This is a genomic window from Mucilaginibacter sp. CSA2-8R (assembly GCF_038806765.1).
GTDB lineage: Bacteria > Bacteroidota > Bacteroidia > Sphingobacteriales > Sphingobacteriaceae > Mucilaginibacter.
Window position 1 is genome coordinate 57672 of the sequence record NZ_CP152389.1, and the last position, 922746, is coordinate 980417.

The window sequence follows — 922746 nt, forward strand, 5'->3', positions numbered from 1 at the left end:
GCTTTTAATTCAGCTTGCTAATTAACTAAACCTTAGGCAATATAATGGCAAAGAAGTGTTAAAGTTTGTTAACATGAAGCAAAACAGATGATGATTTGTTATCAGTTTCGAAATTGTTACGATGATGAAGCGTCTTATATTTTTTGCAGCCTTTTTATTAGTGATCAATAACCTGAGTGCTTTTGCACAACGGCCGGAAAAATTACCCCATGGGATGGTATTTGGTAGAAGTCCGAGTACCGTAGGGTTGATGCCAGCCTCGAAACTGGAGGGGTTTATGGGTAAACGTACCCGCATCACTACCGCTATTGTAGGTAAAATACTCAAAGTAACCAATACCAAACAAGGAACGTTTATCATAGATGCCGGTAACGGAAAAGTGATTAATGCCCGCTTTAAAACCAACGGCATCAGTTTGCCCCCAAACATCAAAGGGCGCGAAGTAATTATATCCGGTGTTGCAACCAAGCAGTTTAACGCCTTTGATGCCCAGCGCCAAGCTGGCAGTAAGCAAGCAACTCAAAGGCCAAATAACAGGGGTAAGCAGCCGCTTAGCTTTGAAGCAGTTGGGTTAATGGTAAATAAATAAGAAAGGATGTAAGCGGTTAAGCTTACACCCTTCTGATTTATTTTTAACAAATTGTACTATTTGCTCAAATACATCGATTTCTCTTTGTACAGATGGCGGAAGTAAGGATCCATTAAGTTTGGAATAAAACGAATAGCTTCGCCGGTTGATTTCATTTCAGGCCCCAGCTCTTTGGTAACTTCAGGGAATTTATCGAAAGAGAATACCGGTTCTTTAATAGCATAACCTACCAGCTTGCGTTCAATCTTAAAATCTTTAAGCTTATTGGCACCCAGCATAATTTTGGCAGCGATGTTAATGTATGGCGCATCGTAAGCTTTGGCAATAAACGGCACGGTACGCGAAGCACGTGGGTTAGCCTCAATTACATAAACCTTATCGTTTTTAACTGCAAACTGTATGTTTAACAAACCGCGAACATTCAAAGCTTTTGACAGCTTGATGGTATATTCTTCAATCTGCTCCATCACGCTGTCCGACAAATCAAACGGTGGCAATACAGCATAAGAGTCGCCCGAGTGGATACCGGCAGGCTCAATGTGCTCCATAATACCCACAATGTGTACATCCTCGCCATCACCGATCGAGTCAGATTCAGCTTCCGAGGCACGGTCTAAGAAGTGGTCAATCAACACGCGGTTGCCCGGCAAATTACGTAACAGGTTTACTACGGCACGCTCCAGATCCTCATCATTAATAACAATGCTCATACCCTGGCCGCCCAGTACGTAGCTTGGACGTACCAAAACCGGATAGCCTACTTCATGTGCTACTTTTAAGGCCTCTTCGGCACTTTCGGCAACACCATATTTAGGGTAAGGAATGCCTAACTCTTTCAACAAATCAGAAAAACGGCCGCGGTCTTCGGCAATATCCATGTCGTTAAAAGAGGTGCCAATAATCTTAACGCCATGCTCATGCAGCTTTTCAGCCATCTTTAAGGCTGTCTGGCCACCTAACTGTACAATAACGCCTTCTGGTTTTTCCAGGTCAATAATCTCGCGAACATGCTCCCAAAACACCGGCTCAAAGTATAGCTTATCAGCCATGTTAAAGTCGGTTGATACGGTTTCGGGGTTACAGTTGATCATGATGGCTTCATAGCCTGCTTCTTTAGCAGCTAATAAACCATGCACACAGCTATAGTCAAACTCAATACCCTGGCCAATACGGTTAGGGCCTGAACCTAATACGATAATCTTTTTACGATCAGATACGACAGATTCGTTCTCGCCTTCGTAAGTTGAGTAATAGTATGGTGTTTGTGCCTGGAACTCTGCCGCACAGGTATCAACCATTTTATAAACCCGGTTAATGCCTGAAGTTTTACGGCGTTTATATACATCCTCCTCGGTGGTATTCACACCTAATATCCAGGCAATCTGCACGTCCGAAAATCCTTTTTGCTTAACGGTAAGCAAAATATCATCAGGGATATTATTGATAGAGTAGCGGCGCAACTCGCTTTCCAGGTTTACAATTTCCTGTATCTGGTTTAAAAACCAGCGGTCAATTTTAGTTGCTTTACGTACCGACTCAATAGGCACGCCCAAGCTCAGCGCATCGTAAACGTGAAACAAACGGTCCCAGCTTGGATGCTCCAGGCTATGCATAATTTCGTCTAAGTTGCGGCTTTGACGACCATCGGCACCTAAGCCTGCACGGCCAATCTCTAAACTCTGACAAGCTTTTTGCAACGCCTCAATAAAGCTGCGGCCAATACCCATTACCTCACCTACCGATTTCATCTGTAGGCCCAGTTCTTTGTTGGCACCTTTAAATTTATCAAAGTTCCAACGCGGGATTTTAACGATAACGTAATCCAAGGTTGGCTCAAAATAAGCAGAGGTAGTTTTGGTAATTTGGTTTTCTACCTCGTCCAGGTTATAACCGATAGCCAGCTTGGCAGCAATTTTAGCAATCGGGTATCCGGTTGCTTTAGACGCCAAGGCTGATGAACGCGAAACGCGCGGGTTAATTTCGATGGCGATGATCTCTTCATTAGCCGGGTTAACCGAAAACTGAACGTTACAGCCACCTGCAAAGTTACCAATGGCACGCATCATCTTGATGGCCTGGTTGCGCATTTCCTGGTAACAACGATCGCTAAGGGTCATGGCCGGTGCAACGGTAATGGAGTCGCCAGTGTGGATGCCCATCGGGTCAAAGTTCTCGATAGAACAGATGATGATCACATTGTCGCGGTTATCGCGCAGCAACTCCAGCTCATATTCTTTCCAGCCTAAAACCGCTTGCTCTACCAGTACCTCATGGGTAGGAGAGGCTTGTAGGCCACGGCTCAGGGCAGCATCAAAATCTTCTTTTTTGTGTACAAAGCCGGCACCTTTACCACCCAGCGTATAGCTCGGGCGGATAACCAGCGGAAAACCGATTTCCTGCGCAGCTTCTTTACCTTCTAAAAACGAGTTAGCAATTTTAGATTTAGCTACGCCAACATTGATGTCAACCATCAACTGGCGGAAAGCCTCACGGTTTTCGGTTTTTTCGATGGCAGCAACGTCAACACCAACTACCTTAACATTGTGTTTCTCCCAAATACCACGCTCTGAAGCTTCAATACACAGGTTTAATGCCGTTTGGCCGCCCATAGTAGGCAACACGGCATCAATATGCTGTTCGCTCAGAATTTTTTCCAGGCTTTCGCACGTAAGGGGCAGCAGGTACACATGATCGGCAATTACTTTGTCGGTCATGATGGTTGCCGGGTTGCTGTTGATGATGGATACTTCGATGCCTTCGTCTTTTAGCGAAAGGGCAGCTTGTGAACCGGCATAGTCAAACTCGCAAGCCTGACCAATGATGATAGGGCCTGAGCCGATAATCAGTACTGATTTGATGGAGGTATCTTTGGGCATAGTCTTAAATCAATATTTGTTGTTTAAAAGTCCGTGGTTAATATTTGCGCACGGTTTTTTAGATGGCAAATGATTAACGGTAAACACTCAAAAAGCTATGCGCTGAAATGCAAAAAACCCGACTTCAGCGTCGGGATGCAAAGATAGGACTTTAACAGGTATCTGATTTAAAAAAATGATAATTTAATAATGGCCGAATAATTAAGCTATTATCGACCTAAATTAAATATAATAGGCACCGTATATTGTACTCTCACCGCGCGCCCATATTGCATGCCTGGTTGCCATTTTGGGCTTTCGTTCAGTACTCTGGTAGCCTCTTCGGTTAACAAAGGTGACGGCGATGCGCCAACAGGATGAATGTTGGTAAGGCTACCGTCTTTTTCTACTACAAACGAAAGCATCACCCGTCCCTGGATGCCATTTCGTTGGGCGTCCGCAGGGTACCGAAGTGTTCTGCCCAAAAATCTACCAAATCCATCAACGCCGCCCGGAAATTGTGGTAATGTTTCTGGCTTATCATAGGTCACTACTTCTCCATTGGCAAATTTTGCTGTACCTTTTACAAAAGTGCCGGAGTTATAAATTTCGTTAACGATGATGCTGTCATTTTTAACAGATGTTTTCCATTCACCCTGTTTTAAACCATCTTTCAATTCCCCTTCAGAAAACGTTTTATTTTGATAATCCTGATTTTGGTAATGGCCATTACCTGCGGTTACTAATGCTTTGCCGGTTGAGTCATTGTAGGTATTTATGAGATAAATTTCTTTAAAATCTTTACCAGGAGCAAGATATGTTCTGGCTTCCCTAAGTTTGCCATTGGGGTAATAATAGTATTGATCACCTAAAAGGCGTCCCGCCTTAAAATTCAGAACTGTCCGGCGTTTGCCGTTCTTATCAAACGTTGTGCTTATTCCTTCAAATTTAATCGGGTCAATAGTTGATGATAGGCCAAGCAGCTTTTGGGTACCATTGCCATAGTACTCCGTTAATTTATATAGCACAGAACCCGAATCGGGCTCACGTACTATGCGAATAAAGTCTGCACTATCCCGTGTAGATACCTTCTGGCTTATACCTTTAATGTAATAAACATTTTGGCGTTGTGCATAAGCACTGAAAAGAATGGATGACAGTAATATTGTGATAAGTGAGCGCATACAGGTTCAGTAATTATGGTTAAAGATAGCTACTGTTTATTAAATATTTGCTCGGTAAGCAACCGCCTGATAATATTAATTTCTAACAACTGCTTATATAAATATTGCATAAAGAAGCTGTAAGCTTATGAAAAATTTTTGCCCATAAACCAAGTAGTGCAAGCCAAGCCGTACTTTTTAAAAAAAGCGCTTAGAAAAGCGTTTTCTTACAAGTCCGGCTTTGAGCAGTATCATTCTTTTTAGCAAAAGCTTCTTCTAACACCAAACTTAAGTGTTGCCTGAGCTCGGGGCTTAAAAAGGTAATTTAGCTAAGCTGCTCAAAAAAGCCGGTAAGTCAGCAAGCGGCAATCATATTGCTATTTTGCTGTTTTTTTAACCGGTGCTGTCGGTGTACCGAATGTTGCCGTAACCAACCAGGAGGAGTTTATTGGTAAGCCATTCTGAATAGCCGGTTTCCAGTTAGGCGAGGCATTAATGGCATCAGTAATAATCTTATTAATTTCAGGAGAAATGTTGCCTAAAAAACGACCATGGCTTACTTTGCCGGTTTTTTCTACCAGGAAAGTTAGCACCCCATTGGTTGATTTATTTTTAAGCGTAGCTGGGTATTTAAATTTCTTTTTGATGAGCGCCACAAAAGCAGGATCGCCACCTTTAAACTCAGGCGACTGCTGACGACGGGTGTAGGTATATTTGGTGCCATTGGCCGTAACGCAATAGCCCGATACAAACTTGCCGTTGTTGTAAGTGTCATTGTAAGTTACCTTTTCGGTGGGGTAATTGCCATGCCATTCGCCGTCGGGTTTGCCGTTTTTAATAGGGCCTTCTTCACTTACAGTTCCGGTATTTGGGTTGTAATCTACGTAGCGGCCGTTGCCATCAGTTACGGTGGCTGTGCCGGTGGTGTCCATGCAGCTGCTTATAAACGCTCTTTCTTCAGGTAGTTTGTTTGATGCGGTATCGTAAGTAACGCTTAGGTGCAGCTTGCCGTTAGGGTAAAATAAATAGCCTGTACCAATTAACTGGCCATTATCATACGTTAAAACCGATTCGCGCTTACCATTAGGATAGTAACTTACGCACTGGTCCTGCATTATAGGAGGGTCAATAGCCGTCGATTTACCCATCAGCTTAGGTTTGTTATTGCGATAATAATCGCTGATACCGAATAAGGTTGATCCGGAGTCGGGCAGGGTTACCGCCCGAATAAAGTCGGCGCTGTCTGCAGTGGATAATTTAGAACCGTCATTCTTATAAAAGAATACCTGCAATACTTTAGAGGAAGAAGCCTGTTGTGCCCGGCTGCCGGTAGCTAATAGCAGACAGCATGCAACTAAGATATATTTCATCAAAAAATTCAATTAAATCAGGGTGCCTAATTTATCGAATTAATTTATTATCTGTATCAGGAAATACTAAAATAGGTTCGTACTGGCGGGCTTCAGCCTGTTCCATGTAAGCGTACGACATAATAATCACAATATCACCTACCTGCGCCAGGCGGGCAGTAGCGCCATTAAGGCAAATTGTTCCGCTTCCGCGTTCGCCTCTAATCACATAAGTTTCGAAACGGGCACCGTTGTTATTATTAACAATCTGTACCTTTTCATTTGGGATAATATTCGCCGCTTCTATTAAATCCTCATCAATAGTAATGCTGCCTACGTAGTTTAGTTCGGCCTGCGTTACTTTAGCACGATGGATTTTAGATTTCAACACCTCAATAATCATAATACAAAGTTAGCAATTAAATACAACAGCGTGTTATCACTATATTACCACATTATCAATGAGGCGGGTATGGCCAACACGGGCAGCTACCAGTGCTACTAAGCTCCTGCTCTGTGCAGTAGCTGGCTGCAGGGTTTGCCCATCGGCTATCTCAAAATATTCCAGCTGTGTATCTGGTTCCTCGTCAATAACGGCCGAAGCTTGCTGTTCAATTTGCTCTACCGAATGACCGGCCACATAATTGGCTTTGGCCTGTTGCAGGGCGCGGTATAAAACTAAAGCATGCTGGCGGTCGGTGGCAGATAAATGTATATTTCTTGAACTCATGGCCAAACCATCCTGTTCGCGTTCAATGGCGCACATTACAATCTTCACCGGTAAGTTTAGTAATTCCACCATTCGGTTAATTACCATCACCTGCTGATAATCTTTCTGCCCAAAAAAGGCAACATCAGGGTTAACGATGCTGAAAAGTTTATTTACCACCTGCGTTACGCCCTGGTAATGCCCTGGTCTGAATTTGCCTTCCAGTAAATGTTCCAGTTCGCCAATATCAAGGTGCCATTCTTCGGGGCCGTTATACATTTCGCTAACCGGTGGGTTAAACAGCACATCGCATCCGGCTTGCTCCAGCTTTAAAATGTCGGCTTCAATAGGGCGGGGATACTTTTCCAGGTCTTCAGGGTCGTTAAACTGGGTAGGGTTTACAAAAATACTGCACACCACTACATCGGTTTGCTTTTTAGCTTGCGCAAGCAATGATAAGTGCCCCTGGTGCAGGGCGCCCATAGTAGGTACAAATCCAACTGTTTTGCCGTTGGCCTGCAGCTGTTTGAGGTAATCTCCAACCTCTTTTTTGGTAGTAAATATTTTCAACTAAAAAATAATTAAAAAAGCGGGCAAAGGTGTGTATTTACGCGCTTAAAACCAAAACTACTTGCATAAATCGTTGATAGTTCATAAGATAATGTGTATATTTGCACACTCAAATTTTATTTGAACTTCTTTACATATAACTTAATTTTGATATAGAGATGGGTAAATCTAAGCTTTTGTTCATAACTCATGAAATGTCTCCCTTTCTTGAACTCACCAAGATTTCTGAAATAACCCGCCAGCTTCCGCAGGCTATGCAAGACAAAGGCTTTGAGATTCGTATTTTAATGCCGCGCTTTGGGAACATTAATGAACGCAGGAACAGGCTTCACGAGGTGATACGGTTGTCGGGAATGAATATCATTATTAATGACAATGATAATCCGCTGATTATTAAGGTAGCTTCTATACCAGCTGCACGGATGCAGGTATATTTCCTGGATAATGAAGAGTATTTTCAGCGTAAGCATGTTTTTGGCGATAAAGACGGAAAGTTTTATGCCGATAACGATGAGCGCATGATATTCTTTTGTAAAGGTGCATTAGAGACGGTTAAAAAATTAGGATGGTCGCCTGATGTGGTTCATTGCCACGGGTGGATGAGCGCTTTAGTACCTGCATACCTTAAAACTACTTATAAGGACGATCCGACGTTTAAACATTCTAAGGTGGTGTATTCGATTTACGAAAACGCATTCACAGATAGTTTAAATCCGGAATTCGCCCGCAAAGCAGTGATGAGCGATATGACCGAGCAGCATACCGAAACCTTTAAGCCGGGTACCAATAACGCCTTGCACGAAGGTGCTGTACAGTATAGTGATGCGGTGGTTTTAGCCAGCGAAAACTTAGATACTGAAGTGTTAAATTATGTTAAAAACAGCCAAAAACCTGTTTTAGAGTTTGATTCGACCGCTGATTTCGAAAATTATTACAATTTTTACGACGAAATTACCACTGATGAACTGGTAAACGTTGCTTAAGATTTGAAAGTACATATGAAATTTTTCCGGATAGACTTATTAACCCTGTTGATAAGTCTTTTTATTTTGGGTAGTTGCAAAAACCAGAATGATATTGGCTTGCCGGTGGGCGACCAGCAGATTAATGGTACCCTGATGGTTTATGACGATATTGTTGTTAAAACGGATACTGATAATGTGCCTACACAAGCACCCGGGGCCGGTTCGACCAAGGTGGCTTTATCTGACTTAAATGATAATATCTTGGGCGTTACAGAGTCGGGCATAGCTGCCGCGCTTAATTTACCTGGCGGCTCGGCATATACCGTGCCTACCGGCACCGTAACCACCGATTCGGTAGTGATGGAATTGCGTTATGCAGACGGTTTTTACGGCGATTCTTTAAATTCAAAGTATCGGGTAAATGTTTATCCGCTTAAAGAGAAAATTGGCCAAAACGCTTATTATGTAAACCGAGCCTGGAGCTATGACTCACTGGCTACATTAAACAATGCAATTGGTGCGGTTAACATAAGGCCAAAAACCCGTGTGCGGATGTTTAACATTATTAAAGGTGCGCCTGATACGCTTCGTAATGTTGCCGCTCATCTGCGTATACGTTTAAATAGCAATACCATTCCAAACCTGTTGTTTAACAACGCAACCGCTATTGCGTCAACCACTGCTTTTCAAAACGCCTTTAATGGTATTTATCTTAGGATGAAGCGCGATCAGGCCAATCAGATAGGTGGTACCGCAATGTTTAACCTAGATTCAAGCAGAGTAAATGTTTATTATCGTGTAGTAAATAACGGCGTTACCGATACTTCGGTAGTTACTTTACCGGTCATAAGTAACGTGCCTTATATAAAGCCTCGTTATAATACTTACCCAACAGCGGTAAAAAGTGCACTTACCTCTACCGCTTCCGATCAAACCTTTTATTTACAAGGTTTAGCCGGCTTAAGAGCCAAGATAAGCTTTCCTAATTTGAAAAGCATGTTTGGTTCGGCGGATGTTAGCAGTATAGCTATTAACCGGGCAGAGTTGGTAGTTACGCCCAAGCCGGGTACGTACCTGCCGCCTTTTGTGCCGCAACCACAGCTTACCATGTATCGGTTAGATATTGCTAAACAGCGGCAGCAGTTGCCTGATGCTAACGGTACCAGTAGCAGCGCATTAGATCCTCGTTTCTTTTCAACTTCGGTATTTGGCGGCTACTTCTTACCTGTTCAAAAAGAATATCATTTTGTAATTACAGGTTACCTTCAGGATTTGCTGAGGGGACGGGTAACTGACTATGGTACTTATATTGGTACCATTGATACTACGAGCCGGGCAACTCAGGTAGCCATCAGTTCAACCATACAAACCGCCGGCAGGGTGGTTGCGGTTGGTACAGATAAATCATCACCGTACCGTTTAAAACTAAATGTGATATACACCAAGAATAACTAAAAAGAAAGGCCTTCAAATTTGAAGGCCTTTCTTTTTAGTTCAAAAGTTGCAGAGGCTTAAACGTTTTACGTTAAAATACCTTTAGGCTGATAAGTGCATTTTGATAACTTTACAATTTTACCATTTATACTATGTGTGGAATTGTAGGTTATATCGGCTATAGGGATGCCTATCCCATCGTAATTAAAGGTCTGCACCGTCTGGAATATCGCGGTTATGACAGCGCAGGTGTTGCCTTGCTCGACAATGAGCTGAAGGTTTATAAAAAGGCCGGCAAGGTGAACGATCTGGAAAACTTTGCAAAAGATTTAAGTACAAAGGGCTCGTTAGGTATGGGGCATACCCGCTGGGCTACACATGGTGCCCCAAGCGACCGTAACTCCCACCCGCACTCATCCGGAGACCGTAAGCTAACCATTATTCACAACGGCATTATCGAAAATTATGCAGTGCTTAAAGAAGCACTGCTTGCTAAGGGGCACATATTTAAAAGTGATACCGATACCGAAGTATTGATTCACTTTGTTGAAGACATACAGCAAGAAACCGGGCTGGAGCTACGTGAGGCGGTACGTATTGCTTTAAACAAAGTAGTTGGTGCATATGCTATTGTTATTATGAGCGCTGATGAACCCGATCAGCTTATTGCTGCACGCAAGGGCAGCCCTATGGTTATTGGGGTAGGCGAGGGCGAATATTTTATTGCATCTGATGCTACACCTATTGTAGAATATACCAAGAACGTCATTTACCTGAACGATAATGAAATTGCCTACATCCGCCGGGAAGATCTATTGATCAAAAATATTGACAATAGCGTTCGGGTGCCATACATACAAAAGCTTGAACTGCAGTTAGAGATGCTGGAGAAAGGCGGATACGAGCATTTTATGCTTAAAGAGATTTATGAGCAGCCCCGCTCAGTACGTGATTGTATGCGTGGACGTATCTATCCGCAACAAGGTAAAGTTCAATTGGGCGGACTTAAAGAGTATGCGGATAAGCTTCGTAATATTGACCGTATCATTATTGTAGCCTGTGGTACCTCATGGCATGCCGGCTTGGTTGCTGAGTATTTGATTGAAGAATATGCCCGCGTTCCGGTGGAGGTAGAATATGCGTCAGAGTTTAGATACCGTAACCCTATCATCAGCGAAAAAGATTTGGTCATAGCCATTTCGCAATCGGGTGAAACGGCTGATACTATGGCGGCTATTGAATTGGCTAAAGAACGCGGTGCCACCATCTTTGGTGTTTGTAACGTAGTAGGTTCATCCATTCCGCGTGCTACGCATGCCGGCGTCTACACCCATGCCGGGCCCGAAATTGGTGTAGCTTCGACTAAAGCCTTTACGGCGCAGGTGACTGTATTAACGTTAATCGCATTTTATACGGCCCAAATAAGAGGATCAATTACTACCGGCAAGCTGGTTGAGTTTTTAACAGAGTTGGATGAAATTCCTGAACTGATTGAAAAAGCTTTGCAATCAGAAGAGCATATCAAAAAGATTGCCTATGATTTTCAAAACAGCCGCAATTGCCTGTTTTTAGGTCGGGGCAGCTCTTTCCCGGTAGCTTTAGAGGGAGCGCTCAAACTTAAAGAAATATCTTACATACACGCAGAAGGATACCCTGCAGCCGAAATGAAGCACGGGCCAATTGCCTTAATAGATGAAGAGATGCCTGTAGTGGTTATTGCTACCCAGCATTCGTCGTACGAAAAGGTGATTAGTAATATTCAGGAAGTAAAGGCACGTAGCGGTCGTTTAATAGCCATTGTAACCGAAGGCGATACCGAAGTTAGGCGTATGGCTGATTATGTAATCGAAATACCGCAAACTGCTGAGGCTTTTGTTCCGCTGGTGGCAACTATACCACTGCAGTTACTGTCTTATCATATTGCCGTGTTGCGCGGCTGTAATGTTGACCAGCCCCGTAATCTGGCAAAATCAGTTACGGTAGAATAAGTTGCCGGTTTTTAATTTAAGGCCTCTTAAATGTTTTAATACAAGCATTTAAAGGGCCTTTTTGATATTTAATATTATTGGAAATTTAACAATAAAAAAATTTCAATAATCCATAAACAAAAATGATACATCTTATATTTGTTCATAGATTTTATAGATATGACCATTACGCAGCTTGAGTACATTGTTGCCGTTGATACGTATAAGAGCTTTGTGCTTGCGGCAGATAAGTGTTTTGTAACGCAACCTACCCTGAGTATGCAGATACAAAAACTGGAAGATGTACTTGGTGTAAAGATTTTTGACCGTACCCGGCAACCGGTAGTAGCTACTGAGGTAGGTATGGAAATTATTGCACAGGCACGCATTATGCTGGCCGAAAGCTATAAAATAAAGGAAATTATTACCGACCGTCAAAAAGAGCTCACCGGCGAATTAAAAATAGGGATTATCCCTACCATAGCACCCTATTTGCTGCCACGCATTATTAGCCGGTTTGTTGAAAAGTACCCGCAGGTAAAACTGGTGGTTTGGGAACAAAATACGGAGAGTATTATTCAGCAATTAAAGTTGGGCGTAATTGATTGTGGTATATTATCAACCCCCTTGCGCGAGAATAGCCTGACCGAAATTCCGGTATTTTACGAAAACTTTGTAGCTTATGTATCTAAAGCCAGTAAGCTATACAAAAAGAAAAATATAAGTGCTGAGGATATTGATATAGAAGAGCTTTGGGTATTGGACGAAGGGCATTGCATGCGCGAGCAGGTGTTAAACATCTGCCAGCGGCGCAAATCAACCAAAGGGTTTCAGCATTTTGAGTACAATACCGGTAGTGTTGATACCTTGAAACGTATGGTAGATCAAAATGACGGGGCCACGATATTGCCCGAACTGGCGTTAGATGATCTGAGCGATAAAAACCTGGAGAAAATAAGATACTTTAAATCGCCGGAGCCGGCCCGCGAAGTGAGTATTGTTATACAGCGTAATTTTTTAAAGCGGCGTATGATTGAGGCCCTTAAAAATGAGATCCTGCACTTTATCCCCAAAAAACTGAAAACGAAAAAGAAAAAAGAAGTGATGGATATTTAAACGACGACTGCTTTTTTGTAAAATTTATAACAAAAAAGTCACACTGTGTTTTCATAGCAATGCTGATATTTGGACTTTTTAACAAACCATACTCAGTATGAACATCAAATGCCAGCTTTTAGCGGTTCTTGCTTTTACATCTTCGTTTGCTGTGGCACAAAAAGCCAAGCCAGCAGTCGGCACTTATACCTTAAACCGGCCAAAACTGGTGGTAGGCTTAGTAGTTGACCAAATGCGTTGGGATTATCTTTACCGTTTTAACGAACGTTACGAAGCCGGAGGCTTTCGCCGATTGCTGGGCGAGGGTTTTACCTGCGAAAATACCCACATTGATTATTTACCAACCGAAACAGGGCCGGGTCACTCTTGCATCTATACCGGTTCTGTGCCATCTATACACGGTATTGCTGCTAACAACTTTTTTATACAGGCCACGGGTAGGTACATGTATTGTGCCGAAGATACTACGGTGCAATCGGTAGGCTCTACCTCTCCGGCCGGCAAGATGTCGCCTCGTAACTTACAGGCGAGTACCATTACTGATGAGCTAAAAATGGCGACTAACTTTCGTTCTAAAGTAATTGGTATTGCACTAAAAGACCGGGGTAGTATTTTACCTGCAGGCCATACGCCTGATGGCGCGTACTGGTTTGATGATGCTTCGGGTAATTGGATTACCAGTACATATTATACCAAAAGTTTACCTGCCTGGGTTAATACGTTTAATAGTAAAAAGATGGTGAGCGCTTATTTGAGCAAACCCTGGAATACGCTATACCCGATAGATAGCTATAAACAAAGCACTGCAGACAATACCCCTTTTGAGGGCGCTTACCGCGGCGAAACGGCGCCGGTTTTTCCGCATAATATTCCGGCTATAAAGGGTTCAGATTATAGCGCTATACGCAGTAACCCTTACGGCAATACCTTTACACTCGATTTTGCCAAAGCGGCGATGGAGGCCGAGCGTTTAGGCCAGGGCACACAAACCGATTTTTTAGCCGTAAGCTTATCATCTACCGATTATATAGGTCACCAGTTTGGTCCTAACTCTATCGAAGCTGAGGATGTATATCTACGCCTCGACCGTGATTTGGCTGCGTTTTTCACTTATTTGGATGGTAAGCTGGGTAAAGGAAACTATACCGTTTTCTTATCGGCCGACCATGGTGCAGCTAATAACAGTACCTTTTTAAAAGAGCATAATATCCCGACTGGTTTGTTTGACGGCACTGCTGCAGTAAATGAGCTTAACCGCATTATTGAAAAAGAAGATGATATTAAACGTGCCGTATTAAGTTTTGACAACTACCAGGTAAACTTTAATAATGTAGCTGTTGCTGCCGGTAAAGGCAACACCGCTAAAATTAAGCAGGAGTGTACAGATTGGTTAAGCAAACAGCCGGGTGTACTGTATGTAGTAGATATGCAAAAGGCACAGGAGGCCAGCATCCCTGCTGATTTGCGCGAGCGTATCATCAATGCATATAATTCGGAGCGTAGCGGAAGCATACAAGTGGTGATGAAACCGGGATGGTATGCCAGCCGCAGCCGCACCGGCACATCGCACGGAGTTAGCTCACCTTATGATACTCACATCCCGTTAATTTTTATGGGTTGGGGCATACAGCATGGCAGTTTAAACCGCGACACTCACATGACCGATATTTCGGCTACGCTGGCCGCACTGTTACACATTCAGATGCCAAGCGGCTGCATAGGTAAGGTAATACCCGAAGCTTTAAAAAAATAAACTGATTATAAATTTTAACGGCCCTTCAAAATAATTGAGGGGCCGTTTTTGTATAAATTGATTTTATTTGAGGCGCAATAAATAACACTACCCGCCTTTAAAAAAGCGTTTTATTTTCTTAAAAATATCTTCTTTACGGGGCTTAGGTTGCCCGTCGTGGGTAAGCTGGTTATGGTAGTGATTTAAAAGCTCGCCGGCATAAGCTTGCTGCTCGGGTCCGGCTTGTTGCAGCTTTCTAATATAAGGCAGTACATTTTCCTGCAGCATGCTATTGCCCGATATGGTAAAATATTCGCTCCGTACTGCTTGCAGTTGGTTATTATTAATGGGCGGATGTCCGTTCTCGGCAAAGTAATCTGTTTGGTAAATATCCGGGTTGAGTTTTTTAAGCCGCTTGGTGCCCCTACGTTCGTTGCGCCAGGGGTGTTCACCGTTGTGCAATTGTGCAATCAGGTAATCTTTGTCCCAGATGGTAACCTGGTGCGACATTAAAAATCCCGATGTAGCATTTTCGAGTTTGGCTATGTTAAAGCCTTCAATAAAATGCTGAGTTGGTTGAGTTTTATAAACATCCGAACTGGTGAGCTTTACCTGTTGCCACTGCTGCGCGATAATCAAGTCAAAAATCTGGTTAAAAAAAGAACTGCTCGTCGGCTTGGTAAGCCACATGTCTTCCTGAAAATAGATAATGTATTTTTCTTTTATAGTGCTTTGCAGCAGGTAACGCAGCCGGTCGGCCCACTCGCCTTTGCCGGATTGTATATTGTTGAAGCCGGGCAGACTTACAGTCAGTTCTTCAGTCGCAAAATAGTAGTTGCAGTTGGTGTTAAAATCCCAATGCTGAGTAAAAAAATGATGAAACCCCGGGTATAAAAATTGGTACCGGTCGCACGTATGCACCAGTACGGCAAAGTTATGGGGTTGGGTTTGGCTGTAATTCATTTTATATTTGAACTCACATTATAAAGGCTGCATTAGCTGCAAACATAGTATAAACCCATATAAATATGTCATCTCATCACATTGTTCGCGAAAAGCAGGAGCCGGCGCTGTTAATTCTGAGCCTTGAAAACTTTGGCGACGAAGATTTGGGGCAGTTGCTGGAGTGGAGCCCAACCCTGATAGCTACGCTTCCGGTTGCCGAACAACTGGTAGTTTACGGCATCAAGGTAGACTTGATTGTTGCAAACCCTGTAAGTTATTTTGATCAATCTGATGTTAAATGGATACCTGTAGATGGCCAATCAAACTTGCAGGCAGGGCTTGATTACTTGTTAACGCAAGGCTATCCGGCGGTAAACATCATCACCGATAGGTTAGAAACAGACATATTTTCAGCGTACATTAATCAAATTAACCTGGTTATCTTTTACCAGGGAAAAAAAATTTATGCTATAGCATCAGGCTTTAGCAAATGGCGGCCTGCCGGCCAAGTGGTAGAGGTATTATCCTCTAACCAGGAAATTGCAGTGCAAAACCTCAAACTCACAGCACCTCAGCAATACCAAACAATAGCAGATGGCGTAACTGCATTTACATTTCAAAGTCCGCGCATCTTCATCAGCGAAGAATACTAAATATCAAACCGCTCGCGCAGCACATCGCCGTTGGAGCGGCTCGAGGTAAGCTTGCTGCCTGCTGTATTATCCATCACAAACACCAAAGCGCCGTTAAAGCCTTTTCTTATTTCTTTAATGTGCTCGGTATTAATAATGCTGCTGCGGTGAATGCGTATAAATGCTTCAGGTAGTTTCTCTTCTAATGTGGTAATGGTAAAATCGGTAAGATGTTTACGGCCGTCAGTGGTGTGCAGAAAAACATATTTGTCTTCAGCCTCAATGTATACAATGTCAGCGAGTTTAATGAGTAAAATTTTGTCGCCAATTTTTACCGTTAAGGTCTTCAGCTCTTTTTTAACAAACAACCGTTGCATCAGGGCCTCCAGCGGTAAGGCATGGACCGGTTGCTGCATGCTTTGCTGTAGCTTCTTCACGGTTTTGGCTAAACGCTCGGCTTCAATAGGCTTAAGCAGGTAATCTATAGAGTCCTCTTCGAACGCCTTAATGGCATATTGGTCGTAAGCGGTGGTGAATACTACTTTTGGTTGATGCTGTAAACGGCTTAACATTTCAAATCCGTTTAATAAAGGCATCTCTATATCTAAAAATATCAATTCGGGTTTCAATGCCTCAATTTGTTCTAATCCATCAGCGCCATTAACGGCTTCGCCTATAATCTCAAATTCTTCAAATGGTTTAAGCAAACGTTTCAGTCGTTGCCGGGCCAGCTGTTCATCGTCAATAATTAAGGTTCTCCAGGTTTTCATTAAATTATAATGGTGCGTTTGATTAATTATAAGAGTTATAAATTGCGTATAGTGGCTTAAAACAGGCAGGCGTTAATATAACCTAACTTGCTATGCTGGTTGGGTACTACGGTTAACGGTAAGCTGATAAATAATTGCTTTTGAGGGGTATTAATCAACTGTATCTCGTAATCATCGCCATAAATTAAAGCCAGTTTATCATAAGTGCTTTGTAACCCATAACCTAACTCTAACTCTTGAGGGAAGGGGCGGCCATTATCGGTTACCTCAATAATTAAGCGTTGCTGCTGTTGCCGCAAAGCAACATTTAAAATGCCATTTTGCGGTACATTTTGCAAGCCGTGCTTTAACGCATTTTCAACCAGGGGTTGAATCAAAAAACGTGGAACCAGGTGCTTGTTTAATTCATCGTGTACTGTAGTGCTAAAGTTAATGCGATCACCAAAGCGAATTTTCTCTATATCAAGGTAGGTGTTAACTATCTCCATTTCGTCGCATACCCGTGCCATATTTTGCTGTTGCGAGTTAATACTGTACCGAAATAGTTTTGACAGCTTTAAGGTCATCTCTTCGGCCCTGTCGGCATCCTCATGAATCAGGCTGGCAATAGAATTTAAGGAGTTGTATAAAAAGTGAGGGTTTATTTTAGACTGTAGCGTTTGTAGCTCTGCCTGTGTTTTTAATTGTTTAAGCTTGGCTATATCCAGTTCTGTTTCTTGGAGCCGGGCCCGCATGTTGGCCTTTTGTGCCATATAAAAATAAAATATGGTGCCTATAATCAATACAATAACAAACGTGAATTTATAGTCATCAAAATGCTTTAACGGAGTGTAAGTGGTTCTAAACAGCAGTGAAAGAATAAAGTAAGACAGCTCGATGCCCACAAACATGCCCAGCAGGTTGCAGGCATAGTATACCGCAACAAATTTCCAGATGTTTACTTTTTGGGGTTTGAGATAACGTTGGTATAAAATAACACTGTTGGTAATGCTCAGTGTGATAATGACACTGAACATAGTAGTAAGCAGTACATTTTTAACCGGCATGAGCCGGTTATTAAAAGCCGATTGCACGGCACTGATGCATATACCTATAACAATCCCAATAAGAGCATTTACCAGATTGATCCTGGCAATAGATCCGTTATGATAACTCAGTTCTGCTTTCATGTACTACAAAGCTCATTAAATATAGGCATTGTAGATATATAATTCGATGAATGGTAAAATATAAAGGATGGGTGGATATTTAAAAAAGGTTACAATTTGCTTAATTACTCTATAAAATGATGAGATGCATGATATTTCGAAGTAAATAATTTTTTAAATGAGTATTTTTAGAAAAAGAACACTAAATATTATAGATTTTTGTAAAAAGCTTTAGTGTTTAATTAGAAAAGTGTTAAAATTAAATTGAATAGTTGCCATAATTAAATAGTTTATCATAAATTGTTGCCAATTAACTAAACTATTAACTGATGAAACAAATTTTACGAAGACTTTTGTGGGTTTTTGTGATGATAAGCGCTCAGGCTTATGCTCAAACCCGAACTGTTACTGGTACAGTAACCAGTAAAACCGATGGTCAGCCGCTTCCAGGAGTAAGTGTGATGATTCAAGGTTCGAAATCCGGAACGCAAACCGGCCCAGATGGTGGATATTCAATTAAAGTTGCATCAGGACAAGCATTGATCTTTTCTTTTGTTGGCTTTGATGCCCAAATAGCAACACCAACAAGTGACAAGCTAAGTGTCGCCTTAACCGGAACTGCAAGTGCGTTAAACGAAGTGGTAGTGGTAGGCTACGGTACGCAAGTAAGGCGCGATGTAGTAGGCAGTATCTCATCGGTAAAAGGTAGGGATGTAGCACAACAACCGGTTCAAAATTTTCAACAAGCTTTAGGTGGCCGTGTTGCAGGTGCACAGGTAAACATTCCGGCTGGTGTATTAAACTCTACACCGGTAATCCGCATTCGGGGTACAAACTCTATTAATGGTAGCTCACAGCCACTTTATGTAATTGATGGTGTACCAAGCTTTAGCGGTAACAACAATGGTCAAACGGCAGCCGCGGGTGATGCTTTAGGTAGTATCAATCCGGAAGATATTGAGAGTATCGATGTAGGTAAAGATGCTGCAGCAACAGCCATCTATGGTAGCCGGGCAGCTAACGGAGTAATTTTTGTAACTACTAAAAAGGGCAAAAGGGGCAAAACAGTAGTAACGCTGGATAGCTGGATTGGAGAGAGTAAGCCTTTCCGTTTACCTAAGCTTTTGGGTGCAGCAGATTATACTGTACTTAAAAACGAAGGCTTAGTTAACGCAGGTACTTATCGCAGAACCGGAGCATCTAACGATTTATATTACGAAAACACCTTAGATGGTAACGGTAATATTGTTAACACTAATTGGCTCGATTTAATTTATAGAACGGCTACATCCTATAACAGTACAGTAAGTTTATCAGGTGCTAACGAGTCAACCAGTTACTACTTATCAGCCAACTGGAGCAAACAACAAGGGTTACTTGAAAAAAACGACTTTAACAGGAAGCAAATGCTGGCCAACTTTGATCATAAAGCCAGTAAAATTATTACTATAGGTGGTAAGCTTTCATACAGCAACAGTTTAAATACTGCTGCTACCAGTTCAGGCTCACAAAATGGTGAGGGCTTCGGTATTACAGGTTTGGGTCGTATTGGTTTAGTTTTGCCTCCAAACATCAGTCCATATAATGCTGATGGTTCTTACAATGTGAGCGGCAATACGCTGGGTTTAGCTGCTAACAGGGGTATAGGTGTGGGTTATTACAATATTGCACCTATTTTGGATTTAAACCGTTCTAACAACGAGTTAAATCAAATAGCATCCAACTTGTATTTACAGGTAAAGCCGTTATCGTGGATTACCTTTAAAACTCAGTATGGTATAGATTATTTGTACCGTAATGTCGACATATTTCAAAACCCAATACAAGGTGATGGTAACCCAACCGCATCAGCCACCGGAACATTCTTTAAAAATCAAAGATGGGTTTGGGATAATACTTTACAGATTGATCGCAGCTTTGGCGGTAAACATAACTTAAGTTTATTACTAGGTAACGAGCAACAACGTACCATTTCCAGAGGTTTTGGTATCAACCGTACCGTAATATCCGATCCTGCTTTCAATGTAATACAGGCTGGATTTGGTACTAACGTTCCGTCAGGATTAAACTATTCTGAAGATTATCTGGTGTCATTTTTTGGACGTTTAAATTACGATTTTGATAAAAAGTACTATTTAAGCGCCACTTTACGTCGTGATGAGTTTTCGGGCTTTGGTGCAAATAACAAAGCCGGCTATTTTCCTGGTGGTGCCATTGCTTACGAGATTGCCCGCGAGAAATTCTGGACTGCCATTAAGGCTGATAAACTATTCAGCAGCTTTAAACTGCGTGCCAGCTACGGTCGGGTTGGTAATTCAAATGCAATTGGTGCTTATGATTCTTACGGCCTTTATGCTACCGGATTATACAACGCAGGCGGCAGCTTGTATTTTAATCAAACCGGTAATCCTAACTTAAAATGGGAAACCATTACTAAAACAGATATTGGTGCAAACTTTGGCTTCTTGGATGATAGAATCACCGGTGAGGTTACCTATTACAAAAACGACATTAAAGATTTGATTCTTCCGGTGCAAACAGCCCCTTCGGCCGGTTTGCCGTCAAGCCCGGTTATAAACATTGGCTCTATGTTTAATAAGGGTTTTGAGTTTGCTTTAAATGCTGATGCCATTCGTGGTAAAGCGTTTAGCTGGAATACATCGTTTAATATTTCGTTCAACCGTAACCAGCTAACTGGTCTTGCTGATGGGCAAACCCGAATCTTAACAGCAACATCAGGTAGTGAAACAGCAAGTATAAGCGAAGTTGGTCATTCGGTAGGTAGTTTATATATTGTACGTACCGAAGGTGTAGATCCGGCAAGTGGCCGTCGCATATTTTTAGATGGCTCCGGACGCAGAGTTTTGTACAACCATGTACCTGCTGCCGGTCGTTTCCAGTGGGAGTATGAGGATGGTACAAGAGCACCTGCCATCACTCAAAGTGCTGATGCGGTTAATTACAAACAAACAGCACCCAAGGCTTTTGGTGGTTTTAACAACACATTCCGCTATAAGAGCTTTGATCTAAACGTTTTATTAACTTACCAGATTGGTGGATATACTTACTATGGTACAAATGCCGGACTACATGACCAGCGTTTTTGGAACAACACCACAGATGTATTGGACCGCTGGACAACACCTGGCCAAATTACCAGTGTACCACGTTTAGTGGCAAGTGATAACGTATCAAATGGTTCTACATTGCCTATCTCAGCTAACGTATTCAAAAATGATTTCATCAAAGTAAAAAGCTTCAATTTTGGATATACGCTGCCAAAATCGGTATTAAACAAGGTTGGTCTTTCAAACTTGCGGTTCTATGTAACCGGGTACAATCTTTTATTTATTACCAAATATCCGGGTTCAGATCCTGAGGTGTCATCTAATGGTGCCGGTAGCGGACAATCTTACAACACTGCACAAGGTATTGACAGAAATTCGGCAGCTAATCAACGTACGTTCACCGCAGGATTTACCGCTAAGTTTTAACGCTTAAAGTAATTAAAAGATGAAAAAGAAATTTTTAACGATCATATTAGGTATTGGAGCCCTCGTTATGAACTCCTGCCAAAAAAGTTTATTAACACCTGAAAATCAAACACAGGTATCAGATGCTAATGGACAGCCATTTAGCACAGCGGGGCGTATTAAAAGCCAGGTACTGGCTTTATATGCTTCGGGTTTAAGAAATTATTATTCAGCGCTGTACGGTGGGCGTTACCAAGTTTACCAGGAGGTTAAGGCCGAAAACTGGCTTAACTTATCGCAAAATGGTTTTACTGCTTACAACACATGGTCTCAAAACGTAACAGCCACTACAGACGAGGTGCAAAACGTATGGCAGCAGTCATATTATGCTATCAATTTGGCTAATCTTTTTATTGAAGGTATGGGAAGCACTGGTAGCACTACACTGGGTGATGCCAATTTATCGAACAATTATATTGGCGAAGCTAAATTTGTGAGAGCATTGTCTTACTATTCTTTGCTGCAATTGTATGCACGACCTTATACTGAAAATAATGGCTCAAGTCCGGGCTTGCCTTTGCGGTTAAAAGGTAATTCATCTTATCAAAATTTTGATCTGGCCAGAAGCACCGTAGCTCAGGTATATACTCAGATTTTAAAAGACCTGGATGAGGCAGAAACCCAGGTGCCTTTAACTTACAGTTCGGCTGCTGATAATACCACCCGTGCACACCGCAATACCATTATTGCGTTAAAAACAAGGGTGTATTTAACCATGGGCCGCTATAATGATGTAATTACTGAGGCTAACAAGATAGTAGGTACCAGTACGTTCACTGCAGCTGCTGGTAGCGCCCCTGCCGGTCGTGTGGCTAATGCTCTGCAACCCAATATTGTAAACGTTTTCAGGTCGCCGTATACCACTACTGAGTCAATATTTTCAATACCTTTTGTGGCCGGTACCGAAAATCCTGGCACTCAAAACCAGTTGGCCTATTATTTTTATCAAAATGCCAGCGTTGCCGGTGTTGCCGAGTATTATTTAAATCCTTTGGGTGTGATAGCTGATCCGAATTGGAAAGCAACTGATGTGAGAAGAACTGGTTTGTTGTTTACAAACACCTCAACCGGAAGGGTTTACATTACAAAGTACAATCAGCCAAGTCCGTATCCGGATTGGGCACCAGTAATGCGTTATGCCGAGGTATTATTAAATTTAGCTGAAGCGCGTGCCCGTACACAAGGAGTAGATGCACAAGCTATCGCACTATTGAACGCTGTACGTGGCCGCTCGGACGCCAGTACCGTTTTTACGGCAGGCAGTTTTGCTAACAGCACTGCGCTGGTAAACGCTATATTACAGGAAAGAAATATTGAATTTTTAGGCGAAGGTTTGCGCAATACTGACTTAATGCGTACACTGCAAACCATACCGGCCAAAATAAGTACAAACGGAACTGTGCTAGTTCAGGCTATTCCGCCGTCAGATCCAAGATACATTTGGCCAATCTCTAACAGCGAGTTATTAAATAATAAGTTAATCACAAATAACTAATACTGTGTAATTAAGTAGTTTTCAATGACCGGCCCTTATCAAAAGAGCCGGTCATTTTTTCTATAAATAAGTTATAGTTGAATCAGTTTGGCTCACAACTAACTGCACCTCTTTACCAAATACCATGGCCCAGTTATCTGCCACATGTCCGGCCGGAAAATCAAAGCAAACCGGATAATTATAGTCATTAACTAAAGCTTTGATAATTTCATAAGCAGTTTGGCCGAAGAGGATATCATTATCTTTTACATCGGTAAATCCGCCTACTATTAAACCGGCTAGGTTAGTTAGTTTGCCGGCGCGTTTCAGCATATACATCATCCGGTCAATGCTGTATAAGTATTCGCTTACGTCTTCAATAAATAAAATCTTACCGTCGTATTCATAATCAGACACCGATCCGGCTATGGATTGCAAAATAGCCAGGTTGCCGCCAATTAATGTGCCTTTAGCCGAGCCCAGTCGGTTCAACGGCTGTGCAGAAAACTTATAGCTAACGGTTTCGCCAAATAATACCTGCCTTAAAGTTTCAACCGAAGCCGCTGTACCATCCGGGATATTAATAGGCATTTGCCCATGAATAGTGCACAAATCAAAGTTTTGAGACAGGTGTGCATGCAATACCGTAATGTCGCTAAAGCCAACAACCCATTTAGGGTTAGTCTTTAAACGGTCAAAATCTATAAGGTCTACTATGCGCACTGTACCATAGCCGCCACGGGCCGCAAAAATGGCCTTGATGCTGTCGTCGTTAATGTATTGCTGTAAATCCTGTGCACGCAATTGATCGGTGCCAGCAAACTGGTGATGTTCGGCATTGATGGTTTGGCCCAATACCACCTCTAAACCCCAGCTTTGCAGCAGGGCAACAGCATCATCCATAGGTTTGGGTAGTTTTTTGGCCGGACATACGATGGCCACACGGTCACCTTTTTGCAGATATGGGGGAGTTATGCTCATAATTGAATTATCTTTGCAAAATATAAAAACCGGATTACATTTTGGAAGCTCAAAAATATAAACGATATACTATAACTGCGGCATTGCCTTATGCCAACGGACCTAAACATATTGGTCACTTAGCCGGTGCTTACATTCCCGCCGATTTGTACGTGCGTTACCTGCGCCTTAAACGCCGCGATGTAGTGTTTGTATGCGGGTCTGACGAGCATGGTACCGCAATAGCTAACCAGGCCATGAAAGAAGGTACCACGCCAAGGGCTATTATTGATAAATACCACGAGCTGATTAAATACTGCTTTAATAAACTAAACATCTCCTTTAATATATACCACCGTACCAGCGAGCCCCTGCACCACGAAACAGCGCAAGAATTTTTTAAGATATTAAATGATAAAGGCGATTTCGAAGAGCGCGAATCTGAACAATATTTTGATGAGCAGGCGGGTGTTTTTTTGGCCGACCGCTATATTGTAGGCACCTGCCCGGTATGCTCAAACGATAACGCGTACGGCGACCAATGCGAAAAGTGTGGAAGTTCGTTAAGTCCTGAAGAACTGATTGACCCACGCTCAACCCTGAGCGGTAACAAACCTGTTTTAAAGCCAACTAAGCATTGGTATCTGCCGCTTAACAAATACGAAAGCTGGCTGCGCGAGTGGATACTGGAAGGCCACGCTGCAGACTGGAAAACCAACGTTTATGGGCAGTGCAAAAGCTGGATTGATGGTGGCCTGCACCCCCGTGCGGTAACACGCGATTTGGATTGGGGGATAAAAGTGCCTGTTGAAGGAGCCGACGGTAAAGTGTTATATGTTTGGTTTGATGCGCCGATTGGCTATATATCGGCCACTAAACAATGGGCTTTAGATAACGGGCAAGATTGGAAATCGTACTGGCAGGATCAGGAAACCAAGCTGGTACATTTTATTGGTAAAGATAACATCGTATTCCATTGCATCGTGTTTCCGGCCATGCTAAAGGCACATGGCGAGTTTATACTGCCCGAAAATGTGCCGGCCAATGAATTTATGAACCTCGAGGGCGATAAAATGTCGACCAGCCGTGGCTGGAGCATCGAGATGCACGAGTACCTGGAGGATTTCCCGAACCGGGTTGACGAACTTCGTTATTACCTCACGGCGATTGCACCCGAAACCAGCGACAGCGAGTTTACCTGGAAAGATTATCAGGCGCGGGTAAATAACGAACTGGTAGCCATTTTAGGTAACCTGGTAAACCGGGTAATGATACTGATGCACAAGTTTTTTGAAGGCAAAATTGAAACTACCGGTGCTGCGATAACTTTAACGGATGCTAACTTAAAAGCAGAGCTGGACCGTTTATACGACGAGTTGGAGCAAAGTTTTGAGAGTTACAAATTTAGGCAGGCACAACAAACGGCGATGGAGATTGCTCGTTTGGGTAACCGCTACTTAACCGAGCAGGAGCCCTGGAAAACTATTAAAACTAATCCTGAAGGTGCCCGCGAAGCATTACATAACTGCCTGGTGCTGATGGGGCATATTGCTACCTGCATACAGCCGTTTATGCCGGGCACTGCTCAAAAGATATTGAACATGCTAAACTGGTCTGGTGATACCGTTTACTTTGACGAGGAACTGGTATTTGAGAACGGCCACCAGTTAAATGCGGCAAGTTTGTTATTCGAAAAACTGGAAGATGAGGTGATTGAGCGGCAGGTACAGAAACTGATTGCTAAAAAGGCAGCATTAGAAACTGCGGTAGAAGAAGCCGCACCTAACCTGGTACCTGCTAAAAGTAACATCAGTTATGAGCAGTTTGCGGCGATGGATATCCGTACCGGCACTATTTTGACTGCCGAAAAGGTAGCCAAAACCAAGAAATTATTAAAGCTTACGATTGATACCGGCCTCGACCAGCGTACCGTAGTATCAGGTATTGCCGAATACTTTGAGCCGGAAACTGTTATTGGTAAACAGGTGAGCATTTTGGTAAATCTTGAACCGCGCGAAATTAAAGGTATCCTATCACAAGGAATGATTTTAATGGCGGAGAATGCCGAGGGTAAACTTACTTTTGTTTCGCCGGGTGAGGGCATGCACAATGGGTCGGTAGTGCGATAAGAAATACAGTGAAAAGATAACATAAGATTAAACCAGGGCGGTATATTTTAGTCTAAAAACCAATTTATATTAGACCTGCTTTAATCTTATTCACTATGAAAACATCTTTCCTGTCTGCTCTGGGTTTACTAGTGCTTGCACTGGCATCATGCAGTACTTATCAGGTTAACGTCCTCAGCAGTACCAACACTACCAAAGACGACAAAACCGGCGTTTTTAACTTTGAGAACGACTCAGTTAAAATCACTTATTCCTTTTCGGGTAACAACGCTCCGGTGAGCATACAGGTGTTTAACAAAATGGATAAACCTTTGTATGTGGATTGGCAACGCTCGGCTGCTATTATTGGCAATGATGCCGTTAGCTATATGCCTAATCAAGTAAATATTTCGGGCCGATACGATGGACAGACCTACAGCTGGCAAAGCCGGCCAAGATCAGCGGTAAGTAATTACAGCAGCACATCAGGTACTATTAGCGCGGTAGCCGATTTACCTAAAAACACTACCTTTCTGCCGCCCCATTCACAAGCCGGTAATGTGCCCATTTTGTTAACCAAAGATCGTTTTCAGTTACCGGATAGCGGCTATCGTAAAGAAAAGATTAACCTTTTTGATGGTAACAGCAGTATGCGGGCCGAAATACAGGTGGCCGATTTTATGAAAGATAATTCGCCGCTAAAATTTAAAAGTTATTTAACTCTTTATACCCAGGATGGCAGCGTAGTAAAACCGATGGCTTACCAGCACGAGTTTTATGTTTCAAAAATTGTAAACATCAACACAGAGCCTTACTACTTACCCGAGTTTCAACGCCAGCGTGGCGACTTCTTTTTAAACGCTAAGCTCCCGCAAACATCCACTGCGGCAACAACAGCAAATTAAAAGGATATCACAGATATAAAGCATTTACTTGCAGGTGTAAAATTTATCTTTTGGAATACTGCTCATGTAAGCGATGTAGCATGGCAACACAAAAGATATTTTTTAGTTGATTGCATACTCATGCAAAATTTGCATTTTTGCAGGGTTACTGCATTAGGCCCCTGTAGTTCAACGGATAGAATAGAAGTTTCCTAAACTTTAGATATGGGTTCGATTCCCGTCGGGGGTACCGGTAAAGGGAAAGACGTTTTCAAATGCGTTCTTTCCCTTTTTTGTGAGATATGTACGGCAGTTAATATAAACTGAACATTTTTCAGTTACCTTCTGCTCTTATTAACAATCTTGTAGATATCTAATCTGCGGTCTTTCAGATTTCGTACGGCTCCAAAACTGTGTAGCTCTTTCAGTAGGTCTACGTCAACATCTGCAATCAGCGTGGTTTCGGTGTTGGGTGTAGCTTCTGCTTTAATGCCGTTACTCGGAAAAGAGAAATCGGAAGGTGTAAATACGGCCGATTGTGCATATTGTATATCCATGTTGTGCACCTTGGGTAAATTGCCTACGCTGCCTGCTATGGCTACATAACATTCATTTTCGATGGCGCGGGCCTGTGCGCAACTCCTAACACGGGTATATCCATTTTGGGTATCTGTCATAAACGGAACAAACAAAATCTGCATTCCCTGCTCGGCCAGCAGGCGTGGCAGTTCCGGAAACTCAACGTCGTAACAAATCAAGATGCCAATCTTGCCACAATCGGTATCAAACGTTGTAATCGCATCGCCGCCAACCATACCCCAGGCACTTTGCTCGGCTGGCGTTAAATGAATTTTGCGGTACATTTCGTACGATCCATCCCGGCGGCATAAATAGCCCACGTTCTGCAATACACCATTTTCAAGGTAAGGCATACTCCCTGTAATGATGTTAATGTTATAACTGATGGCATAATCAATAAACTTATCCCGTAAAGGGATGGTGAAGTCGGCTATTTTGCGCATGGCTTCGGCTCCGCTCAAATGGTTATAATCGGTCATCAGCGGTGCATTAAACAGCTCCGGAAACAATACAAAGTCGCTTTGATAATCACTAATCACGTCTACAAAGAACTCAATTTGCTCGCACAATGATTCCAGGTTAGGAAACGGTCTCATTTGCCATTGTACCAGGCCCAGGCGGATAATTGATTTTTTAGAATTGATGTGTGCAGCCTCTTCGTTATAATAAATGTTATTCCACTCCAGCAATGAGGCATATTCTAACGATTGTGTATCACCCGGCAAATAACCCTTCAAAATTTTTCTGACGTGGAAGTCATTAGCCAGTTGAAACGACAGTGTTGGGTCATGTATTTCTTTACCCTTTACTTTTTCAAGATAAGCTTTGGGGCTAAGTTTATCAGAGTAATCTTTGTATTTAGGTATGCGTCCGCCAGCAATAATGGCCCGCAGGTTATACCTTTCACATATTTCTTTCCGCGCATCGTACAATCTTCGTCCTATCCGCATCCCTCTAAAATCGGGGTGTACAAAAAAATCAATGCCATATAAAACATCACCTTTGGGATCATGCGTCGAAAAGGTATAGTTGCCGGTAATCTGCGCGTAGGTATGCGTATCGCCAAACTGATCATAATCAACAATTAAAGATAACGCACAGCCCGCTATAGCTCCATTCACCAAAATGCAGATTTGGCCTTCCGGAAACAGCTCTATCAATTTGCTGATGTGGGTTTCTCCCCAAACAGAGGCACCTTCCCATTCGGCATAGGCTTCCATCATCGATGATTTTAAGCCCAGATAATCATCCTTGGTCAGGGTTCGCAATTCTATTTTGAGATCTTCATTTTTTATTTCTTTTTCCATTTTATTGATCGTTGTTTGGCTGCTTTGTAAACAGCCGGATGCAAAAACCTGTGTAAAAAAAAAGCATCCTCTTTCTCAAGAGGATGCTTTTCAATGATTTATATAGTGTGTTAAACTAATTTTACATTTACGGCATTAGGTCCTTTACGACCTTGCTCTACGTCGAAACTAACAACACTGTTTTCGCGAATGTTGTCAATCAGACCGGTTGAATGAACAAAGATCTCGCTGCCACCGTTACTTGGGGTGATAAAACCGAAACCTTTAGTTTCATTAAAAAATTTTACTGTTCCTTCTTGCATTATATTGTTATTAATAAGTCTACAAGGTAGGTATAATAATCCATGTATTTTCTAAAAGGTAAAATTATTTAATTAATATTTATAGTGCTTGAAAAATAGGAGGTGCTTACACACAAGTAATTTTAATAGTACACTTTATAAAGCGTGTTACAGTAAACAACCTATAACTGCATTTGTATGTAAACAACACTGATTACAGTTTAATGATTAGCCGTTATTTAACTAAAGAGGCTCTGAAAAATGGAGCCGGAATATTCAAAAATGCATTTTTTAGTTTTATAAACAACAGGGCACTTAGTTTAAGTGCGTCGTTAGCTTTTTACACCATCTTTTCTTTAGCTCCGCTGCTGTTGCTGATGATATCGCTTACTGGCATTTTCTTCGGGCGGGATGCTATGCAAGGCAAAGTCTTTTCAGAAATTAATGGTATGGTAGGTAACGATGCTGCAATACAGGTACAAGATACCATCAAAAGCCTGGAAGCGTCGGGTAAGTCTACTATTTCAGTTATTATTGGCATCATTACGTTAACTATTGGTGCAATTTCCGTTTTTGGCGAAATTCAAGATTCTGTCAACATTATATGGCAGATAAGGGTTCGTCCGGAAAAGGGCTGGGGTAAATTAATCATAGACAGATTATTGTCTTTGTCCATCTTTGTCATCTTAGGTTTTCTGCTATTAGTTTCTTTATTTATTAACGGTGCGTTGTTAGCTATAAACGACAGGCTGGAGACATTTTTGCCCGACATTACCATCGTATTATTCAACACACTGAACATTGTTCTCAGTTTTGTGGTAACGTTGGTTATTTTTAGTGTAATTTTTAAAGTGATTCCTGACGTAAAAACCCGGTGGAAAGACATTGTGCCGGGTGCAGTTTTTACCTCGTTTTTGTTTATGCTGGGCCGGTTGCTCATTGTTTTTTATATTGAAAGGTCGGGCGCAAGTTCAACCTATGGGGCCGCAGGTTCGCTGATTGTTATTTTACTCTGGATATATTATACAGCTGCAATATTTTATTTCGGTGCCGAAGTAACCCGAGCTTACGCCGACTTTAAAGGTGTTAAAATAGTACCTGCAAAATTTGCCGTACAGGTGGAGCAAAGAGAACGGAATTAGCAACCGTTAGATTTCTGGCAGGTACAAAAAGATATAATTTAATGCCTTGCTAACCTCGCAGTTTATAGTTTAAGTAACCTCCTTGTTACTAACACTCCATGGTTGAACATTAGTACTACGATTATATGTATTATTGTTTCAGTGATTTACTGGTGCTTTCTAATTTTGAATAGGCCAATATGCCCATTTTTCTTTGTTATCTAACCATCAGCGGCTACGCCACAACCAATAACTTAAGTATGAAAAGACAAGTTGCCTTTTGCATCATCCTTTTATCTGTATTTTTTCAGGCATTTACGCCTGTATCAGCTCAACTCAAACCGGGGATTGATTATCCTGCAGAAATTGAAAATCCTGAAATATTAGGCATCAACAAAGAGCCCTACCATACCACCCTGATGCCTTATGCCGATATGCAGGAAGCATTAAAGGCCAACCGGCATGCCTCATCATACTCTCAGAGCTTAAACGGCCCATGGAAGTTTTCGTGGGTACCGAGCCCCGAAAAGCGGCCGGTAAATTTTTATGAGCTTAATTATGATGTATCTAAATGGGCCGAAATACCGGTGCCCTCTAACTGGGAAGTGCAGGGTTATGGTACACCTTTTTATCGCAACCTGGGCTACACCATCAAACGAGATTACCCACGGGTAATGAGCGAGCCGGATAAGCGCTATACAGCTTACGTAGAAAGAAATCCGGTAGGTAGTTACCGCCGCGATTTTACATTGCCGGCTAACTGGGCAGGCAGACGTACATTTGTAACTTTTGACGGGGTTGACAGCGGTTTCTTTTTATGGGTTAATGGCAAAAAGGTAGGTTACAGCGTAAACAGCCGTAACGCTGCCGAATTTGATTTGACGCCATATCTGCAACCCGGGAAAAACACCATTGCTGCCGAAGTTTACCAATACAGTTCCGGCACCTGGCTCGAAGACCAGGATATGTGGCGGCTGCACGGCATATTCAGAAATGTTACGCTATGGAGTGCTCCGCAAACCCATATCCGCGATTTCTTTTTTAAACAGGATTTAGATAAAAACTATACTAATGCAGCTGTAGAGGTATCGGCCAAAATTAAAAACTACAATACTAAGGATGCCCCGGCTACCGATTTAACAGCAATGTTGTATGATGACAAAGGCACTGTTGTTGCGCAAAGAACGGTTAAAGGCAGCAAATTGCCGTCGGGTAAAGAAGAACAGGTTGCCCTTAAGTTTGACGTAACCAACCCCAACAAATGGACAGCAGAAACGCCTTATTTGTATACGCTGGTGCTTAAATCTTCTCAGGGCGAATTACTATCGCAAAAAGTAGGATTTCGTAAGCTGGAAATAAAGGGCCGGGTGTTTTTGGTTAATGGGGTACCAATTAAATTAAAAGGGGTAAACCGCCACGAGCACTGGTCAGACGTGGGCCATGCCATCACCGAAGAACAAATGATCCGCGATTTGGAAGTCATTAAACAAGGCAATTGTAATCACGTGCGTACCTGCCACTATTCTGATGACCCGCGATGGTATGAGTTGTGCGACCAGTGGGGCATCTGGCTGGTTGCCGAAGCCAATATGGAATATCACGGTTATGACCGTAAGTTTGACGAAGAGCCAACCATTAAAGCTGCAATTGTAGACCGCAACGTAGCTAACGTAGAAAACTTTAAAAATCATCCGTCGGTAATCATTTGGTCGTTAGGAAATGAGGGAGGCATCGGCGGAACCAACGTTGGCGCCGCACTAACAGCGGTTAAACAAATAGACCCATCGCGGCCGGTGCACTATGAACGTTATGGCGTAGGTGCAAATAACCCTGCCGATCTGGATGGAAGAATGTACGGTACAGCTGCCGATTACATAGCAGTTGCTAAAAACCCGACCTTAACCAAGCCATTTTATATTTGTGAATTTGTACATGCTATGTTTAACTCCATGGGGTCGCTGGATGAATACTCGGCAGCTTTTGACAATAACCCCGAAATTTTAGGCGGTGCCATCTGGGAGTTTCAGGACCAGGCCTTGTGGAACAAGCGCGACCCTAAACATCCTATTTTGGCTTACGGCGGCGGTTTTGGCGAGTATCCTAATGATCATTACTTTATTCATAAAGGAGTGGTGGCTTGGGACCGCAAAACTGTAAAACCTCATTATCCCGAAATGAAAAAAGCATTTCAATGGATAACCACCAATTTAGCCGACCCGGCTACCGGTATGATTTCCATCAGAAATAAGTACCAGTTTGTTAACCTGGATGGTTTTGAAGGTAAATGGAGCCTTTCGGAAAACGGAGTTGAAATTCAAAAAGGTACTTTTGAGTTACCCAATATTCCGGCCAGGCGCGAGGGTAGAGCATTTATACCTTACAAAGTAGAAAGCCCTAAACCCGGAGCCGACTATTTTTTACGTGTATCTTACCTGGAAAAAGGGACAAGCTTATGGGCGCCTAAAGGGTTTGAGGTTGCAGCTGATCAGCTCAAATTACCAATAAATACTTTGCCTACAACCGAAGCTGTTACTGCAGTTCCGGTTACCTACAACCAGGATGCAAACGCTGTTAAAGTAAGTGGCAAGGGCTTCTTCGTTACAATAAGCAAGCAAACGGGTTTAATTAGCGAGATTAACAAAAACAACACGAACATCATACTGCCTGATGGCGGCCCAAAAGTGCACCTGTGGCGGGCACCGCACCGTAATGATGATATGTGGGCGTATAGCTTATGGGAAAAGTATGGTGTTCAAAATTTGCAGCATAGCTTAGTAAAAATTAATGTTAAGCAAATTAATCCAAATGCGGTTAACGTAACTGTAGTAACTAAAGAAACCGGTAAAGAAGGTTTTGGCGTTTACCACACGGCCACTTACCTCATTAATGGCAATGGCAACATCAAAGTAAATAACGATCTGCAGTTTACCGGCGTTAAAATTAATCTGGCGCGCATTGGCGTGCGCATGCTGTTAAATAAACAGCTTGACCATATGAATTTTTACGGACGTGGTCCCTTTGAAAATTATTCGGACCGTAAAAGTGCTGCCGAAACGGGAGTGTACAACATTGGGGTAAATGAGCAGTACGAGTATGAAAAGCCAATGGAAAGAGGCAACCATGAAGAGGTGCGCTGGGCAAAAATGACAGGTAGTAATATATCGCCGCTTACCATACAAGCCGACGCAAATTTGATGCAGGTAGCTGCCTTGCCGCATACTGATGAGCAGATGTTTCCGGTAGAGTATAAAATAGATTTGCCGGCCAGCAATTCTACCGTTTTATGTATATCAACAAAAACGCTGGGTGTTGGTTCGGCCAGTTGCGGTCCGAGGCCATTAGCTCAATACCAGGTATGGTCTGAGCCCACCTCGTTTAGCTATACCATTAAATTATAATAACCATCCGCATAAGACGGTGTACAAGTAATTGTACGCTGTCTTATGCGCTTCGTTTTGAACACAACATTCCTCAATTAGCTTAAAAATAGCTTTGGAGTATTGTACAACTTTGTGCTATTAATAATTAAAATATTATGGCACATCAAAATGAGAATAATAAAGTATGGTTTATTACCGGTTCGTCACGTGGATTTGGACGTGTTTGGGCTGAGGCTGCTTTAAAGCGTGGCGACAAAGTAGCCGCTACAGCGCGTAAGCAGGAAAGCATTGCCGATTTGAAAGAGCAGTTTGGTGATAACGTGCTAATTCTGGAACTGGACGTTACCAGGACCGATCAGGTAAAAGCAGCTGTGCAGCAAGCTTATACGCATTTTGGCCGGTTAGATATCGTGCTGAATAATGCAGGCTACTCTTTAGTAAGTACGATTGAAGAAGCTGATGCAGATGAGATCAGGACGCTATATGAAACTAATGTTTTGGGCCCGGTTGCCGTTATTAAAGCTGTAATGCCTATACTGCGTGAGCAAGGCTACGGTCATATACTGGGTACCTCCAGCAACCTGGGGCACGTTACTCTACCGGTTATCGGTTACTATTGTTCTTCTAAATGGGCTTTTGAGGCCATTCACGAAAGTTTGGCCGAAGAGGTAAAGCAGTTTGGCATCAAAGTTACGATTATTGAGCCCGGCGCTTACGCTACCGAGTTTGGCAGTCAGGAATCGTTAAAATTTACAGCAGGTATGGATGAGTATAAGGCTTATAAAGAAAGCTTTTTTCAAAACCTGCGGGGTATGGAACGAGGCGATCCTAATGCCACCCCTAACGCTTTATTTCAAGTGGTAGATACCGAAAATCCTCCTTTGCGCATCTTTTTAGGTAGCCATAACTTGCCCTGGACACGCGCAACTTACCAAGACCGATTGGCTACCTGGGAAGCATGGGCTGATGTTTCAAACGCTGCACAAGGCAACGCAAAGTAAGTAACTTGTAAAAAGAACCCTGCTTAGTCAAAATTATAGCACAACAGCCGATCTTTGATAAGACACTGGCCGTTGTGCTTAAAACATTTTGTATGAAAAAGGAAGAAAGCAATTATCACCAGTTCAGTTCTATTACTGATGCGCACCGGGCTTTTGGCTTGCCCAAGCCGCTGCATCCTTTAATAAGTTTAATTAATGGTGCAAATACGCCCGATCATGTAGTTGCACCAACCGGCTCTCATGTGCTCAACTTTTACAAAATATCATATAAACCCCAGCTGAGTGGCAAGTTAAAGTACGGACAGCACCATTATGATTTTGATGGCGGCGGTTTATTGTTCGCGGCACCGCGGCAAATTATAGGTAATTATCCTGATGACGATACGCAGGCAGCAACTTGTTCCCTTTATACTTTGCTGATACACCCTGATTTTTTACAGGGCTATCCAATAATTCAGAAAATGAAGCAGTATGGCTTTTTCTCTTACACTGCCAACGAAGCTTTGCATCTGTCTGACCACGAAAAAGAAACTATCATCTCCCTGTTTAAAATGATCGAAACGGAGCTAAACAGCCGAATTGATGATTTTAGTCAGGATGTAATTATCAGCCAGATTGAGTTGCTGCTTAACTTTGCTAATCGCTTTTACAAGCGGCAGTTTATTACCCGTAAAGTGGTAAGTAACGATTTGCTGCAAAAGCTGGAAAATATCCTTGAGGAGCATTTTAGTCAGAAGCAATCAATTGCACGTGGTTTGCCAACAGTAGCCTTGCTTGCCGAACAGCTTAATATGTCATCCAGTTATTTGAGCGATATGTTGCGTTCTTTAACCGGCCGTAATGCACAACAGCACATTCACGATAAGCTTATTGAAAAGGCCAAAGAAGTTTTATCTACCACCAGCTTATCAGTTAGTGAGGTGGCTTACAGTTTGGGGTTCGAGTATGCCCAATCTTTTAGCAAGCTGTTTAAAACTAAAACCAACTTGTCGCCACTCGAGTTCAGGCAACAATTTAATTAAGCTATAATCCCTCAAAAACAAACATCTCTTTTTTTAATGGCTTACGCGGAATCATGTCGGGCCTTACACTGGCCTGGTAAACAAACGACGCTACAATAACGGCTGCTTGTTTCAGATCTTCTATCTGTAAGTGATCATAGTCGTCCATGTTACTGTGGTGGGTACGCGTTTCATAATCAATTTCATCCTGCACAAACTGGAAGCCCGGAATGCCAGCCCAATCAAAAGAAAGGTGATCGGTAGAGCCGGTATTGGTTAGCGTTACCTTAGCAGCACCTAAATCGTTAAAGGGCGCAAACCAATTCGTAAAAATTGGCTGTACTGCGGCATTGTTCTGCGCGTGTATTCCCCTTATTTTGCCGGTACCGTTATCTAAATTAAAATAAACTGATACTTTGGCCTGCTCCGGTTTTAATTGGTAAGTTTTACTGTCTATAAAATGATTTTTAACATAATTGTATGAGCCAAACAGGCCCTGCTCTTCACCGTCCCAAAGGGCAAGGCGGATGGTACGTTTTGGCTTTAATCCTAACGAATCCAACAGGCGCATAGCCTCCAGCATCACAATACAACCCGCAGCATTATCGGTAGCCCCGGTGGCTGCCGTCCACGAATCCAGGTGCCCGCCCAGCATCACCAGTTGTGATTTTAATTTAGCATCAATACCTGGTATTTCGCCTATTACGTTATAGCCTTTTGTGTTTTGGGTAGAAAATTTGCCTTTTACCTCGCAAGCAATTTCAACACGGTGACCCGATTGGTAAAGCCGCTTAATTTTCTGTGCGTCTTCTAACGCAATACTTATTTGCGGTAAAGTTTCCGGGTCGGTTAATTTGTAGCCGTAGCTGCTTTGCACAAATACGTTTCCGTTAGTGCTTTGCCGTCCGCTAAAAATAATGGCTAAAGCGCCGGCTTTTTTAAGCGTCATATCAAGTCCCATCAGCTTGCGCATAAAAGCAATTTCGCCTTCTACACCTTCACGCTTTTCCATGTACTTATCCTTTAAGTTAGCCAGTGCAGTATCGGCCAAGCGTGTAGCCGTAGGCATAAAGGCAGCATCAGTTTGAGGCGCTTTGCCGGTAAGTAAAACAAACTTATTTTTAAAATCGGGCATGTGTTGTTGCAGGTAAACACTATCCATGTATTGCTGCGGACTTATAACCACAACCTGCCCTTTTTGCAAACCATTAGTATTGGGCGACCACGGGTTGGGGTAAGCCCTAAGCGGGGTTACGTAAGGCTCCGTCATGCTGATGGTAAACGATTCTAAATCCCATTGCTTGCCAAACTGGCCCCAAGGCTCAGTTTGGGCATTGGCCAAGCCCCACTTTTTCATAGTGGCCACGGTCCAGTCTGCCGCGCGCCGGTAGCCCTCAGAGTTTGTTAACCTTGAGCCGGCTACATCGGTTAAATAATGGGCAATTTGCGGAATTTGCGAACTGTTAAACTCTGCCCGGCGTATGCGGTTACATATGGCAGTGTCGGGTTGGTCGGCCTGTGCTTGTGCAGAGCAGCAAGGTGTTAAAAACAGTGCAGGTAACAGGTTAAATATCAGGCGTTTCATGTGCAAATTGAAAGGCCTTAAAATAATAAAATTATAACTTAAAATACCTCGCCTACATCAATAAATAATCCTCGTGAGCCTTGTCGGCCAAAGCCATAATCAATGGCAATATTGGTACGCGATGTTTTGTTTAGTTTAAGCCGCAGCCCTGGTCCAATAGCAGGTTGTATGCGCTGTAAGCGGGTGCCGGGCTCGGCCGAAAGTGTTTGTGCATTGGCAAACAATACCCCACCAATCAAGCCGTTTTGGGTCAGGTTAAAACGGTACTCGCTTTCCAGGTAAAACATTTGCGCACCCCTGAACCGGCCCTGAATGTAACCCCGGCCAGTAGCCGAGTTTGCATCCCACGAGCTGCTGGGCAGGTTAAGGTAAGATGGCCTGCCGTTTAGCACCACCCAGTTATACGACCAAAAAGCCAGCACATTTTTAGAACCGTACGGGAAGTTGATATACTTACGCAAATCAACAATCAGCGATCGCCAATTTGCGGTGCTGCCCATCCATTTGTTGCTGTTGCGGTACTGTAAACTGCCATACCAGCCTTTACTGGGATTAATAGAGTTATCGCGCGAATCGTGTAGGATGTTGAACGTAAGACCGGAGGCTACCGAGCGCGAAGATTTTCCGTAACGAAGATAAGCAGAAGGTTGCCCGTCCAGCGGAGTTTCCTGAGTAATATTCCAGTAGGCATCTATGGCGTAACCTAAGCCAGCATACCAGTTACCACTAATATGGCGCAGCGCTGTTTCGTAAAAACGGGCGAACGAAAAATCCATAGGTTCCTCATCTTTGATGCTTGAACTGCTGCCCAAACCGAAAGTGCTTTGCGGGTATTGGTAAAATCTATAATCTCCTACAAAAACATAGTCGTTCTTTTTAGTCCAGAATGCAGTTTGTATAGGCACAATAATCTGCTTGTTTTGGGTGTAAGATACACTTCCCACCACAGTAGATACACGCGACTTAGGGCCGGTACGGAATGCCAGGTTACCAGATAACACAATAGCCAGTTTAGAAACCAGGGTATAGCCCAGTGCCGGCACTATCGAGATGATGGGCTTACTGCCTATGGAGTCGTTTTCTTTAGATGGTTTGAGGTGGAACAGTGCCTTAAAAACATCAGGCAGGTCTTTTTGCCCGTTTAAAACGGTATCTCTTTGCAGCGTGTCAGTTACCTTTTTTTTACCGGTAAGCAATTGCGGTAAAGACACACTTCGGTCAGTTTGTGCATTGGCCCTGTAAAAGCTCAACCCGGTTAAAAGCAGGCAGGTTAAGACTGTTTTCAGTAACAGCAATAACGCAGATGATTTGGCGCTATTCATATCGATACAGGAACGGCAAATAAGTGTCAAAACCAAGTGTGTTTAGTGATAAACATTGCTATATGTGGACGTTATGCGGCTCGCATACATTTTCAAGCTCAAAATTGAAAATTATTTTTCGGAGTACAGTCAGCTTTCAAAATTTTTAAAATTCTTCGACATAATGAATCGTTTGTTGCTAAGTAGTTAGATGTTGTGCGACCTTAATTTTACAAAAGGCAAAGGTTTTACCCGAGGTTTTATTTCATACCTTGTTCGTTTTAAGATTGCTGATGATAAAAAGTGTTGTTTATGCCGTTTTGCTGGCTGCTTTGCCCCTTTTACAGGTGCAGGCCCAAGCGGTAGATAAATCAAAAAGTAACGTTGCGCAAGACCGGCAGCAGTTATTGCAACAATTGCAAATTACCACCCTGCGCCGCGGGCCGGATCCGGCCTTGGTTAAAGCGCTCGACCCTAAGACTGAGTTAGGCAAGTTAGGCCTATACGGTAAAATACCGGAGGCGCTGGTTTTAAATAACGGTAAACCTGTAACTACCGCTAAACAATGGTGGCAGCAACGGCGACCCGAGGTTGTAGAGTTTTTTGACCGCGAGGTTTATGGCCGCGTGCCTAAAAACATGCCACGGGTAACCTGGGCTGTAACCAGCCGGGTAAATGCCATGCACCACCAGGTACCCGTAGTAATTAAAACGCTGAAAGGGCATGTAGATAACAGTAACTATCCAGATGTGAATGTTGACATACAACTGGTGATTACCCAACCGGCAAAAGCAAAGAAGCCGGTGCCGGTGATGATGGAATTAAGTTTTCCGGAAGATTTCAGGCAGTTAACCGGCCCTGCCGATACAACTAACTTGTGGCAGGATGAGGTGCTGGCCAAAGGCTGGGCTTATGCTATGTTGCTGCCGGTAAGCATCCAGGCCGATAATGGTGCCGGGCTTACTCAGGGCATTATCGGTTTGATGAATAAAGGACAGTTTCGTAAACCGGACGATTGGGGCGCGGTGCGTGCCTGGGCATGGGGTGCCAGCCGTGCATTGGATTATATAGAAACCGACCGCTCTCTTGATGCCAAAAAAGTAGCTTTAGAAGGACATTCGCGCTACGGCAAAACCGTGCTGGTAGCCATGGCTTACGACCCACGTTTTGCTATGGTTTACAGCAGCTCGTCGGGCGAGGGCGGTGCCAAGCTGCACCGGCATAATGCAGGCGAGCAGGTAGAAAATATTTGCTCAACCGGAGCATACCATTGGATGGCAGGCAACTTTTTAAAATATGCCGGTCCGCTTAACTGTACCGACTTGCCCATTGATGCGCACGAACTGATTGCTTTAGCAGCGCCCCGACCCGTTTTTATAGGCGTTGGCGCTAATCGCGATGATTGGGCCGGGCCCAAAGGCACTTTTATGGCCGAGGTTGCTGCCGGTCCGGTATATCGCTTGCTGGGTAAAAAAGATTTAGAGACTACTACTTATCCTGCAGTTGACCAAATGGTAGCCCGCGGCGATTTGGCTTTCCGGCTTCACCATGGGGGGCATACCCCAGCATTAAACTGGCCATACTTTATTGAGTTTGCTTCCAAATATTGGAAATAGAGCTTTAAGCTAATCATACAAAAAGCCCATGTTCCAAAAGCTTACTAAGCTGCCGGAAGCATGGGCTTACTTATTTTGTGATGGTCTTTTTTTAATTCCAGCCACCACCTAATGAGCGGTACAGATCTGATACGGCGTATAACTGGTCGCGTTTAATAGAGGCCAGTTCCAGCTCGCTTTGCAGTACATTGCCTTGGGCGGTAATAACCTCCAGGTAATTAGCCAGGCCGTTTTTAAATAGCTGGTTGGCATTTTGGGTGGCTTGTTGTAAAGTTTTTACCCTGTCGGCTGCAATCTGCTGCTGCTGTTGCAGCTTTTCTAACTTGACAAGGGCGTCCGATACTTCGCCTACAGCGGTTAACACAGTTTGCCTAAACTGCAACACCGTTCTTTCGCGTGTTATTTTAGCCACCTGGTAGTTAGTGCTTAATACCTTGCGGTTAAGTAATGGCTGTACCACACTGCCCGTTACAATGCCAAATAACGAGGCCGGTACATTGAACCAGTTACTGGCTTTAAAGGAGTTTATACCACCACCTGCGGTAATCCGCAAGGCAGGGTACATTTCGGCCTTAGCAAGCCCCACATTGGCATTGGCAACAGTTAAATCAAGTTCTGCACTTTTTACATCCGGGCGGCGGCTTAATATGGCCGATGGTACGCCGGCAGTAACCGGGGCCGCAACGGTCATTTGTGTAAGGGCAGTTGCCCGGTCAACACCCGAAGGTAGCCTGCCTGCTAAAACGCTCAGTGCATTTTCCTGAAGGGTGATATTTTGTTCAAACTGCGGAATCAGCTTTTGAGCTGCCTGTTGTTGTGCTTGTGCCTGCTGTACAGCCAACAGCGTAACCTGACCGGCATCATATTGCAGTTTCACAATGCGCAGGGTACTATCGTTTAAGCGCTCGTTACTTTTGGCAATGTTTAATTGCTCGTCCAACATCAGTAGGTTATAATAGCCTTGCGAAACAGCCGCAACAATTTGGGTTTGTATGGCTTTGCGGGCTTCCTGGGTTTGCAGGTATTGGGCCAGGGCCGCCTGTTGCCGGGTACGGATCTTGCCCCAGATATCGGCCTCCCAAGATAACTGTAAGCTGGCCGAGTAATCTTCGATATGCTTACTGCCAATATTGAACTGGCGGATGCTGACACCGGTAAGGCTATTGTCAGACGGGCGGTTACTGCTGGCCGACACATTAATACTGGCCTGCGGCACGTAGTCCCATTTTACACGGCGGAACAAAAGATCAGCCGATTCAATGTTCTTTAATGCAATTTGCAGATCATAATTTTTACGGATAGCGCTATCCAGTAACTGCTGCAGTGGCCGGTCGGTAAAAAAGCTCCTCCAGGGTATGTTTGCAATACTGGTAGTATCGTCGGCATGATTGTCGTTTCTGAATGCAGTAGGCAAAGCCGGGGTGGGAGTTACCGTATCTTTAGTAACCTTACAGGCGCTTAACACTAAGAGTATTAAGGCCGGTAACAAATATTTAGTTTTCATGACTTTGATGAATTGGAAATTGTGATTAATAGTCTTGCAACTGGTAAGGTTCAGGCTTCGAATGGTCGGCTGATGTATTATTATCGCCATTTAGCACTGCCAAAGGCACTCCGGTAATCCGCTCTTGCAGGCCCTGGAAGATGACAAACAGTACCGGAATAATAAATAAACCCAGTATTACACCTGATACCATACCACCGGCTGCACTCATACTGATAGAGTGGTTACCCTGCGCCGACGGACCGGTGGCAATACTCATTGGGAACAAACCAAATACGAATGCCAAAGAAGTCATTATAATAGGGCGTAGCCTGAGCCTGGAAGCTTCCAGTGCCGAGTCGATCAGTCCATGGCCGGCTTTGCGACGCTGAACGGCGAACTCCACAATCAAAATGGCGTTTTTGGCCAGCAAGCCAATGAGCATAATCAGGGCTACCTGTACATAAATGTTATTTTCGATGCCTGTAAGGCCTAATACCACAAACACACCTAATATACCGGTAGGAATAGAAAGGATAACTGCCAAAGGTAACAGGTAACTTTCGTACTGTGCTGATAATAAAAAGTAAACAAATACTAAACACAAGGCAAACACAATAGCCGATTGTCCGCCCGACGAAATCTCCTCGCGGGTTTGACCCGAAAACTCGAAGGCAAACCCTTGCGGCAGTTGTTCTTTAGCGGTTTCCTGTATAGCGCGGATGGCATCACCAGAGCTGTATCCCGGCTTAGGGATGGCATTGATCTGTATAGAGTTAAACAGGTTATAACGTGATGCCGTTTCTGAACCGTAAACCCGGGTAAGGTTAACCAGCGTATTGATCGGCACCATTTCGCCTTGTTTGTTTTTAACAAATACACGGTCTATAGAGGCCGGGTCGGTACGGTCGGCAATATCGGCCTGCACCACTACACGATAGTATTTGCCAAAGCGGTTAAAGTCTGACGCCTGGGCGCTACCGAAGTACGCCTGCATGGTTTGCAGAATATCTTTAACGCTAACACCTAACTGGTTGGCCTTATCATCATTTACTTCTAATTGTAATTGCGGGTAATCGGCTTTAAAAGAAGTAAAAGCGTAAGCAATCTCCTTTTTCTGCATTAGCTTACCAATAAAGTTATTGGCTATGCCGCTAAATTTGTCCAGTTTACCGCCGGTTTTATCCTGCAATACAAAGTCAAGTGCTTCAACGTTACTAAAACCTGGTACAGTCGGGAAACTGAATACAAAAAAGGTACCCCCGCTTACAGCAGCCAGTTGGCCCCTGATTTCGTTTTGGATAGCTTCGATGTCTTTTACTTTACCACGCTCTTCGTTGGGTTTCAGCAATACGAAAGCTACCGCGGCCGATGGGCTGTTAGAATTGGTTAACAGGTTAAAACCTACTATTGACGTAACAAACCTTGATGATGGCAGTGCCCGCAATTTATCTTCGGCAACCTGCAGCACTTTGGTAGTGCCATCTAGTGATGTACCTGATGGAGTAGAAACGGATATAGCCACAAAGCCTTGGTCTTCGGTAGGGATAAAGCCCGATTTGGTGGTGCTTACCATGTAAACGGTTAACGCAGTTACCACGGCCAGGGCACCCATGCTTAACCATTTGTGTTTAACCAGCAATTTAAGGCCGCCTACATAACGATTGGTAATATTATTAAAGGCGGTATTAAAACCAGCATAAAAACGGGTTTTAAAGTTTTGTTTAGTTTTATGCTCTCTGGCAGGTGCATGGTTGCTTTTCAAAAATAAAGCAGCCAAAGCAGGGCTCAAAGTCAACGCGTTTACGGCCGAAATAACAATGGCGATAGACATGGTAAAGGCAAACTGCCGATAAAATATACCTGTTGAGCCCGTCATGAAACCAACCGGTAAAAATACCGCTGCCATAACCAGGGTGATAGAAATAATAGCACCGGTAATTTCGTGCATGGCTTTGGTGGTTGCCACTTTAGGAGCCAGGTGCTCGTGCTCCATCTTGGCGTGTACAGCCTCTACCACCACAATGGCATCATCTACCACAATACCAATGGCCAGTACCAGTGCAAAAAGCGTAAGCAGGTTGATAGAAAAGCCAAACAGGTTCATAAAAAAGAACGTACCCAAAATAGCTACCGGGACAGCAATAGCCGGAATGAGTGTAGAGCGGAAATCCTGTAAAAAGATGAACACTACGATAAACACCAATATAAATGCCTCAACCAACGTATGCTCTACTTGGTTAATAGATTCATCCAGTGCTGTTTTAGTACGATAAAATTGGTTGTACTTTATGCCAGCCGGAAAATCTTTCGAGGCTTTTTCCATCACCTTGTCTACCGCAATTTGGATGTCGTTGGCGTTAGATCCGGCTAATTGAATTAAACCAATAGCAATACCGTCTTTACCGTTTAAGTGGGTAATACTGGAGTACGAATAAGCGCCCAATTCTACGCGGGCTACATCTTTTAGGTGCAGTATTGAGCCATCAGCATTGGCACGGATGGCAATATTATCGTAATCTTCAGGGCGGGTAAGTTTACCTTTATACTTAATAACGTACTCAAAAACTTCCTTACTGCGTTCGCCCAGTTTACCCGGCGCAGCCTCCAGGTTTTTATCCTGAATAGCAGCCATTACCTCAGCAGGCGTAATTTTGTAAGCCGCCATTTGGTTGGGGTTAAGCCATACCCGCATAGAGTAATCTTTTACACCGCCAAAAATAGAAGCCGAACCAATACCCGGAATACGTTTAATTTCGGGAATAATGTTGATTTGGGCGTAGTTGGCCACAAAGGTTTGGTCATATTTTTCAGGGTCGTCGGTGTATATACCTACTGCACCAATCAGGCTGTTTTGCTGTTTGGTGGTAGTAATACCTTGTTGTACCACCTCGGCAGGTAATTGACTGGTAGCCTGGGCCACCCGGTTTTGCACATTTACCGCAGCCTGGTCGGGGTTGGTGCCTTGTTTAAAGTAAACGGTAATGGCCAATGAGCCATCGTTACTGGCAGTTGAGCTCATATAGCTCATGTTTTCCACACCGTTGATGGATTCTTCGAGCGATGGAGCAACCGAGCGTAATACCGTTTCGGCGTTGGCACCGGGGTAAATAGCGGTAACCAATACCGCCGGTGGCGCAATATCCGGAAACTGCTGCAAAGGCAGTTTGAATAAACCCAGCACACCCACAATCACCAGTAAAATGGAGATCACGGTAGAAAGCACTGGCCGTTCTATAAATTTTTGAAACATGATGTTGAAGTTTAGTGTAAGGGTTATTTTTTAGTAACGGCAGCAATTTTATCAGCCGGTTTATCTGGGCGTATCACAGCACCTTCCTGTAAGTGGTCAACACCGCTTAATACAATTTGGTCGCCGGCTTTAAGGCCATTGGTTACCAGGTAATTGTCGCCGCTTTTGCCGCCAACGGTAATTGGTACTCGTTTTACTTTATTGCTGTCGGCCAGGGTAAACACAAATATTTTATCCTGCATTTCCAATGTGGCCGATTCCGGTACCACCAATACATTATCATGCTGCAGGCTCAGGCGTATTTTGCCGGTATTGCCTGACCGTAACAAGCCATTAGGATTTACAAAGTTGGCTCTAAGGGTAATGGCTCCGGTAGTTTTATCAAACTGGCCATCAATCATATCAATGTGGCCTGTTTTAACATAAGCACTGCCATCAGCCAGTAATAAATTTACCGGTGGCAAATGCTTCAACTTGTCTTTTAGCGTCTCGCCGGGATACTGTTCTTTAAAATGCACAAAGTCTTTTTCGCCCAGAGAGAAGTACACATGCACGTTATGCACGTCCGACAGTTGGGTAAGTTCCTGTGCATCCTGCGGACTAACAAGGCTGCCTTGCTTTTTAAGCAAGCGGCCAATGTAACCGCTAACCGGTGCTTTAATTAGAGTATAGCCTAAGTTGATACGCGCTGTTGATACATTGGCTTTGGCCGACTCTACATTGGCTTTAGCTACCTGATAGGCTGCCTGCGCATTTTTTAACTGGTAGTCTGATATTACTTTATTGGCTACCAGTGGGGTTAACTTGCTAACGTCGAGCTGGGCATTGGTTTGCGCTGCTTCTGCTGCGTGTAAGCTGGCTAAGGCATTGTTAAGCGCAGCTCTGAATGGCTGTTCGTTTATTTTAAATATAGGCTGGCCGGCAGCTACGTAAGCGCCTTCGTCTACATAAACTTTATCAAGCGCGCCGCTAACCTGCGGACGCACTTCAACGTTTACTGTGCCTTCAATAGAGGCCGGATACTCCTGATAGGTAGTTTGTGTGGCCGAATTTACACTGGCTACCGGTAGTAAGGGTGGCGGAGGTGCCTGGGCAACTTCGGGTTTAGGTTTGCAACTATATAAGGTGAGGATGCTGATTGCTAAGATGAGATTTTTCATGATGTTGTTGTTTGGCGTAAGTGTGGATATAGGATAAGTTTAATAATTAAGCAATTTGATGATTTGATTAATGAGTGGAGCGCTGTCTGAGGCAAGTTGCCAGAACGTTGATTTAATGTTATTAAATCGTTTAACAGCGTTAAGTTTATGTGACAGGCAGGTGGGTTTTGTATTCATGATGTTGAGATTTACTTAATTTTTATATTTAACAGTGTTAAATTATCTAACACTGTATATTATAGGCAAAAAAAATTTATGGCGTGATAGATCTGATAATACCGGTTATAGCGTCACGCAATACCTGACGGTTAATATCGTCCGAAGAATTGCGGCCTAAAATATTGATAGAGATTAGCCCATGTACTACCGACCAGAAAGTATAATACTTGGTACATATTACATCCGAGTCCATATCCTCAATATGCATTAACTCGCCAATAGCAGGTGTAAATGCATCCCACGGTAGTTCGGCCTCGGGCAACTGGTTCACTAATTCGCAACAGCAATTAGTAGATACCCCAAACATCACCTGGTACAGTTCTTTGTTATCAAAAGCAAAATTCCAGTAAGCCAGCCACATGGCTTCTAACTGTTTTGCCGGTGAGCGGTGCTCGGCTTTGGCCTGTTGTAGTTCGCGGTCTAATAATAAAAAGCCTTTGCGTGTAAGTTCCAGCAGTATGGCTTCTTTGTTCGCAAAATATTCGTAAATGATAGGGGCGGTATATTCAATAACATCGGCAATTTTGCGTAAGCTCAAAGCCTGCCATCCTTCCTGCTTTACAATTTGCAGGGCGGCATCCAGAATGTTAATCCTGGTTTCTTCTTTTAAGCGTGCTATACGTTCTTTACTTGCCATTGCTAATCAGTGTAAATCATTTAACACTGTTAAGCAAATGTACAACGCCAAATAAATCACCGTTTCATTTAATTGTCATTAAAAATTTAAACTGGTCTTTTAAATGATAAATAGGCATGTGAAAGGCTGATTTATAGGCTTTATTTTGATGGGATTCCTTTTTTTGACAGTAAGCCAATCAGCATACTGCTCAACTAAACTTATATTTGTTGCATGTCAAATCAACAAGTAAGGGTGCGTTTTGCACCCAGTCCTACCGGTGGTTTGCACCTGGGTGGTGTACGCACGGTATTATTTAATTACCTGTTTGCCCGTAAACACAACGGCACTTTTATCTTACGTATTGAAGACACCGATCAAAACCGTTACGTGGAAGGTGCCGAAGCCTATATATTTGATTGTTTAAAATGGTGCGGCTTAAATCCTGACGAAAGCGCACTTACCGGAGGCCCATTTGCGCCTTACCGCCAGAGCGAACGCAAACCGCTTTACCGCGAATACGCCGAAAAACTGGTGATGCATGGCCATGCCTATTATGCGTTTGATACGCCCGAAGAGCTGGAACAAAAGCGCAAAGAGGTACCTAACTTTCAGTACGGTAGTGCTTACCGTAACGAGATGCGTAACTCTTTGAGTTTGACTGAGCACGAGGTGGAGCAGTTATTGAAAGACGGTACACCGCACGTGGTCCGTATAAAAATGCCGGAAGATGAAACTATCAGTTTTGTTGATATGCTTCGCGGACCGGTTAGTTTTGATACCAATACGGTTGATGATAAAGTGTTACTAAAGGCTGATAATATGCCGACTTACCATTTAGCGGTGGTAGTAGATGATTATTTGATGAAAATTTCGCATGCTTTTAGAGGCGAGGAGTGGTTGCCATCGGCACCGGTGCATCTGTTATTGTGGGAATATCTGGGTTGGAAAGATAGCATGCCCGAGTGGGCACATCTGCCCTTAATATTAAAACCTGATGGCCATGGCAAATTAAGCAAACGCGATGGCTCACGTCTGGGCTTTCCGGTTTATGCGATGAGCTGGACCGATCCTAAAACCGGCGAGCTGACACCTGGTTTCCGTGAGTTAGGTTTTTTACCTGAGGCATTTTTAAACCTGCTGGCGATGTTGGGCTGGAACGATGGTACCGACCAGGAAATATTTACGCTTGATGAATTGGTAAGCAAATTTTCGATGGACCGGGTGAGTAAAGCTGGTGCTAAGTTTGACTATGAAAAAGCCAAATGGTACAACGCTGAGTGGATTAAAAAGATAGATAGCGACAGATTAGTGGCCGAATGTAAAGTTGCCTTGCAAAATAAGGGCATCACGGTTGAGAGTGATGAATATCTGGCAAAAGCGATTGAACTGGTAAAAGACCGCTTAGTTTTAATCAACGATATTTACGAGCATGCCTGGTACTTTTTTAAGCAACCTGAGGAGTATGATTTAAATGCCGTTAAGCCAAAATGGAACGAGACTAAGACAGAGCTGTTTAAAACATTCATTAAACAAATCGAGGAAACCGAAAATTGGAGTGCGGCCGACTTAGAAAATAACTTTAAGGCTTTAATCGCCGAAAAAGGATTAAAGGCGGGTGATGCCATGCTGCCATTACGGGTGATGCTGGTGGGCGGTAAATTTGGTCCGCATGTATTTGACATTGTGGCGCTGTTGGGTAAACAGGAAACTATTGCCCGTGTAGAGAAAGCTTTGCAAGCTTTTACAGCCTAATACATTGTTGTAAAATAATAAGGCCCGGTTTGCTTTCATGCAAGCCGGGCCTTCGTTGTAAATGTCTTTTGTTAGTTTTCCTTCCGGTTTTGCAGGCTGTTGATTATAAATCCGATAATTAGCCCAATGGCAAGGCCAACAACTAATTTACGTGTAGCAATACCAAGGGCAAGACCAAGTATCAGGCCGATGGCGATATAATTTCTTTTAATTTTCACTCTAATCAATAATATAAAAAATCCCATCAGGTTTTATGTTGATGGGATTTAATCTTAATTATTTGGTGATACGTTAACTTAACAATTTATCAGGAGTGATAGGTAATTCGCGTACACGTTTACCGGTGGCATTGTAAACGGCATTAGCCACCGCAGCCGACATGCCGATTAAAGCAATTTCGCCCATGCCCTTGGCGCCCATAGGGTTTACTTTATAATCGGGCTTGTTTACAAATAAAGCTTCAATCTGCGGAATATCAGCATGTACCGGAACATGGTAACCTGCCAGGTCGGCATTAACGTAGCGGCCAAACCGGTGGTCAATCACGCCTTCTTCCATCAGGGCCATACCAATACCGCCTATAGCACCGCCTATTACCTGGCTGCGTGCTGTTTTAGGACTTACAATATGACCGGAATCGGCTACCGATACTACTTTGTTAATGCGTACTACACCGGTTTTTGGGTGAACCTTTACCTGCACAAAATGCACAGAATAGGAGTAGCTCGAAAAATTACGCATCTCCGAACTGCCTGATGAGGTAATAGTCACGTCTAACTGTGGCAGGTTTTTATCTTTTAGTACCTGTGCGTAATCCGGTTTATCGGTGCCACCGTTACCTATTAGCTGCTGAAATTTTTCCTTCAATGCTACACAGGCATCATGCACTGCACCACCCACGGTTGAGGTAATCATAGAACCACCTTGTGTTGGGGATGGCGGCAAGGATGAGTCGCCCAACTCAAAATTAATTTTACTGACTGGAATACCGGTAAATACTTCAGAAGCTATTTGTGTCATGGCAGTGCCTGTACCTACGCCAATATCGGTTACCGAAGTTTGCAGTAACAATGTACCATCGCTTTGCATCGTGGCTTTTACGGTAGCGCGGCCACGACCGGCACCAAATACGCCCGACCCCATGCCATAACCAATTAACCAACCATCTTCTTGTATTGAGCGTGGCTTATTTTTGCGGTTCTGCCAGCCAATTTTATCGGCTCCCATCTGGTAGGCTTCTTTCAGATATTTGGTGCTGAAAGGCTTCCCGTTTTCGGGGTCGGTATCGGCATGGTTGCGTACACGCAGTTCAATGGGGTCCATGTTGAGCTTATCAGCCAGTTCGTCTATCGCACATTCCAAAGCAAAAGCGCCGGTAGCTTCGCCTGGGCCACGCATCCAGGTAGGTGTGTTTACATCAACAGGCGTTATTTTATAAATAGTACCTACGTTGGGGCAAGCGTACATAAAACGTGTCATGTTAACGGTGCCTTCGGTAAACTCTTCAAAGCTTGACGTTTGTGCACGGGCTTCATGAACAATATTGGTTAATTTGCCATCAGCAGTAGCTCCAATATTTATTTTTTGCCAGGTATACGGGCGGTAGCCAACTGTGTAAAACTGCATTTCGCGGGTAAGTACCAGTTTAACAGGTCGCTTTATTTGTTTGGCAGCCATTACGGCAGCAATTTCGTGCGGCCAGGTACGCAGGGCGTTACCAAAAGCTCCGCCTACAAATTTGGCAGTTACCTGTACATTGTCGGGCGGGAGCTTGAATGCTTGTGCTATGGCGTTTTGGGTAGATTTTACGCCTTGGGTTTTGTCATAAACGGTTACCTTATCATCGGCCGTCCAATGGGCAATAATGGCGCTTAGCTCCATCGGGTTATGCACATCAATGGGCACTACATATTCAGTTTCCAGTTTTACCGGGGCGCTTTGCCAGTCGTCGGGCGTGCCGCGTTTGTAGTCGGAAAAGCGCGGGCCTTTAGGTGTGGCGGCTTTATCTAATACTTTAGAGGTATCTGTTTGGTGCGGCTCTTTATTATATTCAGCCTTAACCAGCGATGCCGCGTAGGTGGCCCTTTCAAAGCTATCTGCAATCACCATAGCTACCGGCTGACCATTATATTTTACCGTATTATCTACAAATAGCTTTAACGGACCGCCGCCGGTTGGAGGTTTGCTTGGGTCGCCGCCGGTTTGATAGCCGGGAACCTTGGGCGAATTTAAGTAGGTGAACACGGCTAAAACACCAGGTGCTCTTTCGGCGGCTTTAGTATCTATGGCCTTGATAGTGCCTTTGGTGATGGTGCTGTTGGCAAAAACGGCGTAAGTCATGCCCGGCACTTCAAACTCGGCAGCATATTTAGCGGCTCCGGTAACTTTAAGCCGGCCATCTACCCGGTCAATACCCTCGGTAAAGGGCGGTATATTTAAAAGTTCTTGCTGTTTCATGAGGATGATGGTTTATACTAAGCCTGCTGCGTGGGTTAATGCCTCAGTGATGGAGGCCGGTGCCATTTGAAGTTTAAAAGCATTGTCTTTAAATGCTTTGGCTCCCTGCATGGCAACCTGCGCTGCCTGCTCAAAAGAGGCTACCGTAGCCGGTTTGCCTTTTAACAATTGCTCCGCGGCTGTTAAGCGCCATGGTTTATGCGCCACGCCACCCATAGCCAGCCGGGCATCTTTGATAATACCATTTTGAATATCTAAAGCCGCAGCTACTGATATTAAGGCAAAGGCATAAGAAGCCCGGTCGCGCACTTTGAGGTAATAACTGTGTTGCGCAAAATTATTGTTGGGTATTTCCACGCCGGTAATCAGCTCGTCTTTGGCCAGGTTATTATCCAGCTCGGGTGTAGTGCCGGGCAGGCGATGAAAATCAGCAAATTTTAAATGTCTTGTGCCTTTACGACCCTGTATCAGTACGGTAGCATCCAGTGCTGCCAATGCTACACACATATCACTGGGGTGTACCGCAATACATTTATCGCTGAACCCAAAAATGGCATGCATCCGGTTAAAACCTTCTTTAGCGCCGCAACCTGTACCGGGTGCGCGTTTATTACAGGGCATGGCGGTATCGTAGAAGTAAGGGCAACGGGTGCGCTGCATCATGTTACCGCCTACAGTGGCCATATTACGTAACTGTGCTGACGCACCAGCATTTAAAGCTTGTGATAGCAGCGGGAATTTGGTTTTCACCTGCTGGTCTTCGGCTACCTGGCTATTTAAAGCCAAAGCGCCGATATGTAAACCATTGCTGATGCCCGAAATGTTACGCAACGGGAGTTTGTTGATGTCTACCAGTTTATCGGGAGTCATCACACCGTGCTTCATTAAATCGACCAGGTTACTGCCCCCGGCAATAATTTTAGTGCCTGGTTGGGCTATAGCTGCCAAAACGCCTTGCTGGTTGGCTGGACGAACGTATTGAAACTGCTTCATACCTGCTGACCTCCGTTCTTCACTTCCTGTATAGCATTTACAATGTTGGGGTATGCTCCGCAACGGCAAATATTACCGCTCATGTACTCCCTGATTTCCGTTTCCGAGTTGGCATGCCCCTCGCGGATACAGGCTACAGCCGACATGATTTGCCCCGGCGTACAGTAGCCGCATTGAAAGCCATCGTGCTTAATAAAGGCTTCCTGCATGGGGTGCAGTTCGTCGCCTTTAGCCAAGCCTTCAATGGTAGTTACCTTTTTACCATCCACCATCATGGCCAGGGTAAGGCAGGAATTAACCCGGTGCCCGTCAACATGCACGGTACAGGCGCCGCATTGCCCGTAGTCGCAGCCTTTTTTGGTGCCGGTTAAATGCAGTTGCTCACGCAGCAAATCAAGTAGGGTTACCCGTGGTTCAACAGATAAATTATGTGCAGTGCCGTTTACCGTAACATCAAGCGAAAGCTTTTCAAATGCGGCGGCAACCTTTTCATCGAGGTGGTTTTCGGCGGCTTTAACTGCTACGGCAGGCGTAAGTGCTACAGCCGTAAGCAGCGACGATTTTTTTAAAAAATCACGCCGTGGGTTGTCTTTCGGCTGAAGGGTATCTTCAGCTTCAACCCCTTTATGTTGGTCTTCCATAAGTTAATTGGATTTACGTATAGCAAGCTACCTGTTTTTATTAAAAGCTTTTAACAAAAGGTTTATTTATACTGATTCCAAAAAAGGAAAATGCCCTTTGCATAATCATAAAGGGCATTTTGCGGAAGTTTGAATTTAATTAAATCTAAAATCTGCCAAGCCGGATTAAACGTTTTCGAAATTAAACTTAACTTATAACAGGGATATATTTTGTAATTGACCGGCGTCTTTTAGTTTTTTTAAATAAGGAGTTTGCAACGCATTTTTAAACGCCGCTGCATGGCGCGGGTGATGCATATCGCTGGAGATAAAATCAATATATCCGCCGTCTACCAAAGCCTCAGCCGACCGTTTTATTTCTTTACCATAATAGCCTGTAAGGCTAATGGTATTTAACTGGATGCGGCAACCCCATCCCTTCAGATTCTCCACCTCTTCGAGTGACAAATAAGGATAACGTTCGGGATGAGCCAGGATTGGCGTGAGGCCTTTATCCACAATTTTTTGTACTGTGTAAATCAGATTGGGTGGTTTGGCTGTAAAGCCAGTTTCGAACAATACATATTGATTTTTAATAAGCATGAGCTGCCCGTTGTCAATCAATTTTAAGAAGTGCTCGTCAAAATAATGCTCGGCAGCGGCCTCAATGGGTATATCAATGCCTTCGGCTTGCAGGTGTTCGTTTAAGCGGGTAAGGGCATCAAAAATGCTGTCGGCATCATTTTTAAAATAATCTACCATGATGTGCGGGGTAGCAATAACTTTTTTGATACCGGCCGCCATCATTTCTTTGATCAAAATAGCTGAATCTTCAACCGTTTGTGCGCCATCATCAATACCGGGTAACACATGCGAGTGCATATCAACCGACACAAAGTCGTAATCAAAAATTTCTACTGGTTCTTTCTTCTTAAAAAATCCGAACATAAGTGCATAAACGTCAAACTGTCTGCCAAAGTTATCATTTTTGTTAGCGGCTGTCTCATGGTAGTTTGTATAAAAAAGTTGTTTTAATTAGCGAGTGAATTTGGCACAATCAAATTAAAAAAGTTTTTTGCCCATTCAATATCATCTTGGTGCTTTAATGAGATAACACAAAGAAGAATCTTATTACCCGATTTTTTTACGCCTTTAAGCTGCCATCCGTTTGCGCTCTCTGATACAGTTGGTTCAACGTTATGGAGGTTGGGTAATAAATGATTATTATTAGAAATGAGTAACGTCGAGAAATAAATTATTTTATTTGAACCTTCATCAACAAACTGTATTGAGTCGTCATTATCTATCTCTTTAAAGCCATTTAGCTCCCCAATATTCCAATGAGATAGAAAGGAATTAGTATTGCTTTTTCTTTTGAACCAACTAAGCATACATAACGTTTTTTGATAAAAGCATCAGGAAAAAATCAAAAGGCATTACTATTTTCCCATTTCGGCCTGTATGGTTTGCTGCAATTCGGGCAGGTGGGCCTGTAGTTTTTGCTGAGCAATGGCCATGCCTTTTTGCTGCAATGATGGCAGTTTTTCGATGGTTTTTTTGCCTACTGGGGTTAAGTAAAAACGGGTTATTTCCTTTAGCTCGGCTTCGGTAAATTCCTCGGCATAAATCCGGGCCATTTCCTGCTTAAGGTCGGTAAAGCTCATGTACTTGCTCAAAAAGGTAAGCATAATGGTTTTAAACTTCGCCTTTTTATCTTCCGGTATTTGAGAGCTGGCGGCAGTTACCATGTTGGCATATATGCTGCTCATCTGCCTTTCGATATTGCTGGCTGCAATTAAATCTTCGGCAGCTTTAAGTTGTGATGGTTTTATTGTGGCAGTGGTTTGTGCCTGAGCAAAAGATGCTGAAAGCAGAACGAACAGTGCGCCGATAAGTATTGATTTTAAAGTCATTGCTAGTTATATTTTTATAAAAATGCGTTTGTTATACATCACCCATAAAATCATCATCCACACCAAAACATAGGCAATGGCCCAGGCCAGCGATGCATTAAGGGGAGAAAAATGAGGAACAAAAAATTGCTGGTAAAGGGCATTGCTTAAACTGGTTTTGCTGCCGTCGTGATTTACCATAATGCGGTTCATGCTGCGGGCCGCCAGGCCGGATACTACAAAAACCGTGATGGCATTTACGCCATATACCACAAAGGGTTTAATAGCTTTTTGGTACCCCTCAATATCTATCAGCCAATAGCAAAGCGCAAAGAAAAGCAATCCGATACCACCGGTAAACAGCACGAAAGAACTGGTCCATAAAGCCTTGTTGATGGGCAGCCAAATATTCCATAGTAAACCGGCAGCCATTAGTAAAGCTCCGGCTGCCAGCATGCCGTAAACTTTTATTTTAGGAGAATACGTTGGGTGTTTGAGCCAGGTGCCGGTGAGCACGCCCAGTAACCCGGTGGCAATAGCAGGCAGCGTACTTAAAAGGCCTTCAGGGTCCCAGGTTTTACTTTGCTTCCACAAGTGTGCAGTCGTAAACACGTTGCGGTCCAGCCAGGCACCTAAGTTGGTTTCGGGCTGGAGGCTGGCTACGCCGGTATCAGGTACCGGTACTTTAGTCATCAGTAAATGATAGCCCACTAAAATAATTATGGCTAATATAGCCTGAAAACGGTAGCCCGATTTGATAAAAATTAAACCGCAGATGAGATAGACTACGGCAATGCGCTGCAACACGCCGGGAAACCGCAGGGTTGAAAAATCCCAGTTTAAAAAGAACGACATAAACAGCCCCAGGGCAGCAATAATCAATGCCCGCTTTAAAATTTTAACCATGAGCCTGCCATGATTTTCGGGCTGTTGCTTGGCCGTTTGCATGGCAAATACGATGGAAACGCCCACGATAAACAGGAAAGACGGAAACACCAAATCGGCCAGGGTGCAGCCGTTCCAGGCGGCGTGTTCTAACGGAGGGTAGATGTGACCCCAGTCGCCCGGGTTATTTACCAGGGTCATAATCATTACGGTAAGACCCCGAAAAACATCGAGCGATTGCAGGCGCGAAGAGGTATTAGTCATGTTCGAAGCGGTTAGTAAGGCTTAAATATAGTAGTATTTAAGTGAACCGCTCAGCCCATAACCAACACCCGCATTTATTTTTTCTTGAAATCGTAAGGAGCGTATTCCACAAAATCAGACACTTTTATCCGTACACCCGTTACTTTATTGTTTTGAACGGTAAACGGAAAAACCGTGCGCCCGAAGGTTGGGTCCGAAAAGGTCGCATAAAAACGGTTGCCGCCCAATGGCTGCAGGCGGGCAAACATTTTAGGGTGATGCTCAAAGCGTACGTCCAAATCGTTAGCATCGCCTTTGGTAATGGTAAGGTTACCATACAACTCATTGCTGTATTTGCCGGTGTACTCATCCAGGCTAAGCGCCGGGCGGGGGTTAAGCAGTGTACTGTCGCGCCAGGCTTTTTCTTGCTGCAATACGCGTTGCTGGCTGTTACGTACTACGTTTAAAGCCGTATTGCTATGGTTTACAAATGGGCGTTTAAGGTAAGCATCAATAATGTCCAGGTTAACGGTTTCAATCAGGTTGTTCTGGTCGGTGTTAGTTAAAATAACAATGCCCAGGTTTTGGTCGGGTACCAGCGTTACCGACGATACAAAGCCGTTTACCCCACCGGTATGCATCACCATACGGTGGCCTTCGTAACCCTTTAAAAACCAACCTAGGCCGTACGCCGTAAAGCCGCCTTCTTCGTCGCTGCCTACCAAATCCTGCGGTTGGCGGGTAGCCCGGATGGCTGCTGCAGGAATAATTTCTTTAGGGCCAACCTTGCCATTATTGAGTAAGGCCATTACCCACTTGCTCATATCGGTAGCTGATGAGCTGATGCTGGCCGCAGGGGCCAGGTTATCAATCTGAGGGTAGGGTATAGCGGTCAACCGGCCATCCACCAGCGTATGTGCCGCCGATTTATTAAACGAGGTAGCCAGGCTGGCCGATAAAGCCACCGTGCTGCTCATCCCCAAAGGGGATAAAATAGTTTCTTTGATATAGTCTTCCCATGGTTTGCCTGCTGCTTTGCCAATTACTTCGCCTGCGGTTAAAAAGGCAGCATTAGTATAGCCCCAGCGACTCCTGAAGGGGTACATGGCTTTAATGCGGCTCATGCGCTCCATTACGTCTTTGCGGGTAAGGTCGCTGGTCCAGTAAATAAAATCGCCCTGAAAGGTGCCAAAGCCAATACGGTGGCAAAGCAAATCGCGCAGGGTTACCATGTCGGTAGCGTCTTTGTTGTTCAGTTTAAAATCGGGCAGGTATTTGGTTACCTTATCATCTAACTGCAGCTTGTTTTGCAGTTGCAGTATGGCCATGGCCGTAGCGGTAAAGGCCTTGGTGTTGCTGCCAATCATAAACAGGGTATTCTCGTCTACCTTGGTAGCCAGGCCCAGTTCTTTAATACCGTAGCCCTTGCGCAAAATAATACGCCCGTCTTTCACAACACAAATGGCAGCACCCGGCACCCGCCAGTTGGTCAGGGCCTTATTGAGGTAGTTATCCAGGCTATCGGTAATAAAGCGGCTGCGGTTGGCGTTTTGGGCCCATGTAAATTGGTGCAGCAGGCAGCAGATGAATAAGAGGTATAATTTTTTCATAAAAAGGCATTAACCGCTAATTGTATTAAAGTATTATTTTAACGCAATTTTTCAGGCTGCATTACACCAGCAAGCCTGTGTAATTTTAATAATTTTATTGATATGAACATGAAATTTTGCCAACGGGTTTTGGTTGTTTTGTTTTCGGCAGGTACCATGCTGATACAAAGCCCCGTAAAGGCACAAGGCTTGCAGTGGGCCGCTGATGGTTACCACTATTACCGGGCAGTTAACGGAGAAATTGCCGAACTCGACATCCGCGATGCGGCCAAAAAAAATGTACTGGTTGACCGTGCTGCGCTAACACCGGCAGGCAAGTCGGCTATTGCCGTAAGGCGCTTCTTTTTTTCGGACGACAGGCAAAAGGTGCTGATTAACACCAATACCCGCCGCGTTTGGCGCCAGGATACCCGGGGAGATTACTGGGTGTACGACATCAAAACCAAAGCATTGACCCAGTTAGGTAAAGGCAAGCCCGAAGCATCGCTGATGTTTGCCAAAATATCGCCCGATGGTACCAAGGCTGCTTATGTAAGCGGGCACAATATTTATGTAGAAGACCTGGCCAGCGGTGCCATTAAACCTTTAACTACCGATGGCACAGCCCGGATGATTAACGGTACCTTTGACTGGGCCTACGAAGAAGAATTTGATTGCCGCGACGGTTTCCGATGGTCGCCGGATAGCCGCAATGTGGCTTACTGGCAAATTGATGCCACCAAGATCAGGAATTACCTGATGCTGAACACTACCGATTCGGCTTACTCGTTTACGGTGCCGGTAGAGTACCCGGTATCTGGTACCGACCCAAGCTCGTGCAAAATTAAAGTAGTGAACGTAAACGATAGTAAAACCATCAACGTAAATGTACCGGGTGATGCCATACAGCACTATATTCCGCGGATGGAGTGGGCCGGCAACGGTAACGAGCTGGTGCTGCAGCAACTGAACCGCGCACAAAACGAAAGCAAAATTTACATCTGTAATATATCAAGCAATGCCTCGCGAATAATTTACCAGGAGGCCGACAAAGCCTGGATTGATGCCAAAAACGACCCAATAGGCTGGGACTGGATTGAGAAAGGTAAAAAGTTTATCTGGCTGAGCGAAAAAGACGGCTGGCGCCATGCCTACAGCATTGATCGCTTTGGCCAAACCAAACTGTTAACCAAAGGCAACTATGATGTGGTAGACATTAACCTGATTGACGAAACCAACGGTTTTATCTACTTTATGGCATCGCCCGAAAATGCTACCCAGCGTTACCTGTACCGGGTAAAACTAAGCGGTGGCCCTTTGCAGCGTGTATCGCCGGCTAACCAGCCGGGCACCCACCGTTATGATATTGCGCCTAACGGTTTAGTGGCTATCCACTCGTTTAACAATAGCTACACTGCACCAGCCACCGAAACCATCAGTTTGCCTGCGCACCAGCCGCTTAATGGGCAACCTACCACGATTAAAGTCGACCCATCGGCCGTGAAAAATAGGCCGGAGTTTTTTACCGTGAAGACCGAGGATGGCGTAAGCATGGACGGCTGGATGATGAAACCTGCCAACTTTGACCCCTCTAAAAAATACCCTATTGTATTTTACGTATACGGCGAACCGGCTTCGCAAACTGCTGCTGATACGTATGGTGCAGGTTATAACCGCGAATATGCCGGCAACATGATGAACGATGGGTACATTTATGTATCGATGGATAACCGCGGGTCGCCGGTGCCTAAGGGCCGCGAGTGGCGCAAGTCTATTTACCGCAACATTGGTATCCTGAATGTGCGCGACCAGGCCATGGCTGCTAAAGAATTGTTTAAGCGTAATGCCTTTATTGATACCTCGCGCGTGGCCGTTTGGGGCTGGAGCGGTGGCGGCTCATCAACCCTTAACCTGATGTTCCAATACCCGGAGATTTATAAAACCGGTATTGCCGTTGCTGCCGTAGGTAACCAGTTAACTTACGACAATATTTACCAGGAGCGCTACATGGGCGTACCTATTGACGAAGAAAGCCGCTCGTACTTCATCAAAGGATCGCCGGTTACGTACGCTAAAAACCTGCGTGGCAACCTGCTGTACGTACACGGTACCGGCGACGATAACGTGCACTACAACAACGCCGAGCAGCTGATTAACCAGTTGGTAAAATACAACAAGATGTTCCAGCTGATGTCGTATCCTAACCGTTCGCACGGTATTTACGAAGGCGAAGGCACCAGCCAGCACCTACAGGCCACCTATACCAAATTCCTGCGCGAACACTGCCCTCCAGGCGCCAGATAAGCATAATGTATTCATAAACACGAAGAGCTTCCTTAAAGGAGGCTCTTTGTGTTTTAAGTTATTAGGTGATTCAGTTACTAAGTTATTCGGTTATCAGTTATTGAGTCTTAAATCAAATTATCTTTTCCCATCAGCGTAATCAAAAAGAAATCAATGAAATCACTCTTCAATCAGCGAAATCACCAATCTTGAGCCACCCAGACAAGTAAATTGAGCCTTGCAGGTAATTAATGATTTTGTAGTTGCCTCATCTTTGTAATGTTAAAACACAAAAAGTCAACTATGAAAACTATCGAAAAAATTAATTTAGGGCAAAACGGCCCGCTGGTGAGTAAACTGGGGCTGGGCTGTATGCGCATGTCGTCTATCTGGGGCGGACCAACGCCTGATGAAACCGAGAGCATCGCCACCATTCACGAGGCGCTGGATAACGGTATTAACTTTTTAAATACTGGCGACTTTTACGGGGCCGGACACAACGAAATGCTGATTGGCCGGGCCATTAAACACCGCCGTGATGAGGCTTTTATCAGCGTAAAATTCGGCGCTATATTTCATAACGGGCATTGGCTGGGTATGGACTTGCGCCCGCTGTCTATCAAAAACTTTATCAACTACTCGCTTACCCGTTTGGGGATAGAGACCATTGATTTGTATCAGCCCAGCCGCATGGATGGCAGCGTACCGGTCGAGGATATTATTGGCACCGTGGCCGACCTGATTAAAGAAGGCAAGGTGCGCCATTTAGGGGTATCAGAAATTACGCCCGACCAGTTGCGCCAGGCCCATGCCGTACACCCGGTTACCGCGCTCGAAATTGGCTACTCGCTGGCCGACCGCCAGATTGAGCACGATTTGCTACCCACCGCTAAAGAGTTAGGCATCGGCGTAATAGCCTTTGCCAATACCGCCGAAGGTTTGCTGAGCGGCGATATGAAAGCCCCGCTACCCGAAAACAGCTACCAAAGCCATTTTCCGCGCTTTCAGGGTGATAATCTGGTGAAAAACCTGGAAAAAGTAGAGGTGTTAAAGCAGCTGGCGCAGCAAAAAGGCGTAACGCCTACTCAACTGGCTATTGCCTGGGTTAATGCACAAGGCCAGCACATCATGCCGCTGGTAAGCATGAGCCGCCGCAGCCGCCTGCCCGAAAACATCGAGGCCATGCACCTTACCTTTACACCCCAGGAACTGAATACTTTAAACACTACTTTTGCACCGGGCGCCATTGTGGGCGGCACTTATTTACAACGCTAAAAATGACCAGTCCAGCAGAGATATTACCGGGGGTGATTTTTTATTCGTACCTCTCGGCCGAACGGAAAGAGAAGGTTTGCTTTTGGAACCACCCCACGCTGGTATTTCAGGTGTCGGGCCGGTTTACCATGGAAACTGTGGGGCAAACCATTACCATGACCGGCGGCGATGTGCTGCTGATTGGCAAAAACCAGGCGGGTACGCTTATTAAAACGCCGCTGCCTGGCGCTAACTACGAAACCATTGTAATATCGCTGCAGGAAGACCTGATGCGTAAAATAGCGCTGGAAGAAAAAATAGAGGCGGACCGCAAGTATATTGGTCCGCCTAATTTGTTGATACCAGTGAACGAGTTTTTGCAGGGGTACTTTCAATCCATTGTGCCTTATGCCCGCAGCTCGGGCGCGGCCATGACCGACGAGATGGGTATTTTGAAGGTGAAAGAAGGGGTGAAGCTGTTACTGTTGGCCATGCCTGCCCTGCGCAACTTTTTGTTCGACTTTTCGGAACCGCATAAAATAGACCTCGAAAAGTTTATGCTGCGCAATTTTCATTTTAACCTGCCGGTCGAAAAGTTTGCCCAGCTTACCGGGCGTAGCCTGGCCGGCTTTAAGCGCGACTTCCAGAAAACGTTTGCCATGGCACCCCGCCAATGGCTGCAGGATAAACGCCTTACCGAAGCCCGCCGCCTCATCGAACACCAGCACCGCAAACCCACCGCCATTTACCTCGATCTCGGCTTCGAAAGCCTCTCGCATTTTTCGCATTCGTTTAAGAAGAAGTTTGGGAAAGCGCCGACGGAGTGGGGGTGAAAACATATCAGATGGAGCTTTTTAATAAAAGTTTAAGAACGTTAGAATTTATGTTAGAATTATCAATAAAAAACTATTGCTTTTAAATAAGGGAAACATTCCGAAAAAGATATTTGAGTTTATACAGTTTTTCAACAAAGATTTATAGAAGCGGTAAAAGATTTTAATTTTACTGAATGAGGTTGGATAGTATTTTAAAGCTAATAAGAAAAGAAGATGTAGCAATTTGGATCGGTGCTGGCTTTTCAATGTATGCAGGATTCCCATCGGGTGCTCAATTACAAACCAAATTAATGGATGAGTTATCTGAGGATGAAAAAGCACAACTCGGCTCTGCTCCTTCATTACGTCAAACGGCAGGCGCTTTAGTTGCTTTGCAAAACGGATCGCGGAATACACTTAATAGAGTATTGCGAAAAGAGTTTGATCGTAAGCCGGAGGCAACTCATTTACATGAAATGTTGAGTCGCATTCCTCACTTTAAGCAAATCATTACAACCAATTATGATTCTTTGATTGATGGTAGCTATGCCCATCGCGCTGTTATAGTCAGAACGGGAAGAGACGTGCCGGATATTGAAGTGGGTTTGCCAATCATTTACAAGCCCCATGGAGATTTGAGTAATATGGGGGGTATCGTCATAACTGATGATGACTATGCTAAATTCCAAACTATAGATTTAAAAGATGCCTTTTGGAGTTCCCTCTTAAATGTTTTTGCAACAAAAACTTTATTGTTCCTTGCTTATGGCTTTGAAGATGAAAACGTCTGGTCTTGGATTGATGTTGTAGATAGGGTTGTTGGCGATAACCGTAAGCAACGCTTTTTGGTTGCACCCAACTGGCCCGAATTGAAGAGGAAAAAATTGGAGCAGCGAAAAATCGAGTATATTGATATGAATGCTGACAGTTTTTTAAATAGACTGGATGAAACATTAAAGCTAAATCTTGCCGCTGATTTAGAAAATAGAACAGTATCTCAAGATACTTTTAATCAGTATATGCAACTTCATGACTTCAACTCCGTCATCAGTAATGAAGGTGGTGAGCCTAAGTTAAGTAGTCTTAGCCGCCCCAACGGATTAAGTAAGCAAAAAATTAATTTTACAATCTCAGATGAGAAAATTGCTAAGCAAATAAATCGATTGGTAAATGAGGGTATTGGCAAAAAGGTGTCAATACCATTACAAAGCCTAGCAAGCCTTGAATATTTTGTAGAAGATTTTAAAATGAATCTTGGCCTTAATAACATTTCGGAGTTAGTTGTAATGACGCTGCCTAACAAAAGAAGCTGTGCTATAGATTTACCTGAAGATGATATCTACATAGAAAATTTCAACTTAGAAATAATCAAAATCAGTGATAAGAAGATTAAGATAGAAGCTGAAATAGATACATTCGGATTTATTGTAAAATTTGATTTTATAAAAAATGGCTTTGAGGTAAATCTTAATTTAAAAAATCCAAAGGTGCTTCCATCCACTAATAAAGGGATTAAGATATTTACAGCGCTGGCTATGTATTATACTGGAAGAAAAGCTATAGCATTCGTTGATGGTGTTAAGTACGATATAACAGCAGAAAAAATAAATGTAGAGCCAACATATTTTAAGGAAATGTTAAACTTCTTCCAAAATTTAAGAGTACTCGAAAAAGCTTTTGAAATACGTTTCGAAGGTTCTGTCGCCGATTATTCACCATCTGTGCTTGCCCATGCAGAGCATTTAGCTAATATTGTAAAGAATGGTATGCATGAAGTAGCTTTAGATAATCCTTTTCTTCTAAAGATAAAATTCTATGAGTCCTTAAAGCAAATCCCTCCAGGAGGAACGCTTGTTTTTGAAGCTAATAAAAAGGTTACAGGCAAGCTTCTAGGAAAGGATTTGGATTTTGGTGACTCAGGAATTGAAATTACCGATCCCATTATCTCGGTCGATCCTGAATCAGATAAGATTTGGATTGTTAAAAGCGAGACAAAAAAATATAGAATACGCTATGATAAGCTAACGCCTTTTAAGGATCTTAAAAAAATCCAATGATATTAATTGCTCAAGAGTAAGTTCAGTCATTCAACAACGACAAGTTTTCATACTTACTTCTGATATCAACAAAATATTACAAGTGTTTCAAATTGCAAGAAAACTCAACATAATATTGTTGCCAGTAAGCTGTTCAAAGCTCTTATTTAAACAGCTTACTAAATTACGTTATTAAAGTCACGACTCATTTACAAAGAACAATCTGTGTTACCGATTATTTGTTTAAGATAACAAAAGTGTTATAATATCGGGAGAGGATTACAACAATGAAAAATAATTTAATAAGTTTTCTCTATTGCTAACTTGACTTTTCTAGCAAACTGCTCTGCTTCATTCTCTGTAATAATGGTAACTTTAATATCATCATCGCTTTGAGAAAGAGTGTCTTTAATAAAAGAGCTTAATTGCTCGTTCGTTTTTGGAGATGTTGTCAGAAAATAAAGATTTATTTTTTCTTTAGAAGACTCAAGTTCTTTAATTATTCCAGACCACTTGTAGACTTTGTTTTTGATAGCATCATCTTTTTTTAGATCAAACGATAGGCTTTGATAGCAGTTCCAAACTCCGTTTTTCCACGCTTTGTCAAATGTAATTTTATCATTGTCGGTTTTAACCGTATGATCTTTAAGTCTTGCTGTAATTCCTAATTTATCAAAATGAGTTTTGTAAACTTTATTCCAAGCGTAAGCATCGGTATGAATCTCTTTATGAGGGTCTGCTGTATATTTGTCAACTAAGCGATCATATAAATCATCAAGAGCTTTTTGTGGATCGAGGTCCAGCGCCTTTTTTGATTCAGAAACATATAATGCGCTGTCATCAGGAATCAAAATTTTATTGGTAATCTCAGTTAAGCCAAACTTATTTGACGCCTGCTTGAAATTACTAGAATTAAAAAATATTAGATCTAGATTGACAGATCGTATTGCTTTTTGAAAATGTTTTAACGTGCTAAGCAAAAAATAGCCATTAAATTCTTCAAAAAAGCTGGAAATTCGGCTAAACCTAGACAGTATCTTAGTATCTAGGAAACGACTTTCCGGTTCATATAATATGACGCCAACATTAACAAATTCTCCTGTTGTCCGATCATGAAGATATCTTATAATTTGATACTCAAATGTTTTCATAATAGTATCCGATTTAGCTCATTCGCAAACAAATCCGCATTTGAAATTAGTTGACTTATATAAATTTTTATATCACCAGCTTGGGCAGTTAACCAGTCGGCAGGTAGAATGGTTTCAATTTTGTTCCAGAAAGAGTCGTCTATGAATTTTAATTTTTCTTGGAATTTTGAAAAATCAAACTGTTTACCTTTAATTCTGACAAAGCAAAAATTATCTCTTATCCAAGTTAAATCCTGTTCTCTAATCGTCCAAGGTTCTGGATTTCTTAAAAAAGGAATCTCCAAAGTAAATCCAAACGCTAGTTCATGATCAAATATTAAAATTTCATCTCCATTGGTCAAAAAATTGGGCTTTTCTAATCGACGATCTGCATTGCTAATCATAATGTCGAAAGCATATAGATCTATTAATTTTGATTCTAATTCAGAATTAATTTGTTGATCTTTTAAAACGGGAAAATACCCTGTTTTGTATTCGTTTCCAAAATTAAAGCCCAAGCTATTTGATGCAATATGAAAGTTTTCATCGCCTCGCATTGTTTCGACAAAAGCATCAGAGATATGTATAAGTACTGGTTCAGGAACAATGAAATCAAGTTCACGCGCCATAAGCGCAGCGATAAGTTCCCTTGCACTTGCTTCGGGAGACATCCGGGGGGATGTAATAAATTTTACAACGTAATCTGATTTTGTTCCAGTTTGCATACAGATACCTGTCACAATTTGTGGAAGTGTGGTACCAGTCCGCAAAATATTTCCAGCAGCAACAGCTTCAACGGTAGGTAAAAAATAATCTGGATGTGATAGTTTAAGCACTTAAAATCGCGATAATAACAAATATATGAAAATTACATAATATGTAAGTGAGGAGATTTTATGTTATGTGTTTTTATAAATCTGACACATACTCTTGTTTTTTTTCTTTTTATATACAATGCTTTAATTAAGCTAGCTTATAATTATTAATTGTCATCAAGGGAAAACATTTTCAAATTAATAACAATGAAAAAAATTATCTATTGATGACTAATCATTGCATAATCAAATAACATGAAAACTAGAATACAAATGTTAAATAATTCTTCTATACCGGCGCGAGTATCTTGAACAAGGTAAAGCGATGAATACTCGTTCCTTAAAAGAACTCCCCCCCCAAACAAAAAAAGCGCTTACATCAATGATGTAAGCGCTTTTTGCGGAATGGACGGGACTCGAACCCGCGACCCCATGCGTGACAGGCATGTATTCTAACCAGCTGAACTACCACTCCTCCCGTTTGGGAATGCAAATATAGAAATTGGACGGCAGTAAGCAAAAATTATTTCAACTTTTTCTGAAATAATTAAGCTACCGTGCCTTCTTTCAGTTTCTCGGCGTTTTCGGCAAACTGCAGCGATTCCATAATCTCCTGTAAATCACCGTTCATTACGTTGGGCAGGTTGTAAATGGTTAAACCAATGCGGTGCTCGGTAACCCGGCCCTGCGGATAATTATAGGTACGCACCTTGGCCGACCGGTCGCCGGTAGATACCATGGTTTTACGTTTTTTAGAGGTTACCTCCAGGTGTTTCTGCAATTCTACCTCATAAATACGCGAACGTAATACCTGTAAAGCCTTGTCGTAGTTTTTGAGCTGCGATTTCTGGTCCTGGCACTGGGCCACAATACCGGTAGGGATGTGCGTTAAACGCACGGCCGAATACGTGGTGTTTACCGACTGTCCGCCCGGGCCCGAAGCACAGAACAAATCCTTACGGATATCGCTCACTTTTAAATCAATATCAAACTCATCAGCCTCGGGCAATACCACTACCGATGCGGCCGAGGTATGTACACGGCCCTGGGTTTCGGTATCGGGCACGCGCTGCACCCGGTGTACGCCCGATTCGTATTTCAAGGTACCGTAAGCATCTTCGGCGTTTACGTTAAACACAATCTCTTTATAACCGCCCGAGGTACCCTCGGTGTAATCCACCAGTTCAGTACGCCAGCCCATACGCTCGCAATAACGCATATACATGCGGTACAAGTCGCCGGCAAAAAGGGCGGCCTCGTCGCCACCGGTACCACCGCGAATCTCCACAATAGCAGGGCGCGCATCTTCCGGATCTTTCGGAATCAGCATCAAACGGATTTCTTCTTCTTTCTCTTCGCGCTGGGCAATCAGTTCGTCTAGTTCCATTTTAGCCATCTCACGAAAGTCTTCGTCTTTTTCGGTAGCTAAAATTTCTTTGTTGGCGTCTATATTGCTCATGATGTTGGCGTAAATCTTATACTGATCTACAATAACACCCAAATCTTTATACTCTTTATTGAGCTGGGCAAAACGTTTCATGTCAGCCATGGCATCCGGGCTGCTTAATTCGTTTTCAACGGTTTGCCAGCGGTCTCTGATCGCTTCTAATTTATCTAACATGGTATATCTATCTCCTCGGCGTGGTTGCAGCGCTGTTTCGGGCAAAATAAAAATATGTCCCGGAGCAACTCTCTGCAAAAAATTTCACAAAAATACGCAAACTCATGCAAAATTTTGCATATAAGTGAATACAGTAAGTAAGCCTGAAGTAAAATGATATACTGAGTTTCAGTAGGTAACCTTATAAAACACAAAATTGCTTATACGCTCTGCAATTTCGTTTTAGCAGGTCCATCTAAAGCCAAAACAGGCTCACCAACTTCTGACATCTGGGCTCCGTTCTTACTCCTATTTAGATTACTCGTATAAGTTGTTGATAATAAGTAGTTTTTGTCAATCCAGCGTCACACGGTATTCGTTATGTTATAATAAACCAACTTACTGAGGATCTAATTAATAACATTTATTATGGAAACATTACCACAAGAAGAAACCCTTCGTGAAAATATGGCCCGCCGGTCTTTTTTACGCTATGCCGGTATTGGGGTTGCCGCTGGTACCATCGCCATGGCCAGTGCATGTAAAAAAGACAAAAACAACAATTCATCAAACGTTATCGATATCGGTTCGGGCGATGTAGGCATCCTGAACTATGCCTATGCGCTGGAGCAGTTAGAAGCTGCGTTTTATGTACGTGTAGCTGCTTCTCCTTATGCTAACATCACCGCTACCGAGACTGCGCTGTTAACCGACATCCGCGACCACGAAGTAGCCCACCGCGAGTTTTTTAAAGCTGCCTTAGGTGGTAATGCCATCATGGGTTTAACCGTAGATTTTACCGCCATCAACTTTGCCGATCGTACCAGCGTATTAAACACTGCTAAAGCTTTCGAAGATTTAGGTGTTGCTGCTTACAACGGTGCAGGTTATTTAATTAAAGATGCTGGTTACTTAACATTGGCCGGTAAAATTGTATCGGTAGAGGCCCGTCACGCGGCTTACATCCGTAACCTGATCAGCCCTGGTAGCTATGCAGATAATACTGTGGTAGACAATAACGGTTTGGATAAAGTAATGCCGATTGCCCAGGTTTTGCCAACAGCTAACATGTTCTTGAGTACCAAGGTGAGTGCTAACAATTATGGTTACAACATTTAATCTGTCTTTATCATGAATTTTTTCAATATCATATCAGAAATAGAAAAAGTAGATCCGGAATTTCAGGACAGAGTAAGTCCGCGCCGTGCTGCTATTAAAAATATTACCAGCTTTGGTTCGAAAGTAGCCGTAGCCGCTTTACCATTCGCTGTTAGCGTGTTGTTTAAAAAAGCGTATGGCCAAACTGCAACTGTAGGTGTTAACGATGTATTAAACTACGCGTTAAAACTGGAGTACCTGGAAGCTGCCTTTTACAACCAGGGCGTTGCCGCAACTGCTTTAAACATCCCTGCGGCCGATAAAGCATACCTGACTACAGCACAGGGCCACGAAAACCAACACGTTGCATTTTTACAAGGGATTTTGGGTTCGGCTGCGGTAAAACCCGCTGCATCTTACGATTTTACTGCTAAAGGTACTTTTCCGACGGTATTTACCAATTACGATACCTTCCTGGCGGTTGCTCAGGCTTTAGAAGATACCGGTGTGCGTGCTTACAAAGGACAGGCGCCTAACCTGTTAGGTAATCAAACCGTATTATCTGCTGCATTGGCTATCCACTCGGTTGAGGCCCGTCATGCTTCGGCCGTTCGCCAAATCCGCAGATCAAGAGGTGTTAATATTAAACCTTGGATTTCGGGTAGCGCTTCAATGGCTAATGATACCGGTATTTCTGCCGTAGACGGTAACTACGCCGGCGAAAATAACGTGATGCAAGGTGGCCTGGATGTTACCAAACTGCCAGCAGTAAGTGGTACTACATCTATCACTGCCGCTATTGAAAGCTTTGACGAGCCGTTAACTATGGCTCAGGTAGTAGCGCTGGTTGCACCTTTTGGTGTATCATAGTATTTACTAACCGCCCCTCATATAAAAAACAACGCCATTCCTGTACAGGAATGGCGTTGTTTTTTATAACCTATTTTGAATTTATGCAACGGTGTTTTGAACAACCGGCGCCTCTTGTTCAAAATAGCAAAGCTGCACGGTGCCATTTTGCATTACGGCGTAAGAGTTACTAAAAATCCACTCGCCCAGGTTTACATATTTACTACCGGCCGATAGGTCAATCACCATCGGGATGTGGCGGTGGCCAAAAATAAAGTAGTCGTAATGTGCGGTTTTAAGTACATCGCGGGCAAAGCTTACCAGCCATTCATTTTCAAACAGCTTTTGCTCTTGCCCGTCGGCATTAGCCAAACGGCTATGCTGCGACCACCGGTTGGCAATACCTACGCCCAAATTAGGGTGCAGGCGCTCAAACATCCACTGGCACAAAGGGCTGCGGAATATTTTTTTGAGCATTTTGTATTTATTATCGCCGGGCCCAAGGCCGTCGCCATGGTGCAGGTATAATTTTTTACCCTGCCGCTCTAAAATCAATTCATCACTGATGATGGTAGCGTTGAGTTCTTTCACAAAGTAGTCAAACATCCACATGTCGTGGTTGCCTTTAAACAGGTACAGCTTTATACCGCTATCTACCAGTTCGGCCAGTTTACCCAAAAAACGGATGTAGCCGCGCGGAACTACCGTTTTATACTCAAACCAAAAATCAAATACATCACCTACCAAAAACAGCTCGTGTGCATCGTGCTTAATGCTGTCTAGCCAGCGCACTATACGGGCTTCGCGGTCGCGGCTGCTTTGGTAGCCCAACGCACCCAAGTGAATATCAGAGGCAAAGTATATTTTATTTCGGGCTGTCATCAATCCTCAAAAGTAGGGTTTTAAGGCCAAACCTTAAAGTGCAGGCTATTAAAGGCAGCCGGTAATTTTAGTAAGTTTGCCGCAGCCTGGCGCTAAGCAAACTCATAAATGATTAAATACCTATACCTGCTTTTATTAACACTGGTTGTTGGGTCGTGTAAAAAAAGCGGCATACGCCCGGCTACCGCACCTAAGGCGTTTACCAACGTTGTTATTTTGGGTAACAGCATTACTTACTCAGAGCGCAATACGGCTATTGGCTGGAACGATAGCTGGGGCATGGCAGCCAGCAGCCGCGAAAATGATTATGTGCATTTGCTAAGCGAAAAATTCGGGCAGGCAGATTCATTAGCCCGGGTGCGTGCGCTTAATATTGCGGCATTTGAGCTAAATTATAAGCAGTATGATTTCAACAACTACCTCCGCGCCTACCGCACATTGAAGCCCGATTTGTTGATATTGCGCATTGGTGAAAACGTACAGCAGGCAGGTTTTGATGCCGCAATGTTTCAGCAACGCTATAGCGATTTAATTAGTTATTTTAAAAATGGTAACCCTAATTTAACGGTATTGTCGGTAAGCTCATTTTGGCCCGACAGGCGGTATGCCAGCGCCGAGATGCAAAAGCACGAGCCATATTTATCGCTCGAACCGCTGGGGTTCGACGTTACCAATTATGCTTTTGACCGGCTTAATGTTGACCAGTCTGTTAAAGGGCACCCCGGCGATAAGGGGATGCAGGCCATTGCCGATATGATTTGGCAGAAGCTGCAAGAAATAAAAAGGTAATCAGTTTAGCATCTATCTAAAAGCATCGTTGTTTTTAAGATTTCGGCTTGTATACTTTAAATGCCGTTTTTTTATATTTTTGTTTTTATGGCAGCAATCAGTATCAGTAATAAAGACTGGCCCCGTGTTAAAATCAAATTAAAGCGTAAATACCGGGAGCTTACCGATGAGCAATTGCAATATACCGAAGGGCAGGAAGACAGCTTGATTAGTAAGCTGGCTACCCTGGTAAACCGCGATCAGGATTACGTGGTATTTACCCTTAAAAAGGCGCTGGTAAATATTGACAACAACCGCTTGTAAAATTTTAGTGCCCTTCTGCTAAAACAGGAGGGTTTTTCATATATTTATATATCTGTCTAATTTACAGCTATATTAAAAGCCAAATGAGTGTAAAGCAAATTTACCGTAGAGCGGGTGTGATAGTTGGTGGCGCATTACTGGCTACCGGTGTGTGGAGCTTTAGCGACGATCTTTTTCAGATATCAAAAAACCTGGATGTTTTTGCGTCGGTATATAAAGAGGTTAATTTAAATTATGTAGATGACATTAACTCGGCCCAAATGGTTAAAACCGGGGTTGATGCCATGCTGAACGGTTTAGACCCTTATACCGAGTTTGTACCCGAATCGGAAATTGAAGATTATAAACTGCATTATGTAAGCACGCAGTATGGCGGTATTGGTACCGGCATATTTTCGCGCAATGGCAAAGTGTATGTTTCTGAGGTGTTTGAGGGTTTCCCGGCACAAAAGGCCGACATCCGCGCCGGCGACCAGGTTATTAAAATTAACGATATTGAGCTTACCAGCCGTAACGGCGACCAGGTGAGCCAACTGCTTAAAGGCAGTAAGGGCGCTGGTGTTAAGCTAACTGTTAAACGCGGCGACGAGCAGATTGAAAAAAGCCTGGTGCGCGAAGAAATAAAGCAGCCTAACGTATCTTATTTTGGTATGGTAGAAGGCAACATGGGCTATATTAAGCTGGATAAGTTTTTAGAAAACTCGGCCGATGAAGTTACTGCAGCTTTAACCAGCATCAAAAAAAATAACCCTAACGGTATCATCCTTGACTTACGCTCAAACGGCGGCGGTATTTTGCAGGAGGCGGTAAAAATTGTGAACCTGTTTGTACAGCGTGATGTAGAAGTGGTATCGCAAAAAGGAAAGATTAAAGAAAAGAATTTTACTTACCGTACCGTAAATGCACCATTAGAGCCTAACCTGCCTTTGGTAGTATTAGTCAACGGCCGTTCGGCTTCGGCTTCCGAAATTGTGGCCGGTTCGCTGCAGGATCTGGATCGTGCTATTGTTATTGGCCAGCGCAGTTATGGTAAGGGGTTGGTGCAGCAAACGTTTAGCTTGCCCTACAGCAGTTTGGTTAAGATAACTATTGCTAAATACTTTATCCCATCGGGCCGTTGCGTGCAAGCGCTTGATTATGCCCACCGTAAAGATGATGGCAGCGTTTTAAAAATGGCTGATTCATCATTGCACGAATATAAAACCCGTGCAGGCCGTTCGGTTTATGATGGCAGCGGTGTTTATCCGGATATTGCTATTAAACAAGAGCGCTTTGCCGACATCACCCAAACGCTGGTAGGCAAATACCTTATTTTTGATTATGCCAGTTTGTACCGCAATACTCATCCTAAAATAAACCCGGCTAAAAATTTTAATTTAAGTGATGAAGATTATGCCGACTTTGTAAAATACTTATCGGGTAAAAATTACAGCTACAGCACTGCCAGCGAAAAAATACTGTCGGCCTTAAAAACCGAAGCCTCTAAAGACAAGCAATTTTCTGAATTGCAGCCCGAATTAGAGGCACTCAGAAATAAACTCTCCAGTACTAAAAAGAATGATCTGCAGGTGCACAAGGCCGAAATTAAACAAGTACTCGAAAACGAAATAGCTTCGCGCTATTATTTTGAAAAGGGACGTTACGAGGCCAATTTTAAGTATGATAATGAGTTGGCGCAAGCCGTAAAAACCATGCAGGATAAAATTCAGATTGCCGCTATTTTAAAAGGAGAAGGGGTATACAAAGTTATTGGCAAACCGCAACTTACGCTGGCTGCTGCCAAGCCTGCTGATGATAGCGATAAGCATTAATCGCTAAAATTGAAATTGTAACCAAACAGATACAAATCATTTTTTAAACTTTGGGGCAGTAATGATTGTCATATTATCAAATTATTAGATACTATGAAAAAGATCATCATTGCAGCAGCTATTTTAGTAAGTGGCTTTGCATTTAATAACACAGCAGAAGCACAAGTAAGAGTAAATGTAAACATTGGCAGCCAGCCAGACTGGGGCCCTACAGGGTATGATTATGTAAACTATTACTACATGCCTGATATTGATGCTTATTACTCAGTACCCGACCGTGAGTATATCTACTATAATAACAATCGTTGGGTACATGCACGTAATCTGCCATCACGTTTCGGCAACTTTGACCCTTATAACAGCTACAAAGTAGTAATTAACGACCGTAACCCTTGGGAGCGCAACAATGTATACCGCACCCGTTATGCGCAATACCGCGGTCGCCATGACCAGGTAATTATAAAAAATGCCAAAATCAAATATAAAGGCGATAACGGCCGTCACAACGGCTGGGATAAAGGCCCTGGTCGTGGTAACGGACGCGGTAACGATCATGATCGCGGCCGTGGCCACGGAAAATGGAACTAATGCAATTAAAATATATAAAAAGAGAAAGCCGCTTATTGTAAGCGGCTTTCTCTTTTTATGCTATTATGTAAAGTGTATTAGCCGTGTAAAGCAATTACTTAACAGGGTTATAGTCAACACCCATGTTGGCAAACATAAAGGCCCATTTATCAGTTTCCTGCCCAATGATTTGTGCAGTAGAACGGCCGGCGCCATGCCCGGCATTGGTTTCTATGCGGATTAGTGCAGGTGCAGGGCCTTGCTGATATTCTTGCAAACGCGCAGCAAACTTAAACGAGTGAGCTGGTACTACACGGTCGTCATGGTCGGCAGTGGTTACCAGGGTAGCCGGATAGCTCGCCGTTTTTAATGCATGATAAGGCGAGTAATGATATAGGTAATTAAACATTTCCTCACTTTCTTCAGCCGTGCCATAATCATAAGCCCAGCCGGCGCCTGCAGTAAATTTGTTATAACGTAGCATATCTAATACTCCCACCGCCGGGAAGGCTACTTTGCACAAATCGGGGCGTTGGGTAATGGTGGCGCCCACCAGCAGTCCGCCGTTAGAGCCGCCGGCAATGGCCAGGTAATCTTTAGACGTATATTTATTTTTAATCAGATATTCTGCAGCTGCAATAAAATCGTCAAACACGTTTTGCTTGCGGAGTTTAATACCTGCCTTATGCCAGGTTTCGCCGTACTCGCCGCCGCCCCGCAGGTTAGGCACGGCATAAATACCGCCTTGTTCGAGCAACACAATGTTACTGGTGCTAAAGGCAGGGGTAAGGCTTACGCCGAAACCGCCATAAGCATATAGCAAGGTCGGGTTGTGTCCGTTAAGCACTGTGCCTTTTTTGTAAGTAATAATCATCGGGATGGTGGTGCCATCCGCCGATTTATAAAATACCTGTTTAGATTCGTACAGCTCAGGATTAAACTGTACCCCGGACTTTTTATAAACCTCAGATTGCCCTGTTGCGATGTTGTATTTAAAGATTGTAGGCGGGTAGGTATACGAGGTAAAGGTGTAAAAAATCTCTTTTTCTTCTTTTTTAGCTCCAAAGCCCGATGCTGTACCTACCGAGGGTAAAGTAACGGCATGTTCCAGTTTACCATTCATATCATATTGTTGTATAAATGTGGTGGCATCTTTTAAATAATGAGCAAACAGCTTTCCGCCCGCGGTTGATACCTCGAGCACGTCTTTACTTTTCGGAATCAAATTTTTCCAGTTACCTGAGTGCGGATTGGCCGCATCAACCGTTACCAGCCGGTAGGTTGGTGCATATAGGTTGGTATAAATATATAGCTTACTGCCTATGTTGTCTATCACGGCGTGTACATTGTCCATATTATCTACAATGTTTACAATAGCACTGTTGGGCTGGCTTAAATCCTGAATGTATAATTCATTACCGGTAGTAGAGTTGGCAGCAGTAATTACCAGATAGCGCTCGTCTTCGGTTAAGTAAGCGCCTATGTAGCGACGGGGTGTCTGTTCGCCTCCAAAAATTAATTGATCCTGGCTTTGTGGTGTACCTAATTTATGATAGTACAGCTTGTGGTGCTGTGTCATGCCCGATAGTTGACTGGCATCTTTAGGTTTGTCGTAGCTGCTGTAATAGAACCCATCATTTCCTTTCCAGGCAATACCCGAAAACTTGATATCTTTTAAAGTATCGCCAATCTGGGTTTTATCAGCTGCTTTAATCACCACAGCATTGGTCCAGTCAGATCCACCTGCCGAGAGCTGGTATGCCGCCAAACTACCATCGTTGCTAAAACCGATATTAGCCAATGAGGTAGTCCCGTCTTTCGAGAATTTGTTAGGATCTAAAAATACCTCGGGCTGGCCACCGGCCGTTTGGCGGTACAATACGGCCTGGCTCTGCAAACCGTCGTTTTTATAAAAATAAGTGTAAGCGCCTTCTTTAAAAGGGGCACTGTATTTTTCATAGTTCCATAAAGTTTCCAGCCGCTTGCGGATGGTTTCGCGGTAGGGTATCTGGCTCAGGTAACTTTGGGTTACCTTGTTTTGAGCAGTCACCCAAGCCTTGGTATTTTCGGCGCGGTCGTCTTCCAGCCAGCGGTAAGGGTCAGCAACGGTATTATTAAAGTAGGTGTCGTTAACCGTTTCTTTTTGAGTTTGAGGGTATGATGGTGTTTTAATATTCATAGTTTGCGCAGAACATAGGCTGCAAGTTAAATAAGCAGTCCAGAATAAACAGCTTGTTTTTTTCATTGGTACAGCAATTTGACTAAAAATTGATAAGCTATAATAGGTAAAACGCTAATTAAGCAAATTTCAATACAACCGCAAACAACACGTAGCTATTGCTTTAAGGAAAGGAGCATAGCTATGCCTTAAACGCAGCGTACACATGCTCATCCATCACCTCGCCGTGTTTGATGATGCATTTTTGCAACACCCCCTGCTTTCGATAACCGGCTTTTTCAAGCACCCGCATTGATTTTGGGTTAGCACTTAGTACGCCGGCTTGTATGCAAATCAAATCCAGGTTGGCAAAGGCGTAGGCAGTCATGAGTTTTATAGCTTCGGGCATAATGCCAAGCCCCCAGTAGGCTTCGCTCAGCCAATAACCAATCAGTGCTGTTTTGCGGTAAACGTCATGCCTAAACTCTAAGCCTATACCGCCAACAGCTTTACCGTTTATAGTGATGGCAAAATTACTTAGCGGACCTGGTTTTTTTGGCTGACTGTTGAGCCAGCTAACGGCATCGGGCAGGGTATACGGGAATGGAAAGCGGTCTAACAAATAGGCACTTACGTTAAAATTATTGGCATGCTGCTGTAATGATAAGGCATCATCAATTTGCCATGGCCGCATTACAAAGCCGGTTCCTGTTAATTTCATTAAGTAAAAATAATATGGTAAGGGTTTAAAAGCTTTATAATAATACAATTGACCTTATATTTAGCCTGCTATTGATTACTCCGATATATGAAAAAAGTCTTTACATTATACCTTATTCTGTGTGCCGGCAGCCTGTATGCACAAAAACTGGAAAAGCTAACCGTCGAAAAAATAATGAGCGACCCTAAGTGGATGGGCACCTCGCCCGAAAATATACGGTGGAGCGACGACAGTAAAAAGGTTTATTTTAAATGGAATCCAGAAAATGCCGACCGCAGTGTGATGTACGCCATCACCACCGGTAACTACACGCCGCAGAAGGTAAGTTTAAACGAGCGTAAGGCATTAAGCGGAAATGGCGTTTGGAACAAAAGGCACACCATAAAGCTTTTTGAACGCAACGGCGATATTTTTTTGTCGGATGTTAAATCGGGCATGATAAAGCCCCTGGCCACTACTGTTGACCGTGAAAGTAACCCTGCTTTTAGTGCCAACGAAACACAAGTGCTGTTTATGCGGAATGATAACCTGTACAGCATAAAGCTTAACACTGGCGAGCTTAACCAGCTAACTAATTTTACCCGTACCGGCGTTGCTGCAAGTAATGCTAGTGCTGTCGGCTCGGGTACACGTAGCGGAGCAGGGCGCATGGGGGGCGGCAATCAGCAAAATAGTGCCGCAACGGGCAATGCACAGGAGCGTTGGTTGCGTAACGAGCAAACAGAGTTATTTGAAGTTATCAGGGAAAAGGAAAAAGATGACCGGCTAGATGCCATAGAGCGTAAGACGATGCAAACTAAAGCCCTTAAAGCTATTACCATCGGCGACCAATCGCTGAGCTTTGTGCAATTGAGCCCCGATAACCGTTATATTACTTACCGGCTGATTAAGCTGGCCGATGGCGCTAAAATAACCCAGGTACCATCATATGTAACAGCTTCGGGTTTTACGGAGGATATCCCCAACCGCACTAAAGTGGGCAGCCCGCAGCCCACGTCGCAATCATTTATTTTCGACAGACAACGCGACACCGTGTATGCTATATCTACCAAAGAAATACCCGGCATTAAAGATTTGCCTGATTATGTAAAAGACTACCCTAAACAACTGGAAGAGCGTACCAAGCAAAACGAAGACCGTAAAGTAGTAGTGCAAGGGCCTATCTGGAATGGTAACGGTAAGTATGCAGTTGCTATAGTTACCTCGCAGGATAATAAAGACCGCTGGGTTATGAAACTCGACCCCGCAACTGGTCAGCTGAGTTTGTTAGACCGTCAGCGCGATGAAGCCTGGATTGGCGGGCCTGGAATTAACGGCGGTTTCTCGTCGGGCAGTACCGGTTGGGTGGATGATACTCATTTCTTTTTCCAGAGCGAGGCCAGCGGGTATTCGCATATTTATGTGGTAGACGTTACCACAGGGGCTAAAAAGCAGCTTACCAGCGGTAAATGGGAAGTGTCGGATTTGCATCTGTCTAATGATAACAAGTATTTCTATTTCACCGGTAATATGGAGCATCCGGGTATAGCGCATTATTACCGTTTGTTGGTAACTGGGGGTGCGCCCGTAAGATTAACCGGCATGAAGGGCGGCAACGAAGTAACGCTATCACCTGATGAAAAATGGTTGGCAATCCACTATTCTTATGCCAACAAACCTTGGGAGCTATATCTGCAATCTAATAAGCCGGGCGCTAAAGCAGTTAAGATTACCCGATCTACTTCTGCAGAATTTAACTCCTATGCCTGGCGAGATCCGGAAATGGTGGCTTTTAAAAACCGTTATGGCAGTGATGTTTACGCGCGGGTATATACGCCTAAAGTACCGAACCCGGCTAAGCCTGCCGTGGTATTTGTGCATGGTGCAGGCTACCTGCAAAACGTACACTACTGGTGGAGCTCGTATTTTAGAGAGTATATGTTTAATAATTTGCTGGCCGACAATGGGTACACCGTCATTGATATTGATTACACCGGCAGTGCAGGCTACGGGCGCAACTGGCGCACTGGAATATACCGCCATATGGGCGGCAAAGACCTGGACGATCAGGTTGACGGCATTAAATACCTGGTAGAAAAATATGGTGTAAACCCCAAGCATGTGGGCATGTATGGCGGCTCATACGGTGGCTTTATGACTTTAATGGCATTGTTTACTCAACCCAATGTATTTGCTACTGGTGCAGCGCTACGGTCTGTTACTGATTGGGCTCATTATAATCATGGTTATACATCTAACATTTTAAATGAACCGTTTAACGACGAAAAGGCCTATAAGCAGAGTTCGCCTATCTATTTTGCTAATGGCTTAAAAGGGAAATTATTAATGTGCCACGGTATGGTAGATGTGAATGTAAATTATCAGGATATTATCCGCCTGTCGCAGAAGCTGATTGAGTTGCACAAAGACAACTGGGAACTGGCCTCGTACCCGGTAGAAGACCACGGCTTTGTACAGCCCAGCAGCTGGACAGACGAGTATAAGCGTATTTACAAGCTTTTTGAGGAAACATTGAAGTAGTAAGTAATTAATATCTGAAAAAAACGCCGTTCGCAGTTATTCAGCAAGCGGCGCTTTTTTATAATATTATATTTCCCAATCAACCGACTTTAGGGCACTTACAATGCCATTGATACAGTTGTTTACATTGGTCATGCTTTTAACTGGAAAGGGTGTAACTGCTATATGCTCAACTGATGCCAGGTTGGCTAGTTTGATGGCTTCCCGGGCATATGGTTCAATAGCCTTTAAGGATATAATGATGATCCGGGGATGCATCTCGGACAATCGCTCAGCTAACGACTGCACGCCTTCCTGCCGCGCTTTACGCTGCTCGGGCGGCGGGAGTGTTTTAATAGGCACTTTGCTCAAATTTTCAAAATAAGCGCCCATTTCTTTAAAAAAAGCTAAAAACTCGTCATCACTTTTAAAATTACCAAACACCCTTGTAAAAGCCTCTTTTACTGCTTTGTACATGTTAGAGTTTTTCAAATAAAAATATTTGTCTTTTACAGGTAGGCCATCTGCAATAAATAAAATCTTAATATCATTGGGTTTGTATTGTGCTTTTAGCGCTTGTAGTTCAGCAAATTCCATGTACCTGAACTAGCAAAATACAAGCCACGGTGCAATTAGAACGATTGATATTGTAAGATGCAACTTATAGATAAAATCTATGTGCTATTGATTAATAGAATGACCTTGAAAACTTAAGTTAGTTATATTTGTGAAAATTATAACAAATAACATACTATGATAACAGTTGGTGAAAAATTCCCGTCATTTAATAAAAAAGCTGTAGTAAGCCTCGAAAAAGGTAAAGAGTTTGAAGATATCACTTCAGATTTTTTAGCTAATGACGATAACGTTTGGACGGTAATGTTCTGGTGGCCAAAAGATTTCACTTTTGTTTGTCCTACAGAGATTGCTGAGTTCAACAAAAACTATAGTGAGTTCCGCGACCGCGAAACCCGTTTAATTGGTGCATCAACAGATTCTGAATTTGTGCATGCTGCCTGGAGAAAACACCACGATGATCTGCGCGACCTGAAATTCCCTATGCTTGCTGACACTTCAAAATCGTTAGCCGAAGAGTTAGGCATTTTAGAGCCAACCGAAAAAATTGCGTATCGTGCTACTTTCATCATCGACCCTACCAGTGTGGTACGTTGGGTATGTGTTAATGACCTGAATGTAGGCCGTAACGTTAAAGAAGTTTTACGTGTATTAGACGGTTTACAAACCGACGAGCTTTGCCCTTGTAACTGGGAAAAAGGTCAGGAAACGTTAACTGCATAAGTATTTATAAAAATCCCCGTATCAAACACTACGGGGATTTTTGTTTCTAAACCACACTGTATTATTCACTGGCTTGTAAAGGGGCAACACTTGTGTAAGTGAGCCTGTTTGTTAGCTATCCAATTAAAATTAAGATGAGCGAAAGCACTGAAACCATAGAAGAATTGCTGCAAAGCGTAGGCGTTGATAAAAATTACCGTACCGATAGTTTAACCCTTCTTGAAAAAGGCGAATCACGCTATCTGCGCGATTTAAAACTTAACTTAACCAGTACGCTTACCTCAGAGCATCTAAGCGCTAAAGAATGCGCTTTGCTGGCTTTGAGCACCGCAATTAATAATAACAATAAGCCGTTAACACAATACTTTACAAAATACGCCGAAGAGCAGGGTGCTACCGCAGCCGAAACCGGCGAGGCAGCAGGTTGTGCGTCATTACTGGCATCTAACAATGTTTTTTACCGTTTCCGTCATTTTACGCAGAAGGAGAAATACACGCAAATTCCGGCACGTATACGTATGCAGTTGATGATGAAACCTGTAACGGGCAAAGAGTTTTTTGAATTAATGAGCCTGGCTATTTCTGCTGTAAACGGTTGCGAAATGTGTGTAAATGCACACGAAGACTCGCTAATCAAATTAGGCACTACCGAAGAGCGCATTTTTGATGCCGTACGTATAGCCTCCTTAGTTACAGCTACCGGCAAAATTGTATATTAACTAATAACCAAGGTTTTAAATAAAAAATGGAGCTGATTTTCTAATCAGCTCCATTTTTTTTAAGGTTATTTGAAATTACTTGCTTTTTAATATAAAAAAAGCTACATTTAAAACCAAGATTAAACACACTTAAGGCCGGGTAATTTTATGCTCAACCCTTAAAATTACGGTCTTAGGCGTTAAACAAAACAAATTGATTCTACTTAGTATTTAAAGCCGTTCTGCTGACTCCAGAACGGCTTTTTTATTTTAGTGTGCATCAGCCGCCGCTTTTAAATTTCTGCGGAAAGGCTGCAGATATAGTAACGGTATTGAAAACAGCATAACCAGGCCGGTAAGCCAGTAGGCATCGTCGTAAGTAAGCAGCATCGCCTGGCGGGTAATAGTGCCTTCTATGGAGCCGTAGGCCATTCGTGTGGCATCTGCAATGCCATGCCCATGCGCCATAAAATTATGGATGGCCGCCTGCAAGCGCTGGGTAAACGCCGGGTTATACTCATTAATATTAACCAGCAAGTTATTGCGGTGTACACCCTGACGGATGTGGATGATGGTAGTTAAGGCAGCAATACCGAACGAGCCGCCTAACTGGCGCATCATGTTATTTAAACCTGCACCCTGGCCAATCTCCGCACCTTTCAAATCGGCAATGGCCAGCGTAGTTAACGGTACAAATAACAGCGCCATACCAATACCACGTATAGCTAAAGGCCAAAAGAAGTCTCCGCGACCAGTTGCTAATGTTGAACTGGATAGCATATGAGTAAATACAAAGAACAGGAACATACCAATAGTAGCCATAAACTGGGCCGGTATACCTTTGTTAAGCATCTTACCAATAAATGGCATCATAGCTATGGTAAACAAGCCGCCCGGAAAGAGTAACTCACCTGTTTGCTGCGCCGAAAAGCCCAGTAAAGCCTGGCAAAATATTGGAAATACAAACACTGAACCATACAGACCAAACCCCAGGATGAAGGAAGTAAACATGCCTATCGAGAAGCTGCGGTGCCTCATGATACCAAAGTTTACGATAGGATGGTCAGTACTCAGCTCGCGCCATAAAAACAGTAACACGCCAACTACTGCGGTAACAGTAAGCACGGTAATGTATGGGGTAGCAAACCAGTCTTCAGACTCGCCTTTTTCCAAAATGGTCTGCAAGCTGCCTACGGCAATAGCCAGCAGTGCAATGCCCCACCAGTCAATCGGTCGGTCGCGTCCATCTCTGGGTGTTTCCCGTACAAACGTGTAAGTAAAAAACGCAGCCAGTGCACCTACCGGGATGTTTACATAAAATATCCATGGCCATGAGGCGTGGTCGGTAATGTAGCCACCAATGGTTGGTCCAACAGTTGGGCCTACAACGGCACCTAAGCCAAATAAGGCGGTAGCTGTACCTACCTGTTCGCGGGGCCAGGTTTCCAGCAGGATAGCTTGCGAGGTAGATATTAACCCGCCCCCGGCCATACCCTGTACAATACGGAATATAACCAGCTCTGATAAGCTTGTAGCATTACCGCATAAAAACGAGGCAATGGTAAATATAATAATAGAGGCTAAAAAGTAATTTTTTCGCCCAAAAAAGCTACCCAGCCAACCCGACATAGGTAAAATAATTACGTTGGCTACTGCGTAACCGGTTGTAATCCAGGCCACGTCTTCGAGCGTGGCCCCCAGATTACCTTGTATGGTTGGCAAGGATACGTTTACAATGGTGGTATCAATCAGCTCCAGCAGCGAAGCTGTAATTACCGTAATGGTAATGATCCACTTTTTAAATCCTACTTCAGCCATTTAAATTTAGTCTTTGATAGAAACCGAAACATTTACGCTCATACCGGCGCGCAATTTGTCTAAGGTTTCTTTATTGGCGTTTATTTTAATTTTAACAGGTACGCGTTGTACTACCTTTACAAAGTTACCGGTAGCATTATCCGGAGGCAGTAAAGAAAAACGAGCGCCGGTAGCTGGCGAAAAGTTATAAACCGAGCCTTCAATATCCAGGTCAGGAAAAGCGTCAACTTCAATTTTTACTTTCTGGCCGTTGCGCAAGTGCTCTAACTGAGTTTCTTTAAAGTTGGCGGTAACATATAAGCTGTTATCGTTAACTACCGAAAACAAAGTTTGCCCGGCTTGTACCAATTGGCCTAACTGTACGCTCTTTTTAGAGGTGATACCACTGGCCGGTGCTTTAATGGTAGTATAGGTTAACTGTAGTTTAGCAAAGTCAACATCAGCCTGGCGAGCGTTAACACCGGTGTTGGTAACCTTTAATTGATTGCGGGTAGTACCTACTTGTTGTTGTGCAGCTTTATACTGATCTATAGCCGCCTGGTAATTAGCCCTAGCTACCTGCAAGTCAGATTTAGACTGGTCAAACTGTTGCTGGGTAATCGAGCCGTCTTTAACCAGATTAGCGTAACGTGCATAATCTTTTTGCATTTTTTCCAGTTTAGCAGCAGCAGAAGTAACTTGTGCTTTAGCGCTGGCTGCGTTAGCTGCTGTGCTGTAAATCTGCGATTCGCCTACACCTATGCTAGCGCCTGCACCTTGCTGTGCAGCTTGTGCCTGCTCTAACTTAACGCGGTAATCGCGGTCGTCAATTCTAACCAGTACCTGGCCTTTGTCAACGTGTTGGTTATCTTCAAAAAAGATGCTGTCCACATAGCCGCCTACGCGGGCAACCACCGGACTAATGTCAGCATCAACTTGCGCATCGTCAGTGTCTTCGTGCTTACTTGAATAAATGTATTCTTTTATACCGAAAATTAAACCTGCAATAATGATGATACCTAATATGATAGGTATAACCCGGTTAGGTTTTTTCTTCTCTTCGTGTTGAATTTCTTGTTCTTGTGCCATTGTATTAATAGTAGAGTTGTGTTGTTTTATTATTTAGTAAGTTTTCCGGTTGCTTTTAACAGGTTGTAATAAGCTAGTACAGCGTCAGCTTTGGCTAATTCTAAGTTAATCTGGGCTTGGTACAGTAAAGTTTCAGCATCAGCACGGTCTGTGGCCGAGGCGGTTGAGTTTGCATACTTTGATGTCAGGATGCGGTTATTCTCGGTAGCCTGTTCAATCGAGGTTTCGAGCAGTTTAATCTTATTAACAGATGTTAGGTAGTTTTGATAATTCTGGTTAACCTCTGTCTTTACGTTATCAACCGTTATGCCTTTTTCAATCACGGTTTGTTCGCGCTGAACGCGAGCTTCGGCTACTTTATTTTTATTGCTCCAAAGTGAACCAAAGTTCCAGTTTAAAGCCAAACCTGCTGTTAAAGGCGTAATAAATTTACCACTGTTAGGAAACGGATTAGCCGAGGCGTTAACGTAGTATAAGCCAGCAGTTGCCGCTACAGTAGGTAGCTTGTTGGCCTGTACGTTTTTGATGTTGGTTTCGGCTACGCGAGTACGCAAATCAATAGTGCGCAGTTCCTGGCGGTCGGTTAAGGCTGTATCCAGGTAACTGGCTAATGGTGCTACCTGCAAACTATTATTGGTTATCTGGTCTATGTTAATTTGGGTACTTTCAGGCAATCCCAATAAAATGTCAAGACTGTAGTTAATTACTTTGCGGTTGCTTTCCAGTTCAATGCCGTTCAGTTCAACATTTGAACGCTGCAGCTGGAAACGCAATACGTCGTTACGGGTTACAATGCCCTGATCAAAAAAGCGTTGTGCCTGGTGTATCTGCTGGTCAATCGCTTTTAAGTTTTGCTCCACAACGCGTTTGCTTTGTAAAACCTTATACAGATTATAGTAAGCGTTAACTACGTTCAGGGCAATTTGCTCTTTATCCTTATCGGCATCCAGTTTAGCTACCTGGATCAGTAAATCAGTAGATTCTTTAGCATAGCGTAAGCGGCCACCGCCATATATTACTTCTTCAACCGATACAATACCTAAATTAGCGTTAGCACTTTTAGGCAGACTAAAAGAGGCATCGGGGCCTAAATCTAACCGGTTAGCCGGTATTTGAGCGCGGCTGTACATAAAACTGGCGCTTCCGGTTGGCAATGCCTGGTCTTTAGCCTGGTTATACTGCGTTACGGCGCGGTCAATTTTTGATTGTGAGTACTTTAAGGTTTTGCTGTTTTCTACCCCTAACTTAATGGCTTCATCCAGGGTAAGGGTACGGTCTTGGGCAGCAGCCGGATTGCCTAACACCATTGCCGTAACAACGGCAGCAATGCCCGCACGCCATGGCTTTGCCAGGAGCTTTTTTAAAATGTAGTGATTGTCGGTTGTATTAGTGTTCGTTGTCATTTTCAACAAGTAAATATGCTTTGAGTAATTTTTTTAGGTAGTTATTTACCCGGGGTTTTAATTTTTCGTCGATGTTTTGCGTATCTTGGGTATCATAACCTAACATAATGCTGGCAATCTGCGGCGCATTAACCAACTGGTTTTTAATTCCAAACAGGGTTGCTATAACCATATCAGTATCGGTGTCTTTGCCAAACTCACCTTTCTCAATGCCCTCATGTAATATTTTTCTGAATTCCAGAACGTTTTGCATCATCATCTGAATAACCTTGTCTGCCAACTCGCCGGTACGCTTCACTGCCATTTCCTGGTGAATTACCTTCTGAAAACAGTTATTGGTAAAAACCCGATCCAGATAAGCATTTACATATTCTTCAACCTTTTGCCACGAGGTAGTATTTTCGTTTTTACCAATATCTCTGATTAAGCTATGAAAGGTAGAAGTCCGGCGCTCAAAAATGGCTATCAGCAAGCCTTCTTTAGAGCCGAAATAATAGTTAAGCATGGCCATATTTACACCTGCCTCTCCCGAAATTAATCGGGTAGAAGCTCCATCAAAACCATACTCGGCAAATATCCTTTCGGCTACGTCCAAAATGTGGTCTCTTTTATCAATCTTTTCTTTTTCCATCACTTTTCGATGTGCAAAGTTAATCAAACGATTGATTAACCGTTAGTGAATCTTGTAATGTTTATGTAAAATGCTTGAAATCAAAACTAAAAAAGGCTTTATTCATTGACATATTTAAAGCCTAATACCTTAGCTTTCTTATTTGTTTTCAATATTTGCACAAACGATACAAGTGTAATTTACTTGCTTATGAAAATATCTAAACTACTACCTTTACTGCTATTGCTGGTGCATGTGAGTTTCGCACAAACAGCGCCGCCGGCTGATATAGCTACTATAAAACAGGATTTTAAAAAGCTAAGCGTATTAGGTAGCGTACTATATGTTGCCGCCCACCCGGATGATGAGAATACACGTTTGCTGGCTTATTTAGCACAGGAGAAAGGTTACCGAACCGGCTACCTGGCTTTAACCCGTGGCGATGGCGGGCAAAACCTGATTGGCAACGAACAGGCCGAACTGTTAGGGCTAATTCGTACCCAGGAGCTGTTAGCTGCCCGGCGTGTGGACGGTGCAGAACAGTTTTTTACCCGGGCTAATGATTTTGGCTTTTCTAAAGGGCCGGAAGAAACTTTAAAAATATGGGATCGCGATAAAATTTTGGGCGATATGGTTTGGGTGATACGCCAGTTTAAACCCGATGTAATGATTTGCCGCTTCCCAACTACCGGCGAGGGTGGACATGGGCACCACACTTCATCAGCCATATTGGCGCAGGAGGCATTTGCTGCTGCTGCCGATCCGAAACGATACCCTGAACAGCTAAAATATGTGCAGCCATGGCAAGCCAAACGTTTGTTATGGAATACCTTTAATTTCGGTAGCGCTAATACTACCAGCGATAGCCAGTTTAAGATTGATGTGGGCGTATACAACCCGATATTAGGAAAAGGCTATGGCGAAATTGCTGCCGAGAGCCGTTCTAACCATAAATCGCAGGGCTTCGGGTCGGCGCGCCAGCGCGGCCGGGCTTTAGAATATTTTAAAACCCTGTTGGGCGATGCTCCGCAAAACGAATTGCTGGATGGTGTAACTACTAACTGGCGCCGGGTTAAAGGCGGCGAAGATATTGCTGCAAACTTAACTGCAGTTACCAGGGATTTTGATGCCAATAGTCCCGAAAAATCAGTACAGGCGCTGGTACAGTTACGCAGTAAGATAGAAAAGGTACCGGATGCTTACTGGCGTACACAAAAAATAAAGCAATTGGATGATTTGATAGCTGCATGTGCAGGTTTGTGGTTTGAAAGCTACGCTACCGAAGCCAGCTATGCTCTGGGCGATAGCATTTCTATCCGCGCACATGTGCTCGACCGCTACAACGACCAGGTAAAACTGAAAGGTATCAGCATACAAAAGCAGGCATTAATCTTTGGTAATGCAGGTATAACTATACCGGCTAATCAATTACAAGAAAAATTAATTAAAGCTTATGCAGCCACAGTAACACAGCCTTACTGGCTTAGTCAACCGCACGGCATTGGTACATATACGTTAAATGACGACCGGCTGGCAGGGAATCCCGAAAATCCGGATGTGCTGAAAGTAACGTACGAATTTATTATTGACGGCAAACCTATCAGTTTTGAGCGCCGCCTGGCCTACAAGTACGTTGACCCGGTTAGGGGAGAGGTTTACCAACCTATTGAAATTGCTCCACCGTTTACCGCCACAATCGAGAACAAAGTTTATGTGTATAGTAACACACAGCCGCAGCATTTACAGGTAAAACTTAAAAGCTTTACCAACGGTGGCGGCAGTATCAGCATTAAACCGGTAGCCGGTTGGCAGGTAAGCCCGGCTGTAATTAATTTCAGTAATAAGCACAAAGGTGACGAGTGGACAGAAAATTTTACTATTACGTCTACTGCATCTGCTAAAAATGGTATTGCGCAGGCGTTAGTAACTGCTAATGGCCAAGCATTCAGCATGGGTTTGCAACGCATTAGGTATGAGCATATTCCTAACATTACGTTATTCCCGCCGGCTCAAGCTAAGCTGGTTAACCTGGATTTGAAAACAGCCGGTAAACGGATTGGCTACATAGCCGGCGCGGGCGACTTTATACCTGAAGCGCTGAGACAGGTGGGTTACGATGTACATTTCCTGACCGAAGGCGAAATTATGAATACTGACTTGTCTTACTATGATGCTATAGTAACCGGTGTTAGAGCTTACAATGTTGATACGCGGTTGGCGTTTGAGCAGCCTAAGTTAATGGAGTATGTAAAAAATGGTGGCAACCTGGTGGTGCAGTATAATAATTTTGCCGGTTTAGTGGTGCCGCAAATTGGCCCGTATCCGTTTAATGTAGTTAACCAGCGGGTAACCGACGAGTTTGCTAAAGTAACTGTTACTGACCCGCAAAGCGCTTTGTTAAACTATCCTAATAAAATTACCCAAGCCGATTTTGATGGATGGGTACAAGAACGGGGCTTGTATTTTGTAAGCAATATTGCTCCCGAATACAAAACCTTATTTGAAATGAATGATGTGGGCGAAAACCCCAACAAAGGGTCATTAATTACCGCTGATTATGGCAAGGGCAGGTTTGTCTACACATCGCTAGCGTTTTTCAGGCAATTGCCTGCAGGCGTACCAGGCGCTTACCGCTTGTTTGTAAATCTATTAAGTAAGCCTAAATAAAAATTTGCGGATGATTATAGATAGCTTGTGCTTAGCCGACTCTGTTTCGGTCAAGCACAAGCTGTTTTTTAAACAGAAACTTTATTCCTGAACCTGTATATGATTGCGGCTAATAATAAAGTGAAGTAAATCATCAATAGGGTGGCGGATAATTTTACCAACGGCAATGCCGTTTTCTTGGCATAAAGCTTTAAGCTCTTCGCGGAAAAAGTAAGCGATAGAGCCTACAAAGTGACAAACGTGCTGTTGATATTCGGGGTAGGATTTAATATTAATTTCGATGAAATCGGTTAAGCCTTTTTTGAGCAGGTTTTTACCATACTCTGTATCTTTAATCACCGACATAAAGCTGGCGAACGAAGCCAAGTAGGAGTTAGCCCTACGCTCAAAATACACATGAGTAATCACCTCGTTTTTAGTTAAGTGATAGGCTTCTTTAAATTGCGCCTGTACCTCGGCAGGCATTACGCCATATAGGTACTGTGTAATTAAAGCCTTACCAAACCAAGTGCCCGAGCCTTCGTCGCCTAAAATATAGCCCAGGCCATGTTTGCCTGCCGACACTTCTTCGCCATTAAAAAACGAAATATTAGAGCCGGTACCCATTACGCATACCAAACCTTTATGGCTGCCACAAGTAGCGTACGCAGAACCTAATAAATCACTGTCCACACTAACAAACGCACGAGGAAATAATTGTGTAAGGGCGTTAGAAATTACCTCACGCTTGTCGGGGCTGGAGCAGCCCGCGCCAAAAAAGTAAATTTCTTCAATCAGCGGAAAATGGTTAACCATTACCGGTGCATCATCCTGAATAATTTTAACGATTTCTTTTTCGGATAAAAAATACGGATTTAAGCCGCCTGTACTAAATTTTACCGGCTTTTGCTTATCTGATGCCAGCACCCAGTCGGTTTTTGTAGATCCGCTATCGGCTACTAATATCATGCGCTCAGTTCTTCCAGTATTTTTTGGGTAATGGGTTTATGAATAAACTGCGTAATGTATTTATTCTGACCAGAGCGTTTTACATCAACCGGGTCAAGAGACGAAGAAAGCATAAATATTTTGCTGGCGCTTTTATTTTGCTCCGGAAGCTTATCATACTCCTGCAAAAATTCAAAACCATTCATCATTGGCATCCGCAAATCCAGAAAAATTACATCCGGCTTTACCTGGCCGGTCTTAATGGCTTCGATAGCATCGAAAGCAGACTGCTGTACCACGATGTTTTCGGCAAAGTTGCTGTTTTCTAATATACGTCTGGTGACAAAATTATCAATGTAATTGTCATCAATCAGCAAACAGGTTTTATAGCCTTTATACATGGTCATCAAATTTATGCTTTTGCAGCAATAAAAAAAATAAAGTATATGTTTTACTGTATGTTAATATTGCCTGTAATTTGTTTTAATGTAGTTTCGGCTACCTTAGATTGATACTGAGCATTAAAAAATATAGATTGGGCATTCAGGTAGTTACGTTGTGCCTCGCGTATCTCAAGTGGGGTGATAGTTCCGAGCCGGTATTTGGCTAAAGAAATATCCAGGCTTTTGCGGGCCAGCTCTACATTTAACTGGCCAAGCTTAATTAAATCCAATCCTGATAAGTAGCTGCTGTAAAGCGTATTAATTTGGGCCTCAACTTCTACATGGGTACGCGCTACGTTAATCTTCGAATTTTCAATCTGTAATTTAGCATTACGTTCGCGGCGCCACTGGTTAAAGCCGTCAAATATATTTATGGTGGCCGCCAGTCCGTAGTTAAGTCCGTTAGAGTTTTGCACCCTGGCAAAGCCTGCCGGGTTGCGGCTGGTATTCCAGTTATAACCAGTATTTACCGTAAGCTGAGGGTAACGGGTGGACCGTACCTGCTTTAAGTTAATTTCGGAAATGCGCTGACTGATGGCGGCAGATAATACAGCCGGGTTTTGCGTTTGTGCTTGGTTAATAATATCGGCCAGTACAAGTTTTTCATCTACAATAATGGTATCAGACACATTAAATTCGGTAGCCGGATCGCGCGAAATGATGCGGTTAAGCTCAATTTTGCTCGCTTTAAAATTTTGCAGCTGGCTAATCAAAGTCGATGTATCGGTGTTTAAAGCTACTTCAGCGTTGTACACATCCAAACGTGCCACACGCCCAACCTGAAAGCGATCGTTAGCATAACGTAGTTGAGTACGCGATATGGCAATAACGCTTTGCAGCGCCTCAATTTGTTTTTGCTGATTAATGAGGTCGTAATAACCGTTTAATACTGCGGCTACAGTTTGTTGTACAGTATCGCGCAACCTTACCTGTCCCAGCTTGTCGCGCTGCTTTAAGGCGTCGTACGTAGCAAACATATTAAAGCCATCAAATACGGTCCAGTTTAAGGTAGCGCCGTAATTATTGCCGGTATTATTAGCTCCGATAATACGGTTCACCGTATTATCGGACCGCGTTTGGGTAGTATTTAAAATACTGTTAGCAATGGTATAAGTACCACTTACTGTTGGGAGTATACCTGCATTACCAAGAGTGACGTTATTGCTTGCTATTTTAGAGGTATTGCGTGATAAACGTATATTATAATTATTTTGCAATGCAATTTCCATTGCATCTTTTAAGGTTAGTGTAGGGGCGCCGGGTACCTTGCCGGGTTGTGCCTTTACGGAGGTAAAAACCGTAAAGCATACTATGGCAAGGCAAAACAGATTTCTTAAACTCATAGAATACTTACAGGTTTTCAATTAATAATGGCTCTTTTTTAGGGGCATCTTCCGGTGGTTCCTGGTCTGGGTCGCGGCGGGTTTTGGCAGCCAGCAATACATACATCATGGGTATTACATACAGCGTCAAAATCAGCGAAAACATCATCCCTCCCATAATTACAATACCTAATGATACACGGCTTTTAGCACCCGCACCTAAAGCAAATGCAATAGGTACTGCGCCAAGCACTACGGCTAAACTAGTCATCAAGATTGGGCGCAGGCGTGCGGTTGCAGCTTCAACAACGGCTTCGTATTTGGCCAGGCCGTGCTCCATACGCTGGTTGGCAAACTCTACTATCAGGATACCGTTTTTGGTTACTAAGCCTACCAAAGTAATCATCCCGATTTCGCTGAATATATTAAGGGTTTGGTCAAATAGCCATAACGACACAAAGGCACCAGCAATAGCCAGCGGTACAGTAAGCATCACAATAACCGGGTCCATAAAGCTTTCAAACTGTGCTGCCAGTACCAAATAAATCAGCAACAAGGCAAAACCAAAGGCAAACAAAATGTTAGACGAGCTTTCAGAATAATCCCGTGACGGACCGCTTAGTGCCGTACTAAACGATGGGTCGAGCATTTTATTGGCAATGCGTTGCATCTCGGCAATACCATCGCCAATGGTGTAACCTGGTGACAGTCCAGCCTGCACAGTGGCTGATTTATAACGGTTAAAGTGATATATGGCCGGTGGCGAGGCGCTTTCTTCTACCTTCACTACATTGTCCAGTTGTACCAATGTGCCTTTGGTGCTACGCACGTAAACTGATTTTAGGTCCAGTGGTTGGTCGCGGTTGGCACGGTCAACCTGGGCAATAACCTGGTACTGTTTTCCACTCATCAAAAAGTAATCTAAACGGCCTGCGCTATAATAAAGCTGCAGTGTTTGCGAAATAGATTCTACTGATACACCAAGATCACGCGCCCGGTCGCGGTCGGTAGTAACCCGCAGCTCGGGTTTAGTAAATTTCAGGTTAACATCAGATGTAGAAAATACAGGGCTTTTACTTACCTCAGAAAAAAAAGTAGGTAACACTTTACGTATTTTTTCAAAGTCCTGATTTTGTATTACAAACTGTACGGGTAACGACGTACGTGCGCCGCTGCCGCCGCCGCTTATGGTTTGTTCTTGTATTACCAGTGCCCGGGCATCCGGAAAGCGTTTAAGTTTAGCGTTCAGCCAGTCAGCAATCTGCGCCTGGGTCCGCGTTCGTTTATCCGGGTCAACCAAACCCACACGGCCAAATCCCGAGTTGGCCGAACTGTTACCACCAAAACCAGGCGATACGATCTCCAGGTTCACTTTAGCTTCCGGAATGGAGTCTTCAACCAGTTGCGAAACCTTGTCCATGTATTTAGTCATGAACTCGTACGTTGCACCCTCAGACCCGGTAACGGTATAACGCAACAAACTGCGGTCATCAAGCGGGGCTAGCTCCGACGGGATTGCTTTAATTAATACCCCAATCAATCCGATTGAAACCACCAAGATGGCAATAGCTACCCATTTATACCGCATAAACGACACCAGCGTTTGGGTGTAAGCATTGTTCATGCGCTGAAAAAACGGTTCCGTTTTTTCGTAAAATGCCGACTTTTTGTGGTTTTTGCGTACCAGTTTTACGTTAAGCATCGGCGTTAATGACAGCGATACGAATGCCGATATTAATACCGCACCTGCTACTACCACCGCAAACTCCCGGAATAACCTGCCTGTAAAGCCCTGCAAAAATACAATGGGTAAAAACACCGCAGCCAACGTAACCGAAGTAGATATTACCGCAAAAAATATCTCGGCCGATCCTTCAAAGGCTGCCTGGCGTACCGGCATACCGTCTTCTATCTTTTTATAGATGTTTTCGGTTACCACAATACCATCATCCACCACCAGGCCTGTAGCCAGTACAATGCCCAGCAAGGTTAGGATGTTGATAGAAAACCCAAACACGTACATGATAAAGAAAGCCCCGATTAGAGATACCGGAATATCTATCAGTGGCCGGAAAGCGATGAGCCAGTCGCGGAAGAAAAGATAAATTATAATTACTACCAGCACAAAGGAAATAATCAGCGTTTCTTCCACCTCTTCAATCGACTGGTTGATGAACCGGGTATTATCCAGCGCTACCTGTAATTTAATGTCTGGCGGCAGGTCTTTTTTGATTTGGTCAAGGCGTTTGTAAAAGTCTTTAGCTATTTGTACATAGTTAGCCCCCGGTTGTGGTACAACGGCCAAGCCTACCTGCAACACGCCCGACTCTTTAAAAGCCGTTTCTTCATTAGCCGAGCCTAAAACGGCATAGCCAACATCGCGGAAACGAATTACCCGGTTACTATCTGAGCGGATAATCAGGTTGTTAAAATCCTGTTCGGTCACCAGTTTGCCCAATGCCCTTACGGTTACCTCAGTATTATTACCCGAAATTTTACCGGCAGGCAGTTCTATGTTTTCTTGAGACAGCGCGGCGCTGATATCCGAAGCGGTAAGGCTCAGGGCCGACAGTTTCATGGGGTCTATCCATAAGCGCATAGCATATTGCCGCTGTCCTTGTACGTTGATAGCACTTACGCCCGGTATGGTTTGTAAACCCTCTTGTAGAACGTTTTCGGCATAATCGTTAATCTGGGTAATATTGCGGGTGTTGCTGCTTACCGTGAGTGTAATAATGTTATCCGAGTTGGCATCTGCCTTACTAACTACCGGCGGTGCATTAATGTCTTGCGGTAACTGGCGCTGCGCCTGCGAAACCTTATCGCGTACGTCGTTGGCTGCAGTCTCGAGGTCGGCATCCAGATCAAACTCTACGGTAATATTGCTGGATCCTACCGAACTGGTTGAGGATATGTTACGGATGCCCTGCACGCCGTTGATGGCCTTTTCGAGCGGTTCGGTAATCTGCGATTCAATAACATCGGCATTGGCACCAGAGTAACTGGTACTTACGCTAATGATAGGCGGATCTACCGACGGGAAATCGCGGATACCCAAAAACTTGTAACCAATAACTCCAAACACCACAATAACAACCGACATTACTGTGGCCAGTACCGGCCTCTTTATACTAATTGAGGATAAACTCATGCTTAACAGCTTATATAAGCGGATGCCGGCAATGGCACCCGGAAAACTTTACTTAATGAACTACTTTGGTAATTTTTAAAGGAACTTTAGGGCGCAATTGTATAATGCCCGAAATAATTAAACTATCGCCGGGTTTTAAACCGTCAGTAATCTCAATAGCTACATCTGTACGGGTATCTGTTTTAACAGGTACGGCAACAGCGCTGTCATTACGGGCAATAAATACCTTGCTCGATTTTAAATCGGGTATTACGCATTGTGTAGGGACCAGTATAGTGCGTGGTATTTGTTCTAATATCAAATTAATTTTAGCAAAACCGCCGGCACTTATTTCATTACGCGGGTTAGCTGCCCTTGCACGTACCGTTAGTGTTCGTGATACCGGGTCAATAGCCGGATCAATGACATAAACCGTTGCCGAAAACGTTTTGCGCGAACTGGCAACGGTAAAGTTTACCTTGCTGCCTACTTTAATTAACGGGCGATAGCGCTCGGGTACCGAAAAAGTCACTTTCATAGGGTCGGTATTCACCAGCGTAGCGATGGGCGTGGTTGGTGATAAATAACCGCCCGGGCTTACGCTACGCAAACCAATAGTGCCACTAAACGGTGCCCGGATAACGGTACGGGCAATCTGGGCCTTCACCACATCGGCCTGTGCTTTTAAAGTATTAAAGCTTGACAAGGAGGTATCGTATTCCTGGCGGCTTACAGCCTCTTTATCCAGTAATATGCGGTTGCGGTATTCGTTTTCTTTAGCTAAGGTTAGTTGAAATTGCGTTTGCTTTAATGAAGCCTGCAAATCCTGGTCATATACCTTTACCAAAACCTGGCCTTTGGTTACATGGCTGCCCTCGTTAAAATAAATATTGGTAATGTTACCCGCAGTTTGGCTCACCAGGCTTACCCGTTCGTTAGGGTCAACCGTGCCGGTGAGTTCAATATCATTGTTCATTACGGTGTCTTTAACAATTTGCACGGTTACAGGTACCGGGCCGCCCTTTTTCTTACCGTCTTTGCCACCGCCGGCACCACCACCACCCTGTGCCTGGCCATCTTTCTCTTTACTACCATGAAGTTTATTGTAAATCAGGTATCCCACTATTAAAGCTATGGCAATATAAACGATGTATCTAATATTCATGGACAGTCTTTCCTCTGTAATTGGTGTTAATTTAAAGTTTTGCAGCTATTTTATGCAATTGATAACCGCCTGCTTTGTTTGGTCAAATTAAATGTAAGCTGCGCCCAGTTGGCTTGTAATAACCATATCTGTGCATAGCTGTTGTACTAACCTGCAAAATAAGGTCTTATTGCAGCGTCATCAGGTATGTATCAACCATTTTACAACAGGTATAATCGCTGTTAACCAACTGTTAAGCTGTAATAAATGTTTAAATTGGGCGCATGAAAAAATGGGGTTTTAATGTTGTTGTAATTTTTTGTTTTTTTCTGATGAGTTTATCTGTTGAGGCAGCCGGGGCGCTGCAAATTTCTTATACCGTTAGTTTTCCGGAAGCACAGGCTCATTACGCCGATATTGAGATGGATATCAAAGGCCTGTCGCAAAGCAAGCTTAATTTGCATATGCCGGTATGGACACCTGGATCGTATCTGGTGCGCGAGTTTTCAAAAAACGTAGAATCTTTTAACCCCGAAAGCAACGGTAAGGCCCTGGCTTTTACCAAAACCCGCAAAAACGTTTGGCAAATCAATACGCAGGGTTTAAGTTCGGTTAAGGTAAAGTATCGTTTTTATTCTTTCGAAATTTCGGTGCGTACGGCATTCATCGATGTTACGCATGCTTTTTTGGCTACATCTAATATGTTCTTTTATCCCGAAGGCGGACTGAATTTGCCTTCAACTATTCATATAAAACCGTATAAAAATTGGGATAAGGTATCAACCAGTTTGGATATGGTGGGTAATGATCCATTTATGGTAAAAGCCCCTAACTATGATATTTTATATGATTCGCCTATTGAGGTGGGTAACCAGGATGTGTTTGGTTTTAAAGCAGCCGGCGTAAATTATGAAGTAGCGATGTATGGCGGCGGTAATTATGACAAAGAGCGCTTAAAAAAAGACATGGCCAAAATTGTTGAAGTAGAAACAGCCATTTTTGGCGAAAACCCCAACAAGCGTTATGTATTCATTGTACATAATTATTCAAAAGGCGGCGGTGGCTTGGAGCATTTAAGCTCGACCGTACTAGGTGCCGCTCGTGATGGCTATGCCAAAGAATCTACTTACGAAGGCTTTTTAGGCTTGGTAGCGCATGAGCATTTTCACCTGTGGAATGTAAAGCGTTTACGCCCTATAGCGTTAGGCCCTTTTGATTATGATAATGAAAATTATACCACCAATTTATGGATTGCCGAAGGTTTTACAGCTTATTACGATAACCTGGCGGTAAGACGTACACAACTATTCCCGGTGGAGCATTACTTAGGTGCCTTAGCTGCCGATTTTAATACGATTGATAATACACCGGGTTCTAAGTTGCAGCCTTTAGCCATGGCCAGTTTTGATGCTTGGATTAAAAGCTATCGCCCGGACGAAAATACGGTTAACACCAGCATCTCTTATTATAATAAAGGTGCGGTAGTAGGCATGCTGATGGATTTGGAAATTATTAACGCTACGCAAGGGCGCCAATCGTTAGATGATGTGATGCACTATATGTACAATGAGTATTACAAAACTAAAAAGCGCGGTTATACAGATGCTGAGTTTAAACAGGCCGTTGAGAAATTTGCCGGTAAAAACATGGATGAGTTTTACCGTAAGTACGTTAACGGGGTTGATGATATGGATTATAACCAGTATTTAGGTTACGCAGGTTATAAAGCAGTAGACGAATACGCCGGTCTGGAAGGTCCTGATCTGGGTATCAGAATGGTTTTGGTTAATGGCAAGCTCAAAATCAGCGGTGTTTTGCGCGGTACATCGGCTTGGGTAGATGGCTTAAATGTGAACGACGAATTGGTGTCTATTGATGGTGTGCCAGCTACTGATCCTAAAACGCTTATGTTGAACAAGCGCGTAGGTGATAAAATAGCGATAGTTGTAATGCGCGACGGGCAGATGCTGACCATACCGGTTACCTTACTTCAAAATAAACAGGTAAAATATCATATTGAAAGTTTGCCATCGCCTACGCCGCAGCAAATTACAGTACGTAAAAAGTGGCTTAAAATATAATTGCAAAACAAGCAACTTTCGGCAAACCAGCTGCGTATAACGTTTATACCCAACAACAAAGATCATGATGACAGCATTGTTTTTTTATATCGTAGCGTTTATGCTGATCTTTTCGGCAGTAATGATATATAACAATTACAAACTCCGTAAAAAGGAAATGGTACCTGTCAGGGTAGTTGCCCGTAAAGCATCGCAGCATAGCACAATGCGTTAAGGGATTTGTTAGAAAGGAAAGTTATAGGTTAAGATTAAATAAGCAGGCCTGGCATCATGATGTCAGGCCTTTTTTATGTAAATAAAGGGTAGAAGAACATTGCTGTTAAGATTTACTTTTTGCCCTTCATGAGTTTTTGAAGTGTTTCTTTTCCCGCTTCATTGTGAGGGTTTAACTCAATTGATTTATTATAGTTATATATAGCTAGTGAAGTATTGCCCGATTTTAGGTATGCCTCTCCAAGGCTGTCATAAGCGTTATAAGAATTGGGGTAGGCTTTCACATTTTCACCAAACAGGCTGATGGCATTTTTTATATGTCCTGAATTTAGCTGATTATAACCGCAATTATTAACGAAGTCTTCTGTAGCGGTTATGCTATATCCAAATTCATCAGACAATACTTTAAAGTGCCGAAGAATATCCTGGTAAGTAATGTTTGTATTGCCATAATAGTCGATAAACCAGTCTTTATAAACAAACTTAAGGCCATCAAAAAGAGCTTTGTAAGGAGCAGAAAAATGGTTTTCATCGTTGTATTTTTTGTATGCCCAGCTTAACCATGTTGGGGCAAATTGCTTCAATTCCGACGTTAATGCATCAACCTGCTGCGTATTTTCGTTACCTATCGCTATAAACAGTTTGCCATTATGTGGGTGCGATGTTTTTATAAAAGACTGGAGATTAACAAGCATCCTGTCGTTAATTCCGTTAATCGCAGGACTCGTTAAAATCATGGCCGGAAACAGGTTTGGCATCTGCTCTTTAGCGTACAAGGCAAACAAGCCACCCAAAGAGTGTCCGGCAAGTATCCGGTAGGGCTGTACCCGGTAATGTGTATCAATATATGGGATCACCTCATCTGCTATATATTTCAAAAATCTCCCGGCTCCGGCATTAGTTGTTGCTTTAAAGCTATCAATGGCCCCACTGGCTTTTTTAACATAGGCAGGGGTAAAGTCCCTGCCACGATCAACGTTCACTATTCCAACAACAATCATTTCAGGCATTCTGTTGCGGTCATATCCTGCAAGAAAACTTACTGCTTCGGCGGCATGACTAAAATGATTATCTGCATCAAGTACCTATAATACAGGATAGGAATCTTTTGTAGTAGAGTAGCTGGTTGGAAGATGTATCCAAATCGTCCTGTCTTCAGGCATGACCTTCGAATGCAATAATATTGCATTTTCGTTATGAATAGGTAAAGAGTCAATTTGCGCAACAACTATTCGGGGAAATGAAATAAATATCAATAACGGTATAAAAGACAAATTGAGATGGTAAAAATATCTACTGAGTTTTGTGCTGTTATTCATTGCATAAAGTTAATCATGCAGTGTTCTTGTTAGGCAAGTGACATCTCAATTTAATTAAGGCAAAATAAATTTTTTCACGCCAAAGTGTCGTAAAACAGAAAGCCCGGAACCAATCAGTTCCGGGCTTCTGCTTTTATCTGTTTACTACCTTAAATGCTTATCTCACATCAAAGCTGTTGCGGAAACGTGCACCATCTGAGGTATAACCTTCAATGGTCATTTGTCCGTTTTTAAGATTAGTAATCGCCTTGTCAATGTCGTTAGTGCTATTGATAGGCTGCTGATTGATGCTGGTAATAATGGTGCCTTCCGGAATTTCATAGTTCTCGAAGAAACCACCGCGGCGAACCTGGGTTACCACCACACCAGAGTTTAAGCGGAACTTAGACTTCTGAGCCGGGGTTAACGGCTGGAAACTTGCACCTAACTTATTGTACAGCTCTTCGGCCGATTTTGAAACGGCAGCTGTACGGTTAGTGGCTGTTGCATCGCTTTTTAAGGTTACGGTAACGTTTTTCTCATTACCGGCACGCAACACAGTTAAATGTATCTTATCACCTGGCTGTAAGCGGCCCACGCGCTCTTGCAAGTCTGACGACTCATAAACCGGGGTGCCTTCAACTTTAGTAATAACGTCGCCTTTTTGTATACCTGCTGCCTCAGCACCGCCGCCGGCAACCAATTCGCTTACATATAAACCGTTAGTGGTGTTAATTTTAAGCTCTTGCGCAACATCAGGGTTCAGTTCAGTAAAGCTAACGCCAATATAACCGCGTTTAACCGAACCAAATTTTTCCAGGTCATTCAACACCTTTTTAGCTAGGTTTACCGGTACGGCAAAGCCATAGCCTTCGTATGAGCCGGTGTGTGATGCAATAGCCGAATTAATACCAATCAACTCGCCTTTAGTATTTACTAAGGCACCGCCGCTATTGCCAGGGTTAATGGCAGCATCAGTTTGGATAAATGACTCGATAGCTTTGTTTAAGCGAGGCTGTTGCTGCTGCTGATAGCGGCTTGGACCAAACGGGCTGCTTTCTTCCTCTTCGTTATCGCGGCCTAAAATACCGATGTTGCGGCCTTTAGCACTTACAATACCTGCAGTTACCGTAGAGTTAAGGTTAAAAGGGTTACCTACGGCTAATACCCATTCGCCTACACGCACGTCATCAGAGTTACCTAATTTTACAATAGGTAAATTAGTGGCACTCACTTTAATTAAAGCCAAATCGGTATTAGGATCGGTACCAATTACTTTAGCTTGCAGAGTACGGTGATCGTTAGTAGTAACTTCTACTTTGCTGGCGTTGGCTACTACGTGGTTGTTGGTTACAATGTAACCATCAGGCGAAATAATCACACCGGAGCCCGAAGCACGTTGCGGTGCACTGCGCTGCGGTGCACTGCGCTGACCAAACATATCACCAAACATTTCCTCCAAAGGGTCGCGGCCACTGCTGCGGCCTGATGACGGCTGATTGGCATACGTAGTACGGATATAAACTACGGCCGGGGTAACGGAAGCAGCGGCTTGCGTAAAATCAAGCTCGCCCGCCGATGACATAACACGGTTTGTTGATACCGGATTGTTTGTAAAATAAACTTTCTGACGCTCCTCAAAGGTCATTCCTTCCAGTGGATCTTTCTCAAATACCTTGTAGGTACCGAGCGCCATTGCACCGCCTACAAAGGCGGTCAATAAGGTTAAACCAATTTTTCTCATATTATCTTTCTTTTCTTTGCTGTTATTTATCAGGTTACAATCAACCTTTCAAATTTAATACCATTAAGACGATAGGAACAACAATAAGTTATTCCGATTATTGTTAAAAAATGTTAAATGCAAGATGATAACTTTTAACAGTTGTTATAGCGTGTTTGGCTTTAATGAATACGTATAAAATGAAGCTTAATTTTTATAAATATCAAGGTGCCGGTAACGATTTTATTTTAGTTGATAATCGGGATTTAAGTATTGATCATCATAACCCAAAGTTAATCAGTGCGTTGTGTGACAGGCGCTTTGGCATTGGCGGTGATGGAATGATGTTTTTGCAAAGCCGCGAAGGTTATGATTTTGAAATGGTTTATTATAACGCCGACGGGCAGCCGAGCAGTATGTGCGGTAACGGCGGGCGATGTATAGTAGCCTTTGCCAAGCATCTGAACATTATAAATACGGAGACTGACTTTTTGGCTGTTGATGGTCCGCATTATGCCAAGGTTTCCGAATCTGGCGATTGGGTGAGCTTGCAAATGATAGATGTTGACATGGTACAGCGTGACGCTGAGGCTTATGTGCTAAACACCGGGTCGCCGCATTATGTGCAGTTGACCAATGATTTAGCACACAAAGATGTATTTGCCGAAGGACGCACCATTCGTAATAATGCCACCTACCTGGCAAAAGGAATTAATGTAAATTTTGTAGAGCCGCTTGACGAAGGATACTTTGTACGTACTTACGAGCGCGGGGTAGAGGACGAAACCTATGCCTGTGGAACCGGGGTAACGGCCGTGGCCTTGGCCATGGCTCAGGCTAACGGGCAAACCGGTACTATCAATACGCCTATCAAAGTATTGGGTGGTAACCTGAACATCAGGTTTGATTACGATGGACAAAAGTATAACGACATATTTTTAGAAGGGCCGGCGGTAAAAGTTTTTAGTGGAGAGATAGAGATAAACCCGGTTGCTGTATGAAATTTATAGGCCAGAATTCTGACATTATTAATTACCTCACCGGCGATTTAACACTGCTCAATGCTGTGGTTAAAAACTTTAAAAAGCATTTGGTAGAAGGTGAACCCGCCATCAGTATTATGTTTGAGCTGGGATATGCGGAGGCTGATGTGATGCTCACGTTTACTGATATTTTTAAAAGTAGTTTTGAAAGTATTCCGGTGGCCGGAGAGTATGAGGTAGACTCGTGTAAGTTTTACCACATTGGCAGTAAGGTATACTTCTCGCTCGATCCGGACGAAACTCCCGAAGGTGTTAATGGTATATCAGAAGATGATAATGATTACATACTGAGTGGACGGGTTGATGGGTATATTTTCGAACAAAATTCGGATGAGTAGCCTTTGGCTTTCAATTTAATTAGAGTTTTAGATTATATCATTGCAATAAAGTACTTGCAAGTCATCAGGTTGTAGCTTAACTTTGCAGCATGTTTAAAAAGTCGGGAGCTTTAGGTTTGGCTTTACTCTACACTATTACGGTGTTAGGGTTTGCGCTTAATCTGCATTACTGCGGCACTAAGGTGGCGTCGGTAAAAATCTCGGCATCTGCTAAACAACATCAATCTGATACTACCTGCGGCATGAAAATGAATTGCTGCAAAAACCATAAGGTTGAGGTAAAGGTAAAAGACGACCACCAGGCAGGCGAGTCCTCGTTCCTGGCCAAGATTTTTGCCTTCGAAATTCCAAAGCTTCCGTTCGAAGATTTTGTGTTTTCAGCCCAGAAAGCGCTGTTGGAAAAATTCTTTGACCGTGGTCCGCCCAAAAGTGAGCCGGTCAGTAAAGTCGCTACTTTTATTCGTAACTGCACCTTCCGTCTTTGATCAAGTTTTAATTGTACTGCGTTAATGCATGGCTGTGTAGCATAGCCTATGCCTTACTGTTTTATTCTGCAATTATTTATTTGATCAATTTCATGAAAACTATAAAAATCTTTATAGTCTTGTTGGCTATCTCTGTAAGCGCAGCTAAAGCGCAATTTGTTAAAGCCGAATTACAAGTGAGCGGACTAACCTGCTCTATGTGCTCAAAGGCTACCGAAAAATCATTACGTACCCTTCCTTTCATCAGTGATATCAAGCCAGACCTTAACCGTAATTTATTTATGATTACGTTTAATTCGGCCGCACCTGTTAACCTGGACTTGATAGGAAAAAAGGTGCAAAGCGCCGGTTTTGCAGTTAATCAACTAAAAACCACCATTAACTTTGATAAGCTTAAATTAAGCGACAACAAGTTTAATTACAGTGGCGACACTTACCAGGTGGTAAACGCAGGCGCAAAAAGCCCTGAAGGTATTTTGCCTGTTACCATTGTAAGTAAAGGTTTGGCGCCGGCGGCTACTCTGAAAAAATATAATAACGTAACTGCTGCACAAAGCAACGGTAAGGTTTACCAAGTAGTACTGTAAGCAATTATAGCAATGTATAAAAAGCTATGGCTTACCTTTTGGGGTATACTGGTATGGGTATGCCCCCTTATGGCGCAAGAGTTATACGTAAACACCGAGCCCGCAAGTAACATGGCAGCAAAATCATTAGGTATACGGCTGGAAAATCAGGGTTATTTTAAGCCCGATTTTAAAAACCGTACTACGTTTGAGCTGATGTATGGCGTAAATAAAAATCTGATGGTGCATGGCACACTCTACGCATCAGACTACTATCAAAAGAGTCAGCATTTTGAGGGGATAAGCGCTTATGCCAAATATCGTTTTTACTCGGTAGATAGTGTGCAGCGGCATTTTCGAATGGCGGCCTTTGCCAAGGCGGCCAGCATTAAAAACCGTACGCCCAATCAGGAAATTGCTTTTGAAGGTGATAACTCCGGAGTGCAAGGCGGACTGGTGGCTACGCAACTGCTGCACAAGCTGGCATTATCGGGTAATTTGAGCTACCTGCGGGCGTTTGAAAACCGTGGAGGGTATGAGCCGGTAAATTATAATAGTATTGCTTACGCTTTTTCGGCAGGGTACTTGTTGTTTCCAAAAAATTACACCAGCTACGAGCAAACCAACATAAACCTGTATGCCGAACTTTTAGGTAAAACCAACCCTGGCAAAGGGCAGTATTACCTGGATATTGCACCGGCGGTGCAGTTTATATTTAACAGTAATCTGCGGGTTGATTTATCTTACCGTACACCATTAACTAACCGCATGGTGCGCAATACCCAAAACATGTACCTGGTGCGGGTAGAGTATAACTTGTTTAACATCTTTAATTGAGGTAATGATGAAGACGTTATTTTTAATGGTTACCGGCTTGTTAGCGTGGCAGGCAGGCTTTGCCCAGCATGAGCACCATAACCAAACGGATAGTATTGCTCATAGCGAGCACCGTAAGCAAATGAACCCGCCGGAGGCTCGCCATCGTTTTGAAAAGGTGTTAGCAGTTGATACTGGCAGTTCGATGATGATGAGCAGTCAGTTATCTCGCGATTTGCCCATGAACCGTAACGGTTCTGGTTCGTCGTGGGTGCCTGACGAAACGCCGGTTTATGGTTACATGGTGCATGGCAAAAAGTGGATGAGCATGGTGCATGGCAATTTTTTTGCCCGTTATACCCACCAAGACATTTTTAAATCGGGCAGTCGCGGCGGGCACGAGTTTGATGCGCCTAACTGGTTGATGGGCATGACCCAGCGTAAAGTAGGCCGCAACGGTTTGTTTTCGGCCAATGCCATGATCTCGCTCGACCCGTTTTTGGTGGGATTGAACGGTTACCCTTTGCTTTATCAAACAGGCGAATCATATCAAGGGCAAAAGCTGGTTGACCGCCAGCACCCACACGATTTATTTTCTGAGTTGAACATAGCCTATTCGCAACGCATTGCCCCGCAAACGGATGTATATGCTTCTATCGGCTATCCGGGCGAACCTGCTCTGGGGCCGCCGGTATTTATGCACCGCCTGTCGGGCATGAACAATCCTGATGCGCCATTGCAGCACCATTATGCTGATGCTACCCATATTACTTTTGGTGTCGCTACGTTAGGTTTCAGGTACAAAAATGTAAAATTGGAAGGCTCGACTTTTAAAGGGCGCGAACCGGACGAGGAGCGGTATGGTTTTGATGCTCCAAAATTTGACTCTTACGCAATGCGTTTATCTTACAACCCCAGCCGGAACTGGGCCTTGCAGGTGTCGCACGGATGGATTAAAAGCCCAGAGGCCTTAGATCCCGATCATGATGTGAAGCTTTTTACCGCGTCGGCTATGTATGCCAAACAGCTTAACGAGGATAGCCATTTCACGGCTTCGCTGGTATACGGGCAAAACCATTACAACCATGGTGGCGAAACGTTACCTTCGGCTATGCTGGAGAGCAATTTGCAACTGCACAAAACGGCCTTATATGGCAACTACATTTTTGTGCGTAAAAATGCGGAAGAGTTGGCTTTGGATAATAGCTTTCCGGCTAATCCTGCTTTCAATATCAATGCGATAACATTGGGTGCCAACCAAATAATCACCCAAATCAAAAATACTGACTTACGGTTGGGAGCCCAGGCATCTTTCAACTTTTCGCCAACTGCATTGCAGCCCTTGTATGGCAAAACCCCAATAGGGTTTGAAATTTATATCCGGGTTAACCCATCACTCATGAAGATGATGAAAAACCATCAGCATCAAAAAATGAATATGCCAGGTATGATGATGTAGCTACGCAGGTATTAATTGCCATGCTTAATTAAAAATAAAAGCTTGCCGAATTTGGCAAGCTTTTATCTTGTAGCTGAGATTACTGCTTGTTATTTATCACTCAACTGGGGTTTCAAACCATATTTTTCGGCATAGCGGCGGTAAAGTTGCTTGTGCAAATTATCCAGGCTAATGCCTTTTCCCTGTATGTAAGCGTTCTCTACATTCAGGGTCAGCATATCCAATGCATCGCCGGTAGAGATAAATAGGTTGGCGTCTTTACCGGTTTCGAGTGTGCCAGTAGTTTTATCCAAGCCTAAAATTTTGGCATTGTTTAGTGTAATCATGGATACCGCCTGCTCTTTGCTCAAGCCATAGCCTACAGCCTGGCCTGCCTCAAAAGGTAAATTGCGCTGGCGCCAAAAACCAGTACCAGTTAAGCCATATAATACACCGGCATCTTGTAATAAGTGCGGCAGTTTATAGGGTAGGTATACATCGTCTTCATCCTTATCGGGCAGGGCTTGGGTTTCTTTAATTATTACTGGTACGTTATTGTCTTTTAAAACATCAGTAACTAAGTAAGACTCACGACCGCCAACAATAACGGCTTGTACTCCAAATTGCTTGGCAAAGTTTACTGCCTGGGTAATCTCTTTGGCGCCATCAGCATTAATAAATAGTTTTTTCGTGCCATTAAATAACCCAGCCATAGCTGCTAAACGCGTATTAATCACGGCAGGCTTACTTTCGTTATAGCTTTTTGCTTGCGAAAACAGACTGGCAATATCATCAATGGCTTTTTGTGCACGTTCAGCCGGCGACTCTTGCGGGATGCCTGCCGGTACCCCAAAACCTCCGCGACGGCCGCGTGCCGTGCGGGCTACAGGCCAGTTAAGATGTATGCCGATGTCTTTTTTATAAGCGGCATCTTCCCAGTTCCATCCGTCTAGCATCATTACTGACGACTGGCCCGGCATAGTGCCGCCCTGAGGGGTAGGCTGCGCCAGCAAAACACCGTTTGAGCGAACAGTAGGAATTACCTTTGAATCGGTATTATAAGCAATAAGCGAACGCACATGTGGATTTAATTCGCCGGTTTCAGTTTCGTCATCAGTAGCCTTCACCGATTCAAACTCTACCAAGCCTAACGAGGTAATAGGACAGATAAAGCCTGGATAAACCTGTTTGCCGTTGGCATTAACTACGGTTGCACCAGAAGTGTTAGGGGCAGTGCCGGTACCAACAGCGGTAATTTTACCTTTGTCAAAGGCGATGTAGCCGTTATTTATAACCTGGCCGTTGCCCACGTGTATGGTGGCTCCGGTAATTACCACGGGGCCGGCTTGTGGCTTGGCCGGCATAATAGTAGCCTGGCCAAACGCGAGGACCGTGCTGAGCATTAATCCTCCAAAACTTAAAACTAATTTCTTTTTCATAACTGTATCAGGGATGAGAGGATTAATGTTGTGCTTTTTCAATAGCTGTTTGATTTTGCTTCATGCCGTTATACTCATCAGCAATAACGTAAGCCGCATCTTCAATGTCGGTACACTCGTACAAACGCGGACGCTGAAATGCCGGGCGTTGCGTAGCATTGCCGCGACTTTTAGACTCAATCATTTTTTGGATGATACGGCCTTCATCAGCTTTTAACGCTTTTTGCTGTTCGGCGTCTTTGGCATAATCCCAGTAAGGCACACCGTCAACATAAGTTTTTTCGGCTACTGCATAAATAGACAGCGGGTTAGCCGACCATAATACCAAGTCAGCATCCTTGCCTGGTTTTAAACTACCCACACGGTTTTCGATGTGCATCATTTTAGCCGGGTTAAGGGTAACCAGTTTAAGCGCATCTTCCTGGCTCATTGTACCATAGGTTACTGCTTTAGCAGCTTCCTGGTTAAGGCGGCGGGCCATTTCGGCATCATCAGAGTTAAAGCCGGTTAATACACCTACTTCGTGCATTAATTTGCCATTGTAAGGAATAGCTTCGGCTACCTCCATTTTGTAAGCCCACCAGTCAGAAAAGGTAGAGCCGGCAATTCTACGTGCTTTCATTTTGTCGGCCACTTTATAACCTTCCAGGATGTGTGTAAACGTGTTAATTTTAAAGCCCATGGAGTCGGCTACGTGCATCAGCATATTGATTTCTGATTGTACGTAAGAGTGGCAGGTAATAAAGCGTTTGCCATCTAATATCTCTACCAGGGCATCCAGTTCCAGGTCGCGGCGTGTGGTACTGTTTTTAGCAGCACGCGCAGCTTTATACTCTTTAGCCCGGGTAAAGGCATCAATATATACCTGCTCCACACCCATGCGGGTTTGCGGGAAACGGACGTTAGCATCGCCAAAGCTGGCCGAGCGGTTGCTCTGTTTTACGTTTTCGCCCAATGCAAATTTGATAAAGCCATCGCTGCCTTCAAATTTTAACTGCTCGGGCAATAATCCCCAGCGGTGTTTCATCAATTGGGTTTGGCCGCCAATAGCATTAGCCGAACCATGCAAAATGTGCGAGGTAGTAACACCACCGGCTAACTGGCGGTAAATATTAATGTCTTCGGCATCAATTACATCGGCTATGCGCACTTCAGAAGTTACGGATTGTGTGCCTTCGTTAATACCGTTTGATGCAGCGATGTGTGAGTGCTCGTCAATAATACCTGCCGAAATGTGCTTGCCGGTGGCATCAATAACTTTAGCGCCTGCGGCCGAAAGGTTTTTACCAACAGCTTTAATTTTACCGCCCTCTATCAGTACATCTGCATTTTGCAGAATACCTTCTTTTTCGTTAGTCCAAACGGTTGCGTTTTTAAATAAGGTAGTTTCTGTTTTAGGGATGCTGGTATTGCCAAAAGCCACAAACGGATAAACTACCGGGCCTACCACTGGTGTTTTAGCCGTTTGATCGGCTCCTGCACCGCGGCCGCCTCTGCCGCTAAAACCACCTGTGGGGGCAGCGCCTGTGTAGGTAGCTGTCCATCTTACTGCACCACCATCAGGCAGCGCACCCTCGCCACGCAATGTAACAGGCGATAAAGAAGTGATGTAGCCGTTTAAGCGGATGTTGCCCGATGGCTTATTTTTTAGATCAAAATATAGGTTTACCAAATCGCCTGTACGTACAATGGTGCCTTGTGCGCGGGCACTGTCAGCACCGGTACGGCTAATGTTGGCGGTGTATGCGCCTGGTGTGCCACCAATAACCAAGGTAGTGTTAGCCAGGCCGCTGCCGCTTAATGAATACGTTCCGCGCAAATCGCTCACGTCCATTTTGCTTACTACAAATTTTTGGCCTTGTACCCAATTTTCGTAAATGATATTGTCTGATTTAAACAGGTTAGACGAGGTAATAATAAAGTTAGCCACTTTGCCTTTCGCCAGGCTTCCTACTTTATCGCTAACACCTAACATAGATGCCGGTACCTCGGTTAATGACATTAATGCCTGCTTTTCGCTTAACCCATTGGTAATGGCTGTGCGCAGGTTTGTCCAAAAATCACGTGCATTATTTAAGCCCGCGCTGGTTATTGCAAAGCGGATGCCTGCTTTCTCGAGCGCTGCAGGGTTGGTTGGTGCAAGTTCCCAGTTTTTCATTTGGGCGTATGATATATTGCGGGCTTCTAAAGCATCTTCCACATCAAACGCTGCCGGAAAGTTTAGCGGAACAATAAAGCTCGCATTTAATGCTTTAATAACATCAATGCGCTGGTACTCTTGTCCGTCGGTTTTGTAGATATACTGTTTGGCAAACTCTTTAGCTATTTTGTCTGCACGTAAAATGCTTTGCACGTCGCTCACTTCAAAAATTTGCGGCAGAGCCTGGGTGCGGTTAAACTCGGCCAAAGAGATGTTGTATTCTTTGTTCTGACCTTTGTACCATTGGGCATCGTAATAAGTTTGACGCAGCAGCGCAATGCTGCCCATTAATGATGACGGATAATTAGTAGCTGCTGTACCCTTGCTAAACGAGTAATGTGCGGCAACTTCATCCTTAATCATCACCTCGTTGTCGCTGGCGTTGGCCAGTGTTAATACCGATGACGTGCCCCGTGCAATACCATCCTGAACCAGGGTTTGCACCGCACCAAAGCCATTACGTTTTAATTCGTCGGCACGAATTGTATTTACGTGGAATAGTTTACGGGCCTGCACATCCGGACGGATGGCGTCATTCCAGCCATAAGGGCCTGGCTTGGTAGATACGGGTACTGATACCCGGTTAAAACCGCCAAAGCCGCCTGCCTGGCGAGGCACTTCGGGTATGCCATAAGTAGTAAAGGCATCTACCAATCCGGGATAGATAAATTTGCCCTTTAAATCAACAGTTACATAGCCTTTAGGTGCGGAGCCGCCGGCACCTACCGACTCAATGTAACCGTCTTTAATAATCAATGTACCATTACTAATGGTTTGGTTGGCGTTCACAACAATAGTAGCGTTAGTGAAGGCGTACTGCCCAGATCGGATATCCCACGAGCCGTTAACCGGGAAAGTTTCCTGGGCGTAGCTTAAATGGGTAATCAGGAGGGCAAAACAAGCAAGTAAAATTTTCTTCATTTTGCAGTATTTGGGTTAATCGCTTTAAATATATCTATTTAAGAGGCTTATTTTTGCGATTTTTTAATATTGTCTTGATTGTTACATCAATTTTTTCAAAAAGAATAGGGTGGGGTATTTTCTTTTATATTTGTCGAAAAATTAATACTATGTCTGCGTACGAAATTTTAAGATACCTGCACTCTTTTGTAAGATTTATTGTGCTGGCTCTTGTTTTAGTGGCTATTATCCAATCTTTGGTGGGTTGGTTAGGGCACAAAACCTATTCGAAGGGAAACCGTAAGCTCAACTTATTTGCCATGATCTCGGCGCACACACAATTGCTGATTGGCTTGGCATTGTATTTTTTGAGCCCCTTTGTACAGTTTGGCGGTAATACCATGAAAGATGCTACCACCCGCTACTGGACTGTTGAGCACATTGCCATGATGATATTTGCATTGATTTTAATTACCATTGGCCACAGCCGATCTAAAAAAGCAGTTGTTCCGGAGGATAAACACCGCGCTATTGCCATATTTTATTTGCTGGCCGTGGTAGTAATTGTAGTAGCTATCCTGCAAAGTCACCGTCCGTTTTTAGGCGTAACCGGATTGTAAAAGCGCATTTTGTTTCGGCTAACAGGTTTTAGCAAAAATTATTGCCCTGCATAACGAAAAAAAGTTTCATAAAAAGTTTGCAGCGCCATATTTCTTTCTATATTTGCCTTTGTATATATGACAAAACAATTGCATAATCTTGGCTGGTGGCACCTTAATTAAAGGAGCCCGGTAAGTTTATGAATTAAAAAATTAAGCAATTATAAACCTGATTTGAGACCCGGCGCTAACCACGCCGGGTTTTTTTATGGATATTTGTTAACCCATTTATGCAAAAGTTTAAACTACATACTAACTATAAAAAACTGCTTGCCGATACCACTACCCCGGTAAGTATTTATCTGCGATTGCGCGATATATTTCCTAATTCGTTGCTGTTAGAGAGTTCTGATTACCATAGCCGAGATAACAGCTTAAGCTATATATGCTGTGAGCCTATTGCCGGTTTAGTTTTAAACCAGGGCGAATTGCGTGAGCAGTACCCAGATGGCAGTGAGGAAACTTTTGCTGCAGGGCAATTTAATCTGGTAAACCAGATAGATGCCTTTTTAAAACGTTTTGATGCAAACACCCTGCCGCTCAAAGTGATCAGCAGTGGTATGTTTGGTTATTTTACGCACGAGGCGGTAGAGCATTTTGAAACCATCACCTTAAAAAAAATAGCTGATGATCCTCGCAAGGTGCCCGAAATGCAGTATCATATTTACCGATACATCATCGCTATAGATCATTTTAAGAACGAGCTTTATATATTCGAGAATCGTTTTGGTGAAACGCCGGATAACAACGAGGGTATTGAAAAAATGCAATACCTATTGAAGAGTAAAGATTTTCCGGAATATTATTTTCAAAGTAAAGACGCTGAGCAGTCGAACCTGACCGACGACGGTTTTATGGCCATTGTTGAGAAAATGAAGCAGCACATTTATCGTGGCGACGTTTTCCAGATTGTGCCATCACGTGCTTTTTCGCAAGCCTTTGCCGGCGATGAGTTTAACGTGTACCGAGCCCTGCGCTCCATTAACCCGTCGCCTTATTTGTTTTATTTTGACTACGGTGATTTCCGCATTTTTGGTTCATCGCCTGAGGCGCAGATTACCATCAAAAACCGGGTAGCCAGCATTTACCCTATAGCAGGTACATTTAAACGCACCGGTAACGACGAGAATGATGCCGAGGCTGCAAAAGCGCTTGAAAATGATCCTAAAGAATCTGCCGAGCACGTAATGCTGGTAGATTTGGCCCGTAACGATTTAAGTCGCCATTGCGAGCAGGTTGCCGTTAAGGCATTTAAACAGGTGCAGTATTATTCGCATTTAATTCACCTGGTTTCGCATGTAAGCGGTAAGTTAAAGCCTAATGTTTCGTCGTTTAAAATAGTAGCCGATACCTTCCCGGCCGGTACACTGAGCGGTGCGCCAAAATTTAGGGCGATGGAAATTATTGACGAGAACGAAAACGTTAAACGTAGTTTTTACAGCGGCGCGATAGGTTACCTGGGTTTTAATGGCGATTTTAACCATGCCATTATGATACGCTCGCTGCTAAGCAAAAATAGTGTATTACATTACCAGGCAGGTGCCGGTATTGTAGCTGATTCGGTTGCCCAAAGTGAACTTAACGAGGTCAATAATAAAGTAGCTGCCTTGCGTAAAGCTATTGAGATGGCGCAGGAATTGTAGATTAAAGAATTAACACAAGTTTAGCAGGCTGTAAAAGCTTAAGTAACTATGAATAATACAGACGGTAAAGTGGCCACAGAAAATAAAGGTGCAGGCAGAATTTTAATTGTAGATAATTACGACTCGTTTACTTACAACCTGGTGCATTTGATAAATGAATTAGGCTTGGAATGCGAGGTGTGGCGTAACGACCAGTTTAAGCTGGAAGATATAGAACAGTTTGATAAAATTATTTTATCGCCGGGGCCGGGTATCCCATCTGAGGCGGGTTTGCTGCTGGATGTAATTAAGACGTATGCGCCTACCAAAAGTATATTTGGCGTTTGTTTAGGTCAGCAGGCTATTGCCGAAGCGTTTGGTGGCAGTTTGTATAATTTAAGCCGGCCAATGCACGGCATCGCAACGCCTGTTAAAGTAACTGATGCCACTGAGGCCCTGTTTACCGGTTTGCCCGAGCAAATTAATGTAGGCCGTTACCACTCATGGGTGGTTTCGAAAGAGGGTTTGCCTGATGATTTAGTAGTTACCGCCATCGACGAAAAAGATAACTCGATTATGGCACTGCGTCACAAAACATTAGATGTACGCGGTGTACAGTTTCATCCCGAATCGGTACTTACCGAGTACGGTAAAGAAATGATGCGTAACTGGCTTAGCATACCATCGGTAGGCGGTTTTATAGAAAAGCAGGCAGCATCTTCAGAAGAGAATTTATATTAAATATATTAGTTGGCCTCCTGCTTTACGTTTACTATAAGTGGGGGAGATGATTTATGACAATATTAGATAAAATAGTACAGCGTAAAAAGAAAGAGGTAATGGCATCTAAAATGGTTACCTCTTATACACAATTAGAAGAGCGCGAATTATTTTCGCGGGAACCATTATCCTTCCGCGATTTTTTGCTGGATCCGGACCGTACCGGAATTATTGCCGAATTTAAGCGCAAATCGCCATCAAAAGGTATTATTAACGATGACGTTAAAGTTCGTGAGGTAACCAAGGCCTATGAGCAGGCCGGTGCTTCGGCTTTATCGGTACTAACCGACCGCAACTTTTTTGGCGGTAGCAAAACCGATTTGCTCACCGCTGCCCGGTTTTGTTATGTGCCTATTTTGCGTAAGGATTTCATGATTGATGAGTACCAGATTGTGGAAGCCAAAACCCTGGGTGCCGATATTGTTTTACTGATTGCAGCTATACTTACGCCAGCCGAAATTAAACAGTTTGCGGCTCTGGCCAAAAGCATAGGCCTTAATGTACTGCTTGAGGTGCACAACCTGGAAGAGCTGGAGCGTAGCCTGGATGATAACATAGATGCCGTAGGCGTTAACAACCGTAACCTGGCCGATTTTACCGTATCGGTCGAAAACTCGTTCCGGCTGGTAGAGCATATTCCTGATAGCTTCTTAAAAATATCTGAAAGCGCTATCAGTAACCCGGAAACCATAAAGCAATTAAAAGCGGTAGGCTTTAACGGCTTTTTAATTGGCGAAAATTTTATGCGCCAGGCCAATCCGGGTGCGGCAATGGAAGCCTTTGTGGCTGAATTGAAATAGGTAGTTGTTAGGTAAAGAAATACTGTTTAATTGATGGAACGACTTCTCTTTACTAAAATCTTATCTTTACAGCTGTGAGCGAAAGAACCATTTTAAAACTGCAATTACCCACCGATCCGCGTTGGGTAACCAACGTGGTGGAAAGTAATATTGAGGAAATATTAACCGATCATGCTTTTTGTGAGCAAAAGGCGGCCAGTAATGCCATTACGCTCATTGTGCAAAATCCTAACCTGAGCGATTTGGTGCAGGAGATGGCTTTGCTGGTGCAGGAAGAAATGGATCACTTTAAGCGTGTACACGACATTATTTTGGCCCGCGGCTATACATTGGGCCGCGAGCGTAAAGATGATTACGTAGGCGAGCTGCTCAAATTTATGAAAAAGGGTGGCAGCCGCGAAGAGCAACTGATAGACCGCCTGCTTTTTGCTGCTATGATTGAGGCACGCAGTTGTGAACGCTTTAAGGTGCTATCCGAAAATATCAATGATGCCGAGCTGGCCGCTTTTTATCATGAGCTGATGATTAGTGAGGCTACCCATTACACCACCTTTATACGCCTGGCAAAAAAGTATGCCGGCAAAATTGATGTAGACAGCCGCTGGAATGCCTTTTTGGCCTATGAGGCCGATGTGATTAAAAATTACGGTAAAAAGGAAACTATACACGGTTAAGCCTTGGAGAGTCCGGCAATTTAAGCTAAGCCGGACTGGTAGGGTAGGGAATACATCCTGCTACATTTTCGAGGTAATTTTTCATCATTTCCAGATCTACCACGTCGTTAATAAAGCCAATATGCATATCGGGCCGCACAATAAGCGCTTTGCTTTGCCCGGCGTTAATCCCAAATGTATCAAAAACCCGCTGGTTTTTTACCGATGGCGGCAGGTGATAAAAGTTAAGCCATCCATTATAATTCTGCGTAATCCATTTGGCTAGGCTAAATACGTATAATTCCTGCAATAAACCCATGGTAATTAAAGTAAAACCGGGTTTGCCGCACCAGGCGTGTAAGTCGGTTTGTTGCTGTTTTTTCTCGTCGTATATTTTTAAATAAGGTAGCCTGTCGCCTGCTTTAATAGTAGTTAATTGACTCAAATGCAAATTTAAGCTGCTATGGGTGTAGCTAATACCGGTTTGCGATACGCGTTTAAAAAGCTTAAACCTTAAGGCTTCGTTTTGCCATGCCTTGCGTAACAGTACTGGTAAAAGCCACTTTTTAGCCGGCCTGGCCCATAAGCTATCTGATATAATTATTTTAAATGCCCGGTCAGTACTTTGAAGTAAGTCTTTAGCTACCGGCATGCGCTCGGCAGCATAGCTGTTTAATATCTCCGGTTTTAATTTATTTTGTATTACACCTGCAAGTTTCCAGGCTAGGTTGTAAGCGTCCTGCAGTCCGGTATTCATGCCCTGCCCGCCAATAGGAGAGTGAATGTGGGCCGCATCGCCAATTAAAAAGCAACGCCCTAGGCTAAACCTGACCGCCATGCGGTGATGCAACTGGTAGGTAGTAAACCAGGTACAATCTAAAACGGGCAGATTACTGCCGGTAATCTTTTTTAAAGCAGGCAGCACGTCGGCTAACGTAAATTCTGGCTTGTTGACTAACTCTGGCGGAATATTGCCTACAATGCGATAAGCACCCTGCCCAGGCATCGGGAAAAATGCGGCAAAGTCTCTCGGCGCTAAATAAATGTTAATTAGTTTCTCATTACCCGGCATAATTACATCCGCCAGGTAAAACCGGCTGTGATAGGTATCTCCATTAAACCGAATTTGCAGCTGTTTCCTTACCTGGCTATGTGCACCATCGGCCCCAATGAGCCACTGGCAGGTTAAAGTATAGTGTTGTTCGCCATTGCTCAGGGTTGCTTTAACTTCGCCCGGTTGCTGTTGCAAATCTGTTAATGAAGTATTCCAGTATACCGGGCAGCTTCTATCTGTCAAATAATTGAGCAGCGTTCGTTCGTTCTTATTTTGTGGATAGATATGTACAAAGGGGAAAGGCGTTTCGTCCTGCCCAGTGTTTTGTATAGCAAAACTGGCTTTTTGTTCGCCCTCATCATAAAAGTTGACGCCTGCGGCTGCAAAGCCTTCTGCAATAACGGTATCGACAATGCCTAACTGACGGTAAATCTCTAAGGAGCGTGCTTGTACGGCCAGCGCTCTTGACTGGCGGGTTGGCCCCTGACGGTTATCAATAATAACAGGTTGCAGGCCGTAGCGCAGTAATTGTGCTGCCATCATTAAGCCTGATGGTCCGGCGCCTACAATTAATACCTGGGTTGGGCTTTGAGCAACAGGTGTCATATCCAAATATGCTCAAAAATATTGGGCTGATGAATTAAGTCAATCAGTAAATAATAGCTGCGAATATATCAGACCGAATCATGCTTTATACAGCAGAAAAATAACCGGACGTTTGTGCAAATCAGGTTGCTGCTTTTTCCATTGGTCAACGGTTTGGGTTTGTACCATCTCGTCGAGCGCGGTAAGATTACAGGCAATGCATAGCCGGGTTGCTGGTTTGCAAACTTTTAACACTTCATCCAGCAATTGGTTATTACGGAATGGGGTTTCGATAAACAACTGTGTCTGACCAAAGCGTTCGGCCTGGCTTTCTAACTCTTTAATGCGCTTGCTGCGCTGGCCTTTATCAATAGGCAAATAACCATGAAAAGTAAAGCTCTGCCCGTTAAACCCCGAGGCCATCAGCGATAATAAAATAGAGCTTGGTCCAACCAAAGGCACTACCTTAATGCCCCGGCGATGCGCTTCGGCTACGATGTCTGCTCCAGGGTCGGCTACGCCCGGGCAACCGGCCTCGCTCATTAAACCGGCATCGCGACCGGCAGTTAAACCGCTAAAAAAGGTGGCAATATCTGCACTGCGCTGGTGCTTGCCATAATCGTGTATGATGAGTTGGTTTTGCGGGGTAGTCAGGCCGGCTTGTTTAAGAAACTTGCGGGCAGTCTTTTCGTTCTCTACAATATACTCGGTAATCTGGTTAATGGTATGTACCAGGTAGGGCGTAAATGATTGGGCCGCGGCATCATCAGCAAGCGGAACCGGTATTAAAAAAAGTGTTCCGGCGGGCATGTTGCAAATTTGGCTTTTTTATTTTTAAATTAGGTTAAACAATAACATAGTTGCGTATGAAATCACTGAGTAAAGATTGGTTTATAGAGGGAGTTTTTGATTTTGAACACAAAAAGTATGTTTTACTGGCTTATTTGCAGGAAATTAACCGGCACTTCGATAAAAGTCATTTATACCCTAACTTGGCCGACCTGATGTTTCATTACCGTAACCTGCTTAATTTTAAAGATAATAAAACGGTACTGCAACAAACCTTTCCGCAGCGGATAAGCAAAGCCGACTTTGAAGCAGTAAAGCTTACTTATAAAAAGATGGTGCAGGATGATTACACCATGCAGGAAATAGAGCGCATTATAACCTACGCCTTAAAAAAGATGGACCCCGCCCTGCAAACGGGGCAGGAGATTTACGATTTTGTAGAAAGCTGCCTGGATATTGACCCCATAGGTTTAGTACCGCTGATGCCTTACAATGGCTATTTTACGCTAAGCAACGGCACCCACAGAACTAATTGGGTGTATGAATATCAGATTGCCTTGTTCGAAAACCAAAGCGATAAGTACCGGGGCATCCACATTAACCTGATTGATATTTTTGAGCAAAGTTTGGTAAACACACCACAAGCTATCAAACAGCAACTCATCAAAAACCGCAGGCATTTGCCTAACCCGGCCATGTACCATGTGCAAAGCAATGTGACTTTCCCCTTAGAGCAAACGCTGTTGCCGGTAGCCAAACGGCGGTTGGTGAGGTTTATATCTGATGCGGCTTAGCTAACATAAAATGTACGTGCCTATAAAAAAATAAGCCGTACTGTTGGTCATGTTTAGCAAAACCAGCAGCACGGCTTATTTTTATAAACGTTTACTACTGATGGCTATTTCAGTGCGCTTAAGGCTTCGCGAATTCGCGGTATCATGTTCTGGATGTCTTCGAGTGTTGAGGTGCCTACCGATGCACGGAACCAGGTTACATCCTCGCCGGTGCCAAATGCCGAGAACGGCACTAAAGCTACTTTGGCCGCTTTTATCAGATAAAAATTAATATCGGCTGATGTTTGCAATACCTGGCCATCAGGTGTGGTTTTGCCAATGTAATCAACTTTTACCGTCAAGTAAATAGCGCCCATAGGCTCAATAGCATCCACAGCTAAACCTTCGTCCTTCAGTTGCTTAAAGCCGTTGTACAGTGTGCTCAGGCTTTCCTGTACGCGGCCGCTAAAATTATTGAGGTATTGGTGCAAAGCATCAGTTTGCTGCAGATACTTGGCGGTAGCTACTTGTTCTGCCTTTGGTGCCCAGGCACCCATGTGGCCAACAATAGATTTCATTTGGGCAATAACCTTTTCTGGTCCAAAGCCCCAACCCACACGTACACCAGTGGCAGCCAAACATTTCGAAATGCCGTCAATGTATAAGGTATAATCTTTTAATTCGGGGCGCAGGGTAACCGGGTCATAATGCTTTTTGCCAAAAGTGAGCATGGCATAAATTTGGTCGTACATAATGTACAGTGGTTTTTCGCCGGGCTGGCGCGACGCGTTTTCGGCAATCACCAGGTCGCAAATCTCTTCCAGGTCGGCTTTCTCAAACATGGTACCGGTAGGGTTTTGCGGCGAACATAAGCACAGCAATGTAGCTCCTTTAATGTGCGGGGCAATATCACCTGCTTTAGGTAAAAAGTTATTTTCGGGCGTGGTGCTGATTTGTATTTCCTGCGCGCCGGTAATATGAGCGTAGTGGTTATTATTCCATGATGGTAATGGATAGATTACCTTATCTCCCGGATCAATCAGAGCTAAAAAAGTAGAGTAAATTAAAGGACGCGATCCGCTGGCAATTAAAACCTCATTAGGGGTTACTTCAATGTGGTGCTGTTCGGCTAAAAATGTAGCCACCTGTTTGCGCAGGTCCAGTAATCCGTCAGCCGGCGGATAATTGGTTTGATGGTCCTGATAGGCCTCAATAATACCCTGCTGCAATTCGGCAGGGATAGGGTAGATATGCGGGTCAAAATCGCCGATGGTTAAGTTGGCAATTTGCTGGCCCTGGCGTTTAAGTTCGTTTATCTCGTTTCCTATTTTAATAATCTCAGAACCTTTTAAGGTTTGAGCCAAAACCGATACACTCATAGTTGTTTGTTTATGAGGGGCAAAGATAGGGGTTTGGCAGTAAGATTTTAGCTTATTAAACGATGTGTTACAATTAGCAAGAGGCAATAAAAAAGGTCGCTAATTAGTTAACGACCTGCAAATATCATGAATGCTGTAATGTTAAACAGCCGACGGCTTGCGTAAGCGGATAATGCGCATCCAGTGCATTACTTTCATCACCGGGTAAACCGGGTCAATTTCAAACCAGCGGGCACCAAAGTTAGGGCTGTTAGGGCGTTTGTGGTGATTGTTCTGGAAAAGCTCACCCAGCATTAAAAAGTCGAAAGGGGTGGTGTTTTTAGATTTATCACCATTGTCAAAGTTTGAGTAGCCGTATTTGTGTCCGCACCAGTTTACAATAGCGCCATGTAAAGGGCCCATGATAAACTGGATAGGTAACAACAACCACTGCCACCAGGCATCAGCAAAAGCGGCGTAAAAGGCTACATATAACAAGCCGAACCCAATACGGGTAACAGTATGCGAACCATAATAGTCAAGCAAACGCCACTCCGGATAGTTGCCTCTGAATTGGGCTTCGGGCTCGCGTATACGCTTTTCATAAATTCTGAAACTGATTGCAGTTTTATACATCATCTGAAACACATCCGTAAAAAAGTGCGGCGAATGCGGGTCTTTTTCGGTATCGCTGTAAGCGTGATGTTCGCGGTGCATAATTGCATACGCACGCGGATTTAGAAACGATGATCCCTGGCAAATAAAGGTAAGCGTGTGAAAAATACGTTCAGTTACTTTTGGCGTGCTGAACATTTTATGAGCCGCATACCGGTGCAGGTAAAACGTTTGAAAAAACAAGGATAAAAACCAGTGGCAGAAGAAAAAAATAATAATAATCACGTTGTAAGTATATTATAGTACAGTACTATAAATGATTTTAAAGAGTGTTGTTAATTTGCGCAAAGGTAGCACTTAATAAGCTAAATGTTAATAGTTTTCCACAATAAAACAGTCTCTTTTTGTGCTTACCTTTGGTTAGTATACGTATTATAATTAACTCCCGGTTTTACGTTTTATTGCAAAAAATGTTCATGGGCACTTTGTCTGCTCATGTCCAGTTCAAACTGACGGGCCAGTAATCGGTATGATTCCAGGCGGTCTTCAAAGTGTTCAGTAATGGTCACCAGCATTACCTCGTCAACCTGGTAAGTGTTAGCCAATTTAGTAATGATAGTTTTCATTTGTTGGGGCGTACCGCTGATGACGCGGCGTCGGTTAATTTGGATACGTTCCTGCTCCTGCAGGGTATAAGTAGCATTTTTAACGTCATCATAGCCTAACGGATTAATTCCACCACCTTTTTCAAACTGTATAAAGCGATAATCCATTATAGCCTGGTGCTGCCTTAATTTTTCTTCATCTTCTGAGCAAAAGGCAAAGATCGCCACGTTGGCTTCGGGCAGTGCTAAATCTTCAGACGGTTCGAACCGTGCCCGGTAAAGGTCGATAGCATTGGCTCCACCTATAGGGTTAATAAAGTGTGCGAACGAAAAGCCCATACCAAAATGAGCCGCATACAAACTACTTTGCCCGCTCGAGCTAAGCAGCCATTGCGCCGGCACAGTATCAATCATGGGTATAGCTCTGATGCGGGCAGCTACCGGCCCATCTTCGGCCGTGTCATGAAAATAGTTTTGCAAGTCCATCAATTGTTCGGCAAAGTCCTGCTCGTTAAACTGGTTAGAAGGATTGAGCACGGAGGCTGTCAGCCGGTCGGTACCCGGTGCACGGCCCATACCTAAATCAATACGGCCCGGAAACAGGGCTTCCAGCATCCTGAAATTTTCGGCAACTTTTAAAGCACTATGGTTAGGCAGCATAACGCCCCCCGACCCTATGCGCAGGTATTTGGTTTGCCCAGCCAGGTGAGCAATCAAAACCTCGGGGGTTGAACCTGCCAGGCTACCGGTATTATGATGTTCTGATACCCAATAACGGGTGTAGCCTAACGCGTCGGCCAGTTTAGCCAGCTCCACCGTTTCATGTACGGCCTGCGCTGCCGTTACCCCTTTTCGTACCGGCGACTGGTCGAGCACACTTAGTTTAATAGCATTCATCATCATCTTTGTACAATTATCGGGCTATCGGCAGATAGCTGTACCGAACGTTTTCATTTATGGCTTTGAGCTTACATAATTGTGAAAATAACTGAGTTGCTTTTTAGTAAGGGTGGAGATTTCCATTAAGTTAATTTGTTGACCTATCAGCTAATTTTTAGTCTTTTCTTTTTAACGCGTGCTTATCTTTTATTAGTTTTCAGGTACTAAATTATTGTAACCTTTTAATATCTCTCCATTAGCTTTATTAAAGTATGAACAACGCAGTGAAGCAGTTTCGGCTGTCAAAGATGGTTGAAGAAATTGAAGACTACGCGATACTGCTGTTAGATGAGAACGGGAATATTGAAAACTGGAACAAAGGCGCTGAAAAGATAAAAGGGTACAAAGCGAGCGAAATTATCGGAAAGAATTTCAGGCTGTTTTACACGGATGAAGACCGCGAAAACCTCAAACCAGAATCACTTATAGAAACTGCTAAAACAAAAGGCAAGGCCATAAGCGAAGGTTGGCGGGTGCGTAAAGACGGCAGCCAATTTTGGGGAAGCATTGTTATTACTGCTATACACGATGAACAGGGTAGTATTGTAGGATTTACTAAAGTAACGCGCGATTTAACCGACAAAATGCTGGCGGCCGAAGCCATACAGCAACACCTGAAAGAGCTACAGCTAAAAAATAAGGAACTGGAACAGTTCGTTTACATTGCCTCTCACGATTTACAGGAGCCTTTACTTACCGTAAGCAGCTTTGTAGAATTGTTTAAAGAAGAGTACGGGCATTTATTTGACGGTGACGGGCAGCTTTATATGGAGTACATTAATCAAGCAACCAGCCGGATGCGCAACCTCATCAAAGATTTGCTCGACTACTCGCATATTGGTAGAGAAAATGGCATAAGGAAAGTTGATGTTAATGGGTTGCTGGCCAATATTGTAAGTGATTTAGACCAGCGTATTGCTGTAACAGGAGCGCAAATTATTTATGGCCAGATGCCATCTGTAACCGCGTATGCTACTGAGTTAAGGCAGCTTTTTCAAAACCTGATTATTAATGCGCTTAAATTTTACCGTAAAGATGTGCCGCCTGTAATTGAAATAAGTGCAGAGCCTTTTAAAAAAGGGTGGCGATTTAATGTAAGCGATAATGGAATAGGTATTGAGCCGCAGCACGAAGAAAAGATTTTTTTAATATTTCAGCGTTTACATAACCGTGAAGAGTTTTCGGGCAATGGGATTGGGTTAGCAAATTGCAAAAAGATAGCTGTGATGCACAACGGAGATATTAGTGTAAAGTCGGTGCCGGGTAAAGGCAGCGTATTTAGTTTTACTATTGCATTATAAATATAATTAACCACTCAATGCCAAAAATTAAAGACCTGGAGTGTGTGCTGTTGATTGACGATGATAAGCCCACCAACCTGATTCATAAAAAGGTAATTGAAAAAACAGGATTGGAAGTAGAAGTACAGGCCCTATCCTCAGCTAGCGAAGCACTCGATTTTTTAACCAGCACCGGTAAATATGAGCAGACCGATCAAATGAGCAAGCCGGGCATTATTTTTTTAGACATCAATATGCCGGGAATGAACGGGTGGGAATTTATGGAAGCTTACCAGCAATTGAGCGACAGCCAGAAAGCGCGCATTGTGGTTATTATGCTTACTACCTCGCTCAACAACTCTGACCGCGAACGTGCCCTGCGTGATAAAAACATTACCACTTTTTATCATAAACCATTACGTGCTAATATGGTGATGGATTTGGTGAATCAGCATTTTGATGCCAATTTATAACAAACTATAAGTGTTACGCTCAATAATACTGCTTTGGTTATCTGCTTTAACACTAATAAAGCAGCCGGTATTATGTATGCTCGGGCCTGATTTAAAACGGGCGAGGGATATTTTGCATCATACTCATGGAATAAACCTTGCCCATGAAGATCGTAACTTTAATTTTAAGGCGTTTAATTTTTTTACAAAGCTTAATTTAAACGGATACAAATTTACCGAAGAGCGCATCAAAAACTACTATATTAAATCGTGGAAAAGTTCGGGTGTTGAACAAATCAGGATGTATGAAGTGCACAGCTCTGTGCACGTTGATACGGCTGTTATGATATCTATATACTCTATTAATAAAAAAACAAAGTACCCTGTACAGCAAACTTTCAATTACCGAAGTTACTTTTTGTTTAGAGCCGAACAGCCCAATTTGCATTTTACCATCAACGTTAAAGGCGATGTCATGGCGTTTGACGTTGGAAAGCATGCAATAGGAATTATGTATGAAGACGTTGCAATAGGGGAAGAATTACCTGACGCAAAAGCGTTAAGAAAAATACTACATTAATTACCCGACTTCTTCTTCATGAATTTTTTGCAAACCACTTGTAAATTAATTGGATACTCGTATCTTTGCAGTCCCGAAATTACGGGGTATAGTAAACTGTTTCATATAAATTAATTTAAAGCAAGTGAATACGTTAAGTTACAAAACTGTCTCAGCCAACAAAAAAACCGTTAACAAACAATGGGTTGTTGTTGACGCGGAAGGCGAGATTTTGGGGCGCTTGACCTCTAAGATTGCTGCAATCATCAGAGGTAAACACAAACCAGGCTTCACTCCAAACGTAGACTGCGGTGATAACGTTATTGTTATCAATGCAGACAAGGTAAAACTGACCGGAAACAAATTTGCCGACAAGCAATACGTTTCTTACACTGGTTATCCAGGTGGTCAGCGTTTCATTTCTCCTAAGGAGTTAATGGCTAAATTCCCTGAGCGCGTTATTGAGAAAGCCGTTCGTGGTATGTTACCTAAAAATCGTTTGGGCCGTGCCATTTATGGCAACCTGCACGTTTATGCCGGTGCTCAGCATCCGCATGCTGCGCAAAACCCTACAACCATTAACTTTTAATTTTAAAGGAGAAAAGAAAAAATGCCAACAACTAACACTTCAGGTAGAAGAAAAACAGCTGTTGCCCGCGTTTACTTAAACGAAGGTAACGGTGCCCTTACCGTTAACGGTAAAGATTACAAAGAGTATTTCCCAACCTTGCCATTACAATACGTTGCTACCCAATCTTTACTGGTTTCCGGTTCAGAAGGTAAATTCGATATTATGGTAAATGTTGCCGGTGGTGGTGTAAAAGGACAGGCAGAAGCCGTTCGTTTAGCTATCGCTAAGGCTATTGTTGAACTTGATGCTGAGAAAAAACCTGCATTACGTGCCAAAGGCTTAATGACTCGTGATGACCGTATGGTTGAGCGTAAAAAACCAGGACGTCGTAAAGCACGCAGGAAATTCCAATTCAGTAAACGTTAATATTTTAAGGAGGACACAACAATGGCAAGAACAACATATCAGGATTTACTGGATGCAGGTGTACACTTTGGCCACCTTACCCGTAAATGGGATCCGAAAATGGCGCAGTACATTTTCATGGAGCGTAATGGTATCCACATTATCGATTTAAATAAAACCTTAACCAAGGTTGAAGAAGCTGCTTCAGCTATAAAACAAATTGTAAAATCAGGCCGTAAAGTTTTGTTTGTAGCTACCAAGAAACAAGCAAAAGATATCGTTGCCGATTATGCAAAAACAGTAAACATGCCTTTCGTAACCGAGCGTTGGTTAGGTGGTATGTTAACTAACTTTGCTACCGTGCGCAAGTCAATCAAAAAGATGTCAAACATCGACAAATTGACTAAAGATGGTACTTACAGCAATCTTTCTAAAAAAGAGCGTCTGATGATTCAGCGTGAGCGTATTAAATTGGAAACTTTGTTAGGTGGTATTTCTGATTTAAACCGTTTACCGGCTGCATTGTTCCTGATCGACGTTAAGAAAGAGCATATCGCTGTATCTGAAGCTTTGAAGTTAAACATTCCTACCTTTGCAATGGTAGATACTAACTCTGACCCTTCAAACATCGATTTCCCTATTCCGGCTAACGATGACGCTACCAAATCAATTTCATTGGTTACCGGTATCATTATCCAGGCTATTCAGGAAGGTTTAGATGAGCGTAAACGCGAAAAAGAAGACGAAACTGAAAAAGAAGGTGCTGCTGCAAAAGCAAAAGTTGATGGCGGCAGTGATGCTGCTGCTAACGAAGGCACCCGTCGTCGTCGTGTAGCTGCTGAAACTGAAGCACCATCAGACGCTGTTGATACTACAGCCACTGAAGGTAACGGCGCTGCTTAATAAGCATATATAAAGTTGCCGGTTGCGGGTTGTTAGTATTTAAATGCTGCAATTTGCAATTGGCAACTTTCTTTTTATAAACAGATCACTAATTTTGCTATGAATTGCCATACAGGCAAAACATAGCATACAATCCATAAAAACAATGTCTACAGTACAAATTTCTGCATCAGACGTAAACAAACTGCGCCAGCAAACCGGTGCAGGTATGATGGACTGCAAAAAAGCCCTTACCGAAACCAACGGCGACTTTGAAGCAGCTATTGACTATTTAAGAAAAAAAGGCGCTAAAGTAGCAGCTAGCCGTCAAGACAGAGAATCTAACGAAGGTGTGGTTATTGCCCGTACTTCTGAGGATGGCAAACGTGGCGTAATTATATCTTTAAACTGCGAAACCGACTTTGTGGCTAAAAATGCTGAGTTTATTGCGTTTGCTAACGCTATTGCAAACGGGGCAGTACAACACCTACCGGCTACTATTGACGATTTAAACAACCTGGAAATCGATACCGAAACTTCACGTGTTAAAATTGGTGAAGCTATTACTGACATGACCGGTAAAATCGGCGAGAAAATCGGTGTATCTAAATACGAAGTATTAGAAGGCGAGAAAGTAGTTGCTTACATCCACGGTAACTTCCGTTTAGGTGTATTGGTTGGCTTAAGCGCTAATGTTGCAGGTGCAGAAGAAGCCGGTAAAGACGTGGCGATGCAAATTGCGGCCATGAACCCTGTTGCTTTAGATAAAGGTGATGTTGACGCTACTACTATTGAGCGTGAATTAGCTATTGCTAAAGAGCAAATCCGCGCTGAAGGCAAGCCCGAAGAAATGGTAGAAAAAATTGCTCAGGGTAAACTGAACAAATTTTATAAAGATTCTACATTGTTAAATCAGGAGTTTGTAAAAGACCCGTCTAAAACTATTGTTCAGTTTTTAAACGGTGTTGAAAAAGGTTTAACGGTAACCGCATTTAAGCGAGTTGCTTTAGGAGCTTAATTATTAAATCCCCGCCTTTCAAAAGGCGGGGATTTTTTTTGAACTTTATTTTAATAACCAGAATGTTAACAGCGTTATACAACACTCAAATTGTAACCGGTGGTGCCATCACCTCAGGTAAAGCTGTTATTATTGATCAGGATAAGATATTAGCTGTTGTTAACGAACAGGACATACCGGCCGGTGCACAGCTGATTGACCTGAAAGGCGACTACATAGCGCCTGGACTACTCGACTTACAAATTTACGGTGCAGGCGGTGCCTTATTCGGCGGGTTACCCAGTGAGGCGGCCTTGCGGCAAATGGAAGTTGCACTGCTGCAACAAGGGTGTACAGGGTTTTTTGCCACTGTGGCAACTAATAGTGAAGAGGTTGTTTTAAAGGCAATTGATGCTGCCAAGTTGTATAGTAAGCAGGCTGTAGGTAACTTTTTGGGTTTGCACTTAGAAGGCCCGTATCTTAATGCCGCACGAAAAGGCGCTCATCCCGAAAAGTATATCAAGAAAGCTACATTAACAGAGGTTAAAAGCTGGATTGAACTGGCTAACGGCGAAATTAAAATGATGACTGTGGCGCCTGAATTGCAGGATGAAGAAGTTATTGACTATCTGCGTAGCCAAAATATCATCCTGTCATCCGGCCATAGCAATGCAACTTATGAGCAGGGTAAACAGTTTTTAAATCAAAGCATCCCGGCAGTAACACACCTGTATAATGCCATGCCGCCCATTCATCATCGCGAACCGGGCATTATCCCGGCTATTTTTGAAGAACAGCCTTATACGAGTATAGTGGCCGACGGTATCCATGTTTCGTACCCCATGATTAAACTGGCTAAGCGTAATTTAGGTAACAAATTGTTTTTAATTACTGATGCCGTTACTGAGGCAACTGAAGGTACTTACCAGCACCAGTATAAAGACAATCGGTACGTAATGCCCGATGGTACGCTATCCGGTTCGGCACTAAGCATGTTACAAGCCGTAGCTAATTGCGTAAATTTTGCGGGTATCGAATTGAGCGAGGCTATCAATATGGCTTCATTGTATCCGGCGCAATTAGCTAATTTATCAACTAAAGGAAAAGTAGAAGCCGGATTTGAGGCAGATTTGATTATTTTTGATGCCGGGCTTAATCATAAATTTACCGTATTTAAAGGTAAAGTACACAACTAATATTTCACTAAATACTATAAAATCATTATCTGCATGAAGTACAACAGAATTTTACTGAAGCTAAGCGGCGAATCGTTAATGGGCGCAAGGCAATACGGTATTGATAATGCACGTGTGCTGCAATACGCACATGATATTAAAACTGTTTGTGATGCCGGCATTGAAGTAGCCATTGTTGTGGGCGGAGGTAACATTTTTAGGGGATTAAGCGCCGAAAAATCGGGTATGGAGCGTGCGCAAGCTGATTATATGGGTATGCTGGCCACCGTAATTAATTGTATGGCTTTGCAAAGTGCCTTAGAAGGTATTGGCGTAGATACCCGTTTGCAATCGGCCATTAAAATGGAGCAGATTTGTGAGCCTTATATCCGTCGCCGCGCCATGACTCATTTAGAAACCGGCAAAGTAGTCATCTTTGGTGCAGGTACAGGTAACCCTTACTTTACTACCGATACTGCTGCTTCGCTACGTGCTATCGAAATTAAGGCAGATGTTGTGTTAAAAGGTACACGTGTAGACGGTATTTACACCGCCGACCCGGAAAAGGACCCTACCGCTACCCGTTATGATGAGGTAAGCTTTGATGAGGTTTACAGCAAAGGGTTGAATGTAATGGATATGACTGCGTTTACGTTATGCCAGGAAAACAAATTGCCCATCATCGTATTTGATATGAACAAAGAGGGTAATTTCTTAAAGATTGCCCAAGGTGAGAAAGTAGGCACTTTAGTAAAATAATCATTAATATATCCCAGATACAGTTTTAATGATGGAGCATTTATTAAATCAAAAACTGGAGTTTTTGTTATCTTAATTACTTACTCGCGTTACCGACTATATCAGGATTTACTATTTTTGCAATTACAAAAAATAAAATACAATGAGCGAACTCATTAAGAAACAACTGAATGATGCCAAGTCTTTGATGGACAAAGCTATAAGTCATACAGATAACGAGTTATCAAAGATACGTGCTGGCAAAGCCAGTCCGGCTATGCTGGATGGTTTAGTGGTAGATTACTATGGTACCCCTACGCCATTAAGCCAGATAGGTAACGTAAATACCCCGGATGCACGTACTATCGTAATCCAGCCGTGGGAAAAATCGTTACTGGTGCCTATCGAAAAAGCAATTAAAGAATCATCGTTAGGTTTTAACCCTCAAAACGATGGCAGTATTATCCGTATTAATGTACCGCCACTAACCGAAGAGCGTCGTCGTGAGTTGGTTAAACGTTTAAAAAGTGAGGCCGAAAACGGTAAAGTAGCCATCCGTAATATCCGTAAAGATATTAATGATAAAATTAAGAAATTAAAAACCGAAGGCGTTTCTGAAGACGAAATTAAAGTAGGAGAGGCCGACGTGCAGAAACTGGTTGATACTTACATTGTAAAGGTAGATCAACTGTCCGACGCAAAAGAGAAAGACATTATGACGGTTTAAATCTTAAATCAACGTCAAATTAAAGGGAATGAGCATATTGCATCATTCCCTTTTTTATTTTTGCGCCATAATCTATGAAGTTACTTTTAACCTATTTATCCAAACATCGTTGGGTAGTGTTGCTGGCTTTGGCCTTAGCGGCTGTTAACATTAGTTTTTCCCTGCTCGATCCATATATTACTGGTCGTGTTGTCGACCGTTTTATTGAAAAACGTAAGCTATTAAATCATCATGAGTTTGTTTGGGGTGTGCTTACCTGGGTGGGTTTAGCTGTTGGAGCGGCCATGGTATCGCGTATAGCCAAAAACTTTCAAGATTACTTTACCAACATCATTACTCAAAAGGTTGGTGCCAATATGTACGCTGATGGTTTAAAACACTCGCTTGAGTTACCATACCAGGTTTTTGAAGACCAGCGCAGCGGCGAAACCTTGGGTATTTTGCAAAAAGTACGCCTAGACTGCGAAAAGTTTATCACATCATTCATCAGTGTGCTGTTTGTGAGCCTGGTAGGTATGGTGTTCGTTATTTTTTATTCGTTTAGCGTGAGTTATAAAGTAACGCTGGTGTACTTCGCAGCTATCCCGGTTATCGGTTTTGTGAGTACCGCCTTAAGCAAGCGCATTAAGAACATACAACGCACCATCGTAGCCGAAACTACAGCTTTGGCTGGATCAACCACTGAGTCTTTACGTAATATTGAATTAGTAAAAAGTTTAGGCTTGGTAAATCAGGAGATTAACCGCCTCAACAAAACCACGTACAAGATACTCGACCTGGAGTTAAAAAAAGTTAAGTACGTGCGCAGTATGAGCTTTGTACAAGGTACTACTGTTAACCTGGTACGCAGTATTATGGTGATAATTTTGCTGTTGTTGATATTTGAAGAAACTATATCACCGGGGCAGTATTTTACCTTTCTGTTTTACTCATTCTTTTTGTTTAACCCGTTGCAGGAGTTAGGGAACGTTATCCTGGCCTGGCGTGAGTCGCAGGTCTCTTTAGCAAACTTTGAGCAAATCATTAACACGCCTGTTGAGGTTAAGCCCGAAAAGCCGGTACTGTTAGAAAAAGTGAAAGACCTGATTTTTGCTAACGTAAGCTTTAAGCATTTAACCGCTAACCGCAATGCTCTTAACCATATTAGTTTTGGGGTAAAAACGGGTACCACCATTGCCTTTGTTGGGCCATCGGGTTCAGGTAAAACCACCTTGGTGAAGCTTTTGGTGGGTTTATATCAGCCTTTGCAAGGCGATATTTTATATAATGGTGTGCTGAGTAAGGAAATTGATTTAGATCGCCTGCGCGAGCGGATAGGCTTTGTAACACAGGATACGCAACTGTTTTCGGGTACTATTCGCGAAAACCTGCAATTTGTTCGCCCCAACGCTACTGATGAAGAGTGTATGCAGGTTTTGCAGCGTGCTGCTTGCCGAACTTTGCTGGCCCGTGCTGATAAGGGACTTGACACCGTAATTGGTGAAGGTGGTGTTAAAGTATCAGGCGGCGAAAAGCAACGCTTATCTATAGCACGTGCCTTATTGCGTAGGCCCGATATTTTGGTATTTGATGAGGCCACCTCGGCCCTTGATTCTTTAACTGAAGAAGAAATTACGGAAACTATTAAAGAAGTATCGGAGCACCAAGAGCATATTACCATTTTAATTGCTCACCGTTTAAGTACCATCATGCATGCTGATCGCATTTATGTGTTAGAGAAAGGGCAGATTATTGAAGAAGGCAAGCACCTGGATCTAATCAGTCAAAAGGGCTTGTATTACGCTATGTGGCGACAGCAAATCGGTGAAAAATTTACTACAGAAGCGTAATATACATCTTAAAGTTGTGATTTGGGATTTGCTTAAAGCATCCATGCGGCAAATAGTAATGTTAAATTAAATTTTCGTTTTCGTAATTAGTGGTATTTTTTGTTTGCAGGCTTTATAGTATACTCTTAATATCAGTCTTAAATTTTAACAGTTTCGTAAAAATCAAATAAAAGGCAAGTATTCTTCGCATTCGGACGTTTTAATTGTTGTAATATTTTTATAACTGTCCGTTTACTCTATGGATATATTGTTTAAGTACCTTAAAAAACATAAGTTTTCGGTAGGCATGGCGCTCTTAATGACAGCGCTAAACCAATGCTTTGCTTTGGTTGACCCGTTAATTACCGGAAAAATAGTTGATGACTACATTGTAAAGCGGGATATGTACTCCCGTTTAGATTTTATAAGCGGTGTGGTATGGTTGGTTACCATAGCTGTAGCCGCAGCCTTGTTTTCCAGAATAGCCAATAATTTTCAAGATTATTACACCGTCACCATTGCGCAAAAATCGGGTGCCGAGGTTTACGCTGATGGAATGAAGCATGCGCTGGCTATGCCGTTTTACGAGCACCAGGATCAGCGTAGCGGTGAAAAACTGGGCATGTTGCAGCGCATACGCAGTGATATTGAAAACTTGGTTAAGGCATCTATCAACGTTACTTTTATGGCAATGTTTGGTATTGTGTTCGTGGCTGTATATTCCTTTACTATCAGTTATAAAGTAACACTGGTATTTTTTGTCGCCGTTCCTATTATTACCTGGTTAAGCTGGATATTATCAAAGCGCGTTAAGGTAATTCACCGTGCTATCGTTTTAAAAACTTCTGTGCTGGCCGGTCGAACTACCGAGTCTTTAAGAAATATCGAACTGGTTAAAAGCCATGGCTTGGCTAACGAGGAAATTGACCGTTTAAATAAGAATACTTACAAAATACTTGCTTTAGAAGTTGCTAAAACAAAACTGTTGCGTGTGCTCAGCTTTGTACAAGGCACCACTGTTAACCTGGTGCGCAGCAGCATGGTAGTTGTACTACTGGTACTTATTTTTGATAAAGAAATTTCTGCAGGGCAGTATTTCAGCTTTTTGCTGTATGCATACTTCCTGTTCGGCCCATTACAAGAGTTTGGCCACATGGCATTAACCTGGCGCGAGGCACAAATATCGTTGGCTAATTATCGCCGTATTATGAGCCGGCCTTTGGAGGCCATCCCCGATAACCCGGCTGATTTAACACATATTGATCAGATCTCGTTTGAAAATGTACAGTTTAAGTATAACGGTACTAAACGGTATGCTATAAAGGATATTTCGTTTCATGCTAATAAAGGCGAAACAGTGGCCTTTGTTGGGCCGTCTGGTTCGGGTAAGTCTACGCTCATTAAGTTATTAATTGGCTTATACAAACCCATCAGCGGTAAAATAATGTATAACAGCATTGAGAGTGACAATTATCACTTAGATATGTTTAGGCGCCGCCTTGGGTTTGTTACGCAGGATACACAGCTGTTTTCGGGCACAATTAAAGATAACCTTACTTTTGTAAAGCCCGACGCGACGGATGAAGAATGTTTGGATGCGCTAAACAAGGCGGCCTGTCAGGGCATGCTTTCGCGCGCCGACGATGGTATTCATACCCTAATTGGTGAAAGTGGTGTTAAAATATCGGGTGGCGAAAAGCAGCGCTTAAGTATTGCCCGTGCTTTATTACGGCACCCTGATGTATTGTTGTTTGATGAAGCTACCTCGGCTTTAGATTCTATTACCGAAGAGGAGATCAGCAAAACGGTACAACATATCTCTAATCTAAAAAATCGTATTACACTGATTATTGCTCACCGCTTAAGTACCATTATGCACGCCGACCGTATCTATGTGTTAGAAAACGGCGACGTGGTAGAGGTGGGTAACCACCACGAGTTACTGGAGCAAAAGGGTTTGTATTACGCCATGTGGCGGCAACAATCAGGAGAACGCAAACTACAGGAAGAGCTGGATGCGTTTACCGAAAGTGAGGTATCATAAACAGCGCACATCCACTAAAAACGTTATGTTTAATGGTAACGCCGGCTTAGGTAAGTAATTTATACTACTTTCTTAGTCGGCGTACTTACGTCAGCCAGTTTAGTAGGAATAAGGTTACGCGTTTTGAGGAAGGTAACTGTTACTACCAGTAAAGTCATACAGCCTCCAAAAATTACTGACGGAACTGTTCCCATCAGTTCAGCTGTAAATCCGGATTCAAATGCTCCAATCTCGTTAGATGACCCGATAAACATAGAGTTTACTGCCGAAACCCTTCCGCGCATTTCATCAGGCGTAAGTAATTGCATTAAAGTGCCACGTATAATAACACTGATGCTGTCAAACGCACCCTCAGTAAAGAGGAAGATGAGCGAAATATAAAAGCTTTTAGATAAGCCAAAACAAAGTATTGACATGCCAAAGCCGGTCACAGCAATCAGTAGATTGCGCCAGGGGCGGTTCATAGGCGAAAAACTAGTCATGGCCAGCATGGTGAGTACAGCACCTAATGATGAGGTAGCCCGCATAATACCTAAGCCTTCTGAGCCAACTTTAAGAATGTCGTTGGCAAATACCGGCAGCAAGGCGATGGCGCCGCCAAAGAATACCGAAAACAAGTCGAGGCTCATGGCGCCCAGCATCATTTTGTTTCTGAGCACAAAGTTGATACCTGCCGATAGGCTTTGCCATATACTTTCTTTAGGTATGTATATAGGCGGATAGGTACGCAGCATATAAACCAGTATAAGCGAAACCAGCAATAAGATATTGATGATGATGAAGGTTGGCGTAATACCAAAATGACCGAAAATTAAGCCGCCAATAGCCGGCCCCATAATGGTAGCAATCTGCCAGCTCGAACTGCTCCAGGTACTGCCGTTAGGATAAAGCTCTTTAGGTATACTTTGCGCATAAATAGCAAACGTTGCCGGGCCATAAAATGCCCTGGCCACGCCGTTAAAAAATATCATCACATAAATAATGGGCACCACCCAGCCGGCATGTACCAGGTGGCTCATGCTTTTTAATGTAATAGTAAATATGGTAAGCGAAGCAAATAACACTACTGAAAATATGGCAAGCAGCAGTTTACGCTTTTCGTATTTATCGGCAATGTAGCCGCCATACAGGGCAATACTGATGGCCGGGATGGCTTCGCACAAGCCGATATAGCCCAACGCAAGTTTACTATGAGTAATCTGGTAAATGTAAAAGCCAATAACCACGGCCTGCATTTGGTAAGCCAGCGTAAAAAAGAAACGCATACCAATGTATGCGCGAAAATCTTTATACCGTAATGCAGCGAATGAGTCTTTTTTTTCCGGAGTCTCCTGTCGTTCTTCCACAAGCAGTTAATTTGATGCTTTGCAAAATTAACGCATTTTGAATAACAGGCTTTAACTCAAATTAAAATAAGCAGGTAACAATCTTAATTATTTTGCGAAAAGATACGTATCGCCTTTACAAAGCGTCCCTGATAATAAGCATTCAATGGCGTTTCAGTAACGCTGTTGGCCTTGCCAGAGGTGGCATGTATAAAAATGTGTTCTTCACCCGGCTTGTTCACAAAAATGCCCATATGCCCTACATTCCGTTTGGTACTATCGGTACCGGTAAATAATATGATGTCGCCTGCTTTAGCATCTCTTAGCTTAATTTCTTTAGGCACTGAGGTAAAATCTACTGAAGTGCGCGGAACGTTAATATTAAAATGATTGAAAACGTAAGTAATAAAACCCGAGCAATCAAACCCCTCGCTGGGGTTAGTTGAGCCGTACTTGTAAGGGATGCCTTTAAGTGATTGAGCAAAACTGACAATCTGTGCCGGGCTAACGTTCCCGGTTTCAATGCGGTCAGAAGTTTTTGTATTGAAACTCTTATCAGCCTCGTTTAAATGAATACCATGGCTTGCTGATGTATGATCTACTGCAAAAGGCTTGTCTGGATTTTTACAAGTAAAAAGCAACAGCATTAACAGTTTATATGGCAGAGAACTAAACGGCATAAATAGATGGTTAAAGCAAATAGAAAATATAAGCAAGATAGAATACAAATTTTCCCTGTTAACTAAAATAAAACAAGCCAGGGTGCAAACCCCAGCTCGTTAATGCAAAAACTTCTTAATGCTAAAAATTTAAACCATGTTGGTCAATCAAATAAATAAGCGAGGCTATCGACGCTGCCCCTAATTCCAGCTCGCGTTTGTTTACGTTTTCAAATACATCATTAGGCGTATGGTGTATATCAAAGTAACGCTGCGAGTCGGGACGAAAACCGATTAGCATAGCATTAGGATGCGTTTCTCTTAATGGGCCAATATCTGTACCGCTGCCTCCTATCACTAAACGGTCGGCCTCGTATGGCTCAAACAGTTTTTTCCACTGGCGGTTAATGCCGGCCATAAACGCTGGTGTGGCATGGTCAAAACTAAAGCCACGAGGGGTAAAGCCGCCTTCGTCAGTTTCTAAAGCTGCAATATGTTCCTCTTTGTCTTTTAAGGCTTGTTCAGCATATTTTAAACCACCCTTGTGCCCATTCTCCTCGTTCATAAAAAAAACAGCCCTGATGTTATTTTTAGGTTTGTAGCCTAATGTTTTGTAAATACGCAAAGCTTCTACCGACTGCATAACGCCTGTACCATCGTCATGCGCGCCTTCGGCTAAATCCCACGAATCTAAGTGGCCGCCAACCGTTATGTATTTGTTGTTGTTCTCTGAACCCTTTATTTCTCCTATTACATTATACGACAGTACATCAGGCAAAGTCTGACAATCGGTTTTTAAATAGAATTTTACAGGAGTGCCGGCTTGCTGCTTTAGCTTAGCACTAAGCTGATTAGCGGCTATAGTTGATAAAGCTGCGGCAGGGATTGGTTTATTGGTGCCATAACCGGTGCCACCGGTATGCGGATAATTATCCAGCGCAGATGTTAATGAGCGAACAAGCACAGCAACCGCACCATATTTGGATGCCGCTCCCGGGCCGGTGTTTCGTTGGTCGCCGGCAGTGCCATAAGCCGATCCGGCTTCGATAAAGCGCTCATCAAACGGGCGATTAAAAAATACAATCTTACCCTTAATTTTAGACTCGCCAAGCGTCTCCAATTCTTTTAAGCTATGCAGTTCGATAACCTCTGCAGTGATGCCTGTTTTTGGCGTAGCCACCGACATGCCCAAGGCGGCTAAGGCAACAGGAGTACGCTTAGTGCCTGTAACAATGTAACCCTGCTCTTTTTCGCCGCGCACCCAATGCGGCACCATTACCTTCTGCAGGTAAACCCGGTCAAACCCATAACCTTCCATTAGTTTCTTGCTCCACTCAACCGATTTTTGAGCGCCTGCCGAGCCGCTTAAACGCGGTCCGATCTTTTTGCACAGGTAACGCAGGTTTTCATAGCATTGGCCATTAACTAAGGCCTCGTCAAAAATTTTGCGCATCATTACCGAATCGGTTTGGGCCTGTGCCGAACAAGACATACCAAGTGCTGCAAGCACAGAGAAAGCGATAGCTTTTATTTTCATGAAGAGTATTTGTATTAATGCCGTTAAGATAACGATTAGGAAATCTTATCCCAACTTAAACCGCCACTTTTAGCCTGGAAAGCCTGTTGTAAGATTTGGTTTTCGGGTAAAGCTAATTGTGGGTCGTGGGCAAAAATTTCTTCTACCGTTTTACGTGCTAAAAGCAGTATCTCCTGATCGGTGGCCAGGTCGGCCAGCTTTAAATCAAGCACACCGCTTTGCTGGGTGCCTTCAATGTTACCCGGACCGCGCAATTGCAGGTCAATCTCCGATATTTCGAAACCGTTATTCGTCTTCACCATCGTTTCGAGCCGTACTTTGCCTTCGCGGCTTAATTTTTGGCTACTCATCAAAATACAGTAAGATTGCTCGGCTCCCCGGCCTACGCGCCCGCGTAACTGGTGCAGTTGCGACAATCCAAAACGCTCGGCGTTTTCAATAATCATTACGGAGGCATTGGGCACATTTACACCCACCTCTATTACCGTAGTGGCTACCATCAGCTGCGTTTCGCCTTTAACAAAGCGCTGCATCTCGAAATCTTTATCCGAAGCCGACATTTTTCCGTGTACTACACTAATGCGGTATTGCGGTAATGGAAATTCGCGCGACAGTGTTTCAGCGCCATCTATCAGGTTTTTTAAATCCAGCTTTTCACTTTCCTGTATTAGCGGGTATACTACGTAAACCTGGCGGCCCAAGGCAATTTCGCGTTTAATAAAGCCGAACATTTGCAGGCGCTGGCTTTCGTAAAAATGCAGCGTTTCAATAGGCTTACGGCCGGCGGGCAATTCGTCAATCACCGATACGTCCAGGTCGCCATACAAGGTCATAGCCAGCGTTCGGGGGATAGGAGTGGCCGTCATTACCAATACGTGTGGCGGTATAATATTTTTCTTCCACAATTTGGCACGTTGCTCAACACCAAAGCGGTGCTGTTCATCAATTACCACAAAGCCCAAGTTTTTAAATTGTACCGCATCCTCAATAAGGGCATGGGTGCCAATCAGTATTTTTAGCTCTCCGTTCAGCAGCTTTTCATGAATTATGGCGCGTTGTTTCTTTTTCGTAGATCCGGTAAGCAAAGCAACTTCTACAAAATCATCACCTACCAAATGTTTAACCGATAGGTAGTGCTGGTTAGCCAAGATTTCGGTAGGCGCCATCATACACGTCTGGAACCCATTATCAATAGCTAAAAGCATACTCATTAAAGCCACTACAGTTTTGCCGCTGCCTACATCGCCCTGTAGCAGGCGGTTCATCTGTACGCCGCGCTGGGTATCGAGCCTTATTTCTTTAAGTACACGCTTCTGTGCGTTAGTGAGCGGGAAGGGAATTTTTTCTTGGTAGAAAGTGTTAAAGTATTGGCCAACTTTATCAAACACATTACCCTTAAATTTATGGGTGCGGAGTAATTTATTTTTAAGCAGCCGTAGCTGTATTAAAAATAACTCTTCAAACTTTAAGCGCCGCTGGGCTTCGTAAAGCAACTCGGGGCTTTCGGGGAAATGGATGTTACGATAGGCATCAACCCGGTTAATAAGCTTAAACTTTTGTAAAATGTACTGAGGCAGGTTTTCCTGTATGTCTTTTGCATGCTGCTCCAGCAAAATGCTGATTAGCTTTTGAAGCCCCTTGCTATCTAATGAAAAGCTTTTCAGCTTTTCTGTTGAGTTATAACCGGGTTGTAAAGTAAGGTTACCCTTACGCTTTAGCGTATCGGGCGAGTAAGGCTCCATCTCCGGATGAGCCATTTGCGCTTTGCCGTTAAACAGCGCCGGTTTGCCAAAAATGATATAGGCCTTGCCGATGTTCAGGCTTTTTTCGGCCCATTTAATACCCTGAAACCAGGCTAATTCCATTACGCCGGTGTCGTCCTGCGCTTGTATAATTAGTCGTTTGGTACGCTTATCACCTAATATTTCTTTATGTGTTAGCCTGGCAATTACCTGCACATACGGTAGTTCCGGCTGTATATCCCTTATTTTGTAAAAGCGGGTACGGTCAATATATTTAAAAGGATAGTGCTTTAGCAGGTCTTCGTAAGAGAAGATACCAAGCTCTTTTTTGAGTACCTCGGCCCTTGCTGTGCCTACTCCTTTTAAATAATCAACAGGGGTTTGAAATACCGATGCGTTCAAGATTTATTTTAAGTAGCCAGTTAGCCTTTGTAAGCAATTACCGAAATTTCAACATTGACATTTTTAGGCAGAGCAGCAACCTGTACTGTTTCGCGGGCAGGGTAGTTGCCGGTGAAGTAAGAGCCGTAAATTTCGTTAACCCTGGCAAAATCGCCCATGTCTTTTAAAAAGATACTGGTTTTTACAATATGGCTAAAGTCAAGGCCAGCTTCAGTTAAAATAGCTTTGATGTTTTCCAGCACCTTAGTGGTTTCGGTAGTAAGGTCTGTTAACACCAATTCGCCCGATTGCGGGTCTAAAGCAATCTGTCCGGATACAAAAAGCATGTTGCCTGCCATAACAGCCTGGTTATATGGACCGATGGGCGCAGGGGCGTTTGGGGTATTTATAATTGTGCTCATTATTTTTTCAGGATAAACCAATCAATCAACTTCCAGATGATGCCCAGTACAAACATGATGATGGCCATGGCATTAATGACATGCATCACCTTCAAATTAAAACTGGACGGACGTTTGTCGTCTTTTCTGCGGAAGAAGTACATAAAACAAAGTTAATAAAAAAAAGGCTCCGGGTTATCCGGAGCCTTTTCAAGTTCTAATTAATTTAGAAATTATTGTTTGAACTCAACGCGACGGTTCATTACACGTCCTTCTTCAGTTGAGTTATCAGCAATTGGGTTAGTTTCACCTAAACCTTTTGTTTTTAAGCGACGAGCTTCAACACCAGAGTTAACTAAGTAAGTTTTTACTGAGTTAGCACGATCTCTTGATAAACGCAGGTTGTGAGCTGCAGTACCTTCAGATGATGCATAACCGTTTAAAGTAACTACTTTTTTAGAGTTAGAACGCATGTCAGCAGATACTAAGTCTAATACAGCATAAGAAGAAGTTCTTAATACTGAGCTATCAAAGTCAAACTGGATGTTTGAGTAAGCTTGAGCAGCAGGAGTTGCAGTTGAATCCGCTTTAGGGAATACAATTGGACAACCAGCACCGTCAACAACTGTACCAGCAGGAGTGCTTGGACATTTGTCAAATTGATCAGCTACACCGTCACCGTCAGTATCTTTTTTCAGGTCGTTAACAGCGTTTTCAACGTTAGTTACACGGCCTTTCAAAGCTTCAACTTCTTGACGTAAAGCAGCATCGTACAATTCGTCATACATCATAGCTACTGGGTTTACCCAATCCAGGTTTGGTTTTGATGAAGAACCGAAAGTGTACTCTAAACCACCGTAACCGTAAGAGTATTTATCTCTTGATGGGTAGCCTCTTTTTAAACCGTCTAAGTTGTCATCATCAGTAAAGTTAGCAGTATAACCTAAGTTAAATGCCCAAGCGTCATTCAATCTGAATTTAACACCTGCACCAACTGGGATCACTAAGCTTTTTACATAATGGTTACCACCATCAGCATCTTTGTAACGAGTTTCTAAACCAGATGCAGTGATGAAGTGTGGGTTGTAATAGATCAAACCAGCACCTGCGTTAACGAAGAAGTTAACAGAGTTTTTACGACGCAGGAAGTCAATAGTAGCAACGTTAACAACGCCGCTTAAAGTTCCTTGCCAAAAACGTGTGTCGAAAGAAGCCATACCATCACGAACGCCACCTTGAGCGCTGTTGTTGTTACCAGCTACTTTACCGCCACGAGCGTCTAATTGTAAGCCAAATGAATGGGCTAACTGCCATCTTAATGATGCACCGTAACCAAGCGATACAACATAATCAGTGTAATCGTTTACACCACCGATAGCCACTGCAGGAGATGTTGCACCTACGTTTAAACCAAAGCTCCAGGTGTTGTACTGACCTCTGCCACCAAACACTTTAGCTGTACCGGTTGAATTTGACATGCTGCTTTTAGTTGAATCGGTTTGCGCGTTGGCCATACCAACCGCAAGCAGCGATGCAAAAGAAAGCGCGACTGTTTTCTTTAATGTAGAATAGTTCATAGTTTTCAAGATTAAACAAATTTTAATTGTGATTTTACTTAATAAAATTAGTACTTATGTCTGCTCGTCAACCAAACTCCGTTCCAATTTTCTTAATATTGGAGACAAATAAATGCAATTTTTTGTTTTCTAAAAATTAATAATTTTATTTTATGAAATATCATCCTATAAGCAACAGCTTATTTATTTTAAATAGAAAAAATTTCGTTTCACGAATAAAGCCGTCGTCTTTGGCAATATTTAACGCCGCTGATGAATACACCCGCAGCGGTGATCAAAACTTCCTGTTCAAACAAAATGCCGACTTCTTTTACTTATCAGGGATAGATCAGGAACAAAGTATTTTGCTGCTTTTTCCGGATTGTCCTAATCCGTTGTACAAAGAAGTACTTTTTTTGAGACAAACTAACGAACACATTGCGGTATGGGAAGGACACAAATACACCAAAGAAGAGGCCCGCAAGGCATCGGGTATAGAAGCAGTATATTGGTTGCACGATTTTGAGGCAATACTGCATAGCATCATTCACTATGCAGATCACATTTATATTAATACCAACGAGAACGACCGTTACTTACCGGGTGTACCTTACCGCGATCTGCGCTTTTTGGAAGAATTGCGCGGCAAATATCCTTTGCATTATTACGAACGTGCTGCACCTATACTGCGAGATTTACGCGTAATTAAGTCAGAAGTTGAAATTGAACTTACACAAAAGGCCTGCGATATTACCGGTGATGCATTTGTACGTGTACTTAAGTTTGTAAAACCTGGAGTTGCTGAATACGAAATTGAAGCCGAGATTAGCCATGAGTTTTTACGCCAGCGTGCTACCGGTCATGCTTATAATCCCATTATAGCTTCGGGCCGTAATGCTATTGTACTGCACTACAATGATAACAACCAGATATGCCATGATGGGGATGTGATTTTATTTGACTTTGCTGCCGAATATGGTAATTATAATGCCGACTTAAGCCGTTCTATACCGGTTAACGGCCGCTTTACCGAGCGCCAGCGCAAGGTTTATGATGCTGTATTGCGTGTGATGCGCCAATCTACCGCAATGCTGGTGGCGGGTACAGTATGGAATGATTACCATGATGAGGTAGGAAAAATTATGACCAGCGAATTAATAGGTTTAGGATTGCTTGACCGCCATGCGGTAGAAAAGCAGGACCCTAAAGCGCCTTTGTATAAAAAATATTTTATGCATGGTACCTCTCATCACCTGGGCATTGACGTGCACGACTATGCCAGCCGTTATAAACCATTTGAAGTGGGTAATATTTTAACCTGTGAGCCGGGTATATATATCCCCGAAGAAAATTTAGGTATACGCATAGAAAACGATATTTTAATTACCGAAGGCGGTAACCGCGATTTGATGGCCAATATACCTGTAGAAGCCAAACATGTTGAAGACATTATGAACAGTAAGTAAGCAACTTATTTACCTTGTGCAGCAGAAAAGCAGATGGTAACATAAAAGTGCCATCTGCTTTTTTATTGATTGTGCAATATATTTGCAGCGGTAGCAGGCCCTGCCTGAAAGTAGCATTACGTTAAACTAAGCCGGATATAAGATATGTTTAAAAAAAAGAACCTGGCAAGTAAGCTTTGGCTTAAGTATACCGACCGGCCTGCTTACAAAACGTATAAGTGGGAATTAGTAAATTATAACAGGAGCCAGTTCACTAACTTTTTGCTGGGCTCTGAACGGCTCAACAGTCTGCCTAAAATTAAAGCTTTAAGCAGCGTTACCGGCCAGTTAAATATTACCCATAGCGGTAATGCAGGCGATGTGATATATGCCTTGCCTACGTTAAAAAAAATTAATGAGCTTACCGGCGCAAAAATTAACCTGTACCTTATTTTAGGTAAACCCTTAATTTTGCCCGAGTATAGTACGCACCCTTTAGGCAACGTCATGCTTAACCGTAAAATGGCCGATATGCTGATTGCATTAATTAGTGCGCAGTCTTACATCAATCTATGCGACGTATACACCAATCAAAAAATTGATATTGATTTTGACTACTTCAGGGCTGGACTTATACCACAGGACAAGGGCAATATAGCTCACTGGTGTGGTTACATCACCGGTGTTACTCCTGATTTGTGGAAGCCATGGCTTAAGGTACTACCTGATGCAGCTTACAAAAATACTATAGTGGTTGCCCGTAGTGCCCGCTACCAGAATAAAACTATCGATTATCGGTTTTTGAATAAGTATGAATCTTTAAAATTTGTAGGGGTAGAAAGCGAATACCAGGAAATTAAAAAGTACCTGCCAAAAGCCGAATGGGTACAGGTAAATGATTTTATGGCATTGGCACAAGTTATTGCCGGATGCAAAGTTTTCATCGGCAATCAGTCGTTCCCATACTCAATAGCCGAGGCTTTAAAGGTACCACGTATACTTGAAGTAGCGTTTGAAGTAATTAACGTAGTGCCCGAGGGCGAGAATGGGCACGATTTTCTTTTTCAGGATCACCTTGAAGCCTTGGTGGAGGATTTATATTCACGTTAATTTAGTAAACCTCCTGCACATGAGTTTAAAGGGGAAAGTAGCCGTTGTGATACCGTTTTATAAGCCGGGCCTTACTGCGTACGAGCAAGTTGCTTTGCAGCAATGCGAACGTATATTAAGTAACCATATTAAAATAGCTGTTAAGCCCTATAAACTTGCATTGCCTGATTTTGCAGATACGGTTAAAATTGACGAGGTTATTAACTTTGATAACCATTATTTCGCAAGTATTGATGGCTATAACCGGCTCATGTTATCTACGGAGTTCTATGCTAAATTCCAATCTTTTGAATATATATTGATCCATCAGCTAGATGCCTTTGTATTTAAAGATAACTTACTTGACTGGTGCAGCCGAGATTTAGATTATATAGGTGCCCCCTGGATACGCCCGGTGGAACATACAGATTTGATCAAAGCCCTCAAGTCAAAAATTCAATATGCAGTACATACTCGTTTTGATGTTAAAAAGAATGGGGTACCGAGCGAAAAGCAGTTTGAAAACAAAGTGGGCAATGGCGGTTTTTCATTACGGAGGGTAAAGAAATTTTATGACCTGGCCTTACAGTTGCAGGATAAAATAGCCTTTTACCTGCAACAACAAGGGGTGCATGAGTACAACGAAGATGCTTTTTGGAGTATAGAGGTAAACCGTAAAAAAAAGGTATTAAACATTCCGGCGCTTAAGGTTGGGTTGCAGTTTGCCTTCGAGTCATCTCCGGAGCGGGCCTTGAAAATTAACGACCAGCAATTGCCATTTGGTTGCCATGCCTGGGACTTATACGCCGATTTTTGGAGGCCTGTTTTTAAACAATATGGCTTTGAAATCTAATATTATTTAATACAACCTACTCATCATTATAAACATTATGAAAGTTGCCGGTTTTACCTTCATTCGCAATGCGGTAAAAAATGATTACCCGGTGGTGGAGGCCATTACGTCTATATTGCCGGTTTGCGATGAATTTGTGGTGGCTCTGGGTAACAGTGAGGATAATACAGAAGAATTGATCAGGGGAATTAATTCACCTAAAATCAGGATTGTTCATACCGTCTGGGACGAAAGCCTGAGAGAGGGGGGGGCGGTTTTTGCCGCCGAAACAGATAAAGCCTTTGCTGCCATATCTCCCGATGCCGACTGGGCTTTTTATATTCAGGGTGATGAGGTGGTGCACGAAAAATATCTGCCGCTCATTAGTCAGGAGATGCAGGATAACTTAACTGATGTTCATGTGGAGGGCTTGCTGTTTAAATATGTGCATTTTTATGGATCGTATGATTACTATGCCCATTCACGGCGCTGGTACAGGCGCGAGATCCGCATTTTACGGAACAACAAAAACGTGCATTCCTATCGTGATGCCCAAGGTTTTAGATTGGGCGGCCGGAAGTTAAATGTAAAACTAATTGACGCTTATATTTATCATTACGGTTGGGTAAAACCGCCGCAGGGTATGGGTAATAAGGTGCGCAACTTTAACCAGTTTTATCATGATGATAGCTGGATGGCCGAAAATATGCCGCAAACTTTTGAGTTTGATTTTAAGAATGCAGATCGTTTATTGCCTTTTACCGATACTCATCCGGCAGTGCTGCAACGCCGCATCCAGGCACAAAACTGGCAGCTGGAGCTCGATCCGGTAGCTATCAAAAAGAAACTCTCTTTGCGACGGCGCATCCTGCAAAAAATTGAAGACTGGACCGGCTGGCGGGTAAGCGAGTACCGCAATTATAAAATCATTAAAAGTTAAACAGCAAGCCTTTGCAAATACATTTGGATGGTATTTTCCAAGCCGTAGTATAAAGCATCGCAAATTAAGGCATGGCCAATACTTACTTCATGCAAACCCGGAACATGCTGGGCAAAGTATTTCAGATTTTTTAAATCCAGGTCGTGCCCGGCATTAAGACCCAAGCCAACTTCTATAGCTTTTTCTGCCGCCTGAATGTAGGGGGCAGCCGCCAATTCAATCCCCTGGTGATAATGGCTGGCATAGGCTTCTGTATATAGCTCGATGCGATCGGTTCCGGTTTCGGCAGCGGCTTCTACCATATCTACCAGCGGGTCAACAAACAGCGATACCCTGATGCCCTCGTCTTTGAAGCACTTTACCATATCCTGTAAATAACGTTGGTGAGTAATGGTGTCCCAGCCGTGGTTAGATGTTAGTTGGTTAAGTGCATCAGGTACTAAGGTTACTTGGTGCGGCTTTACGGCCAAAACCAAATCAACAAACTTTTTTTCTTCGCAGTTGCCTTCAATGTTAAATTCAGTAGTTACAATGTCTTTCAAAGCATACACATCATCATAGCGTATATGGCGCTCGTCGGGGCGGGGATGTACTGTAATGCCCTGCGCACCAAAACGCTCGCAATCTTTGGCAACCTGTATCAAATCGGGATTGTTACCGCCGCGCGAATTGCGCAGTGTAGCTATTTTATTAACATTAACAGACAAGCGTATCATCAGCAAAAATTAAAAGTTGCAAGTTAGTATTCTTAGAGCTATAACACCTCAACGGGCTATAATGATTGTGCAAACTTTAAAATGAGGCATAAGTGGGAGGTTTTGCAATTACAATTCTAAACCCATCCGGATCGGTGTAAGTAGTTCCGTTGTCGTTCCAGTATGGGTTTTTAGCAGTTATTGGCGTGATGGCGTGTTGAACAAAGCGTTGATTAATTTCTTCATATTCTTGCTGGCTGGCGGCATACCATACCAGTAAGTCGTCTTCATCGGTTTGGTGTTGCGGTGCTTCAGCAGATGTAGTAAATTCCAGGTGCCAGTCGTGCTCACTTAAGCCCAAAAAAATGCCGTTGTAGCCGTTATGGTCGTTAAACTTTCCTAATATTTGCAGCCCCATAACATCAACATAAAAGTTAATAATGTTTTGCAGATGTTGGGTATGCCTGGCTATTCTGAGTTTCATAATGCTTGCTTAGACTGACCTATACCACTGCCATTTACAAAAATGGTATTCACTGTAACTGGTAATTTACCTGATGGCGTTAACTGCCGGCTTAATACTTTAGCTGCTGCACGCTGCATGCCATCATCTTTTTGATAAGCAGCTATTAAAGCGCTGGCTTTTTCGATACCAGGCAAAGTAGCTATGCTGTAAGGATTAGCAAAAAGACTGATTGCTGCATTGGGAGATGTAGCCAGTTGTGTAATGCCATCTTTAACCGCGGTGCTAAAATCTAATTTGCTTTGCGGGCGCAAGCGCATATCATGTACACCAACCATAATCTGGCCATAGCTTTTTACTTCATTTAACACTTTGGCAACATCACTGGCCGATGCATTTTTATCGATGTTAAATAAAGTATTATTGGCAAACGTTTTAGCCAGCTCTAATTGAAACGTGGTGTTGGTGGCGGTGCCAATGCTCACCAGGGCTGTTTTCTGCTCAAAGTTGAGGCGCTGTATCAGGCCGTTATCCTGCAATAAAGTTATTGCCGCATTACTTAATTCCTGAATTAATTCTTTAGCAGGTTCGCGGTTTAAGTTTTCAGAGATGTTCTGCAAATCCGTCGGTTGGTAATGGTTTAAGCCCACCCAATATTTGGCTGCCAATACTTTTTTAACTTTAGCATCCAGTTCGGCCTCGGCAACCAAATGCTGCCGGATTGCCTTTTTAATTTTCTTGATGGCGCGCCACGAGTTTTCAGACAACTCTAAAATGTCATTGCCAGCTATAAAGGCTTTTAAATCGGCTTCGCCTTCCGGAAAATATTTCACTACTCCTTTCATCTCCATAGCATCAGATACAACCAAGCCTTTAAAACCTAATGAGTCTTTGAGCAAAGTGGTAATAATGGGCCGCGAAAGCGAGGATGGTAAGTTTTTAGTAGTATCTAATGCCGGGATGCTCATGTGTGCCACCATGATGCCGCTTATGCCAGCCTGAATAACCTGCTTAAACGGATATTCTTCTAAAGTATCTAACCTGGTACGGGTAAAGTTGAGTTGCGGCAAGTCATAATGCGAATCTACGTTAGTATCACCATGACCCGGAAAATGCTTGGCCGTGGTTAAAAGCCCGCCCTGCTGCATGCCCTGCATATAAGCGATAGATTTTAATGCTACTTTGTATTTGTTGTCGCCAAAAGAGCGGTAATTAATTACCGGATTATTCGGGTTATTATTAATATCAACTACCGGTGCAAAGTTTAAATGCATACCCAGGCGCTTAAAATCATAAGCTACCTGCTGCCCCATTTGGTTTAACAGTTTGTCGTCCTGTATAGCGCCCAAAGTCATTTGGTATGGGTATGAAAGGGTAGAGTCCAGCCGCATGCCCAATCCCCACTCACCATCCATGGCAATAAGTAAAGGGATATGAGCTAATTGTTGATACTGGTTGCTTAAAGCCGCCTGCCTTACCGGGCCGCCTTGAAAAAATACCAGCCCGCCCGGTTGTTCGTGCTTAATAACATTAGCTACTGAGTCGGCGTAAGCTTTGCCTTTGTTGGTATGAGCGCGTATAAAAAACAATTGGGCTACTTTTTGCCTGCGGTTCATTTTACTGAAAACCGAGTCTACCCAATGGTTTTGCTCGCTTAATGTTGATATAAAACTGCTTTGCTGCTGTGCAAAAGTGGCATGGGCAGCTGCCAAAAGCAATGCTGCACTTAAAAATAATCTCACGGTTCGAAGTGTTATAATACCGGTTCAAAAATAAGCAACCTGTACATCATAATGTGCAGATAAAAAGATTGTTTAAATAATTGATTAAAAAAAATTAACCGGCAAATAAACCAATGGCGGTTTATCGCATCTATAAAGCATTCAGTTTGAATTTAAATTTACAACACAATGAAAAAATTATTACTTGCAGCCATGGTGCTGCTGATAGTTGGAACCGCTGACGCACAGCGTCGCCATGGTTACCGCAGACAGCGCGTAGCTGACGATTATTATCGTCCGAGGGTGGGTTTAACAGGCGGGTTAAATATTGCCAATACCATCAGTTCCCGAAATTCAGATTTTAGTACCAACACCAAGTTAGGCGCTAACGTAGGTTTGTTTGTAGATGTGCCTATCGCTTACCCGCTGTCTTTCCAGCCCGAGATTTTATACTCGCAAAAAGGCTACCGTGCTAATACTGTTTACGGCGATTTTGCACAACGTGCTAATTTTATTGATGTGCCTTTGTTACTTAAGTTAAAGCTGGCCCCGGCATTTAATGTTTTGGTTGGTCCGCAGATATCTTTCCTGATGAATACCCGTAACACCTATTATGATGGATTTAATGTTATTCAGCAAGACCGTTACACTTACAACGGCGACAAAACCTTCATCGGCGGTGTGGCAGGTGTATCTATTGATTTAAACCGTAATGTTGAATTGCGCGGACGTTATAATATTGATTTTCGTGAAAACAATCCTAATGGCAGCTCGGGTGTACCTGCGTTCAGAAACCAGGTTTGGCAAGTGGGCTTAGGCTTTAAATTCTAATATTTCAGATCCTTTTATATATCCGTTAAAACAAACAGGCCGCTCTGCACACATTGCAGGCGGCCTGTTTGTTTTATGCCTCGCCCTGAAACGACTGCATATCAATCAACTTGCGGTACAGCCCGTTTTTTTGCATCAGTTCGGTATGGTTGCCTTGCTCGGCTATGCGGCCGTTTTCTAAAACTACAATCAGGTCGGCGTTTTGTATGGTGCTTAACCTGTGCGCAATAATGAGCGATGTGCGGTTTTTCATCAAGTTGTTTAACGCATCCTGTACCAGTTTTTCTGATTCAGTATCTAAAGCCGAAGTAGCTTCGTCTAACAGCATTAACGGTGGGTTGGCCAATACTGCGCGAGCAATACAGATACGTTGTTTTTGTCCGCCCGAAAGTTTAGTACCGCGGTCGCCCACGTTGGTTTCATAACCATTTTCAGTATTTTCTATAAAGGTATGTGCATTGGCAATGCGGGCAGCTGCCTGCACTTCTTCTAAAGTAGTGTTGGGTTTACCAAAGGCGATATTATTAAATATAGTATCATTAAACAAGACAGACTCCTGGTTTACAATGCCCATTAAGTTTCGCACCGATTCCATGGTTACCTCTTTAATATCATGGCCGTCAATACTTACCGATCCGCTTTGCGGTTCAATAAAGCGGGGCAGTAAATCCATCAGGGTTGACTTGCCACCGCCCGATGGGCCGACCAGGGCAATAGTTTTACCTTTAGGTATTTCGAGGTTAATATCGCTCAAAACCTTTTTTTCGCCGTAAGCAAAGGTAACATGGTCCAGTTTAATGTTTTGATTAAAGCCATTTAAGGCAATCGCATCAGGGGCATCAACAATTTGTGGCCTTTCGTCAATTAATTTTAATACCCTTTCGCCGGCTGCAATACCGGTATGTATACCGCTAAACGAATCTGAAATAGCTTTAGCGGGCCTGGTTACCTGCGAAAACATAGCAATGTAACCAATAAAGGCAGCGGGAGTTAACGCGGAGTCGTTATTAGTCAAAATAAGATAGCCGCCGTATAGCACAAGTGCTGTAATCATACTCACACCTAAGGTTTCTGATACAGGTGAGGCTGCCTGCTGCCGCCTGGCCATTGATTTAACAATTTTGGTATATTTTTCGTTCTGGGCGTTAAAGCGGTCTTTGGTAAAGTTGCCTGCATTAAACGCTTTAATAATTTTTACACCCGATAAGGCTTCGTCAAGATAACTAATCATTACGCCATAGGTTTGCTGCAGTGCAATAGCCTGTTGCTTTAATTTTTTTACAATTCGAGATATGATAAATGCCGAAACCGGAATAACTAACAGCGAGTAAACGGTTAATTTTACAGAGATCGCAAACAACGCAGCTGCGTATAAAATTAGCTGTAAAGGCTCTTTAAAAATTACTTGTAAGGTACCCGTAACTGAATATTGCACCACCTGCACATCAGAAGAAATCTTAGAGATAATATCGCCTTTGCGCTCATTACTGAAAAAGCCCATGTGCAGATCCATTACATTATTAAAAACCGAGCGGCGCAGGTTAAGCAAAGTATGCGCTCGCAGGTTTTCCATCGTACGCTGGGATAGGTAGCGAAATAAATTACCCAAAAAAACAGAAATTACAATTACACCACATACAAATTTAAGGGCTCCCCAAGGCCCATATTGGTGAATGATAAGGTCGACGTAGTAATTAAAAAACTCGTTCAGATTAAATATGGAAGGCTTGGCAGCACCGGCTTGCACCAAAGGCTTGGCACCTTTAGAAAACAAAGTTTGCAGCAGCGGTACCAGTAATGCTAAATTGAGGGTGTTAAATATAACGGCAAAGGCAGTAGTTATAAAATAGGGGATAGCAAATTTCTCGATGGGTTTAGCAAAAGAGAGCAGCCGGAAATATGTTTTCATTTACACTTATTAACCCGCAAAAATAATTAAAATTGTTAACCCCGGGCATATTTGTTATGGGCTTTAAAAGGTAGTATTAAGCAAACCCACGGCATTGTCACTATTTGTTTATCAATTGTTAATCAGGGCTTAAAATCGTACCTTTGCGGCAAACAAATAAGGGCATCCCGTTCATGAAACTGAATATTGATTACCAGGAGAAATTCCAAGCCAGGCACATTGCACCTAACGAGGCAGATACTGCCAAAATGCTTAAAACTATTGGTGTTGGCTCGTTAGATGAACTGATTGGACAAACCGTTCCTGAAAAGATTAGGCTTAAAGCGCCATTGAATTTACCCGCTGCTAAGAGTGAGTTTGATTACCTGAATACGTTGAAGCAAACGGCATCAAAAAACAAGGTATTTAAAACATACATCGGTCAGGGATACTATGATGTAATTGTACCGGGGGTTATTCAGCGTAATATTCTGGAAAATCCGGGATGGTATACGCAATATACACCCTACCAGGCCGAAATTGCACAGGGTCGTTTACAGGCTTTATTAAATTTCCAAACGATGGTGCTTGATTTAACCGGGATGGAAATTGCCAATGCCTCGTTGCTTGATGAGGGCACGGCTGCTGCCGAGGCCATGTTTATGCAATACAGCTTGCGTAAAAACCAAAAGGCAAACACCTTCTTTGTATCCCAGGAGCTGTTTCCGCAAACCATTGATATTTTAAAAACCCGCTCGCAGCCTTACGGAATCCAGTTAGTCATCGGCGATCATCACACGGTTGAACTGACCGACGAGATGTTTGGTGCTATTGTACAATATCCGGCTAAAGACGGCGCTGTATATAACTATACCGACTTTGCAGGTCAGGCTCACCAAAAAAATATTAAGTTAACCGTAGTGGCCGATTTAATGAGCTTGTTGCTGTTAACGCCTCCGGGCGAATGGGGTGCCGATATTGTGGTAGGTACCAGCCAACGTTTTGGTGTACCTATGGGCTTTGGCGGTCCTCATGCTGCGTTTTTTGCTACTAAAGAAGAATACAAGCGCTCAATGCCGGGTCGTATTATTGGTGTAACCATTGATAGTGCCGGTAATTATGCGCTGCGTATGGCATTACAAACCCGCGAGCAGCATATCCGTCGTGATAAAGCAACCTCTAACATTTGTACAGCACAAGCACTGCTGGCTATTATGGCCGGTATGTATGGCGTGTACCACGGTCCGCAAGGGTTAAAACTGATTGCCGAGCGTGTACATGGTTTGGCTGTCTTACTGTCACAGTCTTTACAACAATTAGGTTACGAGCAGCTTAACGAAGCCTACTTTGATACTGTGAAGTTTGATGTAGGTCATTTAGCCGGTTCTATCCACGCCGAGGCTTTGAACAACGAGATGAACCTGCATTATGATGGTTCGATGGTAAGTATAGCTTTGGATGAAACCACTTCGCCGGAAGATATTAAAACCATCATTCGCTTTTTCGCCAAGGTAAAAGGCAAACCGTTGAATGATGTAAGCTTTGACGAACTTAAGTCGAAACTGGAAACGGTTATCCCAGCCGAATTGCAACGCCAGTCGGCTTACTTAACGCATCCTATATTTAACTCGCATCATTCTGAGCACGAAATGCTGCGTTATATCAAATCATTAGAGGCAAAAGATTTATCACTTTGCCACTCGATGATTGCTCTGGGTTCATGTACCATGAAGCTTAACGCTACTACCGAGATGGTACCGGTTACCTGGCCCGAGCTAAGCAAAATGCACCCATTTGCACCGGCAGATCAAACCGGCGGTTACATGCAGGTATTTGATGAGCTAAACAAATGGTTGAGCGAAATTACCGGTTTTGCAGCCATGAGTCTGCAGCCTAATGCAGGTGCACAAGGGGAGTATGCTGGTTTAATGGTAATCCGCGCTTATCATTTAGATAGGGGTGATGATCACCGCAACATCGCTTTAATTCCGTCATCTGCTCACGGTACCAACCCTGCTTCGGCAGCAATGGCCGGTATGAAAATTATCGTGGTAAAATGTGACGAAAATGGCAACATCGACGTAGCTGACCTGAAAGCCAAAGCAGAGCAATACAAAAACGAACTTTCGTGCCTGATGGTAACTTACCCATCTACACATGGTGTATTCGAAGAGTCGATTATTGAAGTGTGTGATATCATTCACCAAAACGGCGGCCAGGTTTATATGGACGGTGCTAACATGAATGCACAGGTAGGCTTAACCAGCCCGGCAAACATCGGTGCCGACGTTTGCCACCTAAACCTACATAAAACCTTCTGTATACCACACGGCGGCGGCGGCCCCGGTATGGGCCCTATTGGTGTAGCTAAGCACCTGGTTCCTTACCTTCCGGGGCATGCTGTGGTTAATATTGACCAGGGTAAATCTATCCCCGCAGTATCTGCCGCACCTTGGGGGTCTGCGTCTATATTAATAATTTCGCACGCTTATATTGCTATGATGGGCAGCGAGGGTTTAACCAGCGCTACCAAATATGCTATCCTTAATGCTAACTACATTAAAGCACGTTTAGAACAGCACTACCCGGTATTGTATGCCGGTGCACAAGGCCGTTGTGCACACGAGATGATATTGGACTGCCGCAGCTTTAAAAACTTTGGCATTGAGGTAACCGATATTGCCAAACGTTTAATGGATTATGGTTTCCACGCGCCAACCGTTTCTTTCCCGGTAGCCGGCACGGTAATGGTTGAGCCAACCGAGTCGGAGCCTAAACACGAGCTGGACCGTTTTTGTGATGCCATGATTGCCATCCATCATGAAATTGACGATGTGGAGAAAGGCTTGTTAGATAAAACTGATAACCCTTTAAAAAATGCACCTCACACTGCAGCGGTTATTACCGGTAATGAGTGGAGCCATCCGTATACCCGTCAAAAAGCAGCGTTCCCGTTGCCTTACGTGGCCGACTATAAGTTCTGGCCATCGGTAGGTCGTGTAAACGATACCTATGGCGACCGTACACTGATTTGCTCTTGTCCTCCGTTAACCGATTACGAGTTTGAGGAAAGCGAAGTAACTACTACCGAATACGGTACCTGATAAAATACAAAAGGCCTCTGCGGAGGCCTTTTGTATTTTATATGAATTTTGATTGATATTACTTGGCGATGCTAAGCCAGTTCAATAGCCGGGTCCCAGAATACTTTGTCGAAATCCTGTACCTGATTGTTTTCCACATCAATGCCTTCACTGCGGAGCATCTGCTCCATTCGTTCAGACCCGAAATGAAATTTACCGGTTAGCAAACCAGTGCGGTTAACCACACGGTGGGCTGGCACAGGAAAGCTGTTAGGGCCAACAGATGCTTTCATGGCATAACCTACTACACGCGATGAGCTTTTTGAACCCAGGTAGGCAGCAATAGCACCGTAGGAGGTTACCCTGCCGGTAGGGATCAACCTGACTACTTCATACACACGATCAAAAAAGTTATCCCCGGGCATAGTGTTTTATTCTAACGAAAACTGCAGGTAGTTGATGTTCTTATTATCCTGTAAATACTTTTTTTCGTAATAGGTTTTAATGTTCAGCACCTCGGTAGTAAAAGGTGAATGGTACAGGTCTTCGGTTTTTACGTAGAGCTTTAAACCCAACTCTTCAACCTTTTCGGCGGTATAGGCATGCAGGTCATCGTTATCAGTTTTTAAATTAATGAGGCCGCCGGGCTTCAATACCTGCTTGTATTTTTCTAAAAAGCGGGGGGAGGTTAAGCGTTTCTTTTCGCGGCTTATTTGCGGTTGCGGGTCGGGGAAGGTTATCCATATCTCATCAACCTCGTGCCGGCCAAAATAGTCGGTTAGATTTTCGATCTGGATACGAAGAAAGCCAACGTTAGGTATGTTTTCTTCTATAGCAGTTTTAGCGCCACGCCAAATGCGGTTACCTTTATAATCAATTCCTATAAAATTCTTTTCAGGGAATAAGCGAGCCAGGTTAACGGTATACTCGCCTTTTCCGCAGGCCAGTTCTAACACTACCGGATTGTCATTCTTAAAAAAGTCGGCTGCCCATTTGCCTTGATAGGGCAAGCCATCTTCTAATTGTTTAACGTTATCAAAAGTTGCTATTTCGGCAAAGCGCTTTAACTTATCTTTTCCCACTACTTAAAATTAAAGGCACAAAAGTAAGTAAAGAATACACACCTGCCAAGAAACAACAAATGCTCCTTTTTGAGGAGCATTTGTTTTGAATAATATGTGTGTTAGTTATACCGGTCTGATGTTAGGTGATATTGGCGGAACAGGATCGGCAATCACCTCTTTTTCAACTATAGTTTCAGGTTGTTTAACTGTTGATGGCATAACAGCCGTTTTCGGCCTTTTACCAAACAGCGATTTTACTCGTCCCCATACTGAGGTCACTGAATCTTCGCTGATATAAGTAGAGGCCTTTTGCGAAACCAAACCTACTAATGTTTTAACAATAAAGTTAGACCGTTTAAACAACGTTTTATTTAAAGCAATTGGAAGTACAAAGCGCGAAATCAAGCTAACAATATCGGGCGATAGCAAAGTGCTTAAGCCAAAATTATTGTTACCACCGGCTTCACCCTCTGGCGCCTTCGGGAATATGGAACGTACAGAAGCAAAAATAGCCGATGGACTGCTAAAGCGTTTTTTTAGGTCCATTTCTTGCTCCTGCCTATGCTTCTCGAGCCGGATGATCTCCGAACGCAGATCATCTATGTTTTTTACAGGTATATCCATGGCTACTTAAACATTTTGCTAATAAGCAGGTTAACAATCGGCTTTTCTATTTTTGACTTTGCAAAAATAAAGACGAGTGCAATAATCAGGTAAAACAAAGCCACTACTCCAAAGCCCTTCCAGGCAGCGCCCATTACCTCACCTAAAAATAAGGCTAATGTAAAGGTTGCAAATAAAAAGGTGAGTAGAAGGCTTATGGTAACCACTACTACCGTGACCAAACTAGCCGCTACGGAGGTGCTTTTTTCAATCGCTTTATACTTTGATAAAGTAAAGCGGGTTTCAATGTACTCCTTTAACTGGTCAAGTATGGGTGGTTGTAATGGCTGTTCTGCTTCTTTGGTTTCTTCCATCTAAAAATTAGATTAATCCCGAAGGATGTGGTTTCAGGAATAACTTAATTTATGCGTGTTCAAGATCGTCTTGATAATCCTGTTCAGCGCCGTTCAGTTTAGTTTTAATATTATCTACCACTTTAGATTTTAATGAAGATAACTTATCTATTTCTGATGCGGCCGTTTCTTTAATGGTATCACTTAAGTTATTTAACGACTCTGATAATTTATCGCGCGTGTCGGTGCCTTTATCAGGAGCAAATAAAATGCCCAGTGCAGCACCGGCCGCTAAACCAGCTAAAAGAGCCAAGGCTACTTTGCCTGCATCGCCCAAACCATCGTCTTTTTTTACTTTAAAACTTGGTATTTTTTTGATTAGGTCAGCTACGTCTTTTGTATTCATGGTGATTAAAATTTAATGTTGTAACCAGTTATCTAAGTAACGACTAAGATAAAGCTTTGTTTATATCGATTGTTAAAATTGTTCATCGTCTGGTGTGGCACGGATCCTTTCCAGTCGTTCTGCCGCCATCCGGTTCGTTTCATAAATCTCGGTCAAGAGTATAAAGTACGACAAAAGTACCGGACCAAATACCAGGCCCAGAATACCAAATAAAGGTAAGCCGATAAATACCCCTATAATAGAGATAACCGGATGAGTATTAGCTATTCTTTTGTTGATTATCATGCGCAGTACATGATCTAAATTGCCAATAAACAGCAGTCCATAAGCCATAATAAACACACCCGACCAAGTTCGGCCAATAAGCATTAAGTACAACCCTGCAGGGATAGATAAAGTTGGTGCACCCACCACTGGTAAAAAAGAAATAAAAGTGGCAATCACACCCCAAAATATCGCATCCGGAAGGCCAACAATCCAAAATCCGTTAGCCAGCAAAAAGCCTTGTACCAGCGAAATGATGCCTTGGCCTAAAACGTTAGAGTAAGTAGAGTTCTTTAGAGCAGTGGCAAATTTAAGAGCATGTTGCTCGCTGAAAGGAGCATACCTGAGTAATCCGGCCTCAAACTCGCGTAATTGCGCTAACATAAAATACAGCAAAAAGTAAAGCACCAACAATGTTAAAATAATGTTGGCTGCACTTCCTAATATGGATGGGAACAGGTCGGCTGCATAGGTGCCGAGCTTTTTAAGTGTGTCTTCAGCAAAACGGGGCTGACTCAGGTATTCGGCCGTTACCATGTCAATTTTATCCACCCATGAGTCAATAGGCAGTGAGCTGGTTTTAAAGCTGATAATTTTTTCGATCACCATAATGCTCAGCAGTAAAAAAGGAATTACGATGGCAATAAGTGAAATAAAAATGATGAGCAGGGCAGACAAAGTAGCATTCCACCTGCGTTTTTCGGTTAAGTGCAGATAAAGAGGCCTAAACATTACATACAGCACAATAGCGCCGAGTATGGCACTAAAAATAGTACTCAGGGCATATAGCAAAAAACAGCCAAGCACAATGATGCTTACCAGTACAATATTATTACGCTGCTGATAACTAAAAACGGGCATGGCTGAGGGTCAAACTTTTAAGTAAACAAAAAAGCGCTGTAATGTTCAGCGCTTTTTTGTTTAAACTTAAGTTGGGCTTAATTTTAGATGCCCTGTACTAAATTGTTGATTTTTGCACAGCTCATGGTAATCGTATCCATATAAAACAGTGCATCATCTGATGGGTGTTCAATTTCGTAGCGCAGTTGTTCTAAAGCCAGATTAATGTTAGAAAGCTGGTTTTTAACATCGTGCTTAAAATTGCGCAGCTGATCTTCGGTAATTTGCTTTTGTGGATCCTGCCCGTTCATTTATTTGTTTAAGTTAATAGCCTTCATTTTATTATATAGCGTTTTCCGGTCTATTTTTAATATTTCGGCCGCTTTGGTTTTGTTGAAGTTTACCTGACGCAAAACTTGTAAAATTGTTTCATACTCGGCCTCTAAAGCTGCATTTTTTAAGTCGGGCCTTACATCTTTAACTGTCGGTGTAATTGAGCTGTTGTTTAGAGTTAAAGATGTTTCATGAGTGTGTATTCTATCAAAAGCAAGCATTTCAAGCGGCAATGCTTTCATCTGTATTTCATCACCCTCAGTAAGTAAAGTAGCACGCCTAACCACGTTTTTAAGCTCGCGGATATTGCCTTGCCAGCGGTAGGTTCTAAAACATTCTATTACCTCGGGCGAGAAGGCAACCACATTACGGTTAAGTTCTTGGTTAGCGCTTTTTAAAAAGTGGCTGGCCAGTTGTACCACATCATTATCGCGCTCACGTAACGGTGGCATGTGGATGCTGAATTCGTTAAAGCGATGGTATAAATCTTCTCTGAAACGGCCTTTGTTGATGGCGTCCTGTAAATTTTCGTTAGTAGCTACAATAATGCGCACATCCAGATCAATCTCTTTGGTTGAGCCAATGCGTTTAACCTTGCGTTCCTGTACAGTGCGCAGCAGGGCAGCCTGAATATCATACGATAAATTGCCCACTTCATCTAAAAATAAAGTGCCGCCATTGGCCATTTCAAAGTGGCCGATTTTAGTGTATAGTGCGCCGGTAAACGAACCTTTTTCGTGGCCGAAAAATTCGCTTTGTGCCAGTTCTTTCGTCAGCGAGCCGCAGTCCATCGCTACAAACGGCTGATCGCGACGAGGGCTGTTTTGATGTATACTTTTTGCAACCGATTCTTTACCGGTACCGCTCTCACCCATAATAATAACGCTGTAGTTAGTAGGCGATACCAGCTCAATTTGTCTTAACAGTTCTTTAGATGCTGAGCTACTGCCCGTTACAAATTCGTTTGAAAAGGTAACCGATCTGCTTTTTTCCCGGGTCTGTTTTGGGTTATTTGCGCCTGTGACTGCAATTGTTTCCTGTGCTGCCGAATGGAATAGCGCATGGTGGGTTTCAATGGCCTTATTAATGGTGGTTAATATCTCGTCAGGATACAGCGGCTTGGTGATATAATCATAAGCACCCATTTTAATAAGCTCCACGGCCATCTTGATATCAGAGTAGCCGGTAATAATAATCACCCCGGTTTCCGGATACTGGGCTTTAATAATCTTCAGCATCTCTCGACCATCGGTATCTTCCAGTCGGTAGTCGCACAGTACCAGATTATAATTATTAGTTTTTAAGTGTTCTAACCCTATACTTCCGCTTGATGCTGTGTGCACCTCAAAATTGTTGCGCGTCAAAAATTTTGACAGCAACAATGCGGTGTTAACTTCATCATCAATGATTAGAATTCTGTTCATATTAATAACTTTTTGCCATTGCTCAATATCAAGTGGGCAATGTTATCTACAAAAATGGGAAAATTTGCAACAATTTAGCAATAGTTATTTATGAATCAATACTATGAATTGATATTTATATAATCTTAATATCTATTAACAAAGACTATAATACTTTTAGTGGTGCAGGCAATACGTAATTGCGAAGTACTTAAAAGCATCAAATTTTGCTACTTTTGCTTAGTTACTATTCTTATGAGCGAAGAAAGATCACTGAATTTTATTGAAGAAATTGTTGAGGACGATTTACAGTCTGGCAAAAATAATGGCCGTATACATACCCGTTTCCCGCCCGAGCCTAACGGATACCTGCATATCGGGCATGCAAAGTCTATTTGTCTTAATTTTGGGCTGGCTAAGCGTTACAACGGCAAAACTAATCTCCGTTTTGATGATACCAACCCTGTTACCGAAGATACTGAATACGTAGAAAGCATAAAGGCCGACGTGCGCTGGTTAGGTTTTGAGTGGGCCAACGAGCTTTACGCATCTGATTACTTTGATGTACTGTACGCCTTTGCTTTGAATTTAATAAAACAAGGTTTGGCTTATGTGGATGACAGTACACCCGAAGAAATTGCCGCCCAAAAAGGCACGCCTACCGAACCTGGTGTAGCTAATCAATACCGCAGCCGCTCTATCGAAGAAAACGTGCAGCTGTTTGAAGATATGAAAGCCGGCAAATATCCGGATGGAGCTAAAGTGTTGCGTGCCAAGGTAGATATGGCATCGCCTAACATGCATATGCGCGATCCCATCATGTACCGCATCAAACACGCGCACCATCACCGTACCGGCGATAAATGGTGTATTTACCCAATGTATGATTTTGCTCATGGGCAATCAGACGCTATTGAGGAAATTACCCATTCTATTTGTACGCTCGAGTTTATCCCTCACCGCCCGTTGTATGAGTGGTTTATTGATAAGTTAGAGATTTTTCCTTCGAGGCAGTACGAGTTTGCCCGCTTAAACCTTACTTATACCGTAATGAGCAAGCGCAAATTGCTGCAGCTGGTAAATGAAGGCCATGTAGAAGACTGGGACGATCCGCGGATGCCAACTATCAGTGGTTTACGTCGCCGTGGCTATACCCCAGCCTCTGTACGGGATTTTTGTGAGCGTATTGGCGTAGCCAAGCGCGAAAACCTGATTGATGTGGGTTTGCTGGAATTTTGCATCCGTGAGGATTTAAATAAAACAGCCTGGCGCCGTATGGCCGTGTTAGACCCTATTAAACTGGTGATTACTAATTACCCGGCCGGGCAAACCGAAACCTTGCATGGCGAAAATAACCCGGAGGTTGAGGGTGGCGAAGGCGGTCGTGATATCCCATTCAGTAGCGAATTGTATATTGAGCGCGAAGACTTTATGGAAATAGCGCCGAAGAAATTTTTTAGGCTGGCACCTGGCTTGATGGTGAGGTTAAAGAATGCGTATATTGTAAAGTGCGAAGACTTTGTAAAGGATGCTGACGGCAACGTAACTGAAGTGCATTGTACATACATCTCCGAATCAAAATCGGGTCAGGATACCAGTGGTATTAATGTAAAAGGCACTATCCATTGGGTTAGTGTTGCACATGCTAAAACAGCCGAAGTAAGATTGTATGACCGCTTGTTTAAATCTGAAAATCCTGCTGCCGAAGAAGGTGATTTTAAAGATGATTTAAACCCTAACAGCATACAGGTGATCTCTGCTTTTGTAGAGCCCGATTTAGCTACAGCCCTGCCGGGTAAAGGTTACCAGTTTATTCGTAAAGGTTATTTTACTTTAGATAAGTTATCAACCGATGATAAGCTGGTGTTTAACCGTACCGTTACCCTGAAAGATGCCTGGGCTAAAGAAGTGAAAAAAGGATAATATTATCTCATCTTTCCATACAAAACAACAAAGGTAGGCCGCACGGCCTACCTTTGTTGTTTTGTGAAATGTCGGTATTTTCAGGAGCTTAATTAAACCATTGTTTCATGGTTTGGGTAATGTGTGCCAAATGATGGTTGCTATGCCAGGCATACATGGCTACCGAAAGATGCAAGGTGTAGGTAATATTTCTTTCAGGATGAAAAAAGGTACGTTGCCATTGCTCTTCGTTAAAGCTCTCGAATAAAGCCACCATATGCTGGTGTATACCTTCCAGCATTTTTAATGATGATTCTAAAGGTAATTTAACGTCGGCTTGTGTAGCCCATGCGGCTTCATCGTAACCCTTAATGGTGGGATTTTCTTCGGTGAGCGCCAGCTTAATGCGAGTGAGCGCATTCATGTGGCTATCGGCTAAATGATGCACCACTTGTTGCAAAGTCCAGCCGCCGGGCCGGTAAGTAGTATTAAGCTGTGTGCTGTTTAATTGAACAACCACAGCTCGTAAGCGAGCAGGTAAAGTTTTGATGGTTTCAATACATTGCTCAATATATTCGGGCGTATAAGTTTCGGGCGCTTTAAACTTTCCGGTGGGGTAGCGTAGCTGCTCATCGTTTAGTATTGTTGTAGACATGTGACTATTTAGCTTTTAAAGTTTAAAGATGGATGCTTTTTATGAAAATCAGTAGCATCCTGGTAAATTTTAGCTGCCTGTAACAGCTTGCTCTCGCCAAACAACTGTCCCATAAACGTAATACTCATAGGGCGGCCGCTCGCGTTAAAGCCATTAGGCAATACCACACACGGGTTGCCGGTTAAATTAGTCATCGATAAATTTAAACTGAAGGATGGCGTAATGTACAAATCAAGCCCTTTCAGTTTTTCGTACCATTCTTGAATTAATAAGGTGCGGGCACGGTTAGCCTGTATATATTCGGCTGCTGAAATAAATTGCGAGGCCCGAAAAATATTGGGCCAGGCGTTTTTGTTTTGCTGCACCAACTGGTCGTCGCGGTGCGAAAGCACCAATTCCTGGAAGGCGGCCCCTGCTTCGGCATCCAGCACAAATGTCATGGCCCCTATTGGCATCTTAGGATATTCGATAGGTACAAGCTCAGCACCCAATTCTTTTAGTTTGGCAAGGGTGGCCGAGTCGGTGGCATGGTTTTGTGAACGGCGTTCAAAGTCGTTTTTAACGTAGCCAATCTTGTAGCCTTTCAGGCTCTTTACAGTGCCGTCGTAATTAAATGATGCAGCTATGGTGCTCAGGTCTTTGCCGTCGGTGCCTTGTATGGTGTTAAATACAATAGCAGCATCTTCAACACTGCGAGTAATAGGGCCTAGTTTATCCATGCTCCAGCTTAGGGCCATAGCGCCGTATTTGCTCACTCTGCCAAACGATGGGCGCAGGCCGGTATCGCCGCATTCGGTTGATGGAGATACAATTGAGCCTAAAGTTTCTGATCCAATGGCATAAGGCAAGCACCCGGCACTTACTGCCGAGGCCGAGCCGGCAGAAGAGCCGCTCGAGCCGCGCTTAACGTCCCAGGGGTTGCGGGTTTTGCCGCCAAACCAAACATCGCCCATAGCCAGCTCGCCTAAAGTGGTTTTGGCAATCAAAATGCCTCCGGCAGCTTCCAGTTTATTTACCACCGTAGCATTAACGTTAAGCTGTTGATTTTGGTAAGCCACTGAACCAAACGTTGTTTTATAATCTTTTTGGGCCAGCAAATCTTTTACACCAAATGGGATGCCGTGCAATACGCCACGGTAGTGCCCGGCTTTGATTTCGACATCTGCTTCGGCTGCTTTTTGCAGGGCACGTTCTTCGGTAATGGTTACTGCAAAAAACAGTTGTGGATTGTATTGCTTTAAGCGGTCTATAAAAAACCGGGTAAGTTCTACGCTGGTAATTTGCTTGCTTTTAACCAGATCGGCCAGTTGCCTGATGGTGTAAAAGGCAAGCTCATTTTTATCGGCAGGTAGTTTTGTGCCTGTGGTCTTGCTCATTTTAAACCCGTCTTGTTTGTCGGGATTAACAAAACCTACAGGTACCGGGTTAAAATTGAGCGCAGGCACTACGCTATTGGGCATGTTCAGTTTGTGCAGACTCTCGTAAGAACTGCTGAAGTTATTGAGCATGTTCAGCATCGAATCGGCCTGCGGCGGAGTAAATTGCTGACCGATAATTTTCTCTGCCTCTTGCACTACACTGGTGGTGATAGGCACCTGCTCCCAATGTTTAATTACAAAAGCACCCGATAAAAAGCCAACAGCGCCTACTGCAGATAACGTCAAATATTTTGTTACACAATATTTCATTCAATACTAAAGGTTTGCCCTAATTTAGCACATCGAACCTGATTTAACCGTTCTATGTTGAAAAAGTTACTTACCGGCCTTTTGTGTTTAGGCTTGTCTTATGCCAATGCCGAAACCATAAAAACTGATGTGCTGGTAATTGGCGGCAGTGCCAGCGGCACGGCTGCTGCATTGCAGTGCGCCCGCAGTAAAGTAAAGACCATTTTGGTAGAGCCCGGCAGTTGGCTGGGCGGCGAAATGACTACTGGCGGTATGTGCGTTGTGGAAGGGAACCGTAACCTGCCTTCGGGTATATGGGGCGAGTTTAGAAAGCATATCCGCGATTTTTACAAAAAGACGCCGGGCTTTGATACAACCGTAAATGCTGTATTGCGCTTTGAGCCTTATACCGGGGCGGCCATTTTAAGAAAGATGACAGACACGGTAAAAAATCTTACCTTAAAGATGAATACCCCCTGGACGACCGTTAAAAGAAACGGTACCGGCTGGGAGGTAACCATCACCGAGCAAGGCAAAACCAATACGATTAAAGCCCAGGTATTAATTGATGCTACCGGTACCGGCGATGTAGCCGCAAAGGCCGGTGCGCAATTCAGTACGGGTTTTGATAGTCGCAAAGATACCGGCGAACCACTGGCGCCCGAAGACGCTATACCCGTAATACAGGATATTACCTGGTGTGCGGTTTTAAAAGATTATGGCACCGGAACCGACCATACTATAACCAAACCCGCCGGCTATGACCTCGCGCAGTATGACTGCCTAAAAGGCAAAGACCTGTTAAAAATGGTGTTAGGAGGACGGTTGCCTAACAATAAATTTATGATTAAATGGAGCGAGTGTGCCAACTCTTACAAGGCCTCCCCCGAGCTATTATCGCCCGAAAACCGCGAGCAGTATTACAAAGAAATTCGGTTGCGGGTATTAGGGCTGATCTATTACCTGCAAACCGCCGGTAACCTGAAAAACTTTGCCCCGACAGACGAGTTTGGTACCCCCGATGGTTTGCCACCTATTCCGTACATGCGTGAGTACCGGAGAGCTAAGGGGCAGATTCGGATGGTGCTGGATGACATTTTGAATCCTTATAACCGCAGTTCAAAGTTATACCGTACCTCCATTGCCGTGGGTGATGCGTCGCCAGGACAGCATTATGTGGATAAACGCGGTCCGCAAACGCCGTATCCGCCGTTCCCGGCTTACAGCATACCATTAGGTGCGGTAATTATTAAAGACTTGCCTAATTTGCTGGTAACCGAAAAAGCTTTATCTACTACTCACCTGGTTAATGCCAGCACGTTTTACCCATCGGTTCAAATGGTGTTAGGGCAGGGCGCTGGTACAGTTGCTGCTTATTGTGCGTTTTTTAAAACCACTACTCAAAAGCTAAATGTACGGGCTATACAAGGGGAGTTACTGGACTTTAAAGGCTACCTGATGCCTTTTTCGGATGTGCCGCTAGCCGATCCTAATTTTAGGGCTATACAGCAGGTAAGCGCTACGGGCATGTTGCATGGTATACCGCAGGTTAACGGTAAAACCGCCGCCATACGATTTAAAGCGGATACTACGGTAACCACTGCCGAAGTTGAACCTGTGATTAAAGAAATTTACACCCGCGCTTTTTTATGGTTTAACAAAGTGAAGCCCGGTGAGCAGTTTACGTTGGGTAACTTAATATCCTTCATCAGCGAAATTACTTTAAGTGAGCCTAAACCTTTGCAGGCCAAAATAGAAAAGGACTGGCAGGCAACCTATAAATTTAAACAACCGTTTGATATGAATCATCCTTTAACACGGCGCGAATTTGCTGTGCTCACCAATAAATACCTTAACCCTTTTGCCCGCACGGTAGATTTAAGCGGAAAACTGATTAATTAATAAAGAAACGATGGATATGAATTGCAACGCCGGATGAATTAGGTTTTATCCGGCATTGTCGTTATAGATTAATCTAAATCAAATCGCTGATGCTGGTAAGGTATTTCGATATGCTTAAACCCTTTTTCATGAATATGTTCGGCAAACTTTTGCTGTGTTTCGTATTCGCCGTGTACTAAAAAAAGCTGTTTTACTTTTTCAGGATCCTGGCAGGCTAAAAAGTGCAGCAGGTCTTCGTAGTCGCCATGGGCACTCATGCTTTTAATTACGTTCACATCTGCTTTTACTTCGTACTTTTCGCCAAAAATGTAGACCTCACGGTCGCCCCGCATTAAATGGCCGCCCAAGGAGCTGGGTTCACAGTAGCCCACAATCAATATGGTGTTTTTGTTGTTGCTGATATTATTACGGATGTGATGCCTTACCCTGCCGGCTTCGGCCATGCCCGATGAGGAGATAATGACGCTTGGCCGGTTATCGGTATTCAACGCCATTGATTCTTCGGTAGACTGTATAAAGCGCAGGTTTTTAAAGCCAAACGGATCGGCATCCACTTTCAGTACCTCGCTTACCTGTTTATTATATTCTTCCGGGTGATCTTTTATCACCTGCGTAGCCTGGTCTGATAACGGACTGTCAACATAATAATTTACATCGGGTAATTCGCCGCGCAGTTCAAGCGCATTAAGTGCATACAGTAACTCCTGGGTGCGCCCTACGCTAAAAGCCGGAATAATAACCTTGCCGCCTTTTACAACGCAAGTTTGATGAATGGTGTCACGCAATTCATCTTCAATCGGACCAATTTCTTTGTGCAGCGAGTCGCCATAAGTTGATTCGAGCAAAATGTAATCAGCCTGCGGAAAGGTTTGCGGGCTGCGCAACAGCAAGTCACCGTAACGGCCTACATCACCGCTAAAGGTAATGCGGGTTTCTTTATCATCTTCAATTAAGCTGAGGTGGATAGCGGCACTGCCAATCACGTGGCCGGCATCAGTAAGTAAAAGCTTAATGTGCGGTGTAATTTCCACCTCTTCATTATAATTTATTATCTTAAACAACCGAAGTGCTTCTATGGCCTGTTGTTCGTTATAAAGGGCTGTTAAAGGTTCTTCATTCTTTTTTTTACGTTTCTTGTTTTCGTACTCATTATCCTGTTCCTGTATTTTGGCCGAGTCCATCAGTAAAATACGGGTGAGGTCCATGGTGGGGGCGGTACAAAATATGGTGCCGTCAAAGCCTTCGGCTACCAGTTTAGGGATCAGGCCGCAATGGTCAATGTGGGCGTGCGATAAAATCATGTAATCTACCTTAGCCGGGTTAAAGCCAAAGTGCTCGTTCATGTTTTCTGTTTTAGGTCCCAGGCCCTGAAACATACCGCAGTCCAGTAAAATGGTGGTGCCGTCGTTTAATTGTACAATATGTTTGCTGCCGGTAACATTACGTGCAGCGCCATGAAAAGTGATATGCATTTGCGGTTGAAATATTATAAAATCTTTTTAAGAACTGCCAACATTGCCTAAATGTTCGGTAGCGCTAAAAAAAGTTTGGTGCCTAAAGAATTAGTTGTAGCTTTAGTATAACTATTAAGGAACAAGTAATATGGAAATTAAAGAGCTAACCCGTGCAGAAGAACAGTTGATGCATGTGCTTTGGCAAATCAGAAAGGGATACGTAAAGGATGTGATTGAACAATTGCCCGAGCCGAAGCCTGCTTACAATACGGTATCTACCATTATACGCATATTAGAAACCAAGGGCTTTGTAGGGCATACAGCTTATGGCAAAAGTCATGAGTATCATCCCATCATCAGTAAAGAAGAGTACCAGAATTTTGCATCAGATAAATTGCTGACTGGTTATTTTGATAACTCGGTAAAGCGTATGTTTTCCTTTTTTGTACAGAAGGAAAAAATTAACGTTAAAGAAGCTGATGAGATCATGAAGCTTATTGAAAAGTTTAAAGACAAATAAACCTATACCTGTATGACCTGGTGGCATTATTTATTGCTGTCTAATTTATACCTGATTTTATTTTTCGGGTTTTATGCTCTGCTGTTGCAGCGCGAAACGTTTTTTCAGCTCAACCGAGTATATTTGTTAGGGTCGGCAATTATTTCTTTTCTCATCCCGGCCATACAGTCGGACTGGGTGAAACAGTGGTTGATCACCCAAAAGGTGCATCAAACTTTGTACAGTGCCAGCCCTAATTTAGTATATGGTATACAGGCTATACAACCTGACCGCATAACAATTGGCGAAATAGTGGGCGGCATTTATGCCACCGGTATTGTTGTGCTGTCGGTTAAATTACTCTGGCAGTTTGTGGTGCTCCGGCAGTTACTAAAAAATAAAAAAGTAGCTGCTGCCTGGTCGTTTTTTAAAAATATTGAGGTTGACGAGCAACTGGAAAGCCGGGACGTAATTATGGCGCACGAAGAAGTGCATGCCCGGCAATGGCACTCGGCCGATGTGATGCTGATGGAAATGCTGATGATTATCAACTGGTTTAACCCGGTGGTTTACCTGTACCGGCGTTCTGTCAAAAATATTCATGAGTTTATTGCCGACCAAAACGCCGTACAGGCAGGTACCAGTAAGGCTGAATATGCTATGCTATTGGTAAGCCAAACTTTTAATGCGCCGGTACATCACTTGCTTAATCCTTTTTTTAATAGCAGTATTTTAAAGCAGCGTATTGTAATGCTGCAAAAAAGCAAATCGCACTACAGCGCTTTGTTAAAGTATGGCTTTTCAGCCCCCTTATTTGCCCTGATGCTTGCCTTATCGTCGGCTACCATCAACAACAGCGATGTGGTTGAAACTTTACATAACCAAGCCGAAACCATGTTTGATGTAGCTGCACCGGTACCTTTTGAAACTACCACAGGACTAAGCACAAACACAAGCCGTAAAAATTTGGCCAAAAAAGCCGGAGTTTTGGCGCTCAAGCGCAATGCAGCAGCCAAAATCCATTCGCAAAATGTTGAGATAAATAATGCAGATTTAACCCCAGTTACCAACACCAATGTTGCTGTTCATAATGAGGTTTTTACATCGGTTGAAAAGCTGCCATCTTTTCAGGGAGGGATGGAAAGTTTTGGGAAATATTTGAACAAAACCTTACGCTATCCGAAGGAGGCTCAGGACCAGGGGAGGCAAGGCCGGGTTATAGTAACCTTTATTGTGGAGGCAGATGGTTCATTAACCGATGTGCATACCATCAGGGACCCGGGGCTGGGTTTAGGTGAGGAAGCCGTAAGGGTAATTAATGCATCGCCCAAATGGATACCCGGTGAGCAAAACAGCCGCAAGGTAAGGGTGCAGTATACCGTGCCTGTTGTGTTTACGTTATCTGAAGACGGTGAGCCAGAGCCAAAGAAAGAAGAAATGAAAAGTGCCAAAATAAAAAGTGTAAGTTTTATAAGGCATATTAACCTGAATGGTACCAGTGTTACAGATAGCACCAGCAGTAAACAACCCCTTAAAATGCTGGTATTAAGCCGTAAAAAAACGGATACCAATGCGCCCCAGCCCATGATTGTTATTGACGGCAAAGAAGCTCCTGAAGGCTTGCTGCTTAACAATGTAAAAGCTGACCAAATTAATCGGATTGACGTTTATAAAGATGAGAATGCAACCCGTTTATATGGCGATAAAGGCAAAAATGGCGTAGTTGCTATCAGCACAAAAAATAAGCCGTAAGCTTTTTAGGCTTACGGCTTAAATAGTATTATGGAGTTACCGGTTTTATTATTCTACTACAGTAACTTTAAGCATGTTAGTTTTGCCTTGAGCAGAAATAGGTACTGCTGCAGTATTAATTAACACATCACCTACTTCAACCAGGTTTTCGCTTTTCAGGATGTTGTTTACATCGCTGATGGTTTTATCGGTGCTTTCTAACTCATCATAGTAATAAGCTCTTACACCCCAAACCAGGCTCAGTGCATTAAGTAGTTGCTTGTTAGAAGTGAAAATGTAAGTATTAGCTTTAGGGCGATGGCTTGATATTTCGAAGGCAGTATAGCCAGAGAAAGTCATAGATACGATACCCACCGCATTGGTTTGCTGTGACAAGTGTACCGCCGATTCACAAACGGCATTACTCAAGAAATTAGCGCTGTTGGCATCAACCTCCGAATATTTAGCCGAATTAAAAGGATAACCACGCTCTTCAACGTTACGCACAATTTTAGCCATTGTTTCAATAACGATAACCGGAAACTCACCTACCGAGGTTTCGCCGCTTAGCATTACTGCGTCAGCGCCGTCCAGTACCGAGTTGGCTACGTCGTTTACTTCGGCACGGGTTGGGCGTGGCGTAGTAATCATGGTTTCGAGCATCTGGGTAGCTACAATTACCGGTTTTGATGCTGCACGGCATTTGCGGGCAATCATTTTTTGCAATAAAGGCACCTCCTCCAAAGGCATCTCTACACCCAGGTCACCACGGGCCACCATTACGCCATCGGTAGCGGCAATAATAGCATCAATGTTATCAATAGCTTCAGGCTTCTCAATTTTTGCAATCACACGTGATGCCTTTCCACTGCGGCTGATAATACGTTTTAATTCAACAATGTCTTCGCCGGTACGAACAAACGATAAACCAATCCATTCTACATCATTTTGCAGTGCAAACTGCAGGTTAACCAAATCCTCTTCGGTTAAGCTCGGGATAGACACTTTAGTGTTAGGCAGGTTAACACCTTTACGTGAGGTTAAGATACCACCATGAATAACCTCGCACAAAACGTTGTCTTTACGGTTAGTCTCAATTACTTTAAGCTGCAGCTTACCGTCATCCAATAAAATGATTTCGTTGGTCTGTACATCCTGCGGAAAAGTTTCGTAAGTAATGTAGATCTGGTTCTCATCACCAATACACTCGCGGGTGGTCATGTTGATGTGTTTGCCGTTTACCAGGTGTATGCCACCATCTTTTACCAGGCCGATACGGATTTTAGGGCCTTGTAAGTCGGCCAGCATGGCAATGTTAGTTTTGTATTGCTCATTAATTTCGCGGATCAGATCAATTGTTTTTTGATGATCTTCGGCTCTGCCATGCGAAAAGTTGAGGCGGCAAACATTTACACCTGCCTTTACCATAGCCAGTAATACATCCTTTTTAGCAGATGCAGGGCCCATGGTAGCTACAATTTTAGTACGGTTAAAAGACAATTTCATATCTTGGATTTATATGGTCTATATTAATTAACGTATTCAGAGTGTATTCTTTACACTTATAAAATTTGGCGCTAAAATAAGAGATTTTCCCGTGATTTTATTTTTTTTGGTTCAATCTTTACGGCGGCAATAATTTCGGGTATACGGTTAAGCGTACTGATAATGCTGTTTAGGTCGGTATCGTCTATGAAATTTTTGATCATAAAAAAGTAATCTACCTCCCGCATTTCGGGTATAAGCAGCCCATCAGATCCCTTATTGGCTATAAAATAAAAGTCGGTTTCGGTAGACTCCCACTGGTGGTGGTAAATTGAAAAAAAAGCAGGTTCGGTGGTACCCTGGTAAATATCAACGGCCAGATCGGGTATTTTTTTAAAGCTGAAATTTAAATATTTATTAATGAAATGGCAAACGCGGTAATCCTTTAAAGGAGTATTGATTGCGATCAAAACGAAGTCAAGATCTATCTCAAACTTTAAAACCTTCTTACTCAAAATCAGCTACAAATATATTTGTGGTACAAAACTACTAACTGAAACTGTTGGTATAAAATTTTGTTGTATGAAAGCATAAGATTTTAGATTTGATATTTAACTAAATTTATTTTTCTTTGCACAGAATTTTTATTTAATCATTTTAACATAGATTATTATGTCTGATATCGCTTCAAGAGTAAAAGCAATTATCGTGGAAAAATTAGGTGTTGACGAAAGTGAAGTTACACCTGAAGCAAGCTTTACCAATGATTTGGGAGCTGACTCATTGGACACCGTGGAATTGATCATGGAGTTTGAGAAAGAATTTAACGTAGCTATTCCTGACGATCAGGCTGAAACTATTGGCACTGTTGGTCAAGCTATCGCTTACCTGGAAAAAAACGTTAAATAATCTAAGCTCCCACAATAATATTAGATGGAGTTTAAACGAGTAGTAGTTACCGGGCTTGGTGCACTTACTCCGATAGGTAATTCGGTTCAGGAATACTGGACCGGGTTAATTAACGGAGTAAGTGGGGCTGCCTTTATCAAAAGTTTTGATACTACGCATTTCAAAACAAAATTTGCTTGCGAAGTTAAGAACTTTGACGCCGATGCTTTTTTGGGCCGTAAAGACGCCCGTAAGCTTGATCCGTTTGTGCAATACGCTTTGTATTCGACAGAAGAAGCGGTTAAAGATGCCGAACTGGACTTTGAAAAGCTGGACGTTAATCGTATCGGTGTTATTTGGGGCTCTGGTATTGGCGGCCTGAAAACCTTTTTAGACGAAGTAGTTAACTTTGCCAAAGGTGATGGCACGCCGCGCTTTAATCCTTTCTTTATACCCAAAATGATTGCAGATATTGCTCCCGGGCATATCTCGATCAAGTATGGACTGCGTGGCCCTAACTTTACTACAGTTTCGGCTTGTGCATCATCCAATAACTCACTGATTGATGCCTTTAACTATATCCGTTTGGGTAAAGCTAATATGTTCATCAGTGGCGGTTCTGAAGCAATTATTAACGAAGCCGGTATAGGTGGGTTTAATGCCATGCACGCTTTGTCTACCCGCAACGAGGATCCGGCAACGGCATCACGGCCTTTTGATTTAGATCGCGATGGCTTTGTGGCAGGTGAGGGTGCAGGTACCATTATACTGGAAGAGTTAGAGCATGCTAAAGCCCGTGGTGCAAAAATATATGCCGAAATGATGGGTGGCGGCATGAGTGCCGATGCTTATCACATGACGGCTCCGCACCCTGAAGGCTTGGGTGCAGCCCTGGTAATGAAGGCTGCCCTTGAGGATGCCGGCATGACCCCTGCAGATATTGATTATGTAAATGTGCACGGTACATCTACACCAATCGGTGATCCGCAGGAAGTAAAGGCTATACAGCAAGCTTACGGCGATGACGTATTTCGTGTTAATATCAGCTCAACTAAATCAATGACGGGGCACTTATTAGGTGCAGCGGGTGCAGTTGAAGCTATTGCAGCTATAATGGCTGTAAAAAACGATATTGTACCGCCTACCATTAACCACTTTACCGACGATCCTGCTTTTGACCCGCGTATTAATTTTACGTTTAACCAGGCGCAAAAGCGTACGGTTAGGGCAGCACAAAGTAATGGCTTTGGCTTTGGTGGCCATAATGCATCGGTGATATTTAAAAAATACGAAGAGTAATACAGCTTTTGAATGCCAGTTAGCCGGTTATACAAGCTTTATTTATCCCCGCATCGTAAATACGTAAAAACATTAAAGAATTTGCTCGGCTTCGTGCCGGGCAATTTGTCTTTATATCGATTGGCATTCAGGCATAAATCGGTAGCACAGCCTGTAAAAAAGGGTGTAAAAAATAGTAACGAGCGGTTAGAGTTTTTGGGCGATGCTGTTTTAGGCAGTGTGGTTGCCGAAGTTCTGTTTAAAATGTACCCTTACCAGGATGAAGGCTTTTTGACCGAACTGAGGTCAAAAATTGTAAGTCGCAACAACCTCAATGCGCTAGCCCGCAAATTAGGCTTCGATCAGTTAATACAATATGATAACCGCATGGTTAATTCTACCCGGCAAAGCTCGCTGTACGGTGATGCCTTTGAGGCGCTAATAGGTGCCGTATACCTCGACAAAGGCTACGATTTTACCAAGAGTTTCCTGATTAATCGCATTATCAAGTCGCACATCGACATCCATACGCTCGAGCAAACCGAAACCAACTTCAAAAGCAAATTGATTGAGTGGTGCCAGCGCCATGGTAAAGATGTGATATTTGAACTTACCCAAAACCAGGATGGCGAAAGCAATAAGCTGTTTACGGTGCAGGTAAATATCGACGGTGATATTATGGGCTTGGGTAAAGAATTCAGTAAAAAGAATGCCGAAAAGCTTGCCGCCGAAAAGGCCTGCGAGGCCTTAGGTATATAAAATTAAATACTGTCTTTTTGTGCGGTGTTAACGCCTGTCTTTTTTATCAAAGGTGTCAATCGGGGTAAAGTTTTAGCCCGGTTATAACCATCTAAGCAACGGTTAATAAACTGGATCATCTCATAATCATTCCACTTTAAAATTTCGGGATAAGGCGGATTATAAGTGAGCCTGAATTGTTGCACTTCGTCATCGGGCAGTTGGGTTACCCGTTTTACCAGTTCAAAAGTATAACGCTTGTTAACTTCTGTTTGCTGATTTTCGCGTTGCATTTGTGCCGCAAAATGGCGTGCCTGTCGCGGCCCTTTCCCAAACAACTCGTACAAACCTGTTACGGGCGATGATAGAATAGACAAAGCCGGTGGCTTACCATTATAGTAAATGCCTTTGCTTCGGTAAGCATCTAAAATTTCTTTTTGTTCCTGTTGTTTAGTTTTTGCCCTTACTACTACTTCATCTAACTGTAGTGCCGGTAGTAAGTAGGCTATCATGTCGGTCGAGGCCGTTACTACCTGTTTTAGTTCAGTAAAGCCGGGTTTGACAAATAATAGGGTATCGCCCGGTGCGGCTTTAATGCTAAACATACCGAGGTTACTACTGGTAGCCACAGCTGGATGTTTTAAATTGCTTATGGTTACTACAGCCAGCCTGCCTGATGTTTTCTGATTGAAAATTATACCGTTAATCTGCTGCAGCATTTGCGAAAACGCACTGGTTGGTAACAGTGTTGCAACTATTATTAAAAATGTTTTTATGTGCTGTATCAGCGACTTCATCAAGGTGCAAATTTAGTCAATAAGGGTGCGTATAATCTGTTAAAAAAGGTTAAGAGTTAATGCGCTGTGATTCAAGCCTCAATCATTTGTTAAAAAACGCTATCTTTGCACATGATAAAATCAATGACAGGGTACGGCATTGCTACGCATGATGCAGGCAGCACCAAGTACACCGTTGAGATCAAATCTCTAAACAGCAAGTTTCTCGAACTCTCGCTGCGAATTCCCAAAGCTTTTTCCGAAAAAGAATTTCAGTTGCGCACCGAGTGCAACAAGCAAATTGAACGCGGAAAGGTAAACTTAAGTATCAATGTTGAGCAAACCGGGTCTGCTGTTAAAGCTGCCGGTATCGATACTAAGTTGTTGAAACATTATTACGAGCAACTTAAAGCCGTAAGTGTTGAATTAAATGAACCTACCGGTAACCTGATGCAACTGGCATTGGGCCTGCCTGAGGTAGTTAAATATACCGAAGATACCATTACCGAAGAAGAATGGAAATCAGTTGAGCGTACCTTTCAGCAGGCGCTGGCTAATTTTCAGCAGTTTCGTGCCGATGAAGGCAGCGTTTTGCAGAATGAAGTAACGCAACGCATCAATACCATTATGCACAACCTGCAACTGGTAGAGGTTGAGGAGCCCAAACGCATACCCTTAATACGCGAACGTTTAAACCAGTTTTTGGCGGATGCCGTAGGCGGCGACAATGTTGACCACAATCGTTTTGAGCAGGAACTGATCTACTATATTGATAAACTGGATGTTACCGAAGAAAAAGTAAGACTGAAAACCCATTGCGAGTATTTTTTAGAAACACTTAAGAGTGCTGATGCCAACGGTAAAAAGTTAGGTTTTATATCACAGGAGATTGGCCGCGAGATTAATACCCTTGGTTCTAAAGCCAATGATGCTGCCATGCAAAAACTGGTAGTAGGGATGAAAGAGGAACTGGAAAAAATAAAGGAACAACTATTAAACGTACTGTAAGTAAATAGTTGATTGGTAAGGGACAATGACCGTCCTGTTAATCAGGTAACGGTTGCATCACTCACTCAATCAACTACTCTCCAATATAATAACATGGGTAAACTGCTAATTTTCTCCGCTCCCTCCGGCGCCGGTAAAACCACCATCGTACATCATTTGCTTTCTAGATTTCCTGAATTGGAGTTTTCTATATCAGCCACCACCCGCGAGGCGCGCGGCGACGAGGAAAACGGCAAAGATTATTACTTTATCAGTCAGGCTGAGTTTTTGCACCGCATTGCCAAAAAGCAGTTTGTGGAGTTTGAGGAAGTTTATACCGGTACTTTTTACGGCACCCTGCGCCAGGAAATTGAACGTATCTGGAAAAAAGGCAAAACAGTAATTTTTGATATCGACGTAGAAGGCGGCCTTCATCTTAAGCGTAAGTACCAGGAGCAGGCTCTGGCTATATTTGTACAGCCACCATCATTAGAAGTGCTTAAAGAGCGTTTAACAGGCCGCGGAACAGATAGCGAAGAAAAGCTAAAGGAGCGTTTTGAAAAGGCAGAAAAGGAGCTAAACTATGCGCCCCGGTTTGATGTTATCTTAAAGAACTATGACTTGGCAACAGCCTGTGCCGAGGCCGAAAAAATGGTTGGCGACTTTTTAAATAGTTAACTGCACTTGCATCAGGGCAAATAAAATTTATTGAATAACTGTTAGTTGCATACGCTCATGAAAATAGGCTTGCTTTTCGGTTCATTTAATCCCATACACATCGGGCATTTAATTATAGCCAATTATATGGCTAACTATACCGATTTAGATAAGGTATGGCTGGTGGTAACGCCCCAAAACCCCTTTAAAAAATATGGGGGCCTGATTAACACTTACGACAGGCTGGAGATGGCCCGGCTGGCTACCGATAACGCTGACTTGTTAGAAGTAAGCGATGTAGAGATAAAACTGCCGCAGCCTTCATACACTATTGATACGCTTACCCATTTAAAAGAGCAATACCCTCAGCACGAATTTGTGCTGATTATGGGCTCAGACAACCTGGTGAGCCTGCCTAAATGGAAGAATTACAAACTAATTTTACGCGATCATAAAGTACTGGTGTATCCGCGCCCAGGCTATGAAAATGCCGAACTGGCCTCACACCCATCCGTGACCATCACCATGACACCGCTGATGGAGCTATCGGCCACTTTTATACGGCAGGCCATCGCCCAGAAAAAAAATGTACAGTATTTTGTGCCCGATGCCGTGCTCAAGTTTATCGAGAGTAAAAATCTGTACAGCTAAAATACCTTAAATTGCGGCATGCATTCAATTTTTAAAGACAGAAGTTTCCGGCTGTCTATCATTCTAACATTCGTGTTTTTTGGTACGGGCATTGTCTTTTTATTGTTAGGGCTGATTAATTATAGTTGGATACTTTTTATTTTGCTGCCCATAGTGCTCGGTATCTCCATCGGCGCAATGCCTAATAAGCAATATACCTTATGGGGAGCAGTTGCTGCTACCGTTATTACGTTAGCAGGTTTATATATTCCTGGTATGTCGGGCCTGCTGTGCATCGTAATGACGTTGCCAGTTATTGTTCCGCTTATTTTTTTAGGTTACGTAATTACCCATTTGGTAAAACGGTATGGCAACCTCAAATCAACCAGCAAGTTTCATGTGCTGCTAATGCCATTAATGCCTTTTTTGATAGCGGCGCCTGCCGAGCATATTATCGTAGAGAACCCTCAATCAATTATTGCGGTACAGACGCAGCAGGTGTTCAATTACACACCTGACCAGGTTTACGATGCTATTAAATCGGTAGATACACTCGACGCTGAAAAGCCTTTTTTAATGAATTTTGATTTGCCTGTACCAACCAAATGTATACTTGAAAAAGAAGCAGTGGGTGGTATACGCACTTGCTACTTTAAAGGAGGAAGGCTAAGTAATGATGATTTTGGCGGCGGAACAATTACCGAAAAAATAACAGCTTTAGAAAGAGGTAAGTTACTGCAGATGGACGTGATAAATTACAACCTTACCGGCCGTAAATGGCTGGGTTTTAAAGAGGCGATTTATCGCTTTGATAAGGTTGCCGGTAACCGCTGCAAACTTACCCGCATTACCACCTACACATCAGTATTAACACCACGGATATACTGGGAGCCTTTAGAAAAGTTAGGCATAGAGCAAGAGCACGACTACGTGTTCAGTAATTTAAAAAAGGATTTAGTACGCTTGTACGGGGGCAAATAATAAGCGGCACCAAATCTTGTGCACTGTAAATGATTTAATCCGGCTGATTTTCTGCTATTTTGGCATCCCTAATACTTGTAAACTGCAACTTAGCCTGTTTTATTAAACTGGCATCTTGATTGTTATATAAACGTTAATGAAACAAAAATTTTATGATACTGCTATCAAGCAGGAAACCGCTGTATTGGTTGGTATCATTACACCTAATGAAACCGAAGCACAGGAACGGGAATATTTAGAAGAGCTGGAGTTTTTGGTGGATACCGCCGGCGGTAAAACCGTTAAAACATTTACCCAGCGTATGCAACGGCCCGACCGCGCCACCTTTGTTGGCTCGGGTAAGCTGGAAGAAATAAAAGCGTATGTAATTGCCGAAGAGATTGATATGGTGGTGTTTGATGATGAGTTATCACCTTCTCAGCTGCGTAATATTGAAAACGAACTTCAGGTAAAGATACTGGACCGAAGTAACCTCATCTTAGACATATTTGCGGGCCGTGCCCAAACAGCACAAGCCAAAACGCAGGTAGAACTGGCCCAGTTGCAATACCTTTTGCCCCGCCTTACCCGTTTATGGACCCACTTAGAGCGCCAGAAAGGTGGTATTGGTATGCGTGGTCCGGGTGAGTCGCAGATTGAGACTGACCGCCGTTTAATCCTGAACAAGATATCGCTGTTAAAAGAACGGCTTAAGCAAATAGATAAGCAAAACGAAACCCAACGCAAAAATCGTCATCAATTGGTGCGTGTAGCTTTGGTGGGTTATACCAACGTTGGCAAATCTACCATCATGAACATGATTTCCAAATCGGAGGTGTTTGCCGAGAATAAGCTGTTTGCCACGCTGGATACTACGGTGCGCAAGGTGGTGATTGAGAATCTGCCATTCCTGTTATCGGATACGGTCGGATTTATCCGTAAGCTGCCTCACCATTTGGTGGAGTGTTTTAAATCTACTTTAGACGAGGTTCGCGAGGCTGATATTTTAGTGCATGTGGTTGACGTATCGCATCCTAATTTTGAAGACCAGATTAACACCGTGAACGAGACGTTGAAAGATATAGGTGCTATTGATAAACCGGTAATTACGGTATTTAATAAGATTGATGCTTACCAACCTACACAAACTCATCCTGATGACCCGGCACAGCCGTTAACTATCAAAGATTTTGAGCATAGCTGGATGGCCAGCAACAACAGTCCGGCCATATTTATTTCGGCGCTTAAAAAAGAGAATGTAGATGAGTTCAGGAAGTTATTGTACGATAAAGTAATTGCTATACATACCGAACGTTATCCATACGACCAGTTATTGTATCCACACTTACCTGAGGCAGAAAATTGATTCTGATATCAAATACCGCTTAAAATAAAAAGACCGCTCGGATTGAATATCCAACGGTCTTTTTGTTTTGAGCAAACAGCTGGTATTTAATGAACAGCCGTTCCGGTTAAAAATAGATTCTCTTTGATAGCCGGAATGATTTCTTTCTCCGTGGCTTTGTCAAACATCAACTGGATGGCTTTTTTACCTTCAGTACCTAAATCAAGCGAGTACTGGTTTACGTATAAATCAATGTGTTTATACATTACTTCTTCACTCATTTCCTGTGCGTGCGAACGTATAAACTCTAATCCTGATTTAGGGTTGGCAAAAGCAAACTCAACCGACCGGCGCAATACGCGGTTTATTTTGTGCTGCACATCAGCTGGTAACTTGCGGTTAGCTACAATACCCCCTAAGGGTATGGCACAGCCGGTTTGTTTTTCCCAGTAATCGCCCAAATCCATTATCTTTTTCAGCCCTTTGTCCTGGTAAGTAAAGCGGTTTTCATGTATGATGAGGCCTACCTCAATGCGGTCGTCAAGCAAAGCCTGCTCAATGTCCGAAAAAACAATTTCCTGCTTTTCGATAGCGTTCGGAAAAGCCAGGCTCAATAAAAAGTTAGCCGTGGTATATTTACCCGGAATGCCAATCCGTACCGTACGGTTTTCAGATTTCAGGTCGGCTTCAACCTTTTGCTCGTCGCCATTGCAAATCAGTAAGGGGCCAACGCCAAAGCCCAAGGCGCTGCCGGCATCCAATAGCACGTACTGGTTGGCTACATAGGCAAATGCATGGTAGCTCAGCTTAGTAATATCCAGTTCGCCACGCATGGCTTTGTGGTTTAAAGTTTCTACATCGTCGTAAAATACTTCAAACTCCAACCCCTCGGTATCTATCTTATGATGGATGAGGGCATCAAAAATAAAGGTATCATTAGGGCAGGGCGAAAAGCCAAGAGTTAATTTCATATTAATAGTGTTATGCTGCCGGTTGCCTGCGTAAGTATTGGTTTACAGCACGCAGCCTAATTCCTGCAACAGGTTTATGGCAAAGTTATTCAGATTTTTAACGGCTAAACCTATCTTCCATGCCTCGCGGTTGCGCTTTTCAACGTAATTTGACACTGCTCTGATTTGCAGGGCCGGTACACCGGCTTGCTGGCAGGCATAGAAAAATGCTGCGCCCTCCATGCTTTCTATCTGGGGTGCAATACGGCTTTGTAGCACTGCAATTGAGTTCTCTTCGCCATGTACGGTATTCACCGTAGCGCCGATAGCTTGCGTCAACGCAAGAGTGGGGCTATAATCAGATAACCGGGCAGGGGTAGCATAAGTGGTTTTACCAAATCCTAAATCATCTAAGGTGATAAAACGGTTGTCATCCTCGGCTCCTAATTCTGTAAAGGTGTCCTGCGTTATTTCAGTTACATCGCCCAAGGCAATACTGCGGTCAAAACTGCCGGCTATGCCCAGGTTAGTAGCTAAATCGTAACGATGGGTTGCTAAATGATTGCCCAGCGCAAATGCTGTAGCTACCATACCCACGCCGGTAATGAGTACAGTACAGGGCGATGATTGGAGAGGGGCATTGATATTGCTTTTAGATGTTCCCGAGGGTTGAACAACCGGTAAACCGCAGGCGCTGATAAGCGGTTCAATTTCGGGCAGGGTGGCGGCAACTACCAATATCTTCATGCCGGCTAAGATAAAACAACTTGCCTGTTTTTGTTTTGTATATTTGCACCCAACAATTGTTATGATGATACATATTACGCGCAGAGAGCATTTTAATGCTGCACACCGGATGTACCGCGAGGAGTGGAGCGCAGAAAAAAATCAGGAGGTTTTTGGCAAATGTGCTAACCCTAACTGGCACGGCCACAATTATAATTTGTTTGTTACCGTAAAAGGCGAAATTACGCATGCAACCGGTTACCTGATTGATTTAAAAGACCTGAAGGTAATCATCAATGATTACGTGATTGAGAAGCTCGACCATAAAAACTTAAACAAAGATGTTGATTTTATGCAGGGTAAAATGGCCTCGACCGAGATACTCTGCATCGAAATATTTAACCAGTTAAAAGGCCCTATTGAGGCCCATGAAGGGGTGTTTTTACACTCGGTAAAACTGTTTGAAACCGAAAATAACTCAGCCGAATACTTTGGCAATTAAAATATGATGATTGACGACGACGACAACCTGCCCAACCGCGAAGCAGGTATTGACGGTTACCAGAAAATCGACCGGTATAACCCTGAACTGATTGCCAACCTGTCGGCCAGCTACCACAACGTATTAACGCAAATAGGGGAGCAGCCTGACCGGGAGGGTTTGTTAAAAACCCCGGAGCGTATGGCCAAAGCCATGTTATACCTTACTCATGGTTATGACCTGGATGCCAAAGAAATTTTGACATCGGCCATGTTTAAAGAAGAATACAGCCAGATGGTAGTAGTGAAGGATATTGAGGTATACTCAATGTGCGAGCACCATATGCTGCCGTTTTTTGGTAAGGCGCACGTAGCCTACATTCCTAACGGGCATGTGGTTGGGCTGAGCAAGATACCGCGTATTGTTGATGTGTTTGCCCGTCGCTTGCAGGTGCAGGAGCGCTTAACCAACGAAATCCGGGATTGTATACAGGATACTTTACAGCCTTTAGGCGTTGGAGTAGTGATAGAGTGCCGGCATTTGTGCATGAGTATGCGCGGCGTACAAAAACAAAACTCGGTAACTACCACTTCGGCTTTTAGCGGAGAGTTTTTTAAAGAAAAAACCCGTACCGAATTTTTAAATTTAATAACCAGCAGATTAAGTTAAGCCCTCGATTATAGCGTAAAGAATCAGGAGTCAAGACTTTTGATATTCTAGCTTTTATGTAACTACTTAACTAATCAACACAATAAACTAATTTCTATTTTGAAAGCATATATTTTTCCGGGGCAGGGTGCCCAGTTTGTAGGTATGGGTAAAGACCTGTACGATCAGTTTGATGAGGCGCGTCAGCTTTTTGAACAGGCTAATGAGATATTAGGATTTCGTATCACCGATATTATGTTCAGCGGTACCGACGAAGATTTGAAACAAACTAAAGTAACGCAACCTGCTATATTTTTGCATTCGGTTATTTTAGCTAAAACAGCTGGTGACGATTTTAAACCCGAAATGGTTGCCGGACACTCGTTAGGCGAATTTTCGGCCTTGGTAGCTGCCGGTGCATTATCATTTGAGAGTGGTTTAAAATTGGTAGCTGCCCGTGCTAATGCCATGCAAAAGGCTTGCGAAATTCAGCCGTCAACCATGGCTGCCGTTTTAGGTTTAGATGATTTTACGGTTGAAGACATTTGCCAGCAGGTGAGCGATGTAGTAGTTCCGGCTAATTACAATTGCCCCGGCCAGTTGGTAATTTCGGGTACCATTGCTGGTGTTGAGCAGGCGTGCGAAAAGTTAAAGGCAGCCGGCGCAAAACGCGCTTTAGTATTAAACGTGGGTGGTGCCTTCCACTCACCATTGATGGAAGCTGCCCGTGTTGAGCTGGAGCATGCCATTGTAAATACAGACATCCAAGAGCCGGTTTGTCCTATCTATCAAAATATAGATGCCAAACCATATAAAGATACTGCTGCCATTAAACATAATTTAATAGCGCAGCTTACCGGCGCCGTACGCTGGACACAAACCGTAACTCATATGCTACAGGATGGTGCTACATCATTTACTGAGGTAGGTCCCGGTAATGTTTTGCAGGGATTGGTTAAAAAGGTTGACCGCAATGTTGCAACTGCCAGTTTAAGCGTTACCGCCTGAAAATTTTCAAAAGCCACAAACTAAAGTGGCTTTTGTTTTTTATGGTATATTTGATTACATCATCTGCTATTAAAGTTGACCGTTTTTACTAAAATACGTATCCTCCTCGCTTTGCTGTGTGTAAGTTTTTTACTTACCGCAATTATTGTACGTAATACCTATACGCCGCATCACAGCTTTATTAAAAGCGCTCAAACACTCGAAACTAATCTTCATCAAAAAGAAAAGCAGGTAGAGAAATTATTTACCGGTAGCAGTTTCGATGAGCTTAAAACCCTGCCCGATCATCATCAGGTAGCGTTGAGCTTAATGGAGCAGCTAACTGTAAAAGACCGGATTTGGCTGGTAACATACCGAAACGATAAGGTAAAGTTTTGGACGGGTATCAAGATAATGCCGCCCAATTTTAAAAAGTTTAAAGAGGGCAGCTGTTTTAGTAAAGAAGAGAATGGCTATTTTGAAGTAATACGTAAAACTGAAGGTAATTTTACAGCGCTGGCATTTATCTTCATCAAAAATAATTTCCGCATTCAAAATCAGTATCTGAGCAATGTATTTGAGCCGCAACTGCTTGATGCCCATAACATTGATATAGCAGATATAGGCGATAAAGATGTGTATCATATTCATGATATCAACAAGCATTATTTGTTTTCGGTTAAGGCTAACACTACTGCTGTAAACTACAATTTTGCAAAGCTTGAGTTTGCACTGTGGGTTATCGGTATTTTAGCTTTATGCGCATTAGTGACCAGTTTTTGTAATCATCTGATTTATCAAAAAAGGGTGGGCGCTGCCTTTTTACTACTTACCGTCTTTATAATAGCTATCCGGTTAGCTGGGTTATATTTTAGGGTGCCCGATTTTAGCAGCCGGATGCATCTTTTTAGTCCTGACCTTTTTTCATACGGCTTCCTGCTCCCTACGTTGGGTGATTTTTGCCTGAATATTTTGGGGCTATGCTGGCTGATGGCTTTTATATACTATCACCGTTACCGTATAACAAAACAAACATTACATGGAGGAGCAGCGTACGCGGCTTACATAGGCGGTGTATTTTTACTCGTTGCAGTTTCAACACTCCTTGCATATATGGCCAGCTTGCTGGTATTACATTCTCACATTAATTTTGATGTGAATAATGTGCTTAACCTGTCGCTTTACAGTTTGATTGGGTTGCTCATGGTATGCTTTAGCTTTTTGATTTTTTATCTGCTGGTTGAAACACTACTTGTTATTAACATACATGTACATATTGATGACCGCTTTAAACTGGCCATATTTGCCGGAGGTATCATAATTGCTACTATAGCCAGTGCCTTTTATGCATTTACCTGGTTATACATTTCATGGGGCATACTAATATTCATCAGAATTTATGCCGCACGTTATGACGATGGCGAACTGGATGTTATATCTTATGTTGCTATACTATTGCTATGTTCTTGTATTGCTGCAACCGAGCTTAACCATTATGAATCGATTAAAGAGCAGGTTGTCCGTAAGCAATTAATCAAAGATCTTGATAACGGAGACGACCCGAGAGTAACCCACGTTTTTAAAGCCGTCGAAAAGCAAATCATCAATGACCCTGTTTTGCAGCAGTATCTGAAATCCCGTGATCACAACATTGGATACTTGAAAAACAGATTTGAACGATTCTATTTTGACGGATACCTGTCTAACTATGATTGTAAAATCCATGAGTTTGACAGTGCGGGCAAAGCAATTCCGCCTGATACCAAATATGTATTGGCCGATTTTAAAGACATGGTCATGTTTAGCTCGGCCTACAAAGTGTCTGATTATTTTTACCGTGAAAATAACAATTTTGGCATTCACAGCTATTTTGCTATTCTGCCCGTTTACCAAGAAGAACGTAATTTAGGCACTATCATCGTCGAGTTAAAATCAAAGCCTGTCCAATCCACAGTTTCTTTTCCGGAGTTATTAGTTGACCACCCCCTTGCTTCGGATAATCGTTTTAAAGCATACTCCTACGCGTTTTATGATGATGGCAAATTGGTTAGCCAAAGTGGAAGCTATGATTATAACGTAGTAAATACTCAACTGAAAGGAAAGCTAAAGCAAAACGTATTTAAAACCACGGCCGAAAATTATGATGATAGTCCGGGCTTCCATAAATTAATCAGGTACAGTCACCTCATCTATCAGCCAAGCGCACGCAAAGTAATTATTGTATCTAAACCGGATAATAGCTGGATTACATTTCTGGCATCGCTTACCTTCTTTTTTGTGTCTTTGCTCATATTTAGCGGTTTTATATTATTAGTAAACTGGCTGCGTAAGCACATTAGCATTATAGAGTTTACACCGCATAATGTGCACTGGAATTTTGGTTTGCATTTTGACCATCTGCTGTATAAGACCCGCATTCAGCTTTCTATGATACTGGCCGTAATAGCTACCCTTACTATGGTGGGAGTAATTACCTTCTTGTCTATCAGGGCGCAGTACCAGGAGCAGCAAGACGAGATCATCAGTAACAAGGTGGTGAGTATTGCAGCTAAGTTTGATAACGTTTTATCGCAGGATTTAGACCATATTGACGAGAAGACACAAACCGCCTTTAATAGCCTTGCCGACGATTTTTCTACAGACTTAATTTTGTTTAATGCAGCTGGCGTACCTGTACTGTATACCCAGCCTAAAATTTACGATTATGGCATTTTAGGTAAGCGTATGCACGCAAAGGCATTTGTGTTATTGAGTAAATTGCAGAAGTCGGTATTGATCAACAGCGAACGCATAGGTACGCTGAATTATAAAACAGCCTACGTGCCTATACGTAATACCCGAACGAATGCAACAATAGGCTACTTGCAGTTGCCCTATTTTGCTAACGAAGCTGATTATAAAGAGAGGATAGGGGCTTTCCTCAACGCCATGATTAATATTTATGCCCTGATATTTTTAGCTATAGGGGTGTTTGCGGTTTTAATTGCCCGCAAAATAACAGCGCCTTTGAGCTTTATACAACACAACTTAAGTAAAACAATGTACGGTAAAAAGAATGAGCCTATAAAGTGGGAGCGTGATGACGAAATTGGCGCATTGGTTAAAGAGTATAACAAGATGATTTCTGCACTGGAGGAAAGTGCACAACGCCTGGCCCAGTCTGAACGCGAAAGCGCCTGGCGCGAAATGGCTAAGCAGGTAGCCCACGAAATTAAAAATCCGTTAACACCATTAAAACTCGGTTTGCAACTGCTCGAAAAATCTTGGAAAGATAAAGACCCGAGGTTCGACGCCAAGTTTGAGCGCTTCAGCAAATCGTTTGTGGAGCAGATTGAAAGTTTATCGTCTATAGCGTCTGAGTTTTCTGCGTTTGCCAAAATGCCCGATACTAAAATGCAGCGTTTAGGGCTATTTGAAATTTTAGGTCAGGCCGTAGTTATTTTTAAGCACATGGAGAACGTGAGGATTATTTACGAAGCTCCCGAGCAAGAATTTTTAATTATGGCCGACCGCGACCAGCTGCTGCGGTGCTTCAACAACTTACTTAAAAACGCAATAGAAGCCATGCCCGAGGGCCGCTTTGGTATTATTGATATTACCTATACTTATAATGGTAGTAGTATGTTACTGCAAATTAAGGATAACGGCAACGGAATTCCGGAAAGTCTGCGCGAGCGTATTTTTGAGCCTAATTTTACTACTAAAAGTTCAGGCACCGGTTTAGGCTTAGCCTTTGTGAAAAACTCAATCGAAAATGCTGGTGGTAAAGTGTGGTACGAAACAGTTGGCGGTGAAGGAACAACGTTTTTCTTAAACTTTCCAGAAGCCAAAAAAGCTTAAATTGAAAAAGTTTAATGCGGTTATCAATACATTTGATAACCGCATTAATAAATGATTTAAAACTCAATATGTGCTCGTAGTGAAAACACGTTTACCGGGCCGCGATCACGGTTATAGGCCGGGTTGGCAATAAATTGATAATCGGGCGTGAGCCAAAGTTTATGCTGATACGCGTTAATTTTGTAATATAATTCGGCAATAAGCTCGGGGCGGTAATTTAACTTGCCGTCGCCTATGATAAAGCCATAGCCGCCTGCGGCCAGGTAAGCGCGGTGGTCTTTAGATATGCCGTTGCCTACAAAAGCTAACCCTATTTCATCATCCGGGCGTTTCCATGAGTTACCCTTTAACACACTACCAAAGCTTATAGAGCGGTCAATTTCGGTAAAGGCCCAGGTTTCTGTATGGCCATCATTCCAGCTTGCTTTGGCAAACACACCTAAATCGTGTGTTATAAATTGTTCTCCATTAATGCCAAAGCCATATTTATGGCGGCCATAAGCCAAAGCAGTATCAATAACCGGTGGTGTACTTATAGCCAATACCTCGCGGTATTTGCCAAATTTGCCATTGTTACGATAGCCCAACAAACGTATTTTACCTGGCATGTCGTTGATGGCGTATCGCTTTTCATACTCCAGGGTTTGTGTATTACCATGGCGTATCCGCTCATCCCAAACAGAGCCGTTGGCCGTTGTTGTAGTCATGGTAGCAGCAAAGCGCAATGCCCAGGTGGGCATACCTAACTCGGTAAAAATTCCCATTACATAACCACGGGTATTGGCGGGATAATCCCAGGCCGCATTACTCATCAATGACCAGTTCATGAACTGACTACGCGGATCATGACTGAAAGTATTTGCATCAAAATAGTCTGCCATGCCAAACTTACCGATGGTAACTGCAAAGTAGCGCTTGCTTTTAAAGCCTGCCAAATTGTTTAAGCCATCAGCAACCGTATCGCGCTCGTTACCCCAAGTAAAAGCCTGGGCAAGGTATAACCGGGCAATGTATATTTTAGGTTCAGCACTGCCTACCCTGAATGTTTCACCATTAGGAAAGCCAGCTACGCCTAAAGTTTTACTTAAGCCGGCTCCACCCGACATCTCAGGATTGAAATACACTTGTGCGCCTTTCCATAAACGTGCGCCGGCAAACATGGTGGTGGTTAACGATGTTGCCGTTTCACTTTTAGGCGATAAACTGTTATCGCCCGAATAAGGTGCATAAAACGATGGCTTGGTTTGGGTAATAATAGTTTGCTGAAAGTGAAAATTGAACCTTTGCGGTTTAATAGTATCCTGAGCAAAAAGAGAATGATAGCAAATTAAAAGAGGGGAAAGCAATAATAGCTTTCTGATATTAAGTAACATACCGCAAAAATAGCAGGCTCAAACTAACGTAAATAAGCATTATAAAATCCTAATCTTATTCTAACCTCATTTTAATGTTTGGTCTAAACAGGGTAGTATTTCATGAAAAATACCACCCTATTTTCATATACAGCCGTTTATTTCAGACTGTTCCATTCCGCATAAAACTGGTCAAGATAATCTTGCATGTACTGATGACGGGCTTCGGCCAGTGTTTTGGCCGTTGGAGTATTCATCTTGTTTTTCAACAATAATAATTTCTCATAAAAATGATTGATGGTAGGAGCGGCAGATGCTTTGTATTCGGACTTACTCATGTTTAAGTTTGGCTCAATACGAGGATTATAAAGCTCGCGGCCTTTAAAGCCTCCGTAAGTAAATGCGCGGGCAATACCGATGGCCCCAATAGCATCTAACCGGTCGGCGTCTTGCACAACAGCCAGCTCGGGTGAGTGAAAGCCGGGCGCATCAAAGCTGGCCTTAAAAGACATATGCCTGATGATGTTTTCGACATGATGAATGATATCAATATTTACCGATTGGCTTTGCAAAAACGTTACAGCGGTTTGCGGACCGATATCTTCGTTGCCATTATTAAATTTACTATCTGCAATATCATGCAGCAGGGCTGCCAGTTCTACCACCAATAAATTAACAGGCTCAGACCTGGCTATCAGTTTGGCATTGTTCCAAACCCGTAGTATGTGCCACCAGTCATGACCGCCTTCGGCGTTTTGTAAGGTTTGTTGTACGTATGAAACTGTGTTTTGTATAATGATTTCAGAATCCATGCTGCTATATTTACTGTGGGTAGCAAATATAGCAGCATGAGAGGAGATTAAGTTTAGGCACTTACTGCAGAAGGCATATTAATAAACTTCTCCACATTGTTACCGTCAGCCTTAATCAATTCAATCAGATCAACATCCAATATTTGTGCTATCTGATAAAGGCGTTCGAGGGTAATTTTTGTATAGCCTAATTCTATCTTGCTATACGCATTTTGCGAAATATCAAGTTTAATGGCTAAATACTCTTGGGTGTAATTACGAAATTCTCTGATCTTTCTAATATTAACCGCAACTGTCTTAATTTTGTTGATAATCACTTCCTTCCCCATCATATTTTTTATTGATAGATGAATTTACGTATTAAAACAACCGACGGTTTTAAAAAAAAATAGTGCTTGTAAAAAAAATATTACATTAATAAGTGGTGATTATGGCCGGCAGCAACGTAGCCATATCCAACGGTACCTGGTTAGTAGCAAAAATGGGACGGCGTTGTTGGTATGCATCGTAAACCTGCTTTTGTACAGCAGCACTTACTTTGCTTTGCGGTACTAAGTTAACTGTAAAAGATATTACAAAGTCATGCACCTTTTCTTCATCAGGAATTACCCACTTACGGTCCGATTTTTTTAAAGCCTCAATAAACGGAACAGTGATGCTGTAATCATCAGCATAATAAACTACAATTTTTTGAATGGCTCCTTTTTGGTCGGCGGTAAATTTTAAAACAGCCGTACCAGTTGCTTTACTCTTCTTTAAGCTTTCGGGGATAATTACGTTATCCTTAAAATACGTCATCATTACCTCGCGACCACCCTGAAAAGGGAAGGCCAGCGTTTTTTGTGCATGGCTGTAAAAAGCAGATAGTATAAGCGAAAAAAAGATGACTAAGTGTTTCATTTATTCTGATTTGGGTTCGCGTTTGCTGCCTTCATAAACAAGATATTCCAATAAGCGGCAGTCGAGCTTACCGTTATAAAATTCGATACGGCGGCTGGCCTGCAGGCCGATTTTTTTAGCCAGGTCAGGGTTACCAGTAAATACATAACCGCGGTAACCTTTGCATTGCTGTTTTAAATAATCGCCAACACGCCGGTAGGTAGCTTCCAGCTTGGTATGGGTGCCTAAGCGTTCGCCATACTCGGGGTTAAACATTACTATTCCAGGTTGCTCTGGTACTTCGGTTTCTGCAAAATCACAAACAGCAAATTCAATTAAATGTTCTACGCCAGCAGTTTTTGCATTTTTACGGGCAATATCTACGGCGTCGTCTGATAAGTCGGTGGCTATAATTTTAAAACCTGTTTCTTTCTTAGCCTTGTCTTTAAGCTTTCTGCGCTCGGTAAAAAACTCCTGCTCATCATAACCCATCAGGTGCATAAACGCGTAATTCATCCTGAATAAGCCCGGGCTTTTATCGGTAGCCAACAGGGCAGCCTCAATAGCTAGTGTGCCTGAACCGCACATAGGATTAATAAATGTACTGTTACGATCCCAGCCCGTAGCCATGATGGTAGAGGTGGCCAACGCTTCAAGCATTGGGGCTTTACCGGGTATTTTACGGTAGCTATGTTTAGCCAGCGTTTCGCCCGAAGTATCTACAAATATTTCGGCCCGGTCGTCTTGCCAATATAAATGCAGTACTGCTTTGTTTAGTTCGGGTCCCGAATTTGGCCGAATGCCTTTTACTGATTTTATACGGTCTACCACGGCATCTTTTACTTTTACGTTGGCAAACAGCGGGGTACGTATATGCTCGTTGTTAACATTGGAGGTTATGGAGAAGTAACCGGTAAAATCAATTAGGGTTTCCCATTCCATTTTTACCAGCTCATCATATAACTGCTGCGGGTTGGCAGCAGTAAAGCTTTTAAGCGAATACAGTATCTGGCTGGCGCAACGCAAATTAAGATTAAGCGGTATGCAATCAGTTACTGTGCCTACCAGTTCAACGCCGGTTTGAAAGCTGCGTGTGATGGTAAATCCTAAAGCCTCTACCTCTTGCTGCAGGTAAGGCGACAGGCGCTTATTGCAGGTAATAATTATTTTACTTTCGTTTTGAAAAACTTGCATGTTGAGGGCAAATTTATGAATTAAAATATGCCCGATTTATAATCTTATATATTAACTTTACGTTTTATAAGTAAGATTATGGATATTAAAGGTAAAGTACACGAAGTATCGCCAACCCAACAGGTTACGGAATCGTTAAAGAAGAGAGAGCTGATTGTTGAATATATAGAGAACCCGCAATACCCTGAATATTTGAAGTTTGAAGCCATTCAGGATCGTTGCAATTTGCTGGATAATGTACGTGTAGGTGATGATGTTGAAGTATTTTTTAACCTGCGTGGCCGTCCGTGGACTGACAAAACCGGTAAAAAAAGCTATTTTAACTCAATGCAGTTATGGCGTATTAATGTGCTGACTGGCGGTGCTGCCAGCGCAACTCCGGAGTATGCTCCGCCGGTTGATATCAACTCTGCTCCTGATGATGACGATTTACCGTTCTAAGATACTGAGCTTAATAACGGCTTAAGCCGTAAAAAACTAAAAAATCTCGAAACCCTTAGCTTAAATCGGCTGAGGGTTTTTTTATAACTCAATCTTAAGCTGTTTGATTAGGTAGCTTTTTCTGAGCGGTAAAAGATGATATACATCATGTGTGTTGAAAATAGGAAGCAGCAAACATCTTATTTGATTTTAATTCACCATAAGAAAAATAACTTTCTTAATAATTAGTCTAAATTAACCCTTATATTAGGGCCTCTTTAATTTAAATTATGGACCTGATATCTGAACTGGGTGCGTTAGCGGTAGCCACCCGGTTAAAACGTTTGAGTGAAAGGCTGGCCGGTGATGTTAATAAAGTATATAAGGAGCTTGATTTAAACTTTGAATCGAAATGGTTTTTAGTGCTCGAGTTACTCAGCCGTCGAAAAACGCTTTCGATTGTAGATATAGCCGATGAATTGAAACTTACTCACCCCGCCATTGTGCAGTTTGCCGATCAAATGCTTAAAGCCAAATTGATTATTGCACAAAAAGATATTAAAGACGGTCGTAAACGTATGGTATCCTTGTCGCCGCAAGGGGTTAAGTTGTTAAAGCAACTGGCCCCGGTTTTGGCCGTTATTAAAGAAGAGAATGAACTTTGGCTTAAAGAAGCCGATCATCAGCTGCTGGATATCATGACTCAGTTAGAGGCTAAACTGGACGAGATGTCGATGTATGACCGGGTTAAGCGAAGTTTATAAATAACCGACAAAACCTTTACAACTGATATATAACATCAAAGCCGTATACAACTTATTTGTATACGGCTTTGATGTTTAAGGATGAGCGTTACAAATAAAATTTTAGCTTCGCTCTTCCCATATGGTACACAAGTGCAAAATAGTTTGTACCGCTTTTTGCATATCCTGCACCGATACCCATTCCTGCCGGCCGTGAAATGCATGCTCTCCGGCAAAAATGTTAGGCGTAGGTACTCCCATGAATGATAATCTTGAGCCATCAGTACCACCACGTATACTGCATAATTTAGCTTGCATACCAGCCCGGTTAATAGCCTCCATGCCATATTCCACAATTTGCGGGTGCTGGTCTAAAATTTGTTTCATGTTACGGTACTGTTCTTTAACATCTAAACTGTAAGTGGCTCCCGGAAACTGCTGCAGCACCCGTTCGGCAATTTGCCGGATGGATTGTGCATGTTGTTGTAATAAAGCGGTGTCAAAATCGCGGATAATAAAATCAATAGTGGCCTGTTCTACATGGCCGCTGATGCCTACCGGGTGCACAAAACCCTGCATGGCTTCTGTACCCTCCGGCGAAAGCTCATAAGGCAAGGCAGCTACCATTTGAGCAGCAATTTTAATTGCACTTTGCATCTGCCCTTTGGCAAAGCCGGGGTGGGCACTAACTCCGTTTATGGTTAAACGGGCGCCATCTGCCGAAAAGGTTTCGTTTTCCATGTTTCCGGCTGTTTCGCCGTCGATAGTATAGGCAGCAAACGCACCTAATTTTTGCAGGTTAACTTTGTCTACGCCGCGGCCAATTTCTTCGTCGGGTGTAAAGAGTATTTTGATAGTGCCGTGCTTAATTTCAGGATGATTAACCAATTGGTAACACGCATCCATAATTTCGGCAACACCGGCTTTGTTATCGGCACCTAACAAGGTAGTGCCGCTGGCCGTAATGATATCGTTACCTATCTGTTTGCATAATTCGGGATGGTTCTTTGCTTTCAGTACCTGGGTATTATCATCAGGTAATACCAAATCCTGCCCCTGGTAATTGTGATGAATAATAGGTTTAACACCTTCGCCGCTGCAATCTGGCGAGGTGTCCATGTGCGAGCAAAAACAAATCACCGGTACATCAGCCTTATCCGTATTGGCAGGTATGGTGGCATACACATAACCATGCTCATCAAGGTGTGCATCGGCTATGCCTAAATCAAGCAGTTCCTGCACCAGTATCCGGCCCAGGTTTTTTTGCTTTTCGGTAGATGGGCAGGTAGGCGATTCGGGGTCTGATTGGGTATCTATAGTTACGTAACGCAAAAAACGCTCGGTAACGGTAAAATTAAACTGATTCATCTAAAGATAATTTGGAAGTCTATCTGCAAAAATGAAACTTTATTTTTGCATGCTTGCATCAAAATTTACATTACTTTAAGCCTATGAATACCGAAGAACTGCGCGATTACTGCCTCAAAAAAACTGCCGTTACAGAAAGTTTTCCGTTTGATAATGATACGCTGGTGTTTAAAGCCGGAGGTAAAATATTTTTGCTGGTTAGTCTGGATAAGGGCAATAGCTTTAACGCAAAATGCGACCCAGAACGGGCGGTAGAATTGCGTGAACGTTTCACTGAAGTGCAGCCCGGTTATCACATGAATAAAACACACTGGAACACCGTATATATCGACGGCTCGTTGACACATAAAGAGCTTTGTGAAATGATTGACCACTCGTACGACCTGATTATAAAAAGCCTGCCCAAAAAGCTCAAAGCAGAACTTTTTGGGGTGCTTTAATTAAAAAGGTTCGGCTGGGTCGTTTGGCTTTCTCTTCATCACTAAAATGATGTTAAGAACCACCAGCGCAGCAATTAAGGCAGTCATATAGTTTTAATTAATGGGGTGTAATAACACAAACGATAGATGTATCTACATCTAAATGGGTTTACAATATGTTTATTTAACGCGTAAGTTCTTACGTTATTACACCAATAGGGAATATATTGGTCCAAGTTGATGGGCTTTTGTGTGAAAGTAAATGACAGGAGTTAAGAAGATTTTCTCTTCCGCGTTTTATCTTTTACCGGCGGTACGGGTTCTTCTTCATCATCTTCAAAGGCATCATATCGGCGGGCCATTTTGGCCACACGTTCTTCCAGACTTTCCAAAGTTAGTTTTTCGCGCAGACGGTCAACCAGTATAGGAAAGGCAAATGGGGTAGGGCGCTCTACCTGCTTAATCACAATTTCCTGCTTTTGTATACGTAATAATGCCTCCCGTAATCTGAACTCCTCTAACTGAAAAGCCAGGGCCTCATTAAATGCTTGCCTGATTAATAGATTATCAGGCTCGTATTCCATAAATACATCAAACAGCAACCCGGTACTGGCCTGTAAATGCCGGTTTTTGATGGGCTGCCCAGGGTAGCCGGTAAAAACCAATCCGCCAATGTGGGCAATATCCCTAAAACGGCGGCGGGCCATTTCGTTAGCATTTAAACTATGCTGTATATCGTCAATCAGGTTGTGGATGGTAAACAAGTCTTCTTCCAGCGCTTCCATCAGCGGGATGGGCTCATCGGTCAACAATTCAAAGCCATAATCATTCATGGCAATACTGTAAGTTGCTTTTTTAATGCGGCCAATGCGGTAGGCAATAAGCGAGGCCATGCCTTCGTGCACCAGGCGCCCTTCAAATGGATAAAAAAACAGGTGGTGCCCGTCGCGCGATTCGAAGGCTTCAATCAGCAGGTCGGTACGTTTGGGTAAATGCGATAGTTTTTCCTGCAGGTTGAATAATGACCGTAATGCTTTCACTTCTACGTCTTTTTCTTGGTGATGAGCTACCTCATCCAGCTTATCGCGAAGTACTGATGATAGTTGTGAGGATAGTGGCATACGCCCGCCCGCCCAACTGGGTATTAACCCCTTGGTGGCGTTAGATTTTTTGACAAAAGCAGTCATTTCTTTTAACTGCACAAACTCCAGGCTGCGACCGGCAAACCAAAATGTATCTCCGGGTTTAAGTCGCGATATAAAACCCTCCTCTATAGAACCTAAACTTCCGCCGTGCAGCATTTTAACCCGCAAACTTGCACTGCTGGTGATGGTGCCTATACTAAACCGGTGCCGCATGGCTACCCGCCGGCTGTTTACCTTATATAAGCCGTCTTCTACCTCTACTTTTAAAAACTCATCATATTGCGATAAAGTAGCTCCACCGGTAGTAATAAATTCTAATAACTGGCTAAACTCGGTTTCGCGTAGATCGGCAAAGGCATAAGTACCTGTAATTTCTTTATAAAGTTGATCGGCCCTGAAACCATCAGACACCGCCAGGGTAACCATGTACTGAATCAACACATCTATAGCCAACAAAATTGGGTCGCGGCTCTCGAAGTTTACATGCGTAATGGCCTCTTTAAGAGCAGCCCCTTCAAGCAGTTCGAGTGAGTGGGTGGGGATAAAATACGCTTTAGATACAGCCCCCGGATGGTGACCGCTACGACCGGCGCGTTGCATAAAGCGGGCTACACCTTTGGGGCTGCCCACTTGTACTACAGTATCAACTGGTCTAAAGTCTACCCCTAAATCTAAGCTGGAAGTACAAACCACTAATTTGAGTATACCTTGATGCAAGGCCTGCTCTACCCAATTGCGCAATTCATTATCCAGCGAGCCGTGGTGCATAGCCATAATGCCGGCATACTCAGGGTAACGGTCTAATATGGCATGATACCAGATTTCTGATTGGGCGCGGGTATTGGTGAAAATAAGTGTGGTTTTACTGTTGGCCACAATCTCCATTACCTCGGGCAACAATTTCAACCCAATATGCCCCGTCCATGAGTAATTATCAATGTCTTTGGGTATGACCGATTGGATATCCAGCTTTTTGCTGATGTTGGCCCGCACCATCTTTCGCTTTTCGGGCGGGAAGTTATTGCCCAGTAATACTTCTGAAGCCTGTTCCAGGTTGCCGATGGTGGCGCTGATGCCCCAGATCACTCCTCCCCATCCCTCTATGGGCGGGACGGGATCCTCTCCTTTAGAGAGGGCCGGAGCGAGGTTCTTTAATCTTGATAAACCCAGTTCGATCTGTACACCGCGCTTGGTGCCTAATAATTCGTGCCACTCATCAATAACTACAATTTGCAGTTTTTGAAAAAGCTTGGGATAATCTTTTTGTGCCAGCATCAGGTGCAGACTTTCAGGCGTAGTTAGCAATACCTCCGGCAGTTTTTTGCGCAAAGCCTGCTTTTCGGCTTGAGAAGTGTCGCCAGTTCGGGTGCCGATGCGCCAGGGTAAACCCAGCTCGTCACAAACCTCTTGCATGGCCTTGCGTATATCATTGGTTAAGGCACGCAAAGGCGTAATCCAAAGCATGAGCAAGCCATTGTTGGTTCGTGTTTGATAAGTATCGGGATACTGATTAATGTAGCCTACCAAAAAGGGAAGAAACAAGGCAAAGGTTTTGCCGCTGCCTGTAGGTGCATTGAGCAAACCCGAGTAACCGGCTAAGTAAGCTTCCTGCATTTCCTGTTGAAAAGGAAACTGCTGCCATCCTTTTTGCTTAAACCAATCGCCAATTATTTGCTGCCCTTTAGTGCTCATTGCTGTAATATTACAAAACAACGCCAAAATGGTTGTGGTTGAGATATCAACGTGCTATTAATGACGTTTTTATAGCCTAAACAAGCGTTGATAAATGAATACTGCGGTGTAGTAAAACTTGAAAAGGAAAATGTTAGCTTTGATATAACAGAAAGCTATGCAAAAAATTATTGTATTAACCGGTGCCGGAATAAGCGCCGAAAGCGGACTAAAAACCTTTCGCGACAGTGATGGCTTATGGGAAGGGTATAATATTGAAGACGTAGCCACCCCCGAAGCGTGGCAGCGCAACCCGGTGCTGGTGCAGGAGTTTTATAATATGCGCCGTAAATCGGTAATGGAGGCCGAACCTAACACGGCTCATTATGCCTTAGCTAAACTCGAAGAAAAATACGAGGTAACCATCATCACCCAAAACATTGACGATTTACACGAGCGTGCAGGTTCATCGCGCGTAGTACATTTGCACGGTATTATTACCCGATCACAATCAAGCCTTAATCCTACGCTTACTTATCCCATTGATGGTTGGGAAATTAAAATGGATGATGTTTGCGAATTAGGCTCGCCTTTAAGAGCTCATGTAGTTTGGTTTGGCGAGTCTGTGCCCATGATTGAAACTGCTGCCGCACTTTGTACTACCGCTGATATTTTTATTTTAATTGGAACATCGCTGGCTGTATACCCGGCTGCCGGACTAATTGATTATGTACCCGACGGCGTTCCTAAATATATTATTGATCCGCACATACCGTACGTGCGCGGCGGCGAGTCGGTGACTAAAATTGAAGAAAAAGCCACTACCGGTGTGGTTAAACTGGTAGATGACCTATTAAGCAAATAACAACGTTGAAGTAGTTGCCTGAATTATTGAAGTTGTGCAGCACTTCGGCCGTTGAAACGGCGAAAAATAATCCATATGCCACTTAATAGCGCTAATAAACAGCCAATTTTAGGCAAGTAATCGCCGTGGCGGGTGTAAAAGGTAAGTTCGGAGTTGAGGTTGATATCTTGTTTAAGTGCTGCTTTTACCCACCAGACTGAATGTTGTATAACATCACCACGCTGGTTAATAAAGCCCGAAATTCCAGTGTTGGCCGAGCGGCAAATCCATCGGCGGTTTTCGATGGCGCGAAGTTTAGCATAATCAAAATGCTGGTCTTTGCCCGAGGTGTTTTCCCACCAGCCATCGTTAGTGATAATGGCGATAAACTGGGCGCCTTTTTTTACCGATTGCGCCACCCAATCGCCCCAGATAGTTTCATAACAAATTACGGGGTCGGCACCGATGCCGCTTTGCGAGTAAAATACATCAGCCTCATCCTGGCTGCCATAACTGCCAGACGAACCGCCTAAATGCTCAAAAACCGGCTTTAAGAAACTTAATGCGGACCCGAATGGCATAGCTTCAGCGCCGGGCACTAATTTCGACTTATGATAAAACTGTAATTTGCCCGAATTTTCGATATTTACTGCTGCATTAAAAACATCTAAATAGTCACTGCCCTGTGGCAAATGCTGTGCGGTTACCGTATGTGCATCCGGGTAAATTTTATAAGTAGAGATTCCGCTAATAACATTGCCGTTTTTATATTTACCCAAAAACTGTCTTACCTGTCGGTACTGCGAGCTGTTGTCAAAGCTATCTTCATTAATATCGTCAGAGATAGCTGTTTCCGGCCATATAAAATACTCGGTATTAGGCTGAGCCAATGAGTCGGACAGGTGGGTGAGCAATTGTATTCCCTGATACGAGGGGATGTTAAACTTGGTGTAAGGATCGATGTTTGGCTGTACTACAACCACGTTTGATGGATTTTCCTGCTCCTCGTAACTGTAATAGCGATATAATGAAAAAGCCAATGGCAGCAAGAGCACACTGGTAAATGCAGTAACCAGTTTTAACTGATAGGCCTTATTATTAGCCTCGCGCAGATTTACATAAATCAGAAAAAGAAAGATATTACATAGCCATATCCAGATAGTGCCACCGTAAACGCCGGTATATTCATACCATTGTACCCATTGGTGACTAACGGCAAAACCGTTGCCTAATGTCATCCACGGAAATTTTAGGTCCCAGGTTTGGTGCAGGTATTCGTAAGCTATCCAAAAGCAAACCAACCCTGCCAGACTCCAGCCTCGCGATGTGTTTTTTCGTAAATGATAATAGAGCAAACAAGCTACGGCCATTAGTAACGGGCCGAGCGTATAAGGAATAACCGTGATGGGGATAGCCGCCACGGCGCCAATTATTTTTAAAGAATTGTATACCCAGTAAATACACAAGCTGTTCCAAACTACAAAACCAATAAAGGTGGTGGCAAAAATTAATCGTCCTTTTTGCTTGTAAGCCGACTGTATAACGTTTTCGATAGCCACCAGCATAGGCACTAAAGCCCCAAAAAGTAAAAAAGTAGTATATGAGGTAGGTGGCCAGGCAATCCAAAGCAACAACCCCGAAAAAATGGCCAGCAATAAATTTTTTTTCATGCGATACAAAGAAACGATGTATGGCCGGTAAAATTGCAATAAATATCTGATTGCCCGCTTTAACGAGCCAGAGGTGGATCAGCTTTTAAATGGCCATGAGGCAGAGCGGAAACTTAATGGTAAATTCTGTTCCTTTGTTTAATTCGCTTACTACGCTAATACTGCCGCCAAGCCGTTCAACCTGCATTTTTACCATAAAGAGGCCCATGCCTTTACCTTCAACCGTATGGTCAAACCTTTTGTACAGTCCAAACAGGTGATGACCGTGTTTAGCCAAATCTATGCCTTTGCCATTATCTTTAAAATAAATAACGATAGTATTGTCGGTAACGGCACTGCGAATAGATATGACCGGCCGTATATATGGGCGTTTGTATTTAATACTGTTAGTAATCAGATTTTGAACAATGCTGTGCAAATAACTTTTTAAGGTGAGCAGGCGGTCAATCTCGCTAAACTCAAATTCAATAGTAGCCTTACTTTTTTGTATGAGTGAATTAATACTTAATTGGATAGTTTTAACAAGCTCAGACAGCGAGACTTCTTCAATCTGGTCATTAGCCTCGCTGCTGGCTTGCAGGATTTGGTTTAGGTTAAGTATAACGTTGTCCAGGTTTTTGACGGCATGAGTAAGCATATCTAAAACGTTAGCTTGGTCATCGTTTGATGCTGGCATATCGTGTAAAAGGCCCGAAAGGCCTGCAATATTAGCTACAGGTGCACGCAGGTTATGTGATATAATATAAGCGTACTGTTCCAGGTCTTTGTTGCGTTGCACTAAGTCGCTGGTAATGCGTTCGCGTTCTAACTGGGCATTATGCTGTTCAGTTACATCTCTAAAATTGCATACAATAGCTTGTACATTAATATCGTGCAGCATATTGTTAAAAATGCATTCTACCCAAATATAATGGCCTTGCTTGTGGCGGTTGCGGCAATTTACAATGATAGGCTCTAAGGGATTTTGCAGTATTTTTTTGAACTGGCTCTCCATTAAAGGGGCATCTTCCGGATGCACCAAATCTAGCGCTTTACGCGGTAACTCTTCCAGATGGGTCCAGCCGTTGATGCGCTCGCACGAGGGGCTGCGGTATATAATATTTAGTTCGCCATCAAATAATGAAATGCCTTCATAGCTATTTTCAATCAGTTTGCGGAAGCGTATCTCGTTAGCAATAATTTTTTGTGTATTATCCTTAACCCGCTTTTCCAGCTCTGCATTTAATTGGGCTTTTTTCTCCTCAGCCAGTTTGCGTTCGGTAATATCACGTGATACGTTGGCAAAACCTATCAGGTTGCCTTGGTCATTATATAGCGTAGTTAATGTATCGTTTGTCCAAAATACAGAGCCATTTTTGCGTACCCGCCACCCCTCAGTTTCGTGCATACCGTTTTTGAGCGCCTGCTTCAAGCTATAACTAAGCAGTTTGCGCTCATGATCGTGCGGGCGGTAAAAAACAGAAATATGCTGTCCGATAATATCGTCACCATAGTAGCCATGAATACGTTCGGCACCCTCGTTCCAGCTCAAGATATAACCGTTAATGTCAATTAAAAATATAGCATAATCGGTAACACTGCTTACCAATAAGCGAAATAGCTTTTCATCAACGCTTTGTCCGGGTAGCAATTCGGTGGTATTCAAGATCAATTTTAGCCTGATTGAGTAGTATACTATTCAGAAAGTACCGGTTTATTGTTTTAGTGGTATTTTCTTAATGGTTAACTGGTCTCTATATTAAGAAGAATATGGTGGCTTTATTAGTCTTGATGTGAGATACTGGCTTGGTATTACGTCAACTGGAGTATTTATATGGTCAATGAGCTTATGTGCGTGGTGACTGTTTTGTAACAAAATTGATAGCTTGGCTGTCTGTTACTAGAAATCAGAATAGCTGGAAGTTATAAAAAGTTAATTTAGGATAAAAATGATCAAGGCTTCCCGGCTACACAAATAACAAATTCACCTTTTACTAAATGTGTCTCAAAATGCTGTTTTACCTCGGCAACGGTACCACGTACCGTTTCTTCATATAGTTTAGTTAACTCCCGCGATACAGACAATTGCCGGGCGGTTCCAAAATAAGTAGCCATCTCGTCCAGCGTTTTTAATAACCGATGCGGCGACTCATACAAAATGATAGTTCGTTCTTCTTCGGCCAAAAGCTTATAACGGGTTTGCCTGCCTTTTTTTAAAGGTAAAAATCCTTCAAAGCAAAAGCGATCAGTTGGGAAACCCGAATTTACCAGCGCCGGTACAAATGCCGTAGCGCCCGGCAGGCATTCTACTGGTAGGTCGTAACGCAAGGCTTCGCGCACCAGATAAAAGCCGGGGTCGGATATGGCTGGTGTGCCGGCATCAGAAATTAGAGCAATGTTTTTACCCTCTTTTAAAAACTTTACAATTTCTGAAGAAGACTGATGTTCATTATGCTGATGATGGGCAAATACCTTTTTTTCAATGCCGAAATGTTTAAGTAAAGGGGCAGAGGTGCGGGTATCTTCAGCCAAAATCAGGTCGGCTTCTTTTAAAACACGTATGGCCCGGTAAGTCATATCTTCCAGGTTGCCTATAGGCGTTGGCACTAAGTAGAGTTTACCGGTCATGAGTAAGTTTTGTGTGACGGGTTGCGTGTTACGAGTAATGCGAAGTCAAAAAAACTCGCAACTAACTACCCACAACTCGCAACTCATCCTATCTTTGCGATGAAAATTTAAAATAAATGCTGCAAGTTAGTTATATCCGCGATAACAAGGAACAGGTTTTAGAACGTTTGGCTGTTAAAAACTTTAAACAGACTGAACTGGTTGATGAGTTGATTGCCCTGGACGACAGCCGGCGCCAAACTCAGGGGCGTTTAGACAGTACATCGGCCGAGGCCAATGCTGCCGCTAAACGAATTGGCGAAATGATGCGTACCGGCCAGAAAGCGGAGGCCGAACAGCTAAAATCGCAAACCGGAACCTGGAAAGAAGAAATTAAGCAGCTAAATGAGCAACTTAACAAGATTGAGCAAGAGTTGTTGCAGAAAGTAGTTTTACTGCCTAACCTGCCGCATAGCAGTGTGCCAAAAGGCGTAAGTGCTGAGGATAATGAGGTGGTGCTTGAAAATGGCGAAAAACCTGTTTTACCTGCCAGTGCCCTGCCACATTGGGAACTGGCTACAAAGTATAACCTGATTGATTTTGAATTAGGTGTTAAAATAACCGGTGCCGGTTTCCCGGTGTATAAAGGTAAGGGCGCCAAATTACAACGAGCCTTGATCAGTTTCTTTTTAGACGAGGCTGAAAAAGCAGGTTACAACGAAGTGATGCTGCCGTTGATGGTGAACGAAGCTTCTGGCTTTGGTACTGGGCAGTTGCCTGATAAAGAAGGGCAGATGTATTTTGTAGGCCAGGATAATTTGTATCTAATCCCAACTGCCGAGGTGCCTATCACCAATATGTACCGCGACGTGATTTTAAAATTGGATGAGTTGCCGGTTAAAAATACCGGTTACACACCATGTTTCCGTCGCGAGGCCGGGTCTTACGGTGCACACGTGCGCGGCCTTAACCGTTTACATCAGTTTGATAAAGTAGAGTTGGTGCAGGTAGTACATCCCGACCAGTCTTACGAAGTACTGGAGGGTATGAGCACACATGTGCAGGGCCTGTTGCAAAAGTTAGGTTTGGCTTACCGTGTGTTGCGCTTGTGTGGTGGCGATATGGGTTTTACCGCTGCTTTAACTTATGATATGGAAACCTGGAGCGCAGCCCAGCAACGCTGGCTGGAAGTTTCGTCAGTATCCAACTTCGAAACTTATCAAAGTAACCGCTTAAAATTGCGTTTCCGTAATGCTGAGGGTAAAACGCAACTGGCGCACACCCTCAATGGCAGTGCTTTGGCGCTGCCGCGTATAGTAGCCACACTACTCGAAAATAATCAAACCGAGCAGGGTATCAAAATACCGGAAGTGTTAGTGCCTTATACTAAGTTTGAATGGATAAATTAAGGTTTAACTTTTAAATCCTGTAAATAACAAAGCCTGCCAGGTGTATTACCTGGCAGGCTTTGTCGTTATTAAAAGTATCGTTCAGTAATTATTTTTGAGGCCGTCCGTCGGGGTTGGCGTTTCCTTCCGACATGCTGGTCGAATCGCGGGAGCTATCGGTTTTTGCAGTACTGTCCATACCGCCAACGCTGGTTGCGCCCTGGGTAGAGTTATTTTGGTTGGTATCGGCACTGCCGCCTATTGATTTGCCTTCGCCGCTTCCACCGCACGACGCCAGCGTGATGGTGATCAAAGCCAGGGCTGCCAGATTTCTAATGATTTTCATAAAGGTTAATGTTTTGTTGCTTAGTTAAACAGGTGCGTTTCTGTTAATGTTTTAGCTTATTGTAACAAAGCACATGAGGCTTATTTTCAAAATAACTAATTTTGAGGCTTTAAGGCTGCCCTTTATCTGGTAAGTGCTTTTATCAAATTCATTTTCATGACGCAAAATCCTATCAATAATAAAACCTGGTTCTGGCTCTTTTTTTCGTTACTGGTAGCTTACGTTTTCGGTTTGTTTGTGCCGCTCATGAACGAGGATGCCTCACACCATGCCAACATTGCCCTGCACATGGTGCAAAACCATGATTATGTAAACCTTGTTGATGACCATTATAAAGATTACCTGGATAAGCCGCATCTGCATTTTTGGCTAACGGCGCTGTCGTTCAATATTTTTGGGGTAAACACCATCTCTTATAAAATACCGGCTTTACTGGCCACCATTTTAGGTTTGTTTTCTACCTTCCGTTTAGGAAAGCTCATGATTAACAGGCAGGTGGGTTTAATGGCCACTGTAATGTATGCCAGTGCACAGGCGCAATTTTTGGCCAACAATGATGTACGGATGGATGCTCTGCTTACTGCAAGCATTATTTTCGCTACCTGGCAACTGGTAGAGTCGGCTTATTTTTCGCGCTGGTATAATTACGTACTGGCTGGGTTGGGGCTTGCCATGGCGTTTACTACTAAGGGCATGATTGGCTTTGTAATGCCTGGCGTAGCGTTGTTCTTTTTATTGCTGTATCAGCGTAACTGGAAAGCTATGTTTCATTGGCGTTGGTTAGTGGTTTTATTATGCTGGGCAGTGTTTATAGCGCCTTGCGTTTATTGCTACTACCTCCAATACGACTTACATCCTGAGAAAGTAGTGCGCAACATGCGGCATGTATCTGGTGTAAAGTTTATTTTATGGAAGCAAAATTTTGAGCGCTTAGAGGGTAAGCATTGGGGAAAGGGGCATAAAGATTATTTCTTTTTCTTTCATACCTTGCTATGGGCCTTTCTGCCTTTTTGCTTACTTACCTACATTGCGTTTTTTAACCGTGTCACTTTTTTTATAAAAAGCCGGTTTAAGTATACACCCAATCACGAGTTGATGACCGTAGGCACTATTATCATCATTTTTGCCATCATTTCTTCGTCGGGTTATCAGTTGCCTCATTATTTAAACATCTTATTTCCGTTTTTTGCATTGCTAACGGCCGGACTGCTGGAGGCTAAAGTAAACGCTGACGATTTAAAAACCTTATCTGCTTATAATAAGGTGCAATACCTGGTTATCGCTATTGTAGTATTTTTGTTGGTTTTGCTCAACTTCTGGTGCTTCCCGGCACACTCATGGGCGGTAATTATAGTATCGCTGTTAATAGTAGGCGTAATGCTATATGTGTTTGCTAAAGAACATCATTTGCTTACCCGTTTAATTACCTTGTCAGTTTTGTTGGCATCATTAACTAATGTGCTGCTTAATGGTAATGTGTATCAGCAACTATTAAATTACCAGAGTGGTATTGGCTTGGCTCAAGTTGTTAATCGTACCCATATTCCTAAAAATGATGTTTACAACTTTAACCACCATAGTTCGGGTTTTAATTTTTATGCGCAACATTTAAATAAGGAGATAACCCTGGCCGATATCAGGGCTAAGCGTGCAGAGGGTAAACCTGTTTGGTTGCTTACCAATGCCGATGCCCGGCAAATTTTAATTAGCCAGGGTTTTAAGTTTAAAACCGTTTACTCGGATGTTGATTTTGGTATTACGCGTTTAAATAAAGAATTTTTAAATCCGGCAACGCGTAAAAAGGTATGTGTTACTGATTATCTGATCCAGATTATATAATATAAGTTAAACGCTGATACTCAATTTCTGCAACAAAGGCATTGAAAATCAAATAATATTCGTACATTTGTGTTATAATAAAGAGGGGACCTATGTCCCCTCTTTTTATTTATCAATCAAATTTGGCTGGTAATGAATATTGAAAAGAGAGTAACAGAACTGGTTGAAGAAAAAATTGCAGACAAGCCCGGCCTTTTTTTGGTCAGCGTTAAAATGCAAGGGAGTGGAAAGCTGGTCATTTTGATCGATGGCGACACAGGCTTAGGTATTGGTGATTGTGCTGAAGTAAGCCGCCATGTAGGCCATCATCTGGAAGAAGAAAATCTGATACCTGATGCCTATAACCTGGAAGTATCGTCGCCCGGCATTGATACGCCGTTAACGTTGCCCCGGCAGTATGTAAAAAATATAGGTCGTCAGGTAGCCATCAAAACCACCGACGGTGGTAAACGCGAAGGCAAACTGCTGTCATTAACGGCCGACCATGTACTGATTGAAGAAAAAATAAAAACTACAGGTAAGAAAGCGGAACTGGTAGAAAGTGCCATTCCGACAGATACTATAGCAGAAACAAAAGTTTTAATATCGTTTAAATAAGATGAGCAGTATTAATTTAATAGATTCCTTTCAGGAGTTTAAAGATTTTAAGAACATTGACCGGCCAACCATGATGAGTGTGTTGGAAGATGTGTTTAGAAGCATGATTCGTAAAAAATACGGTACCGACGAGAACTGCGACGTAATTGTAAACACCGATAACGGTGACTTGGAGATTTGGCGCACTCGTACCGTTATGGAAGACGGATTTTCAGAAGATGATGATCTGGAAATAGAACTGGCCGAAGCTCATAAACACGATCCGGATTTAGAGGTAGGTGATGAGTTTGTTGAACAGGTAACGTTAGAAAGCTTTGGCCGCAGGGCTATTTTAGCTGCCCGCCAAACGCTGGTATCTAAAATTTTAGAGCTGGAGAAAGACGAAATATTTAAAAAATATAAAGATCGCGTAGGCGAAATTATTACCGGCGAGGTTTACCAGGTTTGGAAAAAAGAAACCTTAGTGCTTGATGATGAAGGTAACGAGTTATTGTTGCCAAAAAGCGAGCAAATACCTGCCGATTACTTTAAAAAAGGTGATAGCGTAAAAGCGGTAGTATCTAAAGTGGATATGATGAACACTAATCCTAAAATCATCATTTCGCGTACTGCACCTGAGTTTTTACAGCGTTTATTTGAGCAGGAAGTTCCGGAGATTTTTGATGGCTTAATTACCATTAAGAAAATTGTACGTGAACCGGGAGAGCGTGCCAAAGTGGCGGTTGAATCTTACGATGACCGCATTGACCCGGTAGGTGCCTGTGTGGGTATGAAAGGATCGCGTATACATGGTATAGTGCGCGAGCTTAAAAATGAAAACATTGACGTTATTAACTATACCAATAACGTTCAATTATACATTCAGCGGGCCTTATCGCCGGCTAAAATTACTACAATAAAGCTGGATGACGAGCGTAAAACCGCAGCCGTTTATTTGAAGCCTGATCAAGTATCACTGGCTATAGGCCGTGGCGGACATAACATTAAACTGGCCGGTAAATTAACCGGTTATGAAGTGGATGTTTACCGCGAAGCTGATGAGCATGAGGAGGACGTGGACCTGGAAGAATTCTCGGATGAAATAGATGGCTGGATTATTGATGAGTTTAAACGTGTTGGTTTAGATTCGGCAAAGTCAATATTGAGCCTCAGCATCGGTGAATTGGTTAAACGCACTGACCTTGAAGAAGAAACAATTAAAGAAGTTTTATCAATTCTGCAGGCTGAGTTTGAATAAGCTGAATATATGCCAATAAAAAATCGTAAATTTGCATATAATACGCAGAGAAAGAATTATTAAATGTCAGAAGACAAAAGCATAAAGTTAATAAAAGCAGTAAAAGAGCTTAACATTGGTATGGGTACCATTGTAGACTTTTTATCCACAAAGGGTTATAAAGTAGACAAAAACCCAAACTCGGTGCTTAATGGCGATATGTACAGCACGCTGGTTAAACAGTTTGCTGCCGATAAAAGCATTAAGGAGGAAGCCAAACAAATCAACATAGGCAAAATACGCCGTGATGAACCTGGTGTGAATCCTGAAAAGCCTGCTGAGCAACGCACTAAAGACTTTGAAAAAGAAGAAATCCTGATTAAAAATGCAGGAGGCTTTTCGGGTGGATCTGCAAACCGGCCCAAAGAAGCTGAGAAGCCTCAAGAGCGTCCGGAAGGATCTTTACCTGGAGTTAAGGTGGTTGGGAAAATAGATTTAAATAATCTTAACAAACCGGCACCACGCCCAGAACCGGCACCACAGCCAGTGGCAGCACCAGAGCCTGTAGCCGAAAAACCTGCAGCGCCTGCGCCGAAAGCACCAGAGCCTGTAGCTAAACCAGCTCCGCAGCCTGAGCCAGTGGCAGCACCAGCTCCGGTAGCCGAAAAACCTGCAGCGCCTGCGCCAAAAGCACCAGAGCCTGTAGCTAAACCAGCTCCGCAGCCTGAGCCAGTGGCAGCACCAGCTCCGGTAGCCGAAAAACCTGCAGCGCCTGCGCCAAAAGCACCAGAGCCTGTAGTAACCGCTACTGCCGAAAAACCGGCAACACTGCCTGCAACTGCCGCAACTCCGGAAGAGCAAGCTGTTGCTCCTGAGAATGAAGTGATCAGGGCTAAAGCTGAGCGCCTTACCGGACCAAACGTTGTTGGTAAAATACAATTACCGATAGACAATGGCCGTCGTGGCAACCAGGCTTCTGCATCTTCAAATGCTAATACTTCTGACAACAGACGCAAACGTAAACGTAAAGAAACCGGACCAGGACAACCTGGTGGTCAAACCGGCGGTCCGCAACAAGGGCAGCCAGGTGGTGGCAATCAGCAGGGCGGTAATAATAACAATAATAATAACCGCCCAGGCGGCGGTGGCTATCAAGGCGGTAATAATCGCCCAGGCCAAGGCGGCAATAACCGTCCGGGTGGCGGTGGCGGCTATCAAGGTGGCAACAACAGGCCGGCATTTGGTAATCGTAATGCGGCCCCAAGCGGCGCGCCTAAAGAAGAGCCTACAGAAAAAGAAATACAAGACCAGATTAAAGCTACACTTGCCCGCTTAAGTGGTGCAGGTAAATCGGGTAAGTTTGCGCAACGGGCTAAATTCCGTCGCCAGAAACGTGATGATGTGGCCGCATCTGCCGAAGAGGCAGCAATGGAACAAGAGCTGCAGTCGCGGGTACTAAAGGTTACCGAGTTTGTTACCGCTAACGAGCTGGCCTCGTTAATGGACGTTTCGGTAACGCAAATTATCTCTACCTGTATGAGCCTGGGTATGTTCGTATCTATTAACCAACGTTTAGATGCGGAAACCCTGAGCATTGTGGCTGACGAGTTTGGCTATAAGATAGACTTTGTTAAGCCTGACGAAGAAGAAATCAACCTTGAGGAAGACGACGCTCCGGAAAGCTTAATTGCTCGTGCACCGATTGTAACCATTATGGGTCACGTTGACCACGGTAAAACATCATTGCTCGATTTTATACGCAAAACCAACGTTATTGGCGGCGAGGCGGGTGGTATCACCCAGCACATCGGTGCCTATGAAGTAACGCTGGAAGATAAACGTAAAATTACTTTCCTGGATACGCCGGGTCACGAAGCGTTTACCGCGATGCGTGCCCGTGGTGCACAGGTAACCGATATTGTAATTATCGTTATTGCTGCTGACGATAGCGTGATGCCGCAAACCCGGGAGGCTATAAACCATGCCCAGGCTGCAGGTGCACCAATCATCTTTGCCTTTAACAAAATTGACAAACCGGGTGCTAACGCCGATAAAGTGCGCGAGCAGCTGGCCGGTATGAACATCCTGGTTGAAGAATGGGGCGGTAAATACCAGTCGCAAGAAATTTCTGCCAAATCCGGTTTAAATATCAACTTGCTGCTCGAGAAAGTATTGCTTGAGGCAGAATTGCTTGAGCTAAAGGCTAACCCGAAAAAACGTGCTGTAGGTACGGTTATCGAGGCTGCTTTAGATAAGGGCCGGGGTATTGTAACTACGGTATTGGTACAGGCAGGTACACTACGTGTTGGTGATCCAATATTGGCAGGTAGTTATAGCGGTCGTGTAAAAGCATTAACCAACGAGCGTGGTATGCGTGTAAGCGAAGCAGGTCCATCTACACCGGTACAGGTGTTAGGTATGCAAGGTGCACCAACTGCCGGCGACAAATTTAATGCACTCGAAAGCGAAGTTGAAGCACGTGATATTGCCAACAAACGTTTACAGTTACAACGTGAGCAAGGTTTGCGTACGCAGAAACACATTACGCTTGATGAGATTGGTCGTCGTTTGGCTATCGGTAACTTTAAGGAGCTTAACATCATTGTTAAAGGTGACGTTGACGGTTCTATTGAAGCGTTATCCGACTCATTGCTTAAACTATCTACCGATCAGATCCAGGTAAATATCATCTCTAAAGCGGTAGGTCAGATTTCCGAATCAGACGTATTGCTGGCCTCGGCTTCAGATGCAATCATCATCGGTTTCCAGGTACGCCCATCAGGCAGTGCCCGTAAGCTGGCCGAACAGGAGCAGATTGATATCCGCCTGTACTCGATCATCTACGATGCCATCAACGAGATTAAAACAGCGATGGAAGGCATGTTGGCTCCAACTTTCGAAGAGAAGATTGTAGCTAATGTAGAGATTCGCGAAACCTTTAAAATTAGTAAGGTGGGTACCATTGCCGGATGTATGGTGTTAGATGGTAAGATTACCCGTAACAGCAAGATCCGCATCGTTCGCGAAGGTGTGGTAATTTACACCGGCGAACTGGCATCCCTGAAACGTTATAAAGACGACGTGAAAGAAGTAAATACAGGTTACGAGTGTGGATTAAACATCCATAACTTTAACAACATTGAAGTAGGCGACATTGTAGAAGCTTACGAAAATGTAGAAGTTAAACGTAAGCTGTAATCTGCATCAAATATTTATAAAACAACAAAGCCGCTTTACATTAAAGCGGCTTTGTTGTTTTGTGGCAATTTTTTTTAAAGTATTTTTAATCAAATGCAATTGCTAAATAACTACTGGTTAATCGTTTAATAGCACGTGAATAAAAAATCACACAGGAGGCACGCTTACTAAGTTCTTGGTGTGAAAAATCATGAAAATGCATGGAGTAATTATAGTTCTCTTTCCCTAAGCGGTTAAGCTCCAGCCTTTCCGATATTCGCGTTTTACGTACTGATTTACGTTATCAAAATTAGTAACCCGCATCTGGGCATTATCCCAAAGCAATTTAATGTGGCCACCTTTTAAGTCGTGGCCTCTAACGGCTAAATTGGCCATTAACAATGCTTCGGTCAATGGGCCTGCTATTTCAAAAGGAGAGCTTACTTCTTGTTTGCCATACCCAGCTAAGCAGGCTTCTACCCATTGCGTGTAATGTCCCTCAGCCTGACCTGAAACCCGAGACCATTTTTGCGGAACCTTAACCTTAAGTGTGCGCGACGTAGGCAGCAATTGCGGATTTTCTGAATAAGTGCTGGCCATCATTTTACCTTTAGTGCCTATAAATAATGTGCCATTGCCATCGTCGCCAAACCGCTCATTAGGGCCTAACTCTTCAGGGCGTTCGGGTTGTATGCCACCATCCATCCAGTGTAATTTTATGTCGCCTTTGGTTTTACCGGTTTTAGGAAACGTAAGCGTGATGTGGCTTGATGGCGGACAGCTTTCGGGGAAGCGGCCTTGTTTAAATTCATCAACATATACGGTACCTACACTGGCCTGTACATCTTTAGCATATTGTAAGCCTAGTACCCGAAAAGGAGCCTCAACCAGATGGCAGCCCATATCGCCCAGGGCACCGGTACCATAATCCCACCAGCCTCGCCAGTTAAACGGCACCAGTTTATCTACATATTCTTTGTATGGGGCTGTACCCAGCCATAAATCCCAATCTAACTCTTTGGGTATTTCGGCTTTGGTGCTCGGCCAGGGTATGCCTTGCGGCCATACTGGCCGGTTAGTCCAGCAGTATACGGTATGTACGTCGCCAATTTCACCCGCATCGTACCACTCAGATAGCAAACGCGTGCCATCGTTTGATGCACCCTGGTTACCCATTTGGGTAACTACTTTGAATTTTTTTGCGGCTTCGGTAAGCATACGTGCCTCATAAATATCGTGGGTTAGCGGTTTTTCTACATATACATGTTTGCCCATGGCCATAGCACGGTAAGCTACAATGGCATGGTTATGATCGGGCGTCGCAACAGATACAGCATCAATATGCTTACCTTCTTTATCAAGCATCTGGCGCCAGTCTTTATAATATTTAGCTTTAGGAAATTTTGCTCTTGTAGCTGCAGCCCGGCGGTCGTCAACATCGCATAAGTAGGCAATTTCGGCCTTACCACTTTTAGCAAAATTGTTAATATCGGTTTCGCCTTTACCGCCTGCTCCAACTCCGGCTACCATTAATTTATCGCTTGGCGCTATAAACCCTCTGCCAAGTACATGTCGAGGCACAATCATAAACGAAGCTGCTGCCACAGCGCCAGTCTTCAAAAATGCTCTCCGGGAGTTTTCCTGTTGTTGGTTCTCGTCGCTCATAGGTTAATATTGGTTTTATATGAACTGATAATATGTTGCTATTCTTAAATTTTACTTTACCATCTGTTGTATAGGCGATCATTGTTGCCTATACAAAAAGTCTGAGCTACTAAATATGGCGTTACCATATTTGCTGAATATTTTTTGTTGATGAATATAATTGGTCGATATTGGAAGACAGGCCTAATATAAAGAACAAATGGATAGATAAGGTAAGCGTAATAAACTTTTATAACTGCTATTAATTTATCATTATTAATTACTTCAGTAAATATATCCTCGTGCAACTTTTTTCAGCGGGCCGTGTTTGTAATTCACTTATATCATGACTGCATTTATCATAATCTCAATCATCATAGTACTAGCCCTTGGCTATTTAGCTTATCGGCTGTTTAATAAGCAGCGCAACAGTATACCCGTTGCCAATGCCAGCCTCAGTAATGAGCTGAAACAAGTTTTGCAGCAACATGTAGCTTATTACAGCAAATTATCTGCTGAGGATAAATCACGATTTGAGAGTTTGATCGCCGGTTTCCTGGAAACGGTGCATATAGAAGGTGTTGGGCTGGAAATTACTGATCTGGACCGTGTGCTGATTGCCTCAAGTGCCGTTATACCAATATTTGGATACAAAGAATGGCGATATACCAATCTTACGAATGTCATTCTGTATCCCGATACTTTTAATAATGACTTCCAGTTTGAGGGCGAGCAGGAAGGCCGCAATATTATGGGTATGGTAGGCTCGGGTTATATGAACGGGCAAATGCTGCTATCAAGAGCAGCGCTGCTCAGAGGCTTTTCGGCTGCATCGGGTAAGAACAACACCGGTATACATGAATTTGTGCATCTCCTGGATAAAAGCGATGGAGCAACTGACGGTGTGCCAGAAAATGTTTTACCGCACGAGTACGCTACACCTTGGCTAAAAATGATGCACCAGGAAATTAACCGGATTAAAAAAGGTAACTCGGACATCGATCCTTATGGCGCCACTAATGAGGCAGAGTTTTTGGCTGTCGTGTCAGAATATTTTTTTGAAAAACCTGATCAATTCAGTCAAAAACATCCGGAGCTGTATGAGCAACTGAGCCTTATTTATAGCCAGGATCCGGCCGCTAAACTTAAGGGCTTATAGTTACAAGATTCAAATACCGTAAATAACTGCAGGTAAATTTAATTGCGCTTAAACCGGCAAAATCATAAATGTTTCAAACTATTTAAAGGCTATTTCAACCATTTAAACCACAACCCAGAGATTTATGTGCCCCGGATAACGTTACCTTCATAAAAAGAAAAAAATATTAGGCACTTGTTAAGATAACGTATATATTTGCACTCCTTAAGCGGGGGATTAGCTCAGCTGGCTAGAGCGCTTGCATGGCATGCAAGAGGTCATCGGTTCGACTCCGATATTCTCCACACTAAATTTTAAAAGGTTTGATCAAAAGCAAATTTTGCAAATGGTCAGACCTTTTTTGTTGTACAAAACTTACAAGTTTACATATCGCGTTTATATAATCTATGTTTTATAGAAGTCACTAAGCTTTCTTGCACTTGATTTCTTTTAATTATGCCAATGTGCAACGCTCTTTGCTGTTACTAATCTGGTAACACGTTTAATTAGGTATTAACACCAGGATCTTACCAAATGGCATAACTCGGCACCAATATTAGCTGATGTGATAGTACATTCCGTAAATTGCTTGATATGCAAGGTTGTATTAAAAGCAATGTCTTACCTGGCGAAAACGTGAAAAGAACTGGCTGCAGTTTTTGATAACTATTGTATGGCTCATATACTATCATTTATGTAGTGCTTGGCTACAGTTAATGAGCGGGTTAATCAGGCAGCAAAATCAATGGTCTTAAGAAGTACTTTATATATCAAGTTTGTGGTTTTCCCAAAGCGTTAGCGTAAAGACTGTTACCTTATAAAAGCTGTATATAACTATGTATTTAGTGATGTTATTTATATATTTAGGCAATGAGAATTTACACTAAACCTATTACGGTAATCTGCTGGATGCTTACCTGCAGTATAGCTTATGCACAACAAGCTTTTAAATGGGAAAAAGCTGTTTCTAACGGGTATAATTACACATACGTAAGCGGCGACCCTACTCACAGCCGTTTTTACAAGTTGAAAAACGGACTGACCGTTATATTAAGTACTACTAAGCAACAGCCGCGCATTCAATCGTATATTGCAGTAAAGGCGGGCAGCAAAACCGACCCTGCCGATCACACCGGCTTAGCGCATTACCTTGAGCACCTGATGTTTAAAGGCACAGATCGTTACGGGTCTTTAAACTGGAGCAAAGAAAGTCCGCTACTTGACAAAATTGATAATCTTTACGAACAGTATAATTCAACAAAAGACGAAGCTAAGCGTAAAGAAATTTACAAGCAGATTGACCAGGTATCGGGCGAGGCTGCAAAATTTGGCATCGCCAACGAGTACGATAAAATGATGGCTGCCATGGGTGGGCAAAATACTAATGCCTTTACCTCATTTGAGCAAACCGTATACACCGATGACATCCCCAGCGCATCAGTTGATAAATATTTAGCATTGCAAGCCGAGCGTTTTCGCCAACCAGTGTTCAGAATATTTCATACGGAGCTGGAAGCTGTTTATGAAGAAAAAAACCGTGGCTTAGATAACGATGGCAGCAAAGTGTTTGAAGCTATGTTTGCAGCCTTGTTCCCGAATAATAATTACGGTAAGCAAACCACTATAGGTACGGTAGAACATCTTAAAAATCCGTCGTTAAAGGCTATTCGTAACTATTTTCATAGCTACTATGTGCCTAACAACATGGGCATCATCATGACCGGTGATTTTAACCCAGATGTGATGATCAAAAAAGTTGATCAGCGATTTGGTTACATGGTATCAAAAGCAGTACCTGCTTATACTTTTGCTCCCGAAAAGCCAATTTCTGCCCCGGTTAAGCGTGATATTTACGGGCCTACTCCCGAAAACCTGACCATTGCTTTCCGCTTTCCGGGTGCCAGTACGCGTGATGCCAGGATGCTGAATTTACTTGGCGATATCCTGACCAACGGTAAGGCCGGTTTGTTTGATTTAGACCTGACCAAGAAGCAGCGCCTTTTAAGTGCCAGAGCTACATCATACAATTTAAAAGATTATAGTGTGTTGATGTTACAGGGCAGCCCTGTTAAAGGCCAGACGCTTGATACGGTGCGTAGCCTGATGCTGGCAGAAATAGCAAAGCTAAAAAGCGGCCAGTTTTCTGACGACCTGATTCCGGCTATTGTTAACAATAGCAAAAAAAGTAAGATAGAAGGCAACGAAAACTATGTGAGCCGTGCCGGCAACCTGATGAATGCTTTTACCTCGGGCATCGACTGGCGTAACGAGGTGGCTAACGAAGATGAACTGTCAAAAATTACCAAGCCCCAAATAGTTGCCTTTGCCAACAAATATCTTAATGATAATAACTACGTAATAGTTTACAAACACTTAGGCGAAGACAAAAACATTGTGAAGGTAGATAAGCCTACCATTACACCGGTAGCAGTAAACCGCGAGGCCCAGTCTGAGTTTTTGAAGACGGTAAACGCCATGCCAAGTAACCCGGTGCAACCCACCTGGCTCGACTTTAACCGCGACATCAAGCATGCTAAAGCTGGTCCGCTGGAGGTTTTATCGGTACAAAATAAAGATAATAGCTTGTTTAGATTATATTACCGGTACGACATGGGCAGCTGGAATAACAAGTTGCTGCCTATTGCTGCCCAATACCTGCAATTTTTAGGTACTAATAAAATGGATGCTGAAGGTTTTAGTAAGGCTTTTTACAAACTGGCTGCATCATTTGCGATTAATACAGGTACCGATGTATCAACGGTGTCCATCAGTGGCCTGCAAGAGAACTTTGATAAGACCGTTACTTTATACGAAGACCTGATCAGCAACTGTAAACCTGATGAGGCGGCTTTAGTTAACCTGAAAGCCCGTATCCGTAAAGGCCGCGAAAACGCCAGGCTCAATAAAGCTGCAATTATGTCGGGCCTGTTAAACTATGCCCGTTATGGTGCGCAAAACCCATTCAACTACACTTTAACTAACGAGGAACTCGATAACCTTAAAGCCGAAGATCTGGTAAATTTACTGCACAGCCTGTCAGGTTATAAGCATACCGTTTTGTATTATGGTCCGCAGGCAACACCGGCACCAGCTATTGCAGCTTTGCACCATGTACCGGCAACGTTTACATCTTACCCTGCGGCCAAACAATTTACACGCGTAAATCCTGATAAAAACCAGGTGCTTTTTGCTGATTTTGACATGGTACAAGCCGAGATTAACTGGATACGTAATGAAGCGCCATACGACGCTGCTAAAACACCGGTAATTGAGTTGTATAATAATTATTTTGGCGGTGGTATGAGCAGTATTGTTTTCCAAACCATACGCGAATCTAAAGCGCTGGCTTATTCAACTTATGCCGTTTATGTTGCGCCTACTAAAAAAGAAGACCCCAACTATTTTATAGCTTACGTAGGTACTCAGGCCGACAAATTAAACGAGGCAATTAAGGGTATGAACGAATTGATTACCGATTTGCCTGAATCAGAAAAAGTAGTGAATACTGCACGCGACAACATTCGTAAATCACTGGAAACCGAGCGTATAACGCAGGATGGTATTTTGTTCAGTTACCTAAATGCACAACGCCGCGGCCTTGATTACGACGACCGCAAAAATACTTACAATGCAGTAGCCAGCTTAAACTATGCTGACTTAAAAGCATTTCACGATCAGGAGGTAAAAAATAAACCGGTTACTTACTGTATTGTGGCATCAACTAAAAGAGTAAGCGACGATGATTTGAAAAAATATGGCGAGCTTTCTAAACTAAGCTTAAACCAGCTATTCGGTTATTAAGTAACAGAGCGCCGGCGAGCTTACGGTTTACCTGCCTCTAAATTTTACTTATTAATGAGTACCGTGCAAAAAGGGCGGTCGAAACAGGTCAATATATTATGGCATGTTTTGATCGCCCTTTTTTCTTCTTATTAAACTATATACGGCTTAAAGTATATCAGGAAATTACGTGCTTGTTTATTATCAGCCTGAAGTTGTGCTCTCTTTTCAATTCTTGACGGTAGTCAAACTATGCAGACATTTAAACTTCATCAATAAACTAAAGAGTACTGAACTGATTTTCAGAAAGAAAAATGTTTATAAAAAGCAAAGTCCCCTGATGGGCAGGGGACTTATACTAACCAATTATAAACCTAAATTATGAGAAGACTATTTTGTGTTTCTTTCGAATACGGTGTAAAAGTAACACTTGCTTTTTAAGTCTGCAAGTTTTTTTTAAAAAAAATTGTTAAAAATTTATTTATAACCTTTTTCCTATGCTAAATTCTTAGTTAGAATGAATAAATGTTAGTAAAAGTTAAATTTTTTTAAGCGTTGTAACACGTTTAATACAATAGATTAACTTGACGGTTTTATTTCGTTGTTCTTTTATAATGATGATACCTTCGTTGATTGTTTTAAAGAGTAATGATGATGAGTGCTTTAACTAAAGATAATCATAGCCAGCTATCACCACTGGTGCTGTGGACGCTTACTGTTGCTACCGGTTTGGTAGTGGCCAACATTTATTATAATCAGCCTTTACTGGGAGACATAGCGCAGTCTTTTAAAGTAAGCAACGGTGCTGCCGGTCAATTAGCCATGTTTACCCAAATTGGGTATGCTACAGGCCTGTTATTTATAATACCACTGGCTGATATGCTGAAACGTAAAAAGATGATGCTTATTGATTTTGCTTTTGTAGTTGCATCGCTGTTATTGGCTGCCAGTGCACAGCAAATGTGGGTATTGGCAATCAGTAGTTTTTTAATTGGCTTAACTTCGGTTATCCCGCAAATATTGGTAGCAATGGTAGCCCATTTGGCCAAGCCCGAGGAGCGTGGAAAAAAGTTAGGTACAGTAATGAGCGGGCTTCTCATTGGTATTTTATTATCGCGTACATTAAGTGGTTTTATTGGTGAGCATTTAGGCTGGCGCGCTGTATTTTACATAGCTGCCGGGTTGATGCTGGTTATGTGGTTAATGATAGCCATGATTGTACCTGAGGTAGAGCCTGATTATAAAGGCAATTACAGCAGCTTAATGAGATCCTTATTCTCTTTAGTAAAACAAGAGCCACAACTTCGGTTGGCTGCACTGCGGGGCGGGTTGTGCTTTGCCTGCTTTAGTGCATTCTGGACAACGCTAACCTTTTTATTACGTGAGCCTCCCTTTAATGAGGGTAGTGCGATAGCTGGTGCATTTGGCTTGATTGGTGCATTCGGCGCTTTGGCCGCTTCGTTGATTGGGCGGTTGAGTGATAAAATTAGCGCCAACGTGTTAATCACTTATACGTTGCTTTTATTGCTGGTGTCATTTATCATTTTTGCGTTTTTTAGCCGGAGTTGGGCCGGGCTTATTGTGGGCGTAATCTTGATGGATATGGGCGTGCAGGCTACTCATATTGCTAACCAATCCATTATTTTTGCTTTAAATCCTAATGCCCGCAACCGCGTTAACACGGTATACATGGTTACGTATTTTGTGGGTGGTGCCTTAGGTACTTTCCTGGCATCACGGCTTTGGAGCAGCTATCATTGGGCAGGCGTATGTGCAATTGGCATTTCGCTGTCGGCTTTAGTATTAATAGTTCACCTTTTAAGTTTACGAAAGCAGAATACTCTACAAAATCATTCGGGTGCTTGATACATTTAGTGCCAGTAAAGAGTGTTTTAAAAACCATATCAATAACTTTGGTTTGGCAAGACTCAAAAATTTATGCTTGTAATTCAGTGTGTTGTGAATGGTTGCGCCTCTACTATGCAAATTTGGTACGGTATTGGATTAGTATTGGGCAAATCACCAGTTATGGCTACCGTTAATAACGAACCAAAAGATAATCAGGATCAGGAATGGGAAAACCCGCAAAATCCTGAAAAGCCCTCAGATGCTCGTGATGATGAACAAATAGATCGTCAGTACGAAGAAGCAAAAAGGCGTAAAGAAAACCTGAGTGAAACTGATCACATTGACAAAGACATTAAAAAAGATTAATTACTAAATTTATAAAAATACGACTATGAGAAATTACCGTACACCTTCTGTAAGCAAAATGGTTAAACGTTTTGACAGCGAATTAAAAGCGTTATTGTTAGAAGACTTAAAAGCAGTTAAAAACGCAAAAAATAAGATTATCGATAGCATAACACAAACTATGCAAACTCCATCTTTTAATGCGGCTTAACTTGCTTAGTTCTGATTTATAAATAAATACCAAGGGTTATATGATTTAAATGTACCCATTGGTATAAATACCTTTCTCTAAGTCGCTATTAAAAATATATTTTACATTACCTATGAAACGAAAAAACTCCGGCTTATGCCGGAGTTTTTTCGTTTACAGTATACTGAATAATCAATTCTGCGGCTTTGGCCGATGCTCCCGGATGCCCCATCAAACTATGCAATTTTTTATATTTCTGCATCATTATTTCCAGGTAAGGTTCATTGTGCAATAGCAAATCAAGTTCATGGGTTAAGGTTTTCGTATTGCATTCATCCTGTATTAACTCTTTTACTGCCGGCTCATCTAAAATAAGGTTAACTAAGGTGATGTATTTTATTTTTAAAAACATACGTGCAGCACTTACCATTAACTGGTTGGCCTTATAAACGGCTACTTGTGGCACATTAAACAAAGCGGTTTCAAGCACAGCTGTCCCCGACGCTACAATGGCCGCCTCTGCATGGTGTAAAATATCGTAAGTGGCATTAAAAATAATAGGCAATTCTGCCCCGTCTAAGTATTGCTGATAATATATAACATCAAAAGCAGGTGCACCGGCTATCACAAATTCGTACCCTATAAAATGGCGGGCTACTTTAACCATCTCTGGCAGCAGCCGACTAATTTCTTGCTTGCGGCTACCTGGCAGTAAGGCTATAATCTTTTTATCTTGCAGATTATGCTGTGCTAAAAAATCAGGGTTAGGTCTAAAGGCAGCCACGGCATCCAGTAAAGGGTTGCCTATGTAATCTACCTGCATATCAAACTTGCGGTAAAAATCTACTTCAAAGGGTAATATGCAAAACAGGTGGTTAACAATCTTTCTTATTTTATAAACACGTCTTTGGTTCCAGGCCCACACCTTAGGCGATATATAATAGCATACTATTAACCCTTGTTTTTTGGCAAACTCTGCAATTTTTAAGTTAAAACCCGGAAAGTCAATTAATATTAACACATCAGGTTTCCAGTCAGCAATATCTTGCTTACATTCTTTCATGTTTCGCAGTATTGGGCGCAGGTTTAATGCCACCTCTACAAAACCCATGTAGGCCATGCTGGCGTAATGTTTTACTAACGTTCCACCTTCGGCTGCCATCAGGTTACCGCCAAAAAACCTGAAGTTGGCTTGCGGGTCTTTACCTTTAAGTGCCTTAATCAGGTTAGCGCCATGTAAATCTCCTGAAGCCTCTCCGGCTACCAGATAATATTTCATGAAATCCTTACCTTTAAAATCAACACCAGCGCTAACATACTAGCAAAAGTAGCCAGCATTACCCCTTTGCCTGTCTGGTCAGCATTATGTTGAAAGCAAAGCTTTACCATGAAAAGGTTAAGCCCAATAGCTACAAGGTAAGGTATGGCTGGTTTATTTAGAATAACAGTATCAGGATAGAGCCTGGCAAATAACACCCAGGCCGCTGCCGGAAGCAGCACGCCTATCAATAAACCCATCAGGATGGAATTTTTAAGCTGCATAATTTTCAAATTTACAATAAGAGGCGATTTTATTATGTTATTTTTATCAACTATTTAAAAAAGGTTATTTAAAGAGTATGAAAAAAATAGTTTCGTTTATAATATTAGTTTTATCTGTTTATACGTCGGTTGCTCAAAAAATGGTGCCGCAAATTAAAAATGGTACTGTACTTAGTTATACCGCTTATGCCCGTGCCTTTGGGCAGTCGTTACCTGCTGTACTTACCATTACAGACTTAAATGCACCCCTAAAGATTAAATGGATGATTAGCGGATTAGGAACAGGCACGTTCGAAATATCTGCCAAAGCCGTACAGAGCGGCAATAAAATGGCGCTTCGTGAGCCCGGTTTTAACGAAGTAACCAAACTAAAAGATAACGAAACCCTGGCGTTCCTCTCTAAAGACACATTTAATAACCTTAAAGATAAAAAGAACTTTGAACTGAATGGCTTAACATTTAAGGTAGAGGAAAGTGCACCTGCTTACCAGTTGGATGGTAAAGAAGTTGACACTTTTTATGCCGTAAGCGAAAAAGGGAAAGCCAAAATTTGGGTACTTAATAATCCTGATTTCCCGCTCATCTGCAAAATTGAAGGCACAGCGCAGGGTATAGACCTGTCTTTAAATAGTATACAGTAAACGCTGAGATATAATTGCTGATTGGTACAAACAACTTACAGTTGTTTACGTTAAAATGGTTTTGCCGAAGTAATATTGCTGTACCCCGACATTTATAAACCGCTACGTTAAAATCCGGCAAGCTATTGAGTAACTCGCAGCTGTTATGATGATTCAATCGCCATTAAGTACCTTTCAGTATATTGTTGATCTGTTAAAAACATCCCGTACTTATTATTTGGTACTGGTTAATCATAATGGAGATTATGCTTACATCAACGACTATTTTTTAGACAAATACGCCGGTTTTTATAAAGATCAGGCATCCAGACCTGCATCAGCTGCCCTGCATCCTGATGACCATGATTTAGCTTATCAAACCAGTTTACTTTGCCTGGCTAATCCCGAACAAAGTTTCCATGTAACGCTACGCAAGCTAAATGGCAAAGGTGGTTACATTATCACTCAATGGGATTTTAAAGCTAATTTGTTGGCAGATGGGAGTATAGAAGGTATTGTTGGGGTAGGCTACGACATCACCGATTTTGAATCGAGGCAAGATCATATCAAATTCTTAACTACAACCCTGCGCGATGTAGCCTACAAGCAATCACATTTACTGCGACGACCGTTAGCTAATATCGTTGGATTGATAGACATCCTTGACGCCAGCCCAATGGATGATGCCGGCAAACTCATCATCCAGATGTTAAAACAAAGCTGTGCTGAACTAAACCAGGAATTTAACAGCTTTTTAATTAAAGACGGTAGCCATGTGGTGGATGGTTATCAAAAAGTTGAATAGAGCTGTACCTGTTTTTTGGTTTAATTAAAACTTCCAGTTATTTAGCGCTGCAATGGCATGGTGTGCCGTCATGTCAAACTGAACCGGGACTACGGATACATAGTTGTTATCCAATGCCCATACATCCGTATCCTCGCCCTGGTCGTTTAACTGAAAAAGGCCGGTAAGCCAGTAGTAAGGGCGTTGGTACGGGTCAAGCCGCTCGTCAAACTCCTCAGCCCATTTGCCTTGCGCCTGCCTGCAAATTTTTATGCCTTTTAACGCATCACCTTTAGGGAAATTAACATTAAGCAAGGTGCCTGCGGGCAAGCCCTGATTTAAAACTTGTGTGGCAATTTTTTTTACATACGGAATACATGGTGCAAAATCAGCCTGCTGGGTATAATCGTCGAGCGAAAAGCCGATAGACGGTATGCTTTCGATAGCACCTTCTACCGCTGCCGACATGGTGCCGGAATATAATACGTTAATAGAATTGTTTAAGCCATGATTAATGCCCGATACGCATAAATCAGGTTTTTGGCCTTTAAATACACGGTTCACGGCTAATTTTACACAATCAACCGGTGTACCCGAGCATTTATACATTTCTACGTCTTTATATAAGTCAACCGCATCCAAACGCAGTGGCTTACCAATAGTAATGGCATGCCCCATGCCCGATTGGGGGCTATCCGGTGCTACTACTACTACACGGCCTAATTGCTGCATTGCTTCAATCAGCGCTTTAATACCAGGCGCAGTAATGCCATCATCGTTTACCACCAAAATGGTAGGTTGCTGCTTTTTCATAGGCTGCAAAAGTAGGCATTATTTGCTAATGCTTAGGTAAGATGTATGGCTTCATCAATGCGCTTGCAATCAAAAAATAAAAAGTTAGAACTTATTTTAAATCTTACGTATAAGGTATAAAACAGGTGAAACGTAGGTTCTTATGTTCGTGTTACCTGTTGCTAATTAATACTATTGATAATACAGCGTAACAAAACATCCATACGTTATATGAGACCCATTTCTATACCTGCTTATATAGGTAACTATTACTATGAAAAGCAAGATCCTCAGCAGGTGAAAAAGTCCTACCAAAAGTTATACAAAGGCAACCCCGATGTATCTATTGTAATGCCTGCTTATAATGAAGAGGCTACCATTGTGCAAACACTAGCCTCATTATGCAGTAACGAAACTCAATGGGCGGTTGAAATTATTGTGGTCAACAATAACTCTAAGGATGCTACCGAGGCTCTGGTGAAAGCTTGCGGAGTAACTTGCATACTTGAAACTACACAAGGCATTACGCCCGCACGTAATGCAGGTTTAGCACAGGCTAAAGGTAAATATATTTTGAACGCTGATGCTGATACTATCTATCCCAAACACTGGATTGAGGAAATGACTAAACCACTGGCCGCCGAGGACCGCAATGTGGCTATTACCTACGGCCGTTTTTCTTTTATTCCGGTAGGCAAAACGGGTAGATTCACTTACTTTTTTTATGAGTATCTGTCTGATTTTACCCGGTTGTACAACAAATACTTTAAAAATGAGGCGGTAAATGTGTATGGGTTTAATTCGGGTTTTAGGCGTGCCGAAGGTTTGCAGGTAGACGGATTTAATCATCCGCCGGGTACTAACGAAGACGGCTTTCTGGCGCTTAAACTAAAAAATAAAAACTTCGGTAATATGCACCGGGTAGATAATCCGCTGGCCATAGTGTGGACTACCGACAGACGCATACAAATAGACGGCGGATTATGGAAAGGTACGGTTAAGCGCTTTAAACGGGTGTTTATTTCATAGCTCTTGTTAATAATCAGAACCTTTTAAACAAAAAAGACGTAACAGGACACTATGCTACCCACCCCTAATAGTCGATTAAACACAAACAAAAATAAAAATATTCAAGCCAATACTATGGGATTTTCAAACTCAGGGCGAAGTAAAATACTGATTATTGAAGACGATAATTATATGCAACTCATTATGAAAAGGTTTTTAGGCAAAGCCTACGAAATTGAGATCTGCCCGTCGGCCCTTGAAGCACTTACTTTTTTGCAGAACGGAAATATTCCGGATCTGGTCATATCAGATTTAAATACCCCTAATTTGAGCGGCTTAGACTTTGTGCAGCAAATTAGCAGCAGTGACTTTTTTAAGTCGATACCAGTAATCATCGTATCGGGCGAAGATAGCTCAGAAGTACGCATCCGTTGTTTAAACCGCGGCGCCGATGACTTTGTCGTCAAACCATTTAACCCTGCCGAATTGGAAGCCCGTATCCGGGCCATACTGCGCAGAATTGGTAAACCAGTAGCTGTATAATACTATGAATCCTGTTTCTACTAACCGTGGAATTATTGCACTGGTGTGTTTTAGTGATGAGCTGACCATATCTATCAATGAATGTAATTTTCAGGACAAACAACTGATGCATTTTAAAAACGGCATGCAGTTGTTTTCGGCCTGGCAAAACAATAACTTAAACATTGTTGCCATTATTTCACAGGATGAAGTGTTGGCGTCATCTGGCGTTACCTTGCTCGATACCTTAAAAAAGAACCAGATGCCTGATGTGCCGTTCTTTTTAATTGTAAACCATTTTAATGACAACCTGCGTAATTTGGCGCTGAGTGCCGGTGTAGCTGATGCATTCTGTTTGCCGGCAAATATCGAAAATATCGAGTCGCGCGTAAACTTTCTCACTGAGCATTGGCGGTCTATCCGTCAGTCGGTAGGTAAGCGCACACAGGCCTTATATAAGGTACCATCGGGCAAGCGGGTGTTTGATATGTTTTTTTCGGGCATGGCCTTGTTAATGTTATCGCCGCTGTTTCTTATCATCTATTTGCTGATTAAACTGGAATCTAAAGGTCCTGCTTTTTATTACTCTTTACGTGTGGGTACCGGTTACCAGGTGTTTAAATTTTATAAGTTCAGATCGATGTATGTAAATGCCGATCAGCGTTTAAAAGATCTGAAACACTTAAACCAATACGATACGGATGCCGCGGCTAAAAAAGCGCCCGAAGAAAAACAGGTAATTGAAAATACCTCACGTTTGTGTGCCGATTGTACATCGGCCGGTAAATGCCAGTTTCCTATTTATGCTGATGACGTGCACTGGTGCGAACGCGAATACATGGATACTAAAAAGTCGAGTGGAGGATCGGCCTTCTTTAAAATTAAAAACGACCCACGTATTACCCGTATCGGTAATTTCATCCGTAATACCAGTATTGATGAATTGCCGCAATTATGGAATGTGTTTATTGGCGACATGAGCATTGTAGGTAACCGTCCGCTGCCATTATATGAGGCCGAAAAACTAACCACCGATAAATATGCATTGCGCTTTCATGCACCAGCCGGCATTACAGGCTTGTGGCAAGTAGAAAAGCGTGGTAAAGGAGATATGAGCGAAGAAGAACGCCTGATGTTAGATAATGTATATGCCGAAAATCATAGCCTGGTAAATGATGTAAGGCTGATATTAAAAACCATCCCAGCGTTATTGCAAAAAGAAAGTGTTTAACACTGTTTACTTATTATAGCTTACTAAGTAACCTGATGCCATCCGTTTAACGGATGGCATTGCTATTTTAAGTATTGTGGGGTAATAGTGTACCATTGTGGATTGCAAACACGAATACCTGTATCTTTGCGCCATGATTTTTAGACTGGATAACCGGCTGGTTTTTCCAAATCCAGAACTGGCTGAATCTGATGGATTGCTGGCTGTAGGAGGAAATTTATCTGTTGAGCGTTTGCTTTTAGCCTACCAGCACGGCATCTTCCCCTGGTATAGCGATGATACGCCCATCCTGTGGTACTCACCGCATGAGCGTTTTGTTCTTTATCCCAGCCAGATTAAAATCAGTAAAAGCATGAAACAGGTATTGCGCTCCGGCCGGTTCAGTATTACTAAAAATCAGGCTTTTGAGCAGGTTATCAACGCTTGCTCACAGATGCCGCGCGAAGGACAAGACGGTACCTGGATTACCGAGGATATGCTGCAGGCTTATATACAGTTACACCAGGCGGGCTATGCGCACTCTTACGAAGTTTGGCAACAGACTGAATTGGTGGGCGGATTGTACGGCGTACATGCTGGCCATGTATTTTGCGGCGAAAGCATGTTTAGCCGGGTAAGTAATGCTTCTAAAGCAGCGTTGGTTTTTTTATGCCAGCATGAGCAATATAGGTTGATTGACTGCCAGATGCATACCGAACACTTAGAAAGCATGGGCGCGCAGTTTATTGACCGGGCCGATTATTTGGATATATTACAAAGCGGTGCTTAAGTAAAGCCTATCTTTGCATTTGTGAAACTGCAACAGCCGATTAAGGAACGTATTATATTAGGTATTGACCCCGGAACTGCCGTAATGGGCTACGGGGTTGTTAAAGAAACAGGTTCTAAACTGGAGCTGTTGAGCCTTGGCATAGTTAAAATACCCGGAGGTGCTGATGATCATATGCTGAAACTGCAGCGCATCTTTGAAAAAACCATTGCACTAATTGATGGCTATAACCCTGACACTTTAGCTATCGAAGCTCCTTTTTATGGTAAAAACATACAGGTAATGCTAAAGCTGGGCCGGGCACAGGGAACAGCTATTGCCGCGGCGCTATCCCGCAATATTCCGGTTAATGAGTATTCGCCGCGTAAGATAAAACAGGCTATTACCGGCAACGGTAACGCTACCAAAGAGCAAGTGGCTGCCATGCTGCAACAATTGCTCAGCTTTAAAGAAACTCCCGAATTTTTAGATGCTACTGATGGATTGGCCGTGGCCGTTTGTCATAGCTTTCAGAAAATAACCACCGGCCGCGGCAGCAAAATCAGCTACTCAGGCTGGGAATCGTTTGTGAAAGAAAATAACAAGAGGGTAGTAGGAGTGGGGAAGAGTCAAGAGTTAAGAATCAAAAGCCAAGATTGAGCTTCGGCTGCTCGGCTCGTTTTCAAGTCGAGAACGTAAAATCGACTATGTTGAAGTAAAACTCATTGCTAATACTATTCATGTGTGGTATCTCAGCTTGAAAGTTTACAAGAAATCCTGTTTTGCTGATACCATAATTGTTAAATGTTACCAGAGCTTCCACCAAGGTTTTTTGAGAGCTTTCGTTGCAGTGTTTATTGTATTGCGATTGTGGACCAATGGTAAATCTTTCGTCCATAATTTATAAGTTTGGCCAGTTACGTTGTCGTCATTATCGATGGGGTATGGCAACTGCACTTTATTCATAAAGTCTATAAGCTGCCAATCGCAGTTAGTATATTCGTCATCTTCATATGCTTTGTACTCCTCTTCAGCATCCCAACGAACGAGGTAACTCTTGATGGTTTCTTTCTCAAGACTTGGTATGTATTTTACGAGGATATCTACATCACCTTTCCAGGTATTTTGCTCCTCCATGCTAATGTCACTATCCCAGTAATCCGGTATAGGGCAGAATTGATCCTTAATTTCTCCTGAAACGAATAATACGTACATCCAAAAATCACCATCATGTATATGAAAGGATAGAACTGTGGTATTCAAATCATTTGAAAGATAACACGAACACTCGTCCCAATTCAGGAAACCGTAAGGGTACAGTACTGAGGTGTTACCATTACATTCTTTGATGACACAAAAATTAGGATGATCACTTACGGCTTCTTCATTTATAAGATCACCACCCTGACTTTTTAAGTATCTAGATAAACTTACCTGAACATCAGAAGCCGATCTGTTGATTATACCGGAAAGCGATAGGAACATCCCCATAAACCACTAATTTAGTTGCCAAAATAATTGAAAGTTCACTACAAAAAAGCTAAAATAGCTGCTTCACTATTGAAAAAATCTCTATTTACAAATCAAGTAGGATCAAGAACAGTCTTGCCATGTTCCATAGCTGTGCCAACCTGCATCGCAGCCATCATACCCCAGATTGGTTCCGGTGTGGAACACATATCATCCTTCGATAGCCCTGAATCGCAAACTTTTGACTTCAGTTGTTTAATGTATTGGCTCTAATAAAAGCTATTCTTCCCTCAATGCTTCTTTTATCTTTTCAGCAGTAGCTTCAAATTGCTCGGGGGTAAATGTTAATTTGGGGCGCGAAAAGTTTAAGTCGCCCACTTCGTTCATCGGGATGAGGTGAATGTGGGTATGCGGTACTTCCAGACCAATAACGGCTACGCCAATTTTTTTACAGGGAATAACCTGTTTCATGGCGGTAGCAACAATTTTGGCAAACATCTGTAAGCCGGTATACAGCTCATCATCCAAATCAAACAGATAATCTACTTCTTGTTTGGGTATGACTAATACATGTCCTTCGGCCAAAGGATTAACATCCAAAAATGCCAGAAAGTCAATGCTTTCGGCTACTTTATACGCCGGGATTTCGCCAGCTACTATTTTAGAAAAAATGCTTGACATAGGTAGGGGAGCTTGTTATCAGGTGTATTAAGTTTCTAAGTCGCTAAAAGTTTTTAATATCGATCTAATAACTCAATAACCTATGAATGAAAGTCAACTATCGGCTAATTTCTAAAACTTCAAACTCCATTTTACCGGCAGGTACCATAATCTCGGTTTTGTCGCCTACTTTTTTACCTAACAAACCTTTAGCAATAGGTGAGCTTACCGAAATTTTACCGGCTTTCAGATCGGCTTCACTTTCAGATACCAATTGATAGGTCATGGTAGCACCGTTTTTGGTGTTTTTTATTTTTACTTTAGATAAAGCCAGGACCTTCGACGTATCCATTTTAGATTCGTCCAGGATGCGGGCATTCGATAAAGTTTCCTCGAGCTTGGCAATCTTGGTTTCGTGTAAGCCTTGCGCCTCTTTTGCGGCATCATATTCAGCATTTTCCGAAAGGTCGCCTTTGTCGCGCGCTTCGGCAATCGCTTTAGCTATTTGGGCACGTCCTGAAGTTTTTAATTGTTGTAATTCTTCTTTTAATCTTTCTAAACCCTCTTTGGTATAGTATGCAACCTCTGCCATAAACACACAATTTTAAATAGATATTTGATTCGTTGGCTATCAAAAAAAACCGCCCTTCTTGTGTTTGTAAGAAGGACGCGACAGCTATAAAAAACAAACAAGACTATGTAAGCCATTAAGCTTGCATAGTCTTGCTGTTGTATAAAAACGAAGATAGGATATTTAAGTTTGAATATCCAAATTTTTTATTTTGGCGGCCATTACCTCGCTGATCTTGCGGTACGACTCAAAGGTCCAACCCGCCACATGCGGGCTTAAAATTACTTTACCGCTGTTTCTCAATTCTTCAAACCAGAGCTGCTGTGCAAGGGCAGGAAACTTTTCAGTTTCCAGTACATCCAGTCCGGCACCCAATATTTTACCTTGCCTGATGCCGTTTAGCACGGCCTGCGTTTGGGCCACCTGGCCGCGTGAGGTATTCAATAAAAATATAGGTTTTTTAAAATGAAACAAGTACTCGTCATTAACCAGTCCTTTGGTTTCGGGGGTGAGCGGTATATGGAGGCTTAGCACGTCGCTGTGTTTTACTATTTCTTCCATACTTACCTCGCGGGCATAATTGTCGCTAAAGCCGGTTTTGTATTTATCGTAAGCTATCACATTTACCTCAAAGCCCTTAAGCTTGCGGGCAAAGCTTTGCCCCATGTGTCCGTATCCAACAATGCCCACCGTCCGGCCTTTCAGTTCATATCCGCGGTTAGCCTCGCGCAGCCATGAGCCATCACGAATTTCGGCGTCGCCACGGTTCAGGTTATTCATGAGCGATAGCAGTAGGCCTATGGCATGTTCGCCAACGGCATCCATGTTTCCTTCAGGTGCATTAATCAGGATGATACCTTTCTTTATGGCGTACGCTTCATCAATATTGTCCATACCCGCACCGGCCCGGGCAATAAAGCGCAGGCTGGCAGCCGCATCAATAATCTCGGCCGTTACCTGGAATTTAGACCGTATTACCAACCCCTCGTATTGCGGCAGGATGGCCAGGGCTTCCTCCAATTTCATGGTAGGTTGGTAATCGCAGGTATAACCCAAAGCTTCTACTTGTTCGATGAAGATAGGATGCAGGTCGTCAACAATGAGAATGTTATTATGAAACATAGCGATGAGTATGAAACAATTTAATGATTAATCTACAAGAGCTGAAAAGATTACAAAAATTAAAACCGCAGCATTTAATGTAATACCAATTTTATGCACTTTAGTTGGGTTGAAGAATTTTTTGTCTGCCATATAAAGCAGTAGGCCGATAGGCAAAGCCAGGCTTTCAATACCAAAAGGTATTGGCGGTGTGTGGCTATCCCCCCTAAACCCAGTGATTATTCCGGTAATTATGGATGATGCAAAACAAGCGATGTAGAATATGTAATACAATGATTCTCTTAGGCTCATCATGTAGAAGCATTGAGGCTTTAGGCTTAGAATAGGGTAAAAAGTAACTTTAATACTATGTTTAAACTACCTGTTTTCAGTGATCTTATTGGTCAACGTAACAAAATCATTTACTGTCAAACGCTCGGCCCGCAAATCGAGCATGGGCTCATCTGTCATAGCTTCTTTATTAATTAAAGCCGATAGGGCATTGCGCAGGGTTTTGCGGCGCTGGTTAAAGCCAGCTTTTACCACTTGCCAAAACAGTTTTTCGTCGCAGGCAAGTTGCTGCACTTCGTTACGTGTTAGCCTGATTACCGCCGACAATACTTTGGGCGGCGGGTTAAATACGCCTGCCCTTACGGTAAACAAGTATTCTACCTTATAGTAGGCCTGCAAAAACACACTTAAAATGCCATACTCTTTACTGCCTGCTTTAGCGGTGCAGCGTTCGGCCACTTCTTTCTGAAACATGCCAACCACCTCAACCACCTGTTGGCGGCTGTCTAGTACTTTGAATAATATTTGCGATGATATATTGTACGGGAAGTTACCGATAATGGCAAACGGGCCGCTAAATACGTTGCCGAAATCCATCTCCAAAAAGTCGGCATTAATTAAACGCTCGGCCAGTTGCGGGTATTTTTTTTGTAAGAACAGGTACGACTCGGTGTCAATGTCAATGAGGTAAGTCTGATAATCTGTTTTTTGCAGTAAAAAATCAGAAAGTATCCCCATGCCGGGGCCAACCTCCAACACCTGGGTGTACCGATTAGCCGGACGAAGGCTATCTACAATCTTGGCCGCAATATTTTTATCGGTTAAAAAATGCTGGCCCAAATGCTTTTTGGCTCTGACTAACGACATCTCTTCTGCACAAATTTTTGCAAATTAAGTGATATTTGCGCAGGCATAGTAAACATTATTGCCGAAAATGGTTTATTTGCAAATCGCAAACTAATTAGTGTTTATTAATATTGAAGGTTTAGCATTACTATTAAAGGCAATACTTGCCGCATGGTTGATAAAGCCACGTAAAGTAGATTGATATTATGAGTGAAAAGATGAAAATAGGGATCAGTGTAGGTGATGTTAACGGCATCGGGTTTGAGGTTATTATTAAAACGCTGGCCGACAACAGGATATTTGATTATTGCACACCCATTGTTTATGGCCATACCAAAGTGGCTTCTTTTCACCGCCGCACATTGCAAGTGCATGATTTAAACTTTAACGTGATTGACAGTGCTGCCAGTGCACATCACAAAAAAGCAAACATGATTAACTGCTGGGAAGAGGATGTAAAACTGGAACTGGGATTGGCTAACGAAACCGGCGGCAAATACGCTTTCCTATCCCTGCAGCGTGCAACCGACGATTTGATAGCCGGGCAAATTGATGCTTTAGTAACAGCACCGATTAACAAAGATAACATCCAGAATGAGCAGTTTGTCTTTCCGGGCCATACCGAGTATTTGCAGCAACGTGATAACTCACCAGAAGTTTTGATGTTTTTGGTAAGCGATACTTTGCGCGTAGGCGTAGTAACCGGTCATATCCCGGTATCGCAGATTGCACAGTCTATCACTGCCGAAAAAATACTGGCCAAATTGCGTTTAATGGATGCCAGCCTGAAACAGGATTTTTGGATACGTAAACCTAAAATTGCCGTTTTGGGCCTTAATCCCCATGCAGGAGATAACGGGCTGATTGGCAACGAGGAAAAAGATATCATTATCCCGGCATTAGAAGAAGCCCGTGCCAACGATATACTGGCGTTTGGCCCTTACCCCGCCGACGGCTTTTTTGCCAACGGAAGTTATATGCAGTTTGATGCCGTGCTGGCCATGTACCACGATCAGGGCTTAATTCCGTTTAAGCAAATTTCGTTCGAATCGGGCGTTAACTACACTGCAGGTTTAAGCTTTGTGCGTACCTCGCCCGATCATGGCACGGCATATGACATTGCGGGTAAAAACAAAGCATCTGAAACATCATTCCGTGAGGCGCTTTTTCAGGCTATTCATATTGTAAAGTACCGTCGCGAAACAGCTGCGTTAAACGAAAATCCATTGCCGTTTAGCAAGCTGAGCCGCGACCGCGATTAGAACTTCTCTGTTTATTGACATAAGGAGTGTTTGAGTGCTGATATGCTGTATAATGCAGTGTAAATACGGCGCTTTTCTAATTTGAAAAAACACTTTCTCGTTACATATATTTTTTCTACATTTGCGGGCTAATTATCGCTCATTGAAATCATTAAAAACATATTCGATACCTTTTACTGGTCTTAAGCTCGGCAAGCACGAGTTTGATTACGTAGTGGATAACGAGTTTTTTAAAGAATTCGATTATTCGCTGGTTAAAAAAGCAAATCTGCAATGTAAAGTGGAGTTGGATAAGCAAGAAACAATGCTGATTCTGAATTTTCACATTCACGGCACAATTGATCTGGCTTGCGACCGTTGTTTATCAGAATATCCGCAACCGGTAGATATTCATGAGCAACAGGTGGCCAAGTTTAGCGAGGAAGAGATTGATGAGGATGAAGAGATCATTACCCTGACCAAAAATGATACAGAAATCAATATTGCAGGGTTAATGTATGAGTATATAAATGTTGCCGTTCCGTTTATTGCCAATTGCGGCAGCGAGGGGGATACGCCATATTGTGATAAAGATATGCTCGATCGTTTAGATAAACTATCGGGCGGTGATGAACAAGAAAAAAGTGATGACCCACGATGGGACGCACTTAAAAAGTTAAAATGATATAATATTTAGAAGTTATGCCAAATCCAAAACGTAAGTTCTCCAAATCGAGAACGGCTAAACGCAGAACGCATTATAAAGCTGAAGCGCCATCTTTAACTACTTGCGCTACAACAGGTGCTGTACATTTGCCACACCGCGCATACACTGTTGATGGTAACCTTTACTACAACGGTAAAGTTCTTATCGAGAAAGCAGCTACAGTTTAAGACCTGATTTTCTGCAATGAAGATAGGCTTAGACATTATGGGCGGCGATTATGCTCCAAAAGCTGCGGTTTTAGGAGCGGTCGAAGCTTATAAAGCTTTACCCGAACAGCAAAAGCTGGTGCTGGTAGGCGACAAAGAAATTGCTGTAAGTATTCTTCAGGAAAACGGGTTCAATCCAGATCATTTTGAGTATGTACATACTACCGAAGTGATTGGTATGGGTGAGCACCCCACTAAAGCCATCACACAAAAGCCCGACTCAAGCATTGCACAGGGGTTTAAGCTGTTAAAAGAAGGTCATATTCAGGCTTTCTCATCAGCCGGAAACACTGGGGCTATGCTGGTAGGTGCTATGTTCAGCGTTAAAACTATTCCGGGTGTTATACGTCCGGCTATGACAGCTATTGTACCCAAACTGAAAGGCGGTTTGGGTATTTTGTTGGATGTAGGTGCCAATGCTGACTGTAAGCCCGAAACGCTATTGCAGTTTGGTGTGTTGGGCAGTCTTTTTGGCCAGCATGTTTATAACTTAGATAATCCAAAAGTTGCGCTGATGAATATTGGCGAAGAGGAAGAAAAAGGAAACATGCTTTGCCAGGCTACTTACCCGTTGATGAAAGATACTGCCCGGTTTAACTTTGTGGGCAATGTAGAAGGCCGCGACCTGTTCGGTGACGCTGCTGACGTTTTTGTTTGCGATGGTTTTACCGGTAATGTTATTGTTAAAATGGCCGAGTCATACTATGTTATTGCCCGCAAAAAAGGTATCAATGATGAGTTTTTTGATCGCTTTAATTATGAGCAGTACGGAGGTAGTCCAATCCTGGGTGTTAACGCCCCAGTGGTAGTTGGCCACGGCATATCCAGTCCCGAAGCTATCAAAAACATGGTATTGCTGTCGCGCAATATGGTGGAGAGCAACCTTGTTGAAAAGATTAAACAGGCTTTTGTTTAAATATTTAATAAATGCATAAACTACAGGCTGCAATTACCGCTGTTCATGGCTATGCACCCGACTACATACTCACCAATCACGAGCTGGAAGCCTTGGTTGATACCAACGACGAATGGATAACCACTCGTACCGGTATTAAAGAACGCCGTATACTTAAAGGCGAAGGTACTGCCACTTCAGATTTAGCTGTACCTGCTGTAAACGGACTGCTTAAAAAACGCGGTATCAGCGCCGAAGAAATAGACCTTATCATTTTTTGTACTACCACGCCCGATATGCCTTTTCCGGCTACGGCAAATATTTTGGCCGACAAAATAGGTGCAAAAAATGCATGGGGATATGATTTACAGGCAGCCTGCTCGGGTTTTGTATTTGGTTTAGCTACCGGGGCCGCTTTTATTGAAAGTGGTAAGCACAAAAAGGTATTGGTAGTTGGCGGCGATAAAATGTCGTCGATTATTGATTATCAGGACCGTGCTACCTGCATTATATTTGGCGATGGTTGCGGTGCAGCCTTATTAGAACCCAATACCGAAGGCTACGGCGTAGTTGACTCTGTTTTAAAAAGCGATGGCTCGGGCCGGGAGTTTTTAAACATGAAGGCTGGCGGCTCATTAAGGCCGGCAACCCACGAGACCGTTTCGGGGCGTGAGCACTATGCTTTCCAGGAAGGTAAAACCGTATTTAAATTTGCTGTAACCAACATGGCCAACGTAGCGGCCGAAATTATGGAACGCAACAACCTGGTAGCTGATGATGTAGCATGGCTGGTTCCGCACCAGGCTAACAAGCGCATTATTGATGCTACGGCTAGCCGTATGGGCATCAGCGACGAAAAGGTAGTCATCAACATTGAGCGTTACGGCAATACCACCAATGGTACCATACCGCTTTGCCTTTGGGAATGGGAGAGCAAATTTAAGAAAGGCGATAACATTGTACTGGCAGCCTTTGGCGGCGGTTTCACCTGGGGATCCCTTTACTTAAAATGGGCCTACTAAATTTGGAACTATTTTTATTTAATTTGTTATAACTTAGGTTTTTAAATTATCGAGAAACCACTACACCTAAATATGGATATAAAACAAATTCAGGATCTTATCCGCTTCGTTTCAAAATCTGGCGTAAACGAAGTATCCATTGAACAGAACGAATTTAAGATTACGATAAAAACCAATCAGGCACCTACCGTAGTTAATGCAACTTTGCCGGTAGCACAACCTGTATCGGCAATGCCGGCAGCTGCGGCTGTAACTGTACCTGCTTCAGCGCAAGCCGAGGCACCTGTAGCAGATGATACATCAAAATACATTACCATTAAATCGCCGATGATTGGTACTTTCTATCGCTCATCTACTCCTGATAAACCTTCGTTTGTAAACGTGGGCGACGAAATTTCGAATGGTAGCGTGCTGTGTATTATCGAAGCCATGAAACTGTTTAACGAGATTGAATCTGAAGTTTCTGGCCGGGTGGTAAAAGTTCTCGTAGATAATTCTTCGCCGGTTGAGTACGACCAGCCTTTGTTTTTAGTTGAACCGATGTAAAATTGCTTAAGGCGTTATAAGGTAAATGTGCAGATGCTGTAAAAACATCTGCACATTTGCATATCAGCGCATTTTGCACATTTAAGATAGCTCATGTTTAAAAAAATATTAATTGCTAACCGTGGTGAAATTGCCTTGCGTATTATTCGTACCTGTAAGGAAATGGGCATTAAAACGGTAGCCGTTTACTCAACTGCCGACCGCGACAGTTTGCACGTTCGTTTTGCCGACGAGGCTGTTTGTATTGGCCCGCCTGCCAGCCGTGATTCTTATTTAAATATCCCGAACATCATTTCTGCAGCCGAAGTAACCAATGCTGATGCTATACATCCGGGCTATGGTTTCTTGTCTGAAAACGCAAAGTTTTCGGCCATTTGTGCTGAGTACGGCATTAAGTTTATTGGTGCCACTGCCGACCAGATTAATGATATGGGCGACAAAGCTGCTGCCAAAGCAACCATGAAAAAAGCCGGTGTGCCGACTATTCCTGGTTCTGAGGGCTTGCTGAGCGACGTAAAAGAAGGTATACAAGTAGCCAACAAAATTGGTTATCCTATTATATTGAAGGCAACTGCCGGTGGTGGTGGCCGCGGTATGCGTATTGTTTGGAACGACCTTGATTTTGAACCAGCCTGGGATTCGGCACGTGCTGAAGCCGGTGCGGCCTTCGGTAATGATGGTATTTATCTTGAAAAATACGTAGAAGATCCTCGTCATATCGAAATACAGGTGGTAGGAGATCAATACGGCAGAGTATGCCATTTATCTGAACGAGATTGCTCTATACAGCGTCGTCACCAAAAGCTGGTCGAAGAGTCGCCTTCGCCATTCATGACTGAGAAGTTACGCCGTAAAATGGGCGAAGCTGCAGTTAAAGGCGCTAAAGCGGTAAGGTATGAAGGCGCAGGTACTATTGAGTTTTTGGTAGACAAGCACCATAATTTCTACTTTATGGAAATGAATACCCGTATACAGGTAGAGCATCCAGTTACCGAAGAGGTAATTAACGTAGACTTAATTAAAGAACAGATTAAGGTAGCGGCAGGTACGCCAATATCAGGCAAAAATTACGAGCCTACAATGCATGCCATCGAATGCCGTATCAACGCTGAGGATCCGTTCAATAATTTCCGTCCTTCGCCGGGTAAAATTACCAACTTCCATTCGCCGGGCGGCCATGGGGTAAGGGTAGATACACACGTATACAGTGGTTATGTAATTCCGCCAAATTACGACTCAATGATTGCCAAGCTGATTTGTGTAGCGCAAACCCGCGAGGAAGCGTTAAACACCATGGAACGGGCTTTAAGCGAGTTTGTGATTGAAGGTATCAAAACTACCATTCCTTTCCACCTTCAGCTGTTAAAAGATCCTAACTTTAGAGCAGGTAATTTTACCACTAAATTTATGGAGACTTTTGAGATAGCCGAGTAAGTACAACTTACAGGAGAAAAATTATATCAATACCATTCTTTATTTACAGAATGGTATTTTTGTTTGCAGTACATGAGCGATAATAAGATAGTAAAAGCAATTAAGGAAAAGAGTAAAGATCTCGAAGTAGAAATGTCGTTTTTCGACCATATCGAAGTGCTTAGGTGGCACCTCATCCGGTCGTGCATTGCTATTCTCGTGTTTACCATATTAGCTTTTGTTTATTACGACTGGGTTTTCGATACCGTAATTATGGGTCCTAAAAAGCCTGATTTTTGGACGTATCGTATGCTGTGTAAACTGGGCGATTATTTGCATCGTCCCGGTTTTTGTATTACTAAAATCCCTGGAAAGATCATTAATACCGAGATGGCCGGGCAGTTTACGCTCGAAATTAATTCTGCCCTGATTATTGGTATCACCCTTGGGTTTCCTTACCTGTTGTGGGAGATCTGGCGCTTTATTAAGCCGGCACTTCATGAAAGTGAGCGCAAAGCAGCATCCGGCTTTGTATTATATGCCTCACTTTTGTTTATTTTAGGGATTTTATTTGGTTATTACATCATCGCTCCTGAGTCTATCAGCTTTTTGGCTAACTTAAGCGTGAGCGACCAGATAGAAAATACATTCACCGTAGACTCTTACCTGTCATCTGTAGCTACTTTAACACTGGCGACAGGCGTGGTATTCCAACTACCGATGATTGTGCACATCCTATCAAGCATTGGTTTGCTTACGCCTAAACTAATGCGTGCAGGCAGGCGTTACGCCATTGTGGGCATCCTGATTATTTCTGCCGTTATCACCCCAACGCCCGATATGCTTACCATGTGTATTGTGAGCGTACCACTGTTTATATTATATGAAGTGGGTATTGTGGTAGCCGGTCGGGTAGAAAAACGTAAGCTAAAAAAGCACAACGAATTAATGCTCAAAAAAGATCAAGATAGTGCTTAACGGAATGCACCAATTGATTTTAACTTATACCAATGAATAAAGATTTAAAAATAGCCATCGGTGCAGACCATGCAGGCTTTACTTATAAGGAGGCGTTGTTAAAATGGCTTCCGCAAATTACCGTTAAAGATTTTGGCACTTTCTCACCCGAGTCTACTGATTACCCTGATTTTGCCCATCCGGTGGCTGCGGCAGTTGAGAGTGGTGAATTTGATTTTGGTATTCTGGTTTGCGGTAGTGCCAATGGTGTAGCCATCACTGCCAATAAACACGCTGGTATACGTGCTGCTATTTGCTGGCAAACCGAACTGGCCAGCTTAGCCCGCAGGCATAATAATGCCAATATTGTATGTATCCCCGAGCGTTTTATTTCGTTGGATGATGCCAAGGCTATCGTCGAAACCTTTTTGTCTACCGAGTTTGAAGGCGGCCGCCATGCAACCCGCGTGGGCAAAATGTCCTGCTAAACTCAGTCACATATTTGTTGCTTATCTGCTATGGCGGGTTTGCTTATCTTGCAGCTTGTAATCGGTTAATTTAAACATGAAGAAGTCTATGTTAAGTAGTGTGGCTTTATTGGCTGCACTTGGGGCATGTGCCCAAAAAAATGCAACTGCCGTTAAATACGCGCAGGTTATCAGCGTTGAAGATGCCAAAAAACAACTCACTATCATTGCCTCGGATGCGATGGAAGGCCGCGAAACCGGCAAACCCGGGGCAGACAGGGCGGCAGCCTATTTAGCAGGCGAGTATAAAAAGATTGGCCTGTTACCTGCTAATAAAGGCTCTTACTTTTTAGATATCCCTTTAACCAATACCATTTTTAACTTCAAATCTTTTGCGGTTAATGGCCATGCGCTAACTTACGGAGCAGATTACACTGTGGCTGGCGGTAATGGTACACAAAATATTAAAGGTGCCGAAGTAGTATTTGTAGGTTATGGTACTGAGGCTGAAGTTGGCAGCGCCGACCTGACCGGTAAAATTGTAATGGTGATAGGCGAACCTAAACCGGGCACCCCTGCACCCGACCCTGCCCAGCAACGTCGCGGCGGTATGGGGATGATGAGCGCTGTTCGCAGCAAAAGCCCGGCTTTAATACTGTCAGTAAACACTGTACGTCCGGGTATGGGCGGCAAAACAGCCGAGCGTATGAGCCTAAAGCGTGATGCACAGCCAGGACAACGCCCAGGTGAAGGTGCTTTAATACCTAATAACGGACAGGGAGCCAATACAAGACCTAATACGCCAAGAGCATTGTCTGTTACTATCAGCCCTGCAGTGGCCGATCAGATTATAAAAACATCAGGTAAAACTTACGAGGCTTTAAAAGCGGCGGCCGCACAAGCTACAGTTGCTGCACAAACTATTAAAGCCGATGTTGCTGCCGATTATGAAACTGAAGTAAAAGATGCCAAGGCAGTAGACATTGTTGCTTATATGCCCGGCTCTGACCCTAAATTAAAAGATGAGGTATTAGTTTTTTCTGCCCATTATGACCATATTGGTATGCTGCCTGAGGGTACTCCTGGTGATCGTATTAACAACGGTGCGGATGACGATGGGTCAGGTACTACTGGTATTTTGGAGATTGCCCGTGCTTTCAGTGCTGCAAAAAAAGCTGGTAAAGGTCCCCGTCGTACAGTGCTATTTTTAGGTAATGTGGGAGAGGAGAAAGGTTTATTAGGTTCTGAATATTATTCAGAGCATCCAGTATTCCCGATGGCTAATACTGTTGCCGATTTAAATATAGATATGATTGGTCGCCGTGATCCGGCTCATAAAGATTCGCCTGATTATTGTTATTTGATTGGATCAGACAAGTTAAGCACTACACTTCATAAAATAAGCGAAAGTGCTAACAGTACCTATACCAACCTGGCAGTTGATTATAAATACAATGATCCTAACGATCCGGAGCGTATCTATTACCGGTCAGATCATTACAATTTTGCTAAACACAATGTGCCTATCATTTTCTATTTTGATGGTGTGCACGAAGATTATCACCGTGTAAGTGACGAGGTAAGTAAAATTGATTTTCCGTTACTGGTAAAACGTGCCCAACTGGTGTTTTATACCGGATGGGATTTAGCTAACCGCGATACCCGCCCTGTGGTTGACGTAACCAATAACATGCCGGCTACCCGACAATAATTATCATAATTGTATAAAATGTAAAAAACAAGCGCTGTGCATATTCTGCATGGCGCTTGTTTTTTATACCAAACTTAATATGTTAATAAATTATTAATACTTAACGGTGCTTTATGCACACATTTGGGTGCTTTATTCATTCTTATATTTATTATTCATTTAATCGCTCATTATATTTGCTTGCATGGGAAGTACGGCTGAGAAATTTTTGGAAGATTCGGAAGTAAAGGCGTTCGAGCCCGACCATAGGCGTATCATTAACTACAACATGGGTAAGTATCATGCGGCAGTTACCCGTGGTACGGCGCGTTTGGTAAATTTAGAAACGGCGAAGCGTAAAGCACACGTAGTTAAATGGCGGGTGATGGAAAATCTGGATAAGTTTTTACCCGAGTTTGAAGCTAATTTTCAGCGCCGTGGCGGTAAAGTAATCTGGGCAAATGATGTTGCTGAGGCCCAGCAGGAAATACTTAGCATTTTGGAAAGAGCTGGTGCCCGTAAAGTGGTGAAATCGAAGACCATGGCCACTGAGGAAATTGATTTAAATGAATTTCTGAAACTCAATAATATAGAGTCGCTCGAAACGGATTTAGGTGAGTACATTGTACAGTTACTGGAGCAAAAGCCTTACCATATTGTAACGCCGGCTATGCACCTCTCTAAAGAAGATATTGCCAAGCTGTTTAATGAGCGTTTTGGCACACCTATAGATGCTACGCCCGAGCAGCTGGCCGCCAAGGCTCGCGAGCTACTGCGCGAAAAGTATCTGCAGGCAGATGTAGGCATCACCGGCGCAAACTTTTTGATTGCCGATACCGGTGGCGTAGCCTTAAGCGAAAATGAAGGTAACACCCGCTTAAATACCACCTTTCCCAAAATACACATAGCCATTGTAGGTATCGAAAAAATAATACCATCTATGGCCGATTTAGACTTGTTTTGGCCCTTACTGTCCACACACGGAACGGGGCAGAACCTGACGGTTTACAATACTGTCCTGACCGGCCCGAGACAGCCCGGCGAAACTGATGGCCCGGAGGAAATGTATGTGATATTGCTTGACAATGGCCGTACTGATTTGCTGGCTCAAAAAGATCAGCGGCAGGGGCTGTACTGTATTCGTTGCGGCGCTTGTTTAAATGCCTGCCCTGTGTATCAAAATGTAGGTGGCCATACCTATAACACTACTTATAGCGGCCCAATAGGCTCGGTAATCACCCCGCACATGAAGGGGATGGAAGAGTTTAAGCACCTGAGCTATGCATCGAGCTTGTGCGGCCGCTGTACAGAAGTTTGCCCGGTTAAAATAGATATTCATAAAATGTTGCTGCTTAACCGGCGCGATGCTGTAAAGAGCGACATTGTAAGCACACCCGAAAAGTGGGGCTGGACAGCCTGGAAAACGGCAATGCAAAGCCGCAAGCTGACCGACTTTTTTGGTAGCGGAGTTAAAAACTTTTTACTTAAAAGCTTATTTAAAAAATCGTGGGGTAAATACCGCGAAATGCCGGTGGTAGCCGAAAAGTCGTTTGCTCAACGCTGGGCCGAAAAAACTGGGCCTGCCGAAAAAGATTAATATGAGAAAAGTAATATTAAACCTCGCGGTAAGCCTCGATGGTTTTATTGAAGGCCCTAACGGCGAATTTGATTGGTGCCTGAATGACCAAGACTACGGTATGGCCGAGTTTTTTTTTGATACCAACACTGTTTTTATCGGTCGCAAAAGTTACGAGCTGGTAGCTGGTTTGGAAGATCAGTACTTTCCGGGCATTGACAAAGTATGCGTATTTTCTGATACTATTACAGATGCCATGCATCCTAAAGTAGAAATTATTTCAAGTAAAAATTTTGATGAACGCGTTAATCAGATATTAGCTGATGATGAAGGCGGGCAGGTATGGTTATTTGGAGGAGCCAATCTGTTAAATACATTTTTAGAGAAAAGGTTAGTTGCAGAAATGCTTTTGTCGGTACATCCCGTTATTTTAGGTGGCGGTAAGCCATTGTTTCAGCAACTGCAAAACAGGGTAAATTTACTGCTTGCCGGTACACAAGCCTTCGATAGTGGTTTGGTACAGTTGCGTTACACCTTGCGGCCGGAGTTTGACTATAGCATGCTGGATGCCACGTTTACCAACCCTGAACTGAACGGCTTTTAAGGCTTTACTATGATGATAACATTAGAAGAAATTTACTAGGAAGACCCCACGCAACGTATCATAGACGAAGGTGCTGACTGGAAAGCCAAGCAAATGCTGAAGGCGGGCTTGCCAATATTTCATCGTAGCGAGGAGTATCCGGAAACGATGGATAGAAACTTATTAGTGAAAAACTACCCTAATGGAGCAAAAATGTTGGTAAAAAAAATATTGACAGAAGATTTGCACTTGCTCGAGGAGCAAATAAAGTTGTTGAACCCAAGATAGTAACTTAGATAAGTGCCTAACTCTTCCATTCTTTGAATCATTATTTTCAGGCAACCTCTACTAATTCAACCTCTGCTACAGGGCTAAACAAGTAAATGCGCTTGGTGGTAATCTCCACGCATCTGAAACGTTTGCGTAACTGTTCGTCTTTTCTAAATACCCGGCCATCTTTAATTTTAAAGACAGCTTTTAAAGGTAGCTTTTCGACGGTAGTAGCTGTAGCATGTGCAGCATCGTATTTGCGCAAGGCGCGGTATAAGTTTAAATCGGAGCAGCTGGAGGCTGCCGGGTTGTTCAGGTAGGCAGTTATAGCTGCAGTGATATCCGCCGGGAAAACCTGCTGCTCAAAAAATGGCTGCATCATCTTCTTAAAGTTGCTTTTCCATTCGGGGCCGTGAGGCTTAATTAAATGCTGGTGCTGATTCCAGGTATGCAGGTGGGCAAACTCGTGTACTGTAGTCACCAAAAAGGCGTAGGGGTTTAGGTTATGATTAACGGATATACGATGCCCTTTGCCGCCAAAGGGTGGCCGATAATCACCAAATTTGCTGTTACGGCTGCGTGATATTTTAAATTCGCACTTAAAATAATCAATCCACTTGGCTACCAGCGGGGCAGCATCCGCAGGCACGTACTTCTCTAATACTTTAGTTTTATCCACAAATACTCCTCACCAAATATAAAAGAGAGTTCAAGAAAATTCAAGTTGATTTAGCAGTCAGGAAGAATTGCTGTTTATTTTAACAGCGTATAAGTAATAAAGCTCGCGCCATAAGCCAAAACCGTCATGTATAAAAACTGTGCAGCGGGCCAGCGCCAGTCTTTAGTTTCGCGGTAAACTACAGCCACAGTACTGGCACATTGCATGGCAAAGGCATAAAACATCATGAGCGAAAAGGCAACTGCCAATGTAAATGTAGGCTGGCCGGTTTCGGGGTTTCGGGCGTTACCCATTTTGACTTTTACCGATTGTATTTCGTCAGCATTGTCTACACTGTAAATAGTAGCCATAGTGCCTACAAAAACCTCACGTGCGGCAAACGAGGTGATTAAGGCGATGCCTATCTTCCAATCAAAGCCTAATGGCTTAATTGCCGGCTCAATCACATGGCCTAAATGCCCGGCGTAAGAGCTTTCCAGTTTTTCAGACGCCACGGCATGCTCAATCTCGGTCGGCTTCATCTTTTGGCCATATTGCGGTTGCTGATATTTCTTTTCAATCTGCTTAAATGAATCTCCTGGTCCATACGATGATAATACCCATAAAATAACCGATACTGCAATAATTACCTTACCTGCTTCCAGTACGAAGGTCTTGGCACGGTCAAACATGGTTAGCAATACGTTATTCCAGCGCGGCATACGGTACACCGGTAATTCCATTATAAAGTAGCCACGCTCACGTGCCTTTAAAATGTGTTTCATTACCCAGGCTACTACCACTGCTGATACCATACTGAGCAGGTACATGCCGGTAAGCGCTAAGCCCTGTATATTAAATATCCACCATACATTGCGGCTGGGTACTACCAGGGCAATCAATAAAGTATACACCGGTAAACGGGCCGAGCAGCTGATAAGCGGCGTTACCATAATAGTAATCATCCGGTCTTTCCAGTTTTCGATGGTGCGGGTACTCATAATGCTGGGCACGGCACAGGCAAAGCCACCAATAAGCGGCACTACCGATTTGCCGTTAAGGCCTACCTTACGCATAATCTTATCCATCATAAACGTAACACGGGCCATATAGCCGGTGTCTTCTAAAATGGCAATAAAGGCAAATAGTATAGCAATTTGCGGAATAAACACTAATACTCCACTCAAACCGGCTATCACGCCATCGGCCAGTAAGTCGGTAAGCGGACCAGCAGGTAATATTTGATGTACGCCGGTTTGCATCCATACGAACAGCTTTTCGATCAGGTCCATCGGGTAGGCCGACCAGGCAAATATGGCTTGAAAGATGAATATTAAAATACCGAAGAAAATCAAAAATCCAAACACCCGGTGAGTTAGGATACGGTCAATACGATTACTGGTATTTTCTTCATGAGCGGCTTCTTTAACCTTTACGGTATCGTACAGTAAATCATTAATGTAGTTATACCGGGCAATGGTTTCGGTAGCCTGCGCCTTTTGCGAATGGAAGCTATACGTTTGCTCTAACTGCTCAATGCGTTGGCTCTCATGCTCTGATAAAAAAGTAAGGTGCTCATGCTGGTGAGCCAGTTGTAACGCAAAGTAAGGGTTATCTATCTGCAGCTCCTCGCCAATGGCATCTACCAGTTGCGGGGCTATAGCCTTAACATCGATAGAATCCTGTTGCAGGGCAAATTTATTAGCGTAAGAAATGTTTTTTTTGAGTTCGTCGATACCCTCATTACGGCGGGCAGATATGGGTACAACCGGAACCCCGAGTTTAGCAGCCAGACTACCAACCTTAATGCTGATGCCGTCTTTTTTGGCAACATCCATCATGTTAAGCGCTACTATTACCGGTATTTTTAAATCGGCAACCTGGGTGTAGAGTAACAGGTTACGTTTTAAGTTTGAGGCATCCAAGATGACAACCACCAAATCAGGTGCCTGCTGGTTGCCTTTGTCGGCTAATACCGAAAAAACAATAGATTCGTCGCGGCTTTTGGGGTAGAGGCTGTAAGTACCCGGAAGGTCAATGATTTCGGCACGGCGGCCATCAGGCAGGTTGCAGTATCCGGTCTTTTTATCAACCGTAACACCCGGAAAGTTTCCAACTTTTTGGTTAAGGCCTGTAAGTAAGTTAAAAAGGGTTGATTTACCGGTATTGGGGTTTCCTACAAGCGCAACTCTAATCTCTGCCTTCAATGCAATTAATTACTGTAAAATAATGGTCGAAGCTTCTTGCTTACGTAAACTAAGCATATAACCGGAAACGTTAATGGCAATAGGATCACCCAGGGGCGCAACCCGCTCAATAACAATTTCCTCGCCCGGCAAGCAACCCATCTCCATCAACTTTAAGGACATTTCCAAATCGGTAAATTCCTTAATTACACCTTTTTTACCTATTTGTAATTGCGAAAGCTTTTTCATAAACCGAAAGCAAACATAGTGCTTATTTAAATCAAATCCAAATAAACACTGTGTTTGATTTCGGTAAAAAAATGCAGCTATTTCATGATTATAATTCCGCCCGGCGAATTAGCGTTTTGTGTGCCTACCCTTGATAATTTATAAATCAGCCTTAACGAAAAATATTGCCCAATGGTGTTAGTTTCGGTACGCGTGGTTACACCGGTGGCCGATAGCGACCGCTGTAAGGCCGCATTTTGATTAAGCAGATCAAAGCCGTTTAAGCCCAAAGTTAAGTTTTGCCCCTTAAGCAGGTAATGCTCTATACCTGCACTTAATAAGTACACCGAGGTATTATTGCTTACTGGTTTTCCGCGGTAAAGTGTTTGGGAAAGATCGCTGTAAATACGCCAGTTTTTAAATGGCTTTACACTGGCCGAGTAATAGTTGTTGATATTAAAGTACTGGCGGTCTGCCGCATGTTGGTAGGAGTTGCGCGCGTTGTTATACGAGGTGTAAGTTCTTAACGACAGTTGGTAAACATCTCGGTCCATACTTCCGCCTACACTCAAACCGGGCGAGAGGCGCAGCACTGCGTTTTTATTATTGTCTATGAAATTAACAGTACGATTCATATTACCATTAAAGCCTAAATTTAAACGCAAGCCTTTTATTTTAGTAGGCTTACCAACGTTGCCGCCTAAAAACAGCGTATAATTTCCGTCGGCATTTATCGGGCGCGAGGTAATCACCCCACCCTGATCGGTAAAGCTCTCGGTCGAAAACCCATTCCAGTAATAGTTAAAGTTGCTGTAAAAATTTAAGTAGTTATTGCTCTTCGGGTCGTATGTATTAAAGTTAATGTTGGCTACGGCCGACCTTGACATACCCAGGTCGGGGTTGCCCAACCGTTTGTAAGTAGTGTTTGCGGTATTTAAAAATGGCTGCAAGTCGGTTAAAGCCGGTAGGGTAGCATCAGCACGTATGTACAGCGAAAAGCTGGTGCCCGTTTTGGGGCGGTAGGATACACTGGCGTTGGGTACAAAAGCCCAATCATTACGCTCAATGCTGCCGCTCATGTTATTCACGTTACCTTTTAAACCCAGGTTAGATACCTTGGCATTCAGATTAACGGTTAGCTTGTCGCCTGCTTTATTAAGCCCTACGGAAGAGGAGTAATTGTAATTATTATTATTATATAAGCCACTGTACTGCGCCGCATATAAATCATAATTGCCGGTTACCGGATTGTAGTATAGTGTGTTCTGGTCTGTATTGTCATGCCGGTACTGTATGCTCTGGCTTATGGTAAAATTTAGTTTGCGGGCTTTATTAATCTGGCGCACGTGCGACACTACTCCGTTAATAGCATTGCTGCCGGTAGATTGGTCGGTATATAAGTTGCTCGTACTATCCTGGCGTAAGCCGCCGCTGCTATAGCGTGTGATGAGCGAGTTGTTAGTGTACTTGTTGCTATACGGGCTACCGCTTCCGGTAATAAAAACATTATAAGAGCCCTGGCCATTAGATAGCCGGTGGCTGATGCTCAGCTCGCCTGCAATTACCGGCGTACGTATGGTTTGATCAAGGTTTTGGCTGCCTTGGTTTTGAGGGCTGCTGGCGTAATTGGTGGTATTATAAATAACGCTGTTTAAACCACTGCGATAGCCGTATGAAATATTAGGACGTAACCGCAGGGTGGTTAAGCTATCCATTTTATATTCCAGGGTCATGTAAAGCCGGTAGCTGTTGTACTGGTTGTTACCTACACTGCGCTGGTTGGTAAGCAGGTTTTGAGCCGGATTTTCTAAGGCATCAGTCTGCATCAGGTTGTTAAAAGAAACTACAGATACCAGGCTGGCGTTAAACTTAACCTGATCTTTACTGCCCCACAAATCTGAATAATTTAAGCCGCCAGTATGGTTGGTTATCAGACCGCCGTTAACGCCCGAAAATATGCCGTTTACATTAGCCCGCCCGTTGCTGCCGATGTTTATCGTTGTATTACCATCGGCCGACCGGAAGGCATCAAACGTGTTGCCGCCGGTAAAGGCATTCAGGTCTTCCATCGAAAAGCCCGACTCGTTGATATTATTGCTTAAAAACAGGGCCGAAAACTGTTTCTGCTTGTCAAAACGGTTGATGTTGAACTGGCCTAAAAACCGGTCTGAATTACCCCCGGTGGCTGTGGCATTGCCAAACCAGCCTCTCTTTTTGTCTTCTTTCAGGGTAAGGTTCAGCACCTTTTCACGCTGGCCGTCATCAATGCCTGTGTTCTTGGTTTTCTCGGTTTTGTCGTCAATCAATTGCACTTTGGCTATGGCGTCAGCAGGCAGGTTTTTAGTAGCTGCTTTAGGGTCGTTACCAAAAAACTCTTTACCGTCTACATATACCTTGCTAATTTGCTGGCCCTGGGCGGTAACCTTACCATCTTTATCTACCTCTACGCCGGGGAGCTTTTTCAGTAACTGCTCCACATTATCATTAGGCTGCGTTTTAAAAGAACCGGCGTTAAACTCAACCGTATCCTTTTTAATCTTTACGGCTGCCTGCTGGCCTTCTACTTTTACGGCACTAAGCGATTTTACTTCGGCCTCCATATTAATTGTTCCTAAATCAACATTTGGGTTAGCAGCAGAGATGGTAAAGGGCATTACCTTGGCAGCCATACCCAATTGTTTTACTACCAATTTGTAGCTGCCTGCATTGATGTTAATGATGCTCAGGCGGCCGTCTTGGCCGGTGTTAGTATTGGTAAAGGTAGAGGAGTCGGTGGTTTTTATAACAGCAGCAACGGCAAATTCAACAGGTTCGCGGGTACTGGCGTTAACTATACGGGCTTTTATAGTGCCTTTTAACTGGGCGTAGCCTATGTGGAATATTAATGAAAAGGCAAGAGAAAGTATAAAGCAGCGTAAAGTGTGTTGCATATATGTGATTAAGATTAAGAGTTGAATAACTGATGTGTGGATTTGAGTGAGTGGCTCAATACACAAGAGTTAGCTTAATTTAATCACATGACGCGCTTGGTTATGAAACGTTGCGCTGTGGCGTATGATTTTTTAAATTATTTCCAAAATGAGGGCAGTTGCAGTCCTTTTTAAATATTCCGCACGATGTGAATGAAACTACGATGACCACCGCTACACTTGTCCATTTAATTTTTTTCATCACTTAAGGCTGTTACTAATAATAGTGTACTTAAAGTGGCCATACCCGCGCCTACGCTGTCGGCAAATAAATCATTCCATTCGCCGCTGCGCCACGTAAAAATATACAACTGCAATATTTCTATCAGGCCGCCAAATATAACCGCTATAACAAACACTTTTACGGCAGTAACCAGGCCGATGTTGCCGTTTTGTTTTACCAGCCCGAAATTAGCCAGCAAAGTGAACATAAAAAAGAACCCACAGTGCACAAGCTTATCAAAACCCGGAAAAAACAAAGGCGAGTGACTAACCTTGCCCATGCCGATATTGCACATCACTAAAACAAATAAAGCCCACCATAGGGTGGGCTTTTGATATTTGAACAGATGCGTCATTTAAGCGCCAACTAATGATTGATAATCATCTGCCGATAATAAACCTTCTGCATCTGCAGTATCGCTCAGGCGGACTTTAACCATCCAGCCGTCACCGTAAGGATCGGTGTTTACCAGTTCGGGCTGGCTATCCAGCAATGGGTTAATTTCTAAAACCGTAGCAGCTACCGGCATAAACAAGTCCGAAACTGTTTTTACAGCCTCAACCGTACCGAAAACTTCTTCTTTACTAACTTCCTGACCAACAGTGTTAATGTCAATATAAACAATGTCGCCTAATTCGCGCTGTGCAAACTCAGTAATACCGATATAGGCTTCGCTGCCTTCTGTTCTTACCCACTCGTGGTCTTTGGTGTATTTTAACTCTGCCGGAAAATTCATATCAAATTGTATTGGTGCCCAAAAATAACAAAACCTTTAAGTATAGCATAATATTAGCTTGCTTAAATGTACAGTCAACAAGTGAAACCAATTTGTATCAAGGTTGTTATGAACGTTAATCAACATTAAAAAAATTATACGCTATGAAAAAATTAAGTGCAGTGTTCATGATGGCGATAGCCGCCTTGTCATTCCAGTCATGCGGTGGCAACTCAAGTAACGACAGTAAAGAAATGGCCGACAGTGCTAATCATTCTAAAGACACCTCAACTAATGCTGCTGCAACAGGTGGTATTGCTGTGGAAACTGATGATTCGAAATTTGCTACCGAAGCTGCCAATGGTGGTATGGCCGAAGTTGAATTGGCTAAACTTGCCGAAACTAAAGCAACTAACCCTAAAGTAAAAGAATTTGCCTCAATGATGATTAAAGATCATACTAAAGCAAATGAGGAGTTAATGTCAATTGCCAAAACTAAAAATATCACTTTGCCTACTACTGTAGGTGCGGATGAGCAAAAAGTAATGGAAGATTTACAGAAAAAATCAGGTACTGATTTTGACAAAGCTTACGTAGATGCAATGGTAGATGACCATGACAAAGACGTTGATATGTTTGACAAAGCATCAAAAGATTTAAAAGATACTGAGTTAAAATCATTCGCAGTAAAAACACTGCCAACCTTAAAAATGCACCAGTCGGCTATCAAAGCTATTAAAGACGGCATGAAATAATCGCTCTTCGTGATTTCTAAAAAAGGGTCTGCTTCAAAAGCAGGCCCTTTTTTGTTTAGCCTGCTTAGTCGTCTTCATCAAACAGCCTTATTAAAACTTTTATTGTGCAAGAGATAGATAAACATTTATACTTGTATTATGTCATCACCTATTGTAACCGGTATATTATCTTTTGGTATGTCGGGGCGAATATTTCATGCGCCTTTTGTGCATGCGCATCCTGGCTTTAATTTTAAAGCTGTGCTGGAACGCAACCATAAAAAGGCAGCTGAGTTTTACCCTGATGTGGTTAGTTACAACGCCATCGAGGATTTACTAAATGACGATGAGATTGAGCTGGTGATTGTAAACACGCCTAATCATTTGCACTACGAACAGGCTAAGCAGGCATTACTGGCTGGTAAGCATGTACTGGTCGAAAAACCAGTAACGGCTACCTTAACGCAACTGATGGAGCTTTTTGATATTGCCAAGCAGCAAAACAAACAATTGCTGGTTTATCAGAACCGCCGATGGGACAGCGACTTTTTATCAGTTAAAGAGGTGATAGAAAGCGGTCGTTTAGGCGATTTGGTTGAAGCGCATTTTCGGTTTGACCGCTACAAGCCGGTATTAAGCCCCAAAGCATTTAAAGAAACTGCTGCCAATGAGGCCAGCGGACTGGTTTATGATTTAGGCCCGCATCTGTTAGACCAAGTGATCAGTCTGTTTGGGAAGCCGGTTGCGACACATAAGGTTATAGGCAAGCACCGGTATAGATCAGAAGTGCCCGACTATTTTAGTTACCAATTAAGTTACCCGCATCAGCTTACTGTTTATGTAACATCCAGTTTGCTGGTTGCCCAGCCTTTACCATCGTTTATAGTGCATGGCACCGCCGGAAGTTATATAAAAGATCGTTGTGATGTGCAGGAAGCGCAACTAGACCAAGGCGTAAAGCCAACTGATGAGCATTATGGGGTAGAGCCTGCTCATGGTGAAGGGCAGCTAATTACTATAGACGTTACCGGCAAAAAGCTGGTAGAAAAGATGCCTTCGTTAAAAGGTAATTATTTAAATTTATTTGAGGCTGTATATCAAACTATTGCAAACGGTGCGTTATACCCTATTACTGATGAACATATAGCCTGGCAGCTCGAACTGCTGGAACTGAAACATTAAATATTATGAAAAGAATACTGTTTTTTTTGAGTTTAATTGTCATAACTGTTGGTTGCACACGTGCTCAAAACAGTGGCAACATTCAAAATATTCCTGATTACCGTATACTAGATGCAGATAGTGTTTACCGCACACCTGCCAATCTAAAAAAGAACCAGCCAGTAATGATTGTTTATTTCTCGCCGGATTGCAGCCATTGCCAGCACTTAATGGATGAAATTAAGGGGCAGATGAAGAATTTTTCAAAAATACAAATCGTCATGGTATCGGCCGTAGATTACCGGATGATCAAAGGCTTTTATAAAGATTTTGGCATTTCGGCCTACCCTAATATCACGGTTGGAACCGAAGGTAATTCGTATAAGGTACTGCAATACTACAATGTAAAAACTACGCCTTATATTGCAATTTACAACCATCAGCACAAACTGCTGAAGGCTTACGAAAAAGCTCCAAAAATCGAAGATTTGGCGGCCATAGTTAAAAAGGCTTAAGTATTGCCAAGTGGTTGCTATATAGTAAGGTCTGCTGTTTACAGAAGTAATTATAATGTTAGGATGTAGCCGGTTATTCGTAATGAAAAAATTACCTCTATTAGCTAATCGTCAACAATAAAGTTACACGCTTACTAAAGGCAGCTACTGATAAAAACCTGATTTTTGCCGGATGAATTTTTCGGCAATATCAAGGGTTTTATTTTTGTTCTTCTTTTTAACGGTGTTAAGGGCCGGTGCGCAAACGGCCTCGCCTGCTGCCGGTGGCACAGTTACCGGTAAGTTGGTAGACGCTGCTACCAACCAACCGCTCGATTTTGCCAGTGTAAGCTTAACCAACAAAGCAGACAAAACCAACAAGGGTATACAAACCGATTTAAACGGAAATTTTAAAGTAGGGGGCCTCAAAGCAGGTACCTATTTGTTTAAAGCTACTTTTATAGGTTATCTTACATATACCAGAGATAGTATTCGAATTACTGCTGCCGGCAATACCATTAATCTGGGCAGCGTAAAAGTAAAAGCCGCCAAAGGCGTGCTTAAAGAAGTTGTGGTAACCGCGCAACGCAGCCAAATTAAGTTAAGTACCGATAAAAAAGTATTCAGTGTAGACCAAAGCCTGGTAAGCCAGGGTGGTTCGGCAACTGATTTGTTAACCAATGTGCCATCTGTGCAGGTAGATGTTGATGGTAATGTAAACCTGCGCGGCTCAAGCAACGTGCGGGTTTTAATTAATGGTAAGCCTTCTGCCATTTCGGGTGGTAGTGTGAGCGATATATTGCAATCTATCCCGGCCAGCGCTATCCAAAACATTGAGGTAATTACTAATCCTTCGTCTAAATATGATGCTGAGGGGCAATCGGGTATTATTAACATTGTGCTTAAGCGTAACGCGCAATTAGGTTTTAATGGTTCGGCTTCAGCTACCGTTGGTACGCAAAATACTTACAATGGTAGCTTAAACCTTGCTTATCAAACCTCTAAGGTTAATATTTTTGGTAACTACAGCTACCGCAAGGCTAATCGCGTTGGTAATGGTTATACCAATCGTATCACTTACCCGGGTACCGACTCGGCCCGCTACCAAAACCAGGAATCAGATCAAACCTTTAAGTTTAATTCGCATAACATCCGTACCGGTATAGATATTAACCTGAGCCCTAAAACGGTTTTAACATTATCTGATAATATCAACATCCGTAACCGCGATCGTTTTCAAAACGGTCTTACCAGTATTACCAGCCGCAATGTGCTCCTGCAGCAGCTAAGCCAAAATAATACATCTTATAACTCGGGTACCAACGTTGATCTTAATGCCGACTTTAGCCACAAATTTAAAAAGCAAGGGCAGGAGCTAACGGCTAATGTGGGTTACTCTACCGAAAAAGAGAACGGCGACGAATACTTAAATACGCTGTATAACTTTTATACCGGCACCCGTCGCGATAGTACTTTTAAACAAAACAACTTTACAGATCAAAAGCAGCGCAATCTTAATTTGCAGGCCGATTACACCATGCCTTTAGGTAAAGAAAGTAAACTGGAAGCTGGTTACCGTACTACTATCAATCGTAACGACAATGACTACCGTGCTTTTGTGCCGGGCAATAGCCTTACCGACCAATTTTTGTTTGACCCAACACGCTCAAATCATTTTATTTATAACGAGCAGGTTCATGCAGTTTATGGTAACTATCAGCGGCAATTTGGTAAGTTTGGTGTACAGGTAGGTGCCCGTTTGGAGGATGCCCACATCCGCACCCGTTTGGTTGATAGTGTACAGCAGTATAAACAAGATTATTTTAGGGTATACCCGAGTGTGTTTTTAAGCGATAAAATCACCGAAAATCAAACCTTGCAATTAAGCTATACCCGCCGTGTAACCCGTCCGCGCGATAGGCAGTTATCGCCTTTCCTGGATCGTAGCGACCCTTTAAACTATCAACAGGGTAATCCTAATTTGAGGCCTGAGGATACGCATGCTTTCGAGTTGAGCTATATCAATTACTGGCAGGCAGTAACCTTAACTTCGTCGTTATACTATCGTTATACCAACAATAGTATACAGCAAGTTAGAAAACCTATAAATACGCAACTTACCACAACCGTATTCCAAAATGTAGGATCAGCTGCCAATGCCGGATATGAACTGATTGCCAAAGTAACAGCCTCATCAAAGCTCGATTTAACAGGTAACGTCAATGTTTACTATCGTAACATCAAAGGTGATCCGGCCTTGTTTGTGCAGTCAACCTCGGGGTATGCTTTTAACGGTAACCTAACAGCCAATATTAAACCTGTTAAAAAGTTAGGTATACAGCTACGCGGCGATTATCAGGGTAAGCAGGTGATAGCTCAGGGCTATAGCAAAGCACTATACGGCTTGGATGGCGGTGTCCGTTATGATTTAACCAAAACCTTGAATGTAAGTGTTAATGCGCGCGACATATTTAACTCACGCAGGTTCGGTTCTATTATTGATAATACCGGAACGGCTATTCCTTATACTTCAGAGTCGTACCGTCGGTTTGCAACCCGCACTGTGATGTTTACGGTAGCTTACCGCTTTGGTGGCAGCAATGGCGAGCAAAAGCGCCAGAAACGTGACCAGGATAATGGCGGCGGCGGCAACCCCGATGACATGAATCCGGGTGGTGGTGCTAACATTAGATAATAGATAAAAGGTAAAACTAACAAGCCCGTTATAGTATCTATAACGGGCTTGTTAGTTTATAGAAATTAGTTATAAGGCTACTCTGCTGCTGTAAACTTTAAACAGCTTGGGCTATCTAATTGCACCTGAATTCCACTACTAGTTAAGTGACCATTGTTAGGGTTAATTTTAAAAACCACAATATTGTTGCTTTTTTGATTGGCTACCAGCAGGTACTTACCAGATGGGTCAATAACAAAGTTGCGCGGATGGTTACCCATGCTCGACTGGCGCTCTACAAAAGTGAGTAAGCCGGTTTCCTGGTTAATGGCATATACAATAATTTCGTTGGCATCACCGCGGTTGGTGGCATATAAAAAGCGGCCATCCGGAGATACATGCATATCGGCACCGCCAATTTGCCCGGTAAAGCCATCAGGCAGCATGCTTACACTCTGCAGCTGTTTAGGCTGGCCATTATTGTAATTATAGGCAAAGATGTTGCCACCCATCTCTGTAATTACATACATATACTTCTTGTTAGCGCTAAAATCAATATGCCGTGGCCCCTCGCCGCCGGGTAAGCCGATCGCAGCCGGGGTGGATGGTGTAAGTGGTTGTGGCTGCGAAGCTTTATAACGGTAAATGTTCACTTTGTCGTTCCCCAGGTTACTGAACAGTAAATGTTTTTCATCCGGCGACAGCACTGCGGTGTGCACATGCGGTTTGTCCTGCCTTTGTTTATTAGGTCCTAAGCCCTGGTTAGGCTCCTGGATAATTTGCGAGGCCGGATTTAACGAACCATCTTTGTTTACCGGGAACACGTATAAATTTCCACCAGAGTAATTAGCGGTAAATACATTCTTCTGTTCTTTGTCAACCGAGATGTAACACGGGCCTGCGCCCGACACCTGTTTGTTAATCAACTCAATTTTACCCATCTTAGGCTCAAAGCTAAAGGCACTCACACCGCCTTTGCGGTCATCACCAATTTCATTAACCGAATAAACAAATTTGCGGTTAGGTGATATGCACAGATAAGAAGGGTTATCAACACCGGTAGTGCGGTTTAAATAGGCTAAACGGCCACTCTCGGTGTAAAAACGATAAACATATATACCATCGCTGCCATTACTGGTGTAAGTACCAATCAGTAAATCGAGCATTTTGGGTGGTTTGGGTTGTGCTGCCAGCAGGCCCGGCAACAGGCACAACAAAAAAAGTAGTTTTTTCATAGAACTCCAGTTAAGAAAATGCAAAGTAATAAAAAAGCCTTTCCTGTAAAGAAAAGGCTTTAAAAGTTATGTAAGTGGCGGGTAATGTTTAAAAGTCAAAGTAAAATTTCAGGGTTCTGCATTCCTGACGCTGTACTCTATACTCTAAAAAAAACTATACCTGCACCAGGTGTTTCAGTTGGATGATTTCTTTTTCGTCCAGATAGCGCCAGCGTCCGCGCGGTAAATCTTTTTTAGTAAGGTTGGCGTATATGGTACGATCCAGTTTTACTACCTCGTAACCCAGGTGTTCAAAAATACGGCGTACAATGCGGTTTTTACCACTATGTATTTGTATGCCTATTTCGCGTTTGCTGCCGCCTTGTACGTAGCTAACCGTGTCGGGCTTAATTAAGCCGTCTTCCAGCTCTAAACCGAAGCTTATTTTATTTAAATCGCCTTGCGTTAAGCTTTTGTTTAATTCTACCTGGTAAATTTTTGTAGTGTTATTACGCGGATGCGAAAGCTTATCGGCCAGTTCGCCATCGTTGGTCATTAACAGTAAACCGGTGGTATTGCGGTCCAGGCGGCCTACCGGGTAAATGCGTTCGCGACTGGCTTTTTCAACCAGGTGCATTACTGTACGGCGCTCCTGCGGATCGTCAGTAGTAGTAATATAGTCTTTGGGTTTATTTAATAATACATAAACCATTTTTTCGCGTTTCAGCGTCTCGCCATTGTAACGGATCACATCTTTGGCTGGGTCAACTTTATAACCTAACTCAGATATTACTTCGCCGTTTACCGACACTACACCTGCCGCAATCAGTTCGTCGGCCTTACGGCGCGAACAGATGCCTGCATTAGATATATAACGATTGAGCCTGATTAAGTGGTCGTCCTCTTTGGGAGTTTCGCTTTTTTTGCGGCCCCTTAAAACGCGGGTTGGGCGTTCTTCATTAAAATCGCGTTGCTCGCTGCTGCGTGATGAGCTGCGTTGCTCGTCGCGGTTACGGGGATTTTTGTTCTTAGCGTCCGGATTTTCGCTCCAGGTACGTGATGATGCAGTTGGCCGGCTGTATCTTTTTTCGCCGCCTTCGCTTTGTTCGTCGTTGCGTTTCTTAAAAGAATTTCCGCTTTTAAAGCCGCCTTCGCTGCGTTTAAATGGCCTGTCTCCTTCGGGTTTGCCAGTGTTACGCGAGGCAAAAGGTTTTCTTTCGCCACCTTCACTTTGCTCACCAGTACGTTTTCTAAATGAGCCATTGCCTTTAAAGCCACCTTCGCTGCTGCGTTTAAAAGTTCTGTCGCCACCCTCGCTCTGGCTGCCGCCGCGTGAGGCAAAAGGCTTTTTATCGCCCGATGCGCCGTAGCTTCTTTTAGGCCGCTCATCACTATTGAAGCTGCCGGTTGATGGTTTGCGCGATGCAGAATAAGGTCTTTTTTCAGAGTCGCTGCCAAAGCGTTTGCCCGATGCGCCGTCATCTGATTTTTTGAAACTCGAATTTGCATTGCGTGTGCGTGGAGAAGAGCTGTTGCGTGGTTGGTCGCCACTACCGGTACGCCTGCCGGCTGATTTGTTGGACTTGTCGTCGCGACTGTTCCCTGGTTTTTTGAATACCATATTTTGTTGTTAAAGCTTTAAAAGCGGGGAGCAAATGTACGAAAATTTGCTCATTAATAAAAAAAGTTTCCACATTAAAATCTGCGTTTACAGGCTGTAAATGTGCTGTTTTTGAAAGTTTTCAACATCGCGAAAAACACTAAGTGCATGTAAGTGTTTGATAATGTGAAATGTTTGTTACCTTTGCAAACACATCCTAGCCTATTTGTTGAACTAATTTTTATTGAATGATCAAAAATCACCTACTTACGTGCTCCGTAATGTGTGTGCTGTTTATCATCTCAAAGCTTTTTGTTTTTAGTGTTCCTGACAAAAAGCCATTGAAAAACAGTCCTGTTCTTTTTAACATATTTGAGGTTAAGAAAAGTACAGAAGAAACTGCCCCTCTCAACTTTGCCGATGAGGAGGTGCCTGTAAATAACGCTAAAGTAAAGCGTAAACTTGATTACTCTATCTGGAAGCATGGTTATGACGAGATGCACACAGACGAGCTACAGGCTAAAGCCAGTAAATGGTTCCCGGTTATTGAACCCATCTTGAGGCTTTATGGCATTCCCGAAGATTTTAAGTACATCCCGTTGCTTGAGTCAGGCTTTAAAAGCCATGCGCGTTCGCCGCGGGGGGCTGCCGGTATATGGCAGTTTATGCCTGCAACGGCCCGTGAGTATGGCCTTAAAGTGGGCCGCCATAAAGATGAGCGTTTAAACGCCCGTAAATCTACTATTGCTGCTTGCAAGTATCTTAAAGAGTTGTACAATAAATTTGACAACTGGACACTGGCTGCTGCGGCATTTAATGCCGGTGAAACGCGGGTGCAAAGAGCCATTAACCACAAAAACAAAGGCAATTACTTTTATATGCGCTTAAACCGCGAAACCGGTATGTACATTTACAAGCTGGTTGCCATGAAAGAGGTAATTGATTACCCTGTCGAAAATGGTTATGATGAGGTTTGGGCAAACATGAAACCGTCCGAAGTTTTGTCAGTAAACTAAAATATTTAGTAAATACGGAGCAAATCAGGCTGCCGTGCATTGTGCGCGGTGGCCTTTTTCGTATATTTGCATCTCTAATTGAGCTAATTACGGCGTTAACAAAACTAAGCTGTGCTTTACAAGTTTAATACTTGTTTCTAAATACAATATGAGCGAAAAAACTGTTGATCTGGGCGAACAAAGTGAAGTGGAAGTGTATGGTGCCCGGGTGCATAACTTAAAAAATATAGATGTTTCTTTTCCGCGCAACCAGCTGGTGGTTATTACCGGCCTGAGTGGCAGCGGCAAGTCGTCACTGGCATTTGATACTATTTATGCCGAAGGGCAGCGCCGTTATATGGAAACTTTTTCGGCCTACTCGCGCCAGTTTATGGGCGGCATGGAGCGGCCGGATGTAGATAAGGTATCGGGCCTAAGCCCGGTAATTGCCATTGAGCAAAAAACAACCAGCAAAAACCCAAGGTCTACTGTAGGTACCATTACCGAAATTTACGATTTTATGCGTTTGCTGTTTGCCCGTGCGGGTGAGGCTTACTCCTACATCAGCGGGCAAAAAATGGAGCGCATGAGTGAAGACCAGATTTTGCGCAACATTATGGAAAAGTTTGACGGCGAGCCGGTAAACATACTGGCGCCGGTAGTAAAAGGCCGTAAAGGTCATTACCGCGAACTTTTTGAAACTATACGTAAACAAGGCTATCTTAAAGTATACGTAGATGGCACTATTGTAGACGTAGAACCCAAAATGCAGTTAGACCGCTACAAGATACATGATATTGATATAGTGGTTGACCGTTTAGTGGTTACCGAAAAAGATAGCAAGCGGTTATATACCTCGGTGCAATCGGCCCTAAAAACAGCTAAAGGTATTATCCGGATTGCCGATAAGGACAATAATGTATCTTATTTCAGTAAGTTCTTGATGGACCCGGTTTCGGGGATATCATATGACGAGCCACAACCCAATACATTTTCATTCAACTCGCCTTATGGTGCCTGTGATAAATGCGATGGCTTAGGTTACATTTTCGTGGTTGATGAAAGCTCGGTAATTCCGAACCCGAAACTAAGCATTATGAACGGCGGTTTGGCGCCGATAGGTGAGTACCGCGAGACTTGGGTTTTCCAGGTATTGAAAGCGCTGGCAAAGAAGTACGAGTTTTCGTTATCGGTACCTATTGAGAAAATTCCGCGCGAAAAACTGGATATTATCCTCAATGGTTCGCACGAAATTATTACTGTAGCGGTAGAGTACAATAAATGGAATGTACAAAGCTATCAGGTAACGTTCGACGGCATCATTCGTATGCTCGAGGAGCAGCAGGAGCGCAAGAGCGAAGAAATATCTGATGATATGGAAGCTTATCGTGTATTAAAAACCTGCCCGGTGTGCGACGGCGCGCGTTTAAAGAAAGAATCGCTCCATTTTAAGGTTGATCAAAAGAATATTTTTGAGCTGGCCTGTATGGATATCCGTACCCTTCAAGATTGGTTCACTAACCTGGAAGAGCGCCTTAACGAGCGCCAGAATGTTATCGCTCGCGAAATTTTGAAAGAGATTCGTGCCCGCATTGGCTTTTTGCTGGATGTGGGTTTGAGCTACCTGACCTTAGACCGTACCGCACGTACCTTATCGGGTGGCGAGGCACAGCGTATCCGTTTGGCTACGCAAATTGGCTCGCAATTGATGAACGTGATGTACATTTTAGATGAGCCAAGTATCGGGTTGCACCAGCGCGATAACGACCGTCTGATTAAAGCTCTAAAAAACCTGCGCGACTTAGGCAACACCGTTTTGGTGGTTGAGCACGATAAAGACATGATACTGGAGGCAGACTATGTAATTGACATGGGCCCGGCAGCCGGTGTGCATGGCGGACAAGTAGTGGCCGAAGGTACACCACAGCAATTGATGAGCAAGCATACGCTTACCACATCATATATTAATGGAGAGCGCGAAATTGCTATTCCTAAAAAGCGGCGCAAGGGTAACGGCAAATCGTTAACGCTAAAAAAAGCAACTGGCCATAACCTTAAAAAGGTGACGGTCGAGTTTCCGTTAGGTAAACTCATTGGTATTACCGGGGTATCGGGCAGCGGTAAATCCAGCCTGATTACCGAAACTCTGTATCCTATCTTGAATCATCATTTTTTCAGGGCTAAAAAGCATCCTTTGCCTTATGATAAAATTGAAGGGCTGGAAAATATTGATAAGGTGATTGAGATAGACCAAACACCTATCGGCCGTACACCGCGCTCCAACCCAGCTACGTATACCGGTGTTTTCTCCGATATCAGAGCACTGTATGTGCAATTACCCGAATCTAAAATACGGGGATATAAACCCGGCCGCTTCTCATTTAACGTTAAAGGCGGCCGTTGCGAAACCTGCCAGGGTGCAGGCATGAAGGTAATTGAAATGAACTTTTTACCTGATGTACAAGTGCCTTGCGAAGAATGCGGCGGCAAACGTTATAACCGCGAAACACTGGAAGTGCGTTATCGTGGTAAATCCATCAGTGATGTACTTGACATGAGCATTGAGGATGCGACTGCTTTTTTTGAGCATATTCCATCCATTTACCGCAAAGTAAGAACTTTGAATGATGTAGGTTTGGGTTATATCACTTTAGGGCAATCATCATTAACCTTATCAGGTGGTGAGGCACAGCGTGTTAAACTGGCTACCGAGTTATCTAAAAAAGATACCGGCAACACCTTCTATATTTTAGATGAGCCTACCACCGGTTTGCATTTTGAGGATATCAACGTGTTGTTGGGCGTATTGCAACAACTGGTTGATAAAGGCAACACCGTGCTGGTAATTGAGCATAACCTGGATGTAATTAAAGTAGTTGACCACGTGATTGACCTGGGGCCTGAAGGCGGCTCGGGTGGTGGCCAGATTTTATACAAAGGCACGCCCGAAGGTTTATGTAAAGTAAAAGAAAGCTTTACCGGTCAGTTTTTGGCTAAAGAAATGGCGCTGATTCCGGTTCAGGTGTAAATTAAAATCATGATTATATATAAAAGAGGCGCAAATTTGCGCCTCTTTTTTTGTGCTGTTTATAGCAATTAATTTCTTCAAAAATCAACTAAATTCATTCGGTTAGGTGATACAAACAAATGGTAGTATTCAGAGTAAAAGATTATAATTATATGCGTATTATATTAATCGTTTGCAGCATATGTCCGGTTTGTTTTTTTCTGATCGCTAACTACTTCGAGCAAAATTATCTTTTGGCATTTTTAATTACCATAGTTATATTTTCTATTGTTTTTACAGTCTTTGTTTTATACTTGAGGAGAAAAGAAAATGAATATTTGATAACTGCGGATGATGAAAAAGTTTCATTCTTGAAAAACAGTAGTTATCAGTGGAGTGAAATAGCAAGCATTAATTCTTTTTCCGAAGGGTTTGGCAGGTCTCGAGCCGACTACGTCAGGATACTTTTGATTAATGGAAAAATTCTGAATATTGAAGTTGCCAATTGCGATTATGAAAATCAGGATATCACCCGTAAGCTTAAAGAAATCGGAAAGTTAGGCTGAATGTTAATCCTGAAAACAAAACTCTATACCTGTTCCTTAACCTTTACATGTTACCCTTATTAACTGCCGCTCAAATTCGCGAGGCGGATGCACATACTATCGCTACCGAAGCTGTATCATCTATTGATTTGATGGAGCGGGCCTCCAAAGCGTGGGTGAGTTGGTTTATCAATCATTTTCAGGACAAGCGGCAAAGCATAACGGTGTATTGTGGTACCGGTAACAACGGTGGGGATGGTTTGGCCATTGCCCGTTTGCTGAGCGAACATGGTTACCAGCAACTCAATGTGAAAATTGCACGCTTTTCCGAAAAGTTTTCTGATGATTTTACAACCAATCGTCAACGTTTACAACCACTGTCTATCCCGGTACGGGAGTTACCTGCCGGCTATCAAACCCTTACCGAAAACAGCGACATTATTATTGATGCCTTGTTAGGCAGCGGTTTAAATAAACCTTTAAGCGGAGATTTTGATAGGTTAGTCACCTACCTGAATAGCCTCAATAAAACAGTAGTTGCTGTTGACGTACCCACCGGCATTTTTACGGAGGGCGACATAGAAGAAGAGAGCACGATATTGAAAGCCGACCTGGTCATTACCTTTCAGCAACCTAAGATTAACTTTTTACTGCCTGAGTCCGGTGATTATATAATGTGTTGGGAAACTGTAAATATTGGGTTAAACGAGGATTTTATCCAATCATTGCAGTCTCCTTATCAATGGGTTGAGGAGCGTGATATTAAAAAAATGCTGATACCCCGCAAGCGATTTAGCAATAAAGGTACTTATGGGCATGCATTATTGATAGCTGGCCAGGCAAAAACCATGGGAGCTGCTTTGCTATGTTCTTCAGCCTGTGTATATGCAGGTGCCGGTTTAACTACCGCTTGCATCCCCGAAAGCGGGCTGACAGCGCTTAACAGCTACCAGGCAGAAGTAATGGCCATTGTGAGGCGCGAGTATGAACTGCCTGATCTGGAATTGAGCAAGTTTACCACCCTTGGTATTGGCCCTGGCTTAGGCAAAAATGAAGATGCTTTGGCTTTGTTACAATACATATTAAATGAGTACGACAAACCTATAGTGGTAGATGCCGATGCATTAAATTTGCTTGCGGCACATCCACGCTTGCTTGAGCAATTGCCAGCCGGTAGTATATTAACACCTCACATGAAAGAGTTTGACCGTCTGTTTGGCGAGCACAAAACCTGGTGGCAACGCTTGCAAACCTTAAAGCAAAAGGCGCAAGAGTTAAATATTTGTATCGTACTTAAAAACGCTTACACTATAACAGCTACACCCAGCGGTATACTTTACTTTAACAGCAGCAGTAACGCTGCTATGGCTACCGGTGGTATGGGCGATGTACTGACAGGAATAATAACAGCACTATTAGCGCAAAAATACTCACCTGAAGAGGCTTGTTTAATAGGGGTATTTTTACATGGTAAAGCAGGGGATGAATTGGCATTACCCAACCGCTTACAGGTGGTGCTGCCCGGACAAGTGGCTGCCCGTGTACCAGTCAGTATAGCAAGGTTGGTTTAAAAATAATAGGTCTGTTGTATTTGTAAACAGACCTATTATTATTAACTGACCTTATAAAGAACAACAAATACTAATTAAAGTAATGATAAGACGCAGCAGTTGGCTAAACGTTACACAAAATCTAAAATTTTTATAATCTAAATCATACATGGAGGCTAAACTGGATGGCGTCTTTGCACAAAGCTGGGAAAAGTTGCAACAGGCAAAGCAAGGAAAGGCAGGCAGCAGATATATAACTGTCTGTAACTTTGCCAAAGGTTACCCCAATGCTTACACGGTAGTTTTACGCGAGGCGTTACCTAATGAGAATCAGATCATTTTTCATACTGATATACGGTCCGAAAAGGTTAACGAGATTAAAAGTAATTCAAGTATTACCATCGTTTATTATGACGATGCCGACTATATCCAGATTATATTAAAAGCTGAAGCTACAATTCATTACCAGGATGATATTGCCAGGCAGCAATGGCAGCAAAGCGGATTTAAAAGCAGGCGTAACTACCTCACCCAGCAAGCACCTTCATCTCCATTGAACGAAGAAGGTAACGGCTTAGAATATCTGGGTGATAAAAAATTCGACGACAATGATGCGTCAGGGTATGAAAACTTTGCAGTAGTTGTTCTTACTATAAATTTCCTGGAGTATCTGCAGCTAAACAAAGAAGGTAATCGCAGAGCCCGTTTTAAAGTGGACCAAAAAAATATTTGGATGGGGGAGTGGGTTACTCCATAATGATGGCCGGATAATTAAAGGCTCGCCATAACCACCATTTGGTCCATGGTAGGGTTTATACTACCGCCACGAGGTTCGATAGTTACGGCAAATGCTTGCGCAATAGCAATATCCTTCATCTCTTTCATATTGGCAGAATCGGCTGGTAATTTGTCAAAAACACCTAAATCTACCGGTTTGCCATTGGCAATAGCCCAAAGCTGATACTGATGACCGGAGTCTGTTTGTGGTAATTTGGCATCATGCATATCTACCATTACCTTTTTTCGCTTAGGGTTCCAGGCTACAGTAAGGACCGAAGTTGGCGCCTTGGTAGTACCTTTTAAACGGACAAACTGAAAAGCTGGATCACGGTAAACATTCAGTTCATTATCCATCAAATTTACTTGTCGCGAATATTTTTGTTCGCTCAATCGCAAACTTAACAACTGATCTTGCGACTGATCAAGCTTTTTATATACAACACTTAAAGCGCCTAAACTTACACAAAGTAAAAGCAGGCTTGCAGCAAAGGCATATTTATAAAAAATGCTAACAGTAGGTTTACCCGGAGTATTTAATGGTATAACAGCAGCTTCGCGACTGTTAGGTTTGAAATTGCGGTCGTCCGCAAAATTGGTAAGCAAACTATTTAATACGCGGTTACGCAAATCCTCAGTAGGCTCAATAGAATTGGCATCAGCATACATAGTCATCGCTTGTTCAATATCGTAAAGCTCGGCTTTTACAGCAGCATGTTTAGCAGCCATATCTTCCACTTGCAACCTTTCTTCCGGGCTTAACTCGCCCAAAACATAAAGTTCCAAAACTCCCGATTCAATATATGCCTTAACGTCTTCCAATGTTAATTAAAATGTTTACGTAATTGCTGTATAGCTGTGCGTAAGCGCGTTTTAATAGTGCCCAACGGCATACCTAGCTCTTCTGCAGCTTCGGTATGTGTATAACCTTTGAAGTAAATTAGATCAAGTATTGATTTTTGCTCAGGTTTTAGCGTATTAACCAACTCTTTCACTCCCAACAACTCAGGTTTGTACACCGTATTATTATGCGTGTCAATGTAACCTACGTTGTTTTCAATCTCCTGGTTTTTATTTTGGTTCTTAAAATCTTTAGATCTTAATTTGTCAATAGCCAGGTTACGGGAAATGTTAATCATCCAGGTAAAAAGACGGCCTTTATCAACATTATAGGATGATGATGAATGCCAAATTTTTACAAAGGCTTCCTGAAGTATATCTTCGGCAGTAGTAGTGTCATTAACTATCCTGAAGATTACGCCATACAACGAAGCCGAATACATATCGTATAAAGCTTCTGCAGCGCGTTTTTCATGGCGCTGCAAGGCGGAAACCAGTTCCTCTTCAGTTAGTGATAGTTTATGCTTTTTGCCCAAAATGTGGTAAGTATCTAAATATTAGAGCACAACACTATAAATCAAACAAATGTTTTTCGGCATGATAAGAAGACCGAACCAGCGGTCCGCTTTCTACATATTTAAAGCCCATTTGCAGACCAACTTCTTTATAATAAGCAAACTGATCAGGTGTAACCCAATCAATTACCGGATGATGGCTACGTGTAGGCTGCAGATATTGGCCCAAAGTTAAAATATTTACACCGGCATCGTAAAGATCTTGCATGGCTTCAAGCACATCCTCTTCCTGTTCGCCCAAACCCAGCATAATACCCGATTTAGTACGCAAGCCTGCGGCTGCTATCTGGCGCAGGCATTCTAAGCTGCGATCATACTTAGCCTGTATACGAACCTCGCGGGTTAAGCGGCGTACAGTTTCCAGGTTGTGCGATACAACTTCCGGCCGAACAGCCAGCACACGCGCCAAGTTATCCCAGTTGCCTTTAAAGTCGGGCAGTAGCGTTTCTAAAGTAGTTTCAGGGCTTTCGCGACGGATAGCATTAATAGTTTCGGCCCAAATAATAGAACCACCATCTTTTAAATCATCACGATCAACTGAGGTAATAACACAATGCTTTACCTGCATCAATTTTACTGATGTGGCTACACGATTAGGTTCATCCAGGTCAACCGCTAATGGCCGGCCGGTAGCAACCGCACAAAATGAGCACGAGCGGGTACAGATGTTACCTAATATCATAAAAGTTGCTGTACCGGCACCCCAGCACTCACCCATATTGGGGCAATTACCACTCTCACATATCGTATGCAACTTATGTGTATCAACCAAGCTGCGCACATGAGCATACTCTTTACCTACAGGAAGTTTAACTCGTAACCAATCAGGCTTACGTTGTACCTGGTTAGCAGGAATTACCGGCAAATCAATCATAAAACAAATTTAGGTAATTTAGATTAGATGTAAGAACCAAGCCCTAACAAACCGCCTTCAAATTATCCCGAATGACAGCAAAATTCAAAAGTCTTGAATGCTACCTGATTCCTGGCTCTTTGTTCCTGGCTCCACAAACTTATTGCACCATCTCGAGCGTTTCGTCTACAGAAATGCCACCGTGCGACTGATCAAGGATGCATTCGCCATTTTTAATGAGCAGCAATTGAGGCGACTCGTGATTGATCTGAAAGTCTTCGGCAACTTTGTTAGAAATGTCCCGGTGCTTAATTAAATCTAAAAAGTATAAAGGAAGGTTTTCTGGCAGTTGTTCCCAGTCTAACTCAAAACGGCGTTTAGCCATCATGCTTATAGAACAGCGGGTGCTGTGTTTAAAAATGATGCTGTAACCAGGCTGCTGCTTAATCTCATCTAACTGATTCGCCTTATCCAACGCTATCCAATTCATATAGGAAGAAATATATTTTTAACAAAAATACATTTATAAGCGCAATACGTTTTATGTACGAATGTAAAATGACAATTTGATGTTAGCGGCTACGGCGAGGGTATGAGCCGTATGCTGGGCACAGTTTGTTAGAGCAAGAAGCAAAGGTGCTTAACAAAGCCGCCAAAAAACCGATATAAATAATTTTTTTCATGTTAATAATTATTAAAAATTACAACCGGTTAGTTTTTTAGTTGCTGAGCCATATCAGCCATCTTAATAGCGGTTACCGCTGCTTCAACGCCTTTGTTGCCATGCTTGCCCCCGGCCCGGTCTGCTGCCTGCTGCTGGGTATCGGTAGTAAGCACACCGAAAATCACAGGTTTGGTATGTTTTATACTTACGTTGCTTATACCGTTAGCTACAGCATCGCATATAAAATCAAAGTGGCGGGTTTCGCCTTGTATCACACAACCCAGGCATATTACAGCGTCAAGGTGTTTGTTGCTCAACAGCAAATCTGCACCCGCAATCAGCTCAAAACTGCCGGCAACCGAATAGGTTAGAATGTTATCGGTTAAAGCACCATGCTCAATAAGACTTTGGTAAGCTCCCTCGTACATGGCACCGGTAATTTGCGCATTCCACTCGGCAACCACAATACCAAAGCGGTAAGGCGCAGCCGACGGAACAGTCGTATTCGAAAAATCAGACAGGTTTTTAAGCTGGGTAGCCATACCAGTGGTGTTTAATTAACAGGTTATAAATTTTCAATTAACGAATTATACGTAACCTGGCAATTATTGTTTTGCTTCGGCACGTGCAATGTAAGCGTCAATGTTTTGAGCCTCAGCACTTGCAGGGTAATCTGTTTTTATTTTCTGGTAGGTTTCTAAAGCGCTTTTGCTGTCATTGCGAGCTTCATAAACTAGGCCTAATTTTTTTAAATAAAAAGGCGATAAAAATTTATTGCTGGCTTTATCGGCTGCTTTCTTAAAGTAAGTTTCGGCTTTTTCGTAATCTTTTAATTCAACATAAGCATCGCCAGTGCTTCCTAAAGCTTCGGCAGCAACCATATTGTCATCACCTCTAAAGTTATTCAGGTCATCAATAGCCTTACGGTATTCGCCTTTGTTTAAGTAAGCAGTACCGGCATAGTAATAAGCCAGGTTAGCAGCTTTGGTGTTGCTGTAATCGTTAATAATTTTTTCAAAGCCCGGGTAGCTGGCATCGCCTTTTAATGCTTTGTCCCACTCTTTTTTACCCCAGTACTCCTGGGCAACATACATTTGGTTGGCAGCCTCGGTTTCGCGCGGAGCCAGGTATAATTTCTGGTAGGCAATATATACGGCAATTAATGCAATAATGGCAGCACCAATAAATAACAGGCTTTTTTGATTCTCTCTAACAAAGCCACCTGTTGGTACTACGGTCTTCTGTTCTGTTGCAACATTGGCATTCACTTCCGTCTTTGACATTTCTATGCTAAAATTAAGTTTGCAAAAATAGGTTATTTTAAAAATTTTATCAACATCTAAAACAATAAATAAAAGGCTTTAATTTTAAAGTTAGTCACTTTACAAAAACCTGTAACGTATTGCTACCTTTGAACCCGCCCTATGTATTTGCAGCATCTATCTGTTATTAACTTTAAAAACTATGCCGAGGCCGAACTGGCTTTTAGCGATGGTGTAAATGTGTTTACAGGTAACAATGGCGCAGGCAAAACCAACTTGCTTGATGCCATACATTATTTGTCGTTATGTAAAAGTTACTTCAACACCATAGATAGCCAGCAAATAAAGCAGGGAACTGATTTTTTTATCATCAACGGTACGTTTGAGCGTAATGATGCGCACGAAACTGTAGCCTGCTCGGTAAAGCGTAATCAAAAAAAACTATTCAGGCGCAATAAAAAGGACTACCCGCGTTTGGCAGATCATATAGGTTTGTTCCCGCTGGTGATGGTGTCTCCTTATGATGTAAGCATCATTATGGAGGGGAGCGAAGAGCGGCGCAAGTTTGTGGATAACGTAATCTCGCAAACCGACAACCGGTACCTGGATGAGCTGATTACTTATAACAAAATACTGTCTAACCGGAATGCGCTGCTTAAAAGCATAGCCGAAACCGGCCGGTTTGACCCGGGTTTGCTGGAAGTGCTTGATGAGCAACTGGTAGCGTCGGGCACCCGTATCTTCGAAAAGCGTAAAGACTTTATGGAAAGTTTTACGGGCATCTTTAACCAGTACTACCAATTTTTAACAGATGACGTTGAAAAGGTGGCTATGGTATACGAGTCGCAGTTACTGCACGAAGGCTTTGCCGCTCTGCTCAATAAATCTACCGGGAAAGATCGTGTGCTGGAGCGTACCACAACCGGTATCCACCGTGATGATTTGCTTTTTAGCATACACCAGATGCCGCTTAAAAAGTTTGGTTCGCAGGGGCAGCAAAAATCTTTTTTAATTGCTTTAAAACTGGCCCAGTATAGCTACCTGCAGCAGCAAAAAGGATTTAAACCTTTGTTGTTACTGGATGATATTTTTGATAAATTAGATGAACATCGCATTACTAAGCTGATGCAATTGGTATCTAACCACGAGTTTGGTCAGGTATTTATTACGGATACCAGTGCCGGCAGGGTAACACAAATTTTTAACCGCATCAATGTAGCATTTAAACTGTTTGATGTACAACAGGGTGAGGTTAGCCCCATATAAATAAACTTCTAATCATTATTTTATTATGCGTAAGGCTAACGACAAAACCATGAAACAGGCCATTGAGCAAATGCTTAATGTTTACAAAATTAAGCGTCGGTTTGATGAAACAGGCATTATTGCTGCCTGGCCCGATATTGTAGGCAAGCCTGTGGCCAACCGCACCAGCGAAATATTTATCAACAATAAAAAGCTGTTTTTGCGTATCGAATCATCCGTAGTGAAAAATGAATTGATGATTATACGCTCGCAGATTATGGAAAAAATTAACAGCGAAGCCGGCGATACTTTGGTGGAAGAGATTATATTTTTATAAACTAAGTTTAGTTTTGATTTTAAAGCCAGCTGGTACAAAGCAGTTGGCTTTTTCATGCCTTGATATTTTAAGATATTATAGTATTTTGCGTAGTTAACACACTGCGTGTAAGTGAGCCGGGAGATTAGTGTTTATTGATTATTCGCGCAGCAATACGTCGAACTAATTTATAAATCATGAAAAATAAGATCCTGTTTGTTGTTTGTCTTTTATTTGGGCTTATGTTTATTAACGCCGGGCTAAACAAGTTTTTCAACTACATGCCCATGCCTAAAGACATGCCTGCCAGTATGCAAAAGTTAATGGCTGCCTTTATGCAAATAGGCTGGCTCATTCCGCTGGTAGGTTTTGTAGAGGTAGTTGGCGGAGTGTTGGTTATTTTTAATAAATACCGTGCTTTGGGAGCCATTATGATTTTGCCGGTTATGGTCGGAATACTTTTGGTTAACATCTTTAACGCACCTTCGGGCTTACCTTTAGCTTTGGTGCTGCTGGCTATCAATATCTGGATGATTATTGATAATTATAAAAAATACCTGCCAATGGTTAGTGCAACAACGATCTAAACAATACATGATATTATGGAAGAAAATAGTTCTGTTAAAATTACTATAACGGCTACCGTTAAAGCTAACCCCGAAAAGGTTTGGGAGTTTTGGACAAAGCCAGAACACATTACACAATGGAATAATGCATCAGATGATTGGCATACGCCGTTTGCCGAAAATGACTTAACTGCCGGAGGCGAATTTAAAGCGCGAATGGAAGCTAAAGATGGCAGTGTGGGGTTTGACTTTGGCGGTGTATACGATGAAGTGATACTTCACCAATTGATTAGTTATACCATAGGCGACGGAAGAAAAGTACGGATTACCTTTGCCAACAAAGGTATGGAAACTGAAATAACAGAAACATTTGAAGCCGAAAATCAAAACCCGGCAGAGATGCAACGGGCTGGTTGGCAGGCTATCTTAAACAACTTTAAGCAATACGCCGAAAGTCACTAAAAGGATACGGTATTTTAATCAAAAAGCCATCAGTAAAGCTATTTAAGTAACAGCAATATTGATGGCTTTTTTATTTAATGAGCCTTTTGGGCTGCATCAGTTCGGTATTAAAATTTCTCGAATGCTGAGAAATAGAAGCTTCCTTCGATAGCTGCGTTCTCGTCAGAATCTGAACCGTGAACTGCATTGGCTTCGATAGACTCGGCAAATAACTGACGGATAGTACCGGCTTCAGCTTTAGATGGGTCGGTAGCGCCAATAAGCGTACGGAAATCAGCAACAGCGTTGTCTTTCTCCAGTATAGCAGCTACGATAGGGCCAGAAGACATAAAGCTAACTAAGCCATTGTAAAAAGGGCGTTCTTTGTGAACAGCATAAAACTCGCCTGCTTTTTCGGCAGTAAGTTTAGTGTATTTCATTGCTGTGATTTTGAAGCCACCTTTAACAATGTGATCTAAAATAGCACCGATGTGACCGTTGCGAACTGCATCGGGCTTAATCATGGTGAAAGTTTTGTTGTTTTCCATGTTTGCGTTAAAATTGGCGCAAAAGTAAAGGTTTGTTATTGAAACTTAAAGCTTTTTGTACAATTTGCATCACTTGTAATTCATTAATTTATTTAAATTTGCATCTTCTTTTGTTGTTGATGTTAGATATATCCGCGCTTAGCCAGCTTTTAAACCAGCCCCGAAAAATAGTTATTACTACCCATCATAAGCCTGATGGCGATGCTATGGGTTCGTCGCTCGGTTTATACAACTATTTAATACAGCAAGGCCATCATGCTAAAGTAGTTAGCCCTACCGATTACCCGGAGTTTTTATGGTGGATGCCCGGCAACGAAGAAGTGATTATTTACACTGAGCAAAAAGAGCAGGCTGCCCAGTTAGTAGCCGAAGCTGAGCTGATATTTTGTCTTGATTTCAATACCCTTACCCGTATTAATGAGTTAGGCGAACTGGTACGCCAAAGCAGCGCCGTAAAGGTGATGATTGATCATCACCTGGAGCCGGAAGATTTTGATGATTACCGTTACTGGAACATCAATGCCTGTGCTACTGCGCAATTGGTATACAGTTTTATAACCGACGAGCTGAAACGCCCCGACCTGATTAATGTCGATGTTGCCACCTGTTTGTACACCGGCATCATGACAGATTCAGGTTCTTTCAGGTTTCCAAATACTACCGCTGCGGTGCACCGTATTGTGGCCAGTTTAATTGAGGCCGGTGCTGTAAACTGGCGCATTCACGAACTGGTATACAGTAGTTCGTCCGAAAACCGCCTGCGTTTTTTAGGACATTGCTTAACTAATAAACTCGAGGTTTTAGCTGAATACAATACGGCCATCATCAGCGTAACCCATCAGGACTTGCAGAAGTTTAACATCATTACCGGCGATACCGAAGGGATTGTAAATTACGCATTATCCATAACCGGTATACGCCTGGCCGCCTTTATTGTGGAACGCCCTGACAGAGTAAAGCTATCATTACGCTCAAAAGGGGAGTTTCCGGCTAACGAGATTTGTAAAAAATATTTTAGCGGTGGCGGTCATCGCAATGCCGCAGGCGGTCATTCAGAGGAGTCGCTGCAGCAAGTTATTGAGAAAATTAAACATATATTACCCGAATACAAAACACTATTAGTACAATAAAAAAATGAAAAAAAACTTTCTGTTTTTGGCTGTAGCAGCGATTGGTTTTGCCAGCTGTAACAGCGGATTTAAAAAGAGCGATGGCGGCCTGCTATATAATATTCATGAAGACAAAGAAGGCGCTAACATTAAAGCTGGCGACTTTGTAGTCATGAACCTGGTTGTTAAAAACGATGCCGACTCAGTTTTAAACAATAGCTATGACCAGGGCATGCCGGTAATTACTGCCGTACCACAGCCACAATACAAAGGCGATGTGGTTAACGGTATCTTGTTGTTAAGCCAGGGCGATAGTGCTACTATCCGGGTTAATATTGACTCGGCAAAAGCTGGTAACCACATCCCTAAAGATTTTAAAGGTAAATACTTAACTTACCAGGTTAAAATCGAAAAAGTGATAGCCAAAGGTAAACTGAGTGATCAGGTTTTTCAGGGCCGTGTAACCGAATTATTTAAGACCGAAACTGCTAAAATGGAAAAAGCAGAGCCCGGGAAAATCCAAAAATACCTGGATGATAATAAACTGAAAGCTACTAAAACTGCTTCGGGTTTATACTATGTAATTACTAAAGAAGGATCAGGTCCTAAAATTGGTAAAGCCGATAGCGCAGTGGTTAACTATACCGGTAAATTAATTGGTGGTAAAATATTTGATACCAGCATTAAAGAGGTAGCCCAGGCAAACAAAGGTCTTTACAACGCTATGCGCCCGTACAAGCCTATCCGTATTGCAGTGGGTGTGGGTTCTGTTATTCCAGGTTGGGATGAAGGCTTACAGTTATTAAACAAAGGTTCGAAAGCTACTTTTGTTATACCGTCAAAACTGGCTTACGGTCAGCAGGGAGCAGGTCCAATTCCGCCGTTTACGCCAATTGTGTTTGAAGTAGAACTGATTGACATTGTGCATCCTGATCCTAATGCACCAAAGCCAGCAGCGTTGCCGCAAATGCCTATGCAACAGCCAGCTTCTAAATAATTAAATATTTTTACGGCCTTCTTAGTTTGCTAAGGAGGCCTTTTGCTATGTGATGAAAAAGTATTTCGTATTATCTGTATTAGGTTTATTAGCGGCAGGCCAAAGCTTTGCACAAACTGGCTTTACCAAAACTCCTAAAGGCGCCCTTTATAATATTGTTAAGCCCGGTAACGGTGCTAAAGTAAAAGTGGGCGATGTAATTACCTTCCAGTTTACCCAAAAAAACGACCGCGACTCGTTGTTAGGAAGTTCATATAAAATGGGGCAACCTGCCAAAGTACAGGTACAACCTTCTAAGAGCGTAGCCGATTTAATGGAGGTTTTCTCTTTGCTGAGCGTAAATGACAGCGTACTGGTGCGTGTACCTACCGATTCGATATTTGCAGGACACGAAGAGAGCCGCCCGGCGTTTTTACCTAAAAGCAGCTATCTGAATTTTGGTATCAAAATTCAAAAAATCCAGACAATGGATGAGGCTATGGCCGAGCGAACTGCCGCAATGGAAAAACAGCGCACCGAACAGGCTGCTTTAGCCGAAAAAATGCGTACTGCGGAGGTACCGTCAATTACAGCTTTTATTGCTGATAAAAAGCTTACTCCGGTAACTACAGCTTCTGGTTTAAAGTATATTGTCACTGCACCTGGAACGGGCCGTAAGCCAAAGCCCTTTGACACTGTTATGGTGAATTACGTTGGCCATACGCTGGATGGCAAAGTATTTGACTCGAGCATTGCCGAGGTAGCTCAATCGGCTGGTTTACAGCAGCCCGGCCGTAATTATGAACCCATTAAGTTTGTAGTTGGCGGGGGGCAGGTTATCCCGGGTTGGGATGAAGGTTTATTGCTGCTGAACGAGGGTTCGAAAGCAACGTTTATCATTCCATCCAAGTTAGCTTATGGCGAGCGTGGGGCCGGTGATGATATCAAGCCTTATAGCCCTTTATGGTTTGATGTGGAGTTGGTAAAAGTGATTGCAGGTAAAGGTAAGCCAGTCACACCAGCGGTTGCTGCAGGCAAAAAAGCAGCGCCAAAAAAAGCCGGTGCTAAAAAGCCGGCGGTTAAGAAAAAAGTCACCCGTAAATAATATTATCAAAAAGCCCTCCGTTAACCACAGAGGGCTTTTTACTTTCGCAGCATGGTGTTAACCGATACACATACGCATCAATACTATGAAACCGACCCGGTAAAAAAGGCTGGTTTGATGCAGCGTTGCCTCGATAATGGCATCAGCAGGTTGTTTTTGCCAAATGTTGATTCGGGCAGCATTCCCCAGGTAATGGATATGGTAAATACTTATCCGCAGCATTGTTTCCCAATGCTGGGCCTGCACCCTTGTGATGTAAAAGCCAACTGGGAACAGGAGTTGGAAACTATTTACACAGCCTTACAGCAAACCAAGGTTTATGCCATCGGCGAAATAGGAATTGACCTGTACTGGGACAAAACTTTTATTGCCGAGCAGCAGCAAGCATTCAGGCAGCAAATTGCTTGGGCTAAACAAGCCGGACTGCCCATCAATATACATTGCCGCAATGCTTTTGATGAGGTGTATGCTATTTTGCAACAAGAGCACGACGAATTGTTGAGAGGCATTTTTCATTGCTTTTCGGGTACTTTAGCGCAGGCAGAGCAAATTATTGAGCTGGGCTTTATGTTGGGTATAGGTGGCGTAGTTACTTACAAAAATGGCGGTTTAGATAAAGTGGTCGAGCAAATAGACCTAAAACATATAGTTTTAGAAACAGATTCTCCGTATCTTACCCCTGTGCCGTACCGTGGCAAGCCTAACGAAAGTTCGTATCTGGTGTACGTAGCTCAAAAAGTGGCCGATCTGCACCAGGTAAGTTTAGAGGAAGTAGCCCGCATTACTACCGAAAATTCCAAAATTATTTTTGGGGTATAAATGCAATTTTTTAGATAAGGATTTTTATTTTTATAACATAACCAATTATACATGTGCCAGATTTTGATCATCTATACCGGTGGGACAATAGGTATGATGACCGACCCAAGGACTAAAACCTTAGTGCCAATTAACTTTGAGCAGATTATGGAGAACGTTCCGGAACTGGAACGCCTTAACTGCCGTATTATGGTTCATTCTTTCGAAGATGTTATCGACTCTTCGAACATGAGTCCGGCTATTTGGGGACAGTTGGCCGGTTTAATTCAGAAACATTACCATGAGGTGGATGGCTTTGTAGTTTTACACGGTTCGGATACTATGGCATTTTCGGCATCAGCTTTAAGTTTTATGCTCGAAAATTTGGCTAAGCCGGTTATTTTTACCGGATCGCAATTACCTATTAGCGCCATCCGTACGGATGCTAAAGAAAACCTGATGACGGCCATTGAACTGGCCAAAGCTAAAAAGAACGACAAAGTACGTGTGCCCGAGGTTTGTATTTACTTTGATTACAAGTTGTTTCGCGGTAACCGCGCTTTTAAATATAACTCATCTAAATTTGAGGCTTTCCGCTCACCCAACTATCCGGTACTAGCCGAGTCGGGCGTGCATTTACGGTTCAGTATTAATGATATCCGTCCTGCTGGTGAGGATGAACTTATTGTGCATAAAAACCTGGTGAATGACGTAGGGGTGTTAAAGCTTTATCCGGGCATTACTCCTAAGGTGGTTGACACTATTGTTAACTCGGACGTTAGAGGTATTGTAATGGAAACCTTTGGTGCCGGCAATACCACTACCGATCAATGGTTTATTGATTTGCTAAAAGGAGCTATTGATAGCGGTAAAGTTATTGTAGATATCTCGCAGTGTAAGGTAGGTACTGTTGAGTTGGGCCGTTACGAAACCAGTAAGGCATTAAAAGACATTGGTGTAGCCAATGGTTACGATATGACCTTTGAAGCTGCCATTACTAAAACAATGTACTTGCTAAGCCAGTTTGACGACCCTAAAGAGATTACCCGCTGGATGGAAACGGATATCCGCGGCGAGTTAACGGTTTCATAGTAACTTTTTAGTCATCCTGCTATTATAAATAGCTAACCCACCATTGGTCTTGATGGCGTTGCTTATAACCAATGTACCATCTGCAGGGCTTATACAGTGTTGCAACAATACTCAACCAAATGAGGTAAACAATGCCTAAAGAAAAGCCCAATGTTGCCGGTCTGAATAAGAAAGGTGCATTAGGGCTTGCAATATCTTTTGACGTATATCCCGAAGTGTAAAATACAATAACGGTGATAGTATGGATGATGAAAAAGTGCAGCACATAGTAAAAGAACGGCACTTTGCCATACACTGTTAAAATGCGCGACCACGCGTTATTGACAGACTCGGTCAGGGCAAGAAATATCAGTGCAAAGCTCAGCGTTAAACACGTATATAATAGCGAAGGTGGGTATTTGCTTACATTGATAAATGATAGCAACGTACGTACTACAGTGCGCTGAACACTCCAGTGCTGTGGCTCGCCGTACGTATTGGTAAAACGCAAGAGGATAAAGAAGGCTAACAGGCCCAACCCCCCGTATAGTAATTGAGTTCGGCGGCGTTGCGGTGCATAGTTGGGCTGATAAATAACCGATACGGCATAACCTAATAGCATAATACCTGTCCAAGGCAATATGGCGTAAAGAAAAACGATAAAATGATTGCCAGGCAAGGGCAGTATATAAAACCTGGCAGTAAAAAGTACCTGCAGCAGTCCTGCCTCAAACGGGCTCTTAACTGGTTGCATGTAATTCAGTGCATCATGCCCAATGATGAGCAATAAACCTAATGGCAAAACCAGTTTACCTGATACTTTGAGTAGTAGTCCCAGTATAATCATGCTGCATCCAATTGCCCAGATTACCTGTAAAAACAACATGTTATAAAACGGGTTAAAACTGAGGCCGAGCGTAATCACTAATACCTCAACTGCAATTAACCATAACCCGCGCTTTATTAAAAATGAAGCGGTTTCCGCTGAACTGCGTTTGTGCCGGCTCAACCCGGCGGACAGGCCCGACAAAAACACAAACGTTGGTGCACAAAAGTGAGTAATCCAGCGGGCAAAAAACAATGCCGGCGTGGTAGTCTGCACGTTCAATGGGTCGTGCAGGGCTGCATCATTGTGTAAAAAATCCCGAACGTGGTCAAGTGCCATAATAGCCATCACCAGCCCGCGCAGTATATCAATCGAATGGATGCGCTGTAGAGTAGGAGTTTTAGTCATGATGATTAGGTTAGTAATTACGCATATCTAACCTAATCATTTATTTTGAGTTAGTCAACTCTTTCAAACTTAGCTATTGCTCACCATCTGGAAACACTGTTGGGCAATCTCCAGCTCTTCGTTGGTAGGGATAATTAAAATCTTAGCCGGCGAATCGGATTGATTAATCTTACGGATGCCTTTAGCTCGTACCTTATTGGTAGCAGTATCCAACTTTAAGCCTAAGTAATCCATATCAGTACAAATAAGCTCACGTATCAAAGCGTCGTTTTCGCCAACGCCTGCAGTAAAAATAATGGCATCAAGTCCGTTTAAAGCGGCGGCGTATGCGCCAATATATTTTTTAATGCGGTAAGCGTACAAGTCGTAAGCCAGTTTGGCGTCCTCATTGCCTTGTTCAATGGCGTTGGTAATGTCGCGCATGTCGCTATAGCCGGTAAGGCCGGCCATGCCGCTGCGTTTATTCAACAGATTACTTACCTGTTCAATATCATAGCCTAACTGGTTTACCAGGTAAAATATAACGGTAGGGTCAATATCTCCCGAACGGGTACCCATCACCAGGCCGCTCAGTGGGCCAAAACCCATGCTTGTATCGATCGATCGCCCATTTTTAACCGCGGCCATGCTACAGCCATTACCTAAATGTATACTGATGAATTTGCTATCGTTTTTGCCTAAATAGTCAGCAGCCTGCTCGGTTACGTACTTGTGGCTGGTGCCATGAAAACCGTAGCTGCGAATATTAAAGTCGGTGTAATAGGTGTTCGGAATGGCGAAGCGGTAGGCCTTAGCGGGTAACGTTTGATGAAAAGCGGTATCAAATACACCGATTTGGGTGGCATTGGTAAATATCTTTTCGGCTACCTCGATGCCTAAATAGCTGGCCGGGTTATGCAGGGGCGCTAACTGGAAGGTGTTCTTCAGCTTCTCTTTCACACCTGCATCAATAATAGTGGTAGTGGTAAAAGTTTCGCCGCCGTGCACAATACGGTGCCCGATCAGCTGAATATCTGCTGGGTCTTTAATCACGGCCCAATCACCGCCGGTAAGCAATTGGTTTACTTCTTTCAAGCCAGCCTCGTGGTCGGGCAGTTCTTCGGGGGTTAGCTTAATTACTTTTTCGTCACCATCTATATATACTTTGTGGGTAATGGTAGGGTTGCTTAAGCCAATACGTTCGACTAGGCCACTGCATACCGGGTCGGTAGCCGGCATTTTAAAGAGTTGATATTTGATAGAGCTGCTGCCCGAGTTTACAACGAAGATGTTCATTGGTATATGGTTCGTATTGATAGTTTGTTTATTAAAAGGAGTGAGGTTTTTGTCCTGTCTTAAATAACGATTGTGCTGATATAACTTAATTCAGTATCGATTAACTTACTACAGTCCGCTCATTGCTGTGGAGGCTACTTCTTTTGGCATAGCCCAAAAAGAAGCAAAAAAAAACGCTCAACTGTTGTGATCACCTGTTTGCTCACAGACCCTCGCTGGCCCGAGCGCAACGGCGGGTCTCTACGCTTTTATGCACTTCACTTTATCTTCTTATCCTGGAAACTTTTCTTGTCATTCTTGCGCTTGGATAGCGGTAATAATAACAGTATTAAAAATATCGTCTACTGTACAGCCTCGGCTAAGGTCGTTTACGGGTTTGTTGAGGCCTTGCAGCATGGGGCCAATAGCCAGGGCTCCAGTCTCGCGCTGTACAGCTTTATAGGTATTGTTGCCGGTGTTCAGGTCGGGGAAAATCAGTACGCTGGCCTGGCCGGCAACCTCTGAGCCGGGTAGCTTGCTTTTGCCTACTATCGGGTCTACCGCCGCATCATATTGTATCGGGCCTTCCACTTTAAGGTCGGGGCGTTTGGTTTTGACAATCTCGGTAGCACGGCGCACTTTTTCAACATCCTCGCCCTCGCCAGAGGTACCCGACGAATAAGAGAGCATCGCAATACGCGGCTCAATACCAAAGCGCTGACTGCTCTCAGCTGATGATATCGCAATTTCGGCCAGTTGCTCGGCGGTAGGATTGGGGTTAACGGCACAATCCCCAAAAACAGAAACCCGGTCTGGCAGGCACATGAAAAATACAGACGACACGACCGAAGTACCCGGCTTGGTTTTTACAAACTGCAGTGCTGGCCTGATGGTATGTTGCGTGGTATGTACTGCGCCCGATACCATACCATCGGCATGGCCCTTGTATACCATCATGGTACCGAAGTAAGATACATCGGTCATCATATCGGTGGCCATCTCCAGGTTTACGTTTTTGTTTTTACGCAGTTCGTAAAGCGTATTTACATATTCCTGGTAATAACCCGACGTGGCAGGATTAACTATATTAATTTTGGTAACGTCCAGGTTTAAACCTAAACGTTTAATGTTGGCGGTAATATCATCAGGGTTACCCAAAATGGTGAGCGTCACAATCTCCTGGCTGATTAAACGTGCGGCAGCTTTCAAGATGCGCTCATCATTACCTTCGGGTAGTACAATATGCTTTTTCTGGCGTTTAGCCCAGTTAGTGAGCTGATACTGGAACATACGAGGGGTAATACCTCCGCTGTGTTTAAAGGTTACTATCCGTTCGTCCAGCTTGGCTACATCTACGTATTTATTAAATACATCAACAGCCAGCTGTATTTTTTTGGTGTTGTCGGCGGTAATGCGCGAGCGGATGTTTCCTATCTGGGTAGTGGTCTGGAATGTTCCGGTTTTTACTGCGATAATGGGTACTACCGTCTGCAAACCATTAATCAGCCTTATAATAGGCTCCTCGGGCTCTGTACCAGCCGTAAGCACAATGCCTGCTATAGAAGGATAGCTTGTAGACAAGTTGGCTTGCAGCGCCGCAATAATGATATCGCCGCGGTCGCCGGGGGTAATAATCAGTACGTTCTCTTTAATAAAGTTTAAAAAGTTGGGTACCTGCATGGCCCCGGTTACAAAATTATCTACTTGGTTGCTGAGGCGGTCTTTGCCGAAAAGTAATTTGCTGTCGGGGAGCTCCTCGCAAATTTCTTTCATAGTGGGGGCCAGTAAGCCCCGCATAGTAGGTATAATAGCGATAATGATGGCGCCTGGTAACTGGGCGTTGAGTAACTCCCGTACATCATCAATCTGGTCGCTGTTTACTTTGTTAGCTACCAATGCCAGTACCTGTATTTCGCGGCTTTCAAAATTACGTATCACGGTGATAGCCGCATTTACAATTTGCGCTGTCGTTTTATTTTCGCCCGAGATAACGGCAATAATGGGCGCTCCCAAGTTTTTAGCGATAGATGCGTTTACGTCAAACTCAAACGCGGTACCATCGCCCTGGTAGTCGCTGCCTTCAATTACAGTAAAGTCATACTTGTCTTCCAGCTGCTTGTATTTACGGATGATGGTATCAATCATCTCGCCCTGACTTTCGTTTTCGCTTTGCTGCATAGCTTCCTGCCAGCTAAAGGCGTATGCCTCATCATAACTGATAGGCAGGTCGAAATACTTGAGCACCGTTTGTATATGGTCGCTTTTATGTTCTTCGGGACGGCGGCTCACAATGGGTTTAAAAAAACCTATTTTTTGGGCCTTGCCTAAAAGCATATTGATAAGTCCGAGCGAAACAATGGATTTGCCGCTATACGGCTCGGTACTGGTGATAAAAACAGTTTTAATCATGCAGCTTAGAGTTGCGGTGGTAAATAATAAGATATGGCTTTAATGACAAATATAGGCGCTAATAGTTCTGTTGCAATTGGTATTTGTATAGCGTTGTAGAAACGGGTTGATAAGCCGAAAAACTTTTGAGTCAATCGTTTTTACCAGCCAGTAAAAGCGGTTGAACTACGCTTGTTTTAGGCCTGCCAAATTTGTTGTTAAAATACTGCCATTATGACTTAATGTGCGCTTTGTAATCTGTTGGTAATCAGTACAATTATTTTATAAAAAATAATGCTAATGTTTTTAGTATTTAAATTTTAATTTGTAGCTTTGATTTATAAGAAAAAAGGCCCTTTAAAATGAATGAGGGCATGGTTTTTTGAAATTAGAATTTGATGTTTAAAAGTTGGTTTATCGATAACATTAAAAACTGCCTTTTTAGCATAAAAGTGGAGTAGGGTACAAGCTTTGCTCAATAGTTAATACTGATTAGCAATCAACCTGTTAACAGTTAAATGCCGGCTTAGCAGCTATGGCAAAACGTTGAAACCTGAGTTACAATTACAGCAGTTGCAAGGTGTGCTGCGGTGTAAAAAGTAAATTAAAAATTTAAAAGATAGATGGACACGTTTGAGTTAACAACAATTACAGATGAAATGCAATCATCTATTACACACATGGCACAGATGCGCAATCACTTAGTTGCCTTTACCAAAGAGGTACTGGTTAAAGAGCAGGATTATGGTGTAGTGCCGGGTGTGCAAAAACCAACCTTATTAAAACCAGGTGCCGAAAAACTGATGAACCTTTACGGACTGGCTGTGGAGTTTGATTGTACTGATAAAGTACTCGACCTGCAATCAAAGTTTGTAGCCTATACTTATAAAGCAACCGTACGTAACCGCGATGGGCGTATAGTTACCCAATGCGAGGGTTCGGTAAATAGCTACGAGCCTAAGTACCGCTATATCTGGACAGAAAAACCTAAGCCTTCGCAGGCTATGCAAGACCAGCTGAAAGCTGAAGGTAACGGTAAATTCCGTAAATCTTCGGGCGGTTGGGCATGGGTTGAACGTACCGAAAATCCTGATTTGGTAGGCTTGCAAAATACCATGCAGAAAATGGCACAAAAACGTGCATTTGTAGGTGCGATATTATTAGCTACCAATGCCAGCGAGTTCTTTACTCAGGATGTAGAAGACATGGGCTTTATTGATGTAGAAGCTACCGTAGTAGAAGAACCAAAAGCTCCTGCCAAAGCAGTTAAAGAGGTGAAAGGCACTGTACCTGCACGCGAAGCGCAACCATCGGACGCTAAAGAGGAAAAGAAAGCGGTAAAAGCAAAGGTGCCTGCCAAAGAAGTACAGCCGGTTGATTCAAGTATACCTGCAGAAACCCGTTCGGCTATTCAGGGTGCTAAGGATGTAGCTGCTTTATATTTAATACATAAAAATAACGTAGCTCTGCAAAATGATGAGCAGTTTATTAAAATGCTATCAACCAAAAAAGCAGAGATCAGGAAAGGAATAGCTGCCTAATGAGACATGCCTCAGCCATGCAGCTTCCTGCCTGCGAAGCAGTAACCCTGTTTACGGGTAACGATTTGGCTCCCGAAAGCCTGATTAAGCTGGACAGGGCTACCATTGCCCGCATTGTAAAAGACACTGAACAATTGATTGCCGATGGCGAACTGGACAGTGTACGCATGCTGGTATTAGCTAAAAAAGGACAGGAGCTGTTTAACAGTTTAGAAAAAACCGCACGCCGGTATGCCGAAGAGCATGCCCGCGTTGCCAGGCACGATAAGCTAAGACTTTTTGATGCCGAAATTATAGAGAAAGAAACAGGAGTGAGTTATGATTACTCGGTTTGTAATGATGCAACCTGGAATGAATTGCATGATGTGCAGGCAGAGGTTCATCAGAAACTTAAACAACGCGAAGCTTACTTAAAAACGGTGACTACCCCAACGCTAAGCGTTGACCGTTATACCGGCGAAGTGTGGGAAGTAAAACCACCATTGCGTACCTCCAAGCAAGGGTTAAACGTAAGTTTAAAATAACTAACCCTAATATATATCCCAGAGGCCTGCTTCAGTAATGAGGCAGGCTTCGCTGTTTATAAGCTTGCCATGTTAAGGCTTGTGGTATAATTTACGGTACTGGTTGGGCGATTTGCCTGTATGTTGCTTAAATAGCTTTGAAAAATAGAACGGGTCGGTAAACCCGATTTCGGCACAAACCTGCTTAATATTCAGGCTGCTAAAGCAAAGATGCTGGCAGGCATGATGTATACGTAACTGCGTAAAATACTGGATAGGCGCATAACCTGTGGCCTGCCTGAAAACTTCAGAGTAGCGCGACACTGAGTAATTGACATGTGCGGCTAAATCTTTAATCTGCAGGTTTTGGTTAATATGTTCGCGCATGTAATTAACAGACGTAGCAACCATACCGGCATTGTCGGCAGTTCGACGTGGCTCTTCGTAAATATAGGTGGAAATCAACCTTAATGTCCTGATGTACATCAGCTCTAATTGTAAATCGTCAAAGCCAATCTCCATCATATCAATAATGTCGTTAAAAAGCAACAGGCGTTGTTCGTCAAAACTAATGTAATCACCGTCAGGACTGGCGGTTTTTAAATAGCGATTGTATAGTGTTGCAGCCTGCTCGCCGTTAAAGTGAAGCCAGTAAATGCTCCAGGGGCGTTCAACCGAACTGCCATAATGGTGTGCAACGTTTTTCGGTATTATTTTAAAGCTGTTGGCCACCAATTCATAATGCTTTTCCTCTATATCAATCCAGCCTTCGCCGGCAATGCAGTAAATGATAATGTATTCTTCGCTTCCAGAATTTCTTTTACGCCGATGTGTTGCTGCAACCGGATAATAACCCGCCGCATTAACATATAACAGCTTGCTGAACACATTCCGGAGCATTTTTTTTCTTTGCAATGGCGAGGTAATCACCATCCGTTGCCCCACAAAACCTTCGGTCAGTGTGTTGAGCGATCCAGTTGAATCATCCATATTTTTGAAGAAATGGAGTCTTAGTTTTAAAACGAATCGTAAGATAATACATTTTTAACAAAAAAATATCTATTGCATCTGCCTGGTGCGGCGCTTACTTTTACTATACCAATTTTAAATCTTCTGTTATTTATGGAAAAAGCCGAAATGCGCTTTAATAATGGCTTTGTTACCGGAATTTCATTCATTTCGGCTTTAGGCGGTTACCTGTTCGGGTTTGATTTTGCTGTTATTTCGGGCGCACTTCCGTTTCTGCGAAAAGCATTTGCGTTGGATGCCTGGTGGGAGGGTTTTTTAACCGGGTCGCTGGGGTTAGGCTGCATCATCGGTTGCCTTATTGCCGGTAAACTGGCCGACCGCTACGGGCGCCGCCCCGGGCTCATGTTGGCAGCCGCCATATTTGCGGTCTCCTCATTGGGCATGGCTATAGCCGGTAACCTCACCATTTTTGTATTGATGCGTTTTGCTGCCGGCATTGGTGTGGGTATGGCCTCCATGTTAAGTCCAATGTATATTGCCGAGGTATCACCGGCTTCTATCCGCGGCCGAAACGTGGCTATCAATCAGCTTACTATTGTAATTGGTATCCTAATAACCAATATTGTTAATTACCTATTGTCAAACCACGGCCCGGATGCCTGGCGCTGGATGTTTGGCTTAGGGTTTGTACCGTCAGGCCTGTTTCTGTTAGGTGTACTTTGGTTACCCGAAAGTCCGCGTTGGTTATTGAAGGTTGGCCGTGATAACGAAGCTCAGGCCGTGCTAAGTAAAATTGGCTCAGAGGCTTTTGTATCATCTACCACCGATAGTATTAAGCAATCCTTGTCCGGCGTTACCGGTAAACAATCTTATGCAGCGGTGTTTGAAAAAGCTGTACGGCCGGCTGTTATTGTAGGTATTACGCTGGCGGTGTTTCAGCAACTATGTGGTATCAATGTAGTGTTCAATTATACCTCAACCATATTTGCCTCAGTAGGGGCCAATCTAAACCGGCAACTCGTTGAAACCATCGCTATAGGCATCGTCAATTTATTATTTACGCTTTTAGCCATGCGGCAGGTGGATAAATTAGGGCGCCGGCCGTTGATGCTGATTGGTTCCATTGGTTTGGCAGTTACGTACCTGCTGCTGGCCTACTTTTTACAAATCAAGGCACCCGCTATCTGGATATCCGTTTCGGTTTTGTTGGCCATTGGCCTGTATGCCACCTCGCTGGCACCGGTAACATGGGTGCTTATATCCGAGATTTTTCCTAACCATATTCGCGGCGTGGCATCATCGGTAGCTATTGTTTCGTTATGGGGGGCCTATTTCGTGCTCGTGTTTACTTTTCCGGTGCTGGCCAAGGTTTTAGGTACGTATGGCCCCTTTTACCTGTATGCAGTTATATGCTTTTTAGGCTTCCTGTTTGTGCTTAAAAGAGTAAAAGAAACCAAGGGGCAAACTTTGGAAGAGTTAGAACAGCAATTCAAACATTAAAATATCAGCAATATTATATGAGCAATTTTGGTGTAAATATCTGGCAGGAGCCGGTTATCATTCCTACTTACGGTGTAGGTAAGCCCGAGCAAAACCCCATGTTTTTCGAAAAAAGGGTATATCAGGGTAGCAGTGGTGCCGTTTATCCTAATCCGGTTATTGAAAAAATATACGATGAAAAGCACGACCAGGAATATATTGCCCTCTACATCGAGAACCAGTACCTCAAAATAATGATATTGCCGCGGCTGGGCGGCCGGGTACAAATGGCATACGACAAAATTAAGGAACGTCATTTTATCTACTACAACCAGGTCATTAAGCCGGCTTTGGTAGGTTTAACCGGACCATGGATTTCGGGCGGTATTGAATTTAATTGGCCGCAGCATCACCGGCCAAGTACCTTCGAGCCGGTAGACTATCAGATTGCTGAGAATACCGATGGCAGTAAAACGGTTTGGGTAAACGAGGTAGAACGCATGTTTGGCACCAAAGGCATGGCTGGTTTTACCTTGCACCCGGATAAGGCTTACCTGGAAATTAAAGCGCAGTTATTTAATCGTACACCGTTGCCGCAAACCTTTTTGTGGTGGGCTAATCCGGCAGTTAAAGTAAACGACGATTACCAGTCAATTTTCCCGCCCGATGTAAACGCTGTATTCGACCATGGCAAGCGCGATGTTTCTGATTTTCCTATCGCCACAGGCACCTATTACAAGGTAGATTATTCGCCGGGAACTGATATTTCCCGCTACAAAAACATCCCGGTACCGACGTCATACATGGCTATTAACTCCAGCTATGATTTTATAGGTGGTTATGAGCATGATACTAAGGGAGGTTTGTTGCATGTGGCCAGTCATCACGTATCGCCGGGCAAAAAACAATGGACCTGGGGCTATGGTGATTTTGGCCAGGCCTGGGACCGTAACCTTACCGACGAAGACGGACCATACATCGAACTGATGACCGGTGTGTTTACCGATAACCAGCCCGATTTTTCGTGGCTGATGCCTTACGAAGAAAAATCATTCACCCAGTACTTTTTACCATACCGCGAATTGGGCGTTGTTAAAAATGCCAATCAGGATATATTGTTGAGTGCTGAAGCTGATGTTGATAAGCTTGCCATCAAGATCATGGTAACCTCGGTTCAGCAAAACCTTAACATAAATGTAAGTGTCGGCAAGGCAGTGCTGTTCGTGCAAAATGTTGACCTGGTGCCAGAAGCTATCTTTGAGCATATCCTTAGCCTGCCAGCAGGTTTCGATGTAGAAGCCTTTACTGTGGTTATTTCAAACAATTCGGGCAGCGAAGTGCTTAAGTATACTGCAGATGCAGGAGTTGAAAATGAAATGCCAGTTGCAGCTAAACCGGCATTGCTGCCACATGAGGTAGAAAATAACGAACAACTTTTTTTAACCGGACAGCATTTGGAGCAATACCGACATGCCAATTATAGTCCGCTGCCTTATTACGAAGAAGCGTTAAAGCGTGACGATAAAGACATCCGTTGTAATAACGCATTAGGGGTTTGGTATATGCGTAAAGGTAAATTTGTGCAGGCTGAGCCATTTTTTCGCAAAGCGATAGAAACCATTACGGCCCGCAACCCGAATCCGTACGACGGCGAGCCCTACTATAACTTAGGGTTATGCCTGCAATACCAGGGCCGCCTTACCGAGGCTTATGATACTTTTTACAAAGCCACTTGGAGTAATGCCTGGAAAGACACCGCCTATTTTGCCATAGCACAGATTGACGTTGCGCAAAGGAAATACAGTTTAGGTTTGGAGCATGTTGATCAGGCCATTGACCGTAATGCACGTAACAGCAAAGCTTGGGCATTAAAGATAACTATACTGAGAAAGTTGGGCCAGCCTGAACCGGCATTGCAAGTATGTGCAGAAGCCTTAACCCGCGACCGCTTTAACTTGAATGCATGGTTTGAGAAAATGCAGCTTGATGCTGATGCTGGCGATACGCAAAATGCCGATGCCGCATTGCAGCAATTATTAACACTGTCGCGCGGTACGGCGCATAACCACATCGCCTATGCGCTTGATTATGCAGCTGCCGGATGTTATGAAGAAGCCTTTCAGTTGCTAAGCTATGTTGACAGCGCTGAAACATCCCCGTTGGTGCATTATTATGCTGCTCTATATAACTATAAGTTGAACAGGCAGAACGATGCCGCTCATCATCTGGAAATGGCCGCCGAAGCAAACCCATATCTATGCTTCCCTAACAGTTTAGAAGATATAGAAGCTTTGCAGTTTGCTATCAGTCATAATGCCAATGATGGTAAGGCGCCTTATTACTTAGGCAACTTATGGTACGATAAAAAGCAGTATGATGATGCCATCAATTGCTGGGAAAAGTCCGTAGCTATTGACGACACATTTGCTACCGCTCATCGCAATTTGGGTATCGCTTATTTTAATAAACGTAACAACCCGCAGAAAGCATTGCAGTATTTTGAAAAAGCATTTATGCTTAACCCTGCTGATGCACGGGTGTTGATGGAGCTTGATCAGTTATACAAAAGATTGAACCGGGAGCCGCAGGAAAGGCTATCTTTTTTAGAGGACAACTTAAACACGGTTTTAGAACGCGACGACCTTTATCTGGAAAGAGCAGCCCTATACAACCAGTTGAGAGATTTTCGGCAAGCGTATGAGCTCATCATGGCCCGCCGTTTTCACCCGTGGGAGGGGGGAGAAGGCAAAGTGTCCGGTCAGTATGTTTTAAGTTTGGTCGAATTAGCGAAGCAACATATAGCGCAAGGCGATTATAATAAGGCCATTGAGTTGCTAACACAGGCACAAATTTACCCGCATAGTATTGGCGAAGGAAAGCTTTACGGTACGCCCGAAAACGATGTATATTATTGGTTAGGGGTAGCTACCGGAACTTTGAACGATGCTAAACGGTCCCAGGCATTTTTTAAACAAGCCACAGTGGGTACCGCAGAGCCGGGAGCTGCTATGTTTTATAATGACCAGCAACCGGACAAAATTTTTTACCAGGGCCTGGCTTGGCAAAAGTTGGGAGATACAGACAATGCGAAAGCTATATTTGAAAACCTAATTAATTACGGAGAAGCGCACGAGCACGACGATATTAAAATAGATTATTTTGCCGTGTCGCTGCCCAATTTGCTCATATTTGATGACGACCTGAATTTGCGTAACCAGATACATTGCCTCTATATTAAAGCATTAGGGCTGGCTGGTTTGGGCAGAAACCAGGAAGCGTTAGCTTTATTAGAAAAAGTATTAAGTGTAGATAAAATGCACTCAGGAGCAAAAGTTCATTATGCGATGATAGCTAATCATCAGATTTCAATTACTGTGTAAATGCAAAGCAAAAAGATTGTTTTTTATATCGTTGTTTGGGGAGTATTTCTGTTACTAGCAGCATTTAAGCCCGGCGATATTTTACCGCTGGACGGGACCTGGCTTTTTCAGATAGACCGTAATGACCAGGGTGTTACTGAAAAATGGTATCAGCGCACACTAAGTGAGCAGATTAAGCTGCCCGGCTCAATGGCTCAAAACCTGAAGGGAGATGACATTACCCTGAAAACTAAATGGACCGGCAGTATTTACGACAGTTCATTTTACTTTAACCCTCGTTTGACCAAATACCGGCAGCCGGGTAATATTAAAATACCATTCTGGCTAACACCGGCTAAGCATTATGTAGGCGCGGCATGGTATCAAAAGGAAGTTACTGTACCTCAATCCTGGTTAGGGCAACGAATAGTCTTATTTTTAGAACGTGCCCACATCGAAACCCGGGTTTGGGTAGATGACCACGAGGCGGGCTCACAAAATAGTTTGGTAGCCCCCCATGAGTATGACTTGACGGCTTACCTTTCGCCGGGCAAGCACCGCATTTCTATACGCATTGATAACCGCATCAAAGAAATAAACGTCGGTCCTGATTCACATAGTGTAACTGATCATACCCAGGGTAACTGGAACGGTATCATCGGTAAAATGCAGTTGCAGGCCGAAGCGCCGGTTAATATAGAAGATTTGCAAGTATACCCGGATTTGAAAGCCCACGCCGCCCGAATAAAGTTGCAGGTGCAAAATGCAGGCAAAGTGCCCTTCACTGGCGAAATCGCCATCGCTGCAAAAAGTTTTAACAGTAAAACCATCCATCAAACGCAGGTAGTTAAAACCAAGATAAGATTAACTGCCGGAGATAGTAAGTCAGTAGAAATTACCTTACCCATGGGCAGTAAAATGCAAACCTGGGATGAGTTTAACCCGGCTTTGTATCAGCTTACCGCAACCATAAGCCGACAGTCGCAAACTTTAAACAGCCGGCAAGCCGAGTTTGGTATGCGGGAGTTTACTATAAAAGGCACTGAGTTTTTAATTAACGGTCGCCCTGTGTTTTTGCGGGGTACGGTAAACAACTGCGAGTTTCCTTTAACCGGGTACCCACCAACTAACGTGGCCGATTGGGAACGCATTTTTAAAATTGCCCGTGCACACGGCTTAAACCACATGCGTTTCCATTCGTGGTGCCCACCGCAAGAAGCGTTTATGGCTGCCGACCGTACCGGATTCTACCTGCAGCCCGAAGGCCCAAGCTGGCCTAACCATGGGTCATCTATCGGGCGTGGCTTCCCTATCGACAAATATTTGTACGACGAAACAAATCGCATGGCAAAATATTACGGCAACTATGCTTCTTATTGTATGCTGTCGGCGGGTAATGAGCCGGCCGGTAACCAGGTACAATACTTAAATGCCTTTGTTGATTATTGGAAAAATAAAGATAGCCGCCGGGTGTACACCGGCATGTCGGTTGGTGGCAGTTGGCCGGTAGTACCCGAGGCGCAGTACCAGGTGCGCGGCGGCGTACGTGGCCTGGCCTGGGATAAACGCCCGGAGTCGATGTCGGATTTTAGCGAAGGTATTGCCAAATTCAACGTGCCCTTTGTGGCGCACGAGATGGGGCAGTGGTGCGTCTTTCCGGATTTTGACGAGATTAAACTCTATACCGGCGTTTATCGGGCTAGAAATTTTGAGCTTTTTCAAGAAGATTTAAAAGACCAGGGCATGGCCGATCAGGCACATGATTTTTTAATGGCTTCGGGTAAATTACAGGCTTTATGTTATAAAAACGAAATTGAAAAAACCTTACGCACGCCACATTATGCGGGTTTCCAGTTACTTGGTCTACAGGACTTTCCGGGCCAGGGCACGGCCTTGGTTGGTATATTGAATGCTTTCTGGAAAGAAAAGGGCTACATCAGCGCAGCGCAGTTTGCCCGTTTTTGTAATAGCACAGTGCCGCTTGCCCGGCTGCCTAAATTTGTTTATACCAATAACGAAATCCTTGCAGCAAGTATAGAGGTAGCCCATTCAGGCGCGCAGCCGCTAAAAAATACTGTGTTTAACTGGACTTTAAAAACAGAACAAGGCAAAATCGTAGCTCAGGGCAATTTTAAAACACCGGTTATTGAAAACGGCAATGGTATACCGGTTGGTAAAATTAAAGTCCCGCTATCATCCGTTACACAAGCTAGTCGCTTAAAACTGGAGGTTAGTATACCTAATACGTCGTTTGCCAACGACTGGAATATCTGGGTTTACCCAGCATCGCCTCAGGTACCTAAAACCGACGTTTATTACGCTACCCAATTGGACGAACAGGCTAAGGCAGTTTTGGATAAAGGCGGTAAAGTATTTTTAAACATTGCCGGTAAAGTAGTTAAAGGTAAAGAAGTGGTGATGCATTTTTTACCGGTTTTCTGGAATACGTCTTGGTTTAAAATGCGCCCGCCGCATGTTACCGGTATGCTTATTCAAACCAAAAGTGCTGCTTTTGCTAATTTTCCGACAGAGATGCACAGTGATTTGCAGTGGTGGGAAATTGCCAATCGTGCCCAGGTCATGAATATGGAAGATTTTCCGGTAGGGTTTAAGCCGCTGGTGCAACCTATTGATACCTGGTTTTTAAACCGGCGCCTGGGCCTGATTTATGAGGCCAGAGTAGGCAAGGGTAAAATCGTAGTGAGCAGTGCCGCTCTGAACCCCGACCTGGATGCGGACAAGCCAGCCGCCCGGCAACTGTTTAATAGCTTGATCCGGTACATGGATTCGGCTCAGTTTAATCCTGCCGGCGAGGTAAGTTTTGATGTGGTTAAAGATATTACAGTAAGCCCGTCAAAGTTCCAGTTTAATACCTATACCAAGGATAGCCCGGACGAGTTGAAGCCAAATTCGAATCAAAATAAACCCAAAACTAATGAATAGGGCATTTTGGCTGGCAGCTTTGATATGTATTTGCATACGTGTTAACGCACAGGAAGTTTATACGGCAGATTTGAGTAAAACCCATGAACCTGTTTTAACCAATCATCTCAAACTGGGTACACATGTTGACCCTTCCGGGCATACACTTGATGCTAACAGTTTGTACTTCATTAAAGATGGCAAGCCCTGGTATCCGGTGATGGGCGAATTTCATTTTTCACGATATGCCCGCGACCAATGGGAAGAATCGATATTGAAAATGAAAGCAGCCGGTATTGACATTATTGCTACCTACGTTTTCTGGATTTATCACGAAGAGGAAGAGGGTAAGTACAACTGGGCCGCCAACCAGGATTTACGGGCATTTGCCGAACTTTGTAAAAAGCACCAGGTATCGTTGTTGGTTCGTATTGGTCCGTGGTGCCACGGCGAAGTGCGTAACGGCGGTTTTCCGGACTGGTTGGTGAAGCGCGTTAACCTGCGTAAAAACAATGCGGACTACCTGGCATCGGTACAAAAGTTTTACAATGCCATAGGCAACGAGGTTAAGGGCCTGTATTTTAAAGACGGTGGGCCCATTGTTGGCGTGCAGATTGAGAATGAATTTCGTTTCAATAATCCTACTGGTTTAGAGCATATCCTTACACTGAAACAAATGGCCATCAAGGCCGGAATGGATGTGCCTTATTACACGGCAACCGGTTGGCCGGGATCCAATCAAACACAAAATGAATTGATACCCGTTTGGGGTGGGTACCCCGAAGCCCCTTGGGACAAACGTATTACCGAACTGCCCTTGTCAGAAAACTATGTGTTCAGTACCCTGCGTAATGATCCGGCCATTGGCAGCGATCTGTTAGGCAAACACCAGGAGGATACCTCCGGTTATAAAGGTTACCGATATCCGTATGCCACGGCCGAGATGGGTGGCGGTATACAAATTACTTACCATCGCCGCCCCATCATTGAGCCCATTGATGTTGCTGCACTGGCGTATGTAAAAATTGGGTCGGGGGCTAATTTGATGGGGTATTACATGTTTCATGGCGGCTCTAATGCTATCGGTAAATTAAGTACACTGCAAGAATCAAAGGCTACTAAGTACCCAAATGATTACCCTATCATCAGTTATGATTTTCAGGCTCCCATTGGCGAGTTTGGGCAACTGCGGCCATCGTGCAGGGTGTTTAAAGTACTTCATAGCTTTTTAAATGATTTTGGCGACAGGTTAGTGCAATACTATCCAACGTTCGCCGAACAAAAGCCAACGGGGCCGGCTGATAGCACAACGCTGCGTTTTGCTGTGCGCTCAAAAGATAGTAGCGGGTTTGTATTTGTAAGCAACTATCAGCGCTTGTTAACGTTAAAAAATCATCCGCAAGTTCAGTTTAAATTTAAGCTGACGGATAACCAAACTTTGCGCTTTCCGGAACAGCCTGTTGCTTTGCCTTCAGGAGCAACGGCCATCTTTCCGTTTAATATGGACATAGACGGAACCAATCTCAGATATGCAACCGTGCAGCCACTTTTTAAATTAAATGGCGTTATGCCAACTTACGTGTTTTTTGCTGTTGACGGTGTTCGGCCCGAATTGATGTTTGATTCAAAAAATATAAAAGGCTTGGTATCTAACCAAGGGAAGTATACGCGTAAGACGGATAGTTATCTAATCAATCAGTTAATACCTGGTTTGAATTGCAGGCTGCAGGTTACGTCGCGAAACGGAAAGAAAATAAATGTCTTAATTTTAACGCAGCAGCAGGCGCTGGATAGCTGGAAAGGTAAGGCCTTAGGGGCGGAGCATTTGTTTATCTCTAAACAAGATTTACAATTTAATAAGGGTGAACTTAAAATGCAGAGTATTGACAATCCGCATTTTACCATATTTGCTTATCCGGTTATAAAAGGTAGGAAGCCGTCTGGTAAAACAAATTATACTGTTGCTCCTCAAGGAATGTTCAATGAGCTAACTGTCAATCTGCCGGCAGTACGGTATCCTGTTACCTATAATCCTGTGAATAATATTGAGCCCTTTTTAAATAGAGGTGCATTATTGCCATCAGATAATCGGGCTGAGCAAGCAAATTATAATGGTCCCCAATACCAAACTAATTTAACCGCTGTTGATGGATCTGCCTACTGGCAAATTAATCTACCTAATTTAAGCGGGAAGGCCCTGCTTGAAATTGATTATAAGGGAGATACAGGCAGTGCTTATATTGGTGGAAAGCTTATTGCAGACGATTACTATAAGGGTAAGCCCATGTTTTTAAACGCAAATAAAATTGGGATTAATTCAGGTCTTTCGAAAATTATTTTTCAGGTTATTCCTTTTAAAGGCAGTGCATCAGTGTATCTGCAAAATCAGGCAAAAGTGTTCGGAGGCACAAATCTGTCCTCGGTAAAACTGCTGCCTGTTTACGAAGCAGTGATTAAATACAGGCGTTCTTTCTTTTAAAGAAAATAATATTCTGTAGTGAAATGTGTTTTGCTTTTTGGTTACTATCGGTTAATAAATTTTCCTAGATTTAATTTGTTAAATCCTAGGTTTAAAATTTATTTTTGCAGGGTTAAAAACCTAAAATCGTCACTGCTTTATGAAAAGTGTTTTCGGCTTCAATATCATTCCCGAAAATGATGCTGATCGTGTAAAAGCGTTAAATCGTTATCATATATTCAATACACCATCCGAGCCTTCTTTTAATAAAATTGTACAGCTGGTTAAAAGCATCTTTAAAACATCAATTGCACATCTTTCTTTTATGGACGCGGAAAGAGAGGTTATTAAAGCCAGTATTGGTTTAGGCGACCTGATTAATGTTAATCGTGCCGAAAGTATGTGTGCTTTAACCGTGTTCAACTCTGATATTACTGTATTTGAAGATGCACTCTATGAGCCCGCATTAAAAGATCATCCATACGTACACGGGGCTTTCGGGCTTCGCTTTTATGCAGGCGCCCCTTTAAAAACGCATGATGGTTACACCATAGGTACTTTATGTATTGTTGATAAGCAGCCAAGACAATTTTCGGATAACGACCGCGAGATACTGCAAAACCTGGCTGAGGTAGCTATGGATCAAATTGAGCTACGGCTTTCAACCCTGCGCGAAACTCAAAAGCAGATAGATACTAATGATAAGCTTAGTGCCAGCGAGCAACGCCTGCAAAGTATATTGGATACAATGTCTGAAGGCGTAGGAATTATTAACCAGGAGGGGCAGTTGGTTTACGCTAATTCTGTAGCCCAACATATTTTAGGTTTGAGTGAAAATGAAATTAAAACCCGCACCTTCTATGATCAACGATGGCACAACTTAAAAGTAGACGGCACGCCACTCCATAAGGATGAACATCCGATGGCCATTGTGTTAAGAACAGGAAAGGCTGTTTATGATTTTGAGCTGGCCATGCAACCGGATCATGGCGACCCTACTTATATTTCAGTTAATGCTGCGCCAATTGTTGATCCGCACAGCGGAAAAATAACCGGGGGGGTAGGCACTTTTATGGACGTCACTAACCGGCGTAAACTTCAAAAACAGAAAGAAGAGTTTATGGATATTGCCAGCCATGGGCTAAAAACACCTGTTACCAGCTTAAAAGCTTCATTGCAGATGCTGGACCGCATGAAAGATAATCTAACTCTGGAACGGCTTAACAAATTAGTATCTCAGTCTAACAAGAGTCTTGATAAGTTAAGTAATTTGATCGGCGACCTGTTGGATGCTAACCGGTTAAGTCAGGGGCATTGGCAATTGCATTACACTGATTTTAATCTCTCGGAAGTATTTGAAGAATGTTGTAAACAAATACAAATCTCCGCAAAACACGATATCATATTAAAAGGTGAAATCAATATCATCGTACATGCCGACCGTCAACAAATTAATCAGGTGATGATCAATTTGGTTAATAATGCTGCCAAATATGCTGCCGACTCCAAAGTAATTGAAATAAGTGCTGAGCGGCACGAACAATTTATTAAAATAGCTGTCAAAGATTTTGGTATAGGTATACCGCCCGAAAAAATACCGGATTTGTTTGAGCGATATTTCAGCGCAGATCATAGTGGTCCACAATTTCCCGGTCTGGGTTTGTATATCAGTAAAGAAATTGTAGAAAAGCATGGCGGCCAAATGTATGTAGAATCTGTTTTGGGAATGGGTAGCACCTTTTGGTTCACTTTGCCATTTGATGCCAAATAAGAGGTGCCAAATTTCATACTTTATAGCTCCGATTAGCTCTCATTTACTGAATATTAATTCACAAAATTTATAGCAATTCACAAAATTGTGTATCTTGGCTGTTACCTAAATTACCGTCTGCTGTATTATATTGACGTTGTTTCATATAACTTTGATAAATAAGTATAAGTATTTAAAAAAAGCATATATTTGCTCTGTTGTTATATTGTTAACACAATGCCTGTTTGGTTAATAAATATTGAATGATTGGGCTTTTTTGTTTAGCAATTTAATATTTATATTTATCTTGCAGAGAATTTACGGATATACATTGAAATAGATTTCTATCAATTACTTTTTAATGAACAAGCTTAAACCGGGCAATCTCTTACTCCTCTTTTTTGTACTTTCAATTTCATTTTCGTCTTGTGTAAGTGTAAAAGATTTAAGGTACTTTCAGGATATTTCTGATTCAACCAAGCTCAATAGTATTGCACTTCCGGCCTATCATGAGCCTAAAATTCATTCGTTTGACATTCTTTCTGTAGCTGTTCAAGCCAAAGATCCTACGCTTGTTGCAAATATTAATGCGGCAGCTGCTCCATCAGGCGCTACGGCATCATCTACCAGCGGCGGGCCAGACTTGTCTGGTTACATGGTTGATAGTTTAGGTTACATTGAAATGCCGGTTTTAGGTTCTATCAAAGTGGGTGGTCTTACGGTAGCCCAGGCAACAGATGTAGTTAAGCTTAGGGCTCAGCAATATATTGTTGATCCCATTATAGTACTTAGAAATAAAAGCTTCCGTGTAACTGTGTTGGGCGAAGCGGTCTCGCCTGGTGTAAAGTACCTTACTGCACCAAAAGCTAATATCCTTGATTTGCTTGGGGTTACTGGTGACTTGAATGTTGGCGCACAACGAAACAATATTTTACTTTTGCGTCACAACGACAATAACACGCTCAGTACCATACGGCTTGATTTAACTAATACAAAAATTTTAAAATCGCAATACTTCTATCTTCAAAGTAACGATGTGATTTATGTGGAGCCTAATAAACAAAAAGCAATTGCTTCTGACGTCGTATTTACCAGGAATTTAGGTTTTGTTACCATTGGACTTTCTTTAGTTTCAACCTTTTTATTTTTATTTAGAAAATAGTCGTTTTTCAACATGGCCGAGCTTAATAATGTTAACGTAGCAGAAAGGGATTTTTCGGTTGAAAATGAACAGAAGTTCAATGTGTTAGAAATTCTGCACCGGGCTTTAAGGTACTGGTATCTATTTGTGATTTGTATTGCACTTGGTGTGGCTGGAGCTATCATTATTGGTAAGCTTACTACGGCAATATGGAGTATTACCGGGCAAATTATCATTAATGATGATTCTAATAATGGGATGTCATCTCAAGGTGGCGGAGGGCAATACTCTTCTATTCTGCCGGTCAAAAACAATTCCAAAAATAAGCTCGAAATCATTACTTCTCGTACCCTGATTAGTAGAGTTGTTCGAAAAACCAACTTTAACATCCGCATTTTAGGTGATTTTAAATATAAAACAGCAGAAATTTATAATGAGGCTCCCTTCAGTGTAAGTGTAATATATAAAAACGCTTATTTTCCAAAACAGACTTATAAAGTTAATGTACTTAATTACGAATATTTTAGTATAGGGCCTGATACCGAAAAGCCCACGATGAAGAAAACGCGCTGGGGAGATACAGTCGACTTGGGATATTTAAGATTGGCTTTAAACAAACGTCCTAATTTTTTAACGGGCACTTTCAAAATAGAAGTTAAAAACGAAGATGAAGCAATTGATGATTTTTATGGTGATTTCAGTGCAATGTTCACTGATAAGTTTTCGAGTTCAATCGGTTTAACGTTTAACTATACTGAACCTAATAAAGGCAGGGCTATTTTAGATACTTTAATGGCTAACTTTCTTACTGAGGATACCCAGTATAAAAAGAGAACAGCTGATAGTACACTGAGATTTATTGATGCCAGGGTTAATTCTGTATACAGGGATTTGGATGCTATTCAAACCAAACTCAGTAATTTCCTGCAGGCACACAATATGATTGAACCTGCCACCAAGGCAGATGCACTAACAACCAGTCAAAATGTATATCAAAATAATGCCGATCAGCAGGAGATCCAAATCAAACTGGTTGAGCAGATGGAGAATATTTTAAACTCTCCGGAAACTAAAGTTATACCACCGAGTGTTACTGTTAATAATGGTTCGGTAGTGTCAAACATTGATACCTACAACGATTTGGTTAACAAACGAATAGCACTAAAGCAGTCATTAACCGATGCAAACCCGCTGGTTAAAAGTGTTGACGACCAAATGAAGCACACTCGCGCTGCACTACTTGCAGGTTTGGCATCTTACAAAAACAGTCTTAATATTTCACGTAACCAGGTTCAAGCCAACGAAACGAAAGTGACCAAGCAAATTGGTGCTGTTCCTGGAGTAAAAAAGGATTATGAAGATATTATGCGCCAGAAGGCGAGTAAAGAAGCTTTATATAGTTTTTTACTTCAGCGGCGTGAAGAGGTAGCGATATCAAATACATCAACGGTAACCGATGCTCAAATTACGCAGCATGCTTTACCTAATTTTACACCAATTAAACCCGTAAAATCTAAACTTTTAACTATGGGTTTAATGCTTGGCTTGATATTTCCTACAGTTTTTGTAGCGGCCAAGGAGCTTTTAAATAAAAAAGTGATCAGCAAGTTTGATTTAGAGTCGAGAACCAAAATTCCAATCGCTGGCGAAATTGGTCATAATGATTCAGATAATGCTTTGGTAATTACAGAAGGTACCCGTACTATGGTTTCAGAACAATTCAGAAGCCTTCGAACCAACCTGCAGTATTTAATTAGCTCTGATAAATCGAATGTAATTTTAGTAACCTCAACGATGAGTGGCGAAGGAAAGACATTTATGTCGCTAAACTTGGGTAATTCTTTAGCATTAGCAGGCAAAAAAGTAGTTATCTTAGAATTTGACCTTCGTAAGCCCAAACTCTCCTCAAGTTTAGGTCTGGAGTATACTAACGGTTATACTAATTTTATCATAACCAATTCAACAGATTATCAAAGCATTATTAAGCCGCTCTGGACAAATCCAAACTGCTTCTTAATTTCCTCAGGTCCTGTTCCGCCAAACCCCACTGAGTTACTCATGAGCGAAAAGCTGGATGCCATGATCAGCTATCTAAAATCTGAGTTTGATTACGTTATTATTGATACCGCTCCAGTGGGTGCGGTTTCGGACGGATTGCTGGTTGAAAAATTCACTGATGTTACTTTATACGTAGTAAGGCAGAATTACACCGAAAAAGGGCAGCTGTCTATCGTAAACGATTTGGCTGGCATAGGTAAGATAAGAAATCCATACCTAATTATAAATGATATTAAGTCAAGCTATAAAGGTTATGGTTACGGTTACAACTATGGTTATGGTTATGACTATGGAATTGAAAAGAAAAAGAGCGGATTTTTTTCAAAGCTATTTAGTTAATATAGAACAACTTTCACAGTTAGTTGAATACATCATTTACAGCTTATTTTTTAGAAGATACACCCAGCGTAATATAATTGAATTGTTTATAAATTTATGATAACATCTACACAAAGTGATTTAGTGTCGAATCAGGATAATGAAAATTGGGACCTGGAAATTAAACCCAAAACCAACCTGTTAGATTTAAAACTAAACGAAGTTTGGAAATACCGCGATTTGATGTGGCTTTTTGTTCGCAGAGATTTCGTTGCGCAATTTAAGCAAACCATTTTAGGTCCTATCTGGCATCTTATTCAGCCATTGTTTACTACACTTACTTATTTACTTGTATTTAACAAAATTGCTAAAATACCAAGCGACGGTATAGAGCCGACTTTATTTTATTTGTCGGGCATTGCTATTTGGACGTATTTTTCTACCTGTTTAACAAATACTTCAAATACGTTTGTAGGTAATGCTTCAATTTTTGGTAAAGTGTATTTTCCAAGGTTGGTTTTACCTTTATCTATCGTTATATCAAATATGGCTAAGTTTGGAATACAATTCGGCCTGTTGCTTTTAACGATGATACTTTTTTACTTTACCAAAGGTACACCTATTGTTTTTTCAGTTTACTGGCTTACTATACCGCTTTTAGTGTGCTTGCTGGCAGGTATCGGATTAGGTTGCGGAATTGTGGTATCTTCATTTACTACAAAATACCGCGACTTTGCTCTTTTATTAGTCTTCATTGTTCAGTTAGGCATGTATGTTACGCCTATTATCTATCCTTTGTCTTTTTTACAAAATTCCTCTTATAAATGGATTGTGCTTGCAAATCCTTTAACCCCAATAACTGAAGCATTTAGGTTTGCGTTATTTGGTAAAGGCACTGTACAATTGGGAGGATTACTATACAGCGTTGCCTTCATGTTTGTGTCTCTATTTGTAGGTGCAATCTTTTTTAATAAAGTGGAAAAGACATTTATGGATACCGTATAAATCTAACTCAATTAAAAAAATTAATCTTACAAGCAGTTTTCATGAGTAAAGTAGTAATTAAGGTTGAAGATCTCTCTAAACAATATCGGTTAGGTGAAATCGGGACGGGCTCGCTGGCTCACGATATCAACCGTTGGTGGTATAATGTTAGAGGGAAAGAAGATCCTTATTTAAAAATAGGTGAAACCAACGACCGGACCAAGGTTGGCAATAGTCAATATGTATGGTCTTTAAAAGATATAGATTTTTCTATAAAGCAAGGTGATGCTGTAGGTATCATTGGGCGTAACGGTGCAGGTAAAAGTACTTTGTTAAAAGTGCTTAGCCGTGTTACTGCTCCTACTACCGGATCAGTAAAAGTAAAAGGGCGTATTGCCAGTTTATTAGAAGTAGGTACGGGTTTTCACCCTGATTTAAGCGGACGCGACAATATATTTTTAAACGGCGCTATTTTAGGGATGCGCAAAGACGAAATAAAACGCAAGTTTGACGAAATTGTAGATTTCGCAGGCGTTGAGCGTTATGTAGATACGCCGGTAAAACGTTACTCATCGGGTATGTACGTACGTCTTGCTTTTGCTGTAGCAGCGCACTTAGAGTCTGAAATTCTTATTGTTGACGAAGTTTTAGCGGTAGGCGATTCTGAGTTCCAAAAGAAGTGCTTGGGCAAAATGGACGACGTAAGTAAAGGTGAGGGTAGAACCGTTTTATTCGTAAGCCATAACATGGCTTCGATAAAAAATTTATGTACCTCAGGTATATACCTAAAAAACGGTGGTTTGGAATATTCAGGCGGGATAGATCAAGCAATAGCGATGTACTCAGATTTTTATGCTAATAATCTTTCTTCTGAGTACGATTGCACAGAAAGCAAAAAACCGATACATATTAAACATGCTTCATTGAGAAGTAACGGTAAAAAGGTAAGTGAGGTGGATTCAACAATGGCTAACCTTGAATTATATTGCGAAATTCAAAGTAACATCCAGGCCGAAGAACTGATGACCGGATTTACCGTTTATGATTCAAATGGGTTAGCGTTATTATCGACATCACATTTTAAAATATCAAATTTTAGCGGTAATGTTATAAAGGCGGCTGTTCAAATACCTTTGTATAATTTAAAGCCTGGGGCCTATTACATTGATGGTGGAGTGTGGAATAAAGATGCAATGCTTGATTTACAAGATCACTTATTCTCGTTTAAAGTAGTAGAAGAAGATAAGAAAAATAAAGAAAGTAAGGGTATAATACTTGTACCTGACACTTGGAGTCATGTTTCTTAATACGTTATGACCGGAATTTCTGTCGTTATTTGTTGTTACAACAGCTCTACCAGATTAAAAGAAACATTAGAGGGGCTTAGTCGCCAGAGCTTAAAAGGAATTCCTTGGGAGATTGTACTGGTAGACAACGGATCTACCGATGATACTATAAATACAGCGATAAGTGAGTGGAACAATTATGCTAAACATGATGTAAAACTAATTATCGTAAAAGAGTCTCGGCAGGGATTATCTTTCGCAAGAGAGTCGGGGATCATTAAGGCACAACATGAATTGATTCTGTTTTGCGATGATGATAATTGGTTAGATGACCATTATTTGGAGATTGCTCATCAAATAATGGCAGATAATCCGGGTGTTGGTGGTTTAGGCGGGCATAATATCGGTGTTTGCGACAGCGGAAGGTTTCCTGAATGGTGGGACGAATATCAACAAGGTTATGCTGTTGGCAGGCAAGCTGAACATAATGGCATACTGAAACACCGGATGTACTTATGGGGTGCAGGTTTAGTGTCAAGAAAGTCTTTGTTATTAAAAACTTTTGATAGCAGGTACCCGTCACTTCTTAAAGATAGAAGTGGGAATGAATTGAGTTCAGGCGGAGATTCTGAGATATGTGCACGTATTTTATTATTAGGATATAGTTTGTATTATGATGATCGGCTTAAGCTGAAACACTATATGACTAATGATAGGCTACAACTAAAATATAGGGAAAGACTTTTTGACGGACATACAAAATCCCTTGGTGTACTTAGAGAGTACCACGATGTCATTGTCTATAATTCAATGAGCTTTTTTACAAAATTGGGGATCGTTTTAGAAAGCCTATTTTTTATTTTCGCTATATCCCTTAAAATTTCTGGCAGGGGTAAACAGCAATACTATAACAATTTATATAAAATCTTTAACTGGAACGCTATCCCCGCAAGTGCCACCGTTAGAGGTATAGTTGAGTTTAAGGACTTTTCTGTTAATCAAAAGAAAAAAATAGCATATAATGGCTAATTATCCCAAAATTTCAATAATTACACCTTCGTATAATCAAGGCGAATTTTTGGAAAAAACAATACTGTCAGTTATCGGTCAGGAATACCCCAATCTTGAATACATAATAGTTGATGGCGGGAGCGCAGACAACAGCGTCGAGATAATAAAAAAGTATGAAAGTAAAATTACATACTGGGTATCCGAAAAAGATAAGGGCACTTATGATGCCAATAATAAAGCTCTTGAGAAAGTAACCGGCGACTACTGGTGTGTAGTTAATTCTGACGATTTATTGTTACCCAATTCGCTGCACACACTTGGCAGATATATTAACGAACAACCTAAGCAAAAATGGTTTTGCGGCGGTGTTCAATATATAGACGAGCATGGTATTGAGACTGGACGAGAGCTTCCTAAACCAAATAATCCGGTTGCTGGCTTCACATTTTTAAGAGGTACTTGGGTATCTCACCCTACCGTTTTTTTACACCGGGATCTTATAACGGAAGTTGGGTCATTTCACAAATGGCATTTAATGGATTTGAATTATTGGCTGAGATTAGAGAAAGCCGGGTATTCTCCGTTTATTATTCCAGAATATATCGCTGCTTTGCGCCTGCATTCCAATTGCAAGAGTAATGATAGAATTAAGTTGCAGGGCGAGTACATGAAAATTTATAACACTTTTGTTAGCGAGAATAATTTAAGTAACCATCCTGATGTTAAGGTGAGCAGTAAACAACTATACATCTACAATACCAAGATGGAAAATGAGAATTATGTTGTTAATAGAAATGAGCAACCTCCTGCTAATACATTATTTAAGCTTTTAGTTAAGGAGCCGTCGGTTTTGACAAAAAAATGGTATTGGGGGTTGGTAAAACGAATGCTTTTTGGTGTACATAAAAACGACCCTTTATTGTCTTTATACGACCAAAAGGACAATAAATCTAATTGGGAAAATAAATAAGTTCTGTCGTTATCTTTATAATAGAAAGTAGACTTTAAGAAACCAGTAATTTCCAAAGCAGCGTCAGTGTATCGTACATCCATAGTCAGGCTTATGTTATTGAGTGTTGCTGTCTGCAGATGGTAACAAAAACAATCATAATTAGATATTTCATCACAAAAGCACTAAATGTTTGACGCAGGTAAAATATAATACTTGCACCAATAGAATGGCAAAAATACTTATTATATCACCTGTTGCAACGCATCCTCAGGATGCGGGACATAAATCAAGAATATATAGTATTGCAGAAAATTTACGTCAACATAAGCACGAAGTAGCCATTTTAGTTGTTTCTGAAATAAATGATGCTGAAAGTGCAGCCATGAGCAACTACTGGGGAAATTCGTTATACCAGTATATACCCTATAATTTTGAGTCTTTTTCTTTCTTTCAAAAAGCGTCCATCAAACTAAAATATTTTCTCTTCAATTCGCTGAAGAAAAAACAGAAAGCGGAATACGATAAAACCTATACCGAAGAACAAAACAAGCATAATCATCTTATTGACGATTCTTATTGTTTTGGTTTGAGTGTTTATCTCAAACAATTACAGGCAAAAGAAGCATTTGACGTTGTAATTACCGAATACGTGGCGTTATCGTTAGCTTTAGAAAGCTTCGATCATAAAGTATTAAAAGTACTGGATACACACGATGTGTTTACAGACAGGTATAAAATGTACCTTGAAAGAAATTTACCTTATGATTGGTGGAGCTTTTTTCGGGGAGAAGAAGCTAAAGGGTTAAATAGAGCAGATATAATTTTTGCCATACAAAACCAGGAAAAGCAGCAGCTTCAGCAAATTACCCAAAAGCCGGTAAAACTACTTGGCCATATTGTTCCGGCAAAAAAGTTACCTGCCCACGGGTTCGGCAAGATTATCGTATTTGTTGGTGTAAATAACAGCGTTAATGTACAGGGCATTAATCATTTCATAAAAGAAATATTGCCGCATATTAAAGCTTCACACCCCGATGTGCGTTTATTGCTGGCCGGCAACATCGTAAAGGCGAAAGATGAGGTGTTGCATGATACCAATGTTGAGTTTACAGGGATATACAACGAATCGCACGAGCCTTACCTATTGGCCGATATAGTGATAAACCCGGTAATTATAGGTACAGGGCTAAAAATCAAAACTATAGAGGCAATATCTTTTGGCCTGCCATTAATATCTTTTCAATCGGGGGTAGATGGTTTGCCAGAAAGCGATGCGCATCCTTATTTTATAAAATGTAACAGCGACGCTGAGTTTGTAAGCAGTTTACTGGAGGTAATGAGTGATGCCGGACGCAGAAAGCAGCTTTCTGAAAATGCCCGTCGCTTTATAAGCCAGTATAATGAGGAGGCTGCTTCAGATTTGCTGGATGCCGTTAATAAGCACATGCAAAAATAAAGAAACACATTTTAGTCGTAAACTTTAAACCAAAATGCCAAATAGCCAACCTCAAATTTCAGTAATATTGCCCGCATACAATTGCGAGCGTTATATTGGCGGAGCTATAGAAAGTATTCTGAAACAAGAATTTACAAATTTTGAGTTTATTGTTATCAATGATGGGTCTTCAGATAATACGGCAAGCATAATTAAATCTTATACCGATCCTCGCATTCGTTATTCAGAAAATCCTGGCAATATGGGTATTGTGGGCACCCTTAACCGTGGAATTAGCATGGCAACCGCTCCCTATATTGCCCGCATGGATGCAGATGACGTATCTTACCCCGAACGTTTTACGCTGCAATACCAGTTTATGGAATCTCATCCGGAGGTAGCCGTTTGCGGGGCATTTTTAAAGGTGATGGATAAAGAAGAAATTGTTCGATATCCTGAGCAGCACGATGATATTTTTTACGAGCTTTTAATAAATAACGTTATTGCACACCCGGTAGTAATGTTTCGTAAAAGCATATGGGACAAGCATCAGCTGCAGTACCAGGAAAACTGGTTTCCGGCCGAAGATTATATGCTTTGGGTAAAATTTGCCCATTGTGGCAAATTGCACAATTTGCAATTGCCATTGCTGGATTACAAAATTCATGAAGCCTCTATAAGCGTTTCAAAAAAGGGCCTGCAGAATCAAAAAGTGACAGAGATAAAATGTGTGCATTTGCTGGATTCATTAAAGCTTTATAATGAACATAACTTTACTATTTTAGAGCAGGCATTATCGTTCCGCTTTTCAGACACGATAGCCTATGTTCACCAGCTTAATAAACTGTTTAAACAAATTGTAGAGGCTAATAACAACCTTCTGGCTTTTCCAAAAGAAAATTTGGAGAAATTGTTATCTATGTACTGGTATGTGGCCTGTCAGAAAGCTTTACGCAATGGCCTTAAAGTTTTAGGTGTTTATACATCAAACAGGCTTTATAATACGCCATATTTTATCAAATTAATATTACATTACGTCAGCGGTTTGAGAAAAGCATCTTAGCTGGCAGATAAATAAAATCAGTAATAGTGACGTTAACGCAAGCATCAAAACAACCAATTTATCAGCCTAACGAAAAGTATCTGACCGTACCCGCTATCAGTAATGATACTGGTGGTTCAGTTATGCCTAATTTTGAGGTGGTTAGCTATGTCAATGCGCTGGTAACACCTATTAAGCATGTTTTTGTTAAAGGCAGGTATGTTCCTACCGGATTACTTACTACTAATGATGATAAAAAACTTTCAGTAGCTCAACAGATTTATTTTTATTTAAAATTCAGGTTTTTTACCGAGGTAAAAAAAGTGAGCGGCCCTTGCTTTTTAGCTTATGATGGGTGGAGCGAAAATTATTATCACTGGATGTGTGAGGTTATGCCACGCCTGTATATGATGAGCCAACAGTATCCTGAAGGCAGAGTTATTTTACCTGAAAACGTGCAGCGCCATTCGTTTGTCACTGAGTCTCTCGCACTGTTAAAGCTTCCAATACTTTCTATTGATACTACTGTAAGCTACCGTTATGAGCAATTGGTTACTGTTAAAACTGATCCGCCTTTTGGTAATCCAAGTTCGGTATTAGTTACAGGTCTGAGTAAGCAATTGCGGGGTAATCTGCAGTTAAATACACAAGTGAGTGCTGACCGGAAAATATTTATTTCTCGTGCCAAGGCCGAAAGGCGTAACATCGTTAATGAAGCGGATATCACCGCCCTTTTAGTTAAACACGGATATGAGGTTGTTTACACCGAAAATTTATCATTTACCGAACAGGTAAAATTATTTGCCGGTACAGTATCATTGGTATCACTTCATGGAGCCGGGTTAACTAATATAATATTTATGCCCGCCGGAAGTAAGGTTCTGGAAATACGCGACAGTAATTGGAAAACTAATCCGTTATGCTATTGGTGGCTGGCTAATATTTTAAAAATTAAATGGAGTTATAATATTGGCGAGATGGTGCCCAGCGCATATCATCTTAATGATCCAAATTTTAATAATATTAATATAAATTATGAGTCGTTTGTAAATGACTTTGGTAACTTTGAATTATTGTAACAGCTGGGCACTGGTATGAGAACTCTTATAAACAATTAATAATTGCTATATTGCAATGGATTTCTAATTGTAATAATAATTTAATAAAAAACTGCTTAGAGATTTAAGAAAAACATAATATGCGGAAACTTATCGTAACGGGTTCATCAGGCCTAATCGGCTCTGAGGTTTGTAAACATTTTCATTCATTAGGATGGCAAATATTTGGAATTGACGGCAATCAGCGAGTGGTTTTTTTTGGTGAAAAAGGCGATACCCGCTGGAACCAGAAACAGCTTGAAACCGCGCTGCCCAATTTCAAGCATATTGAACTTGATATAAGAAACCGCCAGGGCGTTTTAGATATCATCAAAGAAATAAAACCGGATGCTATTGTGCACACTGCTGCGCAGCCAAGTCATGACCGTGCTGCCGCTATTCCGTTTGATGATTTTGACACTAATGCAGTTGGTACCTTTAACATGCTCGAAGCTACCCGCCAATATTCTACCGCAATTCCTTTTGTGCATTTATCTACCAATAAAGTATATGGCGATGCACCTAACTACATTCCTATGGTAGAGCAGGAAACACGTTGGGAATATGCCGATGAGCAATATTTAACCGGTATCCCGGAAACGTTTTCAATCGATCAAAGCAAACACTCCCTGTTTGGTGCATCTAAAGTTGCAGCCGACGTTTGTGTTCAGGAGTACGGTCGTTATTTTAATATGCCAACCTGCGTTTTACGCGGTGGTTGCTTAACCGGCCCAAGCCATAGCGGTGTTGAGTTACATGGCTTTTTAAGCTACTTAATTAAATGTAACCTTACCGGTACTAACTATACCATTTACGGTTACAAGGGCAAGCAGGTGCGTGATAATATCCATAGTTATGACGTGTCAAGGTTTGCCGAAGAATTTATTAACGCGCCACGTGTGGCTGAGGTTTACAACATTGGCGGTGGCAAGCAAAATACCTGTTCGATTTTAGAGGCTTTCAAGATAGCCGAGAAATATTCAGGTCTGGAAATGAAGTATACTTACTCTGATCAGAACCGCGAGGGCGACCATATATGTTATTACAGCGATTTGCGTAAAATGAGAGAGCATTATCCAAATTGGGATATTACTATTTCGTTAGATGAAACCATCAGGCAAATTGTTGAAGCCTGGAAAAATCGTTTAGATTAATTGCTATTTGCTTAAAAGCTGATGAACCGCAATCTGGAAAATGTATTAAAGGCGTCAAGAAAAGTATATCAGCGTATAGCGCCGTTAGATCCTTTCGGGCTTACCGACGAGCTTGTGCAATATAAAGGCCAGGCTGGGTCAGATCTGATCAAGGAAAAGCTGATGGGCGATGCTCCGGCGATGATTGCCCGTTTCGGCATGGTTGAACTGCATTGCTTACTAAATTATCATTTTGTTAAGCAGCAAAAGGCTTTGCCTTCAAAGGTATTTGATTACATCAGCGGCAGGTCTTTCCCATTCTGGTGGGATTCGGCTGTAGCCAGAGAAATGTCTAAAAATGCCGGATTTATCAACCCGACATTTGCCAACCTGGAGCAGTTTGCCAAGCTGATGGAGAATGATATGACTTATGTTGACGTACTGGCTTCATGGATGCGTGGCGAAAATGTATTTTTTGACCGGATGCCCAATGTTTCTACCATCAGCATTTGGGGTATTGAGCCCTTTAAGCACGCCAATCCCTGGAGTGAGGCCTTAGCAGGTAAAAAAGTGCTGGTAGTTCATCCCTACGAGTACAGCATCAAAAAACAGTATGCCCAAAGGGAAAAACTATTTGCAGACCCAAGGGTGTTACCTGAGTTTGAACTCAAAACCATCAAAGCGGTACAATCAATAGCCTTTAGCGAAACGCCATATAAAACATGGTTTGAAGCCTTGGATTATATGAAGCGTCAAATTTCAGAAACGGATTTTGATATTGCCATTATTGGCTGCGGTGCCTACGGGTTTCCACTGGCTGCCCATGTAAAAAGGATGGGTAAAAAAGCAGTACACCTGGGTGGAGCCACTCAGGTGCTTTTTGGTATTTCGGGTAGGCGTTGGGAAGATGATCCTTATTTTAAAGATAATTTCATCAACCAGTATTGGATTAAACCAGACGCAACAGAAACTCCAAAACAGTTTGCCAAAATTGAGGACGGCTGCTACTGGTAATGCCCGGCTTTGTAGCATTTAAAGCAAAGAGATGCAACATTATAATGCTATTGGTGCAGGCAATTAAAAAAATAACCTTTACACAAAAAATGAAGATATTAATTACAGGTATTTGCGGTTTTGCAGGTTCAACACTGGCCAAAGCTTTACTGGAGGCTAACGAGGGTTACGAAGTATTTGGTATAGATAATTTTATCCGTTCGGGCACCTGGTTAAACAAACCGGTTTTAGAAGCATTAGGCGTTAAAATTTTTTATGGCGATATTAGGCAAGCCAGCGATCTGGAAATTTTGCCCAAAGCAGACTGGGTGATCGATGCTGCCGCTAATCCAAGTGTGCTGGCAGGTTTTGATGGTAAAACCAGCAGTTCACAACTAATTCAGCACAACCTGATAGGTACAATTAACTTGCTGGAGTATTGCAAGCAACACCAGGCAGGTTTTGTATTGCTATCAACCAGCCGTGTATACTCTATACCTGGCTTGGCAGAGTTAGAAATGACTGTAAAAAATAAAGCTTACTTCCCGCAAGAGGGCGCTGCAATGCCTGCAGGCTTAAGTATAAAGGGAGTAGCCGAAAATTATTCAACCCAGGCACCGGTTTCTTTATATGGCTGTACCAAATTAGTGTCAGAGCAATTGGCTATTGAGTACGGTTTATCTTTTGATTTTCCGGTATGGGTAAACCGTTGTGGCGTTATGGCCGGGGCTGGTCAGTTTGGGCATCCCGGACAAGGTATATTTGCCTACTGGATACATAGTTTTAAGGAAAAAAAACCACTAAAATACATTGGTTTCGGCGGTACAGGTTACCAGGTAAGAGACTGTTTGCACCCGCGCGATTTGGTAAGCTTATTAAAAGCCCAATTTGCCGAACCACTGCAAAGCACAAAACCACGTATCAGTAACATCAGCGGTTGTACCGAAAACAGTATGTCGCTCGCACAGCTTACCGATTGGTGTACTGGCCGGTTTGGCGAGCATGAAGTTATTGCTACAAATACAGAGCGTAAATTTGATATCCCATGGATGGTTTTAGATTCAAGTCAGGCTAAAGAAGTGTGGGGCTGGAGTCCGGAAACACCAATTGAGGCTGTTTTGGAAGACATTGCTGCTTTTGCCGAAACGCAGGATAAATGGTGTGAATTATCTGCTTCTTAATTGGAGCAGCGCAACCATGACATTGATAATCGAATTAGCTTAAAAGAGCGGCTAAATTATCAACTTCATTGTAAGAATGGCAACAGACAAAAAAAATAGCCTGCTCAAAGTTTTTTTCAAAGCAGGATATATCCTCCGGAAAAAAATTGAAGGCTATAAGCTGCGGTACAGGTTTCACGAAACACAATATTTGTTTGGAGATAGGATAAGCTTGCCTGCCCATTATTATTTCCCGAAGTTTCCTGAATTTAATTTTGATTTTTCGGCAAGTAAGATCATTATTCATGAGGGTGTTGCCTGCAGAGGAGGTTTGAACTTTGTTTTTAACAATAATAGCCTGATTGAGGTTGGAGAAAATACTTACTTTAATAACAACTGCTCTGTTAATGCCCTTGAATCTGTACAAATAGGTAGCAACTGTTTATTTGGTGAGGGGGTTAAGGTATACGATCATAATCACCAGTTCAGGCAGGAGGGGGTACTAACCAAGGATCAGGGATACAGCACAGCCGCCGTTAAAATAGGTGATAATTGCTGGCTCGGGTCAAACGTGGTTGTTTTAAAGGGGGTAGTGATTGGCGACAATTGCGTTATTGGTGCAAACTGTACGGTTTACCAAAATGTACCTGCTAACTCTGTTTTGGTTAACGGCTCAAAAAATACGATAAAGCAATATGCCTGACCGGATATATTATCGTTGCGCTATGCTGCTTTAATATAGATTATATTCGAGATTACATTCATGAAAATAGCCATCATATCTACTATTGAAAATTACAGTTGGGCTGGAACCGAGGAGGTATGGGCATTATTTGCTAAACAGGCTTTAAGTAACGGGCATGATGTTATGTTGGCTGCACACCATAAGGTAGCCGGAAGCGACAATGTAAAAATGCTTGTGCAGGCCGGCCTTAAAGTGGTGCAGCGGCATCCTTTCAGGCCCATGCGCATCTATTTAGCTAAAGAAAAATTTAGTACCGAGATGAAGGCGTTGATTGATTTCAAGGCCGACGTTGTATTGATTAATTCGGGCTCATTATTCGATGTAATCAATCTACCATATGTATATCGCGTTTGTAATTTAATAAAGGCACCTAAAGTGTTTTTTTGTCATTTTGTTGCCGAAACGCTTATACCTACAAATTATAAACAACTGCAAAGCTTTTTCAGCACTATGGATAGTGTGTTGTTTGTTTCTGAACATAACAAAAACCTTGCTGAGCGGCAGTTGGCAATGAAATTTAAGAATGCCGCCGTAATTGCTAATGGCTCAAAACAAGTTTTAACCGAGCCTATATCTTGGCCAGACGGCGATACCATTAATTTTGCTATTGTAGCAAGATTGGAGATCATGTGGAAAGGGCATGATGTTTTGTTGGAAACACTTAGCAAGCCTGTGTGGCGTAATAGAAAGTGGCAGTTAAATATATATGGTGAAGGTCCGGATATTGACTATATTAAAGATTTAATAGCCTTTTACGGGTTAGGAGACAAAGTGTTCCTTAAGGGGTACGTTTATGATATAAAGCAAGTTTGGGCCAATAATCATGCAATGCTGTTGCCTACCCGGGGTGAGGGCATGCCTTTAGCAGTGATTGAAGCCATGATGTGTGGCCGGCCGGTAATTACCACAGATGCCGGCGGAAACCTGGAGATATTAGAAACTGGAGTAAACGGATGGGTTGCTGATGCTGCTACCTCGTTGTCTTTCGGAAAAATTTTAGAGCAAGCTTGGAGGGTTTTGCCCGAATGGAAAAATATAGGGATTGCTGCTCATGTAAGAGCATTGAAATTAGTAAAGGATGACCCGGCTGGCAGATTAATACAACTTTTACAGAGAATTACCTCTCCCAATAATTAAAAATGCCACCTAAAATCTCTGTTATTATACCTAACTACAATCGGGCAGCCATTATAGGCGAAACGATTGATAACATGCTTTCGCAAACGCTTAAGCCACACCAGATAATTGTAGTGGATGACGGATCGGCAGATGATTCGATAAAGGTTGTTAAAGGCTTTGGTGATAAAGTTATACTAATTGAGCAAAAAAATGCAGGACCCGGCGCCGCACGTAATGCCGGTTTAAAAATAGCCACCGGTGATTTTATTCAGTTTATGGATAGTGATGACTTAGCTTCATTAAATAAGCTTGAGGTACAGGTACAGGCCTTAATACAGCATAATGCTGATATAGTATTGGGGCCTTGGCTAAAAGCCTGGATGGAAGATAAAACCATGCGGTTGGAAAACGTGGTTTTACAGCAAAAACCATTGCCCTCTACCCATACAACATTGCAATGGTTTTTAACCGGATGGTCAATGGTGTTTCAGCAAAGCCTGATAAGAAAAAGTATTTTAATAAAAGCTGGCGGTTATCGTGAGGATATAAAATATTTTGAAGACGGCGATCTGTTTGTAAAACTATTACTTGCCGGCGGTAAGTTAATATTTGAATCAGCCTCTCTTACTTTTTACCGCTTAAACGATTTTGGAAAGCTAACAGGTGATGGACAGGTGAACACAGGCAGAGCTCATGCGCAGGCTACCTTTTACCAGGATATCATCAGGCAATCAAAAACCAGCAAAGTTTTACAAGATTGCGTTGAGCTTCCTGATTTTCGGGCAAATGTGTACAATGCGTATCTGGATCTCGAAAAAAGTAATTTGCAGCTTAGCAGCGAGTATCTGGATTTGATAACTATGGCTCAGCACAGTAAGTCATCCGGCAAGTTTAGCGCATTATATAAAAAAGTACAGGCTGGCATTAAGCAGCGTATACACGGACATCGTTGGCCTGAGAGCTATCAAGCCGGGGCACTGCAGGCCCACCAAAAGCAGCTCATTACTCAAATGGGCTATAACTTAATATAACCTATGGCAAAAAGATTACTTATTGTTGAAGAAGCCTTACGTGATTTAAAGGCACATTGGTTTGAGTACATCAAAACTATCCGTAACAGTGCCATAAAATCTGGTTGGGAGGTTGATGTAGCCAGTAATGTAAATGCCGCCCCCGAAATTGTTAAGGAATTTTCGGCACTCCCTGTTTTTGAACACTCCAGGTACCTGGATAATAATAAAAGCAAGCTGCCGGGCGAAAGGCATTATGGCTTTATACTTCATAGCATGCGTACACAAAAAGTGCTCAAAGCATTATTTAAAGCGCAGAAGCCTTATGACGATGTTTTTGTACCTACGGTGTTAGTGCACCATCTTTTGGCCTGGTATTATATCATGTCATTCGACAGTAACCGGGCAAAGCATGTTACCTTATTTTTTGTAACTAATCCGGGTGTTTGGGATGCCAGTAAAAACAAAGCTTTCTTTCCTAAATCTACCGTTATATTAAAGTACCTGCTTAAATTATTTGATGGTTTAGTAAAAGCAGGTAAAGTAACCTTTGCGGTAGAAACTAAAGGCGCAAAAGCCGAATTTGAAACATTGAGCGGTTTGCCGTTTAAGCTGCTTCCGCATCCGGTGCCTTTTGAACAGGATGCAGTAACCCCGGCTGCCGAGCAAGGCCCGGTAGCCAAGCCTGTGGTTAACTTTGCCTGTTACGGGTTTGCCCGGCACGAAAAAGGCTCAGACTTATTTAAACAGGCTATCGAAGAAATACTTAAACGGTACCCTGACTTTAACGGGCATTTTCATATCCAATGGACTGATGCTTTCAAAATGCCGGATAGCAGTGACTGTACCCCCGGTAATGTACTTTTAACGCATCCTAAAGTAACGGTAATTAACCGCGCGGTAATGAGCGAGGAATATAACAAGTTACTTACCGAAACTGACTGCATGGTGTTGCCTTACCGCAATTCATCTTACCATGCACGAGTGTCGCGTGTTGCTATTGAAGCAGCCGCCAACGCTATACCGATGATTTATACCAAAGGCGGCTGGCTCGAAGAAACGGTATCAGGTTACGGTGCAGGCATTGGTATAGACGACGAGTCGGTTGAAAGCTTAATAAATGCAATACTTGAAATGCAGACAAAATTCAGCTCTTACCAGGCAACTGCAAAAACAGCTATGTTACAGGCAAGGGCTTATTATTCGCCACAACATTTTGTAAGTTTGTTATTAAATTGATAATAAGCAATATTATATAAGCTCTTTATTACGCCGACATTATGAACACAGTAACATTAGATTTTTTAAGAAAAGTATACCGTAAAGCCTTTAACAGAGGATATAACGGTGTGAACTATGCTACTGTCGATGTAAAAAATCAAGAAGCCAGCGACTTAATTAAAAGTAGATTACTATCTGATGAACCAGTAATGATATGCCGGTTTGGCTCTATAGAATTAGACTGTGTTGCCAATTATATAAGCATAAATAAAAATAAAGGAGCTTGGTTCAAATACATATCCGGTAAGATAGATGCCTATTGGTGGCAGGATAACATCATATCAGCCATGTCTAACAATGCCGGCTTTTTCCCATCCAATCCCTCAACGCTCGAAAAGTTTTCTTTATCTATGATCGAAGACATGAAGCAGGTTGATATTTTGGGCTCATGGCTGGAAAAAGAAAAACTTTTTACCAAAGAGCTGGCTCATGCAACACGTGTTCAGATAGGCGATTTGCACCCGTATAATCATGCAAACCCTTGGAGTGAGGCATTAAAAGATAAAAAGGTACTGGTTATTCATCCGTTTGAAGATAGTATTAAAAGCCAGTTTAGTAAACGCGATCTCATTTTTAAAGATCAGCGCATTTTGCCACCATTTGAGTTAAAAACCATCAAAGCGGTACAATCCATAGCGAACAATAAAACGCCGTTTAAAACCTGGTTTGATGCGCTTGACTATATGAAAGAGCAAATCGACAAAACAGATTTTGACATTGCCATACTGGGGTGTGGCGCTTACGGTTTTCCGTTAGCTGCCCATATAAAGCGGATTGGTAAAAAGGCAGTTCATCTGGGCGGACCAACGCAGGTATTGTTCGGCATTATAGGTAAGCGTTGGGAAGAAGATAAGGTTAATAGCTACGTGATGACCCATTTTGCCAACGAACACTGGGTGCGCCCTTCAGCTACTGAGACACCATCAGGTATAAAAAATGTTGAAGCTGGCTGTTACTGGTAAATTTTAAACTTAAGCGTACTTAGAGCTAAATAAGCACCCTAATTTGAGTAAATAAGTAAGACATGGTGATAATACAATGGCTTATATAATGGATACGCAGCATCTTACTTTTACTCGTTTTTTAGCAGCAATAGGAATTGTAATTTTTTATTTATTTACCATTGCTCCCTGCTGTACCGACTTTTAGTTTTAATTTTTTTTGAAAGCCGCTGCGAGAGGAAGTTAAGGCTATAAAATTTAGATAATTAGGTGGTTGGTTTTTTGCCGTAGCTCTAATTTAACATGGATATAATTATTTATAACATTAACAGCTTTGGTGGCAATTACGAGTATGCTAAGTACTTATTCGAGTCGTACCAAAAAAATCCCGAAGTAAAATCAGCTGTCTTGCTGATGCCAGAGAATGCTGTTTATAATAACCCAGGAGTCTTACGAACACTCTGTACAGACTTACCGGCTACGCAAAACAAGCTTTTTAAGAAAATACATTATCTGTATCGCAGCCTGGTCAATCCGTTCAGGCTGCTGTCTTTTCTAAAAAAGCAACCGCCGTCAGTAGTTATCTTTAATGATTTTGATCAGCGTACCGCTTGGTTTTGGGCACCTTTTTTTAAGCCTTTAAAAAAGAAGCATCAATTTGCCGTAATTTTGCACGACCCTGACCGCGACAAGTTTTTTTCTATCAAGAGCCTGTCAGAAACCAGCATGAATGCTATTATGTCTTTTATGGATGTAGCTTTTTTTCATGGCTTTTTACCTGATAAGCCTTATTACAATCATCCTTTTAAAAGAGTGGACATTCCGCATGGTATATACGATGATACCGCAATTGACGACAGCGTTTACAGGCAGGTTAAGCAAGAAGCGGGCGGAGATAAAATTATTGGTATTTTGGGCAACATCCGCGACGAAAAAAACTATAATATAGTAATTGACGCCCTGGGGCATTTAAACAATGTAAAGCTGCTCATTGCCGGTAAAGCGGCAAACTCTGGTGTTTCTACCAATGTGTACAAACAGTATGCTGCAGAAAAAGGTGTAAGCCATAAAATCATTTGGCAAGAGGGCTATTTAAGCCAGGGAGCTTTTAATGCCTGCATAACTGCAAGCGATATTGTTTTACTGTATTATAAACCTTCATTTACTTCGCAAAGTGGGGTATTAAATACCATAGCCCCTTTTAAAAAGAGATTGATTATCTCAAACGCCGAAAGCTCATTGAAAAAGTCGGTTGAGCAATATGCGCTGGGCCGGGTGCTACCGCACGATCAGCCAATTTTGTTGGCAAAAGCTGTCGAAGAATTATTATCTTTATCAGACGATCATTTTTCTGCCAATTGGAACAATTACATTGCTAATTCAAGTTGGCAAAAACACGTTTCTATTGCTGTAGAGGCGTTTAAATAGTACTGCATGAACATTAAATTGTGGGGAGGAGCCTTCCTTAATTACTTTTATAATAACCTGCTCACGCATTTTCCTTCACATTTTTTACGGAAAGCATTTTTAAGGGCGTTTAATAAAAAGATTAATAGTAGTGCTGTTATTTTAATGCACAGTCGTTTTCTAAACTTTTGGGATATAGAAATAGGCGAAAGAGTAGTAATCAATCAATACTGCTTAATGGATTGCCGCCGGTTTAAAATAAAAATTAATCACGATACGGATATTGGTCCTTACACCAAAATCTGGACATTAGGGCATAAGCCAAATTCCGAAACTCACGATTTATACGGTGGCGATGTGATGATTGATCATCACGTTTGGATAGCTTCTAATGTTACCATTTTGCCTAATGTTATTATAAATGCAGGGGCTATTGTAGCGGCTTCGGCAGTAGTTCATAAATCAATTGCGCCGTTAAATATTGTTGCTGGTAACCCCGCTACTTTTATAAAAGAAAGGGATAACCCATTAACTTACAAGTTAAGCTATACGCCAATATTAGAGTAGCAGGTAATTAGTAAATAATTGATTAAGCGTTAGGTTCTTCACAACTTCAAAAAATGGATAGAAGTCTTGTACATTTTTTTCTTTTTGCAAACTTCATTGTTGCTATCGTATACTTTTTACGTAAAAAGAATGAAGTCCCGTTTTTTCTTGCTGTTTTCAACCTGATGGTAGAGTACCGAATCTTGGCTCTCGAGAACGGTACAAGTACGTTCATATTTTATGATTATGGCATCGATTTTATATTCGATATGCAATATGCGTACATAGCGAGTGGCCTTATCACCTTAGGAACCACTATCATGCTGTATAGTTATATTGCATTCTTCAAAACTCCCGAAAAAACAATAAGAGATAATGATCAGCTTTTAAGTGCTTTTATTGATAAAAACAAAACGAAAATTATCGTTGGATTGTGTTTTTTTACGTTACTAAATATTGTATTGTCAGGCAGTGATGCCGGGAGTTACAGTTTGCTTATTAAAATAGGTAATACTTCATTTATAATATTACTCTTTTTAGTAGTGATTTATGGCAGCAAGATCTCTGGATTTGTTAAGTTGATTTATGGTCTTATATTTTGTTTCCTGGCCTATTTAACTTATAGTACTGCGATCAGGTTTCAGTTTTTAGGCTGGATTATACCCATTGGCTATTTCTTGGTACGCAATGTAAAACCCGGTAAAAAGCTGGTACTTGCTTTTAGCGGCATATTCGTCATCCTCATTGTGTTTTCACTGGCTGGCGCCATGCGTCAAGTTAGTTTAAGTGGTCTAACTGTAGAACAGATGTATGATTTAAGTATAGATCGAATGCTGATGGCAGACGATGTAAACTTTATCGATGGTTTTATGATGCTTTATCAGGTTTATCCTAAGCTGCTCGATTATGACTATGGGTTGCAGCATATCGCTATATTTTTGCGGCCTATACCCCGGTCGTTATGGCCGGGTAAGCCGCTGGCCAGTTGGGTGCGCAATTACCAGGCTAAGTATAATAACGGCGTTGTATTAGAATCTGCAGGCTTTTCACCTACTATCTGGGGGGTATTCTATTCTGAAGGTGGTATAGTAGGTATTATCATCTTCAGCGTTTTTTGGGGATGGTTATTAGGTGTTTTATATCGAAAATTCAGCAGTTTTAAATCAGATTTGTCTTATTTATTAGTAGGCATCATGATTGCCTGTCTGATACCGGTTTTTAGAAGTGGCGACATGGCCGGCGACTTTGCCATCGTTTTAATGAGTTTTTGGCCATTTATTGTTTTTGTAAGATATTATAAGAAGTTTGTTGAACGCGAACTTAAACTCGAACGATTAAAGACCCTGGCTGTAAAATGAAACGTAAGGTAATTTGTGTCCATATCGGTGCGCGGGCGCATTATCTGATACCTAAGGCACTACATTTAAAAGGTAATTTAAGTTACCTGATCACGGATACTTGGATATCTTCAGCTGCATTAAGATCGGCTTTGGTAAATAATCCGGTTAGGCTGGTCAAGTCCTTCGCCAGCAGATATTCATCCGCTATTCCATCAAACGCAGTAAAGCGGTTTAGTTTAAAATTTTTAGCCCTCGAAGTTATGCTCAGGGCTAAAAAGCTGAAAGGCTGGGACTTGATTATAGCACGCAATAATTACTTCGAAGATATTGCTAAAAATATATTTACAAAGTTACCCTCAACAGATGCCGTTTTAGGTATTAGTTATACTTCGCTTAAAGTTTTTGAGGTTGCTGCCCAACGTAATCAAAAAAAGATTTTATTTCAGATTGATCCCGGTTTAAAAGAGGAGCACATTGTAGCTGATATTGTTGCACGCTACGGACAGGTTTATACTACCCATTGGGAGCCGGCCCCTGCAACTTACTGGAACGCCTGGAGAGAAGAATGTGCTATGGCCGATGTAATTATGGCCAATTCGGCATGGAGCAAGGATGCTTTGGTAGAAGAAGGTATAGAAGAGCAAAAAATTAAGGTTGTGCCGCTGCCTTTTCAAATAGAAAAAAAGCACTACGATTTTAAAAAGCAGTATCCTTCGGGTTTCAGTAATGAACGCCCTTTGCGTTGTTTGTTCTTGGGTACACTCACTTTAAGAAAAGGCGTTCATATTGTTTTAGAAGTTGCCTCCCGGTTGGTAAATGCCCCGATAGAATTCATCATGGTAGGGCAAAATGAGCTTGACATGAAGTTGCTGGATAAGCCAAATGTTAAGTATAAGGGTGTGGCCTCAAGGGCTGATACTGACGCTTACTATCAAAGTTCTGATGTGTTTTTATTCCCTACATTATCTGACGGTTTCGGTTTAACGCAATTGGAGGCGATGGCCTGGCAACTGCCGGTTATTGCCAGCAAGCATTGCGGCGAAGTAGTGGTTGACCAAGTTAACGGCCTGGAACTTGATACTTGTGATGCTGATACCTTAGAAAAAGCTTTAACTACTTGTTTAGAGCATCCGGAAATTTTGAAAAAGACAGCTTCTAACTGTTTAGAAACTGTAAAGCAGTTTAGTCTCGAAAACTTTGCCGATAGCCTGGCTAAACTAACAGAAGAGTAACAAACCGGTATCACCTGATGATTAACAAGCCCTCACTTACCTTTTACACTAATATTCCAACGCCATATCAGCTGTCGTTTTTTAATGAGTTATCAAAGCTGTTTACGCTTACGGTAGTATATTATTCGGCTACAGAAAATAACCGCGAATGGGATTTTAACCTGGATTTTGATTACCAGGTTATAGTGTTAAAAAACAACAGCATAGCCAAAGCAGTTCAAAAAAAGATTGTTGATTTTCACTTTAGCTGGCAGATATTTAAAACCGTTTGGAGCGATAAAAGCGAAAACATTATTGTAGGCGGAAGCTACTGGATACCCAACGGCTTTTTTGCATTGTTACTCAGCCGTATTAAAGGTAAAAAGGTGGCTTACTACAGCGAGCCATTGTTTGAAGTAAAAGGTAAAATAAAATATGCCGTAAAATGGTTAATGCTGCGAATACTAACATTAACCTGTAATGCCATATTTTGCATTGGCCGAAAGGCGGCCCGCTCTTTTGAGGCTTTTGGCGTTAATACACCTAAATTTATAATTCCGTATAACATCAACAGTAAAGAGTTTATTAATATAGACGAGAGTAAGAAAAGAGATTTTATAGAGCGCTACAAACCCAATGGCGAAATCATCCTCCTTTCTTCCGGTTCGCTGATTGAACGTAAGGGAATGGATGTGCTGATTGCTGCGTTTACTCAAATTAAGCGGGACGATGCACGGCTAATCATTATTGGAGACGGTTCTCAAAAGGCCGAACTTCAAAAGTCGTATGGTGCTGATCATCGAATTATTTTAGCTGGCTTTCAAAAACCGGATGACATTCCGTATTTTTTTGCCATAGCCGATATTTTTGCTTTTGCGAGCCGTTATGACGGTTGGGCGGTGGTTATCAATGAAGCTATAGCCGCGAATTTGCCGGTAATCAGTAGCGACCATGTTGGCGCAGCTCTTGAACTGATCACATCACCTGAATTGGGAATAGTTTGCAAATCGGACAACGTAGATGATTTCAAAAGTGCTATGCAAACTCTGATCTTTGACGAAACAAAGAGAATAGAGATTAAGCAAGCATCTGTACCATTGATACCTTTAATATCGTCTGACTACTACGCAGCAAAGGTTTATGACATTTTTACCCGCCAATTAGCCTGATAGCCCACTTCTGCCACTAACTATGAAAGTATTATTGATAGGCCCTTTCCCGCTCCCGATTGATGGGTGCTCATATGCCAATAAAATATTGCAGCAAAATTTCGTGACCCAGCGGGTGGCTCATGATATGGTTAACACCAATACATCTGTTATTTCATCTAAGCAGGGTAATAAATTCTCGTTTAAAAAGGCTTTCTCTTTTATCCCGGTATACCTGGGGGCGTTCAAGATTTTTTCGAATGATGTGGTTTACCTTACGCCCGGGCAAACCTTTTTTGGTATTGTAAAATACTCTCCGTTTATATTATTGTGCATATTGCTAAACAAGCCCTATGTAATTCATGTACACGGCAATTATCTGGGTAAGCAATACCAATTACTTACCGGGGTTAAGAAAAAAATATTTCATTTTTTGTTGTCCCGGTGCGCGGCAGGTATTGTTTTGTCTAAATCACTCGTGCATAATTTTGATGATTTATTACCGCTCGATAAGGTTTTCGTTGTAGAAAATTTTGTGGATGATACGCTGTATGCAACCGTCCCGCAAAAGCCTGTTAACAAGCTCGTTATCATTTACCTCAGCAATTTAATGCGCGAAAAGGGCATATTGGATGTTTTAGACGCGTTGCTGTTGCTACAGAAAGCAAATATCCCTTTTGAGGCTACCATAGCCGGCTCTATGGAGGTGGGTATTAAGCCCGAAATTGAATCCCGGTTACAACACTTAGGTAGCTCGGTAAATTATGTCAATACCATCACCGGAGATAAAAAGAAGCAGAAACTGCAGGAAGCTAACGTTTTTATACTGCCTACTTATTACAAAATGGAGGGGCAGCCCATATCCTTATTAGAAGGCCTGGCTACCGGGAATATCATTATAAGCACGCAACATGCCGGTATTCCGGATATTATAAATGAAAAGAATGGCTATTTAGTGAAGCCGCAATCGCCGGCAGAAATTGCTGACTGTTTAAGGATTATTAATGCCGACATTACCGGCAACGTCGAAAAATTTTCAGCTTTTAACAGAAGTTATGCTGCTGCAACATTCACAGAGAAAAGATTTTTTGAAAATATATTTAAGGTACTAAAGCTTGTGGCTAAGTAATCCAACGTAAAGTATCTCAAACCAAATGGAAAAAGCCACCAGTGCAAAGCTTAGGGTGTTATCATTTATTGCCATGATAATGATCATCTATTTACATTCTTACAATCTGGCAGTTAAATTTAACGGTGTTGATGTACCCATCGCCAAAAATTACAACAGTTTTGTGCAGGTTTTTATATCAGATGGCATTACACGTATAGCGGTACCTTTATTTGCAGCCATTTCGGGTTTCTTGTTTTTTTATAACTTCAAACCGTCAACACAAGCGTTTTTAAATAAGTATAAAAAAAGGTTTAACAGTCTGTTTATCCCTTATATTTTATGGTCGGCCTGGGGATTGTTGTTCTTTTTTATTTTACAAATATTACCGCAAAGCCGCAAATTTTTCAATAGCACATTAATTAAAGACTATAGTTTAAATAAACTGCTGGAAGTGTTGTTTTGGGACCCGTTACCCTATCAGCTTTGGTTTGTACGAGACTTGTTAATACTAGTTCTACTGTCGCCGATAATATATTTGATTTTACGTTATCTTAAAATAGTTGGTCTGTTGCTATTTTTCGTGATTTGGCTTTTTGATTTTAGTCTGTTAATGTTAAAACCAGATACAATTTTCTTTTTCTCTTTTGGAGCTTACCTTTCGTTTCATGCACAAGCATTTTTGCAGAGTAGGTATCCAGGTTTAGCAAAGGTTGCGTTAGTGCTTTACATCGTGTTGCTGATGGTAAAAACATGGTTTTTTCAAATAAACTACACACCAAATTTCGCGCCTTTCCTGTTAAAAGGTGTAATAGTGTGTGGTGCTTTTGCTGCGTGGTATTTATATGATTTTGTAACCGAAAATCGTGATATCAGTAATAGTACATTTTACCAATACTCCGGTTTTTCATTCTTTTTGTATGCTTTTCATGAGCCGGTGCTTACATTGTTTAAGAAAGGTACATTAGCCGTTATTGGCAAGAGCCAGGTGGCCATGTTTGCCGCTTACTTGGTTTTGCCATTAATTGTTATTACACTGGCATTGATAACAGGAGCAATTCTAAAAAAATACATGTCCGGCTTTTATAGTCTTCTAACGGGTGGACGCTAAAAAACGATATTTACTCAATACTATGGCTACAGATTTATCAAAATTTGATACCGGAAAATATAATGTAGGAGCCGGAAAGCTTAAAGTATTAAGCTGGTACCTGATTAATAATTACATGTTTAATAGTCCGCTGCCCTGGCCGGGTAAATTAAAGCTATCTATTTTACGGGCCTTTGGTGCTAAGGTGGGTTCAGGTATTGTGTTAAAACCTGGTGTACGCATTAAAAACCCCTGGCGTTTGAGCATCGGCGATAATTGCTGGATCGGTGAATCAGTATGGATTGATAACCTCGAAGATGTAGTTATAGGGGCAAATGTTTGCCTTTCGCAAGGAGCGATGCTATTGACCGGAAACCACGATTATACTTTATCTGATTTTCCTTACCGCTTAGGTAAAATTGTTTTGGAAGATGGCGTATGGATTGGTGCACAAAGTGTAGTTTGCCCGGGAGTAACATGCCTTTCTCATGCTATCCTGACTGTAAATTCGGTGGCCACCAAGCAACTCGAGCCTTATAAAATATATGCAGGTAATCCTGCAGTTTTGATAAGGGAGCGTAAATTCAAAACCGAGGATGTTATTGGTTTATGAAAAAGTAATGAGTTGAACCAGTAAATGAAAATTGATTTTATTTCTATCTGGTTGAGTTAACAACTCTGATAAGTTTATAGGCAGCGATAATGCAATCCCATTCATTCAATAGCCAAAAAGCAAAGGGCTTAGTTATTTAACTAAGCCCTTTGCTTTATAGGAGATACTTGATTAGTAATTGTTAGAAGTTGAAGTTATAAGCAACACGTAATACTACGTTGCTTACATAATCTCCTTTATGGTGAACATTCATGAAAGCTAACGAAGTTTCAAGTCTTGAAGTTTCGTAGCCAATGGCCGGAGCAATAACTTTACTAAATTTCGATTTGGTTTGAAGATTCAAATACGGATGCGCCGAAGCTAAACCAACCTCACCCATTAAATACCAGTTAGGAGTAAAGTAAGCTTTAGCACCTAATTTAAATGGAATTAATTTAAGGTCAGGCTGCATAACTGTTGCATTATTTTTACCTGGCAATAAGTAATATCCTGTGGTAGCAGTTAAACCAACGTTTTGTGTTAAATCGTATTGTAAACGTACTGTGCCGCCTACACCTGGATTGTAGTAAGTGCTTCCTGGGCTTGAGTTAAGCAAACCTTCTACACCAACGCTAATGTGCCATTGGTACTCACTGTAACGTGAATTGGCCGCACCAAGTAACTGTGCATAAGACGATTTACTGATGATAAACGAGCCTAATAGGATAAGTAAGGTGATTTTGATTTTCATGTAATGGCAAATTTGACTTTGATCTCCAAAATAACTATTTTTTTAACAATTTTATTGCAATAAATAACACTTATTAAAAAGTTACACAAGATAATAATAAATTTTTGAAATAGTTCTATTTTTTTTGACCCTATACCTAAGGCAGTAAATTTACGTTACCATTAACTTAAACGTTTTATTTTAGGCTAAATAGCAAGTATTTTAGATTAAAAAATTTTATCTATAGTAAAATACACCAAGAGTCCTCCTAATGAACTTAAATCGTCTTTCTAACCTTTGTAATCTTTTGCCATAAGCTGTAATCATTTATTGTCATCACTATTTGGCGCAAACTAACGTATTAATGAATTTTTTGTGTCTGCGCTTGTTAGCTGATAAACCTACTAATCATGAATTTGTTTAAAAGTCGCTAAAATTTTGTTACAACTGTAAAATGTTCATCCCTTGTAGGATATTATTGCAATGCTCATAATGTACCCGTTTGATTTTGGTTCGTAAGTTTAGGTAGTTTATATACAGGTATGAATAAGGATACACTCAAAACCTTAAAGCACCTGCGCAAAACGCAATATTCCATCCCTGTAGATGATGCAAAAGCAATCCTGAAGCACTGTTTATACTGAAGCAGGGATATGGACTGAAGATTTACCTCTTATGAGATACCCTCTGCTTGTAGCTTGCTTGTTACATCGAATTCAATTCTTGCCGATGCGGTTCTTGTTCTAATTGGTTAACTTCAATAATCCATTAAAGAAAGCTTGTCTGGGAATGAAAAATTTAATGCCGCTTGTAATTGCCATATCAGCAATACTGTTGTTCGGAAGTTGCACCGTACTAAAACATCAGCCTGTATATCAGTCTATATTTAATGGTATTAATTTGAACGGTTGGGAAGGCGATCCGGCTTATTGGCGGGTAGAGAATGGTGCTATTATTGGCGAAGTTACTCCGGCAACAATTTTAAAACGTAATACTTTCCTAATATGGCGCGATGGCACTCCCGGTGATTTTGAAATTAAGCTGCAGTACCGCATATCAGCCAGAGGCAACAGCGGTGTTAATTACCGCAGCGAAAAGATTGACACTTTGCTTTTTGCGCTTAAAGGTTATCAAGCCGATTTAGATGGTAAAGACAAATATAACTTAGGGTACCCGCGTTATTCAGGTCAGAATTATGAAGAACGGGGCCGGCAGTTTCTGGCTCTCCGCGGGCAAAAGACCTTGTTGACTTTTGGTAATAAGCCCAAGCTCCTGGATTCTATCGGCAATACGCTCGACCTGGTTAAGAACATCCGGCCCAATGACTGGAATGAGCTACGCATTGTTGCTAAAGGCAATCGCTTGCAGCATTACATTAACGGCGTATTGATGTCGGAGGTTATAGATGATGATACCAAGAATCGAAAGATGAGGGGTTGGTTGGGTGTACAGGTGCACGTTGGTCCGCCCATGAAAGTTGAATACCGTAACATATTATTGAAGGCATTGTAAATCAGATTCGTATAATTACTATTTATAAAAGCAGGCGGGGCATCTCATAAGCCCGGGCGTATAGTTTGCAAATACATTTTTATACTTGCTAATTATAGATTTTGTTACTTTGGTAAAACGTAATTCGAAAATTCTATTTCATTCCAATTATAAACACAAATAACAAAAAATTTTAGTTAAACGGTATAGCGCCGGATAAGGGAGAATGTATATGATGAGCGGCTGTACGGCACATAATATCACAAAGCGGCCTATACATTGGCTGTGGGTGCTGGCTTTAATTTGCTCTGCTGCCTACGGGCAAATCAAAACCGAAGTAACGCATTATTCAACTAAAGACGGTCTTTCGCACAATGGTGTAATTTGTATTACCCGCGACCGTGAAGGCTTTATGTGGTTCGGTACGTTCGACGGTTTAAACCGCTTTGATGGGCATAACTTCATTACTTACAAAAGCCGGCCGGGCGACAGTTCAAAGCTGCGGTCGAACAAAATACGCGACGTAGTCGAAGATAATACCGGCTATTTATGGATACTTACTTATGATTACAAGGTTTACCGCTTTGACAAAGCTACCGAGCAATTTGATCCTATATCCGATGGGCCATACCAAAGGTTGTTTACCAATAAAACGGTAGTTAAAAATATATTGCCTGATCAATTTAATGGTGTTTGGCTGCTTACTAAAGATAGCGGCCTGTATTATGTTAGCAGTAACCGGTCCAAGGTACCCATAGTAGCGCATTACAACATCCATGCAACCAATGCACTGCACATTAAAGGGAACATTGTAAAGTTTCATCACACGGATGCATCAGGTCGTATATGGTTGGGTACCGACCGTGGATTGAACTTGTTGGAGCGCAAATCCAATGCGCACTATGAAGTAGTACATTTTCATCCGGCACAAGAAAAGGTATTTTCATCCGGCGTATTTACAGCTGCTGCCATAAGGCCGGGTCATATTTATCTGGGTACTGCCGATGGGCGTGTTATTCAATATGATGTATCCCATCAATCTTTTCAAATTAATAAGTTGGTGTCTGGAGTCGCTATTAATGATGTTTACCAGGCTAAATCCGGAATCTTATACGTCTCAACCGAAGGTAAGGGGTTAATTAAAATATCACCGGGTAATTTTAATAAAGCTATATCGGCGGGACAGGATGCCGTATACCATTCTTTATATGAGGACCAGCAAGGAAACATTTGGATAGAACCCCAAAATGCGGGGGTGATTAAGTATAATCCTAATCAAAACGATTTCAAAAGCTTCGAGCAGAAAACCGATTACCGGGGCGCGGCACGTGATTATAAACTGCTTACTGATGTTAACGGAACGCTATGGGTTAGTATGAAAGGAGGAGGCTTTGGTTATTACAACCCGGCAACAGAAACCATTGATTACTTTTTCGACCAGCCTGGGTCGGCTATTCAGCAGTTTTCAAACGTGGTGAATTGCCTTTACGTTGATAAAACCGGCGTATTATGGATGAGCGGCAAAGACGGCGGTATCAACAAAGTGGTATCGTTAACCGACAGATTTAACTACCGTCGTCCCGTAGTACAGCCGCACAGCCGGTCTGAAAACGATGTGCGGGCTATGATGAAAGATAAGCAGGGGCGGCTTTGGGTATGTACTAAAGATGGTCGTGTACATGTTTACGATCATGAACGCGAAATAGATGTATTTGGCAAATCGGCAGGCAGCATCGGATTTGTATATTGTATAAAAGAAGATAGCAGAGGCCGCATATGGTTGGGTACTAAGGGCAATGGCTTATTTAAAGCGATGCCGTTGGGTGATGTTGATAAAACATCTTACCAGTTAACTCACTACGTAAATGATCCTGATAATCCGTACAGCATTAGCAGCGATATGTTGTATGCTATTTTAGAGGATAAAAAAGGCAGGATATGGATAGGCGCCTTCGGGACCGGCCTTAACATGCTAACTAACATGAATGGCAAAGAGGCTTTTTTGAATTGCAGCAATACTTTTCATGCTTACCCTTTTGAACAGGCCAAAGGTATACGCGATTTATGTGAGGATGGCCAGGGCCGCATATGGATTGCCAGTAGTTATGGTTTAGTTGTGTTTAATCCTAATGAGCCAAAAAATAAAGATTACAAGTTTACTTTGTTTGAAAAAAAGCCCGGCAATGCCGGTAGTTTGGGTAATAACAGTGTGCAATGTATTGTTAAAGACCAGAAAAGCCAAATTTGGCTGGGTACCTTTGGCGGCGGTATAAGTAAAGTAATTACCCGGGGGGCTGATTTAAATGCAACACGGTTCCAATCATTTACTACAGCCGATGGCTTGCCTAATGATGTGGTGTTGGCCATGACGGTTGACCATCATAACAACATCTGGCTGGCTACTGCCGGCGGGTTAGGTAAAATAGATGCCGGCAAGCAAACTATTCGTAGTTATGATCCTTTTAACGGCATTACAAAAACCAGCTTTTCGGAAGCTGCCTGTTTTACCGATAAGGATGGTATGCTCTATTTTGGGTGTCTAAACGGTTATATATCGTTTAATCCGCAAAATATTGTGCATAAGCGACTGCCAGCTAACATGGCACTTACCAACTTACAGTTGTATTATAAAAATATTTTACCGGCCTCCAAGGGTTCTCCGTTAAAAAGCACTATTGATGAAACGTCTGAAATTGTGCTCAACCACGACCAAAATGTAATTAGTATAGATTATACCGTGCTTGACCATCGCGACCTTACTAAAATAGCATATAGTTACAAGCTGGATGGCTTTGATAAATCATGGCACCAGGTAAGCGATTTACGTAAAGCCGTTTACACCAATATTCCCCCTGGTGATTACACTTTTTATGTAAAAGGGGTTAGTGCGGATGTTTTAAGCAATACGCCGTCAAGATCATTACACATTATAATCAGGCCGCCGTTTTATCAAACTTGGTGGGCTTATAGTATTTATATTTTGCTGGCTGTTTTGGCGGTGCTGCTGGCACATAATATAATCATTACTATGATTAGGTTACGCAATAAGGTAATTGTAGAACAAAAATTAACTGCAGTGAAGCTGGCTTTTTTTACCAACATATCGCACGAGTTGCGCACGCCGCTCACGCTGATAGCCAGTCCGCTGGAAGAACTGGCACATACCGAAAAACTATCTGAAAAAGGGCAGGAGTATTTTAAAATCATCAACCGTAACGTAAACCGCATGATTAGGTTTACCAACCAATTGCTGGATTTCCGGAAAATACAAAGCGGTAAAATGCCGGTGGAGATTCTGGAGACCGAGCTGGTAGCGCTTAGCAGCGAGGTGGCCGGCTTTTTTACAGCCATGGCCGAAGAGAAAAATATTAGCCTGCTGGTGCAAAATAACAGGAAAAATATCTTTGCCTGGGTAGATGCCGAAAAAATTGAGATTATTTTATACAACCTCCTTTCCAATGCCTTAAAGTTTTCTCCGCAGGGCAGTAGCATTGGGTTGAGTGTAGACGAATTATCTGAACAAGGATTGATACAGATCAAAGTTGCCGACGAAGGCCCCGGCGTAGCGCCCGAACATTTGGAGGATATTTTTGAAATTTACCACCAGGAGCATCACAGCAATGACCCGCATTTAAAAGGTACAGGTATAGGCTTGGCTTTAGCCCGTGGGATGGCGCAAAGTCATAAAGGTAAACTTTGGGCAGAGTTAAACCAGGCTGGCGGCCTCACTATTGTTCTGCAACTACAGGCCGGGCACGAGCATTTCAGTAAAGAAGAGCTTAGCAGTACCGGGCAACCTGTAGACGCAATTAACCCGGTAAATCATTTGATTGATTTGCAGGTTCCTGCTTTGCCTGCCAATCGCGAAACTGATACACATCCGGCGGTAATACTCATTGCCGAAGACAACCCCGACTTACGTAACTTTTTAGAAAATAAACTAAACAGCTTTTACCAGGTGTTAACGGCCGTAGATGGAGCCGAATGTCTTAAAATAGCTCAAACCACATCGCCAGATTTAATTATATCAGATATTGTAATGCCTAATATGGATGGTATCCAGTTGCTGGATGCGGTAAAGCAAGATCCTGGCATTAGTCATATTCCGGTTATTCTGTTAACAGCAAAATCATCGGTTGAAAGCCGCATACGCGGACTGAAGTATGGGGCAGATGTATACCTAACCAAGCCTTTTCAAAACGAGCTGCTAATGGCGTCTATAGACAACCTGCTCACCTCGCGCCGTCGGTTATTTGAGCGTTTTGCAAGTGTAGCCAGGCAAGCTGGAATTAATGAGGTGAATGACAGTGCTGTGCCGGTAACCACCACTAAAGACCAGGAGTTTTTAAAAGAAGTGATCCGCATTGTAGAAGAAAAACTGGGCGACCAAGCTTTCAATATTGATGAGGTAGCTTCGGCAATGGGCATGGGGCGCACCACCTTTTATAAAAAGCTGAAAGGCCTGTCTGCATTAAGTCCGGTTGAGTTTGTGCGCGAGTTACGACTTAAGCGCAGCAAGCAATTGTTAGATACAGGTGAACATACTGTATCTGAGGCTGGCTACCTGGCGGGCTTCAACAGCCTGGCTTACTTTAGCACCTGTTTTAAAGAAAAATATCAAACCTCACCATCCGCTTATTTAAAAAACAGTCGCCCCGAAAAGGCGTAGTCCATTTTAATTCCTCCCTCTAAGAAAAGCCTTTTCTGGTGCTGAAAACAAGCTTTTTGTCAAAAAGAGAAAGTATTCCGTCAATTTTTGAAAGCCAAAAAGTAATATTTCAGATAGGTTTGTCTCATAAACCAATTATAAAATTTGATGTGTTTAGCAGGCAGCCTTGCCGCTCTGCACATCAGCAAACTTAAAATTATGAGCAGACTTTTACACAGTTTGTATCAGGCTATTGCGGTAAGCGGAGGCATGATACTACACTACTTTACTGACGCTTATCATCAACAAAAAACGGCCAGGCTGCTTTGCGGCTAAATCAAATATTATTTACCTATCCCTTATCTAACAAGCTGCTGGAGCCGGGTTGTCGGCGCCAGCAGTAATTTTCTACAAAAACTAATATTTGAATGATGAAGCGTTTTTTATTCTTAATAATGATGGTGCTCGGTAACGGTGCTATTGCTCAGCAATTGGCTTTTCCGGGCGCAGAGGGTTTTGGCCGCTTTGCTTCGGGAGGACGCGGAGGCAGCATTTATCACGTAACCAATTTGAATGAAGCAGGCCCAGGCTCCTTTCGCGATGCTGTAAGTAAACCTAAACGTACCATTGTTTTTGATGTAGCCGGCGTTATTAAAATTACTGATAAAATTAAGGCAGCTGCCGATATCACCGTGGCCGGCCAAACAGCACCAGCACCGGGTGTTACGGTATATGGTAATGGCATTTCGTTAAGCGGTAATTCTATTGTCCGCCACATGCGCTTTCGTGGTAGTATTAATATGCCGCGCGGCGGGTGTACGTTAGTAGCAGATAGCTTGGATAAACTGATGCTGGACCATGTGAGCATCGAGTGGGGCCGCTGGGACAATCTGCATATTAAACACAGCACTAATGTAACCCTGCAATATTGCCTGATAGCCGAAAGCCTGGACCCGCAATGTTTTGGTGCATTGATAGAGCGCCCCGAGTTTGTCACCATTCATCACTGTTTATGGGCTGATAACCAAAGCCGTAACCCAAAAGCTAAAGCAAAAATTGAGTACGTTAATAATGTAGTTTATAATTGGGGTACCAGTGGTTTTGTAGGCGGGCACTCTGCCGAGCATCATTATCAGGATTTGGTTAATAACTACTTTATTGCCGGGCCTAACTCTACCGATAACTTTTTAGCCATGTTTACCGCAACAGATCATGTTTATCAGCGCGGCAATAAAGTGGATTTAAATAAGGATGGGCAGTTGAACGGCCGCGAAGTAACCATTCAGGATTTCGGTGAAAAAGGCGCTTCGATGCTTTCAAAGCCAACTTTGCTTACCAAAAGTAACCTTAAAATTAGCACGCCCGAGCAAGCCTATCAAACCGTTATTGCGCAGGCCGGAGCGGTTTTGTACCGTGATGCTGTTGACCAGCGACTGTTAGCTTACGTAATCAGTTTAGGTACACAAGGTAAAATATACCGCTCAGAAACTGAGGTAAATGGGCAGCCTGATATTACCCCAGGCCGTCTCAATAAAACAGATAAAGATGGTGACGGTATACCTGATGCCTGGGAGCAAACACATCAACTGAATGCCAGTAACGCAGAAGATGCGCAGCTAATTAACTCAGCTGGTTACTCCAACCTCGAAGAGTATTTAAACGGACTTACTAAAAAATAAAAATAAACACACCATTCTTTTGGGGCTGATGACTGACCAATCCCGGCCCTGTTTATAAACCAACCAACAAATTATGAGGAAAATTTATCTATTGATGATTGCACTGCTTTTTTGCGCACTCAACGCAAGTTACGCGCAAACCAGGGTAGTAACAGGTACCGTAACCGAAAACGGCAGCAACGACCCGCTGGCGAGTGTTACCGTGCAGGTAAAGGGCGGTAGCCAGGGTACTCAAACCAATGTAAACGGTAAATATCAGGTTAATGTGCCTACTAACGGGCCAGTTACGCTGGTATTTACGTCTGTGGGTTACAAAACGTTGGAAAGCATTGTACCTGCCGGTTTGGTGCTTGATATAAAAATGAGCATTACTGATAATGTGCTTGACCAGGTGGTGGCCATTGGTTACGCTACCGTTAAGCGTAAAGAAGTAACCGGAGCATCAGCGTCGGTAAGCGGCGACGAGTTGAAACTGTCACCCGTAACTACGGCTGCACAAGCATTAACGGGTAAAGCGGCAGGGGTTAGTGTAGTTACCCAAAGCGGTGCACCGGGTGCGCCAAGCAATATCGTTATCCGTGGAGCCTCTACCATTACGCAAGGCTCGGCACCGCTGTACATTGTGGATGGTTTCCAGATGGAGGATGCCTTGCGCGAGGTAGACATCAACGATATTTTAACCATTGATGTATTAAAAGATGCCTCGGCAACCTCTATATACGGTGCCCGCGGGTCTAATGGTGTTATTTTAATTACTACTAAATCAGGCCGTAAAGGCAAAACCGAAGTTAATTACAACGGCTATTATGGTATTGAGCGCCTGGGCAAAAAGGTGCCGGTAATGGGCGTGCTCGATTATACTAAATACGAGTATGAGCTGCAAACACTGGCAGGTAAGGAGTCGGCCTGGGCCACTTATTTTGGCGGTAATACAACCGACCCCGGTTTTTATACCGGTGCTTACAACTACATCAATTCTAATTACGCAAACCGCGAAGGTATTGACTGGCAGGATCTGTTATTTGGTGGCACCGCATCAAGCCAAAACCATAACATTAGCGTAAGCAGCGGTTCGGATAAAACAAAGTTTTTGCTCAGCTATAACAATACCGGGCAAAACGGCATTTTTGCCAAGCACGATTACCTGCGTAACGGTATCAGGTTAAAACTAAACCACGAAGTGATGAAAAACGTGGTCTTGGATTTTAACACCAACTACCAGGATACCCGTGTAAATGGCGGCGGCTCCTTGGGCGGCGCATTAAAGCTAACCTTGCTGCAGCCACCTACCGGCGGTACCCGTTACACTAACCAACAGTTAATCAGCAGCGATATCAGTAACGATTTTTTAGCGTACGACTCGCAGTATGATCTTTACAATCCCATCATTGTTAATGATGCAGTAACTGCAACCACTTACAACCGTCAGTTTACAGGTAACGCCGGTTTGGACATCGGCATCACTAAAGATTTAAAGTTCCACACGTTCGGCAGCTACCTATGGCGCCAGATCCGGTCAGATTCTTTTGACGATGGGCGTACCCGCACGGCACAAAATAACCTGGGGCCATATGGGTCGCGTAATAACAGCGAGCGGTATTCATGGCAGGTAACCAATACTTTAAACTGGGGGCACAGCTTTCATAGCCACAATGTAAACCTGTTGTTAGGCCAGGAGGCATACTACCTGCAATCGCTTAATTTGGATAACACGTATTACCAGTTTCCGGCCAATAACTTTGGTTTAAACAATGTAAGCCAAGCCAGCGGAAACACTAAAAACTCTTACGGTTCTAACTTAACCAAAAGCTCGTTGAGTTCTTTCTTCGGCAGAGCATCCTACAATTTTAAAGACCGGTATATTTTAAATCTTACTTTACGTGCCGATGGTTCGAGTAAATTCGGTCCCGAAAATAAATGGGGCTATTTCCCATCGGTAGCCGGTGCATGGCGTATCTCTGACGAAAGTTTTATGAAAAACCAAAACGTGGTTAGCGACATGAAATTACGCGTAGGTTATGGTACGGCAGGTAACAATAACATTGACGATTATTTTTATGTTACTGGCTATAGCGGTAATAGCTATGCTATTAACAAAACAAACTTTCAAACCTTAGTGCCGGGCTCTACAGTAGGTAACCCCGCCATTAAGTGGGAAACTACCAAATCAACCAACGTTGGTTTAGACCTCGATTTCCTGAAAGGGCGGTTTACTTTATCGGCTGATGTGTATAACAATGAATCGAGCGATTTACTCATCAAGGCAGCCATACCGCCTACCGCCGGTTATACCAGCCAATATCAAAACATCGGGTCTATCCGTAACCGCGGTATCGAGTTTGTGTTAGGGAGCAACAACATCGCTACCAAGCAATTCAGGTGGAAAACCAACTTCAATATTTCCTTCAACCGGTCTAAGGTGATGGCGCTTTACGGGCAAAGTGATCAGGATTATTTTATCAGCAATTACAATAGCCGGGTTGATTTCCTGGTTAAAGTAGGCCAGCCGCTGGGTCAAATTTATGGTTACCGCTACGCCGGGGTATATACCACTGATGATTTTACACAAAACGCTAGCGGTACCTACGCCCTTAAAGCTGGTGTGCCGCGTGCCAAATCGGCTAACATTGCTAACTTAAAGCCGGGTGATTTAAAATACGAAACCACCGCCGGCGAAAAAGATGCTAATGGTAACCCAGTATGGTCAACCAATGACCGTACGGTTATCGGTAATGCACAGCCTAAATTTCAGGGCGGTATGACCAACACTTTTAACTATAAAGGTTTTGATTTTACCGTGTTTATGAACTTTGCTGTGGGTAACAAAGTGTTCAACGCCAATACACAGCGTTTTATAGGGCCATACCTGCCAAACCAAAATACACTTACAGTGATGAATACGCGTTATACGCTGGTTGATCCTAACACTGGCAAAGAAACCTCAAACTTGGGTCGCCTGGCGCAATTAAATCCACAGCAATTTGACCCCAATGCTTTATGGAGCCTGCATGGCGATAATAAAATTGCCATCAGCGATGCACTTGATTATTATGTGGAAGACGGCTCTTACCTGCGTTTAAGTACCATTACCCTGGGCTATACCATTCCTAAAGCCTGGATGCAGAAAGTAAGGTTAACCCGGGCACGCCTGTACTGCACCCTAAATAACATCCATACTTTCACTAAGTACAAGGGTTATGACCCGGCCGTATCGGCCACATCAAGCATCTTAACTCAAGGTATTGATGATTCGGCTTACCCGGTTTCTAAAAGTGTAGTATTTGGTGTCAATGTTTCATTTTAAAAAAAGTTCAGTCATGAAAAAGATATATCTGTTAATTACTGTCGGGCTTACATCCCTTTCGCTCAATTCGTGCAAAAAGTTTTTGGAGCAACCATCAGTAACCAAGTACGATAGCCAAAATATTTTCGAAACGATAGACCGTGCCGAAATGGTGGTGGTAGGCTGTTATTCGCAAACCTTTAACCGCGAGTTGTATTACCAGTTGGGCATGGGCACCGATGAGTGCATGTCTACCGAGGCTACCTCTAACAGCAAAAACCAGGTAGGCAACTATGTTTATACGCCCTCTATATCCCCCAGTTCTACATTTACAGTAATGTATGCGGGGATTGAGTATGCTAACGTAGCTATTAAAGGTTTGCAGGGCATGAGCGTAAGCGATGCGCAAAAGCCTAAGTTAAATATGCTGTTAGGAGAAGCTTACGCTATAAGGGCAATGAACTATCTTAACCTCATTCGTTTTTTTGGCGATGTGCCATACAGCACTGAGCCCGTAGGCGAAACCGGGCAGTTTTCATCATCAAGAGTTAGTCGTGATGTAATTTACGATGGCTGTGTAAAAGACCTGCAAACGGCAGCCGGCTTGCTGCCCTGGAAAAGTGCAGGCATGGTACCCACTTACGAGCGTTTTACCAAGCAAGCTGCCTTGGGTATTTTAGCGCGTGTAGCGCTGTATGCCGCCGGTTACTCCTTACGTTGGGATTTAACGACTAATGCCGCTGCATCAGTTAAAATAGCTCAGCGCTCTGATGCCACCCGTATTAAAGAGTTGTATAAAATTGCGGCTGATGCCTGCAAACAGGTGATAGATAAAGGCGAAAATAGTTTACTGCCCAGTTTTGAAACAGTATTCCGTAACCTGATTACCAGTAAATACGATAATGAGTCGCTGCTGTTGTTTGGGCAGTGGGGGCAGGATAATAATGATTCTCAATCCGGATATACCAATGGTATTTTTGCACATGCCAGTTGTATTTTTGGTAAAAGCCAGCCGGCTATGGCCGTAACGCCAACCTACTGGTACGATTTTGCCGCCGGTGATTTACGCCGCGATGTAACTATATGTAACTATGGCATAAACGCAGATAACGGCAGGGACATGAATACCTATTCGAGTAATACCATTGGTAAGTTTAGGGCAAACTGGGGACCCAATACCGGTACGGCTGTAAACAAGCGCGACATTGACTGGCCTGTACTACGTTATTCGGATATCTTATTAATGTATGCTGAAGCTCTGAACGAATACAATAACGGACCTGCAGGCGACGCCAAAGCGGCTTTTGAGCAGGTACGTATCCGTGGTTTTGGTGGCGATGCTTCAAAAATTGGTACTACACCATCCGATTATCAGGGCTTTCGCAATGCCATTATTAATGAGCGCAAGTTTGAATTCGGATTTGAGTCATTACGTCGCACTGATTTGGAGCGATGGGGTATTTTGTACGAAACGCTTACTAAAACCAAACAAAACCTGAACAATATGGCCGGCGTGACTGGTGCTTATGCCAACATTGACCGTTATAGGGTTTATAAACGTACTATTGCAACTTCTTTCCAAGACCCGGTAGTAGCAGTACCATATACCGGTTATAAGGCGCTTACCCCGGCTGATTCAACTACGATGGCTAAGGCTGGTAACGTGGTTTTAAGAATGCATAACGCCTCTATTTTAAACTCGCAAGGTACCTTGGCGCCAAACAATGCATTGATTTCGAATTTGTTTCGCGGGCTGGAACGCGAAAAGGTAGAGATACTACCTATTGCAACCTCCATCATTGATGTGAATCCCGGATTAAGAGGACAGCAACATCCTAAGTACTAATTATATTAATAAAGGCAAAAGATGTTTAAGTGGCATCTTTTGCTTTTTAATACTTGATATGATTGTGCCCGTAAAGTTTAAAGCTTAATCTATTACATGTATTTTAGATTGACTAAATAGCGTTAGTACTGAAATAGCCATATGGACAGGAGAGATTTTATTGAAAAACTGGCACTAAGTTCGGCGGCATTGGCCATGCCGCAATTGGTGCAGGCCGGTTTGCTGCCCGAAGGAGGCAAAGTATCTGATTTTGCTAAGCGGCTAAAACCTATAGGCCGAAGGCTGGAAATGGAAGGTTATTATATATGGTGTAATAGCCCCATCGAAGCCGCAGACGGTAAAATACACATATTTTTTTCGCGCTGGGTAGCCAGTAAAAAAATGGGGGGGTGGATTAACGGTTCCGAAATTTGTCATGCTGTTGCCGATGGTCCGGAAGATGATTTTAAGTTTACCGGTGTTATACTCGCTCCGCGCGGCCCGGGTTACTGGGATGCTACAACCTGCCATAACCCTTCCATCAAATATGTTGATGGCCAATACTGCTTGTTTTTTATGGGTAACTCCAACGGTAAAACTAATACTAAACGCATTGGTTTAGCTACCGCTCCAAGCTTAGATGGGCCCTGGAAACGGCCTGATGCTACCTTGCTCGAAGCCGGCCCTGCCGGTGCCTGGGACGACCATTGTACCACCAACCCAGCCTTTATTAAACATAACGGTGAGTACTGGTTGTACTACAAATCGTGGAATACGACAGAATACGAAAACTCGACCGACCCGGTAGTAAAAGGGAATCGTAAATACGGGCTGGCCATAGCGCAAAAGCTGGAAGGTCCTTATATAAAATATAAAGGCAATCCCGTTATTGATTTTTCATCAAGACCCAACAATGCGCAGTTAGAAGATGCCTTTGTATGGACCGATAAAGGACGCATTAATATGCTGGCCCGTGATATGGGTATATTTAACCATGAGTACGGCTTGCTTATGCAATCAAAAAACGGTACCCGCTGGGATGAGCCACAGGTTGCTTATTATGATGCTGCCCATTATGGCATTAAGCAACCCGATCCGCCATCTTACCTCAAAAAATACGGGCGTTTTGAGCGGCCGCAATTATTATTTCAAAAGGGTAAGCCAACCTATTTATTTACCGCATCGCAAGGCGGTAAGTACATGACGGCTTCCTCATTTCTGTTTAAGATTACCTAACAATAGTTTATGACATATTGGTTTAAGAAACTGTATTTACTAACCGGTATAACCCTGATGGCACCGGCTGTTTGGGCCCAAACCAAAATAGACCGCAAAGCATTAGTGCAAAGGCATAGCGTAGTGCTGCACACTACCGACTCGCTTTCATCACTCTCGTTGGGTAATGGCAAGTTTGCTTTTACTGCAGACATTACCGGTTTGCAAACTTTTCCAGAGTATTATGAAAAGGGCGTTCCGCTTGGCACCCAATCTGAGTGGGGCTGGCACAGCTTTAAAGATACCGCTGGTTACAAATTTGAGGAAACCTTAAAACCTTACCAGATTAACAATAGGCAGGAATCATATTCGGTGCAATGGAACGAGCCTAAACGTAATCGGGATGCCTCAAACTGGTTCAGACAAAATGTACACCGTTTGCAGTTAGGCAATCTTGGTTTCCTTATCTATAAGAGGAGCGGTGCAGTAGCTGATATTAAAGATATTAAAAACATCAGTCAGAAACTGGACATGTGGACAGGCAGCTTGCAAAGTCACTTTGAGGTAGATGGTGTGCCGGTAGAGGTAACTACTTACGTTAACCAGCAGCAGGATGAGATAGCTATAAAAGTAAACTCTGCCTTGTTGCAGCAAGGGCGTTTAAAAGTGCAATTGCGTTACCCTTTCCCCACTAATGAGTGGGGCGACTATGGTACAAACCGGGCACATCCCGAAAAGCATAGCTCGGGCATTGTTCAGCAAAGCAATAATCAGGGGCTGATTAATCATCGGTTAGATGATGATCAGTATTTTACCCAATTCAATTGGTCGGGGAGCGCAAAACTGGAAAGTAAGGCTAAGCACCAGTTTGTTTTAACACCAGGCAAAACCTCCGCCGAGTTAACCTTTACCTGTTTATTTACACCTAAAAAGCCAGCCGGAAAATTACTCACTTTTGCCGAAACTGCTTTAAATAACCAACAGGCCTGGCCTGCTTTTTGGCAAAGCGGCGGCGCAATAGATTTTTCGGGCAGTACCGACCCACGGGCTAAAGAACTGGAGCGACGTGTTGTTTTATCGCAATGGCTTACCCGTATTCAGTCTGCGGGAGCTTATCCGCCGCAAGAAACCGGGCTGGTTTACAACAGCTGGTATGGTAAGCCGCATTTAGAAATGCATTGGTGGCATAGCCTGCACTATGCGCTTTGGCAACGCCCGGCCCTGCTCGAAAAAAGTATGGACTGGTATCATCAGCCAAAAGTAGAAAACACGGCTCGTCAAATAGCAAAACGACAAGGATATAACGGCGTGCGCTGGCAAAAGATGACCGACCCAAACGGTAACGAAAGCCCATCATCGGTAGGTGCATTCTTGGTTTGGCAGCAGCCTCACTTTATCACCTTTGCCGAGTCGGTTTACCGTTTGCACAATGATAAAGCCGTATTAAACCGGTATAAGGATTTAGTATTTGCCACAGCCGATTTTATAGCCTCATTTGCTTACTATGATAAGGCGCAAAACCGTTACTTGTTAGGTAAGGGTATTATTTTAGCACAAGAGCGTTATAAACCCGAAGATACTTTTAACCCACCCTACGAGCTGCAATACTGGTACTGGGCGCTGCAAACGGCACAACAATGGCGCAAGCGGCTTGGTTTACAGCCTGATAGCAAATATGCCGGCGTAATGAGCAAGCTATCAGCATTGCCGCAAAAAGATGGTGTTTACCTGGCTGCTGAAAGCGCTCCCGATTCATATACCAACCCCAAGTTGCTAACAGACCACCCCTCGGTGCTGGCTACTTATGGTATGCTGCCCTATAACCAGCGTTTGGATACGGCGGTAATGAAAAAAACATTTAACATGGTATGGAAAATATGGGATTGGAAAGATACCTGGGGATGGGACTTCCCGATGACAGCCATGGCGGCTACCCGCTTAGGGATGCCCGACAAAGCTATCGACGCTTTATTTATGCCCATCAAAACCAATACGTATTTACCTAATGGTCATAATTTTCAGGATGACAGGTTGCGTATTTACTTGCCGGGTAATGGCGGCCTGTTAACCGCTGTGGCACTTATGTGTGCCGGTTGGGACGGATGCAAAACCACAAATCCTGGCTTTCCGAAAGATGGCAAATGGAAGGTTAAATGGGAAGGTTTACAACCTATGTTTTAATTAAGTAGCCAGTGCTTATTTAGTGAAAGGGCATTTTGCAACAAGTTATTTGCAAAATGCCCTTTATCATTTATAGATGAGTAGTTAGTTTAGATTCGAGCGCGATAGGCGCTACGTCTATCAGTTCGAGCGATTTTACCATTTTTAGTGTGCCATTTTTATATTTTAAAAAATGCGCCGTTTTAAGATGACTTTGGTAAGCTTCCTCGCTTGCATATGCTTCAAATACGGTTACCTGTGCAGGATGGTTTTGATCATACACTGCGTTGAGCGTTAGTACACCAGGTTCGGCGCTAACGGCAGCTTTGGCATGCTCGGCCAAAGCTTGCCGATACTGAGTTAGATACTCCGCATGTATTTCGATTTTTGCAATTCTTACCTTCATCTTGGTTGGCTGGGCTTTAGCATCAAACGTGCTCACTAATAATAAGATGGCAATAACAGTCCATGCGTTTCTCATCAGGTATCGCATTGTACGAGTGGAATTCATCTGGGCAATCATTTTATTTCCCCTGCATAATATTGTTCATTTGTTACCGGTTCTAGCCAGTTCACAATGCCTTTTTCGGTATTGATGCCGATAGCCGTATGAATCATTACCTCGTTTGGAGAGGCGCCGTGCCAGTGCTTAATGCCCGGTAAAATGTTAATGGCGCTGCCTGCAGCGTACCGCTTTACAGGTTTACCGTCTTCCTGATAATAGCAAACGCCTTCGCGCACCACTAAAATTTGGTTACTTCCGTGGGTGTGCCAGTTATTGCGGGTGCCTGGTGCAAATAACACATCACTAACTATGCAGTTGGTATTATTGTCAGGTGCCACGTAGCTTTTTAACCAGGCTTGGCCTGTAAAATATTCGGCAGGAGCAGGTTTATAGCCTTCTTCCTGCAAATCTTCCGGAGTGTATGTTTTCATGATGTGTTATGTTAACAAACTGTTATAAAGAATAAGCATGGCAAAACGTTATCTGTTTTAAGCTTTTTATTTATCTGCTTTTTCAATACGGTATCTCATCCATAATGTACCTGCTTCAACCTGTTTTACCTCTTCCAGTTTAAATAACGAAGCAGCGCGTTTATGTTGGTGCTTGCCCACCTCAAACAAGCTGGTGGTTTGTGCCGTGCCATCAGCTACCGGTATGAGTAATAGGCTTAGCTCATCAATTAGTCCTTCATTTAAAAAAGATCCGTTTAAATGGCCGCCGCCTTCCAGCATCAAGGTTTTGATAGGGAATAGTTTGGCCAGTTGCTCCAGAGCCACCGTAAAATCAAGCTCGTCTTTGCCGGCAAACAGGTAAGATATTTTTCGCTTTTGTAGGTAATTTAAATAGGCATCACTCACTTCTTCGGTCAGCAATTCTATAATATGGTCGCCTCCGGTTTCGTTACTGTCCCAGCCTAATTTGCCCTGCCGGTCTACTGCAATGGCGAATGATTTAGCATCGGGGTTTCCAATAAAAGGCTCGCGCGTTATGGGCTGCTCCGGCTCTACGGGTTCGGGCTGCACACCGCCCGAAAAATCTTTTTCTAATGATACACGTCCTAATATCCAGGCTTCGCTATCAAAGGTTTCATGATATTTTTCAAAAAGGCCGTCATAATTTTTTCCCCAAGGCTCGTTGCGCCAGTGCTCGGTAATAATTTTGCCATCTAAGGTGGTTAGCATGTGGCAAATTACTTTTGGTCTGTTCATATTAGTTAGTTTATGAATGTTTAATTACGCTGGCCGCAACACCGGCCTTTGCATTATATGGCAAAACATAGGCCGTTACTGTAGCATAGGCAGCAACTATTGTATTTTAGCTGATAATAGCACCCTGTAATTTTGTTGTATCTTCTCTAAACTACAAGTTGTTTATGGTGCAAATAGCGGGTTAATGCCTCAAGGAATTATAGATAGCAAGTACTGCTTTCTGGATAAGTGTAGAATTCATTGATTTTGAAGGATCAATATTAATCAAAAATCAAGCTGAGTAGCCGAGTATGTGTGTGAAAGTTATCGTTCACAAAATTGAAGTCACCAAATGCTCACCACTTTTTTCAAATGGTTTGAATCAGATGTTTGTGCTGCAAATCTGACTGCGTGTTTCAAGAAACGGACAAGACTTGTACTTTGCCCGAAAACCGCAAGTCCACAATATGTCTAAACCTTTCAAATAGGTGCAAGCTTAATGCCTGCCAGTTTTTTCTTATAGCTGACTGTAGCTGATTTACTTAAAAAAATGGTTAAGGTAATGTGTAATAAAACTATTTACCTAAAAATACTCACGTTGAGGTGAGTGATTTGAGTAGCAAAAATAGTTTTACTGCTGGTCTATCAGTTTTCCTAAAGAAATTATGGAATTGTCTGAATTAAGGTCCACATCAGTTGAATTTAAAAAAGCTTTAACTTTTTGATTCCCCTTAAAGGCGTTTAAAAAGTCTTTTTTGCTCGTTCCTATTTTGGTGAACTTATCACCAGATGATGCAAAGTAAATATTATTCGGTGTGTATTTTTGAGTAACCTGTTTAGTGTAGAAGTTTTCTTCAGAAGTTTTTTTAATCGTGTTTAGTTTATACAAGTTTGTTTTGCCTGTATATATCTCCTCTAAAAATCCGGACACTTTACCATCAGGGCTATTATACTTAACAAATTTTCCGGTGTGGTTTTCTGATGCGTCAAATGTAAAACTTCGAACTGAATCTGTGACGTCATACACGTTATTGTCAGTACTATACTCAACGCGTTGATTTAATATATCATAGCGTAATGGTAAATCGGGTAACTTTTTGCCGCTATTCGTAAGTACCTCTGCTTTTTTAAATTCATCACTTAAATAAGAAGAGCCTGATGTTGCGGTACTTTTTTTTGTTGCAAGCGGTTTACCTAAGCTCAGAAACAAGGCCGATTGCTGGCCGAACGCGGTTGCTGCGAAAAATACCAGGACAAAAGATAATGCACCAAAAATTCTCATAACAATAACTATTAAAAACTTAATTACCTGCAATAAAGATAAAACGTTTTATCATCATTAAAGTGTTACTGATCAAAATTTTGAATGTATTTTTTAATCAGAAGTAATTTTAAACAGTTGATAGTGCCTGCTGTAAATCATCAATAAGATAAGCAGGGTCTTCAAGCCCCACATACATTCTGATGAGTTGATGGTGCCGGTTGGTTTGCTCATAACTATTTTGGCTGATGCCGGATATAGCGGGCATAACTAAACTTTCATGTCCCCCCCAAGAAACAGCAAGTAATATATGCTTCAGTTTGTTACAAAATTCTTCTATTTTTTGAAAGCTTGAATGTTTCAGCGTAAAGCTGAAAAGTCCGCCGCAGCCTTCCATTTGCTGTTGCGCCAATGCTTTTTGCGGAAAGGTAGAAGCAAACGGCCATATTACCGTTTCAACAGCGTTATGGTTACTTAACCACTCGGTTATAATTTGGGTAGTTGCATAACTTCGGCTGAGCCGTAAAGGCAAAGTACGTAAACCACGTAATAGCAGCCAGGCAGAATGGGGGGATACCACTGCACCTATATTCATAAATTCGTTCGAAAATATTTGTTTAATTAACTGCCTGCTGCCTGTAAGTACTCCTGCCATTACATCAGAGTGGCCGCCGATGTATTTCGTGGCCGACTGGCAAACTAAATCAATACCATGAAGTATAGGTTTTTGATAGATAGCGCTGCAATAACTATTATCAATCAAAGTAATGATGTTCCTGGTTTTAGCAAAGGCAGCTACTTGCTTAATATCCTGTAGTTCATAGGTAAATGTATTAGGGCTTTCTAAAAAAATAAGTTTTGTGTTATACTGTGCCGCACTTTCAAAATTTTGGAAGATATTTCCGTCCACGAAGGTAGTTTCAACTCCAAACTTGGATAAAAACTCTCTGAAAAACCTCATGGTCCAGCTGTATCCACTCTTAACTGCTATTACATGATCTCCGCTTTTCAACAAGGCAAGTAGCGGCACTGTAATAGCTGCTACTCCGCTGCTGAAAATGAGGGCATCTTCAGCATGGTCAAGCGCAGCAAGTTTCTTCCTTAAAATATCAACAGTCGGGTTATTGCCTCTTGAGTATAGGTTGCCTTCAAACTCATCAGCCAGGGCATGCCTTATCTCAGCTACAGTGTTAAATGTAAAGTTACTCGACTGTATAATGGGTGGCGATACGGCGTTGTAGTAGTGTTCGCGATCTTCACCAAGTTCATTTAATATGTACGACAAATCCATCACTTATTGTTCAAAATAGGCTTTTGACCCCGCTTAGTAAAAAAGTATATGACAAAACCGATAAGAAATGATAGCAGGCAAATTAACGCTGCTTGTGGGTGTTCAACAAAAATAATAATGGTAACTGACCAGTAGCTCACAATAAACAGCAATGGAATCCAAGGGTAGCCCTTTATCCGGTATGCATTGGTAAGATGGTCAGTATTTGCTGCTTTTGACCGAAGTATAAATATACATAATGCTGCTATAGACAGGCCAATTGTATCAAAAAACATTACATAGCTGAGCATATTTTGAAACGACTCAATAAAAAACAGCACCACTAATATGGCTGCGACAAAAAAAGTTAAGCCAAATTCTTGTACTTGGGTGCGTTTGTTTAATTTTTTAAACTGCATTGGTAAAACGCCGTCTTCGGCCATAGCATAGTATACTCTTGGGTTGGCCATAAAATTTACATTAACATAAGCAAGAACTGAGGCAAACATCAGCACAGATACCAGCTTAAAGCCAGTGCTGCCAAATATAACCCCGGCTAAAGCGGCTGCTAATGCTGGCCTACGCTGTAAACCATCCATTCCTAAAACAGAAACATAGGCAATATTAATCAGCATATATAACGTTATAACTATCAGTAAACCGGTAAAAATGGCCTTAGGCAAATTTGATTTAGCATTGATTATGTCTCCGCCAAAGTTGATTGTTTGCTGATAGCCACCATAAGTAAAAAATATGGCAACTAAACTCAATCCAAATGAGTTGATAACGTGAATGGGCGGGTTGGGGTCTATGGCTAAGCCAAAACCCGAATGGCTCCTGCCTATTGCCGTACAAAGGATAAGGATGAGGCCTATTTTAAAGCAAGTAAGGATATTTTGTGTATTTGCACTCGCTTTAATACCTAACAGGTTAAGTAAATATAAGGTAATTACAGAAGTTATAGTTATAATTTTGATGCCTGTTTGGTTATGAAGGTTGATGGGCATAATTACCGGCAAAATATACTGTGCGCCAATAAGTATAATAGCTGCAACTGACATGGCATTGCTTAATACCAATATCCAGTTTACCATAAAAGCAATAGCTGGGTTAAAGCAATGAGAAAAAACTTTGTAAAATCCGCCGGTAGCCGGGTATGCTGAGCCAATTTCAGCAAAAGTTAAAGCTCCGCAAAAGCTTATTATGCCGCCAATTACCCATGCAATAAAGTATAAATAAGGATTATGCAGGTATTTAGCTACCTGGCCTGGCGTTGCAAAAATCCCCATACCCACAACTAAGCTCACAACAATCATTGAAAGATCAAACCTGCTTAGCTTAGGTGAAATACTCATTTTGTTGCCAAAAAAAACTTCTTTTTCCAAAGGAGTAACGGTATAATATATCTATTCTATTTTGAATGTAAATTGCGAATGCAAAATCAATTTTTTAGTTTTAAAAATCCTGTACAGCTGACCGCAGGTATTGTGGACCCTTCTCATAAAAAGGGCAGATAAAGTCAATATACCTTTAATTTTGTAAAAGCTGTAACCATACCCGATATGACTTCCAAAAAAATATCTATCAAAGATATTGCAAAACTTACTAACACTTCAATTACCACTGTCTCTTTTGTACTTAACGGAAAAGGGCGTATCAGTAAAGCATTAACAAAAACTATATTGGACGCTGCCAGCAAAAATGGCTATGAACCAAACCGGATGGCGGTAGGCTTGCGCACAGGTGTTTCAAAGGTTATAGGTTTGTTAGTTGAAAACATAGGCGGTCCGTTTTTTGGCGAAGTTGCTAAGATAATTGAACAAGAGGCAGAAAAATTGGGCTACAGTATTATTTATTGCAGTACAAATAATAGTTTGCAAAAAGCCAAGGGGCTAATTAAAATGCTTTCACAGCAATTGGTTGATGGCTATATTATTACACCGCTTAAAGGGCTTGAAAAAGAAATACAAAATATCATAACTAATGGCAAGCCTGTAGTACTGATAGACGGTTATTTTCCTAAGCTCGATATCCCGCATGTACTGGTAGATAATGCAGGTAGTGTTTACAACGCAATAACCTGTTTTATCAAAGCAGGATATACTAAAATAGGATTTGTTACTACAGATCTTGAATTGGTGCAGTTACAAGACCGGTTGTCGGGTTACAAGGATGCTCTTCATGATAACAAACTGAAATTTGATAATAAACTGGTTCTTAAATTGCCGTTTAATCAGTCAAGAGAGGTTTCTGTACATACCATAAAGGAATTTTTGAACCGAAATAAGCGATTAGATGCTGTTTTCTTTGCTGCTAATTATTTAGGTACTATGGGTCTGCAAAGTATTAAAGAGCTTAATTTAAGTATTCCGGATGATTTGTCTTGTATTAGTTTTGATGATGACGAAATTTTTAGTTTATATCCCCCAGGTATAACTACCGTAAAGCAGCCCGTATTAGAGATTGCTAAATCTGCGGTTGACCTTTTGATGGCCCAATTAAATAACAGAGAGCTCGACATAGCCAATATTAAGCTGCAAATCCCGTCAACGTTGATGGAAAGGGAGTCAACGGCACCTAAAATCAGCCATTAAGTCAATGCTTCTTTGCTACATAGACATTTTGGAGCAATTGTAGCCGCCTTTGCTTTTAAAAAGCGGTTTTAAGCGTGTAGCGCAAAATTTATATTTACAAAAAGTGTAATTTTTTTGGTAAAACGTTTTACTCTATTAATTTTACATCTCATTAATGTAAGATTAGTTGCCAGTATACGCTGTTTTACATAAGGCAGGGTAAGAACATCATATTCCCCAAATCGTTGAATTTCCTTTAACTATAGTATATCATGAAAAAAGTACATTGTATTATTCTGCTGCTTCTTGCTGTTTGCTACGCAGGCAAAGCTCAAACCTCACAAGTTTTTAAAAAGAAGGGCTACACTTTAACGGTAATTAACCAGGACGCCGCTTTCAATGACAAGCTCAGAGAAGATCTGATTAACACCTTTTGGATCGTTTATCCAAAACTTGCCAAAGAATACAATCCGCAAACATCCAGAAACGTCACTTTTATTATCGACACTGCTTATAATGGCGTAGCTGCTACTACAGATGACAAAGTTACTTTCAGTGCTAAGTATATGAGTACCCACCCGCAGGATATTGATGTTGTTACCCATGAAGTGATGCACATTGTACAAGCATACGGTAATACCAGTGGACCGGGATGGTTAACTGAAGGTATAGCCGATTATGCCCGATATAAATTTGGTGTTAATAATGCAGGTGCTAAATGGTCTTTGCCTGCTTATAAAGCAACGCAAAGTTATGAGAATAGTTATCGTATTACCGCTCGATTTTTAGCCTGGATGGAAAGTAAGGTTAAGGCCGGTATAGTTAAAAAACTGGATAGCCAGATGAGACAAGGTACATTTACAGATGACACCTGGAAAACGTTAACCGGAAAATCATTGAACGAGCTCTGGGCTGCTTATAGTGCTAACCCTGTCCTGTAACTGTGTTCTATAATTTAGTGTATATGAAGCTTTATTTATCACTGCTTTTAATTGCCGTATCTACCTTTGTGTATGGTCAGCAAGTTAACAACCTGGCTGATTATGTTAATCCCTTAATGGGATCAATGTCGCGGCCCGACTTATCTAACGGGAATACTTACCCGGCCATTGCGCTGCCATGGGGGATGAACACATGGACACCGCAAACCGGTAAAATGGGGGATGGATGGCAATACACCTTTGATGCCGACAAGATTAGGGGTTTTAAACAAACCCACCAACCCAGCCCATGGATGAATGACTATGGACAGTTTGCCATCATGCCGGTTACAGGGCGTTTAAAATTTGATCAGGATGCGCGTGCCAGCTGGTTTTCGCATAAAGCAGAAATTAGTAAGCCTTATTATTACCAGGTATATCTGGCAGATGCCGATGTAACAACCGAAATAACACCGACCGAACGAGCTGCGCAGTTTAGGTTCACCTTTCCAAAATCAGACAGCTCATTTATTGTTGTTGATGCTTTTGATAAAGGATCTTACATTAAAATATTACCTCAGCAACGCAAAATTATTGGCTACAGCACCAAGTACAGCCGGGGTAAAATGACTGGTTTTAAAAATTATTTCGTTATTTATTTAGATAAGCCATTTGATTTGGCGCAGGCATGGCATGGCAAAACCGTTGCCGATGGTGCTTTAGAGCTTACCAGCGACCACAGCGGTGCCATTATTGGATTTAAAACCCGGAAAGGTGAACAGGTTCATCTAAAGGTATCGTCGTCTTTTATTAGTGTTGAGCAAGCCGAGATCAATTTAAAAAGAGAGCTTGGCGGCGATAGTTTTGATGCAACCTGCCAAAAAGCTAAAGCCGTTTGGAACCAAACGCTTAACCGCATTGTGGTTGATGGCGGCACTATTGATCAAATGCGCACATTTTATTCTTGCTTGTATCGTGCTTTATTTTTTCCGAATAAATTATACGAGTTAGACGCTGAAAATAAAATCGTTCATTACAGTCCCTACAATGGTAAGGTGATGGCAGGCCGCCTTTTTGGTGGTACAGGTTTTTGGGATACATTCAGAGCGTTATATCCCTTTTTAAATCTTGTGTATCCGTCTATTAATAAAGAGATGCAGGAAGGCCTAATCAACGATTATAAAGAAGGGGGATGGCTGCCGGAATGGTCAAGTCCGGGTTATGCCGATATTATGGTAGGCAATAATTCGGCATCTGTAGTTGCTGAAGCTTATTTAAAAGGATTAAGGGGATATGATATTAATACGTTATACGAAGCCTTAAAGCATGGCGCAAATAACGAAGGGCCTATATCTGCTGTCGGGCGTTATGGCGTCAAGTATTATAACGAATTAGGCTATGTGCCCTATGATGTAAAAATTGATGAAAATGCGGCCCGAACGCTCGAGTACGCTTATGATGATTTTGCAATATATCAATTAGCAAAAGCTTTAAATAAGCCGAAAGCTGAGATTGAACTATACAAAAAACGGAGCCAGAACTACCGTAATTTGTTTGATCCAGCTACCGGACTAATGCGGGGCAAAAATAAAAACGGTCAGTTTCAGTCGCCCTTCAACCCGCTTAAATGGGGGGATGCGTTTACGGAGGGCAATAGCTGGCACTACAGCTGGAGTGTCTTTCATGATGTACAAGGATTGGTTAATCTGATGGGAGGCAAGCAAAAGTTTGCTGCAAAGCTGGATTCTGTATTTAGCCTGCCGCCTATATTTGACGACAGTTATTATGGTGGTGTAATTCATGAAATACGCGAAATGCAAATTATGAATATGGGACAGTACGCGCATGGTAACCAACCTATACAACACATGATTTACCTGTACAATTATGTTGGTAAGCCTTGGAAAACACAATATTGGGCTAGAGAGGTAATGAATAGATTGTACAAACCTACACCTGATGGTTATTGCGGAGACGAAGACAATGGTCAAACGTCTGCCTGGTACCTGTTCTCGGCTATGGGTTTTTATCCTGTTTGTCCCGCCAGCGATCAATATGTATTAGGGGCTCCACTGTTTAAAAAAGTAACGCTAAGTCTGGAGAACGGCAAAAAAGTGATGATATCTGCTCCCCAAAACAGTGATACAAACCGCTATATACGGGCGTTACAAGTAAATGGAAAAGCTTACGGTCATAATTGGTTAAGTCATGAGTCACTAATGCAGGGTGCAACCATTAAAGCCGATATGGTTGCTGCGCCATATACCATAAGAGGCAGTCAGCCAAAAGATTATCCTTTCTCCATGTCAACCGCTAACTGATGAAAAAGATATCCAATATAAAATTAACAGCGCTAACGTTTCTAATACTAACCCAAGCCCTTAATGTAACGGCTCAAAGCCGGAGTGTGGAGAAACTGGTGCCTTATGTAAAGCCGATCATCGGTACCCAGCGCATGGGGCATACTTACCCGGGTGCCACTGTTCCGTTTGGCATGGTGCAGCTCAGCCCCGAAACAGACAGCGTAAGTTACGAGCTGAACGGCAAGTACAATCCTAAGGTTTATGAGTACTGCGCCGGTTACCAGTACGAGGACAAGACCATCACCGGCTTTAGCCATACCCACTTTAGCGGTACCGGCCACTCCGATTTAGGCGACTTTTTAGTGATGCCCATGGTTGGCCCCGTAAAGCTTAACCCGGGCACGGCTGACAAGCCGGGCAGCGGCTACCGCTCGCGGTTTTCGCACCTAAACGAGGTCAGCCAGGCCGGGTACTATAAAGTGAAGCTGGACGACTATAACGTACAGGCCGAGATGACGGCCAGCACCCGCGTAGGCTTCCACCAGTATACCTTCCCGCAGTCAGGCCAATCGCATATTGTGCTCGACTTAACCGCCGGCATTTATAACTACCCGGATAAAAACGTCTGGACTTACCTCCATGTGGTTAATGACAGCCTGGTTACCGGCTTCAGGCAAACCAATGGCTGGGCTAAAAACCGGGTACTGTATTTTGCCATGCGCTTTTCTAAACCTTTTGTGAGCCATGGCTTCCGCAACGAATCGGCGCGCGAGGTATACCGTGGTTTCTGGGGTAAGTTTAACCAAACCCGCAACTTCCCGGAAATAGCAGGTCAGCGCATCAAAGCCTACTTTGACTTTAAAACCGCTGAAGGCGAAAAGGTAAAGATCAAGGTGGCGCTCTCGCCGGTAAGCATGGATGGCGCCCTGGCTAACATGCAGGCTGAGGTGCCGGGCTGGAGCTTTGAGCAAACCAAAGCCGCCGCGCAGCAGCAGTGGGAAACTGAGCTGCACAAAATAGAAGTGCAAACCAACAGCCGTGCTACCAAAGAAAACTTTTATACGGCTGTATACCATACGCTGATCAACCCCACCATTTACATGGATACCGACGGGCAGTACAAGGGCGTGGACCAAAACGTACACACGGCCAAAGGTTTTACCAACTATACCACCTTCTCGCTGTGGGACACTTACCGCGCGCTGCACCCACTGTTTAATATTATTGCGCCCGAACGTAATAACGACATGGTAAAATCCATGCTGGCCCATTACGAGCAAAGCCCCGAGCACATGCTGCCGGTATGGTCAAACTCGGGTAACGAAAACTGGTGCATGTCGGGTTACCACAGCGTATCGGTTGTGGCAGATGCCATTATCAAAGGCAATACGGAGGGCATTGATGTGAATAAGGCGCTGGAGGCCTGCGTAACTACGGCCCGCAAGCGCGATTATGAAGGCATTGGCTACTATATAGATAAAGGCTACATCCCCGACGAGCGTAACGGGGTATCGGTTTCCAGCACGCTGGAGTATGCTTATGACGACTGGTGTATTGCGCAGTTAGCGCAAAAGCTTAATAGGCAGGATATTTACCGGGAGTTTAGCAAGCGTGCCCAAAACTATAAAAATGTGTACGACAAAGCCTCCGGCTTTATGCGCCCCAGGCTGGAAAGCGGCGCCTTCCGGCCCAAGTTTGATCCGCTCACCACGATCGGACAGGGCTTTATTGAGGGCAATGCCTGGAACTATACCCTGTTTGCCCCGCAAGATCCCAAAGGACTGATTGAGCTGATGGGCGGCAATAAAAGGTTTGTACCCTACCTGGACTCGCTGTTTACCATGCACCTGCCCGATAAATTTTTTGAGGAGACGGAAGACATCACCCGCGACGGCATCATCGGCAACTACGTGCATGGCAACGAACCATCGCACCATGTGGCTTATTTGTACAACTGGACCAACCAGCCCTGGAAAACCCAGGAACGGGTGCGCATGATTCTGCCTAAAATGTATAAGCCAACCCCCGATGGTTTGGGCGGCAACGATGATACCGGGCAGATGAGTGCCTGGTTTATTTTCACCAACCTGGGCTTTTACCCGCTGTCGCCGGGTAATGAGGAATACGCCTTGGGCAGTCCGGCGGTAAACGGTGCAGTACTGCACCTGCAAAACGGCAAAACCTTTACCGTAACGGTGAAAAACCAGAGCGATAAAAACGTTTATGTGCAAAAAGTGCTGTTAAACGGCAAGCCCTTAACCGGCCTTTCCATCAAACACGCTGATATCATCAACGGCGGCGAGCTTACCTTCTACATGAGCAGTAAACACGCTTAAATATCCAGTAAAGTTCAAAACTGACTTCCACAAAGCACAATCACACACCGTGATTGTGCTTTGTTAGGTTATAAGGCACATTTTAATAGTAAGTTATAAGAAATAATAATAAGAATTGTTCTTAAAGTTGAGATTAGTAGTAATTTTCGTAATTATAGTTCTTGAAAATTACAAATAGTTTATAAAGAGTTATTTATTTATAAAAATTACATGTAAGAATTTGATAAAACGTTTTAATATTTTATTTTTGATAAAACGTTTTATCAAAAAAGCACTAAATTGAATTGTTTAGGCTTGAAAAATTGACGTTTGCTTATCGAGTGAAGGATGTTTAATTCAAAAGTGATAAAACGTTTTACTATTAAAAGATAGGAGGTTGATATGTATTTTTAGTTAGCTCAGAAAAACAAACTACACAACTAACAAACTCAACAAAACTCAAATGAACAAAATTTTACTTAAGTATTTATGGATTTTAGGACTTATCACTGTTGGTGGTGCAAGTGCTCAATCCATACAGGTTACCGGAAAGGTAATTGCTAAAGAAGACGGTGCGCCACTTCCCGGAGTTTCTGTATTAGTAAAAGGTACAACCACTGGTGTCGTTACTAACGGAAACGGTATTTTTACTATCAATACACCAAGTAGAAACAGTGTGTTATCTTTCAGCTTTATTGGCTATATTAAAAAGGATACTACTGCCCTTGGTAATACCAGCCTAACAATTACGCTAACGCCTGATAGCAGGCAATTGCAGGAAGTAGTTGTTACTACAGCGTTGGGTATAAAGCGGAAAGCCAAAGAAATTGGCTATGCTACTCAAACCATATCTGCTAAAGATTTGACAGTAGGTAAACCAACCAACCTGGCAACAGGCCTGAGTGGTAAAATAGCTGGTTTACAGATTACCCAAGCCAATAATCAAATAGACGCAGGCGATCAGATTCGTGTTGTTTTGCGTGGTAACCGATCTTTCGTGGGTAACAATCAGGCATTGCTGGTAGTAGATGGTGTAACCACCAGTTTAAGCTACCTCAACTCGATTAACCCAAATGATGTGGAAAGCATTAACGTTTTAAAAGGAGCAAATGCTGCTGCATTATATGGTTCGGAGGCGTCAAATGGTGTTATCATTGTGTCAACAAAACGCGGACAGACTGATGGTGGCGGTGCTATCACCTATACCAATACCACTATGCTTAACCAGCTGTCATACTTTCCTAAACTTCAATCGCAGTTTGGTGGTGGTACAGATCAGGACGCATTCGGCTTTCCGCAATACACCCCTTTTGAAAATCAAAACTATGGTGACAGATTTGATGGAAGTTTGCGCCCGATTGGCCGTACGTTACCTGACGGGTCGATTCAGATGGTGCCTTACTCAAATTTACCTAACGAAAAGAGAAAGTTTTTCAATACAGGGCTGGATGAACAGAACGACCTTACTTATTCTGGGGGTGATAAAAATGGCTCGGTGTTCATTAACGTACAACACGTAAACAGTAAGGGTACAACTCCCGGCGATTTTGCGAACAGAACTTCCGCCCGTATTAATGGAACCAGGAATTATAAAAATCTGACTGCTAATTATTCTCTTGATTATACACAACGGAATTATGATAAATCATACGCACAGGTTTACAACACTATCATTAATACTCCTGCCGAGATCCCATTAACCAGTTATTCAGATCTTAATTCCTTGTACGGAGATCCTAATAATTACTATAATGACTATTACACCAGCCCTTACCAAGATTTGGCTAATAACCGGCAAAATGAGCGTAAAGATGCTTTAATCGGTAATTTATCCCTGAGTTATAAAGCTACAGACTGGCTGGATTTCTTTGTGCGGGGTGGTATAAGCACAAGTACAATTGTAGGTAAATATACCCGCGGCGCTTTTACCTATTCAGATTTTGCAAAAGCCAGTGGTAAGTCGGTTGCAGTTAATAATATTTTAGCTTCTACCAGTGATTATGATCAGTTCAACAGCCGTTACAATGGCGACTTCCTGGCAACTTTTCACAAAAAGATAGCTGATGACTTCAGTGTTAAAGTAATTGCCGGTGCACAGTTCATCAATCAGTCCCAGCAAAATATAGGCGTTGGAGCAGGCACTTTAGTTATACCAACTCTTTTTAACGTAAGTAACGTTTCGGGAGTGCCAAGCGCAAGCGAAAGTACTACAGAATATCGCACGTTAGGTATTTTTGGCGACGTAACACTTGGTTATAAAGATTATCTGTTTTTACATGCCTCCGGTCGCCAGGATAAAGATTCACGTTTGGCCAAAGGGAACCGCACTTTCTTTTATCCGGCAGTTGATGCATCTTTTGTTTTCACTGACGCCATCAAAGCACTCAAAAACAATAATATCCTGTCATCCGGAAAAATCAGGGCCGGTATTTCTAAAGTATATGCCGTACAATTGGATCCTTATCAATTGCAATCCGTTTTCAATACCGGTGCAGGGTTCCCTTATGGCAGTGTAGCTGGCTTTTCGCTAAGCGGTATAGTTTACGATCCAAATCTGAAGCCTGAGAAAACCGTTTCAAAAGAGATTGGCTTAGATTTAGGGTTTTTAAATAACCGTATCACTTTAGAAACTTCGGTGTATAGTTCTCTAACAACCGATCAGGAGATTAAAACAGGGATCAATATATCTAATGCTACAGGTTTCAGCAATGCAGTAATTAATACAGGATCGGGTAGAAGCCGCGGATTTGAAGTAACCGTAGGTGCAGCGCCGATTGTTTCTTTAAAAAATGGCTTCCGCTGGAATATCAGCGCCAATTATTCGTATAACGAGAGCAAGGTTATTTCACTTTACCAAGGCCTTGACCAACTTAACATAGGTAATAGCAATTACATTGTAACCGGTCGGGCTTATCCGCAATTATTAGGCAACGATTATGTTCGCGATCCGCAAGGCCATGTTGTTGTAAACTCGGTAACTGGTTTGCCAACAGTAAACAATACTTTGGTAGATTTTGGACAAACCAATCCTAAGCACATTTTAGGATTAACCACAAGTTTTGCATTAAAACATTTCACTTTAACCGGTACAGCAGAAATGCGCGCAGGGGCCTATGTCTTCAATGGTTTTGCTAGTACCATTGACTTTTCAGGTATAAGCTATACCTCTGCAGAAGCTGGTCGCGAGCGGTTTGTTTACCCAAATTCAGTTATTCAGGTATCTCCTGGTGTTTATGTGCCTAATACCAGTGTTACCACTAATACAGGTGGTGGTGGTTTTTGGGCTGATGGTATCCGCAATAACGTGATGTCCAATTACGTAACCAGTGCCGATTTTATTAAAATCAGAGAATTATCTCTGGCATATGACGTTCCGGCAAAATATTTAAGTAGCTTGAAATTCGTAAAAAAAGCAAGCATTGCTTTAGTCGGAAGAAATTTATTTATGTTCAGACCTAAGTCTAATATTTTCACCGACCCCGAAATCAATGCAAATACTGATAATGCGCAAGGCGTAAATAACCTTAATCAAACTCCGCCTACAAGGCTTTATGGTTTTACAGCGAGTATAGGATTTTAAACAATCAGCAACAATGAAAAAAGTATATACCCTATCAATAATAGCGCTTAGTTTAGCGTTTGGTGCTTGTAAAAAGGGGTTCGATATCAATGACAATCCTAACAGTGCTACCAGTGCATCGCCTGGGTTGGTTTTAACAAACGCACTGAATACCACCGCAAGAAATACCACAGGCTCTTACGAGTTTTACCGTTTTGCTGCTCCATGGATTGGTTACTGGAACTTTAGCGGAGCCTATTCTGGATTTTTGGAAGAACGTAGTTATAACATCACTTCCAATTATGCAGGGGCCACCGCCACTTGGGCAAACCTGTACGGTAACTTAAGAGATTACCAATATCTTGAACAACAGGGCAGGGCACTCAACAAACCCTATTTTGTAGCCTTTGCTAAAACCATGAAAGCGTTTGACTTTCAGTATCTGGTAGACTTTTATGGAGATATTCCTTATAGCCAGGCCCTGCAATCTACTGCTATCATTCGCCCTAAGTACGATAAGGACATGGCAGTTTATGAGGATTTAGCAAAACAGTTAGATTCTGCAGCTACCATCTTTAAAGCCAACGTTGGTAAAGTAGCCAGTAGTGACGTACCGTTTGATATTTTATATGGCGGAAACTTAAGTAAATGGGGTAAGCTGGCCAATACCATTAAGCTGCGCCTGCTGCTGCGCCAAACTGAAATATCAGGAAGAACCGCTTATATTAAATCTGAAATTGCGAAGATTGATGCAAACGGTTTGGGTTATATTAATGTAGGAGAAACTGCAAACGTACAGCCAGGATATTTGAATAGTGATGGTAAACTGAATCCTTTTTATGCCAACTTTGGATACACTGCTGCTGCCGACAAAACACTGCAGGCCGGTCACCAATACTATCTTGCTGCTGCTTATTCACTTAATTTTTACCAGGACAATGCGGATGCACGTTTAGGCAGATTTTATACCACTATTAACGAGGGTGCCGGTACAACTTATGTGGGTCACCCATTTGGACCAATAGCTACCAACGCCGAAAAACCCGATCAGATCTCAGCCATCGGGCCGGGACTTGTGAGCTTTTCAAGCGATGCGACCAAGCCACAACCTTTAATTACAGATTTTGAAAGTTTGTTTTTACAAGCGGAGGCGGCTCAACGCGGGCTAATTGCCGGTAACCCAAAAACGTTGTATATGTCTGCAGTAACTCAGTCATTTGTAGCACTGGATTTAACCTCGGCCGACGCAGCAAGCTATATGGGCTCTCATCCGGTAGCCAATTGGGACGATGCAGCCAATAACGGATCGAGTAATAGTGCAGAAGGCACCAGCTATGATAATAAACTGGTTTTAATTATTAAGCAGAAGTGGGCGTCGTTAAATGGTTTTAACGATATTGAAGCTTGGTGCGACTACAGAAGGCTTGGCTTGCCAGCAGATATTCCAATCTCAAATAACCCTGCTGCCACCACCCGTAAAATACCGGTAAGAATGCCTTATCCGCAAAGCGAGTATAACTATAACCCGGAAAATGTTGGTGCAGAAGGTATCATCAGCCAGTTTACCAGCAGAGTGTTTTGGGATGTTAAATAATTAAAATAAAGCAATCATGACAAAAAACAATATATTCAAAGGCCTTTTGCCAATACTTTTGGCGGCCGTCATAGTGTCGTGTAAGGATAGTTATGTGCAGCCCGATTTTACCAAGGTTTCACCTATAGTTGAACTGCCGGTAGCCAGTTTAGCAGGCAACGGTGGCGGCAATTCGATGAGTGCAAGCTTCTCTATACAATCAGCACCAACCGATTATTTCATTTACGTTAATTACGCCGCTCCTGATGCTAACCCATCGGATGTAGGCGTTAGTTTAGCAGTTGACACAGCTACCTTAGGTAAATTCAACAGAACTAACGGTAGTAACTATCCGCTTTTACCAGCTGCAGACTATAGTTTAAGTAATTCTATAACCATACCTGCCGGGCAACGTAAAGTAGAGTATCACATTAAATTTAATACTTCGTTAATTGATCCTTCGGCCACTTATGCCTTGCCACTTAAAATTGTAAACGCCTCGGGGGCAACCGTGAGCTCGAATTTTGGTTCGTTGACTCTTTTAATTGGTGTTAAAAACATCTATGATGGTACTTATACAATTAAAGGGCAAATTACCAGAAACTCAGCAACAGGGCCCGATACCAACCTGGGCGGTTTCTTAAAATCAGGTTTAACAACCAAAGTGGGTACGTTAACAGCCACATCCAGTCCTTTTAGTCAATATTGGAGAGATGGTAGCGCAACAGGCGGTATTGATGGTCTTTTTTTAACAGTAAATCCAGCAACAAACGCCGTAACTATAGCTTCTACCGGTAATGCAACATTGAAAAATACACCAGGTTATAACAGCCGTTATGACCCGGCAACAAAAACTTTCTATTTAGCATTTGATTGGGGTACCGCCCCATCAACCCGGATTGTTGTTGATACTTTAGTTTATAAGGGTCAATAGTAAGTTATTGAGCCGGTTACTATTTCAAATAGTAGCCGGCTTTACACAATTAGCATTACGTGAAGCAAACCATGCTGTTGTTGAACGAAAGAAAAAAGAGCGAGCCAGATCTGTTAATAAAAAAGTTAAAAATGTTCTTTATAATTGGACTCGCTCTTTACGTTATCATTCAAATACCGGCAGCTTGAAAATGATACCGTAGGTTATTTATGTAACGGCCTTCAGATTATATCTAAGGCCTTTTTAGATATAATAGATAAAGCATATTAATTAATTCAACTGTTGTACTTGCCATTAGAGTAAAGGCTACGCTTTTTTTAAGCGCACCCTATCGGCAGTTCTGATTACTTCAATTAGGTTGAGTCAGCAAATTTCCTATCCGCTTCACCAATTCTTACATCACTAAATTTAAGTTGTTAAATAGTGATTTAGCTGTAAACGAAATAAGGCTGTCAATGCTCTAAAGTCCTTTAATTACTATCAGCTTATTTATCCTAATACCGGTCTGTATATTTACCGTCAGAACGACTTTTTTATTAAATTCTTTTCATTACCTCGTAGCAGAACTTATGTCTTATCTCATTGCCTCCCGACTTCAATGGTTGAAATTTATAGTCTTTTTAGTGTTGCTGACGCAGTTGTCGCTTTCGGCCTATGCCCAAAAGATATTGGAACCACGGGCCAATCCTAAAGCAATGGTGCAAGAGGGCAATGTTCGTTTTACAGTACTTACGCCGAGGCTCATTCGAATGGAGTGGACCACAAGCGGTACGTTTACCGACAATGCCACTTTTATAGTGGTTAATCGCAATTTGCCGGTACCTCGTTTTACAACAGTTAAAGGTAATGGACAAGTTATTATTAAGACCGATGAATTGGAGTTGCAATATAAAATAGGATCGGGAAAGTTTACCAACCAAAATCTTTCCGTTAAACTTTTGGATACAAAGCACCCTTTTACCTGGACACCTGGATTAAAACAAACGGGCAACCTAAAAGGCACTTACCGCACGCTTGATAATTATGACGGGGATGAACAGATTTGGGATAAAACCAAAATGGAACTGGAAGATGGCTTACTGGCAACTGACGGCTGGACTTTGATTGATGACTCTAAAAGCCTCCTTTTTGACCATAGCGACTGGCCTTGGGTAATGCCGCGGGTTACCACCGATCATCAGGATCTTTACCTTATGGGCTACGGTCGTCAATATAAAAAGGCATTGTTTGACTTTACGCAAATAGCAGGGCGGGTGCCCTTGCCACCCAGGTATGCGTTTGGCTATTGGTGGTCGAGGTATTGGAGCTATTCTGATAACGAAGTGCGTAATGTGGTACATAATTTTGAGCAGCGTCAGTTACCGTTGGATGTCTTTGTGGTAGATATGGACTGGCACAATACAGATAGTTTACGGGCAAAAGATGATGTATTTGAACAGCCTAAAGGCTGGACAGGCTGGACCTGGAATGAAAGATTGTTCCCTAATCCTGATGGATTTTTACATTGGATGAAAGATCAGGATTTGAAAGTAACGCTCAACCTGCATCCGGCTTCGGGTATTGCACCCTTTGAAGAGCCCTACCAAAGAACAGCACGTTACTTAAATTTTGATACTACCGGTAAGGCTAACATTCCGTTTGCAGGGTCAGACAAGCGTTTTATGCAGGCGCTTTTTAACACCGTGTTGCATCCGATGGAGAAAAAAGGCGTAAGCTTTTGGTGGCTCGACTGGCAGCAATGGCCTAACGATAAAAAGATAAAAGACTTAAACAATACCTGGTGGCTTAACTACACCTTTTTTACCGACATGGAACGCACATCGGCGGTGCGTCCTATGTTATATCACCGCTGGGGTGGTTTGGGCAACCATCGCTACCAGATAGGTTTTTCGGGCGATGCAGTTATCTCGTGGAAATCGCTGGCTTTTCAGCCATACTTCACCAGCAGTGCCTCTAATGTGTTGTACGGATACTGGAGCCATGACATCGGCGGCCACCAGTTTGGTCGGGGGGCCGAGCGGGTGCTAAACCCCGAGTTGTATGTGCGCTGGATGCAGTTTGGTGCCTTAAGTCCGATTTTTCGTACACACTCTACCAAAAGTGCGTCTCTTAACAAAGAAGTCTGGAACTTTCAGGGCGAATATTATGATGCCCTAAGTAACGCTATCCGGCTGCGTTACCAGCTGGCGCCATACATTTATACCATGGCCCGTAAAACTTACGATACCGGCCTGTCGCTATGCCGGCCTTTGTATTATGATGATCCGGAAACTAAAGAAGCCTACGAAAATCCGTCAGAGTATATGTTTGGCGATAATCTATTGGTAGCGCCAATTGTGAGTGCCATGGAAAACGGCATTGCTAAGAAAAAGGTGTGGCTGCCGGCCGGGAATAATTGGTTTGAATGGAATACTGGTGCGCTGTTAAAAGGCGGGCAATATGTAAACCGCGTATTTGGCTTGGAAGAGTACCCTATTTATGTAAAGGCAGGTGCGGTGCTGCCCACTTATCCTAATGTAAAAAACTTAAGTCATGATCCCGAACAATGTGTGCTTGCAGTGTTTCCTGGCGCCGATGGCGCAACTAAAGTTTATGAGGATGGCGGCAATAGTAAAGATTATGCCAGTGCTTATGCGTACACTCAAGTAGTATCCAGACATTTGCCCGGGCGCATACAAAAAATTACCATTATGCCCCGAAAAGGGCAGTATGCGGGTATGGCATTGAGCAGGACCTACCGTTTGCAACTGTACGGTGCCGAAATGCCCGTGCAAATTGTGGCTAATGGTAAAAAACTCAATTACACCACTGAAACTAACACAAAAGACTGGAGTTATAACGGGCAGGAACTTTCGGTAAATATACCTTTAGCCAAAGCAAATGCTGTACAACAGCAGGAAGTTACTGTGTACTATAGTAAAACAGACAGCATTGATGTAAACAACGGGCTGGTGCGGAAGTTTAGGCAGCTTAGCAAAGGTATAACTGCATTAAAGTTTAAAGATGCCGGTATCATATTACCTCATGTGGTAGGTAACTGCGAAGAAACCAACTTGCGCCTGCAATACTATCCGGCTCAGTTTTATAAAGCGCTTAACTATTTTAATCAGCATTTTACCGAGATACCCAAAGCAGTAGAAAAGGCAACTAACGCGAGTAACGCTACCTGGTTTCAGGAATATTTCAAGGCCAATTTACAATAGCAACTATAGTTGTAGTACTGAAAGACGAACGATAAATAGCTTGTTATCAAACAGAAAAACAATATGTTGTTGTTGACTCCGGCTGATGTAATTACATAACTTTTTAAAACATTGATAAAGGCACTAATTAGGGTTTAATAAGTTACAAATACTATTTATTTAAATTTTGTAACACTCTCAAGCAGAGCTTGAATAATGATAAAGGTGAAAAAAAATTGAGTTGGTACGATGCGGTTGCAATCAATCTTATTACGCTATCAAGAAAAATGATGAGTATAAATTTTTAAAAGCCGGTAAATAGATATTTTATCATCCATGCTGCAAGTAACGTTCCGTTGATTCATTTTTATATAAAACGAATTTAACCGTAAATGTAGTACCATATCCCGGGGTGCTCTCCGCTGAAATAGTACCGCCCATAGCTTCAACCTGGTTTTTTACTAAATACAAGCCCATGCCTCGTGCATCAGGATGGCGGTGGAATGTTTTATACATTCCAAACAGCTTATTCCCATGGCGTGACAGATCAATTCCCTGACCGTTGTCTTTTACCTTAAATATGATTTGCCCATTAAGTATTTCAGCTTTGATCAATATAAGTGCTTGCCGGTCAGGATTTTTATATTTAAGGGCATTACTTATTAAATTGATGATTACGCTTTCTAAATATGCAGGATGAAAGTGTACATGAAATTCATCAGGGATTTCTACTGATATTTCCGCTTCGTTCTTTTCAATTGAAGCAGAAAAAATTTCGAGCACACGCTGAACTGCTTGCTTCAAATTAAGAGAAACCTTCTCTATGCCGGCACCGTCATGTACCTTAACCACCTCGTTTAGATAATCAAGCGTTTCCAGGATGTTTTCTGAATTTTCGTTGAGCATTTGGAGCATTCGCTCACGTTCTTCTTCCTCCTGCTCCTGCAAAACCATGTCGGTAAGCATTTTCATATTACCGGTATGAGACCGTAAGTTATGCGAAACAATATGAGCGAAATTAAGAAGCCGGCTGTTTTGATTCCGGATCGTTTCCTCGTCCTCTTTTCGTTCGGTAATGTCTTTAATTTGCGAAACAAAGTACATCGGCTCGCCAGATTCATTACGTATTAACGACACATTCAGCAAAGCCCAGATTACAGTCCCTGTGGCATGGAAGTATCTCTTTTCCATACTATAGGACGTTATTTTGCCGTCAAGCAATTGCTGTAGGAGTTTAAGGTCTTTATCCAAATCTTCAGGATGAGTAAAGTCCTGAAAAGTGTGCTGAAGAAAGTTGTGCTCCATATAACCCAGCATTTCACATAAGCTCGTATTAACTTTTATCCAGCCGCCAGTAAGTGATACGAGCGCCATGCCTATCGGTGCAAAGTCAAAGGCATTGCTAAACAACTTTTCACGTTCTTTTAATAGCGCTACCATCTCGGTGTGCTGCGTGATATCCTCAAGCGTCCCGTATATGGAAATGCATTCTCCGTTAGCGCAAGTTGCCTGCAAGCGGACCCTTACCCATTTATGTTTATGCGTAGGGGTAATAATTTCGAAAGTTCCGGTTTCAGATGTCTTTGAAGTAATTGCTTTAGTAATGAGTGCCCTTACTTGTTCTGGCTGCTTGTATAAGCCAATGGATTCTTCCAGGCTGGGGTTATATTCATCACTTACTTCTAATATTGATCTTATAATTTGGTTCCAGTAAACCTTACCAGTCTTAAGATTGCGTTCAAAAATTCCCAGGCCTGCCAAAGGCGTAACGCGCTGATAAAGTTCAAGTCTTGTTTGCATATTTATATTAGGCGCTATAGTATTGTCTCAAAGCAAACGGAAGCACAGTACTGTTTAAGAAGTGCTTCTTTAGTTTTCATGCAATTTTACCTAATCATAACGTAAAAGTGCTTTCATAGGTTACAAATATGTTCAAACATGGATATAGAATGAGATAATGAGGAAATATATTTTATATATTGAAGTAGTAGAGCATTCTGCATCCGGAAACACCTCCATTAAGCATTTAATTATAATGTCAGGTAAAGCTGTTTTGCGCCACCGTCAAAAGAAGATACGTATATTTGAGGTGTACTCCTACAGGTTTTAGACAGATATGCAAAATAGCACTTCGCCCGGATCGAATATTCCTGATTTTCTCAAAGGCAGTGGTCGGGCCAGGAAGCTCCTGCAGCAGATGGACTGGTCGGTTACACCGCTTGGCCATCCATTACTATGGGAGCCGGTCTTAAAAACTACTGTTGAATTTATGCTGAATTCACCATTGCCAAAGTGTGTGATCTGGGGGGAGGAATTTATTCAGATCTACAACGATGCTTATTGGTCTATTATCGACTTTCAAAACCTTCCTGTGACTCCCGGTAAAAGTGCAAAAGCCGGGCTAGCCCCCATCTGGAATCAAATCGGTGAAGGATATGAAAGGGTCATGAAAGGCGAAACTATTATTCTTAGAGATTATAAGCTAGATAAAAACAATGATCAGTTACCGGACAGATATTTTGATTTTTATAAAGCACCGATATGGCGGGAAGATGGATCTGTCGGCGGAATTCTCCTGACAGCAATTGAAACTACAGAAAAAGTCAGCGCTAACGAAGAACTTGCCAGAAGCAGAGAAAGCCTTATGCTAATTATGCGCTCTGCGCCCGTTGCCATGGTGGTATTTAACGGCCCGGACTTCGTTGTTGAAATAGCCAATGACAAGGCGTTAAAGTTGTGGGGTAGATCTGCGGATGCTGTTATTGGTAAACCCATTCTGGAAGGCATTTCTGAATTTAAGGGCCAGGGCTTTGAACAGATATTTGATGAGGTGTTTAAAGCTGGCTCGTCCATACAGCTCAAAGAAAAGCTGGTATGCCTGTCAAGCGGGCAAAAGACAGAATCTATTTACCTGGACCTTTCTTATGAGCCTTTGCGGAATGGGGAGAATAAGATTTACGGCGTCATATCGACTTGTGTAGATGTTACGGCATCCGTGGTAGCCCGCCATCAGTTGGAAGATGCCGAAGAGCGTACAAGGGTGGCTTTACAGGCTGCAGACATGGGCACTTTTGACCTGCAAGTGGAAACACATTATATTGTTACATCTGACCGGTTTGATGAAATATTTGGCATTGATAAATCGGATAACCACGACGATTACTTTGACGTTATACATCCTGATGACCTGGGCGACCGGCAAAAAACCTTGAATGACGCATTTGTCACCGGCAGGCTGCTTCAAGAGTACAGAGTTATTAAAAGAAGCGGCGATATGCCCTGGGTGCGCATTCAGGGAAAGGTTTATTTTAATCATGCTGGCAAGCCGGTTAGAATACTAGGTACCGCTTTAGACATCACCGAACAGCGACGGTTGCAGCAGGTGAAAGATGATTTTATCAGTATTGCCAGCCATGAACTTAAGACACCGCTCACTTCTTTGAATGCCTCTTTGCAGCTGCTGAGCCGGAAGATTAACACCGGAGATGCTGTTGTAAATGCTATGCTTGGACAGGCAAACAGCAGTTTGAAAAAGCTGACCAAGCTTTCCGGAGACCTTCTGGACGTTTCAAAGATCAGGACTGGAAAAGGGGCGTTAAACTTAAGCAGAATCCGCATGGCTGATCTGGCGAAGTCTGCGGGCGCGAATTTGTTGGCATTTTCAAAACATCGCCTGATCATTTCCGGCGATATTGAAGCAACCGTCGTAGCTGACGGGGGAAAGATTGAACAGGTGCTGACTAACTTTATCAGTAATGCAGCCAAGTATGCGCCTGAATCCAAGGATATCACCGTGCTTATTAAAAGCAATACAGCGCAGGTAAAAGTTGCGGTAATTGATAAAGGGCCAGGAATACCGGAAGAAATATTGCCAAGGCTTTTTGACCGGTACTTTCAGGCTGGCAGCAGTGCAGTACAATTTTCTGGTTTAGGATTGGGTTTATTCATTGCTGCCGAAATTATCAGGTCGCACGGTGGTACGATCGGCGTAGAAAGTAAAGTTGGTAACGGAAGTGCCTTTTGGTTTTCGCTGCCTGATAAGTAATAGCATACCAGTACAGACATCCTAGCTGAAATTAATAAGGGTAGCCTTAATGACTTCACTTTTCGCTTTCACAGGTATATTTTACTGCTCAAAATCTTTGAAGCTCATCATATTTTGGTGGACTGCTTTTTTATTGAAGAGCTGCTTGTTAAATAGTAACCAGTTAAGAAAGTAAGCCATATCAGCACACCGGTAAACTGATGAAGTACCGCATAATGCATGGTGTGGCCAGTAACGCTGGTTAGTAAAGCGAGCACGCCCAGCACAATTTGTACGGTAATAAGCAGTAGTGGCAGCCAGCGATACTGCCTTATCCATGATTGCCGGGGCACTTTGCCTGCGGCAATAAACCAAATGACACTAGATAGGGTAATAAGGTAAGCCAGCGTACGGTGTATAAACTGCACTACCAGCGGCTGATCAATCAAATCGTGCCGAAAGTCGTTACCATTCCAAAGCGCATTTGTGGGGAGAAGCGTTCCATTTATGTCGGGCCATGTGGGTGCATACAGTGCGGCACGCATACCAGCCATAAAAGCGCCGTAAGTGAGCTGGCACGCCACTAAAGTCAGTAACGTTAGCATTAACCCTTGTAAGGATGGATGGCCTGCCAGTTTATCGGTGGGAACACTGCGCTTTAACACAACCCAAAGCAGATAGCTCAGTAAAAACAGCGCACACATAAAGTGTATGGCCAGCCGGATATGGCTTACCTTAACGTCGGTATCATTTAAACCACTTTGAACCATTATCCAGCCTATAGCGCCTTGTAGTCCCCCTAACAGGAATAATATCAGCAGGGGCTTTATCATATTTTTGCTGATCTGCCTGCGGATAATAAACCAAATGAACGGAATTAGAAAAACCAAACCCATCAGTCGGGCCCATTCCCGGTGCAACCACTCCCAAAAAAAGATGGCTTTATAATCGGCCAGGGTAAAGTGACTATTTAGCCTTTTGAATTGTGCAATATGCTGATACTTTTCAAAGCTATCCTGCCATGCTTGCCGGGTAAGTGGAGGCAGTGCACCCAAAAGCGGTTTCCACTCAGTAATGGATAATCCTGAACCGGTTAGGCGAGTAATGCCGCCCAGTGAAATTTGAACAACGAGCATAATCAGCCCCAGGCATAGCCAGGAGGTAATCAGCCGTTGGTTATGCCTATACGTCATAAGTTGTGGCGGGGTAGCGGACATGTTTAAATCTGCAAAGCTTAACACACATGCAAGTTGCATCAAATGCCGCTGTCAGGAAATGACGATGCTCACTTTTAAACCCGGCATTTCCTTAAAGCAGCATTTAACCCTTGTTAATCATCACGTATGGGAATGACCAGCATCACTATTCAATTGCTGGTTTAGCCGCACTTTTACATCATCAAAAGGTTATGATGAAAAAGCTGCTAGATTTCTCCACATCAAAAAGTTATCTGTATATCGGCGTTTGTGTTTTACTAATGATGCTCAGTTTATGTGCAGAAAGTAAACCCGGCCACGGTCAATCCGGATTTATACATCCTGCAAATGATACAGTACTTCAGGCTGACATACAGACCGCCTTAAAATTGTATCATCATGAGCTGTATTTTCCAAAATCTGTCAAACGTTTTTACAGCAGCACTAATTTTTCATGTATGTGGGTATTGCCCACAAATAAAGCCAGTCGAACCTGGCAGGCCATGCTGGCGCTGGATTGCGTGCTGCAATTCGGCTTAAACCATGCCGATTATCATCCTAATGACTTGAAGTATGGGCAATTGCAGCAAATGATGGAAAAGCCGCAAACGATAAGTAACGCCACAAAGGCGCGCTTTGAAATTATACTTACCGATGCCATGCTAAACTTGATCAATAACCTGCATTACGGCAAGTTAAATCCTGATTTTCCGTCAGCTAAGATTGATGATTTTGAATCATCGACATTCAGCGCAGAAACGATTCTGCAGTTAGCCCTGCACAGTGCCGATTTAATGAGTGCCGTTACCAATGTACAGCCCCATTCAGGACAATATACACTATTGCAAGACCAGTTGCGACTGGCAACCGCCCAGTATATCGGCGATTGCTATGAGGTGCCCGAAGCCACCATTCGTAAAATGGCTGTGAACCTGGAAAGGCTGCGCTGGCTGGGGAATACTGAGCGTACCTATATACAGGTTAATATTCCGTGCTATACATTAAGGTTCTGCAAGCCCGATACTACTTACCAATTTCGGGTAATCGTAGGTAAGCCTACAACCCCAACCCCGACCCTGCAAAGCGCCATTACACATTTTACCACTGCACCCGAGTGGAAAATGCCACAAAAAATTTTTGTAAAAGAACTATTGCCCAAAGCACTCAAAGATACCGCCTATTTGGAAAACAATCATTTTGCCATTTATAACCATAAGGGAGCATATGTAGTTCCCGGCAAGCAAAACCTCAAACAGGTGCTACAAAACGTTTCTAAATACTACGCAAGGCAGTCAGGCGGTTGCGATAATGCCTTGGGGCTGGTCGTGTTTCGCTTTGCTAACCCTTTCGCTGTTTATTTACACGACACTCCACAGCAGCAACTGTTCAATAAGACTAACAGAGCGCTTAGTCATGGCTGTATAAGGGTTGAGCACGCCGCAGAACTTGCGGCACTGCTGTTGCAAAATGATGGCGCTACAGGTAAGATACCCATCTTGAAAAAATCTATGGCGGCTGATCAAAATCAATCTTTTGTACTCAAAAAGCGGTTGCCTTTGGCTATTACTTATCTTACTTGTGAAGTTGAAAATGGCTTACTAACAACCTATAACGATGTCTATCATCTAGACAGTGCTTTAGAACAAGCCTTATATCCTTCATCAACGCAGTTGGTATTGCAATAGATGAGCAAATAATTAAAAATTCAAATGTTATGAAAACTATCGTTGTGCTTACTGATTTTTCTGCCCAATCTGAAAATGCAGCCCGGTTTGCAATGAGCCTGGCACAGCAAGTTAAGGCGCGTATATTACTATGTCATGCATTTGCTGTACCTGCCGAAGCTGTTGGAGCTGTCCAGTTGTCCTGGCCGCTTGAGGATTACGCCTGCTTAAAAGAAGCAAGTTTGCAAAACTTGAATAAACTTGCGCATATATTGAAAAGCGAGGCTGAAGAACACGGTTTTACTGCTCACGAAATACCGCCTATAGAATGCTTTAACCAGGCAGGTTCGGTGGCTGATGTTGTCAATAATGTGTCCTTGAATGAGCGGGCTTGCATGGTAATTTTAGGAGTTACTCATCAGCATGCATTTGAACGTTTCTTGTGGGGAAACAACGGTAATAACTTGATAGACTGCGCCGATGTACCGCTTTTGTTTGTACCTGCAGCATATGCTTATAAACCTATCCAACGGATTGCATTTGCCACTGACTGGAAGGATACTGATTTGACTACAATACACAGTCTTAGTCAGTTGGCGAAAAACTTTGATGCCGCTTTGCTGGTAACGCATATCACGCCCCCGGCACCACTCGATTGGGAAACGAATGATGAGGAAGAACGATTTCTGAATCAAGTAACAACAAAAATAAACTACGACCATATTTATTACCGGCAAATTACCAATGAGGATGTGAACGACGGGCTCTCCTGGCTTTCCCTTTATGGTCGTATTGAGATGCTCGCTATGGTTCATCGCCAATGCAGTATGGCCGGACGTTTAATTATGGGAAGTCATACCAAGCACATGGCTGAGGCCACTGCAGTTCCATTGATGGTGTTCCGGGATCATGCCAGACCGGTAACCTTTTAAATGTTTGTGTTAAGCAAAAATGTGAGCAGGATCATTTTTTTGCTTAACGTCCATCATTCATCCAGCCAGCACGAATCCTCAATTTTGGCGCTGTAAACTATTGAATATGGCTATAAAATCCATTGCCTTGAGCACCTGTTACCATTGTGGAAACGATTGCGAGGAAGGTCATTACGAACTGGACGATAAGTTTTTTTGTTGTGCCGGTTGCCGGGGCGTTTACCAGGTACTGTCACAAAGCGGATTGTGCAATTACTATACCTACAACGATCATCCCGGCGCTAACCGTGCCCGTTTGGACAGGCGATTTGAGTACCTGGATGAACCCCAAATTGTTAACGACCTGATTGATTATACCGATGATCAAATTACGGTGGTTACTTTATATATTCCGTACATTCATTGCAGTTCCTGCATTTGGTTGCTAGAGCAACTCAATCGTATCAATCCGGCGATTTACCACAGCCGGATTGATTTTCTGAAAAAGCAGGTCAACATACGTTTCAGCAACGATGGCATGAACCTGCGTCAGCTGGTTGAACTGTTGTTCGACATCGGTTATGAACCCCTCATTAGTTTACAGGATATTGTTAAAAAGCAGCAAACCGGGCAAAATGACCACTTGGTACGCAAGATTGCAGTAGCCGGCTTTTGCTTTGGTAACGTGATGCTCATCAGTTTTCCCGAATATTTAGGTCTGTCGGAATATGAGCAAACCTTCCGTCAATTTTTTGGATGGCTAAACATCTTCTTTTCCTTGCCTATGGTGTTTTACAGCGGTACCGAATATTTTGTGTCGGCCTGGAACAACCTGCGCAACAAAGTGCTTAGCATTGATTTTCCGCTGGCGCTGGGTATAGCTGTATTGTTTATCCGTACGGTGGCTGAAATAGGGCTGCATACCGGGCCGGGTTTTGCCGATACTTTGTGTGGGTTGGTGTTCTTTTTACTGGTGGGCAAGTTTGTGCAGCGCAAAACGTATTATCATATCTCTTTTGAGCGCGATTACCGTTCATTTTTCCCAGTGGCGGTTCAGGTGATGGAAGAGGGCAAAGAAAAGCCGCTGCCATTATCTGAATTGAAAGTCGGGCAGCGTATCCGTATTCGTCACAACGAAATTATTCCGGCTGATGCTATTCTGTTGCAAGGCGAAGCCCTGGTGGATTTTAGCTTTGTCACCGGCGAGTCGGTTCCGGTAGCGAAGACCCTGGGCGAGGTGGTCTATGCCGGGGGGCGGCAAACCGGCGAGGCATTGGAACTGGAGGTGATCAAACCTGTATCGCAAAGCTACCTTACCCAGCTGTGGAACAACGAGGCTTTTACCCGCCAGCAAGACAACCGCATGCGAACCTTTAACGAAACAGTGAGCAAATACTTTACGATCGTTTTGCTGGTTGTTGCATTGGGCTCATTGTTTTTCTGGATGCCTACAGATCTGGCCCGGGGGTTATCAGCCTTTACGGCCGTGCTAATTGTGGCTTGCCCATGTGCGCTGGCCCTAAGTACACCATTTACCATGTCGGCCGCGCTCAGCATCTTCGACCGTAATTTCTTTTATCTGAAAAATACGGCGGTGGTTGAGCAGCTGGCCCGTATTAACACCATTGTGCTCGATAAGACTGGTACCATAACTACCGGTGGCAGCAGCAACGCCGTTAGCAAACCTGGCGTGTTGACCGACCTGGAAAAGCAGATTGTTTACACCCTGTGCAGTAATTCCAGTCACCCCTTAAGCCGGCAAATTTGCCAGGTAGTAGGTGAGAAGCCACAGCTAGCCATCAGTGGCTATCAGGAAATACCTGGTAAAGGTATTTCAGGTTTTGTAGAAGGTCATCAGGTAAAAGTTGGTAGCGCCTCTTTTATGCACTACAGGGGAGAGGTTAATTCAGGAACCGAAGTGCACATTATGATTGATGATATTTATTGTGGGGCTTTTATTTTTAAACAGCGTATCCGCCACGGACTCAAAGAAATTTTTAGCCTAAAACCAGAATACAAATTTTACCTGCTTTCGGGCGACCAGGACCACGAGCGGGCAGCTATGGCTGAGTTTTTTGGCGACGATGGTTACATGCACTTTAAAAAATCCCCGCAAGAAAAGCTCAACTTTATTAGATCGCTTGAACTGGCCGATCGAAAAGTCATGATGATAGGAGATGGACTAAACGATTCAGGGGCCTTGAAGCAAAGTGATCTGGGCGTGGCCATTACCGACGATGTAAACAATTTCTCGCCGGGCAGCGATGCAATTCTGGATGGCAAGTCGCTGTATAAGTTGCCGGCCTTTTTCAGGTTTTCAAAAGACACCGTAACTATTATTCACCTATCGTTCCTGATATCGCTTACCTACAACCTGATCGGGTTGAGTTATGCCGTAACCGGGAATCTGTCTCCCTTAATAGCGGCTATTCTGATGCCGTTAAGTACGGCCACTATCATATTATTTACCAGTATTGCTACGCATGTAGCCGCTAAGAAACGCAAACTGTTATGAGCATTATCTATTTCCTGATCGGGTGCAGTATCCTGCTGGCGCTCGTTTTTCTGGGTGCCTTTTTTTGGGCTCAGCGCCATGGCCAGCACGACGATTTGTATACCCCGTCAGTACGCATTTTATTAGACGATCAGTCGTCCGACGAAACTAAAAAGTGATGAAGGTCAGGTTTTCATCAAACAGTCATCATTCTGTCAGCAAAGCCGCTCCGCTACTTTTGCATCATACATATAAAAGTATCAACTAATTCATTTATGCAACCCGAAAAATTTTACTACGATAACAAAATTGTGCGCAACTTCGGGATAGCCACCATTGTCTGGGGTATTATAGGCATGACGGTGGGGTTATTGGTTGCCATACAATTGTACAAGCCAGGTGCTAATATGGGCAACCAGTATACCACCTTTGGCCGCATTAGGCCGCTGCACACCAATGCGGTTATTTTCGCCTTTGTAGGCAACGCTATTTTTATGGGCGTTTATTACTCATTACAGCGCCTGCTTAAAGCCCGCATGTTTAGCGATGTGCTTAGCAAAATACACTTCTGGGGCTGGCAGCTCATTATTGTTTCGGCGGTTATTACACTGCCTTTGGGCTTTACTACCTCACACGAGTATGCCGAACTGGAATGGCCCATCGATATTGCCATTACCTTAATATGGGTGGTGTTTGGTGTAAATATGTTCGGTACCATATTTAAACGCCGCGAGCGGCATTTGTATGTAGCCATCTGGTTTTACATTGCTACGTTTGTAACCATTGCCGTACTGCATATTGTCAACTCGTTCGAGTTACCTATCTCCGGTTTAAAAAGCTATTACCTGTTTGCCGGCGTGCAAGATGCACTGGTGCAATGGTGGTACGGTCATAATGCGGTGGCGTTCTTTTTAACCACGCCTTACCTGGGCATGATGTACTATTTTTTGCCTAAAATGGCTAACCGCCCGGTGTACTCTTATAAACTGAGTATCCTGCACTTTTGGGCATTGATCTTTATTTACATCTGGGCCGGCCCGCACCACTTACTGTATACCACCTTACCCAGCTGGGCTCAGTCTTTAGGCGTAGCGTTCTCTATCATGCTGATTGCACCAAGCTGGGGTGGTATGATTAACGGCCTACTTACCCTACGCGGTGCATGGGATAAAGTGCGCGATGACGTAGTGTTGAAGTTCATGGTGGTTGGTTTAACCGCCTACGGTATGGCCACTTTTGAGGGGCCGCTGCTGTCGCTTAAGCAAGTTAATGCGGTGGGCCACTTCACTGACTGGATTGTAGCGCACGTACACGTGGGCGCCCTGGGTTGGAACGGTTTCTTAACGTTTGCCATTTTGTACTGGCTCATTCCCCGGATTTACAGAACTAATCTGTTCTCTAAAAAGATGGCGGCGTTTCACTTCTGGATCGGTACGCTGGGTATTTTGTTTTATGCCGTGCCAATGTACTGGGCCGGCTTTACCCAAGGCCTGATGCTGAAAGAGTTTACTGCCGAAGGTATGCTGAAGTATCCAAGCTTTTTAGAAACGACGCTGCGAATTTTGCCTATGCACGTAATGCGTTCTGTAGGTGGTGGTTTATATCTGGTGGGTGTCATTGTTATGGCTTATAACCTGGCCAGGACGATGTTGCAAGGCAGTCTGGTCAGCAATGAAGCTGCAGAGGCTCTGCCGTTGGAGCCGGTGTACATCAAACAAAATACCGATATCTGGCACAAGGTAATTGAGCGTAAACCCATCCGCCTGATGGTGCTGTCATTATTGGTGATCCTGATAGGCACCTTCATTGAATTGATGCCCACCATGACCATTTCCTCCAATGTGCCTACCATTGCCAGCGTAAAACCGTATACACCGCTGGAGTTGCAGGGCCGTGATATTTATATCCGCGAAGGTTGTGTGAACTGTCACTCGCAAACCGTGCGTCCGTTCCGATCAGAAACTGAGCGTTATGGCGACTATAGTAAAGCCGGTGAGTTTGTATACGACCATCCGTTTTTGTGGGGCTCTAAGCGTACCGGTCCGGATTTGCAACGCGAAGGGGGTAAGTATGGCAACGCCTGGCATTATAATCACTTGATGGATCCGCGCCTGATGTCGCCGGGCAGTATCATGCCGAATTACGACTGGCTGATCTCGCAGGAGCTGGATACCACCACTACCGCTGCTAAAATTGATGCGATGCGCAAATTAGGTGTGCCCTACGCAGCTGGTTACGCACAAAAAGCGAATGGTGATTTAAACAACCAGGCTCAAGGCATCGCCCAAAATCTGGCTAAAGATCATATCAAAGTAAAACCTAGCAAAGAGATCGTAGCGATTATTGCCTACCTGCAACGTTTGGGTACCGATATCAAAGCCAATAAAACAGCCAATAACAACCATTAAATATGTTTAAGCAGTTTACCGAAAATATATCAGGCAACCAGGTTTACCTGATTACTTCGCTGGCCATCTTCCTGCTGTTTTTCATCGTGGTCACCGTTATGCTCCTTCGCTCACGCAAAGACCATAATGACTATATGAGCGACATGCCACTGAACGATAGTTTTGTTGAATCCGATACTACCTTGTCCTGATGAAACGATTAAAATTAATTCTCTTATGTATGGTTGTTCTTGCCGGGCAACCGGCATTTGCAGCAGACGATACCCTGATACCTGCAGATATCAAAAATTACATAGGCTACAGCGCTATTATGGTGGTGTTGCTGCTGGTACTGTTAGCCATGGTGGTTCTGCTACGGGCGTTTAAAGCACTGACCAAGATGCTGTTGACACCTGAAGAATATGCCGCTATGGAAGCCGAGCGTAAAGGAGCCCAAGTGAAGAGACCAAAAGCTGAAGTTATCAACAAGCTACTATCCCTAAAGCCGCTTTCTGAAGAAAAGTCTATTTTGATAGAGCACGATTTTGATGGGATTCAGGAACTGGATAACCCAACGCCTGCGTGGTTTATGGTGTTGTTTTATTTAACCATCCTATTTGCTGTTGCTTATCTATTGGGTTATCATGTGCTTGGTATAGGCCAGTTACAGGATCAGGAGTACGTCACCGAAATGAAGGTAGCAGCCAAAGAGAAAGAAGCTTACCTGGCTAAAGCGGCCAACCGTGTTGACGAGAATTCGGTTACCCTGTTAACTGACGCGGCTGCGCTGGCTTCGGGGCAGGAGGTGTTCAAAGTCAGTTGTATGCCTTGCCATGGTGACAAGGCGCAGGGGGTGGTGGGCCCTAATCTTACTGATGATTACTGGCTGCATGGCGGCAAGATCAACGACGTGTTTAAAACCATTAAATATGGCGTGACCGCTAAAGGGATGCCTACCTGGGAAAAGCAGTTGTCTCCTAAGCAAATAGCCGACGTGGCCAGCTTTATCAAATCATTGCACGGCACCAACCCACCTGGAGCCAAAGAACCGCAAGGCGAAAAGGAAACCGACGATGCCACCAGCACTGCTGCTAAAACCGCTATGGTGGTCCAAAAATAATATATGACACCCTGAAAATTTAGCTATCTGACCAGCCATGACAATACCTGAAACGAACAAGCCGGATACTGTGAAGACCGAAAAGCGCCAATGGATGTATCCGGTTGTTCGCCAGGGAAAATTGTACCGGTACCGCAGTTGGTTAAGTTATTTTTTCCTTGTTCTTTTTTTTGCCGGTCCGTACCTGCGTATTCATGGTAATCCAGTATTCCTGTTCAATATTATGGAACGGAGGTTTGTGATACTGGGGCAGGTGTTCTGGCCGCAGGATTTCTTTTTGTTCGTGTTGGGCATGCTGGCTTTGGTAGTCGGCATTGTGCTGTTCACCATTGCGTTTGGCCGTATTTTTTGTGGTTGGATATGCCCGCAAACCATCTTTATGGAAATGGTTTTCCGTAAAATTGAAATTTGGATCGAAGGTGACGCAAAGCAACGCCGTAAGCTGGATGAAGGGCCCTGGACCACGGAGAAGAAGTTTAAGAAAAGTAGCAAGCATATCCTTTTCATGCTCCTGTCGTTCATTATTGCCAATACTTTTCTGGCATATATTACCGGCAGTGAAAACTTGTTCAAAATTGTCACCGAACCTGTTGCAGAACATCTGTCAGGCTTTGTCAGCATCTGGATATTTACCGGTGTCTTTTACCTGGTGTACAGCCAGGCGCGCGAGATTGTATGCACTGTCATCTGCCCTTACGGGCGTTTGCAGGGCGTATTTACCGACAGGCATACGCTTATGGTAGCTTATAACTACCTGCGCGGCGAGCCGCGAGGTAAGCGCTCCAGGCAACAAATCGAAGCACCGAAAGGCGATTGTGTGGATTGTGGTTTGTGTGTAGATGTTTGCCCCACAGGAATTGATATTCGTCAAGGGACGCAGTTGGAGTGCATCAACTGTACCGCCTGCATTGATGCCTGCAACCAGGTCATGGAAAAAATAAACCGGGAGATTAACCTGATCGGCTTCTACTCCGAGGAAACGATTACTAAAAAGACTAAGCCCAGGTTTACCGCCCGTATGGCGGGTTATAGTAGTGTAATGTTCTTGTTATTTAGTGTATTGGCTTACTTTGTTTTGCAGCGCAGCGACATCGACCTAACCGTGCTGCGCTCAGCTGGGCTTTTATATCAGGAGCAACCCGGCGGCTACATCAGCAATATTTACAATGCGGATATCATTAACAAAACCAACCGGTCCCAGCACATCAGCCTCGTCGCTGACGATCCAGCTATCAAGATTAAGTACATACAGCCAACGGGCACCTTAGCTAAAGAAGAATCCAATAAAATTACCTTCTTTTTACTGGTGCCAGCCAGTCACATTCACAGCGTAAAGACGGATATCAAATTAAAAGCAGTGCAGGGTAATAAGGTATTAGGCAATGCTACCACCACCTTTATCGGGCCGATTAATTAAATTAAACAGATGAACTGGGGAAAATCACTTGTTGCAGGTATGGCCGCTTTTATGCTCTTTATTACAGGCATGGGCGCTTATATGATGAGCCGGCCGACCGACGACTACGACAAACAATATTATGAAAAAGGCCTGGCCTTTGATAAAGAATACACTCGTGAAAAGCAGGTAGTTACCGATAAGGCGCAACCGCTCATCAGCTTTGCCAGCAAAGAAATGGTCATTAAATTCACGGAGCCTGCCGATGGCGTCTTGAAGTTTAAACGCTCCTCAGACCGAAACATGGATAAAACCTTTACGATTGAATGCCATGCGGATAATGCCCTTCATATACCGCTACAGAAACTGACGGCAGGGCCATGGGTAGTGCATTTCGAGTGGGTAAGCCACCAAAAGGCTTACGCATACGAGCAGGAAGTTTATTTACCATGAGCAGCAACGAAATAGCCTTTTTCATCGGCCTTTTGGGCAGCGTACATTGCTTAGGTATGTGCGGGCCGCTGGCTTTTGCTGTACCAGTCAATGGTGGCGGCCCGTGGCTGCTGGTATGGGATAAGCTGGTTTACAACATGGGCCGTACTATTAGCTATACCTTACTGGGATTATTAACCGGTTTTATTGGCAAACAGCTATGGTTGGCAGGCTTGCAGCAATGGGTAAGTATTTTAAGCGGCATATGTATTATTGCGGCAGCCATCACCAGGCTATTAAAATTATCTATGGCGAAAGGGCAGCTGGCGGCTAAAGTGCTGGCACCGTTTAACCGTTTGCTAGGCTATGCCTTAACCCGCCGTGCAGGCCATTTGGTCATTGGAATGTTGAATGGGTTCTTACCTTGCGGCTTTGTTTATCTGGCACTGGTAGGGGCTGTAAATAACCCTAGTGCATTCAGTGCTGCGCAATACATGTTCTGGTTCGGTACAGGTACTTTGCCCTTAATGCTGGCCGCCACGGTGAGCACCGGCTTTGCCGGGCCGGTTATAAGGCGTAAATTCAATACCATTATTCCTTACTTTATGCTGTGCCTGGGCCTGTGGTTTATCAGCAGGGGCATGCAGTTAAATATTCCCTATTGGAGCCCCGGTCGTCAGGTAGTAGCTGATAGTGTTTGCAAATAGCGTTATCGAGTTTGCTAAAAGGTAAACAAAAAATGCTCATGATCACTTTTTTTAGTAATCTTGACCAGTGCCGGATGGTGTCTGGCACTGGATATTTGTAATTACTAATACGGCTGTTGGTTTATGGAAAATGCTGCCCTGTTAAACGCTATTATTGACAACGCGATAGACGGTATTATCACCATTAATGAGCGTGGCGTCATGGAGTCGATCAACCCGTCGGCCTGTAAGTTATTTGGTTACGAACCTCACGAGGTTATCGGCAGCAATATAGCTATGCTGATGCCGCAGCCCGATCAGAGTCAGCACGATGAGTACATCCGCCGGTACGATCGTACAGGTAAACCCCATATCATTGGTATAGGGCGTGAGGTTCAGGGGTTGCGCAAAGACGGTTCTGTTTTTCCGTTTCGTTTAGGTGTAAGCGAGGTGCAGTACTCGGGCCGTAAAATTTATACCGGTTTTATTCACGACTTAAGTCGCGAAAAGGAGGTCGAGGAACGCCTGAAGGAATACGCGGGGCAACTGGAGCATCAGGTAGCCGAGCGTACCCAATCGCTGAGGGAAACGGTTGCCCAGTTACAGCAAGCTAAGGAAGAGGTAAGTCAGTCGCTCGAAAAGGAAAAGGAACTGAGCCAGCTTAAAAGCCGCTTCGTGTCCATGGCTTCACACGAGTTCCGGACACCGCTAAGTTCTATACAACTTTCCGCTGTGCTCATCGAGAAGTACGCGCAGCAATTCAACAGCCCAAACATCACCAAGCATATCGGCAAAATCAAAAATTCGGTAGGCAACTTAACGGGTATCCTCAATGATTTTCTATCGCTCGAACGTCTGGAGGCAGGAAAGATAGAGCCGTTGTACAGCCGCTTTGATCTGGTTAAGTTTGCAGAGGAAATTACTGAGGAAATGCAGCTGGTAGCCAAGCAAAACCAGCACATCATTTACCAGCATACCGGTACGCTCAGTATGGTCTCGCTTGATCAGTCGCTGCTTAAAAATTGTATTATCAATCTCATCAGCAACGCGATCAAATATTCGGGCGAGAATACGTTTATTGAATTTAATACGGAGATAACGCCAACCCATTTAATGGTCGCCGTAAAAGATAATGGGATCGGCATACCCGAAAGCGATCAGAAACATTTGTTCGAAGCCTTTTTCCGGGCGCATAATACCGGCAATATCCCAGGTACAGGTTTAGGCCTTAACATTGTAACCCGGTATGCCGGACTGATGAACGGTGAAATTAAGTTTGAGAGCAAAGTAAACCAAGGGACCTCCTTCATTATATCTTTTCCCATTGCAGCATGAAAACTAAGATCCTGATTATTGAAGATAATAACGATATCCGCGAAAGCACCGCCGAAATTCTTGAGCTGGCCGGTTACGAAGTAAAAGAAGGCGGCAACGGTAAAATAGGTGTAGAAATAGCACAGCAATACAAACCCGATTTGATATTATGTGATATTATGATGCCCGAACTGGACGGCTACGGCGTGCTTTACCTGCTGAACAAAAACCCGGAAACGGCAACCATTCCTTTTATTTTTTTAACGGCTAAAGCTGAGCGTGTAGATTTTAGAAAAGGGATGGAGATGGGAGCGGATGATTACCTGACCAAGCCTTTTGATGATATAGAACTGCTGAACGCTATTGAAAGCCGGTTGGGTAAAAAGGAAAAACAACAGGCCTTTTACAGCAAAGCTTTACAAGGCATAGAGCAATTGGCCACTGGTTCAGCTCGTGGTATGGCCGAGCTCAAAACCTTGGTTGCCAGCCGTAAAATACGCCAGGTTAAAAAGAAGCAAATACTGTATTATGACGGTGATCAGCCGCAAGGTATTTATCTGGTGCTTGAAGGTGGTATCAAAACCATTAAGCTGGCCGAGGACGGGCGCGAACTGATGACGGGCTTATTCAAAGCAGATGATTATCTGGGTGTAACTGCGGTGTTGCTGGATGAAAATTTTACGGAGACCGCAGAAGCAACGGAAGATGCATCAGTTTGCCTGTTGCCTAAAGACAGTATTTTAAACCTGGTCAACCGCTTTCCTGATGTGGGCAGCCAGTTCATTAAAATCCTGTCTCACAACGTGCGCGAAAAGGAAGAGCAATTGATGGAACTGGCTTATCATTCGGTACGTAAGCGTTTAGCGCAAACGCTGGTCAGGCTCAGCAAGCAATCCGCAGATCCGGCACAATTTAAGGTCTCCCGAGAGGAACTGGCCAGTATGGCGGGTATCGCCACCGAAACGGTGAGCCGCACAATGACCGATTTTAAGGATGAAGGTCTCATCGAAAAAAAAGGTAGTCAAATTCAGATAATAGATCTTAACCGCCTGGCAAGAATGAAAAACTGACGAAGATCACTTTTTGTGCTGACCACTCTCATGGTGCAGGCCTTTAAGCAATGGTATTTTTGTATAGAATTAAAATGCCTTCTGACAAATGAAAGTGGTAGCTTACAGTATAAAGTCATTCGAGAAAGAGTTTTTGGCCAGGGCCAATCAAAAAAAGCATGACATCACGCTTATATCCAATCCATTAAGCCCTGAGACTGCTATCTATGCAGAAGGTAAGGATGCGGTGGTGGTTTTTACCAATGATAATGTATCGGCACCGGTAATTAACCAACTGGCCGATTTAGGTATCAAGTATATTGCTACCCGTTCGGCCGGTACCGATCATATAGACAAGGAGGCGGCCAGCCTGCGTGGCATTAAGTTAGCTAACGTGCCGGTATATTCGCCCCAGGCTATCGCTGAGCATACTGTTGCGCTGGCACTCGCCCTGAACCGGCAAGTGGTAAAGGCCGAAGCGCACAGCCTTCACTTTGATTTTAGGCAGGATGAACTGATAGGTTTTAACTTTTTCGGAAAAACAGTTGGATTGATCGGCTTGGGGTATATTGGACGGGCTACCGCAGCTATCTTTAACGGATTAGGCTGCCGGGTAATTGCTTACGATGCTTTTTTAACCGAAAGCCTTCCCGGCATAGCATTAGTTTCGTTTGATGAAGTGCTGGCCCAGTCAGATATTATATCACTCCATGCACCGCTTACGCCAGATACCCACCACCTCATCAACCAGGCAACCTTAACCAAGATGAAAGACGGCGTAATGCTGTTGAATACCTCTCGCGGTGGCTTATTAAATACGCAAGATGTCGTTGATGCCCTGAACACCGGCAAAGTTGGCTACCTGGGTATTGATGTGTACGAGAACGAAAAGGGTTTGTTTTTTGAAGATCATGAGCATGATCACCTCAAGGATACCCTGCTTGCAGATTTGATGAGCCATCCCAACGTCCTGGTAACTCCGCACCAGGCTTATTTAACGAAAGAAGCCCTGCAACAGATCGCCGATCAAACTATACAAAACCTGGATCAGTGGCAGCAAAATAAATGCGTAGGCAAAGCCTGCGTGTGCGCCCGGAACTGCCGCGCTGCTATACCAGTTTCCTGCTAAGCTTGCCATGTAATACGTTAATTGCTTAAAGTCATGCAACCATCCGAAGCCCTTATAGAAAAATATCATGTGGCAGCCCCACGCTATACCAGTTATCCAACCGTACCTTACTGGGATGCTGATGCTTTTAATGCGCAAAGCTGGAAACAATCGGTAAAACTGTCGTTCGACGAAAGTAATGCCACCGATGGCATCAGTCTCTATGTGCATCTGCCTTATTGCGAAAGCTTGTGTACCTATTGCGGATGCAATACCCGCATAACCAAGAACCATGGGGTAGAAGTGCCTTACATTCAAACCGTGTTAAAAGAGTGGGAACTGAACCAACAGGTGTTTCAAGAGGCGCCTATCATCCGCGAAATTCACCTAGGTGGTGGTACACCTACTTTTTTTAGTCCGGATAATTTAGAAATGCTGATTAACGGCTTGCTTAAAAATGCCGTCGTGCATGCGGATGCAGAGTTTAGCTTTGAGGCACATCCGGGTAACACCACCGAGGCGCATTTGCAAACTTTGTACAACCTGGGCTTTCGGAGATTAAGCTTGGGCATTCAGGATTTTGATCCTAAAGTGCAGTTTATCATCAACCGAATTCAAACTTTTGAGCAGGTAAAAGCAGTAACTGAGCAGACTCGTCAGATAGGCTATACTTCTGTAAACTTTGATTTGATTTACGGATTACCGTTGCAAACGATGGAAGGCTTGGTGGATACCGTACGCATGGTAGCCGAGCTGATGCCCGACCGTATCGCCTTTTACAACTACGCGCACGTGCCGTGGGTTAGACCCGGCCAGCGCCGCTTTACTGAAAATGATTTGCCCGATGCCTATACCAGGCGCAAGCTATACGAAACCGGCCGTCGTTTATTTACTGCGTTGAGCTATAAAGAAATTGGTATGGACCATTTCGCCCTAACTACTGATAGCCTGTACCTAGCGGAGCAAGCCGGCCGGTTGCACCGGAATTTTATGGGCTACACGCACCAGTATACTCAATTAATGGTTGGCTTAGGCGTGTCGTCCATCAGCGATACCTGGTATGGGTTTGCGCAGAATGTAAAGAAGGTTGAGGAGTATGTGAATTTGGTAAACCAAGGTGAGATACCGGTATTTAAAGGCCATGTGCTTACTCATGAAGACTTGATTATCCGCCGTCATATTCTAAATATCATGTGTAAGGGTACAACTTGTTGGAACCTGCACCGCGAATCCAGCATCGCTTTATGCGATGGCTTGGACCGCATGGAAACCTTGGCTGATGATGGCTTGATTGAGCTGAACTCTTGGTGCCTGACTGTTACACCTTTAGGTAAGCGCTTTCTACGTAATATATGCATGGCGCTTGATGCCCGCCTTTGGGCTGATAAGCCGGCTACCCAACTATTCAGCATGGCTTAACCATCATTAAGGAAATGGTTGTTTTTATGTTTTGATCAATATTCCGTTAAAAGCGGGTATAAAAAAAAGCGGTTTTGAACCGCTTTTTTTGCTTTAGGCTTGATGAAACTAGTTGCTTAACAAGCCTCCAGCTATGGCCTGCAGGTGTGCCTCGGCAATGAGTAGCTGCTGGTGCATTTGGTTTAAATACTCCTGTGTTTGGTTATGTATGAGTGGTAGCAGGTTTTTATAATAACTAATGCCGTCTTGTAACTGATTTTTAAACTTAACAAGGTGTTTTTCTTTTTTGTCGCTAAAGCCTTTCAGGTGAGCGCTTGTCTCTTTGCGTAGGTGCTCAATGTACAGGTTTAGCTCGTTGACAAACAGGTTGGGGCGTTGTATGCCCTCGAGCAGGTTAAGCTGTCCATAAATATGTTTTACCATTTCGTCAAGCGTATAAGTTCTGGAAAAAAAAGCCAGATTAGGGCCGGGGCATATGGCTACAGCGGCGTTTTCCCGGGGTTTAAGAATATCATTTTTTATATAGTTGGATGCGCACAAACCCTCGCACAGACATACCTTTTCGGTAATGGTATTAAACTGTTCCTGATATTCATTAGCAGGAAGAGCCCATGTATTCAGTTGCTTTAGTTTATGGTTTTGGTACTCGCGCGATGCGGTGCAAATAGGCTGCTCGGTAAACTCCGTGTTGGTGCATAAATACTTCTTGGTGCAAGGGCTGCCCGGACGACCGTTTTCGATACGCTGCAAGCGCTGTTGTTCTATAGTACTGTTTTTAAAGTTGTTGAACAATACCCCCAGCGGCGAGGCTGCGCTTACAAAGTAATCGTCTTGTGTAGCTCTGGCCAGGTGTTGCAGGGTGTTGTTGTCAACGTTAGTGGTTTCAGGTACCAGTAAAAAAGGGCTTCCCCAGCCAGTGCCGTCCAGCTCGTAATATTTCAGCAAAAAGCTGTCCTCTTGCGCAGTGCCGATGCCGCCCTGCACAGTAATACGATGTGTGAATTTAACTTTGGTATGAATACCCTTCTCTGCCAAAGTGGCGCTGTACATTTGTTGCAGTTCCTGCAGCATGGCATGCCGCTTTTGCTTAAACTCATCTAAAACGAGCCCCAGTAGCAAACCATCGGTTGCAAAGGCATGTCCTCCGCAGTTTAGGCCCGATTCAATCCTGAATTCAGACACCCAGATACCTTTTTTGGCTAAAAACTTGGCCTGAATAAGCGCTGAACGATAATCGCTTACTTTTAGGATTACTTTTTTACGTAACTGTCCGTTCGAATCAGGATAAAAGTCGGTAAACCGCTCGAGGTAACTATATAGCTTAGGATTCATGCCAGCCGACAAAATAATGGACGATTGTAAATTACTTTGTGCAAAGCCCCGCAAAGCGGCCAGTGCATCCGTATTTTCATCACCAGTGTACTGCCCATCGGTATCAAAGTTCATTTTGTCTACCTTCGACATTATATTGACATCAGTAGTTCCCTTTTGCATATATGACCGCAACAGGTTCTGGAAAGCTTTCTTGCTCGGCCCGTCTGGGTAATCCTGCATCAGTTCATATCCCTGCCTTAAGTGCGATGTAGCAGGTAGAAGGTCAAAATAACGTTCCAAATCATTAGGCTGACCAAAAGGCAACTGCTTGAGTTGCTCAAACTGCTCGTCAACCAAATCGTTCAGCAAATTAAGATAAGCAGTGATGCGCCGGGCGCGGCTGTCGGGTGAATTTTTGTAAATAGGAACAAATTCGCGCTGATTTTGCGTTACGTGGTATTCACGCATGCGTTCCAGCAACTCGTCATCAACAATAGAAACTGTAGACGCGATGCCATAGCGGGCTACTTTTAAGGGGGTATCTACTGAAAAACCCAACCCGAGCACCGGGATATGAAAAGTGTGATTTATCATCTTGTTTAAGCGAAATATATGGCAATAAAAAAAGCGGTTATGAAAAACCGCTTTGGATATATAGTTTAAATAATTAGAGAATGGTAACGATAGTCATGAATAAATGGATAGCTATACTTGCGAAAAAGAGTAGCATTACAGTGCGTATACCCGCACCTCCCATATTAGCAATCAGGTTGGTAAAAAAGCAGCCCATAGTTACGGCCAGTACTACAACGTTTGCATTATAATAGTACATCAGCACAGCCGGAAGTGGTAAAAAGACTACGCCGTGTACCATTAAGTTGATAAAGAACCACAGCGTGCGGTTTCCTTTTTGCATATTGGCAAACTGACTGAATTTAGCCCACAGGCTTAAAGGATTGTAAGTGGTTGCTTTTTCTTGTAAGGTCCAGGTTGCAGGTGCTATAGTTTTTAAAGTTGCCATGGGTTTGTATGTTATCTTTGTTTGTTGATACAAAGTTGGCTTAAACCGGACTTCTGCCACATGACGGCTGTCAGTTAAAAAAATGATCTTAGGCATTATTTATGCACCATATTTTTAAAAAAAATGGTTACCGGCTGGTTGTAAGGCGACGCTGAAATTTTCACTTTCTTATTCTTGAAACGTGTATTTACGAATCAGTGCTTTTAATAGCTAATTCATAAAAAATTATCCTAGAGTCTAAAAGATTAATATAGAAGATAATCAGCCCCCAAATAAATTGGTGGTAACTTCTAGCTTATTATTATTGAAATTTGACTTCTCCTCTTAAGGAATGGACGGGGCTTGAACTTCGCGCCAAAATTCGCAATTGAGCAATATCTATAAACTTTTAAAATCGGTGCCCACCAAATGCTCACTAGTTTTATACCAATAAACTGTAATTGACTTATTCAGTTGTAAGCATTTTAATTGAATAATTGCCTCTGCATCAGACGTAGGTATTGAGCATGAATTCATGCTAGAAAATTGCTAAAGAAATTAAGATTGACTTATGTTGTCTTTTTTAAGGCGCAGTATTACGGTAGGTTGAAAGACATCTGAGAAATTGAGATGCCCATCAGTTATATTGCGCCCAAAACGAGGTGGCAGGCAGAAAAAAATGAAAACTAGCCGCCTCGCTTTTATCAATTTCACTATGGTGTTCGCTACTTTGTGTTGAAAAGATAGATAATGGTTAAATACTGTGTACTCTGCCGAGTACTGGTGACCACTGGACTCATGATGTAGATGCTTAAGATGGGGACTAAGTAAAATTTATTCGCTTTCTATGGACGAAACGATCATCCGCAACATAAATTAATTTTTCAATACAGCTTAAATTGCAGCGGATGTTTGGAAGCTTGGGCCTGCTTATAAACTTGATACACTTTGACAGATCATCCGGGCTATTAAGACTACAAACGGTTTCCAAATGATTTTTATGCTGATGCCGGTCTATAAATTCTTTATATTGATAATTCGAACTTAAAAAGGTATAATTTTTTTATAGCGAGCATCTAAAGAATTTGCTTAACGGCTAACTCGACGTTTGGAGATTTGCGAATAGGCAAACAGCGACTAATCAGTTGACCTTATATTCAATCGATTTTTTTTACATACAAGCTGTACAATAAACCAAATCTTTAGGACTGGAGAGTTAGCGATTTTTAGTTATTTTGTACTGTTTTTGACTATTTCAAGTGCCTTAATTCGATTTTTTATCAACTGCTTAGTTGAGGAAAAATAGCCGTATTTTGAATAAATATGTCTTTACAATAGCTGCCCGCCAAAAGAGATTAAAATGTGAAATTAATCTGAAAGGTTATTCTGAGGATCCAGTTGTTTTATTCTTTGCCGTTTGAGCTGTATGTATTCAGACGGCGACATGTTGAACTTTTCTTTAAAAGCTTTTGCAAAATAATTGGGCGTTGAGTATCCAACTTGGTATGCAATCTGTGCTACTTTCATACCGCTTTTTTCCATGAGCTGCACGGCCTTATCCAACTTCACTGAGTTAATGAATTTTACCGGCACAAGCCCCGTAATTTCTAATATTTTGTTATAAAGTGACCCCCGGCTCATGTGAAATTCCCGGCTTATGGCATCAACTGATAGCTGAGGGTCTGTCAGGTTTTTTTCGATATATAATACGACGGCTTTTAAAAACTTTTCATCTTCCGACTCAATTTCCATCTCATCAAGAGTTACTTTCAAAAGTCGTGAATAGCTGGCTTTCAATTTTTCATTGAGGGCAAGCAAATTCCGGATTTTTACCTGCAATATCGCGAAGCTGAACGGTTTAGTTATAAAATCGTTGGCTTCGGAATCCAGAGCCATTAACTGGTCTGTTTCCTGATGGGAGGCGGTAAGTACAATTAATGGGATATGCAGCGTTCTTTTATCTTTCTTAAGCTTTTTGCTAAGGGCCATACCATCCATAATGGGCATATTTACATCAGAAAGAATCAGGTCGGGATGCAGTGATAACGCCAGCTGCCAGCCTTGATGACCGTCGACTGCTTCGGCAATCCGGTAAGTTTCCTTCAGGTTTTCCCTTAAATAAAAACGAAAGTCGGCCTCATCATCTATAATCAGCACTAACGGTTTTCCGTTTTGTGATGCTATCGCCTCGGTTGGTTCGGCATCCGGTTGTAGTTCCACAATGTCGCTCAGCTCAACCGGCGAATGATTGGATGCCACACTTAGCGGTATATCAAAGTGAAAAGTACTGCCTAGACCGGGACTGCTCTCAACATTAATATTTCCGCCGTGCAAACGAACAAATTCTCTTGCAATCGAAAGACCAATGCCTGATCCCTGATTAGCAACTACTTTATGATTGTCTGTTTGGTAGAATCTGTCAAAAACGTGTGGTAAATCTGCTGCCGGGATTCCAACGCCTGTGTCGCTTACCTGGCAAGTTAAGAGTAATGTGTTTTCGGATATGTTGGCCAGTTTAATTTGTACAGTAACCTGCCCGCCTTGATCTGTAAATTTAAAAGCGTTGGATAATAGGTTAAAAAGAATACGTTCCAGCTTATTCACATCCATTAAGGTGGTCAATGTCTCCTGCGGCAAAATTATTTTGTAGTCAACCCCCTTCCTCTGTGCCATGTCAACAAACGAATTTGTTGTATCCTGCAAAAATGCCAGTACATCCTCTGCACTTAGGTTGAGCGTCAGTTCGCCTTGTTCCATTTTTCTAAAGTCCAGAAGCTGATTAACCAGGTTTAACAGGCGGCGGCCGTTTCTTTTAACCAGTTCCAGTTGCGGACGAATTTTTACAGGCGTTTCATCTGCCAGCAAGTTTTCTACAGGACCCATAATCAGTGAAATCGGGGTTCTAAACTCGTGACTCAGGTTGGTTAAAAACTTGATCTTCATTTGGTCAAGCCTGTGCGCATGTTCGGCGGCCGAACGCTCTGCCTGTATCATTTGCCTGGCTTGCTGCCGCTCTTGCTCTAACAAAAAATGGGCCTTCAGTTTGCGTATTTCCAGCTTGCGAATAAAGAATATGGCACTTACCGCAACACCTATATATAAAAGAAGTGCTAAGGGGGTTAACCATAGCGGTGGCGAAATGATAACCGTTATACTTCTTTCTTTTCCAGTCGAAACACCGTCATTTGTAATTGCCCGTACATGGAATTCGTATTTCCCCGGGCTAAGGTTGGTATACGAGGCCTGATGGTTTTTGCCTGCACGTATCCATTCCCTATCAAATCCATCTAATTTGTACTCATACTGGTTTTGGGAGGGATTGGTATAGTTAAGTGCAACAAACTCTATGGCAAAATTTTGTTTATACTTTAATTCAATTTTCCGGGCAGATAATATCGATTCGGTAATTGGGCCATCTTCTTCAGGGACAGCTTTTTTGTTGTCAACGTATAGATTAATCAGCGCTATACCGGGTTTACGCAGATTTTTTCTGATGTCTGAAGGGGAGAAATAATTAATCCCGTTTTGACCGCCGAAATAAATATCTCCGTTTGATAGGGCAATACCAGCGCCTAGCACAAAAGGACTGTTCTGCAGGCCATTTTGCGAATTGTAATTGGTAATGGTGAATGTTTGCCGGTCAAGCCTGCTGAGGCCTTTATTGGTGCTTGCCCAAATGTTTCCCTCGTTATCTTCAACTAACTTATAAACAATATCGTTTGGCAATCCATCCTTTTCTGAAAACGTACGGAACATTGCTGTTTTGGGATTAAACAGGCTGATGCCGCCTCCGTTGGTTCCAATCCAAAGCTGCCCGGCTTTGTCTTTAAGTATGGTGAGTACATAGTTGTTAGGCAAACCACTGTTGCCCTTTTTGTAAGCCCGAAACAGGCCGGTAGATGGATCGTAAACTGATATGCCGGCGCCAAACGTACCAACCCATATTTTGCCTGAGTCATCTTCCTCAATGGTTCTGATAACGTTATTAGACGGATAATGAGCATCCTCTGTATTGCCTGTTGGATTTACAAAGTAGCGGATGTTCTGCTGCTTTTTGTCGAGCAAATTGATGCCGCCACCGTCTGTACCTATCCAAAGGTTGCCGTTGCGGTCTACTTTAGTACAAATGATGTTGTTACTGTTCAGCGCCGTTGGCCCCGTCTCTTTTACAAACTGCCTGTAACTCCTATTTTGAGGATTATATGCGAACAGTCCATCAAAATAGGTGGAAATCCATAACGTGTTAGGTGCTGCCATTTCCAAACCCATAATAGCAAGTTTGGGGCGAATGTTAGTTTTTGAGGGAACAATATTTACATGGTCGAACAATCCAGATTTTGTGCGAAATAAATTCAGACCGCCTCCATCCGTACCAATAAATACATTATTGTCAGCGGCCTCTGCAAATGAAGTAACAACCGCAGCACTCAGCCCCTGGTTATCAAAGGCATTTCGTTGTTTATGATTAAAATGCGTAAAGTTTTGATCAAATTTATTTAATCCGCCCTGGTAAGTACCCAGCCAGCATATATCATGGTTATCAAAATATACAGATCGAATGGATTGACTGTTTATTCCGCCGTTATTACGTTCGTCAGGGTGATAAACTGTAAATACTTGCTTGCTGATGTCAAGTACATTTAGTCCGCCATCTGTGCCAATCCATAACTGATTATGATTATCAACCTTTAATGCACGTATATGATTATCACTCAGCCCGCCTCCCGGTGTATTAGATTTGTGGTAGTTTTTAACAACCTTTAAATCAGGGCTAAGCATGCTCAGTCCGTCAATAGTACCCACCCAAATATTGCCTGCATGGTCTTGGGTTATTCTGAGCACATGGTTGCTTACCAGTGAATTATTGTCTTTATCAGCATGTGCAAAGCGAGTGATTTTGTGGCTTACCGGGTCAAGCAACAAAAGCCCATTCAGCGTAGCTATCCATATCCTGCACTGGCGGTCTGTAAAAATACTCAGCATCGCTTCAGAATGCCTCAGCCCCGTTAGTTTTATATGTTTTACCAGTCGCGTTCGGGGCTGTAGCTGGTAAAGCCCATTAAAAGATGTAATCCAGATATTACCGCTACGGTCTTCTGCCATGCCGGTAATGGCCTCACTTATCCATTCATTATCAATTGTATACTTAAAATTCAGGAAAGCATCTTTTTTGCGGTTATAAAGGCTTAAGCCGCCGCCATTGGTACCAACCCATAATTGGCCCAACCGATCTTCATATATATTGCTTACAGAGTTGTTTTTTAAACTGGTACTGTCATTGTCTTTATTGCGGTAAACGGTAAAGTTTACTCCATCAAAGCGGTTAAGCCCATCATCTGTGGCTATCCACACAAATCCGTATTTGTCTTTAATAACATCAAAAATGGTGTTGGATGACAATCCGTCGTTCACAGTGTATTTGTCAAAGTTGGCTTTGACTGATTGAGCGCTTGCAGTAACGGCAAAAAACAAAACCCTTAACAGCAAAATACTTGCTTTTTTAAGGTTACTAGTCTGCTCTTGTAATTTAGGGGTCATCCTCGTAAAACTTACTCTAATCAATAATTAGTCGAAAATTCCGGTTCGACACGGTAATATCCGATAACTATAAGACCCTTTTTAAGCTTACTGTGTAAACTTGACAACAGAGTTTTATATCCTGTAAACTTTAGCTAAATAGTTTACAGTGCACGTGCAAATAGCAAGTGTGCAGTTATTTTTCGGACTATAATTGGTATTCCTTATAGATTTAAGGTTGCGTTAAAATTAACAAATGTCTTAATATTTGCCAAATAATTTAATTTATATATCGAATAACCTCTAATAACTGGATGAACTTAGCAGTATATTAAAATATTCAGATGCGCTTTACGCAAACAAATTTTCCAGTTTAAATCGCAATCGTCATGCTTTTTGGCTAATGGGTTAGCAGCTACAAAAATAAAAGGTGAGTGATTTTTTTAACTCTGATTTTGAGATTTTAAGTGATGTTTTGCCTTGCTGTTTTTTAATAACTGAAAGCGATTCCAGGCCACCATTATTATAAGCCTTCGTGAATATAAAAGGTGTTTTTTTGGACAAAAAAGCGATTTGGAATTAATTATCGCGGACATTTTTACCCGCTTTTTCAACATATCAGCATTATTCTGCTCTATCCGCGAGGTAGCTTTGGTTAAGGAAATCAATAAGGATCAGCAGTATCTGAAGTCAATGCAATCGATTGCTTTAATCTTATACTGTGATGTTTATTTGAGCGTCCTGACCAGCGCCTTTTCCTTCAAGGCGAACAAACCAATTGTATACACTTAATATGTAACCTTAATTATTAGTATGGATTAAAACTTTATTTACCCATTATGCTGTATAGGCTGGCAGGGCTGCATCACACGATGCACAAGTCGGCTTATCAAAGGGCTTCGTGCCATATACCAATTAACCAAGAATTTAATTTCATAAAAATTGATGCGTCTCCCGGGCTGGCAAGGCGGTCGCTCTTGCTATGTATATGTCCGCGCTTTTGCGATGAGATTTGCTGCCTGCGCGCAGGAGCGCTCAATAGATTCATGATTAGTAAATTTTATAAACCCACTAAATGATCAATATGAAGACACTTGTACCAATTCCCCTTTTACGGGAAAGTATGAAGCAATTAAATTATTTAAGAAAAACGGATTTCAGGCCAGTTACATCGTTTGTATGCGGTGAAATTCAAATACCCTAAACCAAATTAATAATGAAAGTACATTGTAAAGTGGAAGGCGGCAAAGGGCGAAATCATCGTTATAGCCATCCTGCCAAAATATTTTATCTTACTGTATTGCTGCTTTTAGCCTTTTTAGAGGCATCTGTAGCTCAACAAAAGCGTACAGTAAAGGGGCAGGTATTCGATCAGCAAAAAAACACCATCATTGGTGCAGTTATACGTGTAAAGGGTACTAACACAAGTCTTCAAACCAATAGTAAAGGCGAATTTTCGGTTTCCGTAAGTGGTGCCAATCCTGTATTGGTTGTCAGCTATGTGGGTATGACTACACAGGAAGTGAGCGTTGGCGATAAAGACTTTATCAACGTAAGCTTAAAAGAAAACGTCTCGCAGTTAGGAGAGGTTGTGGTGACCGTAGCTTACGGCCAACAAAAGAAACAAAGCGTAGTAGGGTCAATAGTGCAAACAGACAGCAAAACCCTCGAACGCACGGGTGGTGTATCCAGCTTGGGAGCTGCTTTAACAGGTAACTTGCCGGGTGTGGTAACCACTTCAAGCACAGGTATACCTGGCGGCGAAGACCCTCAGATTTTAATACGTGCCCGCAGTACCTGGAACAATTCAAGTCCGCTTATTTTGGTGGATGGCGTTGAGCGTTCTATCAACAACGTTGATATTGCCTCTGTAGCATCGGTATCCGTTTTGAAAGATGCATCGGCCACGGCGGTTTTCGGCGTGCGCGGAGCTAACGGCGTTATCCTGATTACCACCAAACGCGGTAGAGAGGGAAAAGCTGAGATTCGTGCATCGGCAAATACAGTAATCAAGGCACCTTCGAAATTACCGGGACGACTGGACTCATACGACATGTTCCAGTTACGCAACAGAGCCATTGAAAACGAATTGGCTTTAAGGCCTGCTGCCTGGAACGACATCATGCCGCAGGATATTATTAATAAATACAGGTTTCCGGCAAATGACGCCGAGCGTGAGCGTTACCCGAACGTTGACTGGGTAGAAACTTTATTTAAAAACAACGCTTTATCTTACAATGCCAACCTCAACATTGCCGGGGGTACCAAATTTGTAAAATATTTTACAAGCGCTGACTATCAAAAAGAAGGAGACCTTTTTAAGACCTTCGACAGCAACAGGGGATACACGGCCGGTTACGGATTTAACCGTTTGAATATCCGTAGCAACCTGGATTTTCAGATTACGCCAACCACCGTATTTACTACTAATATCTACGGTTCAAGGGGCGTACGTCAAAGACCTTGGATTAACATTAATGAGTATAACACTTGGGGAGCCGCGTACTACACTGCACCCAACTTGTTTTTGCCTCAATACTCAGATGGTAGCTGGGGCTATTATGCACCCAACTCCGGTCAGGGCACCAACTCAGCAATGCTTTTAGCTACAAGCGGCTCGGAGATAATCACCACATCACGGATTACGACAGACTTTATACTTGAGCAAAGTCTGGGCATGTTTGTTAAAGGTTTAAGCATACGTGGTAACTTATCTATTGATAACACTTTTGTTGAGAACGGCCGAGGAATAAATGATGTCAACAATCCGACTCGGCAAAAATATATCGACCCACAAACGGGTAACGTGACTTACACGCCGGATAAGGATGCAAATACCCAATTCAGCTTTAAAGAAAGCGACCGCTGGGCAGCTGCCGGTGGTGTAGTTGACAATGGGTCAACATTCCGTCGTATGTTTTCGCAGGTACGGTTAAATTATGCCACAAAAATTGGTGAACAGCATAATATTACAGCATTAGGTTTGTGGAATAGAGACCAGATTGCAAGTGGAAGCGTCATTCCTTCATACCGCGAAGAATGGGTGTTTAGAACCACTTACGGTTTTAAAAACAAATACAACTTCGAGTATAACGGTGCCTACAACGGGTCTGAAAAATTTGGCCCCGATTACCGGTTTGCTTTCTTTTCATCAGCCGGTGCAAACTGGATGATTTCTGAAGAGAAATTTATGAAATCGTTGAGGTTTGTCGACTTGCTTAAACTGCGCGGAACTTACGGAACCGTTGGTGATGACAGCGGCTCGCCGCGTTTTGCTTATCTTTCTGAATGGGCCTTCGGGGGCAGAACCAGGCTCGGAACATCCGGTATACCTGCCGAACAGAGTATTTATAATTGGTACCGCCAAACAAGTGTAGGTAACCCGAACGTGCGTTGGGAAAAAGTACGGAAAGCCAACATCGGTGTAGATTTTGCATTTTTCAACAATGTGCTTTCCGGTAGCGTAGATGTTTTTCAAGACAGGAGGACGGATATCTTAAGCTCGGGCGGCAACAGAGCGATTCCTTCTTATTATGGTGCAAACGCACCTACCGCAAATAAAGGTAGAGTAGATGCAAGCGGTTATGAGTTTGATTTGAGATTCAGCAAAAACTTATCGCGCAACATCCGTTTGTGGTCCAATGTAAATTTTACCCATGCCGAAAACAAGGTTATTATTGCTGACATTCCGCAACTGTTACCTGATTATCAGAAAACAGAAGGTAAACAGATTTTTCAGAACTATTCTTATGTAAGTTCCGGTCGCTATAACAACTGGGATGAGCTGTACGCTGGTACTCCACATGCCGAAAACGATAACCAGAAATTACCGGGCAACGCGTACATAATTGATTACAACGGCGACGGCGTAATAAACGCCAGTGATAACATCCCGTACGGGCATACCGGCAATCCGCAAAATACTTACAGCGCTACGCTCGGGCTCGACTGGAAAAACTTCAGCGCATTTGTCCAGTTCTATGGCGTTAATAACGTAACCAGGCAAGTGGTGCTTACCACATTCGGCGGACAAAATACCCTGGCGTTCAATCAGGGCAGCATCTGGTCAAAAGATAATCCCGACGCCGATGTTCCGATGCCGCGCTGGGCATCCACACCAAGCGGTTATCAAGACGGAACCCGCTACTTCTACGATGCTTCCTACGTCAGGTTAAAAAACGCAGAGATTGCTTACACCTTTAACCAACCTTGGGTAAAAAAGATTGGCATGTCAACGCTTCGTGTATTTGTTAACGGTAACAACTTAGCCGTATGGAGCAAAATGCCTGATGACCGCGAAGCTAATTACCAGAGCGCTGGCGGACAGGGATGGGCGTCTCAGGGTGCATACCCAACTGTTAAACGCTACAACTTTGGTGCAAATATCACTTTCTAAAAGAAGTTTGTTATGAAAAGAAATATAAGAACACTCGTGTCGGTAGCACTTCTTTCGTGCATAACCGGAAACATTTCGTGTAAAAAATACCTGGACAGAAGTCCGGAATCTGTAGTGTCGGCAGAAGTTGCCTTTAAAGACTTTACCAATTTTCAGGGCTTCACCGAAGAACTGTACAATTGCATACCCGATTTTACCAACCGTTACTGGACAAACAGCTGGAACTGGGGCGACGACGAAATACAGTCATCAGCTTTAAACTTCCATATCGTTAACAAAATAGATAACGGCGATTTCTGGGGCTGGCAGAGGGAGTTTGATGGTTGGGGAGCCGGTTGGATGGATGCACCCAGTGCCAGTACCAATGATGACCGTTTTTCGAAAGGTTTGTGGCCGCTTGCCTGGTACGGTATACGCAAAGCCAACCTCGGCCTGGAAAACATGAATCTGATGGTTAATGCAACTGACGAGGAGCGCAACCTCATCAAAGGTCAGTTACTATTCTTCAGAGGCTGGTTCCATTTCCAACTGATGCAATATTTTGGTGGTCTACCATATATTACTAAAGTGTTGCCTGCAGATCAGGATTTGCGCGAACCACGTCTTAAATATCAGGAGTGTGCCGCTTTAGCCGCAAAAGATTTTAGAGAAGCTGCCGATTTACTTCCTTTAAATTGGGACAGAACAGCACGTGGCGGACAAACACCCGGAAAAAACGAGTTACGGATTGATAAGGCCATGGCATTAGGTTACCTGGGTAAAAACTACCTATGGGCAGCCAGTCCACTCATGAACATGGTATCAACCGGTAACCGTAGTTACGATGTTGAGCTCTGTAAAAAAGCATCAGCGGCATTTGCCGAATTACTGAACTTGAGCGAAAGCGGCCAGATACCTTATAAGTTGGTATCGTTCGACAGGTATTACACCAACTTTTATACGTTTGGCCAAAACTGGCAGTTGCCGGGAGGTAACAATGCTGATGGTGTAAGCAGGGAAGCTATATTTAGAGGGCCTTACTGGGATGCACACGGTTCTACCTATGGTACAGCCAAGCAATATACCCCTGGTCCAGTCATTGAAGAAGGGAACGTAGTATTTACACCTACCGCTAATTATGTAAATAACTACGGTATGAAAAACGGTCTGCCTATTAAAGACATGACCAAGGCCGATGCCGAATCTGGCTACGACCCGCAGTTTCCGTGGAAAAACCGCGACCCGCGCTTTTACAACGACATTGTTTTTGATGGTATAAAAATGGTAAAAGGCTCTATTCCTTCAAACATCGCAGAATCAAATCGCTATGCGAATTTATTCACCGGCGGCAGTTCGCGCGATGAGCGTGTAGGTAGCCGTACAGGCTTTTTGATGTTCAAGTTTACGCCTATCACATCAAACAGGTTTGACCAGGGCTATGCCTATGGCCAAAACCTGAATATACGTGTGCCCTACATGCGGTTGGCTGATATATACCTGATGTATGCCGAAGCCAGCACTGCCGGTTATGGCTCTGCGTTGGGGAAAGACCCATCTTTTTCAAAAACAGCTTTAGATGCGATCAATGTGCTGCGCGACCGTGCAGGCGTAGGGCGTGTTGCAGCCAAATTTCAAGGCTCGGCAGATGAGTTTATGAAAGAGGTAAAGCGCGAACGTGCTGTAGAACTTGCATTTGAAGGACACCGTTTTACCGATCAGCGCAGATGGATGCAGTTTATCGAAGCACCTTACAATTTGAAAACGGCTATAGAGTTTGACAGGGGAGCAACACTGAACCCAACAGCAGACCCTAAAGAAAACCGGGTAGTTAATTTGAGGGAGCGCACCATCGTTACGCGGCCATTTACCGAGAAGCATTACTGGTTTCCGTTAAAAAGAGCCGATGTAAATATGTATCCCGAATTTAAGCAGAACCCAGGTTGGTAAGCTCCTTTATCTATCACATCAAAATAAAGACATTAGTAATGAAGTTTTCTAATATAGGGATGGTGTCGTGTTGCCTGTTAGCGCTTATTACCAGCGCAGCCAGGGGGCAGGATACCGTCAAAACAACAATTAATGCCGTGGTCCGCGGGCAATACGGCATGCCTGTTACAGGCGCAAGAGTAGTCAATGAAATTGGCGGCGCAGAAACAAAAACAAACCAGGCCGGGGTGTTCTCGCTAAAAGCACTTCCTAACACCCGTTTAACCATTACAGCACAAGGTTATGCACCGGCGTTGATACCAGTATCAGATACACTTAAACGGATAGCCCTTGTAAGGGAGGATTTAATTGTGCCGGTAGCGTTTCGCAATGCATCAGAAGATGACTTGTTGGGTGGCGTTGCAAGCGTTAATTATAAAAACATCTTCGAGAAAAACTTCTCGACCAATGGTTTTGACGGTTTGGAAGCTTTTGCTGCCGGCTTTCATGGAAATATATGGGGCATGAATGGCTATCTAGTATTAATAGACGGTGTTCCGCGTGATATAGACAATGTGATGCCGACGGAAATTGACCGGATTACTGTGCTTAAAAGCGCGGCAGCGGTGGCCTTGTACGGTAGCCGGGGCGCAAAGGGAGTGGTGCTCATAACCACCAAACGCGGCGATGGTAACGGACAGAAAATAAAAGTACGCGGCGATGCCGGCATCAACGTAGCCAAAGGTTACCCTAAATACTTGGGCTCTGCCGAGTACTTAACCTTGTATAATGAGGCCCGTGTCAATGATGGGTTGGGCGCTTTATACTCTCAGCAAGAAATATATAATTATGCATCAGGTTCCAACCCGTACCGGTACCCCAACGTTGATTATTACTCATCAGATTATCTAAAACGCACTTTTAACCGGTATGACATTACTACAGAAATATCCGGAGGTAACGAACGTGCCCGTTATTATACCAACATAGGTTTTTGGTCGGCAGGCTCACCGCTTAATTTCGGCGCTGCCAAAGGTAATACCAACGACCGGGTTAATGTTAGGGGTAATGTAGATATGCAGCTAACCAATTTTTTGAAAGCGCATGTTGATGCAAGTGCCGTATTTTACAGTGGCAGAGGAGTAAACACCGACTACTTTGGCAGCGCTGCCGCGTTGCGCCCGAATCGGTTTACACCGCTTATCCCTTTGAGCTACATCGAAAGTACCGATGTTCCGTCATTAACCATCGCCAACGGAAGCTCTAACATTATTGACGGCCAATACATTTTGGGCGGTACACAGCTTGATCAAACAAACCCTTTCGCCACTATTTACGCAGGAGGAAGTAACAAGACAATAAGACGACAGTTTCAGTTTACCACTGGGGTAGATGCCGACCTGAACAGAGTACTCAAGGGGCTAACTTTTAGCACCAGCTTAGGTGTTGATTACTACCTCAACTACAACCAGGGATACAGTAACGGCTATGCCATTTATCAGCCAAATTGGACCACCTATAATGGAAGAGATGTAATAAGTACATTAACACCATTTGGTAGCGACCAAAAATCAGGTATACAGAATATCTCCAACAGTCAGTATCGTCAAACCGTTTCTTTTTGGGGTCAGTTCAACTACAACAACACTTTTGCCGAAAACCACAATGTTTCGGCTGTGCTCTTAGGCGCGGCTTACCGTCAATCTACATCAGCAATTTATCAAAGTAATACCAATTCAAATACAGGTTTGCAGTTGGGTTATAATTACAAAAAGAAATACTACGCTGATTTTACCGGGGCAATGGTTTATTCGCCAAAGTTTTTGGATAATAAAGGTTACGGTTTTTCGCCAACAGCTTCACTGGGATGGAGACTAAGTGAAGAATCATTTTTAAAGAACAGCAACGTTGTAAATAACTTAAAGCTTACCGCATCAGCGGGTATTATTTATACTGATTTGGATGTAGCTGATTATTTCCTGTATCAGAGCATATACACACAGCGCGACGGTTCTTACTACACGTGGAATGACGGAACGCAGTCACAAACAACTGACTCGCGCAGGGGCGCTAACAATGCTTTAACATTTGCTAAACGCCGTGAAATATCGTTAGGGTTACAGGGCGCATTCTTTAAAAATACGGTATCGCTTTCTGCAAACGTGTTCAGAAATCAGATGGTTGATAACGTTGTACAGAGTACATTTCTTTTCCCCAACTATTTTACGGTGTTTAATTCATCATTTATTCCTTACGTGAATTTTGATGCAGACCAACGTACAGGTTTTGACCTGAGTTTAAACTTTCGGAAACGTACGGGCGAGGTAGAGTGGATGTTAGGTACCACCGCAACCTACTACACTACTAAAGCCAGCAAACGTTCGGAGTATTATGTCAATTCTTATCAAAATCGTCAGGGGAAACCATTGGATGCCATCTGGGGATTACAGAGTGACGGCTTTTATATGAGTGCCGCCGAAGCTGCTGCAGCTAATAGTGGAACCGGTGCAGCTCAACCGGCGTTCGGTCAGGTAAAGGCAGGTGATATTAAATACAAAGACACCAACGGCGACGGATTGATCAACAATCAGGACGAAGTTTACCTGGGTCGCGGCGGATGGTATGGCGCGCCGCTTACTTTGGGCTTAAATCTTACTGCGCGCTGGAAAAACTTTACCTTTTTTGCCCTGGCAACCGGCCGCTACGGAGCTAAAGCGATGAAAAACAGTGCTTACTACTGGGTAGATGGTCAGGATAAATACTCTGAAGTTGTGCGTAATCGCTGGACTGAGGCTACTAAAAATACGGCAACATTTCCGCGTTTAACTACGCTGACCAGTGATAACAATTTCCGCAATTCTGATTTCTGGCTTTTTAGTGCAAACCGGATTGATTTATCGAAAGTACAAATCTCTTATGACCTTCCTGAAGGATCAATGAAAGGTAAGTTTTTAAAATCGCTGGGTATGTACGTAACCGGTTTCAACCTGCTAACCGTGGCTAAAGAAAGAGAATTTTTGGAGATGAACATTGGATCGGCACCACAAACACGATTTTACAATGTGGGTGTAAAGGCTGGTTTTTAAGGCCAATAATATTGACAACATGAAAAAAATTGCAATACTTTTTATAACACTAACTGCACTGTGCGGGTGCAAAAAGTTTGTCGAACCTGGTCTGCAGAACAACGGCAACTTTGAGAATATTTATGACGAGCCGTTGCTGGCAAACGGCCTGCTTTTAAACGGTTATACGCGTATACCAACCAATGGTTGGGTATTTAGCGATGTGGCCACTGACGATGCGGTGAGTAATGATAGAAATAACAATTTTTCTAAAGTAGCTACCGGGCAATGGACGGCCAGCTTTAACCCGCTTGACCAGTGGGCTAATGCAAGGGCCGCCATACAATACATCAACTTATTTTTAACCGAAGCCGATAAGGTTGTTTTTGACGAGCAGAACGCAACGTTGAGTCAGATGTTCAGAGACAGACTAAAGGGCGAGGGCTATGGCTTAAGGGCGCTTTTTGGTTATTACATGTTACAGGCGCATGCCGGTAAAGTAGGTGGTACCTTGTATGGTTATCCTATTTTACTTGCGCCCGAAACATCTACATCAGATTTTAACCAACCCCGTGCAAAATTTGATGACTGTATGAAACAGATATACAGTGACTTGACCCGTGCCGAAGAACTGCTTCCGCTCGATTATAGGGACATTACATCTGCAACGGACATTCCGGCAAAATATGCAGGCGTATTACCCGAAACCTACAACCGTGTATTTGGCCGTATATTTAGCCAACGCATGACCGCGCGAATCGCCAAAGCCATACGTGCTAAGGCTGCGCTTATGGCTGCCAGTCCTGCTTATGTTGACGGATCGACAACTACCTGGGCCAACGCTGCAAATGCTGCAGCGGCGGTTATTGATTTAAACGGCGGGCTTAACGGTTTTGCTACCAACGGCCTTACCTGGTATGCCGGCGGCAGTGGTAATCAAATTGATGGTTTAGGATCGGGCGCCAATCCTCCAGAGGTATTATGGCGCACAAGTGTTGCCCAGAATAGTGATCTTGAGGCAGATCACTTTCCGCCAACGTTATCCGGTTCTGGTCGTTTAAATCCTACACAAAATCTGGTCAACGCTTTCCCGGCACTTAATGGTTACCCGGTAGACAATGCCAGCAGTAACTTTAACCCGGCAGCGCCTTACACCAACCGCGACCCTCGTTTGGCAGCATACATCGTATTGAATGGAAGTACAGCCGGTCCTGGAAACACCGTCATCTATACCGCTACCGACAGGAATACCAACGATGGTTTAAACAAGGTAGAAACATCCACCCGTACCGGATACTATATGCGTAAGTTATTACGGCAGGATGTTAACCGCGCATCAAACGCAATAAGCAATCAAAAGCATTATCGCCCGCACATCCGCTACACCGAAATGTACTTAAACTATGCCGAAGCTGCTAATGAGGCTTATGGGCCGTTAGCTAACGGAACATCTGCTTATTCTGCCTACGATGTAATTAAAAAGATTCGCCAGCGTGCAGGTATTGGCTTAACCAATGGCGATGCCTATCTCGAATCAATTAAAAGTAACCAGAGCGCAATGCGTACTTTAATTAGAAATGAGCGCAGGCTGGAGCTATGTTTCGAAGGTTTCAGGTTTTGGGATTTACGCCGTTGGAACGCCAATTTAACTGAGGCGGCTACGGGTGTAAGCATTTCGCAAACCAATTACTCACCTATTACGGTTGAGAACCGGTCATTCCAGAGTTTTATGATTTACGGGCCAATTCCGTACAGCGAAACTTTGAAGTTTAGTGCACTTCAGCAAAATACAGGCTGGTAATAAACGAAACCTTTAAAAAGATTAAAAAAGAGATGAAAAGATTAAAAAATATGTGGTTGCTTTTACTTGTTGCTTTTGCAGCCTGTAAAAATGAAAACGTAGAATTTCCGGACTACACCAATAGCTCAGTTTATTTTTCTTACCAGTCGCCGGTGCGCACTATAACATTGGGAGAAGACCTGTTTGATACCTCACTCGATAATGCGTATAAATGCCAGATTATGGCCACTATTGGCGGCGTTTATGAAAACAAAAAAGACGTAACAATTAATATCTCGGTTAACAACGCGCTAACGCAGGGACTTAAATTTAATCCGCCCGATTACAGTGGCGATGTTTTGCCAATGCCGGCTTCTTACTATCGTTTGGCAGACAATAAAATAACTATACCAAAGGGTAAAATTGCCGGTGGTGTTGAGGTGCAGCTTACCGATGCCTACTTTGCAGACCCGCTGAGTACTAAAGCTACGTACGTAATTCCAATTACGATGACAAGCGTTACCAACGCCGATTCAATTTTGAGAGCGAAGAATTATACTTTATATGCCATTAAATACATTAACGTTTGGACAGGTAATTATTTGCGCAGGGGCAGGGATGTAGTAGAAGGTAAAAACGGACGTACAGAGTTAAGCAAAACTATTACTCGCCGAAACCAATATGTTGAAAAAGACGAGATAAAATCATTGACTACGAGGTCTTTGAGCCAAACTGTTTTTCCTGTAACACTTAAAGGCGTAAATAATGTGGATGTAAGCTGCCCGCTGCTTTTAACTTTTGATGGTAATGGTAATTGTACGGTTACTGCTGCAGCAACCGGATATACCGCTTCGGGAACCGGAAAATTCGTAAAACGGGGTGAAAAGAACAGTTGGGGATCACAAGACCGCGATGCAATCTATCTGAATTATCAGATAGAGGCAACCGATTTGCGCACTAATACTACTGATACCCTTGTTCTGCGTGACCGTGGCGTTAAAATGGAGACGTTTAGCCCAACTAAGTAATTGTTGAACCTCTAATCGGAAAACAAAATGAAAAAGAATTACAAATTAGCATTAATTCTATCCGGATCAATTGCTTTAGCTTCTTGCACTAAACAAGAAACACTCGATTATAATGTTGAAAAACCAGGCATTATTGCGGCTCAAGAACAAATTGATGCTTACAACCCGTTAAAAACATATATCGACAAGCAGGCTCGTCCCGGTTTTAAATTCGGTACAGCAGTGTCTTTAAACGATTACGTGAGTAAGGGGTTAATGTACCGGCTTGCCAACAGTAATTTTGATGAGATAACTATAGGCTATGAAATGAAGCATGGTGCAGTGGTTCAGGCTAATGGCGATTTATCGTTGAAGAGCATCGAGCAATTGATAGCCGCTGCTAAAGCTGCTGGTATGAGCATCTATGGGCATACGCTTGCCTGGCATTCTAATCAAAACGCTACCTATCTCAACAAACTGATAGCGCCGGTTGTAACTGCCTCTACCGGACCTACCTGGGATTTAGTAACAGGTGCTGATTTTGAAACCGACAGTGCCCCTAACTATGAGACGTCAAGCCGTGTTGTAAAAAGTTTTACAGCGGCAGGCGAAGGTTTTAACGGGGTAGGCAGGGCAATAAAGCTAACTAACGCCAGTGTATTGCCTAACGACTATGACGCGCAGTTTTTTCTTAAATTTTCACCCGCTGTAGCGGTAGGCGAAAAATACGAACTGAGTATGAAAATTCGGTCAGATGCTAACGCATCTTTCAGTACCCAGGCACATACTGCCCCTGGGCAGTATAAGTTTTACGATTTCTTTGGTACCCTATCAAGTACACCGGTGTGGACAACTTATACCAAAGAAATAACCGTTACAGCCGATATGGCCGCCAGCGGTGCCATTGCCTTTAACTTAGGCAAAACTGCTACCAACTTTTATTTTGATAACATTACGTTAAAAAAATATAATGCTACCGGTGGAGTAACCATGGTTGAGAAAACAGCTGAACAGAAAAAGACGCTGGTTACTGCCGCAATGGACACCTGGATAAAAGGAATGGTTACTGCTACCAAAGACTATGTTAAAGTTTGGAATGTGGTAAATGAACCAATGGACGATGCTAAGCCAAGCGAGTTGAAAACCGGTGCAGGCCGCAAGGTGGCTGCGGATGAGTTTTACTGGCAGGATTACATGGGTAAAGATTATGCTGTAAAAGCTTTCCAGCTGGCAAGGCAGTATGGCAATGCAACAGATATACACTTTATTAATGATTATAACCTGGAGTATGACTTAGCTAAATGCCGTGGCCTTATTGACTATGTTGCCTATATTGAAAAAAATGGTGCAAAAGTAGATGGTATAGGTACGCAAATGCATATCAATTCAAATTCGGACAAGTCGAAGATTGATGAGATGTTCAGGTTGCTGGCTGCTACCGGTAAACTTATTAAAGTTTCTGAGTTAGATATGGGCATAGCAGGCAAAAAAACACCGGTTATTACCTCCGCTGAGTATGCAGAACAAAAGGAAATGTACCGATATGTAATCGAAAAATATTTTGAGATTATACCAAAGGCGCAACAGTACGGTATTTGTATATGGAGCCCGTTGGACAGCCCGACAAATTCATCATGGAGAGCAGGAGAACCCATCGGCTTATGGAGCGAAGGATTTGTACGCAAACCCGCTTATGTTGGAGTTGCCGATGCTTTATCAAAAAAATAAGCAATCGTAAAGATTTTGAAAAGCACAGCACATCCTATGTCGCTGTGCTTTTCAAAGTTTATTAAACATGGCATAATTTTCTGGTTATTGTAATTAAACCATACGGACAATCAAAAGAATATATTTGAATTATTTAATGGATGTGTCTTATAGCATTAAGAAAGGCAAATCAAGATAATACTGATTTGCCTTTCTTAGTACGTCCATAATTATCAACTGGCGTATAGGATGAAAATGTAATATCAAATGGTTTCTGGGTCACAGAATCATTTACTTTCGCCTGTAATGTGGCCAGTTGTCACTTGTCCAATCAAGACATTGGATCGCAGATCAGGGAAATACTCGTCAACATAGCTCTTAAACGCCTCAACCGTTACGGTGTCGTACCACTCCATCGCTGTAAGAATTAGCTCTGGCACACTTTGGTGTGCAGCACAAAACTATAAAGTTGCACGTACGGCGGAGCCTTTTCGAAAGCACCCTTATTGAGCTGCCGGTATAAAGTTTTGTCCAGCGTTAGTTGGAGTTCTTTTATAAGGTCATAAGTAACCACGTGCTGTGTTCCACACTTAATGAGCTCAGCCATATTAGGCAGCTTTCTATCTTCAAAGAAAAACTAATTACAGCGCTTTTGATTTTACTTGATATCTTATTAGCGGAGAGGGAGGGATTCGAACCCTCGATACGCTTTTGACGTATACACACTTTCCAGGCGTGCTCTTTCGACCACTCAGACACCTCTCCGAAAAAATGTTTGCAAATGTAATGTTCTGGGTGGGGATACGCAACAAAAAAGCGAAGCCCTTTTTAAAAGGCTTCGCAAGCAAAACTTCAACTAAATACAACCCTATGTACACCTGCAACCTATCAGGTAAGTACGCAGATATGACTGCCTTACCTCCGTAAGGTTTAAATGCGTTCAAAATAATCTGTTTAAACAGTCACTTAAATTATTTTAGCTATGTTTGCGCCTGCACATCCGGGCGGTTGTGTATTGGATAAAACAGGTTGCCCCTTAATGCTGAGCCTCAACGAGATAAAAAGACCCATTGCTGCCGAAATTGATGTTTTTGAGGAGAAGTTCAAGGCATCAATGCAAAGCTCTGTTCCCCTGCTTGACCGTATTACACATTATATTGTAAAGCGTAAGGGTAAGCAAATTAGGCCGATGTTTGTATTTTTTGCGGCCAGTTTGTGCGGTGGTATCAATGAGTCTACGTACCGGGGCGCTGCTTTGGTTGAGCTTGTGCATACGGCATCACTGGTGCATGACGATGTGGTAGACAACTCTTACCAGCGCCGCGGTTTTTTTTCTATCAATGCTTTGTGGAAAAATAAGATTGCGGTTTTAGTTGGCGACTTTTTGCTTACCAAAGGTATGTTGCTCTCGTTAGATCATAATGATTTTGACCTGCTTAAAATACTCTCTAACGCGGTAAAGCAAATGAGCGAAGGCGAGTTGCTGCAGGTTGAAAAGGCGCGTAAAACCAATACTGACGAAAGTGTTTACTACGAAGTGATCCGCCAAAAAACGGCTTCTTTAATTGCTTCATGCTGTGCCTGTGGGGCTTCATCTGCCGGCGCTGATGCCGAAACCATAGAGAAGATGCGCCTGTTTGGTGAAAAGATTGGCATTGCGTTTCAGATTAAAGATGATATGTTTGATTTTGGAACCGATGATGTAGGCAAACCGTTGGGTATCGATATCAAAGAAAAGAAAATCACACTGCCACTGATCTATGCACTTAACAACAGCAAGTCGGGCGATAAAAAGCGAATTATCAGTTTGGTGAAAAAGCATAATGACGATCCGGAAAAAATAGCTGAAATCATCCGCTTTGTGCAGCAGAACGGCGGTCTGACCTACGCCGAAAGCCAGATGCAAAAGTTTCAGAACGAAGCTTTCGACATTTTGAACACCTTTGCGCCCGGTGAGGCCCGTACAGGTTTAGAGCAGTTGGTAAGGTACACCACCGAGCGGAAGAAATAGATTTGGATTATAGAGCTAAGAGCTAAGAACCAAGAGCCAAGTTTCCTTAGTAATACAATTTATTTTCTTTAATAAGATTTCTGTTATTTAAAGCTATGATTCTTTAGGGGCGTTTTGTTCGTGACGGAAAGTGTCTTTGGTACTGATGCTGGCGAGTTTTACGGGTTTGCCGCTTTTGGCCGATTCATAGATGGCTTCCATGATTTTTTGATCTTGTAATCCTTCTTCGCCCGGCGTGTATGGCTCTTTATTTTCCATAATACATTGGGCAAAGTGATCCATTTCTAAAGCAAACTGCTGCTTTTCGCCTAAAATAATATTCTGTTTAATTTCTTGCTTACCCTGTGCTTGTGAGGCTTCTATCTTTAGGCCGTTGTAATTAAACGCCGGGTCCATACCAAACCAACCTCCGTTTTCGGCATAGCAGCGGTAATGCTTAGAGTCGTGTACACTATAAGCGGCGGTGTTATTAGCGATAGTTCCGCTCGGGAAAAACATTTGCCACATTATTTTATCTTCTACCTCTTTAAATCGTGGGTCGTTTGCGTCAGTATGTTCTACAGCAGATACCATGTAGGGTTCTTCGCCGGTTAAAAAACGGTTGGTGTTAATGCAGTATAAGCCAATGTCGGGCAATGAGCCACCACCAGCTAAGGCTTTTTTTAACCGCCATTGGTTGGGGTTGCCAATGTTTTGCACGTTAACCGAATTAATCACTTTTACTTGGCCGAAATGCTTATCACGTGTCCATTGCATCATCAGACGGTTGTTGGGCTCATATTGTATGCGGTAGGCAATCATCAGCTTTTTACCGGCTTTTTTACAAGCATCAATCATGTTCTGGGCTTCTTTACTCGACGTGGCCATTGGTTTTTCGCATAACACATGCTTGCCGGCTTTAGCTGCGCGTATGGTAAACTCTTCGTGCATACTATTAGGCAGCACAATATATACGGCATCAATTTCCGGGTTATTTTTTATCTGGTCGAAGTTCTGGTAACTGTAAATGTTTTTTTCGGGGATGCCATGCTGATCAGCCACTTTCTTAGCCTTGGCAGCATCGCCGCTAACCAGCGCTACGGGTTTAGCATACTTGCACGAGCCGAAAGCAGGCATAATTTGCCCCATGGTAAGCTCTCCAATCCCTACAATAGCGTAGCCAATACGTTCTTTAGGCGGCACCATGGTAGCGCCTGATTCCTGCTTGCGCTCAGTAGGAGCATGTTGGCTGGGCACATCTACACGGATGGTATCTGCCAGTGCTTTACGCGTACCCGCCCCGCTCATGTTTTGGGCATCGGCAGTGCACGAGGCCAGTTCACCAATCACAGTAGCTGCCAATAAGCCTTTACCGGTATTTTCTAAAAATTCGCGGCGGTTACAACCGGATTCAATGCCCATTAACGATTGCATGAGCTGGTTAATATTTTTCATGACAGGCGATTTTATTTTTAGTTATTAAAGTTTCTTTATCCACAATCGGAAGCAATGTAATGTTTGTTTAAACTTTGATTTGCATCAGGCTGAAAAGCAATACTTAAGCAACCGGAAACCTAAACCATCACCTTATTGTTATTCTGCACAAGAATGTGTGTTGCAAGTTGTTTAATTTTACCGCATGAGCATTGTTGCAGAGGGTTTAACTAAAATATATGGGCGGCAAACCGCTGTAAACGGCATCAGCTTTAAAGCCGGACAAGGCGTGCTTGGCTTTTTGGGCCCGAATGGTGCAGGTAAATCTACCACCATGAAAATGCTGACCGGATTTTTGCCGCAAAGCTCGGGTAAAGCCAAGGTTTGTGGTTTTGATATCATTACCCAGGCGTTGCAGGTAAAAACTCAAATCGGCTATTTGCCTGAGAGTAATCCCCTTTATACCGACATGTATGTTAAAGAAGCCCTGCAGTTTATAGCCGGCATACATCAGCTGCACAACCCTGTGCAACGCATTGCCGAAGTAATTGAGCAAACGGGGTTAGGGCCCGAGCAGCACAAAAAGATAAACCAGTTATCTAAGGGTTACCGGCAGCGTGTTGGCCTGGCTCAGGCTATTTTGCATAACCCTGAGGTTTTAATATTGGATGAGCCCACTTCCGGGCTCGACCCCAACCAGTTAATCGGGATCCGGCAGCTCATCCGCGATTTGGGTAAAACCAAAACCGTTATCTTATCTACCCATATTATGCAGGAAGTAGAAGCAACCTGCAATCGTGTAATCATCATCAATAAAGGAAATATTGTGGCTGATAATGAGCTTGATGTTTTGAAGGCATCGCACCAGGGCAAAAGCCTGGAAGATATTTTTATACATTTGACTAATTAATTAAAAGCATCAACACACTTAACTTAAGCTTTATTACTGATGAAAAAACAATTGATCACAATTGTCTTAGTTTTACTATGTACAGGCGTTTTTGCTCAAGGCAAAGGCACAAAGTTTAGTATCGGTCCTGAGGTAGGTATTCCCTTAGGAGATTACAATGGTCTTTACTCTCTTACGGTTGGAGGAACTGCCAAATTCGAAATTCCCGTTAACTCGTCTAATTTTAATTTAACCTTTACTGCCGGATATGTTAACTTTTTAGGTAAAACTATTGGCGATAGTTATGTTAGGTACAAAATTGCCAATGCCGGATTTATCCCTGTTAAAGTTGGCGGTAAATATTATGCCAACAGAAACATATACCTTGAAGGGGAAGTAGGTGTAGTAACTAACGTTAACTCTACATCAAGCAATGCCGCATTTGCTTATGCCCCGGGTTTGGGTGTGTCGCTGCCATTTGGTAAAAGTAAAAGTGCGCTTGATATGGGTATACGTTATGAAGGCTGGGTTAAAAATGGCAGCGTAATTAATCAGGTAGCTTTGCGCTTAGCTTACAAAATTCGCTTATAATAGATTGATAAATCATCTAAAGTCCTGTTGCAATTGTGCAGCAGGACTTTTTTGTTTTAATTTGATTTATAATCCACCTGCATGAAAAAATACGCGCTCTTTCTATTGATTTTTATCATTAAATTTTCGCCTTTGGCTGCGCAAAATCGGGCTGCTACCTCGTTAAGTATTGGTCCTGAGTTGAACATACCGCAGCGTAGCGCTTACAATATTGGTTACGGTGCTTCGGGTAAATTAGAAATACCTGTAGGATCGGCCGTAAGTGTAAACATTACCGGCGGATATTACCGCTTTAGCTATAAAAGTTTTGCTATTGGTGGCTACAGTAAGCCCGGTGCTGATAGCTTTGTGCCTCTTAAAGCTGGTCTTAAATATTACATCGATGAGCGCTTTTATACTGAGGGCGAACTGGGAACAGTGCTTAACCATAATACGCTAAACAGCGGCAACTTATTCACTTACTCTTTAGGGACCGGCTTTTTACTTCCCCTCGGCGATAGCAAAAGCAATATGCTGGATATAGGCTTGCGTTTTGAAGACTGGTCAAAAAGCCGCTTGCAGCAATTTGCCATTCGGGTGGCTTACCGGTTAAGCCTGTAATTTTAAAGGTTCTGTGTTCAGATTAATTTTCTGCATCAAACAAGTTTCGTTTTCAGTGTATTCATAAACGTATGTTCAGTATCTTAAAAAAAGAAATCAGCCTGTATCTGAGTTCGCTGGTGGCCTATATAACTATCGGTGTTTTTTTACTGGTACTGGGTTTGTTTTTATGGGTTTTCCCGGAGTCGAGCATCATCGAGTATGGTTATGCCGGGCTGGAAAGCTTGTTTAGCACAGCGCCTTACCTGTTTATGTTTCTTATTCCAGCCATCACCATGCGCTCGCTGGCCGAGGAGCGCCGTGAGGGGACGCTCGAGTTACTGGCTACCCGCCCCTTAACCAACTGGCAAATTGTGCTGGGGAAGTACCTGGCAAGTTTGTTGCTAATTGTTTTCGCGCTGGTTCCAACGCTCATTTATGTATACTCCGTGTGGGTTTTGGGTAACCCACAGGGTAATCTGGATACAGGTGCGGTAATCGGGTCTTACGTTGGTTTGTTTCTGTTAGGGGCTGCCTTTGCTTCAATAGGGCTGTTTGCCTCGGCGGTAAGCAAAAACCAGATTATTGCATTCACCATAGCTGTATTTTTATGCTACTTCGTTTACAGTGGTTTTGATTCGCTGAGCCAACTGCTGTCGTTACAAAACTACGATGTGCAAAGCCTGGGCATTACCCGGCATTACGAGTCGGTGAGCCGTGGCGTGCTGGATACCCGCGACTTGGCTTACTTTATGCTGCTTTCAGGCATATTTCTCGGTCTTACCTTACTAACGCTGAGCATCCAGCGGCAGCAAAAAATAAAATATACGGCACTGCCGGTGCTTTTGGGAGTGCTGGTTGCCATCGCACTTTTATCTGCACTAACCTTTACACGATTCGATTTTACTAAAGAGAAGCGTTTTACCCTATCGGGCGTGAGCCGTAATGTGATGGATAGTTTGTCGCAGCCGGTTAAGGTAACGGTGTATTTGCAGGGCAGCGACTTGCCCGGTGGCATGAAGCGCCTGCAGCAGGCCACCCGCGATATGTTGAACGACTTGCGGGCTTATAGCCATAGGCGCTTGCAGTTTGAATTTGTAAACCCTTTAGAAGGTAAAAACCAACAAGAGCAGGAACAGGCGGTGCAAGACATGCAGTCGCAAGGTTTGCAGCCTACCAACCTAAGCGTTAAAACCGAAAACGGCGTATCGCAAAAAATTATATTCCCGGCGGCTTTAGTTACCGCAGGCGATAAGCAATTAGGCGTGTCACTGTTGCAAACACGTATGGGGCTATCGCCCGATGCCGTGCTGAACAACTCGGTACAAAATCTCGAGTATGCTTTTACCTCAACCATTAATAAAGTAACTAATGGGGGCAGGCCGCGGGTAGCGCTTAGCACTGGGCACGAGGAGTTAACTGGTTTGCAATTGAATAATGATGATGGTTTTGAGGTTAGGCCTGTTGACCTTAAAGATGTGCCGTTTGATACTCTCAAAACTGTAAAGTTACTTATAGTGCTTAAGCCGGAAAAACCATTTACCGAAGCCGAAAAGTTTAAGATAGACCAATACCTGATGCATGGCGGCCGTATACTATGGGCCATTGACCGAGTTAGTGCCGAACTGGATAGCTTGCGCGGGCACGGCGGTGAGCAGCTGGCCTTTGCCAAGCAGCTCAACCTCGACGACCAATTGTTTAAATACGGTGTGCGTATTAATTATGATTTGATAGCCGATTTAAACTGCGCACAAATACCGATAAGCACCGGCAACGTAGGCGGACAAGCGCAGATACAAATGCTGCCTTGGCTATTTTATCCTATTTTTATGCCTTTGGGCAAACATCCCATCGTTAAAAACCTGGAAGGTATACGCAGCGAGTTTGCCAGTACTATTGATTTACTGCCGGTAAAAAACATACGTCAAACGGTGTTACTTACTTCATCGCCTTACAATAAAAAATTCAGCGTGCCGTACCTATTATCGTTACAGGCGGTAGAGCAGGAGCCCGATCCGCGGGCGTTTCAAAGTACGCCTAAATTAACAGGTGTGCTGCTGGAGGGTAAGTTTACGTCAGTTTTTCAAAACCGGCCCATACCGCAGGGCATCACCGAAAATATACCTGTGCTTAGCGAAAGTAAGCCTGCAAAAATGATTGTGTTGAGCGATGGGGATATATTGAAAAACCAGGTAAGCAGTGATGGTTCGCCTTTTCCGTTAGGTTTTGACCGTTACACGCAGCAAACCTATGGCAATAAAAATCTGTTGCTTAATATAGCTGATTACATGACCGACGACTCGGGTTTAATCAGCCTGCGTAATAAAGAAATTAAGCTGCGTTTACTCAACCGTGCACGCGTACGTAGCGAAAAAACTTACTGGCAACTGGTGAATACCGTAGTGCCATTAGGGCTCGTGTTAATATTTGCAATTTTTCAACATTATTACCGCAGGCGTAAGTATGCCCATTAAATTTTATACTTTTGGGTTGACTAAAATTGGTTTATGAGATTCATTGTTTCGACATTAACATTACTGAAGCAATTACAGGCGGTAAGTGGCGCTTTAAGCAACAGTACAGTACTGCCCATACTGGAAAACTTTTTATTCGAGATTAAAGATGGCCATCTGACCATCTCGGCTACCGACCTGCAGACCAGCATGACCACCTCGCTTTCGGTCGAAGCCAAAGAAAATGGTCGTATTGCTATCCCGTCGCGTATTTTGTTAGATACCCTTAAATCATTACCCGAGCAGCCCATTGCCTTTTCGGTTGATGATAAAACCTTTGCTATCGAAATCAGCGCCGGCGACGGTAAGTATAAACTGAGCGGCGAGAACGGTGAAGATTTTCCTAAAATTCCGGTGGTTGAAAATGCATCGTCGGTTAATTTACCGGCATCAGTTTTAGCCGAGGCTATCAATAAAACCATTTTTGCAGTAAGTAACGATGAGCTGCGCCCGGCCATGACAGGGGTATTCTGCCAGTTATCTACCCAGCACTTAACTTTTGTGTCTACCGATGCCCATAAATTGGTTCGCTATCGTCGTAAAGATGCACAAGCCGCCACTAATACTTCATTCATCTTACCTAAAAAAGCGCTTAACTTATTAAAGTCAGCTTTGCCATCTGATGATGTGAATGTATCGGTAGAGTATAACAACACCAGTGCATTCTTCAAATTTGGTAACATCAACCTGGTTTGCCGTTTAATTGATGAGCGCTACCCGGATTATGAAGCTGTTATTCCGCAAAGCAATCCTAACAAAATGACTATCGACCGTCATTCGTTTTTAGGCTCGTTGCAGCGTGTTGCTATTTATGCTAACAAAACTACCCACCAGGTACGTTTAAAACTCAGCGGCAGCGAATTGAATATCTCCTCAGAAGATATTGATTTTGCTAATGAGGCTCACGAGCGTTTAAGCTGCCAGTATGAGGGCGAGGATTTGGAAATTGGTTTTAATGCACGCTTTTTAATTGAGATGCTTAAAAACTTAAGCAGCGAAGAGGTTGCCTTACACATGTCAACCCCTAACCGTGCTGGCCTGTTACTGCCACAGGGTGGCGATGATAATGAAGATGTATTAATGCTGGTTATGCCGGTAATGCTGAATAACTACGCTTAAGGTATAAACTTAAATTATAAACCCAAAAATAAAAGTCCGGCTGCAAAGCCGGACTTTTTAGTTGAGCACAGATAACAAACACCATAAAAAGCAGTTATAAAACAGGTATGATTAAAAAAGTATTTTTTACCGGTTTATGCGCGGCAAGCTTGTACTTGCTGGCTGCCTGCGTAAAAAATGATCCGCCTCCGGCAAATAATCCTAATGTTAGTGTTGATGTAGTTAATGCATCAAGTTCGATTATTAACTTTTACATAGATGGTGCCCGGCAAAGTATTATAACCGGTATAAACCCATTAGCCAGCAATGGCTATGTGCAGACAGCTTCTGGTGCCCGGACTTTTACTTTTAAACAGCTTTTTAACACCGACAGCTTTAAAAATGCAGATACGCTATTTTCTTTGCCCGTGCCGTTAGATTATAGAAAAGATACTTTAAGCACTACCTACCGCTATTCTGTATTTTTGAGTGGCTTGGCACGCAATACGGCTTTTGTGTTAAGGGACACCTTACAGGCTGATAGTAAAAATGCGAAAGTAAGATTTGTAACGTCATCGCCATCCATGCCTGCCTTCAGGGTGTTTTTTAATGATACCTTAGTATATAATTCTTCAACCTTTAAATCGGTTAAGGGTTTCCGTCCTTTTAGTGCAAGTATTAAAAGGGTAGATATTAAGCCGGTTAACGGCAATAATATTTTATATACCACTAACATTACGGTTTTGGCGGGCAGGTCATATACTTTGTTTACACAGGATGAAAGTACCAGCACGAAGTTCAGGGCAGGGCTAATCACTAACCAATAAAAAGAAAACACATGCTCAAAAAAGGTAGCGTTTTTTATTTCTTGTTTTTGCTTAATGCGAGTGTTTTGCTTTTTGCTGCGCTGATATCGTGCAGTAAAAACAATACATCCATACCAACCAGTTCAAATGTACGGCTGCAGGTGATACAGTTGAGCCCTAACTCATATACTGCAAATTTGTTTATGGCTAATTTGCGCGTAGGTACAAGTAGCTTTAGCTATGGTAATACACCAAATTATTTTTATTTACCACGTACCGATACCGCTTTGCAGATACGTATCTCGCGGGATAGCGTCCAAGCATTTAATAATGACACTAAGCTATTGGATAATAAGCGGTACAGTTTGTTTTTTTTGGGGCTATATGGTGATACTACCTCAGCCAGAAAATTACGCACCCTGGTTACTACTGATGATGCCGAAGAACTGCCGCCAGTTGGTAAAGGTGGTAAATTGCGCTTCCTAAACGGATCTCCTAACACAAACGGCTCTTTTGATATCTGGGCTAACGGAAGCTTGTTAATTAAAGGAGTTGCTTTTGCAAAGGTGTCAAACTTTACAACTTTGCCTGCAGGCAACTATACTTTCCGAGTTTACCAAGCCAATACTTCTGTTAACAGTATAGGCGAATTAGCTAACGTAACCGTGCAAGACGGGCGGTTATATACTCTGTATTCGCGAGGGTTAGTAGGGCGGGCCGTGTCAGATACTGCTGCTTTTAATCTTTCGGTAGTACCTAATAACCCTACGGTTTACTAAGCTGCTATCCCATATAATTTATTACTTTTGCCTCCAAAATACCTGCATTTTGGAAATTATAAAAAACCTGATTGATTTTATACTGCACATAGATCACCATCTGGTGCAAATTACCAATCAATATCAAGGCTGGACCTACCTTATCTTATTCCTGATTATTTTTGCGGAAACCGGTTTTGTGGTAACTCCATTTTTACCCGGCGACTCATTGCTTTTTGCCGCAGGCGCACTAATCGCAACCGGTAACTCAGGTTTGGATATATACCTGCTTGCTATTATTTTGATTATCGCTGCATTTTTAGGCAATACTGTAAATTATAAATTAGGCCAGTTTTTGGGTGTCCGTGTATTTAAGCCCGAAAACAAGGTGCTTAAACTCGACTATTATTTAAAAACCAAAGCTTTTTTTGATAAGCATGGTGGTAAAGCCGTAATTTTTAGCCGGTTTATGCCTATCATCCGTACCATTGCTCCCTTTGTAGCTGGGGTAGGCCGTATGCCTTTTGGTCGTTATAGCCTGTATAACCTGGTAGGCGGGGTGGCTTGGATAGTTACTTTTTTGTTTTTGGGCTACTTGTTAGGCAACGTGCCTTTCTTTAAAAAGAACTTCTCGTTAATTGCCTTAGGTATTGTGGCGGTTTCGTTATTGCCGCCCATTGTGGCTGCGTTAAGGAGTCGGTTTTCCCGCACTTCGGCCTAACTCCTGAGGTGTCGGCGGTAAGGGTTTATTTACTTTGCCATAGTCCGGTAATGGCGCTATCTGGCCTAATTTATACAACGCAGCTTCGCGGGCAGCTTGCTGCCTATCGGCTAAGCTTAATGCAGGGTCAATGAGCTTATTTAAGTCAGGCTGCCCGGCATCAACCCAAGCCGAGTACCAGTAACTGCCTACATTGAGCAGGGCCAGTCGCATGCGGCGCTGCACCATGCCTTTAAGTGCCTGGTGGTAGGCTTTGCAATAAGCTGCCGAGTAATCATTAATCTGCCGTTTACCTCTCAAAGTTATCTCATATTTTTTATCAGCCGGAAACACCCCGTCAATCTGCCGTTGTATCTTTAAAACAGAATCGGCGCTTTTAAACGAATTGCGGCATAAAATAAAGGCCTGCCATAATGGGTTCTCCAGGTATTTGGCTTTACCCATATAGTAATTATACTTGCTGCTAAATTGCTCGGGCAGGCGGCTTTCCCACAAGGCATGTATACCCTCCTGGTGGGTAAGTTGCCCGTCGTGGTTTAGTGTTAAATGCAGTGGTACACATGCATCGGCTACATAATGGCCTAAGTAAGCAGAGTAATGCAATATGGCGCTGGTGTCTTTGTTTTTAAAGGCATCAACCAGCTGGTAATAATTGTATTGAATAGTCCAGGGTAGGGTGCCATACTTGTAAAGCGTATCTACCGTATATTTTTGCACTGCATCTTTCCACTTTTGCGGCATGGTATGGAACGGATCTTTCCCAAAATGATCGGCATCAAAATAATGCCGTGGTATTTCGGTCGAGTCTACATACCGGCGCCGGTCGGGACTGATGGCGTGTTCGGTGATGTAAGTAATATTGGCCTGATAAAATGTGCTCATGCCCTTAGGCAGGGTAAATATAGCCAGCCGGTTAATGCGGTAATGCGCATAAAAGCCCCACGAAGAGCACAGTGGTAGCAAAGCGCAAAGCAATAGGCTGCGTATAAAAAATTTCAAATTTAAATTAGCTGATAAATAAATGCTTAGCTCTTGTAAAAGGCTAACAGCGTTCTAAACTATGCAAAACTATATACTACAGCAACGCTTATTACGTATTAGCTAAGATAATTTTATAATTCTGTCACCAGATTATAATTACATTAATCTATTGTTTATGAGAAAAATCAAACTGAATTTTAAGCAAGCGATACGCTATGCCATGGTTGTACTAGGTTGCGTTACCTTGCTATCGGCCTGTAAAAAAGAAGACCAGTACAATTTTGATGATGCGGTTCCGGCCTATGTTAACTTTATTAATGCCAGCACCGATGCAGGCAGTGCGCAATTGTATGTGCAGGATATTTTAAGAACCCCGACAGCGGTAAGTTATGGCAATGCATCCGGCTATTACAAAACCTATTTAGGTGCGCAGGATGTAGCCGTTAAAAAACCCGACGGAACCAGTACCCTAATCGCATCAACCGGGCAATTTGACGCTAACGCCAGCTATACTTATTTTTTGGTAGGACAGAGCGGTAGTTTGGGGTTGGTTAACATTACCGATGATTTAGTTGCACCAGCTTCGGGTAAGGCCAAAATCCGTTTTGTAAATGCGGCATCTAATGTAAACGCTGCTAATTTAAATTTAGGCAGCAGTACAGTAGCATCAGGCGTTGCTTTTAAAGGTGTATCGTCGTCTATCGAGGTTAGTGCCGGTTCGTACGTATTAACGGTAAGCGGTACTCCTTTTATATCGTCGGCGCTAAATACAACGTTTGAGAGCGGTAAGATTTACACAGTATATGCTAAAGGTTTAGCGTATGCCACAGGTAACTCTGCCCTTAGCGTAGGCGTTTTTACCAATAAATAATTATGGCTTAGATGAGCAGCATATGATGGTTAAGATGCTGGACATGAGAAAACTGGTTCAAAATATTTTAATTTAGTGTTGATAGTTTTATTTTTTTGAAATATATTTGCAGTCCGAAAAATAAAAAGACAATTAGCTAAAAAATGGCAAATCATAAATCAGCAATTAAAAGAATCCGGGCCAACGCTGCGAAGCGTCTGCGTAACAGATATCAGGCTAAAACCACCAGAAACGCTATCAAGAAATTAAGAGGCTCAACTTCTAAAGCTGAGGCAGCCCCTTTACTGACTACAGTAATTTCAATGCTTGACCGTTTAGCCAAGAAAAACGTAATACACAAAAACAAAGCTTCAAACAATAAGTCAAAGCTGACTAAGTTTGTAAACGGCTTACAATAATATTTTCATTTTTTGAAAGTAAAAGGCTGCATGTATGTGCAGCCTTTTTGTTTTACAGCTATTTTTCAATAGTTTAAGGCCGTGGAAGTTTACGAAACCAAAATTAGTATTAAAGCCTGGGCCGAAGAAGACAGGCCGCGCGAAAAACTGAATAGCCAAGGCCGCCGTGCACTCAGCGATGCCGAGCTGATTGCCATTTTAATTGGCTCGGGCAGTCGTACAGAAACGGCCGTTGAGCTGAGCAAGCGCATACTGCATCATTACGAAAACGATTTGCAGCGGCTGGGTAAGGTTTCGGTAAGTGAGCTTTCAAAATTTAAAGGCATTGGTGAGGCTAAGGCCATTGCTATTATTGCTGCGCTTGAGCTGGGGCGGCGGCGTAACGAAACCGAGATTAAAGTACCCGAAACCATTACCGGCAGCCAGAGCGTTTATCAAGTACTGCGCCGCCATTTGGTAGATTTAAATCATGAAGAATTTTGGATACTGCTGTTAAGCCGCAGCTGTAAAATCATCGCCAAAGAACTCATTAGTAAAGGCGGGCTTTCGGGCACGGTAGCTGATCCTAAAATTATATTTAGTATTGCTTTGCAGCATCAGGCATCGTCTATCATTTTGGCGCACAATCATCCTTCGGGTAACTTAAAGCTAGCCAGCAAGATATTGATCTAACCCGCAAAATACATCAGGCCGGAAAAATACTGGATATTGGCGTGCTCGATCACCTGATTATTACCGACGGTGGGTTTTACAGTTTTGCTGATGAAGGCCTGCTGTAATAAAGCTCTCTATTTGAATACAAGGTAACCTTCTGTATTCAATAATGTCAAAGTCGCTTTTTAACACTGGTGGCTGTAGTTTTACTGCCTATATTGCCCTGCACTTCGCATCCCGCAATAGTTATAGTATAGGTGCCTTAGTTATCGGCGGTATAAAAACTAACTTTGGCCTTGCCATTTTTATCTGTACTAACACAAGGGCCAGTTTAATAGACCGGATGTCCGGTCATACCTACAATGGTTTCTAGGATTAATTGTTTAAGTAAATGCTACTAATTTAACCGTTACCCAATCCTTTAAATCAAAATCATATTTTTTAATAACCTTAGCGGGGTTGCCTGCCACAACCGAGTACGGCGGTACACTTTTAGTAACTACGGCATTGGCTGCCACAACACTATGCTTCCCCACGGTTACGCCCGATGTGATTACCGCATTGGCCGCTATCCAGCATTCATCTTCGATAATAATAGGCGCAGTTAATATTTTTTGAGCATGTATAGGCTGGCTTACATCACGGTATTCGTGATTAAGGGCGCTAACTACAATATTTTGTGCTAGTATAACATCATTACCAATAGTTACTGGCCCGATAATTACATTGCTCATACCTACCAAACTGTTGTTGCCGATAATTACATCGCCTACACCATTGTTGATGGTGCAAAAATCTTCAATAGTTGAATTTGTGCCCAACTCAAAACGGTTAAAGGGCAGTACATCAATGCGTGTACGGCTGCGGATGGTTGAACCTCTACCGCGTTTGTGTAAAAACGGGTTGAGGAAAAGCTTTACCCACAGCCGCGGTGCAGCGCCACCTTTGGGAATAAGCATACGATGGACCGTCTTTTTTAATGAAGGATTATTTTTGATCTGATCTTTGAACGACATTGGCTTTGCGTTATAAACTAACTATTACTGAATTATTGAAGGATGATTCTGGCCATCGTGTTTACGAATAGCTTTATCCCAGGCAGCGCTTTGGGTGCCTGCCAGGTAGCGGAAGATGCCACGAATAACGGCATAGTTCATCATACAGAAGTAGTAGGGGATGAACAGCGCCTTGACTTTGATCTCCCTGCGTTCCAGCAGCCAGCCGGTTAGTGCTGCTGTGTAAAAAACGACCTGCGTGGCCAGCAGCACCTGGTAAACCAGCGATGCATGGCCCTGAAGCACGATCACAGCGTTCAGGATCAAAGCCAAAATCATCAGAAAAGGAACTACGGTCCACCTCAGCACCCGGTGGCTGATGTACTGGAAAGATAAAAGTGGCTGCACCAAAGGGTTCAGCAGGCTTTTAAGCCAAACGATGGACTGCAAGCCGCCCGCTGCAATGCGAATCTTGCGTTTGAGCTCTTCTTTGACGTTGGCCGACGAGGTTTCGCTGGCGTAAGCCTCGGGCTCGTACACCACCCGGTAGCCTTTCTGGGCTACCAGCAGCGAGATCATAAAATCGTCCAGAATAGCGTTGGGCGATACCGGCTGGTAAAGCCCTGTGCGGATGCTGAAAAGCTCACCTGCAGCGCCTACAACCGAGTAGAGCTCCGAATCCCAGGCTTTAAGTTTCGACTCGTATTTCCAGTAAAAGCCCTCGCCGGCGGTAGCATCAGCTGTAGCCTCTACCATGACCCGCTTTTCGCCTGCTACGGCACCCACCTTAGCATCGGCATAATGGCGGCAGATGTTGAGCAGGGCATCCGGGTTGAGGAAGGTGTTGGCATCGGTAAACACGACTACCTCGGTGGTCACTGTGTCCATGGCACGGTGAACGGCTGCGATCTTGCCCCGGCGCTCGGGCGAGTGCAGCAGCCGGATCTGCGGATAAGCAGCCACCAGCTCGGGGGTACGGTCGGATGAGCCGTCGGTAACAAAAATCAGTTCGAGCTTGCCCTCGGGGTATTGCAGTTGCAGCGTGTTTGCAATCTTTTGGGTAATAAACCCTTCCTCATTGTAAGCGGCAATCACCAGGCTGCAAGCGGGGAGGGTGGCCTCGCTAATAGCCGGAACTATGGGCTTTCCCTTTAACATACGCTTGAGCTTAACCAGTGCAAACAGCAAAATGCCGTAACCGGCAAAAGCGTAAAAAACAATAAACAGGCTAAGCCAAAATAATATTTCCATAAATTAATTAAAGGGGTATCCTAAGTGAGTGCTGGTTTTGCTGTTGGTAAAGTTCCACCTGATGGCCTTAAACAACAGGCCTGCAAATCCTTTGTGGCCCTGCCGGGCATAACTGAGCAGATTGCGGGGGGTAACTACCGATAAAAAATACAGGTAAAACACCATAATAGTAAAGGCAGAAGGAGCATTACGCCGGATAAACAAAATACGGTTACGGTTCATAAAGTACTCCTTAAGTCCGCTCATCTTACCTACCGAAACTGATTCTTTATGATAGATCAGGGCTTTGGGCTCGAGCCATATTTCGTAGCCGGCACGCTTGATGTGGTCGTTCCAGTCCATCTCTTCGTAATACAAAAAGAAGTTTTCTGCCATCAGGCCTGCTTGATCCATGGCCTGGCGCCGCACCATCATGGCAGCGCCATGCACATAGCCGGTAGGGCCGGTGGTATGATCGTACTGGCCTTGATCCTGCTCAAACTGACCGATGCAGCGGTTGCGCATGGTATAGTAGTTCATGGGGGTAAAGCCGGCATACTGCAGCAGGTGGGGCTGATCGAAGTAGCGTATTTTAGGTGATACCATGCCCACCTTGGGATGCTTGTCTAAAACCGCCACCAGGGTTTCTACCAGTCCCGGGGTAAACTCGGTATCGTTGTTGATAAAGAACAGGTAGTGGCCTGAAGCGGCGGTGATACCTAAATTGTTTCCGCCTGCAAAACCCAGATTGACATCCGAGCGTATAAAGGTCACGTTAGGGTATTGGGTTTGCCACTGCGGTACCGGGTTTTGCTTACTGGCATTATCCACCACAATGATCTGAATAGCCGGATAGGTATTTGTTGACGCAATAGAGGCCAGCAACTGCTCAGTGACCTGATTTTGATTGTAGTTAACCGTAATGAGCGATACCTTTTTCATTGCGGGCGTTTACGAAAATGGTAGTATAAAGGTTGAGATGAATTAAGCACTTTAAATTGGCAAAGCAAAAAAATATACAAAAGGAGGTGCAACAACTGCCGCGTGTAGTTGAAAAGCAAATTAACATTGATCACAAATTAGATGAATTGCTTGCCCTGCTTGCCGATATTGACATTGATAATGCGAAAGTGCGCAGCGTTCAGCAACGGTTAAATCAGGTACTGCAAAAAAAGACATCTTATAAGCAGCCGTTAGATGCGTTTAAGCAAATTAATACAGCTGATAAAGTAAACCGGACCGAATTGTTGGATGAGTTTAGTGTATTGCTGGCCAATCATCAGGTTGATACCCGGATGTCGAAAAAATATTTGATGGGTGAGCGTTTGTCCAGGTTTTTTTTGATCATCATTAGCCTGGTATTGATTGTGCTGGGTTTTGCCATGATTGTGATGCCTGCGCCGCCCTATTTTGAGATGTTTACTGTCTTTTACTTTAATATACAGGATGGGATTACTTTGATGGACCTCATATCACTGTTAATTATACTTTCCGGAATATATCTGCTGGTGAGGTCTATTTACAAACCATTAAGAACAACGTAACGATGGCAACTGGTATATCAAAAAATATTTTACTGGTTGACGACAACCCGCTGTTTTTAAAAATATTATGTCAAGCGTTTACCGCAGCCGGATTTAATTGCCATGCTGCAAATTCGGGTGCCGAGGCGCTGGAGAGTTTGAAAACGTTTAGACCCGATGTTATCTTATCAGACTACGAAATGCCAGGTATGAACGGGCTCGAATTTAGACTTAATGTTTTGCAGACTGATGCTTTAAAGGAAATACCCTTTTTGTTTTTAACCGCACACGAAGATGAAGGCATTATGTATACGGGCCTTAATTTGCAGGCTATTGATTATGTACTTAAAACCACGCCATTTGATGTTATTGTAGCCAAACTGAATAACCTGTTGCATACCGTAAGCAAGCAGCGCGAAATTACTGAGAAAGAAATACGAAAAACGGTTGCTGCGCTTAATATTAAAACCGTGCCGGAAAACCCACCGCAAATAAAGGGCTTTAAGGTAGACTTTTGGCATCAGAGCTATCAAAATATACCAGGTGGAGATTTTATAGATTTTATCGATACCGATAATTACCTTTTCATAGTAATAGGTGATTTAATGGGTAAAAAATGGAAGGCCTGGTTTTATACGTTTACTTATTTAAGCTATATCAGGGCTGCCATCAGGTTTAGTGTAATCACCGCGAATACTTCATTAGCTAATACTTTGCAGCAAATTAACGCCGTAATATGGCAGGACGAAGGCTTGGCCAACATTTTATCAAGTGTTTCACTGGTGCGTATCGAAAAACAGACCGGGAGGGTCATCTATTCAGGTGCTGGTGATTTGCCTTTACTGCATTACCGGGCAGACATACAAAACCTTTTGCATGTAAAATCTACAGGTATGCTGTTGGGTGTATTGCCCGACGGGCTTTATACCGAGCAGGAGATTGTGATGGCTCATACAGATCAACTTTTTATCTTTACTGACGGCCTGATTGACATCAACAGCGGCGGACAGCAGAAAACAGATTATAACTATTTTGCCAACCAAATGGCTGATTACTTGCATGCAGGGCAAGCTTTTAATGATATTAAAAACAATTTGCAGCAGCAAGCAGTCGTTTTAACCGACGATAGTAGTATTATCTGCCTTCAAAAAATCTGATGAACATGCTCGAAATCATTAAAGAACAATCCGGATACATTATAGCTAAAGTTAACATTACTGAAGCTAACCTCAACCATTCTGATCAGTTTAAAACCGAACTGGTATCATTATTGAACAAAGAACAAAAGAATGTATGGCTTAGCTTGGAACAGGTTGCCTATGTTGATAGCTCATTTTTAGGCGCATTAGTAGCAGGTTTAAAACATGCTTTGGGTTCCGGAAACGACCTGATGTTGTTAGGTTTGCAAAAAGATGTTTACGATTTGCTTAAACTGATCAGATTAGACCAGGTTTTTAAAATATATGCCGATGAGCAAACTGCAAAAGCTGCTTTAACTCAATAGGAGATGGATACCAATCAGAGTTTCGAATTTGATAATCAGGCGGACAGCATCAGCAGCTTTAGTCGCCAAGTGCTCGAATGTTTAGTAAGCCATTTGGTAAATCACCATCATAATGGGCAGTTGTTATTTAAAGCCCGTTACATAATAGGCGAATTAATAAACAACGCCGTTAAGCATGCTGCCTGCGCTAAAACAGTTTTTACGCTTACTATCGAAAAGGACTGTTTAAGCATTGCCAAATTTGATGAAGGAAATAAGCTGGAGCTGATGAATAAAGCCGGTTACTTAAAAAACGGTGTACCCACACTTATTACCGCCGATGGTTTACATGAGCTGTATGTAACTAAGGAAAGTGACCAAGTGCTAAGCTTTTTTTGCCGCGAACCCCAGAATGACGAAATTACCATACAGCACCTGCACGAGCACATGGGGCTTTTAATTATTGCCAAAGCTGCCGACCGGTTTACTTATTGCTTTAACAACCCAGTGAATATTTTTCGGGCTACACTCAATTTAAATTAGCAGATTGTTCTAACCGTTGATTAAGCAGGTTAAGCAGGTCGGGCGATTTTTCGAAGTCAAATTTGCGGGCAAAGAAGTGTTCTGAGTTGATGATGTGCTCATGGTCGGCCATGGATAGCATTTTGGGGCTGGCTGCACCCGCCGGCCAATCCATGTAGCGAAGATTGTTGTTAACCAGTATTTTACAATGTGTGGAGTTGTATAAGATGGTTTGAAATATAAATTCATCGGGTGCCCAGGTAAAAGTGGTAAACCGCCTTAAACGATTGTTTTTTTGCCAGTAACTTACAATATGCCTTACACAAGCTACTGGAATGGTAAACCACTGCGAACGACCAACAGGCACTAACCCGCTCGGTACATTGCGCTTTGGCATTACCCGGTTTACCAGCTTTTGGGCAACGTAGCGCCCAGGAAATTTAAAATTGTTTAAATGATATTGCTCAACCCGTGGTAAGGCTTCCTGCCATTCGCTGTGCATTTTGGCGTAGCTCATAAACGCTTTGCCCTGATGGGCAGATAAATATTGGTGAAAAGCGGCTGGCGGCTGTAAAGGATAATCGGCTCCGCTGAGCAGGTTTAAGTAATCATAAGCCACTCCCGATGCTATTATTTCTTTAAAGCCATTAATGGTAGCTGTAACGATATTGCAGGCTCCCCAGGTAACCTTTACCCGCTTTTTAACAAAAATAACATTGGGCAGGCTGGCCAATCGGGCAAACTGGCTGAAATCGGTTTTTTTATCAAGGTGAATATATACAGCATCATCTTTATAAATCAGGCGTTTTACCAGGCTTTCGAGTTGGCTGGGGTTGTTATGCGCCAGTATCAAATGTGCTATTTTCATTTTATTTCATGTTAACCGAGTATAAAATACTGCAATAGATACTCGTAAATAATTAAGCCCTTTTACTTAAAAAACCAATCAAAAGTTTTAGGTAAACACTCATATAAGCGAGAGTGGTTATGCTTACATAAGTATTTTTAAGGCTTATTTTTTGTAGCGTATCAATATTTAGTTATTAAAGTAAAGCTTACTAAATATACTCGTTGGTTTTGGAGTGAAGCGAACTGATTGGAATTATAAGGAAATTATAAGGTGTAATTTTGCTGAATTATACCATTGCAGGTAACTACCATTGTTTAAATACGTAATAGCCTAATATCATAAAATTAGTACAGTGCCCGTATCAACGCAGTTTTCGGCTATTACATTATTAGTCACTCATTACAACCGCAGCCAGTCATTGCAAAGGCTCCTGCAAACATTTCAAAACCAGGGTATCGCGTTTGGTGATATTGTAGTGTCTGATGATGGCAGCAAGCTCGAGCATATTAACAAATTGCAGCAACTGTCTGTTCAATACAAATTTCGGTTGGTAACTACGCCCCAAAATAAAGGGTTAGGCAACAATATTAATAAGGGGCAGGACGCCGTAAATACGCCATATACCTTATATGTACAAGAGGATTTTGACCCCGCTGCTGGTTATGGTACTCATTTAAATGATGCACTTGGTATTATGAATGAGCGCGCTGATGTTGATATGGTGCGCTTTTATGCTTATTTCAAATACCCATATTTAAAGCCTTATCGTAACGGCTTTTCCGAAATGGCATTTAAGATATGGTATCCCGGATACCGCAAGTTTCATGTATACAGTGATCACCCGCATTTACGCCGTACATCTTTCTTTGAAAAATTTGGCCGCTATGCCGAAGGGATTAAAGGCGACCGTACGGAGTTTTTAATGAACCTTTCGTTCATCAAAAAGCAGGGTAAGGCAATGTTTTATGAAGATTATAAAGGCTTGTTTGATCAGATTAACTCGAACGACGAGCCCAGTACGATGAAACGCAGTGATTTACGGCAGAGCAATAACCCGGCTGTTGTATTAGGCCGGGCGCTGTACCGCAACGTTAAGCATACGTGGGAAGTACTTTTTTAATAGCCGAATAAATTTCGGCTACATTATTTGTCCAGGTGTGGGTAGCGGCAAACTTAATGCGCTCGTGTTGCAGGCGTTCGCTGTTTTCAGATAGTGCTTTATCAACCAGCCTAACATAATCCTCTTTGGTATCTCCCAAATAAACATGGCTGGCAAAGGTGCTCATTGCTTCGGTGCGGGTAGCCAGGGTAGGTTTACCCATAGCTAAATACTCATCAATTTTGCGCGGATAATTGCCAATGGTTACTTGGTTAACAATTTGCGGGTTGATGCAAACATCAAAGGCGCTGATGTAAGCTGGTAATAAGTCGGTGTTTTTAGCGCCTAAAAAATGGACATTAGGCATCCGGTGCAAATCACTTTTTTGAAATTCGCCATCCTCAGGACCAACCAACACGATATTGATATGCGGGCGCTGCTTAGCTAAATTTCTAATAATGTCCATATCCAGCCTGATGCTTTGCAGTGCCCCAACATAGCCTACAATGGGCTTAGGTATGTAGGCAATATCCAGCGGTGCCGGCTTTTGCTGATTGTAGCCGGTAAACGTATCTAGGTCACAACCCTGGCCTACATAAAAAGAGTTGGCATTATATTGTTTGCAATAATTAGCCAGGTAAGTAGAGTTAGCTACACAGATATCGCTTTTGGCAATCAGTTCGGGTTCCATTGTGGTGCCATGCGTTTTCCAGTAATCTACAGCCAGCATAAAATCTCGGGAATAGTAAATGCTGAGTGCAGGTTGTAGCATCTCCTTCAAATAAAAGCACCTGAACATATCATTGTCGTTAAACAATACATAGTCTTTAAAGCCCAATTGTTTAACCGCTTTTTTAATAGAACGGGCAAAGCGCTTATTGTTCACTTTGTTTAAAAAAGTGTAAACAGCGTTATGCTTCATCCAGTTAATAGATTCAATAATCTCGTCTGGGTAATAAGTCCACAGGTTTTTTTGCAGGTGTATCAAACCGTTGGTTTTGCCCTTAATTACCTCAAGCCTTGTTTTTACATTAGGTGAGTCTTTATGGCGCAGCAGGGTAATACGGTCTAGCGGCGAGTTTATATACAGTACTCTGTTGTGCTTGCTAAGCTCCAAGGCAATGTTTTTACAGTTACTGCCAATTTCGGTATCCCAGGGTTGCTGCCCAACAATAATGATGTCTTTATTTTGGATTAAAGCGTTGCTGCTCATATAACTTGTGGCAAAAGCGATGGTGTTTTTTCTAATTGCAGTTTTTCTTTTTGTTTAGCCTGGTCTAACCTGAAGGTAACTTCAATTAACGCTACTTCAAAATAAAAGAACACGTTTGATGGGTATTGTACCAAAGCTTCCTGCGGAAAGTTAGCAATATTATAAGCAAATACAATCAACGTCATGGCCAGGCAGTAAGTTTTAAGCTCAGGGTCTTTCATCTGATAGTAATTGTTGATACCTGTTTTCAGGATGACGAACATCATGAGACAAAAAAGGAACAAACCAATTGAGCCCTCCTCAACCGCTACCCTGATGTAACCGCTATCGGGTGGAAAGCTGGATAGAAATGATCCCGGCGCAAATTTCTTGCCCCAGTCGCCGGTGGAGCCTAAGCCGCCACCCATGGGATGGGTTAAAATGTAAGGTTGTATACGTTTCTGGTTGCGCTTGCGCAGAATATAAGAGTCGTCATTATTTGGCCTGAAAGCGGTTTGAAAACGCTGAATATTGGCATTGCCGGTAGGAATATTAATTAATACTACTAAAAATACGGCAGCAACACAGGTAAAAACTAATACAGGTTTGCTGTAGTTTAAAATGGCAAATAAAAGTAGCGCTGCGGGCAAAAGCACGTTGGCACCGCGCGTACCCGAAAATAACATCGATGTCATGTATAGCCCGGCACAAATCATCAGTGCTACCTTTTTCCAGGGTTTAAATTTACCGGCAATGATGCAGATACACAAAATGGTAGGCATCACCATGTTATAAGAAAACGATACCGGGTCTGAAAAAGTGGAGAATTTACGCCAGTGACCGGCAATAAAAAGCAAAGATGCAATAGCCGGATCAGAATGCAAATAAGCATTCTCTACGTCCGAAAAGCCGATGTATTCCTGCTTGTAAGCGTACAAAGCCGCAATAAGGCTCATAAACAGCCATAGCTTGAGCAGGGTGCGTATATAACTTACCGAGCGTATAGTGTATAAGTGAACAAAATAACCTAACAGTACAATCGCCACCGTACGTATAGTAAAAACCCAGGCTAAACGCGATTCGGCGAAGGGGTTGCCAAACTCGAGCAAGTTATAGCCCAGCCAAATCAGCAATACTTTAGTAATAGGGCTTTTAAAATATGCCCAGTTGTTATCATTGCGCTTAATCCGGATGGCTAACCCTAACAACAATAGGGCTTGCAAGCCATCCATTAAGGTGCCTATTGGGCCAGGTACACCAAGCCTTCCGAGCATGAACAGGAAGTAGGCCATAATGAGCTGCAAAATGATGCCAAACTTAGGATAGCTGACAATGCCATGCAGTAAGGGAAAAACACCAATAGCAACCAGCGTTAAAATGCCGAATGATGTTCCGTTGTAGGCCGTTCCAAGGCCTATAATTCCGGCAGCCACCATTAATATAGCAATACCGGCTGGCGCACTTAGCTTATCTACAAAGTAGAGCTTAGCAAGCCGCTTGCCCCAACTGGCTTTGGGTTTACTACCATTAACGATGACCTGGAACTCGCTCACTTACAAAAACAATATCTTGATAAAAAAGAAAAACGTACTTACAAAAGCGACTGCAATAGCCACCCAACGGGTAATCTGATCAATTTTAACCTGTACAGCCGGGTCGGGCTTGTTGTTGCGCAGTGCCTTCGGGGTAGGGTTTATTCTCATACTTACTTAGCGGTTGTAGGCTGCTGTGTACTGCGTGTAGCCACCGAATACTGGTTGGCCTTGCGCGCCTTAAGCAGCGAAAGTATCTGAAAGTAGATAAACTTTGGGATATTTACCAGCGATGCATAAATGCGCTTATCAGTTTCTGAGTTGACCAGCGAAAGGTAAAAGCCCAATACAAATAAGCCAAAGCCTGTCGCCCAAAGCGCCACTGCTGTCCAGCTTACCAGCACATTAACCGCCATACAAAGCACCGAGAGTATCAAAAAGATAAACAGTGGTGGCCGCAACAGCACCAGGCCGAACAAAAACTGGTTTAAGCTGAAGTTTTTTACCGACTGTAGCAGCAAAGTAAAACCATATTTAAAATATTTGAACCAGGTGTTAATCCAGCGGGCACGCTGTTTAACCAATTGCTCAGAGTGCGTAGTCTTTTCATCATACACAATGGCCTCGCCGCTAAAGGCAATGCGCTTGTTTTGGCTTAAAATAGCCGCCTGTAATACTTTGTCAAAACCTGCCCCGCTTACATCCCTACCACCCAGGCAATCTACATAAAGCTTGGTGGTAAAAGCCATACCCGAGCCTGCCAGGGTAGCTGATGAACCGGCTCCAAAAAGCAGCTGGCCATCATAAAAGTGATAGTAGATATCACGGGCGGCATCTAAACAGGCATAGGTGGTGTCCAGATTCTTGGCTTCTCTAACGCCTTGCACCGCCTCAAAGCCTTGGTCAAAGCGTTTATTCAGTTCGTTCAGGTACTCAGGATGGGCCAGGTTATCGCTGTCGATGATGGTAAGCCGCTCGTGTGCACGCTTAAAGTGGTTAATGGCATAAAAGTGCGAACGTACGTTGCCGGCCAGGGTTTGCTCGGGGCGCAGAATGATGACCCGCTCGTCATCAAAGTGAAGCCCGCTGACGTCGCATTTATCAGCCACTACATAAATCAGGTAGTTGCTGTAGTTAAGGGCCAGCAGTGAGTTTACCACCTCGGGTATGGCCGTTGCCCATTCGTAGGCCGTGACAATGATGGCGTAGTCGGCCTGCACAGGTGCAGCAGTCGTGGTAACTCTCCGTTTATGTCGTATGCTGTAGATGGCTAACAGCAGCAGGGGCAGCACCAGGTTATACCCAATCAGCACCTGAAACGCTATCGACATTATCTTGATGATTTGCATCTTTTTACTCTTCTATTCCTGATGGTTAAGCCAGCTCTTCGGCTGGTAACTGTTTAGGGTCCGTTTCATTAAGTATCCAACCCATATACTGGCCCGGCAAACTCTTTAAATAACTTACTTGTGCTTTATGATATTCTTTAAGACCTTTACCCGCTTTGAATACTGTTACTATTTTATCGGCCACGGTAACCCACTCTTTTGATTTGTTAAGTGTATTAAGCCCAGGTGCTTCAACAATAATAATGTCGAATATAGTTTTTAAATAATCAAATTTCTGCCTGATTTCGTGTTCTGATGCAATTTGCATCAGCGAACCATCGTTGCCGCGATTACCCAAAACGCTTATTTTAGAAACAGAAGTAATCTGGTCTGCCTGTATCTGTCCGCTTAAAAAGTCTTCAAGATAAGCGTTGGGTTTTACGGCCTTGGTAATGTCGGGTGAGGTAAAGTCACCATCAATCAGTAATACTTTTTTGTTGATGAACGAGTAGGCGTAAGCCAAATTTAAAGTTAAAAACGTTTTGCCTTCGCCTTGCACCAAGCTGTTTATGAGTAATATTTTATCGTTTTTTAAATCAGTGTCTATCTCATACCGGATAGACTGCATCAGATTTTTAAACTGACGTTCGTCTTCATTACTGTGAGTGTCTGTCCAGATCTGGCGCAAGTCTAACGTTGATCCGTTTAACTTGTGCAAATACCCCAGTACATCAGTTTTAGTGGCGTTAGCCAAGTCTGCAGGCGTTTTAACCGAGCTGTCAAAGTAAAATAGAATAAAAAATACTACAATACAGAATATAAAACTTACCACGCCGGATATGATTACCAATAGCATTTTTTTAGATGGCTGGGCGCCGCCCGGCATGGCCATCTCCGATTGTTTAAGATGCACGAGGGTATTAGAGTCAAAACGGCTTTGGTTGTATTTATACAATACCTCCAGGTATTCATCGCGGGCCAACTGAATGGCACTTTCCTGGGCTTGTACTATAGCTTCATGAGGCACCAGTCCGGTAAGGCGCTGGTTTATCATGCCAATCTCGTTGCGGATAGAACCGGTGCTGTTTTTAGCCAGGTCATATTGCACCTGCAAGGCAAGCTTTTGCTGTATCAGGCTTTGTTTGGCTACCATCGGGTTGTTAATGTACTTATCAGATGCCTGCCCGATCTGGGTGCTCAGCACACGGTTGAGCGAATCAATACGCGCGGTATACCCAGGTTTAAATCCGCTTTGTACATACTCGTTATTCAAAGCTTCGAGCTGCGATTGCGTGCCCGCCAGATTTTGATTAATGCGCACCATCGAGCTTTCGGCGTATTTACGGTCGGCCGGGTTAAACTGGTTGTCAATATCATTAAGCGCTGCTTTATAGGCAATAGCGTCTTTTTCGTTTTGCTGCAGGCGAGTTTCAAAATCTGAAAGCTGTGCATACAGTGATTTAGACTGCTCGGTTAGGCTTAGTACCCGGTTTTTGATCTTGTAATCTTTAAGCTTATTCAGTAGTTTTTGCAGCGTATCATTTTTGGCTTTAACCAATTCGCTGTAAAAGGTTACTGAACGTTGCTGGTTACCTTTTATCAGGGTAGCATAATAATTAATAAACTCTTCGCAAAGGCTGTTTACTGCCAGTGCTGATAGGTCGGGGTTATCCGATTCAAACTGCACATACAGATAATCACTGTTGTCTGACCGGTATACCGATAGTTTTTGCAACAACGACTGGTCATCATATTTCATCGACACCAACAGGTCATGCAGGCCGCGCTGGTCGGCATTAAACAACGATAATGACTCGTGGTTCTGGTAAAGTTTATTGTACACCTCCAGGGCATGCGCCTTAGCACTGGTGCCCAGGCTGCTAAAAAGCTTACTGGGTTTGCGATAAGGTGTAGCCGATGTAAGATCGTGCATCATCAGCTTATACGATAGCTGGTCTACCACCTTTTTAGACTTGATCATCGCTAACAGGTTATTAAACTCCTGCTGTATCCGCGTATCCTGCAGTACTGCATTAGCTGCTGACGAACCAACGCCCTGTTGTGTTTGGTCAACAATACCGGTAGACATTAGCGTTGAAGACAAATAAGTATCAGGCTGATTACGTACCAGGAAATAAGTAACAATCACTGCTACAATAGGTACAATAATTAGCGTGTACTTGTGTCGTGATAATACTTTAATGAAGCTACTTAAATCCATTACTTTATATTTTCAAGTTTGTCGCCAATAATTTCTTCCAAGTCAGCTTTAGCCATAAAAAGATCGGCCTCGGCCGTAATTTTAGTTTGAATTTGCTGGGTGTGCGAAATCCGGGCTTTGTTATAAGAGTCTAATGTTTCTTCGCCTTTTTGAAACTTGTATTTAACATCGCGCATTACATTATCAGCATCGCTGGCTGCCTGCATTTGCAACTTTAGTGAGGCTACCTTTTGCAAATAGGTGTAGTAACGCTTTTTTACCTGTGTGGTTAAGGTAATCATCGATTCCTGGATGTCGTTATTAGCAATAATTAGTTCTTGTTTAGCTTGCTTTACAGCATAAGGTTTTTGCAGATACGAGCCTAAGTTAAAAAATACACCAAACTGAGTGCCTTTAAATAAGCCTGTACGACTGCCAACCAAATCTGTACTTCCGGTAGTTTGTAAGGCGTTTAGGTTAAACGTGCTATTGGGCTGATAAACGTACGAAAACGTTAAGGCATCCAGGTAAGATAACCTGGCCCGGCTGATGTTGCCCTGGGCGATATTGACACGGTTACTTAAAGATTTAACGCGCGGTTGGTTAACCTTAGCAGCATCAATAAGCTTGGCCAGATAAGGCTCTGAAATCTCGGTAATCAGGGTGTTTTGGGCTTTCAGCCTTTGAGGTGCTGTAAGGCATAAAAGCAGCACGAGCGACATAAGCGAATACAATCTGTTCATTAATTGAGGGTATGGGCAAGTTAAAAGTACGTTAGCATTAAAAAGGCTAACGTGTTAATGCGTCTTTATACGGCAATATTCGCTGTGCTGTTTACACTAATGAAAAAAAATTTCTTTGGTGACTATGCTTTTCGAAAACAAAAGAATTTTTAGAACCTGTTAAGCGTATCAATCACTGTTTTTATTTGTGCCGGGGTATGCCAGTAAGAGCACGGTAAGCTTAGTGTGGTACGGTGTATTTCTTCGGCAATAGGATAACTTTGGTTCTGTAATACAGGCTGCAATGCTTTTTGCTGATGTGGCGGCACCGGGTAATGAATTTCTGTACCAATACCTTTTTCCAGTAAATAGACTTTCAACCGGTCGCGTTCGGGGTGCCTAATGTTAAAAATGTGATAAACATCTTTATAGTCATCATCAACTACAGGTAAGATGAAATTTGCGTTTAAATGTTGGAGATATAACCCGGCTAATTGGCGCTTATGGTTATTGATAGCATCTAAAGCTTCGAGCTTGGTACTTAAAAAAGCCGCCTGTAATTCATCCAGCCGCGAGTTGATGCCAATACGCTCGTTGTAATATTTTTTTTCGGAACCGTAATTGCGCATCTGGCGCACTACAGTTTCTAATGCCGGGTTATTGGTGGTAAGAGCTCCGGCATCACCCAGGGCTCCTAAGTTTTTGGTGGGGTAAAAACTAAAAGCACCAAACTCGCCAAAAGTACCGGCTTTTTGCCCCTTAAAAGTAGCACCATGTGCCTGTGCACAATCTTCAATCAGGAGTAGGTTATGTTTTTCCTTAACGCGCATAATCGCATCCATTGCGCAGCATTTGCCATACAAATGAACTACCATAATAGCCTTGGTGCGCGGCGTAATGGCATCCTCAATTAATAGCGGATCAATATTGTATGTTCTGATGTCAGGCTCAACCAATACCGGCGTAAGGTTGTTGTTTAAAATAGCCAGTATAGTAGCAATGTAGGTGTTTGAGGGTACAATAACTTCACTTCCCGGCTCAAAGTTATAGGGCTTTAGGGCCATGGTCAAAGCATCCAGTCCGTTAGCAACGCCTATGCAATGGGCCGAATTATTCCAGGCGGCAAACTGCAGTTCAAAGCGTTTAACACTTTCTCCTAAAATATACCAGCCAGAATTTAAAAAGTCATCAAACTGCTGTTTAAAGCGCTCGGTAAACGGGCGGTTTAATTCAAGCAGATTTTCATAAGCTATCATTTAATAAAGGATAGGGATCAAAAATATAATCAGCAGCATCAAACGGTGTAGAGGCTAAAACCAATAAAATGGCATCGGCGCTAAAATTGGTCATCATGTGCCAGTCTTTGGTTTCCAGGATGAGGCATTTGCGGGGTTCATCAAGTTCTATATGTTCCAAAGAAATGCCATCGTGGTTAATGATGGTGCAGCTTCCTTTAATGCAAATAGCAGCCTGGATTGTTTTATGATGCCGGTGACCGCCCCGGGCCGAATTATCAACACCATAGATGTAAAATAAACGCTTTATATCAAAAGGGATAGCACTATCCAATACGGTTAAGTTGCCGCGATGGTCGCTAAAAGTAGGTATATCAATTATATATGCCATTCAGTAAAGTCATCAAAAATCTATTGTTAATATTGGTCAAGCGCATTTAGCAAACTTGTACTTTTTTCCAGGTTCACTTTGCGGGTAAACAGATCATCTGTGTTTTTTAGTTTTTCTAAATCATCCAAGGTCAGTACTTTGGGATGTGTTCCACCGCCCGACCAGTCAATGTAACGATAATCGTTATTCACCAGCTCATTTTTATAAGGCGAATTCATGAGTATGGTCTGGAACACAAATTCGTCGCTGGCCCAGGTATGCTTCAAGTAGCGTTCTAACCGCGGGTTTTGCTCAACATAATTTGCAACATACATAGCTCTGGATGGTGTGAGCATCCAAAACATAGCTTTGCCATAGGGCACCAGGTTATACGGAATCTTACGGGCAGGAGTAAGCCAGTTAACCAATTGTGCTAAGCGGTCTTTTCCCTTAAATTTGTAATTGGTAAAGTGGTATCGTGTAAAACGTGGAATTGCTTCACGCCATTCTTTGTAAACATCTTTGTATTCAATAAACTGCTTTCCGCGGTTGCGCTCAAAAAAATCGAGTATATATTGGGCCGATTTGATGGGGTAGTCTTGTCCGCTTAAAAAGTTTATGTAATCATATTCAATACCGGATGCTGTAATTTCCCTTATACAATTAAAGGTGGCTTTGATGGTATTGTATCCGGCCCAGCGTACGTCTTCGCGGGTGTTGATGAAATAAACGTTCGGGTATTTTCGCAGATACAAATAAGGATGAATACTGAATTTTTTATCGACGTGGATATAAAAATCAATTTGCGGATGTTGTAATTTAACAATTAAGCGTTCGGTAAGCAGTGGACTGGTATAGGTTAAAATAAGATTCGCAATTTTCATATCATCATACTCCATGTGTGCCGGGCACAGCTACGCTTTAAGTGTGTAAACTTAGCCGGTCAAATCAAATACTGCAATCAACAATATTCTCAAAACGGCCATTGGGCATTATTACGGGCCAAAATCAATTCGGTTCTAATAAAAACGTATCATTTTTGTTTATTTAACAAATGCCTTACATTAGCTACGTTACTGCAAAAGGATGAAAAATAAAAAGGCACCGCATATAGCTGTAGCTATTGATTGTATTGTGTTCGGCTTTGACGGAACTGATTTGAAGCTGTTGCTTATACAACGGGGCTTTAATCCGGAGTTACATAAATGGAGCCTGATGGGTGGCTACGTAAACCCTGAAGAAAGTGTGGACGATGCCTCCGTTCGTATTTTGCATCAGCTAACCGGTTTGCAGGGCGTATACCTGGAGCAACTGCATGCCTTTGGCGCTGTAAAGCGCGATACCACCGAGCGTACGGTGAGTATTGCCTATTTTGCTTTAATTGATATTGCCCGTTACAAGCAGCAGCTAAGTGCCGATTACCATGCCGAGTGGTTCCCGATCCGTAATTTTCCGTCGCTGATTTTTGATCATAACGAGATGGTAGAACTGGCCAAAAAACGCCTGCAGTACAAGGCGGCGTTGCACCCGGTAGTATTTGAACTGCTGCCGCAAAAATTTACCCTGCCGCAAATTCAAAGCATGTATGATGCGGTCTATGAAATCAGCTTTGACAAGCGTAATTTTAGCCGCAAGCTGCTTTCAACCGATTTGCTCATCAAACTGGATGAAAAAGACAAACTCGGCTCAAAAAAAGGGGCTTTTTATTATACGCTGAATAAGGATAAGTATAAAGAGAACCTGTATAAAATATTCAGTTTAATTATCACACCTGATAACCTTCAATTTTTATAATTTAATTTTTTGTTGTAAAGTATAAGAAACATACTTTTACATTCTATTAAATGTCAAAACTACAATTAATAGCTAACCATGACTGATAAACCCCAATATGTAATTGGTGTTGACTATGGATCCGACTCTGTGCGTTCGGTAATTGTCAATGCCGCTGATGGTAAAGAATTAGCTACTTCAGTTTTTTATTATCCCCGCTGGCAAAAGCAATTGTACTGCAACGCCGCCCAAAATCAATTCAGGCAGCACCCGCTCGATTATATCGAAGGGCTGGAACATACCATTAAAGCTTGTATTGCCAAAGCCGGACCGGAAGTGGCTGCGCAGATTAAAGCCATAGCGGTTGATACCACCGGCTCAACCCCGGTAGCGGTTGATAAACAAGGCGTACCTTTAGCTTTATTACCCGAATTTTCAGAACATCCTGGAGCCATGTTTGTGCTTTGGAAAGATCATACCTCAGTACAGGAAGCTGCCGAAATTAACGAGCACGCCACCAAATTTGATACCAATTACCTGCAATATGTAGGCGGCATTTACTCATCCGAGTGGTTTTGGGCAAAGCTGCTGCACATCCTCCGTACCGACGAGAAAGTACGTGATGCCGTTTACTCCTGGGTAGAGCATTGCGACTGGGTTCCGTTTTTACTGACTGGTGGTACCGACGCTAACAAAATTATGCGCGGCCGCTGCTCGGCAGGGCACAAAGCCCTTTGGGCCGAAGAGTTTGGCGGTTTGCCGCCTGATGAGTTTTTCTCCTCATTAGACCCGCTGCTGAAAGGCTTTACCGAACGTTTATATAAAGACACTTATACTTCTGATGTGTCAGCAGGAAACTTATCGGCCGAGTGGGCTAGCCGTTTAGGTTTGTCAACTGATGTGCTGGTTGGCGTAGGCGCTTTTGATGCGCACATGGGGGCCGTTGGTGGCCAGATTGAGCCTTACCACCTGAGTAAGGTAATGGGTACTTCTACCTGCGATATCCTGGTAGCACCTAACCGCGACATGGACGGTAAACTGGTAAAGGGTATTTGCGGACAGGTTGATGGTTCGGTTATCCCGGGTATGGCCGGTTTAGAGGCTGGGCAATCTGCCTTTGGCGATACTTATGCCTGGTTTAAAAACCTGGTAGCCTGGCCGGTGCAAAATCTCATGGCCGGTTCTAAAGTGATTGATGAGCAAACTGCAGGTGCATTGCAGGAAGAAATGATAGGTCGTATCATCCCTGAGCTGAGCAAGCAAGCTGCAGCTTTACCGCTGGATGAAAAAGCAGAGTTGGCTACCGATTGGTTTAACGGCCGCCGCACGCCTGATGCTAATCAATTGTTAAAAGGAACCATTACTGGTTTAGGTTTGGGCAGCGATGCGCCACGCGTATTCCGTGCCCTGGCCGAGGCTACCTGCTTTGGCGCCCGCAGCATTGTAGAGCGTTTCAGAAGCGAAGGTGTACCGGTAGAAGCCATTATTGGTATTGGTGGTGTGGCTAAAAAATCACCTTACATTATGCAAATGATGGCCGATGTATTGCAGATGCCTATCCGCATACACCAGTTTGAACATACCTGTGCTTTAGGTGCAGCCATGTTTGCCGCTACCGTTGCCGGTGTTTACCCTAAAGTAGAGGAAGCAATGACTGCTATGGGTGGTGGTTTTGACGTAGAGTATTCACCTAACGCAGCTAATACCGAGTTTTATAACAAACGCTACCAGCAATATCAAAAACTAGGTGCTTTTACCGAAACTACTGTTTAAACCCAAACTACGATGTACGAACATATTCAGCAGGCCGCTTACGAGGCCAATATGGAACTGCCTAAGCTGGGCCTAGTTATTTTTACCTTCGGTAACGTTAGCGCAGCCGACCATAACTTAGGTGTATTTGCCATTAAACCCAGCGGCGTGCCTTACGAAGACCTTTCGCCCGAAAAAATGGTGATTGTTGACTTTGAGGGTAAAACCGTGCAAGGCGACTTAAGACCGTCATCAGATACTAAAACCCATGCCGTGCTATATAAAAACTGGCCGGGCATAGGCGGTGTATGTCATACCCACTCTACCTACGGTACAGCCTGGGCGCAATCACAACGTGATATTCCAATTTTCGGCACTACACATGCCGATTACAATACCGTAGATATCCCGTGTGCGCCGCCAATGATTGATGAGTACATTAAAGGCGACTACGAATATCAAACCGGTTTCCAAATTATGGATGTGTTCCGTGACAAAGGTTTAGATTATAAAGAGGTGGAGATGGTGTTGGTGGGTAACCATGCACCATTTAGCTGGGGCAAAACAGCAGCTAAAGCCGTGCATAACAGTGCGGTACTTGAAGCTATTGCTAAAATGGCATTACTTACCGAGCAAATTAACCCGCAGGCACCGCGTCTTAAAGATGCACTAATCCGCAAACACTACGAACGCAAACACGGACCGGATTCGTATTACGGGCAGAGTTAGTTGATAGGTTGATAAGTGAGTAGTTAGATAGGTTTTAAGCATTATAACCTATTCGATTATTCATTTAATTTCATCTTCAACTACTTAACCAATCAACAATTTAACTAATCAACTAAAATGATAAATTTAAAAGAACTTGAAGTCTGGTTTGTAACCGGTAGTCAGGATTTATATGGCGAGGAAACCTTAAAGCAGGTTGCTGAACACTCGCAAGAGATTGCCCGCGGTTTGGATGGTATGGCCGATGTACCGGTGAAAGTTGTGTTTAAACCTACCGTAAAATCGTCAGAAGAAATTTATAGCCTGGTACAGCAAGCTAACGTAGCTACAGATTGTATCGGTTTAATTACCTGGATGCATACATTTTCGCCTGCTAAAATGTGGATCCGCGGATTGAGCATTCTTAAAAAGCCAATCCTGCACTTACATACGCAATACAACAGCCAGATTCCATGGTCGAGTATTGATATGGATTTCATGAACCTGAACCAAAGCGCCCACGGCGACCGCGAGTTCGGTTTTATGGCATCGCGTATGCGTTTACGCCGTAAAGTGGTTGTAGGTCACTGGCAAGAAAAAGAAGTAGCTGAGCAAATTGGTGTTTGGGCACGTGCTGCCGCCGGATGGCATGATTGGCAAGGTGCTAAATTTGCCCGCTTTGGTGATAACATGCGCTATGTTGCCGTAACTGACGGCGATAAAGTGGAGGCCGAATTGCAATTTGGTTTCTCTGTAAACACTTACGGTATCGGCGATTTAGTACAAGTGATTAACGCACTCGATTACTCTTTAATTGACCAGCAAATTGCCGAATATCACGATTTGTATGATGTAATGCCATCACTGCAAAAAGGTGGTGATCAGCATCAATCATTAATTGAGGCTGCTAAAATTGAGGTAGGTTTACGTACCTTCTTAAAACAAGGTGGCTTTAAAGGCTTTAGCGATACGTTTGAAGATTTGCACGGTATGGTACAATTACCAGGCATTGGTGCTCAGCGCTTAATGGCCGAAGGTTATGGCTTTGCCGGCGAAGGCGATTGGAAAACCGCTGCCTTGGTACGTGCCATGAAAGTAATGGGAGCTGGTTTGCCGGGCGGTAATGCCTTTATGGAAGATTATACTTACCATTTTGACGGCAACAACTCTATGGTATTGGGTTCGCACATGCTGGAGGTTGATCCGGCTATTGCTACCGGTAAACCAAAAGTTGAAGTACATCCGTTAGGTATTGGCGGTAAAGCCGACCCTGTACGTTTAGTATTTAACGTAGGTGGCGGTGCAGCATTAAATGCATCTATTGTGGATATGGGTAACCGTTTCCGCATGATTGTAAACGAAGTAGAAGCCGTTGAGCCGACTAACGAATTGCCTAACTTACCGGTAGCCCGTGTGTTATGGAAACCATATCCGGATATGAAAACCGGTTGTGCCGCCTGGATTCAGGCTGGTGGTGCACACCATACCTGTTACAGCCAAAACTTAACTGATGAGCATTTACATGCTTTTGCCGAAATGGCGGGTATTGAGTATTTGCTGATTGGCAAAGAAACCAAGCTACGCGAATTTCAGAAAGAAATTGCATGGAATGATGCTTACTACAAGCTGATAAAATAATCAGACACAGTTCTAAATAACAAAAGCCATCGTTTTTAAAAAGACGGTGGCTTTTTTGCTGACGAAAAATTATGATAGCGCTGTAACCAATCTTAAACATGTCGCGTCTTATCCATACAAACAATCCAATATCATGAAATCATTAGCTACCATTTTAATCATAACCGCACTAAGTGCCGGCGTAAATAAATCTTCTTTCGCAGTTCCTGTTTCTGTATCAGTTGCCGGCGACAGAACAGAAATTCAGGACCGCCATTTGTCGGGCTTTTCATCTATAGATGTTTCCGGTTCTTTTGATGTGTTTATCACACAAGGAAGCACCGAGTCGGTAAAAGTGGAAGCAGAGCGTGGCGATTTGGATAAGATTGTTACCGAAGTAAAAAACGGCGTATTGCATATTGATAACAAGCGCTCTATGGGCGGCATGAGTTGGGATTGGGGTAACAGAAAAAGAATAGTAAGGGTAGTAGTGCGAAACGTGAATGCCGTTAATGTGAATGGCTCCGGTGATGTGGCTTTTAGTGAGGGACTGCGCACGCAATCACTGTCACTAATGGTAAGAGGTTCGGGCGATGTTGAAGGTCGTATAGAGGCTGAAAATCTGGAGTGCGGTATCTCAGGCTCGGGCGATGTAGCTTTGAGCGGCCGCGCCGATAATATTAGCGTAAAGGCATCCGGCTCCGGCGATTTTGATGCCCGCAAATTGCAATCTGTGAATGCGGCTGTAAAATTAAGCGGGTCGGGCGATGCAGTTGTCAATGCCAGCCAGCGAGTAGATGCTAAGGTATCAGGTTCTGGTGATATCCGGTATACCGGAGCTGCCAAACAAGTATCCACTTCCAAATCCGGCAGCGGCGATATCGGTAGGTTGTAGTATTACACCAATAAAAGTTTATTGATGCTTAAAGGGTGCCAGGTTATGGCGCCCTTTGTTTTTGATGCCCTTGTTATCAAAAAAATGCGTATGATGTGCTTTACAAAACATCGGCAGTTTGAAGCAATCACACCCTTGTTTATAGCAGTTGCTTGATTTTATTTAAGAGGTATATTTTAATGAAAACAAAAAACGCCGGTGCTGCAAACAGCGCCGGCGTTAAAAATTATAAAAACTTTATCGTCAATTATTGCTGACCGCCAAGCACATTGCCAAACTTAGCTTCGTAGCCTTTAAACTGTGCGCTTAGCTTATTAAACAATGCTGTTTGTTTATGGATGGTGGTATACTCCATTAATCCGTTTAAAACGTACATTCCTAATTGAACATCGCGCTGGTTCAGTTCACCACCGCCATTTTGCATAATTTTATAGTTGTAATCAAGCAGGTTGGTAACAAAATCATCCAGTTGGTTAGTCCACTTCACAGCCAGTGCGGTTTGATTTAAATTGTATGCATTGTTGGTTAAATAAAACTTACGCAAAGCAATTTCACTATAAGGAATTTCATCCGGCATTACCTCAGCATAACGGTTCAGCGCCTTAATAGCTAAATCCTGGTGCCCTTCTTTAGTCAGGTTGGCAATTAATGAGTTAAACTGCTTCTGAATAATAGGTAAAAACATCGTAACCGATTCATGATCTAAATATTTGGCATTTTTCATGTTGCCCCATTTAAACTTGGTCATCATGTTGTTATACATTACCAAAGTATTCATTGGGTCAGGGGCATTTTGAGCGGTATCTGGTTTTAATGGCTGCAGGTGGTAAGCAAAACCTTCATCATGTAAATATTTATCCAAGCCCATCATGTTTTCGCTGCCTACGGTAATGGCAAAATAAACAGGGCGTTTCCAGTTATTGTGCGACAAAATGTCTATTAAAGCCAGGTTGTCTTTAGTGACATAATTTGAGTTCATCTTCCAGGTAATGGCTGGTACAATGTCGGCTTTTTGATTGGCCGATACTGTGCCCGAACTAATCACGTCCTCTGGGTTAACTGTAATCTTGAAGTTTTTGGTAGGCAGATAGTTCTGTGATAAACCACTTTCATATTGAACTTTAGTGTCTGGGTTGTCAGAGGTGATAAAATCAAATACCTCTTTAAGTTCTGTGGTATCTTTAACATTCATCTGCTCGTTCCAGTATATAATATCGCGTACACCCGATGCAAACTTATTGTTAGGCATGGTAATAGGCAACGGCTCCGAATCATTCATCTTTTGTTTCATTTGGCGGATGTACCAATCAGTACCCAGCAAACTTAAGTTTACAATACGAACGTCGGGGCGTATACCTTCCACTTCCTGGGCAAACCATAATGGGTAAGTGTCATTATCGCCATAAGTAAACAAAATAGCGTTCGGCGCGCAAGAGTTTAGGTAGTTGCTGGCCATATCGTGCGGCGTAAGCTTGGTAGAACGGTCATGGTCATCCCACTCCTGGTTAGCCATCAGTACAGGTGCTGCCAGCAAACAAACTACAGTGGCAATACCGGCGCCAACTTTTGGGCTAACTACCTTACGCAGTAAATCAGCAATAAACAATACGCCTAAGCCAATCCATATGGTAAATACGTAAAACGAACCGGCGTACGCATAATCACGTTCGCGTGGCTGTAACGGGTTTTGGTTAAGGTATAAAACAATAGCCAAACCGGTAAAGAAAAACAATACTGCTACCACACCGGCATCGCGCTTGCTGCGCTGAAAGTGATAGAATAAGCCCAATATGCCTATGATGAACGGCAGTGCAAATAAACGGTTATAGGCTTTACTCTGGGTTACCGTATAAGGCAGCGCTTTACCAAAGTTTAAACCGCTAATAAAGTTACCGTCGGTTCCGTTACTATTATTCTGACCATCCATGTCGTTGGTACGGCCCCAAAAATTCCATAGAAAATAACGGTTATACATTTGCTGTACCTGCCAGCTAAAGAAGAAACCCATATTATGCTTCATGGTCGGAACTTCGTCCTGGCTCATCTGCAGCCACTCGCGGTAAAATGCCGATTTATTAGGATCGTTATCAAATATGCGAGGGAATACCGTGTTATGATCGTAAGTAGTTTTAAGCTTTTTGCCAGCTATTTCGTATTTAGTATCACCACGGCGATACAACGTGCCACCCTCAGTCTGGTCAACCGGCTTGCCGTCAAAGTACTGGCCATACACCAATGGTGTTTCGCCGTACTGGTCGCGGTTCAGGTAGCTGTTTAAGGCAAAGGCATCCTGCGGGTCACTGTTGTTTAAATTAGTACCGGCTTTAGCACGTATTACAATCATCACAAACGAGCTGTAACCAAACAAAATAAACAGTGTGCAGATCAGCACCATGTTTAGCGAGTAGCGTTTTTCGCGTACTTTTAAAACATATTCTAAAAAGGCTAATACCGCACCGGCAGCAATAAAGCCCACTATGCCAGCACTAATGGTTAATGCCGCCACAAAAGCTGCTATGGCTGTAAATAAAGCTGCTTTTGATGTAGTTACTGAGTAGTACAAACCGGCAATTAAAGTAATAAGCACCAGTAAATAAAATACAATAGCGCCGCTGTTAAAGCTAAAGCCAAGGGTATTCACAAACAATAAATCGGCATAGGCAGCGCCTTTAACAGTAAACTGTATAATGCCCCAAAGCACCAAACCCAATACAACCACACCTAAAATAAAGCTCCAGATGGTGCCCGATGCAGTAACATTTTTTGAACGGCGAAAGTAAAAAATTAAAGCTGCAACCGGTATAACCAGTAAGTTTAGCAAGTGTATACCGATGGATAAGCCCATGATGTAGGCAATAAATACAATCCAGCGGTCGGCCTGCGGCTCATCAGCATGAGCATCAAATTTTAAAATAGCCCAGAATACAACAGCGGTACACAAAGACGATTGCGCATAAACCTCAGACTCAACTGCCGAAAACCAAAACGTATCTGAAAAAGTATAAGCCAATGCGCCTACCAAACCCGATCCTATAATTAAAATGAGATTGGTAGTATCCAGGTCTTCGGCTTTTTTAACCAATATTTTTTTGGCCAGCATGGTAATACTCCAAAACAAGAACAGTATAGTAGCGGCACTTGCCAGGGCCGAAGCCATGTTAGTCCAGAAAGCCACTTTAGTTACATCACCGAAAGAGAGTAATGAAAATGCTTTACCAATCATGGTAAACAACGGGGCACCTGGCTGGTGAGCTACTTGCAGACGGTAAATACAGGCAATAAATTCGCCGCAATCCCAAAAGCTGGTAGATGGTTCGAGTGTTAAGGTGTAAGTAATGGCGGCAATTAAAAAGGCCAGCCAGCCAAACAGGTTATTGATCTTAGAATAATTCATTGTTTATATTGAATACAATCTGTAGTTTACAAATTTTAAGCTGCCGAAATTAATAAATCTAAACGTAGGTTAGGTCAATAACTTATGGTTTAACATAATTTTAACTGATATTCTGTGACTTAGCCAGACCCGTAAAATTTTTTGAAAAATATTTTTGCTGGTTTCAAAATTCGTCTTACATTTGCATTCGATTTCGGAACGGAAACAGAACGAAAGAGGATTGTCCGATAGTATAAAGGTAGTACGACGGTTTTTGGTACCGTTTGTCTTGGTTCGAATCCAGGTCGGACAACAAATAAAAAATTCGAATTTCAGATATTGGAATTCGAATTTTTTGTTTTAGCGAATATCCAATCGTTATCGTAATAATGATTGGATAGGTGCAAGGGTGAACAGTAAGATTTAAGTTTAAGCATAAATCCGGATAATGGCTGGTGTAAAAACCGGGCTGTTAATCCGCCATACGTATTAAGAAGATGCCTTTACAGTTTAATCCGGTTAAATTGTTTTCGGGCTCAGGTACACAAGACCTGGCCACTAAGATAGCCAAAGTGTATGGTCGTGATTTAGGCGATCTTACTTTGTCGAAGTTTAGCGATGGCGAGTTTCAGCCTTATATCAACGAGTCGGTTAGGGGATGTGATGTGTTTTTTATACAATCAACCTACCCGCCAACTGATAACCTGATGGAACTGCTCATGATGATTGATGCCGCACGCCGTGCATCAGCCCATTATGTAACTGCCGTAATCCCGTATTTCGGTTTGGCACGTCAGGATCGTAAAGATAAACCACGTGTAGCTATCGGCGCCAAGCTGGTTGCCAATCTGCTTACCGCAGCAGGCGCTAACCGGGTAATGACGATGGATTTGCATGCTGCGCAGATACAAGGGTTTTTTGATATACCGGTAGATCACCTGGATGCTTCGATTATTTTTGTGCCTTACATTAAAAGTTTGGCGCTGCCTAATTTAACCATTGCTTCGCCGGATATGGGAGGCTCGTACCGGGCACGTACCTTTGCTAAGTTTTTTAATGCCGAGGTAGTAATTTGTGATAAACGCCGTAAGCGGGCCAACGAAATTGAAAGTATGACTGTGATTGGTGATGTTACCGGGCAGGACATTGTACTGATTGATGATATTTGTGATACTGCAGGCACATTGGCTAAAGCAGCAGGTTTAATTATGGAGCGTGGCGCTAACAGCGTACGTGCTGTATGTACTCACCCGCTTTTATCAGGTAAGGCTTACGAAACGATTGAGAATTCGGCTTTAACCGAGCTGATTGTTACAGATACCATTCCGTTAAAGCAAGAGTGCAGCAAGATAAAAGTTTTATCAACTGCCGAGTTGTTTGGTAAAGCCATTGCTAACGTAAATGAGCATGCTTCTATCAGTCAGTTATTTAGGATAGATTAACATTCGCCCAAATGGTTTAAACCCATTTAAGCGGAATAATATAAGAGCTTCACTCAAAAATCGGACAAACCGAATGAGGGTGGGAATAACAAAGAAAAATAATAAATAAAAAAATGAAATCAATTGCTATTAGCGGTTCTCCGAGAGAGAACGTAGGGAAACGCGACGCTAAAGAACTGCGTTACCAGGGCATGATCCCTGCAGTACTTTACGGTGGTGCTACACAAACCCACTTTGCAGTGTCCGCAGCTGATTTGAAACAGGTTGTTTATACACCCGATGTTCAATTCGTAGACTTAGACATTAACGGTACTACAGCTCAGGCTATCATTAAAGACATGCAGTTTCACCCGTTAACCGACGAAATTCTGCACGTTGACTTTTTACAGTTAGACGAGAACAAACCGGTAACTATCGAAATTCCAATCCGTTTAACCGGTACTTCTCCTGGTGTTAAAATGGGTGGTAAATTGGTACAAAAGCTGCGTAAATTGCGCGTTAAAGCTTTACCTGGTAACCACTTAGATAACATCGAAGTAAGCATCGAAGGTTTAGAAGTAGGTAAATCAGTTCGTGTACGCGACATCAGCGTTCCAAACCTGACTATCACTAACACTCCCGAAGATACTATCTTATCTATTACTACTTCTCGTGCACTGCGTCAGGCTGAGCAAGAAGCTGCAAAAGGTAAATAAGTTTAAAGCCTTTAAGGTAACCAATACAAAAAAGCCGCTCCTGGATTCAGAGAGCGGCTTTTTTTTTGTGCCGTTTTATGCAGGTGCTGATGAATAGGAGATAGGGGCTTGAGTGATTTTTGTCTAAGCTTGTCGTTAAAGGTTTTGCGTTTGTTAAGGTTGGATTATTAGCTTTGCATCTGCCTCTGCTTTTAATATCGAGGCAACACCGGTTTTTACCATATGAAGTATTTAATAGTAGGCTTAGGCAACATCGGACCTGAATACAAAGATACCCGCCACAATATCGGTTTTATGATATTGGATGAAATGGCCAAGCAGGAAGGCACTCAATTTCATAACATGCGGTTGGCTTACTATACCGAAGTTAGCCACAAAGGCCGTATGCTGCACTTAATTAAACCTACTACCTACATGAATCTGAGCGGCAAAGCTTTAAGTTATTGGATGCAGCAACTTAAAATACCTGTCGAAAATGTGTTAGTTTTGGTGGATGACCTTGCTTTGCCCTTCGGAACGCTACGCCTCAAACCCAAGGGCAGCGCCGCCGGGCATAACGGGTTGAAACATATTGAGCAGGTATTAGGACATAATAACTATGCACGCTTACGGTTTGGTATCAGCAATAACTATCCCAAAGGCCGTCAGGTAGATTACGTGTTAAGCGGATTTGACCATGATGAGCAACCCGAATTGCCGGCACTGATGGATCGTTCTATTGAAATGATTAAAAGCTTCGCTGCTGTAGGTTCGGAATTAACAATGACCCGATTTAACAAATAAAGATCCCGCCCTGGCTTTGCTGTGTTAAGTTAAGAAGTGTTAACGTTTGCAAATAATTGTTTTTAAATTAATTACTTGCAAATAAAATGCTGTTTATGTGTAACGATTAGATCGGATAGGCGTCTGTTTTATATTGGGCGCTATGCTATTGAAGCGCATAAATTAACTGACCTTAACACATAGTAATGATTAAACACTTACTTGTCACCATACTCATTTTACTGGCAACCTGCTTTGCAGGGTTTTCTCAAACTAATTCTTCGGCAACTATAATTATTAAAGGTATAGTAGCCGATTCTGTAAAAAAACAGCCGTTGGCTTATGTAACTGTAGCTCTTACTGATGCTGTTACCAACCAACCTGTTAAAAGTACATTTACAAAAGAAGATGGTAGCTTCATCTTAAACAACATCGCCGTAAAACCTTACAAGCTCAACTTGGTTTTTGTGGGTTATGGCACTAAAATAATCAATCTTGATCATCCCGGCCAAACAAGTAATTTAGGACAGTTACTAATGAGTGTATCCAGTAATCAGTTAAAGGCGGTCACCATAACCCATGTTAAGCCTCTGATGAAACGAGAGGTAGACCGTATTAGTTATGACGTGCAGGCCGACCCGGAAAATAAAGTGATTACTGTACTGGATATGATGCGCCGTGTTCCGCTACTATCGGTTGATGCTACTGATAACATCAAGTTACAAGGTAATACCAATTATAAAATACTCATTAACGGTAAACCGTCGGCGCTAATAGCACGCAACCCAGCTGATGTGTTCCGGTCGATGCCTGCCAGTAATATTCAAAAAATTGAAGTAATTACCACGCCGCCCGCTAAGTATGACGCAGAAGGATTGGCTGGTATTATCAACATTATTACAAAAAAAGATGTTGAGCAGGGATACAATGGTAGTATCAATACCAGATACAGCAATCTTTGGGGCCCGGGTGTTAATTTAAATTTAACGGTAAAGCAAGGCAAACTGGGTATAGGCGGTTATGCTGGATACAATAAGCGTAATGAATTAACAACGGGCTTTTCTAATATTAATCAAAGCAGTACAACAACAGATGTGAACGCACCCAATTATGAGTTTTCAGATTTAAGGCAATCGGGCACAAATACTAACAGCGGCCGTTATGCTTATGGCACCACCGAGCTTACTTATGAAGCTGACAGCCTGAACCTGCTCACAGGTACTTTTGAATATTATGGTGGTAAAGGCAATTCCGACCGCGATTTATCAAGTACCCTAACCAGTACCAATGCCAATAACAGCAATAGTTATAGGTCATATAACAATGTTGATAATAAAGACAGTGGATTTGGCGCAGGGCTTAATTATCAATTAGGTTTTAAGCGCAACAAAGAACAGCTATTAACCGGATCGTATAAATATAATTACTCAGCTAACAATCAGTTTAACAATATTGAGTTTCTGCAACGCATTAACTATAACAACCCTAACTACCGGCAGTACAACAACTCGGGCAGTAAAGAGCATACCCTGCAACTGGATTATGTACAACCGCAAAAAAAGCTAAACATTGAGACTGGGGCAAAAGCCATATTCCGCAATAATTTTAGCGATTCGTACAATGAGATATTGAGCAGCACGGGGCAATATGTAACCGACCCTGCGCAGCTTAGTAATTTTAAATACCAACAAAACGTATACAGCCTGTACAACTCCTATCAATTAAAGTTTAATGATAAATGGGTAGCTAAAGGTGGTCTGCGCCTGGAGCATACTACCGTAAACGCCAATGCAGCAATAGATCAGCGGTATTCTAACCTTATACCATCCATATCGGTACAACGCACCTTCAAAAGCAGTAGTTTAAATTTGGCTTATACTGACAGGATACAGCGCCCGGGTATATGGCAGCTTAATCCGTTCATCAACAGCCAAAATCCTAATTTAATCAACGTAGGTAATCCGGACCTTCAGGCTGTAGTGAGCCATGTTATCGAATTAAATTACAGCAATTTTAAAAAGGGGTCTGTAAACGTAGGGCTTAACTACAAGTTTGCCAACAACACGGTTGAGAATATTACGGTGATTAACCCAGTCACAGCGGTAAGCGTAAGTACTTTTCAAAACGTAGGAGCAAACAAGCGTTTAGGTATTGATTTTAATGTAAACTATCCTTTATTCAATAATAAGTTCAATTTTAATCTGAACAGCCAGTTAGTAAGGGTGTGGCTTAAAGGGTATGTGAATAACGTGCTGTTTAATACTCGCGGTTTTCAAGGACATACATTTGCAGGTGCCGGCTACAAGTTTGATAACGGCTACCGCTTAGGGCTAAACTTTGATTTTGACAGCCGCTATGTATTGCTGCAAGGACGCGACAATTACTGGTTGGGATATGCGGCCAGTGCCTCTAAAGAGTTTTGGGACAAAAAAGCTACTTTTTCTGCTTATATCAATACGCCATTTCAAAAGTTCCGTACTATTGATAATACCATCCGCACACCAACTTCCTATCAGCTAACACTCAATGATGTGTTTGCCCGCGCTTTTAATTTTAGCTTTAACTATAAATTTGGCAAGCTGAACAGCGAACTTAAAAAGAACAAGCGGGGCATCAGTAACGACGACGTAGGCAGTAGCAGCAGAAATTAATATCTTCGTTGCCATGAAAGTATATGGCATTACCAACTGCAATACCGTTAAAAAGGCTTTAGACTGGTTAAAGAAAAACCATGTCGAATTTGAATTTCACGACTTCAAAAAGCTGGGCATCTCGCCCGAAAAATTACGGGAGTGGAACGAAACGGCCGGCTACGAAGCCTTTTTAAATAAGCAAGGTCTGACCTGGAAACAGCTGGATGCCGAAACCAAAGCAACGGTACAAACAGCTGCTGAAGCCTTGCCATTGCTACAGCAAAAAACCAGTATGATTAAGCGCCCGGTGATCGAAGATAACGGCTTTCTGTATTTTGGTTTTAATGAAGAGGCTTACCTTAAGCACTTTGGTAAGTAAACGGTTCATGCGGCTAAGTAACTTTCGTTTTACTTGGAACACTATAGCTTAAATAGTGTTATTATTGCCGTTTATTTATAACTAAAACTATACTTCCTGATAATGAAATTAAGCTTTGTAGCCGGTTTATCGCTGGCTTTAATGGCTGTTACCGGCTTAAGCCGTGCACAACAGCAAGCCGACCCGGCAGCTTCTAAGTACAGCTACACCGATGCTTTTGGTCCGCTGTTTTATCAAAAAAACGGTAACGAGTTCAGGGCGGCGAGTGGCGAGCCAGGTCCGCGTTACTGGCAAAATCGTGCTGATTACCAGTTATCGGCCCACCTTAACGATCAAACCAACGAAATTACTGGGAGCGAGGTGTTAACTTACACCAACAATAGTCCGCAAAAGCTGGGCTTTTTATGGATGCAGCTCGATCAGAACTTGTTTAAGCAGGATTCTCGCGGCAGTGCCATCATCCCGTTAAGCGGTAGCCGTAATGGTGGCCGTGGTGCGTTTACCAATGGCTATAACATCAAGTCGGTTAGGGTTAATGATGCAGATGTGAAATTCCTGATTAATGATACCCGCATGCAGATTTTTCTGCCTAAAGAGGTTACTCCTAATGGCGGCCAGGTAAAAGTAAAGATTGAGTATTCTTTTACAGAACCTGATTATGGCTCGGACCGTACCGGTATACAGCAAACTAAAAACGGTAAAATATTCAGTATTGCCCAGTGGTACCCACGCATGTGTGTGTATGACGACGTGATGGGGTGGAATACCGTACCTTACAGCGGACCGGGCGAGTTTTACTTGGAGTATGGCGATTTTGATTTAGCCATTACGGTTCCGGCAAGCCATATTGTACTGGCCTCCGGCGAATTACAAAACCCGCAGGAAGTATATACTGCCGAGCAGCAAAAGCGCTGGGCGCAAGCCGCGCAAAGCAACGAAACCGTAATGATTCGTACTCAGGACGAGGTGACTCAGGCTTCTTCGCGTCCGGCAGGAAAGCAAGAATTAACCTGGCGTTTTAAAATCCGCAATGCCCGTGATGCATCGTGGGGTTCATCAGCCTCATTTATGGTTGATGCTGCTAAAATCAATTTACCGAGCGGTAAAAAGTGTATTTCGGTATCTGCTTACCCGGTGGAATCTATGGGTAAATTGGCTTGGGGACGCTCAACCGAGTATACTAAAAAAGCTATTGAGCATTACTCGTCAAAATGGTTCGAATTCCCTTACCCGGTAGCTTCTACCGTTGCAGGTAATTTAGGTGGTATGGAATATCCGGGTATCGTTTTCTGTAGCAGCCGCAGCAGAGGAGCTGGTTTATGGGGTGTAAACGATCATGAGTTTGGCCATACATGGTTCCCGATGATTGTAGGTTCAAACGAGCGCTTATATGGTTGGATGGACGAAGGTTTTAATACTTTCATCAATACACTTTCGACCGCTGCTTTCAACAATGGTGAATACAAAGACCGCGTTATGGATATGCACCGCGTAGGTGCTTTGTTCACCCGCCCGGATGTGGAAGCTATATTGAACACACCTGCCGGTTTAAAAGAACGCAATAATGGTTTACTGCTATATTCAAAACCAGGTGCAGGTTTAACTATGCTGCGCGAAACCATATTAGGCCCCGAGCGCTTTGACTTTGCTTTCCGTACTTATATTGATCGTTGGGCATTTAAACACCCAACACCGGATGACTTTTTCCGCACGATGGAGAACGCCTCTGGCGAAAGTTTACAATGGTTTTGGCGCGGGTGGTTTTTAAATAACTGGCGTTTGGACGTTGCCGTGCGCGACGTAAAATACGTTGACAACGATGCCAGTAAAGGTGCACTAATTACCTTAGATAATTTAGAGAAGATGGCCATGCCGGTTATACTCGAAATTAAAGAGAAAGGCGGTAAAACGGAGCGTATTAAGCTACCGGTTGAAATTTGGGAGCGTAACAACACCTGGACTTTCAAATACCCGTCCACTTCAGAAATTGAGTCAGTTACTTACGACCCGGATAAAGTATTGCCTGATTACAACGAATCAAATAATACTTTTAAAAAGTAGTAAAAAACCCGGCTTAATAGCCGGGTTTTTTATTATTAAACTTTAACAATTTATATGCAAACTAAGCCGTAACAACGCGGTTTTAGATAGACAGATACGGGGTAACATGATAAGTTTTAGATATACAATAGTACTTTTATTGATGTTGACGGGCTTTGCTGCCAGCGCTCAGGATAATCATATAAAGGGGCAGGTGATTGAGACTGGTACCAACAACAAGCTAACCGATGTACTGGTACGTAATACTAACAATAACCAGGTTGTTTTAACCGGCGATAATGGCTCTTTTGATATCAGAGGGTTGATGGGGCATACCCTTATTTTTTCTTCGCCAGGATATGTATCTGATACGCTGTATATCACCGACTTAAAATATAAAAACATTGTGATGACCCCACTGGGTATTGCACTGCGCGAAGTAAGCGTACGTGGTCAGCGTTTTAATCCACGTGCCGAATACCATCAGGTGTATGAAAAAAGTAAGGTATATGTGCTTTCGCCAACCTCTTGGTTTGGTAAGGATGCCAAAGACGCCCGCAGACTTAAAAAATATTTCGAGCGAGAAGTAAAAGAACGCCATGTTGATTCGGTATTTACCAAAGCGTATGTAGGCAGTATTGTACCGTTAAAAGATCGTGATCTGGAAAACTTCATGATTTTGTATAGACCTACATATGAATTTATACGCAGTAATAAAGCAGAATCTTTAGCGGCTTACATTAACGATTCATATAAAAAATACATAGCATTGCCGCCCGACCAACGGGTTTTGCCTAAACTCAGCACCCAGTAAACGTTATTAAAATAATAATTTAGGCGCCGGGCATGTCTGTCCGGCGTTTTACATTAATATAAATAGGTACTTATGCTGACTGCAATCAAACCTGTGCTATACTTCTCAAACCGGGCTAATTTGTATAACTTCGCTTATGCAGTCGATAGACTTAAGCCCATTTAAAACCAACCTGTTTTTTAACATATTAGATATATTACTGGTAGCCATTTTAATCTACCAGTTATACAATTTAATACGTGGCACTATTGCGGCAAATATATTTATTGGCCTGGCCATGTTATGTGTGCTTTACTTTATTGTAAAAGCGCTGGATATGAAATTGCTGACTACCATTTTAGGCAATTTTATGAATGTGGGTATCATCGCTATTATTGTTGTCTTTCAGCAAGAAATCAGGCGGTTTTTGTTGCTGGTAGGGCGTAATGCATCTTTGCAGCGTAACAGGACGTGGTGGCGGTATTTTTTAGGAAAATCGGATGTGGAGAAAGATAACTACAAACGTATTAAGCCCATTATAGACGCCTGCAAGAGCATGAAACAAACGCATACCGGTGCGCTAATTGTTTTTGTGAAGGATTACGACGAGCAAATTTTTCAAACCAGTTGTGAAGTGATGGATGCCAAAATTTCGAAAAGACTTATTGAAACCATATTTCAAAAAAACGGACCGTTGCATGACGGTGCGGTTATCATATCGGGCAATAAAATTAAATCGGCCAGTTGTATTTTGCCTTTAACCGATAATAGTGATTTGCCTGCACAATTTGGGCTGCGCCACAGGGCGGGTATTGGTGTTACTGAGGCTAATGATGCTTCTGCCATCATAGTATCAGAAGAAACCGGCGAAATATCTTATGCTAAACAGGGGCGGGTAAAAATGAACATTAGCTTTGCCGAACTCGAAAAGCTGCTTAATAAAGATTACTAACGCTACAGGTTATTTTTAAGCTACAGTCGTACTAAGAGCCAACTTTAGGTAAATCATTTTTAAAGCCAGACGATATTCTTAATAGTTAAATGCGGGTATGATGAATTTTTTGCTGATGTTTGTTTTTATTAGCTAATTATAGTTACATGCTTTCGTTAGAAGATAAGTATAAAGCTGAAATCGAGCAGCTTAAGCAGGAAAATGAACAATTAAGTTTAGCATGTCAACAATTGACCGCTCAGGCCGAAGCTCACAGAACCTTGGCTGAAATTAATGCGGATGCTTTACTGGTGGGGTTAGAGCAGTTTAAAATGATTGCTGATAATGTTCCAGTACAAGTGTGGACGGCTAACCCGGGTGGTATTTTAGACTATCATAACAAGCGCTTTACTGAGTATAGCAGTCTATCTTTGTCTGACGAGATAGGTTGGGAATGGACATCCGTAATTCATCCTGACGATCTGCAGCGTATTACTGATCAATGGCAGTATTCGTTAGATTATGAAGTACCTTTCGAATCTCAATTTCGAATTAGGCAGGCTGCTGATGGCATTTACCGGTGGCATTTGGGTAAGGCACTACCGCTTACTGATGGCAGCGGGCAGGTAGTTAAATGGTTTGGTACCAATACTGATATTCATGAACAAAAGGAGATTGAAAAGCAAAAAGACGAATTTTTAAGTATTGCCAGTCATGAGTTAAAAACTCCGTTAACATCAGTAAAAGCTTTTTTGCAATTAGGACAAAAAGCACTCTCTCCCGAAATTAACGCTTATCGCTTTATTAATAAGGCCATTACACAGCTCCGGCGCCTGGAGAGCCTGATTTCTGATCTGCTTGACGTTTCAAAAATCAATGCAGGCAAAATGAATTATAACTTATCGCCATTTGAATTTGATTCGGTATTGCAAGAGGTTGTGGATAACATGCAACAAACCAGCGAAAGGCATCAAATCATCGTTGATTTCAATACTCCGGTAACCTATAACGGCGATCGTATGCGGATTGAACAGGTTATAAACAACCTTTTGGTTAACGCAATTAAATACTCACCTGATGCCGACAAAATTATAGTACGCTCGGAACTGCAGCAAGATAATATCATAGTATCTGTTCAGGACTTTGGTATAGGTATAGAACCGGAAAGCCTGAATAAACTTTTTGATCGTTATTATCGGGTTGATAATAGCTCAATGCGTTTTCAGGGCTTAGGTTTGGGTTTGTTCATTTCATCAGAAATCATCAAACGGCATAACGGAAGCTTTTGGATAGAGAGCGAAATTGGTAAGGGATCGGTTTTTTATTTTTTGTTGCCGGTAAGTGGACAGCAACAGCTTATTGATTTAGAGACCGACTATCAAACCTATTACAAAGGAAACTTTATTGAAATGAAGTATGTACCAGAAATGCAGTGGATGGATGTGAACTGGATAGGCTACCAAAATTTCGAGTCAGTTAAAAAAGGTTGCCTTATTATGCTCGATCTGTTAAAAAAGACGCATTGCTCTAAAGTTTTAAATGACAATACATTAGTAATGGGCAATTGGTCGGAGGCTGCTGATTGGGGGGGGCAATACTGGTTCCCAGCTATGCAAGATGCCGGCTTGAGACATTTTGCATGGATATATTCGCCAAGTACTTTTAGCCGGATGTCGGCACATAAAAGCATTGATATTACCATGGGTAAAGTAACTGCCCAGTTTTTTAATGATATTAATGAAGCCCGAGAATGGTTGGGCAGCATTGAGTAATAGGTAACTGCGTTTAAGGATTAACCTTTGGCTGCTCCTTTTTAGTCGGATCAACAACATCAATAGGCTTAATCAGCATGGTATAACGCGTATCGGTATCACTTAATTTCACTATGGGCATGTTATCGGTGCTCCCGCCGTTCTTTTTACCTGCAACCGGCATGGTACTGTAAAATATTTCGTGCTGAGCAGTTTGGTTAGCGTTGATGCTTGCCTTGCGTATCCTGTCGGCCAGGTTCTTTTCAAACAGTTGTTTTTTATCAAGCGGTGCCCCAATGGTTATGTTGAGGTTAGTATCCAGCTTTAATTGCTGGTCCATTGGTGTTAATAAGGTTGATGGTGCTTTCTGCTTATAAATTTGAGCTTGGGCAGCAAAACCAAATACACTTAAAACAATAGCGGAAAGGCAGGTTTTTATCATGGCTTTAAACAATTATAAACTAAGTTATTACATTACTCCTTAATATGCTAACTATTTAATGTTTTTAACATTTGAGTGCTTTTACCGTTTTAATTAAAATAAAATAGGCCGCCCTCAACATCGGGCAGCCTATCAACAATAAAAATTTAGCGTTACGTATTATTGCATTTGTTTAATGGCATTATCTGCAGCATTAACAGAAGCAGTATCGTTCAATTTGGCGCGCTGGTCTTTAATGGTTTGTAAAAAATTAACCAATGCCGGGGCAACGCCATATTGCTTGTAACGTGTGCCTACAGTTTTAATTTGCTCAATACCTTGTTGCGCATACTCCGATTTTTGCAGGCGACCAACGTAAGCTACATAGCTACGCATTACCGAAAATTTAGCTTGCACGTCGGCCTCGTCAAATTTACGGTTCACATAAGGCCACTCGGCATCGCCACCGCTGGTGGCGTATATATTTAAAATGCTTTGTGCTAATTGGCCATCACTATCTTTTTCCAGGCTTTTAGCTAATGCCAGCCCTGACGCCGGATCGAGCTGGTTAAGGGCATTAAGTGCTGATGCCTGTACAGCATACGACTGGCTATTTAAAGCTTGCTTAAATAGCGTAGTATTGCCTGACGCTTTTAAACCCGCTAAGGCATTGATAGCTGCAGCTTTAACTAAGTTGTTTTTATCGGTTTGTACCAGGTTAATCAGTACTGGCTGTGCCGCATTGCGCACATCATCATTGTTAAGCTTCAAAGCTCTGATGGCATCCATCCGAATACCATAATACTTGTCTTTAAGAGCAGCCAGGATAATTTTGCGAGCTTCAGTGTTATCCGAGCGCTGAGCCGTTGCCCAGGTCAAGGCCTCCGCACGGTCTAAATACAAAGGTGCATTGTTGTATTGGAATAAAAATTCGGCACCCATCTTAACATCTGTTTTTTTGGCAAGCAGCATTTTGTCGCCGTCTACATTCACCAAATCGGGTTTGGCTGCCAGCTTAAATGTGAGGGTGTCGGTTTTATCGCGCATCCAAACCATATGGCGCTCTTTTTTACCGCCGCTATAAATGTCAATAGCCATAGGCAGCACAAAGGCATTGCCTGCCTGATTTTGCTGCAGATAGATAGACTGAGTTTTGGTGGCAGCATCCCAATTGTAGGTAATGTTTAGCTCTGGATGGCCGGCATTGTAATACCATTGGTTAAAAAACCAGTTAAGGTCTTTGCCACTGGCTTCTTCTAAAGCTAAACGTAATTGTTGCGCCTCGCCATTTTTAAAGGCGTTATTTTTCAGGTATATATTAAGGCCTTTATAAAAAGCATCGTTGCCTAAAAAATTACGCAGCATATAAAGTATAGAGCCGCCTTTTTGGTACGTCACTACGTCGAACATATCTTCTTTGTCGTTGTAATGGAAACGTACCAGATCTTTGCTCGACGCATCGGCAGAGTTAAAATAGGCTTTGCGATCGCTGTTAATGTGTGCATCGCCCTCGTCTTTGCCATATTTGTGCTCGGCCCAAAGGGTTTCACTAAAATCTGCAAAAGACTCGTTAACTGTCAGGTTGCTCCAGCTTTCAGCAGTTACATAATCGCCAAACCACTGGTGAAAAAGCTCGTGCACCACCGTGCTTTCGCCCTGGCTAATGTTGTAATAACGGTCTTGAAACTCGCGGGCAGTACCTTGTACATAATCGCCATGCAGGGTGGCAGTGGTGTTTTCCATCGCGCCGCTTACATAATCGCGTACTACAATCTGTGCATATTTGTTCCATGGATAGTCAACACCTAATGTTTTTGAGTAAAACTCCATTACCTCTGGGGTATACCCAAAAATAGTTTTGGCATAAGGCGCATATTTAGGCTCCAGGTAATAGTTTACTTCTTTATCGCGCCACTTATCTTTGTATATTTTGAAGTTACCTACTGCCATCATGAAAAGGTAAGGCGAGTGGGGTAAGTCCATTTTCCAATAATCGGTGCGAGTACCGTTACCGTTACTTTTTTGCGATACCAGTTTACCGTTAGATAAGGTAGTGTACTTTGCCGGCACCGTCATGTAAATTTCGTCGGTGGTTTTTTGATTTGGCTTATCAATAGTCGGGAACCAAGCCGAAGAACTTTCGGTTTCGCCTTGCGTCCAGATCTGTACTGGCTTGTCTTTTACGGTGCTGTCAGGGTTAATAAAATATAAACCTTTGGCATCGTTAATAGCTGCACTGCCTTTTACTTTTAAATCGTCGGGTTTGGCTGTGTAAGCAATGTAAACGGTATATTTTTCGTTGTTTTGGTATACCCGGTCCAGGTGGATGTTAAGCGACAGGCTATCCTGGTAGGTGAATTTTAACGGGATGTTTTTGGTGCCGTTAACTATAGCTATGGTTTTAATATCCATACCTTTAGCATCTAAGCGCAGTGTATCGGTAGGGTACATGTGCGGCTTTAAGGTTACCCATTCTTTACCGTATAGGTATCTCTTTTTATAATCAAAACTTACATCAAGCTTGGTATGCACCAAATCATTGATTTTAGCGGCGGTAGCCCGGTAAATTTTTAGCGCCGAACTTTCTGCAACGGGTGGCTGAGTTTGAGCGGCAGCCGGTAAACTTAATGCGGCCAGGCAAATGCTTGTCCAAAAAAGTGCAAACGGTTTATTTGTTAACATAGAACTATTTGAAATATATCAGTTTGTTGTTTAAGCAGAATTAACTAAATGAAAATCAAAGGTAACTGTTATAGCGTAATTATAAAGTTTACCGCCTTGTAAAAGGATAGTATTTAATGGTTTTGAACTTAAATGTACTTGATCAATGCTGTTTCACTCAATTAAGAAAATGAATAGTGTTATTACCGGCCTTTTTATTGAATTTTATACAAAACAAAAAATCCGGCGTTGCGGGCCGGATTTAATATAAAGTAGCTAAAATTTAGCAATATTGATCAAAAGCATCAATCAGGTTATCGGCAATCATCTGTGCCGGACGACCTTCGATTTGGTGGCGCTCAATCATGTGCACCAATTTGCCATCTTTAAATAATGCCATAGCCGGTGATGATGGTGGGTAAGGCAGCATATAGCGGCGTGCTTCGTTAACGGCATCAGCTTCCATACCGGCAAATACAGTTACCAGTTTGGTTGGGCGTTTTGCATTTTGGGCAGCCAGTTTAGCCGCAGGCCGGGCCATAGCTGCGGCACAACCGCAAACCGAGTTTACCATTACAAATACAGTTCCTTCGCTTTCAACTGCATTTTTAACTTCCTGCGCATCTTTCAATTCCTCAAAACCTGCATTGGTTAAATCAGCCCGCATAGGGGCAACTAAATATTCTGGGTACATGTTGTCTTAATAATTTATCGTTTAGCAAAAGTACTCAATACCTATTTAAAATACTTAACACGTTAAAATATTAACATTTAACTGACGTTTTTGCATAACCAAGCGGTATATCTATCTTGTCTGAGTGCATGGGTCGGTGGTTATAATAATATGGATGCATTAGCCATGGCAACAATATCTATACCTGGTACGGGCACCTTTCCCGCATTTTGGTTAGAGAAGGGCAGCGCATCAGTGTGGGACAGCTAATTGGTAAAGTAGGCTCAACCGGGCCGCAATTTCATTACGAGGTTCGCCGTAATGGTAGGGCAGTTAATCCGAAACAGTATCTGAACTTAAATTAAACACTGTTAGGCGAAGGTCTGCTGTATGTCATGTTGTGCGTAAATAAACAACGGGTTTGTATAACCTGCTGGTATTAACTACCTTTGCGTACAAAATAATTAAGTATGTCATCAGTAGAAACTACCTACGTTAAACACAAAGTAAAAGATATGTCTCTGGCCGATTGGGGCCGCAAAGAGATAGAGCTTGCTGAAGCCGAAATGCCTGGTTTGATGGCTTTACGTGCCGAATTTGGTGCAGCAAAACCTTTAGCAGGTGCACGTATTGCAGGCTGTTTGCACATGACTATCCAAACTGCTGTTTTAATTGAAACACTTGTTGAACTGGGTGCCGAAGTTACCTGGTCATCTTGTAATATATTTTCAACCCAGGATCATGCTGCTGCTGCCATTGCTGCTGCCGGTATTTCTGTTTATGCCTGGAAAGGTATGAATGCCGAAGAATTTGACTGGTGTATTGAGCAAACATTATATTTTGGCGAAGACCGCCAGCCGTTAAACATGATTTTAGATGACGGTGGCGACTTAACCAATATGGTATTAGATAAATACCCTGAACTGGTTGGCGCAATCAAAGGTTTGTCTGAAGAAACTACCACTGGTGTGCACCGTTTATACGAGCGCGTTAAAAATGGTACCCTGCCTATCCCGGCTATCAATATCAACGATTCGGTTACCAAATCTAAATTTGATAACAAATACGGTTGCCGCGAGTCATTGGTTGACGCTATCCGCCGTGCAACTGACGTAATGATGGCTGGTAAAGTAGCTGTGGTTTGTGGTTATGGCGATGTAGGTAAAGGTTCGGCCGACTCATTGCGTAATGCAGGCGTTCGTGTAATTGTTACCGAAATTGACCCGATTTGTGCCCTTCAGGCTGCAATGGAAGGTTTTGAAGTTAAAAAGCTAAGCACTGCGATTGCCGAAGCTGATATTGTGGTAACCGCTACCGGTAACTGCGATATTGTACGCGAGCAGCATTTCCGTGCCCTTAAAGACAAAGCCATCGTTTGTAATATCGGTCACTTCGACAACGAGATTGATATGGCCTGGTTAAACGGTGCTTACGGTAATACCAAAGTGGAAATTAAACCACAGGTTGATAAGTATACTATCGAAGGTAAAGATGTGATTGTACTGGCCGAAGGTCGTTTGGTAAACTTAGGTTGTGCAACCGGTCACCCAAGCTTCGTAATGTCTAACTCGTTTACCAACCAAACTTTAGCGCAGTTAGAGCTTTGGACTAACGGTGATGCTTACGAAAACAAAGTATACACACTGCCTAAGCACCTAGACGAAAAAGTAGCCCGTTTACACTTAGCAAAAATTGGTGTTGAATTGGAAGAGTTAGACCAGTACCAGGCTGAGTACATCGGCGTTACTGTTGATGGTCCGTTTAAACCGGAGTATTACAGATATTAGTCGTTTTTTGGTATATAAACTAAGAGGGATGCAGCTTCAAAACTGCATCCCTCTTTTTGTTTACTACAACCTTTCAAAAGGCACATCGCTAATTCTATACATCTTCCAGTCTTTATAATCAAAGTGCCACCATTCAACTTTAAAAACGGTAAAACCGTGGGCTTCCATTTTGCTGCGGAGTAGGTCACGCAGGTGGCGTTGCCTGGTAGTACCGCCGGTATACTCAGGGTAAGAGCGTTCGCTCATTTCATCGTAGGCGCCCGTCATCTCTACTTCTTTGCCGGTTTTAAGATCATACAACGATAAATCAACCGCGCAACCCCGGTTATGTCTTGATCCGTTTTTGGGATTAGCTACAAACTGCCGGTCTTTGGGCTTGGTCACATCCCAAAATAGTTTAGTTACGCTCCATGGGCGGTAGCCATCAAAAATCAGCAGGCCATAACCCAATGGTTTCAGCTCCCGGTTTACCGCGGCAACGGCCAGCGCCGCATCGCGCTGTAAAAAGGCGCGCGGCTGGGTGTACACAGCGCGGCCGGCCAGGTTATTTTTGGTAGCGTAACGTATGTCCAGTTTTAGCGTGGGGTCTATTTTAATAAGTTCGACCAGGTCGGTGGTTTTAAAATGGCCCTTTTCTTTAGGCATGCGCACTGCACAGCCCAACAGCAAGTAATAAATAGTGTAAATAACCAGTAAACTTAACAGTCTTTTCACTGTAGTAAAATAGAGGAATTTAAATCCTCTTGCAAATGCTTAAATTCAATATCTTAGAATTATCAGCCCACTGCCTTATGTTTAAATCTACTCATCTATTTAAAGCTTTTTTCTTGATCTGTGTTATCGGCTTTGTGGCCTGCAAAAACGATAAGCAGGGGAGTGACATGACTGTATCCAGCTATTTTAAAGACAGCACAGCCGGCGCTAAAACCGGCGGAGTACAGGTTATTCCCATCAACACGCCTAAGGGAAAATTTAATGTTTGGACTAAAAAGATAGGCAACAATCCTAAAATTAAAGTCCTTCTGCTCAATGGCGGTCCGGGTGCTACACACGAATATTTTGAGTGTATGGAAAGCTTTTTACCCAATAAAGGGATTGAGCTGATTTACTATGACCAGTTAGGCTGCGGTAATTCTGATAACCCGAAAGATACCTCGATGTGGAGCCTGCCTCGGTATGTAGAAGAGGTAGAACAAGTGCGCCAGGCGTTAAAACTGGATAAAGATAATTTTTACTTACTCGGCCATTCCTGGGGTGGCATTTTGGCGATGGAGTATGCGCTGAAATATCAAGGTCATTTAAAGGGGTTGGTAATCTCTAACATGATGGCCAGTTGTCCCGATTATGGAAAGTATGCCAATGATGTATTAGCCAAACAGATGGATCCTAAAGTGCTGGCCAAAATCAGGGCTATTGAGGCTAAAGGTGATTTTAAAAATCCGGAATACATGCAATTGCTTAAACCTAACTTTTATGCCAAACACATTTGCCGTATCCCTTTAAACCAGTGGCCTGAGCCTATCAATCGCTCATTTAGTAAAATGAACGAGTCGTTGTACGTAACCATGCAGGGGCCGAGCGAATTTGGTATATCCGGTAAGCTCGAAAAATGGGACCGTAAAGCTGATTTGCCAAAAATTAAAGTGCCAACTTTAACTATAGGCGCCGAGGGCGACACCATGGACCCTAAACAAATGGATTGGATGTCGAAACAGTTGCCAAACGGTAGTTACCTGTATTGCCCTTACGGTAGCCACCTGGCTATGTACGATGACCAGGACAATTATATGAAAGGTTTAATTAAGTTTATTGAAGCTGTAAATAACGGTAAGAATAAAATATTATTATAACTGTAACAGTAAAATCATACCCGGATTAGATTACTGTTAAAAAATGTGAAATAAAAAAATCGAGTTTTACAGTAAGATATATTGCGCAAAAATTAAGCGCATATATGAAAACTCTGGTTAACTTACTCATGCTTATGGTACCTGCTTTGTTGATGCAAAGCTGTAAGAAAAAGGACGACAGCACCGATACGGCAGCCACAACACCGATTTTACAAGCCTATATTAATGGTAACGTTTGGACTCCCGATACCTTGAGTGCCGCAATTACTTATACAGCCGCAACTGGAGTAAAAGAATTTAGCTTTACCGGTACCAAAAGCCAGAAAAGAGTAATAACCAGCGTTAAGCAAAATGATACGAATAACAGTGCTTTTCCTTTGACAACTTACAAGGTTGATGATACGCTTACCTCACCTGTGGCCATGAGCTTATACACTCAACAGCTAACATCAACAGGGAATTATGATTTTGTATTGTACGGGACTGCAGCTGAAGCCAATGCCGGTTCGGTTACAATATCGGCAGTAGATACCGTTAAAAAAACGATTACCGGTACTTACAGTTTTACATCCAGCAAGCTCAATTATGATGAGAATGGAAACTATGTTTCTATAACCTTAGGTACCATTACATCAGGACAATTTAACGCTATGCCTTACACTTTTAAACGAAACTAATTTAGGTTTTCAAATTATATGATAACAACAAGGCATCCACTATAAAACAGTAGATGCCTTTTTGCATACATGCACTCAAAATTTTTAGCAAAATGCTCTAATAGCAGATCTACACATTGGATTAAGTAAGTCGTTACATTTAACTTGAAATGTATGTATTTACAACATTTAAGAGTAAGTTTGTACGTAACGTTATAGAGACAGATTTGAAATAGTGCGATGCAAAACACCAACCAGTTAACAGTTAGTAATCAGACAACATATTTAACGGCATGGTTAGATCAAATACCAGTTGCTTCATTTAGTTATGATACTCAAGGAGTAGTTACAGGGCTTAACCAGTCTGCCTCAAATTTATGTGGTAAAGCTTTAACAGTCGGTAGTACTTTAAACAGTTTCACTGTACATATTACTCCCTTACATAGCGGTTCTTTTACAACAGAACAGGGCCTAATGTATTGTACGTTACAACAAGGTAACACTGTTAATGGTGAGGAAGTACTATTTAAACATCCTGATGGTGGTATAATAAAACTAAAGTGGTATGCCAAGCCGTTCATTGCCAATGATAATGTTATAGGTGGTGTGTGTACCTTGATTGACATCACAGATTATCTTAATAATGGAGATGATGGAGCATTGCTGGCTGCTATTGTAAACAATTCAAGTGATGCCATTATTAGTAAAACTTTGGATGGAATAATTACCAGTTGGAATAACGCTGCACACAATTTATTTGGCTATACTGCCGAAGAGGCCATTGGCAGGCACATCTCCATACTTATTCCGGAAGCTCGACTTCACGAGGAAGATACAATTATCGGCAGTATCTCTCAAGGAAAGAAAATAGATCATTTTGAAACTGTACGTGTTACTAAGGGTGGAAAGGCAGTAACTATCTCCCTTTCAGTATCGCCGGTTACCGACAGGTATGGTAAAATTATAGGTGCCTCCAAAATTGTTCGCGATATTACAGAAAGAAATCAGGCCGAGGAGCGACAAGCCATGCTGGCAGCCATTGTTGATACTTCTGATGATACTATTTTGAGTAAAACACTGCAAGGTGTTATTACCAGTTGGAATAAGGCTGCTGAAAAAATGTTTGGTTATACTGCCGAAGAAGCTATTGGTAAGCATATATCTATGCTGATACCAACATCGCGTTTACAAGAAGAAGATTATATTATAAGTAATATAGGCCAGGGTAACAAGGTAGACCATTTTGAAACTGTCAGGTTAACCAAGGAAGGTAAAGAAATTCCTATTTCTTTGTCGGTATCACCGGTAATGAACAGTGATGGTAGGGTAATAGGAGCTTCCAAAATAGCCCGTGATATTAGCTTGCAGAAAGCTACAGAACAAGCACTAAAAAGCCATACGCACCGGTTAGAGATTATTAACTCAGTAACCAAGATTATTTCTGAGGGGCTTGACCTTCAGAAAATACTTCAAAAAGTAACTGATGTTACAACCGAGCTTACCGGAGCAGAGTTTGGTGCTTTTTTCTATAATACCATTAATGAAAGCGGTGACGCATTAATGCTCTATACCTTATCAGGCGCACCTAAAGAGGCGTTCGAACAATTAGGCATGCCCCGAAATACGGTTTTGTTTCATCCAACATTCTCAGGCCACGGTATTGTGCGTGTAGATGATATTACCTTAGATGCTCGTTATGGACAAAACCATCCGCATAATGGGATGCCTAAAGGGCACCTGCCGGTTAAAAGTTATATGGCAGTTCCTGTAGTATCCAGATTGGGCTCTGTTATTGGCAGCTTGTTTTTTGGTCACTCCGAAGTTGGCAGATTTACTGCTGAGCACGAAGCTTTAGTTATGCCGATAGCGGCACAAGCTGCCATTGGTATTGATAACGCAAAGCTATTTGAAGAAGTAAAAATACTCAATGATAAAAAGGATGAGTTTATTGGTTTGGCCAGCCATGAGCTTAAAACACCGTTAACCAGTATTATCGGCTATCTGCAGATTTTGAATAGGCAAATTAAAGATGAGCATACTAAAAAGTTTATGATCAAAACTCTTCAGCAAGTCAAAAAGCTGTCGGGATTGGTATCTGACTTGTTAGATGTATCAAAAATTGAGGCTGGAAAACTGCAGTTAACTAAAGATAACTTTGATATATGCCAAGTTGTTGATGACGCTATAGAGCTTATACAGCACTCAAACAAAACACACACCATCAGCTTTCATCCAAACATCGACAACTTGCAGATTTATGGTGACCCGCAACGTATAGAACAGGTAATCATTAATCTGCTTACTAATGCCATTAAATATTCGCCGCAGGATAACCGCGTAGAGGTAGGGATCAATCATACTGCAAACGAAGTGCAAATCAGCGTTAAAGATTTTGGTATGGGTATACCTGCTGAAAAATTACAACATGTGTTTTCGAGATTTTATAGGGTTGAGGACCTGAATCCTAACATTTCGGGTTTGGGTATCGGGTTGTACATATCACACGAAATTGTGAGCCGGCATAACGGTAAACTATGGGTAGATAGCACCTTGGGGCAGGGCAGTACCTTCTGGCTAAGCTTACCGGTTGGAGATATTTAATCTACAAATAAAACTTCACCATTTGCCGCCAGTACCGGGGCCGGTGTGCATCATTATCCCAAATGTAAAACTGGTGAGTAATACCTTTAGACCATAATAGATCTGAAAAAGCTAAGTTACCGGGCAAAAAGGGGTCTGTTTCGCCAATGGCTATAGTAATATCCAGTTGCTTGATAGTATTAAGCAGGCCTTCGTCAGTTAAATTAGACATATACTGCCTCGGCATGTTAAAGTAAATATCCTCATCACGGTAGCCGTCAAACAAATCATCGTAATTGGGCAGTGATATAGTAAGGTCATAACGGCCGCTCATGCCGGTTACCTTAGTAAACAGTTGGGGGTGTTTTAAGCCTAAGTTTACAGCATGATAAGCGCCCATGCTACAGCCTGCTACCGCTAGCCCGCTACTGCCATTTAGCTTGCGTATAAAAGGCAACACCTCATTAATCAAATAATTTTCATACAGAATGTAGCGTGCTATGCGGCCTGCCGGATGTATGTTTTTATTGTAAAAGCTTTCGGCATCAATGCTGTCTACGCAAAATAATTGTAGTTCGCCATTCTCTAACTTTTCAAATAGCGAACCAACAATACCCCAATTTTCATAATCATAAAATCTGGCCATACGCGTTGGGAAAAATAGTACAGCCCGGCCGGCATGGCCAAATACCAGCAACTCCATATTGCGCTGAAGCGCTTTACTGAACCATTGATGATATGCTCTTTCCATGGGGTTAATTGTTTTTAACTATCGCGTGTCCAGGTTTTGCATACATCATAAACGGAAAAATCAGCGCGACAATTGCTGGGTGATCAGTTGCGTCCAGAGTTCGTAACCCTTGGGGTTCATATGCAGGAAATCGGCACCGTAGTATTCTTTTTTTGGATTATGATCGGCATCCAGCATTGCTTCGAAAATATTGATGAAGCGCCAGTTATTATCCTGCTTAATAATTTCGCTCTCAATCAAATTATTAGCATATCTAAACTGGTCGGCCAGGTGCCAGCGGCTGGGGCTGGGTTTAATAGAAATATAATAACAGGGCAGGTTGCCAAAACGTTGCTGGGCTTTTACTACCAGTTGCTCAAAAAATATAAATACTTCTTCCGGGTTACGGCCATCGCTCAGGTCATTGTCGCCCGCATAAACAACAAGGCGCTTAGGGTTTAACTGCACCATCAGCCTGTCAAAAAACCAAACACAAGCCGCCAGGGTAGATCCGCCAAAACCAAGGTTGATAGGTTTATATGCCATAAAATCGTCGTTCAGGCTGCTCCATAAACGTATACTCGAACTCCCGTAAAATAAGGTTTCGGGCTGATAGGGTAATTCCCTTATTTTCTTTTCAAGGGCTTTAACCTCGTCTTCGTACCAATGCATGCGGGTAATATATAAAAGTAGTTTTAACTTTTAATGAAGTGCTTAAAAGTTGATTAAAATTCAGTTAGAAAAAGGGTCAAGTTGTTAACCGATAAGACACAACATAGCTATTTCAGTCAAGCTTATTGTGTCAATTTTTGCTATAAAATATTTAAGCTCCGCTTATATAGTGCACTAAAATCATTACTGCTGCATTTTCAAATTCTGTACCTTTACTTTTGTAATGATGCAGTCTCCTACCGAAAAGTTTAATAGTATTTTAGCTCAGTTAAATGCTGAGCAATTAGCAGCCGTTAATAAAATTGATGGCCCGGTGCTGGTTGTGGCTGGCCCTGGTACCGGTAAAACACAAATACTGGCAGCACGGATAGGTAAAATACTGCTCGAAACCGATGCCCAGCCCAACGAGATATTATGTCTTACTTATACAGATGCCGGAGCTGTGGCTATGCGTAAACGTCTTTTTGAGTTTATAGGACCTGATGCTTACCGAATCAACATCTATACCTTCCACGCGTTTTGTAATGATATTATTCAGGAAAATCTGGATTATTTTGGCAAGGTAAGCTTGGAGCCGCTGAACGATCTGGAATCTGCCATGCTATTTAGAGAACTGGTAGATGAATTTGACACCGATCATTTATTGAAGCGGTTTACCGGCGATATTTACTATGATGTGCCCCGGCTAAAAAGCTTGTTTAGCACCATGAAGCGCGAAAACTGGGAACTGACCATGATTGAGCGTGCGGTACAGGAATATATTGATGATTTACCCAACCGCGAGGAGTTTATTTATAAGCGGCCCAATGCCGCCAAAGGTATTCAAAAAGGCGATCCTAAGCAGAAAGATATTGACGCCGCTAAAGAGCTGATGGATAAGCTGCTTTGTGCAGTTAAAGAGTTTGAGAACTACCAGAATAGGTTACAGCAACGCGGCCGGTATGATTATGACGACATGATTATCTGGGTACTCAGGGCTTTTCGCGATAGCGAAAACTTGTTGCGCCGCTATCAGGAAAGGCATCAGTATATACTGGTAGATGAGTTTCAGGATACCAGCGGTTCGCAAAATGAACTGCTTAAGTTTTTGCTCACTTACTGGGAAAATCCCAACGTATTTGTGGTGGGCGATGATGACCAGTCTATTTTCCGTTTCCAGGGGGCTAATATGAAAAACATACTCGACTTTGCCGGCGACTATGTGAAAACCCTGCACACCGTAGTGCTCAAAAATAATTACCGCTCTAACCAGGTAATTCTGGATGTATCACGTGTGCTCATCAACAATAATCGCGAACGCTTAACCAGTCAGCTGCGGTTGGATAAAAACCTGATGGCCTCGCATCCCCGGTTCGAAAAAGAGATGGTAGAGCCCATCATCAATGAATACGAAAACCCCGACCAGGAGTTGGTAGATGTGGCTTATCAGATAGAGCGCCTTATTGAGCGTGGCAGCTTGGCTGCTGACATTGCCGTAATTTATCGAAACCACAACCAGGTGGAGCAATTGATACAGTACCTGGATGCTAAAAAGGTAGCGGTGAATACCAAGCGCAAAATCGATATTCTCACACTGCCTTTCGGCGAGAAAATCATCAACCTGTTGCAGTATCTCGCAATGGAACTTGATTCGCCTTACAGCGGCGATGAGTTACTGTTCGAGATTATGCACTATGATTTTTTTGATATTCCGCCTATCGAAATTGCTAAGGTAAGCATAGCGGTATCAAAGGCTAATTATAGCCAGTCTAACGAGCCTAAAACCTCCATCAGGCGTTACGTAAGCGAAATGAAGGCTAACCGACAAGTGAATCTGTTTGAGCAGCCCGAATACATGGAGATGCGGCAATTAGTTACCGACATTAATTTTTTACTGAAAGCCGCAGTGAGTTTGAGTCTGCAGCAATTATTTCAGCAGGTAATTACTGCTTTAGGAATACTTAAATACATAATGCAACAGCCCGACAAAGGCTGGCATATGGAGATACTAACCAGCCTGTTCAATTTTGTGCGCGATGAAGCCCGCAAGAGCCCGGATATTAAACTTAAGGACATCATCAAAACGGTTGATTTGATGAAGCGCAATAACATCAGGCTGGAGTTGAACCAGGTCATACATGCCGAAAACGGCGTAAATTTTTTAACGGCACATGGCTCTAAAGGTTTAGAGTATGAGCATGTATTTCTGATTGGCTGTACCAAAAGGATATGGGACAGCAAAGGCCGTAATACTGGTTTTAGCTTCCCGGATACATTGATGCAGGCACCTGGCGACGATAATGCACAGCAGGAAGAATCAAGACGTTTGTTTTATGTGGCCTTAACGCGGGCCAAGCAGTGTTTGCGTATTTCTTACCCGGCCAAAGATCGTAATGGTAAAGACCAGGAAGCCTCGCAGTTTGTGGGCGAAATACTGGCAGCCAGTCATCTGCAGGTAAAGCAGTCAAAGGTTAATGAAGATGCCTTAATGGCTTATTTCGCCACACAGTTTACCGAGGATGATAAGCCAGTGGTGCAGTTGCTTGATAAAAACTACATTAACCAACTGCTGCAAAATTATGTGCTCTCGGTAACGCATTTAAATACATACCTGGATTGCCCGCTTAAGTTTTACTTCCAAAACCTCATTAGGGTACCGGCCGGTAAAAGTCCGGCAATGGCCTTTGGTTCGGCAGTGCACCATGCGCTGTACCGTACGTTTAAGCGAATGAGTGATAATGACCGTAAGTTTGGTAGTGCTGATGAATTTGTTCGGGAGTTTAGATGGTTTATGCACCGTAACCGGGATGCTTTTACCAGCGAAGAATTTAAACTGCGGATGGATTACGGCGATAAAATTTTGCCGGCTTTTTACAACGAGAACGTAAACCAGTGGCATACTAATGTAGAGGTGGAACATCCTGTGCGAGCATTTCCATTTAACGGTGTGCCGGTAAGAGGTAACTTAGATAAGGTTGAGATTAACGGCAGCCAGGTTAACATTGTAGATTACAAAACAGGCAAGCTCAAATATGCTAAAGAAAAGCTGATGCGGCCTACAGCCGACAAGCCCAATGGCGGCGATTACTGGCGACAAGCCGTGTTTTACAAAATCCTGGTTGATAATGACAAGATTAAGCCTTGGGAAGCGGTGAGCACAGTGTTTGACTTTATTGAGCCGGTGGATGGGCGCTACCACAAAGAAAAAATTGTGATTTACCCCGAAGATGTTGCCTTGGTAACCCGCCAGCTTACCGAAACCTACCACAAAATTATGGCCCACGATTTTGCCACCGGCTGCGGCAAACCCGACTGCGACTGGTGCCACTTTGTACGCAGCAACTTTAAACAGCCGGGGAAGATATTGGAAGGGGTGGAGGAGTAGTTTTGATTTTAGGGACATCGGTAAAAATGTTGTTTCTAATCATATACTCATCAGCCTATAGCTTATATTGCTTTGATTAAACAACAACTGCATGAAGTTCAAATTTTTACTCCTTTTACTATTTGCCGTACCCGCCTTTGCGCAAACTACCATTAAACAGGATGCTGCCATTACGCAGATGAATGATGAGGTGTCGGCTCAAAACATAGAAACCATTGTGCGCAAGCTGGTGAGCTTTAAAACCCGCCACACTTTAAGCGATACCACCAGCAAAACTACCGGCATCGGCGCAGCCCGTAACTGGATTAAAGCCGAACTGGAACGTTATGCGGCAGCTTCTAACGGACGCATGAAGGTGGAGTTTGATACCTTTACCCAGCCGGCCGGAGGGCGCATAGGTAAGCCTACGGTATTAAAAAACGTACTGGCTATTCTAAAAGGTACCGACCCGACCGATACCCGGATTTACATGGTTTCGGGCCATTATGATTCGAGGGTGAACAATGTGATGGATTCGGCTTTGGTGGCACCTGGGGCGGTTGATGATGCCTCGGGCACGGCTGTTTCGATGGAGATTGCCCGGGTAATGGCCAAGCGGTCTTTTCCGGCTACTATTATTTTTATGGCAGTAGCAGGCGAGGAACAGGGCCTGAACGGCTCAACCAATGTAGCCAAGCGAGCCAAAGCCGAAAAGTGGAATGTGGATGCCATGCTGAATAACGATATTGTTGGAAATACCTACGGCATGGAAAACGGTATAAAAAACAATACCAACGTCCGGGTTTTTAGCGAAGGTGTACCATCAACTGTAAGTGGCGATGCACGTGCGCTGGCCTCGTTAATCAATAATGGCGGCGAAAATGATAGTCCGTCAAGGCAATTGGCCCGGTATATTAAAGAAGTGGCCGAACGTTACGTGAGCCACCTGGACGTAAAAATGGTTTACCGTCGCGACCGCTTTTTACGTGGCGGCGACCAGACTCCTTTTCTGCAAAATGGCTTTACAGCAGTACGCTTCACTGAGATGAACGAGGACTTTAACCGTCAGCATCAGAACGTCCGTAAAGAAAAAGGCGTTGATTATGGCGACCTGCCCGAATTTGCCGATTATGATTATATCCAAAAAGTAGCCCGAATGAATTTGTCGGTTTTAGCCAATCTGGCCATGGCCCCTGCGCAACCGCAAAACGTAGGCGTAAGTACCAGTGGGCTGACCAACAAAACCACCCTGAAATGGAGTGCGCCTGAGGTGGGTAAAAAGCCGGCTGGCTATTACATCCTGATGCGCGAAACTATCAGCCCATATTGGGAAAAGAAAATTTTCGTCACCGGCAATGAGTATACTTCGGATTACTCCAAGGATAATTACTTTTTTGCCGTGCAGTCGGTGGATGCTGATGGGCACGAAAGTTTGCCGGTATATCCGAAGCCGATAAGATAATCTGTATAGGTAAGAAAATACTGTAATCTAAAACACAAAAGAGACCCTGAAAAGTCTCTTTTGTGTTTTAAAATGATAAGGTGTAGGTAAATGTTATTTGATGCTCAAGCGCCTCACAATAAAGTAACCCAATACAAAAACTACAGCAGCAGTTCCTATACTGGCCAGCACCTCATTGGTAAATATTTCTAAACCGGAATTAACTCTTATTTTTTTGCTCAGGCCCATAACGGCGTGTAAAGGTTGCGCATAGGGGAAAGCGTAAGCATATTCCCAACGTACATTAGTTACCAGTATTATACCAACGATGGTGCCTACAAAGCCAATTCCCATTGGTTTTAAAAAATCTTTCCAAATCAGGCTCATTACAAATTGCAGGGCCAATGTGGCCAGTGAGCCTAAAAATAATTTAATGTAGATATCAAAAAGTTCTTTTTCTATATGCGCATCAAGAAATTTAAGTTCGGGTTTGAGCAAGCCCAATAAATTACCAAACCCGATGGTGAACCCAACAAACAGCATCAGGCAAAGCAACACTAGGAAAAAGGCATAAAAAAACTTGGCGCTGTAAATAGACCATTTAGGTATAGGTAGCGTGAACAATGTTTTCCAGGTATCTGATTTATGTTCAACACTGTTTACCGAATAGGCTATGAATATGATAAAGATAGGCAGCAGCAGTGTGCCCATCATCCCTAAAGAAATACCCGAGAACTGCGCCCACAATACTTTGCCCGGATAAGCCGCCAGCTTAGCGCTTTTAAAATAAAAACCAAGACTAATAAGCGAGGTAAGCAGCAGGGGCAAAAGTACGGCGCTCCAAAAGCCCAGCGTTTTCCGGCTCTTGTAAAACTCCGATTGCAGTGATAATAAAAATCCTTTCATGGGTTTAGGTTAGGCGTTTTGGGTAATGTTCAGAAACAGTTGTTCCAGGTCTTTCTGTACTTTACCAATACTGTATACTTTATGCCCCTGGTTGTGCAGGCTGGCGTTTATAGCAGCCGCTGCATCTTTGGTGGTATAGGGTAGGGTAATGTAGGTGTCGGTAACCTGATTTACGTCGTGACCGGTGTTTTTCAAAAAGTTGGCGGCATCGGCAATGTGGTCTGTCTCTACCTGAATCATGGGCTGGCTGATGCTTTCCAAATCCTGGATGCTGCCCTGAAACACCATGGCACCGTGGTTAATAATGCCTACGTGGGTAACCATCCGCTCAATTTCGGCCAGTAAATGGCTCGATACAAAAACAGTTTTGCCCTGCTCTTTAACCAGTTTAACCAGCAGTTCCCTGATTTCGATAATACCGTTTGGGTCGAGGCCGTTAGTCGGCTCGTCGAGGATTAATAGTTTGGGATCGGCCAGCATAGCTAAGCCAATGCCCAGCCGTTGTTTCATACCCAGCGAGTAGTTACTTGCCTTTTTATGAGCGGCATCTTTTAAGTGCACCAGCGCTAACATTTCGTCAACCCGGTTAATGGGTACCTGTAAAAGCTTGGCGCGGTTAATCAGGTTTTCTTTGCCTGTTAAGTGGCCGTAAATGGCCGGCTGCTCAATAAGCGAACCAATTTGCGACAGGATGCTGAGCCGGTTGCGTTGCAACTCCTGCCCAAATATAGAAATACTGCCTTCCTGTATTTTAAGCAGACTGAGCAGCAGCTTAATGGTTGTAGTTTTGCCTGCTCCATTAGGCCCCAAAAAACCAAAAATGCTGCGCTCGGGTACTTGCAGTGATAAGGATTTTACAACCGGCTGTTTGCCAAAGTAAAAGTTTAGGTTGTGAGTTTCAATTATCATAAACCATTTACCGAAACTGAACAAACAGTTTTTACTAAATGGATGCCCTGGCTAAACAGCGAAGTAGCGTGTTTAACCGAAGTTATGCTGTTGCTGTCGGTAAAGTGACTGGCTTTCTCAAACTGGTAGGTTACGCCCAGTACTAAAGCAAATACTACAGGTACTAACAGTAATATAAAAGGATTAAGGTTTGACACTAACTTTTTCATTGTGACTGATTTGATGAAACAAAGTAAATTCAAAAAAATCAGCTCCTAAACTTATTTAGACCAACTGCCCCGAATTATAGATAAACGGCAGTTTACAGCGACGAAAGCGTTCATCGATAGTTACAGCCCGTTCATCGGTAAAAAGCCGGGGTGTATATAATTGCCGGGGCAAGTTCGTGCCATTAATTTTATATTTAGGGCAATGAAGAAATATTGGCAGATATTTGGGCACTCGCTGTTTTGGATAAGCGTAATCTCGTTTTTTATGCTTGTTGCCCATAATAACACCAAGCTAAAGCTGATAGATTTGCTGGTAACCTTTATTGGTTACGGTATAATTAATATCGGCATGTTCTATTTCAACTACCTGTACCTTATTCCGCATTATCTGGATAAAAAGCAATACCGCAGATACATCCTGGTAACGCTGCTCACCGTTGCTATAATCGGATTTGTTAAATTTGGATTAGGTACCGTGTTTCACGAGCATATTTTAGTGAGCCGCAGTGGCAAAACTATTAGCTTTTGGTCTTATTACACCAGCACCCTGCTTACCAGTATCATTTTTATGTTGCTAAGCCTGTTATACCATTTTACGGTAGACTGGTTTTTGAACGAACGCATACAGCGCGATTTGGAAAACCAGCGCCTCACTGCCGAACTGGCTTTGCTGAAGTCGCAGATTAACCCTCATTTTTTATTTAACTCGCTCAACAGTATTTATTCCCTGGCTTACCAGCGGGCTAATAATACGCCCGAGGCTATTTTAAAACTTTCGGAAATTATGCGCTATATGCTGTATGAGTGTAATGACAATAAAGTTGACTTAGCGCACGAGCTGCAATACCTGCAAAACTTTATCGATTTGCAAAAAATACGTTTCGGTGCTAATGGTCATGTTGATTTTAGGGTAGAAGGCATCATCACTTACCAGCGTATTGTACCCTTACTGCTTATCTCGTTTATCGAAAATGCTTTTAAGCATGGGGTAGCCAATGATGAGCAAAACCCGATATTAATCCATATTACGGTTGATGACAGTAAGCTGCATTTTTACATGCACAACAAAAAACATTTGCTCAACCGGGATGCCGCCGGGGGCATTGGCCTGAGCAATGTTAAGCGCAGATTGAAATTATTGTATCCAAACCAGTATCAGCTAAACATAAATGAAACGGCTGATACGTATTCTTGCGAATTATCTTTAGCTTTATAAAATGATCAGGTGCCTGGTAGTTGATGATGAGCCTTTGGCGTTGCATGTGGTAGAAGACTACATTTCAAAGATTCCCTTTTTGCAATTGGTTAAAGCAACTACCAGTGCTATTGAGGCGCTTACCCTGGTGCAGGATGGCGGCATTGATCTGGTTTTTTTAGATGTACAGATGCCCGAGCTTACCGGTATCCAGTTTTTGCGGATATCCAACGGTAAAGCCAAAATAATTTTAACCACGGCCTACCCGCAATATGCCCTGCAGGGCTATGAACTGGATGCGGTGGATTACCTGCTTAAGCCTATCGCGTTCGACAGGTTTTTTAAGGCGTCGCAAAAGGTACATGCAGCTATGTTTCCGCCGGCGGTTAAGCCGGTTGAAAAAGAAGAAGCACCGGCACATCCGCAATCTGATATCTCCAACGATTTTATATTCGTAAAAACGGAGCATAAAATACAGAAGGTTTACCTGAACAATATTCTGTTTATCGAAGGTCTAAAAGACTATATCTCCATATTTACACCGGCAGAACGCATTATCACCTTACAAAACATGAAAAAGGTGGAAGATGCACTTCCCGAAAGGCATTTTATCCGGGTACATCGTTCTTATATCGTAGCGCTCAACAAAATTGATAGTATAGAGCGCAGCCGTATTTTTATGGGCGATAAAATTATCCCGATCGGCGATACTTACCGCGACGAATTTTTTAAGATGATTGAAGAAAAAAATATCTAAACGTTCATTTTAGCTTTAATGGTTTCTTCAATCTGTTTTACAAGTTCGTCGGCCGGGCGGCCGTTGGGCTCAATAGGTGTAAGTACCTCAAAACGTAAATGTTCAAAAGTGCTTAGTGGATAAATTCCATAACGCACCATTTTCCAGGCGTTATTGATGGCAATGGGTACCAATAATGCATTAGGGCACTTCTTTAATATGGTGGCAATACCAGCCGATTGAAATGAGCGTACGTGTCCGTCTTTAGACCGTGTACCTTCCGGAAAAATAACGGTCGACCAGTTATTGTCTTTCATGCGGCCGGCCAGTTTTGCCAGTTCGGTAATGGCCTGGCGCGGATCATTACGATCTATATTGGCACCACCACCCACTTTCAAATTGTAGGAGATAGACAGGATGCCCTTAGTTAACTCAACCTTAGAGATAAATTTAGCATGGTAACGGCGCAAATGATAAATAAGCGGCGGCACATCATACATGCTCTGGTGGTTGGCTACAAAAATCATAGGGCGTCCCTCTGGCAGTTGTTGCCTGTTGATGAAAGTAATACGGTTGCCCAGTAAATAATAGGTGCTGGTTAATAAGCCGTTTAATATATCTACCGACCGTTTGTGAGCGGCATAGCCGCTTAAATTATAGCATAACCATTGTATTGGTTGAAATAGCAGCAGTAAAAACCCAAAAGCCGGATAATGAATGGCAGATAGGATATAGCCTAACAGTTTTCTCATATCAGAACACCAAAGTTAACAAAATAACCTGAAGGTAAAATGTTCAGCATTAGCGTTTATGGTCTTGTTTAACCCTTACCCGTTTGCTCCGGTTTATTTAATGGTGCCTTCTATAATCATTAACTGCACTCTCATTACGGCTGCTAAGGTTATCGAGTCGGTAATTTCGCTTTTGCATACCATTTGGTACACTTCGCTAAACGGTAATTTGCGTACTATAAGCTCTTCTGTTTCCTCGGGTTCTGCTTCATGCTGTTCCAGGCCGCGTGCCAGGTAGATGTAGCCAAACTCATCGCCTACCGAATTAGATAAGTGAATGCGGTTAATCTCTGTCCACTCGTTGGCTTTTAATCCGGTTTCTTCCAGTAATTCGCGCTTAGCGGCTTCAAGCGGGTCGGTACCCAATGGTCCACCACCTTCCGGAATTTCCCAACTATACTGGTTTAAGGTAAAGCGGAACTGACCAACCAAATAAGTGTTTAACTCATCATCTAAAGCCACTATACCAATAGCCCGGTTTTTATAATGTATTTTACCGTAAATACCCGCATTGCCAGATGGGTTTATTACCTCGTAATGAGTTAAGCCTATCCACGGGTTATCATAAACCTGTTTTTCAGATGTTATTTGCCACGGGTTATGTTCGGGGTGTTGCATGCGGGTAAATATAGAATGTTCAGATAAAATGAAGACATAAAAAAAGCGGCAGAATTTTCTACCGCTTCAAATGGATATTAAAAAAAGCTTTTAAAGACCGAAAGACTCTTTAACTTTTCCAACGTAGTCTAATTTTTCCCAGGTAAACAGTTCTACCTCTTTTGTTACTTCGCGGCCTTCTGGGCTTACAAATGTTTTGGTTACAGTTTCGCTGGTTTTACCAAAATGGCCGTAAGCAGCAGTTTCACTGTAAATTGGGTTGCGCAGTTTAAAGCGCGTTTCTATAGCGTACGGACGCATATCAAACAATTGTTCCACTTTTTTGGCTATCTCGCCGTCGTGCAAATCAACCTGCGCCGTACCATAAGTATTTACATAGATGCCCATAGGTTGTGCTACACCAATAGCATATGATACCTGTACCAGCACTTCTTTACAAACACCGGCCGCAACCAGGTTTTTAGCAATATGACGGGTAGCATAAGCAGCCGAGCGGTCAACTTTCGACGGATCTTTACCCGAAAATGCACCACCGCCGTGTGCTCCTTTGCCACCGTAGGTATCTACAATAATTTTACGGCCGGTTAAGCCAGTATCACCATGCGGACCCCCAATTACAAATTTACCCGTGGGGTTAATGTGATATTTAATATCATCGTTAAAAAAGTGGGCATACTTAGGATAGCGGGCCTTAACACGCGGAATTAGGATGCTAATAATATCTTCGCGAATTTTGGCCAGCATTGCATCATCCTCATCAAAATCATCATGCTGGGTTGATATTACAATGGCATCAATACGCTGTGGCTGGTTATTATCATCATATTCCAGCGTTACCTGCGATTTTGCATCCGGGCGCAAATATTTAATATCTGTAAGTTCGCGGCGTATAGCGGCCAGCTCAATTAATAAAGCATGGGCAATATCCAAGGCTAAGGGCATATAGTTGTCTGTTTCTACCGTAGCGTAGCCAAACATCATACCCTGGTCGCCGGCGCCTTGTTCTTGTTTATCCTGGCGGTCAACCCCCTGGTTAATATCAGGCGATTGCTCGTGAATGGCCGATAGCACACCGCACGAACTGCCATCAAACATATACTCACCCTTGGTATAACCTATACGGTTAATAACATCACGGGCAATTTTTTGTACGTCTAAATAAGCTTTTGATTTTACCTCACCAGCTAAAATTACCTGCCCGGTAGTTACCAGCGTTTCGCAGGCAACTTTAGAGTCGGCATCAAAAGCCAGGAAATTATCAATCAACGCGTCCGATATCTGGTCGGCCACTTTATCCGGATGTCCTTCTGAAACGGACTCTGAAGTGAATAAATAAGGCATAAAATTTCTATCAAAAATTAATGTTTGCAAGCAAGCGTCCGGAAAAGAAAAGGATTGAGTAAAAAAGGAAGACAAGGGTTTTAGCACTTTTTTACGTGGTTGCAATCCGACTGCTCAAGGCAGCATTTTTCAAATCAGTCCACTATCAGTCAGCAAAAGTAAAACAATTTTACAAAAGCCGAAAATAGGCTTACTTTTGATACCGAAAAAGTATAGATAGTTGAAAAGGAAAGCTTTATTTGTAATTAATCCGGTGGCAGGCGGCAAATCTAAGGAGCATGTGCCCCAATTAATTAAGCAATACCTTAACAAAGAAGCCATTGAGCCTACCATCGTGTTTACCGAAGAAGCCGGGCACGCACACTGGCTGGCTAAAGAAGCCAGCGCTACTCACCACAATATTATTGCAGTAGGAGGAGACGGTACCGTAAACGAAGTGGCGTCAGCAGTGGTTGGTAGCCAGGCTGCCCTGGGTATATTACCCTTTGGTTCAGGTAATGGATTGTCCAGGTTTTTAAGCATCCCTATGGATACGGTGAAGGCAATACAAGCTGTCAATACATATCATACTCAAATGATAGATGCTGCGCAGCTAAACGGACAGTGGTTTTTTAATATGGCCGGTATGGGGTTTGATGCGCATATCAGTCATGTTTTTGCTCAACAAAAAAAGCGGGGCTTTATTACTTATTTTAAATCGGCCGTAAGCGAAATTATCAGTTACAAGTCTCAGCGTTATGATATGATCATTGACGGTAAAACCTATAGTCGCGATGCGTTTATGCTGAGTTTTGCCAATTCATCACAATACGGTAACAACGCTCACGTATCTCCTCATGCTTCTGTACAAGATGGCTTACTGGATGTATGTGTTATTAAACCTTTTCCGTTATATCGTTTCCCGGAGATGGGAGTGCGCATGTTTGCTAAAACGGCCGATAAATCTAAATACGTAGAAATCATCCGCGGAAAGAATATACAGGTAGCACGCAATAGTGCCGGTCCCGTGCACCTGGACGGCGAGCCGCAAAGCCTCGGTGCTGATGTTGATATCAAAATTGTACCTTTATCTTTAAAGGTAATTGTGGGCAGCAGTTACAGCAAATAAGCTATGAGCAAGAAAAATAAAAACCTTTCCGGCGGAATGATTTATTCCACCGATCCTGACTTTGCGTTTGATGACGGGAGCCAGGGTGATATTACTACGCCGCCAGCGCAACAGCAAAATCTTAAAATTTACCTGGATCGCAAAGGCGGGAGTAAGCTCGTTACCCGCATTACAGGTTTTGCCGGAGCCGAAAGCGATTTAGAGGCTTTAGGAAAAGTATTGAAAACTAAGTGCGGCGTTGGTGGTTCTGTAAAAGATTATGAGATTTTAATTCAGGGTGATTTTCGTGACAAAATACTACAGCTTTTAATTACAGATGGCTACAAAGCCAAAAAAGCAGGTGGATAGCAAACATATAGTTTTTGTGATTTTTTCATAAAAAATGAATTGTTATTGCTAAAACGTTTTAAAAAACACTGATTTTGTTTAAGATTTAATAAAAGCTTGTTGATTTGTATAAAAACGAGGTGTAATTATACCTGGTATAGGCTGTTTTTGTATAAAGTAAGCCGAATGGCAGAAAACTTAAAGCCTATATCATTTTAGTTACAGTTTTTTAATGTTGAAAGCTTGCTATTATTAAAAAAAATGGTTTTCATTGCAGAAAATTGTTTGGTTAAACATAATAATCGCAATGGATTGCGTTAATAAGTAAGCCCATTAAAAAAACCGAATAATAAGTTTGACATTAAATAATTGTAAAGAATTACATTTTGCTTAATTTTATAATCATAAAATTATAAATTTGTTATTCGCTAAAAGAGCATATTTAATTAACTAAATAGATAAATAAAAACTAAAACTAAATTTAAAGTAATGGCAACCGCTCCATCAACACCAACTACTCCTGTTAAAAAAGAAAGCTCAGGTAACTCAGGCGCTTTCGCTTCTTTAGTTATTCCTATTTGTTTCGTAATCGCCGTATTGCTGTTCATTTTCGTTTTCGGTGATGCAAGCCATTACAAAGGTGGCGACCCTAAAGGCGAGCCAGTGGATATTTTCGGTACTGTACACAAAGGTGGTCCGATTGTACCAGTATTAATGACCATGTTTTTAATGATGGTTGTATTCTCAATTGAGCGTTTTGTTGTTATCGGTAAAGCATCTGGTACTGGTAACGTTGATGCTTTTGTTAGAAAAATCAACGCTTTCTTAAACCAAGGAAACATCGACGCTGCAAGTGCAGAGTGTGATAAACAAAAAGGTTCGGTAGCTAACGTTATCAAATCAGGTTTGAAAAAATACCGCGAAATGGAAGCTGAACCAAATCTTGACGTTGACCAAAAAACTTTGGCTATCCAAAAAGATATTGAAGAAGCAACTGCTTTAGAGATGCCGATGTTAGAGCAAAACCTTACCATCATTGCAACTTTAGTATCAGTAGGTACGCTGGTAGGTTTATTAGGTACGGTGGTAGGTATGATTGGTGCATTCCAAACACTGGCTACTTCTGGTGCTCCTAACCAAGCTGAGTTATCATCTCACATTTCTGAGGCTTTGATCAACACTGCATTGGGTATTGCTACTTCGGCTTTGTCAATTATTTCTTATAACGTGTTTACGTCTAAAATTGACAAACTGACTTACGCAATTGATGAGACAGGTTTCAGCATTGTGCAAACATTTGCTGCTTCACATAAAAACAGAACAAGATACTAGTATTGGTGCTGCTTAGCCGCCGTTATCTGATATAAAGCAGTAACGGCGGGTAAAGTAAAATGATAAGCCATATTAAGTATTGATTTTAAAGAACCAGAAATAAAATGCCTAGAGTAAAAATTCCAAGAAAGAGTACGTCAATCGATATGACGGCTATGTGTGACGTAGCCTTCCTTTTGCTTACCTTCTTTATATTAACGGCAAAACCTAAAGTAGAAGATCCGGTTCCGGTGGATACTCCGGGGTCAGCTTCGCAAGTTCTTTTGCCTGAAAGCGATATTGCAACCCTTACTATTGGTGGTAAAGGAAAGGTGTTTTTTGGTGTCGAAGGCTTCGAGGTACGCAAGCAATTGCTTCAGCGTATGGGCGACAGATATAAAATTGCTTTTACACCTAAAGAAGTTGAGCGTTTTGCGGTAATGCCAAGCATAGGTGTTCCTATTAGCCTTGCAAAGCAATACATCGATCTTGATGGTGATCAGCGTAAAGAATATAAAGCGCCGGGTATACCTACAGATTCGGTTAGCAACGAGTTATTTAACTGGATTAAAGAAGCGCGTATCGTAAACAGAAACATATCAGGTAAAGAATTGCGTATCACTATTAAAGGTGACAGCAAAGAAGAGTACCCGACAATACAGCGTATTATTGCCATATTGCAAAAGCAGGAAGTAAACAAATTTAGTTTAATTACATCATTAAGAGGAAAATAATAAGATGGCAGAATTAGACACCTCCGGTGGGGGTAAGAAGAAGGGTGGAAAAGTAAGAAGTAAGAAACAATCAACACGCGTGGATTTAACAGCCATGGTTGATTTGGCTTTCTTACTGGTAACTTTCTTCATGCTTACTACTACCCTGTCAAAAGCGAAAGCCATGGATTTGGCTATGCCGGATAAAAATGAAGAGAAGCCAGACGACCAGGAGCCTATTGCAGCATCAAGAACGGTAACTGTTCTTTTAGGTGCCGACAACAGGTTAGAATGGTTTGTAGGTGTACCAACAGAACCTAAATCAGCTCCAACGGTTGATAATTATGGTAAAGATGGCATCCGTAAAGTGTTAATTGAAAAGGGCGCAGAAATCAAACGTACAACCGGAAAGGACATGTATGTAATTATTAAGCCAAGCGATAAGTCAATCTACAAAAATATGATTGATATTATTGATGAATTAAATATTACAAACAATAAACTATACTCTATTGTAGATATCACGCCGGTCGAGATTGATTTACTGAAACGAGAAAAGATTTATTAATTAACAAATAAGTAGATTTAAAAAAGATAAATCATGGCTATTTTAGGATCAAAATTAGACATACTGAAACCTGAATGGCTTGATGTTGTTTTTAATGATAGAAACAAGGCTTACGGTGCCTACGAGTTACGTAAAAGTAACCCGAAAAATACAGCTAAAGCGTTATTTATAACTCTTATACTGTTTATTTTGGCCGTTTCGATGCCTACTATTATTAACAAGATCAAAGGTTTTATACCTAAGCCAAAGGAAAAAATTAAAATTGAGGAAGTAGTGCTTGCACAACCTCCACCGTTAAACGAAAAAGAGCCGCCACCGCCGCCACCGCCAAGCCCTGAGCCGCAAAAGCCAAAAGTGGATCAGGTACGTTTCCCGCCTCCAGTAGTAAAGCCAGATGAGCAGGTTCGTGAAAAAGATCCACCAAGTCAGGAAGATTTGAAAGTTGCTGACCCAGGTCCAAAAGACATCAAAGGTGACCCTTCTCAAACCGTTCGTATTGATGAGCCGGTTGGTAACGCTCCGGTTAGCGCTGCGGTAGTTGAAGCTAACCCAAATGAAATCTTTACCTCGGTAGAAGTTTTACCAGCTTTCCCTGGCGGTTTAGAAGGTTTTGGTAAGTATCTTAACAAAGCCTTACGTTACCCTTCAGTAGCTCAGGAAAACGGTGTACAAGGCCGTGTAAACGTTACCTTCGTTGTTGAACGTGATGGTAGCTTAACGGACATTAAACCAATTGGTCGCCAATTAGGCTCCGGTTTAGAAGAAGAAGCGGTACGCGTATTAAAATCTGCACCGAAGTGGACGCCTGGACGTCAAAATGGTCGCCCGGTTCGTGTACAGTATACCGTGCCAATTGTATTTACATTAGCAGATCAATAACAGTAATTAATGTTAAATTCTGATTCTGATAAACAAAAATCGCCCCTAAGGCGGTTTTTGTTTATTTTAGGGGCAGCCTTCTTTGTGGTTGTTGTCATATTAGGTTTGATGATAATGTTTTGGGATAAGCTTCCACTCCAGTTATCACAAACGCAGCGCTACACCTTTGGAGGGCTGTTTATTTTATACGGTGTATTACGTTTCGTTCGTATTTTCAGAACAGATACAGGTCAATGATTAAATGTTTTAAGTTTACATTTTTTGGGTTAGCTGTAATCATAGCTTTGGCAACCTGCCGCCAGCAACCTACTCTACGTGCAAAAGGCGAAGACACTTTTATAACTGGCAAGGCCCAGTTTTTGGCCGACGAGTCTTTTGAGCCGATACTTGAGCAACAGGCTTACGTATTTAAAGCACTGTACCCTGAAGCCAAACCTCAGTTTATCTATAAGTCGGAAAACGATTTGCTGCGGCTCTTTTTAAACGACAGCATTAGGGTTGCTATCATGTCGCGCGATTTGAAGCCGAATGAATTGCAAATTTTAAAAAACCGAAACCTTGCACCAGCAGTTAATCGTTTTGCAATTGATGCGATTGTGCTTATTGTAAACGAAAAGTCGGCTGACACGTTAATAACGGTTAATCAAATCAAACAGATGCTTAGCGGCAAAATCAACACTGATAAGAACATCGTTTTTGATAACCCTAACTCAAGTTTGGTAAGATATTTGAAAGATTTTTCTGGAAATGAGCTAAAACAGAAAAATATTTATGCACTAAAATCAAATAAAGACGTTATTACTTACGTAAGTGAGCACCCAAACTCTATAGGAATTGTAGGGTTCAGTTGGTTAGACGATCCGGATAAGGATTATGCTGATGCAGTAAGCAAGGTAAAAGTAGTAGGCGTACGAGATGAGAATAATGACAAAGCGCCGACCGAATACTTTAAACCATCACAAGAAACGTTAGCTCTAAAACAATATCCGCTTAGTCGTGGTCTGTATATCCTGGACAGTTCAGGAAAGATGGGTTTAGCAGCAGGTTTTGCTGCTTTTATGAAAAGCGACAAAGGACAACGGATAATTTTGAAATCAGGTTTATTGCCTGATTCTATCCCGCAGAGGGAAATGATTTTGAAAAAGTAACATCTTAACTAAAACTATAAAATTGAGGCACATGACTAATTTGAAAAGTAAAGTAGCTGGAGCAGCCGTAGGCCTGGTATTTATAGGTTCATCAGTTTTTGCGCAGAGTCTTGCCGACGCCAAGAAAGCTATTGACGCCGAACAATATCAGAAAGCTAAGTCGATGCTAAAAAATCTGACAGCTTCTCAACCAACTAAAGACGAGAATTTCTTTTACCTGGGCTGGGTTTATCTTCAAGAAGATTACGCAGATTCTGCCAAGGCAGCTTTTAGCAAAGGTATAGCAGCTAATCCAAAATCAGCATTAAACTATGCAGGTTTAGGTGCGGTTGCAAGGGTTAATAAAGACCAGGCCGGTGCACAAAGTAACTTCAATCAGGCTACTACATTGGCTGGTAAAGACTCTAAACCATATGTATACGTAGGTGAGGCTTACATGCTTGATCCTAACCCGGATGCTAATGCAGCTATTGCTGTTTTAAATAAAGGTATTGCTGTAAATAGCAAAGATCCTGAATTGTTTATTGCTTTAGGTGATGCGTACCGGTCACAGCTAAAAAGTAATGAGGCTTATAAAGCTTATGCAGACGCGCTTAACTTAAATCCAAAATCGGCAGCAGCTAAAGTAGCCACTGGTGTGCTTTGGAGATATGCTAACAACTGGGAAGACTCTGAGAAAGAGTTTAAAGATGCCTTAGCCATTGATCCAAACTTTGGTCCGGCTTACCGCGAGTGGGCTGAAACTGACGTACGCTGGGCACAAAAAGTTCCTGCTCAAGCTTCGGCAAAAATCAACGAATCTGTTGAGCAGTATCGTAAATTCATGAATTTAACTGATAACTCAGTAGAGTCACGTTTACGTTATGCCGACTTTTTATACCAAGCCGGTAAATTTAAAGATTTACAAACCGAGGCAACTACTTTAACACAGGCTAAAAATGCTAATGCAAGAGCTTATCGTTATTTGGGTTACGCCGCATACGAAAACAATGACCCGGCCACTGCTAAAACAGCATTAAATACCTGGTTATCCAAAGCTGATCCTAAACGGGTTATTCCTTATGATTATTATTATTTAGGCCGTATTCAGTTAAAAGACAAAGATACTACTGCTGCGCTCCAGACCTTGGAAAAAACCGTGCAACTGGACAGCACTATGGGTGATTTGTATGCAGACATTGCTAAGATATATTACGCAAAACGTGATTATCAAAAAGCAGGTGATGCTTATCAGAAGTATACTGCTAAGTCAAAAAATGCTAAATTAAACGATTATTTTGCTCAAGGTTTTAGCTACTACTATGCTTATGGTGATCAGCTTTCGAGCAAAGCTACTCCAAAACCAGTAGCTGATACCATGTTATTAGTAAAAGCCGATTCTGCTTTCTCACATATACAAAATGCTTTAACCACGCCTAACCCTACGGTTACGCTTTACAGAGCACGTTTGTACGATTTAAAAGAGAAAGACCGCAACAACATTGTAGGTTATGCCAGGCCTTATTATGAAAAGCTGATTTCAATCTTATCTGCTAAACAGCCAATAGCTGATGCAGACAAAAAGAATTTAGCTGAGGCTTACGCTTACTTAGGTGCTTTTGCCGAATACAAAGAAAAGGACAATGCTAAGGCTACCGAAAATTATACTAAAGCCCGTGAGTATGACCCAACCAACAAACAGGTGCAGTTCTTCTTCCAGAAAAAGAGCGCTCCGGCCAAGTCGACTTCAAAAGGTAAATAAGTTTTAATTATAAAAATAGTATATTGAGGCCGCACAGAAGTGCGGCCTTTTTTGTTATTTAGGGCCGCCAATTATTTTGTATTATGGAAGCACAAAGTTTACCGGTTAACTATTTACCGATAATCATTCAAATGGTAGTAGCCATAGGTTTTGTGGTAACTACAATGTTTTTTACCCACAAATTGGGTCCTAAACGTCAAACCGCCGATAAGTTAACACCTTTTGAGTCGGGTATTGAGGTAGTGGGTAACGCACGTACGCCGGTATCCATTAAGTATTTCCTGGTAGCTATTCTGTTTGTGCTATTTGATGTGGAGGTGATATTTATGTATCCATGGGCTGTGAATTTTAAACAGATGGGTACTGAAGGTCTTATTGAGATGTTCATCTTTATGGGCACGCTGCTTTTAGGGTTTATTTACGTACTTAAAAAAGGCGCACTCGATTGGAATTGAGGTAGTTTAGATTTATTCTAAATATAGCCTTGTCTATATTACACTATGCTTAATGACGTTTATAATAATAAATTTGTAAGCATCCGTATTACGGATAACCAAAGCAATTATTAACCAATGAGTGATGTTCAAATTGTAAACGCCCCACCGGGTGTTGAAGGTTCGGGATTTTTTGCAACTTCATTAGACAAGGCCATTGGCCTGGCTCGTTCGCATTCGTTGTGGCCGCTGCCGTTTGCTACCTCTTGCTGCGGTATTGAGTTTATGGCTACGATGGGGTCGCATTATGATTTGTCGCGTTTTGGCGCAGAGCGCTTGAGCTTTTCTCCGCGTCAGGCGGACTTATTAATGGTCATGGGCACTATATCCAAAAAGATGGCACCGGTTTTACGTCAGGTATATTTACAAATGGCCGAGCCCCGCTGGGTGATGGCTGTAGGTGCCTGCGCGTCAAGCGGCGGTATATTTGATACTTACTCAGTACTGCAAGGTATTGATGAGGTAATACCGGTAGATGTTTATGTGCCTGGTTGCCCGCCGCGTCCGGAAGCAATTATTGATGGTTTTATGAATATTCAAAAACTGGTACAAACAGAATCTTTGCGTCGCAGGGAATCGCCGGAGTACCAGAAACTATTAGCACAATACGGAATCCAGTAAATGGGTACATTAAATAACGAAATACTTTTACAGCAGTTTACCGCACAGTTTGGCGAAAGGGTAAAGTTTGTAGGCGAGCCTTACGGCTTAGTTACTGTTGAAACTGACCGTAATCAAATCATCGACGTTCTTACTTTTTTAAAGAACGATGCGCAGTTACAATTTGTCTATTTAACTGATATTACTGCTATTCATTACCCGGAACAGGAAAATTCCATCGGTGTAATTTACCACTTGCACAGTTTAGTACATAACGTACGCATCCGGCTTAAGGTGTTTTTACCCGAAGGTGATGTACGCATCCCGACCGCTTCGGTATTGTGGAACGGCGCCAACTGGATGGAACGGGAGACGTATGACTTTTTTGGCGTCGATTTTGAAGGGCACCCGAATCTGGTTCGTATCCTCAATGTTGACGACATGACGGTATTTCCGATGCGCAAAGAGTACCCGCTCGAGGATCCTAACCGGGTAGACAAGAAAGATTTTTATTTTGGAAGATAGACTATGCAGAATTTTCCTTCATTAAATACAAATACCGATACTAACTTACAAAGCGAATTGTCGACCCTTAACTTAGGGCCAACGCATCCTGCTACGCATGGAGTTTTCCAAAATGTGTTGCAATTGGATGGTGAACGCATTGTTAGTGGCGTATCTACTATAGGTTATATACATCGGGCTTTTGAAAAAATTTCGGAGCACCGTCCGTTTTATCAAATCACGCCTTTAACCGACCGTTTGAATTATTGCTCGGCACCCATTAACAATATGGGCTGGCACATGACGGTAGAAAAGCTGTTAAACATCACTACACCTAAGCGTGTTGATTACATGCGCGTAATTATTATGGAACTGGCTCGCATTGCCGACCATATTATTTGTAACGGTGTATTGGGTGTAGATACTGGAGCTTTCACCGGCTTTTTATACATGATGGAATATCGTGAAGCCATCTACGAAATTTACGAGGAAGTTTGCGGTTCACGACTGACGACCAACGTTGGGCGTCTGGGCGGCTTTGAGCGTAATTTTAACGAGATTGCTTTTGCCAAAATCAATAAGTTTCTGGCCGATTTTCCGAAAGTGTTAAAAGAGTTTGAATCGCTGTTTAATCGTAACCGGATATTTATTGATCGTACCAGGGGCGTTGCACCGGTTAGTGTTGAGGATGCCCTGAGCTATAGCTGGAGTGGCCCGTTGCTGCGTGCGGCTGGTGTTGATTATGATGTACGCGCCATGAACCCGTACAGCTCTTATGAAGACTTTGATTTTGAAGTGCCTGTAGGTACCAGCGGCGACGTATACGACCGGTATTTGGTTCGTAACGAAGAAATGTGGCAAAGCCTGCGCTTGATACAACAGGCGCTGGATAAGATACAGAAAGAAGATCCGACAATATTTCATGCAGATGTACCGGAATTTTACCTGCCTCCTAAAGAGGAAGTGTACAACAATATGGAAGCGCTGATTTATCACTTTAAAATAGTGATGGGAGAAATACCCACACCGGTTGGCGAAGTATACCATTCGGTAGAAGGTGCTAACGGCGAGTTAGGATTTTATCTGGTTAATGATGGCGGACGTTCGCCTTACCGTCTGCATTTCCGCAGGCCAAGCTTTATCAATTACTCCATGTATGCTGATATGAGCCGTGGCATGTTACTGTCTGATGCGATTATCAACATGAGTAGCTTAAACGTTATTGCAGGAGAGTTAGATGCTTAGAGTAGAAAATGTAACCCACGGACCTGTCGAGTTTTCGGCAGCTTTGCTTAATAAGTTTGCCGATCTTGTAAGCCGCTACCCTGAAGGCAAGCAAAAATCTGCTTTGCTGCCTGCACTTCACGAAACGCAGGCCGAGTTAGGTTGGTTAAGCGTGCCGGCTATGGACAAAGTAGCCGCCTATCTTAAAATTGAGCCTATCGAAGTTTATGAGGTAGCCAGTTTTTATACTATGTACTTTTTGCGGCCGCAAGGCAAGTACATGCTGGAAGTTTGCCGTACTGGCCCATGCTGCTTAGTTGGCGCCGAAAAAATAATGGACCATATTGAACAAACGTTGGGCGTTAAAGAAGGTGACGTTACTGCGGATGGTTTATTTAGCTGGCGTGGGGTAGAATGCCTTGCCGCTTGCGGCTTTGGCCCCGTACTTCAAATTGGCCCTGAGTACACATTTTACGAGAACCTGACTACCGAATCGGTCGACAAGTTAATTAGTGATTTAAAGGCAAAGGCTAACAACTAATGGGACGCAGATTATTACTCGAACATATTAATGTACCCGGCATCAATACTTTTGACGTTTACCGTTCAAAAGGTGGTTATGCCGCGGTTGAAAAGGCCCTGAAAACTCTTACCCCCGACGAGGTGGTCGAAGAGGTTAAAAAATCTGGCTTGCGCGGTCGCGGCGGTGCGGGTTTTCCAACCGGTATGAAGTGGAGCTTTTTGGCTAAGCCCGAAGGTGTGCCGCGCTACCTGGTATGCAACGCCGACGAGTCGGAACCCGGTACGTTTAAAGACCGTTATTTAATGACACACATCCCTCACTTATTAATTGAGGGAATGATTATAGCCAGTTTTGCTTTGGGCGCCAAAACTTCGTACATCTATGTACGGGGCGAGATGATGCCACAAATCCGCATCCTGGAAAAAGCTATAGCCGAAGCGCGTAACGCCGGCTTTTTGGGCAAAAATATCTTAGGTACGGGTTATGATCTGGAATTGTATGTACAGCCCGGTGGCGGCGCTTACATCTGCGGTGAAGAGACGGCGTTAATCGAATCGCTGGAAGGCAAACGTGGTAATCCACGTATCAAGCCCCCGTTCCCGGCTATTGCTGGTTTGTACGGCTGCCCAACGGTAGTAAACAACGTAGAATCTATAGCTGCAACGGTGCCTATCATCCGCGATGGTGGCGATGAGTATGCTAAAATTGGCATTGGCCGCAGTACCGGAACAAAACTGATTTCGGCCTCCGGAAATTTAAACAAGCCAGGTGTGTACGAGATTGAGTTGGGTGTACCTGTAGAAGAATTTATTTATTCGGATGAATATTGTGGTGGTATTGCCAATGGAAAACGCCTGAAAGCTGTAGTGGCTGGTGGTTCATCAGTACCTATTTTACCAGCTAACCTTATATTGAAAACCATTAATAATGAGTCGCGCTTAATGAGCTACGAATCATTGTCAGACGGTGGCTTTGCTACCGGCTCCATGATGGGATCGGGTGGCTTCATTGCTTTTGATGAAGACCAGTGTATTGTGCGTAATACATGGAACTTTGCACGTTTTTATCATCATGAAAGTTGCGGGCAGTGTTCTCCTTGCCGCGAGGGTACAGGCTGGATGGAAAAAGTATTACACCGTTTAGAGCATGGCCACGGCAAACTAAGCGATATGGATTTGCTGGTAGACGTGTCAAAGAAAATAGAAGGAAATACGATTTGTCCGTTGGGCGACGCAGCAGCCTGGCCGGTGGCCAGTGCCATCCGCCACTTCCGCGATGAGTTTGAATGGCATGTGACCAACCCCGCAGAGGCCGTAAGCCGCAATTTCGGACTGGCGCATTATGCCGATCCTTTGAACAAGCCTGAAGAAGTAGTTTAACACAAACACGCTGTTGGGCAAAAGGAATGGAGCACTTGTTTGTTTACGGCACATTGCTTAGCCATTTCAACAACAATGCACTCAATGCGGTAGCGGAGTTGATGCAGTACGAGGGGCAAGGCAAACTAAAAGGAAGAATATTTGATTTAGGCGCTTATCCGGCATTGATAACCTCGGCAGACGAGAAAGATGATGTACAGGGAGAGGTTTACCAACTAGCATCAACCAATAAGGTTCTTGCTACGCTTGATGAATACGAGGGAGATGAATACCGCCGGGAGCTGCATATAGTGCGGTTGGAAGGCGGAAAACAAATCAGGTGTTGGGTATATGTTTATAAGCCCTTGCTTGATAATAATGTTATACAGATTATAGGCGGAGATTATCTGGCTTATATCAGAAATAAAGGCTAATAATGGTTAAAGTAACTATTGACGGAATTAGTATTGATGTTGAACCAGGGACCAGTATTTTAAATGCTGCCCGGCAAATAGGAGGTGATATTGTACCACCTGCCATGTGCTATTACTCTAAATTGGAAGGCAGTGGTGGTAAATGCCGTACTTGTTTGGTAAAGGTAAGCAAGGGTTCTGAAAAAGACCCGCGACCTATGCCCAAATTGGTAGCCTCATGCCGTACTGCGGTAATGGACGGGATGGAAGTGCAAAACATCACATCGCCCGAGGTAAGAGAGGCACGCAAGGGTGTAGTAGAAATGCTGTTGATTAATCACCCGTTAGATTGCCCCGTTTGCGACCAGGCCGGTGAATGCCACCTGCAGGATTTAGGCTTTGAACACGGCGCTGCTAAAACCCGCTATGAGTTTGACCGCCGTACCTTCGAGCGTATTGACATAGGCGACAAGATACAACTGCACATGAACCGTTGTATTTTATGCTACCGCTGCGTGTTCACAGCCGATCAGATTACCAATCAGCGCGTTCACGGTGTATTAAATCGTGGCGATCATGCCGAGATTTCTACTTACATCCACAAAGCTGTTGATAATGATTTTTCGGGTAATGTCATTGATGTGTGCCCGGTAGGAGCATTAACTGATAAAACGTTCCGTTTTAAAAACCGGGTATGGTTTACCAAGCCTGTTGAAGCGCACCGCAATTGCGAACATGAAAAATGTAACGGCAAGGTTACGCTCTGGTACAAAGGCGAGGATGTGTTGCGGGTAACTGCCCGTAAAGATCAGTACGGTGAGGTAGAAGAATTTATCTGTAATACCTGCCGTTTTGATAAAAAGAAAACCAGCGATTGGGTAATTGAAGGCCCGCGTAAGGTGTCTAATCAATCGGTAATCAGCTCTAACCACTACGAAACATTGCATCCGCTGCCGGTAGTTAAAACCAACCCGGTATTGCAGGAAGCTAATAAAGAACAATTTGAACGGGAGACAAGACTGTAATGGAACTAAGTGATTTAATCATAAAACTGGTACTGGTATTAGTCATTTTCGCCATTAGCCTGGTAGTGGCTATGTACTCTACTTATGCTGAGCGTAAAGTGGCCGCATTTCTGCAGGATAGGGTAGGCCCAAACCGCGCCGGCCCGTTTGGTATACTGCAGCCTTTGGCTGATGGTGCCAAAATGTTCATGAAAGAAGAAATCATCCCGACGCGTGCAAGTGGTTTTTTGTTTGTAGTTGGCCCGTCACTCGCTATCATGACGGCTTGTATAGGTTCCGCGGTGATTCCGTGGGGGCCGCAAATGCAAATTGGCTCGCGCGTAATTGATTTGCAGGTTACCGATATTAACGTAGGTATCTTGTATATTTTTGGCGTAGTATCCTTAGGTGTGTATGGCATCATGATTGGTGGCTGGGCATCTAACAATAAATATTCTTTAATGGGTGCCATCCGTGCGGCATCACAAAGTATCAGCTACGAAATTTCGATGGGCTTATCCATCATTGCCCTGTTGATGCTTACGGGTACATTAAGTTTAAAAGAAATTGCCGAGCAACAACATGGCTGGCATTGGAATGTAATCTATCAGCCGCTGGGCTTTTTAATATTTATGGTATGCGCTTTTGCCGAAACTAACCGTAGCCCGTTCGATTTACCTGAGTGCGAAACCGAGCTGGTAGGTGGTTATCATACCGAATATTCATCCATGAAATTGGGTTTTTACCTATTTGCTGAGTATATCAATATGTTTGTATCATCGGCAGTAATGGCTACTTTATATTGGGGCGGTTATAACTATCCGGGTATGGACTGGGTTGCTGCGCATGCGGGGCCAACTATCGCACCTATTGTTGGAGTAATAGTATTATTTGCCAAAATATTTGCTTTCATCTTCTTTTTTATGTGGGTACGCTGGACTATCCCGCGTTTCCGTTATGACCAGTTGATGCACCTGGGCTGGAAAAAATTAATACCGCTGGCTATTGCCAACATTGTATTAACCGGTGTAATTGCTACCTTAATTAAACACTTTGCTTAATCTTGATATGGAACCATTAAGTAACAAGCGAAAACTGATAGAAGTTAAACCTCTCAACTTTTGGGAACGTGCTTACCTGCCTGCAATAGGTCAGGGCTTAAGCATTACGATGAAGCACTTTTTTAAGAAAGATGTTACCATACGTTACCCTGAACAAAAGCGCGAATTTTCTGAAAACTTTCGTGGTTTGCACTCGCTAAAACGTGATGAGGACGGACGCGAGCGCTGTACGGCCTGTGGTTTGTGTGCGCTCTCGTGCCCGGCCGAAGCTATTACTATGACTGCCGCCGAACGCCAGAAAGGTGAAGAAAACCTGTACCGCGAAGAAAAATATGCTGCCGTGTATGAAATTAACATGCTGCGCTGCATTTTTTGCGGTTTGTGCGAAGAAGCCTGTCCCAAAGAAGCTATTTACCTGGATGGCGACATCGTACCGACCGACTTTACGCGAAAAGACTTTATTTATGGTAAAGACAAATTAGTTGAGCCGCCTTTAAACCAATAAAAAGAGTTTACCTTTACCGGCACTAACCTATTGGCCGCTAAAGGTATTTTGTTTCAAAGCCTTATGAGTATATTTTACTTTATTGCATTTCTTTCCATCCTGTTTTCGCTGCTGGTTATATTTGCTAAAAACCCGGTGCATAGTGTTTTATACCTCATTATCACCTTCTTTACGTTTACCATCCATTATATTTTATTGAATGCACAGTTTTTGGCTATCGTAAACTTTATTGTTTACATGGGGGCCATCCTGGTGCTGTTCCTGTTTGTGATGATGATGCTCAACCTGAATAAGGATGCCGAACCCACCAAAAGCATTTATGTGAAAATGATTGGCATCATTGGCGGCGGCTCATTACTGGTTACCTTAATAGCTGCAGTTAAGGGTTTAGCTAAATCTCAGCCGGTTGTATTGCAAAACGTAAATTTGGGTTCGGTGCAAAATTTGGGCAAAGTACTTTTCAGCGAGTTTTTGTTACCCTTCGAAGTATCGTCTATCCTTTTACTATCTGCCATGGTGGGCGCTGTTTTACTGGCCACCCGTGATAATAAACCTAAAGTTGCTGCCTAAATGGAAAGTTTAACCCAAGCTATCAAGATTGTTCCGCTTAATCATTATATCCTGTTAAGCGCTATCATATTTTCAATAGGTGTAATCGGTGTGTTAATTCGTCGCAACGCCATTGTAGTATTTATGTCGGTTGAGCTGATGCTGAATGCCGTTAACCTGTTGCTTACTGTTTTTTCAGTTTACAGCAATGACCCTAACGGGCAGGTGTTTGTGTTTTTTATTATGGCGCTGGCTGCTGCCGAAATTGCTATCGGCCTGGCTATCATCGTCATGATACATCGCAACACCAACTCTATCGACGTAGATATTTTGAACCGTTTAAAGTGGTAAGGGCATTATAGTCATCAATCATTTTATAGCATAATTACAAACAACTGATAATAAACCCAGCAGCAAAAAACTCGTTCATCTGCAACTAAAGTTTCACTGCCGAATACTATAACACAATTATGGATAAATACATCTGGCTTATTCCCTTATTACCTCTAGCAGGTTTTATAATTAACGGATTAGGCCGCAATACTTTACCTAAAAGCCTGATTGGCGGTATCGCTAGTTTAGCGGTTTTCATTCCGTTTTTAATAAGTGTTGGCGTTTTTATGGAAGTAAAAACCACTGAGCATATCACCAAAACGTATTTTGAGTGGATCAAGGTGGGCGATGTAAATATTCCCTTTTCTTTTCTGGTAGACCGTTTAAGTTCTATCATGCTGCTCATCATCACGGGTATTGGGTTTTTAATTCACCTGTATTCTATCGGTTACATGAGTCATGATAACGGTTTCGGTAAGTTTTTCGCTTACTTGAATCTGTTTGTTTTCTTTATGTTGCTGCTGGTGATGGGCGCCAATTACATCATCATGTTTATTGGCTGGGAAGGTGTTGGTTTGTGCTCTTACCTGCTAATCGGTTTCTGGTTTACCAATCCAAGTTATGCTGATGCCGCCAAAAAGGCTTTTGTGATGAACCGCATCGGCGACTTAGGTTTTTTAATCGGTGTATTTATCATTATGAAAACATTTGGCAGCGTTACTTACGCCGATGTTTTTGTCAAGGCAGCAGGTATGCACACCGGCGATACTACACTGGTGCTGATTACGCTGTTACTATTTGTTGGCGCTACCGGTAAATCGGCGCAAATACCTTTGTTTACCTGGCTGCCCGACGCTATGGCTGGCCCAACACCGGTTTCGGCACTCATACACGCAGCAACCATGGTTACTGCCGGTATATACATGATTGCCCGGTCTAACATCTTATTTACGCTTTCGCCATTAACACAGCATGTGATTGCCATTGTGGGTATTGCTACTATATTGCTGGCTGCGCTCATTGCACTTACCCAAACCGACATTAAAAAGGTATTGGCCTACTCTACAGTATCGCAGTTAGGCTACATGTTTTTGGGTTTGGGGGTTGGCGCGTATACCGGCGCATTTTTCCACGTATTAACTCATGCCTTCTTTAAAGCCCTGTTGTTCCTGGGAGCCGGTTCGGTTATCCACGCGGTAAGCGGTGAGCAGAATATGCGCTCGATGGGTGGGCTGAAGGGCAAACTGCCGGTAACGTTTATCACCATGCTCATTGGTACACTGGCTATATCCGGTATTCCGCCTTTTGCCGGCTTCTTTTCTAAAGATGAAATCTTGGCGCATACCTACATGCATAGCCCTATACTTTATGTATTTGGTGTGCTGGGTGCCATGTTTACTTCTTTTTACATGTTTAGGTTAATGTTCCTTACTTTCTGGGGCAAATTCAGAGGCACACACGAGCAGGAACATCACCTGCACGAGTCGCCTCCAAGCATGACAATTCCACTTATTGTTTTAGCTGTGCTGTCAACCGGAGGCGGTTTCATGGGCGTGCCCGAAGCATTAGGCGGTCATCATTGGCTGGAGCAGTGGCTCGAACCTGTGCTAAGCTCTTCAGCTTCGCACACTGGTAAAATGTTTATAGCCCGAAATACCGAATTGATGTTGATGGGCGTATCGGTAGGTGGTGCAGTATTAGCATTGATTTATGCGTACATGAAATATATATCTAAAGCTGAGGTGCCTTTGGCTGATGAGGCAGAGCGCCCGGCATTGGAAAAACTTTCGTTCAATAAATTTTATATCGACGAGATTTATGATGCCATTATTCGCCGACCGTTAGATGCCTTATCGGCGTTCTTTTACAAGGTGGTTGATAAGCTGGGTATTGATGGCATTGTAAACGGTGTGGCACAAAGCCCTATTGAGGCTGGTCGTGGTTTACGCCTGCTGCAAACCGGTAATGTTGGTTTTTATTTGTTGATGATGGTAATCGGCATTATTGCCGTACTACTTTATAGTTTAATAAAATTTTAGTTAAGCGTTTACTGCATATACCATGACGGTTAGTTTTTTACTCTTTTTACCTTTACTGGCAGCCCTGGCGCTTTTGTTTATTAAAAGCAATGCTGTAAAAAACATTGCCCTGCTGTTTTCGCTCGCCGAGTTGGTGCTGGGCGTTTATATGCTCACTCAATATCATCCGGATGGCGGTTTGCAGTTTACTGCTGAGGCCGCCTGGATGCCCAAATTAGGCATTTACTTTACGGCGGCTATAGATGGGATCAACATTATCCCGGTCATTTTGTCGGTATTGTTAGTACCCATTATTATCGCTACCACCTTTAAGCACGAGTACAAAAATGCTTCGGTATTTTATGCGCTCATCCTATTTATGCAGTTTGGATTGCTGTTGGTATTTACGGCTTTGGATGGTTTCTTGTTTTATGTAGGCTGGGAAGTGGCTTTGATACCTATCTACTTCATATGCGGTATGTGGGGCGGCGAAAACCGGGTTAAGGTAACCCTTAAATTTTTCATCTATACTTTTGCCGGTTCGCTGTTTATGTTGCTGGCCTTAATTTACTTGTACCTGCAAACACCTGAGCATACATTTGATATTTTTAAATACTATGCGCTTAATTTAACTACTACGCAGCAGTCGTGGGTATTTGCCGGCTTTTTACTGGCTTTTGCTATCAAGATGCCTATATTCCCGTTGCATACTTGGCAACCTGATACTTATACCGAGGCTCCGGCCGCAGGTAGTATGCTGTTATCGGGCATCATGCTAAAAATGGGTATTTATGGCGCTATCCGCTGGATGATTCCGGTAGCGCCTATTGCATTTTACGAGTGGCAGAACAACCCGCTTTGGCTGGCTATCATCGGTATAGTTTACGCTTCCATCATTGCCTTTAAACAAACAGATGGTAAACGACTGATTGCTTATTCATCCATAGCACACGTTGGTTTAATTGCGGCCGGCTTACTGGCGTGGAACACACAGGGTCTGCAGGGCGCCATGATACAGATGCTAAACCATGGTATTGAGGTAGTAGGTTTGTTTTTTATCTGGGACATCATCAGCCGTCAGTTAAAAACCAGAGACATCAGCCAGTTGGGTGGTATTGCTAAAGTAGCACCGCAGTTTGCTACGGTATTTTTAATTATTGTTTTAGGTTCGGTAGCCTTGCCGCTTACCAACAGTTTTGTGGGTGAGTTCTTGTTGCTAAATGGGGTGTACCGTTATAATATGTGGATGGCCATTGTAGCCGGCTTAACCATTATACTGGGTGCGGTATATATGCTGCGCATGTACAAAAACGTAATGCAGGGCGAAACCAATGCGGTCACTGCCTTATTTACCGATATTACTTTAAGTGAAAAACTGATACTGGGCATTATTTGCGCCTTCATCATCATTATCGGCGTTTACCCTAAACCGGTTTTAGATTTAACTGAGCCGTCGGTAACGCTCCTGATGAACAGTGTTAACCAGAAAATACAAGCTGCGTTACTGCATAAATAGAGCTGGTTTATCAACGCTGCAAATAAATTATAAAGAAGAAAAGATTTTAAGATATACGATGATCACATTAATTATCATAGCTGTATTGCCCATCGTGCTGTTGTACTTAGGTTTATTTAAGGCTAATAAGTTGTTACTGCCGGTTACCATAGTGGGTTTACTGTTGGGTTTAGCATCGGCCGTATACCAATGGAATAATGGTGCCGTGCCTATTTATCACAACATGATGCTATTTGATAATTTTTCAATCGCATTTTCGGCTACGGCTATTGTGTCAACACTACTAATTCTGATGTTGTCTAAAGGTTATTTTGAGCGCATCAGCGAGCACGTAGCCGAGTATTTGGCCATCATCCTGTTCTCGTTGGCTGGTATCATCGTCATGGTGTCTTACTATAACCTTTCGATGCTTTTCATCGGTATCGAAATTATGTCGGTAAGCTTATATATCCTGGCGGGCATTGATAAAAAAAGCTTTGCTTCAAACGAAGCGTCATTAAAATACTTTTTGATGGGGGCTTTTTCTACCGGCTTTTTATTATTTGGTATAACCCTTATTTATGGAGCTACCGGTTCGTTTGACCTTGAGGCTATCCGTGATTGGGCTGTAGCACATCCGCGCGGTATTAACCCATTGTTTCATACAGGTATTGTATTGATGATTATTGGCCTGTGCTTTAAAGTAGGCGCAGCGCCATTCCACTTCTGGACGCCCGATGTTTACGAAGGTTCGCCTACGTTAATTACTGCCTTTATGTCTACTGTAGTTAAAACTGCAGGCTTTGCGGCGTTTCTGCGTTTGTTTGCTATCAGCTTTGCTCCGCTGGCAGATTTCTGGATGCCGACTTTGCTGGTCATCACCGTGCTCACCTTATTTGTCGGTAACCTCACTGCTTTATATCAGCATAGCTTTAAGCGCATGCTGGCCTTTTCGAGCATTTCGCATGCCGGTTATTTGTTGTTCGCAATTGTGGCATTAAGTGCCGGTTCGGCCAATGCAATATTTATTTACGCTACGGCATATTCTGTTGCTTCGATCATTGCCTTTGGCGTATTACTATTGGTACAGCAGCAATTAGGCAGCGACAGCTTTGAGAGCTTTAACGGCTTAAGCAAGCGTAACCCTTTTTTGGCGGCAGTGTTAACCATAGCTATGCTATCGTTAGCTGGTATACCATTAACGGCTGGCTTTATGGGTAAGTTTCTGATGTTTTCGGGCGCTATGTCCCGCTTTCAGATCTGGCTGGTTATTATTGCAGTAATTAATGCTATCATCAGTATATACTATTATTTCAGGGTAATTATCGCGATGTATTTCCACACCGCCGAGCACGACGAACTCAATGTTCCGGCTTATTACCAAATCGTACTGGGTATTTCGGCACTCGCTACGTTAGTTATCGGTATATTTCCGGCACTGATATCAAACCTGATATAATTTGCAGGTGCTACTGCATTTAATTTAATATTTGTAGTTTTACAAATATTGTGAATGGAAAACTTCTGGGAACATCTACAGAACCTGACGGATGCACAATCTATAATTAGTAAAGGAGGCTTTTACCTCTTACTAATTGTGGTGTATGCCGAAACAGGACTGTTCTTCGGGTTCTTTCTACCTGGCGACTATCTCTTGTTTATGGCAGGTTTGCTTTGTGCTACCGGCCTATTAGATGTATCGGTTTATACGCTGGTATCATCACTTATTGTGGCCGGCATATTGGGTAATTATACCGGATACTGGTTTGGCCACCGAACCGGTCCTTTAATGGAAAATCGCAAAGAATCTTTATTCTTTAAAAAACGCTATATTGTAATGGCCGAAGAATTCTATGAGAAATATGGCGGCATGGCGCTTGTTTTAGGTAGATTTTTCCCTATTATCAGAACATTTGCACCTATCTTTGCGGGTGTTGTTAAAGTAGATTTTAAAAAATTTAGTTTATATAATTTTGTAGGCAGTGTTGCCTGGGTGGCAACCTTAACGCTTTCGGGCTTTTTTTTAGGCAGAAAATATCCCGGACTTAAAGATTATTTGCAGTATATTGTAATTGCTTTGATTGTGGTAACCAGCGTGCCGCTGGTTATTGCTTTTTTAAAAAGAAGTAAATTATCAAACAAAACAGACGAACATTAATTTAATAAATATTCATACAAAATTACATGAGTACACAACATCCCTGGCATCAGGTTAGTCCGGGCGAAAACATTCCTGAGATAGTAAATGCTATCATCGAAATTCCTAAAGGGTCAAAAGCTAAATATGAAATTGATAAAGATTCAGGTTTATTAAAGCTTGACCGTGTATTATTTTCTTCAGTAGTATATCCGGCCAATTATGGTTTTATACCTCAAACTTACTGCGACGATAAAGACCCGCTTGATATCTTAGTATTAAGTTCGGTTGATGTTTATCCAATGTCGTTAATTGAAGCTAAAGTTATTGGCGTTATGCACATGATTGATGGCGGTGAGCAAGATGATAAAATTATTGCTGTTGCTAAAAACGACATGTCTATCAATTATGTTAATGATTTAAGTGAGTTGCCTCCGCACGCAATGATCGAGATCAGAAACTTTTTTGAAGATTACAAAAAGCTGGAAGGCAAGAACGTAACCATTGAGCATTTGATGGGTAAGCCTTACGCGCTTAAAGTAATTACAGAAAGTATGGAGTTATACCAGTCAACTTTCTCGGAGTACCAAAGCTAATACATGGGCCCTGATTTAGACATAAACGGTTTTCATATATTCCTGACCATATTTTTGGTTTTGCTGAACGGTTTTTTCGTTGCAGCTGAGTTTGCCATTGTACGGGTTAGGGGATCACAGATTGAAATACAGGCAAAAGCCGGTAGCCGTATGGCTAAAGTTGCCCGTGGTATAATGCATAATTTAGATGGTTACCTGGCTGCTACGCAGCTGGGTATTACCATTGCATCGCTGGGACTCGGTTGGGCCGGCGAGGAAGTGGTTTCTGCGTTAATGCTTAATTTATTTAAGACGTTTGGCGTAGTCATTACTTCAGAATTGGTTGTCAATATCAGCCACGTGGTTGCGTTTATCACCATTACTATATTGCATATTGTATTTGGTGAGTTAGCTCCTAAAACCCTGGCTATCCAGCGTTCGGTACGAACGGCCATGACGGTTTCATACCCGCTGCGTTTCTTTTTTGTGGTGTTCCGGCCTGCTATCTGGTTGCTGAACACCTTTGCTAATTTTATACTTAGCCTATTCGGTGTAAACGCCGTACACGGCGATGAGTCGCACCACAGTTCCGAAGAGTTACAATACTTACTGGAACAGGGAAAGGAAAGCGGCGCGCTTGATTCTAACGAGCACGAACTGATTAAAAATGTGTTTGATTTTAATGAGCGCGTAGTTAAGAATATCATGGTGCCCCGCACCAAAATATCAGGTATCGATATCAGTGCATCGCAAGAAGACCTTTTAGAGTGCCTGATTACCGAAGGTTATTCGCGCATGCCTGTTTATGATGATACAGTTGATAAGATTGTAGGTATTGTACATGCTAAAGATATTTTACACCTGATAGCCCGTAAAACGGAGTTCGAGCTAAAAGATATTATCCGCAAGCCATACTTTATCCCGGAGACCAAAAAAATCAACGATTTGATGGCCGAACTGCAGCTTAAGCGCATACAAATTGCCATTGTATTGGACGAGTTCGGCGGAACTGCCGGTATGGTTACGCTAGAAGATATTGTAGAAGAATTGGTGGGAGAGATACAGGACGAATACGATGAAGAAATTCCAATTGTAGATAAAGTTAACGATCGCGAGTTTATTGTGAGTGCGGTAGCCTCCATCTACGATGTGAACGAAGAATTACCACACGATTTACCTGAAGACGGCGACTTTGATACTGTATCTGGTTGGGTGAGCGAGATTTTTGGTAAAATACCCGAAGTGGGCGAACAGCATGAAGCTAACGGCTACAATGTAACGGTACTCAAAAAGTCTGACCAGAATGTGGAGTCGGTAAAACTCGAGCTGTTATTAAACGAAGAAGACGTCTCCGACATTAACTAACAAAATCTATTTATGCACATCTTTTACACGCCGGATTTATCTGTGGGTGCTGCTTCTTATACCTTAAGTGAAGAAGAAAGCAAGCACTGCATCCGGGTGTTAAGATTGGAAGCCGAAGATACCGTTACTCTGGTTGACGGGAAAGGCGGTTTGTATACGGCTCGCATCACCGATCCGCATCCTAAAAAGACGGTTTTAGCTATTGTTGATGTGCAGCACGAGTACGGCAAGCGCAACCATTACCTCCACATTGCTGTAGCGCCAACCAAAAATATCGAGCGGATAGAGTGGTTTTTAGAAAAAGCTACCGAAATAGGGATCGACGAGGTTTCACTCACTCTATGCCAACGCTCTGAACGTAAAGATGCCAAGATAGAGCGTTTGGATAAAATCATCACATCAGCTGTTAAGCAATCGTTGAAAGCCTATCATCCTGTTTTAAATACCTTGCAGCCGTTTAGCAAGCTGATAAGTATGCCTTTTGACGGACAAAAATTTATTGCGCATTGTTTGCCTGGCGATGATAAGGTAAGTCTGGCATCTCAACTACAAATGGGTAGCCGGTGCCTGGTGCTGATTGGTCCGGAAGGTGACTTTACAGAAAAAGAGATTGCCGACGCTTTGTATCATGGCTTTAAACCCATAACTTTAGGTGATAGCCGCCTGCGTACCGAAACTGCAGCACTCGAAGCCTGTTTTGAAGTAAACTTTCTGAACCGGTAAGTCATTTTAAGTGCAATAGGAGTACTGCAAAGGCGTTTTAATAAAGCTCATGAAATTTAAAACCTTTTGCATTGTTGTTTTAGCGGTTATGCTTTGCAGTTACCAGCAGGTGCCCACCTATACGCTGGCAAGGCTCAAATATAATGGCGGCGGCGACTGGTACGGCGACCGTACAGCATTACCTAACTTGATTAAATTTTGCAATCAAAACCTTAAAACAAACTTTAAGGCAGATGACGAAACAGTAGAGGTGGGCAGCTCCGAATTGTTTAACTATCCGTTCGTATTTATGACGGGGCATGGCAATGTCATCTTCTCTGATTTAGAAGTACGCAATTTGCGCAAATACTTAATTGGAGGTGGGTTTTTGCACATTTGCGATAATTACGGCCTGGATAAATTTATCCGTCCGCAAATGAAAAAGGTATTCCCATACCTTGATTTTGTAGAACTACCCTTGAACCACCCTATTTACCATCAAAAATTTGACTTTCCGAACGGCCTGCCCAAAATACATGAGCACGACAGTAAACGCCCGCAAGGTTTTGGACTAATTTACAAAGGTCGCTTGGTTTGTTTTTATGATGTAGAATGCGATTTGGGTAATGGATGGGAAGATTTAGGCACCTACGCCGGCGACAGTCAGGAAGTAAGGTTAAAGGCGCTCAAAATGGGCGCTAATTTGGTGCAATACTCGCTTACGCAGTAAGTGTTATTTGCTATCTGTAACAATTCCCATGAAGACAACTTAAAAGGTCACTGCATTTGTATTTGCCTATAAATTGCCTAACAATTAAAATGAAAATATAAAATTTAACATTCGTGTTTGAACATATTTAAATTAGTTTTTTTAATTTTATTCAATCTAATTAAGGTTGCAGAAAATATTACTCTGTTCCTTAACTCTCCTTGCCGATCCTTCCTAATACAACTAACTCAACTTTTAAACATGGATGGACATACAAACCTTATTAAACGAAGGCATAACTTTTGAACTAAAAAACAATTGTTGGGAATTTCCTATCCTGAGGCGTTCTAAAGCTTTGGAAGCCAATGCTTATTATTTCAACAATCAGGAATGGGCAAAAGAGTATCTAACCTATTGCCACCGGAGCGACTCATTTAAAAGCAGGTGGATGACTGCCACCGGCAACTGGACAGACAAAACAGTAATTGATATTGGTTGCGGGCCAGGTAACATCTATGCAACCTTAAAAGATGTAGTGGGTAAACCTAAATATCTGATTGGGGTTGATGTAGCCCCGACATCTTTAAACTTTGCTGCAAAATTGGGTTATATCCCTGTATTGACCGATGCGCATCATCTGCCGTTTAAATCGGGTATTGCTGATATTGTAATATTAAACGCCGCGTTGCACCATTGCGAAAATATGGATGCTGTATTAAAAGAAGCAGCCAGGTTAGTAAAACCGGGAGGCATTTTAGTAACCGACCATGACCCACAATATTCGGCTTGGAATTATAAAGGCATAGCTAAATTACTTTGGGATGCACGCTTACTGTGGTATCGCGTTATAGGCCATGGGTTCCACAAAACATCAGACCAGCAAAAATGGGGTTTAGCCTGCGAAATTCATCACAAGCCTGGTCATGGTGTTAAAACTGAAATGTTTGAAAGCGTTTTAGAGCCGCATGGCTTTAGTGTAAACGTTTATCCGCACAATCACAATCTAGGTAAAGAGGTACTGTCAGGTAACATGGGTAAAGCCAAGTTTAAATATAGGCTGGGTAATGTTTTTTCAGGCCGTAATCCATCATCAAAAGCAAGTGCATTAACCTTGATGTGTGTAGCGAACAAATTGGCTTAATAGAATATAAAACGTTATAAACAAAACAAGCCGGCTAATTCGTTAGCCGGCTTGTTTTGTTTATCTCCTAAAGGGTATTCTTACTTTTTAGGATTATATGGTTTGGGTTTTTTAACGCTGAAATGCGATTTGCCGCTCGGATTGATCTCAGATGTACCAACCATGCTCATGGCGCAACGGAATCCTACTTCGGCACTGGCTTCGCCCTGGTCCATGTAGCGGCGGGTTGCCGGGTTTAACCACATGGCGCGGTCATTCCAAGAGCCGCCTTTGTATACTTTAGAGTGGTCGTTAACTAAAGTAGTAACTCCATATAAACTGTTATCTACCGAGTCAACAAAACCCCTTTGGTCGGCTTTAAAAGGCTTGCCGCTTAACGAAGCAGTAACTGTACCGGTTGGTACCCCGCCGGTTGCAGCCGCAGTGGTTGTTGCCGGTTTCTGTCCTTGCTGCTGCGCGATGAACTCATTCCAAGGTAGTTTCTTGTTTGATTTTGCAGCATCTTTTATTGGCCGCCCGTATTTATCTTTTGCATAAATACCTTTTTCGGGATCGGCTAAACGTTTGTTGGTGTACTCGTTACCACGGTAAGGGTTGAAGTCTTCAACGTCTTCAAAGGTCAACTGGCGGTATGTATCGCCTGTCCATTCGTTAACATTACCGGCCATATTGTACAAGCCAAAATCATTAGGCTGGTACGAACGCACGGGGGCAGTAATGTCGGCTTTATCATTTAAGGATCCGCCTACACCCATATTATCACCTTCGCCGCGCTTAAAGTTGGCCATAATCATACCGCGGGTACGTTTTTGTGCCGAGCGTACGCCCATGCCGTTCCAAGGGTAAATTTTGCCGTCTTCAATATTTTCAAAGTCAGTATTGCCGGCTAATCCCAAAGCAGCATATTCCCATTCGGCTTCTGTAGGCAGTCGGTAGGCCGGTCTTAAAATACCATCTTCCATACGTACGGTACGGATAGCTTTACCATTGTTGCCCGGTTTAGCAAGCGGGTTCATGTCGGGCATCATTTTTTTGCCGTCGATGCCCTGGCCTTTGTACTGGCCGTTTAAGTAAATATCAGTATCAAACGGTTGGGTAACTCCGGTACCGCCATTAGCTGTACCACCGGCACCGCCTTTACCCGAAGCCTCTTTCCAACTGGCTAAACGGCCGGTTTCGCGCAATGTATTTTCGTTGATTTGGTTAGTACGGAAAACGCAATATTCTTGTGCCTGTTCCCAGGTAACGCCCACTACAGGATAATCCTGAAAAGCAGGGTGCCTTAAATAATTATCAACATATGGTTCGTTGTAAGATAAGGGCCGGCGCCAAACCAATGTATCGGGCATGGCATTGTAATACAATTCACGATCACCGGGGTAAGTAATACTTATATAATGCAAGTAATCCAGCCAATCCTGGTTTGATACTTCGGTTTCGTCCATATAAAACGAAGCAACGGTTACACGGCGGCGGGTATTGTTATAATCATAAGTCACATCCTGATCTGCGCTGCCACCCAGTACAAAGGTTCCACCCTCAATCGGAATCAAACCTGGCCCGGGAGCAGGATGCGTTTTTTGGAAGCGCATGTAGCCGCCATTATATTTATTATTATAGGCAACACCGGTTTTTTGCGACCGCATTGGTTTACCACAACTGCCTAATAACAATCCCACACATCCCAATAATAAAGCAGATTGAGTAAAATGCTTAATCATATTTAAAAAATTAGTAAGTAAAAATAATAAATATCCTTAGACGGAAATTTATTTAAAGTAAATTAATTAATGTTTTGCGATCAGGCTGTTTAACGGTTTCGCAGCCGTCTAAGTTACGTATTATTTAAAAATAACGACAATTTGTGTCGGTTAGCAAAAGCGGTTTTAAGGTGTGGTTTTTATTATCGTTTTTTTGAAGAAAATAGAGCTATTTTGCGGTAATGAAATTCAGAAAGCTTTATGCTTTAACCTTTGCCTTATTTACTCTGCCGGCAGCGCTTTTAGCGCAGAGTACGGTAGGCAATACCGGTACCAATACCAACGGCAGCAGTGCCGGTGGTATTAATACAGCAGTTCCGTTTTTAACCATAGCGCCCGATTCGCGGTCCGGCGCCATGGGCGATGCAGGCGTGGCGCTTTCGCCAGATGCTAATGCCAGTTACTGGAATGCCTCAAAACTGGCGTTTATTGAAGGGCAGGATAATGTTTCCCTTTCTTATAGCCCCTGGTTGCGCAATTTAGTGTCTGATGTTAATCTGGCCTATCTGAGTTATGCCCACCGGGTAGACAACCGTAATACGCTGAGCCTGTCATTGCGTTACTTTAATTTAGGTAACATCCAATTGATTGACGTTAACCAAAACGACCAGGGCACTTACCGTCCTGCTGAGTTTTCGATAGATGGTGCTTTTGCCCGTAAGTTTGGTCAAAATTTTTCGTTAGGCCTGTCAGTGCGGTACATTCATTCTAACCTAAGTACGGGTAATGTTTACAACGGGCAGCAGGGCAAAGCAGGCAATGCTTTAGCCACCGATGTTTCTGCTTATTACCAAAAGCCAACGCAGCAATTTGGTAAAGATGCTCTGTTGGCTTTCGGCGCCAATTTTTCTAACATCGGTACCAAAATGAGCTTTGTTGAAAACGGGCCGAGTTATTTTTTACCATCTAATTTACGTATTGGTGCAGCCGACACGTGGTACCTGGACAATGCCAACCAGTTCACCCTTACGCTCGATTTAAATAAACTTTTAGTACCTACACCGCCTGTCAGGGATAGTCAAGGAAATATTGTGCGTGGGTACGATGATAATCGGTCGGTACCAGCCGGTATATTCGGCTCGTTTGCAGATGCCCCCGGTGGTGCAAGCGAGGAATTAAAAGAAATTAGTTATGCCGGTGGTGCCGAATATGGTTATAATAAACGCTTTTTTGTAAGAGCCGGCTATTTTTACGAAAACCCATCAAAAGGTAACCGGCAATACGCTACCATAGGTGCAGGCTTTAAGTATGATATTTTTAATTTGGATTTAGCTTACCTGGTGGCATCCCAACAAAAAAGTGCACTGGCCAATACGCTTCGTTTTACACTAAGTGTTAACTTTGACCGCAAATAACAATATGAGTAAAATACGCGTAGGATTTGGATTTGATGTGCACCAGTTGAAAGAAGGGCATCCTTTTGTAATGGGAGGAGTTACCCTGCCACATCATGCCGGTGCCTATGGGCACTCGGATGCTGATGTCATAGTGCATGCCATTTGCGATGCTTTGCTGGGAGCTGCTAACCTGCGCGATATAGGTTATCATTTCTCAAACAAAGATGAGCGTTGGAGGGGTATCAGCAGCTTGATTTTACTGCAGCATGTGGTTGAGTTATTAAAAGGAAAAGGCTGGCAGATTGGTAACATCGATGCCATGATTTGTCTGGAAGCGCCGAAGATCAATCCTCACATCCCGCAGATGAAAGAAAAGATTGCAGAAGCGGCCGGTATCAGCGAAGAAGATATTTCTATCAAAGCAACTACCAATGAGCAGATGGGCTTTATTGGGCGCGAAGAAGGTGTGGTAGCTTATGCCGTGTGCCTGATTGAAAAAGCGACATAAGTTAAAATGATTGCAACAGACGTTCAGAAAAAAAGGAACGTTCTTATGAGCGTAGTTTGCCCGGGTCAATATCCGAAAAATCAACACCGCACTTGCAGTTAGAGCCGCAACCCTTTTTGGCTGCAAAGCTTTTATAAATCAAACGGCCCACGTAAAATACGGCTGCCGCAAAAATGATGGCAATGGCAATAGTTTGAAAACTCATGTCGCAAAATTACTGATTGTATTATTTATATACGTAGCAAATACTTGCGTAGTATATAAAGTTTACTTTAACATGAAAACCTGAAAAAGCTTTATATTATCAAAATATTTGTTGCTGCCTGCTAAGTGCACAGAATGTACAAAACTTAATTAACAGGTAGTATAGGGGTTTTTCAAGCTGCCAGATTATTAGCAAAAATGCACTATACAAACGATGGTTATGCCTAATATTCAAATAATTGTAAAAAGCTGCCAAAGCTTTAAAATGCAATAATTTAAGCTTATCTTTGCGCAAAATTCAAGAGGCATATTTCATGCAAAATCAAATTCGTAATATTGCTATTATAGCACACGTTGACCACGGTAAAACTACTTTGGTTGATAAAATCCTTCATAGCTGCGCTATTTTCCGCGACAATCAGGAAACAGGCGAGCTGATTCTGGATAATAATGATCTGGAACGTGAGCGGGGCATCACCATCGTTTCTAAAAACGTATCGGTAAGATATAAAGACATCAAGATCAACATTATTGATACTCCTGGTCACGCCGATTTTGGCGGAGAGGTTGAGCGTGTGTTAAAAATGGCCGACGGTGTATTGCTGTTGTGTGATGCTTTTGAAGGTGCTATGCCTCAAACCCGTTTTGTAACCCAAAAGGCTTTGGCTTTAGGCTTAAAACCAATTGTGGTAGTAAACAAGGTTGATAAAGAAAACTGTCGCCCTGAAGAAGTTTACGAGCAAATATTTGAATTGTTCTTCAATCTGGATGCTACCGAAGAGCAGTTAAACTTCCCTGTTATTTACGGTTCATCTAAGCAAGGCTGGATGAGCACCGATTATAAAAAACCTACAGAAGATATCTTCCCGTTGATGGATGCAATTTTGGAAAACATTCCTCCTGCACCTATTGCCGAAGGTACCTTGCAAATGCAAATCACCTCGTTAGATTATTCATCTTTCGTAGGCCGCATTGCAGTAGGTCGTGTTGCTCGTGGTACTATCAAAGAAAACCAGCCGGTATCTTTAGTAAAACGCGATGGCACTATTCAAAAATCAAGAATTAAAGAGCTTTATACTTTCGAAGGTTTAGGTAAAGTTAAAGTTCAGGAAGTTAAATCTGGTGATATTTGCGCCGTAGTAGGTATCGAGGGTTTTGATATTGGTGATACTATTGCCGATTTTGAAAAACCAGAGCAACTGGAGGTTATTCATATTGATGAGCCTACCATGAACATGTTGTTCACCATCAACACTTCTCCTTTCTTCGGTAAAGAAGGTAAATTTGTTACCTCACGCCACCTGCGTGATCGTTTGTACAAAGAGATGGAGAAAAACCTGGCATTGAAGGTTATCGAAACCGAATCGCCTGACTCTTACCTGGTGTACGGCCGTGGTATTCTTCACTTATCAGTATTAATTGAAACTATGCGCCGCGAGGGGTATGAGTTACAAGTAGGTCAGCCTCAGGTAATCATCAAAGAAATTGATGGTGTTAAATGTGAGCCTGTCGAAGTTTTAACTGTTGACGTACCTGGTGATGTAGCCGGTAAAGTAATTGAGCTGGTAACTCAGCGCAAAGGCGATTTGTTAGTAATGGAGCCTAAAGGCGATTTACAGCACCTGGAGTTTGAAATTCCTGCACGTGGTATCATCGGCTTACGTAACAACGTATTAACGGCTACCGGTGGCGAGGCTATTATGGCTCACCGTTTTAAAGCATACGAGCCTTGGAAAGGTACTATACCTGGCCGTTCAAACGGGGTATTGGTATCAATGGATACCGGTAAAACTACAGCTTTTGCTATCGATAAATTACAAGACCGTGGTCGTTTCTTTATTGAACCGGGTGTTGACATTTACGAAGGCCAGGTATTAGGCGAGCACATCCGCGACAACGATTTGGTGATTAACTTAACCAAAGGCAAGCAGTTGACCAACATGCGTGCATCTGGTAGCGATACCAACGTACGTATTGCACCAGCCATTAAATTCTCTTTAGAGGAATCTATGGAGTATATCCAGGCTGATGAGTACATCGAGGTTACACCTGCAAGCATCCGTATCCGTAAAATTTATTTGAACGAGAACGAGCGTAAAATCAACGCTAAAAAATTCCAGACTGCTTAATTAGTCAGGAACTGCTATAAAACAAGAAAACCCAAGCCATGGCTTGGGTTTTCTTGTTTTACATATTTTTGATTATATCAGTTTAAAAATCAACGTACGCAAGGTTTTGCTCACCAGCTGGTAACCCTGGTTAGCTAAAAAGCCATGAGCCTCAGAAGCATCCAGATGGCTAAAATTGATATCCACGTCTTCTACCAGTACAAATTTGGGGCGGTACTTAGCCCAGTTGTTTGATTGCAGTACTTTAACATCCAGCCCGGCTACATCTACACTCATAAAATTAATAGTGGTACCTGCCGGTAAATGTTTATCCAGTATCCGCTCCAGCGGGTAAATATCTACCTCTACCGTTTCGGTAATACGGACAGGGCTGCTGTCTTGATCCCGGCTTTCCGAAGTTGTTTTATCAAAACTGTTAAACGCCGAATCGTTAAAGCAATACAGGGTTTGGCGGGTTTGTTCGGCACCAATACCTACATTGAGGTTTATATCCTCAGGGCGGTATTGGTTAAACAGGGCTATGGCTTCGGGCGTAGGCTCTATGTTGATGCCGTGCCAGCCCAACTCGTAAAAATGCATGGTGTTTGAGAACCGGAACGGATGGTGTGCGCCAATATCCACAAAAAAGCCTTTATAGTCGGCATAATTGGGTACGCTCTCCATCAATAGCGGTCTGAGCATCATATCTTCACCGTCTTGCGAGTAAGAATGCAGCGGTTTAAAATCAGGATGGTTGGGTATCATGGTAAATCAGTTTACTGTTACCTAAACAGGCGTTGGCAAAATAACATAAAATTTGTACTTGTATAAAGCGTAATCAACTTAGCCATGATAATGGGCGGGCTGTAGTTAACATTTTTATACCTTTGCGCCTGTTAATTATGCGCATACCCAACATTCCCGGATTTGACCAGCAAGCATTTGAAAAGTATTTTAAAAATACGGGGATGCTGATGATGGCTAAAGTGGGTAGTATGGTCATCAAAATGATTGTTAATACCTTTGTGCTGTCAGGGTATTTAGGAACAGCAGAATACGGTATCCTGAATTACCCAATGGCAATTGTGGTGTTTTTTATGGCCATATCAGCTTTAGGATTGGACGGATTTGTAACGCGCGAACTGGTTAATCATCCCGAAAAACAAAACAGCTTATTAGGCACTGCATTTTGGATGCGTTTAATTGCTGGGATCGCTACCTTGCCTTTAGTTTATTTTACCTATCAGACGCTCGCTCATTTCAGGCATCAGGATACCCCGATAAATTACGTGCTTATTATCGCGCTGACATCGGTAGTGCAGGCTTTTACCATTATCGAAAGCTATTTTCAGGCTAAAGTGCAGGCTAAATATGTGATGTATGTACAGGTAGCCGGCAATTTAGTGTCGGCTGCTATTAAGCTAATCTTGGTACTGCTGCATATGCCGCTAATCTGGTTCATATATGCTTTATTGTTTGATGCCTTTATCCTGGCCGTTGGTTATGTTTTGGCTTATTATAGCAATAAACTTTCTTTAGCCGATTGGAAGTTTGACCATTCGCTCGCCTTATACATGCTCAAAAATGCATGGCCGTTAGCATTCTCTGCCGTTTTGGTAACCATTTACATGAAAATAGACCAGGCGATGATTGAGGGTTATTTGGGTAGTGCGCAGTTAGGTGTCTATTCCACCGTTGCAAATTTGAGCGAAAGCTTTTATTTTTTACCGGTAGCTATTGTAACCTCCGTTTTTCCGGCTATTGTTTATGCCCGTAAAACTGACATCGACCGCTATTTTAAGCGGCTGCAAAATATGTACGACCTGATGGTGGTTGTGAGCCTTTCGATAGCCATATTCATGACTTTTGCATCAAAGTATATTTACCAGATTGCTTTTCACCGGCACCCTGAGTTTTGGTCGGGTGCACCGGTTTTAGCAGTGCATGTATGGGCTGGTGTTTTTGTGTTTTTAGGGAGCGCCAGCGGGCAATACCTCATTGCCGAAGGCTATTTTAAGCTTTCGATGTTGCGCACCGGGGTGGGCGCATTAATCAATATCGTGCTTAATATATTTTGGATTCCGGCTTATGGTATCATTGGTGCGGCTTATGCAACGTTGGTTGCGTATGCGGTAGCAACTTTTTTTATCCTGTTTATACCCAAAACTCGGGGGCAGGGCGTGCAAATGTTAAAATCTTTATTCTTAATTTCACTTTTTCAAAAAGCATTTAATCGTTGAGCAATTTTTCTTTACTTCTGCAATTGATAAAACAGCCGGAAAGGCTTCGTTCTTTACTCTCGTTCAACAGCAAAGGGTACCTTGATACTATTGGCTGGTTTAAGGCTTTTGACAGTAAAGCCCCGGTTGATGGTAACAATAAGCCTATCCCGTGGGTAACTTATTCGTTTATCGATTTTATTAAAGACCGCCTCAAACCCGAGCATGCCGTGTTTGAGTTTGGCTCGGGTAACTCTACTACCTTTTATGCACAACGTACGGGCATTGTGGTATCGGTAGAGCACGACCAGGAATGGTTTGAAAAAGTAAACAAAGCCAAGCCGGATAATGCAGAAATTATTTTTTGCGAACTGCAGCGCGACGGCGATTATTGCCGCATGCCGGTTAAACTGGGCGAAGCTTTTGATATTATTATTGTTGATGGCCGCGACCGGGTAAACTGCTGTATCCAGGCCGTTGAGGCGCTGTCTGACAATGGCGTAATCGTACTCGATGATTCGGAAAGGCCCGACTATCGCGATGGTATCAGCTATTTACTTGATAAAGGATTTAAACAAATCCCGTTCAGCGGTATATCGCCGGGCTTGTTTTATTATAAATCAACTACTGTATTTTATAAGGCTGATAACTGTTTAGGCATTTAAGCTATGGCTGATGATAAGCTGAGCGGTAACGTAAAAACCGCCTACGACGAATTTTATAAAAAGCACGACGAGGCCTGGCGTATGTTGGGTGCCAAGTACAAAGCCCAGCATATTACTGAGGTGTGCAAAGGACGTACGTTTAACAAAGTGCTCGAAGTAGGTGCCGGCGATGGCAGTATTTTAAAAATATTATCTGAGCAAGGTTTCGCACCCGAATATCATGCGGTTGAAATTTCGGATAGCGGAGTGGCTTACATCCAATCGCGCGAAATCAAAAATCTCAAATCAGTTCAGATATTTGACGGTTATCACTTGCCTTTTGCCGATAACAGCTTTGATTTGATTATTCTCTCGCACGTACTGGAACACGTAGAGCACGAACGCTTGTTACTGCGCGAGCTAAAACGCGTGGCCAAAATGTGTGTTATCGAAGTTCCGCGCGATTATAAGGCCAATGTAGATGGTCGTATCAAGCATTTTTTGGCTTACGGACACATTAACGTTTATACACCAACCTCGTTGCGTTACCTGTTGCGTACCGAAGGCTTCGAAATTATGGCCGACCTTACCTCGATGATTGAGCCGGAGGTGACTAAGTTTAATACCTACATCAACCAAAAAAAGCCCAAAAGCGTACTCACGGATATTAAAATAGCTGCTGAGTTTGCAGTTAAGAACAACTTAGGTAATTTGATGGGTAAAAAGAAACAGGAGCAGTTGGCTAATGCCTATACCGTGCTTTGCAGCAAAACCGACGCGCAGGCACAAATATTTTAACGGATTAATTGGGGTATGAGGCAACTGGCACCTATAGCAATATTTTTGTATAACCGGCCCGACCATGCCCAACGCACGTTAGATAGCTTAAGCAAAAACATACTGGCCGATAGTTCGGAACTGTTCATATTTTCTGATGCGGCTAAGGATGAAGCCTCTCGCGAAGCCGTAGAACAGGTGAGGCAATTGGCTAAAACCGTTACCGGCTTTAAATGCATCGAGATTATTGAACGCACTACCAACATAGGTTTGGCTAACTCCATCATCAACGGCGTTACACAACTGGTTAACCAGTACGGCAAAGTCATCGTGTTTGAAGATGACCTGGTTTCGTCGCCCTACACCCTGCAGTACTTTAATGACGCACTCGACCATTATGCTAACCAGCCAGAGGTGATGCACGTAGGCGCCTATATGTACGACCTAAAAATACCCGACCTGCCCGAAACGTTTTTTTATCGCGCTGCTACCAGTTGGGGCTGGGCCACCTGGGCAAGGGCCTGGAAAAGCTTTGAACCTGACGTTGATAAGTTGATGGCGCAGTTTGATGACGCCAAAATTCATCAGTTTTCGATAGAGGGTACCATGAATTTCTGGAAACAAATGCAGGAATTCAAGGCAGGCAAAAACAACTCGTGGGCCATACGCTGGTATGCCTCCATTTTTCTGCAACATGGGCTTACGCTCAATCCGTCACACTCATTAATTCACAACATCGGGCACGATGGCAGCGGAACGCATTCTAATAATGAGGATATGTACCAAGTGCAGATTGCGCAAAAGCCGGTTACGCATTTCCCGTCAACACTCCAGGAAAATCCTGAGGCTTATGAGGCGATTAAACAATTTCTTAAAAACCGGAAAGGCAGCCTTTGGCAGCGGGGGATAAGGTTTTTAAAACAGAAACTGGAGAAAAATAAACGGTGATACCTGTCATACCTCAGCCTTAATCGTTAGTGCGGCGATGCTGCAGCCAGTACCAGCCTAAGTTAAAAGCAATCACTACATGATTAAACAGCGTTGGCACCAAACCATAATGTTTACGCATAATAGCAAAACGCTCTAACAGGCTTTGTTTATGTTTGGCTTTCGACATACCACCCACCAGGTATTTAGCCACATAGCCATGCACGTTAACAATCTTTTTGGCTTGTTTGGCCGCCTGTAAAATCCAGTCAATATCGGCACTCAACCGATACTCCGGAGCGTACGGCTTTACTAAAGACTTTTTGATATAAATAGCCTGGTGGCTGATGCTCATGCCGTATTTAAAGTCGCGCCAGGTAAATTGGTCGGGGGCTTTATGGCGGCGCTGGCCCAAGCTTTCGCCCTGGGCATTAATCATTTCGGTTTCGCCATAATAAATGTCTGCGTCTGGTGCGGCGGCAAAGACGGAGACTACGATATCGGGCGCGTGTATTTCATCACCAGAGTTCATGAATAATACATAATCGCCAGTGGCTAATGCCATGCCTTTGTTCATCGCATCGTAAATGCCCTTATCCGGTTCGCTCACGAGCCGCTGTATATTGGAAGCATATTTATTGATGATTACCAACGTGCCATCAGTCGAACCACCATCAATTACAATATATTCAATACGATCGTATGTTTGATTGATGACCGAAAGGAGCGTGCGCTCAATATGCTCAACGTTATTGTAAACAACGGTAATTACGCTAAGCACAGGCTTAATCATGCTGCCCTCCGGGATGTGCCGTATTAAGTAATTGCGTGTACAACTGAACGTGTCTCTGCGCTATAACAGGCTCGGCATATTTGGCCATTACCGTTTGCCGTGCCTGTTGTTGTAGGGTAGGCCGGTCGGTGTGGTTAATCACCCACTCCATACCATCGGCCAGGCTTTTAGACGAGCGATATTCGGCCAGATAGCCGTTTTGCTCATGCTGTACCATATCCGGGATGCCACCAGTGGTAAACGCAACTACTGGTGTACCGCAGGCCAGGCTTTCCATCACCGTATAAGGCAGGTTATCTTCCAGCGACGGTATCAGAAAAGCGTCAGCTGCCGAGTAGCATAATGCTAATTTCTCATCATCGCTGATGGTGCCTAAAAAGCTGGTTTTAAAAGCAAAATCAGGTACGTCTTTTTCGTTGCGGTTGCCAAAAACTACCAGTTCAATTTGGTCGGCCTTTACACCAAGACGTTCTTTCAGCAAATCCAGGCTCTCCAGTAAATAACTGGTGCCTTTATGCAAATCTTTACGGGAAGGCATAAAGCCGGTCAAAAAGATAAACTTATCCTCTGGTAAACCTAAAGCCTTTTTAGCCGCCTGTTTGTCTGACGGTGTAAAAATATTAGTTTCGAGCGTATTGGGTATTTGCAGTACCGGGCGGTCGTGCATCAGGCTGCTTTGAAGTACTGAGCTGAGCATCCAGGCGCTGGGTGCTACGATGTTGAATTGCAGTTGCTGGTAAGCATCATGTTTTTGCTGCCATATTTGGTGCGAGGTATCATCAGCATCCGCTTTTTTAAGCAGCGGGCAATAACCGCACTGGCGCACAAAATGATCGCAGGTGTAGCGCACATGGCAGCCGCCGGTAAAGGCATTGCTATCATGAAAAGTCCATACGATGGGCTTGTTCAGCTTTTTGAGCTCGGCCAAATGACTGGGGTTTAAAAAGCTATGGTTTACCCAATGCAGGTGTATAATATCGGCCGCTTTAACATCAGGATGGTTCACCACCGAGCGCCCGAACCAGGTAAACGAAAAAGGCGTTCGCTTTAAAGGTTTGAGCAACCGTTTGGCCATTATGCGCTCTAAAACAATGGTTGCAGCGGTATACGCCTTTTGCAGCGCATTGCTGTTAAACGTTAACACCGCCGGATTTTTACCAAATTTATAGTGCACAATAATCTTAGAATCAATATTTTCGGCATGCAATGCTTTGCTCAGGCGCAGGCAGGCGCGGCCGGCACCGCCGTTGCCGTCGTAAGTATTAATGTGCACTACTTTTAGCATGCTTCAAAAATACGTTTATCATAACAGAAATTAATTAATTAAACTATATGAAAAAACTTTACGCCTTTTTCATCTCTTGTGCAGCCATTCCCGCCTGGTTGCATGCACAGCCCCAAAACAGTTATTTTACCGCTTACCCCACATTTACCCCCGACGGCAAAACCGTAATCTTTAGCTACGAAGGTGATTTATGGAAGTCGGATTTAAACAACCCCTCGGCCGTTCGCCTTACCGCCATGCAGGGGCAGGAAACCAATGCCCGGGTATCTCCCGACGGGCAGTGGCTGGCTTTCTCATCAAATCAATACGGTAACAGCGATGTATACGTCATGCCATTGGCCGGAGGCGAGATTAAGCAATTAACTTATCACGAATCGTTTGACGAGGTGGATTCCTGGAGTTGGGATTCTAAAACCATATACTTTACCTCAGGCCGGTACAACCAGTTTGGTTCTTACCGCGTGTCACGTAACGGGGGGACGCCAATGCGTTTATTTAAACATTATTTTAATACCACCCATGGCATAGCCGAGCATCCGCAAACCGGCGAATTGTTTTTTAATAATACTTGGGAGAGCTACCTTTTTGCAGAGCGTAAACATTACAAAGGGGATTATAATCCGGATATCCAGTCGTACAACCCCAAAACCAAAGCGTATAAGCAGTATACCAACTGGAACGGTAAGGACTACGGAACTACCATTGACCGTAAAGGAAACATCTATTTTGTATCTGACGAAGCCAACGGGGAGTACAACCTATATACCTTCAACAACGGCAAAAAAACGGCACTTACCAGCTTTAAAACTTCCATCAAACGGCCTTCTGTAAGTGCCGATGGCAGCAAGGTAGTTTTTGAGAAGGATTACCAGCTATATGCTTACGATGTAGCCAGTAAACAAACGCAAAAGCTTAACTTTTTCTTATCGCGTAATAACGTTTTGCCCAAAGACCAAGAGTTTGATATTTCCGGGAAAATTGAAGCGGCCGACCTTTCGGCAGATGGTAAAAAGCTTGCTGTTGTATCGCGTGGCGAATTGTTTGTGAGTGATGCCGATGGCAAATTTATCAGGCAAATAGAACGGAACAGTGGCGAGCGGGTGATGGAAGTAAAATGGATGCCCGATAACCGGAGCCTGATTTATAACCAAACGCTGGGCGGTTATACCAACTGGTACACCGTACCTGCCGATGGCAGCGGTAAACCCAAACAACTCACCGCCGAAAAGCGCAGTAACCGTATGCTGGCCCTGAACAAGAACCGTACCCAGGGCGTGTACCTGAGCGGGCGCGACGAAGTGCGGGTGATAGACATGAAAACCCTGGCCAGCAAAACCATCGCTAAAGATGAAATATGGGGCTTTCAAAATTCGCAGCCCAGATTTTCACCCAATAGCGAGTATGTGGTTTATACCGCTCACCGTAATTTTGAGCAGGATTTGTTTGTGTATGATATGCAGTCGGGCAAAACACTCAACTTAACCAATACCGGCGTTACGGAGGATGATCCGTTTTGGTCGCCCGACGGTAAGTATATCTTTTTCGCATCCTCTCGTACTCGCCCTGAATATCCTTACGGCTCGGGCGATGCGCACATTTATCGCATGCCGCTGCAAAAGTTTGATGAGGCGTTCCGTTTAGATAAATTCCGCGATTTATTTAAAGAAGAAAAAAAGCCCGAAATGCCAGCGTTTGTGCCTGCGGCTGACAAAAAGAAAATCACTAAAAAAGATACGGCCAAAAAGCCCATTTCTCAACAGCCTGTTCCTAAAGCGCCTGCAAGCATTGTTATCAATACCGAAGACCTGATGAAAAGGCTGGAACGCATCAGTCCAAACTTCGGTCAGCAAAGCTCGCCCTATGTGATACAAAAAGGCGAAAAAACAATGATTTACTACCGGTCCGACCAAACCGAGGGCCGCCCGGGCATATACCGTACCACCTTAGAAAACTTTGAGGCACCGAAAACCGAAAAAGTGACGGGTGCCGATTTCTTTAGTTTTGATATTATTACCGGCGGCGAAAAGTATTACCTGTTGGGTAACAATACCCTGTATAAACTCAACCTCGACCAAAATAAGGTAGACCGCGTAGATATCAGTTACCGTTTTGACCGCAACCTGCAAAGCGAGTTTAAGCAGATGTTTGATGAGGCCTGGGCCGGTTTAGAAGAAAACTACTATGACGGCAGTTTTCATAGTGCAGACTGGGCTAAAATACACGACCAGTATGCCGTTTATCTGCCTTACGTGACCAATCGTGCTGATTTAAGGTTGATGTTGAAGGATATGTTAGGTGAGCTTAACTCATCGCACATGGGCTTTAGCTCAAGCGGTTTAGAAGAACGTACTAACTTGCGTTATCGCACCATGGAAACCGGGATTGTATTCGATAACGCCGACCCATATAAAGTTTCGCATGTGCTGGATCTGAGCAATGCCGACCGCGCCGGTATTAATGTTAAACCCGGCGACAAGCTAAAAGCGGTGAACGGTGTAGCGGTTGATGCAGGCCAGGACCGGAACGCCTACTTTACCAAACCATCGCTAGAAGAAGAAATGGAACTGACCTTTGAGCGAGCCGGAAAGGATTATACCGTAAAAATTCATCCGGAAGCATCGGCTAAATTTAAAACCGATCTGTATGATGAGTGGGTAGCCTATAACCGTAAAGCTGTAACCGATAAAAGCAAGAGCCGCATAGCTTACGTGCATATGAAAGATATGTCTACCAATGCTTTGGAAAACTTTTTAGAAGACATGGTGGGCGATGCGTACAAAAAAGATGCTTTGATACTTGACCTGCGTTTTAATACCGGCGGCAACGTACACGATGCCGTGCTTAACTTTTTATCGCAACGCCCGTACCTGCAATGGCAGTACCGCGATGGGCAGCGCACGCCACAACCCAATTTTGCGCCTGCCGCCAAGCCAATGGTGCTGTTAATTAACGAGCAAACCCTGAGCGACGGTGAAATGACCGCTACCGGTTTCAAAAGCTTAGGCTTGGGCAAAATCATCGGCACCGAAACTTATCGCTGGATTATTTTTACCAGCGCCAAAGGCCTGGTTGATGGTTCGAGTTACCGCATACCGGCCTGGGGATGTTTTACGCTGGACGGCAAAGACATCGAGAAAGAAGGCGTGAAGCCGGACATCTATATCAAAACAGCTTTTGCCGACCGGATGACCAACCACGACCCGCAACTCGACCGCGCCATTGAGGAGGTAATGAAGCAGTTGAAATAGATGGAAATTTTGATTAAACAAATGCTGCTGGCTTGCAAATAGGAGTCAGCAGTATTTATAAAAATCCAACAAGCTAAAAACAACAAAGGCTTGAAACGCTAAGTTTCAAGCCTTTGTTGTTTAAGTTATATACAGCGAACCTATGCGTTTTGGTTAGGCATAATAGCTTCCTTCTTTTTGCTTTCCATAAAGAAAGCGCCAATCAGGAAGATAACCAGCAATATCGAACTTGCCAGTGAAATACCTTCGCCAGTATAGTAAGAAGCAGGGTGGAAGATAAACTCAATTTTGTGGTTACCTACCGGTATTTTAGCGGCACGTAATACATAATCAGCTCTAAAATAAGGTTGCTCAGCACCGTCAATCAGCATTTTCCAGCCTTTGTTGTAATAGATTTCTGAGAATACGGCAATCTGCTCAGATTGTGAGCCTGATTCATAAACCATATGGTCAGGATTGTAGCTGGTCAACTTAATAGTTGCGCTGCCATCAATAGGGTGCGGTTTGCTTTCGGCTAACGATTTATACTGCTGGTCAACAATAGCCTCCGTTTTTGGGTCAAAGCTGCTGATGGCCTGCATCTCTTCGTCGGCATTGCGGGCAAATTTAACGCTTTGTACAAACCATGCATGTCCGCAAGCCGTACTATTAGCTTTCATGGTTGCAGTTTGCGTTTTAGGGTCGGCACTGATGATGTACTTTGTATTCAACATATCCAATACATCGTAATTGACGCTCTTGCTGAATTGATTTTCAATCAATTCCTGGTAGCGCTTAAGTTTAGCAGCATGGTAGCCACCGATAGATTTATGAAAATATGAGGTACTGGCATTGCTAAACGGATCACCTCCGCTTAGGTCAAATACGCGGAAATCAGGGTCTGTATCGCGCATAATGAATTGGTCAACCTCGCGAGGCTGTATATCATGTGAGTCTTGTTTCTCAGTAAAGCTATTGCTACTCAGGTAACGTTTGTCTACCTGCCACATATCCACCAGTATGATAGCTAAAAAGGCAACAGATAAAACAGTAGCATTAACTTTTTGCTTTAGGTAAGCCCACATCAAACCAAACGTAATTAAAACAAAAATCAAAGTACGAATAGCATCTGCTCGGGCTAATGATTCGCGATCGCTTACCACGCCATTCATTACACTGGTAGCTAACGCACTGTCGCCCTGGAAAGCTTGGGTAAGATAGCTAATAATATCCTGCTGATTTGAGCTTCTGAAGCTTAGCAATACGCTTGGTACTAATACCAGGAGTAAGGTAATGCCGCCTACAATGTAAAGCGTCAATAATAGTTTTTTAACCAAAGCTGCTTTGTCAGTTATTGCAATGGCTTCCTGAACTGCCATAATAGCCAGTACCGGGAAACATAAGCCAGCCACTGCCAAAATAGATTCGACTGCGCGGAATTTGTTATATAATGGGAAATAATTAAAGAACAAATCGGATACGAATGGGAAATTGCGGCCAAACGATAACAGCATGGTTAAAACTACGGTTGCCAGCAGCCACCATTTCATGCGGTTTTTAACAATGATTAAACCGAACACAAACAAAAAGCAGATAATGGCACCAAAGTAAAACGGACCTTCAGTAAACTGCTTTTCGCCCCAATAAGAAGAAACACCGGCTCCGCCTAATTGCTGAGTATAGCCTTCGGCTTGTTCTTGTGGCAAGCCTTTAGCCGTAAATGCTTTAGTGACTGCCGATTTAGCCGGGTCAATTTCGCGCATACCGGATGCACCGCCGTAAGCGTTAGGAACCAAAAAGGTCAAACATTCACCCACACCCTGACTCCAGCCATAAGCGTAATCTTTTGATAAACCTTCGCTCGGTTCGGTCACGTTTTTGGTGAGGTTTGATTTACCCCTTATAGTTTCTTTACCATATTCATAAGTGCTCCACAATATGGATGCATTTACGGCTAATGCAAGTACAGTTGCACCAAAAATGTAAGCTGCCGATTTGATGAATGCATTGATGGTTTTGGTCTTAAAAGCATGGTAACACTCAATACCTAATAATATCAGCAGTGCCAAAAACAAATAATAGGTCATCTGGATGTGGTTGGCCCGTATTTCGAGCGCCAGAAAGAACGCTAAGAGTGCACTGCCTAAAAGATACCGCCCTCTAAACGTTAAAATAATGCTGGCCAGTATAGGCGCAAAAAATGCAATAGCAAATGCTTGGTTAGCATGGCCTGCCACCATCAAAATGATATTGTAAGAAGAAAATGTAAAGGCAATTGCACCAGCAGCCGATAGCCACGGATTTATTTTTAACACCCTGAACAGAAAATAGCCGCCCAAAAGGAGCAGCAAAACCGTATCAACTGGGGCTGGGAATACTGCTTTGAGTATTGAAACAATATGCGACGTGATATTTTTGGAATAGGGAGCCCAAATTTGATAAGCAGGCATTCCGCTGAACATCTGGTTAGTCCATAAAATGGTTTCACCTTTGGCCCGGTAGTCCATAATTTCTTTTTGGGTAGCCTGGGCCCGGGTAACGTCGTTTTGTCCTAAAGTTTTACCCTGAAAAGCAGGAGTAAAATATAAGAAACAGATAAGAAGAAAAATTCCGATGATGGCAAAATGAATGCCGTTGCGCTTAAACCAATTACTCATTTATCTTTGGGGAAAAATTTATTCCCCAAAAATAGAAAATTGAGCGATAATAGAAACGATTAGTTTACAAGGGTTTTACTACGTTGCAATGTAATGCAACTACACCCAAGAGGTAATATAATAAGGCCATACCTGCTAAACTAATAGCATAAATAATTTGCGTTTTCTTTTCGGCAAATTCTTCCTGGTTACGGCGGATGGTGTAATAGTTATACCAAGCCAAACCCGCCAGAGCCACCCATAAAAACCAGTGTATCCGCTCACAACTTACACTTAGCTGAACAGCCATGGCAAACACAATGTAGTTTGCTGTTATCAGGGTAATGAGTGACTGTAAGCTATAGTGGCGGTCTTTAAATAAACTTTCGGGTGGGTTCATAACGGTTTACTTTACTTCTTCGTAATCAATAAAATCACCTTCGTTATCCGGAATGGCGTTTTTAGGTGTTGGCGGTACATAGTCTACCTTCAGCCTGCTTTCCGGCCTTTTAGTCTCTTGCTGGCGGTATTGCTGCTGACGATTAAATTGTTGCTGTTGTGCTTTATTAACCATGCCCTGAAACAACATTGGCAAAAATAAACGTGCCAGTGAACGGACAATATATAAAACACAAATGGCGATGATCAGAAAACGTATTAAAAACATTCGATGAAAATTTGCTACAAATATAAGTTTATAACGGAAAAAAGGTTTGTTTATGACAAAAGCTCTGTTAGTAACTGGTCATAATTCGGGATGAATGTTCTCAAAGATGATGTCTAAGTCCAGTACAAAGTCTGGCAAAACGGGAGTAGTCACTTCATCGCCTACCGTCATTAATCTCGAAGCCTGGTAGCGGCCGGCGTCAGTAAGTGTATACTGCAAAAAGGTCTTATCCTGCGGCGACACAATCCAATACTCTTTTACGCACGATTCTTCATAAACATCATATTTGTTACGCAATTCTTTTTTGTTGTTGCCCGGAGATAAAATTTCAATCACAATATCTGGAGCGCCGGTGCAGCCCTTGTTGTCAATTTTTCCGGCATCGCAAACCACCAAAATATCCGGTTGTACCACGGTATATATTTCCTTGTTGTAACCGGATGGGATGTTTTGAGGTAGCCTGACATCAAAAGGAGCAGAAAACGCCTGGCAAGGTTTGCCTTTCAAATAGTTATATAACTCGCCCGATATATTCCACGAAATTTTTTGATGCATAGGCGCCGGCGCTGGCGTCATTTTAAAAATTTTACCTTTAATCAGTTCCAGGCGCTCTTCAAAAGTCCACTGCAAATAATCAGCGTAAGTGTAGGTCTTATTTAAATCAAGGTCCGACAGTTGCATAACTCAAAGATATAGGTCTTTATATAATTTATTTTTCGGCCAGCATTTTCTCTAGGGCAAACATTTCGTCGCGCAGCTTGGCAGCGGTTAAAAAGTCCATGTCTTTGGCTGCGGCCAACATATCCTTTTTCGTATTATCTATGGCTTTCTTCAAATCGCCCTTACTCATGTATTGTACAATCGGGTCGGCTGCAACACTAATTTCATCGCTTTCTACATAAGCGCGCTGCACGCCGCCTTTAAAGTCAACCACCGACGTTTGCTCAATGATGGCTTCTTTAGATTTACCAACGGTTTTAGGTATAATACCATGGTCGGCATTGTATGCTATCTGTTTTTCGCGGCGACGGGTAGTTTCATCAATAGTTACACGCATGCTTTCGGTAATAGTATCTGCATACATAATTACACGGCCGCGATCGTTACGCGCCGCCCGGCCAATGGTTTGGATCAATGAACGCTCCGAACGTAAGAATCCCTCTTTATCAGCATCCAAAATCGCTACTAATGATACTTCGGGTAAATCCAATCCTTCCCGTAGTAAGTTAATACCAATCAGCACGTCAAATTCGCCCAAACGTAGTCCGCGTAAAATTTCTACCCGCTCCAAGGTTTTTACCTCAGAGTGTATGTAACGGCATTTAATACCCAGGCGGTCCATATACTTGGCCAACTCCTCAGACATGCGTTTGGTTAAGGTAGTTACCAGTATGCGGTCGCCCATTTTGATGGTTTTATCAACCTCGTCAAGCAAGTCATCCACCTGGTTAATAATAGGGCGTATCTCAATCAGCGGGTCTAACAGGCCGGTAGGGCGTATTACTTGTTCAACCACTACACCGCCCGATTTTTCTAACTCAAAATCGCCGGGGGTAGCGCTTACATAAATAGTTTGTGGTGCCAAACGCTCAAATTCTTCAAAATTTAGCGGGCGATTATCCATTGCGGCAGGTAACCTGAAACCATAGTCTACTAACGATATTTTACGCGAACGGTCGCCACCATACATAGCCCGTACCTGCGGTACGGTTACATGGCTCTCGTCAATCACCATCAGATAATCATCCGGAAAATAATCCAACAAGCAGAAGGGGCGCATACCTGGCTTGCGGCCGTCAAAAAAGCGCGAATAATTCTCAATACCCGAACAATAACCCAGTTCGCGAATCATTTCCAGGTCGTAATTCACCCTTTCTTCCAGTCGCTTAGCTTCTAAAAAGCGTTTTTCGTCAATAAACTGCTGCTTACGCATTTCCAGTTCTTCTTGTATAGCCCAAATACTGCTGGTAAACCGGTCGCGCGGGGCAACGTATAATGTAGCCGGAAATAATACCATATTCGGCATTTTTTCCAGTGTTTTACCGGTTTGCGGGTCAAAACTGCTTAGCTCTTCAATATCATCGCCATAAAAAGAAATGCGGTAAGCATAGTCTAAGTAAGCTGGATAAATATCAACGGTATCACCTTTTACCCTGAAAGTACCGCGCTTAAACTCAACCGTAGTACGGGCATATAAAATTTCGACTAATCGGTGTAAAAAAGCATTACGGCTAATGCGGGTACCCACGGCAAACTTAAAGATGGAGTTGGTAAAATCCTCCGGGTTACCCATACCGTAGATGCAGGAGATGGACGAAACTACAATCACATCACGCCGTCCCGACATTAACGCCGATGTAGTGCGCAAACGCAGTTTTTCAATCTCGTCGTTAATCTGTAAATCCTTTTCTATATAGGTATTGGTAGTCGGTATAAAGGCTTCCGGCTGGTAATAATCGTAATATGATACAAAGTAGTTAACCGCATTGTCCGGAAAAAACTGCTTAAACTCACCGTAAAGCTGTGCAGCGAGTGTTTTGTTGTGACTTAAAATGAGCGTAGGACGTTGCGTTTGCTCAATAATATTGGCAACGGTAAAAGTTTTACCCGAACCGGTAACGCCAAGTAAAGTCTGGTATTGTTCGCCACCGTTAACGCCTTCAACCAGTTGCCTGATAGCTTCGGGCTGATCGCCGGATGGAATATATTGCGAATTAATTTTAAAATCCATTAGTATAAAGATACGAATATTTTTAGCAAAGCTATTTCCTTAACGGTTATCAAAACGGTTTGATATGTCGACCTTAAGTAAAAAATATTTGCCTGGTAACTAACATTTATGAAGTATAAATGGTTTATTCATCCGGTACTCAAACCTCATAATTAGTTTGCCTTATGCTTTTTGTTTTAAACAACATTAATACCATCTGTAATCAGTTTTTAACCGAGCTTAGGGATGCCGATCAGCAGCAGGACCGTATGCGCTTTCGGCGCAACCAGGAACGTATTGGCGAAATACTGGCTTACGAGATAAGTAAAGAGTTAAGATATAAAGCAGTTGAGGTACAAACACCCTTGGGTACAGCCCAGGTAAACATACCAGATGAACAGCCGGTTTTGGGCACTATTTTGCGTGCCGGTTTGCCCTTGCATCAGGGTTTTTTAAACGTATTTGACCAGGCTGCATCCACGTTTATTACCGCCCATCGTAAAACCAGAAAAACGGGTGAGTTTACTATACAGATTGAGCATATATCAACTGCCGACTTGGACGGTAAAACTTTTATTTTATGCGACACCATGTTGGCTACAGGACAAAGTGTGGTGCAGGTTTGCAAAGAACTGATGGGGCAGTACAATCTAACCGCCCTGCATATTGCAGCGGTAATTGCCAGTGCCGAAGGTGTTGAGCATGTGCGTGCACATTTACCCATGGCACATTTATGGATAGGCGCTATTGATGAAGAAATGACTACGAAATCTTACATCGTGCCAGGGCTGGGTGATGCCGGCGATCTGGCTTATGGCGAAAAGGTTTAGCTTTTTTATAATTTTATTGTTAGCCGGTACATCAGCATATTTGCACATTGTTAGATCATCATGAAACGATATACTCACCTCTTTTTTGATCTGGATCATACCATTTGGGATTTTGACCGGAATGCAGAGGAAACCTTGCAAGAGCTTTTTGTTTTACACAATTTAGAAGCGCTCGGGCTAAAGTCAGCCACCGAGTTTATTACTACTTATACCCATAACAATCATGCCTTATGGGCCGATTATCATTTAGGCAAAATTGATAAAGAAACGCTGCGCCAAACCCGTTTCCGTAAAACATTTACTGATTTGGGGCTACATCCGGATGTGGTTCCGGTTGAGTTTGAGGATGCTTACGTTGAACTATGCCCAACTAAAACCAACTTGTTTCCGCATGCTCATGAAACCTTGTCCTATTTGCAGCAAAAGTATAGTCTGCATTTAATTACCAACGGTTTTAAGGAGGCTACCCGGCGCAAAGTGAGCGGTACCGGTTTGGAAAAATATTTTACCAATATTATTATCTCCGAACTGGTGGGAGTAAACAAGCCGGATAAAGCAATATTTAAGCATGCCCTGGAATTGGCGGGTGCTAAAAAAGAAGAAAGCATCATGATAGGCGACAGCCTGGAAGCCGATGTTTACGGCGCATTGAATTTTGGTATGGATGCCATTTATTTTAACCCGCTTAAAGTGCCCAAACCGGAAGATGTACCGGTACAAATTCATAGTTTAGACGAGCTAACCCAATTGTTATGAGCGTAGCTACCGAGCACAAGGCTATTAATGATGCGCTGGATGATTACCGGCAGCAGTTAGATGAGATTCCTGATGAACAATTTGCCGAAACACCTCCCATAGGTGGCTGGAGCTATGCCGAGGTTTATTCGCACATTATGCAGGCCAGTTTGGGCTCATCCATTGCTGCCGAAAAATGCTGCCGTAAAACGGGCGTTGCCACCGGTAAAGGTTTAAATTGGCATGGCCGGTTAGTTTTTTTATTAGATCGTTTTCCGCCGGGTAAGCACCAGGCTCCACCTGCAGTGGCCAGCCTCACCAAAAAAATAACTAAAGAAGATGCCCGCAATCTGATCGTAAAAGTGCGTAAGCGTATGGATGAAGTATCGTCACTGGCGCTGCATGATGCTGGTAGCTGTAAAATCAGCCATCCTGGTTTAGGCATGCTTACTGCGGCGCAATGGATTAAATTTTTGCGCATCCACCTGCAACACCATTTAAAACAGCTGGACAGGATAAAAAAAAGTTTTCCACATCGGTAGCTATTCAAGATTTAATAGAGTCTTAACGTTAAAATAATTTTTTAACCTGACTTTTATCTTGTTGTTATGAATATCGAGTTCACTTACTTGGTTGTTATAGGTTTGCTGCTGTTGCTGGCTGCTTTTTATTTTAGCCCTTATGAGCTAAGTGTAAAAGAAGACGACGACGATGAGTAGGAGCTAACTGGTTTTAATACCACAGCAGCACCATTTACCGTAATAACGCTATACGTTAAAAAACCGTAATGGCTAAACGCGATATTGATATTGTTGTTATCTCCGATGTGCACTTAGGCACTTATGGCTGCCACGCCAACGAATTGCTTACTTACCTCAAAAGCATCCGCCCCAAGCAGGTTATTTTAAACGGAGATATTATTGACATTTGGCAATTTAGCAAATCGTACTGGCCCGAGTCGCATATGAAGGTGGTGCGCCGCCTGCTCAAATTTGTAACTGAGGGTATTCCGGTGTATTATCTTACTGGTAACCACGACGAGATGCTGCGTAAGTTTGCTGATTTTAACCTCGGCCGGTTTCAACTGCTTAACAAATTACTGTTAAACGTAGATGGTAAAAAAGCTTGGATCTTTCATGGTGATGTTTTTGATGTAACTATGCAGCACTCCAAATGGCTGGCCAAATTGGGTGCTGTAGGCTACGATTCCCTTATCATCATCAACAGTATGGTAAACTGGTGCTTAACTGCCTTGGGTCGTCAAAAAATGAGTTTTTCGCAAAAAATAAAAGGCAGGGTTAAAGAGGCGGTAAAGTTTATTAATCATTTTGAGCAAACTGCTGCCGACTTGGCGGTTGATAAACGTTATGATTATGTGATATGCGGCCACATCCACCATGCCGAAATCAGGCAGATTAAAGCCACCGATCAGCCAGGGTCCGTGCTTTATTTAAATTCCGGTGACTGGGTAGAAAGTTTAACTTCGTTAGAATATAGTCAGGGCGAATGGCGTGTATACAAATATAACCCTGCTGATTTTAGCAATGACACCGAAGACGAAGAAAAAGCCGAAGATTTAAATGCCAGCTTAGATGTTAAAGTGTTACTGGAAAAATTTAAGATGGAAGGCCATTGATAACCTGGTGCAGTGAGCTATTTTATAGCTTTTAACACTATGTAAGGCGATAAAGCCTTGCTCTCGATAGGCACCGCTTTGGTAAAAACCTTGCCAGCCAGCCAGAGTGCTTTTAAAAAAGATTTAGTGACACCGCTTTGCTGTTTCATGTTTTCGAGCCAGATAGAAAAGTGACCGTAATAAGAAGCCTCCACTTTTTGCAAGCCTAAGTCGTAGCAGTAATCGGCCAGTTTGCTCGGATTCATGCTGCTGATGTTATGCTTGTTGTAGTTATCCATGTCGTAGCGGCGCTGTACCCAGCCATTTACACCGGTAAAATTAGGCAGCGTAATAAACAAAGTGCCGCCGGGTTTTAAAAATTGTAGGTGCCGGCTGATGATATCTTTGGTATCATTAAAATGCTCAATCAGTCCGCATGATAATACCAGGTCATATTGCTGTTGCGGCTGGTAATTAAACAAGTCGCCCTCAATCACTTTAATATCCTGTTCTTTTAAATTATTGGCTGTTAGTACCTGTTTCAGTACTGGCTGATGAACATAAAAATCGAACAAGGTGGTATCGAGCCCAAAATAGTTCTTTAAAAAGATAGCATAATAACCCGGAAATCCACCTAACTCAATAGCCGACCCGATGGACTCATTAGCCAATAGCTGTTCAAATAATTTATGGAAAGTATAGTTGGCCGGAACCTTAAAGGCTAAGCCTGTTTTTGATTCCCAATAATTTGCCCAAAATTTACGGTCGGTGAGTTCGTTGCTCATTTAAGATGCAAATAAAATAAAATTAAGTGAGTGTAAGGGGCACAAATGTTTGGATAACGCAGGCATTAGACAGGTAGGAGAACTCTTAACTGCCTTTTATTCATGCCAATAACATAGAGTTAATAATTATTTATAAAAAGTTTAAAAACGCATTAACTTAAAAGCCGTTTATATTTGCAAGCTAGCCTACCATGAAAATACTTTTTGGCATACAAGGAACCGGTAACGGGCACATTAGCCGTGCCCGCGAGATTGTGCCGTTGCTGCAGCAATACGGCGATGTTGATTTGCTGATTAGCGGTACCGAGGCCGAAGTGGGATTATCGCAACCGTTGAAGTATAAGTTTCATGGCTTTAGCTTTGTTTTTGGCCGCAGGGGAGGGGTGGACAAATGGTCAACGTTTAAGCGGATGAACCTGTGGCAGCTTTGGCGTGATGCGCGTACCCTGCCGTTGAAGCAATATGATTTAATTATAAATGATTTTGAACCGGTTAGTGCCTGGGCCTGTAAACTGCAGCATATGCCTTCGGTTTCATTAAGTCATCAGTGCTCTTTTATATCGCCTCATACACCTCGCCCTGCACGCTGGAATTATGCGGAGTGGCTATTTAAATATTATTCGCCTACTACTCATCACATTGGTTTTCATTTTGACCGGTATGATGATTTTATACATACCCCTGTAATTAGAAGCGAAATACGCCGGATGGAAATCAGCAATAAAGGTCATTACGCGGTTTATTTGCCGGCTTATGATGACAAAACGCTGGTAAAGCATCTAAGTAAAATAAATAGTGTAGAGTGGCATATATTTTCTAAACGGCAAAAAGCACCTTTTAAACAGGGCAATGTACATGTATGCCCGGTTGATAATGCCAAGTTTAATGAGAGTTTGGCCAGTTGCGAGGGTTTACTAACCGGTGGTGGTTTTGAAGGCCCGGCCGAAGCATTATTTTTGCAAAAAAAGGTAATGATGGTGCCCATGACGGGGCAGTACGAGCAACGTTGTAATGCTTTAGCAGCGTCACGTTTAGGAGTACCTGTTATTACCGGTATCAATGCTGTCAATGTTCCTTTAATCAGTCATTGGGTAGAAAGTAACAACCGGGTGCAGGTAAACTTTCCCGACGAAACTGCACAGATTGTTGACAGGATGGTAAAGCAATACGCCCGCCCGCAAGCTGTGTTAGCTTAACACAATTTTTGGTAATATTGCCGGCAGAATTGAGCCAGCATGATAGACATCTTTCGTAGATATAATCCACTTAATATTTTATGGCTCGTTGTGCTGCTTTTTATTATGCGCGGCGGCTATATGCTGTTTGCTCCGGCATCGGTACCCCTGCAGTTAGCCGAGCCTTTTGCACTTTCGTTACTGCCTATACATTTTATTAACAACATATCCGGAGCGTTCAGTGTGTTTTTAGCTGCTTTAGTTGTGCTTGCCCAGGCAGTTGCGCTTAATTACCTTATTAACGTTCATAATTTGTTAGGGCGCCCAAGCTTTTTACCCGGCTTGTTATATGTGGTGATGTCGGGGCTGTTTACACCATTTTTAGTATTGAGCGCACCCTTGCTTTGTAATTTCTTTATCATCTGGATGCTTTTTAAGTTTCTGGACCTCTATAAAACTGAAGAATCTAAATCTCTGGCTTTTGATTTGGGTATGCTGGCCGCAGCCGGGTCATTAGTTTATTTCCCGTGTACTTACCTGATGGTGATTGTGTGGGCAGCTCTTGTCATTTTTCGTCCGTTTGACTGGCGAGAATGGGCTGCCAGCCTGATTGGTTATATCACCATTTACTTTTTTGTAGGCGTAGCCTATTATTTAACGGACCGTTTGCCGGGTTTTACCCATATCTGGTTTCCGTTAGGCGCAAAATTTAATATGCCCGAGGTGCTGGACAAATATGATTTTTTAGCGCTGATACCAGTAATGGCAATCTTGATTTTGGGTACCTTTAAATTGCAGGAAAACTTTTTTAAAAGTTATGTACTTATCCGCAAAGCTTTCCAGCTATTGTTTTTTATAGTACTGGTTGGAGCGGCCTCTTACTATGTGCGCCCCGAGTTTGGATTAAGCCATTTTTTAATTACTGTGGTGCCTGTAGCCCTGTTTTCGGCCTATTATTTTTTATACGCCGGTATGCGCTGGATGTACGAGAGCCTGTTTTTTTTGCTGTTAGCCAGTATAATTTACTTCCAGTTTAACACTTTTTAACTTTTACATTCGTTCATGTTCAAGCGGTTATATTAGCTTTGTAGCATGAAATTTGGTGTAGTTATATTCCCCGGTTCCAATTGCGACGAAGATATCATCTACGTTCTCGAAACAATAATGGGTCAGCAGGTAGTGCGTTTGTGGCACAAAGATCACAATTTGCAGGGTGTTGATGTGGTAATTCTGCCTGGAGGGTTTTCTTTTGGCGACTATTTGCGTTCGGGTGCCATTGCCCGCTTTTCACCTATCATGCAAGAGGTTATTCAGTTTGCCGGTAAAGGTGGTTATGTAATGGGTATTTGTAACGGTTTCCAGATACTGGCCGAAGCCGGGCTGGTACCCGGTGCTTTATTGCATAACAAAAACCGCAAGTTTATTTGCCGTAACACTTTCCTGGTGCCTCAAACCAAAAATTCGCTGCTTACTTCGCAAATTGATGAACAAAAGGTGTTGAAAATTCCTATTGCTCATGGCGAGGGTAACTACTATGCCGATGCAGACCTGCTGAAAAGCCTGAATGATAATGATCAGATTTTATTCCGTTACAGCGACGAAGCAGGTAACATCACCAACGAAGCTAATCCTAACGGCTCGATTGAAAACATTGCCGGCGTTTGTAACATCAAACGCAATGTTTTTGCCCTGATGCCTCATCCGGAAAGGGCCGCCGATACTTTACTGGCTAACGAAGATGGTTTGGCTATTTTCGAATCTATATTGAACATGGCTAAAGCCTAAATGGCTCAACTGGTTATTGATATTGGCAATACGCTTATCAAAGCTGCAATTTTTGACGGCCAGGAACTTATTGATGTACAATACTACCACCAGGTAACGCATGTTGAGTTACAAGTACTGCTGAGTAGATACCCTGTTGCAAATGCTATTATATCAACGGTTAGAGGCAGTACTGAAGCGTGGTTTGGTATTTTAGAGCAGCAGGTAAAGGTGTTGTACTTCAACCGTAGCATGGCACAAGATATTCAAAACCATTATGGTACACCGCAAACTTTAGGTTTAGACAGGCTGGCGGCAGTTTTAGGAGCAAGGCGTCTTTTTCCGGCTGATGATAACCTGGTGATAGATGCCGGCACTTGTATAACTTATGACGGAGTTGATGCCGGCGCAAATTATTACGGCGGGAGCATATCGCCTGGGCTTAATATGCGTTATAAAGCTTTGCAACACTACACTGCCGTATTACCGCTGGTTGAGGCCGATCCGGGTTTTACCGATTACTATGGTAATAACACGGTTAATGCCATACGCTCGGGTGTGCAAAACGGATTATTGTACGAGGTAGAAGGTTTTATACGAAGCTACAAACAGCAGGCCCGGCACCTGAATATCATACTCACCGGCGGCGACAGTGTTTTTTTGGATACTGTGCTGAAAAATAGCATCTTTGCCGGCTATATAAAATTGGAACCTTACCTGGTTCTTAAAGGATTAAATGCAGCTATACAAGAGCGTAATGATTAAATATATAAGATCGGGTTTTACTTTTTTACTCACTATTGTTGCCGGCGCGGTTATGGCGCAGTCAACAGCCACCAACAGTTCTCCGTACTCGCAGTTTGGTTTAGGTACGTTAAATGATGCATTGTTGCCTCAAACCCGTGCCATGGGCGGTATTTCTACAGCCATTAACCGTATTAGCGGCTACAACACCATAAATATACTCAACCCTGCATCTTACAGCTTTATTGGCCTTACTACTATTGATATTGGTGTGTATGGCAACATATCAACCCTTAAGCAAAATACTGTAACCGGGCAAACTAACGCTAACTTCAGGCTAAGTCATTTTAATTTTGCCGCTCCTGTAACCAGGCATTCAGCTTTAAGCTTTGGTTTGGTACCTTATTCTGAATTGGGTTATAATTACCGCCAAAGCCAGTCTAATTTCGGTACCGGTGCACCGGCTGATACCAGCGCTGTCAATTATATTTACAACGGCGACGGTGGCTTATCAAAAGCATATGCCGGTTACGGTTTCAATATTGGCCGTATCATATCTTTTGGTGGTAACGTGTCATACATCTTTGGTAATCTGCGTAAATTTCGCTCTACCGAGATCCCAAGTTTGTTTGGTACGCTTAATTCGCGCACGGAGCGCAGTAACAGCGTGGGCGGTTTAAGCTACGATTTTGGTACCCAGGTTAACATTGATTTCAGCGAAACCCGTCACTTGGTGTTAGGCTATTCGGGCTCGGCAAGTACTAATTTAAACACCCGTATTACCAACGTGGTAAGCCAGTACCGTACTACTACCGACGGTACCGAGTCGAGCGCTATAGATACAATCTCTAACCAACTCATTAGTAACGGAAAAATTAAATTGCCGCTTATTCACCATTTTGGTATCTCGTATCAAAAAGACGGTAAGTATTTAATTGGTGCCGATTACAGTCGTGGTAACTGGTCGTCGTTAACTATTGGCGGTGTAAACCAGGGATTGCAAAACACACAAAGCTTTAACTTGGGCGGTCAGTTTACGCCTAACAGCAATGCGCTAAAAAATTACTTTGCGTTAATTGATTATCGCTTTGGTGTTCGTTACGAAAAAACTTATATCAACATCAGCAATACCAATATTGATGTAAAAGCAGTAAGCCTCGGTTTTGGATTGCCGTTGCATAGTAATAATACTGCATTTTACAAAATTAACCTGGCTGGCGAATATGGTGAACGCGGAACATTGCAAAATAATTTAATTAGAGAAAACTTTTTTACCATCCACGTAGGCTTTACCCTGAATGATAGGTGGTTTACCCGGTACCGCTTTGACTAAGTTATTAAAACATATACAAAATATAAAGTACCGGCTGGCCCTTGTGGCCGGCCTGTTGCTTTTTAGTGCCTGCGAAAACAGCCTGAAGGATATTCAGAAAATTTCGGCTCAGGAGGTAAGTAAGCCCATCAGTACCACTACAGGCCTTGATGTTACCTACAGCGACTCTGCTAAAGTGCAATTTCGCCTAACCGCACCCCTGCTACTCGACTATATTGATAAAAAGTTTAAGGAGATGCCCAAAGGGTTAAAAATCATCAAATATGAAACTACGCCTAAAGGAGTAGTGCAAACTGCACAGATTACGGCCGATTACGGCATTATGCGCGAAGGTGATAAGCTTATTGAGTTGCGCCGCAATGTGGTTGCAACTAATCAAAAAGGAGATGTTTTTAAATCAGAAGAACTGTTTTGGGACCAGGGTAAGCGCCAAATCTATTCCAATAAACTTGTACAGTTAAGCTCCTCAAATGGCACAAATCTGTACGGCACGGGTGCCAGTACAAACGAAAGTATGTATCCCTGGATTATTAAAAATACTACAGGGCAAATTCCAGTAAATCAAAACTTTGGGCAGTAAATTTTGTTTCGCAAAATTTTACAGAAAGTTGTATCTTGCGCCCTCTTTTAAACGAAGTAAGAATTATTTTTTTTTGGTTATATGGGTATAATGAGTTTTTTGCGCGAACGGATGGGTACAATCCTGGTTGTAATCATTGGTGTGGCGCTTTTTGCATTTATTGCAGGTGAGGTAATCACCTATGGTCGTTCATTTATGAACGGTGATGCAAACACGTTGGGTGAAGTTGCGGGCGAAAAAGTAGCTTACACAGGCTATTTGGACCGGGTTAAACAAAGCACCGAGATGTTTATGCAACAATCTGGGCAAACCAGTTTAACGCCACAAATTACAGAGTACGTTCAGGAAAATGCGTGGAATCAGACGTTGAGCGAAATTATCCTGAAAAAAGAAATGGACAAAGTAGGTGTTGCTGTTGGCGACGACGAAGTAAAGTCAATGATTAGCGGCCCGAATCCTGATCCGCAAATTGTTCAGTCATTCGGCGATCCTAAAACCGGTCAGTTAGACCGTAACCGCTTAAACGCATTTTTGCGCGAATTGCAAAACGCTAAAAGCAATGACCCCCGTTTAGAGCAATGGGCTGGCTTTATGGGTCCAAAAATTCAAAGTCGCCGTATCGAAAAGTATATTGCTTTAGTACACAACGGTCTTTATGTAAACTCGCTGGAGGCACAAGATGCTTACCAGGCCAAAAATAAACTGGCTAAGTTTGATTATGTGGAGTTACCTTACAGCTCTATTGCTGACAACAAGATTACTTTAACTAATGATGACTATCAGAAATACTACGACGAGCACAAATCGCTGTTTAAAAACCCATCAGAGGTAAGAAGCTTTCAGTATGTAAGCATCAACGCAGCGCCGTCAAAAGAAGACTCTGTTGCAATCAAAGACCAGGTGAATAAACTGGCTGCTGATTTTAAAGCCAGCACAAACGACTCATTGTTCGTTCAAATCAACTCAGAAAGCAAAGCACCTTTGGTTTATCAGCGTAAAGGGCAGTTAGATCCCCAATTGGATTCAGTCATGTTTAACGCCGCTCCCGGTTTTGTTTATGGTCCGTTTGTATCAGGTAACAGTGTTAAAATTGCAAAGCTGGTTGATAGCCGCGTTGGTCCCGATTCTGTTTCTGCACGTCACATCCTGATAAATCCTGCAACAGCCGGTGGTGTAGATAAAGCATTAGCTAAAGCCGATTCTATTAAAAAATTAATTATTGCCGGTCGCCCATTTGCCGAGTTTGCCAAAAACTTTTCAGAAGATAAAGGTTCTGCCGAAAAAGGTGGCGACTTAGGTACTTTTGGTCGTGGCGCTATGCTGCCAGTATTTGAAGAAGCTGCATTTAACGGTAAGGCTGGTGATTATAAAATTGTAACCTCACAATACGGCGTTCACTTAATTAACATCCTGAGCCAAAAAGGTGCATCAAAGGTGGTTAAGGTGGCCGTAGTTGATAAGCCATTGCAAGCCAGCAACAAAACGCAGTCGGCTGCTTACGCTAAAGCTCAGGCGTTTTTAGGTGATCTGTCTGGCGATAACTTTGCCGAGCAGGCTAAAAAGGCAGGTTTAACTGTAAAAAATGCTGCCGATGTAAACGGTACCGCTTCTGCATTGCCAGGTTTGGATAATGCCCGCGAACTGGTTAAATGGGCTTTCAACAAAGCAGATAAAGGCGACGTGGTTGATCAGGTTTATACCCTGGGCGATCAGTATGTAGTAGCACGTTTAACTCAAATTAAAAAAGCCGGTACTTTATCGGTAGACGACGTAAAAGATCAGATTAAGCCTGAAGTGTTAATGATGGTTAAAGGCAAGCAACTGTCTGAAAAGCTGCAGTCGGCTCTTAACGGTGCTTCTACCTTGCAGCAAGTGGCTCAAAAAGCCGGCGGCAAAGTTGTGCCTGCCGAAAACATTGTATTTGCTAATCCGGTAATTCCTGGTTTATCTTTAGAATATAAAGTAATAGGTACGGTATTTGGTTTGCAGCCCAAAAAGCTTTCAAAGCCTGTTGAAGGTGCCAACGGTGTTTATGTGGTATCTCCGGAAAGCTTCATTAACCCTGCTGCGTTAACTAATACCGTTCGCGAAAAGCAGCAATTAAGCCAGAGCATGATGCAGCAAGTTGATAACCGCTTGTTTGATGCCCTGAAAGATAAGGCCAATGTAAAAGATTACCGCTATAAATTCTTGTAATCAAATTTAAAGTAACTTTATATCCGGAAGTAGTTTAACTATTTCCGGATTTTTTATTTTAAGAAATATGGATATTCAGGAAAATATCATCAATAAAGTAGCTCAAAGTGGTTTGGTAACGCTCGACCCGGCGAGCTATTATCCCAAAGGCGAACGCGTGATTTACGATATAAAAGACAATCTTTATATGGGGCTCATATTACGCGAAAAAGATTTTCGCGAATTTGTGAAAGGTCATGATTGGGCACAATATACCGGTAAAAATGTGGGCGTTACTTGTACTGCTGATGCCATTGTACCAGCCTGGGCTTACATGCTGTTAGCAAATCGTTTGGCGCCTTACGCCCGCGAAGTTGTTTTTGGCAACGAAGAAGTACTGGAAACTGTTTTGTTTGAAAAGGAACTGGCTAAAGCAGATTTTGAACAATATCGCGATCAGCGTATTGTGTTAAAAGGTTGCGGCGATATCGAAGTGCCCACATCGGCCTATGTAGAATTAACCAAGCGCCTTACTCCAGTAGCCAAAAGTTTAATGTTTGGCGAACCTTGTTCAACCGTGCCTATTTATAAACGTAAAGATTAATAATGACTGCAGGTTTCCAACAGTTAGGTGCTGCGTTGTGCTGGTGCAAATTGTACATAGGCAATTATGCCATGTTATGTTTTGCTGCCATACTGTTGGCAAACTGTGCAAACGCACAAGAGCCTGTTAAACTGGCTGAATCTACCTTTAAAGCAGGCGAAGAGTTAAATTACAGGCTTAAGTATGGTTGGTTTACCGGTGCTGAAGCTCATCTGCGTGTTGCTGATACCGATACTAAATTTGAAGGCAAGCCCGCTTGGCATATTATTGCCGATGGCAATACCGCCGGCACGTTTGATGTGTTTTATAAGGTACGTAACCGTTACGAGAGCTTTATTGACCGTAACACGCTGCTGCCTTACCTGTATACCGAAGACAGGCATGAGGCCAAGTATAAACACAAAGACCACGTGGTTTTTGACCATCAAACCGGAAAGATAACTGCCAACAGCGGTGTATATCCGTTTAGTGGTAAAGTGTTTGATTTTCCGTCGGCGTATTATTTTGCCCGATGCCTTGATGTTTCTAAATTAAAAATAGGCGAAAAATTTGACCTGCGTTATTTCTTAGATGATGCAGTGCAAACATTAACCATTACCTATTTGGGTAAAGATCAGGTAGATTGCCCGCTGGGCACTTTTAATTGTTTAAAGTTTAATCCAACTATAATACCCGGAAAAATCTTCCGGAAAAACAGTAAACTATACCTTTGGGTAACTGATGATAGTAACCGTATACCGGTTAAAGCACATGTTGAACTGGTAGTGGGCAGCGTTACTATGGAGCTGACCAATGCCAAAGGTTTAAAATACCCATTAAACCCTATTAAGAAATAAAATAAGATGATTGAAGTTGGTAGTACCTTGGTGCACGAAGATGTAGTGACCGAGCACTTTGTATGTAATTTAAATAAGTGCAAAGGTGCTTGCTGTTTAGAGGGCGACTCGGGTGCCCCGCTTGAGGCTGGTGAGCTGGATATATTAAGAGCGATATACCCTAAAGTAAAGCCGTATATGACGGCAAAAGGTATAGCTACTGTAGAGGCCGAGGGTACACACGTAACCGATTTTGAGGGCGACTATACCACACCTTGTGTTGATACCAATAAAGAGTGTGCTTATGTAACTTGGGAAAACGGTATTACTAAATGTGCGATAGAAAAGGCTTGGGAAGCCGGCGATATCAGCTGGCGTAAACCTATATCCTGCCATTTATATCCTATCCGGATAACTAATTACCCTGAGTTTGATGTACTGCACTATGACCGGTGGAATATTTGCAGTCCGGCTTGTGGCTTTGGCAGTGAGCTTAAGGTACGGGTGCACGAGTTTTTAAAAGAACCTCTTATCCGTAAATATGGTGCGGAGTGGTATCAGGAGCTGGAAGAAAGATTAGCAGACGCATAATGTCTGTGGGTTGTTAAAAGCTTTTTCTATATTAGGCCAATAATCACTTTAAAAAATATATTGTGAAAGGAATAATACTTGCCGGCGGTTCCGGAACCCGGCTGCACCCTTTAACCTTAGCAGTTAGCAAGCAATTAATGCCGGTTTATGATAAACCGATGATTTACTATCCGTTATCAGTACTTATGCTGGCGGGTATTAAAGAAATCCTGATTATATCTACCCCGCATGATATGCCGCAGTTTCAAAAACTGCTGGGAGACGGCTCAAGGTTAGGTTGCAGGTTTGAGTATGCGGTACAACCAGAGCCCAATGGTTTGGCGCAGGCTTTTGTAATAGGTGCTGACTTTATTGGCACAGACAAAGTAGCGCTTATATTAGGCGACAATATATTTTACGGCGACGGGCTGTCGCATTTACTACAGCATAGTAGTGATCCTGACGGTGGTATGGTGTTTGCCTACCAGGTTGCCGACCCTGAGCGTTATGGTGTAGTTGAATTTGATGAGCATCAGCATGTACTTTCGCTGGAAGAGAAGCCGTCCGAACCTAAGTCAGACTATGCAGTTCCGGGTTTATATTTCTATGATAATGATGTGGTGGAGATTGCCAAGAACATTGAGCCCTCGCCCCGCGGCGAGTATGAAATTACCGATGTAAACAAAGAATACTTGAAGCGCGGTAAACTTAAAGTGGCTATATTAAGCCGTGGCACTGCCTGGCTGGATACCGGCACTTTTGCTTCCCTTATGCAAGCCGGTCAGTTTGTACAGGTAATTGAAGAGCGCCAGGGCATTAAAATTGCCTGTATCGAAGAAATTGCCTACCGAATGAATTTTATAAGCGCTGAGCAGCTGGCCGAAATTGCAGCACCACTTACTAAGAGTGGGTACGGTCAGTTTTTACTTAAATTACTGAAACAAAAAAGATAATAACCCCATTGATATAATTGCTAAAAAAGTCATCTCTTTGCATAAAGAGGTGACTTTTTAGTATAAACACTTAGCAGGCGTCTTAAAACGATGAATACTCAAACTAATTTTAATAAAAATATTGAAGCCATCTTAAAAGGTGAGCAAACAGAACTACAATTGCCTGATTTGGATACTTTAGTTGCTATTGAGCCTGCCTTAACGCTACGAGATGCCGTTAGACAGGCTTTTCATGATTATGGTATTGATATAGAGTTTAGTGGAAAGGGCACGCATGAGCGTGGCGTTGTTATTGACCTTGACAGCAACTTTTTACAGCAAAAGGGATTAGACTCATTGGTTTTGCATTTCGGGCAAACCGTAGTAAGAGTAAAAGCCTGAATCGGCTAACGAAACAGGCTTTATGCAATAAATATTTTAGCTATTGTAAGTTTACGATGCTATAATATGTTGGGTTGGTTTAACATCCATTTTTTTAACGGTCCGCATAATACCGGCAGCATCAAAACCACACTCAGCCCATAACTCCGGTTGCTCACCATGTTCAATTACCGCATCAGGTATACCTAAACGCACTACATGGGCTTGGTATTTATGATCGGCCATAAACTCAAGTACAGCGCTACCTGCACCACCTTCCAGGCAACCATCTTCAACGGTAATTACTTTGTTGTATTTAGTAAATACTTCGTGCAACAAAGCTTCATCAAGTGGCTTAACAAAACGTAAGTCATAATGGGCAGGGTCGTAACCATCTGCGTTAAGTGCGGCAACTGCTTTAACCACCTCATTACCTATAGCACCGATAGAAAGAATAGCCAAATCTTCGCCATCACAAATTTTACGGCCTTTACCTATAGGTATAGCTTTCATAGGGCGTTGCCAGTCAACCATTACACCGTTACCACGTGGGTAACGTATAGTGAATGGACCAACATTCTCTTGTTGTGCAGTATACATCAGGTTGCGCAGTTCCTCCTCGTTCATCGGGGCCGATACTACCATGTTAGGGATGCAGCGCATATAAGCTAAATCGTAAGCACCGTGGTGGGTTGGTCCGTCGGCGCCGGCAAAGCCTGCCCGGTCAAGACAAAGTACCACATTAAGCTTCTGGATGGCTACATCGTGCACTACCTGGTCAAAGGCACGTTGCATAAAACTCGAGTAGATATTACAAAACGGTACCAAACCCTGCGAAGCTAATCCGGCCGAAAAGGTAACGGCATGTTGCTCGGCGATACCTACGTCAAAGGCACGCTCTGGCATAGCTTTCATCATCAGGTTAAGTGAGCAGCCGGATGGCATGGCCGGAGTAATACCCATAATTTTAGGGTTTTGCTCGGCAAGCTCTATAATGGTATGTCCAAACACATCCTGGTATTTTGGTGGTTGCGGCTTTTCGTAATAGGTCTTTTTAATTTCTCCTGTAATTTTATCAAACAAGCCGGGTGCATGCCATTTGGTCTGATCTTTTTCGGCCAGTGCATAACCCTTGCCTTTTACAGTTACGCAATGTAGTAGTTTGGGCCCAGGTATGTCGCGCAGATCACGCAGTACTTTTACCAGGTGCTTTACATCATGGCCGTCAATAGGGCCAAAGTATCTAAATTTAAGCGCCTCAAAAAAGTTGCTCTGTTTCAGTACGGTTCCTTTAATGCTTTTTTCAATTTTTTTGGCATACTTTAAAGCATCCGGACCAATGGCTGACAGCTTTGATAATACATAGCCAATATCGGCCCTAAAGCTGTTGTAGGGCTTAGACGTGGTTATGTCGGCCAAATACTCTTTTAGTGCCCCTACATTGGGGTCGATAGACATGTTATTGTCATTCAAAATTACCAGCAAATTACTGTTGGCAATACCTGCATGGTTAAGTGCTTCAAAAGCCATACCGGCCGTCATGGCGCCATCACCAATTACGGCCACGTGCTGCCGGTCGCTTTCGCCTTTGTAATGTGAAGCTACAGCCATACCCAAAGCTGCCGAAATTGATGTAGATGAATGGCCTACCCCAAAAGTATCGTATTCGCTTTCAGTTCGTTTTGGAAAGCCGCTCAGGCCTTTGTATATGCGGTTGGTATGAAAGTTATCGCGCCGGCCGGTAAGTATTTTATGGCCGTAAGCCTGGTGGCCAACGTCCCAAACTAACTGGTCGTAAGGTGTATTTAAAATATAATGTAACGCAACCGTAAGTTCAACCACACCAAGGCTGGCACCAAAATGGCCGCCATTTACCGATACTACATCAATAATGTACTGACGCAGTTCTTGACTAATCTGCTCTAAATCGTCTTCGCTAAACTGCTTTAAATCAGCGGGTGAATTGATTTTTTGAAGTAAATCTCCGGCAGGTACTTGCATGTAGATAAATGAATATAATAACTTACAAAGTAAGCTATTTAAATTGGTATTTTGTTTTACAAATTACAACAGCGCGTTGTTTTTAAGGCTGTTTTGCTGAGAGCGATGTAGCCTTCGCGGCAATAATTTCGCTTTTATAATTTATTGGTTAATACTTTACAAACATGGTTTAGTCTTTGTTTCTTGTGATACATTAATTGTTATAATAAAAGTACTTTCAAATACAAAGTTAATTAAAGTTATTGAATCCTCAAAATATGTTTAATTACTTTCTATCAATCTTTGTATTGGCAACTTGTAATAAATTGGTAGCTCTGAACAGATATTGATTAAAGAAATCTTATCTGCATATTTGAGTATAAGTTACTCAATAAATGAAACCACTTAAACTTCTAATCACAATTTTTACAGCAACGGTTTGCCTACTGGCTGCAGGCTGCAGCAAGCACGAGCCCGGCGTATGGAAAAACGAGGAAATAGCTTCGTCGCAACGAGATAATTTTCACGAAATGAACGCTACACTGCTTGATGGCCTACAGAAGAACAAGCCCGGCATTGTAGAAAGTTTGATGTCGAAAGAACTGCTGGAAAATACCGGTATGCACCGCACTATTGAACTTTGCAGCGTACGTATGCGCTCTAAGAAGACAATAATGTTGGATGAGTACTATGCCGTGCATGATCTTAAACGAGAACAGAAGATTAGTTCGCCCAATCATGGTTTAAATACTTACTACCTCGATTACCAACCCTTAGCTAGGGAGATGTATACAGCTTTATATACTTTGCAAGATGGAGAAGAAAAATGGCTGCTTACAGCTATTTATAACAAACTGGATTACGGATGGCGCTTAACCGACTTAGATTTGAGTCCTTACACCACCAACGGTAAGACAGCAGTAGAGCTTTATCAGCAAGCCAGGCAAAAATACGAGAAAGGCTATTTGATTGATGCCTTAAGCATTATTGATGTAGCACGCGCGAATTCGTTGCCGAATGTAATGTGGCATTATAAGCAGCAGCCGGAAATAGATAGCTTTTACAGCAGTTTGATGAAGCGCATTGAAGAGGCCTATCCGTTTCCTTTAGTCATTAAACAAGTGCCCACACAGCCAAAAATTTTCCGGGTATTTAACCAAAACCGTCCGGAGGGTAGTTGTCCGATGATTTATTACATTTCTAAATTTAATGTAAAAGACAGCGCCGCTGTAAAAAAAGAGCACGAAGCGGTAAAAAAAGTAATTGGGCAAGTAATTCCAGGTATTAATCAGGAGCGTAAATACGTTTACTATATGGTGTTTAATGGAATGCCTGACTGGAAGAGTAAAAATATACCGTACTTAGAGATACGCGATGTGCTGTAATTTTTCTGATTGAGTACTTTTATTTCGATGGTTTGTTTGATGATGATTGGCTAAATAGAGTGTTGTATGACAGATGAGGGTTTTGAAATTCGGTTGCCGCAATTCGAAGGTCCGTTTGATTTGTTGCTGTTTTTTATTGAACGCGACGAGTTAGACATTCATGAAATTGCCATTGCCCGCATTACCGACGATTTTTTAAACTACATTCATCAAATGAGCAGCCTGAACATGGAGGTGGCCAGCGAATTTATTTTTGTGGCTGCCACCTTAATGCGTATCAAGGCTAAAATGCTGCTGCCCCGTTATGAGGCAGAAACAAATGAAAGCGAGGCTGATAGTAAAGAAGACTTGATCCGTAAGCTGATTGAGTATAAACAGTTTAAAGAAGTATGCGAGCAATTGCGCCCGCTCGAAGACGAGCGTTTTAAACAGGAGCGCCGTGGCAATATTGCCGCCGAGTTAGCGGGCATTGAGGCGGTAACCATGCCTGGCGAAGAACTGGCCGATCTTACTCTTTATCGTTTAATGCAGGTTTACGAGCGGGTAAATCGCCGTTACCTGAGCCGGTCTGAAGAGGTAACCCATACTGTGGTGCAATACCCTTATACCATTGAGCAGCAAAAAAAAGCAATTGATGATTTGCTGCGCATCAATGGGCGGCTTGATTTTAATGTAATGCTCAAAAACTCCGAAAACAGAGTTCATTTTATATACAACTTTTTGGCAATGCTCGAGATGTTGCAGCAAGAGTTGATAGACATACAAATAGGGCTTAGTTACAATAATTTTTGGATTGCGCCCAAAACACCACATTGATTTTGATTAACTTAGGCCCCTTGTAAACATCATGAAAAAAGACAAACTGATATTTCAACTATTAGACGATGAGCAGCAACGCCAGGAAGAAGGCCTGGAGCTTATTGCTTCTGAAAATTTTGTTAGCAAACAAGTAATGGAAGCTGCCGGCTCGGTAGCTACTAACAAGTATGCCGAAGGCTTGCCCGGTAAACGTTACTACGGCGGTTGCCAGATTGTTGACGAGATTGAAACCATTGCCATTGAGCGGGCTAAAGAACTGTTTAATGCCGAGTGGGTAAACGTGCAGCCGCACTCGGGCGCACAAGCTAATGCCGCAGTAATGCTGGCCGTGCTGCAACCCGGTGATAAAATTTTAGGCTTCGACCTTTCGCATGGCGGCCACTTAACGCATGGTTCTCCGGTAAACTTTTCGGGTAAAATATATCAGCCTTTTTTTTATGGCGTAAAAAAAGACACCGGTTTAATTGATTACGAACAACTACGTGCTACAGCACTGCAAGAAAAACCCAAACTTATTATTTGTGGCGCATCTGCCTACTCGCGCGATTGGGATTACGCTTTTATTCGCCAGGTAGCCGACGAGGTTGGCGCACTGGTACTGGCCGATATTTCGCATCCTGCAGGTTTAATTGCCCGTGGCTTATTAACCGATCCGCTTCCGCATTGCCATATTGTTACTACTACTACCCATAAAACCTTACGCGGCCCACGTGGCGGACTAATTATGATGGGTAAAGATTTTGAAAACCCATGGGGACTTAAGACTCCTAAAGGTGAGATCAAAAAAATGTCGGCTTTATTAGATGGTGCCGTGTTTCCGGGCACGCAGGGTGGGCCGTTAGAGCATATTATTGCCGCTAAAGCTGTAGCTTTTTATGAAGCGCTGAGTGATAGTTACATGAAATACATTGTACAGGTTAAGCAAAATGCCCAGGCTATTGCGAAAGCGTTAATTGACTTAGGTTACGAAATCGTATCAGGCGGTACAGACAATCACCTGATACTGATTGACCTCAGAAATAAAGGTATTTCGGGTAAGGCTGCCGAGAATGCATTGGTTAATGCCGACATTACCGTTAATAAAAATATGGTACCTTTTGATGATAAGTCGCCGTTTGTAACTTCGGGGATTCGCATTGGTACAGCTGCGGTAACTACCCGGGGTATGAAAGAAAAGCAAATGGAGCAAATTGCCGAACTGATTGATGCGGTAATTAAAGACCCTGAAAATGAACATTCTTTAAAGAAAGTACGTAAACATGTACATGCGTTAACTGAAAAGTTTCCGCTGTACAAGTAAACAAAACTATTGAGTAAGTAAGTGCATATGGTAACAGAGCATTGGCCGGTACCCGTAAATGAAGGCGAGCGTTTGAAAGCGCTTGAGTCTTATGATATTTTGGATACCATACCCGAAGCTGAGTATGATGCACTTACCCGCTTAGCTTCTTATATTTGCCAGGTGCCGCTTGCGTTTATCTCTTTTATAGATGGTAAGCGGCAATGGTTTAAATCTACCCTGGGGCTTACTATTGATGAAGTGCCCCGTGCCGATTCGTTTTGCCGGTACACCATTATGAGCGATGATTTGGTAGAGGTAGAAGATGCCCGCTTACACGATATATTTTCAGAAAGTGAGTCGGTAAAGGGAGCATTCGGGATTCGCTTTTATGCCAGTGCTCCATTAATTGACCCTGAAGGCTACCGGTTAGGTTCTCTCTGTATATTCGACCACGAACCCAAAATACTTACTGCTGAACAGCGCGATGCCTTGCAAACACTGGCGAGCGAGGTCATGTCGCACCTGGCCATACGCAAGCAAAAAAAGGAGCTGGAGTTCAGACTTAGGCAGCACGAAGATTTTTTTACGCTTTTCAATAGTTCATCAGAAATACATTTTATTGCTGACGAAACCTCCAAGATAGAGCATATTAATAATGCAACAGAATCTATTTTGGGATATAAGCCCGGCCAACTCATTGGACACTCGCTTTGGGAGTTTGTAGTTGGTCAAAACCGCGAACAGTTTGCACAACAAATAGATGTTGGACTGCATACCCATAAATCTTTCGAGATTGAAACTTGTGTTGTTGCTAAAAACGGAGAAGAAAAATGTATAAGCTGGTCGGCTATTAACCATAATGGGAAATGGTATGCCAGCGGCCGGGATATCACCGAGCACAAAAAGGTGCAGGCTCAATTAGAGCAACTCTCATTAGTAGCCAGTAAAGTAAGTAACGGAGTAGCTATTACCGATGCTGATAACCGGATTATTTGGACTAATGAGGCTTTTGAAAGCATAACCGGATACGGTTTTGCCGATCTGAGCAACCGGCAAATGGGCGATGTTTTTAGAGGCGATTACAGCGATCCGAGGATCAACAACCGGATTCAAAGCCTGTTGAAAACGGATAAAGCCTTTGAGGTTGAAGTAAAGATAGAGCATAAAGACGGACATATGATGTGGCTGTCTGTAATGAACTCTCCTGTATTAAGTCGTGAAGGTAAAATTGATAAATACATCAAGATTCTGCTCGATATTACCGCCCGTAAAAATGCAGAAAACGACTTGGAGATTCTCTCGTTTGCTTCAGCTAAATCACCTAGTGGAGTAGTCATACGTGACAAGGACGGTGTCATTTTATGGATGAACGAAGCTTTGGAACATATTCTTGGTTATTCACTGAATGAACTAAGAGGCAAAACCTTTGGTACGATACTCATAGGAGAGCAGACCGATCTTAAAACATTTAGGCACGCTAAGCAAGCCTACGAGCAAAATAAGCCTTACGAGGTAGAAATACAGATATATAAGAAAGATGGTACGCCTGCCTGGGTATTCTTATCTAACAGCCCGTTTTTTAATGATGGAGGAGAATTAGAACGCCAGGTTACCGTTTGTGTAGATATTGACGAGCGTAAAAAAGCTGAAAATCAATTAACCATGTTATCGTTGGTGGCCAGCAGCACGGTAAGCGGTGTGGTTATTAACAATAATGAAGGTAAAGTAGAGTGGGTAAATACCGCTTTTGAAAACATTACGGGCTTTAGTTTAAACGAAGTTAAAAACCAGCATTTAGGAGACGCGCTTAAAGGCGAACTGACCGATTTCGGTATTATCGAAAGAACCCGTGAATTATCGAAAAACAAGCAGTCTTTTGAGGTAGATGTGCTGGCCTATCGTAAAGACAGGCAACCGATATGGCTAACGGTAATAAACTCGGTGATATTAGATGACTCCGGCGCCGTTAGCAAATACATCGAAGTTATTATTGATATAACGGCCAGAAAGAACGCGGAACTGGAATTGGTAGCCGCTAAAGAAGAAGCATTGCAACTAAGCCGGGCCAAAGATATGTTTATATCTGTGATGAGCCACGAGATACGTACGCCGCTTAATGCGGTAATTGGTATGTCGCATTTACTGTCTCAGGACAACGTAGATGAATCTCAAACCGAAAATTTGAAAATTCTTAAGTTCTCTGCCGAAAACTTGATGACGCTGATCAATGACGTTCTCGATTTTACGAAAATAGAAACCGGCAACATTGAGCTTGAAAAGGCTAAGGTTGACTTGCGCGATTTAGTACACAGCGTAGTTAGTTCTATGCAATTTAAAGCCGCTGATCATCATATTTATTTTAGAGAAGATATTGCGGCTGATGTACCTGATTGTATTTTGGGTGATCGTACTCGTTTGGTACAGATACTGCTCAATCTGGCCGGTAATGCTGTTAAATTTACCGAGCAGGGTGGAGTAACTATTGAATTAAGTGTGGTTGCACAAAGCGCCTGCGAAGTAACCATCAGGTTTGCAGTTAATGATACAGGTATTGGTATTGCTGCCGATAAAACTGATACTATCTTCGAATCATTTAAGCAGGCTGATACTGATACCACGCGTAAATATGGAGGTACAGGCTTAGGCTTGGCTATAACCAAACGTTTGATAGAGTTGCATCATTCACATATCAACGTAGATAGTACACCCGGTGTAGGGTCAAGCTTTTGGTTTGAAATTAATTTTAAGAAAGCAAATAATTCTGTTGTGGCTGATACTGATAATACCCTAAACGGACTGAATATTAATGTGCTGGTAGTAGATGATAATCAGATTAATCGTTTATTAATCAACAAGGTTTTAAAAAAATGGGGCATCCAGGCCGAGTTTGCCGAAAATGGATTAGATGCTGTTGAAAAGGTAACTACCAAGGCAGATTATGATGTGGTGCTAATGGATATACACATGCCTGTGATGGGTGGACTGGAAGCAACAGGTGTTATTCGTTCAAAAAAAGAAGAGTATTTTAAAAATCTGCCTATTATTGCGCTTACGGCTTCGATGCTTAATAATCAATTAGGCGAAATCAAAGAATCGGGCATGAATGATTTTATCCTGAAACCATTTGACCCTAAAAATCTGCACGAAAAGTTGAGCCGCTACCAAAGGCAATAAAAAAGCAGGAGCCGCTTTTTACAACAACTCCTGCCAATCGATTATAATTCAAACTTGCCGGGTATTTGTACGCCGGTAACCTGCATAAGGTTTCATCTAATCTTAATAAGTTAATAAAAATCTCTTAATAGCTTATCTATCAGCAGGTAAATTTTGGGTGCTGCTTTATCATTTTGATATAATCAGGGTTAGTTTACCCGGTGTAGGCTATCGCTGCGATACTTAATTTTACGCCTGGTATTTTCAGGAGCTCCTGAGCACAGGCTTCAAGGGTAGAACCTGTCGTAACAATGTCGTCTACCAACAGTACATGTTTCCCTTTTAATGTTTCCGGGTTGGTAATGGCAAATACCTGCTGCATATTGGTAAATCGTTCAAATCGGTTTTTCCGGGTCTGCGTAGATGTTTTTACGCTACGTATTAATTGATGCTTAATAACCGGTGCATTTAATTTTTGAGCCAGGCCTTGTGCAAAATGCGAACTCTGATTGTAGCCCCGTTCGCGCATCCTGCTTTTATGCAACGGTACAGGAATAATAGCATCAACATTTGAAAAGGTTGAGGTTTGCGAGAGTTGCTCCCCTGCTATAGCACCAAGCCGGTTGCCAATGGCCGGCATGTTTTTATACTTAAGCTGATGCATCAAGTGTTGTACATGGCCGCCCTTTTCAAAGTATAACAGAGCATATACACCTTGCAGGTCTGCCTTGCCCCAAAATTGGCGGGCCACTACATTATCTGGCTGTAAATGAAAGCCGGTATATGGAAGGTTAAAAAGACAGTTGGTGCACAATAAGTGCTCAGAACCCAGCAAGCTGCCATTGCACGCCTGGCAAAGCCGCGGGAACAGTAGATTTATAAAATTGCCTATATAAGTATTGTGCAGGTTCATGCACGGAAGTTAATTTATTTAAGCAGCCCTGCCAAAAGCAGATGTTATATTGCCATCAATAAAAAGAGGATAGTTGCCTAAAAGCAATTAAGCAACAACGGCTTTGTCTTTTACAGCCAGTTGCCCGCAAGCGGCATCAATATCTTTTCCGCGGCTACGGCGTACGTTGGTAATAATGCCCTGTTTGCGTAAATAAGCGGCAAATGCATCAATTTTATCTTCCCCGGCGTTTAAAAAGTCGGCAAACGAGATTGGGTTGTACTCAATAATATTAACCTTGCAGGGCAGGTGCTTACAAAACCTGGCCAGTTCCATGGCATCCTGTAATTCATCATTAAAATTATGAAATACGATATACTCGTAGGTAACCGGGTTTTTAGTTTTGTTATAATAGTACTTTAAAGCTTCGGCCAGTGCTTTAAGCGAGTTTTGCTCGTTAATAGGCATAATCTGGTTACGCTTTTCATCGTTGGCAGCGTGCAGGGATAAGGCCAAATTAAATTTTACCTGGTCGTCGCCCAGCTTTTTAATCATCTTGGCAATACCGGCGGTAGAAACTGTAATTCTTTTAGCAGCCATGTTCAAGCCATCCTCGGCAGTAATGCGCTCAATAGATTTAAGTACATTGCTGTAATTAAGCAACGGTTCGCCCATGCCCATATATACGATGTTGGTGAGCGGAATATTATAGTTTTGCTGTGCTTGCTGGCTTAACAGCACAACCTGATCATAAATTTCGTCGGGGTTAAGATTGCGCTTACGATCCATATACCCGGTAGCGCAAAACTTACAGGTAAGGCTGCAGCCTACCTGAGACGATACGCAGGCCGTCATGCGCTCGGTGGTTGGAATTAAAACTCCTTCAATTAAATGAGTGTCGTATAATTTAAAAGAATTTTTTATAGTTTTATCCGCGCTAAACTGTGAGGTGTTAATCACCGCATGATTGATGGTAAAATGCTCATCCAGTTTTTTGCGAAGTTCTTTTGAAATATTGCTCATGTCCTCAAAAGAAAAGCATGATTTTTTCCAAAGCCACTCATAAACTTGTTTAGCCCTGAAGCCTCTTTCGCCCAGGTTTACAAATTGCTGAGTAAGAGCTTCCAAGCTCAAGCTACGGATATCAGTTTTACTGTTGCTTGCATTCACAATACAAATGTAAACAAAAAATACCCTGCTACCTTTGTTGGCAAGTTTTTGAATTGTAAAATTAAAAACAACAACTTAAAGTTAATTGTAATAATGTTTTTTAATAACATTACATTTAAGCTTAATGATGGGTGAGGGTGAATGATAAATTTCATTTAAATGAAAAGTTTTAAAGCCGATTACGTTTTTCCTGTAAGTGCCGATCCGATAAAAAATGGAATAGTTACCGTTGATGATTACGGTAAGATTATCTCAGTCAGTACTCATGCCCTTCCCGATGCACCAGTGGAACAGCTTAGTGGCATTATATGCCCCGGGTTTGTAAATACGCACTGTCACCTCGAGTTGTCGCATCTTAAAAATTTAACTCCCCGGCAAACGGGTTTAGTAGAGTTTATTAAATCAGTACAGCAATTGCGTGGTGCCAGCGAAGACGTGGTAACCCAAGCTGCGCTTGCTGCTGATGAAGAAATGTATAACAATGGCATTGTAGCCGTTGGCGACATATCTAACAGCATTAACAGCCTGGAAGCAAAAAAGCAAAGCAAGCTATACTACCACACCTTTGTTGAGGTGTTTAGCTTTTTGCCCGAGCGGGCCGAAGAGGCTTTTGAAAACGCTTTAGAGCTTCAAAAACAGTTTAAGCCACTGGCTGCCTCTATTACACCGCACGCTCCATACTCAGTTTCAAAAGATTTATTCAGGCTCATTAAAAACTATAGTGATGCCAACGAAAATCTGCAGAGCATACACAACCAGGAGTGCGAAGACGAGAATAAGTTTTACAGATATAAACTTGGTGCTTTTAACGACCTGTATAAAACCTTAGGGATAGACATCAGCTATTTTAAACCTCAGGCCCGAAACTCTATACAATCGGTATTGCCGCTCTTAAGCAGCCGGCAAAATATACTGATGGTACATAATACGTGTACCAACTTAAAAGATATATATTTTATTAAACGTTTCGACCGCAAAATTAACTGGTGTTTCTGTCCGTCGGCTAATCTTTTTATTGAAGGGCGTTTACCTAAAATAGATCTGTTTGTAGATGAGGGCTTCAATATTACTTTAGGAACAGATAGCCTGGCCTCAAATGATAAGCTTTGTATTTTAAGCGAAATGCGCATTTTACAGCAGCGTTTTCCGGCTTTAAGCACAGCTATGTTATTAGAATGGGCTACTATAAACGGCGCCAAATTTTTAGGAATCGACGACGAAATTGGTACACTGGAGGTTGGTAAAGCTCCCGGGTTAAATTTGATTACCGGCTTAGACGGTTTGAAAATTACGGACAGCACCGAGGTAAGGCGCCTACTTTAAATTGCTTTTAATTATTGTATAAGCCGTATAATTGCACTTGAAATTTTACCGGCTATGATTAAGCATTTAGATATTACCGTGCGGGGAAAGGTGCAGGGCGTGTTTTACAGAGCCAGCACTAAAGCTGTTGCCGACCAGTTAGGCGTTAAAGGCTGCGTAAAAAACATGCCTGACGGTAACGTATTTATTGAAGCCGAAGCAGAAGCTACTTTGCTTGACATGTTTTTAGAGTGGTGCCACGAAGGGCCTGAAAGGGCACGTGTAACTGCTGTTGAAAGCCAGGGAGGCGAGTTAAAAAACTATCGTAACTTTGAGGTAGTAAAAAGGTAAGCGGTTTTAAAGAAGGGGAAACGAATTTGAACGCTCGATCAGCATCTTGAATATTCCTCTTGTAGCAAAGCCTGCATTAGTCAAATCAATCAAGCATTTATTTAATTTGTCAACTGCCAAAAAATTTGCCGGACAAACCGCGGTCTATGGTTTAACTACTATAGCCGGCCGGACTTTAAATTTCTTTTTAACCTCGCTTTATACCCGGGCTTACACACCCCGTACTTACGCCATTTTTGGTAATATGTTTAGTTGGGCATCCATGCTCAACGCATTATTGGCCTTCGGTATGGAAACTACTTACTTTCGTTATTTAAACAAGCACAGCGATAATAAACAGCAAGTATACAATAACTCTTTTGCCGCTATATTTTTGATCACTGCTTTGTTTTTGTTTTGTACTTTACCTTTTATAGATGCGATAGCCCTTTATTTGCGCATTGATACACAAACTCCATTAAAAGATTACAAAACCTATACGCTGTTCTTCATTTCACTATTGGTTATTGATGCCTGGTGTGTAATTCCGTTCGCAAAGTTAAGGGCCGATGGCCGGCCCGGAAGGTTCGGGCTTTTAAAGCTAATTAATATTTTTGTCTTTATCGGCTTAAACTTAGTGTTCATCTTGGTGTTGCCTTACATTATTGAACATAAACTGGCCGGAACAGCATGGTTGCAATCATGGTTTAGGCCGGGATGGTTAGGCTATGTTTTTTTATCAAACGTAATTGCAAGCTTAATTACCCTGATTTTATTACTGCCCGAATTGCTGAAGATTAAGCCTGATTTTGACGGGCCGATGTTTAAGGAAATGCTTAGTTATAGCTGGCCTATACTGGTGGCTAATTTTTCGTTTATTATTAATGAAAATTTAGACAAGATATTGATTGGGAAAATTCTTCCTGAAAATATTGGCAGCGTTCAGCTGGCGGTATATAATGCGTGCGCAAAAATTGCTATTTTTTTAAATCTGTTTGTACAGGCGTTCAGGCTTGGGGCCGAGCCCTTCTTTTTTAACCGCGCAAAAAGAGAAAACGCAACAGGGGCTTATGCACAAATTATGAACTATTTTGTGGTTGCGGTTTCTGTTATTTTTGTAGCTCTTGTTGCCAATATTCAACTGCTTAAATACTTCATTGGTCAGTCGTACTGGTCAGGATTAGACGTGGTGCCCATTTTGTTGTTCGGTTATGTGAGTTTAGGTATATACATGAATTTATCTATCTGGTATAAACTGTCTGACCAAACCAAGTATGGGCTATATATATCGGGGGTTGGCGCTATTGTAACCATTTTGTTAAATGTCATGTTTATCCCAAAGTTTGGCTACATGGCTTCTGCATGGGCCTCGCTGACTGCATACACTACCATGATGGTGCTTTCTTACTTCTGGGGGCAAAAAAACTATCCTATCCCTTATAATGTTAAAAAGAACCTCGCTTATCTTATAAGTGCTGTCATTGTTGTATTTTTATCATTCACGGTATTTCATCGTAATTTAATTATTGGCAATTTATTGCTGATTTTGTTTGCAGGGGTTGCCTTTATGGCCGAACGTAAACAGATAATGGCCATACTCAGAAAATAAATGATCATCAGAATTATCAATAACTCAAAAAATAATTTACCAGCTTATGAAACGCTGCATGCCGCTGGCATGGATTTGCGTGCCGATGTCGAAGAAACTATAGTTCTGAAACCTATGGAGCGTAAACTGATTCCAACCGGGCTGCATATAGAACTGCCGGAAAGTTTTGAAGCACAGATACGTCCGCGCAGTGGTTTAGCGTTTAAGCATGGTATAGGCATTGTTAATTCGCCGGGTACGGTTGATGCTGATTATCGAGGCGAAATCAAAGTGCTGTTGATTAATTTTTCGGATACCGATTTTGAGATCAACACCGGCGACAGGATAGCGCAGATGGTGGTTGCCAAGCACGAAAAAGTAGAGTGGGCGCAGGTAGAGGTGCTTACCGAAACATCACGCGGTACAGGTGGTTACGGGCATACAGGTATAGGTTAAAATAATGATAAAGGTGAGGTATTGGAGTTGGATATTGTTGCTGTCGCCGTTGGTGGCCGCTGCACAAGGCAGTAGCCGCGGCAGTATTGCGCAGCCGGGGCGCAGGCCTGTAACCTCGTCAGATAGTATTGCCATACAGCAGCTTTACTTTGAGGCCATGCGCAAAAAAACTATCGAAGACCCAAGAGGTGCCACTGAACTTTTTTCGCGGGTTTTACAGATGGATGCTACTAACGATGCTGCCATGTATCAATTAGCGACCCTCAAAAAGCTGCAAAACAACCAACCCGAAGTGCAGCAACTCCTCGAAAACGCTGTTGCCTTAAAACCTAACAACCAATGGTACTGGGTAGCCCTGGCCGACAGCTACGAAAAAACCAACGACATTAAAAAGTTGGAGCATGTGTTTGACGAACTTCTGCGTATAAACCCTGATAAGCCCGATTTTTATTTTGACAAAGCTAATGCTCTCTATATTGAAAAGAGATATGACGAGGCATTGGCGGTTTATACTAAGCTTGAACAGATAACTGGTTTAAATGACGAATTAGCTGCCGGCAGACAAAAAATATATTTAAGGCAGGGTAAATTAGATTTGGCAGCCGCTGAAATTGAGCGCTTGCTGGCCAATAATCCCGACCAGGTTAGATATTACCTGATGCTGGGCGAAATTTACAACACTAACAACCAGACAGATAAAGCACTAAAAGTATTGCAACGGGCGGAATCCATCAGCCCGGAAAATGGTATGCTGCACCTGGCCTTGGCAGACGCTTACCGTGGTAAAAAAGAATACGATACCAGCTTTAAACAATTGCAGTTGGCTTTTGCCGCCCCTAATTTAGATGTAGAGCAAAAGGTACGCATTGTTATGGGGTATATACCAAAGTTTCCCGACGCTAATGCCAAAGCCAGTGCTTTAGCCTTGAGCCGCATAGCAGCCGAGGTGCATTCTAATGATGCCAAAGCACAGGCCGTGTATGCCGACATGCTTGCCCAAAACAATATGTTTAAAGAGGCTAAAGATGTTTACAAAAAATCTGTGAAGCTTAACGGTGATATTTATATGGTGCACGAGCAACTGGTAAGGCTCGAGTTAGGCGAGAGCGCATGGGATGAAGCAATTAAGGATGGTGAAAATGCCTTGTCTCTATTTCCTAATCAGGCTTGGATGAACTATTTGGTAGCGGTAGCTTACCTGCAAAAAAAGAGTGCTGCAAAAGCATTAAGTTATCTTAAAAACGCGGTGGCGCTGCAAACTGATGATAAAGATTTATCTGCACAAAGCTATGCGACCCTTGGAGATTGCTATCACGAATTAAAGGATAACAGCCAGTCGGATGCAGCTTATGATAAGTCGCTAAGTTTTAATCCTGATAACGCTTACACGTTAAACAACTACGCATATTATCTGTCTATGCGTAACGAGCAGCTCGATAAGGCAGCCCAAATGTCAAAACACACGATAGACCTGCAACCCAACACGGCATCTTTTGAAGATACCTATGCCTGGATATTATTTAAGCAGAAGAAATATGTGGATGCCAGGCAGTGGATTGAAAAAGCCATGCAGCACAGTAAAAACAATGCAACACAAACAGAACATTTAGGTGATATCCTGTTTTATTTGGGCAGTACCGAAGCTGCAGTACAAAATTGGAAAAAAGCAAAGGAGTACGGTTCAAAATCGGCTCTTTTAGATCGAAAAATTAATGAGAAAAAATATATTGAATAAGCTGCTAATCGTTTTAAGCGTAGCGGCATTGTTTGGCTGTAAAGCAAAAAAGCAATTGGTGGTGCGTAAAGCCGACTCAACTGTTACGGTGGCACCTACCGTCAATCCGGCATTAGCGAAGATAGCAGCGGTTAAAGAAAAGCAGGTGGTTTTTAATACTTTTTCTGGGCGGGCCAAAACCAAGCTGGCTATTGATGGGAAAAGTAATGATGTTACCCTGAATATACGTATACAGCACACTAAAAAAATATGGGTATCCATAACAGCCATATTAGGTGTTGAAGTGGCTCGTGCTCTAATTACGCCTGATAGTATATTGGTTATCAACAGGCTGCAAGGCGTTTACATAAAAAAGCCTTTCAGTTATATATATAATTATGCCAGCCGGCAGGTAAACTACCAAACGGTTGAGTCTTTACTGATAGGCAATCCGATACCTGATTTATTGAACGAGAACAGCAAAGTAACTACCGGTGCTAACGGTAATACTACCCTGAGCGGAAACCTGCAGAATATTATATACAGCTTGTTGATTGGCCCCGATTATAAAGTTACCCAAACCAGTTTAAATAACGCTGCAGCCGGGCAGTCGTTACAAGTAAGTAACAGTCAGTTTGTTCAGGCCGATAGTCGTATTATCCCGTCGCAAATTAATATCACATCTACCGTAAAAAATAGAAACATCCAGGCCGAGCTGCAGTATAACCGCACTGAATTTAATCAACCGCTCGAATATCCGTTTAGTATTCCGGATAGATTTTCACCTGCCAATTAAAATCAATAATTTTGGTCTGATGAAATTGTTAAAGCTTGTACTGTTTTTTTTATTGTTTTTGGGTTTAGCGCAGGCAAACGCACAAAGTAGTTCTGAATTAAAACGCCGGCGCGAAAAGCTGAACAGCGAGTTAGAACAATTAAACCGCGAGCTGGAAGAAACCTCCAGAAACAAAAATGTAAGTATAAAGCAGCTTAACATTTTAAAAGCGCAGATTAGTTTGCGCGAAGAAAAAATCAATACCGTAAACTCCGAAATTCGCTTGCTAAGCAGTCAGATTAATGAGAATAGCAACACTGTCCGCACCTTGCAGGGCCAGTTAGACCAGCTTAAAAAGGAATATGCGGCAATGATTGTATTTGCCTACCACAATCAAAGCGCCTATAACAAATTGATGTTTGTGTTTGCCTCTAAAGATTTTAATCAGGCTTACAAACGCTTAAAATATCTGCAGCAATTTGGTACCTACCGCGAGCGCCAGGCCAATACTATACAAGGCACCCAAAAAGATCTGCACGTTAAAATAAACCAGCTCGATCGTACCAAAAATGAGAAAAGTTCACTGTTACAGGAACAGGAAAAAGAAAAAGAAACACTTGGTAAAGAACGTAACAATCAGGTTGCAGTAGTAGCTGACCTGTCAAAGCAAGCCGGACAACTTAAAAAGCAACAACGGGCAGTAATGGTTCAGCGTCGTCGCATTGATCAGCAAATTGCCGTGACCATCCGCCGCGAAATTGAAGAGGCCCGCCGTAAGGCCGAGGCCGAAGCCCGTGCGGAGGCTGCAAGGCGTGCTGCCCTGGCTGCCGAGAAAGCAAAGGCTGAAAATAAATCGGCAGCAGAGGTGGCCGTAGCTGCCAAACCTAAAGCGATTGCCCGCAGTACCGATGCCGAAATTTTATCGGCAACGCCCGAAGCAGCTAGGTTATCTAATAACTTTTTAGGTAACCGCGGGCAATTGCCATGGCCGGTAACCAGTGGGCAGATTATCCAAGGGTTTGGTACTTACTATACCGATGGTATCAAAAATGTTAACTTAGGCGTAGATATCAGAACAGCTCCGGGAGGGCCGGTGCGGGCCGTTTTTGAAGGTGAGGTAAGCAAAGTAGTCGATATTGAAGGTTCGTATGTGGTGGTAATTCATCATGGGGCATACTTTACCAGTTATGCCAATTTAAAGTCGGTAAGTGTAAGTTCGGGCCAAAAGGTAAGCACAAGGCAAAATATAGGCAGTGCAGCTACAGACCCGGTTACCCATGAAACCGTTGTTAGTTTTCAGCTTTATAAAGGAAGTACGGCCGTTGATCCAAAAACATGGCTGGCATCACAATAAGTTTGAACAATCAGGAGTTATAATTGTATATATTTGTATCCTTAAATAAAAAGCATATGCTCAGTTCGGTTCTATTGTTTTTGAACATCGGTACTCCCGAGTTGATACTTATTTTGTTTGCAGCCCTTTTGTTGTTTGGCGGTAACAAATTACCTGAGCTGGCACGTGGTTTGGGCAAAGGCATACGAGATTTCAAAGATGCATCAGAAGGTGTGAAGCGTGAGCTTCATAACCAGATAAATAATTTTGATGAAAAACCGTCTGTTCCTGAAAATCGTAATTACACTGAGACAGAAACTCAACATGTTGTAACTGCCGAAAATTCTGACCTGGCAACACAGCCTGAAGTTAAAGAAAAGAAAGAATACTAAATAAAATTTATCAATCATGGGATTAGGCGCACCAGAAATCATTCTGATTATCGTTGCTATTTTAATATTATTCGGCGGACGCAAAATTCCTGAACTAATGAAAGGATTAGGTCAGGGCGTTAAAGAATTTAAAGACGCATCGAACAACAAAGACACTACAGAAGAAAAAACCAACGTACATCCGTAAGCGGGTATATTACCGGTTTTTTAATTTCTTAAACTTATCAGGCGGTAATTATGATTATCACTTGATAAGTTTTTTTATTTTAGCACCCTATGGCTAAAACGTATACCTCTTTAACCGAGATAAAACAGGATTTACAAAGCGGTGATGTTACTGTTGAGGGGCTGGTACAAAATTATCTGTCCAACATTAATAAGTACGAGAGGCTTAATGCCTTTAACGAGGTATTTGAAACAGAGGCTTTACAAAAAGCTGCAGAACTCGACCGTAAAATTAAAAGCGGTGATGCGATAGGCAGTTTGGCCGGTATGGTTATAGCTATAAAAGATAATATTTGTTATAAAGGGCATGTAGTAACGGCCTCATCCAAAATACTCGAAAACTTCACTTCTGTATTTTCGTCAACAGTGGTAGAGCGGCTGCTGGCCCAAGATGCCATCATCATTGGTCGTTGCAACTGTGACGAATTTGCCATGGGCGGCGCTAACGAAAACTCCTATTTCGGCCCGGTAAAAAATATGGCTGATGAAAGCCGCGTGCCAGGCGGTTCGTCGGGCGGCTCGGCTGTAGCCGTACAGGCTAATATGTGCCATGCAGCTATTGGCACCGATACAGGTGGATCAATACGTCAGCCTGCTTCTTTTTGTGGCGTTGTTGGTTTAAAACCTACTTATGGTCGTGTTTCACGTCATGGTATCATCGCTTACGCCTCATCGTTTGATCAGCCCGGGCCTATTACCCGCTCTATAGAAGATGCCGCGTTGCTGTTTCAGGTGATGGCCGGGCCCGATGCTTATGATAGTACTTTAGCCCGCGTGCCCGTACCCCGGTTTGCTGAACAAACTGCTGTTGACACGGGTAGAAAGAAAATTGCCTATTTACAAGAGGTGATGGACAGTAAAGGATTAGACAGCGAAGTAAAAGCAACCCTATTACAAACTATAGAAAACTTGAAAGCGGAAGGACACGTAGTAGAGCCTGTTTCTTTTGAATATTTAGACTATGTAGTGCCTACTTATTATATTTTAACCATGGCCGAGGCCTCGTCTAACCTGGCACGATATGACGGTGTGCATTATGGCTACCGTAGTGCAAACGCGGTAGATTTGGTTACTACCTATAAGCGTTCGCGATCTGAAGGTTTTGGCACCGAGGTTAAGCGGCGCATTATGTTAGGCACCTTCGTGCTAAGCGCCGGTTATTATGATGCCTACTACGGCAAGGCCCAAAAGGTGCGCAAACTTATTCAGAAACGTACTAATGAAATTTTAGAAGAGTATGATTTTATTTTAACGCCAACGGCGCCAGAGCCGGCTTTTAAAATAGGCCGTCAGGACATAGATCCTATTGTTACTTACCTGGAAGATATATTTACAGTGCAGGCATCATTAGCCGGTGTCCCAGCCATTTCTATACCTGTAGAAAACAATAGCCAAAATTTGCCGTTAGGGTTACAATTAATCACAAAAGCGTTTGATGAAGAAAAATTGTTAAATTTTGCAACCTATGTTTTAGGATTGCGTAAAAGTTAATAATTTAGCAAATACTGAAACTTGTTCAAATCAAAGCAAAAGTAGTCCTAATAATGAAGAAACTTTTTACTGCTGTAATATGCCTTTTTGTTTTTCAATCGTACCAGGCATGGTCTCAACCCAACTATCAGGATACTACTTTAGCTGAACAAAACTTAGGCCAAAGTTATCTGCAAAGTTACAAAAGCAATGTTCCGGCACCAGTAATGGCGCAATTACAGCAAAATGCTTTTGAAAACTCGTTGTTCAAAATCCGTTTGGATTCTATACAAAAAGACGTTCCGTTAGATTACAACGAATTTGTACAGTCGTTTATTAACAACTACACTTCTCCTGGCCGCCGTGCAGAAATGGGGCGCATTATGGGGCTGAGTAAATACTATTTCCCTATTTACGAAAAGGCATTTCGTGATGCGGGTATTCCTGAAGAAATTAAATACCTGTCCATTGTTGAATCGGCTCTTAATCCCAACGCTGTATCCAGGGTAGGTGCTGCCGGTCCGTGGCAGTTTATGTCATCTACTGCAAAAACATATGGCCTAAACATGAACAATTATGTAGATGAGCGCCGCGACCCGATACAAGCCAGCTATGCAGCGGCAGCTTACTTAAAAGATTCGTACCAGGAATTCGGCGATTGGTTGTTAGCCATCGCATCATACAATTGCGGTAAAAGTACGGTTGAACGTGCCATGCAAGAGGCCAATGCTGTTGATTTTTGGTCAGTACGTCAGTATTTACCTGCCGAAACCAGGGGTTATGTACCGGCATTTATCGCTACGATGTATGTGTTAAAATATCACAATCAGCATGGCATTATCCCGCAGGCTTGCAATATCGCTATGAATACTGATACCGTAATGGTAAACAAATTTGTATCAATAAGCAGTATAGCCCGCGTTTTAAACATTAATCCTAATGATTTGGCTTTGTTAAACCCTGCCTATACACAACGAATTATTAATGGTACAACCAAGGCTCCACGCCGCATGATCATCCCTCAGTTGGGGAAAGAAAAATATGGCGTGTTATACAGTGCTTTAACCGGCGACGCATTAACTACCAATCAGCAGCCTGTTTATGCCAATGTGCCTGAGCAAAAATCAACCCCCGAAGCTACGGCCGAAAAATCAAACATCCATACCGTAAAAAGAGGCGAAACCTTAACCGGTATTGCCGATAAATATGGCATTGATGTAGAAGATTTGCGTATCTGGAATAACATCCGTGGTAACAGAGCAGCCTCTGGCCAAAAATTGAAGATTACTGCGCCTGGTATGGCTGCAGGTAAAACTACCAAAGGCGAAAAACAATTGGTAGTATTAAATTCAAATGCTGTAGCCGACGGAGGAAATTAAATTTTCTGAAATTAACATAACAGAACTGCAATGGGCTTGGCCTGTTGCGGTTTTTGCGTTTAAATGCACTGGTTTAAACGCTGTTCAACGGTCGTTTTAGTTGGTGGCTTTTGAGTAGGGCATTGATTAATATGCGCTTAACCTTCACCAGTTTAAAAAGGAATTGTAATTTTGCCCACCTGAATGAAGAGAAGATGAATAATAGCCAACGTAAACAAGATGCGCTTAATTACCATGCTAAAGGCCGTCCGGGCAAAATACAGGTAATACCCACTAAGCCTACCAACTCCCAACGCGACCTTACTATGGCCTACTCGCCAGGGGTGGCCGAGCCCTGCCGCGAGATTGCTAACAATACAGAAGACGTATATAAGTATACGGCCAAAGGTAACTTGGTAGCGGTAATTAGCAACGGTACTGCGGTATTAGGTTTAGGCGATATTGGTCCCGAGGCCAGTAAGCCGGTAATGGAAGGTAAAGGGCTTTTATTTAAAATATATGCCGATATAGATGTATTTGACCTGGAGTTGAATACCAAAAATGTTGACGAGTTTGTAAATATTGTAAAGGCGCTGGAGCCTACGTTTGGCGGTATAAACCTTGAAGATATTTCGGCGCCTACTTGTTTTGAGATTGAACGCCGCCTCAAAGCCGAGATGAATATACCGGTAATGCATGATGACCAGCATGGTACTGCTATTATTTCAGGTGCAGCTTTGATGAATGCCTGTGAAATACAAGGCAAAAAGCTGGAAGATATCAAGATTGTAATTAACGGTGCCGGCGCTGCCGCGGTATCATGTACTAAAATGTACCTGATGCTGGGCGTAAAACTCGAAAACTTGTTAATGTTTGATATTGGCGGTTTGATTACGCCCGAGCGTACCGATTTAGACGAAATACGTTTAGCCTTTGCCAGTCATCGCAAAGATGTAGTTAAACTGGCTGACGGCATGAAAAACGCTGACGTATTTATTGGTCTTTCGGCTGGTAATTTGGTAAATGCTGACATGCTGAAAAGTATGGCCCCTAATCCTATCGTATTTGCCATGGCCAATCCAGAGCCCGAAGTAGCTTACGATATTGCCGTTGCTGCGCGCCAGGATATTATTATGGCTACCGGCCGGTCCGATTATCCTAACCAGGTTAATAACGTATTAGGTTTCCCATATATATTCCGCGGTGCGTTAGACGTGCGGGCTACAGCTATTAACGAAGAAATGAAGATAGCTGCCGTACACGCCATTGCCGAATTAACCCGCAAACCGGTACCTGAGGCTGTAAACCTGGCATATAATACGACCAATTTGCGTTTTGGTCGTGATTACATCATCCCGAAACCGATGGATCAGCGCTTAATTACCGAGGTTTCATCGGCTGTTGCCAAGGCTGCCATAGCTTCGGGCGTGGCCCGTAAAGAAATTACCGATTGGGATGCTTACGCCGAGGAGTTACGTTTACGTATTGGTGCCGATGATAAATTGATGCGTAACCTGTCGGGCAAAGCCAAGCAGGACCCTAAGCGCGTGGTATTTGCTGAGGCTGATAACTACAAAATACTCCGTGCAGCACAAATTGTGAAGGATGAAGGTATTGCCATCCCTATTTTATTAGGTAACACCGAAAAAATTAAGCAGATTATTGCCGAGCACAAGCTTGATTTGGATGATGTAAAAATCATCAACACCTTGCAGCCCTGCGATAAGCAGGAGGAGTACGCTCAGTACTTATATAAACAGCGTCAGCGCAGGGGTATTACCTTGTACGAAGCCAAGAAAATGATGCGCGACCGTAACTACTACGGTGCCAGCATGGTGCAATTTGGCGATGCTGATGCCTTAATATCCGGTTTAACTAAAAACTATGTATCTACCATAAGGCCTGCCCTGCAAATTATCGGTACCGAAGCCGGTGTAAACAAAGTGGCCGGTATGTACATGATGATTACCAAAAAAGGGCCATTGTTTTTTGCAGATACTACCGTAAACGTAAACCCCACTACGCAAGATCTGGTAGACATTACCGTGTTGGTAGAGCGTTCGGTTAAGCAGTTTAACATTAATCCGCGCATAGCGATGCTGTCTTACTCTAACTTTGGATCTAATGATGGAGAGGTGCCGGAAAAAACCCGTGAGGCCGTCAAGGTGTTGCACAAGCAATACCCGGATATGATAATTGATGGTGAGATGCAGGCTAACTTTGCCATGAACCCCGACTTGCTATCAGATAATTTCCCATTCTCTACCCTTAATGGCAAGCCGGCCAATACCTTAATTTTCCCTAACCTGGAATCGGGTAACATTGCTTACAAACTGTTGCAGGAAGTTGGCGGCGCCGAAGCGGTAGGCCCGATTTTGCTGGGTATGAAAAAATCTGTGCACGTTTTACAGTTAGGCAGTTCGGTGCGCGAAATTGTGAATATGATTACCATTGCTGTGGTAGATGCACAGCAAAAAGCCCAGGCCGAGGGTTTGAAACTCAACCTGTAGTTATTAAAATATAATATCAGTAAAATGTAATACCTGTCAGTTATTAAACTTGACAGGTATCTTTTTTTTGAAGCGGTCGTATAAGCTTTTGTTTGTATTTTTATCAGGTAAAAAATACAACATTATCGAATACACATGTACGCATATATAGATGGAAAGCTGGCTTTTAAGAGCCCGGCTTATGTGATAATTGAGGCTGGCGGCATAGGCTATCACATCAACATATCGTTAAACACCTTCTCCAAACTGGGCGATGCCGAACGTTGCCGCCTTTACGTTTGGTTACACGTAAAAGAAGACGCACACACTTTGTATGGCTTTGCCGACGAAGGGGAGAAGCGTTTGTTTTTATACCTCATTTCTGTTTCGGGCATCGGACCTAATACCGGCCGAATGATGCTGTCATCTATCACGCCCGAAGAAATACAAACGGCTATTGTAAAAGGTAACGTTGCGCAAATTCAGCGCATCAAAGGCATCGGACCAAAATCGGCCCAGCGTGTTATACTGGAGCTACAGGACAAACTACGCAAAGAAGGACCCGATACTTTGATTTCGATGCCGGCTAACAATACGGTTAAAGATGAAGCCCTATCGGCCCTAGTAATGCTTGGCTTTGCCCGCAACGCTGCCGAAAAGGTGATTGACCAGGAAATGGCCCGTAGCACCGAAACATTGTCGGTAGAGCAACTCATCAAGTCTGCTTTGAAAAGCTTATAATTTATAAATAATACCTCTAATTAATACGCTGCGCTTGGTTAAGAATTTTACCATAAGGCTTGTGTTATGGCTATTGGTGTGGTCTGTTTTTGGTGGCATTACGGTTTCTTTCGCTCAGAAAAGGCCTGCCACCGGCAAAGACTCGCTTACCATTAGTGTGCCTTATCGTAACCAGCAATCGCGCAGCAGCCGGATGAGGGAGGGGCGTTTTGAGGTTGATCCGCCTAACCTGCAACGGAGCATTCAATATGATGCTGCCACCAACCGCTATATATTAATAGAAAAGGTTGGTAACCTGATGTACCGTGCACCGCGGTACCTAACTTTTGCCGAGTACCTGCAGCTTACCCAGCAGCAAAATAAGCGCGAGTATTTTAAACAACTGGCTGATAATTATGCCACGCAATCGCAGCAACCGGGTTTTATTCCGCAAATAAAAATACGCAGCCGCACGTTTGAACAAATTTTTGGCAGTTCAATTATTGATATCCGTCCGCAGGGTTCGGCCCAGTTGGTGTTTGCCGGGCAGGTGAACAGTAACCAGAACCCCCTGTTGGCTGCCCGGCAGCGCAAGCAATTCAATTTCAATTTTGACCAGCGCATCCAAATGAACCTTACCGGTACCATTGGCGATAAACTGAAGATTGCTACCAACTATAACACGGATGCGCAGTTCCAGTTTGAAAACCAGGTAAAGCTGGATTACACTGGGCATCCCGACGAAATTATCCAAAAAATAGAAGCCGGTACGGTAAGTATGCCGCTCAATACCTCACTCATTAGGGGTAGTCAGGCTTTGTTCGGTTTAAAAACAAAGCTTAAATTTGGTAAGCTGGATGTAACCAGCATTTTTTCGCAGCAGCGGTCGCAAGCCCGTACCATTACTATTACTAATGGATCGCAGCAGGGTGAGTTCAGGCTAATGCCTACGGATTATGAAGCTAACCGTCACTATTTTTTGTCGCAATACTTCCGCGATAACTATAACAAGGCGCTGGCTAATATTCCTATCATCAATTCAAATGTCACCATTACCCGGGTTGAGGTGTGGACCACTAACCGTACCAACACTACAACTGACTCGAGGGATATTATTGCCCTTTTGGATTTGGGCGAAAACAGGCCTTACAATACTACACAGGTACAGGGCGGTAGTGGTTTTTCGGGTTTGCCTGCCGGCTTTCAGGGGCCAGGATTTACAACACAATCAAACAGTTTATTGAGCCGGTTATTCAGCTTACCTAACAACGGCCGTTTAACCAACGGAAACGAGGTGGCTAACTTTTTCCAGGCCTCCGGGGCAACCGATAACTATGCCAAATTGCCTTATGCCCGCAAGCTAACCGCCCGCGAGTTTACCTTGCATCCGCAGTTGGGTTATATCTCGCTTAATTATCCGCTAAATAATGATGAAGTATTGGCCATAGCTTACCGCTATACTTACAACGGGGTGGAGTACCAGGTAGGTGAGTTTTCGAACGATTTACCGGTAGATGCTGCCAACCCAAAGGCGCTTTACGTAAAGCTGTTAAAAAACGAAATCCTGAAAACCAATTTACCAACCTGGGATTTGATGATGAAAAACATCTACAGCCTGGGGGCCTACCAGGTAAGCCCGGTAAATTTCAGGATGACCATTGCCCGTTTGGACGATCAGTCGGGTATTGAAAAGCCATCCTTAACCGAAGGCGATACCACGGTGAAAGGCAAGATCTGGCTGCAACTAGTAGGGCTGGATAACCTGACACAGCAAAACGACCGGCGACCCGACGGTTATTTTGACTTTTTAGAGGGCATCACCATTGATTCGCAAAACGGTCGGGTTATGTTCCCGGTAGTAGAACCTTTTGGCAGCGATTTGGCCCGGCGGTTAACTAACAGTCCAGGCATACAGAACCGGTACGTCTACCAGCCACTGTACGATTCGGTGCGTACTATAGCCCAGCAGTACTTTCCGCAATTAAACCGTTATGTAATTAAAGGAACTTACGCCTCGCAGTCCGGGTCAGAGTTTCAACTCAATGCCGTTAATATTCCGCAGGGATCGGTAGTGGTTAATGCCGGCTCTTTACGTTTGCAGGAAGGCAGTGATTATACGGTAGATTACAGCATTGGCCGTATACGGGTGCTCAACCAGTCGTTGCTGCAGTCGGGCCAGCCACTTACCGTAAATATCGAGAATAATGAACTGTTCGGCGTTCAGCAAAAAACTTTGTATGGGTCGCGGTTTGATTACCGGGCTAATTCAAAGCTACTCTTGGGTGGTACAGTAATGCACTTAACCGAGCAGCCGCTTACCCAAAAACAGATTGTTGGCGATGAGTCGGTTTCTAATACCATTTTAGGTTTAGATGCAAATTATAGCTCAGAGTCGCGCTGGTTAACCCGATTGGTAGACCGCTTGCCGCTAATTAATACCAAGGCGCCATCGTTTATCAGCTTTTCGGGCGAGGTGGCGCGTTTGCTGCCTGGAAGTCCTGCCGCTATTAACTTTGCAGGCTCTAAAAATGGTACGTCTTACCTGGATGATTTTGAGAGCAGCCAGTCTGTCATTGATCTAAAGGGCGCATTAAACTGGCAGATATCTGGAACACCGCAATTATTTGCCGAATCGAGATTGTTTAACGATTTGAGTTATGGCTATAACCGTGCACGTTTGGCTTTCTATAACATCGATCCGCTATTTTATAATTCGAGTTCAACCTTCAATTTATCCCGCACTGATTTATCTAACCACTACGTAAGGCAGGTGCTCGAAACAGAAGTATTCCCTTACAAACAATCGGTAACAGGCCAGCCGCTCATCCTGTCTACGCTCAATCTTTCTTTTTACCCTAATATCCGGGGGCAGTACAATTATACGACAGCAGGTGTTAACCCTGACGGTACACTGCAAAACCCGCGTTCGCGCTGGGGCGGCATGTTCCGCAAATTAGAGACTAACGATTTTGAGTCGCTCAATGTGCAGTACATGGAGTTTTGGGTGATGGATCCTTTTATCTACAAGCCTAACTCGCAAGGCGGCGACTTATACCTAAACTTAGGTAGTGTTTCTGAAGATATATTAAAAGACGGCCGTAAATCGGTAGAAAACGGTTTGCCGCCTGATGGCAGCAACACCCAAACTGATGAAACCGTATGGGGGCGGGTGCCTCGTTTACAGCCGGTAATTAACGCCTTTGACAATAACCCGGATGCCCGCCGTTTGCAGGATGTGGGCCTGGACGGCTTGAGCGATACCGGTGAGCAAACCAAGTTTTCGGGCTTTGTGCAGCAAATGCGCTCTCAGTTAACTACGCAAGCTGCTAATGCGCTGGCTGCCGACCCGTCATCAGATAATTACCAATACTATCAGGGCCCGCAGCTCGATCAAAACCGTGCAGGTATATTGCAGCGCTATAGCCGTTACAACGGTACTGAAGGTAACTCTAAAACCGCAGAGCAGTCGCAGGCCGAGTTGGGTATATCCACATCTGCTTCTACCTCGTTACCCGATGGTGAAGACCTGAACCGTGACAACAGCATGAGCCAGGCTGATGAATACTTCCAGTATAAAGTATCTATCCGTCCGCAGGATATGATTGTAGGGCAGAATTTTATCAATGATAAAGTAACGTCGCAGGTTAAACTGGCCGACGGTACTACGCAAAGCGTAAGCTGGTACCAGTTCAGGGTGCCTATAGCGGCTTATCAAAGCCGTGAGGGTAATATCCAGGATTTTAAAGCTATCCGCTATATGCGGATGTTCATGACCAACTTTGCCGATACCGCTGTTTTGCGTATGGGTACACTGCAACTGGTAAGAGGGGAGTGGCGCGCCTACAACGTTGAAAAAGCCAGCACTAAAGTTATCTCTGATCCGGCACTATTGAACCCTCCGGTTGATAACTCTACTTTAAATGTACAGGCGGTAAACCTGGAGGCTAATGGTACCCGTAGCCCCATCCCTTATGTACTGCCGCCTGGCATTGATCGCCAGCGCGATTATAATAACCTGCGTACCGATACCCGCTTAAACGAGCAATCGCTATCCTTAAATGTAACTAACCTGCGCAGCGGTTACTCCAGAGCTGCTTACCGCACGTTTTATAATGATTTGCGGGCCTACAAGCGCCTGCAGATGTTTATCCATGCCGAAGGTGATCAATTAAACGATAACGACCTGAATGCATTTATACGTTTAGGCGTAGATTACCAGGATAACTATTATGAATACGAGATTCCGTTAAAAATTACCCGCCCCGGTACTACCGACCCAAGCGCCATATGGCCAACTGCCAACCAGATGGATATTGAGCTGGCCGCCCTTACCCGTGCTAAGTTAGCCCGTGATAATGCTATCGCCACCGGGCAGGCATCACTCAATATTCCGTTTACGATTACTGATGGCGTTAATAAAATTACCATTAAAGGGCAGCCCGATTTAAGCCGGCTGCGTGCCATTATGCTGGGTATGCGTAACCCTTATAAACCCACCGGCAGCTTTGATAAATCGGGCATTGTATGGTTTAACGAGTTGCGGCTTACCGACTTTGACCAGCGCGGTGGCTGGGCAGCTACAGCCCGCTTAAATGCCCGCCTGGCCGATTTTGCAGATGTTACCCTGGCCGGCAGCAAAACTACCATAGGTTTTGGTTCGATAGAGCAGCGCGTAAGCGAGCGCAGCCGTGCCGACAACCAAACGTTTGATGTGGCAGGTAACGTGGAGTTAGGTAAATTTTTTCCGGCTAAAAGCGGTGTGCATGTGCCAATGTACATCAATTTGTCGCAGCAGGTGGCTATGCCGCAATATAACCCGGCACAGCCCGACGTTGAATTGAAAGATGCGCTGGCTAACGCGCCAACCCAGGAAAAGCGTGATGAAATTAAACGCATAGCCCAGGATTACACCATGCGCAAAAGCATCAATTTTACCAATGTGCATAAAGCCAAGACTAATGCAGCAGATCCGGTTAAACTTTGGGATGTTGAAAACTTGTCGGGTACCTATGCTTACTCCGAGTACGAGCACCACGATTTTGTAACCGAGAATGAATACCAGAAAAATTATAAGATAGCGCTGGCTTACAACTACATTAATCCGGCTAAATATTACACACCTTTCGAAAAGGTGATTAAAAATAATATGCTGTCGCTATTTAAGGATATAAACTTTAGCATACTGCCATCGCGTTTAAACCTGGCTATCAGTTTAGACCGTTTTTATGCCGAAAACACCTTGCGCGAAAACGATCCTAATAATTTTTTACCGGTACCAACCACTAATTTTAACAAAAACTTTAACATTACCCGTGTATACGGCATCGGCTGGAATTTAACCAAGTCGTTGCAGATGGATATTGACGCTACTAACCTGGCTGTGGTAGACGAGCCTGCCGGCCGTATTAACGGTTTAAAGCGCGATACGTTGTGGAATAACCTAAAGCGTTTAGGCCGCACTACCAACTATAACCATACTATCAATTTCAATTATACCTTACCTATCAGTAAAATACCCGGGCTAGACTGGGTGAGTGCTATTGCCCGTTATAGCACCAATTTTAACTGGCAAACCCAACCTACTTTTGCCCTGCGCAATGACGCTTTTGATGTAGGTAACACCATTCAAAACTCGCGGTCGGTGCAGTTAAACCCTACGCTTAGCTTTACAGGTTTGTACAACAAGTTTGCTTACCTGCGTAAGCTCAATGGCGCCGGTAATAATACTACGGGTGCTGGCAGCAAAATACTGGTGGGCTTATTAACCAGCATCAAAAACTTAGGTGCTACCTATACCCGCAGCGAGGGTACTTTTTTACCAGGCTATTTACCGGGCACCTCGCTGGCCGGTCAGGATTTAGATTACAATGCGCCAGGAATCGGCTTTTTACTGGGTAGCCAGGCTGATATCCGTGGCAAAGCGGTAAGTAGGGGCTGGCTGAGTACCGACACGTTGCAAAACCAATTGTATGCTACTACACTGAATGAAGACATGCACTTCAGGAGTACAATCCGCCCGTTTGCCGATTTAAATATTGAGCTCACCGCTTTCCGTACCCGCGACCGTAACTACCAAACTAATTATAAATACAATACCAACTCGGGTAGTTTTGAAAGCCTGAGCCCAATTACTTCGGGTACTTACAGCGTTTCTTTCCTATCATTAGGTACGGCATTTAGCAAGGCCAGCGGGGTAACTAATTATTCAAGTACCTTTCAGCAATTGCTGGATAACCGGCAGGTAATTTCTCAGCGCTTAGGGCAGCAAAACACTAACTCGGCCGGTGGTGCTAATGGTTACCGCGACGGTTACGGGCCTAACCAGCAGGATGTATTGGTTGCCTCATTCCTGGCGGCTTACAGCGGTAAGGATGCTGGTAAAGTGAGCTTAAACAGCTTTCCGCAAATACCTATCCCTAACTGGCAGCTTACTTACAACGGGCTAAGCCGGATAAGTTGGTTAAAAGAATTGTTTGATGCTTTTGATATACGTCATGGTTACCGGTCTACCTACAGCGTAAACAGCTATAACTCGCTCATCAGGTATAAAGAAGTAAACGGTGCATCGAGTGAGCGCGATGTTAACAAAGATTTTTTACCGTTTTATCAGTTTACACAGGTAACCTTGTTTGAGCAGTTTGTACCGCTGGTAGGTATGGACATCCGCTTTAAAAACAGCATGACCATTAACGCCGAGTACCGTAAAAGCCGTACACTAAGCTTAAGCTTGCTTAATAGCCAGCTGGCCCAGCAGAATGAGAATATTGTGGTATTGGGTTTTGGTTACCGTACCCGTAGTTTAAGATTACCTTTCAGGTTACTAAATGCTAAAACCAATAACGACATTAACTTTAAAATGGACTTTGCCATACGCGATAATAAAATTATGATTTATCGTGCCGATGTACAAACAGCCGAAGTATCATCCGGTGCTAAAAACATCACCTTGCGCCCTTCCATCGATTATGTGATTAGCCAGCGTTTCAATCTCAACCTGTTTTACGACTCTAATATCACTAAGCCCTATACTTCGCAAACGTTTAGTACCGCTTACACCAACTTTGGCATTAACCTGAAAATGATGTTGCAATAAAAAGCCTGACTTATTTTGGGAAGTCAGGCTCTTTGTTAATGCTTTTTCAATCTATATCACTGTTGCTGCTGTTGTTGTTGCTGAAGCAGTAAGGCTTCTTTATAGCGGCGGTAACTGTTGGTAGAAAATACCTCGTTTTCGGCAGCTTGCACAAAGCTGTTTTCAGGTAAAATAGAGGTGCTTTCGCCCGAGCTGCTTGGCTCATCCTGGTACTCAACACTTACCTTAACCTCAAGTATGTGTCCTGATGAGCCTTTATAAACTCCTTTAACCGGCGAACAGTCCGAAAAATTACGTCCAACGGCTAATCGAACATGAGTTTCGTTGGCTACACAATTATTAGTTGGGTCGATGCCGAGCCAGCCATAATCGGGCAGGTAAACTTCGGCCCAAGCATGGGTAGCACCTTCGCCCCGCATGCCGTTGCGGTTAGGGCAAATATAACCGCTCACATAGCGCGCAGGTATATTGAGCAATCGCAGCATTAAAATGAGTATATGTGCAAAGTCCTGGCAAACGCCCGCCTTTAAATTCCAAACCTCGGTTAAGGTGGTTTCAACAGTAGTTACACCCGGCAAATACTTAAAGTTTCGATACACATATTCGCAAAGGCGTAATGCCGTTTGGTAAGGTGTTTCGTTGTCTTGCTGTACTTGCGCTATAATGGTTTGCAACTCCGGCAGCGCTTCAAAATATTCGTGTTTTAAAAAATCAATGTAAGGTACAATGTACTGCAGTGCCTGTAGCTTTTGCCATTGCTCTGTTGCAGACATCTCCTCAATTGGCAACTCGCGGGGCTTGGTAACTACCAGTACTTCAGAATTAATGATTAAACGGTTATGGGGCTCGAGGTAAGTAAAGCTGCCTACCTCGTTGCCATAATAATCAACATAAGTATCTACTAACGGGTTGCCGGTAATAGTGAGTGTATGCTTTAAAACATCCTGGTGCATATCCACAATAGGGAATAGGATTACCTGATTGGCACTGTCGCGCACCATTCCCTCGTAAGTATAGCGGGTAATATGTTGTATCTTAAATTCAGGCATCGATCAGTAAATTTTAAAATTATGAATTAGCAAAATAATGCTCGTTCGTCAGGTTACCAATGGTATACAGGTCTTTTTTAATTTGAGTTAAAAACTGGTGCAGTCCCACCTGGCTAATACTTTGTGTTGAGCTGTATTGAATAGAGCTTTGCAGTTTACCTATCTGGAAGGCTATATCCCGGTAATTGCTCAAGTTGCTTTCTTTTTTCAGTCGTTCGTAATACCTCCCAATATTATTAACCGAGTAGATCACCGAACGCGGAAAATCAGTATTCAGCATCACCAACTCCATAACGCTTTCGGCTTCAATACCATCGCGGTACGTTTTTAAATACAATTCATATCCGCCTATCGACTGTAGCAAGTGTTTCCAGTAAGTGGTATCAGTTAATAAATCAGGATTGTTGTTAACCGACCCGAATTTGATGTCCAGTAAATCAATAGCCTGAATACTGCGCTCCAAAAACTTGCCGATATTCATAAAACTGCGGCCTTGTCCACGTTCCATGCTTACCTCGGCAGTGCCATAATACAGCATGATTTGCTTATTAAGGTTATCCAGCACACTGATCGGGTCGTCATGAAGCAGCCTTTCGGTAATGCCGGGGTCTTTAACACAATGGTAATACTCATTAAGGCATTGCCATAAATCGCGGGTAATATGCTCTTGAACGCTGCGGGCATTTTCACGTGCCAGCGTAATCATATTTAAAATTGAATTTGGGTTAGTGCGGTCGCTCACCATATAGGTAAGTACCGCCCGGCTGTCGTTATCCAGCTTACTCATCAATTCCGCATCTGCTACCGAATAAATACGTATGACCGGTTTCCAGGTAAACTCCCGCACGGCATCCTGCGATGATGCATAGTTAATTTTGAGCATGCGTAAAATACCATCGCTACGCTCAATGTAACGGCTTAACCAATAAAAACTTGCTGCTACTCTGCTTAACATTTTGCCCCCTAACCCCCTAAAGGGGGAATATATTTATGTATTTAATTTTTTTTATCCTTACTAATCAAGTACCCAGGTGTCTTTACTGCCACCTCCCTGCGAACTGTTAACCACCAGTGAGCCTTCCTTCAAGGCTACCCTGGTTAAGCCGCCCGGAACAATTTGAATGCCGTCCGGACCGCATAAGGCGTAAGGGCGTAAATCAATGCGGCGCGGCTGCAGGCTGCCCTGTAAGTAGCAGGGTGCTGCCGATAAGGCAATAGTGGGTTGCGCAATAAAATTGCGTGGGTCTTTTAATATCTCTTTTTTATAATCTTCAGTTTCCTGCTCGCTGGCTGCGTGCCCCATCAGCATACCGTAACCGCCGCTCCCGTTGGTTTTTTTTACTACCATGCTATTAATGTTGGCAAACGTGTACTCGCGCTCGTCTGCATTGCGCAGCTGGTAAGTAGGTACGTTTTTAAGTAGAGGTTCCTCGTTCAGGTAGTAGCGTATCATTTCGGGCACATAGCTGTATATAGCCTTATCGTCGGCTACGCCGTTGCCTACGGCGTTTACAATGGCCACGTTACCTTTACGATAAGCGCTCATGATGCCGGCAACACCTAATACACTCGCCGGGTTAAACACCAAGGGGTCTAAAAATTCGTCATCAACCCTGCGGTAAATCACATCAACCTGCTGCAGGCCCGTGGTTGTTTTCATGTATACTTTGTGGTTATTTACCACCAGGTCGCGCCCTTCAACCAGTTCTACACCCATAAGGCGGGCCAGCGTGGTATGTTCAAAATAGGCAGAGTTATAAATGCCCGGGCTTAGCAGTACAACCGTTGGGTTGCTGATTTGCCGCGGCGACAAGGCCATCAGGTTTTTGTAAAGGATATTTGGATAATCGGTAACGCTGCGGACATTGCATTGCGGCAGTAAATCAGGAAATAGCCGTTTGGTAATTTCCCTGTTTTCGAGCATGTAGCTCACGCCCGATGGTGTGCGCAAGTTATCTTCTAAAACAAAAAAGTCGCCTTTTTCGTCGCGGATTAAATCGATGCCGGCAATATGTACATAAATATCATGGGGTACATCCAATTGGTACATCTCGCGCAAAAAATGCGGGCAGGAATAAATCACATCAATAGGGATAATTCCGTCTTTGATGATGAACTGGTTGTGGTATACATCCCTTAAAAACAGGTTGAGCGCAGTTAAGCGCTGCTTGATGCCGTTTTCTACCAGCATCCACTCGGCGCCTGTAATGATGCGTGGAATAATGTCGAACGGAAATATCTTTTCTATCCCTTCGCCACTATCATAAACGGTGAAGGTAATGCCCTGCGTCATGAACAGGCGTCGCGCCAGTTCTTCCTTTTTATTTAAATTATCAGCTGATTCTTTAGATAAGTAGGTAATAACTCGCTGATAATGCTCACGAATACTATAGTTTTCGTTGTACATCTCATCCCAAACACCTTTGATAGCATTATACTCATTAAAATGTGCTGATTGATACATAAATAATCCTCATAAATTATTGAAAGCGTAATAGCTTTTAATCTATCAGGGTAATTTAGTAACTGTTTTTAATAATTCGCTTAATAAAAAATATATAATTTATAAAATTAAGCTAATTGGTTGTTAATTAAGTGTTGGTATTTTGCTGTTGGCTGGCGATTGATGAAGAATAGGCAACAAAAAAGGCTTAAGATTATCTTAAGCCTTTTTAATATTAAACAAGTACGATGATTAACCGTGGTTAACCTCATGTACTTCTTCTTCTTTAAAGAATTTTGCAGTAAAGTAATCGGAGTTCATGCGTGCAATGTTAGTCAGGGTAATTTCCTTCGGACATTCTGCCTCGCACGCACCGGTGTTGGTACAGCTACCAAAACCTTCAGCATCCATTTGTGCTACCATGCTTTGTGCGCGGCGGTAACGTTCAGGCTGCCCCTGTGGTAACAAGGCCAACTGCGTAATTTTAGCTGATGTAAATAACATGGCCGAAGCATTTTTACAAGCAGCTACACAAGCACCACACTGAATACAGGTAGCCGAGTTAAAGGCCTCGTCGGCAATTACTTTAGGAATCGGAATCTCGTTGGCATCAGGAACACCACCGGTATTTACCGAAACATAACCACCAGCCTGCTGTATACGGTCAAAAGCAGAGCGGTCGGTAGCCAAATCTTTTACTACCGGGAAGGCTGCTGCTCTCCATGGCTCAATGGTGATGGTTTCGCCATCACTAAAGCTGCGCATGTGTAACTGGCAGGTGGTAATTGCACGCTTAGGCCCGTGCGGGCGGCCATTAATATATAATGAACACATACCGCAAATACCCTCGCGGCAGTCATGGTCAAAGTGGATAGGCTCATCCTTTGCCAAAATCAGGCTCTCGTTCACTACATCCAGCATCTCCAGGAAAGACATATCCGGAGATATGTTCTCGGCCTTATAAGTTACAAACTTGCCGGCAGTTTGTGCATTTTTTTGGCGCCAAACTTTCAGCGTCAAATTCATCGTTCCGTTTGCGTTACTCATATCTATAAAATTAGAGTCAAGAACCAAGATCCAAGAACCAGGAAAATCATCACTTTTATAAAAGTCTTGATTCTTGGCTCTTGGCTCTTGCTTCTATCTTACTTATAACTTCTTTGTGTTAACTTAACATTTTCGTACACCAGTTCTTCTTTGTGAAGTTCTTCGGGTTGGTTTTCACCTTTAAATTCCCAGGCAGCAACGTAGGCAAACTCATCGTCCTGACGTAAGGCTTCACCTTCTTCTGTTTGCGACTCTACCCTAAAGTGACCACCACACGATTCACGGCGGCTTAAAGCATCTTCAACCATCAAAGCACCCAGTTCAATAAAGTCGGCCACACGTCCGGCTCTTTCTAACGAGGCATTGATTTCTTCGTTCTGACCTACTACGATGGCATTTTTCCAGAAATCATCTTTCAAGGCTTGGATTAGACCGCGTGCCTTAATCAAACCTTCTTCGCTACGTGCCATACCACAATATTCCCACATAATGTGGCCTAATTCGCGGTGATACTCCACTACTGTTTTGTTGCCTTTAAGCGCTAATAATTTAGCTACATAAGCTTCAACATCTTTTTTGGTTTGCTCAAAAGCCGGGTGGTTTTTGTCAACCGGTTTTGGTCCGATGGTAGCCAGGTAATCACCCAAAGTATAAGGGATTACAAAGTAACCGTCGGCTAAGCCCTGCATCAATGCCGAAGCGCCTAAGCGGTTAGCACCATGGTCAGAGAAGTTAGCTTCGCCCAAAGCATATAAACCAGGGATATTAGTGCTCAGGTTATAGTCAACCCAAAGGCCACCCATGGTATAGTGTACTGCAGGATATATACGCATTGGCTGCTTGTACGGATTTTCATCAGTAATCTGATAGTACATATCAAACAAGTTACCGTACTTGGCTTTTACGGCTTCTTCGCCCAAACGCTCAATAGCATCTCTAAAATCAAGGAATACAGCGATACCCGAACCACCTACACCTTTACCTTCGTCAACCATTTCTTTGGCGTTACGTGAGGCCACGTCGCGCGGTACAAGGTTACCAAATGATGGATATTTGCGTTCCAGGAAGTAATCGCGGTCTTCTTCTTTAACGTTTTCTATTTTCACTTCACCTTTACGCAGTTTCTCGGCAACCTCTTTGGTTTTTGGAGCCCATACACGACCATCGTTACGCAATGACTCTGACATCAGCGTTAATTTAGACTGGTGTGTACCGGTTACCGGGATACAGGTAGGGTGAATTTGAGTATAACAAGGGTTGGCAAAGTAAGCGCCGCGCTTGTGTGCACGCCATGCAGCAGTTACGTTAGAACCGATAGCATTGGTTGACAGGTAAAACACGTTGCTGTAACCACCTGTACATAACAAAACAGCATGTGCAGCATGTGTTTCAATAGCACCTGTTTTTAAGTTACGGGTTACAATACCTTGAGCCTTGCCATCAACTATTACTACATCCAGCATTTCTGTACGGGTGTACATTTTTACTTTGCCTTCGTGTATCTGGCGGTTAAGTGCCGAAAACGCACCTAATAATAATTGTTGTCCTGTTTGGCCACGAGCATAAAAAGTACGTGATACCTGTGCACCACCAAATGAGCGGTTATCTAATAAACCACCGTACTCGCGGGCAAAAGGTACACCCTGGGCCACACACTGGTCAATAATATTTACCGATACTTCGGCCAGGCGGTAAACGTTTCCTTCGCGGGCACGGTAGTCACCACCTTTAATAGTATCATAAAATAAGCGATAAACACTATCGCCGTCGTTACGGTAGTTTTTGGCAGCGTTTATACCACCTTGCGCAGCAATAGAGTGCGCACGGCGAGGGCTGTCCTGAAAACAAAAAGCAGTTACATTATATCCTAACTCGGCTAATGAGGCAGCAGCAGACGCACCTGCCAAACCTGTACCTACCACAATAACGTTGTACTTACGTTTGTTAGCAGGGTTAACCAACTTCAAATTAAATTTATGCTTGCTCCATTTTTCGGCTAATGGGCCTTGCGGAATTTTAGCATCTAAAATCATGTGAATGATATTTATGTTTTAAGCTGTTAAGCTTATTTATTTAAACTCTGAAAATAATATACAACAGGCATGGCAGCAAAACCAAGCGGAATAATTACAGCAAACAACCAGGTGCCGATAAATTCGTAAATAGGTTTGTATTTGCGGTGCACCCAGCCAATAGTATGAAAGGCACTTTGAAAGCCGTGCAGTAAGTGGAATGATAAAGCTACCATAGCAATTACATAAATTACTACATACCATAAAAGGCTAAAGCTGCTGGCTACACGTGCATGTAAGTCTTTAACACGGGTAATTTCAGTGTTACCATCGTAGGTCATCGAATGCTCAAAATCAGATTTCTCCGGGGTGAAAGCAGTAACTGTTCTTTCACCGGTTAAAACGTTAGTGCGGTATTCTTTGTACCCTACGTTATGGGTAAACTTGTACTGGTACCAAAAATCTCCCATGTGTATTACGATAAATAATAACAGGATTGAGCCTAACAAGCCCATGTTTTTAGAAGAAAAAGATACCGGAGACTGAGTACCGACAGCATAACTAACCGGGCGGGCTTTACGGTTGTTAATAGTTAAAATAAGCGCATATATAGCGTGCACTATAATGCTCAGGTACAAAATGTAGGCAATTACCTCAATAGGAGGGAAATGCGTTAAAAAGTTGGCATACATGTTAAAGCTGTATCCGTTGTCGTTGCTAAAAAGCAGCAGGTTACCACCTAAGTGCACAATCAGAAACACGCTCAGAAACAAGCCTGTTAAAGCCATGATCAGCTTTTTTCCCAGTGAAGAGTTAAAGGTTTGTTTTAATTCACTCATTATACAGAAATTTTTATCGTGCAAAAATATTTAATATAACCCGATTACTGATAACAGTTTTAAGCTAATGTCAAGATATTGTCTATTTAGAAACATTCTAAAAATATGAACAAATATCACTTATTTATAGGGTTTAAGCCTATATTCGCTCTTGTCCTACACTCATTGCATGAAGAATTATTTCCTTATTTTTGCAGGCGTTTTGATGGTTGCCAGTTGCACCACCAAACAGCCGCATATTACTTTTAGCGGTAACGTTCCGGGGTTAAACGATGGCACCTTTTTAGTGACCGATTCTGCCGGGCAGAATTTAGCCGGGCAGAACATAACCAACGGAACTTTTAAAATAGATACCATCCTTGAAAATAAAGGTTACGGCTCGTTTACCTTACAAAAAAACGGGGAAAAAGCTGCTCCGGTTGAAGTTTACCTGGAGCCGGGTCAATATACTATAGAGGCGAGTGTTAAACACCTGGATCAATATCCCAACATCAAATCTTCATCGGCTATCCAGAACGACCTGACTGCTTACTACACTACGCAGGAGAAAATTATTGAGAAAAAGATGAACTCCGTGTTTGGCATCAGAGAAAAGCTGGACATGGATAAATTAAAGCTTGAGGCTTTCCAGAGCTTTATAAAGCAACACCCGGACAGTAAAGCTGCTGCTCACCTGATGCTCGGCCTGAATTATGAAAAGGATGCCGAAGCGTACAGCGCCATCTATAGCAAGCTTAACACTGATGTTAAGAATACCGAAGAAGGTAAGTTTATAGGTAATAAGTTGGGTGTAATGATGAAGTTACTTCCTGGTGCAACAGGCCCCGGTATTGCCGGCAAAACACCCGACGGAAAAGCATTTGATCAAAGTCAGCTCAACAAAAGAGTTTATGTGGTAGAATTTTGGAAGGCAGGCAATCAGGTAAGTCGGTTAAATCATCAGGATATGATAAAAAGCTTGTTAAAAAATGTAGATGTGAGCAAAGTTGGCTTCATCAGCATTTCGATGGATACAAAAAGGGAGTGGTGGACAAAAGCCATTGCCGATGACAAACTTAGCTGGCCGCAGTACAGCGATCTAAAAGGCGATGATTCTGCTGATGCCGAGCGTTGGGCTATAACCAAAGTGCCTACTTATTATATACTCAACGGCAAATGGCAGATAGTACAGCGCGACGTTGATTTTGGTAAACTGGAAGCTACCATTAATGATTATCTGAGCAAGCGATAACCTTAAACAGGAAACACCTTTTCGGGCAAAATGCCAAAAACCTGGTCGCTGGGCTGATGGCGCATAGCCACGCGACCGGTAAATTTGCCAAAGGAAGGCAGGATGGCTTGCCGCTGGCTAAAAGCAAAGCAGGGCAGGGTGATAGCCTGGCGGCCTTTACCTACCAGTTTAACGCCGGGATGAATGTGGCCGCAAAAAATATATTGCTGGTGCCGATTTAAACAATCCTGGTTTTGCGGGTGGTGGAGCATTAAAAACGGACCGGCTTCAAGCTGCTGATGGGTAGATACATCCAAATCATGGTAGTGCTGCTCGGTAATAATATCGTGGTTGCCCATTACCAGCTGCATATCCACATCACTGAACAGGCTACGCCATTGAGCAAAGCTATGCCAGTCGGCATTCATCTCGCTATGAAAAAGATCACCTAAAAAGTAAATTTTTTCGGGATGGTGCCGGTTAACGAGTTGCGTAAGTGTATACAAATCTTCGTGTGCAACTTGCTGGGGAACGGCAATGCCTGCTTTACGGAAATGCCCGGTTTTGCCCAGATGCACATCAGCTACTAATAGCGCTTTTTGCTGCTCCCAGTAAATGGCCCTCTCGGGCAGCAGTAGCAAACTTTCGCCCAGTAAATTAAAGTTCAACCCTACACTCATCTTAATGGGTGCAAAGATAGATAAAAAACAAAAAGTCCGGCTCTATGAGCCAGACTTTTTGCTAATATAGTTAGTGTTTAATGCTTATGCTTTTTCGCTTTTGGCGTTCACATTAATAGTGCTTTCAGCAAGTTGAGTCAATAACTCATCAGTTTTTTTCTCCTCGGCCAATGTTTCTTCTAATAATTGGGCAGCTTCGTTATAGCCTAATGTGTTTGCCAGTGTACGCAAGGTACCGTATGAGGCAATCTCGTAATGTTCTGATTTTTGCGCTGCCGAGATAATACCTGCATCACGGGTAATAGAGCCGTCTTCGGTATCTTCTACAATGCTTTCCGATTCGGCAATCAGGCCTTCCATAGCATCACATTTTTTTGCGGCTGCTTTTTCGTCAATTATTTCAAATACCTGCTCCAGGCGGGCTACTTGATTATCAGTTTCTGCTTTATGAGTTTCTAATGCGCTGCGCAGTTCTTCAGAAGTTGCTGCTTTTGCCAGTTTCACTAATGCTTTAGATAAGTGTTTTTCGGCCCAGTAAATGTCTTTCAATTCGTCAACGAATAATTCTTTTAAAGCCGACTCTTCTACATTGTCAGTATTTTCTGGTTGTTTTTTTTTGGTAGTTGCCATGATGTAAATTTTTTATGTATAGGTTTAACATGAAGAATATACATCGGTTTTAACTAATTATTAACATTATGTGGATTACGACGAAATGTATTTCTATTATAAGAAACAAATTGATATTTATGGTACGATGGTAGCTCTGCGCCTTTTGGCTAACTGCCAGGCTAACTCAGCGGTAATGAGGGCTGCAATGGCAAACAACGCCGGTGTAATACCGCTACCGTCTGAGTTAAAAGCAGCAACCAGGGCAATAATATAAACCGATAGCGGTAACAATAGCACCATACACAATCCGCTTACATTTAATGGGATTTTAAAAGGCCGGGGCCGGTCGGGTTCTTTTAATCTTAAGGTAATAAGGGTGATATATTCAAGCGACAAACCGGCGCCATAAACCGTTACATCAATAATCAGCAGTTCAGAAAATGTCCACAACACCATAAAACTTACCACTACCGAGCAGAGTATGATGGATACATAAGGCGTATGAAAGCGCGAGTGCAAGCGGTGCAGATAGGCGGGCAATAAATTATCGGTAGCCATAGCCTGCGGTACTCTTGAAACCGATAGCAAAACCGCTGTGTAAATACCTAACCCACTGGCCATGCCGCCGGCTGCAAACAACGCCCCCAGCCAATGCCCGCCCAAATTAGAGCCCAGCAACGGAAAGCCTTTATCGGTTAACAACTGTGCACTTATGCCTGATTGTAAGGCAATCAAAATGGCTAAAACATAAACTACCATCACCAATACAAAAGCTATGGCAATCGCTTTTAAATAGGAACGTACCGGTTGCTCAACTTCAGGCGCATAGGTAGTAATATTATCCCAACCCAAACAATTCCACATTACGGTGTATAAAGCCATGCCGAGCGACGGAAAAGTGATGCCTTGCAAACCCGGCTGCGGTACATGGCCCAAGCCATGCTGGCTAATGAACAACACAAACAAAATAAGGAAAGGACTTAATACTAATATACTGAATATTACTGATGCCCGGCCCACCTGTACAATACCCAATATATTTAAGCCTGCCAGGCTCCAGATGACACAAAGGCAAACTAAGGCTTTATGATGTTCTAACCCGGGAAAAAAATAAGCAGCATACCCAACAAACAACACCGGATAAATGGCTAGGTCAACAAAAGTATAAATCCAGGTCCACCAGCCCTCATAAAATCCCCATCGGCTGCCTAAGCCATATTTTACCCACTCGTAATAACCGCCGGTAACAGGCATCATGCTGTTAAGCTCCATTACAGTAAAAATGGCAGGTACGTCCCATAGCAGTGGAGTGACGATGAGCAGTAGCAAAGCGCCATGCTCACCTGCATAAGTGAGCAAAGGTTCTAGTCCGTAAGGCCCGCCCGATACGGTAAAAAATATGATAAATACTAACTGTAAAAAGCGGAGCTTTTTGGGCGGTGGTTGTGCGGGCATAAGTCCTAAAAATAGTAAATATTTCAGGTTTATAAACCGTGTTAAAACTCCTCTAACTCAATGCTGTCCCAACCCTGGCGTTTATAGTAATAAAGCATAAGCCAGTAAACGGCAACTGCCGGGATAATCAAAATCCAAATGACGGTTTCCCACCGCGACAGCAAATAATGGCCAAAACCTACTGCACCGATTAGTCCGGTGATGAGCAGCGAAGAAACCACGCGGCCACCCGATTGTTTAAGCAATACCGGTTTAGAAAACGGCAAGCCTTTTACCATAAACAAAGCCATCAGCAACCCGTAAATCATACCGATAACTGATGCCAGAATAATATCGTTAATCACCTTCGGTCCCCAGATAACAACGCCTACCAAGCCAATGATAAAGCAATAAGGCAAGTAGTAAAGTGTAACCACCGCTTTATACATGCCCGAAAGTATTTTACCGGGCTGGGTAACAGGCAAGGCATAATAAACCCACGCAGGTTTAAATTTTTCGGAGTAGGAGATATTTTGTAATATAGAGGATAGTACGAAGGTGCTGAGGTACACCAGAAATATATAACTCGAGCCGGATTGTATTTTATCAAATCGTTCGTCCATACTGCCTTTACCATTTAGTCCGAAATACAAAAAGTAAATAGGTACGTAAGCCAGTGCCGGGTATACTTTTATTTTAAACTCGCGTATGCGGGCAGCCAGTTTTGAGGTAATCCGAAAACCTGCGTTTTCGACCGGATCAGGGGCCAGCCAGTTAGCCAGCTTGTTAACTAATGAGGGTTTGGTTTGGGTATTGCCGGTAGGGGTGGGCACGCTGGGGGCAGATGCATTACCATCGGAGGTGGCCGCTATGGCCAGCCTTTTGTTAAAGCCGGGAGCCAGTACTTTAGCAACTAACCATAAACCGGCTACAGGCACTGTGATGCCGAGGATAGCCAGCAAACTGGTAAGCAACGTGGCACGCGAAGGATGAATGAGTACTTCGTTAAGGGAGGCTATCCAAACCGGCGGTAAAAAATAGGCCCATACTTTTTGCGTTAAGTCAATTTGTACCAGGCTGGTAAAATCAATAACGCGTGGCAGCAGGTAGTAACAGCCGAAAATAACTACCGAAAAAACAATCTGAAAATAGCTGATAATGTCCTTAAACTTTTCGGGCGATACCGTATGCATCATAACGAGGTACACTACGTTGACCAGTAATATACTGAGAAACGTAATCAGTACAAGTTGTATAAGAAATAACGGAACCGCAGGCAATCCATCCATAAAACCGATAATCACCAGCCCGCCTAAGCCTTGTAGCAGGGCCAGCCTAAATACATAAACACTGATGTGCAGTATACGCGATATGGTCAGCGTACGGTCGTCAACCGGGCGGGGAAGCAGGATGTACTGGTCGCGCACATCAAGCAGCACACTGGTAAAATCGGCAATTAGCGTCATTGCCATTAGTACCATAAACATTGAGAAATATACGGTTTGTGCTATCAGCGGGCCTTTGAACGCAATCAGTACAAATCCGGTCAGAATACCCATTACTACCGTGCCGATTGAAACCAGCCAAGGGTTTGATGTTTTGCCGGTGGCATTTTCCTTGCGCCTGCCCGCAAACATTACGCTTGGCCGGCGGTCGTCCATCATTAATTTGATGCGCAGTATTTGATAAAGCTGGTAAGTATCAACGCCGGTGCGCTCTAAAAAAGGCATCAAAGCGCTTACCATGCGTAACATTAAAGTATTCATGCCGGTAACAAGATGTTTAGGTTTAGTCGAAAGCGTTTATAATCGCATCAGTTTCACTGGCCGATTCGGTGCGGCCTGTTAAGTGCGCAAATACCTGTTCGAGTGTATCAGAGTGGTCTTGCTTGAGTGACTCGAAAGTGCCATCGGCAATAATGTCACCCTTGTTAATGAGCAGTATACGGTCTGATACTTTTTCAACCACATCCATCACGTGTGAGCAGTAAAATATGGTTTTGCCTTCTTGCGATAAACGGGTAATCAGTTCTTTCACCATAATCACTGCATTGGCATCTAAACCCGAAAGCGGCTCATCCAGTATAATAATCTGCGGATTATGGATGATGCCCGAGATGAGCAATACCTTTTGCCGCATCCCTTTCGAAAAGGTATCCATCCGGTCGTTAATGTTGTTGCCCAGGCCAAAAGCCGTCAGTAGCTTTTGTGCACGGCTTTGGATCAGGTCTTCATCCAACCCATAGAGCTTGCCTATAAAATCAAGGTATTCCATAGGCGTCAGCACCTCATATAACTCCGCATTTTCGGGTACGTAACCAATCCTTTTTTTAATTTCCTGCGGGTTATCCTGCATGCTGATACCATCCACTACTACCTCCCCGCTAAACTCGGGAATAAGGCCGGTTAAAATTTTAACCGTAGTTGATTTACCGGCACCGTTAGGCCCTATGTAGCCGATAACCTGCCCCGGATAAATATCGAGCGACAAGTTTTTGAGCACTAATTTGGAACCGTAAGATTTGGAAAGGTTGCGTATCTGAATGATGGGAGCCTGATTCATGAAAATATCATTTGCGTGAATGTACAAAAAAGAATATCACTGCGCTTAATTAGATGATAACGGTAACTAAATGTTACAGCATAAAAAAAGCCTGCGGTAAAGCAGGCTTTTGATTATTTGTTAAATAGCTATTCGTTTTCAACAGCCGAGAGTATTTCGAGTATAACGTTCCAGCGGTGCTGGGCATCCTGCTCCCAAAGGCGTACATAATAGTAATTGCTTACGATGTTGCCTTTGCGTATACGGGCACGGCCATAAGTATACGCTAAATCATTGCTGCTGGCACGGCCGCCATTTAAGGTTTCGGCAGTAATACTGATGGCTTGATTGGCCATAAACTTCAAGGTTTTATCAATGCCTACCATCGGGTCAAAACCCGGGAAGTACAAGCGACCTTCGGGCGTAAGGAACTCCTTGTATGTGCCAACCGTAGATATTTTAAGGCCTTGGTTAAACTGGCGGTCATTAGTTAAAACAACGCCTTTTGATTTAAAAGGGTCAACGCTGGCAGCTACCTTAGTAGTTTGTACCGGCTCTTTAACATCAGTAGTTTGTGCAGCGGCACTTTGCGGGTGCTGTATGCCTAAATTAGTCACTAGTTTAAGGCGGTTGCTTATTTGGTCCAGTTTCCAGATGGATACATAGTCGCCATAAACTTTATCGTCTTCGGTTTTGCCGTTTTGATAAACGTATGGGCCGGCGGTAAAAGCCAAATCGCCATTGGCAGATATGCGGGCATATTTTGGCTGCCAAGTTAAGGTGCCGGGCTGCTTATCTATTTTACCGTAAAAATCGGTGGTTTTAATAACGTCCGGTTTAAATACAATACCCTCCGGATCGGTAACCGTTAAAAAAGCTTCTTTGATACCTTTGCGGGCGGCCAGTTTTACAAAGTCGTCTTCGGCTTGTATAACTGTTTGTACGGTGGCAGCTTTTTGTGCAAATGCAGTGCCCATAGTGCAACTAAAAGCGGCAATGGCGAGTATAGCTTTATTCATTTTCATAGTTAGATTGAAGCCCAAATTCATTTTTTTCGTTCGGAAACGATGGCTTATTTTAAAGAAATTGTGACTATAGCCTTAACTTAAGTTTTTGCATTTTATTGTTAAAGGCTACAGTCTTGTTTTTTAGTTGTTGATAATCAATAGTGTTTTAATCATCCCACTTCTCTAATAACATCCAAAGCAATGGTTTTTAAGCCTGCTTCAAATGTAATCGCATTAGGTTGAAAAAGCGTTGTAAACAGCTTTTTGTAACCTGTTAATTACAGTAAGTCTATATCTTATTCCAGGTAGTACCTTCTTTACTGTCTTTTAACTGAAACCCAACTTTCTGCAGACCATCGCGTATTTTGTCAGATGTAGCGTAATCGCGATTGGTTTTGGCTTCGCTGCGCAGGTTAACAATAAAATCAATCACCTTGGGCAATTCGTCGCTGCTGGTCTGCTCATTTTTTAGCCCTAAAATATCAGTTACGAAGGTTTGCATTAACGTTTTTAACAGCTCAAGATTTTCTGCATCAATTTTCAGTTTGCCATCATGTACCGAGTTGATGATGCGCGAAGCCTCAAATAGTTCGGCAATCAAAATCGGGCTGTTAAAATCGTCATTCAGGGCTTGGTAGCAACTGTTTAGTATGGGTTGTATCTCTACCTCAGTTTGTGCTGATGCCTGCAGGCCATCCAATAATGTGTAAGCATTCATCAGGCGTTTAAAACCTTTTTCCGAAGCTTCCATGGCATCATTACTAAAATCGAGCGTGCTGCGGTAGTGAGCCTGCAACATAAAAAAGCGTACCGTCATCGGGCTGTAGCCTTTATTCAGGATGCTATTATTGCCGCTAAAAAGCTCGTGTGGTAAAAAACTGTTACCTAACGATTTTGACATTTTTTGCCCATTCACCGTAAGCATGTTGGTGTGAATCCAGTATTTGGCCGGGTTTTTACCGTAGCAGGCATTGTTTTGAGCCACCTCGTTGGTGTGGTGGGTAGGTATCAGGTCAATGCCGCCGCCATGAATATCAAATTGCTCACCCAGGTATTTATGGCTCATGGCCGAGCACTCTAAATGCCAGCCCGGAAAGCCCACGCTCCAGGGTGATGGCCATTTCATTAAATGTTCCGGCTTGGCTTTAATCCATAAAGCAAAATCAAGCTTGCCGTGTTTATCATCCTGCCCGCCCAGGGTGCGGGTATTGTTAAGCAAATCTTCGAGATGACGGCCGCTCAGAACGCCATAATCATTAGTGCTGTTATATTTTTCTACGTCAAAATAAACTGAACCGTTTACCTCGTAGGCGAAGCCATTTTCGAGCATAATTTTTACTAGTTCAATTTGCTCAATGATGTGGCCAGTGGCGGTAGGCTCAATGCTTGGCGGCAACACGTTAAACTCACGCATTACGTCATGAAAGCCAGTACTGTATTTTTGTACAATCTCCATAGGCTCTAACTGCGCCAGTTTAGCTTTTTTAGAGATTTTATCTTCACCCTGGTCGGCATCACCTTCTAAGTGTCCGGCGTCGGTAATATTACGCACATAGCGTACTTTGTAACCTAAATGGGTAAGATATCTGAAAATAAGGTCGAACGATATATAAGTGCGGGCGTTACCTAAGTGCGCATCACTGTATACGGTAGGACCGCAAACATACATGCCCACGTGAGGCATATTAAGAGGTATAAATTCTTCTTTAGTACGGGTTAAGGTATTGTAAACAAAAACAGTTTGTTTCATGTGCGCAAACTTACAATTTTTAATTAAGCGTTGATGAGTAAATGGATGGCTTACTTTAACAGCAAATTGCTGCAAACAGGGTAATGGTCTGAAAAGCGTTTTTGTACAATATGGTAGCTGTCAACCGAAAATCCGCTGCTGGCCATAATGTAATCTATCTGGTAATTAGGGAAACTGCCGTTGTAAGTGCGTGCAAAGCCCGAACCCTTTTCGCAAAAAGCATTGTTGATGCCTTTAGCCATTTGGTTTACGGCAAATGAGGCAGGGGTATCGTTAAAATCGCCGGCAATAATGTAGGGGTAGCGGCATAGTGCAGCATGTGATTTAATTTTGAATACTTGTTCGCTACGCTTAACAAAGGCACGCTTTAACTTGCCGCCAATGCGTATAGACGAACTGATGTCTGTTTTACCATGAGTGGATACTTTGCTGAGGTAAGTGTAATCATCCGAATCAAACCTGATAGATTGCAGGTGAACGTTGTAATAGCGAATGGTATCGTTAAGTTTTTTGATGTCTGCAAATACACATTGGTTACCGCTGCCACCTTCAGACAGCATAATGTCGCCTTGATTTACAATCGGGTATTTAGAAAATATAGCTAACCCGGTGCTTTCTCGTCCTGTATTTAAATTAAAGGGTTTAAAGAAGTAATGATCGGATTGCATAATCTTCTTCATCGAATCTTTGAGCGCATACTGCCCTCGTTTACGCGAAAAAAACTCCTGAATGCCTATGATGTCGGGCTGTTCTTCGCTAATCATAAGCAGCATACTATGGCTGGTTTGGGGATCGTTTTCTGCACCGTAACGTTTAAAGTTATGCGCATTGTAAGTCATAATCCGTAAGCCATTCGGCTTGGTTTTGCTGCTGGTTTCTTGGTTCTTAAACCTGAAACCGAAATTAGCTTTTAACACGCCCCACCCCAGTACAATACAAACCAGTGGCAGTAAAATGTATTTGCTTTTACGCAGCAGCCAGTAGGCCATTATTATCAGGTTACCGAGAAGCAAAAAAGGATAGGCCAAGCCAAAAAATGCAACCGGCCAAAATTTGCGCGGATCGGTGATGGGCGCCAGGTAACTTACCAGCAAGGCAAAGCCCAGTAAATAGCTGAGCCACAATAAAATTTTATCAATAAAACCGAACCGTTTTTTCTTAGCCCTCATTTTTACTTGCGCGGAACAAAACCTCTTTCTCGTGCTTGTTCAGGCTTTCGTAACCACTATGCGAAATTTTGTCTAAAATGTGGTCAATCTCTTCCTGACGAGGGGCAGAAGTAGTTTGCTGCTGGTAACTTTTGTTTTGCGATACAACTTTAACTTTAGGACGTGGAGTAAACATACTATCTACCGAGCGGCTCCAGTCGCGGCCACCTTTAAGTTGCTTAATGTAAATAAACCCTAATAAGGCACCACCCAGGTGGGCAATTTCGCCGCCGGCGTTAGGGCCGGTGATGCTTAAAAAGTCAATAATGACATAAAATATGGCAACCCATTTTAATTTAACAGGGCCTATGAACATGAGGTAGATGGTATAATTAGGCAACAAGGTAGCTGTAGCAACCACGATAGCCATTACACTGGCCGATGCCCCAATTACTGTAGCAACTGATACACTTTCACTAAACAGCGGGAAAAAGTTGTAGGCTAATACATAGAACAACGCTCCGGCCAGTCCACCCATGATATATAGGCTAACCAAGCGTTTATTACCCAGATATTCTTCAAAAATTTGACCCATCCAAAACAGCCAGAGCATATTAAAAAGTATGTGAAAAATATCATGGTGCATGAACATATAAGTAACCGGCGTCCAGAAATGGGTAGCCAGTCGGGGTAGGTATGATGGCAGGGCAAGATATTCATTCGAAAAATTATCGAGGATGCCGTTGCCCATCAGGCGAAATAAAGTAGCCGGAACGTTTATTAGTAAAAACACCAGTACGTTAATACCTATAAGCAGGTTAATGCGACTGCCCGATTGCAGCAGCTTATAACGTATATCTTGCCAAAGCGAGTTCATAAAAGTGAAGACCTGTTTAATTACATAACTTACATATGTTAATAAAAATTGTTTGGCTTGCGCATGCCCCAAATTTTTATTAAAATAAACCCAAATAATGCGCCACCTAAATGTGCCCAGTGTGCTACCGAATCGCCCGGGCTTTGCGCAATACCCGAATATAACTCAATAAGTATATACCCAATCACAAAATACTTGGCTTTAACCGGCAGCGGGATAAACATTATAAACAGTTCGATGTTAGGGAACAGCATACCAAAGGCTACCAGTAAACCAAATATAGCACCTGATGCACCAACTATCCCGCTAAAAGGAGAATAAATTTCTTCCAGTTTATTGAAGCCGGGCTGGGCAAAATAAGGCCTGATATCGCCGTGAGGCACTGTAAATGTACCGATTACCTGATAAACTTCAAAGGCTTGCACCAGCATTTGTAGTGCTAATGCACCAATACCTGTAATAAAATAAAATTGTAGAAAACGCTTGGGCCCCATGGCATACTCCAGCGCCGGCCCCAAAGTAAACAAGGCGAACATATTAAAGAAAATATGCATCCAGCCTCCATGCATAAACATGTAGGTGATGATTTGCCAAGCCCTGAAAATAGGTGCATTAAAGTAATGTGCTGCCAGGTAAGGCTCAAAATTTAAGCCGGAATGCTGCAGAAACCAGTTACCCAAAAAAAATATAACATTAAGGATAAGTAGATTTTTAACAACCGGGGTAAGGTTGTCTAATGGGTTTTGCCTGTATGCGCTCATAGGTATGGGTAAACGGGCCTGGCCGTATCCAGGCCGGCAAGCCCATTATGCTTTTTATCTTAAGTCCTTAATTCAAACCATTATTTTTCAAACCTGTCGGCCAGTTCGTTTAAGGTAAACGTGCTGATAACGGGTTTGCCATTTAGTGCGAGGTTAGGCATCTGGCAGGCAAAAAGCTGGTCGATGAGTAAATTCATCTCTTCGAGGCTTAACCGGGTGCCTGCTTTGGTAGCAGCATTTCGGGCCAGCGTACGTGCTAACGTGTCGCGCTTATCTAACTTTAATATAGCCAGATTGTTTTTAAATCCCTCCAGCAAATGCTCCAATAATTGATGCTCGCTCCCCTGGTTAACATCGGCCGGAATGCCATCAACCACCACCGTATTTTTCCCAAATTCGCGAATGTCAAAACCAAGCGCTTTAATGTCCGGAAGTAATTCTTTGAGCAGTGCAAAGTCGCTGCCGTTTAATGTAACCGTTTGTGGGAATAAGCTTTGCTGGCTGGTACCCGAATGGTTTTGCAATTGCTGCAAAAAACGTTCATATAATATACGCTCGTGTGCTGCCTGCTGGTTAATAAGCATAAAGCCCGATTTAATCTGCGAAAGTATGTACCGGTTATGAATTTGAAACAGCTGCCTCTCGCTGGGTTTGCTTACAGCTTCGCTGTTTACCTCAAAACTATGGTCGGGCAGTATTTCGGTTTGATGCTGTTCTTTTTCCTGTTTACTTATTTCATATAAGGTTTCCCAGTTTTGCGGTATACCGGCTTTATATGGGTTGTTAAACTCCTGGTAACTGCTGCTTTGCCTTACGACAGGCTTTTTTTCGTCGGTATCAAACGGATTAAAATTCGGGTTAAAGGTGATGCCCGGCGGGGTAATTTGCTCCAGAGGCTTGTGGGTAATCAGATGTTCTATGCTGTTTTCCTGGTCAAAATCAAGCGTAGGTGTAATGTTGTAACGACCCAGTGAACGTTTTACAGCCGACCGGATGATGGCGTAAATCGCCTTTTCGTCCTGGTATTTGATTTCTGTTTTGGTAGGATGTACATTGATGTCAATTTTGCTCGGATCAATATCAATAAACAATACATACAATGGGTAAGTATCTTCGGGCAGTAATTCCTCAAAAGCCGTCATTACTGCATGGTTCAGGTAATTGTCGCGTATAAAACGGTTGTTTACAAAAAAGAACTGCTCGCCGCGGGTACGCTTGGCAAACTCGGGTTTGCCCACAAAGCCACGCAGTTTAATAATAGTCGTATCTTCTTCAACCGGAACCAAACGTTGGTTGTAGCTGTTGCCAAACAGATGCATAATACGTTGCTTTAGCTGCGCAGCAGGCAAGTGGTAAACTTCCTGCCCCTCATGATGCATCGTAAAAAATATTTGCGGATGGGCAAGCGCCACGCGCTGAAACTCATCAATAATATGGCGAAGCTCAACCGGGTTGCTTTTTAAAAAGTTACGCCGGGCAGGAGTGTTATAAAAAAGGTTTTTAACCGATATAGATGTGCCGCCGCTGGTAGCACAGGCATCCTGGCTGATTACTTCTGAGCCTTCGATGCAAATGCAGGTGCCCAGTTCGTCCTCGTGCCGCCGGGTTTTCATCTCCACCTGGGCAATAGCCGCAATAGATGCCATGGCTTCGCCTCTAAAACCCATAGTGCGTATGGCAAATAAATCGTCGGCTTTACGGATCTTGGAGGTAGCATGGCGCTCAAAACACATCCGCGCATCAGTAATGCTCATACCGCAGCCATTATCAATCACCTGGATAAGTGCTTTGCCGGCATCTTTTAAAATAAGCTGGATTTTATCTGCGCCGGAATCGATAGCATTTTCCACCAGTTCTTTTACCGCCGAGGCCGGCCGTTGCACTACTTCGCCTGCGGCAATCTGGTTGGCTACGGCATCCGGTAAAAGCTGAATAATATCTGACATCAAAAAAATCCCTCCAATTTCAGGGCCTAAATTAAAAATTTGCCGGCATAACTTTACCTTTGAAACGTTGTATATATAAATCCCCGCTTAATCCTCCCAGAGCAAGGGGTTTTTATAATCAGGTTATAGTAGGCTGCTTTTTTAGCGGCGGGGAGGTATAAGATGCAGTTATGAGAAAAATATGGCCCGTGCTTTTACTGGCACTTTTTACGGCTTGTAAGCAAAAAGAATATAATGCCGACTTGCTGATTAAAAACGCCGTTGTTTACACGGTTGACAGTAGTTTTACCAAGGCACAGGCTTTTGTAGTAAACGCCGGTAAAATAGTAGCCGTTGGTAAAGCCGATAGTTTAGAAAAAATATATACCGCACGTGAGACAGTTGATGCGCAAGGCAAAGCTGTTTATCCGGGCTTTATTGATGCGCATACTCACTTTTACCGTTATGGCTTAGGCTTACAAGAGGTAAACCTGGAAAACACTAAAAGTTGGGACGAGATTATCGACTCGGTGCAAGCCTATGCCGGACGCTCTGAAGAAGGCTGGATTATTGGCCGTGGCTGGGATCAAAACGACTGGGCAAAAAAGCAGTTTCCGGATAAAGCTAAACTGGACTCGCTCTTTCCGGTAAGACCAGTGGTATTAAACCGGGTAGATGGCCATGCTGTAATTGCCAACCAGGCCGCCCTGAATATTGCGGGTATTAAAGCCGGGCAAAAAATTGAAGGCGGACAAATTCAAACGGTTAACAATAAACTTACCGGTATATTGGTAGATAATGCAGTTGACCTGGTTACCCATAAAATACCACAACCTAATGATGCACAAGTACAGGCAGCTTTGTTGGATGCACAACGCAACTGCTTTGCGGTAGGCTTAACCACGGTAGATGATTGCGGTCTGGATTATCCGATGATTAATACCATTAACGAACTGCAGCATAAAAAAGCGTTAAAGATGCGCATGTACGTGATGCTGTCTGATAATGAAGAGAACATTAAATACCTGTTTAATCGTGGGGCTTACAAAACACCGGGCCTAAATGTCAGGTCATTTAAAGTATATGCCGATGGTGCATTAGGCTCAAGAGGGGCTTGTTTATTACATGATTACAGTGACCAAAAAGGCTGGAAAGGCTTTTTACTGAGCAGTCAAAAGCATTTTGAGGAGGTGGCTCAGCGCATTGCATCTAAAGGCTTCCAGATGTGTACCCATGCCATCGGCGATTCGGCTAATCGGGTAATCTTGAAAATATATGCTGGCGTTTTGCAAGGCAAAAACGACCGCCGGTGGCGTATTGAACATGCGCAGGTGATTGATACCGCCGACTTTAAATATTTTGGCCAAAATAATGTCGTGCCTTCCGTACAGCCTACTCATGCTACCTCAGATATGTCGTGGGCCGGCGAGCGTTTGGGGGCACAGCGTTTAAAAACATCCTACGCGTATAAGCAATTGCTGCAACAAAACGGCTGGCTGCCTTTGGGTACCGATTTCCCGGTAGAAAATATCAACCCGCTGTATACCTTTTACGCTGCTACCGAACGTAAAGATTTGAAAGGGTTTCCGGCTAACGGCTTCCAGATGGAAAATGCCTTAAAAAGAATCGAAGCATTACGTGGTATGACCATTTGGGCAGCACGTGCTAATTTTGAGGAGAAAGAAAAAGGAAGTATCGAGGTAGGTAAATATGCAGACTTTGTTATCCTCGACCAGGATTTGATGAAGGCCAAAGGTGCCAACCTGCCGCATATCAAAGTGTTAAAGACCTATGTAAACGGCGAAAAGGTGTATGAAAAAAAGTAAGTACGGTTGGTTTACCGTTGTTATATCGGGTTTTATATTATTAAGTACGGCTTGCGCACAGCAGCCCCCATTGCTCACCTTACCTGCCGGCCCGGCCTACGTTACTGAAGAAGCACTGACAGAACAGTCGACTGTGCTGTTAAATAACGAACAAAACCTGGTTCCGTTGCAGGATTTGGATAAGAGCACTGTAGCAAGCGTTAGGTTTACCAATGCCTACGCACCGGTGTTTGACAGTTTACTGAACAAATACACGCATGTGCAAACCTTTAACGGGTTAACTTATAAATCGATTGATAAGCTGACGGATGATCTGAAGCTTTATAATACCATCGTATTACAGCTTACCGATATTGATTTAAACAATACTCAACTGATCAATTTTATTACCATGAATGATAAGCTTAAAAAGCTGGTGGTAGTTTATTGGGGAAGCGGTATTGCTTTAAGTAAACTGGATGCCGTAACTACACCGGTTATCTGGTGTTCACGTATCTCGGCGGTGGCAGCGGCTTATGCAGCACAGGCTGTTTTTGGCGGCGTTGCTATTACGCATAAACTTCAAAAAGGTGTTTCATCAAAATACACTTTGGGCTCTGGCTTTCTTACAGCTAAAACCCGTTTACAATATACTGTCCCCGAGGCAGCAGGCATAAAAGCCGACAATTTATCAGCTATTGATATTATTGCCCGCGAAGCAGTTAACGATCAGGCTACCCCCGGTTTTGTAGTGTTGGTAGCTAAAGATGGTAAAGTGATTTTTAATAAGGCTTATGGCTATCATACTTATGATAAAACGCAGCCCGATAAAATAACTGATATTTTTGATATTGCTTCGGTAACCAAAATATCTGCCACTACTATGGAGGTGATGAAGCTGGTAGAACAAAATAAGCTCAACCTCGACTCTACCGTGGGCAGTTATGTGGCATTAGCCCGTAATACCAATAAGAACAATATTAAGGTACGCGACCTGATGCTGCACCAGGCCGGACTAATTCCTTACATTCCGTTTTACGAGCGTATTAAAGTTGGCGATCATAGTTCTGATTCGTCTGCTGCTTATCCTACTAAAGTAGCCGATGGGTATTATATGCGTAAAGACTATTTTAAGGATGTAATGTGGCCGCAAATGCTTAACTCGCCGCTACGTGCCCGCGGGGTATACGTTTACAGCGACTTGAGCATGTATTTTATGAAAGAAGTTGTAGAAACTGTAACGGCCACGCCGCTCAACACTTACGTGCAGGATAACTTCTATAATCCGCTGGGCATGCAAACTGCCGGTTTTTTACCTCGTAACCGTTTCAGCAAAGACCAAATCATCCCTACCGAAAACGATACTTATTTCAGGCATACGCTACTAACAGGTTATGTGCACGATCAGGGCGCAGCCATGGTAGGCGGCGTTTCGGGCCATGCCGGTTTGTTTGCCTCGGCTAATGATCTGGGCATCCTGTTCCAGATGATGCTGAACAAAGGTACGTATGGCGGCATCCAGTATTTTAAACCCGAAACCGTACAAGAGTTCACAGCCAAGCAATCGGCTGTAAGTCGTCGTGGTTTAGGTTTCGACCGTTGGGATCCGGTTTTGAGCAAGCATTACCCGTCGGCCCTGGCGTCACCGCAAACATATGGGCATACGGGTTATACCGGCACCTGCATTTGGGTAGACCCGCAATATAATCTGGTTTATATATTTTTGTCAAACAGGGTATACCCTAAAGACTCGCAATTACTAGTAAGCCGTCGTATCCGCCCGCGTATCCAGGATGTGGTTTACGAGGCCATTGCCAAAGGCTTGCAGCCATAATTTTACAGTTTAAGATTAGTTTGGTTTATATGGTTGCATATTAGTAACTTACAGATGTTATCAGCCTGTAAAATCTTATGCAAAGCTTAAATATACCCCAAGGCCATCAGCAGGTGATGCCTTACCTTATTGTAAAAAATGCCGCCGGCTTTTTCCATTTTATGCAAGCGGTTTTTGGCGCTACCGAAAAAATGAAGGTTATGCGCGATGAGTATACTATTATACACGCCGAAATGGAACTGGGCAGCAGCATCATTATGTTTACCGATGCTACCAACGAGTTTCCGGTGCAAACAGCTGGTTTGTTTATTTATGTTGACGACTGCGACGCTGTTTATTTGAAAGCGCTTGGCCTGCAAGCAAAAAGCATTATGCCACCCGCCAATCAAGATTACGGTCGCAGTGCAGGCATTTCAGATCCTTACGGCAATACGTGGTGGGTAACCTCGGTTAAATAAAGTATGAAGTTTTAGTTTATCGCATAAACCAGTGGAGGTAACCGCAACTGCTGCATGCAAAACAGGTTGCTGTGGCGTCTGTCCATTCTAAATTGAACATGGTTCGTGCTGGGCTCTGCAACTGCTCTTTACGGGTGTAAAAGCTTTCGTTTTTGCAAAACATGCAAACTAATTTAATACCGTCAATTTCGTATTGCTTAGGTTTTTCGGCCGAAAATAGTCCCATAGGTGTTTGTTTGTGACAGGTACAATATAGTGTTATTTTACAGCTTTGTAATATTTATGATAGAGAGTAGATAAAGGCACTGTTGCGTCGCTAAACTTTACACGGGTTTAACACATTTGCCGCAAAATGCTGTTAAACTTGCTGGCGTGAAACCACCGCAATGTTTGGTAGCTTCATTCAAACTTAAATCTAATTCATTTACATGAAAATTGGCATAGTTTGCTATCCAACCTTTGGGGGTAGCGGTGTTGTAGCTACCGAATTGGGCAAAGGCCTGGCCGATCGCGGTCACCAGGTGCATTTTGTGACCTATAACCAACCGGTACGCCTCGATTTTTTTTCCGAAAACTTATTTTACCATGAGGTTGCCGTAAGCAAATACCCTTTGTTTGAATACCCGCCTTATGAGTTGGCGTTGGCCAGCCGCCTGGTTGATGTGGTAAGGTTTGAAAAGCTGGACGTATTGCACGTACATTATGCCATCCCTCATGCTTCTGCGGCTTTTATGGCCAAGCAAATCCTGGCTACTTACGGCATTCATATCCCGGTTATTACTACGCTGCATGGTACTGATATTACTTTAGTGGGTAATGACCGTACTTATAAGCCCGTGGTTACCTTTTCAATTAATCAAAGTGATGGGGTAACGTCTGTTTCTGAACATTTAAAAAAGGATACTTACCGCTATTTCGAAATCACAAAAGATATTAAGGTAATTACCAATTTTATCGATCTGAGCCGGTTTAACCATACACCTAAAGAGCATTTTAAAAAGGCCATTGCGCCTGAAGGCGAAAAAATTCTGGTACACACTTCTAACTTCAGACGGGTAAAACGTACACCCGATGTGATCCGGATTTTTGCTAAAGTGAATGAACGAATTCCTTCAAAACTATTAATGGTGGGTGATGGGCAGGACCGGCCGGAGTGTGAACAATTGGCGCGTGACCTGAGTGTGAGCCATAACGTACGCTTTTTGGGCAAGCAGGATGCGGTAGAAGAAATTATGTCGGTATCCGATTTGTTTTTGATGCCGTCGCAGTCAGAAAGTTTTGGTTTGGCAGCATTAGAGGCCATGGCCTGCCGTGTGCCCGTCATCAGCAGTAATGCCGGCGGATTGCCCGAACTGAATGTAGAAGGCTACACCGGTTTTTTGCGTGATGTAACCGACTTAGATGGTATGGCCGACCAGGCCGTTTATATTTTAGAGGACGAAGATCGCCTGAATACATTTAAGGAGAATGCGCTTAATCATGCACGTAAGTTTGACTTAGCCACTATTTTGCCGCAATACGAGAGTTTTTATATGGATGTGATTGCCAAAAGCAATCTGTTTAACACGATAGACTGATACTCAAAACAAGTACTGCAAACAAGCTTGGCAGGATTTATGTTTACGGGTAACAACATCTATACTTAACATATGAAACGAATTTTGGAGATTATTGCGATGGCCGTAGTTATTGGCCTCACTGTGGTGGGTTGTTCAACCCAAAATGCTGCTACCGGTGTATCTAATGTTGGCCGTGGTAAATTTACCGGCACCTGGACGTTAAACAATGTAAGCTACGACGGGCTGGTAGAAAGTGCAGTATCCAATGTATTTGACCAAGCTAAACCCTCTGCATTTGTAGGCAGTACCTGGAAGTTAACTAACAGCGGTAACGGTATTTATACTTTAACTAACGGAACATCACAAACTATTTACTGGTCGGTTAACAACGCTGATGCTAACGGACAAATGTTTCAGTTTAAAAAGATTTATGAGGGCGATAAGGCCAAAAATGTACAGCAAGGCTACCAACTAATGGTAAGCAGCAACGATGGAAACAATATGATCCTGAAATCGCCGGTAAACATAGGTAGCGGCACTGGGTATGTTGTTTACTCCTTCAGTAAACAATAATTAAACCTGTGATTTGGCAATCAGAAGTTATTGCCAAGTGCCAGAATAATAAAGCTAATTAAAAAGGGCTGTATCATTATGCATGATATAGCCCTTTTTAATTAATGTTATTTTTGAATAATACTATCACTGTTAATTTCTGCAATACCGGGGTTTAAAAAATCTTTTTACCGGATATAAATATAACTATGCTTAAGAAGATGCACATTGTGGCAACGCGGTAATGTATCCGGTGCCAAACATTAATAATGGACTTTAATCAATATTCAGGGTAATAACTTTAGCCAACGTCATTGTCAACAATAAGCAGCCGGTGCAAAATGTTAAGTATTCAATTAGGAGGTAGGAGCGAATACCATTTTCGTGATGCTTGTTTAGTTACTTAATAATGGCAGTTGCTATTAGCGCCGGGCTTAGTATAGGAGTTTTGCTTGTTACCTTTACTGCAGCGCTTTTAGTTATCATGGGAAAGTGAAATTGAACAATATGGGGTTGGTTAAAGGTATTACATTGCTATAATTTGGGCTCCAAGTTTATGTTTGCTGCATTTACTTTTGCTCTTGCTTACAAGTACTAACAAGCTCCAGGAAATTAATATTCAAAAATTTAAAACAATGTTTTTTTATTCCTGAAAATTTCCTATTATTGCAGTCCGATTTTTAGGGGCTAAAAATCGCATTAAGAGCTTAAAATCATGGATTTAGTAAAATTTGTTGAAGAGCAGTCAGTTGAAAAAAAGCAAGTTCCTGAATTTAAATCAGGCGACACTGTAACTGTACACTATAAAATCAGAGAAGGTAACAAAGAGCGTGTGCAGCTATACCAAGGTGTAGTTATTCAACGTAACAGCGCTGGCAGCACTGAAACCTTTACCGTACGTAAAGTATCTAACGGTATTGGTGTTGAGCGTATTTTTCCTGTTAACTCTCCAAACATTGACAAAATTGAGGTAAACAGCCGCGGTAAAGTACGTCGTGCAAAATTATTCTATCTGCGCGAACTTACCGGTAAAGCTGCTCGTATCAAATCAAAACGCGTTTAAGTTTTAGCTGGTACTTGCCTTAAGGTATTATATAAATCCCGGTAACTGATAAGGTACCGGGATTTTTGTGCTTAATATTTAGTGCTCGTATTTTCGTTTCAGCCAACCCTCAGGCACGGGTATAATACAAATATTCATGGATTTACCATCGGCAGAAAGCATGGCCGACTGTATTTCGATGCGGGTTCCGTCGGGACTAAATGTAGGGTGCGGATGATCGGCCGCTGTTGCTTTATGCCCGGTCGAGAGCATGATCATTTCGCGGGTATGCCGGTCAATGAGATAGATACTACGCGAAAAATCGTCGCCAACAGCCCAGCGTCCGTCTTTTGATCCGCCTACATGCCATAAGCCGCTGCCGCTTGGTGTTTGTCCGGCAATGGTCATCTCGCGGGTACGTAAATTAACAATACCCAATCCGGTTGGCTTTTCGCGGGTGCCTGATGGTCCCCAGTCACTTTCCTGGCCGGGATTAGCACCTCCAACCGCCGTACCGGGAAGGACATTGCCCTCTGTACCTGGTATTTTACGGTGGCCCATTATAGCAATAGCTACTTCGTCGGGGGTAATAACGGCCTCGTGCGTTACCCATTCGTAAGGTGCTTCCGGGTATAACGGCCGCAAGCCGGTACCATCGGCTTTTACTGTCCAGGTGCGTTGTGGCGATTTACCACCGGTTTCCCAGCAAAAAATAATCTCACTAGGTACCCAGGGGTTTACTTGGATGTGCCCGATTTGGAACGGTACAGATATAATGTATTGAATATGGCCTGTTTTTATATCCATACTGGCTAAGCCATTGGGGCCTGCACCCATATTACGCGGACCAAAAGAGCCTTCTATTTTGGTACCGGCGGCTAAATGTTTACCCGCTTCGGTTTTACCTACATGAAAGTATACTCTATCTTCATCTGCATCCAATGCCATATCGCCGCCGGCACCCATTTCGGCAGGGATGGTGCCACATATGCGCTGATAAACGTTGGCAGGCTGCATTTTGCCCTGTTTGCTGTCAGTAAGTACTTTATTTAAATCAACCTCTATTATTTGTAATGCATTGCTGCCTTTGGGCGCATCGGCAGCTCCGGCATTACGCATTAAATATAGTTTCATGCTTTTACGCGCCAGATTAAGCATGCCGGTATAGCCTCCTTCGGTAAGTTGCACTATATCGCCCGACTTTTCGTTTACCGCCAAAGCCTCATTTTTGGCGCGGTTGGATCTAAATACCAACCACTGGTTATCAGCCGTCCACTGCGGATGCGTTTGATATATTTTACTGTCGCCTGCCGGTGTGCTGGTTAAAAAAGTAAGAACTGTACCTGTTACCGGGTCTTTAACTATCTTTCGTTCAGACGGGAAACGTTTGCCTATCTGTGCCTGAGCAGACATTGCAGCACAGGCTGCTATCCAAAGCAAATGGTATTTTAATTTCATAATTTATTTGCAGACACTGATAAACACTTTATCAAATAAAATGCAGGTGCCATAAAGGTGTTAATGAGTAATAATTGGTATAACTAAGCTACAATTAAAATATCCTCGATGTTATATATACAGGATGGAGCAGGTAGCTTATGCATTAAATTATGAATCTATTTGATTTTAAATATCAATTGTTTAAAATTGCGTAATTAACTACGTAAATAGCTATGGATATATATAACAAAATGGGAAAGATGGCTTTGGGAAGTCGTTTGAGGAGGTTAAGTGAAACATTGACCGAGCAGGCAGGCCAGGTTTATCAGCTTTATAATATTGATATGCAACCTAAATGGTTCCCGGTTTTTTATGCTTTGTCTACTGGAGAAACAAAGTCTATCGTGCAGCTTGCCCGCGAAATAGGGCAGTCACATCCATCGGTAAGCATTTTGGTTAAAGAGATGTTAAAAGCTGGCTTGATACAAAACAGCAGTAATAGTAATGACGGGCGTAAAAGCAACGTGCAATTATCTGACTGGGGGGTGAAAATTAATGAGCGTATACAGGTGCAATATGCTGATGTTAATGCCGCCGTGGAGAAAGCCATTGGAGAAACACAGCACGATATATGGCGGGCTATTGAAGAATGGGAGTTTTTATTAGAGCAAAAAGATTTATTAAAGCGTGTGGAACAAGAAAAAAAGTTACGGGAAAGCCGCGATGTGGAGATTGTAGATTATCAGCCGAAATATAAACAGGCTTTTAAGGATTTAAATGAAGAATGGATTACCACTCATTTTAAAATGGAAGAATCAGATTACAAGGCATTGGATCATCCCGAAGAATATATTTTAAATAAGGGTGGTTATATTTTGATGGCCTTGTATCATGATGAACCGGTGGGTACATGTGCCCTTATTAAAATGGAAAATCATACTTTTGAGTTAGCTAAAATGGCCGTATCACCAAAAGCTAAAGGTAAGGGCATTGGGTTGCTTTTAGGCAACGCTGCTATTAACACAGCACGGCAAGCAGGAGCCAAACAGTTGTACTTAGAAAGTAACACTGTATTAAAGCCGGCCATTAACCTCTACCATAAATTAGGCTTTACCAAAATAATAGGTGTTCCATCACCTTACGAACGTTGCAACATTCAAATGAGCTTAAAATTATAGGGTTTAAGTCGATAATTAAGCTTACTACAAGTACAGATTATTGCAGACAACTAAGTTATAGTAAAATACGATAAGTTTTAGCTGTAAACGGCTGTAGTAAAACAAATTGAAACTATTTAGGCTTCTTACATAAATTTGAAGATGCCCAAATGGTTAAAAGTGCTGCTCAAAGTAGTAGCCGCTATATTTCTGTTATTTATTCTGCTTTCGGTAGGTTTATTTATATACGTTAACACTCATAAAGAAAAGGTGCTGACGCTGATAACGGGTACCCTAAATAAAAACCTGGATGGCAAGCTGGCTATTGGCGATATGGAAACTACATTTTTTAAGGGCTTTCCAGGTATATCCGTATCTCTTAAAAACGTATCCATTCGCGATAAGCGCTGGAATGAGCATCGTCATACGCTGCTGGATGCTAAAGATTTTGATGTATCCATAAATACAGCTGCGTTATTGCGTGGTGCTATACGCATTAGTAATATTGAAATAAGTAATGCTGTTATTGATTTATATAAAGACAGCACAGGGTACAGTAATACCTCGGTATTTAAAAAGAAGAATAAACAGCCTGAAAATAAAAGTGAAGAGAAAGATGATGGCGGCAGTTCTGCCGAGTTTGGTCAGTTTTCGTTGAGTAAGGTAAGCTTTGCTGTCAATAATCAGAAAAGCAGTAAGCTGTTTCAGTTTTACATTAACCGGCTAGACGGTAAAATGAATTATCCGGACTCGGGTTGGCGGGCCGATTTAAATTTAAACGTGCTGGCTAAAAGTTTGGCATTCAATACTCAAAAAGGTAGTTTTATTAAAGACAAGGTTATTAGCGGGCAAATGATTGCCGGTTATAATGAAAGTACAGCAAAAATTAATGTTACCTCAAAAGGGTTAAATATTGGCGATGATCCTTTTCAGATTAATGCCTTGTTTGATACCGGTAAAAAAGAAACGCTGTTTGATATCAATATAGTCGCTAACCAGATAACCTGGCGCAATGCCTCGGCGTTGCTGGCCGCTAATATTACCAAAACACTTAATATGTTTAATTTGGGAAAGCCGATAGATATCAGGGCTCAAATTAAAGGTAGTTTAGGCGGAGGCGACCCTTACCTGCATGTTATAGGAGATATAAAGAACAATAAATTAATTATACCTGGGGCGGTTATTGATAGCTGCAGTTTTGCGGCCGAGTTTTCTAACCATGTAGCAGCCGATAAGGGGTATGATGATGCCAACTCAGCTATCCGATTGTTTAAGTTTACCGGCCGTTATAATCATGTGCCGTTTCTGATTGATACAGGAAGCATCCTCAATTTAGAGAAACCCATTGCTACCGGTAATTTTGATGCACATTTTCCACTGGCTAACCTAAATTATATGCTCAGCGATATTGCTAAGTTTACGGGCGGCACTGCTGATGCTAAACTACGCTACAAGGCAGATGTAATTAACCTGAAGCTGAATAAGCCGGTAATTGCTGGTGTTATTAACTTTAAAAATGCCAGCGCAGTGTACCTGCCACGTAATCTTCCTTTTAAAAATACCTCACTATCACTCAACTTTGTAAAGGATGATTTAATTTTGAACAACATTAAGCTGCAAAGCGGGCGAAGCGTAGTGATGATGGAAGGCCGTGTTAACAACTTCCTGAATTTATATTATGATGCACCCGAAAAAATACTCCTCACCTGGAAAATTAACAGTCCTGAATTACGGCTGGCTGAATTTTTAGGTTTTTTATCAGCTCGTAAACAGGTAAGCAAGCGCCCCGAGGCACACCGAACTAATGCTGCAGGCAATAGTCCGAATGTGATTGACCAGTTGGGTACCGTACTTAATAAAGGCAATGCACAGATGCACTTAACCGTTGCCAAAGTTTACTACCGTAAATTTTTAGCTACCGATTTAAATGCCGATTTGCTGACTACCAGCGATGGCGTAATTTTGAAAGATGTACGCCTTAAAAATGCAGGCGGCTATATGAATTTAAACGGGCGCTTAACCCAGGGTAGTGGTAGCACGAACCGGTTTGATTTAAACACCACTGTAGTTAATGTGAACATGCAGGAATTTTTTAAGTCGTTTGATAATTTTGGTTTGCAATCGCTCACTTACAAAAATCTGCAGGGCTTTTTATCGGCTAAAGCTAAAATTACAGGCGGCGTTACAGATGCCGGTGATCTGTCGCCACGCTCGGTACATGGCATTGTAGATGTAAGTTTGAGGCAGGCCTCACTGTTAAATTTTGATCCGTTGATTAGTGTAGGCAAGTTTGCTTTTCCGTTCCGCGATTTAAAAAACATACAAATTCCTAAGCTGGATGCCCGGTTTAATTTAGAAGGTGAAAAGGTAATTATTAATCCCATGAAAATAAGCTCAAGCGTGTTGAATGCTGATGTGGCGGGTGTTTATGGCTTTACCCGCGGCACCAGTATTGCTTTAGATGTGCCTTTACGAAACCCTAAAAAAGACGAGGATATTACCGATAAAGCAGAACTGGAGAAACGGCGATTTAGAGGTATTGTGCTGCACTTATTAGCCCGCCAGGATGAAGACGGCAAGCTAAAAGTAGGCTGGAACAAAAATCACAAATAATTTATTGCGCTTGCTCGTTTAAAAATTGCATTACCTGCTCCTCTGTACCAGTGTATGGGCCGGGAGCTGCAATTTTTAAACTGGCTATAGCAGCTGCAAACTTGCCCGACGTACTTACATCTTTCCCCTGGTTGCGCTGGTACAAGTAGCCGGCCATATAGGTATCGCCGCAGCCTGTAGCATCGGTTATTGAGGTAGGCACGTATGCCGGTATTTCATGAAACTCGTCATTTATATAAATCAGCGAGCCTGCACTGCCTAAAGTAACCACCACTTCTTGTACACCCCATTCTGCCAGTTGGCGCGCACCGTCACGGATATCATTAATGCCGGTAAGCACTTCCGATTCAAATTCGTTTACTTTTAAAATGCTGATATGCGGTAGCGCAGCCAGCTTTTCGGGCCAGTCAATGGCGTGTACCTGGTAATCGCGTACTTCGCGCAGGTAACCTTGTGCATCTAATGATACCTTGCCCTTGGTGGCCAGGTACTGGATAAGGTCTAAAGGCATATCATCGGCCAGCAGCGGGCCAAGGTGAAAAATACGCGCCTCAACATCAGCAAATTGCGCGGTACCAAATGGCTCCGCTTTTTGAAGTACACGCTGGGTACGGTGGTCCTGGTTTTGTGCGTAGATGTTTTCAAAGTATACCGAGTGCTCACTTGGTAAGGTGGTGACTTTTACACCTTTTTGCTTAAGCTCATCTACCACAGATAACTCACTCTGGCCAACCGCCGTTACCAACCCAAGATTCACAGGCATTTGATGCAAGGCATTGGCGAAATAAAAAGCAGTGCCTCCGGCCAGGTAATGCTCGCCCGAAGAATTAACTACCCTATCCTTTGTAATATGACCAATGCAACAAATATCAAACATGATGAACTTAAGCGTGAATAAATAAACTGTAAATATACTTTTAAGGCGCAAAGTAACTGCTATTACTTCAAATTTGATAACGGCATTTAAATAGTGACAAAAAAATGTACCAGGAATCCTTTACAGATGATAAATCTTTAAGGTTCTTCATTAATCTATAAAATTATGCGTCAGTTAAAATTACCGGGTAGCAAATTCTAAAGGAAGATATTATACACTTAAGAAACAGGCATGGAAACCAATAAAAATGGGAATATTTTTAGCGGCATGATTTAGATCTAAAAATGATTGTGCCAGTGCTTAAAACAAGCTCAATTATTGATAAAAGTTATATTTCGTAAAAAGGATCATAATTGCAATTCAAATTGCTAATTTTGTTAGTAATTTGAATTTGATTTTTATTAGTATAGTCTATTTAATGTTTATGGCATGCTTTGAATATTTGTTGGTATTGTCACCTGAAGATCGCCTCAAAAAGAAGATTTTCGAATTTAAAAATAAGTTTACTATTGATTATAAATGCGCTCTTGCTTCCAACTTGATTCCTCACATTACATTGTCTCAATTTGTGTTGCGAGAAAGTAATGAGATTGAATTGCGAAATATGCTTAGGTTATATGCAAGTACTATTGCAGCACTCAATGTAGATTTAAGAGGATTTGGAAGGTTCAATAAACAGACAATATTTTTAAAAGTATGCCAGCAACAGGAAATTATAAAGATTATAGTGGGTTTAAAATCTTTCATTAATAACGACACATATCCATCCAAATTTGTTCCAAACTTTTCGAGCAAGCCTCATGTGACTATTGCAAAACAAATGACGGAACGGCAGTTTGAGTGTGCTTGGAAAGATTTTAAAAGCGAATTTTTTTTTGATGGTTATTATGCAAAAGACATGTTATTATTAAGAAGAAATTTTGATGAAGAGCGGGTAAGGCATGAGGGTAGTTACAAAAAAGTTGAGTTGTTTAATTTTAAAATTGGCCCTTATTATGGTCGACAAACAGACTTATTTGATACCCTGCTATAGATTTTGAAATGTTATACTAAGTAGATAGATTAATATATTTGCGGCATGATAGCGCACCATGTATTATTTTGGCTAAAAGCCGATACCACCAACGAACAGAAACAAGCTTTCCGTGAGGGCTTACAAAGCTTGGAAAGTATAGAAGTGATAAAAAATCTCCATATAGGTACACCGGCACCAATTGAACGTGCTGTGGTAGATACTACTTATACATTTAGCCTGGTTGTATTTTTTGAAGATCTGGCAGCACACGACGTTTACCAGGTACACGAAATCCACAAAGCCTTCTTAGATCAGTTTAGAGAACTATTTGATAAAGTCGTTATTTACGATGCTCAATAATTAGCTATGTTTAATTTGGGGGAAGAAGTATGATAAGCAATTGCATTTCTTCCCCCGGATTTAATTAGGTTGAACCAACTTAAGGTTTAAGTTAATTCAATCCAAGTGGGAGCGTGGTCGCTGGTTTTCTCCCAGCCACGTACCTGTTTATCAACACCGGCGGCGGCGAGCCGGCCACTTAAAGCCGGGCTCAGCAAAAAATGGTCAATCCGTAAGCCGGCGTTCCGCCCGTAAGCGTTTCTAAAATAGTCCCAAAAAGTATAAATCGTTTCATCCGGATATAAACTGCGTAGGGCATCCGTCCAGCCCTGGCCTGTCAGTTTCTCGAAAGCCGCCCGGGTTTCAGGTCTGAACAAAGCATCCTCCAGCCAACGTTCTGGCTTGTATACATCTTGTTCTGCTGGTATCATATTATAATCGCCGGCTAATACTACCGGCAAGTTTTTGGATAATAAATTGGCGGCATGAGCAGTAAGCCGTTCCATCCATTGCAGTTTGTAATCAAACTTGGGTCCGGGCGCAGGGTTGCCATTTGGCAAATACAGGCAGCCAATCACTATGTCATTTATAATGGCCTCTAAATACCGGCTTTGTTCATCATCTGGGTCGCCGGGTAAAGCGCGGGTTACTTCTGTAATTTCGGCATTCCGCGCTAAAATCGCCACGCCGTTCCAGCTTTTTTGCCCATGCCATACAGCTTGGTAGCCCGCGGCTTGTATGGCTTCTAACGGAAATTTTTCTTGCGGAGCTTTTAGTTCCTGCAGGCATACCACGTCGGGTTGCGACTCATTTAGCCAGCGCAGTAATACCGGCAAACGGCTGTTTATGCTATTAACATTGTAGGTTGCTATTTTCATCATTATAAGGAGTAGGAAATGTACGGCATTATTTACAAAACATGCAACCATAAAATCAACTCATTCGTAATACTAAATGAGTGCTAATTGAAATTAAATTTTGTTTATTGTCGCTTTTGCCAATTAATATAAAATTTTAGTATAATTAGGCAAATAAACTATTGATACCCCTAAATAAAGTAGCGTATGATTTTTCAATTTGACGGACAAGAGTTTCTGGACAGATTCTCGACCAAGTATGCCAAACTTTCTAATTGTATTAAAACAGTAGTGTTACCCGATGGCCGTGTGGCACAAATGCAAATTACCATTACCACCAACGAGGATGATTTTTGCAACAAAGTAGGGCAAATGAGTGCCATTGTAGCCAAATCAGAAACTGATAGTCTATCAGACGAATGGTAGCTAAAGGGCTAATTTCTGTTACTCGTACATTCTCCCTAACATAAATGCCGTTTTTTAAGACGGCATTTATATTTTTACACAAATTCCGAAAATTGTTTCCGCCTTTGGCTAACCGAATTTTATTAGTCGACACCCGCTTTACCAAAACTTGATGCGCCCTGTACTTCTGTAAAAAATCAATTACTGGATGCTGCGTGATTTATTAATCTTATTTTCGAAGCACCCAAGCTTGTTAAATCATACCTGTTTAGCCGGTAATCTTTTACATCCAACCTATTACTGATGAAGAAATTTATACTTCTTGCGTTGCTTTTGCCATTGTTTAACTCAACATTTGCCATACAATCGCCGCAAAAACCGCTGATTGCACCTGGTACCTTGTCGTCCCATTCGGCTGCCCTGCTTTGGGATAAACCTGATGATTATCGCAACATCGTGCGGTACCATGTTATTTTGAACGGTAAAGAAGCAGGGGTATCTGTTAAATGCAATTACCTTTTTAATGCCTTACAGCCATCTAAGGTTTACACCTGTACCATTAAATCTGAGGATAAGGACGGAAAACTATCTGTAAACAGCACTATTGTTAAATTTACTACCAAAGCAACCGGAAAAATACTAAACGTAACAGATTTTGGAGCTAAAGGTGATGGTATAGTGTTAAATACTAAAGCCATTCAAAAGGCAATTGATGGTTGCCCTAAAGGTGGCACTGTATTAATACCGGAAGGAACCTTTTTAAGCGGCGCCCTTTACCTGAAAAGCTATATGACGTTGGAGATTGCCAAAAATGGGATACTTAAAGGCAGTGGCAATACAGATGACTACCTGCCTTTCTATAATAACCGATTTGAAGGTTGGGAAATGAAAACGTTTGCGAGCTTGCTGAATGCTGGTGTAATGAATAATAAAGGTGGTTTTTCGATTGAGCAATTGGGGATAAAAGGAGAAGGCGTCATCAGTGGGGGCGGTAGTGCTTTGGGCAAGCTTATGATTGACAAGCATGGCATGCGTAGCCGCGGGCGCTTAATTTGTTTGATGAATTGTCATGATGTTGAAATTGGAGGCTTGCAAATAAAAGATTCTCCCTGCTGGACTATCCATTATATCTACAGCAAAGGTATTACCTGTCATGACCTCAACATTGTAAGTACAGCGCGTAACGGAGATGGATTAGACCCGGATTCATCAGATGATAGTTATATTTTCAATTGCTCGTTTTCTACCGGTGATGATTGCATTGCTATAAAATCGGGTAAAAACCCGGAAGGTTTCACCATAGGTAAACCTACCCGCAATGTCAGAATAACCGATTGCGAGTTTACCCGCGGGCACGGTATTTCTATCGGCAGCGAAATGTCGGGCGGTGTAAGTGATGTATTGGTGCGCGATTGTAAGGCCGGCGCTTTATTACATGGTCTGCAGATAAAAGGTACTAAAGAACGCGGAGGTTATGTGAAAAATGTAACTGTAGCCGATTGCCAGTTGTTGCAGATTACCATCTTTTCGGCTGTAAACTACAATAACGATGGCGCCGCTGCTCCTGAACCGCCAATATTTGAAAATTATGTGTTCAGTAGTATCGACCTGTCAAAAGCCGGTATACAGGAGCCAGTCATTAATATCAACGGTTTTAAAGATGCGGCCCATAAACTTAAAGCAGTAAAGTTCAACCATATTATTTTACCGAAAGGGGCAAAAGTGCAAGTCAATGATGCTGAAAATGTAAAATTTACGGATGTAACAATGCTTGATGGCGGTAAACCACAATACACCATTAACAACAGTACCTATGTAGATTATTAAAACGCGATTGAGGTTAGTGTGAAAAATACACTAATATGGCATGTTTTTCATAGTGCATTTTTACTTTTGCAGAAACGCTAAAGCACGATGAAAAAAAGCCTTTTCCCATTAATGTTAGGTGGCTTAGGTATTGGTACTACCGAGTTTGTAATGATGGGATTGCTGCCCGACATAGCCCGCGATTTGCATATTACTATACCTGCGGCGGGGCATTTAATATCGGCGTATGCTTTGGGCGTAGTGGTAGGTGCGCCTTTACTGGTGATGATGAGCAGCAATTATCCGCCCAAAAAGATACTACTGGCGCTGATGCTCATTTTTACAGCGTTTAATACTTTTTCGGCTTTTGCACCTAGTCATTTAACGTTGCTGATGGCCCGCTTTTTTGCAGGTTTGCCACATGGGGCATTTTTTGGAGTAGGGTCGGTAGTGGCAAGCCGCCTGGCCGATAAAGGCAAACAGGCTCAGGCTATATCCATGATGTTTGCTGGCTTAACTATAGCCAATCTGGTCACGGTACCTTTGGGTACCTGGGTAGGGCATCACTTTTTATGGCGATACACGTTTGGCATTGTTGCCGCCATTGGTTTAATTACACTCGTCTTTTTAAAATTATGGTTGCCGGCACTGCCTGTAAATCGTACCGGCAATGCACGGTCTGAACTGCAGTTATTTAAAAGTACCGAAGCCTGGTTAATTATCTTAATTACGGCTATTGGTACCGGTGGCTTATTTGCCTGGATCAGTTACATTGCTCCGCTCATGACAGAGGTATCGCACTTTTCGAGCAACAGTGTATCCTGGATTTTAGTGCTTGCGGGTTTTGGTATGGTTGTAGGTAATGTGATTGGCGGCAAACTCGCCGATAGTTTTGAGCCCGTTAAAGCCTGTGCAGTCCTGCTGGTAGCAATGGCGGTCACGCTGCTGGCTATTTATTTCCTTTCGGGCAATCAAATCATTTCCTTATTGCTCACCTTTATTGCCGGGGCTTTATCTATTGCGCTGGCATCACCTATACAAATTTTGATGATTAACACTGCTAAGGGAGCCGAAATGCTTGGGGCCGCCGTTACCCAGGCGTCTTTTAACATTGGTAATGCGCTGGGCGCACTTTTTGGAGGCTTGCCCATAGCGGCAGGTTTAGGCTTTAACTGGCCTGCATTGGTAGGTGCGGTAATGGCATTGGCCGGTGTTTTAATTGCGTTAGTGCTGATTAAAAGGCCTAAACCGGCAATGTCAGACGTCATTAAAGATCGAGCATTAATGGCATAGAAATAAGAAAGCCGCTTATGAGAGCGGCTTTCTTATTTGGGTAATTTATATGGTAATAAATATCTAACCACTTTAGTTAAGATGTTCAATATTCAGCAGGTAATTGTTTCCATTTTGCACCAATAGGCAAAGACGTAAACCTTTTAGTTTGCATTCATGCTCTAATCAGCCAAGGTATTGTAGGGGGGAACAAGGTTTAATTGCAGATAGCCATTCTCTAACTTTTTCTGCTTACCCGCCTCATCTAATAGGATAGCAGTAAATTTTGCTTTAAGATTATAGCCACGCGATGCATTTAGTACAAAGTCAGTAACCTCAAAAATTGAATTTCTTTGAAAGCCCGGTGAAGCTACAATAGTCTTTAATCCGTTGTAGGCATTGTAAGATGTGCCTCCCGGTACCTCAATGGCAACACCATTTTGAGTGTTTTGCCATCCAAAATCTTCAACAACTGGGTGTTGTCCTGCCGTAAATAATTTAAGAACATTATTTAAGCCTGGCATTCCGGGAAGACCCCGTGTTGACTTCAGATACTTTTTTAAGAAGATAATGCAGATGCTTCCGTTTTTACCAGTCAAATAGTTTTTTTGATAATGCATTACAGAATCCGGGTTGCCTATAAGGGCATAACTAAAACTATTTACAACAAGTTTGCGGTTAGCGTCTTGGGAGCCAGTCTGGATATCATTTAGGCCCTGGCCGCTGGCCCAATAATTCTTACCATCTATGGTATAAGATACTGAATCGCGAAAAGCGGCTATAACAGGTTTGGTAGGTGGGTCAACTGTAGGGTCTGGATAATTGCTTTTTTTACATGATGTAAATGCTGTTAAAAGCGCAAAGGCAAAAATAAGGTTAAGGGTTTTCATTGATGAATTATTGTAATGGGTGATAAAGGATTAATCTACCCGTCAACAAAAGTACAAAATGTGCCGTCAAAAAAAATGCCTTAAGCTAATTAGCTTAAGGCATTAATGGTTTCGTGTAGTCCATAGGGGAATCGAACCCCTGTTGCCAGAATGAAAATCTGATGTCCTAACCCCTAGACGAATGGACCAAATATTGGTGAATTTAATTAAAGTAGTCCATAGGGGAATCGAACCCCTGTTTCCAGAATGAAAATCTGGCGTCCTAACCCCTAGACGAATAGACCAATTAATAGGTTAAAGTTATGGCTTTACAAATTAAACTTCTTTTATAGAAAGTTTGATTTTTGCCATGCTTTAAAGAACAAATCCCTTATTTTGGGACTGCAAAGATAGACGATAATCTGAATAATTAAAAAATATTTTATCAAAAATTTTCACTTTTTAGTGCTAAGTCAACTGCCAGCGTTTCCAAACAATTTCGGCTTAAAGTTATTCTACCAAAGTTACACCTCAAGTTTAACTTCTTAAGCATAAAAACATAATTTCCGTACCTATGAAAGCTCTTTGGAATAACCAGGTAATTGCCGAAAGCAACCAAACCATCGTTGTTGAAAATAATCACTATTTTCCAAAAGAAAGTGTAAAGGCCGAATTTTTAAAATCCTCTGACACTCACACTACTTGCCCTTGGAAAGGCTTGGCCTCTTACTACACGCTCGAAGTAGATGGGCAGCAAAATAAAGATGCTGCCTGGTATTATCCTGAACCAAAAGAGGCTGCCGCGCAAATTAAAAATTACGTGGCGTTTTGGAAAGGCGTTAAGGTAACAGAATAATGAAGCAATACGACGTAATTATTATCGGCTCGGGGCAGGCAGGTAGTCCGCTGGCTCGAAAAATGGCCAAGGCCGGTAAAAAAGTTGCTATTATAGAAAAGCGCCTGGTGGGTGGTACCTGTGTTAATGATGGGTGCACACCTACTAAAGCCATGGTAGCATCGGCCCGTGCTGCTTATTTGGCCGGGCGTTGCAATAATTTAGGGGTGCATATTGATGGTTATAGTGTTGATATGCCGCAGATTAAAAAGCGAAAAGATGCCATTGTAGAGCACTCCCGAAGCGGTAATCAAAAAAGCCTGGAAGAAGACCCGAACATCGATCTATTATTTGGCAAGGGAAGCTTTACCGGGCCTAAAACGGTGAAAGTTGAATTAAATGACGCAGGTGTTGAGGAACTAACGGCTGAACAAATTTTTATCAACGCCGGTTTGCAGCCTGTTATACCTCATATAGATGGCCTGCAGGATATTGATTATTTAACATCAACATCCATTCTGGAACTGGAGACAGTACCACAGCATATTTTAATTATTGGCGGCAATTATATCGGATTGGAGTTTGGACAGATGTTTAGGCGTTTCGGCAGTCAGATTACGTTACTCGAACGCGGCGAACGTATTATGAGCCACGAAGATGAAGATATAGCACACGAGATTAGTAATATCTTAGCAGAAGAAGGCATTGCTGTTCATGCAAAAACCCAGGCTACTAAGTTTGAAAAAGACCACCACGGGCGTATACTGGCTACATTAGATATTAACGGACGCACCGAGGTGCAGGAGTGTACCCATGTGTTAATTGCTGCCGGTCGGGAGCCGCAAACCAAAGCTCTAAACTTGCAGGCCGCAGGGATTGAAACAAATGAGAAAGGCTTTGTTAAAGTAAATAACAAATTGGAGACTAATGTGCCGGGCATCTATGCGCTTGGTGACATCAATGGCGGACCTGCATTTACCCATATTGCCTATAATGATTTTACGATTGTGTGGCGTAATTTACTGCAAGGGCAACATTTAACTACCGATGACCGCCCGTTGCCTTACTGCATGTTTACCGACCCGCAGTTGGGGCGCATTGGTATAACCGAGGCAGAGGCCAAAAATCAGGGCGTCAATTACAAAGTAGCTGTGCTTAAAATGGAGTCAGTAGCCCGAGCAGTAGAGGTAGGCGAAACCCGTGGTTTGATGAAAGCCGTGGTAGATGCCGACACCAAGCAGATATTGGGTGCTGCTATTTTGGGCGAAGAAGGCGGCGAGATTATGTCGGTGCTGCAAATGGCTATGCAGGGCGGCATTACTTATGATCGTATTCGTTATTGCGTATTTGCGCATCCAACTTACACCGAGTCGCTTAATAATCTTTTTATGAAACTGGATGAATAATTTATAACCGGCAACGTTTAAACCGGTTGTAAACCATAGCTATTCCTTTTATATTTAAACATGATTAAGGTTGAGCACCTCAGCAAGCATTACGGCCAGGCAAAGGCCGTAAATGATATTTCTTTTGAGGTAGCCGAAGGCCAAAACCTGGTTTTATTAGGCACCAGTGGCTGCGGTAAAACCACCACCCTTAAAATGCTCAACCGGTTAATTGAGCCTACGCAGGGGCAAATACAAATAAATGGGGAGGATATTACCAATAAGCCCCCCGAATTGTTACGGCGTCAAATTGGCTATGTGCTGCAAAATACAGGGCTGTTTCCGCATTATACTATTGCCGAAAATATTGCCGTGGTGGCTAATCTCCTCAAATGGGATAAGCAGCGCATCCAAACACGTACTCAAGAGCTTATTCAAAAGCTAAATTTACCACAAGATGTTTTGCAAAAATATCCGCATCAATTGAGCGGCGGGCAGCAGCAGCGAGTAGGCCTGGCACGCGCGTTGATAGCAGATGCACCGGTTTTGCTGATGGATGAGCCTTTTGGCGCTTTAGACAATATTACCCGAGCCAAAATACAAGCCGACTTTAAAACGCTGGATGAACTGCAACGCAAAACGATAGTAATGGTAACGCACGACGTGCAGGAAGCTTTTGAATTAGGCGACCAGATTGCTATTATGGATCAGGGCCGCATTGTGCAGCAAGGCACACCCGCCGGGCTGTTGTTTAAACCGGCTAACCGTTTTGTAAGCGATTTTCTGCAATCTCAGCGTTTGCAATTAGAACTGAGGTTGGTAAACCTGGATGCTATTGCCGCCGCTTTGCCTGCCAATATGGTAGAGGCTCAGCAAACTGCCTCTTTAACAGGAGATAGCAGCGTATGGCAGGCCATGGAAGTTTTGAAAGATGCCAGTTATCCTGTAAATGTAAAGTTAGCAGACGGTACACTAAAAGCCATCAGTTTTACCGGTTTAATGTCGGCTTATGAGAGTTATCAAAACCAGGTAAAAGCATGATTGAACAGCAAACCTTGTGGCAGTTTATGCAGCAGCAATCGGACAAGCTGCTTACCCAAACGCTGGAACATATTAGCCTTACCTTTATATCGTTACTGATTGCCGTAATTATTGGTTTACCGTTGGGGGTTTTTATTGCCCGTAAAAAGCAGTTTTCGGGAGCGGTACTTGGCGTGGCCGGTGTACTGCAAACTATACCGAGCATTGCCCTGCTGGGTTTTATGATTCCGTTGCTGGGTATTGGCCCTAAACCTGCTATTGTTGCTTTGTTTTTGTATGCTTTGCTGCCCATCATCCGCAATACCTTTACCGGCATAACGGGGGTAAATGCATCGGTTAAAGAGGCTGCGCAGGCCATGGGCATGAGTGCTTCGCAAATACTTTTTAAGGTAGAGTTGCCTTTGGCCATGCCGGTAATACTGGCGGGTATACGCACGGCAACGGTAATTAATGTAGGGGTAGCCACACTGGCATCTTATATTGCTGCCGGTGGTTTGGGCGAGTTTATCTTCGGTGGTATATCGCTCAATAACAGTAACATGATACTGGCCGGAGCTATTCCGGCAGCTTTGCTGGCCATTTTGTTCGATTTGGCTTTAGCGCTATTGCAAAAAATCAGCTTCAAAAAATTAAAGGTTGCATTGTATGCCTTGCTGGCTGTTGCAGTAATGCTGGCTGCTTTGCATCTGCTGCCGGCCACCTCGGCTGGTAAACTCACGGCCGGTTTTACACCCGAATTTATGGGGCGCGAAGACGGCAACCTGGGCCTGCAAAAAAAATATGGACTAAAAATACACACCATTGTTATTAACGACGCGGTAATGTACAAGGCGGCTTTCGAAAAAGAGATAGACGTCATCAGTGGTTACTCAACCGATGGACGGCTTAAGGCTTATAACCTGGTGGTGCTCGATGATGATAAAAAGATATTTCCGCCTTACTATGCCGCGCCGATTGTGCGGCAGGATGCCTTGCAAAAGTTTCCGGAGTTAGAAAAAACGCTGAACCTGCTGAGCGGTCACATCAACGATTCGGTCATGACAGATCTGAATTACCGGACAGATTACCTGCACCAAACGCCCGAGCGCGTAGCTAAAGATTTTTTAGTAGCGCATCATCTTTACAAACCCGAAACTGCTGGTAAAAACGGTACGGTACGTATTGGTTCTAAAGTTTTTGGAGAGCAATATATACTGGCCAATATGTACAGTATGTTAATAGAAGGTTATACACCTTACCACGCATCCACTAAAACGGGTATGGGTGGTACTAAAATTTGCTTTGATGCCTTAACTAATAACCAGATTGATTTTTATCCAGAATATACCGGTACTGGTCTATTGGTTTTATTGCATCCGCAACCGTCTGTATTAAAGCAAGTTGAAGCAGATAAAGACAAGACTTACCAGTATGTGCAAGAGCAGTTTATCAAACGCTATCACATCCAATGGTTAAAGCCCATTGGTTTTAATAATGCCTATGCCTTAATGATGCGTAAACAACAAACTGATAAATTAGGCATCAAAACAATTACAGACTTAAAACGCTTTTTAGATAGTGAAAAATAGCATAACCCTTGCCGAGCGATACAAGGAGGTGCGACGCCGTACCGAAGATATTTGCAGTCATTTACAAACCGAAGATTACGTAGTGCAGCCAGTGGTTGATGTGAGTCCGCCTAAATGGCACATTGGGCACACCACCTGGTTTTTCGAAACTTTTATTCTGAAGCCTTACTTTATGGGTTACCAGGAGTACAACGCTGATTTTAACTTCGTATTTAACAGTTACTACGAAACGGTAGGTGCCCGGGTGGTAAGAACCGACCGTGGCAACCTGAGCAGGCCTACCGTCCTTGATGTTTACCGTTACCGCGAATATGTAGATGAGGCGATGTACAGTTTTTTATGCCACGAGCCATCGCCGGAGGTTAAAGAACTGTTTATTTTAGGTTTAAACCACGAAGAGCAACATCAGGAGCTTTTGTATTACGATATTAAATACATTTTGGGCAATAACCCTTTAATGCCTGCTTACAACAAAGAGTACGTTTCGCCAAAATTTGAGCAGCAACCGGGTTTTGTCAGTATAACAGAAGGCGTTTATGAGGTAGGCCATCAGGGCGAAGGTTTTTGTTTTGATAATGAGCTTAACCGTCACAAAGTTTATCTCAATGAATTTGAAATGAGTACTGCTTTGGTTACTAACGGCGAATACCTGGAGTTTATCAACAGCGGCGGTTACCAGGATTTTAGACACTGGCATGCCGAGGCTTGGGATTGGGTTAAAACCAACCAAATAACCGCACCTATGTATTGGCATCAGATCGATGGTGAGTGGCACATTTACACCCTGTGCGGACTGGAAAAGGTCAACCCCGATGATACTGTAACCAATGTAAGCTACTATGAAGCCTACGCTTACGCGTCATGGAAAGATATGCGCCTGCCCACCGAGTTTGAATGGGAAGTTGCCGCTACACAATTTAACTGGGGAAAAAGCTGGGAGTGGACCGAAAGTGCTTATTTGCCTTATCCGGGGTTTAATAAAGCTCCGGGCGCCATTGGCGAGTATAACGGCAAGTTTATGGTAAGCCAGAAAGTGCTGCGCGGCGCATCCGTTGCTACCCCGCCAGGGCATAGCCGCATTACTTACCGCAATTTTTTTCATCCCAACCTGCGCTGGCATTTTACCGGCATCCGGTTGGCCAGATAACTGATACCACACATTTATGCTACCTACAGAAAATACAGCTACCAGCCCGTTAACCGGGCAAGACTTTGATCATCAATTTTGCAAAGATGTGCTTGCCGGACTTAAGGCAACTCCCAAATACTTACAGGCAAAATATTTTTACGATGCCACGGGTGATGAGCTTTTTCAGCAAATCATGAACTGCCCTGAATATTACCCAACTGATTGCGAACTGGAAATATTTACACAGCAAACACAAGCCTTAGCCGAGGCCTTGATTGCCGACGGTAGCCCGTTTGATTTGATTGAGTTAGGTGCTGGTGATGCCATGAAATCAACTTATCTGCTACGCCAGTTAATAGATGAGCGGGCTGATTTTACTTATCTGCCTATTGACATATCAGGGCACGTAATTAACTTTTTGGAGGAAACACTTCCGGTTACCTTACCTGGCATCAAACTTAAAGGACTTACCGGCGAGTATTTTAACATGATGGGCGAGGCAGCACGCATCTCGTCGCGCCGTAAAGTAGTTTTGTTTTTAGGTTCCAACATCGGTAACATGCCGGTGGCTGAGGCCGAAGAGTTTTGTATGGAGTTACGCCGGCACCTGTCTGCTGGCGATCGGGTATTGATGGGTATCGACCTTAAAAAAAATCCGCAAACTATATTAGCTGCCTATAATGACGCCGCAGGTTATACCCGCCGGTTTAACATCAACTTATTGGAGCGAATTAACCGTGAACTGAATGCTAACTTCGATACCAGCCGATTTGAGCATTACCCCACTTACGATCCCGAAACCGGATCGTGCAAAAGTTACCTGATTAGCCTGGCTGACCAGCAAGTAGAGCTTTGTGATGAGACCATCACCTTTAATAAAGATGAGTATATTTTTATGGAGATATCACAAAAGTACACCATTGCCGAAGCTAGCCAGATGGGTATACAGGCTGGTTTTAAGCCGATGCAAAATTTTTCTGATAGCCGTAACTGGTTTTTAGATACGTTGTGGTTGGCGGTTTAACGAAAACGTTTTAGTAGTATATGCATCATTTATGCAGTTTTAATCGATTAAAATTTACCTAATTGCCCTAAAAATTAGTTTTTTTGCGACCAGATTAACACGATAAATATGGAAAGCTTTTCGCTAAAAGACAAGGTTATTATTGTAACCGGTGGTACCGGTGTTTTAGGAGACGCTTTTGTAAAAGGCATAGTTGATGCCGGTGGTATTGCTGGTATTTTGGGCCGCAACGAAAAGGTTGCCAACGAGCGTGCCGACGCCGTTAATGCTGCGGGCGGTAAAGCCATTGCTTTGGTAGCAGACGTACTTAACGAAGCACATTTAAAAGCAGCCCGCGATAAAATGATGGATGCTTTTGGCCGTATTGACGGACTGGTGAACGGTGCCGGCGGCAACATGCCCGGTGGGGTAATACAGCCCGATCAGGATTTGTTTACCATGAACATGGATGGCATGCGTCAGGTAATGGAGCTTAATCTTTGGGGCACTTTATTACCAACGCAAGTCTTTGGTAAGGTAATGGCTGATGGCGGCAAGGGTAGCATAATAAACATTTCGTCGATGGCAGCGCAGCAAGCCGTCACAAAGGTATTAGGCTATAGTATGGCTAAAGCGGCTATTGACAACTATACCAAATGGTTTGCTTTAGAGGCTGCCAACAGATACGGCGACCGCATTCGTATGAATGCCATTGCACCTGGCTTTTTTTTAACCGAGCAAAATCGTACCCTACTTACCCAGCCTGACGGCAGCTATACCGAGCGAGGCAACCTGGTTATGGCCAATACTCCTTTTAAAAGGTTTGGTAAACCTGAAGAATTGGTAGGCGCCTTAGTTTGGTTGTTAAGTGATGCCTCTGCTTTTGTAAGCGGAACTGTAGTTTATGTTGACGGCGGTTTTTCCGTTTTTAGCGGAGTATAATCACCCCTTTATTAAAAATAAAACGGGGCCATTGGTATTGTACTAATGGCCCCGTTTTATTTTATAATAAGTTATGATCAAACATCAGGAGATAAATCCAGGTAATGATAAAAACTAACGGAATCATTACCGGCGATATCCGCTGAAAGGTTCGGTCCCACTTATTACCGTTTAGCATAGGATAATGGTACTCGCTCGAGCTTCCATCGGTATGTCCTTTGTAATTCATACGTAGTTTACGCATGTAAAATATGCCCGCCAATACATCTATAAAAGTAAAAATAGAAACAATTAAAGCCGCTATCGGAAAAATAACGGCCAGCATTTCTTGTTTCTTGAAAAGTTGGGGGGTGGGGGCTTTTGCCGTTACCAGCATGGCGTAAACGTTAAAAAAAAACGACTGCCCAATGGATAGCCATATAACACGTTGGTTTACGCCATTATCGTGGTGCTCAATCTGAGCCCGGCTTATCCGGTAAAGTTCTGAAGGAAGCTGTTCTTGTTGTTCGTCTGCCATAACTTGTTATTAACAGTTTAAACAACAATATTTTAGCGATGCAGTTTTGTCTTATTTTCTTTCTAATGAAAATTTTATATTAACGATTAAATCTCATAGTGCTAGCTAGACGTATTGGTGATTAAGCCAGCGAATATCTATCCTTTCGGCCGATTTTCTCAATTTTGATGTGGCCGGCTTCTTTCAATTCGTTAAGAGGGACGGTAATTTGTCTGCTCAATTTTTTCGCGTCCGACTTAGGTTCGTATTGTGCCATGGCATTGGCAATATCTTCAGTAAAGCCGGAGCCAATTTCCTTTAATGCAAAAACTATCTTTTGATTAACCGGTAGGTCATCGCTGTATTTTACCGGTATGTCAATTGGTTGGGCAGGTTCTGCAACGCTGGTCTGCTCCTCAGCAGGGCTTTCCTCTTTTGGGGCATCTGCCGGAGTTTTAGGTGCCGGGGATTTAGCTCCACCCGGCTTTAGTGGTTGCGGTGCTGCGGTAGTTTCGTTTTTGTTTTTTGGAGAGGCGGGTACAGAAACCGTAAAACCATTTAACAAAGTTTCAAACCGTTTAGCCTCCTGCTGATGATAGGTAACTTGTTGTTTTAAGTACTCTACAATGTCTTTCTCTGTAATGTTAGGCATGGTAAATAAAATGATATTATTTTACCTACAATATAACATTTATATTGTTTTGATGCCTAAAAAACAAGAGATAATCTACATAGCAATGTTACTGTCTATGCGTGGATCTTCGGGTAGTATTTCCATGTCGGGATACTCAATGTATTCGGCATACCATTGTATAGCACTAATTACATCCAAAGCGTCGTCCGGTGTTATATTGATGGTTTCAAAGGCGTACAATTTGCCGTCGGCATAACCGTAAAGCTGTATTTCGTTGCCATCAGGAGTAAAGGTTTCTTCGCTAACACAGTAAACTTTTACTTTAAGCGAGGTATCACGCGAGTGGATCACGTCTCGGCACGGGTCATTAGGGTCAGTGGCTAATAAAAAAACGTTGTAATCCATTGTATCGTAATATAACTATATATATGCTAACACGCTAAAATTAATATGGTTTAATATTTCTATTAACTATAGGGACATTAGGTTGCAATGTCAATTTATGCTAAATTTCTTTTTAGGTTAAAAATTTTCTCAACAATAGACCATGCAGGTTGTAATTAATTACATTATGACAAAGCAGAATTTAAAATACATTATAATGGCGGCTGTACTTTGTACTATGGCTGCCTGTAAAGATAATCCCCGTAATACATACGGAGGACCATCTAACAACCCACATGACACGTCAGCTTCCAGGCGCGATACCAGCTCGGTAGGTTTACGTACGGATGGGCGGCAATAATTAAAAAGATAAGCGTGGAATAATTAACGCGAAGTATCTCGGTATTTAGTATATATTTCCCCAAAAGAAATTGATAGCGAAGCATAAAAGTTAATTTTATAGCAGAAAAAATAAATTTAACTTACGGTATCTATTTTGCGTATAAGCACATGCCCTACTCTTAAGGGCTGTTTTTCATAGGTAGATGTAGAGTCGGATGGCTGCGAGAGCAATCCGACTTTCTTTTTTAACGGGCCTCGTATCTGCGGAGTGCCTCCTCGCCAAATCGCAGCAAATCAGCTGCAGTGATATATCCTACTGTATTTAAAATAATTTGTCCTTTAGGGGTAAAAATAATTAAGGTTGGATAGGCCCGCATTCCCCATTCCTGTGCCAGGTAAGGGTTTTTACCACTTTCCATGTTTAGCGAGGTATTAACGAAGTTTTTATTATAAAAGGCTGCCGCCTTAGGGTTTTTAAAGGTAGTAGCTTTCAGCATTGTACACGGACCGCACCAGGTAGCATAGGCATCTACAAAAATGAGTTTGTTTTGTGCCGAAGCCTGCTTTAAAGCATCAGCCCAGGTAGTAGCCTTAAAGTTAATTTGCCGGTCGCTGTTTTGACTGGTAGCATTTAATACAAAAGTTAGAAGCAGCAATAAGGTAATAAGGTTGGTACGTAGTATATATCTTTTTAGCATATCAATGGTGTGACAAATAATAGCAATAGCCGCCAAATGCAGCTATTGCTATTTTAAAATATTATGGGCGTCTTTCTTCACGCTGCGGACGCTGGCGTTGCTGCTCCATTTGCTGTTGTCGCTGTTGCTGCATCTGTTGACGTTGCTGATCGGCCTGCTGGCGTTGCTGATCCATCTGTTGTTGCTGTTGTTGTCGCTGTTGATCTGCCTGTTGTTGCCGCTGTTGGTTCATTTGCTGCCTTTGTTGGTCAAACTGTTGACGTTGCTGGTCCATCTGTTGCCGGCGCTGATTATCCATTTGCTGGCGTTGCTGATCAAACTGCTGGCGTTGCTGTTGCCGTTGTTGATCGTCTGTTTGCTGCCGTTGTTGCTGGCGCTGCTGCTCCATCTGCTGTTGACGCTGTTGCTGCATTTGCTGGCGTTGTTGGTCATCCATCTGCTGGCGCTGTGGGCGTTGTTGGTCCCACCGTTGTTGTTGGCCTTGCTGGCGCTGCTGGTCAAACTGCTGGTTTTGCTGATTAGGTATTACCTGCTGCTGCCGTTGCACGTCGCGTTGGCGCTGCTGTTCCATTTGCTGCCGGCGTTGGTCAAACTGCTGCTGTCTGTCGGGGTTAGCCTGTTGGTTAACGTCGCCACCATTAAACTGACCATACCTACCACGCTGACCGCGTTGGTCATTCGGCTGGCGGTTCGGGTCGGTTGTTTGTGGCAGCCCGTTTTGTGGCTGTCCATTAAACTGACCGTACCTGCCGCGCTGATCGTTAGATTGGCGATTAGGGTCAGTTGGTTGCGGCTGTCCGTTTTGTTGCTGCGGGTTAGCATTAGGCTGGTTTCCTCGTTGCCAGGTCTGCCCGTCGTTGTTTCGGTTTCTGCCGTTATACTGGTTGCGGTTATTATTACTATTATTATCCTGTGCTCCAGGTCTGTTAACAGGCTGGTTATTGTTGTTATCAGGCCTTCTCCCGTTGTTAAAGCCATTATTGCGGTCGTAAACCCGTACAAAGTTGCGGTTGTTATCGTTGCGGGCCGCATTAGCCAGACGTGCAGCATTAATACGGTTAGTAATGGCACGGTTACGATCGCCTATATTAAAATTAGGGTTGGCATTACGGTAAGCACGGGCATCTATTACCCGGCTTGGGTGCACATCGTTGCTGCGCCTTACCATCGGGCGGTAAATGTTCAGCGTGTTATTGTTAAAATAAGGCCTGCGAGGGCTGTTAATGTTATTGATATTATATATCTGTATACGGTTGCGGGTAATACGTTCAATATCATTAACCCGCGGTCCGGCAATGTATCTGCGGTTGTTGTTGGTGTAAAAATTATTAATAACGTTACTACGGCCGTATAAGTTAATTACTGTAGTGCGTGGCAAATAGTAATTGTAAATAGATGCACTGGTTATATAAGCCTGCGGAGCAAATGTCCAATAATCGGCAGGCATATTATAGCTGCCAAAAGAAGCGTCAACACTTAAACCGGGGCCTAAAGGTGCCCAGCCGTAGTAGTTATCCACAGTGCGCCAGTTAACCCAGGCCGGCCCCCACTCATAGTCGGGTATCCACTCCCAGCCGTAGTAATCGTCAAAGCGCCAGCGGCCGTAATGGAAGGGTGCCCAGCCCCATTCGTAATCAGATACCCAGGTGTTGCCATATTCGGTCATTACCCAATGGCCATTGGTGGCATAAGGTCTAAAATCTTCGTCTACATCGGGTACCCATACCGTGCCGTATTGCGGATCGTCTACCCAGGTACCGTAAGGCTGCAGGCCATCATAAAAATCCTGAAAGGTAATATAATCGCCTTGCGCGCTTGCCTTTTGAGGAGTTGCAAAAAACAGCAACAATGCTGTGCAACTCAATGTTATATATCGAAAAAGTAATTTCATACTGTTATCTGTTGGTGTCTGTATAATTATCAGACTTATTACATTAGAAAGTGTTTAACGTTTAGTAAACTATATTGTGTAAATATTTTCGTAGCGATAGCTAAATATGCAGGCTAAAGAATTTTATATGATACTGCTTTGATATTATATTTATTAAATAATTTTGACCACATTTTTAAGAGAAGGATTTATGAGTACAGTGAATATCCCGCGCTTAGACTTAGACACCTACAAAAATGGCGATGCGGAAAGCCGTAAAAGATTTTCTGATGCTATTGGTGCGGCGTTTAACGAAACCGGTTTTGTAACCATTACTAACCATGGTTTAAGTAAAGAATTAATTGATAGTTTATATCAGCAGGTAAAAAGCCTTTTTGCTTTGCCTGAAGATGTGAAATTAAAATATGAGAAACCTGAACTGGCCGGACAACGTGGTTATACCAGTAAAGGCAAAGAAACGGCCAAAGGGTTTAAAGTGCCTGATTTAAAGGAGTTTTGGCAAATAGGCCAGACTGTTACTGACGGCGACCCGATTAAAGAGCAGTATCCGGACAATGTTTATGTAGACGAGTTGCCGGAGTTTAACACCGTTACCCGCGAGGTTTATGAAAAGCTGGAAGCTGCAGGCACTTTACTATTGGAAGCTATTGCCACATACTTAGGTTTGCCTCAGGATTATTTTGACAGCAAAGTACACAACGGAAATTCCATACTGCGTACCCTGCATTATTTCCCTATTGAAGATCCGGATGCTTTGGCTCCTGATGCGGTACGTGCCGGTGCACATGAAGACATTAACCTGATTACATTATTAATTGGTGCCAGCGCTGATGGCTTAGAACTGTTGACCCGTGATAACGAGTGGTTCCCGGTAAAAGCACATGGCGAAGATGTAGTAGTAAACGTGGGAGACATGCTGCAGCGTTTAACTAATAATAAATTAAAGTCAACAACACACCGGGTAGTTAATCCGCCGCGCGAGGAAATGAAAAACTCCCGTTTTTCAGTGCCATTCTTTTTGCACCCGAAATCGGATATGGATTTAACGTGTCTGGAAAGCTGTATTGATGAGCAGCATTCAAAACAATATACCGACATGACCGCCGGCGAATACCTGGATGAACGTCTGCGCGAAATTGGACTGAAAAAATAAGGAATATAAACACCGACCGATTTTGGTTTGGTAATTACTGAAAAGCTTTAATGCAAAAAAAGACCGGTTGCTACCAGCAACCGGTCTTTTTAATTAAATATAGTCTTGAGTATTTAACTCAATTTCCCCATTTCAATTTGTACTGCTCTCAAAAATTCAGTACAATGCTGCGAGCCAATGATGTAAACCAGGCCATCGCGGTCGGTAAGGTGTAAGGCCTCATTACCTGCGGTGTAAAAACGGATGGAGCCTTTGCTATGCAGGTTGTATACCGGGTTATTAAACCAATAACGGCTATAAGTGCCTTTTTCAACCTTGACAATACTTTGCAGGTCAATTTTTACCAGTCGGGTAGTCCACAAACCATTTAGTAAAATACTTTGGTTTTGCACCCGCGTACTAAAGTGTACTACAAATCCTAAAATGATAGAGATAATAATAATTCCAAAGCCCACCACTACCAGGATATCAGCATTGCGTTCGCTTTCGTCGGTAAAAAAGTAAACGGCAAAACACACCATTGCCAGCACCAACCTAATGGTAACCGGTATCCATTCTCTGCCTAAATACTGTTTTTCAATAAATGCCGGTGTGCTACCTGTCATGGTTTTAATAGTTCGAAGATAGTAACTTTTTTGGTTTGTGGTGTTAATTTGTACCTGTCGTCTAACCGGTAACCTGCTACCCAAATTATATCGCCGTTGCCATTTACCAATATAGGTATCTGTATTTTTTGATGTCGCGGCACTTTTTGATTAATAAAAAAGTCGCTTAGCTTTTTTCGGGATGGCATCCCCAAAGGCATAAAATAATCGCCTTCCTGCCAATTCCTGAACGTTAAAGGGTAAACCAGTAAATCTTCGTCTACCGCAGCAATCGCACCATGGGGGGTAACTAAATAAGGCGCATTTGTGCGTATTACATGGAAAGATGTATCAGCGTAAAAAATTTCCTCACTATCTCTATTTAAATAAACAGGTAAAACGTTCAAATCCTTTTTAGGAGTAATAATTAGCTTATCACGGTCAAGTAACAGTTGATACTTACCGGACTCAAATACCCGACCTGCGTGCTTGGGCAATGCGCTAATCACATCATCCAGTATGGTGTCATTAAAGTCGTATTCTTTTAACAATTCGCCCAGCAGCAAACGTTGCGGCTGCAACTGTAAAACATCCGCTTTTAAAATATGAATCTCGTTTTCATGCTGTTTAACAAGGTTGTGTTTTACCACCTGCATTTGCAACTGCAGCAATTGTTCCAGCTCACGAAAATGAGATAAACTACGTTCGAAAGTGTTTTCGAGGTTAGGGTTGAGTTCTTTAAGTTTGGGGATCACCTCATGCCTTATTTTGTTGCGGGCATATTTGGTAGAAGCGTTAGAGCTGTCTTCGCGGTACGGCAGTTTGTTTTGCAATTGCAATACAATGTCTGTAATCTGTTGCCGGCTCAAAAAAAGCAAAGGGCGCACCCAATAGCCGTTTTTAGGTAAAATACCATGTAAACCAGCTATACCCGTGCCGCGCGTAAGGTTTAACAATATAGTTTCAATTGTGTCGTTTTGGTGGTGTGCCAGCGCAATAGCATCATATTGATGTTGTTGCCTTACCTGCTCAAACCATTGGTAGCGCAGTTCGCGGGCTGCCATTTGAATGGAGATTTTTTGCTTTTTAGCATAGGCCAACGTATCAAAGCTTACGGTATAAAAAGGTACTTGCAATTCGGCTGCCAGCGAACGGCAAAAATCCTGATCGGCGTTGGCTTCTGCATCACGCAGTTGAAAATTACAATGAGCAATACCAAAAGTATAACCGGCAGCTTTAAGTAAATGAACCAGCAATACAGAATCCATGCCGCCGCTTAAAGCAGCCAGCACTTTATTGGGGCGGTTAAAAAGTTGATGCTGCTCAATATAAGCAGTAAAGTTTTGAACAGGCAGCATGGTCAAAATTATTAATTTAAATAACCGCAATCAAACAACTAATTTTGTAGTGTGAGAAAATATCTCTTTCTATACCTTTTCATCCTTTTAAGTTTTACGGCTTGGGCACAAAAGCGCCCGCCGCGAACTATTGTTAACCTGGTGCAATCAGAACGTTCTGTTGGGGTAAAACGCAATGGGGAAGATATTCTTAAAGTGTACAAAGGCATATTTAAGCAGGAAGGTTCTACACTAAAATCAGACAGCGCCTATTTTTATCCGCAACGTAATTCTTTTGATGCTTTTGGTAATGTGAACATTAACCAGGGCGATACGCTTAATGTATACGGCGATAAACTATATTACAACGGTAATACCCATGTGGCACTGGTTACTGATAACGTGCGCATGGTTGATCGTGATGCTACTTTAACCACCAACTATTTAACCTATAACACCGCCACACGCATTGGTACTTACACCGGCGGTGGTAAACTGGTCAATAAAGATAACACGCTGGTTAGTAAAAACGGGTACTACTTTGCCTCTAGCCGCGATGCTTACTTTAGGTATGATGTAGTACTTACCACGGTTGATGCTACCATTAAAACCGACACTTTGCGGTATAATTCGGGTACGCGTATTTCATATTTTTATGGCCCTACCCGTATTTTGGGTAAAGACAAAGATACCTTGTATACCGAAAGGGGTAATTACAATACCGTTGTAGAACAAGCCTTTTTTAGTAAGAACAACTTATATACCCAAACTACCAAATCATTAAAAGGCGATAGCTTATTCTACGACCGTTTAAAGGGTTACGGCCGTGCTGTGGGTAATGTTACGTTTGATGATAATGAGCAAAAAGTAACTATTAAAGGGCAACTGGGCACCTATTACCGCGCCACAGAGCGGGCAGTGATTACCGAGCAGCCTTATGTAATTATGATTACAGAGCAGCGCGACAGTACAAAAACCGATAGTGTGAAACCCGGGAGGCCCGCTGCTGTTAAAAATACCCGCAGCAAAAATGCGGTAGCCACAAAAAACTCGGCAGCTGTAAAAAGCGCCTTGCCGGCCAATTCTAAACCACTGGCCAAAGTGCCCGGTAACATTACTGCTGCCGACACTGCGCGGATTAAAAATGATACCCTTGCCTTGAAGCCGCCTCCAAAAATTAAACGCGATACTATATATTGGGGAGCTGATACCATCGAAACACAAATACTAACCTACAAAACTTTGCGCGAAATGCAGGAGCGTATGCGGTTAGCCGGCATTAGGGATACCTCTGTGAAAAAGACAAGGGCCGCAATGCCGGTTCGCGCCCCCCTAAAGCTATCAACACCTAAAAACCTGATAGCAATGCCGCCTGCCGATGTTAAAATGGATATGAGCTTTTTGAAGCCAGATATTTTTGGCAAGCCCCGGGCTAGCGATACTACACAAAAAGCAAAGACCGCACCGATAGTTGCTGCTGGTAAAAAGCCGGTTGTGGCTGCAAAACCTAAAGCGCCTGCCAAGCTCGATTCGGTTTACTTGAGGCGCCAGTTTAATTTGAGCGATACGGCACGCATACGCATTTTGAGCGCCCATCATCATGCTAAAATTTTTAAATCTGATTTACAGGCCAAGGCCGACTCCATGTTTTACAGTTATGCCGACTCTACCATGCGCTGCTTTGTTGATCCGATTATCTGGACGCAGGGTTCGCAAATTTCGGGAGATACGATTTACCTGCAGTTAAAGAATAAAAAGATTGATAACACAGATGTGTTTTTGTCGGCCTTTACGGTTAATATAGATGATAAAGATTCGACCCATTTTAACCAGGTAGCCGGCAAGCGAATGAAGGGCTTTTTTGTCAACAATAAGTTTCAGCGGCTTTTTGTAGACGGCAACGCCGAAACTATTTATTTTAACCGCGATAGCACCAAAAAAGTCACTGAGTTGATGCGGACCATCAGTAGCCGTATTCGGATAAATTTTAAAGATAATAAGGTAAACAACGTTACTTGGCTTACCAAGGTAGAGGAGGAGGCTATTCCTATTAAAGATGTAAAAGAAGACGACAAAATATTAAAAGGCTTTTTGTGGAAACCCAAAGAGCGGCCTAAAAATAAAGAAGCTATTATTTATGCTGCCGCCATTCGTAAAAAGGCGGCAGCCGCCAAAAAGATAGCTGCCAAGGCACCGCCAGGTACAGCTAAGAAAGTTACAGATGGAGCGGCCAAAAAAACTCCAGCTGCTGCAACTGAAGCAGCAAAGTCCGCGTTACCATTGCCCGACTCGGCAACGGTTAAAGCCCTTAAAGACACGCTGCAAAAACTGCTGCCAGGTAAAAAGGAAGTGATTGATTCGGTGAAAAGCAAACTGCTTAAACCCTAATTGTCAACAGGTGTGGCAGCTATTGCTTACACCTGTTGGTTTAAAAACGCAATCAGTTTTTCCATGGCAATAGCACGGTGACTGATGCTGTTTTTTTCTTCCATACTCATTTCGGCAAAGGTAATGTTATAGCCATCGGGCTCAAAAATCGGATCGTAGCCAAAGCCTTTGGCACCGGCTTTTTCATGGCGGATGCTTCCTTGTATCACGCCTTCAAAAAAATGTTCCTGCCCATTCCAAATGAGCGATATTACCGTCCGGAAATTAGCTTTGCGATTGCTGATGCCCTGCAGCTTTTCCAGTACTTTAGCAATATTAGCCTCGTGGTTGCCATGCTCGCCAGCGTAGCGCGCCGAGTAAACGCCCGGTTCGCCATTCAGCGCTTCAATCTCCAATCCGCTGTCGTCACCAAAACAATTGAGATTATACTTATTAAAAATGTAATGACTTTTAATCGAGGCATTTGCCCTAAAGGTGATCCCGTTTTCTTCAATATCGTCATGGCAGTCAATGTCGGTAAGGCTTTGCAGGTTTAGCTGGTTCCCGGTTTTAGCAGCCACTTCCTGCAGTTTATGTTGGTTGTGCGTGGCAAATACAAGCGTTGCAGGCATATTTATAAAGTTTTAATCTGATTCCAGAATATCTTAGTATTTTCCTTTTGCCCCATCATTTCATCAAAACCAAAGGTATACAGCACTCGGTAACCGTCGGCTGTTTCTGTAATTTCGTTGATAGGCAGGGCTGGCATGCCGTTAGGTAAGGCAGCTTTGCCAAGTATCATCAGCTTTTGCGGTTTAAAATAATCAAAAAGCTCGCTCCAGGTATGGGTAGGGTAGTGGTTAATGTTTACAATAGCCGTATCCTCCGGCATAAAGTTGAGCCTTCCTAAAGTGCTGGTTAAAGCTGCCAAGTGTGCCTCAGATATAAACTCAGTATTAGGGTAATGGGTAAGTATTAAAAAGTTTTTTTGGTTACTGCCCTTGTACTTAAACACGGGTGCGGGCGTTTCTATAGGAGCAGCATTGGCAGGTGGTTCAGTAGTTAGGTTTTCTACGCGCAACGTTGGTTGACTGTAAAAATCCTGATCTGCTTTAAGCAAATAAAGTTCTTCGGATAAAAAGTAAGTTAACTGGCTTGGTAGTATTTCCGCTTTCACTTTAACAATTTTTAACAAAAATAACTAAAGCAACTGAGGGTTTATGGGCATATTCGCATATTATTAGCCTACAAGCAGATAATGACATATTTATACGCCCGAAGTGCAGAAATTTTGCGAAATTCGGAGGTTTATTTAAAGTTTAGCCGCCACAGGGCTCAACGGTTACATTAGTGTACATGAGAAAGTTTGGAATAGTATTTTTAAGTTGTTTATTAGCATTTACCGTAGTCCGCGCGCAGCGTAGCACCTTAGATAAGGTAGCCGGTGTAGTGGGCAGCAGTATTATTTTACAGTCGGACATTGAGTTGTCTTATGCACAATACCTGGCCAATGGCGGCCAGCCCGACCCAAGTGTTAAGTGTACCATTTTAAGCAGGTTACTTACCCAAAAATTGTTAGCTCAGCAAGCTGTTATTGATAGTGTTAGCGTAACTGAAGATGATGTAGACAACCAGATAGACCGACGTATGCGCGGTATGATGCAACGCGCCGGCGGGCAAGACCGTTTAGAGCAGTTTTTGGGTCGTTCATTAATTCAGTACAAAGACGAGATTCGTCCTGACATCAAAGAGCAAATGGTTGCCGAAAAGATGCAAGGAAAAATTACCGAAAAGGTAAGCGTTACCCCGCAGGAAGTTAAACGCTTTTTCGATAAAATTCCTAAAGACAGCTTGCCGTCTTACAATAAAGAAGTAGAAGTTGGAGAGATTGCCTTTCAACCTAAGTTAAGTAAAGATGAAAAGCAGTTTTATCGTGATAAAGCCGAAGGTTTACGTACCCGCGTTAAAAATGGAGAAGACTTTGGTAACATCGCCCGTTTATATTCTCAGGACCCGGGTTCGGCATCAGAGGGTGGCGATTTAGGGTTTTTTGACCGCAGCATGATGGCTAAAGAATTTACCGCTACAGCCTTTAAATTAAAAGCTGGCGAGGTATCTCCGGTGTTTGAAACAGAATTCGGTTTTCACTTTTTACAGGTAATTGAGCGCCGTGGCGAGCAGGTGCACGCCCGTCACGTACTTATTATTCCGGTTACTACGCCTGGAAGTTTAGAACGTGCTAAATTTAAAGCCGACAGTGTTTACAACCTGATTACTAAAAATAAAAAGCTCGACTTTTCTACCGCCGCTTCGGTGTTTTCTGACGATAAAGAAACCAAGTATAATGGTGGTATGTTGATGAATGCCGAAGATGTACAAGCCCGGTCTACATTAATCCCTACTAATAAACTCGACCCGCAAGTAGCCCTGGTAGTTGATACCATGAAGGTAAACGAAATATCCAAACCGCAACTGGTAACCGCACAGGATGGTAAACAAAGCTATAAAATTCTTTACCTGCGCTCGGTAACCGACGCACACAAAGCTAACATGGCGCAAGATCTGCCAAAGCTAAAAGAAGTAGCGCAGGCCGATAAAGTTAATCGTTCGGTAAGCGAGTGGTTCGAGAAAAAAAGAAAAAATACTTTCATTCGTATTGATCCTGAATACCAATCATGCGCTCAGTTAAAGAATTGGTTAGAGAAACCCGAGCAAACTGCGCAAGTTAAGCCTTAATATTATCTATGTCGTCATACCGTTCAGAGGTAGAAGCTGCTGATGCTTTAAAGCAGGCCTATCAAAATATCAAAGCCGAAATAGGTAAAGTTATTGTAGGGCAGGATGAGGTAGTGAAGTCGGTATTGATTTCTGTTTTTAGTAATGGGCATTGCTTGCTGGTAGGTGTGCCCGGTTTGGCAAAAACCTTGTTGGTGCAAACTATTGCCCGCGTGTTAGACCTTAATTTTAACCGTATACAATTTACGCCCGATTTAATGCCATCAGATATTGTAGGCTCGGAGATATTGGGCGAAGACCGGAAATTTAAATTTATACCCGGCCCTGTTTTTTCAAACATTGTACTGGCCGACGAGATTAACCGTACGCCGCCCAAAACACAGGCGGCACTGCTCGAAGCTATGCAGGAAAAAGCAGTAACAGCTGCTGGCGTAACGCATAAATTAGACCAGCCGTTTTTTGTACTGGCTACCCAAAACCCTATTGAGCAGGAAGGGACTTACCCGCTGCCCGAGGCGCAGTTAGACCGTTTTATGTTTAATGTAACCTTGAGTTACCCCACTTTTGCTGAGGAGCTGCAAGTAGTTAAAAGTACCACTTCTACCCAACAGGTGCAGTTAAACAAGATAATAGGTGCAGCCGAGATTATAGAATTTCAGCAATTAGTGCGCAATATCCCGGTAACCGACCATGTGCTGGAATATGCCGTACGAATGGTAGCAAAAACACGTCCGCAGGGCGAGTTGGCTACACCTCAGGTAAAACGGCTGTTAACATGGGGCGCAGGCCCAAGAGCTTCGCAATTTTTAATTTTAGGGGCTAAGTGCCATGCGGTTATCAGCGGTAAGTATTCGCCCGATATTGAAGATGTGCAGGACGTAGCCAAGCCCATTTTAAGGCACCGTATTGTAAGGAGTTACCATGCCGAGGCCGAGGGGCTGTCAACCGATCAGATCATCGAACAGCTATTCTAAAGCGACTTTAAAACATAAAAAAAGGTCAGTGTATAATCATACACTGACCTTTTTTAGTTTTTACCGGTTGAGCGGTTTACTTACGCTTTAGTATTAGTAGTTGTGCTTTTTTTAGCAGCAGCAACCTTTGCTTCTTTTTTGCAGCAAGAACCATCACATTTCTTTTTGCCTTTACCATGGTCGTGGGCAAATGATTGTGCAGCCGATAAGCTAAAAGCAGCTACCATAATTAATGCTAATTTTTTCATAATGCTATAACGTATTTATAGGGTTTTTAAGATAAAAGATTAAGCCAGTTCGGCAAGTATAGTGCGGCCTCCCTTTACTTTATCACCAAGGTTAACATTGACCTTGGTACCTAAAGGTAAAAAAATATCTACTCTCGAACCAAATTTAATAAAGCCAAATTGCTGGCCTTGCTCCACTTCCTGCCCTTCTTTTACGTACCAAACAATACGGCGTGCTAACGCACCGGCAATTTGCCTGAACAGCACTGTTACGCCGGCTTCGTTCTCGATAGCAATAGTAGTACGCTCGTTTTCGGTTGATGATTTTGGATGCCAGGCTACCAAATATTTACCCGGATGGTATTTGAAATACTTAACTACGCCGGCTATCGGGTTTCGATTAACATGCACGTTAACCGGCGACATGAAAACTGATATTTGTATACGTTTATCTTTTAAAAATTCTGATTCCTCTACTTCTTCAATAACTACCACCTTACCATCAGCCGGGCAAATCACATGCTGATTGTGCGTAGTAATCGCAAAGTTAGGACTACGAAAAAACTGTAAGATAATAACAAATAATACAAAAGACAGCGTATAGATGATCCATTTAAGGATAGTAGCATCAGGATAGTAAAAGTGAACCAGTGCATTCAATACAAAAATGAACAAGATGCATAAGGCCATTGAGGTGTAACCTTCTTTATGAAAAGTCATAGCTTTTTATGAGTATATTAAAATGTCAAAATTACTAATTAAGCGATATAGCAGCACAAAATCTTTTCACTTATGTGCAATCTTATATATTAAATTGCTGCTTATGCGTCTAACAGTCAGCAGTGTTTACGGATTAAATACCAAATATAGATAAGCAAACACTACAGGCGCTGCCATCAACAAACCATCAAACCTGTCAAGCAGTCCGCCATGGCCGGGTAGTATGCCGCCCGAGTCTTTAATGTTGATACTGCGTTTCAGCATGGATTCTACCAGATCGCCTGCTGTACCTACCACACCAATGATGATTGCTACTGATACCCACTGGCGCCAAACCATTTCATGGAAATACAGGCTGATAATATAGGCGGCCAGCGCACTGATTAATATGCCACCAATAAAACCTTCCCATGTTTTTTTAGGCGAGTGGCGTTCAAAAAGCTTGGTGCGGCCAAACTGGCGGCCTACTAAATAAGCACCGGTATCATTAGCCCAGAGCATCAGCAAAAAGCCCATCGGGATATGCGCATTAAAGCCGCTGTTGGTTACAAAACCAAGCGTATGGAAAAAGGTAAAAGGTATTACTGTAAATAATAACCCTACAAAGGTGTAACCAATATTGGCAAACGGGTTTTCGAGGTCGCGAAACAACTCTTGGATAAAAACAGCGGCCAATGGTAAAACCAACAAAAAGATAGCTTTGTGTATTAGGGCTGTGCCTGTTAGGGTATCAAAATAAAACGAAGCTGCAAAAGCGCCGTATATTAGTAAGCCATTAATTAAACCCATTACGGTATTAGGCTGGCGGCCGCTTTTCTTAAGCAGTCCATAAAACTCCTGCAGGCAAAGCAAGCCCAGTAAACCGTAAAAAATAGAATATACGGTAGCCCCCGCAAAAAAGGAGCCCAGCATTACTACAATAAAAACCAGTCCGGTTATGGCGCGTGTTTTCATAAACTAATTTGGTTCATCACCATCAGTTCAATGGCGCGGCTAAAATCTTCTTGGTGAATATATACTTCTACGTTTCCAAAATTACGGTGCGATGATGACTGTCTGTTAAGCAGTACCGCACCAATTTCGTTTTCAATTAGTACTTGTTTTATAATTTCGGCCTGATAGTAATCGGTTGAAGTATAAATTTTAACCCAATTTTTTTCCATTAACAATAGGTAGATGTTTTTTTTCGTAAGCTGTTTTGCGGTAACTCCAAAACAAAATTACAGTTATTATCACACTAAAAATATACGAACCGTAACTAAACGTATTTTGGTCATTTAAATTGAGTTTTATAATCTTATGGTTATAAAGGTAAGTGGTTAAAACAGCCGTTCCGTTATTTAAAAAGTGCGCCCACACGGCAGGCCAAACGCTACCCGTCCAGGCGGTAAAATAACCAAAAAATACGCCCAGCATTAACCTTGGTAAAAATCCAAAAAACTCCATATGGAAGGCACTGAACAGTGCAGCCGTAATCCAGATGGCCAGGTGGGTGCTATTAGTCCAGCGCAGTAAAATAGTTTGCAAACAGCCCCTGAACATTAACTCTTCGGCAACGGCCGTAATGAGTGCTACCAGCAAAAGAACTTTCATCAAATCAAGCCAGTTATCCATTTTTAAAAGTACTGCCGTTGCCTTTTGGGCCGCATTTTCGGAGTTGCGCATCCAGTTTTCAAGGCCCTTTAAAAAGTCAGGTAACTGCATTTTCTGGTTTAAGGCAATCAGTACTTCCATAATGGGTGTACTGGCTGCCATGATAAGGAAAATCATAATTAACGCAACCGGAAATATACGGGTGTCGGTGCGTAAATATGCATGTGTTTCATGCATCACAAACCTTCCGAATATAATAGGCGTAAACAAGATGGGCAGTGTGGTTCCGATAACTTGCAGCACCCAAAGAGATTGCACAGCTTGTGGAGTGCTTAAGTCTAAGGCCATCACCAGTTGCAAAGTATCCATACCATGCATCAGGTAAATAATACCGAGCGCAATAAAATTGCCCGCTAATATTAGGCCGAAAGCTACGGCACAAAATACAAAGAACTGAGCTGCAGGTGCAATCCGGTGTTTATATTGTGGGTTTTCTGTGATCATAGAGTTACCGTAAAATCGTATTTTTGCAGAGGTTAAATATAAGCATGTCTGTACAAATTGGAAAAATAGATTTAGGTGAATTTCCGCTGTTGCTGGCACCTATGGAAGATGTGAGCGATCCGCCTTTCCGCTATGTGTGTAAACAAAACGGGGCTGATATGATGTATACAGAGTTCATATCATCAGAGGGGTTGATACGTGATGCAGCCAAAAGCCGCCAGAAACTGGATATTTTTGAATATGAGCGTCCAATAGGCATTCAGATTTTTGGCAGCGATATTAACAGTATGCGCACTGCTACCGAAATTGCAACCCTGGCCGGGCCCGACCTGATGGACATTAACTATGGGTGCCCGGTTAAAAACGTAGCCTGCCGCGGGGCAGGCGCCAGTTTGCTGCAGGATATTGATAAAATGGTAGCCATGACTAAAGCTGTAGTAGAAGCTACCCATCTGCCTGTAACCGTTAAAACACGTTTGGGTTGGGACGACACTACCAAGAACGTTTATGAGGTGGCCGAACGTTTGCAGGATGTAGGCATCAAAGCACTAACCATACACGGCCGTACCCGCGCCCAGATGTATAAGGGTGTAGCCGATTGGACACTGATCCGCGAGATTAAGAAAAACCCGCGTATACAAATACCAATTTTTGGTAACGGCGATATTGACTCGCCCGAGAAAGCGGCCAACTGGCGGTTAGAGTATGGGGTAGATGGAATGATGATTGGCCGTGCCGCTATTGGCTACCCGTGGATATTTAGAGAAGTTAAACACTTTTTTGCTACCGGGGAGCATCGCGAAAAGCCGACTATAGCTGAGCGTATTGATGCCTGCAAAACCCATCTCGAAAAATCGATTGAATGGAAAGGGCAGAAGACCGGAATTTTTGAAATGCGCAGGCATTACTCTAACTACTTTAAAGGCCTGGATAATTTCAAGGAGTTTAGGATGAGGATGGTATGTACCGAAAACCTGGAAGAGCTCTATGAAATTTTATGGCAGATAAATGAAAAATATACGGCTGTAATGGCTTGATTATTGATTTCGTAAGGCATACATTTGAATATGGCAACTACTACAATAACAGACGGGGTTAGAATTTCGGTTGAGACACAGTACCAGCCAGAGTATTCTAATCCGGCAAACGAGCATTATATGTTTGCCTATAAGATATACATTGAAAATTTAAGCGATTATACCGTACAACTGATGCGCCGCCACTGGCATATTTTTGATTCAAACGGCACACGCCGCGAAGTTGAAGGTGAGGGTGTGGTAGGTCAGCAGCCGGTGATTGAACCGGGCGAATCACACGAATATATATCAGGTTGCAATTTGAAAACTGACATGGGCAGCATGAAGGGAGAATATCAAATGCTGCGCCTGATGGATAATGCATCTTTTGATGTGCAAATACCGGAATTTTATTTGATTGCGCCTTTTAAGATGAATTAACAGCTTGTTAAAAACTTTCTTTGAGCCTTGGTTGAAAATTAACCAGGGCTTTGTTTTTTAATATTAAATTGCAAACGTTATGTAGTGAAACCTCCTCTCTTCGGCTTTGTTACTTAATGCTATTAATGTAAACCTTAACACATGAAAAAAATTTTGGGCATTGCTTCAATGTTTGTTATGATAATTGGTAGCTCACTTACCGGTTGTGATAAAGAGCAGTTGGCTCAGGATGGAACTATTAAATACGGTACCTCATTCGGGATGTGCGCTGGTTTTTGCCGTAACGAAATCACCATCAGTCAAAATAAATTAGTGTTATTACGTCGCAAAAACAGCTCCGATGAATCTAAAATTTGTACTAAAGATTTTGATGCTGAACAACAGCAACAGCTTATTAATAAAATAGACTTACCTCGGTTTTTTATTTTGGATGAAAGATACGGATGTCCTGATTGTGCTGATGGAGGTGCCGAATGGATTGAAATAGAGCAAGACGGTAAAAAGCATCGGGTAACTTTTGAGTACCAAAGAGAACCCGATGCCGTGAAAGCTTATATTAAAGACTTGCGTCAGCAAATGGCATCTTTTACCAACTGTAAATGATTTAACAGTATTTGACCAGATCTTTCCGCATAGTAGTGTCACTGGCCGTCGGTATAATCTTAACGGGAAAACCTAATTGTCAATACAACTGTTGAGTGTGATAACTACAACTTTAAAATGGCAAAAATCATTATACTGTCTGAAGCTCCAGACAACCGCAAATTATATTTCAACACTGATCATATCCTGTATTTTTACGAAGTGCAGGATTTTGACGGAAATACTACCAAGGTTTTTGCCGGCGATAGTAACTACGATGTAATAGAACCTGCCGAAACTATTAAGCAACTCATCGAAAATGATTAAAAACAAACCCCTGTTTGCCTAAGCAAACAGGGGTTTGTTTTTTTTAACTGATTGACTTTAATTACGACGACTGTTTAGCAACTGCACATAATATAATAACGTGGCCAGTGCACCTAAAGCAGCAACTACGTAAGTCATGGCGGCCCACCACAAGGCATCTTTAGCTTCATCGTGTTCCTGGCGGGTTTGCATAATGCTATGGTTATTGTTCAACCAGGCCAGCGCTCTGCGGCTGGCATCAAACTCTACCGGTAAGGTAATAAAGCTAAATGCAGTTACTACGGCTAAAGCTAAAACGCCTATTAATAATACTAATGTATTGCCGGAGAAAATTAGCAGCATTACGCCAATCATTAAAGTCCACTGGGTAAGGGTAGATGCGGTTTGCACAATAGGCACCATAGCCGACCGGAATCTTAACCAGCTATACGATTTAGCATGCTGAACGGCATGCCCGCACTCGTGGGCCGCAACAGCTGCCGCTGCTACGCTACGGCTATGATATACATCGTCGCTTAAGTTTACGGTACGGTTTTCAGGATTGTAGTGGTCTGTCAACTGGCCTTCAACCGATATTACCTGCACGTTGTTAATGCCATGATCGCGCAGCATGCGCTGAGCTACCTCGGCACCTGACAGGCCTGATGATAAACTGATTTCCGAATATTCTTTAAACTTGCTTCTAAATCTCCATTGTACTGCCAGGCTTATTAAGCCTACGACTATCATGAGCAGCCAGGCCGAATTAAATCCGCCTACCTGAGCTATAATCAACAATAAATTATCCATATTTCTTGCTTGTATGAGCATAAAATATCAAAAAGCATTCCGTAAGGCCAAAAACTGAGGCAGCAGACTCTCGACGACTAAAAATGACATTTAAGCAGGCCAAGTATGCTAAATTGGCGTGACGTTGTTAAAAAGTAATTAGAGAGGTGCCAGTGCCTATTTAGTTATAGTACTGTTCTGTCTGCACTTTCAGATGGCGCAGCCGTGTTTTTAAGGATAAAATAGCCAATAGTGGCGGCAATTACAGAGGCAATCAAAATACCGTACTTCGCATCCTCAACCATAGTCTGTTCTTTAAAAGCCAGTGCCGATACGAAAAGCGACATTGTAAAACCTATACCTGCTAAAGCAGCTACGCCTGCAATATGTTTCCAGGTGGCTGCCTCAGGTAACGCGCCCAGCCGGGTTTTTACCATTAGCCAGGTAAACAGCAACACGCCAATAAATTTGCCCACCAGTAACCCAGTAACCACACCAATGCTCACCGGGTTAATGATAGTACTAAAGAAATCTGAACCGATAACAATCCCCGCATTAGCCAAGGCAAACGAAGGCATAATAATAAATGCCACCCAGGGGTGCAGCGAGTGTTCAATTTTTTGAAGGGGCGTTTGCGCCGCCAAACTGAGCTGCTTTATCTCTTCAATAATTTTATGCTGTATTGGAGTGGTTAATGTACTCAGGTCGGGTATCTGTTTTTCAAAATCATAAGACAGTTGGCGTAATTTGCTGGCATATACTTTCTCGTCAACAATAGTACGGGCCGGAATGGTGAACGCCACCAACACACCGGCAATAGTAGCATGAATGCCTGACAACAAAAAACCGACCCAAACCGCAAATCCTAAAATAATATAAAAAGCCGTATTACGTACGCCCAAAGCGTTGCCTGCAATCAGCAGCAGCAAGAAGCCGAAGCCAATACTTAGCGGTACCATTTGCAGATTAGCGCTATAAAAAAACGCAATAACCAACACTGCACCCAAATCATCAGCTACGGCCAGCGCCGATAAAAGTACTTTTACCGAGGCCGGTATATGCTTAACCGCTACTGATAACAAAGCCAAAGCAAAGGCAATATCTGTAGCCATAGGGATGCCCCAGCCATGGGCCGCTTGCGTGTTTCGGTTAATTAAATAATAGATGGCGGCTGGTACCAGCATACCGCCCAGGGGCTGCCACCATGGGCAATGCGGCTTTACTCGGGCTGGATAATTCGCCGGCCATAAATTCGCGCTTAAGTTCGAGGCCAATCACAAAAAAGAAGATGGCCATCAGTCCGTCATTAATCCAGATGTGCAGCGGGTGTTTAAGTTCGTAATTGTCTAAACTCAGTGAAAACTCAATTTCCCAAAAACGGTGGTAGCTTTCGCTATAAGGAGAGTTTACCCACACTATGGCTAAGATTACGCCCAGCAATAACACCAAACCGCTGGTATACTCCTGGTGTATAAACAGGTTTACCGGCTTAAGCAATTTATCAATAGGTAGTTGAGGTATAGCCATCGGTTAATTTTAAACAAGCCAGCTTGGCTGTAAAGTGGTGTGCTACAAAAAAGCAACCAAACGTTCTAAGGCCATCCCGCGTGAGCCTTTAATTAATACAGTGCTGTTGGTAATAGGCTCGGCTTGCAATCCGGATATGGCCTGCTCGGCAGTTTCGTAAAAAGTAGCGCCTTCGTTATCGTCTTTTAGTAGCGAAAATTCCTTGCCTATAAAAATCACCTTGGCTTCAGGAGTGGTTAATGCAGCTTTTAAAACGGCTTCGTGTTCGGCTGCTGCCTCATCACCCATCTCGAACATGTCGCCCAATATCATTACTTTTTGGGCTGCCTGCATTTTGCTTAGGTTATCAATGGCCACCATCATGCTGCTCGGATTGGCGTTGTAGTAATCGCAAATGAGTGTGTTGGTATTGGTTTTTAAAATTTGCGAACGGTTATTTTTAGGCTGATAGCCTTCAATACCTGCATTGATTTGCTCAGGGCTCAGCTTAAAATAATGGCCAACGCAAATCGCCGTCAGCACGTTATCTAAGTTATAATCACCGGTAAGCTGCGTTGTGGTCCGGTAGGTTTGATTATTAGTAACGGTTTTCCAGTTCAAAGCCAGGTATGGGGCACTGTCAGCCAGGTTGCCGCTAATGGTGTTTAGAGCACTTGTCCGGCCGTAATATTCAACATTAACCAGGCCGCGCGTCTCTTTCATCAGCATTAGGTCGGGGCTGTCGCTGTTTACAAAGGCGGTGCCATTGGTGGCTTTCAAGTAATCATACATTTCGCCTTTGCCTATTTTTACACCTTCTACACCGCCAAAGCCTTCTAAATGGGCTTTGCCTACGTTGGTAATTAAACCGTGGGTAGGATGGGCAATGGTGCACAGGAAGGCGATTTCTTTTTGATGATTGGCGCCCATTTCAATAACCGCCATCTGGTGCTGGTTATTGATAGATAAAATGGTAAGCGGTACACCAATATGGTTATTTAGGTTACCCTGGGTAGCCAGCGTGGTAAACTGCTGTGATAGTACGGCATTAATCAGCTCCTTGGTGGTAGTTTTACCATTGGTGCCGGTAAGGCCGATAACCGGTATCTGCAACTGTTTACGATGATACCGGGCTAGGTCCTGCAACGTGCTCAAAACGTCATCTACCAGTATAAAACAGTCAGATGTACGGTAAGCGGCATCATCTATCACCGCATAAGCGGCTCCTGCCTCTAATGCCTGTGCCGCAAAAGTGTTAGCATCAAACTTATCACCTTTAAGGGCGAAAAATAAACTGCCGGTTGCAATTTTACGGGTGTCAGTGCTAATTACAGGGTGTTGCAGGTAAAGCTGGTAGAGTTGTTCAATAACCATGCGCAAATATAAAACAGAATTGCGCTAATTTAACGTATTATGTGTGGCCGCTGTTTAGTTAGCGCCAGCCCAAAATGTATATTTCTTTGCCGATGTGATAAAGCGCAAACCCAAAAAACAGCATAGCGATGCCGGTATTGATAAACTGCGTGCTTAGCTCAAATTTATTTTGGATATACCTGGCCGACTTGGCATAAATAAACAAGCACAAAAATGCACCCGCTGCCGAACCTAAACTAAATACACCCAAAGCAAACAAGCCAGGCAAAATCCACTGGTGGGCTAACAGGTAGGTGCCGGCTACCATCCAAAAAAGGATTTGCATAGGATTGATGATGCCAAGCACAATGCCGTATCGGATGCTTTCGCGATCTGAGTATTTTGGTTTTGGTGGTTTTTTTCGGTTAAGCCAGGTGATGGTGCCGAGTGTGCTGAACAGTACCACCATAACCCAGTCGATGATGGTTTCAACATGCGGCTGTACGGAGAGCCATTTAGCAGCCTGCATGAAAAAGAAGGTAAAGAAAAACTCGGTACACGAAAAAGCGGTAATAAAACGCAATGCCTGACGCATCCCACGATTAATGGTAATTTGTGTTAAGGTAAGATTGATATTGCCCGGGGGGATGTAACCAATAAAGTTAACCACCAGTCCCAGCACGAATGTCAGGAAAATCATTGTTCAAAAGTAAGTCGAAAATTGAATACCGGACAAGCAATTTTGTTTGAGTTAGCCCAAAAATTAGAGTTTCTTTGCACTTTACTTAAAAAGAGCTGCTATAAATGTCTGCTGATAGAGTTATTTCGCTGTTGCCTGCCGCAACAGAAATTGTTTGTGCCCTGGGTTTAGAGAATAAACTGGTAGGCCGGTCGCACGAGTGTGACTACCCCGAAACTGTGAAGCAACTGCTGGTTTGTTCGTACGACCGGATAGGAACTCAGTTAACCAGTTTAGAAATTGATCAGAAAGTAAAGCAGCTGTTAACCAACGTACTTTCGGTATACGAGGTAAATAGCCAACTAATTAAACAGCTGAGCCCTGATATGATTATTACACAAGATCAGTGTGCCGCTTGCGCCGTCTCACTTCCAGAGGTTGAACAGGTTTTGTCTGCCGAATTAGAGAAACCAGCACAAATTATATCCTTACAGCCCAATAGCCTGAATGGTATTCTGGATAACATCCGGGAGGTTGCCATAGCTTTGAATGTGGTAAATGTAGGAGATGAGCTTTTAGAAGAATTGCAGGAGCGGATAGACATTATTCAGCATAAATTACGTTTCATCGAAAAGAAACCTGCTGTGGCCTGCATTGAATGGCTAGAACCTTTGATGACCTCGGGTAATTGGGTGCCCGAACTGGTAACCATTGCCGGCGGTACCCCTGTACTGAGCCAGGCCGGTAAGCACTCGCCTTATATCAACTGGGATGACCTGCGCGAACAAGATCCCGAAATAATTGTGGTAATGGCCTGTGGTTTTTCAGTAGAACGCACGTTAAAAGAAATAAGCACCCTATTACAGCTACCGGGATTTGCCGATTTACAAGCCATCAAAAACCAGCGCTTTTATATTGCCGACGGTAACCAATACTTTAACCGCCCCGGCCCGCGCATTGTAGACTCCATCGAGATTTTAGCCGAGATCATTAATCCGAAGCAGTTTATTTTTGGTTATGAAGGGGAGGGGTGGATTAAGTTTGAGGTGTAGGGTTGTAAAGTGATTTATTAGCAACTATGTATGCATTAAGCTATGTTTGAGCAAGCCAACACTTGTTTGTGCAATTATAAGTTAAGTCAGTGGTAGATTTACTTACTTCGTCTGCCCTTGGCCGCAGGGGCCAGTTACTTTTGTCATAGCCACAAAAGTAACCAAAAAGGCCTAGCTGTTGCGATCACCTGTCCACCCGCAGGGCCAACGCTGGCCCGGGCGCAACAGCGGGCCTCTGCGCTTTTTAATCAAAATTAATTGAAACTAAGACTTGTCGAATCAATACTTTTCATCTTATTAAGCTCCCCTCTTGGCGGGGGGAGGGCTCGTCATCCTTTCTCGCTTCGGGCGAAAGGCGGGCAGCATACGATGGCCTGTGCGTAAGGGCAGAGGCATTTTAGATTTTGCTGAAGCGTAGGTCATTGTGGGTAAAGGCGCAAAATATAAGAAGACTGTGGTGCTGCCCGGCTTTGCAGCGCAATGGCTATGTGCGAAAAGAAGCCTTAAAGGATGACTTGAATTTTGCTTCTTTGTTTCCAAGACAAAGAAGATAACATATTTTATATCCTCACACTCACACCCGCATAAAAATTTCTTAACGGTGCCGGATTATAATAGCGGTTGCCTACCGCGTTAAGGTCGTTGCCCAGACTGTACTTTTGATTGAGCAGGTTATCGGCACCGGCGTAAATATTTAAGCGGGCTCGGTAATGCCAAGGCACTTGCCAGCCGGCTTTGGCTTGCAACAAATGGTAGCTGCCGGCATAAACCGTATTGGCATCATTAACCGGGAGGCGGGCAGTGTAGTTATGCTGTACAAACACATAGACGGATTGGGGCAGCCTGAATTGTAAACTGCTTACGGCTACCTGCCGGGGCACGCCGGTTAGGCGGTTGCCAGAGTAGTCCACGTTATTGATATTGTATTGCCTAAAGTTGAATCCATTATAAGTAAAAGCTTCATTAAACTGTAGTCCTCTTAACAGTCCCGAATTTTTGGGACCAATAACCCAGCCCGTAAAGTTTAATTCAAAACCTATTTGCTTAGTGCCGCCTGCGTTTACAAAGTAATCGGTTTCGTTAGTATTACGTTGGTTAACGATTGTATTGTTGAGCCGATAATAGAATACAGAAGCATCCAGCATCAGGCTTTCATCCATGTTACGCAGACGCAGGCCGGTTTCATAGTTCCAACCGGTTTCGGGTTGCAAAGCCGTATTGATCAAATTATTACTCGGTCTAACTTCGGCAATGGTAGGAGTAGAGTAACCACGACTAACGGATGCCCGGCCAATAAAGTTATCGGTGAACTCGTACGACAAGGCAACACGCGGCATCAGTTGCGGGTTAAAGTTGCGTGTATTTAAACTCGTTTGATTAAGCGGATAAATGTTACGGAATCGATACTGATAATAATTTAGACTCAATGCTGCTTCAACGTTTAAACGGCGGTAAAAGGTAGCGGCGTAACGGGTAAATACAAAGTGCTGGTTGGTGTTTACCTCATCTAACGATTGTGGCTTACCGGTTATGCCCTGCAGGTTGTCATAATTATTAATATCAGCATTGGTTTGCTGCCACTCAGCACCTAAATTTAATCTCCATTCTGGTTGTGTAGGTAAACTGTGTAACTCAAAATAGGTACGCGCTCCGTAAGTGCCTTCGTTACGCTGCTCATAGTTAGTGATGAAGGGGTTGTCAAAATTAACCTTTGAGCCGAATATGGTGGCTACGTTGCGAATGCGATTGCTTAGCCGGGCTTCGTTCACCAAGCCACCGAACAGCATTTTAGTAGTAATGCCAATGTTTTGCTGAATAGCGCTCGGAGTAGCCGCTGTAGCTGGTCGCGAGGAACGCGGGTTAGCTTCAAATTGCGCCAACGTTAAGCCACCCGGCGTCTGGTATTGCAGGTTAGAATAAAAACCGATAAGCTTGAGCTGATTATTTTGACCATATTTTAATTTATCAACTAGCTGCAGGTAGTGCCGTTGCATATAGCTATGATCGCGGTAGCCGTCGTAAGTTTGGTAGCTTTGTTTTATATTTAACTCATTGCGTTTCCATACCTGATTAACTGCGGCATTTTCATGAAACAAGCCATAAGAGCCGGCGTTAAGGCCAACTGAGGTATAATTACTATCCGTTAACCGGTTAGTTGGATTAATTAGTACTACACCACCCGAGTTTGCGCCGAACAAACTGCCGTCAGGGCCTTTAAGTACTTCCAGGCTATGCAGGCTGCTTACATCAAGTGCATTTAAATAAGTGTTACCTCCGGCATCGGTAAGTGGTATCTCGTCAAAATATATTTTAACATTGCGTACACCAAACGGCGAACGTAATAGGCTGCCTCTGATAGACAAGCGATAGCTGCCTGGCGTACGTTCTTCCATACGTATGCCGGGTAGTGTATTCATGGCGCTTACCAAAGAATTGTTGGGTTGTAAACTTAACTGAGCTGCACTTAAAACCCCTACTGATGCCGGTACTTGGATTAAGCGCTGTTCTGACAAATACCCTCTTACGGTAACTGATTGAAGCTGCCGGGTGCTATCCTGCTGTAAAGTGTCACGTTGCTGTGCCTGGGTAGCTGAGCAAAAAAAGACAAATAATAAAACAAGGGTAAACGGTTTAACCATTATAATGAGAGGGATGAATGTTATTTCTGCTAAAAGACCCCATCCTTTAAAGCTGTTGCAATACAACTTACAAAGATGAGGTCTTGAAATTAAAAAGTGGAAAATTTACTTTTCAGCGCTTACACGCCATATTTTATTACCCGAATCGTCGGCAACCAGCAAAGCTCCATCTTTAGAGGTGGCTACACCAACCGGACGGCCATAAACTTCGTTTTTACCTGCATTAGCCACAAAGCCGGTTAAAAAATCTTCGGGCTTGCCTGGCTTATTACCATTAAAAGGTACAGCCACTACTTTATAACCCACCAGTTTTGAGCTGTTCCATGAGCCATGCTGACCAATAAAGGCAGCATTTTTATATTTCTCGCCAAAGTTGTTGCCATCATAAAACGCCAGGCCCAAAGATGCCGTGTGCGGCCCTAAGGCAACATCCGGTACAATAGCTTTTTTTACCATGTCAGGGCGTTGGTCTTTTAGGCGCGGGTCTTCATGCGGTCCAAAGTAAGCATAAGGCCAGCCGTAAAAGCCACCTTCTTTTACACTGGTTAAATAATCGGGCACCAGTTCGTCGCCTAATTCATCACGCTCATTAACAGCAGTCCATATGGTGTTAGTGCCCGGCATAAAGCCAATGCCTACCGGGTTGCGTAAGCCGCTGGCATATATTTTTTCGTTAGAGCCATCCAGGTTAATTACCAGGATATTAGCGCGGCGAGCTTCGTTAGCCAAACCATGTTCGGCTACGTTACTGCCAGAGCCAACCGTAATATACAGCTTAGTACTGTCTTTGCTTACCAGTAGGTTGCGGGTCCAGTGGTTGTTGTAACCACCGGCAGGTAGTTTTAAGATACGTTGGCCGGGGCGGGTGATGCGAGTATCGCCGGTGCTGTAAGGGTAGCGCCATAAACCATCGGTGTTAGCTACGTAAAACCAACGGCCTACAACGGCCATACCAAACGGTTGGTTTAGCCCGCTCAAAAATAACCCCTTACTGTCTACCACACCGTCACCATTACTATCGCGCATAATCACAATAGTATTAGGGCTGTCGCCCATATTTTGCGATTCGGTTTTACCGCTTAATTTTGACTTTGCCTTTTTTAATCCCGAAGCCTCGGTAGTAGCCAGCGCAGCAAACACATCGCCGTTGGGCGCTACATAAACGTTGCGTGGGTTGTTTAAATCTTCGGCAAAAAGGCTCACTTTAAATCCTGCCGGTGCAGTTGGTGTTTTACCTTTTGGCCAGCCAATTACCTTACAAAAAGTTGAGGTAGACTTTGTAGCGTAAGGTGCTGGTAAACTAACCTGCTGCCCTGCGGCACTGGCTGTAGTATCGGCCTTACTTGGATCTGGCTTTTTTTGTTGCGAGCAACTTCCAAACACGGTAGCTGCAGTAAGGGAAGCGTATAGTAAATAGCTGCTTTTCATGTAGAAATGTGGTTCATTGTTGTAACCATAACTTAACCTATAGGATAATTTTTTGTTTGACGCATTCTACAGCCAACACCATCCGTTATTTACCGCTTCTTGATTAATAAATAGTGAAAGCCTATTTGTATGGATGATAGCTTACCGCCAAATTGTGAATAATTCGTGTTCTTAGCTGGTAAGCTGTAGGTCGCATAAACTTCGTATCGCTTATTAATTATCACCCCAAGTTTCCCTGTAAAGTTGTACCAAACAGTCTCTACCCCCTTTAGCATGTTATCGTCTACATATCTGTCGGGGTTTGAGTAGTAGCGGCCGTACTCATTTTTGGTATAAGCGGATATATTGTAAGACAGACCCGCACCTGCATAAATCTTGAGATCACTGGTGTTGTAAAAGTTGAATAACACCTGCGGTACTATTGACGCTGTGTACATGGTAAGCAGCCTCACATAATTTCCCTGGCTAAACTCAGGGGAAAAAGCTTTAACTTCATGATTGCTGCCACTGAGCATCAATTCGCCTCTGAAAATGATACGGCCTACATTGGTATTGGGCAAAAGATCAGCGCCAACGCTCACAAATGGGAGTATCTTATCTTTGTGCATAACATTATCAACCGCCAGCGGCGACTGGCCAGCGTAGCGGAGCATAGTTCGGCCAATGCCACCTCCTACAAAAGCATTAATCCCGAACGATGTTTTACCAGGGTTTGTAGTGTTACCGTTTATCGCATCAACGATCCTGATCAGTGCCGACTCGTTGTACTCGGCTGCCTGTATTTTATTGATTAGCCTTTGGTCATTAGGCCGGTAATAGACAGCATACTTGGTTAGTTGCTTACGAAAGCCGGTGCTGTTAATTACCTGGTCGGTATGCTGCGGGTTAAGATATACGTGATGGCTCAGTTCAAATGGCGTTTCGCTGCCATTCCGTAACAGGTATCGTCTCTTTATCTTGTCTTCGTACGAGTAAAAGGTCAGGTATCGTCCCTGACTAATTACTCTCAAAAGAACCGTTTTTTTGACGGATGAGCTATCTATACCGGCCTTCAAATAATTAAAGTTGGAAGCATCTTGCGAAAGCGCCACGGTGTGCCGTTCAAAGGTCTCCATGCCGGTTAGCGTGAACGAACTGATGCTATCGATTACGTACAAATGTATGGCGCGGTCATTTTGATGGGTCTTGAACCCTACTGAAGTTGGGTTTTGTGCCCACTCACGCTGGTCTATATATCCTTTTAAGGTGTCACCTGTGTTAGAGATGATATAGCCTGGTTTAAAATTGGTTTGCGCAATACAGCACAGGCTGCTAAGCAGCAGCAAAAAGGTGTAAAAAGAAGATTTCATGTGAATACAGGTTCAGTAGTATGGGGGGGTAAAAAAAGGCTAAAACTTCAAAAATTTATCTACTTGCTCATCTACAAACTTTATTGTTTTTTCTTCAAATAAATCACCGTCGGCATTCATCTCTTTGCGGATGCCTGGAATATGCAGGCGCAGCGGCAGCACATGCAGGTGCAGATAGCTGCAAATGCCGGCAAAATGATCAACCCCACGCACGTTACCATACGTGCCGGATGATAGGCCAACCAGTGCCGCTTTTTTATCATAAAAGCTATCGGGAAACGTGCAGGCATCAATAAAAGCTTTTAAAATACCAGGAAAGCTGCCATTATACTCGGGAATTACAAACAAAAATTTTTGCGTACGGGTAATGAGTTGCTGTATAGGCTCAAAAGCGGCACTGCGGCTGCCAAACATGTCGGTTTGTATAAAGTTAGGCGGCAGTTCGGCCATCGATAGCAGGCTTGCCTCTGCTCCTTTATTTAACATCTGTTTTTGATAATATTTAGCTAATTTTAGAGTTGAACTTGCAGGGCGGTTAGTGGAGGCAATGATAGTGATCATTAAAAAAGTGTTTATAAGTTAGACGAACATGCCGGGCTGTCGAATTGTTTAAATTCGTATCTTTACACCCCTGATTGCAACAAGGCGAAAGTATAAATTTTTGCTTTACCTTGTAAACCAGGAAAAGGCAAGGTGCTGTAAATTGTGAGGTATAAAAATGAGTAAAATTATAGCTTTAGCTAATCAGAAGGGTGGGGTGGGTAAAACAACTTCGTCTATAAATCTGGCTGCAAGTTTAGCCGTGTTAGAATATAGAACGTTGTTGGTAGATGCCGATCCGCAGGCTAACTCAACGTCAGGTATCGGCTTTGATCCGCGTACCATCAAAAACAGCATTTACGAGTGTATCATTAACCAGATTGATCCGGCCGAGGCTATCCAGAAAACGGAAACGCCTAATCTGGATTTGCTGCCCGCACATATTGATTTGGTAGGTGCCGAAATTGAGATGATTAACCTTACCGACCGCGAGTACAAGATGAAGGCCATTTTGGACAAAATACGCGACCAGTACGATTTTATCATCATCGATTGTTCACCATCATTAGGCTTAATTACCATTAATGCCCTTACCGCAGCCGATTCGGTGATTATACCGGTGCAGTGCGAATATTTTGCATTAGAGGGTTTAGGTAAATTGCTTAATACCATCAAGATAGTTCAGAATCGCTTAAATCCGCAATTGGATATCGAAGGTATTTTGTTAACCATGTATGATGTAAGGCTGCGTCTGTCTAACCAGGTCGTTGAAGAAGTGCGTACGCATTTTGAAGACTTGGTTTTTGATACCATTATACAGCGTAACACCCGCCTTAGCGAAGCGCCAAGCTTTGGAGTATCGGTAATTATGCACGATGCAACCTGTAAGGGCGCCATCAACTATCTGAACCTGGCCCGCGAGATTATTCGCAAAAACGGTTTAACAGAGTCGAAAGGCAAAGCAGCACCTGCCGCAGTTTAAATTGAGTAATGAGCGTAGAAAAAAAGAAAGCTTTAGGTAAAGGGCTCAGCGCATTGCTTGACAATGCCGGCAGCACCAAGCCTCAGTCTAATTATAATTCGCCCGAAACAGATGGCAATAAGTCGTCTGGCAACCTGGGCTCGGTTAATGAAATCCGGATTGCCGAAATTGAAATTAACCCCTACCAGCCGCGTACTGATTTTGATGAGCAGGCACTGATTGAGTTGGCCGAATCTATCAAAGTACAGGGCTTGATACAGCCTATTACCGTACGGCGCGTAAACTCACACTCGTACCAGCTCATTTCGGGCGAGCGGCGCTTGCGTGCATCTAAGCGGGCCGGACTATTAACCATACCTGCCTACATCCGTACCGCCAATGATCAGCAGATGCTGGAGATGGCGTTGATTGAAAACATACAGCGCGAAAACCTGAATGCGATGGAAGTTGCCCTCAGCTTTCAGCGTATGCTGGATGAGTGCGACCTAAAGCAGGAAGAATTAGGCGAGCGGGTAAGTAAAAACCGGTCGACGGTAAATAACTACCTGCGCTTACTAAAATTGCCTCCAAGTATACAGGCTTCTATCCGCGATGGTGATATCAGCATGGGACACGCCCGTGCGCTGATTACCATTGCCGATCCGGTAAAGCAAGTATACCTGCACCAACAGATTTTGCAGCACGGACTTTCGGTGCGCAAAGTAGAAGAAATGGTGCGTGCTCTGCAGCATAACGAAGAACCTGCTAAAAAAGATGACCGCAAACCGGCCGCAAAGCCCTCATACCAGATACAAAAAATACAGGATGACCTGGCCTCTAAATTTAGTACTAAAGTTAAATTGAAGGTGGGCAATAAAGGAGCAGGCAGCATCGAAATTCCGTTTATGTCTGAAGATGATTTGAGCCGTATCTTACAAATGCTGGACTGGTAGTATGAACAGGTTAATTATTGGTTGTTTACTGGTTTTTTTATCACTGGCGGCTTTTGCACAAAAGCCGGACACGGTAAAAACCGTAAACCGTAAAGACAGCCTGAACCGTGTTATAGATTCTGCCAAATCAAAACCTATCCTGCAGCAGGTATTCAACAAAAAAAATAAAAAGCAGTATAACCCCGATAGTACCCATTTGCCTAGTACCGCGGTTAAGCGCTCATTAATGGTACCCGGATGGGGGCAGGTTTACAACAAGCACTGGTGGAAATTACCGTTAATTTACGGGGGGATAGGCAGCTTTGTTTATTTTGCCATTATCAACAAGCGGGATGCTAAAAACTATTTAGAAGTTTACAAGCTTAAGCGAGACCCACTTAGTCCTCGTCCTGATCCTAACTCAGCTGTTGGGCAGTTGTATGCGCGTACCTCAACTTATGGCGCTCAGGCACTGGCCGATGCCTCTAATGGTTCTGATCGTAACTTTCAGCTTTGTATTTTTGGTATTATTGGCGTGTGGGGTATTCAAACTATTGATGCTTATATTTTCGCCAAGTTTATACACTCTTACACTATGGATCGCGACCTGAGCTTTAAGATAGCGCCAGGCATCATTACCGGGCCAACTTACGCCTCTAACGGTATTCCTTCGGTAATGCCGGTATTAAAACTTACCTTTAGTCTTAAGTAAACCACCTTACCATTATTAACAACATATAATCATTCATAATAAATGAAAATTGCATTATTGGGTTATGGCAAAATGGGCAAAATCATCGAGCAGATTGCCTTGCAGCGTCAACACCAGATTGTACTCAAAATAGATAAAGATAACCTTCATGAAGCCACTCCCGAAAACTTGAAACAGGCAGATGTAGCTATCGAGTTTAGCACACCATCGTCTGTACTTGGTAATATTGACCGTTGCTTTGAAGCGGGTGTGCCTATTGTAATTGGTACTACCGGCTGGTATGAGCAGCTTAATGATATAAAAGATAAATGCCTGGCTGGTAACCATGCTTTGCTCTACGGTTCAAACTACAGCGTTGGGGTAAATATCTTTTTTCATGTTAACCGTATGCTGGCTAAGGTGATGAATAATTACCCTTACTATGATGTACAGGTAGAAGAGATACATCATACCCAAAAACTGGATGCGCCAAGCGGCACGGCTATTACCATTGCAGAGGGTATACTGGATGGTTTGGATGGCAAACAAAAGTGGAAAAATATAGTGGTAAGCGATAATGCAGAGCCTGCCGAAGATGTGGTTGCTGCAAACGAGTTACTGATAGAATCGCTAAGGATTGAAAATGTGCCCGGTACTCACACGGTGGTATATGACTCTGAGATTGACACCATTGAGTTTAAACATACCGCGCATAACCGCAATGGCTTTGCTTTAGGCGCTGTTTTGGCAGCTGAGTGGCTGAAAGATAAAAAAGGATTTTTCCCGGTAACAGATATGTTTACCTTTAATGCCTGATTAACAGGTTATAATTAAATTAATATATGAATTGGAAATTCTGGGACAAAAAAAGAGATACGGATACCCCCAAGAAGAAAAAAAGTGCAGCCCGCGAGTGGACTGATGCCATTATTTTTGCGGTAGTTGCTGCAACACTGATACGTACACTTTTTATCGAAGCCTACACTATTCCTACCGAGTCGATGGAGCGCTCATTGCTGGTAGGCGACTTTTTATTTGTAAGTAAAGTAAATTATGGTGCCCGTACGCCCATGACGCCCATTGCGTTTCCGTTTGCGCATCATACCATGCCCATTATAGGTACCAAAGCTTACTGGGATGGCGTAAAGCTGCCGTACTACCGTTTACCGGGTTTAAGCGAGGTTAAAAAAGGTGACGTTGTGGTATTTAATTACCCGATGGAGGCCGATTCGCCTTATTACCGTCCGGTAGATAAACGCGAAAATTATATTAAACGCTGCCAGGGAACTCCCGGCGATACACTTTCTATTGTAAATGCGCAGGTGTATATAAACGGCAAGCCTAACCCTAACCCACCCGAAGGGCAGATTAACTACGAGGTGCAAACCAACGGTACCGAAGTAAATCCGAAGTTACTGGACGAACTGCATATTACGTTATCAGAGTATACGCCGTATCCTACCATGACCAAGGCTTCTGCAGATGCCTTGAGAGGGTATGCCAACATTACTAAGGTAAAACCGCATATCACTCCAAAAGACTCTATAGAATATGGTGGTGAGGTTTTCCCTAACTCGGCTCAATACATCACCCGTAACCAGCCATTTAACAAATGGAACCAGGATAATTACGGACCTATAATCATCCCTAAAAAAGGCTGGACGGTTAAACTGGATAGTTTAACACTGCCTTTTTACCGCCGGGCTATTACTGTTTATGAAGGTAACAAGTTAGAGGTTAAAGGAACGGATGTTTACATAAACGGACAAAAAGCGGACGGCTATACCTTTAAAATGAATTATTACTGGATGATGGGGGATAACCGCCATAACTCGCTCGACTCGCGTTTTTGGGGTTTTGTACCCGAAGACCACATTGTAGGCAAGGCATTGTTTGTTTGGATGAGCTGGGATACCAACGGCACCTTCCTGGACAAAATACGCTGGAAACGCCTGTTTATGGGCATCCATTAATACTGCTTATGTATAAAATAAAAGGGGCTGTTTTCCGGTTTGGAAAACAGCCCCTTTTTTATGCGTTCAGCTTTTACTATCAGCCAACAATCTTTTTAAGTTCAACGGCAATTTTATCTGCGGTTGTGCTGCTTACTTGTACTAAAGGTAAACGCAGGGTATCGCCGCAAACGCCTAACTGTTTAAGCGCTGTTTTAACACCGCCGGGGCTGCCTTCAGAGAACATTAACCGGGTGAAGTCAATAAATCTATAATGAGCTTCCTGCGCGGCTTTAAAATCGCCTGCAGCACAAAGCTTTATCATGTCCGAAAACTGTTTGGGCACCGCATTGCCTACAACCGATATCACACCTACCGCTCCTAAAGACATCATAGGTAACGTAACCGGGTCGTCGCCCGATATAAATAGGAAGCTATCCGGTTTATCGCGCATAATTTGGTTAAACTGGTCAAAGTTGCCAGAGGCTTCTTTAATACCAATAATGTTGCTGAAATCATGAGCTAGCCTTACCGTGGTTTCGGCGCTAACATTGCTGCCTGTACGGCCCGGTACGTTATATAAAATAATAGGTAGCGGCGATGCTTCGGCAATAGCTTTATAATGCTGGTAAATACCTTCTTGTATAGGTTTGTTATAATGCGGACTGGCCGACAGTATGGCATCATACCCCGTAGTATCAAACTGTTTTACAGTTTCAACCACTTCGTAGGTGTTATTGCCGCCAATGCCGGCTACCAGGTGTACACGTTTATTAACTTTTTCGGCGGTAAAAGCCCAAACCTTCTTCTTTTCTTCCTTGCTTAGGGTTGCGCTTTCGCCGGTGGTACCTAATGATACCAGGTAATTTACGCCACCGTTAATCAGGTAATTAATTAAGTTTTCGAGGCCGGCATAATCTACTCCGCCATCGCTGTTAAACGGAGTTACCATGGCTACTCCGGTTCCGTGAAACATTTCCATCTATCTTATTAAGGGTTGCTAAGATAAGATTTTAGTAATGATTTGTATTAATTAAATATTGCGGCGATCGTAATTACCGAAGCGTTGTTTTGGCTTCCGGTTATCGCAAAATAATAGCAAAGCGTAAGGCATTCTTAGAGTTTAGTCCACTGTTGTAAGACCATCCGTACAGTACTTTTAAACCATTCCAGCTTATACCTGCACCAAGCTCTGTATAGTTTTTTAACCCAGGGGTAGTTAGGTAATTGGCCTGTACAATTTCCTGCAGCTTCAGTTTACGGATAAGCGGAAGCTTGCTTAAAAACAAGCCGCCAAAGTTTTGCTCTAAGTGGCCTTCCAGGTATTGCTTGCTGGTACTGTAAGTGTAATAGTTAAGCATCAAAAAGGCGTCGGGCGCATCCTGATAGTGCAAAATTTCGTTACCGGCAAAGTGTTTATAATCGGTGTAAAAAAGTTGTTTGTTATTTAAAAACTTGCCGGCACCAATGTAAAATGAAAACTTACCGTACATGCCCAGGCTAACATTGTTTTTTGCTAAACTGGCAGTAATCAAGTCATAGTCCACATCAGAGCCTAACACGTTTTTGATGCCTTTAGTGTAGCCAACGGTTAATGTAGGATAGTCTGACGGTAAATAGTGCCTTCCGGTTGGATAGGTAACGTACCGGTTACTGAAATTATAGCTGGTAGTTACGCTAACTTTAAACGATTGTGTTTGCGGAAACAATGGTACATCCGCCTCGGGCATAAAAGGGTTGTTGGATGTATAGGGACGATCTTTACGGAAAAAGCTGTACTGCGAGGTATTGTTTAGCCATTTGCGGTCGGCATATTCGGCACCTGCGGTTGCCATCCAGCCTCCGGCCAGTCGGTGCGACACAGATAAGCTAACGAAATGCTTATCGTACAGCTTTTGATAGTTTTGCCTTAAAAAAAGACTGCTGAACTCATTAGCCAACACCGAGATAGGTTGTTTGTTGTTCAGGTCAACCACATCAGAGCCGGCATACAAGTTAAAGGTATAATTGTTAACCGGTACAGTAGCGTTGATATTGCCATGCAGTAATTGGTTGCTAAAGCCATAACGGATATGCCCGCCCAAGCGCAGGTATTTATTATTAAGGCTGTCAATCTGCTTTACGTAAGCCGCTCCGTAGTTAATGGCAAATCCTTCTACCGTGTTAAACAGCAGCGACCCGATAACCGATTCGGTACGGAAATATGTTTTTTTGTAACGATTGCTAAAGTTTAACCCCGAAAAGAGAAAGCCAGGTATCGAAGCCCGGTTATTTACGCGATCTAACGAATCAAGGTAAGGCTTGGATTCGCGCTTGCGGGCTAACACTGCTTTCTTTTCGTAATCAATTTTTTCTTCATCTGTTAGCGGAACGGGCCGCGCCTGCTGCCAGTAAACCGAATCTTTTTTATTAACTCCGGCGGTAACCTTCATCACCTCGGCAAACGTTTTTTTGCTGATCTGTGGGTTGATCTCGTAGTTTTTAAAAACCGCCAAAAAATATCCGGCTAATTTAAAACCCAGTAAGCCACCAGAAAATTCAAACTTAACCGATGATGGCATCCACACTTTATGCTCAACCGGAATGTATTGCTGCTTTACAGTAATGGTATCTAAAATATTGATACCTGACGATTTGGTTAAATATAAGTCTGCACTGTGTATGCGCCAGCTATCCTCAATAATATAAATATAACCTTCAAAAGTAGGTTCGTACTGGCGCTTAGGTATTACTTTAATACGGTTAATGGTTTCGCCGTTCTCTACCGTAAGGCCCATGTATTTATAGTTGTAGTAGGACAGGGCATTGTCGGCAATAGGCGAGATGAGCGGACGGTTGCTCAGCCCGTCCCAGTGCTGAAAGTTATCGTAAAAATTAACGGTTAACTCTGAGGCCCTGTTAAAACTAAAAGCTTTGTTACTGCCTGATACCTTCGACGAAATCATTTCCTCGTGATATAAATCGGGCTGCGTAAAGCTGAGTTTGGATTCGGACTCTGACAAATACAGGATGCCTTTACGGTTAGAGTCTAATCCCAATTCACGGCCAATCTGGTTAATATCGCGGCCCATAAACTTTTTGGGTGCGGCCAGCAGGCGTTGCAGGCCTTTAACATAGGTTTCGCAGGTATAAGCGTTTACTTCGCGCAAATAACCTTTGCGTTTGCGTATAGCTTTGCGGATAATGCCATAAGCTGGGTCTTCGCCTCCAGCCCTAACCACTACGTTTTGCAATTGGTAGGCCTCAGGCTCCAGCTGAACGTCGAGCGTTTGGTTGCCGGTTAAGTTAACTGTGCGGGTTTCCTGCCGGTAGCCAATGGCTTTAAACACCAGGTTATAAGTGCCGTTGGCCAGCGCAAGCTTGTACTGCCCATCGCTGTTTGCCGACGAGCCTTGGCTGGTACCTTTAATTAATATTGTTGCAAATGCAACAGACTGCCCTGCATTATTTTTAATAGTACCGCTTAAGGTGTACGATTGTGCCATGGCGCCGCAACAGGCCAAGCATAAAATAAAGAGTGATAAAGTAGCTTTGATCTGCATATATAGGGTTGGCTAAATATGCAAAAAATCTGTGCATACAAGTGTTAAAATGCGTTAAATGATAGGGTTGACTCCTTATCCAATCATCTTTAACAAATCCTCATCACTAATAATCGGGATATTAAGCTTGTTGGCTTTTTCTAACTTGGATGGGCCCATGTTATCGCCTGCTACCAGGTAGTTAAGCTTGGCCGAAATGCTGCTTACTATTTTGCCGCCATTTTGCTCAATCATCTCTTTCAATTCATCGCGCGAGTATTTTTCAAATACGCCCGATATAATAAAGGTTTTACCTGCCAGTTTATCGCTTTGTAAAACTACTTCTGCTTCTTCGAGGGTAAATTGTAAACCTTGCTGCTGTAATTTTTGTAATTCCTGCTGATGTACCTCGCCGCTCATATATTCCACCAGGCTTTGGGCAATACGCTCGCCAATTTCTTCAACGGCGGTTAGCTCTTCTAAAGTGGCAGCCTGCAATCTTTCCAGCGTTTTAAAATGAGCTACCAGTTTGCGCGCTACCGTTTCTCCAACATAACGGATACCTAAGCCAAACAACACCTTTTCAAAAGGCATCTCTTTTGATTGTTCAATCCCCTTGAGCATATTGGTGATTGATTTGTCGCCAAAGCGGTCCATCTGCTTTAAGGCGTCAGCCTGGGTATGCAATTCGTAAATATCACTGATGTGCGACAAGAAGCCATGCTGGTATAAGGTTTCGATGGTTTCGTCGCCCAGTCCATCAATATTCATGGCGCGGCGGCTTACAAAGTGCTGCATTTTACTTACAATTTGCGGCGGGCAGCCTTCATCGTTAGGGCAGTAAAAAGCGGCTTCGCCTTCTTTACGTACCAGCGGTGTTTCGCAGGCGGGGCAGGTAGTACGGTAGGCTACAGGCTTAGCATCCGGGTTGCGCTTATCGGGGTTTACACTAATGATTTTCGGGATAATCTCACCGCCTTTCTCTACATAAACCGAATCGCCTTCGTGCAAGTCAAGCCGCAGTATTTCGTTGGCGTTATGCAGGGTGGCACGTTTAACTGTTGTTCCTGCCAGCAGTACCGGTTTCAGGTTGGCTACGGGAGTAACAGCACCAGTACGGCCCACGTTGTAAGCTACGCTTTCCAGTACGGTTTCTACCCGCTCGGCTTTATATTTATAGGAGATTGCCCAACGCGGAACTTTAGCGGTAAAGCCTAATTCTTGTTGTTGGGCATAGTTATTTACTTTGATAACAATACCATCAATATCAAAGCTGAGGTCAAAGCGCTTTTGTTCCCATTCGGCAATAAAGGCCAGCACATCATCCATGTTTTTACACAAGCGGGTATGCTCACTCACATGGAAGCCCCAGCTTTTTACTGCTTGCAAGCTATCCCAATGGGTTTTAAATAGCTGTTTTTCGGTATATAAAAAGTATAAAAAGCAATCGAGTGGACGGCGTGCTACTTCGGCCGAGTCTTGCAGCTTCATGGTGCCCGAGGCAAAGTTGCGCGGGTTAGCATAGGCTAACTCACCTTTTTCTATGCGCTCATTGTTTAAGCGTTCAAAAGCTTTACGGTGCATCAGCACCTCGCCGCGTATCTCAAAAAAGTCGGGATAGTCGCCCACGCCCAACTTTTTAGGCACCGAGTGTATAGTGCGAACGTTGGTAGTTACCTCATCGCCTTCAACACCGTTGCCGCGGGTAACGGCACGTACCAGCTGGCCTTGCTCATACGTCATGCTCATGGATAGGCCGTCAAACTTTAATTCGGCCACGTACTCAAAGTTATCACCAATGGCTTTGCGTACGCGCTGGTCAAAATCAAGCAGTTCCTGCGCATTGTATGTATTGCCCAGCGATAGCATCGGCCAGCGGTGCTTAACTGTTTTAAACTCTTTGGTTACCTCGCCACCCACACGTTGCGTAGGCGATTCAGGGTCTGCATATTCAGGGTACTGCTTTTCAAGTTCGGTCAATTGCTTAAGCAACTGGTCAAAATCGTAATCGTTAATGGTAGGTTGAGCCAATACATAATAATTGTAATTATGCTGCTTTAGCTCAGCAGTTAAAGAGTCAATGCGTTGTTTAGCTTCTTCAGGCGCCATGCCGCGAAGATAAGAAGTTTAACGGGTGGTTGAGTAGTTGAATAGTTAAGTGGTTGATAGGCTGGTTGTTGGTTTTGTGTTGAATAATGGGTAGTAAAGAGCACCTGCTTGAATGAAATCAATTCGATTGATGAAGCATCACACATTCTCAAACTCTTTATTGCTGAGGCGGCGGTTGTAGACAAACAGGCCGATACTCATAATAATACTGGTAGCCAGTATAACTACAAACAGCAATCCGGTTTCAACTCCCGGTAGCCGTAAGTATTTGGGCAAATTATAAAAAAGTAATACGCTGATTAATCCACGTGGCGCAATAACCAGTTCTGGCATTAAATCGGTTTTCGACACTAACTTGATATATAAAAATCTGATAATGTAAATAGCGGACAGAACAAATGAGCCGATAATTAAAACCGACCATTTTTGCAGCTGATTTACATCCATGGTAAAGCCAAAAATTACAAAGAAAAACGTGCGCATCAAAAAGGCACTTTCGGCCGATAATTGAAGCAATTGTTTAAGATCAAAACTCAGGCCGTGATAAATAAAGTATTTCTTGAACCATTGCGGCTTAATCTGGTCTGCATTATTCAGGAACAAGCCTAACGACAATACAATAATGAGTGCCGACAAGTGATAAGACTGCCCAATAGCATACACCAAAATCAGGATGGCGATGATGAGGAAGAACTTAACGTGGTGAGTAATGCGGCCTATAAGGTATAGCAACAACAAACAGGCGCCCAGGGCAAACGCCAAAATAATAGCTAGCTCAACACCCAGTTTGGCAAACGATCCCACATTAATATGCTTATTGCTGAGCATAAAATTAAACAGTACTACCGTTAAGATATCCGAAAAGGACGATTCGTAAATAATAAACTCCTTTTTATGCTTGGTAATGCTTGAGGCGGAGGGTATGGCAATAGCCGAGCTAATTACACAGAAAGGTATAGCGTTAATAAAACAGAGATAATAATCGCCTCCGCTTAATTGGTACAAAATCCAGGAGATGGTAAAAGTGGTACAGAGTAGGATAATCAACGCCGAAAAGAACGACTTTTTAATCACCGCATTTTTGTCGGGTGTATATTTTAGCTCTAAGGCGCCTTCAAATACAATTAGAATTAAACCCAGTGTTCCTAAAGTAGGTAGGATGGTAGAGAGGTTAAATAAGTGAATATTAAAATACTCAACAACCTGCTTGATGCCTACACCCAAAAACAGCAATAGTAATACCGAGGGTATTTTAGTTTTTCCGGCAATTAGGTCGAACAGGTAAGAAAAAATAACTAGTCCGCTCAGTACAATCAGTGTAGTATAAGTACTCAAATATCTTCCGTTTTAAAAGTGATAAATAATTCATTTTGTGCGCTAAATGGCGCAGCAGCCTACTCGACAAACCTACAAAAGGCATAAAGGTTGAAGAAAATATCATACTAATGCAAGTATTATAAATTTAACAAAACCTAATGCATTAATAAAAGTTACGCTCTTAGCTTTGGCAAAATTATGGCACATTTATTTGACAGTATTAATATTAAAGGCGTTAAACTTAAAAACCGCATCACGGTATCGCCCATGTGCGAGTACTCAAGCGAAGATGGTTTTGCCAACGACTGGCATCTGGTACATCTCGGCAGCATGGCTACCGGTGGCGCCGGATTAATTATTACCGAAGCAACGGCAGTTTCGCCCGAGGGTCGCATTACTTACGCCGACTTAGGTCTATGGAAAGATGAGCATATAACTAAGCTTAAACAAATAACAGGTTTCATTGAGCAGCAAGGCTGCATAGCAGGTATACAACTGGCTCACGCCGGGCGTAAGGCCAGTCACGAAAAGCCATGGGAGGGCGGCAAACAATTTACAGCTGAACATGAAAACGGCTGGGAAACCGTTGCCCCGAGTGCCTTAGCATTTACAGACGGCGAGGAGCCGCCGGTAGCTTTAGACAAGGCTGGGATTGAAAAAGTTAAAGCCGATTTTAAAGCAACCACCCTGCGTGCTGTTGAAGCCGGCTTTAAAGTAGCCGAAATACATGCAGCACATGGATACCTGTTGCACCAGTTTTATTCGCCGCTGAGCAACCAGCGTACTGATGAATACGGCGGCTCTTTTGAAAATAGAATCAGGCTGCTTTTAGAGGTGACTGACGTAGTAAAAGAAGTATGGCCTGCCGATTATCCATTGTTTGTACGAATTTCGGCTACCGATTGGACCGAAGGTGGCTGGACTATTGATGACTCTGTAAAGCTGGCTGCTGCCTTAAAAGAAAAAGGCGTAGATTTGATTGACTGTTCATCAGGGGGTAACGTGCCTCATGCCAGTATACCTAACAAGCCGGGCTACCAGGTACCGTTTGCAGAAAAGATAAAAAAGGAAGCAAATATACTTACCGGTGCGGTAGGTTTAATTACCACGGCCGAACAGGCTAACCAAATTGTAGAAACGGGGCAAGCCGATTTAGTTTTACTGGCACGCGAGATGTTACGCGATCCTCATTTTGCATTGCGTGCTGCCCACGAGTTAGGCCATACCGTGCAATGGCCGCTGCAATACGACCGTGCGCAATGGCGGTAAGCATATTAAAAGGAAACAATTTTAACCTCAAAACTAATAACTAATTAAAACATGAAACGTACAGCAAAGGCACACTGGAATGGTACTTTAAAAGAAGGCCGCGGCGAAATTACTACCCAAAGTACTACTTTAAATAACACACAATACTCATTTAAAACACGTTTTGAGCAAGGTGTGGGCACTAACCCCGAAGAACTGATTGCAGCTGCACATGCAGGTTGCTTTACCATGGCTGTTGGTGCAGCTTTAAGTCAGCAAGGTTTTACCCCCGGCGATTTAACTACTGCCGCTGTTTTAGATTTAGACATGAACAACCTGGTAATTACCGGTATTCATTTAGATTTAGAGGCAAGTACTATTGATGGTGTTTCTGAAGAGCAGTTTGTTGCCGTGGCAGAGGATGCTAAAAAGAACTGTATCATTTCTAAAGCATTAAGCGTACCATTTACCTTAAATGTAACTTACGGTTCAAAAGCCTAACAATGCTGTTGAACATGTTATAATAATTCCACATTATTGTAATCAAATTAAAGAGCAGGCAATAATGTCTGCTCTTTGCTGTTATTAAGCTGTTTGTTTAACATCACATGACTCGCATCCGTACCTCTCTAAGTTTTACAATTTCTCTGATTACTGTTGGCTTTCTCATCTTCTTGTTTTTTTACATGAAGCACCAGTTTACGGCGGTACGCAGTGAAGTAACTGAGGATGTAATGGTAGAGAAAATTACCAGCATGGGTAAGCTTGAACTGGTCAAATACAGCATGAAAGATGTGCTTGAGAAAAAGCAGGTACATACCATTTTGCCCGATGAGCGTGTGTTGTTTGTAGCGGTAGGCGAAGTAACTGCCTGTATTGACTTAACCAAGGTTGCCCGTAAAGACATTGTTCAAGACGCTGTACAAAAAACAATAACTGTGGTGCTGCCCCAGCCCGAAATTTGCTACACTAAACTCGACCATCAACGCTCGAAAGTGTATGATGTAAGTGGCGTGATTTTACCTAGTACTACCCAAGCCATGGTCGAAGATATTTATAAGCTTGCCGAAAAACGCCTGTTAGAAAATGCACAGCAAATGGATATCACCGGCAAAGCCCGTCAAAATGCGCAGCTTATTTTTAAGCCTCTGCTCGAAGGGGTGTCAGGCAAAACCGTTATCCTCAAATTCAAGTAATTACATTTGGTTTTGGCTTAGGCGCTGGCGTCGTCTTAGCCATATATGTCCAATGCTACGTGTAGGGACAGTATCTCCAAATAATTTCCCCCATGGCTTCAGGTCGTCAATACGGTCAAAAACAATCTTTAAGACAGCAATAAACGGTATAGACAAAAACATACCTGATATGCCCCACAGCGCACCGCCCAAAAGCACCACTATAATAGATACCAAAGCATTAATTTGCACTTTTGATGATACAATGCGCGGTACTAAAATATTATTGTCAATAAACTGGATGACCAAATAAGCGGCAATGATACCTAATTGGGTTGAGTAGCCATCTTTGGTAACGGTAGCCATTAAAACAGGTAATGCAATAGCAATTATGCCACCGATGTAAGGCAGCATATTAAGTAGCGCTCCAATAACGCCAAAAAGTATGGCATACTTAACATCAAGCAGTAATAAGGCTATCGAATTCATGATAGCTACAATCAGGGTTTCGGTAAGCAAACCCACAATGTAGCTTTGTATAGCTGATTTGGTTTCCTGCAAAATTTCGGCTACGCGCACTGAGTTTTCTTCCGAAAAAACTTCATATAAAAAATTTATAATAAGCGTTTTGTAAAGCAATATCAGAAATACATATACCGGAATTAAAAGTACAACACTTAATAACCCTAAAACTGTGGTAATGGTCTGTCCTACCAAACCCTTACTGTTATTTACTGTGTCTTTAATAAATTTAGCCTGGCGCTGTGTGTCAATACCAAAGTGCTTAAAGGTCCACATCTGTAAGTCGTTAATGATGTGCGAAAATTTCATTTTTAAAGCAGGTATTGTGGCACCGAAGGATGAGATTTGAGACGATAAAAAGTAAAATACGCCTGCGATAAAAATGGTCGCTATCAAGAGTGATACAGAAATGGCTACTATCTTGGGTAAACGAAATTTCTCAAGCTTATTTACTAACCGGTTAAGCAGTATAGCTATAAATGCAGAAAAGGCCAGCGGTATTAAAATATCAGCTAATGTAGCTAAAGCGTATATAAATAAAATAAGGCCGAATAAAACAACGGTACTTTGTATATAAAATGGGTATTGCTTGGTTTGCATTCTGAGAATATTTCATACAAAAGCAATAACTAACCATAAAGTTTTAACCCGTAAATTAAAGCTTACAAAGCTGTAAACCCTTTGTTAAGAACGGTTATAAATTTTGTATAGCAAATATGATTGGTTATGAAAAATACAGAAGATAATGCCAGATTATCGCTGTTTTTCAAGCTCGCTTTTTCGACGGCGGTTGGCTCGCCGTTGCTGCCGTAAAGCTTTTTTAATACGTCGATTGGCTTTATCTAAACGGTGTTGAGCTATATGCTGTTTAACCTGTTTTTCGGTTACCTCGTCATACCCGGCACTGGCCTTTATACCTTTAGACAGCGTTTTCCAGATGGTTTTAAAAAAAGAGGTATCGGGCTGACGAATGTAAGTTACATGTATAGCCCGCGGTGCATCACCAATGCGGTCGGGGTTATTACGTTTTACAATCAGGGCATTGGCCAGTAAAGAGGCAATGGCACGGTGCTGATAACGGTTAGCTATCGTGTCCATCTTTAAAATGTGCAGCTTTAAGTCGTGATATAAAAAGCTGACATTGCCCTCAGACAATGTTTTATCGGCGTTAATGTCAAAGCTAAGTTTATCTAAATTACCTGATGTGATTTTAACCAGTCCGAAAGGCATTACTGCTTTGTTCAATTTTTCGAGATCCATTGCACCAACGCTGCCTTTATAATGGTAGGAGTGTGCCGAATCGGTAAGATTAAATTTAAAGTCTACCTGCAGGTTGCCGGCATCCATTAACCACGATTGCAACCGTATGCTGGCAAAGTTGTTTTTCTGCAGAGCAACAGGGTTGTTAGTTACGTTAAAAATATACCCCGATGTTTTGTTGAATGATACCGTGCCTTGCTTATGCGACCGCTTGCCATAACCTGTATAAGTAATGTTTATTTTATGAAGCTGAATAGTATCTAATTTAAAATCGTTTTTGAGCTGGCGTATAGCCACATTAGGAAAAGTAGCTACCCGATCAGTTTTTTTGGGCTGAATGGCCGGATTGGCCGTAACCGAAAAATTGCCGCTCAAAAGCGCCAGTCGTGATACATAAAATTTATGCCGACGGTAATATTGGTTAAAGTCAAGCCCGGTGGCCAGCAACGTATCAGCATTAACAGAAAAAATAGTCCGTTTTTTTTGTTGTAGTTTTAACGAGTCGGGCGTGGGTGTAAGCGCCACATGATAGGCCTCCAGTTTACGCGCCAGGGCCGAATATTTTAATAGCTTAATGTTTATATTATACAAACTATCGGCTACCGGCCGGCTAAAGTTATTAAACTCCAGTTGTATGTCTTTAAAAGAATAAAAGCGTGAGCTGTCTTGTTGCGAGGCTGAATCGATAAGTAGGTCCTTACCCAGCAAGTTCATTTCTTTAAACTCAGATACAAAGGGTTGCTTGATGGTATTGTCTCTGTAAGTCAGCTTTACATCGTTAAGTAATATTTCGCCAATGTGTAAATATTTTAATATGCCTTTAATATGTTGCCAGGCGGTCCGCTTATATTGCGCAGCACTGTCTTTGCGCTGTGTGGCCCGGTAGGTAATGTTAAGTTCGGGTGCACTAAGTACAATCTGACTGATATCAAGTTTGTGATGGTAATATAGTTTAAGAGGATGTATATGCTTAAAAACAATACGTTTTACTTTTAGCGTGTATAGGTTATTGGGAGCATCGCCATCTTTTAATTTTTGCCGGTAAACCTGCAGATTAGGTTTAATGGTAAAATTATGAATAACCACTTTACCTTGTACAATATGCAGGTTGGCATCTGTAAATTCGGCTTGGTAAAGGCTGTCGGTGCTGCTTAAAACGGTATTACGCACCTGGTCGGCCAGTATAGGCGACCAGTAACGGTTAATAAAGTAGGCTACAACGGTAATCAAAAACAAGAATGCTATAAAGATAGCAACCAGTACCTTCTTCCAACGTTGCTTTAAAAAATCAGATGTCATTTACAATATATCCTCCGTTAATTAAGTAGATGCGTTAAGGAGGGTTTAACTTATTCGTATTTTTCTACCAAAATACACATTTACAGCGAGCTTTGAAAGTTTGCTGCCTCAACCAGCTGTCTAAGGTAGCATGGTTAACAAAACAATGATTAATTAATTGTGCTGCCAATATGTCACACTATTGGATAAAAATTATGTACTTTTGCAACTCAAAAATTTTTACTGATGATGGATTTGCTAACTCCGGATAAAACACATGATGAAAGCAGGCAAGGTGAGGCAATGATGCTGGAGCAAACCGCTGAAAAACATAACGGTCGTAAACTTTACATCGAAAGTTACGGTTGCGCCATGAATTTTTCGGACAGCGAAATTGTTGCATCTATTTTGCTGGATAAAGGCTTTGAAACTACTAAAGACTATAATAATGCTGATGTAGTGTTTATCAACACCTGTTCTATTCGCGAAAATGCAGAACAGCGCGTTCGTAACCGGTTAAAAGAGTTTACCGTTGCCAAAGTTAAAAACCCGGGTATGATTGTAGGTGTACTGGGTTGTATGGCCGAACGCCTCAAAGCAAAGTTTTTGGAGGAAGAAAAGCTGGTTGATGTAGTTGTAGGCCCTGATGCTTACCGCGACCTGCCAAACCTGATTGACCAGGTTGATGACGGACAAAAAGCAGTGAATGTATTGCTGTCTCGCGAAGAAACTTATGCCGACATTAATCCTGTTCGTTTAAATACCAATGGCATTAATGCTTTTGTGTCCATTATGCGTGGTTGCGATAACATGTGCTCCTTCTGTGTGGTGCCATTTACCCGTGGCCGCGAACGCAGCCGCGATCCGCAATCTATCATTAAAGAGTGTACTGATCTTTATAATCAGGGGTATCGCGAGGTGACATTGCTGGGCCAAAACGTTGACTCTTACAAATGGAAGCCTGAAGCAACCGAGGCAGCTGAGATTTCTATTAATGATATTACGGGCGTTAATTTTGCACAACTGCTTGAAATGGTTGCCTTAATTAATCCTGATTTGCGGGTTCGTTTCTCTACTTCGCATCCTAAAGATATTACAGACGAAGTATTGCATGCCATTGCCAAATACGAGAATATTTGTAACTACATACACTTGCCGGTACAGTCGGGTAATAGCCGGGTATTAGACCTCATGAACCGGACGTATGACCGCGAGTGGTATATGGAAAGGGTCGAAGCTATACGTCGTATTATACCGGGGTGTGCCATATCAACCGATATGATTGCCGGTTTTTGCACCGAAACAGAGGAGGAACATCAGGAAACGCTAAGCATGATGGATTTTGTACAGTACGATTATGCCTACATGTTTATGTACTCTGAGCGCCCCGGCACCTTAGCAGCCAAACGTTACACTGACGATATTCCGGAAACGGTTAAAAATCGCCGCTTAAACGAAATTGTAAATAAGCAGCGGGCGCATTCACATTTACGTTTGCAGGAGCAAGTAGGTAAAGTACAGCGAGTTTTGATCGAAGGCTTCTCCAAAAAATCTAACCTCGATTATTGCGGCCGCAGCAACAATAATGCGATGGTTGTTTTTCCGGTAAGCGAAAGCTACAAGCCCGGCCAATATGTAAACGTATTCATTGACCGCTGCACAACAGCAACTTTGATAGGAAAAGTGATTTAATGTGCGGATGTGCAAATATGCAAATGTGCAGATATAAAAATGTTTTAATGGTTACAACGGCTTATAGACATTCATACCTGTCATTTGCACATTTGCATACCTGCACATTTGCACATCTACACACTCTATGAACGTACAAGAAATTAAACAACGCTTCGGGATTATCGGCAACTCGCCGATATTGAACCGGGCTATAGATATTGCTAACCAGGTAGCGCCTACCGATATTTCGGTGCTGATTACCGGGGAAAGTGGAAGCGGGAAGGAAGCCTTTTCGCATATTATACATAATTTAAGTCCGCGCAAGCATGGGCCGTTTATTGCCGTAAACTGCGGCGCCATACCCGAGGGTACTATCGACTCGGAATTGTTTGGCCACGAAAAAGGGGCATACACTGGTGCTATAGGCGAGCGTAAAGGTTACTTTGAAACGGTAAACGGCGGTACCATCTTTTTAGACGAGATAGGAGAGATGCCATTAGGTACCCAGGCGCGATTGCTACGGGTTTTGGAGTCGGGCCAGTTTATCCGGGTAGGTTCGTCTAAGGTCGAAAAAACCAATGTGCGGGTGATAGCCGCTACCAACGTAGATGTGTACGAAGCCGTAAAGGCCGGTAAGTTTCGTGAGGATTTATATTACCGTCTTAATACCGTCCCATTACGCATACCGCCCCTGCGCGACCGTAAAGAAGACATCTTTTTATTGTTCCGTAAGTTTTCGGCAGACTTTACCGACAAGTACCGCACCCCTGCATTAAGTTTGGATGAGGGTGCGCAACAGGTGCTTTCAAATTATAGCTGGCCGGGTAACGTACGCCAATTAAAAAATCTGGCAGAACAGTTGGCCGTGTTAGAGCGTGACCGGACCATTTCGGCCGCTACCCTGTTAAGCTATATGCCACAAGAAGCAGGCCGCAGTAACCTGCCTATGCGTGTAGACAACCAGAACCGTGAAGATTTTTCGGAGCGGGATATCTTATATAAGGTACTGTTTGATATGAAGCGCGACATGGTAGAATTAAAAAAGCTGGTTGCTGAAATTATTGAACATGGCGGTGGTATACCTAACAACTATACGCCCAACACACAGGCTTTAAGTCAGCTTTATCATGATATTGAGCTGTCTGCACGTCCAGAGCCACAATTTACTATACAGCAGCCCGTTGTTAATACACATAATAATGATGCAATCATTACGCCCCATGCCGAAGAGGTAGAAGAATCACTGTCGTTAATTGAAAAAGAGTCAGACTTGATACGTAAGGCATTAAAAAAGCATAAAGGTAAACGCAAACTGGCCGCCCACGAGTTGGGGATATCAGAGCGTACGCTGTACCGAAAAATAAAAGAATTAAATTTATAATGTTACTCAAAAGGCTTTTTTGTTTAGTTGTGGTCATGTCAGCCATGGTATATTCATCGTGCTCCATAACGCTGAGCGGTGCGTCTATACCTATTGATATGAAAACGATTAACGTGCAGTATTTTGAAAATACGGCACCTCTGGTAGTAAACAACTTAAGCTTATCATTTACCGAAGCGCTGAAGGATAGGATCCGTTCACAATCGAGGTTGAGTATTGTAAGGGGAGAGGCTGATGCCACTATGGAAGGTGCTATCACCGGGTTTAGTTATGCACCGGTGTCGGTACAGGCTACCAATAATAATACAGCTCCTTTGGCCACCGCTACCCGCTTAACTATAACGGTTAACGTAAAGTATGTAAACTATAAAGACAAGAAAAAATCTCCTGATTTTGAACAGTCTTTTTCGAGATATACGGATTTTACAGGCGATATTAACTCACAAGAACAGCGGTTAATACAGGTAATTAATCAACAGCTTACCGAGGATATTTTTAATAAAGCTTTTGCAAACTGGTAATCAATTTAGTAGTTTCAACCACGTGCAACAAGATCATCACCCTTATAACGATATATTTAAGCAACTGCTAATTAACCCTGGCCGTCTTAACGAGGAGCAGATGAATCAGTTACAGATGCTGGTAGATCGCTTTCCGCAGATGGGGCTATTATATGCCTTACAGGCGCGGTACTCGGGCGATACCGCCCATTTAAGCCGTGCCGCTGCAGGTTTTGCCGATAGTACCGTTTTGCAAAAAATAGTATTACGAACATCCGGCTTGCCTGCAGTTAACGAATCTCAAATTATTTTTAAAAATAATGATTCAAGTAACCTGGCAGAAGTAGCGGCAGAAACAGTAAACCCGGTTGTTGAAGAAAGTCAACCGGAAATAACAGAAGCTGAACCTGTTGCCGAAATTGCAACGCAGCCAGAAGAAATTACTACGCTTGAGCAGCCATCTATAGTAAATAACCAGGATGAACCTGCAGCGCAGACTGAGAATTTATTGGAAGAGTCAGTTGCCGAACCAGCGCCTGTAGTAGAAGACCATACTGTCGAAAATACGGTAGAAGATGTTTCGCCAGCAGCTGAAGATGTTGAGCCGGTAGCTGAAGAAATGCCAACAGCAGAGCCCGATGCCGAACAGGAAGAAGAACCTGTGTCTGAGCCGGCAACAGAGTTACCGGTTGCAGCACCTGTGCCGCTGCCCGAAACCCAGCAACTTATTATCGAAAACATTGCGGCAAGCAACTATTTTGTTTTTGATGCTGCTTTTATTGACCGGAACAAAATTGTGCTGGATGAAGGGACAGAGAAGGTTTTGAAACAGGAAACTGCCGCACCACAAGAAGCATCAGCTGCAAATGTTGAAGAAGGACAGGTAACACGTTACCACGACGATAAAATGCCTTACAGCTTTTTATGGTGGCTGGATAAAACACGAAGCAAGCATAGTGCAGACTACCAGCCTTACACCAGCAATAAGCCTGTAGCTAACGCCCCGGCAGAAAAAACTGAGCCTGTAACCGAGGTACCCGAAGAGCGTAAAAAGGAAGACGGAATTTTAGAGCGGTTTTTGCAGGAAGATCCGCAGATTAAGCCCCCAACCGGCGATAAACTGGATAACGAAAACAAAGCACGCCATAGCAGCGAAGACCAGGACGAGATGATTACCGAAACACTGGCCCGCATTTACGCTGACCAGATGTTATATTCCAAAGCCATAGCTGCTTATAAAATATTAATATTGAAAAATCCGGAAAAAAGGCGTTACTTTGCCAACCAGATTGAAATTTTACAAAAGAAAATAAATTAACGCATAAAATGTACTTAGTATTAATCATTCTTGCTATCCTGGTTTGTATACTGTTAGGGGTAATTGTATTAATCCAAAACCCTAAAGGTGGCGGCTTATCTTCAAACTTTTCTAGCTCATCGCAGTTGTTAGGTGTGCAAAAAACCGGTGACATCCTTGAAAAAGGAACCTGGATTTTAGCCATAACTTTAATGGTACTTTCATTAGCTATCAACGTAGCTTTAAAAGGTGGCAGCACTGCATCAGGTTCTGATTACCGCGATCAGATCCAGAAAGCTTCTAAGCCAACTGGCCCGGTAGGTACATCATCAGCGCCATTATCATTGCCTGCTAAACCTGCAGACAGCACCAAAAAATAAATAACAATAAGTTAATACAAGAAGGCTTCGGAATTTCCGAAGCCTTTTTTAGTTTTATAGCGCCTGTCATCATGGCATTGTCATGTTGATATAAGGTAAATGTGTCCTGCATAGTTTAAACCCTTTCATACAATACTGACAATACAACAGCTTGTTATGTCAATTGGTAATACTTTACCGGCTTGGCATAATTCATGTTCAAAAGCTAGCAAACCATACAATTAAGTATAACAATTATAATTATGTCATTAAACATTAAACCTATTGGCGACAGAGTAGTAGTAGAAGCTGCTCCTGCCGAAGAAAAGACTGCGTCTGGTATCTTCATTCCGGATACTGCTAAAGAAAAGCCTCAACAAGGAACTGTAGTAGCTGTTGGTGACGGTAAAAAAGATGAGCCTATGACTGTTAAAGTAGGTGACAACGTTTTATACAGCAAATACGGTGGTACCGAAATTACCATTGATGGTAAAGAGTATCTGATGATGCGCGAATCAGACATATACGGAATATTATAATTAAATAAATGCCGGAAAGGCTGAAGGACTGGTACTGAAGTATTGTAATACCGTCGTTCACTCAATCTATCATTAAAAAAAACATTCATTAAAAAATTATGGCAAAACAAGTTAAATACAACGTTGAGGCACGCGATGCTCTAAAACGTGGTGTGGATATTTTGGCTAATGCAGTTAAAGTAACCTTAGGTCCTAAAGGTCGTAACGTAATTATCGACAAAAAATTTGGTTCTCCTGCTATCACTAAAGACGGTGTAACTGTAGCTAAAGAAATCGAACTGAAAGATTCTTTAGAAAACATGGGTGCACAAATGGTAAAAGAAGTAGCATCAAAAACTGCTGATATTGCAGGTGATGGTACTACAACGGCTACTGTTTTAGCACAGGCTATTGTTACTGCAGGTATTAAAAACGTTGCTGCCGGTGCCAATCCTATGGATTTGAAACGTGGTATTGACAAAGCTGTAGCTGCGGTTGTTGCTAACTTAAAAGAGCAATCTCAAACTGTAGGCGAAGACAATAATAAAATTAAACAAGTTGCTTCTATTTCAGCCAACAACGATGAGGTTATCGGTTCTCTGATTGCTGATGCAATGGGTAAAGTTGGCAAAGACGGTGTAATTACTGTTGAAGAAGCTAAAGGTACCGAAACTGAGGTAAGAACTGTAGAAGGTATGCAGTTTGACCGTGGTTACCTTTCTCCATACTTTGTAACCAACGCTGATAAAATGGAAGCAGAACTGGATAGCCCTTATATCCTGATCTACGACAAAAAGATTTCTTCAATGAAGGAATTGCTTCCAATCCTGGAAAAACAAGTGCAAACCGGCAAACCTTTAGTAATTATCTCTGAAGATTTGGATGGCGAAGCTTTGGCTACTTTAGTAGTTAACAAAATCCGTGGCTCACTGAAAGTGGCTGCTGTTAAAGCACCTGGTTTTGGTGATCGTCGTAAAGCTATGCTGGAAGATATTGCTATCTTAACTGGTGGTACTGTAATTTCTGAAGAGCGTGGTTATAAATTAGAGAATGCCGACCTGAGCTACTTAGGTACTGCTGAGAAAGTAGTTATTGACAAAGATAACACTACTGTAATTAATGGTTTTGGAGATGCAGAAGGTATTAAAGCCCGCGTTAACCAAATCAAAGCTCAGATCGAAACTACTACTTCTGATTACGATAAAGAAAAACTGCAAGAGCGTTTAGCTAAGTTATCAGGCGGTGTGGCTGTATTATACGTAGGTGCAGCTACCGAGGTAGAAATGAAAGAGAAAAAAGACCGTGTTGACGACGCTTTACACGCAACCCGTGCTGCTGTTGAAGAAGGTATTGTTGCTGGTGGTGGTGTAGCCTTCATCCGTGCCGTTGCTGCCTTAAACGACCTGCAAGGTGCTAACGAAGACGAGAAAACTGGTATCCAGATCATCAAACGTGCTATCGAAGAGCCATTACGTCAAATCTGCGAAAACGCAGGTATTGAAGGTTCGATCGTGGTGCAAAAGGTTAAAGAAGGTACTGCCGACTTTGGTTACAATGCACGTACTGATAAATATGAGAACCTGATTGGTGCTGGTGTAATCGATCCAACTAAAGTATCTCGTGTAGCTTTAGAAAATGCAGCTTCTATCTCTTCTATGTTGTTAACCACCGAGTGTGTGTTAGCCGACGATCCGGAAGATGAAAAAGCTGGTGCCGGTGCCCCTCCAATGGGTGGCATGGGTGGTATGATGTAATCAACAATCATACTAAAATAATATACACTACAGAAACCCTGTCTAATTTATTAGACAGGGTTTCTTGTTTTTAAAACTGTACGGCCTGATAAAATCGTTGTTTAGGTTGATTTTAGTTAATCAAATGATTAACTAATGACACATTTAAGTATAAACTATTTTATTTTTGTATTAAATATTAAATAGTCACCATGAGAGGCATATCATTTGCAATGTTATCAACATTATGAAACAAATTACCCAAGTGAAGAGACAATTGCAGGCAAGGATATTTGAGTGGGTGATAATCAAAGGTCCGGAATTGTTTGTAAGCTTAATGTCTTAACAAAACGAGTTGGCTTAATGCATTTTAAGCTAAACCACTACATAAATACACCCATCCATATTCAAAGTATTTACACTTTGCAGGCAAGGTAAGGCAAATTATATTTTTTGTCTTGCCTTTAATTCTAAATAGCGGTTTACCGCACTCACCGTTAAATTTTGTGGCGATGTTAGTATAGACTGGATACCGTGCCTGGCCAGTTCTTTTACAATTAGCTTTTTATCGTACGCAAATTTTTCAGCAATCGTTTTAATGTAAATACCTTCTACATCCACTGCGGGTTGCTGGCTTAGGGCTTTTAACTCAGTATTTTCAAAAAACACCACCAACAGTAAGTGAAAGCCGGCTATCTTTTTTAAAAAGGGCAGGTGCCGTTGTAATGCCGACATACTTTCGTAGTTAGTAAAAAATACCACCAGGCTGCGCTGCTTAATCACCCGTCGTACGGTAGTGTACAGCATTTCCATGTTGGTTTCCAGGTAGCGGGTTTTTTCTTTATGCAATACCTCCAGTATTTTGTTGATGTGGGCAGGTTTGCGCTCGGCTGGTATAACAGCACCAATCTTTTCGGCAACCGTAATCAGTCCGGCTTTGTCTTCTTTAAGCAGAGCTACGTTGGAGAGCACCAGGCTGGCGTTAATGGCATAATCAAGCAGGCTCAAACCATCAAATGGCATTTTCATCGCCCTCGATTTATCAATGATACAGTACACCTGCTGCGATTTTTCGTCGGTATAGGCATTGGTCATCAGGCTGCCGTGCCGGGCAGAGGCTTTCCAGTTAATAGCCCGGTAGTCATCTCCGGATACATAGTTTTTGATTTGCTCAAACTCGGTGCTGTTACCCAGGCGCCTTATTTTTTTGATGCCGATCTCATTAAGCCGGTTAGATATAGCCATCAATTCGTAACGCCGCATTTGTAAAAACGATGGGTAAACCGGCAATACCTCATCTTCTTTAAAATTGTAACGCCGGCTTATCAAACCAAGTGGCGTACTTGCAAATACCCGGATAAGGCCAAAATCGTATTTGCCGCGTTTTAACGGCTTTAAAATATAACTGAGTATCTTATGCTGCCGGGATTTTAAATGTGTTTTAAACCACACATCACGTTTTTGAAACTGATGTGGTATTTCGTCAATTACACCCGCCTGTATGGCAAAAGGATAGAAGTTCTCAATATAGATGCTTAGTTCATTGTCGTCGCTGTTGCTTAGCCGTTCGGGTGCTTGGCGGCGCGCAAAAACACCGTTGGCAGTTTGGTATAGCAAAAGTAAGTCGGTAAGTATCAATAGCACACAGGCCCCCAAGAGCACGTAAGGCACCACGCCAAGCCACCCGAAAAAGAAACTGAAGATAAAGCATACAATGCAGCTTATGAGTATAGTCCATAAGCGGTTAGTTAAAAACAGATTGGTATAAAACAGGCCGGTCAGCTTTTTCAATTAGCGTGGGATTTCAATTTTCTGAATTAACTGAGCTATTATTTCGTCGGGTGTAATACCTTCCATTTCTTTATCAGGCGTAAGCATAATACGGTGGCGTAACACGGCAGGCGTTATCCAGATCACATCTTCGGGTGTTACAAAATCGCGGCCTTTCATGGCAGCAAGCGCTTTGGCTCCATTAATAATGGCCAAAGATGCCCTTGGCGATGCCCCCAGGTAAAGTGATTTGCTGTTACGGCTCTCATGAACAATTTTGGCTACAAACTCCAGTATTTTAGGCTCTACGTACAACTCGCGCACCTGCTTGCGGAGGCCAATAATGTCTTGCGCAGTTAGCACCGGTTCAATATCACTCAACTGGTTTGCAGTTTTGTGCTGATGCTGGCGGGTCAGGATAGCTATTTCGTCTTCGAGGGTTGGATATTTAACTTCTATCTTAAACAAAAACCGGTCTAATTGGGCTTCGGGCAGCCGGTAAGTGCCTTCTTGTTCTACCGGGTTTTGGGTAGCTAAAATTACAAAGGGTTCTTGCAGCGGGTAACGTACACCATCTACCGTAACCTGCCGTTCTTCCATTACCTCAAACAAAGCCGCCTGCGTTTTGGCGGGGGCCCGGTTTATTTCGTCAATCAGGATGATGTTGCCAAACACCGGCCCCTGCTTAAACTCAAACTCTGTAGTTTTAGGATTAAATACAGCAGTGCCAATAACGTCTGATGGCATCAAATCGGGGGTAAACTGTATGCGGGAGTATTGTGCATCAATGGCACGGGCTATCAATTTTGCTGTTAACGTTTTGGCTACACCGGGCACACCTTCAATCAATAGGTGACCGTCGGCCAGTATACCGGCAATCAGTAACTCAACGGTTTCTTGCTGGCCAACCACAATTTGGCCAATAGTTGTTTTCATCAGTTCAACCGCCTCGCTTAATTTGCTCAAATCGGTTCGTTGTTTAAATATTTCTTCTTCCATTTATTTACCGGATAGTGAATAAAAATTTTCGATAGCGTTATTCAATGCAATGAGTTCCTGGTCGGTTACCTTGGGCTGCACCTGCGTATAATTAATCAGGTTAACGAGGCCTTTGATAAATGCAGGCTCGATGCCCGTTTTTTTGATCAGGGCATCGGTAAACTCCTTATCGAGTTTACTGGTTTTAAGATAGTACCGGGTACGCCAGTGTTCGAGCAGATAAGTAATTTTTTTATGGGCAATATTACTGTTGTCACGCTGCTCATAATATACTTGGCCAACCACAGTAACAAAATCAAGTGTGTTATTTTTTAAGGGCTCTACAACCGGAATAATGCGTTGCCTGCGCTTTACTTCGTAAGTAATGTAAAGCAATGCTGTTAACAAGATGAGGTAATAAGCCCATCGCAAGCTGTCATGAGCAAATATTACCCGCAGCGGCGACTCATCTTCGGGTATGTCTTTGTTTTGATAGTGATCCCAATAAACGTTTTTGCCAGCCGGTAAGTAGGAGAGTGCCTTGGCTGCATACTCTGCACCATCCAGAGTTAACAAACTATAATTAGTAAACAATTGCGGATTAGCGTTAAGGTATAAATATCCTTTACCTAATGGATACTGTAAATAATTAGCGTGTGCTAATGCATTATTACCAAGCACTATTGCTTTGGCCGTATCAAAGCGGCTAAAGTACTGGCTGGTTAAATCGCGCTTAAAGCGGTAGTTTTGCAAACGTTTGAGCCGGGGATTTACAAAGTTGACCGGCGTGTTGTTTTTTTCAAATTCGGCCTGAATTTTAAGTTTAAGCGTATCGGGTAACTGCCCTTCCCAATTAAAGGCGGTCATGAAAACAGTGTTACCGGCCTTAATAAATTTAAAAAGCTCGTTTACATCGCTCTTGCTTAAATTAATGGTTTTTGCAATAATAAAATAATTGCCCTTTATACCGGTTTGATGCAGCACGTTATATAAAGGTGCATTAGTCTGAGCCTTTTCACTGCCCGGATAAAAGCTTTCTAACTGCTGGTACAGCACATAGGTGCCAAGCGGAATTTTATCTTCGTAGTAAAGTGTAGGCTGCCAGTTAACCGGTGCTGGCTTATTATACTGGGCTACCAAATAAACAATAAGTAACAGTGCGCCGCATAAGGTGATGATTTTAAAATCTTTCATGCCAGCGTTTGTTTAAAGTTGCTGAACAGCGTTTTAATGTTTTGAAATGCCTGGCTATTGATAGCAAACTCGCCATACCAAACAAATTCAAACTGGCGGGTAAGTACGGCAAAAGCTTCGCGCTGGTTAGCATTGGTTAACTCGTTGATGTAGGCCGCGTTGGTTTTATCAATTTGCCAGTTAATTAGTTGCGCATCATTTAATTGTTTAAGTGCCCTTAAATATAACAGTCTGACGGCTGAACGATAATTGTGCTCTGCAATGGCTTGATCTATGTTCAAATCAAAATCAATCTCATGAATGTTTTCGAGCGTTTCGGTAAAAGGTATACGGGCATCGGCTGGTTTACGTTTAATTAGCCCGCGTACGTCTACCCCGGCCAGTTTTAAAACAATGAATACGATGGCGGCTATCCCCAGCGATAGAAATAAATATTTTAAAACAATAAACAACAGGTTTGTATGCTGTGGGGTATCTACTCCATCAAATAAATGCCAGAACCAACGCCAAAACCTCGACCATAAAGATGGTCCGGTAGTTTCGCTTTTGTATTGAAATTCTGGTTTTTGTTTAAGCCGGGCCAGTTCAGCATCATCAAAATGTTTTAACTGCACTATGCTGCTGTCATTGCGCAATACAGCTTTACCTTTTAAAGGCTTTGCTGCCCAGGCACAGCAGTTAAGTAAAAACAAAATAACGAAGGCGTAAGTAAAGCGCATGCTTAATATTCTTCGGCAGGTAACTGGTTGTTGGTCGAGTTGCTACCAAACTGGTTAATACGGTCAATCAGCCCGGAGCCTTCTATGATCTCTGTTAAATTAAAATAACACATTACTAAAGTAACTATTGGCAATACGTACAGTACTTGTCCTACCTGTTGCAGTACACTGCCAATAACGGTAAATATCGGCGAGCTACTAATACGGCCGTGGGTTAGGGCGCTAAGGACGGTAATAATGGTGTTGGGAATAGAAAAAATCATCCAGGCAACGTACATAATCAATACCATTATAATTAATGCGCCAAAAGTGCTCCACCAGTTATTATTAATTAATTTAAAGCTTCTGTTAAAGGCATACCCAAAACTCGCATTCTCTATCACCATAATAGGGTATATCAAGCCGAAAATAGGGTAAACATAAACTCCCGGAGCAAAACAAAGCGCAGTAGCAATTAAGAGTAGCGGGGTAAGCAAAACATTACCCAACAAAATACGGAAAAAATAATATTTAACATACCCCCAAACCTCTTCAGTAGTTGGGGCAATATTGCCCTTTTGCTTGTATATTGCCATATAACTAAGCACAGTTGTGCTCATGAGTGTATAGCTAAGCAGCATAAAGAGCATACTCAAGGCGTACTCTATCCCAAAGCGGTCGGACATGGTACTAAAAGTTTCGAATCTGTTTTCAAAAATGTGTTTTTGCAGATCTAATACCTTTAACTGCTGCAGCGTAAAAGTAGCAGCGCTGGCTAAAATAAGCAAGCCGCAAAAAGTAAATACGGTTTTAAACAGCGGCTTAAAATTTTGGCGGATAAAGGTAAAGCTATCACTGATTACTTCACCCAGGTCGCGGGTTTTAGCCAGCTCAATCTTCGGTTGTTGCATGTAAGGTTTTATTGTTAAATAATTGGTTAGGATAAATAATAACGTACCAAATAATAAATGCCAGTGATGAACCCAGGATAAGCAGGCTGAGCCATAAAGGCATTTCGGTATGCCGGGTAATAAAGCTTTCAAAAAAAGCGGCTACTATAAAAATAGGCACTAAGCCCATTACAATCTTCATTCCATCCCTGGCACCCCGTTTAAATGAGATTAAGCGGTTGTAAGTGCCCGGAAACAGTAAACTATTGCCCAATACCAATCCGGCACCGCCGGCAATAATGATAGACGATATTTCGAGCGTACCGTGTATCCAGATTACTAAAATAGATTGCCATCCTAAGCCCTTGCTAAAAAAGAAATACTCGAACGAGCCCAGCATTAACCCGTTTTTAAACAGGTAATATACTGTACCCACCGACCCGAAAATACCCGCTACAAACGTAATGAACGATACAAAAATATTGTTGGCCCCTATCTGAAAAAACATTGCAAACTCGTTATGAGATTTGTATACGCCAAATGGGTCGCCTTTTGCAATATTTTCATTAGTCATGTTTACATACGCAGGCCCAAGTACAATTTGTAAAAAGTTGTTGTCGTATTTAGCTGAAAATACGCCAACCAGGCAAAACAATACAAAGAACAAAAATGCGTACAACAACTGGCGCTGATAAGTTTTAAACAACAGTGGTAACTCGTATTGCCAGAATAGCTTAAAGCGGTTGCTTTTTACTTTTTTGTTTTTGTAAATAGATTGGTGCAGGGTTGCTGCCAGTCCGTTAAGGTAAGCTGTGGTTTTTGATTTAGGATAAAAGGTTTTGGCATAAGCTAAATCATCCGTTATTTGTATAAAACGATCGGCCAGCTCATCAGGAGTGCCTTTGGCACCTTCTTCAAAGCTTTTCCATTTGGCCGAGTTTTGTTTAACAAATAAGGGTTCGCGCATGGCTTAGGTGAATTATAAAAACCGTGTTAAAATAGCGAGAAAAATAATATCTTTCAATGGTATCAACCGATTTGAATAATATATTTGTTAGCATGCAAACTGTAACCGTACACACCTCTCAAAATATTGATATTGATTATGAAGTGGCTGATTTAGGCGACCGTATACTGGCTGGACTTGTTGATTTAGGTTTGTTTATGCTACTGATGATTTTATGTATTATTTTGGCTGTGATGACCAATAGTTACACAGGTTTTAGTGAAACCTTTTTAATTGCAGGCTTGATAGTTTACGTGTGCATGTATGTATTTTACGATTTGATCTGTGAAATATTTATGAACGGGCAAAGCATAGGTAAGCGTGTACGTAAAATTAAAGTAATAAGTTTAGATGGTGCGCAGCCTACCGTTGGGCAATACCTGTTGCGCTGGTTATTCCGAATTGTTGATTTTACTTTTACTTCCAGTTTATGCGGGATAATCTCTATAGCGGTATCAGAAAAGAGGCAGCGTGTTGGCGATATGGTGGCCGGCACAACTTTAATTAAAACCCAGCCACGTACGCAACAGGATAAAATTGCTTTTACACCTGCCGAACTAAACTATGAACCTGTTTATAACGAAGCGTCTCAGTTAAACGACCGCGATATTGAGTTGATACACGAAGTAATACAAACTTACCGGCAAACGGGTAATACAGCAGTGGTTTATAATATGGGTCAAAAAATTTCAGAATATTTGAGTATTCAGCCTAAGCCGGAGATGGATAGCCTGCAACTTTTGCAAACGATAATCAAAGACTATAATTACCTCGTATCGCGGGAATCGGTTATTTGATATTTCAATTGGTCATCTTGACAATGTAGCTTACCAGGATGATTGAACCCGTAACAACAGCCAAAGGTGTTTTTATCCAATTCTTTTTATCAAAATGATACCGGCGATCAAAAAAATGGATGAGCATAAGTACCATTAGCGGAATAGCTGCCGGGTAAAAATGGAGGCTTTGTTTTAAATTTCCTCTTAAAAGCATAATTACCGACCTTTGAAATCCGCAGCCAGGGCAGTCAATACCCGTCATATATTTAAAAGGGCAGGGTAGCAAATGTTTTTGCAGCCAGTTTACTAATGCCAACTGACTGCAAAAACAATAAATAGCGTAACTCATAAACAATTACTTACACTTGCGGAGGTGTTCTATTATCAAAAGGGTCTCTGTAATTACTGTCATTAAAATTGTTAACCATACCAGCGGGACCTAAGTAGGCGTAATTTCCAAAGCCTAATAGCGGAAAAAAGATAAAAGGCAGTAACAACAAGCCAACGGTAAATCCTTCATTTTGTCCAAAGCTTTTACTTAATAAATTGTACATCCATACGGCAAATACGATATTAACGCAAGGTATCAGTAACAAAATAATCCACCATACCGGTTTGCCAATTATCTCCAGTAATACGATAATGTTATAAATAGGTATTATTGCTGCCCATCCTGGTTTACCGGCTTTTACAAAAACTTTCCAAAAACCGGCGATGACAAATATCCAGATCGCAAGAGCAAAAATTAAAAATACACCTGAGATTGGGCCTGAGGCAGAAGAAGAATAGCTGTCGTAGTTTTCCATATTGTGTTAAAGTGTTGATTTGACGGTTAAGGTATTTATATAATTTAACATAACCAATAGCGTTGAGCCATTTACTATATGTAAATTTGTGAGGCATGCAAAGAGAGCAGATTTCGGTATTCGATATTTTTAAAATTGGTATAGGTCCGTCAAGTTCACATACATTGGGGCCATGGCGGGCAGCACAACAGTTTGTACAGGCGCTGCAGCAGCAAGATGCGCTTGATAGTGTAGTGCAGGTTAAAATATTACTCTATGGCTCACTGGCTAAAACCGGCAAAGGGCACGGTACTGATATTGCCATACTATTGGGTTTATGCGGCCATGACCCGGTTACCTTTGCGGTAGACCAATTGGATGCCACTATTGCCGAAATACACCGCCTGCACCAGTTGATGTTAGGCGACAATCACGAAGTGAGTTTTTTTGCGGAGGATGACTTGCTTTTCCTTTTCGACCAAAGTTTGCCTTACCATCCTAATGCCGTAACCTTTCAGGCTTTTTTAAGTACCGGAAAAGCCGTATCAGAAACTTACTATTCTATCGGGGGCGGTTTTGTAGTGAAAGAAGGCGGTGCTGGCAACATGGCAACCGAAGTTGATTTGCCCTTTCCGGTTGATACTGCCGACGAATTGCTGCATTGGTGCCGCAAAACGGGGTTAAAAATATCCGAGGTAGTGATGGAGAACGAGCAGGCGTGGCGCCCCGAAATAAATACTAAAGAGGGTGTGCTACAGATATTTACAATCATTAAAGAATGTATCTATAGGGGCTGCCATACCAAAGGGTGTTTACCCGGCGGTTTAAATGTAGCCCGTCGTGCTGCAGGGTTAAATAAAAAGCTGATCGGCGATCGCAGTTATAACAATTTTGACGAATGGTTAAGTGCCATCAGGCAAACGGGTAACGGCTTCCAAAACACTTTGGATTGGGTAAGTTGCTTTGCTTTGGCCGTAAACGAAGAAAATGCCTCGTTTGGACGTGTAGTAACCGCGCCAACCAACGGAGCTGCAGGTGTAATACCAGCAGTACTGATGTATTATATTGTTTTTTGTGATGGGTTTAGTGAGGAGCGAATTATCCAATTTTTACTGACCGCTTCGGAGGTTGGAAGCATATTTAAAAAAGGAGCTACGATATCGGCTGCAATGGGGGGTTGCCAGGCTGAAATCGGGGTGTCATCAGCAATGGCCGCAGCAGCACTTACCGAATGTTTAGGCGGTTCGCAAAGGCAGGTGCTCATGGCTGCCGAAATTGCCATGGAGCATCACCTGGGCCTTACCTGCGACCCTATAGGCGGCCTGGTACAAGTGCCGTGTATAGAGCGTAATACAATGGGTGCAATTAAGGCGATTACTGCATCACAACTGGCCTTACAAACTAACCCCGATAACGCCAAGGTAAGCCTGGATGCTGTGGTGAAAACCATGTGGCAAACCGCACTGGACATGAATTCTAAATATAAAGAAACCTCTGATGGCGGATTGGCAATCAATATTCCGATCAGTTTGCCGGAGTGTTGATGTTGAGTGATGAATAACCATGCGTTGCATAGCTGTTGAGTTGCCATGCATCGAGTAAGTAAATTAGGATAGAAAACCCGCTTTTAATCCACAGAAACGGTAAGGCCTTCTTGCTGTAATATTTTGCGGTATACTTCCATTTCGGTGAACGAGCCTTCTAAAACGGCACATTTACCTTCGTTGTGCACTTTCCAGGCAATTTTTTCGGCTTGTGTTTCAGAATAGTCCAGGTATTTCATCATGCAGTAAATAACGTGCTCAAAGCTGTTCACGTCATCGTTCCACAAAATCAGGCGATGCATCTCTTTTAAGCTCGCTAATATCTCTTCAAGCGTTAGCGTTTCTTCCTGTACTTCAGTTGGCATAATAGTAAGTACAAAGTTACTTAAAAAAGTATAATAAAAGTGTTAAAATGCAGTTTGTGCATAAAGTTAAGCCGGTTTAAAGCCGGCAAACGCACTCTTATAAAACAATCTTTTCTTTACAATGCTACGCAAACTTTCACTCTCGGCAGGGCTTTTATTAAGTATTGCTGCAAGCTCATTTGCTCAATCTGAGCAACATAATAGTAATATGGCACCCGCCCCCGGTAAAATTACTGTTGATGGCAACATTAACGATTGGGGCGACTCGCTGCGCTACTATAACCCCGACAAAAAACTGAATTATACGCTGGCCAACGACAAACAGAACCTGTACCTAGCTATTCGCTTTAACGACCGTATGGAGCAGGAGCGTATTATGCGGGCCGGTTTAACCTGGAGCGTTAACCCAAAAGGCAAAAAAAAAGACGCCTATAGTTTAACGTTTCCGGTAGCCGAACAAAACAACGGGCAGTTGCCTATGCTGCCTAAGCCAGACGAAAGCGGTAATGCAACTGAGCAAAGTGAACGCGTGAACCGTGACGAAATGCGGAAAGCCCGTTTAACACAATTGCGCAATATGAAAGTGACAGGCTTTAAAGATATTGACTACGACATTATCACCACTACAAACTCTTACGGTTTTAAAGCTGCTTTGAGTTTTGATGAAGAAGGTAACCTGATTTATGAAGCTGCCATTCCTCTTAAATTTTTTGATGCTGATGACATTGCAAAAAACGAATGGGCCTTTAATATTAAAGTAAATGGCATTAGCAGGCCGTCAGGCGGTAATGGTGATGGGCGTGCCTCTGGTAACATGGGTGGTGGCGGCGGCAGGATGGGCGGTGGTATGGGCCGCGGCGGCATGGGTGGAGGTATGGGTCTGGCTGGCGGCGGTCGTGGCGGCATGGGTCGTGGCGGCATGCGTGGCGGCGGTTCCGGCGGCGATTTTGACCGTAGTGCCTTAACCAAATCAGAAGATTTCTGGGAAAAATTTTATCTGTCAAAAGCGCAGTAAGCGCTTTCGACAGATAAAATTCATTTTATTGTACTTGGTAACGATACACCCGGCGGCCAATATGGCCGTCGCCGTCTATGCCTTCAATAACAACCCGGTAAGTACCTTTACTACCGGCGTTAAAATATTCAAACGAGGCGTTACCCTTATCGTTAGTTAAAATATTGGGTACCCAATGTATGGTGCTCCGCAAATCGGCTACCACCTGGTTAGTTTTCGGGTCGTCGTATTTGGGGGCATAAAACTGCCGTGCCGAGTAATATCCTTTGGGCGTGTAGGTCATTACGCCCGGAGAATACATCTGCGAGGCATTGTAATTAATTTCGCCGCCGCGCTTGGTATTTACTATTAAAACACCATTAGCACCCTGGCTGCCGTATATAGCAGTATTGCCAATGGTACGCAATACTTCAATGCTGCTTATGTTCATGGGGGGGATAGATGAGAGGTAATTTCCATCAACATAAACACCATCAACAATGATTTGCATTGGCCTGCCCATACTACGGGTTGAATAGGGAATACCACCCTGAAAAATTACCCCAAGCAACCTGCCTTGTAAACACTGGTCAATAGTAGTGCAACCTAATTTATCAAGCACATCGCTGGTAATGATCTGGTCGGCATTACCGGCGCCATTCAAATTAGATGAGTTGGTGATGGCGGGCTTCCGTTTTTCGGTAACTACTACTTCTTTCAGCACAATAGCATGATTGCCAATGCCATATTTTGATTCTTCCTCAAATCGCTTCTTGCTTGCTTTGAGGTAAGATATCAGTGCTGCGCTTGCTGAACTTTGGGCGGCTGATACATTACGGGCTTTAACCACAGCTTGCTCCGGCGATTTATCTAATATAATATCTACATTTTTGCCGCCCTTGGCATTACGCGCCTGCAGCACAAAACGGATACTGTCTTTAAAAATTAAGTTTTTAAAAGCAAAGCGCCCCTGGCTATCAGCAACGGTATCCAAAATAAATGCGCCTCCTGAAGTGGTAAACAAAGTGACCTTGCTGTTCGGCACAGGTTTGCCTCCCGAAGTTTTAATTGTACCTGATATTTGAAGGCTTTTTTCGGCCGGATACTCTATTGGCGGAAATTGGTTGTTAACAATCTGGCTCCAGTCAAACCGGCGATAGCCCTGCGTTAGCATCAGGTTGTCTAAGTCGGTAATGGTGGCGGCAGTAGTATTGGTAAAATAATAATTGGGTTGTTCTATATATCCTCTAATATCTGAGGTTAACAACAACTGCGAAAGGATGGTAGTTTCGGCCGCTTCATCCACAGGTACTTTTGATTCATCAATCACGGCGGCCGAAAATACACCGACTACCGGCTGACCGTTGTTATTAGCTGCATCCAGGTTAATCTTCACCTTTTCGCGCGGGGCAGAGGTAGCAGATGATGCACTGACATTTAGTTTTAGCAGATCAGCATTACGTTGTATAAAGGCAATGCGTTCGTTTAAAGGCTGACCCGATCCGGAAAACAAGGTAAACTGTACAATACCCGACGGGAATTTACTTTTAGGAATGACTGCCCCAAATGACCCGTTGCCTTCTTTGTTACGTGCTGCATAACAAACTATACCTGCCGACTGTGCAATTAGATAGGCATCTTTGCTATTTACATTGTTAGAATTTACTCGTACGCTGATGTTAGCCGTATCATTGTTATTTACGGTAAGTACGTAGCCTGCATCAAGTACTTTGGGCAGTGCAATAGTATTTTGAGAACCATCCGGGTATGTGATTTTAGCTTGATAGGTTTTGCCGGGTTCGGGAGTTAGCGCAAATGCGCCTATACCCAAATGCTTGGTGTTAATCAAAGCAAGTTCGTTGTTGTTATTGTCGGTAACCACTCCTTTTATATCAACACCCAAGCCGTTTGTACCTACGGCTTTAAACGCAACTTTTGACCGTATACCATTTATCAGGTTGCCGCTCTCCGGAAAGAACTGAACATCAACCTGGCCTGCTACTGAATTAAAGCTAATAGTCTTGGTCACGGTTTTCTTATCGGCAATTTTAACGTGTGTAATAATGCTGCCTGATGATACGGCAGCGCCGGTACTGTTAATAAAGCTGACTGCCAAATTGCCTTGTGCATCAGTCTGGCCTTTGCTTTTGAGTATTTGCTTTTCGTTAATTTTAACTGCGTAGCTTACCTCTTTACCGGCATAAGGAGTGCCGTCAAGATCAGCAAAATTAATACTGGCATCCACCTTTTGGGCATTATTTAACTTGCTGTAGCTGTAAGTAGCTTTGGTAAATACATTATTGTTGCCTGCATTACCAATGGCAATACTTTTTTCAAAGTAGTAAGCTTCGCCTGCATTGCGCATCCAGTTGGTGTATGCCCTAACCCGGTAATTACCTGCTTGTAGGGTATCGCTCAATGCGAAATCGCCCCAGGTAACACCGCTGGATACTGGCAGCTTAATCCATTTTTTTACCGAATCCTGCTCGTTAATCAGCTCTACATTCAGTGCACCGCTCAGGGCCGATAGCTTATGGTCGGGGCCTACAGTTATGTAAGCTTTAAACCATATGTCATCACCTACGGCATAGTATGGCTTGTCAAACTGCAGGTATACCTTTTCCTGTGGTCGTTCTTCAATCCATTTCTCTAACTGGGCAACAATTTTCTGAATAGGATCGTCATCCAGTACAGCAAAACCTGTAGCCATAACAGCCAAAGCCATTATAAAAAGGCTGGCGAAGAGTTTCTTAAAGTTCATGGTATTGTTAGCGTTTTCCCTTATTGCAAAATGGTGGCTTACAACAATAAAGGTGGTGTTAATTTACTTAGTTGTAAGTAAATAACGCATAAATCAGAATTTATTTTTCCACATCATACTTTCAACTGGCCGGGTGGTCGGGTTGCTGTACTTAGCGTTCTCTTTGGTGTTGTAAAGTGTTTCAATCTCGCCCTCTACTACAAAGTAAATCAGCTGCCCGATAGGCATACCAGCATAAATACGTACTGGTTGTGCTACCGATATTTCGAGCGTCCAGGTATTGCAAAAACCCACATCGCCTTTGCCGGCCGTGGCGTGTATGTCAATTCCTAAACGGCCGGTGCTCGATTTACCTTCTAAAAAAGGTACATGCTTGTGGGTTTCAGTATACTCGGTAGTTACCCCAAGGTATAAAACGCCGGGCTGTAGTACGTAGCCTTCTTTGGGTATTTCAAAAGAGTCTATCTCGTTATGAAGTTTGGCATCCAATACGCGGCTGCGATAGGTAGCCAGATATTTACCTAAATGTACATCATAAGAGTTGGTACCCAGGCACTCGCGTTTAAACGGCTCAATAATAATATTGCCTTTTTCAATTTCTTCGAGTATGCGTTTATCAGATAAAATCATTTTGCCGTGACGGGTTAACCGGGCTAAATTATAATTATTTAAGCTAATTTTGCGCTCTGTTTTTGTAAATTATTATGGCCATAGCATACAGAAAGCAGGTTGATGAGGATACCGAATTTGCCTTGTGGCGTATTGAGGAAGATGCTGAAACCTTGTACCACCAGTTGCAGCTTAACGAGCAGGAAAAAAGTTATGTTGATCAACTGGCTAACGGTAAACGCCATTTACACTGGTTGGGTACCCGTGTTTTACTGCGCACTATGCTTAATACCAACGAGTATATTGATTGCCGGATAGACAGCCACGGCAAGCCGTATTTATTTAACATGCCCTACCAGATTTCGCTTAGTCACTCGTTTGATTATGCAGCCGTAATGATTAGCAAAAGCCGCCCGGTAGGTATAGATATTGAATTGGTGAAACAAAAGGTAGAGCGTATTGCACCCAAGTTTTTACGGTCCGCCGAGATGGCCTTTATCAACCCGGAACAAAAAATTGAACATTTATACGTGTGCTGGTGCGCTAAAGAGGCTATTTATAAATGCTATGGGCAAAAAGAGGTATCGTTTGTAGACCATATTAAACTGCATCCCTTTGTCTATGCACCGGAGGGAAGTTTGAAGGCAGACTTGCAAAAGGGAGATATTGATTTAAATTACCAAGTTAATTATCTGCACTACGAAGATTACATGATAGGTTACGTAAAAGGCTAAACCATGAAGAATAAACAGGTTGAAACTCAGGACTGGGGTTTGATTGACTATAAAGAGGCCTGGGACCGGCAGGAAAAGCTGTTTGGTACCAGTGTGCAGCTTAAAACCGAAATACGTAACCGGCAGGTAGCCGCAATTAACGGGGCGGAAGTAGCTGATGATATCAAAACGCCAAACTACCTTGTTTTTTGCCAGCACCCGCATGTGTATACTTTAGGCAAAAGTGGCAAGGCCGAGCATTTACTGCTAGACGAAGCCGGACTGGCCAAACACCAAGCTGTTTATTATCCTATTAACCGTGGCGGTGATATTACTTATCATGGCCCCGGCCAGCTGGTAGTTTATCCAATTTTAGACCTGGATAACTTTTTTACTGATATTCATCTTTACCTGCGCACACTGGAAGAAGCCGTTATACAAACACTGGCACATTATGGTGTAAAAGCCGGCCGTTACCCGGGTTATACCGGTGTATGGTTGGATGCAGATAATGAAAATGCTCGTAAAATATGTGCCATGGGTGTACGCTGCAGCCGCTGGGTAACCATGCATGGGCTTGCCCTTAATGTAAACGCCGATTTAAGTTACTTTGGTTATATTGTACCTTGCGGTATTGAAGGGAAATCCGTTGCCTCACTGCAACAGGAGTTGGGCCGTGAGGTGGATATGAATGAAGTAAAAGAAATCCTAAAACGCGAAATTTTCGTACAGTTTGGTATGGAGGTTAGTGATGAAAATAATAAAGCTGTTACTGCTTAGCGTTGTTTTATTAAGTTGTACTGATAAAAATGTAGAAGACGTGCCAACGACTGAACAAACAACGAACAATATGAACAACGGTATGCTTACCTATCTGGCCCTGGGCGACTCTTATACTATTGGGGAGTCTGTGCCGGCGGAGCAATCATTTCCTTACCAATTAAGTTCAGAACTTAACAAAGTTAGCTATAAAGTTAGTGAGCCCACCATTATAGCCCGTACCGGCTGGACCACTGATGAATTGATTGGTGCAATCAGAAGCCGTGCTATGACGCAAAAGTTTGATATCGTCACTTTACTTATTGGGGTTAATAACCAGTACCGGAACTATAACATCAATACTTACCGAACCGAATTTGTGCAACTGCTCAATACGGCGCTCACCTTTGCCAACGGCAATGCCAAACATGTATTTGTGTTATCTATCCCTGATTGGGGAGTAACCCCTTTTGCTTCCGGGCAGGATGCCAATCAGATAGGTAGCGAAATAGATGCGTACAACGCCATCAATCAGCAGGAGGCTGCCAAAGCAGGAGTGAGCTATGTTAATATAACGCCTGTCTCGCGCATGGCAAAAACAGATGCCTCTCTTACTGCAGCTGATGGTCTGCATCCTTCCGCAAAAATGTACGGGCAATGGGTGCAACTGCTTAAAGAGCAGGTAATTAAAAACATACCTAACTAAAGCTATTAAACTTAGGCTTTAAAAAATCTGTATTTAGTAATCTCGGTTTGCTGTGCACTGTAAATGCCTTTGCTGCCGCTAAAAAAGTAGGCAATAAAACAAGCTACGGCAAATAGCAGGGCATGCTGGCTGCCAAATAATTCAATACCCATTAGTGTGCAAGCCAGCGGGGTATTAGTGGCGCCTGCAAATACAGCAATAAAGCCCAAAGCAGCAAACAAGCTTACAGGGGCATTAAGCAAGTTAGCCAACGTATTACCCAGGGTAGAACCAATGTAAAACAGTGGTGTAACTTCGCCACCCTTAAAACCGGTGCCCAAAGTTACTGCAGTGTAAATCAGTTTCCACAACCAGCTAAAGAAATGCGCACCACCCTGCTCAAAGGCAGATACAATAGTTACTGCACCAGGATACTCCGGGTTGACACCCAAGCTCAGATAATCGGGTTTTCCTAAAATCAAGGTGAGCAAAATGATAATCACACCACCGGCAACCGGGATAAGCCACGTGGATTTAATTAGTAAGGCCGCCAGCTTTTTTACACCACGCACAGTTTGAGAAAAAAGGTAAGCTGTTAACCCAAACAAAACCGAGGCGATCATCACTTTAATCAGCAGCCAAAAATCAATATTAAGATGGTTGCCCAAAATCGTTTGCCCGGTAGTAAAAAAACGGATATGGTAAGGTGTATGCTGTACGCCCCAGGCAGCTACTGTTGCATCGCCAATAAGCGCTGCCATAAGGCAGGGTAATACAGATGTATATTGTATACGGCCAATAGTTAATACCTCTAAGGCAAAAACAGCTCCGGCCAGCGGCGTGCCAAACACTGCACCAAAACCGGCGGCTACACCTGCTGTAAGCACAATGCGAATATCATCAGCCTCGAGTTTAAACAAGCTGCCCATCCAATGGGCTATGCTGCCGCCAATTTGCACGGCTGTACCTTCTCGTCCGGCCGAGCCACCAAACAAGTGGGTAATTACGGTTGTAACCAAAATAAGCGGAGCCATGCGCTTAGGTACACCGGCACCGGGCTGGTGTATTTCATCAATAATTAAATTGTTGCCCCGCTCGGCAGATTGCCCGTAAAGTTTATACAAAAAATGAACGCCTAAACCGGCAACCGGTAACAGGTAAAGCAGCCAGCTGTGAGTAAAACGGTAATGGATGGCCCAGTTGAGCATCCATAAAAATAGGGCAATTAATGTACCGATAACCACAGCTACCGGAATGATAATCAGCGTCCAGCGCAGTACATAGTGTAAAGCCGGATACTTGCTGATGGGAGAATTATTGAGCATAAACCTGCAAAACAATAAACAGATAAAGAGGAGCAGGTGTCGTCAGCATGTTAAAGCAGCTTGTTAGGCGGAGCACCATTACCTTGTTTAAAGGTCACAAAGATAAACCTTTACGCCCAACGTTTAGGTTAAATTTGTTAAAGCCGTGACGCTGCCAATAACTATTAATGCTATCGGTTACTGCTATAGCTTATAGCAGTAACCGTACTTATCAGCAACGCTATTTTCCTAATACCTCAATCAGTTTGGCTTCTAATTCAGCCCCGCGAAGGTTTTTGGCTATAATTTTTCCGTTTGGGTCAATCAAGTAATTTTGAGGAATAGATTGAATAAAATAAAGCGCAGCAGCTTCATTATTCCAAAATTTTAAGTCTGATACTTGTGTCCAGGTTAGGCCGTCGGCTTTGATAGCCTGAAGCCAATCGGCTTTGCCGCTTGCCTTATCAAGCGATACACCCAACACTTTAAAGTTACGGCTTTTATATTTATTATATACCCGTACTACGTTAGGATTTTCCTGGCGGCAGGGGCCGCACCAGGATGCCCAAAAATCGAGCAATACGTAAGATTTGTCTCTGTAAACAGAAAGCTTTACCGGTTTGCCATCCACATCATTTTGCGTAAAATCTGGTGCCATAGCGCCAATAGCTGTAGCTTTAAGTGCAGCAAAAGACTGTTTAAGCTGCTTGCCAGACTCGGTATCTTTTAGCTTTGGTGACAGGCCGTTGTACAATGGCTCAATCACATTTATATCAGCCGATGGGCCACCCATAGAGCTTAATGCCATCAAACTCAAGTAACTTTCGGGATGAGCTGTGATGAATTTTTTTAAAGCATCCTCGCGTTCCTTTTGCAGCGCTTTAAATTTGTCTTGAATAGTGTTTTGAAAAACATTAGATTGTTGCTGATCAGGTGTGGCCGCCTGGGCCTCTGTATAAAGCTTCTGGGCTTTTACATACAACGGAGCCAGCATAGTGCTTAGATCTTCATTATCTGTATTGATTGTTGAGCCGGTAATTTTTACCTTAGAGATTGAGTCGTTGCCGGCAATGTAGATGTTACCTTTCTCAACGTAAAAACTCAATACATCATCATTTTTGTTAAAACCAACAAAACCCTGGTTATGGCGGTCAACCAGCATTAAAGCACTGGTTGGGTTATTCACCTTGCCAGTAAACTGAAAAGTGCCATCTACCAGCACGGTCGAATCTAAAACACGGCTGTTTCCTGACTGATAGCTTAAGTACGCTTTATAGGGTTCTTTTACTGTATTGAGTTTGCCGTTAATAGTAAAGGTATCGTTAGTTTGCGCCGAAGCTACTGCAGGTAAGCAAGCTGCTATATAAATAAAAAGTTTTTTGAGCATGTGGGTTAAATGATGTATTTAACGGGTTAAATGTTGTTTAAGTACAATGCTTAATATTAATTAACAGTATGGTTACAGGCAATGCGTTAACAAAAAGCGTACGCTACTAAGCAAGCTTTTGATAGGTACGCCACCACAGATCGGGCATCTCTCCATCAATGGCGGTGGTGTAATCTTCGTAACGGCAGGGTACCAGGTGGTAACGCTCGTTCAGTGATCCGTTGGTAGGGTAGGGTACCTGCATCCACCAGCGGTCTGACTTTTTGCTTTTCACAAATACAATTTCGTGTTCTTCGTGCTTCAGCGTGGTTTTATAAACCAGGTATTGTGATTTAGGTTGTAACGGAAAGTCTTTTTTGCGGTTATAAAAGCCGTCAATAAAATACCAAACCATTTCGGCTAATAAGGTAGCGGTTTGCCCATTGCTATCATAAGCCGGGTTAAACTCGTAAAAACCTATGGAGCTCAGCTTATCATTAAAGCCTGCATAGCGGCACATCTGGCAGGCCTCTTCTCCATAAAAACCATTGGGCGTAGCGTTGGCATTGCCCATAGCATCTGATGAACGGATGGCGCCCATATCAAAGCTGATGATGTTGGCATTGCGAATTACAGGCTCGGTGATGCCGATGTTGCCCATCAATTCGCCCAAACGGTGTACATCAAAAAACAGGTTATCCATTACCCGCAAACTATCCTGGCTTATAAAATAAGTTTGATAACCCAGGTTACTGAAATTAAACAGATAGTTAGGCTCGTATAAAAATATCTTGTTGAGGTATGATCTGGAGTCTGTCGAGTCATCGTCTTCCATATCGGCCTGCTCATTCAGGTCAAAGTGCGAGTCTATCACGGTCAGGTCCACTTTTTGCTCCATATCTTCGTAAGCCAGGTACTGGGCGTAAGTGAGGTCTTGGCCGCCGCCCAATATTACGGCAACCACATCCTGCTTAACCAGGCTATTAATTACCGTTTTTACAGCAAAGTAAGTGTCGTTAACGGTGGCGCCTTGTTTAATATTACCTAAATCGTAAATCTTGGTGTTATAACCGCCTTGGTGTAAGCGGTATAGTTTTTCGCGTACATAGTCGGGCCCAAGCGCACAGCCAGGGTTGCCAATGGCATTGCGGTCATCCTGTACGCCAAAAATTACCAGATCCGGTTTGTCATCTTCCAGATCAGGAAAATGCTCTGTATACGTTTCTATTTTATGGCCCAACTGGCTGGGTTTATACCCCTCACCGGGCGCTACTCTGCTTAAATCAACCGGGGTAAAGAAATCCGCTAATGACATATCCGTTATTTACAAAAGCGCAAATATCCATTTTTTAACTTAAATTGCCCCGCTTTTATAAAACTTACCCCAAAGGATGATTCTGGTTACCGGCGCAACAGGTTTTGTAGGTTCAGTACTGGCCCGCCGGCTGGCAGAACAAAATATAGCTATCAGGTGCCTCAGGCGCCAAACCTCTGTAATTCCCGAAATTTTAGCGCCGTACAGCCATTTGATTGACTGGCGGGAAGCAGATATATTAGACAGCTCTCTGCTGGAAGAAGCTTTTGAGGGCGTAACACAGGTTTATCATTGTGCCGCGTGGGTGTCATTTAAAGAGGCTGATAAAGAGCCTATGATTAATACGAATGTGCACGGCACCGCTAATGTAGTTAACCTTTGTTTAGATTATAATGTAAGACTGGTGCATGTAAGCTCTATTGCTGCACTTGGCCAGGCTAAACCCGGCGAACTGATTACCGAAAAGAACTATCTGGAAGAAACTCCGGCCAATAATAACTACGCAGTATCTAAACTGGAAAGCGAGATGGAGGTTTGGCGGGGTATAGCCGAGGGCATGCAGGGTGTTATCGTTAATCCATCAGTAATTATTGGGCCCCAAGCGGGTGTTGATGGCAGCGGTAAAATTTTTGACACAGTGCGCCGTGGATTAAAATATTATACCCGTGGTAGTTGCGGACTGGTAGATGTTGATGACTTGGCCCGTTGCATGATTGAACTGATGAACAGTGACATTACGGCCGAGCGTTACATCATCAATGCCGAGAACTGGAAGTTTAAAGACCTGACTGAACAGATTGCGCAGTGCTTTGGTGTAAAGCCACCCGCTACCGAGGCCAAGCCCTGGATGCTGGAGTTTGCCTGGCGCAGTGCATCCCTATGGGCGGCCTTAACCGGTAATGATCCGGCCTTGGATAAAATAGCTGCGCAGGCTGCAACGGTTGAGCAGAATTACGATAACAGTAAAATAAAAAAGGCTATTAATTTTACTTTTAAACCGGTAATGCAAACTATCCAAGAAGTTTGTACTGTTTTACAAGCTAATGAGTAATTGCTAATGCCCCGTCTTGTAAAAGGCAATTAGGCGCATTGATGACCTTGATTAATCAACCAATCTCCTATATTTGCCCGCAACCATGGGCCAGTATTATATAATTGATTTCGATAGTACGTTTACACAGGTAGAAGCGCTTGATGAACTTGCGCGTATCAGTCTGAACGATCATCCCAACCGCGAACATATCTACCAACAGATTGAAGACCTGACCAACGCTGCAATGGAAGGTAAGCTTTCTTTTGCCGATAGCCTGGAGGGCCGGGTAAAGCTACTACAGGCTAACCGTACCCATTTAGAGCAATTGGTTAAGCATTTGCGCAAAAAGGTATCGCCCTCGTTTTCGCGTAACAGCAAATTTTTTAAAGAGCACCATGATGATGTGCTGATTGTATCGGGTGGGTTTAAGGAGTTTATTACACCTGTGGTTAGCGAGTATCACATCAAAAAAGAAAACATTTACGCCAACACCTTCGAGTTTGATGAGCGGGGCAATATTGTTGGGTACGACCGCAGTAACCCGCTTTCGCAAGAAGGAGGTAAGGTAAAACTGCTAAAAGAACTTAACCTGCAGGGAGACATTTTTGGTATTGGCGATGGGTATTCTGATTTTCAATTAAAGGAGTCGGGCCTGATTAGAAAATTCTTTGCCTTTACAGAGAACATTGCACGTAAATCGGTAGTAGAAAAGGCCGACTACGTTACACCAAGCCTGGATGAGTTTTTGTACATCAACAGGTTGCCAAGGGCTATATCGTATCCTAAAAACCGGATCAAATGCTTAGTAGTAGGCCAGATTGAGCCTGAAGCTATTGCCCAAATGCAAAAGGAGGGTTACAACATCCGGATAAAAGAGGAAATTACCGAAGCTTATTTACAGGAAGCCGGCGTATTGCTATGCGATGAGGCACATCAGCCTACGCCCGAGCAGTTAGAAAATGCAGGCCGTTTAAAAGTAATAGGTTGCTTTGGTAAGGTAAGCAGCCGCCGGTTAGGCGAGGTAGCTTGCGAAAACGGCGTTATTATATTTGACGACCCCAAGCATAACCCACGCAGCAGCGACTTCATCCCTAAACGGGTAATTGCGTTTATGAACGAGGGGAAAACGCATACGAGCTGTAACTTTCCGGATTTGCAGCCGCCGCGGGTAAGCAATGCTCACCGCTTAATTCACATACATAAAAACGTGCCCGGTATTTTGGCGCAGATCAATGAGATATTTGCTAGTAACAATATTAACATTGTAGGTGAGTTTTTAGTTACTAATGCACAGATTGGATATGTAATTACCGATGTGGATGCAGGGTATGATGAGCAATTACTCAGGCAGCTAAAAGCCATTGATCATACTATAAAATTCAGGCTGCTTTATTAACAGGTATTACACCGTTAAGGGCGTTTACTAAAGCCATTTTGTTTTTATTGGGTGTGTACATTTTTCGGCCCTAAAACAAAATGGCTTTATCTGTTTTATACTAATTAACCTTTCTGCTTTAATAAAATGGATATTAAAAAGATTTTAGTAGGTATAGACGAGAGTAAATATGCCGACTACGCCGCCGAATATGGTTTTAGTTTAGCCCGTAAATTAGGGGCCGCTATTGCTATTGTTAATATCATTGAGCCAATTCCTGCTGCCGTTTCTCCCATGAATGATACTACGTTTGGCTTACCGCTGGAAGGTACGGCTGACGTAAATAATGTAGAGATACTGAACACCCAAAATCAGGCAGCCGATAACCTGCTGAGTTGTATAGTGCAAAAATACGGTAGCGATTTGCAGGTTACGCAGTACACGGATTATGGCTCGAGTGCAGAGGGCATTGTTAATTGCGGGGCGCAGTTTGGGGCAGATCTGCTTGTAATCGGTACTCATCACCGCAGTGGTTTTGATCGTTTGCTGATGGGTAGCGTAGCGGAGGATGTAGTACGTAAATCATTAGTGCCAGTATTAGTGGTGCCTTTAACTGATAAGCCGGCGGCTGAATAAATCAGTCACTTGTTAAAAGAGAAATATGCTTATAAACAATATGGGCTGCTTCAACTTAATGAGGCAGCCCATGCTGTTTATAGATTTGATGATTTTATACCATATAGTTCCAGCCATGTGTATCGGTAGTACGGCCGTAGCGAATGTCGTTCAGCGTATTAAATACTTTATTCGAGTATTCGCGTGTGGCAGGGTCGCTCAAGGTGTATTCTTCACCATTGTAAGAAATTGAACCTACCGGTGCAATGGTAGCTGCCGTACCGGCACCAAAGGCATCAGTTAATTTCCCGCTTTTAGCTGCATCAATAATTTCGGCAACAGATACGCGGCGCTCTTCAACCGGGATACCCCAGTCTTTAGTTAGTGCAATAACGGTGTCGCGGGTAACGCCATCTAAAATCGTATCGCGGGTTGACGGCGTAACCAGCTTGCCATCGATCAAAAACATCACGTTAGCGGCACCCATTTCTTCGGCGTACAAATGCTCTTTGGCGTCGGTCCAAATTAACTGGTCAAAGCCTTCTTCCATCGCGCGGCGATTAGGCAGCATAGCACCTGCGTAGTTACCTGCAGCTTTTGCATAACCAAAACCACCCTCAGCAGCGCGTGTAAACTGAGTTTCGAATTTAACGCGTAAAGGTTTAGTAAAATAAGGGCCAACCGGACAGGTAAGCACCATAAATTTATAAGTGCTTGATGGTACTACACCCAGGTAAGGGTCGGTAGCAAACATAAACGGACGAATGTACAGCGAATGATTTTCGGCAGTAGGTATCCAGTCGCGCTCTATATCAACCAAGGCAGCAACACTTTGTATAAACAGTTCCTGTGGCAGTTCGGGCATGCACAAGCGTTGCGCCGATTTATTAAACCTTGCCGCATTTTTGTCGGGCCTAAAAACAGATACTTGCCCGTCTTGCTGGCGGTAAGCTTTCATGCCTTCAAAAAAGGCTTGTCCGTAATGCAGTGAAGAGATAGCCGGGCTTAAGCCAATTTCGCCGTAAGGTATAATCTGAAAATTTTTCCATTCACCGTCGGCATAGTCGGCCACCAGCATATGATCGGTAAAAGTATGCCCAAATACCAGCTTGCTAAAATCTGTTTGAGGCAGGCGTGGCTGGGTAGTTTTAGTTATTTTGATGTCAAGCGTTTCTGTAGTCATGGCCTGATGTTTTTTAAGTAAAAGTGGCAAGTTATGATTTTTTAAAGTAAAAGGCTACAGGCAGTTAAAATATAGCTGCTGCTTATCATTATCCATTGTATAAGGGCGCTTTTTTTATAAGAAATGCGTTTAAGTCTACTTGCTTTGTGGATTTAATGAACGGTTTGTCAAATAGTTGTTAAGAAGTTGTAAATTAATGCTTAACTGTTAGATTTGTAATGCGCACTCGTCCAATCAATAATTGAATTAAATGAAAAAAGCAATAATTACTGCACTTGCCATATTGCCGTTTGCAGCTATGGCACAAACGCCAACGTTTACTGTAAAAGGTAAGCTGGGAAACATTAAAGCGCCTGCAAAAGCTTATTTGCAATACCGCAAGGATGGTGCTACCATGACCGACTCTGTAACCATTAACAACGGCGCTTTTGAGTTTAAAGGAGCGGCTGGTGCTTTGCCGATACAAGCTGTTTTACGCCTTAACAAAGCAGGCGACGGTTTAACTAAAAGCCGCGACGGGCAGCAAATTTACCTGGAGCCGGGTGTAATTGTGGTTAAAAACGCAGCCGACTCGTTAAAAACAGCAATGGTAAGCGGTACGCCTACCAACGTCGAAAACCAGGCTTATAAAATAGCCATGAAGCCGGTAAACGATATATACGAAACCATGAATGCTAAAATGAAAGCTGCCACGCCTGCTCAGCGCGAATCGGCCGAATACAAGCAGGAAATGGAAGCTATGGATAATAAAGCCGATGAACTTACCGATCCTATCAATAAAAAGTTTGTTAAGGCTTATCCAAAATCTGTAATTAGTTTAGACGTATTGCGTTCATTAGCGTATGGCTCCGACTATGCAGAAATTGCACCTTTATACACTTCGCTATCTCCGGCATTAAAAGAGAGCGAAACCGGCAAAAAATTTGGCGCACAACTGGCCAAAATGAAAAATGTAGCACTTGGTGCTGTTGCCCCTGATTTTGCCATGGCCGATACCAGCGGGAACGTAGTAAAGCTATCATCATTTAGAGGCAAATATTTATTGGTTGATTTGTGGGCATCCTGGTGCGGCCCCTGCCGTCGGGAAAATCCAAATGTAGTACGTACTTTTAATAAGTATAAAGACCAGAATTTTACCGTGTTAGGCGTATCTCTTGATCGCCCTGATGCTAAAGACAAATGGCTGGATGCTATTCATAAAGACGGACTAACCTGGACACACGTATCAGACCTTAAGTACTGGAATAACGAAGTAGCACAGCTGTACGGTGTGCAGGCTATCCCACAAAATTTCCTGTTAGATCCTAACGGAAAAGTGATAGCTAAAAACTTGCGGGGCGATGCCCTTGATGCCAAACTGGCTGAAGTGCTAAGCAAAACCGAAAAAGTAAAAGCTGAATAGTTGAAAAATTATTAATAGTATATGAAGGTATTGCTTTAAAAGGCAGTACCTTTTTTGTTTATTAAAGCTCTTATGTTCAGAAACTTTGTCGTTGTTGTTATTGTACTATTCTCTTGCACGATGTCCATAGCAAGAGCGGGTTTTAAGATAAGAGTAATCGACACCAATCAATCGGATTCGGCAGTCATTGCTTATATTAAAGCACATCCAGGTGAGGTTAAAAGCTTACGGATGCTCAAAGGCTTGTCTATAACGTGCGACTATCCGGTAATTGAACCTTTATATCAGGGTCTGAGTACTCATATCAAAAATTTGCCGGCAGGTATAAAATTTCGCCGGCAAATGGAAAATATGAAAAGCATCCGGATAGGGGCAGACATGCCTGATTTTTCTGCAAGCGATACCAGCGGGCATCCGATCACATTAAAGCAACTTCGTGGAAAGTATGTGCTTTTGGATTTTTGGGCAGCCTGGTGTACGCCTTGCCGCAGGCTCAACCCGGAGTTGGTCAAAATTTACAATCAATTTAAAGAAAAACCTTTTATCATACTGGGCGTATCATTAGACAAAGAACGGCGATTTTGGGTAGCCGCCATTAAAAAGGATAAGCTGCCCTGGCTGCAAGTGTCAGATTTAAAACAATGGAACAGTGCAATAGCACAGCTTTACGGCGTTCAGGCCATCCCTCAAAACTTTTTGATTAGTCCGGATGGTAAGCTGGTAGTTAAAAATTTAAGAAGTAAAGCGTTGGAGGATAAATTATCAGCATTGCTTAATGAGCTGTAAAAGTTACCGGTAAGGATTGACAAAAAACGCTGCTCATATGGTAGTAGTTGAGCAGCGTTTCAATATAAGTAAGACAGTTTATCAATTAATTGCCTAACTGCTTTAGTGCCATATAGGCCATCAGGCCGGTGCTTACGGCCAAGGCGCTTTCCTCTACATCAAAGGTGGGCGTATGTACGGCTGAGGTGATGCCACGGCTCTCGTTGCGGGTACCTAAGCGGTAAAAGCAACTATCGGCTACCTGCGAGTAGTAGGCAAAATCTTCGGCAGCCATCCAGATATCCAGGTCTAACACGTTTTCTTTACCTAAGTAATCCTCGGCATGTGAACGTACGGAAGCCGTAAGTTTTTCTTCGTTAATCAGGAATGGATAACCCCTCATGATATTAAATTCGCAGCTGCCGCCCATACTTTCGGCAATGCCTTCGGCCATTTTTTTCATACGACGGTGTGCTTCCTGGCGCCACTGTTCGTCCATAGTGCGAAAGGTGCCCTCTAGGTAAACCTCATTCGGGATGATATTGGTAGCGCCGTTGGCAATCACTTTACCAAATGATAATACTGACGGGCTTTTAGGGTCGGCAAAGCGGCTCACTACCTGTTGCAACGCGGTTAAAATATGTGCAGTAATGATAACCGGATCTATATTTTGCTGCGGTTGGGCGCCATGGCCTCCCTTACCTTTAACGGTTACATAAATTTCATCCGTGCTGGCCATATACTTGCCGGCCCTAAAACCAACTTTACCGGCGTCAATCAAAGGCATAACGTGCTGCCCGATTACGGCCTGCGGCTTTGGGTTTTCGAGCACGCCCTGCTGAATCATCAGATTTGCTCCACCAGGTAGTTTTTCTTCTGCAGGTTGAAAAATAAACTTTATAGTGCCTGCAAACTGGTCTTTCATGCTGCTCAAAATAGTAGCTGTACCCAGTAATGATGAGGTATGCACATCGTGGCCGCAGGCATGCATTACGCCTGTGTTTGTTGATTTATACGGAACATCATTTGCCTCGGTGATAGGCAAGGCATCCATATCAGCCCGCAAAGCAACTACTTGGTTAGATGGCTTGCTGCCCGACAGTAAACCTACAATACCGTTATCAGCCATGCGCACATACGGAATGCCTAACGCATCCAACTTAGACGCAACATAGGCAGAAGTAGCTATTTCATGAAAAGACAGTTCGGGGTTAGCATGCAGGTGCCTGCGGTTACTCACTACATCACCGAATATTTTTTGAGATAATTCCTGTATTTGTTCTTTCATCATGGTGCAGTTGTGTTAATATCAAGTTTGGGCATATTTATTCTTTCAGAAATGATATATAACGGACTAAATAAGCCTTTCAATTCTTCAACCAGTTTGGTAGCCTCAAGCCGGCTACGAAAATCGCCGCCTTTTATTTTAAAATTGGGTTCTTTGTAATTAATGTATGTGCGCAGTTCGGGATGCATTCTTTGAAACCTGTTTTGCGCACTAAAGGCATCCTTGCGGTTGGCCCCACTAAAAAACTGCACCCGATAACCGTAAGAAGAAATACCGCTTCCGGCAGCTTTGCCACCATTTTTACCAATAGCCGAACGGCGCGCAATCAGCGTATCAATACGTGAGTCTTTAATAATTTCGAGCTTACCACGGGTTTGTGCCTGTGTTTTGCCTGTATCAATCAATAGTAGTAATAAGCCGGTCACCGCGCCGGTAAAGCATTTTAAAAACAGCTTGGGTAGTAATTGGCTATAATATTTCATTAATGTATTATAACACTATAGCCCCACCTCAAAATTTCCGGCATGGAAACTTCGAGGTGGGGCCGTAGTTTTTATTCAGACCGTTGGCAGCTTTTTAGGCGCCGTGGCAGTTTTTAAACTTTTTGCCGCTACCGCAAGGGCATGGGTCATTACGACCAATTCTTTGCTCTGCGCGTGCAGGTGTTTGCTTTTGTATTTCCTGTAATTCTTCGTCAGGTACGCCATTGCTTTCATGTACCAGTTCAGGTTTGCTCATCCTCATCTGGCGCATATCAGTACGCGGGATAGGTTGTGCTTCATGAACTTCCTCAGGGGCTTGCTGTACCGGGATACCACCTCTAAACAGGAAGCTTACCAGCTCTTTGTTCACAGTGGCCAGCATCTGGCGGAATAATTCGAAAGCCTCAAACTTGTAAACCAGTAATGGGTCTTTTTGCTCGTAAACAGCATTTTGTACTGATTGCTTTAACTCATCCATTTCGCGCAAATGCTCTTTCCAAGCATCATCGATCAGGTAAAGAGTTACGTTTTTTTCGAATGATTTAAATACCTCTAAACCATGATTTTCAACCGCTTTTTTAAGCGGAACAGCTACCTGTATACCATGTACCCCGTCGGTAAACGGAACCACAATGTTTTCGATATAATCACCACGGGTTTCGTAAACGTCCTGCAGTACCGGGAAAGCCTGCTCTGCAATAGCTTCGGTTTTACGTTTATAAAAGTCTATTACTGCCTGATAAGTACCTTCTAACAAGTTGGCAACATTGGCTTTAGCAAAATCTTCTTGTGATATTTCAGGATCTACCGAAAACAGGCGGATCATCTCCAGCTGAAATCCTTCAAAATTATTAGACTCTTTGTACTCGTTAACCACATCCTCAACCACATCATAAATAGTGTTGCTGATATCAACATCTAAACGGTCGCCAAACAGGGCGTTTTTACGTTTAGCATAAACTACAGTACGTTGTGAGTTCATTACGTCATCATACTCCAGCAAGCGCTTACGAATACCAAAGTTGTTTTCTTCAACTTTTTTCTGCGCACGCTCTATTGATTTGGTAATCATCGAGTGCTGAATTACTTCACCCTCTTCAATACCCATACGCACCATTAGGTTAGAGATACGCTCCGAGCCAAATAAACGCATCAGGTTATCCTCTAACGATACGAAGAATTGAGATGAACCCGGATCGCCCTGGCGGCCTGCACGACCACGCAACTGGCGGTCAACACGGCGCGACTCATGGCGCTCGGTACCTACAATGGCTAAACCTCCGGCATCTTTAACACCAGGGCCAAGCTTAATATCCGTACCACGACCAGCCATGTTAGTGGCAATGGTTACCGTACCTGCCTTACCAGCTTCGGCCACAATGTCGGCCTCTTTCTGGTGCATTTTGGCATTCAGTACGTTATGTTTGATGCCACGCAGTTTAAGCATGCGGCTCAACAGCTCAGAAATTTCAACCGAGGTAGTACCTACCAGAACCGGGCGACCGGCCTCTGTTAGTTTTACAATCTCGTCGGCAACGGCGTTATATTTTTCACGTACGGTGCGGTATACTAAATCCTGACGGTCGTCACGTTTAGCAACAACATTGGTTGGAATTTCAACCACGTCCAGTTTGTAAATTTCCCAAAGCTCACCTGCTTCAGTTACAGCAGTACCGGTCATACCACAAAGCTTGTGATACATCCTGAAGTAGTTTTGCAGCGTAATGGTAGCAAACGTTTGGGTAGCATCCTCAACCTTTACATTCTCTTTAGCCTCAATAGCCTGGTGCAAGCCATCAGAGTAACGGCGGCCATCTAATACACGGCCGGTTTGCTCGTCTACAATTTTAACCTTGCCTTCGTCCAGGATATACTCGGTATCTTTTTCAAATAAAGTATAAGCTTTCAGTAACTGGTTCACCGAGTGAATACGCTCAGATTTGATAGAGAAATCGCGCATCAACTCATCTTTGTGAGCCACTTTATCTTCGGCAGACAAATCTGATTTTTCGATTTTCGCAATTTCGGTACCTACATCCGGCATTACAAAGAAATGCGGATCCTCGCCTGACGCAGTAATTAATTCAATACCTTTTTCAGTCAGTTCAACCGAGTTATTTTTCTCGTCTATGACAAAGAATAACTCAGAGTCAACTTTAGGCATCTCTTTGCCTTGGTCTTGCAGGTAATAGTTTTCTGTTTTTTGTAAAACGGTACGGTTGGCGCCTTCGCTCAAATACTTAATTAAAGCTTTACTTTTTGGCAAACCACGGTGTGCACGCAATAAAGCCAAGCCACCTTCGTCAGAACCGGTTTTACCATCGTTTATCTGCTTTTTAGCCTCGTTTAAAGCCGTGTTGATGTATGTCTTCTGGGCATTAACCAAACGCTCAATACGGGGTTTTAACATATAAAACTCGTGCTGGTCGCCGCGCGGAACCGGACCCGAAATAATTAATGGTGTACGGGCGTCATCAACTAAAACCGAGTCAACCTCATCCACCATTGCAAAGTGCAATTTACGCTGCACCAGTTCTTCAGGGGTGCGTGTCATATTGTCACGCAGGTAGTCAAACCCAAACTCGTTATTGGTACCAAAGGTAATATCGGCTAAATAAGCACTACGGCGCGACTCCGAGTTAGGCTCGTGCTTGTCAATACAATCAACTGATAAACCATGGAACTCATACAGTGGGCCCATCCATTCCGAGTCACGTCTGGCCAGGTAATCATTCACCGTTACAATGTGCACACCCTGACCTGCCAAAGCATTTAGATAGGCAGGTAACGTAGCTACTAATGTTTTACCCTCACCAGTGGCCATTTCTGCAATTTTACCACTATGCAAAACGGTACCGCCAATGAGCTGTACATCATAATGCACCATATTCCATTTAACCTCATTACCAGCCGCTATCCAAGTGCTACTGTGTAATGCTTTGTCGCCTTTAATTACTACGTTGTTTTTACGCGCAGCTAACTGGCGGTCAAAATCTGTAGCAGTAACTTCGAGGGCAGGGTTAGCCGCTAAACGGCGTGCGGTTTCTTTTACCACAGCAAAAGCTGATGGTAATATATCGAGCAAAATAACTTCAAGTTCTTTGTTACGATCTTTTTCAAGTTTATCAACACGGGTGTATAATTCAACCTTTTGGTTAACATCCATGTCTGGAGCCGAGTCGATATCACTTTTTATAGCCTGGATCTGCTCATCAATGGCAGCAAGACCTTGCGCAATTTTTGCTTTAAAATCTAAAGTTTTAGCCCGCAATTCATCATTGCTGAGGTTTTCGAGCTTGGCAAATTCACCTTTTATTTTTTCAACCAGAGGCTGGATGCTTTTTACATCGCGTTCTGATTTACTTCCAAAAAGCTTACTGATAAATCCTAACATGTTAAATTTAATATAATCCGTCTATCCCAACAATTACGCCAATAGGCTTCAAAAGCCATTATGGCAGGTAAAGGTAGAGATTTTTGGGCATAGAGCCAAGAACCAAGAGCTAAGAACCAAGACTTTGTCATAATAAGCCGGTACATATTTATATCCTGGTTCTTGATTCTTAGCTCTTGGTTCTTTCTTCAAAACCCTATCTTTACCGTCATGAAAATCCTGTTGATTGGCTCAGGAGGGCGCGAAAGCGCTTTTGCCTGGAAACTAAGCCAGAGCCCCCAATGCGAAAAGCTTTTTATTGCACCCGGTAATGCGGGCACCGGCCTGTACGGAACCAATGTAAACTTAAAAGTGACCGACTTTGAAGGTATTAAAGTCTTCGTAATCGAAAACCAGATTAACCTAGTGCTGGTTGGCCCTGAAGAACCGTTGGTAAAAGGCATTCATGATTTCTTTTTGAATGACGAACAATTAAAAGGGGTACCGGTAATTGGTCCGCAACAAGAGGCGGCGCAGTTAGAAGGCAGCAAGGATTTTTCAAAGCAGTTTATGCAGCGTCATAACATACCTACGGCAGCTTCGCGCACTTTTACCCGCGACACCTTACAGGATGGTTTATCGTATTTAGCAACCCAAGGCTTACCTGTAGTACTTAAAGCTGACGGATTAGCTGCTGGGAAAGGCGTTTTAATTTGCATGAGCCTGCAGGAGGCCCAGCAGGAATTGGTAGAAATGCTTACCGAAGCTAAATTTGGCGAAGCTAGCTCCAAAGTAGTAGTAGAGCAATTTCTGCAAGGCATCGAACTCTCGGTTTTTGTGTTAACGGATGGTAATAGCTACAAAATATTGCCCGAAGCTAAAGACTACAAACGGATAGGAGAGGGTGATACCGGTTTAAATACCGGCGGCATGGGCTCAGTATCGCCGGTGCCGTTTGCCGATGAAGCTTTTATGCAAAAGGTAGAGCATCAGGTAGTCATTCCTACCGTTGAAGGTTTAAAACAAGAGGGTATCCCTTATAAGGGCTTTATTTTTATTGGTTTGATGAATTGCGATGGCGAGCCTCAGGTGATTGAATACAACTGCCGCATGGGCGACCCCGAAACCGAAAGTGTGCTGCCACGAATTGAATCTGACTTACTGGATTTGTTGATGGGCGTTGCAGAAGGTAACCTGATTGAAAAGCAATTCACGATATCGCCCAAAGTAGCAGCTACCGTAGTTTGTGTAGCTGGTGGTTACCCTGGCGAATATTTAAAAGATAAAGTGATAAGCGGGTTAGATAACGTACGCGGTTCTATTGCATTTCATGCCGGTACAAGCCTGGAAGGTGATGACGTGATTACCACCGGAGGCCGTGTGCTGGCCATCACCTCGTTACAGGATAATATGTTTACTGCCCTGCAACAAGCAACCTTAGATGCCAGCCGTATCTATTACGACGGTAAATATTTCAGAAAAGATATCGGGTTTGATTTGATATAACACCCCAACCAACCCTCCCCAAGGGGTAGAGCTTTGAAAAGAAAATAACAGTACACAAAAAATGTCATCCCGAACGATAGTGAGGGATCTTGCTACTCCAACCTAATCAGTTGAAACAAGACCTTTCGCTATCGCTCAAGATGACATTTTCTTTTTAAAGCCCTACCCTTTGGGGGGTGTTACTTTACCGTTTGCAGCATTTCTTTTACGGCTGCTTCCAGTTGTTCGTCTTCACCTTTAAGCACTTTGTTGTAAGTGTTCAGTACTTTAATATCGGGTTCTACCTGGTAGTTTTCGGTAGGGTGGTTGTCGCCGATTCCCCAGGTTGATACCATAGGGATGCCGAATACCAGAGTGCCGTCTATCTGGCGTTCCCACCAAACGGCGGTACCGGTGCCAGCTACCGGCATACCCACCAATTTGCCTAATTTCAGGGTTTTATAAGCCCACGGGAAAATGAAGGCATCTGAGTAGTTGCCTTCGCTCATTAAAACGCAGCTTGGCTTATTCCATTTATTTAAAGATTCGCCGCCTTCGGTCGGGTGGCCTTGCGGGCGCAGGTCCAGGTATCTTTTGCCGCCTAAAAAGGTTACTAAATCATCGTGCAGCCAGCCACCACCGTTAAAACGGGTATCTACAATTAAAGCTTTTTTGCCATAGTTACGGCCCAGCACTTTATCAAAAGTAACGCGGTAGCTTGGATCATTCATGCCCTGTACGTGTACATAACCTACCTGTCCCTTTGACAGGCTATCGGTTAAATGTTCCATCACTCTTACCCAGCGGTTATACAATAGCACGCTACGCTCAAATGCGGGTTTTACAGGTTTAATATTCTCCTCGTACTTAGTGCCGTTCTTAGGGTCGTGAAAGCTGATCAGCGTGTATTTGTCTGCTTTGTGGTTAAGCAGCTTAGCCCAGTCGGCATTATCAGTAATGGCTTCGCCATCAATCTGGTCAATTACGTAGCCTTTTTTCATTTTGGTACGGGCCACATCAAATGGGCCACCGGTAATAATGTCTTCAACTACCAGCCCATTGCCGGCTTTAGTTTGGTCGTACAGTAAACCCAAAGCGGCCGTTTCGTCGGCATTAGGGAACTGGGGCGAGTAGCGGCCGCCGGTATGCGAGCCGTTTAATTCACCCAAAAACTCGCTCAGCAATACCTGAAAATCGTAGTTGTTATTGATGTGCGGCAAAAACTTAGCGTAAGTGTTATGGTAGTAATTCCAATCTACGCCCTGTAGTTTAGGATCAAAGAATTTTTTGCCTACCTGTTTCCAGGCGTGGTCAAACACATAGGTCCGCTCGGCAGTAGCATCTAAATCCATAGTGCTGCTGATTTTTACCGGCGTAATTTTACCGTCGTCAACATTCACCTTCATCACGTTGCCGCCGGCCAGCACAAAAAGGCTTTTACCATCAGGTGTTAATTCTAAGGAGCCGCCTGGTGCATTAAGCGCTGCCAATACTTTGGTTTCTTTGGTACGCGGTATGTTTTGCCATAAATCGTACCCTTTATCATATTTGGCCAGATAAAAGAGCTTTTCGCCATCTTTAGACATCTCCTGGTCGGCAATGTCGGTTGAACCCATGGTTAAACGTACGGTGCGGTCGGTCAGGTTTTTAAAGTTGGGCATAAACTCGTAAGGCGCCACACCTGCCGGCGTTTTGGCATTGGCCGGGGTACTTTTGGTTTTAGGCGTGGTTGTTTTACTCAGTGAGTCACGTTTTTCTTCCTGCTTACGGATATCCAGGTCCTCTTTGCTCAAACGGAAGCGGTCCCAAGCCGTCTGGTCAAAAAACATGGCGTAAACGTCGGTCTGCGAACCACGCGATAAGTTTTTCATACCTAACTTATCCGACTGCCAGTACATCATTTTGCCATTCAATCCCCATTTTGGGCGTCCATCATCAAATCCGCTTTCGGTTAAATTGATACGCTGACCGGTACCATCCGCCTTAACCAAAGCAATCTCGCTGCGGCCGTAGCCGCCCTCTTCTGATTGTAAAAGCAGGTAACGGCTATCAGGCGACCAGGAAAAATATTGGTCACCATCGGAATAAGAGAAATTTATGCCGGCTGGTAATACGGTTGTTGTTTTTTTAGTAGCCAAGTCAAAAACCTTAACCATATTACGCTCTTCCAGGTAAGCAACCTTTTTACCATCGGGCGAGTATACACCCTGAAACTCTTCTTTATCGGTGTTAATTACCGGCTCGGTAGTAAGGGTAGTAGCTGCAAAAAAATACGGCTCCGTGCGGCTGGCCAGTGTGGTTTTATAAATATCCCACGATTTGGCGTTTTCGACCGAATATAGCAGCGAGCGGCCATCTGGGCTAAACTGCACCATGCGTTCCTGGTAAGGGGTATTGGTGATTCGTTTGGTAATATTACCATCAGCCGAGGTCACAAAAATTTCGCCCCGGTAAACCAAAGCTACCTCTTTGCCATTAGGCGATACCGCAATTTCGGTAGCATCGCCTCTAACCGGCATGTTTTGTACCTGGTCGCCATTAAAGTCGGCACTCAGCGCAATATTTATTTTAGCTGGCTGCTGGCCATCTTTCATGATGTACAACTCGCCGCATTGGGTAAATGCCAAAGTGCCATCGTCAGACCGGGACAGATTGCGTACAGGGTCTTTGGTAAAGGTGGTTAGCTGTACCGGGTTGCTTACGTCTGTCAGCGAGGCGCGGTAAAGATTTTGATTGCCTTTGCGCTCGCTCAGGTAGTAAAAGTTATCGCCGTTACCCCAAACCGGTTCGCGATCTTCACCCACATAATCGGATACTTTAGTATAGGCTTTTTTGGGTACATCATATACCCATATATCGCGGGTAACGGCCGAAGTATGGTGCTTGCGCCAGGGGTCTTCGTAGCCTTTGCGGTCCTGAAAAATAAATTTATCGCCGTTTTTGTTAAAATGCACATACTCGGTACCTGCCGAATTATACATTACGCTGCGGCCACCTTTTACAGGCACCACATACATTTTTTGAAAGTAGGCATTGCCCGGAAAACGTACCGACGAATAGATATCATGACGGTCGCTGCCAAAGTAGACCTTTTGATTATCGGCCGAAAAATCGAGCGGCAGGTCCTTGTCTGACGCAAACGTGAGTCGGGTGGCCTGACCGCCATCGGCCGGCATTACATATACATCAAAGTTGCCATAACGGTCGGAGGCAAAAGCAATCGTTTTACTATCGTGGCTCCAAATGGGGTAGCCGTTGTAAGCGCTGTTAATAGTGAGAGGTACAGCGGTGCCGCCACTGGCCGCTACTTTAAATAAATTGCCTTTATATTCAAAAGCTATCCATTTCCCATCGGGCGATAGCGCAGGCTGTTGCATCCAAAGCAGGTGTTGCTGAGCAAAGCCGGTGTTTTGAATGAAGATGAACGCAGTTAAAAAGAGTAATAGTTTTTTCATGCCACAAAAGAGTTAATCAATCATGGCATTAAAGTTAACCAAAAGCACAGAAATTGTGAATTCGGGTTATTGTTTTATAGTCGCGATGTTAAAACAAGTGAGGTATTTTAGCTGATTTTGGGCATCAATAAGGGGTAAATTCAACTTGCCCTGTGAATTAGCTATTTAACTATCACCCCATCTTTCATCACCATATTTACCTGTTTTACCGCTTTAATATCTTCAGCAGGATTGCCTTCAACAGCTACCAAATCGGCCAGGTAACCGGATTTGATTTGCCCTAACTGAGGTAGTCTGAACACTTCGGCGTTTATTGAGGTAGCCGAGCGGAGGGCATCCATAGGTTTCATGCCATACTCTACCATGAGCAACAGTTCGCGGGCATTATCCCCGTGAGGGAAAACGCCCACATCGCCGCCAAAGCAAATAGTAACGCCGGCTTTAAGCGCCTGGGTAAATGAGATGTGTTTGCGTTTGATGCGCTCGGGCTCCGGGTCTGTACCTTTTTTCCAGCCGCGGTACATACTGGTGGCCTCGCCTGCAGCAAGGGTAGGGCACAGAGCTACATTGTGCTCTTTCATCAGCTTAAATATCTCTGGTGTACCGTCATCACCATGCTCAATGGTAGTTACTCCGGCCAGTGTAGCCCGCCGCATACCTTCGACCGTGCCGGAATGTACGGCTACGGTGCGCCCGCTGCTGCCGGCTACCTGTACCGCCAGTTTCAGTTCTTCGAGTGTAAACGTAGGAGCAGCCTTGTTATTAAATCCCCAGCGGTAATCGGCATATAACTTTATTACATCTGCACCGTGGCCAATCTGCGAGCGTATAGCGCGGGTCAGGCCTTCAGTTCCGTCAGCTTCTTCGGCTCCCTGTGGCAAAACAGTTTCGGCCACGGTACTTTTGGGGCCGTAACTTCCGGTAGCTACAATAGCGCGGGTGGCAGTCAATATACGCGGGCCAGTAATTACGCCTTTATCAATGGCTGCCTTTAACCCTACGTCGTCATACCCTGCGCCCTCGGTGCCTAACTCGCGCGTAGTAGTAAAGCCATGCAGCAAAGTTTCGCGGGCGTGGTTTACTGCCCGGGCAGTGCGCTCGGCGCGGCTTTCGGTCAACACCTGGTCGTTCCAACTGGTTTCGTTGTAAGGATGCAGAAACAGGTGGGAGTGACCCTCAATCATGCCTGGCATTAAGGTCATACCACTTAATACTTTTACCTCGGCTTGCGGTGGTGCTTTGATTTGTGCAGACGGGCCTGCGGCTTCAATTTGATTTCCATGCACCAGTACCCACCACCCAGTATGCATTTCCCGCCCATCGAATACCCGGTCGGGTTTAAATAAAGTATAATCCCGTTTATTGGTTTGTGCCCGCAAACTGCAGGTAATACATAATAGCAGTAAGCAAATCCGAACGAAGTTTTTCATCGTGTTTAAAGATAAAAAAGTGGCTGGCCGGGATTTTATAAATATTTTTAAAAAATTTAAATAAGCCGTGCAACCTTTTCGCAATATCTGTCATCTACCTATCAAATGCTGTTTCTAAAACACAAATATTCAACCGAAGACCTGATTGCAAGGTGTAAAACAGCCGACCGTAAAGCACAGGAACTGTTGTACAAACAGTTTGCTGCAAAAATGATGGCGGTTTGCCTGCGTTACGCTACCGACAAGATGGAGGCAGAAGATATGTTGCAAAATGGCTTTATAAAGGTTTTTCAAAAAATAAACGATTACCGCGGCGACGGAAGTTTTGAAGGATGGGTAAGACGAATTATGGTACACGCCTCGATAGAATATTACCGCAAGCATCATAAAATGGTGCAAATGGATATTGAAGAAAGTGGTTTTGAGCAGCCGGTAAACGCACTTGCGGCATCAAGCCTGGAGGCTAAAGATTTATTGAGTCTGATAAACCAGCTACCAGCAGGTTACCGCATGGTTTTTAACCTGTATGCTATTGAAGGTTACTCGCACCGCGAAATTGCCGATATGGCCGGTATTACCGAGGGGGCGTCTAAATCGCAGCTATCAAGGGCGCGTACTATTTTAAAACAAAAAATTGAACAACTGGAGGGTAAGCAATATGAATATGCAGGATAAAGATTTTGACGACTTGTTCCGCACTAAGCTGGGTAACTTGGAGGCTGAGCCTTCTGCCCGTGTTTGGAATAATATTTCTGCCGAGTTGCACGGCTCTAAAAAACGTAAATTATCACCGGTTTGGAGCATTGCCGCCACTACGGTATTATTATTAAGTGCTGCTGCGTGGTTTTTAACTAACAAGCCGATTGAAAACCAGCAAAACCAGGTAGCTGCAAACAGAAAGCAAGTAGTTATTAAAAATCAACCTGCAGAAAATAACATTAAAACAGTTACTCCTGATGTAATGGAACAGTTTGCTGAAGCTACCGGAAATAGGCGCATCGTTGTAAATAAAATAGCCCACGTAGAGCGTAAAAACGTCCGCCAGCTAAATAACACAGCCGCATCGGGAAAACAAGTGCTTACTCAATCTGTACTCGTTCAGGAAAATGCTCCGGTAATCAATACGATAAATCAGCCTGTGTTAGCGGCGGTAGTTAACCAGCCCGAAAACCAGGCCGTAGTACCCGACATGAACTTAAATAATCAAAGGTTAACAGCCACGGCCGAAAACGTTATTCAGCCCGAGTTTGTGAAAACTTCTGAGGCTATGATAGACCGCCAGCCTGAACGGAAAAAGAAACGCGGCATTCATACCTTAGGCGGACTGATTAATGTTGTGATTGCCAAGGTAGACAAACGCGAAGATAAGATTATTGAGTTTACCGAAACAGATGATGACCAGGCCAATATTACCGGCATTAACCTGGGCTTATTTAAAGTAAAAAAGGAAAAATAATTTATTCAACACTATTCAAATAAACACTCACATGAAACGCTTAATTTATACTGCCATATTGTGTGCAGCCGCCACTGGTGTGTTTGCGCAAACGGTAACTACCACTACTACCAAAGTAACCACCACTACTACCGTTACCGATAAGGGTGATACCATCAGAACGCAGACTGATACACTTAAAACGAAACGCAAAGGATTTAAATTTAAATTTGGCCAAGGCGATGATGTTAGTTCGGTATCAGTAAACCGCCGCGATACCGTAAAAAGAGTATCTAAAGAGCCTGGTTTTTCATGGGGTTTAACCTTCTCTCGTTTTGATTTAGGTTTAGCCACCCTGATTGATAATGGCAGCTTCAATCTGTCTCCGAAGAATAATTTTTTGCGTTACCGGTCATGGAAAAGCAGTAACGTTGGTTTTGACATTGTGCAGGCAGGTTACCGTTTTAACAGCTCATTCCGTATTTATGTATCGGGTGGTTTTGACTGGACTCATTTTCGCTTGAGGGAGAATATCACCATACAGCAAGATCAGCCAACCCTTACTTACACCCGCGATAACATTGATTACAGTAAAAACCGGTTCACTTCCAGCTATTTCCGTATCCCGTTAACGTTTGACTGGAGAAGCCATGTAAACAATGAAGGCAAGCGTTTCCATCTAGCCGGCGGCCCCATGATTGGTATTTTGTATAACGGCCGGGTTAAACAAATCAGCGACGAAAACGGCAAACAGAAGTTTAACAACGATTACCATTTTACCAAGTTGCGTTATGGTTTAACCGGCCGGGTAGGTTACGGCTCATGGGGTATATATGCTAAATACTACTTTAACGATATGTTTGATACCCCTGCTCAAGATGGTTTGCGTAACTTCTCGTTCGGGTTTATGTTTGGGTTTTAAAATCTTTACAGCTTATAATTTTGTAAGGGCTGCCTGTTAAGGCGGCCTTTGTTGCATTTGTATATCTTTGCGGCATGGTAAATCCGGCTTTTTTTAAAGCGACCGATGTGAGCAAGGTATATCCTGGCAAACTTCAATCGGGCGTAAAATCAATTGATATTAGTATACAGCAAGGCAAAATTACCGCCATTATAGGCGAGAGTGGCAGTGGTAAAAGCACGCTGCTGCGTTTGCTGTTTGGTTTGCTTACGCTAGATGCCGGGCTTGTAGAATTTAAAGGCGAGCGCGTTTGGGGACCGGATGAAAAGCTGATTCCTGGTCATGACCGCATGAAGATGGTTACGCAGCATACTGACGACTTAAACCTGTTTGCCAAGGTTTGGGACAATGTGGCTATCCTGATGCCCAATACTAATTTGCAGGCCAAGCAGGAACAAACCGAAAAGCTGCTACGCCAGCTAAATATGCTGCACCTGGCCGAAAAGCGCGTATCTGAATTAAGCGGCGGCGAGAAGCAGCGCGTGGCCATTGCCAGGGCGCTGATTACCCAGCCTGAAGTGTTACTGTTAGATGAACCTTTTAACCAGGTAGATACTACTTTTAGGGACGGGTTGCAGCAGGACATTCGCCGCGTGGTTAAAGAAACCGGACTTACCGTTATCATTGTATCGCACGACCCGGCAGAGGTATTATCAATGGCGGATGAACTGGTGGTTATTAAAAGTGGCCAAGTGCTTGAGATGGGGGCGCCTAAGGATGTATATAACCATCCAAAAAATCTATACACCGCATTGCTACTATCTCACAGTAATGTATTGACCGATGATGACGCACGACGGCTTCATATCAACGCATACGAAAAACAGGTTGTGATTTACCCGGAATGGATAAAGCCGGTGGCCGAAAAGGCAAATGGCAGTGAGTGGACTGTTGAAGAAATACTATTTAAAGGGGCCTATGAGGAAGTGCACGTAGTAAATGCCGGCACCCGCGTACACTTTGTTAACTTTAACCTGGGGGCTTTTGAGGAGGGGAGCCGCATAGCAATTAAAGTGAAGAAATACCTCGCTTATTAACAAAAGTTACCAATAAAAAAGGGATAAACTCAGCTATTGTGTTTATCCCTTTTTTGTGGATTTTATACTAAGTACTCAAACAGCGTCTGGTCGCGGTTAACCTCGATAACATCAAAACGATGTTCTTCCATGCGTTGTAACAATGCCGGATAGTCATCCGCTGATTTTAATTCGATGCCAACGAGGGCAGGGCCCCGCTCGCGTTCGGTTTTTTTGATAAACTCAAACCGGGTAATATCATCGTACGGACCCAATACGTTATTTACAAACAACTTTAATGCACCTGGGCGTTGCGGGAAACGAACGATGAAATAATGCTTAAGGCCTTCGTATAACAGCGATTGCTCCTTGATTTCGCCCATACGGTCGATATCGTTGTTGCCGCCGCTAACAACGCAAACTATCTTTTTGCCTTTGATATGCTCTTTACATAAATCGAGTACGGCTACAGATAGTGCCCCTGCTGGCTCAACTACAATGGCATCTTCGTTATAAAGCTTCAGGATGGTAGTACATACTTTGCCTTCGGGTACCGAAAGCATTTCGTCTAATACCTCGCTGCATATCTGGTAGGTGAACTGGCCAACACGCTTAACAGCTGCCCCATCTACAAAACGGTTTATTTGCGATAGGGTATAAGGCTGCCCGCGGCGAATAGCTTCTACCATGGATGGTGCGCCGTCAGGCTCCACACCAATAAGCTTGATATCGGGGTTGGTTTGCTTTAAATAACTACCTGTGCCTGCTGCCAGGCCGCCACCGCCTACCGGCATAATTACAACTTGTGTATCGGGCAGGTCTTCCAGTATTTCGAGGCCTACGGTACCTTGTCCTTCTATTATGCGGTAATCATCAAAAGGTGGAACAAAGATCATCTGGTGCGCTTCGGTATAAGACAGCGCCGCCTGCAAACAGTCATCAAACGTGTCGCCGGTTAAAACAATTTCTATATTGCCATTACCGAACATTTGCGTTTGTTTTACCTTTTGCTTAGGGGTAATTTCGGGCATAAAAATAACACCCTTGATGCCCATCCTGCGGCACGAAAAGGCTACACCTTGCGCATGGTTACCGGCACTGGCACAAACCACGCCTTTGGCTAATTGCTCAGCCGTAAGCTGGCTAATCATGTTATAAGCGCCACGCAGTTTATATGACCGCACTACCTGCAGATCTTCGCGCTTTAAGTAAACCTCGCACTCGTATTTGTCTGACAGGCCTTGGTTAAACTCGAGCGGCGTACGTTTTACTATATCTTTTAAACGTTCTTTAGCTTCAGTAAAATGGAGCTGCTTTTGGGTTTCAGTGTCCATATCGTTACTGCTTAACCAAACGATGAGCTACTAAGGTAAGCAGGTCATTATCGTCGATGTTTAATTTGCTGTCGGCCAGCGTTAAAAAGCGGCGATATGCTTCAGCTAATTCTTCTTTGTTTAAATGCTGTCCTAAGCGGTCTAAGTGAAACTTAAGGGCATGGCGACCGCTACGTGCAGTAAGCACGATGCTGGCGCTCGGGAAACCCACATCCTCCGGACGGATGATCTCGTAATTTTCGCGGTTTTTCAAAAAACCATCCTGGTGTATGCCCGAGCTATGCGCAAAAGCGTTACTGCCTACAATGGCTTTATTAGGTTGTACCGGCATACGCATTTGGGTACTGATCATGCGGCTCAGCTCGTAAAAGCTTTGCGTATTGATATTAGTGTGCAGGCCCAGGCTTTGGTGTGTTTTTAAAATCATCACTACCTCTTCAATAGAGGTGTTACCTGCACGTTCGCCAATACCGTTAATAGTACCTTCAATCTGGCGTGCACCATTTTGTAAACCGGCTACCGAGTTAGCGGTGGCCAAGCCCAAATCGTTATGGCAATGTACCGAGATGATGGCTTTATCAATGTTTTTTACATTCTCTTTCAGAAAACGGATTTTGCTGCCATACTGGTCTGGCAGGCAGTAGCCGTTAGTATCCGGAATGTTTACTACGGTGGCACCGGCTGCAATAACTGCCTCTACCATTTTGGCTAAATACTCAATATCTGCACGGCCGGCATCCTCAGCATAAAATTCAATATCTTCAACTGATTTTTTGGCGTATTTAACCGCTTCAACAGCGCGCTCCAAAATTTCTTCGCGGGTGCTGTTAAACTTGGTTTTAATGTGCATGTCCGACGAGCCAATACCGGTGTGTATACGCGGGTTCTTGGCATATTTCAGGGCTTCGGCAGCAGCGTCAATATCGCCTTTGTGTGCACGGGTAAGTGCACAAACGGTAGGTGCCTTAACTGCCTTGGCAATTTCTACCACGCTTTGAAAATCGCCCGGACTTGATGCCGGAAAACCGGCCTCAATAATGTCAACGCCCAGCGCTTCCAGTTCGCGCGCAATCTCAATCTTTTCAGGCGTGGTTAACTGGCAGCCCGGTACTTGTTCACCATCACGCAGGGTGGTGTCAAATACGTAAACTCGGTTTGGATCGTGTAACATGTGTTTTATCTTTATTTTGTGTTCGGATGTCTGAGATCGGTTAAATCAGTAATCTGTTTCCCAGCCTTAGAGATCAGCTTATTCTTTTATAGCTATAAATCTTAATCTTTTATAATCGGCATACCACTGCCCGTTTTCGTTGTAATGCGGCTCTAACAAATCGGTGATTTCTTGCACCAGTTGCAGTTGTACAGCATCAGAAACTCCTGTGAAATACTGTGCGCCAAACATTTTAATCCATTTAGCTACACCCTGGTTGCCGTCTTGCAATGGTGTTTTGCGATCGAAATGACTGGCAAATGTAACCCTGAAGCCTTGGCGCTCTAACAGGCTACTGTACTCGCCGAGCGACGGGAAATACCAAACCTGTGTTTCGGCCTGCTGGTGGTAGCCATGTTGCTGCAGCACCTGTTTAATAGCTGCTCGCAACCGGCCGATGTTGCCTTTGCCGCCCATTTCGGCCACAAAGCGGCCGCCTGGCTTCAGCGCTTCATATACAGACTTTATTACACCGCCTGCGTTATGTACCCAATGCAGTGCGGCGTTCGAAAAAACAGCATCATACGGATACTCTACAGTAAAGCTGGCTGCATCAGCTACCTCAAAATTGATGGTTGGATATTTAAACCGTGCTTGCGCTATCATTTCGGCCGAATAGTCGGTGCCACTTACGTCGGCGCCCAACTGCTGTATCTGGTGAGTTAGGTCGCCCGTGCCGCAACCAATATCCAGAATGTGCTCGCCTGGTTTTACATTTAATAATTCTACTACGCTTGCTCCAAATTGGGAAACAAAGCTGTGTTTATCATCATATAAATCTGCGTTCCACTTCATACGCGTTTAATCTTGATTTCAATGCTTAAGGATGATTCATCGATTTAGCATGAATCATCCTTAAGTCTTGTTATACAGCTTTATGGCCTGTATAAAAAATTTAACCTAAAGCCGGTTTGGCTAAAAACTGGAGTACCATTTTACCCATAGCTTCAGTACCTAAAATCTTGTCAGCGTCGGTGTGCGTGTCGGAAATGTCGCCAGTTCGGTACCCTGCTTTCAACACATGGTCAATAGCGCTGGTTATCCGTTTAGCTTCCTCTTTTAGGCCAAAGCTTATTTCGAGCATCAGCGCAACAGACAAAATAGAGGCCAGTGGATTAGCTTTGTTTTGGCCGGCAATATCATGCGCCGAACCATGAATAGGTTCGAAAAATCCGGTGCCATCACCCACCGATGCTGATGCCAGCATACCCATAGAGCCAGCTATTTGCGAAGCTTCATCAGTTAAAATATCACCAAAAAGATTGGCAGTTAATACTACGTCAAACTTTTTAGGGTTTTTAACCAGTTGCATGGCCGCATTGTCGATAAACATATGCTCTGTTTCTACATCCGTATATTCTTTAGCCAGTTCTTGCACTACCTCGCGCCATAGGCGTGATGATTCAAGTACATTTGCCTTATCTACCGAACATAAACGTTTGCTGCGGGCGCGTGCGGCTTCGAATGCCTTGCGGGCAATACGTTCTACTTCGTAACGGTGATAAATCATCAGGTCGGATGCGGTATTGCGGTCTTCGCTGCGTGTTTTTTCGCCAAAATAAACATCGCCGGTTAGCTCCCTGAAAAACAGGATATCGGTACCGCGCAGCACAGCGGGTTTTAAGCTTGACGCATCCAGTAACTCGTCGAATAAAACGATAGGGCGCAGGTTAGCATACAGGCCCAGTTCCTTACGTATCTTTAACAAACCCTGCTCGGGGCGTACTTTAGCCGACGGGTCGTTATCATACTTGGCATGACCTACAGCACCAAATAAAATAGCATCGCTGGCTTTAGCTTTTTCGAGTGTTTCATCAGGCAATGGGTTACCTGTAGCTTCAATAGCTACGTGCCCCATCAGTGCTTCGTCGAATGTAAACTCATGGCCAAATTCGGCAGCAATTTGTTTTAGTACAGCCTGACCCCAGGTAGTTACCTCCGGTCCGATGCCATCGCCCGGTATGACTAATATATTTTTTTTGATCCCCATGTATGTGTTGGTGTTTTAAGCCAATTATAGCTGTCAACCTGTAATTATCTTTTTTCGAATTCTTCTACCAGTTGCTTGTTACTCAGGATGTAATCAATATCGTCATACCCGTTGGTTAAACAGGCTTTTTTGTACGGATTGATTTCAAAAGTTTCCTGCTCGCCGGTATTGACTATTTTGATGAATTGATTATCGAGATCAACCTCTACCTGTGCATGCGCATCAGCATAAACGGCGTCGAAAAGCTTTTTTAAAAAGTCGTCGCTCACTTGTATTGGTAGTAAACCGTTGTTAAGCGCGTTACCTTTAAATATGTCGGCAAAAAAGCTGCTTACTACTACGTCAAAGCCATAATCGGCAATGGCCCAGGCGGCATGCTCACGACTACTGCCGCAACCAAAGTTTTTACCGGCCACTAAAATTTTGCCGGAGTAAGTAGGATGATTGAGCACAAAATCCTCCTTCGGATTGCCCTCTTTATCAAAGCGCCAGTCGCGAAATAGGTTATTGCCAAAGCCATCACGCGTGGTGGCCTTTAAAAACCTGGCCGGAATAATCTGGTCGGTATCAATGTTTTCTATAGGCAACGGCACTATAGATGATTGTAAGTGTTTAAAAATCTTGGTTGCCATTGCTTATCCTACTAACTCCTCTTCCTGAAGAAATTCTCTGATATCGGTTACTTTCCCAGTTATTGCTGCTGCTGCTGCAGATAGGGGACTGGCCAGGAAAGTACGTGAGTCTGGTCCCTGACGGCCTTCAAAATTGCGGTTAGAGGTAGATATACAATATTTTCCTGCCGGAATTTTATCCTCATTCATGCCTAAACAAGCACTGCATCCAGGTTCGCGCAACGGGAAACCGGCTGCTTCAAATACTTTGTCTAAGCCTTCGGCAATGGCTTGTTGCTGTACCTGCTTAGAACCGGGCACTACCCATACCGTTACATTATCGGCTTTATGTTTGCCTTTAATAAAATCAGCTACCAGCCTTAAGTCTTCAATGCGCGAGTTGGTGCAGCTACCGATAAATACATAATCAATAGGTTTACCTAAGAGGCTCTGGTCTTCGTGCAGCCCCATGTAGTTTAAAGCCTTTGCATAAGAGCCTTGTTCTTTAGCTTCAAAACTTGCAGTTTCGGGTACATGCTGTGTAATACCAATACCCATGCCCGGGTTTGTGCCGTAAGTAATCATCGGTTCAATGTCGGCAGCATCAAAATACAGTTCGCTGTCAAATTGTGCATCATTGTCAGAATACAGCGTTTTCCAATAGGCAACTGCTTTATCCCATTCTTCGCCCTGGGGGGCAAACTTGCGGCCTTTAACATACTCGATGGTAGTTTCGTCGGGAGCAATCAAGCCGCCCCGAGCGCCCATTTCAATACTCATGTTACAGATAGTCATGCGGCCCTCCATACTCAGAGAGCGGATGGTATCGCCGGCGTATTCTACAAAATAACCGGTACCGCCTGCAGCTGATATTTTAGAAATGATGTATAAGATGATATCTTTAGCACCTACACCTTTTTGCAGGGTGCCGTTCACCTCAATTTTCATGCGTTTAGGACGCTGTTGCAACAGGCACTGCGTGGCCATTACCTGTTCCACCTGTGATGTGCCAATACCAAAAGCAATAGCGCCAAAGGCACCGTGTGTTGAGGTATGGCTATCGCCACAAACGTAAGTACAACCCGGACGGGTGATACCCAACTCCGGACCAATAACATGCACGATGCCTTGGTATTGATGGCCTAAACCATACAGTTCAATCCCAAACTCAGCGCAGTTTTTGGTCAGCATATCTACCTGGTAGCGCGAAAGCTCTTCTTTAATGGGCAAATGCTGGTCCCAGGTAGGTACGTTGTGGTCGGCGGTAGCCACCGTTTGTTTTGGCCTGAAAACAGGCAAGCCCCGCTGGCGTAAACCATCAAAGGCCTGAGGGCTGGTTACCTCGTGTATAAAGTGAGTATCAATGTATAAAATATCCGGGAAACCTTCCTTGCTGCTCACCACGTGCGCATCCCATATTTTATCAAACAGTGTTTGTCCCATTTTTTATTAAGTGTCAAGTAACAAGTACCAGCTAGCAAGTAATAAGTATCAAGATTTTAGAAAAATTGATACTTATTACTTGCTACCTGATACCACAAATTTAAGCTTCTACTTCCTGGTTTTCAGGGCGCAGGCTGCGTACGGTTTTACCGGCTTGCCATAATTCGCTTTCGCGTAATTCTTTCAACTCTTCGTTCAGTTTTTCGCGATAATCTGGCTGGCTATTGCTGTCGATAGAACGCTGAGATTCTTTACCGGTAGCAACGCTTTCGTATAATTCTTCAAATACCGGTTTAGTAGCATCACGGAATTTTTTCCACCAGTCTAATGCACCGCGTTGTGCAGTGGTCGAACAATTGGCATACATCCAGTCCATACCGTTTTCGGCAACCAATGGCATCAGTGATTGAGTTAATTCTTCAACGGTTTCGTTAAAAGCTTCAGAAGGTGTATGGCCTTTGCTGCGTAATACATCATATTGGGCAGCAAAAATACCCTGGATACAACCCATCAGTGTACCGCGCTCACCAGTTAAATCACTGAATACTTCTTTTTTGAAGTCGGTTTCGAACAAATAACCACTACCAACGGCAATACCCAAGGCAATAACACGGTCAGAAGCTTTACCGGTAGCATCCTGGAAAATAGCAAAGCTAGAGTTTAAGCCGCGGCCTTGTAAAAACATACGGCGCAGCGAAGTACCCGAACCTTTAGGAGCTACCAAAAATACGTCGACATCTTTTGGTGGAACGATGCCGGTTTGCTCATTAAAAGTAATACCGAAACCATGTGAAAAGTATAGGGCTTTACCAGGAGTTAAGTGTTTTTGAACAGTTGGCCAAAGCTCAATTTGGGCAGCGTCGCTTAATAAATAGCAAATGATAGTTCCTTTTTCAAGAGCTTCTTCAATCTCAAATAAAGTTTCGCCGGGTACAAAGCCATCACTGATTGCTTTATCCCAAGTTTTTGAATTTTTACGCTGACCAACAATTACATTAATGCCATTGTCTTTTTGGTTAAGCGCCTGGCCCGGACCTTGTACACCGTAACCAATAACCGCTACTACTTCATTTTTTAAAACATCCTGTGCTTTTAATAACGGAAATTCTTCGCGGGTTACTACGTTTTCTTCGGTGCCGCCAAAATTTAATTTTGCCATGATTTGATTTGTTTTTGCTTTTCGGTTTTAAGTTTTCCGACTTCTATTGAATGTGTAATATTTTATCTGTTATGGTAAGAAGAGTCCTTACATGGTAAATACCTTGTCGCCCTGGTTCAGGTATTCATTCTCAATCACATCTTCGCCTGGTTCCCTGCGTTCAAATTCGCGCAGTTTACGGTTAAAGCCTTCGCTGTCTTTAATGATAGCAATACGTGCTGTACGTACAAACTCAATGAGCCCAAACGGTTGCAGTACTTTAATCAGGTTGTCTGTTTCTTCGCGATGACCAGTAGTTTCAAACACTACATAGTCTTTACGGATAACCACCGCACGGGCGCCGTTTTCGCGTAGTAAACGTTCTACGGCAACCTTTTCGGCTATTACATCTGCCGGTACTTTATACAGGGCCATTTCCTGCCAAATTACGTCTGCGTTGGTATGGTAGTATACTTTTAATACTTCTACCTGCTTTTCTATTTGCCGGGCCAGTTTACGTACTACGTCCTCCGTTTCGGTGATCACAATATTGAAGCGATGAATGCTATCAATTTCTGAAGGAGAGGTGTTAAGGCTATCGATATTAATTTTACGGCGGGTAAAAATAATAGCAATACGATTCAGTAAACCTATTTGGTTTTCGGTATATACGGTGATGTTAAATTCTTGTTTACCCTCGGGTAATGTATTGGCGTTACTCATAGTGATGGGTTATTTAAGTCTGATTTCGCTTACACTGCAGCCTTGTGGCACCATCGGGAACACGTTGTTCTCTTTGGTTACAAATACTTCCAGTAAATAAGAGCCTTTATGATTTAACATCTCTTGTAAAGCAGGTTGCAGTGCTTCGCGCTCTTTGATGCACTGGCCGGCAATGCCGTAGCCTTTAGCCACCTGTACAAAGTCGGGGCTTTGGATGTCCACAAACGAGTAGCGACGCTCGTTAAACAGTTCCTGCCACTGGCGCACCATGCCTAAAAAGCGGTTATTCAGAATTAAAATCTTTACATCAACGCCGCTTTGCATAATGGTGCCTAACTCCTGCAACGTCATTTGGAAACCACCGTCGCCAATTACCGCAACTACGGTACGGTCTTGTGCCCCAAATTTGGCACCTATGGCAGCAGGCAGTGCAAAGCCCATGGTACCTAAACCGCCGCTGGTAACATTGCTGCGGGTTTGGTTAAATTTGGCATAGCGGCAACCCACCATCTGGTGCTGGCCTACGTCGGTTACAATTACGGCATCGCCGCCGGTTAATTGGTTAAGCTGCTCAATAACCTCGCCCATGGTCATCTCACCGACTTTCGGGTGTAATTCTTCATCAATTACCGCCTCGTTTTCTTTGCGGGTAAAATCGTTAAACTTTGCTAACCACTCGGTATGTTGCTTGGCTTCAATGTGTTTAGTTAATAGGGGAAGGGTCTCTTTACAATCGCCCCAAACGGCCACATGCGTTTGTACGTTTTTGTCGATTTCAGCCGGGTCAATATCAAGGTGAATTACCTTAGCTTGTTTAGCATACTTGTCTAAACGGCCGGTTACACGGTCGTCAAAACGCATACCGATGGCAATCAGTACATCGCACTCGTTGGTTAACACGTTAGGGCCATAATTGCCATGCATACCTAGCATGCCTACGTTTTGGGGATGGTCGGTCGGAATGGCACCAACACCCATAATAGTCCAGGCAGCAGGGATGCCGCTTTTTTCTACAAAAGCTTTAAACTCCTGCTCGGCGTTACCTAACAATACACCTTGTCCCCATAAGATGAATGGTTTCTTGGCTTCGTTAATTACCTGTGCCGCTTGCTCGATATATTTATGACGAACAATAGGCTTTGGCCGGTAGCTACGGATATGGTTGCAAGGCGTATAACCTTTAAACTGAAATTTTTGTATCTGGGCGTTTTTTGTAATATCAATCAGTACGGGGCCTGGTCTGCCGGTGCGGGCAATGTAAAATGCCTTAGCTATTGCCTCGGGGATTTCGTTGGCATCAGTTACCTGGTAGTTCCATTTGGTTACCGGGGTAGTAATATTAATTACGTCAGTTTCCTGGAAGGCATCAGTACCCAGCAAGTGTGCAAATACCTGCCCGGTAATACATACTAACGGTGTGCTGTCTATCTGCGCATCGGCCAGGCCGGTAACCAAGTTAGTGGCACCAGGGCCGCTGGTAGCAAAAACTACACCTACTTTGCCTGAGGTACGGGCATAACCCTGCCCGGCGTGGATGCCTCCCTGCTCGTGACGGACCAGGATATGGTTTAGCTTTTCTTTGTAATCATACAAAGCGTCGTAAATAGGCATAATAGCACCACCCGGATAGCCAAAAATGGTATCTACTCCTTCAACAATCAGAGCTTCTAACAATGCGGCCGAGCCTGATAGCTCAACAGCAGTTTGCTGCTCGGGGGCTGTTAGTACTTCTTGCTGTGCAACTTCCATAATATAATTTTTATGAGGTATATTTTAGGTGATAACAGTTAACTATTGCTGTTACCTTTCATTGGTTATTCTTCATCTGTAACGCAGCCTTGGCTGGCGTCTTTAACACTTTTAAAGTATTTAAATAACAGGCCTTTGCTTACTGGAGGCTTAGGCTGCTGCCATTCGCTGCGGCGTTGTGCCAGCTCTTCATCGCTGATTTTAAGGTCGATGGTGTTCGAAACAGCATCCAGTACGATGGGGTCGTTGTCTTTCACCAATGCAAGGTTGCCTCCATCAAAAGCCTCTGGTGTAATGTGACCTACTACAAAACCGTGAGTACCACCCGAAAAACGGCCGTCGGTAATTAATGCTACCGAGCTGCCCAAACCTGCGCCAAATATGGCTGAAGTAGGCTTTAACATTTCGGGCATACCCGGAGCGCCTTTAGGGCCTACGTTGCGGATGACCACTACATCGCCGGCTTTTACACGGCCGGTTTGTATACCTTTGATTAAATCAAACTCACCGTCGAACACACGGGCGGGGCCTTCAAAGCGTTCGCCTTCTTTACCGGTAATTTTTGCTACGCTACCACCAGTGGCCAGGTTGCCGTATAATATTTGTAAGTGGCCGGTTGCTTTAATAGCTTTATCAACCGGTAGAATGATTTTTTGAGTATCAAAGTCTAAGTCGGCAATCTCTTCCAGATTTTCAGCCACTGTTTTACCAGTTACGGTTAAGCAATCGCCATGCAACCAACCTAATTTTAATAGGTATTTCATTACCGCTGGTATACCTCCAATTTTGTGCAGGTCTTCCATCATGTACTTGCCGCTTGGCTTCATATCAGCCAGTAACGGAATACGATTACTTACTTCCTGAAAATCATCCTGGCTTAACGGCACGCCTACGCTTTTGGCAATGGCAATCATGTGTAAAACGGCATTGGTTGAGCCGCCCATCACCATAATGGTTACGATAGCATTTTCAAATGCTTCGCGGGTCATGATGTCTGATGGTTTAATATCTTTTTCCAGTAATTTCAGAATAGCTTTACCGGCAGCCTTACACTCATCTTGCTTTTCCTGACTTAAAGCCGGGTTTGATGAGGAGTAAGGTAAGCTCATGCCTAAGGCCTCGATAGCAGCAGCCATAGTGTTAGCGGTGTAAATACCACCGCAGGCACCTGCACCTGGGCAAGCATTTTTTATGATTTCTTTAAAATCAAAATCGTCTAAGGTACCGGCTATCTTTTTGCCCAAGGCCTCAAATGCCGAAACGATGTTCAAATCTTCTCCTTTATAATGACCTGGTTTTATGGTGCCGCCATATACCATGATGGATGGGCGATTTAAACGTCCCATGGCAATTAACGAACCCGGCATGTTTTTATCACAACCAGGTACGGTAATTAATCCGTCGTAGTACTGAGCGCCGCAAACCGCTTCTATCGAATCGGCAATTACATCGCGGCTTACTAAAGAGTAGCGCATACCTTCGGTACCGTTACTCATACCATCGCTTACGCCAATGGTGTTGAAAATTAAACCTACCAATCCTTCATCCCAAATACCCTGCTTAATTACTTTCGACAGATCGTTAAGGTGCATGTTGCAAGTGTTACCGTCGTAACCCATACTGGCAATGCCCACCTGTGCTTTTTTCATGTCATCATCGGTTAAACCAATGCCATATAACATGGCTTGTGCTGCAGGTTGTGTAGGGTCTAATGTCAGGGTTTTGCTGTAGCGGTTTAATTCAACAGCCTCGGTGGTTTCGTTATGCAAACTCATGGTTTTGTATAGCTCAGTTTATTTAAAAATGCACTGTATTATTTAAGCTATTGAAAGGTTGGTGTTACCTATTTCAATACTGAATATTCGTTAGTGCGCTTTTTCTAAAATTAGTTTAACGTTTAATATTGGTAAGTTAGCGAGATGCGCTTTGCATTACAATAGACTAAAATATTATTTTAATTAAGTTTTTTATTTTGAATTAATTAATTAAATAAAATTTTGTTATGATAATTTGTATAAATGTAGAATAATATTTTGATGTGTGCATACCAAAGTTGAAATTGGTATTTGGTATTAATGTTATGCATGCATAGCAAGGCAGGCAAATTCGTGCTTAAAACCGGAGAGGTGCACTAAATGGTATAAAAAAACCCGGCCTGAAAAGGCCGGGTTTAAAGCTTTGTAAGCGTTATGGTTTAACGGTGGGTAATGCCTTCGGCTAATACCATCACTTTGTTATTGTTTACTTCAACCACGCCGCCTTTAATAAAAAACACATCGTCTTTAGCACCGCGAACGGTAAGTTTACCATCTTCGAGCGTAGAGATGATAGGCGCGTGATTGTTTAATATTTCAAATGACCCCATAGTGCCCGGAACAGTAACTGAGGTTACCTGGCCTTCGTACACTTTTTTATCGGGAGTAAGAATTTCTAAAGTCATATTTCTAAGTTGCGGGTTTTGGGTTGCAAGTTGCGAGTTGTTTTCTGATGTATGCTTTCAATTAACTCGTAACGCACAACCCGCAACAATTAATTATTTGCTTCTGCTATCAGTTTTTTACCTTTTTCAATAGCATCTTCAATGCTACCTACCAGGTTGAATGCACCTTCTGGATATTCATCCACTTCGCCATCCATAATCATGTTAAAGCCTTTAATAGTATCTTTAATATCTACCAATACACCTTTTAAGCCGGTAAACTGCTCTGCTACGTGGAATGGCTGAGATAAGAAACGTTGTACACGACGTGCACGAGATACTGTTAATTTATCTTCTTCGGATAACTCGTCCATACCCAGGATGGCGATAATATCCTGCAGCTCTTTGTAACGTTGTAAAATCTCTTTTACGCGTTGTGCAGTGTTATAATGCTCGTTACCTAAAATAGCAGGGCTTAAGATACGTGAAGTTGAATCCAGAGGGTCAACCGCAGGGTAAATACCTAACTCAGCAATTTTACGTGAAAGTACAGTAGTAGCATCTAAGTGGGCGAAGGTTGTGGCCGGCGCAGGGTCGGTCAAGTCATCTGCAGGTACATATACAGCCTGTACCGAAGTAATTGAACCACGTTTGGTTGACGTAATGCGCTCTTGCATCACACCCATCTCGGTAGCCAGTGTTGGCTGGTAACCTACTGCTGATGGCATACGGCCTAATAAAGCCGATACTTCAGATCCTGCCTGGGTAAAGCGGAAAATGTTATCGATGAAGAACAGGATATCACGGCCTTTTCCTTCAGCATCACCATCGCGGAAATATTCGGCAATAGTTAAACCTGAAAGGGCAACACGTGCACGTGCACCCGGTGGCTCGTTCATCTGGCCAAACACGAAGGTTGCTTTAGAATCTTTCAACTCTTCTTTGTCAACTTTCGACAAATCCCATCCGCCCGACTCCATTGAGTGCATAAATTCTTCACCGTATTTGATAATGCCCGATTCAAGCATCTCGCGCAGTAAGTCGTTGCCTTCGCGGGTACGCTCACCTACACCGGCAAATACTGATAAACCAGAATATGCTTTAGCGATGTTGTTGATCAGTTCCTGAATTAATACAGTTTTACCTACACCAGCACCACCAAACAAACCGATTTTACCACCTTTAGCATAAGGCTCTAATAAGTCGATTACTTTAATACCGGTAAATAGTACTTCGCTTTCGGTTGATAAATCTTCAAATCTTGGAGGAGTAGCGTGGATTGGACGACCATTAGCTGTACTTAATGACTCGATACCGTCAATAGCCTCGCCAACTACGTTAAATACGCGGCCTTTGATATCGTCGCCGATAGGCATACGGATAGGCGACTCTAAGTCGGTTACCGGCATACCGCGCAACAAACCGTCGGTAGAATCCATAGCGATTGCGCGAACGCGGTCTTCGCCCAGGTGTTGCTGAACTTCTAAAACAATTTTTTGTCCATTGCTTTTGGTGATTTCCAGCGCATCGTAAATTTTAGGAAGATGAGCATCATCGCTAAAGCTTACGTCAACTACCGGACCAATAATTTGTGAGATTTTTCCAATGTTTGGCATATATACCTTACGTAATATTTAATTATACTAACCATTAAAACAGCGGCTTATATAGTAAAAACACACTATTTCGGAGCGCAAAGTTAAGCTTTATAATGAATTTTTAATTACCTAACCTGAAGAATTTTAACTAAAAATTGAGCTATACTTATTATAATAAAATAAGTATCTTAGCGGCCCTTTTTAAAAAGGTATCTATTTATAAACCAATTGCTAAGATGAGAAAAGTTTTACTATCGCTGTTTTTTGCATTCGTGCCGTTTGTGATTTTTGCGCAGGGTTTTCAGGTTAACCTGGAAGGGCAAAAGCAAATAGGTATGGGGCATACCGGTACAGGTTTGCTGCTTGATGGTTCGTCGGTGTTTTTTAACCCAGGTGCCGTAGCTAAATTATCCGAAAATTATTTACAGGCCGGTGTAAGCCCCTTGCTGTTTAAATCGGGCTTTGTACAGGCCGGCTCAAACGTGCAGTATAATACTGCAGATAAGGTAGCGCCGCCATTTAATGCCTATGCCGTATGGGGCCCTAAAGCCGCCAGTTGGAAACTGGGTTTGGGCGTTTATACGCCGTTTGGTGGTTTAACTGATTGGGGTAACAACTGGCCGGGCAAATACACGCTCACTTCGCTTGATTTAAAAACCATATTTATACAACCTACTATAAGTATTAAACTGGCCGACTTTATTAGCATCGGTGCCGGTTTTGTTTACAACCACGGTTCTGTAAACCTTAAACGTGCCATCCCGCTGGCTGATGCCAGTAATCCGCAAGGAGAGGCCGAGCTTAAGGGCGGTGGAAGCGGTATTGGCTTTAACGCCGGTGTGTTTATTGACACTAAAACAGGTTTAACTATTGGTATTACCCATCGTTCTAAAGTAAATACCAAATTGACTAATGGCGATGCTTATTTCAGAGTTCCGGCGAGTTTGCAGGCTAACTTTCCAAACCCTAACACTTTTAATGCCGAATTACCTTTGGCAGCAACTACTTCGATAGGTTTAGGTTACAGCTTCGCTAAAAAATGGCTGGTTGCGGTAGATGCCAACTACGTGCATTTTGATAGCTACAAAGCCCTGGCTTTTGATTATGCCAACAACACCAGCGTACTACAAGACACTTACTCGCCACGCAACTATAAAAATGCGGTGAGTTTGCGTGCAGGTGTGCAATACAAAGCTGCTAGCCAGTTGATGCTGCGTGCAGGTGGCGGTTACGCCTCAACACCGGTTAGAGACGGTTACGTAACACCTGAGGTGCCTGATGCCAACCGCGCATTTTACACCGCCGGTTTAAGTTATTTGGTGAATAAGCATTTTGATATCGATCTTTCTTTTGAGTACGAACATTTGGCCAGCCGTACCCAAACCAATATCGAGTCGCAATTATCAGGAACGTTTAGAAGCAATGTTTATATTCCAGGCGTAGCTTTAGTTTACCACTGGTAATCAGAGAATAAGAAATTTTTTAAGTAAATTGTAGCCGTTTTTACAACAATAAAATGAAATTTAATAATTACAAAAATATTTTACTGTCGGGCTTGCTGTTGTTAGCGGCCTGTAAACCGGATGTTGATGTTGCTCCGGCCAGTAACGGTGGGGTCGACTTTTCGGCATATATCGCCGTAGGCGATTCGCAAACCGCAGGGTATGCCGATGGGGGCTTGTACCGTACTGGGCAGATCAATTCTTTCCCCAATATCATTGCCGACCAGTTAAAAGCAGTAGGCGGCGGTAATTTCAGTCAGCCTTTATTTAGCGAAGCGCAGGCCAGCGGAACCGGCTACCGGAAAATCGATAAGTTTAATGCCGATGGTACACCATCTATTGTTGATGTGCCTGCTACGGCCGTAAGAAGCGCCAACCCGGTGCTATTTACCAAATACACAGGTGACAACAGCAATTACGGTATTCCGGGCATTAAAGTAATTCATACCGCAATTGCAGGTTACGGCAATCTTAACCCTTACTTCGAGCGTTTGCAAGCCGCATCGTACCCAACTGCAAATACTACATATCTGGATTATATTACAGCAAAGCCGTATACCTTTTTTACTTGCTGGTTAGGCAATAATGATGCATTGGGTTATGCAACCGCTGGTGGCGTAAACGAAACATTGACCGATAAAAGTCAGTTTACTGCTGCCTATTCTGCAGTAATTGAAAAATTAACAGCGGGAGGCAAAAAGGGAGCAATAGCTACCGTGCCTGATGTAAGTACTATACCATTCTTTAACACGGTAACAATCCCGGTATTGTTGGCCGCGGTGCAAAGAGCGGCTCCGACGGTGACTACGCTTTATGTAAGCGCCCGCAAAACATCTGATGCCGGTACCACGACTTACGAAACCCGCGCGGCCACTACGGCCGATTTGATTACGTTGACTTTCCCGACCAGCAAATTGGGTGTAAATGGTTACGGCGTGTCTCCGTTAAATCCTATCGAAAACCAATATGTGCTGGACGCCAATGAGGTAACCCTGGTGCGCGATTACGTAACTGCTTATAACCAAACCATTACCTCGCTAGCCGCTGCCAAAGGTTTAGCTTTATTTGATGCTTATACTTTTCTAAATAATGTTAAGCAAAAAGGGTTGTTAATTAACGGTGTTAACCTGAGTGCCATTTACATCAGCGGAGGCTTGTTTTCATTAGATGGCGTACACTTGACGCCGAAGGGTTATGCTATTATCGCTAATGAGTTTATAAAAGCCACCAACGCTAAATATGGCTCTAACGTTCCGCAAGCAGATGTCAATAAATATAACAGCGTTGTATTTCCATAATACTAATTGTAAATACTCATAAATAACACGGGCTGCGTTTGATCATCAAACGCAGCCCGTGTTGTTTATAAAGTGAGTTAACAGCTTATTTATTAATTTCTGTCCAAAGCAAATCTTTCAGGGCATCCAGGCCTTGCTGGGCTACAGATGAAATGAATGCGGTTGGTAACCCGGCCGGTAACTCGGCTTTCATTTCCTGTTGTAACTCATCATCCAATAAATCTGACTTTGTAATGGCCAGCACCCGCGGTTTGTGTGCCAATTCTGGGTTGTATTCCTGCAATTCGTTTAACAGTATTTGGTATTCCTGTTTAATACTTCGGTTAGTATCAGCCGGAATCATAAAAAGTAACACCGAGTTACGTTCAATATGCCGCAAAAACCTAAAGCCTAATCCTTTGCCTTTAGAGGCACCTTCGATGATGCCCGGAATATCGGCCATCACAAAAGATTTATTGTTGCGGTAAGCCACAATGCCCAGGTTGGGTACAATGGTGGTAAAAGCATAATCAGCAATCTCGGGTTTGGCAGCTGATACTACTGAAAGGAGGGTAGATTTACCTGCGTTCGGGAAGCCTACTAAACCAACGTCGGCTAAAAGCTTTAGTTCAAGTATATTCCAGTGTTCCTGACCAGACTCGCCGGGTTGTGCAAAGCGTGGTGTTTGTTGTGTAGATGATTTAAAATGCCAGTTGCCTAAACCACCCCGGCCACCTGGTGTTAATATTTTAGTTTCGCCGTCTTGGGTAATCTCAAATAATACCTCTCCGGTTTCTGCATCTTTAGCAATGGTACCTAAAGGCACTTCCAAAATTTCATCCCGGCCGGTTTTGCCCGACCTTAATGCACTGCCGCCACTTTCGCCATCGCCAGCTATAATATGTTTACGATACTTAAGATGAAGTAAAGTCCATAACTGGGAGTTACCTTTTACGGTCACGTGCCCGCCCCGGCCACCATCGCCGCCATCAGGGCCGCCTTTGGCCGTATGCTTATCACGGTGAAGGTGCGTGGAGCCTGCTCCGCCTTTGCCCGACCGGCAACATATCTTTACGTAATCAACAAAGTTGGAACCTTGGCTCATGAGAGTAGTGTTTTGTAGTCCGTTAGTCGATGAGCGACGTAACTATTTGTAATTAATTTCATAACCTCACATTTTGTATGCTCGGTCTTTAAACAACAAATTCGGATTCAAACAGTTCCGTGCGTTCTGTCTAAATCCGAAATTGTAGGTGAATAATAAATATCTTAGTACTGGTCTACAACCGAAGAGACTGATCCGAATATTTCTTCGATGGAGCCGATACCGTTAATGCTGGTAAACTTATCCTGCCCTTTATAAAACTCTGCTACAGGTGCGGTTTTGCTATTGTATTCGTTAATGCGTTTACGAATCACTTCGGGGTTGGCATCATCCGGCCGGCCCGAATCCTTGCCGCGAAGCAACAGGCGGTTTTCCAGTTCCTGATCGTCAACTACCAAAGCAACCATTCCTGATATTGCCGTGTTCTTTTCGCTCAAAAGAGTGTCCAGCGCTGCAGCCTGAGCTACCGTGCGCGGAAAACCGTCAAAAATGAAGCCCTTGGCTTGTGGGTTAGCATCCAATTTGTTGCTAATCATGCCAATCACTACTTCGTCCGGAACCAGCAGACCTTCGTCCATCAGTTTCTTAGCTTCTAAGCCAAGGATAGTGCCTTGTGCTATTTCGTTACGTAACAGATCACCGGTTGAAAGGTGAATTAATCCGTATTTTTCAATCAGTTTTTGAGATTGTGTGCCCTTTCCAGCGCCGGGAGGGCCGAACAAAACAAGGTTTAGCATCCTTTGAATTTAATTTAAAAATAAAAGCCTTTCTGCAATAATACGGAAAGGCTTTATGATAAAAAAGTGGACTTGAAGGGAGTCGAACCCCTAACCTTCTGATCCGTAGTCAGACGCTCTATCCAATTGAGCTACAAGTCCGTCCTTGAATGGAGTGCAAAGATAGTATTAGATTGATAATCCTCAAATAAATTTGATAAAAAATATCAGATAAATTTATAAATGTACTGTATTTGATTAATAATCAGTAAGATATTTTATAGTTGTCATGGTAGCTGCTGAGTTAAACATTCATTTTATCTGGTTTACAGGGAATAGCATTGATAAATGAATAGGGTATACAGTAACTCAAAGGCGTTAATCTTTCGTTGTTAAAGACTAACGCCCCGCAGATCAAATCAAAATGTTTATTTCAGCGTATCTTCAATCGCATCAAAATTGGGCAAATCGCCGGCCGACTGTAATACCTCAGCGTAAATAATTTGCTGGTCTTCGTCAATTACAAAAGCTGCGCGTTTGGCCACACCCTTTAAGCCAAATACAAATTCATCATAAAAAGCGCCGTAGCTTTCAGAAACTGTTTTATTAAAATCGGATAGTAATGGAAACTGGTAATGGTTTTCTTCTTTAAACTTAGCCAGCGTAAACGGCGAGTCTACCGAGATGCCTAACACTTCGGCATTCATGCCTTCGTAAAATCCAAAATTATCACGCAGGGTGCAAAGTTGCGTGGTGCAAGTGCCGGTAAAAGCCATCGGAAAAAAGTGAATTACTACTTTGCGTCCCTTAAAATCAGATAATGATGTTTCTTTTAAATCAGACGAAATCAGGGTGAACTGAGGGGCCGGTTGGCCTATAGATAAAGACATAAATTATTTAGTGTTTTTGTTCAAATATACGTTTAAAACCACAGGCAAGGATTGCAGACGCCGCTTTAAATTTAGCCGTAAATTGTTTAGCGAAACTTAACTACCGTACCGAAGTTATTGGATAAATAGAATTAATAGATGAAAGCCATTGTTATTACGCAATCCGGCGGTCCGGAAGTATTGAAATTAACTGACGTACAGAAGCCCGAACCCCAACCCGGCGAAGTACTGATCAAAGTAGCTGCTGCGGGCGTTAACCGGCCGGATGTGGCTCAGCGCAAAGGTGTATATCCGCCCCCGCCCGGGGCGCCGCAAAATATACCAGGTTTAGAAGTAGCTGGTGTAATTGAAGCCGTAGGTTCGGCAGTTACTTTATGGAAGCCTGGCGACCGCGTTTGTGCGCTGGTGAGTGGTGGCGGTTATGCAGTGTATTGCGTAGCGCCGGAGGGGCAATGTTTACCGGTGCCAGGCCAGCTAAGTTTTACAGAAGCAGCCTCGTTACCCGAAACTTTATTTACCGTATGGAGTAATGTTTTTGACCGGGGTAAACTGCAGCCAGGCGAAAGTTTGCTGGTGCACGGTGGAAGCAGCGGTATAGGAGTTACTGCAATTCAGGTAGCAAAGGCTTTGGGCAATACCGTATATGTAACCGCCGGCAGCGATGATAAGTGCCGGTTTTGTGAGCAGTTAGGGGCTGCCAAAGCGGTAAATTACAAGCAAGAAAAATTTGTGGAAGTGATTAAGCAAATTACGCAAGGCAAAGGTGTTAATGTAATTCTGGATATGATAGGAGGTGATTACACCCCCGGCAATATCGAGGTTTTGGCCGAAGACGGGCGTTTAGTTATGATTAATACCATGAAGGGTAAAGATGCCAACGTGGATTTAAGTGTTGTGATGCGTAAGCGTTTAACCCTTACCGGTTCTACACTGCGCGCACGAGATACAGCTTTTAAATCGGCTATTGCGCAGGCCTTGCTCAAGCATGTTTGGCCTCTCATTATCACAGGTGTTATTAAGCCGGTTATTCATCAAACTTTTCCTGCTCATGATGCTGAAGGTGCTCACCGCTTAATGGAGAGCAGTAGCCATACCGGTAAAATAGTGTTAGAGTTTTAAAGGAAGGTTAAACGGCCATACAATCTCCTACACAGATGATTTATGACAGCGTTATGGAATTGTAGCTGTTTAGTAAGCCCTGTTAATTTATACTTTTGCCAAAGATAAAGCGCATTTACCATGAGAATTGCCATTAACGGATTTGGCCGTATAGGCCGCATTTTTTTACGTAATATTTTGGTAAGGCCAAGCATTGAGGTGGTGGCCATCAACGATATTACTAATACCCGTACGCTGGCCCACTTGTTTAAGTATGATACGGTACACCGCGGCTTTAGAGGCGAGGTGTACGCTGATGATGACAATCTTTATATTAACGGAAAGACAATCAAAGTACTATCAGAAAGTATACCCGTTAACTTGCCCTGGCAAGAATTAGGTATTGATCTGGTGATTGAATCAACCGGTAAGTTTGCTTCGCTGGATGGTGCTAACCAGCATTTAACTGCAGGAGCCAAACAAGTTATTTTATCGGCACCGGCCGGTGGCAAAACCGTACCTACCGTAGTGTTGGGCGTAAACGATGCCGATGTGGACTTGCGCTCGAAGGTATTATCTAATGCTTCGTGTACTACCAACAACGTTGCTGCTATGGTTAAAGTGCTCGAAGAACATTGGGGTATTATTGAAGGTTATATAACTACGGTACACTCCATGACTGGCGACCAAAACCTGCACGATGCACCGCACAAAGATTTGCGCCGGGCACGTGCTGCGTCGGCTTCTATTATTCCAACTACCACGGGTGCGGCTAAGGCCATCACGTCTATATTCCCGCATCTGGATGGCAAATTGGGTGGTGCTGGTATACGGGTTCCGGTGCTTAATGGGTCATTAACCGATTTTACCTGTCTGCTCAAAAAGCCGGCAACGGTCGAAACTATCAACGCGGCCTTCAAGCAGGCGGCCGACGGCGAAATGAAAACTATTTTGGAATACACCGAAGATCCAATTGTATCAACTGATATTTTAGATAATCCGCACAGCTGTATATTTGATGCACAGTTAACCTCCATTGTGGGCGATTTAGTAAAAGTAGTAGGCTGGTATGATAACGAAATGGGGTATAGCAGTCGCCTGGCCGATCTGGTTGAGAAGATTGCAAGTTTGCCGGCAGTATAAATCGTTAAAAAGGATTTAACAGTAATTACGCAAATGATAAAATTTATATCAAAAGACGATATTTTGCCTATTCGTAATGAGATATTGAGAGAGGGCAAGCTTACTTTAGAGCAATGCCGTTTTCAGGGCGACGACCATCCGGCAAGTTTTCATCTCGGGTATTTTGATGGCGAGCAGTTAGTAAGCATAGCCTCGTTCCATCCGCAATCGTACCTCGAGTTTGCAGGTGCGGGTTACCAGCTCAGGGGCATGGCAACACTAAAGCCTTATCAAAGTAAAGGCTTAGGTACCCAATTGGTTAACTTTGCTGTTGTTTATTTGCGCGGGCAAAAGGTAAATTATGTTTGGTGTAACGCGCGTAAAGTTGCTGCCGGTTTTTATGGCAATTTGGGGTTCGAGGTGGTATCGCCTGAGTTTGATATTGCGGGTATCGGCCCGCACTACGCCATGTATTTAAAAATACAGTAATTTGTTGGTGGGTTGTATTAATGGCAATCACGTTTGCCGTAAGTGTGTAAAAAGTTTCTTAGTGTAAATTGCACACTTTTTTGGTTATTGTAATTTAAATTTCTGAATTTGGCCGCTCATTTGACGTGTTAACTTCATGAAAACAATTGACCAATTAAACTTTGCCGGAAAAAAAGCCCTGATCAGGGTTGATTTTAACGTTCCACTGGATAAAGATTATAAAATAACCGACGATAACCGGATCACTGCAGCGCTGCCAACCTTGAAAAAGATTTTGGCTGATGGCGGCGCACTGATTTTGATGTCGCACCTGGGTCGTCCAAAAGAAGGGCCGACCGAAAAATATTCGCTTAAACACATCATCCCTCATTTGTCTGAATTATTAGGTAAAGAAGTTCAGTTTGCTGATGATTGTATTGGCCAGCAAGCTACCGACAAGGCTGCTGCACTTAAAGATGGCGAAGTGCTGTTGTTAGAAAACTTACGTTTTTACAAAGAAGAGGAAAAAGGCGATAAAGACTTTGCCGAAAAATTAGCCAAACTGGGCGACGTTTATGTAAACGATGCCTTTGGTACAGCCCACCGCGCCCATGCTTCAACCGCGGTAATTGCGCAGTTTTTTCCGGATGCTAAATACTTTGGCTACCTGATGGGTGCCGAGTTAAAAAATGCCGAAAAGGTATTAAACGGCGCAGCCAAACCTTTCACCGCCATTATGGGCGGAGCCAAAGTAAGCGACAAGTTATTGCTAATAGAGAACATGCTCGATAAGGTAGATAACCTGATTATTGGCGGTGGTATGGCCTATACCTTTGCCAAAGCACAAGGTGGTAACATCGGTAAATCACTGGTAGAAGAGGATAAGCAGGAACTGGCCTTGCAACTTATCCAAAAAGCAAAAGATAAAGGAGTAAATCTGTTGCTGCCAACTGATTCGATCATTGCCGATGCTTTTGCTAATGAAGCTAATACAGACACTGCTTCTAACAAAGATATTAAAGAGGGCTGGATGGGCTTAGACATCGGTCCCGACTCTATTAAAGCCTTTACTCAGGTCATTGAAGGTTCGAAAACCATTTTGTGGAACGGCCCGATGGGCGTTTTCGAAATGGAAAAGTTTGAACAAGGTACCAAAGCTGTTGCCGAAGCTGTTGTTAAAGCCACGCAAAACGGCGCTTTTTCACTGATTGGCGGTGGCGACTCAGCCGCTGCAGTTTCTAAATTCGGCTTAAACGATGAGGTGAGCTATGTATCAACAGGCGGCGGCGCGCTGTTGGAGTATATGGAAGGTAAAGAGTTGCCGGGCGTTAAAGCGATTAACGAATAATTTAAATACCGAACTTATTGAAGGCTGCTTTTACAAAGCAGCCTTTTTTGTATGTTTAAATTTTAATCCCCCCAGCATGAAAATTCTCTTATCTATTATTGGTGTTTTGGTTGCCTTTGCGGCGGTCGGGCAACCCGGCATCAGCGCTGCCGATGCAGCTTACGCAAAAGACCATTATACCAAATACGAATACCAAATACCTATGCGTGATGGTAAAAAACTGTTTACCTCGGTATATGTACCCAAAGACCAGTCTAAGAAATATCCGTTTATGATGGACCGTACCTGTTACAGCGTAGCACCTTATGGTCTCGATACTTATAAGCTCCGGTTAGGCCCGTCTGCACAGTTTATGCAGGATGGGTTTATTTTTGTTTACCAGGATGTACGTGGTCGTTGGATGAGCGAAGGGATGTACGAGGAGATGACACCCGAACTGGAAGTTCATAAAACTAATAAAGATGTTGACGAAGGCACAGATACTTACGACACCATTGACTGGCTGCTAAAAAACGTAGCCAATAATAATGGTAAGGTAGGAGTGTGGGGTATTTCTTATCCGGGCTTTTATACTACAACCGCATTACTAAGTCGGCACCCTGCTTTGGTAGCTGCTTCGCCGCAGGCCCCCATTGCAGATTTATGGCGCGATGACGGCTGGCACAACGGTGCCTTCTTTTTAGCGGCCAACTTTGGCTTTTATCCTGGTTTTACCAACCGGCAGGATGATAAGCCTACCCAGCGCCGCGGTGCCAGGTTTGATATTGGTACTGAGGATGGCTATGATTTTTTCATGAAAATGGGTTCAACGCGCAATACCAATGTGAAATACTTTAAGGATACCATCAGGCTTTGGAACGAAATGATGGATCATCCCGATTACGACCAGCATTGGAAAGACCGCAACGTATTGCCTCATCTGCACGACATTAAAACGGCTACACTGGTTACAGGCGGCTGGTACGATGCCGAAGATTTATATGGCGCCATTAATACCTACAAAACACTGGCCGCTAAAAACCCGAATACGCCGGTTTATTTTGCGATGGGACCGTGGGTACACGGTGGTTGGGCTGGTGGTTTAGGCGACCATTTGGGCGATGTGGACTTTGGCGGTGCAACTGCACCTTTTTACCGCGACAAAATTGAGTTTGCCTTTTTTAGTCATTACTTAAAAGGTACACCACTTGATTTGCCCAAAGTTTCTACTTTTGAGACCGGCACCAACCAATGGAAAAATTATAATATATGGCCGCCCGCGCCAGCAAAAGAGAAGAACCTGTATTTTTTGCCAGGTGGTAAGTTATCATTCGTGGCGCCATCTGCTGCAAAAGATACTTACACTGAGTTTGTGTCAGACCCCAATAAGCCGGTGCCTTACTATGCGAAAAAGACCAACGACATGGAGCGCGACTACATGACGGCCGATCAGCGTTTTGCGTCTGCTATGCCCGATGTAATTACTTATCAAACCGATGTGCTGACTGACGATGTTACCCTGGCCGGAAATATCTGGGCTAACCTAAAAGTATCAACCACCGGTACGGATGCCGACTGGGTGGTAAAAGTAATAGATGTTTATTCGGATACGGCTACGAACAATAAATTTACTACAGCAGGTGTGCAGATGGCCGGTTACCAGCAAATGGTACGCAGCGAAAGCATGCGGGGAAAATACCGTACCGGTTTTGATAAACCTACCGCTTTTGTACCCGGACAAGTAAGTCCGGTAAATTTTGAATTGCAGGATGTACTGCATACTTTCAAGAAAGGTCACCGGATAATGGTGCAGATACAAAGTACCTGGTTCCCTCTGATTGACCGTAACACGCAGCAATTTCAGGATATTATGAAAGCCAGGGATACCGACTTTAAAAAAGCGACCCACCGGGTGTATACCTCTAAACAGCATCCCAGCTTTTTAAAGGTGCGTGTGATGTAATAAAAAAGCCCGTTTGTTTATTGATAATTCAACAAACAAACGGGCACTTGCCAATACAAGATATATACTAATAGTATCTTTTGGTAAATAGCCCGGCAGTGGCTGGCGACCCTGCCGGGCAAATAAAGCCATCCATCAGCACATGTACATGCTTTTGGTTGGGTAACGTTTTTTACGTTAACAGCGCCAATTAGGTTGTGTTATTTTACAATTAGCTAAAGTTTAATAACATCTGCTTAAAAAAGCATAGTAATCAGGATAATATTTTACGTACAAGCCGCTTGGTTACCCTAATAATTCCTTCATTAATTTATCAAACTCCTGTCGCATAGCACTTAGATCCTCTTCAAGTTTGGCTACCCGTTGTTCTAATGCGGCAACATTACTGCCAGAGTTTGAAGAGGTATAATTAGTTTCGGTTTCATCATCCTCGGGGATATCCAGCGTTTCGCCCAGTAAATGCATATAACGGGCTTCTTTTTGTCCGCTGCGGCGTGGCAGTAAAGTTAAATAGGGTACATCACCACTGCTTAGCTTTTCCAGCGTTTGCTGCACGTCGTCCAGGGTTTCAAATTCGTATAATCTGCCCGAGTTGGTGTTTAATTCGCCCGGCGTTTGCGGGCCGCGCAACATCAGTAAGCAGATCAGTGCCACTTCGGCCGGAATCACCGGAAATACAATCGCAAAGTTGTGTTTATACTTCACTGTCCGGCTCGATCCTCCCGTAGCAGTTGATACCAGTCCTTTCTTTTTCAGGCTATCCAGTGCTTTAACCACCGTGTCATCATCATACTGTACTACCGGCCTGCGCGACGATTTTTGGTTGCAGGCAGCTGTCAGGCTGTTAATAGTCATGGGGTAATAGTCGGGCGTGGTGCGGCTCTTTTCCATTAAGGAGCCCAGTACGCGTATTTCTTCGGCCGAAAGTTTGGGCAGGCTTTGTGAGTAATCCATGCGCTAATATAAATAGGGTTACCATATTAATGTATACTATATGCTGGTAATTCTGGGTAAACTGGCGGTTATCTGCCGTATTGATAGTATCACTGTATCTAATTATCTCACTCTAAATAAATTAACCGTGCGAAATCTCATTGTTTGCAAGGTAATTCACTATTATTCATTAAATTTTACTAAAAGTAAATAGAGCTAAGTTGCTAAGCAGTAGCGTGTTTTGATTAAGTGGGAAGAAAGTTTTACACGTGTGGTGTTAATAACTTTTTAGTGGGAAAAAGTGGAGGAAAGTGGAAATTCTGTGTTACTTTTACATTCGAATTTTAGGATAGCTCTATACATGTCCCATTTTTTAGGTGAATTTGATTGTAAACTGGATGCCAAAGGGCGGATGATGATCCCGACGGGCCTCAAAAAGCAGCTTCCCGAAGCTGAGCGAGAGGGGCTTGTGATCAACCGTGGCTTTGAAAAGCACCTGGTAATCTATACCCGGAAAGAATGGGATAAGATAGTAGACGATTTGAGTAAGCTTAATCAATACGAAAAAAGGACACGCGAATTTATCCGCTACTTTACCCGTGGTGCATCAGAGCTATCGCTTGATGCTTCAAACAGGGTGCTGTTGCCTAAGGCTCTTTTAGAGTATGCAGGTATTAGTACAGATGTGGTGCTCTCGTGTCAATTTAATAAAATAGAGGTTTGGGATCAGGCGGCGTATGATGAGCAGATGGATAGCGCTCCCGAAAACTTTGCCAACCTGGCCGAAGAGGTAATGGGTGGTTTAGGAAGGAGGGGTGATGGGTAATTATCATCAGCCTGTAATGTTGCAGGAATGTATCGAAGCGCTTGATATTAAGCCCCATGGTACTTATGTAGATGTGACTTTTGGCGGTGGCGGCCATTCGCGCGAAATATTGAAGCATTTGGGTAGCAAGGGCAGGTTAATTGCCTTTGACCAGGATGTGGATGCGCAGCAAAATTTAATTAAAGATGATCGTTTTGAGTTTGTTGACCAGAACTTTCGTTATCTCAAAAATTTTTGCCGCTTGCATGGTGCAATCCCGGTAGATGGTATACTGGCTGATTTGGGGGTTTCTTCTTATCAGTTTGACCAGGCCGAGCGTGGTTTTTCTATCCGTTTTGATGCAGAACTGGATATGCGCATGAATCAGATGTCGGAGCTAAATGCCCGCCAGGTGGTTAACACTTACGGTGAGGCAGATTTGCATCGCATTTTTGGCATTTACGGCGAAATTCAGAATGCTAAATCGCTGGCTAAAACTATAGTTACCGGTCGCTTAAACGGCGAGATTGTAACTGTGGCCGATTTAAAAAACACTATTTCGGGTTTAATACCCCGGGGTAAAGAAAATAAGTACCTGGCGCAGGTTTTTCAGGCGCTGCGTATTGAGGTTAACCAGGAATTGGAAGTTTTAAAAGACTTTCTGTTGCAGTCGGCCGAGGTTTTAGGTGCCGGCGGCCGGTTGGTGGTGATGTCTTATCACTCGCTGGAAGACCGGTTGGTGAAAAATTTTATTGCCAAAGGGAAATTTAGCGGCGAAGTGGAGAAGGATTTTTTTGGTAACGATCAAAAGCCGCTGGATGCGGTAAGTCGGGGAGCGGTTACGGCCACTGCCGATGAGATAAAAGAAAATAACAGGGCGCGTAGTGCAAAATTAAGAATAGCTGTAAAAAAATGAGTAACCGTTTACGTACAGAAATTCAGGAAGAGGAAGTTGAGAAGGAGCTGCTGATAGAGGAGCGTCCGGTGCCTGATACGCCCGAAAATTTAGTAACTAATTTACTCAGGAGAGGTGTAGTGTCTACCGATGCGGTAACCCGTGCTTTGCCTTTTGTGTTTTATCTGGCTTTGTTGTGTATGGTGTATATCGCCAACCGTCATCAGGCAGAAAATAACATACGCAATATAGATAAACTGAGTAAAGAAGTAAAAGAGCTAAGTTGGGATTATAAAACTACGAAAGCTGATATGGCTTTTAAAAGCACACAAACTGAAGTGGCTAAACGGGTGGATACCCTGGGTATTACCGAACCTATGCAGCCGCCTCAAAAACTGGTAGATGCGGAGGTGGAGAAATGAATATCAGGACTAATATATTATTAAGGGTATACCTGGCATTCGGGCTTATTGTGCTATTGGCGGGTGCGGTATTTACCAAGCTTTGCTATTTGCAATTTGCGCAAGGTAAAAAGTGGAAGGCTATGGCAGATAGCTTATCTGTAAAGTATTTTAACGTTGACGCTGCCCGTGGTAATATTTTTGCTGTTGATGGCAGTTTGTTAGCTACTTCGGTGCCTGAGTATGAGCTGCATATGGACATGCTGGCTGGCGGTATTGCTGCCGACACTGTTTTTTATGATAAGGTTGACTCGCTGGCTGCAAAAATGTCACAATTTTTTGCCGATCGTTCTGCTCGCGAATATTCGATGATGCTGCGTGAGGCTCGTCGCGATAGTTCCAGGTATCAGTTAATCCGCCGCAAGGTGTCTTATCAGGATCTAAAAAAAATACGCCAGTTTCCCATTTTTAAATTGGGCAGGTACAAAGGCGGATTGATTGTAGTACAGCAGAATAAACGCATTTTGCCATTCCGTTCACTGGCTGCCCGTACCATTGGTTACAAAAACGCAAACGTTAAAAATCCGGTAGGCTTAGAGGGCGCTTATGCCGAATATATTGAGGGGCAAAGTGGCAAGCGTTTAATGCAACGCATTGCCGGTGGTGTTTGGATGCCGGTAAACCAGGACGATGAGATTGCACCCAAAGAGGGAGCTGACATTATTTCAACCATTGATGTAAACTTTCAGGATGTAGTGCAAAATGCGCTGCAAAAGCAAATGATTAAAAGTAACGCCGATCATGGTGCTGCTATTTTGATGGAAGTTAATACCGGTGAAATTCGTGCTGTAGCCAACTACAGCAAAGTTGCACCGGGCGAATACCAGGAAAAATTTAATTATGCTATTGCTGGCAATCAAGATCCGGGCTCAACGTTTAAAATTGCCTCTTACCTGGCATTGCTTGAGGATAAGCTGGTAGATACCAATACCATGGTAGGCACCGGTACGTATCCTATAAAAGGACATACCATTACAGATTCACACGGCAGTATTGGAGTGGTAACCGTAAAAAAGGCATTCGAAACCTCATCAAATGCTGCCGTTGCTTATTTAGTTGATAAAAATTACCACAACAATCAGTCTAAGTTTACCGACCATCTGTATGAGTGGGGGCTGAATGAAAAACTAAACCTTCAGATTCCGGGCGAGGCGCAGCCTGTGGTTAAAAGCCCTAAAAATAAAAGCTGGAATAAAAATATGTCATTGCCGCAAATGGCTTATGGTTACGAAATGCAGTTAACGCCGTTAAAAATGCTTTCGTTTTATAACGCCATTGCTAACAACGGTAAATACGTTGCCCCAATTTTTGTACGGGAGATCAGAAGATTAGGCAGCCCGGTTGAGCAATTTAAAGCGCGTGTTGTTAACGAGAAAATTTGCTCAGACGTCACTCTGAAAAAAATGCAGGAGATGATGGAAGGTGTAATTACTGAGGGTACAGGTAAAAAGATTGTTTATAACCCATTGTACCGTATTGCGGGTAAATCGGGTACAGCGCAGGTTGCCGATGCCAACAAAGGGTACAAGGCCAGGCGCCAGTACCAGGCATCGTTTGCCGGGTATTTTCCTGCTGATAAGCCTAAATATTCATTGATTGTGGTAGTGAATGATCCTAAAAACGGTTATTATGGTGCTGAGGTTGCCGGTCCGGTGTTTAGAGAAATTGCTGATAAGGTTTACTCGAGCGACCTGGAAATGCATCAAAATTTGCCATCGCACTATGTAGGCAATACGCAATTGCCTCAGGTTAAAACGGGCAATATGAAGGCCTTACAGCAAGTATACCACAAGTTGGGTGTTAAGCCGCTGTTTGCTGCCAATGCACCGCGCTCTGCCGATACCAGCAATGGTATTGCACCGCAGGAAATTAAGTACAAAAAAGGTACCGTACCATCCGTAACCGGCATGACACTGAGTGATGCTTTATACGTGTTGGGTAATGCCGGATATAAAACGACAGTACGCGGTAGTGGTGTGGTAGCAAGTCAGTCGGTAACAGGTGGCAGCATCATTCCGAAGGGGGCCAAAATAACTTTAGAATTACAATGAGATTTTTAAGCGATATACTCGAGGGCCTGGCCTTTACCGAACTTCAGGGCGCTGCCGATGTGGAGATCACTAACGTGGTGTTCGACTCGCGCAAAGTAGTGCCGGGATCGCTTTTTGTGGCCGTGCGCGGTACTGCTGTTGATGGGCATGATTATATTGAGCAAGCTGTAAAGGATGGTGCTGTTGTTATTGTTTGCGAAGATTTACCTGGCCACACTGCCGACGAAGCTGATTACTTAATGGTAGCAAACTCAGCTGCTGCATTGGCTATGCTGGCGTCTAATTTTTACGATAACCCGTCGGCAAAATTAAAGCTGGTTGGGGTAACCGGTACTAACGGTAAAACCACAACGGCTACATTGCTGTATCAACTGTTCCGAGATTTAGGGTATAAATGTGGTTTGCTATCAACGGTAGAAAATCAAATTAACGGTAAGGTAGTTCCATCAACCCATACCACGCCCGATCCGGTTGCTCTAAATGCGTTGCTTGACCAAATGTTAGCGTCGGGTTGCGATTACTGCTTTATGGAAGTAAGCTCGCACGCAGTTGCCCAGCACCGGGTTGATGGCTTAACGTTTGCCGGTGGCATATTTTCGAACCTGACACATGATCATCTCGATTACCATAAAACCTTCGACGCTTACTTAAAAGCTAAAAAAGGATTTTTTGATATGCTGCCTAAAAGGGCATTTGCCCTTACTAATGCCGATGACAAAAACGGCAATGTGATGCTGCAAAATACCAAAGCCACTAAAAAAACTTACGGCCTGAAAAATATGGCCGATTTTAAGGTTAAAATACTGGAGAATCAGTTTGGCGGCTTACTGCTTAATGTAGATGGCGATGAAGTTTGGTTTAAAATGGTAGGCAGCTTTAACGCCTACAACTTACTGGCTGTGTATGCAACGGCTGTGTTATTAGGCCAGGAAAAGCATAAAGTGCTAACCAGCCTAAGCAAACTGCAAGGTGCTGAAGGTCGGTTTGACTATATGATATCGCCAAACAGGATTATAGGCATTGTAGATTATGCCCATACACCGGATGCCGTGCAAAATGTACTTAGTACGGTGCATGACATTCGTAAAGGTAACGAAAAAGTGATTACTGTAATTGGCTGCGGCGGCGACCGCGACAAAACCAAGCGCCCGGTGATGGCTAAAACTGCTTGTGACTGGAGCGACAAGGTAATCCTGACATCTGATAATCCACGTTCGGAAGATCCGGCACAGATCATTCGTGATATGGAAACCGGAGTTGATCCATCGAACCAGCGCAAAACCATCAGTATTGTTGACCGTCGTGAGGCTATTAAAACCGCAGTGCACCTGGCCCAACCCGGCGACATTATTGTTTTGGCCGGCAAGGGGCACGAAAAATACCAGGAAATTAATGGCGTAAAAAACCATTTTGACGATAAAGAAGAACTGTTAAACGCATTTAGTTCATTAAGCTAAGTAAACAACCCACTTAAAAATATCATGCTCTATTACCTGTTTAGTTATTTGGATCGCAATTACGATATTCCTGGTGCAGGGGTATTTCAGTATTTGACGTTCCGTATGGCTATGGCAGTTATCGTGTCACTGGTAGTAACTACAGTTTGGGGGCGCCGGCTAATCGATTATATACGTTTTAAGCAGGTGGGCGAAACTGTACGTAATCTTGGTTTAGAGGGCCAGATGCAAAAAGCCGGTACACCAACAATGGGTGGTATTATCATCTTATTAGGTATTCTGTTGCCAACGCTGCTGTTTGCCAAGTTAGACAACATCTACATTATTTTGATGCTGGTAACCACGGTTTGGTTAGGTGCAATTGGCTTTTTAGATGATTACATTAAAGTATTTAAAAAGAACAAAGAAGGTTTAGCAGGCAGGTTCAAAATTACTGGTCAGGTAAGCTTAGCGGTAATCATCGGTTGGACCATGTACTTTAACCATGACATTACCATGCGCCAGGAAGTAAAACTTCCGGTAAAGTATGATGCTCCGGTTAATTATCACTTAAAAAACAAAGTTCCGGTTTACACGCAGGATATTAAGTCTACCAAAACGACCGTGCCGTTTTACAAAAACAACGAGTTTGACTATGGTAAGGTACTTAAATTTTTAGGTGCCGGTTCAGAGCGCTATGCTTTGGTGGTTTTCATGTTCTTCGTGATTATGATTATCACCTTTATTTCTAACGGCGCCAATATTACTGATGGTATTGATGGTCTGGCAACAGGAACGTCGGCGATCATAGGCATTACATTAGCTATATTGGCTTACGTATCGGGTAACGTTATTGTAGCCGATTACCTGAATATCATGTATCTGCCTAATTCGGGCGAGCTGGTAATCTTTGCCGGGGCTTTCGTAGGTGCTTGTGTAGGGTTTTTGTGGTATAACTCTTTCCCGGCACAGGTATTTATGGGCGATACCGGTAGCTTAGCTATTGGTGGCATTATTGCTGTATTTGCCATCCTTATACGCAAGGAACTGCTGTTGCCATTGCTTTGCGGCATTTTTGTGGTAGAGAATGCTTCGGTAATTATCCAGGTAGGCTGGTTCAAGTTTACCAAAAAACGATTCGGCGAAGGCCGTCGTGTGTTCCTGATGGCGCCGTTGCATCACCATTATCAAAAGAAAGGATTTCACGAAGCCAAAATTGTAACCCGGTTTTGGATTATCTGTATCCTGTTGGCCATTATAACGATTATCACTTTGAAATTGAGATAACCCCTCAGCCCCTGAAGGGGGAGTAGAAGAATAAATATTAGAAAAAAAAATTAATGAACGAAACAAACAACATATCTGCTGCTAAACTCCCCCTTCAGGGGGCTGGGGGGCGTTTGGTTGTGCTTGGTGCGGGCGAAAGCGGTGCCGGTGCAGCTTACCTGGCTCAACAGCAGGGGTATGATGTGTTTGTTTCTGATTTTGGCATAATTGCCGACAAGTATAAAACTCAGCTACAGGCCTGGGGTATCCGCTTTGAAGAAAAACAGCACACCGAAGCCGAAATTTTCCAGGCGGTAGAGGTAATCAAAAGTCCGGGTATCCCTGAAAAGGCACCCGTTATTAAAGCATTGCGCAAACTTAATATTCCTGTGATTTCGGAGATTGAGTTTGCCGGCCGTTACACCAAAGCCAACATTATTGGTATTACAGGCTCTAACGGTAAAACAACCACCACCAGCCTTACCTATCATATCCTTAAAAATGCAGGATTGAATGTGGGGTTAGCCGGTAATATTGGTAAAAGCTTTGCTTACCAGGTGGCTACCGAAAACTTTGACCATTATGTACTGGAGCTAAGTAGCTTCATGCTGGATGATATGTACCAGTTTAGGGTAAACGTTGCCGTGTTGCTTAACATTACGCCCGACCATTTGGACCGGTACGACTATAAAATGCAAAACTACGCCGACAGCAAGTTTCGCATTGTGCAGAATCAAACTGCCGCAGATTATTTTATTTACTGTGCCGACGATGCCGAAACGCAAAAGGGTATGGCGTCACGCAGTTTCGCAGCTCAGTTGCTGCCATTTTCCATCAGCAAAACACTACCGTTGGGAGCCTATCTCGACCATGAAAAACTAATTATAAATACACCAAACAACCATCTCGAAATGACTATCACCAAATTAGCCTTACAGGGTAAGCACAACATCTACAATTCAATGGCGTCCGGAATTGTGTCGAAAGTATTGGAATTGCGGAATGAAAATATCCGTGAGAGCATGGGCGACTTTAAAAGCGTGCCGCACCGTTTGGAGCATGTAGCCGACATTTCGGGTATCAGGTTTATCAACGACTCTAAAGCAACCAACGTAAACTCTACCTGGTATGCATTAGAGAGTATGCCTGATAGTAAAGTGGTGTTGATTTTAGGTGGTGTAGATAAGGGCAACGATTATAACGAATTAACTGGCCTGATTAAAAACAAAGTGAAAGCTATTGTATGTCTGGGTACCAGCAACCAACGCATTCATGAGGCATTTGCTGACGAGGTGAAAACTATCGTTGATACTACATCAGCTAAAGATGCTGTGGCGGCGGCCTACAAACTGGCTGTTAAAGGCGATACTGTGTTGTTATCACCAGCATGTGCCAGCTTTGATTTATTTAAAAATTACGAAGAGCGCGGCGACCAGTTTAAAGCGGCCGTAATGGAGCTTTAGTTACTGTTTGTTGATTGTGTTCTGGTTGTAGATAGTAAACTATCAAACAACGATACGGGTATACAGGCAGAAGGATAATAGGGGAAAGAAGCGATTGGGCAGATCAAAGCTGGCTTAATCAAACAATATCAGTGTAATCAGAAATAAGCGATGCAACGAATTTTAAGTAAAACCAAAGGCGACCGGTGGATATGGTTGATTGTGATTGTGCTGTCGGTAATATCATTACTGGCCGTATACAGCTCAACCGGAACGCTGGCATATAAACGAGGAGTAGCTACTGAGTCTATTTTGCTTAAACACCTGTTTATGATGATTGGTGGTGGTATACTCATGTACATTTCGCACAAACTCGACTATCGTTATTATGCTGGTATATCAAAAATGTTGATGGTAATTGCTATACCGCTGTTATTATATACGCTGCTGTTTGGAAGTCATATTAATGGAGCTAGTCGGTGGATAGCTATTCCTGGAACCGGGTTGGGGTTTCAAACATCTGATATTGCTAAAATTGCGCTTATTACCTATTTAGCGCGTACGTTATCTCGTAAGCAAGAAAACATCAAAGATGTAAAGCAATCATTTCTGCCTATTATGGGGGCGGTTTGCGTAGTGTTCTTTTTAATTATGTGGGCTAATATGTCTACTGCATTAATGCTGTTTGGGGTAAGTATTTTACTGTTGATTATTGGCCGTATTAGTGTAAAACAAATAGCCGTTACCTGCCTAGCCGGTGCAGTGCTGGTTGCGATAGTTGTGTTTTTGGGGCCGCGCCGTCACTTGTATATGACACGTATAGATACTTTTTTACATCCGGAAAAGGTGAGTTCGGATAAAAAGTTTCAGGGCGATCATGCCAAAATTGCGATTGCTACAGGTGGTTTGTTTGGTAAAGGTCCTGGTAACAGTACCGAACGCAATTTTTTGCCCGAGGCATTTTCAGATGAAATTTATGCCATTATAGTAGAAGAATATGGTTTAATGGGTGGTTTATTTATTATATGTATTTACCTGTTCCTGTTATATCGATGTATAAAAATTGTAGCTAAAGCACCCAAGGCCTTCGGTGCATTACTGGCCGCAGGTTTGAGTTTTAGCTTAACTATACAGGCTTTCGCCAATATGGCGGTAGCAGTAGGCCTAGGCCCGGTAACGGGTGTGCCGCTGCCTTTAGTAAGTATGGGTGGTACATCCATTTTATTCACCAGCATAGCTTTCGGTATTATCCTGTCCGTTAGTCGTCATATCGACGAAAACGAGGCGAACAAAAGTAAAGAAGCTAATAAGAAAGTAGTAGTAGGGCAGATTTTGGAAGTGGCGTAAGCTTAGAACCACGAGCAAAGAACTAAGAGCCAAGGGTCAAGAAAAAATCAAGAATAAAGTAGTAAATAAGTAATGTCAGTCAATCAGGAAAATACCACCGTTCCAACTCGCCCTTTAGGGGGCAGGGGGCCTCGCATCATCATCAGTGGTGGGGGTACCGGCGGGCATATTTTTCCGGCGGTGGCTATCGCCAATGCTTTAAAAAAAATAAATCCCGCAACCGAAATTTTGTTTGTGGGTGCTAACGGCCGCATGGAGATGGAAAAAGTTCCGGCGGCAGGTTATAAAATTATAGGTTTAGATATTCAGGGCATACAGCGCAAGGCAGTTTGGAAAAATGTAATGTTCCCGATAAAACTGATTACAAGTATAAGTAAGGCAGCATCAATAATTAAAAACTTTAAACCTGATGCCGCCGTTGGTGTTGGTGGTTATGCATCCGGACCATTATTATACGCCGCCTCGTTAAAAGGGGTGCCAACGCTTATTCAGGAGCAAAACTCTTATGCGGGTATTACCAACAAGTGGTTGAGTAAAAAAGCAAGAAAAATTTGTGTTGCTTTTGATGGCATGGATCAGTTTTTTCCTGTCGAAAAAATCATCAAAACCGGAAACCCGGTTAGGCGTCAATCCGTAGATACCGCAGGTAAACAGCAAGAGGCACTTGCGGCGTTTAAGCTGTCGGCAAATAAGAGAACTATACTGGTGACCGGCGGTAGCCTGGGCGCGCGTACACTGAACCACAGCCTGCTGGCCGATTTGGATAAGCTCATTGCTGCTGATGTGCAATTAATCTGGCAAACTGGTAAAGTATACTATAAAGGCATTATTGAAAAGTTGGGCGAAAATTATCATCCCAATATCTGCATACTGGAGTTTTTAAACCGTATGGATCTTGCTTATGCAGCGGCCGACCTTATTATTTCGCGTGCTGGTGCAGGTACTATAGCGGAGTTGTGCATTGTAGGCAAACCAGTAATACTGGTACCATCGCCCAACGTAGCCGAAGATCATCAGACTAAAAATGCCATGGCTTTGGTGCAAACAGATGCAGCATTGTTTGTGGCCGACCGCGATGCCGAGGTGAAACTTATTCCGCAGGCTTTGCAGCTATTACAGGATAATGCCCGCCAACAAACGTTGGGCAAAAATATCAGTAAACTGGCTTTGCCAAACGCCGATGAGGTAATAGCACAACATGTGCTAAGCTTAATTAACGGTAAATAAATTAAAACAGAACAGAAGATTATATAATGTTAGAACTGGGTAACATAAAGCAAGTGTATTTGATTGGAATTGGCGGTATAGGCATGAGTGGCCTGGCCCGTTATTTCAATCATTTGGGCTGTTTAGTATGCGGTTACGACAAAACTTCAACACCATTAACCGATACGTTAGTGCACGAAGGCATCGCTGTTATTTTTGAGGATGATAGTAGTCTGATACCATCAGATTTTACAAAGCCTGACGATGCTACCTTGGTTATCTATACACCGGCTGTTCCTAACAACTCTGTTATTCTTCATTTTTTCAGGCAGGCAAGGTTTGATTTATACAAGCGGTCGCAGGTGTTAGGCATCATTAGCAAAGGTATGTTTACCGTAGCGGTAGCCGGTACACACGGCAAAACCACTACATCCAGCCTTATTGCTCATCTGTTAACCGAAGCAGGCAAAAGCTGCAGTGCATTTTTAGGAGGTATTGCTACTAATTTTGAGAGTAACGTAGTATACGGAAACTCAAATCTTATGGTAGTGGAGGCCGATGAATATGATCGTTCGTTTTTGACATTACACCCAGACATTGCGGTAATTACATCAATGGACGCCGATCATTTGGATATTTACGGCGACCATGAAAATCTGGCCGATTCGTTCAGGATGTTTGCTTCGCAGATTAAAAGCGGAGGGCAGCTGATTGCCAAGCAAGGCTTGCCTTTAAAGCATCAGTTTATCAGCTATACCATTGGTGCAGAAGCAGCTGATGCCGTTGGGCATAACATCAGGGTAGAGAGTGGCAGCTTTTATTTTGATTTTGTAAGTGGTGATATCACTATTACAGATATTAAGCTGGGTTTACCCGGCTTGCATAATATAGAAAATGCCGTAGCTGCTATTCAGGTAGCATTGTACATGAATATTGACACGGAGATTATTAAAGCAGCGCTGGCATCTTTTAAGGGCGTAAAGCGCCGGTTTGAGTATGTGGTAAAAACAGAACGTCATATTTATATTGATGATTATGCACATCATCCCGAAGAGTTAAAAGCCTGCATTAGTTCGGTAAAACGGCTTTATCCTAACGTTAAGTTAACGGCAGTTTTTCAGCCGCATTTATATACCCGTACACGCGACTTTGCCGACGGTTTTGCCGAGGCCCTGGATATGGCCGACGAGTTGCTGATGCTGGATGTTTATCCGGCCCGCGAATTGCCCATTGCCGGCATTGATGCGAGCACTATATTAGATAAAATGCAGTTGCAACAAAAACAGTTTTTAGGAAAAGCAGAAGTAGTAGCTTATGTAAGGCAGCAGCGGCCTCAATTATTGTTAACAGTAGGTGCAGGAGATATTGATCAGTTGGTTGAACCATTAAAACGAGCTTTAGAAGATGTGGCGTAACATAGCTTGGAAAAAAGTTGCTATAGGTTTTGGCTGGCTCGCAAGCCTGGCTGGCTTAGCGGTGCTCATGAGCTTCATTGAACTTAAAAAAGCCGGCGTAGTATGTACAGGTGTTAAAGTTTATATACCCGGCAACGAATATTTTATTGACCGAAAAGAGGTTGACCGCATTTTGCAGCTAAGCAGCTACTCTTTGGTGGGCCGCAAAATGGAAGGTATTAATATTCATAACCTTGAAAAAAAGCTGCAGGCTAATCCTTACATCGCATCGGCTAAGGTTTATGCTGATATGGATGGTTTAATTAGGGTCGAAATTACGCAACGTCATCCGGTACTTAGAGTAATGAACCGTTTTGATCAGGATTTTTATGTTGATGAACACGGCTTTAAAATACCATTGTCGCAAAACTTTACCGCACCTGTGCTGGCGGCCAACGGTTACATTGATGAGCTTTTTGCCAATCGTATTGACACCTTGCATACCGGTTTAGCTAAAGAGATTTTTAAAACGGTACAGTTTATAAAAAAAGATACGTTGTGGAACGCACAGATCGGGCAGATATATGTTAATGAAGCGCACGAAATAGAGTTAGTACCGCGTGTTGGTAATCACAAAATACTGTTAGGTAACGCCGACTCGCTGAGTACCAAATTTCATAACCTAGAGATATTTTATAAACAAGCCTTGCCTCAGGTAGGTTGGGACAAATACCGGATGATTAACATCAAGTATGCCAACCAGGTGGTAGGAATAAAAACAGATAGTGTGATGGCCGATAGTGCAGCTAAACGCCGGATAGCAACTATTAAAAAAGATACAGCAATAATTAAACAAAACTCAATAAAAGATACAACATCCCAATTATAAGTTATTTATGGAAAAGAGCATATCGCAAGAAAAGAGTTCGCCTATCGTAGTAGGACTCGACATTGGTACAACAAAGATTTGCGTAATTGTAGGCCGCAGAAGCAAGAATGGAAAGATAGAGGTACTTGGAATTGGTAAGGCCGAGTCGGCAGGCGTTACCCGTGGGATGGTATCAAACATTGACAAAACAGTACAAGGTATAAATCAGGCAGTTGACGTAGCCGGTTCACAATCAAACGTTGAGATACGTATAGTAAACGTGGGTATTGCCGGTCAGCATATTAAGAGCTTACAGCACCGCGGTTTAATTACCCGCCGTGATTTAAACTCTGAGATTGGCCGCAAGGATATTGATAAACTGATTGAGGATATGTATAACCTGGTGATGCCGCCGGGAGAGGAGATTATTCATGTATTACCGCAGGAGTTTACGGTAGATAACGAGCCTGGAATCAAAGATCCGATTGGGATGTCGGGGGTAAGGCTTGAAGCTAATTTCCATATTATATCAGGTCAGGTTACTGCAATCAAAAATATCGTGAAGTGTGTAGCTAAGGCCGAGCTGGAAAGCCAGGAACTGATTCTGGAGCCATTAGCTTCGTCTGAGTCTGTACTAAGCGAAGAAGAGAAAGAAGCTGGTGTTGTGTTGGTAGATATTGGTGGTGGTACAACCGACGTGGCTATTTTTCATGAGGGTATCATCCGTCATACCGCTGTAATTCCGTTTGGTGGTAACAGCATCACCGAAGACATCCGCGAAGGATGCTCGGTAATGCGCAATATTGCCGAACAGTTAAAAGTAAGATTTGGCTCGGCACTGGCTGACGAGAATAAGGAGAACGAGATTGTATGTGTACCTGGTTTACGTGGCCGCGAAGCCAAAGAAATTTCGGTAAAAAACCTGGCCTACATTATTCAAGCCCGTATTGAGGAAATTATTGAACACGTTTACTACGAAATCAAATCATCCGGATACGAGAAAAAATTGATTGCTGGTATAGTAATCACCGGTGGTGGTGCTCAGTTAAAACATTTAACTCAGTTAGTGGAGTATGTTACCGGGTTAGATTGCCGTATTGGCTACCCCAACGAGCATCTGGCTAAAAATGAGGTACTGCCAAAAGCTACTTATGAAGAATTGCAGAGCCCAACTTTTGCTACAGGTATAGGCTTGTTAATTAAGGGTATTCAAAAAATGGAATACAATAACCAAACGCTAAATCAGTCGGAACCCAAAGCACAAAAGGCCAAATATACCGACGAGCGTAAGTTTGGATTATTAGGCAAAATCTTAGAAACCGGCAAAAAATTTATTAAAGACGATATCAAAGACGAAGACTTTTTAAAGTAGTAGTAATTGATCAAATCAAAATATAATTAGAAAACGGTAGAGGCAATATTTACTAATAAGATAAGTTTTAAAACAAAACATTAAAGGAAATAGCGGGCTGAAAAATGTTAATTTTTCTAAAAATATTCCCTTAAAAAAGTCTTATTATTACATACTAAAATAAAAAGTATCCATCGATTCACATATCCCTGAAAATAAGTATCATGCAGTTTGAGATGTTAAAAGAAAAGTCGTCGATCATCAAAGTAGTTGGTGTTGGCGGCGGTGGCGGTAACGCGGTGAACCATATGTACAAGCAAGGTATAACCGGGGTTGACTTCATTATTTGCAACACAGATGCGCAGGCACTCGAGTTAAGCCCTATACCTAATAAGGTACAATTAGGCGCCAGCTTAACCGAAGGGATGGGAGCTGGTTCGATACCCGAGGTTGGTAAAAACTCGGCAATCGAAAATATCGAGGATGTGAAACAAATGCTGGGCAGCAACACCAAAATGTTGTTTATTACTGCTGGTATGGGTGGTGGTACCGGTACAGGTGCAAGCCCTATTATTGCCAAAGCAGCCCGCGAAATGGATATCTTGACTGTAGGTATTGTAACTACTCCTTTTTCTTTTGAAGGCAAGCGCCGTAAAATGCAGGCCGAAGAAGGTTTAGAGGAACTGAAAAAGTATGTGGATTCTTTTCTGGTAATTTCTAATGATAAAATGCGTCAGATCTTTGGTAACCTTACCTTAGGTTCAGCATTTGCTCAGGCCGATGATATTTTAACTACTGCAGCAAAAGGGATAGCTGAAATTATTACTCATCCGGGCTATATCAACGTCGACTTTAAAGACGTTCGTACCGTGATGAAAGATAGTGGTGTAGCCATCATGGGTAGCTATTCTGCCGATGGTGACAACCGTGCTTCGCGTGCGGTAGAAGGCGCACTGTCTTCTCCGTTATTGAAAGATAACCAAATTGAAGGTGCCCGTTACATCCTGTTAAACATCAGTTCGGGCAGCGACCAGGAGGTTACTATGGATGAAGTAAGCATCATTACTGATTACATTCAGGAAGAAGCCGGCTTAGCTGCCGACCTGATCTGGGGTAACTGTATCGACGAATCTTTGGGTAACAAGATATCGGTAACCATTATAGCTACAGGTTTCCAAACTAAAGATGAGCGCGAGAAGGAAGTTAGCAATAAGAAAGTTGTTTCTATGCTGATGCCCGAAAATACACCATTAGTAAAACCGGTTAATGAATTTATCAAACCATCGGTTAAAGAAGAGCCTGCGGCTAAGGTGGTAACCTCACAGCAAAAGCAAAATGGCTTATTCGATTTGCTGGCCCATGGCGAGCAAGAAGCTAAGGTGGTGCGTCATAACCTGATGGATGAGGAGCCGGAAACAGCTTCTGAATCAGAACCTGACGATTTGGTTTATAAGGTTACTGATAGCGTAATGAATTTTGAGCCTGTTAACGAACCTGCACCTGTACAACAGCCTCAGCCACAACCTGAGCCTGTAAGTGCCGACGAAAGCAAGACTAACGAATCTATTGAGGAGCAGTTACGCAAATCGCGTGAACGCATTATGCGTTTAAAAGATCTGAGCATGAAATTGCGTAACGGCAACATCCAGGAACTGGAAAACGTACCTGCTTACAAGCGTAAAGAAATTTCGTTACAACAGACTCCAGCATCTAACGAAAGCCAGATTTCAAAGTTTTCATTGTCCGAAAACGATGGTAATCCAGAGATCCGAAAAAACAATTCGTTTCTGCACGATAACGTAGACTAATTGTAAAATATTGATAAAAAGGGTTTTGTGTAAATATGCACAAAGCCCTTTTTTCGTTATAAGCTATTATAAAAAGTTATAACCATTGTTTGCCTTTTTATATTCTGTTATATTTGTACGGATATTATAGATTAAGATTACATTGGATTTATTTGACAAAATATCAAAGAACCTTGGTGGCCCCATCGGTCAGCACCAAAAATGGTCACATGGTTATTTTTCATTTCCAAAGCTGGAAGGGGAGATATCTGCACATATGATGTTTAATGGCAAAGAACATTTAGTTTGGAGCCTTAATAACTATTTAGGATTAGCCAATCATCCCGAGGTGCGCCAAGCCGATGCGCAAGCCGCTGCTGATTATGGGATGGCATACCCTATGGGTGCCCGCATGATGTCGGGTAATACCAAGCAGCACGAAGCTTTGGAGAAAGGCCTGGCTGAGTTTGTGGGTATGGAAGATGCTTTTCTGCTAAATTACGGTTACCAGGGTATGGTATCAATTGTTGATACACTGGTTGACCGTAACGATGTAATTGTTTATGATGCCGAGTCTCATGCCTGTATTATTGATGGCGTGCGCCTGCACATGGGTAAGCGTTTTGTTTACCAGCATAATGACATGGCCAGTTTTGAAAAACAACTGGAGCGGGCTACCAAGCTTACTGACCAAAGTGGTGGTGGCATCCTGGTAATTACTGAAGGTGTTTTTGGTATGTCGGGTGCACAAGGTAAACTGAAAGAGATTGTAGCGCTTAAACAAAAATATAACTTCCGCTTGTTGATTGATGATGCTCATGGCTTTGGTACTATGGGTAAAACCGGTGCTGGCACGCACGAAGAGCAGGATTGTATTGAGGATATTGATGTATACTTTGGTACGTTTGCAAAATCAATGGCGGGCATAGGTGCGTTTGTTGCAGCTAAAAAAGATATTGTTGCCTTTTTACGTTATAATATGCGTTCTCAAACATTTGCAAAGGCTTTGCCTATGCCAATGGTAATTGGTTTGCAAAAACGTTTTGAATTGCTTAAATCAAAACCCGAACTGCGTGAAAAGCTCTGGACTGTTGCCCGCACTTTGCAAAACGGCTTAAGGGAACGTGGATTTGATATTGGTATCACTAATACCATGGTAACTCCTGTATTTTTAAAAGGAGATTTGTTTGAGGCTACCAGCCTTACCCGCGACTTGCGTGAAAACTATGGTATCTTCTGTTCGATCGTGGTATATCCGGTAATCCCGAAAGGGTTAATCATTTTGCGATTAATTCCAACTGCTACACACAGCCTGGAAGATGTTCAACGTACACTGGATGCTTACAGTGAAGTAGCCCTGAAGCTAAAAGAGGGTTACTACAAAGAAGATAAAGCAGCAGTTTTAGCTTAATTACATATCAGGATCTGCCTAAAACAAAAAATCTTCTGTACTTAAGTACAGAAGATTTTTTGTTTTAAGTACATATGCTTTGGGCATTTTTGGTGTGTCGAGAGACCCTAATTTATACTCAATCATCGTAAAAAAGCAATTTTACAATATTGGGCCATGGTAACCGGTACTAAAATAAATGAGCATTTGTTAACAAACTTTAATTAATTGACTGCAAATGCTGTTATTATTTAATTAAAGTAAGTACTTACGTTATAAAGTGCCAAATTAGCCTCTAAACGCACTTTTTACCTAACAAATTTTTTTTTATTTGAAAAAACGCTTTAGATTAGCCTGAATTAAAACAATAAACCTCAGTTTTTTAAAAGGAGTATTTACAATGGAAAAATTTACACAAGTAAAGGAACTTATTGCATCTTTAGAAGGTGACGCCGACAAATTCTACAACAAAGGCAACAGTGCTGCAGGTACTCGTGTACGTAAAGGTATGCAAGACCTGAAAAATCTAGCACAAGCTATTCGTTTAGAAGTTCAGGAGTCTAAAAACAAAGAAGAAAAATAAGCGGTAATCTTTACTTAGTAATGCTATAAAAAAAGCCAGTATGCAAATACCGGCTTTTTTTATGTTGTAAAAATTATACTTATTTATTCAGCACGTTTTTCCAGCTCACCAAATTGCCTATAATTTTTTCTAACTGGTCGGCAGGTACACGCTCTTGTGCCATGGTATCACGATGGCGGATGGTAACAGTATTATCCTCCAGTGTTTGATGGTCTACTGTAATACAGAAAGGTGTGCCAATGGCATCCTGGCGGCGGTAACGTTTGCCAATAGCATCTTTTTCTTCGTATTGTAAATTAAAATCTGCTTTTAAGCTATCCATAATTTCGCGGGCTTTTTCGGGTAGGCCGTCTTTCTTAGTAAGCGGAAAGATGGCAGCCTTTACCGGTGCCAGGCAAGGGTGCAGGCGTAATACCGTACGGCTGTCTTGCTTCTCTGCAGTACTTAAATCTTCTTCCTCGAAGGCATTAATCAGCGTTAATAAAAACATCCGGTCTAAACCTATTGAGGTTTCAATAACGTAAGGGATGTAGTTACCGTAAGGTTTGTTAGTGTCCGGATCAACCTCGGGGTCAAAATACTGCATTTTTTTACCCGAAAATTCTTGGTGCTGGCTCAGGTCAAAGTTGGTACGGCTATGTATACCTTCAACTTCTTTAAATCCGAACGGAAATTCAAATTCAATATCATAAGCGGCATCTGCATAATGAGCCAGTTTAGCATGTTCGTGGTAACGGTATTTTTCGGGAGCGGTACCCAAAGCCAGGTGCCACTTTAAGCGGGCTTCTTTCCATTTATCAAACCACTCGCGCTGTGTGCCAGGTCTTACAAAAAACTGCATTTCCATTTGTTCAAACTCGCGCATGCGGATAATAAACTGCCGTGCAATAACCTCATTACGGAAAGCCTTACCTATTTGGGCAATACCAAACGGAATTTTCATCCGGCCTGATTTCTGCACGTTCAGGTAATTTACAAATATACCTTGCGCAGTTTCGGGGCGCAGGTAAATTTTGTCGGCATCATCAGCTACGGCCCCCATTTGGGTGCTAAACATAAGGTTAAATTGGCGTACCTCGGTCCAGTTGCGGGTACCACTAATAGGACAGGCAATTTCGTGCTCCACAATCAAATCGCGCAAGCGGTTTAGGTCGTCAGCATTCAACGCATTGTTCAGTTCCAGTTGCAACTGTTCTGCCTTATCCGTTTTGCCATCTTTATCGTAACGGGCTATCCTGTCTTCCAATAATTGGTCGGCGCGGTAGCGTTTTTTCGAATCCTTGTTGTCAATCATCGGGTCATTAAAACCTCCCACGTGACCGCTGGCTTCCCAAATTCTGGGGTGCATAAATATGGCCGAGTCAATACCCACGATGTTATCGTTTAACTGCACCATACTTTTCCACCAGTAGGCTTTCAGGTTATTTTTCAGCTCTGCGCCGTTTTGGCCGTAGTCATAAACAGCACTTAAACCATCATAAATTTCGCTGGAAGGGAATACAAAACCATACTCCTTGGCATGGGCAATTACATTCTTAAACAGTTCGTCGGTATTTTTACTCATAACGAGTCAAAGATATGCATAGTCTATATTTTTAGTAGATACAAAAACAGCGTTATTAAAAAATACTACTGAATAAATATTGTGTAAACCATAGTGCAGGCCAATATCAGTGTTTACTGCCCTTTAACATGACATTGATTTTAAGTTCTATTAACTAATTTTGCCGCCATGATTGAACAGCAAATCAAGGACGCTATACGCGATGTTCCAGATTTTCCGAAACCCGGAATTGTATTTAAAGATATCACCACCATACTTAAAGACCCTGCACTTTGCCAGTTGATTGTAGACGAATTTGTAATGCACTTGCAGGGTTTACAGATAGATGCGGTGGCGGGTGTGGAGAGCCGCGGCTTTTTGTTTGGTGTGCAGCTGGCCGGTAAGTTGGGTGTACCTTTTATCCCTATCCGCAAGGCCGGTAAGCTCCCCTACAAAGTTCATCAAAAAGAGTACGACCTGGAGTACGGATCGGCAACCATCGAAATGCATGCCGACGCTTTTGAGCCCGGCCAGTGCATATTAATACACGATGACCTGCTGGCAACCGGCGGAACAGTAACGGCGGCCAGTGAACTCATTACCGATATGGGCGGCGTTGTAGCTGGTTTTTCGTTTATTGTTGGCCTGAATTTTTTAAACGGGAAAGAGAAAATTGCGCCCTTAAGCAATAGGATTGTTGTGCTGGCAGAATACTAACCTGCTAACAAATAGCAGATATTCCGTGTGCTGATTAACTATAAAAACGGCTTTGAAGGATGGCTGAAATCCTGAATCAGGATGCGGCATGATAGCGCTTTGGCTGATTATGTATTATAATCGTGGCGTTACGGTTGCCATAAAGGCAATTTTAGCCAGCAATTAATGACAAGTTTATTTAAACAATACTTAAATAAACTTGTCATTATAAAATTCAGCAAAATATAATAATTCAGCACATCAATTGCAAATTTAACCGTGTAAGTTACGTCTTATATTGTTAGTTTTGTACCGTTTTACAGATTGGTATTCAGATGGATCGTTTAACTTACGTCAATAGCGGAAACGCTGCCTATATAGATTCCTTGTACGAAGCATATAAACAAGACCCCGAATCGGTTGATTACGGATGGCAAAAGTTTTTTGAAGGCTTCGATTTCGGTCAAGGATCTGCACCCAAAGCTGCTGCTGCAACAGATGCTGCCGGCGCACCCGAGCATGTTTTAAAAGAAATAAACGTGCTTAACATGATAAACGGTTACCGCAGCCGCGGCCACTTGTTTACCAAAACCAACCCCGTACGCGACCGCCGCAAGTATTACCCCGGTAAAGAGTTAGAAACTTTTGGTTTAAGCGATGCCGACCTTGACACTGTATTTAATGCTGGTGTCGAATTAGGTTTAGGCCCTGCAAAACTGCGCGATATCCGCCAGTTACTGGAAGATACTTATTGCCAGGCTATAGGTGCGGAGTATAAATACATCCGCAACCCAATAAAAACCAAATGGTTTGAAGAGCGGATGGAAAGTAAACGTAATAAACCATCGTTTACTGGCGAAGAGAAAAAACGCATCCTTAAAAAGCTGAACGAAGCCGTAGGCTTTGAAAACTTTTTAGGTACTAAATTTTTAGGTCAGAAACGTTTTTCGCTCGAAGGTGCCGAGGCTTTGATTCCGGCTTTAGATTCGGTAATCGAAAAAGGAGCTGAGTTAGGGATCGAAGAATTTACCATTGGTATGGCTCACCGCGGCCGCTTAAATGTTTTGGCCAATATTATGGGCAAAACCTATAAAGAGATTTTTGGTGAGTTTGAAGGTAAAAATTACGATCTGGAATCGACATTTGGTGGCGACGTTAAATACCACTTAGGTTTTTCAACAGATATTGCTACTTCAAACGGTAAAAAGATTCACTTAAGCCTTTGTCCAAACCCATCGCACCTTGAAGCCGTTGACCCTGTGGTTGAAGGCATTACCCGTGCCAAAATTGATAGCAAGTACAACAGCGACCACGATAAAATTGCACCAATATTAATACATGGTGATGCTTCTGTAGCAGGCCAGGGTATTATTTATGAGGTATTGCAAATGGAAAAGCTGGACGGTTATAAAACCGGTGGTACAGTGCATTTGGTAATTAACAACCAAATTGGATTTACTACTAACTACAAAGATGCCCGTTCGAGCACCTACTGTACCGATATCGCTAAAACGGTACTGTCGCCGGTGTTCCACGTAAATGGTGATGATGCCGAGGCTTTGGTATACACTATTAACCTGGCTATGGAGTATCGTCAGGAGTTTAACGAGGACGTTTTTATAGATATTTTGTGTTACCGTCGTTACGGTCACAACGAGTCTGACGAGCCTAAGTTTACGCAGCCGGTGTTATACAAAGCCATTGAGGCCCACGCTAACCCGCGCGAAATTTATTATCAGAAATTACTGGCCGAAGGCAGCATCAGTGCTGACGAAGCTAAGGAGATGGAAAAATCTTTCCGCGACCTGCTGCAAAAGCAACTGGACGAAACTAAAGCCGAAGCCCGTGTTGAGGGCGGTAACCAGATGTTTGCCGGTTCATGGCAGGGATTGCACTTACCAACCAAAGCCGAGGTGTATGCTACTTCGGATACTGCAATAAGCGAAGGAGAGTTATTAGAGCTTGGAAAAAAACTGACTGATCTGCCATCTGACAAGCAGTTCTTCAAAAAAATTGAGAAACTGTTTGACGATCGTCGTAAGATGGTTAACGAAACCAAGACATTTGACTGGGCAATGGGCGAGTTACTTGCTTATGCTTCGTTACTTAAAGAAGGCCACACTGTGCGCCTGAGTGGTGAAGACGTTAAGCGTGGTACTTTCTCGCATCGCCATGCCGTAGTAACCTTGCCGGATACTGACGAAGAGTATACCCCAATGAATACCTTGGGTACCGATGCTAAATTTTACATCTATAACTCTTTACTGTCTGAGTATGGTGTGTTAGGGTATGAATATGGTTATGCCCTGGCTAACCCTAATGCCTTAACTATTTGGGAAGCACAATTTGGTGACTTTGTAAACGGTGCGCAAATTATTGTTGACCAGTACCTTGTAAGTGCTGAAACCAAATGGCAACGCGGTAATGGTTTAGTAATGTTGCTGCCGCACGGTTATGAAGGTCAGGGCCCTGAGCACTCATCAGCACGTATTGAGCGTTTTATGGAGCTTTGTGCTGATAATAATATTCAGGTAGCCAACTGTACTACGCCGGCTAACTTCTTCCATATATTACGTCGACAGCTGCATCGTGATTTCCGTAAGCCTTTAGTGGTGTTTTCACCAAAAAGCTTACTACGTCATCCGGCTTGCGTATCAAAATTAGAAGACTTTACCCAAGGTAAATTTGAGGAAGTAATTGATGATGCTTATGCACAGGATGCTGCAAGAGTAACCCGTGTGCTTTTCTGTAGCGGTAAAATTTACTATGAATTACTGGAGAAACAGCAAGCAGACAAACGTACTGATATAGCTATTGTACGTGTTGAGCAGCTTTACCCAACTCCGGTGTTGGAAATGGAAGCAATTAAAGCGAAATATTCTAATGCCAGTGACTTTGTTTGGGTACAAGAAGAACCAGAAAACATGGGTGCATGGCCGTTTATGCTGCGCAAATTCCGCAAGAGCGAGTTGCAGTTAGATGTAATTTCGCGTAAAGAAGCTGCCAGCACTGCCACAGGTTATGCTAAACAACATGCTAAACAACAGTTGTACATCATCAGCAAAGCATTTGAAGCGCCAGTAAGCGAAGGTCAAAAAGAAAATGTAAAACAAACAGCCAAAAAAATGGCTGAAACAAACGCAGACTAACTGGTAACAGCTTAATATTAGCCAGAGTAAAATATACAAGTGCCTTAAAGCACTGTTATTTTACTCTGGCTGCGTAATTATCTGTATATCCAAAAATAATACAACTTAAAACACAATATGAGTTTAGAGATCAAAGTTCCGCCGGTGGGCGAGTCAATCACTGAGGTTACCTTGTCGCGCTGGATTAAAAAAGACGGCGATGCAGTTGAAATGGACGAAGTAATTGCTGAATTGGAGTCAGACAAAGCTACGTTTGAACTAACTGCCGAAAGTGCCGGAACTTTAAAAACGGTAGCTGCCGAAGGCGATACATTGCCTATTGGCGCTGTTGTAGCCAATATTGAAGGCGAGGGTGCTAAAGCTACCGCGCCGATTAATAAGAGTGCGGCCGCTGCTGCCGACGAAAGTGCCCCAGGTCAGCGCACCGATCGTCCGGAATCAGCTCCGGCTGCTGCGCCTGCTGCCGAAAGTAAAACTATTGAAATTAAAGTTCCGCCGGTAGGCGAGTCTATCACCGAAGTAACCTTATCGCGCTGGATCAAAAAAGACGGTGAGCAGGTTGAAATGGACGAAGCCATTGCTGAACTGGAATCTGATAAAGCCACGTTTGAGTTAACTGCCGAGAGCGCAGGTACCTTAAAAACCATGGCTGCCGAAGGTGATGTGTTGGCTATTGGTGCTGTGGTATGTGCAATTACCGGTGGTGGTGCCGCTCCGGCTGCAGCCCCTGCTAATAATCAGCCTGCTGCTTCACAACCTGCTGCTCAGTCTGCACCTGCTGCTGCACAAGGCAGTTATGCTGCTGGTACACCATCACCTGCTGCCGGTAAAATACTGGCCGAAAAAGGCGTTAGTACAGAGAGTGTAAACGGTACCGGCGTAGGTGGCCGTATCACTAAAGAAGATGCCCTGAATGCACAGAAACCTGCCGCCGCATCTTCATCTGCACCAAAAGTAACTCCGCAAACAGCTCAAACGCAACCTGCTGCAGTTACCACCGGAACCCGTGCCGAGCGTCGCGAAAAGATGACTTCGTTACGTAAAACCGTAGCTAAACGCCTGGTGGCCGTTAAAAACGAAACTGCCATGTTAACTACCTTTAATGAGGTAGATATGCAGCCAATCATGGACCTGCGTGGTAAATACAAAGATAAATTTAAAGAAAAACACGGTGTTGGCTTAGGCTTTATGTCGTTTTTCACCAAAGCAGTTTGTGTTGCTTTGCAAGAGTGGCCTGCTGTAGGAGCCCGTATTGATGGTGAAGAAGTTGTTTATAGCAATTTTGCCGATATCTCTATCGCAGTATCAGCGCCTAAAGGTTTAGTTGTTCCTATCATCCGTAACGCGGATGCGATGAGCCTGGCCGAGATTGAGAAGGCTGTAGTTACCCTGGCCGGTAAAGCCCGCGAAAATAAATTGACTATTGAGGATATGACCGGCGGTACCTTTACCATCACTAATGGTGGTGTGTTCGGTTCCATGTTGTCAACCCCGATTATCAACGCACCGCAATCGGCTATCTTAGGTATGCACAATATCATTGAGCGCCCTATAGCGTTAAATGGTCAGGTAGTAATTCGCCCAATGATGTACCTTGCCCTATCATACGATCACCGTATTGTTGACGGCCGTGAGTCGGTGAGTTTCCTGGTACGTGTTAAACAATTGCTGGAAGACCCTGCACGTTTGCTGTTAGGTGTTTAAGTTGATCTTCCTTTTATAAAACAAAATGCCCGGCATATCGTCGGGCATTTTGCTTTTATAAAGTATTTAATAAAGCACCAGCTTTAACTTAGCGGGATGCTAAACGGTCTGAATCTTGTTTAGTGAAGGTGTACGTAATAACACGCGTAAAGTGATCACCTGCCGGGCCATCCGCTATTTTAATTTGGCCGGCGTAACCCTCATAGCCGCTAAGCAGGCGCACGGTAATCAGGCTTTTTATTCCGTTTTGTTCCACTTCATAAAAATGGTCGGCAAAACTGTCTATATCGGGTTGCGCTGTTACCTTATCAACCTTGTATATGTTCTTGGTTTTGTAATTATCCGTGTAGTAAAGTATAGAATCTTTAAATACATGCAATGCTATTGCTTGCTGTGGTAGGTTTACCCAATCACGCGTGATGTCAAGCTTTTGCGTTTCGTTATTCCAGGCTTCTGTGCGCATGGAGGTGCACAAAAAATAACCTTTTTCAATAGCTTGGGCACTGCAAAGGCTGTTTAGGCCATACACTAAAAACAAGGTGATTAAAAGTCTCATAGCATGATATGTTAAGCAAGTCGTTTAAAGTTCGATATTTTTACTCTAAATAATGCATAGTGCCTAAAAATGAGTTATATGTCGTAAAGATGTCGTTAAAAATTCGCAACTTATAAATGCAATCTTGCTATACATTTGAAGCAAAAACCTAAATTTATGAAAAGCACTTACCTTGCTAATCAGGTCAAAATATTACGTTCCGAAAAAGGGTATTCACAAGAATATCTGGCCGAACAAACAAAGCTTAGTTTACGAACTATTCAACGGATTGAAGGCGGACAAACTGAACCGCATGGCGACACACTCCAACGGTTGGCCATCTGTTTAGGTGTTGATGTAACAGATTTGCTTGAGCAGCAGACAAAACTGCCAGATGCATTACCCGAAAATAAATCATATCTTATATTGCTGCATTTATCTGCATTAAGCTTCCTGTTCTTCCCATTATTAGGTGTAGTAATTCCGCTTGTTTTGTGGATGCTTAAGCGTGATCAAATTAGCGGTATGGCTAAAATAGGCAAAAAGGTATTGAATTTTCAAATCACATGGCTCATCATGATCGCGTTGTATTACGGATACATTTTTTGCACTTTTTTAAATATAAGAGTACCGTTTCTTTCATCATTAGGTTTTAACGTAGAAGTCTCTTTACTACTAATAATCGCTCTTTATCTCTATAATATTATTTTGGTAGTGATCAATGCAATTTTAGAGTTTAATAACAAGCGCCTCTTTACATACCGGCATTTAGGCTTTTACGTTAACGGAATAGTTTATGGCATCAGTTACCTAAACTTCTTTTTTGATAACTCGTTGCCCCGTAATAAATACCCAGGCCCAGCAAAAAGACACCCAGGCAAACCAGTGTAGCTTTGGGGCTGGCGGCAAAAATACTGAAGGTAACAAACCAGTATACAGCAATAAAAAACAGCGGAACCAGCGGGTACCACTTAATGGTATAGATGCCGCTGTTGTTCAATTCTTTAGTGCGCTTGCGTAAAATAAAAATAGCCATGGCAGCAACGCTCATGCCTATGCATTCAAAAAACATAGCGTAGTTAAGCACTTCGCCAAACGAACTGACCACCAATAGTATCAATATTACGCTGAATACAAAAAAGCTCATACCAAACTCCTGTACCTGTGTGCGCTCATTAATGCGCTTAAAAATCGGGGGTAGTACGCCGTCATCGGCCATGGCATAGTATACCCTGGGTACCGACATAATATTTACGTTAACATAAGCCAGTACCGAAATAAACATAAGTACGGAGGTAATCTTCGATCCAACTTCGCCAAATACCACCGAGGCCATTTTAGCGGCAAGTCCGGTGTTTTGCTGCAGGCCGCCCATGCCTAATACCTTGTAATAAGCAAAGTTGATGGCCATGTAAACCACAATTACAATGGCTATCCCCATAAATATGCCTTTAGGTATATTACGTTTAGCCTCTACCACATCGCCGCCAAAATTGATGGTTTGCTGGTAGCCCGTAAATGTAAAAAAAACCGCTACTAAGCCTAATCCAAAAGCTGCCACCGGGTTACCAGAAGCCATAACTACGCCTTTTTCTATTACAGTGCTGCCATCACTCCTGAAAATAGCCAGGCAGAGCACCACAATCATGGCTACTTTAAACAGCGTGAGCAGGTTTTGCATCCTGGCACTCATTTTTATACCCCAAAAGTTAACCAGGTAAACAATAAGTACCAATCCTGTCGTTGTAAGCTTGGTGCCTAACGTAGTTTGTAAACTCGGGGGAAGTAAAATGGGATTCAGGTATTCGGCACCGATCAGTGCAACAGCCGCTACTGAGGCCGTAGTGGCAATAACCGATCCCCAATTAATCATAAAGGCAAAAGCCGGATGATAACAGTAAGAAAATAATTTATAAAAGCCGCCTGTGTTAGGGTATCGGGCACCTATTTCGGCAAAGGTGAGGGCCCCGCATAAGGTTACCAGGCCGCCTACTATCCAGGCCGTAAAAAAGAGCGTTGGGCTGCCTGTGCGCAGTGCTACCTCTCCCGGCGATTTAAAGATACCCGTGCCTATAATCAGGCTGATTACGATCATGGTTAGGTCGAAACGAGTGAGTTTGGGTTTGATAGGCATTAACGAAGCGGCTGTTTTTTACAGGTTTAATATTTTACATTTGCAGAGTTTGCACTCAATACACGGTTAATATAAATAAAAAGGGTTACCCGTATACCAGGTCATGAATATTATTAAGCAAGTAGGTAAAAGTAGTTTAATTATAGCCTATATAATTTGTTTACTGCCGGCGTTGGTTACAGGGCAGCCTCGCCGTCATAAACGGACACAAACAGGCAATGAGGGACGGCCAACTCAGCTGCGCTCTTTTATAAAGCAAGCCGAAGAAGCGGGTATTGATTTTACTTTCCCGCCAGTACTTAAAGAGGTGACGGCGATAAGCAATGAAAACCTCTCTTTTGATTATGCCATGGCCATGCCTGGTCAAAATTTTGAAATTTGGCTGCAGGTACGGTCGCTTAAACAAAATTGGACAAGCTATGAGCAGGTAAAAAATATTACCGGTAAAATGCTGGCCAACCCCGATTCGTCTTACATTGGTGCTATCAAAGCCAATGCCTGCGTGCTAAGTGATGACGACCGGTACACCATCCGCTCGCTTAAACCAGAATTGCTGGAGGCTTATAATGCCGATGCTGGTAAAAGCTGTTTGGTTAGCCTGGCCGATTTACCCGAAACCAAAGGCTTTAAATATGCTTTACTCATTGCCCTGCAAAAAGATCATACAGGGTATTTATTAGCGGTATGCCTAACTAATGATAAGGGCCCCGATTTTTTCAGAAGCCTCAGCAAAGTGCGCGAGTGTATCAAATTCAGGTAAGGTAAAGGTTGAGCCTTGCCAATTTTTTTAGTATATTTGAAAGGGTTTTAGCGCCTTTTTAACATCATTTTGGGTTAAAAGGCTATGGTATTGATTCCTATTAATTTAATATGGCAGAAGTTAATTATAGTGAAGATAGTATCCGCTCGCTCGATTGGAAAGAACACATCCGATTGCGTCCGGGTATGTACATCGGTAAGCTGGGCGATGGTTCTGCTTACGATGATGGTATATATGTGCTGTTAAAAGAAATCATTGATAACTCTATTGATGAGTTTGTGATGGGTGCCGGTCGTACCATCGACGTAACTATGAGCGACCATAAAGTAAATGTTCGCGATTATGGGCGTGGTATTCCGTTAGGTAAAGTGATTGATTGTGTGTCAAAGATTAATACCGGCGGTAAGTACGACAGCAAGGCTTTCCAAAAATCAGTAGGTTTAAACGGGGTGGGTACCAAAGCCGTAAACGCTTTGTCTACATCGTTTACCGTGCAATCTTACCGCGACGGGCGTACCAAGATAGCCGAATTTACCAAAGGCGAACTGCTGCGTGATGAAGCTGAGAAAGAAACCAGCCAGCGCAATGGCACGGCCATCAACTTTTTTCCGGATGAAACCATTTTTCGCAACTACCGCTTCATCCCGGAGTTTGTGCAGAACATGATTTGGAACTACGTGTTCCTGAATGCCGGTTTAACTATCAACTTTAACGGGCAAAAATTCTTTTCGCAAAATGGCCTGCGCGATTTGTTAGAGCGCAACACCGATGCCGAAGCTTTACGTTATCCCATTATTCACCTGAGAGGTGAGGATATTGAAATAGCTATGACGCACGGCCAGCAATACGGCGAGGAGTACTACTCGTTCGTCAATGGTCAGCATACTACGCAGGGTGGTACGCATCAAGCCGCTTTCAGAGAGGCGGTGGTTAAAACTGTACGTGAGTTTTATAAAAAAGAGTTTGATGCTTCAGACGTTCGCTCGTCTATTGTGGCTGCTATTGCCATCAAAGTGCAGGAACCAGTCTTTGAGTCGCAAACCAAAACCAAGTTAGGTTCACAAAACGTTGGGCCTGATGGGCCAACTGTTCGTGGCTTCATCAATGATTTTGTAAAGAACGAACTGGATAATTACCTGCATAAAAATCCGGCAGCTGCTGATGCCCTGCTCAAGCGCATACTGCAGTCAGAGCGTGAGCGTAAGGATATTGCAGGGATCAAAAAGCTGGCTAACGAGCGTGCTAAAAAAGCATCGTTGCACAACCGTAAATTACGCGACTGTAAGGTGCACTTTGACGATACCCATGAGCGTAAGCAAGATACCACCTTGTTTATCACCGAAGGTGACTCGGCCAGCGGGTCGATCACTAAATCGCGTGATGTAGCTACTCAGGCAGTATTTAGCTTAAAGGGTAAACCTTTAAACTGCTTTGGCCTGACTAAAAAAGTGGTTTACGAAAACGAAGAGTTTAACCTGTTGCAACATGCCCTGAATATTGAGGATGGGATTGATGGTCTGCGTTACAATAACATTGTAATTGCTACTGATGCCGACGTAGACGGTATGCACATCCGTTTACTCATCATGACTTTCTTTTTGCAGTTTTTTCCGGATGTGGTAAAAGCCGGTCATGTATCTATTCTGCAAACGCCTTTATTCAGGGTGCGTAATAAAAAAGAAACTATTTACTGTTACAGCGACGAAGAACGCCGCAATGCAATTGCCAAATTAGGCAACAAGCCCGAGATAACCCGCTTTAAAGGTTTGGGTGAGATTTCTCCGGACGAGTTCGGTTTGTTTATTGGCAAGGATATGCGCCTTGACCCGGTGATTTTAAAAGACGCCAACATCAAGGGATTGCTGGAGTATTTTATGGGTAAAAACACGCCTACCCGTCAGCAGCATATTGTGCAAAACTTACGCGTAGAAAAAGACGACGAAACGGTTAATCCTCTGCTGGCTGAGCCAGAAGCTTTAGTAGCTTAGGGAATATAGCTCCTCAAATTTTAAGGGCTTATAAGGTAGTATTTGCTTATTAAAAAAATAAGTGCTATCTTATAAGCCCTTTTTGATTACGCCATAGCCGGGAGGTTATTACACAAGGCTTAATCAGGTAAAAAAAGAAGGCATCTACGTACAACATGATTAACCACGAAATTAAGATAGCATTTGAAGAGTTTAGTGCTGTTGATGAACTAAACAATAATGACCGCACCTTATGCCTCGAAGCCGTAAAGGCACTCAAAGGATCACATTCACCATATTCAAATTTTAGCGTAGGCGCTGCGCTGCGCTTAAAAAGCGGCCGTATAATTTATGGTAGCAACCAGGAGAATGCAGCTTATCCGTCGGGCTTATGTGCCGAGCGGGTTGCGCTGTTTAATTGGGGTGCTAACTATAGTGATGACCCGATTGAAGCTATTGCGGTTACAGCACACACTGATAAGTTTATTATCGAAAAGCCTATCACACCTTGCGGCTCTTGCCTGCAGGTAATGGCCGAATATGAAAAGAAACAAGCACAATCTATCCGTATTATGCTGTACTGTCAAAATGGGACAGTATGGATAACCACTGGTGTAGAAAGCTTTTTACCATTTATGTTTTTTGAAGACAGGCTGGTATCCTTGCCTGTTTAAAGGCTATCATCGAGTATGTAAGGAAAGCTTATTACCGCAATAAAGTCTGTTACAAACCTGCTTAATGAAGGATTGTCGCAGACTTTTTTATTTAAAGGGTTGCGGTAATTATCATCAGGTATATATTTAAAATAATAGTTTGATATTAAACTGTTGTGTATATAACTTTGTATAGCTTTTATAAAACTTATGGCAACAACAATAACGCAACCGGCTAATTCACTGGTTGAGTATGGGGCCCGGCGAATCATCATAACCATTACCGCCGTATTTTGCGCCCTGCTCGAAATTATTGATACCACCATCGTAAACGTTGCACTCAATGATATGCGTGGTAATTTAGGAGCCACGCTTAACGAGATCAGCTGGGTAATAACCGCTTACTCTTTGGCCAACGTAATTATAGTGCCTATGACCAGCTGGCTCTCGCAGCAGTTTGGCAGACGCAATTATTTTGCTGCATCTGTTGTCATATTTACTGTATGCTCTTTTTTGTGCGGTAACGCTACCAACATCTGGGAACTGGTAATATTTCGGTTTTTGCAAGGCATAGGTGGCGGCGCATTACTGGTAACCTCGCAAACCATCATTACCGAAAGCTGGCCTACCGAAAAACGGGCAATGGCCCAGGCTATTTATACCTTAGGCGTAATTGTAGGGCCAACTTTGGGTCCGCCGTTAGGTGGTTATATTGTTGATAATTATTCGTGGCCTTTTATTTTTTATATCAACATCCCAGTGGGTATTATTGCCGCCATCCTTACCTTACAATACGTACGCAGCCCTAAATATGACGAAAAACGTCCGGTTACCCAGGTAGACTGGTGGGGCATTGGCCTGCTCACTGTAGGTATATCTTCATTACAATACGTGCTCGAAAAAGGGCAGGAAGAAGACTGGTACAGCAGCGAGGTTATCACCATATTAACTATTACCGCCGTGTTAGGTATACTGCTGTTTATTTGGCGCGAGTTGCAGTACAAGTATCCCATTGTTGAACTCCGGGTACTCAAGGATAACAACCTGCGTATTGGTGTGCTGCTATCGTTCATCATGGGTTTTGGTTTGTTTGGCTCTACCTTCGTTATCCCGTTGTACACCCAATCCTTGTTAGGGTGGACGGCGCAGCAATCGGGTATGCTCCAGCTGCCAAGCACTCTGTTTGTAGCCTTTATGATGCCGGTAGTGGCGCAGCTGATACAGCGCGGCGTGCCGCAAAAGTATCTGATTGCCATGGGTATGGTTGTGTTTTTCGTGTATAGCTATATGTCATACAAAATTATTACGCCGTATACCAGCAGCGGCGACTTTTTTTGGCCGCTTATTATCCGTGGTTTTGGTTTAGGCTTGCTGTCGGTACCGGTAAGTACCATGTCGCTCTCCACCCTAAAGGGTAAAGAAATAGGCCAGGGTGCAGCTTTTTCGGGGATGATGCGGCAGTTGGGCGGCTCGTTTGGTGTAGCATTAATATCAACTTTTGTTTCGAGGCAAACGCAGGTGCACCGAAGCAACCTGGTTAGCCATTTAGATGTAAATAGCCTTAACGTGCAACAACGCGTAATGCAAATGGCATCGGGCTTTAAGCGGGCAGGTACAGATAGCCTGACGGCCCGCCACATGGCTTATGCAGCTTTAGATGGCTCAGTGAGTAAGCAAGCAACACTACTATCATACATGGATGTTTTTTTGTGGGTAGGGGTCATGTTTTTGGTGTGTGTGCCCATAGTGCTCATATTTGTTAAAACTGCTAAGAGTAAAGTAAGCCTGGCTGATGCAGCTCACTAATTGTTACCATCACTTTATTTAAATTTGATGCTTCATGACAACAAAATCAAAAGCAGATTTAGCGCTCGATCTCGGCAGGTCTATGGCCGAACTGCGAAACATCCTGCGGCAGCATATTCAAATCAAAATCAGGGAACATGGCATTAATATTACTTTCGAGATGCTGGAAGTTATGTCGGCCTTGTGGAAAAAAGATGGTGTTAACCAGCAGGAACTGGCCGACCTTACCCTCAGAGACAAATCGAGCATGACCTACCTGATTGATAACCTGACCAAACGGCAAATGGTGAAAAGAGTGGAAGATGATACGGACAGGCGTAACAAACTGATTTATATAACCCCTGAGGGTATGGCTTTAAAAGAGCAGCTAATGCCCTGGGTATCTGAGGTATATGAAAGGGCTACCCAAAGCATCAGTGCTGCCGAGTTGCAAAGTAGTATTGCTTTACTCCATACTATGATTGAAAGTATTAACGACTAATTTTTATGTACAAATAGGCACATATACACGTTTTATATTTAACCAATTTGCTTTGATATGAAAACTTTACTGCTTCCTGTAGATTTTTCAAACACCTGTTTGAATACAATAAAGTATGTAGCCTCCCTTAGCAAAGATTTGCAGATTAGCCGCATCATTTTGCTAAAAAGCTACTATGTATCTATGTATGCCCAGTTGCTGCCTTCGGTAGATTTTGTGCAGCTTAGCGCAGATGATATTTTGGCTGAGCGACAGCGGCAGGAAGAGCGGTTACAAACCTTAAGCATTCAGATGCTGAGCGAGTGCAACCCCGCAGTAAAAGTAGAATTAGCCAGCAGTGAAGAGCCTCTGCTAAGAGCCATACAAGAAGTGGTTGCGCAATATCAGCCCGATTTGTTGGTGTTAAGCGCCAAAAACGAAAAGGTTGACGAGGATAACCCCGTTGGCGACCGTGTGGTAGCCGTAGCTAAAACCAGCACCGTACCAGTACTGGTAATTCCGCCGCAGGCACATTATCAGCCGCTAAAGCAAGTATTAGTACCTTGCGATTTTAACGCCGTTGCTAGGTTAAGTGTATTAAGTAAACTGCAAAGTCTCAACTTCAGTTCCCATCCCGAACTGATTATTCTTAGCGTTAAAAAATCAGGAAATCCCGAAGCTGCCAAAGCTGAACATATGAAGCTGCTAAAGCACCAGCTTCAAAATAACAGCTACCGCCTAGAATATATCAGCCAGCCCGATATTGTTGAGGGGGTGGTTAAATTTGCCGATGAGAACGATGTGCAATTAATTGTGGCGCTGCCGGGCAAGCATAGCTTTTTTTATAACCTTACGCATCAAAGTATTTCGCAGGCCATTGCCACCAATGCACATCAGCCTGTTTTAATACTGAAATAGTAATCAGCTCAAACGCTGTAAATACAAAAGGCCGCTCTCGCAGCGGCCTTTTGTATGATTAACTAAAACTATATAATTACCTTTTCTAAAAAGAAGAAGCTTATTTAAATACTGAATAAACGTTGGTGATTTTCCAGCCGTCGCCAGTATTAGTCAGTGTTACGTAATTGGTGCGGGTAAAGTTGTCATATTTCATATCAACTTTCATTACGGTCATATCATTGTTGCTGTCTACTTCGGTAGTGGTAGTAGTACAGGCTTGTTTAATGTTTTTATTCTGGTCAATAAATTTCAGCATGTCTGCTTTGTCAAAATTTACTAACTTGTTGCCGCGTAATGAGCTAAATTTAACATTCTCGTCAAGCACGGCTTCTAAGCCCTGGCTGTTACCATCAGTCATGGTGGTAACGTAAGTTGCAATTGCACGATTTTTTGTTATTTTAGCAGCAGTAGGCTCGTCGGCTTTTACTATATTGGTTACTACTAATAAGGCTAAGCCTAATACGATTGATTTTAAAGTTTTCATATGGTTAAAATTTTAAGATTAAATATTTTGTTTTATATCCATAAGACACACGTAGTCCATCAAACGTTACAGCCTTTCTGATAAATATTTGATATTTAACAACTCCTTAACATTTGAACCCCGGCTTTGCGTATTTGGTGTAATCAGGTAGTTTTTAGATAATGATATGGTAACCTTTACAGCAATAATTTTAAAGTTAGGGCAGCAGGGCGAAAAAACAGGTTGGGTTTATATTGATATTCCCGCTGATTTGGCCGGCCAGCTAAAACCCGGTTACAAAAAATCGTTTAGGGTAAGAGGTACTTTAGATAATTTAAAGATTGCCGGTATAGCCGTAATGCCTATGGGCGGCGGCAACTTCATCCTGCCATTAAAAGCCGACATCCGTAAGGGTATTCGCAAAGGCGAGGGTGCCATGCTGCAAGTGAGCCTTGAGGAAGATGTTGATTTTAAACTGGAAGTGCCGGATGATGTGAATGATTGCCTGGCCGATGACCCGGAAGCATTCGCTTACTTTAACAGTTTGCCCGAGTCGCATCGGCGTTATTTTGTTAATTGGATAAACAGCGCCAAAACAATGCCTACCCGGGTTAAGCGTATTGCGCAAACCTGCCATGCCATGGCTAACCATTTAGATTACGCGCAAATGATTAGATTAGGGCGGAGTAAAGAAATGCTGTAAAACAGAACGGCATCAGCACCAATGCGAATGTTCATAAGTTTGCTTTTACAGCTAATTAATAGGTTTTTAGCCGCCTTTTTAGTATATTTGGCTAATATTTTTAGCAAATTAATTCATTCAAAATCTTTAAAAAGATTCTTTTTATCTTTTTGGATATACAGATATGTCAGATAATTTAGATCAGAACGATAAGCTGCACAACATTGTTCCGTTAGATGGTTTGTATGAGAACTGGTTTCTGGATTATGCCTCTTATGTAATTTTAGATCGTGCCGTTCCGCATATATATGACGGTTTAAAACCCGTACAGCGCCGTATACTTCACTCTTTAAAAGAGATGGATGACGGGCGCTTTAATAAAGCGGCTAACGTAATTGGTAACACCATGAAGTATCACCCCCATGGTGATGCCTCTATTGGTGATGCCATGGTACAGATAGGTCAAAAAAACCTGCTGATTGATTGCCAGGGTAACTGGGGCGACCCTATCACTGGCGACTCGGCCGCTGCGCCGCGTTACATTGAGGCACGCTTATCCAAATTTGCTCTCGATGTAGTTTTTAACCCCGATACTACTAAATGGCAGGCCAGCTACGATGGTCGTAACCGCGAGCCTATTACGCTGCCTGTAAAATTCCCATTGTTGTTAGCACAGGGGGCAGATGGTATTGCAGTAGGTTTGGCTACCAAAATTTTACCGCATAACTTTATTGAGCTGCTGGATGCCTCTATTGAGGTACTGTTAGGTAATCGTCCTAACCTGCTGCCCGACTTTCCGACCGGCGGTATGGCTGATGCCTCTAATTATAATGAGGGTCAGCGTGGCGGTAAGGTAAGGGTGCGCGCCAAAATTATTGAGCGCGACAAGAAAACACTCGCTATTACTGAAATACCGTTCAGCACCACTACCGGCGGACTGATTGACAGTATTATATCGGCCAATGATAAGGGTAAGATCAAGATCAAAAAGATTGAGGATAATACCGCAAGGAATGTAGAGATTGTAGTGCACCTGGCGCCGGGTATATCGCCCGACGTTACGATTGATGCCTTATACGCCTTTACCGATTGCGAGGTGTCTATATCGCCCAATACCTGTATTATCCTGGATGATAAGCCACACTTTATGAGTGTGAATGATATCCTGATCCAAAGCGCTAATCATACCCGCGAGCTGCTTAAAATGGAGCTTGATATCCGCCTGAAGGAGTTAATGGAAAAGATTTTCTTCAGTTCGCTGCTTAAAATCTTTATTCAGGAAGGAATGTACAAGCACCCTGATTATGAGGGATCAGGTAACTTTGAGGTTGTGGTTAAAGTATTAGACCGGTTGTTTGAGCCGTTCTTTCCGCAATTTTACCGCACCATACTGCCCGAAGATTACAAGAAGCTGATTGATAAACCCATGAGCAGCATTACTCGTTTTGACGTTAAAAAGGCAGATGAGCAGATGAAGGCTTTAGAGGCGGAGATCAAAGAGGTTAAGCATAATCTTAAGCACCTTACCGATTATGCCATTGCCTGGTTTAATAAACTGAAAGAAAAATATGGCAAAGGGCGCGAACGCAAAACCGAGTTGCGCACTTTTGATAGGGTAGAAGCGGCACAAGTGGCTCTGGCTAACGTAAAGCTATACGTAAACCGCCAGGACGGTTTTGTGGGTACTGGCCTGAAAAAAGACGACTACATTTGCGATTGTTCAGACATCGACGAAATTATTGTTTTCCGGTCTGATGGTAAGTGTATTATCACTAAGGTACAGGATAAAGTGTTTGTAGGTAAAGACATTATTCACGTTGCTGTATTTAAAAAGAATGATGAGCGAACCGTCTATAACCTGATTTATAAAGACGGCGAAAGCGGAACTACTTTCATCAAACGTTTCTCGGTAGTGGGAGTTACCCGCGATAAAGAGTATGATTTAACCAAAGGCTCTAAGAGTAGCAGGGTATTGTATTTTTCTGCCAATCCTAATGGTGAGGCCGAGGTTGTTAACATACAGTTGAAACCGCATTCCAAGCTCAAAAAGCTGCAATTTGACGAAGATTTTGCCGCTATTGCCATCAAAGGCCGCAGCTCTATAGGTAACCAGGTAACTAAATACCCAGTTAAAAAAATCATCCTCAAAACTAAAGGTGTATCTACGCTGGCAGGGCGTAAAATATGGTATGATGATGTACTGAAACGTTTAAATGTAGACGGCCGTGGTCAGTATTTAGGCGAATTTGACGGTGATGATAAGATATTAACCATAACCGGTAATGGCATTTACGAGTTGCATAGCTTTGACCTGAATAATCACTTTGACGATAAGATGCTGCTGATGGAGAAGTACGATCCGGAAAAAGTATATTCAGTAGTGCATTACGACGGCAAATCAAAAAATTACCTGGTTAAGCGTTTTGTATTCGAAAATATAGTGGTCGGTAAGCAAACCAGTTTTATTAGTGAAGAGCCCGGCTCTAAACTGGTGCTGGTATCGGGCGCAGCACAGCCGGTGGTTAAGGTTGAGCAGTTAAAAGGTAAAGCACAAGTGCTGGAACTGGTAGAACTTAACTTAACCGATTTGATTGATGTAAAAGGTATGAAGGCCATGGGTAACCGCTTGTCTGCACATCCCATACAAACGGTGCAGCTTATTGCCGAGCATGACGATGCAGAAGACGTGCCTGACCCCGCCCCTGCCTCGGTTGAGGATACACAAGTACTGGCCGACGTAAATGATGAAAAAGAAGTGTCTGATGTAAATCCGGAAACTGCCGCCAAAATTATTTCACTCGAAATAACCAATCCAGACGATGTTGATTTGAGTAAAGGGCAGTTAGGTTTGTTTTAAGTTATAAGCTTTTTTCCTGCATTTTAGCCAGTTCCTTTTTTAAAGGATCTATATTCACATTTACTGCCATCGGATTTCGCTTTGCAAGTTCGATGGCTTTTTTCTGGTTAAATATAGCTTCATCATAAAAATCCAAACGATAAAGTAAATGTGCAATCGTGTCGTAAAACGCAAAATTATTTGGTGATAATTCTATCGAGCGCTTGCTCCAAAGTAGCGCTTTTGTGAGGTTGGTAGTGTTGTGTGTGCCTAACCTATAAAACGTATAAGCGGCATTATTTAATGTAGTAGGTACATCGCTCATTACCGGTCCGCCGGTAGCAATGGTTGTAACAACACCCGTACGCATAACAATGTGAGTTCCGCTCACCGGCATTGAAGATTTATTGAACGGAATGCTGGGGTTAACTTGTTTCATGCGTTCTATAGTTTGAAGGCGGTTAGCTTCCACGGCATTCTGTCGCATTTTATTGATAGAGTCTACACTTACACGCATATAATAATTATCATAAAAGTAAGTAGCTTGTGAGTAATAGTTAGCCGTATCTTTTACTGTACTGTAATAATAGAGCAATTCTTCCTGTGAGGCTTTAGCTCCTCTTCTAAAATCTTTGCTCCAGGTTCCTATAACAAATTGCGATAACTGGCGGGCAATGGCTGCGTCCTTTTTACGGATGGCCTCGTTACGGGTGTTTACGATGATGTTGTTATTAATTTCTTTCCGTAATTCTAACGGTTCTGTTTTATAAATACTATCAACAATTTTGCGGTTGGTATAAGCAAGGTTATAAGTCTTTCCGTAAGCAAGAGGACCGGCCCTAAGTATAAATAGTACTTCCTGATAATCGTTTAAAGCTTTTACGGGAAGATTATTTACATACTCATCAATCAATAACTGGTTATCAAATAACCCTAACTTTTCTTTCAGCGTTATAAATTCTTTTAACTGGTTTTGGGTGAGGCTGCCTTGCTGCTGTAAGTGTTTATAATAGCTAAACGTTTTACCTGATGCAGTTGCCTTAAGCGCATCATTCGCCATAGTGAGATAGAATGCAGGTGAAGACATCATTACCGACGGCCCTCTATAAATGATTTCGCCATCGCTATCCAAAAATAAATGAGTAGGATAACTATCTGTTTTTATAGGATATAGTTTTTTGAAAGTGCTGTAGGCAGAGTCCGACAGGCTAATTTTTACATTAATAAAGTTTTTATTGTAAAACGTTGCCGCTTTACCCTCCTCCAGGCCGTTGTTAGCAGCAGGTTGATTTTTACTTATAGACGGAGGAACTGTAGGCAGACCAATTAAAACAAAGAGAGGTTTTTGAGTTTGTTTGGCTTTTGATAATGCCTCCTGGATATTAGATTGATAGTTGATTTTTTGAGCGAACGCAGTTAAATGCAAAGTAATTAATGCACAAACCACCGGTATGAGCTTTTTCATCAAAGCAATAAGGTTATGCAGTAAAGATAGGGTTTTACCGTAGCGCGAAAAATGCTCTGAACAAAAAAAGCTCCACGTGGGAGCTTTTTTTGTTTTCTATTGATCTGATTATAAAATCAGGATAAGTACTAAAATAATGATAATGATAGCACCTACAGATAGATAAACACCACCGCCTGTACTTGCAGCATTAGCTTCTTTTTTAAGATCTTTTAATTCAGCTTTCAGCTCTTTGCGCTCAGCTTTGTTTAAATGCGATTTGTCCATCGCTTTAATCTCTTCTACGCGCGTTTTGATCTCTTCTACACGGGCATTTCTTTCTTCGGCAGTTTTGTTAGCATAAAACTCTTTGTAGTTTTTGCCATTGTCATCGCTGGTAGCAGCATTTGAGGTAAAAGCCACAAAGCTTAGCATCAGCGCAGTCATTAAAAAATAAATTTTCTTTTTCATGTGATTGTTATATAAATGTCCTGTTGCCTTTAAAACCACAATAAAAAGGAATATGTTTTAAAAAAAACATTTAACAACAATGTGCCTCACAAACTGATATAAAATGGCGCCTCAAAAACATGGCCTTTTTCCAGTTTTTGAATGGCCGGTTTGGTGCTGATGTCGCTGGCCGGAACAGTGTTATCTGCATAACCGAGCCAGGGTTCAATACAAACAAAATTGGCTCCCGGCTTAGCCCAGATACCTAAATGCTTGTAATATGGAAACTCAACCGATAGGGTTTGATCGTGCTTGTCAGACTTAATAGTCACCATCCTGGAGTTTATATTTTTAAACACCAAGGCGTCGTTATCAAACAGGCTACGAGTTAAATATAATTTTTTACCCTGTAATTTAACCGGGTGTGTTTCACCGTTAAAATAGCCTTCGGCAGATAACACGTGCGTCTCTAATGGTTCGGTAGTTTCAAACTCCAGGTAGTAGTCTTCGTAACTGCCTTGGTTTCCAAATGGCACATTAAAGGCCGGATGCCCGCCTACCGAAAAATAAATGGTTTGATTGTCCAAGTTTACAACTTTGTAAGTAACCCTTAAGCTATTTTCGATTAAAGTATAAAGCACCTGAAAAGAAAAATGATAAGGGTAAACTTCGAGGGTTTGGGCGTTGGCAGTTAATGCAAATACAGCATGATCTGCCGTTGCCTCAGCCACCTTAAAATCCGATTGGCGGGCAAAACCATGGCGCGATAACGAATATGTTTTGCCGTCTATATTTATATGATTATTAACTAAACCGCCCACTACAGGGAAGAGGTTAGGAGCATGCCAGGGCCAAATCGCCGGATCGGCCTGCCACATATGTTCGGTTTGTGTTTTTTTATGGTATAGAGAACTTAATTGTGCGCCTTTAGTACTGATGGCCACTTTCAGAAATTCGTTTTCAATAACAATCATAGGTGTAACTTATAGATAATGCTAAATTAATAATTAATCATCATCGTCGTCACGTTTCTTTTTGGCTTCCAATATCACAAAGGCACTCCGCTTGGGGGCAGGCATCACAGCGCTTTCGCCTTTTACATATTTCCAAACCACTTCGTTAAGTTCCAGGTCGGGTATGGCATCTTCTTTGGCGAAGTTGAAAAGCTCCGAACGTTTGCTGCTTTCATTTACCGCCATGTTGCGTTTCTCTAAATCTACCTGAGCAGCTTTTTTGATATAAGGGGTATAGTCGGGTTGTGCTGTAAAACAATCGTATAACGGCATTGATGCCGCATCATATTGGCTCATGGGTGGCAAGCCTAAAATCAACTCAATAGTGCGCAAAATACCGGAGGTCGAATACATGTGGTTAATTACCGCATTACGTTTAACATACGGGCCCGCCAAAAATGCCGGCGAACGGTGGGCATCAATATGATCAGGACCGTTTTGGGCATCATCTTCCAGTATAAACACGACCGACTCTTTCCACACCGGGCTGTGCGACAAGTGCTCCAGTATCATTCCGATAGCCTGGTCGTTATCGGCAACGGCTGCGGTAGGTGAGTGTTTGCCTTTTTTCTGTCCGCTGGTATGATCATTAGAGATGCGGATTGTATTAAAACGCGGAATAGCATTAATGGTGGCTAACGAATCAAAATCATGCATCCACGCATCAGCTCTCAAAACATCTTTTATATCCAGGTCAAAACCCGGCGAATGCGGCGCCACATGGCCCTGTAACGATTTGATGTTGGCCTTTCCATATTCGCCAAACTCACCATACGTACGATAGCTGATACCGGCCCGCTTGCAGTAATCCCATATAAAGCCATCGCGCGGATAAGCTGCCTGGCGCGACCCCTCAAAATCATAAGTGCCTCCCCGGTTACCGTAGCTGGTAGGCCAGTTTTTTTCAACAAAGTCGGTAGCGTAAGCAGCTGTGCTCCAGTTATGCCCATCGGCACTTACCTCAGCATTTACATAAAAATTGTCTAACAGTACAAAGTCAGTGGCTATAGCATGGTGGTTAGGCGTAACCTTTTTACCAAAAATGCATAATGAGGTGTCGCCATTACCTTGCGGCATATCGCCTAAAACCTGGTCGTACGTACGGTTTTCTTTAATAATATAAAATACATGCTTAATGGGCGATTTATCGCCGGGCTTGCGGGGTATGGGGTTACCTGCCTCGCCGGGGGCAGTAGCTTCTATTTGTTTGTTAAACGGTGTATTGGCATAAACCTGTTTGGTATAGGCTTTTAATTGTTCGGGCTTAGGCTGGTCAATAATAGATAGCGTACCTTTAAACAAACCGCCAATATATTGCTCGCGGCTGTTGGTAGAGCCAATGTGATGCCCGCTGTTATCGGTCTTACGAATAGGCTGCGGACCGTTGGGGTTAGCCATAGAAGTAAAACCTTTACCATTGGCAACAAATATTTTATTGCCCAGTACTTTAACGTTGGTAGGGTACCAGCCTACCGGTATAAACCCCCTGCTTTTACTGTTACCGGGCTGGCTTACGTCAAACACAGCCAGGCAATTGTTATCGGCATTGGCTATATAAAGTGTTTTGCCATCGGCAGACAGAGCCAGTCCATTAGTGGTAGCGCCGGTAAGCCTGGTTGGATATAAAGCGGCCGAAACTGTTTCAATAACCTTATTAGTTTTAGTATTGATGACCGATACACTATTGTCATTGGCGTTCGCCACATACAGGTATGCGTTTTTCTTATTCAGGAGTAACTCATTCGGGTGACTGCCGGTAAAAATGCTTTTAACAATTTGTTGCTTCTGCGTATCAAACACGGCAACTTTTTCGCCACCCCATAAAGATATGTATAGTGTTTTTTCATCAGCCGATAGTAAACAGGCATAACTCTCGGCCGCCAGTTTGATCTTATTAAGCACTTCGCCCGATTGCGGATTTAAGACGTACAGGCAACTGTCTTCTTTAGTGGTTACATAAAGCTTGGTATTACTGTTGTTAACAGTAATGCCTGTTGGCCCCACCTTATTTGGCCAGCGCTTACCCAGGCGCAGGGTATCAGGCCTACCGAGTTTGTTCCCATCTAGTGAAAAGCGATAGAGCCAGTTATCATTACCGCCGGAGGCATACAACGTTTTCTCGTCGTGCGAAAAGGCCAGTCCATACCATGATTTAGCCAGGGTGCATTGATCCAACTGTTTTTCGCTTTTAGCGTCTATAAGTTGCAACGACTGTGTGCTTTGCCCATTATTAGTTACAGCCAGCAACCGGCCTGATGGGGACAACTGAATGTTTAACGGTAAATCGCCTAAAGGCAGCGAGCGCCCTGCCGGGCTTAATTTCCACCCATTAGGCAGTAGTACCTGCCCTGATGCTGTTTTGCCCGGAAGCTGTGCTGATGCACTTAAACCTGCAAGTGCAAAATAAAAGCTTAAAATTAACGCCTTCTTCATAATAAATAACCCAATAATTTGGCAAAAATAGGCTTAAACTTAAGCGAAAGGTTAGGTTAACAAAAGCTTAACAATTATATATTATTTAGCAAATCTTGTGTTGGCCTTAATAATTGAGTCTTTTTGTGATGGGGTAAGCTTATAATTGAATTTAAATAAAGATCCCTCCCAATCGCCATATGATGGATTAGGCAACACGATGTATTTACTGCCAAACTGTCGGGCCAGTTGTGTGGTAACCTGAGCGCGGCTTTGCTCTGTAGGGTGATTATCGTATAACTTGTCAAAATCGGGTAGGTTATCACCGCAAAGCAGTACAATATTATAGTTTTTCAGTATTTCAAGCCGCCTGCTTTCCTTGCTCGAATTGCCCGATTTTAATAACAGATGCGCATCGTCAGCGTTAGGCATTTGATAGCGTTGCAGATTTTTTAGGGTACCCGTACGTTCATCCTCATCGCGGTTGGTAATGTAAAATACGGTTGCGCCTTTGCTGGCAGCATATTTAAAAAACCCGGGCGCACCTGCAACGGTATCGCAAGCAGCCTGGGCTGTCCATTGTTTCCAGGTGGCGGTATCGTATTCCAGGTTGTTAACGGCTCGCTGTGCATCGTAAGGGCTATTGTCAAGCACGGTTTCGTCAATGTCGGTTACTACGGCCAGCGGTTTGCTGCCTGGTTGTTTCAATGCCTCGTCTAAACGTAATTGGGCTAGGTTATAAGCCTGAAAGCACAATGCCCTGTATTCGGCCGCACGTTGCTGCCAAAGTGACGACCATACTTTACCATTATTTACCGTAGAGATAGATGCGGTAGGCATGCTGTTTTTAGTGGTATTACATGCTGATAGCAGTGCCAGGGCAAACCATAGTATTGAAGAACGATTATTCATGATGTGTAATAAAAGCCTATCAAAGTTAATTAATCTCTAACAATTGTAAATGCAGTAATCAGCACATCATTATTGAATAATGGCTTGTTTATCAGGGTACAGCTAACTATTACAATAAATATTAGATTAATCACCTGTTTTTGATGAACTTGGGTGCTCATAATAGCTATGAAGAGGAAACTTTATTGGGTTAAGCTTTTTTTTGAATTCATTAGATGCTCTCCGCATATTCTGGTATTCAGCGTTCACAGAAATAAGGAACTGATTAAGGCGGACATTGAGCGCTGGCTAAAAGTATTTGGTCTGCCGTATGGTTACACAACGGGGCTGGTTCATTTATTAGGATCTTTTCCGGAGTTTAGAAACTTATTTTATAAGCGGGTGGGTATCTGGAAAGTACTTTTGAACATAATATGTCCCAAGCTATCGTCGCTTTATATTTATGCAGATCATATTGGTAAGGGCTTGTTCATTCAGCACGGTTTTGCCACCATTATTGCTGCCAAATCTATAGGCGATAACTGCTGGATTAATCAACAGGTAACTATTGGCTACTCAAATGATACGGATATGCCTACTTTGGGCAATAATGTAACAATTAATGCAGGCGCTAAGGTAATTGGTAATGTTACTATAGGAGATAACAGCGTTGTAGGTGCCAATGCCGTAGTAGTTAAGAATGTACCCGCCAATTGTACGGTGGTAGGTATACCGGCTTATATTGTTAAGCGCGATGGGATGAGGGTAAATGAGAAATTGGTGTAGATGAAAATTGATTTTGCATCTGATTAGTCGAATAAATAGGTTAGTGCTACAATAGGAATTTAAGGAGGCACAATTGTTATTTCCTTCTAATTAATTATTATTCCTTATAGATTTAAGCTAAAATTCAACTTAAAATCTTACGACTTTACTCTACGTCTCGGTGGGAGCGCCTGAAATTTTGATTATTATATTTTTCGTAATTGGCCTTGTTGTGTATTTCATCCCGGCTTTTGTTGGCAGAAACAAGCGCGACCGCATGGGAATTACGCTTTTAAATTTGTTTTTAGGATGGTCGATACTGGGCTGGATTGGGGCGTTAATATGGGCAGTTACATCTGAACGTAAGGATGCGCCGATGATTTACCATAATCCGTTTCAGCCGGTGGCAACGCCCGCATCAAACACCGAACAGTTAATGGAATACAAAAAGCTGCTGGATGCCGGTGCAATTACTCAGGAAGAGTTTGACCAACAAAAATTAAAACTGTTAGCAGTTTAGTTGGCATCTATAAGCAGATTTGCACAACATTATAAGATAAGAAAGCCGTTCCTTTTATCATCAAGGAACGGCTTTCTTATTTTATAAGAATTTATTTTAAGAATGAGCTATCATTTCTTCAGCTTCTTTGTCGGCCAAGTAGCGTTCGGCATCTAAGGCCGCCATACAGCCGGTTCCGGCTGCGGTTACAGCTTGGCGATAAACGTTGTCCTGAGCATCTCCACAGCAAAACACACCTTCAATATTGGTTTGGGTAGTACCCGGCTTAGTTAAAATATAGCCAGTTTCGTCCATATCAATAAGCCCTTTAAATATATCAGTGTTTGGGTGGTGACCAATGGCCACAAAAAAGCCGGTTACATCTAATACTTTCTCTTCCTGAGTTTGATTGTTGATAATAGCAACGCCGTTTACGCCTTGTTCGTTTCCTAAAATCTCTTTAGTCTCGGTATTATAAATAACTTCAATATTAGGCGTATTTAATACCCGGGTTACCATAGCTTTAGAAGCACGGAATTCATCCCGACGTACCAGCATATACACCTTGCGGCAAAGTTTAGCCAGGTAAGTTGCTTCTTCGGCAGCTGTATCCCCAGCACCTACAATGGCGATGTCCTGTCCGCGGAAAAAGAAACCATCACAAACGGCGCAAGCTGATACACCAAAACCGTTATATTTTTGTTCAGACTCCAAACCTAACCATTTGGCCGATGCTCCGGTCGAAATGATAACTGTGTCGGCTAGAATAGTTTTTACTTCATCAACCACCACTTTGTGGGGCAAACTCGAAAAATCAACCGAGCTCACATAACCAAAACGGATATCAGTGCCGAAACGCTCTGCCTGTTTGCGAAAGTCTTCCATCATCTCCGGGCCCATGATGCCACTCGGATAGCCAGGGAAATTTTCAACATCAGTAGTTTGGGTAAGTTGCCCTCCGGCCAGCATACCGGTATATAAAACAGGCTTCAGATCGGCACGTGCCGCATAAATAGCCGCCGTATAACCGGCAGGACCTGAACCTATAATTAAACATTTTACATGTTCTGTATCTTGAGACATCGGCGTAATATTAAGCTACAAATTTAAGCTTTTAATACTACTGAGCAAATGTTATACCGTCAATAGATTGCCATGCTTTAACTGACAAATTGCCTGTATAAGCATCTTGTACTTTAATTTATTTTTAATAAATCAAAGCGGGGTTATGTAAACTTATTATTACATTTACCGTTAAAGGCATAAGCAGAAAAGATTAAAAGGAGGGACGATAAATGCTAATCATGACCATTATTTACTTGTGTAAAAAATATGATGTAGTGGGCTGGTTAAAAAAGCGTGCAGCCATTGTTAAAGTAAATTACGCTGTGAGTGAAGTGAAATCTCCCTGGATTTAAATAAATAAATTGCGTCTGCAATTGCGTCAAAATCCTGTTTTATATTTTATTAAAAGCGCTATTGATAGCCTCCTGTTGCTGGTTTGCTTTCACAAATGCAGCATAGCTGCGCAAATAATATAAACAAGTCGCCAATTCGAGGCAGCGAATTTGTTTAATCAATCCAACAAAAATATTTAGCAAAGGTGAACGGTGTAATAGGTAATTTAAACTAAGGCCATAGTTTTTTAAACTAAGTTTGAAAAAACTTGTTGAATAGCAGAACGTAAATTAACAAACACTACAGTTTAAATTTTAACAGCGCAACCGTCAGGGTGGAAAATCCGTAAGTTGTTGGCAAGGTAGCTCGCAAATAATGCGTTGCTTACCATTTATTTGCGTTTGATATAAATTTTAATGTTAAGCCGTTATACAAAGATGCAACAAACAGAACTTGATTATTTTGCCAGGCTGGTAGAAGAACAGCGCCTAAAGCAAACCATATTTAACACGCATATCCAGCTCGAATTTTTGAGTCTAGAAGAAGAGGGTGCTACCGAAAAAAACTACCGGCAGCAGCACATGAAACAGCTGGCTAACCGTATTGTACAAATTAACCATTTGCTGGATCCATGGTTAAATGCCGTAGAACTTGATTTTGAATAAAAACCGTATTTACCTGTTAAGTCAGGTTTTGTTCTTTAAACCATACCTCGTCAGGTTTAGCGCTAAAATTGCCCATCAAATTAATTAATTCTACCGGACTGGCTGACGAAAGTACCAGTTCGCGGTTTAGGGGCTTCAAAAAGCGATGCTCAACCATTACATCCATTTGCTTAAGCAAAAAGTCGTAAAATCCGTTTACGTTTAAAATGCCTATGGGCTTTTGATGCAAACCTAATTGCAGCCAGGTAAGCACTTCAAAAAACTCTTCAAGTGTACCAAATCCTCCCGGCAGGGTAATTATACCGTCGCACAAATCGTTCATCATTTGCTTGCGCTGGTGCATGTTTTGCACCACGTGCAGTTCGGTTAATCCGGTATGCCCAACTTCTTTATTCAGTAAAAACTCGGGTATAACTCCAATAGCTTTACCACCCCTTTTTAAAACAGCGTCGGCTATCATGCCCATTACGCCAACCCGACCGCCACCAAAAATTAAGCTAATATTACGGCTTACCATTATTTCGGCCAATTGCTCAACCGCTTCGGTAAGCAAAGGGTCGCCGTTAAAATTGGCTCCGCAAAAAACACAAATCGATTTCATAAAATATTGGGATGGTGGGTAGTATAATGCATAAACGGGTTAGCAAATAAAACCTCTTGACGGTTATGGTTTATAAGAGTATCGACTTATCACCTAAAAGTCAAGACGCTGATGAGATATTACGGCGTTGTTTTCCGCGATTCTTGCATAGGGTTGCCGCCTGTGCTGGCACCACGAATTACGTTTTGCTGTTTAAACAGCTCAAAACGGGTAGGAGTGTATTCTCTTGGCCAGCTGTTGTTACTTTCGTTAATGTCGGCTGTTTCGCGGTAAGGGTCCAGCTTAATGCCTTTTACTTCTTTGGTTTTAGCAAATACCTTGGTTACATTTAACTCGTTATGGCGCCAAATATAGGCTGATATTTTTTCAAGTTCTTTGCTGCCGTCGGCGTAGGTCCATTCAATAAACAAAGGCATAGGTAGGCCCCCTTTATTGCTGAAACTGATTTCGTAAAAAAAGTTCTTACTTCCAAAAAATTGTTTCTCCTCCGGGCTTAATGCGTTGAACATAGCCTGATAGCTTTGCTGGGTTACGGGCGTTGCTGCAAAGCGGTCCCATTTGTAGTAAAAATCTTGCAAAGCAGTGTCGGCCTCTACGGCAAAGCGGGTGCCATTCTGCTGGTTGCGGGTAGTACTGATGTTTTGCAAATTGCGGTCAAACTGGGCACGGTCATAAGTAGACTCTACCTGCGGGTTTTTAGTGTTTAATCGATAGTATTTAACACTGTCAACCGAAATATCAACCGGGTCGGTACCATAAAACCAGCCTCTCCAAAACCAGTCTAAATCTACCGCCGAAGCATCTTCCATCGTACGGAAAAAATCACTTGGTGTTGGGTGCTTAAAAGCCCAGCGGCGCGAGTAAGTTTTAAAAGCGTAGTCAAATAACTCGCGGCCCATTACTGTTTCGCGCAAAATGTTTAGCGCGGTGGCCGGTTTTGCATAGGCGTTAGGGCCAAAGCGCTGTATATTTTCCGAGTTGGTCATGATAGGTTCTAACTCGTTTTTAGGCAGCTTCATGTAATCTACAATTTTATAGGCCGGGCCACGGTTTGACGGAAAATTAGGGTCCCATTCCTGCTCGGTTAAATACTGGCAAAAAGTATTCAATCCTTCGTCCATCCAGGTCCACTGGCGCTCGTCGGAGTTCACAATCATCGGAAAAAAGTTGTGACCCACCTCATGGATAATTACACCGATCATGCCGTTTTTGGTAGCTTCGCTGTAGGTGCCGTCTTTTTCGGCACGGCCGTAATTAAAACAAATCATCGGGTATTCCATACCGTTTGATGCCTCAACCGAAGTAGCGCAAGGATAAGGGTAGGGGATAGTATGCTTTGAGTACGTTTTAAGGGTGTGAGCAACAACCTTGGTAGAGTAACGGCGATAAAGTGGGTAAGCCTCTGGTCCATACACCGACATGGCCATTACTTTTCGGCCGCCATCAATCTGCGTAGCCATTGCATCCCATACTACACGGCGGGAAGATACCCAGGCAAAATCGCGTACATTTTCGGCATGCCAGTTCCATGTTTTGCGGGCGGTAGCATGACCTTTTAAAGCGTTTTTGGCTTCGGCCAGGGTAACTACTTCTACCGGCTCTTTATAAGAGGTTTGTGCCTGCTGCCAGCGTTTGTATTGAGCTGCGGTTAACACCGAGCTATAGTTAGAGCATTGGCCAGTACCATCAATTACATGGTCGGCCGGTACGTTAATGGCTACTTTAAAGTCGCCGAACGCTAGGGCAAACTCGCCACGACCGGTAAACTGTTTGTTTTGCCAGCCCTGAAAATCGCTGTATACGGCCATTCGCGGATACCACTGTGCCATAGTATACAGGTAGTTTTTATCTTCCGGAAAGTATTCGTAACCGCCGCGTCCGCCAATGGTTAAGCGGTCAGAGATGTTATACCACCAGGCAATTTTAAACGTAAACTTTTGGCCCGGCTGCAGCGTTTGCGGCAGCTCAATGCGCATCATGGTTTCGTTAATAGTATATTTAAGCGTATTGCCCGATCCGTCTTTGGCACTTACAATGTGGTTGCCTAAATCCAGGTTATGGCCCATGATGGTTTGCAACTGCCGAAGGCTCATGCGATCTTGCATGCGGCTTTCGTCAAACTTAGCGCTTTCGGCATCTTTTTTATGCTGATTTTCGTCTAACTGTAACCAAAGATAGGTAAGCGCATCGGGCGAGTTGTTGTAGTAAGTAATGGTTTCGGTACCATCCAGTCTTTGCTTATCATCATCAAGTTTGGCTGCAATGTCGTAGTCTGCTTTTTGCTGCCAGTATTTAGGGCCGGGGGCACCCGATGCCGAACGGTACATGTTAGGGTCGGCCAGGTAAGTGCTGCCCAACTGTTCAAATTTATTACCGTGATTTGAGCCCGGATTATTTTCAATTACCTGGGCCTGTAGTGCCGAAGTTAGCAGAAGCGAACCTGCCAGTAAGCTGTAGAGTTTTTTCATCTAAAATGGATTAAGGCATAGCGCTCTATGCACATAATTAACGCTATGCCAAATATAGCAGATGACAGGAACAATGTCCATTCGCGGCGCTGTATTTTAATAATGTTAAGTAAAATAAATGATACGGTTAACACGCACAGTACAATCAGCACTTGGCCAAATTCTAATCCTAAATTAAAAGCCAGCAACTGAGGTACAATATTGGTACTGCGACCCAAAAGGCTTTTTAAGTAATTAGAAAAGCCCAAACCATGTATCAGCCCAAAAAACAAGGCAAGTGCGTAAGACAGGCGCAGAGTGCCAGGCGTTTTTCTTTTGTTTTTAATGTTGATAAAGCTGGTAATTACAATGGTAACAGGAATCAAAAACTCGATGAGTGAGGTATTCACATGCAAGATATTGATAACACTTAATGCTAAGGTTATAGAGTGCCCTGCGGTAAAGGCGGTTACTAAAATGAGCACTTTGCGCCAATCGGCCAATACGTAAGTGCCGCACAGTACGGTTACAAATAAAATATGATCGTACCCTTGCCAGTCGCAGATGTGCTGCCACCCTAACTTAAAGTACAACGGAAAATCGTGCATGTGCTAAAAGTATTAATTGCCGATAATAATAGTTTATTTTGTAGTTAGTTGATGCAATTCTATTCAGTATGTTACAATGCCTGTTCTTTACCTGGTTTGCTATATTTCATCCGTTTTATGTAAGCGTAACCGAAATTAATCACAATGCCCGCACGCAGGCTATTGAGATTAGCTGCCGTATGTTTTATGATGATTTAGAGCATGTGCTTGAAAAGCAGTACCATGTACAGTTAGATATAGTAAAACCTGCCAACAAAGAACAGCTTAAGCAAATCATGAACGATTACGTGCACAAGCACTTAATTATTAAGGTAGATGGTAAAGTACTGAACCCTTCTTTTTTAGGTTACGAAATACAGGAGGATGGCGCCTGGGCTTACTTGGAGGCAAAAGGTATTAGCAAAGCGCAAAAAATTGAAGTGCACGACGACTTGTTGTACACCGAGCATGCCGAACAAATAAACATGCTGCATGTTACCGCAAAAGGCGAACGCAAAAGCACCAAACTGGACAATCCGGATGCCAATGCTGGCTTTAACTTTTAAACCAGATGATATTTAAATCGGGCAAAGCAGTATGGGTGAGTTTGCTTATCTGGGGAGTAGTCGCGCTGATGGTTTTTAACGCCTTTCAGGTAATTACCGACCAATCGAACGATCCGTTTTATCTCATTTTTACTGTTCTGATTACCGCTTTCCTTTTATGGATTTGGTTTGGTACCTATTATATTATTGACGGCCAACAGCTCAAATACCGTTCGGGGCCAATAAATGGCAGTATCCCGGTAGCCAGTATTCGTAAAATTACCACGGGTAAAACCAGTTTTATAGGATTAAAACCATCGCTTGATACCCACGGCTGCGTGTTGGCTTATAACAAGTATGACGAAATTTACCTATCGCCTAAAAATCAGGACTTGTTTGTGCAAGAGCTTGTGAAAATAAATCCTGCCATTGAGGTGGTCACTTAATGATATTGAGCCGTAAGGTTTTCTATATCACTCTTGGCAGACTCAATTAAATTTAAATTATGCGTTTGCGGCTCTGTTTCTTCGCTGGTGCTTACAATAGCACGGATTACGTCATCCAACTCTTTAACCGACACATCTAAAAACTCAAAAAGCTTTTTATCTTGGGTAACTACATTTGGTCCGGGCAAAATCAAGCTCATTAATCCCATAATGCGTGCCAATGGTGCCCTCACAATATGTGATTGCATAAAGGCAATTTCACGTAGTTTGGCGTTTTGATTTTCAATGGCTAATGCATGCTCAAATTGTGCAGTAACATCAGTAGAAATTACCAAACGTGCATTTTTACCTTTAAATGGAATTCTTATACATTGCACATCTACGTAAAATGTTTCGCCGCTTTTAGTTTGATGCTGGGTATTAATCGTTTTTTCGGTGTCAGGCAATTTCTCCCGTCTTAAAATTTTTTGAAGTTCCGGAATTTTAGATGACGGGCGCACATCCTCTATGTTCATACACAGAAAATCCATCCTCGAATAACCGTATCTTCTAATGGCAGCATCGTTTACTTGCAAAATCATTAAGGTATCGGCATCGTAAATCCACATGGGTGATGGATTGAGCAGAAACAGGCTTTTGTAATGTTCTTCAGATTCGCGAAGTGCCAGATTGATGCTCACTTTTTCGCGCATTTCTGACTGCAGTTCCTGATACAGGTTCGCTTCCTGTAAAATGGTAACTTTTAATCCGTTAACAATATATCGTACCTGTATAATTACCAATAGGTTAAGAAATACAAAATTCAATGAATAAGCAAACCACATGCTTAAAGTGTAATGATAAATTACACTCAGGTCAAAAATGTGTGTGTATATAATTAAGCCTAGCGTGGCATATATAGTGATATTGGCCAGTAAAGATGCATACACTATCCGTTTAGAAAATATTAAAGCAACCAGTACACTTAAAGCGAGCAGATAGATGCTCGCAATACTAAAAGAACCTGTATCGGCTATCAAGAATATAGAAACTGCATAAAGAAACAGTACTAAAAAGCCCTTTCTGAATTTAAGGCTTATGCGCCGGTTTAAACTTATGGTGGAGATGACAACAATAGCAGATATATACACATGGGGTAAATAATGTTGCCCATGCTCATAAGTAATAATTACAGTTGGGATAACTGCAATTAAACTTAACGGAAGCGAGTAAAGAATGATGTTGATGAAAAGCCGCTCCTGCAGGTAATAGATGTCTTTAGTTTCGAATGCATTTTTAGATACAGCAGCCTCTACAAATTTCTTGTAACGGTACCAGATTTTATCTATACCCAAAGTAAATTTATGTAAAAGCCGTTTCAAACCCTTGCTAGCCGTTATAGTTCAGTCTGTAAAAAAGCAGATCCGTTTGATGGGGTGCCTTTATTACAAGAAAATTAAACTTTGTGTTAATGCCGTTTTATATAGACAGATGGTGTGTATTACGTAACTAACAATGAAAGGTTACTGTCGTTTTTCTATTAGTAATTAAAAAATGATATTGAAAACAAAAGCCCGATGCATTTAGCATCGGGCTTAGCCACATCCAGTAATTGTTTGGAATATATTACTGGTACTGTATATAAATAGGTTGCGGTTTGTACTTCATCAGTTCTTGCGGAGTAAGCATACGATGAGGTGGTTTTTTTAAGTCGTTTTTGTAAAACAGCTTAAAGCCGGTGAACTGTACAGGTTCTGGAAATATAAAGTTACGGTAAGTGCCTAATTTAAGGTCGGGTTCGCCCCAGCCGTCCATGTCCATTACCACCTGTACTTCAGGATGTAGTTTTATATCCTTAGTACCGGTTACCATTTTACGGGTAAAGCGGTGAACTACTAATATTTTTGGAGGCAAGTTATATTTTTTTACCAGGCCTGCCAGGTAGTTGCTTACATAATTTACGTCAGCAGCATCGTAAGTGCCAATTTTTTTACCCGGCTTAGTGCCATCTTTCATCGAAAATTCGGGGTCCATACCAAAGTGCACCTGCGGCATGACTAAGTATTTTTCGAGTAAAGGCAATTCTGCCTTAATGTTACTTAAAGCTACCTGTACGTCTAAAAACACAATTGAATTGGAGCGTTTAGCCAAAGAAAGTACCGTGTCAATTTGTTTAAAAGGCATGCGGTAACGGTATTTACCGTCGGCACCACCATCGCCTTGTGCAACTACGGCAATATAATGTAAAGCGGTTTGTACCGGTGTTTTTGGGTCGGCTTTTTCCCAGTTTTTGGCTTCAGTTTTTAGTTTGGCCAGCATCTCGTTAGGGGGCAGCTCGCCTAAAATACCCATGCGTTTACTAAACAGGTTACCATAAAATGCCACTACCCGTTTAAACGGTAAAATAGCACCCGCAACAGGGTAAGGCTGGTTTTTAACCGGCCAATGACCAGTAGTATCACCATTGGCCAAGCGTTTTACTAAGGTATCGTATTTAGCCTTATCAACAGGCTGAGAAACCGCCTTGGTGGTCGTGTCAGTAGTGGTGGTACTTGTGGTAGTAGTTTGGGTGCTGGTAGCAGCTTTGCCGGCCTTGCTGTTTTCTGTACAGCTCGACAGCAGCACATAAGATGATAAAAGGACCGAAGAAGATAGCAGTAACGCTTTGAGATTCATCATAAATTTAGCCGCGAGGCTTTACAGGGACAGGAACATGGGCTAAGTATATTTTAGCGCCGTTAAAATTTTTTTAACTCTTGAGCGTTGTAAAGATAATTATTGCCTTTAATAGTTATAGTTAAATTTTATAAAATTTACCAAACACCCCTAGAGGCAACTTACTACCTGCAGTAGCCTGCAAAAACAGCTCGCCAATTTCAAGATTTTGCACAGCAGGAAAAGCTCCTTTAATCAGGTTTTCTACAATAACCGACGAGAAACCTAATGAGTAGGTATTCAGTATCAAAAAGTGCTCTTCGGGGTCTAACAGCTGCACTACATCTTTAATCATTTCGTTAATGTGATCTTCCAGTTTCCATTTTTCGCCGTTAGGCCCATGGCCATAAGCAGGCGGATCCAGGATAATACCATTATACTTTTTCTCACGTTTTAATTCGCGTTTAACAAACTTCAAAGCATCTTCAACCACCCAGCGTATATCTTTTAAGCCCGAAAGCTCCTGGTTTTCATTAGCCCAGCTTACTACCTGTTTTATGGAGTCAACGTGGGTAGTGTCGGCTCCGGCTGCTTGTGCAATCAGCGAAGCGCCGCCGGTATAAGCAAAAAGGTTAAGCACTTTAGGTCGAGCCGTTTTAAATCTTTTAACGTTTTGCGCAATATAATCCCAATTTACAGCTTGCTCCGGAAAAATACCTAAGTGTTTGAATGATGTGAGTGCCAAACGAAATTTAATAGCGGCATCATCGTTCTTATATTCAACATGCCATCGGTCTGGCGTTTTTGGATTCTTTTTTACCCAGTCGCCGGCTGTGGCAGACCGTCCTTTAAAGCGGATATGATGTAACCGCTGCCATTCGCTTTCAGGCAGCTGTTTGCTCCAGACGGCCTGTGGCTCTGGCCTGATCAAAATTACTTGGCCAAAACGTTCCAGCTTTTCAAAGTTTCCGCAATCAATTAGTTCATAATCTTTCCAGTGCGTAGGAGTGAGGAGTTGGATATTCGACATAAATAAAGTAATGCTTGCCTGTATATGGCAAAGGTAAGATAATATGCGGCACGAGCCCAATATTAAAGTACGCAAGCAAACGCTTTAGCAAATACAGTAAACCTATTACAGCTTCTCCTTAGCCGCCTGAGTAAACTTGCTGGCAAATACAAAGTCGTTGAGTTCCTGGTTGTCGGTGTGTGCTATTTCTTTGTTCGAGCCTTCCCAGGCTTTTTTGCCTTGGTGTAAAAAGATAATATGGTCGCCAATACCCATCACCGAGTTCATATCGTGGGTTACAATAACGGTGGTTATTTTGTACTCCTGGGTAAGCTCGTTAATCAATTCATCAATTACTATAGATGTTTTAGGGTCAAGGCCAGAGTTGGGCTCATCTACAAATAAATACTTGGGCTCCATAGCAATGGCCCGCGCTATGCCTACCCGTTTTTTCATACCACCCGAAAGTTCTGAAGGATACAATTTGTTTTTATCTTTCAGGTTAACACGTTCCAAACAAAAATTAGCACGGTCTAATTTTTCAGACGTGCTCATTTCAGTAAACATATTAAGCGGGAAAATGATGTTTTCCTCAACCGTCATCGAGTCAAACAAGGCCGAGTTTTGAAACAACATACCAATTTCCTTGCGGATGGGTACACGTTGCTCAAAATTCATTTCGGTAAAGTTTTCGCCGTTAAAAATAACCAGGCCCTTGGTGGGCTCGTGCAAACCCACAATACATTTAAGCAAAGTAGTTTTACCTGATCCGGAGCCGCCTATGATTAAGTTGTTTTTGCCTGGCTCAAATACAGCGCTTATACCACGCAGTACTTCGTTTTCGCCAAATGTTTTATAAATGTCTTTAATCTCAATCATAGCATTACACTGGTTACCATCAAATCGGCAAATAAAATCATTACACAACTGTAAACTACACCCTGGGTAGCCGATTGGCCCACTTCTAACGCACCGCCTGAGGTATAAAAACCCTGATAGGCACAGATTGAAGCAATTAAAAAGCCAAATATGAAAGCTTTTACCAGTGCCACCTGGATGGTAATAGGCATAAAGCCATCATGTACACCCATTAAGTAATCGGCAGGGCTAACATCGCCGGTGAACACACATGCAATGTAACCACCGGTTAAGGCCAGTGCTATAGAGAAAATAACCAGTAACGGCACCATCAGCATACAGGCAATAATTTTAGGGGCAATCAAATACCCCGGCGCATTAACACCCATAATTTCGAGGGCATCTATTTGTTCGGTAACCCGCATGGTACCTATTTGCGAGGCAATGCTCGAACCTACCCGGCCGGCCAAAACCAGCGAAGATATGGTTGGGCTAAACTCTAAAATATTAGAGTCGCGGGCAATACTGCCGGCAATACTGCGGGGTACTAAGGGGCTTGATAACTGGAAGGCTACCTGTATGGTAGTGGCCGCACCGATAAATACAGAAATGATACTGATAATACCCATAGAGCCAATGCCTACAGATACCATTTCGCGCATAACTTCATTCCAATAGATAGAAAATTTTTCGGGTCGCCTGAAGCTTAATCTCATCAAGAGAATGTACCGGCCTAAAGTATAAAACATTGAACAGCTGCTTTTTTTTGGTTATGAGTAAAAATACGTTTTTATAATAAAGCCTCAGAGCTTTAGTAAATTGCTTTATTTGTTAATAATTATGGAAAATGCCCTCATCACAGGCGCTACCCAAGGGATAGGCCGCTCCATCGCTATCGCATTTGCTAAACAAGGATTAAACCTGGCAATTTGTTCGCGAAAGGTAAAAGATTTAGCTCAATTAAAGGAAGAACTGTTGGTTGTAAATCCCGAAATACAGGTTTATACTCACGCTACCGATTGCAGCATAAAGGCCGAACTGCTTGATTTTGCCCGGCAGGCGCAAGCGCAATTAGGCTTTATTAAGGTGTTGGTTAACAACGTCGGGCTTTTCATCCCCTCGAAAGTACTGGATGACGAGGATGATGCTTTAATGAATCAGATAAATACCAACCTGATGCCGGCGTATGAGCTGTACCGTTTTTTTGGTAAAAACATGGTGGCGCAGGGCAGCGGGCATATTTTTAATATCTGTTCGGCGGCGGCGTTGCATCCTGCAATAAATGCTGGTAGTTATAGTGTAACAAAAGCTGCAATGTACAGTCTTAATACTGTAATGAAACTTGAAATGCAGCCATACAGTGTAAAAGTAACCGCGCTACTGCCAGGTTCAACACTAACGGCATCCTGGGCTGGAACGGAGGTGCACCCCGACCGGTTTATTATGCCTGATGATGTTGCCGCTGCCGTAGTTACTGCTTACCGCATGAGCGCAGGCGCTAATGTGGATGAGATTGTGATTAAGCCCGTTTTAGGTCAGTTACAGTAAGTACCATAAAAACTTAAAACAATGAACAACAATAAAAGACTTTACCGCGACGAATTAAATAAAATGGTTGGCGGTGTGTGTAAAGGTATTGCCGATTACCTGGATATTGACCCTACCATCGTAAGGGTTTTATTTCTGATAGCTTTAATTGCCAAAGGCTCAGGCGTATTATTATATATTATACTTTGGGCTGTATTACCTAAAAAGGTAGACTATACCTTTAAACAACCCGAGGTAGATTATACTGTTCCGCCGGTACAGCCTGATGCCGAAAGCGCATCACCTTTTACTTATCAGCCTGTAAAACGCAAAAGTAATTTTAGTTTAATTGCTGGTATGTTGTTCATTATACTGGGAGCTGTATTGCTTTTGGATGAGTATGATATTTTTCCTGATTTAGATTTTGAACATCTGTGGCCCGTTACTATTGTTGGAATAGGCTTAGCACTCATTTTTACTTCAGGTAGCCGCAAATCAACCAATACTAACCCTCCAATTGTTTAAACCATGAGAAACGACAGATTATTTTCGGGCCTGGTACTGGTTATTATCGGGGCCGTTTTTTTACTTAATAACTTTGGGGTAATTGATTTTCATTGGGGTAACCTGTTTAGGTTGTGGCCAGTATTTTTAGTGATAGGCGGAGTTAACCTGCTGCTTTCAAACACCAGGGCAGTTTGGGCTACGCTGGTTAGGGTAGCGGTATTAATTATAGGTTTGGGTTTTATACTGTTTAGTAACGTCAAAGGTAAATACGGTTTCGGCCCTTTCAGGAGTCATTATGATGTAATTGATGACCACAACAACGACGACGATGATGATGACATAGATGGCGACTTAAAGATGTCTGCCAAATCATCATCCAATAGCTATCAGCAACCGTTTGTAGCGGGTACTAAATATGCCCGCCTTAACGTAAGCGGAGGGGCAACTAAATACACTTTAAGCAAAAGTACCGATAGCTTGTTCACAGCCTCAACCAGCGAATATTATGGTGATTATAGGTTAGACAGTCGTACCGAAGACTCGGTTACTGTGGTTGATTTTGATATGAACAAACGTAACCGGCGTTTTAGGTGGGACGGCGGCAATATGAATGTAGCTCGTTTGAGTTTAAACACTGCACCTATCTGGGATATTAACCTGCGTGGCGGTGCTGCCAAAGTTGATTTTGATTTGACACGCTACAAAATACGCAACCTAAATATTAATGGCGGCGCAGCATCGTGCAATGTTAAATTGGATGCCAAGTTGCCGGTTACTGATGTGGTAGTATCAACAGGAGCGTCAGAAATTGATATTAACATTCCAAAGAGTGCAGCTTGCGATATTGTTACCTCAAGCGGTCTATCCTCTAATGATTTTGAAGGCTTTACCAAAATAAGCAGCGACCATTACACCACACCTGGTTTTGAGAACGCCCCAAATAAAATTTACCTCAAGCTTAAAGGCGGCGTGTCCGATTTTAACGTACACCGTTATTAAAATAAAAACTTTTTCTGCTGATTTGATTTAACGGTTGCCATAGTATTGGCAGCCGTTATTTTTTTGCATAAAGCGCAAAACTGGATGTTAAATTATAGCGAGATCATAGTGTGTATAATATGCTCAATAAATTTAGCGGGTTAACGTTATAACTTATACAATAATCATCTCCAGTTAAACCCGGCAAAAAATGAGATGCTGATTTAAAGGCCAAAACATTACATTTGCCGTTCTATAAAAATTTTGTTCTCAAATTACATGGTTAAATTCAACCGTTTTACATTGAGCAACGGCCTCCGGGTTATTGTTCATGAAGATCATACCACACCTATGGCGGTAGTTAACATTTTATATGATGTTGGCGCGCGTGATGAAAGCCCCGAGCAAACCGGTTTTGCTCACTTGTTTGAGCATTTGATGTTTGGTGGCTCTATTAACATACCTGTTTATGACGAGCCACTGCAACGAGTTGGCGGCGAAAACAATGCTTTTACCAGCAACGATATTACAAACTATTACATCACCCTGCCTGCCGCCAATTTAGAAACCGCTTTTTGGTTAGAGAGCGACCGCATGCTGAGCCTGGCTTTTAGCGAAAAAAGCCTAGAGGTGCAGCGCAATGTGGTGATGGAAGAATTTAAGCAGCGCTACCTTAACCAGCCCTATGGCGACGTATGGTTGCGCTTGCGCCCTATGGTTTACAAACAGCACCCTTACCAGTGGGCTACCATAGGCAAAAACCTTGAGCATATTGAGCATGCCAAAATAGAGGATGTTAAAGCTTTCTTTAAAAAGCATTACAATCCGCAAAACGCTATTATGGTTGTAGGGGGGGATGTAACCACCGAACAAGTAAAAGCCTTGGCCGAAAAATGGTTTGAGCCTATACCGGCCGGCGATAAGTACGAACGTAACCTGCCGCAAGAGCCAGAACAGCACGAAGAGCGCCGCGAAACGGTTACCGCAAAGGTTCCGCTGAATGATATTTATATCGCTTTTCAGGTACCGGCCCGTACTGACGAAAATTACTATGCGCTCGATTTGATTTCTGATATTTTATCGCGCGGGCAATCCTCCCGTTTACATCGCTCGCTGGTGCGCGAAAAGCAATTGTTTAGTGAGATACATGCCTATTTAACCGGAAGCTTTGATAAAGGTATGCTGGTGGTTGAAGGCAAGCCATTAGAAACTATTAGCATTGAAGATGCCGAAGCGGCCATTTGGCAGGAGTTAGAAGAGATGGGTAAAGCGCCAATTACCAACGAGGAACTGACTAAGGTTAAAAACAAAACCGAGTCGACAATGGTATTTGCTGAGATGGCTTTGCTTGACAAGGCCATGAACCTGGCCTATTTTGAACTGTTGGGAGATGCCGATTTATTTAATTACGAAACCGAAAAATATTTAAAGGTAACTGCACAGCAAATACAAGAGCAGGCGCAACGTGTTTTTTGTAAAGAGAATTCTTCTACACTGATTTACCTCGCCGAAAAATAAACCGCATGACGTTGAACAGAACTTTGGCGCCTGTATATCAGGCAATTGATCATATCAGTCTTATTGAGCCAGGACATACACAATTGCCTAACGGTTGTAAAGTGTATTGGTTTAACTCCGGCGACCAGGACTTGCTGCGCATGGAGTTGATTTTTGGTAATCTGCGTTTTGATCCGGCCAAGCCATTATTAAACATGGCAGTAAACACTATGCTTACCGAGGGTACGTCGGCCTTATCGGCCACCCAAATAGCCGATAAAATTGACTACTATGGTGCTTTTTTACAGGCGGAGTATGGCTATGATAACTCACAGCTTACGCTTTACAGTTTAAACCGCCATTTAGAGCACACCTTGCCGGTTATTAAAGATATATTAACGGATAGCCAGTTTCCCGAAAATGAATTGGATACCTATATCCGTAACCAGCAGCAAAAGTTACAGGTGAGCCTTCAAAAAAACGATATTCTGGCGCGCAGGGCTTTTAACCGGGCGGTGTACGGCAACTCCATTTATGGCTTAAGCGCCGATGCCGGGCATTACCAGCAACTGCAACGGGCTGATATGCTGGCGCACTTTAAGCAAATGTATCAGCCGGCTAATTGTACCCTGGTAATTGCCGGTAAAGCCGATGAAGTTGCTTTAAATCAAATTATAGCTGCTTTTAGCAATTGGGAAAATACGGCTGAACCAGCTGATGTAAGCCAGCAGCTTATTGAGCCTTTAACGGACCGTTTTTACTTTACCGAGAAACCAGACGCATTGCAGTCGGCCATCCGCATGGGACTACCTATGGTTAACCGTACCCATCCTGATTTCCCGGCCTTGCAGGTACTTAATACTGTTTTAGGCGGTTATTTTGGATCACGTTTGATGGCTAACATTCGCGAGGATAAGGGTTATACCTATGGCATAGGTTCTGGTATTTCATCGCTTAAATATGGCAGTGCGTTTTTTATTGCTACTGAGGTAGGTGCCGATGTTTGCCGTAGTGCGGTAAATGAAATCGAGAAAGAAATTAACCTGCTAAGAACCGAACCCATAAGCGAAGAAGAACTTTCGTTAGTGCGTAACTACATGTTGGGTTCTTTACTCGGCAGTTTGGAAAACGTGTTTTCGCATGCTGATAAGTTTAAAAACGTTTACTTTTCGGGTTTAAATTATGACTATTACAGCCGTTACACCGAAATTGTAAAATCTGTTACGGCCGAAGAACTGCTTGCATTAGCCAACCATTACTGGAACTTCGACGAGTTCTACAAAGTAGTTGTCGGAAAATATTAATATTTCGCCTGCGGTTTCGAAGGCGATATGTTGTTATATATGCCAATGTCCAATAATGTAGTGCATTGGCATATTTTCGTTTCATTGGCTGCAATTTGTCATTTAAGTTTAAACTAAATAGGCAATTGCAGGGCATTAGCCAAAAAACGAATTAATTTCTTACCTTTGCCCGGCAAATAATCACACACAAAAATTATTTGCCATGCAGCTCGACCCCTCCAAATTTGTTGCCGAAGGTTTAACCTACGATGATGTGTTGCTTCTTCCAGCTTACTCAGAAGTTTTACCACGCGAAGTTGATACCAGTTCGTATCTCACCAAAAAAATTAAGCTGAATATTCCTGTCGTTTCGGCGGCTATGGATACTGTAACCGAATCTCAGTTGGCCATTGCTATAGCGCAGGCAGGTGGTTTAGGTATGCTGCACAAAAACATGACCATACAGGCTCAGGCCGACCAAGTACGCAAAGTAAAGCGTTCTGAAAGTGGTATGATACAAGACCCCGTTACCCTTAACGAGACGGCCATTGTAGCTGATGCTTTTAAAATTATGCGTGAGTATCGTATTGGCGGTATCCCGGTAATTGATGCAGACGGCAAATTAAAAGGCATTGTAACCAACCGCGATCTCCGTTTTCAGAAGGTAATGAGCCGGCCGGTAAGCGAGGTGATGACCTCGACCAACCTGATTACTGCTCCACAAGGCACTACCTTGTTGCAGGCTGAAGAGATTTTGCAGGATCAGAAAATTGAAAAATTACCCGTAGTTGATGGTGACGGTAAATTGTGTGGTTTGATAACTTTTAAAGATATCCAGAAAGTAAAAAGTTACCCTATTGCCTGTAAAGACGAGCATGGCCGGTTAAGGGTAGGAGCAGCAGTTGGCGTAACCGCCGATACCATGGACCGTGTAGATGCCCTGGTAAAAGCAGGTGTAGATGTGATTGCTATTGATACAGCACATGGGCACTCTAAAGGAGTAATTAACAAGTTAAAAGAAGTTAAAGCTAAATATCCTGATTTGCAGGTAATCGCAGGTAACATTGCTACCGGTGATGCTGCCAAAGCCTTAGCCGAAGCTGGCGCCGATGCGGTTAAGGTTGGTATTGGTCCGGGTTCTATTTGTACTACCCGTATTATTGCCGGTGTAGGCGTACCGCAATTATATGCCGTATACGAATGCGCCAAAGCTTTAGAAGGTACTGGTGTGCCGGTTATTGCCGATGGTGGTATTAAACATACCGGCGATATAGCTAAAGCCATTGCTGCCGGCGCAAGCTCCATTATGGCAGGTTCGTTGTTTGCTGGTGTTGAAGAGTCGCCGGGCGAAACCATTATTTACGAAGGCCGTCGTTTTAAATCTTACCGTGGCATGGGTTCTATTGAGGCGATGGAATCGGGTTCAAAAGACCGTTACTTTCAGGATGTTGAAGATGATATTAAAAAGCTGGTACCCGAAGGTATTGTTGGGCGTGTGCCGTACAAAGGCACACTGTCCGAGGTTACTTACCAGTTTGTTGGTGGTTTAAAGGCCAGTATGGGTTATTGTGGCGCTAAAGATATTGCTGCGCTGCAAAAAGCCCGTTTTGTTCGCATCACAGCTGCCGGTATCCGCGAATCGCATCCGCACGATATTACCATTACCAAAGAAGCGCCTAACTATACCAGGTAAGCTTATTCAATAAATCAACGCAAAGGCTGCACTTTTACAAGTGTAGCCTTTGTTGTTTAACAACCTTGTTACGGTTGGGTATGATGCTTTCATATATTTACCTTTGCTTTAACCAAGCCAATTAAAATCTACCTTCATGAAAAAAGTGATTCTTTCGTTGCTGATGCTTGCATCTATACAGCTTTATGCTCAAAATAATCAAGGTGCTTTGCCTCAGGTTAAAACTGCTAACGGATTGTTAGATGGTGTTACCGAAGCCAGCGGTATAAGATCTTATAAAGGCATCCCGTTTGCACAGCCGCCGATAGGCCAATTACGCTGGGTTGAACCACAGCCGGTTAAAAGCTGGACCGGCGTACGCAAAGCCGATCACTTCGGTCCGCAGGCTATGCAACGTACTATGTACAGCGACATGATTTTCAGGAGCGACGGTAAAAGTGAAGACTGCTTGTATCTGAACGTCTGGACACCTGCTAAGTCGAGTACGGAACGTTTGCCCGTCTTGGTGTACTTCTACGGAGGTGGATTTTCGGCCGGTGACGGCTCGGAAGGCCGGTATGATGGTGAGAGCATGGCTCAAAAGGGCGTCGTGGCTATTACGGTGAATTACCGTTTGGGCGTATTCGGTTTTATGGCGCATCCTTTGCTCACTGCCGAGTCTTCGCACCACGCCTCTGGCAATTATGGATTGCTGGACCAGCACGCGGCCCTGGAATGGGTACAAAAAAACATCGCAGCGTTTGGCGGCGACCCTAAACGGGTAACTATAGCGGGCGAGTCGGCAGGCTCGATGTCGGTAAGTGCACAAATGGCATCCCCACTATCAAAAGGGCTTTTTGCCGGAGCTATTGCCGAAAGCGGCGCGTTGTTAGGTAACCTGTCGCCGGCACCTTTGGCGGCGGCCGAAGAGAACGGGCAGAGATTTGCAACAGCGGTAAAGGCAGCCTCGTTAGCCGACTTACGTAGTATCCCGGCAGACTCGTTACTTAAAATGTCTGCCGGCTTTCGTTTCTCGGCTGATGTTGATGGCTACCTGATTCCTAAAATGCCCAAAGCTATTTTTGAAGCTGGTGAGCAGATGCATGTGCCTTTACTGGTGGGCTGGAACTCGGCCGAAGGCAGTTACCGCAGTGTTTTAGGAAGCCGGTCATCTACGGTACAATCTTACAAAGAAGCCTTATTGGCTGCGTATGGTAAAGAAAAGGCCGACGCCATCTTTGCAGCTTACCCGGCTGCTAACGATGCAGATGTAGAGCAGGTGGCTACCGAGTTGGCTTCTGATAACTTTATTGCTTACAGTACCTGGAAATTAGCCGATATGCAAAGCAAAACCGGTGGCAAGCCAGTATACAAATATTACTATACCCGCAAACGCCCTGCTTTTACCGACGGAAAATCTAATGACGCACCTGGCGCAGTACACTCAGCCGAGATAGAGTATGCACTTGGCAATTTGCGTTATAATAAAGCTTACCACTGGACTCCCGAGGATTATAAAATATCCGAAACAATGCAAACTTACTTTGCCAACTTTATCAAAACAGGCAATCCTAATGGTAAAGGGCTGCCAACATGGTACAGTTTACAAGAGCGGCAACCGCAGCAGGTAATGATTATTGATGTAAACAGTAAATTGCAGACAGATACTCATGCCCCGCGATATACTTTGCAGGAAAAACTGAACGGCAAGTAATCGGATTTTTGATTAAAGTTCAATCGGCTTATTTAAGTGAAATTGTAGCTGTCGGATGCCTGAATTTTTCTACATGATTTCAGGTATCCGACAGCTGTACTTATTTCGCTTTGTAATTTTATTGACTAAATAATTACAACACTCCCAAAATCTTTTAATTTCACGCCTCGTTATCTTTCTAAAACGTTTTATTCCAGATATGTTTATAAAATACCGGTTACTGTTTTCGCTGTTTGTTGTTCTTTCTTTCTATAGTGCCCACGCTCAAAGTACCGATCCCAATCTGGGTATTATCCCTGCACCAGTATCGGTACAAAAGCAAGCCGGAACGTTTACTTTAAGCCAGGAAACAGTGATTTTGGCCGACAGCGTAAATAATAAAGCGGTTCAGTTTTTAACCAGTTACTTGCAAAATAGGTATATGTTAAAAAACAAGCTGGAGTCTTTTAAAGGCAGCTCAACCGGCAACTCCCTGGTATTAACTTCGGCAGGGAGCGAAAACTTACCCGCCGAAGGTTACCGTTTAACCATCACCCCAACAGTAATAACCATTGCAGGCAAGGGCGCCGGGTTGTTTTACGGTATGCAGTCATTAATTCAGTTATTACCGGTTGAGCGGGCTGCTACAGCAAAGTTACCTTGTGCAGTAATTGAAGATTATCCGCGGTTTGCCTACCGTGGTTTGCACCTTGACGTTTGCCGTCATTTCTTTTCGGTTGAGTTTGTAAAGCGTTACATTGATTTAATAGCGGCTTATAAGCTCAATAATTTTCACTGGCATTTAACCGATGATCAGGGCTGGCGTATCGAAATAAAAAAGTATCCGCGTTTAACGCAAATTGGCAGTCAGCGTGCGCAAACCCTTATTGGTAACTATCACGACCGCGTACCGCAACAGTTTGACAATACGCCTTATGGCGGTTATTATACCCAAGACCAAATTAGGGATGTGGTAGCTTACGCGGCCAGTAAATACATCAATGTGGTACCCGAAATTGAAATGCCTGGCCACGCTATGGCAGCTTTGGCATCATACCCGGAGTTAAGCTGCGATACCAAGCAGGAATACAAGGTTTCTGAAACCTGGGGCGTTTTTAACAACATATTTTGCCCTACCGAAAAAACGTTTACTTTTTTACAGGATGTTCTTACTGAAGTAATGGAACTTTTTCCGAGTAAATACATCCACATCGGCGGCGACGAAGCGCCTAAAGTAATCTGGAAATCATCGCCAGAGGCTCAAGCGGTCATCAAAAAATATAAGCTTAAAGACGAACATGCCCTGCAAAGCTATTTTATTCAGCGCATGGAAAAATTTGTGAACAGCAAAGGCCGCAGTATCATTGGTTGGGATGAGATACTGGAAGGCGGACTTGCACCCAATGCTACGGTAATGAGCTGGCGGGGCGAGGCCGGTGGTATAGCCGCAGCCAAGCAAAACCACCAGGTAATTATGACGCCCGGCAGCGGCGGCATGTACTTCGACCATGCCCAGGCCCGGTCAGATCTCGAACCGTTGAGTATAGGTAGCTATTCGCCTTTAACAAAAACATACGCTTACAACCCAGCTTCGGCCAGCCTTACTCCGCAGCAGCAAAAATATATCATGGGTGTACAAGCTAATTTATGGACGGAATATATTGCTACCGAAGATAAAGTAGAATACATGGTATTACCCCGCTTAATGGCTTTGTCGGAAGTGGCTTGGTCGCCGTTGGCTAACAAAAATTATAAAGATTTTTCGGAAACACGTTTGCCTAAGCACCTGGCCTGGCTGGAGGCTAATAAATACAATTACCGTGTGCCAACGGCTATAGGTACTAAAGATACATCGTATACTGGCACGCAACTTTCTGTTGATTTAAAACCTCCGGTTAACGGCGCTAAAATTTATTACACCATTGATGGTTACACCCCCGACGAAACCTGCCTGATATATACATCGCCATTCACCTTAAATATTCCGCCCGATCAATACCGCGAACTAAAAACTATCGTTATTACTCCAAGTGGTAAACGTAGTTTAGTTACCCGTATGCTGGTGTATAACCGTACGCCATTGCCTGCGGTAACTTTTGATGGTAAGCAGCCTGGTGTAAAGTATGAGTTGGTTGCCGGATCGTTTACCGGTACCGGGCAGTTGGATGGTGCAAGGGTGCTGGATACCGGTGTGGTTAAAACCTTCAATACGTCGGCTTTTAAAAAGGCTAACCGTACCTTTGGGGTGACTTACGAAGGTTACTTTAACATTGATGCCGATGGCAAATATATTTTTTCTACACAGTCTGACGATGGTTCGGTTATTTTGATTGACGACCAGATGGTGGTAGATAATGATGGTAAACATAGCCTTTTTGAGCAACCTGGTGAGGTTTTGCTACAGAAAGGGATGCATAAATTTACCTTAAAGTATTTTGATGCTGGGGCGTTTAGCACACTAAGAGTATACTTAACCATGCCCGGAAAACCTAAAGGCGAATTTTCGGCCGAGTCTTTACTCAATTAATGTTTACTGGTTAACAGGAGACATTGAACATATTTAACTAACTTAAGCTTTATCAAGCCCTGCTTTTGGTAAAGCAAACTATTGATTTTAACCATGAAGCGTTATTTATATTTAATGCTGAGCTGCATGGTAGGATTAACCGCATGCAGTAACCACAATTCGGATGATGCCCGTGTGGCTGCTCCGGTAGCAACCGAGGCTCCGCGGGTAATGGCACCATTCAGATACCACAAAACGGTTGAAGTGGCACCGGGGCAATATTATGATGTATTGTCGTGGGGCAGAGGCTCTGAAAGTACCGGGGCCTTTGAAATCTTGCGGTCCGACTCGGCAACGATGAAGTATACCACTACCACCGGCGATTTGGATGGCCGCATTGTAGATGTGTTCAACTCAGACATGGATACGGATGGCAATCCGGAGATATTTATCCATACCCAGGCGGCCGACAGTACCAACGCAGCCCAGGTAATTGCTTTTGAGTACAACGACAACACTGCCCGTAAACTGGAATTTCCGCGGCTAACTAAGTCACAACGCAAAGGTTACCGGGGCAACGATCGGTTTTTTATTAAAGACGGTAACTTAACACGTGAGTTTGAGGTTTTTGATGATGCCGACTCGCTGACTAAAACCCCGCTGCAAAAAAGACTGATTGAGTATAATCTGCGCGGCAATAATTTGCAGGCTAAACAGCTCAGCACCGATTCTGTAACAAAAGAAGCCACAACACCGCGTGCTGCAAAGTTGGAAAGCGAAACAAAATCCTCTTCAAGTAATTCTCATTCATCCAGCAAAAAATCATCCAGCAAAAAATCTGTCAAAAAGAGCCGTAGTTCGCGCCATCACGAAAGTCATCATAAACGCAGAAGGCATCGCCGGTAGTCTGTTTTTAATATATCACGCAGTGAAAACACCTGCAACTTGTCAGAAAGTTACAGGTGTTTTTGTTTAGTCTACCAGCTGTAACTGTTTTAGTTCGGCGGTAATCATCGCTATTTCCTCAGCGCTAAGTTTTACATCAATGGCTTTTGCATTTTGGGTAGCCTGGTCGGCGTTGCGGGCTCCAACTAACGCTACGGTAATACCTGGTTGCTCAATAGTCCAACGAATCACTAATTGCCCTAAGGTTGCATTTTTTTCATCGGCCAATGGCTTTATCTTGTTCAAAAAGTCATTGGTCCGGGCAATGTTCTCATCTTTAAAAAACTTTAGCCCTGCACGGTGATCCCCCTCGCCAAACTTTTGTCCGGGTTTCATTTTTCCGGTAAGTAAACCGCGTTCCATAGGGCTGTAGGCCAGTATGCTTTTGTGGTTTTCGAGACAGTAAGGTACAATGTCCTGTTCAATCTTTCGGTTAACCATGCTAAACGGTACCTGGTTAGAGGCCAGCTTAATAGTTTTTTCGGCTTCCTGCATTTGGGCAGCGTTATAATTACTTACACCGGCTTCTCTAATTTTTCCCTGTTCTTGCAATCGCAAAATAGCTTCCATGGTTTCGGCAATGGGCGTGCTTTCGTCTGGCCAGTGTATTTGGTATAAATCAATATAATCGGTATCTAAACGCTTTAAGCTATTTTCGCATTCGGTAATAATACTTTCTTTGCCGGCATATTTATAGATGTCCAGGTCATTGCCTTCGTTATCCTTCGATTTAAAACCAAAGGTGCCCTTGGTTAAATCCCAGCGCATCCCGTATTTTGTTAAAATCTGAACCTTATCGCGTGGCAAATCTTTAATAGCTTGGCCAACTAATTCTTCACTCTTGCCTTGCCCATAAATCGGAGCAGTATCAATGCTGGTAATGCCGGCATCATAGGCTGCACGCATAGCATTTACTGCGTCATTATCGTCGTTTCCTCCCCACATCCAGCCGCCTGCTGCCCAGGCGCCAAAAGTAATAGCAGATACCGCTAAATCTGTTTCTCCTAATTTTCTGTATTCCATAATTCTCTTATCGTTTTTACTCAACATCCGGTAAAAATTATTGTTCAGGTTTAAACTTTTATAAAGCAATAGTTACAATAAATTGATGCTGATGAATGAGTGTAATTATGTTTCAGTTAAACCGTGTAATGCGAATGTTACTGTTTGTGGATGAACATTCGTTAATTATTTGAATAAAAATGCATCCAAAAAAAATTCAACACCGTATAAGTTTATAGTAACATGCATTAGGTTGCATTAATCTTTAATTAACTCTTGAAAAAAAATAATACCATAAGCTTAAAACGTACCAACATTAATGGGTGGTTTTTCTTGCTGTTGGTATGTTTATTAATGGCAGGCAGCTCATTATCTTATGCTGCCAACGTGGCCGAAAAGCATCCCCGGATTATTGCTTTAGTTGATTCGCTTAACGAGCAGGCGTCGCCATTGATCAGGTTAGATCCTGGTAAAGCATTTACACTGCTTACCGAGGCTGAAATACTGGCTACCCAATATAACTATAGCAAGGGGCGTGCGGTGGCTTACCTTAACCAGGCCGAGGTGTTGAATCAGCGCGGTTACTCTACCCGCGCACTCGAATTGTATTATCGCTCCATGCAATTGAGCCGCCAAAATCGTGATGTGTATAATATTGCCCGTGCTGAGCAGTACATCAGTACTATTAAACGTAAGGGCGGCAGCTTCAAAGAAGCAGAAGATTTATTGAACCATACTCTCGAAACTTTTTCGGATTTAAATAAGCCGGTTGATATGGTTAATATTCAGCTTAAGCTTGGCTTGTTGTATGCCGAACAAAAAAACTTTGATAAAGCCATGGCCTATTATAACATGGCTTATAATCTGAGTACAAAAATTAAATATCCGTACGGACAAAAAAGAAGTTTTTACAATCGTGCTATATTGTACGAAGAAATGCACAAGCCTGAGGATGCTATTAACTATCTAAACAAAGGTTTGCTTATTGACAGCCTTTCGGGCGATACTAACGGCAAAGCTTTAACTTACATTGAGCTGAGCAGGGTTTACATCCGGAACAAAAAATATAAAGAAGCCCTGCCTTACGCCATACTGGCGTATAACAAAGCCGATAGCTGTGCAGCTATGGGTTTGGTGAAAACAGCCGTGCAGTTGTTGTTAAACATCAGCAAAGCATCGGTAGATAAAGACGCCATTATACAATGGCAGGACGAACTTATTTACGTAGACAATTTAATTAACGACCGCGAGCGCAAGCAAGCTAATGATTTTATTGATGCTTTGCGCGCCCAGGAAGAACAGCAGCTTAAGGTGCAGCAAAGTGTTTTAATGGCCGAAAAGAAAGCCCAGCAGCAAAAAAATCAGATTGTTGTTTATATCGGTGCTTTATTGTGTTCGGCTGTTATTGTGTTGACATTACTTTACAACTATAAAAAAGCCAAGCAAAAAAATGCCAAGCTAAATGCGCAGAAACAGCAGATTGAACGGCAGATTGGCATGCTGGATAAGCTTAACCGCGAAGTGCTTAGTCAAAATCAAAAATTGGAAGATGATAATGTGCTTAAAAGTAAGTTGTTGTCTATCATTAGTCATGATTTGCGTAAACCGTTGGCCAACACCCAAAGCATCCTGCACTTGGTTAACGCAGGTTTAGTATCTGAACGTGAAACCAAAGATTTATTTAAACATTTAGAAGCGCAGTACAGCCGGGTAATGACCCTGACTGATAACCTGCTGTTTTGGATACGCGGACAAGTAAGCGGGGCACCCGTTAAAAAGGAAACCGTTAATCTGCACGACACGGTGAATAACATTATTGAAGAAACGGTAATGCCGATTAGTGAGAAAGGGCTTGAAGTGCAAAACCATTTACCTGCCGAGCTGGCTTGGGTAACCGAAAACGAAACGCTGAAAATAATTTTACGTAACCTCATAAACAACGCCGTGAAATTTACCCCTGTTAACGGAGTAATTGCGTTTAGCGGTGATGTGAATGATAACGAGACTCATCTAACCATTACAGATAGCGGTATTGGCATTAGCCCCGCCATGATGGAGCAAATTAACAGTGAAAGCTATTACACTACCAAAGGAACGCAGAACGAGGAAGGCAGCGGTTTTGGTTTGATGCTCATCAGAGATTTGTTGAAAAAGCAAAACGGCAGGCTTAAAATTAACAGCAAACCCGGTGAGGGCAGTGCCTTTACCATCAGCTTTCCGGCGGTAACCGCTATTTTACCAGTAGTTGCTTTGTAAGTATGCCCTATCGGGGTATATTTGTTACTACGCCTGCTGCCAAATGGCAGGGTATAGTGTAACACCATGCAATTTGTTTATCCGGCTTTTCTGTTTGCCTTATTATCGCTAACAATACCGGTGCTGGTGCATCTGTTCAATTTCAGGCATTACCAAAAAGTTTATTTTAGCAATGTTCAGTTTCTTAAAGAAATTAAAGAACAGCAATCATCAAGGCGTAATCTGCGCGAGCGTTTTATTTTGATAAGCCGCCTGCTGGCGCTGGCATTTTTGGTGTTAGCTTTTGCCCGCCCATATCTTCCTGATAAAAATACGGTTAGCCCGGGTAAGCGGCAGATTATTAGCATTTTTCTGGACAACTCATACTCTATGCAAACACTAAGCACAGAGGGAAGCTTGTTAGACGAAGCCAAGCGCCGGGCTAAAGAAATTGCATCAGCTTACAGTATAAACGACAAATTTCAATTACTCACGCAAGATTTTGAAGGTAAGCACCAGCGGCTGCTTACCCGGCAGGAATTTAATGATGCTGTTGACGAAGTTAAAATAAGTGCCCAAAGCCGCCGCCTGCCGCAAATTATTTCGCGCCAGCAAAGCATTATGCAAAATCAATCCGGCACTTCGGAGCAAATCTATATCATATCAGATTTTCAAAAAAGTGCTACCGGGCAAAATCAGGTAAAGCCGGGCGCTGGTACAAACATTAACATGGTGCAGCTTAAGGCTAATACCTTACCTAATATTGCTGTTGATTCGGTGTGGCTATTAAGCGCGGTACACCGCCCCGGCGAGGGCGAAAAGTTAGTGGTAAAACTGCATAACTATGCAGATAAAGATGCGCAGGGTATACCCTTAAAATTATTTATTAATGGTGCTCAGAAAGCGTTAGGCAGTTTTAGTCTCAAAGCAAAATCTGCGCAGCAGGATACACTGTCATTTTCGGGTTTGCAATCCGGATGGCAACAGGGGCTTATTCAGTTGCAGGATAACCCTATTGTGTTTGATAACGACTTTTATTTTACGTTTGATGTAAAAGAACATATGCCTGTACTGCTAATTGACGGCGGACAGGTGAATCCGTATTTGCAAGCGGCATTTGCAACAGATGCCTTTTTTAAACCGGTTAGCGTAAATTATGGCAGTGTTAATTATGCCGGCTTAAGCAGCTACCCGGTAGTGATGCTGGCCGATGTAAAAAGCATACCTACCGGACTAGCGCAGCAACTTAAAACGTACGTGGCCAAGGGTGGGACGTTGGTGGTATTTCCGGCTGATGAGGCAGACCTGAACAGCTACCGTGGATTGCTGCAGCCTGCAGGAGCAGTTTGGCCCGAAAAGCTAATTACCGGACCAACCCGGGTAAGTAACTTAAATGCTAATAGTCCTTTATTTAGAGGTGTGTTTGAAAACGCACCACAGAACCCCGATTTGCCGCTGGTGCAAAAATATTATCAATTGAGCACTGGCGGGCGTACACAAAGTGAGGCGCTGATGAGTTTGCCGGGAAGACAGCCTTTTTGGTCCGGCTATCGTAGCGGGAGCGGTAAGATCTACCTATCGGCAGTGCCGCTGCAAGAAAGCTACAGCAATTTGCCCCGGCATGCTTTGCTAATTCCGGTATTATTCAGGATAGCGCTTTTAAGCGGGCACGACCAACCCTTGTATTACACTATTGGTAAAAATGAAGTGGTAGAAACTATTCCGTTTCAATTAAATGAAAAGCAGATATTAAAGCTAAGCAAGGGCAACCAAACGTTTATACCTGATGCCCGGCAGCAGGAGGGGAGCACATTTTTATATGTGGCCGACCAGATACAGCAGCCTGGAAACTATTTGCTAAAAAAGCAAGACAGCTTGGCCGCCGTTATTGCGTTTAACAACAACCGGCTCGAGTCTGATTTAACTTATTTTGAACCAAGCCAGCTAAAAAATCTGGTTCCTGAAAATGGGTTGGTAGTACAGGCAGGTAAGGGATCGTTACAGAGTGCCATCAGTGAAACAAATTTTGGCCTGCAATTATGGAAAGTTTGTATAATTTTGGCCCTGATTTTCGTGGCTGCCGAAATAGTGTTGATCCGCTTTTATAAAGTAGAAAAACAGTCGCTTTCAACGCCGGCCACAGTCAAATAAAAAGGTAAAGCATAAAGCCCCACCATATGAAGTTGCTCATCAAATCTGCTCACATTCTGTATCCTGGCTCGGATTTTCATCAAACTAAAGCCGACGTGTTGATTGAAAATGGACTGGTTAGTGCTATTGCCAACAGTTTAAGTGCAGATGATGCTGAAATAATAGATGCTGAAGGCAGTTACCTTTCGCCCGGCTTTTTTGATTTAAATTGCAGCATTGGCGAACCGGGCCTCGAAACCAAGGAGGATTTAAATACCGGTTTGCAGGCCGCAGCAGCAGGTGGTTTTACCGGGTTGGCTTTAATGCCCGATACGCAACCACCCATACATTCAAAAACAGAGGTTGAATACCTGATCAATAAAACCAAAGGCAATCTGGTGCAGGTTTATCCCTTAGGAGCTATTTCTTACCAACGCGAAGGAAAAGACATGGCCGAAATGTATGATATGTACCTAAGCGGGGCCAAAGCTTTTACTGATGGCGATAAGCCGGTGAAAGATGCCGGTTTAATGGAACGGGCCTTACTATATGCCAAGGGCTTTAATGCACTGGTTTTTTCGTACCCCGAGGATGTTGCCATTGCCGGCAAGGCCAAAGTGCACGAAGGTGCCGTGAGCACTTTATTAGGCATGAAAGGTATTCCGTCGTTGGCTGAAGAATTGATGATTGCCCGCGATTTGTATTTAGCAGAGTATACCGAAGCCCCGATACATTTCAGTACCGTATCAACTGCACGCTCTGTAGAGTTGATCCGGGACGCCAAAGCCAAGGGGTTAAAAGTTACGTGTGATGTTGCCGCACATCATCTAGTATTAACGGACGAAGCGCTATTAGGCTTTGACAGCCAGTATAAAGTTAAACCCCCGCTGCGTACTCAAACGGATGTTGATGCACTGTTACAAGGGCTTAAGGATGGCGCTATTGATGCTATTGTATCACAACATACCCCGCACGAAGTAGAGTTTAAAGATGTTGAGTTTGAGATAGCTGCTTTCGGCATCATCGGGTTACAAACTGCTTTACCACTGGCCATCAGGGCAGGCTTACCGCCTGAATTGATTATCGAAAAGATGGCAGTTAACCCCCGTAAAATATTAAATGTTGAGCAACCTGCTTTAGCCGAAGGGCAGGCAGCCAACTTTGTATTGTTTAACAGCGATGCCGGGTGGATTTTTGATAAACAGAGTAACCGGTCAAAATCATCCAACTCTCCGTTTTTTAATCAGAACTTAAAAGGTAGAGTACTGTTAACTTTTAACAACTCACAATTACAAAAAAACTAAAATCGAAACCATGATTAATCCTACTATAAAGGCTGCTATCGATGCCGCACTGACTACTTACACCGTTTACGAACCGGTAAATGCATCTGTTATTGCCGATAAACTTAAAACTGTTTTTAGTGCCGAAGAAGATTTTCTAGACAAAGCTGATGCCTTGGATGAAGTTTTTGACGAGCATCCCGAAGTAGAAGATTTACGCGAGGTTTTCTTTGATTTGCTGATGGTGAACTTCTTTAGCGCAGATATTGACCGCCTGGAAGAAGATTATCTTGACTCGCCCGAATGGGCAGAAATTGAAGAAGAGACACTTGACCGTGGCACCGAATTACTTAACGTACTGTTGTATTTAAACGAATGCAGTGACGAGGATCTTGAGCCATCATTGGATGATTACTTAACCGAATTTTTACTGGTGGATGATGACGAGTTTCAGGATGAGCACCAAATTTATGAGCCGATTATTGCCAACCAGATTTTAGTCGAAAGCTCGCCCGAGGAAGTTAACAAAGTTGCTGAGCGCTTATCAGAGGATGCTGAATTGAAGGAACTGTTTTATTCAATTATGACGTTTTTTCAAAATACCAAACCAAGCGAAAATGATAAACAGGATGTAGCCGAGCAAGCACCTAATAAGGCATTTGACATGGCGGTTTATCATATTCTGCTCGCTTTTAATAAAAACTGAGAGTTATAGCCCTGAATGGAAAATTTGGATAAGGCCGTACGGTACCAAGGCGCACTGCGTGGATTGTTGTTTGGCGGCCTCATGTTATTGGTTGATATACTTAAACTTTGGTATCTGGCCTACTCGGCCGGATCACCATTGGTTACTTTCATTATCTTGTACCCTGTTTATTATATCATTTTATTTGCGGCTTCGTTATTATTTATCAATAGCCTTCGTAATAAAATTGGGAGATACTGGAGTCTTAAACAGGCCATTACCGGTATTTTCATCATGCTCTTTATTACTGGTATCATCTGGAATAATGGGCTTAATCTTTTTTCGGCCAAGATTGCACCAGTTATGGCTGATACGGCACATGTGGAATTGGTAGAGGCTCGTAAAAAAGCTATGGAAAGCAGCAAGCTGGCACCCGAAAAAGTAAATATTGAAGTTGCTCAGATGAATGCGGCTTTTGCTGCCAGCAAGCAATTTTCAATCACCAACTTTTTTAGGTCACTATTAGTATCCACTATTTTGGTATTCGCTATTTCGGCCATGCTGGGTACGCTTTTTAAGCGTGAAAAGCCGGCTCAGTCTTCCTGATGGCAGCTAATTACTGCATCATTTGGTTAGGGTTATAAGGTCGTACCGATAAAACGCTGTCTACCACAAAACTACTTATACCGCGCCATGGCAATGGGTTTTTGTATTCTTTATAATGCAGTTCTAAGTAGGCGCCTGCGCTTCTGTTCAATTTCTCAGCTACTTTAGGATCAGTAACCGAAAACATAAATTCGTTAGACTGAATGCTGCCTTGCGTAGGTGTTCGTATACCGCTTTGTATTAACCGGCCCTCGTACGTTTTAAATAGGTTTCCTTTGTGCACAAAATAGTTCATGGTACCGGCCTTGGTGCCGTCGCCAAAAACAAAGTAATAACGGTAATAAACTACCCCGGCTAAAACCAAAAAGAATATAATTAAGATGATAGTAACAATGCGCTGTTTCATGATTGTTACTATAACAAGATAAATACCATTTTGTACAGATTATTTTAACTTATCTTCTTAATTAAGAAGCTTTAACGTTAATTAATTGACGCTGATGAAGTTGTTTAATTAAAATAGATAAAACTTATATGCTTTATAAAAAAGCTTATACGCAAAAACGGCTTTCTTTTCAGGAAAGCCGTTTTTGCGTATAAGCGAAGCTGTCTGCTTACTTCTTCATCAGTTTTACAATATCACTGCCAAACACAAAAACCATCAGCGACACCAGTATTACAAAGCCTACAATTTGTGCACGCTCCAAAAATTTATCACTCAGGGGTTTGCCTTTAATCATTTCAATAATTAAGAATAAAGCATGGCCACCATCCAGTGCCGGGATGGGCAGCAGGTTCATGAGGGCTAATGCCATTGATAGGAGGCCTACCAGGCTCCAGAAACGCAGCCAGTCTACATGTGCACCAAATAGCCGGGCAATGCCTATAGGGCTTGATAATGCTTTATTAGCTTTAACCTGGCCGGTAAATACTTTGCCTAACCCTTTTGCATTGTCGCTAAAAGTGCCCCAGGCCTTAGAAGCACCCACAGGTAACGAACCAAAGAAACCAAACCGTAAGGTTTTTTCTTCGGGCAGGTCTGTTTTCACTCTGATGCCAAAGCGGCCATCTTTAAAGCCCAGCATGCCATCTTTATTCACCTCGGCTATAACTGCTTTGGTTTCGTTGTCACGCTTCACCGTAAGACCTATCGGCTTGTTTTTATACTTCTGAATTTCCTGCTGAAACTCATCGTAGAAATGGATTGTTTTACCGTTTACTGCAATAATGCTATCACCATGCTGCAAGCCTGCTTTTTGTGCATTACTGCCTGCTACTACCGAGTCTACCATAAAGGTAGTACGTGGCACACGGTTAATAAACTCTTCAATACCCATATCCGATACATCATTCAGGATGTTACCCGGTACTTTAATGTCGAGATTTTGGGTGCTGCGGTGCACATTTAAAGTACTGTTACCCATCAATACTTTAGAACTGATCAGATCTTCAAAACGCTCAACTTTCTGGCCGTTAACGCCTACAATCTTATCGCCAGGTTTTAGTCCAATTTCCTGACCAATTTTGCCTGGAACAATTCCGTATTTTAAAGCATCGTTTGGTATATAGCTTTCGCCGTATTTAATAGTGAGTACCCAAAAAATTAAAATACCCAAAACAATATTTACAAAAATACCGCCAAGCATCACAATCAAACGCTGCCAGGCCGGTTTAGAGCGAAACTCCCAGGGTTGCGGCGGGCCAGACATTTGCTCGGTATCCATCGACTCGTCAATCATACCGGCAATTTTTACATAGCCACCCAATGGCAGCCAGCCCATGCCGTACTCAACCCCCTTATAGTTAAATTTAAACAGGCTTACACCCCAGGCGTCAAAAAACAGGTAAAATTTTTCTACTTTAATGCCAAAAGCGCGGGCTGCTATAAAATGCCCTAATTCGTGCAGTATTACTAATATTGATAGGCCCAGTATTAACTGGCCTGCCATAACCACTATATCCATTATTGTTGTACGTTCTAAACCGTCAATGCCTTAAACGGCGTTTTTCTAATTAAATTTTGCGCTAAGATGCGTGTTTCTTTATCAGTATTCAAATAATCGGCTAATGTTGGACTCTCCACATAAGGCATTTGTTTCATACAGGCCTCAATTATTTCGCTCATTCCTAAAAAGCTAACCTCATCGGCCAAAAAACCTGCCACCGCTACCTCGTTAGCTGCATTAATAATGCATGGCATGTTGCCGCCAGCTTTTAATGCTTCAAAAGCCAGTGCCAGATTTCTAAACGTTTCCAGATCGGGCTTTTCGAAGCTTAGGTTAGGGTAAGCCATAAAATCAAACCGCTTGTACTGATTTTTAATCCGCTCGGGGTAACCTAAAGCGTATTGTATCGGCAACTTCATATCAGGCAATCCTAACTGCGCCTTCATCGATCCATCCTCAAACTGCACCAGCGAATGGATAATAGATTGCGGATGCACAATGACTTCTATTTGTTCCAGTTGCAAATCAAACAGCCACTTAGCCTCAATCACTTCCAGGCCTTTGTTCATCAGAGAGGCCGAGTCAATAGTGATTTTGGCCCCCATGACCCAATTAGGGTGCTTAAGTGCATCATGCCGGGTTACGTTGGCTAAAAAATTGTTGTTTTTACCTCTGAAGGGACCGCCCGAAGCAGTAAGAATTATCTTCTCAATCGGATTTTGTTCTTCACCCGCTAGGCACTGAAAAATGGCCGAGTGCTCGGAGTCTACCGGTAACAGTTTTACCTGGTGCTCTTTGGCTAAAGCAGTAATCAGTTCGCCGGCAACTACCAATGTTTCTTTATTAGCCAAGGCAATATCTTTACCGGCCTTTACGGCGTTGATAGTAGGCTCCAAGCCGGCAAATCCTACCATGGCGGTTAGCACAATGTGCAGTTCGGGCAGGGTTACGATGTTTTTTACCTCCTCGTAACCGGCTAATACTTTTACCTCGGTATGTGCCAGGGCCTGTTTAACCTGTTCGTACAGGTTAACCTCGCAAATAACGGCATAAGCAGGTTTAAATTGCAGCGCCTGCTCAATCAGCAAATCGGCATTGCGGTGAGCGGTAAGCACATGTGCTTTAAAACGGCCGGGATTTTCGGCTATTACCTCGAGCGTTTGTGTACCAATGCTGCCTGTTGAACCCAGTACAGCAATATATTTTATATCAGCAGAAGACGAAACAGACATTATGTACAATAATCAAAACCTACGTAAGCTGCAACAGCTTGGTTTGCTGGTTTGTGACGGGTAATTTAAGTGTGTAATCAAATTATATAATTGGCAAGTGCATCAGCAATCTTGCGGTCGTTAGCTAAACGGGGAACTTTATTTTGGCCACCCAGTTTGCCTTGCGAGCGCATAAAGTTAATAAAACTATCCGGTTGTAAACTTCTGATAATTAAGGGGCGCAAAATGTTGCCCTCAATTAAATCAAAGTAATAGATGTTTTTTTGCTGCAGTACTTTATCAACCTGTTCGGCAAACTGCTGTGGGTTTGCAGGTGGGTTACCAAATTCTATAAACCATTCGTGGTAGGGTAAGCCCTCGGCGGGGGTAACCTGCGGGGCTACCGTAAACTCAACAATATCTATACCTTGCTGCCGGGCTACCGTCATTAATGCGTGTTCTACCTCTTCGCCTATAACGTGCTCGCCAAAGGCAGATATGTAGTGCTTAATCCGACCAGTAACTACAATTTTATGCGGTTTAAGTGAGGTAAACTTTATAGTATCTCCGATGCTATATCCCCATAAACCAGCATTGGTATTTAAAATAAGAGCGTAGTTCTTATTCATTTCCACATCGGCCAGGCTAAGGCGGGTTGGATTATCATTAAAATACTCGTCGGCCGGTATAAATTCGTAAAATATACCTGCATTAGCCAGCAGTAACAGGCCCTTATCTTGTTGCGAATCCTGAAAAGCAATAAAGCCCTCTGAGGCAGGGTAAGTTTCGATAGTGTCGATACCAAAGCCTATACTGTCTTCGACGCGGGCGCGATAAGGCTCATAGTTTACACCGCCGTATACAAACAGTTTAAAGTTAGGGAAAATATCTTTAATTTTTTTGCCTCCGGCTTTAGCCGAAAGACGGTCAAAATACATCTGACACCAAGGCGGGATGCCCGAAATCAGGCGCATATCCTGGGCATAAGTTTCTTCCACAATAGCATCTACTTTTTGCTCCCAGTCTTCAATACAGTTCACCTCATAGCTCGGCAGGCGGTTCTTTTGCAGGTAAGCAGGTACGTGGTGTGCTACTATGCCCGACAATCGGCCTACAGCAATACCAGCCTTTTCGCTCATAATGGGGCTACCTTGTAAAAAGATCATTTTACCGTCCACAAAATCTGCGTTACCGGTTTCGTGTATGTAGCTGAGCAATGCGTTACGGGCAGCCCTGATATGCTCGGGCATACTTTCTTTAGAAATCGGAATGTATTTAACCCCCGATGTAGTGCCTGATGTTTTAGCTAAATAAGCAGGTTTGCCTGGCCACAAAACGTCGGGTTCGCCACCAGTCATCCGGTCGATGTAAGGCCGTAAATCTTCGTAATCGCGTACCGGAACGCGTGATTTAAAGTCATTATAATTTTTAATTTGACCAAACTGATGGTCGCGGGCAAAGGCGGTACCGGAAGCTTGCTTTATTAGTTGTTGCAGGGTTTGTTGCTGCAGGGCTACAGCGTTGTGACGTAGGTTTTCTAAATCGCGGTTTACCCAGGCGGCAAACCATTTGCTCAATACCGATTTTAAACCCATACTTACAAAGTTTCAGATACGTCGTCGTCTACGTCTTTATGGCTGTAGACAAGCTTACGGTAGGTTGTTATAATTGCAACTTGAACTGTTGGGAAAGTTATAGCAAACCAAAGGATAGCTCCAAATTCTATCAAATATGCGTCTAATGCTTTATTTTGCTCTACAAAAATTGTGATAATTCCATTTACGACAAGCAGTATCAGGGCTACAAAACCAAATACAATGAGTACCATACTTAACAGCTTGAAGAAATTGTTTTTGGTTATTGCAAAGCTCTGTTGTAATGATTCTAAAGGTCCTGAATCATCGTCTACTATAAAGCATAGACAAAAAATTAATCTAATCAAGAAATACACTATCGCGATAGCTTCAACAAGTAATAGAAAATAAAGTAGAAAGCCGTTTTTAACAATTCTGAAGTCTATAAAAAGTAAAGTTTGATAGATTATTCTAAATACAATCACAATCAAAACGGCATAGCAAACCATCTTAAAAGATGGAAGAATATCCTTAAACTCAAATTCATAATACTCCTTATCAATAAGAGTTAATAAAAGTTTATAGAATGATAGAGTAAGATAGGTTGCAACAATGGAAATAATTTGTGCTCCTAAAATTTGCGCTGTTACTGAATATTGGGAAAAATATACTGATAGAGCGTCCTTCGCCATTTCGCCCAGAAAAGTAACCATTGTAAAAACAATTAAGATTACATAATTCTCTTTAATGACCTTCCATGCAGTTTTGATAGTGTCGGCAATGGAAAAAGGATGATACATAAGTGCTTATGATGTTTTAAAAATTACGCGCTTCCAAAAATCCTGCATAAAGCCCAAGCCATAAGCTACAAGTTGAATGAAGGCTGCGCCCACGCTCAAAAATGCAACTTTTAACGATTTGTTTTTGTACCAGGAGTGAAAAAATATCAATAAACTAAACAACGCCAGTATAAAGTTGCCGAGTATGGCAATACCCCAACCTAATAAATTGGCAATGATGGTGAACAACACGCCCAATGTAAACGCAGCCGGAAAAAAGTGTACTAGCTTTAACTCGTTAGGGAAAAATTTATAGATGTTAATACGTGCCCTGCCAAAAAAATGAAGCTGCTTGTAAAACTGTGCGTAGCTTGTTCGGCGTTTATGATACACCTTGGCTTCAGGTATCAACCCGATTTTAAAACCGGCCGTATGTATGCGGATGCTGTACTCAATATCTTCGCCCAAGCGGGTAATTATAAAGCCACCTGCTTTTTCCCATACCTGGCGGGATACTCCCATGTTAAAGCTGCGTGGGTGAAACTGCCCGATACCTTTTTTATTGCCGCGTATGCCGCCGGTAGTAAAAGGCGAAGTCATGGAATAGCTAATGGCCTTTTGCATATCGGTAAACGATTCATGGGCATCATCGGGTCCGCCATAAGCATCTAGGTAATCGGTTTGCAGGCGATGGTTAACTACTTCCAGGTAATTTTCCGGGATAAGGCAGTCCGAGTCGAAAATGATAAAATAGTCTCCGTTTGCACGTTCAAAGCCAAAGTTACGGCTAAAGCCCTGGCCTTCGTTGGGTTTAAAATAGTAATGAATGTTTAATTGCCCGCTAAAGCTTTCAGCAATGTGTTTGGCATCCTTAACTGAGCCGTCCTCAATCACCAGTACCTCAAACTGCCGGTAGGTTTGCCGGGTAAGGCTTTCCAGCAGTTCTTTAATTTCCTGCGGGCGGTTATAAAGCGGTATGATGATAGAAAAAAACATTGTTAACGGACTGCTTACTGGGCAAGCGTGCAATTATACAGATGATATAATTAATAGTTAAATAAACCTGAGCGGAAATGTATAGGATAAACGAAAAATTTTCGATTATACTCGGTCTTCAATCTGGTATTTGTTACGCTCGCTCGAACTGCGAGCTACCAATTCAGCCACAAAGCCGGTTAAAAATAACTGCGAACCTAAAATGATAGCCACCAGCGCCAGGTAAAATAAAGGGTTATCGGTAGCGTCGCGGTATTTCTCGTTATGGGCAATGTGGATGAGTTTTTCTGTAATAATCCAGATGGCCATTACCAAGCCTACAAAAAAGCTAAGCACACCCAATGAGCCGAAAAAATGCATGGGGCGCTTGCCAAACTTGCCAACAAAAAATATAGACAATAAATCTAAAAAGCCATTGATAAAGCGGCTCATCCCGAATTTGGTAGTGCCGTATTTGCGGGCACGGTGTTCAACCACCTGCTCGCCAATTTTAGTAAACCCTGCCCATTTGGCAATTACCGGAATGTAACGGTGCATTTCGCCGTACACCTCAATGTTTTTTACCACGGCCTTGCGGTAAGCTTTTAGGCCGCAATTAAAATCGTGCAGGTTATCAATACCCGACATTTTGCGGGTGGCCGCGTTAAATAAACGGGTAGGAATGGTTTTGCTTAACGGATCGTATCGTTTAGCCTTCCAGCCCGATATTAAGTCGTAGTTTTCTTCGGTGATACGGCGGTACAATTCGGGTATTTCGTCTGGGCTGTCCTGCAAATCAGCATCCATAGTAATAATTACACTACCTTGTGCTGCCTCAAAGCCGGTATTTAACGCGGCCGATTTTCCATAATTACGCCTGAACTTGATACCTTTAATGCAGGTGTTTTGTGCATGTAGCTTACAAATCATCTCCCATGATCCGTCGCGGCTACCATCATCAACCAGTAATACCTCGTAGGTAAAATTGTGCTCCTGCATTACCCGGCTTATCCAAGTGGTAAGTTCGGGCAGCGATTCAACTTCGTTTAATAAAGGTACAACAACTGAAATATCCATGCATCGAAAGCAATGCCTAAAAAAGGCTTAATTGCAACAGGCAAAAATATAAAAATACTTGAGTATAGACGACAATCTAACAAGGCGTGTTTAGCCTTTTAAAGCCAAGCCGAATGGTATAGGAGTTTAATAAAAAGCCGCTATTGCATCCGCTTACGGATGGTATTAAAATAGACAGCCGTACCTGCACCGGCTAATGCACCTACTGTAACATCAGATGGGTAATGTAAGCCCAGATACATACGCGAATAGGTAACCGATCCAGCCCACAAAAAGGCAGGCGCCATTACATACCATTTAGGGTAGGCAATTGATAGGGCAGTTGCCGTACTGATAGATGAAGAAGCATGGCCGGAAGGAAACGAATAGTCGCCTGCAATGTAAACCGGTATTACCCTAAAATTGCCTCTGAACGGCCGCGGACGCTTAACCAGTTTTTTAACCAGCAATACCAAACCGTATGATATAACCGAACTGCTGGCTACATATAAGGCATTTTGGCGCATCTCTTTGTTGTTGTCAATCAGTCCGCCAACTAGTAAACCTGCAGGTACCAGTGCGTTGCCGTACAAGTTTGTTTTTGACATGGTGTAATAGAAATCGGTTTTGGCAGGCGTGCGGCTGTCGGCCAGGTTCATCATAATGCGGTCGTCTAAATGCCTTGGGGCAAAGGCCTGAACGTACTGCGCTTGTGCCGGCAAAAAAAGCAACACAAATATTATAGAAGCAAAAGTAGTTAAGTACCCAACGCGGTTCATGATCATAAGTACAAGGTTGAGGCCGTAAAGTTTAACATATACCGAATAGCAAAAGCAAAATAGCATAAAATTTAACAGTTTGCCTACCGTTGTTTTTTTGCAAATGATATAGCTAAATTTAAAAGCCGGTTATGCGCTAAAACCAAATGATATAATTTTTATTATTATGCAATACAATTGGGTAACGGCGTCCATGCGATCAGATACTTATCCATATTAGTAACTTTTTTTAATCGCCTTATTATGAACTACCAACAACTGCTGGAGCGAGTAAAGCAGCACGTTTTGTCGTATTTTAAGATACAAAACAGCGAAAGCCTGATTTACCATAACCGCCGGCACACCGAAGATGTAGCGGCTGCGACTGTGCAAATTGCCAACCACTACCAGTTAGATGATAAAGATTTTTTTATAGTAGTAGCAGCATCATGGTTTCATGATACCGGTTACCTGAAAAGCCTGGAAAACCACGAAGAGCATAGCGCACAAATAGCCGAAGAGTTTTTGAAAGCGCAGCAGGCCGACGATTATGTAATACAGCAGGTTAAAGCTTGTATTATGGCTACCAAAGTTCCGCAGCGGCCCAACGGGTTATTGCAGGAAATTATCTGCGATGCTGATTTGTTCCATTTAGGCACCGATGACTTTGACGACAAGAACAAGCTGATGCGCAAAGAGTGCAAAACTGCACTCAATTGTGATTTCAGCAAGCAAGACTGGCGTCACAAAACCATTCGTTTTATGCAGGCGCATCATTATCATACTGACTATGCTAAAATGCTGCTGAGCGACCAGAAAGAAAAAAATATTCAGCGCCTTAAAGACAAAGAGGCTGAATGGATGGAAAAAAACAAAACAGAGGAAGAAGAGCCCAAGGGAGAAGCGCCCGAGAAAAACGCAAGCCCGGCAGGTATTCCATTATTTTCTTCAACCACGCCCGCTAACGATACGAGCGTATTTAAAGAGAAAGACGTTAAGAAAAAAGAGCGGCCTGATAAAGGTATAGAAACCATGTTCAGGGTAAGTTCGAGTAACCACCAGCGTTTGAGCGATATGGCTGATAATAAAGCTCACATCATGATTACTGTTAACTCAATTATTCTGTCAGCTATTATCAGTTTATTACTGCGTCGGCTTGAAGATTACAGTTACCTGGTAATTCCAACCTTTATAATCCTGGTGGTAAGTTTAACCACTATGATTTTTGCCATACTGGCTACCCGGCCGTCATTGCCCGAGGGGCGGTTTTCGGCAGAGGACGTGGATAATAAAAAGGTTAACCTGCTGTTTTTTGGTAATTTTTACCGCATGAGCCTGCCGGATTATGTAGCCGGAATGCGTAATGTTATGGCCGACCGCGAGTTTTTGTACGGCAGCTTAATTATTGATGTATATTCACAAGGTGTGGTGCTGGGGCGCAAATACCGCTTGCTGCGTATATCGTACAATATTTTTATGTTTGGGCTTATTGCGTCTGTATTAGCATTTATTATTGCATCGGCTATTAACGGTCAGGGTAAACATTAAAATCATGGATTTTAAATACTTTAATCGTGATTTGAGCTGGCTGTCATTTAACGAGCGTGTACTGCAGGAAGCTAATAGGGATACTTTACCAGTACTCGAGCGGATCAATTTTTTATCTATCTACTCTTCCAACCTTGATGAGTTTTACCGGGTACGTATGCCGGTATTGCAGGCTTTAAACAAACTGCAAAAACGTAAAGAAGATTTAACCCCGGGAAGTGTACAGCCCGACGATTTAAGCAACGCTCAAGAGCAAATACGGCAGCAGCAAGAACAATATGGGCAAATGCTAACACAGTCCATCTTGCCTCAGTTGCATGATAAGGGTGTTCATCTGTTGTATAATCAACCCTTTCCGCCACAAATTGTACAAGAGGTAAGCAGTTACTTTTTAAGCCAGGTAATGGCCTTTTTGCAGCCCGTAAGGCTCTCCGCAAACAGCGACTTTTTCCCTGTAAATAACCAGCTTTATTTACTCATACTGCTGGGTAAAGAAGAGAAAGAAGAAATGGTGGTGATGCACATCCCTTCAGACGAGCTGCCGCGTTTCTTTAGTATAGAAGATCAGGATGAGCAGTACATCGTTTTTTTAGATGACATCATCAGGCACAATTTAGATAAAGTATTTACCGAAAAGGTAAGCGGGTGCTACAGTTTTAAAATAACTCGCGATGCTGAATTAGATTTTAAAGACGAATACAGTGGCGATTTAGCTGACGCGCTGGAGCGGCAATTACGAAAGCGCGATTATGGTTTAGCTACCCGCTTCTTGCATCAGCCCGGTGTACCGCTAAGGGTATTACATCAGGTTTGCCAGTGGTTGGCTGTAAACGAACGCAGTTTAGTAACAGGGGGTATGTATCATAACCTGAAAGATTTAGCCGATCTACCAATAAGCGATGCCTCTTTGAAAGCGGAAAAATGGCCGGCATTACACTTTGCCGCTTTGCCCGAAACGCAATCGGTTTTAAATCAGATTGGCTTGCAAGATTATCTTTTGCATCCGCCTTATCATAGTTACGATACCATTTTACGCTTTTTTAACGAAGCGGCAATCCGGCCGGATGTTGAAGAGATTTACACCTCCCTGTACCGGGTAGCCAGCGACTCAAAAATTGTAAACGCCCTGATCAGCGCTGCTAAAAACGGAAAAAAGGTAAATGTATTGGTTGAACTAAAAGCCCGTTTTGATGAAGCTAATAATATCAAATGGGCCAAAAAGCTTCGTGCAGCCGGAGCCAAAATTATTTACAGTGTTACTGCACTGAAAGTGCACGCTAAAATTGCTTTAGTCAAACTTAAATCGGGCAACCGCACGCTGTACAGGGGGTTGTTGGCCACCGGCAATTTTAACGAAAACACAGCCCGCTTTTACACCGACCATATTCTGCTCACAGGCAACCATACCCTGCTGCGCGAAATGGAGTTGCTGTTTATCTTTTTGGCTAAAAAACAAAAACCTGCTGATGCAGGCATCATGCCGTTTAACCAGTTGCTGGTAGCACAGTTTAACTTGCAGCAACGCTTTATGGAACTGATAGATAATGAAATTAACCATGTAAAGCAGGGGCTGCCCGGTTCCATTACCATTAAGCTGAACAATTTAGAAGAAGAAAAGCTGATTAATAAATTGTACGAAGCTTCGAACGCTGGTGTCAAAATACAAATGATTGTGCGGAGCATTTGCCGTTTAATACCAGGCGTAGCCGGACAAAGCGAAAACATTACCGTAACCCGGATTATTGATAAGTACCTGGAGCATGGCCGCGTTTTTATCTTCGGCAATAATGGTAACCCGCAAGTATACATGGGCTCGGCCGACTGGATGAACCGCAATATTTACCATCGGATAGAAGTATGCTTCCCGATTTATGATGCCGATATTAAAGAAGAGATTTTACAGATTGTTGAGTTACAACTACGCGACAATACACAAGCTGTACATATTGACACACAATTAAATAATATTCCTGTTAAAAAAGGTGAGCCTGCCGTAAGGTCTCAACTGGAGATTTACAATTTGCTAAAGGCAAAAGCCGGCAAAGTTCCATTACAAACCACTTAAATTTATGAAAAGCAGTACTTCCATTTATACTTTGATACTTATTGCTGTATTAGGGATCTCGTGCGCCCACAGCCAGCAGCAAGAGGAATATGTCAGTCCTCAAGGTTATAATTTAAAAGAACCTGAACGTTATAAAATGGAAGACGATCTGCTGGAAATTTCGGGCATTGCCTTTAACAAAGGCGATAACAAAACCATTTACGCCATTGAAGATGAAGACGGCAAACTTTTTTACGGCCACCCATCAGACCGCATGAAAGCAGGGCACACTAAATTTGCCAAACACGGCGACTACGAGGATGTAGCCATTTGCAATGACCGTGTTATTGTGCTTAAAAGTAATGGTAAGCTATACACCTTTCCGCTTAGCGAAATAAAAGAACAAGAACTTAGCAATGTGCATGAACATAAAGATCTCCTGCCAGCAGGCGAGTATGAAAGCCTGTATGCCGACGACGCCAAAAACAAACTGTACGTGTTATGCAAAAATTGTGACGATGAGAAAACTACCCAAAGCAGTACGGGCTACATTTTTGATGTTTTACCCAACGATAGCATAAAAAAGGCCGGAACCTTTAAAATAGAGGTTAGCCAGATTACTAAATTAACTAAAGACGATAAAATAAAGTTTAGGCCGTCGGCTATGGCGCAAAATCCTGTCACCAAGCAGTGGTATATTGTATCGTCGGTTAATAGCTTGCTAGTAGTTGCCAATCAAAATTGGCAGGTAACTAATACCTATGCGCTTAATCGTAAAAATTTTTTACAACCCGAAGGCATAGCATTTGACAGCAAGGGTAACCTGTACATTTCTAACGAAGGCGACGAATTTAGCCGTGGCAGCATTTTAAAATTTACTTATTTTGGTAAACGGTAATTTTAATAACATTGTCAATCTATCACCGTTTTTAAACGAAAGTGAATTTTAAGTATCCAACTCATTTGGTTACCGTACAAGGCGCTGTCCATGCAAACAAAGTCATTTTATATAAACAAAGATCTGGCCGACTTAAAGCTGATTGATACAGCGTTGTCGTTTAAACCGTTTGTTAGCTATCTGCAAAACCGGTTAAAAACGGAGGATAGTATCAAATCCAAGTTTTATAGCTTTGTGCTCGAGCACTTTAAGGAAGGTCAAGACCTTGATAGCGTTTTAAACGATCCCGAACGTGCACAGCATAACGCCAATTTGCTCGAGTTAATTTATGGCACGCTCTCGCCGGTTTTACTGAGCGAAAAGGAGTGTTACTGGGCTTTAAGCACACCGGTACCTAATTGCGTTTTTTACAGTACGGATGCTTTTCATAGCCTCATTACCAGTCGTGATATCCGAGAGGCAGCTCACTCTATGGTTACCGATGATGAAGTATTTTATCATCAGCAACAGCAGTATGTTTACCGGCATATTCTTAAAAAGCTATATCATTTTACTTCAGTACTTAATGATAATACTTACTACTCTTATACCGATACCGAAACCGGTTTAAACCGGTTTTACCATATCCATATTGATACCACTTTTGTGGATATTGAGGTAAAAGGTCCATTGCCCGAACTCGATTTTGAAACCATCGAAAATTATTTACACAATGAGGACGGGGTAGATGTGCTGGCAGAAATATTACCACTCAGTTTATTCAAGCTTACTGGTTTTTCTGTCATTACTCTCGAGGATGTAACCCCCCGCCGTGCTATCGAGGATATCAGAAACGCCATTATTAATCCTAACGATGACCAGAAAGAGCTTTATAAAAGCGTCATCAAATCGCTCGAGATTTTAACCGAGAATAGCGATGTACATTTTGGACTACTGCCATTTTTAAAACTTAACGGCGAGCCATTGTTCGATTTGTCATCCTGTTCAGAAAGCATCCTGATACAGGCTGCTCAAAAGTATGGCGTTGCTGAAGAAACCTACCATGCCCTGGTAGACCGTTATGAAAAAAATCCGAAGGCGGTATTTTTTAGTTCACTTTCGGAAGCAAGGCAGCAAAAGTTTTTCTTTTTAAAAACCTTGAGCGAGGCCGGCATCAAATCTTACGCCGTGATTCCTGTTTTTTACAATAAGCACATCGCCGGTATGATGGAGATTTACTCCGAGAATCGCCTGGTTTTTTACGAAAACCTGCTATCGCGGTTAGAGTTTGCCATTCCGCATATTGCACAGTTGCTGCAAAACAGCATTGAACATTTTAATGCTTGTATTGATCGGGTAATCAAAGATAATTTTACCTCTATACAACCTGCCGTACAATGGAAGTTTAACGAAACAGCTTGGGATTATGTAAAAAATCCTAGATCTAAACGTAAACAGACAGGTCAAAGCATCATTAGCTTTAAAGATGTATATCCGCTTTACGGAGCTATTGATGTGCGCAACTCCACCGTTGAGCGCAACCAGGCGCTGCAGCAAGATATGAAGCGCGTACTGAAGCTTTTGCTGAAAATATTGCTCACGCTGGACGAAAAATATCCTGGCCATCAATGGCAGGAATTGATTGAGAGGTCAAACAAATGGATGCTTGTAGTTAACGATCAGATTAACACGAGCGATGAAATACTGATTGACGAGTTTTTAGAAAGAGATGCAGGTTTAACACTAACTCATTTTAAATCTGAAAATGCCGAAGCTGCAGAGATTGTAGACAGTTACCTGGATATGATTGCTCAGGACTGCGAAGGCCCCGCCTTTACCCAGCGTAACCGGTTAGAAACGGCAATGCAGATGATTAACGTAACCGTTAATACTTATTTTGAAAAGGCCGAGCAAAGGCTGCAACAGATATTTCCGTGTTATTTTGAAAAGTTCAGGACTGATGGGGTTGAGTATGATGTTTACGTTGGTCAGGCTATAGCGCCTAAACAGCCTTTTCAAATTGATTTTTTACGTCAAATGCGCATGTGGCAGTTAACCTCCATGGTGGATGCCGCGCGGCTTACGCATAAGCTGCTGGATAAAATGCCCGCTGCCTTACAAACCACGCAGCTCATTTTTATCCATAGCCAGCCTATTGATATCAGTTTCAGGAGTGATGAGCGCCGGTTTGATGTGGAAGGAGCTTACAACATTCGCTACGAAATTATCAAGAAGCGGATTGATAAGGTTTTGCTGCATAACAGCACCGAACGCCTTACGCAGCCTGGTAAAATCGCCTTAGTATACTTTACCCAGGCCGAAGCAGATGAGCATATTGGTTACATCAAACAGCTGCAAGATAAAGACATGTTACTGCCCGAAATAGAAATGCTTGATCTGGAAGAATTACAGGGCGTAGTGGGGCTGAAAGCGCTGCGGGTAAGCGTTAATTTTGACGAATAGCTATGGGTGGGTTGTTGATTAAATTGCTAACCCTTAATTAAGCAATTAATAAGTTACAGCCCCGTATGTCAGAGTTGTCAAATCGGCCCAATACCTCAAATGATCCATCCTCGTAAATTTTACCTAAATCCTGGGTAGCTATAAACGAACAGGAATTTAAGTTGGCTAAGTCGATAACGTTGATACCGCCGGTTTTGCCGTAACCTACGGGTGTTGCCGGGTCGTTAGTATCGCGGGTTTGCACGCGCATCCAGGGGGGGCAGTTAAAAATACCTTCGCCTTTAGAGTAAGCCTGTGATAAAAGTTCGGTCATGCCGTATTCGGAGTGGATGGCACTTACGCCAAAGCCCCGGCAAAGAATATCGTGCAATTCCTCACGTATCATCTCTTTACGACGGCCTTTCATGCCCCCAGTTTCCATAATAATCAGCTCTGGGAAGTTTATAGCATGCTGCTCGGCAAAGTCGAGCAGTGCAAAGGTAACACCAATAAGCAGGGTAGGAGTGCCGGCCTGCTGCTGTTTTAACAATTGTTGATACAGGTCGGAATGGTTATATAAATAAAAGCCGCTGTCGGGATGGCCCGACTGTTTAATTAAATCATCGGCCATGTATACTAACGATGAACCTGCCCGCTCCAGGTATGCCGGCAATAAAGCCAACACGCAATATTGCCTGATATTGCCATAAAACAGTTGAAATGCCTGCCTGAAGCTTTGCTCGTACCAACTCACATCGGTAACTAAATGCCGGCTGGTAATCATGCCGGTAGTGCCCGAACTGGTAAAGGTAAGCTGCGGTTGCTCCTTGCTGCTTACTACTTGGTGGTTTTTAAAGAACTCGATGGGCAAAAACGGAATCTGGCTAAAATCAGTAACCGTGTTGGGGTCAATATTTAAACCTTTAATAAACTCGCGGTAAATAGTACAATTGAGTGCCTGGTAATTAAAGGTTTGCAGCGCAGCCTGGGTAAAGGCCTGAGTGGTACTGATGGCAAAAATCTGCTGCTGAGTGGGCATTGGCATACTGCAAAGATAACACGCCGGCTTGTTTAACACGTTATTATCAATTATACATTACAACCATTTAACAATATTTTAAAAGCATACGGCGATAAACTTTGTTATAGACGTAGGTAAATTAATATCTATATTTATGAAAAAGTTAAGATTATTCTCATCCACTTTGCTGCTGAGCTTTATTGCTGTTATGGCTTCAGCGCAAAACGCCGGTAAAGAAACCGAGCGCATTCAATCCGCTACCCAGGTATTAAAAACCTTCACGGGGTCTACTGAAACTATACCCGAAGAGCTACTGAAACAAACAGAAGGTATGGTAATTATTCCTAAATTAATTAACGCCGGTTTTGGTATTGGCGGCAAGCGGGGTAAAGGTGTAGCCACCGTAAAACTGCCTGACGGAAGCTGGAGCGACCCGGTATTTATTACGCTTACCGGTGGCAGTATTGGTTTTCAGATTGGTGTGCAATCTGTTGATTTAGTATTGGTGTTTAAGCATAAAGGCGTATTAACCAAGGTTAAAAACGGCGACTTTACCATTGGCGGTGATATTTCGGCCGCAGCCGGACCGGTTGGCCGCAGCTCAACTGCCAGCACTGATCATAAATTGGAAGCAGAGGTTTACTCATATTCGCGCAGCCGTGGTTTATTTGCCGGTATCAGCGTAAACGGATCAAACCTGTCAATCGACAAATCGGCCAATGCCAGCTTTTATGGCTCGGGCGTAACCTCTCAGCAAATTTTCGAAACCAATAAAAGCAGCGCTTCGGCAGTGGTAAGCTTAAAAGCAGCATTAAAAGGTTTGTAAAATAAGCCAATAACTAATATTCAATATTCCATCCTTAGCGGGCCGCGTGTTTAACGTTTGGCCCGCTAATTATTTATGGCTATCGCCTTATTGTTTAACGGTTGATGGCATTACCACCTGTTTGATGTAATAGCCTGACAGGGCCGAAAGGCCACCCACCAAGCCACCAATAACGCAGGTAATGAGTAACAGTAAAGTCCAGTGCGGCAGGCCGAATAATTGGGCCACCCGTTCGGCCAGCTGATGTTCGTTGGGCATGCTTTTAAAAAGCGACAAAACCATCCAGGCTAAAAACAAGGCTGCAAAGCCCGACCAAAAGGCTTGCGCTGCCCGGTTAGCCATCAGCAGTGATGCAACAAAGGCCATGATAGCAATCGTCCACCAAGGTAAGATATAACTGGCTGCCAGGCTTAAGATCAAAAGAAGTACAAATAGCATAGTGATTATAAAAGAATTAAATTACCCTGTTACTTAATAGATTTTTTGAGTAGCGTAACAGATTTTATCCTGTCAGATTTTTCGTCTACCGAGCGTAAGTACAGCAACTCGTTAAGCTGACCGTCTTTCCAAGTTTGCAGCATGTCGGTATAATAAAAGCTGCCCGGATTACCCGACTCGCCGCCCGGAAAAACACCATAGCCTTTAACCGTTGGCCCCATTTGCACTACCATACGCCATGATGGACCGGCGCCTTCATGAATGGCGTTGACAAGGTTACTACTGCCGCCCGATTCAAAATTGCCCGTTCCAAATCCTTTTAATGCGGCTAAATGGTCAATACTGGTTGGCCTAACTTTACCCCAATGCCAGCCAGGGCCGGGCCTGCCATGTTTAACCGACAGCTCATTAACCGATTGGTTAAAGGCGGCACTCACAATGTCTTCAGCAGTTTCTACACCTGGTGTGTTAGCGTCGTCAAACCATTTGGCATGTGGTTGGGTAAGCAGCATTTTAATAGTGCGGTCGCGCGATGGCCATTGCAAATTTGCTTTGTCGTCGCCAAATTCATCTTTCCAGGTCAGGGTATAAACCTTACGCCACCAGGCATCAAAAATACTGGCGCCCACCGAAGTGGCATCATATCTTTTATCCCATTGCCTTAAAATATCCAGCGCTTTTAACTGGTTATTGTCTAATTTACTTGAGTCAATCTGTGCCATTAGCGTTGGTAAAATATCTTGCGCTGTGATGCTGTAATTATCGGTTTGCAGCAGGCGCATGCTATCCACCGTAATCTTATCCATAGCAGCTAAACGGGTGTTAATGCGGGTGCCACGCTGGTAAGGGCCAAACTGCCAGTTGATGTAGTAAGGATAAGTTTTGTCGGTTAGTGATTGGTTAGCCGAACTCACAAACCCTCGTGGCGGGTTCTTAACCGTAGGATTTTGCTCGGCAGGTATCCAGCCCTGCCAGTCGTTGGCTTTGTCGGTTCCGTCTAAAATGAATTTACCCTGGTCGGCAAATTTTAACGGAAACTTTCCATTAGGCGTAATGGCAATATCTTTACCCAAGCTGGCAAAAACAAAGTTTTGCGCCGGTGCGGTATAAAAGGTTAAAGCCTTACGGTACTCCGCATAATTTTTACCGCGGTTAAGCAGATAAAATGTTTTTAAATCGTTAGAGCCATCGTGAGCTATCCAGCGCAGCGCAGCCCCGGCCGGAAGATTGGAATGGTTTTTTTTCGATACCGAGTCCTCGAAAACTACAGGGCCGTAATGCGTATAAATCACTTTCTCGGTAATGGGTTGCTCACCGCGCACCGTAATCACTTCGGTTCGGCGGCTAACATTATTCCATTGATTATTGTACCAGTACTGATTTTTGCCGGCGTCTTTAAATTTAACCTGGTACCAGTCCAGCACATCGGCATCGGTATTGGTTACACCCCAGCTTATTTTATCGTTATAGCCAATAATAATCATCGGGGCACCGGGCAGCGATACGCCGTAAACATTAACCCCCGGTGCACTTAACTGAATTTGATACCAGAGAGATGGGAAGCTGAGGCGCAGGTGCGGGTCATTGGCCAGTATAGGATAGCCTGAAGCAGTTTTGTTGCCGGCCACTGCCCAGTTATTGCTGCCAATACCTTCAACTTTACCCGCCGGTTTACCCATACCTGCCATTTGTGCTTTAAAGCTGGCCGAAACTGGCGGAACCGGTAACGGTTTAAAATTCCACGGTGTGCCCTTAGGTATAATGGGGTCTTCCTGATAGTTATGGTCCGGAAACAAATCCTGCGTTACGGCAATGCCAAACTTATTTAAGGTGTTAGTCATCTGCAACTCGTCAGATCCGCCCGAAAGGGTTTCCGACATCAACTTTAGTAAAAAAGCACAATTGATAGGTTTCCATTCTTCGGGCTTATAGTTCAGTAATTTATATTCAATCGGGTAATCTTTCACATCCAGGTTGTGCACATAGGCGTTAATGCCTGCTGTGTATGCTTCAACAGCTAACCGCGTCTGTGAGTCTTTCATCATAGCCCGCAATGAGTTTTCGGCGCCGTAAACCATACCCATTCGGCGGTGATAGCGGTCGGTTTCAAGCGCTTTAGCACCCACTACTTCGGCCAGTCGGCCAGAGGCGCTCCGGGTTTGAATATCCATTTGCCATAGCCGGTCGGTAGCGGTTACATAGCCCTGCGCATAATACAGGTCGTGCTCGTTTTTGGCAAATATGTGCGGTACACGGTGTTCATCATACTTAATCACAACCTCATCCTGCAAACCCGGAAGTTTTAATTCGCGCTGTGTGATGATGCGCTTGTTTTCTGCATTTTGCCAAAAGCCTGTTGCCGGATTTAAAAATTTACCCAACGGCGGGATAGGGCCAAATTGGGTCTGCAATGCCCATATTAACACTGCTGTTAAACCGGTAGTTATAAAGGCTTTTAATATTTTCATTGCGGTTGCCGTAACGGTATTATGTTGCTTAAATATAGGAGTTTGGCTGTAGTAATGTATACTGTTTCCAAGGTTTGTATTTTCTTTTGAGGGCATGAGATAATTAATATAAGCCTGATTAATATTGTTGCTGTATTTAGCCGGCGTAGTTCATCATCAAACAAAAAAACTTTAATATTGCTCTGAATACATCATGACGTTGAAAGCAACTCAGCACAAGCTAATTATTTACCAGGTACTGCCCCGCTTATTTGGCAACATTAATACCACTAACAAGTTTTATGGGTCTATTACCGAAAACGGCTGCGGTAAATTTAACGACATCAATAACGCAGCAATAACAGCCATCAAAGAGATGGGTTTTACCCATGTTTGGTATACCGGCATTATTGAACATGCTACCATGACCGATTACAGTGCCGAGGGTATTAAACCTGACGACCCGGACGTGGTAAAAGGCAGGGCAGGATCGCCTTATGCTATTAAGGATTATTATGATGTTGACCCCGACCTGGCCGTAGATGTACCTAACCGGATGGCTGAGTTTGAAGCTTTGGTAAAGCGAACCCACCAGCAGGGCTTAAAAGTAATTATTGATTTTGTCCCCAATCATGTGGCCCGCACCTACCAATCGGATGCTAAGCCGGCACATGTGCGCAATTTTGGCGAGGACGATGATGTAAGCCAAGCGTTCAAGCCAACCAATGATTTTTATTATATACCCGGACAAGCGTTTAAAGTACCTGAAGGCTACGACCCCGGTGGTGGTGGGTTTGCCAGTCCTTTAAAAGATGGCCGGTTTAACGAGAACCCGGCCAAGGGTACCGGAGACGATATATTTACAGCGAGTCCATCTATCAACAACTGGTTTGAAACCATCAAGCTGAACTACGGCGTAGACTTTAGCAAAGGTTACGATATGCACTTTGAGCCAATCCCGCCGGTGTGGCAAAAAATGCTGTATATCCTGAGTTTTTGGGCCGACAAAGGTATTGACGGTTTTAGGTGCGATATGGTGGAGTATGTACCCTCGGAGTTTTGGGCATGGATTATTCCGCAAATGAAGCAGCGTTACCCCAACCTTATTTTTATTGGTGAAGCTTACCAAACCGGGCAGTACCACAACTATTTATTTAACGGACAGTTTGACTACCTGTATGATAAAGTAGGCCTGTACGATGCCCTGAAGCGATTAACCCGCAACGAGCCGGGGGCCAGTACTTGGGATATTAATCGCGTATGGAACCATGATACCCGTGGCTTTGACGAGCGGATGCTGCGCTTTATGGAAAACCATGATGAGCAGCGTATTGCCTCGGAGTTTTTTGCCGGTGATGCATGGCTGGCCGTACCCGGCATGATTGTTACGGCCACGCTTGCCGACGGACCGGTAATGATTTATTTCGGTCAGGAGGTAGGCGAGCCGGCTACCGGGGCCAACGGTTTTAGCGGCGGTGATGGGCGTACTACCATTTTTGATTATTGGGGAGTGCCCGAGCACCAGAAATGGTTGAACGGAGGTGCTTATGACGGCGCACAACTGTCGGACAGCCAGCATCACCTGCGCAACTTTTACAGTAAGCTGCTCAACCTGTGCAGCCAATGCCCGGCTATTTACGAAGGTGAATTTTATGAGCTAATGGTAGCTAACGAGCATAACGCGGGTTTTAACGAGCGCATCTACCTGTACTTACGCTATACAGAGCAGCAGCGCATCCTGGTTGCTGTTAATTTTAACCGGCACGAACAGGACATTAATATCAAATTACCTGCTGATTTGCTGCAAAAGTTTGCGCTGAACGGTTCTGTAATATTTAAAGATTTGCTGAGTGATGCTGAATTTAAATCTGCCGATGTTACCGACGGCTTATGGATTAAACTGCAAGCTACCGGCGGTTTAATGCTGGAATTTTAAGCTAATAATTAAAACGTATTAAAACGAGTAAAGCCACCTCTTTGGGTGGCTTTACTCGTTTATAAAGGATAGGTATGTTACTTCATGGTTGCAAAGAAAGGCAGGCGGGCTTGCGGCGTATGCATCATTTGCTGCATGGTTTTAAGCTGCTGGTAGTAAGTGTAAGTTTCACCTAATTCGGCCTTTACCAGGCGGGTTTGTACACGGCTTTGCATGTCATTACTTAAGCTTTTCAAAAAGCTTTTTTGCTCTGGGTAGGCTACCACTTTGTATTTATTCAGACCTGCCTTTTTAGCAGCGCTGGCAACGGCATCGTTGATGTTGCCTAAACGATCTACCAGACCAATTTTGATGGCTTGTTCGCCCGTCCAAACGCGGCCCTGACCAATGCTGTTGATGTACTCAGTAGTTTTTTTACGGCCGGCAGCTACAGCACCGGTAAAGTCGCCATAACCGCGGTTTACCTGGTTTTGCAGTATAGCCCGCTCTTCGGGTGTAAGCGGACGGGTTGCATCACCTAAATCTGCATATTTACCGGTTTTAACCCCGTCAAAAGTAAGTCCTAATTTGCCTGTTAATAATCCACGCATGTTAGGTAATATGGCAAATATGCCTATCGATCCGGTAATAGTATTAGGTTCGGCAAATATAGAATCGGCTGCACAAGCAATGTAGTAACCGCCAGAGGCTGCATAATCGCCCATAGATACAATGACAGGCTTAACCTTTTTGGTCAGGCTCACCTCGCGCCAAATTACGTCCGAAGCTAAAGAGCTACCGCCCGGAGAATTAACACGCAATACTACGGCCTTCACTTTATCATTCAACCTGGCCTGGCGTAATGTAGCCGAAATGCGGTCTGATCCAATGGTGTTATCATCTCCGTTACCGCCGTTAATCTCGCCCGAGGCATAAACCATGGCAATCTGGTTGTCTGTGTCTTTATCACCATCGCTTTCATCGTCACCATCATTTTGGGCGTAGCTCTCAATGGTTACGGCGTGCAGGTTCTTTTTCAAGTCAACCTTAGTGAGGCCTTTTAATTCGTTCAATACCTCATCTTTGTATTTCAAGCCGTCAATTAGTTTATAGGTAACTGCATCTTCAGGCATACGAACTTTGAGATTGTTGGCAATGTTAAACAGGCTGTCTTTGTTAATGTGGCGGCTGTTGCTAATGCCGCTAAGCATCTGGTTGTTTAATGAGCCTAAGTAGGAGGTAACCTGCTCGCGGTTGGCATCACTCATTTTATCGAGTATGAATGGCTCAACTGCGCTTTTGTAAGTGCCTACCTTAATTATCTGCGCCTCTACACCTAATTTATCAAGTGCACCCTTAAAAAAGGTAATCTGCTGACTCATGCCCGCAAAGTCAAAAATTCCCTTAGGGTTCATATAAACTTTATCGGCTACCGAAGCCAGGTAATATGAACTTTGGGTATATACTTCGGCATAAGCAATGATGAATTTTTTAGATTTTTTAAAATCAATCAAGGCGTTGCGTATCTCTTGTGTGGTGGCTTGGCCAGATAAGGTTAAGTTATCGGCCAGGTAAATACCTTTAATTTGCTTATCGTCTTTTGCTTTTTTAATGCTGGCTAATATATCGTTCAGGCCAAGGCTTTTATCTTCGTCAAATCCTAAAAAGCTTAAATTAGCCAAAGGGTTGTTAGGCGTACGTTCGGGTACGGCGTTTTTGAGTGATATGGTAAGAATGGAGTTGTCGTCAATTTTTACTTCCTTATCGCTGCTGGCTGCCACAATGATGCCCACAAATACTACCACTAAAACCAAACCTGCCACAAATACGCCCACAATGGTAGCCAGTACAAACTTGAAAAATTGTTTCATTAACTATATTAATTGAATTATCTATGCAAACTTATTAATCGGGTACAATATAACGTTTAGAGCAGCATATATAATATTTGTTACAACATGGTTGACGTTTATTTACTATTGGGCAGTAACCTGGGCAACCGGCAATTGTATTTGCAGGATGCTGCCCGTTACATTGAAAAAGGCGCCGGTAAAATTATGGCATGCTCGGGTATTTATGAAACGCAGAGCTGGGGAAAAACTGATGCGCCCAACTATTTAAATCAAGTGTTATTGATACAAACAGAACTGCAACCACAACTGTTATTGGCAGAACTGCTAAACATAGAAATTATGCTGGGACGACGGCGCCTGGAAAAGTGGGGATCGCGTACGGTTGACATTGATATTCTTTTTTACGGAGAAGAAACTATTGATGAGCCAAACTTGATTGTTCCGCATCCGGAGCTGCATAACCGGAGGTTTACTTTGGAGCCACTGGCCGAAATTGCGCCTGAGCTCAGGCATCCAATTTTAAACAAAACAGTTTTGTTGCTTAAAAATGAGCTGAAAGACGCGTTAGCAGTAAAAAAAGTATAATTTTGATATATTAACCTATTCGCCATGTCCGAAATACCTGCCAATACCGATTTTGACCTGTCATTTTTATATGAAATTGCTGATGGCAGCGACGAGTTTATCGTTGAATCCATAGATATGTTTACTTTGCAAACCCCGCAATTAATGCAGGAGATTGAGCAGGGTATTACCACTCAAAATTGGCAGGCTGCAGGTGCTGCTGCACATAAGCTTAAGCCTAACATGGGTTTTTTTGGTATGCTTAACCTGCAAAGTATGATGCAGGAAATCGAATCTATGTGCAAAAGCGGCGCTCCGGAGCAGTCTGTATTATCGCAAAAGCTGGCAAATGCAAAAACAATTGTAGATAGCAATCTCATTAAACTGGCAGAGATAAAAGCCGAAAAGCAAGGGTAGTATTTAGCATTTATTGTTGCAGGCCGAGCACTTGCATAATGGCTTGTGCCTTTAAAAGGCATTCGTCATATTCCTGTTCGGCCACGGCATCAAAAGTGATAGCACTGCCTACCTGAAAAGACAGATACTGGTTGTGGGCGTTATAGAAAATAGTGCGGATAACCACATTAAAATCAAAGTCATCATCCGGATCGAAATAGCCTATTGCTCCCGAATATATTCCCCGGCGGGTACGTTCATAATGATCCATTAACTCCATCGCCTTCAATTTAGGTGCACCAGTCATGCTGCCCATCGGGAAGGTATTGCGCAAGGCACCTACCGGCGACAGGCCATCCCGCAGCTGGCAGGTTACGGTAGATATCATTTGGTGTACCTGGGTAAAGCTATAAATGCCAAACAATTCTTCGGTTTTAACCGTGCCCGGCTCTGCAGATTTGGTTAAGTCATTACGCACTAAATCAACAATCATTACGTTTTCCTGCTGCTCTTTGGGGTTGTTGCGCAGCTCTTGTTTAATGCGTTCGTCTTCTTGAGTACTGCTCCCACGCTTAGCCGTGCCTTTGATGGGCTGAGAAATAAGTTGTCTGCCTCGTTTAGCCAGAAAACGCTCCGGTGATGCACATAAAACATACTGTTCATAGTGCCTGAAAAAACTTGCAAAAGGTGCAGGCGAAGTGGTGTTTAACTGCCAAAAAACGTTCAATGGATCTATCGTTGCATTGGCTGCAAAAAATTCCTGGCAAAAATTAGTTACATAAATATCGCCGCGGCTGATGTGCTGCTTAATTTGACTAAAAGTATCTATATAGTCCTGTTGCGTAAAGCATGGTTGTAAAGCCAGGTTATTTACCGCTTTAAGTGGTTGCAGCTTTTCGTTATTGATTTGTTTCCATATATGTTCACTTTCATCCGAGATGATTTCTGCCTGATGACCTTTAACCTTGATTAAGTGCAGCGGCGCAAAAAAGTAAAGGTCGGGAAAGTTCAGCTCGTCGGTGAGGTTGGACGATAGGTGTTCTGTCTCGTTTTTAAGGTCGTAACTTAAAAATCCGGTTATCCAGTCGGGATGTTGCTGCCTGAATTGCTGCAGAGCCTCAAATGCCTGTCCGGCTTTTGCTGTTAATTGTGCCTTTACCCCGGCAGCAATCAATAAATCAAATTTCGAATCGGCGTTGGTAAATTGGTTGGAGTCCAGATAGCAGCATACCTCAAAACCGCTGGCCCATTGCTGGGCTCGTATTTTAAAGTCGGCAATATCAGAAACATCAAAAATCATGGTTATTCAAAAATACGCTTTAAACAAAAAGGCCGGAAACCGGCCTTTAAGAAATATATGTTTTAGCTGTAAACTAAGTATGTCTTAGTGCAAAACCAAAGTTTGTTTACGGTCTGGACCTACTGATAAGTATTTTACCGGTACTTCTAACTCAGCTTCCAAAAACTCCATGTATGCCTGTAATTTAGCTGGTATTTGTGAGTTTTCGGTAATACCGGTAATGTCTTCGTGCCAGCCGTCAATCTCTTTTAATACCGGTTCTGGTTTAATAGTGCAGATATCGTAAGGCATATAGTCTATAGTTTCGCCTTGGTAGTTATAGTGCGTACAAGCGTAAATTTTTTCAAAGCCGCTCAATACATCAGCCTTAGTCATTACCAATTGGGTTACCCCGTTTAGCATAATGGCATATTTCAAAGCTGGTAAATCAATCCAACCGGTACGGCGTGGTCTGCCGGTGGTTGCGCCAAACTCGTGGCCTATCTGGCGTAATTCTTCGCCTAACTCATTATCCAGTTCGGTTGGGAATGGGCCGCCGCCTACACGGGTACAATACGCTTTAAAAATACCAATTACATCACCAATTTTACTTGGGGCAATACCCAAGCCTGTGCAAGCGCCCGCAGTGGTGGTATTAGATGAGGTTACAAACGGGTACGAACCAAAATCAATATCCAGCATGGCGCCCTGTGCACCTTCGGCCAGTACTTTTTTACCTTGTTTAAGGTAGTTGTTTACCAGGTGTTCTGAGTCAACCAGTTCAAATTGTTTAATCAATTCAATAGCCTCAAAAAACGCTTGTTCGCGTTCCGTAAAATCAACCACATCGCCGTATAAAGCATGCAGCATGGAAGTGTGTTTGCCAACCAGCTTTTCGTAACGCTCTTTAAAGTCGGGCAACAGTATATCGCCTATGCGTAAACCGTTGCGGCCGGTTTTATCCATATAAGTTGGGCCAATACCTTTAAGGGTCGAACCGATTTTACCATCGCCCATTTTTTTCTCGTTGGCAGCATCCAGCAACTGGTGGGTAGGTAAAATAAGGTGTGCTTTTTTAGCAATCATCAAATTGCCTTTAGCCAGCAAATCGTGCCCTGCGTCTTTAAGTTTATCCAATTCCTTTTTTAGCGTAATAGGGTCTATTACTACACCATTGCCAATCAGGTTCATGGTGTTTTCAAAAAATATGCCTGACGGTATGGTGTTTAATACAAACTTTTTACCATCAAATTCTAAAGTATGCCCGGCATTAGGTCCACCCTGAAAACGGGCAATCAAATCATATCCGGCACTAAGTACATCAACAATTTTTCCTTTGCCTTCATCGCCCCACTGGAGGCCTAATAAAACATCAACAGCCATTTGGTTATTTGATAAAACATGATGCCGAATCTATATCCGCATCTTACCGGGCAGCCGCCCTATGTTAGTGTAAGATGCCGAAACAGTCCGGCACAACGTATGATTATAATTAATTTATAGTCTTACTTTTTAAGCTGCAAAAGTAAGATTATAAAGGAAACTATCTCTATCAATTATAAAGTTTGTATTTATAAAACTGACGGGATAGTGCAGAGCCTCTATATTTTGCGGTCGCAGTGACCTTCTTTTAATTTGTTGCAGTTACCGTATAAATTTAGCGAGTGGTGCTTAATATCAAACTTAAGCAAATCGCCCATCATGCTTTGTATTTGCTGAATGCGCGGATCGCAAAACTCTACTACCTTACCGCAATCAATGCAAATGATATGGTCATGCTGTTTGTAACCATATGATTTTTCGAATTGGGCCATGTTTTTGCCAAACTGGTGTTTGGTTACTAAATCGCACGAAACCAGCAATTCTAGCGTGTTATATACCGTAGCACGGCTTACGCGGTACTTTTTATTTTTCATGTGGATATACAATGATTCCACATCAAAGTGATCGTTACGTGAGTAAATTTCTTCGAGTATGGCAAAACGTTCAGGAGTTTTGCGCAAACTTTTATTTTCGAGATACGCCTCGAAAATTTTTTTAACCATATCAATGGTTTCCTGTAGAGGCATAGTAATAAAACTTTTAAGACTTCAAAGTTAAAAATTATTGCACATAAAAAAGCGGGCTGAGTATGAAGCTAACAGATATGACTTAACCCTGTTACTGCATTTTCTACGCTGTGCTACCCAATGTTTTAAGATGCTTTTTCAATCGGTGCCGGGGCAGAATCAAAGCGGTTTACGCCGGTAACACCTTTTACTTGTTTTAAGCGTTTAATGAGGTTGTCCAAATGTTGGGTGTCATTTACATACATCATAATGGTTCCCTCAAAAATGCCGTTATCGCTGTCTACGGTGATAGAGCGCATGTTTACCTTAAAGTCGTTAGATATAACCGTGGTCAATTTATTAATCAAGCCCACATCATCAATACCCGTAATGCGTAAGCCGGTCAAAAAAGCCAGTTCGTGCTGGGTGGTCCAACGGGCTTTTACAATGCGGTAGCCATAATTAGCCATCAGTTTGGCAGCATTAGGGCAGTTAGTACGGTGTATCTTAATCCCATCGCTTACGGTAATAAAGCCAAACACATCATCTCCAGGGATAGGGTTACAGCAGGTGGCCAGCTTATAATCTATCTTCTGCATGTCTTCGCCAATCAGCAATATATCGCTGTCTTTGGCTTTGACATTACGCATCAGGCTTTGTACCTGGTCCTGGTCAATTTTATCTTGTGGCTTGTTTTCTACCGTGCGTTCTGAAGCATGGAACTCTTTTAAATCCTGTAAGTCAATCTGCCCTTTAGCAACTCGGTAAAACAAATCCTGGCTGGATGGCAGCTTAAAGAAAAGTGTGAGCTTCTGGATATTGTCGGAGTTGTAGGTGATTTTAAGCGATTTTAATTTACGCTCCAATATCTCTTTACCGTCTTCGGCAATTTTACGCTTCTCTTCTTTGAGCGACGATTTAATTTTAGCCTTAGCCTTAGCCGTAACCACAAAGTTCAGCCAGTCTTCTTTGGGCGATTGCTTACTTGAAGTAATGATCTCTACCTGATCGCCGTTTTGCAGGTTGTAATTAAGCGGTACCAGTTTATGATTAACCTTGGCACCAATACAGCTCGCACCAACATCAGAGTGAATTTCAAACGCAAAATCGAGCGCCGTAGCATTGGATGGTAGTTGTATTAATGCACCTTTAGGCGTAAAGATAAAAATCTCGTCGCTAAACAAGTTCATCTTAAAATCGTCCAAAAAGTCGAGCGCGTTACTATCTGGATTGCGTAGTAATTCACGTACCTTTTGTATCCATTGGTCTAAGCCACTATCAGATGACGACTCTTTGTATTTCCAATGTGCGGCAAAACCTTTTTCGGCTATCTCATTCATGCGCTTGGTGCGTATTTGCACCTCAACCCACTGGCCGCGCGGCCCCATCACCGTAGTATGTAATGATTCGTAACCATTAACTTTAGGCGACGATACCCAATCGCGCAAACGATCGGGGTTTGGGCGGTAAGAGTCGGTTACTATAGAGTAAGCTTTCCAGCAATCCGATTTCTCATGCTCAGGTGTGCTGTCCAGTATAATGCGGATAGCAAACAAGTCGTACACTTCCTCAAAAGGAATAGCCTTCTTTTTCATCTTATTCCAGATGGAGTGGATAGACTTTGGACGGCCAAAGATATCGGCATACAAACCTTGGCTGGCCAAAGTAGCTTTAACCGGCTCAATAAAGTCATGTATAAATCTTTCTCGCTCAGCTTTTTTCTCGTTCAGCTTTTTCTTGATAAACTGGTAGGTTTCGCGTTCCATGTATTTCATGGACAAGTCTTCCAGTTCGGATTTTATCGCATACAAGCCTAGGCGGTGCGCCAGCGGGGCGTATAAGTAAACGGTTTCTGACGAAAGTTTAAGCTGCTTATCGCGCGGCATAAACTCCATGGTGCGCATATTGTGCAAACGGTCTGCCAGTTTAATTAAAATCACCCGTACATCATCTGCCAGTGTAAGCAGCATTTTACGGAAGTTTTCGGCCTGTAGTGAGCTATTAGTATCAAAAACACCCGATATTTTGGTAAGACCGTCAATAATTTTGGCTACCTTTTTACCAAACTCACGTTCAATATCTTCCAGGGTCATGTCGGTATCTTCTACTACGTCGTGCAGTAATGCACAAACAATAGAAGTGGTACCCAAGCCAATTTCTTCGGCAGCTATTTGCGCTACAGCAATAGGGTGGTATATATAAGGTTCGCCCGATTTGCGGCGCATATCTTTATGGCTTTCTACGGCCATTTCAAATGCTTTGCGTATCATCTTTTTATCACCTTTTTGCAAGGTTGATTTTGATGCACGCAGCAGGGCACGATATCTTTTTAAAATTTCCGCTTTTTCAGCTTCCAGATCAATCACTAAATCTTTCATTTATAAGCGTTTGTTATCTGTATATCATAAATAATGTAACAACATTTTTTAATGTCGGTTACTTGTAAAACACCGGAAAATAGCATTATTTTTGTCTTAAGTAAATATATGAAATTTATCGGGTTAATGTTATTGTTTTGCTGTGTTATGGGACGGGTCATGTCGCAAAGCCAGTTGCCACATCCCAAAGTTGGCAAAAATGATACCATTAAAACCTATTTAACGGATTTAAACGGTGAGTTAGTACCTTGGGTGGTATTACCAGAATATACGGTAAAGGGCGTACGCATTTTTGCAAGCGAAGAAGACCGTAAGGCTTACTACCGTTTGCGTTACAATGTTTATAAAGTGATACCTTATGCACGTATTGCCGGCGACAAGTACCGGCAGCTGCAACGCGACCTGGCAGTTACTACAGATAAAAAACAGCAGAAGGAATTAATTAAAACATGTGAAACACAGGTAAAAGATTTATTTAACACACAAGTTAAAAATCTTACGATAACGCAGGGTGAGATATTGATTAAGCTAATAGACCGCGAAACAGGTACTACCAGCTACGAACTGGCTAAACAACTAAAAGGTGGATTTCATGCCTTTATGTTTCAATCGGTAGCTCGTATATTTGGCCACAATTTAAAAGAAACATACGATCCTGAACAAGAACGGGATATTGAGGCTATTTTACGGCAAGCCGGATATTATTCCAACAGATTTTAGTAAAAGATGGACGATCAAAGTATTTACCGGTTTAGTGTGCAAAAGCTAAACGGTGAAGAAGTGGACTTGAGTAATTACAGAAATAAAGTTCTGTTAATTGTAAATACAGCTTCGCAGTGTGGTTTTACGCCACAACTTAAACAACTTGAAGATTTGCGGCACGAATTTGAGGGGCAGGATTTTGAGATACTGGCATTCCCGTCTAACGATTTTGGAGGGCAAGAACCTCTCGACGGCAATTCGATAGGTAAATTTTGCAAAATTAACTTTGGTGCTCATTTTCCGGTTTTCGGCAAAATGCAGGTGAAAGGTCCGCAGGCTCATCCGCTGTTTAAATTTTTAAGCAGCAAAAAAGAGAACGGCCGCATACAATCAGCACCTAAATGGAACTTTCATAAGTACCTGGTTGATCGCAGCGGTCATGTGCAGGATTTTTTCTATCCGTTTACCAAGCCTACGTCAGCTAAAATCAAAAAAAAGATCAGTGATTTGCTTTCGGTAGATGTAGCTTTGTTGCAGCATGGTTAAACTAGATATACTGGTTTTACCAGTGCACCCGGATGATGCCGAATTAGGCTGTGCCGGTGTTATCTTAAAGCACAATGCCATGGGTAAAAAGTCTGGTATTGTTGATTTAACCCGCGGAGAACTCGGGACCCGTGGATCTGCCGAAATACGTTTGCGCGAAGCTACAGCTGCGGGCAAAATATTAAACCTGGCAATAAGAGATAACTTAGGCATCCCCGACGGTTTTTTTGAAAACAATAAAGAGTATCAGCTTAAGGTAGTCGAGGTAATAAGGCGTTATCAGCCCGAAATTGTAATCACTAATGCATATCACGACCGGCATCCCGATCATGGCCGGGCAAGTGATTTGGTGCAAACAGCGTGCTTTTTATCGGGCTTGCGCAAAATTGAAACCTTTGATGACGGCCAACCACAAGAGCCCTGGAGGCCCAGGCAACTATTGCACTTTATACAGGATATGTATATTAAGCCAGATGTAGTAATTGACGTAACCGATTACTGGGATACCAAAATTGCCAGTGTGATGGCCTACGGTTCGCAGTTTCATAACCCCGAGTGGGAAGAAGAGCCGCAAACTTACATTTCGTCACCAGAATTTATTATTGGGGTTGAGGCACGTGCCCGAGAGATGGGGCGTTCAATACAAGCCCGGTATGCAGAAGGCTTTACGTCCAGGAAAATATTAGGCGTAGACAGCCTGTTTGATTTAAAATAAATAACGGTTTTCAAATAAAGGGGCATGAGGTCCTGTATTTGAAAACCGATTTATCTTATTACGCTTTAACGTACTCAAAGCGGTTATTTTCTTCACTGCGTTCGCGGCGAAGTTTGCTTTCATTAGCTAATTTTAATAATATACCTGATAACTCAGAAGTTTTGAAATCTGAATCGTATTGATCTTTGCAATGCGTAGCTATATCTGCGATGGAGTGTGGCTGATCAAAAAAGTCTGTTTGCAATAGCTGGTTCAATACTTTTGTAGCACCCGGCTTTCGGAGGCTTTCCCGCTGCTTTGATTCTCCGTCTGCCTGGTAACTCCGCGGCTTTCTGAAAATTGTTTCGTCACTGTCTCTTTCTTCCAAAATTGAATCTAAAAGCCTGTCAACTATTTTTACCTGCACTGCTTCAGATTGAAAAGCGTTAACTACATCAGAGATTTCTAAAAGTTGTTTTTTAAGTTTTTCCGTTTGTTTGCTCATGTTAACAATAATCCTTCGTTCCTTATGATTAAGTTAATTATTAGTTTATACTATTGATTGCAGCAGTACCGACTAATAACATACTTGTGCCTATCTGCAATTCATAGAATAACGCAATAATAGCATATTGTTTATGATAATTATACTATTGTATAGGTAACGAATTAGTGAGAATGATATTATTATATAAAGGATGTTCTAAAATTTTTTAGCACAATATTTTTTAATACGAAAAATTAAGATGTTAAGATTAAGAGAGGGTAAAATTGTTTACCTATAAAAAGAAAGCAAAACTTTATCGGAAGTATAGTTAGTGTAATTAAAACGCTGATATTAAGTATTTTATTTAGATTTAGTATTTTTCTAAATAAGGCTGTTTGCTGTATAAGTATTACACCATCCCTGTTTCAAATTGGTTAATTAAGTCTTCCCATCAACCCGATTAATTGTTATTGATATTAAAACTTGTTCTCCAAGCCAAGCAAGCCGAAAATCCCACCACTATGTATAACCAAAATGTTACTTTCAGGCTTAAAATAACTTTGATTAGCGAGGTCCAAAACGGCATAAAGGGCCTTTGCGGTATAAACCGGTTCGATCAAAATGCCGGTTGATGCTACAAAAGCTTTAATAAAGTTAATTAACTCAGGTTTAGTTTTGGCATAGCCACCAAAATGATAAGCGGTGTGTAACTGGTAGTTTGCCGGGGTATCTAAATAGGTATCTATTTCTTGCTGCATGAAATCTCCATTTTTAAAAACCGGAACAGCATGGAACACAGATGGTGCTTGTTGCTGTTGCAAGCCGGCAATAATGCCGGCTGCCGTGGTGCCGGTACCACAAGCACAAAAAATATGATCGTAAGTTATCGGTAGTTCATCAACAAGCTCACTGCAGCCTTTTACTGCTTCGGGCGAGGCGCCGCCTTCATTAATAAAATAGGCTCGTGCATCGCCGCCAAAATGGTTTTGAAACAACAGACACTTATTTTTATAACTCTCGCGGTCGGTAAATATTAAGTTCATGCCGTGCAGCCGACATAAAAACAAGGTGTTGTTTTGAACTTCTTCTCCCCGCACAAATCCCGTAGTTTTAAATCCGAATCTGGCTCCGGCAGCAGCAGTAGCCAGTAAGTGATTTGAAAATGCTCCACCAAAAGTTATTAGGTGAGTTTTATGCTGGTGGTGCGCGTTCTGAAGCAAATACTTTAATTTACGCCATTTATTGCCGGATATTAACGGATGAATCAAGTCATCGCGCTTAATAAAAACGTTTAGCTTTTTTTCGGCAAATACCGGATGATTCCAGGCATGAATGGGACTGAAAATTTCTAAATCAAAACTCATCAGCCCTTAAAAGCCCAAACCAACACCTGCCGTAACCGACTTGTATTTTGCCAGGCTTCCGGATGCATAAAATTTAAGAAAAGCTAAATCCAACTGAAAGCCGGCATCCACCTTCACGTTATTAATACTGTTAATATTAATATTTACCGGATCAGTGTACACAGTATAGGTGGCTATAGCGTTGCTTACCGGAAAATTACCCAGCAAGCCTACATTAGTACGGGCAACGTTGTAACCTACTGCAGCAAACGGAGTAAAGAATAATAGTTTTTTTGAAATGATAGCTTGAATGTTAAACCCACTGAAATGGCCTTCAATGCGTTGAGTGCTGAAGTCTGTCTTGCTGGCGCTGGCAGCATCAGGCACTTTACCTGCGCCGGGGCGTACTTCAACCGGTAGTTCGTAGTTTAAGCGGCTGTAACCTGCAGCAATGGCCAGATCAAACGGAGCCAGTTGCCTGCTTAAGCCGGTAAAAATATCGTTCATTATATTATGCTTTACACCAAAGCCTATCATGCCGACCGAACCCAAATCGGTGCTAATTTTAGTTTTGGGTATATAGCGTACGGTAAAATCAGTGCTTTTAACTAAGCCAATAGTGGCTTGTATTTGCGGCGCTGGTATAACTGGGGTTATACGCTTAGGTAAAGTAAACTGGTCTATCAGCACGTTATTGTTAGAGTAAATGCCTAAAGTAGTGGGCGTCATACCATTATCGCCGGCAACGGTAGGCGTAATATTTGAACTGCCCGGGATAGGTTTGATATTGCCGGTTAAACCTATTTGGGTAACATCGAAACTTTTATCGGCTGTGGGTACAAATACGCCCGAGGCCGATACCCGTACCTCAAAATGTAAAAAACCTTTGGTTTTAGCGGTATTAGTCCAGCCATTGTTTAGGCCGGTACCAAAACCTTTAAATAATGGAGTAGCGTAAGCATTTAATAGTTTCTCTGCATCACCCGGAGCCGCCTTTAAAAGTTGAGCAAAGCCGTCAGACTGTGCCTCAACCTGTAAAGTGCTAATAGTGAGAATAGTTATGATTAGGGACAAAACTTTCTTCATGTTCAAATATAATAAAAATAGCCAAGCCATGGCCCGCCTAAAAGGCGTATTTTTGCCAAAATGTTAACAGATACTATACTGAATGAGAGCGATGAGCAGGATTTATATGAACACCTGCGTATTGTGGTTGACAAAGGCCAGTCATTGCTGCGTATAGATAAGTTTTTGATGCATCGTGTAGAGAATGCGTCGCGTAACCGGATACAAAATGCCATTGATTTAGGCAATGTGTTGGTTAATGATAAACCGATAAAAGCCAGTTATAAAGTTAAACCGGCCGACGTGATATCGGTGGTGTTACCGCATCCGCCGCGGGATACCGAGGTTTACCCCGAAAATATCCCGCTTGAGATTACTTATGAAGATGATGATGTGCTGGTGGTAAATAAAGCGGCGGGTATGGTGGTGCATCCGGGTTATAATAATTATACAGGTACACTGGTTAATGCCCTCGTATACCATTTTCAGCAATTACCAACGTTACCCGGTAATGATGGGCGCCCGGGTTTGGTGCACCGTATTGATAAAGACACGTCGGGTTTGCTGCTCATTAGTAAAAACGAGCGTGCGATGACCTGGCTTGCCCGGCAGTTTTTTGAGCATACTATTAACAGAAAATATCTGGCTTTAGCCTGGGGCGATTTAGAGCAAGACGGTACCATAACTGGCTACATAGGCCGTAGTATAGCCGACCGTCGTGTAATGTCCATTTATGATGATGAGCAAAAAGGAAAATGGTCGGTAACGCATTATAAGGTTTTGGAGCGTTTTGGTTACGTAACACTGATTGAATGCCGTTTAGAAACTGGCCGCACCCACCAAATAAGGGCGCATATGAAGCATATCGGCCACCCGCTTTTTAGCGATGCTACATACGGTGGTGACAAAATTATCAAGGGAACCACCTTTACTAAATATAAGCAGTTTATCGAAAATTGCTTTGAACTAATGCCCCGGCAAGCGCTGCATGCACAAAGTTTAGGTTTTGTGCATCCTAATACCCGTAAATCTGTTTATTTTGAGGCTCCTTTGCCGGCCGATTTTGAAGCTGTACTGCAAAAATGGAGAAAATATATTGCTGGTACGGTAGAGCAAAACGCTTAAAACTTTGTTTACACTAACTCATGATGCCAAATTTTGTGAATTTTAATGGTCAGCTGGCAGCTGCTGACAGTGCTTTGATAGGGGTTAGTAACCGGGCCTTTAAGTACGGCGATGGTTTGTTTGAAAGTATGCGCCTGGTAAACGGGCAGCTAAAATTTGCTGATTTACATGCTGAACGCCTGCAGCAGGGCATGAAAGCCCTAAAACTGGAGGGGTACAGTTTATTAGATAGCTGGTTTTTAAAAGATAAAGCTCAGGAATTAGGTGTCTGGAACAAGGCTAAACATGGCCGCTTAAGGCTTACCGTATATCGTGATGCAGGTGGCCTGTATACGCCCGACGATAACAAATCGGGCTGGTGCCTGGAACTTATTCCAAGTGAGGTGGCAAATTATCGGTTAAACCAAAAAGGTTTAATTATGGATGTTTACACCGAAGTGCTAAAGCCGGTTAATTACCTGTCTAATTATAAAACATGCAATGCATTGCCTTATGTGATGGCGGGGCTATATAAAAACGAACATAAACTGGACGACGTATTTTTATTAAACCAGGGCGGTTTCTTGTGTGAAAGCATTAGCTCTAACGTTTTTGTTTGGTACCAGGATCATTTATACACTCCGGCTTTAAGCGAAGGTTGTGTTGCAGGCATTATGAGGCAGGTAGTTATTAACCTTTGCATCGAAAAAGAGATACCAGTAACCGAGGCACAAATTAACCCTGACATATTGCACCAGGCCGATGAAGTTTTTATAACCAACGCTACCCGTGGTGTGCAATGGGTTATAGGTTATGGTATTAAACGATATTTTAATGGCTTAAGTAAAATGCTTATTGATGGAATAAATAAGCTGTAAAATACCACTACAACTGAGATCTAGTAATTGTAATTTCACTCGAAAGTATCATTCCGAAATCCGCTAACTGGTGAATTTGTATTTTGTCGTTTGTATCACAAGAAACCAGGCGGGTTGTATTTCAATTAATTATATGCCAAATTGCGGGTGATGGTTAATCTGAATATCTCCATGAACAGAATATTTGCTGCCTTAGCAATATTGGTATTTTGTTTCAATTCGTGTAATCCTCATCAAGAACCAAAAGCATCAAGGACAGAAAAGCTTAAAGAAATTCTCGGCAATATTAAAGTTCCGCAAATATCGTCCAACCAAATCGTCCTGACTAACGTTGGTGCCAAAGGCGATTCGGCAACCGACAGTAAACCCGCATTCGACAAAGCAATGGCTGAGTGTAAAGCCCAGGGCGGCTGTAAAGTAGTGGTTCCAGCCGGTACTTACTTGGTTAATGGGCCAATTCACCTGGTAGATAATACCTGTATCGAATTACAAAAGGGAGCCAAGCTAATATTTGGCACCCATCCCGAGAGTTACCTACCTGTAGTGCCTACCAGTTGGGAAGGCACCTTTGTCAAAAATTATAGTCCGCTCATTTATGCCTATAAAGTTAAAAATGTATCCATTATAGGCGAAGGTACTGTTGACGGCAACGGTAGGGATGGCTTTGGCAAATGGTATAACAGGCAAAAGCCTGATCAGGAATTGAGCCGTAAGATGAATCATGAAAATGTACCGTTAGTTAATCGTGTGTTTGGTAAAGGGCATTACCTGCGGCCACAATTCATTCAGTTTTTTGAATGTAAAAATGTATTGATTGAGGGTATAACCATCATTAATTCGCCGTTTTGGTCGGTTCACTTTTTAAAATCAGTAAACGTTACGGCCAGGAAGGTAAAGTTTAATGCGTTTAATAAAAACAACGATGGTTTCGACCCCGAATATTCTAAAAACGTTTTAATTGAAGATATCGATTTTAACAACGCCGACGACAACGTGGCCATAAAAGCAGGGCGCGACCGCGAAGGGTGGAATACAGCATCGCCATCCGAAAACATTGTCATTCGTAATTGCAGGTTTAAGGGGCTGCATGGTGTAGTTATTGGTAGCGAAATGTCGGCTGGTGTACAAAGTGTATTTGTAGAAAACTGTACCTACGGCGGTTACTGCAAGCGTGGCATCTACTTAAAATCTAATCCCGACCGGGGCGGATTTATTAAAGATGTGTTTGTTAAAAATGTGAAGTTCGGCGAGGTTGAGGACGGTATATTTATTACCTCTTTTTACCACGGCGAGGGTAGAGGTCACGTTACCGACATTCATAATATTTATTTTGACAATGTAAGCTTTAAATCGGCAACGCATACCGGGCTGGCTATACAAGGCTATACCGGCAAAAAAGTGCAAGGCGTTTACTTTTCAAATATTAAAATCGACTCCTGCACTAACGGCATCAGTTTTACCAACGCCGAAAATATTGTTTTTAGTAATATAACCATTGGTAAGGAGGCGGCTGCACCGTCGGCTGTAAAATAAATTTTCTAAGCAGTAATATTTCACAGGAGCTGATTATTGTGAGAGAAGCGAAAGGGGCTTTAATCATTAATTATACCCTTCACTTTATAATTATGTTATTAAGTGAAGGGTTGTTTAATTGATTTGATCGCACTGCTGGAGGGCAGCAGCTATCTGTTTTAGATTATATCAAATTAGCTTTGCTCAATCTCTTTCAGGCTGTTCATCTTTTTATAAGCCAAAAATCCTTTGATGTCTTCAAAGTGTTCGCGAACGCGTTTGTTGCCAAATTCGAATACCTTGGTTACCAGGCCATCCAAAAAGTCGCGGTCGTGAGATACCAGGATCAGCGTACCATCAAAATCTTTCAGCGCATCTTTGATGATGTCTTTGGTTTTCATGTCCAGGTGGTTGGTCGGCTCATCCAGTATCAATAAGTTTACCGGCTCCAGCAATAGTTTAATCATGGCCAAACGTGTTTTTTCGCCGCCCGAGAGTACCTTGACTTTTTTGGTGGTATCATCGCCGCTAAACATAAAGGCACCTAACAGGTCACGGATTTTAAGTGTATTATCCGATAGCGGAATCTGGTCTATGGTATCGTACACCGTCATGCTCTCATCCAGCAAGGCAGCCTGGTTTTGGGCAAAGTAGCCGATTTTAGCATTATGGCCAATTTTTAAGCTTCCCTCCACCTCAATTTCCTTCATTAAAGCTTTGATCATGGTTGATTTGCCCTCGCCGTTTTTACCTACAAATGCCACCTTCTCACCACGTTCAATCACCATGGATGCGTTTTTAAATACCACGTGGTCTCCATAGCTTTTTCTCAGGTCTTCTACAATTACCGGGTATTGGCCCGACCGTGGCGACGGCGGAAACTTTAATCTTAAGGCCGAAGTATCCACCTCATCAATCTCAATAACCTCTAGTTTCTCCAGCATTTTAACCCGGGATTGTACCTGCAGGGTTTTTGAATATGTGCCTCTAAATCGGTCGATGAACTCCATATTGTCGGCAATAAAGCGCTGCTGCTCCTCGTAAGCTTTTAGCTGGTGCTGGCGGCGATCGGCACGCAGTTGCAGGTAATGGCTGTACTTGGCTTTATAATCATAAATGCGGCCCATAGTTACCTCAATGGTCCGGTTGGTAATGTTGTCCACAAAAGCCCTGTCGTGCGAGATGACCATTACGGCTTTGGCTGAGTTTACCAAAAAGTCTTCCAGCCATTGGATACTCTCAATATCCATGTGGTTGGTGGGCTCATCCAGCAAAATTAAATCCGGTTTTTTCAGCAAGATTTTAGCCAGCTCAATACGCATACGCCAGCCTCCCGAAAACTCAGAGGTAAGCCGGTTAAAATCCTGACGCTCGAAACCCAGACCTTTTAATACTTTTTCCGCCTCGGCATCGTAATTTGCATCTTCAACACTGTAAACTTTTTCGCTCAATTCCGACACCCGCTCAATTAACTTCATATAATCATCGCTGTCGTAATCGGTGCGGATGTTGAGTTGCTCGTTAACCTCATCCAGTTCTTTTTGCATCTGGTTGGCTTCGGCAAAAGCCTTCATGGTTTCTTCAAACACCGTTACCTTGTCCGGGGTAAGCAAGTGCTGCGGCAGGTAGGCAATCACGGCCTCTTTAGGGCCGGTAACGCTACCGGTAGTAGGCTTGGCCTCACCCGCAATAATTTTGAGGATGGTAGATTTACCCGCCCCATTTTTACCCATCAGGGCTATCTTATCATTCTCGTTGATAGAGAAAGTTACATCGCTGAATAGTGTTGTCCCGCCAAACGAAACGGAAATATTATTGACATTGATCATTAAGTGCAAAGATAAACACTGGTGGGGTAGTTAGTGGGGTGTGCGGTGAAGAAATTAGTGGGGGAGGTTTGTATGGTTCGATAATTAGATAACAGTTGTTTAGATTTTGTACCTGCCCAAAAAAAGTCATAGGTGGAAAGATGGATATTTTTATTATTTATCAAGATTAGTATTTGACAGCTTGTTCCGTCCATGTAGGGCCATCAATGGTAAATATGCCGTTTCTAAAATATAGCGGTTCGATACCTAAATGACCTTTAGGTAAGTTGCCTTCGTCAGAAGATTTAAAGGTTTTTCCATCAAAAATCATATAGTGGCACGAACTCCATAGTTTACCGTCGGGGCCCTCAAAAATGGCGTTGTGCCCGGTTTCTGCATAAGGATCTTTAGTGTCATTAAATTCACCGGCTACTCTTGCGCCGGCACCGCGATAGATAGCTTTACGCGTGCCGAATATAGGCTCAGGCGAGGCGAGCTCCCAAGGGCCCAACGGAGATCTTGAGCGTAGCAAACCTACTTCATATCCACGTGTCCAAGTAGAAAAAAACATATAATAAATGCCTTCGCGCTTAAGCACGAAAGGACCTTCAATGCCACCCCACATCCACTTAGGATTTTCCTTGTCCGTGGCATTCCTGAACTTTTGTAACTCACCAATAAGTTTCCCGCGGGGAAGATCAATCTTAGCCTGGAACAAGCCATTGCCACTACAATACAGGTAAGTCTGGCCATCTTCATCTTCAAATAGGGTTGCATCATTATTGTATTGAGGGGTCAACGGTCCGTTCACTAATTTGTAAGGCCCTGTAACTTTATCTGCCGAAAAAAGCCATACGCTATGCGTTTTCATGCCTTTCGGATCTTCCTGCGTGACCTTGCCACTATTAACGGTTAACCAGTATTTGTTCCGGATATAGTGTATTTCGGGTGCCCAAAATCTTCCATTGTACGGGCAGTCGTCAGCAAGTTTTGAACCGTTAATCAACCAAGCTTGCTGCTTCCAGTGAATCAAGTCGTCAGACACTAACAAACGTACGCCGGGATTATGACCAGACCAAACTGGCAGCGATGTACCTGTAGCATACCATTTTTTACCAACCTTAATGATGAAATAATCGCGCATACTCTTTGAGGTATCCTTTGTGATGGGATTGGTATACTTAAAAACGTGTGTTCTGGGCTTTGAAAGTTTCTGTTCCCCATGACTTTTTACAAACGCTGGCCGTTCATCCATAGTTACAGCCTGTCCGTACACCAAAGCACAGCTTAGTAGTAAAATTCCTAATAATGTATTAAACCGGATTATATTCATGTTTAATTAGTTGTAAAAAGTTATTGGAGGTATGAAGTAGTAGCCCAATCGGCATGACACCATTAAGATCTAATGATAAAAATATTGCACGTAAACATATAAATTTAAAGTAAAGGTTATTGTATTAAGATAATTAAAAGGCTTGTGCATCAAGCCAGATTTTAGGTTATGCTCTATAATAGTTATTAAACATTGTATTATGGCAAAACCTTGGCATTACAAAGGGAGATTAATGAAAAAACCCCTTAAATCAGTGATTTAAGGGGTTTTGATGCCTCCTGAAGGAGTACTTTGTGCGCCCACCTGGGCTCGAACCCTATCTTGTAGTAAATTGATAATCAATTAGTTATCTATGTTGAAAATAGCAAGGTTACGGAATAGGTTTCGTAACCAGTTATATCCAAATCTAATATTATTAAACTGAGTTTTAAAATAAACTAGTACATTTTCTTAAGAATTCGAACCGTTATTTGCCATCATTACTATCTTCAGTTATCTATTCTTAGGAATTGCTTGGTGAGTAACCACACCATTAACAATGGTCACTTCAAATTCAAACTTATTGTTTTAACTGGATTACCTCGTTCTAAAGCATTATGCTCCTGCCATTGGCTTTGCTGCTGCTCCAGCAACAGCTCCGTTTGCCAAACCAATATATTTGCTTCCAACCGGAACAACAAAGTTTTTTATTTTTCCAATTGCAACCGCGTATCCATGGCCGTCACATGTAACCCTGATAGCAGGTTATCGCCAGTAACCATCATAATAGCAGATAATAACGTACCGTTAAAAATTTCTGCTTTATTTTCAAGCACTTCTATATGGATATTTTGTTGTTTGGCCTGCTTCACCTCCAAGCCACCCTCCATGCCAAAATGCGTATGGTTGTTCATAGCTTGTTTATTTTGGTATTCATAACGTTTTAAAAAAGTGTAGCTTTCATCAATAATTGACAGTGCCATGCGGCAGCCTATATCCATACTTACTGCATATGGAATCACCGCATTATCAGTAGCCAGTACCCCGCCAATGGGGAGGTCAAAATCCATGTGCGCGTCGGGCATTCTGTACCGACTCGCACGTAACTACGCAATTTACAAACGATGAATTTGTGGAAGTGAGAAGCCTGGCAAAATTAATTTGCGAAGCATTGTAATGAACGGATTAATCAACTGTTACGTCGCACGCGTCGCATCGCCTGAACACAATAAATTGTTTTTAAGTCCCTTAAACTCGCCAGGCATTTCCCAGGTTTTCGCATAATCGAATATTTCGTTTGAGGCGACTTCCCAAGGTACGTTATTGAAAAGACATTCGCCGATGATCTCGCCATCGGCTCTTTTAGAAATGTAGATCTTTAGCCAGTTTATTTTATTAGTGGTTAGCTGGTTAGGTATCTCACTTTTTAATAAGTCATAAAGTGGTTCGCCGGTAGGGTATTCGTTCCACTGTCCCTGAGCATTTAAAGTTCCTAAGTTCGGATGCCACAAAACGTCTTTGCAATTTACTATTGTTATGAAATCAAGATCAGGATCATGACTATCCGTAAAACTATCCATTATGGTTACAAAGGTTGAATTGATATAATTATCTAAAGCAGTATTCGTTTGCTCCTCAAATGAATAACCTGCCCCTACAACGCTCTCTATTATTCCGTCGGGGAAATACGTTTGATGAGATGCAGCCACCATTAAATGCATAATATTGGGATGATTGTCCAGATTTTCCACCACCATAAAACTTATTTCCAGTTCATCATTTACAATAAGGGCCAGGTATTGTGCATGCCTTTTAACATCGTAGCCCATTTCAATAAGCCTGGCCTCAAAGGCAATTAATACGTTCCAGTTTTTGTTAATGTAAGGCGTGTCGTTTTGCTGTACAGGCTGATCGGTATCTGCTGTTTTCTTTTTTAAAAAATCAAATAAACCCATCCTAATTACTTAAATATTACTGCACAGCTTTAAACATTCTAACAGAAAGATCGTCAATATCATTTTTACGGGCAAGTTGACTTAACCAATGCTGAGGGATACTCTCAAGGCCGTATAATAGTCCCGCAAGACCGCCTGTTACGGCACCTGTTGTATCTGTATCTTGTCCTAAATTAACGGCTTTTAAAACAGCATCTTTATAATTGTCTGTATTTAGCAGGCACCAAATGCTGGCTTCCAATGTATGCAATACATATCCGCTGCTGCGAATTTGATTTTCGGGTATTATATCTATCCTGTCGATGAGCAACCGGTCAAATAAACTCGTTTCGTCCCTACTCATATTTATCGATATACACTTCATTAATGATTATAACCTGGAGTATGATTTAGCTAAATGCCGTGGCCTCATCGACTACGTTTCTTATATCGAAAAAAATGGGGTAAAAGTAGATGGCATTGGTACGCAAATGCATATAAATTCAAATTGGGACAGGTCTAAAATTGATGAGATGTTCAGGTTGCTTGCTGCCACTGGTAAACTGATTAAGGTTTCTGAGTTAGACATGGGCATAGCAGGCAAAAAGACGCCGGTTATCACCGCCGCCGAATATGCAGAACAGAAGGACATGTATAAGTATGTAATCGAAAAATACTTTGAAATCATTCCTAAGGCTCAACAATATGGTATTTGTATATGGAGCCCATTAGACAGCCCTGCAAACTCGTCTTGGCGAGCCGGAGAACCCATTGGCTTATGGAGCGAAGGGTTTGTTCGTAAACCTGCCTATGTTGGAGTTGTTGATGCTCTCTCTAAAAAGTAAAAAATTGTGAATGTTTAGAAAAGCACAGCGTATTTTATGTACACTGTGCTTTTTCGTGATTATTATATAGAGCACGATTTTCTACCAGTTGTGGATCTGACGAATCGAGCAGTTGATAAATCTAACTTCAATATTTTAATTGAAATATATCGTTATCAAAAGAGAAGCAAATTAGGATAAATCTCGATTTTGCTTCTCTTTGTATCCTTTGAAAATCAGCTGCTGAAGAGGACGAAAAGCCTTAACTTGAAACGGTCAGACTATCGCCCACCTGTTATTATTAAACCGCAGACCCTTAGGCCATTCTATCCTTTGATACAGGTCGAGAGCCAAACAATTTATGCTTGGAACCGGATGTGCGTAAATGAGGCCCTTAATTACTGAGCGGGCACGGACAGCTAAGAAATGAATCAACTTAAAGAGTTGGGAGTATAAGCTGAAGCTTAAGTATGAGGAGCTGGCCTTATAGCACAGCGTGTAAAAAAAGAGTTTACCAAAAAAAGGTATTAAAGTCCTGTTAGCTCAGGAAGGTAGTTCAGTTACCAAACAGATTTTTTTCAGCTAAAGATTAGCAGGTCCTTTAAGCTGATAAAGTTATCCCAATCCATCTGTTACTATAAATATGTCAATGATGATACTGAAACTCTTGATCAGCTACCAAACAATATACTTTTTTTAAATAGGTTTTTGTACTATTTCGGTGTAATTTAACTAGATGTATTATTTATCTACACTTTGTTGTTTTTTTAGAAAAGCAGTACTATCTTAGGGCATGCCGAGGCTAATCCACTATGGATTAGCGGGATGCTACTAAACTTATTATGAAATTAAAGCTAACAAGCCTGTTGAAAAAAGGTGAGGAATCACAACCAAAAACGTTAAGAAGGGAAGATATGATCAAATTCACTGGTGGTTACGCCACTGGTGGGTATACCCATACGGTCACCGAAGTAGTGATGACTGACGGTGTGTATTATGATGCGACTGATGCAACCCAAGATTGATTTTCAAATTAAAAGGTTGCCTGAAAAGTAACCTTTTAATTTTTTTTCATATACTATTCTTAATACAACTCTCATCGGCCGGATTCAAATCTCAATTTGCATTGTTCCTGCGAACCGCTTGGAACATTCACGTTGTATGCTATAAAATACAATAAATGAGGTCAAAAGTAATCTTAGCTACGAAAAAATTGCTGGGTTGTAATGCTCAAAATGAAATGGAACCTTTGGTAAGAAGCAATTTCGCCGATGCCGTTAAAAGTGGAAGACTGGTTTACTGTGAAACTTTCGAGCCGAAAAAGTTCATTTATAGTCATTCAAGAAAAATAGCATTCAGGCGAAGTGGAAGCGATATCGTCTGTAATTTAAATGCGGATTACTTTTTAGAGTCGGAGCTTATCAAATTTACCATAGAGCGCTTTGTTTATGACGCCAATTTGTTTCAACTCCCTTGGATGTTAACGCTAGTGAAAATGATTCTGTGATCCCGGGTGAAGCGTGCATTATCAAAGCTGGCTTTATACGCATCAAGGGATTTGAAGAAAGGATAAACATAAATGGATTTGAAGATATTGATTTATTCTATCGCCTTATGCTGGTTGGTATAGCGCCTACAGATTATGGAGCCTAAACACTTAGAGTTTTATTTATCACTCTGACGGGAATAGACATTCGTCTGATAAGATAACGGAATGCGTTAAAAACATATACCTTAACCATATCGATTCCAGAACCTTTAATATTCTGATTTTATATAAAGACAATTTTTTCGAAAACGGATAAATTATTGATCATACTGTCAAAAACGCACATGATCATAGTTGTGCTTATCTTGAAATGAATTGTTCCTTTTTCAAAGCTGGATCGCACTCTGAAAAGGAAAATGGCATGATGATTATGAAAGACTGCATTTACTTGTCGACAGCAATTAGGTTCACCATTCATTCTCGTTTAAAGCTAAATCTACTGAAAGTTTGAGGAATGGTGGACTTTCTTTAAAATGCGGAGTGGCCTCAAGACTCAAATAGCTTCTTTTAATTACGTTTACATCAACAGTCATTTATTCCTTAGAGATAAAAAAGACAAAAAATTATTATCAACCGATATGGATTCGGATACGATTTGTATTAAAAAATTTCAATTACAAGCGGTTGATTTCAATATAATCTCCTGAAATGAAGCTAGAAGAACTTACTCATTTGTCAATTTCTTATTTTTGCCCACAACGATATTGGAGTAATTTAATTGAAGAGGGAATTTTGCCTTTTTTTTAGCCAGTCGCTTGGAACGTACAAAGGCTTATTTATTAGCGCTGAGTTTCAACAAAGGCGATAATAAATAAGCCTTTGTACTGACCCTTCCAGCAACAGGAAAATGGCTCAGGCATCCGATAATTTTTTTACAAAATATTTTGTTTATAACCAATTTCAGGTACTGATGAGCTTGCCTTGTCTATTTGTGCAATTGAGCCAGCCAAAATAGTATTTTTGCCGCTAGCAAGCAATTATATATGTTCTGGTCTTTTGAGCAGAGTTTTTATTTTGAATATGAACAAATTAAAATCTCAAAGCTACTTGAATTTTCAAGTTCAATTTACTGAATTCATTTTGAAAGATATTGGTGATCATTAGGTTATAGTGACGTATTTTTAACATTTGCGGTGCTTTTGTATTTTGCTTCGATAACTATGTTCTGGATAAATCGCGCTGTGTACATGAAAAGCAAGTATCAAGTTTCCTCCCATTCAGGTTCTGCTTACGAGGAAGTTTTCAAAAAGCAAGCATTAGAGGAAATAGTCGATGATCTATCTAATGGCAAAGGGTCGTTGGAAAAAAATTGGCAAAAGATAGGTCGTAATCAATTTGAGAGAACTGTTACGGCAAATAAGTTTTCAGGGAGCTTGAACGATGGTCAGAAGTCTAATATGCATTCACTCATCGTCGAACTAATTCATCGTCAACTAGCTCTCCAGCTTAGCAAAAAAGAGTATCTATGCGGCTATTATAGAGTCATTGAAAAGTTGCAATAAGTAATCAATGTAGCAGTTTGGAATTTTATTATTAACAATATACACGTCAATGGCTTTTGCGTTTTACAGGCAACTCAACTCTATGGATTGTGGTCCGGTTTGTTTAAAGATGATAATCAAACACTATGGGAAACACTTTAATACTGATACGCTAAGAAGTCTTGCCGGATTCAATAAAGAGGGCACTTCAGTTCTTGGTCTAAGCGAGGCTGCAGAACAAATTGGTTTTAAAACACGCGGAGTCATGCTGAATTTTCAGCAGCTAATTGCGATAAATCTCCCGTCAATTCTGCACTGGAATCAAAATCACTTCGTGGTACTTATCTCAGTTGTAAGGCGCAGAGGCAGTTGGGTAATTAAAATCGCCGATCCAAGCAAGGGGATCATCCAACTAAGTAAAAAGGAGTTTCTGGATCTGTGGACTTTTGGTGAAAACCAGGAGGAAGATAAAAAATGCGGTGTAGCATTAATAATGACACCTACCGCAGCATTCTATAAAGAACCCGACGACAAAGAGCGTAGTCTCAATTGGCGGGTGATTCTAAAATACTTATCGAATAGCAAGTGGGCAATTTGTCAGATAGTAATTGCTCTCGCGGTAACTGCCGGTTTGCAACTGCTGATACCATTTTTTACTAGAGCCGTTATTGACGTCGGAATAAATGCGAATGATACAAACTTAATTATTGTCGTCCTGCTGGCGCAACTGGCCCTGATTTCCGGAAAAACAGCACTAGACTTCATCAGAAGTAGAATCCTATTTAAAATCTCAAATATAATTAACATATCTATTCTTTCAGATTTCTGGATCAAGCTGACGGCACTTCCTGTTTCTTATTTTGATTTGCATCACACGGGGGACACTTTACAGAGAATAAACGATCATAAAAAAATCCAGGATTACTTAACAGGTTCCTCGTTGGGAACCCTATTTTCGATTATCAGCCTTGTAACTTTATCCTTCGTGTTGTTATCCTTCGACAAAATATTATATATCGTTTTCTTTTGCGGAAGCGCACTATATGTAATCTGGATAGCATTCTTTCTGGGCATACGCCGTAAACTTAACTACAAATCTTTCCATATTTATTCAAAAGAAAATAATGCTACACTGCAATTTGTTCAGGGGATGCAGGAGATTAGACTCAATAATGCTGAACAGTTGAAACGATGGGACTGGGAAAATCTACAAGCAAAAATTTTTAAATTAAATCTCAAATCATTAACATACAGTCAAATCCAAGAAACCGGATCACTGTTCATAAATCAAGGTAGAGATCTTTTTATTACCTTTTTGGCAGCAAAACTTGTAATTCAAGGAAATTTAACTTTAGGTTCCTTGGTAGCTATTCAATATATAGTCGGACAACTAAGCAATCCGGTTGAACACGTTGTTAAATTCATTCAGGCGACTCAGGATGCTAAGATCAGTTTGGAACGTATTAATGAGGTGCATCAGCTACAAGATGAGCAAAATCCGGAAATTGACTATATAAGCCAACTTCCAGAAAATAAAACGATTGTTTTAGAGAGACTATGCTTTAAGCATCCAGGATCTGGATTGAGATTTGCCCTGGAGGATATATCTGTAGAAATTGAGGCTGGTAAAGTTACAGCGATCGTCGGCATGAGCGGAAGTGGAAAAACTACACTTATTAAACTTTTAATGAAGTTTTACGATTATTATGAAGGTGATGTAAAGATAGGAAATACTCATTTAAAGGATATAAATCCAACTTTTTGGCGGCAACAATGCGGAGCTGTGCTTCAGGACGGTTATATTTTCAATGACTCTATCGCTAAAAATATTGCAATTGGCTCCGAAACGATAGATCATGACAAGCTAGTTTCCTGTGCAAAAGCAGCAAATATTTACTCATTCGTTGAAACGTTGCCTAACGGGTTTTACACTCTTCTCGGAACAGATGGAGTAGGTATAAGTCAAGGGCAACGGCAACGTTTACTCATCGCAAGAGCGCTGTATAAGGATCCCCTATATTTGTTTTTCGATGAAGCAACGAATGCATTGGATGCCAATAATGAAAAACTTATATCTGAGAATTTAAAATCTGTGTTCTCAAACCGAACGGTCATTATTGTTGCGCACCGGCTTAGCACCATAAAAAATGCAGATAAAATAATATTCTTACATGAAGGTAGAATTGTAGAACAGGGTAATCACATAACTTTAACCGAATCTAGAGGGATGTACTATGAACTTGTAAGAAATCAATTTGAATTAGATGGATAAACAAGAGAATAAAGTTCTATCTTCAGAAATGCTCGGGATTATAAACAAAGAGAAAGCGAAATCAGATAAGTATCGCCGCTCTATCCTGACTCAGGATATTTTATCACAGAAAAGGAATTTTACTAATGACTGGGCGCTGTTAATTGTCGTTGCTATTATCGGGATACTGTTTCTAGGCGCCTCATTTATTCGCTTTCCTAACTATATCGTATCAAATGCTGTCATAGTTGCAACGAATTTACCATCACCTGTAATAGCAGGACACCGTGATACTTACCATTTAATGGTTAGAAACTCGGCGTTTGTAACGAAAGGCGAGATCTTAGCAGTGGTACCTGGACAAGGCGATTACACACAAGTATTGAAATTAGAAAAATTATTAAGGAGCAGACGGAAACCAAATGAGTTAATGCCTATTCTGGAGGCAACTAAAATGAATTTTAACTGTTTGGGTAAGATTCAGGCATTGTTTGATAATATGTTCAGCAAGCCGACGGGAATTAGCGGTAGGAACACTCATCAATTGATGGTGGCTGTAAGTTCTTGGATTGACGAATATACCCTCCGATCTTCTTCTGATGGGAGATTATACTGGGATGTTGCTACCCTGAAATCTATCTTGAGTTTTCAGGAAAGCACCACCGTCGCTCATATCGTTCCTCGCTCAGCATATTATCTGAGGCTTGCTTTGGATCAAAATCAACTAGGAAGGGTCCATATCGGACAGGCAGTTCAAGTCAGAGTCAAGACATCATCGGGCGCTGATAAAAGCATTTCAAACGGCAGTATAAATAATATCTCAGAAGTGATGGATCAAGGGAAATTTGATGTGTTTGTCAGCTTACCTAAAGGTCATAGAAATTTCTCGCAAGGTGCTTGGCTAAAAAGCGGATTGAAATGCAGAGCGTATATCATTGTTCAAAATCAGAATCTGCTGCAAGCCCTCTTCAATGCAATTTTTAACAGGCCAAAGTCTGATTAGTGATCTTCTATATAGCCATTTTATGACATTATTGACGATCCGAAATATTAATGAGCATAGTAAAAAAGCTTCAAATTCGGTAATGCCGTTTAAATTAGCTTCATGCTCGACCACCTCAAGTGGTATATTATAAAGCGTAAGATGGAATTAGAGTTATTACTTTAAGATCAAAGTTCCTCAACAAATTGTGAATTAAGTGCATCAAATTTATTCTATTATATAAATTCCTTACTTAAATTGCACATAAAAATCTTGGCTACGTGATTTATACGATTGATACACTCAATGATTCACAGGTAAGTTTTTTGATTTACATTGATGCTAAAATTTACATTGACTTTTATGAGTTCAATAATCAAATACCACGAGGATCCAACGTATACCATTTGATCCACAGGGATATGTGAACTGGGGCGGATTCAATTGTTAATGGCCGTCTTAAATCTTTTGCAAGGAGCCCTTTATCTCCAAAAATTTGACTACGTCTATTCACTCAAAGGCAAGCAATTTTTAGGCTTCTATATTACTCCTCACGATCCTTAGGGAGAATCGATTTAATCAATGCTGCACAATTAATACATTGGGCATACAAGTTAACCAGAACTTCGTTGAAGATCAACGAAAGTGAAATTTCAAGCGAACGCTACCAAAAAATCTCGTACCTTATGGCGGATCAATGTGATTCACCATTACAGCTAATTGCGCTCAATTTATTATAGTACACATTACTGAGCATCCAGAAGAGCTAATGTGTTTCAAATATACGTTGATCACAGATGAGTTAACTACTAAAACGACTGCAATGAATTTAAAGTTCTGTGATAACGTGGCCGATAATAATTTGAGATACATCGATTAGTCAGACAATACAGGCAGGCCGAAAACGATGACAATAGGAGATTTACCTAGAATTAGAAGCAGCGAAGCTCATTATATTCGGAAGTTTGATTGCGCTGTAGACAAAAAAAATATAAATACGCTTAGCGGAAAGCTAACAGACAAATAATAGTTAACATGTACCTATTAAGGCAGGCCTGTAACCATTTGTTTACTATAGAATTGATGTAATTTATAGGAATTTATGATAGTAATTTTAAGTCATCATAACAGTGAATTTACCTCCGAACTGATAATGGATTGGATACATTATTATGGACACGAATGCCAGCGCACAAATGGTATTGACCTACTCGGAGATTCTAACTTTTGCATAAAATTGACCAACGATAAGAGTGTCAGCCTACAGACAGAATCAGGTTTAGAATCTGCGGATGTTTTATGGTACAGGCGCTGGAATAGATCAAGAAGTTTAGAAGCGCACATACCGGTAAATGAAAAAATGCTTCATGAAGACGTAATCTCTCTTGTTAAATCAGAATTTGATGGACTTACACGCGCGCTGTTTTTCGCCATGAATAAACAGAAATGGGACGATACGCCAGAATACATTCAAGATTACCCAATCAAAATGAAACAATTAGAAGTTGCGCGATCGGTTGGATTACTGATACCTAAAACTATTGTCACTAACAACAAAAGAGATTTGCAGGTATTTATGCAAGAAAATCATATTGAAAATTTAATTATCAAACCTATCAAGAATGGCACCGCTATTAGTTCGACCGAAGGCACTTACGTTACTTACACTTCTAAAGTATCAGAAAGCCTATCAGAAGTTCCCGATACGTTCTTTCCGTCTCTATTCCAAGAAGCAGTAATTAAAGAGTATGAGATCAGAACGTTTTTTTATATGGAGGAATGTCATTCGATGGCAATTTTTTCAGCAAGGGATGAAAAAACTTCTGTGGACTTTAGAAATTATAATTTCGAAAAACCTAACCGAAACGTCCCCTATAAATTACCTGATGATGTCGAAGCCAAAATTAGAAATCTTATGAAAAGCTTAAATTTAATAAGTGGTTCTATTGATATATTGGTTAATAAATCTGGTGATCATATATTTTTGGAAGTAAATGCTGTTGGGCAGTTTTCAATGGTGTCATTTCCTTGCAATTATTATTTGGAAAGAAAATTAGCCCGTAGCCTTATCCTTAAACAAGAAAAATAGATTAGTTAATTGTATGGAAACAAAATCAAAAATTAAAGAGCCTTTGTTGCTGAAATTTTTAACACCAATTTCCAATGTTGATAGCATTAAAGAACCAACCGGAGAAAACACCTTTTACAACGCTGGTGAATTTAATGTAGTTCCTTTCTATAAATCCATCAGCCTGCTGATTGGTCATCAAAATATTCTACGCCAAGAAAAGTCATCAAAAATTAGCACATGAGTAAAATGACATTGTTTGCTAACTGTATTCCAGTAAGAGGAGCAACAAGAAGTATTATTTGCGATCTGCAGAGAACTACCTATGAAATTATACCAAGTTCGATGTGTGAGTTCCTCACCTATTACAGTGGTAAAACACTGGAGGAGATTAAGAAAGATTTTTCCAAAGAAGATCAAATGATAATAGATGACTATGTCAATTATTTAGTTGACAAAGAGTATGTTTTTTTTTCGGACCATCCTGAAAACTTTCCTCCGCTGAACCTGGAGTGGGACTCCCCAAGCATGATAACCAATGCTATTATAGACTTCGACTTAGCCTCAAATCATGATTTTAAGAAAATTATTGATCAACTTACAGTTCTACGCTGCCAAGCACTTGAGTTAAGATTTTTCGATGTGTATCCCATTTCTTTTATTAAACAGTTAATCGAGCAGACCAAGAATTCTTCTTTAAGATATGTAAGCCTTGTCATCAAATATGATGCAATACTGAACGATATTAATTTAAAAGAATTGTTGTCAGCTAATTCTGTCTTAACGCATATTTTGATTCATAACTGCCCTTACAACGTATTGTCTGAACTGGAAAATTCAGTTTTTTATACAACAGATGAATTATCTGATGAAACCCACTGTGGAGTCATAAGTGAATTCAACTTTTCAGTAAATATAACATCATTTACCGAATCATTGCACTTCAACAGCTGCCTGAACAGGAAGGTGTCTGTTGATAAAAGAGGGGAAGTGAAAAATTGCCCTTCCCTCGCGGTATCGTTCGGTAACATTAACTCCGTAAATCTGTGTGATATTGTTCAGCAAGCGGAATTTAAGAAAACCTGGACCATAAAAAAGGATCTTATCGAAGTGTGTAAGGACTGTGAATTCAGATACATATGCACAGACTGCCGGGCTTATGTAGCAGATCCTTTTGCTAAGCCTTTAAAGTGTAGTTATGATCCATATCATCCGGAGGAATCCAATTTCTACAATTCGTTGTTATGAATGACAAAGTCATACATCAAATCTGGCTAACAGAAAGTGATCCAGCAATTTCGGAGTACTACTTGGAATTAAAAGAAATTTAGTTCAAAAATCATTCTGATTGCCAATCTATTCTTTGGGACGATGAAGCCATTATTCAACTCCTCAACAATACATATAATTATCTGGCGGAATTTTTATGCTCTTACAGTTAAGTATACAAAAAATAGATGTGTCGAAATACCTGATTGTTTACGAGATGGGAGGAGTCTATATCGATATGGACTACGAATGTAGTTAGCCGGTTTTTAATTTGTTTGAAAACCACGACAGTTATTCGGCAGAAGAGACATCAGACCTTAGCTAATCGGTAACGCTATTTTTTCATCTCCAAAGAAGGGCTTATTTTAAAATCCGTCATTAACAATCTCACTAACACTTTGAAAAGCTGTGTATATCCTCCTGACGATAAATAAATAATGTTTTAAATACGACAGGTCCAGAGTGTTTAGTTCAGCCTATCAGGAATATAAGTTAAAAGATACCGGCATATAGCCTTAAGTGAATTTTTGTCACCGATAACTTCATTGGAAAGCCGGGAGCTTTTAGCCTGACGTGTTGTCCCGATTCGCTAATCTCTAAAATAAGTGAATCCTATGCGATTCATTATTTCTTTTCACTTTGACTAAATTGAAATGTATAAGAATGTAGCTTCAGGATATGTTTGATTTTAAAAAAAATAAATTTACCTGGCTTTGTAATCTATTACTGAACATCCGCTTTTCCTTCTAATGGTCTCAGAATAATACAATATTGACATCTTGATGGTTAGCACGTCTAGTCTTATTATCTTAAATATTTTTTATAAAGTATAAAATGACGTGCAAAAGTGCGAACAGGTTATAAATGGTCAAAGCATCAATTGATACTGAATCCTTGCCAGTGTTGAGGTGGCATAATAAATTCAATTTAAACCCTTACTGTCGTATGCGGCTGTAATATAAATCTTGGTCCTCAGTCGGGTGTTTCTCAGAAAGCTCCATTAACTTATTGATGGTCTCTGAATCATCACGAACAATCTTATAACAAAACACGGATTTGGTCAGTTTTACTATCCTGCAAGTCCTGCTTATGTTTACCCAGAGATATTCCGTTAAATGAGCAACCATGTTCTTGCGCTGGCAGGGCTTCAGAATTTTTTCCGTATTACGTCCTTTAACAGGCTGTGATCTAGCGCCAGGTCCGCATACATATGCTTTGGCTTCCGGCTCTCCTCTTCTAGCTCCTTCAGCTGCTCTAGTTCTTGGCTGTCATGCCGGCATATAATTTACGCCAGTTGTAAAAAGCCGCGCTTGTGAATGCCGAGTTCCCGACATACATCGTTCAGCTCACGGCCGCCTTCGTATTCTTTGATGGCCTTAATAATCTGCGCTTCGATAATAATAGGGTTCTTTGTCGTTGGCTGTTTAACGTTAAGACTTTTCGCCCTTTAAGCAGTTCGGTTTTTAGGAGGGGATATAGATTTAATTAATGGCGGTTGGTTTAATTATCGGGTTTATTGAATATATCTTATTTGAACCGGTAAAATTCAGCTCTTTATCCAAAGCTTATCGTCACAGTTCAGGTTATTACAATAGCGAAAATAACGTAACTCAAGTTTGGAAATCCTGTTATGGAACAGCAAGAGCCATTAGTTACATTACCGTTTTTTTTCAGGTAGCGTCGTGACTCTCCTGGCTACCTACTTAATTAAACGATACCTGTTTTTTTTGCCGGTCGGCGATGTGGAGATATTAGACACGGTGTACTCAACCACAATTTGACGGTCAATTTAGAAAATGCGTTAAAATTACTTGAACAACTTCTAATAGTTAATAAATATTGACCTTTTGTAGCAATCATTCTAAGAAAATATTAAGATTTCTCATTATATCTGTGATTTATAAACACAATAATCACGCAATTAGTGATTTCGTCAAAGTAGAGCAGTGTTTGATGTAATCAATTTTTCACCGCTTCAATAAAACTATATTTTAGAATATCAACAATTTGATTGATGAGGCAGTTATGAACATTTTTAATTCAATATAGTGTTCCTGGATAACTCTCCCCAGGCAAATTTATGGAGGGAATCTTTAAACCATTACTTACTTTTTTTTATGGAATTTTTCAATTTAAATTTCGATGAGCAGCCGTTAACAAGAGAAGACCTGTTGCGCATCAAAGGTGGTGTAAACCCTGCTTACACTGTATCAGGATGTACAGGTTGTTCAGACACTGCTTCAGGTCACTTATCGGATGACGGTGATTCGCTGACCGCTGACTGTACAGACGGCTGTACAAAAGACTAACCTTAAAAGCAGGAAAGGGAAACCTTTCCTGCTAAATTATGCTGCAGGATGATCCTTATTATTAGTCAGAGTTATATTGATGCCCCAACCGACTATGTTTATGATTGGTTGAAATGCCTTGGTGTGCCATGCCGTCGGTTAAATGGTGTTGACCTAATTAAGAACTTAGGCTTTGGAATCAGGCTTGGTGGTGGTGCGGAGGATATGCAAATGCATTCCGGCAAAATCAACCTACAAGATATTAGTGCCGTCTGGATTAGACGGTGGATTACTCATTACGAATTTACAAAGGTGCGCTTTGAAAGTGAAGAAGAAGCACTTCTGGGTGATGTGATAGAGCGATCGAACAGCAGTCCATTAGAAGGTGATAAAGCCAGCTCAGTGCTTAAAGTATTAGCAGACGACATTAATGAGCACATTGATGGAGAATTTAGAGGGTTAAGCCACTACTTTTTTGAGTTTATCAAGGATAAACCAACCCTTGGTAATAGGTTTTACGCTGGAAAAGATCCTAGTAAAGCTCATCAGTTGTTAGTTGCCGCAAAAGTTGGCTTATCGGTTCCGGCTACATTGATTACAGATTCAAAAGTGGAATTGCAAGCCTTCAAGACTCAATATAAAGGCATTATTTGTAAAAATATCGCTGATATAGGTTTTTTTCATTTCATTTCATCGGCTGCAACTTACACACATCTGTTAACTGATAGTGATATTGAGGCACTCCCAGAAAGTTTCTTTCCAACGCTGTTTCAGCAATCGGTTGATAAGGAGTTCGAGATTAGGGCTTTCGTATTGGGAGAAGAAATTTACAGTATGGCGATTTTTTCATCAAAAGATGAAAGAACTGAGGTTGATTTTCGTCGTTACAATCACCAGAATCCGAACAGAAATATTCCTTTCAAACTTCCAGCCGAGACAGAAATACAAATCAAAAATTTTATGAAATTAACTGGTTTGCAAACGGGATCGATCGATCTTATTTATTCAAAAACAGGCGAATTTGTTTTTTTGGAAGTCAATCCGGTTGGGCAATTTAGTATGGTGTCGACTCCATGTAATTATAGGCTTGAAAAGAAAGTGGCTGAACATTTAATAAATCTATCTCAAAATGGGCGAAACTGATCAAGAGATTTTGGGCGTTTTCATGCGCTCTTTATCGGATGAAAAAAAAAGGAACATCCCTTTAACCGCTTTGTATGTCAAAGACTTGTCGCCAGGATTAGTCAAGGTTGATAAAAGTAAGGAACACCACACGGAAAAACTGCCTTGTTATTGGTTCTATAAGCCTGTCTCCCAACTTTACAAAACTTTTGAAAATGAGTAAAATGGTATTATGTGCCAATTGTTTTCCTGTTAAAGGATATACAAGAAGCATAATTTGCGATGTTATCAGATATAAATATGATTTCATCCCTAATTCAATGTATATATTTCTTAAGAACTATAACCGTACCGACCTCGAAGTACTTAAAGCAACGCTAAGTCCAGATCAAAGAGTGATAGTAGAGTCTTACATTGATTTTTTACTCGATCGGGATTACATATTTTTTACCGACAACCCGGAATATTTTCCGGAAGTTGAGATTGCCTGGGACGAATCTTCAGTAGTCACTAACGCGATTGTTGATTTCGACGAACATTCTCAGCATTCTCTTAATAAGATTGTCTCAGAATTAAATCATCTTAGATGCAATGCGCTGGAAATTAGAACGTTTTTTCCGAAAAATGCAGCGGAAATTGAAGCAATCACACAATCTCTCTCGGAGAGTAGTTTGAGAAGTGTACAATTTATTTTAGCATACCATGAGGAGTATACACGCTCTTACTTTCAGAACCTGATGAAAAAAAATCAGCGGTTAATGTCGGTAGTTATTCACTCCACACCAGATCCTGAATTGTTCAAGGAGAATCCTGAAAATTATAATATATTTTTTATCACCAACCCCATAGAGTCTGAAGCTCACTGCGGCGCTATTTCTAATTTTAACTTTGCATCGAATATTTCACTTTTTATGGAATCCCAGTTTTATAACAATTGTTTAAACAGGAAAATTTCTATTGATAAACGTGGGTTCATAAAAAACTGTCCATCTATGCAAAATGATTTTGGGCATCACTTTGATGTAACTTTGTCAATGGCTTTGGATGTTCCGGAGTTCAAAGAATTATGGAGTGTGAAAAAGGATGATATTAATATTTGCAAAGATTGTGAATTCCGTTATATCTGTACCGACTGTCGGGCGTATACACAATATAATTCATCCCATCTGGGAAAGCCTTTAAAATGCAATTATGATCCCTATGCGGCTGTTTGGGAGACGGAAAAAAGCCCTTTTTCTACTGCTATGGCTAGCCCGGCAGACACAGCTATCAGCATTTGATGTAAATGAAATTAAATCCGCTTGAATCGGCTAGAAAGGAGCAAAATTGTTTTGACATTGCTTGTGAGGTTATCAAACTCTCACGTTTAAGAGTGTCAAAGACATCCCTTCTTTCATCCTTCCAAAAGCATCCTTATAACGGAACTTTATTAAGTCTTACTGATATATTCAACTCATTTGGTATCAAGAGTAAAAGTGTATTGATAAAAAGTGAGAAGCTTTCACTTCTTCCAAACCCTTTTATAGCGGAAATACGCGGAGATGCTCAGTTAAATTATTTTTGTGTCGTTAAATCTATTGACAACGATAAGCTTGAATATTATGAGCCTATCAATAGACGGTGGCGCGTGACAGACTTGGTGACATTTGTACAGCAATGGACCGGAGTCTGTTTGCTAATGGATCACAAAAATTATATACCCGAGAAAAGTTACATCAGCAACGCCGTTCATGAGACACTGGTGTTGATAATAAGGTATCTGTCAATTTTCATCATTCCCGCCTACCTCATAGTTAGCTTTCTACAACTCGTAGCTAACTGGCAACAAAAAAGTATTATATCAGCCCTCTTTCTTCTGACATTTCTTGCCGGCAGCATCTTAACATCTTTGCTGCTTTCGGATGAGGTTCAAGGTGATGATTCTCTTTTGAAAAAGATTTGTAATCCTTCCGGTAAAGTCAACTGCCAAACAGTTGTCAAATCATCAGCCGGAAAAGTGTTTGGTTTTTCCTGGAGTATAATTGGATTTATTTATTTTTTTGGTGGGATGATCAGCATATTATTGCTGGGCATAAACGACCAGCCTTTGCTGAAAAGTTTATTATTGCTTTCATGTTTAACGTTTCCTTTTATTTTTTATTCAATATATGTACAGCTCTTTAGAATTAAGATGTGGTGTACAATGTGTCTTGGCATTGTTGCCTTGTTAATAGTACAGGCATGTTGTGCTTTACAATTTCATGACAGTATATTTACGTGGGAGAATGTTTGGAACCCTCTAAGAGAATTACTGTTAATCTACATTGCCGTCGCTGCAATGGTCCATCTTCTTCTTACAAGGTTCAGATTAAGTAGGGATGAGCAAAACAGTAGTGTCAATTTAAATCGACTTAAATATAACGCTCATGTTTTTAATACTTTACTGCAACAACAGCCTAAAATAATTCCAGATGAGATGTTGGGGGTTACTGTAGGAAAGAAAGATGCTAAGATAAAATTGGTCAAAGTTTGTAATCCATACTGTTCGCCTTGTATCCAGTCTCATGCTGTCGTGGAACGATTGATCACTGAAAATCCCAACGTTCAAGTTCAAATTATTTATAATATTCCCAACACACCAGATGACAATTCGGCTAATCTGATCAAGTTTTTTATGTCTGTTGGCCGCACCAGTGATGCAATAGTTGTCAGGGAAACACTATCTGACTGGTATTCTGGAGCAACCAGAAGTTATGTTGAGTTCATCGAAAACCGGATTTTACCTGCCAGTTTAGATCAGTATGGCGTTGACTTAGATAAGATGGTCAATTGGTGTCAATCTATGAATGTTGGCGAGCAGTCTCCTATTTTCTTCGTAAACGGTGCCAAATTGCCTGACGTTTACACAATTGAAGATATGCTTTATATTTTGTGACCAAGGTCTCTAATTAATATAGGTGCTCCAAATGCTAATTCGTGTAAGTAAATCATAGCTTCACAGCAAATTCTTATCCTTTCGTGTAATGTTGGTTGTGGGCACTGTTTAGTTCTTATCGGTTGAATTAAATTAGCAAATGTTACTCCTCGTATACGTCTATGATAAAACAACTACAAATACTTTTATTGCTACTTATTTGCTACTCATCTGGCTTTAGCCAGAACTTCTCTCAGGAATTGATTGTCAAAGCAGTCAATGTAAAGAACCAGGAGATTGTAGATAACAGATTAATCTCCGTTTCACTCTTAAATGTAAAAGATTCAACCTTCGTCCAGCAGCTTCGCTGGACTGAGCGAAGTAATGTTTCATTAAAGGGAATTAGGGACGGAAAATATATCCTTTTTTATCAGGCCGAAGGATTCATTCCCCGCTATGAAGATATTATGGTCCGAAACGGGCAGGTTGCTGAAGAACTTCATGTAATTAACTTTATTCCTAAGCAGATTTCACTCGGAGAGGTTGTTGTTAAAGGTGCTAGAACAAACATTGCTGTTAAAGGTGATACAACCGATTATAATGCACTCGGATATGTCACACAGGTTAACGATAATGTAGAAGCTCTTTTGAAGAAGCTTCCCGGTATAGATATAAGCAGAGATGGTAAAATTACCGTACAAGGTAAAACGGTCAATAAAGTTTTGGTAGATGGTAAAGAATTTTTTGGAAATGATCCGAAAGCTGCCATCAAAAATTTACCTGCAGATGCTATCGCAAAAGTACAGGTTATTGATGATAAGACCGATCGGACAAAGAATACAGGCATCGACGACGGACAACGCGAAAAAGTCATCAACTTAAGCTTGAAAAATGATAAAAAGAACGGATGGTTTGGAAATATTGCAGCTCAACCAGGCACGGGTAGCCGTTATCTGGCGCAAGCTAATTTGAACAAATTCAATGAACGGTCTCAGTTATCTGTTATTTCCTTAAGTAATAATATCAATGAAACGGGATTTTCACTTGAAGATTTGAACAATTTTACAAACGGGAGTACTTATAGTTTCTTTGGATCTGGGAATGGCACATTAAATTTCAGTGTAAGCAATTCAGGCAGGGTTAACGTTAATAATGCTTTCTCAGGTCTTGACGGAGGTCTTGTGAAAAGCCATAATGGTGGTATAAATTTTTCTGCTCAATACGGCAAAAGAAAGCAATTGAAATTTAATATCAGCGTCATGGGACTATTAAGTTCGAATGATATCACGCAGAAAACCGAAATCAACGATATTCCTAATAATTTATTAACCAGCCAGCTCAACCAAGGCTCAAATTCCAACGACCTCTATCGGATTAATTTAAATTTTGATTATACAATAGATACATTGACTTCGTTTCGGTTCAAGCCATTTTTTACCAATGGACAAAAAAGAAGCAACAGTGTTTTACTTTCGACAACAACTCGGGAGGATCTGAGTTTCGTCAATAACATCAGGCAATTTCTGGAGCAAGCAAGTACTAGCCCTAGTGTCGGCGGCCAGATCGGTATCAACAAGAAATTAAGGTATGGTCAAGGGTCGATCAACTTCTTTACCTATGGCAGCTATTCCGACAATAAACTTAATTATACCAATGATTTACTAATCAACGCTGTATCTGCGAGCAACCCAACGGGCGGTAATGTTCAACAACAGACCAGCCAAGGGAATAATGGTGGATTCTTTACAAGTACGCTGTCCTACATCAAACCATTGAGTAAAAAACGGAAGGTTAACCTCACCTTGAGCCAGATAGTAGATTTTCGTAAGGAAACGGCAAGTCAATACACCCTAGACTATAATCCGCTCAATGGTAATTACGAAATTTACAATGCAAATTTTAGTGGGAATATCACCAGTACCAACTACCGATATACGACCACTGCTGGAATAAATAAGGTTTCTGACGAAGTTACATTAAATGCCAATTTAGCTGTCGCTAGACTAGGCTTACGGGGTGAGATTCAAAACTCTGTCAGTGAGGGTGTTGACAGGGAGATTTGGGCCTTTGTTCCAAACATCAGCGGCCTTTTCCGTCCAAAGAAAGGTACCAGTCTATACATAGCATTAAAAGCAGATGTTCAAATGCCGTCGGCAGCAGATTTGCAGCCGATTCTCAATAATTCTAATCCACTTTACATACGGTCAGGGAATCCGTCCCTTCAGGCCTCACGTTCGTTGAATGCCAATTTTAATTACAATACATTTAATTCGGCAACAAACACCTTGTTAACTATCAACGGGCTCTACACACAATATTGGCGGGGATTTTCGACTTCAAGCAGCGTTGATACAAATGGTATAGCCAGGACATTCCCTATTAACGTTACGGGCAATTATCTTGTCAGTGGTGGTATTAATCTTGGCTTGTCCCCCAAAATTAATGGCCTGAAAATTAACGCCGGCGTGTCTTCTAATTACAGTCACACGGTTAATTTAATCAACGACCAAATCAATGATTTGTCAAGGATTTCCGGCAGTATCATCATGGGGATCAATTATGATAACAAATATTATCAGCTGGGAGTCCGTCTGGCCCCAACTTTTAATAATGCTAAAAATTCTTATACAAAACTGGCAGATCAGCGGTACTTATCTTTTGATAATAGCTTAAATGTTAGTTTGAATATATCTAAAAACTTCAGGTTGTTTTCCGAGGTTGCTCAAAATTTATACCGTGGCCAGCCTGGTGGTAGCGACATTACATATTATCTCTGGAATGCAGGACTTGAGCAATATTTATTGCATAAACGCAACCTTACAATTGGGTTGAACGCTTACGACCTGCTTGGGCAAAACGCCGCTGTTACCAGGTTCATTACCAGTACTGGTCAGATTCAAAATACTCAGACTAACACCCTTAGCCGTTATATTTACTTGAAGGTAATTTATAAAATTTCCAAGGTCGGCAAATGATCGATATGCTGATTTAGCTTGATGCAATCAAATTTAATTTAATGAAATGAAGAAATTTCCATTTTTCAAACAGCTTGATATCATGGATTGCGGACCAACCTGTATCAAAATTGTAGCTAAATTCTACGGCAAAAACTTTTCGATCCAAAAGCTCCGCGGGCTTACTCAAATCAATCGAGATGGGGTATCTTTATTTGGTATCAGCGATGCTGCAGAGCAACTCGGTTTCAGAACGAGAGCTGTAAAAAGAACAGTTGAACAAATAAAAGAAGTGAATTTTCCCTCAATTCTTTATTGGAAACAGAATCATTTTGTTGTTATTTTCGAGGTAAAGGACGATAAATACCTGGTTGCAGATCCTGCAAGAGGAATCATTACGTACTCCAAACAGGAGTTTTCACGTAACTGGCTTGGAGATGAACAATTTGGTATAGTTCTGATGCTGTTACCGACTCCATCATTTCATGTCCAAGATGATGACAAGGCGACCGGTATAAAATGGTCGTTCTTGTGGCGATATCTTCTTACTTACAAAAGTTTAATTATACAGTTAGTATTTGGCCTGTGTATCGGCAGCTTGCTGCAGTTGCTGACACCATACTTAACGCAGTCAATTGTGGATGTAGGAATCAGTACCGCCAATATCAGTTTCATTTATATCATTTTACTTGCACAAGTCGTGCTAGTCATCGGTCGTGTTAGTGTGGACTTCATCCGTTCGTGGATTCTTCTTCATATAAGCACTCGAATTAATGTATCGATTTTAACAGATTTCCTTATCAAGCTGATGAAACTTCCAATCAGTTTTTTCGACACTAAGCTTACCGGCGACATCATGCAGCGAATGACTGATCAGAGAAAGATAGAGAACTTTCTAACGGGCTCTGCCTTGAGCACGGTCTTCTCGCTCTTTAATTTACTAATATTTTCTATTGCATTGATTTCTTACAATCTCACAATATTTTTTGTGTTTGCAATTTTTAGTTCCGTCTATATGGCTTGGATTGGCATCTTTATGAAACGGAGGCGAGAGTTGAATTTTAAAAGTTTTGATATTTCTGCAAGAAACCAAAGCAGTATAATGCAGCTTATAAATGGAATGCAGGAAATTAAGCTAAACAACTGTGAGAAGCAAAAACGATGGGAATGGGAACATATTCAGGCACAGTATTTTAGATATAATGTGAAAAGCCTGTCTTTAAGCCAGTATCAACAGGGGGGGGCCGCTTTTATAAATGAAAGCAAAAATTTAATAATCACATTTTTAAGTGCAAAAGCGGTAATTTATGGTGATCTTACGTTGGGGGCAATGGTTGCTGTACAGTATATCATTGGACAGCTTAACAGTCCCATCGAGCATTTACTGAGCTTTCTTCAAGGATTTCAAGATGCAAAAATAAGTATGGAAAGGTTAAACGAGATTCATCAGTTAAAAGATGAAGAATCACTTGAATTGGAGGTGAATCACTTTTTGCCGGATAATAAGTCAATTACATTTTCGGATCTAACGTTCAAATACCCGGGAGCGGGAAATTTGAATGTTTTAAAAAATATTAGTTTTTCGGTACCTGAAGGAAAAACTACGGCAATTGTTGGGATGAGTGGCAGTGGCAAAACAACGATTTTGAAACTATTGCTTCGTTTTTATATGCCTGAATCCGGATCTATCAAAGTAGGCGGGCTAGATCTGGCTAATATAAGTTATAAGTCCTGGCGGAATAGCTGCGGTACTGTGATGCAGGAAGGATTCATTTTTTCTGACACTATTGAAAAAAACATTGCTGTGGGGGACGATTATCCAGACCGGGCAAAATTGAATCATGCTATCAGAATTGCGAATATACAGGATTATATAAGCTCTCTTCCATTAGGTCTGAAAACTAAAATTGGTGTTGAGGCGAACGGAATAAGTCAAGGACAACGTCAGCGTATTTTAATTGCCCGAGCTGTATACAAAGATCCGGCATACATTTTTTTTGATGAGGCCACTAATGCTTTAGATGCGAACAATGAAAGAGTGATAATGGATAACCTTAAAGAGTTTTTTGTTAACAGAACGGTCATTGTCGTGGCTCACAGGCTTAGTACAGTAAGTGGTGCGGACAACATAATAGTTCTGGATAAAGGCGAAATTATTGAACAGGGAGATCATGCAAGCCTGACGGCAATGCAGGGAGCCTATTTCCACCTGGTAAAAAACCAACTTGAGTTAGGAAATTAAGATGTTTAAAAAAAAGAATGAGGTCCCTGCCGATCAATTGCATTCGGAGGACATGGACGATATAATCAATGCAGTTCCGTCCTGGGTCGTACGTTGGGGAATAACGATTTTTTTCGTGCAGCTTTTATTGATCTTCTTATTAGCAGGTTTTGTTGAATACCCTGACTTACAGCGTATGGCGCTTAAAATTACTGCGCTCAGTCAACCGGTGACCTTAAATGCTCAGCAATCAGGAATAATTACCTGCATTATGGTTAGGAACCATGAAACGGTCCGTAAAGGACAACCCTTAGCCGTTCTACAGCAACATGCTGATTCAGGCAAGATCAATAACTACAAAGGTTCTGCGCAAGGAACTTTTAAACTCATGATGGATACACTTTATGCGCCCCGGAATGGAATGGTAAGCTACGCCAAACCAATGAGGGTAGGGCAGGAGTTATTCCGGGGACAGTCAGCATTGTATATAGGTGCCAATACACAGAGGTATGTCGGCGAAATGTCAGTTCCTGTAAATTCTCCAAACATCAAGCTTAATCAAACAGTGATCGTTAAACTCAATGGATACCCCTACCAAGAGTATGGTGCTATAAAGGGTAAAATTACTTATATTTCAGATGTTACAACAGAAGATAATACGTTACTGTGTGAAGTGACCTTAGAGCTGACCAAGCTATCTCCATTAGTACACTTAAGAGCAGGTATGACAGCAAATGCAGAAATTATAACACGGCAAACGACACTATTAAGGAGATTAAGTAATGGTTTTGTGCAGAATCAGCTAAAATGAATAAACTCACCTGTTACGTTCTTGACGATGAGCTACATTCTTTAGAGACTTTAGCTGGATATATCACTCAAACCCCCGAGGTAACACTTATTGGTCAATCTACAGATCCAAAATGTGCTTTAGCCGCTTTTAATGCAGGAGACGTGCCTGATATACTATTTACAGACATTGATATGCCTGACTTAACCGGATTGGAAGTCTCGGCGTTGTTGGGAAAGAGGTGTCTTGTCATTTTTGTAACAGCCTACAACAATTTCGCCGCAGAAGCTTACGATAGTGAGGCTTTTGCTTATCTTTTGAAGCCGGTTTCGTATGCTAAATTTCTAGGAACGATTCGCCGAGCAATCGAACAGAAGGTAACTGTAGCCAAGCATGAAGAATTTCTTTTCGTAAGAGGAGAGAACAAGAGCAAAACGTTTAGGGTAGATTTGAAGGATATTGTATATTTCGAAAGTGCAACAAATTATGTTATTGTATCTACCGTTCGCGAAAACATTACAACCTATGTAATGATCAAAGAGTTAGCGGATCATATTCCAGAAAAAGATTTTTCCAGGATTCACAGATCGTTTATCATCAATCATAATCACATACATTATATTCATGGCAACGAGGTAGTGATGACTAACGGCTCACATTTACCTTTAAGCAGTTCCTACAAAGAAAGTTTTCTAGATAAAATTAACAAGAGAACATTGATCTCCAAAAGACTGCTCTGAAATTTAAAACTCAATTTAGTGAAAGTCAGATAAATCAAGAACCTCATAATTAATGTCGAGCAATTTTGCATTTTCTTCCACAGTGTTTTTGAAACCTGCTTTCTTTCTCCGTAAATTGACTTTTTGCGGATTGGCTATAGGCCAAATAAACCAGTCGTTTTTTCCTGTCCGCTTAAGTTGCCTGAATGCGGCCTGCGTGCCGTAAATTTGTTTTTGGTGTTTGTTTACAAGATATCTGTCCTGCATAGTAGCGTAAAGAAAAAATGGGAGATCATTTTTATGCGCCGCTTTGGCGACAACATCAATGTACTTATCAATCTTTGGAGAGTGTTGTATTACGTTCCATGCAACTTCATTGGTAGGGGTGCCCACTAATTTCTTACCAGGGTAACCATATTGGTCAATTACCTTTTCAACAAAGAGCAAGTTAGCAGAATCAATTGATTTTTGTTTGTTCCATAGTAAGTCATCGATTTCCTCAGCGGTCGATTGGAATTTAGCAGCTATTTTTATTTTTTTAGCTGTGTTTGACAGGTCAGAAAGATATCCGCGATATTTTTGATCCAATGACATAATGCTGTCCAATTGACGTCTCAGATACTTCTTATTAACCGATTGAGCCTGTAACTTTGAGCTGACTGATATGGAGAACATCATAAAGATGATTTTGAAAAATTTTAACATATAAATTTTCGAAATGAATTGAGTTCACAAAAAGGTTGGCTTGAGTTTCGACTATAGGAAATCAACAACTCTGACAATATAACAAGTAAGGGTTCAACTCCAAGCCTCTTTTGAAGAATGACATCTTTTGTAGTCAACGTGGAAAGTATGCATGAGATTTTACCACGTTTCCGTCTAGTCTACTGTTAGAGTACACCGCCGAAAAATTAGCTTGTTCATTGCAAATAAGGCCCTTATTTCCATAAGAATTAACTAAACCTAAGATATGATTTATTTAATGCAGATAAAGCATAGTTACATCAATTACTGAAAAAATTACACCATTGGCAAAAATTGGTTAACTAAATAGAAGGATTAAGGGTAACAGATCAGCATATGGATTGACCAGACAGCATTAATCGTTTAGTGAAATTCGCTCCATTGTGAAATTTCAGCAACGCGTCGGTCACGAAAGGTAAAGCACTTATGTCGATTAAATGTGATTTGGTGTAATAAAGAGTCTAATTAATCCGGTGCTCACTAATTTCAGATTAGAAATAATAAATGAGTATTTAAAAGTTCACTTGCAGCCGGATCGAACCTTCAATAATGGTTTTGAAGGTAAGTAATCTTTAGAAGCAAAACCCGTAATCCTAATCACATGTTTACATTTCTACCTGACATTATTTTAAGATCGCCGTTACAAAGTTCTAATGATTTTAAACCGAATAATCTACAACAACAGCTTACTGACCCGTTTTTTAAATTAGCATTATATCTTGCGAGTAGTTCCTTTTATCAACTTTTAGAGGCAAAAAACTTTGATCTTCAATTGTTGACTGAAAAAGAACAATTAACCTTGCTGAAGTACTTCAATCGAATATGTTTTCGATGCACACCCTTCGGCTTTTTTTCGTCCGTGAGTATTTTAAAATGGAATAGAACTCAGAGTGAAGTTCAACTGAGCGCGAGATCAGAAGTTAACCTTTTTATATTGCCGGACCAGCAAATTAATTTATATCGCAAAGGGTTCAACCAACCCGGCCCGGATGATAAAATTGTTTTGAATCCATCGCTTTACAAAACTATAGACGGATATCGCCTTATTCAAACTGTAGTTTTGAAGGAAGGTCGTGTTTTATACCAGCTCTTTGATATTGAACAAGATATTATTCTGAAGAAAGTCATCGATCACTTAAGTACCGTTCAATTAATACCATTAGAGAGATTGTCAGGTTTTATTATCAGTCAAACACTTTGTTCAGTCGTTGAGTCTGATCACTATATAAAAAACTTGTTTGAAATCCAGGTTATTCAACGTCCCATGGACTATTCATTGTATTGTCAGCCAGGTGAGCTCCCCTTGTTACGTGGTATTTGTTTAAATTTATATTCTGCTTTTGTCAGCGCAAACAAAACACCGAATTTTCAGCGATTGCAGGAATTGCAGCTACTCTCTCTGAAAATTAAGCGTTGTTTAGAAAAAAAAAGTGGATATATCCCTCCGGAATTTTATTACACAGTGTCGACTAGAGCAAGCTCAGGCGGCCTTAATTTAAAACATCAAACTCAATTAAAAGAGGCACTATCAGTAATGATGCGCCTTTCTGTTAGGATCAATCCAACGGAACTTAGTTGTTTCACAAAAAAGTTCAAGGCAAGATACGATCGCCAGATTGTTCCCTTGCTACAGGTACTGGATCCTGAAATGGGTTTGGGTTATGGAACATCCTCAGCTACAGGTGCCTTTGGAGAGATGCTGACCGATTTGCCATTAAAAGATTTCCAAAATGAAACTGATATGCCATTCCATCAGCATAAAGCGAAGCAAATGTTTTTGAAAAAGTGGACTTCACCCCAGTTTGATGGCAAAGCAATCAAAATCAGTCAAGACGATTTGCTTCAATTAGAACTACCTGAAGAATCCGCTTTGCCTTTTTCAACACAGGTCATGTTCTCTTTTAGGGGAGATTCGTTGCTGATTGAGTCTGCGGGAGGGGCCTTCGCAGGAGGAATCATAGGGCGCTTTACTTTATTGGATACAGAGATAAACTCATTAGCTCACACGATTGCCATAAAAGAAGAAGAAGCTCATCCCGAGATGATTTTTGCAGAAGTCAATCATCTTCTAGATGCCAAGACAGACAATATCAACTGCCGAAGATTGAACTACAAATATATCATCAATACAGTAAGTGCCTCAAATTTTGGAAATAGTTTGCCGCTTAGTGATCTATATGTTACCTCTTGTAATAATGAAATTGTGCTCTATTCCAAAAGTTTACAAAAACGGGTAATTCCAAGATTTAGCTCAGCCTATAACTACCATAAAAATGATTTAGGGATATTTAAATTTCTTTGTGACCTCCAATATCAAAATTTTCATAGTGACCTCAAAATAAATCTTCCTGCCTTGTTTCCCGGACTTGAGTACTATCCGCGTGTTACGTATCATCAAACAATTCTGAGCGAAGCCCAATGGTATCTTTCTGAAGCAGAAATCTTTCAATTATCTTCAGGCGGGGGTGGTGGGGATCGTCGTTTAAAGCATTTGATTGAAAACCGTCAATTTTCTCGCTATATAGCGTTGACTGAAGGAGACCAGCAACTGGTTATTGATTTACAAGACGAGCGACATAAATTGTTTTTTTTAAAGTGTCTTGAGAAGCAGAAAGCTGGTTGTTGGATCAAAGAATATGATTTAAATCAATCTGACCTAATCCGATGTGATCAACAGGCTTTTGCTGGTCAATTTATTGCTTTTCTTGTCTCTGACGTTCGTCGCTTTAAGATCGTGCCTTTCAACGACTCCATTAACCGATCTTTAATACAACGCAATTTCGGACCCGGAAGCGAGTGGCTTTATTTAAAAATTAAAGTGTCCTCTAGTTATGCTGATTCGTTGTTAAAAAAAGTGTATACCAAAATTCTCCGAAACACCAATCATGGTGTAAGAGTCTGGTACTTTGTGAGGTATGATGAAGGTGGCAGTCACCTCCGCCTACGAATCAATTTGGCGCAGGAACGTTTAGGGGACATCATGCAAGCATTTCAAAAAGTCTTGAAACGCGATATTGATCATCATCTTGTTGAAGCCATTCAATTAGATACTTATTCTCGTGAAATCGAAAGATATGGTTCAGATATAATCGAAAATGTGGAAAAATGGTTTCATTCAAGCAGCGAGTTTCAGATCGCTTTCAGTAAGATCTCACAGCAGAATAAAGCATTTCATTTGTGCGCATTCATTCCAATGCTTATGGCTGATTACTTAATCAGCCAATTCCTTCCATCCAATTCTGAGCAGTTTGCGTTTGTCAAAGAAGTGATGACTAGCCTGTTAGGAGAGAATACAGAAAAAAAGTCATTGAAAGTTGCGCTTGATCAGAAATTTCGTGTCATGGCCAAAGATTTTCACTATGTCATAGATAATTCTGCGAATCTATGTCGCGACCTTAAAATTTCTTCCCACGTCAGGCGCCTGCGTTTGCATACGTCATCTTTATTGATTCAGGTAAGTCATGTTAAGAAAATTCGACGATATCAGCTCCTGGCAGATTTAGTGCATATGCATTTAAACAGAATGTTCATACACCGGCAAAGGCATCATGAGTTGGTTACCTATTATTTTTTATACAAAAAGAAGTTGTCTGAGAAAGCTCTATCTAATCAATGCTTATAACATTTTGCGCTTATTTATTTTCGATTGGTTTTGACGGTAAATGAAGTAATGATATCCATAAATTCGTTTTTGAAGCTTGCGCCTAACGGAAGGATGATGTGTTCCGCCAACTTAACCATATTCCCTTCCACAGATCTTATCTTACGAAGATTGACGATATATGATTTATGAACACGCGCAAATTTGGTATAAGTAAGAGCTGCCATCATTTCATTCATCGTTAAATAGGTAATATACTTGCCGCCTCCTGTTGTAAAGATTGTAATGTAGTTTTTCAGCCCTTCGACATAGATAATGTCGTCAACGTGAAGTTGTAATACTTTTCCGCGTACTCCCGGGTTTATGAAAATAAAGTCATTGGGCGACTCGGTTTGTATGGGGACCGGAAACCCAATCATTCCGGTTACCTTATCTATGGACTTGAGAAATCTTGCGAAGGATATTGGCTTAAGCAGATAATCTGCAGCGTTGACACCAAAAGCATCTAAGGCATAATTCGGAAAGGCCGTTATAAAAACTTTGAATAGTTTAGGTGGCAGCAAGTCTGCTAATTCAATCCCGGATAATTCAGGCATATCTATATCGAGAAAGACCAAGTCTGTTCTTTGGGCATCTTTTAGTTCTCGCAAAGCCGTGAGTGGTTCAGATGTATATCCGGCTAATTCAAGATGCGGGACTTTGTTAATATAGTTAACCAGCGTGTCTATCGCATGGGTTTCATCATCAATTATAAAGCACTTAATCATTTTATTTACAGTTCAATAGACAGATTAAGTTCATAAGTATCATTCAAGTCTTTAATTCCTAGGTGATGACGGTCATTGTACAATTGTAATAGTCGTGATCTAACGTTAGACATACCAACGCCGTTAGACGGAAGCTTTCTGCGCCTGCCTTTGACATTAAAAATTAATAAACTAAAATTGTTTTTATTTATCTCAATCTCTATCCTTGCTGGGCAGTTTTCATTGGCTAGCTCTCCATATTTGAACACATTTTCTATCAAAGTTACAATGAGCATCGGCGCGATAGTTAAACCAATTGCCGATCCAACCAGTTTGAAATTTAATTGTAGCGAGTTATTGAACCTACTTTGTGTTAGATTTATATAATGCTTTATGTGTTCAAGCTCAGCCTCCAGCGGAACCTTTCCCTCTTTGTCTGTATTAGTGAATGCATACCTCATCATTTCAGCAAAAGAAAGCATAACATCCCCGAGTGATTCTGAATATTTACACACCTGATTATGCATATAAGAAAGCATATTGAATATGAAATGGGGATTTATCTGTGCTTTAAGAAACGCGTTTTCTGTTGCAAGCAAATCTTTCGCCAGCCTTTCTTGGTGAAGACTTTTTACGAGAAGTTCTTCATCAAGCTGATTAATTTTTTCTATTGAAGAGACTGTAAGGCGGCCGAACGCAAAGGCTGAACTGATCACGATGAAATAACCTGCCCGCCAACTACCGTTGATGATAAACTTAGTTAATGTTTCGTTTTTCTCAACATTATAAATACCAGTACTTAAATAAAGATGAACAATACCATACTTCACAGAAAGATAAAACACAATTTCCAGCGCGGTTAACAAAGCGATAATTAGATAAACCGGTCGGCCATTTGTTGAAAAATAAAAGATTATTAAACTGTGCAGATAGAAAAGGCCGATGTTCAAAGGATAAAAGGTCAGAATATCAAGCCAGGACGTGGAGAAATGTCCACCACTGAAAGAATAATTTATACCCAGTTCATAAACGATAAACGCACCCCAAAACACGAGATGCGGTTTCACATTTCTCCACAAAAAATTACTTTGCATCTTATCATTCATATCGAATAGGGGGGTAAATTATAAAAAAGGTAGTTTGGTATTTCGCAAAAGGTGTGTTGGTGTAAAAAAGGATACTGCTGTCTTCTAATAAGCTTGTATTTGCTGGAAAATACATTGTTTTATGAGAAAGAAAGATAGAAAAATTTCAATGCCTAAAGGAAAAGTAATCTACAATTATGTTGCCCATACTAGCGGCAAGAAAACTTCCGAAACAGATCCGACCGTTATCACGACTATGACAGTTACCCATATTCTCATACTGTAACCCTCCCTTAATTCGGACTGGTATTTTATAGACTTATTAATTCAAAAATATAATTATTGTTGTTGGAACTGTGGGGATATTGGAAACTCGCCAGAGTTTTCAATATCTCCACAGTTTAACCGCTTATATAGGTCTGGCGTTATACCTCCCAATGCTTCATGTGGCCTGCTGTAATTGTAGTCTTCCATCCATTCATCAGCTAGTATCTGTACCTGGTTGATGTCTTCAAATAAGTAAGCATCCAGTATGTTTTCCCTAAAGGTTCTGTTAAAGCGTTCGATATAGCCGTTCTGCATGGGCTTACCAGGTTGTGTGAATTGCACGGTTATACCTTTGCTCTCACACCAATCTTTAAACTCCTTGCTGTTAAACTCTGGTCCGTTATCTACCCTGATACAGCTTGGTTTGCCCTGCTCATGAATTGTTCGCTCCAAGATCTGTGTTACCCGCACGGCTGGCATGGTATAAGCAGCCTCCACAGCAATAGCTTCCCGGTTAAAATCATCAATGATGTTCAGCGTGCGGAACCTTCTTTTGTTCACCAGCACATCACACATAAAGTCCATCGACCAGGTATCTCCAACCTGATCAGGCACGATCAGTGGCACTTTAACCCTTGCTGGTACACGTCTGCGCACCTTGCGGCGCTTATTCATACCCAATAATAGATAAACACGTCTTACACGCTTATAATTGCATTGAAGCCCTTGCTGGCGTATGCGGCTGTAATATAGGTCTTGACCCTCAGTAGGATGCTTCTCGGATAGCTCCACTAACTTATTGATGGTTTCAGTATCATCACGGACGTTCTTATAATAAAACATGGATTTGGGCAGCTTCACTACCCGGCAAGCCCTGCTGATGCTTACTTGGCGATATTCCGTTAAATAAGCAACCATGTTCTTGCGCTGGCAGGGCTTCAAAACTTTTTTGAGAGTACGTCTTTTAACAGGCTGTGATCTAGCGCCAGCTCCGCATACATATGCTTTAGCTTACGGTTCTCTTCTTCCAGCTCTTTCAGCCGCTTGAGTTCCTGGCTGTCCATGCCGGCATACTTTTTACGCCAGTTGTAAAAAGCCGCGCTTGTGAATGCCGAGTTCCCGGCATACATCGTTCAGCTCACGGCCTCCTTCGTATTCTTTTATGGCCTTAATAATCTGCGCTTCGGTAATAATAGAGTTCTTCATCGTTGGCTGTTTAAAGTTAAGACTTTTCGTCCTTTAAGCAGTCCGACTTTTAGGAGGGGTTACACTTTGAGTTACATGCGTCAATAAGATCAAATAGTAAGGAGTCGATTACATAAAATTGACGAAATCTGTATTGGCCTAAGCAAAGAAAGACCATAAGCGATCAACTTATAGTCTTTCTTTGTTCAAAATATAATGTCGTAGGGAAAGATACTCAAAATATAAATGTAATGAACCTCAGCAATCAAAGCCTGATAGATAGATTAAGATGTCCATTGAGTCCTACCTCAATAATATTTTTTAAGGTTGAAATGCGAACATCTTTTAGGTTGTTCTCAATTTTGGAAATGTATGCCTTCGTGGTTCCTGCCTTTTGAGCCAGTTGTTCCTGGGTCAATCCTTTGGCAATTCTGGCTTCCTTAAGCATGACACCAATAATAAATGCTTCAGCTTCTCTCTCATATTGATCGCGCTCAGGCGTTCCAATAAGACCGAATTCTTTATTTTTGAGTTCGTCGAATGTGGTGATATCATCATTTACTTTTTTCATACTCTAATTTTATTTTTAACGCTTTAGCAATTTCATTAGGCGGCGTTTTCATAGTTTTTTTTTGAAACCCATTCATTAATATGATCAATTTACCTTCGTGAAAACAGCAAAATATTCTGAATATATCGCTACCTACCTGCACGCGTATCTCGTATAAACCGTCAGTGCCCTGCAGGTGCTTAAGATAAAGTTCAGGTACACGCTCGATACTTTGAATCAGGTCAATCGTCCATGAAATTTTTTTCTTAACTTTTTGATTTTGTGCTTCGAGAAAATCAAGAAAATACCGCTTATATAATACTACTTCTCTTATTCTTTCCATACAAATATAAATCAAAGTTGTCCAATAGGGCAACAATTGCTACCCGATTTTTTTTCTCAACAATGCCATGTCATCACTGATCTTTTGTTCTAATACACGAGCATAAATCTGCGTGGTGGCTATTTTAGTGTGGCCAAGCATTTTGCTTACCGTTTCAATCGGAACTCCGTTTGATAGCGTGACCGTTGTCGCGAATGTATGTCTGGCGACATGAAAGGTCAGATTCTTGTTGATACCGCAGATATCGGCGATCTCTTTCAAATAACTGTTTACCTTTTGATTCGAGAATATTGGAAAAATACGGTCCAGTTTAGACGAACGGTAATGCCCTTGATATTTCGAAATGATTGTCTCGGCAATACCCAAAAGAGGTGTGTTGACTGGTGTAGCCGTTTTTTGTCTTAGTATCTTAATCCATCTCTCACCGTCAATCCCGTTTACCAGGTTTCCCTCTCTTAAATTGGCGACATCAACATAAGCAAGGCCAGTGTAACAGCAGAAAACAAATATGTCCTTAACGATTTTAAGCCTCTCAATAGTAAATGCTTTTTCTTCAATCAGTTGAAGCTCCTGTGAGGTCAGAAAGTCTTTATCAACCCGATCGTGCTTCATTTTGTAATTTTTGAAAGGATCATTGTTGATCCAGTCAAGCCTGAGCGCAAGACTGGTCATCTTTCTTAACCGGATCAGGTGCTTCATCACGCCGTTGTTATTCAGAGGCTTTTGGTGGTCAGCCGGCTTGTGACACCTCAGGAAGTGTTCAAAGTCTATAACAAATTTATAATTGATCTCCTGCAAGAGAATGCTGCGTTTACGGAGTTTGGCTTCAATGAATTTTTGAAGATAACGCTGTGTTACGTAGTAGTGCTTGAGCGTACTCCATGCCAATGTCTGGTTGGCTTGCTCGTTGTGATATTCAAAAAGACGAGTAAGCGTGTTAGGCTCTTCACCGTCATTGCCGAAAAAGGCGTCTTTTATCGCTCCTGCGGTAACGAGCTTACCTTTGAGCAGGATTTGCTGATAGCAGTTACCCAGTGTCAACCTTATTTGGTCAAGGCCGCCATTGATGAATTTTACATCATTCTTATTTCCTTTACCGGCGCCTTTTCGTTGATCCCACCACTTCGGGTCGATCCATTGCTTTACAGCAAAGTGTATAATTTCGCCATTTACTGTAATTCGTGCGTAAATAGGAGCTTTTCCATCCTTTGATTTGTCCAGCCGGATAATGAACTGGACCCCGAAAGTGTTCATCGTTTTCATAACCATTATTTTATCTGTTTTATTTGGTATAATTCTGACCCAAAACCACAGCTTTTTTAGTCCAGAAAAGGCTCAAAACCGCTCATTTTTACTCTAATTTTATGATAGTTAAAGTATTGATAATAAGTTAATTAAACAACTTTTCTGTACCTCAAAGCTAAAAAATGAAAACAGGTTACGGAATAGGTATTGAGATCCTTGCGTTTTTTTGAGATAGATTGGGGGCTTTTAAAGCAAAAAACCCCGTAAATCATTCAATTTACGGGGTTTTTACACCTTTTAAGGTAAGATTTGTGCGCCCACCTGGGCTCGAACCTATTTCTAAAATGTGCTTATTATCAGCTAGTTACAAAGAAAGTCAATCTTCAGGTGCTTAGTTAGGTGCCCACTTTATTGACTATTCAAATATAACAAAGAGAATAAATTTGGAAAATAAATCGCTATATCGTAATATTGCAATATAGTTTATGGGACTTACAAAGACGGAAATATTCACAGAAGAGCAGAACAGATTAGCTGTTATGTTGAAAGCAATTGCGCACCCTGCACGCATCGCCATTCTTCAACATATCATTAGTGCAAATGCTTGTATCTGCGGTGACTTGGTAGATGAGTTGGGATTAGCTCAACCAACAATCTCACAGCATTTGAAGGAATTGAAAAATGCCGGGCTGATCCAAGGCACGATAGAAGGTGTAAGTGTTTGCTACTGTATCGAGCCTAAAGCATGGACATTGCTACAAGAGCAGCTTAATAACTTTTTCAACCTTTATAAAGTTCCAACATCCTGTTGTTAAAAAAATTTATACGTAATCATCGCAATATTGCAATAAATAGGTAAATATCTTCATTATGGAAACTTTAAAATGGCAATCCTTTAAAGAACAACTACAGGCTAATCCAACACTAGACCTGCAATTTCAATATGCAGAAAACGCATGGGTAGAAGCCTCTTACCATATCACTGAAATTAAACAAGCTCCGATTACCTCAGTCGATTGCGGCGGTGTCATGAATGCCTGGACTGAAGTGATCGTCCAATTATGGGTTCCCGAGGAAGAACAGCAATTACGGTCTATGAAAGTTCGCAAGGCGCTGTCTATAGTAGACCTCGTAGAGAAAGCGCTTCCGCTGAACCCTAATGCCATAGTAAAGATCGAATTTGGAAACGCGCTGTTTGATACTCGTCAGATGTTGCCAAAAGAATTAAGAATAGACGGTGAAAATTTGATCGTGGATCTCCGTCCGGATGCGGTTCAATGCAAAGCGATCACTCGTGGCGGTAGTTGTGGTACCAACGAAAAAGGAGAAGAGTGCTGCACGCCTGCCGTGGAAGTGAAACCTAAAATTCAGCTGAAAAATTTAGTTGCTGAAGCACCAAGTTGCGCTCCTGGTTCTGGTTGCTGCTAACTTAATCAGGATGTAACGATGAATATCATTGCCTTACAACCTGCGCATTGGCCGGATGTTAGAAGAATTTATTTGGAGGGCATTGCTACCGGTCAGGCGACCTTTCAAACTGAAGCTCCTGAATGGGAAGACTGGAACAAAAGCCATTTAGCTGACCTGCGTTTTATAGCCACAACCGACGCAGGTAAAGTAGCGGGGTGGGTTGCATTATCCCCTGTATCCAATCGTTGCGTTTATGCCGGAGTTGCAGAAGTCAGCATTTACGTGAGCGAAACTTTTCGCGGGCGAAAGGTAGGCCAGGCACTTTTGCAACACCTGATCATAGAAAGTGAGAAGGCGAACCTGTGGACGCTGCAAGCCGGTATATTTCCTGAGAACGAGGCGAGCGTTAAGCTTCATAAGAAACTGGGATTCCGCATTATGGGCTATCGTGAAAGGGTCGCAAAGCAGTATGGCATGTGGCGGGACGTATATCTCCTTGAAAAAAGGAGTAATTCAGTTGGAATTGATTAAGGAGCGCAAGAAAAGACAATTCAATTAGTAAAATGAAAAATATATTAGTCCTATGTACGGGAAACAGTTGCCGTAGCCAGATTGCTGAAGGCTACCTGCGTCACTTCGCAGGCGACCGAGCGACGATCTACAGCGCGGGTATTGAAACACATGGCGTGAACCCTAAAGCCATTGGTGTGATGGCAGAAGACCATATCGATATTAGCAAACACACCTCTAACCATGTGGATGAATATGCAAGCATCCCGTTCGATATCGTAATCACTGTTTGCGATAATGCCAATGAAGCCTGCCCGTTCTTTCCCGGTAAGGTAGAGCGATATCATGAAAACTTCCCTGACCCGGCCAAAGCCACGGGCACGCCGGAAGCAGTCTTGGACGAGTTTCGCAGGGTGCGCGACCTGATCAAGGTCTATGCAAAGAACTTCGCCCAACAACATTTTGAATTAAACACCAACAATTAACAGAACATATGAGCGCAAATGACTGTGCCCCGGCGGCTGAAAGAAAGAGATTAGGTTTTATCGATCGTTACCTGACGTTATGGATCTTCCTGGCGATGGCTATCGGCGTGGCCCTGGGTTATTTTATTCCTTCGACTGCGACCTTTATTAACTCTTTTTCAAGCGGTACGACAAATATCCCGTTAGCTATCGGCTTGATATTAATGATGTACCCGCCGCTGGCCAAAGTGAAATATGAGAACATGGGCGAAGTGTTTCGTAATACCAGGGTATTGAGCGCCTCGCTGGTGCTGAACTGGATCATCGGGCCTATACTAATGTTCATCCTGGCAATTACCTTGCTGCGTGACCACCCGGATTATATGGTCGGATTGATTCTGATCGGTCTTGCCCGCTGTATCGCGATGGTGGTGGTTTGGAATGAACTCGCTGAAGGCAACCGCGAATATGCAGCCGGACTGATCGCCCTGAACAGCATCTTCCAGGTATTGCTCTACAGTGTTTATGCTTACGTGTTCATCACGTTTTTGCCACCATTGTTCGGCCTGAAAGGATTGGCAGTGAATATTACCATTGGGGAAATCGCCAAATCAGTGGGTATCTATTTAGGCATCCCATTCGCTGCTGGTGTCATCAGCCGCTATGCGCTCATTAAACTGAAGGGCGAAATATGGTTCAATACCAAATATGTGCCTTTCATTTCGCCCATTACGCTGATCTCGTTGCTATTTACGATCATTGTGATGTTCAGCTTAAAAGGCAACCTGATCGTACAGATACCTTTTGATGTGGTACGCATCGCCATCCCGCTGGTGATCTATTTTACCATCATGTTTATTGCCAGCTTCTTTATCGGTAAGTCATTTGGTGCGGACTATTCACGCAGCACCTCAATCGCCTTTACCGCTACCGGTAATAACTTTGAACTGGCCATTGCGGTCGCTATCGGGGTATTCGGCATCAACTCCGGTGAAGCCTTTGCCGGGGTGATCGGCCCGCTGGTGGAAGTGCCTGCGCTGATCGCACTGGTCAATCTCGCTTTCTGGTTCCGCAAAAAATATTACGCTAATAAAACTATTATACCTACTACCTGAATATGAAAATCGCCTTATTCTCTGATATCCACGCCAACATGCCTGCATTGGAAGCTTTCTTTGCCGATGTGGAAACCCGTAAACCTGATGCGATCTACTGCCTGGGTGACCTGGTAGGTTATAACATCTGGCCCAATGAAGTGATCGACGAGATCCGCAAACGCGGGATTCCCTGCATTACCGGCAACTATGACTTTGGTATTGGCCGTCACAGCGATGATTGCGGCTGCGCTTATAAAACCGATGAAGAAAAAGCGATGGGTAAAATATCCATCAGCTATACGAACGAGATCGTAAAAGATGAGCAGCGGGCGTATTTGCGCACCTTACCGGCACACATTCGTTTAGAGTATCAACTCAACAACGATAAGTTAAACGTGCTGTTGGTACATGGCAGCCCGCGGAAGGTGAACGAATACCTGTTTGAGGATCGCGACGAAAAAAGTATGCTACGCATTATGGAGCAGGCGGATGCCGATGTATTGTGCTTCGGCCATACCCATCAGCCATATCACCGCGTACTTTCTGCTAATGAGCAGTTCTATCATGCGATCAATATTGGCTCAGTGGGTAAACCTAAAGATAAAGACCCAAGAGGCGGCTATGTGTTGTTACACATTGCAGAAAACAGCACAAAAACAGATAAAGACAGTATTAAAGCCGAGTTTATCCGTTTTGATTATGACATTGAAAAGGCAGCTAAAGCCGTTGAAGACAGTCCGCTGCCTAATGAATACGCAGACATGTTAAGGAACGGCTAATGAGAATAGCACTTTTTTCCGATGTACACGCCAACCTGCCTGCCTTTGAGGCGTTGCTGGCCAGCGTTGAAGAACGAAAACCTGACGCGGTGTATTGCCTGGGCGACCTGATCGGCTATAATATTTGGCCGAATGAGGTAATTGCCGAGGTTCGAAAACGCGGTATCGCCACGCTGAAAGGCAACCATGATGAAAAGACCAAAGGCTATGCTTACGAACTGGTGACGGCCGACAACCGGGCTTATCTCAATACCTTACCTGCGCACATCCGCTTGGAATATGCCGATTTTCAGATCCTGCTGGTACACGGCAGCCCGCGCAAGATCGACGAATACGTATTGGAAGACATGCCCGAAGATGAAGTCATCCAAATAATGGATGCTGTTAAAGCCGATATCCTTTGCGTGGCTCACTCACATTTGCCTTATCACCGCAACATCAGCGATAAGCAGGTGATCAACACTGGGTCTGTCGGTAAGCCCAAAGATGGCGACCCACGTGGCGGTTATGTAATACTAACCATCGGCGGTAACATCAAAGCAGAGTTTATCCGCTTTGATTATGATATCAAAAAAGCGGCGAATGCAATTATTGACAGTCCGTTGTCGGATGAACTGGCCGAGCGGTTAAGAAAAGCTTTTTAAAAGTGAAGCCCCGTATACAAGTACGGGGCTTCCTCATTATTGCATTACAGTTTATTTGCAGCAATCTGCTTTGGTACAGGTTGTCTTGGCACATTTTTGTCCTTTAGGACAGCTGGTGCAAGTAGCCTGTTTTGCTTTTCCTCCTTTAACAGGTGCATTACCATTAGCCATTACTGAGGTTGCCGCAAAAGCAATTGCCAGCACACTAAACATTACTTTTTTCATCGTTGTATTTTTTTCTTTTAAATAATTCGTTACACTCAAGGTCAGGTTGTGTCGGATTATTTAACAAGCTTTAGGCGGCTTCCAGCTTAATGGATGGTAAACAGATAAATCACCAATGATAAAGGGTGCAACTGGTTTCGGCAGGTAAAATGCAAACGTGCGCTGAAGTTTAACGGCTGGTACGGGAATAAATCCGCACAAACTACAGGAAAACATCTGAGCACAACCTGGCTGACCACAATCACCACTTTGCTTTTGGTGTTCCGAATGGCAGCTCATTGTATCAGCCGACTTTTTACAACAGGAATGCCGATCAGTTTTCGAACCCGCCTGAACCAACCCGCTCGACGCAGAAAGGAAAAACAGACACATGATCAGAAAAACCGATAAGACTTTCATTGAATTAAGTAACGTAATATTTGTTGAAATATTTTAGCTGTTAAAGTTTCATCCGTTGTATTCGCACGGCATTCAAGATAGCGAGTAATGCAACTCCCACATCTGCAATCACTGCCTCCCAAAGGTTCGCTACCCCGCCTGCACCTAAAACCAATACGATCACTTTCACGACCATAGCAATGGTGATATTTTGCCAAACCACACGGCTGGTGATCTTACCTGCCTGGATAGCTGTCGTAATTTTAGAAGGCTGATCGTTCTGAATAACAATATCTGCCGTTTCAATGGTGGCATCACTACCCAAGCCGCCCATTGCGATACCAGCATCTGCCAAAGCAACCACCGGCGCATCATTCACGCCATCACCTACGAAAGCGATGCGGCTGCCAGCATCCTTAAAGCCCTGTACCTTTTCAACTTTACCGTCCGGCAGTAGATCACCAAAGGCTTTATCTATACCCAAGGACTTCGCTACTTTATCCACGACGGCTTGCTTGTCCCCGGATAATATGACGGTTTGCAGCTTAAGATCGTGCATCCGCACAATAGCATCTTTCGCGTCTTCTTTAATTTCGTCTGCAATCGTGATGTATCCTGCAAATCGGTTATCGACAGCCAGGACGACAACGGTATCAACCAAACCATCCACTTCACCAGGATAGGCAATATTGAATTTCTTTAAAAGCTTCGCGTTGCCAGCCAGCACCACCTTACCGTTTATCGTCCCTTTTAAGCCATGGCCGGAGATCTCTTCTACATTTTCTGCCTTAATAGCTTTAGCTTTATCGCCAGCATAAGCTACCACAGCTTTGGCGATAGGATGAGTCGAGTTGGCTTCAATAGCCGCTGCCATCCCTACCAATTCATCATTACTCAGTCCTTCGGCTTTCACTTCCTGGACCTTAAATACACCTTTGGTCAGCGTTCCTGTTTTATCCATGATGACCGTATTGATCTTCGTCATGACGTCCAAAAAATTAGAACCCTTAAATAATATCCCATTTCTTGAGGCCAGCCCGATACCGCCAAAGTAGCCCAGCGGTATTGATACTACCAGCGCGCAAGGGCAGCTGATCACCAGGAAGACCAATGCCCTATAGAACCATTGATGAAAGTTATAGGTCTCTGTAAAGAAATATGGTGCAAAACATACCAGTAAGGCTAAGGCAAAGACGATAGGCGTATAAATTTTGGCAAAGCGGCTGATAAACAATTGCGTCTGCGATTTGCGTGCGGTGGCATCCTGCACCATTTCCAGTATCTGGCTCAGCTTGCTGTCTTTGAACAAAGCTTTGACCTGAACTTCTGTGACCTTATCCAGATTGATCATACCTGCCAATACCTTTTCGCCTTTGCGCTTCGTGTCCGGCTTACTTTCACCCGTCAGCGCTGCCGTATTGAAGCTGGCCGAATCCGAAGAAAGCTCGCCATCCAATGCGACCTTTTCACCAGCCTTCACTTGGATGATCTCATCCACTTGGACGCTTTTCGGGTTAACCTCCGATAGCTTGCCGTCACGCATCACCATTACCTTATCCGGCCTGATATCCAACAATGCCTTGATGCTTTTTTCCGCGCGGTTCACCGCTGCATCCTGAAACCACTCACCGATTGAGTAAAAGACCAAAACGGCCACGCCCTCGCTGTAAGACCCAATGCTGAAAGCACCAATGGTAGCCACGCTCATTAGGAAAAACTCGTTAAAGAAATCGAAGTGCTTCGCCTTACGCCAGGCCATGCCCAGTACGTTATAGCCAGACAGTCCAAAGGCGATCAAAAAAACGATCAGATTCACCGGAAACGGCGGCTGCCACTTGAATCCATACTCCAGCGTGAGCATCACGACGAGGATCAAAAGAGCGGTGAGCAGCGGCCAGTGGCTCAGCCAACCTTCTTCTTCGTCTTTAGCACTCTCAGGGTCTGAAATTTCTTCTTGAGGTAGCTCATCTTTAATTAGGGAATGATCGGTCTTAATATCTTGATCCAATTTATGATTAGGTATTTGTTCCATAATTAATTATTAAACAGCCATTTAAAGCTTGATTTTAAAACCTCCATTGATCACAAAGCCATCCAACGGAGCATAAATATCTCTGAATGTTGGATTAGTAATGCTGCCGGTGTAGATCGTATCAAATCTGGTTTGGCGCGCATCAGTGATGTTTTCAAAGTTTACAAACAACGAAAACCGTTCCCAAATTTTTTCTGCCATGAGTCCTGCTGTCCAGTAACCTTTACCGGTTGCCCCATCATTAAGCCGCTGCGGACTGAAATAATAAGCTTCGGCACCGATCTTCCAGTGATCTTCTAACTCATACATCAGCACATTGTTGAGCCGGTGACGGGATACCAAGGGATAAGTAGTGATTGTATTGCCCGTATGTTGCGTTACATCAGCAAGCGTATAACCCAAAAAGAGTTTAAAATCTCCATATGTCAGCTTCACATTGGTTTCCATCCCTTTAGTGTTCAGGTCACTATTGGGCTGCTGATATTGCAGGTCGCCACCAGTAAGCGTTGTCAGTGAGATAGGGTAATCTACCCTGGTATAAAAAAACAATTGGTTAATGCTTAAGCCCACTTCACCAAACAATGCTGTTCGGTAATTGATATCGTAATTAGCCCCATACGACCGTTCGGCCCGGGCGTTAGCCACATCCAAAGGCAGGACATTTCGGAATTGTATCCGTTCTGCATCTTCGGTAAACACCGTTGGCGCTTTATAGCCCAAACCACCGCCCAAACGAGTAGAGAAGTGTTCATTGATCTTCCATAGGCCGGAGATTCTCGGCAAAAAGAAAAATCCGTAATCGTTATGATAGTCGCCCCTTATGCCGGTTTCCAACGTAATCTTCGGACTGATGTTTAATGTATTTTGTAGAAAGCCGCCTATCGTATTGTAGGTATAGCTGCGTAGTGGGAAACTGCTATTCCTGTCTTCCCCGAAATGATCAGTCAGGAAATTTAGCCCTGCTACCCAGTCTGAATTTTCACCGGTACGGGTGTAGTTGGCTTCGGTGTAAGAGGAAACCTGTACACCGGAAAAGCGGTAGTCCGGTAACGCGATGGTACGATCAAAGTAGCTGACACTGTTTTTGAAAGTTAGCTTTTCGTTGTCGTTGAGTTTGTGATCAAGCTGTAGCTGGCTGCTGTACCGGCCCGTCTTGTTTTGCTCAAAGTACGAATGCTGCGCACCGCCTTTCCCCTCGATGTAATGCAAGTCACCACCGATACGGTTTTCGGCAGTTGCATTGATACCTATATTCAGTGTAGTACGGTCGGTAAGATAAACCCATAGTTTAGGGTTTAGCGTATAGCGGTTGAATCTGGGAATGGCTGTCAGATCAATGTTCGACGGGTCGTAGGGACTGCCATGATTGTAAGCAGCATAAATGGTCGTGCCTACCTTGGAAAACTTCTGACTGTAGAACATACTGGCATCAGCTCCCTTCGCGGAGGTTCCATTCAATAAGAAATTAAGCTGCTGTTCATCGGTGGGTGTTTTAGATACCAGGTTCACCAGTCCTGCAATGGCGCCGCCACCGTACAGGGTTGAAGAAGAACCTTTGATGACCTCTACCTGCTTTAAGTCCAGGGGGGCGATTTGGAGTAAACCCAAACCACCCGAAAAGCCGGAGTATAGGGGAAAACCGTCGCGTATGATCTGCGTGTATTTACCATCCAATCCCTGGATGCGGATAGCGGCGTTACCACTGGTAGCCGACGTTTGCTGCGTTTGGATACCGGTACTCTCGGCAAGCAGCATGCGGATATCTCCTGGTTTCATGTTGCCCTTCTCTTCCAGTTCCTCGCCTGATATAACTTCTACCCGGGTAGGAATATTGGCAATGGTACGGCTGCTGCGCGTAGCCGATACGGTAACTTCGGTTAGCTTTTCACCTTCGCCTTCGCCCGATGGCATTAGCTGCACCAAAAAAGGTTCGGAACTGGTCAGCGGAAAGGTTAATGTATCCAGCTTGGTTTCATAGCCCACGTAACGGAACTGCAAAACCTGCATCCCGTCAGGGATATTCGCTAAAGTCACTTGGCCGCTTGTATCGGCAGTGGCACCTTTTGTCGTGCCCTGCAAAAGTACAGTTGCACCATTTAAAGGTTCATTCGTTTTACCGTCTTTAATAACGGCCCTCAATGTATTTTGAGAATAGGCTAAGGCAGTATATAAAAGTGCTGCGATGAGCACGAAAAATCGTTTCATTACAATAGTTGATTAAGTTGATACCAGTATGAATGAGCCACACATAGGGCTATACAAGGGGATCAACCTAATTGAGGGGGTTGCCAGATTGAGAGTAAAACAGCCTTTAGATCGGGCTGAAGATAAGGGTAAAAAGTCCCTGACTCTAATTCTGTTACAGTAATGTTAACAGGATTAGTTTTTTTTATCACTATAAAGCCGCTGCATGAACCGCAAGTAAAAAATGGAGAACAGCCAGTACATTCGTTTTCTTTAACGGGCTTAGTCTGGGATTTGTGAATAGAAGTTTTTGATTCGCATTTACTATCTGCACAGCATGGTTTGGTAGACAAACCAAGCACGACAAATGATAGTATAATGCAAAATAATCTCACGCAACAAAGTTATGAATAATCCTCAGATGCGCGTAAAAATCAAATTAGTTGCCTGATTATTTGGCAGTATGCTGACCGGTTCGAAACTTTTAACTATTTATCTCGACGTACCGCATTTGCAATAGCCGCTGCAATAGAGAAGCGGATCTGATACCAAGTTCTTTTTGAAACTGTCATAATTCGCATTGGCTGATCCATTTTGATGGTAAAGAACATAACTTCCTCATCGATCCTTTGAGGATCAATGTAAAACGTATAGGCGAATTCGTTGATATAAAATTTCACGATACCTGCTTTCGATGCATCAATGCCTACGTAATCGGTTTGCACCTTTTCATTGTCGCAGGTTAGCAGAATACATGGAAATACCGTTTCATCGACTATGTAGTCTTCATATATTGCTTTCCTAACAAATTCCGCGGCGTCGGGCGGAAGCTTAAAATTAACAAACAGGCCTTCATCCGAGATACTAGCACGCCATAGCAGCGATAGCAGGAATAGCTTAAATTTATGGAAGTTAAGGTTCAGGCATTCAACAGCACCTACGTCCGCTTTGAGGTGCAGCTGTTTAAAGTCTTTATTTTCTTTTAAATAGGGCTGACGATAAAGATAATTACTGGCATATCGCTCCAGGCTTCCTAAAATCTCATTGTCACAGGTTGCACAAAGTATATAACGTTCATGAGCTCCAGACTGCACCGTTTTGCGCTGGTAAGGGTGATTCGAGTTCACCACGTTGATCTGGCCTTTTTGGTTAGGAATGCCCTTATACATAAAATTAGGAAAGATATGGGAACGTTTGATCAGTTCTTTATCCTTAAGGCAAAGTTTACAGACACCTATCATGCTGTAAGATATAAAATAAAAGTCCCTTAACACTCGCTGCAAGGGACTTTCAACCTAAACCTTATCACAATTAGCCGTAAGTTCCGGCTAAGAATGCGCAAGCTAACAATTTTTCACATTTTTATAAATACCAGTACCTTCGGTTCCGGTGGAGATACCCGCGTCGGAGGTCAAAAGATTGTAGATCATATACCGCCCCCTGTTTTCACCAATATCATTAACATAACGAAAACAGGGGGCGTCCTCAAACGGGCGGGCGATAGCCCGCCGTCCGGCAATTTTGGAAGCAAGGGGGATTTCTCCCCCTTAGCAGATCAATTACAATTTAATGCTTCTGCGCCATGTGTTGCAAAGTCCCGGCAAAGATCAAAGGCAGTTTGTGCCCGCTGCTTTGCGGTGCCGTCCATGATCGATCTGAATTTAGCTTCCTCGCTTTTGAAGGTACGCGCATTCTGAAAATACCCCGTTACAGCGTTATACGCACCAAATACGGTTCCTGCTGTCGTACCGATTTGCTGGGTTGGACTTCCTAAAGCATATTCATACACGCTGTCTACGATGTTGGTGTAATGGGTGGATAGCAAGTCAAACTTGCCATTGGCCAAATTCTCCAACACTTCCTTGTTGGGTGCCATTGCGATCTGTATCAGTTTTTTGATCTCGCCGTCTGTAATACGGACTTTTGCCCACTGATTAAACAAGCCTTCCATTTCGTGGCTTAGATCCCTGCTGATACCCATGAGCGTATGCGCCTGTTTCAAACGTTCTGCTGCGGAGGCAGTATGACGTATCTTAATGGCACCCGAATGGTTACGCATCGCTGCGTTCAGCGTGTTGTTGCAGACAACTCGAATCGGCGTAAAAGCTGCGGTAATACTGCCTAAACCATCGTGTGAGGTGGTTAAAAACAGATACTGCTCTATCCAGTCTTTTTTGCCAACACGAATATAGTCAGGCAACTTGGCGGTAATAAAAACCCTTTCTCCGCTGCCCAATACACCTGCGGTCTCGTATAAAATACCATCGCCACCGCCTACTATAGCATCAAAGAAAGAAAAGGCATCGCGATTTTGCACTACTTCGTAGTCATTGCCAACCACCCCTAATACCTGCTCTGTGTCTGCCCTGACGGTTGCAAAGAAATTTGGTACTGTTATCTCAGGTATGATGATATCATCGCTACCCTCACCTAAATGTTTCGCGGTATCATAAGTAAATAAGGGGCGCTTTTCTACGATATAATCCAACCCCGCGTGCTGGATAGCTTCGCTGCTGGTCGGGTAACGGTCGATAACTTGCCCTAAGCCGTGCCAGGCTTTTTCTTTAACGCTCATAAAGCTGTGTTTGCCAGTTTTCTGATCGAAATTGAGTTGATGTGCCATTGTCTTATTATTTAGTGGTTTTGGTATGGAGTGGAATGATCTCGGTACGCAATACCTTGACATTTTTGGTACTGGTAATTTCTACGTCGCTTTTTTGCAGCTCTGCAATGGCGTCGTGTATGACTTGGTGGGTGGTCTTCATGGTCACTTTCACCAATAGAAAAATTTTGTCTTCCATTGCCTTAATATTGATAGGTGTTTAAAAAATCGCTTAGTTCCATTTGAAACTGTGCGGGGTTCTCCTGTGCCAGTTGTTCGGCGTAACCTTCCCAAAAGAGTTGGTCGGTCAGTTCTATAAATTGCTCGTACATGGGAATTGCTGTTTAGTAAGATAAATGGAAATGCCCCCGACAATGAGCCGGGAGCAATGACCGTCTAAGCATTCGGAAAAACGATGTTCGCTTCAATGTCCGATAGTTTTTCATGGCAGGCATCGAATATGAATTGCGATACCATGCGGATCAGGTTCGGGGTGTTGGTCACGAATTTACGGCGTTTATCATCCTGAATAATGAGCTTGCAGCCCTGGTACGGGTTGCTTTCCAACTCGTCGTTTTCCTCCTGTAACTGTACTTCGAAATCTTCTAAGGTCTTGATACGGGCGATCAGGGCTAACCGCTGTATAGAAAGACGGTGCAGGTCGTTCACCGATCTCAAGGTTTGTTCTAAGTTAAGCGCGAACTTCTTTGGCTCGAACTTTACCTCGTCTGTTATTTCGGGCCCGGTGTTTACCTCGGGTCTTACTGCTTCGGTGGCGGGCAGATTCGCAAAGTCAGCGGGTTGGTTATCCACTGCAGCGGTACTATGGGCCTTGACCTCGGCTGGCGCAACTTCCGCAGCTTGCGAAGTTTGGGCAGGTTTTTCATCGGCTTGGTTTCCATCTTGTTTAGCTTCTTTGCCTGTTAAACTTGGGCGGTTACTGCTTCTGTTAGTTTCGTTCGCTTTTGCTGCTGTACCTTGTACACCGTTTGCATTTTTTTCTGCTGTTTTCATCTTAAAAAGAATTTAAAGGGTTAAAAAATTTGTTTTTCGTTTCCCTCTTTTCCCGAAGACTTCCCTTAAAAGCTATTTTTCAAAAGAAAAAACGGTAAAAAAGAAAGTCAAAAAAGCGGTCGTGAGCCAGAGCGGGAGAACTATAAGTCCCGAAGGGTGGCCGCAGCAAAGCGGAGGACATTATGCGTTCGTACGTGAAGGCTGACCGAGCTTGACGCCGCTTTTGTCCGTTTTCTTTGGAAAATAGCATCTTAAAAGTCACTGATCTTTCAGCGTAGGATCAAGTGCAGAGCGAAGGCAAACGCAGCTTTTCCCGGCGGAATGGCATGTAGCGGGTAAACAAGTGAGATTCTGAGCGAAGCTATTGATCGGACATTAAAGCAGGTGGCATGATGGCTGATGGTTTTGCAGCGCAGCAAAAATTCAGAAGCGGACCTGAGTGTGACGTATCTGATCGAAGTAACTGTCAAGGATCACAACGGCATCCTTTTCATCGAAAAGATATAGTGGAGAGCCTGGCCAACGGGACAGCCAGCTACAGGTAATTATTAGTATCGTGAATGTGTAATCAATCTAAGCTGATCTGCTTAGCACCGCCATGTTAAACAAAAAAGCGATGCATGAGTATTAACTCATGCATCGCTTTAGTTTAGATCTCAATTATAGTAAAGTGATGTTGAACCTTATCCCTCTACCTACATTCAGAACTTGATCTTACCAGGATCAGTGATGATGATCTCCGGTTTACCTTTATACTCTATCACTTCGCCTTCGACAGTGACGGTCTTACCTTCGATCTGGCTGCTCAGCTCTTTGGCCTTTCCTTTTAAAGCGATGGTCAGCAACTGGTTGGGATAAGCAGCGCCGAGGTTGACCAGTGTCATACTGCCAATGTCCCGGCTACTGAATACTTTGCCGCTTACAATGATCATTTTGCCTGTGTAGGTCTTGATCTCTTCCAATTTTACTGTGACAGGCGATGTTACCGATGACGCAGCAGTAGCTGGAACCACCGTCGTCTTCACCTTTTGACCAGCTAGAAGACGGTTCAGCTCCCCGGCGAGACGAATACCGGCCTGGTCTATCCGCTTGCGTACCACCGGTATGTATTTTTGATAATAAACGTCATCGATATTTTGTCCGGGTTTGGCATTGGCATACAGATCTGTGGTGATCTGATAGCTTTCCCACAGCCATTCAATGGGACCGTCACTTTGCCACTTTCTGATCTCTACAGGTGTTGCTACATCATAAGTTTTGACAATATCTTCCTGACTTAAACCTTCCTTGTCAATCAGTTTGCTATCCCAAAGGCTATGCAGGTTCGTACCTTTGTTGTCGAAACGCAGCTGAATCGTATTGCCCCCTTTATCCTCCTTACGGCTGACATGCATCGGTTGATGTGCATCTCCAACAAGGTGGATCAGATATTTCATCGCTTCATTTTTAGCTTCAGCAGATGCGTTGGCATCTTTAAGCGTCGCTTCAGTTTTGAGAATGGCCGTATACACGTTGTTATCGCTTTCCTGAACCGCTTTGACGAAAGCGTCCCGTGTAAGCCCCAACGGCAGATTAATATAATGCCAGGGGGCGGTCTTAAGATCCCGATTTTCGTCAGCCCAGGTGCTGACATCTTCCATTTGCTCTCCCTTCAGATAGGCGGATGCCACGTAAGCGATGTTAGCGTTCAAATGCTTTTGGGCGATCGTGGCAACTGCGCGATGCCCTTTGAAGCCCCAAGAGATCAGTCCGAAGGCGGCCAAAGCCATGCACCAATTTAATATAGTTCGTTTTTTCATAAAGTTGTTCGGGTCGCAAGATCGCAAACTTTGCGTTAAGGACTTGCCACCCTTTTATTTTAAGTCATAAATAAGGCGCTAACTGCTCCACTTTGGAGAACGATCGCAGCCGCTTAATGGTGTTCGCCTCCTGATCGTAGTACACCTCTACATAAAAAGTACCCAGGCTATAGCATTGTACCCGATACCCGTTGTCCAGGCGGTCACCCAGGAAAGTACCTGTCCAGACCGCTTCGTATTGCTCGGCCTCGGCCATGCGCATAAAGTCATATAATGTGATCACCATGGAAAGTTACGCATTACGAACCAATGGTCGGATGCAGTTCTCGGCGTTTCAGTCGTTCAGCAGCCCCTTTGACCGCAAAGTGTTCAAAGCCCTGCATCTTACTGAGCGCGTTCAGGTCATCTTCATAACCGGATCGCCGGAGTTTAGCAATCACGGCATCGTCGTCCAATTGAAGGTCGATGCGTTCCAGTACCCCATCAGTGATCGCCTTTTTCAGTATCTCTGCCATACGCTGGTTGGCGAAAAGGTACTCAGGTTTCTTGAAATACTCGTCATTCAGCCTTTTGAACTGCCTGCTGATCCAGCGGGCAGCCGTTTCGCTGGTCAGAACCATGCGGCCGCCCTCTACGGTCAATCCGATCAAAAAGTGGTTAATATCTGCCTGGCTAATCATTCCCGCGTGAAAAAGATCTCGCAACGTATAATCCACGCGGTCCGCGCAAAGTTCCGGTAAAGGCTGCTCCAACAGGGTATATCGTTCGAAGTCTGTTAAGACCTGATCATAACCATATTTGGCAAGGATCAAAGGTATCTCCGATCTGCTGATCACTTCGGTAAAGATCTGCTCATGGTAATCCTCGCCGGAGTACCCAAAGACCTGATCGCCCACGTGTGAGAACGCGGTATGAGAGACGTCATGCAACAAAGCAGCGATCTGTTCTTCGATGCTGCCGCCGAAATGACGAACCAGCCAACATACGCCCAGTGAATGCTCGTACCGGGTGTGTCGCTGTGAGGGGTCGATCAAAAAGATCGCGCCGCCCTGATGGACGGCTTTTAACCGCTGCATAGGTGCTGACAGGATCAGTTCCTCCAGCAATTCATCTGCTTCCCAGCTTCCATATATCGTATCTTCCAGTTTTAACATTTCTTATTATTTTACGACCCTAAAGGTCAGGTTAACTCTTGGCCCCATCGGCTTCGTAGATTTGGCGATCCGGTGTTCCCAGCGTTCCTGAAGCCCTGCTTTCATCAGCAGGAACGATCCATGTTCCAGTCTGACAGAATAGTGCTCCTTGTGATCCGCCTTATTTCGTATATCAAAGCTACGCACCTGGCCAAAGGAAACCGAAGCGATGACCGGGTTCTTACCCAGAATGTCTTCTTTGTCACTGTGCCAGGCGACGGAGTCATTGCCATCGCGGTAATAATTCAGCAGCACGCTGTTAAATTTGGTACCTGCCAGCGGCTCGACCAGTTGTTTGATCGTCAGCAGATCAGGTGTCCAGGTCATTGGTGCTACTTTTTTAAAAGATTGGTAGTCATAGGCCTGCGGGTCACCATACCACCCGGTGAGGCGGGGCGTGACCACATCTTTGGTATACATCTTTCTGACCTGCTGTGTCCATGGCGTCTCTGCAATGAACCTTTCCAACAATCGCTGTGCGTCAAACGGCTCGATCAGTTTTGGGAAGTACTCCAGATACTGCGTAGGTAAACCCTTGCTTTGACCTGCTTCTGCAAATAACGCCAGTTGTTCCATCTTATTTCCTTTCTGCGCTACCCATGATCAGTCTGGCCACCTGTTCCTGCTGATCTATGGTCAATTCATCGCCGTCGTATATCCAGTAGCCGTTCGCATCAAATAATACCCTCCCCAAAGCAGAAGGGTATTGTTCATATGCTGTATAAAGCTGGTAACATTGTGTAGCCGGACCGTCTCTGTCAGGCAAGATGCGAATCACATCGCTGCTTCCGTCCGGATGTTTAAGCCAGGCCTTCATTTCTATGGTCAGTAGTTATAACATATGTAAGGTCATACCTGATCACTCAGGTGATTAATTTTTTTAGTTCGGTGTTGATCAGTTTTAACTCATCATCAGATAGATCAGCGCCCAGTAATGGTGAAAATGTACCTGACCCGTTCTTTTTAATGTAGCCACGGAACATTCCGTCAATGGATACCATATAACTCGGTCCCGGCTCACCAGGCATTTTCTTCAGGTCAAATTGCATCTCCATTTTTTGACCCGAAACTTCACTAATGGTCTTCCATCTATCCATGACATTAATCTATTACCGGGTTCGTTAAAATGGGAAGTTTGGCAAACTTGATCACTTCGACCCCGGGCATACCGAATTCCTGCACCACTTTCCCATAAATAAGATAACAGCCTGCTCCGTGGAATGGGTAGACCTTGGTCGTATTCGGAAAGTGCACCGTATCAAAAAAGTTTCCATCCGTATCCAGGAACGACCCGAACCACATGAGCTTTCCGGTCTTGGTGCGGACCGTTTTTTCACATACATACCAACCGACCATTCTCACCAGCTGTCCGATATGATTGATCAGATCATTAGCACCGATCTCACCCCGATAGTCGGTCTGCAGCAGCTCAAAGGCGGTCATACTTAAAGGGAACCCCAAAAGTTCCAGCTCATGATAAGCGTTCTCAAGCCGGGTATTGACGAGCACAGGCAGGCTGTAGTTTTTGACATCTACCGCGAACAGTTCCACTTCGTTAGTTGCCTTAACCTTGGTACCCATCAATAAATGCACCTCCCAAAGCAGTTCCTTTTTGCTTTTCCCGGTGAACCGCAAGGCACCGACACGGATCAGGATGATCGCCTGTTCCAGCCCGATGCCTGTTCTTTTGATCAGATCTTCCAAGCCACTATAAATGCCATTGGCGTATCGCTCTTCGGGTATCAGGTCGATGAAATGATCATTTAATCCGTGGATGCCGACAAAGCCCAGATAGACGTCGGTGCCATTGATGTTGACGATGCTGTCGCTGTTATTGACACAGGGCAAATGAACGGTGGCACCAGATTTCTGCAATTCATGGACATATAGCGACCGCGTGTAAAATCCACCATAATTGTTGAGTACCGCCACCATGAATTCACGCGGGTAGTAGGTCTTTAAAAACAAGCTTTGATAGCTCTCTACCGCAAAACTGGCCGAGTGTGCTTTAGAAAAACTGTACCCTGCGAATGACGATACCTGCCGCCATACTTCAGCTACGACATCATCCGGCCGGCCCAGTTTCTTTGCTTCTTCAAAAAAGCGTTCGACCAAACGATCGAATTCTTTTTTTGAACGATATTTTCCGCTCATGCCGCGCCTGAGGATATCCGCGTCCGTGCCGTCCATTCCGGCAAAGTGAATACAGATCTTGATCACATCCTCCTGGTAGACCATGACACCATAGGTCTCGCTGAGCTGTTCTTTCATCACCGGATGAAGGTATTTGACGCTCTCGGGGGCATGGTGGTATTTGATATATTCACCCATCATACCTGAACTGGCCACGCCGGGGCGGATGATGGAACTTGCGGCGACCAGGGTCAGGTAATTTTCGCAGCCCAGTTTACGGATCAGTTGACGCATTGCCGGTGATTCAATGTAAAAGCAACCGATCGTGTCGCCGCTTTTCAATTGGGCATTGACCTTCGGATCTTTCATAAAGACCTTGACCTGATGTATGTCGATCTTCCGCTGCTGATTTTGCTCGATCAGTTTGACCGCCATTTTGATGTGGCCGATCCCGCGCTGGCT

Annotated in this window: 788 protein-coding genes, 7 tRNA genes and 2 pseudogenes (1 of these 797 cut by a window edge); 465 read left to right on the forward strand and 332 right to left on the reverse strand. The window is 42.8% G+C overall.

Annotated features, from left to right (window positions below):
* Nucleotides 1-121: 121 nt before the first annotated feature.
* Nucleotides 122-589: a DUF4920 domain-containing protein gene (locus tag AAGR14_RS00260; protein WP_342646585.1), complete on the forward strand. Its 468-nt coding sequence runs from the start codon at nucleotides 122-124 to the stop codon at nucleotides 587-589.
* A gap of 56 nt (nucleotides 590-645) precedes the next feature.
* Here AAGR14_RS00260 and carB read toward each other — a convergent pair whose 3' ends face one another.
* The 5 genes from carB to panC all read right to left on the reverse strand — a co-directional run bounded on the left by carB (nucleotide 646) and on the right by panC (nucleotide 7235).
* Complete coding sequence (gene carB, locus AAGR14_RS00265) at nucleotides 646-3465, reverse strand: carbamoyl-phosphate synthase large subunit (RefSeq protein ID WP_342646586.1); 2820 nt, start codon at nucleotides 3463-3465, stop codon at nucleotides 646-648.
* 209 nt (nucleotides 3466-3674) lie between these two features.
* Nucleotides 3675-4628, reverse strand: coding sequence for a TonB family protein (locus AAGR14_RS00270; RefSeq protein ID WP_342646587.1), 954 nt, complete (start codon nucleotides 4626-4628; stop codon nucleotides 3675-3677).
* A 356-nt stretch (nucleotides 4629-4984) separates the two neighbouring features.
* Complete coding sequence (locus AAGR14_RS00275; protein ID WP_342646588.1) at nucleotides 4985-5977, reverse strand: hypothetical protein; 993 nt, start codon at nucleotides 5975-5977, stop codon at nucleotides 4985-4987.
* Between the two features lie 31 nt (nucleotides 5978-6008).
* Nucleotides 6009-6359, reverse strand: coding sequence for an aspartate 1-decarboxylase (gene panD / locus AAGR14_RS00280; protein WP_342646589.1), 351 nt, complete (start codon nucleotides 6357-6359; stop codon nucleotides 6009-6011).
* Between the two features lie 39 nt (nucleotides 6360-6398).
* Nucleotides 6399-7235 carry a pantoate--beta-alanine ligase gene (gene panC / locus AAGR14_RS00285; protein ID WP_342646590.1) on the reverse strand — a complete coding sequence of 279 codons (837 nt, stop codon included), beginning with the start codon at nucleotides 7233-7235 and terminating at the stop codon, nucleotides 6399-6401.
* Between the two features lie 158 nt (nucleotides 7236-7393).
* Here panC and AAGR14_RS00290 point away from each other — a divergent pair, with 158 nt between their 5' ends.
* The 5 genes from AAGR14_RS00290 (at nucleotide 7394) to pafA (ending at nucleotide 14470) form a co-directional block, all read left to right on the forward strand.
* Complete coding sequence (locus AAGR14_RS00290) at nucleotides 7394-8218, forward strand: glycogen/starch synthase (protein ID WP_342646591.1); 825 nt, start codon at nucleotides 7394-7396, stop codon at nucleotides 8216-8218.
* A gap of 15 nt (nucleotides 8219-8233) precedes the next feature.
* Entirely contained in the window at nucleotides 8234-9655 is a 1422-nt protein-coding gene (locus tag AAGR14_RS00295) for a DUF4270 family protein (RefSeq protein ID WP_342646592.1), read from the forward strand.
* 131 nt (nucleotides 9656-9786) lie between these two features.
* Nucleotides 9787-11622, forward strand: coding sequence for a glutamine--fructose-6-phosphate transaminase (isomerizing) (gene glmS / locus AAGR14_RS00300; RefSeq protein WP_342646593.1), 1836 nt, complete (start codon nucleotides 9787-9789; stop codon nucleotides 11620-11622).
* A gap of 159 nt (nucleotides 11623-11781) precedes the next feature.
* Nucleotides 11782-12717, forward strand: a complete 936-nt coding sequence (locus AAGR14_RS00305) for a LysR substrate-binding domain-containing protein (protein WP_342646594.1) — start codon at nucleotides 11782-11784, stop codon at nucleotides 12715-12717.
* 97 nt (nucleotides 12718-12814) lie between these two features.
* Nucleotides 12815-14470: an alkaline phosphatase PafA gene (gene pafA, locus AAGR14_RS00310; protein WP_342646595.1), complete on the forward strand. Its 1656-nt coding sequence runs from the start codon at nucleotides 12815-12817 to the stop codon at nucleotides 14468-14470.
* An 87-nt stretch (nucleotides 14471-14557) separates the two neighbouring features.
* Here the strand turns inward: pafA and AAGR14_RS00315 are convergent, their stop codons facing one another.
* Complete coding sequence (locus AAGR14_RS00315; protein ID WP_342646596.1) at nucleotides 14558-15412, reverse strand: hypothetical protein; 855 nt, start codon at nucleotides 15410-15412, stop codon at nucleotides 14558-14560.
* Between the two features lie 65 nt (nucleotides 15413-15477).
* Here AAGR14_RS00315 and AAGR14_RS00320 point away from each other — a divergent pair, with 65 nt between their 5' ends.
* A complete protein-coding gene (locus tag AAGR14_RS00320; RefSeq protein WP_342646597.1) occupies nucleotides 15478-16047 on the forward strand; it encodes a thiamine pyrophosphokinase in 570 nt (189 codons plus the stop codon).
* Here AAGR14_RS00320 and AAGR14_RS00325 read toward each other — a convergent pair.
* On the reverse strand, nucleotides 16044-16796 hold the full coding sequence (locus AAGR14_RS00325; protein WP_342646598.1) for a LytTR family transcriptional regulator DNA-binding domain-containing protein: 753 nt from the start codon (nucleotides 16794-16796) through the stop codon (nucleotides 16044-16046). The genes AAGR14_RS00320 and AAGR14_RS00325 overlap by 4 nt on opposite strands.
* 56 nt (nucleotides 16797-16852) lie before the next feature.
* Nucleotides 16853-17965, reverse strand: coding sequence for a histidine kinase (locus AAGR14_RS00330; protein ID WP_342646599.1), 1113 nt, complete (start codon nucleotides 17963-17965; stop codon nucleotides 16853-16855).
* A gap of 308 nt (nucleotides 17966-18273) precedes the next feature.
* Here AAGR14_RS00330 and AAGR14_RS00335 point away from each other — a divergent pair, with 308 nt between their 5' ends.
* Nucleotides 18274-21438, forward strand: a complete 3165-nt coding sequence (locus tag AAGR14_RS00335; protein WP_342646600.1) for a SusC/RagA family TonB-linked outer membrane protein — start codon at nucleotides 18274-18276, stop codon at nucleotides 21436-21438.
* A gap of 19 nt (nucleotides 21439-21457) precedes the next feature.
* On the forward strand, nucleotides 21458-22972 hold the full coding sequence (locus tag AAGR14_RS00340; RefSeq protein WP_342646601.1) for a RagB/SusD family nutrient uptake outer membrane protein: 1515 nt from the start codon (nucleotides 21458-21460) through the stop codon (nucleotides 22970-22972).
* Between the two features lie 60 nt (nucleotides 22973-23032).
* On the opposite strand, the gene AAGR14_RS00345 is transcribed toward AAGR14_RS00340, so the two are convergent.
* Entirely contained in the window at nucleotides 23033-23932 is a 900-nt protein-coding gene (locus AAGR14_RS00345) for an LD-carboxypeptidase (protein WP_342646602.1), read from the reverse strand.
* A 41-nt stretch (nucleotides 23933-23973) separates the two neighbouring features.
* On the opposite strand from AAGR14_RS00345, the gene metG reads away from it, so the two are divergent.
* The 3 genes from metG to AAGR14_RS00360 all read left to right on the forward strand — a co-directional run bounded on the left by metG (nucleotide 23974) and on the right by AAGR14_RS00360 (nucleotide 27153).
* Nucleotides 23974-26040 (forward strand): methionine--tRNA ligase, encoded by a 2067-nt coding sequence (gene metG / locus AAGR14_RS00350; RefSeq protein ID WP_342646603.1) that lies wholly within the window; start codon nucleotides 23974-23976, stop codon nucleotides 26038-26040.
* 95 nt (nucleotides 26041-26135) lie between these two features.
* Nucleotides 26136-26924, forward strand: a complete 789-nt coding sequence (locus AAGR14_RS00355) for a hypothetical protein (RefSeq protein WP_342646604.1) — start codon at nucleotides 26136-26138, stop codon at nucleotides 26922-26924.
* A 157-nt stretch (nucleotides 26925-27081) separates the two neighbouring features.
* Nucleotides 27082-27153: transfer RNA gene (locus AAGR14_RS00360), tRNA-Arg, on the forward strand.
* An 88-nt stretch (nucleotides 27154-27241) separates the two neighbouring features.
* Here the strand turns inward: AAGR14_RS00360 and AAGR14_RS00365 are convergent.
* Both AAGR14_RS00365 and AAGR14_RS00370 read right to left on the reverse strand, forming a co-directional pair.
* Nucleotides 27242-28789 carry a bifunctional GNAT family N-acetyltransferase/carbon-nitrogen hydrolase family protein gene (locus AAGR14_RS00365; protein ID WP_342646605.1) on the reverse strand — a complete coding sequence of 516 codons (1548 nt, stop codon included), beginning with the start codon at nucleotides 28787-28789 and terminating at the stop codon, nucleotides 27242-27244.
* Nucleotides 28790-28899: 110 nt separating this feature from the next.
* Entirely contained in the window at nucleotides 28900-29091 is a 192-nt protein-coding gene (locus tag AAGR14_RS00370; RefSeq protein ID WP_342646606.1) for a cold-shock protein, read from the reverse strand.
* Nucleotides 29092-29294: 203 nt separating this feature from the next.
* On the opposite strand from AAGR14_RS00370, the gene AAGR14_RS00375 reads away from it, so the two are divergent.
* The 4 genes from AAGR14_RS00375 (at nucleotide 29295) to AAGR14_RS00390 (ending at nucleotide 35594) form a co-directional block, all read left to right on the forward strand.
* Complete coding sequence (locus tag AAGR14_RS00375; RefSeq protein WP_342646607.1) at nucleotides 29295-30212, forward strand: YihY/virulence factor BrkB family protein; 918 nt, start codon at nucleotides 29295-29297, stop codon at nucleotides 30210-30212.
* Nucleotides 30213-30451: 239 nt separating this feature from the next.
* The gene (locus tag AAGR14_RS00380; RefSeq protein ID WP_342646608.1) at nucleotides 30452-33589 is read left to right on the forward strand and encodes a glycoside hydrolase family 2 TIM barrel-domain containing protein; all 3138 of its coding nucleotides are present in this window, start codon (nucleotides 30452-30454) and stop codon (nucleotides 33587-33589) included.
* A gap of 137 nt (nucleotides 33590-33726) precedes the next feature.
* A complete protein-coding gene (locus AAGR14_RS00385; protein ID WP_342646609.1) occupies nucleotides 33727-34572 on the forward strand; it encodes an SDR family NAD(P)-dependent oxidoreductase in 846 nt (281 codons plus the stop codon).
* Nucleotides 34573-34664: 92 nt separating this feature from the next.
* Entirely contained in the window at nucleotides 34665-35594 is a 930-nt protein-coding gene (locus AAGR14_RS00390; protein WP_342646610.1) for an AraC family transcriptional regulator, read from the forward strand.
* A gap of 1 nt (nucleotide 35595) precedes the next feature.
* Here AAGR14_RS00390 and AAGR14_RS00395 read toward each other — a convergent pair whose 3' ends face one another.
* Both AAGR14_RS00395 and AAGR14_RS00400 read right to left on the reverse strand, forming a co-directional pair.
* On the reverse strand, nucleotides 35596-37158 hold the full coding sequence (locus AAGR14_RS00395; RefSeq protein ID WP_342646611.1) for a M20/M25/M40 family metallo-hydrolase: 1563 nt from the start codon (nucleotides 37156-37158) through the stop codon (nucleotides 35596-35598).
* Between the two features lie 38 nt (nucleotides 37159-37196).
* On the reverse strand, nucleotides 37197-38480 hold the full coding sequence (locus AAGR14_RS00400) for a BamA/TamA family outer membrane protein (protein ID WP_342646612.1): 1284 nt from the start codon (nucleotides 38478-38480) through the stop codon (nucleotides 37197-37199).
* Between the two features lie 272 nt (nucleotides 38481-38752).
* On the opposite strand from AAGR14_RS00400, the gene AAGR14_RS00405 reads away from it, so the two are divergent.
* The gene (locus AAGR14_RS00405; protein WP_342646613.1) at nucleotides 38753-40075 is read left to right on the forward strand and encodes an acetylxylan esterase; all 1323 of its coding nucleotides are present in this window, start codon (nucleotides 38753-38755) and stop codon (nucleotides 40073-40075) included.
* 91 nt (nucleotides 40076-40166) lie between these two features.
* Here the strand turns inward: AAGR14_RS00405 and AAGR14_RS00410 are convergent, their stop codons facing one another.
* The 4 genes from AAGR14_RS00410 to AAGR14_RS00425 form a co-directional block, all read right to left on the reverse strand.
* A complete protein-coding gene (locus AAGR14_RS00410; protein ID WP_342646614.1) occupies nucleotides 40167-41579 on the reverse strand; it encodes a TolC family protein in 1413 nt (470 codons plus the stop codon).
* 25 nt (nucleotides 41580-41604) lie between these two features.
* Nucleotides 41605-44811, reverse strand: coding sequence for an efflux RND transporter permease subunit (locus AAGR14_RS00415; RefSeq protein WP_342646615.1), 3207 nt, complete (start codon nucleotides 44809-44811; stop codon nucleotides 41605-41607).
* A gap of 23 nt (nucleotides 44812-44834) precedes the next feature.
* Nucleotides 44835-45971 carry an efflux RND transporter periplasmic adaptor subunit gene (locus AAGR14_RS00420; RefSeq protein ID WP_342646616.1) on the reverse strand — a complete coding sequence of 379 codons (1137 nt, stop codon included), beginning with the start codon at nucleotides 45969-45971 and terminating at the stop codon, nucleotides 44835-44837.
* 253 nt (nucleotides 45972-46224) lie between these two features.
* Complete coding sequence (locus AAGR14_RS00425; RefSeq protein WP_342646617.1) at nucleotides 46225-46827, reverse strand: TetR/AcrR family transcriptional regulator; 603 nt, start codon at nucleotides 46825-46827, stop codon at nucleotides 46225-46227.
* Nucleotides 46828-47040: 213 nt separating this feature from the next.
* Between AAGR14_RS00425 and gltX the strand changes: the two genes are divergently transcribed.
* A complete protein-coding gene (gene gltX, locus AAGR14_RS00430) occupies nucleotides 47041-48561 on the forward strand; it encodes a glutamate--tRNA ligase (RefSeq protein ID WP_342646618.1) in 1521 nt (506 codons plus the stop codon).
* A 71-nt stretch (nucleotides 48562-48632) separates the two neighbouring features.
* Here the strand turns inward: gltX and AAGR14_RS00435 are convergent, their stop codons facing one another.
* The 9 genes from AAGR14_RS00435 to AAGR14_RS00475 form a co-directional block, all read right to left on the reverse strand.
* Entirely contained in the window at nucleotides 48633-48806 is a 174-nt protein-coding gene (locus tag AAGR14_RS00435; RefSeq protein WP_342646619.1) for a hypothetical protein, read from the reverse strand.
* A gap of 46 nt (nucleotides 48807-48852) precedes the next feature.
* Complete coding sequence (locus AAGR14_RS00440; protein ID WP_342646620.1) at nucleotides 48853-51018, reverse strand: xanthine dehydrogenase family protein molybdopterin-binding subunit; 2166 nt, start codon at nucleotides 51016-51018, stop codon at nucleotides 48853-48855.
* A gap of 12 nt (nucleotides 51019-51030) precedes the next feature.
* Complete coding sequence (locus tag AAGR14_RS00445; protein WP_342646621.1) at nucleotides 51031-52011, reverse strand: xanthine dehydrogenase family protein subunit M; 981 nt, start codon at nucleotides 52009-52011, stop codon at nucleotides 51031-51033.
* Nucleotides 52008-52652, reverse strand: a complete 645-nt coding sequence (locus tag AAGR14_RS00450; protein WP_342646622.1) for a (2Fe-2S)-binding protein — start codon at nucleotides 52650-52652, stop codon at nucleotides 52008-52010. The genes AAGR14_RS00445 and AAGR14_RS00450 overlap by 4 nt, the downstream gene beginning before the upstream one ends.
* Nucleotides 52653-52844: 192 nt before the next feature.
* On the reverse strand, nucleotides 52845-53579 hold the full coding sequence (locus AAGR14_RS00455) for a CpsB/CapC family capsule biosynthesis tyrosine phosphatase (protein WP_342646623.1): 735 nt from the start codon (nucleotides 53577-53579) through the stop codon (nucleotides 52845-52847).
* A gap of 83 nt (nucleotides 53580-53662) precedes the next feature.
* A complete protein-coding gene (locus tag AAGR14_RS00460; protein ID WP_342646624.1) occupies nucleotides 53663-54022 on the reverse strand; it encodes a hypothetical protein in 360 nt (119 codons plus the stop codon).
* A gap of 48 nt (nucleotides 54023-54070) precedes the next feature.
* The gene (locus tag AAGR14_RS00465; RefSeq protein WP_342646625.1) at nucleotides 54071-54544 is read right to left on the reverse strand and encodes a DUF2059 domain-containing protein; all 474 of its coding nucleotides are present in this window, start codon (nucleotides 54542-54544) and stop codon (nucleotides 54071-54073) included.
* A gap of 6 nt (nucleotides 54545-54550) precedes the next feature.
* Nucleotides 54551-55672: a heparan-alpha-glucosaminide N-acetyltransferase domain-containing protein gene (locus AAGR14_RS00470; RefSeq protein WP_342646626.1), complete on the reverse strand. Its 1122-nt coding sequence runs from the start codon at nucleotides 55670-55672 to the stop codon at nucleotides 54551-54553.
* A gap of 74 nt (nucleotides 55673-55746) precedes the next feature.
* Nucleotides 55747-57261 (reverse strand): serine hydrolase, encoded by a 1515-nt coding sequence (locus AAGR14_RS00475; protein WP_342646627.1) that lies wholly within the window; start codon nucleotides 57259-57261, stop codon nucleotides 55747-55749.
* 102 nt (nucleotides 57262-57363) lie between these two features.
* On the opposite strand from AAGR14_RS00475, the gene AAGR14_RS00480 reads away from it, so the two are divergent.
* From AAGR14_RS00480 to AAGR14_RS00495, 4 genes are all read left to right on the forward strand, one after another.
* Entirely contained in the window at nucleotides 57364-59544 is a 2181-nt protein-coding gene (locus tag AAGR14_RS00480) for a S9 family peptidase (RefSeq protein ID WP_342646628.1), read from the forward strand.
* Between the two features lie 282 nt (nucleotides 59545-59826).
* Nucleotides 59827-60798, forward strand: coding sequence for an aldo/keto reductase (locus AAGR14_RS00485; RefSeq protein ID WP_342646629.1), 972 nt, complete (start codon nucleotides 59827-59829; stop codon nucleotides 60796-60798).
* 2 nt (nucleotides 60799-60800) lie between these two features.
* Nucleotides 60801-61610, forward strand: coding sequence for an AraC family transcriptional regulator (locus AAGR14_RS00490; protein WP_342646630.1), 810 nt, complete (start codon nucleotides 60801-60803; stop codon nucleotides 61608-61610).
* Nucleotides 61611-61792: 182 nt separating this feature from the next.
* Nucleotides 61793-63649 carry an SIR2 family protein gene (locus AAGR14_RS00495; RefSeq protein WP_342646631.1) on the forward strand — a complete coding sequence of 619 codons (1857 nt, stop codon included), beginning with the start codon at nucleotides 61793-61795 and terminating at the stop codon, nucleotides 63647-63649.
* Nucleotides 63650-63927: 278 nt separating this feature from the next.
* Here AAGR14_RS00495 and AAGR14_RS00500 read toward each other — a convergent pair whose 3' ends face one another.
* From AAGR14_RS00500 to prfA, 4 genes are all read right to left on the reverse strand, one after another.
* A complete protein-coding gene (locus AAGR14_RS00500; protein ID WP_342646632.1) occupies nucleotides 63928-64779 on the reverse strand; it encodes a DUF3037 domain-containing protein in 852 nt (283 codons plus the stop codon).
* Nucleotides 64776-65594 carry a HipA family kinase gene (locus AAGR14_RS00505; RefSeq protein ID WP_342646633.1) on the reverse strand — a complete coding sequence of 273 codons (819 nt, stop codon included), beginning with the start codon at nucleotides 65592-65594 and terminating at the stop codon, nucleotides 64776-64778. The genes AAGR14_RS00500 and AAGR14_RS00505 overlap by 4 nt, the downstream gene beginning before the upstream one ends.
* Before the next feature lie 380 nt (nucleotides 65595-65974).
* Nucleotides 65975-66048: transfer RNA gene (locus AAGR14_RS00510), tRNA-Asp, on the reverse strand.
* A 72-nt stretch (nucleotides 66049-66120) separates the two neighbouring features.
* Nucleotides 66121-67194, reverse strand: coding sequence for a peptide chain release factor 1 (gene prfA, locus AAGR14_RS00515; RefSeq protein ID WP_342646634.1), 1074 nt, complete (start codon nucleotides 67192-67194; stop codon nucleotides 66121-66123).
* 408 nt (nucleotides 67195-67602) lie between these two features.
* Here prfA and AAGR14_RS00520 point away from each other — a divergent pair, with 408 nt between their 5' ends.
* Entirely contained in the window at nucleotides 67603-68292 is a 690-nt protein-coding gene (locus AAGR14_RS00520; protein WP_342646635.1) for a ferritin-like domain-containing protein, read from the forward strand.
* A 12-nt stretch (nucleotides 68293-68304) separates the two neighbouring features.
* Entirely contained in the window at nucleotides 68305-69141 is an 837-nt protein-coding gene (locus AAGR14_RS00525; protein ID WP_342646636.1) for a ferritin-like domain-containing protein, read from the forward strand.
* 81 nt (nucleotides 69142-69222) lie between these two features.
* Here AAGR14_RS00525 and AAGR14_RS00530 read toward each other — a convergent pair whose 3' ends face one another.
* Nucleotides 69223-70002, reverse strand: coding sequence for a UDP-2,3-diacylglucosamine diphosphatase (locus AAGR14_RS00530; RefSeq protein ID WP_342646637.1), 780 nt, complete (start codon nucleotides 70000-70002; stop codon nucleotides 69223-69225).
* 108 nt (nucleotides 70003-70110) lie between these two features.
* On the opposite strand from AAGR14_RS00530, the gene AAGR14_RS00535 reads away from it, so the two are divergent.
* From AAGR14_RS00535 to AAGR14_RS00550, 4 genes are all read left to right on the forward strand, one after another.
* A complete protein-coding gene (locus AAGR14_RS00535) occupies nucleotides 70111-70791 on the forward strand; it encodes an SGNH/GDSL hydrolase family protein (RefSeq protein ID WP_342646638.1) in 681 nt (226 codons plus the stop codon).
* 87 nt (nucleotides 70792-70878) lie between these two features.
* The gene (locus AAGR14_RS00540) at nucleotides 70879-71094 is read left to right on the forward strand and encodes a hypothetical protein (RefSeq protein ID WP_342646639.1); all 216 of its coding nucleotides are present in this window, start codon (nucleotides 70879-70881) and stop codon (nucleotides 71092-71094) included.
* An 83-nt stretch (nucleotides 71095-71177) separates the two neighbouring features.
* Nucleotides 71178-72905: a S41 family peptidase gene (locus tag AAGR14_RS00545; RefSeq protein WP_342646640.1), complete on the forward strand. Its 1728-nt coding sequence runs from the start codon at nucleotides 71178-71180 to the stop codon at nucleotides 72903-72905.
* 93 nt (nucleotides 72906-72998) lie between these two features.
* Entirely contained in the window at nucleotides 72999-73493 is a 495-nt protein-coding gene (locus AAGR14_RS00550) for a hypothetical protein (protein ID WP_342646641.1), read from the forward strand.
* Nucleotides 73494-73587: 94 nt separating this feature from the next.
* Here AAGR14_RS00550 and AAGR14_RS00555 read toward each other — a convergent pair whose 3' ends face one another.
* Nucleotides 73588-75651, reverse strand: coding sequence for a prolyl oligopeptidase family serine peptidase (locus AAGR14_RS00555; RefSeq protein ID WP_342646642.1), 2064 nt, complete (start codon nucleotides 75649-75651; stop codon nucleotides 73588-73590).
* A gap of 181 nt (nucleotides 75652-75832) precedes the next feature.
* Nucleotides 75833-76351, reverse strand: coding sequence for a GNAT family protein (locus tag AAGR14_RS00560; RefSeq protein WP_342646643.1), 519 nt, complete (start codon nucleotides 76349-76351; stop codon nucleotides 75833-75835).
* Nucleotides 76352-76438: 87 nt separating this feature from the next.
* Between AAGR14_RS00560 and AAGR14_RS00565 the strand changes: the two genes are divergently transcribed.
* The gene (locus AAGR14_RS00565) at nucleotides 76439-78871 is read left to right on the forward strand and encodes a prolyl oligopeptidase family serine peptidase (protein WP_342646644.1); all 2433 of its coding nucleotides are present in this window, start codon (nucleotides 76439-76441) and stop codon (nucleotides 78869-78871) included.
* Nucleotides 78872-78937: 66 nt separating this feature from the next.
* Here AAGR14_RS00565 and AAGR14_RS00570 read toward each other — a convergent pair whose 3' ends face one another.
* The gene (locus AAGR14_RS00570) at nucleotides 78938-79447 is read right to left on the reverse strand and encodes a hypothetical protein (RefSeq protein WP_342646645.1); all 510 of its coding nucleotides are present in this window, start codon (nucleotides 79445-79447) and stop codon (nucleotides 78938-78940) included.
* Nucleotides 79448-79603: 156 nt separating this feature from the next.
* Between AAGR14_RS00570 and AAGR14_RS00575 the strand changes: the two genes are divergently transcribed.
* Together AAGR14_RS00575 and AAGR14_RS00580 are read left to right on the forward strand one after the other, a co-directional pair.
* Entirely contained in the window at nucleotides 79604-80149 is a 546-nt protein-coding gene (locus AAGR14_RS00575) for a peroxiredoxin (protein ID WP_342646646.1), read from the forward strand.
* A 134-nt stretch (nucleotides 80150-80283) separates the two neighbouring features.
* The gene (locus AAGR14_RS00580) at nucleotides 80284-80868 is read left to right on the forward strand and encodes a carboxymuconolactone decarboxylase family protein (protein ID WP_342646647.1); all 585 of its coding nucleotides are present in this window, start codon (nucleotides 80284-80286) and stop codon (nucleotides 80866-80868) included.
* A 249-nt stretch (nucleotides 80869-81117) separates the two neighbouring features.
* On the opposite strand, the gene AAGR14_RS00585 is transcribed toward AAGR14_RS00580, so the two are convergent.
* Genes AAGR14_RS00585 through AAGR14_RS00600 form a run of 4 tightly spaced genes read right to left on the reverse strand, consistent with a single transcriptional unit; the run spans nucleotide 81118 to nucleotide 85767 of the window.
* Nucleotides 81118-82665: a DHA2 family efflux MFS transporter permease subunit gene (locus AAGR14_RS00585; RefSeq protein WP_342646648.1), complete on the reverse strand. Its 1548-nt coding sequence runs from the start codon at nucleotides 82663-82665 to the stop codon at nucleotides 81118-81120.
* Between the two features lie 6 nt (nucleotides 82666-82671).
* Nucleotides 82672-83733, reverse strand: a complete 1062-nt coding sequence (locus AAGR14_RS00590; protein WP_342646649.1) for an HlyD family secretion protein — start codon at nucleotides 83731-83733, stop codon at nucleotides 82672-82674.
* A gap of 29 nt (nucleotides 83734-83762) precedes the next feature.
* On the reverse strand, nucleotides 83763-85136 hold the full coding sequence (locus AAGR14_RS00595) for a TolC family protein (protein ID WP_342646650.1): 1374 nt from the start codon (nucleotides 85134-85136) through the stop codon (nucleotides 83763-83765).
* Nucleotides 85120-85767: a TetR/AcrR family transcriptional regulator gene (locus AAGR14_RS00600; RefSeq protein WP_342646651.1), complete on the reverse strand. Its 648-nt coding sequence runs from the start codon at nucleotides 85765-85767 to the stop codon at nucleotides 85120-85122. Before AAGR14_RS00600 ends, AAGR14_RS00595 begins: the two co-directional genes overlap by 17 nt.
* A 189-nt stretch (nucleotides 85768-85956) precedes the next feature.
* Here AAGR14_RS00600 and AAGR14_RS00605 point away from each other — a divergent pair, with 189 nt between their 5' ends.
* Nucleotides 85957-88413, forward strand: coding sequence for a PIG-L family deacetylase (locus AAGR14_RS00605; protein ID WP_342646652.1), 2457 nt, complete (start codon nucleotides 85957-85959; stop codon nucleotides 88411-88413).
* Between the two features lie 81 nt (nucleotides 88414-88494).
* On the opposite strand, the gene AAGR14_RS00610 is transcribed toward AAGR14_RS00605, so the two are convergent.
* Genes AAGR14_RS00610 through AAGR14_RS00630 form a run of 5 tightly spaced genes read right to left on the reverse strand, consistent with a single transcriptional unit; the run spans nucleotide 88495 to nucleotide 95400 of the window.
* Nucleotides 88495-89361, reverse strand: coding sequence for an N-acetylglucosamine kinase (locus AAGR14_RS00610; protein ID WP_342646653.1), 867 nt, complete (start codon nucleotides 89359-89361; stop codon nucleotides 88495-88497).
* Entirely contained in the window at nucleotides 89358-89741 is a 384-nt protein-coding gene (locus tag AAGR14_RS00615) for a response regulator (RefSeq protein ID WP_342646654.1), read from the reverse strand. Before AAGR14_RS00615 ends, AAGR14_RS00610 begins: the two co-directional genes overlap by 4 nt.
* Nucleotides 89742-89791: 50 nt before the next feature.
* A complete protein-coding gene (locus AAGR14_RS00620) occupies nucleotides 89792-91126 on the reverse strand; it encodes a TolC family protein (RefSeq protein ID WP_342646655.1) in 1335 nt (444 codons plus the stop codon).
* A gap of 7 nt (nucleotides 91127-91133) precedes the next feature.
* On the reverse strand, nucleotides 91134-94256 hold the full coding sequence (locus tag AAGR14_RS00625; RefSeq protein WP_342646656.1) for an efflux RND transporter permease subunit: 3123 nt from the start codon (nucleotides 94254-94256) through the stop codon (nucleotides 91134-91136).
* A gap of 52 nt (nucleotides 94257-94308) precedes the next feature.
* Complete coding sequence (locus AAGR14_RS00630) at nucleotides 94309-95400, reverse strand: efflux RND transporter periplasmic adaptor subunit (protein WP_342646657.1); 1092 nt, start codon at nucleotides 95398-95400, stop codon at nucleotides 94309-94311.
* 311 nt (nucleotides 95401-95711) lie between these two features.
* Here AAGR14_RS00630 and AAGR14_RS00635 point away from each other — a divergent pair, with 311 nt between their 5' ends.
* Both AAGR14_RS00635 and AAGR14_RS00640 read left to right on the forward strand, forming a co-directional pair.
* Nucleotides 95712-97460: a PDZ domain-containing protein gene (locus AAGR14_RS00635; protein WP_342646658.1), complete on the forward strand. Its 1749-nt coding sequence runs from the start codon at nucleotides 95712-95714 to the stop codon at nucleotides 97458-97460.
* 64 nt (nucleotides 97461-97524) lie between these two features.
* A complete protein-coding gene (locus tag AAGR14_RS00640; protein WP_342646659.1) occupies nucleotides 97525-97674 on the forward strand; it encodes a hypothetical protein in 150 nt (49 codons plus the stop codon).
* 112 nt (nucleotides 97675-97786) lie between these two features.
* Here the strand turns inward: AAGR14_RS00640 and AAGR14_RS00645 are convergent.
* Nucleotides 97787-98719 (reverse strand): annotated as a pseudogene (locus AAGR14_RS00645) (alpha/beta hydrolase-fold protein); the annotation flags it as partial.
* A gap of 430 nt (nucleotides 98720-99149) precedes the next feature.
* On the reverse strand, nucleotides 99150-100715 hold the full coding sequence (locus AAGR14_RS00650) for a trypsin-like peptidase domain-containing protein (RefSeq protein WP_342646660.1): 1566 nt from the start codon (nucleotides 100713-100715) through the stop codon (nucleotides 99150-99152).
* Nucleotides 100716-100894: 179 nt separating this feature from the next.
* Here AAGR14_RS00650 and dapF point away from each other — a divergent pair, with 179 nt between their 5' ends.
* From dapF to AAGR14_RS00680, 6 genes are all read left to right on the forward strand, one after another.
* On the forward strand, nucleotides 100895-101695 hold the full coding sequence (dapF, locus tag AAGR14_RS00655) for a diaminopimelate epimerase (RefSeq protein WP_342646661.1): 801 nt from the start codon (nucleotides 100895-100897) through the stop codon (nucleotides 101693-101695).
* A complete protein-coding gene (locus tag AAGR14_RS00660) occupies nucleotides 101692-102075 on the forward strand; it encodes a hypothetical protein (RefSeq protein WP_342646662.1) in 384 nt (127 codons plus the stop codon). Before dapF ends, AAGR14_RS00660 begins: the two co-directional genes overlap by 4 nt.
* Before the next feature lie 89 nt (nucleotides 102076-102164).
* On the forward strand, nucleotides 102165-102560 hold the full coding sequence (locus tag AAGR14_RS00665) for a hypothetical protein (RefSeq protein WP_342646663.1): 396 nt from the start codon (nucleotides 102165-102167) through the stop codon (nucleotides 102558-102560).
* Nucleotides 102561-102652: 92 nt separating this feature from the next.
* The gene (locus AAGR14_RS00670) at nucleotides 102653-103147 is read left to right on the forward strand and encodes a heavy-metal-associated domain-containing protein (RefSeq protein WP_342646664.1); all 495 of its coding nucleotides are present in this window, start codon (nucleotides 102653-102655) and stop codon (nucleotides 103145-103147) included.
* Between the two features lie 12 nt (nucleotides 103148-103159).
* Nucleotides 103160-103963, forward strand: a complete 804-nt coding sequence (locus tag AAGR14_RS00675; protein ID WP_342646665.1) for a hypothetical protein — start codon at nucleotides 103160-103162, stop codon at nucleotides 103961-103963.
* Between the two features lie 4 nt (nucleotides 103964-103967).
* On the forward strand, nucleotides 103968-105401 hold the full coding sequence (locus AAGR14_RS00680) for a hypothetical protein (protein ID WP_342646666.1): 1434 nt from the start codon (nucleotides 103968-103970) through the stop codon (nucleotides 105399-105401).
* Between the two features lie 89 nt (nucleotides 105402-105490).
* Here the strand turns inward: AAGR14_RS00680 and AAGR14_RS00685 are convergent, their stop codons facing one another.
* Entirely contained in the window at nucleotides 105491-106819 is a 1329-nt protein-coding gene (locus AAGR14_RS00685) for an amidohydrolase family protein (protein WP_342646667.1), read from the reverse strand.
* Between the two features lie 22 nt (nucleotides 106820-106841).
* The gene (locus tag AAGR14_RS00690; RefSeq protein WP_342646668.1) at nucleotides 106842-109940 is read right to left on the reverse strand and encodes an amidohydrolase family protein; all 3099 of its coding nucleotides are present in this window, start codon (nucleotides 109938-109940) and stop codon (nucleotides 106842-106844) included.
* Nucleotides 109941-110089: 149 nt separating this feature from the next.
* Between AAGR14_RS00690 and AAGR14_RS00695 the strand changes: the two genes are divergently transcribed.
* The 5 genes from AAGR14_RS00695 (at nucleotide 110090) to AAGR14_RS00715 (ending at nucleotide 114454) form a co-directional block, all read left to right on the forward strand.
* Nucleotides 110090-110539, forward strand: coding sequence for a cytochrome B (locus tag AAGR14_RS00695; RefSeq protein ID WP_342646669.1), 450 nt, complete (start codon nucleotides 110090-110092; stop codon nucleotides 110537-110539).
* A gap of 269 nt (nucleotides 110540-110808) precedes the next feature.
* Nucleotides 110809-112221 (forward strand): anthranilate synthase component I family protein, encoded by a 1413-nt coding sequence (locus tag AAGR14_RS00700; RefSeq protein ID WP_342646670.1) that lies wholly within the window; start codon nucleotides 110809-110811, stop codon nucleotides 112219-112221.
* 48 nt (nucleotides 112222-112269) lie between these two features.
* Nucleotides 112270-112941, forward strand: a complete 672-nt coding sequence (locus AAGR14_RS00705; protein WP_342646671.1) for an aminodeoxychorismate/anthranilate synthase component II — start codon at nucleotides 112270-112272, stop codon at nucleotides 112939-112941.
* Between the two features lie 53 nt (nucleotides 112942-112994).
* Entirely contained in the window at nucleotides 112995-113780 is a 786-nt protein-coding gene (gene trpC / locus AAGR14_RS00710) for an indole-3-glycerol phosphate synthase TrpC (protein ID WP_342646672.1), read from the forward strand.
* A gap of 74 nt (nucleotides 113781-113854) precedes the next feature.
* On the forward strand, nucleotides 113855-114454 hold the full coding sequence (locus AAGR14_RS00715) for a tRNA-(ms[2]io[6]A)-hydroxylase (RefSeq protein WP_342646673.1): 600 nt from the start codon (nucleotides 113855-113857) through the stop codon (nucleotides 114452-114454).
* A gap of 25 nt (nucleotides 114455-114479) precedes the next feature.
* On the opposite strand, the gene AAGR14_RS00720 is transcribed toward AAGR14_RS00715, so the two are convergent.
* Entirely contained in the window at nucleotides 114480-116093 is a 1614-nt protein-coding gene (locus AAGR14_RS00720) for an FAD-dependent monooxygenase (protein WP_342646674.1), read from the reverse strand.
* A gap of 78 nt (nucleotides 116094-116171) precedes the next feature.
* On the reverse strand, nucleotides 116172-116882 hold the full coding sequence (locus AAGR14_RS00725) for an SAM-dependent methyltransferase (protein ID WP_342646675.1): 711 nt from the start codon (nucleotides 116880-116882) through the stop codon (nucleotides 116172-116174).
* 56 nt (nucleotides 116883-116938) lie between these two features.
* Here AAGR14_RS00725 and AAGR14_RS00730 point away from each other — a divergent pair, with 56 nt between their 5' ends.
* Nucleotides 116939-117655 (forward strand): hypothetical protein, encoded by a 717-nt coding sequence (locus tag AAGR14_RS00730; protein WP_342646676.1) that lies wholly within the window; start codon nucleotides 116939-116941, stop codon nucleotides 117653-117655.
* Nucleotides 117656-117759: 104 nt separating this feature from the next.
* Here AAGR14_RS00730 and AAGR14_RS00735 read toward each other — a convergent pair whose 3' ends face one another.
* From AAGR14_RS00735 to AAGR14_RS00745, 3 genes are all read right to left on the reverse strand, one after another.
* Nucleotides 117760-119013, reverse strand: coding sequence for an aminotransferase class I/II-fold pyridoxal phosphate-dependent enzyme (locus AAGR14_RS00735; protein WP_342646677.1), 1254 nt, complete (start codon nucleotides 119011-119013; stop codon nucleotides 117760-117762).
* Between the two features lie 141 nt (nucleotides 119014-119154).
* A complete protein-coding gene (locus tag AAGR14_RS00740) occupies nucleotides 119155-119892 on the reverse strand; it encodes an acyl-CoA desaturase (protein WP_342646678.1) in 738 nt (245 codons plus the stop codon).
* A 173-nt stretch (nucleotides 119893-120065) separates the two neighbouring features.
* Complete coding sequence (locus tag AAGR14_RS00745; RefSeq protein ID WP_342646679.1) at nucleotides 120066-121115, reverse strand: LLM class flavin-dependent oxidoreductase; 1050 nt, start codon at nucleotides 121113-121115, stop codon at nucleotides 120066-120068.
* 248 nt (nucleotides 121116-121363) lie between these two features.
* On the opposite strand from AAGR14_RS00745, the gene AAGR14_RS00750 reads away from it, so the two are divergent.
* From AAGR14_RS00750 to AAGR14_RS00805, 12 genes are all read left to right on the forward strand, one after another.
* On the forward strand, nucleotides 121364-122452 hold the full coding sequence (locus AAGR14_RS00750; protein WP_342646680.1) for an ATP-binding protein: 1089 nt from the start codon (nucleotides 121364-121366) through the stop codon (nucleotides 122450-122452).
* A 17-nt stretch (nucleotides 122453-122469) separates the two neighbouring features.
* Nucleotides 122470-122904, forward strand: coding sequence for a response regulator (locus tag AAGR14_RS00755; RefSeq protein WP_342646681.1), 435 nt, complete (start codon nucleotides 122470-122472; stop codon nucleotides 122902-122904).
* Between the two features lie 112 nt (nucleotides 122905-123016).
* The gene (locus tag AAGR14_RS00760; protein WP_342646682.1) at nucleotides 123017-123463 is read left to right on the forward strand and encodes a hypothetical protein; all 447 of its coding nucleotides are present in this window, start codon (nucleotides 123017-123019) and stop codon (nucleotides 123461-123463) included.
* A 124-nt stretch (nucleotides 123464-123587) separates the two neighbouring features.
* Complete coding sequence (rplM, locus tag AAGR14_RS00765) at nucleotides 123588-124031, forward strand: 50S ribosomal protein L13 (protein ID WP_342646683.1); 444 nt, start codon at nucleotides 123588-123590, stop codon at nucleotides 124029-124031.
* A gap of 21 nt (nucleotides 124032-124052) precedes the next feature.
* Nucleotides 124053-124439 carry a 30S ribosomal protein S9 gene (gene rpsI, locus AAGR14_RS00770; protein WP_342646684.1) on the forward strand — a complete coding sequence of 129 codons (387 nt, stop codon included), beginning with the start codon at nucleotides 124053-124055 and terminating at the stop codon, nucleotides 124437-124439.
* Between the two features lie 21 nt (nucleotides 124440-124460).
* The gene (gene rpsB, locus AAGR14_RS00775; RefSeq protein WP_342646685.1) at nucleotides 124461-125321 is read left to right on the forward strand and encodes a 30S ribosomal protein S2; all 861 of its coding nucleotides are present in this window, start codon (nucleotides 124461-124463) and stop codon (nucleotides 125319-125321) included.
* Nucleotides 125322-125466: 145 nt separating this feature from the next.
* Nucleotides 125467-126318 (forward strand): translation elongation factor Ts, encoded by an 852-nt coding sequence (gene tsf, locus AAGR14_RS00780; protein ID WP_342646686.1) that lies wholly within the window; start codon nucleotides 125467-125469, stop codon nucleotides 126316-126318.
* A gap of 62 nt (nucleotides 126319-126380) precedes the next feature.
* Nucleotides 126381-127493: an N-acetylglucosamine-6-phosphate deacetylase gene (gene nagA, locus AAGR14_RS00785; RefSeq protein WP_342646687.1), complete on the forward strand. Its 1113-nt coding sequence runs from the start codon at nucleotides 126381-126383 to the stop codon at nucleotides 127491-127493.
* Between the two features lie 33 nt (nucleotides 127494-127526).
* The gene (gene pyrH, locus AAGR14_RS00790) at nucleotides 127527-128231 is read left to right on the forward strand and encodes a UMP kinase (RefSeq protein ID WP_342646688.1); all 705 of its coding nucleotides are present in this window, start codon (nucleotides 127527-127529) and stop codon (nucleotides 128229-128231) included.
* Nucleotides 128232-128373: 142 nt separating this feature from the next.
* Complete coding sequence (gene frr, locus AAGR14_RS00795) at nucleotides 128374-128937, forward strand: ribosome recycling factor (RefSeq protein WP_342646689.1); 564 nt, start codon at nucleotides 128374-128376, stop codon at nucleotides 128935-128937.
* A 74-nt stretch (nucleotides 128938-129011) separates the two neighbouring features.
* Nucleotides 129012-130766: an ABC transporter ATP-binding protein gene (locus tag AAGR14_RS00800; RefSeq protein ID WP_342646690.1), complete on the forward strand. Its 1755-nt coding sequence runs from the start codon at nucleotides 129012-129014 to the stop codon at nucleotides 130764-130766.
* A 238-nt stretch (nucleotides 130767-131004) separates the two neighbouring features.
* Nucleotides 131005-132789: an ABC transporter ATP-binding protein gene (locus AAGR14_RS00805; protein ID WP_342646691.1), complete on the forward strand. Its 1785-nt coding sequence runs from the start codon at nucleotides 131005-131007 to the stop codon at nucleotides 132787-132789.
* A gap of 59 nt (nucleotides 132790-132848) precedes the next feature.
* Here the strand turns inward: AAGR14_RS00805 and AAGR14_RS00810 are convergent, their stop codons facing one another.
* The 7 genes from AAGR14_RS00810 to AAGR14_RS00840 form a co-directional block, all read right to left on the reverse strand.
* A complete protein-coding gene (locus AAGR14_RS00810; protein ID WP_342646692.1) occupies nucleotides 132849-134135 on the reverse strand; it encodes an MFS transporter in 1287 nt (428 codons plus the stop codon).
* Nucleotides 134136-134218: 83 nt separating this feature from the next.
* On the reverse strand, nucleotides 134219-134794 hold the full coding sequence (locus tag AAGR14_RS00815) for a C40 family peptidase (RefSeq protein ID WP_342646693.1): 576 nt from the start codon (nucleotides 134792-134794) through the stop codon (nucleotides 134219-134221).
* Between the two features lie 121 nt (nucleotides 134795-134915).
* Nucleotides 134916-136310 carry a M20/M25/M40 family metallo-hydrolase gene (locus AAGR14_RS00820; protein WP_342646694.1) on the reverse strand — a complete coding sequence of 465 codons (1395 nt, stop codon included), beginning with the start codon at nucleotides 136308-136310 and terminating at the stop codon, nucleotides 134916-134918.
* Nucleotides 136311-136345: 35 nt separating this feature from the next.
* On the reverse strand, nucleotides 136346-138454 hold the full coding sequence (gene recG / locus AAGR14_RS00825) for an ATP-dependent DNA helicase RecG (protein ID WP_342646695.1): 2109 nt from the start codon (nucleotides 138452-138454) through the stop codon (nucleotides 136346-136348).
* A gap of 20 nt (nucleotides 138455-138474) precedes the next feature.
* Nucleotides 138475-138855, reverse strand: coding sequence for a RidA family protein (locus AAGR14_RS00830; protein WP_342646696.1), 381 nt, complete (start codon nucleotides 138853-138855; stop codon nucleotides 138475-138477).
* Nucleotides 138855-138998: a DUF6728 family protein gene (locus tag AAGR14_RS00835; RefSeq protein WP_342646697.1), complete on the reverse strand. Its 144-nt coding sequence runs from the start codon at nucleotides 138996-138998 to the stop codon at nucleotides 138855-138857. The genes AAGR14_RS00830 and AAGR14_RS00835 overlap by 1 nt, the downstream gene beginning before the upstream one ends.
* A gap of 69 nt (nucleotides 138999-139067) precedes the next feature.
* The gene (locus AAGR14_RS00840) at nucleotides 139068-140411 is read right to left on the reverse strand and encodes an OmpA family protein (RefSeq protein WP_342646698.1); all 1344 of its coding nucleotides are present in this window, start codon (nucleotides 140409-140411) and stop codon (nucleotides 139068-139070) included.
* Between the two features lie 230 nt (nucleotides 140412-140641).
* Between AAGR14_RS00840 and AAGR14_RS00845 the strand changes: the two genes are divergently transcribed.
* The 4 genes from AAGR14_RS00845 (at nucleotide 140642) to AAGR14_RS00860 (ending at nucleotide 144696) form a co-directional block, all read left to right on the forward strand.
* Nucleotides 140642-141856 carry an aminopeptidase P family protein gene (locus AAGR14_RS00845; RefSeq protein ID WP_342646699.1) on the forward strand — a complete coding sequence of 405 codons (1215 nt, stop codon included), beginning with the start codon at nucleotides 140642-140644 and terminating at the stop codon, nucleotides 141854-141856.
* A gap of 144 nt (nucleotides 141857-142000) precedes the next feature.
* A complete protein-coding gene (locus AAGR14_RS00850) occupies nucleotides 142001-142945 on the forward strand; it encodes a hypothetical protein (protein ID WP_342646700.1) in 945 nt (314 codons plus the stop codon).
* Between the two features lie 19 nt (nucleotides 142946-142964).
* Nucleotides 142965-143777: a DUF5672 family protein gene (locus AAGR14_RS00855; RefSeq protein WP_342646701.1), complete on the forward strand. Its 813-nt coding sequence runs from the start codon at nucleotides 142965-142967 to the stop codon at nucleotides 143775-143777.
* Between the two features lie 37 nt (nucleotides 143778-143814).
* A complete protein-coding gene (locus AAGR14_RS00860; protein ID WP_342646702.1) occupies nucleotides 143815-144696 on the forward strand; it encodes a glycosyltransferase family 2 protein in 882 nt (293 codons plus the stop codon).
* On the opposite strand, the gene AAGR14_RS00865 is transcribed toward AAGR14_RS00860, so the two are convergent.
* The 3 genes from AAGR14_RS00865 to AAGR14_RS00875 form a co-directional block, all read right to left on the reverse strand.
* Nucleotides 144693-145412: a pyridoxine 5'-phosphate synthase gene (locus tag AAGR14_RS00865; protein ID WP_342646703.1), complete on the reverse strand. Its 720-nt coding sequence runs from the start codon at nucleotides 145410-145412 to the stop codon at nucleotides 144693-144695. The genes AAGR14_RS00860 and AAGR14_RS00865 overlap by 4 nt on opposite strands.
* Nucleotides 145413-145488: 76 nt before the next feature.
* Entirely contained in the window at nucleotides 145489-145875 is a 387-nt protein-coding gene (locus AAGR14_RS00870; protein ID WP_342646704.1) for a VOC family protein, read from the reverse strand.
* Nucleotides 145872-147596 carry a glycoside hydrolase family 3 N-terminal domain-containing protein gene (locus AAGR14_RS00875; RefSeq protein ID WP_342646705.1) on the reverse strand — a complete coding sequence of 575 codons (1725 nt, stop codon included), beginning with the start codon at nucleotides 147594-147596 and terminating at the stop codon, nucleotides 145872-145874. The genes AAGR14_RS00870 and AAGR14_RS00875 overlap by 4 nt, the downstream gene beginning before the upstream one ends.
* Before the next feature lie 168 nt (nucleotides 147597-147764).
* On the opposite strand from AAGR14_RS00875, the gene AAGR14_RS00880 reads away from it, so the two are divergent.
* A complete protein-coding gene (locus tag AAGR14_RS00880) occupies nucleotides 147765-148406 on the forward strand; it encodes a porin family protein (protein ID WP_342646706.1) in 642 nt (213 codons plus the stop codon).
* Between the two features lie 73 nt (nucleotides 148407-148479).
* Here AAGR14_RS00880 and AAGR14_RS00885 read toward each other — a convergent pair whose 3' ends face one another.
* A complete protein-coding gene (locus AAGR14_RS00885) occupies nucleotides 148480-150315 on the reverse strand; it encodes an ABC transporter ATP-binding protein (RefSeq protein WP_342646707.1) in 1836 nt (611 codons plus the stop codon).
* A gap of 173 nt (nucleotides 150316-150488) precedes the next feature.
* Here AAGR14_RS00885 and gcvP point away from each other — a divergent pair, with 173 nt between their 5' ends.
* Complete coding sequence (gene gcvP, locus AAGR14_RS00890) at nucleotides 150489-153398, forward strand: aminomethyl-transferring glycine dehydrogenase (protein ID WP_342646708.1); 2910 nt, start codon at nucleotides 150489-150491, stop codon at nucleotides 153396-153398.
* Between the two features lie 71 nt (nucleotides 153399-153469).
* On the opposite strand, the gene AAGR14_RS00895 is transcribed toward gcvP, so the two are convergent.
* The 8 genes from AAGR14_RS00895 to AAGR14_RS00930 form a co-directional block, all read right to left on the reverse strand.
* Nucleotides 153470-153802 (reverse strand): MGMT family protein, encoded by a 333-nt coding sequence (locus AAGR14_RS00895; protein ID WP_342646709.1) that lies wholly within the window; start codon nucleotides 153800-153802, stop codon nucleotides 153470-153472.
* A 6-nt stretch (nucleotides 153803-153808) separates the two neighbouring features.
* Nucleotides 153809-154459 (reverse strand): tRNA (guanosine(46)-N7)-methyltransferase TrmB, encoded by a 651-nt coding sequence (gene trmB, locus AAGR14_RS00900; protein ID WP_342646710.1) that lies wholly within the window; start codon nucleotides 154457-154459, stop codon nucleotides 153809-153811.
* A 105-nt stretch (nucleotides 154460-154564) separates the two neighbouring features.
* A complete protein-coding gene (locus AAGR14_RS00905; protein ID WP_342646711.1) occupies nucleotides 154565-155065 on the reverse strand; it encodes a hypothetical protein in 501 nt (166 codons plus the stop codon).
* A gap of 2 nt (nucleotides 155066-155067) precedes the next feature.
* The gene (locus AAGR14_RS00910) at nucleotides 155068-155418 is read right to left on the reverse strand and encodes a phage holin family protein (RefSeq protein WP_342646712.1); all 351 of its coding nucleotides are present in this window, start codon (nucleotides 155416-155418) and stop codon (nucleotides 155068-155070) included.
* A gap of 49 nt (nucleotides 155419-155467) precedes the next feature.
* Nucleotides 155468-155803, reverse strand: coding sequence for a YtxH domain-containing protein (locus AAGR14_RS00915; RefSeq protein ID WP_342646713.1), 336 nt, complete (start codon nucleotides 155801-155803; stop codon nucleotides 155468-155470).
* A 72-nt stretch (nucleotides 155804-155875) separates the two neighbouring features.
* Nucleotides 155876-156928, reverse strand: a complete 1053-nt coding sequence (locus AAGR14_RS00920; protein ID WP_342646714.1) for an AI-2E family transporter — start codon at nucleotides 156926-156928, stop codon at nucleotides 155876-155878.
* An 83-nt stretch (nucleotides 156929-157011) separates the two neighbouring features.
* Nucleotides 157012-157218, reverse strand: a complete 207-nt coding sequence (locus AAGR14_RS00925; protein WP_342646715.1) for a hypothetical protein — start codon at nucleotides 157216-157218, stop codon at nucleotides 157012-157014.
* Nucleotides 157219-158664, reverse strand: coding sequence for a sigma-54 dependent transcriptional regulator (locus tag AAGR14_RS00930; RefSeq protein WP_342646716.1), 1446 nt, complete (start codon nucleotides 158662-158664; stop codon nucleotides 157219-157221).
* A 234-nt stretch (nucleotides 158665-158898) separates the two neighbouring features.
* On the opposite strand from AAGR14_RS00930, the gene AAGR14_RS00935 reads away from it, so the two are divergent.
* Nucleotides 158899-160566 (forward strand): glutamine--tRNA ligase/YqeY domain fusion protein, encoded by a 1668-nt coding sequence (locus AAGR14_RS00935; RefSeq protein WP_342646717.1) that lies wholly within the window; start codon nucleotides 158899-158901, stop codon nucleotides 160564-160566.
* Nucleotides 160567-160654: 88 nt separating this feature from the next.
* Here the strand turns inward: AAGR14_RS00935 and AAGR14_RS00940 are convergent, their stop codons facing one another.
* Nucleotides 160655-161200, reverse strand: a complete 546-nt coding sequence (locus AAGR14_RS00940; RefSeq protein WP_342646718.1) for a YfiT family bacillithiol transferase — start codon at nucleotides 161198-161200, stop codon at nucleotides 160655-160657.
* An 8-nt stretch (nucleotides 161201-161208) separates the two neighbouring features.
* The gene (locus tag AAGR14_RS00945; RefSeq protein ID WP_342646719.1) at nucleotides 161209-162864 is read right to left on the reverse strand and encodes an amidase; all 1656 of its coding nucleotides are present in this window, start codon (nucleotides 162862-162864) and stop codon (nucleotides 161209-161211) included.
* A gap of 78 nt (nucleotides 162865-162942) precedes the next feature.
* Between AAGR14_RS00945 and AAGR14_RS00950 the strand changes: the two genes are divergently transcribed.
* Nucleotides 162943-164769 carry an FAD-dependent oxidoreductase gene (locus AAGR14_RS00950; RefSeq protein ID WP_342646720.1) on the forward strand — a complete coding sequence of 609 codons (1827 nt, stop codon included), beginning with the start codon at nucleotides 162943-162945 and terminating at the stop codon, nucleotides 164767-164769.
* 68 nt (nucleotides 164770-164837) lie between these two features.
* Here the strand turns inward: AAGR14_RS00950 and AAGR14_RS00955 are convergent, their stop codons facing one another.
* Nucleotides 164838-166241: an MBL fold metallo-hydrolase gene (locus AAGR14_RS00955; RefSeq protein ID WP_342646721.1), complete on the reverse strand. Its 1404-nt coding sequence runs from the start codon at nucleotides 166239-166241 to the stop codon at nucleotides 164838-164840.
* A gap of 130 nt (nucleotides 166242-166371) precedes the next feature.
* On the opposite strand from AAGR14_RS00955, the gene AAGR14_RS00960 reads away from it, so the two are divergent.
* Entirely contained in the window at nucleotides 166372-166743 is a 372-nt protein-coding gene (locus AAGR14_RS00960; protein ID WP_342646722.1) for a BlaI/MecI/CopY family transcriptional regulator, read from the forward strand.
* 12 nt (nucleotides 166744-166755) lie between these two features.
* On the forward strand, nucleotides 166756-168474 hold the full coding sequence (locus AAGR14_RS00965; RefSeq protein ID WP_342646723.1) for a TonB family protein: 1719 nt from the start codon (nucleotides 166756-166758) through the stop codon (nucleotides 168472-168474).
* 48 nt (nucleotides 168475-168522) lie between these two features.
* Here AAGR14_RS00965 and pyk read toward each other — a convergent pair whose 3' ends face one another.
* Both pyk and AAGR14_RS00975 read right to left on the reverse strand, forming a co-directional pair.
* The gene (gene pyk, locus AAGR14_RS00970; protein WP_342646724.1) at nucleotides 168523-169959 is read right to left on the reverse strand and encodes a pyruvate kinase; all 1437 of its coding nucleotides are present in this window, start codon (nucleotides 169957-169959) and stop codon (nucleotides 168523-168525) included.
* A gap of 71 nt (nucleotides 169960-170030) precedes the next feature.
* On the reverse strand, nucleotides 170031-170453 hold the full coding sequence (locus AAGR14_RS00975; RefSeq protein ID WP_342646725.1) for an IPExxxVDY family protein: 423 nt from the start codon (nucleotides 170451-170453) through the stop codon (nucleotides 170031-170033).
* A gap of 157 nt (nucleotides 170454-170610) precedes the next feature.
* On the opposite strand from AAGR14_RS00975, the gene AAGR14_RS00980 reads away from it, so the two are divergent.
* From AAGR14_RS00980 to rnc, 3 genes are read left to right on the forward strand one after another with little or no spacing between them, the layout of a single operon-like run.
* Complete coding sequence (locus AAGR14_RS00980) at nucleotides 170611-170847, forward strand: acyl carrier protein (protein ID WP_008508386.1); 237 nt, start codon at nucleotides 170611-170613, stop codon at nucleotides 170845-170847.
* A gap of 24 nt (nucleotides 170848-170871) precedes the next feature.
* Nucleotides 170872-172125, forward strand: a complete 1254-nt coding sequence (fabF, locus tag AAGR14_RS00985; RefSeq protein WP_342646726.1) for a beta-ketoacyl-ACP synthase II — start codon at nucleotides 170872-170874, stop codon at nucleotides 172123-172125.
* 12 nt (nucleotides 172126-172137) lie between these two features.
* Nucleotides 172138-172863, forward strand: coding sequence for a ribonuclease III (gene rnc, locus AAGR14_RS00990; RefSeq protein ID WP_342646727.1), 726 nt, complete (start codon nucleotides 172138-172140; stop codon nucleotides 172861-172863).
* Between the two features lie 2 nt (nucleotides 172864-172865).
* On the opposite strand, the gene AAGR14_RS00995 is transcribed toward rnc, so the two are convergent.
* A complete protein-coding gene (locus AAGR14_RS00995) occupies nucleotides 172866-173639 on the reverse strand; it encodes a hypothetical protein (RefSeq protein ID WP_342646728.1) in 774 nt (257 codons plus the stop codon).
* 111 nt (nucleotides 173640-173750) lie between these two features.
* Between AAGR14_RS00995 and AAGR14_RS01000 the strand changes: the two genes are divergently transcribed.
* The 5 genes from AAGR14_RS01000 to hflX all read left to right on the forward strand — a co-directional run bounded on the left by AAGR14_RS01000 (nucleotide 173751) and on the right by hflX (nucleotide 178218).
* Nucleotides 173751-174626 (forward strand): YicC/YloC family endoribonuclease, encoded by an 876-nt coding sequence (locus AAGR14_RS01000; RefSeq protein WP_342646729.1) that lies wholly within the window; start codon nucleotides 173751-173753, stop codon nucleotides 174624-174626.
* Nucleotides 174627-174719: 93 nt separating this feature from the next.
* Nucleotides 174720-175283, forward strand: a complete 564-nt coding sequence (gene gmk / locus AAGR14_RS01005; RefSeq protein WP_342646730.1) for a guanylate kinase — start codon at nucleotides 174720-174722, stop codon at nucleotides 175281-175283.
* Between the two features lie 57 nt (nucleotides 175284-175340).
* A complete protein-coding gene (nadD, locus tag AAGR14_RS01010) occupies nucleotides 175341-175913 on the forward strand; it encodes a nicotinate (nicotinamide) nucleotide adenylyltransferase (protein ID WP_342646731.1) in 573 nt (190 codons plus the stop codon).
* Between the two features lie 18 nt (nucleotides 175914-175931).
* On the forward strand, nucleotides 175932-176873 hold the full coding sequence (locus AAGR14_RS01015; protein WP_342646732.1) for a hypothetical protein: 942 nt from the start codon (nucleotides 175932-175934) through the stop codon (nucleotides 176871-176873).
* A 136-nt stretch (nucleotides 176874-177009) separates the two neighbouring features.
* Nucleotides 177010-178218 carry a GTPase HflX gene (gene hflX, locus AAGR14_RS01020; RefSeq protein ID WP_342646733.1) on the forward strand — a complete coding sequence of 403 codons (1209 nt, stop codon included), beginning with the start codon at nucleotides 177010-177012 and terminating at the stop codon, nucleotides 178216-178218.
* An 86-nt stretch (nucleotides 178219-178304) separates the two neighbouring features.
* Here hflX and AAGR14_RS01025 read toward each other — a convergent pair whose 3' ends face one another.
* Complete coding sequence (locus AAGR14_RS01025) at nucleotides 178305-179168, reverse strand: 1,4-dihydroxy-6-naphthoate synthase (RefSeq protein ID WP_342646734.1); 864 nt, start codon at nucleotides 179166-179168, stop codon at nucleotides 178305-178307.
* Between the two features lie 42 nt (nucleotides 179169-179210).
* On the reverse strand, nucleotides 179211-179894 hold the full coding sequence (gene mqnB, locus AAGR14_RS01030; protein WP_342646735.1) for a futalosine hydrolase: 684 nt from the start codon (nucleotides 179892-179894) through the stop codon (nucleotides 179211-179213).
* Nucleotides 179895-179958: 64 nt separating this feature from the next.
* On the opposite strand from mqnB, the gene AAGR14_RS01035 reads away from it, so the two are divergent.
* The 4 genes from AAGR14_RS01035 (at nucleotide 179959) to AAGR14_RS01050 (ending at nucleotide 185829) form a co-directional block, all read left to right on the forward strand.
* Entirely contained in the window at nucleotides 179959-180375 is a 417-nt protein-coding gene (locus AAGR14_RS01035) for a 6-carboxytetrahydropterin synthase (RefSeq protein ID WP_342648718.1), read from the forward strand.
* 6 nt (nucleotides 180376-180381) lie between these two features.
* Nucleotides 180382-181023 carry a GTP cyclohydrolase I FolE gene (gene folE / locus AAGR14_RS01040; protein WP_342648719.1) on the forward strand — a complete coding sequence of 214 codons (642 nt, stop codon included), beginning with the start codon at nucleotides 180382-180384 and terminating at the stop codon, nucleotides 181021-181023.
* 99 nt (nucleotides 181024-181122) lie between these two features.
* A complete protein-coding gene (gene fabD / locus AAGR14_RS01045) occupies nucleotides 181123-182010 on the forward strand; it encodes an ACP S-malonyltransferase (protein ID WP_342646736.1) in 888 nt (295 codons plus the stop codon).
* Between the two features lie 75 nt (nucleotides 182011-182085).
* A complete protein-coding gene (locus tag AAGR14_RS01050; protein ID WP_342646737.1) occupies nucleotides 182086-185829 on the forward strand; it encodes an ATP-binding protein in 3744 nt (1247 codons plus the stop codon).
* A 56-nt stretch (nucleotides 185830-185885) separates the two neighbouring features.
* Here AAGR14_RS01050 and AAGR14_RS01055 read toward each other — a convergent pair whose 3' ends face one another.
* From AAGR14_RS01055 to AAGR14_RS01075, 5 genes are all read right to left on the reverse strand, one after another.
* Nucleotides 185886-187202, reverse strand: a complete 1317-nt coding sequence (locus AAGR14_RS01055; RefSeq protein ID WP_342646738.1) for a carbohydrate porin — start codon at nucleotides 187200-187202, stop codon at nucleotides 185886-185888.
* A gap of 137 nt (nucleotides 187203-187339) precedes the next feature.
* Nucleotides 187340-187993 carry an HD domain-containing protein gene (locus tag AAGR14_RS01060; protein WP_342646739.1) on the reverse strand — a complete coding sequence of 218 codons (654 nt, stop codon included), beginning with the start codon at nucleotides 187991-187993 and terminating at the stop codon, nucleotides 187340-187342.
* A 53-nt stretch (nucleotides 187994-188046) separates the two neighbouring features.
* The gene (locus AAGR14_RS01065; RefSeq protein ID WP_342646740.1) at nucleotides 188047-188325 is read right to left on the reverse strand and encodes a helix-turn-helix transcriptional regulator; all 279 of its coding nucleotides are present in this window, start codon (nucleotides 188323-188325) and stop codon (nucleotides 188047-188049) included.
* Nucleotides 188326-188407: 82 nt separating this feature from the next.
* Nucleotides 188408-188893 carry a hypothetical protein gene (locus AAGR14_RS01070; protein WP_342646741.1) on the reverse strand — a complete coding sequence of 162 codons (486 nt, stop codon included), beginning with the start codon at nucleotides 188891-188893 and terminating at the stop codon, nucleotides 188408-188410.
* Nucleotides 188894-190066, reverse strand: a complete 1173-nt coding sequence (locus tag AAGR14_RS01075) for a class I SAM-dependent RNA methyltransferase (protein WP_342646742.1) — start codon at nucleotides 190064-190066, stop codon at nucleotides 188894-188896.
* Nucleotides 190067-190144: 78 nt separating this feature from the next.
* Between AAGR14_RS01075 and AAGR14_RS01080 the strand changes: the two genes are divergently transcribed.
* A complete protein-coding gene (locus AAGR14_RS01080) occupies nucleotides 190145-190507 on the forward strand; it encodes a DUF3127 domain-containing protein (protein WP_342646743.1) in 363 nt (120 codons plus the stop codon).
* Between the two features lie 269 nt (nucleotides 190508-190776).
* Nucleotides 190777-191250, forward strand: coding sequence for a MarR family transcriptional regulator (locus AAGR14_RS01085; RefSeq protein WP_342646744.1), 474 nt, complete (start codon nucleotides 190777-190779; stop codon nucleotides 191248-191250).
* A gap of 102 nt (nucleotides 191251-191352) precedes the next feature.
* Here the strand turns inward: AAGR14_RS01085 and pepT are convergent, their stop codons facing one another.
* On the reverse strand, nucleotides 191353-192597 hold the full coding sequence (pepT, locus tag AAGR14_RS01090) for a peptidase T (RefSeq protein WP_342646745.1): 1245 nt from the start codon (nucleotides 192595-192597) through the stop codon (nucleotides 191353-191355).
* 83 nt (nucleotides 192598-192680) lie between these two features.
* On the opposite strand from pepT, the gene AAGR14_RS01095 reads away from it, so the two are divergent.
* Nucleotides 192681-193037, forward strand: coding sequence for an MmcQ/YjbR family DNA-binding protein (locus AAGR14_RS01095; RefSeq protein ID WP_342646746.1), 357 nt, complete (start codon nucleotides 192681-192683; stop codon nucleotides 193035-193037).
* A 251-nt stretch (nucleotides 193038-193288) separates the two neighbouring features.
* On the opposite strand, the gene AAGR14_RS01100 is transcribed toward AAGR14_RS01095, so the two are convergent.
* Nucleotides 193289-195853, reverse strand: a complete 2565-nt coding sequence (locus AAGR14_RS01100; RefSeq protein WP_342646747.1) for a ligase-associated DNA damage response DEXH box helicase — start codon at nucleotides 195851-195853, stop codon at nucleotides 193289-193291.
* Nucleotides 195854-196010: 157 nt separating this feature from the next.
* Here AAGR14_RS01100 and AAGR14_RS01105 point away from each other — a divergent pair, with 157 nt between their 5' ends.
* Nucleotides 196011-196697 (forward strand): NAD-dependent deacylase, encoded by a 687-nt coding sequence (locus AAGR14_RS01105; RefSeq protein WP_342646748.1) that lies wholly within the window; start codon nucleotides 196011-196013, stop codon nucleotides 196695-196697.
* A 23-nt stretch (nucleotides 196698-196720) separates the two neighbouring features.
* Here AAGR14_RS01105 and lnt read toward each other — a convergent pair whose 3' ends face one another.
* From lnt to rsmI, 3 genes are all read right to left on the reverse strand, one after another.
* Nucleotides 196721-198346: an apolipoprotein N-acyltransferase gene (gene lnt / locus AAGR14_RS01110; protein WP_342646749.1), complete on the reverse strand. Its 1626-nt coding sequence runs from the start codon at nucleotides 198344-198346 to the stop codon at nucleotides 196721-196723.
* 85 nt (nucleotides 198347-198431) lie between these two features.
* Complete coding sequence (locus tag AAGR14_RS01115) at nucleotides 198432-199991, reverse strand: PAS domain-containing sensor histidine kinase (RefSeq protein ID WP_342646750.1); 1560 nt, start codon at nucleotides 199989-199991, stop codon at nucleotides 198432-198434.
* Between the two features lie 287 nt (nucleotides 199992-200278).
* Complete coding sequence (rsmI, locus tag AAGR14_RS01120; protein WP_342646751.1) at nucleotides 200279-200953, reverse strand: 16S rRNA (cytidine(1402)-2'-O)-methyltransferase; 675 nt, start codon at nucleotides 200951-200953, stop codon at nucleotides 200279-200281.
* Between the two features lie 116 nt (nucleotides 200954-201069).
* Between rsmI and serS the strand changes: the two genes are divergently transcribed.
* Nucleotides 201070-202341 (forward strand): serine--tRNA ligase, encoded by a 1272-nt coding sequence (gene serS, locus AAGR14_RS01125; RefSeq protein WP_342646752.1) that lies wholly within the window; start codon nucleotides 201070-201072, stop codon nucleotides 202339-202341.
* An 88-nt stretch (nucleotides 202342-202429) separates the two neighbouring features.
* Here the strand turns inward: serS and AAGR14_RS01130 are convergent, their stop codons facing one another.
* Complete coding sequence (locus tag AAGR14_RS01130; RefSeq protein ID WP_342646753.1) at nucleotides 202430-202666, reverse strand: hypothetical protein; 237 nt, start codon at nucleotides 202664-202666, stop codon at nucleotides 202430-202432.
* 156 nt (nucleotides 202667-202822) lie between these two features.
* Between AAGR14_RS01130 and AAGR14_RS01135 the strand changes: the two genes are divergently transcribed.
* The 4 genes from AAGR14_RS01135 to infB all read left to right on the forward strand — a co-directional run bounded on the left by AAGR14_RS01135 (nucleotide 202823) and on the right by infB (nucleotide 209516).
* Nucleotides 202823-204505, forward strand: coding sequence for a glycosyltransferase family 39 protein (locus tag AAGR14_RS01135; RefSeq protein ID WP_342646754.1), 1683 nt, complete (start codon nucleotides 202823-202825; stop codon nucleotides 204503-204505).
* A gap of 132 nt (nucleotides 204506-204637) precedes the next feature.
* The gene (gene rimP, locus AAGR14_RS01140; protein WP_342646755.1) at nucleotides 204638-205102 is read left to right on the forward strand and encodes a ribosome assembly cofactor RimP; all 465 of its coding nucleotides are present in this window, start codon (nucleotides 204638-204640) and stop codon (nucleotides 205100-205102) included.
* 1 nt (nucleotide 205103) lies between these two features.
* Nucleotides 205104-206339 (forward strand): transcription termination factor NusA, encoded by a 1236-nt coding sequence (gene nusA, locus AAGR14_RS01145; RefSeq protein WP_342646756.1) that lies wholly within the window; start codon nucleotides 205104-205106, stop codon nucleotides 206337-206339.
* Nucleotides 206340-206402: 63 nt separating this feature from the next.
* Nucleotides 206403-209516, forward strand: a complete 3114-nt coding sequence (gene infB / locus AAGR14_RS01150; protein WP_342646757.1) for a translation initiation factor IF-2 — start codon at nucleotides 206403-206405, stop codon at nucleotides 209514-209516.
* 225 nt (nucleotides 209517-209741) lie between these two features.
* On the opposite strand, the gene AAGR14_RS01155 is transcribed toward infB, so the two are convergent.
* A complete protein-coding gene (locus AAGR14_RS01155; RefSeq protein ID WP_342646758.1) occupies nucleotides 209742-211160 on the reverse strand; it encodes a Gfo/Idh/MocA family oxidoreductase in 1419 nt (472 codons plus the stop codon).
* Nucleotides 211161-211485: 325 nt separating this feature from the next.
* Here AAGR14_RS01155 and AAGR14_RS01160 point away from each other — a divergent pair, with 325 nt between their 5' ends.
* The 6 genes from AAGR14_RS01160 (at nucleotide 211486) to AAGR14_RS01185 (ending at nucleotide 218461) form a co-directional block, all read left to right on the forward strand.
* Nucleotides 211486-212298: a M90 family metallopeptidase gene (locus AAGR14_RS01160; RefSeq protein WP_342646759.1), complete on the forward strand. Its 813-nt coding sequence runs from the start codon at nucleotides 211486-211488 to the stop codon at nucleotides 212296-212298.
* Between the two features lie 210 nt (nucleotides 212299-212508).
* A tRNA-Ala gene (locus AAGR14_RS01165) sits at nucleotides 212509-212582 on the forward strand.
* A gap of 565 nt (nucleotides 212583-213147) precedes the next feature.
* Nucleotides 213148-216078 carry an insulinase family protein gene (locus tag AAGR14_RS01170; protein ID WP_342646760.1) on the forward strand — a complete coding sequence of 977 codons (2931 nt, stop codon included), beginning with the start codon at nucleotides 213148-213150 and terminating at the stop codon, nucleotides 216076-216078.
* 627 nt (nucleotides 216079-216705) lie between these two features.
* Nucleotides 216706-217923: an MFS transporter gene (locus tag AAGR14_RS01175; protein WP_342646761.1), complete on the forward strand. Its 1218-nt coding sequence runs from the start codon at nucleotides 216706-216708 to the stop codon at nucleotides 217921-217923.
* A gap of 114 nt (nucleotides 217924-218037) precedes the next feature.
* Nucleotides 218038-218271 (forward strand): hypothetical protein, encoded by a 234-nt coding sequence (locus AAGR14_RS01180; protein WP_342646762.1) that lies wholly within the window; start codon nucleotides 218038-218040, stop codon nucleotides 218269-218271.
* 25 nt (nucleotides 218272-218296) lie between these two features.
* Entirely contained in the window at nucleotides 218297-218461 is a 165-nt protein-coding gene (locus tag AAGR14_RS01185; protein WP_342646763.1) for a hypothetical protein, read from the forward strand.
* Nucleotides 218462-218594: 133 nt separating this feature from the next.
* Here the strand turns inward: AAGR14_RS01185 and lpxB are convergent, their stop codons facing one another.
* Nucleotides 218595-219719, reverse strand: coding sequence for a lipid-A-disaccharide synthase (gene lpxB / locus AAGR14_RS01190; protein WP_342646764.1), 1125 nt, complete (start codon nucleotides 219717-219719; stop codon nucleotides 218595-218597).
* On the reverse strand, nucleotides 219716-219982 hold the full coding sequence (locus tag AAGR14_RS01195) for a hypothetical protein (RefSeq protein WP_342646765.1): 267 nt from the start codon (nucleotides 219980-219982) through the stop codon (nucleotides 219716-219718). Before AAGR14_RS01195 ends, lpxB begins: the two co-directional genes overlap by 4 nt.
* A gap of 77 nt (nucleotides 219983-220059) precedes the next feature.
* Here AAGR14_RS01195 and AAGR14_RS01200 point away from each other — a divergent pair, with 77 nt between their 5' ends.
* Nucleotides 220060-220623, forward strand: coding sequence for a hypothetical protein (locus tag AAGR14_RS01200; protein WP_342646766.1), 564 nt, complete (start codon nucleotides 220060-220062; stop codon nucleotides 220621-220623).
* Nucleotides 220624-220768: 145 nt separating this feature from the next.
* Entirely contained in the window at nucleotides 220769-221407 is a 639-nt protein-coding gene (locus tag AAGR14_RS01205; protein ID WP_342646767.1) for a hypothetical protein, read from the forward strand.
* 24 nt (nucleotides 221408-221431) lie between these two features.
* Here AAGR14_RS01205 and surE read toward each other — a convergent pair whose 3' ends face one another.
* Nucleotides 221432-222199 (reverse strand): 5'/3'-nucleotidase SurE, encoded by a 768-nt coding sequence (gene surE / locus AAGR14_RS01210; protein WP_342646768.1) that lies wholly within the window; start codon nucleotides 222197-222199, stop codon nucleotides 221432-221434.
* 210 nt (nucleotides 222200-222409) lie between these two features.
* On the opposite strand from surE, the gene AAGR14_RS01215 reads away from it, so the two are divergent.
* The 5 genes from AAGR14_RS01215 to ruvC all read left to right on the forward strand — a co-directional run bounded on the left by AAGR14_RS01215 (nucleotide 222410) and on the right by ruvC (nucleotide 226347).
* Nucleotides 222410-223207 carry a glycosyltransferase family 2 protein gene (locus AAGR14_RS01215; protein WP_342646769.1) on the forward strand — a complete coding sequence of 266 codons (798 nt, stop codon included), beginning with the start codon at nucleotides 222410-222412 and terminating at the stop codon, nucleotides 223205-223207.
* A gap of 114 nt (nucleotides 223208-223321) precedes the next feature.
* Nucleotides 223322-223729 (forward strand): response regulator transcription factor, encoded by a 408-nt coding sequence (locus tag AAGR14_RS01220; protein ID WP_342646770.1) that lies wholly within the window; start codon nucleotides 223322-223324, stop codon nucleotides 223727-223729.
* 4 nt (nucleotides 223730-223733) lie between these two features.
* The gene (locus AAGR14_RS01225) at nucleotides 223734-224939 is read left to right on the forward strand and encodes a sugar transferase (RefSeq protein WP_342646771.1); all 1206 of its coding nucleotides are present in this window, start codon (nucleotides 223734-223736) and stop codon (nucleotides 224937-224939) included.
* Between the two features lie 133 nt (nucleotides 224940-225072).
* Nucleotides 225073-225708, forward strand: coding sequence for a leucyl/phenylalanyl-tRNA--protein transferase (gene aat / locus AAGR14_RS01230; RefSeq protein ID WP_342646772.1), 636 nt, complete (start codon nucleotides 225073-225075; stop codon nucleotides 225706-225708).
* Between the two features lie 84 nt (nucleotides 225709-225792).
* Nucleotides 225793-226347: a crossover junction endodeoxyribonuclease RuvC gene (gene ruvC, locus AAGR14_RS01235; protein WP_342648720.1), complete on the forward strand. Its 555-nt coding sequence runs from the start codon at nucleotides 225793-225795 to the stop codon at nucleotides 226345-226347.
* Nucleotides 226348-226494: 147 nt separating this feature from the next.
* On the opposite strand, the gene AAGR14_RS01240 is transcribed toward ruvC, so the two are convergent.
* The 6 genes from AAGR14_RS01240 to rsmA all read right to left on the reverse strand — a co-directional run bounded on the left by AAGR14_RS01240 (nucleotide 226495) and on the right by rsmA (nucleotide 230647).
* Nucleotides 226495-227178 (reverse strand): hypothetical protein, encoded by a 684-nt coding sequence (locus tag AAGR14_RS01240; protein ID WP_342646773.1) that lies wholly within the window; start codon nucleotides 227176-227178, stop codon nucleotides 226495-226497.
* Nucleotides 227179-227436: 258 nt separating this feature from the next.
* A complete protein-coding gene (locus AAGR14_RS01245; RefSeq protein WP_342646774.1) occupies nucleotides 227437-227838 on the reverse strand; it encodes an HIT family protein in 402 nt (133 codons plus the stop codon).
* A gap of 97 nt (nucleotides 227839-227935) precedes the next feature.
* On the reverse strand, nucleotides 227936-228409 hold the full coding sequence (gene greA / locus AAGR14_RS01250; RefSeq protein ID WP_342646775.1) for a transcription elongation factor GreA: 474 nt from the start codon (nucleotides 228407-228409) through the stop codon (nucleotides 227936-227938).
* A gap of 162 nt (nucleotides 228410-228571) precedes the next feature.
* Nucleotides 228572-229510 carry an NAD(P)-dependent oxidoreductase gene (locus tag AAGR14_RS01255; protein ID WP_342646776.1) on the reverse strand — a complete coding sequence of 313 codons (939 nt, stop codon included), beginning with the start codon at nucleotides 229508-229510 and terminating at the stop codon, nucleotides 228572-228574.
* 27 nt (nucleotides 229511-229537) lie between these two features.
* Nucleotides 229538-229804: a hypothetical protein gene (locus AAGR14_RS01260; RefSeq protein WP_342646777.1), complete on the reverse strand. Its 267-nt coding sequence runs from the start codon at nucleotides 229802-229804 to the stop codon at nucleotides 229538-229540.
* A 63-nt stretch (nucleotides 229805-229867) separates the two neighbouring features.
* The gene (gene rsmA, locus AAGR14_RS01265; RefSeq protein WP_342646778.1) at nucleotides 229868-230647 is read right to left on the reverse strand and encodes a 16S rRNA (adenine(1518)-N(6)/adenine(1519)-N(6))-dimethyltransferase RsmA; all 780 of its coding nucleotides are present in this window, start codon (nucleotides 230645-230647) and stop codon (nucleotides 229868-229870) included.
* A gap of 185 nt (nucleotides 230648-230832) precedes the next feature.
* Between rsmA and pdxA the strand changes: the two genes are divergently transcribed.
* The 12 genes from pdxA (at nucleotide 230833) to AAGR14_RS01325 (ending at nucleotide 241970) form a co-directional block, all read left to right on the forward strand.
* Nucleotides 230833-231888: a 4-hydroxythreonine-4-phosphate dehydrogenase PdxA gene (pdxA, locus tag AAGR14_RS01270; protein ID WP_342646779.1), complete on the forward strand. Its 1056-nt coding sequence runs from the start codon at nucleotides 230833-230835 to the stop codon at nucleotides 231886-231888.
* A 142-nt stretch (nucleotides 231889-232030) separates the two neighbouring features.
* A complete protein-coding gene (locus AAGR14_RS01275) occupies nucleotides 232031-232552 on the forward strand; it encodes a DUF177 domain-containing protein (protein WP_342646780.1) in 522 nt (173 codons plus the stop codon).
* Nucleotides 232553-232569: 17 nt separating this feature from the next.
* Nucleotides 232570-232761, forward strand: a complete 192-nt coding sequence (gene rpmF / locus AAGR14_RS01280; protein WP_342646781.1) for a 50S ribosomal protein L32 — start codon at nucleotides 232570-232572, stop codon at nucleotides 232759-232761.
* Between the two features lie 16 nt (nucleotides 232762-232777).
* A complete protein-coding gene (plsX, locus tag AAGR14_RS01285) occupies nucleotides 232778-233716 on the forward strand; it encodes a phosphate acyltransferase PlsX (RefSeq protein ID WP_342646782.1) in 939 nt (312 codons plus the stop codon).
* 11 nt (nucleotides 233717-233727) lie between these two features.
* Nucleotides 233728-234717, forward strand: coding sequence for a beta-ketoacyl-ACP synthase III (locus AAGR14_RS01290; RefSeq protein ID WP_342646783.1), 990 nt, complete (start codon nucleotides 233728-233730; stop codon nucleotides 234715-234717).
* Nucleotides 234718-234789: 72 nt separating this feature from the next.
* Entirely contained in the window at nucleotides 234790-235263 is a 474-nt protein-coding gene (gene accB, locus AAGR14_RS01295) for an acetyl-CoA carboxylase biotin carboxyl carrier protein (RefSeq protein WP_342646784.1), read from the forward strand.
* A 93-nt stretch (nucleotides 235264-235356) separates the two neighbouring features.
* Complete coding sequence (accC, locus tag AAGR14_RS01300) at nucleotides 235357-236697, forward strand: acetyl-CoA carboxylase biotin carboxylase subunit (RefSeq protein ID WP_342646785.1); 1341 nt, start codon at nucleotides 235357-235359, stop codon at nucleotides 236695-236697.
* Between the two features lie 72 nt (nucleotides 236698-236769).
* On the forward strand, nucleotides 236770-237654 hold the full coding sequence (gene tatC, locus AAGR14_RS01305) for a twin-arginine translocase subunit TatC (RefSeq protein ID WP_342646786.1): 885 nt from the start codon (nucleotides 236770-236772) through the stop codon (nucleotides 237652-237654).
* A gap of 32 nt (nucleotides 237655-237686) precedes the next feature.
* Complete coding sequence (gene rpiB, locus AAGR14_RS01310; protein WP_342646787.1) at nucleotides 237687-238121, forward strand: ribose 5-phosphate isomerase B; 435 nt, start codon at nucleotides 237687-237689, stop codon at nucleotides 238119-238121.
* Between the two features lie 76 nt (nucleotides 238122-238197).
* The gene (locus AAGR14_RS01315; protein ID WP_342646788.1) at nucleotides 238198-239811 is read left to right on the forward strand and encodes a M28 family peptidase; all 1614 of its coding nucleotides are present in this window, start codon (nucleotides 238198-238200) and stop codon (nucleotides 239809-239811) included.
* Nucleotides 239812-239995: 184 nt separating this feature from the next.
* Nucleotides 239996-241387: a LutB/LldF family L-lactate oxidation iron-sulfur protein gene (locus AAGR14_RS01320; protein ID WP_342646789.1), complete on the forward strand. Its 1392-nt coding sequence runs from the start codon at nucleotides 239996-239998 to the stop codon at nucleotides 241385-241387.
* 1 nt (nucleotide 241388) lies between these two features.
* The gene (locus tag AAGR14_RS01325; protein WP_342646790.1) at nucleotides 241389-241970 is read left to right on the forward strand and encodes a dihydrofolate reductase family protein; all 582 of its coding nucleotides are present in this window, start codon (nucleotides 241389-241391) and stop codon (nucleotides 241968-241970) included.
* Nucleotides 241971-242283: 313 nt separating this feature from the next.
* Here the strand turns inward: AAGR14_RS01325 and AAGR14_RS01330 are convergent, their stop codons facing one another.
* The 6 genes from AAGR14_RS01330 to gcvH form a co-directional block, all read right to left on the reverse strand.
* Nucleotides 242284-242898, reverse strand: coding sequence for a SprT-like domain-containing protein (locus AAGR14_RS01330; protein WP_342646791.1), 615 nt, complete (start codon nucleotides 242896-242898; stop codon nucleotides 242284-242286).
* Nucleotides 242899-242972: 74 nt separating this feature from the next.
* Nucleotides 242973-245084, reverse strand: coding sequence for a ferrous iron transport protein B (gene feoB / locus AAGR14_RS01335; protein ID WP_342646792.1), 2112 nt, complete (start codon nucleotides 245082-245084; stop codon nucleotides 242973-242975).
* A 9-nt stretch (nucleotides 245085-245093) separates the two neighbouring features.
* Nucleotides 245094-245312, reverse strand: a complete 219-nt coding sequence (locus AAGR14_RS01340) for a FeoA family protein (RefSeq protein WP_342646793.1) — start codon at nucleotides 245310-245312, stop codon at nucleotides 245094-245096.
* 77 nt (nucleotides 245313-245389) lie between these two features.
* Nucleotides 245390-248221 carry an outer membrane beta-barrel protein gene (locus AAGR14_RS01345; protein WP_342646794.1) on the reverse strand — a complete coding sequence of 944 codons (2832 nt, stop codon included), beginning with the start codon at nucleotides 248219-248221 and terminating at the stop codon, nucleotides 245390-245392.
* 227 nt (nucleotides 248222-248448) lie between these two features.
* Nucleotides 248449-248838: a VanZ family protein gene (locus AAGR14_RS01350; RefSeq protein WP_342646795.1), complete on the reverse strand. Its 390-nt coding sequence runs from the start codon at nucleotides 248836-248838 to the stop codon at nucleotides 248449-248451.
* Nucleotides 248839-249219 (reverse strand): glycine cleavage system protein GcvH, encoded by a 381-nt coding sequence (gene gcvH / locus AAGR14_RS01355; protein ID WP_342646796.1) that lies wholly within the window; start codon nucleotides 249217-249219, stop codon nucleotides 248839-248841.
* Nucleotides 249220-249362: 143 nt separating this feature from the next.
* On the opposite strand from gcvH, the gene AAGR14_RS01360 reads away from it, so the two are divergent.
* The 4 genes from AAGR14_RS01360 (at nucleotide 249363) to AAGR14_RS01375 (ending at nucleotide 254282) form a co-directional block, all read left to right on the forward strand.
* Complete coding sequence (locus tag AAGR14_RS01360; protein WP_342646797.1) at nucleotides 249363-249953, forward strand: DUF4142 domain-containing protein; 591 nt, start codon at nucleotides 249363-249365, stop codon at nucleotides 249951-249953.
* 138 nt (nucleotides 249954-250091) lie between these two features.
* On the forward strand, nucleotides 250092-251114 hold the full coding sequence (locus AAGR14_RS01365; protein ID WP_342646798.1) for a Gfo/Idh/MocA family oxidoreductase: 1023 nt from the start codon (nucleotides 250092-250094) through the stop codon (nucleotides 251112-251114).
* A gap of 5 nt (nucleotides 251115-251119) precedes the next feature.
* The gene (locus AAGR14_RS01370; protein WP_342646799.1) at nucleotides 251120-251608 is read left to right on the forward strand and encodes a protein disulfide isomerase family protein; all 489 of its coding nucleotides are present in this window, start codon (nucleotides 251120-251122) and stop codon (nucleotides 251606-251608) included.
* A gap of 172 nt (nucleotides 251609-251780) precedes the next feature.
* On the forward strand, nucleotides 251781-254282 hold the full coding sequence (locus AAGR14_RS01375; RefSeq protein WP_342646800.1) for an outer membrane beta-barrel family protein: 2502 nt from the start codon (nucleotides 251781-251783) through the stop codon (nucleotides 254280-254282).
* A 77-nt stretch (nucleotides 254283-254359) separates the two neighbouring features.
* On the opposite strand, the gene AAGR14_RS01380 is transcribed toward AAGR14_RS01375, so the two are convergent.
* Both AAGR14_RS01380 and AAGR14_RS01385 read right to left on the reverse strand, forming a co-directional pair.
* Nucleotides 254360-255496, reverse strand: a complete 1137-nt coding sequence (locus AAGR14_RS01380) for a lactonase family protein (RefSeq protein WP_342646801.1) — start codon at nucleotides 255494-255496, stop codon at nucleotides 254360-254362.
* A gap of 154 nt (nucleotides 255497-255650) precedes the next feature.
* A complete protein-coding gene (locus AAGR14_RS01385; RefSeq protein ID WP_342646802.1) occupies nucleotides 255651-257096 on the reverse strand; it encodes a pseudouridine synthase in 1446 nt (481 codons plus the stop codon).
* Between the two features lie 320 nt (nucleotides 257097-257416).
* Between AAGR14_RS01385 and AAGR14_RS01390 the strand changes: the two genes are divergently transcribed.
* The 5 genes from AAGR14_RS01390 (at nucleotide 257417) to AAGR14_RS01410 (ending at nucleotide 263929) form a co-directional block, all read left to right on the forward strand.
* Nucleotides 257417-258091, forward strand: a complete 675-nt coding sequence (locus AAGR14_RS01390; RefSeq protein WP_342646803.1) for a lytic transglycosylase domain-containing protein — start codon at nucleotides 257417-257419, stop codon at nucleotides 258089-258091.
* Nucleotides 258092-258239: 148 nt separating this feature from the next.
* Entirely contained in the window at nucleotides 258240-261098 is a 2859-nt protein-coding gene (gene uvrA, locus AAGR14_RS01395) for an excinuclease ABC subunit UvrA (RefSeq protein ID WP_342646804.1), read from the forward strand.
* Nucleotides 261099-261391: 293 nt separating this feature from the next.
* A complete protein-coding gene (locus AAGR14_RS01400) occupies nucleotides 261392-261643 on the forward strand; it encodes a hypothetical protein (RefSeq protein ID WP_342646805.1) in 252 nt (83 codons plus the stop codon).
* A 47-nt stretch (nucleotides 261644-261690) separates the two neighbouring features.
* Nucleotides 261691-263193: an NAD(P)H-hydrate dehydratase gene (locus AAGR14_RS01405; protein WP_342646806.1), complete on the forward strand. Its 1503-nt coding sequence runs from the start codon at nucleotides 261691-261693 to the stop codon at nucleotides 263191-263193.
* A gap of 148 nt (nucleotides 263194-263341) precedes the next feature.
* The gene (locus AAGR14_RS01410) at nucleotides 263342-263929 is read left to right on the forward strand and encodes a pyridoxamine 5'-phosphate oxidase family protein (protein WP_342646807.1); all 588 of its coding nucleotides are present in this window, start codon (nucleotides 263342-263344) and stop codon (nucleotides 263927-263929) included.
* Nucleotides 263930-263943: 14 nt separating this feature from the next.
* Here the strand turns inward: AAGR14_RS01410 and AAGR14_RS01415 are convergent, their stop codons facing one another.
* From AAGR14_RS01415 to AAGR14_RS01440, 6 genes are all read right to left on the reverse strand, one after another.
* Complete coding sequence (locus AAGR14_RS01415) at nucleotides 263944-264771, reverse strand: anti-sigma factor (protein ID WP_342646808.1); 828 nt, start codon at nucleotides 264769-264771, stop codon at nucleotides 263944-263946.
* Between the two features lie 2 nt (nucleotides 264772-264773).
* The gene (locus AAGR14_RS01420; protein WP_342646809.1) at nucleotides 264774-265325 is read right to left on the reverse strand and encodes a sigma-70 family RNA polymerase sigma factor; all 552 of its coding nucleotides are present in this window, start codon (nucleotides 265323-265325) and stop codon (nucleotides 264774-264776) included.
* A 34-nt stretch (nucleotides 265326-265359) separates the two neighbouring features.
* Nucleotides 265360-266238: a lipoyl synthase gene (lipA, locus tag AAGR14_RS01425; RefSeq protein WP_342646810.1), complete on the reverse strand. Its 879-nt coding sequence runs from the start codon at nucleotides 266236-266238 to the stop codon at nucleotides 265360-265362.
* Between the two features lie 139 nt (nucleotides 266239-266377).
* Nucleotides 266378-266707 (reverse strand): bacillithiol system redox-active protein YtxJ, encoded by a 330-nt coding sequence (gene ytxJ / locus AAGR14_RS01430; RefSeq protein WP_342646811.1) that lies wholly within the window; start codon nucleotides 266705-266707, stop codon nucleotides 266378-266380.
* 221 nt (nucleotides 266708-266928) lie between these two features.
* Complete coding sequence (gene ribH / locus AAGR14_RS01435) at nucleotides 266929-267423, reverse strand: 6,7-dimethyl-8-ribityllumazine synthase (RefSeq protein ID WP_342646812.1); 495 nt, start codon at nucleotides 267421-267423, stop codon at nucleotides 266929-266931.
* Between the two features lie 63 nt (nucleotides 267424-267486).
* Nucleotides 267487-268164, reverse strand: a complete 678-nt coding sequence (locus AAGR14_RS01440) for a tetratricopeptide repeat protein (RefSeq protein WP_342646813.1) — start codon at nucleotides 268162-268164, stop codon at nucleotides 267487-267489.
* A 141-nt stretch (nucleotides 268165-268305) separates the two neighbouring features.
* Between AAGR14_RS01440 and AAGR14_RS01445 the strand changes: the two genes are divergently transcribed.
* The 4 genes from AAGR14_RS01445 to AAGR14_RS01460 all read left to right on the forward strand — a co-directional run bounded on the left by AAGR14_RS01445 (nucleotide 268306) and on the right by AAGR14_RS01460 (nucleotide 270732).
* On the forward strand, nucleotides 268306-269409 hold the full coding sequence (locus AAGR14_RS01445; RefSeq protein WP_342646814.1) for a DNA replication/repair protein RecF: 1104 nt from the start codon (nucleotides 268306-268308) through the stop codon (nucleotides 269407-269409).
* Nucleotides 269410-269434: 25 nt separating this feature from the next.
* A complete protein-coding gene (locus AAGR14_RS01450; RefSeq protein ID WP_342646815.1) occupies nucleotides 269435-269725 on the forward strand; it encodes a DUF721 domain-containing protein in 291 nt (96 codons plus the stop codon).
* A 176-nt stretch (nucleotides 269726-269901) separates the two neighbouring features.
* A complete protein-coding gene (locus tag AAGR14_RS01455; RefSeq protein ID WP_342646816.1) occupies nucleotides 269902-270291 on the forward strand; it encodes a DoxX family membrane protein in 390 nt (129 codons plus the stop codon).
* A gap of 15 nt (nucleotides 270292-270306) precedes the next feature.
* Nucleotides 270307-270732 (forward strand): SRPBCC family protein, encoded by a 426-nt coding sequence (locus AAGR14_RS01460; protein WP_342646817.1) that lies wholly within the window; start codon nucleotides 270307-270309, stop codon nucleotides 270730-270732.
* Between the two features lie 107 nt (nucleotides 270733-270839).
* On the opposite strand, the gene AAGR14_RS01465 is transcribed toward AAGR14_RS01460, so the two are convergent.
* On the reverse strand, nucleotides 270840-271259 hold the full coding sequence (locus tag AAGR14_RS01465) for a nucleoside-diphosphate kinase (RefSeq protein WP_342646818.1): 420 nt from the start codon (nucleotides 271257-271259) through the stop codon (nucleotides 270840-270842).
* Between the two features lie 119 nt (nucleotides 271260-271378).
* Here AAGR14_RS01465 and AAGR14_RS01470 point away from each other — a divergent pair, with 119 nt between their 5' ends.
* The 5 genes from AAGR14_RS01470 to AAGR14_RS01490 are packed head-to-tail and all read left to right on the forward strand — an operon-like array spanning nucleotide 271379 to nucleotide 276339.
* Nucleotides 271379-272389 carry a bifunctional oligoribonuclease/PAP phosphatase NrnA gene (locus tag AAGR14_RS01470; RefSeq protein WP_342646819.1) on the forward strand — a complete coding sequence of 337 codons (1011 nt, stop codon included), beginning with the start codon at nucleotides 271379-271381 and terminating at the stop codon, nucleotides 272387-272389.
* 4 nt (nucleotides 272390-272393) lie between these two features.
* A complete protein-coding gene (locus AAGR14_RS01475) occupies nucleotides 272394-273365 on the forward strand; it encodes an FKBP-type peptidyl-prolyl cis-trans isomerase (RefSeq protein ID WP_342646820.1) in 972 nt (323 codons plus the stop codon).
* A 52-nt stretch (nucleotides 273366-273417) separates the two neighbouring features.
* Nucleotides 273418-274449, forward strand: coding sequence for an FKBP-type peptidyl-prolyl cis-trans isomerase (locus tag AAGR14_RS01480; protein WP_342646821.1), 1032 nt, complete (start codon nucleotides 273418-273420; stop codon nucleotides 274447-274449).
* Between the two features lie 51 nt (nucleotides 274450-274500).
* Nucleotides 274501-275268 (forward strand): TatD family hydrolase, encoded by a 768-nt coding sequence (locus AAGR14_RS01485; protein ID WP_342646822.1) that lies wholly within the window; start codon nucleotides 274501-274503, stop codon nucleotides 275266-275268.
* 51 nt (nucleotides 275269-275319) lie between these two features.
* On the forward strand, nucleotides 275320-276339 hold the full coding sequence (locus AAGR14_RS01490) for a type I asparaginase (RefSeq protein ID WP_342646823.1): 1020 nt from the start codon (nucleotides 275320-275322) through the stop codon (nucleotides 276337-276339).
* 22 nt (nucleotides 276340-276361) lie between these two features.
* Here AAGR14_RS01490 and AAGR14_RS01495 read toward each other — a convergent pair whose 3' ends face one another.
* From AAGR14_RS01495 to pta, 3 genes are all read right to left on the reverse strand, one after another.
* The gene (locus AAGR14_RS01495) at nucleotides 276362-277552 is read right to left on the reverse strand and encodes a heparan-alpha-glucosaminide N-acetyltransferase domain-containing protein (protein ID WP_342646824.1); all 1191 of its coding nucleotides are present in this window, start codon (nucleotides 277550-277552) and stop codon (nucleotides 276362-276364) included.
* A 69-nt stretch (nucleotides 277553-277621) separates the two neighbouring features.
* Entirely contained in the window at nucleotides 277622-278827 is a 1206-nt protein-coding gene (locus tag AAGR14_RS01500) for an acetate kinase (RefSeq protein WP_342646825.1), read from the reverse strand.
* Nucleotides 278828-279118: 291 nt separating this feature from the next.
* Complete coding sequence (gene pta, locus AAGR14_RS01505; RefSeq protein WP_342646826.1) at nucleotides 279119-281215, reverse strand: phosphate acetyltransferase; 2097 nt, start codon at nucleotides 281213-281215, stop codon at nucleotides 279119-279121.
* Nucleotides 281216-281853: 638 nt separating this feature from the next.
* Here pta and AAGR14_RS01510 point away from each other — a divergent pair.
* Nucleotides 281854-282735 carry a hypothetical protein gene (locus tag AAGR14_RS01510; protein WP_342646827.1) on the forward strand — a complete coding sequence of 294 codons (882 nt, stop codon included), beginning with the start codon at nucleotides 281854-281856 and terminating at the stop codon, nucleotides 282733-282735.
* Entirely contained in the window at nucleotides 282735-283259 is a 525-nt protein-coding gene (locus AAGR14_RS01515) for a hypothetical protein (RefSeq protein WP_342646828.1), read from the forward strand. Before AAGR14_RS01510 ends, AAGR14_RS01515 begins: the two co-directional genes overlap by 1 nt.
* 72 nt (nucleotides 283260-283331) lie before the next feature.
* Here AAGR14_RS01515 and AAGR14_RS01520 read toward each other — a convergent pair whose 3' ends face one another.
* On the reverse strand, nucleotides 283332-284228 hold the full coding sequence (locus AAGR14_RS01520) for an AraC family transcriptional regulator (RefSeq protein WP_342646829.1): 897 nt from the start codon (nucleotides 284226-284228) through the stop codon (nucleotides 283332-283334).
* Nucleotides 284229-284360: 132 nt separating this feature from the next.
* On the opposite strand from AAGR14_RS01520, the gene AAGR14_RS01525 reads away from it, so the two are divergent.
* The 30 genes from AAGR14_RS01525 (at nucleotide 284361) to AAGR14_RS01670 (ending at nucleotide 324344) form a co-directional block, all read left to right on the forward strand.
* Nucleotides 284361-285707: a sugar porter family MFS transporter gene (locus tag AAGR14_RS01525; protein WP_342646830.1), complete on the forward strand. Its 1347-nt coding sequence runs from the start codon at nucleotides 284361-284363 to the stop codon at nucleotides 285705-285707.
* Between the two features lie 17 nt (nucleotides 285708-285724).
* Nucleotides 285725-289066 (forward strand): DUF5107 domain-containing protein, encoded by a 3342-nt coding sequence (locus AAGR14_RS01530; protein ID WP_342646831.1) that lies wholly within the window; start codon nucleotides 285725-285727, stop codon nucleotides 289064-289066.
* On the forward strand, nucleotides 289067-291988 hold the full coding sequence (locus AAGR14_RS01535; protein ID WP_342646832.1) for a sugar-binding domain-containing protein: 2922 nt from the start codon (nucleotides 289067-289069) through the stop codon (nucleotides 291986-291988).
* Nucleotides 291981-294446, forward strand: coding sequence for a beta-galactosidase (locus AAGR14_RS01540; protein ID WP_342646833.1), 2466 nt, complete (start codon nucleotides 291981-291983; stop codon nucleotides 294444-294446). The genes AAGR14_RS01535 and AAGR14_RS01540 overlap by 8 nt, the downstream gene beginning before the upstream one ends.
* A gap of 139 nt (nucleotides 294447-294585) precedes the next feature.
* On the forward strand, nucleotides 294586-296196 hold the full coding sequence (locus tag AAGR14_RS01545; protein WP_342646834.1) for an ATP-binding protein: 1611 nt from the start codon (nucleotides 294586-294588) through the stop codon (nucleotides 296194-296196).
* A 340-nt stretch (nucleotides 296197-296536) separates the two neighbouring features.
* The gene (locus tag AAGR14_RS01550) at nucleotides 296537-297337 is read left to right on the forward strand and encodes a polysaccharide biosynthesis/export family protein (protein WP_342646835.1); all 801 of its coding nucleotides are present in this window, start codon (nucleotides 296537-296539) and stop codon (nucleotides 297335-297337) included.
* Nucleotides 297338-297349: 12 nt separating this feature from the next.
* Entirely contained in the window at nucleotides 297350-299713 is a 2364-nt protein-coding gene (locus AAGR14_RS01555; RefSeq protein WP_342646836.1) for a polysaccharide biosynthesis tyrosine autokinase, read from the forward strand.
* Between the two features lie 222 nt (nucleotides 299714-299935).
* Nucleotides 299936-300697, forward strand: a complete 762-nt coding sequence (locus tag AAGR14_RS01560) for an ABC transporter permease (protein WP_342646837.1) — start codon at nucleotides 299936-299938, stop codon at nucleotides 300695-300697.
* Nucleotides 300698-300738: 41 nt separating this feature from the next.
* Entirely contained in the window at nucleotides 300739-301983 is a 1245-nt protein-coding gene (locus AAGR14_RS01565; RefSeq protein ID WP_342646838.1) for an ABC transporter ATP-binding protein, read from the forward strand.
* A gap of 6 nt (nucleotides 301984-301989) precedes the next feature.
* Nucleotides 301990-302991, forward strand: coding sequence for a glycosyltransferase (locus tag AAGR14_RS01570; RefSeq protein WP_342646839.1), 1002 nt, complete (start codon nucleotides 301990-301992; stop codon nucleotides 302989-302991).
* The gene (locus AAGR14_RS01575; RefSeq protein ID WP_342646840.1) at nucleotides 302984-303943 is read left to right on the forward strand and encodes a glycosyltransferase family 2 protein; all 960 of its coding nucleotides are present in this window, start codon (nucleotides 302984-302986) and stop codon (nucleotides 303941-303943) included. The genes AAGR14_RS01570 and AAGR14_RS01575 overlap by 8 nt, the downstream gene beginning before the upstream one ends.
* Before the next feature lie 208 nt (nucleotides 303944-304151).
* On the forward strand, nucleotides 304152-305381 hold the full coding sequence (locus tag AAGR14_RS01580; RefSeq protein WP_342646841.1) for a glycosyltransferase family 4 protein: 1230 nt from the start codon (nucleotides 304152-304154) through the stop codon (nucleotides 305379-305381).
* Between the two features lie 67 nt (nucleotides 305382-305448).
* Nucleotides 305449-306423, forward strand: coding sequence for a glycosyltransferase family 2 protein (locus AAGR14_RS01585; protein WP_342646842.1), 975 nt, complete (start codon nucleotides 305449-305451; stop codon nucleotides 306421-306423).
* 26 nt (nucleotides 306424-306449) lie between these two features.
* On the forward strand, nucleotides 306450-307481 hold the full coding sequence (locus AAGR14_RS01590; protein WP_342646843.1) for a glycosyltransferase family 61 protein: 1032 nt from the start codon (nucleotides 306450-306452) through the stop codon (nucleotides 307479-307481).
* Nucleotides 307482-307600: 119 nt separating this feature from the next.
* Entirely contained in the window at nucleotides 307601-308653 is a 1053-nt protein-coding gene (locus tag AAGR14_RS01595; RefSeq protein ID WP_342646844.1) for an NAD-dependent epimerase/dehydratase family protein, read from the forward strand.
* 21 nt (nucleotides 308654-308674) lie between these two features.
* Nucleotides 308675-309646: a hypothetical protein gene (locus AAGR14_RS01600; RefSeq protein WP_342646845.1), complete on the forward strand. Its 972-nt coding sequence runs from the start codon at nucleotides 308675-308677 to the stop codon at nucleotides 309644-309646.
* Nucleotides 309647-309735: 89 nt separating this feature from the next.
* Nucleotides 309736-310806 carry an NAD-dependent epimerase/dehydratase family protein gene (locus AAGR14_RS01605; protein WP_342646846.1) on the forward strand — a complete coding sequence of 357 codons (1071 nt, stop codon included), beginning with the start codon at nucleotides 309736-309738 and terminating at the stop codon, nucleotides 310804-310806.
* 76 nt (nucleotides 310807-310882) lie between these two features.
* A complete protein-coding gene (locus AAGR14_RS01610) occupies nucleotides 310883-311488 on the forward strand; it encodes an acyltransferase (protein WP_342646847.1) in 606 nt (201 codons plus the stop codon).
* 60 nt (nucleotides 311489-311548) lie between these two features.
* Nucleotides 311549-312667, forward strand: coding sequence for a glycosyltransferase (locus AAGR14_RS01615; RefSeq protein WP_342646848.1), 1119 nt, complete (start codon nucleotides 311549-311551; stop codon nucleotides 312665-312667).
* 2 nt (nucleotides 312668-312669) lie between these two features.
* Nucleotides 312670-313680, forward strand: coding sequence for a glycosyltransferase family A protein (locus AAGR14_RS01620; protein ID WP_342646849.1), 1011 nt, complete (start codon nucleotides 312670-312672; stop codon nucleotides 313678-313680).
* A 3-nt stretch (nucleotides 313681-313683) separates the two neighbouring features.
* Nucleotides 313684-314898, forward strand: a complete 1215-nt coding sequence (locus tag AAGR14_RS01625) for a glycosyltransferase (RefSeq protein WP_342646850.1) — start codon at nucleotides 313684-313686, stop codon at nucleotides 314896-314898.
* A 41-nt stretch (nucleotides 314899-314939) separates the two neighbouring features.
* Complete coding sequence (locus tag AAGR14_RS01630; RefSeq protein ID WP_342646851.1) at nucleotides 314940-315902, forward strand: hypothetical protein; 963 nt, start codon at nucleotides 314940-314942, stop codon at nucleotides 315900-315902.
* Between the two features lie 282 nt (nucleotides 315903-316184).
* The gene (locus AAGR14_RS01635) at nucleotides 316185-317309 is read left to right on the forward strand and encodes a glycosyltransferase (RefSeq protein WP_342646852.1); all 1125 of its coding nucleotides are present in this window, start codon (nucleotides 316185-316187) and stop codon (nucleotides 317307-317309) included.
* Nucleotides 317310-317315: 6 nt separating this feature from the next.
* Nucleotides 317316-317855 carry an acyltransferase gene (locus AAGR14_RS01640; protein WP_342646853.1) on the forward strand — a complete coding sequence of 180 codons (540 nt, stop codon included), beginning with the start codon at nucleotides 317316-317318 and terminating at the stop codon, nucleotides 317853-317855.
* Between the two features lie 53 nt (nucleotides 317856-317908).
* Nucleotides 317909-319192 carry an O-antigen polymerase gene (locus AAGR14_RS01645; protein ID WP_342646854.1) on the forward strand — a complete coding sequence of 428 codons (1284 nt, stop codon included), beginning with the start codon at nucleotides 317909-317911 and terminating at the stop codon, nucleotides 319190-319192.
* A 242-nt stretch (nucleotides 319193-319434) separates the two neighbouring features.
* The gene (locus AAGR14_RS01650) at nucleotides 319435-320406 is read left to right on the forward strand and encodes a glycosyltransferase family 4 protein (protein ID WP_342646855.1); all 972 of its coding nucleotides are present in this window, start codon (nucleotides 319435-319437) and stop codon (nucleotides 320404-320406) included.
* Between the two features lie 17 nt (nucleotides 320407-320423).
* Nucleotides 320424-321554, forward strand: coding sequence for a glycosyltransferase family 4 protein (locus tag AAGR14_RS01655; RefSeq protein WP_342646856.1), 1131 nt, complete (start codon nucleotides 320424-320426; stop codon nucleotides 321552-321554).
* Nucleotides 321555-321576: 22 nt separating this feature from the next.
* On the forward strand, nucleotides 321577-322662 hold the full coding sequence (locus tag AAGR14_RS01660; RefSeq protein ID WP_342646857.1) for a glycosyltransferase family 4 protein: 1086 nt from the start codon (nucleotides 321577-321579) through the stop codon (nucleotides 322660-322662).
* Between the two features lie 25 nt (nucleotides 322663-322687).
* The gene (locus tag AAGR14_RS01665) at nucleotides 322688-323752 is read left to right on the forward strand and encodes an acyltransferase (RefSeq protein ID WP_342646858.1); all 1065 of its coding nucleotides are present in this window, start codon (nucleotides 322688-322690) and stop codon (nucleotides 323750-323752) included.
* 22 nt (nucleotides 323753-323774) lie between these two features.
* Nucleotides 323775-324344: a WcaF family extracellular polysaccharide biosynthesis acetyltransferase gene (locus AAGR14_RS01670; RefSeq protein WP_342646859.1), complete on the forward strand. Its 570-nt coding sequence runs from the start codon at nucleotides 323775-323777 to the stop codon at nucleotides 324342-324344.
* A gap of 181 nt (nucleotides 324345-324525) precedes the next feature.
* On the opposite strand, the gene AAGR14_RS01675 is transcribed toward AAGR14_RS01670, so the two are convergent.
* A complete protein-coding gene (locus AAGR14_RS01675; protein WP_342646860.1) occupies nucleotides 324526-325074 on the reverse strand; it encodes a hypothetical protein in 549 nt (182 codons plus the stop codon).
* A 780-nt stretch (nucleotides 325075-325854) separates the two neighbouring features.
* On the opposite strand from AAGR14_RS01675, the gene AAGR14_RS01680 reads away from it, so the two are divergent.
* From AAGR14_RS01680 to AAGR14_RS01710, 7 genes are all read left to right on the forward strand, one after another.
* Nucleotides 325855-326565 carry a DUF1080 domain-containing protein gene (locus AAGR14_RS01680; RefSeq protein ID WP_342646861.1) on the forward strand — a complete coding sequence of 237 codons (711 nt, stop codon included), beginning with the start codon at nucleotides 325855-325857 and terminating at the stop codon, nucleotides 326563-326565.
* Between the two features lie 211 nt (nucleotides 326566-326776).
* The gene (locus AAGR14_RS01685) at nucleotides 326777-331213 is read left to right on the forward strand and encodes a two-component regulator propeller domain-containing protein (RefSeq protein WP_342646862.1); all 4437 of its coding nucleotides are present in this window, start codon (nucleotides 326777-326779) and stop codon (nucleotides 331211-331213) included.
* A 407-nt stretch (nucleotides 331214-331620) separates the two neighbouring features.
* Complete coding sequence (locus tag AAGR14_RS01690) at nucleotides 331621-332871, forward strand: hypothetical protein (RefSeq protein WP_342646863.1); 1251 nt, start codon at nucleotides 331621-331623, stop codon at nucleotides 332869-332871.
* 73 nt (nucleotides 332872-332944) lie between these two features.
* Nucleotides 332945-336175, forward strand: a complete 3231-nt coding sequence (locus AAGR14_RS01695; RefSeq protein ID WP_342646864.1) for a TonB-dependent receptor — start codon at nucleotides 332945-332947, stop codon at nucleotides 336173-336175.
* A gap of 13 nt (nucleotides 336176-336188) precedes the next feature.
* Nucleotides 336189-338000 carry a RagB/SusD family nutrient uptake outer membrane protein gene (locus AAGR14_RS01700; RefSeq protein WP_342646865.1) on the forward strand — a complete coding sequence of 604 codons (1812 nt, stop codon included), beginning with the start codon at nucleotides 336189-336191 and terminating at the stop codon, nucleotides 337998-338000.
* 141 nt (nucleotides 338001-338141) lie between these two features.
* Entirely contained in the window at nucleotides 338142-339215 is a 1074-nt protein-coding gene (locus tag AAGR14_RS01705) for a glycoside hydrolase family protein (protein WP_342646866.1), read from the forward strand.
* A gap of 9 nt (nucleotides 339216-339224) precedes the next feature.
* Nucleotides 339225-341375, forward strand: a complete 2151-nt coding sequence (locus AAGR14_RS01710; RefSeq protein WP_342646867.1) for a hypothetical protein — start codon at nucleotides 339225-339227, stop codon at nucleotides 341373-341375.
* 70 nt (nucleotides 341376-341445) lie between these two features.
* Here AAGR14_RS01710 and AAGR14_RS01715 read toward each other — a convergent pair whose 3' ends face one another.
* The 6 genes from AAGR14_RS01715 to AAGR14_RS01740 form a co-directional block, all read right to left on the reverse strand.
* Nucleotides 341446-341835, reverse strand: a complete 390-nt coding sequence (locus AAGR14_RS01715) for an antibiotic biosynthesis monooxygenase family protein (RefSeq protein ID WP_342646868.1) — start codon at nucleotides 341833-341835, stop codon at nucleotides 341446-341448.
* A 38-nt stretch (nucleotides 341836-341873) separates the two neighbouring features.
* Nucleotides 341874-342290: a cupin domain-containing protein gene (locus AAGR14_RS01720; protein WP_342646869.1), complete on the reverse strand. Its 417-nt coding sequence runs from the start codon at nucleotides 342288-342290 to the stop codon at nucleotides 341874-341876.
* Between the two features lie 66 nt (nucleotides 342291-342356).
* The gene (locus tag AAGR14_RS01725) at nucleotides 342357-343067 is read right to left on the reverse strand and encodes a RibD family protein (protein ID WP_342646870.1); all 711 of its coding nucleotides are present in this window, start codon (nucleotides 343065-343067) and stop codon (nucleotides 342357-342359) included.
* Between the two features lie 610 nt (nucleotides 343068-343677).
* Nucleotides 343678-344328, reverse strand: coding sequence for a hypothetical protein (locus AAGR14_RS01730; RefSeq protein WP_342646871.1), 651 nt, complete (start codon nucleotides 344326-344328; stop codon nucleotides 343678-343680).
* A 109-nt stretch (nucleotides 344329-344437) separates the two neighbouring features.
* Nucleotides 344438-345598 (reverse strand): aminotransferase class I/II-fold pyridoxal phosphate-dependent enzyme, encoded by a 1161-nt coding sequence (locus tag AAGR14_RS01735; protein WP_342646872.1) that lies wholly within the window; start codon nucleotides 345596-345598, stop codon nucleotides 344438-344440.
* Nucleotides 345598-346962: an APC family permease gene (locus AAGR14_RS01740; protein WP_342646873.1), complete on the reverse strand. Its 1365-nt coding sequence runs from the start codon at nucleotides 346960-346962 to the stop codon at nucleotides 345598-345600. Before AAGR14_RS01740 ends, AAGR14_RS01735 begins: the two co-directional genes overlap by 1 nt.
* Nucleotides 346963-347139: 177 nt before the next feature.
* On the opposite strand from AAGR14_RS01740, the gene AAGR14_RS01745 reads away from it, so the two are divergent.
* The 8 genes from AAGR14_RS01745 (at nucleotide 347140) to AAGR14_RS01780 (ending at nucleotide 362957) form a co-directional block, all read left to right on the forward strand.
* Entirely contained in the window at nucleotides 347140-348171 is a 1032-nt protein-coding gene (locus tag AAGR14_RS01745) for a LacI family DNA-binding transcriptional regulator (RefSeq protein WP_342646874.1), read from the forward strand.
* Between the two features lie 251 nt (nucleotides 348172-348422).
* Nucleotides 348423-349091: a basic secretory protein-like protein gene (locus AAGR14_RS01750; protein ID WP_342646875.1), complete on the forward strand. Its 669-nt coding sequence runs from the start codon at nucleotides 348423-348425 to the stop codon at nucleotides 349089-349091.
* Nucleotides 349092-349114: 23 nt separating this feature from the next.
* On the forward strand, nucleotides 349115-351391 hold the full coding sequence (locus tag AAGR14_RS01755) for a GH92 family glycosyl hydrolase (protein ID WP_342646876.1): 2277 nt from the start codon (nucleotides 349115-349117) through the stop codon (nucleotides 351389-351391).
* A complete protein-coding gene (locus tag AAGR14_RS01760; RefSeq protein WP_342646877.1) occupies nucleotides 351391-353709 on the forward strand; it encodes a GH92 family glycosyl hydrolase in 2319 nt (772 codons plus the stop codon). Before AAGR14_RS01755 ends, AAGR14_RS01760 begins: the two co-directional genes overlap by 1 nt.
* Nucleotides 353710-354151: 442 nt before the next feature.
* The gene (locus tag AAGR14_RS01765) at nucleotides 354152-357268 is read left to right on the forward strand and encodes a SusC/RagA family TonB-linked outer membrane protein (protein ID WP_342646878.1); all 3117 of its coding nucleotides are present in this window, start codon (nucleotides 354152-354154) and stop codon (nucleotides 357266-357268) included.
* Nucleotides 357269-357281: 13 nt separating this feature from the next.
* On the forward strand, nucleotides 357282-358841 hold the full coding sequence (locus tag AAGR14_RS01770; RefSeq protein ID WP_342646879.1) for a SusD/RagB family nutrient-binding outer membrane lipoprotein: 1560 nt from the start codon (nucleotides 357282-357284) through the stop codon (nucleotides 358839-358841).
* Between the two features lie 16 nt (nucleotides 358842-358857).
* The gene (locus tag AAGR14_RS01775; RefSeq protein ID WP_342646880.1) at nucleotides 358858-359754 is read left to right on the forward strand and encodes a DUF1735 domain-containing protein; all 897 of its coding nucleotides are present in this window, start codon (nucleotides 358858-358860) and stop codon (nucleotides 359752-359754) included.
* Nucleotides 359755-360323: 569 nt separating this feature from the next.
* Nucleotides 360324-362957 carry a TIM-barrel domain-containing protein gene (locus AAGR14_RS01780; RefSeq protein WP_342646881.1) on the forward strand — a complete coding sequence of 878 codons (2634 nt, stop codon included), beginning with the start codon at nucleotides 360324-360326 and terminating at the stop codon, nucleotides 362955-362957.
* 309 nt (nucleotides 362958-363266) lie between these two features.
* Here the strand turns inward: AAGR14_RS01780 and AAGR14_RS01785 are convergent, their stop codons facing one another.
* Nucleotides 363267-364736, reverse strand: coding sequence for a PAS domain S-box protein (locus AAGR14_RS01785; RefSeq protein WP_342646882.1), 1470 nt, complete (start codon nucleotides 364734-364736; stop codon nucleotides 363267-363269).
* A gap of 316 nt (nucleotides 364737-365052) precedes the next feature.
* On the opposite strand from AAGR14_RS01785, the gene AAGR14_RS01790 reads away from it, so the two are divergent.
* Nucleotides 365053-366981, forward strand: coding sequence for a PAS domain-containing sensor histidine kinase (locus AAGR14_RS01790; RefSeq protein ID WP_342646883.1), 1929 nt, complete (start codon nucleotides 365053-365055; stop codon nucleotides 366979-366981).
* Between the two features lie 107 nt (nucleotides 366982-367088).
* Here the strand turns inward: AAGR14_RS01790 and AAGR14_RS01795 are convergent, their stop codons facing one another.
* Nucleotides 367089-368153, reverse strand: coding sequence for a COX15/CtaA family protein (locus tag AAGR14_RS01795; protein ID WP_342646884.1), 1065 nt, complete (start codon nucleotides 368151-368153; stop codon nucleotides 367089-367091).
* Nucleotides 368154-368368: 215 nt separating this feature from the next.
* Between AAGR14_RS01795 and AAGR14_RS01800 the strand changes: the two genes are divergently transcribed.
* The 14 genes from AAGR14_RS01800 (at nucleotide 368369) to hemN (ending at nucleotide 384136) form a co-directional block, all read left to right on the forward strand.
* On the forward strand, nucleotides 368369-369841 hold the full coding sequence (locus AAGR14_RS01800) for a L,D-transpeptidase family protein (RefSeq protein WP_342646885.1): 1473 nt from the start codon (nucleotides 368369-368371) through the stop codon (nucleotides 369839-369841).
* A gap of 29 nt (nucleotides 369842-369870) precedes the next feature.
* Entirely contained in the window at nucleotides 369871-370752 is an 882-nt protein-coding gene (locus AAGR14_RS01805) for a universal stress protein (protein ID WP_342646886.1), read from the forward strand.
* Nucleotides 370753-370858: 106 nt separating this feature from the next.
* On the forward strand, nucleotides 370859-373246 hold the full coding sequence (locus tag AAGR14_RS01810) for a heavy metal translocating P-type ATPase metal-binding domain-containing protein (RefSeq protein WP_342646887.1): 2388 nt from the start codon (nucleotides 370859-370861) through the stop codon (nucleotides 373244-373246).
* Nucleotides 373243-373404 (forward strand): cbb3-type cytochrome oxidase assembly protein CcoS, encoded by a 162-nt coding sequence (ccoS, locus tag AAGR14_RS01815; protein ID WP_342646888.1) that lies wholly within the window; start codon nucleotides 373243-373245, stop codon nucleotides 373402-373404. The genes AAGR14_RS01810 and ccoS overlap by 4 nt, the downstream gene beginning before the upstream one ends.
* Before the next feature lie 96 nt (nucleotides 373405-373500).
* On the forward strand, nucleotides 373501-375633 hold the full coding sequence (ccoN, locus tag AAGR14_RS01820; RefSeq protein WP_342646889.1) for a cytochrome-c oxidase, cbb3-type subunit I: 2133 nt from the start codon (nucleotides 373501-373503) through the stop codon (nucleotides 375631-375633).
* A 2-nt stretch (nucleotides 375634-375635) separates the two neighbouring features.
* A complete protein-coding gene (locus tag AAGR14_RS01825) occupies nucleotides 375636-375824 on the forward strand; it encodes a hypothetical protein (protein WP_342646890.1) in 189 nt (62 codons plus the stop codon).
* 29 nt (nucleotides 375825-375853) lie between these two features.
* Nucleotides 375854-376732 carry a cbb3-type cytochrome c oxidase N-terminal domain-containing protein gene (locus tag AAGR14_RS01830; RefSeq protein WP_342646891.1) on the forward strand — a complete coding sequence of 293 codons (879 nt, stop codon included), beginning with the start codon at nucleotides 375854-375856 and terminating at the stop codon, nucleotides 376730-376732.
* A gap of 37 nt (nucleotides 376733-376769) precedes the next feature.
* A complete protein-coding gene (ccoG, locus tag AAGR14_RS01835; protein ID WP_342646892.1) occupies nucleotides 376770-378149 on the forward strand; it encodes a cytochrome c oxidase accessory protein CcoG in 1380 nt (459 codons plus the stop codon).
* A gap of 9 nt (nucleotides 378150-378158) precedes the next feature.
* Nucleotides 378159-378581, forward strand: a complete 423-nt coding sequence (locus AAGR14_RS01840; protein WP_342646893.1) for a FixH family protein — start codon at nucleotides 378159-378161, stop codon at nucleotides 378579-378581.
* Complete coding sequence (locus tag AAGR14_RS01845) at nucleotides 378578-379267, forward strand: sulfite exporter TauE/SafE family protein (RefSeq protein ID WP_342646894.1); 690 nt, start codon at nucleotides 378578-378580, stop codon at nucleotides 379265-379267. The genes AAGR14_RS01840 and AAGR14_RS01845 overlap by 4 nt, the downstream gene beginning before the upstream one ends.
* A gap of 123 nt (nucleotides 379268-379390) precedes the next feature.
* On the forward strand, nucleotides 379391-380581 hold the full coding sequence (locus AAGR14_RS01850; RefSeq protein WP_342646895.1) for a PAS domain-containing sensor histidine kinase: 1191 nt from the start codon (nucleotides 379391-379393) through the stop codon (nucleotides 380579-380581).
* Nucleotides 380578-381630 carry a response regulator gene (locus AAGR14_RS01855; protein WP_342646896.1) on the forward strand — a complete coding sequence of 351 codons (1053 nt, stop codon included), beginning with the start codon at nucleotides 380578-380580 and terminating at the stop codon, nucleotides 381628-381630. The genes AAGR14_RS01850 and AAGR14_RS01855 overlap by 4 nt, the downstream gene beginning before the upstream one ends.
* A gap of 88 nt (nucleotides 381631-381718) precedes the next feature.
* Nucleotides 381719-382738, forward strand: a complete 1020-nt coding sequence (locus AAGR14_RS01860; RefSeq protein ID WP_342646897.1) for a 2-hydroxyacid dehydrogenase — start codon at nucleotides 381719-381721, stop codon at nucleotides 382736-382738.
* A gap of 33 nt (nucleotides 382739-382771) precedes the next feature.
* A complete protein-coding gene (hemN, locus tag AAGR14_RS01865; protein WP_342646898.1) occupies nucleotides 382772-384136 on the forward strand; it encodes an oxygen-independent coproporphyrinogen III oxidase in 1365 nt (454 codons plus the stop codon).
* 108 nt (nucleotides 384137-384244) lie between these two features.
* Here hemN and AAGR14_RS01870 read toward each other — a convergent pair whose 3' ends face one another.
* From AAGR14_RS01870 to AAGR14_RS01880, 3 genes are all read right to left on the reverse strand, one after another.
* A complete protein-coding gene (locus tag AAGR14_RS01870; protein ID WP_342646899.1) occupies nucleotides 384245-386044 on the reverse strand; it encodes a hypothetical protein in 1800 nt (599 codons plus the stop codon).
* A gap of 73 nt (nucleotides 386045-386117) precedes the next feature.
* Entirely contained in the window at nucleotides 386118-386471 is a 354-nt protein-coding gene (locus tag AAGR14_RS01875) for a hypothetical protein (protein ID WP_342646900.1), read from the reverse strand.
* 1347 nt (nucleotides 386472-387818) lie between these two features.
* A complete protein-coding gene (locus AAGR14_RS01880) occupies nucleotides 387819-391988 on the reverse strand; it encodes a two-component regulator propeller domain-containing protein (RefSeq protein ID WP_342646901.1) in 4170 nt (1389 codons plus the stop codon).
* Between the two features lie 1195 nt (nucleotides 391989-393183).
* On the opposite strand from AAGR14_RS01880, the gene AAGR14_RS01885 reads away from it, so the two are divergent.
* From AAGR14_RS01885 to AAGR14_RS01910, 6 genes are read left to right on the forward strand one after another with little or no spacing between them, the layout of a single operon-like run.
* Complete coding sequence (locus tag AAGR14_RS01885) at nucleotides 393184-396363, forward strand: TonB-dependent receptor (RefSeq protein ID WP_342646902.1); 3180 nt, start codon at nucleotides 393184-393186, stop codon at nucleotides 396361-396363.
* 12 nt (nucleotides 396364-396375) lie between these two features.
* The gene (locus tag AAGR14_RS01890; RefSeq protein ID WP_342646903.1) at nucleotides 396376-398289 is read left to right on the forward strand and encodes a RagB/SusD family nutrient uptake outer membrane protein; all 1914 of its coding nucleotides are present in this window, start codon (nucleotides 396376-396378) and stop codon (nucleotides 398287-398289) included.
* Between the two features lie 38 nt (nucleotides 398290-398327).
* Nucleotides 398328-401354, forward strand: a complete 3027-nt coding sequence (locus AAGR14_RS01895; protein WP_342646904.1) for a SusC/RagA family TonB-linked outer membrane protein — start codon at nucleotides 398328-398330, stop codon at nucleotides 401352-401354.
* Between the two features lie 19 nt (nucleotides 401355-401373).
* Nucleotides 401374-403134: a RagB/SusD family nutrient uptake outer membrane protein gene (locus AAGR14_RS01900; RefSeq protein ID WP_342646905.1), complete on the forward strand. Its 1761-nt coding sequence runs from the start codon at nucleotides 401374-401376 to the stop codon at nucleotides 403132-403134.
* 32 nt (nucleotides 403135-403166) lie between these two features.
* On the forward strand, nucleotides 403167-404141 hold the full coding sequence (locus AAGR14_RS01905; protein ID WP_342646906.1) for a DUF5627 domain-containing protein: 975 nt from the start codon (nucleotides 403167-403169) through the stop codon (nucleotides 404139-404141).
* 27 nt (nucleotides 404142-404168) lie between these two features.
* Entirely contained in the window at nucleotides 404169-405848 is a 1680-nt protein-coding gene (locus AAGR14_RS01910; RefSeq protein WP_342646907.1) for an endo-1,4-beta-xylanase, read from the forward strand.
* Between the two features lie 406 nt (nucleotides 405849-406254).
* Here AAGR14_RS01910 and AAGR14_RS01915 read toward each other — a convergent pair whose 3' ends face one another.
* A complete protein-coding gene (locus AAGR14_RS01915; protein WP_342646908.1) occupies nucleotides 406255-406434 on the reverse strand; it encodes a hypothetical protein in 180 nt (59 codons plus the stop codon).
* A gap of 70 nt (nucleotides 406435-406504) precedes the next feature.
* Nucleotides 406505-406592: transfer RNA gene (locus tag AAGR14_RS01920), tRNA-Ser, on the reverse strand.
* A 274-nt stretch (nucleotides 406593-406866) separates the two neighbouring features.
* Between AAGR14_RS01920 and AAGR14_RS01925 the strand changes: the two genes are divergently transcribed.
* Nucleotides 406867-407838, forward strand: coding sequence for a polyprenyl synthetase family protein (locus AAGR14_RS01925; protein ID WP_342648721.1), 972 nt, complete (start codon nucleotides 406867-406869; stop codon nucleotides 407836-407838).
* Nucleotides 407839-407931: 93 nt separating this feature from the next.
* Here the strand turns inward: AAGR14_RS01925 and AAGR14_RS01930 are convergent, their stop codons facing one another.
* Nucleotides 407932-409272 carry a Gfo/Idh/MocA family oxidoreductase gene (locus AAGR14_RS01930; protein WP_342646909.1) on the reverse strand — a complete coding sequence of 447 codons (1341 nt, stop codon included), beginning with the start codon at nucleotides 409270-409272 and terminating at the stop codon, nucleotides 407932-407934.
* Between the two features lie 184 nt (nucleotides 409273-409456).
* Between AAGR14_RS01930 and AAGR14_RS01935 the strand changes: the two genes are divergently transcribed.
* The 8 genes from AAGR14_RS01935 to AAGR14_RS01970 all read left to right on the forward strand — a co-directional run bounded on the left by AAGR14_RS01935 (nucleotide 409457) and on the right by AAGR14_RS01970 (nucleotide 417206).
* Nucleotides 409457-410161 carry an ATP-binding cassette domain-containing protein gene (locus tag AAGR14_RS01935; protein WP_342646910.1) on the forward strand — a complete coding sequence of 235 codons (705 nt, stop codon included), beginning with the start codon at nucleotides 409457-409459 and terminating at the stop codon, nucleotides 410159-410161.
* Nucleotides 410162-410200: 39 nt separating this feature from the next.
* Complete coding sequence (locus AAGR14_RS01940) at nucleotides 410201-410731, forward strand: hypothetical protein (RefSeq protein WP_342646911.1); 531 nt, start codon at nucleotides 410201-410203, stop codon at nucleotides 410729-410731.
* An 81-nt stretch (nucleotides 410732-410812) separates the two neighbouring features.
* Nucleotides 410813-411331: a hypothetical protein gene (locus AAGR14_RS01945; protein WP_342646912.1), complete on the forward strand. Its 519-nt coding sequence runs from the start codon at nucleotides 410813-410815 to the stop codon at nucleotides 411329-411331.
* Between the two features lie 71 nt (nucleotides 411332-411402).
* Nucleotides 411403-413784: a gliding motility-associated ABC transporter substrate-binding protein GldG gene (gene gldG / locus AAGR14_RS01950; protein ID WP_342646913.1), complete on the forward strand. Its 2382-nt coding sequence runs from the start codon at nucleotides 411403-411405 to the stop codon at nucleotides 413782-413784.
* A 33-nt stretch (nucleotides 413785-413817) separates the two neighbouring features.
* A complete protein-coding gene (dnaN, locus tag AAGR14_RS01955; protein WP_342646914.1) occupies nucleotides 413818-414942 on the forward strand; it encodes a DNA polymerase III subunit beta in 1125 nt (374 codons plus the stop codon).
* A 107-nt stretch (nucleotides 414943-415049) separates the two neighbouring features.
* Nucleotides 415050-415748, forward strand: a complete 699-nt coding sequence (locus AAGR14_RS01960) for a DUF4397 domain-containing protein (RefSeq protein WP_342646915.1) — start codon at nucleotides 415050-415052, stop codon at nucleotides 415746-415748.
* Nucleotides 415749-415759: 11 nt separating this feature from the next.
* A complete protein-coding gene (locus AAGR14_RS01965) occupies nucleotides 415760-416506 on the forward strand; it encodes a DUF4397 domain-containing protein (protein WP_342646916.1) in 747 nt (248 codons plus the stop codon).
* Between the two features lie 49 nt (nucleotides 416507-416555).
* The gene (locus AAGR14_RS01970; RefSeq protein WP_342646917.1) at nucleotides 416556-417206 is read left to right on the forward strand and encodes a DedA family protein; all 651 of its coding nucleotides are present in this window, start codon (nucleotides 416556-416558) and stop codon (nucleotides 417204-417206) included.
* Here the strand turns inward: AAGR14_RS01970 and AAGR14_RS01975 are convergent.
* Nucleotides 417174-418205: a zinc dependent phospholipase C family protein gene (locus tag AAGR14_RS01975; RefSeq protein WP_342646918.1), complete on the reverse strand. Its 1032-nt coding sequence runs from the start codon at nucleotides 418203-418205 to the stop codon at nucleotides 417174-417176. The genes AAGR14_RS01970 and AAGR14_RS01975 overlap by 33 nt on opposite strands.
* Before the next feature lie 157 nt (nucleotides 418206-418362).
* Between AAGR14_RS01975 and AAGR14_RS01980 the strand changes: the two genes are divergently transcribed.
* The 4 genes and pseudogenes from AAGR14_RS01980 (at nucleotide 418363) to AAGR14_RS01995 (ending at nucleotide 420483) form a co-directional block, all read left to right on the forward strand.
* Nucleotides 418363-419058: a DUF4397 domain-containing protein gene (locus AAGR14_RS01980; protein ID WP_342646919.1), complete on the forward strand. Its 696-nt coding sequence runs from the start codon at nucleotides 418363-418365 to the stop codon at nucleotides 419056-419058.
* A 143-nt stretch (nucleotides 419059-419201) separates the two neighbouring features.
* Nucleotides 419202-419456 carry a 30S ribosomal protein S20 gene (gene rpsT, locus AAGR14_RS01985; protein WP_342646920.1) on the forward strand — a complete coding sequence of 85 codons (255 nt, stop codon included), beginning with the start codon at nucleotides 419202-419204 and terminating at the stop codon, nucleotides 419454-419456.
* Between the two features lie 81 nt (nucleotides 419457-419537).
* A pseudogene (gene radC, locus AAGR14_RS01990) lies at nucleotides 419538-420235 on the forward strand (DNA repair protein RadC).
* A gap of 44 nt (nucleotides 420236-420279) precedes the next feature.
* Entirely contained in the window at nucleotides 420280-420483 is a 204-nt protein-coding gene (locus tag AAGR14_RS01995; protein ID WP_342646921.1) for a hypothetical protein, read from the forward strand.
* A 10-nt stretch (nucleotides 420484-420493) separates the two neighbouring features.
* On the opposite strand, the gene AAGR14_RS02000 is transcribed toward AAGR14_RS01995, so the two are convergent.
* Genes AAGR14_RS02000 through AAGR14_RS02010 form a run of 3 tightly spaced genes read right to left on the reverse strand, consistent with a single transcriptional unit; the run spans nucleotide 420494 to nucleotide 423277 of the window.
* Nucleotides 420494-421126: an acyltransferase gene (locus tag AAGR14_RS02000; RefSeq protein ID WP_342646922.1), complete on the reverse strand. Its 633-nt coding sequence runs from the start codon at nucleotides 421124-421126 to the stop codon at nucleotides 420494-420496.
* 24 nt (nucleotides 421127-421150) lie between these two features.
* Entirely contained in the window at nucleotides 421151-422356 is a 1206-nt protein-coding gene (locus tag AAGR14_RS02005) for a glycosyltransferase family 2 protein (protein WP_342646923.1), read from the reverse strand.
* Nucleotides 422357-422359: 3 nt separating this feature from the next.
* Nucleotides 422360-423277, reverse strand: coding sequence for a glycosyltransferase family 2 protein (locus tag AAGR14_RS02010; RefSeq protein WP_342645481.1), 918 nt, complete (start codon nucleotides 423275-423277; stop codon nucleotides 422360-422362).
* Nucleotides 423278-423333: 56 nt separating this feature from the next.
* On the opposite strand from AAGR14_RS02010, the gene AAGR14_RS02015 reads away from it, so the two are divergent.
* From AAGR14_RS02015 to AAGR14_RS02030, 4 genes are read left to right on the forward strand one after another with little or no spacing between them, the layout of a single operon-like run.
* A complete protein-coding gene (locus AAGR14_RS02015; RefSeq protein ID WP_342646924.1) occupies nucleotides 423334-423879 on the forward strand; it encodes a hypothetical protein in 546 nt (181 codons plus the stop codon).
* A gap of 2 nt (nucleotides 423880-423881) precedes the next feature.
* On the forward strand, nucleotides 423882-425015 hold the full coding sequence (locus AAGR14_RS02020) for a fused response regulator/phosphatase (RefSeq protein ID WP_342646925.1): 1134 nt from the start codon (nucleotides 423882-423884) through the stop codon (nucleotides 425013-425015).
* Nucleotides 425015-425362, forward strand: a complete 348-nt coding sequence (locus AAGR14_RS02025; RefSeq protein ID WP_342646926.1) for an STAS domain-containing protein — start codon at nucleotides 425015-425017, stop codon at nucleotides 425360-425362. Before AAGR14_RS02020 ends, AAGR14_RS02025 begins: the two co-directional genes overlap by 1 nt.
* Before the next feature lie 3 nt (nucleotides 425363-425365).
* Nucleotides 425366-425884 carry a hypothetical protein gene (locus AAGR14_RS02030; protein ID WP_342646927.1) on the forward strand — a complete coding sequence of 173 codons (519 nt, stop codon included), beginning with the start codon at nucleotides 425366-425368 and terminating at the stop codon, nucleotides 425882-425884.
* Here the strand turns inward: AAGR14_RS02030 and AAGR14_RS02035 are convergent.
* On the reverse strand, nucleotides 425871-426731 hold the full coding sequence (locus AAGR14_RS02035) for a beta-1,6-N-acetylglucosaminyltransferase (protein ID WP_342646928.1): 861 nt from the start codon (nucleotides 426729-426731) through the stop codon (nucleotides 425871-425873). The genes AAGR14_RS02030 and AAGR14_RS02035 overlap by 14 nt on opposite strands.
* 334 nt (nucleotides 426732-427065) lie before the next feature.
* On the opposite strand from AAGR14_RS02035, the gene AAGR14_RS02040 reads away from it, so the two are divergent.
* Nucleotides 427066-427833 (forward strand): glycosyltransferase, encoded by a 768-nt coding sequence (locus tag AAGR14_RS02040; protein ID WP_342646929.1) that lies wholly within the window; start codon nucleotides 427066-427068, stop codon nucleotides 427831-427833.
* Here the strand turns inward: AAGR14_RS02040 and AAGR14_RS02045 are convergent.
* The 9 genes from AAGR14_RS02045 to AAGR14_RS02085 all read right to left on the reverse strand — a co-directional run bounded on the left by AAGR14_RS02045 (nucleotide 427805) and on the right by AAGR14_RS02085 (nucleotide 437275).
* Nucleotides 427805-429025: a glycosyltransferase gene (locus AAGR14_RS02045; RefSeq protein ID WP_342646930.1), complete on the reverse strand. Its 1221-nt coding sequence runs from the start codon at nucleotides 429023-429025 to the stop codon at nucleotides 427805-427807. The two genes, AAGR14_RS02040 and AAGR14_RS02045, sit on opposite strands and share 29 nt — an antisense overlap.
* Nucleotides 429022-430557: an O-antigen ligase family protein gene (locus tag AAGR14_RS02050; protein WP_342646931.1), complete on the reverse strand. Its 1536-nt coding sequence runs from the start codon at nucleotides 430555-430557 to the stop codon at nucleotides 429022-429024. The genes AAGR14_RS02045 and AAGR14_RS02050 overlap by 4 nt, the downstream gene beginning before the upstream one ends.
* Nucleotides 430558-430707 (reverse strand): hypothetical protein, encoded by a 150-nt coding sequence (locus AAGR14_RS02055; protein ID WP_342646932.1) that lies wholly within the window; start codon nucleotides 430705-430707, stop codon nucleotides 430558-430560.
* A 2-nt stretch (nucleotides 430708-430709) separates the two neighbouring features.
* Nucleotides 430710-431867 carry a glycosyltransferase gene (locus AAGR14_RS02060; protein ID WP_342646933.1) on the reverse strand — a complete coding sequence of 386 codons (1158 nt, stop codon included), beginning with the start codon at nucleotides 431865-431867 and terminating at the stop codon, nucleotides 430710-430712.
* A 43-nt stretch (nucleotides 431868-431910) separates the two neighbouring features.
* Nucleotides 431911-434085 carry a lipopolysaccharide biosynthesis protein gene (locus tag AAGR14_RS02065; RefSeq protein WP_342646934.1) on the reverse strand — a complete coding sequence of 725 codons (2175 nt, stop codon included), beginning with the start codon at nucleotides 434083-434085 and terminating at the stop codon, nucleotides 431911-431913.
* Complete coding sequence (locus tag AAGR14_RS02070; RefSeq protein WP_342646935.1) at nucleotides 434085-434807, reverse strand: TolC family protein; 723 nt, start codon at nucleotides 434805-434807, stop codon at nucleotides 434085-434087. Before AAGR14_RS02070 ends, AAGR14_RS02065 begins: the two co-directional genes overlap by 1 nt.
* Nucleotides 434808-434956: 149 nt before the next feature.
* Nucleotides 434957-436042, reverse strand: a complete 1086-nt coding sequence (locus tag AAGR14_RS02075) for a DegT/DnrJ/EryC1/StrS family aminotransferase (protein ID WP_342646936.1) — start codon at nucleotides 436040-436042, stop codon at nucleotides 434957-434959.
* Nucleotides 436029-436412, reverse strand: a complete 384-nt coding sequence (locus tag AAGR14_RS02080; protein WP_342646937.1) for an FdtA/QdtA family cupin domain-containing protein — start codon at nucleotides 436410-436412, stop codon at nucleotides 436029-436031. The genes AAGR14_RS02075 and AAGR14_RS02080 overlap by 14 nt, the downstream gene beginning before the upstream one ends.
* Nucleotides 436413-436438: 26 nt before the next feature.
* The gene (locus AAGR14_RS02085; protein ID WP_342646938.1) at nucleotides 436439-437275 is read right to left on the reverse strand and encodes a beta-1,6-N-acetylglucosaminyltransferase; all 837 of its coding nucleotides are present in this window, start codon (nucleotides 437273-437275) and stop codon (nucleotides 436439-436441) included.
* Between the two features lie 202 nt (nucleotides 437276-437477).
* On the opposite strand from AAGR14_RS02085, the gene AAGR14_RS02090 reads away from it, so the two are divergent.
* The 5 genes from AAGR14_RS02090 to AAGR14_RS02110 all read left to right on the forward strand — a co-directional run bounded on the left by AAGR14_RS02090 (nucleotide 437478) and on the right by AAGR14_RS02110 (nucleotide 443136).
* Nucleotides 437478-438185 (forward strand): NUDIX domain-containing protein, encoded by a 708-nt coding sequence (locus AAGR14_RS02090; RefSeq protein WP_342646939.1) that lies wholly within the window; start codon nucleotides 437478-437480, stop codon nucleotides 438183-438185.
* Between the two features lie 78 nt (nucleotides 438186-438263).
* Nucleotides 438264-439937, forward strand: a complete 1674-nt coding sequence (locus tag AAGR14_RS02095) for a ribulokinase (protein WP_342646940.1) — start codon at nucleotides 438264-438266, stop codon at nucleotides 439935-439937.
* Nucleotides 439938-439949: 12 nt separating this feature from the next.
* Nucleotides 439950-440645: an L-ribulose-5-phosphate 4-epimerase gene (locus AAGR14_RS02100; RefSeq protein WP_342646941.1), complete on the forward strand. Its 696-nt coding sequence runs from the start codon at nucleotides 439950-439952 to the stop codon at nucleotides 440643-440645.
* A gap of 117 nt (nucleotides 440646-440762) precedes the next feature.
* Nucleotides 440763-442262, forward strand: a complete 1500-nt coding sequence (araA, locus tag AAGR14_RS02105; RefSeq protein WP_342646942.1) for an L-arabinose isomerase — start codon at nucleotides 440763-440765, stop codon at nucleotides 442260-442262.
* A 133-nt stretch (nucleotides 442263-442395) separates the two neighbouring features.
* The gene (locus tag AAGR14_RS02110; RefSeq protein ID WP_342646943.1) at nucleotides 442396-443136 is read left to right on the forward strand and encodes a head GIN domain-containing protein; all 741 of its coding nucleotides are present in this window, start codon (nucleotides 442396-442398) and stop codon (nucleotides 443134-443136) included.
* Between the two features lie 247 nt (nucleotides 443137-443383).
* On the opposite strand, the gene AAGR14_RS02115 is transcribed toward AAGR14_RS02110, so the two are convergent.
* A complete protein-coding gene (locus AAGR14_RS02115; protein ID WP_342646944.1) occupies nucleotides 443384-446530 on the reverse strand; it encodes a DUF2723 domain-containing protein in 3147 nt (1048 codons plus the stop codon).
* Nucleotides 446531-447006: 476 nt separating this feature from the next.
* Here AAGR14_RS02115 and AAGR14_RS02120 point away from each other — a divergent pair, with 476 nt between their 5' ends.
* The 9 genes from AAGR14_RS02120 to AAGR14_RS02160 all read left to right on the forward strand — a co-directional run bounded on the left by AAGR14_RS02120 (nucleotide 447007) and on the right by AAGR14_RS02160 (nucleotide 457956).
* Entirely contained in the window at nucleotides 447007-447951 is a 945-nt protein-coding gene (locus AAGR14_RS02120; RefSeq protein ID WP_342646945.1) for a ribose-phosphate pyrophosphokinase, read from the forward strand.
* A gap of 113 nt (nucleotides 447952-448064) precedes the next feature.
* Entirely contained in the window at nucleotides 448065-448646 is a 582-nt protein-coding gene (locus AAGR14_RS02125) for a 50S ribosomal protein L25/general stress protein Ctc (RefSeq protein ID WP_342646946.1), read from the forward strand.
* Between the two features lie 222 nt (nucleotides 448647-448868).
* The gene (gene pth, locus AAGR14_RS02130; RefSeq protein ID WP_342646947.1) at nucleotides 448869-449429 is read left to right on the forward strand and encodes an aminoacyl-tRNA hydrolase; all 561 of its coding nucleotides are present in this window, start codon (nucleotides 448869-448871) and stop codon (nucleotides 449427-449429) included.
* Nucleotides 449430-449614: 185 nt separating this feature from the next.
* Nucleotides 449615-452059, forward strand: a complete 2445-nt coding sequence (locus AAGR14_RS02135; RefSeq protein WP_342646948.1) for a TonB-dependent receptor — start codon at nucleotides 449615-449617, stop codon at nucleotides 452057-452059.
* Nucleotides 452060-452072: 13 nt separating this feature from the next.
* Complete coding sequence (locus AAGR14_RS02140; protein ID WP_342646949.1) at nucleotides 452073-452420, forward strand: Spx/MgsR family RNA polymerase-binding regulatory protein; 348 nt, start codon at nucleotides 452073-452075, stop codon at nucleotides 452418-452420.
* A 102-nt stretch (nucleotides 452421-452522) separates the two neighbouring features.
* Nucleotides 452523-454481 (forward strand): M1 family metallopeptidase, encoded by a 1959-nt coding sequence (locus AAGR14_RS02145; RefSeq protein ID WP_342646950.1) that lies wholly within the window; start codon nucleotides 452523-452525, stop codon nucleotides 454479-454481.
* Nucleotides 454482-454623: 142 nt separating this feature from the next.
* Entirely contained in the window at nucleotides 454624-455274 is a 651-nt protein-coding gene (locus AAGR14_RS02150; protein WP_342646951.1) for a hypothetical protein, read from the forward strand.
* 136 nt (nucleotides 455275-455410) lie between these two features.
* Complete coding sequence (gene cdaA, locus AAGR14_RS02155) at nucleotides 455411-456205, forward strand: diadenylate cyclase CdaA (protein ID WP_342646952.1); 795 nt, start codon at nucleotides 455411-455413, stop codon at nucleotides 456203-456205.
* Between the two features lie 146 nt (nucleotides 456206-456351).
* The gene (locus AAGR14_RS02160) at nucleotides 456352-457956 is read left to right on the forward strand and encodes a PAS domain-containing sensor histidine kinase (RefSeq protein ID WP_342646953.1); all 1605 of its coding nucleotides are present in this window, start codon (nucleotides 456352-456354) and stop codon (nucleotides 457954-457956) included.
* Between the two features lie 13 nt (nucleotides 457957-457969).
* Here the strand turns inward: AAGR14_RS02160 and AAGR14_RS02165 are convergent, their stop codons facing one another.
* The 3 genes from AAGR14_RS02165 to AAGR14_RS02175 form a co-directional block, all read right to left on the reverse strand.
* On the reverse strand, nucleotides 457970-458377 hold the full coding sequence (locus tag AAGR14_RS02165) for a hypothetical protein (RefSeq protein WP_342646954.1): 408 nt from the start codon (nucleotides 458375-458377) through the stop codon (nucleotides 457970-457972).
* A gap of 159 nt (nucleotides 458378-458536) precedes the next feature.
* Nucleotides 458537-461038, reverse strand: coding sequence for a M1 family metallopeptidase (locus AAGR14_RS02170; RefSeq protein ID WP_342646955.1), 2502 nt, complete (start codon nucleotides 461036-461038; stop codon nucleotides 458537-458539).
* 262 nt (nucleotides 461039-461300) lie between these two features.
* On the reverse strand, nucleotides 461301-461711 hold the full coding sequence (locus AAGR14_RS02175; protein WP_342646956.1) for a BrxA/BrxB family bacilliredoxin: 411 nt from the start codon (nucleotides 461709-461711) through the stop codon (nucleotides 461301-461303).
* A gap of 449 nt (nucleotides 461712-462160) precedes the next feature.
* On the opposite strand from AAGR14_RS02175, the gene ahcY reads away from it, so the two are divergent.
* Nucleotides 462161-463477, forward strand: coding sequence for an adenosylhomocysteinase (gene ahcY / locus AAGR14_RS02180; RefSeq protein WP_342646957.1), 1317 nt, complete (start codon nucleotides 462161-462163; stop codon nucleotides 463475-463477).
* Nucleotides 463478-463540: 63 nt separating this feature from the next.
* On the opposite strand, the gene AAGR14_RS02185 is transcribed toward ahcY, so the two are convergent.
* Nucleotides 463541-464191 (reverse strand): M15 family metallopeptidase, encoded by a 651-nt coding sequence (locus tag AAGR14_RS02185; RefSeq protein ID WP_342646958.1) that lies wholly within the window; start codon nucleotides 464189-464191, stop codon nucleotides 463541-463543.
* Nucleotides 464192-464268: 77 nt separating this feature from the next.
* Between AAGR14_RS02185 and AAGR14_RS02190 the strand changes: the two genes are divergently transcribed.
* The 3 genes from AAGR14_RS02190 (at nucleotide 464269) to AAGR14_RS02200 (ending at nucleotide 468584) form a co-directional block, all read left to right on the forward strand.
* Nucleotides 464269-465327, forward strand: coding sequence for a proline iminopeptidase-family hydrolase (locus AAGR14_RS02190; protein WP_342646959.1), 1059 nt, complete (start codon nucleotides 464269-464271; stop codon nucleotides 465325-465327).
* Between the two features lie 104 nt (nucleotides 465328-465431).
* The gene (locus AAGR14_RS02195) at nucleotides 465432-466004 is read left to right on the forward strand and encodes a DUF6252 family protein (RefSeq protein ID WP_342646960.1); all 573 of its coding nucleotides are present in this window, start codon (nucleotides 465432-465434) and stop codon (nucleotides 466002-466004) included.
* A gap of 219 nt (nucleotides 466005-466223) precedes the next feature.
* Entirely contained in the window at nucleotides 466224-468584 is a 2361-nt protein-coding gene (locus AAGR14_RS02200; RefSeq protein WP_342646961.1) for a PAS domain S-box protein, read from the forward strand.
* Nucleotide 468585: 1 nt separating this feature from the next.
* Here AAGR14_RS02200 and AAGR14_RS02205 read toward each other — a convergent pair whose 3' ends face one another.
* Nucleotides 468586-469314, reverse strand: a complete 729-nt coding sequence (locus tag AAGR14_RS02205; RefSeq protein ID WP_342646962.1) for an alpha/beta hydrolase-fold protein — start codon at nucleotides 469312-469314, stop codon at nucleotides 468586-468588.
* Between the two features lie 60 nt (nucleotides 469315-469374).
* Nucleotides 469375-469965, reverse strand: coding sequence for a GDSL-type esterase/lipase family protein (locus AAGR14_RS02210; RefSeq protein ID WP_342646963.1), 591 nt, complete (start codon nucleotides 469963-469965; stop codon nucleotides 469375-469377).
* Nucleotides 469966-470188: 223 nt separating this feature from the next.
* On the opposite strand from AAGR14_RS02210, the gene AAGR14_RS02215 reads away from it, so the two are divergent.
* Nucleotides 470189-473329: an ATP-dependent DNA helicase gene (locus AAGR14_RS02215; RefSeq protein ID WP_342646964.1), complete on the forward strand. Its 3141-nt coding sequence runs from the start codon at nucleotides 470189-470191 to the stop codon at nucleotides 473327-473329.
* A gap of 91 nt (nucleotides 473330-473420) precedes the next feature.
* On the forward strand, nucleotides 473421-474770 hold the full coding sequence (locus AAGR14_RS02220; RefSeq protein WP_342646965.1) for a M20/M25/M40 family metallo-hydrolase: 1350 nt from the start codon (nucleotides 473421-473423) through the stop codon (nucleotides 474768-474770).
* Between the two features lie 93 nt (nucleotides 474771-474863).
* On the opposite strand, the gene AAGR14_RS02225 is transcribed toward AAGR14_RS02220, so the two are convergent.
* From AAGR14_RS02225 to AAGR14_RS02235, 3 genes are read right to left on the reverse strand one after another with little or no spacing between them, the layout of a single operon-like run.
* On the reverse strand, nucleotides 474864-475655 hold the full coding sequence (locus AAGR14_RS02225) for an ABC transporter permease (RefSeq protein WP_342646966.1): 792 nt from the start codon (nucleotides 475653-475655) through the stop codon (nucleotides 474864-474866).
* A gap of 9 nt (nucleotides 475656-475664) precedes the next feature.
* Nucleotides 475665-476564: an ATP-binding cassette domain-containing protein gene (locus AAGR14_RS02230; protein WP_342646967.1), complete on the reverse strand. Its 900-nt coding sequence runs from the start codon at nucleotides 476562-476564 to the stop codon at nucleotides 475665-475667.
* Entirely contained in the window at nucleotides 476561-476773 is a 213-nt protein-coding gene (locus tag AAGR14_RS02235; RefSeq protein WP_342646968.1) for a hypothetical protein, read from the reverse strand. Before AAGR14_RS02235 ends, AAGR14_RS02230 begins: the two co-directional genes overlap by 4 nt.
* A gap of 202 nt (nucleotides 476774-476975) precedes the next feature.
* Between AAGR14_RS02235 and AAGR14_RS02240 the strand changes: the two genes are divergently transcribed.
* Both AAGR14_RS02240 and AAGR14_RS02245 read left to right on the forward strand, forming a co-directional pair.
* Nucleotides 476976-477989: a sensor histidine kinase gene (locus tag AAGR14_RS02240; RefSeq protein WP_342646969.1), complete on the forward strand. Its 1014-nt coding sequence runs from the start codon at nucleotides 476976-476978 to the stop codon at nucleotides 477987-477989.
* Nucleotide 477990: 1 nt separating this feature from the next.
* Nucleotides 477991-478725, forward strand: a complete 735-nt coding sequence (locus tag AAGR14_RS02245) for a LytTR family DNA-binding domain-containing protein (RefSeq protein ID WP_342646970.1) — start codon at nucleotides 477991-477993, stop codon at nucleotides 478723-478725.
* On the opposite strand, the gene AAGR14_RS02250 is transcribed toward AAGR14_RS02245, so the two are convergent.
* The 3 genes from AAGR14_RS02250 to metK all read right to left on the reverse strand — a co-directional run bounded on the left by AAGR14_RS02250 (nucleotide 478722) and on the right by metK (nucleotide 481454).
* Nucleotides 478722-479456, reverse strand: coding sequence for a lysophospholipid acyltransferase family protein (locus AAGR14_RS02250; protein ID WP_342646971.1), 735 nt, complete (start codon nucleotides 479454-479456; stop codon nucleotides 478722-478724). The two genes, AAGR14_RS02245 and AAGR14_RS02250, sit on opposite strands and share 4 nt — an antisense overlap.
* A gap of 93 nt (nucleotides 479457-479549) precedes the next feature.
* Complete coding sequence (locus AAGR14_RS02255) at nucleotides 479550-480113, reverse strand: NUDIX hydrolase (protein ID WP_342646972.1); 564 nt, start codon at nucleotides 480111-480113, stop codon at nucleotides 479550-479552.
* A gap of 90 nt (nucleotides 480114-480203) precedes the next feature.
* Complete coding sequence (gene metK, locus AAGR14_RS02260) at nucleotides 480204-481454, reverse strand: methionine adenosyltransferase (RefSeq protein WP_342646973.1); 1251 nt, start codon at nucleotides 481452-481454, stop codon at nucleotides 480204-480206.
* 220 nt (nucleotides 481455-481674) lie between these two features.
* Here metK and AAGR14_RS02265 point away from each other — a divergent pair, with 220 nt between their 5' ends.
* The 30 genes from AAGR14_RS02265 (at nucleotide 481675) to AAGR14_RS02410 (ending at nucleotide 507959) form a co-directional block, all read left to right on the forward strand.
* On the forward strand, nucleotides 481675-482562 hold the full coding sequence (locus AAGR14_RS02265; protein WP_342646974.1) for a diacylglycerol kinase family protein: 888 nt from the start codon (nucleotides 481675-481677) through the stop codon (nucleotides 482560-482562).
* 3 nt (nucleotides 482563-482565) lie between these two features.
* Nucleotides 482566-482910, forward strand: a complete 345-nt coding sequence (locus AAGR14_RS02270) for a translation initiation factor (RefSeq protein WP_342646975.1) — start codon at nucleotides 482566-482568, stop codon at nucleotides 482908-482910.
* A gap of 468 nt (nucleotides 482911-483378) precedes the next feature.
* Nucleotides 483379-484221: a MotA/TolQ/ExbB proton channel family protein gene (locus AAGR14_RS02275; RefSeq protein WP_342646976.1), complete on the forward strand. Its 843-nt coding sequence runs from the start codon at nucleotides 483379-483381 to the stop codon at nucleotides 484219-484221.
* A gap of 104 nt (nucleotides 484222-484325) precedes the next feature.
* On the forward strand, nucleotides 484326-484934 hold the full coding sequence (locus tag AAGR14_RS02280; RefSeq protein WP_342646977.1) for a biopolymer transporter ExbD: 609 nt from the start codon (nucleotides 484326-484328) through the stop codon (nucleotides 484932-484934).
* A 4-nt stretch (nucleotides 484935-484938) separates the two neighbouring features.
* Complete coding sequence (locus AAGR14_RS02285; RefSeq protein WP_342646978.1) at nucleotides 484939-485481, forward strand: biopolymer transporter ExbD; 543 nt, start codon at nucleotides 484939-484941, stop codon at nucleotides 485479-485481.
* A 33-nt stretch (nucleotides 485482-485514) separates the two neighbouring features.
* On the forward strand, nucleotides 485515-486360 hold the full coding sequence (locus AAGR14_RS02290; protein WP_342646979.1) for a TonB family protein: 846 nt from the start codon (nucleotides 485515-485517) through the stop codon (nucleotides 486358-486360).
* Nucleotides 486361-486369: 9 nt separating this feature from the next.
* Nucleotides 486370-486597, forward strand: a complete 228-nt coding sequence (locus AAGR14_RS02295; protein ID WP_342646980.1) for a hypothetical protein — start codon at nucleotides 486370-486372, stop codon at nucleotides 486595-486597.
* A 47-nt stretch (nucleotides 486598-486644) separates the two neighbouring features.
* Complete coding sequence (locus AAGR14_RS02300) at nucleotides 486645-487508, forward strand: substrate-binding domain-containing protein (protein ID WP_342646981.1); 864 nt, start codon at nucleotides 486645-486647, stop codon at nucleotides 487506-487508.
* Between the two features lie 31 nt (nucleotides 487509-487539).
* On the forward strand, nucleotides 487540-489249 hold the full coding sequence (locus tag AAGR14_RS02305; protein ID WP_342646982.1) for a tetratricopeptide repeat protein: 1710 nt from the start codon (nucleotides 487540-487542) through the stop codon (nucleotides 489247-489249).
* A gap of 83 nt (nucleotides 489250-489332) precedes the next feature.
* Nucleotides 489333-489704, forward strand: a complete 372-nt coding sequence (locus AAGR14_RS02310) for an NADH-quinone oxidoreductase subunit A (RefSeq protein ID WP_342646983.1) — start codon at nucleotides 489333-489335, stop codon at nucleotides 489702-489704.
* A gap of 117 nt (nucleotides 489705-489821) precedes the next feature.
* On the forward strand, nucleotides 489822-490364 hold the full coding sequence (locus AAGR14_RS02315; RefSeq protein ID WP_342646984.1) for an NADH-quinone oxidoreductase subunit B: 543 nt from the start codon (nucleotides 489822-489824) through the stop codon (nucleotides 490362-490364).
* Complete coding sequence (locus tag AAGR14_RS02320; RefSeq protein ID WP_342646985.1) at nucleotides 490365-490868, forward strand: NADH-quinone oxidoreductase subunit C; 504 nt, start codon at nucleotides 490365-490367, stop codon at nucleotides 490866-490868.
* Between the two features lie 3 nt (nucleotides 490869-490871).
* Nucleotides 490872-492092, forward strand: coding sequence for an NADH-quinone oxidoreductase subunit D (locus AAGR14_RS02325; protein WP_342646986.1), 1221 nt, complete (start codon nucleotides 490872-490874; stop codon nucleotides 492090-492092).
* The gene (locus AAGR14_RS02330) at nucleotides 492085-492612 is read left to right on the forward strand and encodes an NAD(P)H-dependent oxidoreductase subunit E (protein ID WP_342646987.1); all 528 of its coding nucleotides are present in this window, start codon (nucleotides 492085-492087) and stop codon (nucleotides 492610-492612) included. Before AAGR14_RS02325 ends, AAGR14_RS02330 begins: the two co-directional genes overlap by 8 nt.
* Nucleotides 492612-493973 carry an NADH-quinone oxidoreductase subunit NuoF gene (gene nuoF / locus AAGR14_RS02335; RefSeq protein WP_342646988.1) on the forward strand — a complete coding sequence of 454 codons (1362 nt, stop codon included), beginning with the start codon at nucleotides 492612-492614 and terminating at the stop codon, nucleotides 493971-493973. Before AAGR14_RS02330 ends, nuoF begins: the two co-directional genes overlap by 1 nt.
* A gap of 26 nt (nucleotides 493974-493999) precedes the next feature.
* A complete protein-coding gene (locus AAGR14_RS02340; protein ID WP_342646989.1) occupies nucleotides 494000-494386 on the forward strand; it encodes a gamma-glutamylcyclotransferase family protein in 387 nt (128 codons plus the stop codon).
* A 2-nt stretch (nucleotides 494387-494388) separates the two neighbouring features.
* Nucleotides 494389-495390, forward strand: a complete 1002-nt coding sequence (locus AAGR14_RS02345; protein ID WP_342646990.1) for a 2Fe-2S iron-sulfur cluster-binding protein — start codon at nucleotides 494389-494391, stop codon at nucleotides 495388-495390.
* Complete coding sequence (nuoH, locus tag AAGR14_RS02350; protein WP_342646991.1) at nucleotides 495390-496430, forward strand: NADH-quinone oxidoreductase subunit NuoH; 1041 nt, start codon at nucleotides 495390-495392, stop codon at nucleotides 496428-496430. The genes AAGR14_RS02345 and nuoH overlap by 1 nt, the downstream gene beginning before the upstream one ends.
* Nucleotides 496431-496437: 7 nt before the next feature.
* Entirely contained in the window at nucleotides 496438-496935 is a 498-nt protein-coding gene (locus tag AAGR14_RS02355) for an NADH-quinone oxidoreductase subunit I (protein ID WP_342646992.1), read from the forward strand.
* 63 nt (nucleotides 496936-496998) lie between these two features.
* Entirely contained in the window at nucleotides 496999-497505 is a 507-nt protein-coding gene (locus AAGR14_RS02360; protein ID WP_342646993.1) for an NADH-quinone oxidoreductase subunit J, read from the forward strand.
* The gene (gene nuoK, locus AAGR14_RS02365) at nucleotides 497506-497835 is read left to right on the forward strand and encodes an NADH-quinone oxidoreductase subunit NuoK (RefSeq protein WP_342646994.1); all 330 of its coding nucleotides are present in this window, start codon (nucleotides 497506-497508) and stop codon (nucleotides 497833-497835) included.
* 119 nt (nucleotides 497836-497954) lie between these two features.
* On the forward strand, nucleotides 497955-499856 hold the full coding sequence (gene nuoL, locus AAGR14_RS02370; RefSeq protein WP_342646995.1) for an NADH-quinone oxidoreductase subunit L: 1902 nt from the start codon (nucleotides 497955-497957) through the stop codon (nucleotides 499854-499856).
* Nucleotides 499857-499878: 22 nt separating this feature from the next.
* Complete coding sequence (locus AAGR14_RS02375) at nucleotides 499879-501351, forward strand: NADH-quinone oxidoreductase subunit M (RefSeq protein WP_342646996.1); 1473 nt, start codon at nucleotides 499879-499881, stop codon at nucleotides 501349-501351.
* Nucleotides 501352-501409: 58 nt separating this feature from the next.
* Nucleotides 501410-502789 carry an NADH-quinone oxidoreductase subunit N gene (locus AAGR14_RS02380; protein ID WP_342646997.1) on the forward strand — a complete coding sequence of 460 codons (1380 nt, stop codon included), beginning with the start codon at nucleotides 501410-501412 and terminating at the stop codon, nucleotides 502787-502789.
* A 54-nt stretch (nucleotides 502790-502843) separates the two neighbouring features.
* Entirely contained in the window at nucleotides 502844-503488 is a 645-nt protein-coding gene (locus tag AAGR14_RS02385) for a VTT domain-containing protein (RefSeq protein ID WP_342646998.1), read from the forward strand.
* A 26-nt stretch (nucleotides 503489-503514) separates the two neighbouring features.
* Nucleotides 503515-504063 carry an inorganic diphosphatase gene (locus tag AAGR14_RS02390; protein ID WP_342646999.1) on the forward strand — a complete coding sequence of 183 codons (549 nt, stop codon included), beginning with the start codon at nucleotides 503515-503517 and terminating at the stop codon, nucleotides 504061-504063.
* A gap of 3 nt (nucleotides 504064-504066) precedes the next feature.
* On the forward strand, nucleotides 504067-505407 hold the full coding sequence (locus tag AAGR14_RS02395) for a hemolysin family protein (RefSeq protein ID WP_342647000.1): 1341 nt from the start codon (nucleotides 504067-504069) through the stop codon (nucleotides 505405-505407).
* Between the two features lie 12 nt (nucleotides 505408-505419).
* Nucleotides 505420-506130, forward strand: coding sequence for a 16S rRNA (uracil(1498)-N(3))-methyltransferase (locus AAGR14_RS02400; RefSeq protein ID WP_342647001.1), 711 nt, complete (start codon nucleotides 505420-505422; stop codon nucleotides 506128-506130).
* 49 nt (nucleotides 506131-506179) lie between these two features.
* Nucleotides 506180-506839: a DUF4159 domain-containing protein gene (locus tag AAGR14_RS02405; protein WP_342647002.1), complete on the forward strand. Its 660-nt coding sequence runs from the start codon at nucleotides 506180-506182 to the stop codon at nucleotides 506837-506839.
* 244 nt (nucleotides 506840-507083) lie between these two features.
* Nucleotides 507084-507959 carry a class I SAM-dependent methyltransferase gene (locus AAGR14_RS02410; RefSeq protein WP_342647003.1) on the forward strand — a complete coding sequence of 292 codons (876 nt, stop codon included), beginning with the start codon at nucleotides 507084-507086 and terminating at the stop codon, nucleotides 507957-507959.
* Between the two features lie 80 nt (nucleotides 507960-508039).
* Here AAGR14_RS02410 and AAGR14_RS02415 read toward each other — a convergent pair whose 3' ends face one another.
* The gene (locus AAGR14_RS02415) at nucleotides 508040-509680 is read right to left on the reverse strand and encodes an SUMF1/EgtB/PvdO family nonheme iron enzyme (RefSeq protein ID WP_342647004.1); all 1641 of its coding nucleotides are present in this window, start codon (nucleotides 509678-509680) and stop codon (nucleotides 508040-508042) included.
* A gap of 221 nt (nucleotides 509681-509901) precedes the next feature.
* Here AAGR14_RS02415 and porV point away from each other — a divergent pair, with 221 nt between their 5' ends.
* Entirely contained in the window at nucleotides 509902-511074 is a 1173-nt protein-coding gene (porV, locus tag AAGR14_RS02420; protein WP_342647005.1) for a type IX secretion system outer membrane channel protein PorV, read from the forward strand.
* A 4-nt stretch (nucleotides 511075-511078) separates the two neighbouring features.
* A complete protein-coding gene (ispF, locus tag AAGR14_RS02425; protein ID WP_342647006.1) occupies nucleotides 511079-511564 on the forward strand; it encodes a 2-C-methyl-D-erythritol 2,4-cyclodiphosphate synthase in 486 nt (161 codons plus the stop codon).
* Between the two features lie 43 nt (nucleotides 511565-511607).
* On the opposite strand, the gene AAGR14_RS02430 is transcribed toward ispF, so the two are convergent.
* Nucleotides 511608-511769 carry a FeoB-associated Cys-rich membrane protein gene (locus AAGR14_RS02430; protein WP_342647007.1) on the reverse strand — a complete coding sequence of 54 codons (162 nt, stop codon included), beginning with the start codon at nucleotides 511767-511769 and terminating at the stop codon, nucleotides 511608-511610.
* A 313-nt stretch (nucleotides 511770-512082) separates the two neighbouring features.
* Between AAGR14_RS02430 and typA the strand changes: the two genes are divergently transcribed.
* Nucleotides 512083-513897: a translational GTPase TypA gene (gene typA, locus AAGR14_RS02435; RefSeq protein ID WP_342647008.1), complete on the forward strand. Its 1815-nt coding sequence runs from the start codon at nucleotides 512083-512085 to the stop codon at nucleotides 513895-513897.
* 72 nt (nucleotides 513898-513969) lie between these two features.
* Here typA and AAGR14_RS02440 read toward each other — a convergent pair whose 3' ends face one another.
* Nucleotides 513970-514641 carry an FkbM family methyltransferase gene (locus AAGR14_RS02440; RefSeq protein WP_342647009.1) on the reverse strand — a complete coding sequence of 224 codons (672 nt, stop codon included), beginning with the start codon at nucleotides 514639-514641 and terminating at the stop codon, nucleotides 513970-513972.
* A gap of 137 nt (nucleotides 514642-514778) precedes the next feature.
* On the opposite strand from AAGR14_RS02440, the gene AAGR14_RS02445 reads away from it, so the two are divergent.
* Genes AAGR14_RS02445 through AAGR14_RS02460 form a run of 4 tightly spaced genes read left to right on the forward strand, consistent with a single transcriptional unit; the run spans nucleotide 514779 to nucleotide 518464 of the window.
* A complete protein-coding gene (locus AAGR14_RS02445; RefSeq protein WP_342647010.1) occupies nucleotides 514779-516116 on the forward strand; it encodes a flippase in 1338 nt (445 codons plus the stop codon).
* 23 nt (nucleotides 516117-516139) lie between these two features.
* Nucleotides 516140-516760 (forward strand): FkbM family methyltransferase, encoded by a 621-nt coding sequence (locus AAGR14_RS02450; protein ID WP_342647011.1) that lies wholly within the window; start codon nucleotides 516140-516142, stop codon nucleotides 516758-516760.
* A 3-nt stretch (nucleotides 516761-516763) separates the two neighbouring features.
* Nucleotides 516764-517537 carry a methyltransferase domain-containing protein gene (locus AAGR14_RS02455; RefSeq protein WP_342647012.1) on the forward strand — a complete coding sequence of 258 codons (774 nt, stop codon included), beginning with the start codon at nucleotides 516764-516766 and terminating at the stop codon, nucleotides 517535-517537.
* 15 nt (nucleotides 517538-517552) lie between these two features.
* A complete protein-coding gene (locus tag AAGR14_RS02460; protein WP_342647013.1) occupies nucleotides 517553-518464 on the forward strand; it encodes a glycosyltransferase in 912 nt (303 codons plus the stop codon).
* Between the two features lie 19 nt (nucleotides 518465-518483).
* Here the strand turns inward: AAGR14_RS02460 and AAGR14_RS02465 are convergent, their stop codons facing one another.
* Entirely contained in the window at nucleotides 518484-519236 is a 753-nt protein-coding gene (locus AAGR14_RS02465; RefSeq protein WP_342647014.1) for a glycosyltransferase family 2 protein, read from the reverse strand.
* Nucleotides 519229-520521 carry a glycosyltransferase gene (locus tag AAGR14_RS02470; protein WP_342647015.1) on the reverse strand — a complete coding sequence of 431 codons (1293 nt, stop codon included), beginning with the start codon at nucleotides 520519-520521 and terminating at the stop codon, nucleotides 519229-519231. The genes AAGR14_RS02465 and AAGR14_RS02470 overlap by 8 nt, the downstream gene beginning before the upstream one ends.
* Nucleotides 520522-520568: 47 nt before the next feature.
* Here AAGR14_RS02470 and AAGR14_RS02475 point away from each other — a divergent pair, with 47 nt between their 5' ends.
* Nucleotides 520569-523769, forward strand: coding sequence for an LpqB family beta-propeller domain-containing protein (locus AAGR14_RS02475; RefSeq protein WP_342647016.1), 3201 nt, complete (start codon nucleotides 520569-520571; stop codon nucleotides 523767-523769).
* A gap of 140 nt (nucleotides 523770-523909) precedes the next feature.
* On the opposite strand, the gene AAGR14_RS02480 is transcribed toward AAGR14_RS02475, so the two are convergent.
* From AAGR14_RS02480 to uvrB, 5 genes are all read right to left on the reverse strand, one after another.
* The gene (locus tag AAGR14_RS02480) at nucleotides 523910-526405 is read right to left on the reverse strand and encodes a YfhO family protein (protein WP_342647017.1); all 2496 of its coding nucleotides are present in this window, start codon (nucleotides 526403-526405) and stop codon (nucleotides 523910-523912) included.
* Between the two features lie 64 nt (nucleotides 526406-526469).
* On the reverse strand, nucleotides 526470-526784 hold the full coding sequence (locus AAGR14_RS02485) for a hypothetical protein (protein ID WP_342647018.1): 315 nt from the start codon (nucleotides 526782-526784) through the stop codon (nucleotides 526470-526472).
* Between the two features lie 6 nt (nucleotides 526785-526790).
* On the reverse strand, nucleotides 526791-527051 hold the full coding sequence (locus tag AAGR14_RS02490; RefSeq protein ID WP_342647019.1) for a DUF4834 family protein: 261 nt from the start codon (nucleotides 527049-527051) through the stop codon (nucleotides 526791-526793).
* Nucleotides 527052-527129: 78 nt separating this feature from the next.
* Nucleotides 527130-527732: a Uma2 family endonuclease gene (locus AAGR14_RS02495; RefSeq protein ID WP_342647020.1), complete on the reverse strand. Its 603-nt coding sequence runs from the start codon at nucleotides 527730-527732 to the stop codon at nucleotides 527130-527132.
* 28 nt (nucleotides 527733-527760) lie between these two features.
* On the reverse strand, nucleotides 527761-529782 hold the full coding sequence (uvrB, locus tag AAGR14_RS02500) for an excinuclease ABC subunit UvrB (RefSeq protein WP_342647021.1): 2022 nt from the start codon (nucleotides 529780-529782) through the stop codon (nucleotides 527761-527763).
* A 164-nt stretch (nucleotides 529783-529946) separates the two neighbouring features.
* On the opposite strand from uvrB, the gene upp reads away from it, so the two are divergent.
* From upp to AAGR14_RS02520, 4 genes are all read left to right on the forward strand, one after another.
* Nucleotides 529947-530591, forward strand: coding sequence for a uracil phosphoribosyltransferase (gene upp / locus AAGR14_RS02505; RefSeq protein ID WP_342647022.1), 645 nt, complete (start codon nucleotides 529947-529949; stop codon nucleotides 530589-530591).
* 60 nt (nucleotides 530592-530651) lie between these two features.
* Entirely contained in the window at nucleotides 530652-531347 is a 696-nt protein-coding gene (locus tag AAGR14_RS02510) for a YjjG family noncanonical pyrimidine nucleotidase (protein ID WP_342647023.1), read from the forward strand.
* Nucleotides 531344-531868, forward strand: coding sequence for a DinB family protein (locus tag AAGR14_RS02515; RefSeq protein WP_342647024.1), 525 nt, complete (start codon nucleotides 531344-531346; stop codon nucleotides 531866-531868). The genes AAGR14_RS02510 and AAGR14_RS02515 overlap by 4 nt, the downstream gene beginning before the upstream one ends.
* A 245-nt stretch (nucleotides 531869-532113) precedes the next feature.
* Nucleotides 532114-532962, forward strand: a complete 849-nt coding sequence (locus AAGR14_RS02520; RefSeq protein WP_342647025.1) for a UDP-2,3-diacylglucosamine diphosphatase — start codon at nucleotides 532114-532116, stop codon at nucleotides 532960-532962.
* A gap of 17 nt (nucleotides 532963-532979) precedes the next feature.
* Here AAGR14_RS02520 and AAGR14_RS02525 read toward each other — a convergent pair whose 3' ends face one another.
* A complete protein-coding gene (locus tag AAGR14_RS02525; RefSeq protein ID WP_342647026.1) occupies nucleotides 532980-533726 on the reverse strand; it encodes a methyltransferase domain-containing protein in 747 nt (248 codons plus the stop codon).
* A 191-nt stretch (nucleotides 533727-533917) separates the two neighbouring features.
* On the opposite strand from AAGR14_RS02525, the gene AAGR14_RS02530 reads away from it, so the two are divergent.
* From AAGR14_RS02530 to AAGR14_RS02585, 12 genes are all read left to right on the forward strand, one after another.
* A complete protein-coding gene (locus tag AAGR14_RS02530; protein ID WP_342647027.1) occupies nucleotides 533918-534922 on the forward strand; it encodes a glycosyltransferase family protein in 1005 nt (334 codons plus the stop codon).
* A 39-nt stretch (nucleotides 534923-534961) separates the two neighbouring features.
* Nucleotides 534962-535948: a DUF6427 family protein gene (locus tag AAGR14_RS02535; protein ID WP_342647028.1), complete on the forward strand. Its 987-nt coding sequence runs from the start codon at nucleotides 534962-534964 to the stop codon at nucleotides 535946-535948.
* 45 nt (nucleotides 535949-535993) lie between these two features.
* Entirely contained in the window at nucleotides 535994-536686 is a 693-nt protein-coding gene (gene purQ, locus AAGR14_RS02540) for a phosphoribosylformylglycinamidine synthase subunit PurQ (RefSeq protein ID WP_342647029.1), read from the forward strand.
* Nucleotides 536687-537430 carry a type III pantothenate kinase gene (locus AAGR14_RS02545; RefSeq protein ID WP_342647030.1) on the forward strand — a complete coding sequence of 248 codons (744 nt, stop codon included), beginning with the start codon at nucleotides 536687-536689 and terminating at the stop codon, nucleotides 537428-537430.
* Entirely contained in the window at nucleotides 537423-538742 is a 1320-nt protein-coding gene (locus AAGR14_RS02550) for a hypothetical protein (protein ID WP_342647031.1), read from the forward strand. The genes AAGR14_RS02545 and AAGR14_RS02550 overlap by 8 nt, the downstream gene beginning before the upstream one ends.
* Nucleotides 538735-539322 carry an LPS export ABC transporter periplasmic protein LptC gene (gene lptC / locus AAGR14_RS02555; protein ID WP_342647032.1) on the forward strand — a complete coding sequence of 196 codons (588 nt, stop codon included), beginning with the start codon at nucleotides 538735-538737 and terminating at the stop codon, nucleotides 539320-539322. Before AAGR14_RS02550 ends, lptC begins: the two co-directional genes overlap by 8 nt.
* 81 nt (nucleotides 539323-539403) lie before the next feature.
* Nucleotides 539404-541518 carry a SurA N-terminal domain-containing protein gene (locus AAGR14_RS02560; RefSeq protein ID WP_342647033.1) on the forward strand — a complete coding sequence of 705 codons (2115 nt, stop codon included), beginning with the start codon at nucleotides 539404-539406 and terminating at the stop codon, nucleotides 541516-541518.
* 67 nt (nucleotides 541519-541585) lie between these two features.
* The gene (locus AAGR14_RS02565) at nucleotides 541586-542101 is read left to right on the forward strand and encodes a DUF2480 family protein (protein ID WP_342647034.1); all 516 of its coding nucleotides are present in this window, start codon (nucleotides 541586-541588) and stop codon (nucleotides 542099-542101) included.
* Between the two features lie 2 nt (nucleotides 542102-542103).
* Entirely contained in the window at nucleotides 542104-542937 is an 834-nt protein-coding gene (locus AAGR14_RS02570; protein WP_342647035.1) for a DUF3108 domain-containing protein, read from the forward strand.
* 6 nt (nucleotides 542938-542943) lie between these two features.
* On the forward strand, nucleotides 542944-543507 hold the full coding sequence (locus tag AAGR14_RS02575) for a DUF3109 family protein (protein WP_342647036.1): 564 nt from the start codon (nucleotides 542944-542946) through the stop codon (nucleotides 543505-543507).
* 62 nt (nucleotides 543508-543569) lie between these two features.
* Nucleotides 543570-544439: a glucose-1-phosphate thymidylyltransferase RfbA gene (gene rfbA, locus AAGR14_RS02580; RefSeq protein ID WP_342647037.1), complete on the forward strand. Its 870-nt coding sequence runs from the start codon at nucleotides 543570-543572 to the stop codon at nucleotides 544437-544439.
* Between the two features lie 90 nt (nucleotides 544440-544529).
* A complete protein-coding gene (locus AAGR14_RS02585; RefSeq protein WP_342647038.1) occupies nucleotides 544530-544820 on the forward strand; it encodes a hypothetical protein in 291 nt (96 codons plus the stop codon).
* Nucleotides 544821-544871: 51 nt separating this feature from the next.
* On the opposite strand, the gene dxs is transcribed toward AAGR14_RS02585, so the two are convergent.
* Complete coding sequence (gene dxs, locus AAGR14_RS02590) at nucleotides 544872-546800, reverse strand: 1-deoxy-D-xylulose-5-phosphate synthase (protein ID WP_342647039.1); 1929 nt, start codon at nucleotides 546798-546800, stop codon at nucleotides 544872-544874.
* A gap of 374 nt (nucleotides 546801-547174) precedes the next feature.
* On the opposite strand from dxs, the gene AAGR14_RS02595 reads away from it, so the two are divergent.
* The 4 genes from AAGR14_RS02595 (at nucleotide 547175) to AAGR14_RS02610 (ending at nucleotide 553439) form a co-directional block, all read left to right on the forward strand.
* Complete coding sequence (locus AAGR14_RS02595) at nucleotides 547175-548164, forward strand: hypothetical protein (protein WP_342647040.1); 990 nt, start codon at nucleotides 547175-547177, stop codon at nucleotides 548162-548164.
* Nucleotides 548165-548230: 66 nt separating this feature from the next.
* A complete protein-coding gene (locus tag AAGR14_RS02600) occupies nucleotides 548231-548980 on the forward strand; it encodes a segregation/condensation protein A (protein ID WP_342647041.1) in 750 nt (249 codons plus the stop codon).
* A gap of 31 nt (nucleotides 548981-549011) precedes the next feature.
* Complete coding sequence (glyA, locus tag AAGR14_RS02605) at nucleotides 549012-550283, forward strand: serine hydroxymethyltransferase (protein WP_342647042.1); 1272 nt, start codon at nucleotides 549012-549014, stop codon at nucleotides 550281-550283.
* A gap of 27 nt (nucleotides 550284-550310) precedes the next feature.
* Nucleotides 550311-553439, forward strand: a complete 3129-nt coding sequence (locus tag AAGR14_RS02610) for a PAS domain S-box protein (protein ID WP_342647043.1) — start codon at nucleotides 550311-550313, stop codon at nucleotides 553437-553439.
* A 193-nt stretch (nucleotides 553440-553632) separates the two neighbouring features.
* Here the strand turns inward: AAGR14_RS02610 and AAGR14_RS02615 are convergent, their stop codons facing one another.
* Both AAGR14_RS02615 and rlmN read right to left on the reverse strand, forming a co-directional pair.
* A complete protein-coding gene (locus tag AAGR14_RS02615; protein WP_342647044.1) occupies nucleotides 553633-554331 on the reverse strand; it encodes a ComF family protein in 699 nt (232 codons plus the stop codon).
* A gap of 87 nt (nucleotides 554332-554418) precedes the next feature.
* The gene (gene rlmN, locus AAGR14_RS02620) at nucleotides 554419-555480 is read right to left on the reverse strand and encodes a 23S rRNA (adenine(2503)-C(2))-methyltransferase RlmN (protein ID WP_342647045.1); all 1062 of its coding nucleotides are present in this window, start codon (nucleotides 555478-555480) and stop codon (nucleotides 554419-554421) included.
* Between the two features lie 159 nt (nucleotides 555481-555639).
* On the opposite strand from rlmN, the gene AAGR14_RS02625 reads away from it, so the two are divergent.
* The 14 genes from AAGR14_RS02625 (at nucleotide 555640) to sprA (ending at nucleotide 576725) form a co-directional block, all read left to right on the forward strand.
* On the forward strand, nucleotides 555640-556803 hold the full coding sequence (locus AAGR14_RS02625) for an amidohydrolase family protein (RefSeq protein ID WP_342647046.1): 1164 nt from the start codon (nucleotides 555640-555642) through the stop codon (nucleotides 556801-556803).
* Nucleotides 556804-556860: 57 nt separating this feature from the next.
* Nucleotides 556861-557133: an acylphosphatase gene (locus AAGR14_RS02630; RefSeq protein WP_342648722.1), complete on the forward strand. Its 273-nt coding sequence runs from the start codon at nucleotides 556861-556863 to the stop codon at nucleotides 557131-557133.
* 106 nt (nucleotides 557134-557239) lie between these two features.
* On the forward strand, nucleotides 557240-558721 hold the full coding sequence (locus AAGR14_RS02635) for a polysaccharide biosynthesis C-terminal domain-containing protein (RefSeq protein WP_342647047.1): 1482 nt from the start codon (nucleotides 557240-557242) through the stop codon (nucleotides 558719-558721).
* The gene (gene dut / locus AAGR14_RS02640; RefSeq protein WP_342647048.1) at nucleotides 558722-559156 is read left to right on the forward strand and encodes a dUTP diphosphatase; all 435 of its coding nucleotides are present in this window, start codon (nucleotides 558722-558724) and stop codon (nucleotides 559154-559156) included.
* Between the two features lie 4 nt (nucleotides 559157-559160).
* Nucleotides 559161-560891 carry a tetratricopeptide repeat protein gene (locus AAGR14_RS02645; RefSeq protein WP_342647049.1) on the forward strand — a complete coding sequence of 577 codons (1731 nt, stop codon included), beginning with the start codon at nucleotides 559161-559163 and terminating at the stop codon, nucleotides 560889-560891.
* The gene (locus tag AAGR14_RS02650) at nucleotides 560869-561666 is read left to right on the forward strand and encodes a DUF4292 domain-containing protein (RefSeq protein ID WP_342647050.1); all 798 of its coding nucleotides are present in this window, start codon (nucleotides 560869-560871) and stop codon (nucleotides 561664-561666) included. Before AAGR14_RS02645 ends, AAGR14_RS02650 begins: the two co-directional genes overlap by 23 nt.
* Nucleotides 561667-561685: 19 nt before the next feature.
* Nucleotides 561686-562999: a peptidoglycan DD-metalloendopeptidase family protein gene (locus tag AAGR14_RS02655; protein WP_342647051.1), complete on the forward strand. Its 1314-nt coding sequence runs from the start codon at nucleotides 561686-561688 to the stop codon at nucleotides 562997-562999.
* Nucleotides 563000-563055: 56 nt separating this feature from the next.
* A complete protein-coding gene (gene tatA, locus AAGR14_RS02660; protein ID WP_342647052.1) occupies nucleotides 563056-563370 on the forward strand; it encodes a twin-arginine translocase TatA/TatE family subunit in 315 nt (104 codons plus the stop codon).
* Between the two features lie 16 nt (nucleotides 563371-563386).
* A complete protein-coding gene (gene tatA, locus AAGR14_RS02665) occupies nucleotides 563387-563557 on the forward strand; it encodes a twin-arginine translocase TatA/TatE family subunit (RefSeq protein WP_342647053.1) in 171 nt (56 codons plus the stop codon).
* A gap of 89 nt (nucleotides 563558-563646) precedes the next feature.
* Nucleotides 563647-565086, forward strand: a complete 1440-nt coding sequence (gene gatA / locus AAGR14_RS02670) for an Asp-tRNA(Asn)/Glu-tRNA(Gln) amidotransferase subunit GatA (RefSeq protein ID WP_342647054.1) — start codon at nucleotides 563647-563649, stop codon at nucleotides 565084-565086.
* Between the two features lie 53 nt (nucleotides 565087-565139).
* The gene (locus tag AAGR14_RS02675; protein WP_342647055.1) at nucleotides 565140-566444 is read left to right on the forward strand and encodes a transglycosylase SLT domain-containing protein; all 1305 of its coding nucleotides are present in this window, start codon (nucleotides 565140-565142) and stop codon (nucleotides 566442-566444) included.
* 194 nt (nucleotides 566445-566638) lie between these two features.
* Nucleotides 566639-568933: an NADP-dependent malic enzyme gene (locus AAGR14_RS02680; protein ID WP_342647056.1), complete on the forward strand. Its 2295-nt coding sequence runs from the start codon at nucleotides 566639-566641 to the stop codon at nucleotides 568931-568933.
* A gap of 135 nt (nucleotides 568934-569068) precedes the next feature.
* A complete protein-coding gene (ruvA, locus tag AAGR14_RS02685; RefSeq protein ID WP_342647057.1) occupies nucleotides 569069-569653 on the forward strand; it encodes a Holliday junction branch migration protein RuvA in 585 nt (194 codons plus the stop codon).
* Between the two features lie 34 nt (nucleotides 569654-569687).
* Nucleotides 569688-576725 carry a cell surface protein SprA gene (gene sprA, locus AAGR14_RS02690; protein WP_342647058.1) on the forward strand — a complete coding sequence of 2346 codons (7038 nt, stop codon included), beginning with the start codon at nucleotides 569688-569690 and terminating at the stop codon, nucleotides 576723-576725.
* A gap of 56 nt (nucleotides 576726-576781) precedes the next feature.
* Here sprA and AAGR14_RS02695 read toward each other — a convergent pair whose 3' ends face one another.
* From AAGR14_RS02695 to AAGR14_RS02720, 6 genes are all read right to left on the reverse strand, one after another.
* Entirely contained in the window at nucleotides 576782-577774 is a 993-nt protein-coding gene (locus tag AAGR14_RS02695) for a transglutaminase family protein (protein ID WP_342647059.1), read from the reverse strand.
* Between the two features lie 19 nt (nucleotides 577775-577793).
* Entirely contained in the window at nucleotides 577794-578729 is a 936-nt protein-coding gene (locus AAGR14_RS02700; RefSeq protein ID WP_342647060.1) for an alpha-E domain-containing protein, read from the reverse strand.
* 60 nt (nucleotides 578730-578789) lie between these two features.
* Nucleotides 578790-580238, reverse strand: a complete 1449-nt coding sequence (locus AAGR14_RS02705) for a circularly permuted type 2 ATP-grasp protein (RefSeq protein WP_342647061.1) — start codon at nucleotides 580236-580238, stop codon at nucleotides 578790-578792.
* A gap of 231 nt (nucleotides 580239-580469) precedes the next feature.
* The gene (locus AAGR14_RS02710; RefSeq protein WP_342647062.1) at nucleotides 580470-581264 is read right to left on the reverse strand and encodes a succinate dehydrogenase/fumarate reductase iron-sulfur subunit; all 795 of its coding nucleotides are present in this window, start codon (nucleotides 581262-581264) and stop codon (nucleotides 580470-580472) included.
* Nucleotides 581265-581362: 98 nt separating this feature from the next.
* Complete coding sequence (locus AAGR14_RS02715; protein WP_342647063.1) at nucleotides 581363-583297, reverse strand: fumarate reductase/succinate dehydrogenase flavoprotein subunit; 1935 nt, start codon at nucleotides 583295-583297, stop codon at nucleotides 581363-581365.
* A gap of 32 nt (nucleotides 583298-583329) precedes the next feature.
* Entirely contained in the window at nucleotides 583330-584115 is a 786-nt protein-coding gene (locus tag AAGR14_RS02720; RefSeq protein WP_342647064.1) for a succinate dehydrogenase cytochrome b subunit, read from the reverse strand.
* 169 nt (nucleotides 584116-584284) lie between these two features.
* On the opposite strand from AAGR14_RS02720, the gene AAGR14_RS02725 reads away from it, so the two are divergent.
* Nucleotides 584285-585346 carry a hypothetical protein gene (locus AAGR14_RS02725; protein WP_342647065.1) on the forward strand — a complete coding sequence of 354 codons (1062 nt, stop codon included), beginning with the start codon at nucleotides 584285-584287 and terminating at the stop codon, nucleotides 585344-585346.
* A gap of 2 nt (nucleotides 585347-585348) precedes the next feature.
* On the opposite strand, the gene pdeM is transcribed toward AAGR14_RS02725, so the two are convergent.
* The 11 genes from pdeM to mutL form a co-directional block, all read right to left on the reverse strand.
* Nucleotides 585349-586005 (reverse strand): ligase-associated DNA damage response endonuclease PdeM, encoded by a 657-nt coding sequence (pdeM, locus tag AAGR14_RS02730; protein ID WP_342647066.1) that lies wholly within the window; start codon nucleotides 586003-586005, stop codon nucleotides 585349-585351.
* 84 nt (nucleotides 586006-586089) lie between these two features.
* Nucleotides 586090-586635: a ferritin-like domain-containing protein gene (locus tag AAGR14_RS02735; protein ID WP_342647067.1), complete on the reverse strand. Its 546-nt coding sequence runs from the start codon at nucleotides 586633-586635 to the stop codon at nucleotides 586090-586092.
* 117 nt (nucleotides 586636-586752) lie between these two features.
* A complete protein-coding gene (locus AAGR14_RS02740; RefSeq protein ID WP_342647068.1) occupies nucleotides 586753-588072 on the reverse strand; it encodes an APC family permease in 1320 nt (439 codons plus the stop codon).
* 41 nt (nucleotides 588073-588113) lie between these two features.
* Nucleotides 588114-589817 (reverse strand): hypothetical protein, encoded by a 1704-nt coding sequence (locus AAGR14_RS02745; protein WP_342647069.1) that lies wholly within the window; start codon nucleotides 589815-589817, stop codon nucleotides 588114-588116.
* Between the two features lie 22 nt (nucleotides 589818-589839).
* Nucleotides 589840-590613 carry an ABC transporter ATP-binding protein gene (locus AAGR14_RS02750; RefSeq protein WP_342647070.1) on the reverse strand — a complete coding sequence of 258 codons (774 nt, stop codon included), beginning with the start codon at nucleotides 590611-590613 and terminating at the stop codon, nucleotides 589840-589842.
* Between the two features lie 128 nt (nucleotides 590614-590741).
* Nucleotides 590742-591617: a hypothetical protein gene (locus AAGR14_RS02755; RefSeq protein WP_342647071.1), complete on the reverse strand. Its 876-nt coding sequence runs from the start codon at nucleotides 591615-591617 to the stop codon at nucleotides 590742-590744.
* A 271-nt stretch (nucleotides 591618-591888) separates the two neighbouring features.
* Complete coding sequence (cysS, locus tag AAGR14_RS02760) at nucleotides 591889-593349, reverse strand: cysteine--tRNA ligase (RefSeq protein ID WP_342647072.1); 1461 nt, start codon at nucleotides 593347-593349, stop codon at nucleotides 591889-591891.
* A gap of 50 nt (nucleotides 593350-593399) precedes the next feature.
* Nucleotides 593400-594518, reverse strand: coding sequence for an endonuclease/exonuclease/phosphatase family protein (locus tag AAGR14_RS02765; RefSeq protein WP_342647073.1), 1119 nt, complete (start codon nucleotides 594516-594518; stop codon nucleotides 593400-593402).
* Nucleotides 594508-595374 carry a rhomboid family intramembrane serine protease gene (locus AAGR14_RS02770; protein ID WP_342647074.1) on the reverse strand — a complete coding sequence of 289 codons (867 nt, stop codon included), beginning with the start codon at nucleotides 595372-595374 and terminating at the stop codon, nucleotides 594508-594510. Before AAGR14_RS02770 ends, AAGR14_RS02765 begins: the two co-directional genes overlap by 11 nt.
* A gap of 38 nt (nucleotides 595375-595412) precedes the next feature.
* Entirely contained in the window at nucleotides 595413-596135 is a 723-nt protein-coding gene (locus tag AAGR14_RS02775) for a rhomboid family intramembrane serine protease (RefSeq protein ID WP_342647075.1), read from the reverse strand.
* Nucleotides 596136-596215: 80 nt separating this feature from the next.
* A complete protein-coding gene (mutL, locus tag AAGR14_RS02780) occupies nucleotides 596216-598081 on the reverse strand; it encodes a DNA mismatch repair endonuclease MutL (protein WP_342647076.1) in 1866 nt (621 codons plus the stop codon).
* A gap of 170 nt (nucleotides 598082-598251) precedes the next feature.
* Between mutL and AAGR14_RS02785 the strand changes: the two genes are divergently transcribed.
* The 3 genes from AAGR14_RS02785 to AAGR14_RS02795 all read left to right on the forward strand — a co-directional run bounded on the left by AAGR14_RS02785 (nucleotide 598252) and on the right by AAGR14_RS02795 (nucleotide 602157).
* Nucleotides 598252-599886, forward strand: coding sequence for an amidohydrolase (locus AAGR14_RS02785; RefSeq protein WP_342647077.1), 1635 nt, complete (start codon nucleotides 598252-598254; stop codon nucleotides 599884-599886).
* The gene (locus AAGR14_RS02790; RefSeq protein WP_342647078.1) at nucleotides 599873-601699 is read left to right on the forward strand and encodes a serine hydrolase; all 1827 of its coding nucleotides are present in this window, start codon (nucleotides 599873-599875) and stop codon (nucleotides 601697-601699) included. The genes AAGR14_RS02785 and AAGR14_RS02790 overlap by 14 nt, the downstream gene beginning before the upstream one ends.
* Before the next feature lie 77 nt (nucleotides 601700-601776).
* Complete coding sequence (locus AAGR14_RS02795; protein WP_342647079.1) at nucleotides 601777-602157, forward strand: VOC family protein; 381 nt, start codon at nucleotides 601777-601779, stop codon at nucleotides 602155-602157.
* A gap of 16 nt (nucleotides 602158-602173) precedes the next feature.
* On the opposite strand, the gene AAGR14_RS02800 is transcribed toward AAGR14_RS02795, so the two are convergent.
* A complete protein-coding gene (locus AAGR14_RS02800) occupies nucleotides 602174-602383 on the reverse strand; it encodes a hypothetical protein (protein ID WP_342647080.1) in 210 nt (69 codons plus the stop codon).
* A 202-nt stretch (nucleotides 602384-602585) separates the two neighbouring features.
* On the opposite strand from AAGR14_RS02800, the gene bshA reads away from it, so the two are divergent.
* From bshA to rplS, 3 genes are all read left to right on the forward strand, one after another.
* Nucleotides 602586-603734, forward strand: a complete 1149-nt coding sequence (gene bshA, locus AAGR14_RS02805) for an N-acetyl-alpha-D-glucosaminyl L-malate synthase BshA (RefSeq protein WP_342647081.1) — start codon at nucleotides 602586-602588, stop codon at nucleotides 603732-603734.
* Nucleotides 603735-603806: 72 nt separating this feature from the next.
* Complete coding sequence (locus AAGR14_RS02810) at nucleotides 603807-604289, forward strand: hypothetical protein (RefSeq protein WP_342647082.1); 483 nt, start codon at nucleotides 603807-603809, stop codon at nucleotides 604287-604289.
* A gap of 694 nt (nucleotides 604290-604983) precedes the next feature.
* Entirely contained in the window at nucleotides 604984-605331 is a 348-nt protein-coding gene (gene rplS / locus AAGR14_RS02815) for a 50S ribosomal protein L19 (protein ID WP_342647083.1), read from the forward strand.
* 78 nt (nucleotides 605332-605409) lie between these two features.
* On the opposite strand, the gene AAGR14_RS02820 is transcribed toward rplS, so the two are convergent.
* Complete coding sequence (locus AAGR14_RS02820; RefSeq protein WP_342647084.1) at nucleotides 605410-606768, reverse strand: hypothetical protein; 1359 nt, start codon at nucleotides 606766-606768, stop codon at nucleotides 605410-605412.
* 215 nt (nucleotides 606769-606983) lie between these two features.
* On the opposite strand from AAGR14_RS02820, the gene AAGR14_RS02825 reads away from it, so the two are divergent.
* Both AAGR14_RS02825 and AAGR14_RS02830 read left to right on the forward strand, forming a co-directional pair.
* Nucleotides 606984-607928 (forward strand): bifunctional helix-turn-helix transcriptional regulator/GNAT family N-acetyltransferase, encoded by a 945-nt coding sequence (locus AAGR14_RS02825; RefSeq protein ID WP_342647085.1) that lies wholly within the window; start codon nucleotides 606984-606986, stop codon nucleotides 607926-607928.
* Nucleotides 607929-608069: 141 nt separating this feature from the next.
* Complete coding sequence (locus tag AAGR14_RS02830) at nucleotides 608070-610520, forward strand: AsmA family protein (protein WP_342647086.1); 2451 nt, start codon at nucleotides 608070-608072, stop codon at nucleotides 610518-610520.
* 1 nt (nucleotide 610521) lies between these two features.
* On the opposite strand, the gene AAGR14_RS02835 is transcribed toward AAGR14_RS02830, so the two are convergent.
* Nucleotides 610522-611397: a PfkB family carbohydrate kinase gene (locus AAGR14_RS02835; RefSeq protein ID WP_342647087.1), complete on the reverse strand. Its 876-nt coding sequence runs from the start codon at nucleotides 611395-611397 to the stop codon at nucleotides 610522-610524.
* A 451-nt stretch (nucleotides 611398-611848) separates the two neighbouring features.
* Here AAGR14_RS02835 and AAGR14_RS02840 point away from each other — a divergent pair, with 451 nt between their 5' ends.
* Together AAGR14_RS02840 and AAGR14_RS02845 are read left to right on the forward strand one after the other, a co-directional pair.
* Entirely contained in the window at nucleotides 611849-612430 is a 582-nt protein-coding gene (locus tag AAGR14_RS02840; RefSeq protein ID WP_342647088.1) for a 2'-5' RNA ligase family protein, read from the forward strand.
* Between the two features lie 45 nt (nucleotides 612431-612475).
* Nucleotides 612476-612772 (forward strand): Dabb family protein, encoded by a 297-nt coding sequence (locus tag AAGR14_RS02845; RefSeq protein ID WP_342647089.1) that lies wholly within the window; start codon nucleotides 612476-612478, stop codon nucleotides 612770-612772.
* Nucleotides 612773-612858: 86 nt separating this feature from the next.
* Here AAGR14_RS02845 and xth read toward each other — a convergent pair whose 3' ends face one another.
* Nucleotides 612859-613629, reverse strand: a complete 771-nt coding sequence (xth, locus tag AAGR14_RS02850; protein WP_342648723.1) for an exodeoxyribonuclease III — start codon at nucleotides 613627-613629, stop codon at nucleotides 612859-612861.
* A gap of 186 nt (nucleotides 613630-613815) precedes the next feature.
* On the opposite strand from xth, the gene AAGR14_RS02855 reads away from it, so the two are divergent.
* The 3 genes from AAGR14_RS02855 to AAGR14_RS02865 all read left to right on the forward strand — a co-directional run bounded on the left by AAGR14_RS02855 (nucleotide 613816) and on the right by AAGR14_RS02865 (nucleotide 617112).
* Nucleotides 613816-614034, forward strand: a complete 219-nt coding sequence (locus tag AAGR14_RS02855) for a hypothetical protein (protein ID WP_342647090.1) — start codon at nucleotides 613816-613818, stop codon at nucleotides 614032-614034.
* A 282-nt stretch (nucleotides 614035-614316) separates the two neighbouring features.
* Nucleotides 614317-615840, forward strand: coding sequence for a glycoside hydrolase family 28 protein (locus AAGR14_RS02860; RefSeq protein ID WP_342647091.1), 1524 nt, complete (start codon nucleotides 614317-614319; stop codon nucleotides 615838-615840).
* 87 nt (nucleotides 615841-615927) lie between these two features.
* Nucleotides 615928-617112: an MFS transporter gene (locus tag AAGR14_RS02865; protein WP_342647092.1), complete on the forward strand. Its 1185-nt coding sequence runs from the start codon at nucleotides 615928-615930 to the stop codon at nucleotides 617110-617112.
* 161 nt (nucleotides 617113-617273) lie between these two features.
* On the opposite strand, the gene AAGR14_RS02870 is transcribed toward AAGR14_RS02865, so the two are convergent.
* From AAGR14_RS02870 to AAGR14_RS02880, 3 genes are all read right to left on the reverse strand, one after another.
* Nucleotides 617274-617981: a hypothetical protein gene (locus tag AAGR14_RS02870; protein WP_342647093.1), complete on the reverse strand. Its 708-nt coding sequence runs from the start codon at nucleotides 617979-617981 to the stop codon at nucleotides 617274-617276.
* Nucleotides 617982-618097: 116 nt separating this feature from the next.
* A tRNA-Glu gene (locus tag AAGR14_RS02875) sits at nucleotides 618098-618169 on the reverse strand.
* 24 nt (nucleotides 618170-618193) lie between these two features.
* Nucleotides 618194-618265 (reverse strand) — tRNA-Glu (locus AAGR14_RS02880).
* A 269-nt stretch (nucleotides 618266-618534) separates the two neighbouring features.
* Between AAGR14_RS02880 and AAGR14_RS02885 the strand changes: the two genes are divergently transcribed.
* The 7 genes from AAGR14_RS02885 (at nucleotide 618535) to AAGR14_RS02915 (ending at nucleotide 625863) form a co-directional block, all read left to right on the forward strand.
* Complete coding sequence (locus AAGR14_RS02885; protein ID WP_342647094.1) at nucleotides 618535-618816, forward strand: DUF427 domain-containing protein; 282 nt, start codon at nucleotides 618535-618537, stop codon at nucleotides 618814-618816.
* Complete coding sequence (locus AAGR14_RS02890; RefSeq protein ID WP_342647095.1) at nucleotides 618816-620201, forward strand: mercuric reductase; 1386 nt, start codon at nucleotides 618816-618818, stop codon at nucleotides 620199-620201. Before AAGR14_RS02885 ends, AAGR14_RS02890 begins: the two co-directional genes overlap by 1 nt.
* A gap of 60 nt (nucleotides 620202-620261) precedes the next feature.
* Entirely contained in the window at nucleotides 620262-621221 is a 960-nt protein-coding gene (locus AAGR14_RS02895) for an ABC transporter ATP-binding protein (protein ID WP_342647096.1), read from the forward strand.
* Nucleotides 621218-622789 (forward strand): ABC transporter permease/substrate-binding protein, encoded by a 1572-nt coding sequence (locus AAGR14_RS02900; RefSeq protein ID WP_342647097.1) that lies wholly within the window; start codon nucleotides 621218-621220, stop codon nucleotides 622787-622789. The genes AAGR14_RS02895 and AAGR14_RS02900 overlap by 4 nt, the downstream gene beginning before the upstream one ends.
* Nucleotides 622779-623936: an ergothioneine biosynthesis protein EgtB gene (egtB, locus tag AAGR14_RS02905; protein ID WP_342647098.1), complete on the forward strand. Its 1158-nt coding sequence runs from the start codon at nucleotides 622779-622781 to the stop codon at nucleotides 623934-623936. The genes AAGR14_RS02900 and egtB overlap by 11 nt, the downstream gene beginning before the upstream one ends.
* A gap of 16 nt (nucleotides 623937-623952) precedes the next feature.
* Nucleotides 623953-624942: an L-histidine N(alpha)-methyltransferase gene (locus tag AAGR14_RS02910; protein ID WP_342647099.1), complete on the forward strand. Its 990-nt coding sequence runs from the start codon at nucleotides 623953-623955 to the stop codon at nucleotides 624940-624942.
* A gap of 108 nt (nucleotides 624943-625050) precedes the next feature.
* Nucleotides 625051-625863: an SDR family oxidoreductase gene (locus AAGR14_RS02915; RefSeq protein WP_342647100.1), complete on the forward strand. Its 813-nt coding sequence runs from the start codon at nucleotides 625051-625053 to the stop codon at nucleotides 625861-625863.
* A 61-nt stretch (nucleotides 625864-625924) separates the two neighbouring features.
* Here the strand turns inward: AAGR14_RS02915 and AAGR14_RS02920 are convergent, their stop codons facing one another.
* The 3 genes from AAGR14_RS02920 to AAGR14_RS02930 all read right to left on the reverse strand — a co-directional run bounded on the left by AAGR14_RS02920 (nucleotide 625925) and on the right by AAGR14_RS02930 (nucleotide 627398).
* Nucleotides 625925-626380, reverse strand: a complete 456-nt coding sequence (locus tag AAGR14_RS02920) for a hypothetical protein (protein WP_342647101.1) — start codon at nucleotides 626378-626380, stop codon at nucleotides 625925-625927.
* A 121-nt stretch (nucleotides 626381-626501) separates the two neighbouring features.
* The gene (locus AAGR14_RS02925) at nucleotides 626502-627011 is read right to left on the reverse strand and encodes a hypothetical protein (protein ID WP_342647102.1); all 510 of its coding nucleotides are present in this window, start codon (nucleotides 627009-627011) and stop codon (nucleotides 626502-626504) included.
* Nucleotides 627012-627086: 75 nt separating this feature from the next.
* Nucleotides 627087-627398 carry a hypothetical protein gene (locus AAGR14_RS02930; protein ID WP_342647103.1) on the reverse strand — a complete coding sequence of 104 codons (312 nt, stop codon included), beginning with the start codon at nucleotides 627396-627398 and terminating at the stop codon, nucleotides 627087-627089.
* Nucleotides 627399-627564: 166 nt separating this feature from the next.
* Between AAGR14_RS02930 and AAGR14_RS02935 the strand changes: the two genes are divergently transcribed.
* Entirely contained in the window at nucleotides 627565-627738 is a 174-nt protein-coding gene (locus AAGR14_RS02935) for a hypothetical protein (protein WP_342647104.1), read from the forward strand.
* 226 nt (nucleotides 627739-627964) lie between these two features.
* On the opposite strand, the gene AAGR14_RS02940 is transcribed toward AAGR14_RS02935, so the two are convergent.
* Together AAGR14_RS02940 and AAGR14_RS02945 are read right to left on the reverse strand one after the other, a co-directional pair.
* Nucleotides 627965-628417, reverse strand: a complete 453-nt coding sequence (locus tag AAGR14_RS02940) for a thioredoxin domain-containing protein (protein ID WP_342647105.1) — start codon at nucleotides 628415-628417, stop codon at nucleotides 627965-627967.
* 61 nt (nucleotides 628418-628478) lie between these two features.
* Nucleotides 628479-630308: a DUF6600 domain-containing protein gene (locus AAGR14_RS02945; RefSeq protein ID WP_342647106.1), complete on the reverse strand. Its 1830-nt coding sequence runs from the start codon at nucleotides 630306-630308 to the stop codon at nucleotides 628479-628481.
* Nucleotides 630309-630498: 190 nt separating this feature from the next.
* Between AAGR14_RS02945 and AAGR14_RS02950 the strand changes: the two genes are divergently transcribed.
* Nucleotides 630499-631461 carry a 2-oxoglutarate and iron-dependent oxygenase domain-containing protein gene (locus tag AAGR14_RS02950; RefSeq protein WP_342647107.1) on the forward strand — a complete coding sequence of 321 codons (963 nt, stop codon included), beginning with the start codon at nucleotides 630499-630501 and terminating at the stop codon, nucleotides 631459-631461.
* 113 nt (nucleotides 631462-631574) lie between these two features.
* On the opposite strand, the gene AAGR14_RS02955 is transcribed toward AAGR14_RS02950, so the two are convergent.
* Nucleotides 631575-632066 (reverse strand): hypothetical protein, encoded by a 492-nt coding sequence (locus tag AAGR14_RS02955; RefSeq protein WP_342647108.1) that lies wholly within the window; start codon nucleotides 632064-632066, stop codon nucleotides 631575-631577.
* Nucleotides 632063-633403, reverse strand: coding sequence for a tRNA lysidine(34) synthetase TilS (gene tilS / locus AAGR14_RS02960; protein WP_342647109.1), 1341 nt, complete (start codon nucleotides 633401-633403; stop codon nucleotides 632063-632065). Before tilS ends, AAGR14_RS02955 begins: the two co-directional genes overlap by 4 nt.
* A 51-nt stretch (nucleotides 633404-633454) precedes the next feature.
* Here tilS and AAGR14_RS02965 point away from each other — a divergent pair, with 51 nt between their 5' ends.
* The gene (locus AAGR14_RS02965; RefSeq protein ID WP_342647110.1) at nucleotides 633455-635770 is read left to right on the forward strand and encodes an OstA-like protein; all 2316 of its coding nucleotides are present in this window, start codon (nucleotides 633455-633457) and stop codon (nucleotides 635768-635770) included.
* 26 nt (nucleotides 635771-635796) lie between these two features.
* Here AAGR14_RS02965 and AAGR14_RS02970 read toward each other — a convergent pair whose 3' ends face one another.
* Together AAGR14_RS02970 and AAGR14_RS02975 are read right to left on the reverse strand one after the other, a co-directional pair.
* Nucleotides 635797-636381 carry a non-canonical purine NTP diphosphatase gene (locus AAGR14_RS02970; RefSeq protein ID WP_342647111.1) on the reverse strand — a complete coding sequence of 195 codons (585 nt, stop codon included), beginning with the start codon at nucleotides 636379-636381 and terminating at the stop codon, nucleotides 635797-635799.
* Nucleotides 636382-636383: 2 nt separating this feature from the next.
* Complete coding sequence (locus tag AAGR14_RS02975; RefSeq protein ID WP_342647112.1) at nucleotides 636384-636926, reverse strand: hypothetical protein; 543 nt, start codon at nucleotides 636924-636926, stop codon at nucleotides 636384-636386.
* Between the two features lie 179 nt (nucleotides 636927-637105).
* On the opposite strand from AAGR14_RS02975, the gene AAGR14_RS02980 reads away from it, so the two are divergent.
* Both AAGR14_RS02980 and AAGR14_RS02985 read left to right on the forward strand, forming a co-directional pair.
* A complete protein-coding gene (locus AAGR14_RS02980) occupies nucleotides 637106-638485 on the forward strand; it encodes a peptidylprolyl isomerase (RefSeq protein WP_342647113.1) in 1380 nt (459 codons plus the stop codon).
* Between the two features lie 8 nt (nucleotides 638486-638493).
* Nucleotides 638494-639459 carry a MoxR family ATPase gene (locus AAGR14_RS02985; RefSeq protein ID WP_342647114.1) on the forward strand — a complete coding sequence of 322 codons (966 nt, stop codon included), beginning with the start codon at nucleotides 638494-638496 and terminating at the stop codon, nucleotides 639457-639459.
* Between the two features lie 80 nt (nucleotides 639460-639539).
* Here AAGR14_RS02985 and AAGR14_RS02990 read toward each other — a convergent pair whose 3' ends face one another.
* The 5 genes from AAGR14_RS02990 to AAGR14_RS03010 form a co-directional block, all read right to left on the reverse strand.
* Nucleotides 639540-639707: a hypothetical protein gene (locus tag AAGR14_RS02990; RefSeq protein WP_342647115.1), complete on the reverse strand. Its 168-nt coding sequence runs from the start codon at nucleotides 639705-639707 to the stop codon at nucleotides 639540-639542.
* 39 nt (nucleotides 639708-639746) lie between these two features.
* On the reverse strand, nucleotides 639747-640406 hold the full coding sequence (locus AAGR14_RS02995) for a phosphatidylserine decarboxylase family protein (RefSeq protein WP_342647116.1): 660 nt from the start codon (nucleotides 640404-640406) through the stop codon (nucleotides 639747-639749).
* Between the two features lie 126 nt (nucleotides 640407-640532).
* The gene (locus tag AAGR14_RS03000) at nucleotides 640533-641360 is read right to left on the reverse strand and encodes a phosphatidate cytidylyltransferase (RefSeq protein WP_342647117.1); all 828 of its coding nucleotides are present in this window, start codon (nucleotides 641358-641360) and stop codon (nucleotides 640533-640535) included.
* On the reverse strand, nucleotides 641357-641569 hold the full coding sequence (locus tag AAGR14_RS03005; protein ID WP_342647118.1) for a DUF2007 domain-containing protein: 213 nt from the start codon (nucleotides 641567-641569) through the stop codon (nucleotides 641357-641359). The genes AAGR14_RS03000 and AAGR14_RS03005 overlap by 4 nt, the downstream gene beginning before the upstream one ends.
* Nucleotides 641550-642503 carry a CPBP family intramembrane glutamic endopeptidase gene (locus AAGR14_RS03010; RefSeq protein WP_342647119.1) on the reverse strand — a complete coding sequence of 318 codons (954 nt, stop codon included), beginning with the start codon at nucleotides 642501-642503 and terminating at the stop codon, nucleotides 641550-641552. The genes AAGR14_RS03005 and AAGR14_RS03010 overlap by 20 nt, the downstream gene beginning before the upstream one ends.
* A 44-nt stretch (nucleotides 642504-642547) precedes the next feature.
* Between AAGR14_RS03010 and dusB the strand changes: the two genes are divergently transcribed.
* The 4 genes from dusB to AAGR14_RS03030 all read left to right on the forward strand — a co-directional run bounded on the left by dusB (nucleotide 642548) and on the right by AAGR14_RS03030 (nucleotide 644869).
* On the forward strand, nucleotides 642548-643540 hold the full coding sequence (dusB, locus tag AAGR14_RS03015) for a tRNA dihydrouridine synthase DusB (RefSeq protein WP_342647120.1): 993 nt from the start codon (nucleotides 642548-642550) through the stop codon (nucleotides 643538-643540).
* A 30-nt stretch (nucleotides 643541-643570) separates the two neighbouring features.
* Nucleotides 643571-643960, forward strand: coding sequence for a Co2+/Mg2+ efflux protein ApaG (gene apaG / locus AAGR14_RS03020; RefSeq protein ID WP_342647121.1), 390 nt, complete (start codon nucleotides 643571-643573; stop codon nucleotides 643958-643960).
* A 141-nt stretch (nucleotides 643961-644101) separates the two neighbouring features.
* On the forward strand, nucleotides 644102-644563 hold the full coding sequence (locus tag AAGR14_RS03025) for a hypothetical protein (protein ID WP_342647122.1): 462 nt from the start codon (nucleotides 644102-644104) through the stop codon (nucleotides 644561-644563).
* A 117-nt stretch (nucleotides 644564-644680) separates the two neighbouring features.
* Nucleotides 644681-644869 (forward strand): hypothetical protein, encoded by a 189-nt coding sequence (locus tag AAGR14_RS03030; RefSeq protein ID WP_342647123.1) that lies wholly within the window; start codon nucleotides 644681-644683, stop codon nucleotides 644867-644869.
* A 57-nt stretch (nucleotides 644870-644926) separates the two neighbouring features.
* On the opposite strand, the gene AAGR14_RS03035 is transcribed toward AAGR14_RS03030, so the two are convergent.
* The 5 genes from AAGR14_RS03035 to AAGR14_RS03055 all read right to left on the reverse strand — a co-directional run bounded on the left by AAGR14_RS03035 (nucleotide 644927) and on the right by AAGR14_RS03055 (nucleotide 649196).
* On the reverse strand, nucleotides 644927-645658 hold the full coding sequence (locus AAGR14_RS03035; protein WP_342647124.1) for a zinc metallopeptidase: 732 nt from the start codon (nucleotides 645656-645658) through the stop codon (nucleotides 644927-644929).
* Between the two features lie 164 nt (nucleotides 645659-645822).
* Nucleotides 645823-646821 carry a Na+/H+ antiporter NhaA gene (gene nhaA / locus AAGR14_RS03040; RefSeq protein ID WP_342647125.1) on the reverse strand — a complete coding sequence of 333 codons (999 nt, stop codon included), beginning with the start codon at nucleotides 646819-646821 and terminating at the stop codon, nucleotides 645823-645825.
* Nucleotides 646787-647164 (reverse strand): Na+/H+ antiporter NhaA, encoded by a 378-nt coding sequence (locus AAGR14_RS03045; RefSeq protein ID WP_342647126.1) that lies wholly within the window; start codon nucleotides 647162-647164, stop codon nucleotides 646787-646789. Before AAGR14_RS03045 ends, nhaA begins: the two co-directional genes overlap by 35 nt.
* A gap of 42 nt (nucleotides 647165-647206) precedes the next feature.
* A complete protein-coding gene (murF, locus tag AAGR14_RS03050; protein WP_342647127.1) occupies nucleotides 647207-648517 on the reverse strand; it encodes a UDP-N-acetylmuramoyl-tripeptide--D-alanyl-D-alanine ligase in 1311 nt (436 codons plus the stop codon).
* A gap of 58 nt (nucleotides 648518-648575) precedes the next feature.
* Nucleotides 648576-649196, reverse strand: a complete 621-nt coding sequence (locus AAGR14_RS03055) for a LysE family transporter (RefSeq protein ID WP_342647128.1) — start codon at nucleotides 649194-649196, stop codon at nucleotides 648576-648578.
* Between the two features lie 104 nt (nucleotides 649197-649300).
* Here AAGR14_RS03055 and AAGR14_RS03060 point away from each other — a divergent pair, with 104 nt between their 5' ends.
* Complete coding sequence (locus tag AAGR14_RS03060) at nucleotides 649301-650227, forward strand: cobalamin-binding protein (protein ID WP_342647129.1); 927 nt, start codon at nucleotides 649301-649303, stop codon at nucleotides 650225-650227.
* Nucleotides 650228-650787: 560 nt separating this feature from the next.
* Here AAGR14_RS03060 and AAGR14_RS03065 read toward each other — a convergent pair.
* From AAGR14_RS03065 to AAGR14_RS03080, 4 genes are all read right to left on the reverse strand, one after another.
* Nucleotides 650788-652866: a TonB-dependent receptor gene (locus tag AAGR14_RS03065; protein ID WP_342647130.1), complete on the reverse strand. Its 2079-nt coding sequence runs from the start codon at nucleotides 652864-652866 to the stop codon at nucleotides 650788-650790.
* 105 nt (nucleotides 652867-652971) lie between these two features.
* A complete protein-coding gene (locus AAGR14_RS03070; RefSeq protein ID WP_342647131.1) occupies nucleotides 652972-654294 on the reverse strand; it encodes a sorbosone dehydrogenase family protein in 1323 nt (440 codons plus the stop codon).
* Nucleotides 654295-654383: 89 nt separating this feature from the next.
* Nucleotides 654384-655643 (reverse strand): hypothetical protein, encoded by a 1260-nt coding sequence (locus tag AAGR14_RS03075; protein ID WP_342647132.1) that lies wholly within the window; start codon nucleotides 655641-655643, stop codon nucleotides 654384-654386.
* A gap of 39 nt (nucleotides 655644-655682) precedes the next feature.
* Nucleotides 655683-656204 carry an NAD(P)H-dependent oxidoreductase gene (locus AAGR14_RS03080; RefSeq protein ID WP_342647133.1) on the reverse strand — a complete coding sequence of 174 codons (522 nt, stop codon included), beginning with the start codon at nucleotides 656202-656204 and terminating at the stop codon, nucleotides 655683-655685.
* A gap of 157 nt (nucleotides 656205-656361) precedes the next feature.
* On the opposite strand from AAGR14_RS03080, the gene AAGR14_RS03085 reads away from it, so the two are divergent.
* Genes AAGR14_RS03085 through lepB form a run of 5 tightly spaced genes read left to right on the forward strand, consistent with a single transcriptional unit; the run spans nucleotide 656362 to nucleotide 660740 of the window.
* Complete coding sequence (locus tag AAGR14_RS03085; protein WP_342647134.1) at nucleotides 656362-657165, forward strand: AAA family ATPase; 804 nt, start codon at nucleotides 656362-656364, stop codon at nucleotides 657163-657165.
* An 8-nt stretch (nucleotides 657166-657173) separates the two neighbouring features.
* Nucleotides 657174-658097: a ParB/RepB/Spo0J family partition protein gene (locus tag AAGR14_RS03090; protein ID WP_342647135.1), complete on the forward strand. Its 924-nt coding sequence runs from the start codon at nucleotides 657174-657176 to the stop codon at nucleotides 658095-658097.
* Nucleotide 658098: 1 nt separating this feature from the next.
* Nucleotides 658099-658788 (forward strand): DUF5683 domain-containing protein, encoded by a 690-nt coding sequence (locus AAGR14_RS03095; protein WP_342647136.1) that lies wholly within the window; start codon nucleotides 658099-658101, stop codon nucleotides 658786-658788.
* 42 nt (nucleotides 658789-658830) lie between these two features.
* Nucleotides 658831-659583 carry a 4-hydroxy-tetrahydrodipicolinate reductase gene (gene dapB, locus AAGR14_RS03100; RefSeq protein ID WP_342647137.1) on the forward strand — a complete coding sequence of 251 codons (753 nt, stop codon included), beginning with the start codon at nucleotides 658831-658833 and terminating at the stop codon, nucleotides 659581-659583.
* Nucleotides 659584-659609: 26 nt separating this feature from the next.
* Nucleotides 659610-660740 carry a signal peptidase I gene (gene lepB, locus AAGR14_RS03105; protein WP_342647138.1) on the forward strand — a complete coding sequence of 377 codons (1131 nt, stop codon included), beginning with the start codon at nucleotides 659610-659612 and terminating at the stop codon, nucleotides 660738-660740.
* Nucleotides 660741-660819: 79 nt separating this feature from the next.
* Here the strand turns inward: lepB and dapA are convergent, their stop codons facing one another.
* The 4 genes from dapA to AAGR14_RS03125 form a co-directional block, all read right to left on the reverse strand.
* On the reverse strand, nucleotides 660820-661701 hold the full coding sequence (gene dapA / locus AAGR14_RS03110) for a 4-hydroxy-tetrahydrodipicolinate synthase (protein WP_342647139.1): 882 nt from the start codon (nucleotides 661699-661701) through the stop codon (nucleotides 660820-660822).
* Nucleotides 661702-661801: 100 nt separating this feature from the next.
* On the reverse strand, nucleotides 661802-664261 hold the full coding sequence (locus AAGR14_RS03115) for a DUF5686 and carboxypeptidase regulatory-like domain-containing protein (RefSeq protein ID WP_342647140.1): 2460 nt from the start codon (nucleotides 664259-664261) through the stop codon (nucleotides 661802-661804).
* Between the two features lie 75 nt (nucleotides 664262-664336).
* A complete protein-coding gene (ligA, locus tag AAGR14_RS03120) occupies nucleotides 664337-666349 on the reverse strand; it encodes an NAD-dependent DNA ligase LigA (RefSeq protein ID WP_342647141.1) in 2013 nt (670 codons plus the stop codon).
* A 138-nt stretch (nucleotides 666350-666487) separates the two neighbouring features.
* A complete protein-coding gene (locus AAGR14_RS03125) occupies nucleotides 666488-667684 on the reverse strand; it encodes a cation:proton antiporter (protein ID WP_342647142.1) in 1197 nt (398 codons plus the stop codon).
* A 180-nt stretch (nucleotides 667685-667864) separates the two neighbouring features.
* Here AAGR14_RS03125 and AAGR14_RS03130 point away from each other — a divergent pair, with 180 nt between their 5' ends.
* The 3 genes from AAGR14_RS03130 to AAGR14_RS03140 all read left to right on the forward strand — a co-directional run bounded on the left by AAGR14_RS03130 (nucleotide 667865) and on the right by AAGR14_RS03140 (nucleotide 670110).
* Nucleotides 667865-668935, forward strand: coding sequence for an NADH:flavin oxidoreductase/NADH oxidase (locus AAGR14_RS03130; RefSeq protein ID WP_342647143.1), 1071 nt, complete (start codon nucleotides 667865-667867; stop codon nucleotides 668933-668935).
* Between the two features lie 51 nt (nucleotides 668936-668986).
* Nucleotides 668987-669415, forward strand: coding sequence for an OsmC family protein (locus tag AAGR14_RS03135; protein WP_342647144.1), 429 nt, complete (start codon nucleotides 668987-668989; stop codon nucleotides 669413-669415).
* A gap of 107 nt (nucleotides 669416-669522) precedes the next feature.
* The gene (locus AAGR14_RS03140; protein ID WP_342647145.1) at nucleotides 669523-670110 is read left to right on the forward strand and encodes a DUF4230 domain-containing protein; all 588 of its coding nucleotides are present in this window, start codon (nucleotides 669523-669525) and stop codon (nucleotides 670108-670110) included.
* Here the strand turns inward: AAGR14_RS03140 and AAGR14_RS03145 are convergent, their stop codons facing one another.
* On the reverse strand, nucleotides 670111-671211 hold the full coding sequence (locus AAGR14_RS03145) for an AI-2E family transporter (protein ID WP_342647146.1): 1101 nt from the start codon (nucleotides 671209-671211) through the stop codon (nucleotides 670111-670113).
* A gap of 153 nt (nucleotides 671212-671364) precedes the next feature.
* Nucleotides 671365-673170, reverse strand: a complete 1806-nt coding sequence (locus AAGR14_RS03150; RefSeq protein WP_342647147.1) for a hypothetical protein — start codon at nucleotides 673168-673170, stop codon at nucleotides 671365-671367.
* 225 nt (nucleotides 673171-673395) lie between these two features.
* Here AAGR14_RS03150 and miaB point away from each other — a divergent pair, with 225 nt between their 5' ends.
* From miaB to groL, 7 genes are all read left to right on the forward strand, one after another.
* Nucleotides 673396-674841, forward strand: coding sequence for a tRNA (N6-isopentenyl adenosine(37)-C2)-methylthiotransferase MiaB (gene miaB, locus AAGR14_RS03155; protein WP_342647148.1), 1446 nt, complete (start codon nucleotides 673396-673398; stop codon nucleotides 674839-674841).
* A 127-nt stretch (nucleotides 674842-674968) separates the two neighbouring features.
* Nucleotides 674969-676204, forward strand: a complete 1236-nt coding sequence (locus AAGR14_RS03160) for a sigma-54 dependent transcriptional regulator (RefSeq protein ID WP_342647149.1) — start codon at nucleotides 674969-674971, stop codon at nucleotides 676202-676204.
* 35 nt (nucleotides 676205-676239) lie between these two features.
* Nucleotides 676240-676725: an LptE family protein gene (locus tag AAGR14_RS03165; protein ID WP_342647150.1), complete on the forward strand. Its 486-nt coding sequence runs from the start codon at nucleotides 676240-676242 to the stop codon at nucleotides 676723-676725.
* Between the two features lie 22 nt (nucleotides 676726-676747).
* Nucleotides 676748-678022 (forward strand): hypothetical protein, encoded by a 1275-nt coding sequence (locus AAGR14_RS03170; protein ID WP_342647151.1) that lies wholly within the window; start codon nucleotides 676748-676750, stop codon nucleotides 678020-678022.
* An 8-nt stretch (nucleotides 678023-678030) separates the two neighbouring features.
* Nucleotides 678031-678381, forward strand: a complete 351-nt coding sequence (gene secG / locus AAGR14_RS03175; protein ID WP_342647152.1) for a preprotein translocase subunit SecG — start codon at nucleotides 678031-678033, stop codon at nucleotides 678379-678381.
* A 242-nt stretch (nucleotides 678382-678623) separates the two neighbouring features.
* Nucleotides 678624-678899 carry a co-chaperone GroES gene (locus AAGR14_RS03180; RefSeq protein ID WP_169608311.1) on the forward strand — a complete coding sequence of 92 codons (276 nt, stop codon included), beginning with the start codon at nucleotides 678624-678626 and terminating at the stop codon, nucleotides 678897-678899.
* Between the two features lie 95 nt (nucleotides 678900-678994).
* Nucleotides 678995-680632 carry a chaperonin GroEL gene (gene groL / locus AAGR14_RS03185; protein WP_342648724.1) on the forward strand — a complete coding sequence of 546 codons (1638 nt, stop codon included), beginning with the start codon at nucleotides 678995-678997 and terminating at the stop codon, nucleotides 680630-680632.
* 423 nt (nucleotides 680633-681055) lie between these two features.
* Here groL and AAGR14_RS03190 read toward each other — a convergent pair whose 3' ends face one another.
* Genes AAGR14_RS03190 through AAGR14_RS03215 form a run of 6 tightly spaced genes read right to left on the reverse strand, consistent with a single transcriptional unit; the run spans nucleotide 681056 to nucleotide 687108 of the window.
* Nucleotides 681056-682402 carry a DUF58 domain-containing protein gene (locus AAGR14_RS03190; RefSeq protein ID WP_342647153.1) on the reverse strand — a complete coding sequence of 449 codons (1347 nt, stop codon included), beginning with the start codon at nucleotides 682400-682402 and terminating at the stop codon, nucleotides 681056-681058.
* Entirely contained in the window at nucleotides 682403-683380 is a 978-nt protein-coding gene (locus tag AAGR14_RS03195; protein ID WP_342647154.1) for a MoxR family ATPase, read from the reverse strand.
* Nucleotides 683381-684553, reverse strand: coding sequence for a DUF4350 domain-containing protein (locus tag AAGR14_RS03200; RefSeq protein WP_342647155.1), 1173 nt, complete (start codon nucleotides 684551-684553; stop codon nucleotides 683381-683383).
* Nucleotides 684550-685272, reverse strand: coding sequence for a DUF4129 domain-containing protein (locus AAGR14_RS03205; protein ID WP_342647156.1), 723 nt, complete (start codon nucleotides 685270-685272; stop codon nucleotides 684550-684552). Before AAGR14_RS03205 ends, AAGR14_RS03200 begins: the two co-directional genes overlap by 4 nt.
* 2 nt (nucleotides 685273-685274) lie before the next feature.
* The gene (locus AAGR14_RS03210) at nucleotides 685275-686162 is read right to left on the reverse strand and encodes a hypothetical protein (protein ID WP_342647157.1); all 888 of its coding nucleotides are present in this window, start codon (nucleotides 686160-686162) and stop codon (nucleotides 685275-685277) included.
* Entirely contained in the window at nucleotides 686143-687108 is a 966-nt protein-coding gene (locus AAGR14_RS03215; protein WP_342647158.1) for a stage II sporulation protein M, read from the reverse strand. The genes AAGR14_RS03210 and AAGR14_RS03215 overlap by 20 nt, the downstream gene beginning before the upstream one ends.
* A 92-nt stretch (nucleotides 687109-687200) precedes the next feature.
* On the opposite strand from AAGR14_RS03215, the gene AAGR14_RS03220 reads away from it, so the two are divergent.
* Nucleotides 687201-687944: an RDD family protein gene (locus tag AAGR14_RS03220; RefSeq protein WP_342647159.1), complete on the forward strand. Its 744-nt coding sequence runs from the start codon at nucleotides 687201-687203 to the stop codon at nucleotides 687942-687944.
* Between the two features lie 4 nt (nucleotides 687945-687948).
* On the opposite strand, the gene AAGR14_RS03225 is transcribed toward AAGR14_RS03220, so the two are convergent.
* Entirely contained in the window at nucleotides 687949-688275 is a 327-nt protein-coding gene (locus tag AAGR14_RS03225) for a DUF2752 domain-containing protein (protein ID WP_342647160.1), read from the reverse strand.
* A gap of 10 nt (nucleotides 688276-688285) precedes the next feature.
* Complete coding sequence (locus AAGR14_RS03230; protein WP_342647161.1) at nucleotides 688286-688732, reverse strand: DUF5684 domain-containing protein; 447 nt, start codon at nucleotides 688730-688732, stop codon at nucleotides 688286-688288.
* Between the two features lie 95 nt (nucleotides 688733-688827).
* Here AAGR14_RS03230 and AAGR14_RS03235 point away from each other — a divergent pair, with 95 nt between their 5' ends.
* Nucleotides 688828-690255, forward strand: coding sequence for an L-serine ammonia-lyase (locus AAGR14_RS03235; protein ID WP_342647162.1), 1428 nt, complete (start codon nucleotides 688828-688830; stop codon nucleotides 690253-690255).
* 83 nt (nucleotides 690256-690338) lie between these two features.
* On the opposite strand, the gene AAGR14_RS03240 is transcribed toward AAGR14_RS03235, so the two are convergent.
* Complete coding sequence (locus AAGR14_RS03240; RefSeq protein WP_342647163.1) at nucleotides 690339-690620, reverse strand: ATP-dependent Clp protease adaptor ClpS; 282 nt, start codon at nucleotides 690618-690620, stop codon at nucleotides 690339-690341.
* Between the two features lie 121 nt (nucleotides 690621-690741).
* Here AAGR14_RS03240 and AAGR14_RS03245 point away from each other — a divergent pair, with 121 nt between their 5' ends.
* Nucleotides 690742-691635 (forward strand): hypothetical protein, encoded by an 894-nt coding sequence (locus tag AAGR14_RS03245; RefSeq protein ID WP_342647164.1) that lies wholly within the window; start codon nucleotides 690742-690744, stop codon nucleotides 691633-691635.
* 25 nt (nucleotides 691636-691660) lie between these two features.
* Here the strand turns inward: AAGR14_RS03245 and AAGR14_RS03250 are convergent, their stop codons facing one another.
* Nucleotides 691661-694375: a TonB-dependent receptor plug domain-containing protein gene (locus tag AAGR14_RS03250; protein ID WP_342647165.1), complete on the reverse strand. Its 2715-nt coding sequence runs from the start codon at nucleotides 694373-694375 to the stop codon at nucleotides 691661-691663.
* Nucleotides 694376-694468: 93 nt separating this feature from the next.
* Nucleotides 694469-695005, reverse strand: coding sequence for a dCTP deaminase (gene dcd / locus AAGR14_RS03255; protein WP_342647166.1), 537 nt, complete (start codon nucleotides 695003-695005; stop codon nucleotides 694469-694471).
* 74 nt (nucleotides 695006-695079) lie between these two features.
* On the opposite strand from dcd, the gene AAGR14_RS03260 reads away from it, so the two are divergent.
* The 3 genes from AAGR14_RS03260 to AAGR14_RS03270 all read left to right on the forward strand — a co-directional run bounded on the left by AAGR14_RS03260 (nucleotide 695080) and on the right by AAGR14_RS03270 (nucleotide 697162).
* A complete protein-coding gene (locus AAGR14_RS03260; protein ID WP_342647167.1) occupies nucleotides 695080-695718 on the forward strand; it encodes a 4'-phosphopantetheinyl transferase superfamily protein in 639 nt (212 codons plus the stop codon).
* A 3-nt stretch (nucleotides 695719-695721) separates the two neighbouring features.
* Nucleotides 695722-696477, forward strand: a complete 756-nt coding sequence (lipB, locus tag AAGR14_RS03265; RefSeq protein WP_342647168.1) for a lipoyl(octanoyl) transferase LipB — start codon at nucleotides 695722-695724, stop codon at nucleotides 696475-696477.
* Between the two features lie 70 nt (nucleotides 696478-696547).
* A complete protein-coding gene (locus AAGR14_RS03270; protein ID WP_342647169.1) occupies nucleotides 696548-697162 on the forward strand; it encodes an SGNH/GDSL hydrolase family protein in 615 nt (204 codons plus the stop codon).
* An 11-nt stretch (nucleotides 697163-697173) separates the two neighbouring features.
* Here AAGR14_RS03270 and AAGR14_RS03275 read toward each other — a convergent pair whose 3' ends face one another.
* From AAGR14_RS03275 to AAGR14_RS03285, 3 genes are all read right to left on the reverse strand, one after another.
* Nucleotides 697174-698466, reverse strand: coding sequence for a voltage-gated chloride channel family protein (locus tag AAGR14_RS03275; RefSeq protein ID WP_342647170.1), 1293 nt, complete (start codon nucleotides 698464-698466; stop codon nucleotides 697174-697176).
* A gap of 220 nt (nucleotides 698467-698686) precedes the next feature.
* On the reverse strand, nucleotides 698687-699832 hold the full coding sequence (locus AAGR14_RS03280; RefSeq protein WP_342647171.1) for a redoxin domain-containing protein: 1146 nt from the start codon (nucleotides 699830-699832) through the stop codon (nucleotides 698687-698689).
* Between the two features lie 106 nt (nucleotides 699833-699938).
* Nucleotides 699939-701126: a formimidoylglutamase gene (locus tag AAGR14_RS03285; RefSeq protein WP_342647172.1), complete on the reverse strand. Its 1188-nt coding sequence runs from the start codon at nucleotides 701124-701126 to the stop codon at nucleotides 699939-699941.
* A 76-nt stretch (nucleotides 701127-701202) separates the two neighbouring features.
* Between AAGR14_RS03285 and AAGR14_RS03290 the strand changes: the two genes are divergently transcribed.
* The 3 genes from AAGR14_RS03290 (at nucleotide 701203) to AAGR14_RS03300 (ending at nucleotide 704170) form a co-directional block, all read left to right on the forward strand.
* A complete protein-coding gene (locus AAGR14_RS03290; RefSeq protein WP_342647173.1) occupies nucleotides 701203-702177 on the forward strand; it encodes an NAD-dependent epimerase/dehydratase family protein in 975 nt (324 codons plus the stop codon).
* Between the two features lie 85 nt (nucleotides 702178-702262).
* The gene (locus tag AAGR14_RS03295) at nucleotides 702263-703555 is read left to right on the forward strand and encodes an HAD-IB family phosphatase (protein ID WP_342647174.1); all 1293 of its coding nucleotides are present in this window, start codon (nucleotides 702263-702265) and stop codon (nucleotides 703553-703555) included.
* 126 nt (nucleotides 703556-703681) lie between these two features.
* Complete coding sequence (locus AAGR14_RS03300; protein ID WP_342647175.1) at nucleotides 703682-704170, forward strand: universal stress protein; 489 nt, start codon at nucleotides 703682-703684, stop codon at nucleotides 704168-704170.
* 94 nt (nucleotides 704171-704264) lie between these two features.
* On the opposite strand, the gene AAGR14_RS03305 is transcribed toward AAGR14_RS03300, so the two are convergent.
* The gene (locus AAGR14_RS03305; protein WP_342647176.1) at nucleotides 704265-705332 is read right to left on the reverse strand and encodes a branched-chain amino acid aminotransferase; all 1068 of its coding nucleotides are present in this window, start codon (nucleotides 705330-705332) and stop codon (nucleotides 704265-704267) included.
* Nucleotides 705333-705582: 250 nt separating this feature from the next.
* Here AAGR14_RS03305 and AAGR14_RS03310 point away from each other — a divergent pair, with 250 nt between their 5' ends.
* The gene (locus tag AAGR14_RS03310) at nucleotides 705583-706734 is read left to right on the forward strand and encodes a TlpA disulfide reductase family protein (protein WP_342647177.1); all 1152 of its coding nucleotides are present in this window, start codon (nucleotides 705583-705585) and stop codon (nucleotides 706732-706734) included.
* Nucleotides 706735-706854: 120 nt separating this feature from the next.
* A complete protein-coding gene (locus AAGR14_RS03315; protein WP_342647178.1) occupies nucleotides 706855-707520 on the forward strand; it encodes a TlpA disulfide reductase family protein in 666 nt (221 codons plus the stop codon).
* Between the two features lie 85 nt (nucleotides 707521-707605).
* Here the strand turns inward: AAGR14_RS03315 and AAGR14_RS03320 are convergent, their stop codons facing one another.
* The 3 genes from AAGR14_RS03320 to secA all read right to left on the reverse strand — a co-directional run bounded on the left by AAGR14_RS03320 (nucleotide 707606) and on the right by secA (nucleotide 712663).
* Complete coding sequence (locus tag AAGR14_RS03320) at nucleotides 707606-708790, reverse strand: M20 family metallopeptidase (RefSeq protein ID WP_342647179.1); 1185 nt, start codon at nucleotides 708788-708790, stop codon at nucleotides 707606-707608.
* Nucleotides 708787-709269, reverse strand: coding sequence for an SPOR domain-containing protein (locus tag AAGR14_RS03325; RefSeq protein ID WP_342647180.1), 483 nt, complete (start codon nucleotides 709267-709269; stop codon nucleotides 708787-708789). The genes AAGR14_RS03320 and AAGR14_RS03325 overlap by 4 nt, the downstream gene beginning before the upstream one ends.
* A gap of 94 nt (nucleotides 709270-709363) precedes the next feature.
* Nucleotides 709364-712663, reverse strand: coding sequence for a preprotein translocase subunit SecA (gene secA, locus AAGR14_RS03330; RefSeq protein WP_342647181.1), 3300 nt, complete (start codon nucleotides 712661-712663; stop codon nucleotides 709364-709366).
* A gap of 210 nt (nucleotides 712664-712873) precedes the next feature.
* Here secA and purD point away from each other — a divergent pair, with 210 nt between their 5' ends.
* Nucleotides 712874-714148: a phosphoribosylamine--glycine ligase gene (gene purD, locus AAGR14_RS03335; RefSeq protein WP_342647182.1), complete on the forward strand. Its 1275-nt coding sequence runs from the start codon at nucleotides 712874-712876 to the stop codon at nucleotides 714146-714148.
* Nucleotides 714149-714327: 179 nt separating this feature from the next.
* On the opposite strand, the gene AAGR14_RS03340 is transcribed toward purD, so the two are convergent.
* Together AAGR14_RS03340 and AAGR14_RS03345 are read right to left on the reverse strand one after the other, a co-directional pair.
* Nucleotides 714328-717582: a S41 family peptidase gene (locus tag AAGR14_RS03340; RefSeq protein WP_342647183.1), complete on the reverse strand. Its 3255-nt coding sequence runs from the start codon at nucleotides 717580-717582 to the stop codon at nucleotides 714328-714330.
* Nucleotides 717583-717743: 161 nt separating this feature from the next.
* Nucleotides 717744-719012: an amidohydrolase family protein gene (locus tag AAGR14_RS03345; protein ID WP_342647184.1), complete on the reverse strand. Its 1269-nt coding sequence runs from the start codon at nucleotides 719010-719012 to the stop codon at nucleotides 717744-717746.
* 105 nt (nucleotides 719013-719117) lie between these two features.
* On the opposite strand from AAGR14_RS03345, the gene AAGR14_RS03350 reads away from it, so the two are divergent.
* The 4 genes from AAGR14_RS03350 to AAGR14_RS03365 all read left to right on the forward strand — a co-directional run bounded on the left by AAGR14_RS03350 (nucleotide 719118) and on the right by AAGR14_RS03365 (nucleotide 722445).
* Nucleotides 719118-719687 carry an RNA polymerase sigma factor gene (locus tag AAGR14_RS03350; protein WP_342647185.1) on the forward strand — a complete coding sequence of 190 codons (570 nt, stop codon included), beginning with the start codon at nucleotides 719118-719120 and terminating at the stop codon, nucleotides 719685-719687.
* Nucleotides 719671-720468, forward strand: coding sequence for a hypothetical protein (locus tag AAGR14_RS03355; protein ID WP_342647186.1), 798 nt, complete (start codon nucleotides 719671-719673; stop codon nucleotides 720466-720468). Before AAGR14_RS03350 ends, AAGR14_RS03355 begins: the two co-directional genes overlap by 17 nt.
* A 31-nt stretch (nucleotides 720469-720499) precedes the next feature.
* Complete coding sequence (locus tag AAGR14_RS03360) at nucleotides 720500-721369, forward strand: PorT family protein (RefSeq protein ID WP_342647187.1); 870 nt, start codon at nucleotides 720500-720502, stop codon at nucleotides 721367-721369.
* Between the two features lie 74 nt (nucleotides 721370-721443).
* Nucleotides 721444-722445 (forward strand): ABC transporter ATP-binding protein, encoded by a 1002-nt coding sequence (locus AAGR14_RS03365; RefSeq protein ID WP_342647188.1) that lies wholly within the window; start codon nucleotides 721444-721446, stop codon nucleotides 722443-722445.
* 62 nt (nucleotides 722446-722507) lie between these two features.
* Here AAGR14_RS03365 and ilvA read toward each other — a convergent pair whose 3' ends face one another.
* The 12 genes from ilvA to atpD form a co-directional block, all read right to left on the reverse strand.
* Entirely contained in the window at nucleotides 722508-723758 is a 1251-nt protein-coding gene (gene ilvA, locus AAGR14_RS03370) for a threonine ammonia-lyase IlvA (protein ID WP_342647189.1), read from the reverse strand.
* Between the two features lie 4 nt (nucleotides 723759-723762).
* Nucleotides 723763-724929, reverse strand: a complete 1167-nt coding sequence (locus tag AAGR14_RS03375) for a 2-isopropylmalate synthase (protein WP_342647190.1) — start codon at nucleotides 724927-724929, stop codon at nucleotides 723763-723765.
* A 78-nt stretch (nucleotides 724930-725007) separates the two neighbouring features.
* The gene (locus tag AAGR14_RS03380; protein WP_342647191.1) at nucleotides 725008-725763 is read right to left on the reverse strand and encodes a methyltransferase domain-containing protein; all 756 of its coding nucleotides are present in this window, start codon (nucleotides 725761-725763) and stop codon (nucleotides 725008-725010) included.
* 100 nt (nucleotides 725764-725863) lie between these two features.
* Nucleotides 725864-726952, reverse strand: a complete 1089-nt coding sequence (gene leuB / locus AAGR14_RS03385) for a 3-isopropylmalate dehydrogenase (protein WP_342648725.1) — start codon at nucleotides 726950-726952, stop codon at nucleotides 725864-725866.
* Between the two features lie 50 nt (nucleotides 726953-727002).
* Nucleotides 727003-727590, reverse strand: coding sequence for a 3-isopropylmalate dehydratase small subunit (gene leuD, locus AAGR14_RS03390; protein WP_342647192.1), 588 nt, complete (start codon nucleotides 727588-727590; stop codon nucleotides 727003-727005).
* 3 nt (nucleotides 727591-727593) lie between these two features.
* Nucleotides 727594-729012 carry a 3-isopropylmalate dehydratase large subunit gene (gene leuC / locus AAGR14_RS03395; protein ID WP_342647193.1) on the reverse strand — a complete coding sequence of 473 codons (1419 nt, stop codon included), beginning with the start codon at nucleotides 729010-729012 and terminating at the stop codon, nucleotides 727594-727596.
* A 100-nt stretch (nucleotides 729013-729112) separates the two neighbouring features.
* Complete coding sequence (gene ilvC / locus AAGR14_RS03400; RefSeq protein ID WP_342647194.1) at nucleotides 729113-730171, reverse strand: ketol-acid reductoisomerase; 1059 nt, start codon at nucleotides 730169-730171, stop codon at nucleotides 729113-729115.
* An 87-nt stretch (nucleotides 730172-730258) separates the two neighbouring features.
* Nucleotides 730259-730873: an acetolactate synthase small subunit gene (gene ilvN / locus AAGR14_RS03405; RefSeq protein ID WP_342647195.1), complete on the reverse strand. Its 615-nt coding sequence runs from the start codon at nucleotides 730871-730873 to the stop codon at nucleotides 730259-730261.
* 9 nt (nucleotides 730874-730882) lie between these two features.
* On the reverse strand, nucleotides 730883-732622 hold the full coding sequence (gene ilvB / locus AAGR14_RS03410) for a biosynthetic-type acetolactate synthase large subunit (protein ID WP_342647196.1): 1740 nt from the start codon (nucleotides 732620-732622) through the stop codon (nucleotides 730883-730885).
* Nucleotides 732623-732687: 65 nt separating this feature from the next.
* Nucleotides 732688-734397, reverse strand: a complete 1710-nt coding sequence (ilvD, locus tag AAGR14_RS03415; protein WP_342647197.1) for a dihydroxy-acid dehydratase — start codon at nucleotides 734395-734397, stop codon at nucleotides 732688-732690.
* Between the two features lie 419 nt (nucleotides 734398-734816).
* On the reverse strand, nucleotides 734817-735062 hold the full coding sequence (gene atpC / locus AAGR14_RS03420; RefSeq protein WP_342647198.1) for an ATP synthase F1 subunit epsilon: 246 nt from the start codon (nucleotides 735060-735062) through the stop codon (nucleotides 734817-734819).
* Nucleotides 735063-735151: 89 nt separating this feature from the next.
* Entirely contained in the window at nucleotides 735152-736657 is a 1506-nt protein-coding gene (gene atpD, locus AAGR14_RS03425) for a F0F1 ATP synthase subunit beta (protein ID WP_342647199.1), read from the reverse strand.
* Nucleotides 736658-736875: 218 nt separating this feature from the next.
* Between atpD and AAGR14_RS03430 the strand changes: the two genes are divergently transcribed.
* A complete protein-coding gene (locus AAGR14_RS03430; RefSeq protein WP_342647200.1) occupies nucleotides 736876-738102 on the forward strand; it encodes an outer membrane protein transport protein in 1227 nt (408 codons plus the stop codon).
* Nucleotides 738103-738155: 53 nt separating this feature from the next.
* Nucleotides 738156-739439 carry an SGNH/GDSL hydrolase family protein gene (locus AAGR14_RS03435; protein WP_342647201.1) on the forward strand — a complete coding sequence of 428 codons (1284 nt, stop codon included), beginning with the start codon at nucleotides 738156-738158 and terminating at the stop codon, nucleotides 739437-739439.
* Nucleotides 739440-739524: 85 nt separating this feature from the next.
* Here AAGR14_RS03435 and obgE read toward each other — a convergent pair whose 3' ends face one another.
* The 4 genes from obgE to AAGR14_RS03455 all read right to left on the reverse strand — a co-directional run bounded on the left by obgE (nucleotide 739525) and on the right by AAGR14_RS03455 (nucleotide 742129).
* Nucleotides 739525-740523, reverse strand: coding sequence for a GTPase ObgE (gene obgE / locus AAGR14_RS03440; RefSeq protein ID WP_342647202.1), 999 nt, complete (start codon nucleotides 740521-740523; stop codon nucleotides 739525-739527).
* Between the two features lie 164 nt (nucleotides 740524-740687).
* Nucleotides 740688-741260, reverse strand: coding sequence for an adenylate kinase (locus AAGR14_RS03445; protein ID WP_342647203.1), 573 nt, complete (start codon nucleotides 741258-741260; stop codon nucleotides 740688-740690).
* A gap of 67 nt (nucleotides 741261-741327) precedes the next feature.
* Nucleotides 741328-741401 (reverse strand) — tRNA-Arg (locus tag AAGR14_RS03450).
* A gap of 266 nt (nucleotides 741402-741667) precedes the next feature.
* On the reverse strand, nucleotides 741668-742129 hold the full coding sequence (locus AAGR14_RS03455) for a redoxin domain-containing protein (protein ID WP_342647204.1): 462 nt from the start codon (nucleotides 742127-742129) through the stop codon (nucleotides 741668-741670).
* 138 nt (nucleotides 742130-742267) lie between these two features.
* On the opposite strand from AAGR14_RS03455, the gene AAGR14_RS03460 reads away from it, so the two are divergent.
* The 5 genes from AAGR14_RS03460 to AAGR14_RS03480 all read left to right on the forward strand — a co-directional run bounded on the left by AAGR14_RS03460 (nucleotide 742268) and on the right by AAGR14_RS03480 (nucleotide 748107).
* Nucleotides 742268-743248 (forward strand): NAD(P)H-quinone oxidoreductase, encoded by a 981-nt coding sequence (locus AAGR14_RS03460; RefSeq protein WP_342647205.1) that lies wholly within the window; start codon nucleotides 742268-742270, stop codon nucleotides 743246-743248.
* A gap of 120 nt (nucleotides 743249-743368) precedes the next feature.
* A complete protein-coding gene (gap, locus tag AAGR14_RS03465; RefSeq protein ID WP_342647206.1) occupies nucleotides 743369-744370 on the forward strand; it encodes a type I glyceraldehyde-3-phosphate dehydrogenase in 1002 nt (333 codons plus the stop codon).
* Nucleotides 744371-744403: 33 nt separating this feature from the next.
* Nucleotides 744404-744838, forward strand: coding sequence for a GNAT family N-acetyltransferase (locus AAGR14_RS03470; protein ID WP_342647207.1), 435 nt, complete (start codon nucleotides 744404-744406; stop codon nucleotides 744836-744838).
* Nucleotides 744839-744974: 136 nt separating this feature from the next.
* Nucleotides 744975-746165, forward strand: a complete 1191-nt coding sequence (locus AAGR14_RS03475) for a phosphoglycerate kinase (RefSeq protein ID WP_342647208.1) — start codon at nucleotides 744975-744977, stop codon at nucleotides 746163-746165.
* 76 nt (nucleotides 746166-746241) lie between these two features.
* On the forward strand, nucleotides 746242-748107 hold the full coding sequence (locus AAGR14_RS03480) for a CocE/NonD family hydrolase (protein ID WP_342647209.1): 1866 nt from the start codon (nucleotides 746242-746244) through the stop codon (nucleotides 748105-748107).
* 285 nt (nucleotides 748108-748392) lie between these two features.
* Here AAGR14_RS03480 and AAGR14_RS03485 read toward each other — a convergent pair whose 3' ends face one another.
* Complete coding sequence (locus tag AAGR14_RS03485; RefSeq protein WP_342647210.1) at nucleotides 748393-749061, reverse strand: YceH family protein; 669 nt, start codon at nucleotides 749059-749061, stop codon at nucleotides 748393-748395.
* 340 nt (nucleotides 749062-749401) lie between these two features.
* Here AAGR14_RS03485 and mraZ point away from each other — a divergent pair, with 340 nt between their 5' ends.
* The 15 genes from mraZ to AAGR14_RS03560 all read left to right on the forward strand — a co-directional run bounded on the left by mraZ (nucleotide 749402) and on the right by AAGR14_RS03560 (nucleotide 767322).
* Complete coding sequence (mraZ, locus tag AAGR14_RS03490) at nucleotides 749402-749866, forward strand: division/cell wall cluster transcriptional repressor MraZ (RefSeq protein WP_342647211.1); 465 nt, start codon at nucleotides 749402-749404, stop codon at nucleotides 749864-749866.
* Nucleotides 749859-750761, forward strand: coding sequence for a 16S rRNA (cytosine(1402)-N(4))-methyltransferase RsmH (gene rsmH, locus AAGR14_RS03495; protein WP_342647212.1), 903 nt, complete (start codon nucleotides 749859-749861; stop codon nucleotides 750759-750761). The genes mraZ and rsmH overlap by 8 nt, the downstream gene beginning before the upstream one ends.
* Nucleotides 750758-751162 (forward strand): FtsL-like putative cell division protein, encoded by a 405-nt coding sequence (locus AAGR14_RS03500; RefSeq protein WP_342647213.1) that lies wholly within the window; start codon nucleotides 750758-750760, stop codon nucleotides 751160-751162. The genes rsmH and AAGR14_RS03500 overlap by 4 nt, the downstream gene beginning before the upstream one ends.
* Complete coding sequence (locus AAGR14_RS03505) at nucleotides 751159-753252, forward strand: penicillin-binding protein (protein WP_342647214.1); 2094 nt, start codon at nucleotides 751159-751161, stop codon at nucleotides 753250-753252. The genes AAGR14_RS03500 and AAGR14_RS03505 overlap by 4 nt, the downstream gene beginning before the upstream one ends.
* Entirely contained in the window at nucleotides 753249-754709 is a 1461-nt protein-coding gene (locus AAGR14_RS03510; RefSeq protein ID WP_342647215.1) for a UDP-N-acetylmuramoyl-L-alanyl-D-glutamate--2,6-diaminopimelate ligase, read from the forward strand. The genes AAGR14_RS03505 and AAGR14_RS03510 overlap by 4 nt, the downstream gene beginning before the upstream one ends.
* A 24-nt stretch (nucleotides 754710-754733) precedes the next feature.
* Nucleotides 754734-755975 carry a phospho-N-acetylmuramoyl-pentapeptide-transferase gene (gene mraY / locus AAGR14_RS03515; protein ID WP_342647216.1) on the forward strand — a complete coding sequence of 414 codons (1242 nt, stop codon included), beginning with the start codon at nucleotides 754734-754736 and terminating at the stop codon, nucleotides 755973-755975.
* Between the two features lie 53 nt (nucleotides 755976-756028).
* A complete protein-coding gene (gene murD, locus AAGR14_RS03520) occupies nucleotides 756029-757417 on the forward strand; it encodes a UDP-N-acetylmuramoyl-L-alanine--D-glutamate ligase (RefSeq protein WP_342647217.1) in 1389 nt (462 codons plus the stop codon).
* A gap of 150 nt (nucleotides 757418-757567) precedes the next feature.
* Nucleotides 757568-758743: a putative peptidoglycan glycosyltransferase FtsW gene (locus tag AAGR14_RS03525; protein WP_342647218.1), complete on the forward strand. Its 1176-nt coding sequence runs from the start codon at nucleotides 757568-757570 to the stop codon at nucleotides 758741-758743.
* Between the two features lie 72 nt (nucleotides 758744-758815).
* Nucleotides 758816-759970: an undecaprenyldiphospho-muramoylpentapeptide beta-N-acetylglucosaminyltransferase gene (murG, locus tag AAGR14_RS03530; protein WP_342647219.1), complete on the forward strand. Its 1155-nt coding sequence runs from the start codon at nucleotides 758816-758818 to the stop codon at nucleotides 759968-759970.
* A 26-nt stretch (nucleotides 759971-759996) separates the two neighbouring features.
* Entirely contained in the window at nucleotides 759997-761364 is a 1368-nt protein-coding gene (gene murC / locus AAGR14_RS03535) for a UDP-N-acetylmuramate--L-alanine ligase (RefSeq protein ID WP_342647220.1), read from the forward strand.
* Nucleotides 761354-762232: a cell division protein FtsQ gene (locus AAGR14_RS03540; protein WP_342647221.1), complete on the forward strand. Its 879-nt coding sequence runs from the start codon at nucleotides 761354-761356 to the stop codon at nucleotides 762230-762232. Before murC ends, AAGR14_RS03540 begins: the two co-directional genes overlap by 11 nt.
* A 7-nt stretch (nucleotides 762233-762239) precedes the next feature.
* The gene (ftsA, locus tag AAGR14_RS03545; protein ID WP_342647222.1) at nucleotides 762240-763583 is read left to right on the forward strand and encodes a cell division protein FtsA; all 1344 of its coding nucleotides are present in this window, start codon (nucleotides 762240-762242) and stop codon (nucleotides 763581-763583) included.
* Between the two features lie 203 nt (nucleotides 763584-763786).
* Nucleotides 763787-765370: a cell division protein FtsZ gene (gene ftsZ, locus AAGR14_RS03550; RefSeq protein ID WP_342647223.1), complete on the forward strand. Its 1584-nt coding sequence runs from the start codon at nucleotides 763787-763789 to the stop codon at nucleotides 765368-765370.
* A 142-nt stretch (nucleotides 765371-765512) separates the two neighbouring features.
* Nucleotides 765513-766760, forward strand: a complete 1248-nt coding sequence (locus AAGR14_RS03555) for an aminotransferase class I/II-fold pyridoxal phosphate-dependent enzyme (protein ID WP_342647224.1) — start codon at nucleotides 765513-765515, stop codon at nucleotides 766758-766760.
* Nucleotides 766761-767139: 379 nt separating this feature from the next.
* On the forward strand, nucleotides 767140-767322 hold the full coding sequence (locus AAGR14_RS03560; RefSeq protein ID WP_342647225.1) for a histone H1: 183 nt from the start codon (nucleotides 767140-767142) through the stop codon (nucleotides 767320-767322).
* Nucleotides 767323-767401: 79 nt separating this feature from the next.
* Here AAGR14_RS03560 and AAGR14_RS03565 read toward each other — a convergent pair whose 3' ends face one another.
* Nucleotides 767402-768886, reverse strand: a complete 1485-nt coding sequence (locus AAGR14_RS03565) for a glycine--tRNA ligase (protein WP_342647226.1) — start codon at nucleotides 768884-768886, stop codon at nucleotides 767402-767404.
* Between the two features lie 168 nt (nucleotides 768887-769054).
* Here AAGR14_RS03565 and AAGR14_RS03570 point away from each other — a divergent pair, with 168 nt between their 5' ends.
* The 3 genes from AAGR14_RS03570 to odhB all read left to right on the forward strand — a co-directional run bounded on the left by AAGR14_RS03570 (nucleotide 769055) and on the right by odhB (nucleotide 774414).
* Complete coding sequence (locus tag AAGR14_RS03570; RefSeq protein ID WP_342647227.1) at nucleotides 769055-769582, forward strand: adenine phosphoribosyltransferase; 528 nt, start codon at nucleotides 769055-769057, stop codon at nucleotides 769580-769582.
* A gap of 314 nt (nucleotides 769583-769896) precedes the next feature.
* Nucleotides 769897-772710: a 2-oxoglutarate dehydrogenase E1 component gene (locus tag AAGR14_RS03575; RefSeq protein WP_342647228.1), complete on the forward strand. Its 2814-nt coding sequence runs from the start codon at nucleotides 769897-769899 to the stop codon at nucleotides 772708-772710.
* 117 nt (nucleotides 772711-772827) lie between these two features.
* Nucleotides 772828-774414, forward strand: coding sequence for a 2-oxoglutarate dehydrogenase complex dihydrolipoyllysine-residue succinyltransferase (gene odhB, locus AAGR14_RS03580; protein WP_342647229.1), 1587 nt, complete (start codon nucleotides 772828-772830; stop codon nucleotides 774412-774414).
* An 88-nt stretch (nucleotides 774415-774502) separates the two neighbouring features.
* Here odhB and AAGR14_RS03585 read toward each other — a convergent pair whose 3' ends face one another.
* Nucleotides 774503-774970, reverse strand: coding sequence for a hypothetical protein (locus tag AAGR14_RS03585; protein ID WP_342647230.1), 468 nt, complete (start codon nucleotides 774968-774970; stop codon nucleotides 774503-774505).
* Nucleotides 774971-775126: 156 nt separating this feature from the next.
* On the opposite strand from AAGR14_RS03585, the gene AAGR14_RS03590 reads away from it, so the two are divergent.
* A complete protein-coding gene (locus tag AAGR14_RS03590; protein WP_342647231.1) occupies nucleotides 775127-775840 on the forward strand; it encodes a helix-turn-helix domain-containing protein in 714 nt (237 codons plus the stop codon).
* Here AAGR14_RS03590 and AAGR14_RS03595 read toward each other — a convergent pair.
* Complete coding sequence (locus AAGR14_RS03595; protein WP_342647232.1) at nucleotides 775752-777083, reverse strand: amino acid permease; 1332 nt, start codon at nucleotides 777081-777083, stop codon at nucleotides 775752-775754. The genes AAGR14_RS03590 and AAGR14_RS03595 overlap by 89 nt on opposite strands.
* Before the next feature lie 103 nt (nucleotides 777084-777186).
* Here AAGR14_RS03595 and AAGR14_RS03600 point away from each other — a divergent pair, with 103 nt between their 5' ends.
* The 6 genes from AAGR14_RS03600 to AAGR14_RS03625 all read left to right on the forward strand — a co-directional run bounded on the left by AAGR14_RS03600 (nucleotide 777187) and on the right by AAGR14_RS03625 (nucleotide 783647).
* Nucleotides 777187-777843 (forward strand): hypothetical protein, encoded by a 657-nt coding sequence (locus tag AAGR14_RS03600; RefSeq protein WP_342647233.1) that lies wholly within the window; start codon nucleotides 777187-777189, stop codon nucleotides 777841-777843.
* A 110-nt stretch (nucleotides 777844-777953) separates the two neighbouring features.
* On the forward strand, nucleotides 777954-779831 hold the full coding sequence (locus AAGR14_RS03605; RefSeq protein ID WP_342647234.1) for a DNA topoisomerase IV subunit B: 1878 nt from the start codon (nucleotides 777954-777956) through the stop codon (nucleotides 779829-779831).
* 155 nt (nucleotides 779832-779986) lie between these two features.
* Entirely contained in the window at nucleotides 779987-780484 is a 498-nt protein-coding gene (locus AAGR14_RS03610) for a cytidine deaminase (protein ID WP_342647235.1), read from the forward strand.
* A 189-nt stretch (nucleotides 780485-780673) separates the two neighbouring features.
* Nucleotides 780674-782269, forward strand: coding sequence for a DHA2 family efflux MFS transporter permease subunit (locus tag AAGR14_RS03615; RefSeq protein ID WP_342647236.1), 1596 nt, complete (start codon nucleotides 780674-780676; stop codon nucleotides 782267-782269).
* 34 nt (nucleotides 782270-782303) lie between these two features.
* Complete coding sequence (locus AAGR14_RS03620) at nucleotides 782304-782750, forward strand: MarR family transcriptional regulator (RefSeq protein ID WP_342647237.1); 447 nt, start codon at nucleotides 782304-782306, stop codon at nucleotides 782748-782750.
* Nucleotides 782751-782807: 57 nt separating this feature from the next.
* Nucleotides 782808-783647 carry a universal stress protein gene (locus tag AAGR14_RS03625; RefSeq protein ID WP_342647238.1) on the forward strand — a complete coding sequence of 280 codons (840 nt, stop codon included), beginning with the start codon at nucleotides 782808-782810 and terminating at the stop codon, nucleotides 783645-783647.
* Between the two features lie 100 nt (nucleotides 783648-783747).
* Here the strand turns inward: AAGR14_RS03625 and AAGR14_RS03630 are convergent, their stop codons facing one another.
* Nucleotides 783748-784173: a nuclear transport factor 2 family protein gene (locus AAGR14_RS03630; protein WP_342647239.1), complete on the reverse strand. Its 426-nt coding sequence runs from the start codon at nucleotides 784171-784173 to the stop codon at nucleotides 783748-783750.
* A gap of 166 nt (nucleotides 784174-784339) precedes the next feature.
* Between AAGR14_RS03630 and AAGR14_RS03635 the strand changes: the two genes are divergently transcribed.
* Nucleotides 784340-784855: a YdeI/OmpD-associated family protein gene (locus tag AAGR14_RS03635; RefSeq protein WP_342647240.1), complete on the forward strand. Its 516-nt coding sequence runs from the start codon at nucleotides 784340-784342 to the stop codon at nucleotides 784853-784855.
* A 163-nt stretch (nucleotides 784856-785018) separates the two neighbouring features.
* On the forward strand, nucleotides 785019-787691 hold the full coding sequence (locus AAGR14_RS03640; protein WP_342647241.1) for a DNA gyrase/topoisomerase IV subunit A: 2673 nt from the start codon (nucleotides 785019-785021) through the stop codon (nucleotides 787689-787691).
* Between the two features lies 1 nt (nucleotide 787692).
* Here AAGR14_RS03640 and AAGR14_RS03645 read toward each other — a convergent pair whose 3' ends face one another.
* The 5 genes from AAGR14_RS03645 to AAGR14_RS03665 all read right to left on the reverse strand — a co-directional run bounded on the left by AAGR14_RS03645 (nucleotide 787693) and on the right by AAGR14_RS03665 (nucleotide 793901).
* Entirely contained in the window at nucleotides 787693-789135 is a 1443-nt protein-coding gene (locus tag AAGR14_RS03645) for a hypothetical protein (protein ID WP_342647242.1), read from the reverse strand.
* A gap of 108 nt (nucleotides 789136-789243) precedes the next feature.
* Nucleotides 789244-789585 carry a hypothetical protein gene (locus AAGR14_RS03650; RefSeq protein ID WP_342647243.1) on the reverse strand — a complete coding sequence of 114 codons (342 nt, stop codon included), beginning with the start codon at nucleotides 789583-789585 and terminating at the stop codon, nucleotides 789244-789246.
* An 86-nt stretch (nucleotides 789586-789671) separates the two neighbouring features.
* Nucleotides 789672-790538, reverse strand: a complete 867-nt coding sequence (locus AAGR14_RS03655; RefSeq protein WP_342647244.1) for an aldose 1-epimerase family protein — start codon at nucleotides 790536-790538, stop codon at nucleotides 789672-789674.
* Between the two features lie 33 nt (nucleotides 790539-790571).
* Nucleotides 790572-793010: an SMP-30/gluconolactonase/LRE family protein gene (locus AAGR14_RS03660; protein ID WP_342647245.1), complete on the reverse strand. Its 2439-nt coding sequence runs from the start codon at nucleotides 793008-793010 to the stop codon at nucleotides 790572-790574.
* An 81-nt stretch (nucleotides 793011-793091) separates the two neighbouring features.
* A complete protein-coding gene (locus tag AAGR14_RS03665) occupies nucleotides 793092-793901 on the reverse strand; it encodes a 5'-nucleotidase, lipoprotein e(P4) family (RefSeq protein ID WP_342647246.1) in 810 nt (269 codons plus the stop codon).
* Nucleotides 793902-794069: 168 nt separating this feature from the next.
* Here AAGR14_RS03665 and AAGR14_RS03670 point away from each other — a divergent pair, with 168 nt between their 5' ends.
* Both AAGR14_RS03670 and AAGR14_RS03675 read left to right on the forward strand, forming a co-directional pair.
* Nucleotides 794070-794666, forward strand: coding sequence for a hypothetical protein (locus AAGR14_RS03670; protein ID WP_342647247.1), 597 nt, complete (start codon nucleotides 794070-794072; stop codon nucleotides 794664-794666).
* Nucleotides 794667-794844: 178 nt separating this feature from the next.
* A complete protein-coding gene (locus AAGR14_RS03675; protein WP_342647248.1) occupies nucleotides 794845-795165 on the forward strand; it encodes a superinfection immunity protein in 321 nt (106 codons plus the stop codon).
* Nucleotides 795166-795261: 96 nt separating this feature from the next.
* Here AAGR14_RS03675 and trxB read toward each other — a convergent pair whose 3' ends face one another.
* Entirely contained in the window at nucleotides 795262-796227 is a 966-nt protein-coding gene (trxB, locus tag AAGR14_RS03680) for a thioredoxin-disulfide reductase (RefSeq protein WP_342647249.1), read from the reverse strand.
* A 752-nt stretch (nucleotides 796228-796979) separates the two neighbouring features.
* Between trxB and AAGR14_RS03685 the strand changes: the two genes are divergently transcribed.
* The gene (locus AAGR14_RS03685) at nucleotides 796980-797207 is read left to right on the forward strand and encodes a hypothetical protein (RefSeq protein WP_342647250.1); all 228 of its coding nucleotides are present in this window, start codon (nucleotides 796980-796982) and stop codon (nucleotides 797205-797207) included.
* Between the two features lie 16 nt (nucleotides 797208-797223).
* Here AAGR14_RS03685 and AAGR14_RS03690 read toward each other — a convergent pair whose 3' ends face one another.
* The 3 genes from AAGR14_RS03690 to AAGR14_RS03700 form a co-directional block, all read right to left on the reverse strand.
* Complete coding sequence (locus AAGR14_RS03690; RefSeq protein ID WP_342647251.1) at nucleotides 797224-797808, reverse strand: TIGR00730 family Rossman fold protein; 585 nt, start codon at nucleotides 797806-797808, stop codon at nucleotides 797224-797226.
* A gap of 119 nt (nucleotides 797809-797927) precedes the next feature.
* Nucleotides 797928-800276: a M1 family metallopeptidase gene (locus AAGR14_RS03695; protein ID WP_342647252.1), complete on the reverse strand. Its 2349-nt coding sequence runs from the start codon at nucleotides 800274-800276 to the stop codon at nucleotides 797928-797930.
* Nucleotides 800273-800863: a HupE/UreJ family protein gene (locus AAGR14_RS03700; protein WP_342647253.1), complete on the reverse strand. Its 591-nt coding sequence runs from the start codon at nucleotides 800861-800863 to the stop codon at nucleotides 800273-800275. The genes AAGR14_RS03695 and AAGR14_RS03700 overlap by 4 nt, the downstream gene beginning before the upstream one ends.
* A gap of 68 nt (nucleotides 800864-800931) precedes the next feature.
* Between AAGR14_RS03700 and AAGR14_RS03705 the strand changes: the two genes are divergently transcribed.
* Together AAGR14_RS03705 and AAGR14_RS03710 are read left to right on the forward strand one after the other, a co-directional pair.
* A complete protein-coding gene (locus tag AAGR14_RS03705) occupies nucleotides 800932-801408 on the forward strand; it encodes a DUF6702 family protein (protein WP_342647254.1) in 477 nt (158 codons plus the stop codon).
* Between the two features lie 5 nt (nucleotides 801409-801413).
* Nucleotides 801414-801833: a PH domain-containing protein gene (locus tag AAGR14_RS03710; protein WP_342647255.1), complete on the forward strand. Its 420-nt coding sequence runs from the start codon at nucleotides 801414-801416 to the stop codon at nucleotides 801831-801833.
* Here AAGR14_RS03710 and AAGR14_RS03715 read toward each other — a convergent pair.
* The 5 genes from AAGR14_RS03715 to AAGR14_RS03735 all read right to left on the reverse strand — a co-directional run bounded on the left by AAGR14_RS03715 (nucleotide 801830) and on the right by AAGR14_RS03735 (nucleotide 807083).
* Nucleotides 801830-803167 (reverse strand): PAS domain-containing protein, encoded by a 1338-nt coding sequence (locus AAGR14_RS03715; RefSeq protein WP_342647256.1) that lies wholly within the window; start codon nucleotides 803165-803167, stop codon nucleotides 801830-801832. The genes AAGR14_RS03710 and AAGR14_RS03715 overlap by 4 nt on opposite strands.
* A 271-nt stretch (nucleotides 803168-803438) precedes the next feature.
* Nucleotides 803439-804488, reverse strand: a complete 1050-nt coding sequence (locus AAGR14_RS03720; RefSeq protein WP_342648726.1) for a hypothetical protein — start codon at nucleotides 804486-804488, stop codon at nucleotides 803439-803441.
* A gap of 121 nt (nucleotides 804489-804609) precedes the next feature.
* Nucleotides 804610-805497 (reverse strand): class I SAM-dependent methyltransferase, encoded by an 888-nt coding sequence (locus AAGR14_RS03725; RefSeq protein WP_342647257.1) that lies wholly within the window; start codon nucleotides 805495-805497, stop codon nucleotides 804610-804612.
* A gap of 105 nt (nucleotides 805498-805602) precedes the next feature.
* Nucleotides 805603-806355 (reverse strand): ABC transporter ATP-binding protein, encoded by a 753-nt coding sequence (locus tag AAGR14_RS03730; protein WP_342647258.1) that lies wholly within the window; start codon nucleotides 806353-806355, stop codon nucleotides 805603-805605.
* Nucleotides 806352-807083 (reverse strand): ABC transporter permease, encoded by a 732-nt coding sequence (locus AAGR14_RS03735; protein ID WP_342647259.1) that lies wholly within the window; start codon nucleotides 807081-807083, stop codon nucleotides 806352-806354. Before AAGR14_RS03735 ends, AAGR14_RS03730 begins: the two co-directional genes overlap by 4 nt.
* Before the next feature lie 91 nt (nucleotides 807084-807174).
* Between AAGR14_RS03735 and AAGR14_RS03740 the strand changes: the two genes are divergently transcribed.
* The 9 genes from AAGR14_RS03740 to AAGR14_RS03780 all read left to right on the forward strand — a co-directional run bounded on the left by AAGR14_RS03740 (nucleotide 807175) and on the right by AAGR14_RS03780 (nucleotide 818903).
* On the forward strand, nucleotides 807175-807882 hold the full coding sequence (locus AAGR14_RS03740; protein WP_342647260.1) for an SDR family oxidoreductase: 708 nt from the start codon (nucleotides 807175-807177) through the stop codon (nucleotides 807880-807882).
* 21 nt (nucleotides 807883-807903) lie between these two features.
* A complete protein-coding gene (locus tag AAGR14_RS03745) occupies nucleotides 807904-808386 on the forward strand; it encodes a PspC domain-containing protein (RefSeq protein WP_342647261.1) in 483 nt (160 codons plus the stop codon).
* Between the two features lie 3 nt (nucleotides 808387-808389).
* Nucleotides 808390-809367, forward strand: coding sequence for a DUF5668 domain-containing protein (locus AAGR14_RS03750; protein WP_342647262.1), 978 nt, complete (start codon nucleotides 808390-808392; stop codon nucleotides 809365-809367).
* A 258-nt stretch (nucleotides 809368-809625) separates the two neighbouring features.
* Nucleotides 809626-810864 (forward strand): pitrilysin family protein, encoded by a 1239-nt coding sequence (locus AAGR14_RS03755; protein ID WP_342647263.1) that lies wholly within the window; start codon nucleotides 809626-809628, stop codon nucleotides 810862-810864.
* A 5-nt stretch (nucleotides 810865-810869) separates the two neighbouring features.
* Nucleotides 810870-812147, forward strand: a complete 1278-nt coding sequence (locus tag AAGR14_RS03760; RefSeq protein WP_342647264.1) for a pitrilysin family protein — start codon at nucleotides 810870-810872, stop codon at nucleotides 812145-812147.
* A gap of 202 nt (nucleotides 812148-812349) precedes the next feature.
* Nucleotides 812350-813819 carry an IMP dehydrogenase gene (gene guaB / locus AAGR14_RS03765; protein ID WP_342647265.1) on the forward strand — a complete coding sequence of 490 codons (1470 nt, stop codon included), beginning with the start codon at nucleotides 812350-812352 and terminating at the stop codon, nucleotides 813817-813819.
* 136 nt (nucleotides 813820-813955) lie between these two features.
* On the forward strand, nucleotides 813956-815512 hold the full coding sequence (locus tag AAGR14_RS03770) for a carboxylesterase family protein (protein ID WP_342647266.1): 1557 nt from the start codon (nucleotides 813956-813958) through the stop codon (nucleotides 815510-815512).
* 199 nt (nucleotides 815513-815711) lie between these two features.
* On the forward strand, nucleotides 815712-818018 hold the full coding sequence (locus AAGR14_RS03775; RefSeq protein ID WP_342647267.1) for a family 20 glycosylhydrolase: 2307 nt from the start codon (nucleotides 815712-815714) through the stop codon (nucleotides 818016-818018).
* Nucleotides 818019-818111: 93 nt separating this feature from the next.
* Nucleotides 818112-818903, forward strand: coding sequence for a hypothetical protein (locus AAGR14_RS03780; RefSeq protein ID WP_342647268.1), 792 nt, complete (start codon nucleotides 818112-818114; stop codon nucleotides 818901-818903).
* Between the two features lie 66 nt (nucleotides 818904-818969).
* On the opposite strand, the gene AAGR14_RS03785 is transcribed toward AAGR14_RS03780, so the two are convergent.
* Complete coding sequence (locus AAGR14_RS03785; protein WP_342647269.1) at nucleotides 818970-819965, reverse strand: aldo/keto reductase; 996 nt, start codon at nucleotides 819963-819965, stop codon at nucleotides 818970-818972.
* A 255-nt stretch (nucleotides 819966-820220) separates the two neighbouring features.
* Here AAGR14_RS03785 and AAGR14_RS03790 point away from each other — a divergent pair, with 255 nt between their 5' ends.
* The 5 genes from AAGR14_RS03790 (at nucleotide 820221) to AAGR14_RS03810 (ending at nucleotide 826883) form a co-directional block, all read left to right on the forward strand.
* Nucleotides 820221-822200 (forward strand): tetratricopeptide repeat-containing sensor histidine kinase, encoded by a 1980-nt coding sequence (locus tag AAGR14_RS03790; RefSeq protein WP_342647270.1) that lies wholly within the window; start codon nucleotides 820221-820223, stop codon nucleotides 822198-822200.
* A gap of 66 nt (nucleotides 822201-822266) precedes the next feature.
* On the forward strand, nucleotides 822267-824330 hold the full coding sequence (locus AAGR14_RS03795) for a BatA domain-containing protein (protein WP_342647271.1): 2064 nt from the start codon (nucleotides 822267-822269) through the stop codon (nucleotides 824328-824330).
* 26 nt (nucleotides 824331-824356) lie between these two features.
* Nucleotides 824357-825613 carry a dihydroorotase gene (locus tag AAGR14_RS03800; RefSeq protein ID WP_342647272.1) on the forward strand — a complete coding sequence of 419 codons (1257 nt, stop codon included), beginning with the start codon at nucleotides 824357-824359 and terminating at the stop codon, nucleotides 825611-825613.
* A gap of 10 nt (nucleotides 825614-825623) precedes the next feature.
* A complete protein-coding gene (locus AAGR14_RS03805) occupies nucleotides 825624-826298 on the forward strand; it encodes a hypothetical protein (protein WP_342647273.1) in 675 nt (224 codons plus the stop codon).
* A gap of 15 nt (nucleotides 826299-826313) precedes the next feature.
* Nucleotides 826314-826883 carry a DUF4199 family protein gene (locus AAGR14_RS03810; RefSeq protein WP_342647274.1) on the forward strand — a complete coding sequence of 190 codons (570 nt, stop codon included), beginning with the start codon at nucleotides 826314-826316 and terminating at the stop codon, nucleotides 826881-826883.
* 10 nt (nucleotides 826884-826893) lie between these two features.
* On the opposite strand, the gene AAGR14_RS03815 is transcribed toward AAGR14_RS03810, so the two are convergent.
* The 8 genes from AAGR14_RS03815 to AAGR14_RS03850 form a co-directional block, all read right to left on the reverse strand.
* Complete coding sequence (locus AAGR14_RS03815; RefSeq protein ID WP_342647275.1) at nucleotides 826894-827289, reverse strand: hypothetical protein; 396 nt, start codon at nucleotides 827287-827289, stop codon at nucleotides 826894-826896.
* A 208-nt stretch (nucleotides 827290-827497) separates the two neighbouring features.
* Complete coding sequence (gene rseP / locus AAGR14_RS03820) at nucleotides 827498-828847, reverse strand: RIP metalloprotease RseP (protein ID WP_342647276.1); 1350 nt, start codon at nucleotides 828845-828847, stop codon at nucleotides 827498-827500.
* Between the two features lie 14 nt (nucleotides 828848-828861).
* Nucleotides 828862-830061, reverse strand: coding sequence for a 1-deoxy-D-xylulose-5-phosphate reductoisomerase (locus tag AAGR14_RS03825; RefSeq protein WP_342647277.1), 1200 nt, complete (start codon nucleotides 830059-830061; stop codon nucleotides 828862-828864).
* 77 nt (nucleotides 830062-830138) lie between these two features.
* The gene (locus tag AAGR14_RS03830; protein WP_342647278.1) at nucleotides 830139-831635 is read right to left on the reverse strand and encodes a GH3 auxin-responsive promoter family protein; all 1497 of its coding nucleotides are present in this window, start codon (nucleotides 831633-831635) and stop codon (nucleotides 830139-830141) included.
* A gap of 2 nt (nucleotides 831636-831637) precedes the next feature.
* The gene (locus AAGR14_RS03835) at nucleotides 831638-832414 is read right to left on the reverse strand and encodes a glycerophosphoryl diester phosphodiesterase membrane domain-containing protein (RefSeq protein ID WP_342647279.1); all 777 of its coding nucleotides are present in this window, start codon (nucleotides 832412-832414) and stop codon (nucleotides 831638-831640) included.
* A 6-nt stretch (nucleotides 832415-832420) separates the two neighbouring features.
* On the reverse strand, nucleotides 832421-833389 hold the full coding sequence (locus tag AAGR14_RS03840) for a glycosyltransferase (RefSeq protein ID WP_342647280.1): 969 nt from the start codon (nucleotides 833387-833389) through the stop codon (nucleotides 832421-832423).
* 105 nt (nucleotides 833390-833494) lie between these two features.
* Nucleotides 833495-834445: a glycosyltransferase family 2 protein gene (locus AAGR14_RS03845; RefSeq protein WP_342647281.1), complete on the reverse strand. Its 951-nt coding sequence runs from the start codon at nucleotides 834443-834445 to the stop codon at nucleotides 833495-833497.
* Nucleotides 834446-834585: 140 nt separating this feature from the next.
* Nucleotides 834586-835203, reverse strand: a complete 618-nt coding sequence (locus AAGR14_RS03850) for a phosphatase PAP2 family protein (protein ID WP_342647282.1) — start codon at nucleotides 835201-835203, stop codon at nucleotides 834586-834588.
* 243 nt (nucleotides 835204-835446) lie between these two features.
* On the opposite strand from AAGR14_RS03850, the gene AAGR14_RS03855 reads away from it, so the two are divergent.
* From AAGR14_RS03855 to AAGR14_RS03870, 4 genes are all read left to right on the forward strand, one after another.
* Entirely contained in the window at nucleotides 835447-836730 is a 1284-nt protein-coding gene (locus AAGR14_RS03855) for a Pycsar system effector family protein (protein WP_342647283.1), read from the forward strand.
* 4 nt (nucleotides 836731-836734) lie between these two features.
* Nucleotides 836735-838795: a polyphosphate kinase 1 gene (gene ppk1, locus AAGR14_RS03860; RefSeq protein ID WP_342647284.1), complete on the forward strand. Its 2061-nt coding sequence runs from the start codon at nucleotides 836735-836737 to the stop codon at nucleotides 838793-838795.
* A gap of 4 nt (nucleotides 838796-838799) precedes the next feature.
* Nucleotides 838800-839672: an SdiA-regulated domain-containing protein gene (locus tag AAGR14_RS03865; RefSeq protein ID WP_342647285.1), complete on the forward strand. Its 873-nt coding sequence runs from the start codon at nucleotides 838800-838802 to the stop codon at nucleotides 839670-839672.
* A gap of 90 nt (nucleotides 839673-839762) precedes the next feature.
* Nucleotides 839763-842114, forward strand: a complete 2352-nt coding sequence (locus tag AAGR14_RS03870) for a hypothetical protein (protein ID WP_342647286.1) — start codon at nucleotides 839763-839765, stop codon at nucleotides 842112-842114.
* Between the two features lie 37 nt (nucleotides 842115-842151).
* Here the strand turns inward: AAGR14_RS03870 and AAGR14_RS03875 are convergent, their stop codons facing one another.
* Nucleotides 842152-843138 (reverse strand): acyl transferase, encoded by a 987-nt coding sequence (locus AAGR14_RS03875; protein ID WP_342647287.1) that lies wholly within the window; start codon nucleotides 843136-843138, stop codon nucleotides 842152-842154.
* Between the two features lie 130 nt (nucleotides 843139-843268).
* On the opposite strand from AAGR14_RS03875, the gene AAGR14_RS03880 reads away from it, so the two are divergent.
* Complete coding sequence (locus AAGR14_RS03880) at nucleotides 843269-843940, forward strand: lipid-binding SYLF domain-containing protein (RefSeq protein WP_342647288.1); 672 nt, start codon at nucleotides 843269-843271, stop codon at nucleotides 843938-843940.
* 87 nt (nucleotides 843941-844027) lie between these two features.
* Here AAGR14_RS03880 and AAGR14_RS03885 read toward each other — a convergent pair whose 3' ends face one another.
* Nucleotides 844028-844378 carry a hypothetical protein gene (locus tag AAGR14_RS03885; RefSeq protein ID WP_342647289.1) on the reverse strand — a complete coding sequence of 117 codons (351 nt, stop codon included), beginning with the start codon at nucleotides 844376-844378 and terminating at the stop codon, nucleotides 844028-844030.
* Between the two features lie 29 nt (nucleotides 844379-844407).
* On the reverse strand, nucleotides 844408-846846 hold the full coding sequence (locus tag AAGR14_RS03890) for a penicillin acylase family protein (RefSeq protein ID WP_342647290.1): 2439 nt from the start codon (nucleotides 846844-846846) through the stop codon (nucleotides 844408-844410).
* Between the two features lie 193 nt (nucleotides 846847-847039).
* Here AAGR14_RS03890 and AAGR14_RS03895 point away from each other — a divergent pair, with 193 nt between their 5' ends.
* Nucleotides 847040-848761 (forward strand): alpha-amylase family glycosyl hydrolase, encoded by a 1722-nt coding sequence (locus AAGR14_RS03895; RefSeq protein WP_342647291.1) that lies wholly within the window; start codon nucleotides 847040-847042, stop codon nucleotides 848759-848761.
* Between the two features lie 77 nt (nucleotides 848762-848838).
* On the opposite strand, the gene sppA is transcribed toward AAGR14_RS03895, so the two are convergent.
* Complete coding sequence (gene sppA, locus AAGR14_RS03900; protein ID WP_342647292.1) at nucleotides 848839-850611, reverse strand: signal peptide peptidase SppA; 1773 nt, start codon at nucleotides 850609-850611, stop codon at nucleotides 848839-848841.
* Nucleotides 850612-850698: 87 nt separating this feature from the next.
* On the opposite strand from sppA, the gene folK reads away from it, so the two are divergent.
* Together folK and AAGR14_RS03910 are read left to right on the forward strand one after the other, a co-directional pair.
* Nucleotides 850699-851178 carry a 2-amino-4-hydroxy-6-hydroxymethyldihydropteridine diphosphokinase gene (gene folK / locus AAGR14_RS03905; protein WP_342647293.1) on the forward strand — a complete coding sequence of 160 codons (480 nt, stop codon included), beginning with the start codon at nucleotides 850699-850701 and terminating at the stop codon, nucleotides 851176-851178.
* A gap of 24 nt (nucleotides 851179-851202) precedes the next feature.
* A complete protein-coding gene (locus AAGR14_RS03910; RefSeq protein WP_342647294.1) occupies nucleotides 851203-851574 on the forward strand; it encodes an Hpt domain-containing protein in 372 nt (123 codons plus the stop codon).
* A 10-nt stretch (nucleotides 851575-851584) separates the two neighbouring features.
* Here the strand turns inward: AAGR14_RS03910 and AAGR14_RS03915 are convergent, their stop codons facing one another.
* The 4 genes from AAGR14_RS03915 to AAGR14_RS03930 form a co-directional block, all read right to left on the reverse strand.
* Nucleotides 851585-852853 (reverse strand): anthranilate synthase component I family protein, encoded by a 1269-nt coding sequence (locus AAGR14_RS03915; RefSeq protein ID WP_342647295.1) that lies wholly within the window; start codon nucleotides 852851-852853, stop codon nucleotides 851585-851587.
* An 84-nt stretch (nucleotides 852854-852937) separates the two neighbouring features.
* Nucleotides 852938-854215 carry an adenylosuccinate synthase gene (locus tag AAGR14_RS03920; protein ID WP_342647296.1) on the reverse strand — a complete coding sequence of 426 codons (1278 nt, stop codon included), beginning with the start codon at nucleotides 854213-854215 and terminating at the stop codon, nucleotides 852938-852940.
* A gap of 218 nt (nucleotides 854216-854433) precedes the next feature.
* Nucleotides 854434-854901: a transcriptional repressor gene (locus tag AAGR14_RS03925; protein WP_342647297.1), complete on the reverse strand. Its 468-nt coding sequence runs from the start codon at nucleotides 854899-854901 to the stop codon at nucleotides 854434-854436.
* 125 nt (nucleotides 854902-855026) lie between these two features.
* A complete protein-coding gene (locus AAGR14_RS03930; RefSeq protein WP_342647298.1) occupies nucleotides 855027-857258 on the reverse strand; it encodes a bifunctional (p)ppGpp synthetase/guanosine-3',5'-bis(diphosphate) 3'-pyrophosphohydrolase in 2232 nt (743 codons plus the stop codon).
* A gap of 159 nt (nucleotides 857259-857417) precedes the next feature.
* Here AAGR14_RS03930 and AAGR14_RS03935 point away from each other — a divergent pair, with 159 nt between their 5' ends.
* Genes AAGR14_RS03935 through bshB1 form a run of 3 tightly spaced genes read left to right on the forward strand, consistent with a single transcriptional unit; the run spans nucleotide 857418 to nucleotide 859221 of the window.
* Nucleotides 857418-857978, forward strand: coding sequence for a DUF4294 domain-containing protein (locus AAGR14_RS03935; protein WP_342647299.1), 561 nt, complete (start codon nucleotides 857418-857420; stop codon nucleotides 857976-857978).
* Nucleotides 857979-857984: 6 nt separating this feature from the next.
* On the forward strand, nucleotides 857985-858506 hold the full coding sequence (locus AAGR14_RS03940) for a glutathione peroxidase (protein WP_342647300.1): 522 nt from the start codon (nucleotides 857985-857987) through the stop codon (nucleotides 858504-858506).
* Entirely contained in the window at nucleotides 858499-859221 is a 723-nt protein-coding gene (bshB1, locus tag AAGR14_RS03945; protein WP_342647301.1) for a bacillithiol biosynthesis deacetylase BshB1, read from the forward strand. Before AAGR14_RS03940 ends, bshB1 begins: the two co-directional genes overlap by 8 nt.
* Before the next feature lie 58 nt (nucleotides 859222-859279).
* Here bshB1 and AAGR14_RS03950 read toward each other — a convergent pair whose 3' ends face one another.
* From AAGR14_RS03950 to AAGR14_RS03960, 3 genes are all read right to left on the reverse strand, one after another.
* Nucleotides 859280-859705, reverse strand: coding sequence for a hypothetical protein (locus AAGR14_RS03950; RefSeq protein ID WP_342647302.1), 426 nt, complete (start codon nucleotides 859703-859705; stop codon nucleotides 859280-859282).
* Between the two features lie 458 nt (nucleotides 859706-860163).
* A complete protein-coding gene (locus tag AAGR14_RS03955) occupies nucleotides 860164-861051 on the reverse strand; it encodes a pyridoxal-phosphate dependent enzyme (protein WP_342647303.1) in 888 nt (295 codons plus the stop codon).
* A gap of 6 nt (nucleotides 861052-861057) precedes the next feature.
* Complete coding sequence (locus AAGR14_RS03960; RefSeq protein ID WP_342647304.1) at nucleotides 861058-862116, reverse strand: DUF6588 family protein; 1059 nt, start codon at nucleotides 862114-862116, stop codon at nucleotides 861058-861060.
* 60 nt (nucleotides 862117-862176) lie between these two features.
* Between AAGR14_RS03960 and AAGR14_RS03965 the strand changes: the two genes are divergently transcribed.
* From AAGR14_RS03965 to AAGR14_RS03975, 3 genes are all read left to right on the forward strand, one after another.
* Complete coding sequence (locus AAGR14_RS03965) at nucleotides 862177-863220, forward strand: RluA family pseudouridine synthase (RefSeq protein WP_342647305.1); 1044 nt, start codon at nucleotides 862177-862179, stop codon at nucleotides 863218-863220.
* Between the two features lie 20 nt (nucleotides 863221-863240).
* On the forward strand, nucleotides 863241-864077 hold the full coding sequence (locus tag AAGR14_RS03970; RefSeq protein WP_342647306.1) for an aminotransferase class IV: 837 nt from the start codon (nucleotides 863241-863243) through the stop codon (nucleotides 864075-864077).
* A 171-nt stretch (nucleotides 864078-864248) separates the two neighbouring features.
* Entirely contained in the window at nucleotides 864249-865610 is a 1362-nt protein-coding gene (locus AAGR14_RS03975; protein WP_342647307.1) for a glycoside hydrolase family 28 protein, read from the forward strand.
* A gap of 173 nt (nucleotides 865611-865783) precedes the next feature.
* Here AAGR14_RS03975 and AAGR14_RS03980 read toward each other — a convergent pair whose 3' ends face one another.
* The 5 genes from AAGR14_RS03980 to AAGR14_RS04000 all read right to left on the reverse strand — a co-directional run bounded on the left by AAGR14_RS03980 (nucleotide 865784) and on the right by AAGR14_RS04000 (nucleotide 870974).
* Entirely contained in the window at nucleotides 865784-867418 is a 1635-nt protein-coding gene (locus AAGR14_RS03980; RefSeq protein ID WP_342647308.1) for an ABC-F family ATP-binding cassette domain-containing protein, read from the reverse strand.
* A gap of 166 nt (nucleotides 867419-867584) precedes the next feature.
* Entirely contained in the window at nucleotides 867585-868730 is a 1146-nt protein-coding gene (locus AAGR14_RS03985; RefSeq protein ID WP_342647309.1) for a family 43 glycosylhydrolase, read from the reverse strand.
* Between the two features lie 686 nt (nucleotides 868731-869416).
* Nucleotides 869417-869794: an RtcB family protein gene (locus AAGR14_RS03990; RefSeq protein ID WP_342647310.1), complete on the reverse strand. Its 378-nt coding sequence runs from the start codon at nucleotides 869792-869794 to the stop codon at nucleotides 869417-869419.
* Between the two features lie 111 nt (nucleotides 869795-869905).
* Entirely contained in the window at nucleotides 869906-870664 is a 759-nt protein-coding gene (locus tag AAGR14_RS03995) for a DUF6348 family protein (protein WP_342647311.1), read from the reverse strand.
* A 16-nt stretch (nucleotides 870665-870680) separates the two neighbouring features.
* Nucleotides 870681-870974, reverse strand: a complete 294-nt coding sequence (locus AAGR14_RS04000) for an ADP-ribosylglycohydrolase family protein (RefSeq protein WP_342647312.1) — start codon at nucleotides 870972-870974, stop codon at nucleotides 870681-870683.
* On the opposite strand from AAGR14_RS04000, the gene AAGR14_RS04005 reads away from it, so the two are divergent.
* The 16 genes from AAGR14_RS04005 to AAGR14_RS04080 all read left to right on the forward strand — a co-directional run bounded on the left by AAGR14_RS04005 (nucleotide 870967) and on the right by AAGR14_RS04080 (nucleotide 894075).
* A complete protein-coding gene (locus AAGR14_RS04005) occupies nucleotides 870967-871488 on the forward strand; it encodes an endo-1,4-beta-xylanase (RefSeq protein ID WP_342647313.1) in 522 nt (173 codons plus the stop codon). The genes AAGR14_RS04000 and AAGR14_RS04005 overlap by 8 nt on opposite strands.
* 2715 nt (nucleotides 871489-874203) lie before the next feature.
* Nucleotides 874204-874518, forward strand: a complete 315-nt coding sequence (locus AAGR14_RS04010) for a hypothetical protein (protein ID WP_342647314.1) — start codon at nucleotides 874204-874206, stop codon at nucleotides 874516-874518.
* 49 nt (nucleotides 874519-874567) lie between these two features.
* A complete protein-coding gene (locus AAGR14_RS04015; RefSeq protein WP_342647315.1) occupies nucleotides 874568-876769 on the forward strand; it encodes a peptidase domain-containing ABC transporter in 2202 nt (733 codons plus the stop codon).
* Nucleotides 876762-877751: an HlyD family secretion protein gene (locus AAGR14_RS04020; RefSeq protein ID WP_342647316.1), complete on the forward strand. Its 990-nt coding sequence runs from the start codon at nucleotides 876762-876764 to the stop codon at nucleotides 877749-877751. Before AAGR14_RS04015 ends, AAGR14_RS04020 begins: the two co-directional genes overlap by 8 nt.
* 1132 nt (nucleotides 877752-878883) lie before the next feature.
* Complete coding sequence (gene gwsG / locus AAGR14_RS04025; protein WP_342647317.1) at nucleotides 878884-879819, forward strand: grasp-with-spasm system ATP-grasp peptide maturase; 936 nt, start codon at nucleotides 878884-878886, stop codon at nucleotides 879817-879819.
* A gap of 13 nt (nucleotides 879820-879832) precedes the next feature.
* A complete protein-coding gene (locus AAGR14_RS04030) occupies nucleotides 879833-880042 on the forward strand; it encodes a hypothetical protein (RefSeq protein ID WP_342647318.1) in 210 nt (69 codons plus the stop codon).
* The gene (gene gwsS, locus AAGR14_RS04035; RefSeq protein WP_342647319.1) at nucleotides 880039-881046 is read left to right on the forward strand and encodes a grasp-with-spasm system SPASM domain peptide maturase; all 1008 of its coding nucleotides are present in this window, start codon (nucleotides 880039-880041) and stop codon (nucleotides 881044-881046) included. The genes AAGR14_RS04030 and gwsS (AAGR14_RS04035) overlap by 4 nt, the downstream gene beginning before the upstream one ends.
* A 2138-nt stretch (nucleotides 881047-883184) precedes the next feature.
* Nucleotides 883185-883376: a hypothetical protein gene (locus tag AAGR14_RS04040; RefSeq protein WP_342647320.1), complete on the forward strand. Its 192-nt coding sequence runs from the start codon at nucleotides 883185-883187 to the stop codon at nucleotides 883374-883376.
* A gap of 48 nt (nucleotides 883377-883424) precedes the next feature.
* A complete protein-coding gene (gene gwsG, locus AAGR14_RS04045) occupies nucleotides 883425-884498 on the forward strand; it encodes a grasp-with-spasm system ATP-grasp peptide maturase (RefSeq protein WP_342647321.1) in 1074 nt (357 codons plus the stop codon).
* Complete coding sequence (locus tag AAGR14_RS04050; RefSeq protein WP_342647322.1) at nucleotides 884485-884700, forward strand: hypothetical protein; 216 nt, start codon at nucleotides 884485-884487, stop codon at nucleotides 884698-884700. Before gwsG (AAGR14_RS04045) ends, AAGR14_RS04050 begins: the two co-directional genes overlap by 14 nt.
* The gene (gene gwsS / locus AAGR14_RS04055) at nucleotides 884693-885757 is read left to right on the forward strand and encodes a grasp-with-spasm system SPASM domain peptide maturase (protein ID WP_342647323.1); all 1065 of its coding nucleotides are present in this window, start codon (nucleotides 884693-884695) and stop codon (nucleotides 885755-885757) included. The genes AAGR14_RS04050 and gwsS (AAGR14_RS04055) overlap by 8 nt, the downstream gene beginning before the upstream one ends.
* 5 nt (nucleotides 885758-885762) lie before the next feature.
* Nucleotides 885763-887391, forward strand: a complete 1629-nt coding sequence (locus tag AAGR14_RS04060; protein WP_342647324.1) for a vitamin K epoxide reductase family protein — start codon at nucleotides 885763-885765, stop codon at nucleotides 887389-887391.
* Between the two features lie 161 nt (nucleotides 887392-887552).
* Nucleotides 887553-890345, forward strand: coding sequence for an outer membrane beta-barrel protein (locus AAGR14_RS04065; RefSeq protein WP_342647325.1), 2793 nt, complete (start codon nucleotides 887553-887555; stop codon nucleotides 890343-890345).
* 46 nt (nucleotides 890346-890391) lie between these two features.
* Nucleotides 890392-892566 (forward strand): peptidase domain-containing ABC transporter, encoded by a 2175-nt coding sequence (locus tag AAGR14_RS04070; protein WP_342647326.1) that lies wholly within the window; start codon nucleotides 890392-890394, stop codon nucleotides 892564-892566.
* 1 nt (nucleotide 892567) lies between these two features.
* Nucleotides 892568-893356, forward strand: coding sequence for an HlyD family secretion protein (locus tag AAGR14_RS04075; protein WP_342647327.1), 789 nt, complete (start codon nucleotides 892568-892570; stop codon nucleotides 893354-893356).
* The gene (locus tag AAGR14_RS04080) at nucleotides 893353-894075 is read left to right on the forward strand and encodes a LytTR family DNA-binding domain-containing protein (RefSeq protein ID WP_342647328.1); all 723 of its coding nucleotides are present in this window, start codon (nucleotides 893353-893355) and stop codon (nucleotides 894073-894075) included. The genes AAGR14_RS04075 and AAGR14_RS04080 overlap by 4 nt, the downstream gene beginning before the upstream one ends.
* 15 nt (nucleotides 894076-894090) lie before the next feature.
* Here AAGR14_RS04080 and AAGR14_RS04085 read toward each other — a convergent pair whose 3' ends face one another.
* Nucleotides 894091-894732 carry a DUF6624 domain-containing protein gene (locus AAGR14_RS04085; RefSeq protein WP_342647329.1) on the reverse strand — a complete coding sequence of 214 codons (642 nt, stop codon included), beginning with the start codon at nucleotides 894730-894732 and terminating at the stop codon, nucleotides 894091-894093.
* 667 nt (nucleotides 894733-895399) lie between these two features.
* Between AAGR14_RS04085 and AAGR14_RS04090 the strand changes: the two genes are divergently transcribed.
* The gene (locus tag AAGR14_RS04090; protein WP_342647330.1) at nucleotides 895400-898420 is read left to right on the forward strand and encodes a thiopeptide-type bacteriocin biosynthesis protein; all 3021 of its coding nucleotides are present in this window, start codon (nucleotides 895400-895402) and stop codon (nucleotides 898418-898420) included.
* Nucleotides 898421-898434: 14 nt separating this feature from the next.
* Here AAGR14_RS04090 and AAGR14_RS04095 read toward each other — a convergent pair whose 3' ends face one another.
* The 8 genes from AAGR14_RS04095 to AAGR14_RS04130 form a co-directional block, all read right to left on the reverse strand.
* Nucleotides 898435-899166, reverse strand: coding sequence for a LytTR family DNA-binding domain-containing protein (locus AAGR14_RS04095; protein WP_342647331.1), 732 nt, complete (start codon nucleotides 899164-899166; stop codon nucleotides 898435-898437).
* Nucleotides 899167-899171: 5 nt separating this feature from the next.
* Nucleotides 899172-900251, reverse strand: coding sequence for a sensor histidine kinase (locus AAGR14_RS04100; protein ID WP_342647332.1), 1080 nt, complete (start codon nucleotides 900249-900251; stop codon nucleotides 899172-899174).
* 318 nt (nucleotides 900252-900569) lie between these two features.
* Entirely contained in the window at nucleotides 900570-901415 is an 846-nt protein-coding gene (locus AAGR14_RS04105) for an IS3 family transposase (RefSeq protein WP_342647333.1), read from the reverse strand.
* A gap of 20 nt (nucleotides 901416-901435) precedes the next feature.
* Nucleotides 901436-901561 carry a hypothetical protein gene (locus AAGR14_RS04110; RefSeq protein WP_342647334.1) on the reverse strand — a complete coding sequence of 42 codons (126 nt, stop codon included), beginning with the start codon at nucleotides 901559-901561 and terminating at the stop codon, nucleotides 901436-901438.
* A 13-nt stretch (nucleotides 901562-901574) separates the two neighbouring features.
* Nucleotides 901575-901703 (reverse strand): transposase, encoded by a 129-nt coding sequence (locus AAGR14_RS04115; RefSeq protein WP_342647335.1) that lies wholly within the window; start codon nucleotides 901701-901703, stop codon nucleotides 901575-901577.
* 244 nt (nucleotides 901704-901947) lie between these two features.
* Nucleotides 901948-902253, reverse strand: coding sequence for a helix-turn-helix transcriptional regulator (locus tag AAGR14_RS04120; RefSeq protein ID WP_342647336.1), 306 nt, complete (start codon nucleotides 902251-902253; stop codon nucleotides 901948-901950).
* Nucleotides 902237-902575, reverse strand: a complete 339-nt coding sequence (locus AAGR14_RS04125; protein ID WP_342647337.1) for a type II toxin-antitoxin system RelE/ParE family toxin — start codon at nucleotides 902573-902575, stop codon at nucleotides 902237-902239. The genes AAGR14_RS04120 and AAGR14_RS04125 overlap by 17 nt, the downstream gene beginning before the upstream one ends.
* Nucleotides 902576-902614: 39 nt before the next feature.
* A complete protein-coding gene (locus tag AAGR14_RS04130; RefSeq protein ID WP_342647338.1) occupies nucleotides 902615-903838 on the reverse strand; it encodes a site-specific integrase in 1224 nt (407 codons plus the stop codon).
* Nucleotides 903839-904305: 467 nt separating this feature from the next.
* Here AAGR14_RS04130 and AAGR14_RS04135 point away from each other — a divergent pair, with 467 nt between their 5' ends.
* The 7 genes from AAGR14_RS04135 to AAGR14_RS04165 are packed head-to-tail and all read left to right on the forward strand — an operon-like array spanning nucleotide 904306 to nucleotide 908724.
* Nucleotides 904306-904635 (forward strand): metalloregulator ArsR/SmtB family transcription factor, encoded by a 330-nt coding sequence (locus tag AAGR14_RS04135; RefSeq protein ID WP_342647339.1) that lies wholly within the window; start codon nucleotides 904306-904308, stop codon nucleotides 904633-904635.
* A gap of 55 nt (nucleotides 904636-904690) precedes the next feature.
* Complete coding sequence (locus AAGR14_RS04140) at nucleotides 904691-905248, forward strand: DUF6428 family protein (protein ID WP_342647340.1); 558 nt, start codon at nucleotides 904691-904693, stop codon at nucleotides 905246-905248.
* A gap of 18 nt (nucleotides 905249-905266) precedes the next feature.
* The gene (locus AAGR14_RS04145) at nucleotides 905267-905761 is read left to right on the forward strand and encodes an N-acetyltransferase family protein (protein ID WP_342647341.1); all 495 of its coding nucleotides are present in this window, start codon (nucleotides 905267-905269) and stop codon (nucleotides 905759-905761) included.
* A gap of 32 nt (nucleotides 905762-905793) precedes the next feature.
* Nucleotides 905794-906225 (forward strand): arsenate reductase ArsC, encoded by a 432-nt coding sequence (locus AAGR14_RS04150; RefSeq protein WP_228169262.1) that lies wholly within the window; start codon nucleotides 905794-905796, stop codon nucleotides 906223-906225.
* 8 nt (nucleotides 906226-906233) lie between these two features.
* A complete protein-coding gene (gene arsB, locus AAGR14_RS04155; RefSeq protein ID WP_342647342.1) occupies nucleotides 906234-907319 on the forward strand; it encodes an ACR3 family arsenite efflux transporter in 1086 nt (361 codons plus the stop codon).
* Between the two features lie 2 nt (nucleotides 907320-907321).
* Entirely contained in the window at nucleotides 907322-908080 is a 759-nt protein-coding gene (locus tag AAGR14_RS04160; protein WP_342647343.1) for a metallophosphoesterase family protein, read from the forward strand.
* Nucleotides 908080-908724, forward strand: a complete 645-nt coding sequence (locus AAGR14_RS04165) for a metallophosphoesterase family protein (protein WP_342647344.1) — start codon at nucleotides 908080-908082, stop codon at nucleotides 908722-908724. The genes AAGR14_RS04160 and AAGR14_RS04165 overlap by 1 nt, the downstream gene beginning before the upstream one ends.
* 51 nt (nucleotides 908725-908775) lie before the next feature.
* Here AAGR14_RS04165 and AAGR14_RS04170 read toward each other — a convergent pair whose 3' ends face one another.
* From AAGR14_RS04170 to dnaE, 15 genes are all read right to left on the reverse strand, one after another.
* Nucleotides 908776-908988, reverse strand: a complete 213-nt coding sequence (locus AAGR14_RS04170; protein WP_228169258.1) for a hypothetical protein — start codon at nucleotides 908986-908988, stop codon at nucleotides 908776-908778.
* A gap of 400 nt (nucleotides 908989-909388) precedes the next feature.
* The gene (locus tag AAGR14_RS04175; protein WP_342647345.1) at nucleotides 909389-911359 is read right to left on the reverse strand and encodes a heavy metal translocating P-type ATPase; all 1971 of its coding nucleotides are present in this window, start codon (nucleotides 911357-911359) and stop codon (nucleotides 909389-909391) included.
* Between the two features lie 21 nt (nucleotides 911360-911380).
* The gene (locus AAGR14_RS04180) at nucleotides 911381-913564 is read right to left on the reverse strand and encodes a TonB-dependent receptor (RefSeq protein ID WP_342647346.1); all 2184 of its coding nucleotides are present in this window, start codon (nucleotides 913562-913564) and stop codon (nucleotides 911381-911383) included.
* Nucleotides 913565-914031: 467 nt separating this feature from the next.
* Nucleotides 914032-914712 carry a hypothetical protein gene (locus AAGR14_RS04185; RefSeq protein WP_342647347.1) on the reverse strand — a complete coding sequence of 227 codons (681 nt, stop codon included), beginning with the start codon at nucleotides 914710-914712 and terminating at the stop codon, nucleotides 914032-914034.
* 386 nt (nucleotides 914713-915098) lie between these two features.
* Nucleotides 915099-916166 (reverse strand): DUF932 domain-containing protein, encoded by a 1068-nt coding sequence (locus AAGR14_RS04190; RefSeq protein ID WP_342647348.1) that lies wholly within the window; start codon nucleotides 916164-916166, stop codon nucleotides 915099-915101.
* A gap of 7 nt (nucleotides 916167-916173) precedes the next feature.
* Complete coding sequence (locus tag AAGR14_RS04195) at nucleotides 916174-916344, reverse strand: hypothetical protein (protein ID WP_342647349.1); 171 nt, start codon at nucleotides 916342-916344, stop codon at nucleotides 916174-916176.
* Between the two features lie 4 nt (nucleotides 916345-916348).
* Nucleotides 916349-916477, reverse strand: a complete 129-nt coding sequence (locus AAGR14_RS04200; RefSeq protein WP_342647350.1) for a hypothetical protein — start codon at nucleotides 916475-916477, stop codon at nucleotides 916349-916351.
* 64 nt (nucleotides 916478-916541) lie between these two features.
* On the reverse strand, nucleotides 916542-917159 hold the full coding sequence (locus AAGR14_RS04205; RefSeq protein ID WP_342647351.1) for a hypothetical protein: 618 nt from the start codon (nucleotides 917157-917159) through the stop codon (nucleotides 916542-916544).
* Nucleotides 917160-917860: 701 nt separating this feature from the next.
* A complete protein-coding gene (locus AAGR14_RS04210; protein ID WP_342647352.1) occupies nucleotides 917861-918958 on the reverse strand; it encodes a S1/P1 nuclease in 1098 nt (365 codons plus the stop codon).
* A 64-nt stretch (nucleotides 918959-919022) separates the two neighbouring features.
* Entirely contained in the window at nucleotides 919023-919244 is a 222-nt protein-coding gene (locus AAGR14_RS04215; protein WP_342647353.1) for a hypothetical protein, read from the reverse strand.
* A gap of 13 nt (nucleotides 919245-919257) precedes the next feature.
* Nucleotides 919258-920112 (reverse strand): HD domain-containing protein, encoded by an 855-nt coding sequence (locus tag AAGR14_RS04220; protein ID WP_342647354.1) that lies wholly within the window; start codon nucleotides 920110-920112, stop codon nucleotides 919258-919260.
* Nucleotides 920113-920118: 6 nt separating this feature from the next.
* Nucleotides 920119-920727 carry an alpha-ketoglutarate-dependent dioxygenase AlkB gene (locus tag AAGR14_RS04225; RefSeq protein ID WP_342647355.1) on the reverse strand — a complete coding sequence of 203 codons (609 nt, stop codon included), beginning with the start codon at nucleotides 920725-920727 and terminating at the stop codon, nucleotides 920119-920121.
* Nucleotide 920728: 1 nt separating this feature from the next.
* Nucleotides 920729-920968 (reverse strand): hypothetical protein, encoded by a 240-nt coding sequence (locus tag AAGR14_RS04230; protein WP_342647356.1) that lies wholly within the window; start codon nucleotides 920966-920968, stop codon nucleotides 920729-920731.
* Between the two features lie 46 nt (nucleotides 920969-921014).
* The gene (locus AAGR14_RS04235; RefSeq protein WP_342647357.1) at nucleotides 921015-921248 is read right to left on the reverse strand and encodes a hypothetical protein; all 234 of its coding nucleotides are present in this window, start codon (nucleotides 921246-921248) and stop codon (nucleotides 921015-921017) included.
* A gap of 4 nt (nucleotides 921249-921252) precedes the next feature.
* On the reverse strand, nucleotides 921253-922746 hold the 3' portion of the coding sequence (gene dnaE / locus AAGR14_RS04240) for a DNA polymerase III subunit alpha (protein WP_342647358.1). 1449 nt of this gene lie beyond the right edge of the window; the window shows 1494 of its 2943 coding nt (coding positions 1450-2943); its start codon lies off the right edge, out of view; its stop codon occupies nucleotides 921253-921255.

Coding starts and splice junctions, on each gene's coding strand:
- AAGR14_RS00260 (WP_342646585.1), top strand. CDS start 122: ATGATGAAGCGTCTTATATTTTTTGCAGCCTTTTTATTAGTGATCAAT.
- carB (WP_342646586.1), bottom strand. CDS start 3,465: ATGCCCAAAGATACCTCCATCAAATCAGTACTGATTATCGGCTCAGGC.
- AAGR14_RS00270 (WP_342646587.1), bottom strand. CDS start 4,628: ATGCGCTCACTTATCACAATATTACTGTCATCCATTCTTTTCAGTGCT.
- AAGR14_RS00275 (WP_342646588.1), bottom strand. CDS start 5,977: ATGAAATATATCTTAGTTGCATGCTGTCTGCTATTAGCTACCGGCAGC.
- panD (WP_342646589.1), bottom strand. CDS start 6,359: ATGATTATTGAGGTGTTGAAATCTAAAATCCATCGTGCTAAAGTAACG.
- AAGR14_RS00290 (WP_342646591.1), top strand. CDS start 7,394: ATGGGTAAATCTAAGCTTTTGTTCATAACTCATGAAATGTCTCCCTTT.
- AAGR14_RS00295 (WP_342646592.1), top strand. CDS start 8,234: ATGAAATTTTTCCGGATAGACTTATTAACCCTGTTGATAAGTCTTTTT.
- glmS (WP_342646593.1), top strand. CDS start 9,787: ATGTGTGGAATTGTAGGTTATATCGGCTATAGGGATGCCTATCCCATC.
- AAGR14_RS00305 (WP_342646594.1), top strand. CDS start 11,782: ATGACCATTACGCAGCTTGAGTACATTGTTGCCGTTGATACGTATAAG.
- pafA (WP_342646595.1), top strand. CDS start 12,815: ATGAACATCAAATGCCAGCTTTTAGCGGTTCTTGCTTTTACATCTTCG.
- AAGR14_RS00315 (WP_342646596.1), bottom strand. CDS start 15,412: ATGAATTACAGCCAAACCCAACCCCATAACTTTGCCGTACTGGTGCAT.
- AAGR14_RS00320 (WP_342646597.1), top strand. CDS start 15,478: ATGTCATCTCATCACATTGTTCGCGAAAAGCAGGAGCCGGCGCTGTTA.
- AAGR14_RS00325 (WP_342646598.1), bottom strand. CDS start 16,796: ATGAAAACCTGGAGAACCTTAATTATTGACGATGAACAGCTGGCCCGG.
- AAGR14_RS00330 (WP_342646599.1), bottom strand. CDS start 17,965: ATGAAAGCAGAACTGAGTTATCATAACGGATCTATTGCCAGGATCAAT.
- AAGR14_RS00335 (WP_342646600.1), top strand. CDS start 18,274: ATGAAACAAATTTTACGAAGACTTTTGTGGGTTTTTGTGATGATAAGC.
- AAGR14_RS00340 (WP_342646601.1), top strand. CDS start 21,458: ATGAAAAAGAAATTTTTAACGATCATATTAGGTATTGGAGCCCTCGTT.
- AAGR14_RS00345 (WP_342646602.1), bottom strand. CDS start 23,932: ATGAGCATAACTCCCCCATATCTGCAAAAAGGTGACCGTGTGGCCATC.
- AAGR14_RS00355 (WP_342646604.1), top strand. CDS start 26,136: ATGAAAACATCTTTCCTGTCTGCTCTGGGTTTACTAGTGCTTGCACTG.
- AAGR14_RS00365 (WP_342646605.1), bottom strand. CDS start 28,789: ATGGAAAAAGAAATAAAAAATGAAGATCTCAAAATAGAATTGCGAACC.
- AAGR14_RS00370 (WP_342646606.1), bottom strand. CDS start 29,091: ATGCAAGAAGGAACAGTAAAATTTTTTAATGAAACTAAAGGTTTCGGT.
- AAGR14_RS00375 (WP_342646607.1), top strand. CDS start 29,295: ATGATTAGCCGTTATTTAACTAAAGAGGCTCTGAAAAATGGAGCCGGA.
- AAGR14_RS00380 (WP_342646608.1), top strand. CDS start 30,452: ATGAAAAGACAAGTTGCCTTTTGCATCATCCTTTTATCTGTATTTTTT.
- AAGR14_RS00385 (WP_342646609.1), top strand. CDS start 33,727: ATGGCACATCAAAATGAGAATAATAAAGTATGGTTTATTACCGGTTCG.
- AAGR14_RS00390 (WP_342646610.1), top strand. CDS start 34,665: ATGAAAAAGGAAGAAAGCAATTATCACCAGTTCAGTTCTATTACTGAT.
- AAGR14_RS00395 (WP_342646611.1), bottom strand. CDS start 37,158: ATGAAACGCCTGATATTTAACCTGTTACCTGCACTGTTTTTAACACCT.
- AAGR14_RS00400 (WP_342646612.1), bottom strand. CDS start 38,480: ATGAATAGCGCCAAATCATCTGCGTTATTGCTGTTACTGAAAACAGTC.
- AAGR14_RS00405 (WP_342646613.1), top strand. CDS start 38,753: ATGATAAAAAGTGTTGTTTATGCCGTTTTGCTGGCTGCTTTGCCCCTT.
- AAGR14_RS00410 (WP_342646614.1), bottom strand. CDS start 41,579: ATGAAAACTAAATATTTGTTACCGGCCTTAATACTCTTAGTGTTAAGC.
- AAGR14_RS00415 (WP_342646615.1), bottom strand. CDS start 44,811: ATGTTTCAAAAATTTATAGAACGGCCAGTGCTTTCTACCGTGATCTCC.
- AAGR14_RS00420 (WP_342646616.1), bottom strand. CDS start 45,971: ATGAAAAATCTCATCTTAGCAATCAGCATCCTCACCTTATATAGTTGC.
- AAGR14_RS00425 (WP_342646617.1), bottom strand. CDS start 46,827: ATGGCAAGTAAAGAACGTATAGCACGCTTAAAAGAAGAAACCAGGATT.
- gltX (WP_342646618.1), top strand. CDS start 47,041: ATGTCAAATCAACAAGTAAGGGTGCGTTTTGCACCCAGTCCTACCGGT.
- AAGR14_RS00435 (WP_342646619.1), bottom strand. CDS start 48,806: ATGGGATTTTTTATATTATTGATTAGAGTGAAAATTAAAAGAAATTAT.
- AAGR14_RS00440 (WP_342646620.1), bottom strand. CDS start 51,018: ATGAAACAGCAAGAACTTTTAAATATACCGCCCTTTACCGAGGGTATT.
- AAGR14_RS00445 (WP_342646621.1), bottom strand. CDS start 52,011: ATGAAGCAGTTTCAATACGTTCGTCCAGCCAACCAGCAAGGCGTTTTG.
- AAGR14_RS00450 (WP_342646622.1), bottom strand. CDS start 52,652: ATGGAAGACCAACATAAAGGGGTTGAAGCTGAAGATACCCTTCAGCCG.
- AAGR14_RS00455 (WP_342646623.1), bottom strand. CDS start 53,579: ATGTTCGGATTTTTTAAGAAGAAAGAACCAGTAGAAATTTTTGATTAC.
- AAGR14_RS00460 (WP_342646624.1), bottom strand. CDS start 54,022: ATGCTTAGTTGGTTCAAAAGAAAAAGCAATACTAATTCCTTTCTATCT.
- AAGR14_RS00465 (WP_342646625.1), bottom strand. CDS start 54,544: ATGACTTTAAAATCAATACTTATCGGCGCACTGTTCGTTCTGCTTTCA.
- AAGR14_RS00470 (WP_342646626.1), bottom strand. CDS start 55,672: ATGACTAATACCTCTTCGCGCCTGCAATCGCTCGATGTTTTTCGGGGT.
- AAGR14_RS00475 (WP_342646627.1), bottom strand. CDS start 57,261: ATGAAAAAATTATACCTCTTATTCATCTGCTGCCTGCTGCACCAATTT.
- AAGR14_RS00480 (WP_342646628.1), top strand. CDS start 57,364: ATGAACATGAAATTTTGCCAACGGGTTTTGGTTGTTTTGTTTTCGGCA.
- AAGR14_RS00485 (WP_342646629.1), top strand. CDS start 59,827: ATGAAAACTATCGAAAAAATTAATTTAGGGCAAAACGGCCCGCTGGTG.
- AAGR14_RS00490 (WP_342646630.1), top strand. CDS start 60,801: ATGACCAGTCCAGCAGAGATATTACCGGGGGTGATTTTTTATTCGTAC.
- AAGR14_RS00500 (WP_342646632.1), bottom strand. CDS start 64,779: ATGAAAACATTTGAGTATCAAATTATAAGATATCTTCATGATCGGACA.
- prfA (WP_342646634.1), bottom strand. CDS start 67,194: ATGTTAGATAAATTAGAAGCGATCAGAGACCGCTGGCAAACCGTTGAA.
- AAGR14_RS00520 (WP_342646635.1), top strand. CDS start 67,603: ATGGAAACATTACCACAAGAAGAAACCCTTCGTGAAAATATGGCCCGC.
- AAGR14_RS00525 (WP_342646636.1), top strand. CDS start 68,305: ATGAATTTTTTCAATATCATATCAGAAATAGAAAAAGTAGATCCGGAA.
- AAGR14_RS00530 (WP_342646637.1), bottom strand. CDS start 70,002: ATGACAGCCCGAAATAAAATATACTTTGCCTCTGATATTCACTTGGGT.
- AAGR14_RS00535 (WP_342646638.1), top strand. CDS start 70,111: ATGATTAAATACCTATACCTGCTTTTATTAACACTGGTTGTTGGGTCG.
- AAGR14_RS00540 (WP_342646639.1), top strand. CDS start 70,879: ATGGCAGCAATCAGTATCAGTAATAAAGACTGGCCCCGTGTTAAAATC.
- AAGR14_RS00545 (WP_342646640.1), top strand. CDS start 71,178: ATGAGTGTAAAGCAAATTTACCGTAGAGCGGGTGTGATAGTTGGTGGC.
- AAGR14_RS00550 (WP_342646641.1), top strand. CDS start 72,999: ATGAAAAAGATCATCATTGCAGCAGCTATTTTAGTAAGTGGCTTTGCA.
- AAGR14_RS00555 (WP_342646642.1), bottom strand. CDS start 75,651: ATGAATATTAAAACACCATCATACCCTCAAACTCAAAAAGAAACGGTT.
- AAGR14_RS00560 (WP_342646643.1), bottom strand. CDS start 76,351: ATGAAATTAACAGGAACCGGCTTTGTAATGCGGCCATGGCAAATTGAT.
- AAGR14_RS00565 (WP_342646644.1), top strand. CDS start 76,439: ATGAAAAAAGTCTTTACATTATACCTTATTCTGTGTGCCGGCAGCCTG.
- AAGR14_RS00570 (WP_342646645.1), bottom strand. CDS start 79,447: ATGGAATTTGCTGAACTACAAGCGCTAAAAGCACAATACAAACCCAAT.
- AAGR14_RS00575 (WP_342646646.1), top strand. CDS start 79,604: ATGATAACAGTTGGTGAAAAATTCCCGTCATTTAATAAAAAAGCTGTA.
- AAGR14_RS00580 (WP_342646647.1), top strand. CDS start 80,284: ATGAGCGAAAGCACTGAAACCATAGAAGAATTGCTGCAAAGCGTAGGC.
- AAGR14_RS00585 (WP_342646648.1), bottom strand. CDS start 82,665: ATGGCTGAAGTAGGATTTAAAAAGTGGATCATTACCATTACGGTAATT.
- AAGR14_RS00590 (WP_342646649.1), bottom strand. CDS start 83,733: ATGGCACAAGAACAAGAAATTCAACACGAAGAGAAGAAAAAACCTAAC.
- AAGR14_RS00595 (WP_342646650.1), bottom strand. CDS start 85,136: ATGACAACGAACACTAATACAACCGACAATCACTACATTTTAAAAAAG.
- AAGR14_RS00600 (WP_342646651.1), bottom strand. CDS start 85,767: ATGGAAAAAGAAAAGATTGATAAAAGAGACCACATTTTGGACGTAGCC.
- AAGR14_RS00605 (WP_342646652.1), top strand. CDS start 85,957: ATGAAAATATCTAAACTACTACCTTTACTGCTATTGCTGGTGCATGTG.
- AAGR14_RS00610 (WP_342646653.1), bottom strand. CDS start 89,361: ATGATATTAGTAGCCGATAGCGGATCTACAAAAACCGACTGGGTGCTG.
- AAGR14_RS00615 (WP_342646654.1), bottom strand. CDS start 89,741: ATGTATAAAGGCTATAAAACCTGTTTGCTGATTGATGACAATTACATT.
- AAGR14_RS00620 (WP_342646655.1), bottom strand. CDS start 91,126: ATGAGTTTAAGAAATCTGTTTTGCCTTGCCATAGTATGCTTTACGGTT.
- AAGR14_RS00625 (WP_342646656.1), bottom strand. CDS start 94,256: ATGAGTTTATCCTCAATTAGTATAAAGAGGCCGGTACTGGCCACAGTA.
- AAGR14_RS00630 (WP_342646657.1), bottom strand. CDS start 95,400: ATGAATATTAGATACATCGTTTATATTGCCATAGCTTTAATAGTGGGA.
- AAGR14_RS00635 (WP_342646658.1), top strand. CDS start 95,712: ATGAGTTTATCTGTTGAGGCAGCCGGGGCGCTGCAAATTTCTTATACC.
- AAGR14_RS00640 (WP_342646659.1), top strand. CDS start 97,525: ATGATGACAGCATTGTTTTTTTATATCGTAGCGTTTATGCTGATCTTT.
- AAGR14_RS00650 (WP_342646660.1), bottom strand. CDS start 100,715: ATGAGAAAAATTGGTTTAACCTTATTGACCGCCTTTGTAGGCGGTGCA.
- dapF (WP_342646661.1), top strand. CDS start 100,895: ATGAAGCTTAATTTTTATAAATATCAAGGTGCCGGTAACGATTTTATT.
- AAGR14_RS00660 (WP_342646662.1), top strand. CDS start 101,692: ATGAAATTTATAGGCCAGAATTCTGACATTATTAATTACCTCACCGGC.
- AAGR14_RS00665 (WP_342646663.1), top strand. CDS start 102,165: ATGTTTAAAAAGTCGGGAGCTTTAGGTTTGGCTTTACTCTACACTATT.
- AAGR14_RS00670 (WP_342646664.1), top strand. CDS start 102,653: ATGAAAACTATAAAAATCTTTATAGTCTTGTTGGCTATCTCTGTAAGC.
- AAGR14_RS00675 (WP_342646665.1), top strand. CDS start 103,160: ATGTATAAAAAGCTATGGCTTACCTTTTGGGGTATACTGGTATGGGTA.
- AAGR14_RS00680 (WP_342646666.1), top strand. CDS start 103,968: ATGATGAAGACGTTATTTTTAATGGTTACCGGCTTGTTAGCGTGGCAG.
- AAGR14_RS00685 (WP_342646667.1), bottom strand. CDS start 106,819: ATGAAAAAGAAATTAGTTTTAAGTTTTGGAGGATTAATGCTCAGCACG.
- AAGR14_RS00690 (WP_342646668.1), bottom strand. CDS start 109,940: ATGAAGAAAATTTTACTTGCTTGTTTTGCCCTCCTGATTACCCATTTA.
- AAGR14_RS00695 (WP_342646669.1), top strand. CDS start 110,090: ATGTCTGCGTACGAAATTTTAAGATACCTGCACTCTTTTGTAAGATTT.
- AAGR14_RS00700 (WP_342646670.1), top strand. CDS start 110,809: ATGCAAAAGTTTAAACTACATACTAACTATAAAAAACTGCTTGCCGAT.
- AAGR14_RS00705 (WP_342646671.1), top strand. CDS start 112,270: ATGAATAATACAGACGGTAAAGTGGCCACAGAAAATAAAGGTGCAGGC.
- trpC (WP_342646672.1), top strand. CDS start 112,995: ATGACAATATTAGATAAAATAGTACAGCGTAAAAAGAAAGAGGTAATG.
- AAGR14_RS00720 (WP_342646674.1), bottom strand. CDS start 116,093: ATGACACCTGTTGCTCAAAGCCCAACCCAGGTATTAATTGTAGGCGCC.
- AAGR14_RS00725 (WP_342646675.1), bottom strand. CDS start 116,882: ATGCCCGCCGGAACACTTTTTTTAATACCGGTTCCGCTTGCTGATGAT.
- AAGR14_RS00730 (WP_342646676.1), top strand. CDS start 116,939: ATGAAATCACTGAGTAAAGATTGGTTTATAGAGGGAGTTTTTGATTTT.
- AAGR14_RS00735 (WP_342646677.1), bottom strand. CDS start 119,013: ATGAGTGTATCGGTTTTGGCTCAAACCTTAAAAGGTTCTGAGATTATT.
- AAGR14_RS00745 (WP_342646679.1), bottom strand. CDS start 121,115: ATGATGATGAATGCTATTAAACTAAGTGTGCTCGACCAGTCGCCGGTA.
- AAGR14_RS00750 (WP_342646680.1), top strand. CDS start 121,364: ATGAACAACGCAGTGAAGCAGTTTCGGCTGTCAAAGATGGTTGAAGAA.
- AAGR14_RS00755 (WP_342646681.1), top strand. CDS start 122,470: ATGCCAAAAATTAAAGACCTGGAGTGTGTGCTGTTGATTGACGATGAT.
- rpsI (WP_342646684.1), top strand. CDS start 124,053: ATGCCAACAACTAACACTTCAGGTAGAAGAAAAACAGCTGTTGCCCGC.
- rpsB (WP_342646685.1), top strand. CDS start 124,461: ATGGCAAGAACAACATATCAGGATTTACTGGATGCAGGTGTACACTTT.
- tsf (WP_342646686.1), top strand. CDS start 125,467: ATGTCTACAGTACAAATTTCTGCATCAGACGTAAACAAACTGCGCCAG.
- nagA (WP_342646687.1), top strand. CDS start 126,381: ATGTTAACAGCGTTATACAACACTCAAATTGTAACCGGTGGTGCCATC.
- pyrH (WP_342646688.1), top strand. CDS start 127,527: ATGAAGTACAACAGAATTTTACTGAAGCTAAGCGGCGAATCGTTAATG.
- frr (WP_342646689.1), top strand. CDS start 128,374: ATGAGCGAACTCATTAAGAAACAACTGAATGATGCCAAGTCTTTGATG.
- AAGR14_RS00800 (WP_342646690.1), top strand. CDS start 129,012: ATGAAGTTACTTTTAACCTATTTATCCAAACATCGTTGGGTAGTGTTG.
- AAGR14_RS00805 (WP_342646691.1), top strand. CDS start 131,005: ATGGATATATTGTTTAAGTACCTTAAAAAACATAAGTTTTCGGTAGGC.
- AAGR14_RS00815 (WP_342646693.1), bottom strand. CDS start 134,794: ATGCCGTTTAGTTCTCTGCCATATAAACTGTTAATGCTGTTGCTTTTT.
- AAGR14_RS00820 (WP_342646694.1), bottom strand. CDS start 136,310: ATGAAAATAAAAGCTATCGCTTTCTCTGTGCTTGCAGCACTTGGTATG.
- AAGR14_RS00830 (WP_342646696.1), bottom strand. CDS start 138,855: ATGAGCACAATTATAAATACCCCAAACGCCCCTGCGCCCATCGGTCCA.
- AAGR14_RS00835 (WP_342646697.1), bottom strand. CDS start 138,998: ATGTACTTCTTCCGCAGAAAAGACGACAAACGTCCGTCCAGTTTTAAT.
- AAGR14_RS00840 (WP_342646698.1), bottom strand. CDS start 140,411: ATGAACTATTCTACATTAAAGAAAACAGTCGCGCTTTCTTTTGCATCG.
- AAGR14_RS00850 (WP_342646700.1), top strand. CDS start 142,001: ATGTTTAAAAAAAAGAACCTGGCAAGTAAGCTTTGGCTTAAGTATACC.
- AAGR14_RS00855 (WP_342646701.1), top strand. CDS start 142,965: ATGAGTTTAAAGGGGAAAGTAGCCGTTGTGATACCGTTTTATAAGCCG.
- AAGR14_RS00860 (WP_342646702.1), top strand. CDS start 143,815: ATGAAAGTTGCCGGTTTTACCTTCATTCGCAATGCGGTAAAAAATGAT.
- AAGR14_RS00865 (WP_342646703.1), bottom strand. CDS start 145,412: ATGATACGCTTGTCTGTTAATGTTAATAAAATAGCTACACTGCGCAAT.
- AAGR14_RS00870 (WP_342646704.1), bottom strand. CDS start 145,875: ATGAAACTCAGAATAGCCAGGCATACCCAACATCTGCAAAACATTATT.
- AAGR14_RS00880 (WP_342646706.1), top strand. CDS start 147,765: ATGAAAAAATTATTACTTGCAGCCATGGTGCTGCTGATAGTTGGAACC.
- AAGR14_RS00885 (WP_342646707.1), bottom strand. CDS start 150,315: ATGAAAACATATTTCCGGCTGCTCTCTTTTGCTAAACCCATCGAGAAA.
- gcvP (WP_342646708.1), top strand. CDS start 150,489: ATGAAACTGAATATTGATTACCAGGAGAAATTCCAAGCCAGGCACATT.
- AAGR14_RS00895 (WP_342646709.1), bottom strand. CDS start 153,802: ATGCCCGGGGATAACTTTTTTGATCGTGTGTATGAAGTAGTCAGGTTG.
- AAGR14_RS00905 (WP_342646711.1), bottom strand. CDS start 155,065: ATGGATATACCTGTAAAAAACATAGATGATCTGCGTTCGGAGATCATC.
- AAGR14_RS00910 (WP_342646712.1), bottom strand. CDS start 155,418: ATGGAAGAAACCAAAGAAGCAGAACAGCCATTACAACCACCCATACTT.
- AAGR14_RS00915 (WP_342646713.1), bottom strand. CDS start 155,803: ATGAATACAAAAGACGTAGCTGACCTAATCAAAAAAATACCAAGTTTT.
- AAGR14_RS00920 (WP_342646714.1), bottom strand. CDS start 156,928: ATGCCCGTTTTTAGTTATCAGCAGCGTAATAATATTGTACTGGTAAGC.
- AAGR14_RS00925 (WP_342646715.1), bottom strand. CDS start 157,218: ATGAACGGGCAGGATCCACAAAAGCAAATTACCGAAGATCAGCTGCGC.
- AAGR14_RS00930 (WP_342646716.1), bottom strand. CDS start 158,664: ATGAACAGAATTCTAATCATTGATGATGAAGTTAACACCGCATTGTTG.
- AAGR14_RS00935 (WP_342646717.1), top strand. CDS start 158,899: ATGAGCGAAGAAAGATCACTGAATTTTATTGAAGAAATTGTTGAGGAC.
- AAGR14_RS00940 (WP_342646718.1), bottom strand. CDS start 161,200: ATGTCTACAACAATACTAAACGATGAGCAGCTACGCTACCCCACCGGA.
- AAGR14_RS00950 (WP_342646720.1), top strand. CDS start 162,943: ATGTTGAAAAAGTTACTTACCGGCCTTTTGTGTTTAGGCTTGTCTTAT.
- AAGR14_RS00955 (WP_342646721.1), bottom strand. CDS start 166,241: ATGCATATCACTTTTCATGGCGCTGCACGTAATGTTACCGGCAGCAAA.
- AAGR14_RS00960 (WP_342646722.1), top strand. CDS start 166,372: ATGGAAATTAAAGAGCTAACCCGTGCAGAAGAACAGTTGATGCATGTG.
- AAGR14_RS00965 (WP_342646723.1), top strand. CDS start 166,756: ATGACCTGGTGGCATTATTTATTGCTGTCTAATTTATACCTGATTTTA.
- pyk (WP_342646724.1), bottom strand. CDS start 169,959: ATGAAATTGTCTTTTAACCGTACTAAAATTGTAGCTACCATGGGCCCT.
- AAGR14_RS00980 (WP_008508386.1), top strand. CDS start 170,611: ATGTCTGATATCGCTTCAAGAGTAAAAGCAATTATCGTGGAAAAATTA.
- fabF (WP_342646726.1), top strand. CDS start 170,872: ATGGAGTTTAAACGAGTAGTAGTTACCGGGCTTGGTGCACTTACTCCG.
- rnc (WP_342646727.1), top strand. CDS start 172,138: ATGCCAGTTAGCCGGTTATACAAGCTTTATTTATCCCCGCATCGTAAA.
- AAGR14_RS00995 (WP_342646728.1), bottom strand. CDS start 173,639: ATGAAGTCGCTGATACAGCACATAAAAACATTTTTAATAATAGTTGCA.
- AAGR14_RS01000 (WP_342646729.1), top strand. CDS start 173,751: ATGATAAAATCAATGACAGGGTACGGCATTGCTACGCATGATGCAGGC.
- gmk (WP_342646730.1), top strand. CDS start 174,720: ATGGGTAAACTGCTAATTTTCTCCGCTCCCTCCGGCGCCGGTAAAACC.
- nadD (WP_342646731.1), top strand. CDS start 175,341: ATGAAAATAGGCTTGCTTTTCGGTTCATTTAATCCCATACACATCGGG.
- AAGR14_RS01015 (WP_342646732.1), top strand. CDS start 175,932: ATGCATTCAATTTTTAAAGACAGAAGTTTCCGGCTGTCTATCATTCTA.
- hflX (WP_342646733.1), top strand. CDS start 177,010: ATGAAACAAAAATTTTATGATACTGCTATCAAGCAGGAAACCGCTGTA.
- AAGR14_RS01025 (WP_342646734.1), bottom strand. CDS start 179,168: ATGAAATTAACTCTTGGCTTTTCGCCCTGCCCTAATGATACCTTTATT.
- mqnB (WP_342646735.1), bottom strand. CDS start 179,894: ATGAAGATATTGGTAGTTGCCGCCACCCTGCCCGAAATTGAACCGCTT.
- AAGR14_RS01035 (WP_342648718.1), top strand. CDS start 179,959: ATGATACATATTACGCGCAGAGAGCATTTTAATGCTGCACACCGGATG.
- folE (WP_342648719.1), top strand. CDS start 180,382: ATGATTGACGACGACGACAACCTGCCCAACCGCGAAGCAGGTATTGAC.
- AAGR14_RS01055 (WP_342646738.1), bottom strand. CDS start 187,202: ATGTTACTTAATATCAGAAAGCTATTATTGCTTTCCCCTCTTTTAATT.
- AAGR14_RS01060 (WP_342646739.1), bottom strand. CDS start 187,993: ATGGATTCTGAAATCATTATACAAAACACAGTTTCATACGTACAACAA.
- AAGR14_RS01065 (WP_342646740.1), bottom strand. CDS start 188,325: ATGATGGGGAAGGAAGTGATTATCAACAAAATTAAGACAGTTGCGGTT.
- AAGR14_RS01070 (WP_342646741.1), bottom strand. CDS start 188,893: ATGAAACACTTAGTCATCTTTTTTTCGCTTATACTATCTGCTTTTTAC.
- AAGR14_RS01075 (WP_342646742.1), bottom strand. CDS start 190,066: ATGCAAGTTTTTCAAAACGAAAGTAAAATAATTATTACCTGCAATAAG.
- AAGR14_RS01080 (WP_342646743.1), top strand. CDS start 190,145: ATGGATATTAAAGGTAAAGTACACGAAGTATCGCCAACCCAACAGGTT.
- AAGR14_RS01085 (WP_342646744.1), top strand. CDS start 190,777: ATGGACCTGATATCTGAACTGGGTGCGTTAGCGGTAGCCACCCGGTTA.
- pepT (WP_342646745.1), bottom strand. CDS start 192,597: ATGAATCAGTTTAATTTTACCGTTACCGAGCGTTTTTTGCGTTACGTA.
- AAGR14_RS01095 (WP_342646746.1), top strand. CDS start 192,681: ATGAATACCGAAGAACTGCGCGATTACTGCCTCAAAAAAACTGCCGTT.
- AAGR14_RS01100 (WP_342646747.1), bottom strand. CDS start 195,853: ATGAGCACTAAAGGGCAGCAAATAATTGGCGATTGGTTTAAGCAAAAA.
- AAGR14_RS01105 (WP_342646748.1), top strand. CDS start 196,011: ATGCAAAAAATTATTGTATTAACCGGTGCCGGAATAAGCGCCGAAAGC.
- lnt (WP_342646749.1), bottom strand. CDS start 198,346: ATGAAAAAAAATTTATTGCTGGCCATTTTTTCGGGGTTGTTGCTTTGG.
- rsmI (WP_342646751.1), bottom strand. CDS start 200,953: ATGACCGGTAAACTCTACTTAGTGCCAACGCCTATAGGCAACCTGGAA.
- serS (WP_342646752.1), top strand. CDS start 201,070: ATGCTGCAAGTTAGTTATATCCGCGATAACAAGGAACAGGTTTTAGAA.
- AAGR14_RS01130 (WP_342646753.1), bottom strand. CDS start 202,666: ATGAAAATCATTAGAAATCTGGCAGCCCTGGCTTTGATCACCATCACG.
- AAGR14_RS01135 (WP_342646754.1), top strand. CDS start 202,823: ATGACGCAAAATCCTATCAATAATAAAACCTGGTTCTGGCTCTTTTTT.
- rimP (WP_342646755.1), top strand. CDS start 204,638: ATGAATATTGAAAAGAGAGTAACAGAACTGGTTGAAGAAAAAATTGCA.
- nusA (WP_342646756.1), top strand. CDS start 205,104: ATGAGCAGTATTAATTTAATAGATTCCTTTCAGGAGTTTAAAGATTTT.
- infB (WP_342646757.1), top strand. CDS start 206,403: ATGTCAGAAGACAAAAGCATAAAGTTAATAAAAGCAGTAAAAGAGCTT.
- AAGR14_RS01155 (WP_342646758.1), bottom strand. CDS start 211,160: ATGAGCGACGAGAACCAACAACAGGAAAACTCCCGGAGAGCATTTTTG.
- AAGR14_RS01160 (WP_342646759.1), top strand. CDS start 211,486: ATGACTGCATTTATCATAATCTCAATCATCATAGTACTAGCCCTTGGC.
- AAGR14_RS01170 (WP_342646760.1), top strand. CDS start 213,148: ATGAGAATTTACACTAAACCTATTACGGTAATCTGCTGGATGCTTACC.
- AAGR14_RS01175 (WP_342646761.1), top strand. CDS start 216,706: ATGATGATGAGTGCTTTAACTAAAGATAATCATAGCCAGCTATCACCA.
- AAGR14_RS01180 (WP_342646762.1), top strand. CDS start 218,038: ATGCAAATTTGGTACGGTATTGGATTAGTATTGGGCAAATCACCAGTT.
- AAGR14_RS01185 (WP_342646763.1), top strand. CDS start 218,297: ATGAGAAATTACCGTACACCTTCTGTAAGCAAAATGGTTAAACGTTTT.
- lpxB (WP_342646764.1), bottom strand. CDS start 219,719: ATGAAATATTATCTGGTAGCCGGAGAGGCTTCAGGAGATTTACATGGC.
- AAGR14_RS01195 (WP_342646765.1), bottom strand. CDS start 219,982: ATGCAGCTTAAAAATTCCATCCTGATGGGTTTATTGATAGGCGTGCTG.
- AAGR14_RS01200 (WP_342646766.1), top strand. CDS start 220,060: ATGAAAAAAATAGTTTCGTTTATAATATTAGTTTTATCTGTTTATACG.
- AAGR14_RS01205 (WP_342646767.1), top strand. CDS start 220,769: ATGATGATTCAATCGCCATTAAGTACCTTTCAGTATATTGTTGATCTG.
- surE (WP_342646768.1), bottom strand. CDS start 222,199: ATGAAAAAGCAGCAACCTACCATTTTGGTGGTAAACGATGATGGCATT.
- AAGR14_RS01215 (WP_342646769.1), top strand. CDS start 222,410: ATGAGACCCATTTCTATACCTGCTTATATAGGTAACTATTACTATGAA.
- AAGR14_RS01220 (WP_342646770.1), top strand. CDS start 223,322: ATGGGATTTTCAAACTCAGGGCGAAGTAAAATACTGATTATTGAAGAC.
- AAGR14_RS01225 (WP_342646771.1), top strand. CDS start 223,734: ATGAATCCTGTTTCTACTAACCGTGGAATTATTGCACTGGTGTGTTTT.
- aat (WP_342646772.1), top strand. CDS start 225,073: ATGATTTTTAGACTGGATAACCGGCTGGTTTTTCCAAATCCAGAACTG.
- ruvC (WP_342648720.1), top strand. CDS start 225,793: ATGGGCTACGGGGTTGTTAAAGAAACAGGTTCTAAACTGGAGCTGTTG.
- AAGR14_RS01240 (WP_342646773.1), bottom strand. CDS start 227,178: ATGGGGATGTTCCTATCGCTTTCCGGTATAATCAACAGATCGGCTTCT.
- AAGR14_RS01245 (WP_342646774.1), bottom strand. CDS start 227,838: ATGTCAAGCATTTTTTCTAAAATAGTAGCTGGCGAAATCCCGGCGTAT.
- greA (WP_342646775.1), bottom strand. CDS start 228,409: ATGGCAGAGGTTGCATACTATACCAAAGAGGGTTTAGAAAGATTAAAA.
- AAGR14_RS01255 (WP_342646776.1), bottom strand. CDS start 229,510: ATGTTTCATAATAACATTCTCATTGTTGACGACCTGCATCCTATCTTC.
- AAGR14_RS01260 (WP_342646777.1), bottom strand. CDS start 229,804: ATGATGAGCCTAAGAGAATCATTGTATTACATATTCTACATCGCTTGT.
- rsmA (WP_342646778.1), bottom strand. CDS start 230,647: ATGTCGTTAGTCAGAGCCAAAAAGCATTTGGGCCAGCATTTTTTAACC.
- pdxA (WP_342646779.1), top strand. CDS start 230,833: ATGAGTGAAAAGATGAAAATAGGGATCAGTGTAGGTGATGTTAACGGC.
- rpmF (WP_342646781.1), top strand. CDS start 232,570: ATGCCAAATCCAAAACGTAAGTTCTCCAAATCGAGAACGGCTAAACGC.
- plsX (WP_342646782.1), top strand. CDS start 232,778: ATGAAGATAGGCTTAGACATTATGGGCGGCGATTATGCTCCAAAAGCT.
- AAGR14_RS01290 (WP_342646783.1), top strand. CDS start 233,728: ATGCATAAACTACAGGCTGCAATTACCGCTGTTCATGGCTATGCACCC.
- accB (WP_342646784.1), top strand. CDS start 234,790: ATGGATATAAAACAAATTCAGGATCTTATCCGCTTCGTTTCAAAATCT.
- accC (WP_342646785.1), top strand. CDS start 235,357: ATGTTTAAAAAAATATTAATTGCTAACCGTGGTGAAATTGCCTTGCGT.
- tatC (WP_342646786.1), top strand. CDS start 236,770: ATGAGCGATAATAAGATAGTAAAAGCAATTAAGGAAAAGAGTAAAGAT.
- rpiB (WP_342646787.1), top strand. CDS start 237,687: ATGAATAAAGATTTAAAAATAGCCATCGGTGCAGACCATGCAGGCTTT.
- AAGR14_RS01315 (WP_342646788.1), top strand. CDS start 238,198: ATGAAGAAGTCTATGTTAAGTAGTGTGGCTTTATTGGCTGCACTTGGG.
- AAGR14_RS01320 (WP_342646789.1), top strand. CDS start 239,996: ATGGGAAGTACGGCTGAGAAATTTTTGGAAGATTCGGAAGTAAAGGCG.
- AAGR14_RS01325 (WP_342646790.1), top strand. CDS start 241,389: ATGAGAAAAGTAATATTAAACCTCGCGGTAAGCCTCGATGGTTTTATT.
- AAGR14_RS01340 (WP_342646793.1), bottom strand. CDS start 245,312: ATGAAAAAGCTTTCGCAATTACAAATAGGTAAAAAAGGTGTAATTAAG.
- AAGR14_RS01345 (WP_342646794.1), bottom strand. CDS start 248,221: ATGCAACACACTTTACGCTGCTTTATACTTTCTCTTGCCTTTTCATTA.
- AAGR14_RS01350 (WP_342646795.1), bottom strand. CDS start 248,838: ATGACGCATCTGTTCAAATATCAAAAGCCCACCCTATGGTGGGCTTTA.
- gcvH (WP_342646796.1), bottom strand. CDS start 249,219: ATGAATTTTCCGGCAGAGTTAAAATACACCAAAGACCACGAGTGGGTA.
- AAGR14_RS01360 (WP_342646797.1), top strand. CDS start 249,363: ATGAAAAAATTAAGTGCAGTGTTCATGATGGCGATAGCCGCCTTGTCA.
- AAGR14_RS01365 (WP_342646798.1), top strand. CDS start 250,092: ATGTCATCACCTATTGTAACCGGTATATTATCTTTTGGTATGTCGGGG.
- AAGR14_RS01370 (WP_342646799.1), top strand. CDS start 251,120: ATGAAAAGAATACTGTTTTTTTTGAGTTTAATTGTCATAACTGTTGGT.
- AAGR14_RS01375 (WP_342646800.1), top strand. CDS start 251,781: ATGAATTTTTCGGCAATATCAAGGGTTTTATTTTTGTTCTTCTTTTTA.
- AAGR14_RS01380 (WP_342646801.1), bottom strand. CDS start 255,496: ATGAAAAAACTACTTTTTTTGTTGTGCCTGTTGCCGGGCCTGCTGGCA.
- AAGR14_RS01385 (WP_342646802.1), bottom strand. CDS start 257,096: ATGGTATTCAAAAAACCAGGGAACAGTCGCGACGACAAGTCCAACAAA.
- uvrA (WP_342646804.1), top strand. CDS start 258,240: ATGAGCGAAAAAACTGTTGATCTGGGCGAACAAAGTGAAGTGGAAGTG.
- AAGR14_RS01405 (WP_342646806.1), top strand. CDS start 261,691: ATGTTACCCTTATTAACTGCCGCTCAAATTCGCGAGGCGGATGCACAT.
- AAGR14_RS01410 (WP_342646807.1), top strand. CDS start 263,342: ATGGAGGCTAAACTGGATGGCGTCTTTGCACAAAGCTGGGAAAAGTTG.
- lipA (WP_342646810.1), bottom strand. CDS start 266,238: ATGATTGATTTGCCGGTAATTCCTGCTAACCAGGTACAACGTAAGCCT.
- ytxJ (WP_342646811.1), bottom strand. CDS start 266,707: ATGAATTGGATAGCGTTGGATAAGGCGAATCAGTTAGATGAGATTAAG.
- ribH (WP_342646812.1), bottom strand. CDS start 267,423: ATGGCTACCCAGCTTAAAAACCTGTCTGATTTTTCGAATACGACTGTT.
- AAGR14_RS01440 (WP_342646813.1), bottom strand. CDS start 268,164: ATGTCAAAGACGGAAGTGAATGCCAATGTTGCAACAGAACAGAAGACC.
- AAGR14_RS01445 (WP_342646814.1), top strand. CDS start 268,306: ATGTATTTGCAGCATCTATCTGTTATTAACTTTAAAAACTATGCCGAG.
- AAGR14_RS01450 (WP_342646815.1), top strand. CDS start 269,435: ATGCGTAAGGCTAACGACAAAACCATGAAACAGGCCATTGAGCAAATG.
- AAGR14_RS01455 (WP_342646816.1), top strand. CDS start 269,902: ATGAAAAATAAGATCCTGTTTGTTGTTTGTCTTTTATTTGGGCTTATG.
- AAGR14_RS01460 (WP_342646817.1), top strand. CDS start 270,307: ATGGAAGAAAATAGTTCTGTTAAAATTACTATAACGGCTACCGTTAAA.
- AAGR14_RS01465 (WP_342646818.1), bottom strand. CDS start 271,259: ATGGAAAACAACAAAACTTTCACCATGATTAAGCCCGATGCAGTTCGC.
- AAGR14_RS01470 (WP_342646819.1), top strand. CDS start 271,379: ATGTTAGATATATCCGCGCTTAGCCAGCTTTTAAACCAGCCCCGAAAA.
- AAGR14_RS01475 (WP_342646820.1), top strand. CDS start 272,394: ATGAAAAAAAACTTTCTGTTTTTGGCTGTAGCAGCGATTGGTTTTGCC.
- AAGR14_RS01480 (WP_342646821.1), top strand. CDS start 273,418: ATGAAAAAGTATTTCGTATTATCTGTATTAGGTTTATTAGCGGCAGGC.
- AAGR14_RS01485 (WP_342646822.1), top strand. CDS start 274,501: ATGGTGTTAACCGATACACATACGCATCAATACTATGAAACCGACCCG.
- AAGR14_RS01490 (WP_342646823.1), top strand. CDS start 275,320: ATGTGCCAGATTTTGATCATCTATACCGGTGGGACAATAGGTATGATG.
- AAGR14_RS01495 (WP_342646824.1), bottom strand. CDS start 277,552: ATGACTAAAACTCCTACTCTACAGCGCATCCATTCGATTGATATACTG.
- AAGR14_RS01500 (WP_342646825.1), bottom strand. CDS start 278,827: ATGAACATCTTCGTTGTAAACTCGGGCAGCAGCTCTATCAAATATCAA.
- pta (WP_342646826.1), bottom strand. CDS start 281,215: ATGATTAAAACTGTTTTTATCACCAGTACCGAGCCGTATAGCGGCAAA.
- AAGR14_RS01510 (WP_342646827.1), top strand. CDS start 281,854: ATGCAATCATCTATTACACACATGGCACAGATGCGCAATCACTTAGTT.
- AAGR14_RS01515 (WP_342646828.1), top strand. CDS start 282,735: ATGAGACATGCCTCAGCCATGCAGCTTCCTGCCTGCGAAGCAGTAACC.
- AAGR14_RS01520 (WP_342646829.1), bottom strand. CDS start 284,228: ATGGATGATTCAACTGGATCGCTCAACACACTGACCGAAGGTTTTGTG.
- AAGR14_RS01525 (WP_342646830.1), top strand. CDS start 284,361: ATGGAAAAAGCCGAAATGCGCTTTAATAATGGCTTTGTTACCGGAATT.
- AAGR14_RS01530 (WP_342646831.1), top strand. CDS start 285,725: ATGAGCAATTTTGGTGTAAATATCTGGCAGGAGCCGGTTATCATTCCT.
- AAGR14_RS01535 (WP_342646832.1), top strand. CDS start 289,067: ATGCAAAGCAAAAAGATTGTTTTTTATATCGTTGTTTGGGGAGTATTT.
- AAGR14_RS01540 (WP_342646833.1), top strand. CDS start 291,981: ATGAATAGGGCATTTTGGCTGGCAGCTTTGATATGTATTTGCATACGT.
- AAGR14_RS01545 (WP_342646834.1), top strand. CDS start 294,586: ATGAAAAGTGTTTTCGGCTTCAATATCATTCCCGAAAATGATGCTGAT.
- AAGR14_RS01550 (WP_342646835.1), top strand. CDS start 296,537: ATGAACAAGCTTAAACCGGGCAATCTCTTACTCCTCTTTTTTGTACTT.
- AAGR14_RS01555 (WP_342646836.1), top strand. CDS start 297,350: ATGGCCGAGCTTAATAATGTTAACGTAGCAGAAAGGGATTTTTCGGTT.
- AAGR14_RS01560 (WP_342646837.1), top strand. CDS start 299,936: ATGTGGCTTTTTGTTCGCAGAGATTTCGTTGCGCAATTTAAGCAAACC.
- AAGR14_RS01565 (WP_342646838.1), top strand. CDS start 300,739: ATGAGTAAAGTAGTAATTAAGGTTGAAGATCTCTCTAAACAATATCGG.
- AAGR14_RS01570 (WP_342646839.1), top strand. CDS start 301,990: ATGACCGGAATTTCTGTCGTTATTTGTTGTTACAACAGCTCTACCAGA.
- AAGR14_RS01575 (WP_342646840.1), top strand. CDS start 302,984: ATGGCTAATTATCCCAAAATTTCAATAATTACACCTTCGTATAATCAA.
- AAGR14_RS01580 (WP_342646841.1), top strand. CDS start 304,152: ATGGCAAAAATACTTATTATATCACCTGTTGCAACGCATCCTCAGGAT.
- AAGR14_RS01595 (WP_342646844.1), top strand. CDS start 307,601: ATGCGGAAACTTATCGTAACGGGTTCATCAGGCCTAATCGGCTCTGAG.
- AAGR14_RS01600 (WP_342646845.1), top strand. CDS start 308,675: ATGAACCGCAATCTGGAAAATGTATTAAAGGCGTCAAGAAAAGTATAT.
- AAGR14_RS01605 (WP_342646846.1), top strand. CDS start 309,736: ATGAAGATATTAATTACAGGTATTTGCGGTTTTGCAGGTTCAACACTG.
- AAGR14_RS01610 (WP_342646847.1), top strand. CDS start 310,883: ATGGCAACAGACAAAAAAAATAGCCTGCTCAAAGTTTTTTTCAAAGCA.
- AAGR14_RS01615 (WP_342646848.1), top strand. CDS start 311,549: ATGAAAATAGCCATCATATCTACTATTGAAAATTACAGTTGGGCTGGA.
- AAGR14_RS01620 (WP_342646849.1), top strand. CDS start 312,670: ATGCCACCTAAAATCTCTGTTATTATACCTAACTACAATCGGGCAGCC.
- AAGR14_RS01625 (WP_342646850.1), top strand. CDS start 313,684: ATGGCAAAAAGATTACTTATTGTTGAAGAAGCCTTACGTGATTTAAAG.
- AAGR14_RS01630 (WP_342646851.1), top strand. CDS start 314,940: ATGAACACAGTAACATTAGATTTTTTAAGAAAAGTATACCGTAAAGCC.
- AAGR14_RS01635 (WP_342646852.1), top strand. CDS start 316,185: ATGGATATAATTATTTATAACATTAACAGCTTTGGTGGCAATTACGAG.
- AAGR14_RS01640 (WP_342646853.1), top strand. CDS start 317,316: ATGAACATTAAATTGTGGGGAGGAGCCTTCCTTAATTACTTTTATAAT.
- AAGR14_RS01645 (WP_342646854.1), top strand. CDS start 317,909: ATGGATAGAAGTCTTGTACATTTTTTTCTTTTTGCAAACTTCATTGTT.
- AAGR14_RS01650 (WP_342646855.1), top strand. CDS start 319,435: ATGCTCAGGGCTAAAAAGCTGAAAGGCTGGGACTTGATTATAGCACGC.
- AAGR14_RS01655 (WP_342646856.1), top strand. CDS start 320,424: ATGATTAACAAGCCCTCACTTACCTTTTACACTAATATTCCAACGCCA.
- AAGR14_RS01660 (WP_342646857.1), top strand. CDS start 321,577: ATGAAAGTATTATTGATAGGCCCTTTCCCGCTCCCGATTGATGGGTGC.
- AAGR14_RS01665 (WP_342646858.1), top strand. CDS start 322,688: ATGGAAAAAGCCACCAGTGCAAAGCTTAGGGTGTTATCATTTATTGCC.
- AAGR14_RS01670 (WP_342646859.1), top strand. CDS start 323,775: ATGGCTACAGATTTATCAAAATTTGATACCGGAAAATATAATGTAGGA.
- AAGR14_RS01675 (WP_342646860.1), bottom strand. CDS start 325,074: ATGAAAATCAAAATCACCTTACTTATCCTATTAGGCTCGTTTATCATC.
- AAGR14_RS01680 (WP_342646861.1), top strand. CDS start 325,855: ATGCCGCTTGTAATTGCCATATCAGCAATACTGTTGTTCGGAAGTTGC.
- AAGR14_RS01685 (WP_342646862.1), top strand. CDS start 326,777: ATGATGAGCGGCTGTACGGCACATAATATCACAAAGCGGCCTATACAT.
- AAGR14_RS01690 (WP_342646863.1), top strand. CDS start 331,621: ATGATGAAGCGTTTTTTATTCTTAATAATGATGGTGCTCGGTAACGGT.
- AAGR14_RS01695 (WP_342646864.1), top strand. CDS start 332,945: ATGAGGAAAATTTATCTATTGATGATTGCACTGCTTTTTTGCGCACTC.
- AAGR14_RS01700 (WP_342646865.1), top strand. CDS start 336,189: ATGAAAAAGATATATCTGTTAATTACTGTCGGGCTTACATCCCTTTCG.
- AAGR14_RS01705 (WP_342646866.1), top strand. CDS start 338,142: ATGGACAGGAGAGATTTTATTGAAAAACTGGCACTAAGTTCGGCGGCA.
- AAGR14_RS01710 (WP_342646867.1), top strand. CDS start 339,225: ATGACATATTGGTTTAAGAAACTGTATTTACTAACCGGTATAACCCTG.
- AAGR14_RS01715 (WP_342646868.1), bottom strand. CDS start 341,835: ATGAGAAACGCATGGACTGTTATTGCCATCTTATTATTAGTGAGCACG.
- AAGR14_RS01720 (WP_342646869.1), bottom strand. CDS start 342,290: ATGAAAACATACACTCCGGAAGATTTGCAGGAAGAAGGCTATAAACCT.
- AAGR14_RS01725 (WP_342646870.1), bottom strand. CDS start 343,067: ATGAACAGACCAAAAGTAATTTGCCACATGCTAACCACCTTAGATGGC.
- AAGR14_RS01730 (WP_342646871.1), bottom strand. CDS start 344,328: ATGAGAATTTTTGGTGCATTATCTTTTGTCCTGGTATTTTTCGCAGCA.
- AAGR14_RS01735 (WP_342646872.1), bottom strand. CDS start 345,598: ATGGATTTGTCGTACATATTAAATGAACTTGGTGAAGATCGCGAACAC.
- AAGR14_RS01745 (WP_342646874.1), top strand. CDS start 347,140: ATGACTTCCAAAAAAATATCTATCAAAGATATTGCAAAACTTACTAAC.
- AAGR14_RS01750 (WP_342646875.1), top strand. CDS start 348,423: ATGAAAAAAGTACATTGTATTATTCTGCTGCTTCTTGCTGTTTGCTAC.
- AAGR14_RS01755 (WP_342646876.1), top strand. CDS start 349,115: ATGAAGCTTTATTTATCACTGCTTTTAATTGCCGTATCTACCTTTGTG.
- AAGR14_RS01760 (WP_342646877.1), top strand. CDS start 351,391: ATGAAAAAGATATCCAATATAAAATTAACAGCGCTAACGTTTCTAATA.
- AAGR14_RS01765 (WP_342646878.1), top strand. CDS start 354,152: ATGAACAAAATTTTACTTAAGTATTTATGGATTTTAGGACTTATCACT.
- AAGR14_RS01770 (WP_342646879.1), top strand. CDS start 357,282: ATGAAAAAAGTATATACCCTATCAATAATAGCGCTTAGTTTAGCGTTT.
- AAGR14_RS01775 (WP_342646880.1), top strand. CDS start 358,858: ATGACAAAAAACAATATATTCAAAGGCCTTTTGCCAATACTTTTGGCG.
- AAGR14_RS01780 (WP_342646881.1), top strand. CDS start 360,324: ATGTCTTATCTCATTGCCTCCCGACTTCAATGGTTGAAATTTATAGTC.
- AAGR14_RS01785 (WP_342646882.1), bottom strand. CDS start 364,736: ATGCAAACAAGACTTGAACTTTATCAGCGCGTTACGCCTTTGGCAGGC.
- AAGR14_RS01790 (WP_342646883.1), top strand. CDS start 365,053: ATGCAAAATAGCACTTCGCCCGGATCGAATATTCCTGATTTTCTCAAA.
- AAGR14_RS01795 (WP_342646884.1), bottom strand. CDS start 368,153: ATGACGTATAGGCATAACCAACGGCTGATTACCTCCTGGCTATGCCTG.
- AAGR14_RS01800 (WP_342646885.1), top strand. CDS start 368,369: ATGATGAAAAAGCTGCTAGATTTCTCCACATCAAAAAGTTATCTGTAT.
- AAGR14_RS01805 (WP_342646886.1), top strand. CDS start 369,871: ATGAAAACTATCGTTGTGCTTACTGATTTTTCTGCCCAATCTGAAAAT.
- AAGR14_RS01810 (WP_342646887.1), top strand. CDS start 370,859: ATGGCTATAAAATCCATTGCCTTGAGCACCTGTTACCATTGTGGAAAC.
- ccoS (WP_342646888.1), top strand. CDS start 373,243: ATGAGCATTATCTATTTCCTGATCGGGTGCAGTATCCTGCTGGCGCTC.
- ccoN (WP_342646889.1), top strand. CDS start 373,501: ATGCAACCCGAAAAATTTTACTACGATAACAAAATTGTGCGCAACTTC.
- AAGR14_RS01825 (WP_342646890.1), top strand. CDS start 375,636: ATGTTTAAGCAGTTTACCGAAAATATATCAGGCAACCAGGTTTACCTG.
- AAGR14_RS01830 (WP_342646891.1), top strand. CDS start 375,854: ATGGTTGTTCTTGCCGGGCAACCGGCATTTGCAGCAGACGATACCCTG.
- ccoG (WP_342646892.1), top strand. CDS start 376,770: ATGACAATACCTGAAACGAACAAGCCGGATACTGTGAAGACCGAAAAG.
- AAGR14_RS01840 (WP_342646893.1), top strand. CDS start 378,159: ATGAACTGGGGAAAATCACTTGTTGCAGGTATGGCCGCTTTTATGCTC.
- AAGR14_RS01845 (WP_342646894.1), top strand. CDS start 378,578: ATGAGCAGCAACGAAATAGCCTTTTTCATCGGCCTTTTGGGCAGCGTA.
- AAGR14_RS01850 (WP_342646895.1), top strand. CDS start 379,391: ATGGAAAATGCTGCCCTGTTAAACGCTATTATTGACAACGCGATAGAC.
- AAGR14_RS01855 (WP_342646896.1), top strand. CDS start 380,578: ATGAAAACTAAGATCCTGATTATTGAAGATAATAACGATATCCGCGAA.
- AAGR14_RS01860 (WP_342646897.1), top strand. CDS start 381,719: ATGAAAGTGGTAGCTTACAGTATAAAGTCATTCGAGAAAGAGTTTTTG.
- hemN (WP_342646898.1), top strand. CDS start 382,772: ATGCAACCATCCGAAGCCCTTATAGAAAAATATCATGTGGCAGCCCCA.
- AAGR14_RS01870 (WP_342646899.1), bottom strand. CDS start 386,044: ATGATAAATCACACTTTTCATATCCCGGTGCTCGGGTTGGGTTTTTCA.
- AAGR14_RS01875 (WP_342646900.1), bottom strand. CDS start 386,471: ATGGCAACTTTAAAAACTATAGCACCTGCAACCTGGACCTTACAAGAA.
- AAGR14_RS01880 (WP_342646901.1), bottom strand. CDS start 391,988: ATGACCCCTAAATTACAAGAGCAGACTAGTAACCTTAAAAAAGCAAGT.
- AAGR14_RS01885 (WP_342646902.1), top strand. CDS start 393,184: ATGAAAGTACATTGTAAAGTGGAAGGCGGCAAAGGGCGAAATCATCGT.
- AAGR14_RS01890 (WP_342646903.1), top strand. CDS start 396,376: ATGAAAAGAAATATAAGAACACTCGTGTCGGTAGCACTTCTTTCGTGC.
- AAGR14_RS01895 (WP_342646904.1), top strand. CDS start 398,328: ATGAAGTTTTCTAATATAGGGATGGTGTCGTGTTGCCTGTTAGCGCTT.
- AAGR14_RS01900 (WP_342646905.1), top strand. CDS start 401,374: ATGAAAAAAATTGCAATACTTTTTATAACACTAACTGCACTGTGCGGG.
- AAGR14_RS01905 (WP_342646906.1), top strand. CDS start 403,167: ATGAAAAGATTAAAAAATATGTGGTTGCTTTTACTTGTTGCTTTTGCA.
- AAGR14_RS01910 (WP_342646907.1), top strand. CDS start 404,169: ATGAAAAAGAATTACAAATTAGCATTAATTCTATCCGGATCAATTGCT.
- AAGR14_RS01915 (WP_342646908.1), bottom strand. CDS start 406,434: ATGGCTGAGCTCATTAAGTGTGGAACACAGCACGTGGTTACTTATGAC.
- AAGR14_RS01925 (WP_342648721.1), top strand. CDS start 406,867: ATGCTGAGCCTCAACGAGATAAAAAGACCCATTGCTGCCGAAATTGAT.
- AAGR14_RS01930 (WP_342646909.1), bottom strand. CDS start 409,272: ATGAAAAATATTAACCAGCTCATGCAATCGTTAATGGGCATTGAATCC.
- AAGR14_RS01935 (WP_342646910.1), top strand. CDS start 409,457: ATGAGCATTGTTGCAGAGGGTTTAACTAAAATATATGGGCGGCAAACC.
- AAGR14_RS01940 (WP_342646911.1), top strand. CDS start 410,201: ATGAAAAAACAATTGATCACAATTGTCTTAGTTTTACTATGTACAGGC.
- AAGR14_RS01945 (WP_342646912.1), top strand. CDS start 410,813: ATGAAAAAATACGCGCTCTTTCTATTGATTTTTATCATTAAATTTTCG.
- gldG (WP_342646913.1), top strand. CDS start 411,403: ATGTTCAGTATCTTAAAAAAAGAAATCAGCCTGTATCTGAGTTCGCTG.
- dnaN (WP_342646914.1), top strand. CDS start 413,818: ATGAGATTCATTGTTTCGACATTAACATTACTGAAGCAATTACAGGCG.
- AAGR14_RS01960 (WP_342646915.1), top strand. CDS start 415,050: ATGATTAAAAAAGTATTTTTTACCGGTTTATGCGCGGCAAGCTTGTAC.
- AAGR14_RS01965 (WP_342646916.1), top strand. CDS start 415,760: ATGCTCAAAAAAGGTAGCGTTTTTTATTTCTTGTTTTTGCTTAATGCG.
- AAGR14_RS01980 (WP_342646919.1), top strand. CDS start 418,363: ATGAGAAAAATCAAACTGAATTTTAAGCAAGCGATACGCTATGCCATG.
- rpsT (WP_342646920.1), top strand. CDS start 419,202: ATGGCAAATCATAAATCAGCAATTAAAAGAATCCGGGCCAACGCTGCG.
- AAGR14_RS01995 (WP_342646921.1), top strand. CDS start 420,280: ATGTCAAAGTCGCTTTTTAACACTGGTGGCTGTAGTTTTACTGCCTAT.
- AAGR14_RS02000 (WP_342646922.1), bottom strand. CDS start 421,126: ATGTCGTTCAAAGATCAGATCAAAAATAATCCTTCATTAAAAAAGACG.
- AAGR14_RS02005 (WP_342646923.1), bottom strand. CDS start 422,356: ATGGAAATATTATTTTGGCTTAGCCTGTTTATTGTTTTTTACGCTTTT.
- AAGR14_RS02010 (WP_342645481.1), bottom strand. CDS start 423,277: ATGAAAAAGGTATCGCTCATTACGGTTAACTACAATCAAAATCAGGTC.
- AAGR14_RS02020 (WP_342646925.1), top strand. CDS start 423,882: ATGGCAACTGGTATATCAAAAAATATTTTACTGGTTGACGACAACCCG.
- AAGR14_RS02025 (WP_342646926.1), top strand. CDS start 425,015: ATGAACATGCTCGAAATCATTAAAGAACAATCCGGATACATTATAGCT.
- AAGR14_RS02030 (WP_342646927.1), top strand. CDS start 425,366: ATGGATACCAATCAGAGTTTCGAATTTGATAATCAGGCGGACAGCATC.
- AAGR14_RS02035 (WP_342646928.1), bottom strand. CDS start 426,731: ATGAAAATAGCACATTTGATACTGGCGCATAACAACCCCAGCCAACTC.
- AAGR14_RS02045 (WP_342646930.1), bottom strand. CDS start 429,025: ATGAGCAGCAACGCTTTAATCCAAAATAAAGACATCATTATTGTTGGG.
- AAGR14_RS02055 (WP_342646932.1), bottom strand. CDS start 430,707: ATGAGAATAAACCCTACCCCGAAGGCACTGCGCAACAACAAGCCCGAC.
- AAGR14_RS02060 (WP_342646933.1), bottom strand. CDS start 431,867: ATGTCGATAGCGTTTCAGGTGCTGATTGGGTATAACCTGGTGCTGCCC.
- AAGR14_RS02065 (WP_342646934.1), bottom strand. CDS start 434,085: ATGGATTTAAGTAGCTTCATTAAAGTATTATCACGACACAAGTACACG.
- AAGR14_RS02070 (WP_342646935.1), bottom strand. CDS start 434,807: ATGAACAGATTGTATTCGCTTATGTCGCTCGTGCTGCTTTTATGCCTT.
- AAGR14_RS02075 (WP_342646936.1), bottom strand. CDS start 436,042: ATGATAGCTTATGAAAATCTGCTTGAATTAAACCGCCCGTTTACCGAG.
- AAGR14_RS02080 (WP_342646937.1), bottom strand. CDS start 436,412: ATGGCATATATAATTGATATACCTACTTTTAGCGACCATCGCGGCAAC.
- AAGR14_RS02085 (WP_342646938.1), bottom strand. CDS start 437,275: ATGAAAATTGCGAATCTTATTTTAACCTATACCAGTCCACTGCTTACC.
- AAGR14_RS02090 (WP_342646939.1), top strand. CDS start 437,478: ATGAAAAATAAAAAGGCACCGCATATAGCTGTAGCTATTGATTGTATT.
- AAGR14_RS02095 (WP_342646940.1), top strand. CDS start 438,264: ATGACTGATAAACCCCAATATGTAATTGGTGTTGACTATGGATCCGAC.
- AAGR14_RS02100 (WP_342646941.1), top strand. CDS start 439,950: ATGTACGAACATATTCAGCAGGCCGCTTACGAGGCCAATATGGAACTG.
- araA (WP_342646942.1), top strand. CDS start 440,763: ATGATAAATTTAAAAGAACTTGAAGTCTGGTTTGTAACCGGTAGTCAG.
- AAGR14_RS02110 (WP_342646943.1), top strand. CDS start 442,396: ATGAAATCATTAGCTACCATTTTAATCATAACCGCACTAAGTGCCGGC.
- AAGR14_RS02115 (WP_342646944.1), bottom strand. CDS start 446,530: ATGAATTATTCTAAGATCAATAACCTGTTTGGCTGGCTGGCCTTTTTA.
- AAGR14_RS02120 (WP_342646945.1), top strand. CDS start 447,007: ATGCCTTTACAGTTTAATCCGGTTAAATTGTTTTCGGGCTCAGGTACA.
- AAGR14_RS02125 (WP_342646946.1), top strand. CDS start 448,065: ATGAAATCAATTGCTATTAGCGGTTCTCCGAGAGAGAACGTAGGGAAA.
- pth (WP_342646947.1), top strand. CDS start 448,869: ATGAAGTATTTAATAGTAGGCTTAGGCAACATCGGACCTGAATACAAA.
- AAGR14_RS02135 (WP_342646948.1), top strand. CDS start 449,615: ATGATTAAACACTTACTTGTCACCATACTCATTTTACTGGCAACCTGC.
- AAGR14_RS02140 (WP_342646949.1), top strand. CDS start 452,073: ATGAAAGTATATGGCATTACCAACTGCAATACCGTTAAAAAGGCTTTA.
- AAGR14_RS02145 (WP_342646950.1), top strand. CDS start 452,523: ATGAAATTAAGCTTTGTAGCCGGTTTATCGCTGGCTTTAATGGCTGTT.
- AAGR14_RS02150 (WP_342646951.1), top strand. CDS start 454,624: ATGTTGACGGGCTTTGCTGCCAGCGCTCAGGATAATCATATAAAGGGG.
- cdaA (WP_342646952.1), top strand. CDS start 455,411: ATGCAGTCGATAGACTTAAGCCCATTTAAAACCAACCTGTTTTTTAAC.
- AAGR14_RS02160 (WP_342646953.1), top strand. CDS start 456,352: ATGCTTTCGTTAGAAGATAAGTATAAAGCTGAAATCGAGCAGCTTAAG.
- AAGR14_RS02165 (WP_342646954.1), bottom strand. CDS start 458,377: ATGATAAAAACCTGCCTTTCCGCTATTGTTTTAAGTGTATTTGGTTTT.
- AAGR14_RS02170 (WP_342646955.1), bottom strand. CDS start 461,038: ATGTTAACAAATAAACCGTTTGCACTTTTTTGGACAAGCATTTGCCTG.
- AAGR14_RS02175 (WP_342646956.1), bottom strand. CDS start 461,711: ATGTACCCAGAATATTTAGTTGCCCCTATGCGGGCTGATTTAACCAAT.
- ahcY (WP_342646957.1), top strand. CDS start 462,161: ATGTCATCAGTAGAAACTACCTACGTTAAACACAAAGTAAAAGATATG.
- AAGR14_RS02190 (WP_342646959.1), top strand. CDS start 464,269: ATGTTTAAATCTACTCATCTATTTAAAGCTTTTTTCTTGATCTGTGTT.
- AAGR14_RS02195 (WP_342646960.1), top strand. CDS start 465,432: ATGAAAACTCTGGTTAACTTACTCATGCTTATGGTACCTGCTTTGTTG.
- AAGR14_RS02200 (WP_342646961.1), top strand. CDS start 466,224: ATGCAAAACACCAACCAGTTAACAGTTAGTAATCAGACAACATATTTA.
- AAGR14_RS02205 (WP_342646962.1), bottom strand. CDS start 469,314: ATGGAAAGAGCATATCATCAATGGTTCAGTAAAGCGCTTCAGCGCAAT.
- AAGR14_RS02210 (WP_342646963.1), bottom strand. CDS start 469,965: ATGCATTGGTACGAAGACGAGGTTAAAGCCCTTGAAAAGAAAATAAGG.
- AAGR14_RS02215 (WP_342646964.1), top strand. CDS start 470,189: ATGATGCAGTCTCCTACCGAAAAGTTTAATAGTATTTTAGCTCAGTTA.
- AAGR14_RS02220 (WP_342646965.1), top strand. CDS start 473,421: ATGAAGTTCAAATTTTTACTCCTTTTACTATTTGCCGTACCCGCCTTT.
- AAGR14_RS02225 (WP_342646966.1), bottom strand. CDS start 475,655: ATGAAAGGATTTTTATTATCACTGCAATCGGAGTTTTACAAGAGCCGG.
- AAGR14_RS02230 (WP_342646967.1), bottom strand. CDS start 476,564: ATGATAATTGAAACTCACAACCTAAACTTTTACTTTGGCAAACAGCCG.
- AAGR14_RS02235 (WP_342646968.1), bottom strand. CDS start 476,773: ATGAAAAAGTTAGTGTCAAACCTTAATCCTTTTATATTACTGTTAGTA.
- AAGR14_RS02240 (WP_342646969.1), top strand. CDS start 476,976: ATGAAGAAATATTGGCAGATATTTGGGCACTCGCTGTTTTGGATAAGC.
- AAGR14_RS02245 (WP_342646970.1), top strand. CDS start 477,991: ATGATCAGGTGCCTGGTAGTTGATGATGAGCCTTTGGCGTTGCATGTG.
- AAGR14_RS02250 (WP_342646971.1), bottom strand. CDS start 479,456: ATGAGAAAACTGTTAGGCTATATCCTATCTGCCATTCATTATCCGGCT.
- AAGR14_RS02255 (WP_342646972.1), bottom strand. CDS start 480,113: ATGCAACACCCCGAACATAACCCGTGGCAAATAACATCTGAAAAACAG.
- metK (WP_342646973.1), bottom strand. CDS start 481,454: ATGCCTTATTTATTCACTTCAGAGTCCGTTTCAGAAGGACATCCGGAT.
- AAGR14_RS02270 (WP_342646975.1), top strand. CDS start 482,566: ATGAGCAAGAAAAATAAAAACCTTTCCGGCGGAATGATTTATTCCACC.
- AAGR14_RS02275 (WP_342646976.1), top strand. CDS start 483,379: ATGGCAACCGCTCCATCAACACCAACTACTCCTGTTAAAAAAGAAAGC.
- AAGR14_RS02280 (WP_342646977.1), top strand. CDS start 484,326: ATGCCTAGAGTAAAAATTCCAAGAAAGAGTACGTCAATCGATATGACG.
- AAGR14_RS02285 (WP_342646978.1), top strand. CDS start 484,939: ATGGCAGAATTAGACACCTCCGGTGGGGGTAAGAAGAAGGGTGGAAAA.
- AAGR14_RS02290 (WP_342646979.1), top strand. CDS start 485,515: ATGGCTATTTTAGGATCAAAATTAGACATACTGAAACCTGAATGGCTT.
- AAGR14_RS02295 (WP_342646980.1), top strand. CDS start 486,370: ATGTTAAATTCTGATTCTGATAAACAAAAATCGCCCCTAAGGCGGTTT.
- AAGR14_RS02305 (WP_342646982.1), top strand. CDS start 487,540: ATGACTAATTTGAAAAGTAAAGTAGCTGGAGCAGCCGTAGGCCTGGTA.
- AAGR14_RS02310 (WP_342646983.1), top strand. CDS start 489,333: ATGGAAGCACAAAGTTTACCGGTTAACTATTTACCGATAATCATTCAA.
- AAGR14_RS02315 (WP_342646984.1), top strand. CDS start 489,822: ATGAGTGATGTTCAAATTGTAAACGCCCCACCGGGTGTTGAAGGTTCG.
- AAGR14_RS02320 (WP_342646985.1), top strand. CDS start 490,365: ATGGGTACATTAAATAACGAAATACTTTTACAGCAGTTTACCGCACAG.
- AAGR14_RS02325 (WP_342646986.1), top strand. CDS start 490,872: ATGCAGAATTTTCCTTCATTAAATACAAATACCGATACTAACTTACAA.
- AAGR14_RS02330 (WP_342646987.1), top strand. CDS start 492,085: ATGCTTAGAGTAGAAAATGTAACCCACGGACCTGTCGAGTTTTCGGCA.
- nuoF (WP_342646988.1), top strand. CDS start 492,612: ATGGGACGCAGATTATTACTCGAACATATTAATGTACCCGGCATCAAT.
- AAGR14_RS02340 (WP_342646989.1), top strand. CDS start 494,000: ATGGAGCACTTGTTTGTTTACGGCACATTGCTTAGCCATTTCAACAAC.
- AAGR14_RS02345 (WP_342646990.1), top strand. CDS start 494,389: ATGGTTAAAGTAACTATTGACGGAATTAGTATTGATGTTGAACCAGGG.
- nuoH (WP_342646991.1), top strand. CDS start 495,390: ATGGAACTAAGTGATTTAATCATAAAACTGGTACTGGTATTAGTCATT.
- AAGR14_RS02355 (WP_342646992.1), top strand. CDS start 496,438: ATGGAACCATTAAGTAACAAGCGAAAACTGATAGAAGTTAAACCTCTC.
- AAGR14_RS02360 (WP_342646993.1), top strand. CDS start 496,999: ATGAGTATATTTTACTTTATTGCATTTCTTTCCATCCTGTTTTCGCTG.
- nuoK (WP_342646994.1), top strand. CDS start 497,506: ATGGAAAGTTTAACCCAAGCTATCAAGATTGTTCCGCTTAATCATTAT.
- nuoL (WP_342646995.1), top strand. CDS start 497,955: ATGGATAAATACATCTGGCTTATTCCCTTATTACCTCTAGCAGGTTTT.
- AAGR14_RS02375 (WP_342646996.1), top strand. CDS start 499,879: ATGACGGTTAGTTTTTTACTCTTTTTACCTTTACTGGCAGCCCTGGCG.
- AAGR14_RS02380 (WP_342646997.1), top strand. CDS start 501,410: ATGATCACATTAATTATCATAGCTGTATTGCCCATCGTGCTGTTGTAC.
- AAGR14_RS02385 (WP_342646998.1), top strand. CDS start 502,844: ATGGAAAACTTCTGGGAACATCTACAGAACCTGACGGATGCACAATCT.
- AAGR14_RS02390 (WP_342646999.1), top strand. CDS start 503,515: ATGAGTACACAACATCCCTGGCATCAGGTTAGTCCGGGCGAAAACATT.
- AAGR14_RS02395 (WP_342647000.1), top strand. CDS start 504,067: ATGGGCCCTGATTTAGACATAAACGGTTTTCATATATTCCTGACCATA.
- AAGR14_RS02400 (WP_342647001.1), top strand. CDS start 505,420: ATGCACATCTTTTACACGCCGGATTTATCTGTGGGTGCTGCTTCTTAT.
- AAGR14_RS02405 (WP_342647002.1), top strand. CDS start 506,180: ATGAAATTTAAAACCTTTTGCATTGTTGTTTTAGCGGTTATGCTTTGC.
- AAGR14_RS02410 (WP_342647003.1), top strand. CDS start 507,084: ATGGACATACAAACCTTATTAAACGAAGGCATAACTTTTGAACTAAAA.
- AAGR14_RS02415 (WP_342647004.1), bottom strand. CDS start 509,680: ATGATTAAGCATTTTACTCAATCTGCTTTATTATTGGGATGTGTGGGA.
- porV (WP_342647005.1), top strand. CDS start 509,902: ATGAAATTCAGAAAGCTTTATGCTTTAACCTTTGCCTTATTTACTCTG.
- ispF (WP_342647006.1), top strand. CDS start 511,079: ATGAGTAAAATACGCGTAGGATTTGGATTTGATGTGCACCAGTTGAAA.
- AAGR14_RS02430 (WP_342647007.1), bottom strand. CDS start 511,769: ATGAGTTTTCAAACTATTGCCATTGCCATCATTTTTGCGGCAGCCGTA.
- typA (WP_342647008.1), top strand. CDS start 512,083: ATGCAAAATCAAATTCGTAATATTGCTATTATAGCACACGTTGACCAC.
- AAGR14_RS02440 (WP_342647009.1), bottom strand. CDS start 514,641: ATGATACCCAACCATCCTGATTTTAAACCGCTGCATTCTTACTCGCAA.
- AAGR14_RS02445 (WP_342647010.1), top strand. CDS start 514,779: ATGCGCATACCCAACATTCCCGGATTTGACCAGCAAGCATTTGAAAAG.
- AAGR14_RS02455 (WP_342647012.1), top strand. CDS start 516,764: ATGGCTGATGATAAGCTGAGCGGTAACGTAAAAACCGCCTACGACGAA.
- AAGR14_RS02460 (WP_342647013.1), top strand. CDS start 517,553: ATGAGGCAACTGGCACCTATAGCAATATTTTTGTATAACCGGCCCGAC.
- AAGR14_RS02465 (WP_342647014.1), bottom strand. CDS start 519,236: ATGATTAAGCCTGTGCTTAGCGTAATTACCGTTGTTTACAATAACGTT.
- AAGR14_RS02470 (WP_342647015.1), bottom strand. CDS start 520,521: ATGCTAAAAGTAGTGCACATTAATACTTACGACGGCAACGGCGGTGCC.
- AAGR14_RS02475 (WP_342647016.1), top strand. CDS start 520,569: ATGAAAAAACTTTACGCCTTTTTCATCTCTTGTGCAGCCATTCCCGCC.
- AAGR14_RS02480 (WP_342647017.1), bottom strand. CDS start 526,405: ATGAGTAATTGGTTTAAGCGCAACGGCATTCATTTTGCCATCATCGGA.
- AAGR14_RS02485 (WP_342647018.1), bottom strand. CDS start 526,784: ATGAACCCACCCGAAAGTTTATTTAAAGACCGCCACTATAGCTTACAG.
- AAGR14_RS02490 (WP_342647019.1), bottom strand. CDS start 527,051: ATGTTTTTAATACGTTTTCTGATCATCGCCATTTGTGTTTTATATATT.
- AAGR14_RS02495 (WP_342647020.1), bottom strand. CDS start 527,732: ATGCAACTGTCGGACCTTGATTTAAATAAGACCTACACTTACGCTGAT.
- uvrB (WP_342647021.1), bottom strand. CDS start 529,782: ATGGATTTTAAAATTAATTCGCAATATATTCCATCCGGCGATCAGCCC.
- upp (WP_342647022.1), top strand. CDS start 529,947: ATGCTTTTTGTTTTAAACAACATTAATACCATCTGTAATCAGTTTTTA.
- AAGR14_RS02510 (WP_342647023.1), top strand. CDS start 530,652: ATGAAACGATATACTCACCTCTTTTTTGATCTGGATCATACCATTTGG.
- AAGR14_RS02515 (WP_342647024.1), top strand. CDS start 531,344: ATGAGCGTAGCTACCGAGCACAAGGCTATTAATGATGCGCTGGATGAT.
- AAGR14_RS02520 (WP_342647025.1), top strand. CDS start 532,114: ATGGCTAAACGCGATATTGATATTGTTGTTATCTCCGATGTGCACTTA.
- AAGR14_RS02525 (WP_342647026.1), bottom strand. CDS start 533,726: ATGAGCAACGAACTCACCGACCGTAAATTTTGGGCAAATTATTGGGAA.
- AAGR14_RS02530 (WP_342647027.1), top strand. CDS start 533,918: ATGAAAATACTTTTTGGCATACAAGGAACCGGTAACGGGCACATTAGC.
- AAGR14_RS02535 (WP_342647028.1), top strand. CDS start 534,962: ATGATAGACATCTTTCGTAGATATAATCCACTTAATATTTTATGGCTC.
- purQ (WP_342647029.1), top strand. CDS start 535,994: ATGAAATTTGGTGTAGTTATATTCCCCGGTTCCAATTGCGACGAAGAT.
- AAGR14_RS02545 (WP_342647030.1), top strand. CDS start 536,687: ATGGCTCAACTGGTTATTGATATTGGCAATACGCTTATCAAAGCTGCA.
- AAGR14_RS02550 (WP_342647031.1), top strand. CDS start 537,423: ATGATTAAATATATAAGATCGGGTTTTACTTTTTTACTCACTATTGTT.
- AAGR14_RS02560 (WP_342647033.1), top strand. CDS start 539,404: ATGGGTATAATGAGTTTTTTGCGCGAACGGATGGGTACAATCCTGGTT.
- AAGR14_RS02565 (WP_342647034.1), top strand. CDS start 541,586: ATGGATATTCAGGAAAATATCATCAATAAAGTAGCTCAAAGTGGTTTG.
- AAGR14_RS02570 (WP_342647035.1), top strand. CDS start 542,104: ATGACTGCAGGTTTCCAACAGTTAGGTGCTGCGTTGTGCTGGTGCAAA.
- AAGR14_RS02575 (WP_342647036.1), top strand. CDS start 542,944: ATGATTGAAGTTGGTAGTACCTTGGTGCACGAAGATGTAGTGACCGAG.
- AAGR14_RS02585 (WP_342647038.1), top strand. CDS start 544,530: ATGAATACTCAAACTAATTTTAATAAAAATATTGAAGCCATCTTAAAA.
- dxs (WP_342647039.1), bottom strand. CDS start 546,800: ATGCAAGTACCTGCCGGAGATTTACTTCAAAAAATCAATTCACCCGCT.
- AAGR14_RS02595 (WP_342647040.1), top strand. CDS start 547,175: ATGAAACCACTTAAACTTCTAATCACAATTTTTACAGCAACGGTTTGC.
- AAGR14_RS02600 (WP_342647041.1), top strand. CDS start 548,231: ATGACAGATGAGGGTTTTGAAATTCGGTTGCCGCAATTCGAAGGTCCG.
- glyA (WP_342647042.1), top strand. CDS start 549,012: ATGAAAAAAGACAAACTGATATTTCAACTATTAGACGATGAGCAGCAA.
- AAGR14_RS02610 (WP_342647043.1), top strand. CDS start 550,311: ATGGTAACAGAGCATTGGCCGGTACCCGTAAATGAAGGCGAGCGTTTG.
- AAGR14_RS02615 (WP_342647044.1), bottom strand. CDS start 554,331: ATGAACCTGCACAATACTTATATAGGCAATTTTATAAATCTACTGTTC.
- AAGR14_RS02625 (WP_342647046.1), top strand. CDS start 555,640: ATGAAAAGTTTTAAAGCCGATTACGTTTTTCCTGTAAGTGCCGATCCG.
- dut (WP_342647048.1), top strand. CDS start 558,722: ATGATCATCAGAATTATCAATAACTCAAAAAATAATTTACCAGCTTAT.
- AAGR14_RS02645 (WP_342647049.1), top strand. CDS start 559,161: ATGATAAAGGTGAGGTATTGGAGTTGGATATTGTTGCTGTCGCCGTTG.
- AAGR14_RS02650 (WP_342647050.1), top strand. CDS start 560,869: ATGAGAAAAAATATATTGAATAAGCTGCTAATCGTTTTAAGCGTAGCG.
- AAGR14_RS02655 (WP_342647051.1), top strand. CDS start 561,686: ATGAAATTGTTAAAGCTTGTACTGTTTTTTTTATTGTTTTTGGGTTTA.
- tatA (WP_342647052.1), top strand. CDS start 563,056: ATGCTCAGTTCGGTTCTATTGTTTTTGAACATCGGTACTCCCGAGTTG.
- tatA (WP_342647053.1), top strand. CDS start 563,387: ATGGGATTAGGCGCACCAGAAATCATTCTGATTATCGTTGCTATTTTA.
- gatA (WP_342647054.1), top strand. CDS start 563,647: ATGGCTAAAACGTATACCTCTTTAACCGAGATAAAACAGGATTTACAA.
- AAGR14_RS02675 (WP_342647055.1), top strand. CDS start 565,140: ATGAAGAAACTTTTTACTGCTGTAATATGCCTTTTTGTTTTTCAATCG.
- AAGR14_RS02680 (WP_342647056.1), top strand. CDS start 566,639: ATGAATAATAGCCAACGTAAACAAGATGCGCTTAATTACCATGCTAAA.
- ruvA (WP_342647057.1), top strand. CDS start 569,069: ATGTACGCATATATAGATGGAAAGCTGGCTTTTAAGAGCCCGGCTTAT.
- AAGR14_RS02695 (WP_342647059.1), bottom strand. CDS start 577,774: ATGCCTGAATTTAAGATACAACATATTACCCGCTATACTTACGAGGGA.
- AAGR14_RS02700 (WP_342647060.1), bottom strand. CDS start 578,729: ATGTTAAGCAGAGTAGCAGCAAGTTTTTATTGGTTAAGCCGTTACATT.
- AAGR14_RS02705 (WP_342647061.1), bottom strand. CDS start 580,238: ATGTATCAATCAGCACATTTTAATGAGTATAATGCTATCAAAGGTGTT.
- AAGR14_RS02710 (WP_342647062.1), bottom strand. CDS start 581,264: ATGAGTAACGCAAACGGAACGATGAATTTGACGCTGAAAGTTTGGCGC.
- AAGR14_RS02715 (WP_342647063.1), bottom strand. CDS start 583,297: ATGATTTTAGATGCTAAAATTCCGCAAGGCCCATTAGCCGAAAAATGG.
- AAGR14_RS02720 (WP_342647064.1), bottom strand. CDS start 584,115: ATGAGTGAATTAAAACAAACCTTTAACTCTTCACTGGGAAAAAAGCTG.
- AAGR14_RS02725 (WP_342647065.1), top strand. CDS start 584,285: ATGAAGAATTATTTCCTTATTTTTGCAGGCGTTTTGATGGTTGCCAGT.
- pdeM (WP_342647066.1), bottom strand. CDS start 586,005: ATGAGTGTAGGGTTGAACTTTAATTTACTGGGCGAAAGTTTGCTACTG.
- AAGR14_RS02735 (WP_342647067.1), bottom strand. CDS start 586,635: ATGGCAACTACCAAAAAAAAACAACCAGAAAATACTGACAATGTAGAA.
- AAGR14_RS02740 (WP_342647068.1), bottom strand. CDS start 588,072: ATGCCCGCACAACCACCGCCCAAAAAGCTCCGCTTTTTACAGTTAGTA.
- AAGR14_RS02745 (WP_342647069.1), bottom strand. CDS start 589,817: ATGAATACTTTAATGTTACGCATGGTAAGCGCTTTGATGCCTTTTTTA.
- AAGR14_RS02750 (WP_342647070.1), bottom strand. CDS start 590,613: ATGAATCAGGCTCCCATCATTCAGATACGCAACCTTTCCAAATCTTAC.
- AAGR14_RS02755 (WP_342647071.1), bottom strand. CDS start 591,617: ATGAAAATGAATAAAGCTATACTCGCCATTGCCGCTTTTAGTTGCACT.
- cysS (WP_342647072.1), bottom strand. CDS start 593,349: ATGAAACAAACTGTTTTTGTTTACAATACCTTAACCCGTACTAAAGAA.
- AAGR14_RS02765 (WP_342647073.1), bottom strand. CDS start 594,518: ATGAGGGCTAAGAAAAAACGGTTCGGTTTTATTGATAAAATTTTATTG.
- AAGR14_RS02770 (WP_342647074.1), bottom strand. CDS start 595,374: ATGAACTCGCTTTGGCAAGATATACGTTATAAGCTGCTGCAATCGGGC.
- AAGR14_RS02775 (WP_342647075.1), bottom strand. CDS start 596,135: ATGAGCGCATACAGGCAAAACCCATTAGACAACCTTACCCCGGTTGTT.
- mutL (WP_342647076.1), bottom strand. CDS start 598,081: ATGTCAGATATTATTCAGCTTTTACCGGATGCCGTAGCCAACCAGATT.
- AAGR14_RS02785 (WP_342647077.1), top strand. CDS start 598,252: ATGAGAAAAATATGGCCCGTGCTTTTACTGGCACTTTTTACGGCTTGT.
- AAGR14_RS02790 (WP_342647078.1), top strand. CDS start 599,873: ATGAAAAAAAGTAAGTACGGTTGGTTTACCGTTGTTATATCGGGTTTT.
- AAGR14_RS02795 (WP_342647079.1), top strand. CDS start 601,777: ATGCAAAGCTTAAATATACCCCAAGGCCATCAGCAGGTGATGCCTTAC.
- AAGR14_RS02800 (WP_342647080.1), bottom strand. CDS start 602,383: ATGGGACTATTTTCGGCCGAAAAACCTAAGCAATACGAAATTGACGGT.
- bshA (WP_342647081.1), top strand. CDS start 602,586: ATGAAAATTGGCATAGTTTGCTATCCAACCTTTGGGGGTAGCGGTGTT.
- AAGR14_RS02810 (WP_342647082.1), top strand. CDS start 603,807: ATGAAACGAATTTTGGAGATTATTGCGATGGCCGTAGTTATTGGCCTC.
- rplS (WP_342647083.1), top strand. CDS start 604,984: ATGGATTTAGTAAAATTTGTTGAAGAGCAGTCAGTTGAAAAAAAGCAA.
- AAGR14_RS02820 (WP_342647084.1), bottom strand. CDS start 606,768: ATGAAATTAAAATACCATTTGCTTTGGATAGCAGCCTGTGCTGCAATG.
- AAGR14_RS02825 (WP_342647085.1), top strand. CDS start 606,984: ATGGATATATATAACAAAATGGGAAAGATGGCTTTGGGAAGTCGTTTG.
- AAGR14_RS02830 (WP_342647086.1), top strand. CDS start 608,070: ATGCCCAAATGGTTAAAAGTGCTGCTCAAAGTAGTAGCCGCTATATTT.
- AAGR14_RS02835 (WP_342647087.1), bottom strand. CDS start 611,397: ATGTTTGATATTTGTTGCATTGGTCATATTACAAAGGATAGGGTAGTT.
- AAGR14_RS02845 (WP_342647089.1), top strand. CDS start 612,476: ATGATAGCGCACCATGTATTATTTTGGCTAAAAGCCGATACCACCAAC.
- xth (WP_342648723.1), bottom strand. CDS start 613,629: ATGAAAATAGCAACCTACAATGTTAATAGCATAAACAGCCGTTTGCCG.
- AAGR14_RS02855 (WP_342647090.1), top strand. CDS start 613,816: ATGATTTTTCAATTTGACGGACAAGAGTTTCTGGACAGATTCTCGACC.
- AAGR14_RS02860 (WP_342647091.1), top strand. CDS start 614,317: ATGAAGAAATTTATACTTCTTGCGTTGCTTTTGCCATTGTTTAACTCA.
- AAGR14_RS02865 (WP_342647092.1), top strand. CDS start 615,928: ATGAAAAAAAGCCTTTTCCCATTAATGTTAGGTGGCTTAGGTATTGGT.
- AAGR14_RS02870 (WP_342647093.1), bottom strand. CDS start 617,981: ATGAAAACCCTTAACCTTATTTTTGCCTTTGCGCTTTTAACAGCATTT.
- AAGR14_RS02885 (WP_342647094.1), top strand. CDS start 618,535: ATGAAAGCTCTTTGGAATAACCAGGTAATTGCCGAAAGCAACCAAACC.
- AAGR14_RS02890 (WP_342647095.1), top strand. CDS start 618,816: ATGAAGCAATACGACGTAATTATTATCGGCTCGGGGCAGGCAGGTAGT.
- AAGR14_RS02895 (WP_342647096.1), top strand. CDS start 620,262: ATGATTAAGGTTGAGCACCTCAGCAAGCATTACGGCCAGGCAAAGGCC.
- AAGR14_RS02900 (WP_342647097.1), top strand. CDS start 621,218: ATGATTGAACAGCAAACCTTGTGGCAGTTTATGCAGCAGCAATCGGAC.
- AAGR14_RS02910 (WP_342647099.1), top strand. CDS start 623,953: ATGCTACCTACAGAAAATACAGCTACCAGCCCGTTAACCGGGCAAGAC.
- AAGR14_RS02915 (WP_342647100.1), top strand. CDS start 625,051: ATGGAAAGCTTTTCGCTAAAAGACAAGGTTATTATTGTAACCGGTGGT.
- AAGR14_RS02920 (WP_342647101.1), bottom strand. CDS start 626,380: ATGGCAGACGAACAACAAGAACAGCTTCCTTCAGAACTTTACCGGATA.
- AAGR14_RS02925 (WP_342647102.1), bottom strand. CDS start 627,011: ATGCCTAACATTACAGAGAAAGACATTGTAGAGTACTTAAAACAACAA.
- AAGR14_RS02930 (WP_342647103.1), bottom strand. CDS start 627,398: ATGGATTACAACGTTTTTTTATTAGCCACTGACCCTAATGACCCGTGC.
- AAGR14_RS02935 (WP_342647104.1), top strand. CDS start 627,565: ATGACAAAGCAGAATTTAAAATACATTATAATGGCGGCTGTACTTTGT.
- AAGR14_RS02940 (WP_342647105.1), bottom strand. CDS start 628,417: ATGCTAAAAAGATATATACTACGTACCAACCTTATTACCTTATTGCTG.
- AAGR14_RS02945 (WP_342647106.1), bottom strand. CDS start 630,308: ATGAAATTACTTTTTCGATATATAACATTGAGTTGCACAGCATTGTTG.
- AAGR14_RS02950 (WP_342647107.1), top strand. CDS start 630,499: ATGAGTACAGTGAATATCCCGCGCTTAGACTTAGACACCTACAAAAAT.
- AAGR14_RS02955 (WP_342647108.1), bottom strand. CDS start 632,066: ATGACAGGTAGCACACCGGCATTTATTGAAAAACAGTATTTAGGCAGA.
- tilS (WP_342647109.1), bottom strand. CDS start 633,403: ATGCTGCCTGTTCAAAACTTTACTGCTTATATTGAGCAGCATCAACTT.
- AAGR14_RS02970 (WP_342647111.1), bottom strand. CDS start 636,381: ATGCCTGCAACGCTTGTATTTGCCACGCACAACCAACATAAACTGCAG.
- AAGR14_RS02980 (WP_342647113.1), top strand. CDS start 637,106: ATGAGAAAGTTTGGAATAGTATTTTTAAGTTGTTTATTAGCATTTACC.
- AAGR14_RS02985 (WP_342647114.1), top strand. CDS start 638,494: ATGTCGTCATACCGTTCAGAGGTAGAAGCTGCTGATGCTTTAAAGCAG.
- AAGR14_RS02990 (WP_342647115.1), bottom strand. CDS start 639,707: ATGAAAAAATTAGCATTAATTATGGTAGCTGCTTTTAGCTTATCGGCT.
- AAGR14_RS02995 (WP_342647116.1), bottom strand. CDS start 640,406: ATGACTTTTCATAAAGAAGGTTACACCTCAATGGCCTTATGCATCTTG.
- AAGR14_RS03000 (WP_342647117.1), bottom strand. CDS start 641,360: ATGAAAACACGCGCCATAACCGGACTGGTTTTTATTGTAGTAATGCTG.
- AAGR14_RS03005 (WP_342647118.1), bottom strand. CDS start 641,569: ATGGAAAAAAATTGGGTTAAAATTTATACTTCAACCGATTACTATCAG.
- AAGR14_RS03010 (WP_342647119.1), bottom strand. CDS start 642,503: ATGATCACAGAAAACCCACAATATAAACACCGGATTGCACCTGCAGCT.
- dusB (WP_342647120.1), top strand. CDS start 642,548: ATGTCTGTACAAATTGGAAAAATAGATTTAGGTGAATTTCCGCTGTTG.
- apaG (WP_342647121.1), top strand. CDS start 643,571: ATGGCAACTACTACAATAACAGACGGGGTTAGAATTTCGGTTGAGACA.
- AAGR14_RS03025 (WP_342647122.1), top strand. CDS start 644,102: ATGAAAAAAATTTTGGGCATTGCTTCAATGTTTGTTATGATAATTGGT.
- AAGR14_RS03030 (WP_342647123.1), top strand. CDS start 644,681: ATGGCAAAAATCATTATACTGTCTGAAGCTCCAGACAACCGCAAATTA.
- AAGR14_RS03035 (WP_342647124.1), bottom strand. CDS start 645,658: ATGGATAATTTATTGTTGATTATAGCTCAGGTAGGCGGATTTAATTCG.
- nhaA (WP_342647125.1), bottom strand. CDS start 646,821: ATGCTGGTACCAGCCGCCATCTATTATTTAATTAACCGAAACACGCAA.
- AAGR14_RS03045 (WP_342647126.1), bottom strand. CDS start 647,164: ATGGCTATACCTCAACTACCTATTGATAAATTGCTTAAGCCGGTAAAC.
- murF (WP_342647127.1), bottom strand. CDS start 648,517: ATGGTTATTGAACAACTCTACCAGCTTTACCTGCAACACCCTGTAATT.
- AAGR14_RS03055 (WP_342647128.1), bottom strand. CDS start 649,196: ATGATTTTCCTGACATTCGTGCTGGGACTGGTGGTTAACTTTATTGGT.
- AAGR14_RS03060 (WP_342647129.1), top strand. CDS start 649,301: ATGTCTGCTGATAGAGTTATTTCGCTGTTGCCTGCCGCAACAGAAATT.
- AAGR14_RS03065 (WP_342647130.1), bottom strand. CDS start 652,866: ATGGTTAAACCGTTTACCCTTGTTTTATTATTTGTCTTTTTTTGCTCA.
- AAGR14_RS03070 (WP_342647131.1), bottom strand. CDS start 654,294: ATGAAAAGCAGCTATTTACTATACGCTTCCCTTACTGCAGCTACCGTG.
- AAGR14_RS03075 (WP_342647132.1), bottom strand. CDS start 655,643: ATGAAATCTTCTTTTTACACCTTTTTGCTGCTGCTTAGCAGCCTGTGC.
- AAGR14_RS03080 (WP_342647133.1), bottom strand. CDS start 656,204: ATGATCACTATCATTGCCTCCACTAACCGCCCTGCAAGTTCAACTCTA.
- AAGR14_RS03085 (WP_342647134.1), top strand. CDS start 656,362: ATGAGTAAAATTATAGCTTTAGCTAATCAGAAGGGTGGGGTGGGTAAA.
- AAGR14_RS03090 (WP_342647135.1), top strand. CDS start 657,174: ATGAGCGTAGAAAAAAAGAAAGCTTTAGGTAAAGGGCTCAGCGCATTG.
- AAGR14_RS03095 (WP_342647136.1), top strand. CDS start 658,099: ATGAACAGGTTAATTATTGGTTGTTTACTGGTTTTTTTATCACTGGCG.
- dapB (WP_342647137.1), top strand. CDS start 658,831: ATGAAAATTGCATTATTGGGTTATGGCAAAATGGGCAAAATCATCGAG.
- lepB (WP_342647138.1), top strand. CDS start 659,610: ATGAATTGGAAATTCTGGGACAAAAAAAGAGATACGGATACCCCCAAG.
- dapA (WP_342647139.1), bottom strand. CDS start 661,701: ATGGAAATGTTTCACGGAACCGGAGTAGCCATGGTAACTCCGTTTAAC.
- AAGR14_RS03115 (WP_342647140.1), bottom strand. CDS start 664,261: ATGCAGATCAAAGCTACTTTATCACTCTTTATTTTATGCTTGGCCTGT.
- ligA (WP_342647141.1), bottom strand. CDS start 666,349: ATGGCGCCTGAAGAAGCTAAACAACGCATTGACTCTTTAACTGCTGAG.
- AAGR14_RS03130 (WP_342647143.1), top strand. CDS start 667,865: ATGGCACATTTATTTGACAGTATTAATATTAAAGGCGTTAAACTTAAA.
- AAGR14_RS03135 (WP_342647144.1), top strand. CDS start 668,987: ATGAAACGTACAGCAAAGGCACACTGGAATGGTACTTTAAAAGAAGGC.
- AAGR14_RS03140 (WP_342647145.1), top strand. CDS start 669,523: ATGACTCGCATCCGTACCTCTCTAAGTTTTACAATTTCTCTGATTACT.
- AAGR14_RS03145 (WP_342647146.1), bottom strand. CDS start 671,211: ATGCAAACCAAGCAATACCCATTTTATATACAAAGTACCGTTGTTTTA.
- AAGR14_RS03150 (WP_342647147.1), bottom strand. CDS start 673,170: ATGACATCTGATTTTTTAAAGCAACGTTGGAAGAAGGTACTGGTTGCT.
- miaB (WP_342647148.1), top strand. CDS start 673,396: ATGATGGATTTGCTAACTCCGGATAAAACACATGATGAAAGCAGGCAA.
- AAGR14_RS03160 (WP_342647149.1), top strand. CDS start 674,969: ATGAACGTACAAGAAATTAAACAACGCTTCGGGATTATCGGCAACTCG.
- AAGR14_RS03165 (WP_342647150.1), top strand. CDS start 676,240: ATGTCAGCCATGGTATATTCATCGTGCTCCATAACGCTGAGCGGTGCG.
- secG (WP_342647152.1), top strand. CDS start 678,031: ATGTACTTAGTATTAATCATTCTTGCTATCCTGGTTTGTATACTGTTA.
- AAGR14_RS03180 (WP_169608311.1), top strand. CDS start 678,624: ATGTCATTAAACATTAAACCTATTGGCGACAGAGTAGTAGTAGAAGCT.
- AAGR14_RS03195 (WP_342647154.1), bottom strand. CDS start 683,380: ATGGAAGAAGAAATATTTAAACAACGAACCGATTTGAGCAAATTAAGC.
- AAGR14_RS03200 (WP_342647155.1), bottom strand. CDS start 684,553: ATGAAAGATTTTAAAATCATCACCTTATGCGGCGCACTGTTACTTATT.
- AAGR14_RS03205 (WP_342647156.1), bottom strand. CDS start 685,272: ATGCGCTTTACTTACGCCTTCGTTATTTTGTTTTTACTTAACTGCTGT.
- AAGR14_RS03210 (WP_342647157.1), bottom strand. CDS start 686,162: ATGCAACAACCGAAGATTGAGCTGGCTAAAACCCGCGACCTGGGTGAA.
- AAGR14_RS03215 (WP_342647158.1), bottom strand. CDS start 687,108: ATGCGCGAACCCTTATTTGTTAAACAAAACTCGGCCAAATGGAAAAGC.
- AAGR14_RS03220 (WP_342647159.1), top strand. CDS start 687,201: ATGCAAACTGTAACCGTACACACCTCTCAAAATATTGATATTGATTAT.
- AAGR14_RS03225 (WP_342647160.1), bottom strand. CDS start 688,275: ATGAGTTACGCTATTTATTGTTTTTGCAGTCAGTTGGCATTAGTAAAC.
- AAGR14_RS03230 (WP_342647161.1), bottom strand. CDS start 688,732: ATGGAAAACTACGACAGCTATTCTTCTTCTGCCTCAGGCCCAATCTCA.
- AAGR14_RS03235 (WP_342647162.1), top strand. CDS start 688,828: ATGCAAAGAGAGCAGATTTCGGTATTCGATATTTTTAAAATTGGTATA.
- AAGR14_RS03240 (WP_342647163.1), bottom strand. CDS start 690,620: ATGCCAACTGAAGTACAGGAAGAAACGCTAACGCTTGAAGAGATATTA.
- AAGR14_RS03245 (WP_342647164.1), top strand. CDS start 690,742: ATGCTACGCAAACTTTCACTCTCGGCAGGGCTTTTATTAAGTATTGCT.
- AAGR14_RS03250 (WP_342647165.1), bottom strand. CDS start 694,375: ATGAACTTTAAGAAACTCTTCGCCAGCCTTTTTATAATGGCTTTGGCT.
- dcd (WP_342647166.1), bottom strand. CDS start 695,005: ATGATTTTATCTGATAAACGCATACTCGAAGAAATTGAAAAAGGCAAT.
- AAGR14_RS03260 (WP_342647167.1), top strand. CDS start 695,080: ATGGCCATAGCATACAGAAAGCAGGTTGATGAGGATACCGAATTTGCC.
- lipB (WP_342647168.1), top strand. CDS start 695,722: ATGAAGAATAAACAGGTTGAAACTCAGGACTGGGGTTTGATTGACTAT.
- AAGR14_RS03270 (WP_342647169.1), top strand. CDS start 696,548: ATGAACAACGGTATGCTTACCTATCTGGCCCTGGGCGACTCTTATACT.
- AAGR14_RS03275 (WP_342647170.1), bottom strand. CDS start 698,466: ATGCTCAATAATTCTCCCATCAGCAAGTATCCGGCTTTACACTATGTA.
- AAGR14_RS03280 (WP_342647171.1), bottom strand. CDS start 699,832: ATGCTCAAAAAACTTTTTATTTATATAGCAGCTTGCTTACCTGCAGTA.
- AAGR14_RS03285 (WP_342647172.1), bottom strand. CDS start 701,126: ATGTCATTAGCGGATTTCTTTACCCCGGTTGATTTAAGCAGAGTAGCG.
- AAGR14_RS03290 (WP_342647173.1), top strand. CDS start 701,203: ATGATTCTGGTTACCGGCGCAACAGGTTTTGTAGGTTCAGTACTGGCC.
- AAGR14_RS03295 (WP_342647174.1), top strand. CDS start 702,263: ATGGGCCAGTATTATATAATTGATTTCGATAGTACGTTTACACAGGTA.
- AAGR14_RS03300 (WP_342647175.1), top strand. CDS start 703,682: ATGGATATTAAAAAGATTTTAGTAGGTATAGACGAGAGTAAATATGCC.
- AAGR14_RS03305 (WP_342647176.1), bottom strand. CDS start 705,332: ATGACTACAGAAACGCTTGACATCAAAATAACTAAAACTACCCAGCCA.
- AAGR14_RS03310 (WP_342647177.1), top strand. CDS start 705,583: ATGAAAAAAGCAATAATTACTGCACTTGCCATATTGCCGTTTGCAGCT.
- AAGR14_RS03315 (WP_342647178.1), top strand. CDS start 706,855: ATGTCCATAGCAAGAGCGGGTTTTAAGATAAGAGTAATCGACACCAAT.
- AAGR14_RS03320 (WP_342647179.1), bottom strand. CDS start 708,790: ATGATGAAAGAACAAATACAGGAATTATCTCAAAAAATATTCGGTGAT.
- AAGR14_RS03325 (WP_342647180.1), bottom strand. CDS start 709,269: ATGAAATATTATAGCCAATTACTACCCAAGCTGTTTTTAAAATGCTTT.
- secA (WP_342647181.1), bottom strand. CDS start 712,663: ATGTTAGGATTTATCAGTAAGCTTTTTGGAAGTAAATCAGAACGCGAT.
- purD (WP_342647182.1), top strand. CDS start 712,874: ATGAAAATCCTGTTGATTGGCTCAGGAGGGCGCGAAAGCGCTTTTGCC.
- AAGR14_RS03340 (WP_342647183.1), bottom strand. CDS start 717,582: ATGAAAAAACTATTACTCTTTTTAACTGCGTTCATCTTCATTCAAAAC.
- AAGR14_RS03345 (WP_342647184.1), bottom strand. CDS start 719,012: ATGAAAAACTTCGTTCGGATTTGCTTACTGCTATTATGTATTACCTGC.
- AAGR14_RS03350 (WP_342647185.1), top strand. CDS start 719,118: ATGCTGTTTCTAAAACACAAATATTCAACCGAAGACCTGATTGCAAGG.
- AAGR14_RS03355 (WP_342647186.1), top strand. CDS start 719,671: ATGAATATGCAGGATAAAGATTTTGACGACTTGTTCCGCACTAAGCTG.
- AAGR14_RS03360 (WP_342647187.1), top strand. CDS start 720,500: ATGAAACGCTTAATTTATACTGCCATATTGTGTGCAGCCGCCACTGGT.
- AAGR14_RS03365 (WP_342647188.1), top strand. CDS start 721,444: ATGGTAAATCCGGCTTTTTTTAAAGCGACCGATGTGAGCAAGGTATAT.
- ilvA (WP_342647189.1), bottom strand. CDS start 723,758: ATGGACACTGAAACCCAAAAGCAGCTCCATTTTACTGAAGCTAAAGAA.
- AAGR14_RS03375 (WP_342647190.1), bottom strand. CDS start 724,929: ATGTTACACGATCCAAACCGAGTTTACGTATTTGACACCACCCTGCGT.
- AAGR14_RS03380 (WP_342647191.1), bottom strand. CDS start 725,763: ATGAAGTGGAACGCAGATTTATATGATGATAAACACAGCTTTGTTTCC.
- leuD (WP_342647192.1), bottom strand. CDS start 727,590: ATGGCAACCAAGATTTTTAAACACTTACAATCATCTATAGTGCCGTTG.
- leuC (WP_342647193.1), bottom strand. CDS start 729,012: ATGGGACAAACACTGTTTGATAAAATATGGGATGCGCACGTGGTGAGC.
- ilvC (WP_342647194.1), bottom strand. CDS start 730,171: ATGGCAAAATTAAATTTTGGCGGCACCGAAGAAAACGTAGTAACCCGC.
- ilvN (WP_342647195.1), bottom strand. CDS start 730,873: ATGAGTAACGCCAATACATTACCCGAGGGTAAACAAGAATTTAACATC.
- ilvB (WP_342647196.1), bottom strand. CDS start 732,622: ATGGAAGTTGCACAGCAAGAAGTACTAACAGCCCCCGAGCAGCAAACT.
- ilvD (WP_342647197.1), bottom strand. CDS start 734,397: ATGAGTTTGCATAACGAAACCACCGAGGCTGTTGAATTAAACCGCTAC.
- atpC (WP_342647198.1), bottom strand. CDS start 735,062: ATGACTTTAGAAATTCTTACTCCCGATAAAAAAGTGTACGAAGGCCAG.
- atpD (WP_342647199.1), bottom strand. CDS start 736,657: ATGCCAAACATTGGAAAAATCTCACAAATTATTGGTCCGGTAGTTGAC.
- AAGR14_RS03430 (WP_342647200.1), top strand. CDS start 736,876: ATGAGAAAAGTTTTACTATCGCTGTTTTTTGCATTCGTGCCGTTTGTG.
- AAGR14_RS03435 (WP_342647201.1), top strand. CDS start 738,156: ATGAAATTTAATAATTACAAAAATATTTTACTGTCGGGCTTGCTGTTG.
- obgE (WP_342647202.1), bottom strand. CDS start 740,523: ATGAGCCAAGGTTCCAACTTTGTTGATTACGTAAAGATATGTTGCCGG.
- AAGR14_RS03445 (WP_342647203.1), bottom strand. CDS start 741,260: ATGCTAAACCTTGTTTTGTTCGGCCCTCCCGGCGCTGGAAAGGGCACA.
- AAGR14_RS03455 (WP_342647204.1), bottom strand. CDS start 742,129: ATGTCTTTATCTATAGGCCAACCGGCCCCTCAGTTCACCCTGATTTCG.
- AAGR14_RS03460 (WP_342647205.1), top strand. CDS start 742,268: ATGAAAGCCATTGTTATTACGCAATCCGGCGGTCCGGAAGTATTGAAA.
- gap (WP_342647206.1), top strand. CDS start 743,369: ATGAGAATTGCCATTAACGGATTTGGCCGTATAGGCCGCATTTTTTTA.
- AAGR14_RS03470 (WP_342647207.1), top strand. CDS start 744,404: ATGATAAAATTTATATCAAAAGACGATATTTTGCCTATTCGTAATGAG.
- AAGR14_RS03475 (WP_342647208.1), top strand. CDS start 744,975: ATGAAAACAATTGACCAATTAAACTTTGCCGGAAAAAAAGCCCTGATC.
- AAGR14_RS03480 (WP_342647209.1), top strand. CDS start 746,242: ATGAAAATTCTCTTATCTATTATTGGTGTTTTGGTTGCCTTTGCGGCG.
- AAGR14_RS03485 (WP_342647210.1), bottom strand. CDS start 749,061: ATGGATTACTCACAAAGCCTGCCCAAACTTTCGGCCGAAGAAATACGC.
- mraZ (WP_342647211.1), top strand. CDS start 749,402: ATGTCCCATTTTTTAGGTGAATTTGATTGTAAACTGGATGCCAAAGGG.
- rsmH (WP_342647212.1), top strand. CDS start 749,859: ATGGGTAATTATCATCAGCCTGTAATGTTGCAGGAATGTATCGAAGCG.
- AAGR14_RS03500 (WP_342647213.1), top strand. CDS start 750,758: ATGAGTAACCGTTTACGTACAGAAATTCAGGAAGAGGAAGTTGAGAAG.
- AAGR14_RS03505 (WP_342647214.1), top strand. CDS start 751,159: ATGAATATCAGGACTAATATATTATTAAGGGTATACCTGGCATTCGGG.
- AAGR14_RS03510 (WP_342647215.1), top strand. CDS start 753,249: ATGAGATTTTTAAGCGATATACTCGAGGGCCTGGCCTTTACCGAACTT.
- mraY (WP_342647216.1), top strand. CDS start 754,734: ATGCTCTATTACCTGTTTAGTTATTTGGATCGCAATTACGATATTCCT.
- murD (WP_342647217.1), top strand. CDS start 756,029: ATGAACGAAACAAACAACATATCTGCTGCTAAACTCCCCCTTCAGGGG.
- AAGR14_RS03525 (WP_342647218.1), top strand. CDS start 757,568: ATGCAACGAATTTTAAGTAAAACCAAAGGCGACCGGTGGATATGGTTG.
- murG (WP_342647219.1), top strand. CDS start 758,816: ATGTCAGTCAATCAGGAAAATACCACCGTTCCAACTCGCCCTTTAGGG.
- murC (WP_342647220.1), top strand. CDS start 759,997: ATGTTAGAACTGGGTAACATAAAGCAAGTGTATTTGATTGGAATTGGC.
- AAGR14_RS03540 (WP_342647221.1), top strand. CDS start 761,354: ATGTGGCGTAACATAGCTTGGAAAAAAGTTGCTATAGGTTTTGGCTGG.
- ftsA (WP_342647222.1), top strand. CDS start 762,240: ATGGAAAAGAGCATATCGCAAGAAAAGAGTTCGCCTATCGTAGTAGGA.
- ftsZ (WP_342647223.1), top strand. CDS start 763,787: ATGCAGTTTGAGATGTTAAAAGAAAAGTCGTCGATCATCAAAGTAGTT.
- AAGR14_RS03560 (WP_342647225.1), top strand. CDS start 767,140: ATGGAAAAATTTACACAAGTAAAGGAACTTATTGCATCTTTAGAAGGT.
- AAGR14_RS03565 (WP_342647226.1), bottom strand. CDS start 768,886: ATGAGTAAAAATACCGACGAACTGTTTAAGAATGTAATTGCCCATGCC.
- AAGR14_RS03570 (WP_342647227.1), top strand. CDS start 769,055: ATGATTGAACAGCAAATCAAGGACGCTATACGCGATGTTCCAGATTTT.
- AAGR14_RS03575 (WP_342647228.1), top strand. CDS start 769,897: ATGGATCGTTTAACTTACGTCAATAGCGGAAACGCTGCCTATATAGAT.
- odhB (WP_342647229.1), top strand. CDS start 772,828: ATGAGTTTAGAGATCAAAGTTCCGCCGGTGGGCGAGTCAATCACTGAG.
- AAGR14_RS03585 (WP_342647230.1), bottom strand. CDS start 774,970: ATGAGACTTTTAATCACCTTGTTTTTAGTGTATGGCCTAAACAGCCTT.
- AAGR14_RS03590 (WP_342647231.1), top strand. CDS start 775,127: ATGAAAAGCACTTACCTTGCTAATCAGGTCAAAATATTACGTTCCGAA.
- AAGR14_RS03595 (WP_342647232.1), bottom strand. CDS start 777,083: ATGCCTATCAAACCCAAACTCACTCGTTTCGACCTAACCATGATCGTA.
- AAGR14_RS03600 (WP_342647233.1), top strand. CDS start 777,187: ATGAATATTATTAAGCAAGTAGGTAAAAGTAGTTTAATTATAGCCTAT.
- AAGR14_RS03605 (WP_342647234.1), top strand. CDS start 777,954: ATGGCAGAAGTTAATTATAGTGAAGATAGTATCCGCTCGCTCGATTGG.
- AAGR14_RS03610 (WP_342647235.1), top strand. CDS start 779,987: ATGATTAACCACGAAATTAAGATAGCATTTGAAGAGTTTAGTGCTGTT.
- AAGR14_RS03615 (WP_342647236.1), top strand. CDS start 780,674: ATGGCAACAACAATAACGCAACCGGCTAATTCACTGGTTGAGTATGGG.
- AAGR14_RS03620 (WP_342647237.1), top strand. CDS start 782,304: ATGACAACAAAATCAAAAGCAGATTTAGCGCTCGATCTCGGCAGGTCT.
- AAGR14_RS03625 (WP_342647238.1), top strand. CDS start 782,808: ATGAAAACTTTACTGCTTCCTGTAGATTTTTCAAACACCTGTTTGAAT.
- AAGR14_RS03630 (WP_342647239.1), bottom strand. CDS start 784,173: ATGAAAACTTTAAAATCAATCGTATTAGGCTTAGCCTTATTAGTAGTA.
- AAGR14_RS03635 (WP_342647240.1), top strand. CDS start 784,340: ATGGTAACCTTTACAGCAATAATTTTAAAGTTAGGGCAGCAGGGCGAA.
- AAGR14_RS03640 (WP_342647241.1), top strand. CDS start 785,019: ATGTCAGATAATTTAGATCAGAACGATAAGCTGCACAACATTGTTCCG.
- AAGR14_RS03645 (WP_342647242.1), bottom strand. CDS start 789,135: ATGAAAAAGCTCATACCGGTGGTTTGTGCATTAATTACTTTGCATTTA.
- AAGR14_RS03650 (WP_342647243.1), bottom strand. CDS start 789,585: ATGAAAAAGAAAATTTATTTTTTAATGACTGCGCTGATGCTAAGCTTT.
- AAGR14_RS03655 (WP_342647244.1), bottom strand. CDS start 790,538: ATGATTGTTATTGAAAACGAATTTCTGAAAGTGGCCATCAGTACTAAA.
- AAGR14_RS03660 (WP_342647245.1), bottom strand. CDS start 793,010: ATGAAGAAGGCGTTAATTTTAAGCTTTTATTTTGCACTTGCAGGTTTA.
- AAGR14_RS03665 (WP_342647246.1), bottom strand. CDS start 793,901: ATGAATAATCGTTCTTCAATACTATGGTTTGCCCTGGCACTGCTATCA.
- AAGR14_RS03670 (WP_342647247.1), top strand. CDS start 794,070: ATGAAGAGGAAACTTTATTGGGTTAAGCTTTTTTTTGAATTCATTAGA.
- trxB (WP_342647249.1), bottom strand. CDS start 796,227: ATGTCTCAAGATACAGAACATGTAAAATGTTTAATTATAGGTTCAGGT.
- AAGR14_RS03685 (WP_342647250.1), top strand. CDS start 796,980: ATGCAACAAACAGAACTTGATTATTTTGCCAGGCTGGTAGAAGAACAG.
- AAGR14_RS03690 (WP_342647251.1), bottom strand. CDS start 797,808: ATGAAATCGATTTGTGTTTTTTGCGGAGCCAATTTTAACGGCGACCCT.
- AAGR14_RS03695 (WP_342647252.1), bottom strand. CDS start 800,276: ATGAAAAAACTCTACAGCTTACTGGCAGGTTCGCTTCTGCTAACTTCG.
- AAGR14_RS03700 (WP_342647253.1), bottom strand. CDS start 800,863: ATGCACGATTTTCCGTTGTACTTTAAGTTAGGGTGGCAGCACATCTGC.
- AAGR14_RS03705 (WP_342647254.1), top strand. CDS start 800,932: ATGTTACAATGCCTGTTCTTTACCTGGTTTGCTATATTTCATCCGTTT.
- AAGR14_RS03710 (WP_342647255.1), top strand. CDS start 801,414: ATGATATTTAAATCGGGCAAAGCAGTATGGGTGAGTTTGCTTATCTGG.
- AAGR14_RS03720 (WP_342648726.1), bottom strand. CDS start 804,488: ATGAATCTCAAAGCGTTACTGCTATCTTCTTCGGTCCTTTTATCATCT.
- AAGR14_RS03725 (WP_342647257.1), bottom strand. CDS start 805,497: ATGTCGAATATCCAACTCCTCACTCCTACGCACTGGAAAGATTATGAA.
- AAGR14_RS03730 (WP_342647258.1), bottom strand. CDS start 806,355: ATGATTGAGATTAAAGACATTTATAAAACATTTGGCGAAAACGAAGTA.
- AAGR14_RS03735 (WP_342647259.1), bottom strand. CDS start 807,083: ATGTTTTATACTTTAGGCCGGTACATTCTCTTGATGAGATTAAGCTTC.
- AAGR14_RS03740 (WP_342647260.1), top strand. CDS start 807,175: ATGGAAAATGCCCTCATCACAGGCGCTACCCAAGGGATAGGCCGCTCC.
- AAGR14_RS03745 (WP_342647261.1), top strand. CDS start 807,904: ATGAACAACAATAAAAGACTTTACCGCGACGAATTAAATAAAATGGTT.
- AAGR14_RS03750 (WP_342647262.1), top strand. CDS start 808,390: ATGAGAAACGACAGATTATTTTCGGGCCTGGTACTGGTTATTATCGGG.
- AAGR14_RS03755 (WP_342647263.1), top strand. CDS start 809,626: ATGGTTAAATTCAACCGTTTTACATTGAGCAACGGCCTCCGGGTTATT.
- AAGR14_RS03760 (WP_342647264.1), top strand. CDS start 810,870: ATGACGTTGAACAGAACTTTGGCGCCTGTATATCAGGCAATTGATCAT.
- guaB (WP_342647265.1), top strand. CDS start 812,350: ATGCAGCTCGACCCCTCCAAATTTGTTGCCGAAGGTTTAACCTACGAT.
- AAGR14_RS03770 (WP_342647266.1), top strand. CDS start 813,956: ATGAAAAAAGTGATTCTTTCGTTGCTGATGCTTGCATCTATACAGCTT.
- AAGR14_RS03775 (WP_342647267.1), top strand. CDS start 815,712: ATGTTTATAAAATACCGGTTACTGTTTTCGCTGTTTGTTGTTCTTTCT.
- AAGR14_RS03780 (WP_342647268.1), top strand. CDS start 818,112: ATGAAGCGTTATTTATATTTAATGCTGAGCTGCATGGTAGGATTAACC.
- AAGR14_RS03785 (WP_342647269.1), bottom strand. CDS start 819,965: ATGGAATACAGAAAATTAGGAGAAACAGATTTAGCGGTATCTGCTATT.
- AAGR14_RS03795 (WP_342647271.1), top strand. CDS start 822,267: ATGCAATTTGTTTATCCGGCTTTTCTGTTTGCCTTATTATCGCTAACA.
- AAGR14_RS03800 (WP_342647272.1), top strand. CDS start 824,357: ATGAAGTTGCTCATCAAATCTGCTCACATTCTGTATCCTGGCTCGGAT.
- AAGR14_RS03805 (WP_342647273.1), top strand. CDS start 825,624: ATGATTAATCCTACTATAAAGGCTGCTATCGATGCCGCACTGACTACT.
- AAGR14_RS03810 (WP_342647274.1), top strand. CDS start 826,314: ATGGAAAATTTGGATAAGGCCGTACGGTACCAAGGCGCACTGCGTGGA.
- AAGR14_RS03815 (WP_342647275.1), bottom strand. CDS start 827,289: ATGAAACAGCGCATTGTTACTATCATCTTAATTATATTCTTTTTGGTT.
- rseP (WP_342647276.1), bottom strand. CDS start 828,847: ATGGATATAGTGGTTATGGCAGGCCAGTTAATACTGGGCCTATCAATA.
- AAGR14_RS03825 (WP_342647277.1), bottom strand. CDS start 830,061: ATGTCTGTTTCGTCTTCTGCTGATATAAAATATATTGCTGTACTGGGT.
- AAGR14_RS03830 (WP_342647278.1), bottom strand. CDS start 831,635: ATGGGTTTAAAATCGGTATTGAGCAAATGGTTTGCCGCCTGGGTAAAC.
- AAGR14_RS03835 (WP_342647279.1), bottom strand. CDS start 832,414: ATGTATCATCCTTTTTCCATTGCCGACACTATCAAAACTGCATGGAAG.
- AAGR14_RS03840 (WP_342647280.1), bottom strand. CDS start 833,389: ATGTTTTTTTCTATCATCATACCGCTTTATAACCGCCCGCAGGAAATT.
- AAGR14_RS03845 (WP_342647281.1), bottom strand. CDS start 834,445: ATGGATATTTCAGTTGTTGTACCTTTATTAAACGAAGTTGAATCGCTG.
- AAGR14_RS03850 (WP_342647282.1), bottom strand. CDS start 835,203: ATGAACCGCGTTGGGTACTTAACTACTTTTGCTTCTATAATATTTGTG.
- AAGR14_RS03855 (WP_342647283.1), top strand. CDS start 835,447: ATGAACTACCAACAACTGCTGGAGCGAGTAAAGCAGCACGTTTTGTCG.
- ppk1 (WP_342647284.1), top strand. CDS start 836,735: ATGGATTTTAAATACTTTAATCGTGATTTGAGCTGGCTGTCATTTAAC.
- AAGR14_RS03865 (WP_342647285.1), top strand. CDS start 838,800: ATGAAAAGCAGTACTTCCATTTATACTTTGATACTTATTGCTGTATTA.
- AAGR14_RS03870 (WP_342647286.1), top strand. CDS start 839,763: ATGCAAACAAAGTCATTTTATATAAACAAAGATCTGGCCGACTTAAAG.
- AAGR14_RS03875 (WP_342647287.1), bottom strand. CDS start 843,138: ATGCCAATGCCCACTCAGCAGCAGATTTTTGCCATCAGTACCACTCAG.
- AAGR14_RS03880 (WP_342647288.1), top strand. CDS start 843,269: ATGAAAAAGTTAAGATTATTCTCATCCACTTTGCTGCTGAGCTTTATT.
- AAGR14_RS03885 (WP_342647289.1), bottom strand. CDS start 844,378: ATGCTATTTGTACTTCTTTTGATCTTAAGCCTGGCAGCCAGTTATATC.
- AAGR14_RS03890 (WP_342647290.1), bottom strand. CDS start 846,846: ATGAAAATATTAAAAGCCTTTATAACTACCGGTTTAACAGCAGTGTTA.
- AAGR14_RS03895 (WP_342647291.1), top strand. CDS start 847,040: ATGACGTTGAAAGCAACTCAGCACAAGCTAATTATTTACCAGGTACTG.
- sppA (WP_342647292.1), bottom strand. CDS start 850,611: ATGAAACAATTTTTCAAGTTTGTACTGGCTACCATTGTGGGCGTATTT.
- folK (WP_342647293.1), top strand. CDS start 850,699: ATGGTTGACGTTTATTTACTATTGGGCAGTAACCTGGGCAACCGGCAA.
- AAGR14_RS03910 (WP_342647294.1), top strand. CDS start 851,203: ATGTCCGAAATACCTGCCAATACCGATTTTGACCTGTCATTTTTATAT.
- AAGR14_RS03915 (WP_342647295.1), bottom strand. CDS start 852,853: ATGATTTTTGATGTTTCTGATATTGCCGACTTTAAAATACGAGCCCAG.
- AAGR14_RS03920 (WP_342647296.1), bottom strand. CDS start 854,215: ATGGCTGTTGATGTTTTATTAGGCCTCCAGTGGGGCGATGAAGGCAAA.
- AAGR14_RS03925 (WP_342647297.1), bottom strand. CDS start 854,901: ATGCCTCTACAGGAAACCATTGATATGGTTAAAAAAATTTTCGAGGCG.
- AAGR14_RS03930 (WP_342647298.1), bottom strand. CDS start 857,258: ATGAAAGATTTAGTGATTGATCTGGAAGCTGAAAAAGCGGAAATTTTA.
- AAGR14_RS03935 (WP_342647299.1), top strand. CDS start 857,418: ATGTCGCAAAGCCAGTTGCCACATCCCAAAGTTGGCAAAAATGATACC.
- AAGR14_RS03940 (WP_342647300.1), top strand. CDS start 857,985: ATGGACGATCAAAGTATTTACCGGTTTAGTGTGCAAAAGCTAAACGGT.
- bshB1 (WP_342647301.1), top strand. CDS start 858,499: ATGGTTAAACTAGATATACTGGTTTTACCAGTGCACCCGGATGATGCC.
- AAGR14_RS03950 (WP_342647302.1), bottom strand. CDS start 859,705: ATGAGCAAACAAACGGAAAAACTTAAAAAACAACTTTTAGAAATCTCT.
- AAGR14_RS03955 (WP_342647303.1), bottom strand. CDS start 861,051: ATGAGTTTTGATTTAGAAATTTTCAGTCCCATTCATGCCTGGAATCAT.
- AAGR14_RS03960 (WP_342647304.1), bottom strand. CDS start 862,116: ATGAAGAAAGTTTTGTCCCTAATCATAACTATTCTCACTATTAGCACT.
- AAGR14_RS03965 (WP_342647305.1), top strand. CDS start 862,177: ATGTTAACAGATACTATACTGAATGAGAGCGATGAGCAGGATTTATAT.
- AAGR14_RS03970 (WP_342647306.1), top strand. CDS start 863,241: ATGATGCCAAATTTTGTGAATTTTAATGGTCAGCTGGCAGCTGCTGAC.
- AAGR14_RS03975 (WP_342647307.1), top strand. CDS start 864,249: ATGAACAGAATATTTGCTGCCTTAGCAATATTGGTATTTTGTTTCAAT.
- AAGR14_RS03980 (WP_342647308.1), bottom strand. CDS start 867,418: ATGATCAATGTCAATAATATTTCCGTTTCGTTTGGCGGGACAACACTA.
- AAGR14_RS03985 (WP_342647309.1), bottom strand. CDS start 868,730: ATGAATATAATCCGGTTTAATACATTATTAGGAATTTTACTACTAAGC.
- AAGR14_RS03990 (WP_342647310.1), bottom strand. CDS start 869,794: ATGCCCGACGCGCACATGGATTTTGACCTCCCCATTGGCGGGGTACTG.
- AAGR14_RS03995 (WP_342647311.1), bottom strand. CDS start 870,664: ATGGGTTTATTTGATTTTTTAAAAAAGAAAACAGCAGATACCGATCAG.
- AAGR14_RS04005 (WP_342647313.1), top strand. CDS start 870,967: ATGAGCAACCGGTCAAATAAACTCGTTTCGTCCCTACTCATATTTATC.
- AAGR14_RS04010 (WP_342647314.1), top strand. CDS start 874,204: ATGAAAAGCAAGTATCAAGTTTCCTCCCATTCAGGTTCTGCTTACGAG.
- AAGR14_RS04015 (WP_342647315.1), top strand. CDS start 874,568: ATGGCTTTTGCGTTTTACAGGCAACTCAACTCTATGGATTGTGGTCCG.
- AAGR14_RS04020 (WP_342647316.1), top strand. CDS start 876,762: ATGGATAAACAAGAGAATAAAGTTCTATCTTCAGAAATGCTCGGGATT.
- gwsG (WP_342647317.1), top strand. CDS start 878,884: ATGGATTGGATACATTATTATGGACACGAATGCCAGCGCACAAATGGT.
- AAGR14_RS04030 (WP_342647318.1), top strand. CDS start 879,833: ATGGAAACAAAATCAAAAATTAAAGAGCCTTTGTTGCTGAAATTTTTA.
- gwsS (WP_342647319.1), top strand. CDS start 880,039: ATGAGTAAAATGACATTGTTTGCTAACTGTATTCCAGTAAGAGGAGCA.
- AAGR14_RS04040 (WP_342647320.1), top strand. CDS start 883,185: ATGGAATTTTTCAATTTAAATTTCGATGAGCAGCCGTTAACAAGAGAA.
- gwsG (WP_342647321.1), top strand. CDS start 883,425: ATGATCCTTATTATTAGTCAGAGTTATATTGATGCCCCAACCGACTAT.
- AAGR14_RS04050 (WP_342647322.1), top strand. CDS start 884,485: ATGGGCGAAACTGATCAAGAGATTTTGGGCGTTTTCATGCGCTCTTTA.
- gwsS (WP_342647323.1), top strand. CDS start 884,693: ATGAGTAAAATGGTATTATGTGCCAATTGTTTTCCTGTTAAAGGATAT.
- AAGR14_RS04060 (WP_342647324.1), top strand. CDS start 885,763: ATGAAATTAAATCCGCTTGAATCGGCTAGAAAGGAGCAAAATTGTTTT.
- AAGR14_RS04065 (WP_342647325.1), top strand. CDS start 887,553: ATGATAAAACAACTACAAATACTTTTATTGCTACTTATTTGCTACTCA.
- AAGR14_RS04070 (WP_342647326.1), top strand. CDS start 890,392: ATGAAGAAATTTCCATTTTTCAAACAGCTTGATATCATGGATTGCGGA.
- AAGR14_RS04075 (WP_342647327.1), top strand. CDS start 892,568: ATGTTTAAAAAAAAGAATGAGGTCCCTGCCGATCAATTGCATTCGGAG.
- AAGR14_RS04080 (WP_342647328.1), top strand. CDS start 893,353: ATGAATAAACTCACCTGTTACGTTCTTGACGATGAGCTACATTCTTTA.
- AAGR14_RS04085 (WP_342647329.1), bottom strand. CDS start 894,732: ATGATGTTCTCCATATCAGTCAGCTCAAAGTTACAGGCTCAATCGGTT.
- AAGR14_RS04090 (WP_342647330.1), top strand. CDS start 895,400: ATGTTTACATTTCTACCTGACATTATTTTAAGATCGCCGTTACAAAGT.
- AAGR14_RS04095 (WP_342647331.1), bottom strand. CDS start 899,166: ATGATTAAGTGCTTTATAATTGATGATGAAACCCATGCGATAGACACG.
- AAGR14_RS04100 (WP_342647332.1), bottom strand. CDS start 900,251: ATGAATGATAAGATGCAAAGTAATTTTTTGTGGAGAAATGTGAAACCG.
- AAGR14_RS04105 (WP_342647333.1), bottom strand. CDS start 901,415: ATGGTTGCTTATTTAACGGAATATCGCCAAGTAAGCATCAGCAGGGCT.
- AAGR14_RS04110 (WP_342647334.1), bottom strand. CDS start 901,561: ATGGACAGCCAGGAACTCAAGCGGCTGAAAGAGCTGGAAGAAGAGAAC.
- AAGR14_RS04115 (WP_342647335.1), bottom strand. CDS start 901,703: ATGAAGAACTCTATTATTACCGAAGCGCAGATTATTAAGGCCATAAAA.
- AAGR14_RS04120 (WP_342647336.1), bottom strand. CDS start 902,253: ATGAAAAAAGTAAATGATGATATCACCACATTCGACGAACTCAAAAAT.
- AAGR14_RS04125 (WP_342647337.1), bottom strand. CDS start 902,575: ATGGAAAGAATAAGAGAAGTAGTATTATATAAGCGGTATTTTCTTGAT.
- AAGR14_RS04130 (WP_342647338.1), bottom strand. CDS start 903,838: ATGAAAACGATGAACACTTTCGGGGTCCAGTTCATTATCCGGCTGGAC.
- AAGR14_RS04135 (WP_342647339.1), top strand. CDS start 904,306: ATGGGACTTACAAAGACGGAAATATTCACAGAAGAGCAGAACAGATTA.
- AAGR14_RS04140 (WP_342647340.1), top strand. CDS start 904,691: ATGGAAACTTTAAAATGGCAATCCTTTAAAGAACAACTACAGGCTAAT.
- AAGR14_RS04145 (WP_342647341.1), top strand. CDS start 905,267: ATGAATATCATTGCCTTACAACCTGCGCATTGGCCGGATGTTAGAAGA.
- AAGR14_RS04150 (WP_228169262.1), top strand. CDS start 905,794: ATGAAAAATATATTAGTCCTATGTACGGGAAACAGTTGCCGTAGCCAG.
- arsB (WP_342647342.1), top strand. CDS start 906,234: ATGAGCGCAAATGACTGTGCCCCGGCGGCTGAAAGAAAGAGATTAGGT.
- AAGR14_RS04160 (WP_342647343.1), top strand. CDS start 907,322: ATGAAAATCGCCTTATTCTCTGATATCCACGCCAACATGCCTGCATTG.
- AAGR14_RS04165 (WP_342647344.1), top strand. CDS start 908,080: ATGAGAATAGCACTTTTTTCCGATGTACACGCCAACCTGCCTGCCTTT.
- AAGR14_RS04175 (WP_342647345.1), bottom strand. CDS start 911,359: ATGGAACAAATACCTAATCATAAATTGGATCAAGATATTAAGACCGAT.
- AAGR14_RS04180 (WP_342647346.1), bottom strand. CDS start 913,564: ATGAAACGATTTTTCGTGCTCATCGCAGCACTTTTATATACTGCCTTA.
- AAGR14_RS04185 (WP_342647347.1), bottom strand. CDS start 914,712: ATGTATAAGGGCATTCCTAACCAAAAAGGCCAGATCAACGTGGTGAAC.
- AAGR14_RS04190 (WP_342647348.1), bottom strand. CDS start 916,166: ATGGCACATCAACTCAATTTCGATCAGAAAACTGGCAAACACAGCTTT.
- AAGR14_RS04195 (WP_342647349.1), bottom strand. CDS start 916,344: ATGGAAGACAAAATTTTTCTATTGGTGAAAGTGACCATGAAGACCACC.
- AAGR14_RS04200 (WP_342647350.1), bottom strand. CDS start 916,477: ATGTACGAGCAATTTATAGAACTGACCGACCAACTCTTTTGGGAAGGT.
- AAGR14_RS04205 (WP_342647351.1), bottom strand. CDS start 917,159: ATGAAAACAGCAGAAAAAAATGCAAACGGTGTACAAGGTACAGCAGCA.
- AAGR14_RS04210 (WP_342647352.1), bottom strand. CDS start 918,958: ATGAAAAAACGAACTATATTAAATTGGTGCATGGCTTTGGCCGCCTTC.
- AAGR14_RS04215 (WP_342647353.1), bottom strand. CDS start 919,244: ATGGTGATCACATTATATGACTTTATGCGCATGGCCGAGGCCGAGCAA.
- AAGR14_RS04220 (WP_342647354.1), bottom strand. CDS start 920,112: ATGTTAAAACTGGAAGATACGATATATGGAAGCTGGGAAGCAGATGAA.
- AAGR14_RS04225 (WP_342647355.1), bottom strand. CDS start 920,727: ATGGAACAACTGGCGTTATTTGCAGAAGCAGGTCAAAGCAAGGGTTTA.
- AAGR14_RS04230 (WP_342647356.1), bottom strand. CDS start 920,968: ATGAAGGCCTGGCTTAAACATCCGGACGGAAGCAGCGATGTGATTCGC.
- AAGR14_RS04235 (WP_342647357.1), bottom strand. CDS start 921,248: ATGGATAGATGGAAGACCATTAGTGAAGTTTCGGGTCAAAAAATGGAG.